The 922,746-nt window shown below is 53.1% G+C and carries 824 protein-coding genes, 9 tRNA genes, 3 rRNA genes, 3 other RNA genes, 28 pseudogenes and 1 riboswitch (2 of these 868 running past the window's edge); of the genes and pseudogenes, 492 read left to right on the top strand and 375 right to left on the bottom strand.

The window, feature by feature from the left end; genetic code table 11:
• The 3 genes in view from yhdP to tldD are tightly spaced (at most 7 nt apart) and all read left to right on the top strand, a layout consistent with a single transcriptional unit that may run on beyond the window.
• On the top strand, positions 1 to 3,438 hold the 3' portion of the coding sequence (yhdP, locus tag KGP17_RS24570) for an AsmA2 domain-containing protein YhdP (RefSeq protein WP_094981527.1). The gene continues 369 nt to the left of window position 1, outside the view; 3,438 of the gene's 3,807 nt are visible here — the last part of the coding sequence; its start codon lies off the left edge, out of view; it ends in the stop codon at positions 3,436 to 3,438.
• Positions 3,435 to 4,292 (top strand): deaminated glutathione amidase, encoded by an 858-nt coding sequence (gene nit1 / locus KGP17_RS24565; protein ID WP_094981526.1) that lies wholly within the window; start codon positions 3,435 to 3,437, stop codon positions 4,290 to 4,292. The genes yhdP and nit1 overlap by 4 nt, the downstream gene beginning before the upstream one ends.
• Positions 4,293 to 4,299: 7 nt before the next feature.
• Positions 4,300 to 5,745 (top strand): metalloprotease TldD, encoded by a 1,446-nt coding sequence (gene tldD, locus KGP17_RS24560; RefSeq protein WP_021807011.1) that lies wholly within the window; start codon positions 4,300 to 4,302, stop codon positions 5,743 to 5,745.
• 172 nt (positions 5,746 to 5,917) lie between these two features.
• On the opposite strand, the gene KGP17_RS24555 is transcribed toward tldD, so the two are convergent.
• The gene (locus tag KGP17_RS24555; protein ID WP_223498539.1) at positions 5,918 to 7,339 is read right to left on the bottom strand and encodes a hypothetical protein; all 1,422 of its coding nucleotides are present in this window, start codon (positions 7,337 to 7,339) and stop codon (positions 5,918 to 5,920) included.
• Between the two features lie 488 nt (positions 7,340 to 7,827).
• Here KGP17_RS24555 and KGP17_RS24550 point away from each other — a divergent pair, with 488 nt between their 5' ends.
• Together KGP17_RS24550 and gstA are read left to right on the top strand one after the other, a co-directional pair.
• Positions 7,828 to 8,763 carry a LysR family transcriptional regulator gene (locus KGP17_RS24550; protein ID WP_021807004.1) on the top strand — a complete coding sequence of 312 codons (936 nt, stop codon included), beginning with the start codon at positions 7,828 to 7,830 and terminating at the stop codon, positions 8,761 to 8,763.
• 141 nt (positions 8,764 to 8,904) lie between these two features.
• The gene (gene gstA, locus KGP17_RS24545; RefSeq protein ID WP_021807003.1) at positions 8,905 to 9,516 is read left to right on the top strand and encodes a glutathione transferase GstA; all 612 of its coding nucleotides are present in this window, start codon (positions 8,905 to 8,907) and stop codon (positions 9,514 to 9,516) included.
• 52 nt (positions 9,517 to 9,568) lie between these two features.
• Here gstA and KGP17_RS24540 read toward each other — a convergent pair whose 3' ends face one another.
• The 21 genes from KGP17_RS24540 to KGP17_RS24440 all read right to left on the bottom strand — a co-directional run bounded on the left by KGP17_RS24540 (position 9,569) and on the right by KGP17_RS24440 (position 30,386).
• Positions 9,569 to 10,027: a GNAT family N-acetyltransferase gene (locus KGP17_RS24540; protein WP_094981522.1), complete on the bottom strand. Its 459-nt coding sequence runs from the start codon at positions 10,025 to 10,027 to the stop codon at positions 9,569 to 9,571.
• Between the two features lie 207 nt (positions 10,028 to 10,234).
• Complete coding sequence (locus KGP17_RS24535; protein ID WP_172413920.1) at positions 10,235 to 11,395, bottom strand: sugar diacid recognition domain-containing protein; 1,161 nt, start codon at positions 11,393 to 11,395, stop codon at positions 10,235 to 10,237.
• Positions 11,396 to 11,614: 219 nt separating this feature from the next.
• On the bottom strand, positions 11,615 to 12,799 hold the full coding sequence (locus KGP17_RS24530) for a thiolase family protein (RefSeq protein ID WP_094981520.1): 1,185 nt from the start codon (positions 12,797 to 12,799) through the stop codon (positions 11,615 to 11,617).
• Positions 12,800 to 12,809: 10 nt separating this feature from the next.
• A complete protein-coding gene (gene fabG, locus KGP17_RS24525; RefSeq protein ID WP_223498538.1) occupies positions 12,810 to 13,547 on the bottom strand; it encodes a 3-oxoacyl-ACP reductase FabG in 738 nt (245 codons plus the stop codon).
• 65 nt (positions 13,548 to 13,612) lie between these two features.
• Positions 13,613 to 15,190 carry an acyl CoA:acetate/3-ketoacid CoA transferase gene (locus KGP17_RS24520; RefSeq protein ID WP_223498537.1) on the bottom strand — a complete coding sequence of 526 codons (1,578 nt, stop codon included), beginning with the start codon at positions 15,188 to 15,190 and terminating at the stop codon, positions 13,613 to 13,615.
• Between the two features lie 51 nt (positions 15,191 to 15,241).
• Entirely contained in the window at positions 15,242 to 16,597 is a 1,356-nt protein-coding gene (locus tag KGP17_RS24515; protein WP_179244374.1) for an MFS transporter, read from the bottom strand.
• A 140-nt stretch (positions 16,598 to 16,737) separates the two neighbouring features.
• On the bottom strand, positions 16,738 to 18,279 hold the full coding sequence (locus tag KGP17_RS24510) for a class I adenylate-forming enzyme family protein (RefSeq protein ID WP_209529561.1): 1,542 nt from the start codon (positions 18,277 to 18,279) through the stop codon (positions 16,738 to 16,740).
• A 416-nt stretch (positions 18,280 to 18,695) separates the two neighbouring features.
• The gene (locus KGP17_RS24505) at positions 18,696 to 19,655 is read right to left on the bottom strand and encodes a DUF523 and DUF1722 domain-containing protein (RefSeq protein WP_021806994.1); all 960 of its coding nucleotides are present in this window, start codon (positions 19,653 to 19,655) and stop codon (positions 18,696 to 18,698) included.
• A gap of 12 nt (positions 19,656 to 19,667) precedes the next feature.
• Positions 19,668 to 20,198, bottom strand: a complete 531-nt coding sequence (locus tag KGP17_RS24500; protein WP_179252890.1) for a DUF3833 domain-containing protein — start codon at positions 20,196 to 20,198, stop codon at positions 19,668 to 19,670.
• The gene (locus KGP17_RS24495; RefSeq protein WP_223498536.1) at positions 20,195 to 20,722 is read right to left on the bottom strand and encodes a hypothetical protein; all 528 of its coding nucleotides are present in this window, start codon (positions 20,720 to 20,722) and stop codon (positions 20,195 to 20,197) included. Before KGP17_RS24495 ends, KGP17_RS24500 begins: the two co-directional genes overlap by 4 nt.
• A complete protein-coding gene (locus KGP17_RS24490) occupies positions 20,719 to 21,204 on the bottom strand; it encodes a DUF2878 domain-containing protein (RefSeq protein ID WP_223498535.1) in 486 nt (161 codons plus the stop codon). Before KGP17_RS24490 ends, KGP17_RS24495 begins: the two co-directional genes overlap by 4 nt.
• Positions 21,201 to 22,421: a cyclopropane-fatty-acyl-phospholipid synthase family protein gene (locus tag KGP17_RS24485; protein WP_179252892.1), complete on the bottom strand. Its 1,221-nt coding sequence runs from the start codon at positions 22,419 to 22,421 to the stop codon at positions 21,201 to 21,203. The genes KGP17_RS24490 and KGP17_RS24485 overlap by 4 nt, the downstream gene beginning before the upstream one ends.
• A gap of 5 nt (positions 22,422 to 22,426) precedes the next feature.
• A complete protein-coding gene (locus KGP17_RS24480; RefSeq protein ID WP_021806989.1) occupies positions 22,427 to 23,140 on the bottom strand; it encodes a DUF1365 domain-containing protein in 714 nt (237 codons plus the stop codon).
• Position 23,141: 1 nt separating this feature from the next.
• A complete protein-coding gene (locus tag KGP17_RS24475) occupies positions 23,142 to 24,401 on the bottom strand; it encodes an NAD(P)/FAD-dependent oxidoreductase (protein ID WP_071681512.1) in 1,260 nt (419 codons plus the stop codon).
• Positions 24,398 to 25,117: an SDR family NAD(P)-dependent oxidoreductase gene (locus KGP17_RS24470; protein ID WP_179248543.1), complete on the bottom strand. Its 720-nt coding sequence runs from the start codon at positions 25,115 to 25,117 to the stop codon at positions 24,398 to 24,400. Before KGP17_RS24470 ends, KGP17_RS24475 begins: the two co-directional genes overlap by 4 nt.
• Entirely contained in the window at positions 25,114 to 25,548 is a 435-nt protein-coding gene (locus tag KGP17_RS24465; protein WP_059198989.1) for a nuclear transport factor 2 family protein, read from the bottom strand. Before KGP17_RS24465 ends, KGP17_RS24470 begins: the two co-directional genes overlap by 4 nt.
• A 168-nt stretch (positions 25,549 to 25,716) precedes the next feature.
• Positions 25,717 to 26,127, bottom strand: coding sequence for a hydroxyisourate hydrolase (gene uraH / locus KGP17_RS24460; protein WP_037376255.1), 411 nt, complete (start codon positions 26,125 to 26,127; stop codon positions 25,717 to 25,719).
• A gap of 97 nt (positions 26,128 to 26,224) precedes the next feature.
• Positions 26,225 to 26,953 carry a MerR family transcriptional regulator gene (locus KGP17_RS24455; RefSeq protein WP_021806984.1) on the bottom strand — a complete coding sequence of 243 codons (729 nt, stop codon included), beginning with the start codon at positions 26,951 to 26,953 and terminating at the stop codon, positions 26,225 to 26,227.
• Positions 26,954 to 27,055: 102 nt separating this feature from the next.
• Positions 27,056 to 28,000: a nucleoside hydrolase gene (locus tag KGP17_RS24450; protein WP_179250585.1), complete on the bottom strand. Its 945-nt coding sequence runs from the start codon at positions 27,998 to 28,000 to the stop codon at positions 27,056 to 27,058.
• 129 nt (positions 28,001 to 28,129) lie between these two features.
• Complete coding sequence (locus KGP17_RS24445) at positions 28,130 to 29,473, bottom strand: APC family permease (protein ID WP_021806982.1); 1,344 nt, start codon at positions 29,471 to 29,473, stop codon at positions 28,130 to 28,132.
• A gap of 10 nt (positions 29,474 to 29,483) precedes the next feature.
• The gene (locus KGP17_RS24440) at positions 29,484 to 30,386 is read right to left on the bottom strand and encodes an acetamidase/formamidase family protein (RefSeq protein WP_209529551.1); all 903 of its coding nucleotides are present in this window, start codon (positions 30,384 to 30,386) and stop codon (positions 29,484 to 29,486) included.
• 13 nt (positions 30,387 to 30,399) lie between these two features.
• Between KGP17_RS24440 and KGP17_RS24435 the strand changes: the two genes are divergently transcribed.
• On the top strand, positions 30,400 to 30,660 hold the full coding sequence (locus tag KGP17_RS24435) for a hypothetical protein (protein WP_223498534.1): 261 nt from the start codon (positions 30,400 to 30,402) through the stop codon (positions 30,658 to 30,660).
• A 135-nt stretch (positions 30,661 to 30,795) separates the two neighbouring features.
• Here KGP17_RS24435 and aaeR read toward each other — a convergent pair whose 3' ends face one another.
• Positions 30,796 to 31,707 (bottom strand): HTH-type transcriptional activator AaeR, encoded by a 912-nt coding sequence (aaeR, locus tag KGP17_RS24430; RefSeq protein WP_037376242.1) that lies wholly within the window; start codon positions 31,705 to 31,707, stop codon positions 30,796 to 30,798.
• 327 nt (positions 31,708 to 32,034) lie between these two features.
• Between aaeR and aaeX the strand changes: the two genes are divergently transcribed.
• The 5 genes from aaeX to KGP17_RS24405 all read left to right on the top strand — a co-directional run bounded on the left by aaeX (position 32,035) and on the right by KGP17_RS24405 (position 36,117).
• A complete protein-coding gene (aaeX, locus tag KGP17_RS24425) occupies positions 32,035 to 32,238 on the top strand; it encodes a p-hydroxybenzoic acid efflux pump operon protein AaeX (RefSeq protein ID WP_021180732.1) in 204 nt (67 codons plus the stop codon).
• A 7-nt stretch (positions 32,239 to 32,245) separates the two neighbouring features.
• Positions 32,246 to 33,181, top strand: a complete 936-nt coding sequence (gene aaeA, locus KGP17_RS24420; RefSeq protein WP_021806979.1) for a p-hydroxybenzoic acid efflux pump subunit AaeA — start codon at positions 32,246 to 32,248, stop codon at positions 33,179 to 33,181.
• Entirely contained in the window at positions 33,181 to 35,157 is a 1,977-nt protein-coding gene (gene aaeB / locus KGP17_RS24415; RefSeq protein ID WP_021806978.1) for a p-hydroxybenzoic acid efflux pump subunit AaeB, read from the top strand. Before aaeA ends, aaeB begins: the two co-directional genes overlap by 1 nt.
• A gap of 206 nt (positions 35,158 to 35,363) precedes the next feature.
• A complete protein-coding gene (locus KGP17_RS24410; protein ID WP_179248540.1) occupies positions 35,364 to 35,813 on the top strand; it encodes a ribonuclease in 450 nt (149 codons plus the stop codon).
• A gap of 4 nt (positions 35,814 to 35,817) precedes the next feature.
• Complete coding sequence (locus KGP17_RS24405) at positions 35,818 to 36,117, top strand: barstar family protein (protein ID WP_021806976.1); 300 nt, start codon at positions 35,818 to 35,820, stop codon at positions 36,115 to 36,117.
• A gap of 33 nt (positions 36,118 to 36,150) precedes the next feature.
• Here the strand turns inward: KGP17_RS24405 and yjgA are convergent, their stop codons facing one another.
• A complete protein-coding gene (gene yjgA / locus KGP17_RS24400) occupies positions 36,151 to 36,699 on the bottom strand; it encodes a ribosome biogenesis factor YjgA (RefSeq protein ID WP_021180727.1) in 549 nt (182 codons plus the stop codon).
• A gap of 201 nt (positions 36,700 to 36,900) precedes the next feature.
• On the opposite strand from yjgA, the gene pmbA reads away from it, so the two are divergent.
• Together pmbA and cybC are read left to right on the top strand one after the other, a co-directional pair.
• Complete coding sequence (gene pmbA, locus KGP17_RS24395; RefSeq protein WP_223498533.1) at positions 36,901 to 38,241, top strand: metalloprotease PmbA; 1,341 nt, start codon at positions 36,901 to 36,903, stop codon at positions 38,239 to 38,241.
• Positions 38,242 to 38,521: 280 nt separating this feature from the next.
• Positions 38,522 to 38,908, top strand: coding sequence for a cytochrome b562 (gene cybC / locus KGP17_RS24390; RefSeq protein WP_021806974.1), 387 nt, complete (start codon positions 38,522 to 38,524; stop codon positions 38,906 to 38,908).
• Positions 38,909 to 38,974: 66 nt separating this feature from the next.
• Here cybC and rnk read toward each other — a convergent pair whose 3' ends face one another.
• A complete protein-coding gene (gene rnk / locus KGP17_RS24385; protein WP_223498532.1) occupies positions 38,975 to 39,385 on the bottom strand; it encodes a nucleoside diphosphate kinase regulator in 411 nt (136 codons plus the stop codon).
• 466 nt (positions 39,386 to 39,851) lie between these two features.
• On the opposite strand from rnk, the gene KGP17_RS24380 reads away from it, so the two are divergent.
• The 10 genes from KGP17_RS24380 to KGP17_RS24335 all read left to right on the top strand — a co-directional run bounded on the left by KGP17_RS24380 (position 39,852) and on the right by KGP17_RS24335 (position 49,115).
• Complete coding sequence (locus KGP17_RS24380; protein WP_370572534.1) at positions 39,852 to 40,154, top strand: glycine dehydrogenase; 303 nt, start codon at positions 39,852 to 39,854, stop codon at positions 40,152 to 40,154.
• A gap of 37 nt (positions 40,155 to 40,191) precedes the next feature.
• On the top strand, positions 40,192 to 40,557 hold the full coding sequence (locus KGP17_RS24375) for a glycine-rich SFCGS family protein (protein WP_021180720.1): 366 nt from the start codon (positions 40,192 to 40,194) through the stop codon (positions 40,555 to 40,557).
• Positions 40,557 to 40,853 (top strand): DUF4312 family protein, encoded by a 297-nt coding sequence (locus KGP17_RS24370; protein ID WP_021180719.1) that lies wholly within the window; start codon positions 40,557 to 40,559, stop codon positions 40,851 to 40,853. The genes KGP17_RS24375 and KGP17_RS24370 overlap by 1 nt, the downstream gene beginning before the upstream one ends.
• Positions 40,854 to 40,939: 86 nt before the next feature.
• A complete protein-coding gene (locus tag KGP17_RS24365; RefSeq protein WP_021180718.1) occupies positions 40,940 to 41,716 on the top strand; it encodes a DUF4311 domain-containing protein in 777 nt (258 codons plus the stop codon).
• Positions 41,717 to 41,727: 11 nt separating this feature from the next.
• Positions 41,728 to 42,378 carry a DUF4310 family protein gene (locus KGP17_RS24360; RefSeq protein WP_037376237.1) on the top strand — a complete coding sequence of 217 codons (651 nt, stop codon included), beginning with the start codon at positions 41,728 to 41,730 and terminating at the stop codon, positions 42,376 to 42,378.
• A gap of 54 nt (positions 42,379 to 42,432) precedes the next feature.
• Positions 42,433 to 43,572 (top strand): amidohydrolase/deacetylase family metallohydrolase, encoded by a 1,140-nt coding sequence (locus KGP17_RS24355; RefSeq protein WP_223498531.1) that lies wholly within the window; start codon positions 42,433 to 42,435, stop codon positions 43,570 to 43,572.
• Complete coding sequence (locus KGP17_RS24350) at positions 43,556 to 44,674, top strand: DgaE family pyridoxal phosphate-dependent ammonia lyase (protein ID WP_024483728.1); 1,119 nt, start codon at positions 43,556 to 43,558, stop codon at positions 44,672 to 44,674. The genes KGP17_RS24355 and KGP17_RS24350 overlap by 17 nt, the downstream gene beginning before the upstream one ends.
• The gene (locus tag KGP17_RS24345; protein WP_209523893.1) at positions 44,671 to 45,411 is read left to right on the top strand and encodes a KDGP aldolase family protein; all 741 of its coding nucleotides are present in this window, start codon (positions 44,671 to 44,673) and stop codon (positions 45,409 to 45,411) included. Before KGP17_RS24350 ends, KGP17_RS24345 begins: the two co-directional genes overlap by 4 nt.
• 507 nt (positions 45,412 to 45,918) lie before the next feature.
• The gene (locus tag KGP17_RS24340; RefSeq protein ID WP_021806969.1) at positions 45,919 to 47,148 is read left to right on the top strand and encodes a lactonase family protein; all 1,230 of its coding nucleotides are present in this window, start codon (positions 45,919 to 45,921) and stop codon (positions 47,146 to 47,148) included.
• Positions 47,149 to 47,198: 50 nt separating this feature from the next.
• Entirely contained in the window at positions 47,199 to 49,115 is a 1,917-nt protein-coding gene (locus KGP17_RS24335) for a transcription antiterminator (RefSeq protein ID WP_021806967.1), read from the top strand.
• 168 nt (positions 49,116 to 49,283) lie between these two features.
• Here the strand turns inward: KGP17_RS24335 and KGP17_RS24330 are convergent, their stop codons facing one another.
• Positions 49,284 to 50,411, bottom strand: coding sequence for an iron-containing alcohol dehydrogenase (locus KGP17_RS24330; protein WP_021806966.1), 1,128 nt, complete (start codon positions 50,409 to 50,411; stop codon positions 49,284 to 49,286).
• 286 nt (positions 50,412 to 50,697) lie between these two features.
• Between KGP17_RS24330 and KGP17_RS24325 the strand changes: the two genes are divergently transcribed.
• The 4 genes from KGP17_RS24325 to KGP17_RS24310 all read left to right on the top strand — a co-directional run bounded on the left by KGP17_RS24325 (position 50,698) and on the right by KGP17_RS24310 (position 54,775).
• Positions 50,698 to 51,465 (top strand): response regulator transcription factor, encoded by a 768-nt coding sequence (locus KGP17_RS24325; RefSeq protein WP_021806965.1) that lies wholly within the window; start codon positions 50,698 to 50,700, stop codon positions 51,463 to 51,465.
• Positions 51,466 to 51,564: 99 nt separating this feature from the next.
• Positions 51,565 to 52,866: an FAD-binding oxidoreductase gene (locus KGP17_RS24320; protein ID WP_223498530.1), complete on the top strand. Its 1,302-nt coding sequence runs from the start codon at positions 51,565 to 51,567 to the stop codon at positions 52,864 to 52,866.
• A gap of 29 nt (positions 52,867 to 52,895) precedes the next feature.
• On the top strand, positions 52,896 to 53,261 hold the full coding sequence (locus KGP17_RS24315; RefSeq protein WP_223498529.1) for a cupin domain-containing protein: 366 nt from the start codon (positions 52,896 to 52,898) through the stop codon (positions 53,259 to 53,261).
• A 20-nt stretch (positions 53,262 to 53,281) separates the two neighbouring features.
• Positions 53,282 to 54,775 carry an aldehyde dehydrogenase family protein gene (locus KGP17_RS24310; RefSeq protein WP_223498528.1) on the top strand — a complete coding sequence of 498 codons (1,494 nt, stop codon included), beginning with the start codon at positions 53,282 to 53,284 and terminating at the stop codon, positions 54,773 to 54,775.
• 52 nt (positions 54,776 to 54,827) lie between these two features.
• Here KGP17_RS24310 and npr read toward each other — a convergent pair whose 3' ends face one another.
• The 11 genes from npr to KGP17_RS24255 all read right to left on the bottom strand — a co-directional run bounded on the left by npr (position 54,828) and on the right by KGP17_RS24255 (position 62,928).
• A complete protein-coding gene (gene npr / locus KGP17_RS24305) occupies positions 54,828 to 55,100 on the bottom strand; it encodes a PTS phosphocarrier protein NPr (protein WP_021180705.1) in 273 nt (90 codons plus the stop codon).
• Positions 55,097 to 55,954: an RNase adapter RapZ gene (rapZ, locus tag KGP17_RS24300; RefSeq protein ID WP_021180704.1), complete on the bottom strand. Its 858-nt coding sequence runs from the start codon at positions 55,952 to 55,954 to the stop codon at positions 55,097 to 55,099. The genes npr and rapZ overlap by 4 nt, the downstream gene beginning before the upstream one ends.
• A 129-nt stretch (positions 55,955 to 56,083) precedes the next feature.
• The gene (gene ptsN, locus KGP17_RS24295) at positions 56,084 to 56,545 is read right to left on the bottom strand and encodes a PTS IIA-like nitrogen regulatory protein PtsN (protein WP_024483720.1); all 462 of its coding nucleotides are present in this window, start codon (positions 56,543 to 56,545) and stop codon (positions 56,084 to 56,086) included.
• Positions 56,546 to 56,763: 218 nt separating this feature from the next.
• On the bottom strand, positions 56,764 to 57,051 hold the full coding sequence (hpf, locus tag KGP17_RS24290; protein ID WP_021180702.1) for a ribosome hibernation promoting factor: 288 nt from the start codon (positions 57,049 to 57,051) through the stop codon (positions 56,764 to 56,766).
• 23 nt (positions 57,052 to 57,074) lie between these two features.
• Complete coding sequence (gene rpoN, locus KGP17_RS24285; RefSeq protein WP_021180701.1) at positions 57,075 to 58,511, bottom strand: RNA polymerase factor sigma-54; 1,437 nt, start codon at positions 58,509 to 58,511, stop codon at positions 57,075 to 57,077.
• A gap of 50 nt (positions 58,512 to 58,561) precedes the next feature.
• On the bottom strand, positions 58,562 to 59,287 hold the full coding sequence (lptB, locus tag KGP17_RS24280) for an LPS export ABC transporter ATP-binding protein (RefSeq protein WP_179248531.1): 726 nt from the start codon (positions 59,285 to 59,287) through the stop codon (positions 58,562 to 58,564).
• Between the two features lie 6 nt (positions 59,288 to 59,293).
• On the bottom strand, positions 59,294 to 59,833 hold the full coding sequence (gene lptA, locus KGP17_RS24275) for a lipopolysaccharide ABC transporter substrate-binding protein LptA (RefSeq protein ID WP_021180699.1): 540 nt from the start codon (positions 59,831 to 59,833) through the stop codon (positions 59,294 to 59,296).
• A complete protein-coding gene (gene lptC / locus KGP17_RS24270; RefSeq protein WP_021806958.1) occupies positions 59,802 to 60,380 on the bottom strand; it encodes an LPS export ABC transporter periplasmic protein LptC in 579 nt (192 codons plus the stop codon). Before lptC ends, lptA begins: the two co-directional genes overlap by 32 nt.
• Positions 60,377 to 60,931 carry a 3-deoxy-manno-octulosonate-8-phosphatase KdsC gene (gene kdsC / locus KGP17_RS24265; protein ID WP_021180697.1) on the bottom strand — a complete coding sequence of 185 codons (555 nt, stop codon included), beginning with the start codon at positions 60,929 to 60,931 and terminating at the stop codon, positions 60,377 to 60,379. Before kdsC ends, lptC begins: the two co-directional genes overlap by 4 nt.
• Positions 60,932 to 60,948: 17 nt before the next feature.
• Entirely contained in the window at positions 60,949 to 61,935 is a 987-nt protein-coding gene (kdsD, locus tag KGP17_RS24260; protein ID WP_021806957.1) for an arabinose-5-phosphate isomerase KdsD, read from the bottom strand.
• Between the two features lie 15 nt (positions 61,936 to 61,950).
• Complete coding sequence (locus tag KGP17_RS24255) at positions 61,951 to 62,928, bottom strand: calcium/sodium antiporter (protein WP_021806956.1); 978 nt, start codon at positions 62,926 to 62,928, stop codon at positions 61,951 to 61,953.
• 379 nt (positions 62,929 to 63,307) lie between these two features.
• Between KGP17_RS24255 and mlaF the strand changes: the two genes are divergently transcribed.
• From mlaF to murA, 7 genes are all read left to right on the top strand, one after another.
• Positions 63,308 to 64,123 carry a phospholipid ABC transporter ATP-binding protein MlaF gene (gene mlaF / locus KGP17_RS24250; RefSeq protein ID WP_223498527.1) on the top strand — a complete coding sequence of 272 codons (816 nt, stop codon included), beginning with the start codon at positions 63,308 to 63,310 and terminating at the stop codon, positions 64,121 to 64,123.
• 4 nt (positions 64,124 to 64,127) lie between these two features.
• Positions 64,128 to 64,910: a lipid asymmetry maintenance ABC transporter permease subunit MlaE gene (gene mlaE, locus KGP17_RS24245; RefSeq protein ID WP_021806955.1), complete on the top strand. Its 783-nt coding sequence runs from the start codon at positions 64,128 to 64,130 to the stop codon at positions 64,908 to 64,910.
• A 4-nt stretch (positions 64,911 to 64,914) separates the two neighbouring features.
• A complete protein-coding gene (gene mlaD, locus KGP17_RS24240) occupies positions 64,915 to 65,463 on the top strand; it encodes an outer membrane lipid asymmetry maintenance protein MlaD (RefSeq protein ID WP_059198981.1) in 549 nt (182 codons plus the stop codon).
• 14 nt (positions 65,464 to 65,477) lie between these two features.
• Positions 65,478 to 66,107, top strand: coding sequence for a phospholipid-binding protein MlaC (gene mlaC, locus KGP17_RS24235; RefSeq protein WP_059198980.1), 630 nt, complete (start codon positions 65,478 to 65,480; stop codon positions 66,105 to 66,107).
• Positions 66,107 to 66,409 carry a lipid asymmetry maintenance protein MlaB gene (gene mlaB / locus KGP17_RS24230; protein ID WP_021806952.1) on the top strand — a complete coding sequence of 101 codons (303 nt, stop codon included), beginning with the start codon at positions 66,107 to 66,109 and terminating at the stop codon, positions 66,407 to 66,409. The genes mlaC and mlaB overlap by 1 nt, the downstream gene beginning before the upstream one ends.
• A 155-nt stretch (positions 66,410 to 66,564) precedes the next feature.
• Positions 66,565 to 66,819 (top strand): BolA family iron metabolism protein IbaG, encoded by a 255-nt coding sequence (gene ibaG / locus KGP17_RS24225; RefSeq protein WP_021180689.1) that lies wholly within the window; start codon positions 66,565 to 66,567, stop codon positions 66,817 to 66,819.
• A gap of 53 nt (positions 66,820 to 66,872) precedes the next feature.
• Positions 66,873 to 68,132 (top strand): UDP-N-acetylglucosamine 1-carboxyvinyltransferase, encoded by a 1,260-nt coding sequence (gene murA / locus KGP17_RS24220; protein WP_021180688.1) that lies wholly within the window; start codon positions 66,873 to 66,875, stop codon positions 68,130 to 68,132.
• Between the two features lie 57 nt (positions 68,133 to 68,189).
• On the opposite strand, the gene degS is transcribed toward murA, so the two are convergent.
• From degS to zapG, 3 genes are all read right to left on the bottom strand, one after another.
• Entirely contained in the window at positions 68,190 to 69,248 is a 1,059-nt protein-coding gene (gene degS / locus KGP17_RS24215) for an outer membrane-stress sensor serine endopeptidase DegS (RefSeq protein WP_223498526.1), read from the bottom strand.
• Positions 69,249 to 69,337: 89 nt separating this feature from the next.
• Positions 69,338 to 70,711 carry a serine endoprotease DegQ gene (gene degQ / locus KGP17_RS24210; protein WP_021180681.1) on the bottom strand — a complete coding sequence of 458 codons (1,374 nt, stop codon included), beginning with the start codon at positions 70,709 to 70,711 and terminating at the stop codon, positions 69,338 to 69,340.
• Between the two features lie 199 nt (positions 70,712 to 70,910).
• On the bottom strand, positions 70,911 to 71,309 hold the full coding sequence (gene zapG, locus KGP17_RS24205) for a Z-ring associated protein ZapG (protein WP_021806950.1): 399 nt from the start codon (positions 71,307 to 71,309) through the stop codon (positions 70,911 to 70,913).
• Between the two features lie 230 nt (positions 71,310 to 71,539).
• On the opposite strand from zapG, the gene zapE reads away from it, so the two are divergent.
• From zapE to sspB, 5 genes are all read left to right on the top strand, one after another.
• Complete coding sequence (zapE, locus tag KGP17_RS24200; protein ID WP_223498525.1) at positions 71,540 to 72,670, top strand: cell division protein ZapE; 1,131 nt, start codon at positions 71,540 to 71,542, stop codon at positions 72,668 to 72,670.
• 297 nt (positions 72,671 to 72,967) lie between these two features.
• On the top strand, positions 72,968 to 73,396 hold the full coding sequence (gene rplM / locus KGP17_RS24195; protein WP_021180678.1) for a 50S ribosomal protein L13: 429 nt from the start codon (positions 72,968 to 72,970) through the stop codon (positions 73,394 to 73,396).
• A gap of 15 nt (positions 73,397 to 73,411) precedes the next feature.
• A complete protein-coding gene (gene rpsI, locus KGP17_RS24190; protein ID WP_021180677.1) occupies positions 73,412 to 73,804 on the top strand; it encodes a 30S ribosomal protein S9 in 393 nt (130 codons plus the stop codon).
• 388 nt (positions 73,805 to 74,192) lie between these two features.
• Positions 74,193 to 74,834 (top strand): stringent starvation protein SspA, encoded by a 642-nt coding sequence (sspA, locus tag KGP17_RS24185; RefSeq protein WP_021180676.1) that lies wholly within the window; start codon positions 74,193 to 74,195, stop codon positions 74,832 to 74,834.
• Between the two features lie 5 nt (positions 74,835 to 74,839).
• Entirely contained in the window at positions 74,840 to 75,343 is a 504-nt protein-coding gene (gene sspB / locus KGP17_RS24180) for a ClpXP protease specificity-enhancing factor (RefSeq protein ID WP_037376229.1), read from the top strand.
• Positions 75,344 to 75,478: 135 nt separating this feature from the next.
• Here the strand turns inward: sspB and KGP17_RS24175 are convergent, their stop codons facing one another.
• Together KGP17_RS24175 and gltB are read right to left on the bottom strand one after the other, a co-directional pair.
• Positions 75,479 to 76,897, bottom strand: coding sequence for a glutamate synthase small subunit (locus KGP17_RS24175; RefSeq protein WP_021806948.1), 1,419 nt, complete (start codon positions 76,895 to 76,897; stop codon positions 75,479 to 75,481).
• 11 nt (positions 76,898 to 76,908) lie between these two features.
• Complete coding sequence (gene gltB / locus KGP17_RS24170) at positions 76,909 to 81,369, bottom strand: glutamate synthase large subunit (RefSeq protein WP_021806947.1); 4,461 nt, start codon at positions 81,367 to 81,369, stop codon at positions 76,909 to 76,911.
• 695 nt (positions 81,370 to 82,064) lie between these two features.
• Here gltB and KGP17_RS24165 point away from each other — a divergent pair.
• The 4 genes from KGP17_RS24165 (at position 82,065) to mtgA (ending at position 87,064) form a co-directional block, all read left to right on the top strand.
• Positions 82,065 to 82,991, top strand: coding sequence for a TIGR01212 family radical SAM protein (locus KGP17_RS24165; protein ID WP_059198978.1), 927 nt, complete (start codon positions 82,065 to 82,067; stop codon positions 82,989 to 82,991).
• 114 nt (positions 82,992 to 83,105) lie between these two features.
• Complete coding sequence (gene arcB / locus KGP17_RS24160) at positions 83,106 to 85,445, top strand: aerobic respiration two-component sensor histidine kinase ArcB (protein WP_223498524.1); 2,340 nt, start codon at positions 83,106 to 83,108, stop codon at positions 85,443 to 85,445.
• 237 nt (positions 85,446 to 85,682) lie between these two features.
• Positions 85,683 to 86,336, top strand: a complete 654-nt coding sequence (gene elbB, locus KGP17_RS24155; RefSeq protein WP_021806944.1) for an isoprenoid biosynthesis glyoxalase ElbB — start codon at positions 85,683 to 85,685, stop codon at positions 86,334 to 86,336.
• Entirely contained in the window at positions 86,333 to 87,064 is a 732-nt protein-coding gene (gene mtgA / locus KGP17_RS24150) for a monofunctional biosynthetic peptidoglycan transglycosylase (protein ID WP_059198977.1), read from the top strand. Before elbB ends, mtgA begins: the two co-directional genes overlap by 4 nt.
• Before the next feature lie 55 nt (positions 87,065 to 87,119).
• On the opposite strand, the gene dolP is transcribed toward mtgA, so the two are convergent.
• The 4 genes from dolP to KGP17_RS24130 are packed head-to-tail and all read right to left on the bottom strand — an operon-like array spanning position 87,120 to position 90,710.
• A complete protein-coding gene (dolP, locus tag KGP17_RS24145; protein WP_021180667.1) occupies positions 87,120 to 87,695 on the bottom strand; it encodes a division/outer membrane stress-associated lipid-binding lipoprotein in 576 nt (191 codons plus the stop codon).
• Positions 87,696 to 87,705: 10 nt separating this feature from the next.
• Entirely contained in the window at positions 87,706 to 88,296 is a 591-nt protein-coding gene (gene diaA, locus KGP17_RS24140; RefSeq protein WP_021806942.1) for a DnaA initiator-associating protein DiaA, read from the bottom strand.
• A 51-nt stretch (positions 88,297 to 88,347) separates the two neighbouring features.
• A complete protein-coding gene (locus KGP17_RS24135) occupies positions 88,348 to 88,701 on the bottom strand; it encodes a YraN family protein (RefSeq protein ID WP_172414006.1) in 354 nt (117 codons plus the stop codon).
• Entirely contained in the window at positions 88,698 to 90,710 is a 2,013-nt protein-coding gene (locus KGP17_RS24130; protein ID WP_209529539.1) for a penicillin-binding protein activator, read from the bottom strand. Before KGP17_RS24130 ends, KGP17_RS24135 begins: the two co-directional genes overlap by 4 nt.
• 62 nt (positions 90,711 to 90,772) lie before the next feature.
• Between KGP17_RS24130 and rsmI the strand changes: the two genes are divergently transcribed.
• Together rsmI and rnpB are read left to right on the top strand one after the other, a co-directional pair.
• The gene (gene rsmI, locus KGP17_RS24125) at positions 90,773 to 91,636 is read left to right on the top strand and encodes a 16S rRNA (cytidine(1402)-2'-O)-methyltransferase (RefSeq protein WP_021180663.1); all 864 of its coding nucleotides are present in this window, start codon (positions 90,773 to 90,775) and stop codon (positions 91,634 to 91,636) included.
• A gap of 41 nt (positions 91,637 to 91,677) precedes the next feature.
• An RNA gene (rnpB, locus tag KGP17_RS24120) (RNase P RNA component class A) lies at positions 91,678 to 92,056 on the top strand.
• Positions 92,057 to 92,110: 54 nt separating this feature from the next.
• On the opposite strand, the gene KGP17_RS24115 is transcribed toward rnpB, so the two are convergent.
• Positions 92,111 to 92,812 carry a pirin family protein gene (locus tag KGP17_RS24115; protein WP_021806939.1) on the bottom strand — a complete coding sequence of 234 codons (702 nt, stop codon included), beginning with the start codon at positions 92,810 to 92,812 and terminating at the stop codon, positions 92,111 to 92,113.
• Positions 92,813 to 92,919: 107 nt separating this feature from the next.
• Here KGP17_RS24115 and KGP17_RS24110 point away from each other — a divergent pair, with 107 nt between their 5' ends.
• Positions 92,920 to 93,825 carry a LysR family transcriptional regulator gene (locus KGP17_RS24110; protein ID WP_021180661.1) on the top strand — a complete coding sequence of 302 codons (906 nt, stop codon included), beginning with the start codon at positions 92,920 to 92,922 and terminating at the stop codon, positions 93,823 to 93,825.
• A 75-nt stretch (positions 93,826 to 93,900) separates the two neighbouring features.
• Here the strand turns inward: KGP17_RS24110 and KGP17_RS24105 are convergent, their stop codons facing one another.
• The 11 genes from KGP17_RS24105 to KGP17_RS24055 form a co-directional block, all read right to left on the bottom strand.
• Positions 93,901 to 94,887: a glutathione S-transferase family protein gene (locus KGP17_RS24105; protein ID WP_218520250.1), complete on the bottom strand. Its 987-nt coding sequence runs from the start codon at positions 94,885 to 94,887 to the stop codon at positions 93,901 to 93,903.
• 76 nt (positions 94,888 to 94,963) lie between these two features.
• A complete protein-coding gene (locus KGP17_RS24100) occupies positions 94,964 to 95,359 on the bottom strand; it encodes a DoxX family protein (RefSeq protein WP_024528174.1) in 396 nt (131 codons plus the stop codon).
• A 278-nt stretch (positions 95,360 to 95,637) separates the two neighbouring features.
• Positions 95,638 to 95,925: a YqjK-like family protein gene (locus KGP17_RS24095; protein WP_209554924.1), complete on the bottom strand. Its 288-nt coding sequence runs from the start codon at positions 95,923 to 95,925 to the stop codon at positions 95,638 to 95,640.
• On the bottom strand, positions 95,903 to 96,322 hold the full coding sequence (locus tag KGP17_RS24090; RefSeq protein ID WP_021180657.1) for a phage holin family protein: 420 nt from the start codon (positions 96,320 to 96,322) through the stop codon (positions 95,903 to 95,905). The genes KGP17_RS24095 and KGP17_RS24090 overlap by 23 nt, the downstream gene beginning before the upstream one ends.
• Before the next feature lie 2 nt (positions 96,323 to 96,324).
• The gene (locus KGP17_RS24085; RefSeq protein ID WP_021180656.1) at positions 96,325 to 96,630 is read right to left on the bottom strand and encodes a YqjD family protein; all 306 of its coding nucleotides are present in this window, start codon (positions 96,628 to 96,630) and stop codon (positions 96,325 to 96,327) included.
• Between the two features lie 164 nt (positions 96,631 to 96,794).
• On the bottom strand, positions 96,795 to 97,166 hold the full coding sequence (locus KGP17_RS24080; protein ID WP_179252914.1) for a DUF1090 domain-containing protein: 372 nt from the start codon (positions 97,164 to 97,166) through the stop codon (positions 96,795 to 96,797).
• A gap of 227 nt (positions 97,167 to 97,393) precedes the next feature.
• Complete coding sequence (mzrA, locus tag KGP17_RS24075; protein ID WP_037376329.1) at positions 97,394 to 97,765, bottom strand: EnvZ/OmpR regulon moderator MzrA; 372 nt, start codon at positions 97,763 to 97,765, stop codon at positions 97,394 to 97,396.
• Positions 97,765 to 98,439 (bottom strand): DedA family protein, encoded by a 675-nt coding sequence (locus KGP17_RS24070; RefSeq protein WP_021180653.1) that lies wholly within the window; start codon positions 98,437 to 98,439, stop codon positions 97,765 to 97,767. Before KGP17_RS24070 ends, mzrA begins: the two co-directional genes overlap by 1 nt.
• 130 nt (positions 98,440 to 98,569) lie before the next feature.
• Entirely contained in the window at positions 98,570 to 99,019 is a 450-nt protein-coding gene (locus KGP17_RS24065; protein WP_223498523.1) for a hypothetical protein, read from the bottom strand.
• A 187-nt stretch (positions 99,020 to 99,206) separates the two neighbouring features.
• Positions 99,207 to 99,983 (bottom strand): transcriptional regulator ExuR, encoded by a 777-nt coding sequence (exuR, locus tag KGP17_RS24060; RefSeq protein WP_021806934.1) that lies wholly within the window; start codon positions 99,981 to 99,983, stop codon positions 99,207 to 99,209.
• 117 nt (positions 99,984 to 100,100) lie between these two features.
• Positions 100,101 to 101,399 (bottom strand): MFS transporter, encoded by a 1,299-nt coding sequence (locus tag KGP17_RS24055; RefSeq protein ID WP_021806933.1) that lies wholly within the window; start codon positions 101,397 to 101,399, stop codon positions 100,101 to 100,103.
• A 398-nt stretch (positions 101,400 to 101,797) separates the two neighbouring features.
• On the opposite strand from KGP17_RS24055, the gene uxaC reads away from it, so the two are divergent.
• The 3 genes from uxaC to KGP17_RS24040 all read left to right on the top strand — a co-directional run bounded on the left by uxaC (position 101,798) and on the right by KGP17_RS24040 (position 105,397).
• Positions 101,798 to 103,210 carry a glucuronate isomerase gene (uxaC, locus tag KGP17_RS24050; protein ID WP_037376226.1) on the top strand — a complete coding sequence of 471 codons (1,413 nt, stop codon included), beginning with the start codon at positions 101,798 to 101,800 and terminating at the stop codon, positions 103,208 to 103,210.
• Between the two features lie 20 nt (positions 103,211 to 103,230).
• Entirely contained in the window at positions 103,231 to 104,721 is a 1,491-nt protein-coding gene (locus KGP17_RS24045; RefSeq protein WP_094983174.1) for a UxaA family hydrolase, read from the top strand.
• 76 nt (positions 104,722 to 104,797) lie between these two features.
• Positions 104,798 to 105,397 (top strand): YgjV family protein, encoded by a 600-nt coding sequence (locus KGP17_RS24040; protein ID WP_223498522.1) that lies wholly within the window; start codon positions 104,798 to 104,800, stop codon positions 105,395 to 105,397.
• A 223-nt stretch (positions 105,398 to 105,620) separates the two neighbouring features.
• Here KGP17_RS24040 and sstT read toward each other — a convergent pair whose 3' ends face one another.
• From sstT to KGP17_RS24020, 4 genes are all read right to left on the bottom strand, one after another.
• A complete protein-coding gene (gene sstT / locus KGP17_RS24035) occupies positions 105,621 to 106,856 on the bottom strand; it encodes a serine/threonine transporter SstT (RefSeq protein ID WP_021806931.1) in 1,236 nt (411 codons plus the stop codon).
• Between the two features lie 293 nt (positions 106,857 to 107,149).
• Entirely contained in the window at positions 107,150 to 107,887 is a 738-nt protein-coding gene (locus tag KGP17_RS24030) for a glutamine amidotransferase (protein WP_021180648.1), read from the bottom strand.
• A 1-nt stretch (position 107,888) separates the two neighbouring features.
• On the bottom strand, positions 107,889 to 108,869 hold the full coding sequence (locus KGP17_RS24025; protein WP_021806930.1) for a Gfo/Idh/MocA family protein: 981 nt from the start codon (positions 108,867 to 108,869) through the stop codon (positions 107,889 to 107,891).
• 89 nt (positions 108,870 to 108,958) lie between these two features.
• On the bottom strand, positions 108,959 to 109,465 hold the full coding sequence (locus KGP17_RS24020) for a M48 family metallopeptidase (RefSeq protein ID WP_021806929.1): 507 nt from the start codon (positions 109,463 to 109,465) through the stop codon (positions 108,959 to 108,961).
• 149 nt (positions 109,466 to 109,614) lie between these two features.
• Between KGP17_RS24020 and rlmG the strand changes: the two genes are divergently transcribed.
• Positions 109,615 to 110,754: a 23S rRNA (guanine(1835)-N(2))-methyltransferase RlmG gene (gene rlmG / locus KGP17_RS24015; RefSeq protein ID WP_024483083.1), complete on the top strand. Its 1,140-nt coding sequence runs from the start codon at positions 109,615 to 109,617 to the stop codon at positions 110,752 to 110,754.
• A 42-nt stretch (positions 110,755 to 110,796) separates the two neighbouring features.
• Here rlmG and KGP17_RS24010 read toward each other — a convergent pair whose 3' ends face one another.
• Positions 110,797 to 112,818, bottom strand: coding sequence for an NADPH-dependent 2,4-dienoyl-CoA reductase (locus tag KGP17_RS24010; protein ID WP_223498521.1), 2,022 nt, complete (start codon positions 112,816 to 112,818; stop codon positions 110,797 to 110,799).
• Between the two features lie 285 nt (positions 112,819 to 113,103).
• On the opposite strand from KGP17_RS24010, the gene KGP17_RS24005 reads away from it, so the two are divergent.
• The 3 genes from KGP17_RS24005 (at position 113,104) to KGP17_RS23995 (ending at position 118,149) form a co-directional block, all read left to right on the top strand.
• Complete coding sequence (locus KGP17_RS24005; protein ID WP_223498520.1) at positions 113,104 to 114,723, top strand: ABC-F family ATP-binding cassette domain-containing protein; 1,620 nt, start codon at positions 113,104 to 113,106, stop codon at positions 114,721 to 114,723.
• 74 nt (positions 114,724 to 114,797) lie between these two features.
• Positions 114,798 to 116,504 carry an amidohydrolase gene (locus tag KGP17_RS24000; RefSeq protein ID WP_094983192.1) on the top strand — a complete coding sequence of 569 codons (1,707 nt, stop codon included), beginning with the start codon at positions 114,798 to 114,800 and terminating at the stop codon, positions 116,502 to 116,504.
• A gap of 304 nt (positions 116,505 to 116,808) precedes the next feature.
• Positions 116,809 to 118,149 (top strand): APC family permease, encoded by a 1,341-nt coding sequence (locus KGP17_RS23995; protein ID WP_115160009.1) that lies wholly within the window; start codon positions 116,809 to 116,811, stop codon positions 118,147 to 118,149.
• A 427-nt stretch (positions 118,150 to 118,576) separates the two neighbouring features.
• Here KGP17_RS23995 and KGP17_RS23990 read toward each other — a convergent pair whose 3' ends face one another.
• Positions 118,577 to 120,049 carry a PLP-dependent aminotransferase family protein gene (locus KGP17_RS23990; protein WP_021806923.1) on the bottom strand — a complete coding sequence of 491 codons (1,473 nt, stop codon included), beginning with the start codon at positions 120,047 to 120,049 and terminating at the stop codon, positions 118,577 to 118,579.
• 120 nt (positions 120,050 to 120,169) lie between these two features.
• Between KGP17_RS23990 and KGP17_RS23985 the strand changes: the two genes are divergently transcribed.
• Together KGP17_RS23985 and KGP17_RS23980 are read left to right on the top strand one after the other, a co-directional pair.
• Complete coding sequence (locus KGP17_RS23985) at positions 120,170 to 121,435, top strand: 4-aminobutyrate--2-oxoglutarate transaminase (RefSeq protein WP_166733462.1); 1,266 nt, start codon at positions 120,170 to 120,172, stop codon at positions 121,433 to 121,435.
• Between the two features lie 12 nt (positions 121,436 to 121,447).
• Positions 121,448 to 122,902 carry an NAD-dependent succinate-semialdehyde dehydrogenase gene (locus tag KGP17_RS23980; protein WP_021180637.1) on the top strand — a complete coding sequence of 485 codons (1,455 nt, stop codon included), beginning with the start codon at positions 121,448 to 121,450 and terminating at the stop codon, positions 122,900 to 122,902.
• Between the two features lie 110 nt (positions 122,903 to 123,012).
• Here the strand turns inward: KGP17_RS23980 and yfcF are convergent, their stop codons facing one another.
• The 4 genes from yfcF to KGP17_RS23960 all read right to left on the bottom strand — a co-directional run bounded on the left by yfcF (position 123,013) and on the right by KGP17_RS23960 (position 125,057).
• Complete coding sequence (yfcF, locus tag KGP17_RS23975) at positions 123,013 to 123,648, bottom strand: glutathione transferase (protein WP_115160006.1); 636 nt, start codon at positions 123,646 to 123,648, stop codon at positions 123,013 to 123,015.
• Between the two features lie 168 nt (positions 123,649 to 123,816).
• On the bottom strand, positions 123,817 to 124,098 hold the full coding sequence (locus KGP17_RS23970) for a type II toxin-antitoxin system RelE/ParE family toxin (RefSeq protein WP_223498519.1): 282 nt from the start codon (positions 124,096 to 124,098) through the stop codon (positions 123,817 to 123,819).
• Positions 124,088 to 124,339 carry a type II toxin-antitoxin system Phd/YefM family antitoxin gene (locus KGP17_RS23965; RefSeq protein WP_071682601.1) on the bottom strand — a complete coding sequence of 84 codons (252 nt, stop codon included), beginning with the start codon at positions 124,337 to 124,339 and terminating at the stop codon, positions 124,088 to 124,090. Before KGP17_RS23965 ends, KGP17_RS23970 begins: the two co-directional genes overlap by 11 nt.
• A gap of 64 nt (positions 124,340 to 124,403) precedes the next feature.
• Positions 124,404 to 125,057, bottom strand: coding sequence for a Qnr family pentapeptide repeat protein (locus tag KGP17_RS23960; RefSeq protein ID WP_223498518.1), 654 nt, complete (start codon positions 125,055 to 125,057; stop codon positions 124,404 to 124,406).
• Positions 125,058 to 125,250: 193 nt separating this feature from the next.
• Here KGP17_RS23960 and KGP17_RS23955 point away from each other — a divergent pair, with 193 nt between their 5' ends.
• The 9 genes from KGP17_RS23955 (at position 125,251) to KGP17_RS23915 (ending at position 135,961) form a co-directional block, all read left to right on the top strand.
• Positions 125,251 to 125,895: a thermostable hemolysin gene (locus KGP17_RS23955; protein ID WP_223498517.1), complete on the top strand. Its 645-nt coding sequence runs from the start codon at positions 125,251 to 125,253 to the stop codon at positions 125,893 to 125,895.
• Complete coding sequence (locus KGP17_RS23950; RefSeq protein ID WP_094983167.1) at positions 125,892 to 127,331, top strand: AMP-dependent synthetase/ligase; 1,440 nt, start codon at positions 125,892 to 125,894, stop codon at positions 127,329 to 127,331. The genes KGP17_RS23955 and KGP17_RS23950 overlap by 4 nt, the downstream gene beginning before the upstream one ends.
• The gene (locus tag KGP17_RS23945) at positions 127,328 to 127,984 is read left to right on the top strand and encodes a TenA family transcriptional regulator (RefSeq protein ID WP_021180630.1); all 657 of its coding nucleotides are present in this window, start codon (positions 127,328 to 127,330) and stop codon (positions 127,982 to 127,984) included. The genes KGP17_RS23950 and KGP17_RS23945 overlap by 4 nt, the downstream gene beginning before the upstream one ends.
• On the top strand, positions 127,981 to 128,790 hold the full coding sequence (locus tag KGP17_RS23940) for an SDR family oxidoreductase (protein ID WP_115160005.1): 810 nt from the start codon (positions 127,981 to 127,983) through the stop codon (positions 128,788 to 128,790). The genes KGP17_RS23945 and KGP17_RS23940 overlap by 4 nt, the downstream gene beginning before the upstream one ends.
• Entirely contained in the window at positions 128,787 to 129,398 is a 612-nt protein-coding gene (locus tag KGP17_RS23935) for a hypothetical protein (protein WP_021180628.1), read from the top strand. Before KGP17_RS23940 ends, KGP17_RS23935 begins: the two co-directional genes overlap by 4 nt.
• 27 nt (positions 129,399 to 129,425) lie before the next feature.
• Positions 129,426 to 130,115 (top strand): VIT family protein, encoded by a 690-nt coding sequence (locus tag KGP17_RS23930; RefSeq protein WP_037376223.1) that lies wholly within the window; start codon positions 129,426 to 129,428, stop codon positions 130,113 to 130,115.
• Between the two features lie 140 nt (positions 130,116 to 130,255).
• The gene (locus tag KGP17_RS23925) at positions 130,256 to 131,713 is read left to right on the top strand and encodes an EmmdR/YeeO family multidrug/toxin efflux MATE transporter (RefSeq protein ID WP_179248519.1); all 1,458 of its coding nucleotides are present in this window, start codon (positions 130,256 to 130,258) and stop codon (positions 131,711 to 131,713) included.
• A gap of 103 nt (positions 131,714 to 131,816) precedes the next feature.
• Positions 131,817 to 134,588 (top strand): DUF2339 domain-containing protein, encoded by a 2,772-nt coding sequence (locus KGP17_RS23920; RefSeq protein WP_223498516.1) that lies wholly within the window; start codon positions 131,817 to 131,819, stop codon positions 134,586 to 134,588.
• A complete protein-coding gene (locus KGP17_RS23915; protein WP_021806911.1) occupies positions 134,585 to 135,961 on the top strand; it encodes a DUF3999 family protein in 1,377 nt (458 codons plus the stop codon). Before KGP17_RS23920 ends, KGP17_RS23915 begins: the two co-directional genes overlap by 4 nt.
• Before the next feature lie 440 nt (positions 135,962 to 136,401).
• On the opposite strand, the gene KGP17_RS23910 is transcribed toward KGP17_RS23915, so the two are convergent.
• Together KGP17_RS23910 and KGP17_RS23905 are read right to left on the bottom strand one after the other, a co-directional pair.
• Complete coding sequence (locus KGP17_RS23910; protein ID WP_223498515.1) at positions 136,402 to 136,995, bottom strand: response regulator transcription factor; 594 nt, start codon at positions 136,993 to 136,995, stop codon at positions 136,402 to 136,404.
• 18 nt (positions 136,996 to 137,013) lie between these two features.
• Positions 137,014 to 138,678 (bottom strand): PglL family O-oligosaccharyltransferase, encoded by a 1,665-nt coding sequence (locus tag KGP17_RS23905; RefSeq protein ID WP_223498514.1) that lies wholly within the window; start codon positions 138,676 to 138,678, stop codon positions 137,014 to 137,016.
• A 426-nt stretch (positions 138,679 to 139,104) separates the two neighbouring features.
• Here KGP17_RS23905 and KGP17_RS23900 point away from each other — a divergent pair, with 426 nt between their 5' ends.
• From KGP17_RS23900 to KGP17_RS23870, 7 genes are all read left to right on the top strand, one after another.
• A complete protein-coding gene (locus KGP17_RS23900; protein ID WP_223499724.1) occupies positions 139,105 to 139,644 on the top strand; it encodes a fimbrial protein in 540 nt (179 codons plus the stop codon).
• 672 nt (positions 139,645 to 140,316) lie between these two features.
• Positions 140,317 to 142,848: an outer membrane usher protein gene (locus KGP17_RS23895; protein ID WP_223498513.1), complete on the top strand. Its 2,532-nt coding sequence runs from the start codon at positions 140,317 to 140,319 to the stop codon at positions 142,846 to 142,848.
• A gap of 119 nt (positions 142,849 to 142,967) precedes the next feature.
• A complete protein-coding gene (locus KGP17_RS23890) occupies positions 142,968 to 143,684 on the top strand; it encodes a fimbria/pilus periplasmic chaperone (protein WP_223499723.1) in 717 nt (238 codons plus the stop codon).
• Positions 143,684 to 144,277, top strand: a complete 594-nt coding sequence (locus KGP17_RS23885; protein WP_223498512.1) for a fimbrial protein — start codon at positions 143,684 to 143,686, stop codon at positions 144,275 to 144,277. Before KGP17_RS23890 ends, KGP17_RS23885 begins: the two co-directional genes overlap by 1 nt.
• A gap of 13 nt (positions 144,278 to 144,290) precedes the next feature.
• Positions 144,291 to 144,776: a fimbrial protein gene (locus KGP17_RS23880; RefSeq protein ID WP_223498511.1), complete on the top strand. Its 486-nt coding sequence runs from the start codon at positions 144,291 to 144,293 to the stop codon at positions 144,774 to 144,776.
• A gap of 52 nt (positions 144,777 to 144,828) precedes the next feature.
• On the top strand, positions 144,829 to 145,338 hold the full coding sequence (locus KGP17_RS23875) for a fimbrial protein (RefSeq protein ID WP_223498510.1): 510 nt from the start codon (positions 144,829 to 144,831) through the stop codon (positions 145,336 to 145,338).
• A gap of 1,275 nt (positions 145,339 to 146,613) precedes the next feature.
• Positions 146,614 to 146,922 carry a hypothetical protein gene (locus KGP17_RS23870; protein WP_223498509.1) on the top strand — a complete coding sequence of 103 codons (309 nt, stop codon included), beginning with the start codon at positions 146,614 to 146,616 and terminating at the stop codon, positions 146,920 to 146,922.
• A gap of 1,053 nt (positions 146,923 to 147,975) precedes the next feature.
• On the opposite strand, the gene KGP17_RS23865 is transcribed toward KGP17_RS23870, so the two are convergent.
• The gene (locus tag KGP17_RS23865) at positions 147,976 to 148,368 is read right to left on the bottom strand and encodes a hypothetical protein (RefSeq protein WP_223498508.1); all 393 of its coding nucleotides are present in this window, start codon (positions 148,366 to 148,368) and stop codon (positions 147,976 to 147,978) included.
• A gap of 479 nt (positions 148,369 to 148,847) precedes the next feature.
• On the opposite strand from KGP17_RS23865, the gene KGP17_RS23860 reads away from it, so the two are divergent.
• Positions 148,848 to 149,666, top strand: coding sequence for a winged helix-turn-helix domain-containing protein (locus KGP17_RS23860; protein WP_223498507.1), 819 nt, complete (start codon positions 148,848 to 148,850; stop codon positions 149,664 to 149,666).
• Positions 149,650 to 150,108: a hypothetical protein gene (locus tag KGP17_RS23855; RefSeq protein ID WP_223498506.1), complete on the top strand. Its 459-nt coding sequence runs from the start codon at positions 149,650 to 149,652 to the stop codon at positions 150,106 to 150,108. Before KGP17_RS23860 ends, KGP17_RS23855 begins: the two co-directional genes overlap by 17 nt.
• Positions 150,109 to 150,334: 226 nt before the next feature.
• Here KGP17_RS23855 and KGP17_RS23850 read toward each other — a convergent pair.
• Positions 150,335 to 150,411, bottom strand: a tRNA-Ile gene (locus tag KGP17_RS23850).
• A 148-nt stretch (positions 150,412 to 150,559) separates the two neighbouring features.
• Between KGP17_RS23850 and mug the strand changes: the two genes are divergently transcribed.
• A complete protein-coding gene (gene mug / locus KGP17_RS23845; RefSeq protein ID WP_074031204.1) occupies positions 150,560 to 151,048 on the top strand; it encodes a G/U mismatch-specific DNA glycosylase in 489 nt (162 codons plus the stop codon).
• Between the two features lie 49 nt (positions 151,049 to 151,097).
• Here the strand turns inward: mug and rpoD are convergent, their stop codons facing one another.
• From rpoD to rpsU, 3 genes are all read right to left on the bottom strand, one after another.
• A complete protein-coding gene (gene rpoD / locus KGP17_RS23840) occupies positions 151,098 to 152,936 on the bottom strand; it encodes an RNA polymerase sigma factor RpoD (RefSeq protein ID WP_021179483.1) in 1,839 nt (612 codons plus the stop codon).
• A 157-nt stretch (positions 152,937 to 153,093) separates the two neighbouring features.
• A complete protein-coding gene (dnaG, locus tag KGP17_RS23835) occupies positions 153,094 to 154,842 on the bottom strand; it encodes a DNA primase (protein ID WP_021179484.1) in 1,749 nt (582 codons plus the stop codon).
• A gap of 137 nt (positions 154,843 to 154,979) precedes the next feature.
• Entirely contained in the window at positions 154,980 to 155,195 is a 216-nt protein-coding gene (gene rpsU / locus KGP17_RS23830; protein WP_001144069.1) for a 30S ribosomal protein S21, read from the bottom strand.
• A 324-nt stretch (positions 155,196 to 155,519) separates the two neighbouring features.
• Here rpsU and tsaD point away from each other — a divergent pair, with 324 nt between their 5' ends.
• Positions 155,520 to 156,533, top strand: a complete 1,014-nt coding sequence (gene tsaD / locus KGP17_RS23825; protein WP_021806880.1) for a tRNA (adenosine(37)-N6)-threonylcarbamoyltransferase complex transferase subunit TsaD — start codon at positions 155,520 to 155,522, stop codon at positions 156,531 to 156,533.
• Positions 156,534 to 156,564: 31 nt separating this feature from the next.
• On the opposite strand, the gene plsY is transcribed toward tsaD, so the two are convergent.
• Positions 156,565 to 157,203 carry a glycerol-3-phosphate 1-O-acyltransferase PlsY gene (plsY, locus tag KGP17_RS23820; protein WP_021179487.1) on the bottom strand — a complete coding sequence of 213 codons (639 nt, stop codon included), beginning with the start codon at positions 157,201 to 157,203 and terminating at the stop codon, positions 156,565 to 156,567.
• A 107-nt stretch (positions 157,204 to 157,310) separates the two neighbouring features.
• On the opposite strand from plsY, the gene folB reads away from it, so the two are divergent.
• Complete coding sequence (folB, locus tag KGP17_RS23815; RefSeq protein WP_021806879.1) at positions 157,311 to 157,670, top strand: bifunctional dihydroneopterin aldolase/7,8-dihydroneopterin epimerase; 360 nt, start codon at positions 157,311 to 157,313, stop codon at positions 157,668 to 157,670.
• Between the two features lie 140 nt (positions 157,671 to 157,810).
• Positions 157,811 to 158,638, top strand: coding sequence for an undecaprenyl-diphosphate phosphatase (bacA, locus tag KGP17_RS23810; protein WP_021179489.1), 828 nt, complete (start codon positions 157,811 to 157,813; stop codon positions 158,636 to 158,638).
• 165 nt (positions 158,639 to 158,803) lie between these two features.
• Here the strand turns inward: bacA and KGP17_RS23805 are convergent, their stop codons facing one another.
• Entirely contained in the window at positions 158,804 to 158,983 is a 180-nt protein-coding gene (locus KGP17_RS23805; protein WP_223498505.1) for a type II toxin-antitoxin system CcdA family antitoxin, read from the bottom strand.
• A gap of 301 nt (positions 158,984 to 159,284) precedes the next feature.
• Here KGP17_RS23805 and lldP point away from each other — a divergent pair, with 301 nt between their 5' ends.
• From lldP to lldD, 3 genes are read left to right on the top strand one after another with little or no spacing between them, the layout of a single operon-like run.
• Complete coding sequence (gene lldP, locus KGP17_RS23800) at positions 159,285 to 160,940, top strand: L-lactate permease (protein ID WP_223498504.1); 1,656 nt, start codon at positions 159,285 to 159,287, stop codon at positions 160,938 to 160,940.
• Positions 160,937 to 161,719 (top strand): transcriptional regulator LldR, encoded by a 783-nt coding sequence (lldR, locus tag KGP17_RS23795; RefSeq protein WP_223498503.1) that lies wholly within the window; start codon positions 160,937 to 160,939, stop codon positions 161,717 to 161,719. The genes lldP and lldR overlap by 4 nt, the downstream gene beginning before the upstream one ends.
• A 17-nt stretch (positions 161,720 to 161,736) precedes the next feature.
• Positions 161,737 to 162,876, top strand: a complete 1,140-nt coding sequence (lldD, locus tag KGP17_RS23790; protein WP_021806874.1) for an FMN-dependent L-lactate dehydrogenase LldD — start codon at positions 161,737 to 161,739, stop codon at positions 162,874 to 162,876.
• Positions 162,877 to 162,904: 28 nt separating this feature from the next.
• Here lldD and KGP17_RS23785 read toward each other — a convergent pair whose 3' ends face one another.
• Positions 162,905 to 164,140: a multifunctional CCA addition/repair protein gene (locus tag KGP17_RS23785; RefSeq protein WP_094983159.1), complete on the bottom strand. Its 1,236-nt coding sequence runs from the start codon at positions 164,138 to 164,140 to the stop codon at positions 162,905 to 162,907.
• A 108-nt stretch (positions 164,141 to 164,248) separates the two neighbouring features.
• Positions 164,249 to 164,866, bottom strand: coding sequence for a TIGR04211 family SH3 domain-containing protein (locus KGP17_RS23780; RefSeq protein WP_021179496.1), 618 nt, complete (start codon positions 164,864 to 164,866; stop codon positions 164,249 to 164,251).
• Positions 164,867 to 165,144: 278 nt separating this feature from the next.
• Between KGP17_RS23780 and KGP17_RS23775 the strand changes: the two genes are divergently transcribed.
• The 4 genes from KGP17_RS23775 to yjeH all read left to right on the top strand — a co-directional run bounded on the left by KGP17_RS23775 (position 165,145) and on the right by yjeH (position 172,204).
• Positions 165,145 to 166,452 carry an inorganic triphosphatase gene (locus KGP17_RS23775; protein ID WP_161739836.1) on the top strand — a complete coding sequence of 436 codons (1,308 nt, stop codon included), beginning with the start codon at positions 165,145 to 165,147 and terminating at the stop codon, positions 166,450 to 166,452.
• Positions 166,453 to 166,498: 46 nt separating this feature from the next.
• The gene (gene glnE, locus KGP17_RS23770) at positions 166,499 to 169,336 is read left to right on the top strand and encodes a bifunctional [glutamate--ammonia ligase]-adenylyl-L-tyrosine phosphorylase/[glutamate--ammonia-ligase] adenylyltransferase (RefSeq protein ID WP_115159744.1); all 2,838 of its coding nucleotides are present in this window, start codon (positions 166,499 to 166,501) and stop codon (positions 169,334 to 169,336) included.
• A 114-nt stretch (positions 169,337 to 169,450) separates the two neighbouring features.
• Entirely contained in the window at positions 169,451 to 170,881 is a 1,431-nt protein-coding gene (hldE, locus tag KGP17_RS23765) for a bifunctional D-glycero-beta-D-manno-heptose-7-phosphate kinase/D-glycero-beta-D-manno-heptose 1-phosphate adenylyltransferase HldE (protein WP_021179499.1), read from the top strand.
• A 69-nt stretch (positions 170,882 to 170,950) separates the two neighbouring features.
• A complete protein-coding gene (gene yjeH / locus KGP17_RS23760; RefSeq protein WP_223498502.1) occupies positions 170,951 to 172,204 on the top strand; it encodes an L-methionine/branched-chain amino acid transporter in 1,254 nt (417 codons plus the stop codon).
• 30 nt (positions 172,205 to 172,234) lie between these two features.
• Here yjeH and KGP17_RS23755 read toward each other — a convergent pair whose 3' ends face one another.
• The gene (locus KGP17_RS23755) at positions 172,235 to 172,510 is read right to left on the bottom strand and encodes an accessory factor UbiK family protein (RefSeq protein WP_021806869.1); all 276 of its coding nucleotides are present in this window, start codon (positions 172,508 to 172,510) and stop codon (positions 172,235 to 172,237) included.
• 147 nt (positions 172,511 to 172,657) lie between these two features.
• Positions 172,658 to 172,819, top strand: a riboswitch (FMN riboswitch).
• Between the two features lie 111 nt (positions 172,820 to 172,930).
• Here KGP17_RS23755 and ribB point away from each other — a divergent pair.
• Complete coding sequence (gene ribB / locus KGP17_RS23750) at positions 172,931 to 173,584, top strand: 3,4-dihydroxy-2-butanone-4-phosphate synthase (RefSeq protein WP_021179502.1); 654 nt, start codon at positions 172,931 to 172,933, stop codon at positions 173,582 to 173,584.
• 58 nt (positions 173,585 to 173,642) lie between these two features.
• Here the strand turns inward: ribB and zupT are convergent, their stop codons facing one another.
• The gene (gene zupT, locus KGP17_RS23745; protein ID WP_021806868.1) at positions 173,643 to 174,410 is read right to left on the bottom strand and encodes a zinc transporter ZupT; all 768 of its coding nucleotides are present in this window, start codon (positions 174,408 to 174,410) and stop codon (positions 173,643 to 173,645) included.
• Between the two features lie 208 nt (positions 174,411 to 174,618).
• Here zupT and ygiD point away from each other — a divergent pair, with 208 nt between their 5' ends.
• The gene (gene ygiD, locus KGP17_RS23740; protein ID WP_071682106.1) at positions 174,619 to 175,401 is read left to right on the top strand and encodes a 4,5-DOPA dioxygenase extradiol; all 783 of its coding nucleotides are present in this window, start codon (positions 174,619 to 174,621) and stop codon (positions 175,399 to 175,401) included.
• 117 nt (positions 175,402 to 175,518) lie between these two features.
• Here ygiD and KGP17_RS23735 read toward each other — a convergent pair whose 3' ends face one another.
• On the bottom strand, positions 175,519 to 175,980 hold the full coding sequence (locus KGP17_RS23735) for a helix-turn-helix domain-containing protein (protein ID WP_024483048.1): 462 nt from the start codon (positions 175,978 to 175,980) through the stop codon (positions 175,519 to 175,521).
• A 112-nt stretch (positions 175,981 to 176,092) separates the two neighbouring features.
• Positions 176,093 to 177,103 (bottom strand): LacI family DNA-binding transcriptional regulator, encoded by a 1,011-nt coding sequence (locus KGP17_RS23730; RefSeq protein WP_059201845.1) that lies wholly within the window; start codon positions 177,101 to 177,103, stop codon positions 176,093 to 176,095.
• A gap of 216 nt (positions 177,104 to 177,319) precedes the next feature.
• Between KGP17_RS23730 and KGP17_RS23725 the strand changes: the two genes are divergently transcribed.
• From KGP17_RS23725 to KGP17_RS23705, 5 genes are read left to right on the top strand one after another with little or no spacing between them, the layout of a single operon-like run.
• Positions 177,320 to 179,086 (top strand): class I mannose-6-phosphate isomerase, encoded by a 1,767-nt coding sequence (locus tag KGP17_RS23725; RefSeq protein WP_223498501.1) that lies wholly within the window; start codon positions 177,320 to 177,322, stop codon positions 179,084 to 179,086.
• Between the two features lie 4 nt (positions 179,087 to 179,090).
• A complete protein-coding gene (locus KGP17_RS23720; RefSeq protein ID WP_223498500.1) occupies positions 179,091 to 179,519 on the top strand; it encodes a PTS sugar transporter subunit IIA in 429 nt (142 codons plus the stop codon).
• A gap of 9 nt (positions 179,520 to 179,528) precedes the next feature.
• The gene (locus KGP17_RS23715) at positions 179,529 to 180,029 is read left to right on the top strand and encodes a PTS sugar transporter subunit IIB (protein WP_223498499.1); all 501 of its coding nucleotides are present in this window, start codon (positions 179,529 to 179,531) and stop codon (positions 180,027 to 180,029) included.
• 16 nt (positions 180,030 to 180,045) lie between these two features.
• A complete protein-coding gene (locus KGP17_RS23710) occupies positions 180,046 to 180,846 on the top strand; it encodes a PTS sugar transporter subunit IIC (RefSeq protein WP_223498498.1) in 801 nt (266 codons plus the stop codon).
• Positions 180,846 to 181,667: a PTS system mannose/fructose/sorbose family transporter subunit IID gene (locus tag KGP17_RS23705; RefSeq protein WP_059201841.1), complete on the top strand. Its 822-nt coding sequence runs from the start codon at positions 180,846 to 180,848 to the stop codon at positions 181,665 to 181,667. Before KGP17_RS23710 ends, KGP17_RS23705 begins: the two co-directional genes overlap by 1 nt.
• Before the next feature lie 44 nt (positions 181,668 to 181,711).
• On the opposite strand, the gene KGP17_RS23700 is transcribed toward KGP17_RS23705, so the two are convergent.
• From KGP17_RS23700 to KGP17_RS23685, 4 genes are all read right to left on the bottom strand, one after another.
• A complete protein-coding gene (locus KGP17_RS23700; protein WP_223498497.1) occupies positions 181,712 to 182,494 on the bottom strand; it encodes a glucose-6-phosphate isomerase family protein in 783 nt (260 codons plus the stop codon).
• The gene (locus KGP17_RS23695) at positions 182,487 to 183,050 is read right to left on the bottom strand and encodes a glucose-6-phosphate isomerase family protein (RefSeq protein WP_223498496.1); all 564 of its coding nucleotides are present in this window, start codon (positions 183,048 to 183,050) and stop codon (positions 182,487 to 182,489) included. Before KGP17_RS23695 ends, KGP17_RS23700 begins: the two co-directional genes overlap by 8 nt.
• A gap of 132 nt (positions 183,051 to 183,182) precedes the next feature.
• Positions 183,183 to 184,343: a glutathionylspermidine synthase family protein gene (locus tag KGP17_RS23690; RefSeq protein WP_021806865.1), complete on the bottom strand. Its 1,161-nt coding sequence runs from the start codon at positions 184,341 to 184,343 to the stop codon at positions 183,183 to 183,185.
• Between the two features lie 3 nt (positions 184,344 to 184,346).
• The gene (locus KGP17_RS23685; protein WP_021179506.1) at positions 184,347 to 185,006 is read right to left on the bottom strand and encodes a DUF1190 family protein; all 660 of its coding nucleotides are present in this window, start codon (positions 185,004 to 185,006) and stop codon (positions 184,347 to 184,349) included.
• Positions 185,007 to 185,345: 339 nt separating this feature from the next.
• On the opposite strand from KGP17_RS23685, the gene KGP17_RS23680 reads away from it, so the two are divergent.
• Genes KGP17_RS23680 through dhaM form a run of 4 tightly spaced genes read left to right on the top strand, consistent with a single transcriptional unit; the run spans position 185,346 to position 189,639 of the window.
• Positions 185,346 to 186,446, top strand: coding sequence for a glycerol dehydrogenase (locus tag KGP17_RS23680; RefSeq protein ID WP_094983156.1), 1,101 nt, complete (start codon positions 185,346 to 185,348; stop codon positions 186,444 to 186,446).
• A 50-nt stretch (positions 186,447 to 186,496) separates the two neighbouring features.
• Positions 186,497 to 187,564 carry a dihydroxyacetone kinase subunit DhaK gene (dhaK, locus tag KGP17_RS23675; protein ID WP_021179508.1) on the top strand — a complete coding sequence of 356 codons (1,068 nt, stop codon included), beginning with the start codon at positions 186,497 to 186,499 and terminating at the stop codon, positions 187,562 to 187,564.
• Between the two features lie 9 nt (positions 187,565 to 187,573).
• The gene (gene dhaL, locus KGP17_RS23670) at positions 187,574 to 188,212 is read left to right on the top strand and encodes a dihydroxyacetone kinase subunit DhaL (protein WP_021806862.1); all 639 of its coding nucleotides are present in this window, start codon (positions 187,574 to 187,576) and stop codon (positions 188,210 to 188,212) included.
• Complete coding sequence (dhaM, locus tag KGP17_RS23665) at positions 188,209 to 189,639, top strand: dihydroxyacetone kinase phosphoryl donor subunit DhaM (protein WP_094983154.1); 1,431 nt, start codon at positions 188,209 to 188,211, stop codon at positions 189,637 to 189,639. The genes dhaL and dhaM overlap by 4 nt, the downstream gene beginning before the upstream one ends.
• Here the strand turns inward: dhaM and dhaR are convergent.
• Positions 189,636 to 191,585 (bottom strand): dihydroxyacetone kinase operon transcriptional regulator DhaR, encoded by a 1,950-nt coding sequence (gene dhaR, locus KGP17_RS23660; protein ID WP_115159740.1) that lies wholly within the window; start codon positions 191,583 to 191,585, stop codon positions 189,636 to 189,638. The genes dhaM and dhaR overlap by 4 nt on opposite strands.
• Positions 191,586 to 191,746: 161 nt before the next feature.
• On the bottom strand, positions 191,747 to 193,168 hold the full coding sequence (gene tolC, locus KGP17_RS23655; RefSeq protein ID WP_037376203.1) for an outer membrane channel protein TolC: 1,422 nt from the start codon (positions 193,166 to 193,168) through the stop codon (positions 191,747 to 191,749).
• 283 nt (positions 193,169 to 193,451) lie between these two features.
• On the opposite strand from tolC, the gene nudF reads away from it, so the two are divergent.
• From nudF to KGP17_RS23615, 8 genes are all read left to right on the top strand, one after another.
• Positions 193,452 to 194,084, top strand: coding sequence for an ADP-ribose diphosphatase (gene nudF / locus KGP17_RS23650; protein WP_021806860.1), 633 nt, complete (start codon positions 193,452 to 193,454; stop codon positions 194,082 to 194,084).
• Positions 194,085 to 194,510 (top strand): DUF1249 family protein, encoded by a 426-nt coding sequence (locus tag KGP17_RS23645; RefSeq protein ID WP_021179514.1) that lies wholly within the window; start codon positions 194,085 to 194,087, stop codon positions 194,508 to 194,510. It begins immediately after the preceding gene.
• 27 nt (positions 194,511 to 194,537) lie between these two features.
• On the top strand, positions 194,538 to 195,365 hold the full coding sequence (gene cpdA / locus KGP17_RS23640) for a 3',5'-cyclic-AMP phosphodiesterase (protein WP_024529152.1): 828 nt from the start codon (positions 194,538 to 194,540) through the stop codon (positions 195,363 to 195,365).
• Positions 195,365 to 195,940 carry an esterase YqiA gene (yqiA, locus tag KGP17_RS23635; RefSeq protein WP_065684669.1) on the top strand — a complete coding sequence of 192 codons (576 nt, stop codon included), beginning with the start codon at positions 195,365 to 195,367 and terminating at the stop codon, positions 195,938 to 195,940. The genes cpdA and yqiA overlap by 1 nt, the downstream gene beginning before the upstream one ends.
• Before the next feature lie 89 nt (positions 195,941 to 196,029).
• Positions 196,030 to 197,925 (top strand): DNA topoisomerase IV subunit B, encoded by a 1,896-nt coding sequence (parE, locus tag KGP17_RS23630; protein WP_021179517.1) that lies wholly within the window; start codon positions 196,030 to 196,032, stop codon positions 197,923 to 197,925.
• A 92-nt stretch (positions 197,926 to 198,017) separates the two neighbouring features.
• Positions 198,018 to 198,917 (top strand): LysR family transcriptional regulator, encoded by a 900-nt coding sequence (locus KGP17_RS23625; RefSeq protein ID WP_223498495.1) that lies wholly within the window; start codon positions 198,018 to 198,020, stop codon positions 198,915 to 198,917.
• A 483-nt stretch (positions 198,918 to 199,400) separates the two neighbouring features.
• Positions 199,401 to 201,539: a filamentous hemagglutinin N-terminal domain-containing protein gene (locus tag KGP17_RS23620; protein WP_223498494.1), complete on the top strand. Its 2,139-nt coding sequence runs from the start codon at positions 199,401 to 199,403 to the stop codon at positions 201,537 to 201,539.
• 89 nt (positions 201,540 to 201,628) lie between these two features.
• On the top strand, positions 201,629 to 203,287 hold the full coding sequence (locus KGP17_RS23615; protein WP_223498493.1) for a ShlB/FhaC/HecB family hemolysin secretion/activation protein: 1,659 nt from the start codon (positions 201,629 to 201,631) through the stop codon (positions 203,285 to 203,287).
• Positions 203,288 to 203,504: 217 nt separating this feature from the next.
• On the opposite strand, the gene KGP17_RS23610 is transcribed toward KGP17_RS23615, so the two are convergent.
• Positions 203,505 to 203,810, bottom strand: coding sequence for a putative quinol monooxygenase (locus KGP17_RS23610; RefSeq protein WP_223498492.1), 306 nt, complete (start codon positions 203,808 to 203,810; stop codon positions 203,505 to 203,507).
• A 45-nt stretch (positions 203,811 to 203,855) separates the two neighbouring features.
• On the bottom strand, positions 203,856 to 204,437 hold the full coding sequence (locus KGP17_RS23605) for an NAD(P)H-dependent oxidoreductase (RefSeq protein ID WP_024529148.1): 582 nt from the start codon (positions 204,435 to 204,437) through the stop codon (positions 203,856 to 203,858).
• Positions 204,438 to 204,579: 142 nt separating this feature from the next.
• Between KGP17_RS23605 and KGP17_RS27935 the strand changes: the two genes are divergently transcribed.
• From KGP17_RS27935 to ftsP, 4 genes are all read left to right on the top strand, one after another.
• A complete protein-coding gene (locus KGP17_RS27935) occupies positions 204,580 to 204,702 on the top strand; it encodes a hypothetical protein (RefSeq protein WP_256444950.1) in 123 nt (40 codons plus the stop codon).
• 13 nt (positions 204,703 to 204,715) lie between these two features.
• On the top strand, positions 204,716 to 206,989 hold the full coding sequence (parC, locus tag KGP17_RS23600; RefSeq protein ID WP_199063194.1) for a DNA topoisomerase IV subunit A: 2,274 nt from the start codon (positions 204,716 to 204,718) through the stop codon (positions 206,987 to 206,989).
• Positions 206,990 to 207,241: 252 nt separating this feature from the next.
• Positions 207,242 to 207,973 carry a 1-acylglycerol-3-phosphate O-acyltransferase gene (locus tag KGP17_RS23595; RefSeq protein WP_065684664.1) on the top strand — a complete coding sequence of 244 codons (732 nt, stop codon included), beginning with the start codon at positions 207,242 to 207,244 and terminating at the stop codon, positions 207,971 to 207,973.
• A 98-nt stretch (positions 207,974 to 208,071) separates the two neighbouring features.
• On the top strand, positions 208,072 to 209,487 hold the full coding sequence (gene ftsP / locus KGP17_RS23590) for a cell division protein FtsP (protein WP_199063195.1): 1,416 nt from the start codon (positions 208,072 to 208,074) through the stop codon (positions 209,485 to 209,487).
• Here ftsP and KGP17_RS23585 read toward each other — a convergent pair.
• Positions 209,484 to 210,398, bottom strand: a complete 915-nt coding sequence (locus KGP17_RS23585; RefSeq protein WP_024529144.1) for a LysR family transcriptional regulator — start codon at positions 210,396 to 210,398, stop codon at positions 209,484 to 209,486. The two genes, ftsP and KGP17_RS23585, sit on opposite strands and share 4 nt — an antisense overlap.
• Positions 210,399 to 210,709: 311 nt before the next feature.
• Here KGP17_RS23585 and xapA point away from each other — a divergent pair, with 311 nt between their 5' ends.
• Both xapA and KGP17_RS23575 read left to right on the top strand, forming a co-directional pair.
• Complete coding sequence (gene xapA, locus KGP17_RS23580) at positions 210,710 to 211,531, top strand: xanthosine phosphorylase (RefSeq protein WP_024529143.1); 822 nt, start codon at positions 210,710 to 210,712, stop codon at positions 211,529 to 211,531.
• Between the two features lie 74 nt (positions 211,532 to 211,605).
• Positions 211,606 to 212,865 carry a nucleoside permease gene (locus tag KGP17_RS23575; RefSeq protein ID WP_211136066.1) on the top strand — a complete coding sequence of 420 codons (1,260 nt, stop codon included), beginning with the start codon at positions 211,606 to 211,608 and terminating at the stop codon, positions 212,863 to 212,865.
• 36 nt (positions 212,866 to 212,901) lie between these two features.
• Here the strand turns inward: KGP17_RS23575 and KGP17_RS23570 are convergent, their stop codons facing one another.
• Genes KGP17_RS23570 through KGP17_RS23560 form a run of 3 tightly spaced genes read right to left on the bottom strand, consistent with a single transcriptional unit; the run spans position 212,902 to position 216,250 of the window.
• Complete coding sequence (locus tag KGP17_RS23570; protein WP_211136067.1) at positions 212,902 to 213,831, bottom strand: PfkB family carbohydrate kinase; 930 nt, start codon at positions 213,829 to 213,831, stop codon at positions 212,902 to 212,904.
• On the bottom strand, positions 213,828 to 215,225 hold the full coding sequence (locus KGP17_RS23565) for a cytosine permease (RefSeq protein ID WP_199063198.1): 1,398 nt from the start codon (positions 215,223 to 215,225) through the stop codon (positions 213,828 to 213,830). Before KGP17_RS23565 ends, KGP17_RS23570 begins: the two co-directional genes overlap by 4 nt.
• 8 nt (positions 215,226 to 215,233) lie before the next feature.
• Positions 215,234 to 216,250, bottom strand: a complete 1,017-nt coding sequence (locus tag KGP17_RS23560; protein WP_223498491.1) for an ADP-ribosylglycohydrolase family protein — start codon at positions 216,248 to 216,250, stop codon at positions 215,234 to 215,236.
• 216 nt (positions 216,251 to 216,466) lie between these two features.
• Here KGP17_RS23560 and KGP17_RS23555 point away from each other — a divergent pair, with 216 nt between their 5' ends.
• Positions 216,467 to 217,201: a GntR family transcriptional regulator gene (locus KGP17_RS23555; RefSeq protein WP_223498490.1), complete on the top strand. Its 735-nt coding sequence runs from the start codon at positions 216,467 to 216,469 to the stop codon at positions 217,199 to 217,201.
• 87 nt (positions 217,202 to 217,288) lie between these two features.
• Positions 217,289 to 219,454 (top strand): YgiQ family radical SAM protein, encoded by a 2,166-nt coding sequence (locus KGP17_RS23550; RefSeq protein WP_223498489.1) that lies wholly within the window; start codon positions 217,289 to 217,291, stop codon positions 219,452 to 219,454.
• Between the two features lie 131 nt (positions 219,455 to 219,585).
• On the opposite strand, the gene KGP17_RS23545 is transcribed toward KGP17_RS23550, so the two are convergent.
• From KGP17_RS23545 to yqhD, 4 genes are all read right to left on the bottom strand, one after another.
• A complete protein-coding gene (locus KGP17_RS23545) occupies positions 219,586 to 220,191 on the bottom strand; it encodes a transglycosylase SLT domain-containing protein (RefSeq protein WP_024529135.1) in 606 nt (201 codons plus the stop codon).
• Between the two features lie 139 nt (positions 220,192 to 220,330).
• On the bottom strand, positions 220,331 to 221,146 hold the full coding sequence (gene dkgA, locus KGP17_RS23540; protein ID WP_024529134.1) for a 2,5-didehydrogluconate reductase DkgA: 816 nt from the start codon (positions 221,144 to 221,146) through the stop codon (positions 220,331 to 220,333).
• A gap of 87 nt (positions 221,147 to 221,233) precedes the next feature.
• Positions 221,234 to 222,280: an NAD(P)-dependent alcohol dehydrogenase gene (locus KGP17_RS23535; protein WP_223498488.1), complete on the bottom strand. Its 1,047-nt coding sequence runs from the start codon at positions 222,278 to 222,280 to the stop codon at positions 221,234 to 221,236.
• Between the two features lie 156 nt (positions 222,281 to 222,436).
• Complete coding sequence (yqhD, locus tag KGP17_RS23530; protein WP_024529132.1) at positions 222,437 to 223,600, bottom strand: alcohol dehydrogenase; 1,164 nt, start codon at positions 223,598 to 223,600, stop codon at positions 222,437 to 222,439.
• 221 nt (positions 223,601 to 223,821) lie between these two features.
• Here yqhD and KGP17_RS23525 point away from each other — a divergent pair, with 221 nt between their 5' ends.
• Complete coding sequence (locus tag KGP17_RS23525) at positions 223,822 to 224,706, top strand: AraC family transcriptional regulator (RefSeq protein ID WP_223499722.1); 885 nt, start codon at positions 223,822 to 223,824, stop codon at positions 224,704 to 224,706.
• Here KGP17_RS23525 and KGP17_RS23520 read toward each other — a convergent pair.
• Entirely contained in the window at positions 224,703 to 225,725 is a 1,023-nt protein-coding gene (locus KGP17_RS23520; RefSeq protein ID WP_223498487.1) for an NAD(P)-dependent alcohol dehydrogenase, read from the bottom strand. The genes KGP17_RS23525 and KGP17_RS23520 overlap by 4 nt on opposite strands.
• Before the next feature lie 105 nt (positions 225,726 to 225,830).
• Here KGP17_RS23520 and KGP17_RS23515 point away from each other — a divergent pair, with 105 nt between their 5' ends.
• Positions 225,831 to 226,736, top strand: a complete 906-nt coding sequence (locus tag KGP17_RS23515) for a LysR family transcriptional regulator (protein ID WP_223498486.1) — start codon at positions 225,831 to 225,833, stop codon at positions 226,734 to 226,736.
• Here the strand turns inward: KGP17_RS23515 and KGP17_RS23510 are convergent.
• Entirely contained in the window at positions 226,731 to 228,215 is a 1,485-nt protein-coding gene (locus tag KGP17_RS23510; RefSeq protein WP_223498485.1) for an MFS transporter, read from the bottom strand. The genes KGP17_RS23515 and KGP17_RS23510 overlap by 6 nt on opposite strands.
• A gap of 111 nt (positions 228,216 to 228,326) precedes the next feature.
• Between KGP17_RS23510 and KGP17_RS23505 the strand changes: the two genes are divergently transcribed.
• Positions 228,327 to 229,220, top strand: coding sequence for a LysR family transcriptional regulator (locus tag KGP17_RS23505; protein ID WP_161713812.1), 894 nt, complete (start codon positions 228,327 to 228,329; stop codon positions 229,218 to 229,220).
• Positions 229,221 to 229,271: 51 nt separating this feature from the next.
• Here the strand turns inward: KGP17_RS23505 and KGP17_RS23500 are convergent, their stop codons facing one another.
• Entirely contained in the window at positions 229,272 to 229,928 is a 657-nt protein-coding gene (locus KGP17_RS23500) for a DedA family protein (RefSeq protein WP_021806837.1), read from the bottom strand.
• Between the two features lie 603 nt (positions 229,929 to 230,531).
• Here KGP17_RS23500 and exbB point away from each other — a divergent pair.
• Positions 230,532 to 231,524 carry a tol-pal system-associated acyl-CoA thioesterase gene (exbB, locus tag KGP17_RS23495; protein WP_223498484.1) on the top strand — a complete coding sequence of 331 codons (993 nt, stop codon included), beginning with the start codon at positions 230,532 to 230,534 and terminating at the stop codon, positions 231,522 to 231,524.
• A gap of 3 nt (positions 231,525 to 231,527) precedes the next feature.
• The gene (gene exbD, locus KGP17_RS23490) at positions 231,528 to 231,950 is read left to right on the top strand and encodes a TonB system transport protein ExbD (RefSeq protein WP_021179543.1); all 423 of its coding nucleotides are present in this window, start codon (positions 231,528 to 231,530) and stop codon (positions 231,948 to 231,950) included.
• A gap of 209 nt (positions 231,951 to 232,159) precedes the next feature.
• Here the strand turns inward: exbD and KGP17_RS23485 are convergent, their stop codons facing one another.
• The 4 genes from KGP17_RS23485 to KGP17_RS23470 form a co-directional block, all read right to left on the bottom strand.
• Entirely contained in the window at positions 232,160 to 232,978 is an 819-nt protein-coding gene (locus KGP17_RS23485; protein ID WP_024529128.1) for a shikimate 5-dehydrogenase, read from the bottom strand.
• Between the two features lie 119 nt (positions 232,979 to 233,097).
• Entirely contained in the window at positions 233,098 to 234,624 is a 1,527-nt protein-coding gene (abgT, locus tag KGP17_RS23480; RefSeq protein ID WP_098929779.1) for a p-aminobenzoyl-glutamate transporter, read from the bottom strand.
• 91 nt (positions 234,625 to 234,715) lie between these two features.
• On the bottom strand, positions 234,716 to 236,167 hold the full coding sequence (locus KGP17_RS23475; protein WP_223498483.1) for a M20 family metallopeptidase: 1,452 nt from the start codon (positions 236,165 to 236,167) through the stop codon (positions 234,716 to 234,718).
• Positions 236,164 to 237,480: a M20 family metallo-hydrolase gene (locus KGP17_RS23470; protein WP_223498482.1), complete on the bottom strand. Its 1,317-nt coding sequence runs from the start codon at positions 237,478 to 237,480 to the stop codon at positions 236,164 to 236,166. Before KGP17_RS23470 ends, KGP17_RS23475 begins: the two co-directional genes overlap by 4 nt.
• Positions 237,481 to 237,741: 261 nt before the next feature.
• Here KGP17_RS23470 and KGP17_RS23465 point away from each other — a divergent pair, with 261 nt between their 5' ends.
• Positions 237,742 to 238,638 carry a LysR family transcriptional regulator gene (locus KGP17_RS23465; protein WP_223499721.1) on the top strand — a complete coding sequence of 299 codons (897 nt, stop codon included), beginning with the start codon at positions 237,742 to 237,744 and terminating at the stop codon, positions 238,636 to 238,638.
• 19 nt (positions 238,639 to 238,657) lie between these two features.
• Here KGP17_RS23465 and KGP17_RS23460 read toward each other — a convergent pair whose 3' ends face one another.
• The 3 genes from KGP17_RS23460 to KGP17_RS23450 form a co-directional block, all read right to left on the bottom strand.
• A complete protein-coding gene (locus KGP17_RS23460; protein WP_024529124.1) occupies positions 238,658 to 239,134 on the bottom strand; it encodes a hypothetical protein in 477 nt (158 codons plus the stop codon).
• A gap of 4 nt (positions 239,135 to 239,138) precedes the next feature.
• On the bottom strand, positions 239,139 to 239,954 hold the full coding sequence (locus tag KGP17_RS23455; protein ID WP_223498481.1) for a winged helix-turn-helix domain-containing protein: 816 nt from the start codon (positions 239,952 to 239,954) through the stop codon (positions 239,139 to 239,141).
• Between the two features lie 216 nt (positions 239,955 to 240,170).
• Positions 240,171 to 240,602, bottom strand: coding sequence for a hypothetical protein (locus tag KGP17_RS23450; protein WP_223498480.1), 432 nt, complete (start codon positions 240,600 to 240,602; stop codon positions 240,171 to 240,173).
• 111 nt (positions 240,603 to 240,713) lie between these two features.
• Here KGP17_RS23450 and KGP17_RS23445 point away from each other — a divergent pair, with 111 nt between their 5' ends.
• From KGP17_RS23445 to KGP17_RS23400, 10 genes are all read left to right on the top strand, one after another.
• A complete protein-coding gene (locus KGP17_RS23445; RefSeq protein ID WP_199063227.1) occupies positions 240,714 to 241,295 on the top strand; it encodes a LuxR C-terminal-related transcriptional regulator in 582 nt (193 codons plus the stop codon).
• 122 nt (positions 241,296 to 241,417) lie between these two features.
• Positions 241,418 to 243,595, top strand: a complete 2,178-nt coding sequence (locus KGP17_RS23440; protein WP_223498479.1) for a hypothetical protein — start codon at positions 241,418 to 241,420, stop codon at positions 243,593 to 243,595.
• Complete coding sequence (locus KGP17_RS23435; protein ID WP_074031249.1) at positions 243,565 to 244,314, top strand: DUF3142 domain-containing protein; 750 nt, start codon at positions 243,565 to 243,567, stop codon at positions 244,312 to 244,314. The genes KGP17_RS23440 and KGP17_RS23435 overlap by 31 nt, the downstream gene beginning before the upstream one ends.
• A gap of 133 nt (positions 244,315 to 244,447) precedes the next feature.
• Positions 244,448 to 244,702 carry a type II toxin-antitoxin system Phd/YefM family antitoxin gene (locus tag KGP17_RS23430; RefSeq protein WP_223498478.1) on the top strand — a complete coding sequence of 85 codons (255 nt, stop codon included), beginning with the start codon at positions 244,448 to 244,450 and terminating at the stop codon, positions 244,700 to 244,702.
• Positions 244,702 to 245,007 carry a type II toxin-antitoxin system RelE/ParE family toxin gene (locus KGP17_RS23425; RefSeq protein WP_161713820.1) on the top strand — a complete coding sequence of 102 codons (306 nt, stop codon included), beginning with the start codon at positions 244,702 to 244,704 and terminating at the stop codon, positions 245,005 to 245,007. The genes KGP17_RS23430 and KGP17_RS23425 overlap by 1 nt, the downstream gene beginning before the upstream one ends.
• A 397-nt stretch (positions 245,008 to 245,404) precedes the next feature.
• Complete coding sequence (locus KGP17_RS23420; RefSeq protein WP_223498477.1) at positions 245,405 to 246,451, top strand: LacI family DNA-binding transcriptional regulator; 1,047 nt, start codon at positions 245,405 to 245,407, stop codon at positions 246,449 to 246,451.
• A gap of 123 nt (positions 246,452 to 246,574) precedes the next feature.
• Entirely contained in the window at positions 246,575 to 247,882 is a 1,308-nt protein-coding gene (locus KGP17_RS23415; RefSeq protein ID WP_074031251.1) for an MFS transporter, read from the top strand.
• 35 nt (positions 247,883 to 247,917) lie between these two features.
• Positions 247,918 to 248,682: an SDR family NAD(P)-dependent oxidoreductase gene (locus KGP17_RS23410; protein WP_024529116.1), complete on the top strand. Its 765-nt coding sequence runs from the start codon at positions 247,918 to 247,920 to the stop codon at positions 248,680 to 248,682.
• Positions 248,683 to 248,771: 89 nt separating this feature from the next.
• Complete coding sequence (locus KGP17_RS23405) at positions 248,772 to 249,197, top strand: RbsD/FucU family protein (protein ID WP_223498476.1); 426 nt, start codon at positions 248,772 to 248,774, stop codon at positions 249,195 to 249,197.
• A gap of 130 nt (positions 249,198 to 249,327) precedes the next feature.
• Positions 249,328 to 249,900 (top strand): DJ-1/PfpI family protein, encoded by a 573-nt coding sequence (locus KGP17_RS23400; protein ID WP_223498475.1) that lies wholly within the window; start codon positions 249,328 to 249,330, stop codon positions 249,898 to 249,900.
• Between the two features lie 32 nt (positions 249,901 to 249,932).
• Here the strand turns inward: KGP17_RS23400 and KGP17_RS23395 are convergent, their stop codons facing one another.
• A complete protein-coding gene (locus KGP17_RS23395) occupies positions 249,933 to 250,712 on the bottom strand; it encodes a helix-turn-helix transcriptional regulator (RefSeq protein ID WP_074031253.1) in 780 nt (259 codons plus the stop codon).
• A 115-nt stretch (positions 250,713 to 250,827) separates the two neighbouring features.
• Positions 250,828 to 251,148: a FaeA/PapI family transcriptional regulator gene (locus KGP17_RS23390; protein ID WP_223498474.1), complete on the bottom strand. Its 321-nt coding sequence runs from the start codon at positions 251,146 to 251,148 to the stop codon at positions 250,828 to 250,830.
• Between the two features lie 762 nt (positions 251,149 to 251,910).
• Here KGP17_RS23390 and KGP17_RS23385 point away from each other — a divergent pair.
• The 8 genes from KGP17_RS23385 to KGP17_RS23350 all read left to right on the top strand — a co-directional run bounded on the left by KGP17_RS23385 (position 251,911) and on the right by KGP17_RS23350 (position 259,068).
• Positions 251,911 to 252,450, top strand: coding sequence for a fimbrial protein (locus tag KGP17_RS23385; protein WP_024529111.1), 540 nt, complete (start codon positions 251,911 to 251,913; stop codon positions 252,448 to 252,450).
• A 69-nt stretch (positions 252,451 to 252,519) separates the two neighbouring features.
• Entirely contained in the window at positions 252,520 to 253,056 is a 537-nt protein-coding gene (locus tag KGP17_RS23380) for a fimbrial protein (protein ID WP_024529110.1), read from the top strand.
• Positions 253,057 to 253,178: 122 nt separating this feature from the next.
• Positions 253,179 to 255,755, top strand: a complete 2,577-nt coding sequence (locus KGP17_RS23375; RefSeq protein WP_371822072.1) for an outer membrane usher protein — start codon at positions 253,179 to 253,181, stop codon at positions 255,753 to 255,755.
• An 8-nt stretch (positions 255,756 to 255,763) separates the two neighbouring features.
• The gene (locus tag KGP17_RS23370) at positions 255,764 to 256,513 is read left to right on the top strand and encodes a fimbria/pilus periplasmic chaperone (RefSeq protein WP_223498473.1); all 750 of its coding nucleotides are present in this window, start codon (positions 255,764 to 255,766) and stop codon (positions 256,511 to 256,513) included.
• 64 nt (positions 256,514 to 256,577) lie between these two features.
• A complete protein-coding gene (locus tag KGP17_RS23365; protein WP_223498472.1) occupies positions 256,578 to 257,114 on the top strand; it encodes a fimbrial protein in 537 nt (178 codons plus the stop codon).
• Between the two features lie 13 nt (positions 257,115 to 257,127).
• Complete coding sequence (locus KGP17_RS23360; protein ID WP_024529106.1) at positions 257,128 to 257,616, top strand: fimbrial protein; 489 nt, start codon at positions 257,128 to 257,130, stop codon at positions 257,614 to 257,616.
• Between the two features lie 15 nt (positions 257,617 to 257,631).
• Positions 257,632 to 258,168, top strand: a complete 537-nt coding sequence (locus KGP17_RS23355; protein ID WP_223498471.1) for a fimbrial protein — start codon at positions 257,632 to 257,634, stop codon at positions 258,166 to 258,168.
• 72 nt (positions 258,169 to 258,240) lie between these two features.
• Positions 258,241 to 259,068 carry a hypothetical protein gene (locus KGP17_RS23350; RefSeq protein ID WP_223498470.1) on the top strand — a complete coding sequence of 276 codons (828 nt, stop codon included), beginning with the start codon at positions 258,241 to 258,243 and terminating at the stop codon, positions 259,066 to 259,068.
• 440 nt (positions 259,069 to 259,508) lie between these two features.
• Here KGP17_RS23350 and KGP17_RS23345 read toward each other — a convergent pair whose 3' ends face one another.
• Both KGP17_RS23345 and KGP17_RS23340 read right to left on the bottom strand, forming a co-directional pair.
• Positions 259,509 to 259,802 (bottom strand): adhesin biosynthesis transcription regulatory family protein, encoded by a 294-nt coding sequence (locus KGP17_RS23345; RefSeq protein ID WP_223498469.1) that lies wholly within the window; start codon positions 259,800 to 259,802, stop codon positions 259,509 to 259,511.
• Positions 259,803 to 259,947: 145 nt separating this feature from the next.
• Complete coding sequence (locus KGP17_RS23340; RefSeq protein ID WP_223498468.1) at positions 259,948 to 260,610, bottom strand: DUF3313 domain-containing protein; 663 nt, start codon at positions 260,608 to 260,610, stop codon at positions 259,948 to 259,950.
• 1,500 nt (positions 260,611 to 262,110) lie between these two features.
• Here KGP17_RS23340 and KGP17_RS23335 point away from each other — a divergent pair.
• From KGP17_RS23335 to KGP17_RS23325, 3 genes are all read left to right on the top strand, one after another.
• Positions 262,111 to 262,764, top strand: a complete 654-nt coding sequence (locus KGP17_RS23335) for a hypothetical protein (protein WP_223498467.1) — start codon at positions 262,111 to 262,113, stop codon at positions 262,762 to 262,764.
• A 112-nt stretch (positions 262,765 to 262,876) separates the two neighbouring features.
• Positions 262,877 to 263,185, top strand: a complete 309-nt coding sequence (locus KGP17_RS23330) for an adhesin biosynthesis transcription regulatory family protein (protein WP_223498466.1) — start codon at positions 262,877 to 262,879, stop codon at positions 263,183 to 263,185.
• A gap of 721 nt (positions 263,186 to 263,906) precedes the next feature.
• Positions 263,907 to 264,545 carry a LuxR C-terminal-related transcriptional regulator gene (locus KGP17_RS23325; RefSeq protein ID WP_223498465.1) on the top strand — a complete coding sequence of 213 codons (639 nt, stop codon included), beginning with the start codon at positions 263,907 to 263,909 and terminating at the stop codon, positions 264,543 to 264,545.
• A gap of 270 nt (positions 264,546 to 264,815) precedes the next feature.
• Here the strand turns inward: KGP17_RS23325 and KGP17_RS23320 are convergent, their stop codons facing one another.
• Positions 264,816 to 265,763, bottom strand: coding sequence for a LysR family transcriptional regulator (locus KGP17_RS23320; protein ID WP_223498464.1), 948 nt, complete (start codon positions 265,761 to 265,763; stop codon positions 264,816 to 264,818).
• Between the two features lie 374 nt (positions 265,764 to 266,137).
• Between KGP17_RS23320 and KGP17_RS23315 the strand changes: the two are divergent.
• Positions 266,138 to 266,801, top strand: a pseudogene (locus tag KGP17_RS23315) (transposase); the annotation flags it as partial.
• A 120-nt stretch (positions 266,802 to 266,921) separates the two neighbouring features.
• Here the strand turns inward: KGP17_RS23315 and KGP17_RS23310 are convergent.
• Positions 266,922 to 267,290: a dTDP-glucose pyrophosphorylase gene (locus KGP17_RS23310; RefSeq protein WP_223498463.1), complete on the bottom strand. Its 369-nt coding sequence runs from the start codon at positions 267,288 to 267,290 to the stop codon at positions 266,922 to 266,924.
• Between the two features lie 931 nt (positions 267,291 to 268,221).
• Here KGP17_RS23310 and macA point away from each other — a divergent pair.
• From macA to KGP17_RS23290, 4 genes are all read left to right on the top strand, one after another.
• A complete protein-coding gene (macA, locus tag KGP17_RS23305) occupies positions 268,222 to 269,331 on the top strand; it encodes a macrolide transporter subunit MacA (RefSeq protein WP_024529102.1) in 1,110 nt (369 codons plus the stop codon).
• On the top strand, positions 269,331 to 271,277 hold the full coding sequence (macB, locus tag KGP17_RS23300) for a macrolide ABC transporter ATP-binding protein/permease MacB (RefSeq protein ID WP_223498462.1): 1,947 nt from the start codon (positions 269,331 to 269,333) through the stop codon (positions 271,275 to 271,277). The genes macA and macB overlap by 1 nt, the downstream gene beginning before the upstream one ends.
• A gap of 181 nt (positions 271,278 to 271,458) precedes the next feature.
• Positions 271,459 to 290,811, top strand: coding sequence for a non-ribosomal peptide synthetase (locus tag KGP17_RS23295; protein WP_223498461.1), 19,353 nt, complete (start codon positions 271,459 to 271,461; stop codon positions 290,809 to 290,811).
• A gap of 68 nt (positions 290,812 to 290,879) precedes the next feature.
• Entirely contained in the window at positions 290,880 to 291,539 is a 660-nt protein-coding gene (locus KGP17_RS23290) for a 4'-phosphopantetheinyl transferase superfamily protein (RefSeq protein WP_221035268.1), read from the top strand.
• Between the two features lie 50 nt (positions 291,540 to 291,589).
• Here the strand turns inward: KGP17_RS23290 and KGP17_RS23285 are convergent, their stop codons facing one another.
• Complete coding sequence (locus tag KGP17_RS23285) at positions 291,590 to 292,981, bottom strand: Xaa-Pro peptidase family protein (protein ID WP_223498460.1); 1,392 nt, start codon at positions 292,979 to 292,981, stop codon at positions 291,590 to 291,592.
• 474 nt (positions 292,982 to 293,455) lie between these two features.
• Here KGP17_RS23285 and KGP17_RS23280 point away from each other — a divergent pair, with 474 nt between their 5' ends.
• The 4 genes from KGP17_RS23280 to KGP17_RS23265 all read left to right on the top strand — a co-directional run bounded on the left by KGP17_RS23280 (position 293,456) and on the right by KGP17_RS23265 (position 297,207).
• On the top strand, positions 293,456 to 294,226 hold the full coding sequence (locus KGP17_RS23280; protein ID WP_223498459.1) for a histidine phosphatase family protein: 771 nt from the start codon (positions 293,456 to 293,458) through the stop codon (positions 294,224 to 294,226).
• 559 nt (positions 294,227 to 294,785) lie between these two features.
• On the top strand, positions 294,786 to 295,520 hold the full coding sequence (locus KGP17_RS23275) for a nucleoside recognition domain-containing protein (RefSeq protein ID WP_223498458.1): 735 nt from the start codon (positions 294,786 to 294,788) through the stop codon (positions 295,518 to 295,520).
• 16 nt (positions 295,521 to 295,536) lie between these two features.
• The gene (locus tag KGP17_RS23270; protein ID WP_037434993.1) at positions 295,537 to 295,998 is read left to right on the top strand and encodes a YjiG family protein; all 462 of its coding nucleotides are present in this window, start codon (positions 295,537 to 295,539) and stop codon (positions 295,996 to 295,998) included.
• 96 nt (positions 295,999 to 296,094) lie between these two features.
• The gene (locus KGP17_RS23265) at positions 296,095 to 297,207 is read left to right on the top strand and encodes a M20 family metallopeptidase (RefSeq protein ID WP_223498457.1); all 1,113 of its coding nucleotides are present in this window, start codon (positions 296,095 to 296,097) and stop codon (positions 297,205 to 297,207) included.
• Between the two features lie 290 nt (positions 297,208 to 297,497).
• Here KGP17_RS23265 and KGP17_RS27900 read toward each other — a convergent pair whose 3' ends face one another.
• The 15 genes from KGP17_RS27900 to KGP17_RS23190 all read right to left on the bottom strand — a co-directional run bounded on the left by KGP17_RS27900 (position 297,498) and on the right by KGP17_RS23190 (position 306,211).
• Positions 297,498 to 297,632, bottom strand: a complete 135-nt coding sequence (locus KGP17_RS27900; protein ID WP_245398320.1) for a type II toxin-antitoxin system RelE/ParE family toxin — start codon at positions 297,630 to 297,632, stop codon at positions 297,498 to 297,500.
• Between the two features lie 139 nt (positions 297,633 to 297,771).
• The gene (locus tag KGP17_RS23255) at positions 297,772 to 298,053 is read right to left on the bottom strand and encodes a CopG family ribbon-helix-helix protein (protein ID WP_223498456.1); all 282 of its coding nucleotides are present in this window, start codon (positions 298,051 to 298,053) and stop codon (positions 297,772 to 297,774) included.
• Positions 298,054 to 298,169: 116 nt separating this feature from the next.
• Positions 298,170 to 299,027, bottom strand: a complete 858-nt coding sequence (locus KGP17_RS23250) for a DUF4942 domain-containing protein (RefSeq protein WP_223498455.1) — start codon at positions 299,025 to 299,027, stop codon at positions 298,170 to 298,172.
• Positions 299,028 to 299,105: 78 nt separating this feature from the next.
• Positions 299,106 to 299,483 carry a type IV toxin-antitoxin system YeeU family antitoxin gene (locus KGP17_RS23245; RefSeq protein WP_223498454.1) on the bottom strand — a complete coding sequence of 126 codons (378 nt, stop codon included), beginning with the start codon at positions 299,481 to 299,483 and terminating at the stop codon, positions 299,106 to 299,108.
• 77 nt (positions 299,484 to 299,560) lie between these two features.
• Complete coding sequence (locus tag KGP17_RS23240; protein WP_223498453.1) at positions 299,561 to 299,896, bottom strand: TA system toxin CbtA family protein; 336 nt, start codon at positions 299,894 to 299,896, stop codon at positions 299,561 to 299,563.
• Between the two features lie 12 nt (positions 299,897 to 299,908).
• Positions 299,909 to 300,391 (bottom strand): hypothetical protein, encoded by a 483-nt coding sequence (locus tag KGP17_RS23235; RefSeq protein WP_223498452.1) that lies wholly within the window; start codon positions 300,389 to 300,391, stop codon positions 299,909 to 299,911.
• A 63-nt stretch (positions 300,392 to 300,454) separates the two neighbouring features.
• Positions 300,455 to 300,775 (bottom strand): DUF5983 family protein, encoded by a 321-nt coding sequence (locus KGP17_RS23230; protein WP_223498451.1) that lies wholly within the window; start codon positions 300,773 to 300,775, stop codon positions 300,455 to 300,457.
• Positions 300,769 to 301,257 (bottom strand): DNA repair protein RadC, encoded by a 489-nt coding sequence (gene radC / locus KGP17_RS23225; RefSeq protein WP_223498450.1) that lies wholly within the window; start codon positions 301,255 to 301,257, stop codon positions 300,769 to 300,771. Before radC ends, KGP17_RS23230 begins: the two co-directional genes overlap by 7 nt.
• A gap of 17 nt (positions 301,258 to 301,274) precedes the next feature.
• Entirely contained in the window at positions 301,275 to 301,709 is a 435-nt protein-coding gene (locus tag KGP17_RS23220) for an antirestriction protein (RefSeq protein ID WP_223498449.1), read from the bottom strand.
• Between the two features lie 145 nt (positions 301,710 to 301,854).
• On the bottom strand, positions 301,855 to 302,307 hold the full coding sequence (locus KGP17_RS23215) for an IrmA family protein (protein WP_223498448.1): 453 nt from the start codon (positions 302,305 to 302,307) through the stop codon (positions 301,855 to 301,857).
• Complete coding sequence (locus KGP17_RS23210; RefSeq protein WP_223498447.1) at positions 302,304 to 302,756, bottom strand: YfjS/YafY family lipoprotein; 453 nt, start codon at positions 302,754 to 302,756, stop codon at positions 302,304 to 302,306. The genes KGP17_RS23215 and KGP17_RS23210 overlap by 4 nt, the downstream gene beginning before the upstream one ends.
• A gap of 38 nt (positions 302,757 to 302,794) precedes the next feature.
• Positions 302,795 to 303,364, bottom strand: coding sequence for a hypothetical protein (locus KGP17_RS23205; RefSeq protein ID WP_223499718.1), 570 nt, complete (start codon positions 303,362 to 303,364; stop codon positions 302,795 to 302,797).
• Positions 303,364 to 304,068: a transcriptional regulator gene (locus tag KGP17_RS23200; protein ID WP_223498446.1), complete on the bottom strand. Its 705-nt coding sequence runs from the start codon at positions 304,066 to 304,068 to the stop codon at positions 303,364 to 303,366. Before KGP17_RS23200 ends, KGP17_RS23205 begins: the two co-directional genes overlap by 1 nt.
• A gap of 202 nt (positions 304,069 to 304,270) precedes the next feature.
• The gene (locus KGP17_RS23195) at positions 304,271 to 305,146 is read right to left on the bottom strand and encodes a GTPase family protein (RefSeq protein WP_223498445.1); all 876 of its coding nucleotides are present in this window, start codon (positions 305,144 to 305,146) and stop codon (positions 304,271 to 304,273) included.
• Between the two features lie 108 nt (positions 305,147 to 305,254).
• Positions 305,255 to 306,211, bottom strand: a complete 957-nt coding sequence (locus tag KGP17_RS23190) for a transcriptional regulator (RefSeq protein WP_223498444.1) — start codon at positions 306,209 to 306,211, stop codon at positions 305,255 to 305,257.
• A gap of 565 nt (positions 306,212 to 306,776) precedes the next feature.
• Between KGP17_RS23190 and KGP17_RS23185 the strand changes: the two genes are divergently transcribed.
• From KGP17_RS23185 to KGP17_RS23145, 10 genes are all read left to right on the top strand, one after another.
• Complete coding sequence (locus tag KGP17_RS23185; RefSeq protein WP_223498443.1) at positions 306,777 to 307,355, top strand: inovirus-type Gp2 protein; 579 nt, start codon at positions 306,777 to 306,779, stop codon at positions 307,353 to 307,355.
• A 106-nt stretch (positions 307,356 to 307,461) separates the two neighbouring features.
• Positions 307,462 to 307,668, top strand: coding sequence for an AlpA family transcriptional regulator (locus KGP17_RS23180; protein WP_223498442.1), 207 nt, complete (start codon positions 307,462 to 307,464; stop codon positions 307,666 to 307,668).
• A gap of 98 nt (positions 307,669 to 307,766) precedes the next feature.
• Positions 307,767 to 308,363 (top strand): hypothetical protein, encoded by a 597-nt coding sequence (locus tag KGP17_RS23175; RefSeq protein ID WP_223498441.1) that lies wholly within the window; start codon positions 307,767 to 307,769, stop codon positions 308,361 to 308,363.
• 169 nt (positions 308,364 to 308,532) lie between these two features.
• Positions 308,533 to 309,111 (top strand): inovirus-type Gp2 protein, encoded by a 579-nt coding sequence (locus KGP17_RS23170; protein WP_223498440.1) that lies wholly within the window; start codon positions 308,533 to 308,535, stop codon positions 309,109 to 309,111.
• 144 nt (positions 309,112 to 309,255) lie between these two features.
• Complete coding sequence (locus KGP17_RS23165) at positions 309,256 to 309,801, top strand: inovirus-type Gp2 protein (RefSeq protein ID WP_223498439.1); 546 nt, start codon at positions 309,256 to 309,258, stop codon at positions 309,799 to 309,801.
• 553 nt (positions 309,802 to 310,354) lie between these two features.
• A complete protein-coding gene (locus KGP17_RS23160) occupies positions 310,355 to 310,951 on the top strand; it encodes a cytochrome b/b6 domain-containing protein (protein WP_223498438.1) in 597 nt (198 codons plus the stop codon).
• A 420-nt stretch (positions 310,952 to 311,371) separates the two neighbouring features.
• Positions 311,372 to 311,680 carry a hypothetical protein gene (locus tag KGP17_RS23155; protein WP_152529993.1) on the top strand — a complete coding sequence of 103 codons (309 nt, stop codon included), beginning with the start codon at positions 311,372 to 311,374 and terminating at the stop codon, positions 311,678 to 311,680.
• Between the two features lie 246 nt (positions 311,681 to 311,926).
• Positions 311,927 to 312,058 (top strand): hypothetical protein, encoded by a 132-nt coding sequence (locus KGP17_RS27930; protein ID WP_256444949.1) that lies wholly within the window; start codon positions 311,927 to 311,929, stop codon positions 312,056 to 312,058.
• A 517-nt stretch (positions 312,059 to 312,575) separates the two neighbouring features.
• Positions 312,576 to 313,469, top strand: a complete 894-nt coding sequence (locus tag KGP17_RS23150) for an alpha/beta hydrolase (protein WP_024531319.1) — start codon at positions 312,576 to 312,578, stop codon at positions 313,467 to 313,469.
• 2,173 nt (positions 313,470 to 315,642) lie between these two features.
• Positions 315,643 to 316,572, top strand: coding sequence for a carbapenem-hydrolyzing class A beta-lactamase SFC-2 (locus KGP17_RS23145; RefSeq protein ID WP_223174986.1), 930 nt, complete (start codon positions 315,643 to 315,645; stop codon positions 316,570 to 316,572).
• A gap of 179 nt (positions 316,573 to 316,751) precedes the next feature.
• Here the strand turns inward: KGP17_RS23145 and KGP17_RS23140 are convergent, their stop codons facing one another.
• The gene (locus KGP17_RS23140) at positions 316,752 to 317,360 is read right to left on the bottom strand and encodes a TetR family transcriptional regulator (RefSeq protein ID WP_223498437.1); all 609 of its coding nucleotides are present in this window, start codon (positions 317,358 to 317,360) and stop codon (positions 316,752 to 316,754) included.
• A 131-nt stretch (positions 317,361 to 317,491) separates the two neighbouring features.
• Here KGP17_RS23140 and KGP17_RS23135 point away from each other — a divergent pair, with 131 nt between their 5' ends.
• The 3 genes from KGP17_RS23135 (at position 317,492) to KGP17_RS23125 (ending at position 320,539) form a co-directional block, all read left to right on the top strand.
• Positions 317,492 to 318,991 (top strand): SmvA family efflux MFS transporter, encoded by a 1,500-nt coding sequence (locus tag KGP17_RS23135; protein ID WP_223498436.1) that lies wholly within the window; start codon positions 317,492 to 317,494, stop codon positions 318,989 to 318,991.
• A gap of 410 nt (positions 318,992 to 319,401) precedes the next feature.
• Positions 319,402 to 319,611, top strand: coding sequence for a DUF1471 domain-containing protein (locus KGP17_RS23130; RefSeq protein ID WP_223498435.1), 210 nt, complete (start codon positions 319,402 to 319,404; stop codon positions 319,609 to 319,611).
• 607 nt (positions 319,612 to 320,218) lie between these two features.
• Positions 320,219 to 320,539, top strand: coding sequence for a fimbrial protein (locus KGP17_RS23125; RefSeq protein ID WP_223498434.1), 321 nt, complete (start codon positions 320,219 to 320,221; stop codon positions 320,537 to 320,539).
• Between the two features lie 257 nt (positions 320,540 to 320,796).
• Here the strand turns inward: KGP17_RS23125 and KGP17_RS23120 are convergent.
• From KGP17_RS23120 to KGP17_RS23095, 6 genes and pseudogenes are all read right to left on the bottom strand, one after another.
• Positions 320,797 to 320,964: pseudogene (locus KGP17_RS23120) on the bottom strand (IS3 family transposase); the annotation flags it as partial.
• Between the two features lie 208 nt (positions 320,965 to 321,172).
• Positions 321,173 to 322,114 (bottom strand): hypothetical protein, encoded by a 942-nt coding sequence (locus KGP17_RS23115; RefSeq protein WP_223498433.1) that lies wholly within the window; start codon positions 322,112 to 322,114, stop codon positions 321,173 to 321,175.
• Positions 322,115 to 322,286: 172 nt separating this feature from the next.
• A pseudogene (locus KGP17_RS23110) lies at positions 322,287 to 322,480 on the bottom strand (hypothetical protein); the annotation flags it as partial.
• A 76-nt stretch (positions 322,481 to 322,556) separates the two neighbouring features.
• Positions 322,557 to 322,745, bottom strand: a pseudogene (locus tag KGP17_RS23105) (IS3 family transposase); the annotation flags it as partial.
• 4 nt (positions 322,746 to 322,749) lie between these two features.
• Positions 322,750 to 323,001: pseudogene (locus tag KGP17_RS23100) on the bottom strand (transposase); the annotation flags it as partial.
• Positions 323,000 to 323,640, bottom strand: a pseudogene (locus KGP17_RS23095) (transposase); the annotation flags it as partial. The pseudogenes KGP17_RS23100 and KGP17_RS23095, both read right to left, overlap by 2 nt.
• A 413-nt stretch (positions 323,641 to 324,053) precedes the next feature.
• On the opposite strand from KGP17_RS23095, the gene KGP17_RS23090 reads away from it, so the two are divergent.
• The 11 genes from KGP17_RS23090 (at position 324,054) to KGP17_RS23040 (ending at position 333,111) form a co-directional block, all read left to right on the top strand.
• Positions 324,054 to 324,608 carry a fimbrial protein gene (locus KGP17_RS23090; RefSeq protein ID WP_223498432.1) on the top strand — a complete coding sequence of 185 codons (555 nt, stop codon included), beginning with the start codon at positions 324,054 to 324,056 and terminating at the stop codon, positions 324,606 to 324,608.
• Positions 324,609 to 324,677: 69 nt separating this feature from the next.
• Positions 324,678 to 325,229, top strand: a complete 552-nt coding sequence (locus tag KGP17_RS23085) for a fimbrial protein (protein WP_223498431.1) — start codon at positions 324,678 to 324,680, stop codon at positions 325,227 to 325,229.
• Positions 325,230 to 325,239: 10 nt separating this feature from the next.
• Complete coding sequence (locus tag KGP17_RS23080; RefSeq protein WP_371822071.1) at positions 325,240 to 327,780, top strand: outer membrane usher protein; 2,541 nt, start codon at positions 325,240 to 325,242, stop codon at positions 327,778 to 327,780.
• A 58-nt stretch (positions 327,781 to 327,838) separates the two neighbouring features.
• On the top strand, positions 327,839 to 328,603 hold the full coding sequence (locus tag KGP17_RS23075) for a fimbria/pilus periplasmic chaperone (protein ID WP_223498430.1): 765 nt from the start codon (positions 327,839 to 327,841) through the stop codon (positions 328,601 to 328,603).
• Positions 328,604 to 328,643: 40 nt separating this feature from the next.
• Positions 328,644 to 329,264 carry a fimbrial protein gene (locus tag KGP17_RS23070; protein ID WP_223498429.1) on the top strand — a complete coding sequence of 207 codons (621 nt, stop codon included), beginning with the start codon at positions 328,644 to 328,646 and terminating at the stop codon, positions 329,262 to 329,264.
• Entirely contained in the window at positions 329,257 to 329,805 is a 549-nt protein-coding gene (locus tag KGP17_RS23065) for a fimbrial protein (RefSeq protein ID WP_223498428.1), read from the top strand. The genes KGP17_RS23070 and KGP17_RS23065 overlap by 8 nt, the downstream gene beginning before the upstream one ends.
• 11 nt (positions 329,806 to 329,816) lie before the next feature.
• On the top strand, positions 329,817 to 330,305 hold the full coding sequence (locus tag KGP17_RS23060) for a fimbrial protein (protein ID WP_223498427.1): 489 nt from the start codon (positions 329,817 to 329,819) through the stop codon (positions 330,303 to 330,305).
• Between the two features lie 9 nt (positions 330,306 to 330,314).
• On the top strand, positions 330,315 to 330,863 hold the full coding sequence (locus KGP17_RS23055) for a fimbrial protein (RefSeq protein WP_223498426.1): 549 nt from the start codon (positions 330,315 to 330,317) through the stop codon (positions 330,861 to 330,863).
• Between the two features lie 158 nt (positions 330,864 to 331,021).
• On the top strand, positions 331,022 to 331,975 hold the full coding sequence (locus KGP17_RS23050; protein WP_223498425.1) for a fimbrial protein: 954 nt from the start codon (positions 331,022 to 331,024) through the stop codon (positions 331,973 to 331,975).
• Between the two features lie 75 nt (positions 331,976 to 332,050).
• On the top strand, positions 332,051 to 332,326 hold the full coding sequence (locus KGP17_RS23045) for a hypothetical protein (RefSeq protein WP_223498424.1): 276 nt from the start codon (positions 332,051 to 332,053) through the stop codon (positions 332,324 to 332,326).
• Positions 332,327 to 332,416: 90 nt separating this feature from the next.
• A protein-coding gene (locus KGP17_RS23040; protein ID WP_223498423.1) for an IS6 family transposase occupies positions 332,417 to 333,111 on the top strand; the annotation gives its coding sequence in 2 pieces (ribosomal slippage) (positions 332,417 to 333,062 and positions 333,062 to 333,111; 696 coding nt in all).
• Between the two features lie 54 nt (positions 333,112 to 333,165).
• Here the strand turns inward: KGP17_RS23040 and KGP17_RS23035 are convergent.
• Both KGP17_RS23035 and KGP17_RS23030 read right to left on the bottom strand, forming a co-directional pair.
• Positions 333,166 to 333,741 (bottom strand): annotated as a pseudogene (locus KGP17_RS23035) (ISKra4 family transposase); the annotation flags it as partial.
• Positions 333,742 to 333,920: 179 nt separating this feature from the next.
• Positions 333,921 to 334,510, bottom strand: a pseudogene (locus KGP17_RS23030) (plasmid pRiA4b ORF-3 family protein).
• Positions 334,511 to 334,929: 419 nt separating this feature from the next.
• Between KGP17_RS23030 and KGP17_RS23025 the strand changes: the two are divergent.
• From KGP17_RS23025 to KGP17_RS22980, 10 genes and pseudogenes are all read left to right on the top strand, one after another.
• The gene (locus KGP17_RS23025) at positions 334,930 to 337,095 is read left to right on the top strand and encodes a type VI secretion system Vgr family protein (protein ID WP_223498422.1); all 2,166 of its coding nucleotides are present in this window, start codon (positions 334,930 to 334,932) and stop codon (positions 337,093 to 337,095) included.
• Between the two features lie 4 nt (positions 337,096 to 337,099).
• Positions 337,100 to 338,437: a VRR-NUC domain-containing protein gene (locus KGP17_RS23020; protein WP_223498421.1), complete on the top strand. Its 1,338-nt coding sequence runs from the start codon at positions 337,100 to 337,102 to the stop codon at positions 338,435 to 338,437.
• A gap of 16 nt (positions 338,438 to 338,453) precedes the next feature.
• Positions 338,454 to 339,608 carry a type VI immunity family protein gene (locus KGP17_RS23015; RefSeq protein ID WP_223498420.1) on the top strand — a complete coding sequence of 385 codons (1,155 nt, stop codon included), beginning with the start codon at positions 338,454 to 338,456 and terminating at the stop codon, positions 339,606 to 339,608.
• Positions 339,605 to 339,874 carry a PAAR domain-containing protein gene (locus KGP17_RS23010; protein ID WP_223498419.1) on the top strand — a complete coding sequence of 90 codons (270 nt, stop codon included), beginning with the start codon at positions 339,605 to 339,607 and terminating at the stop codon, positions 339,872 to 339,874. The genes KGP17_RS23015 and KGP17_RS23010 overlap by 4 nt, the downstream gene beginning before the upstream one ends.
• Before the next feature lie 120 nt (positions 339,875 to 339,994).
• Entirely contained in the window at positions 339,995 to 340,690 is a 696-nt protein-coding gene (locus tag KGP17_RS23005) for an IS6 family transposase (RefSeq protein WP_223498418.1), read from the top strand.
• 40 nt (positions 340,691 to 340,730) lie between these two features.
• Positions 340,731 to 341,096, top strand: a complete 366-nt coding sequence (locus KGP17_RS23000; RefSeq protein ID WP_371822070.1) for a helix-turn-helix domain-containing protein — start codon at positions 340,731 to 340,733, stop codon at positions 341,094 to 341,096.
• Positions 341,093 to 342,028 carry an Rpn family recombination-promoting nuclease/putative transposase gene (locus KGP17_RS22995; RefSeq protein WP_223498417.1) on the top strand — a complete coding sequence of 312 codons (936 nt, stop codon included), beginning with the start codon at positions 341,093 to 341,095 and terminating at the stop codon, positions 342,026 to 342,028. Before KGP17_RS23000 ends, KGP17_RS22995 begins: the two co-directional genes overlap by 4 nt.
• Before the next feature lie 28 nt (positions 342,029 to 342,056).
• Positions 342,057 to 342,242: pseudogene (locus KGP17_RS22990) on the top strand (hypothetical protein); the annotation flags it as partial.
• A 62-nt stretch (positions 342,243 to 342,304) separates the two neighbouring features.
• Positions 342,305 to 343,000, top strand: a complete 696-nt coding sequence (locus KGP17_RS22985) for an IS6 family transposase (RefSeq protein WP_223498400.1) — start codon at positions 342,305 to 342,307, stop codon at positions 342,998 to 343,000.
• Between the two features lie 55 nt (positions 343,001 to 343,055).
• Positions 343,056 to 343,166 (top strand): annotated as a pseudogene (locus tag KGP17_RS22980) (IS6 family transposase); the annotation flags it as partial.
• A 37-nt stretch (positions 343,167 to 343,203) separates the two neighbouring features.
• On the opposite strand, the gene KGP17_RS22975 reads toward KGP17_RS22980, so the two are convergent.
• The 7 genes and pseudogenes from KGP17_RS22975 to KGP17_RS22945 all read right to left on the bottom strand — a co-directional run bounded on the left by KGP17_RS22975 (position 343,204) and on the right by KGP17_RS22945 (position 350,953).
• Complete coding sequence (locus KGP17_RS22975; protein WP_223498416.1) at positions 343,204 to 344,178, bottom strand: IS30 family transposase; 975 nt, start codon at positions 344,176 to 344,178, stop codon at positions 343,204 to 343,206.
• Between the two features lie 90 nt (positions 344,179 to 344,268).
• A pseudogene (locus tag KGP17_RS22970) lies at positions 344,269 to 344,775 on the bottom strand (IS6 family transposase); the annotation flags it as partial.
• Between the two features lie 136 nt (positions 344,776 to 344,911).
• Complete coding sequence (gene chrA, locus KGP17_RS22965) at positions 344,912 to 346,072, bottom strand: chromate efflux transporter (RefSeq protein ID WP_223498415.1); 1,161 nt, start codon at positions 346,070 to 346,072, stop codon at positions 344,912 to 344,914.
• Positions 346,069 to 346,860, bottom strand: a complete 792-nt coding sequence (gene cysQ / locus KGP17_RS22960; protein WP_223499715.1) for a 3'(2'),5'-bisphosphate nucleotidase CysQ — start codon at positions 346,858 to 346,860, stop codon at positions 346,069 to 346,071. Before cysQ ends, chrA begins: the two co-directional genes overlap by 4 nt.
• Before the next feature lie 75 nt (positions 346,861 to 346,935).
• Positions 346,936 to 347,946 carry a sulfotransferase gene (locus tag KGP17_RS22955; protein WP_223498414.1) on the bottom strand — a complete coding sequence of 337 codons (1,011 nt, stop codon included), beginning with the start codon at positions 347,944 to 347,946 and terminating at the stop codon, positions 346,936 to 346,938.
• Between the two features lie 213 nt (positions 347,947 to 348,159).
• Entirely contained in the window at positions 348,160 to 348,954 is a 795-nt protein-coding gene (locus KGP17_RS22950) for a sulfite exporter TauE/SafE family protein (protein WP_223498413.1), read from the bottom strand.
• 340 nt (positions 348,955 to 349,294) lie between these two features.
• A complete protein-coding gene (locus KGP17_RS22945) occupies positions 349,295 to 350,953 on the bottom strand; it encodes a bifunctional sulfate adenylyltransferase/adenylylsulfate kinase (protein ID WP_223498412.1) in 1,659 nt (552 codons plus the stop codon).
• A 280-nt stretch (positions 350,954 to 351,233) separates the two neighbouring features.
• Here KGP17_RS22945 and KGP17_RS22940 point away from each other — a divergent pair.
• A pseudogene (locus KGP17_RS22940) lies at positions 351,234 to 352,739 on the top strand (IS3 family transposase).
• On the top strand, positions 352,720 to 353,094 hold the full coding sequence (locus KGP17_RS28040; RefSeq protein WP_371822069.1) for a transposase: 375 nt from the start codon (positions 352,720 to 352,722) through the stop codon (positions 353,092 to 353,094). The pseudogene KGP17_RS22940 and the gene KGP17_RS28040 overlap by 20 nt, the downstream one beginning before the upstream one ends.
• A gap of 268 nt (positions 353,095 to 353,362) precedes the next feature.
• On the opposite strand, the gene KGP17_RS22930 is transcribed toward KGP17_RS28040, so the two are convergent.
• The 22 genes and pseudogenes from KGP17_RS22930 to KGP17_RS22825 all read right to left on the bottom strand — a co-directional run bounded on the left by KGP17_RS22930 (position 353,363) and on the right by KGP17_RS22825 (position 369,883).
• The gene (locus tag KGP17_RS22930) at positions 353,363 to 354,337 is read right to left on the bottom strand and encodes a fimbrial protein (protein WP_223498393.1); all 975 of its coding nucleotides are present in this window, start codon (positions 354,335 to 354,337) and stop codon (positions 353,363 to 353,365) included.
• Between the two features lie 23 nt (positions 354,338 to 354,360).
• On the bottom strand, positions 354,361 to 354,873 hold the full coding sequence (locus KGP17_RS22925) for a fimbrial protein (RefSeq protein WP_223498392.1): 513 nt from the start codon (positions 354,871 to 354,873) through the stop codon (positions 354,361 to 354,363).
• A gap of 13 nt (positions 354,874 to 354,886) precedes the next feature.
• A complete protein-coding gene (locus KGP17_RS22920; RefSeq protein ID WP_223499714.1) occupies positions 354,887 to 355,417 on the bottom strand; it encodes a fimbrial protein in 531 nt (176 codons plus the stop codon).
• Positions 355,418 to 355,422: 5 nt separating this feature from the next.
• Positions 355,423 to 358,008, bottom strand: coding sequence for a fimbrial biogenesis usher protein (locus tag KGP17_RS22915; protein ID WP_029712213.1), 2,586 nt, complete (start codon positions 358,006 to 358,008; stop codon positions 355,423 to 355,425).
• Between the two features lie 136 nt (positions 358,009 to 358,144).
• Entirely contained in the window at positions 358,145 to 358,789 is a 645-nt protein-coding gene (locus KGP17_RS22910) for a fimbria/pilus periplasmic chaperone (RefSeq protein WP_223499712.1), read from the bottom strand.
• Positions 358,790 to 358,941: 152 nt separating this feature from the next.
• The gene (locus KGP17_RS22905; protein ID WP_371822215.1) at positions 358,942 to 359,481 is read right to left on the bottom strand and encodes a fimbrial protein; all 540 of its coding nucleotides are present in this window, start codon (positions 359,479 to 359,481) and stop codon (positions 358,942 to 358,944) included.
• A 71-nt stretch (positions 359,482 to 359,552) separates the two neighbouring features.
• A complete protein-coding gene (locus KGP17_RS22900) occupies positions 359,553 to 360,122 on the bottom strand; it encodes a fimbrial protein (protein WP_223498391.1) in 570 nt (189 codons plus the stop codon).
• Positions 360,123 to 360,624: 502 nt separating this feature from the next.
• Positions 360,625 to 361,020, bottom strand: a complete 396-nt coding sequence (locus KGP17_RS22895; protein WP_223498390.1) for a hypothetical protein — start codon at positions 361,018 to 361,020, stop codon at positions 360,625 to 360,627.
• A gap of 530 nt (positions 361,021 to 361,550) precedes the next feature.
• Positions 361,551 to 362,392: pseudogene (locus KGP17_RS22890) on the bottom strand (ISKra4 family transposase); the annotation flags it as partial.
• 179 nt (positions 362,393 to 362,571) lie between these two features.
• A complete protein-coding gene (locus tag KGP17_RS22885; RefSeq protein WP_245398329.1) occupies positions 362,572 to 363,117 on the bottom strand; it encodes a plasmid pRiA4b ORF-3 family protein in 546 nt (181 codons plus the stop codon).
• An 884-nt stretch (positions 363,118 to 364,001) separates the two neighbouring features.
• Positions 364,002 to 364,172: a hypothetical protein gene (locus tag KGP17_RS22880; RefSeq protein WP_223498411.1), complete on the bottom strand. Its 171-nt coding sequence runs from the start codon at positions 364,170 to 364,172 to the stop codon at positions 364,002 to 364,004.
• Positions 364,173 to 364,695: 523 nt separating this feature from the next.
• The gene (locus KGP17_RS22875; protein ID WP_223498410.1) at positions 364,696 to 365,010 is read right to left on the bottom strand and encodes a hypothetical protein; all 315 of its coding nucleotides are present in this window, start codon (positions 365,008 to 365,010) and stop codon (positions 364,696 to 364,698) included.
• Positions 365,011 to 365,023: 13 nt separating this feature from the next.
• On the bottom strand, positions 365,024 to 365,356 hold the full coding sequence (gene mazF, locus KGP17_RS22870) for an endoribonuclease MazF (protein ID WP_223498409.1): 333 nt from the start codon (positions 365,354 to 365,356) through the stop codon (positions 365,024 to 365,026).
• On the bottom strand, positions 365,356 to 365,601 hold the full coding sequence (locus tag KGP17_RS22865; protein WP_223498408.1) for an AbrB/MazE/SpoVT family DNA-binding domain-containing protein: 246 nt from the start codon (positions 365,599 to 365,601) through the stop codon (positions 365,356 to 365,358). The genes mazF and KGP17_RS22865 overlap by 1 nt, the downstream gene beginning before the upstream one ends.
• 167 nt (positions 365,602 to 365,768) lie before the next feature.
• The gene (locus tag KGP17_RS22860; protein WP_223498407.1) at positions 365,769 to 365,975 is read right to left on the bottom strand and encodes a hypothetical protein; all 207 of its coding nucleotides are present in this window, start codon (positions 365,973 to 365,975) and stop codon (positions 365,769 to 365,771) included.
• 157 nt (positions 365,976 to 366,132) lie between these two features.
• Positions 366,133 to 366,363 (bottom strand): hypothetical protein, encoded by a 231-nt coding sequence (locus KGP17_RS22855; protein WP_223498406.1) that lies wholly within the window; start codon positions 366,361 to 366,363, stop codon positions 366,133 to 366,135.
• A complete protein-coding gene (locus tag KGP17_RS22850; protein WP_223498405.1) occupies positions 366,360 to 366,683 on the bottom strand; it encodes a hypothetical protein in 324 nt (107 codons plus the stop codon). Before KGP17_RS22850 ends, KGP17_RS22855 begins: the two co-directional genes overlap by 4 nt.
• A 22-nt stretch (positions 366,684 to 366,705) precedes the next feature.
• The gene (locus tag KGP17_RS22845; protein ID WP_223498404.1) at positions 366,706 to 366,945 is read right to left on the bottom strand and encodes a helix-turn-helix domain-containing protein; all 240 of its coding nucleotides are present in this window, start codon (positions 366,943 to 366,945) and stop codon (positions 366,706 to 366,708) included.
• 261 nt (positions 366,946 to 367,206) lie between these two features.
• The gene (locus tag KGP17_RS22840; RefSeq protein ID WP_223498403.1) at positions 367,207 to 367,701 is read right to left on the bottom strand and encodes a hypothetical protein; all 495 of its coding nucleotides are present in this window, start codon (positions 367,699 to 367,701) and stop codon (positions 367,207 to 367,209) included.
• 228 nt (positions 367,702 to 367,929) lie between these two features.
• The gene (locus KGP17_RS22835) at positions 367,930 to 368,757 is read right to left on the bottom strand and encodes a phosphoenolpyruvate hydrolase family protein (protein ID WP_223498402.1); all 828 of its coding nucleotides are present in this window, start codon (positions 368,755 to 368,757) and stop codon (positions 367,930 to 367,932) included.
• Positions 368,754 to 369,122, bottom strand: a pseudogene (locus KGP17_RS22830) (Tm-1-like ATP-binding domain-containing protein); the annotation flags it as partial. The pseudogene KGP17_RS22830 and the gene KGP17_RS22835, both read right to left, overlap by 4 nt.
• Before the next feature lie 65 nt (positions 369,123 to 369,187).
• Positions 369,188 to 369,883 (bottom strand): IS6 family transposase, encoded by a 696-nt coding sequence (locus tag KGP17_RS22825; protein WP_223498400.1) that lies wholly within the window; start codon positions 369,881 to 369,883, stop codon positions 369,188 to 369,190.
• A 401-nt stretch (positions 369,884 to 370,284) separates the two neighbouring features.
• Between KGP17_RS22825 and KGP17_RS22820 the strand changes: the two genes are divergently transcribed.
• The gene (locus KGP17_RS22820) at positions 370,285 to 371,244 is read left to right on the top strand and encodes an Rpn family recombination-promoting nuclease/putative transposase (protein WP_223498399.1); all 960 of its coding nucleotides are present in this window, start codon (positions 370,285 to 370,287) and stop codon (positions 371,242 to 371,244) included.
• A 45-nt stretch (positions 371,245 to 371,289) separates the two neighbouring features.
• On the opposite strand, the gene KGP17_RS22815 is transcribed toward KGP17_RS22820, so the two are convergent.
• The 4 genes from KGP17_RS22815 to KGP17_RS22800 form a co-directional block, all read right to left on the bottom strand.
• A complete protein-coding gene (locus KGP17_RS22815) occupies positions 371,290 to 371,946 on the bottom strand; it encodes an AAA family ATPase (protein WP_223498398.1) in 657 nt (218 codons plus the stop codon).
• 45 nt (positions 371,947 to 371,991) lie between these two features.
• Positions 371,992 to 372,966 (bottom strand): IS30 family transposase, encoded by a 975-nt coding sequence (locus KGP17_RS22810; RefSeq protein WP_223498397.1) that lies wholly within the window; start codon positions 372,964 to 372,966, stop codon positions 371,992 to 371,994.
• A 371-nt stretch (positions 372,967 to 373,337) separates the two neighbouring features.
• Positions 373,338 to 373,517, bottom strand: a complete 180-nt coding sequence (locus KGP17_RS22805; protein ID WP_223498396.1) for an AAA family ATPase — start codon at positions 373,515 to 373,517, stop codon at positions 373,338 to 373,340.
• A 374-nt stretch (positions 373,518 to 373,891) separates the two neighbouring features.
• Positions 373,892 to 374,149: a hypothetical protein gene (locus KGP17_RS22800; protein ID WP_223498395.1), complete on the bottom strand. Its 258-nt coding sequence runs from the start codon at positions 374,147 to 374,149 to the stop codon at positions 373,892 to 373,894.
• A 29-nt stretch (positions 374,150 to 374,178) separates the two neighbouring features.
• Here KGP17_RS22800 and KGP17_RS22795 point away from each other — a divergent pair, with 29 nt between their 5' ends.
• On the top strand, positions 374,179 to 375,393 hold the full coding sequence (locus KGP17_RS22795; RefSeq protein ID WP_223498394.1) for an IS91 family transposase: 1,215 nt from the start codon (positions 374,179 to 374,181) through the stop codon (positions 375,391 to 375,393).
• A 268-nt stretch (positions 375,394 to 375,661) separates the two neighbouring features.
• Here the strand turns inward: KGP17_RS22795 and KGP17_RS22790 are convergent, their stop codons facing one another.
• From KGP17_RS22790 to KGP17_RS22740, 11 genes and pseudogenes are all read right to left on the bottom strand, one after another.
• Positions 375,662 to 376,636 carry a fimbrial protein gene (locus KGP17_RS22790; RefSeq protein WP_223498393.1) on the bottom strand — a complete coding sequence of 325 codons (975 nt, stop codon included), beginning with the start codon at positions 376,634 to 376,636 and terminating at the stop codon, positions 375,662 to 375,664.
• 23 nt (positions 376,637 to 376,659) lie between these two features.
• Positions 376,660 to 377,172, bottom strand: a complete 513-nt coding sequence (locus tag KGP17_RS22785) for a fimbrial protein (protein WP_223498392.1) — start codon at positions 377,170 to 377,172, stop codon at positions 376,660 to 376,662.
• Between the two features lie 13 nt (positions 377,173 to 377,185).
• A complete protein-coding gene (locus KGP17_RS22780) occupies positions 377,186 to 377,716 on the bottom strand; it encodes a fimbrial protein (protein WP_223499714.1) in 531 nt (176 codons plus the stop codon).
• Positions 377,717 to 377,721: 5 nt separating this feature from the next.
• Positions 377,722 to 380,307, bottom strand: a complete 2,586-nt coding sequence (locus KGP17_RS22775) for a fimbrial biogenesis usher protein (RefSeq protein WP_029712213.1) — start codon at positions 380,305 to 380,307, stop codon at positions 377,722 to 377,724.
• Between the two features lie 136 nt (positions 380,308 to 380,443).
• Positions 380,444 to 381,088: a fimbria/pilus periplasmic chaperone gene (locus tag KGP17_RS22770; protein ID WP_223499712.1), complete on the bottom strand. Its 645-nt coding sequence runs from the start codon at positions 381,086 to 381,088 to the stop codon at positions 380,444 to 380,446.
• A 152-nt stretch (positions 381,089 to 381,240) separates the two neighbouring features.
• Complete coding sequence (locus KGP17_RS22765; protein ID WP_371822215.1) at positions 381,241 to 381,780, bottom strand: fimbrial protein; 540 nt, start codon at positions 381,778 to 381,780, stop codon at positions 381,241 to 381,243.
• Positions 381,781 to 381,851: 71 nt separating this feature from the next.
• Complete coding sequence (locus KGP17_RS22760) at positions 381,852 to 382,421, bottom strand: fimbrial protein (RefSeq protein WP_223498391.1); 570 nt, start codon at positions 382,419 to 382,421, stop codon at positions 381,852 to 381,854.
• Between the two features lie 502 nt (positions 382,422 to 382,923).
• Complete coding sequence (locus KGP17_RS22755) at positions 382,924 to 383,319, bottom strand: hypothetical protein (protein ID WP_223498390.1); 396 nt, start codon at positions 383,317 to 383,319, stop codon at positions 382,924 to 382,926.
• 530 nt (positions 383,320 to 383,849) lie between these two features.
• Positions 383,850 to 384,691 (bottom strand): annotated as a pseudogene (locus KGP17_RS22750) (ISKra4 family transposase); the annotation flags it as partial.
• Between the two features lie 179 nt (positions 384,692 to 384,870).
• Positions 384,871 to 385,461: a plasmid pRiA4b ORF-3 family protein gene (locus tag KGP17_RS22745; protein WP_223498389.1), complete on the bottom strand. Its 591-nt coding sequence runs from the start codon at positions 385,459 to 385,461 to the stop codon at positions 384,871 to 384,873.
• Between the two features lie 96 nt (positions 385,462 to 385,557).
• Complete coding sequence (locus KGP17_RS22740; protein ID WP_223498388.1) at positions 385,558 to 386,256, bottom strand: IS6 family transposase; 699 nt, start codon at positions 386,254 to 386,256, stop codon at positions 385,558 to 385,560.
• A 27-nt stretch (positions 386,257 to 386,283) separates the two neighbouring features.
• On the opposite strand from KGP17_RS22740, the gene KGP17_RS22735 reads away from it, so the two are divergent.
• Positions 386,284 to 386,793, top strand: coding sequence for a phospholipase D family protein (locus KGP17_RS22735; RefSeq protein WP_223499710.1), 510 nt, complete (start codon positions 386,284 to 386,286; stop codon positions 386,791 to 386,793).
• 638 nt (positions 386,794 to 387,431) lie between these two features.
• Here KGP17_RS22735 and KGP17_RS22730 read toward each other — a convergent pair.
• From KGP17_RS22730 to KGP17_RS22715, 4 genes and pseudogenes are all read right to left on the bottom strand, one after another.
• Positions 387,432 to 387,764: a hypothetical protein gene (locus KGP17_RS22730; RefSeq protein ID WP_223498387.1), complete on the bottom strand. Its 333-nt coding sequence runs from the start codon at positions 387,762 to 387,764 to the stop codon at positions 387,432 to 387,434.
• A gap of 226 nt (positions 387,765 to 387,990) precedes the next feature.
• A complete protein-coding gene (locus tag KGP17_RS22725) occupies positions 387,991 to 388,248 on the bottom strand; it encodes a TraR/DksA family transcriptional regulator (protein ID WP_223498386.1) in 258 nt (85 codons plus the stop codon).
• Positions 388,249 to 388,587: 339 nt separating this feature from the next.
• Positions 388,588 to 388,664, bottom strand: a tRNA-Ile gene (locus KGP17_RS22720).
• Between the two features lie 287 nt (positions 388,665 to 388,951).
• Positions 388,952 to 389,107, bottom strand: a pseudogene (locus KGP17_RS22715) (helix-turn-helix domain-containing protein); the annotation flags it as partial.
• 62 nt (positions 389,108 to 389,169) lie between these two features.
• Between KGP17_RS22715 and KGP17_RS22710 the strand changes: the two are divergent.
• On the top strand, positions 389,170 to 389,868 hold the full coding sequence (locus tag KGP17_RS22710) for an IS6 family transposase (protein ID WP_223498385.1): 699 nt from the start codon (positions 389,170 to 389,172) through the stop codon (positions 389,866 to 389,868).
• Positions 389,869 to 389,923: 55 nt separating this feature from the next.
• Here the strand turns inward: KGP17_RS22710 and KGP17_RS22705 are convergent, their stop codons facing one another.
• The gene (locus KGP17_RS22705; RefSeq protein WP_223498384.1) at positions 389,924 to 390,814 is read right to left on the bottom strand and encodes a helix-turn-helix domain-containing protein; all 891 of its coding nucleotides are present in this window, start codon (positions 390,812 to 390,814) and stop codon (positions 389,924 to 389,926) included.
• Between the two features lie 544 nt (positions 390,815 to 391,358).
• Here KGP17_RS22705 and tssB point away from each other — a divergent pair.
• From tssB to KGP17_RS22595, 22 genes are all read left to right on the top strand, one after another.
• Positions 391,359 to 391,844 carry a type VI secretion system contractile sheath small subunit gene (gene tssB / locus KGP17_RS22700; RefSeq protein ID WP_021806331.1) on the top strand — a complete coding sequence of 162 codons (486 nt, stop codon included), beginning with the start codon at positions 391,359 to 391,361 and terminating at the stop codon, positions 391,842 to 391,844.
• Entirely contained in the window at positions 391,844 to 393,325 is a 1,482-nt protein-coding gene (tssC, locus tag KGP17_RS22695; protein ID WP_021806330.1) for a type VI secretion system contractile sheath large subunit, read from the top strand. The genes tssB and tssC overlap by 1 nt, the downstream gene beginning before the upstream one ends.
• 26 nt (positions 393,326 to 393,351) lie before the next feature.
• A complete protein-coding gene (locus KGP17_RS22690; protein WP_021806329.1) occupies positions 393,352 to 393,834 on the top strand; it encodes a hypothetical protein in 483 nt (160 codons plus the stop codon).
• A 43-nt stretch (positions 393,835 to 393,877) separates the two neighbouring features.
• Positions 393,878 to 394,288: a GPW/gp25 family protein gene (locus tag KGP17_RS22685; protein ID WP_223498383.1), complete on the top strand. Its 411-nt coding sequence runs from the start codon at positions 393,878 to 393,880 to the stop codon at positions 394,286 to 394,288.
• Positions 394,285 to 396,081 carry a type VI secretion system baseplate subunit TssF gene (gene tssF, locus KGP17_RS22680; protein ID WP_223498382.1) on the top strand — a complete coding sequence of 599 codons (1,797 nt, stop codon included), beginning with the start codon at positions 394,285 to 394,287 and terminating at the stop codon, positions 396,079 to 396,081. The genes KGP17_RS22685 and tssF overlap by 4 nt, the downstream gene beginning before the upstream one ends.
• On the top strand, positions 396,072 to 397,007 hold the full coding sequence (gene tssG, locus KGP17_RS22675) for a type VI secretion system baseplate subunit TssG (RefSeq protein ID WP_223498381.1): 936 nt from the start codon (positions 396,072 to 396,074) through the stop codon (positions 397,005 to 397,007). The genes tssF and tssG overlap by 10 nt, the downstream gene beginning before the upstream one ends.
• Before the next feature lie 3 nt (positions 397,008 to 397,010).
• Complete coding sequence (locus KGP17_RS22670; RefSeq protein WP_223498380.1) at positions 397,011 to 398,909, top strand: type VI secretion system Vgr family protein; 1,899 nt, start codon at positions 397,011 to 397,013, stop codon at positions 398,907 to 398,909.
• A gap of 9 nt (positions 398,910 to 398,918) precedes the next feature.
• Positions 398,919 to 399,386, top strand: coding sequence for a hypothetical protein (locus tag KGP17_RS22665; RefSeq protein WP_223498379.1), 468 nt, complete (start codon positions 398,919 to 398,921; stop codon positions 399,384 to 399,386).
• Entirely contained in the window at positions 399,386 to 399,685 is a 300-nt protein-coding gene (locus tag KGP17_RS22660) for a PAAR domain-containing protein (RefSeq protein WP_200863884.1), read from the top strand. Before KGP17_RS22665 ends, KGP17_RS22660 begins: the two co-directional genes overlap by 1 nt.
• Before the next feature lie 3 nt (positions 399,686 to 399,688).
• Positions 399,689 to 400,768 (top strand): type VI secretion system protein TssA, encoded by a 1,080-nt coding sequence (tssA, locus tag KGP17_RS22655; protein WP_223498378.1) that lies wholly within the window; start codon positions 399,689 to 399,691, stop codon positions 400,766 to 400,768.
• Positions 400,765 to 401,403 carry a type VI secretion lipoprotein TssJ gene (locus KGP17_RS22650; RefSeq protein WP_223498377.1) on the top strand — a complete coding sequence of 213 codons (639 nt, stop codon included), beginning with the start codon at positions 400,765 to 400,767 and terminating at the stop codon, positions 401,401 to 401,403. Before tssA ends, KGP17_RS22650 begins: the two co-directional genes overlap by 4 nt.
• Positions 401,404 to 401,413: 10 nt before the next feature.
• A complete protein-coding gene (gene tssK, locus KGP17_RS22645; protein WP_223498376.1) occupies positions 401,414 to 402,787 on the top strand; it encodes a type VI secretion system baseplate subunit TssK in 1,374 nt (457 codons plus the stop codon).
• Positions 402,784 to 403,398 (top strand): DotU family type IV/VI secretion system protein, encoded by a 615-nt coding sequence (locus KGP17_RS22640; RefSeq protein ID WP_024530838.1) that lies wholly within the window; start codon positions 402,784 to 402,786, stop codon positions 403,396 to 403,398. Before tssK ends, KGP17_RS22640 begins: the two co-directional genes overlap by 4 nt.
• A gap of 6 nt (positions 403,399 to 403,404) precedes the next feature.
• The gene (locus tag KGP17_RS22635; RefSeq protein WP_223498375.1) at positions 403,405 to 406,992 is read left to right on the top strand and encodes a type VI secretion protein IcmF/TssM N-terminal domain-containing protein; all 3,588 of its coding nucleotides are present in this window, start codon (positions 403,405 to 403,407) and stop codon (positions 406,990 to 406,992) included.
• A 684-nt stretch (positions 406,993 to 407,676) separates the two neighbouring features.
• Positions 407,677 to 408,414 carry a molecular chaperone gene (locus KGP17_RS22630; protein WP_223498374.1) on the top strand — a complete coding sequence of 246 codons (738 nt, stop codon included), beginning with the start codon at positions 407,677 to 407,679 and terminating at the stop codon, positions 408,412 to 408,414.
• 339 nt (positions 408,415 to 408,753) lie between these two features.
• A complete protein-coding gene (locus tag KGP17_RS22625) occupies positions 408,754 to 409,230 on the top strand; it encodes a hypothetical protein (protein WP_223498373.1) in 477 nt (158 codons plus the stop codon).
• Positions 409,231 to 409,286: 56 nt separating this feature from the next.
• On the top strand, positions 409,287 to 409,760 hold the full coding sequence (locus KGP17_RS22620; RefSeq protein ID WP_223498372.1) for a hypothetical protein: 474 nt from the start codon (positions 409,287 to 409,289) through the stop codon (positions 409,758 to 409,760).
• A 361-nt stretch (positions 409,761 to 410,121) separates the two neighbouring features.
• The gene (locus KGP17_RS22615; RefSeq protein ID WP_223498371.1) at positions 410,122 to 412,560 is read left to right on the top strand and encodes a fimbria/pilus outer membrane usher protein; all 2,439 of its coding nucleotides are present in this window, start codon (positions 410,122 to 410,124) and stop codon (positions 412,558 to 412,560) included.
• 385 nt (positions 412,561 to 412,945) lie between these two features.
• On the top strand, positions 412,946 to 413,485 hold the full coding sequence (locus KGP17_RS22610; RefSeq protein WP_223498370.1) for a fimbrial protein: 540 nt from the start codon (positions 412,946 to 412,948) through the stop codon (positions 413,483 to 413,485).
• A gap of 9 nt (positions 413,486 to 413,494) precedes the next feature.
• Positions 413,495 to 414,208, top strand: a complete 714-nt coding sequence (locus tag KGP17_RS22605; RefSeq protein ID WP_223498369.1) for a molecular chaperone — start codon at positions 413,495 to 413,497, stop codon at positions 414,206 to 414,208.
• 20 nt (positions 414,209 to 414,228) lie between these two features.
• Entirely contained in the window at positions 414,229 to 416,661 is a 2,433-nt protein-coding gene (locus KGP17_RS22600; protein WP_223498368.1) for a fimbria/pilus outer membrane usher protein, read from the top strand.
• A gap of 44 nt (positions 416,662 to 416,705) precedes the next feature.
• Positions 416,706 to 417,659 carry a fimbrial protein gene (locus KGP17_RS22595; RefSeq protein WP_223498367.1) on the top strand — a complete coding sequence of 318 codons (954 nt, stop codon included), beginning with the start codon at positions 416,706 to 416,708 and terminating at the stop codon, positions 417,657 to 417,659.
• A gap of 220 nt (positions 417,660 to 417,879) precedes the next feature.
• Here the strand turns inward: KGP17_RS22595 and KGP17_RS22590 are convergent, their stop codons facing one another.
• The 5 genes from KGP17_RS22590 to KGP17_RS22570 form a co-directional block, all read right to left on the bottom strand.
• Positions 417,880 to 418,416, bottom strand: a complete 537-nt coding sequence (locus tag KGP17_RS22590; protein ID WP_223498366.1) for an NADPH-dependent FMN reductase — start codon at positions 418,414 to 418,416, stop codon at positions 417,880 to 417,882.
• Between the two features lie 278 nt (positions 418,417 to 418,694).
• Positions 418,695 to 419,936 carry a pyridoxal phosphate-dependent aminotransferase gene (locus KGP17_RS22585; RefSeq protein WP_223498365.1) on the bottom strand — a complete coding sequence of 414 codons (1,242 nt, stop codon included), beginning with the start codon at positions 419,934 to 419,936 and terminating at the stop codon, positions 418,695 to 418,697.
• A 1-nt stretch (position 419,937) separates the two neighbouring features.
• On the bottom strand, positions 419,938 to 421,671 hold the full coding sequence (locus KGP17_RS22580) for a pyridoxal-dependent decarboxylase (RefSeq protein ID WP_223498364.1): 1,734 nt from the start codon (positions 421,669 to 421,671) through the stop codon (positions 419,938 to 419,940).
• A gap of 118 nt (positions 421,672 to 421,789) precedes the next feature.
• Complete coding sequence (locus tag KGP17_RS22575; RefSeq protein ID WP_024530851.1) at positions 421,790 to 422,041, bottom strand: hypothetical protein; 252 nt, start codon at positions 422,039 to 422,041, stop codon at positions 421,790 to 421,792.
• Positions 422,042 to 422,073: 32 nt separating this feature from the next.
• A complete protein-coding gene (locus KGP17_RS22570) occupies positions 422,074 to 422,664 on the bottom strand; it encodes a helix-turn-helix domain-containing protein (protein ID WP_223498363.1) in 591 nt (196 codons plus the stop codon).
• A 724-nt stretch (positions 422,665 to 423,388) separates the two neighbouring features.
• On the opposite strand from KGP17_RS22570, the gene kefF reads away from it, so the two are divergent.
• The 4 genes from kefF (at position 423,389) to KGP17_RS22550 (ending at position 427,246) form a co-directional block, all read left to right on the top strand.
• Positions 423,389 to 423,946: a glutathione-regulated potassium-efflux system oxidoreductase KefF gene (gene kefF / locus KGP17_RS22565; RefSeq protein ID WP_024530853.1), complete on the top strand. Its 558-nt coding sequence runs from the start codon at positions 423,389 to 423,391 to the stop codon at positions 423,944 to 423,946.
• Complete coding sequence (gene kefC, locus KGP17_RS22560) at positions 423,939 to 425,765, top strand: glutathione-regulated potassium-efflux system protein KefC (protein WP_223498362.1); 1,827 nt, start codon at positions 423,939 to 423,941, stop codon at positions 425,763 to 425,765. Before kefF ends, kefC begins: the two co-directional genes overlap by 8 nt.
• Positions 425,766 to 425,813: 48 nt before the next feature.
• Positions 425,814 to 426,437 (top strand): glutathione S-transferase family protein, encoded by a 624-nt coding sequence (locus KGP17_RS22555; RefSeq protein ID WP_024530854.1) that lies wholly within the window; start codon positions 425,814 to 425,816, stop codon positions 426,435 to 426,437.
• Positions 426,438 to 426,721: 284 nt separating this feature from the next.
• The gene (locus tag KGP17_RS22550) at positions 426,722 to 427,246 is read left to right on the top strand and encodes a LuxR C-terminal-related transcriptional regulator (RefSeq protein WP_223498361.1); all 525 of its coding nucleotides are present in this window, start codon (positions 426,722 to 426,724) and stop codon (positions 427,244 to 427,246) included.
• Positions 427,247 to 427,562: 316 nt separating this feature from the next.
• Here KGP17_RS22550 and KGP17_RS22545 read toward each other — a convergent pair whose 3' ends face one another.
• Entirely contained in the window at positions 427,563 to 428,198 is a 636-nt protein-coding gene (locus tag KGP17_RS22545; protein WP_024530856.1) for a TetR family transcriptional regulator, read from the bottom strand.
• A 617-nt stretch (positions 428,199 to 428,815) separates the two neighbouring features.
• Here KGP17_RS22545 and KGP17_RS22540 point away from each other — a divergent pair.
• From KGP17_RS22540 to KGP17_RS22525, 4 genes and pseudogenes are all read left to right on the top strand, one after another.
• The gene (locus KGP17_RS22540) at positions 428,816 to 429,421 is read left to right on the top strand and encodes an isochorismatase family protein (protein ID WP_223498360.1); all 606 of its coding nucleotides are present in this window, start codon (positions 428,816 to 428,818) and stop codon (positions 429,419 to 429,421) included.
• 203 nt (positions 429,422 to 429,624) lie between these two features.
• Positions 429,625 to 430,155, top strand: a complete 531-nt coding sequence (gene speG / locus KGP17_RS22535; protein ID WP_223498359.1) for a spermidine N1-acetyltransferase — start codon at positions 429,625 to 429,627, stop codon at positions 430,153 to 430,155.
• A 68-nt stretch (positions 430,156 to 430,223) separates the two neighbouring features.
• Positions 430,224 to 431,029 (top strand): annotated as a pseudogene (locus tag KGP17_RS22530) (IS5 family transposase).
• Positions 431,030 to 431,760: 731 nt separating this feature from the next.
• The gene (locus tag KGP17_RS22525; protein WP_071784475.1) at positions 431,761 to 432,021 is read left to right on the top strand and encodes a fimbrial protein; all 261 of its coding nucleotides are present in this window, start codon (positions 431,761 to 431,763) and stop codon (positions 432,019 to 432,021) included.
• Positions 432,022 to 432,381: 360 nt separating this feature from the next.
• On the opposite strand, the pseudogene KGP17_RS22520 reads toward KGP17_RS22525, so the two are convergent.
• Both KGP17_RS22520 and KGP17_RS22515 read right to left on the bottom strand, forming a co-directional pair.
• Positions 432,382 to 432,672: pseudogene (locus KGP17_RS22520) on the bottom strand (DDE-type integrase/transposase/recombinase); the annotation flags it as partial.
• A 46-nt stretch (positions 432,673 to 432,718) separates the two neighbouring features.
• Positions 432,719 to 434,217 (bottom strand): IS3 family transposase gene (locus KGP17_RS22515; protein WP_371822214.1). Its coding sequence is split into 2 segments (ribosomal slippage): positions 432,719 to 433,785 and positions 433,785 to 434,217, totalling 1,500 coding nucleotides; the frame shifts between segments, so codons are not numbered across the junction.
• Between the two features lie 126 nt (positions 434,218 to 434,343).
• Here KGP17_RS22515 and KGP17_RS22510 point away from each other — a divergent pair.
• The gene (locus KGP17_RS22510) at positions 434,344 to 434,784 is read left to right on the top strand and encodes a transposase (protein ID WP_223498357.1); all 441 of its coding nucleotides are present in this window, start codon (positions 434,344 to 434,346) and stop codon (positions 434,782 to 434,784) included.
• A 212-nt stretch (positions 434,785 to 434,996) separates the two neighbouring features.
• On the opposite strand, the gene KGP17_RS22505 is transcribed toward KGP17_RS22510, so the two are convergent.
• Positions 434,997 to 435,329, bottom strand: coding sequence for a multidrug efflux SMR transporter (locus KGP17_RS22505; protein WP_024530863.1), 333 nt, complete (start codon positions 435,327 to 435,329; stop codon positions 434,997 to 434,999).
• 333 nt (positions 435,330 to 435,662) lie between these two features.
• Between KGP17_RS22505 and KGP17_RS22500 the strand changes: the two are divergent.
• Positions 435,663 to 436,006: pseudogene (locus tag KGP17_RS22500) on the top strand (IS1-like element transposase); the annotation flags it as partial.
• A gap of 226 nt (positions 436,007 to 436,232) precedes the next feature.
• On the opposite strand, the pseudogene KGP17_RS22495 reads toward KGP17_RS22500, so the two are convergent.
• Positions 436,233 to 436,412, bottom strand: a pseudogene (locus KGP17_RS22495) (transposase domain-containing protein); the annotation flags it as partial.
• Between the two features lie 82 nt (positions 436,413 to 436,494).
• Positions 436,495 to 436,620: pseudogene (locus tag KGP17_RS28035) on the bottom strand (reverse transcriptase); the annotation flags it as partial.
• Positions 436,621 to 436,660: 40 nt separating this feature from the next.
• On the opposite strand from KGP17_RS28035, the gene KGP17_RS22490 reads away from it, so the two are divergent.
• Positions 436,661 to 437,632, top strand: a complete 972-nt coding sequence (locus KGP17_RS22490) for an IS481 family transposase (RefSeq protein ID WP_223498356.1) — start codon at positions 436,661 to 436,663, stop codon at positions 437,630 to 437,632.
• Here KGP17_RS22490 and KGP17_RS22485 read toward each other — a convergent pair.
• The 3 genes and pseudogenes from KGP17_RS22485 to istA form a co-directional block, all read right to left on the bottom strand.
• Positions 437,627 to 438,172, bottom strand: a pseudogene (locus tag KGP17_RS22485) (reverse transcriptase domain-containing protein); the annotation flags it as partial. The gene KGP17_RS22490 and the pseudogene KGP17_RS22485 overlap by 6 nt on opposite strands.
• 149 nt (positions 438,173 to 438,321) lie before the next feature.
• The gene (gene istB / locus KGP17_RS22480; RefSeq protein WP_223498355.1) at positions 438,322 to 439,077 is read right to left on the bottom strand and encodes an IS21-like element helper ATPase IstB; all 756 of its coding nucleotides are present in this window, start codon (positions 439,075 to 439,077) and stop codon (positions 438,322 to 438,324) included.
• 24 nt (positions 439,078 to 439,101) lie between these two features.
• A pseudogene (istA, locus tag KGP17_RS22475) lies at positions 439,102 to 440,654 on the bottom strand (IS21 family transposase).
• An 88-nt stretch (positions 440,655 to 440,742) separates the two neighbouring features.
• Here istA and KGP17_RS22470 point away from each other — a divergent pair.
• Positions 440,743 to 441,747 (top strand): IS110 family transposase, encoded by a 1,005-nt coding sequence (locus KGP17_RS22470; protein WP_223498354.1) that lies wholly within the window; start codon positions 440,743 to 440,745, stop codon positions 441,745 to 441,747.
• A gap of 361 nt (positions 441,748 to 442,108) precedes the next feature.
• A pseudogene (locus tag KGP17_RS22465) lies at positions 442,109 to 442,747 on the top strand (IS3 family transposase); the annotation flags it as partial.
• A gap of 94 nt (positions 442,748 to 442,841) precedes the next feature.
• On the opposite strand, the gene KGP17_RS22460 reads toward KGP17_RS22465, so the two are convergent.
• The 3 genes and pseudogenes from KGP17_RS22460 to KGP17_RS22450 all read right to left on the bottom strand — a co-directional run bounded on the left by KGP17_RS22460 (position 442,842) and on the right by KGP17_RS22450 (position 446,100).
• Complete coding sequence (locus KGP17_RS22460; protein ID WP_223498353.1) at positions 442,842 to 443,318, bottom strand: hypothetical protein; 477 nt, start codon at positions 443,316 to 443,318, stop codon at positions 442,842 to 442,844.
• Positions 443,319 to 443,748: 430 nt separating this feature from the next.
• On the bottom strand, positions 443,749 to 444,498 hold the full coding sequence (locus KGP17_RS22455; protein ID WP_024531408.1) for a molecular chaperone: 750 nt from the start codon (positions 444,496 to 444,498) through the stop codon (positions 443,749 to 443,751).
• Between the two features lie 370 nt (positions 444,499 to 444,868).
• A pseudogene (locus tag KGP17_RS22450) lies at positions 444,869 to 446,100 on the bottom strand (IS91 family transposase).
• A 319-nt stretch (positions 446,101 to 446,419) separates the two neighbouring features.
• Between KGP17_RS22450 and KGP17_RS22445 the strand changes: the two are divergent.
• Positions 446,420 to 447,114: pseudogene (locus tag KGP17_RS22445) on the top strand (IS1 family transposase).
• 241 nt (positions 447,115 to 447,355) lie between these two features.
• On the opposite strand, the gene KGP17_RS22440 reads toward KGP17_RS22445, so the two are convergent.
• The 4 genes and pseudogenes from KGP17_RS22440 to KGP17_RS22420 all read right to left on the bottom strand — a co-directional run bounded on the left by KGP17_RS22440 (position 447,356) and on the right by KGP17_RS22420 (position 451,554).
• Positions 447,356 to 448,117: a subclass B2 metallo-beta-lactamase SFH-1 gene (locus KGP17_RS22440; RefSeq protein ID WP_071766619.1), complete on the bottom strand. Its 762-nt coding sequence runs from the start codon at positions 448,115 to 448,117 to the stop codon at positions 447,356 to 447,358.
• Between the two features lie 892 nt (positions 448,118 to 449,009).
• Positions 449,010 to 449,876 (bottom strand): annotated as a pseudogene (locus tag KGP17_RS22430) (IS481 family transposase); the annotation flags it as partial.
• Positions 449,877 to 450,028: 152 nt separating this feature from the next.
• Entirely contained in the window at positions 450,029 to 451,282 is a 1,254-nt protein-coding gene (locus tag KGP17_RS22425) for an integrase arm-type DNA-binding domain-containing protein (RefSeq protein ID WP_024531366.1), read from the bottom strand.
• A 196-nt stretch (positions 451,283 to 451,478) separates the two neighbouring features.
• A tRNA-Phe gene (locus KGP17_RS22420) sits at positions 451,479 to 451,554 on the bottom strand.
• A 394-nt stretch (positions 451,555 to 451,948) separates the two neighbouring features.
• Between KGP17_RS22420 and KGP17_RS22415 the strand changes: the two genes are divergently transcribed.
• From KGP17_RS22415 to KGP17_RS22390, 6 genes are all read left to right on the top strand, one after another.
• Entirely contained in the window at positions 451,949 to 453,130 is a 1,182-nt protein-coding gene (locus tag KGP17_RS22415; RefSeq protein ID WP_202672118.1) for a NupC/NupG family nucleoside CNT transporter, read from the top strand.
• Between the two features lie 68 nt (positions 453,131 to 453,198).
• Positions 453,199 to 455,142, top strand: coding sequence for a bifunctional 2',3'-cyclic-nucleotide 2'-phosphodiesterase/3'-nucleotidase (locus KGP17_RS22410; RefSeq protein ID WP_371822213.1), 1,944 nt, complete (start codon positions 453,199 to 453,201; stop codon positions 455,140 to 455,142).
• Positions 455,143 to 455,159: 17 nt separating this feature from the next.
• The gene (locus KGP17_RS22405) at positions 455,160 to 456,461 is read left to right on the top strand and encodes a pyrimidine-nucleoside phosphorylase (RefSeq protein ID WP_037375733.1); all 1,302 of its coding nucleotides are present in this window, start codon (positions 455,160 to 455,162) and stop codon (positions 456,459 to 456,461) included.
• Between the two features lie 116 nt (positions 456,462 to 456,577).
• Positions 456,578 to 457,924, top strand: coding sequence for an OprD family outer membrane porin (locus KGP17_RS22400; protein WP_179248387.1), 1,347 nt, complete (start codon positions 456,578 to 456,580; stop codon positions 457,922 to 457,924).
• 484 nt (positions 457,925 to 458,408) lie between these two features.
• Complete coding sequence (gene speF / locus KGP17_RS22395) at positions 458,409 to 460,571, top strand: ornithine decarboxylase SpeF (RefSeq protein ID WP_059202092.1); 2,163 nt, start codon at positions 458,409 to 458,411, stop codon at positions 460,569 to 460,571.
• Positions 460,572 to 460,688: 117 nt separating this feature from the next.
• Complete coding sequence (locus KGP17_RS22390; protein ID WP_021806302.1) at positions 460,689 to 461,801, top strand: GGDEF domain-containing protein; 1,113 nt, start codon at positions 460,689 to 460,691, stop codon at positions 461,799 to 461,801.
• Positions 461,802 to 461,849: 48 nt separating this feature from the next.
• Here the strand turns inward: KGP17_RS22390 and mltC are convergent, their stop codons facing one another.
• The 3 genes from mltC to mutY all read right to left on the bottom strand — a co-directional run bounded on the left by mltC (position 461,850) and on the right by mutY (position 464,361).
• Positions 461,850 to 462,926 (bottom strand): membrane-bound lytic murein transglycosylase MltC, encoded by a 1,077-nt coding sequence (gene mltC, locus KGP17_RS22385; RefSeq protein WP_021806301.1) that lies wholly within the window; start codon positions 462,924 to 462,926, stop codon positions 461,850 to 461,852.
• Positions 462,927 to 462,991: 65 nt separating this feature from the next.
• A complete protein-coding gene (locus tag KGP17_RS22380; protein ID WP_021179657.1) occupies positions 462,992 to 463,264 on the bottom strand; it encodes an oxidative damage protection protein in 273 nt (90 codons plus the stop codon).
• Positions 463,261 to 464,361, bottom strand: a complete 1,101-nt coding sequence (gene mutY, locus KGP17_RS22375; protein ID WP_021806300.1) for an A/G-specific adenine glycosylase — start codon at positions 464,359 to 464,361, stop codon at positions 463,261 to 463,263. Before mutY ends, KGP17_RS22380 begins: the two co-directional genes overlap by 4 nt.
• 180 nt (positions 464,362 to 464,541) lie before the next feature.
• Here mutY and trmB point away from each other — a divergent pair, with 180 nt between their 5' ends.
• The 6 genes from trmB to KGP17_RS28025 all read left to right on the top strand — a co-directional run bounded on the left by trmB (position 464,542) and on the right by KGP17_RS28025 (position 467,787).
• Positions 464,542 to 465,261, top strand: a complete 720-nt coding sequence (trmB, locus tag KGP17_RS22370) for a tRNA (guanosine(46)-N7)-methyltransferase TrmB (protein ID WP_021806299.1) — start codon at positions 464,542 to 464,544, stop codon at positions 465,259 to 465,261.
• On the top strand, positions 465,261 to 465,587 hold the full coding sequence (locus tag KGP17_RS22365) for a YggL family protein (RefSeq protein ID WP_021806298.1): 327 nt from the start codon (positions 465,261 to 465,263) through the stop codon (positions 465,585 to 465,587). Before trmB ends, KGP17_RS22365 begins: the two co-directional genes overlap by 1 nt.
• An 80-nt stretch (positions 465,588 to 465,667) precedes the next feature.
• Positions 465,668 to 466,591, top strand: coding sequence for a glutaminase B (gene glsB, locus KGP17_RS22360; protein WP_024528367.1), 924 nt, complete (start codon positions 465,668 to 465,670; stop codon positions 466,589 to 466,591).
• A gap of 40 nt (positions 466,592 to 466,631) precedes the next feature.
• Positions 466,632 to 467,348 carry a DUF2884 domain-containing protein gene (locus KGP17_RS22355; RefSeq protein WP_059201775.1) on the top strand — a complete coding sequence of 239 codons (717 nt, stop codon included), beginning with the start codon at positions 466,632 to 466,634 and terminating at the stop codon, positions 467,346 to 467,348.
• A 105-nt stretch (positions 467,349 to 467,453) separates the two neighbouring features.
• Entirely contained in the window at positions 467,454 to 467,615 is a 162-nt protein-coding gene (locus tag KGP17_RS28030; RefSeq protein ID WP_371822064.1) for a DUF2645 family protein, read from the top strand.
• Complete coding sequence (locus KGP17_RS28025; protein ID WP_371822212.1) at positions 467,587 to 467,787, top strand: DUF2645 family protein; 201 nt, start codon at positions 467,587 to 467,589, stop codon at positions 467,785 to 467,787. Before KGP17_RS28030 ends, KGP17_RS28025 begins: the two co-directional genes overlap by 29 nt.
• A 367-nt stretch (positions 467,788 to 468,154) precedes the next feature.
• On the opposite strand, the gene hemW is transcribed toward KGP17_RS28025, so the two are convergent.
• The 6 genes from hemW to KGP17_RS22320 all read right to left on the bottom strand — a co-directional run bounded on the left by hemW (position 468,155) and on the right by KGP17_RS22320 (position 472,378).
• Positions 468,155 to 469,306, bottom strand: a complete 1,152-nt coding sequence (hemW, locus tag KGP17_RS22345; RefSeq protein WP_021806295.1) for a radical SAM family heme chaperone HemW — start codon at positions 469,304 to 469,306, stop codon at positions 468,155 to 468,157.
• Positions 469,296 to 469,892 (bottom strand): RdgB/HAM1 family non-canonical purine NTP pyrophosphatase, encoded by a 597-nt coding sequence (gene rdgB, locus KGP17_RS22340; RefSeq protein WP_115159327.1) that lies wholly within the window; start codon positions 469,890 to 469,892, stop codon positions 469,296 to 469,298. Before rdgB ends, hemW begins: the two co-directional genes overlap by 11 nt.
• 16 nt (positions 469,893 to 469,908) lie before the next feature.
• Positions 469,909 to 470,199: a DUF167 family protein YggU gene (gene yggU / locus KGP17_RS22335; protein ID WP_202727593.1), complete on the bottom strand. Its 291-nt coding sequence runs from the start codon at positions 470,197 to 470,199 to the stop codon at positions 469,909 to 469,911.
• Positions 470,196 to 470,750 carry a YggT family protein gene (locus KGP17_RS22330; protein WP_021179666.1) on the bottom strand — a complete coding sequence of 185 codons (555 nt, stop codon included), beginning with the start codon at positions 470,748 to 470,750 and terminating at the stop codon, positions 470,196 to 470,198. Before KGP17_RS22330 ends, yggU begins: the two co-directional genes overlap by 4 nt.
• Before the next feature lie 82 nt (positions 470,751 to 470,832).
• Complete coding sequence (gene proC / locus KGP17_RS22325; protein ID WP_094981426.1) at positions 470,833 to 471,654, bottom strand: pyrroline-5-carboxylate reductase; 822 nt, start codon at positions 471,652 to 471,654, stop codon at positions 470,833 to 470,835.
• Positions 471,655 to 471,664: 10 nt separating this feature from the next.
• A complete protein-coding gene (locus KGP17_RS22320) occupies positions 471,665 to 472,378 on the bottom strand; it encodes a YggS family pyridoxal phosphate-dependent enzyme (RefSeq protein ID WP_059201772.1) in 714 nt (237 codons plus the stop codon).
• A 20-nt stretch (positions 472,379 to 472,398) separates the two neighbouring features.
• Between KGP17_RS22320 and KGP17_RS22315 the strand changes: the two genes are divergently transcribed.
• From KGP17_RS22315 to KGP17_RS22295, 5 genes are all read left to right on the top strand, one after another.
• A complete protein-coding gene (locus KGP17_RS22315; RefSeq protein WP_223498350.1) occupies positions 472,399 to 473,391 on the top strand; it encodes a type IV pilus twitching motility protein PilT in 993 nt (330 codons plus the stop codon).
• Between the two features lie 150 nt (positions 473,392 to 473,541).
• Entirely contained in the window at positions 473,542 to 474,174 is a 633-nt protein-coding gene (locus KGP17_RS22310; RefSeq protein WP_223498349.1) for a response regulator transcription factor, read from the top strand.
• Positions 474,175 to 474,247: 73 nt separating this feature from the next.
• Entirely contained in the window at positions 474,248 to 477,682 is a 3,435-nt protein-coding gene (locus KGP17_RS22305; RefSeq protein ID WP_223498348.1) for an ATP-binding protein, read from the top strand.
• 122 nt (positions 477,683 to 477,804) lie between these two features.
• Positions 477,805 to 478,248 (top strand): DUF1090 domain-containing protein, encoded by a 444-nt coding sequence (locus KGP17_RS22300; protein WP_223498347.1) that lies wholly within the window; start codon positions 477,805 to 477,807, stop codon positions 478,246 to 478,248.
• A gap of 83 nt (positions 478,249 to 478,331) precedes the next feature.
• Positions 478,332 to 480,500 (top strand): fimbria/pilus outer membrane usher protein, encoded by a 2,169-nt coding sequence (locus KGP17_RS22295; protein WP_223498346.1) that lies wholly within the window; start codon positions 478,332 to 478,334, stop codon positions 480,498 to 480,500.
• Here the strand turns inward: KGP17_RS22295 and ruvX are convergent.
• From ruvX to KGP17_RS22265, 6 genes are all read right to left on the bottom strand, one after another.
• On the bottom strand, positions 480,463 to 480,885 hold the full coding sequence (gene ruvX, locus KGP17_RS22290) for a Holliday junction resolvase RuvX (RefSeq protein ID WP_021179674.1): 423 nt from the start codon (positions 480,883 to 480,885) through the stop codon (positions 480,463 to 480,465). The genes KGP17_RS22295 and ruvX overlap by 38 nt on opposite strands.
• Positions 480,885 to 481,448, bottom strand: a complete 564-nt coding sequence (locus KGP17_RS22285) for a YqgE/AlgH family protein (RefSeq protein WP_021806286.1) — start codon at positions 481,446 to 481,448, stop codon at positions 480,885 to 480,887. The genes ruvX and KGP17_RS22285 overlap by 1 nt, the downstream gene beginning before the upstream one ends.
• A 65-nt stretch (positions 481,449 to 481,513) precedes the next feature.
• Positions 481,514 to 482,464: a glutathione synthase gene (gene gshB, locus KGP17_RS22280; RefSeq protein ID WP_024484034.1), complete on the bottom strand. Its 951-nt coding sequence runs from the start codon at positions 482,462 to 482,464 to the stop codon at positions 481,514 to 481,516.
• Positions 482,465 to 482,496: 32 nt separating this feature from the next.
• Positions 482,497 to 483,228 (bottom strand): 16S rRNA (uracil(1498)-N(3))-methyltransferase, encoded by a 732-nt coding sequence (gene rsmE, locus KGP17_RS22275; protein WP_059201752.1) that lies wholly within the window; start codon positions 483,226 to 483,228, stop codon positions 482,497 to 482,499.
• A gap of 67 nt (positions 483,229 to 483,295) precedes the next feature.
• Positions 483,296 to 483,994 carry a deoxyribonuclease I gene (gene endA, locus KGP17_RS22270; RefSeq protein ID WP_223498345.1) on the bottom strand — a complete coding sequence of 233 codons (699 nt, stop codon included), beginning with the start codon at positions 483,992 to 483,994 and terminating at the stop codon, positions 483,296 to 483,298.
• A gap of 114 nt (positions 483,995 to 484,108) precedes the next feature.
• Positions 484,109 to 484,609, bottom strand: coding sequence for a SprT family zinc-dependent metalloprotease (locus KGP17_RS22265; RefSeq protein ID WP_021806282.1), 501 nt, complete (start codon positions 484,607 to 484,609; stop codon positions 484,109 to 484,111).
• A gap of 146 nt (positions 484,610 to 484,755) precedes the next feature.
• Between KGP17_RS22265 and KGP17_RS22260 the strand changes: the two genes are divergently transcribed.
• The 3 genes from KGP17_RS22260 (at position 484,756) to KGP17_RS22250 (ending at position 489,768) form a co-directional block, all read left to right on the top strand.
• Entirely contained in the window at positions 484,756 to 486,717 is a 1,962-nt protein-coding gene (locus KGP17_RS22260; RefSeq protein ID WP_223498344.1) for a U32 family peptidase, read from the top strand.
• 354 nt (positions 486,718 to 487,071) lie between these two features.
• Positions 487,072 to 488,718, top strand: a complete 1,647-nt coding sequence (fumA, locus tag KGP17_RS22255; RefSeq protein WP_021179681.1) for a class I fumarate hydratase FumA — start codon at positions 487,072 to 487,074, stop codon at positions 488,716 to 488,718.
• Between the two features lie 159 nt (positions 488,719 to 488,877).
• Positions 488,878 to 489,768: a helix-turn-helix domain-containing protein gene (locus tag KGP17_RS22250; protein ID WP_021806279.1), complete on the top strand. Its 891-nt coding sequence runs from the start codon at positions 488,878 to 488,880 to the stop codon at positions 489,766 to 489,768.
• Positions 489,769 to 489,822: 54 nt separating this feature from the next.
• Here the strand turns inward: KGP17_RS22250 and KGP17_RS22245 are convergent, their stop codons facing one another.
• From KGP17_RS22245 to KGP17_RS22235, 3 genes are all read right to left on the bottom strand, one after another.
• The gene (locus tag KGP17_RS22245) at positions 489,823 to 491,217 is read right to left on the bottom strand and encodes a sugar porter family MFS transporter (protein ID WP_037375723.1); all 1,395 of its coding nucleotides are present in this window, start codon (positions 491,215 to 491,217) and stop codon (positions 489,823 to 489,825) included.
• A gap of 261 nt (positions 491,218 to 491,478) precedes the next feature.
• A complete protein-coding gene (locus KGP17_RS22240; protein ID WP_223498343.1) occupies positions 491,479 to 492,453 on the bottom strand; it encodes an XdhC family protein in 975 nt (324 codons plus the stop codon).
• Positions 492,453 to 493,034 (bottom strand): NTP transferase domain-containing protein, encoded by a 582-nt coding sequence (locus tag KGP17_RS22235; protein ID WP_223498342.1) that lies wholly within the window; start codon positions 493,032 to 493,034, stop codon positions 492,453 to 492,455. Before KGP17_RS22235 ends, KGP17_RS22240 begins: the two co-directional genes overlap by 1 nt.
• 254 nt (positions 493,035 to 493,288) lie before the next feature.
• On the opposite strand from KGP17_RS22235, the gene KGP17_RS22230 reads away from it, so the two are divergent.
• From KGP17_RS22230 to KGP17_RS22220, 3 genes are read left to right on the top strand one after another with little or no spacing between them, the layout of a single operon-like run.
• Positions 493,289 to 496,078 carry a xanthine dehydrogenase family protein molybdopterin-binding subunit gene (locus KGP17_RS22230; RefSeq protein ID WP_223498341.1) on the top strand — a complete coding sequence of 930 codons (2,790 nt, stop codon included), beginning with the start codon at positions 493,289 to 493,291 and terminating at the stop codon, positions 496,076 to 496,078.
• Positions 496,075 to 496,626: a (2Fe-2S)-binding protein gene (locus KGP17_RS22225; RefSeq protein ID WP_021806274.1), complete on the top strand. Its 552-nt coding sequence runs from the start codon at positions 496,075 to 496,077 to the stop codon at positions 496,624 to 496,626. Before KGP17_RS22230 ends, KGP17_RS22225 begins: the two co-directional genes overlap by 4 nt.
• The gene (locus KGP17_RS22220) at positions 496,626 to 497,867 is read left to right on the top strand and encodes a cytochrome c (RefSeq protein ID WP_223498340.1); all 1,242 of its coding nucleotides are present in this window, start codon (positions 496,626 to 496,628) and stop codon (positions 497,865 to 497,867) included. The genes KGP17_RS22225 and KGP17_RS22220 overlap by 1 nt, the downstream gene beginning before the upstream one ends.
• A gap of 55 nt (positions 497,868 to 497,922) precedes the next feature.
• On the opposite strand, the gene KGP17_RS22215 is transcribed toward KGP17_RS22220, so the two are convergent.
• The gene (locus tag KGP17_RS22215; protein WP_021806272.1) at positions 497,923 to 499,302 is read right to left on the bottom strand and encodes an amino acid permease; all 1,380 of its coding nucleotides are present in this window, start codon (positions 499,300 to 499,302) and stop codon (positions 497,923 to 497,925) included.
• Positions 499,303 to 499,908: 606 nt separating this feature from the next.
• Between KGP17_RS22215 and pdhR the strand changes: the two genes are divergently transcribed.
• The 4 genes from pdhR to lpdA all read left to right on the top strand — a co-directional run bounded on the left by pdhR (position 499,909) and on the right by lpdA (position 507,051).
• A complete protein-coding gene (gene pdhR / locus KGP17_RS22210) occupies positions 499,909 to 500,673 on the top strand; it encodes a pyruvate dehydrogenase complex transcriptional repressor PdhR (RefSeq protein WP_021179689.1) in 765 nt (254 codons plus the stop codon).
• A 165-nt stretch (positions 500,674 to 500,838) separates the two neighbouring features.
• A complete protein-coding gene (aceE, locus tag KGP17_RS22205) occupies positions 500,839 to 503,502 on the top strand; it encodes a pyruvate dehydrogenase (acetyl-transferring), homodimeric type (RefSeq protein WP_021179690.1) in 2,664 nt (887 codons plus the stop codon).
• A 13-nt stretch (positions 503,503 to 503,515) separates the two neighbouring features.
• On the top strand, positions 503,516 to 505,393 hold the full coding sequence (aceF, locus tag KGP17_RS22200; protein ID WP_223498339.1) for a pyruvate dehydrogenase complex dihydrolipoyllysine-residue acetyltransferase: 1,878 nt from the start codon (positions 503,516 to 503,518) through the stop codon (positions 505,391 to 505,393).
• 233 nt (positions 505,394 to 505,626) lie between these two features.
• Positions 505,627 to 507,051 (top strand): dihydrolipoyl dehydrogenase, encoded by a 1,425-nt coding sequence (gene lpdA / locus KGP17_RS22195; RefSeq protein ID WP_021806270.1) that lies wholly within the window; start codon positions 505,627 to 505,629, stop codon positions 507,049 to 507,051.
• 98 nt (positions 507,052 to 507,149) lie between these two features.
• On the opposite strand, the gene KGP17_RS27925 is transcribed toward lpdA, so the two are convergent.
• A complete protein-coding gene (locus KGP17_RS27925; protein WP_021179693.1) occupies positions 507,150 to 507,272 on the bottom strand; it encodes a hypothetical protein in 123 nt (40 codons plus the stop codon).
• Between the two features lie 687 nt (positions 507,273 to 507,959).
• On the opposite strand from KGP17_RS27925, the gene acnB reads away from it, so the two are divergent.
• From acnB to mdcH, 9 genes are all read left to right on the top strand, one after another.
• On the top strand, positions 507,960 to 510,557 hold the full coding sequence (acnB, locus tag KGP17_RS22190; RefSeq protein ID WP_021179695.1) for a bifunctional aconitate hydratase 2/2-methylisocitrate dehydratase: 2,598 nt from the start codon (positions 507,960 to 507,962) through the stop codon (positions 510,555 to 510,557).
• A 220-nt stretch (positions 510,558 to 510,777) separates the two neighbouring features.
• Complete coding sequence (mdcA, locus tag KGP17_RS22185; protein WP_071682010.1) at positions 510,778 to 512,439, top strand: malonate decarboxylase subunit alpha; 1,662 nt, start codon at positions 510,778 to 510,780, stop codon at positions 512,437 to 512,439.
• Complete coding sequence (locus KGP17_RS22180) at positions 512,439 to 513,293, top strand: triphosphoribosyl-dephospho-CoA synthase (protein WP_223498338.1); 855 nt, start codon at positions 512,439 to 512,441, stop codon at positions 513,291 to 513,293. The genes mdcA and KGP17_RS22180 overlap by 1 nt, the downstream gene beginning before the upstream one ends.
• A 21-nt stretch (positions 513,294 to 513,314) precedes the next feature.
• Positions 513,315 to 513,614, top strand: a complete 300-nt coding sequence (locus KGP17_RS22175; protein WP_021806268.1) for a malonate decarboxylase subunit delta — start codon at positions 513,315 to 513,317, stop codon at positions 513,612 to 513,614.
• The gene (locus KGP17_RS22170) at positions 513,607 to 514,443 is read left to right on the top strand and encodes a biotin-independent malonate decarboxylase subunit beta (RefSeq protein ID WP_021806267.1); all 837 of its coding nucleotides are present in this window, start codon (positions 513,607 to 513,609) and stop codon (positions 514,441 to 514,443) included. The genes KGP17_RS22175 and KGP17_RS22170 overlap by 8 nt, the downstream gene beginning before the upstream one ends.
• Positions 514,440 to 515,246, top strand: a complete 807-nt coding sequence (mdcE, locus tag KGP17_RS22165) for a biotin-independent malonate decarboxylase subunit gamma (RefSeq protein ID WP_223498337.1) — start codon at positions 514,440 to 514,442, stop codon at positions 515,244 to 515,246. Before KGP17_RS22170 ends, mdcE begins: the two co-directional genes overlap by 4 nt.
• 166 nt (positions 515,247 to 515,412) lie before the next feature.
• Complete coding sequence (locus KGP17_RS22160) at positions 515,413 to 516,372, top strand: AEC family transporter (protein WP_094981435.1); 960 nt, start codon at positions 515,413 to 515,415, stop codon at positions 516,370 to 516,372.
• Between the two features lie 12 nt (positions 516,373 to 516,384).
• Positions 516,385 to 517,008: a malonate decarboxylase holo-ACP synthase gene (locus KGP17_RS22155; RefSeq protein ID WP_223498336.1), complete on the top strand. Its 624-nt coding sequence runs from the start codon at positions 516,385 to 516,387 to the stop codon at positions 517,006 to 517,008.
• Entirely contained in the window at positions 517,008 to 517,937 is a 930-nt protein-coding gene (mdcH, locus tag KGP17_RS22150) for a malonate decarboxylase subunit epsilon (RefSeq protein WP_223498335.1), read from the top strand. Before KGP17_RS22155 ends, mdcH begins: the two co-directional genes overlap by 1 nt.
• Here the strand turns inward: mdcH and KGP17_RS22145 are convergent.
• A complete protein-coding gene (locus tag KGP17_RS22145; protein ID WP_024484333.1) occupies positions 517,934 to 518,854 on the bottom strand; it encodes a LysR family transcriptional regulator in 921 nt (306 codons plus the stop codon). The genes mdcH and KGP17_RS22145 overlap by 4 nt on opposite strands.
• Positions 518,855 to 519,062: 208 nt before the next feature.
• Here KGP17_RS22145 and yacL point away from each other — a divergent pair, with 208 nt between their 5' ends.
• From yacL to KGP17_RS22120, 5 genes are all read left to right on the top strand, one after another.
• Positions 519,063 to 519,425: a protein YacL gene (gene yacL, locus KGP17_RS22140; protein WP_021179705.1), complete on the top strand. Its 363-nt coding sequence runs from the start codon at positions 519,063 to 519,065 to the stop codon at positions 519,423 to 519,425.
• 209 nt (positions 519,426 to 519,634) lie between these two features.
• A complete protein-coding gene (locus tag KGP17_RS22135) occupies positions 519,635 to 520,591 on the top strand; it encodes a 2-keto-3-deoxygluconate permease 1 (RefSeq protein WP_021806261.1) in 957 nt (318 codons plus the stop codon).
• Positions 520,588 to 521,859 (top strand): four-carbon acid sugar kinase family protein, encoded by a 1,272-nt coding sequence (locus KGP17_RS22130; protein ID WP_223498334.1) that lies wholly within the window; start codon positions 520,588 to 520,590, stop codon positions 521,857 to 521,859. The genes KGP17_RS22135 and KGP17_RS22130 overlap by 4 nt, the downstream gene beginning before the upstream one ends.
• Positions 521,819 to 522,832 (top strand): D-threonate 4-phosphate dehydrogenase, encoded by a 1,014-nt coding sequence (locus KGP17_RS22125; RefSeq protein ID WP_371822062.1) that lies wholly within the window; start codon positions 521,819 to 521,821, stop codon positions 522,830 to 522,832. The genes KGP17_RS22130 and KGP17_RS22125 overlap by 41 nt, the downstream gene beginning before the upstream one ends.
• Before the next feature lie 13 nt (positions 522,833 to 522,845).
• Positions 522,846 to 523,604: a DeoR/GlpR family DNA-binding transcription regulator gene (locus KGP17_RS22120; RefSeq protein ID WP_021806258.1), complete on the top strand. Its 759-nt coding sequence runs from the start codon at positions 522,846 to 522,848 to the stop codon at positions 523,602 to 523,604.
• A gap of 38 nt (positions 523,605 to 523,642) precedes the next feature.
• Here KGP17_RS22120 and speD read toward each other — a convergent pair whose 3' ends face one another.
• The 3 genes from speD to KGP17_RS22105 form a co-directional block, all read right to left on the bottom strand.
• On the bottom strand, positions 523,643 to 524,437 hold the full coding sequence (speD, locus tag KGP17_RS22115; protein WP_223498332.1) for an adenosylmethionine decarboxylase: 795 nt from the start codon (positions 524,435 to 524,437) through the stop codon (positions 523,643 to 523,645).
• A gap of 25 nt (positions 524,438 to 524,462) precedes the next feature.
• The gene (gene speE / locus KGP17_RS22110; RefSeq protein ID WP_021806257.1) at positions 524,463 to 525,326 is read right to left on the bottom strand and encodes a polyamine aminopropyltransferase; all 864 of its coding nucleotides are present in this window, start codon (positions 525,324 to 525,326) and stop codon (positions 524,463 to 524,465) included.
• A 153-nt stretch (positions 525,327 to 525,479) separates the two neighbouring features.
• Positions 525,480 to 525,827 carry a YacC family pilotin-like protein gene (locus KGP17_RS22105; protein WP_037375824.1) on the bottom strand — a complete coding sequence of 116 codons (348 nt, stop codon included), beginning with the start codon at positions 525,825 to 525,827 and terminating at the stop codon, positions 525,480 to 525,482.
• A gap of 171 nt (positions 525,828 to 525,998) precedes the next feature.
• Here KGP17_RS22105 and cueO point away from each other — a divergent pair, with 171 nt between their 5' ends.
• Entirely contained in the window at positions 525,999 to 527,615 is a 1,617-nt protein-coding gene (cueO, locus tag KGP17_RS22100) for a multicopper oxidase CueO (RefSeq protein ID WP_223498331.1), read from the top strand.
• Positions 527,616 to 527,735: 120 nt separating this feature from the next.
• Entirely contained in the window at positions 527,736 to 528,272 is a 537-nt protein-coding gene (gene hpt, locus KGP17_RS22095; protein ID WP_223498330.1) for a hypoxanthine phosphoribosyltransferase, read from the top strand.
• A 41-nt stretch (positions 528,273 to 528,313) separates the two neighbouring features.
• On the opposite strand, the gene can is transcribed toward hpt, so the two are convergent.
• Complete coding sequence (can, locus tag KGP17_RS22090; protein WP_024484342.1) at positions 528,314 to 528,973, bottom strand: carbonate dehydratase; 660 nt, start codon at positions 528,971 to 528,973, stop codon at positions 528,314 to 528,316.
• 199 nt (positions 528,974 to 529,172) lie between these two features.
• Here can and KGP17_RS22085 point away from each other — a divergent pair, with 199 nt between their 5' ends.
• The 3 genes from KGP17_RS22085 (at position 529,173) to KGP17_RS22075 (ending at position 532,330) form a co-directional block, all read left to right on the top strand.
• On the top strand, positions 529,173 to 530,096 hold the full coding sequence (locus tag KGP17_RS22085) for an ABC transporter ATP-binding protein (protein ID WP_021806255.1): 924 nt from the start codon (positions 529,173 to 529,175) through the stop codon (positions 530,094 to 530,096).
• Positions 530,093 to 530,863: an ABC transporter permease gene (locus KGP17_RS22080; RefSeq protein ID WP_021179732.1), complete on the top strand. Its 771-nt coding sequence runs from the start codon at positions 530,093 to 530,095 to the stop codon at positions 530,861 to 530,863. Before KGP17_RS22085 ends, KGP17_RS22080 begins: the two co-directional genes overlap by 4 nt.
• A gap of 174 nt (positions 530,864 to 531,037) precedes the next feature.
• Positions 531,038 to 532,330, top strand: coding sequence for a polysaccharide deacetylase family protein (locus KGP17_RS22075; RefSeq protein WP_021806254.1), 1,293 nt, complete (start codon positions 531,038 to 531,040; stop codon positions 532,328 to 532,330).
• Between the two features lie 32 nt (positions 532,331 to 532,362).
• Here KGP17_RS22075 and panD read toward each other — a convergent pair whose 3' ends face one another.
• The 3 genes from panD to panB form a co-directional block, all read right to left on the bottom strand.
• Positions 532,363 to 532,743: an aspartate 1-decarboxylase gene (gene panD / locus KGP17_RS22070; RefSeq protein ID WP_024484346.1), complete on the bottom strand. Its 381-nt coding sequence runs from the start codon at positions 532,741 to 532,743 to the stop codon at positions 532,363 to 532,365.
• 136 nt (positions 532,744 to 532,879) lie between these two features.
• A complete protein-coding gene (panC, locus tag KGP17_RS22065) occupies positions 532,880 to 533,734 on the bottom strand; it encodes a pantoate--beta-alanine ligase (protein ID WP_223498329.1) in 855 nt (284 codons plus the stop codon).
• 58 nt (positions 533,735 to 533,792) lie between these two features.
• Positions 533,793 to 534,587: a 3-methyl-2-oxobutanoate hydroxymethyltransferase gene (gene panB / locus KGP17_RS22060; protein ID WP_021806252.1), complete on the bottom strand. Its 795-nt coding sequence runs from the start codon at positions 534,585 to 534,587 to the stop codon at positions 533,793 to 533,795.
• A 162-nt stretch (positions 534,588 to 534,749) separates the two neighbouring features.
• Between panB and qseB the strand changes: the two genes are divergently transcribed.
• Entirely contained in the window at positions 534,750 to 535,412 is a 663-nt protein-coding gene (qseB, locus tag KGP17_RS22055; RefSeq protein ID WP_223498328.1) for a quorum sensing response regulator transcription factor QseB, read from the top strand.
• Positions 535,409 to 536,794: a quorum sensing histidine kinase QseC gene (qseC, locus tag KGP17_RS22050; RefSeq protein WP_223498327.1), complete on the top strand. Its 1,386-nt coding sequence runs from the start codon at positions 535,409 to 535,411 to the stop codon at positions 536,792 to 536,794. The genes qseB and qseC overlap by 4 nt, the downstream gene beginning before the upstream one ends.
• On the opposite strand, the gene folK is transcribed toward qseC, so the two are convergent.
• From folK to thpR, 6 genes are all read right to left on the bottom strand, one after another.
• Positions 536,779 to 537,273, bottom strand: coding sequence for a 2-amino-4-hydroxy-6-hydroxymethyldihydropteridine diphosphokinase (folK, locus tag KGP17_RS22045; protein ID WP_024528318.1), 495 nt, complete (start codon positions 537,271 to 537,273; stop codon positions 536,779 to 536,781). The genes qseC and folK overlap by 16 nt on opposite strands.
• The gene (pcnB, locus tag KGP17_RS22040; RefSeq protein WP_245398317.1) at positions 537,273 to 538,589 is read right to left on the bottom strand and encodes a polynucleotide adenylyltransferase PcnB; all 1,317 of its coding nucleotides are present in this window, start codon (positions 538,587 to 538,589) and stop codon (positions 537,273 to 537,275) included. Before pcnB ends, folK begins: the two co-directional genes overlap by 1 nt.
• Before the next feature lie 293 nt (positions 538,590 to 538,882).
• Complete coding sequence (gene gluQRS, locus KGP17_RS22035) at positions 538,883 to 539,794, bottom strand: tRNA glutamyl-Q(34) synthetase GluQRS (protein ID WP_094981455.1); 912 nt, start codon at positions 539,792 to 539,794, stop codon at positions 538,883 to 538,885.
• Positions 539,795 to 539,867: 73 nt separating this feature from the next.
• The gene (gene dksA, locus KGP17_RS22030; protein ID WP_021179742.1) at positions 539,868 to 540,323 is read right to left on the bottom strand and encodes an RNA polymerase-binding protein DksA; all 456 of its coding nucleotides are present in this window, start codon (positions 540,321 to 540,323) and stop codon (positions 539,868 to 539,870) included.
• 207 nt (positions 540,324 to 540,530) lie between these two features.
• Positions 540,531 to 541,238 carry a DNA/RNA nuclease SfsA gene (sfsA, locus tag KGP17_RS22025; protein ID WP_021806247.1) on the bottom strand — a complete coding sequence of 236 codons (708 nt, stop codon included), beginning with the start codon at positions 541,236 to 541,238 and terminating at the stop codon, positions 540,531 to 540,533.
• Entirely contained in the window at positions 541,235 to 541,777 is a 543-nt protein-coding gene (gene thpR, locus KGP17_RS22020) for an RNA 2',3'-cyclic phosphodiesterase (RefSeq protein ID WP_223498325.1), read from the bottom strand. Before thpR ends, sfsA begins: the two co-directional genes overlap by 4 nt.
• A 67-nt stretch (positions 541,778 to 541,844) precedes the next feature.
• On the opposite strand from thpR, the gene hrpB reads away from it, so the two are divergent.
• The 7 genes from hrpB to KGP17_RS21985 all read left to right on the top strand — a co-directional run bounded on the left by hrpB (position 541,845) and on the right by KGP17_RS21985 (position 553,667).
• Positions 541,845 to 544,295 carry an ATP-dependent helicase HrpB gene (hrpB, locus tag KGP17_RS22015; RefSeq protein WP_223499708.1) on the top strand — a complete coding sequence of 817 codons (2,451 nt, stop codon included), beginning with the start codon at positions 541,845 to 541,847 and terminating at the stop codon, positions 544,293 to 544,295.
• Between the two features lie 220 nt (positions 544,296 to 544,515).
• Complete coding sequence (gene mrcB / locus KGP17_RS22010) at positions 544,516 to 547,017, top strand: bifunctional glycosyl transferase/transpeptidase (RefSeq protein WP_223498324.1); 2,502 nt, start codon at positions 544,516 to 544,518, stop codon at positions 547,015 to 547,017.
• 256 nt (positions 547,018 to 547,273) lie between these two features.
• Positions 547,274 to 549,475, top strand: a complete 2,202-nt coding sequence (fhuA, locus tag KGP17_RS22005) for a ferrichrome porin FhuA (protein WP_223498323.1) — start codon at positions 547,274 to 547,276, stop codon at positions 549,473 to 549,475.
• A 47-nt stretch (positions 549,476 to 549,522) separates the two neighbouring features.
• Positions 549,523 to 550,320 carry a Fe3+-hydroxamate ABC transporter ATP-binding protein FhuC gene (gene fhuC / locus KGP17_RS22000; protein WP_021806242.1) on the top strand — a complete coding sequence of 266 codons (798 nt, stop codon included), beginning with the start codon at positions 549,523 to 549,525 and terminating at the stop codon, positions 550,318 to 550,320.
• On the top strand, positions 550,320 to 551,225 hold the full coding sequence (gene fhuD / locus KGP17_RS21995; RefSeq protein ID WP_094981460.1) for a Fe(3+)-hydroxamate ABC transporter substrate-binding protein FhuD: 906 nt from the start codon (positions 550,320 to 550,322) through the stop codon (positions 551,223 to 551,225). The genes fhuC and fhuD overlap by 1 nt, the downstream gene beginning before the upstream one ends.
• The gene (fhuB, locus tag KGP17_RS21990; RefSeq protein ID WP_223498322.1) at positions 551,222 to 553,210 is read left to right on the top strand and encodes a Fe(3+)-hydroxamate ABC transporter permease FhuB; all 1,989 of its coding nucleotides are present in this window, start codon (positions 551,222 to 551,224) and stop codon (positions 553,208 to 553,210) included. Before fhuD ends, fhuB begins: the two co-directional genes overlap by 4 nt.
• Before the next feature lie 304 nt (positions 553,211 to 553,514).
• Entirely contained in the window at positions 553,515 to 553,667 is a 153-nt protein-coding gene (locus tag KGP17_RS21985; RefSeq protein WP_037375722.1) for a Hok/Gef family protein, read from the top strand.
• 123 nt (positions 553,668 to 553,790) lie between these two features.
• Here the strand turns inward: KGP17_RS21985 and metK are convergent, their stop codons facing one another.
• Positions 553,791 to 554,945 carry a methionine adenosyltransferase gene (gene metK / locus KGP17_RS21980; protein WP_021806239.1) on the bottom strand — a complete coding sequence of 385 codons (1,155 nt, stop codon included), beginning with the start codon at positions 554,943 to 554,945 and terminating at the stop codon, positions 553,791 to 553,793.
• On the opposite strand from metK, the gene KGP17_RS21975 reads away from it, so the two are divergent.
• From KGP17_RS21975 to KGP17_RS21880, 20 genes are all read left to right on the top strand, one after another.
• Entirely contained in the window at positions 554,944 to 555,090 is a 147-nt protein-coding gene (locus KGP17_RS21975) for a hypothetical protein (protein WP_021179752.1), read from the top strand. The genes metK and KGP17_RS21975 overlap by 2 nt on opposite strands.
• A 748-nt stretch (positions 555,091 to 555,838) precedes the next feature.
• Positions 555,839 to 557,815, top strand: a complete 1,977-nt coding sequence (speA, locus tag KGP17_RS21970) for a biosynthetic arginine decarboxylase (protein ID WP_021806238.1) — start codon at positions 555,839 to 555,841, stop codon at positions 557,813 to 557,815.
• 227 nt (positions 557,816 to 558,042) lie between these two features.
• Positions 558,043 to 558,543, top strand: a complete 501-nt coding sequence (msrB, locus tag KGP17_RS21965; protein WP_223498321.1) for a peptide-methionine (R)-S-oxide reductase MsrB — start codon at positions 558,043 to 558,045, stop codon at positions 558,541 to 558,543.
• Positions 558,544 to 558,563: 20 nt separating this feature from the next.
• Positions 558,564 to 559,286 carry a peptide-methionine (S)-S-oxide reductase MsrA gene (gene msrA, locus KGP17_RS21960; RefSeq protein ID WP_021806237.1) on the top strand — a complete coding sequence of 241 codons (723 nt, stop codon included), beginning with the start codon at positions 558,564 to 558,566 and terminating at the stop codon, positions 559,284 to 559,286.
• A 193-nt stretch (positions 559,287 to 559,479) separates the two neighbouring features.
• Positions 559,480 to 560,400, top strand: a complete 921-nt coding sequence (gene speB / locus KGP17_RS21955; RefSeq protein WP_021179757.1) for an agmatinase — start codon at positions 559,480 to 559,482, stop codon at positions 560,398 to 560,400.
• A gap of 111 nt (positions 560,401 to 560,511) precedes the next feature.
• Entirely contained in the window at positions 560,512 to 561,384 is an 873-nt protein-coding gene (rluF, locus tag KGP17_RS21950) for a 23S rRNA pseudouridine(2604) synthase RluF (protein ID WP_223498320.1), read from the top strand.
• Positions 561,385 to 561,630: 246 nt separating this feature from the next.
• Positions 561,631 to 561,948: a non-heme iron oxygenase ferredoxin subunit gene (locus KGP17_RS21945; RefSeq protein WP_021179759.1), complete on the top strand. Its 318-nt coding sequence runs from the start codon at positions 561,631 to 561,633 to the stop codon at positions 561,946 to 561,948.
• A gap of 2 nt (positions 561,949 to 561,950) precedes the next feature.
• A complete protein-coding gene (locus KGP17_RS21940; RefSeq protein ID WP_021806235.1) occupies positions 561,951 to 562,259 on the top strand; it encodes a recombinase-like helix-turn-helix domain-containing protein in 309 nt (102 codons plus the stop codon).
• Positions 562,260 to 562,279: 20 nt separating this feature from the next.
• Positions 562,280 to 563,323, top strand: a complete 1,044-nt coding sequence (locus KGP17_RS21935; RefSeq protein ID WP_223498319.1) for an aromatic ring-hydroxylating dioxygenase subunit alpha — start codon at positions 562,280 to 562,282, stop codon at positions 563,321 to 563,323.
• Positions 563,320 to 564,075: an SDR family oxidoreductase gene (locus tag KGP17_RS21930; protein WP_059201723.1), complete on the top strand. Its 756-nt coding sequence runs from the start codon at positions 563,320 to 563,322 to the stop codon at positions 564,073 to 564,075. Before KGP17_RS21935 ends, KGP17_RS21930 begins: the two co-directional genes overlap by 4 nt.
• A 36-nt stretch (positions 564,076 to 564,111) precedes the next feature.
• Positions 564,112 to 564,906 (top strand): IclR family transcriptional regulator, encoded by a 795-nt coding sequence (locus KGP17_RS21925; RefSeq protein WP_024528299.1) that lies wholly within the window; start codon positions 564,112 to 564,114, stop codon positions 564,904 to 564,906.
• 127 nt (positions 564,907 to 565,033) lie between these two features.
• Positions 565,034 to 565,975, top strand: coding sequence for a VOC family protein (locus tag KGP17_RS21920; protein WP_223498318.1), 942 nt, complete (start codon positions 565,034 to 565,036; stop codon positions 565,973 to 565,975).
• On the top strand, positions 565,972 to 567,183 hold the full coding sequence (locus tag KGP17_RS21915) for an NAD(P)/FAD-dependent oxidoreductase (protein ID WP_223498317.1): 1,212 nt from the start codon (positions 565,972 to 565,974) through the stop codon (positions 567,181 to 567,183). The genes KGP17_RS21920 and KGP17_RS21915 overlap by 4 nt, the downstream gene beginning before the upstream one ends.
• A 24-nt stretch (positions 567,184 to 567,207) precedes the next feature.
• Positions 567,208 to 568,470: an MFS transporter gene (locus KGP17_RS21910; RefSeq protein WP_223498316.1), complete on the top strand. Its 1,263-nt coding sequence runs from the start codon at positions 567,208 to 567,210 to the stop codon at positions 568,468 to 568,470.
• A 20-nt stretch (positions 568,471 to 568,490) separates the two neighbouring features.
• Entirely contained in the window at positions 568,491 to 569,015 is a 525-nt protein-coding gene (locus tag KGP17_RS21905) for a cupin domain-containing protein (RefSeq protein WP_021806228.1), read from the top strand.
• Positions 569,015 to 569,833: an alpha/beta fold hydrolase gene (locus tag KGP17_RS21900; protein ID WP_223498315.1), complete on the top strand. Its 819-nt coding sequence runs from the start codon at positions 569,015 to 569,017 to the stop codon at positions 569,831 to 569,833. The genes KGP17_RS21905 and KGP17_RS21900 overlap by 1 nt, the downstream gene beginning before the upstream one ends.
• The gene (locus tag KGP17_RS21895; RefSeq protein ID WP_021806226.1) at positions 569,830 to 570,624 is read left to right on the top strand and encodes an SDR family oxidoreductase; all 795 of its coding nucleotides are present in this window, start codon (positions 569,830 to 569,832) and stop codon (positions 570,622 to 570,624) included. The genes KGP17_RS21900 and KGP17_RS21895 overlap by 4 nt, the downstream gene beginning before the upstream one ends.
• A gap of 13 nt (positions 570,625 to 570,637) precedes the next feature.
• A complete protein-coding gene (locus KGP17_RS21890; RefSeq protein ID WP_223498314.1) occupies positions 570,638 to 571,432 on the top strand; it encodes an aspartate dehydrogenase in 795 nt (264 codons plus the stop codon).
• A gap of 16 nt (positions 571,433 to 571,448) precedes the next feature.
• On the top strand, positions 571,449 to 572,918 hold the full coding sequence (locus tag KGP17_RS21885) for an aldehyde dehydrogenase (protein WP_223498313.1): 1,470 nt from the start codon (positions 571,449 to 571,451) through the stop codon (positions 572,916 to 572,918).
• Positions 572,919 to 572,954: 36 nt separating this feature from the next.
• Positions 572,955 to 574,592 (top strand): thiamine pyrophosphate-binding protein, encoded by a 1,638-nt coding sequence (locus KGP17_RS21880; protein ID WP_223499706.1) that lies wholly within the window; start codon positions 572,955 to 572,957, stop codon positions 574,590 to 574,592.
• Between the two features lie 56 nt (positions 574,593 to 574,648).
• On the opposite strand, the gene KGP17_RS21875 is transcribed toward KGP17_RS21880, so the two are convergent.
• Positions 574,649 to 575,401 carry a M48 family metallopeptidase gene (locus KGP17_RS21875; protein WP_021179773.1) on the bottom strand — a complete coding sequence of 251 codons (753 nt, stop codon included), beginning with the start codon at positions 575,399 to 575,401 and terminating at the stop codon, positions 574,649 to 574,651.
• 226 nt (positions 575,402 to 575,627) lie between these two features.
• On the opposite strand from KGP17_RS21875, the gene tkt reads away from it, so the two are divergent.
• From tkt to KGP17_RS21855, 4 genes are all read left to right on the top strand, one after another.
• The gene (gene tkt / locus KGP17_RS21870; RefSeq protein WP_223498312.1) at positions 575,628 to 577,622 is read left to right on the top strand and encodes a transketolase; all 1,995 of its coding nucleotides are present in this window, start codon (positions 575,628 to 575,630) and stop codon (positions 577,620 to 577,622) included.
• A gap of 252 nt (positions 577,623 to 577,874) precedes the next feature.
• Entirely contained in the window at positions 577,875 to 578,963 is a 1,089-nt protein-coding gene (locus KGP17_RS21865) for an ABC transporter substrate-binding protein (RefSeq protein WP_223498311.1), read from the top strand.
• A 355-nt stretch (positions 578,964 to 579,318) separates the two neighbouring features.
• The gene (locus KGP17_RS21860) at positions 579,319 to 581,088 is read left to right on the top strand and encodes an iron ABC transporter permease (RefSeq protein WP_223498310.1); all 1,770 of its coding nucleotides are present in this window, start codon (positions 579,319 to 579,321) and stop codon (positions 581,086 to 581,088) included.
• The gene (locus tag KGP17_RS21855; RefSeq protein ID WP_223498309.1) at positions 581,081 to 582,151 is read left to right on the top strand and encodes an ABC transporter ATP-binding protein; all 1,071 of its coding nucleotides are present in this window, start codon (positions 581,081 to 581,083) and stop codon (positions 582,149 to 582,151) included. Before KGP17_RS21860 ends, KGP17_RS21855 begins: the two co-directional genes overlap by 8 nt.
• Positions 582,152 to 582,220: 69 nt before the next feature.
• Here KGP17_RS21855 and KGP17_RS21850 read toward each other — a convergent pair whose 3' ends face one another.
• Entirely contained in the window at positions 582,221 to 582,508 is a 288-nt protein-coding gene (locus KGP17_RS21850) for a putative quinol monooxygenase (RefSeq protein WP_021806219.1), read from the bottom strand.
• Positions 582,509 to 582,966: 458 nt separating this feature from the next.
• On the opposite strand from KGP17_RS21850, the gene epd reads away from it, so the two are divergent.
• From epd to fbaA, 3 genes are all read left to right on the top strand, one after another.
• Entirely contained in the window at positions 582,967 to 583,983 is a 1,017-nt protein-coding gene (gene epd, locus KGP17_RS21845) for an erythrose-4-phosphate dehydrogenase (RefSeq protein ID WP_021806218.1), read from the top strand.
• 72 nt (positions 583,984 to 584,055) lie between these two features.
• Positions 584,056 to 585,219: a phosphoglycerate kinase gene (gene pgk, locus KGP17_RS21840; protein ID WP_024485678.1), complete on the top strand. Its 1,164-nt coding sequence runs from the start codon at positions 584,056 to 584,058 to the stop codon at positions 585,217 to 585,219.
• A gap of 156 nt (positions 585,220 to 585,375) precedes the next feature.
• On the top strand, positions 585,376 to 586,455 hold the full coding sequence (gene fbaA / locus KGP17_RS21835; protein ID WP_021179781.1) for a class II fructose-bisphosphate aldolase: 1,080 nt from the start codon (positions 585,376 to 585,378) through the stop codon (positions 586,453 to 586,455).
• 169 nt (positions 586,456 to 586,624) lie between these two features.
• On the opposite strand, the gene KGP17_RS21830 is transcribed toward fbaA, so the two are convergent.
• The gene (locus KGP17_RS21830; RefSeq protein ID WP_223499705.1) at positions 586,625 to 587,296 is read right to left on the bottom strand and encodes a DUF1345 domain-containing protein; all 672 of its coding nucleotides are present in this window, start codon (positions 587,294 to 587,296) and stop codon (positions 586,625 to 586,627) included.
• A gap of 230 nt (positions 587,297 to 587,526) precedes the next feature.
• On the opposite strand from KGP17_RS21830, the gene mscS reads away from it, so the two are divergent.
• A complete protein-coding gene (gene mscS / locus KGP17_RS21825) occupies positions 587,527 to 588,396 on the top strand; it encodes a small-conductance mechanosensitive channel MscS (protein WP_059201699.1) in 870 nt (289 codons plus the stop codon).
• 40 nt (positions 588,397 to 588,436) lie between these two features.
• Here mscS and KGP17_RS21820 read toward each other — a convergent pair whose 3' ends face one another.
• Complete coding sequence (locus KGP17_RS21820) at positions 588,437 to 589,636, bottom strand: NAD(P)/FAD-dependent oxidoreductase (protein ID WP_223498308.1); 1,200 nt, start codon at positions 589,634 to 589,636, stop codon at positions 588,437 to 588,439.
• A 230-nt stretch (positions 589,637 to 589,866) separates the two neighbouring features.
• Between KGP17_RS21820 and KGP17_RS21815 the strand changes: the two genes are divergently transcribed.
• The 3 genes from KGP17_RS21815 to KGP17_RS21805 all read left to right on the top strand — a co-directional run bounded on the left by KGP17_RS21815 (position 589,867) and on the right by KGP17_RS21805 (position 591,929).
• Positions 589,867 to 590,373, top strand: coding sequence for an Rrf2 family transcriptional regulator (locus KGP17_RS21815; protein ID WP_021806214.1), 507 nt, complete (start codon positions 589,867 to 589,869; stop codon positions 590,371 to 590,373).
• Positions 590,374 to 590,497: 124 nt separating this feature from the next.
• Positions 590,498 to 591,115: an arginine exporter ArgO gene (argO, locus tag KGP17_RS21810; RefSeq protein WP_223498307.1), complete on the top strand. Its 618-nt coding sequence runs from the start codon at positions 590,498 to 590,500 to the stop codon at positions 591,113 to 591,115.
• An 82-nt stretch (positions 591,116 to 591,197) separates the two neighbouring features.
• Complete coding sequence (locus KGP17_RS21805) at positions 591,198 to 591,929, top strand: oxidative stress defense protein (RefSeq protein ID WP_021179787.1); 732 nt, start codon at positions 591,198 to 591,200, stop codon at positions 591,927 to 591,929.
• 37 nt (positions 591,930 to 591,966) lie between these two features.
• On the opposite strand, the gene KGP17_RS21800 is transcribed toward KGP17_RS21805, so the two are convergent.
• The gene (locus tag KGP17_RS21800; RefSeq protein ID WP_223498306.1) at positions 591,967 to 592,860 is read right to left on the bottom strand and encodes a LysR family transcriptional regulator ArgP; all 894 of its coding nucleotides are present in this window, start codon (positions 592,858 to 592,860) and stop codon (positions 591,967 to 591,969) included.
• 216 nt (positions 592,861 to 593,076) lie between these two features.
• Between KGP17_RS21800 and rpiA the strand changes: the two genes are divergently transcribed.
• Together rpiA and serA are read left to right on the top strand one after the other, a co-directional pair.
• Positions 593,077 to 593,736 (top strand): ribose-5-phosphate isomerase RpiA, encoded by a 660-nt coding sequence (gene rpiA, locus KGP17_RS21795; protein ID WP_037375716.1) that lies wholly within the window; start codon positions 593,077 to 593,079, stop codon positions 593,734 to 593,736.
• 426 nt (positions 593,737 to 594,162) lie between these two features.
• On the top strand, positions 594,163 to 595,401 hold the full coding sequence (serA, locus tag KGP17_RS21790) for a phosphoglycerate dehydrogenase (protein ID WP_071681936.1): 1,239 nt from the start codon (positions 594,163 to 594,165) through the stop codon (positions 595,399 to 595,401).
• A gap of 47 nt (positions 595,402 to 595,448) precedes the next feature.
• On the opposite strand, the gene KGP17_RS21785 is transcribed toward serA, so the two are convergent.
• The 3 genes from KGP17_RS21785 to zapA form a co-directional block, all read right to left on the bottom strand.
• The gene (locus KGP17_RS21785) at positions 595,449 to 596,057 is read right to left on the bottom strand and encodes a 5-formyltetrahydrofolate cyclo-ligase (protein WP_223498305.1); all 609 of its coding nucleotides are present in this window, start codon (positions 596,055 to 596,057) and stop codon (positions 595,449 to 595,451) included.
• A gap of 52 nt (positions 596,058 to 596,109) precedes the next feature.
• Positions 596,110 to 596,293: non-coding RNA, 6S RNA (ssrS, locus tag KGP17_RS21780), on the bottom strand.
• A gap of 41 nt (positions 596,294 to 596,334) precedes the next feature.
• The gene (gene zapA, locus KGP17_RS21775) at positions 596,335 to 596,664 is read right to left on the bottom strand and encodes a cell division protein ZapA (RefSeq protein ID WP_021179791.1); all 330 of its coding nucleotides are present in this window, start codon (positions 596,662 to 596,664) and stop codon (positions 596,335 to 596,337) included.
• Between the two features lie 295 nt (positions 596,665 to 596,959).
• Here zapA and KGP17_RS21770 point away from each other — a divergent pair, with 295 nt between their 5' ends.
• The 8 genes from KGP17_RS21770 to KGP17_RS21735 all read left to right on the top strand — a co-directional run bounded on the left by KGP17_RS21770 (position 596,960) and on the right by KGP17_RS21735 (position 607,462).
• A complete protein-coding gene (locus KGP17_RS21770; RefSeq protein ID WP_024486381.1) occupies positions 596,960 to 597,538 on the top strand; it encodes a YecA family protein in 579 nt (192 codons plus the stop codon).
• A 90-nt stretch (positions 597,539 to 597,628) separates the two neighbouring features.
• Positions 597,629 to 598,942 (top strand): Xaa-Pro aminopeptidase, encoded by a 1,314-nt coding sequence (gene pepP / locus KGP17_RS21765; protein ID WP_021806207.1) that lies wholly within the window; start codon positions 597,629 to 597,631, stop codon positions 598,940 to 598,942.
• Position 598,943: 1 nt separating this feature from the next.
• Positions 598,944 to 600,122, top strand: a complete 1,179-nt coding sequence (gene ubiH, locus KGP17_RS21760) for a 2-octaprenyl-6-methoxyphenyl hydroxylase (RefSeq protein WP_223498304.1) — start codon at positions 598,944 to 598,946, stop codon at positions 600,120 to 600,122.
• A gap of 228 nt (positions 600,123 to 600,350) precedes the next feature.
• Positions 600,351 to 601,553 carry an FAD-dependent 2-octaprenylphenol hydroxylase gene (ubiI, locus tag KGP17_RS21755; RefSeq protein WP_059201695.1) on the top strand — a complete coding sequence of 401 codons (1,203 nt, stop codon included), beginning with the start codon at positions 600,351 to 600,353 and terminating at the stop codon, positions 601,551 to 601,553.
• 509 nt (positions 601,554 to 602,062) lie between these two features.
• A complete protein-coding gene (gene gcvT / locus KGP17_RS21750; RefSeq protein ID WP_059201694.1) occupies positions 602,063 to 603,160 on the top strand; it encodes a glycine cleavage system aminomethyltransferase GcvT in 1,098 nt (365 codons plus the stop codon).
• A 29-nt stretch (positions 603,161 to 603,189) separates the two neighbouring features.
• Positions 603,190 to 603,576, top strand: coding sequence for a glycine cleavage system protein GcvH (gene gcvH / locus KGP17_RS21745; RefSeq protein ID WP_021806203.1), 387 nt, complete (start codon positions 603,190 to 603,192; stop codon positions 603,574 to 603,576).
• 85 nt (positions 603,577 to 603,661) lie between these two features.
• Entirely contained in the window at positions 603,662 to 606,541 is a 2,880-nt protein-coding gene (gcvP, locus tag KGP17_RS21740) for an aminomethyl-transferring glycine dehydrogenase (RefSeq protein WP_094981475.1), read from the top strand.
• Between the two features lie 174 nt (positions 606,542 to 606,715).
• Positions 606,716 to 607,462 carry an SDR family oxidoreductase gene (locus KGP17_RS21735; RefSeq protein WP_094981476.1) on the top strand — a complete coding sequence of 249 codons (747 nt, stop codon included), beginning with the start codon at positions 606,716 to 606,718 and terminating at the stop codon, positions 607,460 to 607,462.
• Between the two features lie 33 nt (positions 607,463 to 607,495).
• Here the strand turns inward: KGP17_RS21735 and KGP17_RS21730 are convergent, their stop codons facing one another.
• Positions 607,496 to 608,104 (bottom strand): HD family hydrolase, encoded by a 609-nt coding sequence (locus KGP17_RS21730; RefSeq protein WP_094981477.1) that lies wholly within the window; start codon positions 608,102 to 608,104, stop codon positions 607,496 to 607,498.
• A gap of 236 nt (positions 608,105 to 608,340) precedes the next feature.
• Between KGP17_RS21730 and KGP17_RS21725 the strand changes: the two genes are divergently transcribed.
• Complete coding sequence (locus KGP17_RS21725) at positions 608,341 to 609,015, top strand: hemolysin III family protein (protein WP_037375710.1); 675 nt, start codon at positions 608,341 to 608,343, stop codon at positions 609,013 to 609,015.
• Positions 609,016 to 609,246: 231 nt separating this feature from the next.
• The gene (locus KGP17_RS21720) at positions 609,247 to 609,744 is read left to right on the top strand and encodes a DUF2165 family protein (protein ID WP_021806198.1); all 498 of its coding nucleotides are present in this window, start codon (positions 609,247 to 609,249) and stop codon (positions 609,742 to 609,744) included.
• Between the two features lie 39 nt (positions 609,745 to 609,783).
• Here KGP17_RS21720 and ygfZ read toward each other — a convergent pair whose 3' ends face one another.
• Positions 609,784 to 610,776, bottom strand: a complete 993-nt coding sequence (ygfZ, locus tag KGP17_RS21715) for a tRNA-modifying protein YgfZ (protein WP_037375809.1) — start codon at positions 610,774 to 610,776, stop codon at positions 609,784 to 609,786.
• Positions 610,777 to 611,076: 300 nt separating this feature from the next.
• On the opposite strand from ygfZ, the gene sdhE reads away from it, so the two are divergent.
• The 5 genes from sdhE to creD all read left to right on the top strand — a co-directional run bounded on the left by sdhE (position 611,077) and on the right by creD (position 615,348).
• Positions 611,077 to 611,343: an FAD assembly factor SdhE gene (gene sdhE / locus KGP17_RS21710; RefSeq protein WP_021179805.1), complete on the top strand. Its 267-nt coding sequence runs from the start codon at positions 611,077 to 611,079 to the stop codon at positions 611,341 to 611,343.
• Positions 611,324 to 611,746, top strand: a complete 423-nt coding sequence (locus KGP17_RS21705; protein WP_021179806.1) for a protein YgfX — start codon at positions 611,324 to 611,326, stop codon at positions 611,744 to 611,746. Before sdhE ends, KGP17_RS21705 begins: the two co-directional genes overlap by 20 nt.
• The gene (gene creB / locus KGP17_RS21700) at positions 611,746 to 612,441 is read left to right on the top strand and encodes a two-component system response regulator CreB (protein ID WP_021806195.1); all 696 of its coding nucleotides are present in this window, start codon (positions 611,746 to 611,748) and stop codon (positions 612,439 to 612,441) included. The genes KGP17_RS21705 and creB overlap by 1 nt, the downstream gene beginning before the upstream one ends.
• The gene (creC, locus tag KGP17_RS21695; protein WP_179251827.1) at positions 612,438 to 613,856 is read left to right on the top strand and encodes a two-component system sensor histidine kinase CreC; all 1,419 of its coding nucleotides are present in this window, start codon (positions 612,438 to 612,440) and stop codon (positions 613,854 to 613,856) included. Before creB ends, creC begins: the two co-directional genes overlap by 4 nt.
• Before the next feature lie 103 nt (positions 613,857 to 613,959).
• A complete protein-coding gene (gene creD / locus KGP17_RS21690) occupies positions 613,960 to 615,348 on the top strand; it encodes a cell envelope integrity protein CreD (RefSeq protein ID WP_021806193.1) in 1,389 nt (462 codons plus the stop codon).
• Between the two features lie 35 nt (positions 615,349 to 615,383).
• Here creD and fldB read toward each other — a convergent pair whose 3' ends face one another.
• Positions 615,384 to 615,902, bottom strand: coding sequence for a flavodoxin FldB (gene fldB / locus KGP17_RS21685; protein ID WP_021179810.1), 519 nt, complete (start codon positions 615,900 to 615,902; stop codon positions 615,384 to 615,386).
• 93 nt (positions 615,903 to 615,995) lie between these two features.
• Here fldB and xerD point away from each other — a divergent pair, with 93 nt between their 5' ends.
• The 7 genes from xerD (at position 615,996) to KGP17_RS21650 (ending at position 624,079) form a co-directional block, all read left to right on the top strand.
• The gene (gene xerD, locus KGP17_RS21680; RefSeq protein WP_021179811.1) at positions 615,996 to 616,895 is read left to right on the top strand and encodes a site-specific tyrosine recombinase XerD; all 900 of its coding nucleotides are present in this window, start codon (positions 615,996 to 615,998) and stop codon (positions 616,893 to 616,895) included.
• 27 nt (positions 616,896 to 616,922) lie between these two features.
• Entirely contained in the window at positions 616,923 to 617,636 is a 714-nt protein-coding gene (gene dsbC / locus KGP17_RS21675) for a bifunctional protein-disulfide isomerase/oxidoreductase DsbC (RefSeq protein WP_021806191.1), read from the top strand.
• Positions 617,637 to 617,642: 6 nt separating this feature from the next.
• Positions 617,643 to 619,376 (top strand): single-stranded-DNA-specific exonuclease RecJ, encoded by a 1,734-nt coding sequence (gene recJ / locus KGP17_RS21670; protein ID WP_059201688.1) that lies wholly within the window; start codon positions 617,643 to 617,645, stop codon positions 619,374 to 619,376.
• A 184-nt stretch (positions 619,377 to 619,560) separates the two neighbouring features.
• A protein-coding gene (prfB, locus tag KGP17_RS21665; protein WP_098929871.1) for a peptide chain release factor 2 occupies positions 619,561 to 620,659 on the top strand; the annotation gives its coding sequence in 2 pieces (ribosomal slippage) (positions 619,561 to 619,635 and positions 619,637 to 620,659; 1,098 coding nt in all).
• A gap of 9 nt (positions 620,660 to 620,668) precedes the next feature.
• Positions 620,669 to 622,186, top strand: coding sequence for a lysine--tRNA ligase (gene lysS, locus KGP17_RS21660; RefSeq protein WP_021806189.1), 1,518 nt, complete (start codon positions 620,669 to 620,671; stop codon positions 622,184 to 622,186).
• A 156-nt stretch (positions 622,187 to 622,342) separates the two neighbouring features.
• Positions 622,343 to 622,416, top strand: a tRNA-Gly gene (locus KGP17_RS21655).
• A 262-nt stretch (positions 622,417 to 622,678) separates the two neighbouring features.
• Positions 622,679 to 624,079, top strand: a complete 1,401-nt coding sequence (locus KGP17_RS21650) for an HdeD family acid-resistance protein (RefSeq protein WP_223498303.1) — start codon at positions 622,679 to 622,681, stop codon at positions 624,077 to 624,079.
• Positions 624,080 to 624,082: 3 nt separating this feature from the next.
• Here KGP17_RS21650 and KGP17_RS21645 read toward each other — a convergent pair whose 3' ends face one another.
• The 4 genes from KGP17_RS21645 to KGP17_RS21630 form a co-directional block, all read right to left on the bottom strand.
• On the bottom strand, positions 624,083 to 624,595 hold the full coding sequence (locus tag KGP17_RS21645; protein WP_223498302.1) for a DUF3828 domain-containing protein: 513 nt from the start codon (positions 624,593 to 624,595) through the stop codon (positions 624,083 to 624,085).
• A gap of 48 nt (positions 624,596 to 624,643) precedes the next feature.
• A complete protein-coding gene (locus tag KGP17_RS21640; RefSeq protein WP_223498301.1) occupies positions 624,644 to 625,585 on the bottom strand; it encodes a hypothetical protein in 942 nt (313 codons plus the stop codon).
• 193 nt (positions 625,586 to 625,778) lie between these two features.
• A complete protein-coding gene (locus KGP17_RS21635) occupies positions 625,779 to 626,114 on the bottom strand; it encodes a low molecular weight protein tyrosine phosphatase family protein (RefSeq protein ID WP_223498300.1) in 336 nt (111 codons plus the stop codon).
• A 2-nt stretch (positions 626,115 to 626,116) separates the two neighbouring features.
• Positions 626,117 to 626,335: a hypothetical protein gene (locus tag KGP17_RS21630; RefSeq protein ID WP_021806176.1), complete on the bottom strand. Its 219-nt coding sequence runs from the start codon at positions 626,333 to 626,335 to the stop codon at positions 626,117 to 626,119.
• Between the two features lie 220 nt (positions 626,336 to 626,555).
• Here KGP17_RS21630 and KGP17_RS21625 point away from each other — a divergent pair, with 220 nt between their 5' ends.
• Together KGP17_RS21625 and KGP17_RS21620 are read left to right on the top strand one after the other, a co-directional pair.
• Positions 626,556 to 627,326 (top strand): hypothetical protein, encoded by a 771-nt coding sequence (locus KGP17_RS21625; RefSeq protein WP_223498299.1) that lies wholly within the window; start codon positions 626,556 to 626,558, stop codon positions 627,324 to 627,326.
• Between the two features lie 193 nt (positions 627,327 to 627,519).
• Complete coding sequence (locus KGP17_RS21620) at positions 627,520 to 627,741, top strand: hypothetical protein (RefSeq protein ID WP_021179822.1); 222 nt, start codon at positions 627,520 to 627,522, stop codon at positions 627,739 to 627,741.
• A gap of 41 nt (positions 627,742 to 627,782) precedes the next feature.
• On the opposite strand, the gene KGP17_RS21615 is transcribed toward KGP17_RS21620, so the two are convergent.
• From KGP17_RS21615 to KGP17_RS21605, 3 genes are all read right to left on the bottom strand, one after another.
• Positions 627,783 to 628,157 (bottom strand): lysozyme inhibitor LprI family protein, encoded by a 375-nt coding sequence (locus tag KGP17_RS21615; RefSeq protein WP_021806174.1) that lies wholly within the window; start codon positions 628,155 to 628,157, stop codon positions 627,783 to 627,785.
• Positions 628,158 to 628,276: 119 nt separating this feature from the next.
• Positions 628,277 to 631,357 (bottom strand): efflux RND transporter permease subunit, encoded by a 3,081-nt coding sequence (locus KGP17_RS21610; RefSeq protein ID WP_021806173.1) that lies wholly within the window; start codon positions 631,355 to 631,357, stop codon positions 628,277 to 628,279.
• Positions 631,357 to 632,442: an efflux RND transporter periplasmic adaptor subunit gene (locus KGP17_RS21605; RefSeq protein ID WP_059201682.1), complete on the bottom strand. Its 1,086-nt coding sequence runs from the start codon at positions 632,440 to 632,442 to the stop codon at positions 631,357 to 631,359. The genes KGP17_RS21610 and KGP17_RS21605 overlap by 1 nt, the downstream gene beginning before the upstream one ends.
• A 1,361-nt stretch (positions 632,443 to 633,803) precedes the next feature.
• Here KGP17_RS21605 and KGP17_RS21595 point away from each other — a divergent pair.
• From KGP17_RS21595 to KGP17_RS21510, 18 genes are all read left to right on the top strand, one after another.
• Positions 633,804 to 634,472, top strand: a complete 669-nt coding sequence (locus tag KGP17_RS21595) for a DsbA family protein (RefSeq protein ID WP_059201681.1) — start codon at positions 633,804 to 633,806, stop codon at positions 634,470 to 634,472.
• On the top strand, positions 634,472 to 635,419 hold the full coding sequence (locus KGP17_RS21590) for a hypothetical protein (RefSeq protein WP_021806170.1): 948 nt from the start codon (positions 634,472 to 634,474) through the stop codon (positions 635,417 to 635,419). The genes KGP17_RS21595 and KGP17_RS21590 overlap by 1 nt, the downstream gene beginning before the upstream one ends.
• A gap of 24 nt (positions 635,420 to 635,443) precedes the next feature.
• Complete coding sequence (locus KGP17_RS21585) at positions 635,444 to 637,591, top strand: peptidase domain-containing ABC transporter (RefSeq protein ID WP_223498298.1); 2,148 nt, start codon at positions 635,444 to 635,446, stop codon at positions 637,589 to 637,591.
• On the top strand, positions 637,591 to 638,766 hold the full coding sequence (locus KGP17_RS21580; protein WP_223498297.1) for an efflux RND transporter periplasmic adaptor subunit: 1,176 nt from the start codon (positions 637,591 to 637,593) through the stop codon (positions 638,764 to 638,766). Before KGP17_RS21585 ends, KGP17_RS21580 begins: the two co-directional genes overlap by 1 nt.
• Positions 638,759 to 640,714, top strand: coding sequence for a MacB family efflux pump subunit (locus KGP17_RS21575; protein ID WP_021806167.1), 1,956 nt, complete (start codon positions 638,759 to 638,761; stop codon positions 640,712 to 640,714). Before KGP17_RS21580 ends, KGP17_RS21575 begins: the two co-directional genes overlap by 8 nt.
• Positions 640,711 to 642,096, top strand: a complete 1,386-nt coding sequence (locus KGP17_RS21570) for an efflux transporter outer membrane subunit (protein WP_094981490.1) — start codon at positions 640,711 to 640,713, stop codon at positions 642,094 to 642,096. The genes KGP17_RS21575 and KGP17_RS21570 overlap by 4 nt, the downstream gene beginning before the upstream one ends.
• Positions 642,097 to 642,108: 12 nt before the next feature.
• Complete coding sequence (locus KGP17_RS21565) at positions 642,109 to 643,359, top strand: beta-ketoacyl synthase (protein WP_094981491.1); 1,251 nt, start codon at positions 642,109 to 642,111, stop codon at positions 643,357 to 643,359.
• The gene (locus tag KGP17_RS21560) at positions 643,356 to 644,165 is read left to right on the top strand and encodes a MaoC/PaaZ C-terminal domain-containing protein (RefSeq protein ID WP_223498296.1); all 810 of its coding nucleotides are present in this window, start codon (positions 643,356 to 643,358) and stop codon (positions 644,163 to 644,165) included. Before KGP17_RS21565 ends, KGP17_RS21560 begins: the two co-directional genes overlap by 4 nt.
• 15 nt (positions 644,166 to 644,180) lie before the next feature.
• Positions 644,181 to 644,429, top strand: a complete 249-nt coding sequence (locus KGP17_RS21555; protein ID WP_209554722.1) for an acyl carrier protein — start codon at positions 644,181 to 644,183, stop codon at positions 644,427 to 644,429.
• 4 nt (positions 644,430 to 644,433) lie between these two features.
• Positions 644,434 to 645,168 (top strand): SDR family NAD(P)-dependent oxidoreductase, encoded by a 735-nt coding sequence (locus tag KGP17_RS21550; RefSeq protein WP_223498295.1) that lies wholly within the window; start codon positions 644,434 to 644,436, stop codon positions 645,166 to 645,168.
• A gap of 592 nt (positions 645,169 to 645,760) precedes the next feature.
• Complete coding sequence (locus KGP17_RS21545) at positions 645,761 to 646,309, top strand: tyrosine-type DNA invertase (RefSeq protein ID WP_223498294.1); 549 nt, start codon at positions 645,761 to 645,763, stop codon at positions 646,307 to 646,309.
• A gap of 499 nt (positions 646,310 to 646,808) precedes the next feature.
• A complete protein-coding gene (locus KGP17_RS21540; protein WP_021806160.1) occupies positions 646,809 to 647,333 on the top strand; it encodes a fimbrial protein in 525 nt (174 codons plus the stop codon).
• A 99-nt stretch (positions 647,334 to 647,432) separates the two neighbouring features.
• Entirely contained in the window at positions 647,433 to 648,107 is a 675-nt protein-coding gene (locus tag KGP17_RS21535) for a molecular chaperone (protein ID WP_021806159.1), read from the top strand.
• 104 nt (positions 648,108 to 648,211) lie between these two features.
• Positions 648,212 to 650,764, top strand: coding sequence for a fimbria/pilus outer membrane usher protein (locus KGP17_RS21530; RefSeq protein WP_059201673.1), 2,553 nt, complete (start codon positions 648,212 to 648,214; stop codon positions 650,762 to 650,764).
• Complete coding sequence (locus KGP17_RS21525; RefSeq protein ID WP_037375677.1) at positions 650,755 to 651,900, top strand: fimbrial protein; 1,146 nt, start codon at positions 650,755 to 650,757, stop codon at positions 651,898 to 651,900. The genes KGP17_RS21530 and KGP17_RS21525 overlap by 10 nt, the downstream gene beginning before the upstream one ends.
• A 71-nt stretch (positions 651,901 to 651,971) precedes the next feature.
• Entirely contained in the window at positions 651,972 to 652,511 is a 540-nt protein-coding gene (locus KGP17_RS21520; protein ID WP_021806156.1) for a fimbrial protein, read from the top strand.
• A gap of 359 nt (positions 652,512 to 652,870) precedes the next feature.
• The gene (locus KGP17_RS21515) at positions 652,871 to 653,464 is read left to right on the top strand and encodes a response regulator transcription factor (RefSeq protein ID WP_021179842.1); all 594 of its coding nucleotides are present in this window, start codon (positions 652,871 to 652,873) and stop codon (positions 653,462 to 653,464) included.
• 66 nt (positions 653,465 to 653,530) lie between these two features.
• Positions 653,531 to 654,196, top strand: coding sequence for a response regulator transcription factor (locus KGP17_RS21510; RefSeq protein WP_021806155.1), 666 nt, complete (start codon positions 653,531 to 653,533; stop codon positions 654,194 to 654,196).
• A gap of 165 nt (positions 654,197 to 654,361) precedes the next feature.
• Here KGP17_RS21510 and KGP17_RS21505 read toward each other — a convergent pair whose 3' ends face one another.
• A complete protein-coding gene (locus tag KGP17_RS21505; RefSeq protein WP_024485021.1) occupies positions 654,362 to 654,913 on the bottom strand; it encodes a tyrosine-type DNA invertase in 552 nt (183 codons plus the stop codon).
• A 506-nt stretch (positions 654,914 to 655,419) separates the two neighbouring features.
• On the opposite strand from KGP17_RS21505, the gene KGP17_RS21500 reads away from it, so the two are divergent.
• A complete protein-coding gene (locus KGP17_RS21500) occupies positions 655,420 to 657,072 on the top strand; it encodes a multidrug ABC transporter permease/ATP-binding protein (protein WP_115159702.1) in 1,653 nt (550 codons plus the stop codon).
• A 366-nt stretch (positions 657,073 to 657,438) separates the two neighbouring features.
• Here KGP17_RS21500 and KGP17_RS21495 read toward each other — a convergent pair whose 3' ends face one another.
• A complete protein-coding gene (locus KGP17_RS21495; RefSeq protein ID WP_223498293.1) occupies positions 657,439 to 658,653 on the bottom strand; it encodes an MFS transporter in 1,215 nt (404 codons plus the stop codon).
• A 696-nt stretch (positions 658,654 to 659,349) separates the two neighbouring features.
• Between KGP17_RS21495 and agaR the strand changes: the two genes are divergently transcribed.
• From agaR to agaF, 6 genes are read left to right on the top strand one after another with little or no spacing between them, the layout of a single operon-like run.
• On the top strand, positions 659,350 to 660,126 hold the full coding sequence (gene agaR / locus KGP17_RS21490) for a transcriptional repressor AgaR (protein WP_037375671.1): 777 nt from the start codon (positions 659,350 to 659,352) through the stop codon (positions 660,124 to 660,126).
• Between the two features lie 20 nt (positions 660,127 to 660,146).
• On the top strand, positions 660,147 to 661,430 hold the full coding sequence (locus tag KGP17_RS21485; protein ID WP_223498292.1) for a D-tagatose-bisphosphate aldolase, class II, non-catalytic subunit: 1,284 nt from the start codon (positions 660,147 to 660,149) through the stop codon (positions 661,428 to 661,430).
• Between the two features lies 1 nt (position 661,431).
• Positions 661,432 to 661,908, top strand: a complete 477-nt coding sequence (gene agaV / locus KGP17_RS21480; RefSeq protein WP_166733256.1) for a PTS N-acetylgalactosamine transporter subunit IIB — start codon at positions 661,432 to 661,434, stop codon at positions 661,906 to 661,908.
• Between the two features lie 14 nt (positions 661,909 to 661,922).
• Positions 661,923 to 662,702, top strand: a complete 780-nt coding sequence (agaW, locus tag KGP17_RS21475; protein WP_021179850.1) for a PTS N-acetylgalactosamine transporter subunit IIC — start codon at positions 661,923 to 661,925, stop codon at positions 662,700 to 662,702.
• A complete protein-coding gene (locus KGP17_RS21470) occupies positions 662,692 to 663,585 on the top strand; it encodes a PTS system mannose/fructose/sorbose family transporter subunit IID (RefSeq protein ID WP_024485029.1) in 894 nt (297 codons plus the stop codon). The genes agaW and KGP17_RS21470 overlap by 11 nt, the downstream gene beginning before the upstream one ends.
• A gap of 10 nt (positions 663,586 to 663,595) precedes the next feature.
• Positions 663,596 to 664,030 carry a PTS galactosamine/N-acetylgalactosamine transporter subunit IIA gene (agaF, locus tag KGP17_RS21465; protein WP_094981498.1) on the top strand — a complete coding sequence of 145 codons (435 nt, stop codon included), beginning with the start codon at positions 663,596 to 663,598 and terminating at the stop codon, positions 664,028 to 664,030.
• 203 nt (positions 664,031 to 664,233) lie between these two features.
• Here agaF and KGP17_RS21460 read toward each other — a convergent pair whose 3' ends face one another.
• From KGP17_RS21460 to KGP17_RS21450, 3 genes are all read right to left on the bottom strand, one after another.
• The gene (locus KGP17_RS21460) at positions 664,234 to 665,967 is read right to left on the bottom strand and encodes an ABC transporter ATP-binding protein/permease (RefSeq protein ID WP_021806147.1); all 1,734 of its coding nucleotides are present in this window, start codon (positions 665,965 to 665,967) and stop codon (positions 664,234 to 664,236) included.
• 237 nt (positions 665,968 to 666,204) lie between these two features.
• Positions 666,205 to 666,843, bottom strand: coding sequence for a DsbA family protein (locus tag KGP17_RS21455; protein WP_218518952.1), 639 nt, complete (start codon positions 666,841 to 666,843; stop codon positions 666,205 to 666,207).
• A gap of 18 nt (positions 666,844 to 666,861) precedes the next feature.
• Positions 666,862 to 667,746 (bottom strand): MBL fold metallo-hydrolase, encoded by an 885-nt coding sequence (locus KGP17_RS21450; RefSeq protein WP_021806145.1) that lies wholly within the window; start codon positions 667,744 to 667,746, stop codon positions 666,862 to 666,864.
• Positions 667,747 to 667,855: 109 nt separating this feature from the next.
• Between KGP17_RS21450 and KGP17_RS21445 the strand changes: the two genes are divergently transcribed.
• Complete coding sequence (locus tag KGP17_RS21445) at positions 667,856 to 668,764, top strand: LysR family transcriptional regulator (protein ID WP_021179856.1); 909 nt, start codon at positions 667,856 to 667,858, stop codon at positions 668,762 to 668,764.
• Here the strand turns inward: KGP17_RS21445 and KGP17_RS21440 are convergent.
• Complete coding sequence (locus KGP17_RS21440; RefSeq protein ID WP_209522713.1) at positions 668,761 to 669,684, bottom strand: LysR family transcriptional regulator; 924 nt, start codon at positions 669,682 to 669,684, stop codon at positions 668,761 to 668,763. The two genes, KGP17_RS21445 and KGP17_RS21440, sit on opposite strands and share 4 nt — an antisense overlap.
• A 122-nt stretch (positions 669,685 to 669,806) precedes the next feature.
• Between KGP17_RS21440 and lysA the strand changes: the two genes are divergently transcribed.
• Positions 669,807 to 671,063, top strand: coding sequence for a diaminopimelate decarboxylase (gene lysA, locus KGP17_RS21435; protein ID WP_115159697.1), 1,257 nt, complete (start codon positions 669,807 to 669,809; stop codon positions 671,061 to 671,063).
• On the opposite strand, the gene KGP17_RS21430 is transcribed toward lysA, so the two are convergent.
• On the bottom strand, positions 671,060 to 672,067 hold the full coding sequence (locus KGP17_RS21430; RefSeq protein ID WP_223498291.1) for a LacI family DNA-binding transcriptional regulator: 1,008 nt from the start codon (positions 672,065 to 672,067) through the stop codon (positions 671,060 to 671,062). The two genes, lysA and KGP17_RS21430, sit on opposite strands and share 4 nt — an antisense overlap.
• 181 nt (positions 672,068 to 672,248) lie before the next feature.
• Here KGP17_RS21430 and KGP17_RS21425 point away from each other — a divergent pair, with 181 nt between their 5' ends.
• A complete protein-coding gene (locus KGP17_RS21425) occupies positions 672,249 to 672,704 on the top strand; it encodes a GNAT family N-acetyltransferase (protein WP_223498290.1) in 456 nt (151 codons plus the stop codon).
• On the opposite strand, the gene galR is transcribed toward KGP17_RS21425, so the two are convergent.
• Positions 672,701 to 673,720, bottom strand: a complete 1,020-nt coding sequence (gene galR / locus KGP17_RS21420; RefSeq protein ID WP_021179861.1) for an HTH-type transcriptional regulator GalR — start codon at positions 673,718 to 673,720, stop codon at positions 672,701 to 672,703. The two genes, KGP17_RS21425 and galR, sit on opposite strands and share 4 nt — an antisense overlap.
• Before the next feature lie 471 nt (positions 673,721 to 674,191).
• On the opposite strand from galR, the gene aas reads away from it, so the two are divergent.
• Both aas and lplT read left to right on the top strand, forming a co-directional pair.
• Positions 674,192 to 676,348 (top strand): bifunctional acyl-ACP--phospholipid O-acyltransferase/long-chain-fatty-acid--ACP ligase, encoded by a 2,157-nt coding sequence (gene aas / locus KGP17_RS21415; protein WP_223498289.1) that lies wholly within the window; start codon positions 674,192 to 674,194, stop codon positions 676,346 to 676,348.
• Positions 676,345 to 677,535: a lysophospholipid transporter LplT gene (lplT, locus tag KGP17_RS21410; RefSeq protein ID WP_059201660.1), complete on the top strand. Its 1,191-nt coding sequence runs from the start codon at positions 676,345 to 676,347 to the stop codon at positions 677,533 to 677,535. Before aas ends, lplT begins: the two co-directional genes overlap by 4 nt.
• Positions 677,536 to 677,579: 44 nt before the next feature.
• Here the strand turns inward: lplT and KGP17_RS21405 are convergent, their stop codons facing one another.
• The 3 genes from KGP17_RS21405 to mutH all read right to left on the bottom strand — a co-directional run bounded on the left by KGP17_RS21405 (position 677,580) and on the right by mutH (position 679,843).
• A complete protein-coding gene (locus KGP17_RS21405; RefSeq protein ID WP_021179864.1) occupies positions 677,580 to 678,620 on the bottom strand; it encodes an NADP(H)-dependent aldo-keto reductase in 1,041 nt (346 codons plus the stop codon).
• A 197-nt stretch (positions 678,621 to 678,817) separates the two neighbouring features.
• The gene (locus KGP17_RS21400) at positions 678,818 to 679,036 is read right to left on the bottom strand and encodes a YgdI/YgdR family lipoprotein (RefSeq protein ID WP_059201658.1); all 219 of its coding nucleotides are present in this window, start codon (positions 679,034 to 679,036) and stop codon (positions 678,818 to 678,820) included.
• 126 nt (positions 679,037 to 679,162) lie between these two features.
• Complete coding sequence (gene mutH, locus KGP17_RS21395; protein ID WP_021806136.1) at positions 679,163 to 679,843, bottom strand: DNA mismatch repair endonuclease MutH; 681 nt, start codon at positions 679,841 to 679,843, stop codon at positions 679,163 to 679,165.
• A gap of 696 nt (positions 679,844 to 680,539) precedes the next feature.
• Here mutH and rppH point away from each other — a divergent pair.
• The 13 genes from rppH (at position 680,540) to dinQ (ending at position 699,848) form a co-directional block, all read left to right on the top strand.
• Complete coding sequence (gene rppH, locus KGP17_RS21390; RefSeq protein WP_021179868.1) at positions 680,540 to 681,067, top strand: RNA pyrophosphohydrolase; 528 nt, start codon at positions 680,540 to 680,542, stop codon at positions 681,065 to 681,067.
• Between the two features lie 12 nt (positions 681,068 to 681,079).
• Positions 681,080 to 683,329 (top strand): phosphoenolpyruvate--protein phosphotransferase, encoded by a 2,250-nt coding sequence (gene ptsP, locus KGP17_RS21385; RefSeq protein WP_021806133.1) that lies wholly within the window; start codon positions 681,080 to 681,082, stop codon positions 683,327 to 683,329.
• Positions 683,330 to 683,524: 195 nt separating this feature from the next.
• Positions 683,525 to 684,397 carry a prolipoprotein diacylglyceryl transferase gene (gene lgt, locus KGP17_RS21380; RefSeq protein ID WP_021179871.1) on the top strand — a complete coding sequence of 291 codons (873 nt, stop codon included), beginning with the start codon at positions 683,525 to 683,527 and terminating at the stop codon, positions 684,395 to 684,397.
• A 6-nt stretch (positions 684,398 to 684,403) separates the two neighbouring features.
• Positions 684,404 to 685,198, top strand: a complete 795-nt coding sequence (gene thyA, locus KGP17_RS21375; RefSeq protein WP_021179872.1) for a thymidylate synthase — start codon at positions 684,404 to 684,406, stop codon at positions 685,196 to 685,198.
• Between the two features lie 206 nt (positions 685,199 to 685,404).
• Positions 685,405 to 685,908, top strand: a complete 504-nt coding sequence (locus tag KGP17_RS21370) for a prepilin peptidase-dependent protein (protein WP_209554735.1) — start codon at positions 685,405 to 685,407, stop codon at positions 685,906 to 685,908.
• A complete protein-coding gene (locus KGP17_RS21365; RefSeq protein ID WP_209554730.1) occupies positions 685,896 to 686,468 on the top strand; it encodes a prepilin peptidase-dependent protein in 573 nt (190 codons plus the stop codon). Before KGP17_RS21370 ends, KGP17_RS21365 begins: the two co-directional genes overlap by 13 nt.
• Positions 686,469 to 686,470: 2 nt before the next feature.
• Complete coding sequence (locus KGP17_RS21360; protein WP_209554731.1) at positions 686,471 to 686,917, top strand: YgdB family protein; 447 nt, start codon at positions 686,471 to 686,473, stop codon at positions 686,915 to 686,917.
• Entirely contained in the window at positions 686,907 to 687,260 is a 354-nt protein-coding gene (locus tag KGP17_RS21355; protein ID WP_021806129.1) for a prepilin-type N-terminal cleavage/methylation domain-containing protein, read from the top strand. The genes KGP17_RS21360 and KGP17_RS21355 overlap by 11 nt, the downstream gene beginning before the upstream one ends.
• Before the next feature lie 133 nt (positions 687,261 to 687,393).
• Entirely contained in the window at positions 687,394 to 690,765 is a 3,372-nt protein-coding gene (gene recC, locus KGP17_RS21350; protein ID WP_223498288.1) for an exodeoxyribonuclease V subunit gamma, read from the top strand.
• Between the two features lie 292 nt (positions 690,766 to 691,057).
• The gene (gene ptrA, locus KGP17_RS21345; RefSeq protein ID WP_223498287.1) at positions 691,058 to 693,949 is read left to right on the top strand and encodes a pitrilysin; all 2,892 of its coding nucleotides are present in this window, start codon (positions 691,058 to 691,060) and stop codon (positions 693,947 to 693,949) included.
• On the top strand, positions 693,946 to 697,494 hold the full coding sequence (gene recB, locus KGP17_RS21340; protein ID WP_223498286.1) for an exodeoxyribonuclease V subunit beta: 3,549 nt from the start codon (positions 693,946 to 693,948) through the stop codon (positions 697,492 to 697,494). Before ptrA ends, recB begins: the two co-directional genes overlap by 4 nt.
• Positions 697,491 to 699,347 (top strand): exodeoxyribonuclease V subunit alpha, encoded by a 1,857-nt coding sequence (gene recD / locus KGP17_RS21335; RefSeq protein ID WP_223498285.1) that lies wholly within the window; start codon positions 697,491 to 697,493, stop codon positions 699,345 to 699,347. Before recB ends, recD begins: the two co-directional genes overlap by 4 nt.
• A 402-nt stretch (positions 699,348 to 699,749) precedes the next feature.
• Positions 699,750 to 699,848 carry a damage-inducible type I toxin DinQ gene (dinQ, locus tag KGP17_RS28020; RefSeq protein ID WP_371822059.1) on the top strand — a complete coding sequence of 33 codons (99 nt, stop codon included), beginning with the start codon at positions 699,750 to 699,752 and terminating at the stop codon, positions 699,846 to 699,848.
• Positions 699,849 to 699,922: 74 nt separating this feature from the next.
• Here the strand turns inward: dinQ and argA are convergent, their stop codons facing one another.
• Positions 699,923 to 701,248 carry an amino-acid N-acetyltransferase gene (gene argA / locus KGP17_RS21330; protein ID WP_021179881.1) on the bottom strand — a complete coding sequence of 442 codons (1,326 nt, stop codon included), beginning with the start codon at positions 701,246 to 701,248 and terminating at the stop codon, positions 699,923 to 699,925.
• A 228-nt stretch (positions 701,249 to 701,476) separates the two neighbouring features.
• Between argA and amiC the strand changes: the two genes are divergently transcribed.
• Positions 701,477 to 702,727, top strand: coding sequence for an N-acetylmuramoyl-L-alanine amidase AmiC (amiC, locus tag KGP17_RS21325; protein WP_021179882.1), 1,251 nt, complete (start codon positions 701,477 to 701,479; stop codon positions 702,725 to 702,727).
• Between the two features lie 105 nt (positions 702,728 to 702,832).
• On the opposite strand, the gene KGP17_RS21320 is transcribed toward amiC, so the two are convergent.
• From KGP17_RS21320 to KGP17_RS21310, 3 genes are all read right to left on the bottom strand, one after another.
• Positions 702,833 to 702,909, bottom strand: a tRNA-Met gene (locus KGP17_RS21320).
• A gap of 63 nt (positions 702,910 to 702,972) precedes the next feature.
• Positions 702,973 to 703,049, bottom strand: a tRNA-Met gene (locus tag KGP17_RS21315).
• A 65-nt stretch (positions 703,050 to 703,114) separates the two neighbouring features.
• Positions 703,115 to 703,191: transfer RNA gene (locus tag KGP17_RS21310), tRNA-Met, on the bottom strand.
• A gap of 237 nt (positions 703,192 to 703,428) precedes the next feature.
• Here KGP17_RS21310 and mltA point away from each other — a divergent pair.
• Positions 703,429 to 704,574, top strand: a complete 1,146-nt coding sequence (mltA, locus tag KGP17_RS21305; RefSeq protein WP_223498284.1) for a murein transglycosylase A — start codon at positions 703,429 to 703,431, stop codon at positions 704,572 to 704,574.
• Between the two features lie 78 nt (positions 704,575 to 704,652).
• Positions 704,653 to 705,459: a tRNA cyclic N6-threonylcarbamoyladenosine(37) synthase TcdA gene (tcdA, locus tag KGP17_RS21300; RefSeq protein WP_021806123.1), complete on the top strand. Its 807-nt coding sequence runs from the start codon at positions 704,653 to 704,655 to the stop codon at positions 705,457 to 705,459.
• Here the strand turns inward: tcdA and csdE are convergent.
• Positions 705,450 to 705,884 carry a cysteine desulfurase sulfur acceptor subunit CsdE gene (csdE, locus tag KGP17_RS21295; protein WP_021179885.1) on the bottom strand — a complete coding sequence of 145 codons (435 nt, stop codon included), beginning with the start codon at positions 705,882 to 705,884 and terminating at the stop codon, positions 705,450 to 705,452. The two genes, tcdA and csdE, sit on opposite strands and share 10 nt — an antisense overlap.
• 19 nt (positions 705,885 to 705,903) lie before the next feature.
• Complete coding sequence (gene csdA, locus KGP17_RS21290) at positions 705,904 to 707,109, bottom strand: cysteine desulfurase CsdA (RefSeq protein WP_024529486.1); 1,206 nt, start codon at positions 707,107 to 707,109, stop codon at positions 705,904 to 705,906.
• Between the two features lie 193 nt (positions 707,110 to 707,302).
• Here csdA and KGP17_RS21285 point away from each other — a divergent pair, with 193 nt between their 5' ends.
• From KGP17_RS21285 to rlmM, 4 genes are all read left to right on the top strand, one after another.
• Entirely contained in the window at positions 707,303 to 707,527 is a 225-nt protein-coding gene (locus KGP17_RS21285) for a YgdI/YgdR family lipoprotein (protein WP_021806121.1), read from the top strand.
• Between the two features lie 508 nt (positions 707,528 to 708,035).
• On the top strand, positions 708,036 to 708,953 hold the full coding sequence (locus tag KGP17_RS21280) for a transcriptional regulator GcvA (RefSeq protein ID WP_021806120.1): 918 nt from the start codon (positions 708,036 to 708,038) through the stop codon (positions 708,951 to 708,953).
• A gap of 52 nt (positions 708,954 to 709,005) precedes the next feature.
• The gene (locus tag KGP17_RS21275) at positions 709,006 to 709,401 is read left to right on the top strand and encodes a DUF423 domain-containing protein (protein ID WP_024484299.1); all 396 of its coding nucleotides are present in this window, start codon (positions 709,006 to 709,008) and stop codon (positions 709,399 to 709,401) included.
• Positions 709,394 to 710,497: a 23S rRNA (cytidine(2498)-2'-O)-methyltransferase RlmM gene (gene rlmM, locus KGP17_RS21270; RefSeq protein ID WP_021179890.1), complete on the top strand. Its 1,104-nt coding sequence runs from the start codon at positions 709,394 to 709,396 to the stop codon at positions 710,495 to 710,497. Before KGP17_RS21275 ends, rlmM begins: the two co-directional genes overlap by 8 nt.
• A gap of 30 nt (positions 710,498 to 710,527) precedes the next feature.
• Here the strand turns inward: rlmM and xni are convergent, their stop codons facing one another.
• The 3 genes from xni to queF form a co-directional block, all read right to left on the bottom strand.
• A complete protein-coding gene (xni, locus tag KGP17_RS21265) occupies positions 710,528 to 711,286 on the bottom strand; it encodes a flap endonuclease Xni (protein ID WP_021806119.1) in 759 nt (252 codons plus the stop codon).
• A gap of 58 nt (positions 711,287 to 711,344) precedes the next feature.
• Complete coding sequence (gene ppnN / locus KGP17_RS21260; RefSeq protein WP_021179892.1) at positions 711,345 to 712,709, bottom strand: nucleotide 5'-monophosphate nucleosidase PpnN; 1,365 nt, start codon at positions 712,707 to 712,709, stop codon at positions 711,345 to 711,347.
• A gap of 183 nt (positions 712,710 to 712,892) precedes the next feature.
• Positions 712,893 to 713,738 (bottom strand): NADPH-dependent 7-cyano-7-deazaguanine reductase QueF, encoded by an 846-nt coding sequence (gene queF / locus KGP17_RS21255; RefSeq protein WP_059201647.1) that lies wholly within the window; start codon positions 713,736 to 713,738, stop codon positions 712,893 to 712,895.
• 63 nt (positions 713,739 to 713,801) lie between these two features.
• Here queF and syd point away from each other — a divergent pair, with 63 nt between their 5' ends.
• Complete coding sequence (syd, locus tag KGP17_RS21250) at positions 713,802 to 714,350, top strand: SecY-interacting protein (protein WP_021806117.1); 549 nt, start codon at positions 713,802 to 713,804, stop codon at positions 714,348 to 714,350.
• A gap of 621 nt (positions 714,351 to 714,971) precedes the next feature.
• On the opposite strand, the gene KGP17_RS21245 is transcribed toward syd, so the two are convergent.
• Positions 714,972 to 716,210, bottom strand: a complete 1,239-nt coding sequence (locus tag KGP17_RS21245) for an MFS transporter (RefSeq protein WP_021179895.1) — start codon at positions 716,208 to 716,210, stop codon at positions 714,972 to 714,974.
• 152 nt (positions 716,211 to 716,362) lie between these two features.
• Between KGP17_RS21245 and KGP17_RS21240 the strand changes: the two genes are divergently transcribed.
• The 4 genes from KGP17_RS21240 (at position 716,363) to pbpC (ending at position 725,740) form a co-directional block, all read left to right on the top strand.
• Positions 716,363 to 716,689 (top strand): YqcC family protein, encoded by a 327-nt coding sequence (locus KGP17_RS21240; RefSeq protein WP_021179896.1) that lies wholly within the window; start codon positions 716,363 to 716,365, stop codon positions 716,687 to 716,689.
• 122 nt (positions 716,690 to 716,811) lie between these two features.
• Positions 716,812 to 717,255 (top strand): hypothetical protein, encoded by a 444-nt coding sequence (locus KGP17_RS21235; RefSeq protein ID WP_021806116.1) that lies wholly within the window; start codon positions 716,812 to 716,814, stop codon positions 717,253 to 717,255.
• Positions 717,256 to 717,324: 69 nt separating this feature from the next.
• Positions 717,325 to 723,321, top strand: coding sequence for an alpha-2-macroglobulin (locus KGP17_RS21230; RefSeq protein WP_223498283.1), 5,997 nt, complete (start codon positions 717,325 to 717,327; stop codon positions 723,319 to 723,321).
• A gap of 55 nt (positions 723,322 to 723,376) precedes the next feature.
• Complete coding sequence (gene pbpC, locus KGP17_RS21225; protein WP_179253219.1) at positions 723,377 to 725,740, top strand: penicillin-binding protein 1C; 2,364 nt, start codon at positions 723,377 to 723,379, stop codon at positions 725,738 to 725,740.
• Positions 725,741 to 725,913: 173 nt separating this feature from the next.
• On the opposite strand, the gene KGP17_RS21220 is transcribed toward pbpC, so the two are convergent.
• Positions 725,914 to 727,233, bottom strand: coding sequence for an alpha/beta fold hydrolase (locus KGP17_RS21220; RefSeq protein ID WP_094981695.1), 1,320 nt, complete (start codon positions 727,231 to 727,233; stop codon positions 725,914 to 725,916).
• Between the two features lie 287 nt (positions 727,234 to 727,520).
• The gene (locus KGP17_RS21215; RefSeq protein ID WP_371822056.1) at positions 727,521 to 728,600 is read right to left on the bottom strand and encodes a linear amide C-N hydrolase; all 1,080 of its coding nucleotides are present in this window, start codon (positions 728,598 to 728,600) and stop codon (positions 727,521 to 727,523) included.
• 219 nt (positions 728,601 to 728,819) lie between these two features.
• On the opposite strand from KGP17_RS21215, the gene truC reads away from it, so the two are divergent.
• Positions 728,820 to 729,578, top strand: a complete 759-nt coding sequence (gene truC / locus KGP17_RS21210; protein WP_223498282.1) for a tRNA pseudouridine(65) synthase TruC — start codon at positions 728,820 to 728,822, stop codon at positions 729,576 to 729,578.
• Between the two features lie 33 nt (positions 729,579 to 729,611).
• Complete coding sequence (locus tag KGP17_RS21205) at positions 729,612 to 730,061, top strand: flavodoxin (RefSeq protein ID WP_021806110.1); 450 nt, start codon at positions 729,612 to 729,614, stop codon at positions 730,059 to 730,061.
• Between the two features lie 379 nt (positions 730,062 to 730,440).
• On the opposite strand, the gene KGP17_RS21200 is transcribed toward KGP17_RS21205, so the two are convergent.
• The 4 genes from KGP17_RS21200 to map form a co-directional block, all read right to left on the bottom strand.
• Positions 730,441 to 730,830, bottom strand: coding sequence for a DUF3461 family protein (locus tag KGP17_RS21200; protein WP_021179904.1), 390 nt, complete (start codon positions 730,828 to 730,830; stop codon positions 730,441 to 730,443).
• Between the two features lie 186 nt (positions 730,831 to 731,016).
• The gene (gene dapD / locus KGP17_RS21195) at positions 731,017 to 731,841 is read right to left on the bottom strand and encodes a 2,3,4,5-tetrahydropyridine-2,6-dicarboxylate N-succinyltransferase (RefSeq protein ID WP_223498281.1); all 825 of its coding nucleotides are present in this window, start codon (positions 731,839 to 731,841) and stop codon (positions 731,017 to 731,019) included.
• Between the two features lie 42 nt (positions 731,842 to 731,883).
• Positions 731,884 to 734,547 carry a bifunctional uridylyltransferase/uridylyl-removing protein GlnD gene (gene glnD, locus KGP17_RS21190; RefSeq protein ID WP_115159682.1) on the bottom strand — a complete coding sequence of 888 codons (2,664 nt, stop codon included), beginning with the start codon at positions 734,545 to 734,547 and terminating at the stop codon, positions 731,884 to 731,886.
• A 60-nt stretch (positions 734,548 to 734,607) separates the two neighbouring features.
• Entirely contained in the window at positions 734,608 to 735,402 is a 795-nt protein-coding gene (gene map / locus KGP17_RS21185) for a type I methionyl aminopeptidase (RefSeq protein ID WP_021179907.1), read from the bottom strand.
• Positions 735,403 to 735,762: 360 nt separating this feature from the next.
• Between map and rpsB the strand changes: the two genes are divergently transcribed.
• The 25 genes from rpsB (at position 735,763) to KGP17_RS21060 (ending at position 767,173) form a co-directional block, all read left to right on the top strand.
• Positions 735,763 to 736,488 carry a 30S ribosomal protein S2 gene (gene rpsB, locus KGP17_RS21180; RefSeq protein WP_021179908.1) on the top strand — a complete coding sequence of 242 codons (726 nt, stop codon included), beginning with the start codon at positions 735,763 to 735,765 and terminating at the stop codon, positions 736,486 to 736,488.
• Positions 736,489 to 736,605: 117 nt separating this feature from the next.
• Positions 736,606 to 737,460 (top strand): translation elongation factor Ts, encoded by an 855-nt coding sequence (gene tsf / locus KGP17_RS21175; RefSeq protein ID WP_021179909.1) that lies wholly within the window; start codon positions 736,606 to 736,608, stop codon positions 737,458 to 737,460.
• A 134-nt stretch (positions 737,461 to 737,594) separates the two neighbouring features.
• Entirely contained in the window at positions 737,595 to 738,320 is a 726-nt protein-coding gene (pyrH, locus tag KGP17_RS21170) for a UMP kinase (RefSeq protein ID WP_021179910.1), read from the top strand.
• 126 nt (positions 738,321 to 738,446) lie between these two features.
• Positions 738,447 to 739,004, top strand: coding sequence for a ribosome recycling factor (gene frr, locus KGP17_RS21165; protein WP_021179911.1), 558 nt, complete (start codon positions 738,447 to 738,449; stop codon positions 739,002 to 739,004).
• Positions 739,005 to 739,162: 158 nt separating this feature from the next.
• Complete coding sequence (ispC, locus tag KGP17_RS21160) at positions 739,163 to 740,359, top strand: 1-deoxy-D-xylulose-5-phosphate reductoisomerase (protein WP_223498280.1); 1,197 nt, start codon at positions 739,163 to 739,165, stop codon at positions 740,357 to 740,359.
• A 370-nt stretch (positions 740,360 to 740,729) separates the two neighbouring features.
• Positions 740,730 to 741,488, top strand: a complete 759-nt coding sequence (gene ispU, locus KGP17_RS21155) for a (2E,6E)-farnesyl-diphosphate-specific ditrans,polycis-undecaprenyl-diphosphate synthase (RefSeq protein WP_021179913.1) — start codon at positions 740,730 to 740,732, stop codon at positions 741,486 to 741,488.
• Positions 741,489 to 741,497: 9 nt separating this feature from the next.
• Positions 741,498 to 742,346 carry a phosphatidate cytidylyltransferase gene (gene cdsA / locus KGP17_RS21150; protein WP_021179914.1) on the top strand — a complete coding sequence of 283 codons (849 nt, stop codon included), beginning with the start codon at positions 741,498 to 741,500 and terminating at the stop codon, positions 742,344 to 742,346.
• Positions 742,347 to 742,378: 32 nt separating this feature from the next.
• The gene (rseP, locus tag KGP17_RS21145; protein ID WP_021179915.1) at positions 742,379 to 743,734 is read left to right on the top strand and encodes a sigma E protease regulator RseP; all 1,356 of its coding nucleotides are present in this window, start codon (positions 742,379 to 742,381) and stop codon (positions 743,732 to 743,734) included.
• Between the two features lie 35 nt (positions 743,735 to 743,769).
• Positions 743,770 to 746,196: an outer membrane protein assembly factor BamA gene (gene bamA / locus KGP17_RS21140; protein ID WP_021179916.1), complete on the top strand. Its 2,427-nt coding sequence runs from the start codon at positions 743,770 to 743,772 to the stop codon at positions 746,194 to 746,196.
• A gap of 163 nt (positions 746,197 to 746,359) precedes the next feature.
• On the top strand, positions 746,360 to 746,857 hold the full coding sequence (skp, locus tag KGP17_RS21135; protein WP_021179917.1) for a molecular chaperone Skp: 498 nt from the start codon (positions 746,360 to 746,362) through the stop codon (positions 746,855 to 746,857).
• Between the two features lie 4 nt (positions 746,858 to 746,861).
• On the top strand, positions 746,862 to 747,884 hold the full coding sequence (gene lpxD / locus KGP17_RS21130) for a UDP-3-O-(3-hydroxymyristoyl)glucosamine N-acyltransferase (RefSeq protein ID WP_021806107.1): 1,023 nt from the start codon (positions 746,862 to 746,864) through the stop codon (positions 747,882 to 747,884).
• A gap of 161 nt (positions 747,885 to 748,045) precedes the next feature.
• Positions 748,046 to 748,501, top strand: a complete 456-nt coding sequence (fabZ, locus tag KGP17_RS21125; RefSeq protein ID WP_021179919.1) for a 3-hydroxyacyl-ACP dehydratase FabZ — start codon at positions 748,046 to 748,048, stop codon at positions 748,499 to 748,501.
• Between the two features lie 3 nt (positions 748,502 to 748,504).
• A complete protein-coding gene (lpxA, locus tag KGP17_RS21120; RefSeq protein ID WP_021179920.1) occupies positions 748,505 to 749,293 on the top strand; it encodes an acyl-ACP--UDP-N-acetylglucosamine O-acyltransferase in 789 nt (262 codons plus the stop codon).
• A gap of 3 nt (positions 749,294 to 749,296) precedes the next feature.
• On the top strand, positions 749,297 to 750,445 hold the full coding sequence (lpxB, locus tag KGP17_RS21115) for a lipid-A-disaccharide synthase (RefSeq protein ID WP_059201635.1): 1,149 nt from the start codon (positions 749,297 to 749,299) through the stop codon (positions 750,443 to 750,445).
• Complete coding sequence (rnhB, locus tag KGP17_RS21110) at positions 750,442 to 751,047, top strand: ribonuclease HII (protein WP_021806105.1); 606 nt, start codon at positions 750,442 to 750,444, stop codon at positions 751,045 to 751,047. Before lpxB ends, rnhB begins: the two co-directional genes overlap by 4 nt.
• Before the next feature lie 139 nt (positions 751,048 to 751,186).
• Positions 751,187 to 754,675: a DNA polymerase III subunit alpha gene (dnaE, locus tag KGP17_RS21105; RefSeq protein ID WP_071682796.1), complete on the top strand. Its 3,489-nt coding sequence runs from the start codon at positions 751,187 to 751,189 to the stop codon at positions 754,673 to 754,675.
• 12 nt (positions 754,676 to 754,687) lie between these two features.
• Entirely contained in the window at positions 754,688 to 755,647 is a 960-nt protein-coding gene (accA, locus tag KGP17_RS21100) for an acetyl-CoA carboxylase carboxyl transferase subunit alpha (protein WP_021806103.1), read from the top strand.
• 114 nt (positions 755,648 to 755,761) lie between these two features.
• On the top strand, positions 755,762 to 757,900 hold the full coding sequence (locus tag KGP17_RS21095; protein WP_223498279.1) for a lysine decarboxylase LdcC: 2,139 nt from the start codon (positions 755,762 to 755,764) through the stop codon (positions 757,898 to 757,900).
• Positions 757,901 to 757,916: 16 nt separating this feature from the next.
• Positions 757,917 to 758,306 carry a VOC family protein gene (locus tag KGP17_RS21090; RefSeq protein WP_094983125.1) on the top strand — a complete coding sequence of 130 codons (390 nt, stop codon included), beginning with the start codon at positions 757,917 to 757,919 and terminating at the stop codon, positions 758,304 to 758,306.
• 89 nt (positions 758,307 to 758,395) lie between these two features.
• Complete coding sequence (gene cadC, locus KGP17_RS21085) at positions 758,396 to 759,946, top strand: lysine decarboxylation/transport transcriptional activator CadC (RefSeq protein ID WP_094983124.1); 1,551 nt, start codon at positions 758,396 to 758,398, stop codon at positions 759,944 to 759,946.
• Positions 759,947 to 760,364: 418 nt separating this feature from the next.
• Positions 760,365 to 761,711 (top strand): cadaverine/lysine antiporter, encoded by a 1,347-nt coding sequence (cadB, locus tag KGP17_RS21080; RefSeq protein ID WP_021806100.1) that lies wholly within the window; start codon positions 760,365 to 760,367, stop codon positions 761,709 to 761,711.
• 96 nt (positions 761,712 to 761,807) lie between these two features.
• Positions 761,808 to 763,946 (top strand): lysine decarboxylase CadA, encoded by a 2,139-nt coding sequence (cadA, locus tag KGP17_RS21075; RefSeq protein ID WP_021806099.1) that lies wholly within the window; start codon positions 761,808 to 761,810, stop codon positions 763,944 to 763,946.
• Between the two features lie 59 nt (positions 763,947 to 764,005).
• Complete coding sequence (dtpD, locus tag KGP17_RS21070; RefSeq protein WP_094983122.1) at positions 764,006 to 765,466, top strand: dipeptide permease DtpD; 1,461 nt, start codon at positions 764,006 to 764,008, stop codon at positions 765,464 to 765,466.
• Between the two features lie 56 nt (positions 765,467 to 765,522).
• Positions 765,523 to 766,848 carry a tRNA lysidine(34) synthetase TilS gene (tilS, locus tag KGP17_RS21065; protein ID WP_223498278.1) on the top strand — a complete coding sequence of 442 codons (1,326 nt, stop codon included), beginning with the start codon at positions 765,523 to 765,525 and terminating at the stop codon, positions 766,846 to 766,848.
• Between the two features lie 10 nt (positions 766,849 to 766,858).
• Entirely contained in the window at positions 766,859 to 767,173 is a 315-nt protein-coding gene (locus KGP17_RS21060) for a cytochrome c (RefSeq protein ID WP_021179932.1), read from the top strand.
• A 51-nt stretch (positions 767,174 to 767,224) separates the two neighbouring features.
• Here the strand turns inward: KGP17_RS21060 and rof are convergent, their stop codons facing one another.
• Together rof and KGP17_RS21050 are read right to left on the bottom strand one after the other, a co-directional pair.
• On the bottom strand, positions 767,225 to 767,482 hold the full coding sequence (gene rof, locus KGP17_RS21055) for a Rho-binding antiterminator (RefSeq protein WP_223499701.1): 258 nt from the start codon (positions 767,480 to 767,482) through the stop codon (positions 767,225 to 767,227).
• Positions 767,475 to 767,675: a YaeP family protein gene (locus KGP17_RS21050; RefSeq protein WP_024529521.1), complete on the bottom strand. Its 201-nt coding sequence runs from the start codon at positions 767,673 to 767,675 to the stop codon at positions 767,475 to 767,477. Before KGP17_RS21050 ends, rof begins: the two co-directional genes overlap by 8 nt.
• Positions 767,676 to 767,889: 214 nt before the next feature.
• Here KGP17_RS21050 and KGP17_RS21045 point away from each other — a divergent pair, with 214 nt between their 5' ends.
• Genes KGP17_RS21045 through nlpE form a run of 3 tightly spaced genes read left to right on the top strand, consistent with a single transcriptional unit; the run spans position 767,890 to position 769,582 of the window.
• Positions 767,890 to 768,438, top strand: coding sequence for a YaeQ family protein (locus KGP17_RS21045; protein WP_021806096.1), 549 nt, complete (start codon positions 767,890 to 767,892; stop codon positions 768,436 to 768,438).
• Between the two features lie 3 nt (positions 768,439 to 768,441).
• Entirely contained in the window at positions 768,442 to 768,855 is a 414-nt protein-coding gene (arfB, locus tag KGP17_RS21040) for an alternative ribosome rescue aminoacyl-tRNA hydrolase ArfB (RefSeq protein WP_021179935.1), read from the top strand.
• 40 nt (positions 768,856 to 768,895) lie between these two features.
• Positions 768,896 to 769,582 carry an envelope stress response activation lipoprotein NlpE gene (nlpE, locus tag KGP17_RS21035; protein ID WP_021806095.1) on the top strand — a complete coding sequence of 229 codons (687 nt, stop codon included), beginning with the start codon at positions 768,896 to 768,898 and terminating at the stop codon, positions 769,580 to 769,582.
• A 70-nt stretch (positions 769,583 to 769,652) separates the two neighbouring features.
• Here nlpE and KGP17_RS21030 read toward each other — a convergent pair whose 3' ends face one another.
• From KGP17_RS21030 to metN, 7 genes are all read right to left on the bottom strand, one after another.
• Positions 769,653 to 770,459 (bottom strand): YaeF family permuted papain-like enzyme, encoded by an 807-nt coding sequence (locus tag KGP17_RS21030; protein WP_223498277.1) that lies wholly within the window; start codon positions 770,457 to 770,459, stop codon positions 769,653 to 769,655.
• Between the two features lie 65 nt (positions 770,460 to 770,524).
• Positions 770,525 to 772,243, bottom strand: a complete 1,719-nt coding sequence (gene proS / locus KGP17_RS21025) for a proline--tRNA ligase (protein ID WP_223498276.1) — start codon at positions 772,241 to 772,243, stop codon at positions 770,525 to 770,527.
• Between the two features lie 121 nt (positions 772,244 to 772,364).
• Positions 772,365 to 773,072, bottom strand: a complete 708-nt coding sequence (gene tsaA, locus KGP17_RS21020; RefSeq protein ID WP_021179939.1) for a tRNA (N6-threonylcarbamoyladenosine(37)-N6)-methyltransferase TrmO — start codon at positions 773,070 to 773,072, stop codon at positions 772,365 to 772,367.
• The gene (gene rcsF / locus KGP17_RS21015; RefSeq protein WP_223498275.1) at positions 773,069 to 773,473 is read right to left on the bottom strand and encodes an Rcs stress response system protein RcsF; all 405 of its coding nucleotides are present in this window, start codon (positions 773,471 to 773,473) and stop codon (positions 773,069 to 773,071) included. The genes tsaA and rcsF overlap by 4 nt, the downstream gene beginning before the upstream one ends.
• Positions 773,474 to 773,590: 117 nt before the next feature.
• Entirely contained in the window at positions 773,591 to 774,406 is an 816-nt protein-coding gene (locus KGP17_RS21010; RefSeq protein WP_021806093.1) for a MetQ/NlpA family lipoprotein, read from the bottom strand.
• 98 nt (positions 774,407 to 774,504) lie between these two features.
• Entirely contained in the window at positions 774,505 to 775,158 is a 654-nt protein-coding gene (locus tag KGP17_RS21005; RefSeq protein ID WP_021179942.1) for a methionine ABC transporter permease MetI, read from the bottom strand.
• Positions 775,151 to 776,182 carry a methionine ABC transporter ATP-binding protein MetN gene (metN, locus tag KGP17_RS21000; RefSeq protein WP_021806092.1) on the bottom strand — a complete coding sequence of 344 codons (1,032 nt, stop codon included), beginning with the start codon at positions 776,180 to 776,182 and terminating at the stop codon, positions 775,151 to 775,153. Before metN ends, KGP17_RS21005 begins: the two co-directional genes overlap by 8 nt.
• 186 nt (positions 776,183 to 776,368) lie before the next feature.
• Between metN and gmhB the strand changes: the two genes are divergently transcribed.
• The 6 genes from gmhB to rrf all read left to right on the top strand — a co-directional run bounded on the left by gmhB (position 776,369) and on the right by rrf (position 782,574).
• A complete protein-coding gene (gene gmhB / locus KGP17_RS20995) occupies positions 776,369 to 776,932 on the top strand; it encodes a D-glycero-beta-D-manno-heptose 1,7-bisphosphate 7-phosphatase (protein ID WP_021179944.1) in 564 nt (187 codons plus the stop codon).
• Positions 776,933 to 777,349: 417 nt separating this feature from the next.
• Positions 777,350 to 778,890: ribosomal RNA gene (locus tag KGP17_RS20990) — 16S ribosomal RNA — on the top strand.
• Between the two features lie 75 nt (positions 778,891 to 778,965).
• Positions 778,966 to 779,042, top strand: a tRNA-Ile gene (locus KGP17_RS20985).
• Between the two features lie 108 nt (positions 779,043 to 779,150).
• Positions 779,151 to 779,226 (top strand) — tRNA-Ala (locus tag KGP17_RS20980).
• A 220-nt stretch (positions 779,227 to 779,446) separates the two neighbouring features.
• A 23S ribosomal RNA gene (locus KGP17_RS20975) occupies positions 779,447 to 782,354 on the top strand.
• A 104-nt stretch (positions 782,355 to 782,458) separates the two neighbouring features.
• Positions 782,459 to 782,574: ribosomal RNA gene (rrf, locus tag KGP17_RS20970) — 5S ribosomal RNA — on the top strand.
• Together the 16S, 23S and 5S rRNA genes with 2 tRNA genes alongside form the textbook arrangement of a ribosomal RNA operon.
• A 313-nt stretch (positions 782,575 to 782,887) precedes the next feature.
• Here the strand turns inward: rrf and KGP17_RS20965 are convergent.
• From KGP17_RS20965 to trxC, 5 genes are all read right to left on the bottom strand, one after another.
• Positions 782,888 to 783,220, bottom strand: coding sequence for a YfiM family lipoprotein (locus tag KGP17_RS20965; RefSeq protein ID WP_094981238.1), 333 nt, complete (start codon positions 783,218 to 783,220; stop codon positions 782,888 to 782,890).
• A 76-nt stretch (positions 783,221 to 783,296) separates the two neighbouring features.
• Complete coding sequence (pssA, locus tag KGP17_RS20960) at positions 783,297 to 784,652, bottom strand: CDP-diacylglycerol--serine O-phosphatidyltransferase (RefSeq protein WP_024530687.1); 1,356 nt, start codon at positions 784,650 to 784,652, stop codon at positions 783,297 to 783,299.
• A 153-nt stretch (positions 784,653 to 784,805) separates the two neighbouring features.
• The gene (locus tag KGP17_RS20955) at positions 784,806 to 787,457 is read right to left on the bottom strand and encodes a bifunctional acetate--CoA ligase family protein/GNAT family N-acetyltransferase (protein WP_223498274.1); all 2,652 of its coding nucleotides are present in this window, start codon (positions 787,455 to 787,457) and stop codon (positions 784,806 to 784,808) included.
• Between the two features lie 55 nt (positions 787,458 to 787,512).
• Positions 787,513 to 788,217, bottom strand: a complete 705-nt coding sequence (locus KGP17_RS20950) for a tRNA-uridine aminocarboxypropyltransferase (protein ID WP_223498273.1) — start codon at positions 788,215 to 788,217, stop codon at positions 787,513 to 787,515.
• Positions 788,218 to 788,333: 116 nt separating this feature from the next.
• Positions 788,334 to 788,753, bottom strand: coding sequence for a thioredoxin TrxC (trxC, locus tag KGP17_RS20945; protein ID WP_094981235.1), 420 nt, complete (start codon positions 788,751 to 788,753; stop codon positions 788,334 to 788,336).
• 196 nt (positions 788,754 to 788,949) lie between these two features.
• Between trxC and KGP17_RS20940 the strand changes: the two genes are divergently transcribed.
• The 4 genes from KGP17_RS20940 (at position 788,950) to KGP17_RS20925 (ending at position 791,389) form a co-directional block, all read left to right on the top strand.
• Positions 788,950 to 790,041, top strand: coding sequence for a tRNA/rRNA methyltransferase (locus tag KGP17_RS20940; RefSeq protein ID WP_021178989.1), 1,092 nt, complete (start codon positions 788,950 to 788,952; stop codon positions 790,039 to 790,041).
• A gap of 248 nt (positions 790,042 to 790,289) precedes the next feature.
• Complete coding sequence (gene vapB / locus KGP17_RS20935; RefSeq protein WP_223498272.1) at positions 790,290 to 790,520, top strand: type II toxin-antitoxin system VapB family antitoxin; 231 nt, start codon at positions 790,290 to 790,292, stop codon at positions 790,518 to 790,520.
• Complete coding sequence (locus KGP17_RS20930) at positions 790,517 to 790,933, top strand: PIN domain-containing protein (protein WP_223498271.1); 417 nt, start codon at positions 790,517 to 790,519, stop codon at positions 790,931 to 790,933. Before vapB ends, KGP17_RS20930 begins: the two co-directional genes overlap by 4 nt.
• A gap of 168 nt (positions 790,934 to 791,101) precedes the next feature.
• Positions 791,102 to 791,389, top strand: coding sequence for a hypothetical protein (locus tag KGP17_RS20925; protein WP_223498270.1), 288 nt, complete (start codon positions 791,102 to 791,104; stop codon positions 791,387 to 791,389).
• Positions 791,390 to 791,668: 279 nt separating this feature from the next.
• Here the strand turns inward: KGP17_RS20925 and emrB are convergent, their stop codons facing one another.
• From emrB to KGP17_RS20900, 5 genes are all read right to left on the bottom strand, one after another.
• Positions 791,669 to 793,165, bottom strand: coding sequence for a multidrug efflux MFS transporter permease subunit EmrB (gene emrB, locus KGP17_RS20920; RefSeq protein WP_235050830.1), 1,497 nt, complete (start codon positions 793,163 to 793,165; stop codon positions 791,669 to 791,671).
• 56 nt (positions 793,166 to 793,221) lie between these two features.
• Positions 793,222 to 794,394, bottom strand: a complete 1,173-nt coding sequence (gene emrA / locus KGP17_RS20915) for a multidrug efflux MFS transporter periplasmic adaptor subunit EmrA (protein ID WP_024484847.1) — start codon at positions 794,392 to 794,394, stop codon at positions 793,222 to 793,224.
• A gap of 21 nt (positions 794,395 to 794,415) precedes the next feature.
• A complete protein-coding gene (locus tag KGP17_RS20910) occupies positions 794,416 to 795,867 on the bottom strand; it encodes an efflux transporter outer membrane subunit (protein WP_223498269.1) in 1,452 nt (483 codons plus the stop codon).
• 22 nt (positions 795,868 to 795,889) lie between these two features.
• Positions 795,890 to 796,411 carry a transcriptional repressor MprA gene (gene mprA / locus KGP17_RS20905; protein ID WP_021807601.1) on the bottom strand — a complete coding sequence of 174 codons (522 nt, stop codon included), beginning with the start codon at positions 796,409 to 796,411 and terminating at the stop codon, positions 795,890 to 795,892.
• Between the two features lie 393 nt (positions 796,412 to 796,804).
• Positions 796,805 to 798,004, bottom strand: a complete 1,200-nt coding sequence (locus KGP17_RS20900; RefSeq protein ID WP_115160023.1) for an MFS transporter — start codon at positions 798,002 to 798,004, stop codon at positions 796,805 to 796,807.
• Between the two features lie 103 nt (positions 798,005 to 798,107).
• On the opposite strand from KGP17_RS20900, the gene KGP17_RS20895 reads away from it, so the two are divergent.
• Positions 798,108 to 798,986 carry a LysR family transcriptional regulator gene (locus KGP17_RS20895; RefSeq protein WP_094981231.1) on the top strand — a complete coding sequence of 293 codons (879 nt, stop codon included), beginning with the start codon at positions 798,108 to 798,110 and terminating at the stop codon, positions 798,984 to 798,986.
• A 33-nt stretch (positions 798,987 to 799,019) separates the two neighbouring features.
• Here KGP17_RS20895 and proX read toward each other — a convergent pair whose 3' ends face one another.
• From proX to KGP17_RS20870, 5 genes are all read right to left on the bottom strand, one after another.
• A complete protein-coding gene (gene proX / locus KGP17_RS20890) occupies positions 799,020 to 800,021 on the bottom strand; it encodes a glycine betaine/L-proline ABC transporter substrate-binding protein ProX (RefSeq protein ID WP_223498268.1) in 1,002 nt (333 codons plus the stop codon).
• Between the two features lie 72 nt (positions 800,022 to 800,093).
• Positions 800,094 to 801,203, bottom strand: coding sequence for a glycine betaine/L-proline ABC transporter permease ProW (proW, locus tag KGP17_RS20885; RefSeq protein WP_021807605.1), 1,110 nt, complete (start codon positions 801,201 to 801,203; stop codon positions 800,094 to 800,096).
• The gene (proV, locus tag KGP17_RS20880) at positions 801,196 to 802,398 is read right to left on the bottom strand and encodes a glycine betaine/L-proline ABC transporter ATP-binding protein ProV (RefSeq protein ID WP_021807606.1); all 1,203 of its coding nucleotides are present in this window, start codon (positions 802,396 to 802,398) and stop codon (positions 801,196 to 801,198) included. The genes proW and proV overlap by 8 nt, the downstream gene beginning before the upstream one ends.
• Positions 802,399 to 802,741: 343 nt before the next feature.
• Positions 802,742 to 803,542 (bottom strand): DeoR/GlpR family DNA-binding transcription regulator, encoded by an 801-nt coding sequence (locus tag KGP17_RS20875; RefSeq protein ID WP_094981230.1) that lies wholly within the window; start codon positions 803,540 to 803,542, stop codon positions 802,742 to 802,744.
• Positions 803,543 to 803,578: 36 nt separating this feature from the next.
• Positions 803,579 to 804,475 carry a sugar kinase gene (locus KGP17_RS20870; RefSeq protein ID WP_166733212.1) on the bottom strand — a complete coding sequence of 299 codons (897 nt, stop codon included), beginning with the start codon at positions 804,473 to 804,475 and terminating at the stop codon, positions 803,579 to 803,581.
• Between the two features lie 224 nt (positions 804,476 to 804,699).
• Between KGP17_RS20870 and yihU the strand changes: the two genes are divergently transcribed.
• The 8 genes from yihU to ompL all read left to right on the top strand — a co-directional run bounded on the left by yihU (position 804,700) and on the right by ompL (position 814,870).
• Positions 804,700 to 805,590 carry a sulfolactaldehyde 3-reductase gene (yihU, locus tag KGP17_RS20865; RefSeq protein WP_094981228.1) on the top strand — a complete coding sequence of 297 codons (891 nt, stop codon included), beginning with the start codon at positions 804,700 to 804,702 and terminating at the stop codon, positions 805,588 to 805,590.
• A 48-nt stretch (positions 805,591 to 805,638) separates the two neighbouring features.
• Complete coding sequence (locus KGP17_RS20860; RefSeq protein ID WP_021807611.1) at positions 805,639 to 806,502, top strand: class II fructose-bisphosphate aldolase; 864 nt, start codon at positions 805,639 to 805,641, stop codon at positions 806,500 to 806,502.
• A gap of 47 nt (positions 806,503 to 806,549) precedes the next feature.
• The gene (locus KGP17_RS20855; RefSeq protein WP_094981227.1) at positions 806,550 to 807,593 is read left to right on the top strand and encodes an aldose epimerase family protein; all 1,044 of its coding nucleotides are present in this window, start codon (positions 806,550 to 806,552) and stop codon (positions 807,591 to 807,593) included.
• Positions 807,594 to 807,620: 27 nt separating this feature from the next.
• A complete protein-coding gene (locus KGP17_RS20850; protein ID WP_094981226.1) occupies positions 807,621 to 808,964 on the top strand; it encodes an L-fucose/L-arabinose isomerase family protein in 1,344 nt (447 codons plus the stop codon).
• Positions 808,965 to 809,018: 54 nt separating this feature from the next.
• Complete coding sequence (locus tag KGP17_RS20845; protein ID WP_223498267.1) at positions 809,019 to 811,046, top strand: alpha-glucosidase; 2,028 nt, start codon at positions 809,019 to 809,021, stop codon at positions 811,044 to 811,046.
• 80 nt (positions 811,047 to 811,126) lie between these two features.
• On the top strand, positions 811,127 to 812,524 hold the full coding sequence (locus KGP17_RS20840; RefSeq protein WP_094981224.1) for an MFS transporter: 1,398 nt from the start codon (positions 811,127 to 811,129) through the stop codon (positions 812,522 to 812,524).
• An 85-nt stretch (positions 812,525 to 812,609) separates the two neighbouring features.
• Entirely contained in the window at positions 812,610 to 814,046 is a 1,437-nt protein-coding gene (locus KGP17_RS20835) for an MFS transporter (protein ID WP_094981223.1), read from the top strand.
• Between the two features lie 104 nt (positions 814,047 to 814,150).
• Positions 814,151 to 814,870: a porin OmpL gene (gene ompL, locus KGP17_RS20830; RefSeq protein WP_094981222.1), complete on the top strand. Its 720-nt coding sequence runs from the start codon at positions 814,151 to 814,153 to the stop codon at positions 814,868 to 814,870.
• A 128-nt stretch (positions 814,871 to 814,998) separates the two neighbouring features.
• Here the strand turns inward: ompL and KGP17_RS20825 are convergent, their stop codons facing one another.
• Positions 814,999 to 815,685, bottom strand: a complete 687-nt coding sequence (locus KGP17_RS20825; protein ID WP_166733205.1) for a response regulator — start codon at positions 815,683 to 815,685, stop codon at positions 814,999 to 815,001.
• 17 nt (positions 815,686 to 815,702) lie between these two features.
• The gene (locus KGP17_RS20820) at positions 815,703 to 817,295 is read right to left on the bottom strand and encodes a sensor histidine kinase (protein WP_223498266.1); all 1,593 of its coding nucleotides are present in this window, start codon (positions 817,293 to 817,295) and stop codon (positions 815,703 to 815,705) included.
• Between the two features lie 292 nt (positions 817,296 to 817,587).
• On the opposite strand from KGP17_RS20820, the gene KGP17_RS20815 reads away from it, so the two are divergent.
• The 3 genes from KGP17_RS20815 (at position 817,588) to KGP17_RS20805 (ending at position 819,868) form a co-directional block, all read left to right on the top strand.
• Positions 817,588 to 818,940, top strand: a complete 1,353-nt coding sequence (locus KGP17_RS20815) for a 2-hydroxycarboxylate transporter family protein (RefSeq protein WP_021807620.1) — start codon at positions 817,588 to 817,590, stop codon at positions 818,938 to 818,940.
• 353 nt (positions 818,941 to 819,293) lie between these two features.
• Complete coding sequence (locus KGP17_RS20810; RefSeq protein ID WP_071683982.1) at positions 819,294 to 819,584, top strand: CopG family ribbon-helix-helix protein; 291 nt, start codon at positions 819,294 to 819,296, stop codon at positions 819,582 to 819,584.
• Positions 819,581 to 819,868 (top strand): type II toxin-antitoxin system RelE/ParE family toxin, encoded by a 288-nt coding sequence (locus KGP17_RS20805; protein WP_021807622.1) that lies wholly within the window; start codon positions 819,581 to 819,583, stop codon positions 819,866 to 819,868. The genes KGP17_RS20810 and KGP17_RS20805 overlap by 4 nt, the downstream gene beginning before the upstream one ends.
• 47 nt (positions 819,869 to 819,915) lie before the next feature.
• Here KGP17_RS20805 and nrdF read toward each other — a convergent pair whose 3' ends face one another.
• The 5 genes from nrdF to KGP17_RS20780 form a co-directional block, all read right to left on the bottom strand.
• Complete coding sequence (gene nrdF, locus KGP17_RS20800; RefSeq protein WP_223498265.1) at positions 819,916 to 820,875, bottom strand: class 1b ribonucleoside-diphosphate reductase subunit beta; 960 nt, start codon at positions 820,873 to 820,875, stop codon at positions 819,916 to 819,918.
• Between the two features lie 8 nt (positions 820,876 to 820,883).
• Positions 820,884 to 823,028, bottom strand: a complete 2,145-nt coding sequence (gene nrdE, locus KGP17_RS20795; protein ID WP_223498264.1) for a class 1b ribonucleoside-diphosphate reductase subunit alpha — start codon at positions 823,026 to 823,028, stop codon at positions 820,884 to 820,886.
• Positions 823,010 to 823,411, bottom strand: a complete 402-nt coding sequence (gene nrdI / locus KGP17_RS20790; RefSeq protein WP_021807625.1) for a class Ib ribonucleoside-diphosphate reductase assembly flavoprotein NrdI — start codon at positions 823,409 to 823,411, stop codon at positions 823,010 to 823,012. Before nrdI ends, nrdE begins: the two co-directional genes overlap by 19 nt.
• A gap of 8 nt (positions 823,412 to 823,419) precedes the next feature.
• The gene (gene nrdH / locus KGP17_RS20785) at positions 823,420 to 823,656 is read right to left on the bottom strand and encodes a glutaredoxin-like protein NrdH (protein WP_024484825.1); all 237 of its coding nucleotides are present in this window, start codon (positions 823,654 to 823,656) and stop codon (positions 823,420 to 823,422) included.
• Between the two features lie 266 nt (positions 823,657 to 823,922).
• A complete protein-coding gene (locus KGP17_RS20780) occupies positions 823,923 to 824,354 on the bottom strand; it encodes a carboxymuconolactone decarboxylase family protein (protein WP_021807628.1) in 432 nt (143 codons plus the stop codon).
• A gap of 99 nt (positions 824,355 to 824,453) precedes the next feature.
• On the opposite strand from KGP17_RS20780, the gene KGP17_RS20775 reads away from it, so the two are divergent.
• Positions 824,454 to 825,896, top strand: a complete 1,443-nt coding sequence (locus KGP17_RS20775) for a PLP-dependent aminotransferase family protein (protein WP_223498263.1) — start codon at positions 824,454 to 824,456, stop codon at positions 825,894 to 825,896.
• 66 nt (positions 825,897 to 825,962) lie between these two features.
• Here the strand turns inward: KGP17_RS20775 and KGP17_RS20770 are convergent, their stop codons facing one another.
• A complete protein-coding gene (locus KGP17_RS20770) occupies positions 825,963 to 826,271 on the bottom strand; it encodes a YqjD family protein (protein WP_209530172.1) in 309 nt (102 codons plus the stop codon).
• A 261-nt stretch (positions 826,272 to 826,532) separates the two neighbouring features.
• On the opposite strand from KGP17_RS20770, the gene asr reads away from it, so the two are divergent.
• Positions 826,533 to 827,003, top strand: coding sequence for an acid resistance repetitive basic protein Asr (gene asr, locus KGP17_RS20765; RefSeq protein WP_021807631.1), 471 nt, complete (start codon positions 826,533 to 826,535; stop codon positions 827,001 to 827,003).
• 192 nt (positions 827,004 to 827,195) lie between these two features.
• Here the strand turns inward: asr and KGP17_RS20760 are convergent, their stop codons facing one another.
• Together KGP17_RS20760 and KGP17_RS20755 are read right to left on the bottom strand one after the other, a co-directional pair.
• On the bottom strand, positions 827,196 to 827,576 hold the full coding sequence (locus KGP17_RS20760; protein WP_021807632.1) for a hypothetical protein: 381 nt from the start codon (positions 827,574 to 827,576) through the stop codon (positions 827,196 to 827,198).
• Positions 827,576 to 828,955, bottom strand: a complete 1,380-nt coding sequence (locus tag KGP17_RS20755) for an MFS transporter (RefSeq protein ID WP_166733200.1) — start codon at positions 828,953 to 828,955, stop codon at positions 827,576 to 827,578. The genes KGP17_RS20760 and KGP17_RS20755 overlap by 1 nt, the downstream gene beginning before the upstream one ends.
• Before the next feature lie 106 nt (positions 828,956 to 829,061).
• On the opposite strand from KGP17_RS20755, the gene KGP17_RS20750 reads away from it, so the two are divergent.
• Complete coding sequence (locus KGP17_RS20750) at positions 829,062 to 829,958, top strand: LysR family transcriptional regulator (protein WP_059201591.1); 897 nt, start codon at positions 829,062 to 829,064, stop codon at positions 829,956 to 829,958.
• Here the strand turns inward: KGP17_RS20750 and KGP17_RS20745 are convergent.
• The gene (locus KGP17_RS20745; RefSeq protein WP_223498262.1) at positions 829,918 to 830,946 is read right to left on the bottom strand and encodes a dienelactone hydrolase; all 1,029 of its coding nucleotides are present in this window, start codon (positions 830,944 to 830,946) and stop codon (positions 829,918 to 829,920) included. The two genes, KGP17_RS20750 and KGP17_RS20745, sit on opposite strands and share 41 nt — an antisense overlap.
• Positions 830,947 to 831,089: 143 nt before the next feature.
• On the opposite strand from KGP17_RS20745, the gene KGP17_RS20740 reads away from it, so the two are divergent.
• On the top strand, positions 831,090 to 832,094 hold the full coding sequence (locus KGP17_RS20740; RefSeq protein ID WP_021807636.1) for an AraC family transcriptional regulator: 1,005 nt from the start codon (positions 831,090 to 831,092) through the stop codon (positions 832,092 to 832,094).
• A gap of 103 nt (positions 832,095 to 832,197) precedes the next feature.
• Positions 832,198 to 832,536, top strand: a complete 339-nt coding sequence (locus tag KGP17_RS20735; RefSeq protein ID WP_021178947.1) for a DUF2002 family protein — start codon at positions 832,198 to 832,200, stop codon at positions 832,534 to 832,536.
• A gap of 27 nt (positions 832,537 to 832,563) precedes the next feature.
• Here the strand turns inward: KGP17_RS20735 and KGP17_RS20730 are convergent, their stop codons facing one another.
• Together KGP17_RS20730 and KGP17_RS20725 are read right to left on the bottom strand one after the other, a co-directional pair.
• Positions 832,564 to 833,010 carry a DUF1198 family protein gene (locus KGP17_RS20730; RefSeq protein ID WP_059201588.1) on the bottom strand — a complete coding sequence of 149 codons (447 nt, stop codon included), beginning with the start codon at positions 833,008 to 833,010 and terminating at the stop codon, positions 832,564 to 832,566.
• A 46-nt stretch (positions 833,011 to 833,056) separates the two neighbouring features.
• Complete coding sequence (locus KGP17_RS20725; protein WP_021178945.1) at positions 833,057 to 833,395, bottom strand: MbeD/MobD family mobilization/exclusion protein; 339 nt, start codon at positions 833,393 to 833,395, stop codon at positions 833,057 to 833,059.
• 177 nt (positions 833,396 to 833,572) lie between these two features.
• Between KGP17_RS20725 and smrA the strand changes: the two genes are divergently transcribed.
• Positions 833,573 to 834,145, top strand: coding sequence for a DNA endonuclease SmrA (smrA, locus tag KGP17_RS20720; protein ID WP_223498261.1), 573 nt, complete (start codon positions 833,573 to 833,575; stop codon positions 834,143 to 834,145).
• A 44-nt stretch (positions 834,146 to 834,189) separates the two neighbouring features.
• Here smrA and KGP17_RS20715 read toward each other — a convergent pair whose 3' ends face one another.
• Complete coding sequence (locus tag KGP17_RS20715; RefSeq protein WP_021178944.1) at positions 834,190 to 834,603, bottom strand: DoxX family protein; 414 nt, start codon at positions 834,601 to 834,603, stop codon at positions 834,190 to 834,192.
• Positions 834,604 to 834,708: 105 nt separating this feature from the next.
• Positions 834,709 to 834,891, bottom strand: a complete 183-nt coding sequence (locus KGP17_RS20710) for a YodC family protein (RefSeq protein ID WP_021178943.1) — start codon at positions 834,889 to 834,891, stop codon at positions 834,709 to 834,711.
• A 189-nt stretch (positions 834,892 to 835,080) separates the two neighbouring features.
• On the opposite strand from KGP17_RS20710, the gene KGP17_RS20705 reads away from it, so the two are divergent.
• The 13 genes from KGP17_RS20705 to KGP17_RS20645 all read left to right on the top strand — a co-directional run bounded on the left by KGP17_RS20705 (position 835,081) and on the right by KGP17_RS20645 (position 851,831).
• Entirely contained in the window at positions 835,081 to 835,560 is a 480-nt protein-coding gene (locus KGP17_RS20705; protein ID WP_179252118.1) for a GNAT family N-acetyltransferase, read from the top strand.
• Positions 835,561 to 835,778: 218 nt separating this feature from the next.
• Complete coding sequence (locus KGP17_RS20700) at positions 835,779 to 836,144, top strand: antiterminator Q family protein (protein WP_223498260.1); 366 nt, start codon at positions 835,779 to 835,781, stop codon at positions 836,142 to 836,144.
• 287 nt (positions 836,145 to 836,431) lie between these two features.
• Positions 836,432 to 836,836: a phage tail terminator-like protein gene (locus KGP17_RS20695; protein WP_223498259.1), complete on the top strand. Its 405-nt coding sequence runs from the start codon at positions 836,432 to 836,434 to the stop codon at positions 836,834 to 836,836.
• A gap of 105 nt (positions 836,837 to 836,941) precedes the next feature.
• Complete coding sequence (locus tag KGP17_RS20690) at positions 836,942 to 837,604, top strand: phage tail protein (RefSeq protein ID WP_059201585.1); 663 nt, start codon at positions 836,942 to 836,944, stop codon at positions 837,602 to 837,604.
• A gap of 74 nt (positions 837,605 to 837,678) precedes the next feature.
• On the top strand, positions 837,679 to 838,029 hold the full coding sequence (locus KGP17_RS20685; protein WP_029711939.1) for a phage tail assembly chaperone: 351 nt from the start codon (positions 837,679 to 837,681) through the stop codon (positions 838,027 to 838,029).
• 110 nt (positions 838,030 to 838,139) lie between these two features.
• Positions 838,140 to 838,331 carry a DUF1799 domain-containing protein gene (locus KGP17_RS20680; protein WP_024530935.1) on the top strand — a complete coding sequence of 64 codons (192 nt, stop codon included), beginning with the start codon at positions 838,140 to 838,142 and terminating at the stop codon, positions 838,329 to 838,331.
• 57 nt (positions 838,332 to 838,388) lie between these two features.
• Entirely contained in the window at positions 838,389 to 841,058 is a 2,670-nt protein-coding gene (locus KGP17_RS20675) for a phage tail tape measure protein (RefSeq protein ID WP_223498258.1), read from the top strand.
• A gap of 119 nt (positions 841,059 to 841,177) precedes the next feature.
• Positions 841,178 to 841,519, top strand: coding sequence for a phage tail protein (locus KGP17_RS20670; RefSeq protein WP_024486957.1), 342 nt, complete (start codon positions 841,178 to 841,180; stop codon positions 841,517 to 841,519).
• Positions 841,520 to 841,527: 8 nt separating this feature from the next.
• Entirely contained in the window at positions 841,528 to 842,280 is a 753-nt protein-coding gene (locus tag KGP17_RS20665; RefSeq protein WP_094982627.1) for a phage minor tail protein L, read from the top strand.
• A 2-nt stretch (positions 842,281 to 842,282) separates the two neighbouring features.
• Positions 842,283 to 842,993 carry a C40 family peptidase gene (locus tag KGP17_RS20660; RefSeq protein ID WP_223499700.1) on the top strand — a complete coding sequence of 237 codons (711 nt, stop codon included), beginning with the start codon at positions 842,283 to 842,285 and terminating at the stop codon, positions 842,991 to 842,993.
• Positions 842,990 to 843,613: a tail assembly protein gene (locus KGP17_RS20655; RefSeq protein ID WP_223498257.1), complete on the top strand. Its 624-nt coding sequence runs from the start codon at positions 842,990 to 842,992 to the stop codon at positions 843,611 to 843,613. Before KGP17_RS20660 ends, KGP17_RS20655 begins: the two co-directional genes overlap by 4 nt.
• Positions 843,614 to 843,671: 58 nt before the next feature.
• A complete protein-coding gene (locus tag KGP17_RS20650; protein ID WP_223498256.1) occupies positions 843,672 to 849,413 on the top strand; it encodes a DUF1983 domain-containing protein in 5,742 nt (1,913 codons plus the stop codon).
• Between the two features lie 42 nt (positions 849,414 to 849,455).
• The gene (locus tag KGP17_RS20645; protein WP_223498255.1) at positions 849,456 to 851,831 is read left to right on the top strand and encodes a hypothetical protein; all 2,376 of its coding nucleotides are present in this window, start codon (positions 849,456 to 849,458) and stop codon (positions 851,829 to 851,831) included.
• 136 nt (positions 851,832 to 851,967) lie between these two features.
• On the opposite strand, the gene KGP17_RS20640 is transcribed toward KGP17_RS20645, so the two are convergent.
• Positions 851,968 to 852,705 (bottom strand): bifunctional 2-polyprenyl-6-hydroxyphenol methylase/3-demethylubiquinol 3-O-methyltransferase UbiG, encoded by a 738-nt coding sequence (locus KGP17_RS20640; protein WP_223498254.1) that lies wholly within the window; start codon positions 852,703 to 852,705, stop codon positions 851,968 to 851,970.
• Between the two features lie 122 nt (positions 852,706 to 852,827).
• On the opposite strand from KGP17_RS20640, the gene KGP17_RS20635 reads away from it, so the two are divergent.
• Positions 852,828 to 853,283: a GNAT family N-acetyltransferase gene (locus KGP17_RS20635; RefSeq protein ID WP_209530195.1), complete on the top strand. Its 456-nt coding sequence runs from the start codon at positions 852,828 to 852,830 to the stop codon at positions 853,281 to 853,283.
• A gap of 46 nt (positions 853,284 to 853,329) precedes the next feature.
• Here KGP17_RS20635 and KGP17_RS20630 read toward each other — a convergent pair whose 3' ends face one another.
• The 15 genes from KGP17_RS20630 to KGP17_RS20560 form a co-directional block, all read right to left on the bottom strand.
• Positions 853,330 to 853,857 (bottom strand): rhodanese-like domain-containing protein, encoded by a 528-nt coding sequence (locus tag KGP17_RS20630; protein ID WP_223498253.1) that lies wholly within the window; start codon positions 853,855 to 853,857, stop codon positions 853,330 to 853,332.
• 7 nt (positions 853,858 to 853,864) lie between these two features.
• Positions 853,865 to 854,167 carry a helix-turn-helix transcriptional regulator gene (locus KGP17_RS20625; protein WP_179249280.1) on the bottom strand — a complete coding sequence of 101 codons (303 nt, stop codon included), beginning with the start codon at positions 854,165 to 854,167 and terminating at the stop codon, positions 853,865 to 853,867.
• Between the two features lie 121 nt (positions 854,168 to 854,288).
• On the bottom strand, positions 854,289 to 854,927 hold the full coding sequence (locus KGP17_RS20620; RefSeq protein ID WP_223498252.1) for a LysE family transporter: 639 nt from the start codon (positions 854,925 to 854,927) through the stop codon (positions 854,289 to 854,291).
• A 155-nt stretch (positions 854,928 to 855,082) separates the two neighbouring features.
• Complete coding sequence (locus KGP17_RS20615) at positions 855,083 to 855,652, bottom strand: tyrosine-type DNA invertase (RefSeq protein ID WP_218518999.1); 570 nt, start codon at positions 855,650 to 855,652, stop codon at positions 855,083 to 855,085.
• 272 nt (positions 855,653 to 855,924) lie between these two features.
• The gene (locus KGP17_RS20610) at positions 855,925 to 856,488 is read right to left on the bottom strand and encodes a LuxR C-terminal-related transcriptional regulator (protein WP_223498251.1); all 564 of its coding nucleotides are present in this window, start codon (positions 856,486 to 856,488) and stop codon (positions 855,925 to 855,927) included.
• A gap of 82 nt (positions 856,489 to 856,570) precedes the next feature.
• Positions 856,571 to 857,275, bottom strand: a complete 705-nt coding sequence (locus KGP17_RS20605) for a response regulator transcription factor (protein ID WP_223498250.1) — start codon at positions 857,273 to 857,275, stop codon at positions 856,571 to 856,573.
• Complete coding sequence (locus KGP17_RS20600; RefSeq protein WP_223498249.1) at positions 857,272 to 857,892, bottom strand: LuxR C-terminal-related transcriptional regulator; 621 nt, start codon at positions 857,890 to 857,892, stop codon at positions 857,272 to 857,274. The genes KGP17_RS20605 and KGP17_RS20600 overlap by 4 nt, the downstream gene beginning before the upstream one ends.
• A gap of 52 nt (positions 857,893 to 857,944) precedes the next feature.
• Complete coding sequence (locus KGP17_RS20595) at positions 857,945 to 858,481, bottom strand: fimbrial protein (protein WP_223498248.1); 537 nt, start codon at positions 858,479 to 858,481, stop codon at positions 857,945 to 857,947.
• Positions 858,482 to 858,511: 30 nt separating this feature from the next.
• A complete protein-coding gene (locus KGP17_RS20590; protein ID WP_223498247.1) occupies positions 858,512 to 859,042 on the bottom strand; it encodes a fimbrial protein in 531 nt (176 codons plus the stop codon).
• Positions 859,043 to 859,076: 34 nt separating this feature from the next.
• Positions 859,077 to 860,093 (bottom strand): fimbrial protein, encoded by a 1,017-nt coding sequence (locus KGP17_RS20585; protein WP_223498246.1) that lies wholly within the window; start codon positions 860,091 to 860,093, stop codon positions 859,077 to 859,079.
• A 52-nt stretch (positions 860,094 to 860,145) separates the two neighbouring features.
• The gene (locus KGP17_RS20580; protein ID WP_223498245.1) at positions 860,146 to 862,752 is read right to left on the bottom strand and encodes a fimbria/pilus outer membrane usher protein; all 2,607 of its coding nucleotides are present in this window, start codon (positions 862,750 to 862,752) and stop codon (positions 860,146 to 860,148) included.
• 75 nt (positions 862,753 to 862,827) lie between these two features.
• Positions 862,828 to 863,514 carry a molecular chaperone gene (locus tag KGP17_RS20575; RefSeq protein ID WP_223498244.1) on the bottom strand — a complete coding sequence of 229 codons (687 nt, stop codon included), beginning with the start codon at positions 863,512 to 863,514 and terminating at the stop codon, positions 862,828 to 862,830.
• 91 nt (positions 863,515 to 863,605) lie between these two features.
• Positions 863,606 to 864,127, bottom strand: a complete 522-nt coding sequence (locus tag KGP17_RS20570) for a fimbrial protein (protein WP_218519007.1) — start codon at positions 864,125 to 864,127, stop codon at positions 863,606 to 863,608.
• Between the two features lie 481 nt (positions 864,128 to 864,608).
• The gene (locus KGP17_RS20565) at positions 864,609 to 865,157 is read right to left on the bottom strand and encodes a tyrosine-type DNA invertase (protein ID WP_218519008.1); all 549 of its coding nucleotides are present in this window, start codon (positions 865,155 to 865,157) and stop codon (positions 864,609 to 864,611) included.
• Between the two features lie 221 nt (positions 865,158 to 865,378).
• Positions 865,379 to 866,281 carry a LysR family transcriptional regulator gene (locus KGP17_RS20560; protein WP_223498243.1) on the bottom strand — a complete coding sequence of 301 codons (903 nt, stop codon included), beginning with the start codon at positions 866,279 to 866,281 and terminating at the stop codon, positions 865,379 to 865,381.
• A 251-nt stretch (positions 866,282 to 866,532) separates the two neighbouring features.
• Between KGP17_RS20560 and KGP17_RS20555 the strand changes: the two genes are divergently transcribed.
• Positions 866,533 to 866,880, top strand: coding sequence for a DUF6404 family protein (locus KGP17_RS20555; protein ID WP_223498242.1), 348 nt, complete (start codon positions 866,533 to 866,535; stop codon positions 866,878 to 866,880).
• 52 nt (positions 866,881 to 866,932) lie between these two features.
• Here the strand turns inward: KGP17_RS20555 and KGP17_RS20550 are convergent, their stop codons facing one another.
• The 5 genes from KGP17_RS20550 to KGP17_RS20530 are packed head-to-tail and all read right to left on the bottom strand — an operon-like array spanning position 866,933 to position 871,290.
• Positions 866,933 to 867,190 (bottom strand): hypothetical protein, encoded by a 258-nt coding sequence (locus KGP17_RS20550; RefSeq protein WP_209530198.1) that lies wholly within the window; start codon positions 867,188 to 867,190, stop codon positions 866,933 to 866,935.
• A gap of 58 nt (positions 867,191 to 867,248) precedes the next feature.
• A complete protein-coding gene (locus KGP17_RS20545) occupies positions 867,249 to 868,478 on the bottom strand; it encodes an MFS transporter (RefSeq protein ID WP_223498241.1) in 1,230 nt (409 codons plus the stop codon).
• Positions 868,479 to 868,493: 15 nt separating this feature from the next.
• On the bottom strand, positions 868,494 to 869,255 hold the full coding sequence (locus KGP17_RS20540) for an ABC transporter ATP-binding protein (protein ID WP_179249277.1): 762 nt from the start codon (positions 869,253 to 869,255) through the stop codon (positions 868,494 to 868,496).
• Positions 869,255 to 870,271, bottom strand: coding sequence for an iron ABC transporter permease (locus KGP17_RS20535; protein ID WP_223498240.1), 1,017 nt, complete (start codon positions 870,269 to 870,271; stop codon positions 869,255 to 869,257). Before KGP17_RS20535 ends, KGP17_RS20540 begins: the two co-directional genes overlap by 1 nt.
• Before the next feature lie 17 nt (positions 870,272 to 870,288).
• Positions 870,289 to 871,290 (bottom strand): ABC transporter substrate-binding protein, encoded by a 1,002-nt coding sequence (locus KGP17_RS20530; protein ID WP_223498239.1) that lies wholly within the window; start codon positions 871,288 to 871,290, stop codon positions 870,289 to 870,291.
• A 663-nt stretch (positions 871,291 to 871,953) separates the two neighbouring features.
• On the opposite strand from KGP17_RS20530, the gene KGP17_RS20520 reads away from it, so the two are divergent.
• The gene (locus KGP17_RS20520; protein ID WP_223498238.1) at positions 871,954 to 872,679 is read left to right on the top strand and encodes a hypothetical protein; all 726 of its coding nucleotides are present in this window, start codon (positions 871,954 to 871,956) and stop codon (positions 872,677 to 872,679) included.
• Positions 872,680 to 873,014: 335 nt separating this feature from the next.
• Here KGP17_RS20520 and KGP17_RS20515 read toward each other — a convergent pair.
• Both KGP17_RS20515 and KGP17_RS20510 read right to left on the bottom strand, forming a co-directional pair.
• A pseudogene (locus KGP17_RS20515) lies at positions 873,015 to 873,185 on the bottom strand (transposase domain-containing protein); the annotation flags it as partial.
• A gap of 94 nt (positions 873,186 to 873,279) precedes the next feature.
• The gene (locus tag KGP17_RS20510; protein ID WP_223498237.1) at positions 873,280 to 878,835 is read right to left on the bottom strand and encodes a DUF3320 domain-containing protein; all 5,556 of its coding nucleotides are present in this window, start codon (positions 878,833 to 878,835) and stop codon (positions 873,280 to 873,282) included.
• A gap of 1,047 nt (positions 878,836 to 879,882) precedes the next feature.
• Here KGP17_RS20510 and KGP17_RS20505 point away from each other — a divergent pair.
• Entirely contained in the window at positions 879,883 to 880,167 is a 285-nt protein-coding gene (locus tag KGP17_RS20505; protein WP_223498236.1) for a DUF3892 domain-containing protein, read from the top strand.
• A gap of 703 nt (positions 880,168 to 880,870) precedes the next feature.
• On the opposite strand, the gene KGP17_RS20500 is transcribed toward KGP17_RS20505, so the two are convergent.
• Genes KGP17_RS20500 through KGP17_RS20475 form a run of 6 tightly spaced genes read right to left on the bottom strand, consistent with a single transcriptional unit; the run spans position 880,871 to position 884,860 of the window.
• Positions 880,871 to 883,195: a primase-helicase zinc-binding domain-containing protein gene (locus tag KGP17_RS20500; RefSeq protein ID WP_223498235.1), complete on the bottom strand. Its 2,325-nt coding sequence runs from the start codon at positions 883,193 to 883,195 to the stop codon at positions 880,871 to 880,873.
• Between the two features lie 10 nt (positions 883,196 to 883,205).
• Positions 883,206 to 883,547 carry a DUF5375 family protein gene (locus KGP17_RS20495; protein ID WP_059201569.1) on the bottom strand — a complete coding sequence of 114 codons (342 nt, stop codon included), beginning with the start codon at positions 883,545 to 883,547 and terminating at the stop codon, positions 883,206 to 883,208.
• Positions 883,544 to 883,807, bottom strand: a complete 264-nt coding sequence (locus tag KGP17_RS20490; protein WP_199063633.1) for a hypothetical protein — start codon at positions 883,805 to 883,807, stop codon at positions 883,544 to 883,546. The genes KGP17_RS20495 and KGP17_RS20490 overlap by 4 nt, the downstream gene beginning before the upstream one ends.
• On the bottom strand, positions 883,804 to 884,349 hold the full coding sequence (locus tag KGP17_RS20485) for a host cell division inhibitor Icd-like protein (RefSeq protein WP_223498234.1): 546 nt from the start codon (positions 884,347 to 884,349) through the stop codon (positions 883,804 to 883,806). The genes KGP17_RS20490 and KGP17_RS20485 overlap by 4 nt, the downstream gene beginning before the upstream one ends.
• Before the next feature lie 5 nt (positions 884,350 to 884,354).
• Positions 884,355 to 884,603: a hypothetical protein gene (locus tag KGP17_RS20480; RefSeq protein ID WP_021807667.1), complete on the bottom strand. Its 249-nt coding sequence runs from the start codon at positions 884,601 to 884,603 to the stop codon at positions 884,355 to 884,357.
• The gene (locus KGP17_RS20475; RefSeq protein WP_223498233.1) at positions 884,600 to 884,860 is read right to left on the bottom strand and encodes an AlpA family transcriptional regulator; all 261 of its coding nucleotides are present in this window, start codon (positions 884,858 to 884,860) and stop codon (positions 884,600 to 884,602) included. The genes KGP17_RS20480 and KGP17_RS20475 overlap by 4 nt, the downstream gene beginning before the upstream one ends.
• Positions 884,861 to 885,404: 544 nt before the next feature.
• On the opposite strand from KGP17_RS20475, the gene KGP17_RS20470 reads away from it, so the two are divergent.
• The 6 genes from KGP17_RS20470 to KGP17_RS20445 all read left to right on the top strand — a co-directional run bounded on the left by KGP17_RS20470 (position 885,405) and on the right by KGP17_RS20445 (position 889,705).
• Positions 885,405 to 886,127, top strand: coding sequence for an NAD-dependent aldehyde dehydrogenase (locus KGP17_RS20470; RefSeq protein WP_223498232.1), 723 nt, complete (start codon positions 885,405 to 885,407; stop codon positions 886,125 to 886,127).
• Complete coding sequence (locus KGP17_RS20465) at positions 886,124 to 886,363, top strand: ogr/Delta-like zinc finger family protein (RefSeq protein ID WP_071998200.1); 240 nt, start codon at positions 886,124 to 886,126, stop codon at positions 886,361 to 886,363. Before KGP17_RS20470 ends, KGP17_RS20465 begins: the two co-directional genes overlap by 4 nt.
• Positions 886,364 to 886,970: 607 nt before the next feature.
• Entirely contained in the window at positions 886,971 to 887,243 is a 273-nt protein-coding gene (locus KGP17_RS20460; RefSeq protein WP_223498231.1) for a hypothetical protein, read from the top strand.
• A gap of 3 nt (positions 887,244 to 887,246) precedes the next feature.
• On the top strand, positions 887,247 to 887,801 hold the full coding sequence (locus KGP17_RS20455) for a hypothetical protein (protein ID WP_223498230.1): 555 nt from the start codon (positions 887,247 to 887,249) through the stop codon (positions 887,799 to 887,801).
• Positions 887,788 to 888,021, top strand: coding sequence for an ABC-three component system middle component 6 (locus KGP17_RS20450; protein ID WP_223498229.1), 234 nt, complete (start codon positions 887,788 to 887,790; stop codon positions 888,019 to 888,021). The genes KGP17_RS20455 and KGP17_RS20450 overlap by 14 nt, the downstream gene beginning before the upstream one ends.
• Positions 888,008 to 889,705: a DUF2326 domain-containing protein gene (locus tag KGP17_RS20445; protein ID WP_223498228.1), complete on the top strand. Its 1,698-nt coding sequence runs from the start codon at positions 888,008 to 888,010 to the stop codon at positions 889,703 to 889,705. The genes KGP17_RS20450 and KGP17_RS20445 overlap by 14 nt, the downstream gene beginning before the upstream one ends.
• A gap of 141 nt (positions 889,706 to 889,846) precedes the next feature.
• On the opposite strand, the gene KGP17_RS20440 is transcribed toward KGP17_RS20445, so the two are convergent.
• The 4 genes from KGP17_RS20440 to smpB form a co-directional block, all read right to left on the bottom strand.
• Positions 889,847 to 890,407, bottom strand: a complete 561-nt coding sequence (locus tag KGP17_RS20440) for a hypothetical protein (RefSeq protein ID WP_223498227.1) — start codon at positions 890,405 to 890,407, stop codon at positions 889,847 to 889,849.
• A 64-nt stretch (positions 890,408 to 890,471) separates the two neighbouring features.
• Entirely contained in the window at positions 890,472 to 891,665 is a 1,194-nt protein-coding gene (locus KGP17_RS20435; RefSeq protein WP_223498226.1) for an integrase domain-containing protein, read from the bottom strand.
• Positions 891,666 to 891,859: 194 nt separating this feature from the next.
• Positions 891,860 to 892,223, bottom strand: a transfer-messenger RNA (tmRNA) gene (gene ssrA / locus KGP17_RS20430).
• A 48-nt stretch (positions 892,224 to 892,271) separates the two neighbouring features.
• Positions 892,272 to 892,754 (bottom strand): SsrA-binding protein SmpB, encoded by a 483-nt coding sequence (gene smpB, locus KGP17_RS20425; protein WP_021178921.1) that lies wholly within the window; start codon positions 892,752 to 892,754, stop codon positions 892,272 to 892,274.
• A 161-nt stretch (positions 892,755 to 892,915) separates the two neighbouring features.
• Here smpB and KGP17_RS20420 point away from each other — a divergent pair, with 161 nt between their 5' ends.
• Both KGP17_RS20420 and KGP17_RS20415 read left to right on the top strand, forming a co-directional pair.
• Positions 892,916 to 893,350 (top strand): type II toxin-antitoxin system RatA family toxin, encoded by a 435-nt coding sequence (locus KGP17_RS20420; protein ID WP_021178920.1) that lies wholly within the window; start codon positions 892,916 to 892,918, stop codon positions 893,348 to 893,350.
• On the top strand, positions 893,343 to 893,627 hold the full coding sequence (locus KGP17_RS20415) for an RnfH family protein (RefSeq protein WP_115160311.1): 285 nt from the start codon (positions 893,343 to 893,345) through the stop codon (positions 893,625 to 893,627). Before KGP17_RS20420 ends, KGP17_RS20415 begins: the two co-directional genes overlap by 8 nt.
• Before the next feature lie 113 nt (positions 893,628 to 893,740).
• Here KGP17_RS20415 and bamE read toward each other — a convergent pair whose 3' ends face one another.
• The 3 genes from bamE to nadK form a co-directional block, all read right to left on the bottom strand.
• Positions 893,741 to 894,079, bottom strand: coding sequence for an outer membrane protein assembly factor BamE (gene bamE, locus KGP17_RS20410; RefSeq protein WP_021178918.1), 339 nt, complete (start codon positions 894,077 to 894,079; stop codon positions 893,741 to 893,743).
• 103 nt (positions 894,080 to 894,182) lie between these two features.
• Positions 894,183 to 895,844 carry a DNA repair protein RecN gene (recN, locus tag KGP17_RS20405; RefSeq protein ID WP_059201559.1) on the bottom strand — a complete coding sequence of 554 codons (1,662 nt, stop codon included), beginning with the start codon at positions 895,842 to 895,844 and terminating at the stop codon, positions 894,183 to 894,185.
• 86 nt (positions 895,845 to 895,930) lie between these two features.
• Entirely contained in the window at positions 895,931 to 896,809 is an 879-nt protein-coding gene (gene nadK / locus KGP17_RS20400; RefSeq protein WP_021178916.1) for an NAD(+) kinase, read from the bottom strand.
• 124 nt (positions 896,810 to 896,933) lie between these two features.
• Between nadK and grpE the strand changes: the two genes are divergently transcribed.
• Entirely contained in the window at positions 896,934 to 897,509 is a 576-nt protein-coding gene (grpE, locus tag KGP17_RS20395) for a nucleotide exchange factor GrpE (RefSeq protein ID WP_021178915.1), read from the top strand.
• A gap of 52 nt (positions 897,510 to 897,561) precedes the next feature.
• Here the strand turns inward: grpE and ung are convergent, their stop codons facing one another.
• Entirely contained in the window at positions 897,562 to 898,245 is a 684-nt protein-coding gene (gene ung, locus KGP17_RS20390) for a uracil-DNA glycosylase (RefSeq protein ID WP_021178914.1), read from the bottom strand.
• Positions 898,246 to 898,593: 348 nt separating this feature from the next.
• Here ung and grcA point away from each other — a divergent pair, with 348 nt between their 5' ends.
• From grcA to KGP17_RS20375, 3 genes are all read left to right on the top strand, one after another.
• Positions 898,594 to 898,977: an autonomous glycyl radical cofactor GrcA gene (grcA, locus tag KGP17_RS20385; protein WP_021178913.1), complete on the top strand. Its 384-nt coding sequence runs from the start codon at positions 898,594 to 898,596 to the stop codon at positions 898,975 to 898,977.
• A gap of 188 nt (positions 898,978 to 899,165) precedes the next feature.
• A complete protein-coding gene (locus KGP17_RS20380) occupies positions 899,166 to 900,116 on the top strand; it encodes a phospholipase (RefSeq protein ID WP_371822211.1) in 951 nt (316 codons plus the stop codon).
• The gene (locus KGP17_RS20375) at positions 900,109 to 900,864 is read left to right on the top strand and encodes an ankyrin repeat domain-containing protein (protein WP_223498224.1); all 756 of its coding nucleotides are present in this window, start codon (positions 900,109 to 900,111) and stop codon (positions 900,862 to 900,864) included. Before KGP17_RS20380 ends, KGP17_RS20375 begins: the two co-directional genes overlap by 8 nt.
• Positions 900,865 to 900,915: 51 nt before the next feature.
• On the opposite strand, the gene srmB is transcribed toward KGP17_RS20375, so the two are convergent.
• Positions 900,916 to 902,232 (bottom strand): ATP-dependent RNA helicase SrmB, encoded by a 1,317-nt coding sequence (gene srmB, locus KGP17_RS20370; RefSeq protein ID WP_021178910.1) that lies wholly within the window; start codon positions 902,230 to 902,232, stop codon positions 900,916 to 900,918.
• A gap of 87 nt (positions 902,233 to 902,319) precedes the next feature.
• Between srmB and KGP17_RS20365 the strand changes: the two genes are divergently transcribed.
• Positions 902,320 to 903,099 (top strand): tRNA1(Val) (adenine(37)-N6)-methyltransferase, encoded by a 780-nt coding sequence (locus KGP17_RS20365; RefSeq protein WP_223498223.1) that lies wholly within the window; start codon positions 902,320 to 902,322, stop codon positions 903,097 to 903,099.
• A gap of 4 nt (positions 903,100 to 903,103) precedes the next feature.
• On the opposite strand, the gene nadB is transcribed toward KGP17_RS20365, so the two are convergent.
• Entirely contained in the window at positions 903,104 to 904,705 is a 1,602-nt protein-coding gene (gene nadB / locus KGP17_RS20360; protein ID WP_223498222.1) for an L-aspartate oxidase, read from the bottom strand.
• A gap of 213 nt (positions 904,706 to 904,918) precedes the next feature.
• Here nadB and rpoE point away from each other — a divergent pair, with 213 nt between their 5' ends.
• The 4 genes from rpoE to rseC are packed head-to-tail and all read left to right on the top strand — an operon-like array spanning position 904,919 to position 907,610.
• A complete protein-coding gene (gene rpoE, locus KGP17_RS20355; protein WP_012146382.1) occupies positions 904,919 to 905,494 on the top strand; it encodes an RNA polymerase sigma factor RpoE in 576 nt (191 codons plus the stop codon).
• Between the two features lie 30 nt (positions 905,495 to 905,524).
• Entirely contained in the window at positions 905,525 to 906,178 is a 654-nt protein-coding gene (gene rseA, locus KGP17_RS20350; RefSeq protein WP_065686636.1) for an anti-sigma-E factor RseA, read from the top strand.
• Positions 906,178 to 907,137 (top strand): sigma-E factor regulatory protein RseB, encoded by a 960-nt coding sequence (gene rseB, locus KGP17_RS20345; protein ID WP_223498221.1) that lies wholly within the window; start codon positions 906,178 to 906,180, stop codon positions 907,135 to 907,137. Before rseA ends, rseB begins: the two co-directional genes overlap by 1 nt.
• Entirely contained in the window at positions 907,134 to 907,610 is a 477-nt protein-coding gene (gene rseC / locus KGP17_RS20340) for a SoxR-reducing system protein RseC (protein WP_021807684.1), read from the top strand. Before rseB ends, rseC begins: the two co-directional genes overlap by 4 nt.
• On the opposite strand, the gene KGP17_RS20335 is transcribed toward rseC, so the two are convergent.
• On the bottom strand, positions 907,607 to 908,431 hold the full coding sequence (locus tag KGP17_RS20335) for a hypothetical protein (protein ID WP_166733181.1): 825 nt from the start codon (positions 908,429 to 908,431) through the stop codon (positions 907,607 to 907,609). The two genes, rseC and KGP17_RS20335, sit on opposite strands and share 4 nt — an antisense overlap.
• A gap of 532 nt (positions 908,432 to 908,963) precedes the next feature.
• Between KGP17_RS20335 and lepA the strand changes: the two genes are divergently transcribed.
• The 7 genes from lepA to acpS all read left to right on the top strand — a co-directional run bounded on the left by lepA (position 908,964) and on the right by acpS (position 915,510).
• Positions 908,964 to 910,763, top strand: a complete 1,800-nt coding sequence (gene lepA / locus KGP17_RS20330) for a translation elongation factor 4 (RefSeq protein ID WP_094982607.1) — start codon at positions 908,964 to 908,966, stop codon at positions 910,761 to 910,763.
• Between the two features lie 31 nt (positions 910,764 to 910,794).
• Entirely contained in the window at positions 910,795 to 911,772 is a 978-nt protein-coding gene (gene lepB / locus KGP17_RS20325; RefSeq protein ID WP_021807687.1) for a signal peptidase I, read from the top strand.
• A 226-nt stretch (positions 911,773 to 911,998) separates the two neighbouring features.
• Entirely contained in the window at positions 911,999 to 912,679 is a 681-nt protein-coding gene (gene rnc / locus KGP17_RS20320) for a ribonuclease III (protein WP_021178901.1), read from the top strand.
• Complete coding sequence (era, locus tag KGP17_RS20315) at positions 912,676 to 913,584, top strand: GTPase Era (protein ID WP_094982606.1); 909 nt, start codon at positions 912,676 to 912,678, stop codon at positions 913,582 to 913,584. The genes rnc and era overlap by 4 nt, the downstream gene beginning before the upstream one ends.
• Positions 913,585 to 913,592: 8 nt before the next feature.
• Positions 913,593 to 914,324, top strand: coding sequence for a DNA repair protein RecO (gene recO / locus KGP17_RS20310; RefSeq protein ID WP_021178899.1), 732 nt, complete (start codon positions 913,593 to 913,595; stop codon positions 914,322 to 914,324).
• 74 nt (positions 914,325 to 914,398) lie between these two features.
• The gene (pdxJ, locus tag KGP17_RS20305) at positions 914,399 to 915,130 is read left to right on the top strand and encodes a pyridoxine 5'-phosphate synthase (protein WP_071683945.1); all 732 of its coding nucleotides are present in this window, start codon (positions 914,399 to 914,401) and stop codon (positions 915,128 to 915,130) included.
• Complete coding sequence (gene acpS / locus KGP17_RS20300) at positions 915,130 to 915,510, top strand: holo-ACP synthase (protein ID WP_059201551.1); 381 nt, start codon at positions 915,130 to 915,132, stop codon at positions 915,508 to 915,510. The genes pdxJ and acpS overlap by 1 nt, the downstream gene beginning before the upstream one ends.
• Positions 915,511 to 915,661: 151 nt before the next feature.
• Here acpS and KGP17_RS20295 read toward each other — a convergent pair whose 3' ends face one another.
• From KGP17_RS20295 to KGP17_RS20280, 4 genes are all read right to left on the bottom strand, one after another.
• The gene (locus KGP17_RS20295) at positions 915,662 to 915,922 is read right to left on the bottom strand and encodes a YfhL family 4Fe-4S dicluster ferredoxin (protein WP_071683942.1); all 261 of its coding nucleotides are present in this window, start codon (positions 915,920 to 915,922) and stop codon (positions 915,662 to 915,664) included.
• A gap of 77 nt (positions 915,923 to 915,999) precedes the next feature.
• Positions 916,000 to 916,317 carry a helix-turn-helix domain-containing protein gene (locus KGP17_RS20290; protein ID WP_024484273.1) on the bottom strand — a complete coding sequence of 106 codons (318 nt, stop codon included), beginning with the start codon at positions 916,315 to 916,317 and terminating at the stop codon, positions 916,000 to 916,002.
• Position 916,318: 1 nt separating this feature from the next.
• Positions 916,319 to 916,663 (bottom strand): type II toxin-antitoxin system RelE/ParE family toxin, encoded by a 345-nt coding sequence (locus KGP17_RS20285; protein WP_071683941.1) that lies wholly within the window; start codon positions 916,661 to 916,663, stop codon positions 916,319 to 916,321.
• A 100-nt stretch (positions 916,664 to 916,763) separates the two neighbouring features.
• Positions 916,764 to 917,573, bottom strand: coding sequence for a MurR/RpiR family transcriptional regulator (locus KGP17_RS20280; protein ID WP_094982605.1), 810 nt, complete (start codon positions 917,571 to 917,573; stop codon positions 916,764 to 916,766).
• Positions 917,574 to 917,803: 230 nt separating this feature from the next.
• On the opposite strand from KGP17_RS20280, the gene yfhb reads away from it, so the two are divergent.
• Complete coding sequence (gene yfhb, locus KGP17_RS20275; RefSeq protein ID WP_021178894.1) at positions 917,804 to 918,451, top strand: phosphatidylglycerophosphatase C; 648 nt, start codon at positions 917,804 to 917,806, stop codon at positions 918,449 to 918,451.
• 39 nt (positions 918,452 to 918,490) lie between these two features.
• Here the strand turns inward: yfhb and yiaY are convergent, their stop codons facing one another.
• Positions 918,491 to 919,642 (bottom strand): L-threonine dehydrogenase, encoded by a 1,152-nt coding sequence (gene yiaY, locus KGP17_RS20270; RefSeq protein WP_059201549.1) that lies wholly within the window; start codon positions 919,640 to 919,642, stop codon positions 918,491 to 918,493.
• A 328-nt stretch (positions 919,643 to 919,970) separates the two neighbouring features.
• Between yiaY and tadA the strand changes: the two genes are divergently transcribed.
• Complete coding sequence (tadA, locus tag KGP17_RS20265) at positions 919,971 to 920,477, top strand: tRNA adenosine(34) deaminase TadA (RefSeq protein ID WP_024484269.1); 507 nt, start codon at positions 919,971 to 919,973, stop codon at positions 920,475 to 920,477.
• Positions 920,478 to 920,492: 15 nt separating this feature from the next.
• Here tadA and mltF read toward each other — a convergent pair whose 3' ends face one another.
• Complete coding sequence (gene mltF, locus KGP17_RS20260) at positions 920,493 to 921,950, bottom strand: membrane-bound lytic murein transglycosylase MltF (protein WP_223498220.1); 1,458 nt, start codon at positions 921,948 to 921,950, stop codon at positions 920,493 to 920,495.
• Positions 921,951 to 922,225: 275 nt separating this feature from the next.
• On the opposite strand from mltF, the gene purL reads away from it, so the two are divergent.
• Positions 922,226 to 922,746 carry the 5' portion of a phosphoribosylformylglycinamidine synthase gene (gene purL, locus KGP17_RS20255; RefSeq protein ID WP_223499698.1) on the top strand. It continues 3,373 nt past the right edge of the window, so 521 of the gene's 3,894 nt are visible here — the first part of the coding sequence; its start codon is at positions 922,226 to 922,228; its stop codon lies off the right edge, out of view.

Raw genomic sequence — 922,746 nt, 5'->3', positions numbered from 1 at the left:
GGTAGCAATGGCCTTACCCCGAACGGAGTCAGCGATCTGTTCCTGTATCAGTTGGATCACTTTGATCTGCGCAACAGCCGCCTCTCGTTCCTTACCCCATCAGGCTCGCGTGCTGAATTTCATATCCCGCAAATGACCTGGCTCAACAGCTATAACCGCCATCGCGCGGAAGGTCAAATCAGCCTGACCAGCCTGAATGGCCAGCACGGTGCGGTACAGTTACGCCTGGATCTGCGGGATGAGCAGGGGTTGCTCAATACCGGCACCATCTATATGCAGGCCGATGAAATCGACATGAAGCCCTGGTTCAGCCGCTGGCTGAAAACCAATACCGGTCTCGAAAGTGCCGATTTCAGCCTGGCCGCCTGGCTCAATATCAAAAATGGCGCAATCTACAGCGGTAATGCCCTGCTTAATAAAGGCACCGCCAGTTGGTTGGCGGGTGGCGATCAACACCGGTTGGACGTCGATAATCTGGCGCTGGCACTGAGCCGTGAGGGCAACGGCTGGCAGGTGCATGCACCTGCCCTGAACCTGAAAACCGATGGCCAAGCCTGGGCACCCGGAACCCTTACTGCGCTGTGGTTGCCGGAAAATACCCAATTTATCGGGCCAAACCAGAGTGAAGAACTCCGTATCCGTGCCACCGGCATCCAGTTGGAACGTTTGGAAGCGTTGCTGCCTACCTTCTCGTTCCTCAGCCCGGAAGTGCTGGAGCACTGGAAAGACTTACAACCTCGCGGCATGCTTAGGGCGCTGGCGTTGGATATCCCGCTGCAACAGCCGGAAAAAACCCGTTTTCAGGCGTGGTGGCAGGATCTGAGCTGGCAACACTGGAAACTGTTGCCGGGCGTCGATCACTTTTCCGGCGCGTTAACCGGGGGCGTGGAAAACGGCCGTCTGACGCTGGGGCTGAATAACAGCACGCTGCCTTATGGCGATATGTTCCGGGCACCGTTGGAGATCGGCCGTGCAAGCGGGGCGTTGACCTGGCAAAACAACGCTCAAGGCTGGCAATTGGCAAGTCAAAGTCTGGATGTACAGGCCAAATCCCTGTGGATTAACGGTGATTTCCGCTATCAGCAACCGGCCAACGGCGAGCCTTGGCTGGATATTCTGGCTGGCATCCGTTTGTATGATGCCGCCGATGCCTGGCGTTATTTCCCTGAACCGCTGATGGGTAAACATTTGGTGGATTATCTCAGCGAGGCGATCCAGGGTGGGCAGGTTGATAATGCTTCCCTGATTTATGCGGGCGATCCGCAGCACTTCCCATATGAGAAGAACGAAGGGCAGTTTCAGGTGTTTGTCCCACTACGCCACGCTACCTTCCAGTTCCAGCCGGAATGGCCAGCGCTGGACGATCTGGCGATCGACCTCGATTTTGCCAACAATGGCCTGTGGATGAATGCGCCGCAAACCAAACTGGGCACTGCGACGGGCAGAAATATTAGCGCCGTCATTCCGGACTATAGCAAACAACGCCTGTTGATTGATGCCGACGTTGCGGGTACCGGGCAAGCTATCCACGACTATTTCATGCAGACCCCACTGGATGACTCTGTCGGGGCGGCGTTAGATGAGCTGCAGGTGGGTGGCAATGTAAGTGGGCGCTTACATCTGAATATTCCGTTGGACGGTGAGCTGGTTAACGCCAGCGGTGAAGTGACGCTGAATAACAACTCGTTGTTGGTCAAGCCGCTGGAGAGCCAGTTAGAGAGAGTAAGCGGCAAGTTCCGTTTCGACAACGGCAACCTGCAGAGCGATACCCTGACGGCCAACTGGTTTGGGCAGCCGCTGACGGTCAACTTCGATACGCTGGAAGGCAAACAGGATTATAAGGTTAACGTTGGGCTGAAAGGCGATTGGCAACCGGCCAAGGTTGAAGGCCTGCCGCCAGAGTTTGCCAAAAAGCTGGCAGGCAGCGCCGCCTGGCAGGGTAAAGTGGCCATCAACCTGCCGCATAAAGGCGAGCCGAACTATGAGATTGGTGTGAATGCCGATCTGAAAAAAGTAAGCAGTCACTTACCTTCTCCCCTGAATAAAGCCGCAGGGGAAGCGTTACCCGTTAACGTAAAAGTGAACGGCGGCCTGCAAGGATTTATGCTCAATGGCAGTGCGGGCAAGCAAAACCACTTCAACAGCGAATGGCTGTTGGCCAAACAGCAGGTGACGCTGGCACGTGCCGCTTGGCAAACCGGCGGTTCCGCTACCCCAACGTTACCCAAAGATAAATCCCTGGTGCTCAATCTGCCCGCGTTGGATGGCGAGCAATGGTTGGGGCTATTGGCACCGGCGATGAAGCAAAGCAGCGGTGCGGGCAAGGTGGGCAGCTTTGTGTTCCCAACCAGCGTAACGCTCGAAACCCCACAGCTGACGCTGGGCGGACAGGCGTGGCATAACCTTCAGCTGGCGGTCGTGCAGCAGTTGGCGGGAACGACCGTCACCGCCAAGGGTAAAGAGATTGATGGTAGCCTGTCGATGCCGGATAAGGGCGTGTGGCGTGCGGATCTCGGCTATCTTTACTACAACCCGCAGTTTGCCAGCGGCGACGGCAGTGCTGGTGGAACCAACCCGTTGGACTCGAAGGAGCGGATCTCGTTCCAGGATTGGCCTTCGCTGATGTTGCGTTGTAAATCCTGCTGGGTGATGGGGCAGAATCTTGGCACGGTGGAGGCCGATCTCAAACGTGAGGGGGATTCTCTGGTGCTAAGCCATGGCCTGGTAGATACCGGCTATGGCCGTATGAGCGCCACCGGCCTGTGGAAACAAAACGCTCAGGAAGAGCGCAGTGCGTTAAAGGGCAAACTGCTGGGCAGCAAAATCGATCGCACCGCCAGTTTCTTCGGCGTGATCATTCCATTAAAAGACGCGCCTTACGATATCGATTTTGATCTGCACTGGCATGGGCAGCCATGGAAACCGCAGATCAACACGCTCAATGGCACCATGAAGGTCGATCTGGGCAAAGGCGAGATTGACAACGTCGGCGGTGGCCGGGCTGGGCAGTTGTTACGCCTGGTCAGCTTTGATGCCCTGCTGCGCAAATTACAGTTCGACTTCCGTGATACCTTCGGTAATGGATTTTACTTTGACTCCATACGCGGCACTATCTGGGCGAAAGATGGCATAATGCATACAGATAACTTTTTGGTGGATGGGCTGGCGGCGGATATCGCCATGAGCGGCCAGATCGACCTGGTGAAACGCCAGATTGATATGCAGGCCGTGATAGCGCCAGAGATCTCGGCGACGGTCGGAGTGGCGACCGCGTTTGTAATCAACCCGATTGTGGGGGCGGCGGTGTTTGCGGCCTCGAAAGTGCTGGGGCCGTTGTGGAGCAAGATCTCGTTTATCCGCTATGACATTACCGGCAGCCTGGACCACCCAAGTATTCATGAGGTGTTGCGTAAGCCAAAAGAGGATAAATCGCCATGAAAAATGCTAACGTTGCGTTATTACAGCTGTGTAGCGGTGAGCAGATACGGGACAACCTGGCCCAGATTGAGCAGCAGATCAAGCAACTCAATCCCGGGATAAAACTGGTGATGACTCCGGAGAACGCCTTACTGTTTGCCAACTCGGCCGCCTACCGTGAACATGCGGAAACGGAAGGTCACGGGCCGCTGCAGCAGGCGGTGCGCGATATGGCTCGCCGTTATGGGGTATGGTTGCTGGTTGGCTCTATGCCATTGATCAGCCGCGAAGATCCGACGCGCATCACCACCAGCAGCCTGCTGTTTGACGATCAGGGCGAAATCCGTGGCCGTTACGACAAACTGCACATGTTCGACGTAGATATCAATGATATCCACGCCCATTACCGCGAGTCAGATACCTATCAGCATGGTCAGCAATTAACGGTGGTTGATACGCCGGTTGGCCGCTTGGGGATGACGATATGCTACGACCTGCGCTTCCCTGGTCTGTATCAGGCGCTGCGTGCGAAAGGTGCGGAGCTGATCTCGGTTCCCGCCGCATTTACCCGCGTGACCGGTGAGGCACACTGGGAAATTTTGCTGCGTGCCCGCGCTATCGAGAACCAGTGTGTGATCCTGGCTCCCGCGCAGGTAGGCCGCCACGGGGCAACCCGCCGTACCTGGGGACATTCCATGGTGGTAGACAGCTGGGGCAATGTGCTGGCAGAAAACCCCGACGCCGTGTCCGCGCTGAAAGTGCGCGTAAATACCGGCAAGTTGCATACGGTACGCAAGCAGATGCCGGTAATGCAACATAACCGATTCCAGCCGACGCTGATTGCGCCGGTTGAAAACTCCGCCAATAAAGAGTGAAAAAATTATGAGCCTGTCGTTTGTCAGTGAGCAGTTACTCGCTGTGAATAAGCTGAGTCATCAAGACCTGTTCTCCGTATTGGGTCAACTGGCCGAACGCCGCCTCGATTACGCCGACCTCTATTTTCAGTCCAGCTACCACGAAGCCTGGGTGATTGAGGATGGCATCATCAAAGATGGCTCGTACAATATCGACCAGGGCGTTGGCGTGCGCGCGGTCAGCGGTGAAAAGACCGGCTTTGCCTATGCGGACCAAATCACCCTGAACGCCCTGAACCAAAGTGCACAGGCTGCTCGCAGCATTGTGCGTGACAGCGGCAATGGCAAAGTCCATACGCTGGGTGAGATCGGCTACCAGGCGCTGTATCCTTTGCTCGATCCGCTGCAAAGCCTGCCGCGGGAAGAGAAGATCGCGCTGTTGCACCGGGTAGACAAGGTCGCTCGTGCTGAAGACAAACGCGTGCAGGAAGTGACGGCCAGCATTACCGGCGTGTATGAGCAGATACTGGTTGCGGCAACGGACGGCACCCTGGCGGCGGACGTTCGCCCGCTGGTGCGTTTCTCCGTCAGCGTGCTGGTGGAAGAAGACGGCAAACGTGAGCGCGGAGCCAGCGGTGGCGGTGGCCGTTTTGGCTATGACTACTTCCTGGAAGTGGTGGACGGTGAAGTGCGTGCCGATGCTTTTGCCAAAGAAGCGGTGCGTATGGCGCTGGTCAACCTCTCTGCCGTGGCTGCCCCTGCGGGCACCATGCCTGTGGTACTGGGCGCGGGTTGGCCGGGCGTGTTGCTGCATGAAGCTGTCGGTCACGGGCTGGAAGGCGACTTCAACCGCCGTGGCACCTCGGTATTCAGCGGCCAGATGGGCCAGCTAGTGGCTTCTGAGCTGTGCACCGTGGTGGATGATGGCACCTTGCAAGGCCGCCGTGGTTCACTGGCGATCGATGACGAAGGCGTACCGGGCCAATACAACGTGCTGATTGAGAACGGCATCCTGAAAGGCTACATGCAGGATAAACTCAACGCACGGCTGATGGGCGTTGCGCCTACCGGCAACGGCCGCCGCGAGTCTTATGCTCACCTGCCGATGCCGCGTATGACCAACACCTACATGCTGGCGGGCAAATCGACGCCAGAAGATATTATCGCCAGCGTGGAGTATGGCCTGTATGCGCCAAACTTCGGCGGTGGTCAGGTTGATATCACCTCCGGGAAATTTGTCTTCTCCACCTCTGAAGCCTATCTGATCGAAAATGGCCGCGTCACCAAACCGGTGAAGGGTGCCACGTTGATTGGTTCAGGTATTGAGGCGATGCAGCAGATTTCGATGGTGGGTAACGATCTGGCGCTGGATAAGGGCGTAGGCGTGTGCGGTAAAGAAGGGCAGAGCCTGCCGGTAGGCGTTGGTCAGCCTACGCTGAAGCTGGATTCACTTACCGTGGGCGGCACGGCGTAATAAGCGCGGTTTAATGTATCAAGCCCTGACCCTTGGTGGGTTGGGGCCAAAGCTGGTCGTGTGATAGTCAACCAAGAGCGAGAAGCTGGCCTGAATGCTTCTCGCTCTTGGTACCTTATCACTCGTTATGGAAAACGAGGGCATCTCATTAATTTCTGATGAGTAAAATGACTCAAAGCTTTTCCAGTTCACCACTTTCTTTCATTCGATTATATTCGTCATGGGCTTTTAATTTTTGCACACCCATCACTTCTGAACTCCATCGCCATCTCTCAATTTGATTAGATAAACTTTCGAGCATGTATTTAAATTGATCAAGTGGGGCATTGCCGAGTGTGGTGTACAACATGTCTATTAGGCTCCACTTATGCCTTCTTACGGAACGATACTCTTTGATACCTTCGGCTGGTGGCGCCTCATATTCTATTGTGGTCGTTATCGTACTCACATAGTAAGATATGAACTTCAAGAAGGAATAGTCCATTTCAAACATTAATTCAGTTTTCTCTTTAAAATCAGACGCTCTATCCAAACTCCTTGATATTTTTTTCAACTCATTGATTATATGTAATTTTTTATTGTTCCCGCCGGTTTTGTTTGACGAGAAATACATTTTTTCTTTATCTGCTTTAATAATTAAACAAATTGCCGCGTATCTTATATAAGGCAGACTTATCGCTTCTTGATAAAATGTTTCTTCGGTCCCATCATAAAGAGGTTGTTTTCTGTCAAAACATTTTATAAAAATGACGGCGTCGATCATACTTTTGATGACATTAACCTTCATTTCCTTATGGTTAAAGTAGGAGCAAACCCTTGAAATTAGAGAATTATCGTCGTGATGTTGACATTGATCACCAATGAGGTTGCTGTAATCAATATCAGCAATTTCAATATTATAATTATCAAAGCCCTCAGATTCCTTAATAAAATATCTTGCATTTTTTATCGCCTCATTCACCAGTGCTCTTTTACAGAATTCATCTGTTCCATTAATAGAGTGATTCACGTTGTTTTCATCTAAATTAAGTTGATGAATCAAATGAACCAATATTACCGCGGCTTCATACTGGCCTGCGTACATTTTAATTTTTGAATCGTAAAAATCGTACATACTTCGAGGTAAAAAAACTAAGAAGTCCATGATTTGAGATTCAACCTTATGCATCAAAGGCAGAAGGTTTATGCGTAGATCAAGCATTCTTCTACATAAATGTAATGTGTTGTAGATCTGTTTATTATGCCTATAGTCTTCAATTGTATTTAATGGCTTGCTATCGTCTAACACAAATGGTGTGTGCCACCATCCTTTGGATTGCCCCCATTTTTTTGACTCAAGATCCATCATATGACAAAAGTGCATACATTGCTGCAGTTGATACTTAGTCATGCTGGAATCGTCTGGTTTTTTATCTTTTCCGATAATAGAGTAAACTTTAGCCCTCAATGTTTTCACTGAGTCTGGAACAGTATTATAATGATAAGCGGAAAAATCTTTTTCTAGCTTAGATAGGAATTCTTGATGAGTAATATCCTCTGGAATATCTCTTTTATATAAAGAGAATACACTTTCATCCGGGTATGTTTTTTGCATATGTCCTCCTAATCGGTGATGGTTATAATAAGTGCCTGACTCAGAAACCAACAGGAAAAACTCTATTAAATTTGCATTAACCTAGATCTTCAAAAATGCGGTCATGACTAATGAAAGAAGATTTTCAATAAAAAATTAGTTTAACTACATGATATTTATAGTTAATTTATCCATCTTGGTGAAAGTGAATGACGTTGGCGTTAAAGTCACCGCTATAATAGCGAGGGTCAGCTCCCCAGTATTTAGCGCTCAGTGGTGTGAGCAATGCTGACTTGGCACTGAGCAGACTATCGGAACCAGAGCCGTTGCAGGAGATTATGCCTAGTGGCAACACCCACCCAACCCGTGGTATCAAAAGACAAGGGAAAGGATTAAAAAAATCCCCGGGCAAAATGCCGGGGATTTGTGTAGAAGAGATAGAGCATGTGGAGGGAGAGCGCCGCGCATAATTAAATATCGCTTACCCAAGCATAAGAGGAGCTACTGAAATGATGAATCTGATGCATTGGCGCTTGTTGGTTGCGGTCGCTGACTCGAAAAATGTGTCCCGCGCAGCTGAGCGTTATGGCATTACCCAATCGGGTGCCAGCCAGGCTCTGACCCAAATGGAGGAGAGCCTCGGAGTTAAGGTATTTGTCCGAGATCGACGTGAGACTACCGTGACGGCGATAGGAGAGCAGATTATCGAGCGGGCGCGGCGGATGCTGAGTGAATTTGAGTCGATACAGAACCTGGTAGATATCTCTCGCGGGTGCCATTTGGGCCGAATTAAGTTGGCTAGTTTCCCCTCCGTGTTCGCGTCCTTTCTGCCAGATTTACTTCAGACTTTCAGCCGCATGCATCCCAGTGTTGAAATCGTTTCCCTGGAAGGAACCGACGAGGAGGTAGAGCAGTGGCTAGCCAGCGACAGCATCGATCTGGGCGTGGTGATGAATCCTGATGAGAAGCGTCAGGCGCTGTCGCTAGGGCGGGACACTTGGGTAGCCGTAGTTCCAGTGACTCATAAGCTAGCCAGAAGATCCTCGCTCAGTACCGTCTCGCTTAGGGAGTTGGTTGAGGAACCTTTCATTCTCGCTACTGGTGGCTGTTATCTTAACGGGCAGTCGCTGGTAGAACGAGAAGGATTGGCACTGAAGGATATAAAGATCACGGTGCGTGACTGGACTACTGCGTTTGCGTTGATCGGCGAAGGTATGGGCATCTCGATCGTTCCTGCCTCGACTTTGCCCTTAGATCGCCGAGGTATGCGGGTATTTGAACTCAGTAAGCCAATCTACCGCGAATTTGGTTTGGTCTGCTCGCAGACCGGTCAAAACTCGCCTTCTGCACAAACCTTGCTAAATGAAATCAGGAAGTCGACCCTGGGTTTGAATATCCCTATGACGATACGCGGCGCCGAAACAAAGCCGCTTGTGCCGACATAAGAATAGCTAATGATGGAGGTACAGAATTGTAATTTTACCAAAGGGTAGCGGTTTGCCAATATGCCTACACAAGCTCTACGAATCTGGAAAAGCGACACGTTCGGGGAGTAGTAGTCGTTACCCAGTTAGAAAGGAGATTACATGAAACTGTACTTTGCCCCAATGACTTGCTCATTGTCCCCACATATTGTATTGCGTGAATTAGGCCTCGATTTTGAGTTGATTCGGGTTAACAACAAGACTAAGCAAACTGCTGATGGGCGCAGCTTTTTAGACATCAACCCTAAAGGGTACGTGGCAGCTTTAGAGTTGGATAATGGCAATGTGCTGACCGAAGGGCCTGCCATCGTGCAGTACTTGGTCGATCTTGTCCCTGACAACACGCTGGCACCGAGCAATGGTAGTTGGGAACGGGTTCGTCTACAGGAATGGCTGAACTTTATTTCATCTGAGATCCATAGCGGTTGTGCACCTTTGTTCAACGATGATATTCCAGAGACCACTAAGGCCATTTTCAAACAAAAGCTATTTAAACGATTTAACTATCTGGGCCAGATCCTATCGAAACAGAACTACCTGATTGGGACCTTTGGTCTAGCAGATGTGTATCTGTTCACCGTTCTGAAATGGTTGCCGTTTTTCAATATCGAGATCAAAGACTGGCCAGTACTGATGTCGTTCATGGAACGGATTGGATCTCGCTCCCATGTCCAGGCCGCGATTGCTGCAGAAGAGGCAACGCAGCCAGTTTAACTGCGGGGGAACAGAAGTTGAGTGGTCTGGACTTCTGTCCCTTCTACCTGGATTACGCCTCCGTATACTCCATATCCTTATGGGGTATGCCATCATCAAGGTATTCGCCGGATACCGTTTTGAAACCGAATCCTTCATAGAATTTGACGAGGTGAGATTGTGCCGAGAGCTTTATCGCCTTGCCTGGTGCATCGCCGAGGATTAAGGACATCGTTTTTTCCATCAGCCTGACCCCCAGCTTCTGACCCCTGACGGAATCATCAACAATCACTCGCGTGATTTTGGCCGCATCCGGAGAATCATCCACGTGCAGCACTCTCGCGTAGGCGATAAGCTTACCGTCGCTGTATCCGGCAACGTGAAGGGTGCTATTAAGCAAATCCTGTCCATCAATATCCTGAAACGGGCACGTCTGCTCGACGACAAACACCGCCATGCGCAGCGCCAGAATATCATGCAACTGCTGCGCACTGAGGACGTTGCCTTTCAATGCCTGCCAGCTTATTTCCATCTTTAACCCTTACTTTTTTTGTTAACCATGAAATGACGGCCCTGGGCTGATGACGGCCAGAATGGTGATAACAGCTAGTCATTCAGTCATAATATCACTCCATAACTTAATGAATATACTGAATTTTACTATGCGATTAGCTGGATGAATCAGGAAGTTTTCTGACAAAGAGGGTGAGTCTGGATCGTAGCAACCTCTCCAGACACATCATTGGGGATCGTTGGTGACAGCCGTCGCATTAGACAGCGGGGTCCCCTGATGATAGTAAAGTGCAATCATCAGTTGGCTAAGTTCCTTGAAATTAAAGGGATCCAACGACGTCGCTTCTTTTATCTGGTTAAGCCGGTAGGTGAGCGTGTTGCGATGTACCCCAAGTTCCCGCGCAGCGTTTGCCAGTTCGGCATTGTGTGCGATATAGGTACTTAACGTGTTGAGCAGCATTTGACCCGTGCTCAGCATCAGTAATTTATCGATTCTCTGTTTGAAATAAAGGGTAAATGAGCTGCTGCTGGCTTCATTCAACAACCCGCTGAAGGCAAATTGCTGGCCGTTAATGACCCGCGGTTGTGGTAACGACTCCCGAGCATGTTCTATCATCTCTTTGATCATAAATACCGATTGGCGGAAAATCCCGGCAGAGCCAGACTCTACCCCAATGCCAATAGTGTAATGGCTCAGCTGAGTTTCCATAAAGGCGTTCATAGCTTTAACCGTGGCTTCGGTCTGTTCGATCGCGGTGATAATTAACAGGATCTCATCATTGCTGAGCAATATTACCCGTTGGGATTTTAAAATATGTGAGAGTTTATTGAGGATGTGATCGATGGTTTGTCCCAATAAATGCCCGCCGGTTTCAATATTGATCAATACCGGCAACAGGGGTTGTGACAGGTCGATCTCTTGCTGTACCAACTGGTGAAGTATTTCCTTACCTTTGTCAGTATCGCCCACTTCAAGATACTGTTTTAGCAACAGATCTCTGATGCGGTATTGCCAGTTCATTTCCCGGATAGCTAAAGACTGTTTGATCAACAGCTCCGCCGCCAGAATCGCCAGCTCGGCATAACGCGCAATCGCGGCAGGATTGCCACTGATACCTATCACCATAACCACCTGATCATCCACGATAATTGGATGATTGATACCGGGTTGCACATTTCGGTACCTGGCCGCCTGCTGAGCATTTTCTATCGTCATCCGCTGGCGGCTCTTTATCACCTCAAATGCCACTTCATGCCGTTCACCGATCCTATGTGGTTCGCCCGAAGCGATAATTACGCCCTGATGGTCAATAACATTAACATTATAATGGATAATACTCATCGCTCGTTTCACAATGGTATTAGCCAGCTCTAAGGTGATCAGCATACTCATACCTTTATGATATAAAACCTCTATTGTAGTGAGGGGGGATAAATATAATATCGAATGTTTCTTGCCAATTTCACGGTAAGCTTATTGACCCGTCAACAGATCTACGTAGTAAACATAATACAATTCAGGTAACTCAATGCGTAAGCCGATGTTTGCCATCCGACCCTCTCTTTGTCAGAGGGTCGGAAATATCTATTGCGCTAACTTAAGAGACTACCTTTCCCGCTCAAACAGCATAGAGATCCCTTGCCCTCCACCGATACACATGGTGGCTAAACCGCTATTGACGCCACGGCGCTCCATCTCATACATCAGTTTTACAGCGATGATGGCACCGCTGGCCCCAACAGGATGCCCCAGCGCAATGGCTCCCCCGTTGACGTTCACTTTCGCCGGATCCAACTCCAGATCGTTAATCACCGCCAATGATTGGGCGGCAAAGGCTTCATTAAGCTCGATAAGGTCGATATCGTGCACCGACATATTCAACTTTTGCATCAGTTTACGAGTTGCCGGTGCCGGGCCAAAGCCCATGATTTCTGCCTCACAACCTGCCACTGCCCAGCCTCGGATCACCATCCGGATGGGTAGCCCCAGTTTTTCCGCGTTGGCACGGGTAGTGACAACCAGTGCGGCGGCCCCATCATTGATACCTGATGACGTTGCTGCTGTGACCGTGCCGTCTTTTTTAAACGCCGGCTTCAACTGCGCATACTTTTCTTTCGGCGTATCCCTTGGGTGTTCATCGATGGCAAACAGACGGCTGTTCTTGCCTTCACGAACCTCCAGCGGCAGGATTTGCGAGGTAAAATGCCCCTCTTTGATGGCTGCCAAGGCTTTTTGCTGACTGCACCAGGCAAACTCGTCCATCGCCTCACGGCTGATGTTAAAACGTTCCGCGACGAACTCGGCGGTCATACCGTTGTGATAAGGTCCTTCCGGCCAGGTCAAGATAGAGACAATGCCATCTTCCAATTCTCCGTGCCCAAGACGATAACCATAACGAGCCTTGCGAATATAGTGGGGCAGTTGGGTCATATTCTCTGTCCCACAGGCGACGGTGATCTCGGCGTTACCGGTTTGCAGTTCCAGCATGCAATCGACAATCGCTTGCAGACCCGAACCGCACTGGCGGTTCACCGAATAGGACGTTGTTTCGTTCGGTAACCCCGCGCGCAGCTGACAAATACGGGCGATAAAACCACTCTCCGCGATTTGCCCTACGTTCCCTACCACCACTTCATCAATTTGTGCGGGTTGCAGCCCGGCACGGGCCACGGCCTCACGGATCACCGCTGCGCCCAAATCATGCTGGTGCGTATCTTTAAAGCTACCGCCCATGGTACCGATCGCCGTGCGTACGCCGCTGACGACGACAATGTCATTTGCATTTTTCATTCTATTCTCCTTACAGCACCATGCCGCCGCCGACGTTGATCACTTCGCCATTGATATAGCGTGCCTCGTCGGAAGCCAGGAAGGCGACGCAATGGCCGACATCAACCGGATCGCCAGCGAAACCTGCGGGAATTTTGCCGATCATGATGTCCCAGACTTTTTCCGGCACCCCACGAGTCATATCGGTTTCGATAAATCCTGGGCAGATGGCGTTAACGGTAACCCCTTTTTTTGCCAGCTCCCGGCAGGCCGTTTTGGTCAGGCCGATCACCCCGGCTTTTGAAGCGGCATAGTTGGCTTGCCCAACATTGCCTAACCAGCTGGCCGACGAGATATTGATGATCCGCCCGCTGGCACGCTCGCGCATCCGCACGGCGGCTTCTTGCATGCAGTGGAAGGTTCCTTTCAGGTTGATATCCATCACCAGATCCCAATTCTCTTCCGTTAGCTTGTGTAACATGGCATCACGGTTAATCCCGGCGTTATTGACCAGAATATCTATCGGCCCCAGCTGCTGCTCAGCCGTAATAAATAACTGGTTAACCTCTTCGCGGTTGGCAATATTACAGGCGATGAAAATGGCTTTATGGCCCGCGCTCACCAATTCGGCGGCAGTTTTATTGCCACCTTCCTGGTCGACATCACAAATGACTATCGCGGCCCCTTTCTCAGCCAATACCTGGGCAATGCCTCGCCCAAGACCACGGCTGGCCCCGGTGACGATAGCTACTTTATTCGTTAAACACATAGGGTACTCCTTATTATTTTAATTCCTGACCACGCTGAATTAGCGCAGAGATAACAAATATGTTTTTACTGCCTGGCCAGCATTTCCTTCAGGCCAAAAGGGGCGTCACAAAATAGTGCCGCGTCCATTTGTTTTAATGAGGGGGAAATAAGTGGCATAAATTCCATTTGTTGCAGGATATCCCGCTCAAGATCGACGCCGGGGGCGATTTCTATCAGCATCGGGCCCTGCGCCGTCAGTTCAAATACTGCTCGTTCAGTCACCAAATGCATTTTTTGTTTTTTCTGGCGGGCTATTTCGCCGTTATAGGAAATCTGGTTAATCGACCGTACCAGTTTTTTAACCGAGCCTTCCTGCAGGATGGTTAATTGCCCTTGCTGGAATGCCACCTCCAACCCCTTGGCGGTAAAGGTGGAGCAAAACACCACGTGGTGTGCATTTTGGGTTATATCGATAAACCCTCCCGCCCCGGTACAGCGGTCCCCCATGCGGGTGGCGTTGATATGCCCGTTGGCGTCCATCTCGCCTGCACCCATATAAGTAATATCCACACCGGCCCCGTTGTAATACAGCATCTGTTCCTGATGGTTAATCATGGCGGTCAGGTTTTTACCGATGCCAAAATCAACGCCACCGGCCTGTACGCCGCCGTAGATACCTGATTCAACGGTGATGGTGACCGCTTCGCTCACCCCCTCTTCATGGATGATGGTGCCAATAACATCGTTGGGAATACCGGTGCCCAGATTGATCACACAGTCCGGGGATAGGAATTGGCAAGCGCGGCGGCCAATCACCTTGCGGATGTTCAGCGGCAGCGTTTCCACTTCGCTGGCAGGAGTCACCAGGTTGCCGCAATAGGCCGGGTCATAGAACCAGGAGGAGGTCTGACGGTGGTCTTGCTCGGGGTCTTCACATACCACAATGGCATCAATAAAATTCCCCGGCACCACGATCTGTTTTGGGTGCAGACTCCCTTTTTCCGCCAGATTTTTCACCTGGGCTATCACCTTGCCACCAAAGCGTTTCGCCGCCAGTACCGCCTGCAGGATCTCCAGCTTCATGGCCTCTTCCTCACAGGTGAGGTTGCCAGCGGTATCCGCCGTAGTGCCACGAATGATCACCGTATCCAGCGGGAGTGCCGGATAGAACAGATATTCCTCCTCGCGCAGGCTGACCACTTCCACCAAATCTGGCAGGGAGCGGGTCAACGCATTCATTTTGCCGCCTTCCAGGCGGGGATCGATAAAGGTACCCAGCCCCACTTTGGACAGATACCCGGCCTGACCTGCCGCCATGGCTGTATACAGATGGACAATCTGCCCCTGCGGTAAACAGAAGGCTTCAACCTCGTTGGCGGCAATCTTTTCCATCCACTTGGGTGCCAGCCCCCAGTGCGAACCAATAATGCGTTTTACCATCCCTGGGGGAGTAAAATGCTGATTGCCGCGCTCACGATTCGACTGCCCCGCAGAGTGAATATAGGTCAGCCCGTGCGGTGCCCCTGTTGCAAGAAAGCGATTTTCCAGGGCCTTCAAGATCGACTCCGCGGCCCCGATCAATGTCATGCCGATGGTGCACAGGGTCGAGCCGTTATTCACTAACTCTGCGGCCTGCTGAGCCGAAATGACTTTATTTCTCATATTGCTACCTTACGTCTGTGCGGCGGTGCACCATGGCACCGCGTTTAGGCTTTATTTCTCAATCACGCTATTCATTGCTGCCGGGGGGCATTGATTGGCCGGTTTATCTTTACTGCCTGCGGGTTGTTTCACCCTCGCAGCCCCGATGATGGCAAGGGTCTGCAGCACGATGGCAAACCACAGGCCTGCACTAGGTGACCCCGTTCTATCCTCCAGGAGACCGAACACATATGGCCCGAAGAACCCGCCGGTGATGCCAAGGCAAGCCAGTAATCCCAGCCCACCAGCGAGCATAGGGCCGCTCATCAGCGTGGCCGGGTAGGTAAAGATGATGGATTGCACGACGAAGAACATCGAGGCACCGATACAGAAGCCGATCAGCCCTAATACTGGGCCACCCAGCACGCCAATCAGGAAACCGACGGCCATCGACATAAAGCCGGACACCAGCATGATGCGTGAACGAGAGGCGGTATTGGCATATTTGGGCAGGAAGAAGCCACCCAAGGCTGCCGCGATCCACGGAATGGCAGTTAACAGGCCGAGCATCAAGGTGCTCATTTTGCCGTAGCTGTTAATAATGCTTGGCAGGAAATAGGTCAGGCTGTAGACCGAAATCTGATGGGTGAAATAAATCGCCACAATCAGCATGAAGGTCTTATTGGTAAACGCCGTTTTAAAGGAAAACTTCTGGTTCTTATCCACTCCAACCGGTTGCTCCGCGGCCAGCTTGTTTTCAATATACTCAATGTCGGTTTGGGTCAGCCATTTGGCATCGCGGGGCTTATTGGGTAGTACGGCATACACATAAAACGCCAGCAGCACTGCCGGGAGCCCTTCTATGATAAACATCCATTGCCAGCCGTGCAGTCCACCCAGGCCATCCAGCATCAGCAATGCGCCGCCCAATGGCGCCCCGACAATATTGGCGATACAGACACCGAGCAGGAACATGCCGACGGCTCTGGCGCGATCTTCACGGCCAAACCAGTAGGTAAGATACAGGATGATACCGGGGTACAACCCCGCCTCTGCCGCCCCAAGCAACAGGCGCATAACATAGAACGAGGTGGGGCCGGTGACGAAGGCCATACCGGCGGAAATCACCCCCCAGGTGAACATGATGCGGGTGATCCAGAAGCGGGCCCCGACCCGCGCCATGATCAGATTGCTGGGGATCTCCATGGTGGAATAAGTCAGAAAGAACAGACCTGCTCCCAACCCATAGGCGGTAGCGGAAAGCCCAAGATCGATGGACATCGAGGCTCGGGCAATGCCGATATTGGTTCTGTCAATAAAGCTGATGATATAAACAATGATCAGTAACGGCATCAGGTGTTTATATATTTTTGCATTCGTTATTGCCGCCTGGCTTTTCGATGCAATATCTAACGGTCGATTTGACATAATAAGGACTCCTCCTCATGATGAGGCGATTAAACAGGGCAGAGCTGTTCTGTATTGTTAGAGGTACAGGTGCTCTATTATTTTAATGATTGCGCTTTAGGTTTCCTGACGTTGGCGCGTTTATTGGATAACGCTTGTTTTTATATTGGTGGTGTCAATTTTTGTCGTAAAGCTAATTTGTCTATTTTGCCATTGGCATTTTTCGGTAATTCTGCTGTAAAGACGATCTTTGAGGGTATTTTAAATTTGGCAATTTTATTGGAGAGCCAATGAGTGATATTATCGCTCACCAAGGGTTTATTCCGGTGCGCCACAATAAAAGCGACGGCTTCTTCTCCGTAGATTTCGCTGCTGCTGGGAACTATGGCAATTTCCTTGACGCCAGGGTAATTCGAGATCAGGTTTTCCACTTCAATGCAGTATATTTTTTCACCACCGCGGTTGATCATGTCCTTGCTGCGATCTTTGATATACAGGTAGTTATCCTGATCGAGGCAGGCTATATCGCCGGTATAAAACCAGCCGTCGTGGAAGAACTGCTGATTGGCCGCCGGGTTCTTCCAGTACTGGCTCATCACCACTGGCCCTTTCAGCCATAGATGACCAATCTCACCGGCAGCAAGCACCTGGTGATTATCGTCGCGAATTTGGCAGCTTAGGCCGGGAATGGGTAAGCCAGAACTGCCTATCTTATCGCTGCTGCGTACATCGACCGGGAAAATGCTGGCCGGTGAAGAGGTTTCTGTCAGCCCATAGATCGGCCTGATTTCCGTGGCTGGGAACAACTGCGCGAGCCTTTCGATAATGCCCACGTTCAAATGCCCGGCACCGCAAGCGATCATCCGCAAGCTGGCGTAGTTGCCCACCTGTGGATACTTTTCCGCTTCTTGCAACAGTAGGATAAACACCGTTGGCGAACCATGCAGGAAGGTAATGTTATGGCTGCTGACGGTTTTCAAAATCTCTTCTGCATTGAATCTTTGCTGCAAATGCAACGTACCGCCAAGGTGAATAAACAGGCAGAGTAAAGCTGACAGGCCGGTAATATGGCAGATAGGGATCGGCAAGATGGCGCTGTCTTGCTCGGTTAACTTGAGAGCCTGTTGGTAAGCCGTGATAGCCGCAATAAAGTTACCGTGAGTGAGCGCTGCTCCTTTCGGTGAGCCAGTGGTGCCGGAAGTATAAATAATTGCGGCAATGTCATCCGCTACGATGGCGGCAGGCTCTACGGGTTGGATCACATTTTGGTCATCTGCATTACTGAGCATCAGTTGCCAATCGGCAAGCGACACCACATGGCTTTGCTTCACGGGTTCCAGCGTCGCCATCCACGGCTGGCTGTTGGGATCGTAAAAAACCGCCTTGGCATTAACACTGGACAGGATGATATGGCTGTCTTGCGATTTTAACTTGGTGCTTAACGGCACCACGATAATCCCCAGCGCCATTGCTGCATAAAACAGCGAGCAGAATTCAGGCCGGTTACCCAAGGCCAAGACGATCACATCGCCTTTGACGAGGTTAAAACTTTCTTTCAGGCAGGCGGAAGATAAATTAACGTTATGATTTAACTGATTATAACTGTATTTATGGCCTTCAAAGAACAGGGCGGTATGCTCAGCCCGGCGGTTAACGCTCTGCTGTAAACTCTGATAGAGGTGTGTGATTTTTGCCTGCTGCATAGGTTGCCCCTTCACCGACATTTACTGATGGTGGTGAGTATAGGGAAAGGCAACGGTGCAAGAATGCGCAAAATTTCACATCTTTCTTCGGCCAACAGGGCTGACGCTTTGTATAAAATGCCAACCCTGGGAGGACAAAAAAATCGATGTTATGACGAGCTGGTTAGCAAATGTTATCGAAAATGATAAAAATTATGGTGAAAAAGGTGAGTAAGGGGTTTTGCTTTTATGCAGATGCATAAAAAGATGACGTTCGGGCCAATCCCCATCGGCACCTTACGCACCGCCATCACGTTGGGATGGATCACATAGGTAACCGCACAAGGATCCTACACTGGCGGAAAAGAGCCTCCCCTGAGCCAACGAAAAACCTATGGCCGAAAAAATCGAGCAGTTCGGCCACGAATCATACGCACTTAATTAACCATTAGCCGCAAAGCCAAATTATGCGGATAGGGGTCAAAGTATTTTTGCGTCAGCAGGTAGCTGTCTGGGTATTCGCCCAGGTAATGCTTCAGCAGCGTCAAAGGCGCGAGTATTGGCAGCAGCCCCTCGCGATAATGGAGGATCACGTCATTCAGCTCGCCGCGCTGACGCGAGTTCAGCTGGTTACGAAAGTACCCCTGAATGTGCATCAGCACGTTGGTGTGGTTCTTGCGCGAGGCGGGTTTTTTCAAGATCGTCATCAGTTTTTCGCGATAAGCCACGAAGAATGCATCCAGGTCTTCCCACTCATGCAACGAGGCGACAAAGGGGCCAATTTCTCGGTAGCCAGCTTGGTGGTGCGCCAGCAACTGGAGTTTGTACCGGCTGTGGAAGTCCAGCAGCGCATGGCGGGTGAGGCCGTTGGCCTTCAGGGTGTTCAACTCGTGCAGGGCGAAGATGCGCTCGACAAAGTTTTCCCGCAGCACCGGGTCGTGCAGGCGGCCATCTTCTTCTACCGGTAACCACGGGTATTTCTCCAACAGCGCTCTGGTAAAGATGCCTACGCCCTCTTTACGCCCGCGATTGCCCTTTTCATCGTACAACCGTACGCGTTCCATACCGCAGCTCGGCGATTTGGCGCAGACGATAAAGCCCGACAGTTCGTCCAGACGTGAGAGATAGGAATCCGTGAATGCGGTCATTTTCTCCGTCACATCGTCGTGCGGCGCTTGGCTGAAGTGCATCCGGAAATCCCCTTCGGCGGTCTGAACCAGGCGTAGTGCCGGACGAGGAGAGGGCAGTCCGATGGCCATCTCCGGACAGACGGGTTTGAAGGTCACCCACTGCGCCAGACCATCCATGACAAAGCCCATGCGTTTATGTCCGCCGTCAAACCGAACGGTCGCGCCGGTTAAACATCCGCTGATCCCAATGACGGGTTGCTTATTCATATCGCGATCCTCTTACTGTTCTTTTCGGGTGAAGAAAAGCGTTACCTGGCCGACGGTGATGCCGAACTTCTTCATCTCTGTTTTATTAAAAAGATGTATGTCATCTTGCAGATACATCCAGTCATCAAAGTGAAGTAGCCAGGTACTGCCATTGGCTTTCACGTTCATGCTGTAACGCCAGTTAAAGGCGTTGCCTTCTGCCACGCCGCTGGCCACACCTTCAATATCGCCTGCGGTGCCTTCGTAGCGATTGGTGCCGACGCGCCGGATATGCCACACCCGTTGCTGTTTCTCGCCATCGTCATAGACAAAGTGTTCATTTAGCGTCAGCGTGTCGCCGATGACGTTGCCACTGATTTCCACGTGGAAGCGGCGCAGCTGTTTTCCGCTGCGGTCCTGTACCATACCCCATGCCTCGGTTTTCCCCTGAAAGTAGTGGAAGATATCGAGCGGCGGTTGTTGATGCCGGTAGTCGCTGATGTCTGTGCTACAACCCACCAGAAGCATCATCAGCGCCAGGCCAAGTGTCAGAATGCGTTTCATTTTTCACCTCCGAGCAACTGCTGACGCAGTTCGGGATATTGCGTACGTGGATCGAGCCAGATGGCCAGAAAGTTTGTACTGAAGGCGGCAGACTGGCTGGGGCCGAGCAGGGTAAAGCTTTTTTCTGCCCCTGAGGCGCGATACCAGAACTGCCCCTGCTTACCCTTAACAACAAAGGTAAGCTGTGAGCCCGGCGTGACGTCCGGCCAGAGTGACTGCAGCATGCGCAGCCAGGCTTCGCTCTGTGGTTCTCGCTCCAGGATACCCAGAGCCTGCCACTGGTCACGGGTGGCTTCAACCAACTGGTCACGATCGATGTCGCGTTTGTAGGTAATAATCAGCGCCTGATCCTGCTCCGGCCCGTGATACCGACCGTCCGGCGTGCTCAGTTGGGAGGTATAAACGGTAAACGGCCCCCATGTCAGGCTGGTATCACCCACTTTGCGCCAGTTTAACCAGTCGGCGGCATGGGCGACGGGCGCGATGGCCGCCAACCAAAGCAACATCAGTAAAGAGGTTTTCATTGTTGCCTCCCCGTCAGAATATGGAACAACAGCATCAGAACCAGCCAACCCAGTGCCATCCAACTGACGACGATAAAGGTCGGCTCCCGGAAAGTCATGGCGCCCAGACGTTCACCAATCACATACGCTACGGGACCGCCAGCGGTTGCCAGCAAAGCCAGCATCCATCGCGGCAGCGTGGTCGTGAGGATCAAGTGGGTCCAGACGGTAGCAAACATCAGCCACAGCGCCATCATCCACAGGGGCAGCAGTGCGTCACTGTTAAAGCCGATCTGCCCCGTCAGCACCCAGAGGGCATCCAGACCGCAGCCCGCCGTGGCCAGCAGCAGGGCATAAACACGGTGTGCAGGCGACAGCATCAGACAGGCCAGGATCGCCAGGGCGAGCCACAGGAACAGGCCGCGTTCGCGAAACAACACTACCAGCGTCCAATAGAGATCGAACGCGAGAGCCATCAGCACGACCTGCACAGAGCGGTTCATACGCGCTCTGCGGTCAGTTGCACCACGCTGATGGTGCGTGCGTTAAAACCGGCTTCGCAGTAGCCAAAGTAGTAGAGCCACATACGGCGGAACCTTTCATCGAAACCGAGCTTTTCAATGTCCTGCCAGGCGTGCAGAAAACGCTGCCGCCAGTGAGCCAGCGTGCGGGCGTAGTCTGGCCCCATATCGAACAGATTACGGACGACAAAATCGGTGTGACGCGTCATCAGTTCACTCATTGCCGTGATGCTCGGTAGGAACCCGCCGGGGAAGATGTAACGCTGGATAAAATCGACGCTTTTGCTGTAGTCGCGGTAGCGCTGATCCTGAATGGTGATGGCCTGAATCGCCATTTTGCCGCCCGGGCGCAGGCGCGCCTGACAGGTGCGGAAGAAATCCGGCAGGTAGCGTTTACCCACGGCTTCAATCATCTCAACCGATACCAGTTTGTCGAATTGCCCGGTCAGGTCGCGGTAGTCGCACAGTAGAACCTGAACTCTGTCCTGTAATCCCGCGCGGGCAATACGCTCTGTAGCCCAGATGTACTGCTCCCGCGACAGCGTCGTGGTAGTGACGCGGCAGCCGTAGTGACGGGCGGCGTATTCCGCCATTGCCCCCCAGCCGGTGCCGATTTCCAGCAGGTGATCGCTTGCGGTCAACGCCAGTTGTTCGCACAGGCGCGCCATTTTTGCCTGCTGGGCTTGAGAGAGAGCCTGGTCGTCGGCGGTGAACAGCGCGCTGGAGTAGAGCAGATCTTCATCGAGAAAGTGCGCATAGAATTCGTTACCCAGATCGTAATGGGCGGAGATGTTTTCCCGCGCCTGTTTGCGGTAGTTACGCCGCGTCCAGTGGCGAAGCCGCTCCATAGGATTGCCGAGCAGGCGAAAGCCACTTTCCAGCCTTCCCAGTACCTTGCCGTTGAGGGCCAGGATCTGCAAAAGCGGGGTTAACTGATGCGTCTCCCACTCACCCTCCATCCAGGATTCGGCCGCGGCGAGGCTGCCGCCGGTGAGCAGACGCCAGTAAACACCCGGCGCGAGGATCTGCACTTCAGCACGCAGCGCAGAGGACTCATCGCCAAAATGGAGGGTCTGCTGTCCTTCACGCACGGTGAGCGAGCCCTCGCGGATACCGCTCAGCAAACGAAAGAGTAGCCAGCGCGCGATACGGGCGTTACGAGGGATATCGGATTCAAGCGCAAAGGCAGGATCGGTCATGAGCGCTAACTCCTTCTGACGGGATGGTTGTACAACGGCACACGTTTAAGCCACAGCCGTAACGCTTGCCAGTAAATTGCCAGGACGGTTTTCAGGGTCATCATCGGTATGCGCAGCAATATCGATCTCAGGGTCGCGCGCGTTAGGTGCTCACGGCGAAGCGCGAGCGTGGCGTCGAACACCTTCGACTCCTGATGATTTTCGATATGCATATGCAGCGTTTTACCGGGGGCGTTGAAGCGCCAGTGATAGACCATATCCATCGGATTAAACGGGGAGACATGGAAGGCTTTCGGCTGCGGGCGAGCCGCCTGGCCATCCACCGCATAGTAATGGCGCTCGTTCCACGGGGTGTTGCGCACTTCGGCCAGAACCCAGCGCAGCATGCCCGTACTGTCATAGCAGTAGTAGAGATTGATCGGATTAAAATGGAAGCCGAAATAACGAAGCTGGGTCAGGAGCATGACGCGGCCATCGGGACGTTCCCCGGTCAGGGTTTGCAGCCGGTCGAGGGCGTTCTCTTTTAGAGGTGTGCCGAGTGGGTAATCCGCATCATGGAAGGCGGCCGCGGCAAATCGATTACGGCGGATACCCGCCGACGGCAGCGCATCCAGCTCGTCCAGATCGATCCAGGCCATAAACACGTTATAGCGAAAATGGTGTGATTTCGGCTGGAAGCGACGATGGCGTAACACACCCTGGTAAAGGCAGCTGTTCATCTTACAGGTCCTCCCCTGCAGCGATCCCTTTCACCACGTCCAACGCGCTGCGTACCCCATCCTCGTGAAAACCGTTGTACCAGTAAGCTCCGCAGAACCAGCTCCGTTGGTGGCCGTTAATCTCGCCGCGGCGCGACTGGGCGCGCCAGCTTTGCGGGTTAAACATCGGGTGCTCGTAGACAAAGCGTTTCCAGACGTAGCGATCGTCTACCGGCGTTTCCGGGTTCAGGGTGACGCAGAACAGGGGGCTACCCTCAGGTAATCCTTGTAAGATATTCATGTTGTAGGTGACGCAGGCGCTGGCCTGGTCCCGTTCGCTCAGGCGATAGTTCCAGCTTGCCCAGGCACGCTCGCGCACCGGCAGCCAGCGTGGATCGCTGTGCAAAACCACCTCGTTATGCTGCCAGCCAATATCGCCCAGAACCTCGCTTTCCGCAGGAGTGGGATGAGCAAGCATCGCCAGCGCTTGTGAGGAATGGCAGGCGAAGATCACCTGGTCGAACGAGTGATTCGACTGCGCAAGCTGGATTTCAACGCCGCCGTTGTGGCGGATGACCTGCTGCACCGGAGCGTTGAGGTGCAGGGTCAGGCGGTCCCCCAACTGGGCCAAAATGGCGCGGACGTACTCGCGAGAACCGCCGGGCACCACATACCACTGCGGGCGGTGGGTAACGTCCAGCAGGCCGTGATGCTCAAAGAAGCGCAAAAACAGCGGAAGCGGGAAGCGGCGCATCTCCTGCAGTGACGAGGACCAGATGGCGGCCCCCATCGGCAGGATATAATGACGCGCGAAAAACGCGCTGAAGCCGTGCTGTTCGAGAAAAGTCTCCAGCGTGGCGTTTTCGTTAACGTCGCCTGCCAACGCCTCTTTTGCCAGGCGGTTGAAGCGCACTATATCTCGCAGCAGCCCCCAGAACGCCGGATTAACCAGGTTACGACGCTGTGCAAACAGCGAGGTGAGGGTGTGGCCGTTATACTCAAGCCCGCTTTGCGGATTATGCACGGAGAAGCTCATCTGCGTTTTTTGCCCGCTGATGCCCAGCTCGCTGAGCAGGCCCATAAAGCGCGGATAGGTACGGTCGTTGTAGACGATAAACCCGGTATCGATGGCATACGTCCCCTGCGGCGTGCTGACATCCACCGTGGCGGTATGACCACCCACCGTGGGTTCCGCTTCGAAAAGCGTGACCTGATGATGCCCGGCTAGCCGCCAGGCACAGGTGAGTCCTGCAATACCGCTGCCGATAATGGCGATGTTCATGAGCGAACCATCCTGCGCAACAGCCTGCGCTGAAGGAAATTGGGGAGCCCTGAAAGCAGCTTCATGACCAGGCTGAATCCGGTGGGAAAGGCGATGTGCTTTTTCCCTTTCGCCAGCCCGCGACGGATCGCCTTCACGGCATCGTCGACGCTCACCTGGCCGGGCATGGCAAAATCATTTTTACGGGTAAGCGGCGTGTCTACAAAGCCCGGTGAGACAACCGTGACGGCAATGCCTTTGGGCTCCCAGTCAAGGCGCAGACTATTGGCAAACCAGGTGAGGGCGGCTTTTGACGCGCCATACGCCTCTGCTCGTGGGAACGGCAGCCAGTGCGCCATCGAGCTGACCAGCGCTACGCGACTTCCTGGAAGGAGCTGGGTCTGAAGTGCGGCCAGACAGTTCACTGGCCCCTGGAAGTTGGTACTCATCACACGTTCCACCAGAGCGGCATCCACCACACCCTGATCCAGGTATTCGCAGGTTCCCGCACAAAGAACGGTCAGGTCGGCAGTGCAATCTGCAAGCGCCAGACGGCAGGCCTCCCTGTCCGTCATATCGAACACGCGTAACGTGATATTCGGGCTGTACTGTTGCAGTGCTTCCAGCCTGGCCCTGTCTCGCCCGCAGGCAATGACTTGGCAGCCGTCATCGGCCCAGGACTTCGCGAGCCCGGCACCAATGCCGGAGCTTGCGCCGGTGATGAGGACGGTCATCATGAGCGGATTCTCCTTTTTACACTTCGCACCGCCCAGCCAAGAAGGGGAAGATGTTCGTAGATCATCTCCCCGGCATCGTAGTAATCGCGCTGGCGAATAATCAGGTTGTCCTGTACATCGACAATTGAGCATCCTGCGAGGACTAGTGTTTCTCCCCCTGAAATCCGTGGGTGAGACCAATGCATTGCCCAAGTTACGGCAAAACGATGGCCTTCGCAGAGGGGGGAGTCGATGGTAAAGCGGCAATGCTTTACGTTGGCCAATAGATGAGTGAAGTAACGCTGGATCGCCAAAAGACCCTGATGCTCACCAAACGGGTCGCTCAGACTGGCATCAGCATGATAGATCTCCGCCAACGCAGATGGCGGCTGGTTATCCAGCTTGCTGTAGTAATCAACAAACCGGTTGATGATGGATGGCATAGAACTCATGAGTCTCACCTGAGAGTGAACAACCTAGCGTTATTGCATAGTTAAAACTTACACAATTATTGTAGTTTGTCCAACTTTGGCGAGGTGATAATTATTTTCTCATTCGCTTCAACGTATTAAGTTTGCCAGCTCATGCTGTTAACTGTGCAACATGAGCTGGCTTTATCTTCAACTTCCTCTGTAGGTAGAGTATCCATACTGGCTTAACAGCAGGGGGATGTGCAGTTTTTCATTGGTCTTGGTGACGGTGAACATCACCGGGATCTCCGGGAAGAACGACGTTTGCTGCTGTTGGTGGAAATAGTCACCGGTTTTGAAGGTCACTTTGTAAATTCCCGGCAGCATATCCTGGTCCTGTGGATATAGAGATTTGATACGCCCGTCTTCGTCCGTTTTACCGCTAGCCAGCGTGACCCAGCTGTTTTGCTGCTCTTTTTCAAGCGTGACGGTGACATTCGGCGAGGGGATCCCTGTCTGCTGGTTCAGAATATGGACGCTCAGCGTGCCAGCAGGGGCACTGAATGCGGCAGGAGCCATTGCCAGAGAGGTTAGCAGAATAAGACCGGTAGCTTTTTTCATCATGATTTCCTGTAGGGGTTAAACAAACAGGAAAAAGGTAGCATCCTGGTGAAAAATAAATATTCAACCTTTTGTGATAATTAACGCAAGCACAACGTCAAAGAGTAATGACCTCAAGAGACATCACCTGTTGTTGCCACAGTTCAATCTGTTGTTTGCGGGTGGGGGTGAGTTTACCTGTCATGACCAGCAGCCATTTTCGTTCAGGAAATAGCTCTGGAGCCAGACTGGCAGGCGGAACGGGAAGGACATCAATGTGCTGTCCTTGACCAGTACGCTTGAGGGCTTCCAGCCAGATTTCACACGGGTCTGACAGGTACCAGCCGGTGATCAGATAGTTATCCCCTGCCGCTTTTTTGTCCCTTTCGAGGCAAAATGAGGTATAGGAAATGATAATGCCATCCAGGATCTCGCGCAGGGTCATCATCGCCGGAATATTGGCAGAGAATTTACCGCGCAGCGGGCGCAGTAATTCCGTGACCAACTCCGGGCGAGGATATTCGCGGCCAGAAACGTAAATCTGCTGGCGCAGCGATTCAATTTTTCCCTCTTTGAGCAACTGCAGCATTTTTTCTTGCAGAGTAAGCCAGTTGTTTGTCGGACCTTCTGCCGGGCGCGCGAGCAGGGGTTTTACCTGGCTGATGGTTACCCCTTTTTTTACCCAGTCGAGAATTTTGAGCGCCTGCTGGACATCATCATCGCTGTACTGGCGATGTCCACCATCGGTGCGCATCGGTTTAAGCAGGCCGTAACGACGCTGCCAGGCGCGCAATGTGGTTGCGTTTATTCCGCAAAGCCGGGCAAATTCGCCGATAGAGTAAGCCATGAGAGACATCCGATAACAAAGAACACTTTCAATATACTACGCATAATGCCGGCTTGAATGAAGTGTCGGGCGTTTGCACGACACTTTACTCCCAACCGTGCCTCAAACCTCAACTTCACCAATTCTTTCCAACGCATCCACAATCAGATCCCAAAAGGCGGTTTCATCAAGCTTCACTGCCACCTGAGTATGGCAATCCGCCGGGGCCGGGAAGCGGAAGTCCGCGACCGTCATCCCCAGCGTCAGGGTACCGGTCAGCTCAATATCGATGGGCACCTTACGCACCGTCATCACGTTGGGGTTGATCACATAGGCGACCGCGCAGGGATCGTGTACCGGTGGCGAAGTGAAACCCTGCGCCTGCTTATACATATGGCCGAAGAACTCGAGCAGTTCGACGACAAATTTCGCAGGGCCGGTGCCAATAGCGGCGATGCGCGCGCTAACTTCTGGCGTGGCCAGCGCCTGATGCGTCAGATCCAGCCCAACCATGGTTAACGGCCAGGGTTCGTTGAACACGATATGCGCGGCTTCCGGATCGATTTTGATATTGAATTCAGCCACTGCGCTCCAGTTACCTACGTGGTAACCGCCGCCCATCAGCACCACTTCCTTCACGCGTGTGGCAATGCGGGGCTCTTTGCGCACCGCCATGGCGATGTTGGTCAGGCCAGCGGTGGGCACCAGCGTTACGGTGCCTGGTGGGTGCGCCATGATGGTGTTAATGATCAGGTCGACGGCGTGGATATCGGCCAATTGCAGAGTGGGTTCCGGTAAAACGGGACCATCGAGTCCCGATTCGCCGTGGATGTCGGGGGCGACTTCAATTTGCCGTACCAGCGGCCGCGAGCAGCCAGCGGCAAAGGGCACGCCGGTGATGTTGGCAATGCGCGCCACGGCCAGCGCATTGCGCGTGACCTTCTCCAGCGTCTGGTTACCGACGACGGTGGTGACGGCCAGCAGTTCAATATCTGGGTTGCCCCATGCCAGTAGCATCGCGATCGCATCGTCATGCCCAGGATCGCAGTCCAGTATGATTTTCTTCATGATTGTTCCTGATGCAGGTTTTTTGCGAGCATAACCTAGCGGCGGGTAGAGGGGTATGACCAGCGGGCCGTTTTGTTAACGTCATCAAAGGATTGGATAAATCTGCCCCAGCAGGGGCAGATTGCTGGCTTAGTCTTCCAGCTTCAGCACTGGCTCTCTCTTCAGCACTACGCGCAGCACAAAGTAATACACGATGCCGATCGCCAGCCAGCTAAGGCCGAGGATTTTGGCTTCGATATCCATCTCGTACAGTACAAAGGCGATGATCGACAGGCCGATCAGTGGGAACAGCAGGTGTTTTACCCAGGCCTTGGACTTCTGGCGGATGATGTAGTGGTTAATCACCGACAGGTGCAAGATCAAAAAGCCCATCAGCGCCCCGAAGTTGACCAACCGGCTCAGGTTGTCGATGCTGCCGTTGAAGTACAGCCCGGAACCGAGGGAGATCACCGCGACCAGCAGGGTGCTGACGTAAGGGGTTTTAAAGCGTGGATGTACCTTGGCCAGGATCTTCGGCAATTGGCGGTCTCGCCCCATGGCGAACAGAATGCGGGAGATGGCGGCCTGCGCGACTAACGCATTGGCAATCCCCCAGGAGAGCGCCGTCGCCCAGATGGTCGCCTGCTTTAACCAGGAACCGCCCGCCAGATTGGCGGTATCGTAGAACGCGGTATCCAGGTTAGTGAAGTTTTGGCCCGCAGCCAGATCGGCGGCAATCCAGGTTTGCAGAATAAACAGCGACCCTACCAACAACAGCGCATACAGCGAGGCTTTCCCCACGGCATCGGCCCCGCCTTTACTCTCTTCGGACAGCGTCGAAATACCGTCAAAGCCCAGGAATGACAGCACCGCGATAGATACCGCACCCATCACCAGCGGCAGGCTGAATTTCTCGGCGTTGTAGAGCGGGTTCAGCGTCAGGCCACCGGAACCTTCGCCGGAATACAGTGCCGTCAGGCCCATTACCACAAAGATGGTCAGGATCACGATCTCCGCCACCAGGATGTAGCGGTTGGCCTTGGCGGTGAACTGGATCCCCACCAGGTTGATCGCACTGTTGATCACGATAAAGGTCACGATCCACACCCAGGCGGGTACTTCTGGCAGGATCGGGCCGAGCGCCGCCGCGCTGACGATATACAGCAACGACGGCACCAGGATGTAATCGAGCAGGATCAGCCAACCGGCAAAGAAGCCGACGGTTTCATGGATGCCGCGCTGGGCATAGGCATAGACCGAGCCGGAAACCGGGAAAGCACGGGACATTGACCAGTAGCTCATGGCGGTGAAGAACATCGCCACCATGCCGATCAGATAGGCCAGCGCCACCATGCCCTGTGCGCCTTCCCACACGTAGCCAAACACGCCAAACGGCGCGATCGGCACCATAAAGATCATGCCGTAAATCACCAGATCTTTCAGGGTGAGGGTACGGTGCAGTTCCTGCTTATAACCAAATTGTTCTACAGACATGGCGCTATCCCTAATCCAACTGGAGGTTTAACTGCTCGGCAACGCTGCGTGGCAGCGCGAAACGGCAGGTTTTCAGCGGATCGACCACCTGACAGATTTGCAGATCGCCAGTGATGCTCAGCAGATTGATGGCGTCGGCCAGCGAGACCTGGCTATAGTCCGCCACGAAGTGTGCCATATTGCGGGTTGCCAATTCTGCCGCTTCGTCCAGCGTTTTGGCGGATGCCAGGGTATAGAGCGTATCAATGGTGCTCATCATCGGGGTGGGCAGCGCGCGGTTTTTGACTACGCTCAGGTTCACCACCACTTCGCCGGGAATTTCCAGCCCGCATACCGAGACTTCACCATCGCCCATTGCGGCATGCAGATCGCCGAGCGCAAACAGCGCACCGGGAACGTTAACCGGCAGCCACAGCGTGCAGCCTTCGGTGATGATTTTGCAGTCCATGTTGCCGCCGTGGGCATCTGGAGTGCCGCAGGGGATCGGATCTTCGGCTGGGGCTACGCCAATTACGCCGATCATTGGTTTTAACGGCCAACGCACGCCGCCAGGCAGCAGGGCGAAGCCGTCTTCCAGCGGCACGGTGCGGATCTGTGGCTGTTGCAGCTCATCGCCAATGACGCCCAGGCCTGGAGCGGTGACCATGACTGCCTGATGGCTGGTTGGGGTAATACGTTTAATCTCTACCCGTAACACATCGCCGGGGTTCGCATCCTGCACGTAAACCGGCCCGGTAGCCGGGTTGATGCGGCTCCAGTCCAGTTCGGTGAAGGTGGCCTGTTCAGAGGCGATTTGATCTTCGAAGCAGTCACAGGTTTCAAAACAAACGTCGCTGCCGCTGGCAACGGTGGCCACAGGGGCGTTATCGCGCGACATGGCATATACCACGTGCGTACGTGAGATCTTTTCCATGGTGATTCCTATAATGAATAATGAAGCCTGGTTTTTATTATTTATGGCGATAATGATAATTGGGCGCACCTGCGCCAATTCATCAATAAATCACACCCGCAGGGGCGTAAGCAAGCACGCGAAAGCGGTAGCAGAATGGGCATTTTGGTTAGATTGGCAGGATATGCTTCAAACAATTATCGCGGTGGTTTATTACCCGCAACTATGGCGGAAGTTTCCGCATAACCGATCGGTAAAGCCGAGTGAATACAGCAGAGTTCTCAGTAGAGAATGAGAATCAAATGAAGGGTAATACTTTCGATAATTAGCATTAATAAAATGAGTGACCGCTTTTATAGCAGTAAACGCTATATATCAGCTAGAGCAAACTTATTACCCTGGAGTAAACTCCAGGGATAAGGGGAAGCCATCAGCGATAGCCCTGATACACTTCTGCCACGCGTTTAAAGTATTCCGTCAGGTAATTAATACACACCTGCACCTTGAGCGGCAGCTTGTCCTTCTCGGTGTACAGGGCGTAAACCGGGCGGGGTTCTGAATGGTAGCGCTTGAACAGGATCTCAATCTCGCCGCGTTTAATCTCTTCGATGACCCACATCAGTGGCGCATAGGCAATCCCGGCCCCGGCCTTGAGCCAACGGATCATGGTTTGTGAATCGTTGGTCACGAAGCGCCCCTGCGGGGAAATACGCGTGCTGATGCCTTCGGGAGCCATCAATTCAAACTCACTGTCGGGCCGTACGCTGTATTCCAACCAGGAAAAATTCACCATATCCGACGGTTTTTGCGGTGTTCCATGTTGAGTCAGGTAGCTCTTGGCGGCGCAGACCACCATCGGCATCGAACCCAGGCGTTTGGAAAACAGGCTGGAATCTTGCAGTTCGCCGGTGCGGATCACCACGTCCAAGCCATCGGCAATCAGATCCGGGGCTGGAATGCCGGTGACCAGATTAACCGTCAAACCAGGATACTCTTGCAGCATATCGGCGGTCATGGTCGCCAGGACGTTTTGCGCCATGGTGGAGGAACTGCCGATGCGCAGCGTGCCTATGGGCGTATTGTTCAGTGCATAAAGCTGCTCATGAACCTCGGCGGCTTCCTGCAACATGCGGCGGCAGCCTTGATAGTAGATTTTACCCGCTTCGGTCAGGCCGATACTGCGCGTGCTGCGGTTAAGCAGCTTCACCTGTAGATCATTTTCCAGTTTGGACACTGTCTGGCTGATGGATGAAACGCTCATGTCGAGCTGGCGTGCTGCCGCGGTAAATGACCCACATTCAACGACTTTGGCAAACACGGACATCCGTTTTAGTCTTTCCATTGTTCACTCTGGCTTAAAAGTGATTTAGATCACAGATTATAGATGAGTTGATAGTAAGCAGGCTAATATAACGCGTCGGGTGTAAAGATCTTCTGAACGCTTGAGCGTGGTCAGCTATGCCGCGGTTTACTGCCGTGGCCGCACGATCCCTCCGGTTATCCATACATTCCCTCTCGCGGAAGCCTGCTGTTAGCTTAACCCTTTTTCAGGTTTATGGCCTGGTCAACTACCAGATCATAACGTTTGGCGTCCGTGCGCTAGAATGTAAATGGAATGTGAAATCAGCAGGGAAAACCCCCGGTGTAGTAAACAATTAAGGATAAAGTGATGAGTTTGCTTCCGGTTATGGTCATTTTTGGACTGTCGTTCCCACCGGTATTTTTTGAGCTGTTAGCGTCGTTGGCCCTGTTCTTCGTCATACGCCGCCTGCTGCAGCCGACCGGGATTTACGATTTTGTCTGGCATCCGGCGTTGTTCAATACCGCGCTGTATTGCTGTTTGTTTTATCTGATTTCGTGTCTTTTCGTTTGAGGCTGCTGTGAAAACTCTGTCATTAAAAATACTCCGCATTGCCATCACCTTGCTGCTGGTTCTGTTGGCGGCCATCGCCGTGTTCAAGGCGTGGGCGTTTTACACCGAATCGCCTTGGACGCGTGATGCCAAATTCACCGCCGACGTGGTGGCGATTGCTCCAGATGTCAGCGGTTTGCTGACCGACGTGCCGATCACCGACAACCAGTTGGTGAAACAGGGCCAGATCCTGATGGTGATCGACCAGCCACGTTACCAACAGGCACTGGCCGAAGCCAACGCCGATGTGGCCTATTATCAGACGCTGGCGGCCGAGAAGAAGCGTGAAGCGGGCCGCCGTGTGCGCTTGGGGATCCAGGCGATGTCACAAGAAGAGATCGACCAATCCAATAACGTGCTGCAAACCGTGCAGCATCAGTTGGCCAAGGCGATCGCCGTGCGCGATCTGGCGCAGTTGGATCTGGAACGGACCACGGTGCGTGCGCCAGCAGACGGTTGGGTCACCAACCTGAACGTCCACGCAGGGGAATTTATCACCCGTGGTTCTACAGCGGTGGCGCTGGTGAAGAAAAACAGTTTCTATGTCATCGCCTATCTGGAAGAAACCAAGCTTGAAGGGTTGAGCAAAGGCGATCGTGCCGAGATCACCCCGCTGGGCAGCAACCGCATTATGCACGGCACCGTCGATAGCCTGGCCGCGGCGGTGAATAACAGCAGCAGTACCCCAAACAGCAAGGGGCTGGCGTCGATCGACAGCAATCTGGAGTGGGTGCGTCTGGCACAGCGCGTGCCGGTGAAAATCATTCTCGATGAGAAAGATCAGCAACACTCTTACCCGGCGGGTACCACCGCGACCGTGGTCATAACCGGCAAGAACGATCGCAGCATCGACAGCGGCTCGCCGTTTATCCGGCTGATGCATCGGTTGCGTGAGTTCGGCTAATGAACAGCCCAACCTTTCTGCGGCTGCGGTTTGCCTGCAAGCTCAGCTTTGCGATCGTCTTCGCCCTGTTTGTCGGTTTTCACCTCAATCTGGAAACCCCGCGCTGGTCGGTGCTGACAGCGGCCATTGTGGCTGCCGGCCCGGCCTTTGCCGCTGGGGGTGAACCTTTCTCTGGCGCGATCCGCTATCGTGGCTGGCTGCGTATTATCGGCACCTTTATCGGCTGCTTTGTCGGCTTGCTGATTATCGTTACCTGTGCGCGTGCGCCGGTGGTGATGCTGATGCTTTGCTGCGTCTGGCTGGGGGTCTGTACCTGGATCTCCTCGCTGGTGAAGGTCGAAAACTCCTATGCCTGGGGGCTGGCGGGCTACACGGCGCTGATTATCATCGTCACCTCCGCAGCCACTACAAACACCACAACCTCACTGTTGGACGCGCCACAGTTCGCCGTAGAGCGCTGTAGCGAGATCGTGCTCGGTATTCTCAGTGCGGTCCTGGCCGACCTGCTGTTTTCCCCGCGTTCGATCAAACAGGATATCGATCGTGCGGTGGATCAACTGCTGGTGGGGCAGTACAAGCTGATGCAAATGTGTATCAGCGATGCCGGCAAGGAAGATATCGACCGCGCCTGGAGCGATCTGGTTAAAAGCACCACCGCCATCAACGGGATGCGCAGCAACCTGATGTTGGAATCATCGCGTTGGCAGCGGGTTAACAGCCGCTTGCATGCGTTACATACGCTTTCGCTGACGTTGATTACCCAGGCCTGTGAAACCTACCTGATTTTGCTCAATCACCCGGATGCGGTGAAGGAAAATATCCGCGAGCTGCTGATGGTTCCAGCGGAAACCGCGCAGGAAGTGCATAAACGCCTGAAGCTGGTGCGCCAGGTGCTGGCAACCAACCGTAGCGATGAACATCTGCAAACGGTCACCGGCTGGGTGGGCGCAGCGACGCGCTATTTGCTGGTGGCAAAAGGCGTGCATACCAACAGCGGCATCAACGCGGTAGAAAACGAGATACTGGCCGGGGAAGTGGTGGTGAAGAGGCCGTCGGCGGAAGGCCACCATGCCATGATCAACGGGCTGCGAGCCTGGGCGGCGACCTCAATAGGCTGCCTGTTCTGGCTGTGGACCGGCTGGACGTCCGGCAGCGGCTGTATGGTGATGATCGCCGTCGTGACCGCATTGGCGATGCGTACGCCAAATCCAAAAATGATGGCGCTCGACTTCCTGCTGGGCGTGCTGGTGGCGTTGCCGCTCGGTGCGCTGTTTTATATGTTTATTCTGCCGGAAACCCAGCAAAGCATGTTCTTGTTGTGTCTGAGCCTGGGCATCATGTCCTTTGTCATAGGGATCGAAGTGCAGAAACGCCGTTTGGGATCGCTAGGCACCCTGGCGAGTACTATTAACATCATCGTGTTAAGCAATCCGATGAGTTTCCATGTCTCCTCGTTTATCGACAGCGCCATCGGCCAGATTATCGGCTGCTTTGTGGCGATGATCGTGCTGTTCCTGATCCGTGATACCTCACGTGAGCGCACCGGCCGCACGTTGATGAATCAGTTGGTCAGCAGCGCCGTTTCGGCGTTGACCACCAAGGCGGCGCGCCGTAAGGAAAACCATCTGCCTGCGCTCTATCAGCGCCTGAACCAGCTGCTGATGATGTTCCCGAACGACATTGCCAAATACCGGCTGGCGCTCAACCTGATTATTGCCCACCAGCGGATGCAGATGACCGAGATCCCGGAGCGGGAAGAGCTTTCGGTGTTCCACAAGCAGATCCGCAGCACCGCCGACCACGTGGTCACCGCCAAGAACGATGTGAAGCGGGCTTACTACTACGATCGGTTACTCAAAGAGATGAATGAATATCAACAAAAGCTGGTGGATAACCTCGCTCCGCTTAGCGTCACCGGGCCGGTAAAACGCCTGGCCGATATGCTGCATCGCTACCGTCACGCGCTGATTGATTGATATTTTCACTTTCCCGTCAAAGGCTATACTGCATGGTTTACGTCCCCCGACTACGGGGGCTAAAATGCATGCAGGAAGGCCTCACAAACCATAATAATTCCGTATCAATTGCGGTTTTTGCTCGAGCGTCAGGCCTTTTGGATGCGAAATGGTTACATCTTGGTCATCTTTGATTCATTAATTTTTGCTATATATGCAGGGACAGTATGAATAAACGTACGCTTATTGCGATGCTGATTGCTTTGCTGGTGGCGGGGTTTAGTGCGCTGCAGGGGGATGGCGATCGGGCTCTGACCAATGATTCGACCCCGGTGGCAGAGAGCATTGAACAACTGACGCAGCAGCAGCGAGTGGTCAGCTATGTGCAACAGCACCAGCGTCTGCCTGATTACTACATCACCAAAAAGCAGGCTCGTGAGCAGGGTTGGGATGCGCGTGACGGTAATCTGTGCAAAGTATTGCCGGGCAAGGCCATTGGCGGCGACCGTTTTTCCAACCGTGAAGGGCAATTACCGACCGCCAACAACCGGGTATGGCGCGAAGCGGATATCAACTACCAATGCGGCCGACGCGGTGCCGATCGGCTGTTGTATTCCAGTGACGGTCTGATTTATGTCACACGCGACCATTATAAGAACTTCATGCGGATGGAGTGAGCCGATGGGGAAAATAGAGTTCGATTTTAACCAGATAGCGGACTTGCCAGCGTTCTATCGCCACTTTGCCGAGCGGTTTGCACTGGGTGAAGGATTTGGCGCCAACCTGGACGCGCTGTGGGACGTGGTGACCGGCGACATCAGCCTGCCGGTCGAGATTGAATTTCTCAATCTCAACGCCCGCAGCAAACGCCGCTTTGGTGCCATTATTCTGTTGTTTGAAGAAGCGGAGGAAGAGCTGGAGGGCAACCTGCGGTTCAATATTCGTGAAACGAGCAGCGCAGCGACGCATCAGCGGGGATGAACGGGGTCCATCCCGCAGCGATGCCGCTGACGATCACTGTTGTGCCTCTGCCAGCTCTCGCAAGTACTGGAAGATTTGGCGGAATGATTTTGGCGGCTTGTTAGCGGCCTGCTCTTTCTGCGCATTACGTATCAGGGCACGCAACTGTTGGCGATCGGCTTGTGGATACAGATCCAGCACGGACGGGATCGCGTCATCACCTTCTGCTACCAGGCGATCGCGCAGCGCTTCCAGCTTGTGGAACAGTGAAACCTGTTGGTTATGGCGGTTCTTCAACTTGTCGAGCGCGGTCTGGATCGGTTCGACATCGCGAGCACGCAGCATTTTGCCGATCAATTGGATCTGGCGGCGGCGGCCTTCTTTCTTGATCTTTTGCGCCAGTTCGATGGCGGCACGCAGATCTTCATCCAGCGGGATGCGTTCCAAGGCGTTTTTACCCAGTTCAACCAGTTCGGTTCCCAGGTCTTTCAGCGCTTCGGCATCACGTTTAATTTCACTTTTACTGACCCAGATAATCTCGTCATCGTCCTCGTTTTCGTTCTCCGGGACTTCGTCGAGCCAGTCTTCAGGCTGTTTGTTCATGGTAGGCTCCGTTAAAAAGAGGCTAATCCTAACAGGTTGCCGGCTTTATGCGAAATTCCACGCGGTTCCTGTTAGACTCAAAAGTACATCGGGCTGTGGCCAGCGGGCGCAGCCTGAAATTATTTTGGCGCGTTATTGCGCGCAAAACCATGCCGACACGGCACTTTTCTCAACGATTTTCTGATTAACTATGGCCGATTGATGAAAGTAGTCACCCAAGTTGCAGAGCAGCGCAAAGCGCTGGAAAACGCCGTTTCACAGGCGCTGGAGCTGGCACGCGCCGGTTCCGATGCGGCAGAAGTTGCCGTGAGCAAAACCACCGGTATCAGCGTCAGCACCCGCTTCGGTAAAGTGGAGAACGTCGAATTCAACAGCGACGGCGCGTTAGGTATTACCGTCTATTATCAAAACCGCAAAGGCAGTGCCTCTTCCACCGATCTTAATCCAGATGCCATTGCCCGTACCGTTCAGGCGGCGCTGGATATTGCTCGTTACACTTCACCAGATCCCCATGCTGGCCCGGCGGAAAAAGATCTGCTGGCGTTTGACGCGCCGGATCTGGACCTGTTCCACCCCACCGAGCTGGATGCCGAACGTGGTATCGAGCTGGCAGCCCGTGCCGAACAGGCTTCGCTGGCGGCCGACAAGCGGATTACCAATACCGAAGGCGGCAGCTTCAACAGCCATTACGGTATCAAGGTCTTCGGCAACAGCCACGGCATGCTGCAAAGCTATTGCTCCAGTCGTCACTCGCTCTCCAGCTGTGTGATCGCCGAACATGATGGCGATATGGAGCGGGATTATGCCTACACCATTGGTCGGGCTATGGGCGATATGGCCAGCCCTGAGTGGGTTGGCCAGGAATGCGCCCGCCGCACGCTGGCGCGTCTTTCCCCACGCAAGCTGTCAACCATGAAAGCGCCGGTGCTGTTCGCCTCAGAAGTGGCTACCGGTCTGTTTGGCCACCTGGTTGGGGCTATCAGCGGCAGCAGCGTTTATCGCAAATCCACCTTCCTGCTGGATTCGTTGGGTAAACAGATCCTGCCGGAGTGGATGACCATTGAAGAACATCCGCACTTGTTGAAAGGGCTGGCCTCTACGCCGTTCGACAGTGAAGGCGTACGCACCCAGCGCCGCGACATCGTCAAAGACGGCGTGCTGGAAACCTGGCTGCTGACCAGCTACGCCGCGCGTAAATTGGGGCTGCATAGTACCGGTCATGCGGGCGGGATCCATAACTGGCGCATTGCCGGTCAGGGCGATGACTTTGCGGGCATGCTCAAACAGTTGGGCACCGGTCTGGTGGTCACTGAGCTGATGGGGCAGGGCGTCAGCGGGATTACCGGCGATTACTCACGCGGAGCTTCTGGCTTCTGGGTTGAAAACGGTGAGATCCAGTATCCGGTCAGCGAGATCACCATTGCCGGCAATCTGAAAGATATGCTGCGCAATATCGTCAGCATCGGCAGCGATATTGAGCTGCGCAGCAATATCCAGTGCGGTTCCGTGCTGCTGCCGGAAATGAAGATCGCAGGGCAGTAATCCCCCCTCACCCCAACCCTCTCCCACAGGGAGAGGGAGCTGTCCAGAGTATGTGGTTGGTCCTTACTGCTTCGGAAAGTCGGGAGTAAGAACAAAGAAAGCAAGGTATTACGCAGAGCAATCAATGAACTCGATCGGTCCTCTTTCCTTGTGGGAGAGGGCTGAGACGCTCCTCCCCACTTCTCCGCTTCAACCTTCCTTACAAATATCAGGTATCGGTTTTACCGTTCCATGCCTATGTTTATAACGGGTTAACTAAAACAATAACGGGAAGGTGAGCATGAAGAAGACATTGAAAGTGTTGGCAGCACTGACGCTGCTGGGAGCCAGTTCATGGGTGATGGCAGCCGAACTGGCTGATGACATGGATACCCTGGCCGCCAATTACAAAATTGTATTGAAAACCGACTCCACCGATACCTTCAAGCAGAGCCTGCAGAATATGCGTGCTGCGGCTACGGATGCCCAGAAAGGCACACCGCCGAAGTTGGAAAACAAAGCGCCAGACAGCCCGGAGATGAAGGAGTTTCGTCAAGGGCTGGCGACGCTGATCGGGCAGATCGATCAGTCAATGGCGCTGGCGAATCAGGGCAAACTGGAGGACGCGCGCAAAGTGGCGGAGGGCTTCAAGCAAACCCGCGATGCCAATCACAAGAAATTCCGTTAAGCGTACTGCGGCAATCAACGTAGCGTTGACAAAAAGGGCGGCTGAATGGCCGCCCGGAAACCTGACTTAGCGGTGATACTCGCCCGCAGCCTCAGGTTGATACAGCAATTCCAACACTTCAATGCGGGCTTCTTCGCCGTTTGGCAATTGCCAATTGATCTGTTTACCCACGTGCATTCCCAGCAGTGCTGCACCCAGAGGTGCCATCACCGACAGCTGTTCAGCGCTGTCTTTGAGAGAGGCGGGGTAAACCAGCGTGCGCACATGTTCTTCTGAAGTATGCAGATCGCGAAAACGTACGCGGCTGTTCATGGTGACGACGTGTGCAGGGATCTGCGATGGCGGCACAATGTCAGCGCGATCCAGTTCAGCGTTCAGCGCGGCGGCGACGTCAGTATTGGCAAAGGCTGGCTGTGCCAGTAGCGCATCCAGGCGTTCCGCATCCAGCTCATTAATGGTAATGGTTGGTTTGGTCATTCCACTCTCCAGTCCAATCAAAGGGCGCCCTTTCTGCGCCATAAATTCGGAAAACAACACAAAAGCAACACCCCCGCACCTTTGGGCGCGGGGGTGTGAAAAATGTCGGTTTGTCCTACTGATAGTAGGCTGTTAGGGCCGGAAAAGAAAGAGATCTCGATCACGAAGTTTTTTGCGCCGCGCTGCCAACTGGCAACTCTGCATTGCAAACTCTTTTTGCAATCTCATTTACTTAGCGTAAAAACCCCCGATTTTGCGAAATGGATCCCTTGGCGTCACTTAATTTCCAGTTCGAACTGGAAAAAAACGCGCTACACAAGCAATGCCCCAAGGGTTAGGGTAAAGACATTAAAGAAAGCGGGTAAAGGTAAAGCGCTTTACCGTTAACGGATAAATAGCTGGATCCAGAGGTGACTGCAAAGTGAATGACGGAACTGCTTCGGTAAGTAACAGGGAACAGACTGACATCAGTGAGGCCGCAGCGATTACCACTCAATTGTTGGCCGATATTACCGCCATGTTGGGTGAAGAGAATATTTACACCAATGCGGTGCAACAACAAATGTTGGAATCCCATATCCGCGCGATGGTGTTGCGCTCAATAACAGGTGAGCCCTTGCCGGAAGTTGATAAATCACTGTTTGATGAAATTTCTGCCGGATCGATGCAACTGGCAGAGCGAGTGGTAAATAAGTTTGCCACGTTACCGATTGAAGAGGCGTATCTGCTTTCGGTTCATTTTGAAGTGGCTAAAGATAACGACCAATAACGTTTAATTGATTAAAATTATTCAGGAGAAAAACCCCATGGGACAAATTACCGTAGTGATCGGCGATCGGCTGGGTAAAGGCCAGAAAGTGGGCCAAGGCGTTGAAAATGCAGGTGCCAAGGTGATTGTGATCCCTGGCATGGCTGCGGATATGAAGCTGGGTGACGTGATGAAAGCAGAGAATGCGCAACTGGGCATTTCCTTCTGCGGCAGCGGTGGCGCTGGAGCGATCACCGCACAAACCAAATATGGTTATAAATCCAGATATGGTATGCGTTCTATCGAAGAAGGCGTGACGGCAATTAACGAAGGCTGCAATGTATTAGGCTTTGGCTTTATGGATAAAGAAGAATTAGGCCAGCGGCTAGTGGAAGCTTATGTCAAAAAATACGGCAATCCGTAATGAAAGAAACTTATACTACCTCGGTTAACGTGGAGGGCAAAGGCGATAGTAAAGCTAAAGCCTTTGCCGGTGCATTAGCCAATGTACAGGGCGTGATTTTAAAATCCACCAATAATGTTCTGCTGCGTATCGAACCGCAGGATGTCAAAATAGTAAAGGCGGAAGAGAGAACCACCAAAGAAAAATTTCTTTTCTTCTTCCTGGCGCGTGAAAGAAAAAGCTATGCCGTTTCATTAGAAATAACCGTGAACGTGACGATCATCAATACCGAAAAGGTGGTCTTCACCCAGAAATAAAAACGTTATATCCGTCGTGTTTCAAGCTGTAGCCGCTATGGCTGCGTCTTGGGATCCACTGGGCATGACATAAGAAGGATATTCTGATGTTTTTAATCATCTTATTTAAGTCGATTATTATCGGCGGGCTGGTTGGCGTCGGTGTAGGGGCCGGTGCTGCACGTATGTTCCACGCACCGACGACGCAGGGTATGGGAGCGTTCCGTACCTTGGGTGAGCTGAACTCCTGCGAAGGCGATCCGGCTTCTCATTTCTCATTTGGTCTGGGCTTCTTCTTCAACGCCTGGGCGTCTTCAGTGGCGGCGGGTGCCTTCACGCAGGACGTTGACCATCGCATCATTCCTAACTGGGGCGCAGCAGCCCTGATGATCAAAAACCGCAACGTCGCGGAAACCATGCACGATCCAAAAAAGATGGCCATCGCTTGCGGCATCATCGGCATTTTGGTCGTGGCCTTCCTTAACACCACCGCTTCGGCAGTGCCAGCAGCCTTGCAGGTCACGGCCATCAAAGTGTTGGTTCCAGCGGCCAACCTGCTGGTGAACACCGTCATGCCGGTGATCTTCTGGCTGGCGGCGATCGAAGCGGGCAAACGTTCTGGCTTCTGGGGCACCATCTTCGGTGGTCTGGCACAGCTGATCATGGGTAACGCCGTACCGGGTCTGGTGCTGGGTATCCTGATTGGCAAGGGCGTTGAAGAAAGCGGCTGGAATAAAGTCACCAAGATCATGATGGTGGCGATTGTGCTGCTGTTCGTGCTGAGCGGCTTCTTCCGCGGCTTTGATATGAAAGTTCTCGAATCCTTCAGCCTGGGCGTGCCTGGCTGGCTGGATGCCATTCATAACACCCTGAGCGGAAAATAAGGAGCTGAATGATGGAAGCACAAGCAGACAAAGGCTTCTGGTATGCCGACTGGTCGTTCCCGATTTTTGTTGGCCTGCTCTCGTCCGGCGTGTTTGCCGGGACACACATGTATTACCTGTATGGCATAGGCGCGTTTAACGAAGTGGCCTTCGTTTCCATGCTGCGTGCCGGGATGGACACCGGAGTTTACGGTGCGGTGGCGGCGTTCGGTGCCAGCTTCCTGTTTGCCCGCATTATCGAAGGTTCTCTGGTGGGGATCCTGGATATTGGCGGGGCGATCCAGACCGGGGTTGGCCTGGGTGTTCCTGCACTGTTACTGGGCGCGGGGATTGTTTTCCCGGTAGCCAACTTTGCCGCCTCGCTGGTTACTGGCCTGGTCATTGGCCTGGCGATTGGTTACCTGATTATCCTGGCGCGTAAATTTACCATCAGCCAGAGCGACTCCACCTACGGGGCGGACGTGATGATGGGGGCAGGTAACTCTTCCGGGCGTTTCCTTGGGCCGTTGATCATCCTGTCTGCCATGGCCGCTTCGATCCCGATCGGCCTGGGTTCCCTGCTGGGTGCGCTGCTGTTCTACATCTGGGGCAAGCCGATCACCGGCGGCGCGATCCTGGGGGCCATGATCTTGGGGGCATTCTTCCCGGTAGCCATTTCTTAATCAAGTCCCAAGCCCTGGGTCAACCGCCCAGGGTTTGGCAAGGAGTAGCGAAGTATGTATGACCTAATCATCCGGCGCGCCAGGCTGGTGGACGACACCCTGGCCGATGTGGCTATTGAGGCGGGCAAGATTGCCGTCGTCGGGCAGTTGGCGGCTGATGCCCGTGCCGACAAACAACTGGATCTGGCGGGGAACTACCGCCTGAGCGCTGGCTGGATCGACTCTCACGTACACTGTTATCCCTCTTCACCGATTTATCATGACGACCCGGACCTGGTGGGCGTGAGCAGCGGCGTCACCTCGGTGGTGGATGCTGGCAGCACCGGCACTGACGATATCGATGAATTCTATGCCCTGACGCGCAGCGCCAAAACCAACGTCTTTGCCTTCCTCAATATCTCGCGTATCGGTCTGCTAAGGCAGAATGAACTGGCTGATATGGCGGATATCAATAAGCAGCAGGTCAAACAGGCCATCGACGGCAAGCCGGGGTTTGTCATTGGTATCAAGGCGCGCATGAGCAGCAGCGTCGTGGGCCAGAACGGCACCAAACCGTTGGTGTTGGCCAAAGAGATCCAGCAGGAAAACCAGCAACTGCCGCTGATGGTACACATCGGCAATAACCCGCCGGATCTGGACGAGATCGCCGATCTGCTGACCCAGGGCGACATCATCACTCACTGCTACAACGGTAAACCGAACCGCATTCTGACCCCGTCAGGTACGCTGCGCGAGTCGATCCAACGTGCGTTAAAACGTGGCGTGTTACTTGATGTAGGCCACGGTTCGGCCAGCTTCAGCTTTGAGGTTGCCCGTCAGGCCATCGCGCTGGGGATCTTCCCACACACCATCAGTTCCGATATCTACTGTCGCAACCGTCTGGCTGGCCCAGTGCACAGCCTGGCGACGGTGATGTCCAAATTCTTTACCGTTGGGCTTTCTCTGGCGCAGGTCATTGGCTGCGTAACGGAAAATGCCGCTGCGGCATTGCGCCTGACCACCAAGGGGCAGCTGAAACCCGGCTTTGATGCCGACCTGACCATTTTTGATCTCCGCCAGGGGCCGCAGGTGTTTGCCGACGCCGAAGGGGAGTCCGTGAATGGCGAACAACTGTTGGTGCCGCTGGCCGCCGTGGTGGCCGGGGAAATCCTATTAACCGAACAAGGGAAAGCCGCTCATGTCTTCAGTCTATGAAAAATATAACTTAAAGCAGGTGATCAATACTTCCGGCCGCATGACCATTCTCGGCGTTTCTACGCCACGCCAGGAGGTGATTGACGCCGTGGATTATGGCCTGAATCATTACTTTGAAATCAAGGATCTGGTCAACAAGACCGGCGCCTATATTGCTGGCCTGCTGAATGTGGAAGACGCGGTGATTGTTTCCTGCGCTTCTGCCGGTATTGCCCAGTCGGTGGCGGCGGTGATCGTCAAGGACAACGCCAACCTGTTGGTCAACCTGCATTCCGCTACGGTGAACGAGCCGCGTGAGATCGTGTTGCCGCGTGGCCATAACGTCAACTTTGGTGCGCCGGTGGATACCATGGTCGCCCTTGGCGGCGGTAAGGTGGTGGAAGCAGGTTATGCCAACGAATGTTCCCCTGAACAGATTGAAGCCTGCATCACCCCGCAGACCGCGGCCATCCTGTACGTCAAGTCTCACCACTGCGTGCAGAAAAGCATTCTCTCCGTCGAACAGGCTGCCGTGGTGGCACGTAAGCATAACCTGCCGCTGATCGTCGATGCCGCTGCCGAAGAAGATCTGATGTGTTACTACCAGATGGGGGCCGATCTGGTGATCTACAGCGGTGCCAAGGCTATTGAAGGGCCAACCAGCGGGCTGGTGATCGGCAAGAAGCAATACGTAGAGTGGGTGAAGCAGCAGTCAGGCGGTATTGGCCGGGCGATGAAGGTGGGTAAAGAGGGCATCCTCGGCCTGACGCAGGCGATTGAAAGCTACCTGACGTCGGAGAAAACCACCGGTGCGCAAATGGTAGAGCGCATGACGCCGTTTATCAGCCAACTGAATACCCTGAATGGCATCAGTGCCAAAACCGTCTGGGACAGCGCAGGGCGCGATATTGCCCGCGTTGAAATCACCTTTGATGAAGCGGTGTTGGGGATGTCGACTGTGGAAATCGTCCAGCGGCTGAAAACCGGTGATATCGCCATCTATTTCCGTGGCTACAAGGCCAACGAAGGCAAGATTGAGGTGGATGTCCGCAGCGTGAACGAGCAGCAGCTGATGACCGTCTTTACCTGTATTAAAAATTTGTTTACGGAGAACCAAGCATGAAGCTGAAGCCTAATTACTATAAAGACCGCGTTTGCCTTAACGTGCTGGCTGGCTCAAAAGCCAACGCGCAGGACATCTATAATGCGGCGCAGGGGCACGTGCTGGTGGGCGTTCTTTCCAAAAACTATCCAGACGTTGAGAGTGCCGTGGCGGATATGTCGCATTATGCACGCCTGATCGAGAACGCGCTTTCCGTGGGCCTGGGAGCTGGCGATCCCAAGCAGTCGAATATGGTCAGCCTGATCGCCGAGCATGTCCAACCCCAGCATGTGAACCAGGTATTCACCGGCGTCGGTGCCAGCCGTGCATTGCTGAAGCAAAACCAAACCGTGGTGAACGGCCTGGTCTCCCCAACCGGTCGCGTGGGCTGGGTGAAGATTTCCACCGGGCCACTGAGTGCTCAGGCAGCGGATGGCATAGTGCCGGTAGAGACCGCGATTGCGTTGTTGAAAGACATGGGCGGCAGCTCGATTAAGTATTTCCCGATGGGCGGCCTGAAGCATCAGGACGAATATGAGTACGTGGCGAAAGCCTGTGCCGAGCATGACTTTATGCTGGAGCCGACCGGGGGTATCGATCTGGAAAACTTCGAACCGATCCTGGAGATTGCGTTGAAAGCCGGTGTGAAGCAGGTGATCCCGCATATCTACAGTTCCATTATTGATTCCACCAGTGGTGATACTCGCCCGCAAGATGTCAAAACGCTGCTGGAGATCACCAAGCGGCTGGTGGGGTAAATCCGCGGCCCCTCACCCCAACCCTCTCCCACAGGGAGAGGGAGCTGTCCGGAGCTGTTATCAGGTGCAGGAGTGAGTCTGTAGCTTGTTTAACTACCTTGAGAGGGGCGGTGTTGTAGTTAGGTGTGGCGGTTGGATACTGGAGTTAAGTTGTGTCACGTACGGTCCCCTCACCTTTCGGGAGAGGGAGCTGTCCGGAGCTGTTATCAGGTGCAGGAGTGAGTCTGTAGCTTGTTTAACTCTCTTGAGGGGGGGACGGTGTTGTAGTTAGGTGTGGCGGTTGGATACTGAGGTTAAGTTGTGGCACGTTCTGTCCCCTCATCTTTCGGGAGAGGGAGCTGGTACGGAGTTGTGGTTAGGTGTGGTGTAAAGCAGTGGCATGTTCGATTTGATGTGGCGGTTGGATACTGGAGTTAAGTTGTGGCACGTACGGTCCCCTCTCCCTTCGGGAGAGGGTTAGGGTGAGGGGCATCTTTTTGTCCCTATCTATCGGTCAAAAGGATAACTATGCGAAACTGGCAGGCTTCGAAATTACGAATCGCTCCGCTGTGGAGCGCGCTGTCCCTGGCGTTGTTGGCTATCGCCAGCCCGGCGTTACATGCTGAGGATGCAATGAAACCCACGTCGTCTCATTTTGCCTATATTGGTACCTATAACCCGAACGGTGAGGGAGTTTATCGCATGCAGGTGGATGCGAAAACCGGGGCGCTGAGTGCCAAGACATTGGTCAGCAGCCTGCCTAATCCGGCCCAACTGGTCACCGATGCCAAAGGACAGACGCTGTACGTTGCCAGCGAGGTGGCAGATTTTAATGGCACCCAGCACGGGGGCATTGTCGCCTATCGCATCAACCCTCAGGACGGCAGCCTGACGCCGCTTAATCAGGTGGATTCACAAGGCGCGGGGCCGGTTTACCTTTCTCTGACGCCGGATGGCCGTCATCTGCTGGTGGCTAACTATGTCAGTGGCAGCGTTGCGGCGTTCCCGATCGACAGCGAAGGCAAGTTGGGAGCCGCCAGTTCTGTGCAACAAGATGTTGGCCCTGCGGGTGCGGCCAAACCCGCCGCCGCGGTGGAAGGCAGCTTTGCCATCAGCGATCACAATGGCCCGCATGCGCATATGATCGCCAGCGATCCGAGCGGCAAGTTCGTGTTCTCTACCGATCTGGGGCTGGATCGTATCTACCAGTGGCGTTTCGATGCCGCCAGCGGCAAGCTGACGCCAAACGATCCGCCGTGGATCGCCGCCTCTTCCGCCGGAGCTGGCCCGCGCCACTTCATATTTCATCCAAATGGTAAAATTGTCCTACTAATCAACGAGGAAGCATCTACACTAACCAGCTACCGCTTTGATAGCCAAAATGGGACGCTGAAACAGTTACATGCAGTTTCAACCCTGCCTGCCGATTATAAGGGGACCAGCTTTGCCGCTGGCATGGCCTTGGCTGCGGATGGTAAAAATCTGTATGTCGCCAATCGTCTGCACAACAGCATTGCGCAGTTCAGCGTAAGCGGCGAGGGCGAACTGAAACCGGTGGCAGAGACCTGGACGCGAGGCGACTATCCGCGCACTATCACTTTGGATCCGAGTGGCCGTTATCTGTATGCCATGAATCAGCGTAGCGATAACGTAACCCGCTTTAGCGTAGACCAGCTCAGCGGCAAGCTCAGTTTTGTTGAAGGCTACACCCCGGTGGGCAGCCCTTCACAAATGGTGTTCTTGCCAGCGGCGAAGTAACCAGTTGCCCGCCAGACCCCTCAGGCGGGCACGTTCATAACGGAAAGAGAATGGTGAGATTTCCCTACCCACGTTTGGCATCGCTGTTCGATGCTTTGCAGTCTGAAACCTTGCCGCAGGACGAGCTGGCAAAGCGTTTTGCCGTGTCTACCCGCACGGTACGCGCTGATATCACCGCGCTGAACGATATCCTGGAGAGTTATGGTGCGCAGTTTGTCCACAGCCGCGGGGCCGGATATCGCCTGCAGGTTGATGATGAGGCCCGGTTTAGCGCACTCCAGCATCGGGAACGTAAACAGCACGCTACGCCGCGCAGTGCGCAGGAGCGGGTGCATTATCTGTTGATTCGCTTTTTGACCTCAGCCTTCTCGATGAAGCTGGAAGATCTGGCCGATGAATGGTTTGTCAGCCGAGGTACGCTGCAAAACGACATGGCTGAGGTGAGAGAGCGCCTGGCGCATTACCAGTTAACCATCGAAACCAAGCCGCGCTATGGTATGAAGCTGTTTGGTGCGGAAATGGCGATCCGCTCCTGCCTGACCGATCTGCTGTTTCAACTGCATCTGGCGGATGCGGAAAATCCATTGCTGAACAATGACATCCTTCATCAGCCGCAGGTATTGACCTTTGCCGGGTTGCTGCACCCACTGCTGTCGCAATATGCCATTCGTCTGACCGATGAGGGCGAGCAATATCTGATCTTCTACTGTGCCGTGGCGCTGCGGCGCATCACGGACGGCTATCCGTTGCAGGATTTTGACGTGGAAGATGGTGATGATGCGGTGCGCAAAGCGTCAACCTGGCTGGCGGGTGAACTGAGCAAGGCCACGGGTAAAGAGATTGCGGCGGCGGAAGAGGCCTATTTGCGGGTCAACATTGCTGCCAGAAGAGTACAGGAAGTGCAGCCGACCAAAATCAACGCCGATGACGAAGAGGCGCTGGTGGATTACATCCTGTCCTACATTAACTCGCACTATAACTACAACCTGCAGAACGACAAGCAGCTGCGGGCCGATCTGCTCACCCATATCAAAACCATGATCACCCGGGTGAAATACCAGATCAATATCCCGAACCCGCTGTTGGCCAATATCAAGCAGCATTATCCGATGGCCTATGATGTGACGCTGGCGGCGGTCTCGAGCTGGGGTAAACACACGCCTTATACCCTGAGCGAGAACGAAATCGGCTACCTGGTGCTGCATATTGGCGTCGGCCTGGAGCGGCACTACAACATTGGTTATGAGCGCCATCCGCAGGTGATGCTGGTGTGCGATACCGGTAACTCTACGGTGCGGATGATCCAGGCGCAGATTGCGCGCAAGTATCCGCAATTGGTGGTAACACGCATCGTTTCGCTGCGTGATTACGAAATTCTCGCCAGTATCGACGAAGATTTTATCATTTCCAATGCGCGCATCAGCGAGAAGAACAAGCCGGTCGTCGTGATGTCGCCGTTCCCAACGGAGTATCAGCTAGAACAGTTGGGCAAGCTGGTGCTGGTCGATCGCACCAAGCCGTATATGTTGGAAAAATTCTTTGATGCCAACCACTTTATGATCGTCAACGAGCCGCTAACGCAGGAGCAGCTGTTTAGCAAAGTTTGCGCTCAGTTGGAGCAGGAAGGCTATGTGGGCAGTGATTTTTACCCTTCGGTCGTTGAGCGGGAGGCCATCGTTTCTACCTTGCTAGGGGAGGGGATTGCTCTGCCGCACTCTTTGGGGCTGTTGGCGAAAAAGACAGTGGTGGTCACGCTGCTGGCACCGCAGGGTATCCCGTGGGGAGAAGGTGAGGTGGCACACGTCATTTTCTTGCTGGCGATCAGCAAAAACGATTACGAGGAAGCGATGGCGATCTACGATCTGTTCGTCACCTTTGTGCGCGAACGTTCGATGACCCGCCTGCTGGGCAGTGACAATTTCGACAGCTTCAAAGCGGTGGCGTTGGACTGCCTGAGCCGCATTTAACGGCTTCCCCCTCTGAATGCAGAGGGGGAGCACCGTATTAATCGTCTTTCTTCTTGCCGAATATCTTCATCAGCGCGCCGACGATCAGCCCCAGGGCGATACCGCCTAAAATCCAGTCAACCAAACTCATTGTTGTGCTCCCGCGATCCTATAGTGCTGATTATATTATCATTCAATCAAGAACGCCCCATCGATCATTAATCTCCGTTGCTCGCTAGTGTAGCTGAGCCAGGAATTCTTGCTGTTGGACTTCTCCAGTACGATGGCCAGTTCCGCCTGGCTAAGGGATAGCTCGTCCTGCCAGAACGGGGCGATGGCGTGGCGCGTGATAAAGTCGATCAAAAAGCGCGCCGGGCTGTCCTGCTCTTCAGGGAATAGCCGCAGGGCCAGTTCGGTCATTAATGCACGTTGTTGCGGCTGCTCGCTTTCCCCCAGCAATTCAAGGAACGGCAGCAGCAGGCGGCCGCACACTTGGCCGTGGTGGTAATCACGCAATGCCCCAATCTCGCCCGCGATGCCGTGGATCACACCCAGGCCCGCCATACTCAGCGTCAGGCCACCCAGGTAGGAAGCCTGCATAATCGCTTCGCGGGCCTCATCGCTCTGTTTCAGAACCGGCCAGGCGCAAAGGAAATGATGGATGCCGCTCAACGACATCTCGCGCGACAGGCTGCTGGCCGTCTTGGAAAGGTAGGCTTCAAACAGATGAGTAAAGGCATCGATAGCGCAATAGGCCAGTACATGGTCTGGCGCTCCTTTCAGCAGGTCAGGATCGAGGATCGCCACCTGTGGCACAAAGTTATTATGCCGCAAAGAGGCTTTCACCTTGGTGACCTGAGTATCGGTGATCACTGCGTTTTGGGTTACTTCGCTACCGGTACCTGCGGTGGTGGGGATGGCAATCAACGGCAGCGTTGCGCCACTGATTTTGCTGTCACCCACTTTTTCCATGTAACGCAGGGTTGGCAGCGGGTGTTGGATCAGGGCAGCGAACGCCTTGGCGGCATCCAGCACGCTACCTCCGCCGATGGCTACCACTCTTTGCACCTGGCCTCGCCAGCGTGCTACCCATTGGTCGATTTCTTGCGGGGAGGCCTCATGGGCGACAATTTCTTTGCCTACCAGCAACGGCGTCAGCACCGGGGCCAGTTCAGCATAGAGGGTACCGTTAAGGAACGATCGGCAGGTGAACAGCAGCGTGGTTTGCGGCTCTGCCTGGAGCAGTGGGATCAGGTGCTGGATGCTGCCCTTGCCAAACCAGGCCTGCCGGTTGGCGATCATCAGACTAGTGGTCATGCTCTCTCCTTGGCGCATTTGGGCATTGAAACCACAGCATAGTTCAGCCTACCTGGGCAAACCAACGCTTTTCCTCCGTATAACACGAAATTGTTAAGATATTAACCAACTCGGATTGTGTGGGTAATCGTTGTAAGGACCTAACTTGTGATTTGATTAACATGTAAACAGCAATACCCTTGCATTCTGGCCAATTGAATGCTTTTTATAGCCTATTGGCCCAATATCGGTCGCTGATTCGTTGGGAAAGGTTGATTGTTAATTTATTAATGATTGTGGGGGCGGAATGAGTATTCAGGTCGAAAGATTATCGGCGGTGATCGACGCAGTCGCTACCCGCCAATTCTATGCCAGCCTGCTGGGTTATCTAGAGGGCTTTTTCGCCTTTGATAATGCCATCGTCTATGCCTTCGAATATGGTCAGGCACCGCGCTGCCTGATGAAAACCGAGAAAGAAAACAGCGATGCGGTAAACCAGATTTACCAGCAGGGTGCTTACCTTGAAGATCCCTTTTACCAGGCGCTGAACGGCGGCGGCCATGGCGATGTGTTTACGCTGCGGCAACTGGCCCCCTGTGGTTTTTACCAGACGGATTACTACCGTAACTTTTACCGTAAAACCGGCTGGCACGACGAGGCTGGCGTGTTGCTGCAACTGACGCCGGAACGCGGACTAGGCATATTTTTTGGCTCGGCCCGGCAAACGGTCGGCGTGCGTTATCCCCAACTGGCTGACCTGCGTGGCGCGTTGACGCTGGTAAAAAGCGTGGCACGGCTGCATGGGGAAGTGGTGGTCGCGGCTAATGTGCCCACTCCCTCTGCCCCGCTGCTAGATAGCGCAGCCCAGGCGCGCTATGCGTTAAGCCCGCGTGAACGTGAGATCGTCGATCTGATCCTGAGCGGCAACGGATCGCAGCAGATCGCCGAACGGCTGTTTATCAGCCTGGGTACGGTAAAAAATCATCGCAAGAATATTTACGGCAAGCTGAATATTGGCTCTCAGGCTGAGTTGTTCAGCCTGTTCTTGAGTGCACCCCTGCGCCGTACGGCATAATGTTAAAAAAGTGTTGCGAATATCCCTAAAGGGACATAGCCGCCCGTCCATGCTCTGCTGATAATCCAGGCTAAGGCAATGGGTAAAGGGAGTGCAGCAATGAATAATCAAATCGAATCGTTAACCTACTACGCGGCGACCAAGAAATACGATCTGCGCTTCCCCACGCTGGAAGAGGATCTGGATGTTGACGTGGTGATCATCGGCGGTGGCTTCTCCGGCATTAACACGGCGCTGGAACTGGCGGAAAAAGGCATCACCAATATCGCTATTCTGGAGGGCCGCCATCTGGGCTACGGCGGAACGGGTCGCAACGGTGGTCAGGTGATGGCCGGGATCGGCCACGATCTGGAGAAGATCAAACGCCACGTTGGTCCGGCAGGGTTAGAAACCATCTTCAAGATCAGCAATCTCGGTGCCGGGATTATCCGCGAGCGGATTAAGAAGTACGCCATCGACGCCGATTTCTGCTTTGGTTATGGCTACCTCGGCAGCAACGCCAGGCAGGAAAAGACCCTGCGTTCCTGGCTCAAAGAATTCAAAGCGGTCTCACCGGATGAAGAGATCGAGCTCTATACCGGCTCCGAAGTGAAGCAGGTGGTGGGGTCTGATGCTTATACCTGTGCGCTGAAACACATGGGGGGTGGCCACGTTCATTCTCTCAACCTGCTATTGGGAGAGGCGCAGGCGCTGAGTGGTTACGGGGTGAAAATCTTCGAAAACAGCAACGTACTGAATGTGGAATACGGCCCGCGTATTACCGTGCGCACCGCCATGGGATCGGTACGCGCCAACAAGATGCTGTGGGCCTGCAACGGCTTCCTCAACGGCATGGATCCCTTTATCTACAAAAAGACCATCAATACCTACGCCTTCCAGTTGGCGACAGAACCGCTGTCTGATGAGCTGATCCGCCAGATCAGTCCGATCCGCGGGGCTTACAGCGATATCCGGCCGGTGATCGACTATTACCGCGTCACTAACGAGAACCGCCTGTTGTTCGGCAGCGCTACCCGGCTGGTCGAATATATTCCTTCAGACCTGAAGGCCTGGAACCGCAACCTGATGCTGAAAGTGTTCCCGTATCTGAAGGACGTGAAGATCGACCTGGCCTGGGGCGGGCCGCTGTGTTGCAGCGCCAACCTGTTCCCGCAGATTGGCACTCTGCCGCAGCACGATAACGTGTTTTACGTGCAGGGCTATTCCGGCTTTGGGGTGACGCCGAGCCATATCGTTTGCAAGGTGTTGGCGGAAGGAATGAGTGAGGGGTCCGATCGCTATGAACTGATGAGTTCGATCCCGCACGTGGATATTTTTGGCAAAGACAAGCTGCGCCGTGTGATGACCACCGCGGGCAAGGTTTGGCACCAGACTTCCGGCTACTGGAAGGGGCGTCGTTAATTCTGACCACTAATCTATAAGGAAAAACCATGAAACCATTACTGCTTAAGCAAGCGCTACCAGAACTGCAACAAATTGGCAGCGTCAGCAACCTGGGGGCCACGGTGGTCGCCGGTGAACCCAACGTCGGCGTGGCGATGATTTTTGGCGCGCCAACGGACAACCTCAACTGCGGTGTCTTCAGCTGTACCCGTGGCACCTTCGTGATGGAATACTCGTTTGCGGAACATGCCACGGTATGGGAAGGCACGGCAACGCTGACCAATGAGAACACCGGCGAGTCGGTAAAGTATCAGGCCGGAGATTCCTGGTTTGTTGAGAAGGGCACCCCGGTGCGCTGGGAAATCACCTCCGATCGTTTTGTGAAGCACTATCTGGCGATTGTCGAAGGCTAACCCGCAAGGAGGGCGATACGATGACGGATATCACACTGTTGCCACAGGTCACGGCCTTTCTGGACCGCCAGCAGGGCCATTACATTCACGGCCAAGCGGTGGCTGGGGCCGGCGTAGAAAGGTTTGCGGTGGTTAACCCGGCAACCGGGCTGGCCATCGCGCAGGTGAATGAAGGCGGCCAGGCTGAAGTTGACGCGGCGATGCAGGCGGCCTTTGACGCTTTCCACGGTAGCTGGGCACAGGTTTCCCCTTTGGAGCGGGGCAACTGCCTGACGCGCCTGGCCGATCTGCTGCAAACCCATCGTGAGGAACTGGCGCAGCTGGAAAGCCTGTGTTCCGGCAAAACCATTCAGCTGTCTCGCGGGCTGGAAATCGATATGGCCTCGCAGTTCCTGCGCTACTTTGCCGGTTGGTCGAGCAAAATCAGCGGGGAAACGTTGAACGTTTCATTGCCTTCCTTCCAGGGGGAGCAATACAGCGCATTCACCCGGCGTGAGCCGTTGGGCGTGGTGGTCGGCATCATTCCGTGGAACTTCTCGATCATGATCGCCATCTGGAAGCTGGCTGCGGCGCTCACCTGTGGCTGTACAGTAGTGCTCAAGCCGAGTGAGTATACGCCGCTAACCATGCTGCGGGTGGCGGAATTGGCAACGGAGGCGGGCATCCCGGCTGGTGCACTCAACGTGATCAACGGTTCAGGCGCACGCCTTGGCCCTATGCTTATCGCCCATCCGCGCTGTGCCAAAGTGACCTTCACCGGCTCGGTGCCTACCGGGATCGCGGTGGGGAAAGCGGCGATGGAGCAAGGGATTGTGCGTACCACGCTGGAGCTGGGGGGTAAGAATGCAGCCGCGTTTCTGGCGGACGTCTCGGTCGACAAGATGGTCGACGGTATTATCGAGGCGGGCTACCTGAACCAAGGTCAAATCTGTGCCGCAGCAGAGCGTTTCTACCTGCCTGCCAGCCATATCGATGAGGTACTGGCAAAGCTGACGCAGCGCTTGGCGGCCATGAAGGTGGGCTCGCCGCTGGATGAGAGTACCGAAGTGGGGCCATTGGCCAACGAGGCGCATTACCGCAAGGTACTGGCGCTGTTTGACAAGGCACGGGCTGATGGCAGCCAGATCGTCTGCGGCGGTCAGGCGTTGGCAGGTCCAGGCTTCTTTGTTGCGCCGACGGCGATCCGCGCTAATGGGCCGCATGATGCGTTAATGCGTGAGGAGGCCTTTGGCCCGGTGGGCACTTTCCTGGCCTATGAGGATGAAGAGCAGATGATCGCCATGATCAACGATTCGCCTTATGGCCTGGCCGCCAGCCTGTGGACCAACGATCTCAGCAAGGCGATGCGCATGATCCCGCGGATTGAAGTGGGCACCTTGTGGATCAATATGCACACCTTCCTCGATCCGGCGTTGCCATTCGGTGGGGTGAAATCGTCGGGGATGGGCAGAGAGTTCGGCAGCGCGTTTATCGAGCATTATACCGAGTTGAAATCGGTGATGATGAGATATTGATAGCCATAGGGGCGCCGCATGCTGTGCCCCTACAAGATTTGTCGTCGGGGGATCAGTCTTCGTCGAAGCCTGAATTAAACAGCTCAATCACCGCTGCCAGTGCCTGTTCTTCCTGCGGCCCGGTGGCTTCAATTTCGATCTGGCGGCCCTGGGCGGAATCCAGCATCAGCAGCGCGATCACGCTGCTGGCTTCCGCTTCGGTGCCGCTGTCATTACGCAGCAGCACTTCGGCGTCAAAACTCTGCACCAGCTCAAACAGCTTCATAGCCGGGCGGGCGTGCATGCCCAGCTTGTTCTTGATCTCAACCGTCTGCTTGACCGTCATTGTTGTTTACGCTTTTCCAGTGTGCGGTGACGGGATTGCACGTTCTTGCCGCGTGAACGGAAATAATCCGCCAACTGTTCAGCCACGTACACCGAACGGTGCTTACCGCCGGTACAGCCAATGGCGACGGTCAGATAGCTGCGATTGTTGGTCTCCAGCATCGGCAGCCACTGTTCCAGATAGCTACGAGTCTGGTAGATGAAGTTGTGCACTTCGGTGTGGCGATCGAGGAACGAGGCCACGGGCTTATCCAGGCCGGTCATCGGGCGCAGTTTAGGGTCCCAGTGCGGGTTTGGCAGGAAGCGTACGTCAAACACGTAATCGGCATCGATAGGAATGCCGTGCTTGAAGCCGAAGGATTCGAACACCATCGTCAGTTCGCGTTCGCGTTTGCCCAACAGACGGGTACGCAGCATTTCCGCCAACTCGTGCACCGACATTTCCGAGGTATCGATAATCAGATCGGCACGGGAACGCAGTGGCTCAAGCAGATCGCTTTCTTCATCGATCGCGCTTTCCAGCGACAGGTTCTTGGCAGAGAGAGGATGCAGGCGACGGGTGTCGCTGTAGCGGCGGATCAGGGTGTTGCGATCGGCATCAAGGAACAGCAGCTGCGGCGTGAAGCTCTCCGGCAGCTGGGTCATTGCATATTCAAACACTTCCGGCGATTCCGGCATGTTACGGACGTCGATGCTTACCGCAGCGGAGCTATTACGTTCGGCCAGCGTCTGGGCCAGCTGTGGCAACAACACCACGGGCAGGTTATCAACGCAGTAAAAACCCATGTCTTCCAACGCCCGCAAGGCGACGGATTTCCCCGAACCGGAACGGCCGCTGACAATCATCAGCACCATGTGGTAACTCCCCTGGCATCTCAATGGCGCTCATCGCCACCGTTAGGATCTATTATCCGGGCCACGGCCCGGATATATCGTAAGTAAAACAGTAGCGTTTTCATGGCGGAAAGTCACGCCAGCCGCTGGTTACTCGGTGATGATCTGATACAGCTCTTCGTCGCTCAGCGCTGCGCGCAGGCGGCGGCACACGGTTTTGTCGGCCAGCCGTTTGGCAACCAGCGACAGCGTATGCAAGTGAGTTTTACATTGATCGGCCGGTACCAGCAAGGCGAACAGCAGATCGACCGGTTGATTATCAATGGCATCAAAGGCGATAGGTTGCTCAAGGCGGATAAACACGCCAACGGCCCGCAAAGTGTCCTCTTCCAGTTTGCCGTGTGGGATCGCGATACCGTTGCCGATACCGGTACTGCCCATACGTTCCCGGGTGAGTACTGCGTCAAACACCACCTGCGAAGGTAGGTTGAGCTGCTTGGCCGCCAGCTCGCTGATAATTTCCAAAGCCCGTTTCTTGCTGGTGCAGTGTACCGAGCTTCTGGTGCACTCGATGTTTAACACCGAGCTTAATTGCATTATTTCGTTGTTCATCTCATCTTCACTTAAAACCGCGTCCTGTCGCTTTATTGCAAGCCTGCTTTACCATTGGAAAGCAGGCTTGCGCTGATAACCTTCATGAAACGGTTTTTCGCCTGTTTAACCCTGATGGCTTATCGGCGCATACCTATACAGGTGCTGCGCCGAGGGTTGCCGTGTAGCCAATGCGACTACGATGTGGGCCATTACGCATCGCATAACGGCCCAGAATGTCAGTGTTGCTTTAGTTTGTCTTTATGTTTGTTCAATTGACGCGCCAGTTTGTCGATCAGGCAGTCAATTGCGGCATACATATCTTCTTTTTCCGAGGTGGCGTGCAACTCGCCCCCATTCACATGCACCGTTGCTTCCGCAATCTGCTGCACTTTTTCCACACTGAGTACGACATATACCTGGTTAATGCGGTCAAAATACTGCTCGAGTTTGGCAAACTTGGTGTTGACGAACTCACGCATTGGTTCGGTGACTTCGACGTGGTGTCCGGTAATGTTGAGCTGCATAATGTCTTCCTTCTCTATAGAGGTCAAACCAACTGTTTACGCTGGTTGGACGGCGGGATGGACAAAGACTCTCGGTACTTGGCAACGGTGCGCCGCGCCACCATGATCCCCTGATCGGAAAGCATGGTGGTCAGCTTGCTGTCGCTAAGCGGTTTGGCAGGGTTTTCCGCCGCGATCAATTTCTTCACTAACGCCCGGATCGCCGTAGAGGAGGCTTCGCCACCGCTGTCGGTATTCACATGGCTGGAGAAGAAATACTTCAATTCGAAAATACCACGCGGGCTGTGCAGGAATTTCTGCGTCGTCACGCGTGAGATTGTCGATTCATGCATTTCCACGGCCTGGGCGATATCCGCCAGCACCATGGGCTTCATAAATTCTGCACCCTGTTCAAAGAACGCCTCCTGCTGTTCGACAATACAGCGGGTCACCTTGAGCAGCGTGTCGTTCCGGCTTTCCAGGCTCTTGATCAGCCACTTCGCTTCCTGCAAATTGCTGCGGATATACTGGCCGTCGGCATCGTTGCGCACCGTGTTGCCCAGTGCCGCATATTGCTGGTTGATTTTCAGCCGTGGGATGCTGTCTGCATTAAGCTCTACCACCCACTTGTCCTGCACCTTGCGCACCAGCACGTCCGGGATCACATACTCGGATTCACCGGTATTGATCGACTGCCCAGGGCGCGGATCGAGCGAGTGGATCAACACCATCGCTTCTTTCAGTGTATCTTCTTTTAAGCGAGTTGTTCGCATCAGGCTGCGAAAGTCGTGGTTGGCCAGCAAATCCAGATGCTCGCTGACGATCAGGCGGGCCTCCGCCAGATAGGGCGTGTCTTTGGCATACTGGGAAAGCTGGATCAGCAGGCAGTCACGCAGATCGCGCGCCGCGACGCCGACCGGATCAAAACGCTGTACGCGCTTCAATACCGCTTCGACCTCGTCCATCGTCACGTTATCGTCACCCATACTCTCCAGAATGTCTTCCAGCGGTACGGTGAGATAGCCGGTGTCATCGACAGCGTCGACGATCGAGGTGGCGATGGCGGCATCGGTGTCAGAGAACGGTGTCAGATCCACTTGCCACATCAGGTAGTCCTGCAGCGTTTGCGTGGTTTCGCCCTGATAGACCGGCAGTTCGTCATCGCCATAGTCGGTACCGGTGCCGGACGGGGTGCCCGCGGTATAGATCTCATCCCAGGTGGCATCCAAAGGCAGCTCTTCGGGCATGTCCTTCTGTTCCAGCGCTTCGCGGGTGTCTAGCCCTTCGGTCTCGACGCTTTCTTTGGTGTCGATCTCTTCGTGCTGGTCTTCGGTCTGTTCAAGCAGCGGGTTGCTCTCTAGCGCCAGTTGGATCTCCTGCTGGAGCTCAAGCGTGGACAGCTGCAACAGGCGGATCGCCTGCTGAAGTTGGGGGGTCATGGCCAGTTGCTGGCTGAGCCTGAGTTGCAAACCTTGCTTCATAATCTTCTGCTACTTCCGTTAACGGCGGCCTGTTGGCCTGCCGCTGGAACCTACAGGCGGAACTCTTCGCCCAGATAAACGCGTTTCACCTGCTCATCGGCCAGGATGGCGTCCGGCGTGCCGTGGGCAATCAGCTTGCCCTGGCTGACGATATAGGCACGTTCGCACACGTCCAGCGTCTCGCGCACGTTATGATCGGTGATCAGCACGCCAAGGCCGCTGTCGCGCAGGTGCTCGATGATTTTCTTGATATCGATAACGGAAATCGGGTCAACCCCGGCGAAAGGTTCATCCAGCAGGATAAATTTCGGGTTGGCGGCCAACGCACGGGCAATCTCCACGCGGCGGCGTTCACCACCGGAAAGCGATTGGCCCAGGTTGTCACGCAGGTGGGAGATATGAAACTCTTCCAGCAGCTCGATAGCCCGATCGTTGCGTTGCTCACGGGTGAGATCGTTGCGGATCTCCAGCACCGCCATCAGGTTGTCGTAAACACTCAGGCGGCGGAAGATAGAGGCTTCCTGCGGCAGGTAACCGATACCGCGGCGTGCGCGGGCGTGCAGCGGCAGGATACTGATATCTTCGTCATCGATCACGATGCGCCCGGCGTCGCGCTGAACGATGCCGACCACCATGTAGAAAGTGGTGGTCTTACCGGCACCGTTTGGCCCCAGCAGGCCGACGATCTCGCCAGATTTCACTTTCAGGCTCACGTCTTCAACGACTTTGCGGCCTTTGTAGGCTTTCGCCAGGTTTTCTGCGATGAGTGTTGCCATAAGTAATTAGTTACTCTTCTTTTGACCGTTTTTGTCTTGCAACTGTGATGGCACCAGAACCGTGGTCACGCGTTTGCCTTTATCGCTGAACGCCTGCATCTGCTGCTGTGGCACCAGATAGGTAATACGGTCGCCCTTCACGTTGCTATCGAGCTGTTCCAGATAGGCGTTGCCGGTGAGGGTGATCAGCTGCGGCGCGACGTCGTAACGAACTTTCTGCGCATGGCCTTTCACCGGCTTGCCGTTGTCCTGCATCTGGTAGAAGGTTACCGGATTGCCGAACGCTTCAATATAGGTTTTATTCTGATCGCCACCCGGGCGCGTGACCACGACCTTATCGGCCTTGATCTCGATGGTGCCCTGCTTGATCACCACGTTGTCGGTAAAGGTGCTGACGTTGCTCTGCATATCCAGCGACTGTTTCAGCGAGTCGATACTTACCGGTTGGTCAGAGTCGGATTTCAACGCCAATGCGGGGGAGCTGGCGGTCAAAACGAGGCTGACGATCAACAGATTACGGAGTTGGCTTTTGGTTCTGAATTTCATAGTTGGTCTTGACCTTATCAATCAGCTCAGCGGTTTTGTTCCGCAGATTACCACGCATTTTCATGCCGTTAGAGGTGAAATTCGTGCCGAACAGGGTGACTTCATCATCGGAAGAAACGTCCTGGGTGACCAGATTAATCTGGGCATTATCGGTTTTAATTTTTTCCAGCTGTGAGGTGGTTGTCAAACTGTTCACCTCTACGTGGCCGTACAGATACAGCATGCGGTTTTTGGTCAGCTTGGCGCGATCGGCGCGTATTGACCAGGTGGCCACGGCATGCTCATCAAACAGCGTCATCACCGGCTGGGTGAACCAGCTTAACTCATCAGCGGTGTAATATTTAACCTCTTCTGCCACCAGCTTATAGCTTAGCTGCCCGGCCGGATTGTATACCACGGTCACGGTATGCTGGCTCTGATAGGTCGGGTCTTGGTTGTTGACCGGTACCGAATTGTCGTCATCGCTGAAATCGGCCATGTTCCAGCCAATCAGCGCCAGCGCGATCACGGTCAGCAAGAGGGTGATCCAAAGTTTGGTTTTACTCATATTGACAGCCCTTTGGCGTCCTCCAGCTTGTTTTGCGCCAGCAGGATCAGGTCGCACAGCTCGCGCACCGCACCACGACCACCGTTGATACGGGTGACATAATGGGCGCGAGGTAACAATAATGGATGCGCATCGGCCACCGCGACGGCCAGACCGACTTCGGCCATGACCGGCCAGTCGATCAGATCGTCGCCGATGTAGGCGATTTCATCTGGCATCAGGGACAGTTTATCCAACAGTTCACGGAAGGCCAAAAGCTTATCGGACTGCCCTTGATACAGATGGGTGATATCCAACGTTTTTGCCCGGTCTTCCAGCAGTTTGGCCGAACGCCCGGTGATGATGGCCACCTCGATACCCGAGGTTTTCAGGCAGCGGATGCCGTAGCCGTCACGGACGTTGAAGGCTTTCAGCTCTTCACCGTTATTGCCCATGTAGATCAGGCCATCTGACAGCACGCCGTCGACATCACAAATCAACAGGCGGATTTTCCCGGCGCGGACCATGACTTCTTCAGCTACCGGCCCGTAACAGGTTTCAACCAGACTCATGCAGTTCGTTCCTTTCATTAAACGACGCCAGCGCGCAGCATGTCATGCATATGTACCACACCCAGCAATTGGTCGCCATCGGCAACCAGCACGGCGGTGATATGGCGTTGCTGCATCAGATTGAGCGCATCGACCGCCAGCAGGTTCGGGCGCACCCGGATACCGCCTAGCGTCATGACGTCGGTGATGTTGGCATTATTCAGATCGATCCCCATATCGAACACCCGGCGTAAGTCACCGTCGGTAAAAATACCGGCGATCTTCATCAGATCGTCGCAGATCACCGTCATGCCCAGGTTTTTACGGGTGATCTCCAGCAGCGCGTCGCGCAGCGAGGCATCGGGGCTGACGTGCGGAATTTCATCGCCGCTGTGCATGATATCACTAACGCGCAGCAGCAGGCGGCGGCCCAAAGCTCCACCTGGGTGGGACAGGGCGAAATCTTCCGGGGTGAAGCCCCGGGCCTTCAGCAGCGCTACGGCTAATGCATCGCCCATGACCAATGTGGCGGTGGTGCTGGTGGTGGGGGCCAAACCCAGAGGGCAAGCCTCCTGCGGTACCTTGATGCACAGATGTACGTCTGCCGCCTTGCCCATCGAGCTTTCCGGATTGTTGGTCATGCAAATCAGTGGGATCTGCTGGCGTTTCAACACCGGGATCAGCGCCAGAATTTCGTTCGACTCACCGGAGTTGGAAATCGCCAGCACGATGTCCTGTGTCGACACCATGCCCAGATCGCCGTGGCTAGCCTCCGCGGGATGCACGAAGAACGCTGGGGTTCCGGTACTGGCCAGCGTGGCGGCAATTTTGCAGCCGATATGGCCGGATTTTCCCATGCCCATGACCACGACTTTACCGCAGCATCCGGCGATCGCTTCACATGCCCGGGTAAAATCGGCATTGATGTACTGATCGAGCTGGGCCAGGCCATCACGCTCAATCTGAAGCACTTCTTTGCCGGCCTGCTGAAAGTCAAAGCCCGGTTGCAACTGGTTAGATGACATACTCATTCTCAACGGTTAGCCGAACGTACTGAAAGGGTTAAAGAACAGCACTGCAAGATACGCAATAAAGCCACATAATAACAGAGCTCCTGCCAGATGACCGATACGATGTTTGCGGCCAATACACAGGGCAGCAAGCAGGATACCGGCCGCCAGCATGACCCAGTAATCGCGCTGGAAGGCTGCGGGATCGATACTGCCCGGCGATAGCAGGGCAGGGACGCCCAGCACGATCACCGTGTTAAAAATCGTCGAGCCGATGATATTCCCTACCGCCATATCATCTTCGCCTTTTAGTGCTCCGGCGATCGAGGTGGCCAGTTCGGGCAGGCTGGTGCCGATGGCGATAATCGTCAGGCCAACCACCAGTTCACTCAGGCCAAAGTAGTGGGCAATCACCGAAGCGTTATCGATGATCATCCTTGATGACAGCGGCAGAATAATGAAGGCCAGCACCAGCCAGAGAATGGCCACGGTGTTGCTGCTGTCCTGCGGCAGTTCGGCGAGTTGCTCCACCGTCAGGCTGTCGTTGCCTTCACGTTGCGCCAGCCTGGCGATTTTCAGCATCAGCAGAATAAAACCGGTGGCGGCCAACAGCAGCAGTACGCCATCGAAGCGGCTCAGGGTGTTATCCATCAGCACATAGCCGCACAACAGGATAACCCCCAGCATCAGCGGCAGTTCACGCCGTAACACTTCGGAGCGAACCGACAGCGGATGGATCAGGGCCGCCACCCCCAGGATCAGTAAAATATTGGTGATGTTGGAGCCAATCACGTTGCCCACCGCCAGGTTGGTCTGCCCATTAAGGGCGGCGGTGACCGATACGATCAATTCTGGCAGTGACGTGCCGATACCGACTATCGTCATGCCGATAATCAACGGGGGAACCCCCAGCGAACGGCTAATCACCGCCGCACCATAAACTAATCTATCCGCCCCATACACCAGTAAAAATAAACCAACGATCAACAGCACTATCGCGAGAAACATTCAGGGTCCTATATTGGGGTATCATCCCGGTTCGTTGGTTAAAGACCATCATCGGCCAGCTTGCTTACCCTACGTTGTGCAAAACAACGAATTTCCCGGTAAAAGATCGAACCATAAGACTGCGACTAATCCTGATGAACTGGCTTTGAAGGGGCGCCGCATGCTGCGCCCTCAGAAACATTCTCAGTTTGTCATCAGTCAGACTTTATTTTTTTGCGTTATTTCCTAATTTTGACCGTCTGGAGCCTAAAAGTAAAACCTATGGCATCATTGGTAGCGCATTGTGGGCAAGTTTCGGTAAAAATAGGACGTATTGCCCCTATTGCTTTACCATCACGGATGATTTTGCAAAAAAATAGCCTGTACAGGATCAATAAACATGCACCAGAAGGCAGATAATCTGGTCGAAGTGCGCGGCATGAGCTTCTCTCGCGGCGATCGGCTGATATTCGAAGACATCAACCTGACGGTTCCCCGTGGCAAAGTGACGGCCATCATGGGGCCGTCCGGCATTGGTAAAACCACGCTGTTACGCCTGATAGGTGGCCAGTTGACCCCAGACTGCGGTGAGATCTGGTTTGATGGGGACAACATCCCGGCGCTGTCGCGCCATCAGTTGTATGAGTCACGCAAGAAGATGAGCATGCTGTTTCAGTCGGGAGCGCTGTTCACCGATCTGACGGTATTTGAGAACGTGGCCTACCCGCTGCGTGAACACAGCCGCCTGCCGGAGCCGATCCTGCGCAGCACGGTGCTGATGAAGCTGGAAGCCGTAGGGCTACGCGGCGCGGCAGATCTGATGCCGAACGAACTTTCTGGCGGTATGGCACGGCGAGCGGCCTTGGCGCGTGCTATCGCGTTAGATCCGACATTGATCATGTTCGACGAACCTTTCGTTGGCCAGGATCCGATCACCATGGGCGTGCTGGTCAAGCTGATCGATGAGCTGAATAACGCGCTCGGGATCACCTGCATCGTGGTATCCCATGATGTGCCAGAAGTCTTGAGTATCGCGGATTACGCCTATATTGTGGCGGCTCACCATGTGATTGCCGAAGGCTCGGCAACGCAATTACAGAACAATCCTGATGCGCGAGTGCGTCAGTTTCTGGATGGTATTGCCGATGGGCCGGTACCGTTCCGTTACCCGGCCGGTGATTATCAGACAGAGCTTTTAGGGGAAGGGAGTAAATAACCTCATGTTTTTAAAGGCGTTAGCGTCGTTAGGACGCCGTGGCATCAACACCAGCGCAGCCTTTGGACGCGCCGGGCTGATGCTGTTCCACGCGCTGATCGGGCGCCCGGAGCCGCGTAAACAATGGCCGCTACTGCTCAAACAGCTACACAGCGTGGGCGTTCAGTCGCTGCTGATCATCATGGTTTCCGGCTTGTTTATCGGCATGGTGTTGGGGTTGCAAGGTTACATCGTCCTTACCACCTACAGTGCCGAGGCCAGCCTGGGCATGATGGTGGCGTTGTCATTGCTGCGTGAGCTGGGGCCGGTAGTGACCGCTCTGCTGTTCGCTGGCCGCGCCGGTTCGGCTCTGACGGCCGAAATCGGTCTGATGAAGGCCACTGAGCAGCTTTCCAGCCTGGAAATGATGGCGATCGATCCGCTGCGGCGTATTGTTGCCCCACGTTTCTGGGCCGGTCTTATCAGCATGCCGCTGCTGACGATTATTTTCGTGGCCATCGGCATCTGGGGCGGCGCGATTGTTGGCGTGGACTGGAAGGGGATCGACAGTGGTTTCTTCTGGTCGGCGATGCAAGGGGCCGTTGAATGGCGTCAGGATTTACTTAACTGCCTGATCAAGAGCGTGGTGTTTGCCATTACCGTTAGCTGGATTGCGATCTTCAATGGTTACGATGCCGTACCGACCTCTGAAGGGATTAGTCAGGCAACGACAAGGACCGTGGTACATTCGTCACTGGCTGTGTTGGGATTGGATTTCGTGCTGACTGCACTGATGTTTGGGAATTGATGTGATGCAAACGAAGAAGAGTGAAATCTGGGTTGGGGCGTTTATGCTGATTGCGCTGTGCGCCATCATCTTCCTCTGCCTCCAGGTGGCCAATATTAAATCGATCGGTAATGAACCGACTTACCGTATCTACGCCACCTTCGATAATATCGGTGGTTTGAAAGCGCGTTCACCGGTGAAGATTGGTGGGGTGATGATTGGTCGGGTTGCAGCTATCTCGCTCGACCCGAAGACCTACACGCCACGAGTGGCGTTGGATATCCAGCAACAATACAACCAGATCCCGGACACCAGTTCGCTGGCGATCCGCACCTCCGGCCTGCTGGGTGAACAGTATCTGGCGCTGAATGTCGGTTTTGAAGATCCCGAGATGGGCACGACTATCCTTAAGGATGGTGGGACCATTCAGGACACCAAATCAGCCATGGTGCTGGAAGACTTGATCGGCCAGTTCCTCTATAAGAGCGGTGGTCAGGATAGCTCGAATTCACCGGATGGCACCGCTGCAGCTCCGGCACCGGATGCCGCTGCGCATTCCGCTACAACTCATTAATCGAGGAAACTTGCATGTTTAAACGTTTTTTAATGGTTGCCCTGCTGGTAGTTGCTCCGCTAGCTAGTGCGGTCGATCAGACTAACCCATACAGCCTGATGCAAGACGCTGCGCAGAAAACCTTCACCCGCCTGAAAAGCGAGCAGCCAAAAATCAAGCAGGATCCCAACTACCTGCGCACCATCGTGCATGAAGAGCTGATGCCGTTCGTGCAGGTGAAGTACGCGGGTGCGTTGGTGCTGGGCCGTTACTACAAAGACGCCACGCCAGCCCAGCGCGAAGCTTACTTTGCCGCCTTCCAGGCTTATCTGGAGCAGGCATATGGTCAGGCATTGGCCATGTACCAGGGCCAGACCTATCAGATCGAACCGGAGCAGCCGCTAGGCAATGCCGATATCATTGCGATCCGCGTGACTATCATCGATAAAGGCGGTCGCCCGCCGGTGCGTCTGGATTTCCAATGGCGTAAGAACAGCAAAACCGGTCACTGGCAGGCGTATGACATGATTGCCGAAGGTGTCAGCATGATCACCACCAAGCAGAATGAGTGGGCATCGACTCTGCGCCTCAAAGGCGTAGACGGTTTGACCCAGCAGCTGCAAGCGGCCGCCAAACAGCCAATCACTCTGGATCAGAAAAACTGATGGTCGCAGCGCTGAGTTGGACATCACAACAGCAAACGCTGGTGCTGAGCGGCGAGCTGGATCGTGAGACGTTATTGCCGCTGTGGCAGCAACGTGAGACGCTGTTGGCAGACAAAACCGTGATTGATGTGGCTCAACTGCAGCGCGTGGACTCTGCCGGCCTGGCCCTGCTGCTGCATTTACGTGAGCAACGGCGCCAGCAGGGAATTGAGATAAAAATTTCCGGTATCACAGAACGGTTGCAAACGCTGATCACGCTCTACAATTTGTCAGCAATAATGCCTGTCGAAACCGCTAGTTAGCCACATTTTCGGCGGGTTGACCGGAAAAAATCAGTTAAAGGCCCCTGTTACTCGGGGGCTTTTTCTTTGGTTTAAGAAAGCGGCGGATTCCACTAAGATAGACGCCAAGAAGTCGCCACTGGTGACTATGATCCTTCGATGCAGAATTGGATACTATGGAAAATAGCGAAATTAAAGACGTGCTGATGAAGGCGCTGGCACTGGAAGAAGCGCATGTGACCGGCGATGGCAGCCATTTTCAGGTGATCGCCGTGGGTGAACTGTTTGCCACCATGAGCCGCGTCAAGAAACAGCAAGCCGTCTATGCGCCGCTGATGGAATACATCGCGGACAACCGCATTCATGCTTTGTCGATCAAGGCATATACCCCAGAAGAGTGGCAGCGGGATCGCAAACTCAACGGATTTTAAGGCTGTTTGCCCAGCGGGCAGGCAGCTCAGAACAGATAACAGAGAGTAGTTAAATGGATAAATTTCGTGTGCATGGCCGGACCCGTCTTAGCGGTGAAGTGACCATTTCCGGGGCGAAAAACGCCGCCCTGCCGATCCTGTTTGCCGCCTTGCTGGCGGAAGAGCCTGTCGAACTGCAAAACGTCCCGAAGCTGAAGGACATTGACACCACCATCAAACTGCTCAGCCAGTTGGGTACCAAGATCGAGCGTAATGGCTCGGTCTATGTTGATGCCAGCGGCGTGAACGAGTTTTGTGCTCCCTACGATCTGGTGAAAACCATGCGTGCCTCCATTTGGGCATTGGGGCCACTGGTAGCGCGCTTTGGCCGTGGCCAGGTATCACTGCCAGGTGGTTGTGCCATTGGCGCACGTCCGGTTGACCTGCACATTACCGGCCTGGAGCAGCTGGGTGCGGAAATCAAACTGGAAGAGGGCTACGTCAAGGCCTCTGTGGAAGGGCGCCTGAAGGGCGCACATATCGTGATGGATAAGGTCAGCGTAGGCGCAACCGTCACCATCATGAGTGCTGCAACCCTGGCGACCGGTACCACTATCATCGAGAACGCGGCACGTGAGCCGGAAATCGTCGATACCGCCAACTTCCTCAACACGCTGGGTGCCAAAATCAGCGGCGCGGGCACGGACCGGATCACCATCGAAGGCGTTGAGCGCCTGGGTGGCGGGGTTTACCGTGTGCTGCCAGACCGTATCGAAACCGGTACCTTCCTGGTTGCCGCTGCCGTTTCCGGTGGCAAGGTGCTGTGCCGCAATACCCGTCCAGATACGCTGGATGCGGTGTTGGCCAAACTGCGTGAAGCAGGGGCCGATATCGAAGTGGGTGAAGACTGGATCAGCCTGGACATGCATGGCAAACGCCCGAAAGCGGTAACCCTGCGCACGGCTCCACACCCTGGTTTCCCAACCGATATGCAGGCGCAGTTCAGCCTGTTGAACCTGGTAGCGGAAGGGACCGGTGTGATCACCGAGACGATCTTCGAAAACCGCTTTATGCACGTGCCTGAGCTGATCCGTATGGGCGCACACGCGGAAATCGAGAGCAACACTGTGATTTGCCACGGCGTAGAGCAACTTTCTGGTGCACAGGTGATGGCGACCGATCTGCGAGCCTCTGCCAGCCTGGTATTGGCCGGTTGTATTGCCGAAGGCGTAACGGTGGTGGATCGTATTTATCACATCGACCGTGGCTACGAGCGCATTGAAGACAAACTGCGTGCGCTGGGTGCCAATATTGAACGTGTGAAAGGCGAGTAATCGAGAATTTTAGCCTGTTTGTGCGAATAAAGCCCGGCTCGCCGGGCTTTTTGCTGACTAATTATTATCCTCTGGGAACTCACCCACCGCCATATGCAGCGTAATGCGTTGCCCATCGCGTAGCACCACCACCGGGATCTCCGTCCCAGGGCGGATCTCCGCCACCTGATCCATCGTCTCTAATACCGACACCGCCGGTTTGTTATCGACGTTAATGATAATGTCATTAATACGGAACCCCGCATTGGCGGCCGGGCCGTTAGGGGTAATTTCGGTCACGATGATCCCCTGCAGGCGATCGATGCCGGTCGCCGAGGTGCGCACCGGGATAATCTCTTTGCCCTGAATACCAAAGTAGCCGCGGATCACCCGGCCATCACGGATCAGCTTATCCATGATCTTGGTCGCCAGTTCTACCGGGATGGCAAAGCCTAGCCCCTCTGGCGTTTCGCCATCGGTGATCTTGTCGTAGGTCAGCGTGTTGATGCCCATCAGCTCACCCAGGGAGTTAACCAGCGCACCGCCGGAGTTACCCCGGTTGATGGAAGCATCGGTTTGCAGGAAGGTTTGGCGCCCGGTGGTACTCAGGCTGATACGCCCGGTAGCGCTGATAATACCCTGGGTAACGGTTTGCCCAAGGTTGTACGGGTTACCGATCGCCAGCGCCACATCACCGATGCGTGCGGGGCGTGCGGTATTAATTGGGATCACTGGCAAGTTGCCCGGATCGATTTTCAGCACGGCCAGGTCGGTCAGGCTATCGGAGCCGACCAATAATGCCTCATAGCGGCGGCCATCTTGCAGTACGACGGTGATCTGTTGTGCATCTTTGATTACGTGGCGGTTGGTAATGATGTAGCCGCGATCGTTCATGATCACACCGGAACCCAGGGAGAGCACGTTGGTCGCGCCGCTGATGTTGCGGTTGTAGATGTTGACGACGGCAGGGGCAGCCCGGCGCACGCCGGTGTTATAGCTGGCCGGCGTTTGATCGCTGGTATTCTCAGATTTGCTGGCGTATATGTTATTGGTAGAACGCAATACGGGCAGGGCAGCCAGCAGTATACCGGCAACGACCAAACCAATAACAATAGAACGCAAGAGCTTAGCAAACATAGAGTTTTAGTTAGTGTTGAGGAAGATGAACGGAGGATAGCACGAGTTAACCGGGCGCAGTATGCTGACGCGCCCGGTTTCGCAACAAATTAACGCAGCAACAGATAAATGTTTTCGTCGCCACGTACGATGTTCAACGCCATCACCGCCGGTTTAGCTTCTAGCAGTTTACGCAGTGCGTTGATGTTTTCAACGCGCTGACGGTTGACGCCGATGATCACATCCCCTTTCTGCAGGCCAAACTGCGCCGCCGGAGTGCCTTTATCCACCTTGTCGATCTTCACGCCTTTATCACCGTTTGGCAGCGCACCGTTGGTGAGGGAGGCACCTTGCAGCGCAGGCGACAGCGTTTCGGCATTGGTTGATACGCTTTCGCTGTTATCCAGGGTGACGGCAACGTCCATGGGTTTGCCTTCACGCAGCAGGCCTATTTTAACGGTAGTGCCCGGTGCGGTGGTACCCACTTTGGCACGCAGCTCGGCAAAGCTGCTGATCGGCTTGCCATCCAGGGAGACCAGAATATCGCCGGCTTTGATCCCGGCTTTGGCTGCGGCGGATTTTGGCATTACTTCACTGATAAAGGCTCCGCGTTGGGCATCCGTATTGAATGCTTTCGCCATATCGGCGGTCATTTCACTGCCTTTGATGCCCAGCAGGCCGCGCTTCACTTCACCAAACTCAATCAGCTGCTTGCTCAGGCTCTGTGCCATGTTACTTGGAATGGCGAAGCCGATACCGATGTTGCCGCCGCCCGGTGCCAGGATCGCGGTGTTGATACCGATCAGCTCACCGTTCAGGTTCACCAGCGCGCCGCCGGAGTTGCCACGGTTGATGGAGGCATCGGTCTGGATGAAGTTTTCCAACCCTTCCAGGCTCAGGCCGCTACGGCCCAGTGCGGAGATGATGCCGGAGGTTGCCGTCTGACCAAGGCCGAACGGGTTACCGACGGCTACGGCGAAGTCACCAACACGCAGCTTGTCGGAGTCGGCGATTTTTACCGCCGTCAGGTTTTTGACATCGCTGACCTGCAGCAGGGCAATGTCAGACTGTTCGTCGCGGCCAATCAGCTTGGCGTCATATTCGCGGCCATCATTGAGCTGCACGCTGATCTTGTCGGCGTTGTTGATGACGTGGTTGTTGGTAAGGATGTAGCCCTTCGCCGCGTCGATAATCACACCGGAACCCAGCCCTTCAAACGGGCGAGTGCTTTCTTTCGGTGTAGGCATGTTCGGGCCAAAGAAGAATTTAAACTGCTCTGGCAGCTGTGGCTGGCGTTGTACCTGGGTGCCTTCTACACGCACGCTAACCACGGCGGGCAGCACTTTTTCCAGCATGGGTGCCAGGCTTGGCAGCGATTCACCCGCAACGGCGGCCGGCATGGCTGCGTTGGCTGCCGGGACGGAGGCAAATGCCAGGCTAATGCTCATTGCTAATGCACTAAGAATTAAAGATCTTTTCATCATTGGTTATAGCTCTCTCAAAATCTGCCGGTGAAATTTTTTACGATACTGCCATAGCAATACCATTTATGTAGTCTAGGACAATGAATTTACGCGAAAAGTTCACTTAATCGTCAAGAGTAAGCATGGTCAGGGCGGGGAATTAGGGACGAACAAAGTGAACAACCCGTGGGATCGCCCCACGGGTCAGTATAACGGGGAATCAGTTACCGCGTGGAGCGCCGCGCAGCAGGCCGGAGGCCCCTTCGGAGTAATCACGTGGCATTTCCACTGGCGCCTGATCGTTATCCGCTTCCGCTTCGGTCAGACGATAGCGGAACGGGTTGTCCTGCATCGGCAGATCCGGCAGCAGGTTGTTGGAGCTTTTCGCCATATGCTGATACAGCTGACGATAGTCGCGCGCCATGTTATCCAGCAGTTCAGCACTGCGGGCAAAATGGCCAACCAGCTCCTGACGGTACTCTTCAAGCTCGGTTTTGCTTTTATCCAGTTCGTTTTGCAGCACCTGTTGCTGACGTAATTTACTGTTACCAAAACGCATCGCTATCGCACCGATCACGATACCGACCACCAAACCAATCAGCGCATACTCCCAGGTCATGATGACTCCTATTTTGACTTCGTTGTTCCGCAGGGATTTTTCACTTAATAATATCCACTATAACCGTTAACCTTGTCCGAGTGGAATCCTGATAAGCCAATACCTGCAGTTTGCAGGGGTTTTCTTGGGGTATAACGCCGATAAATGTGGCGATCAGGGTGCGAAGCGGCTGCCATCCGCCGCGAAAATTGGATAAATAAATTCTCAGCGTTGTTAGGGATTGCGAATACATGCAGGCACAGTCACCGTTATCACGCTACCAGCAGGCGCTGGAGGCGGGGGAATATCAGGCCGATGCGGTTCAGCGCCAGGCCGTCACGCAGTTGGATCAGATCTATCAGGCGTTGCAGCAGCTCCCGGCTCCTGCCGCCGCTAACGCTGGCAAGCGTCGTAACCTGCTTAGCCGTTGGTTAGGTAAGAGTGAGGAAACCACCACGCAGCGGCCGGTGCAGGGGCTGTATATGTGGGGCGGCGTTGGCCGGGGTAAAACCTGGCTGATGGACCTGTTTTTCCACAGCCTGCCCGGCGATCGCAAACTGCGGCTGCACTTTCACCGCTTTATGCTGCGGGTGCACGAAGAGCTGACGGAGCTGCAAGGGCAGGAAAACCCGCTGGAGATCGTCGCAGACGGCTTCAAGGCGCAAACGGACGTGCTGTGTTTTGACGAGTTCTTTGTCTCCGACATTACCGACGCCATGCTGCTGGCAACGCTGTTGCAGGCGCTGTTCGCTCGCGGTATTACGCTGGTGGCTACCTCTAACATTATTCCGGACAATCTGTATCGTAACGGGCTGCAACGCGCACGCTTCCTACCGGCGATCGATTTGATCAACGAGTATTGCGACGTGATGAACGTGGATGCAGGCATCGATTATCGCTTGCGTACCCTGACGCAGGCCCATCTGTATCTGACCCCGCTCAGCCAGCAAACGCAGGACACGATGGACCACATCTTCCTCAAGCTGGCGGGCCACGCCGGGGAAGAAGCTCCGGTGCTGCAAATCAATCACCGGCCAATGCCCACCTTGCGCGCGGTGGAAGGGGTATTGGCGATCGATTTTCATACCCTGTGTGAAGAGCCGCGTAGCCAACTGGATTACATCGCGTTGTCACGCCTCTATCACAGCGTGATGCTGTATAATGTGCGCATTATGGGGCCGCTGAAGGAAAATACCGCCCGCCGCTTCCTGGCGCTGGTGGACGAATTCTACGAGCGCCATGTCAAACTGGTGATCGCCGCCGAAGCCTCGATGTTCGAGATCTACCAGGGTGAACAGCTGAAGTTCGAGTTTCAGCGTTGCCTGTCCCGCCTGCAGGAGATGCAGAGCGAGGAGTATCTGAAGCTGCCTCATCTGCCGTAAACAGGCGTTCGGGCCTGGCTTTCAGGCCCAGTTTCGCCCCCGATTATCGTCGCCAAATCGGTCCCCTGCGCTAAATCCGTTTTCCCGGTAAAAACAGGTCGACCTTTGTGAGCGACTTCTCTATAATCTTGCGACCCCACGTTACAACAAAGTTTTTTTCCCAAAACTTTGTATAGTGCCGGCAATGGCTATTCGAAGGGGTAGGTTTGCTGGACTTGTATGGTCGTGTGAGCCTCAACTGTTTTCGAGCGTTGGGTGAACACCTACGTGTAACTAAATTATTGGGTAAGCTTTCTAATGAAAACTTTTACAGCTAAACCAGAAACCGTAAAACGTGACTGGTATGTTGTTGATGCAGACGGTAAAACTTTAGGCCGTCTCGCTACTGAACTGGCTCGTCGTCTGCGCGGCAAGCATAAAGCGGAATACACCCCGCACGTTGATACCGGTGACTACATCATCGTTCTGAACGCAGAAAAAGTTGCTGTAACCGGCAACAAGCGTACAGACAAGGTGTATTACCACCACACCGGCCACATCGGTGGTATCAAGCAAGCGACCTTTGAAGAGATGATTGCCCGCCGTCCTGAGCGCGTGATTGAAATCGCGGTTAAAGGCATGCTGCCAAAGGGTCCGTTGGGTCGTGCAATGTTCCGTAAACTGAAAGTTTACGCGGGCACCGAGCACACTCACGCGGCACAGCAACCGCAAGTTCTTGACATCTAATCGGGATTATAGGCAATGGCTGAAAATCAATACTACGGCACTGGTCGCCGCAAAAGCTCCGCCGCTCGCGTTTTTATCAAGCCGGGCAGTGGTAACATCGTTATTAACCAGCGTAGCCTGGAACAGTACTTCGGTCGCGAAACTGCCCGCATGGTAGTTCGTCAACCGCTGGAACTGACCGACATGGTTGGCAAATTCGATTTGTACATCACCGTTAAAGGTGGTGGCATCTCTGGTCAAGCTGGCGCTATCCGTCACGGTATCACCCGTGCACTGATGGAGTACGACGAGACTCTGCGTGGTGAATTGCGTAAAGCTGGCTTCGTCACTCGTGACGCGCGTAAAGTTGAGCGTAAGAAAGTCGGTCTGCGTAAAGCACGTCGCCGTCCGCAGTTCTCCAAGCGTTAATTTTTTCTGCTTCGGCAGGACGATTTACGCGAAAAACCCGCCTCTTCGGCGGGTTTTTTTATGCCTGCAATCAGATTAAACTTTATTAAAATCAGTGAGCTAGGTGATAAATCAACGCATAGCCACCACAAAACAGTCAAAATCTGGTAAACTATCACCCACTTTTGCGCCTGTTCGCCGTGCAGTGCTGTCAGTCTACCTCCGAGGCCGTTTTCCAGACCTAAGGTTTATCTGTGAGCTGCGGGCTTGCGGTCACGATTATTCAGGATAGCAGCCTGAGATACCCAATCAATTTCACGTCGTAGCTAGGCGGCAACAACGCAATGGCTCGTGGAGTGATGGATATTTTGGCTATTCGCCGTATTTTCTAGATAACTTGGAGGTTTTCATGGCTGTCGCTGCCAACAAACGTTCGGTAATGACGCTGTTCTCTGGCCCGACCGACATCTTTAGCCATCAAGTACGTATCGTACTGGCGGAAAAGGGCGTCAGCGTCGAGATCGAGCAGGTAGAACCCGATAATCTGCCGCAGGATCTGATCGACCTCAACCCATACCAAACGGTACCGACGTTGGTCGATCGCGAGCTGACGCTGTATGAATCCCGTATCATCATGGAATACCTTGATGAGCGTTTCCCTCACCCGCCGTTGATGCCGGTGTATCCGGTGGCACGCGGTGAAAGCCGTCTGATGATGCTGCGTATCGAGAGAAACTGGTACACGCTGATGTACAAAATCGAGCAGAGCAGCGGCCAGGAAGCTGAATCAGCACGCCGCCAACTGCGCGAAGAACTGCTGGCGATTGCGCCAATCTTCGGCCAGACCCCGTATTTCATGAGCGAAGAGTTCAGCCTGGTAGACTGCTACCTGGCCCCGCTACTGTGGCGTTTGCCGCAGCTGGGTATCGAACTGAGCGGTGCTGGCTCCAAAGAACTGAAAGGTTACATGACCCGTGTCTTCGAGCGTGATGCATTCCTGGCCTCTCTGACCGAAGCCGAGCGCGAAATGCGCCTGCAGACTCGGGGCTAAGCATCATGGATATGTCTCAGATGACCCCGCGCCGTCCTTATCTTTTGCGGGCATTCTATGACTGGCTGTTGGATAACCAACTGACTCCGCATCTGGTCGTGGACGTGATGCGCCCAGACGTGCAGGTTCCGATGGAATTTGCACGCGATGGTCAGATTGTGCTGAACATTGCTCCGCGTGCCGTAGGCAACCTGCAATTGGGCGACGACGAAGTGACCTTCAACGCGCGCTTTGGTGGCGTTCCTCGTCAGGTGCTGGTGCCAATGGCGGCCGTGCTGGCGATTTATGCGCGGGAGAACGGGGCTGGTACCCTGTTTGAACCGGAAGCCAAGTATGAAGATGAAGGGGCTTTCGAAGGGCTGGAAGAGGTGTCTAGCCCTACGGGTAGCCTGATGTCAGTGGTTGATAGCGATCGTCAGGATAGCTTGGAAGACGATAACGGCCCTGATGATGAACCGCCTCAGCCGCCACGCGGTGGTGGACGTCCGGCGTTGCGTGTCGTGAAGTAAGCTACGGCAGGCAGGGAAAAAGGTGCAACTCAGGTTGCGCCTTTTTTATTGTCTGTCGATCGGCAAGTTGGTTATCTGGAAGGTAAAAGCAAAGGGCCGGCAAGCCGACCCTTTGGGAGAACGTAGAGGTTTAAATCACACTTCCAGATAACACATGATGCCTTCGGCAGCTTTGCGCCCTTCGGCAATCGCGGTAACCACCAGATCGGAACCGCGAACCGCATCGCCACCAGCGAAGATTTTCGGATTGCTGGTCTGGAAGGCGTTATCGACCGATTCCGGTGCGACGATGCGGCCCTGCTTGTCCAACTGCACATCGTGCGCGGCCAACCAGTCCATCTGGTGTGGGCGGAAGCCAAAGGCCATCACCACCGCATCGGCGTCGATCACGTGCTCGGATCCAGGTACCTGTTCGGCAACCTGGCGGCCATTGGCATCCGGGGCACCCAACTGAGTGCGCACCATCTTGACGCCAGCAACGCGCCCCGCGCTGTTAAGCTCAATGCTCAACGGCTGTAGGTTGAACTGGAACTCGACCCCTTCCTCACGCGCATTCTTCACTTCGCGTTTGGAACCCGGCATGTTCGCTTCATCCCGGCGATAGGCACAGATGACCTGAGTCGCGCCCTGACGAATGGAGGTGCGTACGCAGTCCATGGCGGTGTCACCACCGCCCAGCACGACCACACGCTTGCCTTCCATGCTGACATACGGCTCGTGTTGTTCTGGTTGGTAGCCCATCAGCTGCTTGGTGTTGGCGATCAGGAACGGCAGCGCATCGTACACGCCAGGTGCATCTTCGTTCTCCAATCCACCACGCATTGATTGGTAGGTACCTACGCCGAGGAACACCGCATCGTATTCGCTCAATAGCGCATCCATGGTGATGTCTTTGCCGACCTCGGTATTGAGTTGGAACTCGATACCCATCTCGCTGAAGATGCCACGGCGTTTTACCATCACCTCTTTTTCCAGCTTAAAGGCCGGGATGCCGAAGGTCAGCAAACCTCCGATCTCTGGATGACGATCGTAAACCACCGCTTTGACGCCGTTACGGGTCAATACGTCCGCACAGGCCAGGCCCGCCGGGCCAGCACCAATAACGGCTACCCGCTTACCGGTTGGGTGCACGTGGGACATATCCGGCTTCCAGCCCATCTCGATGGCTTTATCGCTGATGTAACGCTCGATATTGCCGATGGTCACCGCGCCAAACTCGTCGTTCAGGGTACAGGAACCTTCGCACAGGCGATCTTGCGGACAAACGCGGCCACACACTTCCGGCAGGCTGTTGGTCTGGTGTGCCAGATCCGCCGCCTCCATGATGCGGCCTTCATTCGCCAGCTTCAGCCAGTTCGGAATATAGTTGTGAACCGGGCATTTCCATTCGCAATAGGGGTTGCCACAGGACAGACAACGGTCGGCTTGCGATTTCGCCTGGGTTTCCGAAAAGGGTTCATAGATCTCTACAAACTCAATTTTGCGGATCTTCAGCGGTTTTTTTGGCGGATCAACGCGCTGCAGGTCGATAAATTGATAAACGTTCTGACTCATTCAATGACCCCTTACTGCGCCTGAACCCGCAGCTCGGCTGCGGAACGACTACGGTGACCCAACAATGCTTTGACATCACTGGACTTCGGTTTGACCAGCGCAAACTTCGGCGCCCAAACCGGCCAGTTAGCCAAGATCTCTTCTGCCCGTGATGAACCGGTCAACTGCACGTGTTCGGTGATCAAACCGCGCAGGTGCTCTTCATGGATCGCCAGTTGATCGACGTCCAGCACTTCCACCAGTTCCGGGTTGACGCGTTTGCGGAACTCGCCATCTTCATCCAGTACATAGGCGAAGCCGCCGGTCATACCCGCACCAAAGTTGATGCCGGTCTTGCCCAAGACGCAGACGATGCCACCGGTCATGTATTCACAGCCGTTATCGCCAATGCCTTCAACCACGGTAATTGCCCCGGAGTTACGCACGGCGAAACGCTCCCCGGCACGGCCTGCAGCGAATAGCTTGCCACCGGTTGCGCCGTACAAGCAGGTGTTGCCGATGATGCTGGCTTCGTGGCTGCGGAAGGCAGAGCCTACCGGAGGACGCACGGCGATACGGCCACCGGCCATCCCTTTACCGACATAGTCGTTAGCATCGCCGGTCAGGGTCAGCTCAACGCCGCCGGCATTCCACACGCCGAAGCTCTGGCCTGCGGTTCCGGAGAAATGCGCCTTGATCGGATCGGCGGCCATCCCTTGGTCGCCATGCAGGGTGGCAATGGCTCCTGACAAGGTCGCGCCGACGGAACGATCGGTGTTACGGATATCGAAATAGAAGGTCTTGCTGTGCTTGGCCTCAATATGCGGTTGCGCCTGTGCCATCAGCTCCTTGTTCAGCACGCCCTGATCGAACGGCGGGTTGCTGCTTTCGGTGCAGTGCAGGGCTTTACCCGCGTGCGGTGTGGCAGTTTTCAGCAATGGAGACAGGTCCAGCTTGTTCTGCTTGGCGGAGATCCCGTCGAGCTCGGTCAGGAACTCGGTGCGGCCAATCAGATCGACCAGTTGGCTGACGCCGAGCGTAGCCATGATCTCGCGGGTTTCCCGAGCGATAAACTGGAAGTAGTTGGTCACGCGCTCTGGCAGGCCGTGATAGTGATCGCGGCGCAGTTTTTCATCTTGAGTTGCTACGCCGGTCGCGCAGTTGTTCAAGTGGCAGATACGCAGGTATTTACAGCCCAGCGCCACCATCGGGCCGGTGCCGAAGCCAAAGCTCTCTGCACCCAGAATGGCTGCTTTGACAATGTCCACGCCGGTTTTCAGGCCACCATCCACCTGCAGGCGGATCTTGTGGCGCAGGCCGTTGGCCACCAGTGCCTGCTGGGTTTCTACCAGGCCAAGCTCCCATGGGCAGCCAGCATATTTAACTGAAGATAATGGGCTTGCACCGGTGCCACCGTCGTAACCGGCAATGGTGATCAGATCGGCATAGGCTTTCGCTACGCCGGTGGCAATGGTGCCCACGCCCGGCTCGGAAACCAGCTTCACCGAAATCATTGCCTTCGGGTTCACCTGTTTCAGATCGAAAATCAGCTGTGCCAAATCTTCAATCGAATAGATATCGTGATGCGGCGGAGGTGAGATCAGGGTCACGCCCGGCACCGAATAACGCAGTTTGGCGATATACGGCGTGACCTTATCGCCAGGCAACTGACCGCCTTCACCCGGCTTGGCACCTTGGGCGACCTTAATCTGGATCACGTCGGCGTTCACCAGATAGGCTGGCGTCACGCCGAAGCGGCCAGAGGCCACCTGCTTGATCCGGGACACCTTGTTGGTGCCGTAGCGCGCCGGATCTTCACCGCCTTCACCGGAGTTGGAGAAACCGCCCAGGCTGTTCATGGCAATCGCCAGCGACTCATGAGCCTCCGGGCTGAGTGCCCCGATGGACATGGCGGCGGTATCGAAGCGTTTGAACAGTGATTCGGCGGGCTCAACCTGATCGACCGGGATCGGCGCGCCTTTCGGGGTGATCGCCAGCAGGTCGCGCAATGTAGCAATCGGGCGCTCGTTCACCAGCTTGGCATAAGCCTGGTAATCGCTGTATTCACCGCTGTGCACCGCTTTTTGCAGCGAGTTCACCACGTCTGGGTTATACGCATGGTACTCGCCGTTGTGGACGAACTTCAGCAGGCCACCTTGATCCAGCGGCTTGCGTTTCAGCCAGGCGCGTTTGGACAGGTTTTGCAGATCCTGCTGGAAGTCGCTGAAGCTGGCACCGCCGATGCGGCTGACCACGCCCTGGAAGCAGAGATCGGACAGGTCACGGTGCAGGCCAACGGCTTCAAACAGTTTGGAACAGCGGTAAGAGGCGATAGTCGAGATGCCCATTTTGGACATGATCTTGTACAGCCCTTTATTGATGCCGTTACGGTAGTTCAGCATCACGTCGCGGTATTTCTTGTCGATCGCCTGGCTGTCGACCAGCTTGGCCAGCGTTTCGTAGGCCAGATACGGGTAGATGGCGGTGGCACCAAAGCCCAGCAACACGGCGAAGTGATGCGGGTCGCGGGCGCTGGCGGTTTCAACGATGATGTTGGCATCACAGCGCAGGTTTTTGTCCACCAGGCGGGTCTGGATTGCCCCCACCGCCATTGGCGCCGGCACCGGCAGGCGCTGGTTGCTGATGGCACGATCGGACAGTACCAGCAACACTGCGCCGTCACGGACTTTACGTTCCGCTTCATTGCACAGGGCATGGATGGTCTGTTCCAGATCCTGCTCCGCCGGATCGAAGGTCAGATCGAGCGTGTCGGCACGATAATATTCGCCTTCCAGCGTAGTGAGCTGCTTGAAGTCTGAATACAGCAGGATCGGCGATTTGAAGCTCAGACGATGCGCCTGGCCTTCGGCTTCGCAGAATACGTTCATCTCGCGGCCGATGCTGGTGGCCAGAGACATGACGTGGGCTTCACGCAGCGGATCGATCGGCGGGTTGGTGACCTGAGCGAACTGCTGGCGGAAGTAGTCATAAATGATGCGTGGACGGCTGGAAAGCACGGCGAACGGGGTATCGTCACCCATCGAACCGGTGGCTTCCTGGCCGATCTCGCCCAGTACGCGGATCACCTGGTCCAGCTCTTCGCTACTGTAGCCGAACTGCTTCTGGTAGGTTTCCAGCGTGGCGTCATCCAGCTCGCGGCTGCCCACCTGATCTTCTGGCAGGTCTTCGAACGGCACCAGACGCTTAACGTTCTTCTCCATCCACTCTTTATACGGGTGGCGGCTTTTCAGATCGTTGTCGGTTTCAGCTGAGTGCAGGATCTTGCCGCTGCGGGTGTCGATCACCATCAGCTCGCCTGGCCCGACGCGGCCTTTTTCGATGACTTCATCCGGCTGGTAATCCCAGATGCCGACTTCTGAGGCACAGGTGATCAGCTTGTCTTTGGTGATGACGTAGCGCGCCGGACGCAGACCGTTACGGTCCAGGTTACAGGCGGCGTAGCGGCCATCGGACATCACGATGCCTGCCGGGCCGTCCCACGGCTCCATGTGCATCGAGTTGAAGTCAAAGAAAGCGCGCAGATCGGTGTCCATATCCGGGTTGTTCTGCCAGGCCGGTGGCACCAGCAAACGCATGGCACGGATCAGATCCATACCGCCTGCCAGCAACAGTTCCAGCATATTATCCAGTGAGCTGGAGTCGGAGCCGGTTTCGTTAACGAAAGGCGCAGCTGCTTGCAAATCCGGGATCAACGGGGTCTGGAACTTGTAGGTACGGGCACGTGCCCACTGGCGGTTACCGGTGATGGTATTGATCTCACCGTTGTGCGCCAGATAGCGGAACGGCTGTGCCAAAGGCCAGCGCGGCACGGTATTGGTTGAGAAGCGCTGGTGGAACAGGCAGATGGCCGATTCCAGCCGCAGGTCGGCCAGATCCAGATAGAAGCGTGGCAGATCGGCTGGCATGCACAGACCTTTGTAGATCGTCACCAGGTTGGAGAAACTGCACACATAGAAGCTGTCATCCTGGACGCGCTTCTCGATACGGCGACGGGCTACAAACAGGCGGCGTTCCATATCACGTGGACGCCAGCCCGCAGGGGCGTTTACGAAAATCTGTTCAATACGCGGCAGGGAAGAGAGGGCGATCTCACCCAGAACGTCCGGGTTGGTAGGAACTTCGCGCCAGCCGACGATCGACAGCGTTTCGTTCTGCAGCTCTTCTTCAACAATGCGGCGGCTGGCACGGGCTTCCTCTTCGTTCTGGCTAAGGAACATCATGCCAACGGCGTAGTTCTTGGCTAAACGCCAGCCGCGCTCTTCCGCCACCATGCGGAAAAAGCGATCGGGCTTTTGCAATAACAGGCCGCAACCGTCGCCAGTCTTGCCGTCAGCAAGAATTGCACCACGGTGTTGCATGCGGGCCAGTGCGTGAATAGCGGTCCTCACCACTTTGTGGCTAGGTTCGCCTTCTATGTGGGCGATCAGGCCGAAACCACAGTTGTCCCTCTCATGGGATTTATCGTACAGCATATCAGTGAACCTCCCCAGGCTCTGTGTGACTCTTACAACCCACTGCGAAGGGCCTGCTCAATTTCAGGCAGAAGTCCAATCAGCAAGGTTAATATCGCCAATCTGCTTTTCCGCCCTCCATCAATGGCCTCTCGTGACGGTTCTCACAAGTGGTAAATGACTTGTTTTAAGAGGGAGTCTTAAATTACTGCATAATTATGACGAGACGTTTGCCCGTCCAGAAAGCTTCCAGCGGACCTCCAACTTAGCGAGAAAGAATACGCAGGTCAAATATGGGCTTAACAGGGATTTTGATGGCTTGCATGAGGTTTATGATGATGAAAAATAAGTTTTTTCAGACGGTTTTGGCTCGATGGAAAGGCAGGGGGAGTGCCGCAAAAATGTGAGCTGTCTCACTATAGTGCAATGCCTGAATCTCTGCACCATGCTAGTGCTGGCGGCAATGCCAGAGTTTTATTCTGGTAAATTTATATTTATTGTTGTTTATAACTATTTTTCACCGCTTTGTCATAAAGCTGTTAACAGTGCGCTGAGGATTAGAAACTTTCATCGAGATAAAAATGATTTTATTTGCACTAATAATGAATAGTTATGCCTACGGCGGCCTTTGGGGAAAAGCGTTGATCCCTGTCATCGCGGGAAAAGCCGTTTCTTATTAGCATAACGGCCTTCAAACACAGAGAGACACCAAGATTATGCAGTTGCCGCAATTAGTCAATATGTTTGGTAGCGATCTTCAGCGCCGTTATGGGGAGAAGATCCACAAACTCACGCTGCACGGTGGGTTTAGCTGCCCGAACCGCGACGGCACGCTGGGGCGCGGTGGCTGCACTTTCTGCAACGTGGCCTCTTTTGCCGATGAACAGATGCAGCAGCAAAGCATTGCGGAGCAACTGGCCATTCAGGCGCAGAAGGTTAACCGGGCCAAGCGCTATCTGGCCTATTTCCAGGCCTATACCAGCACTTATGCCGAAGTCGAACTGTTGGCCAACATGTATCGGCAGGCGCTGACGCAGGCCGAGATGGTGGGTATCTGTGTCGGCACCCGGCCAGACTGTGTGCCGGAAGCGGCGCTCGATCTGCTGGCAGGCTACCGTGAGCAGGGCTTCGAGGTGTGGCTGGAGCTGGGGCTGCAAACGGCGCACGATAAAACACTAAAGCGCATCAACCGTGGCCACAATTTCTCCTGTTACCAGCAGACCAGCCGCCTGGCGCGGGAGCGCGGCCTGAAGGTATGCAGCCACCTGATCGTTGGCCTGCCCGGTGAGACTCATCAACATCATCTGGCTACGCTGCAAGCGGTGGCTGAGAGCGGGGTAGACGGCATCAAGCTGCACCCGCTGCATATTGTCACCGGTAGTACCATGGCGCGAGCCTGGCAGGCGGGGCGTTTGCCCGAGCTGTCGCTGGAAGATTACGCATTCAGCGCCGGGGAAATGATCCGCCATACGCCGAAGGAGATTATCTACCACCGCATCTCGGCCAGCGCCCGTCGGCCCACCCTGTTGGCACCATTATGGTGCGAAAACCGTTGGAACGGCATGCAGGCCGTCGGCGGCTATCTTCAGCGGCAGGGTGGTCAGGGTTCGGCTTTGGCCGTAGGCCAGCAATACCAGCCTTAAAACCCTGTTCTCAGGTTGCGAATTGCAACCATTCCCACAGTTCACAGTAAGGTTTCTTATCTTGACCGCATTTTACGGTATGATTTGAGAGATTATGTCTGTTGGGAATGGCTCATGAAGCAAATCCGGGTGTTAGCCCAGTACTACGTTGATTTGATGGTAAAACTGGGGCTGGTGCGCTTTTCACTGTTGCTGGCTTCAGCGCTGGTGATACTGGCGATGGTGGTGCAGATGGCGGTCACCATGCTGTTGCGTGGTGAAGTGGAAAGCATCGACGTGGTGCGCTCCATCTTCTTCGGTCTACTGATCACGCCGTGGGCGGTTTATTTCCTTTCGGTGGTGGTAGAGCAACTGGAAGAGTCGCGCCAGCGCCTGGCTCGGCTGGTGGATAAGCTTGAGGAGATGCGCAATCGCGATCTCGCGCTGAACCAGCAGATGCAAGAGAACATCAGCCAGCTCAATCAGGAAATTGCCGACCGTATCAAGGCGGAGCAAGATCGCCAACAGGTGATGGATAAGCTGACCGAAGAGATGGAGCAGCGCGAACAGGCGCAGGTGGAGTTGGGCCAACAATCAGCATTGCTACGCTCTTTCCTCGATGCCTCCCCCGATCTGGTTTACTACCGCAACGAAGAAAAAGAGTTTTCCGGCTGCAACCGGGCGATGGAGCTGCTGACCGGCAAGAGTGAAAAACAGCTGATCGGCCTGACCCCCTTTGATGTCTACAGCAAAGAGATCGCCGAAAAAGTCATCGAAACCGATGAGAAAGTATTCCGCCATAACGTCTCCCTGACCTATGAACAATGGTTGGTGTACCCAGACGGTCGCAAGGCCTGTTTTGAATTGCGCAAGGTGCCGTTTTACGACCGCGTGGGCAAACGTCACGGGCTGATGGGCTTTGGCCGCGATATAACCGAGCGTAAGCGCTATCAGGACGCGCTGGAGAACGCCAGCAGGGATAAGACTACCTTTATCTCAACGATCAGCCACGAGCTTCGTACGCCGCTTAATGGCATCGTCGGCCTGAGCCGTATTCTGCTCGATACCGAACTGAACGATGAGCAACTGAAGTATTTGAAAACCATCCACGTCAGTGCCATCACCCTGGGTAATATTTTCAACGACATCATCGAGATGGATAAACTCGAGCGGCGTAAGGTCCAGTTGGACAATCAGCCGGTCGACTTTACCGGCTTCCTGGCGGATCTGGAGAACCTCTCCGGCCTGCTGGTGCAGCCGAAAGGGCTGCAGTTCGTGATGGAGCCCGAGTTACCGCTACCGGAGAAAATCATTACGGACGGCACACGCCTGCGTCAGATCCTGTGGAACCTGATCGGCAACGCGGTGAAATTCACCCAGCAAGGCCAGATCGTGGTGCGCGTCAGGCGCGAAGAGCAGGAACAGATCGTGTTTGAGGTTGAAGACTCAGGCATGGGGATCCCGCAGGATGAGCAAGACAAGATTTTCGCCATGTATTATCAGGTCAAAGACCAGAACGGCGGGCGTCCGGCGACCGGCACCGGGATCGGTCTGGCGGTCTCCAAACGGCTGGCGCAGAGTATGGGCGGAGATATCACGGTAAACAGCGCACAAGGGCACGGTTCTTGCTTCACCTTGACCATCAAGGCGCCTGCGGTGGACGAAGTGGTCAATGAGGTCCAGGCGGTGGAAGAAATGCCGCTACCGGCGTTGCATATCCTGCTGGTGGAAGATATCGAACTGAACGTGATCGTGGCCCGTTCAGTGTTGGAGAAGCTGGGCAATAGCGTTGCGGTAGCCATGAACGGCCGCGATGCGTTAGCCATGTTCGACCCGGACGAGTTCGATCTGGCCCTACTGGATATCCAACTGCCAGACATGAGCGGGCTGGATATCGCCCGTGAGCTGCGCGAGCGTTATGCGGGCCGCTCGTTGCCGCCGCTGATTGCGTTGACAGCTAATGTCCTGAAAGACAAGAAAGAGTATCTTGAAGCGGGCATGGACGATGTGCTGAGCAAGCCGTTGTCGGTACCGGCCTTGACCAAGATGATCAAACATTACTGGGATCATCAACCCCAACATACCACAAAGAAAACGGAGCAAAAGTCGATGCAGATTAATGAATCGTTGTTGGATACCGCAATGCTGGAGCAGTACATGGATCTGGTGGGGCCGCAGCTGATCCATCAGAGCCTGGCGATGTTTGAACAGGTTATGCCGGGGTATCTGGCGGTGCTGGATTCCAACATGACCGCGAAGGACGAGAAAGGGATCACCGAAGAAGGGCACAAAATCAAGGGTGCCGCTGGCTCCGTCGGGCTAAAACATCTGCAACAGCTGGCCCAGCAGATCCAGACGCCAACGTTACCAGCCTGGCAAGACAACGTGCAAGAATGGGTCGATGAGCTGAAGCAGGAGTGGCGCAATGACGTGGCGGTGCTGCGAGCTTGGGTAGAGAACGCTGAAAAAAAATGACCCCAGCCGAGGCCGGGGTGCGCGAATATTGCGCCAACACCAGGGAAATCATTAACCTGCGTATTGGTTTTTAGCGTTCTGGTAGAGCAGGTGGTACGAAATTCGTATACATCATACAGCGAACAACATAGCAAATGTAAGCGCTCTTGTTAGAAGAATCATTAAAATATGTGATGTAGTTAGTATTTGTCGCCTCTGGGCCTGCCTTTGCCGGCGGTCCTGGCTGGGAGAATGTCGATGAAACAGGTCGCTGTAGTGCTGAGTGGTTGTGGTGTTTATGACGGGGCAGAAATCCATGAGGCGGTGCTCACCTTGCTGGCTCTGGATCGTGCCGGTGCGCAAGCGGTCTGCTTTGCACCGGATAAGGCACAACTACATGTTATTAATCATTTATCCGGCGAAGAAATGCCAGAGAGTCGCAACGTTTTGCTGGAGTCGGCGCGCATCGCTCGTGGCAAAATTCAGGCGCTTTCACAGGCCGATGCCGAGCAGTTGGATGCCCTGATTGTGCCCGGTGGATTTGGTGCGGCGAAGAATTTGAGCAGCTTTGCCACGCAAGGGGCGGAATGTTCAGTGGATCCCGATTTGTCTAAGCTTATTCTGGAAATGCATAAGAGAAACAAACCAATGGGTTTGATGTGCATTGCGCCCACGCTGTTGCCGAAAGTTCTCGATCAACCGTTGCGATTGACCATTGGTAACGATCCCGATCTGGGGGAAGTGATTGATGCTATGGGCGGTGAGCCGGTGATCTGCCCGGTAGATGACATCGTAGTTGATATTGAAAACAAGGTTGTCACGACCCCGGCCTACATGTTGGCCCAGTCGATCGGCGAGGCAGCGCAGGGAATTGATAAGCTGGTGTCACGAGTGCTGGATCTGGTGGAATGATAAGGTTTTCTCGTAAATCGTGGATTGTTCGCCTGTGGTTTTGGTTTAAACGAGGCGTTCTTGCGGTTATTGGCCTGTGGCTGGTGGGGATCATTCTATTCGCTTTTCTGCCGGTGCCGTTTTCTGCGGTGATGGTGGAGCGGCAGCTCGGTGCCTGGCTGAGTGGGGATTTCGGCTATGTGGCGCATTCCGACTGGGTAGCGATGGACGATATTGCCCCCTCGATGGCGCTGGCGGTGATGGCGGCAGAGGATCAGAAATTCCCCGATCACTGGGGGTTTGACGTGGCGGCTATTGAAAAGGCGATCAGCCATAATGAAAAACGGCCAACGCGCATCCGTGGTGCTTCTACCCTTTCCCAGCAAACGGCAAAGAACCTGTTTTTGTGGGATGGGCGCAGCTGGCTGCGCAAGGGGCTGGAGGTTGGGCTAACGGCAGGTATTGAGCTGGTATGGACCAAACGGCGTATTTTGACGGTGTACTTGAATATCGTCGAGTTTGGTGACGGTATCTTTGGCGTGGAAGCGGCGGCTCAGCACTTTTTCCACAAGCCGGCAAGCCGTCTGACGGCCTCGGAAGCGGCCCTGCTGGCGGCGGTGCTGCCTAATCCACATCGTTTCAAGGCCGGTGCCCCTTCGGGGTACGTGATCCAGCGCCAACAGTGGATTATGCGTCAGATGCGCCAGTTGGGTGGCGAAGGATTTCTCAAGGCGAACGATCTGAAGTGATCGTGATACAGGGTCTATGGGGTATCTGGATCACCCCAAGACCCGACTCACGAGATTATTTAACGTAGGTAAACGCCGTTGTCACGTGCTTCACGCCGCTAACCTGGCTGGCGATCTGCGCCGCAGACTGGCCTTCCTGCTGTGTCACCAAACCTAGCAAGAACACTTCGCCATTTTCGGTAGTGACCTTCACGTTTGAAGATTTGACGGTATCGCTGGTCAGGATCTGCGAACGCACCTTGGTGGTGATCCAGGTATCGGAAGAGGCGGTGCCCAGGCTGACCGGCGTGCCCTGGCGAATTTCGTTATACACCTCAGCGGCACCATCGACGCCAAGTGCGATCTGTTTCGCCCGGCTGGCGAGCTCGGTGGTAGGAGCCTGGCCGGTCAGCAGCACTTTGCCCTGATAGGCGGTGGCTACGACACGGGCTTCTTTCTTCAGTTGCTGATCTTTGCTGATGGCATTTTCGACCCGGGCTTCCAACGTGCCGTCATCGACCTGTGTGCCTACGGTGCGTGGATCGGTCGCCGTTTTGGTGGCAACCGCGGCGCTGCCAACGACAACGCCCGCGACGCAACCCTGCAACAGTAGGGCGCTGAACAGCACTGCAAATGTGGCTCTTAGCTTCATCTCAGTTCCTTTAATCGTCCTGGTGGGGGAACAATGTGTTATCAATCAGGTCGCATAGGCAATTGACGGTAAGCATATGCATCTCCTGAATGCGTGCACTGCGGTGAGAGGGGATACGTATCTCCACATCCTGCTGGCCGAGTAAACCCGCCAACTCTCCGCCATCGTAGCCGGTAAGCGCAACAATGGTCATATCACGCGTTACCGCAGCTTCGACCGCTTTTACAATATCACGGCTATTGCCGCGGGTGGAAATCGCCAGCAGTACGTCACCGGTGTGGCCGAGTGCCCGCACCTGTTTGGCATACATTTCATCATGCAGACGATCGTTGCCGATGGCGGTCAGCACCACGTTATCGGCGTTTAGCGCGATCGCGGGCAGGCTGGGGCGTTCGGTTTCAAAGCGGTTGATCATGCAGGCGGCAAAATGCTGAGCGTTAGCCGCCGAAGTGCCGTTGCCACAGCACAGGATCTTGTTGCCGTTCAATAACGATTGAACCAGGGTCATCGCGGCACGGGATATCGCGTCAGGTAAGGCTTCCGCCGCCGCAATCTGGGTTTGGATACTCTCGGTAAAACAGACTTTGATTCTATCCAGCACGTTGTTTTAATCCACTAGGTCAAAGGGCCGGCATACACCGGTCAACAGGGTTTAATCCGCATTGAAGGCATTGGGTATCCATTCTAACTGGCTACCGGTAATGGCTAAAACATCAAAACGGCAAGATGATGTGTCAAAACTGGCTCCTCGCCCTGCCAGCCAAACGGCGGCGGCATGCAGCAATCGCCGTTGCTTGCGGTAAGTCACGCTGGCCGCTGCGTCACCAAAGGCGGCGTTGCGGCGGTAGCGGACTTCGACGAATACCCAGGTTTGACCATCACGCATGATGAGATCGAGCTCACCCCCACGTACCACCACGTTGGCGGCGGTGAAGGTAAGCCCCGCGCGCTCCAGGTATTGGCGGGCCTGGAACTCATAGCCCGCCCCCTTGGCGCGTTGACTCAGGAGACCGGAACGACCGAGCCCTGGCGGTATTGCAGCCAAGTTAGTTTCCTGGTGATCACACAGTTAGGTGAAGATGTCAGCACACCGGTGGTGCCTGAAATCTGGAATCCTGGCAACTGGCGCATTTGAGCAAAGTGGTTGGCCAATGTCCAGGCATCCATCCCCATGGCGTAGAGGCGCACCAGGGAATAGTCGTTACGGAATTTGGCGGTGGCTTGCTGCTGCAACTGTGGATTGGCCCCTGCCAGCAGAGGAATATCACTGAATTGCAGGCCTTCCATTTCCAGACGGAAGTCCGGGCCAGCACCGGCCTGATAGCTGCGTGAACTGGCAAACATGGCAGGTTTGCTACGAGAGCTGGTGGTCATGTCGATCATCGGCTTGATCAGCGTCAGCTGGTCCTGCGTGGCGACAATATACACCGAGTCCACGCCACCGCCGGTAGAGGCCGGGATATCGCTTGGTGGCGCTGGAATAGTCAGACCAGCGATAGTAACCGACTGCTGCGCCGGAGCCTGTGAGGCCACCGGGGTGCCGCTCATGCGAATGCCGCCGCTGTTGACCATCTGGCGTAGCTCACCGGCAGAACCGATCCCTTGCTGCAGCACGGTCTGGCCGCCGAGTTTCTGCCACTCTTCGGTGAAGGCTTTGGCAATGCGATCGCCAAACGAGCCGCGTGGCAGCAGCAGTAACGGCTGGCGTTTTTGCTGTTCCCAGATATGGCGGGCGGCGTCACGGGCTTCATCTTCCGGTGACAGGGCGAAGTAACAGATATTCGGGCTGTCCTTCGGTTGCTCAGGCTGGTTGAGTGCCAACACGTTCAACGTCGTCGAGGTAGTGGCGAGTTGATCGACTTCGGCCTTCAATAGCGGGCCCACGACCAGGGTAGCGCCATCCTGCTGGGCTTGAGCCAACAACGCTGGCAGAGGCTGACTGGTGGTGTCGTAGACCTTCACCTGCCCGCCGGTTGCCGGGGCTGGAGTGACGGGTACCGGAGCAGGAGTAGCGGGTTGTACTGCGGCTACCTGAGTTGTATCCGCCGCAGGGGCTGAAGTGCTTACGGCACCGTTGGCATTGTCTGGCGTTGCTGCCGCGGTCTGGTCAGGGTTATTGGTCGGCTGCATTGCCTGAACGGGCGCAGTGAGTGCGATGCCACTTTGCGCAGCGTTAAAGCCCTGCTGGATCGCATCGGCAAACACCTTGGCCTGGCCGTTCAGCGGCAGCAGCAGGGCGATATGCGAAGTCGAAGCCTGGGTGAAATTCAGCACCTGATTCAACTGCGTTGGCAGGCTTTTCGCCGCCGGATTTTGCGGATAGCGGTTCTGCCAGTCTTTGATCCCGGCCTTCAGCAGATCGGGATCCTGACGGTTGTCCTGATAGACTCGTAACAGATCCAGCCAACCTTGCAGCACGTTTTCGTTGGCGTTAATCACCAGGCTGTTCATGTCGGCCGGCTTCAGGCCAAGCAGCGTTTGCCAGGTTTTATCCAGGTTATCCTGATGAGCCTGGCCGCTTAGTAACGGCTCCTGGGCAATATAGGCACGGATCAGCGGCAGTGAGGCTTGGCCCTGATTTGCCGCGATCTGCGCCTGATACAGGCGAACCAGTTGATTTGGTGACAGCGCGCTGCTGTCGATGTTATTCAGCGCATCGCGGGCTGCGCTCAAATTCTTGTTGGCCACCTGCAGTTCTGCGCTCAATAGCTGGCGCTCAAGCTGTTGTGTAGCCGTCAGGTTTTGCGGCAGGGTGCTCAGTTGCTCGTTGGCCTGTGGCAGTTTGCCTTCGCGAGTTAATGCGCGAATCGCAAGTAATTGCCAGTCAGCCTTGTTATCATCGCTGCTTTGCTGCAACTGTTGCAGATAGTAATCAGAGTTGGCACTGGCTTCGTCCTGGATATTTGAGGGCGGAGTTTGTGGAACCTGACTTGGACAACCAGCTAACAGCAAGGCTGCCAGTACAACAGGTACTAATCGCCCTGCTTTGGTACGAAGGAATGTTGAGGAAAGCATACTGTATCCAGTGATGTTTTTTTCAAGATGCTCAATATTAAATCGGCAATCCGGATGAAACAATGAATCAACACCAACAATCAGCTATTTCTGCATCGACACTGTACGTGGTGCCCACCCCCATCGGTAACCTGGGGGATATGACTCATCGGGCCATAGAGGTACTGAAAAGCGTCGATCTGATTGCGGCGGAAGATACGCGCCATACCGGGTTGCTGCTGCAACACTTTGCTATTAGCGCGCGGTTGTTTGCGCTGCACGACCATAACGAACAGCAGAAGGCGGACCAACTGCTGGCAAAACTGCAGGAAGGCCAAAGCATAGCACTGGTGAGTGACGCAGGCACGCCACTGATTAACGATCCGGGTTATCACCTGGTGCGCCGTTGCCGCGAAGCGGGGATCCGCGTCGTGCCGCTGCCGGGTGCTTGTGCTGCCACCACCGCGCTGTGTGCCGCCGGTGTGGCTTCCGATCGTTTCTGCTACGAAGGCTTCCTGCCAGCCAAAACCAAAGGCCGTAAGGATACCCTGCTGGCGCTGGCAGAGGAACCGCGAACGCTGATTTTCTACGAATCAACCCACCGTTTGCTGGAAAGTTTGCAGGACATGGTCACCGTGTGGGGGCCACAGCGCTACGTGGTGCTGGCGCGTGAACTGACCAAAACCTGGGAATCGATTCACGGTGCCCCGGTGGGGGAACTGCTGGCCTGGGTGCTGGAAGATGAGATGCGCCGGCGGGGGGAGATGGTGCTGATTGTGGAAGGGCACAAGGCGCAGGAGGACGATTTGCCGCTCGAAGCGCTGCGTACCCTGGCTCTGCTGCAAAAAGAGCTGCCGTTGAAAAAGGCGGCGGCGTTAACCGCAGAGATCCACGGCGTGAAGAAAAATGCGCTGTATAAACATGCGCTAGAGCAGCAGGAACAGTAAAGCGGTTGACCTGCTGGCGCAGCAACGCTACTATCCGCGCCGGAGTTGACCAGACAGTCGCCGCTTCATTGCCGTCCTCTTCGGGGGAGACAGATGGAGGGGAGGAAAGTCCGGGCTCCATAGGGCAGGGTGCCAGGTAACGCCTGGGAGGCGCAAGCCTACGACTAGTGCAACAGAGAGCAAACCGCCGATGGCCCGCGCAAGCGGGATCAGGTAAGGGTGAAAGGGTGCGGTAAGAGCGCACCGCGCGGCTGGCAACAGTCCGTGGCACGGTAAACTCCACCCGGAGCAAGGCCAAATAGGGGTTCGCATGGTACGGCCCGTACTGAACCCGGGTAGGCTGCTTGAGCCAGTGAGCGATTGCTGGCCTAGAGGAATGACTGTCCACGACAGAACCCGGCTTACCGGTCAGCTCCCTCTATACAGATAACCCCGCGTGACGAGAGTCGCGCGGGGTTTTTCTTTATCTGTACCCTACACCGGCAAATCAATCAGCAGCGCACGTAGCGGCGCTTCGGCCTGGATGGTGAGACGGTTTTCCTCGCGGATAAACGCACCGTCTCCACAGGTCAGGCGCTGGCTCTGGTGATGGTCGCCATTGACCTCAACGGTACCGTGGATCGATTGCAGGTAGGCACGTGGCCCATGCAGAGTAAGCGTCTGCCGTGCTCCCGCCGGTAAGTTCAAATGATGTATCCAGACCTGTTGGCGCAGTTGCAGGCTGCCTTGGGCACCATCTGGTGAGGCCAGTAGCGTATAGGGCTGATCTGGCAGGCTCAAACGCTGCACACGTTCGTTACTGCGCTCCGGACAGGCATCCAGCCACAGCTGCATCCGGGTCAGTGGCGTGCTGCTGCTGACGTTCTGTTCGCTATAGCTAAGCCCCGGTTGCGTAGCCAGCAATAACGCCTCTCCTGCACCTGCGCGTACGGTATTGCCGTCGCTGTCCCGGTATTCGGCTTCACCTTGCAGGATCAGATTCAGGATATCTACGTTGGGATAGGTGCGTGGCTGGAAGGCGGCACCCGGTGCCAATACCTCTTGATTCAGTACCCGCAGCGACGCATAGCCCATCAGTTTGGGATCGAAGTAGTGGCCAAAGGAAAAGGTATAACGAGCCTGCAGCCAACCAAAGTCAGCTTGCCCGCATTGTTGTGCTGTTCTGCATGTGATCATGGCAATCGGCTCTCTAATTTCATTCTCTTGATGGTAAGCATCTGGACGGCGGATTGTTAGCCAGTTAATCTGGTCGGTATATTCAAATTTCCTGATAGAGAGTTTCGATGGCCAGAGATCGGGCGTTAACGCTTGAAGCGCTTAGGGTTATGGATGCGATCGACCGCCGTGGCAGCTTTGCCGCCGCCGCCGATGAACTGGGGCGAGTGCCTTCGGCGCTCAGCTACACCATGCAAAAATTGGAAGAAGAACTGGATGTGGTGCTGTTTGACCGATCCGGGCATCGCACCAAATTTACCAACGTTGGCCGCATGCTGCTTGAGCGTGGCCGCGTACTGCTCGAGGCGGCGGACAAGCTGACGACAGATGCAGAAGCATTGGCGCGGGGGTGGGAAACCCATCTCACCATCGTCAGCGAAGCGCTATCTCCTGCCTATAAGCTGTTCCCTTTGGTCGATAAGCTGGCGCTGAAAGCCAATACTCAGGTTTCGATTTTTACAGAAGTGTTGGCCGGGGCATGGGAGCGGCTGGAGCAAGGGCGGGCCGATATCGTTATTGCGCCGGATATGCACTTTCGCGCCTCTTCTGAAATCAACACCCGCAAGCTGTATAAGGTGATGAGCGTGTACGTTGCCGCACCGGAACATCCGATCCACCTGGAGCCGGAGCCGCTGTCGGAGCTGACGCGGGTGAAATACCGTGGCATTGCGGTGGCGGATACCGCGCGGGAGCGGCCAGTGTTGACGGTGCAATTGCTGGATAAACAGCAGCGCCTGACGGTGAGCACCATCGAAGATAAGCGCCGCGCTTTGCTGGCTGGGCTGGGAGTGGCCACCATGCCTTATCAGATGGTGGAGAAGGATATCGAGCAGGGGCGTTTACGTGTGGTGGGGCCGGAATATAGCCGTGAGGCAGACATTATCATGGCCTGGCGGCGCGACAGTATGGGCGAGGCTAAATCCTGGTTCCTACGCGAAATCCCGCGTCTGTTTGCACGCGAGGAGAATCAGTAACTTCTTCGCATTTTCGCCTTGTGTGAGTCAGGGGAACTGCGATTGCCGGCTCCCCTGACTCGCAGCAATCTGCAATCAACCAAAACGTACATCGCGCCCGTGGGGTTCATCCAGATCCTGCGCGGGGCCGATCGAAATGATCCCGTGGGGGTTGATGGTGGCATGGCTGCGATAATAGTGGTTGCGGATATGCGCCATATCCACCGTTTCGGCAATCCCCGGCATCTGGTAGATATCGCGCAGGAAGCCGTACAGGTTGAGATAGTCGCTGATGCGGCGCTGGTCGCATTTGAAATGAGTGACGTAGACCGGATCGAAACGGATCAGTGTAGTCCACAGGCGGAGATCGGCCTCGGTAAGTCGATCGCCGGTCAGATAACGGTGCTGGCCGAGGATCTGCTCCAACTGCTCCAAAGAGGCAAACACGCCGTTCACCGCTTCGTCATAGGCCTCCTGGCTGGTAGCAAAACCGGCCTTGTACACCCCGTTGTTCACCGAATCGTAAATCCAGCCGTTGAGCGAATCGATCTTTTCACGCAGCTCTGCCGGATAGTAATCTCCAGCTCGTGCGCCGACGGCGTCGAAAGCGCTGTTGAACATGCGGATGATATCGGCAGACTCATTGCTGACGATGGTCTGTTGCTGTTTATCCCACAGCACTGGCACGGTAACGCGGCCACTGTACTGCGGATCGGCCCGTAGATAGAGCTGATAAAGAAAATCGGAGTGATACAGCGCATCACCGGTTGCAGCAGGGAAATCCTGGCCGAAGGTCCAGCCGTTTTCCAACATCAATGGATGTACCACGGAAATCGGAATGATTTGCTCCACTCCCTTCAGCTTGCGCATCAGCAGAGTACGATGTGCCCAAGGGCAAGCCAGGGAAACGTACAGATGGTAGCGATCTTGCTCGGCTTTAAAACCTGCCTTGCCATGTTCTCCCGCAGCGCCGTCCGGCGTGACCCAATTGCGAAACTGAGAGGTTGAACGTTTGAAACGGCCCCCGGTGGATTTGGTGTCATACCAGGTGTCTTGCCAAACGCCATCAACGAGTTGTCCCATGAGATCCTCCAATGTGTCTGAGAGAAAAAGTCAAAAGGCCCGGCGTTGAGCCGAGCCTTTCGTCGATACTATAAGCTTACCACTTTTTGTTCAAAATGCGGTCAATGCTGAAGCCGCCAGGGCCTGCAACCGCCAGCACGATGAAGCCACCGGCAATGGTCAGGTTTTTCATAAACATCAGCTGGTTCACGCCTTCGGCAAAGTTGGTGTGGAACAGCAGAGCGGTCAGAATGGTGAAACCGGCCGTGAACAGCGCCACGGTACGGGTCAGGAAGCCGAACAGGATTGCCAGGCCACCGCCGAACTCCAGCAGGATGGTCAGTGGCAACAAGAAGCCAGGTACGCCCATCGACTGCATGTATTGTTGGGTGCCAGCATAGGCATCACCCATTTTGCCGTAACCTGCAACGATAAACAGGATTGGCATCAGAATACGAGCAACCAGCAAACCTGCATCTTCTAATTTCTTCATCATTAACTCCAAAAAGTGTTGTTGCTTGCCAATCTTGGCATTGATACCGCCAGGGGGCCTGTAGCCGCCATGTCCGGTTGATGGAGTGAATGTTAGACGGGAATGCTGCGGGTTGTTAGCAAGTAAAACTGTCGTATTTTTTCAAAAAATCTGAATATTAAAAAATCGATAAAAGTAGTTATAAATCATTTAATTAACGATTGTTAAGGCATGCTTGGATAAAATCCACGTAAATAAAAGGGATTACCAACGGGATAATTGAACCTGTTACGGCGCGGTTATTTTTTGGGAAGGGTGTTACGGATCAGACGAACGGTGCCCCAGACGCTGAGCGCCCGCCGTGACCAGCGGATCAATTTGCTAGGATGGCGTATGCCGTACAGCGCAATCACGCTGGAGCCAATAGCCATATATTTACGCAGCCCATATAAGGTCTGCCAGCTGCGATCAAAGGATTCGGTCTTTTGCAGCCACTGGCTTTTGTTGGCGGCCAGATCCAGACGTTGTTGCTGGATCTGCCGGATGAGTTGCTCTTTTTTGCGTTCACGGTACTGGCGGCGATTCATGTTTCTCCTCCAGTTCAGCACGGTCGAGTTCCAATTGCTGACGTGTTGCCCCTAACAGTGTCGAACGGCGAGCCTTGGACAGTGTCCAGACAAGCCCCACAACGGCCAGGAACAGCAGAACGGCGGTAGTGGTGCCCAACGCCATCAGGCGATAAGCGGGGTCGATGGCCCAGAAGATGAGGATTAACAGGCTCATCAGGCCGAATGCGGTAAACAGCAGGGTAAGCCCCGCCATCATCAGCAACTGAATGAGGTTGGCTTTCTCCTCTTCCAGCTCGATAACGGCCAGACGCACCCGGGTTTCCACCATGCCGACCATAATGGTGACAATCCGTTGGGCGATATCCAGGACCCCTTTACCGGGGCCCTGAGCGCGCGTTTGCGGCTGCTCTGCCATAATCAGCGGCGCGCGAGCAGAACGCCTAACACCACGCCAACCGCGGCGCCGATACCGATACCGGTCCACGGGTTTTCACGCACGTAATCATCGGCCTGGCCAGCCATCTGCTTGGTTTGGTGAGCCAGTTTGTCACCAGCATCGCTCAGACGGGCACGGGTTTCTTTCAGTGCGCCTTCTGCTTTGGAGCGCAGTTTGTCCAGTTCAGCTTTAGGTTTATCGGTGGAAGAGTTCAGCACTTCTTCCAGCGTATCGGCCAGGGACTTCAGTTCAGCGCGTAAATTTTCTGCATGTGAATCATGTGCCATTTCGATAACTCCTTAACATTAACTTCGACAGACTTTTAACATAGCGGATTTATTCACTTAAGCAAAGGGCTTATCCCCGGTGGATATCACTAACCAATGTCATTATAGGCTGGTAAAATCCCGCCAGATGGGGCTCTTAGCGATAAATCCGCTAATATAAAAAATTATTCGGCCTGCGCGGCTTTCAGCTCAGCCTGAGCTTCTGCCAGCTTTCTCTGTTTGTTGGCGATTTTATCTGCCTTGCCGGTTTCCTGAGCCTCTTTCAGCTCCTGCTCACGCTCGGCCACTTTCTCCTGCTTATCAGCAATCTTCTTCTGGCGATCGGCTTGTAAACCGGACTCGGTGCAGTGGGTTTGTACTTCGCTCAGGGCTTTTTGCAGGCCTGCCACGCGGTGGCTGTTACCGTGCTTAGTGGCATAATCGATCTGGGTCTGGATCTCCTGGGCTTTGCTGGCACAAGTCTCGGTCGCTGCCTGTGAAAGCGCAGAAAAAGTGAACAGGGGAATAGCCAGTAACAAAGTGTGGCGTAATTTCATGATTTCAATTCCTTAATGCTGGGAGATAACAAGGATGCTCCCGGTTTCCTGCTGCCCAAGGGGCAGTGCGATAGGTGGCCTACGCCGCTGACCCATGCAGACAAACAGCATAGTCATAAATTGCGTAGAACCCCAAAAGTTGAGACTGCCGGTATTTCTCATTCGGCTCAATGTGAAGGGGCGCTGTATGCCGCGCCCGCTAAGGCAATCCCTGCAATGTGAAGGGATTATCCCAGATCAAGTGGCGTACGTGCAAATTTACGCACCCAGCGGCCGGGGAAAGGAGACTCGTTCAGGGCAATGGTATAACCGGGGGGCAGGATGTTTTCCAGGGCTTCGCGGGCCAGCAACTGTTGCTCAGGGGAATCCAGACGGATCACAAGGCCATCGCCCTCAGGCGTAATGCTTTTGATGCGGATACCGCGTTCATCCAGGCGCTGATAGACGTAAAAACCATCTGGCAACGATAGACCCTGCTGAGCCGCATGAATACGCAGCTCGTTTTCCGTACGTAAAATGTATGGCGCCAGCACGGCGGCCAATGCCAGCAATAGCAATGAAAGCAGCAGTGCGTATTGCCAGCGGGGGCGTTTGGCTATCACGCGTCTTTCCCTGCACGGTCGGCGCGCTTTTTACGCCACAGTACTACCAGAGAACCGACTAGCCCGGCGACCAATAGCACCAGTGGCAGCATCATCAGGCCGAACATCAACTGGTCTTCATACTTGCGGAACATCGGGGTTTTCCCGAGGGCAAAACCGACCGATACCAGGATCAGAACCCACAGCAGGCCGCTCATCCAGTTAAAGAACTGGAAGCGTGCGTTGCTCAAACCAGACAACCCGGCAATGGTAGGCAACAGCGTACGGACGAAAGCCAGGAAACGGCCAACCAGCAGGGCCGACAGGCCATGACGGTGGAACAACTGGTGGGCACGCTGATGGTAATGGGCCGGTAGATGAGCTAGCCAACCCTGTACCGTAGGCGTATTGCCTAGCCATCGGCCTTGTATGTAGCTAACCCAGCACCCCAGGCTGGCTGCGGTGGTCAGGATAAGAATGGTCACCGGGAAATTCATGGTGCCTTTGGCGACCAGGACGCCGACCAGGATCAGCAGGCTATCACCCGGCAGGAAGGCGGCGGGCAGCAGGCCATTTTCCAGAAATAAAATCATAAACAGCAAGACGTACAGCGTCCAGACCAACGAGGGGTTGGCCAGCGTTTCAAAGTCTTGCTGCCATAAGGCATCCAATAGTTGCTTAATGATATCCATCCGGTGTTCCTAAAAACGTCATTGTTATTTTCGTTCAGCGGCTGGGGGCGGTAAGCTCGCGGAGGCCCTGGCTGCTGAAGATGATGAACGGTGTTGCTTTATTCTTTGGTTCTAATGGGGCGACACCGGATCATGAGTGATACGTTAGCGAGCCACGGTAAAGTATGTTGCTTTCTTTCCAACCCCCGAGCCTGCTTTGCTGCTGCGGGAAGTTCAGCGTCCAATTGACCTGCCGCAACCGGTTAGGGGCTGGGTTATCTGCCTGCGGTTGAGGCCACAGGCGGTAGCCCAGATCCGTTGCTAAAGTATAGGCCGGAACCGACTGGGACGGGGCCTGCAACGAGTTGGGGTAGGAATGCATCCGGGGCAAAGACAGCAGTAGTTTGCTGAGGGGCTTGCGGCGGAGTTCACTGTGCGGACGGTAATCCTGATCGTAGGGGGAAACCACATGCTCATCAAGTAATGCCTGAGCATTTAACGCGGAGGCTAAGGCTGTGGTTTGTGCTGCATAGAGCTTTGGGCCGGAGACCGAACCGGTCCAGCAGGAAAGAGCAATAAGCATGGCAAACAACCAGCGCATGTATTCGCGTTCCACCCCAAAGTCAGTCGATAAAAAAGTGGGCTAACTCTACCAAAATAGCACGATTGGCAACAGGGAAATCTACGCGGTCGCTGGGGAAATATCGCGCAGTGGGCGGCTGTACCGGGATCGATTCAGCCGTTTTTACAATACCTGACATTCGGTACGATTTCTTGACGCCAAAATCCTATTTGGTGGGGGTGGCCATGTTATCCAAATGGATCACCGGATTCTCGGCAAACAGGTAGCGATCGGCGTTGTATTCGAAATCGTCGGTGGTGGCATTGAACAGCATCTGCTTGGTATTTTCCAGATGTTGCCACATGGCCAGTTTGGCACCGTGAGGATCTTTACGTATCAGCGCTTTAAGGATCTCATCGTGATCGTCGCACCAGCTGGCAATGGAACGCTCATCGATGTGTTCGTGCAGTTTGATCCAGTAAGGGTTGCTGACACGCTGAGCCCACATTTTTTCCACTATGGTGGCCATGGCGGTATTCTGGGTCGCCAGCGCGACCTGCACATGGAATTTGAGATCCCACTGCGAATCGCGGAAGCGATCCTCTTTGCGCGCTTGCTCCTGGATCTCCATCAGTTGGACGATATCCTGCTTGGTCACCTGGGTGGCGGCGAACTCGGCGATGTTACTTTCGATCAACTGGCGGGCCTGTAGCAGTTCAAAAGGCCCAGACGTAGCGAATTCGAGGCTTTCGCCCGGTACCACCAGGTGCTTCTGCTGGTTGGAGATCACATGGATGCCCGAGCCTTTGCGCACTTCTACGTAACCTTCTACCTCCAGCATGATGATCGCCTCACGCACCACGGTGCGGCTAACGTTCATCTCTTCTGCGATATAACGCTCGGCTGGCAGTTTCTCACCGACAGGGTAGACCCCGCCCTCAATGCGCCGTTTTAGTTCGGCGGCCAATTGCTGATAAAGGCGTCTGGTTTCAGTGAATTCCATAGTGAATACTCGGTGGTAGAAGGGCGTGATGCCATAGGACCTGTTATACCACTTATCCGTTGTGGCTGCTAGCGAGTCAGATGCGAAAAGCCCGACACAAAGGCCGGGCTGTGGGGGTTAACTGCTGGCATCTGCCGTTTGTAATCGCTCCTGTTCCAGCTCGGAAACCGGCTTGTTTTGCAGCACGGTCCAGATCACGATGGCGGCCAGGATATCGAACACCGACAGGGCGGCGAACAGCGGACTGAAGCCTATGGTGTCAGCCAATGCGCCGACCACCAGAGCGAACATGGTGCTCGCCGTCCATGCAGCCATACCTGTCAGCCCGTTGGCGGTAGCGACTTCGTTGCGGCCAAAGACGTCCGACGACAGGGTGATCAGCGCGCCGGACAGTGCCTGGTGGGCAAAGCCCCCGATGCACAGTAAGGCGATGGCGACATAAGGGCTGGTGAACAAGCCGATCATGCCTGGGCCAATCATTAGTACAGCGCCCAGGGTGACCACCAGTTTGCGTGAGACGATCAGGTTGACGCCGAAATGCTTTTGGAAGAATGGCGGCAGATAGCCACCCAGGATGCAGCCGAAATCGGCGAACAGCATCGGCATCCAGGCGAACATGGCAATTTCTTTCAGGTTAAAGCCGTAAGCCTTGAACATGAACAGCGGGATCCAGGCGTTGAAGGTCCCCCAGGCGGGCTCTGCCAGGAAACGCGGTAACGCAATACCCCAGAACTGGCGATTACGCAGGATCTGCCAGGCGGACATCTTCTTGGCATTGCTGGTCTGGTGGTGCGCTTCCTGACCATCCAGAATGTAGCTGCGTTCTTCGGAACTGAGTTTCTTCTGGTCTTTCGGGTGTTTATAGAAGATCAGCCAGCAGATGGCCCAGATCAGGCTCAGGACACCGGTAATGATAAACGCCATTTCCCAGCTATGTGCCACAATCGCCCAGACCACCAACGGGGGAGCTAGCATCGCGCCCACCGAGGAGCCGACGTTAAAGTAACCCACCGCGATGGAGCGCTCTTTGGCCGGGAACCATTCGCTACTGGCTTTCAGCCCGGCAGGGATCATCGCCGCTTCGGCCATACCGACCGCACCACGGGCCATCGCCAGACCGACCCAGCTGTTGGCCAGCGCGGTACCCATACAGAAGATGGCCCACAGGATGGCAAACATCGCATAGCCGATTTTAGTGCCTAGCACGTCGAGGATATAGCCTGCAACGGGCTGCATCAGGGTATAGCAGGCTGAATAGGCGGCAACAATATAGGAATACTGTTGGGTTGTGATCCCCAGTGAACCTTCCAGCGAGGGGGCGGCGACGGACATCGCATTGCGGGTCAGATAACCGAGCACGGTGCCGATAGTCACCAGGCCGATCATATACCAGCGTAAGCCTTTAATTTTACGCATCCCAAATCTCTCCCAGTCTTAATATTTCGGCCACCGGCAAGCCCGTGGCGGTCATGGTGGTGATTCCCTTTCATCTGGTTGCCGGTATTCCGCTTACCGACGCCGCCCTGCGCGTTGCCATTAATCTGTGGTTATAAACCAGTAGCAGGGTGGCGAGAAGATAACTTGTCATACAGATTTAAAAGTTGAGTGATATCACAAAAACCATTATTTTTTTAAGTGATAATGCTTGGCATCATATGGCATTGATTTAATGGTGTCCGTCTGGATAGGTGTTTAGAGGCCGTAATAATTGGCCATCCAAGGTGAAAATCCGCTAGACTCCGCATTAAATTGGTGTGATAACTTTTCGCGAGTTGACAGCAAGGTTAGCCAGGACAAAAGGTGAGGAACCCACAATGGCCACGTTTTTGAGCGATGATTTCTTGTTAGACAGTGAATTTGCCCGCCGCCTATATCATGACTATGCAGCGGATCAGCCTATTTTCGACTATCACTGCCATTTGCCACCGCAACAGATTGCCGAAAACACTCGTTTTAAAAACATGTACGATATCTGGCTGAAGGGCGACCACTATAAGTGGCGCGCGATGCGTACCAACGGCGTGGCTGAACGCCTGTGTACCGGCGATGCTTCTGACCGGGAAAAATTTGATGCCTGGGCGGCAACGGTGCCACATACCATTGGCAACCCGCTGTATCACTGGACACACCTGGAACTGCGCCGTCCGTTTGGCATCACCGGTAAGCTACTCTCCCCGACTACCGCAGATGAAATCTGGCAGCGTGGTAATGAACTGCTTTCGCAGGAAGCTTTCAGCGCTCGCGGCATCATGAAACAGATGAAGGTGAAAATGGTGGGCACCACCGACGATCCGATCGACGATCTGCGCCACCATCAAGCCATCGCCGCCGACAGCAGCTTCGATATCAAAGTATTGCCAAGCTGGCGCCCAGACAAGGCCTTCAATATTGAAGCCGCCGGGTTTAATGACTATATGCGACAGCTGGAAGCCGCCGCAGACACGTCCATCAGCCGCTTCAGCGATTTGTGCGATGCGCTGAAAAAACGCCTGGATCACTTTGCCGCTCACGGTTGCAAGGTTTCGGATCACGCGTTAGACGTGGTGATGTACGGCGAGGCCGATGAGGCAACGCTAGACAAGATCCTGGCCCAGCGCCTCAGCGGAGAGTTGCCAACGCCACAGCAGGTAGCCCAGTTCAAGACCGCCGTCCTGCTGTTCCTGGCTGCTGAATATCAGCGCCGCGAATGGGTGCAGCAATACCACATCGGCGCATTGCGTAATAACAATAGCCGGATGTTCACTACTATCGGCCCGGATATTGGCTTCGATTCCATTAACGATCAGCCGGTAGCCGAATCACTGTCGCGCCTGCTGGATGCTCAAGCCAAGCAGGGGGCATTGCCGAAGACCATTCTTTACTGCCTGAACCCACGGGATAACGAAGTGATCGGCACCATGGTCGGCAACTTCCAGGGGGAAGGTACGCCGGGCAAGATCCAGTTTGGTTCAGGCTGGTGGTTTAACGATCAGAAAGACGGCATGCAGCGCCAGATGACGCAGTTGGCGCAGCTTGGGCTACTTAGCCGCTTTGTGGGCATGCTGACCGACAGCCGCAGCTTCCTTTCCTACACGCGTCACGAATACTTCCGCCGTATCCTGTGCCAGATGATTGGCCGCTGGGTGGAAGATGGCGAAGCACCGGCGGATATTGCGTTGCTGGGTGAGATGGTGAAAAACATCTGCTTCGATAATGCCAAACACTATTTTGCTATCGAATTAGCGTAGTTACAGCTCGAGGTTGGTTTATGCAAAGCATCATAAAAATCCATGCAAAAGATAATGTGGCGGTTGCACTGTGTGATTTGGCGGCTGGTGACCAGCCTGTCTGGGAAGGGCAGGCGATCACACTGGCGCAAGACGTTGCTCGGGGGCACAAGTTTGCCCTTGAACCGATCGCTGCCGGTGAGATGATCGTCAAGTATGGCTTGCCGATCGGATATGCGCTGGAGGCCATTGCTGCGGGCGAACATATTCATTCGCAAAATGCCAAAACCAACCTGAGCGATCTCGATAGCTACCAGTATCAACCGGAGTTCCAGACCTTACCGGCGCAGGCGGCAGATCGTGACGTACAGATTTACCGCCGCAGCAACGGTGAGGTAGGGATCCGCAACGAACTGTGGATCATCCCGACCGTGGGCTGTGTAAACGGCATCGCCCGTCAGATCCTGCAGCGTTTTCTGAAGGAAACCGGGGAAGCAGAAGGGATCGACGGCGTGCATCTGTTCAGCCACCCCTTCGGCTGCTCACAGCTCGGGCAGGATCATGAAAATACCCGTACCATGCTGCAAAATATGGTGCGTCACCCTAATGCGGGTGCGGTTCTGGTGATTGGCCTGGGCTGTGAGAACAACCAGGTGGATGCCTTCCGCAGTACCCTGGGTGAGTTTGATGAGCAGCGCGTACGCTTTATGGTCTGCCAGCAACAGGATGATGAAGTTGCCGACGGATTGGCACATTTGCATGCGTTATACCAGATTATGCGCGACGATCGTCGCCAGCTGGGAAAACTCAGCGAGCTGAAGTTTGGCCTGGAATGTGGGGGATCGGACGGTTTATCGGGGATCACGGCTAACCCGTTATTGGGCTGCTTCTCGGATTATGTGATTGCCAACGGCGGCACCACGGTGCTGACCGAAGTACCGGAAATGTTTGGTGCCGAGCGCATTCTGATGAGCCGCTGCCGTGATGAAGAGACCTTTGAAAAAACCGTCAGCATGGTCAACGACTTCAAACAGTATTTTATTGCCCACAACCAACCGATTTACGAGAACCCTTCGCCGGGCAACAAGGCGGGTGGCATCACCACGTTAGAAGAGAAATCTCTGGGCTGTACCCAAAAAGCCGGGCAGAGCCAGGTGGTGGACGTGTTGAAATACGGTGAACGCCTGCGTCTGCCGGGGCTGAACCTGCTGAGTGCGCCGGGCAATGATGCGGTCGCTACCAGCGCGCTGGCGGGAGCCGGGTGCCATATGGTGCTGTTCAGCACCGGGCGGGGGACGCCTTACGGTGGCTTTGTGCCAACGGTGAAGCTGGCGACCAACTCGGAGCTGGCAGCGAAGAAGCCGCACTGGATCGATTTTGACGCAGGCCGCCTGATCCACGGCTTGCCGATGGCGCAGATGCTGGAGCAGTTTGTCGATCTGATCGTGGACATTGCCGATGGCGCTCCGGCGCGTAATGAAGTGAATGATTTCCGCGAGTTGGCGATCTTTAAAAGCGGTGTCACGTTGTAAAGCCTAGCCGGCGGGAGTAGCATAAAACGGCGTTTTGTTTTAAACGCCTTGCTACTACCGCCCCAGGATCTCCCTAATGACGTTTTATTGGTTTGCGCAGTCTGTTGGCGTGCTGGCTTTTTTGGTCGGTATCACCAGCTTTTTTAATCGCGATGACCAGCGTTTCAAACTGCAACTGTCGGGCTACAGCCTGATTATCGGCATTCACTTTATCCTGATGGGAGCGAATGCCGCAGGGAGTAGCGCACTGCTTAGCGCCTGCCGCAACCTGGTTTCGATGAAGACTCGCAGCCTATGGGTGATGTGGATCTTTATCTCCCTTACGCTGATCATTGGTTTATCCCGCTTCCACCACTGGATCGAACTGCTACCGATTTGCGGCACGACCGTCAGCACCTGGGCCTTGTTCCGCACCCGGGGTTTGACCACCCGCTGCGTAATGTGGTGCTCAACGGCCTGTTGGGTCACCCACAACATCTGGCTTGGCTCGATCGGGGGTTCGCTGATTGAAGGCAGTTTCCTGCTGATGAACGGTTTCAACATTATCCGCTTCCGCCGCCTGCAACTGCGCGGCATCGATCCTTTTGCGGTCGAAAAAAAGGCGTCTGATGAAGAGTGCCAGACCCCTCACCCTAACCCTCTCCCACAGAGAGAGGGAACCGATCGAGTTCGTTGATTGCTTTGAGTACTACCTTGCCTTTCTTGTTCTTACTCCTGGAGTTGAAATAGTAGGGGCTATCAGTTCCCTTTCGCACAAGGGGACCGATCGAGTGGATTTGAAATTGTAGTGACTCATTGGATGAGGGGGGATCGAGTTTGCTGAGATTGCCTTTCTACTTGCAAAAGAGCAGGGACTAACAGCTCCCTCTCCCTGTGGGAGAGGGTTGGGGTGAGGGGACTTAGCGAATTTTCAGCGGATCTTCATTGGCCAAACGCTGGTCTTCTGCCTGACAGGCTGCTGCGGTAAACAGCACGTCGGTGGAGGAGTTGAGCGCGGTTTCAGCCGAGTCCTGCAGTACGCCGATGATAAAGCCGACGGCAACGACCTGCATTGCAATTTCATTGGGAATACCGAACATGTTGCAAGCCAGCGGGATCAACAGCAGTGAACCACCGGCCACGCCGGAAGCCCCACAGGCGCAGATCGCCGCAACCACGCTCAGCAGCAGTGCAGTCGGCACATCTACAGGAATGCCCAGCGTATGAACCGCCGCCAGCGTCAACACGGTGATGGTGATCGCGGCACCGGCCATGTTGATGGTCGCCCCTAACGGAATAGAAACCGAATAGGTATCTTCGTTCAGATTCAGCTTTCTGCTCAGTTCCATATTCACCGGAATGTTGGCTGCGGAGCTGCGGGTAAAGAAGGCGGTAACGCCGCTTTCGCGCAGGCAGGTGAACACCAGTGGATAAGGATTACGGCGGATCTTCCAGTAAACGATCAGCGGGTTCAGCACCAACGCCACCAGCAGCATACAGCCGATCAGCACGAACAGTAGTTGAGCATAGCCCCACAGTGCGCTGAAGCCGGTATCGGCCAGGGTCGATGCCACCAGGCCAAAGATACCCAGCGGCGCAAAGCGGATCACCGCACGAACCACCATAGTCACGGCATGGGACATATCGGTGATTAACGATTTGGTGTTATCAGAGGCATGGCGCAGCGCCAGCCCCAGACCCACGGCCCAGGCCAGGATGCCAATATAGTTGGCGTTGATCAGCGCATGGAATGGGTTCGCCACCACGCTCATCAGCAAGCCTTTGAGCACTTCAACGATGCCACCCGGCGGATTGATGTCGGTGGTGCCCACGGCCAGCGCCAGCGTGGAGGGGAAAATAAAGCTGATCACCACGGCGGTCAGCGCGGCGGCAAAGGTACCCAGCAGGTAGAGGAACAGGATGGGGCGGATATTGGTTTTTTGGCCCTGCTTATGGTTGGCAATGGAGGCCATGACCAACACCAGTACCAACAGCGGTGCCACCGCCTTCAGCGCGCCAACGAACAGCGAGCCGAGCAGGCCAACGGCTGCTGCTGCGGCTGGCGAAACCAGTGCCACCACAATGCCCGCTACCAGGCCGATCAATATTTGTTTAACCAGGCTGCCCTGAGTGATGCGTCGTAATAGTTTATTCATGATGCGCTTGCGTTTCCGCTCCCTGAGAATGTGATGTACAGATTGCTGCGCCTCGGCTGAAACGTGGCCGGGCAACTTATCGTCATATCTGTAACTAAGTATGTTTGCCATGCCAGTATTCAGTAAACGGGGGATCTTGGAAAGGGGAGAAGATGAAATTACCTGCATGGATCAATGATTGATAACATGCTGTTTACATTTGTGTGATCGTCATAACATTTGGCGTTTATGGCTATTTGCCAAATAATCGCGGGGCGTCTAGCGCCCCGGATAACAGATTATGGTGACTAACCTCAACCGACCCCGGCCAATGGCTGCTGGGCCCCGAGGCTGGCGACAAAGTCCTGCAGCAACAGTTGGCTGAACGGGGTATCGCTAACCTGTTGTTGTTTAAGCTGATAAATTTGCTGTTTGGCCGGTTCCAACTCGCTGAGCCAGCTCAGGTAGCGCTGCATGATCGCCCCGTTAAACTCCGGGTGGAACTGGGTGGTCAGAGCGTTATCGCCGTAACGCAGGATTTGGCAGGCGTCCTGTTGCGAGCGGGCCAGCACTTCAGCCCCTGGCGGCGGCGTTAGTACGCTTTGCGCATGGATCAGGTTCACGTTGAAGCGCGCAGGCAGGGAAGCCAGACGCTTATCTGAGCGGGCAGCGGGTAATAACTCGATCTCGAGAGTGCCAACCTCCATGCCCTGCGGGTGGTAGCCCACCTCGCCGCCCAGCGCATAAGCCAGAAGCTGGTGGCCGTAGCACACGCCAAAGATCGGCAGATTGATTTGCATTGCCTGGCGCAACCATTCTGCCGCCCGTTCGCTCCAGGGAAGCCGTTCGGTCACCATCGCGGCTGAACCGGTAATCACCACGCCGCAGTAATCTTCCGGAGGCAATGGCGTCTCGCCGGCGAGAACGTGCACGATATGTACTCGATCTGCGGCGATATTCCCCTGTCGCAGGAACATCTGCTCAAAGTTGGCCTGCTCCTGCTGGATCATCTGCGGTGCATCACCGGTTTGCATCAACAACAGCGGTTTCATCTCATTCTCCGTCAGCGGGGAACACTACGCCGGTCTGGCGGCGGATCTCCGTCAGCAGGCTGGCGACGATCAGGGAATTTTCCAGGCCCTCATGCTCGACCTGCCGTTTTTCCACCAGTTCGGCAAACACTTGCGCTTCATACAGCATGGTATTGATGTGTTGTGGCTGGGTCAGCACCTGGCTATTTTCGCCGCGCGGCGTCAGCACCACGCCTTGGGCTTCGGAGATTTTTTCGATCACCAGCGTACCTTCTTCGCCCTGGATCTCACTCGGAATGTCAGAGTTGCTGACCTTGGAATGGCTGATCACCACGTCAAAGTCACCATAGTTCAGGCACACGCTGCCGTGGGCATCGACCCCGGTATCGAGCAATGTTGCGCTAGCCAATACCGACTGCGGTGCACCAAACAGCGCCACGGTGCTGGCCACGCAGTAATAGCCAATGTCCATGATCGAGCCGTTGGAAAAGTGTGGATTGAAGGTGTTTGGATTTTCACCGGCCAGGTAACGGGGATAGCGAGAGGAGTATTGGCAATAGTTGATAAATGCCTTACGCAGTTTGCCAATCTTCGGCAATGCCTGTTGCAGGATAAGAAAATTGGGCAAGTGGGCGCTTTTGAACGCTTCAAACAGCACTACCTGATGTTCCCGTGCGCAGGCCACCAGTTGTTCCACTTCGCGCAGATTTGACGCCAGCGGCTTCTCGCAAATCACGTGTTTTTTATGGCTGAGGAATAGCAGAGATTGTTGGCAGTGCAGAGAGTTGGGGCTGGCAATATACACTGCATCAATCACGTCGGATTGCGCCAGCGCTTCCAGTGAGTCAAAGAAGTGTTCGACCGGGTAGTTGGCGCCAAAGGCCTGCGCTTGTTCGAGCTTACGCGAATAGATGGCGGTCAGCCTCATCTTGCCGCTTTCGTGAGCCGCATCGATAAAACGTTCGGTGATCCAGTTGGTGCCGACAACAGCAAAGCGAATCATGGGTGACTCCAGTTTCCACAGGAAGATAGCTCAGGGGACCAGATTATCACGCCGCAAAGATTAGGCGAATATTTGCTTAAAAAGGCTGATTATTCATAGAGTTCACCAAACAAGGAGAGATGGGTCAGATACAGGCGGGTATCAAACTCCAACTGGTGATAGCTGGGTTCCATATGGCAGCACAGGCTGTAAAACGCCTTATTGTGGTCTTTCTCTTTCAGGTGCGCTAATTCGTGGACGACGATCATGCGCAGGAAAGGTTCTGGGGCGTTTTTAAACACCGTCGCCACGCGGATCTCGGCTTTGGCTTTCAGTTTGCCACCCTGCACCCGGGAAATGGCGGTATGCAGCCCCAAGGCGTGCTTCATCACCTGGATTTTGCTGTCGTAGGCCACCTTGCTCAGCGGTTGAGCATTACGCAGATACTGATTTTTCAGATCGACGGTAAACTGATAAAGCGACTTGTCGGTGGTGCAGCCATGCACCTGAGGATAGCGTTGCAACAAAACCTCGCCCAGACGCTGTTGCTGGATGAGTTGTTGCACCTGCATTTGCAGATGATCGGGGTAGCCTTGCAGGTAGCTCAGTTCAGACATGTTATTCAGTATTCAGTGGTAAACCGGGGTGAGCATTGTATGACGTTTTCTTGCTCAAATCCCTTAAAGGGTAATTAATCCCAAAAAACATTTTACTGCCGAGCGTTTTTAGGGGATAAACAGCCCAAATTTATCATTCAGGAGGGGCAATGAGCCAACTCGATCTGGGAACACAGCAACTTGAGCTGGAGCGTTATCCCCAACAGGAAGAAGCCACCCAGCTGCAGGCGTGGGAAGCGGCGGACGAATATCTGCTGCAACAGTTGGAAAATGTCGATATCGGTGAACGCCCGGTACTGATTTTCAACGACAACTTTGGCACGTTGGCTTGTGCTCTGCATGGCTATAAGCCTTACAGCATCAGCGATTCTTACATGAGCCAGTTGGCGACGCGCCATAACCTCAAGCTCAATGAGCTCGATGTTGAGCAGGTCACCTTGCAAGACAGCCTGGCCGAACTGCCTGCCAACCCGGCGGTGGTATTGATCCGCATCCCGAAAGCGCTGGCGCTGCTGGAGCAGCAATTACGTGCCCTGCGTGACGTGGTGGCACCCGATACGCTGATCGTGGCGGGTGCCAAAGCGCGTGACGTGCATACCTCGACCATGCAAGTGTTTGAGCGGGTGCTAGGCCCAACCCGCACCAGCCTGGCCTGGAAAAAGGCCCGCCTGATTTATTGCCAGGTCGCTGACATCGTGCCACCGGCAGCGCCGGAAACCACCGACTGGCTGCTCGACGGCACGGACTGGCTGATCCACAACCATGCCAACGTGTTCTCACGCGGTAGCCTGGATATTGGTGCACGCCTGTTCCTGGAAAATCTGCCGAAGGATTTGCAGGGCCATATTGTCGATCTCGGCTGTGGCAACGGCATTATCGGGATGCGAGCTTTGGTGCAAAACCCGCAAGCGCAGATGACCTTCGTCGATGAGTCTTACATGGCGGTGGCGTCCAGTGAACTGAACGTGGCACACAACCTGCCGCAAGAGATGGATCGCTGTCAGTTTGAAGTGAACAACTCGCTGGCGGGCATTGAGCGTGAAAGCCTGCAGGCGGTACTGTGCAATCCACCGTTCCATCAGCAGCATGCGATCACCGATCACACCGCCTGGCAGATGTTCTGCGACGCCAAGCGCTGCCTGCAAGTAGGTGGTGAGCTGTGGATCGTGGGCAACCGCCATCTGGATTACTACCAGAAGCTGAGGCGTTTATTCGGCAACTGCACCACCGTGGCCTCCAACCAGAAGTTCTTGATCCTCAAAGCGGTCAAGTCTGGCGCGCGCTATTGATGTAGGGGCGCAGCATTATACTGCGCCCGTCTAATCAATGGGTTACAGAGCCATTGCCAACCGCGTGCCCTGATCGATAGCGCGGCGGGCATCCAGCTCGGCGGCCACGTCGGCACCGCCAATCAGATGCACCGTTTTCCCCATCTTCAGCAGCGGTTGCTGCAATTCACGGCGCGGTTCCTGCCCAGCACAAATCACCACCGTATCCACCGGCAAGCAGCTTTCCTGCTCGGCACGCAGGATATGCAGACCTTCGTCGTCAATGCGTTGATAGCTCACGCTATTGAGCATTTTCACGCCACGTAGCGCCAGGCTGGTGCGATGGATCCAACCGGTGGTTTTACCCAGGCCTTCACCCACCTTGCTGGTTTTGCGTTGCAACAGGAATATCTGGCGTGGTGAGGCTGGCACTTCCGGCCCTTGAGGGCTGAGGCCCCCGCGCTGCTCGAGCTGCGAATCGATCCCCCATTCGCGGTTAAACGCTGCCGGATCCAGGCTACTGGAGGTGCCGTGCTGGCTAAGATATTCGGCGACGTCGAAGCCAATTCCCCCGGCCCCAATGATGGCGACCCGTTGCCCAACCGGCTTTTTATCGCGTAAAACATCGAGATAGTTCACCACCTTGGCGTGCTCGATGCCCGCAATGGCTGGCATACGCGGCACGATGCCACAGGCCAGGATCACCTCATCGAAATCCGCCAGATCCTGCGGTTGCACCTGCTGCCCTAGCTTCAGCTCCACTTCATTGAGCGCCAACTGACGGCGGAAATAGCGCAACGTCTGGTGAAACTCCTCCTTGCCGGGGATTTGTTTGGCGATATTGAATTGGCCACCGATCTGCTCGGCGGCGTCAAACAGGGTTACCTGATGCCCACGGCTGGCGGCGGTGGTGGCAAACGCCAACCCGGCTGGCCCGGCCCCCACCACGGCCAATTTTTTAGGCGTTGCCGTGGCGATCAATGGCATTTCGGTTTCGCGACAGGCGCGAGGGTTGACCAGGCAGGAAGTGAGCTTGTGATCGAAAATCTGATCCAGACAGGCCTGATTGCAGCCGATGCAGGTGTTGATTTCGTCCGCACGGCCTTCTGCGGCTTTCTGCACGAACGCCGCATCCGCCAGGAACGGGCGTGCCATGGACACCATGTCGGCACAACCATCGGCCAACACCTGTTCCGCCACCGCAGGATCGTTGATGCGGTTGGTGGTGATCAGCGGGATCTTCACTTTGCCCATCAGCTTGCGCGTCACCCAACTGAACCCGGCGCGCGGCACCATGGTGGCGATGGTGGGAATACGTGCTTCGTGCCAGCCGATGCCGGTGTTGATCAGCGTTGCGCCAGCCTGTTCAATCGCCACGGCAAGCTGTTCGATCTCCTGCCAGCTGGAGCCATCCTCCACCAGATCGAGCATCGACAGGCGGTAGATCAGAATAAATTCTGGCCCGGTTGCCTCGCGCACGGCCCGCACAATTTCCACGGCGAAACGCATGCGGTTGCTGAAACTGCCGCCCCATTGGTCGATGCGCTGGTTGGTACGAGACACCAGGAACTGGTTAATCAGATAACCTTCAGACCCCATGACTTCCACGCCGTCATAGCCAGCCTGCTGAGCCAAAGCCGCGCAGTTGGCGAAGTCGGTAATAGTCTGTTCGACCTCTTGATGGGTGAGCGCTGCTGGGCTGAATGGGTTAATCGGTGCTTGCAGCGCAGAAGGAGCTACCGGCTGTGGCTGATAGCTATAGCGCCCGGTATGCAGGATTTGCAGGGCAATCTTGCCCCCAGCCTGATGGACTGCCTCAGTCACGATCCGGTGATGGGCAACCTGCTGTGGCTGGTTCAGAACCGATGCTCCACGATACACCACGCCTTTCTCATTAGGGGCAATACCGCCGGTCACGATCAGGGCGACACCGGCAGCGGCCCGCTCGGCATAGAATGCCGCCATACGCTCGGGGCCATCAGGCAGTTCTTCCAGGCCGGTGTGCATCGATCCCATCAGCACCCGGTTTTTCAGGGTAGTGAAGCCGAGATCCAGCGGCGCAAGCAGGTTGGGGTAAGCACGCATTGCAGTCTCCACAATATTTATCGTTATAGTTTTGACGACCACTCAAGTGGTCGGATGAGATAAATCTAGCCGTTGTTGGCGCACTTGGGAAACGCGGATGTGCTGAATGTGATAGACCTCATGTTTGCAATCGGTATAAAAGATCGGCTAACATCGGCTCGCTTTATCCCTTTTCTCTCTGCGGAGCCATTACCGAAAATGAACAACCACACCTGCTGATATCTGGCCCTATACCGAGCACGCCCGTGCCGTATGGGGATGTTTTGATTTCATACAGGAGTGTTTATGGCTCATTTTGCGCAGTCCCCTTATTTCGTTTTACATCAATTAACCTGTCAGTTTGCCAATGGCGAAACGCTGTTTGGCCCGCTTAATCTGGCCGTTGAACAGCAGCACTGTGGCCTGGTGGGGCGTAACGGCGTGGGAAAAACTCGCCTGCTACGTCTGATTGCCGGGCTGGATCAACCCGCCTCAGGCCATATTGAAACGCAGGCAACCTTTGCCTATGTGGCGCAGCAGCCGCACTTCACCGAACAGACAACCCTGGCTACGCTGCTGGGCTACGGCGAGGTATTTGCCGCCCAGGCCCGTCTTGAGCAAGGTTGCCCACGGCTGGACGATATCGATCGTCTTGAGGGCCAGTGGGATCTGGGGGATCGCCTGAGCACGGTTTTTGCGGCGGCTAGATTGCCTGATTTTGACCCGCAACGGCCAGCCGGAGCGCTGAGTGGCGGCGAGCGTATGCGTGCGGCTTTGTGTGGTGCGTTAATGTCGGGGGCCGATTTCCTGTTGCTGGACGAACCGACCAATCACCTCGATAGCACGGGCCGCGAATGGCTGTATCAGCAATTGGCGCAGTGGCGTGGTGGCCTGTTGATTGCCAGCCACGATCGGCAACTGCTGGCACGGATGCAGCGGATCGTCGAACTGACTCCCGAAGCACTGCGCAGCTACGGCGGCAATTATCACGAATACCATCGGCTGCGGGAGCAAGAGCAACAGGCGGCACGTGCCCAACTGGAACATGCGGCGTTGGAAAGACGGCGCGTCCGCGCCCGCCAGCAGAAAGAACATGACAATTACCAGCGCCACTCCGCCCGTACGCTGAGAACCGTGGACTCGCTGAATATCGCCTCTTTTGAAAAAGCGGCCCTCAAAGGGGCTGCGCGCGACACGATGGGTACCTTGCGTAAACAGCATCAGGGGCAAAAGAACACACTGGATGAAGCGGTGCGCGAGGCGAGGGAACGGGTTGAAGAGGATAACCCGGTGATGCTGACTTTACCGGGCAGCTCGGTGGCTGCGGGTAAGCAGGTATTGGTACTGGAACAGTTACAACTGCCGTTTGTCAGCTTACCGCCGCTCGACTGGCGGATGGATGGCCCGATGCGCGTCGCCATCACCGGCCCGAACGGTTGTGGCAAATCCACGCTGTTGAAGGTGATCCTGGGGCAACTGGCTGCCAGCGCTGGTTACTGCCATTGCTCGGTATCGCTGGCCTATCTCGATCAAAACCTGTCCCAGCTCGATCTGACGCGTTCGGTGGTCGATCATCTGGGTTTACAGGATACCCCGCTGGCCGAAGGAGTGTTGCGTAGCCAACTGGTGCAGCTGCAACTGAATGCCGACCGGGTCACGCTGCCGTTGGCGGCATTGAGTGGTGGAGAGCGGTTGAAAGCGGCGCTGGCCTGTGTGCTGTGGCGGCGTGAGCCTGCGCAACTCCTGCTGCTGGATGAACCGACCAACCATTTGGATCTGGCCTCATCGCAGGCAATTGAAGCAGCCTTGGCTGAGTTTCCTGGTGCGATGCTGGTGGTATCGCATGATGAGGACTTCTTACAGGCGCTGCGATTGACCCATCGTTTGTCTTGGTCGGCAGCGGGTTGGTGCTTTCAAGCAATGTAACCCCGCCTGAGGGGCCAAGCTGGGGAGTTTTTGGTATACTTAAGGTCATTTTGTGAGGTTTCGAGACAATGACTATGACTCCAGTGGCAACAGCAGCCGAAGTAATTTATTACAACGGCACTATCTTCACCGCAGATGCGGAAAATCGTGTTTGTAGTGCGTTGGCGATAGGGCAGGGATACATTCTTGCGGTAGGGACTGATGAGCAGGTGCTTGCGCTGGCGACACCCACCACCGAACGCATCGATCTGCACGGTAAAATGATGATGCCGGGCCTGATCGACAGCCATATGCACCCATTCTGGGGGGGCAAACAGCTCAAGGGATGCAGCCTGCACTATGCGGCGCTGACGGTAGAGCAGACCTTGCAGCATATACAGGACCATCTGGATAAATATCCGGCTGGCGATGACGAATGGCTGACGGTGCGCGCCTGGCAGCGTCAGGCGATGATCCCGGTGGGTGCGGACATGAGCCGTGCGCTGCTGGACTCTCTGAACACCCGCCGCCCGGTAGCGTTGTTCGCTAACGATTGCCACACGCTGGCAGCTAACAGCCGTGCGCTGGAGGTGTTGGGCATTGATGAAAATACGCCAGTGCCGCCAGATGGCAAGATCGCCCGCGATGCCGATGGTCAACTGACCGGGATCCTGGAAGATGCTCCGGCCATGCGCGCCTTCGACAGCATTCCTTCCGGCACGGCGGAACAGAACGTGCAGGTGGCGGCTCATGTGCAGCAGGTACTGCATGAGCAGGGCGTAACCACGGTGATGGATACCCGCGTATTTGCGGAGCAACTGGAGGCTTTCGCCGTACTGCGCGATCGCGGTGAGCTGACCTTACGCGTGCTGGGGGCCAAAGAAGTCACGCCAGACAGCGTACAAGGGCCGGAAGACGCTGCCCGTGCGGTGCAGGAAGTTGTCGCCTTTGCCGAACAGTGGAGCAGCCAGCCTTGGACGCCGCAGGCCGGGATCTCTGTTGGCCATCTCAAACTGTTCGTCGACGGAGTGTTGCAGCCACCGACCATGACGGCGGCGCTGTTGGAGCCTTACCGTGAACATCATGGGGAAGCCAAGAGTGAGCGTTATGGCGATCTCTACTTCACCACGCCGGTGCTGAACGCGCTGATCGTCGAGTGTGGCCGCGCTGGGCTGCATCCGCATACCCACACGGTCGGCGATGGCGCAATCGAGCAGGTGCTGGATGCGGTTGAGCTGATGCGCGCGGCCTGCCCGGGCAAGGATATCCGCCCAGGGTTGGCCCATAACGAACTGGTTGCGCCGCATCAGTATGCGCGTTTTGCCTCTTTGGCGGCAACGGCAGTGCTTTCGTTCCAGTGGGCCGGTTTACCGGGCGTACTGATCGATGAAGAGCGCGAGATGCTGGGTGAAGCCCGTTTCCCTCACCTGGAGCCCGCGGCACGCTTCCTGGATGCCGGTGCGCGGCTGGCCTATGGCAGCGACTGGCCAATCGATCGCCTGGATGAGTGGTATAACCTGCAGGTGGGGATGACCCGCCGGGCCTGGGATAGCGAAGGTAATCCTGCCGGGCCACGCCTGGACAACGATCGCGATCTGACCCTGATCGAAACGCTGCGCGCAGCCACCATCGATGCGGCCTACATGATCGCCAAAGAGCAGTATATTGGCTCGCTGGAAGTGGGCAAATTTGCTGATGCGATCGTCCTGCACCATAATCTGTTTGAGCAACCGGCAGAGAAACTGTACCAAACCCGCATCGAGCGGACGTTGGTGGGTGGGAAGATCAGCTATCAATCCTGATAGCAATGTGAATTAAGCGGTCATTTTTACCTGGAGGCGTTGCATGCAGCGCCTCGACAAATTCGGCAACATTGCCATGAAGGGTAATTTTTACCGCTTTTCCTCATCCTGCAAACAATAAATCAACGGGTTATGCCCCAGTTCTTTACCTATTGCCACCTGGTTTTCTGAAAGCGGATTGTTAGCTTCCCCGGCAGCCTAACTTGTGCCAGAATCCGTCCCCTTGTTTTTACCGCAGCGAATCAAATAGCCTATTGGGATTGGCCCTGAATAGCGCTGAGCTGCGCCAGGAGATGATACGGTAATGCCGCAAAACATTCGGTTGCAACGAGTTCTTAAAACCCCCGCCCTGGTTGCGTTTGGCCTTGCCTATATGGTGCCACTGGGCGTGTTTACCACCTACGGTCAGGTTACCGTGTTAAGCCAGGGCCACTTACCCATCGCTTATCTGGTTACCATCGTGACCATCCTGTTTACCGCCCTGAGCTATTGCCGGATGACCAACGCCATGCCGTTGGCAGGTTCGGCCTATTCCTACGTACAGCGCAGTTTTGGTGGTAAAACCGGTTTCCTGGTAGGTTGGGCGCAGATCCTCGATTATCTGTTCCTGCCAATGCTTAACTATCTGGTTTTAGGTATCTTCTTGCACGAGGCATTCCCGTCGATCCCTGCTTACGTGTTTATTCTTGGCTCCATTGCCAGCGTCAGCGCGCTGAATATTCTGGGCGTGCGCCTGCTTAGCTCGGTGAACTTCACGCTGATTGCCTTGCAGATGGTGTTCATCGTGCTGTTTATTGTACTGGCATTTAGCGAGGCCGATCTCAGCCCGGCGTCATTGATGAAACCGCTGTTGGTGGATGCTGGTGACTTCTCTGGTCTGATCGCCGGGGCTGCGGTGCTGTGCCTGGCCTTCCTGGGTTTTGACGCTATTGCCACCATGGCCGAAGAGGCCGCCGACGCCAAACGTACTCTGCCGCGCGCGATCCTGATTACCGTGATCTGTGCCGGTGGCATCTTTGTTGCCGTCTCCTACGCCGCGCATCTGGCCTATCCTGACTGGCAATCGCTGATCCCGCATCAGGACACCGCCAGCCTGATTATTTCGGAGCACGTGGGTGGCAAGTGGATGTACAACTTCTTTATGGCCACTTACCTCACTGGGGTGTATGCCTCCTCCATGTCTGCGCAAACCGGCGTCTCACGTATTTTCTACGCCATGGGGCGTGAAGGCGTGTTGCCGCGCAAAGTGTTCTACCATCTGCACCCTCGTTTCCGCACTCCGTGGCGCGCGATCGTGTTTGTTGCCATCATCTCGCTGCTGGCGCTGTGGATGGATTTGAGCATGGTAGTGTCGATGATCAGCTTTGGCGCACTGGGGGCATTTACCTTCGTTAACCTCAGCGTGATCAAACACTTCCTGATTAACCAAAAACGCCGTGGGCTGAACGCGATGTTCAAATACGGCCTGCTGCCGCTGATTGGCTTCGGTATGTCGGTGTGGCTGTGGGTCAACCTGGATCCCGAAGCGCTGAAAGTGGGCTTCACCTGGCTGTTTGCCGGCTTTATTTATCTGCTGTGGCTGACCAAGGGGATGCGTCAGGATCCCCCATCCACCCAGGATGATATCGGCGATCTGCTGGATTGATGCCCCTCACCCCAACCCTCTCCCACAGGGAGAGGGAGCTGTTAGTCTCTGCTCTTTTGGAAGTAAGGCGGTAATCTCAGCCAACTCGATCGTCCCCTCATCCAAGGTGCATCACCGAATTTTCAGGTTTACTCGACCAATGTCCCACAGGGAGAGGGAGCTGTTAGTCTCTGCTCTTTTGGAAGTAAGGCGGTAATCTCAGCCAACTCGATCGTCCTCTCATCCAAGGTGCATCACCGAATTTTCAGGTTTACTCGACCAATGTCCCACAGGGAGAGGGAGCTGTTAGTCCCTGCTCGTTTGGAAGTAAAAAGGTCACCTTAGCAAACGCGAATGTCCCTTCAACCAAGGCGAATCAGCCGGTGCTCATGAAGGATCACGATACTTTCAGCCCACTCGATCGGTTCCCTCTCCCTGTGGGAGAGGGTTAGGGTGAGGGACCTATACACTCCAACAACACGTCAAACGCCGCTGCCATCTGCTCTTCGGGCACGCAGGCAAAGCCCATTAGCAGCCCGCGTCGCGCATTTGGTAGCATGTAATATCGTGACAATGCTCTTACCAGCACTCCACGTTCATTGGCTGCCGCAGCGATGGCGACATCGTCGGCATCATTTGGCAGGTTGAGCACCAGATGCAGCCCAGCGTTGCTGTTGAACTCGCTCAACGCCTGCTTACCCAGATGCTGTTCAATCAACGCGGTAAGGAACCCGCGCCGTTTGGCATACAATAACCGCATGCGGCGGATATGTGCCGTATAGTGGCCTTCCTGAATAAACTGCGCCAGCGCCGCCTGGATGATCAAATGGCCACCACGATAAAGCTCGGCGTGAGCCGTTTTTAACTCGTCCATCAATGGCTTGGGAAGCACTACATAACCTAGCCGCAGGGCCGGATAGAGCGTTTTGCTGAAGGTGCCAATGTAGATCACCGGCGCATCGGCTTCCAACCCCTGCAGGGCCGGGATCGGTTGGCCTGAGAAGCGGAATTCGCTGTCATAATCATCTTCCACGATCCAGCCGCCAGCCGCACGGGCCAAAGCCAGCAGCCGTTGCCGACGTGCCAGGCTCATCACCGATCCCAACGGGTATTGATGCGAAGGAGTGACAAAAATCAGCCGTGGCAAGGCTGCCGGTTGTTCTGGTGGTACCATCCCGGCTTCATCCACCGCCCAAGGGCAGATATTGACGCCGTTCATGCGCAGGATATTGCGGATCCCCCAATAACCGGGTTCCTCGATCCAGGCGTCATCTCCTGGATTACACAGCATGCGAGTGACCAGATCGATCGCCTGATGAATGCCTTCGGTGATCAGGATCTGTTCCGGCGAGCAGCGCACCGAACGTGACACCCGCAGATAGTCCACCAGCGCATGCCGCAGCTCCGGGCTGCCGCCCTGGTTGCTGTAAGTCAAACGCTGTGAGGTTGGGCGGCGGCTGATACGAGCCTGGAGTTTGCTGAAGATGTGATGCGGGAATGCATTCACGTCGGGGACGCCGGGGAGAAAGGCTCCCCACTGTTTAGGGCTGGCGCTGGCGTGTTGCAGTAGCGTGGTGCCACGTTGTGACAGCTCGGCACGCCGTGGCTCGCCGTCACCGCCAATCGGCTGGCTGGCGGTGGATAAACAGCTGTCGGGTACCGTTTCTGCGACGAAGGTTCCACTTCCCTGGCGCGAAAACACATATCCTTCCGCCAGCAATTGTTCATAAACGGTTAAAACCGTATTACGTGAGAGACCCAGCTCTTGTGCCAGATCGCGTGAGGCCAGCAGGCGGCTGGAAGGGGGCAGGCTACCGTCCAGAATACTGGTACGAATGGCATTGTATAACCGCTTGTGCAGTTTATCATCGGGCTGCTCGCCGAGGCGTTGCAGCAGCAGGTCACCACTCAATGAGCGCAATTGGATCCCTCAATTAATCGTAACTGGCACTCGATTATAGGGCCACATCAGGTGTAAATAAACGCAATGTTTCACGTTTGTGAACAAAACCGATAACTGGTCCCGCCCGGAGAGAACAGCATGAAAAACGCAGAACTGAATCAACGTCGTCTGGCCGCTACCCCAAGAGGGATTGGCGTGATGTGTGGTTTTTACGCCGAGCGTGCAGAAAATGCCACCCTGTGGGATGTAGAAGGCAATGAGGTGATCGACTTTGCCTCAGGCATTGCGGTGCTCAATACCGGCCACCGTCATCCCAAGGTGATCGCCGCCATTGAAAAGCAACTGCAGGCGTTTACCCATACGGCATACCAGATCGTGCCTTATGAGAGCTATATTTCGCTGGCAGAGCGTATCAACCAACGTGCTCCAATCGAAGGCACCTGTAAAACCGCCTTCTTCACCACCGGTGCAGAAGCGGTAGAAAATGCGGTGAAGATCGCCCGCGCATACACCGGGCGTCCAGGCCTGATCACCTTCGGCGGCGGATTCCATGGCCGTACCTATATGACCATGGCGCTGACGGGCAAAGTGGCCCCTTACAAGTTGGGCTTTGGCCCGTTCCCTGGCTCCGTGTACCATGGCCAGTATCCGAATGCGCTGTATGGCGTCAGCACCGAAGATGCCATGAACAGCCTGGAGCGCATCTTTAAAGCCGATATCGATCCCAAGCAGGTTGCCGCGATAGTGCTGGAGCCGGTGCAGGGGGAAGGGGGCTTTAACGTGGCTCCGGCAGAATTCATGCAGGCGCTGCGTACGCTGTGTGACCAACACGGTATCCTGCTGATCGCCGATGAAGTGCAAACCGGCTTTGCCCGTACCGGCAAGCTGTTTGCAATGGACCACTATGCGGTGAAACCGGACCTGATCACCATGGCGAAGAGCCTGGCTGGCGGTATGCCGTTGTCTGCCGTGGCGGGCCGTGCTGACGTGATGGATGCCCCCGCACCTGGTGGCCTTGGCGGTACCTACGCCGGTAACCCATTAGCCGTTGCTGCCGCTCTGGCGGTCTTGGACGTGATTGAAGAAGAACAGCTGTGCCAACGCTCCCAGCGTTTGGGGCAACATTTGGTGGAAGTGCTGCAACAGGCACGCAGCCACTGCCCGGCGATTGTGGATATTCGCGCGCTGGGTTCCATGGTGGCAGTAGAATTCAACGACCCGGCAACCGGTAAACCGTCGCCGGAGTTTACCCGTCAGGTACAGCAAAAAGCCCAGGAAGAAGGACTGTTGCTACTCAGCTGTGGGGTGAACGGTAACGTGATCCGTTTCCTGTACCCGCTGACCATTCCTGATGCCCAGTTTAACCAGGCGCTGGCAATCCTTTCCCGCGCGCTGGCCCAATAAGGAGCAATATCCATGAAACTGCAAAATCCCGATCTGCTGCGTAGCCAATGCCTGATTAACGGCGAGTGGTGCGATGCCCGCAGCGGCAAACGTGAAGCCGTGATCAACCCGGCCAACGGTGTGGAGCTGACAACGGTGCCTCTGGTGAGCGCAGAGGAAACCCAGCAGGCAATTAACGCCGCACAGCAGGCACAAATCGGCTGGAAGCAACAGACCGCCAAGCAGCGTTCCGTATTGCTGCTGGCCTGGGCTGATAAAATCATGGCGGCACAGGAAGATCTGGCGCAGCTGATGACCGCTGAGCAGGGTAAATCGCTGGCGGAAGCGCGTGGCGAAGTGGCCTATGCCGCCTCATTTATTACCTGGTTCGCCGAAGAGGCCAAGCGTGTCGACGGTGCCGTATTACAGGCCCCACAGGCTTCGCAACGTCTGGTGGTGGTGAAACAGCCGATCGGTGTCTGCGCGGCGATCACGCCGTGGAACTTCCCGGCAGCGATGATCACCCGTAAGGCGGCTCCTGCGCTGGCCGCAGGCTGCACCATGATCGTCAAACCGGCTGAGCAAACGCCGCTGACCGCATTGGCACTGGCCAAACTGGCGCAGGATGCCGGTATTCCCGCAGGCGTATTGCAAGTGGTAACCGGCGAAGCCGCACAGGTGGGTAAAGTGCTGTGTGACAGCCCGGTAGTGCGCAAGCTGAGTTTTACCGGCTCGACCGAGGTTGGGCGCATCCTGATGGCCCAATGTGCGCCAACCATTAAAAAGCTTTCGCTGGAACTGGGCGGCAACGCTCCGGTGATCGTGTTTGACGATGCCAATCTGGACGCGGCCGTTGCCGGTATTATGGCCTCCAAGTTCCGCAACAGCGGGCAGACCTGCGTTTGCGCCAACCGTATTTACGTTCAGGACGGCATCTACGATCGCCTGGTGGATAAGCTGGTGGCCGCGGTTGAGCAACTGAAAGTCGGTGATGGCACACAAGAAGGGACGACGCAGGGGCCGCTGATCGATGAGGCCGCGATAGAGAAAGTGCAGAGCCACATTGATGATGCGCTGATCAAAGGCGCGCAGATCGCGACCGGTGGGCAGCCGCATGCGTTGGGCCGTACTTTCTTCCAGCCGACGGTGGTTACTGGGGTGACCCAGCAGATGCGCTTTGCCAAAGAAGAAACCTTTGGCCCGGTTGCGCCGCTGTTCCGTTTCCATGACGAAGCGGAAGCTATCGCGATGGCCAACGATACCGAATTTGGCCTGGCCGCTTACCTGTTTACGCAAAACGCCGCTCGTCAATGGCGGGTGCCAGAGGCGTTGGAATACGGCATGGTGGGCATCAATACCGGTTTGATCTCCAACGAGGTAGCGCCTTTCGGCGGTATCAAACAGTCTGGGCTGGGGCGCGAAGGCTCTCGCTACGGTATTGAAGAATATCTGGAACTGAAATATCTGTGCATTGACGTGAGCTGTTAACCCTCAAGACTTGAACGCTCCCCGGTGGCCTGCGCTGGGGAGCGCTTCCTCCGAGCAAGAAGTGATGTTTCTCACCGTTGAGAACGGCGGCGTCGTGGCCGCCGGTTTTTTTAGCTCCGCATTTTCTCTGGTAATGCCAACCACGCCTGCACCGATGGGCGCTGCCACTGTTTTTGTGCATAGTGGCGCAGCGGTTCCGGTACCTGATCGCCATGCATCACCAGCCGGTTGAGCATCAGGGCCAGGTCGGTATCGGCGATGCACCATTCCTGGAACAGATGATCCTGGCCATGGCTCAGTAACTTTTCCGCCGCAGCCAGCAGTTTGTTGGTTGTCCGTTGGGCATCTGCACTCAATGGGGCAAATTTGACCGCGCTGAAAATCACCTCGGTTGGGCGTTCGGCCCGCAGCGGTAACAGATCGCTACGTAACCATGCCTGGATCTCACGGGCTTTGGCGCGCTGTTTGATGTCACGCGGATAGAGCGGATGGGCTGGGTGGAGTTCTTCCAAATATTCCTCAATGGCGGAAGACTCGGAAAGCTGGAAGCTGCCCATCACCAACGTCGGCACCCGCAGCGTTAACGACAGGCTGCCGTAGGCCTGGCTTTGCTGTTCTCCCAGTGAGAGATCTACCGGCTTGACGGTAAACGGCATGCCTTTCTCCGTGAGCGCCACAAAGGTCGACATGGCATAGGGGCTGAAAAAGTTGCTATCAGTGTAGAGAACAGTGGCCGATGAGTTCATACGGATCCTTGGGGATGGGAAAGGTATTTAGAATCATTGGCGAACGGCGTAATAAAATCAAGGCGATGGCCAATGATTAAGCGTAATGGCGTATTAGGCCTAGTAATACCTTAATTGGCTTTCAAGCCGGTTTTGTTGATTTGTGAAGGGGATACTCAGTGATTAATTCTATCGCTTATCGGCAGCAAAATAGACTTCCTCCCCAGCCCGTTTTCCAACGGCGATCACCAATAGAACAATTTCATTATCACGTACTTCATAAACCAACCGATAGCCTGATGAGCGCAGTTTGATTTTGTAACGGTTCGGGCGGCCACTTAGGCGGGATGCCGGCACATGCGGGTTTTCTAAACGCTCGGCCAGCTTCTTTTTCAGTTGTTCCCGAACGGGATAACCCAGCTTTTCCCATTCCTTCAGTGCGCGCTTTTCAAATTTGAGCTTATAAATCATTAAGATTTACGCTCACAAACTCCGCATCTTCCATGCGTTCATCTGCAATACGGTTTAATTCTGCATCTTCGGCAAGCTCCCGATAGTATGCATACAGCTCAGGGGGCACGCAGTAGAAAGCCGGTTCGTTACGATTCAGGATGGCAACCGCTTCACCTTCTCCGTCTGCAACGGTTCCCATCGGGTTCTTTTTCAGGTCGGTGATGCTGGCAGCGATAGTGGTTAAAATTTGAAAGGCCATGGTGATCTCCTGTTTGGAATATCGACAATAGCACCTTTAAAAGTGCCATTCAATGACCTATTCGTCAATCATCACTGACCAGGATTATCCCCAGCCGATCGATTAGCCCAACGACCTGCTGACTATCCAGCTGTACCCCCTCCAGATCAACCTGGCGGATATCCATCTCCCCCAGCTCTGCGCCGGTCAGATTGCAGTGGTTGAAGGTGGCGGCCCGCCAGTCAAACTGGTTGAACTCCCCGCCGGACAGATCGGAGCCAATAAAGCTGGCACCCAGCACGTTAGCGCCACTCCAGCGGTTTTCCCACAGCTCGCATTTCTCCAGCACCACCTTGGAGAAATTGCTGTAGCTCAGATTGCTTTTGATGATAAAGGCGCTGCAAAAATAGCTGCGCTGAGAAATCATGTTCATGAAGCTGGCGCCACGAAAATCGGCCCCCTGTGCCTTGCATTCGCGGATCTCCAGGCCGAGGGCCTGGGCATTTCTGAAATCGGCCAGCGAGAGATCGCAGCTTTTAAAGCTGGCATCTTTCAACACCGCGCGGCTGAAGTTGCAGCCGAACTGGGTCTCTTCGTCATAGAAAACGCAGCCGATAAACTGGGTATCGGTCAGATCGGTGCCGGAGAAATCGCAGTTCAGAAACTTGCCGTTGGTGATGGTTTCACCACGGAATTGATCATGGGCAATTTTGACGGATTGCAGCAGTAAAGGTTGCATATAATTACCTGTTTTTTTATACAGCTTATGGTGATACTACCTGAGGAAGACAGGGAAGGGAAATAGCGTGTAAGACAGCCATGTTGTTTGATGGCCACGGGCTTTTTAAATAGCGGTCTGTGCTCTCATTGCCTTAACTCTTTCTTAAGCTTATATCGCTACACTGCTCATTATCAGTCAGAGGGGCGCGATTATGAGTATACATATCCAGGCACCGTACCAGCTGTCGTTTGCTGAGGATCATGACCATAGGGCCTTATTGCAGGCTTATATACAGCACGAATACGGTCGGCAGTTTAATGCGCTCATTCCTCACTTTCTGCCTTACCTGTTAGGTATGTACCGCGCTGACGGCGTTCTGGTTGGTGCCTGCGGTCTGAACCGTGCTGATAATGCGGCGCTGTACCTTGAGCGTTATTTGGATGCGCCGATTGAAGAGGTGGTCGCCACTCAGACGGGAACAATCTTGCCACGTAACCGCCTCGTTGAAATAGGAAACTTTGCCTGCTCTGAATCTGGAAATGCCCGGATCATGTTTGCGGCAATTTGTCGGCTACTCTGCGAAAACCAACTCGACTATGTGGCATTTACCGGGACCAAAAAGTTGAGAAATATCTTCCACCGGTTGCACCTGACCCCTCTGGAACTGGCCCCTGCATTGCCGGATCGAATGGGTGAGGATGCTCAGGCCTGGGGAGAATATTATCAGGGGCAGCCCTGCGTCATGGTTGGCGATCTTAAACAAGGCCGCCAAATTCTGAGTGAAACCAGCTTATTGCTTTCATTGTTTGGCCCCATGCCGGATATATTTCCCGTGCAAATGAGCGTGCAGCTATGATCCTTTTTGAGCGTATTGAACATATTGCGGTGACAGATGGCTCTCGCCCTGCGTTATGTGATAGTCAGCACAGCATCAGTTACGCTGATTTATTGCGGCAAACCACCTCTCTGGCTGAGCAACTCAGTAATGAGAAAATATCGCGGCTGGCCCTGTTTTTGAATAATGGCCTGGAGTGGGCCATGATCGATCTGGCTTGCCTGTTAGCCAATATTGTCATTATACCGGTGCCCGTTTTTTTCAGTGCTGAACAGCAAGACTGGTTGCTGGAAAGTAGCGGTGCCGATGCCTTGATTGGGCCTGCCCGGCAAGGGTGGATAACGATCCCTTTCCTTGATTACCCTTTGCAACGTCGGCAGCCACTCTCTGTTGCTGAATTACCCGCTAATACGGCCAAAATCACCTATACATCAGGGACAACCGGGCATCCCAAAGGGGTATGTCTGAGTCAGGAGCATTTGATGCAGGTCAGCCTGGCGCTTGCCGAGCGGGTTGCTGCGGCAAACATACAGCAGCATCTGACCTTGCTGCCACTGTCGACCTTGCTTGAAAACATTACCGGGCTCTATGTTCCGTTGCTCAGTGGCGTATGCAGCCGTATCCCCTCGCTGGCTGAAGTGGGACTGACAGGATCTAGCCAGTTCTCCGCTCAGATCCTGGCCCAAGCCATTGCACAATGGCGGCCGCACAGCCTGGTATTGGTGCCTGAATTGCTGCGTCTATTCGTCATGTTATGCACCCAGAACCCAGGGCTTGCGGAGAGCCTGCGTTTTGTCGCCGTCGGCGGGGGAAAAGTTGCTGCGGATATAGTGGTTAAATCGCACCAGTTGGGTTTGCCGGTTTTTGAAGGGTATGGCTTATCAGAATGCGGCTCGGTTGTTGCTCTCAATGCGCCGGGGCGCGCTTTGCCTGGCTCGGTGGGTGAACCACTACCGCACTGCCAGATAGCCATCGCACCGGATGGGGAGATCTTGATTTCTGGCGCGACAATGCTGGGATATCTGGGGGAACCCGCTGCAAAACCCCCGGTGGCAACCGGCGATCTCGGTCATTTTGATGCCCAAGGCTTCCTTCATATCACTGGCCGCAAAAAGAATATTCAGATCACCGCCTTTGGCCGCAATTTTTCACCGGAATGGATTGAGGCGGAAGCGCAGCTTTTTCCGGCAATATCCCGCATGGTCATCTTTGGTGATGGATTACCCGTAAATGTTGCGCTGATCCAAGTGACACCCGGTTATGAAAGTAGCCTTGCCGATCAGCTATGCCAACTTAATGGGAGGCTACCTGATTATGCAAGGATCCATCATTATTTTTTGGCACAGTTAACGGTTGAAAACGGTTTATTAACCACTAATGGACGTCCGAAAAGACAGCAGATTCTGTCCACCTATCACACACGTATTCATCAGTTAATCGCGGGAGATACCCTATGAGTTTTTATCAATTATTACAGCGAGAGACGGCGGTGGACAGAGAGAAGCTCCTTTCCGCCCCGGTCATAGAGGCTTGCCGCTGCGGAAATATTAATGCTGAAATGTATATCGCCTTTTTGACACAGGCTTTTTATCACGTCAGCCATACCGTGCCTTTATTGATGACTGCGGGGGGCCGGATGAACTCAGAGTATGAATGGGTTCGCGGAGCCATTGCCGAATATATTGATGAAGAGTATGGCCATCAGGAATGGATATTAAATGATATCAGAACGTGCGGCGGAGATGCCGAGGCGGTTCGTCATGGTCAGCCGGTATTGGCAATCGAGTTGATGATTGCATTCCTCTACGACCACGTCTCTCGCCTCAACCCGATGGGTATTTTCGGTATGGTACATGTCCTTGAGGGCACCAGCGTCGCCATTGCTACCACCGTTGCCGAGCAGCTCAAGCAGGGCCTGGGATTACCGGAGAAAGCCATGAGCTATCTCAGCTCGCATGGTGAACTGGACAAAGAACATCTGGCCTTTTTTGCTTCATTAATGGACCAGGTGGAAAAAAGTGAAGATCGTGCCGCGATTATCCATACTGCCAAAGTGGTCTACCAACTTTATGGCGACATGCTGCGTGGGCTGATGGAGCCAGCGCAATGAGGCTCAACAACAGCCGTATTTTGCTTACCGGTGCCAGCGGTGGTATTGGCCAGGCACTGGCTCATGCTTTGGCAAAGCAGGGGGCTTGTCTGATATTACATGGGCGTAATGAAACGGCGCTCACCACGCTGGTTAATACATTACCCCACCCGGAAAATCATCAGGTTTGGATCGCCGATCTTGGCGATTTTACGCAATTGACAAAGCAAGCTGAGCTACTTTTCCAACAGCAGAATATTGATATCCTGATCAATAATGCCGGCGCCAATCATTTTGCCTGGCTTGAGGATCAAAGCGAACAACAAATAATACAGCAGTTAGCCATAAATATTCAGGCTCCAATATTACTGACCCGGGTTTTGCTACCTTATATAGACCGACCCGGCATCATTATGAATATCGGTTCCAGCTTTGGCAGTATAGGTTATGCTGGCTATAGCGTGTATTGCGCTAGCAAGTTTGCTTTGCGTGGCTTCAGTGAAGCTCTCGGCAGGGAACTTGCCGGCTCATCGATTAACGTGCTCTATTTTGCCCCCCGGGCGACACAAACCACGCTTAACTCTGCGGCTGTTAATGCCATGAATGCTGAATTAGGCACCAAAAGTGACAGCGCTGAAAGGGTCGCTGATGAGGTGATTGTTGCGCTGAACAAACAGATAAAACGACGATGGCTGGGGTGGCCAGAGCGGTTCTTTGTCAAACTGAATGCACTGTTCCCCGCAGTGGTCGATAAAGCGCTGGCTAAACAGCGGCATATTATTGCCCGCCATGCCAAAGCTGCCCTTGAGAAGAAGGACTCACGATGAAAAAGTTATTGTTGGTGTTGACGCTCTTTGGTAGTACAACCGCTATTGCCCAGAGTGATTTGGCCGATATTCAGAACCAATGGGCGGTTTGCCAGTATCAGGTGGCGGCGAAACAGAAAGAAAGCTGTCTGGAGCAACTTAGCGCCGTTGCGGATAAAGCCAGTTCAGCTAACGGTTCACGCGCAGATCTGCTGATCTGGTCTGCGATCGTCAAGAGTAGTTGGGCCGGTGAGAAGGGGGGGCTGGGGGCTTTGGAACTGGCCAAACAGGCGAAAATGAAGCTGGAACTGGCAATAAAGTTGGATGCCAAGGCGCTGGACGGCTCCGCCTATACCAGTCTAGGCGCCCTCTATTATCAGGTTCCTGGCTGGCCGATTGGTTTTGGTGATGACAAGCAGGCTGAGCTGTTGTTGAAACAGGCTTTACAGATTAATCCAACGGGTATCGATCCCAACTATTTCTACGGTGACTTTCTGATAGATCAAGGGCATAAGGCACAGGGCAAGCTCTACTTACAGAAAGCACTGGCGGCTCCGGCCCGTCCAGGCAGAGAATTAGCCGATAAAGGCCGCCATCAGGACATTCAACAACGACTCGATAAACTTTGAGACTACGGGTCCATAAAGGGAAACAAAATGCACCGGGAACGACACAGCATGGAAAAAATAGGCTGGCTGCGGGCTGCCGTTCTCGGGGCTAATGACGGGATAGTGTCTACCGCCAGTCTGCTGTTGGGCGTAGCGTCGGCTAACGTCACTCAGCAAAGTTTGCTCTTGACCGGGGTGGCGGGTTTGGTGGCTGGTGCGATGTCGATGGCAACCGGTGAGTATGTTTCAGTGTCTTCCCAGGCTGATACTGAAAAGGCCGCGCTGGCTGAAGAGCAAGCTGAGCTGAATAGCGATTTTCAGGGGGAACACCGCGAGTTAACCTCGATTTATGTCCATCGGGGGCTTGATTTGGCTCTGGCTAAACAAGTGGCAGAAAAACTGATGCACCATGATGCGCTAGGCGCCCATGCGCGTGATGAACTGGGGATCTCAGAAATCACCACCGCGCGTCCTTTACAGGCCGCGTGGGCTTCAGCGTTGAGTTTTGCTGCCGGGGCAATATTACCGCTATGTGTAGCGGCCATCGCGACAACGGAATGGGCCATCCCCGCCATTGCCTGCTCAGCATTGATCTCACTGGCAGTACTTGGGGGTGTTTCGGCCAAAGTGGGCGGTGCACCCATCGGCCCTGGAGTGATGCGTATTACTTTCTGGAGTGCACTGGCCATGGGGATGTCCTCGGGGATCGGGGCGTTATTTGGTTTGGTTACGGGATAAGTGTTAAACCAATAGCAGGATGTTTTTCTCTGAGTCGCAGTCATCTTTGGCAACGTATAGTGAGAAGAAAACGCTTGCAGAGTAAGCGTTGATAACCCATCATTTGAAACGACGTTTCACTTCCTTGCTACAGGCCAATCTTGAACTTACACGGGCTACTGCCCCAGCACGTTGCCAAGACGCATTGGTATGCCAAGCGAAAAAGCTATCGGGTGCTTTTTTGGCGGGAGATCACGCCACTGGCAGTTCCGATCTTTCTAGAGAACACCTGCGTACTGCTGATGGGGGTGCTCAGCACCTTCCTGGTGAGCTGGCTCGGCAAAGAGTCGATGGCGGGTGTTGGCCTGGCAGACAGTTTCAACATGGTCATCATGGCCTTTTTCGCGGCGGTGGATCTGGGTACCACGGTGGTGGTGGCCTTTAGCCTTGGCACTCGCGATCGTAAACGAGCGCGGGCGGCGGCACGCCAGTCGCTGGTATTAATGACCGTGCTGGCGGTGCTGCTGGCGGTTGGGATCCATTTGGCCGGGCAACAGATCATTAACGTGATCGCCGGTGAAGCCACGCCCGAAGTCAAATCGCTGGCGCTCTCTTATTTGCAAACCACCGTCTGGAGCTACCCGGCAGCCGCCATTGCCCTGATTGGTAGTGGTGCCCTGCGTGGGGCGGGCAACACCAAGATCCCGCTGCTGATCAATGGCGGCATGAATATCCTCAACATCCTCATCAGCAGTACGCTGATTTATGGGGTATTTAGTTGGCAAGGGCTGGGTTTTGTTGGCGCGGGGCTGGGGCTGACCATTGCCCGCTATATTGGCGCGATCGCCATTATTGCGGTTCTGGCGGTGGGCTTTAATCCGGCGCTGCGTATTACGCTCAAAAGCTATTTTACGCCGCTCAACAGCAGCATCCTGCGTGAGGTGCTGGGGATTGGTATTCCCGCCAGTATCGAATCGGTACTGTTCAACGCTGGCAAACTGCTGACACAAATGTTTGTCGCCGGGATGGGGACCAACGTCATCGCCGGTAACTTTATCGCTTTCTCTATCGCGGCCCTGATTAACCTGCCGGGGAATGCCTTGGGATCGGCTTCGACCATTATCGTCGGCAAGCGTCTGGGGAAAGGGCAAATTGCTCAGGCCGAACGGCAGATGAAGCACGTCTTCTGGCTGGCAACGATTGGCCTGACGGTGATTGCCTGGGGAACCGCTCCCTTTGCGGGGCTGTTTGCCTCATTTTATACTCAGGAAGATGATGTTAAAGAGGTGGTCAAAATCCTGATTTGGCTCAATGCCGCGTTTATGCCGATCTGGGCCGCGTCCTGGGTGTTACCCGCTGGGCTGAAGGGCGCGCGTGATGTCCGATTTGCGATGTGGGTGACGATGTTGGGTATGTGGGGCTGCCGAGTAGTCGCCGGTTATATCCTGGGCATCGTGCTGGGCATGGGCGTAGTGGGCGTCTGGCTGGGGATGTTCTTGGACTGGGCCGTTCGCGGAGTCTTCTTCTATTGGCGTATGGTCAGCGGGCGCTGGCTATGGAAATATCCACGGCTCAGAAAAAACCAGCCTGAATCAGCCGAAGAACAGTCGCCAAGCTAACGGTATTTTATTGGACTGAGCCGGGTTGGCAGTATCAATCCATTGTCGGCGGTTATGTTTTGGTGTAAGACTGATGCCACGATAAATGATCTAAAGGTGCACCATGGATGGATTGATATTTATCGCTGGTTTGGCGTTGTTCCTGTGCCTGGTGGTATTACCTATTTCTGTGGTGGTATCGCTCGGCCGTGGCAACCGCAACCAGCGGGAAATTGCCCAACTGACACTGACCATCACCCAGTTGCAAAAACAGGTGGATGATCTCCGCTTCGAGGAAACCGGGAGATCACGGCCGCCGCCAACGCCAACTCCCCAGGTGCCACCTGTGGCTGCGAAGACAACGCATGACTTTGCTGCGCATGCGGCACAACAGCCAGCCGTTAAATCCGCCGCTGACATGGCCGTTACCCCTTCGGTTATATCACCATGGGAACCCACAGCTCCAAAACCAGTTGCACCAGTAGCAAGCATTCCTCGCCCACCTATTGCTGATAGACCTGCCATTGATAAACCACAGCAACCGAAAAACGACCTGCTCAGCGGGCTGGTGGGCTGGTTTATGCAAGGTAATCCGCTGGCGAAGCTGGGTGTCTTGCTGCTGTTCTTCGGTTTGGCCTACCTGATGAAATATACCGTTGAACGTGACATGCTGCCTATTGAGTTCAGGTTAATGGGCGCGGCGGTGGCTAGCGGCGTTTTACTGTGGTTTGGCTGGCGTCTGCGTGTTAAACAGACGATGTATGCCCTGATCCTGCAAGGGGGCGCGGTTGGCGCGCTCTATATCACCGTATTTGGTGCCTTCCGGCTTTATCAACTGTTGCCACATATGCTGGCATTTGGCCTGATGCTGGTGATCTGCGCCGCCAGCGTGGGCTTGGCCGTATTGCAGCGTGCCCTCAGCCTGGCGATGCTTGCCAGCATTGGCGGCTATCTTTCACCTTTGCTGTTGTCCACCGGTGGCGGCAGTTATATCGCGCTATTCTCCTATTATCTGCTGCTCTCGCTGGGCATTCTGGCGATCAGCGTCTGGCAGCCATGGCGGCCACTTAACCTGCTGGGCTTTGTTTTTTCCTTTGGCGTCGCTGGGCTGTGGGGAGTAAACAACTACCTGCCGGAATACTACCTGGGCTGCCAGCTGTTCCTGATTGCCAATATCGTGATTTTTGGCGTGCTATGCCTGGCGTTGACTCTACGTGCACAGTTGCCTGGCGAGAAGATTATCGATGGCGCGCTGCTGTTTGGCCCACCGTTAATCGGTTTCGGCATGCAGTATCTGATCGTTCGCCAGTGGGAGTTTGGCCCGGCGTTCTCGGCGCTGGGCTTCGGTTTGGCTTACCTGTTACTGGCCTGGGCCGCATTGAAGCGCTACCCATCCCTGGGCCGCATGTTGGCGGTTTCCGGTTTGGCACTAGGCGGGGTGTTCACTACGCTGGCTATCCCATTGGCACTGTCTGCTGAGTGGACATCCATGGCTTGGGCGCTGGAAGGGCTGGGCATTCTGTGGCTTGGTCGTGAGCAAAAGCAAATCCGCATGAGCCTCAGCGGTTCTGGCCTGCTGGTGCTGGCCTTGGCTTCCGCCCTGGTGGCTCTTGGCGCTGGAATGACGACGCTCTCCTTCACGCTGGTGTTCGCCGTACTGGCATTAACTTGGCTAGCGGTGGCATTCCTCTGGCGCGATCTGGAGAGCGAGGCTGCATTCAGGCTGGTTGTCAGCCGCTCCTTCCTGGCTGGCGGCATCCTGCTCTGGCTGGTTTGCCTGCTCGGTTTTGCCGGGCGATTGCCGCTTGATTATGGCTACGGGGCTTTCCTGGCGTTGGTCTTGTTGACGCTATCCGTAGTGCTGTGGCGTTGGGTGGCACAAAGGCTGGCCTGGCTCGAACTAGGTTATAGCATTTGGCTACTGTGGCCGGGTATGTTGGCCATGCTGTTGTTCCAATTGGTCGACTTTGATTCTTTATTGTCCTTCGGCTGGCCGAATCTGGTCTGGTTACTGGCCTTGCCGGTGGCGTACTGGCTGTTGAAGCGCGAAGCGGGCTCCCTGCCGTTACTGCGCCTGCAGCAAGGATTACACCTGTCTCTGTTCTGGATGGTGGTGTTTGCGCTGGGTTATGAAGTCTTTTGGCGCACGATGCGCTTGCCGTGGGGCATGGATGAATGGCAATTGGGCCTGCAAATGGGCTTCCTCTCCCTGATCATCTTGGCTACACATGGTGCGCTGCGCAAAGGATGCTGGCCGTTTGCCGAACATCGTCAGCTGTATGGTGCGATTGCCTTGGCCCCATTGGCGGCGTTGGCTTTGCTGCTGTTGCTGGTAGGCAACGTGTTCGATGGGGTCAGTATAGGCTGGCGTTATTTACCACTGTTGAACCCGTTGGAAGAGGGGGCTGGTTTTGCACTCTTGGCACTGGTGACTCTGGGGCTGTTTGTCCGGCGGGAATACCCGCAGTTTGCTGCATTGCTGAAACAGGCGCTACCGCTGTTTATCCTCGCGATGCTGTTCTGGTGGGGCAATGGGGCGGTCCTGCGTGCACTGGCCTATTACGCCGATATTGCCTGGCGGGTTGATACGCTCTGGGGCTCCCGCCTGGTGCAGACCACCTTCGCTTTGCTGTGGATGCTGATAGCGCTGATCGTCATGGTGTTGTCAACTCGCCGTGGGCAGCGTGAGGTCTGGTTTGGCGGTGCGGCGTTGCTCGGAATCGTCATTGTTAAGCTGATGCTGGTTGATAGCGCCCGGGGTGGGGGATTGGCTCGTGCCATCGCGTTTATCGGCGTGGCGATACTGGTGTTGATCGTGGGATATTTTTCCCCATTGCCACCCAAAGCGGTGCGCGGTAAGGAACCCAATGTGGCAAGCGAACGAGGGAATGTATGAAAGTAAAACTGAATAACTGGTTGCTGCTGGGGTCGCTTTGTCTGGCCGGTGCGGCCAATGCGGAGCCGGTGGCTGAAAAACCGCAAGATTTCGCCTATGGCATCTCGCTAACCACTGAAGGCAGCGCGCCATTTTTCCGTATTGAACTGCCTGAGGCAGTGTATACCGAGAGCGTTTGGCCGGATCTGCGCGATGTGCGGGTGTTCAACAATCAGGGGCAGGCCGTCCCCTTTGCATTGGCCGCGAACGTCACTACTCAGGACAATAGCCAGACTTTCCCTCTGCGTCTGTTCCCGATGAAGGGTAAAAGGGTCACTAATCAGGAACAACAGGTGATTTCGTTAAAATCCGCAGGTGGTGTTGAAGTTACCTTGCCTGTGGATAGCGACCAGCCAATGGGGAACACCTATCTGCTGGAGATCCCGCAGCATGAGGGCAACTATCCCCGTCTGACCCAGTTAAAACTGGCCTGGGAGCGTCTGCCCGAGAATTGGCAGACCCGCGTTAGCCTGTTTTCTAGCCGCGATTTAAAAGACTGGTCGAGCAGCGCTGAGGATGTGCCCTTGATGGATCTGGTTTCTGGCAGCGATCGGTTGCTGTTGGATACCATCGATCTTGATGACTATGCCAGACCTCGTTATCTGCTATTGGTGTTCAACGATGCCAAAACGGCCCCTGATTTGAAGATCCAGTCAGTGCAGGGGATTGCGGCGTCCAGACACACCGAACAGCAAAGGATCGGCCTGACCTTCAACCAAAAAGCCATTTCGGCCAGTGAGGCGGAATATAGCTGGCCGAATCCTCAACCCTTGAACAATATCAGCATTCGGCCGACGCAGAGCAATACGGTATTGCCGCTCGAGATCGATTACCGCAGCGCAGCAAGTGACAATTGGCACCCTCTGACCAAGCAGGTGGTGTTCTCGGTGAATGGCCGCACCGCAGAGGCAATCCCGCTGAACGGCTTGCTGGTGCAGGGTATTCGTTTGAAAGGCATCAACCAGCAATGGGGCGATTCACTGCCAGAAGTCTCGGCACAGCGCGATAGCCAAACTTTGATATTCAATGCCCAGGGAACCACGCCATTCCTGCTGGCGTGGGGAAATAAAGCGGCCCAGCCTCAGGCGATCCCTTTAGATAGCCTGATCCCGGCAGAGCTGCGTAAAACGATAGATGCCGATGCGTTGCCAGAAGCTGGGTTGCAATCCCAAGTGACCCTGGGCGGCACCGAACGCTTGAGCGCGGTAGATGCCGCAGAAGAGGCCAGTATGTGGAAGAAAGGCCTGCTCTGGCTGCTGCTGGTTGTGGGGGCGGGGGGATTGGTGTTGCTGGCCTTGAAGCTGTGGAAAGAGGTTCAGCAGAAGCCGCAATAGGGCAAGTGATTGCTGGCTGTTAGGATAGAAAACAAGGGGTGACGCGGTTTTCGTTGCCCCTTGTGCATTGCAGCAAAAAATGCACACAGTAATATTAAATTCCTGACATTTTACTTTCATGATTGTCATTATGATTTCAAGAATCGTTTGTCTAACGGTAATGACAAGGATAGGAGTGGCTGCTCATCAACCCAAAATATCAGTGAATCACGATTGATGAGCGTCTTGTTGAAGGCTGTTCAGTTGGTTTTTTACCAGGTGGTACCGCGATATCGTCATGAATGTGGTGATCTGAGCCTGATCACGACCAAGGGTTCGATTTATTCAACAACGCTATATCAATGATAACAGGGATCGGAGGAGGATCCTCTATCTACGCCCCAATATCCATTCTATTGCTGCGAGCTGCAATATGAGTCTATCTGATATTTAATCGGGAACTATTGCTCTTGAAAATTAACGATATCATTGATTAACAACCAATGGTATAGCTCTGTTGTTTTCTTTAACTGTAGTCTGTTCATTGCATTGCGTTTATGATTGCTGATTGTTTTTTCATTAAGATTCATTCTATAGGCGATCTGATATGGTACCATGCCGATAGATATGTAATATAGTACTTCCTTTTGCCTTGGTGTCATTAATGCTAATGGGTTGTATTTTCGCGTAGGTTGCATATCAAGCCCTGTTACCTTAGCCATTAATATTTTTTCGATTAACTCAATGAGTTCTCTAGCACATTGACCCCTGTAAAAAATATTTTGGTATGCGCTCTTTGTTGCGTGTTTTTTTGTATTGGAGCTAATAGTGATTAGTTTACCGTGAAAAAGTTTATCCAACACACTAACGGGCATTATCGCTGCGGCATTATCGGTTGCCAAAAAAATCAAGTCACAGATAGCGTACTCTGATTTGTTTTTGGTAAATGTTAATTTAAAATTTTTAGAAAAAAAATGCTCTGCTAGAAGCTGTTGAATGCCAGAAGCAAAAGCTTGGTTTTTATCAATGATAAGCACTTTCAATATGTTAGTCATGATGTTTTAACCTGCAGTTCAAAAATTGGTTTTGACAAAAAAACGCCGATCTTCAGGAAATAAACCATGGGCTTCTTGACGTATACGTGTATGCAATTCGATATCTTGCTGGTATTGAGTGATCATTAACCAGTTAGCATAAACATTCTTATCAATTCTTCGTGAAAGATAGTCTTGTGCCCAACCGCTATATTCTTCAAGCCGAATTACATCCTGAGTTTGGTTAAACTCTAGCAATGAGTGTATGTGTTTATCGTAATGCCAACGCTCGGTGTTAGCCCATAGATCAAACCTTATGGCAAGACGTGCAGGTTCAATATCCACTAAACGATTACGTTCTACAGAAGTTAAAACTAGGTTGGCATAGAGGGCACCGCACGATAGCACCACAACTCCCAGCGATACCGCCGGTATCATCCCCGCTAATAATGCACTTATCACTGGTGGCAATGAACGTCGCTCAACAACCTTGCTAACCTGACGGTCCAACTGTGCAAGTAATAGGATAAATATCGCCCAATGTGCGGCTGATAGCATAAAGGGATATTCTGTTTGGGTATGCAACAACATCGGGATGAGCACGAATATTAGTGCGATACTGTGGATGGCGACCTGCCGATTGAGGCCTTGCGCTTGGCGGCTTAGTTGCCAGGCTTGCCATACCAGTCTTAGGCCTGCATAAATCAGTATCAATATGCCGATGGCAGCGACGATGCCTCCTTCAACCCACCATAGCAGCGTTTCATTGTGAGGATGACGGACAACGCCAAGGCCTGAAGTTGATAATCCTTGTGCTAGGCGATAATGCTGGAAATTATACTCGAAACTGCCATAACCCCACCCTAATAAAGGTCTTTCAGTAATCATCTTCAGGGTATCATGTAGCATGATCAGGCGTGCCTGGGTGGATGCCGTATGTTCAACATTACCAATGCCGACTCTGTTGTACAAAATAACAGCAAAAACAATACCGAGTACCACCAAACCTGCAGCTAGCGCAGTTTGTTTCCTGTCTGTTCTGTATCCCAATAGCAACAACAGTACTCCCGCAATACCGCCACCGAACCAACCAATCCGCGACTGCAACCACACCAGGAGTACAGAGAATAGAACCAGCACTAACCCTAATAAATATTTTCTCAATCGTTCCGCTATCTTGCGATACAAGGTAAAACCAGGCAACAGGAACAACAGTAATGTCAGCGCAAGACCTGTCGCAATAAAACTGGCCAGCACATTTACCTGTTGAAAAACGCCATAAGGACGGTTTTGCACGATTGGATAAGAAAACCACTCGGGGACGTAGTCCGCCGCCAAAAATTGCATCATGGAGATAATGGCCTGCCCGGTGACGGGCACTAAAACACCATACAATACCCGCGAATACCAACGACGTGGCAGGCCATATTGTAGCCATGATAGATAAAAAACCATGCCAGCAGCCAGTCCAAGCCAACGGGAAAATGCGGCCTCACGCCACTGTGGTTCGGTATAAAGTAGAGGGAGTGCCAGTATGAATACGCCCAATAAAATGCAGCGGCACGTTACGCTCAAACGTATGATTTTCCGCGCAGGCATAGCTAGCCAAATGGTTGCAGTGATCATGGCAATCACGCCCCATGTCACTATGTTTTGTGGCAGTTTAAGACCGCTGCCCCCCATATTATGTAGATAAATAGGCATGATAATTATCAACCAAAATAGCAATATTCCTAGCGGTAATCTACGGCGATTTTGGCAAGAATGATGTATTGGTGGCTTATGATGATAATACATATAGCAACATGACCTCGCTTCCTTTCATAACGCTATAGCAGCCTGATTCAATTATAAAATTCGATCTATTATATCGTATTTTTTTTAAAAAAAGCATATTATTTCTTGTAAGATTGATAAATACGATATTTAAATCTGTTTTTTGCCCTTTATTAAGGGTTTGGTTTTTCATTTATTATTTTATTTAATAAAAAGTAGCCTTTTATGGCGAAGTTACGGGGTTTTCATTTTTTATCTTTCCTTTTTGCTCACTATTTTGTAATAATTTTAACCGGCGCTAGGAGTGCCAGCTTATATGTGAAGCCTATCCATATAGTAAATAAGGAACATAAAGTGAATGTGAAGAAAATCGTATTGGCCATTTCTTTGGCCCTCGGATGTGTCTCTTTTTCTCAGGCAGCGACTGTACCTGCAGCAGAGCAAGGCCATGGTTCTGTAACCTTTACTGGTTCTATTATCGATGCTCCTTGTTCTATTGATTCTGAATCTATTGATCAGACGGTTGATCTGGGGCAAGTATCAAATGTGACGCTAGATAACAAAGGGAAGTCTAAAGAAAAAACCTTCGATATTAAGTTGGAGAAATGCAATGTTGGTGATAAAGGCAAATCTGTGACTGCTAAATTCACTGGTGCAGAAGGTGGAACTGCTGGTTTACTGGGTATTACCGGAACGGCAAAAGGTGCCAGTATTGCCGTGATGGATGGTAAAGGCACGTTAATTGGGTTAGGTAAATCAACCACAGCTCAGCAATTGCAGAATGGCATTAATACACTGCAGTTCTCTGCCCATTTACAAGGGGACGGTGCTTCAGGTGGGGTGGTGCCAGGAAATTTCACCAGCGTTGCCAACTTTACCCTTGATTATCAATAAAGTCAGTGTTTCTTATGCATGTGGGATTACCCTCATGCATTTCTTGCCACTGAATACGGAAGATCATGGATATATAAAATTAAGCAGTTCCATGCGTCTTCTGTTGTTGTGCTTGAGGATTACAAGTCCGGCCAGGCATGCGATTATTACAGTAGGCTGCGCGATAGGTACTGACAGTGATGATTAAACTATTAATTTAGGCTCGTGGCCTGTTCGTCACATCGCTCACAATGCCTAAATTAGGATACGTCAATTTTTTGATTCGCTTATTGCATCGTACTTGTACGAGGAGTGATACCTTGTTAGTCGATTTGCGGAGTTTTAAAATAGACCTTGATATGGATAATGACGAAATTTATTTTACCGTTAAAGGCATTCCTCGGAATTTAGTAGCATAATTAACTGATAGTAAAGGAAAAGTTTTCATGTCAGGCATGCCAATATCGACTGTTAAAATAAAATCAAGAACAATGTCGCTCAGTTACTCCTTCCGGTCGATGGATGGGGCGTTATTGCCTGTAAGTGATTGTACTGCCGAGGTGAAATTAAAGGTTGACTATTACTAATCCTATGTCATGGCGTCACTATCATTCTCGATACCCAGTGGATCTTTTTTAATCTTTAACTCATGGAAACGGTACTAAACGGAATTATATAAAAAGGTCTAAAATAATGCTGTTACTTTACTTTAAGACATTGCTTTCTCGTCCGAGCATCTTATGGATAATTATCAGTTATATCATTAGCGGGACAGTGGCTTCCGCCCAAACGACCGGATTTCAATTTAATACCGATGTATTAGACATAAATGACCGTGAAAATATAGATTTAGATCGCTTTTCCCACAGTAATTACATTATGCCGGGAAGCTACGTCATGTCGATACAGGTTAATAAACAACAGCTGTTGGAACAATCGGTCATGTTTTATGCTCCTGAAGGCGACGCTAATAGCAGCGAAGCCTGTGTGAGTCCACAGTTGGTCGAACTGCTCGGTTTAAAACCGGAGATAAAAAAATGGTTAACATGGAGGCATAAAGGACAGTGCCTAGGGGTATCGAGTCTGGAGGGAATGACCGCCAGGGGGGATTTAGGCTCCGCGACGCTCTATTTGAGTATCCCTCAGGCCTATCTGGAATTCGTATCGGATGATTGGGACCCACCTTCGCGTTGGGATAACGGCATTCCAGGAATACTGCTTGACTATAACCTCAACGGACAAACTCAGCGGCAGCTAAAACAGGGTACTCAAGCCTATAGCATCAATGGTAACGGCACGCTAGGCGCTAATCTGAGTTCCTGGCGGTTACGTGCCGATTGGCAGACTCGTTTCAATCGTCAACTTGGTTCTGGGCAACCGGCGCAGAATTCATGGGATTGGAGTCGTTATTATATGTACCGGGCGATATCATCTCTGAGTGCCAAGCTGACCCTCGGAGAGAATTTCCTTCACTCCGATATTTTTGACGGTTTCCGTTTTGCCGGTGCCAGCCTGGTCACCGACGATAGTATGTTGCCACCAAACCTGCGTGGTTATGCGCCGGAAGTGACGGGGGTCGCCCGTACTAATGCCAAAGTGGTCATTAGCCAGCAGGGACGGATTTTGCAGGAAACTCAGGTCGCCGCCGGACCCTTCCGTATTCAGGATATCAGTAATGCCGTCTCCGGGCAGTTAGATATCCGGATCGAGGAACAGGATGGCAGGGTACAGACATTCCAGATGGAGACGGCCAATATTCCGTATCTGACGCGGCCAGGCACGGTGCGTTACAAGCTGGCCGCAGGGCGTCCCTCGGATTGGCAACACCGTACCAACGGCCCGATATTTGCTACCGGTGAGTTCTCCTGGGGTATCAGTAACGGCTGGTCGTTGTATGGCGGCGGCGTTGTCGGTGGGGAGTACAACTCTGTGGCCGGAGGGGTTGGCCGCGATTTGATGGTGCTGGGTGCGTTGTCATTTGACGTCACACAATCCCGCGCAAAATTGCCGCAATCAGACCGTGCCTTGGCCGGTAGCACCTATCGTCTGAGCTATTCGAAGCGCTTTGATGACTATGACAGTCAGGTCACCTTTGCCGGTTACCGTTTCTCGCAGCAGAACTATATGAGCATGAGTGAGTATCTGGATGCCAGGACTCAAGGTATCCGCTCCCAGAATAGTAAAGAGATGTATACCACCACTCTGAACAAACAATTTAGAGCGCTGGATCTGAGTTTGTACTTGGATTATAGCCATCAGAGCTATTGGGATAGACCGTCCAGCGCACGTTATAACCTGACGCTGTCACGCTATTTTGATATTGGCCGCTTTAAGGATTTAAGTTTGTCGATGACGGCATACCGCAATAAGTTTAATCGTGCCAATGATGATGGCATGTATTTTTCATTGTCAATGCCGTGGGGAAACAGTGGTTCAGTAAGCTATAGCAGCAGCCTGATCCGCAACGATAATACCCATCAGGTCGGTTACTTCGATCGGCTGAATGAACACGATAGCTATCAATTAAGTTCCGGGGTTTCCCGCAGTGGAGCGACCGCCAGCGCCTTTTACAGTCACCAGGGGGATATTACGCAAATTAATGGTAACGCCAATTATCAGGCAGGACGTTTTGCATCTGTGGGGATGTCACTGCAAGGGGGGGCGACAGTCACCCTTGAGGGTGCGGCACTGCATCGTTCGAGTGTTATAGGCGGTACGCGAGTGTTGGTTGATACGGATGGCGTGGGCGGGATCCCGATCCGCGGCTATGGTGCCACCACGGGATCCAACCGTTTCGGCAAAGTGGTGGTTGCGGATGTGAGCAATTACTACCGCAATCGGATCAGTATCGATCTAAATACATTGCCAGATAACGCCGAAGCAACGCGTTCGGTGGTGCAGGCTACCCTGACCGAAGGGGCAATTGGTTATCGCCACTTCGAAGTGATTTCTGGTGAAAAAGTCATGGCGATTATCCGTCTGGCAGATGGAGCAACACCGCCATTTGGGGCCTCTGTTCTGAATAATAAACAGCAGAGCGTTGGCATAGTAAGTGATGGTGGCAGCGTTTATCTGAGCGGTATCCAGCCGGGTGAAGCGATGTTGGTACATTGGAACGGCGGGCCACAGTGTGAATTGTCGTTACCTGTAGCGCTTTCGAACAGTCAGCAGACCGATATGCTATTGCCTTGTCGGCTGCTCAGGAAGCGCGATAAAGGAACGTGAGTACGGCGAGCTCTCTCGGCTGGGGGGCTTTGCATTAGCAATCAAAGGCCACTGAACATTTTTCCAATAGGAACAGCTTAATGAAATCGAAGATAACACCACCGCTCGTTACCGGGGCAATGTTACTTGCCCTGACTACACCATCAGCCTTTGCCGCGATAGCGTTGGATCGTACCCGGATCATTTACGATGGTAGTCAGAAATCAATGAGTGTAACTATCAGTAACGAAAATAAAAAATTACCCTATTTAGCCCAGGGCTGGATTGAAGATGCCGAGGGAAACAAGATCACCACTCCGCTGACGGTACTCCCGCCCGTGCAACGAATAGAACCGGGGGCACAGAGCCAACTCAAGGTACAGGGGCTGCCGGCGGCAAACCTGCTGGCACAGGATCGGGAGTCGCTGTTCTACTTCAATCTGCGTGAAATTCCACCGCGTAGTGATAAACCTAATACCTTGCAGATTGCACTCCAGACGCGCGTTAAATTGTTCTACCGGCCAAAAGCAATAATGCAATCCTCTTCAGAGATGGCAACGCCGTGGCAGGAACAAATCACTCTCACCAGGCAGGGGAATAACTATCAGGTGCATAACCCGACGCCCTATTTTGTCACTTTGGTAGAGGCCAGTAGCAGCGTAAAGGGGGAGTCGAACAAAGGTTTCGACCCTTTAATGGTAGAACCCAAAAGCAGCGATACGCTGAAGGTCAGCGCCAATGAATTAGGTAATAGCCCTGTACTGACTTACATCAATGATTACGGTGGCCGCCCCAAACTGCAATTTAACTGTAGTGGTGCCAGTTGCAAAGCTACTTCGGTAAAAGGCAGTCACTGATGCCAAACGGCAGAGGGAGGGATAAATGCACGATAAAAGCCGATTATCCTATCAGAGTTCAATTGATTACGGCTATCTGGAAAGTAAAAATGATCTGTAATGGGGGAGGAATGCTGCTTGTGTTAGGAAGCGTTCTATTACTAACCAGTGTCCTAGCGTACAGCGAGGAGCAGTTAATTGCAGTAAACGTCAAAGTCACCGTCATTGCTGCCCCCTCTTGTGTCACGAATAACGGCAATATGCTTATTGTGGATTTTGGGAGCGATATAGTGACCAAAAAAGTCGATGGTAAAAACTATAAGCGGCCCATACCTTTCAACCTGTATTGCTCCGGGCTAGCCAGTAATGCTTTGAAATTTCAGTTGCAGGGAACTAGGGCCAGTTTTGGCGATGAAAATATATTGTCGACCAATAATCAAAATTTGGGTATTGCCATTGAGTATCACACTTTGTCGATCCCTCTCAACCAAGACTTGAATTTTAACTACCCATATATTCCAGCGCTGGATGCAGTGCTGGTGAAAAGGCCTGGTAGTACTCTGAGTGGTGGTAGATTCACCGCCGGGATCACACTCTCTGTCAATTATCAATAACTAGGGGCAAGGAATGAGGCAGTATTTAATAGTAGTGCTACTGCTAACCGGAAGTTGTTTTAGCCCAGCATTGTTGGCTGCGGGTAATGTGCTGTTTCGTGGCACGTTGATTGAAGCACCAGTCTGCACCATCAATGATAACCATATCGTAGATGTCAACTTTGGTGACAAGGTTGGGGTTAACAAGGTCGATGGCGTGAACTACCTGACAACCATCGACTACTTCATCACCTGTGGGCAAGGGGGAACAGGTTTTGATATGACACTCACGCTGATTGGCAATAAGACCACCTATGATGATGCGGCGATAAAAACTGACCATGCGGATTTGGCTATCAAAGTGTTGCAAAACGGTAAGCCGTTCTCGCTGGGTAAGCCAGTGCCCATTGACCCGAGAAATCCGCCAAAATTGGAGGCTGTACCAATTAAAGCCCCGGGTTCAACCCTGACTGGTGGTGTATTTCTCGCCACAGCGACCTTGGAAGCGAATTATCAATGATAGGATATAAAGGATGAGGCGGGATCTAAGGTCACATAAACGCGGGCTGACTATGGGGCTGTTTACTGTGATGCTGTTGCCGGTGTTTACAACGCAATGTGCTGACAATATGCGTTTTCACGGTGAGTTGGTGGTGGAACCTTGTGTCATCCGTCCTGGCAAAGAAAGTGTCCAACTGGACTTTGGCTCGGTGATTGACCAATACCTGTATATAAACCGGCGAACCCGTGGCAAGCCGTTTGAGCTGGACCTGATGGCGTGCGATCTCGGTTTGGTGAGTATTGTACGCGTCACCTTCCGTGGTAAAGAAAGCCTCCACTTGCCGGGGCTATTGGCCATAGATGCCGCTAGCAAGGCCTCGGGTATTGCCATCGGCATGGAAACGCTGGCTGGCAAGCCGTTACCGTTGAATCTGGTCGGGCAGAAATACCCACTGGCCAAAGGTAACAACCTGATTACTTTGAAAGCGTATGTCCAAGGTGAGCCACAGGCTATCACCAACCAAAACATTAAACGCGGGCCGTTTAGCGCGGTGGCAACCTTAAGTCTGGAATATGAGTAATGTTATAATTTGCGGACAACAGAATTACCAATGATGATATCCGTGGATTTACTACTCCCCAGATTGGGAGAGGAATATAGATTTAGCTGATGGGTATGCGAAAACTATCGTTAGAGTTAAAAGGCTGACAACGTCAGCGACAGAGGCAAAGGTCTGAGCGTATAAGGTTTCGGCGAAAAATTTAGGCATAGGAACTGCGGAAAAATATTAACCGATGATAAAAACACTCCATCTCTGCTATTACTTTCTTATTGGCCCTACATGGAAATACCCATGAAAAAATGTATCCTCTTGTTGTTCTTGCTTTCTCCTTTTGCACATTCGATCGTCGAATCCAAAGTTGTCGGAAACTATATAGAGGCCGTATGGCATCCTGACACAAACAGCTCTTTTCTGTGTACCCATGATGGTTGCCTATTTCAGCTCCAGACCATCAGGAGTGGGCAAAATGGCGGCCAGGTCTGCAGACCTGGCCTATCTCTTCATTATGGTGACGTCGAAAATTACAGGAGTTCACAATTTGGAGCCTACTCAAAATGTAACATTCCTTTCGTCGATGGCCCTGGCAGTGTAAAGATATGCCCAATGACCTTGAATTGTACCAATGCCGTATGTAACGTTTGGCAACTGCCAGGTGAGTCGTGTTCCCCGTTGAATACTAGCGACCCAAACCATAATCCAACTTGTGTATTCCCTACTGTTAATATTAATCACGGCTTAGTATCAAGCGACAATATTAATGGGCACAGAATACAGCATACCGTAATATATAATTGTACTTCGGCCGGATTCATAACGGTTCGGACAGGCCATATTTCTCTCAAAGGACTGGGAGAATCCAACCTTTACATTGATGGGGCTGACCTATCGGGCAGCGGGTGGTCAACGTTTACTCAAGCCGGAACGAATACCTTCACTATAGAATCTCGGTTGTCAGCCACCATCGCCGGTGCAACAGGTACATACAACGGGAGCGGGTACATTGTTATCGGTTATCCATAAAGGGCTAAGCTTGTCCATCAATGGCAAGTTGCGGAAGCTGACTTTGTAGGCCCGAATGCCCTGAGCGATCCACTTTGAGGACAGACTTTGGCGTCTGCGGTGGTAGTTCGCTCAATTGAAGGACGCAGCCCAGTCAAATTCCTGGCAGTCATCATCAATAGGCTGGCACTCTTTGTAGGAGAGCATGAAAAAATGTAGGACGGTCACCGAATGGGTCGTCTGCTGGAGTTAGAATAACCAGGAACCTATGGCAAGCAGTTTGAGCTGGGCCTGATGGCGTGCGATCTCGGTTTGGTGAGTATTGTACGCGTCACCTTCCGTGGTAAAGAAAGCCTTCACTTGCCGAGGCTATTGGCCATAGATGCCGCCAGCCAGGCTTCGGGGATTGCCATCGGCATGGAAACGTTGGCTGGCAAGCCGTTACCGTTGGGGCTGGTCGGCCAGAAATACCCGCAGGTCAAAGGTAACAACCTGATTACCTTGAAAGCGTATGTCCAAGGTGAGCTACAGGCTATCGCCAACCAAAACATTAAATGCGAGCCGTTGACCGTAGTGGCAACCTTTAGTCTGGAATATGAGTAACGCGCGCCCCTTGCTGAGCTTTGCTATTACTTGTTTGTTGAACCATATGGAATCATCATGAAACAGATCCTGTACTGCCTATCCCTCCTGCTCTACTGTTTCCCTGCCTCCGCGACCCTATTCACCACTGTTGAGCGCTTGCCTAATGACGCGGCGATTCTAACGGCCACGTGGACATCCACAAATCAGACCCTGCTTACGCAAGTCCCTAATCCAGGGGCTCTATCCCTGTATTATAATTTTTCGTCCAAGACCTCACCTGCATTTCAGAAAGCAAAAGTCTTCAGGGTCTGGACAAATCGGTCTCCCAGCGTACCTGACTTACTGAATACCCCCCAGCCGTCTGAGACAATTACCCACTATTCTAACCGCACAGACGAAGTATGCATATGGTACCAGATTGATAACCGGACGGGGTTGACTCAATCGTATCCGCTTTCTAGGGAGCCTTGCACAACTATTCAGAGTAATGAATCGCGTAGCGAAAATACTTGAGATTGTGCGTTTAACCCTATCATCATGGACCATGGCAACATCGAACTAAATGCCACCAATGGCGCTGTGCAACGAGTGGTTTTTTTTACTATTGTGATAAAAGGGCCCGCATATGGATTCGGGCCAACCCAATGATCGCTGGTGGACTCGGACAAGTAAACGTATAGATTGATGGCAAAGACCGATTTAATGTTGGGTAGGGGGCGATGTGCAACCAGGGGCGAATTACCTAACCATCGAATCCAGGCTGTTAGTCAAAGGAACGCCTATGGGAGTCAGGTAGTGGATATATCGTCATCGGTTATGCGTAATCTACTCCTGCACATTACGTTGTACCTGGGGGGGCGTACTGGGCACGATCTTTATCCATTTGGCTAACGACATGACATATGATCACTGTGCACTTTCGACAGTTACAAATATCTCTATCAGCCATACATTGCAACGCACATAACCTGTTCTATTTTTTTCTGCCATGCCAGCATCAATTTGCATGGAAGGGAGGGCAAAAAGAAAACTCTCTCCTGTTGAGAATCCATTATTTCTGTTGGTCGTATGCTACTCAGTTACCTCAGAGTCGCTGAAATTTGATTTGTTCAACCAAGCTTGTTCATTTGTATTTTGATGCACAAACCCCATGTTAAGACACAGGCCATATCGTGGGATAGTCATGATAAAATCTTCAGGAATACCCTTATTGACTAGTTTTTTTCTAGTCTTATATATTAGCTGATGGTAGTTCATCTCATTTGTATTACACCCTCCTTCCCCCCATATTATTTCGATTATCACTCTTTTTTCATTGATTTTTTTCATTAGACAAAGAAGCAATTTTTTTTGGTTCTTGCTTAATATAATCTCTGTATTGGTGTTTTTTATTTTTAATTTTTTTCCATGAATGGCTACCTTATTTACTTCCAAGTGTGATATGCTTTCAATCTGTTCTTTCATGGTTTTCTTTATTATTTTTGGTGCAGAAAATTGTATTTTATTAAACTTTGGGCTTAATAAAATCCTCTAAGATTACTGGTGTTTTTTTATAGTGTGTTGGTTTTATTTATTCTCATCTCCATAACCGATTGGTATATAAACCATGGTGAGAGGGTAACGGGATACCAACACCTCACTGGCAGGACTCTAGCCTAGCAATAAAAATATGAATTTGGATGCATATAATGAAATTCGTGTTGTTAATAGATTTTTATTCTTATTTTTTTTAATTATTAGATTTTAAATCTAAAAAAGACTGTAGGGATTAACAAGTAGATATAATGAGAAGACGTTGGTAGCAGGTGAGTTCAATGCGTTTTTGGTAGCATGTTCAATGTCAAGACGGGTGTTTGGGTGTGTCATTGACAACGTATACAGAATGCAGTGGGTACATGTTGGGAATAGAAGAATAGTCAAGAATGGGATCGGTGGGGGTGGGGATGAAGTACGTAATAAATGAGGTAATAGTCTATAACTCTGCTGATGGGACGTTACTGGCTGTTGATCAGACTATGGGAATAATAACGCTAACCAGGGTGACCAGTGAACTGCTATTGATGTTGCTTGAAAATAACAACCAACCACTAAGTAGAGATGTTATTTTAAGTGAGTTATGGGAAAAAAAGGGACTAAGTTCATCAAGCAATAATCTTAATAATTATGTTTCTATGTTAAGAAAAGCATTGGCACAATGTGGCTGCATTGACAGTATTACAACTGTGCCAAAATATGGATTTATGTTTACAGCCGAAGTTCGGTTAATTACTGCAACGGAAAATACTAAAGAAATAGTACCAACTACTGAAAGTGAGGAGCAGAAAAAACCATCTTCTCCTGCAGTCACGGAAAAAAAACGGCATGTTATAAATGCTCTTAGACAGAAAAAAATAAAAATAACTGTTTTTATTTTTTCTTTTTTTTTAATCATCCACTCACCGTGGATTTACAACTATATCAGGTTAAATTCAATTAGAGATGAGGTGTTCCGTTATAAACAATGCCGATTTTATCTTGCGGATTACTTAACCAAAACCCTACCGATTTCCAGTACGATAAAAACAATTAAACTAGCTGTCAATAATAATAAATTGAATTGTGATGATGAGGCTAATATATATTACTTTGTTCAAAACAAACAGGATTCCTATGGGCGCAAGACAATAAGTAACTTATTGGCTTACTGCCCATTCAATAAAAGAATAAGTTGCTCCAATTACTATGTTAATGAATATGAAGATAAAAATGAAAAAAAACACTAAGTTAATCATGATGGGATTATTGTTGATTGCTGTTTTATTGGCATTTTTTACTTGGAGGTATACTGCACCGACTCTGGATTTTGAGTGCCGGACAAAGATGAAAAGGATGTTGTTCGCTAATGATACCTGTAATAAAAGTAGTGTATTTGAAGTATTTTTTTCCATGCAAAGTGATGGTAATGGGTATTTGCTGGTTTCAGGAACCTATTCATGCTCTGATTCTCAGCAAATATCAGTAGATGGTATGGACAAGTTTACCTATAAAAAAGAAGGGACGTATTACTCACTGAGCTTTTTAAATAAAAAAAAGGAATTAAATGAAATTTTTAATGTACTCAACTATGAAAATATCAAGATAAAGATCACTGAGTTGACAAATGGGGATTACATTATCGCTACACCGATTGAAGTTATTATGTTGTGCTCCAAGGATATGAGCTAAATACCTGTTCCCTATAATCGATTCCTGAAGGGAACTCAATCCGGTTTGAGCGATCTGCTCATTCACAAAATAGTACAAACCATCAATATCGGACGGAGTTAGCGCATCCTAAGCTGATCATTGCAGGTAGAGAGTTGGTAAAAATAGACACTTTGTAACACTGCCGGTCAGAAAAAAAGCCACTTCGCAAGAAGTGGCTTAATTATATGATTTTAAAGCTAAAATTTGGTGGCCCCTACTGGACTTGAACCAGTGACCAAGCGATTATGAGTCGCCTGCTCTAACCAACTGAGCTAAGGGGCCAGGCGGCGTGATTATACGGTAATCATGGGATGCAGGTCTACACCCATAAAACCATATGATGTTTTTATGCACAGTTCTAGCCTGTTGTAATTGCAGGCAGATTTTGCGATAACCGCGGTTAATTCCTTTTAACGGACTGGTGATACTCATGGAACTCTTGGCGCCAAACCTTCAGGTGGTGTTCTGCGGCATCAATCCTGGCCTTTCCTCTGCCCATCAGGGCTATCCTTTTGCCAATGGCAGTAACCGTTTCTGGAAGGTGATCCATCAGGCGGGCTTCACCGATCGCCAGCTGGCACCGGAACAGTGGCTACAGCTGCAAGATAACGGTTGTGGGATCACCGCTCTGGTCGCGCGGCCAACGGTGGCGGCCAGCGAACTTTCACGTGATGAACTGCGCGGTGGCGGTGAGGTGCTCAAAGAAAAAATTCTGCGTTACCAACCGCGAGCTTTGGCAATTCTGGGGAAACAGGCGTTCAGCAGTGCGTTTGGCGTGCGAAATGCCGCTTGGGGGCGTCAGGAGATGATGCTGGGTAAAACCGAGGTGTGGGTATTGCCTAATCCCAGTGGATTGAATCGTGCCACGCTGGAGCAGCTTACCGAGAGTTACCGAGAGCTATTCCTGGCGTTAAAATAAGGCATAAAAAAACCCCGGCGAGCCGGGGTTCTTACGAGGTTGTTAAACCTTAGTCATCCAGGAAGCTACGCAGTACTTCTGAACGGCTTGGGTGGCGCAGTTTACGCAACGCTTTGGCTTCGATCTGACGAATACGCTCACGGGTAACGTCGAACTGTTTGCCCACTTCTTCCAGCGTGTGGTCAGTGTTCATATCGATACCGAAACGCATACGCAGCACCTTCGCTTCACGTGCGGTCAGGCCAGCCAGGACGTCGTGCGTGGCAGAACGCAGGCTTTCAGAGGTGGCAGAATCCAGTGGCAGCTCGAGGGTGGTATCCTCGATGAAATCGCCCAGATGTGAATCTTCATCATCACCAATCGGCGTTTCCATGGAGATCGGCTCTTTGGCGATCTTCAGCACCTTACGGATTTTGTCTTCTGGCATCAGCATACGCTCGGCCAGCTCTTCCGGCGTTGGCTCACGGCCCATCTCTTGCAGCATCTGGCGCGAAATACGGTTGAGCTTGTTGATTGTCTCAATCATATGCACCGGAATACGGATGGTACGTGCCTGGTCGGCGATAGAGCGGGTGATAGCCTGACGGATCCACCAGGTGGCGTAAGTTGAGAACTTGTAGCCACGACGGTATTCAAACTTGTCTACCGCTTTCATCAAGCCGATGTTGCCTTCCTGGATCAGATCCAGGAACTGCAGGCCACGGTTGGTGTATTTTTTGGCGATCGAGATAACCAGACGCAAGTTGGCTTCAACCATCTCTTTCTTCGCGCGGCGGGCTTTCGCTTCACCGATCGACATACGGCGGTTGATGTCTTTCACCTGCTCGATGGTCAGGCCGGTTTCTTCTTCGATCTGACGCAGTTTTTGCAGGCTGCGCTGAACATCTTCATTAACGTCTTTCAGCTTCTCTGACCAGGGTTTACCCATTGCCAGTGCCGCTGCGAACCAGGTGTCGCTGGTTTCGTTGCCGGCGAACAGGGTGACGAAGTTTTTCTTCGGCATTTTGCACTGCTCAACGCACAGCTTCATGATGATACGTTCTTGCGTACGAACGCGATCCATCATGGTACGCATGCTGTTGACCAGGAAGTCGAACTGTTTTGGCACCAGGCGGAACTGCTTGAACACTTCAGACAGCTTCAGGATCTCTTCTGCTGCGCTGGCGTGGCTGCGGCCGTTCTTTTTGATAACCAGACGAGTGGCTTCGTACTGATCGCGCAGATCGGTAAACTTCTGGCGCGCCAGTTCTGGATCGATGCTGTTGTCGTCTTCAGCTTCGTCTTCTTCATCTTCGTCTTTGTCGTCGTCGTCCTGCTCTTCGGTGGTTAATTCAGAACCGATGTGAGTAGCGGTAGGGGCGATGTCTTCTTCCGCGTTAGGATCGACGAAGCCGGTGATCAGATCGGACAGGCGTGCTTCGCCAGCCTCGACACGATCGTACTGCTCCAGCAGATAGGTGATGGCTTCAGGGTACTCAGCAACCGAGCACTGCACCTGGTTGATGCCGTCTTCGATACGCTTGGCGATGTCGATTTCGCCTTCACGCGTCAGCAATTCAACGGTACCCATTTCACGCATGTACATGCGCACTGGGTCAGTGGTGCGCCCGATTTCAGATTCTACGCTGGACAGCACCTGAGCGGCAGCTTCTTCCGCATCTTCGTCTGTGCTGTTGGTATTTTCAGCCAGCAGCAGGTCATCGGCGTCCGGTGCTTCTTCCATCACCTGGATGCCCATGTCGTTAATCATCTGGATGATGTCTTCGATCTGATCGGAGTCGACGATATCTTCCGGCAGATGGTCATTGACCTCAGCATAGGTCAGATAGCCTTGCTCCTTACCACGTTGGACAAGAAGTTTAAGCTGTGACTGCGGGTTTTGCTCCATAAGACGGTATCCACACTTCAGAGTATTTGGGTTGGTGTCGGTCGGCGAAACCGCCAACAATAGCATTTGGGGCGTTTTTGTTGTTGCCGCGGCCCACTGTGGCGGCATATTGCAGGGCTCTGCCCTCGCATTTATCGGCACTTAAGCCGTTTGGTATTCAGTCTTTCTTCGCCAATGCCAGTTGTAATGACCAGAGTTCCTTGCGTTCGTCTGCATTCAGGCCATGCGTTCTGTCACGTGCGATCAAATCTTCCTGACGTTTTTCCAGCACCGAGTCATAGAGATTCGTCAGAGTATCTAAAAAGTGTTGCTCAACTTGTTCCTCAACGATCATATGGTTCCATGTCGCCAAGGTTTCAAGCTGCTGGCTCAATTTGTTATCTCGGTACAGCTCCAACAACTGGCCGGTAGTCAGGCCCGGCTGCGCTAAACAGGTCTGCACCAGTTCAACAAATAGCGGTAAACCCGCCTGTTTAGTTTGCTCGAGCCCTTCCAGGGAAGGGATAAGTGTAGCCAAACGCGGATTTTGCACCAGTAATCCTATCAGTATACGCATGGTTGTGCGTTTTAGCTGGGGCGCCTGATAAGTATTCGCATTTTCCGCCTGTTTGGGCATCAGCTTGTCGAGCTGGCTATCGTCCAGCAGGCCCAGTTTGCTGCCTAGCTGTTGGCGCAGGTAGAGACGTAATGTCTCGCCCGGCACCTGAGTGATCAGCGGTAGCGCCAAGGTACTCAGTTTGGCACGGCCATCCGGGCTGCTCAGGTCGACCTGTGGCATCAACGTTTCGAACAGGAAAGTGGAAAGCGGCTGCGCCAGCTCCATTCGCTGTTCGAAGGCGTCTTTGCCTTCTTTACGGACCAGGGTGTCCGGGTCTTCACCGTCTGGCAAAAACATAAACCGTAACTGGCGCCCGTCGTTCAGATAGGGCAGTGCGGTTTCTAACGCGCGCCAGGCGGCTTCACGGCCAGCCCTGTCGCCGTCGTAACAGCAGACAACGTTATCGGTAGCGCGGAACAGCAGCTGAATATGTTCAGCCGTTGTCGAGGTTCCGAGTGAGGCAACGGCATAATCAATGCCATATTGCGCTAACGCCACCACGTCCATATAGCCTTCGACCACCAGCAAACGTTGCGGGTTGGCGTGGCTCTGCTGTGCTTCATACAGGCCGTACAACTGACGGCCCTTGTGGAATACTTCGGTTTCCGGCGAGTTCAGGTACTTGGGCATACCGTCGCCCAGTACGCGTCCACCAAAAGCGATTACCCGCCCGCGTTTGTCGCGGATGGGGAACATCACACGCTCGCGGAAGCGATCGTAAGTGCGCCCTTGATCGTTAGTCACCAACATTCCGGCATCGTTCAGTGCTGCCCGGCTGTCGGTATCACGCCCGAAACGTTTTAACGCATTATCCCAACCGGCAGGTGCAAAGCCGATGGCAAAATGGCGGATAACGTCGTCACTCAATCCGCGCTGTTGCAGGTAGTTGCGCGCCTGCGTCCCGTTGGATTGATGCAGTGACTGTTGATAGAACGCGCTGAGCTGTTCCATCAGTTGATATAGGCTTTGACGCTGATGGCGTTCGATTGGCGTCGGTCCGGTGCCTGCCTCGTAAGGCACTTCCAGCCCGTGCATGGTGGCCAGTTCCTCGATGGTTTCGACAAACTCGAGTCTGTCGTAATTCATCAGGAAGTCGACGGCGTTACCGTGCGCTCCACAACCAAAACAGTGATAAAACTGTTTGTCGCCATTAACGGTGAATGAAGGCGTTTTTTCGTGGTGGAACGGACAGCACGCGTGATAGTTCTTGCCCTGCTTTTTAAGCTTTACCCGGGCGTCGATCAGATCGACGATGTCGGTGCGAGCCAGCAAGTCATTGATAAATACACGCGGAATTCGTCCAGCCATAAGCCCCTGTTACGATTGCCTATAAACGAGAACAAGCCGCGCATTCCTTTCGGAAAGCACGGCCTTCGTATGCAACTACTCGGTCTGCGTGTTCTTGAAAAAGAAAAAAATCACGCGGTGGGGTTACCCCCGAAGGATTAATACAGACGAGTGCGGCGTGCGTTTTCGCGAGCCAGTTTCTTCGCGTGGCGTTTTACTGCAGAAGCTTTAGCGCGTTTACGTTCGGTAGTCGGTTTTTCATAGAACTCACGACGACGAACTTCAGCCAAAACACCCGCTTTTTCGCAGGAACGCTTGAAACGACGCAGTGCAACGTCAAATGGCTCGTTTTCACGTACTTTAATTACCGGCATGTGCCTCTCACCTCAATAGAATTCGGTTTGCTGCTGGCCAAGCGCCAGCCTTTTCAAAATGGTGCGGAATTTTACTTCAATGGATGCTGCTTTGTAAAGCACCATAGCAAATTGAAACACGCCGCGTTCCGGCAAACTCGCGCAATTATGCATCGGCCGCCGATTATAGACTAATCAGAAAAAATTGCTCGTTTTTAATCACCCGGCGGGCAACCTTGTGAATCATCGACATAGCGCACCATCGCGGCCAGGGTGCTGCAGGCTGGCGGTAAATGGCGTTGATTGTGATAAACTGGCGGCCGCACGTGAATGATGGGAAATGTAATGCGCGTATTGGGTATAGAAACGTCCTGCGATGAAACCGGTATTGCAGTGTATGACGATCAAGCCGGTTTGTTAGCCAACCAACTCTACAGCCAGGTGAAACTGCATGCCGATTACGGCGGTGTGGTGCCGGAACTGGCTTCCCGCGATCACGTGCGCAAGACCGTGCCGCTGATCCAGGCCGCACTGAAAGAGGCGAACCTGAAGCCTGGCGATATCGACGGCGTGGCGTATACCGCCGGGCCGGGTTTGGTGGGCGCTTTGTTGGTAGGGGCAACCATTGGCCGCGCGTTGGCGTTTGCCTGGGGTGTGCCTGCGGTGCCGGTGCATCATATGGAAGGCCACTTGCTGGCACCTATGCTGGAAGACAATCCACCGGAGTTTCCGTTTGTGGCGCTGCTGGTGTCTGGCGGCCATACCCAACTGATCAGCGTGACCGGGATCGGTGAATATACTTTGCTGGGGGAGTCGGTTGACGACGCCGCTGGCGAAGCGTTCGACAAAACCGCCAAGCTGTTAGGGCTGGATTATCCCGGCGGGCCGATGCTGTCGAAAATGGCGCAGCAGGGCACTGAAGGGCGTTTTACCTTCCCACGCCCAATGACCGATCGCCCAGGGCTGGATTTCAGTTTCTCCGGCCTGAAGACCTTTGCCGCCAATACCATCCGCTCTAACGGCAACGACGATCAAACCCGTGCCGATATTGCCCGTGCTTTTGAAGATGCGGTGGTGGATACGCTGGCGATCAAATGCAAACGCGCGCTGGAGCAGACCGGGTTTAAACGCCTGGTGATGGCCGGTGGCGTCAGTGCCAACCGCACGTTGCGCAGCAAACTGGCCGAGCTGATGAAAAAACGCGGTGGCGAAGTGTTCTATGCCCGCCCGGAATTCTGTACCGACAATGGGGCGATGATCGCTTATGCCGGGATGGTTCGAATGAAGAACGGGGGTAACCCGGAGTTGGGCGTTACCGTACGCCCACGTTGGCCGCTGGCAGAGCTGCCTGCGGTGTAAAAGCCAAGGGCCGGAATTTCCGGCCTTTCAATTATTCTTCTTTGTGTTCTTCCTGTTCTAAAACACCGTCTTTCTTCTTGCGGAACTTACCCCAGATCTTCCCTTCCTGGCCGCGCCATAGGCGCTGGATATTGTCGTGATGACGCATCAGGATCAGGCAAGAGAGCATCGCTACCGGGAAGGTAAACTGCGGTTTGAACCACCAGACGTAGAACGGTGCAATCAGCGCACTGACGATCGCCCCGAGCGAGGAATAGCCGCTCAGTAGCACGGTCAACAGCCAGGTGCCGGTCATCAGGCCAGTGAGATCCCAGCCGATCGGCGCAATGGCACCGAACGCCGTTGCCACGCCCTTGCCCCCACGGAAGTGGAAGAACACCGGGTAGATATGCCCAAGACAGGCGGCGATTGCCGTCAGGCCCAGATACAGCGGTGGGACGTTGAACGCATAGGCCAACCAGACTGGCAGCATCCCTTTTAGTATATCGAACACCAACACCGTAGCCGCCGCCAGGCGGCCGCCGATACGCAGGACGTTGGTCGCCCCTGGATTTCCCGATCCATGTTCACGCGGATCCGGTAGCCTGGCGATCCGGCAAACCAGGATCGCGCTGGAAATTGAGCCACACAGATACGCGAAGATAATCATGCCAAGCGCGGTAGCACTCATAACGCGGTTCCGTCTAATAATGGTCGTTTTACTCGCAACATCTATGGATAATACGCATATTCCGTCGGAAGTGGTATCCGGCAAGGCCAAAAACTGAGAATGACGTGATGGATATCGTATTTATTGAAGAGCTTACCGTGATCACCACCATTGGCGTTTATGATTGGGAACAAACCATTGCGCAAAAGCTGGTGTTCGATATCGAAATGGCGTGGGACAACCGCCAGGCAGCCGCCAGCGATGATGTGAATGATTGCCTAAGCTATGCCGATATCAGCGATGCGGTCATCCAGCATGTGCAGCCCAATCGTTTTGCGCTGGTGGAGCGTGTCGCAGAGGAGGTATCCGAAATTTTGCTACGGCGCTTTAAATCTCCCTGGGTCCGTATTAAGGTCAGCAAGCCGGGTGCAGTCGCGCACGCCAGCCGGGTTGGGGTGATCATCGAACGCGGTCAGCGCCCAGCCTGACAAGTTGTCACCAATATGCAACTAAAGACCGATATGCTGGTCTGTAACTAGAATTGTTTAAGCGGCAAGGTATTGAACACTGCCGCTTTTTTGTGCTCGTACCTTTAATAGCGTTAAATTTGAAATGGGGTAGTGGTCTGATGGCGGACATGCATTCATTGTTTGTGGCATTCGTGCTTGGGGTAGTCGAAGGGCTGACAGAGTTCCTGCCGGTTTCCTCTACCGGGCACATGATTATCGTTGGTGAGTTACTGGGTTTTACCGGCGATAAGGCGAAAACCTTCGAAGTTATTATCCAACTGGGTTCGATCCTGGCGGTGGTAGTGGTGTTCTGGCGCCGTCTGTTTGGCCTGATCGGCATTCACTTTGGTGGCAAACCTGTTCCTCATGAAGGGCAGACGGCAGGGCAATTGAAGTTGGGCCATATCCTGCTGGCGATGATCCCGGCGGTAGCGCTGGGGTTGCTGCTCCACGATATGATCAAATCGCTATTTGAACCGAAAAACGTGATGTATGCGTTAGTGGTCGGGGGCCTGTTGCTGTTGGCCGCCGAATGGCTGAAACCGAAAAAACCAAGCGCGGTCGGGCTGGATGATATTACCTATCGGCAGGCCTTTTTGATCGGTTGCTTCCAGTGTCTGGCGCTGTGGCCTGGCTTTTCCCGTTCCGGCTCTACCATTTCGGGGGGCATGCTGGTGGGCGTGAGCCGTTTTGCGGCCTCGGAGTTCTCCTTTATTCTGGCAGTGCCAATGATGATCGGGGCCAGCGGTCTGGATCTGTACAAGAGCCTGCACTTCCTGACGCTCAGTGACCTGCCGATGTTTGCCGTCGGTTTCGCTACCGCGTTTGTGGTAGCACTAATCGCCATCAAGACCTTCCTGCAGTTGATCAAGCGTATCTCGTTTGTGCCTTTCGCCATCTACCGTTTTATCGTCGCGGCGGCGGTCTACATGGTGTTTATTCATTAATCCTGGCACCAGCTCGAACGTTTTGTCCTCTCCAATAGTGGGCTCTTTGCCCACTATGTTCATATTACTTGTATTGGCGCATTCGATTGGTCGCTACCAGTGGCTTCAAATTCCATCAATGAGGAAATCTATTGCCGTTTTTGCAGTAGACGGTGAATTGCATTGTTAAAACGTTCTGTACTCATCGCTGAAACAGCCGTGTTCATCATGAAAACGATTTAATGCCTCGAGAGTTCCCTTGTTTTCTTCCTGCCATTTTTTCGTTGCGTGATTATGTAGTTTGGCAGCAAAGCTGGCGTTAAGGTTAATACCCGTATTGTTAATAAGTCTATTATTTACTGTCATGTATGTACTCCTGCTGTTGTCTGCACCACATCATACACATATTTAAAAAGGCGATAGCGTGAGGGGGCCCCAATTTATGGGGATGCTCAGCCTTGCTCATTTAGCACCCCTTCTCCCCACTTTTGGTCCGACCAATGCCGGAAAAATGTGAACCTCTGGCACATAAACGGCAAAAACCCAAACAGACACATTGCATGTTTTTAACAGTAAGTTAACTATCGGTTATCAATCATATGACTTCGCCCTGTTAGTACGACCCATTAAGCGGAGGAGTATGTAAATAATCGCGGGAGTTATCTACATGGAAGTCTGGCAACAAGTTTATGATCCCATTGGTAATATCTGGCTATCAAGTGCGGTCGCGGCGCTGCCCATTGCGTTTTTTTTCTTGGCGTTGATTAAACTGAAGCTCAAGGGGCATATTGCAGCAACGTTAACCGTTGGTATAGCTTTGCTGGTGGCGTTATTCCTCTACCGGATGCCCATCGATCGAGCGCTCGCTGCGGTGGTTTATGGTTTTTTCTATGGGCTGTGGCCGATAGCCTGGATCATTATTGCCGCAGTATTTGTCTACCAGATTTCGGTGAAAACCGGGCAGTTTGACATCATCCGCTCTTCCATTCTCTCTATCACCCCCGACCAACGTTTACAGATGCTGATCGTTGGCTTCTGTTTTGGTGCCTTTTTGGAAGGTGCCGCCGGGTTTGGCGCACCGGTAGCCATTACCGCCGCCTTGTTGGTTGGGCTGGGATTCAATCCGTTGTATGCCGCAGGGCTTTGCCTGATCGTCAACACTGCACCGGTGGCTTTCGGCGCTATGGGTATCCCGATTATCGTTGCGGGCCAGGTGACCGGGTTGGACAGCTTTGCAATCGGGCAGATGGTAGGGCGCCAATTGCCGTTCCTGACGATTATCGTGCTGTTCTGGATCATGGCGATTATGGACGGTTGGCGCGGCATTAAAGAAACCTGGCCTGCGGTGGTTGTGGCGGGGGGAAGCTTTGCCTTGGCGCAGTATCTCAGCTCCAACTTTCTTGGGCCAGAGTTGCCAGACATCATCTCCTCGCTGGTTTCACTGGTATGCCTGACGCTGTTTCTACGGGTTTGGCAGCCAAAACGCCTGTTCCGTTTTGATAATGCCGAAGGGGTAGTCGTCGACCAAAAGCTGGTGCAGCAGCACTATGGTTTAGGGCAGGTTATTCGCGCCTGGATGCCGTTTATTTTCCTGACCGCTACGGTCACCCTGTGGAGCATCCCGCCGTTTAAAGCGCTGTTCGCGCAAGGTGGTGCGCTGTACGTGTGGGTGTTCTCTATTCCGGTGCCTTTTCTGGATAAGCTGGTGGCCAAAATGCCGCCGGTGGTGGCAAACATCACGCCTTATGTCGCCGTTTTCAAACTTGACTGGTTCTCTGCCACCGGCACCGCCATTATGGTTGCTGCGATCGCCTCTGTGATTTATTTGCGCATGAAGCCCAAAGACGCGCTCACCACGCTGGCTGAAACGCTAAAGGCGTTGATGTTGCCCATTTATTCCATTGGCATGGTGTTAGCCTTTGCCTTTATTTCCAACTATTCCGGCCTGTCGGCAACCTTGGCACTGGCATTGGCTCATACCGGCAGCGCGTTCACCTTTTTCTCACCGTTCCTTGGCTGGTTGGGCGTGTTCCTGACCGGCTCAGACACTTCGTCCAACGCGTTGTTTGCCGCTCTGCAGGCCACCACCGCCCAGCAGATTGGCGTTTCGGATGTGCTGTTGGTTGCGGCTAACACCACCGGCGGAGTCACAGGCAAAATGATTTCACCACAGTCTATCGCGATTGCCTGTGCCGCCGTGGGGTTGGTGGGGAAAGAGTCTGATCTGTTCCGCTTTACGGTAAAACACAGCCTGATCTTCACCTGTATGGTGGGAGTTATTACTACGCTTCAGGCTTACTGGCTAACCTGGATGATCCCATGACTGTAAATCTTCAACCTACTGATCCACTCCGCTCGGCCGATCGTTTGGTTGAGCGTATCAAGGTGATGATCCGTGAACGCCAACTGGATATGGGGATGCGCTTGCCCGCCGAGCGCCAGTTGGCCAACGAGTTGGGTGTCTCGCGTTCCTCTCTACGTGAGGCAATTCAAAAGCTGATTGGTGAAAAAACGCTTATCAGCCGACGTGGCGGCGGAACCTATGTCTGCGACGAGCTTTCCCCCTGGTCGGAGCAATGCATCGTGGAACCGCTGAGAACCTTGGTTGCCGACGATCCTGACTATCGTTATGACATTCTGGAAGCTCGCCACGCCATTGAGGCCAGCACCGCCTGGCACGCGGCAATGCGCGCCACCGCCGCAGACAAAGAGAAGCTACAGGCTTGCTTTGACGCCATGTTAGCGCTTCAGGAGAGCGATCATCCTGAACTTGCCGCTCAGGCGGATGTGCGCTTCCATTTGGCGATTGCCGAGGCTTCACACAACGTGGTGTTGCTGCAAACCATGCGCGGCTTTTTCGATTTAATGCGCACCTCCGTCATGCATAGCCGCCAGCGTATGTACACCCAGCCGACGATTTTCACCCGGCTGACTGAACAGCACGAGGAACTGCTGCTGGCGATCCTGGCAGGCGATCCTGAACGGGCGGGTAAAGCGGCCAAATCTCACCTGGGATTCGTGCATTCCACCATTAAAAATCTGCATGAAGACGAGGCCAGGCAGGCGCGTATAACCCGCCTTCCTGATGACAATTCACCGTAACAAAGGGAGATCGTTTGATGATTATCTCAGCAGCCACGGATTATCGCGCTGCGGCACAACGTAAACTGCCGCCGTTTCTGTTTCACTACATTGATGGCGGCGCTTATGCCGAACACACTTTACGGCGTAACGTGGAAGATCTGGCTCAGGTCGCATTGAGGCAGCGTGTTCTTAAGAACATGTCGGCGCTCAGCCTGGAAACCAAACTGTTTAACGAAACTTTGGCCATGCCTGTTGTCCTTGGCCCGGTAGGGTTATGTGGCATGTATGCCCGCCGTGGTGAGGTGCAGGCTGCAAGGGCCGCAGAACAACAAGGCATTCCGTTTACGCTTTCCACCGTATCGGTGTGCCCAATCGAAGAGGTGGCGCCGGCCATCAAGCGGCCCATGTGGTTCCAGCTGTATGTGTTGAAAGATCGCGGATTCATGCGTAATGCCTTGGAGCGGGCGAAAGCCGCGGGCTGTACCACCTTGGTCTTCACCGTGGATATGCCGACACCAGGCGCCCGTTACCGCGATGCACATTCGGCAATGAGTGGCCCCTATGCCGCCCAGCGGCGCTATTGGCAAGCCGTTACCCATCCTGCCTGGGCGTGGGATGTTGGCCTGAATGGGCGCCCGCACGATCTGGGCAATATTTCCGCTTACCTCGGAAAGCCCACCGGACTAGCAGATTATATCGGGTGGCTGGGGGCCAACTTTGACCCTTCGATTTCATGGAGTGATTTGGAATGGATCCGTGATTTCTGGCAGGGACCGATGGTGATAAAGGGCATTCTCGACGCCGACGATGCACGTGATGCCGTGCGTTTTGGTGCTGACGGGATTGTGGTTTCCAACCACGGTGGTCGCCAACTGGATGGGGTGCTTTCTTCTGCTCGTGCGTTGCCGATGATTGCCGATGCGGTGAAAGGGGATATCACCATCCTGGCAGACAGCGGGATACGTAGCGGATTAGACGTGGTGCGCATGATCGCGCTTGGGGCGGACAGTGTGTTGCTTGGGCGTGCTTATCTCTATGCGCTGGCGACAGCGGGCCAGGCTGGGGTAGAAAATCTGCTCGCATTGATCAAAAAAGAGATGTGCGTAGCGATGACGCTCACGGGGGCGAAAAGTATCGCTGAAATCAGCCGTGATTCGTTGGTGCTGGAGGGGTAGGTAGGGGCGCATACCGCGCCCGTTTTACCTAAGGCTGAGGTTCTTGCTGTTTCTTCCAGTCCGCCAACGCCTGCTGACGGCGGCGTTTGACCTCGTCGCGGATCGCCAGCCCTTGCAGGCCACTTTCCACCACTTCTTTGACCGAAACCGCGTTGGCGACCTGATAGGCCTGGCGCAGGTAATCGCCCTGCGGATAAGGGTTGTTTTCAAAACCGGTACGCCCGCGGGCATCGGCTTCGCTGGTGAGGATCATCTGCTCCAGCCGCTGCGGTTTACGCCACACGTCGATGGCATCAAACAGTTTTAACAGCGTTTCTGGCCGCAGTTTATTGGCCGTGTGGATCAGGTCGTGGTACTCCGCCACCAGCTTCGCCAGCTCACGTACTGGATTAGGAACACGCAGCCGTTGGCAAAGCTTCTCTACCAGCCTGACGCCCGCAGGGCCATGGCCATAGTGGTGTGGCCAGAGTTCTTGCGGCGTGATGCCTTTCCCGAGATCGTGGCACAGCGCCGCGAAGCGGATATCTACCTCGGGGCTGAGCTGGGTGGCAATCGCCAGCGTCATCAGCGTGTGTACGCCAGTATCAATTTCCGGGTGCCATTTCTCTGGGGCTGGCACGCCAAACAGGGCGTCGATTTCCGGGAACAGCACTTTCAACGCTCCGCAGTCGCGAAGCACCTGGAAATACACCTGCGGGCTCTGGCTCTGTAATGCCTTCTCGGTCTCTTTCCACACGCGCTCCGCCGTCAGGGTGGCCAGTTCACCGCTTTCGGCCATCTGCTGCATCAGCGCGCTGGTTTCAGGGGCAACGGTAAAACCCAGGGAGGCAAAGCGGGCGGCAAAACGCGCCACGCGTAACACTCGCAGCGGATCTTCGCCAAAAGCGTCGGAGACATGGCGCAACAGGCGGGCGTCGAGATCGGCCTTGCCGTTATAGGGGTCAACCAGTACTCCATCATCACCCCGCGCCATGGCGTTGATGGTGAGATCGCGCCGCAGCAGATCCTCTTCCAGCGTCACGTCCGGGGCGGCGTAGCAGGTAAATCCGGTGTAACCCTGGCCGGATTTGCGCTCGGTGCGGGCCAGCGCATACTCCTCATGAGTTTGCGGGTTGAGGAATACCGGGAAGTCTTTACCCACCTGCTGATAGCCAAGAGCCAATAGGTCGGCAGGCGTTGCGCCGACCACCACCCAGTCGTGATCCACTACCGGTAAGTTGAGCAGGGTGTCACGGACGGCACCGCCGACCAGGTAAATTTTCACGGTTTAACTCCTATCAATAGCTCGTTTGATCAGATTACATCAATTGGGCAGCGGATGCGTCAGGCAATAAAAAAGCGCCCGTAGGCGCTTAAACTGGCGGAACGGCAATCAGTTCATCCAGCGATTATTCTTGCGGCGTGGGATCAGGTGCGGCAACAGCAGGCCGAGCAACAAACCAACGCCGGCAACGCCGCCGCCGTACATAAACCATTGCAGAATAATGGTGCGTTGTTTGTCGTCAAGTTGCAGATTCACCGCATTCACCTTCTTCTGCGCCACAACCAGCTGATTTTTCAGATCCTGGTTTTCCTGCTGCAGGCCGCTGATGGTGCTATCGCTGGCGGCCACTTTCTGCTGCATTTCGGCGGTGCGCTGGTTCCAGCTATTATCAATATTGGCCAGCTTGTCGGTCAGGGTTTTCACCTGCTGTTCCAGCTCTGGCACCTGGGTGCGCAGGCTTGGCGTCTGGCTCAGCTGATCCAGCGGGATCCAGACGCTGCGTCCTTTGGAATCGCGGATCTGGCCGTAGCTGGTGCTGTCATTGACGCTCAACAGCGTGACTTCTTCACCGGCATTCAAGGTGCCGACGATACGGTATTGGTTACCTGGGCCGCTATGGACATAAGTATTTAATTCATCGGAGATATAGCGTTTATCTTCGGCATGTGCGCCCCAAGTGATGCTAAAACTTAGCACGGCAAGGCAAATCAGGCGTAATTTCTGCATTATGTCATCGTTTCTGCGTGGATTTATGGAACGATAGTAGAGCGTTCAGTCTGACGGCGCAACGCCAAAACCGGAATGGGAACTATCTTACTATGCTAAATCCCGTCAGTTGCGCAGCATTCTATAACGTAACAGGTTTTTTCTGCAGTTGGCAGAGTCAAGTCAGGGGGAATCGCGGTAAGATACTCTCACTGTGCGTCGTCGGGCTGAGTGCGGCCGGCAGACTCCGCCGCCGTGAAGACTCACGCGAATGCCTAACCTATTGGTGTAAAAGAACTATGAGCGTTGAAATAGAACTGAAGTTTATTGTTTCCCCCGCAGCGATTGCCAGCCTACCGGAGCGGATTGCCGCCTGGCCTAATCAGCATTCTGCGCCGCAGAAGCTGACCAATATCTACTATGAAACCGCCGACAACTTCCTGCGCAACCATGATATGGGCCTGCGTATTCGCGGTTTTGACGATAGCTATGAAATGACCATCAAAACCGCCGGTTCGGTGGTGGGGGGGCTGCACCAGCGGCCGGAATTTAACGTCGCCATCGCCAAACCCGCGCTGGCGCTGAAAAAATTCCCGGCGGATATCTGGCCGGAGGGCTGCAAGCTGGCCCCGTTGCAAAAGGCGTTGCAGCCGCTGTTCCGTACTGACTTTGTGCGTGAAAAGTGGGTGGTCACTTACGGCGCAAGCGAGATTGAGATTGGCCTCGACCAGGGTGAAGTGCGCGCGGGTGACCTCGCTGAACCGTTATGCGAGCTGGAACTGGAGCTGAAAAGCGGTGAGACTGCTGATTTGCTGGCATTGGCAGCCGCATTGGCGGAACAGGGTGGTTTACGCCAGGGTAGCCTCAGTAAAGCGGCTCGGGGCTATCATCTGGCGCAGGGCAATGCCGAACGTGAGTTACGCCCATTAAGCGTGATGAAGCCTGCACCTAAGTCCACGGTAGAACAAGGCATGGTTGCCGCTTTCGAGCTGGCGCTGAGCCATTGGCAGTATCACGAAGAGCTGTGGCTGCGTGGCGACAAGCAGGCACGCCGTGCGGTAATGGAAGCCATCGGTCTGATCCGCCAGGCGCTGGTGATCTTTGGCGGCTTGGTTCCGCGCAAGGCAAGCACCGATCTGCGCGCTCGGCTGACGGCTTTGGAGCCTTTGCTGGTGGATAAAACCACCCAGCCGCAGGAGCTGTGCTACGGCACGGAGTATCTGCAATGTAAGTTGGCACTCACATCGTGGTTGATCACCGGCGCATGGCGGCCGTTTATCGATGCCAAATCGCAGGCTAAGCTGGATGGTTCATTCAAGCGTTTTAGCGATATCATGCTGGGCCGTAGCGCCGCAGAGCTGAAAGAAGCCTTTACGCGCACCCTGAATGAAGATGAATATCAAGAGCAACTGCCACGCCTGACGCGCCAGGTGCTGGCGTTTATCCTGCTTTCTGGTGCCTATCCGGATAGCGAAACCGGGCCGTATATCGACAGTTGGCGCGAACTGCAATCAGCCATTGCCGAGCGTCGTCAGGGTTGGTACGAAGCCAGCCGCAAACAGGCATTATCCCATGCGCCATTCTGGTTAAACGGCGCGGTTCGTTAACTCCAGCGGGCCTGCCGGCTGCAGGCCATAGAACGGGTCATTCACTATGTTGCCACTCTCTGCTGCGTTACAGCTTCAGGCACAGAACATCGTGCAGCGATTTCAGGAAACTCAGGGCGCGGAGTTAATGCTCAGCGCCGCAGAACAAAGCGTTCTGGCGTCGAGTGATTTTGTCAGCGACATGTTGCTCGGCCATCCTGAATGGTTGGTAACGTTACGCCAGCAGCCGCCAGTGGCCGATGAGTGGCAGCACTATGCCGCCTGGTTGCAGGATGAGCTTGAAGAGGTGCAGGACGAAGCGCAGCTAATGCGCGTGCTGCGCCTGTTTCGCCGTGAGAGCCTGGTGCGTATTGCCTGGGCGCAGGCTCAGCAGCTATGTACCACGCAAGAAACGCTACAACAGCTGAGTGCTCTGGCAGAAACGCTGATCGTCAGCGCTCGTGACTGGCTCTATCAAACCTGTTGCCGCGAGTGGGGCACGCCTTGCAATGCCGATGGCGTGCCGCAGCCTTTGCTGATCCTGGGGATGGGCAAACTCGGCGGTGGTGAACTGAACTTCTCCTCTGATATCGATCTGATCTTTGCCTATCCGGAAAACGGCCACACCCAAGGCGGGCGGCGTGAGCTGGATAACGCCCAATTCTTTACCCGCCTGGGGCAACGGCTGATCAAAGCGTTGGATCAGCAAACCATCGACGGCTTTGTCTACCGCGTCGATATGCGTCTGCGGCCGTTTGGCGATAGCGGCCCGCTGGTGATGAGCTTTGCCGCGCTGGAAGATTATTACCAGGAGCAGGGGCGCGATTGGGAACGCTACGCGATGGTCAAGGCGCGCCTGATGGGGGGGCATGAAGATGCCTACAGCCAGGAGCTGCGTAAGACATTGCGGCCATTCGTGTTCCGTCGCTATATCGATTTCAGCGTGATCCAGTCGCTGCGTAATATGAAGGGCATGATTGCCCGCGAAGTGCGGCGGCGGGGGCTGAAGGACAACATCAAGCTGGGTGCCGGTGGCATCCGCGAAATCGAATTTATCACCCAGGTCTTCCAACTGATCCGTGGTGGGCGTGAGCCCAGTTTGCAGGGGCGATCACTGCTGCCGACGTTGCAGGCGGTGGGTGAACTGGGGTTGTTGACCGCGCAGCAGGTCGCAGAGCTGAGTGACGGCTATCTGTTCCTGCGGCGGCTGGAGAATCTGTTGCAGGCGATTGCCGACCAGCAGACCCAGACCCTGCCGCAGGACGAGCTGGATCAGGCGCGACTGGCCTGGGGAATGGACCAGCCGGACTGGCCGTCGTTGATGATGGTGCTGGACGAGCACATGCGCCAGGTCCGTACGGTATTTGATGACCTGATCGGCGACGATAGCCCAGACGTAGGCGAAGATCCCAACTACCAGCATTACCACAGCCTGTGGCAGGATGCGTTGGATGAGAGCGAGCTAGAGCCACTGACGCCCCATCTGGACGAAGAGGCGCGGCGGCAGATGCTGCGTTCCATCGCCGACTTCCGCCACGACGTGGACAAACGCACCATTGGCCCGCGTGGCCGTGACGTGCTGGATCAACTGATGCCACGCTTGCTGGCCGAAGTGTGTTCGCGCGTGGACGCGGCCACGGCTCTGACGCGCCTGACCCAGCTGTTGCTAAGCATCGTGACCCGCACCACCTACCTCGAGCTGCTGGTGGAATATCACGCCGCTCTCAGCCACCTGATCCGCCTTTGTGCCGCATCCCCGATGGTGGCCAGCCAACTGGCGCGTTACCCACTGTTGCTCGACGAGCTGTTGGATCCGGCCACGCTGTACCAACCGGTGGCTCCGGATGCCTATCGTAGCGAACTGCGCCAATACCGCCTGCGGGTGCCGGAAGACGATGAAGAACAGCAGTTGGAAGCGTTGCGGCAGTTCAAGCAGGCACAACACTTGCGCATTGCCGCTGCGGATATCGCCGAGGTGCTGCCGGTGATGAAAGTGAGCGATCACTTAACCTATCTGGCCGAGGCGATCATTGATGCGGTGGTGCAGCAGGCGTGGAAAGACATGGTTGCGCGCTACGGTCAGCCGACTCATCTACATGAGCGGGAGGGGTTAGGGTTCGCGGTGATCGGCTACGGGAAGCTGGGGGGCTGGGAGCTAGGTTACAGCTCGGATCTCGACCTGGTGTTCCTGCTGGATTGTCCACCAGACGTCATGACGGATGGCGATCGCTGCATCGATGGCCGTCAGTTCTATCTGCGCCTGGCGCAACGGGTGATGCATTTGTTCAGCACCCGCACCTCTTCCGGCATTCTCTATGAGGTGGATGCCCGTCTGCGTCCTTCCGGAGCTGCCGGGATGCTGGTCAGCACCGTCGAAGCCTTTGCCGATTATCAGCGTAACGAAGCCTGGACCTGGGAGCATCAGGCTCTGGTGCGGGCGCGCATCGTGTATGGCGATCCGGCGCTGCATCAGCAGTTCGATGCGATCCGCCGCGAAATTTTGTGCAAACCGCGTGAAGTGAACAAGCTGCAGCAGGAGGTGCGTGAAATGCGCGAGAAAATGCGCAACCATCTGGGCAGCAAACAGCGCGATCTGTTTGATATCAAAGCGGACGAAGGCGGGATCACCGATATCGAATTTATTGCCCAATACCTGGTCTTAGGTTATGCCGCGGGCGAACCGCGCCTGACGCGTTGGTCGGATAACGTGCGTATCTTTGAGCTGATGGCTAATTACGACATCATGCCGGAAGACGAGGCCCAGGCGTTGACCCAGGCTTATGTCACCATGCGTGATGAGATCCACCATCTGGCGTTACAGGAACACTCCAGCAAAGTCAGCAGCGAGCTGTTTGCTGCCGAGCGTGAGCAGGTGCGCGCCAGTTGGAGCAAATGGCTGGGCTGAGGGAGACGTATTGTTTGCCTAAGCATTGAGCTGGTAGGCAGTTTTTACGGGTATTGCGGGCTATTATGCTAATATCTGCCGAATTTATTTTTATGACTTGTTTGGAGTTATCGGATGAAAGTTACACTACCTGATTTTCGCCGCGCCGGTGTGTTGGTGGTTGGTGACGTCATGTTGGATCGCTATTGGTATGGGCCGACCAGCCGTATTTCACCGGAAGCGCCGGTGCCGGTGGTCAAGGTTGAAACCATCGAAGAGCGTCCCGGTGGTGCGGCTAACGTCGCGATGAACATCGCCTCGTTAGGGGCCAATTCGCGCCTGGTGGGTCTGACGGGGATCGACGACGCGGCGCGTGCGCTGAGCGCCAAGCTCAACGAAGTTAACGTGCGCTGTGACTTTGTCTCGGTCCCTACGCACCCGACCATCACCAAGCTGCGCGTACTTTCCCGTAACCAACAGCTGATCCGCCTGGACTTCGAGGAAGGTTTCTCCAACGTCGATCCGCAGCCGATCATGGAGCGTATCCAGCAGGCATTGCCGCAGATTGGCGCACTGGTACTGTCGGATTACGCCAAGGGCGCGCTGAGCAAGGTGCAAGGCATGATCGCATTGGCGCGTGCGGCGAAGGTTCCGGTACTGATCGACCCGAAAGGCACCGATTTTGAACGTTACCGTGGCGCTACGCTGCTGACCCCAAACCTGTCCGAATTTGAAGCCGTGGTCGGTCATTGTCAAAGTGAAGAAGAGCTGGTGACGCGTGGGATGAAGCTGGTGGCGGACTTTGAACTGTCTGCACTGCTGATCACCCGTTCCGAGCAGGGGATGACGTTGCTGCAACCGGGCCGTGAGCCGTTGCATCTGCCAACCCAGGCGCAGGAAGTGTTCGACGTGACCGGTGCCGGTGATACGGTGATCGGTGTGCTGGCCACCGCCCTGGCGGCGGGTAATACTCTGGAAGAGTCCTGCTTCCTGGCTAACGCCGCCGCCGGTGTGGTGGTGGGTAAGTTGGGCACCTCGACCGTCTCGCCAGTCGAGCTGGAAAACGCCATTCGTGGCCGCGCCGAAACCGGCTTTGGTGTAATGACAGAAGCCGAGCTGAAAAAAGCGGTAGCGCAGGCGCGCCAACGCGGCGAGAAAGTGGTGATGACCAACGGCATCTTCGACATTCTGCACGCAGGCCATGTCTCGTACCTGGCGAATGCGCGCAAATTGGGCGATCGCCTGATCGTGGCGGTGAACAGCGATGCGTCAACCAAACGCCTGAAAGGGGAAACCCGCCCGGTTAACCTGTTGGAAAACCGTATGGTGGTGTTGGGCGCGCTGGGTGCCGTGGATTGGGTAGTGCCGTTTGAAGAAGATACGCCGCAACGCCTGATCGCCGAAGTTCTGCCAGATCTACTGGTGAAGGGCGGTGACTACCAGCCGCATGAGATTGCTGGCAGTGCTGAAGTCTGGGCCAACGGTGGCGATGTGCGGGTACTGAACTTTGAAGATGGGTTATCCACCACCAACATCATCAAGGCCATCAAGGATGGGCGCGGTTAATATTTTTTGACTGTAGGGGCGCTGAGCACTGCGCCCGAAAAAGACGACGGGTAAACAGGGTGGTTTGCAGTGAGTGGACTTAAGCAGGAGCTGAGTTTAGCGCAGGGCGTTGGGCTATTGTCCACTTCACTGCTGGGTACCGGGGTCTTTGCCGTTCCGGCATTGGCGGCGCAGGTGGCGGGGGGCGACAGCCTGTGGGCCTGGCCAATACTGATTGTGCTGGTATTCCCGATCGCCATCGCTTTTGCGGCGTTGGGCCGCCATTTCCCCAGTGCCGGTGGTGCCGCGCATTTTGTCGGTCTGGCTTTTGGGCCACGCATGGCAAAGGTAACCGCTTGGCTGTTCCTCTCTGTGATCCCCGTTGGCTTGCCTGCCGCATTACAAATCGCCGCAGGATTCTGGCAGGCCACCTTTGGTTGGGATGCCAATGGCCTGTTGCTGGTGCAAATTGTTACGCTGGTGGTGATTTGGCTGCTTGGCACACGCAGCGCCGGTTCCAGTGCCAATATTCAGACCTTGATTGCCCTTCTGGTGATAGCTCTGGTGGGGGCTATCTGGTGGCAAGGCGGCATTACCCCATCCCAAATCCCATGGCCTGCGGTCAGCGATATTTCTCCTCCTAATATGTTCCACGCGTTGGCGGTGATGTTCTGGTGCTTTGTCGGGCTGGAGGCTTTTGCTCATCTGGCGACCGAGTTTCGCCATCCAGAGCGGGACTTTCCGCGCGCGTTAATGCTCGGGCTGTTGGTGGCGGGGGCGGTCTATTGGGGCTGTACCGTAGCGGTGCTGCACTTCCATGCTTACGGCGAACATCAGGCGGCGGCCGCTTCGTTGCCGGGGATCGTGGTGCAACTGTTTGGCGAGCATGCGCTGTGGATTGCCTGCATCATCGGCTATCTGGCCTGTTTTGCCAGCGTGAATATCTACACCCAGAGCTTTGCCCGCCTGGTCTGGTCACAGGCCCAGGAAAAGCCTGCTAGCGGCTTAGCCAAACTCTCTGCGGGTCAGGTGCCGGTCAATGCATTGAGCGCAGTGGTAGGTTGCTGCCTGCTGTTCACTTTGCTGATCTATACCCTGAAGCTGCCGCTGGATACGTTGCTGGTGTATGCCAATGGCATTTTCGTGCTGATTTATCTGCTGTGTATGTTGGCGGGTTGGCGGATCTTGCAGGGGCGTTCGCGGCTGATGGCGATCGTCGGATCCGCTTTGTGCTTGTTGTTACTAGTGATTATCGGCTGGAAAAGCCTGTATGCGCTGGCGATGTTGGTGCTGATTTGGCTGGTGATGCCGCGTAAAACGCCGGCGGTGGTCTCCAAGCAATAAGGGCGCATTGATGCGCCCCTTACAATAAACTTATTCGTCTGCTGGCTTGGCTACCGGTGCGGTATCCAGCTTGCCTTCCAATTCAGTCAGGCGCTGTTCCAGCAATGCCAGCTTCTCGCGGGTGCGCAGCAGGACTTGAGTCTGCACGTCAAATTCTTCGCGGTTAACCAGATCCAGACGGGTCAACTGCGCTTGCAGTACCTGGCGGATTTTTTTCTCAACGTCTTCCCCGAATTCACGTACGCCTTTAGGCATCGACTCTTGGACCTGGCGTGCGATCTGTTCAATTTTTTTCGGGTCAATCATGGCGTTTCCCTTTCTGATATTTGGTGGCAGATGCCTAGTGTAATGCGAGTTGCTCGCCGGATAAACCATTACCGTGTTTGCTGCGCGATCCCTCATTACGCGACCGGATGGCTTGAAACGCTAAAGCGATGGGGTTATAGTCGAGATGCTTATTCTCAGGGCGGGGTGCAAGTCCCCACCGGCGGTAAATCACCATTCACGGTGAAAGCCCGCGAGCGCTCAGCCTATCTCTCAGGAGTGGGTTAGAGGTCAGCAGATCCGGTGTAATTCCGGGGCCGACGGTTATAGTCCGGATGGGAGAGAGTAACGACACCTGTCGGGCGTATGCCCCGCTTGCGTTATTTTTTTGGCTATTGGCATAGCCACTCCTCAAGATCGCCCTGGTTCTGGTAATCCATAATTTTAATGAGGTTTTTTACCATGAATCAGACTCTACTTTCAGATTTCGGCACGCCGGAAGAACGCGTTGAACGCGCTCTTGATGCACTGCGCAACGGGCGCGGTGTGATGGTGCTTGATGATGAAAACCGTGAAAACGAAGGTGACATGATCTTCGCCGCAGAAACCATGACCGTTGAACAGATGGCGCTGACCATTCGCCACGGTAGCGGCATTGTTTGCCTGTGTATCACTGAAGATCGTCGCCAGCAGCTTGAGCTGCCGATGATGGTCACCAACAACTCCAGCCAGTTCCAGACCGCCTTTACCGTGACGATTGAAGCGGCGCAGGGCGTGACCACTGGCGTCTCAGCTAGCGATCGCCTGACGACCATCCGTGCGGCCATTGCAGACGGTGCCAAGCCGAGCGATTTGAACCGCCCAGGCCACGTGTTCCCGCTGCGTGCTCAGCCTGGTGGCGTATTGAACCGCCGTGGCCACACCGAAGCGACCATCGATCTGGTCTCAATGGCCGGTTTCAAACCCGCTGGCGTGCTGTGCGAGCTGACTAACGATGACGGCAGCATGGCGCATGCGCCGGAAGTGATCACCTTTGCCAAGCAACATGACATGGTGGTGCTGACTATCGAAGATCTGGTGGCCTATCGCCAGTCGCACGAAAAGAAAGCCAGCTGAGTCGCTGACTGAAATGAAAAAGCCGCTGATGAAGCGGCTTTTTTGTGCTTAAAATTCTTTATCCGATGCCGCCGCTTTGCAACAGCGTCAGGCTAAATCCCATCACCGCCATGCCGCACAGCACGCCATAGCTTGGATTATTATGTGGATCGATCTCTTTGGCCAACGGCATTAATTCATCTACCGACAGCGCCACCATAATCCCGGCCACCGCAGCCATAATCGACGCCATCACCACCGGTGAAACCATCGGGCCGAGCACCAGGAAGGCCAGAACGCCCCCCAGAATTTCTGCCATGCCGGAAATACCAGACCACAGCAGCGCCTTGGTTTTGGAGCCGGTTGCCGCATACACCGGCCCGGCGACCGCCAATCCTTCTGGAATATTGTGGATGGCGACCGCGAGCGCAATGCCCATCCCCAGTTCCAGATCGGCGCTGGCGGTCACAAAGGTAGCAATCCCTTCCGGGAAGTTGTGCAGGCTGATGCCGAGCGTCAGCAGCATGGCGGTGCGTTTCAGGTTATGGGGCTTGATGGGCTTTTGCACCAGATCTTGCGGATGCTGGTGTGGCAGCATGCGATCCAGCGCAAAGTAACCTAACAGCCCGAGCATAAACATGCCGTAGCCAAGCATGGGCGACATGCCGACGGTGTGCAGCGCAGCGGGCAGCATTTCCATCAATGAAATTAACAGCATAATCCCTGCGGCAAAGCCGAGCGCAAACGCCAGCAGGCGGTTGGAGGGCTTCTGGCCAATAATGCCGAGCAGGGCACCGACAAAGGTTGCGCCCCCGGCTAACAAGGTCAGGATCAGCGGTACAGACATGCATTCTCCTTGTATGCTAATGAAAATATACCCATTTCCGATACTAACAGAGCCAAAGCATAAATCGAGTGGATTTGGCTGATGGTTTCAATCGCTCCAGCCATTCAAATTTCTTGAAGATCACCATCAGGGTTATCCGGCTGCCTTGGTAGGACAAACAGCGTAATGTAGTCAGCAGAACGATTTTCACGCTAACCAAGGATTTTTTATGACCACCTCTCGTATGCCTGCACTCTTTCTTGGCCACGGAAGCCCGATGAACGTGCTGGAAGATAACCGCTATACCCAGGCCTGGCGTGCGTTGGGTGAGCAATTGCCACGGCCAAAGGCGATCGTTGCTGTGTCTGCCCACTGGTACACTCGTGGGACGGCAGTGACGGCGATGGAACATCCAAAAACCATTCACGACTTTGGCGGCTTCCCGCAGGCGCTGTTTGATACGCAGTACCCGGCACCGGGTTCACCGGAGCTGGCGGCAGAGCTGCAAAGCCTGTTGGCCCCGGCGCAGGTGATGGCCGATACCAGTGAGTGGGGGTTGGATCACGGTAGCTGGGGCGTGCTGATCAAGATGTATCCGCAAGCCGATATCCCGGTGGTGCAGCTGAGCATCGATGGGACTCAGCCAGCGGAATACCATTTTGAGCTGGGCCGTAAGCTGGCGGCGCTGCGAGAGCGGGGGATCATGATCGTGGCCAGCGGCAACGTAGTGCATAACCTGCGCATGGTGAAATGGCAGGGTGACACCAGCCCGTATCCTTGGGCGGAGTCATTCAACCAGTACGTACGTGATAACCTGGACTATCAGGGCGAACATCACCCGTTGGTGAATTTTATGCAGCATGAAGGCGCAGCGTTGTCGAACCCGACGCCAGAGCATTATCTGCCGTTGCTGTATGTATTGGGCGGCTGGGATGGTAAAGAGCCGATTTCAGTACCGATCGATGGGATTGAAATGGCCGCGCTGAGCATGCTTTCGGTGCAGGTTGGTTGATTGCTTAGGGTTGAGACTGCTAACTCAATCGGTTCACTACAAGGGGCGCTGCATGCTGCGTCCCTTGTGATAATCAACGGGTTAGTTGCAGTCTTGCTGGGTAAGGCGAATGCGTCATTAATAGATATCCATATCCTGTGAAAGACGAGTCAGTTCATCCATTGCTGCAGCAGCTTCGATGTCTCGCTGCTCTTTGTAGGCCATAAGGTCTGCAAAGCGTATGCGGCGATGACGCCCTGTTTTATGGAATTCGATTTTGCCTTCTTCTAGCATTTTCACAACATGCGGCCTGGATACATTAAGTAAATTTGCGGCTTCTTGGGTAGTCAATTCCGCATGAACGGGCACAACCTGAACAGCGTTCCCGTTTGCTAGTTCTCCTAGTATCTCAACGAGCATTTTCACCGCAGAAGGTGGAACCTCAATAGAGTGTTCATTTTGCTCATCGTCTCTGATCGAGAAGTGGCGAATATCTAGTTTTGTTGCCAACATCGCCGATAAATCTCGATAACCTTTTTGGGCAATCTCTTTTTCTTGCACACCAGGCAAGTTGATTTTGGAAAAAGTTGCACTGGTCATAATGGCATGTCTCTCTGATTTCTATAGCACGAAATACAATATATTCGAAATATTCGAAATAATCGAAAATCGCAATATTCGAAACGCTTGCTGAAGCTCTACAAAAAACCTATTACCCCCCGTAACCACAGGACTCACGGATCACCAGCGAAGGCGGCAGAATGATGCGCTTTGGCGGTTCATCGTTACCCTGAATGCGGCTATACAACAGTTCTCCGGCCTTGCGGCCAATCTCGCGTGAGGCGACGGACACCGTGGTCAGCCCCGGCTGTACCAGGGAAGCCTCGGTAATATCGTCAAAGCCAATCAGCGCAAAGTCGCGGCCTACCTGGCGGCCAAGTTTGCGTAAAGTCTGCATCACACCCAGCGCCACGATGTCCTGATAGCATAATGCGGCGGTGATCTCCGGGTACGCCGTAAACAGTTGCTCTGCGGTTTTAGCACCAGAGCTTTGGCTAGCCTCACTGCAAACAATCCATTCCCCGTTGACCTGAATCCCCCTTTCCAACAGCTTGCTGGTATAGCCACCCAGGCGTTGCGCGCGCGAGGTGGAACTGACCGAACCACCAATAAAGGCGATATGCCGATGGCCCAGATCCAGCAGGTGCTGCGTGGCTAGCTGAGTGCCCAAAAAGTTATCGGTACCGACAAAGTCAAAATGAGCGTCCGCAACCGGGCGCACCACCATAATGGCCGGGATCTTGCGGCGTTTGAGCGTTTCAAAGAACAGCGGCGGCGTTTGGCGTGCGGAGCACAGCACCATGCCACTGGCATTGTTCTGCAACAGCGAGTCGACAAATTTTTGCTGTCTAGGGGCAGACTCTTCGCTGTTAGCCAAAAACAGCATGAGCTGGTGGCGCTCCATCTCCTGGCTCAACCCGGCGGTCATTTCCGCATAAAACGGGTTGGTGATGTCGTGTAGCAGCAGGCCGACCTGATTACTGCTGCGATTGCGCAGGTTAGCCGCGGTCTGGTTATAGACGTAGCCAAGCTCATCGATGGCGCTCAGTACGCGCTTTCGGGTTTCATCCGAGATGCGGCCACGATTACGCAATACCATGGAAACCGTGGCGGTGGAGACTTTGGCTTGGGCGGCGACGTCGGCCAGCGTGATGGTGCTCATTTCATATCCTGTTTGCAGGCGGGATCTGTCATTAAGGTATAACGATTAACCTTTTGTTGGCAAATGATGAAAATAATTTGTGATGCTTATCGCAATAATTTGGGTTTTAGTCCGCTTTATCGCCGTTGTTTGAGGTTAATCCCGTTAACCACGCTGTTTAAGATTGGGTTAATCGATTAATCTTTGATTATGTTTTCAGTGCATAGGCAAAAGATCATGTCCGAGCAACATCGTAAAGCAAACTATGACAAACACCCGGAACTGGTGGTGCAGGGATTTGACCGCGCAGCCTGGCAAGGTTGGCCAGCCGTGGTGCAGGCCATCAGCAGCCAAATCGCTGCGCAAGGATTGGCTAAAACCGTACTGGTGGTGGATTGCTACCACGGCGTGGATTTGGAGGAGCTCAAGTCACAGCTGATCGATCCCTTGTTACCCGCTCTGGTACTGAACGCCGAGCAGGCAAAATATGATGAAAGCCATATCCACGCGATGATTGAGCGCAATCTGACGGATGACCGGGTCTTTGGCGTGTTGTCCTGCCACGAAATGCCGGAGTTTTTTGCCGATGAGGCCGTGCAGCAGCAGCGTGCGGCAATCGCGGCCGTCGAAAGCGGCTTGGTGGTGGTGTATGGGCCAGGGGCGGCACTCATCGCGGCAGGGGATGTGCTGGTCTATGCCGATCTGGCGCGCTGGGAGATACAACAACGTTTTCGCCGGGGCGAGTTGGGCAACTGGGGCGTTGCCAACCTGAATGAAGACGTACTGCGCCGTTATAAGCGCGCATTTTTTGTGGAATGGCGGGTTTTTGATCGTCACAAAACCCCCTTGTTGCAGCGAGCCAACTTTGTGCTGGATACCAATCAGGCCGGTTCACCCAAGCTGGTAGCCGGTACCGCGTTCCACGCCGGGTTGCAACAGGCCACCCAGCAACCGTTTCGCGTAGTCCCGTTCTTTGACCCCGGTGTATGGGGCGGTCAATGGATGAAGCAACAGTTCGATCTCGATCCGGCGGCAGCCAACTATGCATGGTGTTTTGACTGCGTGCCCGAGGAAAACAGCCTGCTAATGCGGTTTGGTGACGTCCGGGTCGAGATCCCCTCACAGGATTTGGTGCTGCTGTATCCTCGCCCTCTGTTGGGTGAACGAGTACATGCCCGGTTCGGCGCTGAATTCCCGATCCGTTTTGACTTCCTGGATACCGTCGGCGGGCAAAACCTCAGCTTCCAGGTGCACCCAATTACCGAATATATCCAGCAGCATTTCGGTATGCATTACACCCAGGATGAAAGTTACTACATTCTGGCGGCGGAGCCGGAAGCCAAGGTTTATCTGGGCGTGAAAACCGGCACCGACCCACAGGCTATGATGGCCGATCTGGCTGCTGCTCAGCGGGGTGAAAAAGCCTTTGATGATGAAAGGTTTGTTAACCAGTTCCCGGCCAACAAACACGATCACTTCCTGATCCCGGCGGGGACGGTGCATTGCTCTGGCGATGGGGCAATGGTGCTGGAAATCAGCGCCACGCCTTACATCTTCACCTTCAAACTCTGGGATTGGGGTCGTCTGGGGTTGGATGGGCAGCCGCGACCGGTGCATTTGGATCATGGCGAGCAGGTGATCGACTGGCAGCGTGACACCGCCTGGGTGCAGGAGCATCTGGTAAACCGTATCGAGCCGGTGGCCGAAGGGCCGGGCTGGCGGGAAGAGCGCACTGGCCTGCATGAGCGTGAATTTATTGAAACTCGTCGCCACTGGTTCAGTGAACCGGTGTTGCACCATACCGAAGGGCGGGTGAACGTGCTGAATCTGATCGAAGGGGAAGAGGCCGTTGTCGATAGCCCTGAGGGCCGATTCGCCCCGTTTGTGGTGCACTATGCGGAAACCTTTATCGTCCCGGCGGCGGTGGGATCTTATCGTATCAGCCCTTATGGCAGCAGCCAGGGTAAAACCCTCGCCACCATCAAAGCCTGGGTAAGGGGATAAACCGATGTTGAAAGTGATTGTGATCTCGCATGGCCCGCTGGCTGAGGCTCTGATGACCAGCGCCAGCATGGTTTATGGCGAGTTGCCACATACCAGTTACGTCAGCCTCGATGAAACCGGTGGTATTGAGGCTTTCAAGCAGGATTTTGCCACCGAATTGCAGCGGGTTAGCCCCGGTGCCGATGGGGTACTGGTGCTGTGCGATTTGCTGTGTGGCACTCCCTATAACGTGGCCTGCCGCCATGCGTTTGACCCGAATAACGCCGTGCCGATGGCGGTAGTGACTGGAGTGAATTTCCCCATGTTACTGATGAGTGCCGACTTGCTGGAGGGCGTGGATGTGCAGCATGCCGCACAAGAGTTGGTGGCGCAGGGGGGCGAAACCATTGTGGTTGCCCGCCCGGCGCAAGCAGTACAACCGGACGATTTCTGAGGAAAAATCATGGCGATTTCATTTGTACGTATCGACGATCGGGTGATCCACGGCCAGCTGGTTACCCGTTGGGCGAAGGAGCTGCCCTGCGACGGGATTGTGGCGATCGACGATGAGGTAGCGGCAGATCCGCTGCTGTCATCGGTGATGAAAGGAGCGGTACAGGACACCAAGGTGTGGTTGTTCACCGTGGCACAGGCGATAGAAAAGCTGCCGAAGGTGATTGCCAGCGACAAGCAATACTTCGTGATCGGTAAATCGCCGGTCACGCTGCGCAGGCTGTTGGAAGCCGGTATCGATTTAAAAAACCGTAACCAGAAGATCAACGTTGGACCGATGTCGGCACGGGCACAGACCGTGACCATTGGTCCGAACCAGTCGGTAAATCACGAAGAGAGCGCTGCCTTCGATTTTCTCAGTGAACGTGGCCATGCGATCGAATTCCGTCTGGTACCCGACGCCAGCCATTTCAGCTGGCTAGATGCCAAAAAGAAACTCAAACAGGTCTGACTGACAGGAGTTAACTATGTGGTTTGAAGCGACGCTTATCGGGATACTCTGCTATCTCGGCGCGCTGAGTAGCCCTTGGCTGCTGGGGCTGACAGGAGGCTGGTATATTCTCAGCCGCCCGTTGGTCTCCGGTATGCTGGTGGGGGCGATCCTCGGCGATGTACAGACCGGTATCATCATCGGTGTTGCGGTTCAGGCGGTATATATCGCCATGGTAACACCAGGAGGATCGATGCCGGCCGATCTCAACTTTGTCGCCTTCCCGGCGATTGCGCTAGGGATACTTTCCGGCAAGGGCCCGGAGGTGGCGGTCGCATTGGCGGCGACTATCGGCATCATGGGCACCGTGCTGTTCAACGCCATGATGGTGCTCAACTCTTATTGGAACCACCGTGCGGACGTGGCTGTGGAGCAGGGGGATGAACGGGGGATCTATCTTATCAGCGCCATTTGGCCGCAGGTGACCAACTTCCTGCTGCGTTTTGTGCCGACCTTTATCGCGGTGTTCTTTGGGGCGCGCTACATCAACGCCTTTATGGACAGCCTGCCCGCGCTGGTGCTAACCACCATGAACGTGGTTGGTGGCATTCTGCCTGCGGTGGGGATTGCCATTCTTCTCAAGCAGATCATTAAAAACTACAGCATGCTGATTTATTTCCTGGTGGGGTTTATCTGCATCGTGTTCCTCAAGCTGAATATGGTGGCGCTGGTGATTGTTGGCGCGCTGTTAGCGCTGATCCACTACAACTATAAGCCGGAGCCGCAGGTAGCCAGCGCGCAGGCTGGGCCCCAGGCCGACGATGAGGATGAATTCTGATGGAAACGCCAACACCCAAATTGAATAAACAGGATCTGCGCCGCTGCTGGCGCGCCTGGATGATGTATAACCTGTCCTCAATGAGTTTTGAGCGCCTGGAGTCTTATGGTTTTTGCCTGAGTATGATGCCCGCGCTGAAAAAACTGTATCAGGACAAGCAGCAGCGCATTGAGGCGATCCGCCGCCACACCTCGTTCTACAACACCGAACCGCAGCTGGGCGCGATCGTCAACGGTATGGTGATCGGGCTGGAAGAGAAACGGGCCAACGGGGAACCGATCGATGGTGAAACCATCAACACCTTGAAAGTGGGCTTGATGGGGCCTGTGGCCGGGATCGGCGATTCCATGTTGCCAGGGATGTTGATCCCTATTCTGCTAAGTATCGGCATGGCGCTGGCCGCCGGTGGTAGCGTGATTGGGCCGCTGTTTTACATTATTGCCTTCAGCCTGATCGTTATCCCTGGCTCTTACTGGCTGTTTATGAAGGGTTATAACATGGGGTCCGGCTCGGTGGAGATGCTGGTCAGCAGCAAATCCTCACGCCTGCGTGAAGCGCTTTCCCTGCTGGGGGTGTTTGTCATGGGCGGGGTAGCCGCCAGCTACGTCAAGCTGGGAACCGGGCTGGAGTTTATCACCAAGGATGGGGTGAACATTCAGCTGCAACAGATGCTGGATGGTATTTTCCCTAACCTGATGCCGCTGATCGTCGTGCTGGCTACCTGGTATCTGATGGCTAAGCGCGGGCTTTCACCGGTGAAGGCGATGCTAGGCCTGCTGGTTTTGGCCGCTGCTGGAGTCGCCTGCGGCCTGTTCTCCTGATACCTCTCAATATCGGGCGCAACCAAAGTTGCGCCCGTCTTCCATCAAGGTTCAAATCTCTGCCATTTTTCCGCTACGCTACCCGGCTTGGAGATAAACTGAAAGCGTGCCGGGTCAGCCTCAAACTGCGCATAGAGCGGCTCATCGCTCAGACCAAACTCCGCGTAATGCCGTGGCCCGATGGCGTGTAACCTGCCGGATTGATAATGAGGGTTTTGCTGCCAGACGATGTTATCGCCTTGCAATAATGGATACCATGCCAGCCCTTTGTAGGCCCGTACCGCCTCATACTCAAAGCCGTATTCGCGATCGCACCAGGCGGCAAAGGTTAGTGGCTGATAGGGATCGGCGGAAATGGTGGCATGTGCCCAACCCGGCGGCACCAGCACTTTTTCCCCTGGCCCGGCATGGACGGCAAAGCAGCGGCCTGGGTCCCGTTCGACCCGTTCCTGCATATAGATGATCGCTTTGCCCTGCCAGATTTCGTACAGCTCCGGCGGGGACCAGCCGCTGTGCTGGCTGACGCGGTGAACATGCCCTTGGCTGCGTATCGGTTCACGGCCCAGTTGGCCTTTGGCATAGGTCACGATACCAAACAACAACATGCGCTTCTTTAACTCCGCCAGGTGTTGCTGCTTGGCCACATCCATCACGATGGCGTATACCTGCTCTGGGCCATCGCAGTCAGGGTCGCGAAGCGAGGGGCGGATTTGATCCAAGGTGCGGATCTCTGGCAGCGGCCCTATCACCTCATCCCCATAGCCAAAACCCATCGGATCGCAGGTCACGCGCACGTCCAACCCAAACGGCAGCATGGAGTCACTCATATTGAGCCTCCGCTTTCCAACCTGCGCCGTCGGCGAACACCCGCAGTTTGAAGCCCTGTGGCTGTAAGGCACTGTAATCATGCCCGGCCACCGTTGGCCAGACCGCTAGTGCCGAGAGCTCCTCATCGCCGGTATTAATCAGACGGTGGGCGGTGAAGGAAGGAATGTGGTGGACGCTGCCAGCAAACACTTGCTCAAGGATACAGTCGCCGTCCTGATGTTGTAATAACAGCAAGCCGCTACCGCGCAGCCCGAAGTAAAATTCGGCCTGTTCACGGCGCTGGTGGAAGTGCCCGCGGGTCATAAAGAACTCGTTACCCACTTTACCTGGTTGCAGGTGCGTAGTGCCGACAAACAGCTCACCTTCCTGCGATGGGGAAGGCAGCATCTCTACGCTGTAAACGGCAAACTCCGCTGGCATCGCCTGCCAGGCGTGACGATCGGCAAATATCCCCGCCAGGTTGCCCAGGGTCGTGGATTTATGTTGTACATCAGGTGCAGTAAAGCGCCCATCATGCAGGTTTACCTGCGGCGGGATAAGGGAAGTCAGCTTCATATCTGGTAGCTCCGCCCGAGGAGAACAGACAGAACGAGTATATGGGGTTAATCGATTAATCACCAGCGGAGACGAATAAAAAAGGCGCGAAAAATTCGCGCCTCTACGATCGAATAGGTTCGATCCTACGGATTAACCAAGAATAATATGCGGATAGAAGCGCGACAGATCCTGGGTGATCAACTCGCGATCTTCACGCAGGCCAATACCGCAAGGCTGATCGTTGACCAGCCAACTGCCGATCAGCGTATAGCTGCCCTCAAACTGTGGCAACGGATGGAACTGCTGCACAATCATGCCTTCTTCACCATATGGCCCATCTACGCGCGCCACTTCCTGACCGTTCTGGACGATCTGGATGTTGGCACCCTCGCGTGAGAACAGCGGCTTGGTGACGTAATGATCCATCTGCGGGTGATCGTCCTCGGCAAAGTAGGCTGGCAGCAGGTTTGGATGATCCGGGAACATTTCCCACAACAGCGGCAGCAGAGCCTTGTTGGAGATAATGCTCTTCCAGGCTGGTTCCAGCCAGCGTACGCCAGCGTCTTCCAGCTTGGTGGAGAACATCTCGCGCAGCATAAATTCCCACGGATAGAGCTTGAACAGGTTACCGATCACCTGATTTTGCAGATCGGTGAACTGGCCTTTCTCGCCCAGGCCAATCTCTTCCATATACAGGAATTCGGTCGGCAGGCCCGCTTCCAGCGCGCAATCTTGCAGATATTGCACCGTACCGCGATCTTCCTCGCTGTCTTGGCAGCAGGCCAGATGCAACAGGCCAAAGCCGTGGTTGGCTTGCAGATCGGCGAAACGCTCAATCAGTTTTTCTTGCAGGCTGTTGTACTGGTCCGCGGCGGGATCCAGCTTGCCGGCGTTGATCTGATCTTCCAGCCACAGCCATTGGAAGAACGCGGCCTCATACAGTGAGGTTGGCGTATCGGCGTTATTTTCCAACAGTTTAGGCGGGTTGATGCCGTCATAGGCCAGATCGAGGCGTGAATACAGCGAAGGCTGATTAGTGCGCCAGGAGCTGCGAACAAATTCCCAGGTGTGCTTGGGGATGCAGAATTTGGTCATCAGTTGATCGCTGTTGACCACCTTATCTACCACCTTCAGGCACATCTGGTGCAGCTCGGCGGTGGCATCTTCAATTTCTTCGATCTGCGCTAACGTGAATTGGTAATAGGCATCTTCGCACCAGTAGGGTTCGCCGTACATGGTGTGAAAGGCGAAACCAAATTCGGTGGCTTTTTCGCGCCAGTCTGGGCGCTCGCTAATCGCAACGCGTTTCATGTCTTAACCGCCCATGCTGCGTGAGCTGCTGGAGGTGGCGCTGCTGCGCTGCATGCTGGTCTGTTTGGCCACGGATTCACCGAAGCCACCACGGGTAACGGTATTGGTCACCGCTGGTTTAGGTGCCATGGCGGTTTTAGGTACCGTCATGGAGCGGCCGCCTGCGGTTGCCGGGCCATAGCTTTTACCACTGGCGTCAACAAACTTGCCGTTTGCCGGGCTGGCGGCGTTTTTAGAGGTAAACAGCGGCTGTTGAGCGTAGCCCCCGCCACCCATCATGCGGCCCATCATGTAGCCCGCCATCAGCGGCATCCACATGCTGCCGCTGCTTTGTGATTCTGCGGCCATGCCAGCCTGTGCTGGAGCCTGAGTACATTGCGCTTCACCGAATTCGGCGACGCAGTCTTCACGAGTGGCGTATTTAGGCGCGGTTTTTTCCGCTTCCTTCAGCGCGTTGTTATACGCGGTGGTGCACTGCTCGCTCATCGACGGGTTGGAGGTTGAACAATCGTCGGCATTTTTATACAGGGAAACCGTCTCATCCGCCTGTTCGCAGCCGGCCAGCATAAACACTGCGCTGATCGCCAAAGCTACGGGAGCAACACGGTAGCTGCGCCAGGATTTGCGGAAGGTGTCTTTGTTGATGTTTTTGGTCCGTTTCATCGATATCTATCCCATCATGCGGGCTGTATTCGCCCTTGCCCAGTAGTGGTCGATAGGATAGGGGAAAGATGCTCAAAATTAAAGCTGAAACACCCACAGGATCCACTCTTTACGCACTTATACGTTACGGTGTGCGCCAGTTCGCTTTACGGAGCATAACTGCAGCAAAAGCGTTACATAATGGAACGTTTTGTCCGAAGCTATGTTCCATTATGTAACGTTTTTTTCCTTACTCGCTAAGCAGTCGGCAGGTCGTATAGTCAGCAACAGAATAATACGTCGATATCATCCTCTGAAATCTGAACGTTACTGGGTTAACGTCCCTACAAGGAGTCAGTTATGTTGAGAATCATTCAATCCCCAAGCAAATACATCCAAGGTGCCAATGCGTCGGCCTCCGTGGGCGAATATGCCAAAGCCCTTGCCGATCATTACTTTGTGATCGCCGACGATTTCGTCATGAAACTGGCGGGCGATACTGTGATGGGCAGCCTGCATCAGCACGGGGTGAAGTATCACGCTGGTACGTTTAATGGCGAATGCTGCCGCAAGGAAATCGACCGCCTTGGTCAGGAGCTGAAAAGCCACGGCTGCAAAGGTGTGATCGGTATCGGTGGTGGTAAAACGCTGGATACCGCCAAGGCGATCGCCTATTACCAGCATGTACCGGTGGTGTTGATGCCGACCATTGCTTCGACGGATGCGCCTACCAGCGCGTTGTCGGTGATCTACAGCGAAAGCGGCGAGTTTGAAGAATACCTGATATACCCCGCCAACCCGAATATGGTGGTGATGGACAGCGCGATTATCGCCAAAGCGCCGGTACGCCTGCTGGTGGCGGGTATGGGTGACGCGCTCTCCACCTATTTTGAAGCTCAGGCCTGTTTCGATGCCCAGGCCACCAGCATGGCGGGCGGCAAGTCTACGCTGGCGGCGCTCAATCTGGCACGTCTATGCTATGAAACGCTATTGGCTGAAGGGGTTAAGGCCAAGCTGGCGGCGGAGTCTGGTGTGGTTACCGAAGCGGTGGAGCGCATCATTGAAGCTAACACCTATTTGAGCGGTATCGGTTTTGAAAGCAGCGGCCTGGCGGCGGCGCACGCCATACACAACGGTTTTACCGTGCTGGAAGAGTGCCATCATCTGTATCACGGGGAAAAAGTGGCGTTCGGCACCCTGTCTCAACTGGTGCTGCAAAACAGCCCAATGGCGCAGATTGAAACGGTGTTGAACTTCTGCCAGCAGGTCGGGCTGCCGATTACCCTGGCGCAAATGGGCATCACCGGTGAACTGACAGAAAAAATCGGCAAGGTGGCAGAGGCCAGCTGTGCCAAGGGTGAAACCATCCACAACATGCCGTTTAGCGTGACGCCGGAAAGCGTACAGGCGGCCATCCTGACGGCGGATAAACTGGGCAGCGCCTGGTTGCAACGCGTATAAATCATCGGGCGCGGTTAGCGCGCCCACTGTTCCCTACAGAGGAATTAACCGTGAAAAAGCTAATCAATCAGGTCGATTCGGTACTTAACGAACAGTTACTCGGCATGGCTGCCGCTCACCCGGAGCTGCGGGTGCATCAGGATCCGGTGTTTGTGACCCGCACGGCGGGGCCGATCCCAGACAAAGTGGCGATCCTGTCAGGCGGTGGTAGCGGCCATGAGCCGATGCACTGTGGCTTCGTGGGCGAGGGAATGCTGGATGGTGCCTGCCCAGGGGAGATTTTCACCTCGCCGACGCCGGATAAAATGTACGACTGCGGCCAGGCCATCGACGGCGGTGCCGGGGTATTGCTGATTATCAAGAACTACACCGGTGACATCCTCAACTTTGAAACGGCGACCGAATTGCTGCATGACAGCGGCGTGCCAGTGGCAACGGTGTTGGTGGATGATGACGTAGCGGTGAAAGACAGCCTATTTACCGCTGGCCGACGCGGGGTCGCCAACACGGTGCTGATGGAAAAACTGCTTGGCGCGGCAGCGGTACGGGGCTTTGATCTGGATGCGCTAGTCACGCTGGGGCACAAAATTAACAACCAAGGCCACTCGCTAGGGATCGCTCTGGGCGCTTGCACCGTGCCTGCGGCAGGTAAACCGTCGTTTACTTTGGCGGATAACGAGATGGAGTTCGGCGTTGGCATCCACGGCGAACCGGGGATCGAACGGCGGACGTTTACCACCCTCGATCAAACGGTAGATGACATGTTCCATACCCTGATCGATAACGGCGATTACCAGCGATCGATCCGCGTTTGGGATCGTCAGCAGGGGGAATGGCGTGAGGAGATCCAGGGCAAGCGAGCTTTGGCGCAGGGCGATAGGGTGATTGCGCTGGTTAATAACCTTGGGGCGACGCCGCTTTCCGAACTGTATGGGGTTTACCACCGTTTGGCGCAGCGTTGCGCCGCAGCCGGGATCGTGATCGAGCGTAACCTGGTGGGATCATACTGCACCGCATTGGATATGCAGGGGGTTTCCATCACCTTGCTGCAAGTGGATGACGAGTTGTTATCGCTGTGGGATGCGCCGGTGAACACGCCAGCGCTGCGTTGGGGCTGAGGAGGGATCATGACATTAAGCAAACAGCAGGTCGTTGAGTGGTTGATGCGTTGTGGTGAGGTCTTTACCCGCGAACGCGATTTCTTGACTCAGTTGGATAGCGATATTGGTGATGGCGACCACGGCCTGAATATGAACCGTGGCTTTAGCAAGGTGGTAGAAAAGCTGCCTTCGGTGGCGGATAAGGACATCGGCTTTATTCTCAAGAACACCGGTATGACGCTACTTTCCAGCGTTGGCGGTGCCAGTGGTCCACTATTCGGCACCTTCTTCATCCGTGCGGCTCAGGCGGCCAATGCCAAGCAGAGCCTGGATCTGGCGGAATTGAAGCAGGTGATCCAGGAAGGCGCGGAAGGCGTAGCGATGCGCGGCAAGGCAGAACCGGGCGATAAAACCATGTGTGATGTCTGGGGGCCGGTCGTTGCAAGCCTGGGCGAGTCGCTACATCAGCAGCTCAGCGTGACCCAAGCGCTACAACAGGCCGCCGTGCGGGCGGAGCAGGCCGCACAGGCCACCATCGTCATGCAGGCCCGTAAAGGGCGCGCCAGCTATTTGGGCGAACGCAGCATCGGCCACCAGGATCCGGGCGCAACCTCCGTCATGCTGATGATACAAACGCTGGCCCAAGTGGTCGAGGAGGCAGGATGATCAACATCGTTGTGGTTTCGCACAGTGCACAACTGGCGCAGGGTGTTGAGCAACTCGCCCGCCAGATGATGCGCGGCGAGGGGTGCAAACTGGTGCTGGCGGCGGGGGTCGATGATGAGCTCCACCCGATCGGCACCGATGCGGTGAAAGTGATGGAAGCGATCGAATCCGTGGCGGACGGAGCGGGGATCGTGGTGCTGATGGATCTCGGTAGCGCATTATTGAGTGCGGAAACCGCGCTTGAGCTGCTCGACCCAGAGGTGGCGGCCAAGGTGGTGCTGTGTGCGGCACCGTTGGTGGAAGGCACGCTGGCCGCGGTCGTAGCGGCTAACGCGGGCGGTAGCCTGGAGCAGGTACTGGCAGAGGCGCAAGGAGCCTTGCAGGTCAAGCAGGCACAGCTTGGTGAGGAGATACCCGCCAGCAAGCCACTGAATTTACCGCTGAGCCAGGGGAAAAGCCTGAGTTGGACGGTACAGAATCCGCACGGGTTGCACGCCCGCCCGGCGGCGCGTCTGGCAGAGGCTCTGGCTCCTTTTGCAGCGGAACTGGTGCTGGAAAAGCATGGCCAATGCGCCAACCCGCGCAGCCTGAATCAACTGGCTTTGTTGCAGGTTCGCCACGGTGACACTATCCGCCTGATTGCCGATGGCGCGCAGGCCGATGAGGCCCTGGCAGCTTTCAAGGCGTTGGCAGAGCAGCACTTTGGCGAAACCGTATCTGAGCAGCAATTGCCTTCACTGCACGGTATTCCCGTGGAGGAAAGCGTCAGCAGTGGTCCGATATTCCAGGTGTCGAGCTTCTGGCCGCAAACGGAAGAACGCCAGCTAGGGGCCGATGACGTGCTCAATGAACAGCAGCGCCTGCGTATCGCATTACAGCAGACGTTAGACGATCTGAACAAGCTGGCGGATCGCACCGGCAATCTGATCGGCAAACCGCAGGCGGCGATCTTCGGTGCGCACAGCATGCTGCTAGACGATCCCGACCTGCAACAGGCCGCCTTTACCCGTATCGCCCAACAGCAATGCAGCGCGGAACAGGCGTGGCGGCAGGAACTGGAGCAGATTGCCGACGATTATCGGGCGCTGGATGATGAGTATTTGCAGGCGCGGGAACTGGACGTACGTGACATGCTGCGCCGTACGCTGAGCCATCTGGCACGGCAGCCTATCCCGGCGATCGTGCTCAATGAGCCTGCGATCCTGGTGATGGATGAGCTGATGCCTTCCGACGTCGTGATGCTCGATCGGCGCATGGTACTCGGTATTTGCCTGAGCGGCGGCAACGCCTTGTCGCATACCGCGATCCTGGCCAAGGCGATGGGGATCCCGATGGTGGTCGGCATGAGCGAATGTATGAGCAAGACCCGCAACGGCCAGAAAGCGATGCTGGATGCGGCACGTGGCACCTTACAACTCAGCCATTAACCCCGCAGCTTGAACTGGCTGATATCGATATTCAACTGTTTGACTTTACGCCACAGCGTGGTGCGGCTGATACCCAGCAGCTGCGCCATCTCGTTAAGCTGCCCGTGGCTGACGTTGGCCACGCGGATAATCGCCTGCACCTCCATTTCCGCCAGCGTCAGCAGCGGCATGGCTGGTTGAGTGTCGCTTTCCACTAGCGGCTGATGACTGAGCAAGTGAGAGGGCAGATCGGCCAGTTGAATATGATGGCCGTGGCAAATCATCGCGGCGCGCTCTATCACTCCTTTCAGTTCCAGATCGTTACCCGGCCACAGGTACAGGCCAAGCTGGGTCATTACCTCGTCGTCTACCCGGAAGCGGCACTGGAAGTGTTGCTCCAGAGCGCGCAGATGGTGCTGAACCAGCAAAGGGATGTCACTGAGGCGCTGGCGTAGCGGCGGAATTTGGATCTCGAAGGCCTGCAGGCTATAGAACAACTGGCGACGAAAACGATTCTGTTGCACCAGCAGTGCCAGGTTGGCGGCGCTGGTAGCGATCACCCGCACGTTCACCGGGATCACGCGGCTGGAATTCATACGCATTACCACGCCGGTTTTTAGCACCTGCAACAGGGCGGACTGCATGGCCAGCGGCAGGTATTCGACCTGTTCAAGATGCAGCGTGCCGCCGTTGGCCAGTTCGAACTTGCTGAGCTGGCCCGCCTGTTCTTCGTTGGCATCACTGCCGAGTAACTCCTTCAACCCTTGTGCCTCGGGCAGCAACTGGCAGTTCAAGGCGATATAAGGCCCGGCTGCACGTTCGCTGGCATTGTGGATGGCCTGGCTGAGCAGCTCTTTCCCCACCCCTTCTTCACCGCACAGCAAAATCGGGTGATGGCCCTTCGCCGCCTGCTGGCCATAGCGGATTAGGCGACGCATTTCCTGGGTGCCTGAAGGCATCTGTTCGAAGGTGTGGCTGACCCGGCCGATCTGGCTACTGACGTATTGATGCAGCCTTTCCAATGGATGCAGCAAGGCGATGAAGCTACAGTGCTCACCGTCCAATATCGGTTTGAGGGTGAGCAGCGCGGCGATAAACTGGCCCTGGCTTTCAAAGGTGACTTCCACATGCTGTAACGGCTGGCGTTGGCTGATGGCGCGGTTAAGCAAGGCCGGTAACGTCAGCAACTGTGCCAGTGGTTTGCCTTGGCTCTGCTGTTCATGCAGCTTGAGCATAGTGGCGGCGCGCGGGTTGATATATTGCAGATAACCCCGGTGATCCCAGGCCATAACGCCGTCGTCTACGCTGTCCAGTAGCCCGTTGAGCTGATTGAGATGGCGATTGGATTCGGCCAGCAAGCCGTCGGCGTTCAGGGCATTGCCGATCTCTCGGGCAATCGCCAGGATCAGGGAAAGATCGCCCGCATTGCAATCGGCCAACTGGCAACCCAAAGCCAACATACCACGCTGGCGGCCGCTATTGTCATGTACCGGTGCGGCGCAGAATGACCAGCCATGCAGCGCCTGGCGCACGTGTTCATCGCTATGGATCTGTACCGGATGGCCTTCGGATGCGGCCAGGGAAGGGGCATTGGTGCCGATATCGCCTTCTGCCCAATAAGCACCGGGCGCAAAACCCAGTTCGAGCAGTTGCTCGCCGGTCGCCTTGTCGCCGCATTGCCACAGCGTGCAGCCGCTTTCATCGAGGATCAGCAACACGCATTGGCGCTGCTCCATATATTCCCAGGCATCTTCCAACGCCGCCTGGCCGAGCGTAATGAAATCATCCTTACGCCGGCAGATAGAGTCGAAGGTAGTGCCCAGGGCGCGATGTGGGGCTTTCCACACGGCGGGTTGCATCAGATGGCTGCAGCGTAGCCAGGAGGCATAAATGGCCGGGGAGGGGCGCAGCTGTGGCGGTAACGCGCCTTCGGTGATCAACCGTTGCCAGAGTGAAGCGTTGTCCATCAGATCCCGTTCAGCAGATAAACCCCAATAGGGAGCCAATCATAACATTAACCTGTTTAGAGAGGCTGTGAGGTGAGGGGCAGATGCGGGATTATTGGATAAAAAAACGGAGCGCGGCAAATGCCGGGCCCCGTTATTCGGTAGCTCAAAGCTGGAGCAGGTTATCTGCTAGCCGTTGGCCGAGTGGTGCTGGAACCGTCAACATAGGCATCTTGCGCCGCTGTTGGGGGGGCTACCACATCTGGCGCGGTGGAGATTGGCTTGCCTAGTGTTCCGTTAAGCATCATCAGATCGTTTTCGTTCAGCGTGCCGAGCGCCGATTTGATGTTCAGCTGGTTGATCAGGTAAGAATAACGCGCATTGGAAAGCTGTTGCTTGGCGTTATACAGCGTGGTTGTCGCATCCAGCACGTCAACGATGGTACGGGTACCCACTTCGTAACCGGCTTCGGTCGCATCCAGAGAGCTCTGGGCAGAAACCACCGCTTGTTTATAAGCGCTGATGCTGCTGATGGACGCAGAAACGTTGTTGAAGGAGGAACGCACGGTTTGCACCACGCTGCGGTGGGCGCTTTCCAACTGCTCACTGGCACCGACGAAGTTGTACTGCGCCTGTTCTACCCGCGAGTTGGTTACGCCGCCGTTGTACAGCGGCACGCTAACGCTGATGCCGACCTGGTTCTGGCCATTAATCGAGTCGTTGCCACTGGTCCCTGTGTTAGCTCTGGAACCGCTGTATTTGGAATTGGTGATCCCGGTAGAAGCATTTAAATCAACCGTTGGCATATAGCCGGTTTGTGCCGATTTGATCTGCTCACGGGCCAGATCCTGGTTCAGGCGGGCAGACAGCAGGCTCAGGTTGCGGCTTTCCGCTTCTTTCAACAGGCTGTTGACGGCATCCGGGCGCTTGGTGCTGAACTTGTTGGTATCCAGCGAGGCCAGTTCCGGGTAGAAGGTGCCGGTAATTTGGCGTAACGATTCTACCGCGTTATCCAGGTTGTTACGGGCAGTCACTTCGTTGGCCAGCACGGTATCGTAGTTGGCACGGGCGTTCTGCACGTCGGTAATGGCAACCAGGCCCACGTTAAAACGTTGGGTGGTCTGATCCAGGGTACGGTAGACCGCTTGTTTATTCGCCTGGGTATAGGACAGGGCGTCGATCGCCTGCAGAACGTTGAAATAGGCGGTGGCCGTATCCAGGATCAATTTCTGGGATGACGTCTGGAAAGTGACATCGGTAATACCGGCGGTCTTTTCCTGCAGCGTCAGCGCGCGCCATTTGGACATATCAAAGATAGTCTGGGTCAGCGCGAGCGAGCCTTGGGTGGTATTGCTGTTAAGCCCATTGGCATCGCGGAAGCCGTTGTTATAGGTATAACCAGCAGATAAGCCAAGCTGCGGCAGCAACGGGCTGCGTGCTTCGTTGATTTTTTCAAACGCCGCATCACGATCGGCAGCGGTTTTACGCAGATCCGGGTTACTTTCCCTGGCCTGTTTGTAAACCTGCAACAGGTTCTCTGCCTGGCTCATGGTGCTGAAGCCAGCGAGGCTCAGACCAATAAGAAGGGGGAGCAGTTTCTTCATTTGCATTCCTTGTTGTGCAGCAATATTGCTATGTTAGCGCTGACGATAGACGAATAGTTGCCAATTCTAGCAGAGTCTGCCGAGCGCTGAGGGTGGCTTAATGTGCCATCTCACAGAACTTTTACCTTGGTGTACGCTACGTTTACTGACACTGGGCTATTTGCATCGGCGCTACCTGATATCATGGTTCACAATCTAACACAAAGCGGGTGAAGATAATCCCGCCGTTTCTGTCATCAAATCCCTTTATTTTGCCGGCATAATCACACAGGAGAATTCGTAGATGAACCGCTCGCAACCTTCACCCGTTACTTTCGACAAAAATGATGTAGAAATTATTGCACGAGAGACGCGATACCGTGGTTTTTTTTCACTCGACTTATATCGCTTTCGCCATCGTCTGTTCAACGGTGAGATGAGCGGTGAGGTCACTCGCGAGGTTTTTGAGCGCGGTCATGCGGCGGTGTTGCTACCCTATGATCCCATCAGGGACGAAGTGGTGCTGGTTGAACAACTGCGGATCCCGGCCATCGATAGCTCAGCTTCCCCTTGGCTGCTGGAAATGGTTGCGGGTATGATCGAAACGGGAGAAAGCGTTGAGGACGTGTGCCGCCGCGAAGCATTGGAAGAGGCTGGCGTGGTGGTCGGGCGCTGCAAGCCGGTGCTGAGCTATCTGGCCAGCCCTGGTGGCACCAGCGAACGTCTGTCTATTATGGTCGGTGAGGTTGACGCCCTGACGGCCGAAGGGATCCACGGATTGCCCGAAGAGCATGAAGATATCCGTGTCCACGTGGTCAGCCGCGAACAGGCTTACCGCTGGGTTGAAGAAGGCGCGATTGATAATGCCGCATCAGTGATTGCATTGCAGTGGCTGGCGTTGCACCATGAATCGCTTAAAGCAGAATGGGCCAACTAAATGCAAAAGCGCTATACCCCTGACTTCCCCGAAATGATGAGATTGTGTGAAACCAACTTCGCGCAATTGCGGCGTTTGATGCCGCGTAACGACGAAGTCGATGAAACCGTCACTTATCAGGTGAATGGCGCCCACTATCGTCTGACTATTGTTGAATCTACCCGTTACACTACGCTGGTGCAGATCGAGCAGACTGCGCCTGCGGTCAGCTACTGGAGCCTGCCTGCGATGACGGTGCGGCTGTACCACGACGCGATGGTTGCGGAAGTGTGTTCCAGTCAGCAGATCTATCGGTTTAAAGCGCGTTATGATTATCCGAACAAAAAGTTGCATCAACGTGACGAAAAGCATCAAATTAACCAGTTTCTTGCTGATTGGTTGCGCTACTGTTTAGCGCATGGAGCAATGGCGGTTCCGGCTTGTTAGGTCGACGGAGATAACAAAGGACACCATTTGGAAAGCCTGTTTAGACTGCCCGTGGCGAGTGGGGCCAAGGTCAGGATCCTACAAATAACTGATACCCACCTGTTTGCTGGCAAGAATGAGACCTTGCTTGGCATAAATACCTATGCCAGCTATCACGCGGTGCTGGATGCGGTGATCGCGCAGCAGCGTGAGTGCGACCTGATCGTGGCAACCGGCGATCTGGCGCAGGATCATTCCCAGGCGGCATACCGGCACTTTGCCGATGGCATCACCCGTTTGCCCGCGCCCTGTGTCTGGCTGCCGGGGAACCACGATTTTCAGCCTGCGATGGTAGATGCGCTGGCCGCAGCCGGTATCTCACCTTCCAAGCAGGTGCTGCTGGGGGACAACTGGCAGGTGTTATTGCTGGATAGCCAGGTGTTTGGCGTGCCGCACGGCGAGCTGAGTGAATACCAGCTGGAGTGGATGGAACGTTGTCTGGAGGCTCATCCAGAGCGCTACACGCTGCTGTTACTGCATCACCATCCGTTGCCTTCCGGCTGCACCTGGCTTGATCAACACAGTTTGCGTAACCCGCATACGCTGGCGGCCGTGCTGTGGCGCTATCCGAAAGTGAATACCTTGCTGTGCGGGCATATCCACCAGGAATTGGATCTGGGTTGGCACGGGCGTCGGCTGTTGGCCACGCCGTCCACCTGCGTGCAATTCAAGCCGCACTGCACCAATTTTACGATCGACGACGTTTCCCCAGGTTGGCGCTATCTCGACCTGTTGCCAGATGGCCGGGTGGAAACCCAGGTATTCCGGCTGGAAAACGATGACTTCCGCCCCGACATGGATTCGGACGGCTACTGATGCCTTCAACCTTACTTTACCTGCACGGTTTCAACAGCTCGCCGCTTTCGGCCAAGGCCACGGCTTTCAAAGCCTGGCTGGCGGAAAATCATCCCCATATCGACATGCTGGTACCGCAGTTGCCGCCCTACCCGGCGGAGGCGGCGGAAATGCTGGAAGATATGGTGATGGCGCGGGCAGGCCAGACGATGGGCGTCGTAGGCTCCTCGTTGGGCGGCTATTATGCCACCTGGTTATCGCAGTGTTTTGCGTTGCCAGCGGTAGTGGTAAACCCTGCGGTGAAGCCGTATGAGCTGTTGATCGACTATCTGGGGAGCAACGAGAACCCCTACACCGGGCAGCAATATGTGTTAGAGTCACGCCACGTTTATGATCTGAAAGTGATGCAGGTCGATCCCTTGGAGTCGCCGGATTTAATCTGGTTGCTACAGCAAACGGGCGATGAAATTCTCGATTACGGTCAGGCAGTGGCTTATTACACCGCCTGCCGGCAAACGGTGGAGTCGGGCGGGAACCACGCTTTCGTCGGTTTCGAGCACTACTTCCCCCAGATTGTGGATTTTTTAGGGCTATGACGCCGCAGCAACTTCAGCTATCACAGATATACTGAACAGGCAGCGGGCGATTTCGGCACCTTCCCTCAACCACGAAAAAATAATCAACGATGACTCAATCCAGCTATAACGCTGATGCCATTGAAGTACTCAGCGGTCTAGAACCAGTGCGCCGTCGTCCCGGTATGTATACCGACACGACGCGTCCGAACCACCTCGGTCAAGAGGTGATAGATAACAGCGTCGATGAAGCGTTGGCGGGCCATGCCAAGCGTATCGACGTGATCCTGCACGCCGATCAGTCACTGGAAGTGATCGACGACGGCCGCGGCATGCCGGTGGATATCCACCCTGAAGAAGGCGTACCGGCGGTTGAGTTGATCATGTGTCGTCTGCACGCGGGCGGTAAATTCTCCAACAAGAACTACCAGTTCTCCGGCGGCCTGCACGGCGTGGGGATTTCGGTGGTTAACGCCCTGTCCAAACGGGTGGAAGTCAACGTCAAGCGCGACGGTAACGTCTATAGCATCGCTTTTGAGAACGGCGACAAGGTGCAGGATTTGGCGGTGACCGGTAGCTGCGGCAAACGCAACACCGGCACCAGCATTCACTTCTGGCCTGACGAGCAGTTCTTCGACAGCCCGCGCTTCTCGGTTTCCCGCCTGTCACACCTGCTGAAAGCCAAAGCGGTGCTGTGCCCCGGCGTTGAAATCTACTTTATCGACAAGCTGAACAATACCGAGCAGCGCTGGTGCTACCAGGACGGCCTGACTGATTACCTGATGGAAGCGGTGAACGGTCTGATCACCCTGCCGGAAAAGGCGTTTGTCGGCAATTTTGCCGGTGATACCGAAGCGGTGGACTGGGCATTGCTGTGGCTGCCGGAAGGCGGGGAACTGCTGACGGAGAGCTACGTCAACCTGATCCCCACCATGCAGGGCGGCACGCACGTCAACGGCCTGCGCCAAGGGCTGCTGGATGCGATGCGCGAGTTCTGTGAATTCCGCAATATTCTGCCGCGCGGCGTGAAGCTGTCTGCGGAAGATATCTGGGATCGCTGTGCCTACGTGCTGTCGGTGAAAATGCAGGATCCGCAATTCGCGGGACAGACCAAAGAGCGGCTCTCTTCCCGCCAGTGCGCGGCGTTTGTTTCCGGCGTGGTGAAAGATGCCTTCAGCCTGTGGCTGAATCAGAACGTCCAGGCGGCCGAGCAACTGGCCGAACTGGCGATCTCCAGCGCTCAACGTCGCCTGCGTGCGGCGAAGAAGGTGGTGCGTAAGAAGCTGACCAGTGGGCCTGCGTTACCGGGCAAACTGGCGGACTGCACCTCGCAGGATCTGAGCATGACCGAACTGTTCCTGGTGGAAGGGGACTCGGCGGGCGGCTCGGCCAAGCAGGCGCGCGATCGCGAATATCAGGCAATCATGCCGCTGAAGGGCAAGATCCTCAACACCTGGGAAGTTTCCTCAGACGAAGTGTTGGCCTCGCAGGAAGTCCATGATATCTCGGTGGCGATCGGCATCGATCCCGACAGCGAAGATCTCAGCCAACTGCGCTACGGCAAAATCTGTATCCTGGCGGATGCGGACTCCGATGGCCTGCACATCGCCACGCTGCTGTGTGCGTTGTTTGTGCGCCACTTCCGTTCGCTGGTAAAGGGTGGCCATGTGCACGTTGCGATGCCACCGCTATACCGTATCGACCTGGGCAAAGAAGTCTATTACGCCCTCGACGAGGAAGAGAAAGCCGGCGTGCTGGAGCAGTTGAAGCGTAAGAAGGGCAAGCCGAACGTACAGCGCTTTAAAGGGCTGGGTGAAATGAACCCGCTGCAACTGCGTGAAACGACGCTCGATCCCAACACTCGCCGTCTGGTGCAGTTGACCATCGATGACGAGAATACCGATCAGACCATGGCCATTATGGACATGCTGTTGGCGAAGAAGCGCTCGGAAGACCGCCGCAACTGGCTGCAAGACAAGGGCGATACCGCCGAGCTTTCAGTCTGATGCCTGTGGGGCCGCAACCGCGGCCCCACGTTTTGACATTGTGCCATCCCTGGCGCACTGCGTGCTGCGCCCGATAACCCAGGGCGGAATGCATGAAAATCACCCTCGAAGAACTATTGGCTTATACCTCCGTGATCGACAGCGGTTCGATTACCGCCGCCGCCGAGCAGCTTGGCCAAACCACCTCTGGCATCAGCCGGGCGCTGAGCCGTCTGGAAAAAAAACTCGATACTACGTTACTGCGCCGCACCACACGTCGTCTGGAATTGACCGAAGAGGGGCAGAGCTTTTTGGCCCATGCGCGGGAAATTATCAATTCGGTGGAACATGCCGAGGAGCAGATGGCGCTACGTCGTCTGAACCCGGCGGGCAGGCTGCGGGTTAACGCTGCCGCGCCCTTTATGGAACATGTGATCGTGCCGCTGGTCGCCGGTTTCCGCCAACGTTTCCCACAGATTGAGCTGGAGCTGAACACCGATAACCTGATTATCGATCTGCTGGAGAAGCGCACCGATATCGCCATTCGTATTGGCGCATTGCGAGACTCCACCATCCACGCGCGATTGCTGGGGGCCAGCCGGTTACGCATCCTTGCCAGCCCGGACTATATTGCCCGCTTTGGGGCACCGCAGAGTGTCGAAGAGCTAAACCACCATAGCCTGCTAGGTTTTACGCAGCCCGAGTCGCTTAATCTGTGGCCGCTGCGCCATCGGCAGGCGGAGCGCTTTGCCATTACCCCAACGCTATCAGCCTCCAGCGGCGAAACGCTGCGGCAACTGGCGCTACGGGGGGAAGGGATTGCCCAATTGGCCGATTTTATGACGCGGGAAGATCAGCGGGAAGGGCGTCTGGTTCAGTTGCTGGCGGCCGAAACGTTGGATGTCCGCCAGCCAATCAATGCGGTGTATTATCGCAATGCCCAGTTGGCCGCACGGATCACCTGTTTTCTAGACTATGTCAGCGCGCATATCACCGCTGCGCAGAGCTTGTAGATCTGGCTGAGAGAGCAACTGCCTGATGTTGCTCATCCCCACCTGTTAGCCCTTCCAGATAATAATTTTAATTAGGTATTAAAACGTTTTTATTTTAACCAGTAGTCAACTTTTTGTGTATTTATTCCGATAAAAGGTTGAGCTCTGGCTGCTATTTTTATGCTGTCCCGAGAGGAAATAATTCCTGCTGTTGGCCAAGGTATTTCCTATTTAAAATAAAATATTAGAATAAGCCTGTATTGATTGCGATACTTTATATCGCAAGGTGCTCAACTTACTACCCTTTTACCAATAAAAGCATAACTTAAACTTATTATTTAAATAACGTTGATTAACGTAAATTCAACGTGCTAATGTACAAAAATCCGTATGACGGATAATTCACTTAGCCATTATTTAATGTTATTTAAAGAAACTGCATTTATCTTATAAGTGCGGTTTTGGCATGGCTAATAAACCATTAATAAAAAGGAATTTATTCTGATGAATAAACAAAGAGCACAACTGATTGCCAAACTCAAGCCTATTTGCTTTTTTAGCCTGGTTGCCTGGGGGGCCGTAGCGCACGCTACAATCACCTCATCGGCCGTCGGGGGGCCTGCGGTTAATGCCGGAGCCAATGGCAGCTCCGTGATAAATATCAATAAGGCAGGTAACGGCGGTGTGTCCCACAATATCTACACGCAGTTTGATGTGGATAAAGGTGGCGTGGTTCTGAATAACAGCGCTGCTAATTCCACCTCGCAACTTGCGGGTAATATCGCGGGGAACGCCAATCTGACGGGGGGCTCTGCCTCCATCATCCTCAACGAAGTCAACTCGACCAAGGCAAGTCAGCTTAACGGTATGATTGAAGTTGCTGGCCAGAAGGCACAGGTCATCGTGGCTAACCCTTCAGGGATCACCTGTAGTGGTTGTGGTTTTATCAACACTGAGCGTGCCACCTTAACCACCGGTAAAGCGCAGGTGGCCAACGGTACGCTGCTTGGCTATACCGTGGATAAAGGGACCATCATCATTAACGGTAACGGCCTGAAGACCGGGGATAGCAACTATACCGACGTGATCTCTCGAGCGGTACAGATTAATGCCGATATTCGAGCCAAAGATCTGAAAGTGACCACCGGGCGTAACAACGTCAATGCAGATAACACCCAGATTGGGGAACTGACGCCTTCTGGCGTTGCCCCTACGCTGGCGATTGATGTGGCCAAACTGGGCGGCATGTATGCCAATAAAATTACCCTGGTCAGCACCGATCGTGGTATTGGCGTACGTAACGCGGGCACTATCGGCGCTGCGGTAGGCGATGTCAGCATAACAACGGATGGCATCCTGGAGAATAAAGGCACTATCGACGCTGTACGTGACGTTAATATCGATACCACCCGTGGCAGAAATGCGGGTAATGGTTATTACTATGCCTACGGTCGTGCGTTAAACAACTCAGCCAATGGCACCATTAAAGCGGCAGGTAATATCAATATCGATATTGCAAAAAGCCAGTTGAACAATGGTGGTGGCAATATTTTAACTTATGGTGAAGATCAGGGTGATATTAACATCGTCAGTGCGGGCATTGATAATAAGTATGGCAACATACAAGGCGTTGGTGTTATCAATACGCGCCTTGATCCTTACGCTTATGGCTACGTCCGGACGTTAAGCAACTCCGGCGGCGTTATTAGCGGTAAAAAAGGGGTGGTGCTGTCCTCTTCTACCCTGGATAACACCAATGGCGTGATCAACGCTGCCAACGGTGCAGTCGATATCAATACGGCCGGATATACGTTGACCAACCTCAACGGCACGATTAATGCTGGCAAAGAGATCAAGCTTAATACCAGTATGCTGAACAACACTTCAGGGCTGGTGCAGTCTCAAGATAATATTACCATCAACACCAATAAACAGACTCTGACTAATACCAAAGGGGCTATTCGCGGTAGCAAAAACGTCTACATCAACAGCTCTAGCTTGAATAACACTGCCGGACGCGTATTGGCGGACAATTACCTGGATATCAATACTAATGGCGGGACCATCACCAACGCCGGTCTCACCAAAGGTGCCTATGATGCTGAGTTGTCCAGTGGCTCGGGTGGTATGACGCTGGTTGCCAGCACCATCAATAACAGCTATGGCAAGATTGCTTCGCAGGGGAATATTGTCACCAATACCTCTTCGTCGTTGAAAAATAGCTACAGCCTGATTGATAGCGATAGCAATATCGTCATCACGACGAACAGCCTCGATAACACCTATGGTTTGATTGAATCGGCTAAAGATACTGTCATTACTGCCAACTCGATCGCAAACAGCGCTGGCAATATCGACGCCGACGAGCAGGCCACCCTGATGCTTTCCGGCAGCTACAGCCATTACGGTAACCTGAGCGGTAAGCAAGGGGTCAATATCAATGCGGATAAAGGCTACGTCTATAACTACGGTACTTTGACTTCCACCAATGGCCAGACGATGGTTAACACCCGCAGCTTCTACAACCAACGCGGTGCGGTAGTCACCAGCCCTGCTGGCCTGAATCTGGTACTGGCCACGCCAAGCACCTTCACCAATAGCGGGACGATCCAAGGCCCAATCACCATTACATCGGTTAAGTAATTAATCGAACGGCAGCCTCTGTTATGGGGGCTGCCTGATTTTATGACGCCTGCCATAGGGTATACATTGCGCTATAAGGATATAGAAACATGCACGCTCGTTTTTCCGGCTCCGTATTATTGGCATTGTTGATTTTTAGCGCTCAAGGGGCGGAAAATGTTCAACTGATAGAACAACAGGTAAACCATCAACAGGAACAGGAAAAAGCGCGTTACCAACAATTAGAAACTCAGGGTAAAGAGGTTCGCGCTGCCGGTAGCGATCCCCAGAGTTCAAAAATTGCTTTCCCTGATGAACCCAACTGTTTTCAGATCCGTCAGGTGATCCTTGAAAAGGACCGCAGGATCCCACAGTGGTTGCCGTTGCACAAATTTACCACGCAGGCCGAGGATCGCTGTCTGGGGATTGAAGGTATTCGCACGTTAGCCACCGCGATACAAAACAAGCTGATTGGCCATGGCTATATTACTACGCGGGTAGTCGTCCCCCGGCAGGATTTGAACGACGGCGTGCTGACGTTGGTAGTTTTATCGGGGGCCATCGGCAACGTCTCTTTAAGCGATGACAGCGACAAATACGTCAACCTGCATGCCACCTTCCCGGGGCATAAAGGCGATCTTCTCGATCTGCGGGCGATTGAACAGGGTTTGGAGAATATCCAGCGCGTTCCCGGGGCTGACGCTAACGTGATCCTGCGGCCAGGTGAGCAGGCCGGGGAAACCGACATTGAAATCCAACGAACCCAGCCTTCGTCCTGGCGCATCGGTGGATGGTTCGATGATTCCGGCAGCAAGTATACCGGGCGTTACCAAAGTGGCGTGGCGGTGTATCTGGATAACCCGACCTCAATGAACGATCTGTTCTATGCGTCCGTCGGGCGTGATTTGCACTTTCAAAAGTCGCGTAATGCCAAGAATGGCTCGCTGTATTACTCCGTTCCCTACGGTTTCTGGTCAGTGGATATGTATGCCAGCCATAACGAGTATTTACAGAGAATTTCTGGTACCTGGACCGATTTTCACTACCAGGGTAAAAGTAATAACTTGAGCCTTAAAGTGAACCGCCTGCTCTATCGTAATGAAAATCAGAAAATCACAGGCAGTATCCAACTGCTGAAGAACAATTCGCATTACCATTTGAACGATACCGAAATTGAAATTCAGGAGCGCGATGTCACTAACCTGATTGCCAGGCTGAATTATCGGCGTTACGTCGGCCAGTCAATCATCGACGCGATGGTGGGGTATCAGCGCAACACGTCGTGGCTGGGTGCCCAACAGCAGGCGGGCACCAGTTCGCAAAGCCGTATTGTCAGCCTGGATGTAAGCGCATTGGTCCCTTTTAGCCTGTTTGGGCAATCGATGAGCTATCAACCGCGCTACCAGCAGCAATACAGCCCGGACCGGCTCGCGACACAGGACCAGTTCAGCATTGGCAACCGCTGGACGGTGCGCGGCTTTGACGGAGAATTCAACCTGTCGGCTAGCAAGGGTTATTTCCTGCGTAATGATATCAACCTGAACCTGCCCAAACTGAGGCAACAACTGTATACCGGCCTTGATTACGGCAAAGTGAGCGGCAACAGCAACAACTTGACTACGGGCCATATGGCGGGCGGCGTGGTAGGTATCAGAGGAGGAGTGGGAGCGGTCAGCTATGATGCCTTTGTTGGCGTGCCCATCGCCAAGCCGGATAATTTCGTCACCAGCCCGGTGAGCCTGGGCTTTACCGTACAGTGGCAGTTTTGATCGCTTATCTGGTTGGGATAAAGGTCACAAAATAGCTGCGCTTAATACAGCCCACCTTAAGCCTGGGGCAGGTGGGAGTCATTGCAGGTTAGCCGACCGTTGAGCGCATGGATGCGCGATACGAGCCTCCATGGACGGATTCACGGCGTGTCGGCGTTCTGCATGATTTCCACCTGTTGCACTATGACAGCAGCTACCCGCAGTGATTTAGTGGGATTCAGGCGTTATCTAATACGTAAATAGTGGTATCCAGCACGCTGTCCTTGATGGTTTCACGGTGCTTGAGCATGTGATCCATCTGTAGGTGCTGTTCCAGATGCACCTGGCTCTGCCATTTTTCCAACATAAAGATCGAATCCGGCGAACGCTTCTGCCAAGGTGCCTGGGTGTCGGCGTCGATCATTGGCTGATAGCCGCCACAGCCCTCTTCCGCCAACACCGCTGGCAACAGCTTCTCAATCGCTTTTAATACGCTTTCACGATGACCCGGTCTGGTTCTGATTTCTGCAATTACGGTGATCATTACGGCCTCACTGGTTAAAGGTATGATTGATAAAACCCATCACAGTTAAGCAAAGACTTCGCCCAGATGTGCGCGCAAACGTGCGATATCGTTGGCAATATCCGGCTGTTTAATCACATCGTTGCAGATAAAGGTCGGCAGTGCTTCCATCCCCAGGAACTGGTTGGCCTTGTGAAAGTGCAGATAAACGCCGTCTACGCCCACGCCGTGGAAGAATTGGTCAGGGTCGGTAAAGGCTTCCAATGGGGCATTCCAGGTCAGGCTCAGCATGTAGGTCTTGCCTTGGATCAGCCCGCCAGAACCGTATTTTTTGCTGGCATCGGAACGGGTGCGGCCATCGCTGGCATACAGGCTGCCGTGGCCAGCGGTGAACACTTCGTCGAGATATTTTTTCAGGATCCAGGGCTCGCCCATCCACCAGCCTGGCATCTGGTAAATCACCGTATCGGCCCACAGGTATTTCTGCACTTCGGCGTCGATATCATAGCCGTCATCGACTACGGTGACCTGTACATCGTGCTTGGCATCGCGCAGGAAAGTTTCCGCTACGTCGCTCAGGGTCTGGTTCAGCTCACCGTTGGAGTGGCCGAATTGCTTCTTGGCGTTAATAATCAGGATATTGCTCATGGATGCTGGGTTCCTGTCAGAATGTAGAATGTGATGGCCGTAAGGCATATCGTTGAAACGGAGTGTAATCCTTCCTGAAGCGGGGAAAAATGCGATCTAGCGCACAACAGTGTTGACTGTGAGTCAAGAAAGGCGGCCACTGATGGCAAAATTTCGCATAAACCGGGGCGATCGCCAGCATCAATGGCCGATCCACGCAGCATCTGTGACAGCCACCCCGCAGATGGGTTACTATCGCGGGCAGAATCGACCCTTTGTCGTCTGAGGATATCTGAGTAATGAGCGAACTGACTCATGACGGTGTTGAGCGTCTACCGCTGCACACATTCACTGAAAACGCCTATCTGAACTATTCCATGTACGTCATCATGGATCGGGCGCTGCCGTATATCGGCGATGGTTTAAAGCCGGTACAGCGCCGCATTATCTATGCCATGTCGGAGCTGGGGCTTAGCAATAACGCCAAATTCAAAAAATCTGCCCGTACCGTCGGTGACGTATTGGGTAAGTATCATCCGCATGGTGATAGCGCCTGTTATGAAGCTATGGTGCTGATGGCGCAACCCTTCTCTTACCGTTACCCGCTGGTAGATGGCCAAGGGAACTGGGGGGCACCGGATGACCCTAAATCTTTCGCCGCGATGCGTTATACCGAATCGCGCCTGTCGAAATACGCCGAAGTGCTGCTGGGCGAGCTGGGCCAGGGCACCACGGACTGGGTGCCCAACTTCGACGGCACCATGCAAGAACCGAAGATGCTGCCTGCACGTCTGCCGAACATCCTGCTCAACGGGACGACCGGTATCGCGGTAGGGATGGCAACGGATATTCCACCACATAACGTGCGTGAAATTGCCGCCGCGGCGGTAGCCCTGATCGACAAGCCAGGCTCATCGCTCGACGATTTGCTGGAGTTTGTGCAGGGACCGGACTTCCCGACGGAAGCGGAAATTATTACCCCGCGCGAAGAGATCCGCAAAATTTACCAGAATGGCCGTGGCTCGGTACGCATGCGTGCCATCTGGAAGAAAGAAGACGGTAGCGCGGTGATCACCGCCTTGCCGCACCAGGTTTCAGGTGCCAAAGTGCTGGAGCAAATCGCCAGCCAGATGCGCGCCAAAAAGTTGCCGATGGTGGAAGATCTGCGCGATGAGTCCGACCACGAGAACCCGACCCGTCTGGTGATTGTGCCGCGCTCGAACCGTATCGATCTGGATCAGGTGATGAACCACCTGTTTGCCACTACCGATCTGGAGCGTAGCTACCGCATCAACATGAACATGATCGGTCTGGACAACCGCCCGCAGGTCAAAGGGCTGGTGGAGATCCTTTCCGAATGGCTGGTCTTCCGCCGTGATACGGTGCGCCGCCGCCTGAATTACCGCCTGGAAAAAGTGCTCAAACGGCTGCACATTCTGGAAGGTTTGCTGGTTGCGTTCCTCAATATCGACGAAGTGATCCACATCATTCGCAGCGAAGATGAGCCGAAGCCGGTGTTGATGCAGCGGTTTGGCATCTCCGATACCCAGGCCGAAGCGATCCTCGAGCTGAAGCTGCGCCATTTGGCCAAGCTGGAAGAAGTGAAGATCCGCGGCGAGCAGGATGAGCTGGCTAAAGAGCGCGATCATCTGCAGGCGCTGCTGGCTTCCGAGCGCAAGTTGAACAACCTGATCAAGAAAGAGATCCAGGCCGATGCGCAGGCTTATGGCGACGATCGTCGTTCACCGTTGACCGAACGTGAAGAAGCCAAGGCCATGAGCGAGCACGATTTTGTGCCTTCAGAGCCGGTGACGATTGTGCTGTCGCAAATGGGCTGGGTGCGTAGCGCCAAGGGCCACGATATCGATCCGAGCGGCCTGAGCTACAAGGCCGGGGATAGCTTCCTTGCCGCCGCGCGTGGCAAGACTAACCAGCCAGTGGTGTTCATCGATTCGACTGGCCGCAGCTATGCGCTCGATCCGCTGACGTTGCCTTCGGCACGTGGCCAGGGTGAACCGTTAACCGGCAAGCTGACGCCACCGCCGGGTGCCTCCATCGAGCAGGTGCTGATGGCTGCGGACGATCAGAAGCTGCTGATGGCTTCCGATGCTGGCTACGGCTTCGTGTGTACCTTCAACGATCTGGTTGCACGCAACCGCGCCGGTAAGGTGATGATTACGCTGCCGGACAACGCCAAGGCACTGCCGCCGATGGAAATCCACGGCAGCGACGATATGCTGCTGTCTATCAGCGCCGCTGGCCGTATGTTGATGTTCCCGGTCGCCGATCTGCCACAGCTGTCGAAGGGCAAGGGCAACAAGATTATCTCGATACCGTCGGCGCAGGCCGCCAGTGGGGAAGATAAACTGGCCTGGCTGTTCGTACTGCCGCCGCAGACCTCGATCACCCTGCACGTGGGTAAACGCAAGCTGAAACTGCGCCCGGAAGATCTGCAGAAATTCCGCGCCGAGCGTGGCCGTAAGGGCACGTTGTTGCCACGTGGCCTGCAGCGTATCGATCGGGTTGAGGTGGATATGCCGGAGCGCGAATCGATGGGTGACAGCGAAGAGTAAATCTCAACGGTTTCGCAGAACGTAGGGGCGCAGCATACTGCGCCCGCTTAACTATCGATCAGACTTTTTTCTTGGTTTATTTTCTTAAGTTAGTTAATTTTTCCGGCTATAAATTTATTGTGCCGATCGCTGGCTGGCGGGAAAATAGAGAACTTAGAAGCGCCGTGCGTTCTTCTGCCTGCGCTCCTCATACAAAAAGAAATCTTCGCGGCCGCTCAGTGGCCGGGTTGGCAGTGTGCTAATGAGGTTGTTATGTTATTGATATTACGTGCGATAATCGTCACGGTCTATTGCCTGTTGGTGAGTTTTTTCGGTTCGCTTTACTGCTTGTTCAGCCCGCGTAACCCCCGCCATGTAGCGACCTTTGGCCATCTGTTTGGCCGCCTGTCGACAGTGTTCGGCATCCAGGTTGAACTCCGCAAGCCTGCTGGCGCGGACAATAACGGCAAATGTATTTACATTGCCAACCATCAGAACAACTACGACATGGTGACGGTTTCTAATGCGGTACAGCCACGCACCGTGACCGTGGGCAAAAAAAGCCTGGTGTGGATCCCGTTTTTCGGCCAGCTTTACTGGTTGACCGGTAACCTGCTGATTGACCGGGATAACCGCGCTAAAGCCCATGGCACCATCGCTCAGGTGGTGGATGCCTTCAAGAAACAGGACATCTCGATCTGGATGTTCCCGGAAGGAACCCGCAGCCGTGGCCGTGGCTTACTGCCGTTTAAAACCGGTGCGTTCCACGCGGCGATCGCGGCCGGTGTGCCGATTGTGCCGATCTGTGTTTCTTCTACCGACAAGATCAAGCTGAACCGTTGGAACAACGGCCATGTGATTGTGGAGATGCTGGAACCTGTCGATACCAGTAATTACAGTAAAGAACAGGTGCGTGAGCTGGCGGCCCATTGTCGCGAGCTGATGAAGGCGAAGATTGACCAGTTGGATGCGGAAGTCGCCAAGTTAGACGCCGCCAAAAAATAATAGAACGCAGTTAGCTATTTTCATACGGCCTCATGCCGTTTATGCCCCGTTTTAGCGGGGCTTTGCACACGGTTCAGCTTTGTTTTCATGGAGAAGATATGTCACTCAGTCGACGTCAGTTTATTCAGGCATCGGGCTTGGCGCTATGCGCGGGAACCGTGCCGCTGAGGGCCGAAGCGAGCGGGATGCCAACTCCGTTACCGATCCCGCCACTGCTGGAATCCCGCCGTGGTCAGCCGCTGTTTTTAACCCTGCAACGTGCCCATTGGGCCTTTATGGACAACCGCAAAGCGTCCGTCTGGGGCGTCAACGGTATGTATCTGGGGCCGACGGTGCGGGTCTACAACGGTGACGACGTCAAACTGATCTACAGCAACCGCCTGCCCGAGCCGGTATCGATGACCATCAGCGGGTTGCAGGTGCCAGGTACCCTGATGGGCGGTGCGCCGCGCATGATGTCGCCCAACGTTGACTGGTCGCCAGTTATCCCTATTCGTCAGGCTGCGGCCACCTGCTGGTATCACGCCAATACGCCGAACCGTATGGCGCCGCACGTTTACAACGGTCTGGCCGGCCTATGGCTGGTCGAGGATGAAATCAGTAAAAACCTGCCGCTGCCGAACCATTACGGTGTCGATGATTTCCCACTGATCATTCAGGATAAGCGCCTGGATAACTTCGGTACGCCGGAATACGATCCTCCGGCGCAGGGGGGCTTTGTTGGCGATACGCTGTTGGTCAACGGCGTGCAGAACCCGTTTATCGAAGTCTCACGTGGCTGGGTTCGCCTGCGCCTGTTGAATGCCTCAAACTCACGGCGCTATTCGTTGCAGCTTAGCGATGGGCGGCCGATCAACGTGATTGCCAGCGATCAGGGATTCCTGCCTGCACCGGTCGCGGTACAGCAACTTTCTCTGGCTCCAGGTGAGCGCCGCGAAGTGCTGATCGACATGTCGCAGGGGGCCGAAGTGACTCTCACCGCCGGTGAAGCGGCAGGGATCATGGATCGTCTACGTGGCCTGTTTGAACCTTCCAGCATGCTGGTTTCCACCCAGGTACTGACGTTGAAACCGACAGGCCTGTTGCCGCTGGTCACCGACAATCTGCCGATGCGCCTGCTGGCAGATCAACTGCTGGATGGTAACGTCAGCCGCTCACGTGAATTCCGTCTGGGCGACAAGATGGCCGGGATTAACGGGGCTATCTGGGATATGAACCGCATCGACGTACAAACGATGCAGGGCACCTGGGAGCGTTGGACCATTCATGCCGATACGCCGCAGGCGTTCCACATTCAGGGCGTACAGTTCCTGATTAAGCGCGTCAATGGCGCGCAGCCGATGGCGGAAGATCGCGGCTGGAAGGATACCGTCTGGGTCGACGGCGACGTGGAGCTGCTGGTGTACTTCAACCAGGTTTCCTCGGAGCACTTCCCGTTCCTGTTCTACAGCCAGACGTTGGAAATGGCCGATCGCGGTTCGACCGGCCAGTTTGTGGTTCAGGCTTCCGCTTAAACAGCCCCGGGCGTTCGCAGCATTTTCAGGAACGCCTTCACCACCGGAGTGGCACTTTCGGCGTGGTAGATCGCATACAGATCCGCCGAAGGGGCCGCCTGCAACGGGCAGAAGCGTACGCCGGGCCAGGGTATGCGCCCGTAGCTGTCCGGCAGTAACGTAATACCAAAGCCTTCCGCCACCAGCGCCATCAGGGTTTGCGGTTCATTAACCTGATGGACGATGTCCGGCGCAAAGCCATGTTGCAGACACAGGTTGTGCAGATACAGCCCCAGGCTGGCCTCGTTGGGCGGCAGCACGATAAATTTGTCATGCTCCAGGGCTTGCAGTTGGATTTCTTCCCCGGTTGCCAGTGGATGCCCCGTTGGCAGCACCACCGAGATCTTCTCCCGCGCCAATAATTGACAGGCCAGCCCCGGCAGCGCCTGTTGTTTTGCCTCACGCCAGACCCCGATATCGATATGCCGCTTCTGCAATGAGACGATCTGCTGGCTGGGAGTTTGTTCATTCAACGTCCAGGTGACCTTCTCTTCCTGCCCGGTAAAGCGTTTTAGTGCCGGGATCAAACCGCCCCAGACAGAGGTGCCTACCATGCCAATCACCATATGGCCGGCCTCGCCACGGCCCAGTTGCTGCACCTGATTGAGCGCATTGCCCGCCTGATCGAGCAACGTTTCGACGTTATGGAACAGCGTGCGGCCAGCCTGCGTCAGCGCCATGGAGCGGGTGGTGCGTTTGAACAGTTCCACCCCCAGCTGGCTTTCCAGCTCTTTGATATGCTTGCTGAGCGGCGGTTGGGACATGTTCAGCCGCTGTGCGGCCTGGGTAAAGTTCATCTCCTCCGCCACCACGCGGAAATAGTGCAGCAGGCGAAAGTTGATCCGGCTAGGGTCGGGTAGTGGCTTTTTCATGGTTTTTTCGGGCCTCCCGATGCAGGGTATTTATAGGTAAACAGAATAAATCAGCGGGCAACAATGTATTGGTCGCCACCCGCTGTCGCTCTCTACTATGGGGATCAGGCTGTGTCCCTTAATTGCACATGAGCGCCGCTGGAGGTCATTTGGACGCGTTGCAAGGCACTAGCCGTGAAGTTTGGTGGGCCCAAATAAGCGGGGAGAAACGCAGATACGCGTCCAAATGGCCCCAGCCCTAAGGGGCTGCGACGGCACCATGGTCAATTAAGGGACACAGCCTAATTCATCCCCCTACAGAAGAGAATACTATGTTTAATCAAGACGATGCTTTTTCTTGTGCCGACGTGCTGCGGACCAGACTACCCGGCTTTCAACCTCGCGCTGCATTGATTTTGGGATCGGGGCTGGGGGCACTGGCAGACGTAATGACCGACGCCGTGACCATCGACTATACCGAACTTCCGGGTTTCCCGGTGAGCGGCGTAGTGGGCCATGCAGGGCAACTGGTGGCGGGCTGGTTGGAAGGTGTGCCAGTGTTGTGCATGAAAGGGCGCGGACATTTCTATGAGGGCCGTGGCATGCAGGTGATGACCACCGCCGTGCGCACCTTCAAACTGCTGGGCTGTGAATTCCTGCTGGCGACCAATGCTGCTGGTTCACTGCGTAAATCGGTCGCCCCGGGTAGCCTAGTGGCGCTGACCGACCACATCAACTTTATGCCGGAATCCCCGCTGGTGGGGGCTAACGACGAGCGTTTTGGTCCACGCTTCTTCAGCCTGGCTAACGCCTACGATCGAGACCTGCGTGCGCAGCTGGCGGCGGTAGCGGCCAAAGCCGGTATCCCACTGGCAGAAGGGGTGTTTGCCGCCTACACCGGCCCGAACTTTGAAACCCCGGCCGAGATCCGCATGATGCAGACGCTGGGTTGTGACGTGGTGGGGATGTCGATCGTGCCAGAAGTGCTTTCGGCCCGGCACTGCGGCCTGAAAGTGTTGGTGGTTTCAGCGATGACCAACTATGCCGAAGGGTTATCCGATACGCCGCTTTCCCATGAGCAGACGCTGAGCTGTGCCGCGCTGGCGGCAGACGACTTTATGCGCCTGATCCGTGAGTTCTTCAAAACGCTGTAATCCTTATTTCCATCTGACTACCCCGCGGCAAGCCCCTACCTTGCCGCGTAAATCACAACAATAAGGTGATGGTAATGGCAATAAAAACACGATTGAAGGTGATGATTTTTCTCCAGTTCTTTATCTGGGGCGCCTGGTTGGTGACGTTGGGTTCCTACATGATCAACACCCTGCACTTCAGCGGGGCGCAGGTTGGTATGGTGTACAGTTCGAAGGGGATCGCCGCGCTGATCATGCCAAGCCTGGCCGGGATCATTGCCGATCGCTGGATCAAGGCCAACCGTCTGTATGGCCTGTGTCATCTGCTGGGGGCGGTGGCGTTGTACTACGCCGCACAGGTCGATCAGCCGATGGTGATGTTCTGGGTCATGCTGTTCAACGCGATGGTCTATATGCCCACCATGGCGCTTTCCAACGCTATCTCTTACTTCTGCCTGGAAAAGCACGGTTTTGATACGGTAAAGGATTTCCCGCCGGTGCGGGTTTATGGCACCGTGGGCTTTATTCTGGCGATGTGGCTAATCAGCTTTAGCCGCATTGAACTGAGCAATATGCAGTTGTATCTGGCTTCCGCGGTGTCGCTGCTATTGGCAATCTACTCCCTGACGTTGCCAAATTGCCCGACCAACAAGGTGAAACGCTCGCAAAGCTGGGTCAGCATGTTGGGGCTGGATGCATTCGTGCTGTTCAAGCAAAAACGCATGGCGGTGTTCTTCCTGTTTGCCATGTTGCTGGGGGCGGCGCTGCAAATCACCAATACCTTCGGCAATCCGTTCCTGCACGATTTCTCGCTTAACCCGCTGTATCAGGACAGCCTCAGCGTGCGCTATCCTTCGGTGCTGCTCTCCCTGTCGCAAATCTCTGAGGTGTTTTTCATCCTCACCATCCCGTTCTTCCTGCGGAGATATGGCATCAAGCAGGTGATGCTGATCAGCATGGCGGCCTGGACGTTACGTTTCCTGTTCCTGGCCTACGGTACGCCTGCCGGGTTCGGCTTCCTACTGCTCCTGCTTTCAATGATCGTTTACGGCTGCGCGTTTGATTTCTTCAATATTTCCGGCGCCATCTTTGTGGAGAAAGAAACCGACCACCGCATCCGTGCCAGCGCTCAGGGGCTGTTTATGACCATGGTCAACGGTGCAGGGGCTTACGTTGGAGCCATCGCCAGCGGCGAGGTTGTGGACTTCTTCACCCATAACGGGGTGAAAGATTGGCAGAGTATCTGGCTGGTGTTTGCCGCCTATACGCTGGTGCTGGGGGTGATTTTTGCCCTGTCTTTCAACTACCAACATCGGCCGGAAGCGATGAGCGGCGAGCTGCAGAAGGCGCATTGAGGTAAAACACAGGGGCTGAGTTCAGCCCCTGTGATATCAGGCAGGAAAACGCTGTTGCAGTTGTTGCCAGTCTGGAGCTCCGGCGGCACCACGGCTGGCCACCACGCAGGCGGCCACGCGGTTGGCAAGATCGACCGCTTGAACCAACGACAGGCCAGCGGAAAGCCCGGCTAGCAAACCCGCGCAGTGGGCATCCCCCGCGCCGATGGTATCAACGACGTCAACCGGGTAAACGGGCACATGCTGCGGTTCATTGCGGCCATCACAGACCCAGGCACCGTCACGATCCAACCGGCAGATCAGGGTAATGTTATGCGCTGTGGCATAACGTTGTGCGGCGCTGACGGCGTCGCCTTCCCCACACAAGATCGCGACTTCGTCGCGGTTGAGGGTGAGTAAGGTGTGGCTATCGCTAAGCATGGCGAAAAACGCTTCACCTAGTTGATCGACGCGCGGGCCGGGATCCAGCAGCCGCCACTGATCGAACGGCAGGCGGGTAAGCCAGTCTCTCAGTGCTTCACCGGGTTCTCCCACCAGTTCATAGCCGTTGGCATAGACCACCGTTTCTGGCGTTAGCGGCAGGGTGGCCAGTTGCGCCTTATTCCAATGGGCTTCACAACCGGTCACGGTAACAAAAGTACGTTCACCGTTGGGTTCCACCAACGCCAGGCACCAACCATTATCCAGTTGGCCGTGGCGTAGCAGCACCGGCAGATCCAGTTCCTGCATGGCGGCTTCGATGGCCGCTCCCCAGTCTCCGCTACCAACCGGCATACCGTTAATCACGGGGACATCCAGGCGGCGTAGCGCCCGTGCTACGTTGAAGGCGCAACCGCCAATCTGCCGCTCTTGTGGCTGCGCTTCGATATCTTCACCGCTGGCTGGCAGCTTTGGCAGCGTGAGAACTACGTCACCTACGGCACCGCCTACCACCAGAATGGGTTTTACTGCGACAAATTCACTCATTGCTGTCCTTTGTTACTTGCCAGATAGAGGCCATAGGCAACCAGGCTGACCAGGAAGGAAACGAACAGCCCCAGGCTGGAATCAGCGAACAGGCCTTTAGCCAATGGGCCATCGATAAAGCCGGTTTTGGTCACTAGCAGCCCGCACAAGGCGCCGAGGAACCAGCAGAATAGTGGCACCTTACGCACGCCGCGGTTCTGGCCGTTCAGGCCGTACAGGGCATTACCGTCGTAACCATGATGACGGCGCACTTTAGCATAATCGAGAATGAAAATGGCTTCCCAGGCGGCAAGGAATACCCCGCAGAACACCAGGAAAGAGATAAATGGCCCCATAAAGTCGCCAGAAATAAACAGCACATAGATGGCGATGCCAAGGATCACCACGGCGTCAATGGAGACGGCCAGCGATTGTTTCACCTTCACGCCTAGCGTTAGCAGGTTAAGACTGGCGGAGTAGAGGCTGAGCACGGCAATAGTGACGATACCGGCGGTCGCGGCCAACAGATAAGGGATGGCCATCCACTTTGGCAGTACCGAGCCGATTAACGCAATCGGGTTGGCGGCGCTGGCCAGATCCGGCAGCTGTACCGAAAGCAGAATGCCGGTGAACATCAGCAGGATCAGGGGCAGACAGGCACCGCCCACTACGGCGGCAAAGATGCTTTTATCTGAAGATTCTGGGCTTTGATAACGGCTGTAATCGGCCCCGGCAATGGCCCAGCTGATACCGGTACCTGCTGCGATCACCGAAACGGCAGGCAGGAAGCCGGTCAACCAACTGCCGGAAGGCAGTGACAGCACTTTGCCCCATTCGGTGGTAAAGACGATATACAGCACCACAATCAGCGTCATGGTGCCGAATATCCGGCTGAACCAGCTCTGCATCCAGACTACCGTGTTCTGGCCCAGCAGGCTGACCACGATGGTCAAGCCACCAAACAGCAACAGGCTGAAAGCGGTAAGGGAATGGCTTTCACCCAGGCCTATGGCCTGGAACAGCGCCGCCAGGGTGAGTGTGCCGGTGATGACGTTCACCGCTTCCCAACCCATCAGGTTGATCCAACTGAAGGTGGTGGGGGCAATGTTGCCCTTCAGGCCAAAAATCACCCGCGATAAGGTCAAAGTAGAGGTACGGCCACGTTTGCCGGCGAAGCTGGTGTAACCGACCAAAGCAAAACTGGCTACCCCGACCAATGCGGCCAGGATGGACTGGATAAAGGACAGGCCAAACGCGACAATAATTGCCCCGTACACCACGCCAAGAATGCCGATGTTGGCGGCAGACCATATCCAGAACAGCTCGAGCGGTTTACCTGTCTGCTCAGCATCCGGTACGCGATCGATGCCTGTGCTTTCTACTTTCCATGTCTCACTGCGGTTGATTTCACTCATAGTGCGATTTATTCCTGTTTTCGCAGCCTAAGGAGAGCGGCCGCGTAGGGCTCAAAATCTATTTGATTGGCGCTATTGATCGTGGCAATCCACTCCGCCGGGAAGGCGGTTACGCCGCGTAAGGCTCCGCAGATTGCCGTTGCCATGGCACCAATGGTATCGGTATCTCCACCCAGATTGGCGGCCAGGATCGCACAACGTTGCGGATCGGTGTCTGCCAGTTCAACCAGTGCCAACGCCATCGGGATTGACTCGATAGTGTCCATCCCGGCACCGACGGTATGGTAAAGCTCCGCCAATGCTTCGCTATCCGGCAGATGGCCCAGGTTAGCGGTGAACTCCAGCGCCCAAACCAGACGGCGGCTGAGCGAAGGGCTGAAGGTGGTGATATGTTGCTGTTGCACCTGCTCTACCCGTGCGGGCAGTTCTTGCTTGATGGTGGCCCAATCCGCACCTTCGACAGCCCGGCTAACGGCCCAGGCAATGGCAAAAGCGCCAGCTACGGCGATATCCGATTTGTGGGTCGGGCTGCAAGACAGCCTTACCGCTGTGATAAAGGCTGGCAAATCGCCGCTTGGCAGCAGGCAACCTAACGGAGCTACACGCATGGCCGCTCCATTGGTCACGCCGTTAGCGGCGATCTCTGCTACCGGCGTACCGGCGCGGAACGCCAACAGCGCGGCTTTGGAGCTGGGGCCAAGGATATTTTTCTCAAAGGCTCCGATCCGTTCTGCCCACAGCATGATGTGGTGAGCTATACGTTCCGGCTCGATCCGGCCCTCTGCGGCCAACAGCGCATCCATCAAGGCCACTGCCTGCTGGGTGTCATCCGTGTATTCCCCGGCGATAAAGCCGTTTGCTGCGATATTTTCTGCCGGGCCAGGCAGGAAGCTGGTGATCCAACCAAAATAATCACTAACCTGTTGTAATGGCCACAGTTCTGACGGCATCCCCATCGCATCGCCCACGGCTTGCCCATAGAGCGCTCCGAGTATGGCGTGGTGAGGATTTTTTATATTTTTCATTTATATGGGTGTTCCCTGGTGTTGGTGCTAACCGATGTAAAACATCAGTGTTGCTAATGTTAACTGTAAAATGGATCCAATTAAAGTCCAATGGTTGAAAAATGTGACTCCAATCTAAGTCCAATGCAAGCGCGCATGATGTAATTACCCTGAATGTGACAAATATGGTAAAAACGAGGCGGCTTGAGGAATGCGAACAAATCAGAGGTGGGTCCGATGAATGATTTTATTGCCTTGCTGCGTCAGCAGTTTTCACAGGCAGCGGCGGCACCACGTTACATCCAGCTGGCGAATTCCCTCGAAATTGCCATTAAACAGCGTGTCTTGGGCGTTGGCGATTTTTTACCGCCCGAACGCATGCTGGCTGAAGCATTGGATTTGTCACGGGTCACCGTCAGTAAGGCGATGAGGTTGCTGGAAGAAAAAGCGCTGGTCTCGCGCCAACAGGGCATTGGTACTCGAGTGGCTATGCACATCGGCTATTCCCTCAATCAGGATAACGGCTTTACCGCGCAGGTTTTACGCAGTGGCAGCAGCGTCAGTAACCAATGGCTGTTGCGTTCCTGCATAAAGGCACCCTGCGAGGTAGCCAAGGCGCTGGAGTTGGCAAGCGACAGTATCGTGGTCAAGCTACGTCGCCTGCGGTTGATGGATGGCAATCCGGTGTCGTTGGAAACCACCTATATCCCGACCCGTTTTCTGCCCGATCCCGAAGAGCTGGAACACTCGCTGTATGCCCTATGGAAGTCGCGAGGTATTGTGCCAGAGGGCAGGCATTTTTTATTGAAGGCGGTTGCCAGCAGTGACGAAAACGCCAGCTTGCTCAATGTGCAAAGCGGCACACCGCTGTTACGCATTGTCCAGACCAGCCGCAACGCCCAGGGCGAAGTGCTGGAGTTCAGCGAAACGCTGTGCCGCAGCGATGTGTACGAGTTTGAGGTCAAAAGCTGAGTTATCTGAGAAATAACCATGCTCTTTTGGCGGCGAGTGCGTATAATCGCCGCCCGGCGATAAATTAACCTGCACAAGAGCACCCGAATGAGCACTACCAGCCTGATCCAACCCGAACGTGAATTGTTCTCCTACGAGCCTTATTGGGCCGAATGTTTTGGCCCCGCGCCATTTTTACCGATGTCGCGTGAGGAGATGGACCAATTAGGCTGGGATAGCTGTGATGTGATTGTGATCAGCGGGGACGCTTACGTCGATCACCCAAGCTTTGGCATGGCGATTGTGGGCCGCATGCTGGAGGCTCAGGGCTTCCGCGTGGGGATCATTGCCCAGCCGGACTGGAGCAACAAAGAAGACTTTATGCGTTTGGGCAAACCGAACCTGTTCTTCGGCGTGACCGCTGGCAATATGGACTCGATGATCAACCGCTATACTGCCGATCGTAAGCTGCGTCATGACGATGCCTATACCGCCGGTAACGTGGGCGGCAAACGCCCGGATCGCGCCACGCTGGTCTATAGCCAACGCTGTAGAGAAGCCTATAAAGATGTGCCCGTCATCCTGGGCGGTATCGAAGCCAGTCTGCGCCGTATTGCCCATTATGATTACTGGTCGGATACCGTGCGCCGCTCGGTCCTGGTGGACTCCAAGGCTGATATGCTGATCTACGGCAACGGCGAACGTCCGCTGGTGGAGTTGGCGCATCGCCTGGCGGCGGGTGAAAAAATTCAGGATATCCACGATATCCGTAACACCGCAGTGATGCGTAAAGGGGCCATGCCGGGCTGGAGCGGGGTGGATTCCACTCGCCTGGACAAGCCGGGCCGTATCGAGCCAATCCCTAATCCTTACGGTGAAGATTTGCCCTGTGCCGATGGCAGCACGCCAGAGCCAGACGCCAAGCCGGTCACCGTACGTGCCGCCAAACCCAAGCCGTGGGAAAAAACCTACGTGCTGTTGCCTTCCTTCGAAAAGGTGAAGGCGGACAAGGTGCTGTATGCCCACACTTCGCGCATCCTGCATCATGAAACCAACCCTGGCTGCGCCCGTGCGTTAATGCAAAAACATGGCGACCGCTACGTGTGGATCAACCCACCGGCGATCCCGCTCACCACCCCGGAAATGGACAGCGTGTTTGCCCTGCCGTACCAGCGTGTTCCGCACCCATCTTATGGCGAAGAGCGCATCCCGGCCTACGATATGATCCGCTTCTCGGTGAACATTATGCGTGGCTGCTACGGTGGCTGTTCGTTCTGTTCAATCACCGAGCATGAAGGACGCATTATCCAGAGCCGTTCGGAAGATTCGATCGTGCGTGAAATCGAAGAGATCCGCGACAAGGTGCCAGGCTTTACCGGGGTGATCTCCGATCTGGGTGGCCCAACGGCCAACATGTATATGTTGCGCTGCACCAACCCGCGTGCCGAGCAAACCTGCCGCCGTGCCTCCTGTGTGTATCCGGAAATCTGTACCTATATGGATACCAACCATGAGCCGACCATCAAACTCTACCGCCGCGCCCGTGAGCTGGAAGGGATCAAGAAGATCCTGATCGCCTCCGGGGTGCGTTACGATCTGGCGGTTGAGGATCCGCGTTATATCAAGGAATTGGCGACCCATCACGTGGGCGGCTATCTGAAGATCGCGCCGGAGCATACCGAAACCGGGCCATTGTCCAAGATGATGAAGCCGGGGATGGGGAGCTACGATCGCTTCAAGCAGCTGTTCGATCAGTATTCCAAACAGGCAGGTAAAGAGCAGTATCTGATCCCTTATTTTATCTCCTCGCATCCGGGCACCCGCGATGAGGACATGGTGAATCTGGCGCTGTGGCTGAAGAAAAACCGTTTCCGTCTCGATCAGGTACAGAACTTCTACCCGTCGCCAATGGCGAACTCCACCACCATGTATTACAGCGGCAAGAACCCGTTGGGTAAGGTGGGATATAAGAGTGAAGACGTGTTTATTCCGAAGGGCGATCGCCAGCGTCGCCTGCATAAGGCATTGTTGCGCTATCACGATCCGCTTAACTGGCCGCTGATCCGTACGGCGTTGGAAGAGATGGGAATGAAGCACCTGATTGGTGGCCGTCGCGAATGCCTGGTGCCAGCACCGAGCATTGACGAGCAGCGCGAGGCCAAGCGCTTACAGCGGCATACCCGCCCGGCGTTGACCAAGCACACGGACATTACCCGCCAGCGCACACCGTCCAACAAGCCACCGCGCAAGCCTATCCGCAACGGTAAGGCCTGATAGAGCAGGGAGCCCAAGCGGCTCCCTTTCTTTTATCCCCTCTAGGGGATATTCCATAAATTATCCCTTGGTGAGGATATTATTTTGTTATCCCTTTCAGGGAAGACTCTATGGAGCTAGCTATTGCCAGGCTACAAACTGTTATACGCCGCCTCGACCTTCAGCATATAACGCGGTGCCTGTGGTGACGGATGGTACTGGCGCACATGCCAGTGAAAGGCTTCCGGTGACAGGCTGTTGATCATTCTGATGGCTTTTTGGCGATCGCTGGAGAAGGTACGTAGCAAGGCTCCCGCGCCGTTGGCATAAGCCACCTCAGTGGCATAGCGGCGGGTCACCGGATCGTCAATCCATTTCAGTTGCTGCTGTTGCAGCGCCCCGATATAGGCCGCCCCCAGATCGATATTGGTTTCTGGATCCAACAGGTCGTCATCATCCGGGCAGCCGCGTTTGCCTTTAAAACGGTAGGCATCACAACCAGCGGTGTTCGCCTTAAGCTGCATCAGGCCGATGGCGTTGGAAGGGCTGACAGCTTTAGGGTTAAAGCCGGACTCTACCTGAATAATGGCGGCGATCAGCTTGCGATCGATTTTGTATTCGTCGGCCGCGTCTTCGATTTCATCGTCATAGGCGTGAGGATTGTGGCTGGTGCGCTGGTGCTTGCTGGAACAGCCTGCCAGCACCAATAGCATTAACACCATGGTCAGGCGCGGCAAAGATGAGAAAGAGAAAGTCATGAAACTCCAAGCTGCTGTGATCGGATTGCTGCGCCATATCATAGCGTCAGCGACCGATAAGATCTTGGGTTAAAAGCCAATTAACGCGAGAGGCTACCAACAATATAGCAACGGGGCCGACAGTGCGGCCCCGCCATGTTTACAGAGAATCAGGATCCGGCCCTAGGCGGTTGCCGATATCCAGCTTGGTGATTTCGCCCAGTTCATCCTTATCCAGTTTGAAATCAAATACCTCAAAGTTTTCGCGAATGCGCGCGGGTGTAACCGATTTCGGGATCACGATCAGGCCGCTGTCCAGATGCCAGCGCACGACGATCTGTGCAGGCGTCTTGTTGTATTTTTCTGCCAGCTTCTTGATCAGCGGTTGATCGAAGACGCCTTCGCCCCCTTGCGCCAACGGGCTCCAGGATTCGGTAGCGATATGGTGGGTGGCATTCCAGGCGCGCAGCTGGCGCTGTTGCAGCAGCGGGTGCAGTTCGATCTGGTTGATCACCGGCGCGACGCTGGTTTCATCCAGCAGGCGTTGCAGATGTGGTGTGTGGAAGTTACAGACGCCGATGCTTTTCACCAGCCCTTGCTCACGCAGTTTGATCAAGCCGCGCCAGGCTTCGACATACTGATCCTGTGCCGGTTTCGGCCAGTGGATCAGATAGAGATCGACGTAATCCAGCTTCAGCTTTTTCAGGCTGGTTTCCAGTGCTGCCTGCGGATTGCCCTGATCGTCGTTCCACAGCTTGGTGGTGATAAATAGCTCTTCACGTGGGATCGAGGTAGCTTGCAGCGCGGCACCTACCCCTTCCTCATTTTTGTAAATCGCGGCGGTATCGATGGAGCGATAGCCGACTTCCAGCGCCTTGGTGACGGCCTGCGTGGTTTCTTCAATGCTGGCTTGCCATACGCCGAGACCCAACTGCGGCATCAGATTACCATCGTGGAGTTTGATGATGGGTTGCATGCGTTATCTCCTTATGACTGCTTTCAGGCCAAGGCCTGCTTACATGAATTTTAGTTCGCCACCTCAGTGCTTGCCGAGTTTGCGACCTCAAGCGTGCATATCCAGTACGATACGGTAACGGGCCTTGCCCGCCTCCAGATGCGCGATGGCATCGTTGACCTTGCTCAATGGAAAATGTTCTACCTGTGGCTCTATGCCATGGCGGGCGCAGAAGGCCAGCATGTCAGCCAGGCGTGAAGGGGCGCCGGTAGGCGAAGCGGAAAGTTCAGCCTGTTTGCTGATAAACGAGAACACCTGAACGGGTACCGGGTCGGGGATCGCCCCAACGAAGTGCAGGCGGCCTTTCGGGGCCAAGGTACCGATAAAGGCGTCCCAATCTAAAGAGGCGCTGGCGGTGACCAGAATAAAGTCGAGTTGATTGGCAATGGCCTGTAATGCGGCGCTGTCATTGCTTGCCACTACGCGGTGAGCTCCCAACGAAAGTGCTTCGTCGCGTTTGCTGTTGGACGAGGTGAAGGCGGTGACTTCACAGCCCCAGGCGTGCATAAAGCGGATCGCCATGTGACCCAGGCCGCCAATACCGACCACGCCAACGCGCTGTGTCGGGCGGACATCGTATTGCAATAGTGGGTTGAACACCGTGATCCCACCGCAGAACAACGGCCCGGCACTGGTCACGTCAACGCCTTCCGGCAGTGGGATCGCCCAGGCCCAGTGGCTGCGGATGCGATCGGCAAAACCGCCGTGGCGACCAATAATGGTAGGTTGTACCTCGTTGCACAGATGCTGATCCCCAGACATACAGGGGTGACAGTACATACAGCTGCCGCGATTCCAGCCAACGCCCACCACCTGGCCAATCTTCAGCCCTTTGTTCTGCGCATGGGCACCCAACTTGGTGACTTTACCCACCACCTCATGGCCGGGTACGAACGGGTAGTGGGTCATGCCCCATTCATTGTTCAGCATGGAGAGGTCGGAGTGGCAGACGCCACAGTAATCAATAGCAACTTCAATCTCATCGTCGCCTAAGGCACCGGCGTCGAAGGTAAAAGGTTCAAGCGGCTGTCCCTTGCCGGGCGCGGCCCAGGCACGAATACTATTGTCAGATACGGAGCTGGATTGATTCGCCATAAAATTCTCCCATGGGTTAACGAGACGATGTTATGCGATGCGATCGAAAGCGCGGATAAGGCGCACAACCGTGCCCGATGATCGGTCGGGCACGGTAAGTAGAAACTAAAGCCTAGCAGGAAACTGTGATGTTGCGATGAAATCGTGTGCTGGCAATTAGCGTGCCGCTTGATAAATGCGTTGGCTGACTTCCAGCGTAATATCTCCATGCTCGCCCAGCGCGGTCATACCGTGCTGATGCAATTTGTCGAGCAGCGCAGGGATAGAGCTACCGTCGAGTTGATAATCAGACAGGCGGGTTGGCACGCCCATTTGCTCAAAGAAGGCACGGGTGGCGGCGATTGCACCGTCGATACGGCTTTCTTCGGAGCCCTCACGCAGGCCCCAGACGCGATCGGCGTACTGCAGTAGTTTTTCGCGTTTCTGGGCTTTTTTCTCTACCAGCAAGGCAGGCAGGACGACGGCCAGGGTTTGCGCATGATCCAGACCGTGCATGGCGGTCAGTTCATGGCCGAGCATATGCGTTGCCCAGTCTTGTGGCACACCGGCACCGATCAGGCCGTTCAGCGCCATGGTGGCACTCCACATCACGTTGGCACGCACCGCATAGTTTTCCGGTTCGGCCAGCGCACGTGGGCCATCTTCGATCAACGTTAACAGCAGGCCTTCGGCAAAGCGATCCTGCACCTTGGCATCGACCGGGTAAGTCAGGTATTGCTCAATGGTGTGGACAAAGGCGTCCACTACGCCGTTGGCGATTTGGCGTGGAGGCAACGAATAGGTCACCACCGGATCGAGCACGGCGAACAGAGGCTGCACCAGCGGGGAGAAGAAGTGCTGTTTGTCGCCGCTGCTTTTACGGGTGATCACCGCGCCGCTGTTGGACTCGGAGCCTGTCGCTGGCAAGGTCAGCACGCAACCCATCGGTACTGCGCTGACGATCTCGCTGCCCACGGTTTTCAGGATATGCCACGGATCGCGATCGGCCTGGTAGTCGGCCGCCGCCGCGATGAATTTGGTGCCATCAACCACCGAGCCACCGCCGACGGCCAGCAGGAAGTCGATCTTTTCTGCCCGCACGATTTCTACCGCTTTCATCAGGGTTTCATAGGTCGGGTTAGGCTCGATACCGGAAAACTCCTGTACGTTGCGGCCAGCCAGCGCGGCATAGACCTGATCCAGTACGCCGTTGTTCTTCACGCTGCCACCGCCGTAGGTGATCAGGATGCGGGCGTCTGCCGGGATTTGTTTGCCTAATTCGGCAATCTGGCCTTTACCGAACAGGATTTTGGTTGGGGTGTGGAGGATGAAGTTTTGCATTATCGTATTCTCTTTTCGTGTCAGGGAAGCGCCAGCGGCGCAAAATAGCTGGAGTCTATTGTCGGTAACCTGGCCCGATCGCACAATGCACATTCCTGTCGGTGTCTTGCCTATTTCTACACTACACTGTAGAAATAGCATCTTTATGGTTATTATCCGTGTCGAATTATTCAGGCTACTAGAGGGGCTTGCTGATGGAGAACGTTGAACTACGTAGCCGTATGGCGCGCCAGGCGATGCGCTTTGCCGCCGCCAAAGGCTATAGCCCAACGCCCGTACCTATGGTGAAGGTGTTGTATAGCGATGAGTATTACCCGCGTCAGCCGGTGATGTATGAGCCTGGCATCGTCATCATCTTTCAGGGCCACAAGGTGGGCTACTGTGGCAGCAAGGTGTTTCAGTACGATCCGCGCAATTACTTGCTGATGACGGTATCGCTGCCGTTTGAGTGTGAAACCTTTGCCAGCCCGGAACAGCCGCTGGTGGGGCTGGCGGTCAATATCGACACCCAGATGCTACAGGATCTGCTGATCGATATCGGTGATGACGATTATCTGATGCAGCCTAGGGGGGAAAGCAGCGGCGTTAATCTCTCAGTGCTTAGCGATGAAATGCTGTGCGCCACCGAGCGTCTGTTGGACGTGATGGAGAAACCGCTGGATGCTCGGGTGCTGGGGCCACAGATCGTGCGCGAGCTGCTTTATTACGTGCTGCGTGGCAGTTGCGGTGCTTCGTTGCAGGAACTGGTTAACCGGCATACCCATTTCAGCCAGATCGCCAAGGCGTTGCGGCGGATTGAGAATCAGTATGCCGAGAACATCAACGTCGAACAGTTGGCGTACGAAGTGAACATGAGCGTGTCGGCGTTTCACCATAACTTCAAGGCGGTGACCAATACCTCGCCGCTGCAGTATGTGAAGTCGTATCGTCTGCACAAGGCGCGTTTGCTGATGCTGCATGACGGCCTTAAGGCCAGCACGGCAGCGATCCGCGTGGGCTACGAGAGTGCTTCGCAGTTCAGCCGCGAGTTTAAGCGGCTGTTTGGCATTACGCCGAGCGATGAGATCGCCCGGCTGCGGGACAATAGCGCCATCATGCAGGGTTAACGCGTCAGTACGATTTTGCCGAACGGGCCGCGATCGAGGTGATCGAGCGCCGCGGGTAGCTGATCGAAACGGTAACGCTGGTCGATGACAGGCTTGATGCCGTTGGCGTCGACGGCGCGTACCAAATCTTCCAATGCGCGGCGGTGGCCTACACCGATGCCCTGGATCTGCGGCGATTTCAGCAGCAATAGGCTAGCTGGAATGGCAATATCAAAACCCTCCAGTACGCCAATGACCGAGATACGGCCATGTATCGCCACGGCGCGTAGTGAATTGGCCAGATTGCTGCCGCCAACGGTTTCGACAATATGATCGATACCGCGATCCTGCGTCAGTTGATAGATCGACTCCACCCAATCCTCTCGCAGGCGGTGAATGCCGTGATCGGCCCCTAACGCCTTGGCACGTAGCAGCTTCTCTTCGCTGCCGGAGGTGACAAAGACCTGTGCTCCGTGGGCTTTGGCAATCTGTAGCGCGAACAAGGCAACGCCACCGGTGCCTTGTACCAATACCGATTCCCCGGCACGCAAATGACCGCGTTCTACCAAGGCAAACCAGGCCGTCAGCCCAGCGCAGGGTAAGGTACTGGCTTCGGCATCGTCTAGCGTGCCGGGAGCTGCGCTCAGCCAGTTTTCATCGACCACCACGTATTCGGCCAGCATCCCTTGATAGGTACCGCCTGCCGTACGGTAAGGTGGAATGCGCGCATCACCATCAGGCTTACCCTCTATCCAGTCCGGGCTAAAGGTAGAGATCACCCGATCGCCAGGGCGAAAACGCGTGCTGCCGCTTCCCACCGCGTCTACCACGCCAGCCATATCCGAGGCTGGGGTAAACGGCAGCGGCAGATCCAACGGCATGGTGCCTTCTATCACCATTTTATCGCGGTAATTCAGCGCTACGGCGTTCACTTTCACCCGCACCTGATGTGGGCCGGGTTGTGGAATGGCGCTCTCGGTTAATTGCAGATGTTCACGCCCTACGGCGTTCATCGTCCAACGTTGCATGGTTTCGGTCATGAGGTGCTCCTGATGGGTTGAAGATATTCACAGATAATAGCGTTGATTTAAAATCACCAGTGTCGATAAAATTTCACAAGATTGTTTCCTAAAAGGCTACAAGTGATGAGTGACCGATTAAGCGGCATTTCGGTATTGGTCAGCGTGGTGGAGGCGGGCAGTTTTGCGCTGGCGGCCAACAGGTTGCATCTCTCCCGTTCGGCGGTGGGCAAAACTATTGCCCGGCTGGAGCAACGGTTGGGTGTGCGCCTGTTTCACCGCACCACCCGCAGCCTGAACCTGACTGACGATGGCGCGCTGTTCTATGAGCGTTGTTTACGGGCGTTGGAGGAGATCCGCGTCGCAGAGAACCTGTTGGAAAGTGGTAAGCGGCAAGTCAGTGGCCGGTTGCGGGTCTCGATGCCGGTGCTGATTGGCCGCCTGTGTATCGCGCCGGTGCTTACCGCGTTGGCGCGTGAGCATCCAGGATTGGAACTCGATCTGTCATTTAGCGATAGGGTGGTGGATTTGGCTGAGGAAGGATTCGATCTGGCGGTGCGTAATGGCCCTTTGCCGGACAGTGCCGGGCTGGTGGCTAGAAGGTTAGGGGATAACCGCATGACCCTATGCGCCTCGCCGGAGTATCTGGCTCGTTGTGGTACCCCGGCTAGCGTTGAGGAGTTACAACAGCACGATGCCATCGCTTATCGCTACGCCTCAATGATACGTAGCTGGTTGATCCCGCAGGCAGATGGAACAACGCGAGAAGTGATGCCAAAACCTCGCTTGCTGATGGACGATCTTCAGGCGATTGCCGACGCGTCGGTGGCCGGGTTTGGCATTGCCTGGCTGCCATGCTGGCTAATCCGTGATGCCTTGCTGGAAGGCCGATTACAGCAGGTATTGGGGGAGGTACCGGGGAAAGACTTTGAAGTGAATGCCGTCTGGCCGCTCACGCCGCATTTACCCTTGAAAGTGCGGCTGGCGGTGGATGCGCTGGTCAGCCACCTGCCTGCGAGGATGGCGCTATAGTCGCGCCTTCGGGCTCAGCAAGAAAAACGCAGCGCAAGATGAAATAATAGTAAAAAACGAGAGGATCAACATTAGGGTGCTAAATCCCTCATGGTATGCGGTCAGTACCTGCGCATGGTCTAGATTTTGCGAGAGGCTCATATCCCCCATGATTAGGCGTTGGACCAGCTCGCCATTATCATTCTGCGGTTGCAGCCTAAGGAGGCTGCTGTTGACCAGGGTAGTGAGCATGGCAATGGAGATTGCAAGTGCGATACCTTCACCAGCGACACGCGTGGTGTTAAAAATTCCAGCGGCCATGCCTGCTTGTTCTTTGGGTACAACGTTTACCGCTAGCCCATCCATTAGTCCCCAAGGAAAACCAGCTCCGATACCGATGATCAGCATGGCAAAAATCAACTGCAGGTGATCGCCGATAGGGACTCGACTGAGGATGTACAGCCCTGTGGCCGCCAGCAGAAAACCGAAGCCAGAGAGGGAGCCCGCAGAGATCCAACGGGTTAACCAGGCGGCCAGTAACGGCACCACCAGCATCGGTGTCGAAAGTGCCAGCATGACCAAGCCACTTTGTATGGGGGAAATACCTTCAACGCCGATCAGCCTGAATGGCAGCAGCACTATCAGAACGATGTAGCAATAGCAGGTTCCTAACGGAAGTAACTGGACACCGATGAAACGTGTGTGCCTGAGCAGGCTGAGTTCGAGCATCGGCTCTTTTGAGCGTAGCTCGATAACCACGAAAGCAATCAAGCAAGTCAGCGCGCTGATAAGTAAGCTCACGATCAACGATGAACCCCATCCAGCTTGCGGGGCGAGGATGATCCCGGTGGTGAAAAGTACGAGCATCGCTGAAAAACTCGCCAAACCTGGAAGATCCAGCTTTTGAGCCTGCGGATTCTTGCTTTCGTGCATCTGTGAAATGGCGGCGATTAGTGCCGTTGCAGCGAGTATTGCGGTGGTAATGAAGATCGAACGCCAGCCGAATTGTTCAATCAGCGCACCAGTAATCATTGGACCAAATGCCAGGCCGAGGCCGAAGGTCGTTCCCAGCAAACTAAAGGCTCGGGTTCTGTCCTGCCCTTCGAACTCTTGTGCCAGAGCGGCCGAACCGCTAGCGAGTGCCGCAGCGGCTGCTATCCCCTGAACTGCCCGCAATATATCCAGCCAGACAATGCTGGTGGCACTGGCCAGAAGTAAGCTGACGATGACGAATAGCAGAAGGCCCTGGATGAATATGCGTTTGCGGCCATAAATGTCCGAAAGCGTGCCAGCGGCCATGAGTAGGCTACCGAAACTCAGCATGAACGCGTTGGTTACCCAGGCTTGGGCAGATGGGCTGGCGTTGAAAACCTTGCTGATGGTTGGGGTGGCGACGGCACCCCCGGTGAAACTCAGCGGTAATACCAAGGCGGCTAGGCAAATAGCACCGAGAAAGTAGTAACGGCCTTTTTGTAGAGAGTGATCGGAATTGTTACCCATTGCGTAATCCCTCATTTTTGTAGCAATCTGGGAAACTAAATCTATAGAGGTCGCAATCTTGAATAAATGGGTTAAAACTCCACTTATAATGAACAAAAAGGTCTTAATTCTATGGAGAGCCTGACCAGTATCCTCTCGTTCGTGAAAACCGCAGAATCGCTGAGCTTTGTCTCTGCCGCACGTGCCATAGGCATTTCCGCGACGGCGGTAGGAAAGAATGTTGCGAGGCTTGAAGCGTCTCTGAACGTTCGCTTGTTTCAGCGCAGTACCCGCAAGGTTAGCCTCACTGTTGAAGGGGAAATGTTCTACGAACGATGTCGGAAAATCCTTGATGACTTGCAGGACGCTGAGGCCATGCTGTCGCATTCGGTTCAAGCTCCCCGAGGTCGTTTGCGGGTCAGTCTACCCACCATCGGGTACCGCTTTCTGTTACCCATGATGCCTGACTTTCGCAAAGCCTACCCAGAAGTTGAATTAGAGTTGGATTTCAACGATCAACTTGTTGATCTCATCAATGATGGGTTTGATGTGGTGATACGAAGCGGTGACCTTGTGGACTCGCGGCTGATGTCGCGTAGGCTTGGGCCTTTCCGTTTTGTTCTGTGTGCCGCCCCTGGTTATCTGGAACGTAAAGGACGACCTGAGAAGTTGCTCGATCTGGAGTTGCACGATTGCCTTCGTTACCGTTTTGTCACGACAGGTAAAATCATGGATTGGACATTAACGTCAGACCCGGAAATAACTCAGTTGCGTCTAAATTCTTCCCTTACGTTGAATAACATGGAGGCAATGCTGACGGCGACCATTGACGGGCATGGCATTGCTTACATGCCTGATTTTTTAGTCAAAGAGGCGTTGGCCGTGGGCGATATTGAGACGTTGCTTGATGCTCACACCAAGGATCAAGGGTTCTTTTGGGCGCTCTGGCCCTCAAGTCGGCATCTATCACCAAAGATTCGCGTATTTGTAGATTTTATCTGCAGCCAACTTTTTAAGCAGGGATAAGAGGCATGACGATATGGGTTACTGTGGCGGTGGGCAAAGCCGCCACCTGACTCAGGAGGCGCGTTTTTTACGCCAAACGACCAGCATCACGCCTAGCAGCCCAACGACCAACAACACCATCGGCAGGATCATCAGCCCGGCCATCACCTGATCTTCGTGGCGTTTAACCAGCGGGATTTGGCTAAAGGCATAGCCCAGCGTGACTACCGAGCCTACCCACAGCAAGCCGCTGAGCCAGTTAAAGATTTGAAAACGGGCGCTATTGAGGCCCGAAATACCGGCCATGGTAGGCAACAGGGTGCGTACAAATGCAAGGAAACGGCCAATCAGCAGAGCGACCAGGCCGTGGCGGTTAAACAGCATGTGTGCGCGCTGGTGGTATTGCGCCGGTAGCTGTAGCAACCAGCCTTTCACCACCGAGGTATGGCCAAGCCATCGTCCTTGCAGATAGCTGAGCCAACAGCCAAGGCTGGCGGCGACCGTCAGAATAATCAGCGTGGGGATAAAGTTCATCACGCCTTTGGCAATCAAGGCTCCGGCCAACAGCAGTAAGCTATCTCCGGGCAGGAAGGAAGCGGGCAACAAACCGTTTTCCAAAAACAAGGTGGTAAAAAGGACGGCATAAACCACCCAAATCACGCTGGGATCGGCAAGTGCAGTAAAGTCTTGCGTCCACAGTGCGTGAACAATCTCTCTTAATACATCCATTTTTTATCCTGAGGTGCCTGGGCTGACTTTCTATAGGCTACCGTGCTGTTATAGCCATGCTCACCGGTAAATTTAGGCCACACACGGCGGTAAGGCCCAAGAGCACAATATAGTGTACCGCTATTAGCTTAAGCGGACATTAAACAGAGCATAGAAAATGTGGCAAAGGCCGTAAAACTCGGAAAAAGTACAGGCGACCGTTGGGATGGCCAAGTAAAACGCCGTAAAACCTCGTGCCTTACTGTGTGATTTTATTCTAGCCACTCCTCATCAACCGGCGACTCTACGTAGATACTTTGCCTACTGCGTTCGTCTGGTCATCCAATAGGCATTTTCCCGCAGTGATGGCGTGAAATATTGACACCATTTATGGCCTGTTGGGGTAAAAGCCGCAGTTCGAGTGATGATTTTGTTAGCATTATGGGTAGGCAATGTTATGCTAAACGACGCGCAAACCCTGATAGTGACTGGGGGTGTATCATTTTTTGCTCGTCGATGCGTAATTCTTCAAATAATAATGATAACTACTATCAATCCCTGATTGGTTTGATATGATCGCACGCTGAATTCTTCCTTAAATGTTGAAATGGGTGGAGGCACAGCGTGAAAACGGCTGGCAAAATGACAAATCAAAGTGTTCAGGGCGCAGGCCGTGGGCAATGGGGCGCATTGGGGCGCAGTGTGATCGCCTCACTGGTATTGGTGGTGGGGTTGGCGGGCAACGCTCAGGCGGCTCCGGCCACTGCACCAGCAGTCGCTGAAAGCGTTGCCGCGGCAACGACACCGGCCACACCAACAGCGGTAACCCCAGTGGCGGGTACCCCGGAAAATATCACCCCGGTTAATCCTGAACCGACCATCCAACCGCCTGAAACGCGTGGTATGGACCTTTCCGTCTGGGGCATGTATCAGCACGCCGATATCGTGGTGAAAATCGTGATGATTGGCCTGGTGCTGGCGTCTATCGTCACCTGGACCATTCTGTTTGCCAAAGGCAGTGAGCTGTTTCGTTCCAAGCGCCGTCTGCGCCGTGAGCAGTTGGCGCTGGCCGACGTGCGTTCGCTGGACGATGCCTCCGAACTGGCGCAAAGCTTCTCGCAAGAGAGCATCAGTGCGGTGTTGCTGCAAGATGCGCAGAACGAACTGGAGCTGTCGGCGGCTTCTAATGACAACAACGGCATTAAAGAGCGTACCGGTTTCCGTCTGGAACGTCGCGTAGCGGCCTACGGGCGTCAGCTGGGGCGTGGCAATGGCTTCCTGGCCACCATCGGCGCCATTTCACCGTTTGTCGGCCTGTTCGGCACCGTATGGGGCATCATGAACAGCTTTATCGGCATTGCCCATTCGCAAACCACCAACCTGGCAGTGGTTGCCCCGGGGATTGCGGAAGCCTTGCTGGCCACCGCGCTCGGTCTGGTTGCAGCTATCCCTGCGGTAGTGATCTACAACATCTTCGCTCGCGTTATTGGCGGCCACCGTGCTCAGGTGGGCGATGTGGCGGCGCAGGTGCTGCTGCTGTTGGGCCGCGATCTGGATCTGGCGGCTTCGGCCGATGCCAAACGTTCGCAGCATGCGCACCAACTGCGGGTGGGGTGAGTTATGGCGATGCGCTTAAATGAAGATCTGGACGACAGCGGCGAACTGCATGAAATCAACGTGACGCCGTTTATCGACGTCATGCTGGTGCTGTTGATCATCTTTATGGTGGCTGCGCCGCTGGCAACGGTAGATATTCGTGTCGATCTGCCCGCCTCTTCCGCTAAACCGCAGCCGCGTCCGGAAAAACCGGTGTTCCTGTCGGTGAAGGCAGACAAGCAGCTGTACGTGGGTGATGAGCCGGTGACGGCGGAACAACTGACGGCGGTGCTGGATCAACGCACGCAGGCGAATAAAGAAACCACCATCTTCTTCCAGGCGGACAAGACCGTAGATTATGAAACGCTGATGAGCGTGATGGATACGCTACGCAAAGCCGGCTACCTGAAAGTGGGGCTGGTGGGAATGGAAGGCGTGGCCAAGTAATCTGAAACTCAGCCATTTCCTCTTCTTCGGGTTGCCTAACTCGAGGAAGAGGGCGCTATTACCTGTTTATCCCCGCGAAATCTGCCCCCTTCTCCCCTAATTCCCATGATACTGCTGACAACCTCAATCGACTTAACCCATTGATTATTTCAACGGGCCAGCCTGCAGCGCCCCTACGTGGTGAGCCGGTTGATATTTTCTCGGGCTATTTAGCCACGAGCATGTGCCGCAGCACGGGTGATTTGCTCATCGGTGGGACGCACGCCGGTGTACAACACAAACTGCTCCAAAGCCTGTAGAGCGATCACTTCGGCACCGGTCACCACCTGCAAACCCTGTTCCCGTGCATAGCGGATCAGCGGGGTTTCTGCTGGCAGTGCAACAACGTCGAAGGCGATTTTCGCAGCCTTGATAGTGGCCGGTTCAAAGGCCAACTGCTCGGCTTCGCTACCGCCCGCCATGCCGATCGGCGTGACGTTAATCACCATCTCAGCCTGCAAGTCGCCCACTTCTGGCTGCCACTGATAACCATATTGCGCTGCCAGCGCCTGGCCCGCCTGTGGGTTGCGCGCAATGATATGGCCGTTCTTGAACCCGGCATCGCGCAGGGCGGCGGTCACCGCCTTGGCCATACCGCCGCTGCCACGCAGAGCAAACGAGGTGGTCGGGGGGATCTGGTATTTCGCCAGTAGTTTGGCGATGGCGATATAGTCGGTGTTATAGGCTCGCAGGAAGCCGTCGTCGTTGACGATGGTATTGACCGACTCAATCGCCGTGGCCGACGCATCCAGCTCATCAAGGAACGGAATACAGCTCTCCTTGAACGGCATGGAAACCGCACAGCCGCGAATACCCAAAGCGCGCACGCCGCCGACCGCTGCCTGAATATCTTTGGTGGTGAACGCCTTATAGATGAAGTTCAGATCCAGTTCCTGATACAGATAGTTGTGGAAACGGGTGCCGAAATTGCCAGGCCGACCGGCCAGTGACATACACAGCTGCGTATCTTTGTTGATTTCACGACTCATAGCAGGTCCTTAGCGCATTGAAATAAGTGTCCCCACCGGCTAGCAAGCATCCGGCGGGGATAATCGGTTCAGCTTACGCCAAAAAACGGGTTATTGAGCACAAATTTTTCGGCATTGGTTTACCCCATTTTCGGGTAGACCCCAGGCCCGATAGGTAGCCCGAGCAGGTACCACACCACTAGCAGCAGGGTCCAGACGGCGAAGAACACCAACGGATAGGGCATGATCAGCACGTAGTAGGTGCCGAGTTTGGCATCTTTCAGGTAGCGCTGCAGAAAGCCAAGGAATAGCGGTAGGAATGGCGACATCGGGGCCAGCGGCAGCACGGATGAGTCCGCGATGCGGAAAATCATCTGGGCGAAGGCTGGGTGAAAGCCCAACAGCATAAACATCGGCACGAAGATCGGGGCCAGGATCGACCAGATGGCGGAGCCGCTGGCAATAAACATGCACAGGAAGGCCGACAGGAACATCAGGCCGAGGAACGCCGGTGCGCCGCTCATTCCGGCCGCCTCCAGCAGATCCGTCAGGCCGATGGCCATAAACTTGCCCATGTTGCTCCAGTTGAAGAACGCTACAAACTGCGACAGCGGGAACACCATGACGATAAAGCCCGCCATGTTCTTCATCGGCTCGACCAGCTGGTTGGGGATATCGTCTGGGCGTCGGATGCTCTTGGTGACGACGCCGTAAGTGATGGCGACGGTGAAGAAGAACAGGATGATGATCGGCACAATGCCTTTTATAAAGGGTGAAGGGATCACCGAGCCGGTTTGCGGATCGCGCAGTGGGGCACCCTCTGGCACTACCAGCGCGGCCATCACGGCGATAAACACCAGCGCGGCGATACCACTCATCATCAGACCACGGTTTTGTAATGGGGTGAGCGCTTCAAGTTTGTCATCGGAGGTGCCTTGCCATTTTGGTAGCCGTGGCTCGATAAATTTATCCGTTAGCAACGCGCCGGTAATGGTCAGTACGATCACCGAGGTGGCCATAAAGTACCAGTTATCAATCACGCTGACGTGGATTGCGCCGTCAACCGCTTTGGCCGCTTCGGTACTGATGCCGGAAAGCAGCACATCGGTGGTGACAATTAGCAGGTTGGCGGTAAACCCCGAGCCGACACCGGCGATCGCCGCCAGTAGCCCGGCAATGGGGTTACGCCCGACGGCCAGGAAGATCAACGCCCCCAGCGGCGGCATCACCACCAGCGCGGCATCGGAGGAAATATGGCTGAAGAAGGCGATAAACAGCACCATATAGCTGGCGTAGCCAGCGCTGACGTGTGAGGCCATTTTGTACATCAGCGCCTGCAACAGGCCGACCTTTTCCGCCAGACCGGCACCAATCACCAGCGCCAGGATCGCGCCCAATGGCGCAAATCCGCTGAAGTTGTGAATGATATTGGGGAGGATCCATTGTATTCCCTCCACGCTCAGCAGATTTTTTACCTGGATCATTTCCCCGGTAGCCGGGTTTTTCACCACCAGGCCCAACCAGGAAATGAGCGCGGTGGCGAGCATTAACACCACGATTAAATAAACGAATAACAGGAAGGGATTGGGAATTTTATTACCGATACGTTCTACCCAGTAAAAAATACGCCCGGGGCTTTTATTGGCGGATGATGCTATCTCACTCATGATATTACCCTCTTGTCCGTAATCAGATTTTTATAGTTTTAGGGATCGCGATAGTGATCTGGCTCGGAACGGGAGCCAGAACGGTCGGGATTTACTTCAAAGGCGAAGGTTTCACCCCCGCAGGGATGGGGCATTGGTATGGCTGTTCGGCACGTTGCTGGCGAAATTCCTCGCGGCAAGCGTTTAGCAAGGCGTTATCGCTCAGTAAGGCGACGGCGGTAGCGGCCATCACTTTACCTGCCAGGCACATGCCCTTATGGGCTATTGAGGTGCGGCCCTGGGCGACCAACTGCCAGGTATGCAACGGCGTCCCAAGAGCAAAGCAGGGGCTGAAGCACTGGGCCGTTGGCGTGACCCAACTGACGTCGCCGACGTCGGTAGAGCCGTACAGGATTTCTTGTGACTCCACGTAGGGGGCGACCTCGTCCATCAATACCTTATCGCCCAACTGCCTTACCCATTCCTGCCCAGCGACTCCACCGGTACGCGAAATGTTCAGCTTGGCATTACGCAGGTCGTCTTTACTGAGCGTTTGGCGGATCTCCGTGGCAAAACGCCGCTCTTCATCGTTGTAATCCGGCAAGCCGAAATCACACACGTACTGATACATCGCCTTTTCCAGGCGACGATTGGGGACGTAGTTGGAACAGGCTTTTTCAAAGTGCACTGTCATCTGGGTGTCGGTCATCAGCGCTGCACCTTTGGCAACGTTGACCAGGCGCTGGTAAATATCCTGCACCTGATCGAGCTGGGGAGCGCGTACCAGGTACAACACTTCGGCATCGGCCTGCACCACGTTGGGGGAACTGCCGCCGGTATTGGTGACCGCATAATGCAGCCGGGCTTCCTGCACGATATGTTCACGCAGAAAGTTGGCTCCGGTGTTCATCAGCGTCACGGCATCCAGCGCGCTGCGGCCGAGATGTGGCGAGTTGGCAGCGTGAGCGGCGACGCCCTTGAAGCGGAACGCGGCCTGAATATTGGCCAGGCTGCTGGTGTTGAACATGCCGCTGAAGCCTTCCGGGTGCCAGGTGAGAGCGGCATCCACATCGGCGAACAGCCCTTCACGGACCATAAAGGTTTTACCAGAGCCGCCTTCTTCTCCTGGGCAGCCGTAAAAGCGTATCGTGCCGGTTAACTGTTGCTGTTCCATCCAGGCTTTAACCGCAAAGGCCCCGGCCAGTGCAGCGGTGCCGAGCAGGTTATGCCCACAGCCATGACCATTGCCGTTTTCCACCAGCGGAGACGGGGTGGCACAGCCTGCATGCTGGCTCAGGCCGGCCAGCGCATCGTATTCACCCAATAAGGCGATCACCGGATGGCCGCTACCGAAGCTGGCAATAAACGCCGTTTCGATACCACCGACGCCGCGTTCAACCTCAAAACCCTCTTGTTCCATGGCGTTTGCCAGTAGCTCGGCGGAGTGGATTTCGGCAAAGCGGGTTTCCGGATGATCCCAGATCTCATCGCTTAAGGCACTGAAACGGGCCTGATGGCTATTGATGTAATGGTGAATAAAAGAGACCAGTTCCGGCTGTTTCATTCTGCGCTCCCAAAAGTCGGTAGGTTCAGTGCCAGGCTGGCCAGCGTTTTTACCGCCACGGTGAGGACCTGCTCGTCAAAATCAAATTTCTCGTTGTGATGACCGGCGCTAAGTTCGCAACCGAAAATCACATAGGTTGCTTGCCCACCGTGAGATTTCACCCGTTCCATCATGTAGGTGGCATCCTCAGAGCCCGCTGCCTGCTCGCGGCGATCAACGACTGAACTAAGTTCGCTGATGCTGAGTGCCTGGCGATGGATGTAATCCACCCAAGGTTGCGTCGGCTGGCTGCTTTGTGCTGCGCCCATCAGGGCGATGTCGTATTCCACCCCGTGCATGATGGCGGCCCCTCGGATGACGTTGAGCGCTTGTTGGTAAACAAACTCGTTGATCTCATTGGTGGCGCCGCGTGTCTCTACCTTCATAAGGGCGCTGTCTGCGATGACGTTACGGCCGGTGCCTGCTTGCAACACGCCAACGTTTATACGTGAGCTGCCTTCGCTGTGACGAGGGATGGCATACAGCCCAACGCAAGCCTGAGCCGCCGCCAGCAGCGCATTGCGGCCATCCTCGGGTTTGGCACCAGCATGGGAGGCCACGCCACGGAAAGTGACGTCCAGCTTGGTGGTAGCCATAAAGCTGTCGCTGCCGCACACCAGTTCCCCGGCCGGTACGCCAGTGCCGATATGCACGGCGGTAAAGAAATCGACGTCATCGACCACGCCGGCTTCCACCATCGATTTGGCCCCGCGAGTACCTTCCTCGGCCGGTTGGAAGATCAGCTTGATGCGGCCATGCAGCTGTGGCTCCAGGCTCTTGAATACCCGCGCCAACCCCAGGCCGATGGTGGTATGCCCATCGTGCCCGCAGGCGTGCATCATGCCGCTATTGCAGGAGGCGAAACCTTCACGAAATGGCAGATGGTCGGGATGCAGCAGTTCGTTGAGATCGAGCGCGTCCATATCGATGCGAAAGGCGATGGTGGGGCCAGGGCGGCCGGTATCCAGCGTGGCGACAATGCCGGTAAACCCGCCGGAAAAGAAGGGTAGCCACTTCGCCAGGGCACCTTGTTCGATGGCTCGCTGTTCCTGCGCCGCCAGGATTTGTGCAGAGGGGAGTCCCATGCGGGCTTCGGCGTTGATCACCTCGTGGCCGAGTTGCAACTGGTAACCTAATCGATCCAACTCTTCTGCCACCAGCGAAGCGGTACGAAATTCAAGCCAGCCGGATTCGGCATGATGGTGGAAGTCACGGCGCCAGGCTTGCAGTTGCGGATACAGTTCGGTCACCAACGTTGAAAGCGGAGTGTTCATAGCAGTTTTCCATTAGTTATCACGCCTTGAATGAAATTCAGGCAGCAGTGGAGGTCAGGCAATTAAATTAAAATTGAATATTTGCGTAATTAGTTACTAAAAAGCCGTGAATGGCGCTTATTGAGCGCGATACTGCGTTTAAATAAGAGAAATGATGATTGGGTTATTTATTCTGTTTTTTTCGAATGTACACAATGGTATCGGGTTAAATAAGATGCCAATATCTTGCTACTGATAAACAACGGTTATCGCAAATCGCCTATGCCAGCCTCGATAAAATTGCACCAGTTACGCGCCTTTGTGGAAGTCAGCCGCCAGGGCAGTATTCGCGCCGCCAGCCGTACCTGTAACCTTTCCCAGCCTGCGTTGACCAAGTCGATTCAGGAGTTGGAGGAGGTGCTCGGCGCCAAGCTGTTTGTCCGCCGCAGCAAAGGGGTGGTATTAACCGACTGCGGTGATAACTTTTTTCAGCATGCCAGCCTGATCCTCGAAGAACTGCGGGTGGCGCAGGAAGATATTCAGCAGCGGTTGGGGTTAGCGGGTGGCTCTGTCAATATCGGCGTCGGTGGCAGCGTTGCCCGCACGGTAATGCCGAAAGTGATCACCCAGTTTCACCTCGAATATCCCAATGTGAAGGTGCGCATCGTGGAGGGGCAACTGGTCTCGATGATCCCGGAGCTACGCCAGGGGGAATTGGATTTTACCATTAATACCTACTACCCCAGCAGCATGGACAATGAGTTGAGCTTTGAGCGGCTGATGGAAAGAGAATACAAGGTGGTGGTACGCAAGGGGCACCCGTGTGAAAACGCCCGCACGCTCAAGGAGCTGCAACATTGCGATTGGACTATGCCAACCCCCAATGGCAGCTACTACCGCCTGCTACATGAACTGTTTGGTGATATGGGGATGGCACCGGCGATCAGCGTCACCTGCGAAACCTTTATGGCCTGTACCAGCCTGGTGGCGCAGAGTGACTTTGTCAGCATTTTGTCGGTTGATGTGATCTCCGATCCGATCCTGGGCCGCCATCTGGTAGCATTGGAATTGGACGAAGCCTTACCACAAGCTACCTTCTACCTGATCCAACGAAAGGATACGACGCTCACGCCGATGGGGGCCTACCTGGCTCGCCTGTTCAGGCAGCACTGCCGGTAGCCACCTATCCGTGGTGCCGCTAGTGGCGAATACAGACGATCAGAGGATTGGTAAACCCTTTGATAATAATGGCATTTTTATCTAACCCCCTGATCTTTGAGTAAAACCCGATGCCCGGGGTTTGCGGTAATACTCGGTTCTGCCAAAGGTCTGCTGGCGTATTATCCGTGGGGTGGCTCTCTGTTCGGGTAAAGACGATTTCGTTCACGTTTTCCAGCTCCGATGGGGCGACGGTAAAGTAGACGGTCCTTCGCAGGATATAGTCATTGCCCTTATTCTTGATTGAGCCGGAAAACTTTAAAATCCCATCATAAGCCGACCTGAAAATGACGTCGATATGAGTGTTGACCTCAACTTCGTCAGCTTCATTGATTCTGAGGTGCGCGAACAATTGAGCATCGCAATGGAACGGCTTGCGGGACTGTACCTGATATATATAAAAAAGAGTTGAACATAAGCTAATAACCAACAGCAGGGCTACGACGATCTTTTTCATGTTTTTACTCTACTGTTTTGTAATTTAAACAATTTTTATAGCTGGCGGCATCAATTTTACTGCAGGCAGCGAGCAGCCGGACTCTGAAACGGTCGTTATTAGGGTGTGCCTCTGCATAAAAAACATCTAGCTCCTCCCGCGAACAGTCTATGCCTTCTGCTGCTATCTCTTTGATGATCTTAGCGGTAAAAGCTTTATTTGGCTTGTCATCATTTAAGTTATAGATGCTACATTTTTCATGAGTCACCACGAAGTTCACGCTCTCTTTTTGGCTATGTCTCAGCATAGTCGTGCCAGTTACTGTGGTCAGTAACAGTAAAACTGCAAGTATGTAAATTATCATCTTGTGTTTTTTTAACGATAAATAGATTGATTGATGCTCTCCTTGCTCGGTCATTGTAGACACTGGGTTTTCTGAAAAGGTGCTGTATTTGTCAGTGACAGGAACCCCGTTGTTCGGCGCTGCTTCTGTTATTCCCTGAACCGATTTTTGTATCGGATGGATTTCCGCATCCATTCTAAAACCGACGCGGGGCACGGTGGAAATGATATCTTTACTCACGCCGAGATTAGTGAAGGCTTTGCGTAACTCACTAATATGGTTATTCAGGCTGGCATTAGACGGCGAAAAACCATAGTCCGCCCAGACGTTTTTTAGCAGGTCATCGCGAGCAAGGTTGACCCTATTGTTGTTAATCAACTCACTGAGTAACCGGGTTGCTGGCTTTGATAATTCAACAGATTGCTGAATGTCATTTTTAACCGTCAATATTCTATTGTCAGGATCAAAGATAATATTAAGGTTTATTATATATTTCATGGCGATAACCGAGCATCCTTGGTGTTAGTGTTGAACTGCGTCCAGTGATAAGAATAGTCTTAATGGTTTGACTGTGCGTAGGAATTTAGTGGTAACCCGCTACCGTAGTCAACCCTGATTTGAACTATTTTTTCAGCAATAATAACTAGTTGAATTCAAGACAGTATTACCTACTCGCATATCGGTTTTTTTTCGCTCAAAATGACATTAAATATATTAAAGTTGATAATTTTTAGTGGTTAATTCTAATTTTTGCGTATTAATCAGGTTATTTTGCTTGTTCATTATCTGATCATTAAGATTTATCGCAACGCCAAACCACCGGCAAAAGCGTTTAAAGAGTGTACGTAATGGTGAAGTCGGTAAAGTGACTCCTTTCTTCACAGGCAACGTTGGTGCTGTCGCAGACCCTGGTAAATTGGGGGCTGCTCTTGTCATTGAGGATGCTAACTGTCCTATTAAACTGACTGAGTCAACCACTATCCAAAAGCTGCAAAAAGGCATAATACCTTGAGCTTCATTGCCTATCTGCAGGGTGATGGTGCGTCTGCCACTGTTACCAAAGGCAAATTCAAGGCGGTTGCCAGCTTCCACTTTAGCTGACCAGTAATCGGCTACGTCATTATAGGCATAACCTATTTTGGGCATGCGGAGGTATCCGCATCCCTTGTTTGAGGGCGACAGCGTCAAGGATGATTTTCCATATAAACGAAACCCATATTATCGCCGTGTTTTCTTGCCGATTCATAAGGAACTAAAATGACACCACATATTGTTATCACTATTCAGGATAGCAACCGTTATTTTGCTCTGGGCATTCAACATATTTTGCAGGACTATTTTCTCGCTAAAGGCTGTACATGGAGTTTTGTGCCAGTTGCGCCTGGGATAGCGATCGACCTGATGGTTTGTGTCAACCCCTTTGGCTGGTCATCGCGGTTCAATTCCCGCCGGGAAAATCCGGTAAATCGGCGGCTTGGGACGATTATCATACGTGATACGGCCGCTGAGAATATAATACGTCAGCATGAGCTCGCCCTATTAGGTCGCAAGGAACGGCCTGATGCCGTGGTGCATTTGGTTGAGGAGATGTTTGAGCAGGCAAGTCGGTCGTCTCTGACAGACAATACGGTAAGTCCGTGTCGGCATTTGCATCTGACCCCGCGCGAGCGCGACGTTTTGCAAGGGATCTCAGAGGAATTAACACCTGACGAGATCGCGAGTAAACTTTCGCTGAACGTCAAGACCGTCAGCACCCATAAACTCACGGCGATGCGCAAGCTCGGCTTCAAGCGTAATGGCGAATTATATTACTGGCTGCGGCAAGGTGGCCTGTGGTAGGGGAATAGTCCGCGTATGCCGGTTGGTTTTCGCCGTATTGTTTTTTCTCCATGCTTACGACACTATCTCAGGCAAAATTCACTCGGGATGAGAGTGAGCACTGGAGATAAGTAAGGATATCGATGAAAAAACTCATAGTAGCCGCGGTGGTCTCAACCATCGCTGGTACCAGCCAGTTCGCACAGGCCTCCTCCGATGAAACCGGGTGCAGTTGGAGTGATTATTGCGCAATGGGCGGTGTGCCCTACCTGGCCGCCGATAATGATACCCGCGTCAATCTGCTGATGCTGGCTGCGGGAATGCGTAAATTACCCGTGGCACTGTCGTCGTTGCCGCAGGATATTAGCCGTAGCAGAGGATACACGTTTGGCGTGTTCCCTGGTGAAGCCGCCACTGAAACCGATCAGGCCACCGCACCTGCTCAAACTGCCGTACTGCAGGATAATCCTCTCAATATACAGGCGTTAAGCTTAGGCATTAAACCGTCGGGATTAACCGGGGTTTCAACAGAAAACGAGGGGCGTTGGGTTTCTAATAATCCAGACTCATTAAGCCAATTTTTCCAGGCCCTGCTGGCAGACCAGCAGCTAGATCAGGCCGAACGCGACTTACTGGCGTTGCGCCGGGCCAAAATTTACCGGGGGGAAGCGCAGCCGGAGCAATTTTTACCGCTGATGGCAAACTATGCCGCAGGTTCCCATGCAGCGGCGTTCAGAGATTACCTCACCAGTGCGGAACAGTTTTATCAGGGGCAGTTTGCTGATGCGGATACCGGGTTCCAAAGGCTTAAAGAATCGGATCAGATTTGGGTAGCCGAAACCGCCGCTTATATGCTGTTCCGTGTGGCCTTGAACCAGATCACTGAAAATGCCACGGATCAGTACGGCATGTTCGATCCGCAGCGGGCTAATAAAGAGGCGGGTGCCCTGGCATTGCAACGTGCGCAGGCCTATCTGGCCGCTTATCCCAAAGGCGAATATGTGGATTCCGTGCAGGGATTACAGCGCCGGGTGAATTGGTATCTGTCCGACTGGCCGCGTTTGGCACAGTTGTATGAAAGCGAGATAACCGCGGCCACCGATATCAATACGCTTGGCGCGATGATTGATGAAGGGGACCAAATTCTACTGAGCCGCAACATTCCTTATGACAGTGCGGAGTCGCCCTTTGTCAGCAGTGCCGATGCCCCGTTGTTGACCTTCACCCAAACCATGAAGTGGTTGCGCAAATACAATCTCGATAACCAGTCGATGCCGAAAGTGACCGATGAGATGCTGCAGGGGTACAAACCGATGTTTGTTGCCGCCAATCAGCTTCCGCTCTGGGAATATATGCATAATGCCTGGCTGTTCTATCAGCAAAAGGATTATGCCGCGGTCATCAAGGCGATCCAGCCTGCGGCACAGCTGGCAGCGAACGATCTTATCGCGTTCAGCCAACAGGTCCTCTACGGCGATGCCCTGGTGATGCAGGAAAATTGGCAGGCTGCCGAAGCCCATTGGCGTCATCTGCTTGGCATGAAGCTTGCCCCTTACCAGCAACAGTATCTGCAGCTGATGTTGGCCACCGCCTTGGTGCAGGAAAATAAAACGGCGGCTATTTTTGCCCCAGACAGCCCAATCAATAACCTGCGTTATCGCTCCGTGGTGCTCAAAAGCCTGGCCAATAAAGCGTTGCTGCAACAGCAGGCCGTAGGCGCACCCAATGACGAAGAAAAGACCATCGCTCTGCATACGCTGCTGTTTAAGGATTTGATGGTGGGTGACTATCAGGGGTTTATTGACGACAGCCAACTGAAAAAAAATATCAAACAGACGCCTGACCCGCAGGTGTTTGGCGATGTTGCACTCAGCGTTTTCGATTGGGATGGCAGCCGGACGGAGCCTGGTTATTTCTGTACTTCTTTAGACGCTAACGTTGCCGTATTGGCAAAGAACAAGACTGATGCACACGCCATGAACTGCGTGGCAGAGTTCTTGCGTACCACCTTTGCCGATATCAGCACGGAAGCGGAAATGGGGGGCAATGAACAGTTGGATGATCTGGCTGGGGTCGAACTGAGTAATGATAAAGCGCACGGCAGATTAAAATATTATCAGCAAGTGATCGCCGATCCCAAGGCCGAACCGGAAGATAAAACCTATGCGTTGTACCGGGCAGTGATGTGTTTCTCTCCTTCCGGCTACAACAGCTGCGATCGGCAGGAGATCTCACAAAAAACTCGCCAACGTTGGTTTAACCTGTTGAAGAGCCAGTATAAAGGTAACCAGTGGGAACAAAAGCTCAAATACTATTGGTGATGCGCGTATTGCTGCTGCTGTGGTTGCCAATCTCTGCAACCGCCGCAGCGGCGGATAACGCAGCTGGCCGGTATGTAAATGCGCATGATTACCGCGCATTCTGGCTTTGGTCCGGCGTTTGGCCGCAGCCTGCGTTGCAGCAGGCCGATTTGCTCTATCTCCATCAGGGTGAAATCGTGAACGGCCGCCAGGGCGCTCGTTTTCTGAAGCTGGGATTGCCGTTGAGCAAGCTCCAGGCGCCTGCCGTCTGGATCACCGTACGTGTCGCAACCCTGGACATATCCGACGAGGTATTGGCCTCGGCGGTGCGTCTGCCTGCTCGTTGGGCTGCGGCAGGCAATCGGGTGGTAGGGCTACAGATCGACTTTGACGCGGCAACCTATCAACTGGATAAGTACGCGGAGTTTCTCGACAAACTGCGCGGTCGTTTACCCAAAGAATATGCTTTGGGAGTGACTGGCCTGCTCGATTGGGCAAAGACCGGTAACGTCAGCCAGTTGAATGCATTACCGATCGATGAGTTGGTGATCCAAACCTATCAGGGGCGGCGCACGGTCACGGAATATGAACGCTATCTCCCCGCGCTACTTAAGCTACAAATCCCCTTCAAAATCGGTCTGGTGCAGCAGGGCGACTGGAACGCCGAGTGGCAACGGCGGCTGACCACATCGCCTTATTATCGCGGTGAGGTGGTTTTTTTGTTGAATACGAGCCTGTAGTTTTTGATTTTATATAAGTATATCAATTGGATAATCATATTATTTGCTTATGCTAGTAGGCAGAACTTAGCTGGTCTAAAAATAGGTATGAATCGAACGATTCATGCCTATTTGAACGACTGAGGAAATTGCCATGATTAGCTTTACGGCCAACCAGGCCAAAACCCAGTTTGGCGAGATGATAACTAAAGCTCAGCGTGAGCCGATCAGCATCACCAAAAACGGTAAACCTTCCGTAGTGGTTATGTCTGTTGAGGATTACAACGAGTTTGAGGCGTTGAAACTGCAAAGCTTGCGCGCCAAGCTTGCGCAGTCCATTGCTCAGGCAGAGGCTGGCCAGTTGCATGAGGGTGAACAGGTATTTGACGAGTTGATGAAGGTTCTTTAATGGTTAACTACAAACTGACTGACGATGCGCGAGAGGATTTGTGCGAAATAAAGGGTTTTTCTCTAAGGCAGTTTGGTTCGTTGACAACACGGGAATACTTGGCTGGAATGCGTGTCACTATGCAGCATCTGGCTAATATGCCGGGGATGGGCACTAATGAAGTTGAGAGTTTAGGGTTGGATATATGGAGTTTTCCGTATATGAGCCATACGACCTATTATCAACGTGCCGCTGATGGAATTTCTATCATCGGCGTTGTTCACCAGAGTCGCCTACCAACGTTGTTATTAAATCGTCGGATATGAACATAGGATGAAGGAGCTCTCTTTGGCTGTTTTTTTGCGCTCCTGTTTTGCAGACTATTTATGTAGGGGCGTAGCATGCAGTACCCATCCAAACCCCGTTCCAGCCTTTAACCCCCACCACTAAACACTGACTAAACAGCCGAGGATTTTAACCATGTTTAGTAATGCCATGGCGCTAGGCTTGATAGCTTTCACAAAAGCATCACGCAACCGCGGCGCGGCTGGTAAAGTCGCTTGATTGAGTCATATCTCCGCTATAAATTGATCTGCATCGTTTCACTAAAACGATACAGATAATGCCAGGTCGTATATTTAATATATTGATTATTATGTTAATTAATGGCGTGTCGTGCATAAGTTAACCGATTAACGTCAGCACCGGAGGGGGAGCGAAAACATGGCCAATATTCGTGATGTCGCACATCTCGCCGGTGTTTCCGTGAGCAGCGTTTCCAACGTGTTAAATGGGCGTAGTAATCAAATGCGCCCGGAAACCCGGCTGCGTATCGAACAGGTGATGCGCGAATTGAACTATCAGCCCAACAGAGTGGCGCAGCAGTTGAAAACCGGGCATGCCCGGATGATCGGTCTGCTGGTTCCCTCGATCGTCAACCCCAGCTTTTCTGCCCTGGCTCGCGAGGTTGACCTGGCGGCTAAAGAACACCGCTACCGGGTGTTGTTGGGCAACACCTATCGGCAAGAAGATGAAGAGCGCACCTTTATCGAAGATATGTTCGCCCATGGGGTGCGGGGCATTATCGTTGCGGCGAGTGATATCCGTAAGACCCATTTTGCACAGGCTGCCGAAATGGGAATGATGATCGTCAACTACGATAACCGGATGGTGGGGAGTTTCACCGCTGATGCCCGGTTATTCGACAGCGTCTCAATGGACAACGTAGAGGCCGGGCGGTTGGCGGCTCAACACCTGATCGAACGCGGTTGCCGCAATATCATCTTTGCCACCGAGGCCAGTCTGACCATGAGCCGCAGCCATAAGATTGAAGGGTTTCTCACCGTGGTGCGTAATCATCGCCTGCCCGCTCAGCAACGGGTGATAGAAGGCAAAGCCAGCGGAGAGTATGGCGATACCGAGATGGCCGAACTGGGCTTTACCCTGGCCGCTCAGGTACTTGCTCTTTCTCCGCGCCCGGATGGCGTGGTGGCTATCAACGATGCTCTGGGTATCGGCCTGTTGGCGGGGCTGCGGGAAGCGGGAGTGGTGGTGCCTGGTGAGATATCGGTGGTGGGTATCGACAATATTCCGCTCTCGGGGTTGGTGTGGCCCGCGCTGACCTCCATCATGCCACCGCTTGCCGAGATGGCCCAGGTGATGGTGGGGCGCCTATTGCAACGCGTAGGGGATCCTACATTAGCCCCTGAAGAGTTTATATTCCCACCGACGTTAGTCAGCCGCCAGTCGGTAATAACCATTACGCCATAACGCGCAAAGAGTCACGAGAACGATTAAATAGCATTATTTATTGTCAGGTAAATATACCTGCACCCTTCAGGTACGCCTGTAGCAGATTATTATTCCGATTAACAACATTGGAAGTATTCTATTATGCAAAAAAGAACGCCTCAGGAAATTGAACGCAGTGCCATTAGAAAAATGACGCTGAATATTGTCCCGTTAATGATCTTATTATACTTTCTGGCTTTTTTAGATCGTAATAATATGGCCTATGCGGCAATGGCATTGGAGGATAGCCTGGGGTTAACCGCCACGGCTTTTGGCTTTGCCTCTGGGATATTCTTTATCGGCTATTTTATGTTTGAAATTCCCAGTAATGCGGGAACCATCAAGTTTGGCCCACGAATCTGGTTTGCCAGGATCCTTATCACCTGGGGGATATTTGCCGTATTGATGGGTTTTGTCCGCACGCCGATGGAGTTGTATATCTGTCGGTTTATGTTGGGTGTCTGTGAGGCGGGGTTTTTCCCCTCGGTCGTCTATTACTTCACGGTATTTTTCCCGGAGAAGTACCGCACCAAAATCCTCGGCATGTTTATCATCGTACAGCCGTTGTCGAACGCTATCGGCTCACCGATTTCCGGGCTGATCCTTAACGTTGAGCATGGCTGGTTTGGCCTGGAACCCTGGCAGTGGCTGTTTATCCTTGAAGGTATTCCACCGGTGATTATTGGCCTGTTTATCCCTTTTCTTATCAAGAACTCACCGAAGGATGTGGGCTATCTCGATGTGGAAGAGAAAGCCTGGCTAATGGACAACACCACCCGCAGTAAATCGGGTTCCAAGGTCAAGCTGTCTGATTTTGTGCAGGGCATAAAAAATAAAAAGTATCTGTTATACGCCATGTTGAATTTTGGCATGGTGTGCGGGATCTACGGTTTTGGGATGTGGCTGCCCTCCATCATTACGGCTATCTCTGGCGATGACATTTTCCGCGTAAGCCTGATTGCCTTTATTCCCTACGGGTTGGCCGCCTTGCTGGTTTATCCGTGGAGCCTATGGGCCAGTAAAAGCAAAAAAATTGGTGTGTTTGCCGGCATCAGCATGATTGTTGCTGCCTTTGGCCTGATAGGTGCCGTGGTGTTCTTTAACTATAACGTGTTTGTCGCGCTGATGTTCCTGAGCGTGGCTGCCATAGGTATCTATACCTCGGTTCCTTCATTCCTTTCCATGCCAGCCAATATTTCTACCGGGGCGGCGGCAGCGGCCGGACTGGCAGTGGTGAGCTGTATCGGCAATATCGGGGGGTTTGTCGCTCCTTATGTGGTCGGGTTATTAAAGGATGTCAGTAACAGCAATACTCCGGGGCTGGTTTTCCTGTCGCTGTGTTTATTGGTTACCGGATTGATCTGCATTTTTTACTGCGCCAAACAGCGTGAGGGCGTTATTCGCTCATAACTGGTTTTATCTACAAATAATCAAGAGGCAATAAAATGGGAAATCTAACGGGTAAGAAAGTGTTTATTACCGGGGCCGAGCAGGGGATTGGCAAAGCTACCGCAGAGCAGTTGATTAACGCCGGGTGTGACATCTACATCCACTACTTCAGCGGCGAAGAGGGGCCAAAGGAACTGGCTGAATTAGCCCATTCACGCGGTCAACGCGCCGCCTATGGTTATGCAAATTTAACCGATACAGAAGATACGCAGCGATGCGTCGCTGCCGCCGCTGAGTTTCTGGGGGGGATAGACATACTGATCAATAACGTGGGTGGCATTATCGCCCGTAAATGGCTCGGTGAGATCGACCGTCAATTCTGGCAGACGGTGATAGATGTCAATATGACGACCATGTTGAACGTCACGCAAAGCGCGCTACCTTACTTAAAAAGCGCCAAGGACGGAGCCAGCATCGTCAATTTGGCCTCACTGGCTGGCCGTTCCGGCGGGCATTCTGGTTCACTGGTGTACTCCACTGCCAAAGGGGCGGTATTAACCTGGACCCGCTCCCTGGCGGCGGAACTGGGTGAACATGGCATCAGGGTCAACGCCGTAGCGCCGGGGCTTATTCTTGGCACTCGCTTCCATAACCTGCATACCAGCAAGGAATCTGCCGATGAAACCATCCACGGTATTCCCCTTGGCCGCGCGGGGAGCCCGGAGGACGTCGCTCGGGTGATTAAATTCCTCGCCTCGGAATATGACGGCTTCGTCTCTGGCGCCACCATCGATATTAACGGCGGTATTTACCGTATGTGAGTCAACCCAGCCGCTGATAAACCGCAACCGATTCACTACGTAGGGGCGCTGCATGCTGCGCCCACCTGTCTTCCCTACTGGAAAACACTATGATCAAAGCCGACATTATTCATCCGCAACTGTTGTGTGCACTGGCGCTGTGCGGGCATAAGACCCAGATCCTCATCGCCGATGGTAACTATTCGTTCGTCACCAACTCGTCGAAAGAGGCCACCATTGTCTATCTGAATCTGGCCCCCGGAATGATCGCCAGCAGCGTGATATTAGCAAAGGTGCTCAAGCACATTAATGTGGAACATGCCTCGATGATGGCCTGGCCGCAAGGTTTCACCAACACCATCGCTGCCGAATATCAGCAACTGCTGCCTGACGGTTGCCCCATCGATTATCTCAACCGCGAGGCCTTCTATCATGCGGCAAAATCACCGGAGACATTATTGGTTATCGCCAGCGGTGAGATGCGGCGCTTTGCCAACCTGCTGCTGACCGTGGCGCCGGTGTCGTTGGCTGATTGAATGCGGGTTATCTTTGCGGGAGGGGCCTCTGTTGGCTACTGACAGAAACTGTCAACAGTGCAGGCTACACTTGGTTTTTGCGGGTAGGAAAATCCTGAAAATTGCCCCTATTTCTGACAAGGACACTCCGATGATACGTGCTATTACCCTCCTGACTGAAAACTTTTCCGATTGGGAAACCGCTTTGATCAACTCGACGGGGCGTGGGTACTACGGTTTTGACTGCCGTTTTGCCACCCCTGGCGCAGCCCAGGTCACCTCTTCAGGTGGCATGCTGGTTTCCCCCCATCTGGCAATAGAAGCCATTCAGCCTGATGAAGTCGATCTGCTGATTGTCTGCGGGGGCACTATCTGGCAAACCGCACAGGCGCCGGATATTACCGCCTTGGTTGCTGCGGCTTATCAAAGTAAGGCCATCGTCGCGGGGATTTGCGATGGTACTCGCGTTTTAGCGCAGGCGGGTGTGCTTGATGCGGTCCGCCATACTTCCAATTCGGCAGAAAACCTGTTGAGCCTGAACTATGGCGGTGCGCAATACTATCAGGATGTGCCTTATGCCATCGCCGATCGGCGCGTTATCACGGCACCGGGTACCGCACCGGTCAGCTTTATGGCCGCAATCTTGCGTACTCTGGGTCTGGGGGATGAAAACCTCAATGCCTACCTTGCGATGCATGCTGCTGAGCACCGCAAGCCAGGCTAGTCCACTGTTATAAATAGCCGCCGAGAGCCACTTCACGTGGAGACAGGCTCTCTCTGGCCGAGGGTGTCTGGCTGTTTGTGCGCAGATAAGGCAGCATAAGGGCGGTCTTTTCTCTGCCGTCCCACTAGTTGTGCCGAAGAGATGAGGTTGGTTTCTGCCGGCAACGTTGATGGCAGCGGCAAGCGCGGTAGAGTGATTGACGACCGTTCGTTCAGATAGCGTCCTCCCCCCTGCAGTAGCCACTGATACAGTTCCTGATTGCATCTGAAATTGAGCTTGCGCATGGCGTTCTGCTTATGGGCATTGGCAGTTTTATTGCTGATTTGCAAATAGTTGCCGGTATCCTGCCCATTCATTCCCATGTGTATGCACCGCAAAACCTCCTCTTCCCGCGACGTTAACGGAGACATACATGTGCAATCGTAGCTGGACGCTGCTGGTGACCCAAAAGGCGGAAACAGTACGCTATCCAACCGCTCATATAATGAGGATATTGTCTGGTGCCGGTACAGCGCCCTGGTATGGCATTGTTCGCAATGCACCCTTGGTTTGAGCTGGTTTTTGTTGCGCCCCTGCTCGGTGATAAAGAATACCATCGGATGATTTTTCCGCTGATGTAAGCGGTAATGCCATGGGTAGCTAGTGACCAGATCGCCCAGGAAAATGATGTCGATATCGCTGCCAACCTGTGTTTCCTCAAGTAGACGGATGTCCAGCCGACGGGCCTGAAAATAGGTTTGCAGCCCCAAGCCCAGACCATGGGTAAAATAACGGTCAGCATCGATTATCATGATGGACAGAGGTTGTTTCATGGCATGAGTTCCTTTCAACCGGCGTGTCTGCCTTGCGTGAAACACCGTGGCAGACACGGGATAGATAAATGTCAGTAGAAAAAAATCAAACACAAGTCAGAAGGGGGAGGCGTATTTAGCCTTCCGCCGCAACGGGCCGCGCTTCCCTTTTTTCATGATGTTTAGGTGATGGCGAGGGTTCAGCAATATACCAGCGTAAACTGTTATTGACAGCGCCAGAGGTAACATAAGCTTTTTTGTTTTCAACTAATCGCAGCAGATAGTAACGAGCAAGGTATATTGTCGTCTCGGAGTATTCTGCGATTTCCCGTGTTTTGGGCCATTGAACCTGCGGGGGAACGCCTGTGTGATGAATGTCGCGCTTGCAAAGGGTTTGTAGGGCAATAAAAACATTATTTAACTGCTTTTCCCTTTCTTTATTGGTGCGATAAGACATGTCACTACCTCCTTTTAATGCGTCTTGATGGGTGCTATTCGAAATGGAATAATCCTATGCTGCTTGCTTTTGTTGCTAACTTTTCTAGGTGATCACAGGGGAATACTGTCAGAATCATAACCCCCATTTCTTCCTTATGAGGCGTCAGTTTACCATTCTAAGCTATCATGGACTATTGTTTCGTGAAAACCAAATTTACGATCAATGAGTTCGCAAATACCGCGTTTTGCAGCATAAAATACTAAGTAATTCGTTTTTGCGACCGTAGTCGTCGCAATAAGAATATTCTTGCATATAAATAAGGTTTTTATGGCGAAATTGCTCTATTTGGAAAACAACACTTTCAAAATTTAGAGGTATTTGCAATAATTTTTTGGCGACAGGAGATGAGGTTGTCCGATGGAGTGGTGTGAGAATTTTCCTATCATAAATACCCTGATCAATGATTAAATTGATGTGTGGCTGTTTTATAGTCGGAATTCTATCTATTCAAGGGTGTCGCATAAAGTTGTATTTTAATAATTCGCTTTATTCATCGGATGAAGCACCGGAAGAGGCTTGTCTTTTCTGGTGAACTGCCCCCTTCGCAAATAAAGGGGAAGGAAAGGGATGCCTTCTTTTATACCAAATGAAAGGATGCTGCCGGGTATATCAATTACCGCCAAATAAAACAGCGTTGTTCTGATAGGCACCGTTTTAATTGTGTCGGGTTAGGTATGTCTGGATTTCTCGTTAAATTAACGTTTTAAGGATAAAGAAAACATGAAACTGACTAACATTGCGCTGGCTACGGTTCTGTCTCTGGGTATGGTCTCTCTGGCAAATGCTGATGCGGGTTCGGGCAAGGTAAAATTCGAAGGTAAAATCATTGATGCACCTTGCTCTATCGCTCCAGAAAGTATTGACCAGACCAAGAGCTTTGGCCAAGTGGCTAATGTGGAGCTGGTGAATGGTGGTAAATCTACTAACGTGGTGAACTTTGATATCAAACTGCAAGGTTGCGATATCTCTAGCAAGAACAAAGTGCAGGTCACCTTCGCTGGTCCATATGGCGGCGCAACTGGCACCACCAACACCCTGCTGGCCATCACTGGCGCGGCAAAAGGTGCAAGCATCGCGATGTTTGATGGTTCTAACCAACCGATCACCCTGGGTACTGCGACTACCGTGCAGAACCTGATTGCGGGTAACAACACTCTGAGCTTCACCGCCTTCCTACAGGGGCATGCCGGTACTACGTTGACCGATATCGTAGAAGGTGACTTCACCTCTACCACCAACTTTACCATGGCATACAACTAATAGTGGATGTTACTGCATGCGGTTTCCGCATGCAGTTTTTGCTGTCCTTGTTCATTAAGGGAGCCAGGGATGTCGGTGAATAGTTTTACGGCTACCTCGTTATTTTTACTGGTGGGAGCTGTCACGGCGCTGCCGGTTTGGGGGGAGGGAAGCCAACTCAGCATGAACGGGGCGATAGTGGCTTCCGCCTGCGATATTGACACCACCAGCCGAGATCAGACCGTTGATATGGGCACGCTGCCCTTCGATAGGATTGTTAATGACAGTCAGGCATTGTCACGGCCATTCAGTATCAGGCTGGTGAACTGCACGCTTAAGCATAGCAACGATAACATTTTGGGCAAGCAGCACTTTCGCGTCACGTTTGACGGCCGCAATGAAGATGGGTACTTCGGCGTTGAGGGTGAGGCGCGCGGCGTAGCACTGGTGCTGAACGATGCGCTGGGGAATCAGGCGGTTCCAGGTAAGGAAATGCCGGCACAGACGCCGGTATTACAGGGTAAAGATATATTGCTGCACTACACCGCACGCATGGTAGCCAACAATCAGCCGTTACATACCGGCACCTATAGTGCACAAGTGCGATACCAGTTGGATTATCACTGAACAGCAGGCTGACATGATAATGGACGGTCAGCACGCCAAGACAGATTGACTTCCCCGGCAGGATATTTCCTTTAATAACAACCATAACGCCCGGGAAAGTTTTAACGCATAAAGGTCAATGGATGATGAGCACCCCACTTGTAGGAGTACAGGTTCCGCGCACCCGCTTGTTGCCGCTGTTGATTGCGCTGGCACTGGTGAATGGCCAGGTTTCTGCCGCTAAACCCATCGAATTCAATACCGACGTGCTCGATGTTCAGGAGCGCGGCAATATCGATTTGGGGCGTTTTTCCCGCAGTGGTTACGTGATGCCGGGTGAATACAGCCTGCTGATCAACGTCAACCAGCAGGAACTGCCGGAACAGACGATCCCATTTTATCCCACAGACAAAGATCCGAGCGTTACAGAAGCCTGTTTGTCCCCCACCTTAGTGGAACAAATGGGGCTGAAAGAGGAATTTACCCGCGATCTGGCCTGGTGGCACAACGGGCAATGCCTGGTGATCGGTAGCCTCAAGGGAATGACGGCGCGCCCCGAGTTGGGCAGCAACACGCTCTATCTCAGCATTCCACAGGCTTACCTGGAATACAGTTCTCCCGATTGGGATCCACCTGCACGCTGGGATAACGGTATTCCTGGGTTGCTGCTGGATTACAACCTCAACGCTCAGAGCCAACGTCAGGATCAAAACGATGGTGTCGAGAAAGGCTATAACCTGAGCGGCAACGGAGTGGTGGGCGCTAATGCAGGGAGCTGGCGGCTGCGTGCCAGTTGGCAGACACAGATTGACCATCAAACCGGCTCAGGGCAGTCCACCCAGCGCAACTTTGAGTGGACACAGTATACCGCTTACCGGGCGATCGCGCGGCTGCGGGCCAAATTGACGGTGGGTGAAGACTTCCTCAACTCCGACATTTTCGACAGCTTCCGTTACACCGGGCTAAGCCTGGTGAGCGACGACGCGATGCTGCCGCCGAACCTGCGCGGCTATGCGCCAGAGGTGAGTGGCGTGGCACGTACTAACGCCCGTGTGGTGGTCAGCCAGCAGGGGCGGGTGTTGTATGAATCCCTGGTGCCAGCCGGCCCGTTCCGTATTCAGGATTTGAGCAATGCGGTTTCGGGGCTGATGGACGTGCGGATCGAAGAGCAGGACGGCAGCGTGCAGACGTTCACTATCAGCACGGCGAGTATTCCTTATCTGACCAGACCAGGAATGGTGCGCTACAAGCTGGCAAGCGGGCGGCCAACAGACTGGCGGCACCGTACTCAAGGCCCGCTATTTGGTAGCGGTGAATTCTCGTGGGGCGTCAGCAATGGTTGGTCACTGTTCGGCGGTGGCGTGGTGGCCGGTGACGAGTACAACGCGTTGGCGGTGGGGATTGGCCGTGACCTGATGGCGTTTGGTGCTCTGTCGTTTGACGTGACCCAGTCACGGGCGAATTTGCCGCAAGGCGACACGCTAAGCGGGGGATCCTATCGTCTGCGCTACTCGAAGAACTTTGACCAGATTGGTGGCCAGGTGACCTTTGCCGGCTATCGCTTCTCGGAACGTAACTTTATGTCGATGGGGGAATTCCTGGAGGTACGTAACCTCGGAACCCGCAGCCAGAGCAGCAAAGAGATGTACACGGTGTCCTACAGCCAGCAATTCCGCGATATAGGGCTGACGGCCAACCTGAACTATGACCACCAGACCTATTGGGATCGGGACGCCAACGATCGTTATAGCCTGTCGCTGATGCGCTACATGGATATTGGCAGCTTCAAGAACCTCAGCCTGTCGATGACCGGCTACCGCAACCAGTACAACGGACAGAATGACGATGGGGTATTCCTGTCACTGTCGCTGCCATGGGGTAACAGCGGTTCGATGAGCTACAGCGGCACACTGGATCGCAATGACAACACCCACCGGGTCAGCTACTCCGATCGGGTCGGGGATCGTGGCAGCTATCAGGTGAGCACCGGCTTTACTCGCAAAGGGCCATTGGCCAGTGGTTTCTATAGCCACGAGGCGGATTGGGCGCAGATTAACGCCACCGCCAGTGCTCAATCCGGGAGCTACAGCACGGTGGGGTTGGCATTGCAGGGCGGGGTAACGGCGACGGCGGAAGGTGCAGCGATGCACCGGGTCGCTATTCCGGGCGGAACCCGTTTGCTGGTTGACACCGATGGTGTAGCCAATATCCCGATCCGTAACTACGGAGCCCCAGTGCGCACCAACCGCTACGGCAAAGCCGTGGTGGCTGACATGAACAGCTATTACCGCAATCGGGTGAATATCGATCTGGATAAGCTGCCGGATAACGCTGAAGCGATGAAGTCGGTGGTGCAGGCCACGCTGACGGAAGGCGCGATCGGCTATCGCCGGTTTGACGTGATAGCGGGTGAGAAGGCCATGGCGGTGATCCGTCTGGCAGACGGCACGATGCCGCCGTTCGGGGCGACGGTGCAGAACCTGAAAAAACGCGATGTGGGGATCGTCAGCGACGCCGGCAGCGTATACCTGAGTGGTATTGAGCGCGGTGAAACGATGACGGTTCACTGGGATGAACAGGCGCAGTGTGAACTGACATTACCGGCGGTATTGCCAGCGAACGGCATGGCTGAACTCTTGCTGCCTTGCCGGGCGATAACCGCGAAAAAAGACCCCACAGACCTGGCCGCAATACAGAAAAAGGCTGAGACAATACAATGAGATACGAAATGACGAAAACCAATACGGGGATGGCGCTGGTCGCCGCAACCTTACTGTGCGCGCTGACCACGCAGGCCCAGGCGGCGATCGCGCTAGATCGTACCCGGATCATCTTTCCTGGCGGCGATAAGTCGGTCAGCCTGAGCGTCAACAATGACAACCCGCAATTGCCCTATCTGGCGCAGGGCTGGATAGAGGATACCAAGGGCAACAAGGTAACCAGTCCGTTAACGGTACTGCCGCCGGTACAGCGCATCGAACCAGGTGCCAAGAGCCAGGTGAAGGTACAGGCCTTACCGGTATTGAGCCAACTGCCACAGGATCGGGAAACGTTGTTCTACTTCAACCTGCGTGAAATCCCGCCGAAGAGTGACAAGGCTAACACCTTGCAACTGGCGTTGCAGACGCGCATCAAACTGTTCTATCGGCCAAAAGCGCTGGTGAAAACGGTCACCGAGATGGCGACACCGTGGCAGGACCAGCTGACGTTGACCAAGCAGGGCGACAAGTATGTGGTGAACAACCCGACGCCGTACTACGTGACGCTGGTGGATGCGGGTAGCAGAAAAGGCGTCAGCGCCACGGGTTTTGAGCCGCTGATGCTGGAGCCGAAAAGCAGTGCTCCTTTAGGTATCAGCGCGTCGGTATTAGGAGGATCGCCAGTGCTGACCTACGTCAACGATTATGGCGGCCGCCCAGTGCTGACGTTCCGTTGCGGCGCATCGGACTGCCAGGTGGAACCGGCGAAGAAGAGTTAATTGAAACCGGTCGTGCCAGGTTACAGGGAGAGGGCGCGGGGTCAGGTCTGCAAGGAGAGAACGTATGCAACAATATTATCCTGTTCCTGGTAAGCATCGCCGGGGGAGCATGAGATCGAGGGCCTCAGGCTATTGTCTTGCCGGGGCGCTATTCAGTGTCGTGCTGACCAGCGTTCCGGTCAGCGCGATGCCAGTGAATATCAGGGGAACCGTTATACTGCCACCGCCCTGTACGATTAATAATAATCAAACCATTCGGGTGGACTTTGGCGATGAGGTGATGACTACTCGGATTGATGGCGTCAACTATAAGCAGACCATTGTCTATAGCCTGAATTGTGACATCCAGAAATCCAACGATCTGAAAATGAGCATTCAGGGCGGCACTGCGGGCTTTGGGACCGGATTTTTGAGCACCAATAAAAGCGATTTGGGTATCGCTTTGTACTATGGGACGCAACGGTTAAATATCAATACCTGGTTTAACTACACCTATCCCAATCAGCCGGTCCTGTATGCGGTGCCGGTCAAGCGTAGCGGGGCCACCTTGACGGGGGGCGAGTTTACCGCCTCCGCCACGTTATTAATTGATTACCAGTAAGGGAGCATAAGACATGCGAATTCTACTGTTATCCCTACTGGCTGCGGGTTTAAGTGGCCTTGTATCTACTGCATTTGCCGCAGGGGGCGATATGAAATTTCGAGGAACGCTGCTCGAGCCGCCCCCTTGTAGCATTAACAGCGGCAATAATATCATCGTTGATTTTGGCCTTAAGGTGGGTGTCAAAAAAGTGGATGGCGTTAACTATATGCAGAACATTAATTATGATCTGGTTTGTGAGCCAAATACCCATGGTTGGGCGTTGAAATTGAAGCTTACGGGGAACCCCATTTCTTTTGATAACGCCGCGGTGCAAACCAATATTAATGGGCTGGGGATTAAAATCCTGCGTGACGGTCAACCCTTTGTTCTTGGCAGTGAAATAACCATTACGCCGTCCAGTAGACCTCAGCTTAAAGCCGTGCCGGTACAGCAGGTCGGCATAGTTCTAACGGAAGGCGCGTTTGAAGCAACGGCAACGCTGCAGGCTGATTATCAATAACAGGGAGGTACTATCATGCGATTTTCGGCACTGTTAATATCCCTGTCTGTAGGGCTTGGCGGTTTATCCAGCGTATCCCAGGCGGTTGATAATGTACGCTTTAGAGGCGCTCTGGTGGCTGACCCTTGCACATTGCGAGTCACGGATGAAAATATCAATATCGATTTTGGCTCGATCGTTGAGAAATATCTTTATCTCAACACCCGCACGCTAGGGGTGCCATTGGTATTACATCTTGATGATTGCGATCTTAGCCTGGGGAATATGGTGAAGCTGACCTTTTCCGGTACGGAAAATAGCAGGCTGAACGGTCTGCTGGCGATATCCGGGGCGAGCCAGACCAGCGGTATTGGTATCGGTATTGAAACGCAACAGGGAAATAAGGTCGCGATCAATACCGGCAGCTATAACCAAGGGCTGATCTCGGGCAATAATACCATTAGCCTGCGGACCTATGTGCAGGGTGAACCCGATGCAATTAGCCAAAAACCATTAACCCTGGCGACTTTACCGCCAGCGCGACGTTTTTATTGGAATACGAGTAGCCCGTAATACGGCTTACCCTGAAATCGACGGCGTGGCTAATGAGTCCGCGGTAGATAAGGGATGATCACAGGGGTATTTATGCAAGCCATTAGAGTGATGCTTTTAGCCGTCATGTTGCTGACGGCCTATAACGCCAATAGCGCGATTTATTCTTATATTACCCGTAGTGAGGGCACGCCCGAGAATGCCAAATATTGGTGGACTATTGAATACTGGGATACCGTTGATGCGACACCAAATCCGTGTTACGGGTGGGGGCAATGTACGGTATTTATTGGCCACCGGCACAGTGATGCTGGAGAGGCTGGCCCTGGTGTTTCTGATGGTATGGAATATCTTGATGGCATCCAGACTTTGCGGACGGTAGGCGATGTGGGCGCGGCTTTTCAGCGTAAGTATTCGCTACCGCGCAGTGGAACCCAGAATCACGTTGGCCCAGCAGTGACGCAGGAATGCGTTGGGATGTACTTTAAAACGACCACCGGGACCACAGATGCAGGTGGCAGCAGAATGATGCCCAGTAGCTTATGCGGGATCGTACCACCGCCGGTGGGTAAATGTGAATTTACCGAAACCAGCATTGAACTGACCCATGGTCAGGTTCAACTTAGGGATATTGAAGGGCATCAGGCGCGGCAGACAGGTTATATCCGTTGCACGCTAACAATGGACGTGATGGTTTACCTTGCAGGGTCGGCCGGAAACGGTATGGTCAATCTCAGAAGCGACGGTAGCCTGCAAACCCGCTTGACCATAGGTGGGGTGAGTGGCTCTACCGGGGTCAGGATCCATGCTTTAGCAGCAACCAAGATGCCGCTGGAGTTTATGTCTACGCTGACTAAAGTGGGTACCGTTGAAGCCGGTGATTTCTTTGGTTCGGCCACCGCAATACTGACGATGCCTTAGTTACTGATATCGGGCGCGGCATGCGGCTGCTTCAACTGCATGTTGCGCTCAGCGAGCGGAAAAAGGCCAGTATCAGACGATGGCTACCATAAACAGCGATTTTCTTGAGTAAGTGATACTGGCAGGGATTAATTGGAGGTAAAGAGTGAACATACGTGTGTTTGCCCTGCCTTGGTCACCCAGATGGTGGATACAAAAAAGAATAAACTCATCATTATATATGAATGACGATGCGCAATCATATCCGCTTAGATGGATTAAACGAGTAAGCTCCTCCAGTTATGCGATAACTATAGGTTGTGATTTTTCATGTAAAATTTTCTCTGCTTGGTACGCCGTAAGTGTCTGTTTAATTCGTATTTTTACAATTTTTCGTAAGGTGTTATTTGTGTTGTTTTTTATTTATGGCAGTATAATATTTTGACGATTAAGGTGGGCTCTCATCCCTTCTGCTGAGTACTAGCATTCAGTAATCCGGATGAGTACATCAGGGCAATGGTTCGATTCACTGTTTGCATATGGTGGTATTTCACCGAAAAATAACTCTGTGACACACTATGTTTCTCACAGGCTTCTTGGCGGGACAGACCATTGACTAACACATCTTCAAGAGCGCTCCTCATATTCTCACTCCGTAGGGTGCAAATGGCTGCCAGAAGCAGAAAATACCTCTCCGCCACCTTCCCCGGGACCAGCGTGGTGGGGGATTTTCGGTTGTTTTTTAATGCGCGCATTTACCTGCCTTTAATAACTATGGAATACATATATTTATTAACTATCTGTCATGTTATGCGTACTAGCAACTGCTAGAGCAGTATTCTTTAACTCAAGGGGAGCATCATCTCTGTTCCTCAGACAACACAGTTGACGAGATATTTACTAATTATCCCCTCCATAAAGAGAGAGATCATTTACCAGTTCATCAATCGTTTCTTTCGCCTCTCCTACGGTCAGTTTTTTATGAGAGTTACTGATGGTTGCTGATTGGCTCCGGCGTATGGCCGTAATGAGCGGAATATGCGTTAGTGAATCTCTCACCTCAATTTCGAAATAGAATGTGACATCCAGTGTCCGGTAACCAGTAAGATACTGAGCTCCAGCTATTAGTACGGAGACTGGCATGATCTCCCACACATGCAACCCCTGTTTTTGCAAATCCACAGCCGTAATAGCTGGGCGAAGCGTTAAGGTTCGAGTGCCAGGTTTATCAACGACGGGAACGCTGCTCTTCAGTGTTTGACGGAGCTTGGTATTGGTATAATCTAGAATAGCCTGAAGTTTGTCTTTTTCTGCCTGCTCTAAAACAGGGATTTCTGGCCAGAAAATAACCGGGGTAATATAGATGGAATCGTAATCGCTCGTTTTAAAATTTGATGAGGTCCAACGAAGAACAGGAACACCAGATGCTGACCTTTCTGGTTTCATATGACTGTAATTATTAAGGAAGCCGGAATACCTTTGTGGCTCAGTGTATTTACCCGCGCATCCAGATAATGATACTGCCAAAATAAAGAAAAGAACAAGTTTAAGTGTATTTTTCATTACTTAGATGTCTACCTTGATGGTGATGTGACGGCCATAAAAATAATAAGTTTACTGCCATGCACAATGTTTTAAGAGTTATGTCGAATGTGTTTTAGTGATATAGTCATTATTTTATCTTTGACATTTAACCTGCCTCACGTCTTTTCTTACCATGAACGAGGTAAAATTCCAGAGCATGAAACATTTGTTTGCTATGGATAGCATAGTCATCTGCCAGTCAACGTAAATACCTGTCTAGGGATTATTGGAGAATTGGCTTCCATTCTCAATGAATTTTTCAATATCTTACAAAAACAGATATTTCATGTATCTTGCAGTTTCAATAATTTTCTAATGTGAAAATAGACTTGCATATGCTTTGTGAGTTGAAATTATTACATCTGAAATGAAACGTCAATCCATTACATTGAAATTTTTTCTATTAAATTAAAAAAACCAATCAAATACAGTGGGTTGCTATATATATTGTTTTATATATATATAAATACAAAAATAATCCCCCACACAGTTGGACTGAGTAATTCCAATGTTTTTTAACATTATACGGCTATGAAGGAGTGGGAAAGTTATTATCCTGATGGCCAACAGAATGGCTCACTGCGGCGATGTTGAAGATACATGATTTTTGCTCATTCAGCTTTGTCCGCAGGATTATCGCTAACTGCGTCCTTGACGGAATGCTGGGAGTTTAACCAAACTGCGATTGTTCTAGAGAAAGAGACGAACATCACGCGAGAGCATACTCTTTATAGAGAGAGCTTTCTTGCCTACTCTTCTTAGTGGTACTCAGCCTGATACACCCCGGTAAGAGGTAAATCGCCAAGCGATACCACCTTTCAACTGGTGTATAGATGCACGCCGCGAGGTATTAGTAATGGGCTAGGCGTGGCGGGAGATATCCGTTGTTGCCATTAATAGTACTTATCTGGAGCAAATGATACAGGCGGGAACAAATTAGATGAACAAAAAACAAACACATCTACGTTTGCCTCGGCCTGGACATTCTGATCAGGGGCCTAAAGCTTTTCACTGAGTCATCATTATTAAGAAAGAGTCTGAATTTTGTAAAGATATGGCATGATTTAATCTGTTCAATGTTACCGGTAAAGTCAATTTAATTGACATAATTCCCTATTGGATACTTTTCTGGTGTTTTTTTACCAAAAAAATAACCCTATGTATTTATTGTATTTTATGGTTTATTTATAATTCAATTTGATTGTAATTAATATTTTTAACTATATGACTTTCTGAATATTTACAATTAAATTGTAAAATCGAGATCTATGATGATTATCTGTAAGCAAGCTAACCTTTTTATTTGTCAATATTTCCATGCATCAATTAAATTAATCCACAGGATTAAAAAATATTGTTTTGGTGATTATTTACAGGGGGCTACTATTGCCCGTATCAAAAGTGGGGGGTTACATTCGGTGTCAGTGTGTATGGATAAGCCTATGCTATGGGTAGGGAAATAAATTTATAAATATTATTGTGCACTCAATAAATACGGTTACTGGCGTTGCGCTTGAATATTTGTGTCAGTCAAAATCAGGCTGTGATGTTTATGTCGAAAGAACATGCAATACCGAAGTTTTATTTGAAACACTATCTGCCACTCGACCGGAATTACTCATTATTGATGGTGCGCCGAGGTGTCATTTCAACCTTATTCGTCAGTTGCGTGCGAACTGGCCAGCATTGTTATTAATGGCGACGCAACACTATTTTTTATTTTCAGACAGAATGATGCAGGAGTATTTTGGGCGGCTACTTCTGAAGGAGTATGATGCCTTGCTGGCTGGTTTTCCCAATATATCTGCTATAGAGCACGTCGGCATAGAGTTTGCGGGGCCGGAATGGGCAGGGTGTCAGAGATCATCACTTGCAGAAATTCCGCCAGAGGTGGTTCTTATAGAGATTAATCAGTGGTTGCGTCAGCGACTTGCTGGTGTGGTTACCTCCCCAAAGGCGAGGGCTGTTGCGATAGACTTGCTGTCCCAAGGATACACGCCAGCAGAAGCTGGAATGTTGCTCGGACGAAGCCATCAAGTCATCTACCACCATCGCCAAGTGATAGAGAAAGCGCTGAGGCTGAAGAATCCGGCAATGGAGTTAATACCTTCGTTGACCTTCAGTGATGCCTGAAACATCACCATTTATCAACCGGAGGATTTTTTAATAATAAGTTTATAGTGCAGGTTGCTTTGTCGACAGTTAATAAAAATATAGGTGTTTAATAATTATTAAAGGCAGATAAATGTGTGCATTATACAATAACCACCAATTGCCCAGCACGTTGGTCCCGGGGAAGGTGGCGGAGAGGTATTTTCTGCTTCTGGCAGCCGTTTGCACTCTACGGGGGAAAAATATGCGAAACGCCCTTAAGGATGTGTTAGTCAATGGTCTGTCTCGCCAAGAAGCCTGTGAGAAACATAGTGTGTCACAGAGTTATTTTTCGGTGAAATACCACCATATGCAAACAGTGAATCGAACCATTGCCCTGATGTATACGCCCGAGTTTATGACTCAAGACGAATCGCAGGCAGAAAGCAAAGTATCTGAATAATAATACTGATATGAAAGCCAAAAATGCAATGAGTAGCGGTAATACGGTGATGTAGCTGTCAGCCTATAATTCGACCACTAGCAGTATTAACCCAGAAAACGTACCTGACAGCGCTGAATAGCTAAATACAAGGACCGAAAAACGAATATTAATCTCATAGCATTACTTTATCGGAGACGATGCTGGTGATTGGAAATGATCTCTCCAGCCCGCTCAAGATCAATCTTGGGCCGGGAAGCAATTATCCAGCTCTCTCCCAATCATCAGTTTTGCCACCGTATTGCTTCGACAGGATACCGTTGTGCGGCCACTTACCTGGAGAATATCGGGAAGCGGGCAGGTTGATATCTGGACCTGGACCTACGATAGCCCAACAAAAACTGGCGATACCCTGTTACTGGGGGATGTCATGATCACTATCGAGAATGAATTGGGAAATATCATCCCCTGGGGTCACCGGTCGCCATCAGGGGGACAAGTGTTGAACATACTTTGAGCCTGGATCCCAAAACTGACATGAAGGGTCCGCAGGGCTCCAATCTCAGTGTAACCCTGACAGTCAACTGACAGACTCCGATATATCAATATGCTGTCCTGTCCAGAGTTTGGAAATCCTTTCTAGCAGTAATGCATCTTGCCTTTAAGGCGCGATGACCTGCAGGGTTCTCCGTCCTTGATAAGGGCAGCGAATGATGTAAAGCCCATGATGAGCGAGCGAGAAATGAAAAATGTTGTTCTGCTGTGTGAATGCAGTTTTACCCGCACAGCGCTGGAGATGTTGTTGAAACCACAAGCCCAGATTTTCGGTACAGCTGACGTTGAGCAGTGCCGGTTGCATATGTCGCGTTCTTTGGACGGTGAGGTTGACCTGGTTATCTTGTCAGTCAGCAATTACAGGATTGATGCCCTGTTGCGTCTGGCAACCTTGATAGGTTGCTGCCACCCCTCTTGCCAGATACTGATGGACCTCGGTTCGGCCAGTATCCCGCTGCGGCATTTTTATCTCAACTTATTGAATAGCCATGTCGGGCTGATTGATTTAACCCAGACCGTACTGGCGTTACAGAGTTTCATTGGGCAGGTGATACGCGGCGAGAAGATGTTATCAACCAGAGAAATTATCTGTGGGGAACTGCTGAACTGGCGTGAGCGTAATGTTTTGCAGGGGTTGATGAAAGAACTCAGTGCGCAAGACATTGCTAAGACTTTGGCGCTGAACATCAAGACCATCAGTCATTACAAACGCTCTGGGTTAAGTAAGCTGGGCGCTCGTAATATTCAGGACCTGTTGATACCTGCAGTTGGCAGTTACCCAGACGTCAGTGCCACGATACAGTTACAGAATATTACTATGCTCTGACATATCAGAAGGCCGCCACAGGTTACTCGAGTAATAGTATCAATGAGTGTGTCTATCAGGACTAGGTGTTCCAACGGGTAGATGTGGCTGGTATCGACGATAAATCGGGCATACTCGGTACCAAGAGCGCTATATGCCCATTACGTCAGCTACTGCAAGGAAAGAGATCCTGGCCATCTACACCGCCCTGGCGAAGATAATGCCATTTCTGAACTTATTCGGCGGTGTATTCGCCTTCAGAACTTGCGTTAATTTGCAGCAGGGTACTAACTACTCACGGTTTACATCTTGCTCGATTTGTCGTCGAAGGGTCTCGAGTACGCTATCTAGTACATACTGAACACGCCATGGCTGGTACTCACGTTTACGAAAGATAGCTATCAGATCCAGCCTCCACTCATACTTGTGGTTAAAACAGGGGAGCAAAATTCCTTGTTGAACATATTTTTGAAGGTTCTCTTTATGGGCCAAAAATATTCCCAAATTATTTCGCGCAAGTTCAAGTGCAGTTTGTGAATTATCGCAGATATAATTCCCAGTAACTCTGAATTCACGAGGTTCATCAGACTCATGAGGATAAAAACGCCAGATATTGGCATCATCAATCATCATTGAGTCGATAAGAATGCAGGAGTGATTCTCCAGCTCTTCTGGGCTTTTTATTGGATGGCTGTTTAAATATTCCTGTGTTGCATATGCGGTGACGGCATATTTTGTTAAATAGCTAGCAACCAAATTTTCATCTTTTGGTAGCGTGTTTGTGATTAAAATATCGCAGTCGTCTGGAAACTCGGCACCTTCAAAGAACTCATGGCGATTAAGGTTGTAAGTCTTCAAGTGAATGTGAATATCACCAATATCCTTTATTTCATGAATAACGCTTTTGGAAAGGTAAGAAATAATCCCTATTGGTCCATAGATAGTCACTCGCCCACGTTTTTCATGCTTGTAATCAGAAATGAAATTAGCTAAATCTTCATGTTTTTCTAAGGACGCATTAATGAAAGGAACGAGGGCTTCGCCAAACTGAGTTAGAGCTAGATACCGGGTAGTACGCTCAAAGACTTTTAAACCAATACGGGTTTCGAAGTCAGAGAGGTGCTTGCTGACATTTGCTTGAGCGATCCCCAGCAATGTAGCTGTACCTCCAATACTACGAGTTTCGGCGATGACAGAAATGATTTTTAAATCTCTAAGCTTAAACTGTAGTTTTTTCATTACTTTCTGCCATTCTACAAGATTGAGCTTGATATTATGTAGCCATATGTACTTAACTGGCAAGTTGTAAATTACTTAACTTGTCTCGTGCTACGGGTAAAGTGATGGGGGGTATTTATCACATTTATCGTGTCTGGCTCCTAAAATAGTTGAGCAGCATGACGTTAGTTATAGGAAGGCATAAGGTGTTTCCTATAAATTTGATGTTGAGAAAAAACTCAATCTATGGAACCTTGCAGTGAATTAAAATTCATTACTAGGCAATGAGCCTGTTTTATTTTTTGATTCGGTTCTTCTGACACTGACCTGCTCCCCATTGATTAACATACCCCCGATGTTAGTAATATATTCATAAGCAACATGAGGACACTCCCATGAAGAAGCGTTTTTCCGACGAACAGATCATCAGTATTCTCCGCGAGACTGAAGCCGGGGTTTCGGCCCGTGTGCCTCTGCCGTAAGCACGTCATCTCCGACGCCGCCTACTACACATGGTGTAAAAAGTTTGGCGGTATGGAAGTGCCGGAAGTTAAGCATCTGAAGACTCTCTGGCGAAAGTACTGATGGTAGACCACAAGCTGGACGTTGTGTTAGTGATGTGTGACGCGACGGGCCTGTTGCAACGTCGAGGCTGATTTGTCGCTGTCAGCATGCCGTTATGAAGCATAGCGCCCGGCAGTTGATGCACGTTTATCCGGATACATCACTGAATTGGCATTTGAACGCAGACGTTTTGGCTACCGGTGCATATGGTCGCTTCTACGGCGTGAAGGGCTTCACGTTAATCACAAGCGGGTTAGCTGCCTACAGAGTATGTGGGTAAAGCGCAGACGACGCCGTACAGGACTGGCAACAGAGCGTTTGACGTTGCTACGCCCGGTGGCACCTAATCTGACTTGGTTAATGGACTTTGTCATGGATGCGCTTTCCAGTGGGCGCCGGATTAAGTGCTTGACCTGTGTGGATTATTTCACGAAGGAGTGCCAGACGATCAGCGTCGCTTTCGGGATTTCAGGCCTTCAGGTGACACGTATTCTGTATTGAAGGGCATCAGGCGCGGCAGACCGATTATATCCGTTGCACACAGACAATGGGCATTATGGTCTACGCTGCGGGAGCGGCATGCGGCTAAGGCTACTTCAACCTTTAATCCAAACATCAGGTTTTTCGCACCGTAAACTCCAGCGCCACACCAATGAGCGTCATGTTTTTTACCGACTGAGCTTCTGTGACCGGGATGAGGCTTCCCTGAAACTTAACCTTCTTCAGCGGTCCGTTGATCACCAGTTTGGCCCGCAGGTTGGGGAGGGACTGGGGGCAAATAGGGTAAATAACTCGCCCCTTGATGGCGACTGGGATCTTCCTCAGGTCAATGCGTTGCAAAACGCCGATCGAGCCATACAGCACCGCAAGCGGCGTTATGGAGACTAGTTGCAGCGGCGTCACACTAATAAAATCCAGCAATAACTCTGGCTTAAGATAATGCAGACCATCATGAGCTACGGTGACGCCAGTGATTTCTGGCATTGCGAGAGTCTTAGGCGAAGAGGATAAGTCTGTCATTGGGTCAGCCTTTGTCTGGAGTTGCCGCAGGAGTGTTAGTTTGCTCCCACTGAACATCCCCTCTACAAAACCTCCTTTTTCGTCTCTCAAGCAAGAGCGGGTGCCAGATAATTTGAAAAACGGGATTTAGCTCACTCTTATTCATCCACTAAAGGGGGTTTCTCCTAACCTCAAGTGCTTGGTTGGGGTCCGCATCATGTTGGCGTCAACGGTGCCAATAGCTGGCGCTATTAATAATCTGTCTGAATAACTCAATTTTCCAGCTATGTGACAATTGCTCATATTGTCTTAAATGTAGATAAGATATTTCTTGTCTTGTTGGGTAATAACTTAATTGCTCAGGATGCACACCAATAAATAATCTGTATGAATAACTCGGTTTTCCAGCTGCACGACAGAGAGTCATACTCTCTTAAATATAGCTAAGACACTTCTTGTTTTTTGTTAAGTAATAACTTAGTTGTTCGGAATTAGTACCAATAAATGCAGGGATTCTTAGCTGTTAACGGGAAAATTCTATTTGAACTATCAGAGAAATTAATCAATAATGGTTGTTATTCAAAATTCCAATCAGTTCTATTATCACTCATGTCAATTTAAACGTATTGGCCCATTACAGGTCCGGCACACGATGGGGGGGATCAGCGGCTTTGCTATCCGGCTTGCGCCAGTGTGCCGTGATAAAAGCCATTCCCGAAGGATGGGTAAATGGTTTTATTTATAGCTTAAGCATTATGAAATAGATGGAAGTTATAAGGAATATCAATAATAGTCTCGCTGCACATATTGGCCTTGGTGGGGAATATTATGGATTCACGTGATGGTTTAATTCGATGGCGGCTTTGTGGCTAGAAATTGGCAGGAATAGACGAAATAGCTAGGGAAAAATATCCATATGTTAAAAGGACGAACAAAACGTAGGCTGCTAGGGGGAGGCGCTTTAGCGGCGATTGCTATGCTGGTCTATTGGCATTTCAGCCAACCGTTACCTGCGGAGTTTAAAACGGTTAAGGTTACCCAGCGTGATTTTCAACAGAACGTTTTGGCGACCGGCCAACTGGATGCGGTACGTAAGGTTGATGTGGGGGCTCAGGTCAGCGGACAGTTGGAGAGCCTGAAGGTCGAGATTGGCGATAAGGTGCAAAAAGGGCAACTGCTCGGCATTATCGATCCCCAACAGGCACAAAACAGCATTCGCGAAGGCGAGGCCACGCTACGGCAACTGCAAGCCCAGCTGCAACAGGCGCAGGCGGAGCAGCAACTGGCAGAGGTCACTTTGCAGCGTAACCGCGAATTGGCCAAGGTGCAGGCGGTTTCGCACCAGGATCTGGATAAATTGACCACCGATCTGGCGGTGAAAAAGGCGCAGGTGGCAAACACCCGGGCGCAGATCGCCAAAAATCAAGCCAGCCTGGATACCGCCAAGATCAATCTGGCCTATACCCGCATTGAAGCGCCGATGGACGGTGATGTGGTGCAGATCACCACCTTTCAGGGCCAAACGGTGATCGCCGCACAGCAGGCACCCAACATTCTGACGTTGGCAGACATGAGTACCATGCTGGTGAAGGCACAAGTTTCCGAGGCGGACGTGATCCACCTCAAGCCGGGGCTGAAAGCCTGGTTTACCGTGCTGGGCGATCCGAGCAAACGCTTTGAGGGCGTGCTGAAAGACATCCAACCCACCCCAGAGAAGGTCAATAACGCCATCTTTTATTACGCGCGTTTCGAAGTGCCAAATCCGCAGGGGTTGCTGCGCCTGCAAATGACCGCGCAGGTGCATATTCAGTTGGCTGGCGCCAGCGATGCGCTGGTTATTCCGCTGGTAGCGTTAGGGGAACAAATCGCCGATAACCGTTACCACGTTGCGGTGCTGCAACAGGGCCAGAAACAGCTGCGGGAGGTGACGATCGGCATGCGTAACAACCTGGATGTGCAGATTGTCAGTGGATTGACAGCCGGTGAAGAGGTGATTGTCAGCCGCGGCGGCGTGGAGGGCAGCTGATGGCCGCACTGTTGGAACTGAGTGATATCCGGCGTAGTTATCAATCCGGTGAGCAAACCCTGGAGGTATTGAAGAGCATCAGCCTGCGGATAGATGCTGGTGAGATGGTGGCGATCATCGGGGCTTCCGGCTCCGGTAAATCGACGCTAATGAACATTCTCGGCTGTCTGGACAAACCCAACAGCGGCATTTACCGCGTGGCCGGGCAGGACGTGGCCACGCTAAATAGCGATGCATTAGCCCAGCTGCGGCGCGAGCATTTTGGCTTTATCTTCCAGCGTTATCATTTGCTGCCACATCTGAGTGCGGCGCATAACGTGGAGGTGCCTGCCGTTTACGCTGGGATGAGTCACTCGGCACGGCATGCCAGGGCGGCGGCCTTGCTGCAACGCCTGGGATTGGGAGAACGTATCGCCTATCGGCCAAGCCAGCTGTCCGGTGGGCAGCAGCAGCGTGTCAGCATTGCGCGGGCATTGATGAACGGTGGCCAGGTGATCCTGGCGGATGAGCCAACCGGTGCGCTCGATAGCCACTCAGGTAAAGAGGTAATGGCGATCCTCAAGCAGCTGTGCGAGCAGGGACACACCGTGATCATCGTTACCCACGATCCGGCGGTAGCGCAGCAAGCCGAGCGGATTATCGAAATCCACGATGGCGAAATCATTGGCGATTCTCGGCCACAGGCACAGAGCAAGCCACAGGCCAAGTCGTTGGAACTGGCCACGCCAGCCCCTTCCTGGCAGCAGATGGCCGACCGTTTCCGGGAGGCGTTGTCGATGGCCTGGTGGGCGATGGCGGCCAACAAGATGCGCACCCTATTGACCATGCTGGGAATCGTTATCGGCATTGCCTCGGTGATCTCGATCCTGGTGATAGGCGATGCCGTCCAACAGCAGGTATTGGCCGAGATCAAATCCATCGGTACTAACACCGTGGACGTCTATCCTGGTAAGGATTTTGGTGACGATGACCCAACCCTCCGCCAGGCGTTGAAATATGACGATCTGAGTGCATTGAGTGCACAACCTTATATCAGCGCGCTTTCTCCCATGACTCGCAGCAGCATGCGTCTGCGCTTTGGCAATATTGATGTGGCGGCTAATGTGGCAGGCGTCAGCGAGCAGTTTTTCCGGGTGTACGGCATGGAGTTTTCTCAGGGAACGGCTATTGATGCCAGGCAGGTGGAGTCCCAGACGCAGACGGTGGTGATCGATACCAACACCCAGCGCCGTCTGTTCCCGCAACAAAAAAACGTGCTGGGTGAGGTGATCCTGATTGGCAATATGCCTGCGACCGTGGTGGGGGTGGCGAAGGAAAAGCAAACCATGTTTGGCAGCAGCAAGATGCTCAGTGTCTGGGTGCCTTATACCACGATGGCCAATCGCCTGATGGGCAACGACTACTTCGATTCGATCACCGTGCGTATCCGCGATGGCTATAACAGCCAGGAGGCGGAACAGCAACTGACGCGGCTATTGACGCTGCGCCACGGCAAGAAAGACTTCTTTACCTACAACATGGATAGCCTGGTGCAAACGGCGGAAAAAACCACCCGTACGCTGCAACTGTTCCTGATCCTGGTGGCGGTGATTTCGTTGGTGGTGGGTGGGATTGGCGTGATGAATATCATGCTGGTCTCGGTAACAGAAAGAACGCGAGAAATCGGCATCCGCATGGCCGTAGGCGCTCGTTCCGGCGACGTTCTGCAACAGTTCCTGATTGAGGCGGTGCTGGTCTGCCTGGTAGGGGGGATTTTAGGGATCGCGCTGTCGTTCACCATCGGCTTGCTGGTGCAGCTGGCGATGCCGGGCTGGCAGATCAACTTCCCGCCGGTGGCTCTGCTGAGTGCGTTCCTGTGTTCCACCGGTATTGGCGTCGTGTTCGGTTATCTCCCTGCGCGCAGCGCTGCGCGGCTGGATCCCATTGACGCATTGGCACGGGAATAATCAGAAAAACCATAATTTCACCCTGATCCGCGAGCACTGCTGAACCTTCGGCACAATAACGTTCAGGTGATACCTATTGCTGTGAGTCGCTGCTCACGGTGTTGGCCGTGCTATGACTCAAATCAGCCAAAATATTTATAAATAAAAAATCTCAAGGAGTAAAATAATTATGGAGAGTTACATGAGAAAAATAACGCTCACCCCCTATCAGACAATTTTTTATTATGAGTGGCTACAAGATCCCGATCGCAGCGATTACAATATGGTGATCGACAATACTATTGTCGGCGAAATAGACAAAAAAAAGTATAACGATAGTTTTGAACAGCTGCTTAACGAGCATTTTATTACCCGTCATAACATTGATGACGGGCCTGATGGAGCCTTTTGGATACCGAGAGAGCCCTTTTTCAATTTAGTCACCTATCACGACACCCCGTTAACCGATGAAGAAATTTATGCGTTAGTCTCTGCCCCCTTTGACTTAAGAAATGGTCCGCTGGTACGGATACATTTGATTTCTCTTGGGGAAGAACGATACCGTACATTGTTTATTTTTCATCATATTGTTGTCGATGGCATCAGTACCGAAGAGATCTGGGACAAATGGCGTAAACGCTATAATGGCATCGACTATCAGGTGCCATCGCTGCAAGATCAAGGGGCTATGCACCAGCAGCTTTGCCATAATTTCGCCACGCTTCTGCAAGAAAAAGGCGAGCAAATGCGTGAGTTCTGGCGCGAGCGTCTGGGCGATCTTGAAGGCGTTGATTTACGCTTTTTACAAACAGGCCGCCAGCTTACAACCGTTGCAACCCGGCGTCAGATCAGCGAGTTACTGTTTGGTTTTGATGAAGATATCAGCCGACGCGTAAAGCTGTTACTGCGCAAGTATAAGTTGACCACTTACCTGTTTGGGCAAATGGTCATGGCACTGCTGTTACACAAAATGTCAGGGCAAAAAGCCGTTGCGCTCGCTTACCCGGTGGCGATCTCTGAAGGTAAGGAGCTGTTGTATGGCGCGCATATCAATACCTTGGCTATCGATTATCGCTTTGCGGATGATGCGACTATCCGTAGCGTTATTGCCAGTGTTCATCGTTATTACAAAGCATTAAAGCAGACAAAAGCCAAATATTTACCTGTCCATGAGATCCTGGCTTGTGGTGAGGCCACCGGTGTACTGGATGTCGCTTTTGCCCAAACTTTCCTGCGTGATCATCATACCCATTTTAGTGGCATCGTGGATGAGTCGGCCAATCACGACTTCCATATTGACCTGGTGAATGAACTGTTGTTTGAACAGGAGGTGTTAGCGAGTGGTATCAACTATCGCGTCAGGTTTGATCGCAACGTCCTTGATGCCTCTTTGGTTGAGAATTTTATCGATCTGTATAAAGATCTGTTTATTAATACGCTTGATAAGCTGCTTGCAGGTGAAGTAGACACGCCAATAAAGACCATCACGCTGATTGCGCAGCCGCCACGCCACACCCAGCATGTATGCGCTGGGGCTAAAGTCCCTCAACATTCGATTGTCGAACAATTTGAGCGTATGGCCGCGACTTACCCAGCCCGCAACGCCGTTGTCTATGACAATCAAACACTGTCCTATCAACAGCTTAATCAACAGGCCAACCGTCTGGCTGATTACCTAAGGTGTGAACTGCGGATCAAGAGCGGCGATTTCGTCGCCCTGTGCCTTGAAAAGTCGGCAGCAATGCCCGTATGTATTCTTGCCATACTCAAAACGGGGGCAGCGTATGTTCCGCTTAACCCTGGCGAGGCCGGGAACAGGCTAAGTTTTATTCTGCAGGACACGCAAGCGAAAGCCATCTTGGGCGATAGCGCCAGCGTGAGCTATTTGGATCAGATTGCAGAGTTGCCACAGGTGCCGATTATTGCCGTTGATAACCCGCAGTTTCAGCGCGACCTGGTTGCTCAGCAGCAGTCAGAGAACCTTGATATCGCCATAAATTTGCACCAGTTAGCCTATATTATTTATACCAGCGGCACGACAGGTAAGCCAAAAGGTGTGATGATTGAACACGCGGGATTAATCAATCTGGCGCTGGTTCAGGGCGAAGCGTTTGGCTTGGCACCTGGCGAGGAGTCGATAAAGCAATGTCTTTGGTATGCCGCCTATGTTTTTGATGCCCATGTCTCTGAGCTCTTTACGGCGATTGCCAATGGCCATGTGATACATATTTTGCCGGAAAATAAGCGCAAGGATTTTGACGCGTTAGCGGAATATATTGCCGATGCTCGCATTGATATTGCCACTATTCCCCCGGCATTATTGGATAAAAACTCCCTTTTAGCGCTCTCTACTCTGGTTGTTGCTGGTGAACCTTGTAATCGTGAGATTATGCAACGTTATCGTGCGCAGGGAACAACGGTTATCAACGCCTATGGCCCGACGGAAAGCAGTGTCTGTGCGACGTTGCACTATTACGAAAATGGCGATGGCAACCTCAATATCGGCCTGCCGCTACTGAATCTTGATGTGCATGTTTTAGATGAACACCTGGCACCTGTCCCCGTCGGTGTGATCGGTGAGCTTTATATCAGTGGCGTTGGCTTGGCCCGGGGTTATCTGAATGATACGCAGCAGACCGAGCGTACCTTTATCGCCAATCCCTTCCAGAGCGACGAGCAAAAGCAGCACAATGAAGCGGCACGGCTGTATAAAACCGGCGATCTTGCCCGCCGCTTGGCCGACGGTCACATTGAGTATGTTGGCAGGCGAGACTCCCAACTGAAGATCCGCGGTTTCAGAATTGAATTAAGCGAAATTGAAATGCAACTGGTGCAAATTCCGCAGATTATCCAATCGGCGGTCATTGCACATAAGCTCCCGACGGGAGCCCTGTCGTTAGTTGCCTACTATGTTGCGGATGTTGCCTTGGACAAAGAGCAGATCATTGGGCACCTGGCGGATGCTTTGCCTGACTATATGATCCCGATGGCCTATGTTCATTTAACGGCGTTCCCGATGACGGTTAACGGTAAATTAAACCGTAAGGCGTTACCGCTGCCAGATCTGAGCGGGCAGGATGACTATGTCGCTCCTGCCGATGAGATGGAAATGGCGCTATGCCAGATCTATGGTGAGATATTAGGCCAGGCGCCGGGTCATGTCGGCGTTAATGACGATTTCTTTAAGCTGGGCGGCGACAGTATCAGCGCCATTCAGATGGTGAGAATGATCCGTCAAAGGCTAAAAGGGGCGGCCAGCGTCAAAGATATTTTTGACTGTAAAACCGTTCGTTTACTTGCCCGGAATATCGTGCTGGACGGCGATGAACATCACATCAAACATCTCTCCGAGTCGGGGATGTTGAGCGGCCCTGCGCAGTTGCTGCCGATCCAGCAGTGGTTCTTCGATCGTGTCGATCAGGGGACTTTTGCCGCTTACCAGCACTGGAACCAATCCTTTGTGCTGGATGTTCCCCCGTTGGATATTGGCATACTCAACAAGAGCCTGGCGTTGTTATTTGCCTATCATGATGCCCTGAGACTGGTCTTTGCGCATGACAGTGATGGTGGTTACAGCCAGCACTACCAATCAGACGTCGGCGAAATACCGCTGTCGGTTATTGATGAACCCGTGGGTGCCGAGCAACAAATCGCGCTCTTTGATCGGTGGCAAAGTGAGTTTGATATCTTTGGCGGCAAGCTGTGCCATATTGGCTATATAACAAGCGAAAATGCGCCGCGGGCGAAGCTACATTTTGCTTTCCATCACCTGATTATGGATGCGGTAAGTTGGCATATCATCAAACAGGATCTGGAGAGGATTTATCGCGCGCTGGCAGGAAACGCGGCGGGTATTAGCGATCCCGTTGAGATTTTAGGTGAGAAGCCCACCAGTTATCGTCAGTGGGCTGCCCAGATACAGGATTATGCCAACCATCAGGGAGCCAATGAGGAAACGCTTTATTGGCGTACTGTGATTGGCGGTCTTGGTGACTATCGCCAACGGATAGCGCCGCTTTTCACCTCGCCATCCTTGAGCCAACGCGAGCTATCGTTAAACAAAACCTTAACGCAGCATCTGTTGGGCGGGGTGCATCATGTGTTCAATACCCAGGTCAACGATCTTCTGTTAGCGAGCTTTGTTGAGATCCTCAAAGAGTTTACCGGGCTGCATACCCAGTACCTGACGTTGGAAGGCCATGGCCGGGAAGCGCTCGATACCAGCGTTGATATCAACCGTACGGTAGGCTGGCTGACAACAATGTACCCGGTCCGCTTGAGTAGCGAGGGGGACTGGCGTCAACGGATCGTGACCGTCAAAGAGACCGTTGGCGGGATCCCGCGCCGGGGCGTTGGATTTGCGCCGTTGATGGGGTATGACACCGACCAGCTGCCACCGGTTAGCTTTAACTATTTAGGGCGCTTTGATGAGGTGCAGCAGGAGGGATGGTGCTTCAGCCCTACAAACAGCGGACAAACCGTTGCGCATGAGAATGGTGAAGCGCATCTGCTCAGCGTCAACTGTGGTGTAGTTGGGGGGGAACTGAGAATACGCCTCTCCGGTTACCTGGCAGACGAAGTATTGCAACACCTGGCGAGCCGTTACCAGGGGGCGATTGCAGGCGTTATTGAGCACCTGATGGCGGAAAGCCGCACTTATCTGACCGCGCGAGATATTGACGGGGTAATACCTCAAGCAACACTTGACGCTCTACAGCGTGATACCGAGCTGGAGTCGGTGTATCTGGCCAATAGTTTGCAGGAAGGCTTTATTTACCACGCGCTATCGCAGGGTGAAGTCGACGATGCCTACCATACCCAGATGTTCTGGGACTATGACAATGCGCTCGATATCGCCTGTCTGAAGCAGGCATGGTTACATGCTCAGCAGCATTATCCAACGCTCCGCCTGCGGTTTAATTGGGATGAAGAGTTGGTGCAGATTGTTGATGCCCATGCTGCACTGAACTGGCATTTCTTTGATCTCAGTGGAAAAAGTGAGCACCAACAGCAAGCTTTCTTCTCTGATTTATCTGCCCAGGATCGAGCACGGCCTTACGATTTGTCGATCAGCGGGATCTTCCGTGTCTATGTGGTCAAAAATGCGGATGAACGTTACCGCTGCATTTTCAGCTGCCACCACGCCATCATGGATGGCTGGAGTAACCCGCTACTGATTGAAGCGGTGCATAAATTCTATCTGGCATTGTTGCGTGGTGAAACGTTGAAGCAGGAAGGTGACCACGGTTTCCACCAGGTTCAGCGCTATATACAGTCGAACAAAAGCGAGCATTTACCGTATTGGCGGGACTATCTGGCACCACAGGATGAACCCGAAGATTTAAATATCTTGCTGTGCGGGCAGGCGAAGCACGTTCAGTTAAATGAATATAAGCACATTAAAACGCCGAAAACACAGCAGTTGATGTTTGATGAACCTTGTTACCAACAGCTGAAATTGTTCACCGCCGAGAACGCGATAACCCTGAATGCGCTATTGCAATATTGCTGGCACAAAGTGCTCAGTATTTATTCTGGCAATGCGGCCAGCATCGTTGGCACGGTGGTTTCAGGCCGTAACCTGCCCGTGGATGGCGTGGATCAAACGGTAGGATTATTGATCAACACACTGCCGCTGATCGTCGATCATCAGGCTTCTGTGTCGATCCGCACGGCTATTCAAAACCTGCAGGACGCGATTAACGAGGCGAACACCCGCAGCCATGTCAATCTGGCTGAGCTACAACCGGCAGGTAAACGCCTGTTTAACTCTTTGTTCGTCTTTGAAAACTATCCAATGCCCAGTGGGGACATCGATAGCGATTTACGGCTACGTTTCGGCAGTGCTAACGAGAAGCAAGATTATCCGTTGGTGGTGACCGTGTTGGAACAGCAACATCTGGCGTTGAGCCTGCATTATGCCGGTGAACTGTTTGATGACGTGCTGATCGAACAACTGCTGAACACGATGAGGACGCTGGTAGAAAATATTGTTCAGGGTGCCTCTCAGTCTCAAACCGAGTTGCGTTATCTGCAGGCGGCGCAGTATCAAACGATGATCCACCAGTGGAATGATACCCGCAGGCCCTACGAGCATGATAAAACCCTCGCCGCACTGTTTGAAGCTCGCGTGGCCGCCTCACCAGACAGCGTCGCCGTAGAATTTAACGACGTGGTGTTAACGTACGCACAGTTAAATCAACAGGCGAACCGGCTAGCGCACTATTTGCAGCAATGTTGTCAGCTGCGCGCCAACGATCTCGTGGGTCTCTATCTTGAGCGCAGTGAGCAGTTGGTCATTGGCATTCTGGCCATACTGAAAGCGGGCGCGGCCTATGTGCCGATGGATCCGGATTCCCCCGATGAGCGCAATGGCTATATTATTGCGGATGCCAAGGTAAAAGCGGTGCTTTGCCAACGGCAGGCTTTGCAAAGGCTAGACCAGATGGCACCCGGCGCCATGCTTATCCCTCTTGACGCACCGGAAACCACCGCGCGTTTGGCGCGCAGTGCAACAGATAACCCATGCAGCAATACCGGCCCCCACGATCTGGCGTATGTCATTTATACCAGTGGCACGACGGGATATCCTAAAGGGACGTTGATAGAGCAACGCTGTGTGAACCGGCTGGTGATTAATCCCAATTATGTTGAGATCGGTGAACAGGATCGCATTCTTGGCATTTCAGGCTATCAGTTTGATGCCTCCATTTATGACATCTTTGGGGCGTTGTTAAATGGCGCCGCGTTGGTGATTGCCGATAAGCCAAATATCCTGGACTTAGACCGTCTCTCTCAGCTTATTGTCGATCGTCAGATCAGCAATTTCTTTGCCACGACCGCCTTCTTTAATACGCTGGTGGATGCTGAACTGCCTGGTTTGCAGCAGTTGAACTACCTGCTGTTCGGTGGTGAGCAGGTGTCCGTTAACCATGTTAATCGTTTTAGAGCGCTTTATCCGCAGGTCAAGTTGGTGCATGTTTACGGGCCGACGGAAACGACAACCTACGCCACGGCCTATTTGACCAATACGGCGTCGCAGGCGTTTGATTACACCGTTCCCATCGGTCAGCCAATCAGTAATACCCAGCTGTATATACTCGACGAACAGTTGCGCCCCGTCCCACAGGGTGCGATTGGTGAGCTGTATATTGGTGGCGCTGGCGTTGGGCGCGGCTATCTGAACAATCCGCAGGCGACAGCGGATGCGTTTATTGCCAATCCGTTCCGCAGTGACGCCGAACGCAGCCGTGGTGAAAATGCCCGCCTTTATAAAACCGGGGATCAAGGCCGTTACCTGCCGGACGGTAACATCGAATATCTGGGCCGCAATGACTTCCAGGTCAAGATCCGTGGCTTCCGTATTGAGCTGGGGGAGATCGAAGCCCGGCTGATCGACCATCCTGCCATCCAGCAGGCACTGGTTCTGGCGAGCGAGAATCCGGCGGGGCATACCCATCTGACGGCATACTACATTGCACAGGATCCCTTGGAGCAAGATGAGTTGCACGCCCATCTGCAACAGGTTCTGCCGGACTACATGGTGCCGTCTGCCCTGGTTCACCTGCTGTCGCTACCGATGACCGTCAACGGCAAGGTCGATCGCGCGGCCTTGCCGGTCCCCACGTTTGAGGCGCAGGCAGACCGGGTGGCACCAGAGACGGCGACCGAGCAGCAATTGGCCGAGGTCTTTGCCGAGCTGCTCGCCCTCCCGCAGGACAGCCTCAGCGTGCTGGACGACTTCTATCGCCTGGGGGGCAACAGCATTCTGGCGATCAAGCTGGTGGGCCGTTTGACCCGCGCGTTAGAAAAAAGCGTGCATGTCTCTGACCTGTTCCGCCTGAGATCCATCCGTGCGCTGGCGGCATTTATTGATAATACCGCGCAGGGTAGTCAGATCATCCAGGCACCGTCGATCGCCCGGCCTGAGGAACAGCGGCTGTCGTTTGCCCAGGAGCGCCTGTGGTTTATCGACCGTTATGAAGAAGGCAGCAACGCCTACAACGTCCCGCTGACGCTCAAGCTGCAGGCCGGTACCGATCCGCAGAAAGTGGCACAGGCCCTGATGAAGGTGGTTGACCGGCACGAAGTGCTGCGCACCCTGATCCTGTGTGACGACGACGGGCAGGGGTATCAACATATTCTGCCAGCAGAGACATTCTCACTGACCCTACCGCACGAAACATGCGACAGCGTGCAGGCGTTGCATGCGCGGCTGCATGAGCATCAGCACCGGGTATTTGATCTGGCGCAGGAGTGCCCAATTGCAGCCAGCAGTTATACGCTGGCGGGGAACCACTATTTCAGCATCGTCATTCACCATATCGCGTTTGACGGCTGGTCGGTGGATCTGCTGTTGAAAGAGTTACTGCACTATTACCGCGTGTTCACCGGAGAGGCCAGCAACGAACTCCCGGCCCCGCCGGTGCAGTACCGGGAATTTGCACTGTGGCAGCGCCAACACCTGCAAGGTGCCACGCTGGACAAGCAACTGGCCTACTGGCATGGGCAACTGGCGGACCATGAACCGCTCAACCTGCCGACGGACCATGTACGCCCACTGCAATTGGATTACCGTGGCGACGATATCACCTTCCAACTGGATGTGGCGACCAGTGCCGAGCTGCGGGCGTTGGCCGCCTCGTTGAACGTCAGCCTGTACACGGTATTGCTGAGCGGCTATTACCTGCTGCTGGGGGTTTACAGTAACCAGCAGGATATCGTATTGGGGACACCGATAGCGGGCAGGCATTACCCGGGGGTGGAAGACACCCTGGGCCTGTTCGTCAATACGCTGGTCCTCAGACGGCAGATAGACGTCAGCCAAACGGTCAGAGAATTTATTGGCGAAACGGGCCAACAGGTCAGTGAAGCGCATACCCATCAGGATCTGCCTTTCGAAAAGCTGGTTGAAGTGCTGAAAACGGAAAAGGACAGTTCAAGGCACCCGATATTCCAGGTGATGTTCAGTCTCCAATCGTTTGGCGCCACAGGACGTACCGAAGGAGAAAGCCTGTTCGAGCAGTATGACGCGCAAGAAGGGGCGTATCGGGCGGCGAAGTTCGATTTGACCGTGATGCTGGACGACAGTGAAGAGGCGATCGGTGGCGTCTTCAACTATGCGACGGCCCTGTTCAACGGGCAAACGATGCGGAACTACATTGCGACCTATCAGCATATCCTGCGCCAACTGGGTACGCTGTGCAGGCAGGGGCGTTCCCTTGCGGAGCTCCAGTACCTGGATACGACGCAATACGAGCAAATCATCTGCCAAGGGAACCGCACCGAATGCGACTACCCACGGGATATGACGATCCACGAAATGTTCGAGGCGCAGGTCGCAAGAACCCCAGAGAATATCGCACTGGTGTTTGAGGGCGTGAGCCTGACCTATCGGCAGTTGAATGAACGCGCCAACCGGTTGGCCGCTTATTTGAGAGCGCAGTTTGTTTTACAACCGGACGATCTGATCGGGCTTTGCCTGGAAAGATCGGAGCGCATGATCGTGAGTATCCTGGCGGTGTTGAAGGCCGGAGCTGCCTATGTACCGCTTAGCCCCGATATGCCCGCGGAGAGAATGCTCTGGACGATAGAAAATATTCATTCCCGCGTTATTCTGACGGAGTTGGGCGCGCAAGAGGCGCTGGCCAAACTGATTGATCCACAGAAGACGGCGCTGTTGTGCGTGGACGATCCTGAGTTGATAGCGCGGGCTGCTAGCCACCTGGTGGTTAACGTGGTAACCCAAACCAAACCTGACAATCTGATTTATGTCATCTATACCAGCGGGACGACGGGAACTCCTAAAGGGGTGATGATTGAGCATCATTCTGTCGCCAATCTTGTGGAGGCTCAGCGGAGTATCTTTGGCACTGAGATCTGTCAGGTCGGAGAGCCGACAAAAAGTTACCTTTTCTATTCAAACTATACCTTTGACGCGCATGTTCTGGATGTGTTCAGCCCGTTGCTGACCGGCCATTGCTTACATGTCTTGTCTAAAGAGATACGTTTGAATTTCGGTGCGCTTGCTGCCTACATTAAACAACATGCCATTGATATCGGCTTTGTGCCCCCTGCGCTGCTAAATAACAATGAAACACTGGGGCTTTCCACGCTAATCCTGGGAGGGGAGGTGGCCAGTAGCAGCGTGATAGAGCGCTATAGCGCTCAGGGGGTAAAAATAGTTAACTGCTATGGCCCAACGGAAACCACGGTCTTTGTCACCAGGAATGTTTACCAAACGGGCGATAGCAATACCATCATTGGCCGGCCGATAGGCAATGCTTACGCTTATATTCTGGACAGTTCTCTACGGCCGCTCCCTGCGGGTGCCGTGGGTGAGCTCTATATCAGTGGCGACTGTGTAGGCCGTGGTTATTTAAATAACCCTGAGGCGACTCATCAGGCGTTTATCGTCAACCCACTGCAAAGTGATGAAGATAAAGCGCGAGGCCGTCACGATCGGCTGTATAAAACGGGCGATTTAGTCCGTTACCTGAACGACGGTAAGATTGACTATATTGGGCGTAATGATGCCCAGGTGAAGATCCGTGGCTTCAGGATCGAATTGGCCGAAATCGAAAGTTTTCTGACCCAATATCCACAGATTGAACAGGTAGTGGTCCTGGCGCTGGAGCATGACTCGGGGCAAAAGTACCTGGTGGCCTATTATGTCGCGCCAGACGCATTGCCAGCAGATGTGCTGTCTGAGCATCTGCAACAGCGTTTGCCTGCCTATATGATCCCCACGGCGTTTGTTCATTTAACGGCATTGCCGATGAACATGAACAATAAGTTGGATCGCAAAGCCTTACCTCTGCCGATATTAACGGATGAGGCGAACTACGTGGCCCCAGCCAACGAGAGTGAAATGCTGATCTGCCGCGTATTTGCGGAGGTATTACAGCTTAAGGATTATGCGGTGGGGATCACCGATGATTTCTTCCGCTTGGGCGGGGACAGTATCAGCAGTATCCAACTGGCGAATAAACTCAAAAAGTTATCTGGCCACCATCTCACGGTGAAAGACATCTTTGCCCACAGAACGGCCAAAGCATTGAGCACTTACCTACTGCAACGTCAGAGGGACAATTTGCCGGTTATCCAGTCAGAGGCGGGCATGCTGGCGGATGAGCTACCCTTGGCGCCGATCCAGCGCTGGTTCTTCCAGGCCGTCGAGTCGGGGAAATTGCCTGATGCTGGGCATTGGAACCAGGCATTTATGGTTAAAGTGCCAACGTTAAACGTTGAGTTACTGCGTTTGAGCGTGGCTAAACTGGTTGAATATCATGACATTTTGCGTGCCGTTTACCCGAATGATGCCGCTGTCGGCCACTACCGTCAAACGATAGCGACCTTGCCATTTGATGCGATCAATCAACAGGATTTCACAGCCGTTCAGCTCGATGCGCAGTTGACGGCCTGGCAGAACCGTTTTTGCCTGGCAGAAGGGCCACTGTTCCATATCGGTTATATTGCAGGCTACGCTGATGAGACTGCGCGTATCCATGTAGCGGTACACCATCTCAATATTGATGCGGTCAGCTGGCGGATTATTAACCACGACTTACGCACGCTTTACCAGTTCTTTGCAGCACAAGGCGATAACCTTGATGAGACGGCTGATGCGCAAACTATCCTGGGCCAGAAAGGCACGAGTTACCGCCAATGGGTCAACTCGCTGCAAAACTACCCAGCCGTTGCCGTGAACAACCATAGGGATGAGAGGCACTACTGGGAGAACCTGACCACGGATTTGGACGCCTGGCACCAGTGTTTGGACGCCCATCGCGTGGGGACGCTCAATCGTACGATGATAAGCCTGTCGCAACAGCAAACCGGTTGTCTGTTGCGAGACCTTCATCATGTTTATCACACCGAGGTGAACGATATTCTGCTGACCGTACTGGCGGATGCATTGTCGCAGGTGGTTGGCGGTGACAGCCAGTATGTCCTGCTGGAAGGGCATGGCAGAGAGGCGATGTTTGACGATGTGGATATCAACAATACCGTCGGTTGGTTTACCTGCATGTATCCGGTCAATCTGCGTATTGAGCATCGTGACCTTGTACGCAATTTACCGCTGATTAAAGACAGGCTGCGAACCCCTCCTCACCATGGCTTAGGCTATGGCGTGTTGGTTGGCTATGATGCGCAGGCATTGCCGGCAGTGAGCTTCAACTACCTTGGCCAGTTTGATGGTGATGAACGGGATGGCGAGTGGGCGTTTGTTCAGGAATCTACGGGGTCGGCATTATCAGCGAATAACCGCACAACGGACTTTTTAGCGCTGAACGGCGGTGTGCTCAATGGTCAATTACAGTTCCTGGTCGAGGGTGATCTCAGCCCGGAACAGCTCGAACTGTTCGCCACGACTTATCGCCAGCGGTTAATCCAGTTGATCGATGAGCTTAAGCGGTCATCTCGCTCTTATCTCACCGAGTCTGATGTTAATGGCGTGGTCTCCGGTGAATTGTTAGCGCACCTCCAGCAGGATGAAGAGGTGGTGGCGATTTATCCGGCTAACAGCCTGCAACAAGGGTTTATTTATCATTACGTACTGCAAGGCGATATCGACAACGCCTATCGTACGCAAATGGTCTGGCACTATCGCAATGCGTTGGATGTCGAGCTGTTAAAACGGGCGTGGCAATGCAGCCAGGCGAAATATCCGGCGCTGCGGCTAAGATTCTCCTGGGAGGAAGAGTTTGTGCAGATTGTCGATAAGCAAGGCACCTTTGGTTGGCAGTTTATCGATATCAGTGAGCAGGACGAACGTGCACGAGCAAGCACCGTGGCTGAACTCATCAAGCAGGATCAGCAGACCCATTTCGATTTGTCTGCTAGCGGGTTATTCCGGCTGTATATCGTTAAGTGCGCGGCCGAACACTACATTTGTCTGTTTAATAACCATCACGCGATTCTGGACGGCTGGAGCCTGCCGATCTTGCTCAACGACGTGCACCAAAATTATCTGGCCCTGCAACAGGGAAGCGCGCCGGAGCAAGCCGCAGATCAAAGTTATCTGGAGGCGCAGGCATTGCTACAGACGGTTAGCCAGGAAACCGAGCAGTTCTGGCAAAACTATCTGGGTGGCTTGGAAGTGCAAGAGAATCTCACCGGCCTGCTAAAGCCTGAGATGAAGCACGTCAATTTAAGTGAATATAAACACTTACAAGACCCTCAGAGCGTGTCGACCGCATTGGCCGGTGAGCTTTACCACGGGCTGAAGGCGCTCTCGCGGCAGCATGGCGTGACGTTGAATGCGCTGATGCAGTATTGCTGGCACCAACAGCTCAGCCTTTATAGCCACGCGGACGTGACGATTGTGGGCATGACGGTGTCTGGCCGTAATCTGCCGGTGGAGGAGATAGAGCGCTCTGTTGGGTTATATATCAATACGTTGCCTGTCGTTCTGGCACATACCGATGAGGCGATCATCGACAATGTCAAACGCCTGCAGGCCCATATTAATGACATCAATAGCTACAGCAATATCAGCCTGATCACACTGCAAAAGGCGGGGGTACGTCTGTTCAACTCGCTATTCGTGTTTGAAAACTATCCGGTGCCTGCCGATAACGGCGAGAGCCTGTTCAAACTCGAGTTTGAGGACAGTGATGAAAAACTGGATTACCCGCTGGGCATCATGGTGTATGAACAGGATGGACTGATTGAGTTCAAGATCAACTATGCGGGCGAGCTGTTCAGCCGTTCGGCCATTGAAGGCGTGCTGCAGGGAATTCGGCTCACCGTACAGCAGTTGATCGCGGACCCGGCCATGGCTCCCCAGGCGTTATCGCTGCTGACGAAGGAGGACTATACGCAGCTGGTAGCAAACCAGCCGCGGGTTCAGGTTGCCGTGGAGCGGAATAAACTGGTCGGTCAGATGTTTGAAGAGCAGGCTGCCAGAACGCCGGATGCTTTGGCGTTGGTATATCAGGATACTCGGTTGACGTATCGCGAGTTAAATCAGCGGGTGAACCAGTTGGCGGCTTACCTGCAGGCGAACTTTGCGATACAGCCTGACAGCGCGATTGCCCTCTATTTTGATAAGTCGACCCATATGGTCATTGCCATGCTGGCCGTGCTCAAGGCCGGAGCGGCCTATGTCCCGATTAGCCCTCAGGCACCGTTGGAGCGCTTGAGTCTGCTGGTTGACGACGTTAAACCGGTGTTGATCCTGACGCAGCAGCATTATGATGCACGCATCGCTGGCTGTGGCTTCCCTCTGCTGGATATTGATAACCCGCAATTGGCCAACAGGCTGGCGCAGCTCGACGACAGCAATGTACCGTCACGCACGCAGCCAGACGATTTGGCTTATATCATCTATACCAGCGGAACCACTGGCCGGCCAAAAGGGGTGATGATTGAACATCACTCGTTAATCAACCTGGCGCAAGGGCAGTCAGACCTGTTAGGTATGCCTACGGGCTATGAGCAGTCTGCCAGACTAAACACGTTGTGGTACTCGGAATATGTTTTCGATGCCCATGCGCTGGATGTCTTCTGTGCCTTGTTGAATGGCCATTGCCTGCATATTCTGGCAGAACACCAACGTCTCGACTTTATCGCGCTCTCTGCCTATATCAGGGATCACGCTATCGATTTCGCCTTTATTCCTCCGGCGTTACTGGCACAAAATGAACTTCTGGAACTGTCCACGCTGGTTGTTGGCGGGGAGTGTCTCGACGCGGCGATGATTGACCGCTACTGTGAGGCCGGAGTCCGTTTGATCAACGGTTACGGGCCTAGCGAAACCACCGTTTGGGCGACGGCGCGGATCTATCAACCTGGTGATGCCAATACCAATATCGGCAAGGCGATCAACAACGTTTGCGTCTATCTGCTGGATCGCCACCTGCGCCCCGTCCCACAAGGTGCGATTGGTGAGCTGTATATCGGTGGCGCTGGCGTTGGACGCGGCTATCTGAATAACCCGCAGGCGACAGCGGACGCGTTTATTGCCAATCCGTTCCGCAGTGACGCCGAGCGCAGCCGTGGTGAAAACGCCCGCCTTTACAAAACCGGGGACCGGGGCCGTTACCTGCCGGACGGTAATATCGAATACCTGGGCCGCAATGACTTCCAGGTCAAGATCCGTGGCTTCCGTATTGAGCCGGGGGAGATCGAAGCCCGGCTGATCGAGCATCCTGCCATCCAGCAGGCACTGGTCCTGGCGAGCACTAACCCGGCGGGGCATACCCATCTGACGGCATACTACGTCGCACAGGCCCCCTTGGAGCAAGATGTGTTGCGCGCCCATCTGCAACAGGTTCTGCCGGACTACATGGTGCCGTCGGCCCTGGTTCACCTGCTGTCGCTACCGATGACCGTCAACGGCAAGGTCGATCGTGCTGCCTTGCCGGTCCCGACGTTTGAGGCGCAGGCAGATCGGGTAGCACCAGCGACGGCGACCGAGCAGCAACTGGCCGAGGTCTTCGCCGAGCTGCTCGCCCTCCCGCAGGACAGCCTCAGCGTGCTGGACGACTTCTATCGCCTGGGGGGCAACAGCATTCTGGCGATCAAGCTGGTGGGCCGTTTGACCCGCGCGTTAGAAAAAAGTGTGCATGTCTCTGACCTGTTCCGCCTGAGATCCATCCGTGCGCTGGCGGCATTTATTGATAATACCGCGCAGGGTAGCCAGATCATCCAGGCACCGTCGATCGCCAGGCCTGAGGAACAGCGGCTGTCGTTTGCCCAGGAGCGCCTGTGGTTTATCGACCGTTATGAAGAAGGCAGCAACGCCTACAACATCCCGCTGACGCTCAAGCTGCAGGCCGGTACCGATCCGCAGAAAGTGGCACAGGCCCTGATGAAGGTGGTTGACCGGCATGAAGTGCTGCGCACCCTGATCCTGTGTGATGACGACGGGCAGGGGTATCAACAGATCCTGCCAGCCGAGACATTCTCACTGAGCCTACCGCACGAAACATGCGACAGCGTGCAAGCGCTGCATGCGCGGCTGCATGAGCATCAGCACCGGGTATTTGATCTGGCGCAGGAGTGCCCGATTGCAGCCAGCAGTTATACGCTGGCGGGAAGCCACTACTTCAGCATCGTCATTCACCACATCGCGTTTGACGGCTGGTCGGTAGATCTGCTGTTAAAAGAGTTGCTGCACTATTACCGCGTGTTCACCGGAGAGGCCAGCCATGAACTCCCGGCTCCGCCAGTGCAGTACCGGGAATTTGCACTGTGGCAGCGCCAACACCTGCAAGGTGCCACGCTGGACAAGCAACTGGCCTACTGGCATGGGCAACTGGCGGACCATGAGCCGCTCAACCTGCCGACGGACCATGTGCGCCCACTGCAATTGGATTACCGTGGCGACGATATCACCTTCCAGCTGGATGCGGCGACCAGTGCCGAGCTGCGGGCGTTGGCCGCCTCGTTGAACGTCAGCCTGTACACGGTACTGCTGAGCGGCTATTACCTGCTGCTGGGGGTTTACAGTAACCAGCAGGATATCGTGTTGGGGACACCGATAGCGGGCAGGCATTACCCGGGGGTGGAAGACACCCTGGGCCTGTTTGTCAATACGCTGGTCCTGAGAAGGCAGATAGACGTCAGCCAAACGGTCAGAGAATTTATTGGCGAAACGGGGCAGCAGGTCAGTGAAGCGCATACCCATCAGGATCTGCCTTTCGAAAAGCTGGTTGAAGTGCTGAAAACGGAAAAAGACAGTTCAAGGCACCCGATCTTCCAGGTGATGTTCAGTCTCCAATCGTTTGGCGCAGCAGGACGTACCGAAGGAGAAAGCCTGTTCGAGCAGTATGACGCGCAAGAAGGGGCGTATCGGGCAGCGAAGTTCGATTTGACCGTGATGATGGACGACAGTGAAGAGGCGATCGGTGGCGTCTTCAACTATGCGACGGCCCTGTTCAACGGGCAAACGATGCAGAACTACATTGCGACCTATCAGCATATCCTGCGCCAACTGGGTTCGCTGTGCAGCCAGGGGCGTTCCCTTGCGGAGCTCCAGTACCTGGATACGGCACAATACGAGCAAATCATCTGCCAGGGGAACCGCACAGAATGCGACTACCCACGGGATATGACGATCCACGAAATGTTCGAGGCGCAGGTAGGAAGAACCCCAGAGAATATCGCACTGGTGTTTGAGGGGGTGAGCCTGACCTATCGGCAGTTGAATGAACGGGCTAACCGCTTGTCGGTTTACTTGAGAGAACGCTTTGCTGTCCGCACTGGCGATCTGGTGGCGTTGTGTTTAAACCGCTCTGAGCATATGCAGGTCGCGATACTGGCCATTCTCAAGGCGGGGGGCGCTTACGTTCCACTGGATCCGCTGGCGCCGGATGACCGGGTCAGTTACATGTTAGACAACGCCGGTATCGATATCATCTTGACGGCACACCCCGGCGATGAGAAAGCCGCAGCGCTAGCAGCAACCGGCAGAACCGTCATTGATATCGCCGATCGGGAAACCTCAGCTGACGTTGCCCGCTACCCAGGCGAAAACCAGCCTTCATCGGTGCGGTCTACCGATTTGGCTTACATCATCTATACCAGCGGGACCACGGGCAATCCTAAAGGCGTCATGCTAGAGCATCACAGCGTGATCAACCGTATTGTCTGGATGCATAAGCAATATCCGATCACGGCGCAGGATCGTATCTTGCAAAAGACTAACTACACCTTCGATGTTTCAGTGTGGGAGCTGTTCTGGGCTAACTGGTTCGGGGCCTGTACCGTTTTTGCCTCGCAGGAGGCCTATAAAGATAATGTTTATCTGGCAGAACTGATTGAACAGCAACAGGTCACGACGCTCCATTTCGTTCCTTCAATGCTGTCGGCATTCCTTGAAACCCTGGAAGGGCAGAGTGCGTTGCAGGCAAAACTGGGCAGCCTTAACTACCTGTTTTGCAGCGGAGAGGCGTTAAACGTGGGGGAAGTCAGAAAATGCCAGCGCTTACTGCCGCATTGCCAGATCCACAATCTCTATGGCCCAACGGAAGCGACGGTGGATGTGCTGTTCTACGACTGTAACGCACGCTCCATCAAGGATGTGTTAATCGGTAAGCCGATCGACAATACTTCCGCCTACGTGCTGAATGCACAAATGCAACCCATTCCACCGGGGGCTATTGGCGAGTTATTCATTGGTGGCGTCGGTGTTGCTAGAGGTTACGTGAATAATAAGCCATTGACGGATAAGGTTTTCCTGAGTAACCCATTCCAGAGCAGTGAGGAAAAGCGACGGGGTTACAATGGCCGGATGTATAAAACCGGCGACGTGGTACGCTATTTAGCCGATGGCAATATCCAATATCTGGGCCGCAATGACTTCCAGGTTAAAGTGCGCGGTTACCGTATTGAGTTGGGAGAAATCGAAACGCGCCTGGCCAGTTATCCGGACGTTAATCATGCGGTGGTGATCGCCAGTGAGCGTGGCAGCAACGATAAATATCTGGTGGCTTATTATGTTGCCGCGCAGGAAATTTCCACCGAAAAGCTATGCGCTCATCTGCGGGAAACCCTGCCAGATTATATGGTACCTAGCGTATTTGTTCATTTGACGGCGCTGCCGGTGACCTCCAACGGTAAGCTGAACAGAAGGTTGTTACCTGAGCCGCAAATAACCCATTCCGTGACCTACGTGGCACCGGAAAACAAGGTTGAAAAAACGCTATGTGAGCTACTCGCCGATACGCTGCAAGTTTCCTTTGAGGCAATCAGCATGGAGGATAACTTCTTTGCGTTGGGCGGCAACAGCATCCTGGCGATGAGGCTGAACAACCGGATTAACCAGGTGCTGAGGGTTAAAATACGTCTGCTTGATATTATCAATGCGCGCACCCTAAGCGAGTTATCGCAAGCCATTGCACAGGCTCAGGGGAAGTCCTTTGAGGTGATAGTGCCATTTAGTACGGTAACGCAAAAACCACAGATGTTTATGGTTCACCCTGGGATGGGGAACTGTTCGGTCTACCAATCCTTGGCCAATAGGTTGAGTGAGCGTTACTGCTGTTATGGGGTTGACTCATATAACTTCTATCACGAGCAGAAGGTCGAGCGGCTTGATGAATTGGCACGTTTCTATCTGGAGCATATCGATCGCGTGCTTGATATCACCCAACCGGTCACTTTATTAGGCTGGTCGTTGGGCGGGAAGATTGCACTGGAGATCGCGGCCAATTTAGAAGCGCGTGGGGTTAAGGCGATCACTGTCTATCTGCTGGATACCTGGTTGTTAAGCGAAGATCATTATCTGCGGAATGAGTCATCCTTTAACCTGGACTCTATGATGGAACGGTTACAAATCCCACATTATTTAAGACATAATGTCGAATCGGTTGCCATAAGCGATAAAGTGTTGAATGCACAGCCACTTTCTGCCGTGTTGAAACATACGCAGATCGTGCTGTTTAAGGCGACAGAGGAGATAGATAATGAGGAATACCAGCAATATCGGTTTAACAACATTGATACTGGTGTTGAAAATATCGCCCAACTACAGCTGTTTGAAATAGCAGCCAGTCACTTTACCTTGCTAGAAAGGGAGGATGAGTTGATTAGCCATATCCGCTAATTCTTTCTTGGTACTGGGCAGGGGTTCTATTACCTGCCCAGCATGCTGTCGGTGAAGGGTTAAAGAACATGACCAATTATATCTACTGCTCTCGTATTGACGAGCTAAGCAGCGAACTGCTTTATTCGCAGCGGGATTATCTTGATAGAGACCAACGGATCTTATTCGATCGGTTTAGATTTGATGACGATAAACGCCGGTCATTATTGGGGAGAATGCTGCTACGTTATGCATTAAAAAAACATGTTGGGTATCAGGGAAGTCATTTTCCCAGGCTGCACTATAATCGCTATGGCAAGCCTGCTGTGATGGGAATGAAAGGGGGGTTTAATCTTTCCCATGCGGGGGACTGGGCCGTATGTGCCTATACCACGCAGGGGGATATCGGCGTTGATGTGGAAAAAAGAGTCCCCATTGACATATATGACTATCAGGATGTGCTCACCCCTGAGGAGTTTACACAACTCGCTCAGGGGAAAAACGTAGATTTCTTTCGTCTGTGGTCGTTAAAAGAAGCCATCATAAAAGCGGATGGTCGGGGTTTTGCTTTATCTCCGACCACGTTTACCTTACCTCACCCTTTTGCTAATGGCTTAACCGTCGATGTTGCTGAAAAACGGTGGTATTTGTACTCACAGGACATTGGGGGGGAATATGTATTATCCAGCGCCTCAACATCCTATGACACCGCACTGTTTTCGTTAGCCTTTGACACTTTGTTGGCCTGACTTAATCGTTGCCGTTTTCTGCCAAAGCCGTATGCGATATGGCGGGGCGCTCAGCTCTGGCAGACAAAAGCGCTGTCCTTGTCCAGCAAATAAGGGCGCAAATAGGCAACGGTGCTGCACATCGGCAAGATATCTGCTGACAGCGTTATCCCCAATGTTTCGATCAGGTATTTTCTACGCTGCTGCATCCGCTGCCACAGCTGTGGATACTGTTGTTGGATCTCCAACTTCAGCTGTTCATCTGCCAGTAGCACCGTGCTTTCGGCAGAAACGCCACCAAAGTTGGGCACTGAAGGAATGATATCAATCTGCAGGATCATACCGCTCAGCAGGGGTTGCTGGGAGCCTTGATAAACAGGCGAAGACATCCACTCTTCTTCAGCGGTCAAGTGCCCTGGGCAAAGCGACCAACCATACTTTGAGCGCGGTAAGACCGCTTCCACGTGATCAAACAGCTCCCCGCCACGCATGCCAACGTTAATCACTTCAAGCCAGTGGGCATAGGCTGAGAAATAGGGCTTGGCGACCGCATCCAGATAGTTTTTTGCTTCTGTTGATAACTCACCATTAGCATTGACCGCATAACCCGCCCGGCTGGAGGCCCCGCCGCGATAGCCAACGGTTAGCGAGATCGTATCACCGTACTTCACGGTATTGTCTGTTGGGAACAGGTTACCCTTGATAAAGCGTGGGCCACTGGAAGCAATGGTGACGATACTCGGGTGCTGGCCAAAGCGCACCAGGCAATCCCCTAACGCTTGTTCTGTGACGCCCGGGGCCAGCTTATTCATGGCATCCAGAATGCAATCGGAGGCTAATGCGGCACCATATTCATAGTGAGCCACCTCGTTGGCATTATTGACCGTTCTTACCCCGTGCTCGCCGATAAACAAGTCGGTCTCATTGGATAAACAGGCCTCATCACCGACAATGTTACGGAGGGTATCGACAATAAATGACGGGAGGTCGTAGATTTTCTTGTCGATTTCAGGCCCGTTGGTAAACATCTTCCAGCCAACCAGGCCGGTGCGGGCATTTTCCCGAATGCCAGCTTCAACCAGCAGCTCTTTAATCGACTTATCGCTTCTGCCGGGTTGATTTGGCAGTGAGAATTGAGATAGATGTACCGCCTTGACTTGGATCCGCGCTTTGCTGACCTTATTGAGATTCTCGTTCCCCAGCACTAGCGTCATTTCGCCATCGGCGTTGATAATCAATAAGGCTTCTTCAAAGCGGGTGAAAAAGCCAACCAGATATTCAAAATTACCACCGTGCTCCACATCACAGTAAATCACCAGTTGATCAAGCCCACGCTGCTTCATCCTGCTGAGGATGTTGTTTTTTCTTTGTTGGATGGTTTCGTCCGTAAGCGCAACGGGCACGCCAGAACAGTCCTTTTGTGGCTCTGGGATTGTTTTTAGGCTTACTTGCTGGTTTTTCATGTGATCCTCTCTGCCTGGTGGGAGCTTTTGGTTAAGACTTATTGGCCAGTGTAAAACAGCTTAGCGTTAATTTGATCACAGTTTCTACTTTTATAGGTTTGAGTTCTTGCATTCATTTATCAAACTGTTAGCGTATTGGACTGTAAATTAGGATTGTTACTGTTTAACAGGCAAAACCTAAACCTCGGGTGGTGTTGGCTATTAGTTAGCACGCCACCCGAGGTTTAGGTTTTTTTTTGCCTCAAGATCGGTTTATACAACAGGCTGGCACCCCGGCAACGCGACAGAGAGTGATGAAGTATGAACGACCAGCAAAAGAAATTATTGATGGAGTGAGTGACCAATAAAACGTGGCTAGCCTGATGTACGGCATAACCCGCTTGCGTTTAAAACTATTCGTCTGATGTGGGGGATATATAATCCATCTACGGAAGACCAACAATAATACAAACTATAACCATTGAGGAAATAACCATGAAACGGTTTTCACTATTACTTGCTCTATTGTCTTCACTTATTTTTAGCCCGCTCTTGGCTTACGCTGAAACAGTCGGTGATAATACAGTCACCATTTATGTTACCCGCCATGGGAAAACCATGTTTAATACCGTACATCGGGTTCAGGGTTGGGCAGATACCCCGTTGACTGCCGCAGGCGTTACGGTTGCTGAACAACTTGGCAAGGGGCTGAAGGATGTTGAATTCAAAAAGGTGTATGCCAGCGATCTGGGGCGGGCGCGTCAAACTGCACGTATTATATTAGCCGCAAAAGGGCAGCAGTTGGACATCGTTGAAAGCGAGAAATTGCGTGAGTTCTGCTTCGGTATTTACGAAGGCGATCTCGATGCCAATATGTGGGGAGCAATCGCCACCAAGCTTGGCTATGAGTCGGAAAAAGCGCTATTCGGTGATTTTGCCAAAGGGAAATTGCCATTTGCCAAGATGTTCGGCGGTGTTGCTCTGGTCGATACCAGCGGTGAGGCTGAAACGTTTGCCGCCGTCAAAGCACGTATGCAATCAGAGCTAAAAACTATTGCTGAGGAAACGGCAGCTCAAGGGGGCGGTAACGTACTCCTGGTTTCACATGGCGCAGCCATTCTGGCCATGGTAGCGGATATGAACTCTACACCCATTATCGCGCCACTGTCTAATGCTAGCGTTACGCAGATTACTTATAAAAACCGTGAATTTACCGTAGGTAAACTGGGCGATATGAGCTATGTAGAAAAAGGTGCAAAGCTCTGATTGGGCGGTGAGCTAAAGGTAATTAAATAGAATACTATGTCTCCATAATCCTCAATATCTAACCAGTATCAGCGGCAATCTTGTCACATCATCATATAGATAAGATCATTTAGTCCCTGATGCTGGTTTTCGGCTTTTTTTCTGCGCAGGAACTTAACCCGACGCACATCAATGCATAAGCCAAGGCGAAAATGCAAACTCTAATTATGAGTCTGCTAATTTAATTAAACATTAAAAATTAATAAAAAAATCACAACACTGTTGGTCAAGTAATGCACCCGTTGGCAATGCTATGAGCAGACTAAATCAGACCATGTTGTGAACATATTCGGTAATAACTACACATAATTTGTCATAATTTCATTAATAAATCGTTATTTTGGACAGAATAAAATGCCAACAACGTCATGTTTTATAAGTTAAATTTTCCTTTGTGCAGGATTTATTGATCGCCATCAGGATGCGCATGAACAAAAAATATACACAGTAGACTATTCATAAGCCGATGCTGTTATGACTGGCACTGGGTTATTTTGTGACACTCTGATAAGGAAATAACATGAGCGGACAGCAACAAAATATTACCTCCTCTGCTACAGAAATGGCTCCCGTTCGCTGGGGAGCCTACGTGGCGCTACTTTTTGCCATGGTATTCTTTTCCGGGCTTCTCGGCGGTAAAGAATGGTATGGCGTGTTTGATTTCACGACATTGAACGGGTCTTTCGGACGAGTCGTCAGTGGTGTGACTCAAAGCAACGAGGCATTAAACGTTTCCAACAGTACCTTTCGTGGTACCGGCGGTAATGGTGCCATGGATGGTTTTCTCTTCGCCTTCGGCCTGATACCTGCTGTCATGTTTGCCCTTGGCATGATCAATGTACTGGAGCACTACGGTGCTCTGAATGCGGCACGTAAACTGTTAACCCCACTGTTGCGCCCGTTGCTGGGACTGCGCGGTAATACCGGTTTGGCACTGATCGGCAGCTTGCAGAGCACGGATGTTGGTGCCTCACTGACGCGCAAGCTGGCTGATGAGGAGCAGATTACTGAGAATGAAAAAGACGTTTTCACCATGTTTCAGTTTTCTGCAGGCGCAATGATCACCAACTTTTTCTCCTCTGGCGCCATTTTGTTCACTTTGGTCGCCGCTGACGGCACCCTGGCTGTTCCCGCCTCGATCGGCCTGTGCATCCTCGTCATGTTTTTTATGAAAATCGTTGGCGCGAATATTTTTCGTTTGTTGCTGAAAATGCGTCGTCAAGATAACGCATCTTCTGAAATCCATAAGGCATAGGGAGATCACCATGAGCATGACGACTGAATCCAAACCCATGATCACCGATGTTTTTGTTGCTGGCGCGCGCAAAGGCTGGACCATTGCCACAACCAGTACCTTGCCCAATGTTCTGATGGCCTTTGTGGTGATCAAGGCGTTGACCATTACTGGCGCACTGGACGGGCTGGCTTTCATTTTTGCTCCCCTGATGCAGCTGTTCGGCTTGCCGGGCGAGGCGGCAGCGGTCCTGATCGGAGGCTGGATGTCAATGGGCGGTGGGATCGGTGTAGCCGTTAGCCTGTTCGATAGCGGGATCCTGACTGGAGAACATCTGGCTATCCTGGCACCGGCCATCTATCTGATGGGGTCCCAGATCCAGTATGCCGGACGCATCCTTGGGGTCATTGGCACCAACGCCAAACTGATCCCGTTGATGATAGCCATCTCGGTACTGAATGCCTTCGGTGCCATGTTGCTGATGCACATTTTTATCTAGAGGCACGGCGACCTGCGGGGCGAGTGCGAGATCGTACTCTCTCTCGATTTAATTTCAGTGCACGCGCAGCCTGCGCAAAAGAACAGGGGAAACACCATGCAATTAGACGACTATCTGGCAGAGTTGGCCTCCTTGGTTAATGTGGACTGTGGTACCAATACGCTGGACGGAGTTGCCACCGTTGCTGGCAATATGCATGAGAAATATCAGCAGCTCGGATGGCACAGCGAAATTGTCGATCTTGGCGATAAAGTGGGGCCCGGCGTTTTTGCTGCCAACAAACCCAATAGTCCACACTTTGATGTGCTACTGGTAGGTCACCTGGATACGGTTTTCCCGGTAGGTACCGTAGCGACCCGCCCCATGAGCATCAAGGAGGATCGCGCCTATGGCCCCGGCGTGGCGGATATGAAGAGTGGGCTCCTTAATATTCTTTGGGCAATGCGGGAACTGTCTGCAGAGGCGAAAGAGCGTCTCTCTATCGCGATTGCCATGAACCCTGATGAGGAGACGGGGTCGGTTTACTCACATGAATGGATTGGCGCACTGGCGAAACGCAGCCGCTGCGTGTTGGTGTGCGAGGCCGCCCGTGCGGATGGCTCACTGGTCAAGGCTCGCAAGGGAATGGCCCGCTACGAGCTGGAATTTCACGGCGTCGCCGCCCACGCCGGTAACGATCCTGATAATGGGCGTTCCGCAATCAATGAAATGGCCCACTGGATACTTCATCTTAATCAGTTTGCCAATGCGCAACTGGGGACGACCCTGAATGTTGGAGTGGTGAGTGGAGGTTCTGCGGCCAATGTAGTTGCGGACCACGCGCAAGCGATAGTGGATGCCCGCTTCTGGCAGAACGACGAATTTGAGCGTGTCGATCGGCTAATGCGAACCCCTACGCCTCACTGCTTTACTGCCGATGTTCGCCTCAATGTGACATTACAGGCTCATGTGCCCGCCATGTCACCCTCAGCAAAAACCGAACAGCTGATGGCGAAGGTGGAGTCTGCGGGTAGGTTGGAGAATATTGACGTTCGCTGGCAGGCCGTCGGTGGTGGTTCTGATGCCAACCATACCGCCGCGCTTGATATTCCCTCACTGGATGGTTTTGGCCCAATTGGGGCTGGCTTCCATAGCCCGGCAGAATATCTGGAGTTGTCCAGCATCGAACCCCGAGTGCGTCTTTTACGCCGGGTGATAGAAACGCTTTGATCGCTGTCAGAAAGCAAAAAACCCGCCATAGGCGGGTTCTTCTAAATGATGGTGCCGGACTCGGAATCGATATTTCAATGTAACTTATTAATATTTAAATTTATTTTTTGATTTGATTATTTATGTACCCTCAATTGTACCCGCAGTCCCTGTGAGTGTTTTTTGGGAACCACATCGGGGTTTTGCTGTGATAGAAGACGTCAAGTGAAGTGAAAAAAACCGCGTAGGCATCGTGTTCGATTCTTTATTTCTTTACCTGTTTGGTAGCGAGTCTAATGCAGAGTGCTATCTTACCGATTTTCTCGCGTATGCCAAACACGTAAGATGTAGAGCGCGTTAACTCTGAGTTCGTAGTGAATTTCATAGTTACCGATGTTCAAGCGACGTACTTCCCGTGGTTCATATCTTGCCAGTGCGGGTCTCATACGTGAATGCGTCAGCAGGTTTACGGGGCAAGCACCAACGATTGAAGCACCTGCGCAGATGCTTCTGGATTTACGTTGGCAATCAAGAAGCGCAACAGCTCTAAATCTTGCAACGCATGATCTGACCAAACCACCTGCATTACTTTTGCCCTGACTGTGGTACAGGAAGTGGCGTGTCAATGTTCAGACTATTTATCCATTTCAATACATCTGTTTGTTCCACCACTCTGCTCTCATCCACATCAGCCAGCCCCCGCAAGATCATTTGATGATGGTTCTCTTCCTGCTCAATGTTCGCAGCCAAGACTTGTTTGACTATCCAGCCACGGGAACGATCATAATTTGCAGCCAGTTCGTCGAACTTCTCTACCATTTCAGCAGGAACATGGGCAGTGATAACGCGTGTTGGTGATTGTCCCATAAGTTTCTCTTTGTGATTAAAATGTAATCATAGTTAATAAGAGAGCAACAGACAATGTTGAGGTTAGGAAACCGTTGCCTATTGTCTCAACTCTGCTTACTACTGTGCTGGCAGGGTTATAGCCGTTCTGGCAGTACGCCTGGGTAATGTTTGGCGATGATATCGTTCATCTTGTCTATCAACGCAGGCTTTCCGAACGTAAGGTGTGCTGTGCCCTTCATGAAGTATCTGATTGTAAAATACTCATCTTCATAAACCTCAGCTTTCTGCGGTGTAGCGCGGATATGTTCATACAGCCGAGCGGTGACGTCCTGACGATTATCAGGGATCGCTTTGCCATCCAGTAAATGTAACATCCTCTCCAGATCGGCCAACTGATCCCGCCGATAACTGTGGTTCAGCGTAAATCCCCATTGGTTGTGACTCACCAAACTGTTGACGATCACTTTCTTGCCAAATTTACACGGGTGATTCGACTTGTAGTCCCAGGAGAGCGACTTGAACACGTTGATCACTCCCCGCTCAAATACCTCTCCCTTGTCCCGGTGCAACTGATTGAATGTGCTGTAGATACTCTCGTCGCTAATAGCCGGAATATTGTCGCCCTCCAGGTTTCTGTACCATTGATCACGCGCCTGCGCATCCATGATCGCAAGCATTCCGGAGCGTTTCATCAGAACTCGCCATATACTACGGTCGAGATTACGGGTGATCACGGGCATGGCCGTTTCGGCTTTTTCCATCAGCCAGCAACCGCAGCGGAAGTCTTGTTTCATTGCCCAGTCCCTTGCTACTCCACCGCCAATGCTGTTGGTGATGGTTGAGATATCCTCAAGCTGGTGAACAAGGGCTTCAATTTGCGTCAGCGCGGCGTTACGTCCGGTGACGATACGTTCAATACTGGTGGAGCAGATAATCTCTGTGTGGTCGGTTAACACATCGGGTTCAATCACGGTATTCAATGCTGTTGACATTGTTAGGGTTCCTTAAAAACAAAATGCCTGCGTCATGGCAAGCAGGTATAAAGATTGGAAGATGAGTTCGTTACGGCTTTATGTCGGTGTCTGATAGACCGCCAGATAGACGTGGCCAAAGCTACCCAAGGTATCGGCTTCGCAGGTAAAACCAGCGTGCTGCACCGTAACGCAGTGCTGGCGGCGCTGGTCGAGCTCACCCGAGCGCAGACAGGCTTCCAACAGTTTAATCAGCACTGGGAAGGCGCGATCCAGCGTTTTAAGCGCATCAGGGGAGAACATACCGACAAAGCCGGCGCGGTCGGGTAGAAAATGCAGGCGGTTACCTTTTTGTACCAGCCTTGCTCCCAGACGGGGAGTAATGGCACAGTGCAAGCCCCAGACGGGTGACGGTATGTTGTCTTCGTCGGTGAGTGGGGCTGCGTTATTATCGGTATTGAGAACGGGTTCTTTCATCGCTGAATATCCTTGAAAAAGTAAAACGCCAGCGGTCGAGGCTGGCGTAGGGGGAAAGTGGGGTTAGTGGGGAATAATCAAGCCAGGCGGCGAATCACCGGGCTGCGTAATCCCCGTGCGCTGCGGGCGCAGAGCATGTCACCGGCGCTCAAAGTCGGATCTTGTGCCATAAGGCTGAATCCAGGTCGGTCAATACGTACTAGGTCAAATTTCTCCACCAGTTCGTTGACGGTTTCGCGTACCGTGACGCCATACTCAATCTGTTGGGTAATCGCCTGATCGTCGTGATACGGCGTGTCATTGAGCTCCAGGCCGTAACAGTGAGCCAGCAACCAGGCAAGCAGTTGCTGGTATTCGAGAAAGGCGGGACTGGCATTGGACGGGGTGTGGGGGAGTTTGTTCATGGTCTTCATAAACGGGGTTCCTTAACAGAGCGGAGAAACTGGTAACTTGCAGTGATAGCTCAGCCAGTGGGCGACTTTCCGCCGTTGTTTTAACGGTACGTCAGATTCAATCGTCCAGGTGTTGGGGCATTGCGTATTGGCCAGCAACAGTGCAGCCATCACCAGCCAGTGGTAGGGATAGCCTCGCGTATCGCAGCGGATCAAGGCATGGGGTGTCTGACGTCGGTAGAGCATAAAGGGATCACCGGCCAGTTGGCTGGCCCTTTCCCCGTTAAAACCGATCAGGTCCAATCCCATCAGGCTGTCGTCGAGTTGGTATGGTTTTTTACCCGTGTATTCACAGATAACGGGTGCTGTGGCTAGCCCCAACGTATCAGGGCGTTGACACAGTTGCTGGTAAGCGGTGGTGATGGCCTGGCCTATCCTTTGCCAGTCGTGTGATGATACGTTGCTGTGTTGCAGAAAATGGAATACGCCAGGCACGGGCGATGTGCTTTTATTCATCAGAGGATTTCCTTTGAAAATAGAGGAGTAAAGCGAGAGTAGGACGTTGAGTGTGGGGCTGTATTACCAGCCGAAGGTGACAAAGTCAGGCAACACATCACCCAGAGCATCAATATGCAGGTAAGTCAGTTGATGGCGTTTCATCAGCGTGATGACCAGACGGCGGCAAGTCTTGGAGAGCCCCAGTCGTTTGAGTTGCAACACCGGATGGCTCCAGGCATCCAGGCGTATCAAATATCCGGTCCCCGAAAAGTGGATCCACTCACCATCACTGAACTCATCCTGACAGTGTGAGATCCTGTACAGCAGTGTATTGTCGTCCTCACTGATATGGGCCGAACTGCATTGCAGACCACGAAGTATCATGGGTGTGGTGACTAACATAGCAACCACCCTCGTTCGGCCAGTGAGATCAGATCTCCGTCCCCCACAATCAGGTGATCCAGCACGCGGACATCAACCATGTCGAGCGCATTGATCAGCCTATCGGTGAGCGTACGATCGGCCTCACTGGGAGTGGGATCTCCCGACGGATGATTATGGGCCAGTATCACCGCGGCAGCCTGGTGGTGTAATGCTCGGATCACTATTTCACGAGGATGGACGATGGTGGCATTGAACGTTCCGACCGAGACGGTTTCACTGGCCTTCAGCCTATGGCGATTGTCCAGGTACAGCACCATAAAGCATTCGCGACTTTGGGATTGAAGATGGAGTCGAAGCCAGGCCTTGACCGCCTCTGGTGAGCTAAAGGTATAGGGCCGGTGCTGCAACTGGGTTTCGAGTATTGCTAACGCCTGGCTGATAACCTGTTGTTGATCGGCGGTGAAGTGCGGCGGGGATGTGAGCATCTGGGGGGGGAGCATGATAAACCTCCGGAAGTTCAGTCGATTAGGACGAAGATGGCACGGCTTTCAGGATGGTGCAGCGCGTATTCTCGTAACCGGTAGAAGTGATCGGTCATGGCCTCGCTTTCGGTCCGGCAAGCATGGTAGCTGTAGGCCATTAGGCAGGCGGTAATACCCGCAGCCTCCTGGCCCACTGTAGCCCCGTTGCCGTTGAGGGCATTGAACAGCACATACTCCTTATCGGTATCTGGCATCAGGAAAGCACCGCCGTTACTGAGCATGTAGAAATCCCACAGTCCACCGTGGTAATTCACACAAAGTCTGTCCAGCCAGCCGAAAACGCGGGGCTCCAGAACGAGCCATTGCGGTATGCTGCCGAAGTGCTGCGGCCAGAAACGAGAGCGCTGGTCGCCTGGTACCCTAGTGGCGATCACCGAGCTTGCCGTAGACGGGGCAGAATGCGTATTCATGAAAAATATCCTTATTTATTATCGATAAATAATAAAACAGGCCTCGCCGGAAAACCGGGGCCTGTTCATGATGTGTGTGATAAAAGTCAGTGGGCGCTTACGGGGACGGCTCACCCGAGGTCTGGCATATGAAAATCTAAGCCAGTTATGATGCCTTACTCCCGGCAACCGATACCGGTAGTGGCTGGTAATATTGTGGATCGAATATAGACAGCGGCAGGTCAACCTGATAACCGTTACGCTCTTCTGTTGCCTTCATGACTTCGACTGAACTGACGTTTTCCACGCATTCGTTTTCCAGTGATGCTTCCTGAGAGCGCGTGGTATCACTGTCACCAAACGCGGCTACCTCCATGTTCCCCATCGCCAGTGTGTTGCCACTTTTGTCTTTCAGACGCAGGGAAAGGGTCAGCGGGCCGAAGCCCTCGCCGCTGCCGCCGTTATCCAGACGGAACTGGTAGACGCAAACATTGCCTGGCACCCAGACCGTATCCGTGTTGCGGATACTGATATAGCGTTGTTCATTGGCCTGCGCCTGTGCCAGCAAACTCAGAGTCAGGACTGTAACTGAGGTCATGCCTTTCAGCTTCTTATTCATGGATTTTTCTCCTGATTCTCCGGCAGATAGAGTTTTCCCATTTCCTTGCCATCATGCGAATACACTACCGATTTTTCGCCAGTGTAGCTGTCGGTCTCAATCCGGAAAGTCAGGGTGATATTATCTGCCAAGCACAAGGCAGCCATCAGAGGCTGCACCGTTTTCTGCTGCATATCAGCAATGTAGTAATAATTACCTGACTTACAGTCCTCCGGTGACTGACGGGTTTTCAACACTGTGTATTGCGGTGTGCCAAAGGCATCCTTTTTCACCCACTCCTGAGCAATATCGGATTGATGCGATACAACCTTGCTGAATGGTGGTGGAGTGAGGTCCTTAAATCTGGCTATCGCTTTCACTCCAGCATCTTCTTTACTGTCGCAGCCAGAGATACTCATGGCACCGATAACCGCCAGAATAGCAAGCATATGCGGGTACAATTTCTTCATGGTGCTCATTCCTTGTTTTCAGTCTTGTTTCCGTTGCGTCAGCAATTGCCAGTGCGGCGACACAGTTCAGCCAGACTCTGTTGGGTTACCCATTGCTGCAGTTTTTGCTCTGGTGCAGAACGCTTCGCAGCCAAAGCAGCCTGTTGCTTTTTGTTGACGCAGTTTTCTGGAATTGCGGCAAGCACCTGAGTGTTGTGCGGTTCATTCGCCAGTTCCAACTGATACTGAGTGTCGATGATGGTGAAATAGCACCCTTTCCCCTGATCCTCGCCCTGATAGACGGAGGTCAGATCCGAGTAGTAGCCGCTGGCAGGTTTTACATTCAGCTTGCGAACAGTATGCGTTTTCTTGTCGGCGAGAAAATAGGCACCGCCGCCACGTTGGCGAAGCAGGAATTGTTTTGTCCACGGATAGTTATCGATCACCGTGGCCTGATAGAGCATGTTATGCAGGGTGTTGTTGTCCATGCCATCGTCAGATTTCCAGCCATCCGCTTGCATATAAGACCAGGCTTTGACTGTACCCACGGTGTTTTCAGCGGCAGCCGAGAAGACAGCGCCGGTACAGAGACTTAGAGCAAATGCTGTTGTAGCCAGTAATTTCATCATCATGATTCCTTTTGAGGTAAAAGACTGTCGCCGGTGCTGGCGAGCAGTGAGTGAAAAACGCGAAAGTGAGGCAGAGCCCTGAGAAAACCCGGGTCAGCGAGTACGTTGCGAATCTGAATTTCCGGCACAAACAGTGCCGGATGGAAGGTAACAGCATGGATATCGTTTAACGGAAACACCGCCACGCGATGCTGATGCTCACCTGTCAGGTACCAGTACCCGTTACAGAGTACGAGGCGGTAAGGCGCAAGCCCTGAGCAACGACAACCCTCAGCTAGCAGCGTCACTCGACGGTGCTCTGATATAGCTCTGACAAGCCTCGTAAAGATACCTGGCCGGGATGGTGACAATGGCACCGACTCTGACCATATAAGGCATGGAGACTCACCAGGCCCACTCAACAGTGAGCTAACCATATGGTTATCCATATCAGGAAACAAAGCCTCCACTCCCGACTGGCGAGCAAAAGTCATTACCGCCAGTTCACGTTGATGACTGCCAGAGAGCAGGCGACAAGTACCGTCGCGATATTCCAGATCCAGATACATCAGCCGCTCACGAAAATCCCGGCGGAGGGTACGGACCGACACGCCAAACTCTGCTGCCAGAAGGCGCATATCCAGCGTTTCGCCTGCTACCAGACGACTGATAATGAGAGACAACCGGACCGCCAGCCGTTCATGGCGACGCTCAGTCTGGGACATGAGAGGTATTCTCCATCCTGTTAATAGGCTGAAAATTAAGTGATTAGTGTAACGAAGGGGGAGGACAGGGTATGGACACAGGAAGGCGTATTTTTTCAGTACAACGAATACAGTTGTGATGCGCCCTTAAGCGTTACCAGAGGATTATCCGCTTATTAATTGAGCGCCAATCGGACAGGGAGTGTCCGTCATGCGAGGTTTGTCAGAAGAAAATCCAGTCCCAGACGGTACGGGCGAGCGTCACCACTGCTTCCCGCACAGTGCGAATAACAGTTCGAACAGGAGCAGGCAGAAAAGACGACGACTCCACAGTACCAAACACCTCACTCACTGCACTCCCAAAGCCCTCACGTGCCTGCTTTTTTACCGATTCACTGCATAACTTCCCCTGCAGTTGCATCGCCAGTGGGCTGGTAGCACGGTCCGGCAGGCAACCCATCATGGTTTCGACCATTGACGGCAAATTCCATTCTGTCCTGGCGGAAACGGCGCACACCGGATGATGCGGTGAAAATAGCTGGCGAATGGACTCCAACCTTGCCTCAATATTCACCAACTGATGCGGTGATGGCGCATTGCCGGTGACATACCATTCATGGCTTGGCTCTATTTTGTCGGCCTGGTTAACGACAAACAGTATTCGCTGTTGGTAACCCGTCATCACTCGTCGGTAGAAGTGTTCATCCACTGAAAAAGCACGATCATCAGCTTTTATAACCCACAGGATGAGATCCAGCTCAGGGAGAATATTGCGATATAGAGATTCATATTCTTTATCCCGTTGCTTACTCTCGCCTACACCGGGTAGATCTACAAGTATCAGGCTGTGGTCACTGCTGCTCAAACGCAATCGCAGCATTTCACGTGTGCAGGCGTCGACATCGCTGACGGGCGTGACCTCCCCCTGGAACAGCGCATTGCAGAGCGACGATTTTCCCGCACCTGTTTTACCCATGATGCCGATGACCGGTTCGTAGTGAGTGAGCTTTTGAATATGGTCAAGAATATGTTTTCCAATGGCATAAGGGAGCGATGCCAGCGGCTTTTCGATGGCCTGAAAACCTTCTGATTTTTTCATGAAACGACCTCAGACAGAAAAACAAAACACCCAATACAATGACGTATTGGGTACGGTTCACAAAGGTAATATCTGTCTGAGATTTTTTTAAATCGAGGGGCGGGATAATCACATGGCGTTATATTTCTCCGTAATAAGCATTTCCAGCACGTCACTCAGTCTCAGGTTATATTCTTGGGCGATGTTATCGAGCATCTCCTTGACCTCTTTCCTGATGTAGGTGTTGATGGCTTTTTTATCGTCCTTCCGATATTTTTCTTTTTGTTTTTGCTGATGCCATGAGTGGTTTATTCGTGACTTGAACAGTTCCCGAGTGTCTTCCGGAGCCTGCCATAAATCCCAGGCAGCGAGGGCGGACAGATAATAGTCACGGGAGGAGGATGGGGTAAAAAACTGCGTGACAGGTAGGATTTTCCCAGGTGTCTCAGCCTGTTTTTCTTTTATTCTCGACCAGAACCAGCGGCACATGTCTTCATCATCGGCATTAAGCCAAGTAAAGCGCTGAGGCCTGCGGCAATTATCTAACCACTGTTGTTTCAGTATTTCCAGATGCGCCATTTTACCTCCCTGTTGATTCAGACTATGAGCACCATCGAAATAGTCTCTGAGGGTGCGAAGTCGTTCCTGATGTGTGGCCGGGGACTCCCCCAGTCCGAGAGCTTTATAGGTGTTTATCTTCGTGTTGCCATTATTCAAAGTCGGCTTCCTTACTAAAGTTTGATTTGGAGCGGGATGAAGGAAAGGGGCATAATTGTTAGTGTCAAGATAAATCACTGCCCAGAGATAGAAGGTTGCCTGTTCGTTGTTTTTCAGCCATGAAAATGCCTCATCAGGCAGAATGGCGTAGCCCGCCATAATTTCGATTTCATTGACTTCTTGATTATGTGAAACCTCAAATGTGTATTTTTTTTCCAGGAACGCATTCACGTTTCGCAGGCAATTCTCAGCATTGCCCGGATCGTATGTGGGAAACTCACCAGGGTACTTATTCGCTAGGTGCTGTGCGTAAAAACGACAGACCCGCCCGTCCTTGCTTCTGACTTTTGCCTTCTCTTCCGCCATCATTTTTCCCTCAGTGTTCGTATTCAGATTCCTTATCTTACACATAAAAAGGTGTGCTCTGCATAGTCACTAAGTGATTAATTGCTAATTGATTGATGAGAAATAGGTATTGATATCTTTGTTTATCGTGATTAACAACTGATTAGTTAATGATTTTTAGCTGTTTTTATCCTGTTGCCAATCGTCAAAAACCAGGCAGGGTAAGGGTTACGCCCTGATTATGTTATCGGAAGGGGGATTGTGACGTTGTTGTTCCGGGTAGGGGAAAGGAATGAGCTGAGCCTGCGCTTACCGTTGTGGGGTGTCCAGCGGCCTCTGTGGTCGGCATGCTGACCGGATGGGAAACAGGGAACGTCAGTGGTTTTTTTGCGATGGCAGAAACGACCGAGAACGGTTAGTGGCAAAGGTATGGAATTAAGGTTAATTAATATTATTAAAAGAAGTACATATACCTATCGCATCCCGTATACGTAAAAGATTATAAGCATGTACTGGATAAACCTATCGACTTATCCAAGTAAAAATTACAGGACTACCTCTTCCTTTGAACCAATACCAAGGAGGAAAAATGAAAAGACCCTATAACGCCAACCCAAAGTATGAAATGGATGGTCTATTGTTGACTGATATCAATACGCATATGGAGGCGATGTTCCAACGTTTTTCAAAACTACTACCTTTCAGGATCGACTTTGCATATAAAAAGAGTTCAGCAAGCTTTGGTCATGCTTGCAGACACTCAATGTATAACGAGGTCCTAATGTTGATTAAAGAGTTCGAAAAATCTCTTCCGATAGTGGGCTATTACTGGGTGATAGAGTACACGAAGAGAAAAGGACTTCATGTCCATTTTGTTTGCTATCTGAATGGGCAGTTTCAGAACTGTCATTATCCGATATCCCGAGCGATGGGCAGCATCTGGAAAAAAGTAACAGATAATGATGGATATCATCACCTTTGCGTCCCTAAAGATATTTACGAAGTCAAAATTGGCAAGGTGATCCGACATTTTGATACGGACGAGATCGATGATTTGTGTTATGTCATTAGCTATCTGGCTAAATGTGAGCAAAAGGAAAATGGTATCATCGCGGGTAAAAGCGTGATACCGGTAAAAAGCAAGCGAGGTAGACCACGCATACGCTGAACAACCTTCACTAACTTTTTACAGATTCACCGGTTGGTATGTCGGAGCAGGGGTAACAGTCATTCACAACCACTCCGACTTACCTTTTAAATCGGAGAACTCAACCATGACAATCAAACCCTCCCTGCTTGAAGACCAGTTTGTCGACATGGCATTTATCACAACCCTGACCGGACTCACCGATAAGTGGTTTTATAAACTGATTAAAGATGGTCTCTTCCCGAAGCCAATTAAGCTGGGTCGTAGTTCCCGCTGGTTAAAAAGTGAAGTGGAAGCCTGGCTTCAGGACCGCATTAACCAGTCCCGCAAATAAACCTCTCCCCTAACTAAACCCGCAGCATGAAAATAATTATCCGGCTACCCCGGAGGTTTTCTGCTGCCTGTCATTCCAGTCATGAAGGAATATGCACCATGAAAGACAATAAATCCCGTTACGAAGAACTCCACAGATATTACCAGACCTGGCTGACGGATTTTACGAAGCTGACAGTCAGGTCGGGCATGTGTCACCAGAATATATACCACCATCATACCCTGACGGTTGGCCGTCTAACGTTCCCGGGGAAAGCGCCAGCTATTGCGATTGTTCCGCAGTGCCTGCACCGAATCATTTACGGTAAAGCAGCGGTAGCACCACTATCCCTGGAGGATGATCTGAGTGTCAGTCTGTGTACACAGGAGCACCTGCTGGCTCATCACCCCATGCTGGAGGGGGTTCTGCTTTCTGAATGCGTGCGTTTAAAACAACGCTCGCTGGCAAATGAGCTTATCAGCCTATTCAGGCAATTTAGCGGAACAGAGTTGCGTCTGAAGCTTGTCTGGCTGTGCTGGTACGATTTGATGCTGGGGAATGGTTTTGCTGACTGGACTGAAAATTTGAAGATTAAAACTGAAGAAGAAGTGAATCACTGGATTAACGAACGGCAGTCTGAGCACTACGCGTTAACCGGCATCGTGGATGAGTACATCACTTTTGCCTACCGCACTGCCCTCGATCCGCTGACTTGAGTTTCATGCCTTGTTCTGCTCAGGGAGTTAAAATTAATATAATTAATAGTCACTCCCTTTTTACAACCATCTCAGTAACTCCTTGCAGATCATCCTGTCAATCGCACCTCCTCAAGGGGTTGGCTTCATCTCTCCTACTGGTATCAACCAGCTATCAAGAGTTAATCATATGAATACTAAACTAACCTGGACGCCAGACTGGTTTTTGTCGTCTGTCCTGAACTGGCATACAGACAGCATGATAAATCGGTATGCCTGCCTGCGGGCTATCCGCATAGATCTGTTCTATCAGAACGGAACAGCTAAATATTATCAACAATCTCACCGTCAACTGGAAAAGGATATCCACTTGCTGATGGACAAAATGATGAGCCTGCGAGCCGTAGTAGGATACTTCTGGGTCATCGAGTGGACTGAGGATCATCACTTCCATGGTCATGTGGTCTTCTGGCTGGATGGTAATCGAACCCAAACTCCCTACCCCTGGGCAGAGAAAGCGGGTGAGTTCTGGAGCGTTATTACCGATGGCGATGGCTGGCATCATCGCTGTGAATTTAAAGAGCATTACAGGGCCAATATCAATATCCCGGTGCACTACAACGATCCAGACAGCATCACTAACATCCGGCTTGTACTGGAATATCTGACTAAAACTCAGCAGAAAGAGGGATTGTTACTTCACGGCTGTAACGAGGTGCCTGAACGCCCGCTAACGGGTCGTCCACGGCTTCCGCCAGCGATCAGCTAAATATGCTAAAGGCCTGCAGTGGCGTGACTACGCCACTGATATCCGCTGTCAGCGTAGCTGCTTCAGGAAGCCTGGGGCATATCGACGTGCTCACGATTTAATTACGTAGCACTCCCTTCTTTTGACCCCGACCAGAGATATCCCATGGAACGACTTAATGAAAAACTGACAGATGTGCAGTTGATCCATCGTGAACTACAGTCAGCCATTGACCATTATCCACGACTGGCGGCTTTTCGGTTTAGCTTGCGACAACCCGAAGTTGACGCATTGCGACTTCCTGAAGAGGCTGTCGTGCAATTTATTCATGCGCTTCAGCAGATGACCCATCAATACATCGAGATACGGCAATCAGAAGGCAAAGCAGTACCACCCACTATGCTCAGGATATTATGGGGGGTGGGTTCCTCACGCGATATTCAGGTCATGCTGATGCTCAATCTCAGTACGTTCTGTTGCAGGCAACAGCAGGAAGGCGAGGAAACGGTCCTGGCTCTCATTCGCCAGGCATGGGCTGCTACCCACGGTGATACACCGTTTACAACGGAGCCGCAGGTTTTCTTTCCATCAGAACCGTGTTTTTTGGCCTGTCGCACAATACCGGCCAAATTTACTGCGCAACACGAAGTACTGAGAAGTATCGCCAGGCAACTTCCTGCGCCTGTTGCCTTCTACCGGAGCAACGTGTAACGCAGACCAACAGTAATCGGTTTATCTGAATTGTCATGATCAACGGTCGCAGACCCGGTAATGCAACAGAGGGTGAGGTGTACTGGCAATTGCGGACACTGTCATTTGTTCTTTTTTTAAGAATAAATTCGATAATCGTTCTTGGCGAAGTCTGACGGTGAGAGATTATCCTACCGGGAATAACGACGTGCGGGGAAGGTTATCTGCGTGAGTTGTGCTTATCCACGTTACACGCTCATTGCTCTACCGTGTCGTTAATATCTATGATGAGAGGTGTAGCGACCTGCAACGCTGTAGTGGAATGAAAGTAACGCTAAATGAAAAATGGGTATCTGGGGGCCGTGGGCGGTCAGGGTATTTCCCCTGACAAGGGGGGCGGTGTTGACACACAGGCCTAGTCGTTCTTCGAATTGAGCAGAAATGTTGTAACGATCAGACCATACCCGCCCCCGATTTTGATGCAATTGACGCCATAGACCCGTACCCATTGTTTTAAATCAGGCTATGATTTAACAACAACGGCACGAGAGCCGGTAAAATACAAGGGAGCATCATGCAACAAGCACCGACATCGCGACGGACATTCTGGCATTTCCTTTCACTTTATCAACCGCTGTCTTTGCGGTGCCTGCATATACTGATAGCCTTTTTGATCGTGGGTCAAATACTCAACAGTAATGGTATGGAATTGACAGCAACAGAGCAGCTGGCCAGCGCGACGATACCACGTTTCTTTACCCTGATGCATACCAGTATTGGCCTTACGTTACTTGCGCTCAGTGTCGTACTGATTGGGTATTGTTTGAGACGACGCGGTTTACGTTATTTTTATCCTTACCTGTGGGGCGATATTGCCCAGCTCCAGCAGGATATCCATACCTTGTTGAAACGCCAATTGCCCGAAGCCAACCCCAAGGGATTGGCGACCAGTGTACAAGGATTAGGTCTGGGCGCGCTCAGTCTGGTGGTGCTTTCCGGAGCAAGCTGGTTTGTACTGTGGCAAATGGGCTCCCCGTTAGCTTCCATCGTCAAGGATTGGCATCAGACATTAACCGGACTGATTGAGGTTTATTTGATTGCGCATGGTGGGATGGGGTTACTCCACTTTGCCGTGTGGTATTGGCAGCGTCGGCCACGCGAGCTCTTTTAATGCCCGGAATGGTGGTTCATTTGATGTATTTAAACGCCACCGAGAAGGCTGTATTAACTTGAGTCTCATCAGGAATCATATCAGCACAGACCAATACCTATTCTCCGGTGTTGGTCGCATGCCCTCAGCCTCATTGGTGACAGTGTTACGGGGGGAACCAAGTCGTAAGCTGAAGTAAACAGTAAGAATGCCATGTGTAATCCGTTTAATGGAGATTGCCATAGGCAACCGGCCCCATTACCCTTGACACCCATTTCACTCCACAGTGGAGAAACAAAGGATCCCGACAGAGTTCGGGATCCGAACTGTTACGTACGTAGTTTTACACAGTGTGTAAAAGATACGTACGTAGGGCCGTCAAGCAAGAGTGAGCCTCGTCTGCGTTGGCCGTCAGCGTTGGTTGCGGCGGACAGGGATAATGTGGAACCACAATTGCGCGCATTGCCGGAGCCATTGGGGCAGCAAGTTCTGGATGACGTGGCGGAGCGCGTTGGTACCGGTGAGATAAAAAATGTGATTGCCTACCTGCTAGCTACGTTGAAGCGAGCGAGAAACGGGCAATTTAATTCGACAGCAAGTGTGGCAAAGCGTGCGCAACAACCGCACTCACCACAGAGTCACACTGGTACAGAGCCTGCTCAGCGTGTTGTTCAGCAGGAGCGTAAACGAGCATCCGTGGAACAGATTGCACAAGTGATGGCGGAGATCCGGGCTGATTACAGGCAGTGATTGCGGGGCGTACTGTGTTTCGTATTTGTCGGTTAAAAAACATACACCGTTGCGGGGCGCAACACTTTTTGGAACAAGCTGTGATGGTTTCTAGTGAGCTCTCTATTTATCGAAGTTTCGGTAGCCGAAGCAATACGGATTGCTTATGACCGACGCTGAAAATAGGGTTTAAATCCTGTCCAACCCTATCGGTAATCCCCCATTTTTAACAGAGGCAATATCGAATCGTTGCATTTCGGTTAACTGGTGTCGGAGCACCTGTTTGGTGAGCGGCACAACCTGAAAGAAGACGAGGTTATCAACCAGGCGCAGCAGATGCTGGGCCTGGGCCGCGTGGTAGCCACCCGTCGAGATGAATCAGAACCACCGGAGAGTTGATGGCCTGGTAGCACGATGTAGCACTGTTGTTTTATCTACCCGAGCGGGAAACCTTTTGCCACACGGGATAGGTGTTTTTCCGCTCATTTTTATCTGATGAAGGAGAAGGCACCATCGTACCTCCTGGTTCCCGGAGGGCCTGGAGTTTGAAACCTGTGATTTTCTGGGTTCCATCTTTATGGGTAGGGTTCCAAACGGACTTACCAGTATTTTAGTTCTTGTGGGCTTTAGCCTGAAGAAAATTACCGGTCACGACTATGGCATTGACTTTTTCCTGGTGTAAGACCAGAAGATCCGCCGGTCAGAACAACTTTTACGGGTGTTTTACGGCTAATACGACTGAGGTTGTTAACATTCTGATCGGCAAGGAATACCTTTCCCCCCCTTCCTATCAAAAAATTAACATTCAATCATGGTTGAATATTAATGGCTATGTGTTTTATCATCACCGATTCTTGAACCATGAAAGTGAAAATTACACGAGAGATTTGGTAACCTGCTGAAATGGAGCTCCACAATGTCCCAATTGCAACTTAACGCTATATTAGAACAAAATGAAAAGAATCTTCCGCCGGAAAACGCCACACCCGACGAGTTGCGTAGTTGGTGGGAAACAGCGATGGCGCAGATACCTGTCGCAGATGTTGCTTCAATCGAGCGTCTGAGTTTGGCTGGTTTTAGCGCAGAGTTTCTACGGCCCCATGGGAAATATACCGATAACCTGATCATTTATGCGCATGGTGGCGGTTTTGTCATCGGTTCAAGCAGCACCCATCGTGTGATCACCAGCTATCTGGCCCAGATAAGCCACAGTGCGGTCTTGGTACCCGATTATCGTCTGGCACCTGAAAATGCTGCGCCGGCGGCGCATGACGATATCTTTACTGCATATTGCTGGGCATTAGAGCAAGGCTATCCAGCGCGAAAAATCGCCTTGGCCGGTGACTCTGCTGGTGGCAATTTAGCGCTGGCTGCAGCGGTTCGCGCGAAGGCTGAGGGCTTACCTATGCCCGGTGCCTTATTCCTGATCTCACCAGGGCTGGATTTAGCATGTGAAGGCATCTCCCACCAAGAGGTAACGGATGATCCGTTCTTGACTCCTCAACTGCTCGAATTCTTATTCCAATCCTATGTTGGGATTGGGGGCGATCTCAAATCATCACATGTAACTCCGTTCTATGCGGATTTCGCTGGCTTACCTCCAACGCTGGTTCACGTGGGGAGCTGGGAAATGCTAAGGGATGATTCGGTGACAGTCGTCGAACGGATGCGCGAAGCAGGTGTCGATGCAACTTTGCAAATATTCGATGGTATGCCTCATGTATGGCAACTGTTCGCTCCCATCCTGGAGGAGGGCATGGCTTCATTGGAGCAAGGTGCTTATTTTATCCAAAAACACTTACATGAATAAAAATACGTATTGATAAAGTAAAGGGTGATAACCAGGAAGTTACCACCCTTTACAGGCAGGGAAATTATAGGTATGGAAATAGCCTTTATAACCTCAAAATATCATAAGAAAAGGATTGCCTGCTAAATACCGAAACGATGAAAGCGCCTGTGTAGACATCTGCGGCTGCAAAGCTACCGGCAGCATTTGCAGAAAATACGTTTATTATAGTTTCTCTGTTGGTATGGGATGTGAGGGTTGTTGTATGATTGGCACTGGTAAGTGCAGAAGTCACTGCTCCTCCTGAGGTTCCTATTCTAAAGGGGAGAAGGCTTCCTGTAGTCGCCCCGAGCAGTTGATAATTATTACCGATGACGGGCTTGATAGTGATAGTACCAATGTAACCTGCACCAGTGGTAAGAATTTCGAGATTTCCGATCTGCGTACCCCTGGTTACCTTTTTTAAACCACTAAGTGGAGTGAAGGATGTGGTTAGCGTTGACAATGCAGCAATAGGTACAGAAATATCCAGGTTAGATGCCTTTCCTATTTAAGATGCGTTCACTGAACTTATGGGGAGTAAAAAAACGGCAATAAGTAATGCTATTTTATGCATGGACATCAAGTTTTCCTTTGATTGAGTATGGTATGAGGTAATATATATATGCATAAGAAAAATTGAAGCATATAAATTGCTCTTTTTTAATCAATTTATATAATTGACATTTTGTGTGGTGAGTTGTTGAATGATTATGGCGTTAGAGATGCGTTAGCTAAATACATGATTGCCATGCTGCGCTCTAGTATTATTAATGTTGGCGGTAGTGTTGGAATTAAAGTGAGCTATTGTGCGTACGGAGTTCTTCAGTGATTTTGATAATCTAAGGATATATAGTGGAAGAAAGATATAGCGTACTCCTTGTGGGGTGGAATCCGCGAGTTGTAGATTATAGCAAGTGGCCGGGCCTTACCGCTGAGAAACTATTCGCAGTTTTTGATGCGGATAAAGAAAGACTTGAATCTCTTGGCTATGAGGTCGAACTGGGCCTAATCGATAGTGCTCGGACTGCTGAAGCTACACTCTTAAGCCTTCTCATGGAAAGGCGTCGTCACTGTGTTCTGATTGGTGCTGGTGTTCGTACTGTTGAAGAATACCTTCCGCTCTTCGAACGACTTGTCAATGCAGTACATACACATGCCCCAGCAGCGAGAATATGTTTTAACGGCGGACCGTTCGATTCTGTCGATGCTGTTTTAAGACAGATACCAACTGCTCCGTTAACTCCGTTACCTTAGGGGGACTTAAATAACTTAAGCCAGCGGGTGTGTGATTATCGATTTGATATGAATGATTAACGTTAGCTTGTGGAGCTTGAAATGAAGGCCACTATTATCAGTTCATTCTCTCCATTATCTATACCGAGTGGTAGTGTTTATGCTAAAAGCCTGATAGCTCCTGGTACTGAACAGGTTATGTCGAGTACCAATTTGACTGTCTAATCATTAGTACAATTGGCTTATCTTGATGTAATAGAACAAAGGAAAGATGCAAGGTTCATATCTGAACTAAGATTTCTCGCTGGTTATTGAAAACTAAATCAATGTTGGCTGGTTATATCGGTAAAGGTTAAGTATCCCAAAACCCTCTAAAGGCTTTGGGATTTTTTTTGATTTAAGATACCAAGATTATCTTCAATGTTTTCGATGAGTGCACTTTTAATTGTTAAGGGGTGTTTCTTTAACTGCTATTCCTAAATAAATCTTTGGCAAAGTAAAAAATCACAAAACCATAACTTATCTTTACACTTCCAGTAAAAAAAATACTCATTTTCAGGTATAAATATCCCTCTTGGTATGCCGAAGATACCAAGACACCCCTTTTGGTTTTTATTTTTCCAGTGCAGGCAGTTATTGCCTGTTTTTTTACGTTAAACAAGCATATTCCTATTGCTAAATGCAATTATGGAGAAAGGGCAAGTTATGAGTTTTTGAAATTCAGGATAAGCATTGTGATACACAACAAACATAGCTGAAGGGCATATTCTAGTTTGGAGATCTCAAAATCTTGATCTCGCTGATATATGAGTATACCCTTCGATGTGATGTGCAACATTGTTATGCCGTTGAAAAATACGGTTTAGAAACGAAATATACTTTAGTTAAAAAATCAACACTCATGAAATGGAAAGGTTTTATGTCACGCACCGGTCGACTGTCTGTATTTTTCTCTGCCATATTTCCCCTGTTGACTCTGACTAATATGGCGGAGGCTGCGTCCCAACCCCCACAAGTAACAGTGGATAAATTGAAAAGGTTGGAAAATGATTTTGGAGGGCGAATTGGGGTTTATGCTATTGATACTGGCTCAAATAAAACTTTTGGTTATAGAGCTAACGAGCGTTTTCCTCTCTGTAGTTCATTTAAAGGCTTCCTTGCTGCGGCAGTATTATCGAAAAGCCAGCAGCAAGAGGGCTTACTGAACCAGCGAATTCGCTATGACAATCGAGTTATGGAGCCTCATTCTCCTGTGACTGAAAAACAGATTACGACCGGCATGACAGTTGCCGAGTTGTCTGCTGCCACTCTGCAGTACAGTGATAATGGAGCCGCCAACCTGTTGCTCGAAAAGCTTATTGGTGGCCCTGAAGGAATGACGTCGTTTATGCGTTCTATTGGCGACAATGTATTTCGTCTGGACCGATGGGAACTGGAGTTGAATTCCGCCATTCCTGGTGATGATAGAGATACATCAACACCCAAAGCTGTTGCAGAAAGTATGCAAAAGCTGGCATTTGGAAATGTGCTTGGATTAATGGAGCGCCACCAACTGATGGATTGGTTTAAAGGGAATACAACAGGAGGAGCAAGAATACGTGCAAGCGTACCTGCAAACTGGGTGGTTGGAGACAAAACGGGTACTTGTGGTGTCTATGGTACAGCCAACGATTATGCAGTGATCTGGCCTGTAGGGCATGCGCCAATTGTTCTGGCTGTCTATACATCAAAACCAGACAAAGAATCCAAACACAGCGATGCTGTTATAGCAGATGCATCGCGCATTGTTCTTGAAAGCTTTAATATTGACGCATTACGTATGGCTACAGGAAAGTCTATCGGCTTCTAAAAATCAGGTGCCGGGTCTTCTTTCGGCACCTGCAAGTGCTGTTTCAGCTGAGTTAAAGCCGCAGTCAAGTGGCTTTAACTCATTTGTTTGCAGTCACTAGAAATTTTAATCAGCGTTGCTTGATAAACTGAGCCGATTTAAACAATAAACATGGCGTTACTTTGAGGCTCACTAGATCATTACACCATCAAATTGTGCGGTGGGGGGCACAGCAACTCCAGCTCAATCGCGAAAGACAAATGACGCATAACTTCTGCTTCGGGAAAACCTGAGCTATCAAATGACAGTAAGCCGTCCAATCCACACACCAGCCCGATCAAACGCCAGGCGATATCATCAGCGTTGGCGCTAGAGCGAAAGATTTTCTCATTTCTGCCTTCAACAATTACGTTGGCTGTCGCCTGGTGCCAATCTGATATTGCAGTAGCATAAGCCTCACCCATCACCGGATCACGCTCAGCCAGCAGCATCATCTCATTCCACAGATGCGTTTCCCGCATACCTTCCTCATCCAACGGATATCCTAACACCCTTTGTAGCCGTTCAACGGCTGGGTAACTCTTACTGATCGCGGCAAATGAAGATAACGATTGCCGGGTTAATTGCAAAAAAGCCTCAGCGCGTAGGTGTGTTGCGGAGGAAAAATGATGATTCACCTGACCGACGGCTATTCCTGCTTCCGCTGCAATGCGCCTGACGGTGGTAGCCACAATCCCTTCCGCCAAAGTTACACGTATGGCCGCCTCCAAAATGGCAGCATGACGTTCTTCACGTTTGAGGTAGCTCATTTGGTTTCGCTTTTCTTTGACCGATGTTATTAGCAATACAGCATAGAATTAGTTGGACGTTTGTTCAATTTATTTGTATTCTAATTGAAATGAACGCGTGTTCAAGTTTTTGCTCTATTTGGTGTAACAATATGTCTCAGAAATGGTTAATACTTTACGTTATTATTTTAATGTACCTTCCAGTATCTATCGACGCGACTGTCCTGCATGTGGCCGCGCCGCGCCTCGGTGTCGCTCTGTCAGCAACCGGGGATCAGCTGCTATGGATCATTGATATCTATTCACTGGTGATGGCTGGTTTGCTACTCCCAATGGGAGCACTTGGCGATCGTATCGGCTTTAAACGCCTGGCACTGCTCGGTTCCAGCCTTTTTGCTCTCGCCTCGCTGGCTGCGGCACTAGCGTCTTCTGTTGCTGCGCTGGTTGCGGCTCGTGCTTTCCTCGCGGTTGGGGCCGCGATGATCCTGCCTGCCACGCTCTCAGCTTTGCGCCATACCTTTACCCTGGAGCGGGAGCGAAATTTCGCCTTGGGGATTTGGAGTGCGGTTGGGACCGCAGGAGCCGCAATGGGCCCACTGGTTGGTGGATGGTTGATGGAGTATTTCTATTGGGGATCCGTATTTTTGATCAATCTGCCAATTGTGGCGATCGTACTGGTTGCCACTATGTTTGTGATGCCCAAACAGCCTTTGCGGCCGGAAAAAACATGGCAGATCAAGCAGGCGTTGGTGCTTATCTCGGCCATTCTATTGCTTGTTTACGCGGCTAAAAGTGGCATTCGGGGTACATCCGCTGCGTATGTGACCCTGATGATCGCGATCATGGGCAGCAGCCTGCTCATTTTCTTCGTGCGCCACCAACTGCGTGCTGCGGCACCTATGATTGATGTTCGGTTGATCACCCAGCGTGTGATTGCTGTTGGCATTGTCATGGCATTGACAGCAATGATTGCTCTGGTCGGTTTCGAGCTATTACTGACGCAGGAATTACAGTTCGTGCTCGGTAAAACGCCTCTTGAAGCTGGATTATTCCTGTTGCCTCTGATGATCGCCAGTGGTGTTTGCGGCCCGATTGCTGGCAGGTTGGTCACTGCATTTGGTCTTCGAGTGGTCGCTACTTTGGGGATTTTCCTCAGTGCCGTGAGTTTTTTCATTCTTGCCGTTACCGATTTTACGCATCAAATCTATTTGGCGTGGACTGGCATGGTGCTATTGGGATTCAGCGTTGAAGCCTCAATGCTAGCTTCAACGGCGGCTATCATGACCTCTGTACCGAAGGAGAAGGCAGGGGCTGCCGGTGCACTGGAAGGTATGGCCTATGAATTAGGAGCAGGGCTCGGGGTGGCGGTCTTTGGTCTGCTGCTGTCAGGTACTTATGCTGCCACTATCATGTTGCCTGGCGAGTTACCAGTGGAACTGGCAGCACAAGCGCGAGCGTCGATCAGTGAAACCGTTCAGGTTGCACAAAATATGGATAATAATATTGGTGAGCAACTCATGAAGGCTGCGAAAGTTGCTTTCTCTAGCTCACACAGCCTGGTTCTTGGTTCTGCAGGCGCTATGTTGCTTCTGCTGTCCGGTATCATCTGGCGCATTATGCCCCGAAAGGTTTCTGCTGTTGAAACGGCGTAAGGCTGAGAGTCAGCATCAACAGGTTCACCCTCGTAACTGGCCATGGATGGCCCCCCTTTGAACGGCTTCTGCGCTCGAGGTTTATATTCAACGGCGCAAAAGTGGAAGCAGGCTGTCTTCGTGAGCATTAATCTGGCATTGGGTTCCACACGAGCAGCTATCAGCTTGTTAAAGCACCAGTAAACCTGAAGCGAACATTACCATATGATTTACAAGCTTTATAAGATGGGAGCCATAAAGTCATATGGCATGATTCCTATTGATTTCGACTGTTTTTTTCACCACACAACAAATAATCAGCCTTGACTGTTTGTTTGTTGTGTGGTGGAATGGGTGGGAATTTAATCAAACCTAATGGGGCACCTGTCTCAAAAAGTTTGAATCCTTATAACGCTTGCTTTGGAAAAGTTATGAAATTAATTAAAAATCTTCTTATGGCATCAGCATTGTCGCTGGTTTCTTTTGGCAGCTATGCGCAAAGTATTACTGCAACCGCTTCAACTTTGGATGAAGCTACAGCAAAAATCGCGGCCATGGCCAAAAAAGAAGGAGCCTCTTACAAAATTACTGGGGCTTTCAACGGCAACTTTGTGTACATGACTGCCAAACTTGTTAAGTAATTGAAGTACCAAAGATCGGGGTTGATATAAAGTCCTGGTTGTAAGGCTTGGACTTTTTTTAAGGATAGTGCTGAGAGGAATTAAAGAAATTGATGGGTAGGAATTGTTCCCATGTAATATGTTATCGGTTGGCGCTTTAAAATATTAGCTACCAAGTGTTGATGTGAAATTAGAATTACTTACCAGCACACCTGGTCATGATCCAAGGTGCGTTCGGTGGTAGAAGCCCCTCAGAGCATATTTATGAATGAGAGGAGTGGTGATAAAAAGATAGAGGTGGGTCGGAGTGGCAAGTGCAAGGCCGTGTGTTAGGTAGAGCTAAGAGTAGTTTGCCTGTTTAGTGCCGCGTCTACTATTCGTAATAAAGTCATCTGTTAATGATGGGAATAAACGAGTATGGAAAATAATGGAATTTGTCGAATGCTAAGCAGAGCGCTAAAAGGTAGATGGTGCACGAATTGCCATTTTATACATGAAAAAATATCTTCGAACACCTGGTGGCAACGAAAAGCGATTTACTTGGCGGGATTTTTTCTGTCATTGATGTATTCATTTCGACAAATGGTTGTAATGTTTCATCTCGTAACCTCAATGCAGACTTGGTTCTGTGCCACAAGATGTTAGGTTGTTTATTTGTCGCCCCAGCCGAATGAGGAGTATTAGTTATTTCCTTGGAATTGTGACTTGGAATAGTGTTAATAATGCATTTGATAATATAGTTACAGGCTCGCCTGCTTATAGGGTGGGCGTTCAGATGCTGGATGTTAATAATAATCCTATAGTGCCGAATAGAGATATTAATGTGGGTGATGTAGATGGAGCACCTGTTAATATTGGTCTCAAGGAAAACTATAAAATTATTCCTGGAAAGTCGGTTACTGCAGGCAGTGTTCAGTCTCTCATTGAAGTAAATTTCACTTACCAGTGAATATTTGACTCTAATGGAATGGACGGTGCGCTGGGCAAAGTTGCACTGGTCTTGAGGGTGAATCGGCTTTGTTGAATAAATCGAACTTCTGACTGCAATCAGGATCAGATCACCACACTCTTGATCCTGTAGCGGTATGGGTATGTGCACATCAAGATGTAAGTGCAGTGCATCAAGGAGTAAGGTGGTATTGAGACTATAATTTCATAGCGACAATGTCCATCATGAATGATCTGCGCCCCAGATCTTGGACAACCTTATGCAGCTTGCCTTAGTCGGTATTCTATCGGACTAAGACTTCCAAGTTTTTCCTTTATCCTCAATTTGTTATAATAAGCAATGTATCCGATGATGTCTCGCCTCAAGTCGTTCACATTTTTATATTCATTCAGGTAATAACATTCAGATTTCAATGTTCCAAAAAACTGTCTATAGCCGTATTTCTGCCATCCCTTCCTAGTTACGTAAACTCAGTGAGTAAGCCAGAGACTAGCGAACACATTGCGTGATAATACAATGGGATAATGCAGGCGACAGAAGGTGTTTCGAATCAGAGGTATGGGTAGGTAACATCACAAAAAATGGCATGTTACCTAACCATGCCTAAATGCAGCAGCGCCGTACTAATCGGAATTAGTACCGATATTTTTTAGAGAACTCACCCGTGGTATACTTTCCACGCGATATATTAACAGCACCAGAAACTCTTATCTCTGGCCGAAAGAAAGAGTTTATGATGTTGTTAAGCTGTTGAGTGTCACTAGTCGTGAGAATCAATGTTCTATCCTCATCAGAAAGAAGTCTGCTCGCACTGATTATATTATAGGCCAGGCCATAAATTGATGCGTCTCTACCATGGAACATAACATCGAAGATGCTAAGACTTTGCCTTCCACTCTGTAGTATTTGTTTTCCATTACTACTGATACCCTCAATGTGTACATTTACCCATTCCATGAGTAATTGATCTAATAACGTCATTGATGCATATTTCAAAGACTCGTGATTGAATTTTATTTTGTAATATAAATTTCCGAATCGACTACATGATTTCCAGATCGGCTCTCCAGCTTCTAAAGAAAAGAAAACGTAATCCTCATTTTTTAATGAATCAATATCAGACTCAGAGTTACTTAAGTATTTTACATTATCCTTTAAAAGTCGAGTTCGTGATTTTAAACATATATTTTCATGGCTATCCTCAATTCTAATTTTAGTCGCATGTACAAGATAAAAATCCTGCCGCATAAAAAAGTCCAAGAATGATTTTTCCCCTTTACTAAGTTGCTTTGTTTTCATGAAGCTGTCTGCAAAGTTGTATCGCGATATCATCTGAAAATCGAGCTGTTCATAATGCTTTATTCTTTCAGCATCTTTTTGGTATTTTTTGACAAAGTCAGAGATGGAGTCGGCCCAAAGAGGATCGCTATATCTATGAATTTTCTTTCGGTCATCTTGAAAATACTTGCCAGAACGCATGGTTGTGTAGGCTGATTTTGCAGACTGTAAACGTTTCTTTTCCAAAAAATTAATGAAAAAACGGGTTATTATTTCACTTGCTTGGTTCTCTGTCATTAATCAATCGTTAAATTTGTGGTGAAAAGTATGCATGAAGTTACATATTTCTCCGTGAGAAGTCAACAATCAGTCTTGAGTGATTATTACTGTGCGCGTTAACGGGCTATATCCTCGTAGTCAATGAAGAGGCTCCGTCGCATTAGTGACATGACGCTGGAAAAGTTGTATCGATAGTAACCACCTCGAGTTTGCCTCGATGGTCAATAGCCTTGCAAAAGAAGCGCCGCAATGCAGCTGCAGCGCCGCATTTGGTGGTCAGCAAAAAGTCGATGGTTTGAGCAGCAGCATGGAATGACCAACAACAATATCGCGCTCTACCATCATCTTTCCCTGGTTGCGTAAACTCAGTGAGTAAGCCAGATAACAGTGAGTATATTACGCGATGATATCGGTGTGGATAATGTTGGAGTGACCATATTCCAGTAGACAGTTTCTGTCCTCACGGCGAGGCCTTTTCGAAGTCCTCCGGACTTACGCCACCGAGATGACTGTGGCGCCGGGTACGGTTGTAGAACACTTCAATATAATCGAAGATATCCGCCCGGGCCATGTCCCGGGTTTTATATATTCGCTTTCTGACACGTTCTTTTTTTAGCGAACTGAAGAACGATTCTGCCACAGCATTGACGCTCCTATGTCAACGGCCGCAGTTGGGCTCGCCTCAAATCAGTTAAAATAAGCGGATAAAGCTCTCGTACGATGTAGCGTTTAAGGCAACGTAAAATTTCTTTTGTCGACAGTCCTTCTCCTGTTCGACGTTGCACATAGACCTTTGTTCGAGGATCGCTGCGCATGCGTACCAGGGCGATTGTACACAGCGCATTATTCGCCTCACGTGAACCACCGCGATTCAGGCGATGCCTGATGGTTTTACCTGAGGATGAACTCCCGCTGCACACGGTTAGGGGCTATCAGTGACGGCCGTCCTCTGGTTCCACGAGCTATCTTGTAACCATTTACGGCACGTATCCTGTTTTGTTTCATGATCTTGGCTACCCGGTTTCTACTACACGCCTCACCGACTTCACGCAGATCGCAGTGAACCCTGCGATAACCGTAAACACCGCCGCTCAGTGCATAAGAGTTTCGGATTAATTCCAATAATCGCTGGTTATCCTTTTCTCCAGCAGAGACAGGGCAATGAAGCCAGACGTAAAATCCGGCACGGGCAACTTTTAGAACTCGACACATAGCTGCGATCGACCAGACATCACGGTGATCGTTGATGAAGCGGTACTTTAGTCGGGCTCCCTTGCAAAGTACCGCGCTGCCTTTTTCAGAATATCTCGTTCTTCCTCAGTACGTTTAAGCTGCGCTTTCAGCTTGAGGATCTCCGTTCTGGCCTCCAGTAAATCCTGGGCCTGATGTCCGCTGTTATCAGGTTTTACGGAACGCAGCCATTTATAAAGACTGTGTGCTGACACGCCAAGGCGTTCTGAAACGTCGACAACGGAATAGTCCCGCTCAGTGATCTGGCGGACAGCTTCTTCCTTAAATTCAGGGGTAAATCGTGGTGTGCCTATAGACTCCTCCTATGCTCAAAATATAGGCCAGATTTGTCTACGGGTTCGGGGTCACTCCATTACTAAGTGAGCGTTGTATCTAATCCTGGGGGCAGGTCATCCTGATTGGCTGCTATAGGAACCAGCATAAGCAGTTCCGGTAAGTGAGTTCAGTAACTATATATAACATCTTAAAAAATAGCTGATTACTAAACTGCACTTTAACGTAACTCATCTGTGCAAAGGCTTGCTGCGGGATTACTTACACTTCTTTAAATTAATCAGTCTTGATTGATTTAAAATATATACTATAATGCACAAGCAAGTATGCCTACGCGTTCCGTCTTATGGCCACTCAATGTGAGAGTTTTGGTTGGATGTTAAATTCGGTATGTTCTTAATTTTATTGTTTTAATCAATGTTATGGTGAAAAAATGCAACTGAACAAAATCATGATGGCAGCTGTACTGAGTCTGTCTGCCGTTTCTGTCGCCCATGCCAACCAGGGGCAAGGTGACATCCTGTTCACTGGCTCCATTGTTGATGCGCCTTGCTCGATAGCAGCGGACTCCATCGACCAGACTGTTGAGCTAGGGGCTATTTCCAATGCTGCGTTGAGCGCTAACACTAACACCGGTGAATCAAAGCCGATGCCGTTTACCATTCAGCTGGAGAACTGCATCGTTACAACTGGCACTACCCCAGCCAGTGCCAGCAAGGTTCAGGTTAAGTTCCTGGGGACCACATCCAGCTATGACGCAGATAGCCTGGCACTGGTCGGTGGTAATGCGGCTGGCGCTTACATCCTCCTTAAGCAGGCCGACGGAAAAAAAGTAACGGTTGGTACGCCGACCACCTTGCAGCAGTTTACTGACGGCGCATCTCCGGCTCTGACCTTTACGGCGAGCCTGAAAGGCAATGGTGGTACTGCAGTCATTACGCCGGGTAGTTTTAGCGTCCCCGTCCAATTTCAACTTGCCTACCAGTAAATCTCAATATTTGTTTGACCCGTCCCGTGGCCTGCCGCCACGGGCTATTTCACCAATTGGAGTCAGCCGATGACGTGGATTCAGTGGGGACAGAATCGGGTGGCGCCTTTCCTGTTGATAAGTTTGACCGTCGGTTTCGCGAGTGAGGCCTTCGCCCGTGATGCCGGCCATGGGCGTGTCAGCATGAAAGGGGCTATCGTCGAGCGCCCCTGCGCCATTGATGTGGGGGATCGTGACCAGACGCTGGTAATGGACACAATTCCTGTTAGCCAGATTGTGCGTGACGGGCGAGGCCCTCAGAAGGCCTTTTCCATTCGTCTGGTGGATTGTGTGCTGTCACGGCTTGACCCACATAAACCCGACTGGCAGGGCTTTACCGTGACCTTTGACGGGGAAGGTGACCGGGGGCATTTTGCGGTGTCCGGTGAGGCGAAGGGGGTTGCGGTGGCAATAGCCGACGAGGTGGGCAACCAGGCCCAGCCGGGGCGGATGATGCCCCCGGCCGCTATCATCCCCAGCGAGATGCTCTTGCGTTATACCGTGAATCTGGTTGGCAATCGGGAAACGTTACGTGCTGGGGACTACCACTCGGCAATACGTTTCAGAATGGATTATTACTAAGAGTTTCTCTATGGTGCATTTTTTCCCCCGTACCCTTTCTGCCATGCTCTGTCAAGCGGGGCTCGGCTCCACCCTGTTGCTGGGGTCGGTGGTGTTCGCCCATGCCGATGATATTCAGTTCAACAGCGACATCCTGGATTTGAAGGACCGCAGCAATATTGACCTGAGCCAGTTCGCGCAAAAAGGCTTTATCCTGCCCGGAAGTTACAGTCTGGCGGTGAGTCTCAATACCCAGGTGTGGCCCGAGCAGTCCGTGGATTTCATTGCACCAGAGAATGACCCCAAAGGCAGTCAGGTTTGCCTGACTCCTGCACTGGTTGCCCAGATGGGGCTGACCGACAAGGCGTTGTCCGAACTGACGTGGTGGCACCAGGAGCAGTGCCTGAATGTGGAAAGTCTCAAGGGAATGGAAGTGCGTACTGACCTGGGCACCTCCACCCTGTATCTGAGTATGCCGCACGCCTACCTGGAGTACAGCAGCCCGGACTGGGACCCGCCAGCACGCTGGGAAGAGGGGATCCCGGGGATACTGCTCGACTACAACGTGAACATGCAAAATCAGCAACAGACCCGCGGGGGGGGTGGCAGCGGCACCCGCGTTAGCGGTAACGGGACCACCGGGGCCAACCTGGGGGTATGGCGTTTACGGGCCGACTGGCAGGCACGCTATGACAGTCGTTCGCAGGGCCGGGGTGAAAGCCGTTCGGGGGGGAATGGTGTCAACCTGGACTGGAGTCGTTATTACGCCTATCGCGCCTTGCCGGCGTGGGGCGCAAAACTGACCTTGGGGGAGGATTATCTCAATTCGTCCATTTTTGACAGCTTCCGCTTTACCGGCGCGAGCCTTGTCTCTGATGACAACATGCTGCCGCCGAATCTGCGGGGGTACGCACCGGAGGTGAGTGGTGTGGCACGTCGCAATGCCAAGGTCGTCATCAGTCAGCAGGGCCGCATCATCAAGGAAGTCCAGGTGGCAGCCGGGCCATTCCGTATCCAGGACCTGGACAGTGCCGTATCAGGGCGACTGGATGTGCGGGTTGAGGAGCAGGATGGCAGTGTACAGCGCTTCCAGGTGGATACAGCCACCATTCCTTACCTGACACGGCCTGGACAGGTGCGCTTCAAGACCACGGCGGGCCGGGCTTCCGACTGGAACCACCGTGTCAATGGGCCGACGTTTGCCAGCGGCGAGTTCTCCTGGGGCGTCAGTAACGGGTGGTCACTGTACGGCGGGGGGCTCGCCGGCGGGGATTACGCGGCCGCGTCACTGGGTATCGGGCGTGACCTCCTGGCGCTGGGGGCGCTGTCTGCCGATGTGACGCAGTCACGTGCGCGCCTGCCGGGGGAAGGCAATCAGACAGGGGGCTCTTATCGTCTGAGTTACTCCAAGCGCTTTGTCGAGATCGGCAGTCAGGTGACCTTTGCCGGTTATCGCTTCTCAGACAGTACGTTCATGTCGATGAGCGAGTACCTGCAGGCGCGTGACACAGGCATTAGACAGGGCCGCAACAAGGAAATGTACACCGTTTCCTTCAACCAGTCCTTTGAGTCTCTGGGGTTGAGCACGTACCTGAACTACAGTCATCAGTCCTATTGGGATAAATCGACGACGGAACGCTATGACCTGACGGCATCACGGAACTTTGATGTGGGTCGGTTCAGGAATGTCAGTCTGTCGCTGACGGCCTACCGCAACCGGTTCAATAAAACCGACGACGACGGGATGTACATGTCGCTGTCCCTGCCGTTCGGTGGGTCTGGCCGTGTCAGTTATAACGGCTCGTATTCCTCAGGGGATACGCGTAATTCTGTCGGTTATTACGACCGTCTGAAAAACGGCGATACGTACCAGGTGAGTGCGGGGACGGCGAGAACCGGGGCCGACCTCAGCGGTTATTACGCGCGTCGCGGCTCTCAGGTGGATATTAATGCTTCTGCCAGCTACCGTGAGGGGCAATACAGTGCCGTGGGCTTGTCCGCCAATGGCGGGGCAACGCTGACACGGGAAGGCGGGGCATTGCATCGCAGCGGTCTGATGGGCGGAACCCGCATGCTGATTGACACCGACGGAGTGGCCGGTGTACCGGTCGGTGCCAATGGCAATCCGGTCTACAGTAACCGGTTCGGCAAGGCCGTGGTCGCGGATGTAACCAGCTATTATCGCAACAGCGTGCGTATTGATATTGACAAGTTGGCGGACAATGCGGAGGTGCCGCGCTCGGTGGTACAAAGCACCCTGACGGAAGGGGCGATTGGCTATCGCAAGTTTGAGGTGATTTCCGGCGAGAAAGCCATGGCAGTGATACTGCTGGCTGATGGCAGCGTCCCTCCGTTTGGGGCTAGCGTGCTGAACCAGAAAAAACAGGACGCCGGTATCGTGAGCGACAGTGGTCACGTTTACCTCAGCGGGATACGTCCGAATGAGAAGATGGCGGTGAATTGGAACGGCAGTGTCCAATGTCACGTGACCCTGCCGGCGGTGATACCGACAGGTATGACGACGAATCTGATGCTACCTTGCGTAAAAGAGGCTGCATTACTGAATGATTGAGCCCGGGATACATGGGTCCCGGGGGTATCCCTTACTATTTTTGATGAGCAAGATGAAAATGAAACACAATTTACTAAGAGCCTCCCTTGCGGGTGCGCTGATGCTGGTGCTGATGCCGTCGGTCCATGCCGCGATTTCGCTGGACAGGACCCGCGTGGTGTTTCCGGGGAGCGAAAAGTCAGTGAGTCTGAACGTGAGCAACCAAAATCCGTCACTCCCTTATCTGGCTCAGGGCTGGATTGAGGATGCGAATGGCAACAAGCTGGAGGGGGGCGGACCGCTGACGCTGTTGCCGCCGGTACAGCGCATTGAACCGAAAGGTAAGGGACAGATAAAAATCCAGGCCATGCCGGGGCTGAGTCTGTTGCCACAGGATAAGGAAACGCTGTTTTATTTGAACCTGCGTGAAATTCCGCCAAAGAGCAACAAGCCGAACACATTGCAGATTGCGCTGCAAACGCGCATCAAGCTGTTCTACCGCCCGGCAGCGTTGGCGCAGGCGGCAGCTGAACAACAGACCTCGCCGTTCCAGAATAAATTGACGCTGAGTAAAAGCGGGGACACCTATACGGTGAACAATCCGACGCCCTACTACATCACCCTGATTGGTGCCAGTGCCAAGGCAGGCGGTGACCTGCTCAAGGGGTTTGAGGCCATGATGGTGCCACCAAAAGGCTCAGCACCGTTGGGGGGAAAGGCTTCAGACCTGGGGAACAGCCCGGCACTGGTGTATGTGAATGACTACGGCGGCCAGCCTACGCTGACCTTCCGCTGTGATGGCACTCAGTGCAAGGTTGATGAAAGTCGTCGAGACAAGAAATAGCCATCGGGTGGCCTGTCGCAGGGGAAGGGAAGGAGAAAAAATGAACAGAATGAAGAACCAGGCCTTGTCGCGCACAACGGGAGGCGTGATGTGTGGCCTGTCTGGACTGGTACTGATTGCCCTACTGGCTCCCGTGGCGCAGGCCGGCCTCACGGATGGATTGGTTGAGGGGGACCACGGGGTACTGCATGTGTTCGGTGTTATGACCGAAAGCGCCTGTCGGCTGGAGATGCCGTCGGCCGACCAGACGGTGGACATGGGTAATATCGCGACCGGTGACCTGCAACAGGCCGGTGACCGGGGAACTCCGGTAGCGGTCCAACTGCGCTTGCGTGACTGCATTCGCGGTGCTGCAAACAACCAGGATACGCAGGGCAATGTCAGTTGGAGTCCCAACCAGCCCGCCATGTCCCTGACCTTTGTCAGTGAGCAGGATGGCGCCAACCCGCAACTGGTGCGCGCGAAAGGGGTCAACGGGATGGGGCTGCGCCTCAGCGACAGTGCACAGCGCGACATGCTATTGGGTCAACTGGCGAAGCCGGTGTTTCTGACCCCGGGTAGTGACGTGCTGACGTATTACATCACGCCTGAGCGTACCGGAGCCCCGTTGCAATCGGGAGCCTATTTTGCCAACGTCAATTTCAGGTTGAGTTATGAGTAGAGCACGGCATGGACACAAACAGGGGCAGGAAGCGCGGCGCAGCCTGCTGATGGGGGCGCTGGTCCTTGCGGTCGCGATGCCGTCCGCCATGGCCGCCCCACTGGACGTGAATATCCGGGGTGTGGTCGTGAGTGTGCCGTGTCAGATTAACAATAATACCGATATCAGCGTCAATCTGGGCAATGACCTGCTGACCACCCGAATTCCGGCCAGCAACAGCATCTCAACCGGGAACACCTATGAAACGGAAATCCCCTACACCCTGGATTGCACTGTCGCGGCAGGGGCAGGCCAGCAGGTGAGGATGCAGTTGTACGGGACGTCAGCCGGTTTTGACAACGGGGTATTAATGACTAGCAACACCAATCTGGGGCTGGAATTACGCCAAAATGGCACCAGGGTCAGTCCGAACCAATGGTTTAACCTGACGTCTGCAGCGGCAACGCCCAAACTAACCGTGGTGCCGGTAAAGAACAGCGGGACTACGCTCTCCGGTGGTGCCTTTAGGGCCACGTTGACCTTGAAGGTGGATTTTCAATGAGGGCCAATAGCATGAAAAGACCGCTTGCCGTCGCCACCTGGTTGGCGGGCACCCTCTTCACCGGCGTGGCCGGTGCGGTTGACGTGAGTATTACCGGCAACCTGGTGGAGTCCCTCCCCTGTAAAATCAATAACGATGACCCTATCGATGTGGATTTCGGCGATGACCTCATCATCAACAAGATTGATGGGACGGCTTACAGTGTGACAATCTCGTATAACGTTGCCTGTGCTGACACCACCGGCAACGTCAGGCTCAGCTTCCAGGGGAGAGCGGCGGCCTTTGACGCGACGGCTGTGGAGACAAGCAGGGCGGGGCTGGGTATTCGCCTGCTGTTGGGGGGGCGTGTCCTGGCGATAAACAGCACGGCAGGTACGGTCATCAACCCAGCGGCGCTGCCAGTGTTGTCTGCCGTGCCGGTTGTCAATGGCGGAGCGGGCCAGGAGCCTACCGACGGGCCGTTCACTGCCACGGCGACGCTGCTGGCGAGTTATGACTAGGAGAAGCCGGTGAGAGAGAGAAAACACAGTCTGCTGTGTGTCGGTCTGGGGGCGCTGCCGTTGTTGAGTGCGTTGTGGATGGCACCGGCTCAGGCGACGGTCATGGGATTCAGAGGGACGCTGGTGTATGCACCGTGCAAAATCCAGGCGGGTGATGAAAACCTGAGTGTGGATTTTGGTGCGGTGGTGGACAAGTACCTGTACACGAACACGCGGACGTTGGGCAAGACGTTCTCGCTGAACCTGGTGGACTGTGATACGGCGGCATCGAGCTGGGTCAAGCTGACGTTCAACGGGATGGAGAACCTGAATTTGCCGGGTTTGCTGGCGGTGACGGGGGTGAGCGGGATTGGTGTGGGGATAGAGACGGCGGGGGCGAGTGCGGTGCAGTTGCCCCTCAATGAGCAGGGTCCTCAGAACCTGCTGTCGACAACGAGCACGACGACGACGCTGAGCTTTAAGGCCTATGTGCAGGGAGAGCCGTTTGCACTGGCGAACAAGACGATAACCCGTGGGGCATTCAGTGCGACGGCGACCTTTGTGCTTGAGTATGAGTAGGGCTGATTGAATCGGGATAGCCGCGAGACAATCCCGCAGCGTGGTTGTTCGCCCAACAGGGTATGGGTTAAGAGTGACAATGAGCCCTTGCCGAACGGCCTTGGTCAAGAAGATTAATTATCACCTGATAAAGACGATTATTGGGGGTGTGGTGGAACATGAAGAAGATTATTAGATTACTGATACTGAGTGCTGTGAGTCTGCACACGCTGTCGTCTTGGGCAACTGAATGTAGAGTAAATAGTGGCGCTTCATTTGGTGTACATGGAGCAGCCTATACGACGATAGCCGTCATACCTATTCCCAGTTTGGGGCAAGTATACACTTATGGTGATCTTAAGCTAGAGTGCAGGTTTGAGGGGTCTGGTAATACAAGTCGTCGTGATTTCATTAAGACTAGATATGATTCTTTATCTTTACCTTTTGGGGGGAACTTTACAGGAGGGTTGGTGTTGGCCAGCGGCATAAAAGATATGCCCATTCCTGCAGATTTAATTTTAGCGACGCTACCCGATGCTAACGGTGGTCCATGGACTAAAGTCGACTTAACACCATATATAACCGCAGTTAATAGTCCTCAGTCACTGAATGTTTCGTCTGGCGGCACTATTGCAGAATTACGCCTTTATCAGAGCAATGATTATAACGGTAGTCGTAGTGATCTTAATATAAAACTAGTAGCCCAAAATAGCGTGACGTTTTGGCCCAACACCTGCACCATCAATGGCGGTGGTTCTCTGGATGTTGATTTTGGTAATGTGGTTGACTCTAAAATATCCACCGATCCGACGGCCCCCGGTAGCTACTCTGTAACCAAAAATCTTACCTATAGCTGCTCGGATAAAACGGTGACACAGGGCATTGGTATTACCCTGCAGGCACCACGGACTGCATCGTTCGATAACCGTTTAATCGGTACCAGCAACTCTGGCCTGGGTGTCTCCCTGGTCAAGGGCAGCAGTGTTGTCGGCGTGAACGGCAGGTACACCGCCCAGATGGTGAATGGTGAAGGTACTGATGCAATCACCTTCAATCTGGTGAGAAAGCCATTAGCGTTGCCCGCGACAGGCAGTTTTGCAGGTACGGCAGTCCTGCAAATCGGACTGCCCTGATTGATTACAGGTCTTTGTGAGCGTAAGCGGCTCATATAGACCGTCTGTCGGTATCCCTCCGGTTCCGGGAAAATAATGTCCATCATCTATATAATGGACATTATCGCTATGAAATATCGGACCCAGCTCTTCGACGCACTGCGCTTACATTTTGATGAACACCTGTCCAGACTCGACGTTGGTCGGCGGCTTGGGATCCCCAAAAGCACCATCTGCGATCTCTTTGTTCGCTTCAAAAAGCTGGGAATTAGCTGGCCGCTGCCTGACAGCATGACTCCCGATAAACTTGAATCGCTGCTCTATCCTGCTCTATCCTGCTCGTATCGCGGCAGACATAATCGAGATACCTGATATCCCGGAGCCAGCTTTGGTGGAAGAGCGGCTCTGTCGCGTTAAGGCGGCGTCAGGTAATATGCTGTTTTTTTGTAATGTTGCCTATTAATGTCTCTGATCAGAAATGCCTTTAAACGCTTGCATTATCCCATCGATATCATCGCGCAATGTGTGCGTTGGTATCTGGCTTATGCCCTTAGCTTGCGCAATCTCGAGGAAATGATGGCTGAACGCGGCATTGCTGTTGACCATTCCACACTGCATCGCTGGGTTATCCGTCTGGTGCCGTTGTTGGACAAGGCATTCCGCCGGCATAAACGTTCGGTGGGTCGTCGATGGCGAATGGATGAAACTTACATCAAAATGAACGGGCAGTGGAAGTATCTGTACCGGGCTGTTGACACATCAGGCCAGACAATCGACTTTCTGCTCACTGCCAAACGTGATGCCGCCGCCGCATTGCGCTTCTTCCGCAAGGCCATACGTCATCATGGCGAATCTGAGGGGGTCACTATCGATAAAAGTGGGGCCAACACAGCGGCTTTGGCCACGCTCAACGCCGACAAACCCGATGAGGAAACGATTACAGTGAGGCAAAGTAAGTACCTAAACAATCTGGTTGAGCAAGATCACCGCAATATCAAACGCCGGATAAGACCGATGCTGGGATTCAAATCGTTTCGACGGGCACAGGGGCTTTTGGCGGGCATCGAATTGATCCACATGATACGCAAAGGACAATATCAGCATCCGGAAGTGAGGTATTGTCACCTGCGGAACAATTTTATCTGTTGGCTGCCTAAATAATCGGCAACACCCACTTTGGCTGGCCTGTGGCCGTTAATGCGACAGAGCCGGTTACCCCAGTCGCGGGGACAACCTGAAAGAAAACCAGAATGCGATTCTGCCTCAGCATCAAGACGCTGTGCCACCTGGCATAAATGATTCCTCACCGTTGAGGCATTCAGGCTATCCCCCATCGGCAGAACATCCTTCAGCAGACGGGTCGTCATTTCATACGAGATCATTGAGGCCCTGCGGGTTTCTATATATTTCAGGGCAGGATGAGTGTGATCGCCCGCCCAGTCACTGAGAAGGCTGACGGTCTTTGTTGTACTTTCTTCACAGCGGCATCGGTACACCCGGAGCCCCGATACGGGAATAATGCCAAACAGTGTCCGGTACTGCATTTTCTGCTGCCCTTTGATTCTGCGCGCTGCAAGGCAGTGAGGACACGGGATATGCTGGTGAGTGTATTCGTCCGCCTGCTGCTGAACCATTGACTGCTGGACGGTGTTCAGCAAGCTCTTCGACTCTGAAAGCGATAATCCGATATCATTTTGGGCATATCCTGACTTCTGTAATGTCATCAGTTCTTCTGTTCGACTCACGCCTGACTCATCGGTTATAACTATCTGGAGCGTCAATTTCATCGTTGCCTCCTGCGGTGGTGGGAATATCTCCTGGGTACTGGTTTTTCATATGGTTGCGAAGTTTATAATATATTGAAATGCCAAGGCTTACGTGGTCGCAGGCGATCCTGAGTCTGACACCTCTGGTCCTGGGCGCGCCAGTTTCCTGAATTAGAGAAGGATACCTTTATAGATATCCGTCAGCGGCGGCGACCCAACCAGATCACTTCAGGTTCCAGTGCTGGCGCCGCCAGGTCGAGTTTGCTCAATTGCTTGTTGATTTTATTGCGATTGAACCGAACAGCATCCAGGTCGTCAACAAAGATCCGGATTTCTCCGACCGTTGTTGCATCATCCGCATTAACGATGGCCTCCAGAAAAGCCAGCGTCTTATCCGCTTCATCCGCAGCCGTTGCTCCGGACATGCCATGGCCGCTCATACAAAATGGTGTTTTCAGCGTCGAATTTTCGTGAATGGTCTCGACACGAATGTCGTGAAGCCAGTGCTCAAAGAAATTGTATTCATAGGTAAAACGATCGCCAACATCAAAAGCAAAATCATCAATCACAACCCGAAACGGGTTATCCGGAAAACCAACGCCCCCTTCGTAGGAGATACCGTAATCTTTGCCATGAATATGAAACTGATGAAGGTGATCATCGCTCCAGCCCTGCACGATCTGGATTATGTAGTGAAGCGCGGCCAATGACGTATCAGCAGCGATTCTTAGCCGACGCCAACCATGGGACTTACGCCACGAACAGTAATTTTGATGACGTAGATCTTCATAGCCAGATAGCAGGTATTGTTATGAAATAATGTTGGATATTCTAGCCCCAGCAGACAATACATTCGGTGACTGCCCCACACTTTTTCATGCTCTCCAAGATTGCATCGCAACGGCTCGTTGCGATCTAAGCCACAGTGGAGTGTCTAGCTATGTCAAAAGCTTTGTCTAGCAGGATGGGGGAGGATCCTTCTTGATCCTTTCTAAATTAACTGGTCTGAGATCAGGGGGCAATAAAGCCAAATAGTAGTACTTTGTCAAACTAGCCAGGCTCATCGGAGAGCTTCTATCCACTCGTAACTGACCTGGAAAATACTTATTAGTTGTGCTGTTCTTTTATATGCATTAACATTTTTTATGTATACATACAAAATTTTTTTATTTAACGGAAACATATTCACGCCATAAATAAGGAAGCCGGATGGCAAGCTTGAGCAAGGAAGCCAGTGGGCTTCGCTTTACGCTGAGTGTGGGCAGTCTGGAACCAGAAACTTTCGTGGTATCAGGCTTTACGTTGCATGAACAGTTCTCTACGCCATTTATCCTTGAACTTGAGGCTGCCAGTGCCAATCCCAGCATCGAGTTCGCTGCTATTTTGGATAGAACCGCCACGCTGACTATCTGGCGCGATACCGAGGTACAGCGGATCGTCAATGGCATCGTGGTTGAAGTGGAACAGGGAGACACTGGACTCCATCAGACACATTACCGCCTGAGTATACGCCCCGCACTCTGGCGCGCGGGATTAGTCAGAAATTCACGCATCTTTCAACAGCGGAATGTTCAGGAGATCCTGGAAACGTTATTGAAAGAACATCATATCAGTCACTATGCTTTTGCTTTGCGTGATACCCATGCCAGGCGTGAATTCTGCGTCCAGTACCAGGAAAGTGACGCAGAATTTCTCGATCGCCTTGCCGCTGAGGAAGGGATTTTCTATTTCTTTGAGCATAAAGATCAGCAACACACGTTGGTCTTTGCCGATGATTGCGCCGCACTGGATACCGGGCCAACACTCCCTTACCATCCAGCCAAAAGGGCAGATTCGGACGAGTTGTGTATCAGTACTTTTCGTCGCAAAGAAAGTCTGCGCTCGTCTGAAGTCTTGCTGAAAGATTACACCTTCAAAAATCCAAGTTGGCAGGCAGAATCCCGTGAGTCTGCCAATGACCTTGAACACCAGGCTTTCGATTATCGCCATTATGACTATCCTGGTCGCTTCAAAGGCACTGGCCCAACAGGCGATCAATTTGCCCGCTGGCGCGTCCAGGCGTTGCGTAACGACGCGCATCAGGGAGAAGGCGCGGCCAACAGCCCGGCGCTCCAACCTGGTGTGTGGTTTAGATTGGAAAATCATCCGCTGGAAACCCATAACGCACGGTGGCAAATCACCGGGGCTACGCACACCGGCAGACAGCCGCAAGCATTGGAAGAGGCCACCGGGGAACAGGGCACCACGTTGGGATGCCAGTTTACCTTTATACCCGACAAGCAAACCTGGCGTCCCCTTTCGCTGCCAAAACCGCGCATCGATGGTGCACAGGTGGCGATCGTCACCGGAGCGGGGTCTGAGGAAATTTATTGCGATGAGTACGGCCGGGTCAAGGTGCGCTTTCCCTGGGATCTCTCTGGCAGAACGGATGATACCAGCTCCTGCTGGGTACGGGTTTCGCATCCTTGGGCGGGAGCAGGCTGGGGCATGTTAGCTATTCCGCGTGTTGGTCATGAGGTCATTGTGGAGTTTCTCAATGGTGATCCCGATCAGCCCGTGATTATTGGCCGTACCTATCATGCTAACAATCTGCCACCCGGTGACTTACCGGCGACCAAAACCCAGATGGCCCTACGCTCAAAAACCCATAAAGGCGACGGCTTCAATGAGCTGCGGTTTGAGGATCTTCGGGGCGGTGAAGAAATTTATATTCATGCGCAACAGGATATGAATACCGACGTACTGCGGGATCAGACGACTACCATCAACCGGGATATGACACTGACGGTCGATAATAACCGCACCTCGGTGATCAAAGTCGATGATGACGAGTCTATCGGCGGATATCAGACGCTCACGGTGGCGAAAGATCAAAACGTCACCCTCGAAGGCCAGCAGACCACGGTCGTGAAGAAAAGCCGCTTTCTTGACATTGCAGACAATGACTCCCTGAAGGTTGGCAAACATATCTCGATCCACTCTGCCAGCGGCCAGATTGAGATCGGCAATGCCGGGGGCCGCATTGTGATTGATCCCATGGGCCATATCCGCATTGAAGGGCTGAGTATTACGCTGGCCGAACACGCTTCCGGTGTCATGCCCACCACTCCGCTGTTTAATTACTCTGCCCGTTATACGTTGCTGCATGAACGCACGGGAGCGCCACTGATTAATACGCCCTACACCATCAAGGGGGCCAACGGTCAGGTGGTTTCAGGCAAAACCGATGCACTGGGCAGAACTCTGATGGTGCGTTCCGAAAAAGAAGACAATCTGGAACTCGGCCTACCGGAAACCCAAAAACCGGCGAAAGAAACCTATTACCAGGCCAGCGACAATGCACCGGTAGAACGTGTCATGGAATTCAAGGAGTAAGAAGATGAGCAATCCAGGCAATATTTGTCCGACAGTGACCTCGATTACCTGCACGATGGAACTCGGGAGATTTCCTGGCGATGAAGACCCCTGTTACCTGGCACAGAAAGCCGAAATTGCCATGCGCCTGCCACTACGTATTGTCACCAAAGCCGGTTTGGTGCGTTTTTTAAACCAGTTGATTATGAGCGGTCTTATCCAGAAGGAAGAGGAAAAAGAGGAATATCGCTGGCCCTATAAAGCCGAGGTCGTCTTTGCGATGGCGAAACCCGTCCCTCTGCCCATGCTGGCTACCAGTAAAAAATCAATAGAGAAATATAAAGACGATCTGCCACAATCCCGCAACCCGTTTGCTCGGCCTTCACGCGAAGATTGGATAAAACGTAATGTAAAGCGAATACGCCGCCCGGACATCATTCTGGTTAAAAAAACCGACAAGCGTTGGCCTGGACGCGAAGCCACCTATTTTGATGATAAGTTCCATGCCGATAACTTGAAGATGTTGATCGAGGTGAAGTTTCCAGGCGATACCTTATCCAAAGATCAGCGGAGAGATTATATTGCGATAGCGACAAACGCCCGTTTTGGTGTTCTGCGTATTGAGGATAACCGTACTGAGAAACAAAAGCAGTACGACAAACAATACAATGCCGCTTTCAGCCCCAGTGCAGAAAAATATGCCTTACTGCCGCCGTACCAGGGAGATCAGCCGCGTCCTGTCCCTGTTCCACCACCTGAAGGGGTGCCGGGAACCCTTCCGCAGCCATTACATAAAAATCTGCCGTTATTGAGCACGTCCCCCTGGGATTTTATGCCGTCGGTGGAAGACTGGGTGATGTTAGGTAATGAGGTTTCCAGCCTGGCAGAAGAGGGCTGGGAATATGTCAGCAAGAGCACTCGTCAGATGTTTCACCAGTTTGGTGCCTGGGTCTCCGAGAAAGGGGATTGGTTCTGCCAGCAAGTGCTCGACCCCCTCACTCAGCAAACCCACTATGTGTTCTCCTGGATGAGCAAGCAAACCGGTGAAATCATCACCTGGAGCGTTGCGCAGTGCCAGGACTTATGGCGAACCGTGCTGTTAGGGTCGGAGATAACCCTGGAGTATTTAAAACAGATCGAATGGGTACAGATATTGTCCGATATTGGCAATGGCACGGTACAACTGGTTATCCAAGCCGCAGTGACTGGGGCTGTCATTATCGTGACGCTCGCCGTGGCCGCCGCCGTGGTGGCGTTGGTTGCGATTGTCGCTGCGGCTGTCGCCGCAGGGGGAGCCGCAGCTGCCGGGCTGTTCGCCGCACTGGCGGCGGTGGGCGGCGGTACCTTGGTCGTCGCGCAATAATTTATCAGGAGTCACAATGCAACACACTGAATACACGGCATTACTGGAACAGCGGGTGCCTGAATTTACCTTTACCGACAATAACGATGTTGTTGTTAGCCGGTTGGGTCTGTCGATCACCCTGTTTTTTAAACAGGGTTACACCCTGGAAAAACGGGAGAAGATACTGGCCTGTTTTAGCCGCTTCCGTGCAGAATTCGGTACACATTTACGCTTTCACACGCATTCCTTTAAAGGAATGAAAAAATACAGTCCTGAAAATATCGCTAAGGTGGAAGACAGCATCCGCAATAAAGGCATTCATGACTACGGTGGCTGGGAAATTAGCGATGCGAAAAATATGTCTGAAGCCCCCAACTGCCTTATGGGGTATCTGGATTCGGGTGATGACGATGATAACGAAAACTCTTATCTGAGTTTGGTCTTGCCCTGGTTTTACCTTAAAGAAACACAGGGTATGGCGCGTTTTAATGACTGGCTGACTTACCTGTGCCAACAACTGGAACCCGATAGCGGGGACTGTGGGTATTGTCTGAGCATGCCATTTGATTTTGATGACTACTGTCCTCTTGAATATGAACTGGCTAAACGCTATCCCCCACTACAGGTGAATGCAAACGTCTTTGCCGACGCCATGCAGTACACGGATAGCAGTCGTGGCGTTAACTGGATCACCATTTTAGATAATCGTTATATCAAGCGGTTAGGCGGTGAGGACTGGGTACGTCAGGTGCTCTCCCATGACCCAGAGATCGGCGTTGAACATTATCCCGGCGGGCTGTTAATCCGCGCCGGACAATACCCGGACTTGACCCCGTTGACGGCAGGATTATCACCGCAATATCTGGCCGTCAACCAGTTGATCCGCCCGATACGTGTCCAGCCACAGGAAGGGCACTCCCTGCATTCTTACGGGGTCAATCAATTCGATGAACAATCGACTCTTGCCTGGTATTCCCGTTATGACCAGGGGCCATTATCACTGTCGCCATTAGAATCGGGCACTCCGGCGCTGGTGACCGGCAACTGGACGACTCCCTCATTCCCTCACACCATGCGCATTATTAAGCAAGGCGAAATGGCCCCGGCCGGAAAAGCGGGAGAGGTCATTTGGTGGGATCTGGCCAGTGAAGCGGAAGATGATGGTAATGTCCAGGCTCCACGGGCATGAGAACGGTCGTACAGGGGAAAAAGGTTATCCTGGTGGGGGATACCACTACCACCGGGGGTAAAGTGCTCAGTGGCTCCCCCTTGGCCAATCAAACTCAGGCGCTCGCCCGCAAGGGCGACCCGGTTTTCTGCCCGGTTTGTAAGGCACCAGGCGTGATCAGTGAAGGCAGCTCGCTGGCCAATATTGCAGGTGTGGAGATTGCCCTTGAAGGACACAAAGTGACCTGTGGTTGCCCTGGTGGCTGCAAGTTGGTGGCATCAGCATAGTACCGGGAAGGAGGGAGTGACCATCTCATTAAATATCCTACGCTAAGCCTGCTTTTTGGGCTCTGTCGCGTTAAGGCGGCGTCAGGTAATATGCTGTTTTTTTTGTAATGTTGCCTATTAATGTCTCTGATCAGAAATGCCTTTAAACGCTTGCATTATCCCATCGATATCATCGCGCAATGTGTGCGTTGGTATCTGGCTTATGCCCTTAGCTTGCGCAATCTCGAGGAAATGATGGCTGAACGCGGCATTGCTGTTGACCATGCCACACTGCATTGCTGGGTTATCCGTCTGGTGCCGCTGTTGGACAAGGCATTCCGCCGGCATAAACGTTCGGTGGGTCGTCGATGGCGAATGGATGAAACTTACATCAAAATGAACGGGCAGTGGAAGTATCTGTACCGGGCTGTTGACACATCAGGCCAGACAATCGACTTTCTGCTCACTGCCAAACGTGATGCCGCCGCCGCATTGCGCTTCTTCCGCAAGGCCATACGTCATCACGGCGAACCCGAGGGGGTCACTATCGATAAAAGTGGGGCCAACACAGCGGCTTTGGCCACGCTCAACGCCGACAAACCCGATGAGGAAACGATTACAGTGAGGCAAAGTAAGTACCTAAACAATCTGGTTGAGCAAGATCACCGCAATATCAAACGCCGGATAAGACCGATGCTGGGATTCAAATCGTTTCGACGGGCACAGGGGCTTTTGGCGGGCATCGAATTGATCCACATGATACGCAAAGGACAATATCAGCATCCGGAAAGTGAGGTATTGTCACCTGCGGAACAATTTTATCTGTTGGCTGCCTAAATAATCGGCAACACCCACTTTGGCTGGCCTGTGCCCGTTAATGCGACAGAACCCTTCCGCCTCCGGCAAAGCTTTCCTGGATATGTTGGGCGTCTTTGCCGAGTTCGAGACACGCCTGCGCCAGGAACGCCAGCGGGAAGGCATTGCCCGGGCAAAAGCCAAGGGTGCATATAAAGGAAGAAAACCGACGGCCCAGGCGAAAACGCAGCAGGTCATTGAATTAACGATGGCCGGATTAACCCGCGAAGCAGTTGCCGAGCAATTGGGCATTGGCAAGGCCAGCGTCTACCGGATATTAAAAGCCTGGCGACTGCAACATCCTGGCGCCATCCTGCCCGGTGAGCGAGTGAAGCCTCTGCTCAGCCATAGTGAACCGGTGACCGAACGTGCTACGATAACCCCATGAAAAAAAATCCCACACCCCATGATGCGACATTCCGGCAATTCCTGACGCAGCCCGAGATTGCCCGCGACTTTATGGACATCCATCTGCCGACAGAGCTGCGGGCCATCTGCGACCTCAGCACGCTGAAACTGGAGTCAGGCTCCTTTGTCGAAGATGATCTGCGCCAGTATTTCAGCGACGTGCTCTACAGCCTGAAAACCACCGCCGGCGCTGACGGTTACGTGATGGTACTTATCGAACACCAATCGAGTCCTGATAAGCACATGGCGTTTCGCCTCATCCGATATGCCGTCGCCGCCATGCAACGCCACCTCGACGCCGGCCATAAAACGCTGCCGTTGGTCATTCCGGTACTTTTCTATACCGGCAAACGCAGCCCATATCCTTATTCGACCAACTGGCTGCAGGAATTTGATGATCCGGCGCTGGCGGAGAAACTGTATACCGGCGATTTCCCGCTTGTTGATGTAACGGTCATCCCCGACGAGGAAATCATGGGTCACCGCAGTATGGCCGCGTTGACCCTGCTGCAGAAACATATTCGCCAGCGTGACCTGGCGGAACTGACGGATAAACTGGCCACCATACTGCTGGCCGGCTATCTCTCTTCGCCACAGGTAATTTCACTGGTACACTATATTATCCAGGCCGGTGAATCGTCGGATGCCGAAGCTTTCATACGTGAACTGGCACTGCGGGTTCCGCAAAACGAGGATGAACTCATGACTATTGCACAACAGCTTGAACAAAAAGGCATCGAGAAGGGTATCCAGCTTGGTGAACAACGCGGTATAGAGAAGGGCATTGAGAAGGGCAGGCAGGAAGAGGCACTCAAAATTGCCCGCACCATGTTGCAGAACGGCCTCGACCACAACACCGTCATGAAAATGACCGGGCTGACCGCTGACGACCTGGCGCAGATCCGCCACTAATCCTTTGCGTCAACGGGCAGGGTAGCCATTGTTAGATAAAACCGAATCCGTTACCACAGAGAACACTACCTCAGCGCTCAGCCATCTGGCGTTCTGCGCCTTGGTGGCGTTGGGGCTGGCGCGCCAGGACGGCATCGCCGGCACGCCCTATGCCGAAAACCTGTTTCTGATCCGCTGGCTGGCCACCGCCCAAAAGCAAAAACGCTTCCCCAGGGGCTCTGTCGCGTTAAGGCGGCGTCAGGTAATATGCTGTTTTTTTTGTAATGTTGCCTATTAATGTCTCTGATCAGGAATGCCTTTAAACGCTTGCATTATCCCATCGATATCATCGCGCAATGTGTTCGTTGGTATCTGGCTTATGCCCTTAGCTTGCGCAATCTCGAGGAAATGATGGCTGAACGCGGCATTGCTGTTGACCATGCCACACTGCATCGCTGGGTTATCCGTCTGGTGCCGTTGTTGGACAAGGCATTCCGCCGGCATAAACGTTCGGTGGGTCGTCGATGGCGAATGGATGAAACTTACATCAAAATGAACGGGCAGTGGAAGTATCTGTACCGGGCTGTTGACACATCAGGCCAGACAATCGACTTTCTGCTCACTGCCAAACGTGATGCCGCCGCCGCATTGCGCTTCTTCCGCAAGGCCATACGTCATCACGGCGAACCCGAGGGGGTCACTATCGATAAAAGTGGGGCCAACACAGCGGCTTTGGCCACGCTCAACGCCGACAAACCCGATGAGGAAACGATTACAGTGAGGCAAAGTAAGTACCTAAACAATCTGGTTGAGCAAGATCACCGCAATATCAAACGCCGGATAAGACCGATGCTGGGATTCAAATCGTTTCGACGGGCACAGGGGCTTTTGGCGGGCATCGAATTGATCCACATGATACGCAAAGGACAATATCAGCATCCGGAAAGTGAGGTATTGTCACCTGCGGAACAATTTTATCTGTTGGCTGCCTAAATAATCGGCAACACCCACTTTGGCTGGCCTGTGCCCGTTAATGCGACAGAACCGCTTGCGCAATCTCGAGGAAATGATGGCTGAACGCGGCATTGCTGTTGACCATGCCACACTGCATCGCTGGGTTATCCGTCTGGTGCCGTTGTTGGACAAGGCATTCCGCCGCCCCATTCCCAGTCGAAACGCAACAAAACGGTAGGGCATTATGCCGCCTGTAAGTGCGTTAAAAATACCTCATTCGGAGAGCGATAGCCCAGACATTTTCTCCCTCGCGTATTGAGCAGGTGTTCGAGTGCTGCGACCTTGCGATGGGTGACCTGATTGAAGTCTGTTCCTTTCGGGTAAAACCGCCGTATCAGCCCGTTAGTGTGCTCATTCAATCCACGCTCCCAGGAATGATAAGGCCGGGCAAAGTAGACCGTGGCTCCCGTTATTTTCGTTATTTCCTCGTGCTGCGAAAACTCAGGGCCGTTATCGGCGGTCAGGGTTTTAAACTCGCAGAAAGTATTGGCGACGATGTCCCTGAACGCGGCGACCACCGTCTCTGCACGCTTGTTGGGCAGTTTGCGAATGATGACCAGCTTGACGGCTTTATCGACCACGGTCAGTAGGAATGACTTCTGGTCTTTGCCAAAAATGGTATCAATTTCAAAGTGTCCGGGCTGTTGTTTGAGGTCCGCTTCGGCAGGCCGGTGCTCAATGCCAACGCGGTTGGGAATAGGACCACGGTTGGCCTGGTCGGTCTGATAGTTATACCGCTTACCCCGATGGGGGAGCTGTTGATACAGGTCTCCGCCGGCCTGGCGCTCCTGCTGGATATAGCGATAGAGCGAGTTCTTGCTGACCGATAAACCCAATTCCAGGAACAGGCGTCCACTGATGACTTCAGGTGAAGTGTGGGTAGATAGCGCATGCCTGATAAATTCTTGAATGTGCGGTTCAAACTGGTTAACCACGTTATCCGGACGTGCTTTCTGACGCCGTCCTCTGGCCAGTTTTTCTGCCCTTCTGCAGGAATAAACGCCGTTGAAAGCGGCGTCGGTATTGCGTCTGAGTTCCCGGCTGATGGTAGAGCGCGGAAGCTGGAGCTCCCTGGCAATGGTGGCCTGATTAACCCCATCATCACGACGTTTTTCGATGTAGAACCGCTCTTTCTGAGTCAGATGTTTTCCCTGCATGCAAAGGGATCTCCAGTAGGGCCAGAACGGTGATTTTATCCGGGTCTAGCCAGTGGGTCACTTTGTTGCATTTCAACTGGGAATGGGGCGATTGTTCAGGTACTTACTCTGCCTCACTGTAATCGTTTCCTCATCGGGTTTGTCGACGTTGAGCGTGGCCAAAGCCGCTGTGTTGGCCCCACTTTTATCGATAGTGACCACCTCAGGTTCGCCATGATGACGTATGGCCTTGCGGAAGAAGCGCAATGCGGCGGCGGCATCCCGTTTGGCAGTGAGCAGAAAGTCGATTGTCTGGCCTGATGTGTCAACAGCCCGGTACATATACTTCCACTGACAGTTGATTTTGATGTAGGTTTCATCCATTGGCCATCGACGCCCCACCGAACGTTTATGCCGGCGGAAGGCCTTGTCCAACAGCGGCACCAGACGGATAACCCAGCGATGCAGTGTGGCATGGTCAACAGCAATGCCGCGTTCAGCCATCATTTTCTCGAGATTGCGCAAGCTAAGGGCATAAGCCAGATACCAACGAACACATTGCGCGATGATATCGATGGGATAATGCAAGCGTTTAAAGGCATTTCTGATCAGAGACATTAATAGGCAACATTACAAAAAAACAGCATATTACCTGACGCCGCCTTAACGCGACAGAGCCTCGGCAGGATGCCAAACCCTGATCGGAGGCATGCCAAACCGTGATCGATTCAGACGCCATTTTGCACAAGAACCCTCAATATGCCAAGAGGCCCAACAGGCCTGCAGTTGGAATTATCCAAACAACATCCAATTTAAATTTGAGAAGAGTAAATAGCGTAGTTCCAAAAATCATTACCGAGACCCCGGTGTAAGGAGCCGTTGCTCCAACAGCCACTACCGCTGAGACAATCATTCCGATCACTGCTGGTCTAACTCCTTTCAATACTGCTTTAATTGCCAATGACGTTTTAATCTTGTTCAAATAGGAAGTAGCGATGACCATCAATAAGGCTGGAGGTAAAAAGATCCCCACGGTTGCGGCCATAGCGCCCCATACTCCGGCAAGCTTATATCCGATGAAAACGGTGCTTAATACAATCGGTCCGGGCATTATTTGACTCATAGCAATTGCATCCACGAATTCTTGTTGAGTCAGCCAGCCATTCGTTTCAACTACGGTTTGATGAATCAGAGGAATGAATGCGTACGCCCCCCCAAACAAAAGCAGACTCATCCCGGCAAATGTTAAAAATAGCTTGGCAGTGAGAGTTCCAGCGAGGAAGGGAACAGAGAGCAGAGAAGCAACAGCGATCCCTTTAAGAGAAATCTTCTCTGGGGAAACTGAAGGACATTCAAAGGTGTCTTGGGATAGAGGCGTTCGGAACAACCATATACCGGACACACCTGATCCCACTATAACCAATATGGACATCCAGAAGCTCCCTTCTGAAATCATCAATGCCGCTGCAATCACAGTCAGAATAGCTTCCTTTCGTCCGAGGATCGCTTTCTTCCCCATATTCAACGCGGCCACTAGAATAATTGCAGCAACAGCCGGAATGCAGCCCATAAACAGTTTTGATACTGTAGGGATACTTCCATAGCTAAGATAAGCCCAGGTCAAGATAAGCATCAAGAAAAACGATGGTAGGATGATCCCCAGCATAGAAACAAGGACTCCAGTACCTCCTCGTAGTCGATACCCGACATAAACTACCGTATTCACAGCCACCGCTCCCATCAATACCGTTGCTAGGGAAAGTCCATCCAAGAACTCTTCGGATTTCATCCATTTTCGACGTTCCACTACTTGATTTTCCACGACCGCGATCAGAGCCATGAAGCCCCCGAAAGCGGTACTTCCAATCCGTAAGAACACGCAGAACAACGACCAGAGAGAGGGTTTTTCACTCATGGCAGATCACCCAGGCTATTCAAGATATCAAGGTTGGAAGGTGCAAGGACGATAAAACTGGGGTTCAGCAAGTTCGACTTGTTATAAACCAGAGGTGCACGGTTTAAATCCCACACGACGCCACCGGCACCCAGTACGACAGCATGAGCTGCAGCCGTGTCCCATTCCATGGTGGGTGCAAAACGTGGATAGAAATGAGCGGCGCCTTCTGCGACCAGGCACAGTTTGAGAGAACTTCCCATGCTCAGACATTCGCAATTTCCTAATTTTTGGAGCAACGAAACGGTTTTTTCATCACTGTGCGAACGACTAGCTACGACTTTGATGGAATTCCCCTCGCCTTGGATCTGAACTTGTATAAGCTTTGGAGCCCCATGACCGACCTGCTTAAAGGAGCCTAACCCCTCTAATGAGAAATAGCATATGTCCAACACGGGGGCATACACCACGCCCAGAATAGGTACTTTATTTTGAATCAACGCAATGTTAACGGTAAATTCTCCGTTTTTTTTCACAAATTCTTTCGTACCGTCCAAAGGATCAATCAACCAATAGCTATCCCAAAATTGGCGTTCCTCAAAATCCTGTTTAGGTGCTTCTTCGGACAGGATCGGGAGGTTGGGATATATTTCTTTGAGTCTGTCCACAATTATTTGATGGGCTGCAATATCCGCCAATGTAAGTGGCGAGTCGTCTTCCTTTGTTGTCACTCCTAAATCGCCTTTTTGATAGATATTAAGAATGGCGGCTCCTGCTTCTTTAGCAATTTCAATCACAGACTCCAACATAAAACGCTCTTTGCTTCGACTAGTCATTCTGTGTTCCTTATGCTCTATCAGGGGATTACATTGAGCTACATTTTTTTAAACGGAGGCTTGCCGTGCTTTAATTTCTTTAATCAAAGAGGCTTGAGTCTCCCGGCGTTTCTTGTCTTCGGGATCTACTTTTTCATTAGATTCCGTCTTCAATCGTTCATTTTCCATACTGAACTCTTGGATGTCTTTCGTGGAAAAAATCTTCGTCTCTCCAATAGAGGAATGGAAACGCGGATAACCCAATTCATCTAAGATATCCCCGGCTACTAATTCGAACAGGCGAATGTCTTCGGCTGACATTTTTTCCAAAAACTTGTTGAAGTTATTTGTCATAAGAGGTTTGGCTACATTTTCCCAAAGCACACTTTTTTGAGAAACGGATTGTGCGTCCTTGGATTTTTCAGACTCTAACATGGATGGGGTGTAATCAATCTCCAGGAAATTACAGAGGCCTTTAATGGTTGTATCCGCTTCGCTTGTAAGCTTTTCATAGCTCACTCCGTAGAATCGGGAAGGTTCTATCAATTTACGTTGAGCGAGAGCCAAACGTTGATCGGAGGCCCAACCTTGAGCTATATGATAGATATGTTTTTCTCCCACAATCGCTTTTGTGAAAGACAGCGCTACGTCCCGACCATCGCGATACAAATGAATATACCGGGCCTCCTTGCCAAAACAGGTTTCAATTTCATTTAAATAATTGACATTAGCTAAACTCTTACAGCACCAACTTGATGCATGATTTACTTTCGCACTGAGATCATAAATGGCTCCACAAACAGAAACCAAGGTGCGGTTTTTGCAGCGTGCTTTAATATTGGCTCGATCAAGTACAACCCCTTCCCAGGGTTCGGGGTTGAGCTCGACCAAACGACAAGCATCGTCAATCATCAACTCAAAGTTAGAGTTTTTAGAAAGGTCTCCATATCCACTAACCAATGGCATGAGTCGATCGAGAATATGGGGAGGGTGAGGAGCAGATATCTCCGGTGATTGATTCATCATCAAACGAAGCAAGTTTGAGCCAGATCTTTGGGTTCCAATCATGAAAATTTTCATCACAAGTCCTTGATATAAATTTCGCTGTAAATGATAGTTTAAATATAAAAATTTTGACGCTAAAGAATAAAGATAAACTATCCTGACAATCAGTCTGCCCATGAGATTTATTCTCGTATTACAGGGCAGTGGTTTTATTTTTATCAGTACGCCTGATTTAATGTTGGTAATTGCAACCTTAACGTAGTTGTATACAAACTCGTATTTAATATCTTAAACATAAGTTTCCAACGCTGTGAGAAATGTCTTGATACCAACTACCATCATCAGTAACCCTAATATATTTGCGACGATGTGTGCTTTAATTTTGTTTGCCAACAAGCTGCCTATAATAACACCAGGCACTGATCCACACAGCAAATAGCCTACCATACTGAACTGGATAGCCCCCATACTAAGATAACCTATGCCAGCTACCAATGTGAGAGGAATTGCATGTGCTAAGTCTGTCCCAACCAAGGAAGCAATCCGCAAAGTTTTCGGATACAAGGTTCGTAAAAGGACGACCCCCAACGCGCCAGCTCCAATGGAAGTCAAAGTCACTAACCCCCCCAATATGGCCCCAAATAGGATTGTCAGATAGGGCTTTCTCACGCCGATATCTTCCTTTATCTGTAGGGGACGAGGATTGAATTTTAACCAGCCTACCATCTGAGTTCCAGCCAGAAAAATGATAGTACCCAGCAATGCCATGACGAAAAAGCTTTTTCCAGACGACGAATTTGTCATTCCCAAGTACAATAACACGAGTACTGATGCAGGAATGCTACCAGCCGCTAGCAGGCTGACCACTTTCCAGTTCACAGAATTGTGTTTGTGATGCATCGCAGTCCCTACGAGCTTTGTTCCACAGGCAAAGAACATATCCGAGCCTACCGCAGTTGAAGGGGGCTGACCAAACACAAATATCAAAAGCGGGGTCATAAGGGAACCGCCCCCGACTCCTGTAAGCCCTACCATAAAACCAACCAACACCCCGGCCATAATAAGTTCAGTGACGACACTCATCAGCTTTTACTCCTTAGTCGGTTGCAAAAAATCAGATCCCGCGTAGAGGTATCACATTTTTTTGTCAGAAAGCTGACGGCCAAATCTAGTGTGCTAGCCCAACATGGAGTACTTTTCGGGTTAAAAAAGGAAGTTTCAGTCATACTTACATTACCTTCCCTCTCCCGTTTCATTATATGGAGGTAACATGGTTTTATTGATATAGTACGATCTTTGTATATATTTTTAGTTGATGTTAAATCGAATTTATTGTGATATTTGAAATCATAAAATTTAAAAAAATCACCTTTTAAAAATTTATTAAAATTATGAAATAGCACATCATTCATACCTGCTTTTTTCATATGTGCCCAGCCTTCCTTAGGGTGGAAATTATAATTTCCGCAGACTCAACAACTGACATGTCAGTAGTATTGATGCGAAGTTCAGGCATTTCAGGTTTTTCATATGGGTCATCAATACCTGTCATTCCTTTGAGTTTACCATTGCGAGCTTTTGCATAAAGCCCTTTACAATCACGCTGCTCGCATATCTCTAGGCTGGTGTCCATATAAATTTCAAAAAAACTCACACCGTGACCCTCTGCAAAAGAGCGACAGGTTTGTCGTGTCTTTGCATAAGGGGATATAGAAGCGCAAATGGCGATGCCACCGGCTCGAGCTATTTCTGCAGCCACATAGCCAATCCGTTCAATATTGATATCACGGTCCATTTTGGAAAAACCAAGACCCTTAGACAAGTGTTGACGCACTACGTCACCATCGAGCAGGCTCACTGTGCGCCTTCCATTCTCAAGCAAACGAGCTGCAACTGTATTAGCCACGGTAGACTTACCTGCACCAGACAAGCCTGTAAAAAAGAGAACAAAACCTTGCTCGGATTTAGGTTTATACCTTTTTCGTAATTCAGCTACAACTTCAGGGGGGCTATACCACTCAGGAATATCTTCACCTGCTGTCAATTTTGCGCGGAATTGTGTACCAGATAGGCTCAAAACTGTCTGCCCTGGTAGCACTTCGGAGCTAGACACATAGCGCTGCTCAGAAGCGAGGTATAACATCTCTTCAAATGCTATCAATTGGATACCTATTTCAGCAGCATGCACCTGCACCAATTGTTGTGCGGCATATGGTTCATAGAAATCCTTGCCATTTTTATTTTTTCCTGGGCCAGCGTGGTCGCGACCCACGATGAAGTGCGTGGCACCGAAGTTTTTACGAATGAGTGCATGCCAGACTGCTTCACGTGGTCCCGCCATCCGCATGGCTAATGGTAGCAATGCCAACATGACAGAGTCGGCTGGATATGTTTGTAGTACTTCTCTGTAGCAACGCACACGGGTGTAGTGATCCACGTCACCCGCTTTTGTCAAACCAACAACAGGATGAAGCAACAGCCCTGCTTTTACTTGCTTCATTGCCCGCAACGTTAGTTCAACATGAGCGCGATGCATTGGATTACGAGTCTGGAAGGCGACCACATTTTTCCAACCACGGAGTGCAATTTCGGTTTTGACTTCCTTTGGCCCTAGGCGAAGTTCGGTAAAGTCATGATGGGTAACCGGTGTAACCGCATTTATAATCCCACCTAAATTGACGTTATTTTGACGCATTAGCACTTTTACGCCAGGATGTGCCTCATCGGTAGTGCCGAACACCCTCTCAGCTTCAACGATATGGTTCGGACGATAAATGCTGCTGACAGTCAGCACGGCCAAGATAATCCCTTCAGGAGTACGCAATGCGATCTTTATACCTTCAGACACAAATGCTGCAAAATCATCTGTGACGTCCAGAACAATAGGTATCGGCCATAACTCGCCAGACATGAGGCGCATATTGTGTACAACGTTCGTATAATTCTCTTCAGTGAGAAAACCGTTTAGCGGTGAGAAAGCTCCGTTTATTATGAGCTCCAGATCGCAAATTTGACGCGCTGTTAAGGTCCATGATCGCAAATCTGAAACAATCGCATTGTCTGTAATATTATTTAGAATCAATTGGTTACCTATTTTGCTGTGTGTTGTTTAAGTTACACTCTGGACTTCATACTCTTCTCGGTTAAGCTCATCACACATACTTTCTTGTTTCTATGTATCTTAGACTAGCAAAAATATTCAGTCATGAATGATTATTTTTGATTATCTCGCTTTCTACGTCAGCTATGATTTTTTGATCTTGACCCACCATCTCCAGACAGCTTTTGTATCTTAAGTCCCCCCATGTCAGGGTAGTTGTCGCCTCTAACTGAAACCATTCAGGGGGCTGGAGACAACGATAATGAAAACGTATTCACCTGAGCTCAAAGCTGCTGTGATTGCCAGAATGATGCCACCACACAATCAGCCTGTTGTTCAGATTGCACGCTCTGAGGGGATCCCTATCAATACGCTTTACACCTGGCGTTCCAAGGTAGGCATCTCGACCATAACCACCAACGCTGAGGTAAAACACCCACAGCACTGGTCTCGGGAAGCTCGCTTCGCCATACTGGTTGAAACGGCCCCTCTTTCCGCCCATGCTGTTGCTGAATACTGTCGTCGTAAAGGACTCTACCCTGAGCAAATTCAGCAGTGGAAGAATGAGATAATGCAGCCAGACCCGCGTGAAGAAAAAGCACTCGTAAAGAAACAACAAAAAGAAATTCATCAGCTTAAGCGTGAAATTGCCCGCAAGGATAAAGCGTTGGCTGAGGCTGCTGCATTGCTGATGTTGCAAAAAAAGTTCAAGGCGTTGTTCGAGCAGGAAAACGGGGACGAATGACGCGGGCTCCCGACAGGCTACGGTTGATGACAATCGTACAGGAAGCCATTGCTGCCGGAGCGAGACTGAGCGAGGCCTGCCAGTCTATTGGGTTGAGTGAGCGGACATTACAGCGTTGGGGGAAAGGGTCCCATGACCGCAGACCAACGGCGTCACGACCCGCTCCGAAGAACAAACTCAGTGCCGAAGAGGAACAACAGGTTTTGGCTATCTGCCATGAGCCGCGGTTCGCCAGCCTGCCACCAGCGCAAATCGTTCCTTTGTTGGCTGATGAAGAGCGCTATATCGCCAGTGAGTCAACGTTTTATCGGATATTGAGACGTGCTGGCGAAACAACGCACCGTGCAGAGGGTAGCGCAAAGCAAGCCACTATCGACCTGGAGGGCAACTGCACCGAATCAGGTGTGGTCATGGGATATCACCTGGTTGAGGTCGGTGACAGCAGGACACTGGTTCTATCTGCACCTGATAGAAGACGTGTTCAGCCGCAAAATCGTCGGTTACGAGGTTCACCTGGTTGAAAGTGGTGAGCATGCGGCAGAACTGATGAAGCGGACAGTGCTGAGCGAACGCTGTTGGCAGGAGCCGCTGGTACTGCATGCGGATAACGGAGCCCCGATGAAGTCACAGGTGCTGCAGGTAAAGCTTGCGGAACTTAAGATAACCCCGTCACACAGCAGACCGCGGGTGAGCAACGATAACGCGCATGTTGAATCGCTGTTCAGGACGTTGAAATATGTGCCGAGCTGGCCGGAGAAGGGCTTCGTGACGCTGGAGGATGCGCGAGCCTGGGTGGAGACGTTCGTTGGCTGGTATAACGAAGAACATCGGCACAGTGGTATCCGTTACGTCACGCCAGGGCAACGGCACAGAGGTGAAGATCGTGGGCTACTGGCGCAGCGTAAATCGGTCTATGAAGCGGCGAAAATGCAGAATCCACATCGGTGGTCAGGCGCGACGAGAAACTGGAGCCGGCAGGATGAAGTCTGGTTAAATCCGGAGCGTGAAACGTTGGCCGCATGAATTAACTGAGGCGACAACTACCTTGACACGCGCCGGGCGTTATGTCAGCCACATCCCGTCCCGACACTTTAAAATGGTGCGTTACTACGGCTTTCTGGCCAACCGTAAACGCGGCACGCTGTTGCCAAAGGTTTACGACGCGTTGGAGATGACGCCGCGCGAGAAACCACAGAAGCCAGGGTTCGCGGTGCTGATGAAAGCCTTTCTGGGTACCGACCCGTACCAGTGCATCCTGTGCAAGGGCCGACTGCGTTTTGCCGGCGCCGTGGCGGGCGATCACGCCACCAAAATACTCTCTGACAGGCTGCAGAAGATGGCAAAAAAAACGCTGGCTTCAGACCACGGTGTTGGATAAGTGCGCCTGAAAAATGGTTTTTAGATTAAAACACATCAAAACCGGTATTTTTATCAATAACATCTTGCTATGCCACGCTAAACGGGCATGTATCACGCTGCAATTTATGGTCAGGAAGTTTTTAAAACGCCTTTCCAAATTCCTAACCATGAACACATTGAGCTAAAATATCGACGCGATAATGCAGGCGACAGAAGACGTTTCAGCTCAGAGACACAGGCAGATGAGATCATAAAAACAGCATCCTATCTAATGCAACAGAGCTCATTCACGGATAGGTAAATGTCACCCCAATAACGGACTGGACATTGCCTGCAGTAACCTGAGCACCGGTTTGTGCATAGGTAGCTTTGAGATTCAGATTGACCGGCGTATTACCGACTGTTCCCAGGGGTACGGCATTATTGACCGTAATCGCATTATTGTTTTGGTCCAACATCTGTATCCCTATACCGCTGGCAGGAGAAGAGGTTGACGTATTACTGAATATTTTCCCTGCGGTATCGGCTGTCGTACCCGATAAAAAATACGACAAATTCTTGTTACCACTGGGGCAATTGACCGACAGTGGCACTGAGAACGTTTGATTTGAGGTTGCATCATACGCGGGAAGAGTAACGCTTACATCGCGCGCAGAAACATCGCAGCCACCGACTGGCATTACGACCGAATTTTTTGCATATATAAACCATGTTTGTCGCTCCCCCCCGTTATCAACATTATTCCTTTGCTGCATTATTAATGTAGCGATATGCGCCTTTTCTGCAATAAGTACGCCTGATGCTACATTATTATTTGATAACGGCGAAAGGTATAACTTTACATCCATCGGAATTAATCCATTTTTTCTCGGGAAAACACCGCGGGCAGTGGATTGAGTAGTACCCGGCACTGAGTAATTCTCACTATAGTAGTATATATTTCCCTTAAAACCATCAAGCACCCCACCTGAATATGAAGCACCTGCAATGTATAAATAGTCCTCCTCCCTGGCACCAGGGACTGGGTTTTCATTAGCCGTGCCAAATTTACATGATATCATACTAGATAAGTCAATAATTAAGTTTTGATTCTGCTGAACTTCAGGGGTTAGATAAACCTCGACATTCTGGTCGCCAGTGTTTGTTATAGAACCACCTCCCGATACAGCACAATAAAAAGCCATAGCTTGAGAGGAACCACCCAGAAGCGCCAGCAATAAACCAAATTTCATCAGTTCTTTCACTTTCATGATTTTTTTCATCTTATTCTTTCTTGTCCCTGCGTTCACTGGTAGGTGTAAGTCACGTTAATCACTGCCTCAATATTGCCTTCGGTGGGCTGTCCACTCTCCGAACGCACCCGCACCTTGACTGGCAGCTCCGCTGTACCGGTTGTAAAATCCACCGGTATATCCCTCGACGCCCCGTTATTCAAAAGACCATTTGCACTGTCCTGTAATTCCAGCTCAATACCGCCAGCGCTGCCGGTAATGCTGCTGTTGGCGTAATAGTTCGCGTTACTCGCTGCCGGCCCAGTGAACGTAGCCTTGACGGTTGATGTTCCCACGGGACATCCGCTCAGAATCAACGTGATGTCTTGCCATGCAGTAGTGCTCCTAGCGGTATTCAGCGACGTGGTATAGACATCGCCAAAATCCACCGTGGTATCGCCCGGAGGCGTTTGACAAGGCCTGGCAACAACACTGCCGTTAACCGTGATTGTGACATCAGCAGCGTGTACCAGCCACGGCAACATCAGAGACAGGCCAAGCAAGAGCCCGGCACTTTTATATTTCATTTCCAAGCTCCATTTACTCAAACTCAAGGGTAAAACCGGCGGTGGCACTCACTGTGCCAGCACTCACCGTCGCCCCTGTTGCCATCAGTCTTGCATAAAAGTTCAACGTATTGGGCTGCCCCCCCTTTAACGGGATCCACTGGAGATTAGTTGAGTCGGCATTCAGTTTTATGCCAGTCCTGGTGCTGTCCAGCAGTTGTACCCCCATTCCAGCTGCCGATGACGTGTTATCCAGCGCCAGCAGGGGGGTGTCGGGTATACGGCTAGTGTCGGTAAACCCGACTTTCACATTCGTCGCCATTGGACCACAGGGCGACAATTCAATACTGAAGGGTACCGCTGGCGTAGTCGCTCCGGCCGAACTGAGTTGCTTGGCTGCATTCACCAACAGGTCCACATTCACTGTGGTGGAAGAAGCTGCAACCGCACAGGCGTTATCGCGTATGTTGCCGGTAATCGTTATCGTGCTTGCGTCAACAGTATGGCTGATACCACTGAACAGCACCCCACACAGGCACAGGGAGTAAAGTCGTCCGTTCATCATCTTGTTCACTCGCACTCCGCACTGATTTCGTTCAGCGCACGCTGCGCACTCTCCGGTGGCAACCGGTAGTCCGCCTTGCATTGCGCTTCGGGGCTATCCCCCCATTTGGCAAATACCTGCCCCGTCAATGGCAGGCCGGTGAGATAAACCTGCCCCCCGTCAGCCACAATACTGCCGGATTGGTTGCCCGACGCGGTTGCGATAGCCCCAAACGGAACCGGTTTGCCATTTTTATTGAGTGTCATAAGCACTTTTAGGCCCACGTTGGCCTGAAAATCAGCACGAACAATAGCCCCCTGCGAAGGAATGACCGTCGTGACGGCGTCTTCCAAATCAACGTTGCTCGCCAGGGTGTTCGTGTCCAGTGCAATACGGTTTTCACGGTAATTCATGGCATACGGGATAACAGCGTAGCCACGCCAGTCTGTTCGCACGCCTTTCTGACCGTCCACTTTCACATTAGCTGCACCAGGTACTTTGACCAATACCACCGTGTCATTAAGCGGTTGGCTGAGGGTAACGCCATTCTCGTGGGCCAAAACACCGCCGCTCACACCATAATAGAACTGGCTATAACTGTCGCTCTGGCTGTAGCCGACATTCGCATTCGCCAGGCGGCCGGTGTAGTTCAGCGCGGCATACCCTGTTGAACCGCTGGCCTGATTGCCCCCCCCTGAATAACCGGTCTGTACGCTGTAATTCAGGTTGTTGTCTTCGGTCAGCGTACCGCTGACACCGGCAAGTTGGGTCATCTTTCCATCAAGGTCATTCGATGTGCTGTAACTGGCCCGCGAGTTTCGCAAGACCGACTTGCTGTTGGAGCCCATCCAGTAACTGAATGGAATGCTCATGTTGAATGACACCAGATGGTCACGCTCATCCTGCCAGGCATTTTTCGTCAGGCTGTAATTCATACTCCAGTTGACGCCCCCCGTGACAGAGCTGAGTCCCGCCTGAAGCTGCTCATCCGCTTTGCGTGTACGCCAGTAGGACTGCCGACTTGCACTCAGATACAATGAGGTTTCTCGGCCAATTTGTTGCGAAACGTTCACTTGAAGCCTGCCACGCTTACTGTAAGCAAGATTGTAATAATCCGTGTATTTCGGTTCGATTTGCAGCGGGCCGTCCTGCGTCTGGATGGTATAACCACTCATTTTCTCCCAGGCAGTGTCAGCCAGCGTAAAGTAACCCTGCGTCGAATAGCGATAGCCGAGCAACTGGAGGTTGGTCCCCGTATCGCTCAGCGACTTGTTGTAAAGGAAACGTACTGACTGCCCCCGATGCTCACTGTCATCCGGCAGCGTGGCATTGGCATCAGTGATATCAAGGGACATGGCCCCAAAATATCCCATATTCTTGCCAACACCCGCGTTGAATGCGTGGAATTTGTCAGACAATTGCGCCCCACCATACAGGGTCCACCCATCGGGAAGACCGCGCATTAGCGACCCTTGAACAAACGTCGGTGATTGCTGCTGCCTACTCCCACTACGGTATTCCGCCACCGTCAACTCAAAGCGAGAATGCCCCTCTCTCAACAATGCTGGAACGGAGGAATAAGGCACATTGAAGCTGCGCGTACTGCCGTCAGCCTCACGGATAGTCACTTGCAAGTCGCCACTGTTACCTGCTGCATACAGGTCGTTAATCTCGAAGGGGCCGGGCGGGACCGTTGTCTGGTAAATCTCATAGCCATTCTGGCGGACCGATACCTTGGCCGTCCCCCTGGCAATACCACGAATAACCGGCGCAAACCCCTTCTGGCTGTCTGGAAGCATATTGTCATCGGTGGCTACACGGATGCCTCTGAACTGGACACCGTCAAAAATATCGCCAGCGGTGGTACTGTCACCCAGCGTCAGGCGTGAGCGCAAGGGAACGATGTCACGTTCGGCATAAGTATTAATGTGCTGCCAGGTGTTTTTTTGTGCAGTCGCCCCCCCGCCACTGCTGTAGCTCCAGGTGCTATTATCTCGTAGGCGCCAGGACCCCATATTCACCCCACCATTGAGGTTCATATAGGCATACTGACTATTGCCTCCGTGACGACTGCGGGCTTGGTTACCGGTAAGACTGTAGTTCAGACGTGCACCAGTTATACCGCTATCCCAATACTCGGGTGAGATATAGCCTCGCGCTGTATTACCCATATAGATTTGTGGCACAGTCAGATACAGTCGTTGTTGGCTGGTATCAAATTGTTGTGTGGCATCAGGCATCACCTCCTTGAATGGGATACAGGCATCAGCAGCCAGCACTGACACGCCGGGGATGGTACGAGTATTGACGCCGAAGCCAAGCAACTGCTTGGCGGTAAGACACGCCATCAAGTCCTGTTGCCCCTCCTGTGCCTGAAATGCAACATCTCGGGTAGCAACGAAGGCATTATTAAGATAAATATCAACCCGGTAAGTGCCGGGTGGCAGTTCCTGACCACCTTCAAACCGCGAGAGGTCAGCCACTGCCGCCGGGTCGTCAGACAGAAAACGGGGGTTGAAATATAACTCGGCGCTGATCGGAAACACCGGTACCATCAACGCAGCAAGTGGCGCCAGCACGTAACGACGTACAGAGATTCTTTCTGAAAACATAACGGTCTGTGAGCCGAAACGGCCTGCTCCCTACTTCAGTAAAAGACCCCCACCTCTGCGACAACACACATCGCTCAAGGGGAACTTGATATTTCATCACTCGGTGGCATCCACTACCGATGTGACAGACACCGTATTACTGCATCACCCCTTTCATCTGGGGCGTCACTGCACCGTAGTCGTTGATGGTTTTATAGGTGATGGCTGTTCCGGCGTCTGTGGGCATTTTTACCGTGGTTTCTCCCATCGGAGGCACGAGTGCATTCTCCAGGATGCGGGTACCGGCGTTCAACTCAGTGACCGTCAGAAAATACGGCGTGGGATTAATGAGTTTCAACTCCGTCCCCTGACGACTGAAGCGCAGCTTTTCTGCCGCAATCTCCGGTTTCAACGTCAGTCCGACAGGACGATAATAGAGTTTGATACGACTGGTAATAGCCAGTTGCAAGGTGTTCTCACTCTTCTCGACCTTGCTGGCAGAGGGAATGGCCTTCACATTAATCCAGAAGAGACTTTCGCGGTCCTGGGGAAGCTTGTTATTGGTTGCATCGATAATACGCAGGGTATTTTCTTTTTTTCCCTGCATGGCAAACAGCGGCGGTGTAATCACAAAACGCCCATCTTTTTTTCCGTCACTATTCTCCACCCATGACTGTATCAGAAAGGTGCTTTTTTCATCGTTGTTAGTGACCGCCAATTGCACTTGCTTTTGGTCAGACGGGTATATCACGCGTGTGGTGCCAAGAGCCACACCGGCATCTGCATGAGTGGCGCCAAGCATGATAGCCGTACCGACAATAGCGGTCAGCAAAAGGCGAGCCACTGATACTGGCATATGTTGGGGATTCATTTTGGTAAACATGGATTACTACAACTCCGGTATAGTGATTTTGTCTTTTCGGTGAACGTGTGATGTATTGCAAAAACCACGCGTTATTCATATGTCAGGGAAAACCAGGCCTCAGCATTGGCTGCACCACCCGTTACGGTATGCCCGGTAGCGCGGTATTTAGCGACAAAATGCACAGATAAAGGGCCGTCATTGGGTAATGTGGTCCAAGAACGCACGGGGCCATTGACCGGGATTAACTGGTTCTTTTCATCAAAAATGGCCACTCCAACGCCCGATGCCACACCATTCCCCTCGCCGACTGACAGGAGCTCCGGGTTTTTGCCATCGGCTATACCATGAAAAGCCACGCTAACCCGTTGGCTTACCGCGGTGCTGCAGTCCAACAGATTAATTTCAAAGGGGGTAGGTCCCGCGTCCTCTCCTACAGCGTGAAACCGGTTGCTGCTAACCTGTCCCATAATCACGGTCATGTTATGACTCCCCGCTTCAACACGGCAGGCCTCAGCAATAATCTCTCCCTGAAATCGCATGTTTCCACCTGCGACTGTCACGTTCCATTGATTACCAGCGAAGACAACAGGAGGCAGCAGCATCAAAAAAAACGCCGATTGCATTTTCAACATAGCTTTTCTCCTGGGCGGGCTACGCAAAACAGGTCATCCTGACCTTGAGTGCTTCCTTGCAGTGAGAATTATTGGTACTGAACCTTAAAGTTTGCTTCTGCGTTAGCCGAGCCCGCAGTAGCTACGCCGGTTGCATAGTATGCAGCCATGAAAGAAAGCCTGTTTTCACCATCACTCAGTGTTTTCGGCGTGGAGAACTGAGTGCCATCGACTTTCAATGGCGTTGTGTCATTGTCAGAGAAAAGCTGAATACCTACATTTGTCGCCTGCCCTGCGGCACCGCCACTCAACCCCAAAACGTTATCAAAAGGTGTTGGTATCGCTCCCCCAGTTGAACCACTCGCAACTCCTTGGAAAGCCACAGATGCTTTAGTTGATACGGTAGTGTCGCAGTCTTTCAGGACGATAGTAAAAGACTGGTGACCACTTTTTGCTCCTGCCTGATTAAGCATGGCCGTGCGGACTTGCCCAAGACGAACTGTCATATCGGATGAGCCGGCATCAACTGCGCAGGCGGCGTTAACGACTTCACCTGTAAATTTGATGGTTCCACCATTAACTGTTGTTGCAGCGGAAGAGATCATCGGAAATGCAAGTGACGAGACTGCGATGATAGAAGAAATTAACTTAATTTTCATACTGTTTAGCCATGTTTAGAGTTTATTGAAAAAGTGTGCATATCGAATGCAGTATGAGGAGAAATAATAATTTAGCTCTCACTCATACACTGTATTGAGCGTTAAAATGCCCAGTAAAGAATGATTGTTTACATTGTGAAAATCACAATGATTTCACAGGTGGATTATCTTCATTTTCTCATCATGGTGTTGTTCACTTATCTCATTATTGAAACGTAACTTACAGATTCCAGTCACCCATTTAACTGTAAGATTTTTATGATATATATTTACTTTTTTATTCTCACCACTTAATCAGTGAGGGTGAGAGTGAGAGTGAAAAAGGCAACAAAGCCATCACCTGCGACGCCGGAAAACAATGACATATTATTCAGAATACCCTCCGTTTGGTGGTGGCAAGAAAACTCAGTTTACCATCACCCTCTATCATTGGGGGAGTTCGTGTTTTCCTTGAAACAATTGTCATTAATTATTCCATTCATGACGTAGGTTAATCGTCAGGTTATCTTTTAATTGGTTCCACATGACTTGCTGCAGCCTCATGTATCCGCTTAAGCGCCACTGAGCGATCCGGACGAGTGAGGCCGGCGCGTGCATCAATGGAATAACCTGATGTATCGATATCAAATTGTTCAACCCCAATTTTTTTGAGGTACATGACCAATGTGTCCAGCTTTTTGAACACCCTGACCGGGCGAGCCTGTGACGCCAGGGTCTGCTCACTCAGACCGTACTTAACCTTTAATATCCAGCCGCCATCAGTCCCAACCACGTTTAAGGCACTGACGCTGCCGCTTTCAACCAGAAGGCGCAGCGCTGCATTTTTGAGAATTTTTTGTGTCATAACACCACGCTGTCTGTTTTTCTGCTTGGGTATCAGGGGCATGGCCATCGTCATGGCAGTAACACGCACATCACACGGATTCGTGTGGAAACCTAAAAATGGACGAACATGCACAGAGACCAACAGGTTACCGAATTTGAGCCTCTAAATAACACGTTTGAAATACAACACCATGGAAGTTCGCCCCTGTATATTTAACGCCCAATGAGTCTGTGATGCTTGCGAACGGCTTTGGACTGACATTGGCACTTATCTTGAAACGCATCATACATTGATCGGTTTAACAGATCAATCAGTCTTGATTGATTGATTTAATCTATAGGTTAAACAAATTGAAAATACACTATCGATCGTTTAATGCTATTGTATTTTTAAGAAACAACAGGTTCAGAAAAAAAATAACCAATTGAAAAATGGTGTTTTTTATTGAGCATGGCAACCTCGCGGCTGCAAATTGGATCAGCGGGAGCATTTGAACAGTGATAGCGTCAAAACCATAAATTCCGACGCGAAATCGACACATGCTTTGTCTTATACGCGTTATTGCGTCGTATTGCTTATATGTCATTAACGCAACAAAATTACTGCAGTTCCCTCAGGTTATCCGCGCCATCGGATAAAAAAATATCTGCTGGTTGGCCTGCATTCCCTGGGCGGAGAGGTGTGCCATTAGTCTGCGTTCCGGATGGCAGTCGTCATTCTGGACAAAACCAAAGCGGCGCGTGTCTGTCGGAGACCCGACTGAAAAGGATTTGCCGGCAATAATTTCAAAATTTCGCTTTTTGTCGTCCCGATCCCGAACATAACCCCCATCAATACCTACCACAAGCGGTTTACCTGGTCTGGGCAGGTTCCCCCAGTCGCGGGGGCAACCGGAAAGAAAGCCAGAATTCGCTTCTGCCTCTGCATCAAGGCGCTGCGCCACCTGACATAAGTTATTCCTCACCGTTGAGGCATTTAGGCTGTCTCCCACTGGCAGAATATCTTTCAGCAGACGGGTCGTCATTTCATACGAGATCATTGAGGCCCTGCGGGTTTCTATATATTTCAGGGCAGGATGAGTGTGATCGCCCGCCCAGTCACTGAGAAGGCTGACGGTCTTTGTTGTACTTTTTTCGCAGCGGCATCTGTACACCCGGAGCCCCGATACGGGAATAATGCCAAACAGTGTCCGGTACTGTATTTTCTGCCGGCCTTTGATTCTGCGCGCTGCAAGGCAGTGAGGACACTGGATATGCTGGTGAGTGTATTCGTCCGCCTGCTGCTGAACCATTGACTGCTGGACGGTATTCAGCAAGCTCTTCGACTCTGAAAGCGATAATCCGATATCATTTCGGGCATCTCCTGACTTCTGTAATGTCATCAGTTCTTCCGTTCGGCTCACGCCTGACTCATCGGTTATAACTATCTGGAGCGTCAATTTCATCGTTGCCTCCTGCGGTGGTGGGATTATCTCCTGGTTACTGGTTTTTCATCTGGTTGCGAAGTTTATAATATATTGAAATGCCGAGGCTTACGTGGTCGCAGGCGATCCTGAGTCTGACACCTCTGGTCCTGAGCGCGCCAATTTCCTGAATTAGAGAAGGACACCTTTATAGATATCCGTCAGCGGCGGCGATCCAACCAGATCACTTCAGGTTCCAGTGCTGGCGCCGCCAGGTCGAGTTTGCTCAATTGCCTGTTGATTTTATTGCGATTGAACCGAACAGCATCCAGGTCGTCAACAAAGATCCGGATTTCTCCGACCGTTGTTGCATCATCCGCATTAACGATGGCCTCCAGAAAAGCCAGCGTCTTATCCGCTTCATCCGCAGCCGTTGCTCCGGGCATGCCATGGCCGCTCATACAAAATGGTGTTTTCAGCGTTGAGTCTTCATGAATGGCCTCAACCCGAACGTCATGAAGCCAGTGCTCAAAGAAGTTGTATTCGTAGGTAAAGCGATCGCCGATATCAAAACTAAAATCATCAATCACGGTCTGGAACGGGTTATCCGGAAAGCCAATGCCACCGTCGTAAGAGATACCGTAATCTTTGCCGTAAATATGAAACTGATGGAGGTAATCATCACCCCAGCCCTGCACGATCTGGAAAATGGAGTGAAGTGCGGCCAGCGACGTATCAACAGCGATTCTTAGCCGACGCCAGACCATGGGACTTACGCCACGAACAGTAATTTTGATGACGTAGATCTTCATAGCCAGATAGCAGGTATTGTTATGAAATAATGTTGGATATTCTAGCCCCAGCAGGCGATACATTCGGTGACTGCCCCACACTTTTTCATGCTCTCCCCAATGGAACGAAAACGAACGCTAAGAGCGTAACTTTATGTATTTTATACGCTTAGCGTACAAAAATTCCCGATCTCCAAACTGCTCCCTCTTAGCGTAGTTAATTTTCCGTTTTCCAAGCGGCCCCCCTAGACATCGAACCTTCCGAAAACCACGGATGTCGGAAAGGCCGATCCCGCGGAGGGGACAACGGGGCGAGCCTGCCCCATCAGAGTAGATCTGCCGCATGATGGTCATGGCTACGACCTAAACCCATCCTGTCAAATTGGTCAAGCACAGTATCAATCTGAACTTCCGGATCAGAAAAAGGCAGGAGTATCTGAGGAAATAAAGACACTGCTTTTATCTCTGATCCGGTCAACGTCAATTCTGGCGCCTCTGTGCCATCAGCATAATACGGTTTCCAACATATACTGATACTTTCAGACCATAGGTCAGTGGTTATATCAACATACATTACGTTTTGTCGTAATTTTCCATAACGGAACTTAACATGCCCTTTTATCCCCCCCCCTCCCCACGTCATGACCCATTAAATTAAGACCGCACATAATTAACTCATCTCGCCTTTTAGTTAAGCTCACATCTTTGTCCTCTTCCTTTTGAGTACGTATTGCTGCCAAGCCATGAATAAGGATGCAAAGAAGCAAAAAATCGATGACATCACTCGCATTTCAGTATTTAATTGGAAATCACTAATAATGCACATTGATACTATTGCTGCTAATAATAACCAGACTGTACTAATAGGAAACTCTATTTTTTTTGGTCAGTAATTTTATGCAAATATAAACAATCGCCAAGCCTAAGCCCCGGAGTGTTGGTACTAGCATAAATGGATGCATTAACCAGTTTAGGCCAGTCACAACTGACACTCCGAGAAACATCCATTCCATTTTTAAATCATTTTTCATGATAGCCGCTTCCTTGTATCACTCCAATATTCAAAGCCATAAACTAAAGAAGATATGATTATGCTTCCTACGGTGAAAATATATAATATGTACTCAGTCAACTCTACTGAATATCCTATAATATATTGCGTTATTACCGAGGTGGGGAAATAAATTAGCGCTGGCAATACAATCAGGCTAACTCCTATTTTATTTCCGGTTGAGATGTAATATACCATAAAGCTTGTTGTTGACGCTGCAAACAAAATTAAACTTACCATTTTTAAATTCAAAGAAGCAATAAATAAAATAGCACATAATGTGAGTGACAAGTAAAACAAAGTGATTACGCTACAATTGAAATAACGAACAAATTTATGATTCATATTCTTTTCACCTTTGCCTATTTTAAATGACTACCATGTTTTGTGCCACTTCAATCAGATTAATATTGTAAGAGCTTTGTCACTTTTCCTTTTCATACCTATATCCTTGTGACTTTCATGGGTTATATAGCCAATTATTACATTGACCCTATATAACTTTAATCATCAAAAAGGTGGCCATGAGCACGTGGAAGAGCGTTTACGGCAATAGATTCAGCAAAATCTTCAAGCATAGGATCAGCTTTCCATGCATTCACAAGCATTAGTAATGTTGGCTTTTCATTTTTCTGACAAACATCAATAATTATTTCTTTAGCGCGTAAATATTTATCTCCCGATAATTTACTATCGGATATCTCGTGCATGATATTCATTATAACTTGTGGTTCATTACGAAGCTCAGCAATAGGATTTAAAATATTATCGTTTCCTTTTAATTGCTCGCGTGTTAAAACGGTTATTTTATCTTTCATAATTCCTCCATGATTACCCTATTAAGGCTTTTGCCTTTGCACGAACATCCGACAGTACCGACGCAGGTACCTGTCCCTTTTTTGTTGCATTACGTTCTTTCCAATCCAGGCTCTTAACTTGATCGGCAAGGACTGCACTCTCACGTTCACCAGGGACAATGACTTCAAAAGGATACCCTTTGATTTTGGTTGTCATCGGGCAGCACAGCATTAACCCAATCCGCCCGTTGTATACAGCGGGACTGAGCACTAAAGCAGGGCGATGGCCCGCTTGTTCATGCCCTGCCTGGGGATCAAACTCTAACCAGACAATATCACCGGCGTCAGGAACATAACCTTTAACCATCACAGTGCCTCTTTGCCAACAGGCTCACCAAACGACACTGCCTGGTGAATATTCTCGTCAGTCACGCCTGCCAGCAAGCCGTCTAGTGAATAGACCTTGGCTCGCACCGGTACAATGACGATACGCCCTTCTTCGACACTCACCTCAACGGTATCATCCACGTTGAGCGACGCTGCTTTCATGACGGCGACAGGAAGACGGACTGACGGGCTGTTACCCCATTTTTTAACCACAACTTGAGACATAATCCCCTCCTTATCAGTTGCAATGTATCTACACTGTATAAACAATAATCAAATCACCGTTAGATGTCAACAATGTTGATACATGGATTTCCGACTTCAACAGAGGACGGAAAGGACGATCCCGGAAGGGCAGAGAACGTAAAGGCGGTCCCAACGGAGCTGGCATGTCATGGTGCAATCCCAACATTCCATCTGTAGGTGTCAGGGCCATCCTCCCCCTTTATTGCATCAGCCACAATCTGATCATAGCGTTCTCCAGCCAGCTCTCTAACCATTTGATCCAAGACCCATTGCAAATGATGCATTTCATCAGTTCCGCCATAAAGGCAGGCTAGTTCGATAGCTCGATCTATTCTTGTTTGGTCTTCTGTCATACTATATTCCTATGGTATAAGGGGGGGGGAAGTCCAATGAAACGGAAACGTACGCTAGGCTTCAATCTAATGATTTCAGACCTAGCCCTGCATTATCCCGGTCTTTCTCTTCCAGTTCAGCAATCACTGCGGGAAAAGCAGATCTCGCCGATGACCTTTACGCATCGAGCCAGGTGGTCTGCACTGGCGAGATCACGGCCAGCACCGAGAGCCAGTTCACCAGGAGGTGTTTGTCGCGATAATACCCAGATGATTTATCCAGATAAACATGATTGAAAAAACGCTCCCCCCACAACAGTGGACCTAACATGATAGGTAATGCTAACAGGTTGATGCCTGTTAATACCGCCACTGCTATATAGGTCCAAAACATGTTGCCTGGTTTCATTCTTTCACTTGCCCGAGTTTCCCTAGCGACACTAACATTTCAATCATCGCTGATGTCATGCCAAACATTCCTGCAAAAAAAGCGACTATCGCCAGCCCCGTCATTGGATAAAAGAAAATATCGAAAAATAATGACCTCGACTGAGGAATAATATCCAGATATATGAATACAGGTGAACAGACAATCCCCAATACTGCAAGTAAACAAGCGATTAAAATAACTCTCCATAGGCCAACAAGAGCAAATATGAGCGGTTTTTGACTTGTAGATCCATAAAACGTTACTTGTCGAAATATAGCTATTATCAGTTCTTTGTTCATCTCAACATCCCTTTGCTTGAAATTAATGAATACTGCTTGCTAAGATACGCAACCTTGTTCGTAACAAATCGGCGTCCAGGCAATTGATATCATTCATCATGAACTTTAATGACAACGCCGTTATCGCTAGTTGCACCACGCGGGGTGGAGCTGTATTTTCATAACGAACGTAAGAACGTAGAGAAATACCAAACTCGTCAGCTGCCTGTGCCTGAGTCCATTTCAACCCTTTTCGCCACATTTTTAGCTCAAAACCTGTCATGTACGTTCCAACTAACCACTAAATTTACACAGTAAATATATGCCATATTGGCAAATTAATAAACAAAAAAAGAGCCATTTTGGCACATTTTTACATCTGGAAACTCATAGCCTAACGTTTCTAATCCTGTCGATGTTGGCCAGCTAGGACCCCATGAATCAAGCGTTGTGTGAACCTTCCGAGAACTGCAGAGAACGGAAACGACCAATCTGGTACGAGGGAGAAGATCTCATCCATACGGATTGGTGGTTTCCGACCACCTCAGTGTGAATCATTGAAAAAGTGTTTATGCAGAATGTAGCGGATAGCGTTCTCATCCACCCGTCCCTGGTCGTTTGAGTTTATCCCAAATCGGAGATCCCACTGGCCATCATTCCAAAAAATCAATAAATCATCACGCTCACTGCTTTCATTTCTAGGTGTTTCCCAGCGCATAGCAATCATGTCAAAACTGTCATCGCAAGGTAATAAACTTAACTTTTCTCCTGACGAATTTGCGATGATGCTATAGCACAAATCAATGGGGATATATTTATTATCAACCGGCTTTTTACATGTTTCAGTTGCTCTTAAACAGGTCAACATGCCCCAACTGCTTGATTTAACCACTTGCTCAACCAGTAACACCAAAAAAAGATACCGCATTTGATGTTTGCGTATTTCATTATTTTCAGCCTCCTTCAGTTTAAATTTTTCTTCCATCTTGGATAAAAACAACTCTGAATACCTTTTACACTCACTCTCATATATACTCATCAGCAACCTCTTATACAGCCATTATTGATTGATAACTTAAATCAAAAGCGCTTTCACTAGAATACAGTCATTATATTAGCATCATATTAACTGATACTAATAGATTCGAACGTAGACCGCTTGGTCTCAGTCGGTAAGGCAAACAACTACGCATCAAAAATGTCTAGTTGTTTGTTTTTACATTTTACTTTACATGTCTTTTTATTAGCAGGGTTAATATACTGATTATTAATTCCTTTTTATTTTCTTAAACTCATTAACGATATTTTTAATCGCTACTTCTGTAGGTAAACGTTCCATCGAGCTTGCCCCGTAAAAACCGTGGCAGTCAGGACAATGGGACAGTATATAGGCTGCGTCATCTGGCTCTGCAATAGGTCCTCCGTGACACAGCACGATCACATCCTCTCGTACTGCTTTTGCAGCTGCGGCGCAAGCATTGATCACAGGGACGCAAGACTCTAAATTCTGTGCGGTATCTGCTCCAATATCGCCCCCAGTGGTCAACCCCATATGCACCACAATGACATCAGCACCAGCTTCAGTCATGGCAACTGCATCTTGCTCGTTAAATACATACGGTGTGGTCAGCATCCCTTTTTCATGAGCCTGACGGATCATATCTACCTCCAGACCATAACCCATTCCTGTCTCTTCCAAATTTTTACGGAAGTTTCCATCAATCAGGCCAACGGTCGGAAAGTTTTGAACACCTGTAAATCCCTGCGCTTTCAGTTCTTCCAGGAAATGAGGAATATTGCAAAAGGGATCTGTTCCACAAACGCCAGCCAGTACGGGCGTTTCTTTTACTACTGGCAGCACTTCATTACCCATTTCACGCACAATCTTGTTGGCGTTACCGTACGGCATTAACCCCGCCAGCGAACCACGCCCAGCCATTCTGAAGCGACCACTGTTATAGATTACAATCAAATCGACTCCGCCAGCTTCTTCACATCGTGCGGATAGGCCCGTTCCTGCCCCGGCACCGATAATCGGTTCCTGACGCAGGACTTTCAGTTGCAGCTTTTCTTTTACTATATTGTAGTTTTTCATAAGGATTTCCCTGGTGTTGAATCATAAGCTGTTCCCTGGTGTTGCATTACATTCTGGAACTGCTCAATTACAAGCGAACAAAACTCAGGTGCATTGATGTGGTGAGACGTTCTGATAATTTGGCGTTGTGCCGTCGGGATCACCGTAGATTCCAATCCTTCTGCAAAAGCTTGTCTTGCATTCGGATCGAAGAATGGCTGTCCAGGGGCATCTAACGCTGAAAATCCGCCTTCTGGGATGATGAAACGTACCGGCCCATTACATAGATTGAGCTTATTGCCAATCCAAACACCCAGCTGGTAGTTTTCCTCTGGTGTTGTGCGCATCAGTGTCACCTGAGCGTTATGCTCTACAAATTGTCGATGAGCATAACGCTCGGTTCTGTCGCATTAACGGGCACAGGCCAGCCAAAGTGGGTGTTGCCGATTATTTAGGCAGCCAACAGATAAAATTGTTCCGCAGGTGACAATACCTCACTTTCCGGATGCTGATATTGTCCTTTGCGTATCATGTGGATCAATTCGATGCCCGCCAAAAGCCCCTGTGCCCGTCGAAACGATTTGAATCCCAGCATCGGTCTTATCCGGCGTTTGATATTGCGGTGATCTTGCTCAACCAGATTGTTTAGGTACTTACTTTGCCTCACTGTAATCGTTTCCTCATCGGGTTTGTCGGCGTTGAGCGTGGCCAAAGCCGCTGTGTTGGCCCCACTTTTATCGATAGTGACCCCCTCGGGTTCGCCGTGATGACGTATGGCCTTGCGGAAGAAGCGCAATGCGGCGGCGGCATCACGTTTGGCAGTGAGCAGAAAGTCGATTGTCTGGCCTGATGTGTCAACAGCCCGGTACAGATACTTCCACTGCCCGTTCATTTTGATGTAAGTTTCATCCATTCGCCATCGACGACCCACCGAACGTTTATGCCGGCGGAATGCCTTGTCCAACAACGGCACCAGACGGATAACCCAGCGATGCAGTGTGGCATGGTCAACAGCAATGCCGCGTTCAGCCATCATTTCCTCGAGATTGCGCAAGCTAAGGGCATAAGCCAGATACCAACGAACACATTGCGCGATGATATCGATGGGATAATGCAAGCGTTTAAAGGCATTCCTGATCAGAGACATTAATAGGCAACATTACAAAAAAAACAGCATATTACCTGACGCCGCCTTAACGCGACAGAGCCGCTTAAACAGTACCGGATTGAACCGGTTCGGTACAGGGATACTTAAATAGCACCGCAACACTCCACACCCGGCGGCCAAATCCTATCAACGTCTTGGGATGACGCTCACTCTACTCCGCGAAAAACTACATGATACCGAATTGTTCCTGGCAACTGCCCAGGCTTCTGCTTCTGCCAGTTGCGTTTTTACGGCCAAAAAGTCGGCGTGGCTCTACATGACGTCGCCGTCAGCGAGCATATAACCTGCTGGCTGGCGTCAGCGGACTCCGCTGACCGTGGTACCGACAAAACCCAACGCTGCGATAGTGAGCCGGGGGACCAACATGTTACGATAGCCTCATGAAAAAGACCCCTACGCCACATGATTTGGCCTTCAAACAGTTTCTGACGCATCCCGATACCGCCCGGGATTTTATGCAATTGCACTTGCCGGCAGAGCTGCAGGCTATCTGTGATCTGAGCACGCTGAAGCTGGAGTCCGGAAGCTTTGTCGAAGAAAGCCTGCGCCCGTATTTCAGCGACGTGCTTTACAGCCTGAAAACTACCGCCGGTACTGACGGTTACGTGATGGTACTTATCGAGCACCAATCCACGGCGGACAAACACATGGCGTTCAGGTTGCTACGCTATGCGGTCGCCGCCATGCAGCGTCACCTCGATGCCGGCCATAAGAAGCTGCCACTGGTCATTCCGGTACTGTTCTATACCGGTAAACGCAGCCCTTATCCGTACTCGACCAACTGGCTGCAGGAATTTGATGCTCCCGTGCTGGCGGAAAAACTGTACACCGCAGCGTTTCCGCTGGTTGATGTGACAGTCATCCCCGACGAAGAGATTATGGGCCACCGCAGCATGGCGGCGCTGACGCTGCTGCAGAAACACATCCGACAGCGCGATCTGTTTGAACTGATGGAACAACTGGTCACTTTGCTGCTGGCCGGATACACTACGAGTGATCAACTGGCATCATTGATGAATTACATGCTGCAGGTTGGCGATACGGCCGCCCCGGAGGCTTTTATCCGAGAACTGGCCCGCCGCGCGCCACAGCACGAAGAGGTACTTATGACGATTGCACAAAAACTGGAGCAAAAAGGGCTCGAGAAAGGCCGCCTGGAAGGCCTCCAGCTCGGCATCGAAAAGGGCATCGAAAAGGGCATCGAGAAAGGGCGGCAGGAAGGCGAGCGCGAAGCCGCACTGAAGATCGCCCGTTCGCTGCTCGACAGTGGCCTTGATTTGGCGACGGTAATGAACGCCACGGGTCTCACTGCCGATGAGCTGGCGCAGATCCGTCATTAACCCGTTTTGGAGAGACTTACGACCTTGCCGGACAACACGCCTTGGCTAGTTCTCGTCAAATCGCCACTCACGGCGCGTCGGATCATGTAGGCAGGTCTCCCCGTTAATCAGTTGCAACGGGATATAACGGCACGATGCATGGGCTTCAATCGCCTGTGCCAGCACCGGACTGTGAGTCGTCACCCAGAGCTGAGAGTAACGCGACGCCTCGCCAATCAGCTGACCGAGCGCCGGCAGCATATCGGGATGTAGGCTGCTTTCCGGCTCGTTCAACACGACCAAGGGTGCCGGACGCGGACTGAGCAGTGCCACGGTCAGGCAGAGAAAACGCAAGGTGCCATCGGAGAGCTCACGGGCCCGCAGCGGTCGCCGCAGCCCCTCACGCGTCATCATCATCTCGAGTCCCGCTTCGCTGTTGCTCACGTGGAAACGGGCATCGGGAAAGGCACGGGCGAGGATGCCGTGCAGCAATTCGACATCCCCAATGTCGACGATAGTGGCAAAGGCCGCCGCGAGATCCCCCCCGTCATGGCTCAGAACCGGGGTTCTGATGCAAGGCTGGGGAATGCGTAGGGGCGAGCCGGAGGCGATATCGAAGTGATGATAGAAGCGCCACTGGTTGATAAGGTGGCGCAATCTGGCAATCTCGGGATAGCGCTCAGGCTCCGCAAGATGCCCGAACACCGACTCGTGGGGCAACATACCGGGGCCCCATTCCCAGTCGAAACGCAACAAAACGGTAGGGCATTATGCCGCCTGTAAGTGCGTTAAAAATACCTCATTCGGAGAACGATAGCCCAGACATTTTCTCCCTCGCGTATTGAGCAGGTGTTCGAGTGCTGCGACCTTGCGATGGGTGACCTGATTGAAGTCTGTTCCTTTCGGGTAAAACCGCCGTATCAGCCCGCTAGTGTGCTCATTCAATCCACGCTCCCAGGAATGATAAGGCCGGGCAAAGTAGACCGTGGCTCCCGTTATTTTCGTTATTTCCTCGTGCTGCGAAAACTCAGGGCCGTTATCGGCGGTCAGGGTTTTAAACTCGCAGAAAGTATTGGCGACGATGTCCCTGAACGCGGCGACCACCGTCTCTGCACGCTTGTTGGGCAGTTTGCGAATGATGACCAGCTTGACGGCTTTATCGACCACGGTCAGTAGGAATGACTTCTGGTCTTTGCCAAAAATGGTATCAATTTCAAAGTGTCCGGGCTGTTGTTTGAGGTCCGCTTCGGCAGGCCGGTGCTCAATGCCAACGCGGTTGGGAATAGGACCACGGTTGGCCTGGTCGGTCTGATAGTTATACCGCTTACCCCGATGGGGGAGCTGTTGATACAGGTCTCCGCCGGCCTGGCGCTCCTGCTGGATATAGCGATAGAGCGAGTTCTTGCTGACCGATAAACCCAATTCCAGGAACAGGCGTCCACTGATGACTTCAGGTGAAGTGTGGGTAGATAGCGCATGCCTGATAAATTCTTGAATGTGCGGTTCAAACTGGTTAACCACGTTATCCGGACGTGCTTTCTGACGCCGTCCTCTGGCCAGTTTTTCTGCCCTTCTGCAGGAATAAACGCCGTTGAAAGCGGCGTCGGTATTGCGTCTGAGTTCCCGGCTGATGGTAGAGCGCGGAAGCTGGAGCTCCCTGGCAATGGTGGCCTGATTAACCCCATCATCACGACGTTTTTCGATGTAGAACCGCTCTTTCTGAGTCAGATGTTTTCCCTGCATGCAAAGGGATCTCCAGTAGGGCCAGAACGGTGATTTTATCCGGGTCTAGCCAGTGGGTCACTTTGTTGCATTTCAACTGGGAATGGGGCGGGGGTATAGTCCACGTTGTCCCCATCGATACCAAGCACCTTGACCGCCTGATTACTCCGCATGAGTAACAGGTTTGAGGGGGAGCGTCGCTCCCCCAGCCACGCCTCCTCCTGCTTGATCTCGGGATCGAAGCCGAAATACGGGCTGACCGGCGGCGGGGGCAAGCCTATCTGCAACTCGTAGCCAAACTGCTTGGCCTGCATACCGAGGATGATGCGTTTGGGCGCATCGGCACGATCGTCAGGACGCAGGCCTCCTGCCCATATGGTTTGGTGGATCCCTCATTCGGCACAGATGGCGCGGGCCAGCTCACCACTAGCGGCGCTCGCGAGCAGGTGGATGGCGTTGTAGAGGTTGCTCTTGCCGCAGCCGTTGGCCCCCTGAACCAGATTGATCCTGCCAAGGGGCATAGTGAGCTTGCGCACAGAGCGGTAACCACGGATCCAGATTTCGCTCAACATGGGGATGACGCCTTGAACCTGAGAAATTCCATTATGGCGTTTCTCGCCCATTTGCCCCCAAGGTCCCAAGCTTGATATCTATCTTTATGAATTAAATAGAATATCATTTTTTTGATATTTCCGTTAATTTGTAAGTTTGTTGGTAAGTTCGGTGCTTCATTCTGCGAAAAATTCGCCCGGAGAAGTGCCAAAATTTGGTTTTGACACCACGTAGTATCAAAACAGGCAAAAAACGACAGTAGATAACCCATTTCAGACCAATAAATGCAGTTTCAGATATCACGACATGTGATATTGTGAAATAAACAACATTTTTTAATGTGCTCCATCAATGAGTAACAGAATATCACCATAGTGTATTGATATATATAATTTTACCAAGAATGTGGGGCTAATGGGCGCGGAACCCCATTTAGCGAGGCAATCAACTGAAACAGGTAGGGCATCTGTTTATCCTGACAGAGAGCTAACTGCCAGCGGCAGCGATCCAGTAGTTTCGCCAGCCCTTCAACATTGCCGGTCACTCTGGCCATGATCGGTGCTATTTGCTTCCCTTCATCATCAAAGGCAGCATGAACGGTAGCACGCCTGCGGCGTGAGCTCGTCTGCTGCGCAGCCGAAGTCCTTTCCACCCTCATCGCCGTATTTTATACTGTCTTTCATGTACATACCGCGACCCGCAAAGCTCCTGTTCCAGCACGATGAAGGCTGGGAGCGCTTCCTTGAGAAGAATGGCCATCAGCTCACCGACTGGACCAAACTCTCTGTCGAGCGCATGCTTGCCTGCGGGACCTGCGCCATGGGCGTTCGCCGCTATTGCTGCAGCTCCGCTGAATGCACACATTCGCGTTTCCTCTGCCAGACATGCAAATCCAAAGCCTGCAGCAGCTGCGCCCTCAAAGGCACCGAGCAGTGGATTGCTGGGCAGCAACATGTTCTCCCCGACTGCGACTGGCAACATATCACCTTCACCATGCCGCACTTGCTCTGGCCGTTCTTCAATAACAACTGGCCGCTGCTCAACGACCTTTTTCGCTGCGCCACCCGCGCCATGCTCAGACTCGCGCGCAAGCTGGGCGTCGAAGTCGGCATCTTCTGTGCACTACACACCTACGGACGCCAGCTCAATCAGCATCCGCATATCCACGTCTCAATTACCCGTGGCGGCCTCGATGTCAAACACGGGGTCTGGCGTGACCTGTTCTTCAAAAAACAGCAGGTCGAAGAAATCTGGCGCGGCGCCGTCATCCGTTTACTGCGCGCCAGCCATGACCGCGTTAGCCCCGCCGCGCTGCCAGGTCTCGGCCATATCCGCGATGAGAAACAGTGGCAGCGCTACCTGCAGGCGCAATATCAGCGCCACTGGAAGGTTCACTTCGCCAAAAAGACCCGCGGTGCCTGGCGCAGCGTGAAATACCTGGGCCGCTATCTGAAACGCCCGCCGGTGGCGGCGTCGCAGCTCCGTCATTACCGTGGCGGCTCGGTCGTTCACCAGTACTACGACCACAACACGCAGCAGCACAAACGCCAGAAACTGAGCCAGGAGGAGATGCTGTGGCGTTATGTCAGCCACATCCCGTCCCGACACTTTAAAATGGTGCGTTACTACGGCTTTCTGGCCAACCGTAAACGCGGCACGCTGTTGCCAAAGGTTTACGACGCGTTGGAGATGACGCCGCGCGAGAAACCACAGAAGCCAGGGTTCGCGGTGCTGATGAAAGCCTTTCTGGGTACCGACCCGTACCAGTGCATCCTGTGCAAGGGCCGACTGCGTTTTGCCGGCGCCGTGGCGGGCGATCACGCCACCAAAATACTCTCTGACAGGCTGCAGAAGATGGCAAAAAAAACGCTGGCTTCAGACCACGGTGTTGGATAAGTGCGCCTGAAAAATGGTTTTTAGATTAAAACACATCAAAACCGGTATTTTTATCAATAACATCTTGCTATGCCACGCTAAACGGGCATGTATCACGCTGCAATTTATGGTCAGGAAGTTTTTAAAACGCCTTTCCAAATTCCTAACCATGAACACATTGAGCTAAAATATCGACGCGATAATGCAGGCGACAGAAGACGTTTCAGCTCAGAGACACAGGCAGATGAGATCATAAAAACAGCATCCTATCTAATGCAACAGAGCTCATTCACGGATAGGTAAATGTCACCCCAATAACGGACTGGACATTGCCTGCAGTAACCTGAGCACCGGTTTGTGCATAGGTAGCTTTGAGATTCAGATTGACCGGCGTATTACCGACTGTTCCCAGGGGTACGGCATTATTGACCGTAATCGCATTATTGTTTTGGTCCAACATCTGTATCCCTATACCGCTGGCAGGAGAAGAGGTTGACGTATTACTGAATATTTTCCCTGCGGTATCGGCTGTCGTACCCGATAAAAAATACGACAAATTCTTGTTACCACTGGGGCAATTGACCGACAGTGGCACTGAGAACGTTTGATTTGAGGTTGCATCATACGCGGGAAGAGTAACGCTTACATCGCGCGCAGAAACATCGCAGCCACCGACTGGCATTACGACCGAATTTTTTGCATATATAAACCATGTTTGTCGCTCCCCCCCGTTATCAACATTATTCCTTTGCTGCATTATTAATGTAGCGATATGCGCCTTTTCTGCAATAAGTACGCCTGATGCTACATTATTATTTGATAACGGCGAAAGGTATAACTTTACATCCATCGGAATTAATCCATTTTTTCTCGGGAAAACACCGCGGGCAGTGGATTGAGTAGTACCCGGCACTGAGTAATTCTCACTATAGTAGTATATATTTCCCTTAAAACCATCAAGCACCCCACCTGAATATGAAGCACCTGCAATGTATAAATAGTCCTCCTCCCTGGCACCAGGGACTGGGTTTTCATTAGCCGTGCCAAATTTACATGATATCATACTAGATAAGTCAATAATTAAGTTTTGATTCTGCTGAACTTCAGGGGTTAGATAAACCTCGACATTCTGGTCGCCAGTGTTTGTTATAGAACCACCTCCCGATACAGCACAATAAAAAGCCATAGCTTGAGAGGAACCACCCAGAAGCGCCAGCAATAAACCAAATTTCATCAGTTCTTTCACTTTCATGATTTTTTTCATCTTATTCTTTCTTGTCCCTGCGTTCACTGGTAGGTGTAAGTCACGTTAATCACTGCCTCAATATTGCCTTCGGTGGGCTGTCCACTCTCCGAACGCACCCGCACCTTGACTGGCAGCTCCGCTGTACCGGTTGTAAAATCCACCGGTATATCCCTCGACGCCCCGTTATTCAAAAGACCATTTGCACTGTCCTGTAATTCCAGCTCAATACCGCCAGCGCTGCCGGTAATGCTGCTGTTGGCGTAATAGTTCGCGTTACTCGCTGCCGGCCCAGTGAACGTAGCCTTGACGGTTGATGTTCCCACGGGACATCCGCTCAGAATCAACGTGATGTCTTGCCATGCAGTAGTGCTCCTAGCGGTATTCAGCGACGTGGTATAGACATCGCCAAAATCCACCGTGGTATCGCCCGGAGGCGTTTGACAAGGCCTGGCAACAACACTGCCGTTAACCGTGATTGTGACATCAGCAGCGTGTACCAGCCACGGCAACATCAGAGACAGGCCAAGCAAGAGCCCGGCACTTTTATATTTCATTTCCAAGCTCCATTTACTCAAACTCAAGGGTAAAACCGGCGGTGGCACTCACTGTGCCAGCACTCACCGTCGCCCCTGTTGCCATCAGTCTTGCATAAAAGTTCAACGTATTGGGCTGCCCCCCCTTTAACGGGATCCACTGGAGATTAGTTGAGTCGGCATTCAGTTTTATGCCAGTCCTGGTGCTGTCCAGCAGTTGTACCCCCATTCCAGCTGCCGATGACGTGTTATCCAGCGCCAGCAGGGGGGTGTCGGGTATACGGCTAGTGTCGGTAAACCCGACTTTCACATTCGTCGCCATTGGACCACAGGGCGACAATTCAATACTGAAGGGTACCGCTGGCGTAGTCGCTCCGGCCGAACTGAGTTGCTTGGCTGCATTCACCAACAGGTCCACATTCACTGTGGTGGAAGAAGCTGCAACCGCACAGGCGTTATCGCGTATGTTGCCGGTAATCGTTATCGTGCTTGCGTCAACAGTATGGCTGATACCACTGAACAGCACCCCACACAGGCACAGGGAGTAAAGTCGTCCGTTCATCATCTTGTTCACTCGCACTCCGCACTGATTTCGTTCAGCGCACGCTGCGCACTCTCCGGTGGCAACCGGTAGTCCGCCTTGCATTGCGCTTCGGGGCTATCCCCCCATTTGGCAAATACCTGCCCCGTCAATGGCAGGCCGGTGAGATAAACCTGCCCCCCGTCAGCCACAATACTGCCGGATTGGTTGCCCGACGCGGTTGCGATAGCCCCAAACGGAACCGGTTTGCCATTTTTATTGAGTGTCATAAGCACTTTTAGGCCCACGTTGGCCTGAAAATCAGCACGAACAATAGCCCCCTGCGAAGGAATGACCGTCGTGACGGCGTCTTCCAAATCAACGTTGCTCGCCAGGGTGTTCGTGTCCAGTGCAATACGGTTTTCACGGTAATTCATGGCATACGGGATAACAGCGTAGCCACGCCAGTCTGTTCGCACGCCTTTCTGACCGTCCACTTTCACATTAGCTGCACCAGGTACTTTGACCAATACCACCGTGTCATTAAGCGGTTGGCTGAGGGTAACGCCATTCTCGTGGGCCAAAACACCGCCGCTCACACCATAATAGAACTGGCTATAACTGTCGCTCTGGCTGTAGCCGACATTCGCATTCGCCAGGCGGCCGGTGTAGTTCAGCGCGGCATACCCTGTTGAACCGCTGGCCTGATTGCCCCCCCCTGAATAACCGGTCTGTACGCTGTAATTCAGGTTGTTGTCTTCGGTCAGCGTACCGCTGACACCGGCAAGTTGGGTCATCTTTCCATCAAGGTCATTCGATGTGCTGTAACTGGCCCGCGAGTTTCGCAAGACCGACTTGCTGTTGGAGCCCATCCAGTAACTGAATGGAATGCTCATGTTGAATGACACCAGATGGTCACGCTCATCCTGCCAGGCATTTTTCGTCAGGCTGTAATTCATACTCCAGTTGACGCCCCCCGTGACAGAGCTGAGTCCCGCCTGAAGCTGCTCATCCGCTTTGCGTGTACGCCAGTAGGACTGCCGACTTGCACTCAGATACAATGAGGTTTCTCGGCCAATTTGTTGCGAAACGTTCACTTGAAGCCTGCCACGCTTACTGTAAGCAAGATTGTAATAATCCGTGTATTTCGGTTCGATTTGCAGCGGGCCGTCCTGCGTCTGGATGGTATAACCACTCATTTTCTCCCAGGCAGTGTCAGCCAGCGTAAAGTAACCCTGCGTCGAATAGCGATAGCCGAGCAACTGGAGGTTGGTCCCCGTATCGCTCAGCGACTTGTTGTAAAGGAAACGTACTGACTGCCCCCGATGCTCACTGTCATCCGGCAGCGTGGCATTGGCATCAGTGATATCAAGGGACATGGCCCCAAAATATCCCATATTCTTGCCAACACCCGCGTTGAATGCGTGGAATTTGTCAGACAATTGCGCCCCACCATACAGGGTCCACCCATCGGGAAGACCGCGCATTAGCGACCCTTGAACAAACGTCGGTGATTGCTGCTGCCTACTCCCACTACGGTATTCCGCCACCGTCAACTCAAAGCGAGAATGCCCCTCTCTCAACAATGCTGGAACGGAGGAATAAGGCACATTGAAGCTGCGCGTACTGCCGTCAGCCTCACGGATAGTCACTTGCAAGTCGCCACTGTTACCTGCTGCATACAGGTCGTTAATCTCGAAGGGGCCGGGCGGGACCGTTGTCTGGTAAATCTCATAGCCATTCTGGCGGACCGATACCTTGGCCGTCCCCCTGGCAATACCACGAATAACCGGCGCAAACCCCTTCTGGCTGTCTGGAAGCATATTGTCATCGGTGGCTACACGGATGCCTCTGAACTGGACACCGTCAAAAATATCGCCAGCGGTGGTACTGTCACCCAGCGTCAGGCGTGAGCGCAAGGGAACGATGTCACGTTCGGCATAAGTATTAATGTGCTGCCAGGTGTTTTTTTGTGCAGTCGCCCCCCCGCCACTGCTGTAGCTCCAGGTGCTATTATCTCGTAGGCGCCAGGACCCCATATTCACCCCACCATTGAGGTTCATATAGGCATACTGACTATTGCCTCCGTGACGACTGCGGGCTTGGTTACCGGTAAGACTGTAGTTCAGACGTGCACCAGTTATACCGCTATCCCAATACTCGGGTGAGATATAGCCTCGCGCTGTATTACCCATATAGATTTGTGGCACAGTCAGATACAGTCGTTGTTGGCTGGTATCAAATTGTTGTGTGGCATCAGGCATCACCTCCTTGAATGGGATACAGGCATCAGCAGCCAGCACTGACACGCCGGGGATGGTACGAGTATTGACGCCGAAGCCAAGCAACTGCTTGGCGGTAAGACACGCCATCAAGTCCTGTTGCCCCTCCTGTGCCTGAAATGCAACATCTCGGGTAGCAACGAAGGCATTATTAAGATAAATATCAACCCGGTAAGTGCCGGGTGGCAGTTCCTGACCACCTTCAAACCGCGAGAGGTCAGCCACTGCCGCCGGGTCGTCAGACAGAAAACGGGGGTTGAAATATAACTCGGCGCTGATCGGAAACACCGGTACCATCAACGCAGCAAGTGGCGCCAGCACGTAACGACGTACAGAGATTCTTTCTGAAAACATAACGGTCTGTGAGCCGAAACGGCCTGCTCCCTACTTCAGTAAAAGACCCCCACCTCTGCGACAACACACATCGCTCAAGGGGAACTTGATATTTCATCACTCGGTGGCATCCACTACCGATGTGACAGACACCGTATTACTGCATCACCCCTTTCATCTGGGGCGTCACTGCACCGTAGTCGTTGATGGTTTTATAGGTGATGGCTGTTCCGGCGTCTGTGGGCATTTTTACCGTGGTTTCTCCCATCGGAGGCACGAGTGCATTCTCCAGGATGCGGGTACCGGCGTTCAACTCAGTGACCGTCAGAAAATACGGCGTGGGATTAATGAGTTTCAACTCCGTCCCCTGACGACTGAAGCGCAGCTTTTCTGCCGCAATCTCCGGTTTCAACGTCAGTCCGACAGGACGATAATAGAGTTTGATACGACTGGTAATAGCCAGTTGCAAGGTGTTCTCACTCTTCTCGACCTTGCTGGCAGAGGGAATGGCCTTCACATTAATCCAGAAGAGACTTTCGCGGTCCTGGGGAAGCTTGTTATTGGTTGCATCGATAATACGCAGGGTATTTTCTTTTTTTCCCTGCATGGCAAACAGCGGCGGTGTAATCACAAAACGCCCATCTTTTTTTCCGTCACTATTCTCCACCCATGACTGTATCAGAAAGGTGCTTTTTTCATCGTTGTTAGTGACCGCCAATTGCACTTGCTTTTGGTCAGACGGGTATATCACGCGTGTGGTGCCAAGAGCCACACCGGCATCTGCATGAGTGGCGCCAAGCATGATAGCCGTACCGACAATAGCGGTCAGCAAAAGGCGAGCCACTGATACTGGCATATGTTGGGGATTCATTTTGGTAAACATGGATTACTACAACTCCGGTATAGTGATTTTGTCTTTTCGGTGAACGTGTGATGTATTGCAAAAACCACGCGTTATTCATATGTCAGGGAAAACCAGGCCTCAGCATTGGCTGCACCACCCGTTACGGTATGCCCGGTAGCGCGGTATTTAGCGACAAAATGCACAGATAAAGGGCCGTCATTGGGTAATGTGGTCCAAGAACGCACGGGGCCATTGACCGGGATTAACTGGTTCTTTTCATCAAAAATGGCCACTCCAACGCCCGATGCCACACCATTCCCCTCGCCGACTGACAGGAGCTCCGGGTTTTTGCCATCGGCTATACCATGAAAAGCCACGCTAACCCGTTGGCTTACCGCGGTGCTGCAGTCCAACAGATTAATTTCAAAGGGGGTAGGTCCCGCGTCCTCTCCTACAGCGTGAAACCGGTTGCTGCTAACCTGTCCCATAATCACGGTCATGTTATGACTCCCCGCTTCAACACGGCAGGCCTCAGCAATAATCTCTCCCTGAAATCGCATGTTTCCACCTGCGACTGTCACGTTCCATTGATTACCAGCGAAGACAACAGGAGGCAGCAGCATCAAAAAAAACGCCGATTGCATTTTCAACATAGCTTTTCTCCTGGGCGGGCTACGCAAAACAGGTCATCCTGACCTTGAGTGCTTCCTTGCAGTGAGAATTATTGGTACTGAACCTTAAAGTTTGCTTCTGCGTTAGCCGAGCCCGCAGTAGCTACGCCGGTTGCATAGTATGCAGCCATGAAAGAAAGCCTGTTTTCACCATCACTCAGTGTTTTCGGCGTGGAGAACTGAGTGCCATCGACTTTCAATGGCGTTGTGTCATTGTCAGAGAAAAGCTGAATACCTACATTTGTCGCCTGCCCTGCGGCACCGCCACTCAACCCCAAAACGTTATCAAAAGGTGTTGGTATCGCTCCCCCAGTTGAACCACTCGCAACTCCTTGGAAAGCCACAGATGCTTTAGTTGATACGGTAGTGTCGCAGTCTTTCAGGACGATAGTAAAAGACTGGTGACCACTTTTTGCTCCTGCCTGATTAAGCATGGCCGTGCGGACTTGCCCAAGACGAACTGTCATATCGGATGAGCCGGCATCAACTGCGCAGGCGGCGTTAACGACTTCACCTGTAAATTTGATGGTTCCACCATTAACTGTTGTTGCAGCGGAAGAGATCATCGGAAATGCAAGTGACGAGACTGCGATGATAGAAGAAATTAACTTAATTTTCATACTGTTTAGCCATGTTTAGAGTTTATTGAAAAAGTGTGCATATCGAATGCAGTATGAGGAGAAATAATAATTTAGCTCTCACTCATACACTGTATTGAGCGTTAAAATGCCCAGTAAAGAATGATTGTTTACATTGTGAAAATCACAATGATTTCACAGGTGGATTATCTTCATTTTCTCATCATGGTGTTGTTCACTTATCTCATTATTGAAACGTAACTTACAGATTCCAGTCACCCATTTAACTGTAAGATTTTTATGATATATATTTACTTTTTTATTCTCACCACTTAATCAGTGAGGGTGAGAGTGAGAGTGAAAAAGGCAACAAAGCCATCACCTGCGACGCCGGAAAACAATGACATATTATTCAGAATACCCTCCGTTTGGTGGTGGCAAGAAAACTCAGTTTACCATCACCCTCTATCATTGGGGGAGTTCGTGTTTTCCTTGAAACAATTGTCATTAATTATTCCATTCATGACGTAGGTTAATCGTCAGGTTATCTTTTAATTGGTTCCACATGACTTGCTGCAGCCTCATGTATCCGCTTAAGCGCCACTGAGCGATCCGGACGAGTGAGGCCGGCGCGTGCATCAATGGAATAACCTGATGTATCGATATCAAATTGTTCAACCCCAATTTTTTTGAGGTACATGACCAATGTGTCCAGCTTTTTGAACACCCTGACCGGGCGAGCCTGTGACGCCAGGGTCTGCTCACTCAGACCGTACTTAACCTTTAATATCCAGCCGCCATCAGTCCCAACCACGTTTAAGGCACTGACGCTGCCGCTTTCAACCAGAAGGCGCAGCGCTGCATTTTTGAGAATTTTTTGTGTCATAACACCACGCTGTCTGTTTTTCTGCTTGGGTATCAGGGGCATGGCCATCGTCATGGCAGTAACACGCACATCACACGGATTCGTGTGGAAACCTAAAAATGGACGAACATGCACAGAGACCAACAGGTTACCGAATTTGAGCCTCTAAATAACACGTTTGAAATACAACACCATGGAAGTTCGCCCCTGTATATTTAACGCCCAATGAGTCTGTGATGCTTGCGAACGGCTTTGGACTGACATTGGCACTTATCTTGAAACGCATCATACATTGATCGGTTTAACAGATCAATCAGTCTTGATTGATTGATTTAATCTATAGGTTAAACAAATTGAAAATACACTATCGATCGTTTAATGCTATTGTATTTTTAAGAAACAACAGGTTCAGAAAAAAAATAACCAATTGAAAAATGGTGTTTTTTATTGAGCATGGCAACCTCGCGGCTGCAAATTGGATCAGCGGGAGCATTTGAACAGTGATAGCGTCAAAACCATAAATTCCGACGCGAAATCGACACATGCTTTGTCTTATACGCGTTATTGCGTCGTATTGCTTATATGTCATTAACGCAACAAAATTACTGCAGTTCCCTCAGGTTATCCGCGCCATCGGATAAAAAAATATCTGCTGGTTGGCCTGCATTCCCTGGGCGGAGAGGTGTGCCATTAGTCTGCGTTCCGGATGGCAGTCGTCATTCTGGACAAAACCAAAGCGGCGCGTGTCTGTCGGAGACCCGACTGAAAAGGATTTGCCGGCAATAATTTCAAAATTTCGCTTTTTGTCGTCCCGATCCCGAACATAACCCCCATCAATACCTACCACAAGCGGTTTACCTGGTCTGGGCAGGTTCCCCCAGTCGCGGGGGCAACCGGAAAGAAAGCCAGAATTCGCTTCTGCCTCTGCATCAAGGCGCTGCGCCACCTGACATAAGTTATTCCTCACCGTTGAGGCATTTAGGCTGTCTCCCACTGGCAGAATATCTTTCAGCAGACGGGTCGTCATTTCATACGAGATCATTGAGGCCCTGCGGGTTTCTATATATTTCAGGGCAGGATGAGTGTGATCGCCCGCCCAGTCACTGAGAAGGCTGACGGTCTTTGTTGTACTTTTTTCGCAGCGGCATCTGTACACCCGGAGCCCCGATACGGGAATAATGCCAAACAGTGTCCGGTACTGTATTTTCTGCCGGCCTTTGATTCTGCGCGCTGCAAGGCAGTGAGGACACTGGATATGCTGGTGAGTGTATTCGTCCGCCTGCTGCTGAACCATTGACTGCTGGACGGTATTCAGCAAGCTCTTCGACTCTGAAAGCGATAATCCGATATCATTTCGGGCATCTCCTGACTTCTGTAATGTCATCAGTTCTTCCGTTCGGCTCACGCCTGACTCATCGGTTATAACTATCTGGAGCGTCAATTTCATCGTTGCCTCCTGCGGTGGTGGGATTATCTCCTGGTTACTGGTTTTTCATCTGGTTGCGAAGTTTATAATATATTGAAATGCCGAGGCTTACGTGGTCGCAGGCGATCCTGAGTCTGACACCTCTGGTCCTGAGCGCGCCAATTTCCTGAATTAGAGAAGGACACCTTTATAGATATCCGTCAGCGGCGGCGATCCAACCAGATCACTTCAGGTTCCAGTGCTGGCGCCGCCAGGTCGAGTTTGCTCAATTGCCTGTTGATTTTATTGCGATTGAACCGAACAGCATCCAGGTCGTCAACAAAGATCCGGATTTCTCCGACCGTTGTTGCATCATCCGCATTAACGATGGCCTCCAGAAAAGCCAGCGTCTTATCCGCTTCATCCGCAGCCGTTGCTCCGGGCATGCCATGGCCGCTCATACAAAATGGTGTTTTCAGCGTTGAGTCTTCATGAATGGCCTCAACCCGAACGTCATGAAGCCAGTGCTCAAAGAAGTTGTATTCGTAGGTAAAGCGATCGCCGATATCAAAACTAAAATCATCAATCACGGTCTGGAACGGGTTATCCGGAAAGCCAATGCCACCGTCGTAAGAGATACCGTAATCTTTGCCGTAAATATGAAACTGATGGAGGTAATCATCACCCCAGCCCTGCACGATCTGGAAAATGGAGTGAAGTGCGGCCAGCGACGTATCAACAGCGATTCTTAGCCGACGCCAGACCATGGGACTTACGCCACGAACAGTAATTTTGATGACGTAGATCTTCATAGCCAGATAGCAGGTATTGTTATGAAATAATGTTGGATATTCTGGTTCTGTCGCATTAACGGGCACAGGCCAGCCAAAGTGGGTGTTGCCGATTATTTAGGCAGCCAACAGATAAAATTGTTCCGCAGGTGACAATACCTCACTTTCCGGATGCTGATATTGTCCTTTGCGTATCATGTGGATCAATTCGATGCCCGCCAAAAGCCCCTGTGCCCGTCGAAACGATTTGAATCCCAGCATCGGTCTTATCCGGCGTTTGATATTGCGGTGATCTTGCTCAACCAGATTGTTTAGGTACTTACTTTGCCTCACTGTAATCGTTTCCTCATCGGGTTTGTCGGCGTTGAGCGTGGCCAAAGCCGCTGTGTTGGCCCCACTTTTATCGATAGTGACCCCCTCGGGTTCGCCGTGATGACGTATGGCCTTGCGGAAGAAGCGCAATGCGGCGGCGGCATCACGTTTGGCAGTGAGCAGAAAGTCGATTGTCTGGCCTGATGTGTCAACAGCCCGGTACAGATACTTCCACTGCCCGTTCATTTTGATGTAAGTTTCATCCATTCGCCATCGACGACCCACCGAACGTTTATGCCGGCGGAATGCCTTGTCCAACAACGGCACCAGACGGATAACCCAGCGATGCAGTGTGGCATGGTCAACAGCAATGCCGCGTTCAGCCATCATTTCCTCGAGATTGCGCAAGCTAAGGGCATAAGCCAGATACCAACGCACACATTGCGCGATGATATCGATGGGATAATGCAAGCGTTTAAAGGCATCATTTCTGATCAGAGACATTAATAGGCAACATTACAAAAAAACAGCATATTACCTGACGCCGCCTTAACGCGACAGAGCCCTGTCATTGCGACACCGACTATTGAAGCAGGATTCTCTCCGGAAGGCAGCGCACTGCAGTTGGTTCTGAACACCTTAGATTCAGCAAAACAGAGCATCCGCATGATGGGCTACTCTTTCACCTCACCGGAGGTCGTAAAAGCACTGGTCAATGCACATCAGCGCGGAGTGGACGTAAAAATCGTGCTTGATGATAAAGGAAACCGGAATAAGGCTAATCAGGCCGCAATAAACATCGTGGTGAACGCAGGAATTCAGTTACGGACGAACGGTCACTACGCCATTATGCACGATAAGGTAATTATTCAGGATAATCATACTGTTGAAGTAGGAAGTTTTAACTACACGAGAGCTGCGGCCCGGGCCAACTCAGAAAGTGTCTTGGTCATACGCGAGATGCCTGCACTGGCTCAGTCGTACCTGGCACACTGGCAGTCACGCTGGGATGACGGTACAGACTGGCAGTCGTCATACTGAGCGTAAGGAAACCGCCCCAATATAGGGGCGGTCACCTGGCTTACTTGTCTGCTGCGTTGATGATCACCGAAATTGAGTTGTTGGAAATACTCCAACCCCCATTCCCAGATGACAACAATGCACCAGATACAACGATGACAATACAAATGTACCGTTTCATTGTGCGGTCCTTTGCGAAGACCGCTTCACGATGCCACCACCGGAGATGAAACCGCGAATACAAGCACTTGGATGCGCTTGCGTTTACGGCCGTTGGAAATCCCTCCCTGAATCCGATGCCCGTTGCTACACAGCGGGAAGGCCCCACCATATTGTACACTAACCTTTCGCGAACAGGCACTTGACAGTGCATGTAAAGCAGCCCAAAATATAGGCACTTGGATGCGCTTGCGTTACGTTGGTAACACAGCCCTGCTGGGAAGGCCGCTAACCTGAACAGCACAAAAAAACCACCTTTTTTGGTGGTTTTTTTGTTTCTGCCTCGCTAAGACCAACCACCTAATCATCAAGATGTTTCTTCCTGATCTGCAGTATTGGTAGCGTCATCGCGGCAAAGATCCCATAAATGAACATCAGAATGGTAAGCAAAAAACCGCCCATTGCTCAGTATGGACGCTGGTACCAACACCCCCTATCTATTATTGATAACCGTCAACTTCGCTGATATAGGCTTTTTGCGTTTTTTTATTGAAAAGGCAAAGTTCCCGCCCCTTTTGATTTTCCATATGTTGTTGAGGATAAAAACCCTGTAATAATAGTGCCGTATAACCAACTTCATCTGAAAACCCCATCAACCTGCTTACAACTGGCGTTATTTCCTTAAAGTTGCTTGCTTTAATACAGCTAGCTATAACCATTTTATTATGTTCGTCCCATACATCCGGAGTTGATGCGACAGCGTTAGATGTTAATATCGATAACCCGCCGACAACTAAAAAAGTAAATGAACGTAGTTTTGTACTTAGCTTCATAAGAACCACACCAAAATAGTTTAAAAATAACGGGATAAACAAATAAACGTCAGCTGTCGCCTATAGGGATTGGGATCACAACCGCAGGGAAAAACACGGCAATTTTTTTTGAAAGTTTTACCAGATTAGCTTCATAGATATATATAGGTTGTCTGGAAATAAAAATGTTGACACGCTAACGTACTTTTCTAATCAGTTGGGCTTCATCCCCCTATAGATCCACCAATCACTCTTCGTCCTGATTGACAGCATGGCGAGTCAACAAAGGATAAACCCCAACCTTATGCTGGAACTCTTTTCGCTCCTGGCACAGGACACAGGTCTTGACACCAGGTAACAGGTGACGACGTCGTTCCGGTATCGGCTCACCGCAATCTTGGCAGACAAGCGCACTGCTTGCTGTAAACTGTGACCGTATGGCCATCAAGCCACGTTCGATCATCTTTTCATGTTCATTCTGTGCTTCATCAGCAATATCTGCCATGATTTTATCAATCCCGGTAAATACACATTGAGCCAATGGGTGGCCCGCCTAACACGATTACAGCTTGTAAACGTAGCCCCTTGTCTCAACAACCGCCATTTTTTAGGTTGATGATGTTATCGTTAAAGCGCGTAACGACAGAAACATACCGCTGGCAGGCATCATAGTCGGGGAGAGACACTCATCACAGCAAAGGGGACATTCAGCTGTCCGCAAATTCAGAGAGTGGAGATCCCTAAACCAGAATGTCCCCTTTGCCTGTGTATCAAGCCATCTACCGTCTTCGCCACACCATCAGCCTGGACACAGAGCGAATAGCCAATATGCGATAATCGTAATTGGTGGCCCTTGCTGGACTCGAACCAGCGACCGAGCGATTATGAGTCGCGCGCTCTAACCGACTGAGCTAAAGGGCCTTCATCAAAAAATAGTAAAAAAAACGCAGGTATGCATTACCTGCGTGAGGAGATTTTCCAAATCTCAAAATAGTTGGGGTACCTGGTCATATGGGCATGTCAGGCATCGTTTTTATACCCCAAGACAGGTATTTTTTTGTCTTCAAATTGTAAAGATATGTTTATACTTCCAACAAATCACATGAGGAAAGCACAAAGGTCGGGGTTCCGTGCACATTTCCCCGAAAAGTGCCACCTAACGTCTAAAAAGTTATTTTTATCATTATCTTAACTTTAAAAAACAGGCTCTATTGTGTAAGATTATCGTCTTCCAGAATTTTATATATCGTAGAGCGGGCGATGCTTAGCTCCCTGGCTATAGCTGTAGCACCATTACCTTCCTGACGAAGCGCAAGCACTGCGTTACGGTCGATGGTGCGCCTGCGGCCAAACCTGACGCCTTTGGGCTCTGTCGCGTTAAGGCGGCGTCAGGTAATATGCTGTTTTTTTGTAATGTTGCCTATTAATGTCTCTGATCAGAAATGATGCCTTTAAACGCTTGCATTATCCCATCGATATCATCGCGCAATGTGTGCGTTGGTATCTGGCTTATGCCCTTAGCTTGCGCAATCTCGAGGAAATGATGGCTGAACGCGGCATTGCTGTTGACCATTCCACACTGCATCGCTGGGTTATCCGTCTGGTGCCGTTGTTGGACAAGGCATTCCGCCGGCATAAACGTTCGGTGGGTCGTCGATGGCGAATGGATGAAACTTACATCAAAATGAACGGGCAGTGGAAGTATCTGTACCGGGCTGTTGACACATCAGGCCAGACAATCGACTTTCTGCTCACTGCCAAACGTGATGCCGCCGCCGCATTGCGCTTCTTCCGCAAGGCCATACGTCATCACGGCGAACCCGAGGGGGTCACTATCGATAAAAGTGGGGCCAACACAGCGGCTTTGGCCACGCTCAACGCCGACAAACCCGATGAGGAAACGATTACAGTGAGGCAAAGTAAGTACCTAAACAATCTGGTTGAGCAAGATCACCGCAATATCAAACGCCGGATAAGACCGATGCTGGGATTCAAATCGTTTCGACGGGCACAGGGGCTTTTGGCGGGCATCGAATTGATCCACATGATACGCAAAGGACAATATCAGCATCCGGAAAGTGAGGTATTGTCACCTGCGGAACAATTTTATCTGTTGGCTGCCTAAATAATCGGCAACACCCACTTTGGCTGGCCTGTGCCCGTTAATGCGACAGAACCGTTTATACAGGCAACGATGACTTTGAAATGTGCTGGTTATGAATGATCGGAATCAGATACTCGTATTCCAAATGTAATATTTTATCGCTGTCGAATGAATAATGAAACTGCGTTAGATCGTATCCTTCACGGCGCACCAAGTTAAATAGGGGGAAGAGTTTAGTATAAATACTGACGATTTGTTCATGCAAATCGACGGGTTTGCCGGAATAACGGAATCGGCAAAACTTCCCACTTATTTTGGGGAGCTCACGTAGAATACGCCCATTTGCGTACTTTCTATCGACAGCGACAATATAGTCAACCTTGACTTGTTCACCGGCAGGTATAAAACGAGTCAATGCATAAGTTTTTTCAGGGCGCAGTTTAAATTGGTTATAAAATCGTTCTTTTATTTCATCACGAATCTTAGCATGTGAGCTATCTAGTTTCTCAACAGGTAAATGGTAAGAATAATATTGTCCCGATAGTGAGTACTCTTTTGGAGCGATATTAACATAATCAATCGAAATGTCTTTAGCAGGAACCAATGACAGAAGGGGTTCTAGGTGATTGAAGTGATGTTGCCGCGCCTTACGATAAGCACCGGGAGTTTCACCAAAGTGTTTTTTGAAGCAACGTGCGAATGTTTGTTGTGTATCAAACTGGTATTCTAACGCAATTTTCAGGATGCTTTTCTGTGTGTAGCGTAAGGAGAGGGCCGCAAGATAGAGACGGCGAGCTCGGATGTATGCGGCTATAGAGCGATGGGTTTGTTGGCGGAACATGCGTTGTAAATGCCACTTTGAATAGCCGGATCTTTCAGAAATGATATCCAAAGAAAGTGGGTTACAAAGGTTTTTGTCGATCCATACCAGTAACTCCGAAATATGTTTTTCCTGCGCCAGCATCATTTATTCTCAATTCATTACTCATTTATCTGGCAGGAAGTTACTCTGCCAGTACGTCTCTGTCGGTTTTTTTGCACAATAAATTAGATGTGAAAGGAGAACGGATTCACCATTTCTTAATTGAAACACTTATTAATATCAAATTTTTATCCATAATTATTAAACAAATGTATAGGCAGCAATACTATTAGCTCTGGGAGATAGTACAACAACACAAAAAAACAATCAACCACGCTTGATTGTTTTTTTGTGTTGTTGTAAAGTGGCTGACATATTCAGTGTTTCGTACCATTACAATCGACAAGATTTGCATGAGGTGTTTTTTGTCAACTAAATTTACAGCCATTCCCCCATATTTACATCGCTTGACAGTCTGTGGTGACCCAAGTACTGAAAAATTGATCTTCTCGTGAGTATTTTAATCAACTCAACCTTTTGATCTTTAATCGCTAATTGTAAACATAGAGGTCGTCAGCCGTTGAGGTTTGATGAAGTCATTGGCAATAGTGTCGACATTTCAACCTGTCACTTATTTGTAGAACCACATATGAGCAGCACACAGCACAAATTAAATAAAGATAAGTCCCCTAGGGTACAGATTACATACGACGTAGAAATAGGCGATGAACAAAAGATTAAAGAGTTACCTTTGGTGATCGGTGTACTTGGTGATTTTACACAGCCTGACAATACGTTGCGTGAACGTAAGTTCCTTAATATCAATAAGGATAATTTCAGCGAGATCATGTCGTCAATGAGGCCAGAGGGTGAGTTTCTTGTCGATAGCGTGTTGCCGGGCAAAGAGGGGAAACTGTCGGTTTCCCTGGTCTTTAACCATATTGACGATTTCTCGCCAGATCATATTGCTGGGCAAATTGAGCCACTACGAAAACTTGTCGAGCTGCGGGAGATTTTGTGCGATCTACGTAACCGTGCTGCCGGTAATGAAATGTTGAAAGAACATCTGCTCACGTTGCTACAGCAACCCAAGCTTATCTCATCAGTATCAAGTCAAACAAAGGATGGTGAGTGATGACTATCGAATCCGAATTGTTACGGAGCATGCCTGCTGTGGTTAACGAGGGTTATTTGAACCAAGTCATTGATAACACTCAGGCGATCCGGCGAGAATCTGATCGGCATCGTATGCAAACGCAGCTCCGTCATTTCCTGACGGAAGTCGTTTCTGGTGCAATTGTGGTTTCAAGTGATCTTATTGGGAGTATTGAAGGTCGCATTGCTGCAATTGATGAACTTCTGTCCAGACAAATCAGTCTCATCATTCATGCACCGGAATTTCAGCGTAAAGAGTCATCCTGGCGCGGGCTGCATAAACTCGTACAGGCAAGCGCTACCGAGAATACTCAGATTCGATTGTTGCAATGTACCAAGCGTGATTTAAGCAAAGATTTTAAGTCCGCTTCTGACTTTGACCAATCGACCTTGTTTAAATGTGTGTATGAAAGTGAATATGGCACATTTGGTGGCGTGCCTTTTGCTGCATTTATCGGCGATTTTCAATTCGATAATACCCCCCAGGATATTGAGCTGCTGGAGCACATTTCCCATGTTGCTGCTGCGGCGCATGCCCCTTTTCTGAGCGCTATTGCGCCCGGAATGCTGTCGATGAACAATTTTTCTGAAATGCAGGCACCACGCAATCTGGCAAAGCTTTTCGAAACCAGTGATTACGCCCGCTGGCGTTCTTTTCGGCAAAAAGAGGATAGCCGTTACATCGGCTTGACACTTCCCCAAGTCCTCGGGCGGATGCCTTACGGGGCAAGAACAGTGAGTGTCGACACCTTCAATTTTACTGAGTACCTGCGTGAAGATGCGGTGGGTTCTGACTACCTGTGGGTTAACTCTGCCTATGAATTGGCGGGGCGTATCGTACAATCCTTTGAAGAGTACGGCTGGTGTGCCTCGATCCGAGGCGTGGAGGGGGGAGGGCTGGTTGACGCGCTGCCGGCGTACCATTACATCGCGGAAAACGGCGAGCGTTTGATGCAGTGCCCAACACAAATCGCCATCTCTGACCGCAGAGAGAAAGAGTTATCTGACCTTGGTTTCATTCCTTTGGTGCATTGTAAAGGGACGGATTATGCCGCGTTCTTTGCGGTGCAATCGGTCAACAAACCGCGTGAATATAATTCTGAACAGGCAAATATCAACGCCCATCTTTCTACACAGCTACAATATATTCTGGCGACATCGCGTTTTGCTCATTACCTGAAATCTATCGTGCGGGACAAAGTAGGCAGTTTTATGTCGCGTAATGAATGTGAGGAGTATTTGCAGAAATGGCTCATGCAGTACGTTGTCGCTTCAGATAATGCAGGGCCGGAAACCAAAGCCCGACATCCGTTACGCGAGGCCAGTGTTGAAGTTGTTGAAGTACCGGGGTTTCCTGGTACTTACCGTGCCATTGCTTATCTAAAACCCCACTTCCAGCTTGAAGGTTTAAGTATGTCTTTGCGATTAGTCGCAAACTTACCTGCAACAGTCAGTATTTAACATCATTAATGTATTGGATATTCATAATGGCAAAGTTGAAAGACTGTCAGTTTATTGAAATTAAAATTGACAATAAAGTGGTCTCTGGTTCTTCTGAAGAAAAGAAATACAAAAACTGGATGGAGGCTTATTCTCCGGAGGGGCTTTCCACCTATTCGGGTAAAGATGGTGCCCACTTTGAATCTGTCCATGCTTCTATTCTGGTGACAAAGGATAGCAGCAACTTGTATGAAAAATACTTACAACGTGGCTATAAAAAAATCACAATAACCATTGTTCATCGTGGTTCAGATCATTTTGATCAGGATTATGAAATACAACGTACAGTTTATAATGACTGTAATATTAATTACATACGCTTTGAAATGCGTGAAAAACTCTTTATGAACATTGCTTTCGATTTTGAGGGGATGGTTGAGGTGACCTTTAACGTGCCTAATGCGATGGATACCAGTCTGGATAAAATCGGCCCAATTAAATATGACATTCCAGAAAAATCCCTTAAATAATAACGTGAATGCAGTGCAGATCCATTTTTTTTGAGAGTGTAAAATGCCGTCACTATTGCTGCGCCTGAGCGATAACAACCCGGATAGGGAGGAGGACTCGTTCCTTGAGGAAAATAACAATTGGTTGTTAAATGAACTGGGGATGCTTTTTTCTTCATGCTCACGCTTAGCGTTTCTTGAGGATATTTCTTTGGTTAACTGTTCTGTCTTAAATTATGGCATTAACGCCTCTGTGACGCAGTTGACTGAATTTGAACAACAGAAACGGGTTATTGAGCAGAGAATAAAAAATGCATTACATCGCTTTGAACCCAGGCTTACTCATGTTGCGGTCAAGGCAGGTTCTCGTCAGACGGCCAAGGTTATGTTTGACATACAGGCGCAGTATCGGGAAGAACCCATGTTGTTTCAACTGGTATGGGATGAGTGTGCCAGTAGGATTTCACTCGTATGAATAAGCTGCTCTTGTACTACCAGAAGGAGCTGGTTTTTTTGAAGCAGCATGGCAAAGTCTTTGCCCAGCGTTTCCCTAAAATTGCCAGACGGTTAGGCATGGTTGACGGAGGATCGGAAGATCCTCATGTTGAAAGGCTCATCGAATCTTTTGCCTTATTAACCGCGCGGATCCACCAACGATTAGATGACGATATGCCTGAAGTGGCTCAAGCGCTTCTCACTACACTGGCTCCTCAGTTTCTCAGGCCTATCCCGTCTACGTGTATTGTGGCTGTTGAGCCAGATCGGTTGAAAAGTGGCATAACTGAAAAGACGACGATTCCCGCTGGAACGTCGCTGTTTTCACGTCACATTAGCGAGGCAGTCTGCCAGTTTCAAACCGTTTACGCCGTAACGCTACAACCTCTTGCGATCAACAATGCACGGTTTTTTTTCGATAAAAACAGCTTGAATTGGTGTCTGCATCTGCGATTTGATGTTTGGTCTGGAGCCACTGTCAATGGGGACAATCTACGCGTATTTCTACATGGCCCCAGTAATGCCGTGAATATGATCTATACCCTGCTCTGTTCAGCCATAAAAACGCTGAGCCTGCATTATGGTGAGCAGCATTATTCTCTCAAACCCAATTCGGTGAATCCGGTGGGATTTCAGGCTCAAGAAGGCGTGTTGGCCAAAGACCCACGAATAGCATCTATTTACGCCTTGCTACAGGAGTATTTCTGTTTCCCACAAAAGTTTCATTTTTTGGATTTACAGCTACCCAAACAGTTCAGGGCTTCGGCCAATACGACGTTTGAACTGGACGTCGTGTTCAACCGCACTCATCTGGCGCCTCATCTGGAAAAGCTGGCTGGACTCATTGATGAGAACTTCTTCAGACTGCACTGTACGCCAGCGGTGAACCTGTTTGCACAATGTGCTGAGCCTATCATGCTTAATGAAGGTACGGCAGAATACCCGGTGATCCCGGATATTCGCAGGCAGGATCAGATTGATATCTGGGCCATCAACGATGTGATTGCTCAAACTAAGCAGCATGACAATATCGTCATGCGCCCAATACTTCCGTTGTTTGGTATCCAGCATACGCGCCAGGCGGAGGGCTCCGGTATTTACTGGCAAAGTTTTCAGCGTCAAACCGTGACAGCGAACGGAACGGATAACAAGGTGTTTATTGCTTTTGCCAATACCACCGCCGAAGTTGTTACATCAGATGCAGATATCGTTACGATCAGCCTTTCATGCACCAATCACTCACTCCCTAGCCAGATGAAAAATGGCCACCCAGAAGGCGATTTTGACGCAGATATGCCACTTGCCGGGATAAAAATCCTCGCGTTGAACCGGCCAACCCGTCCCATTATGCCGCCTGCTAGCAATGCGGTGCAGTGGCGCCTGATTTCACAACTCTCAATCAATCATATGTCACTTGGCAGCACGGATGGGGCGAATATTTTACGCGAAACTTTAATGCTCTATAACGTCCAGGAGCTTCCGCAGATCACCCGTATGATTGACATGCTGCTGCGCATTGAGGTACAGCCGGTGACTGCGCGCCTGAATGGCAATGATCCGCATTCGCTGGCTAGGGGCATCGAACTGACACTTGTTTTCCATCAGGACATGCTCCACGAGCCGGAATATTATCTACTGTGCTGTTTTCTAGACCATTTCCTCGGCCTCTACGCGCCCGTCAACAGCTTCAGTCGCGTGACCACTATCATCGAAAATGAGCCGTATACTCGCCACACTTATCCGATCCGGGTAGGGAGACTATCGTGGATTTAACGCGCATCACCAGCAAATTCAGTTTCTATCAGCAGATCAGAGTGTTGCTGCGCAAACTGCGTGATGGCAAAACGCCCATGCTTGAGATTCTGGACAGGAAGTTGTCGCTGACATCGACGCTTTCACTGAAAAAAACCGACGGCCAGGTGGCGAGTATCGCACGTCAATTATCGGAGGAGCGACTCTGCGTCACCTTGTGGCAACATGGACTGACGGGGGGGCAGGGGGCGTTACCAACGGCCTACACTGAGTGGATGATAGAGCGCCATTACCGCTATGGTGACGACAGTGCCAAAGCCTTTCTGAATATGTTTGATCATAGACTTTATTGTCTAGATTACCTGGCATGGCAAAAGAACCATTTCTATGCGCAGGCCGAATTTGAGGCCAGGCCCCTTGTGCAACAGATTGCACAGGCTTGTACGGGGCCACTGACGACAGCATCAGAACGATACACGCACCTTTTTTCCTCACCGGTAAGGACCGTCGTTAACCTGGAGGCTTGGCTCGGTCATTACTTCAACGTCCCTGTGCAAATTCGCCCATTTGCCGGCAAATGGTTACCGCTCAGTGAAATAGAGCGCTGTCGTTTAGGCCACGTGGATCAGAAACTGGAAAACGCTCCAATGATTGGTTCTGTGCGTTGGGATATCCAGTCTCATTTCAACGTGATATTAGGGCCAATAGAGCAGACTGCGGCGCAACATTTCGTTCCACAAGGAAAATACTATCAGGAAATCTGGCAACGTATCCGTGAATACGTTGGCCCGGTGCTGGACTTCTCTATTTATCTCGAAATAAGTCATAGCAAAGCGGTTCCTCTTGGCACAGGTCAACTCGGATTCAGTGCCTCCATTAGCCAGAGTGAGGCAATGTCGGTACGTCAGGTTTGTCTGCCGGTTTGTCACTCTTTAATAGGAAACTGAAAGATGAGTGTAAAAACACAATTTAGAGAAATGCAACACTGCCACTTTCTGCACTGGAAAGGTGCCGTTGCTGATGACTTGCTCCTGCTCTCTTTAACGGGTAAGGAGTCAATTTCTGCCCCTTTTCACTACCAGTTGCGCTCTTTGACCGAACTGGATGAAAAAGAAATAGCGGCTCTGCACGGGAAATCCGTGTCCTGCCAAATTGGCACAGAGGGAAATCAATGGCCTCGACGACATGTGCACGGTGTTATCACGCAGATCAATTGTCATCGAGACAGAGATAATCAGAGGCTGTGTACGTTAACGTTGGAACCTGCTTTCGCGCTGTTGCGCCTGGGCAGGTCGATGCGTATCTGGCAGAATATTTCAGTGCCGGATATCGTCAGCTCACTGCTCAGCGAGCATCACATCACCGCAGTAGATATACAATTGCGGAGCATGTACTCGAAGCGCGAATACTGTATGCAGTATCGGGAATCCGACTTCGATTTTATCTGCCGCCTTTTGGAAGAGGAGGGTATTTATTACTTTTTCACACATAGTGAAGCACAACATCAATTGGTTCTAGCTGACCATCCGTCTGGGCACCCCACAAGCTCCTCCACGCTGTGTTGGCATCACCATGGCAAAATACTGACAGCGGGGAATATTGACCGCTGGTCCTCGTGTTCCTCACTTATTCCCGATGCCGTAATGCTGACGGGGTATAACGCGCAACAAGCCGCCCGTATTTCACACAAGTTAACATCCAGGAGCGAATACCCTCGCGCTCATCACGTGACCCGCACAGACATTACGCCGCAGGGTGAACGCGACCAGGTTATTGGCATGACAAAAAAAATTATCGAGGCCTATGAAACCAACACCCGTTTTTTCGAGGCACAGGTAAATGCACATTGGCTCAGTTGCGGAGAAGTCTTCGAATTTACGGAGCACCCGACGGATAATGGCCGTTTTCGTATTCACGAACTGACTATCGATGCTACCAATAATTTTGAGCAAAAGACCAGTCACTGCAACAGCACGATCCACGCATTGCATGACAGTGTCGTTTGGCGGCCGATTTGCACCCATCAGTCAAGAGAGATTGCAGGCGTTTTGACAGCCAGAGTGGTGGGCCCTACCTCCGAAGAGATACACACCGACGAATATGGCCGTATCAAAATCCAATTCCCATGGGATAACGAAAACCAGCATAACCACACCAGCTCTTGTTGGGTCCGCGTCTCCCAGCCTTGGACAGGTAATCGATTTGGTGGGCAATTTTTACCGCGCATTGGCAGTGAGGTACTCGTCAGCTTTATTCAGGGTAATCCTGATTTTCCACTGGTCATTGGCACCGTTTACAACGGTGAGAATAACCCCCCCTTCCCCCTTCCGGGAGAAAAAAATGAGTCTGGGTTCGTATCGCGAAGCTCCAGCAAGGGCGGTATGGAGGAAGGGCATCGTCTGAGCTTTAACGATACGAAAGGCGAAGAGAAACTGACTATGACTGCCCAAAAAGACTTACAGCTGACGGTAAAAAATGACTGGACTAGCCTGGTGAGCCGTAAAGTGATTTGCAAAATCGGCGCCGATCGTGACACCGAGATTGTGGAAGGTAATGAGACTTTAATACTGAAAAAAGGTCATTTGCAGCAGCAGGTGTACGGTAATTACGCCCTCACAACCACGGGCTGCAGCATCAACACCAAAAAAGCCTGTGTTATCGAATCAAATCAATCGATTACGCTGAAAGTGGGTTCTTCCCAGATCGCCCTGACGCCAGTAGGCATCACTCTCAGTGGCAATATCATCAAAATCGACGGGGCTGCAATAACGGAGCTAAAAGGTGCGATGGCCCAGATTATGGGCAAAGGTATGGTGCGGATCCAAGGTGGGATCATCAACATTGGTTAAAGAATGACAATGTCAGAACATCTTATTTACCCCTCTGCCTGGGGCTCTGAAGCGTTACAGCTTGTCAACACTGGGCGGTGGGAACAGGCCCTTCAACTGTGGACAGAGCAGGTTGCCCCAGCCAGGTTATGTGTCTGGTTAGCCGAGATAGTTGCGCTAGAACAAGCGAGTGATGGCCAGTTGCTTGATCAAATACGCCGTTGGCCTGTCCAGAAAAGTGATGCGCTGCGATGGCGGATCTTTCATCTGGCGGAGGCTCAGGGTTTTGATACACCGGCAGGTGCACTTGGTCTTTCGTTGTTTTGGAGCGAGGGGAGTATGAGTCCGGAAGGACTTGAGCCGATTTTTCCCGTCCCTCAGCTTAGTCGGCAGATGTGCCATTGCATGTTACTTATGTGGGTTATTCAAAGCATAGATAACCCAGATGAAGGTGCACGTAATTTGTTAACACAATGGATTAATCAGGAAAATAAATAATGGCACAGCCCGCAGCCCGTATTTCAGATATGCATGTATGTCCCAAGGTATCCCCCGGTTTGCCTCCGATCCCACACATTGGTGGGCCCATCATCGCACCTGGTGTATCAACGGTACTGATTGAGGGACAGCCTGCTGCGACAGTCGGTAGCCTGGCTGTTTGTACCGGCCCTCAAGACAGCATCGTGGCGGGGAGCACAAAGGTGCTCATTGGTAACAAGCCAGCAGCTCGTCTGGGAGATGCTTGTGCCCATGGCGGCATAATTACCACCGGTTCAACTCATGTGCTACTGGGATAAACGATGTTATCAATTGAACTCGACATGACCGCGTTACTCTTGCCAATCACCCCGGAAAACCCTAAGGGTAACTGCCTTGAATATGAACCGATCTATGACGACATCCGTCAAGCGCGGGAAAGTGACCCAGACTATTTATACGACGGCGAATGGACGGCTTCAGTGCCACGCCGTGCTGACTGGGAAAAGGTGCATAAGCTTTGTTCACTGGCTCTGGTGCGTGAGAGCAAAGATCTCCAACTGGGCTGCTGGTTGGTTGAAGCGCAGACCCATTTACAAGGCATTGAGGGTATTGCGGTCGGACTGCGTTTTCTTAGCGAGTTTATGACACGTTTCTGGTTGCACTGTTGGCCAGAACTCGATGAGGAGGGCGCATCCATCCGTTACGCAAAGCTCAGCAGGCTTGACCGCGACATTAGTCAGTTTCTGTATACCTTTCCGCTTCTGCAGCATGAGTCATCTTCGCTGGCACACTGGCGCAAAGTGCTGGCATTTGAACAAAAGGTGTCTTTCAAGCCACACTCGCAAGATGAGTTGATCATGGCGGAAGGGGATTTCACGCTCGCGAGCTTTGAACTGCAAAGTGGCTCATTTTCAGTGAGCAACCTCAGGCCGCAGACAGAGCGATTGACAGGGATACTTGGACAACTCAACGAATTGGATGAGTGCTATGTATCACTCACCCAAGAGGAAAACCATACCCTCTTTAGTCAAACCCGTCAGACCTTAATCGATATGCTGAATTTTCTGCATCGTATGATGCAACAGTACATGCCTGTCGGCAGCGATGTGAGCCACGTGGATGCTATAGCGCCGAGCGAAAGCCCGAGCATTGATGTCATTACCCAATATAGGTTGCCCACTGACAAGCAAGGAATGTCGCGGAATATTGCCATCAGCCAGATGTTGGATATTGCAAACTTCTTCCGACAAACCGAACCCTCAAGCCCTGTCCCCTTCCTGATGGAGCGTGCTGCCCGTTGGGCAAATATGACACTGACGGAATGGTTGGATGAAATGCTCACCGACAGTAACAGCCTGCGTGATATTAACTATGTATTAAAAGGACAAGAGAATTCATGACTGTCCTAACTTCTTTATTGATGGTTACTCTGGTTTTTTTCCTGAGCGCTTGTGCTGATCCGCGTTCAGGACCGACGGAGCCTCAAACGATAACGCAAGCTGCAGCACCTTTTTCGGCAGGAGCAATCACACTGAATGTGACAGCTGAACCTGGGCTTAATACCTGGAACTGGATGGCCAACAGTTGCACATTACTAGTGATCCAGGCTCAGAACGCAAGTTCACTCAACTCGTTGCTCTCAAACCCGACACAGCTTAAAAACCTATTTGGTGGTGCTGTTGCTATGGACGATCTGTTAAAGGTTGACCGCTATGTCGCGATGCCAGGCCAGCAGACGACGTTGCATATTGACCGCAGTGCGAATACCCGCCAAGTTGCGATCGTGGCGGGTTATTACCCCTTCCCCAGAAAACAACACACGGCATTGTTGGCAATTCCTATCACCGCAGCCCGTCAGGGATGGTGGATGCCAGCGAGAGAGCCAACGCTTGCACCGCTGACAATAGGCATCACGCTGGGTAGCCACAGTATCACCCGCCTCAACGGCGCTGAATATAGCCCTGCAGTTCTGACATCGGTGGCTGACCTGTACAAATTGAACCACGCTGCAGCTCTCACTGAGTCAGCAAAGTAACAGAGGTAACATGTATTCTGAAGAGCAACAGGTTTATTGGTATTCAGGGCTTTACCTTCAGCCTCAGCATTTCCAGTCTATCGATTTACACCACAGCCATATGCTGGCGCGGCAGCGACAGCTTTCTCAGCCATGGAACACAGGGATTGTCAGTGTGGATATCCACCATGAAACTCTGGCAGATTTTGTACTGAAAATCGATAATCTACGTGCCATTCTGCCCTCGGGGCATTACCTGGAATACCCAGGTAACTGCCGGGTTGAACCCTACTCGTTTCGTGATACCTGGAAGGTGCGTGAAAAACCTTTCATGCTATGGCTAGCTCTGCGCCGTTTTGATCCCACGCAAGCTAATGTAGCTAATGATATGGCCTCTCATGCCCACAGCCGTTGGATAATCAGTAATAACGATGAGGTGATGAAAGATGTTTATCACCACGGGCCTGACAGCAAGATATCGCGGCTTGTTTACCATGTTCGCATTCTCTGCGAAGATGAAAAAACTAATGCGGGGGATTGTGAGTTTCTACCTCTGTTGCGCTTATGCCAAGACAATGACCGCGTGATACTGGATCCTGCATTCAGTCCGCCGGTTGTCACGCTGGGTGGCTTCCCAACACTCAAAAGAATGCTTGAGGGACTGTTCGCGGAGTTGGCCAGCAGAGCACACCGGCTCGAGGAGTACAAACAGGCGGAAAGACGAAGTGCAGGGGGACGTTCGGACAATCTGGTGCCGTTGTTGGTGATGCATTCATTAAACCGGGTACTCCCCCTGTACAACCACTATTGTAAAACACCAGCCTTACATCCATGGCACATGTATGGTTTGTTGACGCAATTAGTCGGTGAGCTTTCTTCTTTTAATGATATCTGTTCTTTTACGGGGGAGCCGACATTGCTGCCTTATGATCACTCCCGCTTAATGGACTGTTTCAACAGTGCGAAGAAGACGTTGATCACCCAGTTGAACGGTTTGGTACTGGAAAATAATACTTACATTTCCTTACACCCCGATGTTCAAGGTATTTTTCATGCCGATATTACAGCGCTGCTTACCCGTCCTTCTCAGTCGGTGCTACTGCTGTTGAATTCAAACACGCAGGGAACCTCTTCTTCATGGATCACTGATACCTCGGCCTTCAAAATTGCTCCCCGCCATAATATCGGCGGATTGATCCAGCATGCGTTGCCAGGGATCACGGTCACTATGATGACTACGCCACCTCGTGGCGTTCCGAACCCAAAAAATGTGATTTATTTTCAGCTTAATCAGAATGAATTGCTGTGGAACAGCGTCGAGCAATATCAGAATATTGCCTTTTACTGGGCTGAGGCACCGGATGATTTGCAGGTACAACTCGTGTTTATGGCACCGTCATCATGAGAGTACTGGATTGTTATCTCCCCGTTTTCACCTTGGTTACACGGTTTGAACATCAGACAGAAGACTTCTCTGATTATGACGATTTCCATCAGCAATGCATCAGGGTACTCGAGCAGGCCGTACAAGATGCAGGGCAGTTGAAACTTTCGGGCAGAGAAAGGGATGACGCGCTGTTTGCTGTGGTGGTTTGGCTCGATGAACGTATTTTATGTTCTGCACACCCCGAAAGCTCACGTTGGCGTACCAGCTTAATGCAACTCCGATACTTCCAGACTACCGTCGGCGGCAATGAATTCTTCAACCGATTGAATAAATTGGAAGACGTGCACCAACAGGTAAGGAATGTCTATCTGTTTTGTCTGCAACGAGGTTTTCACGGGAAATATGGTACACAGGATGCAGACGAACTTGCTACCGTGATTGAACAGCAAAGACAACGTTGTCTGCCCAAAAGCTGGCAGGCATGGCCTAACAATGAAGCGATCACACCAATCACTATCCCCCAACGTCGATCCCCCCTATTGGAAAGACATCGCATGGCGTGGGCGTTACTGACTATTACGTTGTTTTATGGCTTCCTTTTACTCGTTCAGACCCTTTATTTTTTATAAGATCACATGTTTAAAAAATTATTTGCTTTCGCAGGCTGGCTGCTGCTTTTATGCTTGATCCTGCTATTTTGTTTCATTGCGGGAATAGCGTTCAATTGGAAAACCACGACGATTTTTATCGTCTGGCTCAGTGTTCTCTTGGTTGCATTGATCTCATGGTCGTCTCTACTGTGGGTATCGTTAGTGATTAAAGAGAAAAAAATTCACCGTTACTTCCAGGCGTTCCGCCTGACGCACAGAGAAAAGGTCCTGTTCAAAAACTGGCGGTCCGGTGCGAGGACGGTCAGGCTCCTTCAGCGTAAAAACCGGTCGATCCCTTGGTATATCATGATGGGCGATCGGTGTGGTAAATCGTCACTCTTGACAGGAGCCAGCCTGCCGATGCTTTCAAGTCGCATGGAGGATCATGGTGTGGCCCCCACACAGACTTTTCGGTGGTGGTTTTTCCAACGCGTCTGTTTTCTTGACCTTTCCAGTCGTTTTTTAAGCGGCAAGGGCGAACTTGACCGGAGCTGGCTCCAGTTGGTCCGCTGGATCTCCAGGTTTTCTCCGCCGGCAGGGGTGGTGATCGGTATTTCTATCAGCGACCTGATGAATAACGACGCTAACGCGTTACAGTTTAAAGCACGCCAAATCCGTATTCAACTTGAGCCGCTAATCAGCAGGTTCAAGTATCAGCTTCCACTCTATATCACGATCAACCAGTGCGATAAGTATCCCGCCTTCAGCCACTGGGCCGGGCTTCTTTCCAAGAGCCAGCAACAGCAGGCTCTCGGGTATTACTGGCCTTTGCCACCTGACATAGACAGTAAAGATCTCACTACCTTACACCCCTTGTTTACTGCACTGAAAGAAGGGCTTGATCTTGCCCGTATTAGTATGGGAGGTGCACAGATGACGGTAGATAATCCGTGTGCACTGCTTGAGTTCCCTGAAAATTTTGCTCAATTACAGGCTCCATTATGGGGATTTCTGACATCCCTCTGTGAGCCTGACGCCTACTTTACCCAGGCAACGCTCGCAGGAGTGTGGTTCACCATCAGCGAAGAGCAGACTCAGAATCAACGTCAGCGCCCGTCGTATTTCGTTCAGGAACTGATTACCCATCATTTCGCCGCTTTTAGCCTTTCTCGCGAAGTTGTCTGGCAGCAAAGTAAAATGCGCAGAATGGCATTCACCTGCCTGCTGCTGTCGGGATGTGCAGGCGCATTGTGCTACAGTGCGATTAAAAGTGCTGCGCTTATGCACCATGATAGCTCGTTACTCGCACCACCCACCCTGATGGAACTGCTGCTGCGCAATGAAAGCCGCCATGATTCACCGTTAATCTATTGGCCATTCTCTCTGGTGCTTAATGAGCAGCATCAACAGGTTGAACAACAATGGGTGACAAAAGTATCGCCCCGCCTGTCAAACATACCGCAAATGATGGCCCGTTATCATCAGAGGTTCATGACAGCTTCAGCTGTGACCCAGCGCCAGATGGCTTTGGAGCTGGCACAAACTATCATCACCTTGCAAAGTATGGCAGAGGGCGCAACGCTTGAGGAGTTAGGGAAAAGGAACACCACAATAAGTGAATTGCAGTTAGTCTCAACGGATCACTCTTTATCGCAGCAGGAAAAATGGGCACTCCAGCGCTGGATGATACAGCAGCCTTCGGGTGCAGAACATATCGCCATGCTACGGCGCTTGCTGTCGACATTGCTCAGCCATGAACCCACCTTGAATTGGCTACTAGCACCGGAAACCTCGTTACCGGCTGTTCAGACCACAGATTTTTGGCCGCTACATATTCCATCCGGGAACTGGACACCAGAAGATGGTGTACGCATCAAGCATACGCCACGCCTATTGGCACCCGAAGCATCATTACCTGCTCTCCAGCTCAAGGATATTTGGCAACAAAATACTATGCTCTCGTCACTGTCCGGGGTCTGGACTCGTGAAGGCGACGTGCGTATCAGGCAGTGGGTAGCACTGCTCGATCGTGCGAGCCATTTAAAACAGCCCGATCCCCTTTTACTGCGTTTTGTTGAAACGCTTCCGGCCAAGCGTCAGGATGCTTGGAGGCAACTGTTGTTAGGCGCCTCACAGACGTTGCAAAACATCAAACCCCACTATCAATCTCAGAGTCAACTTATCGCCTTTAGCCAAGGGGAGAGTCCTGCTATGCGGTTTGCACAGCGTATTCGCGATGAATTGGCCGATATTCCGACAGAAGAGGCTCAACCTTGGCTGAACGAGCTGCGTCGGTTGGGGAGGCTACAATGGCTGAACGAGCTGCGTCGGTTGGGGAGGCTACAATCCATGACATCTGGGGGAGAGTCTCTTCTGAAACTACAAGAGACGGATACAAGGATGAGAAATGCTTTGGCGAGGTGGTTTCATGGCACAAAAAACCTTATACCAGCCCCCTCCTTGAACGAGCAGGCCCATGCTTGGGAGATGTGGCAGGTGGCGCTGAGTGCGGCGGCTCATAAGGCTCTTGGCACCGCCTCGTTGAGTTCAGATCTCACCAACGGCCTGTTTACGCCTGAGTCTGAGTTTAAAAACAGCAATCCATTGATTACGCTCTTCACAAACTACGAAAGCTTACGCCAAACTTTGAATCCGCAACGTCAACAGCTTGGTATCGATGCGGTCTGGGCGCTGTATAAAAGCGATGCCAGCATGCTGCTCGCTAACGCGGTAGCCCGTTCCAGTTGTTGGTTAAATACTGCATGGCAAAGCAACGTTGTCTGGCCGATGCGAAAGATCGCCAGTTCGCAAGACTACGCTTCTCGACGCAAACTTGCTTGGCAATATATCACCGACTTTATGCAAGGGCCGGCAAAAGGGGTGTTCATTGTTACAGACAAAGGGCCTCAACTGGGTGAGTTTAAGGGGCAAACACTGAGTGTTACGCCTGAATTCTTGAATTTGGTGCGTCATATACTCAGCACTGACGACATACTGAACCGTCAAGATCGCCAGAGCACGCACAATGATGACCGTTTGGCTACGCTCACCGAAGAGATTATGCAGCTCAAACAACAGCAAGCCGCGTTAGAGAATGAAGTACATAGTATTGATATTGTGAGTGAACCTGTAACCGTACCCGAGGGAACCAGGGTGTTTCCAACAGGCACACGGCTAACTCTGTGGTGCAAAGAGGGGGCAACCAGGTTTGACAGCATGAACTTTGCTGAGCAGATGCAGTTTACCTGGCAGCCAGGTCAATGCAACAGGGTCGATCTAGATGTCCGATTCCCGGATTTTGGCGTGCAATATCGTTATGATGGTGCTAGTGCCTGGCCTGATTTTCTTGAACAATTTAAACAGGGGGAAGTCCTGTTTGCTACTCAGGATTTTGATAAAAACGCTCATATGCTGGCTGAACAGGGTATCAAACATGTGTTGGTCCGTTTCAAGCTTTCTGAGCAGCAACCCTTGCAGCAATCATGGAAACAGTGGCTGGAGATAGAACATTTGATTGACGAGCTGATGCAGCAAAAACAGAAAGTTAGCGAACAGGTTCAGAGACAAAAATCTGGGGATGCCTTCTTGGGCAAACTCTCCCTACTTCCAGATAATGCGGCAATTTGCCGATGACTTGTTTATAAGGGGGAATTAAGACCGTTAAATTTTAATATGAACAATGAATGATTGCAGGCATCCAAGCTTGTTGCTTTGAAGAAGGACAGCATGTAGTAGCAGAATTTTGTTAACAATATGAATTCGCCGTTTGGTTACGTTGATACTGATTCCAAAAATTGTTTCTGTATCCGAGTGTAACGCTCATTCAATCAATGAGAAGCCTAGCTTACTAAAGCTACTTCAAGATGCGGACCGGTGGCAACTGAGCCCCTAATCTAAAACGGATCGTTCATTGAGGTGGGTCAATATGCGTTATAAGGGAGAATAACCAATGATTTATCACAAATTGCTTGTAATCTTGCGCGTTGCTACCGTGGTGTGATGTTGCTTGCTTAAAGGCTTCTGAGTTAGCCCAGTAACCCACCAGATCACAAATGAGCGTGATTTGGTCATTTTTACACATTATTTTTACTTTAGTGTTACAAAGTAGAGTGCTAATGTATCTATCAGTAACTGAGCAGCTATCTAGTGTAACCTGGAGAAAAAATTAAGGAACACCAAGTAATCAATCAGAGAATCCAATACTAGTAAGAGCTTCTAAAGGATGGCGAGAAACTTTCCTGCTCCGGGCTTATTTTAACCTTAAACTTGGTTAACAATTCATTATTAAGTAAAGACACTTAGCGAGAGGTTCGTCACGTGAGATTTACACAACCTAGTTTGTTCTCTACGACTTTACTATCATTATTTGCCATTTCAAATGTGGCAATTTCCGCAAGCCAGACGTATTCAGTGACGCTAAATAGTTCAAGAGTGATATATAAAGAAAGTCAGAAAGGTGGTTCGACCATCACTGTAAAGAATGAGCATGATTTCCCTATATTGATCCAACCGACTGTGATAGCGGAAGATAAAAAGGCTTCGGCACCGTTTGCGGTCACTCCGCCATTATTCCGGTTAAATGGCAAACAGGATAATACTCTCAGGATAGTCTACATCGGTAAAACACAAGCTGCCGAACGCGAGCATTTATACTGGTTGTGTGTTAAAGCGATTCCTCCTGTAGAAGAAGATGATGACAATACAGCTAAGAATGATGCTGTGAGTTCCAATATTCAGATTTCAGTTAATAATTGTATTAAATTACTGTATAGACCTAAAAACTTAGGTGGCCAAAACCAAGATAGTTTGGCTAAAGGGCTTGATTGGGAGTGGCGAGAAGGAAAACTTCAGCTTAAAAACACTTCGCCATACTATGTTAATTTTTCGTCAATAAAGATTGATGGTGTAATTGTGCCAGATGTGAGTTACGTTGCTCCTTTTGCTTCAGCACAATTTTCATTACCAGAAGGCGCAAAGGTAGGTGGAAAAGTAACATGGCAATCGATAAATGATTTTGGCGGGCAGAGTGTTCCTGCTGATGCTGTAATACGTTAACAGAGCGAGTTAAGAGGAAAGATATATATGGCTAAAATAATGGGTAGGCACTGTGAAAAAACACTTCAAATGAATACTGGCCTAGAACTGAGAGTAAAGGGTTACCTGTGTTGCAAACTTACGCGCTCTAACCGTCTGCAAAATCATTTATCCACGGGGCCACCTTAAAAGGAACTCCTGTTCTAACTGTCATTCTACAAGCTGATTTAGAACCTGGTTCACCATTGCAGTGGTGAACCAAGGAAGAAAATTAGCAGTTGAATGGATGTTTTGGCGAAATCAAGTCTATTGACTCTATTCGCTGTAATCTGAGCTTGATATTATATCAAAGGACATCTAATGTTTAAATCAAAAGTTGCATTACTTATTGCTGGTCTTTCATTTTCTGTTGCTTCAATGGCTGCTACCCAGATTGGCACGAACAGCACCCTGAATATCGAGGTGCCAATTGCTGCTCCTTCTACGCTGACTTCTGTATTTGAACCAGCAGCTGACTTGATTGCAGGGGCTGTATCTCCTGGTACTGTGCTTGGTAACATCCACTTAGTGACTACTGGCGCAGGGAATATCAACACGGTTAAAATTGTCCCGAACAATCCCGCTGCGACTTTCTCGTTGAGTGGTTCAACTTCCGGTACATCTTTACCTATCACTATTGGCGCCATGACTGAAGTTACATCGAGCATTGCCGATGGTAACACTACGTCGACAGTCGTGAGCCCGGCACAAGAGCAGTATCTAACGGTTTATGCCCATGGTACGCCAGTTGCAGATGTGTTTAGCGGTACCTTTACTGTGTCTGTATTTAGCGCTTAATTTTTAAGTAAATTAAGAGCGGACTGCTATTGCAGTCCGCTCTTGAGGTAAATTGTATGAAAAAAAACTGCGCCTCGCTACTCGCGATTTTGGCGTTCCCACAGTTCAGTTTTGCTGAGCCTATTGGAGCATCACCATTAAAAATCGAAGTTCCTGTTGCAATGGCAACGTATATGGTTGCTCAATATATTCCTGGCCCTGCGCATTCGAGTACGACGTTGTCAATTGGGGATGTGTTAGGTACGTTGCAAGTTTCTACAAGTGTGAGTACACCAATACAGAAGATTACCATTACACAACCTGGTAATCGCAGTAACTATTACCTTAAAAACCCGACCAGTCCAAATAAAAAGCTGCTGTTCACAATAGGAGCTACACCATCACTTAACCACTTACTCACTGGTTTAGTGACGTCAGCGAATGTTTCTTCTGTTAGTGAATTAGATCTCCCATTGAAAGTTGCTCAAAATATGACTGCACCGCCAGGAGTATATAAAGGTACATTTGTTATTTCCATATATGGCGATTAACGCTCTGTATCAGCTTAGGACGCATTAATCCTCTTAGTATTTATTGAGGTATATTACATCAGGGAATTAAGTGTATACAATTACTTACCTGGCCAGTTTTATGTGTTCTCTCTGTTCACTTTCACATAATTGTTGATGTGCTAATTAAAAAATAGGTCGATGATATTTAAATGAAATTGTTCTAGGTATATTACTCAATAATAGCATTTTGAAAAGGTCTTATGCTAAATGTCCATAATCATGAACATTGTTTTTTCTATGGATTGGAGGAGATGTGAGTAAACGCCGGTTGGATCAACTCTGTCCCTCGTCCAATCTTACCCTATTAGTGTTACTCACCGGTATCTACAGTGGGCCGGTGTTGTCCGAAAAAACCTACCGTTTCGACCCTGCTTTGCTTGGTAATCATCAAGCTGATAGCGTAGACATTGCGTTATTCAGTGAGGATGGCGCCCAGTTACCCGGCCCCTATCGGGTTGATATCTTTCTTAACCGCAAACGGGTGGACTCACGTGAAATAGTGTTTGTAGCCAAGAAAGGAAAGAAAGAACTATCCCCCTGCTTTAGCAGGGAAATATTGCTAAGGTACGGTGTGCTGGTTGACGACTACCCAGAAATGTTGACAAAAGAAGACGAAACTTCTCAGTGCATAGACCTCAGTGCCATTACAGGTGTAACCACTCAGTTTGATTTTGCACGCCAGCAATTGAAACTCAGCATCCCTCAAGTAGCATTACGGAAATCGACCTCAGGTCAGGTGCCTAAAGAGCTCTGGGATGAGGGGATTACTGCCTTTCGAATGAATTACTTGCTTAATGGTCGGCGCATGATGCCGCGTGATAGGCCGCAAAGCACAAATCACTACGCTAATTTACAGTCCGTGCTGAATTTAGGAGGCTGGCGAGTACACAATTTTTCCACTTGGCAACAAAGCAGTAATCAATCAGGTGCATGGAAAATTGGTCAAACCAACGCCAAGAAGGGGCTGTATCATCTCGATAGCCAACTCGCGCTGGGGGAATTCTATACTTCGCCTAACCTGTTTGACAGCGTTCCCATTTTGGGGGGGCAGATCATATCGGATGATAATATGCGGCCCTACAGTGAGCGAGGATATGCCCCGGTTATTCGTGGGATAGCTCGCACTAATGCGCGGGTTCAGGTAGAACAGAATGGAACTATCATATATACCGGCACTGTATCGCCAGGGGCTTTCGCTTTGAATGACCTGACCGCAGTAAGTAGTGGTGGTGTTCTCAATGTCACCGTGTATGAAGAAGACGGCAGTGTACAAAACATAGTAGTGCCTTTCGCCTCGTTACCGATATTCTTACGCCAGAGTGCATTTCAATACGCAATTACCGCAGGACGATACTGGCCCATGCCCACTAATGATGATGAAACTCCAGGATTTGGGCAAGTGACTGCGATCTATGGTTTGCCATGGAACATAACCGCTTATGGAGGAGTACAAAGTAGCCGAGATTATTTGGCAACAACTTTTGGCGTTGGTTCACTGTTGTGGCATTTGGGAGCCCTATCTGTGGATATGACCGAGTCTCAGGTGAATTGGCAGGACGGGGAGAATGAACGGGGGAAATACTGGCGGTTACGCTACAGTAATTCGCTGGCAGCTACGGGAACCACTTTTTCACTCAGCCGGCTACAGTACGACTCTATGGGTTTTTGGTCATTGGCTGAAGTAGTGAGCGTTGGGGATAGCGATAGTGTCAAAGTGAATGAACGCCAACGGGATCAATTCAGTATTCAGGCTAGTCAGCAACTGGCTAGGTGGGGGAGCGTCTCGCTCACCTGGCTTAGAGAGGGATATTGGCAGCAGGAGCTGAACCGGGAGTCGTTCGGTCTTTATTATGGTTCATCATGGCAGGATATATCCTGGGGGGTAAGTGGTACATTGAATCGCTACCCAAACGATAGCATCAAGGATAAGACAGAGCGTTTGGTCAGCCTGAATATAAGTATTTCATTATCGCGTTGGTTGAGTAATGCCTCACTCAGTTACAGTCTGAATCACTCATCATTCGGCCCTGCTAATCATTATATGAGTCTCAGTGGTTTAGCCCTTGATCGACAACTGAATTGGGGGGTACAACAAAATATCACTGAAAACCGTCAACAGAGTAACAACAGTAGTGCAAATCTGCGATACCGGGGAGGATATGGCGAGGTGAACGGACGTTATGGTTACAGTTCCGACAACAGAAGCTTGGATTATGGTGTAGCGGGGAGTGTATTGGCACATGGCGCTGGAGTGACATTGGCACAGCGTCTGGGGACGACAGTAGCATTGGTAGAAGCGCCAGGCGCAGCTGGGGTTGCTGCCCAATCCAGAGCCGGGGTGAGGACTGACTTTCGCGGATACACTGTTTTTCCTTCCTTGCAGCCGTATAGTGAAAACCGGATCGCACTGGATCCGACGACGGTGTCTGACGACGCGGCATTGGAGTCGTTCGATATGCGGGTGGTGCCAACCGAAGGTGCTGTGGTACGGGCCAAATTCGCTACCCGAAGCGGTGCTCGCGCGTTACTGACACTAAAGCGCCCAAATGGCAAAGCAATCCCTTTGGGAGCGATTGCTAGCTTGGACTCGGATAAGGCTGAGGGAAACGCCGGCATGGTTGGGGCTGAAGGACAGGTGTATCTTACTGGTATCCCAGAGCAAGGTAGCCTGCGTGTGCAGTGGGGGAAAGGTGATCACCAGCGTTGTTTGGTGGATTATGAGTTATCTATGGAAAAGAACCTGGCAGGTATGTATGAGATACAAGGCATTTGCAAGTAGGGAAGGGTAATGCCGAGACAATATATTTTTTCTCTGTTGAAAGATGTTAATAAACTTGAGTTCCCTCGTTGGCTCATGAATGATAGTTTTTATCAGACTGCACATTTTTTTAGTAAAAAAATTGAAAATACTAGTAATATCCAGAATAAAAATGAAAAAAAGAAAGTATATGCCATTGCATATCTAGTAAAATTTTTTATGACATGATGTGCTTTACCACTTTTGTGTGTATTCATACTCGGCATACTTTAAGTAATAATGTAAAGAAATGGAAGCTAATGGATTGTTCTTTTTTAATCATTTGGCATCATTGACATTTAGGCAGGCGTTGGCTTTAATTGAAGGGTGATAGACAAATTCAAATGAGTATTTGAAAGGTGAGAAAATGAAAAAATTAAAAGTATCAGGCTTGTTATGTATTCTATTATCATCTGGCCAGGCCGCTTTTGCGGTTGATGGTACAATACAGTTCACCGGTTCTGTAGTACAAAGTACTTGCCAATTAGCTTTAAATGGCGCTGGTATGTCAAATACAAACGCAACGACAATATCGTTTGACCCGATAGGTACCGAGTCCTTCTCAACTGCAGGAACGTTAGCTGGAGATTCAAAAGTATTGACGTTCACAGTCAGTTCTTGCGGTACTACTAAACCTAATAACCTTGAGGTGATTTATCTGACCGCCGCTGGTGGTGCTGCTCCATCAACCGCAAACACTGTACCTAATACAACAGCGGCAGCATCAGCAACAAATGCCGGTATTGCGATTACCCGTAGTGATGGTACAACGTTTGTCAAATCCGGTGATTTGTTGCCGCTAACCCCTACCGTGCCCCTCAGTTTAGTTGCACAATATGTTTCAACAGCTATCCCTGTTACTCCCGGTAGCTATACAGGAACTGTACAGTTAACAATGACCTATTGAGAAATGGATATGCACTCACATATTCCTTTGGCATTTTTGGGTCTTGCTTTTTTAGCCTCACTTGCATTGCCAAGTGAGGCTGAAGCAACAGTGATTATCAATGGAACACGGGTTGTTATGGATGGTAACAAAAATGAGGCAGTGATTACCGTTCATAACCCTGATGAGGCGGTATATCTAGTGCAATCATGGGTTGAAAAAAAACCCGGTGATACTCAGAAGACGCCTTTCTTTGTAACACCACCGCTTTCACGCATTGACCCTGGTAAAATAAATACATTGCGTATTATTCTCACTGAAAAGTCGCTCCCTGATAGTAAGGAGTCATTGTTCTGGTTGAATATCAAAGCTATTCCGTCGCTGCCTTCTTCTGGGGGGGAAGAACCAGACCAATTGATATTTATAGTGAAGAATGTTCTTAAGGTAATATATCGACCGGCATCGCTTTGGGGGAAAGATACAGAACGGAATCCTGAAAAGCTAGAATGGATTTATAAAAATGAGTTTATAGAGGTTAAAAACCCTACGCCTTTTGTTGTGAGCTTCAATAAGATTGCTGTTGATGGACAGGAGGTGGATGACATTAGCTATATCCTGCCTTTTTCATCCTCAAGAATAAAACTGAGAAAAAATAAAAGGCCTAATATGCTTACTTTTTCAACTGTAAATGATTATGGTGGCGAGAGTGCTACTTATACTCAAAAAATAATTCAACTCCCTTAGGTTGCATAGCGTGCTGAATAATGAAAAGATTAACCTGTAGTGTTTCTCTTGTGCTTTATTTTGTTCCTGTTTGTTATGCTGGATATTCGTTCAAACCTTCAATGCTGGGCAACGTGAACAATGCAGCCAATATAGATCTTTCCTTATTCAGTGATAACATTCTTTTACCCGGTGAGTACAAAGTGGACTTGTACGTTAATGGTAATTACTTAGGCAAAGAGATATTCAATTTTGTTCTGAATGAAAAAAAATTAACTCCGTGCATAACCAAACGGCATCTTGTTAATTTTGGTATTAAAGAGAAAGGGATTAATACGGTAACAATGTTGAATCAATCCTGCATTGATATTCGTTCCCTTCAAGGGGCTGGGGTAACGTTTGATCAGAACAGGTTACAGCTGATGGTCTCTCTCCCTCAGAAATACCTTTCTCGCACCGGCAGAGATGTTTCACCTGCGTCTTACAATCAGGGAGTCAACGCCCTGCTGTTAAATTATAACATCAGTGGGGTAGAAAATATTTCTCATCAGTTGAACAATGCCGGAGGGAATACTTTATTTGCCAATCTCCGTCCCGGTATTAATGCAGGTCCCTGGCGGCTGCGAAACTACACGACATGGCGTCAGGATGATAAGGGTGACGAATGGAATACTGTCTATAACTATGTTCAGCGCGACATTATACCGCTTAAATCACGCCTGTTGTTTGGGGATGGGGTGTCAGGATCAGACGTTTTTGATGGTATTTCGTTTCGAGGCGTGCAGATGAGCTCTGATGAGGGGATGCAGCCAGCAGGGTTGCAAGGGTATGCCCCCGTTGTGCGCGGAATAGCACGAAGCAATGCCGAAGTAGTGATCCGTCAAAACGGTTTTATTATTTATCAGGACGTCGTCCCGCCAGGTGCTTTCGAGATCAACGATCTTCATTCAACAGGATCCGGTGGTGATCTTAATGTCACCGTTAAAGAAAGTGATGGTAGTGAACAGCATTTCATTGTCCCCTTTGCCTCATTACCGGTGCTGATGCGTGAAGGCATGTTTAAATACAACCTGACCTCCGGCCGATTCCGTTCCTATGATTCTTCCGCTGAAAACTTTTATTTTAGCGAAGTATCAGGTAGTTATGGTGCGCCCGGCGGTCTGACTGTTTATGGTGGTATTCAGACCTCTTCCCCTTACACTGCAATCTCAGCAGGAGTTGGCAGCAATCTGGGGGGCGCTGGCGCTGTTTCGGCAGATGTGACTATAGCAAGATCAAAAACAGGCTATGGCGACACAGTAAATGGCCAGTCATTGAGGCTGAGGTACAGTAAAAGTATACCAGAGAGCGGGACATCGTTTTCTGCGGCTAGCTATCGCTACTCAAGTAGCGATTACTATAATATGTCAGAGCTTTTTGATACTTATACAAATGACATGGATTGGGTCAGTCGTCAAAAACGCCGCAACCGGACAGACCTGACGCTGAGTCAGCAACTGTGGAAAAATGCCGGATCCTTAAATCTGAGTGTTGTGAATGAAGATTACTGGAACAGTAATGATGTGTTTCGTGGTTTTCAGGTCGGGTATTATAATAGCTTTAAGACGGCTAATTTTTCTCTGAATTACAGCCGTACATTAAATCAACACCGAGCTAAGGATGACTCATTATCGTTTAACATTTTTATACCGCTAAAACTTACTTCAGGATCTATCGGGTATAATATGATCCGCAACGGTAAAACGCTTGCTCAAAGCGTTGCATTAAATGGTACAACATTAGAGGAGAGGAATCTTAACTGGAGCATACAGCACGATCTGCGTCGCGCCTATACGACCAGCGCAAATTACGATGGCCCTTATGCCATGATGAATTTGGGTTTTTCTGATAATGATTATCAAAGGCGTGTGAATTATTCCATGTCCGGTGGTGTAGTGGCCCATGCTGGCGGTATAACAGCAGGCAAGGTTTTGGGGGAAACGGTAGCACTTGTTGATACCAATGGAGTCAGTGGTATAAGAGTGAGTAACTTCACGGCAATTAAAACGGACCTAAATGGTTATGCTATTGTTCCCTATGTAACACCCTATCGTGAGAATGATATCTACCTTGATGTCCTTTCTGCTAATCAATATGATTTTATTGACTCCGTAAAAAAGGTGATTCCAGCTCGTGCTGCAGTTGTAAAAGCCAATTACAAAGTACAAGGGGGACAACGGGCGCTTTTCACTCTTTCGACTAAAGATGGGTTTGTACCGTTTGGTGCACAAGTTTCTCGGGTAGTGGAAAGTACACCGATAATAGACACGGTTGGGGAGCAGGGGCAGGTATATCTGGCCGGTCTTGATGAGTCTGGTAAGTTGCAGGTGAAGTGGGGCGCTGAGGTGAAAAAAATCTGCTATGTTGATTATTTACTCTCTGAAGATCACCTCAATGCTGGAATTTATTTCCTATCATCAGAATGTCGAAGTTAACATCTGGCTATTGTCACATTAATTATTTTAAGATATAAGGTGATATGGTGATTACATTTTTCAGACTCATCTCTTTATTGTCTCTGTTGGCAATGCCCTGCTTTTCTTATGCCATACAGTGTTCTTGGAATGGCGGGCAGTATAATACTGTTCCAAATAGATATTCGTTTAATCTGTCTGTAAATGTTAATAGCCCGCAAGCTTATAATACAAGTGGTAATAATTTATTGAATCTATCAAATTTTAATAATGTTATTTCCTGCAAGGCAAGCTCAGGGACCGATGCTTTGACTCTCGTTGGTGTCGGGAGTATGGTTGGTAGTACTTGCACAGGGAGCCCAGCAAGCTGTGGCATCAGTGGGTGGGTGATTGGTAGTAGTGGTTCTCCTGTTACTGTCACAGGAGCACTGGGTATGAATACACCTGTTTATACATATAATACTAGTGCGCAAGGAATTCCTTTATATTTTGGCCTATATATGACGCAAGGGAAGTCATTAAATATTGCATCAGGACAATCACTAGGCCAATTTAATTTTGGGGTGACAAATTCTGGGGGAGGTACATCAGTTTTTACTATTAATGCAGTAGCAGGGAATTCGGTAAACTTGAACCTAAATACATGCTCTGTGCCTGTAGTAACAACGGTGACATTGCCTACTGCGATGATAAGTCAGAGTGTTGGGGCCTTTGGAACGCCTGTATCTGTCAATCTCCCTATTGATTGCTCGAACGTAGTAGGAAAACTTTCCCTTAAATTATCTTGGGCAGGAGGGACTAATATTATACCCAATACTGCTACCACTAGCCCGGCAGGAGGTGTGGGTATAATATTAACCACAAACACGAATGTCCAGATAAATAATGGCCTGGTTTTCCCTCTGCAAAATTCCAGTTCAAATAATATCTCTTTCAATGCTGGCTATTATTCATCCGGTGCACAGGCAACGAGTGGGGCTGTACAAGGGACAGCAAATGTTGATATTATTTATAGATGATGCTTCCCAGTGGTAATCAATCATCTAACATTCCTGGGTTTAAAAATCCGCTTTACCCTAGAAGATAGAACTTAAATTGAAAGTGTGTTGGATGATTATTATTCCTTGTCGCAATGACGGATACTCCCATTCCTTACGTTGGTAACGGTTAAATGAGAGCATCCAATCTACTTATGATCACAAATGCTCAAAAATATATCGAGCAAGCTGGTATCTCTACTTAGCGAGCTGTTACATTATTAAACTCATTAATGAGTATTATTAACTTTCCATTTAGTTCACGATCACTTAATGACTGTCTTGCCTGATCGAAGTTTTGATGAAAGCTCGGAATGGCCAGGGAACCTACAAGCTCAGCGCCAAAAAAAGGTGCTGAGCGGGAAGCGATTTCTAATACACTAGCTCCACCACGTGTGCCAGGTGATGTCGAAAGAAAAACAACCGGCTTTTGTTGGAATACCTTGGTTTCAATGCGAGAACACCAATCAAATAAATTCTTATATGCTGCACTATATGAACCATTATGTTCTGCAAAAGAAATTATTACCCCGGTTGAGGATTTTATTTTGTCAATAAATGCTCTGGCGATTGCCGGTTGGCCCAGCTCTCTCTCAATATCCTCGCTAAATAGAGGTAAAGCGAAATCGTTCAGATCCACAATCTCAACGTCTTGCTCAAGAAAAGTTGCTGCATAAATCACAAGTTTTCTATTGATAGACTTGGAACTAGTGCTGGCAGCAAAAGCAAGTATAGTCATTTGTAATGTCCTTAATTAAAAAAGATTTCAATTATCACCTTTGAATATAGGTGTCCTTAAACACATCATATTTAATATAATGTGTTGGCTGTGCTGAATTAATCAGCACATTCTGAGTGTCGGCCTGCGGATCTACATAGTTAGCTATCCTCCTAACGACTTTCTGTATGTATGTTATGTAGCCTGAATTATTTTACACATAGATAATTTTTTCACTGCGCTTAATGTGATTTTAAGCAGGATCTTAACTGACAATAAAGACAACGCGTTATTTTATATCAGCGGCTGCACACACACAGAATATGCCACTTGCTCAACCGCTGGAGTGCTTCGTCAAGCACCTCTTCGGACTGTACCAACGCAATACGTACTTGGCCTGAACCTCCAGGCCCGAAGCCACTACCGGGAGCGACCAGCACACCAGTGGCATTCAGTAAGGCCTCTACAAATTCCATGTCATTTCCTACGAAACCTGGTGGTAATGGAGCCCAAAGAAAGAAAGTGCTTTGCGACGGTGGTATCTGCCAACCTAGTGATGCTGCAGTATCTACAAATCTACGCATGCGTGATGCATAGATGGCGCTGTTACGTGCAGCGATATTTTCCAATTCATCAAGCATCTCTGCCGCTACGCATTGCAGTGGCAAGAAGGTGCCAAAGTCGATGTTAAATTTGGCTGTACGGATTTTTTCTATCAATTTTGGTGCCCCGGCGGCGAAACCGATGCGCCAACCCGCAAGGCCACAGGATTTACTCAGGCTATGAAGCTCCAGCACGCGCGACAGCGCTCCTGAAGCCGGTAATGCCGCACCACTGAGTAAGCTGTTAGGTGTTTGATCGAATCTAATCTCCGCATAGGCTCGATCGATGACAACCCAAAGTCCATGGCGCTCAGCGAAATCCAAGACGCTTTTCAGTTTGCTCGATGATAATTCCACTCCAGTGGGATTGTTCGGCGAACAGATCACTATCACACGTGCATCCTGTAACTGCTCTGAACGAATCGACTCCAGCGCTGGTTGGCCTAATTCGTCGCAGGTAAATAATTCCACGTGTGCGCCTATCAGGCGGGCACAACTTTGATAGACGGTATATGACGGCTCTGGCATAAGCACAGTCTCTCCTGGCTTTAAACAGGCAAGCAGGCTGTAAAATATCCCTTCTTTTGAACCGAGAAGATTGACTACATTGCGGTCTGGATCGAGTAAAACTGGTGCATCAGTTGGTAAAAACCTACGCTGGTAGTAGGCTGTGAAGCGCTCGCGCAAATAGCGGCATATATCGTAACGGAACTCGCCATAGCCGTGCAGATCGTTACGGCTGACAAAGTGTTGCAGGCGCTCGCGCCATTGTAATTCCGGTGCAATGTCGGGGTTGCCAATCGACAGGTCCAATAGTGGAACTCCGACGAAGTCAGATGCATTCTGTTTCGAACGGTAGCCTTCTACCATGGCTTTGAGTAGGGTGAAAGCGTCGGGGGGCATAGTATTGTTCAAGGGAGGCATGGTTACTGTTCTCATATCAGCGGATCGGTTTTTCGAACGATGTTCTGGCAACGTTGCGAGGCTGTGCGCGTAAACGAGTCTGGAAGTCATGGAATTGCGCGGCAATCAATGCCACGGTTTCGTCCCATACTTGATCACTATGTTGTTGCATCGGATAAAGAAGAAAGCCGCAGATAATAGTTTTAGGATCATTGTTAACGGGATAACCCGGTACGATACTAAAGTGCGGTAGGTCGTAACCCGCATTGACACGATCCCAGCATTCCTGCATAAAAAGCATTGCAAGATCTTGGTAGGAAGAAGCCAAAGCGATTAGCTCTGAATCAAATGGAGCCTCAAAAACTACTTCCCATCCTAGGCTCGAATGGTTAAGTACACGGAACAGACCGTGGCGTTCGAGAGCATCTGCCAGTGAGTTACGAGCCTCGTGCAGACTGGCAAGATAAGTGGCGTAGCCATGACGGCCAAGCTGATTAAGATTGACCCATGCTGCCAGAATACCTTGGTTTGGCCGCGAATTTTCAAAGGTGTAGCGGTAGGCTCGAAACTGACCATAATGAAAATCTTTGTTGCTATAGTGATAGTTTCCGTCGCCGAGCTCGTCCATGAAGCGGTGGTCTCGGGCCACAAAGAAGCTACTCGCGTAGGGACACAGGCCATTCTTGTGGAAATCCACACCGAGTGAATCAAAATTACTTAGACTGTGCATACGTTGTAGCACTTCGGTAATACGTGCTCTGGTTCGTATATCAGGAACTAATTTACACAATAGCTCATGATTGGCATCAAGGAGGCTCAGATATAGCCAGCCAATAACACTGTCCAGATGCAGATAGGGACGTTCCTGCAAATTATGTTTTCGTGCGAACGCCTCGACGATTTCGTGTACTTCACGAGTGTCTTCACAGTTGAAGTTGATTGTGGTTCCACCAGAACACACGATCGCTGCGACCCTGCGCCCGTTAGCATGCTGCTCGTGAAGTAGGTGTTGTAAGGCATGGCCGCACATGCGTCCATTAGCGTTACTGGGGATACGCAGGCAGTTGTTTGAACCTAGCCCGAGTAGGCTGGCAGCATGCTCTACACAGTAATGTGCTCCTTCACTGCATAGAATAATCAGGTCATGTGGCAAACCACTAAGTAGCGATTCTGGCGCAATACGACTCAGTGCTGACTTAATTGCGTACATAATAGTGAATTTACCACCGTTGCAGGCTATTCCCATAGCCTGTGTCCAGCCAGCCCAGCGTCCTATACGCCGCGCTATTTGTTGTTCGATCAATAATGCTTCGCCACAAAATGCGTCCATCAGGCTGTTTGTATTGTAGGCTGTAGCGAGCCAAGCAGCTGCGGTAGCTTCCACACTGGGGGCTGGAAGCATGTTAAATAAAGCGTGTTTTGACTGCGGGCGGATAGCACCTCGAAAGTAGCGTGCTACTTCGTTAAGTAATTTGGCGTCGTCAAGAGGGACCTCATTTTCTTCATGCGCGAGTACATCAAAATAAGAGAAGGGTCGTGCGGGGTACTTTGGACCAAGATTGATGAGTGCATTGGGGGCAAAATTTAGTTCGGGTAGCATTATTTGGTCTGAACGAGCAAATTGCTGCACATGCAGGTCTAATTTCCGTGTATAGTCAATCAGAGACTGCAAGCGCTTTGGTTCATCTGGTGTAGACTGCTGGCTTAGATTTTTTAGCATATTCAGAGTAATTTCATTTTTTATTATGGAGTTAATGTGTTTCTGTCGCATTAAGGTTTCTTCGGTAACAAGGCAATTAAAATAGAGTTAGAATAATTAGGTGAATACATGTGCGCTGAAATCTGATTTACTTAATACGCTTTTCCAGGCTAAATTTATTTTGACATACTTAATTTTCATGGTTCCTGAAGTTGCCGCAATCGTAATAATCTATGAGTTTTCCGGTGTCTTTAACACTGATTAAAAATCTCTCTAGGTTTAGAAGGTCATGTAATACTGATGGGTCATTTGTGGAGTTAATTAACTTTCCGCATGTTTTTATCTGGTAATGTATACCGAAGGAATGATGAAGCAATGCATTCTCAACCATTCTAAGCCTTCTTATTTCAATCAAAAGCTCATCAATCTCGTTATATCTCATGGTTTTCATATTCCTTAAAAGAGTGCGTATCATTAGAATTTTTTTGGCAGTTTATTCAAACTTAATAGTTTTCCTCTTTTAGTCTTTATATACCCACCTCTTTCTAGCTCTCTAATAACTTTAGATATCGAGCTTCTGGATATTTTATTCCTTTCTTTTATATAACCGAATATAGAAATATTGTATTTTTCATTTCCCTCAAGAGAGTTAATGTCCTCTAGACATTTTTTTATGCAATCGTAAACTGAACTACATATAACGCTTTCATCTCTAATTTGGTATATGTCAATTAATTTTGCACAAATATTTGTCATAACTTCCGGTGGAACGTTTTGGTAAAAAAGATCGAAATCAACAGTTTTTAATACACTTTCAGATAGTGGCTTTATATACAAGTTTGTTTTGTTAAAGATAGCCTCATGAATACCAAAAACAAAAGGGGCTTTTATCTCACTGATGATTATGTCATCAGTCATTCTTTTCAAAAGGACGCTACCGCTTAAGAGCAGTATTGCACTTTTCTTTCCATCTCTAATATAATGAGTGGGTATTTTACCCTGAATTATATGGAGCTCATTCACTAAGAGTTTTTGGAAAACCATCGCCAAGTTTTTTGATAACATTTTCCAAGCCTGCCCGCAATTTGTACTCAAAAAAATGTAAATCTATTATCACCTACAAAAATCAATCAGTCAAGGGTGATTGATTGATTTTTTGCTGCTGTAAAACTGCAAGCATTGGTTGAAAAGCTCTACTAAGGGTCATGTTGTTTTTATTTAAGGTGATGAAAACAAAGAGTTGTAGTTTGAAATCCTAATTTTAATAGCTGATTATTGGAAGGGGTATTGTATTTGCAACGCAATTTCAGGATGTAAGCGATGCTGGGAATTTTAATCGGACAATCTCATTTCAGGCTTCAGTTCGTACGTAGGTTTGCTGGCGTTACCGGTTGCGTTGATTGTATTTAATTCATTGTTTTTATTGTATTAAAAGTGCTTTTTTTGATGTTCTTGAAGAATGAGAAGTGGTTATGATTTGCAAAAGTATGTTGACATTTAGTATTATTATAGTTTATAATCAGTCTTGATTGATTGATTGATTGATTGATTGATTGATTGATTGATTGATTGATTGATTGATTGATTGATTGATTGATTGATTGATTGATTGATTGATTTAGGGTTTTGAATAGTGGTGCTTTACTACTCAGCCTGATTTGATTTCATTATTTATTTTATATTATAATTGAATATTCACGCGATTGAGGCTTGTTTATTTTTTTGGGAATATAAATCTATATAGTGGACACATGGGTGAAATATCCTGCTGTTGTGAGAGGGAGTAAAAGTGATACTAATTATTTATGCGCATCCTTACCCTCGGTATTCTCGAGCCAATGAGAATCTTCTAGAGGCTGTCAAAGATATTGATGATGTGGAAATTCGTAGTTTATATGACATTTATCCAGACTTCAATATTGATATCAAAGCTGAGCAGCATGCTTTGGCGTCAGCCGATATTATCGTATTACAACATCCTATGCAGTGGTATAGTTTACCACCGCTGCTTAAGCTTTGGATCGATAAAGTATTAGAGTACGGTTGGGCTTATGGCCATGGTGGCAACGCACTGTTAAATAAGTGGTTGCTTTGGGCTGTCACTAGTGGTGGTGCTCGAGAGCATTTCGCCATCGGCGAATATCCACATTTTGATGCGTTGGCACAACCGCTTCAGGCTACGGCTATTTATTGCGGCATGAAATGGCTTCCACCTTTTTCAGTACATAATACATATTGTTCTGATGATAATGCCCTTGCTAAGAATAGCGAAGCCTACAGGAATTTATTGTTGAATTACCAGTCATCTTATACTGGGGATGCTCATCGGGAAGAAAATTATGGATAATCACACGATGATGACCGAGGGCTTGATCTACTTGGGGGCTGCGGTACTTTTTGTGCCTATTGCGGTTCGTTTCGGATTAGGTTCTGTTTTGGGCTATCTGATAGCAGGATGTATTATTGGCCCATGGGGGTTCGGGTTTGTTTCGCATGCTGAGTCCATCCTTACCTTCGCCGAAATTGGCGTTGTGCTTATGCTGTTTATTATCGGTCTGGAATTAGACCCACAGCGTTTATGGAAATTACGAGCATCCGTTTTTGGTGGTGGTAGCCTGCAGATGCTTTGCTGTGGTGCTTCACTTAGTGTTTTCTGTTATTTGCTTGGTCTTGACTGGAATGTTGCGCTTCTGATCGGTCTTACCTTAGGCCTGTCTTCTACAGCTATTGCGATGCAAGCAATGGGGGAACGTAATTTGACACCTTTGCCGGTTGGTCGTAGTGCTTTTTCGGTACTTTTATTCCAGGATATCGCAGCTATTCCACTGGTTGCCATGATCCCTCTTTTGGTGAGTAGTCCTGGGGAAACAACGCTGAGTGCTTTTATTTTGTCTGCGGCAAAGGTGTTCGGGGCTCTGACTCTTGCATTGTTACTTGGGCGTTATGTCACTCGTCCGTTGCTGCGATTTGTCGCACGTTCAGGTATGCGTGAGGTTTTCAGCGCCGTCGCACTGTTTTTGGTTTTCGGTTTTGGCATTCTTCTGGAAATGTCCGGCTTGTCGATGGCAATGGGAGCATTCCTGGCTGGTGTGCTGTTGGCTAGCTCAGAATATCGCCATGCACTTGAAAGTGATATCCAGCCGTTCAAAGGTCTTTTGTTGGGGCTTTTCTTTATCGGTGTCGGGATGTCGATCGATTTTGGGATTTTGTTTCAAGATCCTTCATTGATCGCTTTGTTGCTTATTGGCTTTATGCTGTTGAAAGCGATGATGCTTTTGCTGATATCGCCTGTGCTTAAGGTGGCTAAGCGTCAGCGCGGACTCTTTACCATTTTACTGGGACAGGGGAGTGAATTTGCGTTTGTGATATTTGGTACAGCGCAATTGGCGGGGGTATTATCTCTAGAATGGGGAAAATCATTGACTCTCGTGATTGCTCTATCTATGGTTATCACTCCACTATTATTAATTCTATATACACGGCTAGAGAGTCGCGTCAAAAAAGACGATCGACCTGATGATGTGATCGATGAAGAAAATGCCAGTGTGATTATTGCAGGATTTGGCCGCTTTGGTCAGATCGCGGGGCGTTTTTTGTTAGCTAATGGTGTACGTGCAATCATACTGGATCACGATCCTGACCACATTGAAACCTTGCGTAAGTTTGATATTAAAGTCTTTTATGGTGACACAACACGTCTTGAACTGTTAGAAGCAGCAGGTGCTGTACAAGCCAAAATATTGATCAATGCGATTGATGATGTCGGTGCGAACTTACAATTGACAGAGTTGGTTAAAGATAATTACCCACATATGAAAGTTATCGCTCGGGCACGTGATGCTGACCATTGGTATCAGTTACGCAAGTTGGGGGTAGAAAATCCAGAGCGTGAAACTTTTGAAAGTTCGATGCTTCTTGGTAGAAAAGCGCTAGAGCTCATGGGCCTAGATCCTTATGAAGCCCGAGAGAGGGCAGATATATTCCGTCGTTATAATCTTAAAATGTTAGAAGAAACACTTGATAACTATGAAGATAATGAACTGCGAATAACAACGTTTAAAAGAACAAAGGACTTACTTTCTGCAGCGCTAGAACAGGATCACGCTGGCCTCGTCAGCGCACAACGAACTGGTTGGAAAGGAACGGTAGAAAGTAAGTCATCATAGTCTGACTCTTTAGTATTTAGTCATCACTGATTATAGAAGGATGAAATAATGAAGTTATATTACTCTCCTGGAGCTTGTTCACTTGCTGTTCATATTATGCTCGAGTGGATGAATAAGCCTTACGAGCTTATTTTGGCTAATAAAAATGATCCTGCCTTTAAAGCTGCTAACCCGATGCTTGCGGTACCTACTTTGGCAGAAACTTCCATCGGGACTTTAAATCAATGCGGAGCTATTTTACGCTACTTGGCAAGCTTTCCAGAGGGCCAGGTTTTTGCCGCCAATCCTAATGATCCTGCAGATATCTATGAGTTCGATCGTTGGGAGTGTTTTTTTACAGGAGATGTGCACCCCAGTTTCTATCCATTTTTTTCACCCCAGCGTTATATCATGGATAGTGATGATGATGCATATGAAAAAGTTATATCAGCCTCAGTGCTTTTAGTCGAACGTACATTTCAGATCCTGAATACACATCTGGAAAATCATGAGTTTATCGTAGGTGGGCACCTGAGTATCATAGATGCTTATGCAACGCCAATGCTTCGATGGGCTAAGCATGGAATGCCAGAAAAATTTAAAACATACTCTAGTATCGAGAGACACTATAATATGATGTGCTCGGACAGAAAGATCATTATGGCAATGCAACAGCAGGGTATTGAAGCATAAGTTAATTACACAACAATTAAGCTATGGTAAACCCCATTCTTTAATTTTAATAAGGGAAGTGACCTTGTTTTTACAGCATATAACACTTCCTTATTTTATATAAATTGAAATATAATCTGTTTTTTCGGAAATGTAATTATCTATCATGCGAGGTTTTATAATACTATTATTCACTAAATACACATTAAGTCATGCGTTGCTATATTCTTTTTCAATTTGGTTGTTATTTCTGATTTTTATTTCAAATGTAAATTTATCAACCTTACTATATTAAGGAGTGGAAGGTGTATACTTTATTGGTTAGTGACGATTATTATTACGCATATGGCTTTAAAAAGAAACGTAACATGAAGAATTTGAAACATGTAAGCTTCCAAAATTACAAACTTAATGAGTCTAATACTAAAGATTTATCTAACTTGATTTTACACGTCACCTCTGTAGAACAATTAACTTATTTAAAGAGCATGCGTTGTGGCATAACTACCGTTTTATATAATGATAAATTTAAGAATATTATTAATTTAATTCCAGTTCTAGGGAGCTTCATTATTATTAGTGATAGATATTATTCGGGGGTAAATGATCCTGAAGATAAGCATAACGCAATTTTTTATAGTAATAAATTAACGTGGCGAGAGGTTTCAATAATGCAACTTTACTGCAATGGTTTCAGCACGAATGATATTTCTATGGTTACACGGAGAAATGCTAAAACGATCAGTTCTATGAAGTATTCGATATGTAAAAAGCTTGGTATTGATAGAAGTAAAAAATTCAAAGACTTTATCTCAAAACTATCCTGGTAATAGAGTTTTTTGGGAGTAATACTCTGAGATGCATTTGAAAAAATGGAAAACCATGATTTCTATCATGGGCTTGTATTTTTGTTAATTCAATAGGCTCCTAATGATTGGATAAAGACTTTAGAATGAGGTGAAGCAATCTATAATGCCAACACCTCATCCTTCACTGTAGCACAATAAACGCCTTTGTCATATATCAACAGGATTGCGTTTGCAGCACCGATCGTCGTGATGCGTTTTCAGAAAGCCATTTTCTCGATTGTGCTTATATTTCATCCTCGATTGACATTCAATATTATATTGTTAAGGTTAACTGGCTTTATTTCTTAAGAATACCATTACAATTTGATTCCTTTAAATTAAAAATTGCAAATCGTAAAATTCTTTCTAGACTATTAATAATTTCATCACTTACATCTTCATACGACCACTTACAAGTATCATAAATTCCTTCAAAAAGAGCACTGAGATAAAAACTACATAGAACCAAGTCAAGATCTTCTGGTAGTTCTCCCGATGCTACTGCTCTCTTTAAACTTATTTTTATTTTGTTTAAAATAAATCTGTCGATAAACTTTTTCCAGCGTAATATCGGTGCGTTTTCATCTGTATTTTCAGTTTTAAAATATATTATTTCAATGATATTTTTAATGGAACCAGGTTGTGTTATTTTTTTTAGGTAAATCACTGCTGAGGATAATAAGTATTCCAGTACATCTGATTTTATGTCATGTTTTAATGGTTGTTCATCTTTAATTGCTCTTTTTATAACAGATAGACATATTTCAACTTTGTTTGTATAGTGCCCATAAATAGCTCCTCGTGAAAATCCGGAATCTAAGGAAATATGATTTATCGTACTCTCACCTACACCAAACGTAATAAAAACACGTTCTGCAGAGTTTAAAATTGCATCTCTGGTTTTTTGGGATTCTTCTGGGGTTTTTCTGGCCAATATCATTTCCTCGTATAGAGTTTAATATTATGCTGTTAGGTGCAGCTAATCACCAATATGATAATGATTTAGCTGTAGATACTCAAGGCCATCTCTATGTTGTTAACAACATGTTTCATTTTAACAAAAATATGAATATTTGTCAGTAAACGACTCTGGCTACATGAAGCACGGAATTTTGAACTGCTGTAGCAGTTGGCAAGTAGAGCTTTTCTTACCATGTCAAGGGAAAAGGGTCCATCGAGTGTGTAACTTCTTGCGGATGTGTGGTCTGACTATGATTATCTTTTACGCCATATCATGCCTGCTATGGTACGAAGCTTCATCTGGCAGTTTTCGCAAGGCTGCTAAGAGCATCAAGTTGTTGGACTCATTTCGTGATAGTGAGGCATGCATCTCGATTTTATTTTTTAATCAGTCGTGATTGACTAATTATGACTGTTGCTTTAGAGTGGGTGAGCATGAGTTACATACAAGCCTGTTATGGCTGTGGGGATTCACGTTACGCTTTTTAAATGTAAATGCTTTAAAGATTGTAGTATTCATTCTTGGGGGAGTGTTTATACCTAAATATTGTATGGTAAACGCGCCTAAAAAATTATAATGGATTGAGATATATGATGAATATTGAAAGGTTTGATGCTGAAAACTCTGCTCTTCTGCTCATCGATCACCAGATTGGCACTATGGGTTGGGCCAAATCGATGCCTTTTGAAATTCTGAAGCGTAACGCGTTGATGCTGGCTAAAACTGCTCATATATTGAAGCTGCCGGTAGTGCTCACTTCAAGTATGGAGGAACATGCACAAGGCCGATTGCTTAAAGAATTGGAAAGCATTTTGCCTATCGAATTTGAAAACAGGATCAAAAGATTAGGTGTCGTTAACGCTATGGAAGAAGCTAGCTTCGCTGCGGCAGTTAAGGCCACTGGACGTAAGAAGATCATTATTGCTGGGGTTACCAACGATGTTTGTACTGTCTACCCGGCCATTAGCCTAGTTAGAAATGGCTTCGACGTACAGGTAGTTGCTGATGCTGGTGCTTCACCAACAAAATCAGCAGATGATATCGCTCTACGTAGGATGGAGAAAAATGGCGTTACCTTGACAACAACTAATCAGTTAATCGCAGAGCTCGCTGGCAGTTGGAGCACCCAAGAAGGTGGCCAACTCGTCAAGTTGATCATGGAAGCATTAGAAGGGCAAATATACTATCATTACTAAATAGCATTGATGCTCTTATATGGCAGAGTTAATAAGGCTTATAAGAACTAATAACTATGTACAGGACTAATTTAACAATGAACTTTTATAGTCGGGCACTAAGTGATTAGCACGATATTATTACAATGAATTATAATTTAGTCGTTTTCTACTAAATGATGTTTTGAACCAAAAAATGTTTCATCAGTACTAAGGATTATTTGATGACTAATATAACCACAATAAAGTTGCGACCGCTCGAACGTGAGGACTTGATTTTTGTGCACCAGATGGACAACAACGCAAGTGTGATGCGCTATTGGTTTGAGGAGCCTTACGAGGCGTTTGTTGAGCTTTCAGATTTGTATGATAAGCATATTCATGACCAAACTGAGCGCCGTTTTATTATTGAAAACGACAGCGTAAAAGTGGGGCTTGTTGAACTGGTTGAGATTAATCATATTCATCGCAGAGCAGAATTTCAGATTATCATAGATCCTGTTCATCAAGGTAATGGCTATGCTAAGAATGCAGCTATTTTGGCAATGGACTATGGCTTTTCTGTGCTTAATTTGAATAAATTACATCTGATCGTGGACAGTGAAAACCAGAAAGCTATTCATATTTATACTAAGCTAGGTTTTGAGGTCGAAGGTAAATTAATTGATGAGTATTTCGCCAATGGTAAATATCGCAGTGTATTGAGAATGTGTATTTTTCAAAATAGATATTTTGATGTTTTCAAGTCAAAATGAATGCCTTTTGAGCCTATCCCAAAAGGAATTATCGTATAATGCGTTACGATAATTTCTGAGGGCGAAGTATGGCAGGTAACAAGTGGCAGATTAGCGATGAACTCTGGGAAAAGATGGCTCCACTGCTCCCGGAGGACAAAACCAGCCATCCGCAGGGGACGCATCGCAAGCGCGTCGATAATCGTGCCGCAATGAACGCCATTTTCTTTGTGCTCAGAACAGGTTGTCAGTGAAATGCGCTGAATGCGACAGGGATTTGCTCGTCAAGCTCAGCCCATAGTCGCTTCCAGGAGTGGCGCGATGCCGGAGTTTTCGAGCGGTTCTGGCAGAACGGATTACTTGCCTGCGAGAAACTAGATGCCATTGACTGGTCTTGGTTGTCGATGGATGGCTGCATGACAAAATCGCCACTTGCAGGCTCAAAAAAACAGGTCGCAACCCCACAGACAGGGGAACACAGGGCGTAAAACGGAGTCTGATGACCGATGCGAACGGGTTACCTCTCTCACTGGTTGTCTCAGGGGCAAATACCCACGACATAAAGCTGGTTGAAGATACGCTTGACGCGTTACAGACGGGCAGACCGGGGCACAGGCTCCCTCTGTGCATGGACAAAGGCTATGAAGCCGAATGGCTGGTAAATTGTATGAAAGCGAGTCGTTATGAACCTCACATCCAGTCGAGGAAAGAGGAATCAGAGGCGCTTAAAAACACGGACTTCAAGGCTCATCGCTGGGTAGTTGAAAGAACACATAGCTGGATGAATCGCTTCCGTCGCGTCTTGACACGCTGGGAGAAGAAGGTCGAGAACTACGAAGCGATGCTGCATTTTGCATGCAGCATTATTGTATGGAATAAAATCCTATTGGGATAGGATCTAAGGGTTATGGCGTGAGAATTATTAACTTCGCTTACCTTTTTATTGCATTGTTATGTGCTATGGTTTCTAACCAAGCTTTTGCTAATACTTTTTATAGCTACAATTGTACTAATACTCAATTGACAACCTCTCTACCCGCCAAGCTCGTCTATCAACCGGTATTAAATGTATTATTTGGTCAGGCTTTATCACGTTCGCGGAATTATGTACCGCGACTACAGGGGGGGAACACATATCATCAAGCAACTCTGAATACCTGCTCTTTAAATGGGTTAAGTGGAGTCTCTGTTAGTGTAACGGGCCCTCCAACAGTGACGGCAACAAGTACAGGAAATATCTGTTCACGACAAGCTGACGAAGGCAGTGCAAATAAAATGGTTGTCAATATATTAATTACTCGGGGCGCTGCATGTAACGTTTCAGTCACATTCTCAGTTGCTTTTACTATGACATCCACTAGCGGAAACAGTGGCACTCTTTCGAGTACCTTGGTTAGTGGACAACCCACTGGCTGGGTCTATTACAATACAGACACAAACAAAATAGGTATATCACCCTCTGCTACATATAATGTAACGCCATACACTTGCACATTGACCACATCAAATATTGCTGTTGCACTGCCTAGTACATCACTTTCATCTTAGACTACACCGGGTCTGTCATCAACGCTAACACCTTTTGCGATAACCTTAACAGGTTGTTCTGCGACAACAAGTGGTGCGGTGGCAAACGCAAGCTGGGTGTTTAATACGGTTACAGGATACCCAAACGTGATAGCCAATACGGGAGCCGCAAATAATGTTGGTGTGCAAATTTTAGATTCCACACAAACCCCCATTACTAACGGTGGAAAAAGTGTTATTGCAACGTTGACCTCAGCTTCAGTTTATAATGCTAACTATTATGCGAGTTATTACTCACTGGGTAACCCAACAACTGGAACAGTTGTTGGTAATGCGAAATTTAGCATAACATATAATTAATTTTCGTTTTTATTATTGCTGGTAACTGAGTTTTGATGCGTGCTGGATATAATTTTAGTTTTTGCAATCATATTTTTTTTGAGTCTGAAAAGTAGTTTAAAAATAGCTTTAATACAATATTTTTCACAAGGTAAAAAGATGTTTTTTATGAATATACCTATCAATTTTGTTGTTGGATATTATTTTTTGCACCCGGTTATGGATTGAATAAATAACTCTAGTGCACTTAAGTTAATTAAGGAAATGTCATGAAAAGAAACCTGTTTATAATGAGCCCATCGGCTCTGTTACTTATAGCTGTAACAAGGGTTCTGTCGCATTAACGGGCACAGGCCAGCCAAAGTGGGTGTTGCCGATTATTTAGGCAGCCAACAGATAAAATTGTTCCGCAGGTGACAATACCTCACTTTCCGGATGCTGATATTGTCCTTTGCGTATCATGTGGATCAATTCGATGCCCGCCAAAAGCCCCTGTGCCCGTCGAAACGATTTGAATCCCAGCATCGGTCTTATCCGGCGTTTGATATTGCGGTGATCTTGCTCAACCAGATTGTTTAGGTACTTACTTTGCCTCACTGTAATCGTTTCCTCATCGGGTTTGTCGGCGTTGAGCGTGGCCAAAGCCGCTGTGTTGGCCCCACTTTTATCGATAGCGGCGTTTTTCAAGGTAGTTGTCGCTTAATGTAATAAAATTACGTTATGCCGTCTCTTTTTCCGGGTTAAGGTAAACTTCCGGAATATAGTCCCAGTTGCGTAGCTGCTTACTCCAGCGTTCTGGATGTTGTTGGTGGGCTAGCCGGTAAACAGACTTTCTGGCTGCCAGTATTTTCATATCGAGACCCCGATGGCGTTCATCCGGCGTAACGTATTTGATCCCGCTGTGCTTATGCTCAAGGTTGTACCAGTTTACGAAACGACTTACCCAGGCCCGTGCGTCATCTATTGTGTGAAAGCCGTTCTCTGGCCACCAGGGGCAATATTTGAGTGTGCGGAACAATGATTCTGAATACGGATTATCATTGCTGACCCGGGGGCGAGAGTAAGAACTCAGTACGCCAAGGGCATACATTTTTGCCAGCAACGTAAAGCTGCGCATTGGGCTTCCGTTGTCGGAATGCAGCACCAGGTTACGGGATGAACATTTTTCATTCCACACCGCTCGTTGTAGCAGTTCTGCTGCATGTTCCCCGGTTTCACTGCTGAATACCTCTGCGGCAATAATTTTACGGCTATAAATATCCATGATCATATAGAGATAAAAGTGCTGACCTCTGACCCAGGACGGTAAATGACTGATATCCCAACTCCAGACCTGGTTCGGTGCAACCGCCTTAAGCACATCAGGCCGTTTATACTGGCATTCCCGGGACCTCCTCGTCAGTTGACTGGCTGATTTTAATACGCGATAAAAGGTTGATTCAGAAGCAATATAAACACCTTTATCCGCCAGCATCGGTACGATCACATTTGGAGGCAAAGAGGCAAATTCCGGAGAGTTGCATAACTCCAGAATTTGCAACCTTTCTGTTTCCGATAATTTATTTCGGGGGACACGGTCTGTTACACCGGGCCTTCTGTCTGCACTGATCACTCCACCATCACCATCAATCCAGCGCTGCAGCGTTCGGATCGAAATCCCGATACACTGACAGGCCTGGATCTTACGGGCGCCGTGATCGACAGCTTCACGGACAAGAGAAATAATTTTCTGCCGCTCCGGAAGAGGTGTCAGCCTTCCTCGCTGTTGTCCCAGAGGGCATTGAACTTTTCCCGCAGCATCAGGAGCGCAGCCGCTTCTGCCAGCGCTTTATCTTTGCGGGTCAGCTCCTTCTCAAGTTCACGCAACCGGCTTCTGATATCGCGTAACTCTTTATCTGCGCGGCGATTTTCCGTCAGTTTCATTTCATGAGCTTTGATCGAAATAACCCGCCACTCTTTTACCTGCTCAACAAAAAGCCCCTGACGGCGACAATAATCGGCAAGTTCCATTTCAGACAATGAAGCTGTTTCAAGAACAACCGAAAAGCGACGCTCAGGAGTCCATTCATCACCATCCACAGAGGAAATCCTTTCATTTTTTGGCAATAAGCCTTGTGCCACCAGTTCAAGTCGCCATTTTGCAACAACGGAAGAACTCAGAGCCAGTTTTTGTGCAATGTGTCTGACTGACCAGCTATAAGGAGGCTGGAGCCACATCACTCCCTTTTCTTTCACATCAATCGGTACTGCATGCGCAGGCATAGTCATTCTCCTTCAGAAAGTAAGCGACAACTATGCTGACACAGGGGGGGAATCAGCGTTCACTTTCACCGGAATACGCAGGTGGCGGCTTCCCAGCTCCGACATTACCGCGGCGGCAGCGTGGTCTATCAGTATTACGATCACCGTACGCAGCAATATAAACGCCAAAAAATCAGCCAGGAAGAAATGCTGCAGCGCTATATCAGCCATATTCCGGCACGGCATTTTAAGATGGTGCGGTACTACGGCTTTTTGGCCAACCGCAAACGGGGCCAACTGCTGCCGAAGGTTTACGAAGCGCTGTCGATGACGGTGCGGGATAAGCCCAAACGGCCCGGGTTCGCAGTGCTGATGAAAGGCTTCCTGGGCACAGATCCGTACCAATGCATCCTGTGCGGCGATCGGATGCGATTTGCCGGCGCCGAGGCTGGCAGGCATGCGACAGAATTACTGTCGGCCAGGCTGCAGCGGATGGAGAAAAAACGATGGCTTCAGGCACCGGCCCTGGATAAGTGCGCCTAAAAAACAGGTTTGGGATTAAAGATACAGCAAAACAGGCATTTTTACGCATAACCCTTTGTGATACCGCACCATCACGGGAGCTGCGCGCTACGGTTCATGGTCAGGGATCCTCAAAAAACGTGATCCAGATTCCTAACCATCAAGATCAGTCGATTGATATCCCTAACCATGGAGATATTTCTCTTTTAAATATAATTATGCACTCAATGACATTAATGGCCTGCAGTTTTAGAAAAAACCTGCACAACGATGACACCAAGAATTATTAAACCCATTCCTATTAGAGCCGAAAAATCAAGGCGCTGGCCATAAATATAGAATGATGCAATACTGACAAAGACAATACCCAAACCTGCCCACGTCGCATAAGCAATACCAACAGGGATAGTTTGCACTACAATGCTCAACATCCAAAAAGCTATCGAATAGCCAACAATAACCAACATTAATGGTATGGGTTTACTGAGGCCTGACATTGCTTTCATTGACGTTGTTGCAACGACTTCTGCACCTATTGCAATAGCGAGTAACAAATAAGCTTTCATATTAAAATACCATAGTTTATATGTCTATTACACACTTCAACACTCTTAATACTCATACCACTTTAGGATAACCAATATGATATTTTACAATAGAGTCCGAGTGCGTTGTTTTGTGACTTTTAAATTAAAAAATAAATACCTAGCAATAAAAATAATTAATTTTTATTGTCATGTGTTATTCATACCATTTCAAAGAACACCTCCTGAAAATATGTGCATTCTTAGAGCATATCCCAATAGAATTTTGTTCCAGACAATAATGCCGCAGGAAAGATGGGTGACGCCTCCAATTGGTTGAGTCTGATGTATAATGCGGGCTTTTGAGATTCTCTCATGGCCAGCGTTAAGGTTCATTGTCCCCATTGTCAGTTCACTCAGGTTTACCGCCATGGTCAGAACCCTAAAGGCTATGACAGATTTCGCTGTCGTGACTGCCACCGCGCGTTTCAGCTCACTTACATTTATGAAGCCAGTAAGCCGAGCGTTAAAGAGTAGATCACTGACATGGCCTTCAACAGTACCGGCGTTCACGATACCACTAGGACGTTGAAAATTGGCATTAACACCGTCATCCGGACTTTAAAAAACTCGCGCCAAAGCTAATAACACCACGCTGTCTGTTTTTCTGCTCTGGTGGCAAGACCTTACAATTGTCATGGCCACACCATGGAAGCCGCCCATTATGATTTGACGACCAAATAGCCTGTGATGCTCGATGACGGCATTGGACTGCCATTGGCCCGCACTTATCTTGAAATGCATTATACATTGATCGGTTTAACATATCAATCAGTCTTGATTGATTTACCCCATAGGTGGTGGCAATTGATTTTGCATTATCGATCGCCGCAAGCTATTTATGGTTAGAAAAAAGTAAGCGGCTCACCTGAGCCGTATTGACGTTTATTCAGCAGTAAGCTCGACTTTCCATGGCAGCAGATCACGAACCCGATTAGCTGGCCAGTCCTGGATATGGCCGGGGACGTAACGCAGCCATACCTCTGGATCCACACCTTTCAGCCGGCAGGTGCAGATCAGCGAGTACAGTATCGCTGCACGCTCTCCACCTTCGTCTGAGCCTGCGAGTCGAGTCAACCGAGGGGAATTTCCCCCCTCAGTTGCTCACAGAACCGGACGTGACAGTCTCCCGTCATACGGCTCCTGATCACTCATTCGTTGCACGAAGTAAATACCAGTGGGCAAACAGCTTGGGATGCTGCTTTCTTACCAAAGCCAACTTGTGCTGTGCTCTACGGTTCGAGAGCCTGAACTTCGACTACATCCACTTAAGTGTGTGATTCATAGACATAGTTTCACTATAATGCCTCACTATGAACAGGGAAATTCAACAGCGACTGCAGTGGGTAAAACTCTATGAAACGTCCGGTGATGCGGGGTTCGTATGCCGTCGCTGTGGCATTTCTCGGCCCACATTGCGTAAATGGTGGCGCAGATATCTTGCTCAGGGCATCGCAGGTCTGGAAAGCCATAGCTGTCGCCCTAAGCGCTCACCATCAACGAAAACTGGCGCAAGCGAAGTTGCTCTGATCCTGGAGTTACGTTCTCTGCGAAATCTGGGGGCAAGGCGGATTCAGAGCGAGTTAAAACGACTTCATTCAATCTCACTGGCAATGGCAACGATTCACAAAGTTCTTTGCCAGAATCAGGTTACACCTGTTGTTAAATTTCGGCGTAAAGCTGATTTTATTCGCTACGAACGCCCTGTTCCCGGTGACAGGGTCCAGATGGATACCTGTAAAATTGGCCCCGGCTTATATCAGTACACATCCGTTGATGATTGCACTCGCTACAGAGTCCTTAGGCTCTACTCTCATCGCACAGCTGCAAACACACTGGATTTTATTGAATGTGTTATTGAAGAAATGCCTTTCCCGATACAGCGCTTTCAGACCGACCGGGGAAGAGAGTTTTTTGCCGTTAAGGTGCAAGAAAAATTGAAAGAATACGGCATCAAATTTCGTCCAAATAAACCAGCTTCGCCTCATCTTAATGGCAAAGTTGAACGTTCCCAAAAGACAGACAAAGCTGAGTTTTACGCTACCGTAGATCTCTCCGTAGATGACCAGAAGGAGCAACTGGCAGAATGGCAGCATTACTATAACTGGGAACGTCCTCATAGCGCTCACAACGGTAAAACTCCGATGGAGCATTACTTCGAACTTGCTGAGCAAACACCATACTCTGATGCCGTTCAAGCAAACTATCAGCACAGCGACGAACACATACAAGAGCAGAATTACAGGCTTGAACTTGAGCTGAGAAAATTGAAACGATGTCTATGAATCACACAACTTAAGTAGCCGTGATTGTAAGGCACTCCACAGACGGTAGCTAAAATTGCTGTACCAGAACTTACCGTAGTACTCAATCCAGCCTCTGATCACCACATTGTATCGTTTCGCAAAATCCGTCAGACTTTCTGCTGTCGAGCGGTGTATTCGCCACTCTTTGATTGTCTTCGTGATCTTTTGCATCGCTTTCATTGACGCGCCCGGCATGCACTTCCGGTACAGCTCACCTTTATAGTTCTTCAGTGTCCGCACTTTGAAGTCATACCCCAGAAAGGTAAAACTCTTCGCGACATTTTGCCTTTCAAACGTATCAATATAGGCGATATTCGATTTCTCTTCATTGATCGTCAGCCCCACTTCGGCAAACCGTTTCGCTAGTCTGTCTTTCAGACTCATAGCTTCGCTCATCCTTGAAAAATGGACCACAATATCATCAGCATACCTTTCAAACGGTACACCTCGATATTCTCTCCCCATCCATTGGTCAAACGCATAGTGCAGAAACAGATTAGCCAACAGGGGCGAGACTACTGCGTATTCCGCTCTGTTCGATCACGGATTGGCATCGAAGTTCGATCACATATTGGCACCGAAGTTCGATCACATATTGGCACCGCAGTTCGAGCAGGATTTCGTCTCCGTTCGGTCAACCGGGATGAGTTAACTTTTTCTACTGCTTTTTAACCTGTTTTTTCCTCGCTTTCCACTGCCGTTTTGCTTTTCCTCATCGATTCTCCTTGTAGTACCAGTCTGTGGCCGTTATGCACCAGTCTGTCCAGGATCGCATCTGCCGTTGTCGGGCTCTCCATCAGCCCGTGCCACTTATCTACTGGGAACTGGCTCACCACCAGGGTACTGCTTTGTCCGTACCGGTCTTCCACTATTTCCAGCAGGTCGTTACATTGCGCGTTGCTCAGGGGTTCCAGACCCAGATCGTCCAGGATGAGCACCTGCGTTTTTTGCAGTTGTTTCAGGTGCTTCAGCCAGCTACCGTCTACCCGCCCCTGCGCCAGCATTTCCAGTAACCGACCGGTACGCCAGTACTGAACGCTGTGTTTCTGGCGACAGGCCTGCTCACCCAGGGCATTGGCGATCCAGCTTTTCCCACACCCCGTCGGGCCGGTGATCATGATGTTTTTCCGATGCGTGATGTAATGACCGTTCAGCAGCTCCCGCATCTGTTCGGCTCTCAACCCACTTGAGACGGGGTAGTGCAGCCCCTCCGGCGCTGCCTGGTATTTCAGGTTCGCACTCTTCCTCAGACGGGCCACCCGACCGTTTTCCCTGTTCAGCAGTTCGTTATCTGCCAGCAGGATCAGCCGTTCCTCGAACGACAACTCGCCGTAGGTCTGCGGTGTTTCTCGCTGGCGGATCAGGCTCCCTGCCATGGCCGGGAGCTTCAGTTGGGTCAGTTTGTTTAACAGGTTATCGCTCATGCCGTTTGTTCCTCTGTTTGTCAGTTAGTGGTAGTAGCCTGGACCGCGCAGGTTTTCATGCTCCAGCGAGGCCGGAGAGTGTTGTTCGCTCTGACTCGATAACGGGAGATCTTGGTTCTCGCGATTGTGACGCAGCAGGTTGTCGATGAAGCGCCTGTCCGGTGTTTTGTAATGCCAGGCGACGCAACTGGCTTTTTCCAGCCGCTCTTTTCCGTATTTTTTCTGCAGTGCGGTCAGACCGAGTACCGCACGGTAGGCCAGTTCCGGATAGGCTTTGGCTTTCAGCATGGCGTCAACCACTCTGCCGGTGAACGGGCCGATGCGACATCCCATCTCGACCAGACGTTCTGGCGTCCATGTCCCGTGCCCCAGGTGCCGAGCCGGCATGTGCAGCGGATTGGTAGAGTGCTTATATTCATGGAGGCTGCGCGGATGCTGCGCCACGCACTGTCCCTTGTGCCTGACCTGGACCACCGACTGACCTGGACCACCGACTGACCCGCCTTGAGCGACAGGCGCTGACCAACCAGCTCATGCGGGACCGAGTACCAGTGATGCGCATACTCAACGTGGTAGTCTGGGGCGACCTTCACCGCTTTGTATTCGGTGTACTCGTACGCTGCCAGAGGCCGCGACGAGAGCACTGGCGTATCCAGTTCGCGGAAGCGCTCTGCGCGGCTCTGGTTGCCGTACCCTTTCATTGGCCGGTTATTCATGTACGTCAGCAGCTCCCGAAGGCGGGTATTCAGCGCCCTGAGCGTGTAGAAGGTTTCATTGCGGATGCGGGCAAGCAGCCATCTTTCGACGATGAGAACGCCGTTTTCTGCTTTCGATTTATCTTTCGGCTTATAGGGGCGAGCCGGGATGATAACGGTGCCGTAGTGCTCCGCCAACGCCTGGTAACTGTCATTGATGACGGGTTCATAGCGATCGGCCTTTTTCACCGCGCTTTTGAGGTTATCGGGGACCAGCAGCTTCGGTACACCGCCCAGGAAGGTCAGACAGCGGCTGTTGGCGTTCAGCCAGGACATCATATCTTGACCTTCACAGGCCTCCACGTAGGTGTAGTTAGACGTCCCCAAGACGGCCACGAAGATGGCCACACGGCGAACCTCGCCGGTATCCGGGTTGATGACGGGAACCGTCGGGCCGCAGAAGTCGATAAAGAGTTTTTCACCGGCACGGTGCTCCTGGCGCATTGAGAGGCGGCGTGTTTTTTTCCACTCCCGATAGCAGCGGCAGAAGTGGGAGTACCCCATCGCCAGTTCCCCGGCCTGAGCCTTGTACTCCATCCATAGCAGTTGCCGCGTCACGCCGGATTTTCTCATCTCGGTATCGAAGTGAAGCAGATCCGGCATGACCCGCTCTGATGCAGGTATGCCTTTGGCCGGGAAGATGAGTTTTTCAAGGCCATCGTGGGATATCGCTTCAGGAAGAGGCCATGGCAGAGACGTGGCTTTAAAGCGGGCGAGAACCTCAAAAACCGTCGAGGCACTGATTTTCATCGTCAGCCCGATACAACGGTTGGTCAGCTTCTGGTCGAACTTGAGCTGAAGGATCTTGAAACAGGTTTCCATGGAACTCCTGGCTTTTCTCTAATGAGATGGTCACCCCCTCCTTGTGTGCGGTACGCTGGCTGGGTGTTTTATTTCAGAGGAAACCAACATGAAAAACGTTACGCTTATTGGTATCGATCTCGGTAAACACTCCTTCCACGTACACTGTCAGGACGAAATGGGTAATGCCCTTCTGCGCAAAAAGTTTACCCGAACCAGACTGATGGAGTTTTTAGCCAGTTGCCAATCAGCGACTGTTGTGATGGAAGCCTGTGCGGGAGCCCATTTTATGGCGCGTCGGATTGCTGATTTAGGTCATGAGGCAAAGCTGATTTCTCCACAATTCGTCCGCCCTTTCGTTAAGAGCAACAAAAACGATTTTGTCGATGCTGAGGCTATCTGCGAGGCGGCTTCCCGCCCCTCAATGCGCTTTGTTTCACCCAGAACTGAAGACCAGCAGGCAATGTCTGCACTGCATCGGGTCAGAGATTCACTGATACGCCAACGCGTTAAAACCACCAATCAGATGCACGCATTTTTGCTGGAGTTCGGCATCAGCATGCCGCGCGGTATTGCCGTAATTCGGCGTCTGGCCGCCGTGCTGGAAGAAAATGACTTCCCGCCTTACCTGGTAAGGGTTCTGAACAGGCTCCACAGCCAGTATATTTACCTTTGCGGGGAAATTGATGAAATCGATATGGAACTGAAAACCCACCTTGCGGAGGATGAAACCGCACAGCGGCTGCTGACCATTCCCGGCGTCGGGCCGGTAACAGCAAGCCTGTTAGCCGCACGACTGGGTGACGGGAAAAACTATGCCAGCAGCCGTGACTTTGCGGCGTCAACCGGGCTGGTTCCACGCCAGTACAGTACAGGTGGAAAAACGACACTGATGGGCATCAGCAAGCGAGGTGATAAGAATCTGCGACGGCTGCTGGTGCAGTGTGCACGCGTGTTTATGCTGCGGCTGGAGAACAACCCAGGGCGTCTTGCAGAGTGGGTTAAAAAGCAGCTTGCCAGCCATCACTCTAACGTGGTGGCGTGCGCGCTGGCAAACAAACTGGCACGTATAGCCTGGTCGGTTACGGCACATCAGGCGGCGTTCAGCAAATAAAATAAAAGAGCCAACGAAAAACTCGTCAACTCAGTGAGTTAACACGTTACTTTCTGGTTTTGCGACGACAGATAATTGATGACATGAACGGCATATCGGCCTGCTGATGAACCTGATCCAAAAAGTGGCTCTATGAAGCCGACTCTCTTTTAAGGTTCGGCAGGCGCGAAACTCATCGTGGCGCGAGCATGAATACTCACTAGACGCCGAATAGATTTACAGCAAGCCCGTCATAAATCAAAATCTGTGTTGCAAAAACGGGGGGTGACCATAGATTTTTGGACATCGATGCCTCCATTGGCGTAAAAATCAGCCATGGAGACCGTGTAAGAAAGAGTTAATTCCCGGAGTGACCGGCAGGATGCCAAACCGTGATCGATTCAGACGCCATTTTGCAATCTACCGCCTCTACTGTGAGCAAGGGCTGTCGCTACGCCTCAAACGACCACGTCGCAATAAATCTGCCCAGCTGCGGCAGCCGCAGCTTCAGGGCTTATATCCAAACCACTTCTGGGGCATGGATTTTGTTTCTGATGCGTTGTTTGACGGGCGACGACTGCGCCTGTTGACGGTTATCGACCTTTACACCCGCGAATGCCTGGGGATCTGTGTGGGACAGAATCTGCGTTCGACAGAAGTGGCAGAGATGCTGAACAGCATAGCGCTCAGGCGTCCTTTACCGCAGTTGCTGAAAACCGATAATGGTTCTGAATTTGCAGGGAAAATGCTGGACAAGTGGGTGTATGAAAGAGGGATCAGGATCGACTTCTCACGCCCGGGAACACCGACGGACAACGCTACGGTGGTGTCCTTTAATGGCAGATTGCGGCAGGAATGTTTGAACGAGAACTGGTTCATGTCTGTGGAGGATGCACGGTGCAAAATCGAGGGCTGGCGCATACACTATAACCAGAGCCGTCCCCATTCTGCCCTGGGCTGGATGACACCTTCTGAATTTGCCGAGAAATCTGCCGGTTGCCAGAATATGCAGCCAGAATGAAGCCGGTTATTCCTGATTATGAATGGATCACATACGGGGAGCGGGTCAGGTGGATTGCAATAGCAATCCACCCTTTATTTAGTTTAATAAAAAATTACAAGCTGTATACTGAAACGGTAAAGTTTCCACTAAACACATCTGCCACTGGAGTTCCAGTTGCATAAACCGTTAAAAACTGCTCTTGTGATGGCTTGAGTAACGTTGTTGTCGTGTTACCATTACCAATAGCCGCCGTAACTTCATCTGCCATTGAACCGATATTGATAGGTAAAGGAGTTTTGGTTACTGCGCCAGTCAAGGTGAAGGTAGAATCCGGGGTGTTCGGACTGATGGTCACCGAGTTGATATTACCTGCACCGGTGGTCAACAACTGGATGTTACCTATAATAGTACCAAAAGCAACATCACCAGAAACCAAACCACTGACTGGTTCAAATGTAGAGGTCAGTGTCGATGGAGAGGCCACAGGAACTTCGATAGTCAACGAGTTGCTCGTGCCAATCTGGTTAGCCATTGAAGCAATAGAAAATGAAAGACCAGCAATAAATAATGCAACTTTTGATTTAAACATTAGCTTTCCTTTGATATTCTGAAATAAAAAATTGATGGTAAATATAAATCTATAGATATATTTAACTTTACCATGGTGAAGTTCTAGCTAGCATTTACCACCTGTCTTACCACTATAATGGGTGAGTGGGTTTTAAAAGCAGTAGAAATAACATTCGTGGACGTACCTTAGAAAAGATTAAGGTGGTCCAGTAGGTGCCCAACCAAAAAGATGCGTATGTTTAATAAATGGCATGCCGTATTTGCAGGTATTTATGTTTGGTTTAATGACTCTGAAAGTTTTTTGTTTTCTGTGCACTTCCATTATTCGGCTCATTTTGAACATTTCTCTTTCCTCATGATAAATTATCTGTGCATATTTTTAGTTAAAGGAGGTTGATTTATCATTATCGATAGTACCCAGGACTCTCCAGAGAGTTCCGTAGCATATTCTATCTGTTATCGCTAGGTATTAACGCTTGTACAGGGGCGCTTTGGCCGCCGAAATCATTTATCGATTGCCATGTGACTTTCCCGCCAACTTTTACGCCCTTTGGTACGGAAAATTGCGCAGAGGCAAAAGGAGAGACGTAGCTCACATCAGGCACAGCAAACCCGTCAATAATAATTGACGATAAGTTAATATAGTAGGGTGAGGTATTTTTAAGCTGCAATTTTCCCTGTCGCCATTCCCAATTAAGCCCTTTAGCTAAGTTCCCTTGGTCTTGAGTTCCTAAGGCTTTGGGTCGATACAACAATTTAATACAATTATTGACAGAGATCTGAATATTGGAGCCTACGGCATTATTATTGCCTGTGCCACTATCGTCCTCCGCAACAGGTGGGATTGCTTTGACACATAACCAATATAAATGTTCTCGATCTGCTGCATGTGCCTTTCCTGTATAGACAATCCGCAGAGTATTATCCTGTTTGCCATCAAGTCGGAACAATGGCGGAGTGATGATAAATGGTGCCGACATCTGCTTGTCTTCTGTGACTACCGATGGTTGTATCAGGACTGGAAAATCATGCTCATTCTTTACAGTAATTGTTGTTCCACTACTCTGGGTTTCTTTATATATCACTCGGGAGCTATTTAGGGTGACAGGATAAGTCTGGCTTGCAGCACTTACTCCGTTGGACACGAAAAAAAGTGACAATAAAATAGTAGATAACAAACTGGGCTGTATAAACCGCATGTTAATACCTTCTCTCTGAGTTTAGTTATTCATAATGGATTGTCAACCAACCTCGCTTTGGTAGTAGGCCCCGAACAGAACTTTGTCCAATTTTTTTTAGCCCTAAAAACATTAATTTAATTAATGCGTAACCTGAGGGGTAAGACTAAATTTTAGTATAAGATATCACTCATTGTTGTAACATTAAACATAAAAAAATGTGTAAAAATAAATAATAATGGCATTGGTTCATGGTTAGGAATTTGGAAAGGCGTTTTAAAAACTTCCTGACCATAAATTGCAGCGTGATACATGCCCGTTTAGCGTGGCATAACAAGATGTTATTGATAAAAATACCGGTTTTGATGTGTTTTAATCTAAAAACCATTTTTCAGGCGCACTTATCCAACACCGTGGTCTGAAGCCAGCGTTTTTTTGCCATCTTCTGCAGCCTGTCAGAGAGTATTTTGGTGGCGTGATCGCCCGCCACGGCGCCGGCAAAACGCAGTCGGCCCTTGCACAGGATGCACTGGTACGGGTCGGTACCCAGAAAGGCTTTCATCAGCACCGCGAACCCTGGCTTCTGTGGTTTCTCGCGCGGCGTCATCTCCAACGCGTCGTAAACCTTTGGCAACAGCGTGCCGCGTTTACGGTTGGCCAGAAAGCCGTAGTAACGCACCATTTTAAAGTGTCGGGACGGGATGTGGCTGACATAACGCCACAGCATCTCCTCCTGGCTCAGTTTCTGGCGTTTGTGCTGCTGCGTGTTGTGGTCGTAGTACTGGTGAACGACCGAGCCGCCACGGTAATGACGGAGCTGCGACGCCGCCACCGGCGGGCGTTTCAGATAGCGGCCCAGGTATTTCACGCTGCGCCAGGCACCGCGGGTCTTTTTGGCGAAGTGAACCTTCCAGTGGCGCTGATATTGCGCCTGCAGGTAGCGCTGCCACTGTTTCTCATCGCGGATATGGCCGAGACCTGGCAGCGCGGCGGGGCTAACGCGGTCATGGCTGGCGCGCAGCAAACGGATGACGGCGCCGCGCCAGATTTCTTCGACCTGCTGTTTTTTGAAGAACAGGTCACGCCAGACCCCGTGGTTGACATCGAGGCCGCCACGGGTAATTGAGACGTGGATATGCGGATGCTGATTGAGCTGGCGTCCGTAGGTGTGTAGCGCACAGAAGATGCCGACTTCGACGCCCAGCTTGCGCGCGTGTCTGAGCATGGCGCGGGTGGCGCAGCGAAAAAGGTCGTTGAGCAGCGGCCAGTTGTTATTGAAGAACGGCCACAGCAAGTGCGGCATGGTGAAGGTGATATGTTGCCAGTCGCAGTCGGGGAGAACATGTTGCTGCTCAGCAATCCACTGCTCGGTGCCTTTGAGGGCGCAACTGCTGCAGGCCTTGGACTTGCAGCTCTTGCAGCTCTTGCAGAAGAAGCGGGCATGGGTACAGTCGGATGAGGCGCAACAGTAACGACGAACGCCCATGAGGCAGGTACCGCAGGCGAGCATGCGCTCGACGGCGAGTTTGGTCCAGTCGCTGAGGGTGTCGCCATGTTTATCCAGGTACTTGCTCCAGCCGTGGTCATGCTGAACAGCAGCTTTGCGGGTCGCGGAATATACATTGTGCAGAGTATAGAGGGCAGACGTGCTCATTTTATGCGGGTATCAGCGCGGGGGGCGATCTGCCGACACTGACGTTGATGTGAGGCTAGGTCTTAAAAACGGTTGAGGCAGCAACGCTGCCGTGCTCGCACCGAAGGTGCGCTACGTTCACCCGCCATCTCCAGACAGCTTTTGTATCTTAAGTTAACGATGCCCGCAGGCGCCGGTATTCCATCGGGCTCTGTCGCATTAAAGCGACAGAGCCTTGCTATTAATTTAGTTGGTAATGCCTCTAATTAGTTGAATCTGATGTATAATGCGGGCTTTTGAGATTCTCTCATGGCCAGCGTTAAGGTTCATTGTCCCCATTGTCAGTTCACTCAGGTTTACCGCCATGGTCAGAACCCTAAAGGCTATGACAGATTTCGCTGTCGTGACTGCCACCGCGCGTTTCAGCTCACTTACATTTATGAAGCCAGTAAGCCGAGCGTTAAAGAGTAGATCACTGACATGGCCTTCAACGGTACCGGCGTTCACGATACCACTAGGACGTTGAAAATTGGCATTAACACCGTCATCCGGACTTTAAAAAACTCGCGCCAAAGCGAATAACGTCTTCGCCTGTTGCCCATGCCGATGTGGCGCTTATCTGCGAACTTGATGAGCAATGGAGCTTCGTTGGCAGTAAAGCCCGGCCGCACTGGCTCTGGTACGCGTACAACACCAAAACAGGCGGTGTACTGGCCTACACTTTCGGTCCTCGAACCGATGAAACCTGCCGGGAGCTACTGGCACTGCTTACACCATTCAACATCGGCATGATCACCAGCGACGACTGGGGCAGCTATGGCCTGGAGGTGCCGAAGGATAAGCATCTGACCGGCAAAATATTCACCCAACGCATTGAGCGTAATAACCTGACGCTCCGCACCCGCATTAAGCGATTGGCCCGTAAAACAATCTGCTTCTCACGCTCAGTTGAGATCCACGAAAAAGTGATCGGAGCGTTTATCGAAAAATACATGTTCTACTAATTGGATGCACTACCGAGTTTTACCCATTGTAGCCGCTGCTGAATTTCCCTGTTCATAGTGAGTCATTATAGTGAAATGATGTCTATGAATCACACATTTTAGATTAAAAACACAGCAAAACCGGAATTTTTACGTATAACCCTTCGCGATGCTGCACCATCAGGGGATACGGCGCGCTACCGTTCATGGTCAGTCGCTCTCAAAAGAAACGATCCAAACTCCTGACCATGAACCTCTTCGTTTACTTAGGCGCCTTCTCAAGCAGTGTAAGGTAGTGATCGATCAGGCCTACGTCATGTATCGGAGTATCATGCCCTGCAATGATCGAGTCGACTTTAAGCTCCCCCTGCTCGATAAGTCCTTTAAGTTTTTCCAAGGTTTTTGGGTACTCAGTTCTGTTGGCAAAACTCATATTACCCAGATTTTCTTTGAGAATGCAGTTCCCATACAAAACGCGCTCTGCTGGGAAGTACACAAAGATACCATCCTTAGTATGTGCTTCGCCTAAATACATGGCGCGGATGCTGCCATTTTGCAAGTTAAAGTCTCCAGGAAAAACAGTATCCGGCAGACTTTTCTCCAGATTTGGGTATTTATTATTACCTTGTCGAGTGAAGTTTACAATACTTCCCCACTGGCTTTTCTGCAGGTCGTAGGTCATCTGTGTGGCCACGATCTTTGCCCCAAGCGTTTTCCAATAAGCATTTCCACCAGCTCGATCAGTATGGTAATTGGTATTAATGACTTCGTTTATGGGGAGGGGGCTGACCTTCCGTATTTCTTTATAAAGAGTTTCAGCAGTCTCAGGAGTCCATGTCGCACCAATGATGGTTATACCATCGGTGCCGATGTAAACCATTGAGTTTTCCTGTACATACTCCTTATCTTCTACAATATAGAGCGGACCTTTGAAATGGGTAAGCGTTAAGTTTTTTTCAGAAGCCATACTTTCGCAAGCAATCAAGAGAAAAGTTACAGCCGTAAATAAATATTTAATATTCAAGATGATTTTCCTTTGTCATTACAGTGCTCCCATCATCAGCAGTGTTAACGATGGGGGATTAGATCTCTGCTTATTCTAGGCCTAGGCCAAACAGAGCAGCAATAAATTGTTAATTAATACTATCAATGAGGAGTCCACAGAGCTCGAAAAACGGTTACAAGAGAGCCCAAAAATCTGAAGTGACAAAACTTTTGAGAACTCCAATGTGAGCTTTAAAGGTGCCCTCATGGCTACATCTGAGAAGATAAAGAACTCTGGAGTTCTAGCCCCCCTAAAAAAGAGTTATCAAAGAAACTTTAGGTTTTAAATTTTCATAAACTGACATGATTTTACCTATACTTTCAAAACTGGATGTATTTCTTAGGAATATAGTTGAACGTATGCATCTTCCTATCCAGAGAAACATCTTGATTATAGTTTTTCGCTTAATAACGTCAATCAATAAAAAATTGACTGAGCCACAATTAAAACTTTCAGGAAGTCACATGGGGTGTTGGTGGGTTCATGGGTGGCGCGACCCCGGTAAGTGTCAATGAAGTTGTCACCCCAGGTTGATTTATGCAGCCTGTTTTTCCCGCTCTGGATTGAGGGTGATACTCCCTTGCCATTCCCAGTTCCGCGTCGACCCTGACCAACGTGTCGGGTTCGTTGCTATTGCTGCTTGATAGACCTTATCTCGTTGGGACAACAACACCTTGTCCTCACCCGTATGCCTCTGTAACGGTCGCGGTAGGACGAAGGTTACCCCTCGCCCCCCGCACAGATCCGGACGTGCGCTGCTAACGCATCCGGCTCTTACCTCGGGTGTTTGGCGTAAAAGCGTTGTAGAGGCCGGCGCGTGTCAAGGTAGTTGTCGCCTCAGTTAATTCATGCGGCCAACGTTTCACGTGCAAAATGGCGTTTGCTCAGCAAGTTCGAAGTAATGCTCCATCGGAGTTTTACCGTTGTGAGCGCTATGAGGACGTTCCCAGTTATAGTAATGCTGCCATTCTGCCAGTTGCTCCTTCTGGTCATCTACGGAGAGATCTACGGCGTAAAACTCAGCTTTGTCTGTCTTTTGGGAACGTTCAACTTTGCCATTAAGATGAGGCGAAGCTGGTTTATTTGGACGAAATTTGATGCCGTATTCTTTCAATTTTTCTTGCACCTTAACGGCAAAAAACTCTCTTCCCCGGTCGGTCTGAAAGCACTGTATCGGGAAAGGCATTTCTTCAATAACACATTCAATAAAATCCAGTGTGTTTGCAGCTGTGCGATGAGAGTAGAGCCTAAGGACTCTGTAGCGAGTGCAATCATCAACGGATGTGTACTGATATAAGCCGGGGCCAATTTTACAGGTATCCATCTGGACCCTGTCACCGGGAACAGGGCGTTCGTAGCGAATAAAATCAGCTTTACGCCGAAATTTAACAACAGGTGTAACCTGATTCTGGCAAAGAACTTTGTGAATCGTTGCCATTGCCAGTGAGATTGAATGAAGTCGTTTTAACTCGCTCTGAATCCGCCTTGCCCCCAGATTTCGCAGAGAACGTAACTCCAGGATCAGAGCAACTTCGCTTGCGCCAGTTTTCGTTGATGGTGAGCGCTTAGGGCGACAGCTATGGCTTTCCAGACCTGCGATGCCCTGAGCAAGATATCTGCGCCACCATTTACGCAATGTGGGCCGAGAAATGCCACAGCGACGGCATACGAACCCCGCATCACCGGACGTTTCATAGAGTTTTACCCACTGCAGTCGCTGTTGAATTTCCCTGTTCATAGTGAGGCATTATAGTGAAACTATGTCTATGAATCACACATGTTACTTATGGGAAGGCATGGCCCACTTGTTTGCATCTTCCCTAGCTGTGTCTCAATCCAGGCCGAGTTAGAGTCTGATAGTACTCCTCACGCAGACGAAATCATGACCAATCACTGCCCAAGCTTAGCAAAATCAAACGGACTCACTCCCTTCTCTCTGTTAGCATCCAGATAATCTGCCCACCATTGCAACATCAGTTTGCGTTCATCCAGATGTTCAGCTTTGTGGATGTAGGCTGCACGAACGCCGTTACGTTCCTGGTGACTCATTTGGCGCTCTACTGCATCCCTCGACCATAAGCCAGACTCAATCAGTGAACTACACGCCATGGTTCTGAAGCCGTGACCGCAAACATCCACTTTCGTATCGTACCCCATAAGTCGTAGTGCATTATTCACGGTATTTTCACTCATGGGCTTCCAGGGATTGTGATCGCCAGTAAAGATCAACTCGTATCCCCTGCTGATATCGTGTATCTGACGCAGAAGCTCCAGCGCCTGTTTTGACAATGGCACAAGGTGCTCGGTACCCATTTTTGAGCCACGGTGCGAAAATTTGACACCTGCAATCGGTTTGCGCTCTGGTGGGATTGTCCACATAGATTTTTCAAAGTCGATCTCTGACCAGCGAGCAAAACGCAATTCGCTGGAGCGTATAAAGATCAGAAGAGTGAGCGTTGTTGCCAGCCGTGTCAGAGGCTGTCCTTTGTACGCATCCAGACGAGCCAATAACTCAGGTGTACGGTTAAGTGCCAGGGCAGGGCGGTGCTGACGTTTAACCGTGGTCAGTGCGCCAGCCATATCTACTGCAGGGTTGTAATCAATTATCCCGGATTGTGCTGCATATCGCATAACGGCAGAAATACGTTGTTGCAATCGGGCGGCGATTTCGTAGATCTCTTTCGCTTCAGCGGCTTTGACCGGGATCAGCAGGTCTGGCGTTTTAAGCGTGGTAATATCCCGTGATCCAATATAGGGGAACACATGGGACTCGAAACTCTTCAGAATTTTAGCGCTGTGCGACTCAGACCATTTTTTGTTGCTCTTGTGCCATTGTAGCGTCACCGCTTCGAAGGTTGATGCAGTATCAGGTACTGATTTCTTAACCCGCTTTTGTTCGCAGGGATCAATGCCATCCGCTATCAATTTTTTGGCCACATCACGTCTATCTCGTGCCTCAGATAATGACACGTTAGGGTAGACGCCAAGTGCCAGCGTTTTTTCTTTAGCCAGAAATCGATAACGTAGCCGCCAGTATCTGGAGCCGTTGGGGTGAACGAGCAAAAACATATTACCGCTGTCAGCAAGCTTATAGGGCTTATCTTGCGGTTTAGCTGCGCGGATTTTTGCGTCAGTGAGTGCCATAGACAGGTCTCCTGATGGAGGGGGAAGGGTATAAACATTATCGAATCAGACTATACCCTCGATTGTACCCGCACAAGGGACTTGATACCGGGTAAGTTAGGTGGAGTCTGGTTGAATGAAAGTATGAAGGAAGTACTGATTCTGGCGGGGTATATAAACAAAAACGGACCTCCGTGGAGGTCCGTTGATATGAATTTGGTGCCCGGACTCGGAATCGAACCAAGGACACGGGGATTTTCAATCCCCTGCTCTACCGACTGAGCTATCCGGGCAACGGGGCGCATTAAACCGTATTTGGCCCTGTGTCGTCAATGGGTTTCTGTCACAAAGCCGAGCGATTGCTCTAATTTCAAGCAAGGGCAGGGCTACCTTCCTGCGCCAGTATTCTCCCTTCTCCCCAAAACGCCCGATACCAGAGATCGAAAAACTCACCCCAACAATGTTTACCCTTGCCTATTCCCTAATCAAGTTAATGTTAGTGATAAGTACAACATGTTACATATATGTATTTTAAGGCTATTGTCATTTTTAAATGTGATCGGTGTAACTTTAATAACATATTGTCTGTGTTATGTTTCGATAATAACATCATTAGTTCCCGGCAAACGTCAGGGTACAAGGCTCGGCAACGGAACGTAAAAGTTCACAGATAATTTTGGGGAAAAGATGAAATATATCATAGGGATAGTGTGTATTGTTACTATCTGTATTTTGGCGCTTTTAGTGAGCAACGATCGCAAAAACATTCGCTATCGTCCGATTTTCGTCATGCTGGCCTGCCAGTTTTTGATGACCGCACTGCTGCTTAAGACCGACGTAGGCAATAAAGTGATTGGCGTGATCGCCGGGGTATTTGGCAATTTGCTCTCCTATGCCAACGAAGGGGTTAACTTCGTCTTTGGTGGTTTGGTGAATCACGGCGAGATCTCTTTCTTCCTGTCCGTTTTGCTGCCCATCGTATTTATCTCCGCGCTGATCGGTATCCTGCAGCACTGGCGCATCCTGGGCTTTATCATCAAGTACATCGGCCTGGCGCTGAGCAAAGTCAACGGCATGGGGCGCTTAGAGTCCTATAACGCGGTGGCTTCGGCGATCCTCGGTCAGTCTGAAGTGTTCATCTCGGTGAAAAAACAGCTCGGCCTGCTGCCGGAGCATCGCCTGTATACGTTGTGTACCTCTGCCATGTCGACGGTCTCCATGGCGATTGTGGGCGCTTACATGGTGATGCTTGATCCGCGCTACGTGGTGACTGCCTTGGTGCTGAACCTGTTTGGTGGCTTTATCATGGCGTCGCTGATCAACCCTTACCAGGTCAAGCCTGAGGAAGACATTCTGGATGTCATTGAAGGGGAGAAGCAGAGTTTCTTCGAAGTCCTGAGTGAATACATCCTCGATGGTTTCAAGGTCGCGATTATCGTTGGCGCGATGCTGATCGGCTTTATTGCGCTGATCACCATGGCTAACGCGTTATTCACCGCTGCATTTGGCATTTCCTTCCAAGGCGTATTGGGTTACGTGTTCTCTCCACTGGCTTTCCTGGTGGGCGTACCGTGGCACGAAGCGGTGCAGGCCGGTGGCCTGATGGCAACCAAGATCGTCAGCAACGAATTTGTTGCCATGCTCAACCTGTCGCAGGGTGACTATAACTTCTCTGAACGTACCATGGCGATTATCTCGGTGTTCCTGGTGTCGTTCGCCAACTTCTCCTCTATCGGCATTATCGTCGGTGCCATCAAGGCGTTGGATTCCAAGCAAGGTAACGCCGCAGCCCGCTTTGGCCTGAAGCTGCTTTACGGCTCCACGCTGGTCAGCTTCCTGAACGCCGCCGTCGTAGGTTTCTTCTTTTAATTAGCTCAAGGCCACATCGAGAGGTTGTGGTCTGCTACCGCTATAACAATAAGGAATATGTGATGAAAATGACTTCTCCCCTCAAGCTATCGTTATTGGCCCTGTTGGTTGCAGGCGCTGCGCATGCCGCAACGGTGGATCTCCGTATCATGGAAACCACCGACGTTCACGGCAACATGATGGATTATGACTATTACAAAGATAAAGCCACCGCTCAGTACGGCTTGGTGAGAGCGGCCACGTTGATTGATGCTGCCCGTGCGGAAGCGACCAACAGCGTGCTGGTCGATAACGGCGATATCATCCAGGGCAGCCCGATGGCGGATTATGCTGCAGCCAACCTGAAAAAGGGCGATGTACATCCGGTTTATCAGGCGATGAACACTCTGGATTATGCGGTCGGCAGCTTGGGCAACCACGAGTTCAACTACGGGCTGGATTACCTGAAAATGGCGATTAGCGGGGCCAAATTCCCGTACATCAACGCCAACGTCTATGACGCCAAGACCAACAAGCCTTATTTCAAACAGTACCTGATCGTAGACACGCCGGTAAAAGATACCGAGGGTAAAGAGCATAAGCTGCGCATCGGTTATATCGGCTTTGTACCGCCGCAGATAGTGCTGTGGGACAAGGACAAGCTGTCGGGCAAGGTGATTGCCAAAGATATTACCGAAACCGCCAAGGAGCTAGTGCCACAGATGCGTAAGGAAGGGGCGGATATCGTGATTGCTATCGCCCACTCTGGCATCTCTGCCGATCCTTACAAGGCGCTGGCAGAAAATTCGGTCTACTACCTCACGCAGGTTCCAGGCATCGATGCCATTACCTTTGGCCACTCTCACGGTATTTTCCCAAGCAAGGACTTCGCCGCTATTCCTGGGGTAGATCTTGAAAAGGGGACGGTCAACGGCGTACCTGCCGTGATGCCTGGCCACTGGGCGGATAATCTGGGGGTGATCGATTTGGTTCTGGAGGGAGAAACCAATAATTGGAAGGTGGTCTCCAGCCGTGCAGAAGCTCGCCCAATCTTTGATAAGAAGAATGACAAATCGCTGGTCGATGCCAAGGCCACGCTGGTGAAAACGCTTGAGCAGGCACATAACGACACCCGTGAGTTCGTTAACAAGCCGATTGGCACCATTGCCGAAGATACCAATACCTATCTGTCGTTAGTGCAGGACTCCTCGGCCATCCAGATCATCCGTGCGGCGCAGAAAGCCTACGTTGAGCACTTTATTCAGGGCGATCCAGATCTGGCTGATATCCCGGTACTGTCTGCTGCGGCACCGTTCAAGGCGGGTGGCAGGAAGAACGACCCGGCGGCCTTCGTTGATATGCGTAAAGGGCCTCTGAGTTTCCGTAACGCGGCCGATCTTTACCAGTATTCCAACACGCTGGCGGCAGTGAAAGTGAAAGGCAGCGATCTGAAAGAGTGGCTGGAGTGCTCTGCGGGCATGTACAACCAGATCGACGTGAAAAGCGATAAGCCACAGTCACTGCTTAACTGGAACGGCTTCCGGGCCTACAACTTCGATATGTTTGACGATCTGAGCTATCAGATCGACGTTACCCAGCCTGCGCGTTATGACGTGGATTGCAACGTGATCAATCCTCAGGCCCAGCGTATCAAGTCGCTGACCTATAAAGGTAAGCCGGTGGTGGCAGATGCGCCATTCCTGGTTGCCGTGAACAATTACCGGGCATTTACCGGCAAGTTCGCCGGTACGGGTGAAAAAAATATCGTTATCTCCTCGCCAGATGAAGTGCGCACTATCGTGGCTAATTACATCTCCGAGCAGACCAAACAGCATGGCGCATATAAGCCAGAGGTAAAAAACAACTGGCGGATCGCGCAAATTACTGCGGATAAGCCGTTGGATATCCGCATCGAGACTTCACCAAGCCAGAATGCGGCTGATTACATTAAACAGTCCGCACAGCATCCAATGACGCTGGTAGGGAAAGACGATATCGGCTTTGCCGTTTACAAGATCGATTTACAGAAATAAAGATCCGGGGAAAGACAATGAGAATGGTTGATATCATCGCCAAAAAGCGCGATGGAAAAGAGCTGACTACGCAAGAGATTGAGTTTTTTGTTAACGGCTACACCCGGGGAGATATTCCGGATTACCAGGCCAGTGCGCTGGCGATGGCGATCTTCTTCCAGGATATGAACGACCGTGAGCGTGCCGATCTGACCATGTCGATGGTGAACTCCGGTGACGTGATCGATCTTTCGGCGATCGAAGGCGTCAAGGTAGACAAACACTCCACCGGCGGCGTGGGTGATACCACCACGCTGGTGCTGGCACCGCTGGTAGCGGCGCTGGATATCCCGGTGGCGAAGATGTCGGGCCGTGGCCTGGGGCACACCGGTGGCACTATCGATAAGCTGGAAGCGGTGGCCGGTTTCCACGTGGAAATCTCCAGCCAACAGTTTATCGAGCTGGTGAACCGCGACAAGGTGGCGGTGATTGGCCAGACCGGTAACCTGACCCCTGCGGATAAGAAGCTGTATGCGCTGCGTGATGTGACCGGTACGGTGAACTCTATTCCGCTGATTGCCGGTTCGATCATGAGCAAAAAGATCGCTGCGGGTGCAGACGCCATCGTACTGGACGTGAAAACCGGTGCCGGTGCATTTATGAAAACCACCGAAGATGCCGTTGAGCTGGCCACGGCGATGGTGCGCATTGGTAATCACGTGGGCCGTAATACCATGGCGGTGATCTCCGATATGTCGCAGCCCTTGGGCTACGCCATCGGTAATGCGTTGGAAGTGAAGGAAGCCATCGATACGCTGCGTGGTGAAGGACCGGAAGATCTGACCGAGTTGGTCATGCAGTTGGGTAGCCAAATGGTAGTGCTGGCGAAAAAGGCCGACACGTTACCGGCTGCGCGCGCCATGCTGCAAGAGGTGATCGATAACGGCAAGGCGCTGGCCAAGTTCCGTGACTTCCTGGCCAACCAGGGCGGCGATGCTTCAATGGTGGATCATCCAGAGAAGCTGCCGCAGGCTAAATACCTGATTGAGGTACCGGCCAAGCAGGCGGGTGTGGTCGCCAACATTGTGGCCGACGAAATCGGTGTGGCAGCCATGTTGCTCGGTGCCGGTCGTGCCACCAAGGAAGATGACATCGATCTGGCCGTGGGCCTGATGATGCATAAAAAAGTCGGCGATCGGGTCGCCATCGGTGACTCACTGGTGACGATCCATGCCAACCGCCCGGATGTGGAGAACGTCATGGCGAAAATCTATGACAGCATCACCCTTGCCGATAAGGCGCAAGCGCCAAAACTGATCCATACCATTATTACAGAATAATACTATTAGCCGTGTGTCACCCTGGTTGCAGGGTGACACATTTTTTTCATTATCTAGAAATAATTTGATTGAATTAAAATAATTCTGGGTGAGCAAATAGAAAACGGAATTTTTCTATGTATCAAAGTAATAAATTTAAAATAAAAAAACCACTGGCACTGTTTGCACTGATGTTCTCTTTACCCCTCTGCGCAGAGGAAATAAAAGTAAGCGATCATCTCTTCTCAAGCTTTATTAATGATAGCCACGCAGACCTTTCTTTCCGTAACGTGTTTAAAAATTTAAGCACCGAGGATTATGGGGAGCGCTCTATCCAAACGGCCTGGGGGCAGGGGATCACCCTTGATTATCAGTCCGGTTATTTTGCGGATATGTTGGGAGTCGACGCTTCTTATTATGGCGTGATTAAACTGGCCGCCAGCGATGATTTCTGGGGCCGTAGCGTGTTGTATAACGACAACGGTCAGGCCAAAGGTTTCAATAAGATTGGGCAGCTCTATCTGAAAGGGCGTTTGGGTGATGATGATACCTATCTTCACCTTTATTCCGGTTGGCAGCAGATTAAAAAATGGGGCGCACTCAATAACTCCACACGTGCCATTCCAAGTACCTATCTGGGCTTGCGTGGCGAAGCGGCAACCGGGCCAGTGCGGGTACGCGGTGCCTACGTAACTCGCTATAGCGACAGGGACTCTCCGGATAAGATCCATTTCCTCACTGCGGATAAAAAGGAGATCAGCAGCATTGCGACCGGTGAATTGAGCTATAGCGATCACGGCTATAGTGCGCTCTATTTCCTGGGGGAAAGCCATAACTATATGCAACGCCACGGGGTAGAACTGGGTTGGCAACCGGCGTCCTGGGCGGAAAATCGCCTCAAGTTTGCCAGCCAGGTGTATTACAACCATGGTTTGCAAGACTGGACCCGCATGTCCACCCGTCACAAGACGTTCGATGATGATGCCTACCATTATGCGATGTACGCCGAATGGCGCGCCGAACGTTGGAAGCATAAGGTTGGGGCTTCATACACCCGGGCCTCACTCGACAATGGCAACGGGCTAGGGCGCTTTGAGTGGCATCTGGCCAAACACAGCCGCGGTACCTTTAACTCAATGGCCGACAGTTGGGGTAATGACTATGTGGGCGATAAGGAAAAGATGCTGGCCTGGACCTTCGGCTATGCCGTTACGCCAGAGGTTGAGCTGGGGATGGTCACCAACTATGGCTGGGGGATGAAGTACCGTGGCCATAGCATCGAGCGTGGTGAAACCCTGGTTTACTCCCGCTGGACGCCGTCACAGCCGGCATTGAAAAATCTGGCAGTGCAGCTGTCCGGTGGCCCATCCTGGAACTACCAGAGCCAGAGCAACCAGCCGAAGCTGACCTCGGATGGCAAGCCGATGCGCGCTCAGAACCACTCTATCGAACTGCAGGTGGATTACAAGTTCAACCTGTTCTAGTTTAAGCCTGCCTGGCCGTGTGGTTTTCCACACGGCATCAATAAATAATTATGCATTAATAGTAACTATTAACCGGCTTGAACCCTCGAAAAAAACGTGTAATCATTGCGCGAATTTCCCACTTCATCACAGAGGAGTACAGGCATGACGGCTTTAACCACCTCGGCGCAGCTGCGCTCCAGAAGTCTGATGACGCCCTCACTCCGTGTTTCCTTAACGCCATTTATGCGAACACCGCTGCCCCTTATGCGGTAAAGCTAGCCAATGCTCGCTGTTAGGCATGATTAAAAATAGAGCTGCGGCTCTGATTTTACTGATGTCTATCGGACGCTGCCGATCCCAGTCCCCGATAGTTGTCTGATGCCTACCCGCATCGGCCGGTCATGGTTGCGCCTTGGCTCATCACTTTGCCGGGATAACCAGGGTTATCTCATTATGTGCCCAGTGGCACACCCTCATCCTTAACCGTTTGAGACTCAGCATGATGAAAGAATTGAAGATAGCAACCAGCGCCAGCCTGGTAGCCAGCATTGAAACCCTGCGCGAAATTGTGCGTGTGGGGCAGACTGACTATACCGATGTGGCGGCGGCCGTGGTCTCCGTTAGCGATGTGGATGCCGGTATTCTGGCAACGCTTAAAGCGACCGGCTTTGAGATCCCGACGTTTGTTGCCGTTGAGGGGGATGAACAGCTTTCCCCGGATCACCTGCCGTTGATTACTGGGGTATTTGCCTTGGCTGCCGCGACCAAAGCGTTTTACATGGCGCAGTTGGAGGCCGCCGCCGATGCCTACGAGCAGGCGCTGTTACCGCCGTTCTTCAAAACGCTGAAAACCTACGTGGAGATGGATAACTCAACCTTTGCCTGCCCGGGCCATCAGGGCGGCGAGTTTTTCCGCAAGCATCCGGCAGGGCGCAAGTTTTTCGAGTTTTACGGTGAAACCATTTTCCGTTCGGACATGTGCAACGCCGATGTGAAGCTGGGCGATCTGCTGATCCACGAAGGCTCGGCCAAGGATGCGCAAAAACACGCGGCGAAAGTGTTCAACGCCGATAAAACCTACTTCGTGCTGAACGGCACTTCGGCCTCCAATAAAGTGGTGACCAACGCGCTGCTGACGCGTGGCGATCTGGTGCTGTTCGATCGCAATAACCATAAATCCAATCACCACGGCGCGTTGATCCAGGCCGGAGCGACGCCGGTGTATCTGGAAACCGCGCGTAACCCGTTTGGTTTTATCGGCGGCATCGATTCTAAATGCTTTGATGAGGCTTACCTGCGCGAGCAGATCCGCCATGTTGCCCCGGAAAAAGCCGCTGCGGCACGGCCTTTCCGCCTGGCGATCATTCAGCTCGGCACCTATGACGGCACCATTTACAACGCCCGTCAGGTGATCGATACCATCGGCCATCTGTGCGATTACATCCTGTTTGATTCGGCTTGGGTGGGGTATGAAGGTTTTATCCCGATGCTGAAAGAGTGCTCGCCGCTGCTGTTGGAACTGGATGAGCACGATCCGGGTATTTTCGTCACGCAATCGGTGCATAAGCAGCAGGCCGGGTTCTCGCAGACTTCGCAGATCCATAAGAAAGACGATCACATCAAAGGCCAGAAACGCCACTGCAACCATAAGCATCTCAACAATGCGTTTATGCTGCATGCTTCAACCAGCCCGTTTTATCCGCTGTTTGCCGCGCTGGACGTCAACGCCAAGATGCATGCCGGTGCCGCTGGCCGCCGCATGTGGATGGAGTGCGTCAAGCTGGGGATCGACACGCGTAAACAACTGCTGGCACGCTGTTCGCAGCTGCGGCCCTTTATTCCGCCGCAGGTGGCAGGCAAGGACTGGCAGGACTACGATACCGACCTGATCGCCAACGATGCACGCTTCTTCAACTTTGTACCGGGCGAGCAATGGCACGGTTTTGCAGGCTATGCTCAGGGGCAGTATCTGGTCGATCCTTGCAAGTTGCTGCTGACCACGCCGGGGATTGATGCGGCCACCGGTCAGTACACCGAGTTCGGTATCCCGGCGACCATTCTGGCCAACTTCCTGCGTGAGAACGGCATCGTGCCAGAGAAGTGCGATCTCAACTCGATCCTGTTCCTGCTCACCCCGGCGGAGAACCCGGCGAAAATGGAGCATCTGGTGGATATGCTGGTGCAGTTCGAGCGTTACGTCGAGGCAGATGCGCCACTGAGTGAGGTCTTGCCGACGGTCTATCGCAAGAATCAGCAGCGTTATGCAGGCTACACCATTCGTCAGCTGTGCCAGGAGATGCACGATCTGTACGTCAGCTTCGACGTGAAGCAGTTACAAAAAGAGATGTTCCGTCAGGATCATTTCCCGCCGGTGATGATGAATCCGCAGGATGCCAACGTCGAGTTTATCCGCGACAACGTTGAGCTGGTGCCGATCGCGCAGGCTGCCGGGCGCATCGCGGCAGAAGGTGCCTTACCTTATCCACCGGGCGTGCTGTGCGTGGTGCCAGGCGAAGTGTGGGGCGGTGCGGTACAGCGTTACTTCCTGGCGCTGGAGGAGGGCATCAACCGCTTGCCTGGCTTCTCACCGGAGTTGCAGGGCGTGTATATCGAGAAAAAAGATCACGGCTGGAAACGGATTTTTGGCTATATGATCAAGCCGTAAAACCTCATCTGACTAACCGAATTGTATGGGTGCGGCATGCTGCGCCCGTCTATCTTCCATGACAAAGGCGGATGTCACCACTACATTGAGTAGAGTGGTATGACAATGAGTCCAATAATGAAAGATCGAAAATACGCCGCCTGGGTCGCCAAAGAAAAAAGGAAGTCCACGTTTCACAGTTTTGACTGGTTTTTGCTGGTTAACGCCTTGTTCTCTTTCTACCTGTTCCTACAGCGTCTGGGGTCAGGACTTTACGAGTCGTTAAGCCATTTGCTACGTTCAGCTCCGGCGATCACTGGCGTGATGCTGGTCGCCTTCGTCACCTATATGGTGTTGAGGGTGTTACGGCCATACGGTGAGAAAGCTCGCTGGTGGGGGCTGATAGTCAGTGTGACGGTTTTGTCGCTATGCTGGTGTGCTACCTTTCATCACCTGATCGTCATGGGCAATGTGACCATAGTCTACCCCTTGCTGATTGGCTTGGTGTTTGCCTCACTGATCCCCTTTTACCTCTCTCCCTTGCTGCTGTGCCTGTTTACGGTACCGATACTGGCGATGTCCATCAGCGAGAATATTTTCCTGCGCGGTGCAGCCTCACTGGCGAACGTGTTCTCTTATTTACTGATGCTGTTTTTGATCTACTCGGCCAAACGTATGTTGGAGAAATGGTTTATGTTGGCTATCGAGCGGGAAAGGGAGAACAAGCAGCTGATCGAGCGTCTGGGTAAACAGGCCAACCGCGATCCGCTGACTGGGCTGGCCAATCGGCGTTATTTCAGCAACTACTTTGACGAGGTGTTTTCTCGGGAGGTGGAGAGTCGGGAGCCTTTCGCCATCATCCTGCTGGACGTGGATTTGTTTAAAAAATATAACGACCATTATGGCCATCAAATGGGGGATGAGTGTCTGATCCGTCTGGCCGAGTGCTTTGAAAATAGCGTGCGTCGTTCACAGGATCTGGTGGCACGTTACGGTGGTGAGGAATTCATTATTCTACTGCCAAAATCCGATCGTGCCGAGGCGATAGCGGTGGCCGAAAGGATCAAGACCTTGGTTGCGGCGATCGCGATCCCTCACGAAGGTTCCGATGTTGGGCAATGGGTCACGGTGAGTCAGGGGATTGCATTATGGCGCGCCGGAGTGGGGCGTGAGCAATTGGTCGAGATAGCCGATAAGGCTCTGTATCAAACCAAGGCTAATGGGCGCAACGGCTATACGTTGGCTGAGTAGGAGGCAGGGGGAATGGCTTTCCCCCTGTCCTGCCTTTCTTATCAGCGATTACTTCCGCCGGTAGTTTTTCTGCGCGTTATTCACTTTCACCAGATAACGGCGTGATTCACCCGCAGGATGCTTGGTGGTCAGAGTCTGATAAATATCACCAGGCTGCATGCTGTTGATGATGGTTACCGCTTTGGCCTTGTCACTATTGAACACCCGCAGCACGCTGCCAGCTCCTCCGTTGTATGCGGTGATCACCGCATAACGGCGTGAGGTCGGGTTCTGAATGCCGCCCAGGTAGTTATTCTGCAAGATGGCCAGATAGGCGGTACCGGTATCGATGTTGTTCTCCGGATCAAACAGGTAGCTGCGGCTTGGCGTGCCCCATTTACCTTTGCTCTGGAACACGTCTTTACCGGCAGTATGCTGCACCACCTGCATCAGGCCCAGCGCGTCGGAACCGCTTACCGCATACGGGTTAAAGCTGGATTCGGTCTGCATAATCGCCAGGATCAGCGACTCTTCGACGCCGTATTTCTCAGACGCCTGACGAACCATCGGCAGATATTTGTGTGCACGTTTATCCAGGTGGTTAGGCACCAGTTGCATAGTCACCGAGTAGATCACGTGCAGGCCTGAGGTACGCCTCTTTAGCTTGTTTTGCAGCAGGTAGTCGGCGAAGTGCGCCGCCCGCCATTCCCAGCGGATGGGTTGGCCCTTGTTATCCAGCACCTGGCCGTACAGGAACGGCTCTTTGCTGATCTGGATATCATTGGCGTCGGAATAGAGGTCGATCGAGCCTGGATCGTCACCCATCAACAGGGTGCTGATCACCGCCTGGCGCAGATGAGCCGCTGGATCGGTAGTGGCAATGGTTTCGATAGTGATGGTGCCCGAATCAAAGTTGATGTGGCTACGGGTCTGATATTGGTCGGTATATTTGACGTAGTCTTTTGGCCCGGCGATCAGAACTTCGCTCAGCCCCCAGATGTTCTCGATATTGTGGGCAAATTGGCCCATCAAAATATCAAAGGCGTTGGTGTCTTTGACATAGGCTTCACTGACCACGTCGTTTTTTTTGCCGGAACAGGAGATCAGCAAAGGCGCTATCACTAGCAAAGCTAACATTTTCTTCATCTTGTTAAAGCCGTATACGCGAAGAATTAAACAGGGGGAAAGGGCCAGAGCTGGCCCGGAAAATCTTATTCGCTCGGTGGCGTATAGCCTTCGATGTGGACCTCATGCCCTTCGAACAGGAAGCGGATCATCTCTTGTTCCAGCAGTTTGCGGTCATCCACGTTCATCATGTTGAGCTTTTTCTCGTTGATCAGCATGGTCTGCTTCTTCATCCATTCTCCCCAGGCTTCCTTGGAGATTTCGTTGTAGATGCGCTTGCCGACTTCCCCTGGATAGAGCTGGAAGTCTTGCCCATCGGCGTCACGCTGCAGGAAGGTACAAAAAATGGTTCTGCTCATGCTAATTCCTCGTCAATGGCGCTGTTGCCAAATAAACCGGGTTGGGTCGGGGACTGTTTGGCCAACTGCTGTAGTAGGCGCTCAACCGGCGCGGCCAGCCCGACCGAAGGGGGCTGCGTTAAGTTATACCAGAGACCGGCACCCTCATCCATGGCGCTACCCGCTTTGTCGATGTTCAGCCACATAGGCACAATATCCAGATGGAAATGGCTGAAGGTGTGGCGGAAGGCGGTCATTTGCTCTAAACGGCTACCTTGCAGGCCGTGTTGTTGCAGCCAGAGTTCAAGATCGATTCGCGCGCTAAACTGTGGGAAGCAGAATAGCCCGCCCCACAGGCCAGTTCCTGGGCGCTGTTCCAGCCAGACGCCATCGCCCTGTTGCAGCATCAGGAAGTAGGCGGTTTTTTCCGGCAGGGTTTGCTTGGGCTTTTTGCCTGGGTAGTTGGCCCAGCTGCTGTTGCCGTTGGCGATGCAGCCGACATTGAGTGGGCATAGCTCACATTTTGGTTTGCTACGGGTGCAGACCATCGCTCCCAGATCCATCATCGCCTGATTGAACTGGCCAACCCCTTTTGCCGGTGTGACCTCTTCGCTGATTTCCCACAGGCGATTTTCCACCTCTTTCTTACCCGGCCAGCCAGCTATGGCATAGCAACGGGCCAGTACACGCTTGACGTTGCCGTCGAGGATCGGGTAGTGCTGCCCCTGGGACAGAGAGAGAATGGCACCGGCGGTTGAACGGCCTACACCAGGCAGCGCGACAATTTCTTCAAAGGTTGTCGGGAACTCACCGCCGTGCTGTGCGACAATGGTCTGCGCCGCTTTATGCAGGTTTCTGGCGCGGGCATAATAACCAAGCCCGGTCCACAGATGCAGGACTTCATCCTGCGGCGCTTCGGCCAGGGCACGCACGTTCGGAAAGCGTGCCATAAAGCGCTGAAAATAAGGAATAACGGTGGCAACCTGAGTTTGTTGCAGCATCACCTCAGAGAGCCATACTTGATAAGGCGTTTTATCGAGTTGCCACGGCAGCGTTTTGCGGCCATAGCGTTGGTACCAGTCAAGCACTACGTGCGAGAACTGTTGTGCTTGCATCATGAGCGAGTTCGCTATCCGGCAGATAAATAATGATGCGCGATTGCAGCATAGAGTGATGGTGCTGTAAACCGGAACTTTCCGCAGTAGCACATCCGGTATGATGATGAACGCTTGCTAAAGCAAGGTATCTTTGCATAATGCGCGTTCCCCTAATTGGCAGCCAAATAGACAGAAAGCACTATGATTAATGACGTCATCTCCCCAGAATTTGATGAGAACGGCCGCGCGATGCGCCGTATCCGCAGTTTTGTTCGCCGCCAGGGGCGGTTGACCAAAGGCCAGCAGCAGGCGCTGGACAACTATTGGCCGGTGATGGGCGTGGAATATCAGGCTGAACCTGTCGATATCGCCGCGCTGTTTGGCCGTGAAGCGCCAACCGTGCTGGAGATTGGTTTTGGCATGGGGGCATCCCTGGTCACCATGGCGGGCAACAACCCGCAGCAGAACTTCCTGGGGATCGAGGTTCACTCGCCGGGCGTGGGTGCCTGCCTGGCCGATGCCCATGAGGCGGAGTTGGCCAACCTGCGGGTGATGTGCCACGATGCGGTAGAAGTGTTGCAGAATATGATCCCGGACGCTTCACTGGATATGGTGCAGCTGTTCTTCCCGGATCCATGGCACAAGGCGCGCCACAACAAACGCCGCATCGTACAGACGCCGTTTGTTGAGCTGGTGCAGCGCAAATTAAAAGTCGGTGGCGTATTCCATATGGCCACCGACTGGCAACCCTATGCGGAACACATGCTGGAAGTCATGAGCAGCAGCGCAGGCTACCGTAATCTCTCCGAGAGTAATGATTACGTACCGCGCCCGGACTCGCGTCCGCTGACAAAATTTGAATTACGTGGCCAGCGTCTGGGACATGGCGTTTGGGATTTGATGTTTGAGAGGATGGAATAATGGCTAAGAACCGTAGTCGTCGTTTACGTAAAAAGTTGCATATCGAAGAGTTTCAGGAACTAGGCTTCTCTGTAGCCTGGCGTTTTGCTGAAGGGACCGCCGTTGAAGATATCGACAGCACCCTGGACGCGTTTATCGAGGAAGTGATCGAGCCGAACGGCCTGGCGTTTGACGGCAGTGGCTATCTGCAGTGGGAAGGTTTGATCTGCCTGCAGACGATTGGTCATTGCACCGACGAACACCGTGAGCTGATCAAAAACTGGCTGGAAGCACGCAAGCTGAACGATGTGAAAACCAGCGATCTGTTCGACATCTGGTGGGATTGATCCGGTCCGATTAGCATTGCCGAAGGTGCCTTAATGGCACCTTTGTTTTATCTGGTGTCCTTTCTGGAGTAGTGAGCGCGGTGGTAACAACATTAGATAACGCGTTGCTGGAAGAGATCCTGCAACAGGTACGCCCGTTGATTGGGCAAGGCAAGGTTGCAGACTATATTCCCGCGTTGGCAGAAGTCGCCGCCGATCGGCTGGCGATCGCCGTCTGTACCGTTGACGGTGAGCTGTTTCAGGCCGGCGACGCGACGGAGCGCTTTTCGATCCAGTCGATCTCCAAGGTATTGAGCCTGACGCTGGCGCTAACGCGTTATCAGGAAGGTGAAATCTGGCAGCGGGTGGGGAAAGAGCCCTCTGGCCTGCCGTTTAATTCGCTGTTGCAGTTGGAGATGGAACAGGGCAAACCGCGCAACCCGTTTATCAACCCCGGCGCGCTGGTGGTATGCGATATGCTGCAAACCCGGCTTAGTGCTCCCAAGCAGCGGATGTTGGAAGTGGTGCGCCAACTGGCAGGTGTTGACGACCTATCCTATGACATCCGCGTGGCGCGCTCCGAATTTGAGCATTCCGACCGCAATGCCGCGATTGCCTATCTGATGAAGTCGTTCGGTAACTTCGACAATGACGTACTGACCGTGCTGCAAACCTATTTTCACTACTGCGCGTTACGGATGAGCTGCGTTGAGTTGGCACGCAGCTTTGTCTACCTGGCTAACCAGGGCCGGACGCTTGATGGCGAAGAGGTGATAAGCCCGTTGCAGGCCCGGCAGATTAACGCCTTGATGATGACCAGCGGTATGTATGACGGCGCAGGTGAATTCGCCTATCGGGTTGGCATGCCGGGCAAGTCTGGAGTGGGCGGCGGTATCATCGCCATCGTCCCTGATGAACTGTCGATTGTCGTCTGGTCGCCGGAGCTGGATGCATCCGGTAACTCATTGGCGGGAACTGCTGCACTAGAACTGTTGTCTCAACGCATTAGCCGTTCGATTTTTTAACTCCATCGCACATGCGGTTGGAAGGGAGTCAGGAGAAACTATGTTAAAGAGAACCGGATTGGCCTTGCTGTTATTAACGGCTTCACAGGCGCATGCCGAGTATCAGTGCAGCGTCAGGCCACAGGACGACGTGATTATCAGCCCGCAGACCGTGCAGGTGGTAGGTGCCAGCGGTAACCTGCAAATTACCGCCGACGGCGATGTCACTCGTGATGGCAAAGCATTGAACCTGAACGATAACCAGCGCCAGAAGGCGTTCAGCTACCAGAGCGCATTGCGTAAAGATTTACCCTGGATCGATCAGGGTGCGCAGCAGCATCTGGAGAAGGCGCGGGTAGCGCTGGATAAAGTCATCGTTCAGCAGTTGGGTACTGACAGCAATGTGCGTAACCGCCTGACCACGCTCAACGATCAGTTGAAGCAGCAGATGAACCGCATCATTGAACACCGCAGCGACGGCCTCACGTTCCACCACAAGGCGATCGCTCAGGTGGAGCAGGATGGCCGCAATATCGTGCAGCAGAGCATGGGCGGCGTATTGCAGGACAGCCTGAACGAAATGGGTGTCAAGCAGGTTGCCAACAGCAATGGCAACCCGTTGCAGGCGATCATGGGCAATCTGGGTGGGCTACAGCAGGCCATCAAGAACGAATGGAACAATCAGGAGCAGGACTTCCAGAACTTCGGTCGCGACGTGTGTAAGCGCGTAACGGCACTGGAAACCCAGCGTAAGGATCTGGTTAAGGCGTTGAACTAAGGTTTTACGTTAACAGGTTCCGTTGTTTTAAGAATTGCACTCTTAACTCGACGGAACCTTTTTTCTGCCAGGGAAGCGCGACGACCTCTACGAGGCGATTTAATCATGGATACTCTCAAGTCCGTACTCAAGCTGCTCAGCCCTCTCATCTTCCTTTATTATCTCGTATGCGTTTTCTACATAATGATATTTTCAGTAATAGAGTATGAATGGGTGATTGGAGAAGAGGGGATAGAAAATATCTGCAGATGTTATTCTGCACTTTAATATTGATGATGTCAGTGATGTTGGAATTCCCTTTACTGCAGCGATTATCTTTCCGCTAATCATATATTCTATTTATAGGGTTAGGCACCGAAGATTCATACCAGTAATAGTAACTAGCTTGCTAGTGATTTACTGGTGGTGGGCATTCTTTGGTCGGTTTTTATATTGTTGATAGTAAGACATGTATTATGATTTCCTAACGTCGTACAAAGACACATCAAATGGGAGGGCTTGTTATGCCATTATGCCATAAAACCATACGCTCTCATGCTGGGGCAGATGAGAAAGAGTTATTGCAAGCACTTGCCACTGTTGAGCTTGCAACGACTCCCCACGCTGATGCGGAAGCAGTTCTTCGTCATGAACTTCGGGAAAGGCAGAAAAGATCTTCTGCTACGTTGTTGCGTAACAAGCTCAGCCAGCTAACGCTAAAACGCGAATATCAGAAAATCTGACCAAAGGGTTTCTTGCACAGCCTTTCAGATTGAGGGCAGCATGCAGCTAAACGGGCGCAGCATGCGGCGCCCATACAGGTTAAACTATTCTTCCGGCAAGAACAGTTCCAACAGCGAATTAAGGAACAGTTTGCCATGCTCGGTGATCTGCCAATACTCTGGCGTCTCTAGCAGATAGCCTTTAGCCAGTGCTTCGTCCAATGGCGCGCGGATCACACTCTCATCCAGCCCGGTATATTGGGCGAACTCGGCGCGTGGCGCAGCTTCCAGCAGGCGGAAACGGTTCATAAAGAACTCGAATGGCCGATCGTGCGCCTCGACTTCATGCAGCTTGTCCCGATAGTCACCCCGCATAAAGCCGCGTGGATGCTTGGTTTTGGCAGTGCGCAGAATGCGGCCATCGGCAAAGGTCAGCTTGCCGTGTGCGCCACAACCAATCCCCAGATAGTCGCCAAAGCGCCAGTAGTTGAGGTTGTGCTGACACTGATAACCCGGTTTGGCGTAGGCCGAGGTTTCGTACTGCTGATATCCGGCGGCGCTTAACAGCTCATGCCCTTGTTCAAAGATATTCCACAACGCGTCATCGTCCGGCAATACCGGCGGGCGTGAGCTGAAGAGGGTATTTGGCTCGATGGTGAGCTGATACCACGACAGATGCGGCGGATTAAGGGCGATAGCCTGGCGTAGATCGTCCAGCGCTTCTTCCAGTGACTGATCCGGCAGGCCATGCATCAAATCCAGATTGAAACTGCGCAGGCCCAGACCGGTTGCCAGATGCGCCGCGCGTTTGGCCTCATCCGGGCCATGAATGCGCCCCAGACGAGTTAACTTCTCGGCGCTGAAGCTTTGTACGCCAATCGAGATGCGGTTCACCCCGGCGCGCTGGTAGCCACTGAAGCGATCGGCCTCCACGGTGCCTGGGTTGGCTTCCATGGTGATCTCGGCGTCATCCGCGACATGAATGCGCGCCCGCACGCCATCCAGCAGTGCCTGCATGGCTTCGGCACTCAACAGGCTCGGCGTACCGCCACCGATAAAGATGGTGCTGATTGCACGGCCGCTGGCGAGCGGCAAATCAGCATCCAGATCCGCCAGTAGATGATCGACATATTCCTGGTGCGGCACTTCGCCTTTCAAGGCATGCGAGTTGAAATCACAGTATGGGCACTTTTGTACGCACCAGGGAATATGGATGTACAGGCTGAGCGGTGGCAGTTGTACGCTGTTAGCTGGCATTACGCATCGCTTCCAACATCAACTTCAACGCCTTGCCACGGTGGGAAATGGCAATTTTCTCTTCCCGCGTCAGCTCTGCTGCGGTGCAGCCCAAATCTGGCACATAGAAGATCGGATCGTAACCGAAGCCGCCAACGCCGGCCGCTTCAAAAGTGATTTCACCGTTCCAGCAACCGTGGAATACCAGCGGAGTTGGATCTTCTGCATGACGCATATAGACCAGCACGCAATGGAATTGAGCACCGCGCTTGCCCGCAGGCACGTCTTTCAGCGTCACCAGCAGCTTGTCCAGATTCTGCTGGTCGCTGGCCTCTAAACCGGCGTAGCGGGCAGAATAAATACCCGGAGCGCCGCCCAAGGCATCGACTGCCAGGCCTGAGTCGTCGGCAATCGCTGGCAGACCGGTGATCTGCGCGGCATGGCGGGCCTTGAGAATGGCGTTTTCAATAAACGTCAGGCCGGTTTCTTCGGCGGAATCTACGCCAAGCTCGGTTTGCGCTACCACGTCAAAGCCGAAATCGGCCAGCAGTTCGGCGAGTTCGCGCACTTTGCCGGGGTTGCCGGTGGCAAGAACGATTTTTTGCATAATAGATACCTTGAAATTATTCGATGAGCGCCGCGATGGCCTCAGGGATCTGTTGCGGGTTGAGGATGCGCAATTGCTTGTGCCGCCCCAGCTCGCCTTTCTCGATGATCACGTTGCTTTTCGCCACCTTGAACTGCTTGGCGATAAACTTGATGAGATGGGTATTGGCCTGGCCATCAACCGGCGGTGCGGTGATGGCGACTTTTATCTCGTCGCCATGCAGGCCAATAATCTGATCGCGGCTGGCTTTGGGCTGAATATATAGCCTGACCACCAGCCCGTCCAGCAGCGGGGTAACTGCACTCACAGCAGGAACCAGAGCTCGCCGAACAGATCCATCCCCAGGTAGTTGATCAGATACAGGATCAGGATCACCACCATCGCGGAGAAATCAATGCCGCCCATTGCAGGGATCACGCGGCGAATAGGGGCCATCAATGGCTCAGTAAGCTGGAACATCACATAATCAATCGGGCTGCGGCCCTGGCTGATCCAACTCATCAAGGCGCGAATGATCATCACCCAGAAGATCAGGTAGCCGACGGATTTGATCAGAGAAATCAGGCCAAACAGCAAGTTGTACAGGCTGAGTGACAGGGTACCGCTCTGGATCAGCAGCAGTAGCGGATATTTGATGGTCATCAGCAGGAACGCCAACAGCAATGAGGCGCTATCTACCGGCCCCATCGAAGGAACGATGCGGCGCAGTGGGCCAACGATCGGCTGGGTGATTTTCACCACAAACTGCGAAAACGGGTTATAAAAGTCAGTGCGCGTCAGTTGCATCCAGATGCGCAACAGCAGCACCATCACGTAAATATCAACGACGGTTTTGACCAGAAAAGTCAGCGTTAGCATGTAAGTTACCCTTCTCCTTAACTTCTGGGTTATCCCCTTGGTTTTCAGACCACCGTGGCGGCCTGAAACTCATCGGGCATAGTTAAAATGATTTTTCCATTTCCTGCGCACGGGAAACGGCGGCCTGCATGGCTTTGGCAACGGTCTCTGGCAACTGATGTTCGTTGAACACCCGTATTGCCTCGGCGGTGGTGCCCCCTTTGGAGGTCACCTGCTCACGCAGCGTAGCCAGTGAAATTTCCGGGTTGGCGGCGGCCAATGCCGCAGCACCGATAGCGGCCTGCTGCACCAGATCGCGAGCGGCCTGGCTGCTGAATCCCATACGTTCGGCTTCCTGCTGCATGGCATCCATAAACAGGAAGAAATAGGCTGGTGCGCTGCCTGCGGCGGCGATCACGCTATTGATGCCGTTTTCGTCATCGACCCAGCAGACTTTACCCACCGAGCTCATCAGATCGCTGGTGTAATCACGATCCTGTTGGCTAACCTGCTCGGGAGCATACAGCCCGCTCATTCCTTTACCGACCAGTGAAGGGGTATTGGGCATGATGCGCACGATATTCAAGCCTTCGCCGAGCATTTGATAGAAACGGCTCACCAGAATACCGGCGGCGATCGACAGCACCAGTTTACCGGAGAAATCGACCTGTTCCTGTAAAGGTAAGCAAACCTGCGCCATCATTTGCGGTTTCACCGCCAGGACCACGACGTCGGCCTGTTGTGCACAGGTGATGTTGTCTGCGCTGCTGTGGATGCCATATTCGGCGGCCAGGGCGTCACGGTTTTTTGCTGACGGCGCACAAACGCTGATGGCGGCTGCCGGATAGCCACCGGCGACCAGGCCAGCAATGATAGCGCGAGCCATATTACCGGCACCAATAAAGGTAATTTTGCGATGTTGCATCCAATCCTCGTTATACGGTGGTGTGCGAGTAGTCGCGGGCACCAAAAATGGCGGTGCCGATACGAACCATCGTGCTGCCAGCGGCGATCGCTGCCTGCATATCATCTGTCATGCCCATCGACAGCGTATCCACCTGCGGATAGCGCTGCTTGAGCTCCTGGAAAGCGTCGTTCATCTGGCCGAATGTCGCCAACTGGCGCTGATAGTCGTGTTCCGGGGCCGGGATGGCCATCAGCCCACGCAAGCACAGGTTAGGCAATGCGGCGACCGCCTCGGCCAGCGCTGGCAGCTCACTCAATACAATGCCAGATTTACTCTGCTCGTCACTGATATTTATCTGGATCAACACGTTTAACGGCGGCATTTCTGCGGGGCGCTGATCGCTCAGGCGCAGGGCAATACGCAAGCGGTCAACGGTGTGGCACCAGGCAAAGTGCTCTGCCACCAGCCTGCTTTTATTGGATTGCAGCGGGCCGATAAAGTGCCATTCCAATCCTGCCCCTTCCGGCAACTGGGCAAAATACTGGATCTTGTCTACCCCTTCCTGCACGTAATTCTCGCCAAACGCGTGCTGGCCTGCGGCGATGGCTTGTGCGATCGCCTCCGCAGGTTTGGTTTTGCTGACTGCAAGCAATGTCACTTCTTCTGGAATGCGTGCGCAGTCTTGAGCGGCCGCTGCAATACGGCTCCTGACATCCTGCAGATTCTGTTGGATAGTGCTCATGATTAACCCGGGAGATTGATATGGATATCGATGAATTTATGGCTCTTAGTGTAAAGCATAATGCCTCCGATCTGCACCTTTGTACCGGCCATCTGCCAATGTTACGTATCGATGGCGAACTCCAGGCCGTGGAACGTGGGGAAATCCTCACCCAACAGCAGATGTCGGCATGGTGCCAAACGCAGTTATCGCAAATGATGTGGCAGCAACTCCAGCAGGTGGGGCAGCTCGATCTGGCGCTATCTCTGGCTGATGGTACCCGGCTGCGTGCCAATTTCTTTTTGCAAAATGCCGGGGTCTCCGTGGCGTTACGCCGGATCGCCAGCCAGTGCCCAACGTTGGCCGAACTGACTACCCCGGAAATTATTCCGGCGCTGCTGCAACGCGAAGATGGCTTGATACTTGTCACCGGTGCTACCGGCAGCGGCAAGTCGACCACGTTGGCGGCGATGATCGACTTTATTAATCGGCATCAGCGCCGCCATATCCTCACGCTGGAAGATCCGATCGAGTTTATCCACCGTAGCCAGCGTTCCCTAATCCAGCAGCGGGAGTTAGGACGGGATACCCACAGTTTTGACGATGCGCTGCGGGCCGCACTGCGTGAAGATCCAGACGTGATCCTGCTGGGAGAGCTACGTGATACCACCACCGTTCGGCTGGCGTTGACCGCGGCAGAAACCGGCCATTTAGTTCTGGCTACTTTGCATACCCGCAGCGCGCCACAGGCGGTGGAACGGCTGGTGGATGTATTCCCTGCGGAAGAGAAAGCCTATGTTCGGGCTCAGTTGGCCAGTAGCCTGCAGGCGGTGATCGCGCAAAAGCTGCTGAGCAAGCCCGGAGGAGGGCGTGTTGCCATTTACGAGATCCTCACGGCCACGGCGGCGGTGAGCAGCATGATCCGCGAAGGTAAAACCCATCAGTTGGTCAGCGTGTTGCAAACCGGTGCGCAGTCAGGCATGCAAACTTTTGAACAGGGCCTGCAACAGCGTGTTGCGCAGGGAATATTATAATGCCACAATCAATTAACTATTCTCCCCCTTATTTTTTATTGCAATCAATAGCACAGAGGTTGTGTGCGAGAGCGAAGTATATTGATAACTCAAGAGCGAGTGTAAGTAGCTATATTTTTTTAGAACTAGTATTGGGATAAGGATATTCTTATGGGTTCCTGGCTGATTGTTGACGATCACCCCGCAATTTGTTTCGCTGTGAAAGCAATTTTATCTTCATTAGGTAATAACTCGATCCAGACCGCAACTAACGGTCTGGATGCCATGGCGCGAATAAGGGAAAATACGCCGCAGCTGGTGATACTTGATATCATGCTGAACAAAATGGATGGGCTGCAGATCCTACAGCATATTCGCCAGGTGGACAGCGCTATTAAAGTGGTGGTCTATACCAGCCTGCCCACGGGGAGCTATGCAGAAAGAGCGTTGCGTGCCGGAGCTAGCGGGTTTTTCAACAAGGATCAGGATATCAGTCAATTGGCACCATTGTGCCAACTGGTGCTGCAAGGCTATGCCTGTTTTCCACAGATTACTCTGATGCCTTTGCTAAACTCACCGAAAAATAGTGAGAATAATCTTACGAACCTTTCCAATCGTGAATTGACCGTGTTACGGTATTTGTCAGAGGGTCTTAGCAATAAGGAAATAGCCGATCGTCTGATTTTGAGCAATAAAACCATCAGCACTTATAAGACACGTCTGATGGAAAAACTAAAAGTTAGCAGTACAGAAGATTTGGTGGCTTTTTTTCATCATCAGAGCGAACGACCTGACGATGAATAAATTGCTTTTGATACTTTTGTTTTTTTGCTGTGGTGTTTCCGCTGGGGAAGTTCCAGCGTTTCGTGAAACTAATTTGCTTAGCCGTAGCCAGGTTCAATTATCCGAGCCCGAGCTGACCAGTGATGATTGGCAATGGTTGCGCCGTAAACGTGTGCTGGTTTTCGGCATTGCGGCCCCCAATTATTCTCCTTTTGATATCATCAGTGGCACCCGGGATTATGGTGGTATCAATGCTGATTACCTGGGGATCGTCGGCTATAACCTTAACGTACAGATAAAGGTGCGTTACTACGAAGATGCCTCAGCCTTGCGGAGGAGTCTGGATAAGGGAGAAGTCGATCTGATTGGCAATGTCGCTGCAAAAAGCGTAGCCGATCCCGACATGCTGCTTTCTACACCTTATGTCTCTGCCTCACCGGCATTGGTGGTGCGCACCGATAGCCTGCTGCAACAGAATCCCCCCAAGCGCATTGCTATCGAACGCCTATACAGCGGTAATCAGAGCTTGGTAGCACGCTTTCCGGCAGATTATCAGGTCTTTGACATACCGCGCCGTGCGCTGGAAGCGTTGTCGTTCAAGAAGCTGGACGCTTTTATAGGTGATGCCACGGTGGCTCGCTATTTAATCAATCAGGGCAACCTGAACAATCTGCGTTTGCAATTGCTGCCACAACAGGACATCAAAGGCTTCTCCTTTGGCATGGCCAAGGGGAATGTGCGTTTACAGCGAATATTGAACGCTGTTTTAGCGAGCATTCCGGAAAGCACCCATGCAGAGATCCAAAGCCGCTGGAATGGCGGGATCCCCATGTCACAAAGCGATGAACACCTGCTGCTGACCTCACTGGAAAGAAAGTGGGTGGAAGAACATCCCAGGGTACGTTTGGCCGTTAATGGCGATTTTGCCCCTCTGGGCTTCTTCGACGTTCAGGGGGAGTTCCGTGGTCTGACAGCCGATGTGATGGAGGCTATATCTAGCCGTATAGGGCTCAAGTTTGACATTATCCGCGCGCAATCACTGCAAGACTCCCTGGATGCGGTGAAAACCGGCAGGGCTGACATTGTCGCTGGCGTGACGCTAGATGCAATCTGGCCTAACGGGTTGCTGACCACTCGTTCTTATTTATTCAACTCTTGGGTATTGCTGGGGATCCAGGAGCAGATTAGCCATGATCCTCCGCAGTTGATTGCCCTGGTCGCAGGGCACCCTCTGCAGGTTATCTTGCGGGAACAGTACCCCGAGAGCCGGATCATTACCGTGCCTTCACCCCAAGCCGGTATTGAGGCGCTAAAAGCAGGAAAGGCTGAAGCACTCGTGTTGCCGATGATTAGCGCCGATTATTTCCTGGCTCGGGAGCCCACATCGGGGCTTAGTATTCTGAGTGCTCTGGATATTGAACCGGCGCGTTTTGTGATTGGTGTCTCTGGTAATGAATATCCCCTGGCAACCATCCTCGACAAGGCATTGCTGAATATCCCCCCAGAGGATATCCATGCGATGACCAGCAATTGGTATAACAACACCTATCTGCTTGAAGGTACCCCGGGTGATGGAGAATTGCTTGCCCACTGTTATTCCACAGCGTGGTTACTGATCGTTCTGTTGCTGGCAATGCTGGTGATAGTCTTGGTTATCAGCCGGTTGCGCAGTAAGCGCCGCCTGGTGCAGCGTTGCCAGGCGATCATCGATAGCGTGCCCTTGCCGATTTACATCACCAATCTGAAAGACCAGATAGTGATGGCGAACACGCCGTTTTTTAATGCCATCAATGCTCCCGCAGAGAAAGTAGTCGGTAGCTCACTGGAAAATTACCCACTGCAACTGCCTGTTACGCTGGATATTGGCCGGGGTGGTGAGCAGGAACAGGTTTTATCCGTTATGCAGTTGGGAGGCCAGTCGCGCACTTTGCAGCAGTGGGGTCAATTGCTGATTACTGAAGATCAGCGTGCTGAAGGTAAAATCGGCGGGTGGTTTGACGTGACCGAACGCGATCGCCTGATTGCGCAGTTACAGCAGGCGAAAGAGCGAGCAGACAGTGCCAACCGGGCTAAAACCACCTTCCTGGCCACCATGAGCCATGAGATCCGTACCCCGCTCAATGCCATTATCGGCATGTTGGAACTGTTGCTGAACCGCCCGCAACGGGAGGAAGCTTTAGATCGAGAACTGCTGAGTGTTGCACATGAGTCCGCCCATTCTCTGCTGGCCTTGATTGGTGACATTCTTGATATCTCACGCATTGAGGCGGACCGTCTGATCCTGCATCCACAGCGTGCCGATATCCGTCGCCTGATTGAAGCCGTGGCAATGTTATTTGACGGTGTGGCACGCCAAAAAGGTTTAGCGTTCAGGTTGGATATTGACGCGGAGATCACTGGCGATGTGTTAGTAGATCCTATGCGTTTCAAGCAGGTGCTATCCAATCTGGTGAGTAACGCCATCAAGTTTACCGAGCAAGGGCAGGTCACGCTCAGCGTCGTGGTCGATCAGATTAGCGAAGAACGAGCGGATCTGCGGCTACGTGTCTCTGATACTGGCAAGGGAATTGATGCTGTTACTCAAGCGCGTCTTTTCCAACCCTTTACTCAGGGCAATGGGGAGGCTGGCGGGACGGGGCTAGGGCTGTATATTTGCCGCAAGCTGGTAGAGATGATGGGAGGGACCATCGCATTGAACAGTGAGGTGGGTATTGGCAGCGAGGTCACCGTGCTGCTTTCGGTGCCGAGATTGCTGAAATTCCCTCCTCAAACACCTCTGGAGGAACCTGCCCCGGTGGCATCATCCCAGCTGCGGGTACTGATCGTTGAAGATCATCCGGCGGGCAGAATGTTGTTGACCCAACAGTTGCAGTTTCTTGGCCATCAGCCCAGTGCGGTGGGGGATGGGGAGCAGGCGCTGCAGTTGTTGGAGCAGGACAGCTTCAACCTGATTATCACCGACTGCCAGATGCCTGAACGCGATGGTTACAGCCTGAGCCGCCAAATCAGGCACCTCGAGCGTGAACAGCAGTCCGTTCCTACGGTGATCTGGGGGCTGACGGCCAATGCGCAAGAAAGTGCACGGGAGGCCTGTCTGCAGGCGGGAATGGATGACTGCCTGTTTAAGCCGGTTAACCTGAGCATATTAAAAGCGAAATTGTCTACGTTGCCACTGGCTGATGTGGGGAACAGTGAAGAGGAGCCTGCGTTTGTCGTGGAAGATTTACCAGCGGAATTGCGCCAGCCAAAGGTATTGCAAGAGTTCATCCAAACCCTGTTGGATTGCTTGCATGAAGACTGTACGCAACTTGCCATGGACATGAAGCAACAACCGATGGACCTGATAAGCATACGGGCGTTGGCCCATAAATTGGCTGGTGCGGCGCGGTTGGTGAATGCTGAAAAACTGAATCAAGCTTGTCAGGCATTGCATGACAACCCCGTTCAGGCCACCGCAACGGCGGTGCTGGGGGAAGCGCAACGGCTGCTCAGTAGCTTAAAGAAGGTACAACGGACTACAGGAGAATAGTCCCTTCCTACAGAGTGATTAAGCCTTCTGCAGATATTAAGGTAAGGGCGATCATTTTATTCTTTGTTGCACAGGAAGGGGGGCTTTTGGGCTCCTCATGTGTAATAACGTTTAAGGATAAAATGATGAAAAACAACACTAAATTAGCGATTCTGCCACTGGTTCTGGTTCTGGGCGCCAGCTTCTCTACCATGGCTAATGCGGCTTACGACTGTAACGCCAAGCGTGCTGCGATCGAATATCAGATCCAGCAGGCAGAGAAGTACGGTAACTACAACCGCGTAGCGGGTCTGAAGCGTGCTCTGAGCGAAGTTAATGCCCATTGCACCAACGGTAGCGTGCTGCAGGATGCGCAGAAGAAAGTCACCAAGCTGGAACAGAAACTGGCCGACAAGCAGCAAGACGTCCAGGAAATCAAAGCCGACCTGCGCGAAGCTCAGGCTAAAGGTGACGCCAAGAAAGTGGCCAAGTACCAGAAAAAACTGCAAGAAAAGCAGGCTGACGTAAAAGAAATCAAGCAAGAGCTGAAGCAGGCTCGTGCTGAACTGGCCGCTGCACAGAAATAAGCAGTCATGATTTGGTAATTAAGGGGCGCAGATGCGCCTCTTTTTGTGTCGGATAAATATTGTGGTTTGCACTCAGGGAACGAATGAAACCCACTTTTCATATTGCCATTATGTCGTTAGGCCTGTTGGTTAACGGTGCCAGGGCTGAAATAAATAACGTCTATCTCATTATTAACGATAACTTTAAGGGCGAAGTGGCCGTTAACCTGGGGCTGGATGAGCAGCCGTGTATTAATGCCCCCTTGCTACGTGAGTGGGGGATACGTGATGCCGCGATAGTGATGGAAACGACCCCTGAGGGCTGTATTCTGCCCGACGCATTGAGTGCCCGAAAAATTGGGGTGCTCTATGAGCCGATAGCACAATTGCTGACGGTAGATATCCCGGCTGGCATGCTGGGTGACAGCAAGCTGGCAGGCCGCTGGAATGACGGTATTAATGCGGCATTTGTTAACTATCAGTTCAATTACGGCCATTATGCGGGCGAAAACTATCGCGATACGCAGCGGCACGAAAGCCTGTATGCCGATATTACCACCGGGGTAAACGTGGGCCCTTGGCGGCTGCGTTATCAGCCCGTCTATCAGAAAGAGATCTGGGGCAACCCGACCTGGCACACCGAAAGTGCGCTAGCCTATCGGGATATCAAAGCCTGGCGTGCCACGCTGACCTTGGGCGACAGCGTGACGCCATCAGTGTTATTCGACAACGTCCGATTCCGTGGCATCAGCCTGGTATCGGATAGCCGAATGCTACCGGATGGCCAGCGGCAGTTTTCCCCCTGGATACGCGGCTTCGCACGGAGTAATGCGGAAGTCAGGGTGCGCCAGAATGGTGAAGTCATCTATCAGACATTTGTTTCCCCGGGAGCATTCGTGTTGAAGGATGTCTATCCGCCCGCGCTTGAGGGGGATCTTACCGTCACGATACGCGAAAGCGACAGTACCGAAACCGAACGAAAAATTCCCTACTCCTCCATGCCCAACCTGGTTTACGCCGGCCAGTGGCGCTATGACGCCTCGGTGGGTAAATATCAACCCTATTACGGTATGGAAGAGGAGCAGCCAGGCTTTGCCCAGGCCTCGCTCAGTTATGGGCTCCCGGGGAAGGTTACGCTGTATGGTGGTTTCCAGGGGGCAGATATTTATCGCAGCGTGGCGGTCGGGATTGGCAAGAGTCTTAACCACTGGGGAGCGATTTCGGCGGATTACACGTTTTCATCTGCCCGTCAGCCAAGACGTTCAGCGCCGGACACCGGCGGCATGGCGCGTATGCGTTACGCCAAGGCTTTCCCGGCCTGGGAGTCTTCCCTCAGCCTGATGGCGCAATATTATCCGCGGCAGCGCTATCGTACGTTTGGCACGGCGATAGAGCAGCAGAGCACCTATTGGTGGGACTGGGAAGACGGCATTTTTGTCGGTGACTTTGACGAGGAAAAAAAGTATCGCCTGGAAGCGCGCTATAACCAGTATCTGTCCGATTCAGACAGCCTTTACCTGACGTTGGCTCGAGAGGCCACGCGGGGTAATCAAAGAGGTGAAACCAGCGTCGAGATGGGCTTCAGCGCCAGCCTGGGTAAGGTAGACGTTGCGCTGTATGCGGAATATAACCGCCCCTCGTATGGCAAAGAGCAGGCACAGTTGGGGCTCTCTGTTTCGCTGCCGTTGAACGCGATCGGCGCACCACGGATGAAGTTAAATTATGATCATACATTGGCTAACGATCGGACCGACAGCCGGCGGATAGGCGTCAGTGGTACGCTGCTTGACGACTATAGCCTGAGCTACAACGCCAGCACTAGCCAAAGTCAACGCAATGGCAGTAGCCAGGATCTGAGCGCCAATTATCAATATAACGCAGGTGACCTGCGGGTAGGTCATTCGCAAGGGGCAGGCTATCGCCAGCAGAATCTGGAGCTTGCTGGCAGCCTGATGGCGCATCAGGAAGGACTCACGCTTGGGCAGACGTTAGGCGAAACCGTGGCCATCGTCAGTGTGCCTGGGACGCCGGGGATTGGCATCGATAATCAGTATGGCGTCACCACCGACTGGCGGGGCTATGCGCTGATAGGCAATCTGACGCCGTACCGTATCAACAGTCTGACGCTGGACAGCCTTGAACTACCGGATACGCTTGAATTGCCTGAATCTGATCAGGAAGTGGTGCCTACCGCTGGTGCGATCATGTTCAGCCGCTTTGCTCCGGCACGGAAAATCAGCCCGGATGCTGCTCAAACCAGCTCTCCAGAATAACCACGGCGGAGGCAGAATCGACGCTGCCTTTATCCAATGCGCGGAATCCCCCATGGTCAAACAGATTGGCCCGTGCCTCCACGGTGCTCAGGCGCTCATCATGCAGGGCAATCTGCACACCAAAGCGGCCATGCAGCCGGTTGGCAAATTTACGCGCTCGTTCGGTCAGCGGCTGTTCGGTGCCATCCATATTCAACGGTAAGCCAACTACCACCAGGTCTGGCTGCCACTCTTTCAGCAGGCGCTCGATCTTCTGCCAGTCAGGTACGCCGTCCTGGGCTTTAAAGGCCGCCAGCGCTCGAGCGGTGCCAGTAATTTCCTGGCCGATCGCTGCGCCGATGCTTTTGGTCCCGAAGTCGAAGGCGATAATGGTGCGGTTAGTCATCAGGCGTGTCCTGCGTGGCTGGCAATGCTGCGAATATCGATGCCAAGGCGGTTGGCGGCTTCGCGCCAGCGGTTGGCGATCGGCGTGTGGAACAGAATGTCGGTATCGGCCTCGGCGGTCAGCCAGGCATTTTCCAGCAGTTCCTGTTCCAACTGGCCCTTTTCCCAGCCCGCATAGCCAAGCGCCACCAGCACATCGGTGGGCTGATCTGGCGTGCCAAGCGTTTCCAGCACGTCTTTCGAGGTGGTGATCATGGTGGCCGGTGAGATCTGAATGCTGGAGCCAAAGCCTTTGCGTGGGGTATGCAGAATAAAGCCGCGATCGTCAGCCAGCGGGCCGCCAGCGAACACTGGTTTGTCCAGGCTGATCGCCAGATCGCGTGGTGAAGGCTTGATATCGAGTTTTTCCAGCACCGTCTCCACGGTGAAATGTTCCACGGGCTTGTTGATCACTAATCCCATGGCTCCGTCGTCATTATGTTCGCAAACGTATATCACCGAACGTTTGAAGCGCGGATCTTGCATTGCGGGCATGGCAATCAGGAAATGGTGCTGTAAATTCATGGCGTTAATTCAATTCGGAAGTAAAATACATGCCCTCTCCCAATGAGAGAGGGCGCGTCGTCGGCCTACTTCGCGGCCAGACGTTTTTCAATGGCGTCCATCAGCATGCCGGTGACGGAAACCGGGAATGCGGCTTCGATCTCACGGGCGCAGGTTGGGCTGGTGACGTTGATCTCGGTGAGGCGATCGCCAATCACGTCCAGGCCAACAAAGATCAGCCCTTTCTCTTTTAGTGTTGGAGCAACCGCACGGGCAATTTTCCAGTCGCTTTCGCTCAGCGGGCGCGCTTCACCACGGCCACCTGCGGCCAGGTTACCACGGGTTTCGCCTTGGGCAGGGATACGCGCCAGGCAGTAAGGCACCGGTTCGCCATCCACCACCAGGATGCGTTTGTCCCCATCCTTGATGGCTGGCAGGAAGTTTTGCGCCATGCAGAAGCGGCTGCCGTGCTCGGTCAGGGTTTCGATAATCACCGACAGGTTGGGGTCGTCCTGCTTCACGCGGAAGATCGAGGCCCCGCCCATGCCGTCCAGCGGCTTGAGGATGATATCGCCATGCTGCTGGTGGAATTTGCGGATATGGGCAGCGCTGCGGCTGACCAAGGTGTCTGGCGTCAGCTCCGGGAACCAGGCGGTGAACAGCTTTTCGTTACAGTCACGCAGGCTCTGTGGCTTGTTGACCACCAGCGTGCCTTTCACTTCGGCACGTTCCAGGATGTAGGTTGCATAGATGTATTCAGTGTCGAACGGCGGATCTTTGCGCATCAGGATCACGTCCAGATCCTGCAACGCCAGATCCTGCTCGCTGCCAAAGCTGAACCAGCTCTCTTTGTCTTCTTTCACGTTCAGCAGGCGCGTGCGGGCACGGCCATCACCGGCATGCAGATAGAGATCGTTCATCTCCATATAATGCAGTTCCCAGCCGCGGCGCTGCGCTTCGAGCAGCATGGCAAAGCTGGTGTCTTTTTTGATATTGATGGATGCGATAGGGTCCATCACGATGCCGAGCTTGATCATCTCTTCTCCTTACGAACCTGTGAGACAGGCCCTTAGCCCAGGTCGCCGAAACGAACCTGCAAAGCGGTAATTGCGGTGAGCGCGGTGGTTTCTGTACGCAAAACGCGTGGCCCCAGCAGGATATCAGTAAATCCATAGTCTGTGGTCATGGCAATTTCTTCGGCGGATAATCCGCCCTCCGGGCCAATGAGCAGACGTACGCTCACTACCGGCAACGGCAGGGTATTGATACTTTGGCTGGCGCGTGGATGCAGGTTCAGCTTGAGGCTATCGTCCTGCTCGGCGCACCAGTGTTCCAGAGACATCGCTGGGCGGATTTCCGGAATGCGGTTGCGGCCGCATTGTTCGCAGGCCGCGATGGCGATTTTTTGCCACTGCTGGAGTTTTTTCTCCAGGCGCTCACCGTCGAGTTTAACGCCGCAGCGCTCGGAAAATAGCGGAGTGATCACGTTAACCCCCAACTCAATGGATTTCTGGATGGTGAATTCCATCTTTTCGCCACGGGAGATCACCTGGCCAAGATGTAAGTTGAGCGGTGATTCGCGATCTTCCCGTTGCCCGGCGTTGATCTGAACCAGCACGTTCTTTTTATCCACCCGGGTGATTTCTGCCTCAAACACCTGGTTGCTGCCATCGAACAGTTGCAGTGCCTGCCCGGCGCTCATCCGCAGCACGCGGCCGACATGATTGGCGGCATCCTCGCTCAATGCAATTTCTGCACTGGCGCTCAAGGGCTCTGGATGGTAAATGCGGGGTTTACGCATAATGATTGTCAGATCCTGGCTCAATGATACGGCGCTGCCGGTGGCAGCGCGAAAGCACTATAGTAGGTCAGCCTTTTTGCTGCTGACAAGCCTGTTGAATATAAGGGTTGTGATTCCCTTGTACCATGGCGATGCGTGCTTCACGTCGACATTCCCAGGCGCTGACCGGATACTGGCGGTTCCAGGCTTCAAACAGCTGGGTTTGCTGGCGTGAAAGCGGTAACTGATAGCGATCGCGCATGTAGAAGTAGGTGCGGGCGATGGCTCCTCGCGCACGTGCCGGTGGCTCGGCCTGCTTGTTCTTGAAGTCCACCTTCATCTGGCACTGTCCGTATTGCCCTTCGCCACCCCGCCACTGGCTGTACATAAAGTTATTGCGGTCACCATTCACTTCACCGATGGCGGGTTGCAGGTTGTGCAAGTCGATCTCTATCTGGCGATAAACCGGATCCTTGTTGCAGTTTTTACGCCCACCCTGTTGCCAGCACTGCAACTGATGGCCGAACTGCCAGGCCGGAACCACATGTTCCCACTCGATACGCTCGGCGCGTTGGGCATTTTTACGCACCTGATAGCCGCAGCTATCAAGATCGGGAACACCTTTCTTACCTTGCCAGTTGATCTTGCAGCCACAATAAAAGCTGCCTGGGGCATCCTGGTTGATTTTGGCGGCGGCAGCCTTGGCCTGGGTAAAGTTATTAATCCCCTTGGCTAGCGTGCCGTTAGAGGCCGTTAATACGACTAAAAATAAAATTTTGCGATGCATATTCCAAAACAGCTCAAAATTGGAAAGGCAGGCAGGGTAGCGGAAGTCACCGACAGGTGCAAATAGAGATAATGGATTGTTTTAACTTATAAATATAATTATTAACCGCATTGATTAACCGGAAAATGTCAGCTTTTCACCACACTGGCGGCAGCGGTATTCGCTCTCACCGCGCATCACCCGATTATGGCGGCGCAGGGTCAGCTGATGCTGCTGGCAATCGCAGCGGTAGGGAAAGGTTTTGCTCTGTACCGAGCGGGTCTCAAACTGGTGGGTACGGCTGGCGGGAACCTGCAAGACGTTTTCCATCATCCAGCGCCATTCCCGGCCATGTGGCGGCACGCGGCCAAACTGGCGGAACACCAGCAGATGAGCCAACTCATGGGGGACCACTTCGTCGATGAACGGCTGTTGGTTTTCCATCAGCAGCACCGGGTTGAGGCGGATTTCCCAGGCTTGCAGCCAGGCGGTGCCCGCGCTGGTGCCGCGTTGCTGATAAAGGATCTTGGGCTCTGGGAACTCGACGGCAAAATGCTGCCGCGCCAGCTGCAATTTGTCTCGCAGGCAGCGCATTACCGCCTGTTGCAGCGCAATGGGGATTCTTACTCTGTTCATAGTGGCGCTAGCTTAAGCAATGGCGTGTCGGCTGGCAACGGGGGCAGTAGGGAAAAGTATATGGTCTACCGTTATGCAAAGCTTGTATGTACGATGTTTGTGTCTAAAATAGCGGCGATTTCACCCTTACCCTAACGGCGATACTCATGCTTTTATCTAACCAGATTGAATTACTCAGTCCCGCCCGCGATGCAGGTATTGCCCGTGAGGCTATTTTGCACGGGGCTGATGCGGTCTATATCGGTGGCCCAGGCTTCGGCGCCCGTCACAATGCTGGCAACAGCTTGAGCGATATCGCCGGGCTGGTTGAATTTGCCCGCCGTTACCGGGCCAAAGTGTTCATCGCCCTCAATACCATTTTGCATGACGACGAGCTGGAGCCGGCACGCCGCCTGATCCATCAACTGTATGACGCCGGAGTTGATGCGCTTATCGTGCAAGATATGGGGATCCTGGAACTGGATATTCCGCCAATTGAGCTGCATGCCAGCACCCAGACCGACATCCGTAGCGTAGAGAAGGCTCGTTTCCTGTCCGATGCCGGTTTCTCCCAGTTGGTATTGGCGCGTGAGCTGAATCTCAGTCAGATAAAAGCTATCAGTGGCAACGTCGACGCTGCCGTCGAATTTTTCATCCATGGTGCGTTGTGCGTGGCCTTCTCCGGCCAGTGTTACATTTCCCATGCTCAGACCGGACGCAGTGCCAACCGTGGCGATTGTTCGCAGGCGTGCCGGCTTCCTTACACCCTGAAAGATGATCAGGGGCGAGTAGTAGCGTATGAAAAGCATCTGCTGTCGATGAAAGATAACGATCAAAGCCGCAACCTGACGGCGCTGATCGACGCCGGTGTTCGCTCATTCAAGATTGAAGGGCGCTATAAGGACATGAGCTATGTGAAAAACATCACTGCGTACTATCGTCAGCACCTGGATGCCATTCTCAACGATCGTTCCGATCTGATGCCAGCATCGTCAGGCCGCACGGAACACTTCTTTATTCCGTCGCCGGATAAAACCTTCCACCGTGGCAGTACCGATTACTTCGTTAACCAACGCCAGATGGATATTGGTGCCTTTGACTCACCCAAGTTCATTGGCCTGCCTATAGGAGAGGTGCTAAAGGTGGGTAAAGATCATCTGGACGTGGAAGTAAAAGAATCGCTGACCAATGGCGATGGACTTAATGTGCTGATCAAGCGCGATATCGTCGGCTTCCGAGCCAATAAGGCAGAGAAAATTGCCGAAGGGCGCTACCGGGTTTGGCCTAACGAAATGCCGGCAGATCTGCATAAGCTGCGTCCACAGCATCCGCTTAATCGCAACCTCGATCACAACTGGCAACAGGCGTTGCTAAAAACTTCGGCGGAACGCCGCATCGCCGTCGATATTCTGCTGACACAAAGCAGCGACGGAGTGACGCTGACCCTGATCAGCGAAGAGGGCATCAGCGTCAGCCATACGCTGCAGGGCGAATTCGGCGCCGCCAACCAGCCGGAAAAAGCGCTTGTCACACTGCGTGACGGATTGAGCAAACTGGGGCAAACCCTTTATTACCCGCGTGACGTTCATCTTGATCTGCCGGTGGTTTGCTTCATACCCAACAGCCAGGTCAACCAACTGCGCCGCGATGCGGTGGACGCACTGGACGCCGCACGCCTGGCGCAAAACGAACGCGGTGGCCGCAAACCGGTTTCCGTGCCGCCGCCGGTTTATCCGGAAACGCACCTGACGTTTCTTGCCAATGTTTATAACCAGAAGGCGCGTGAGTTTTACCAGCGTTATGGTGTCACGTTGATTGATGCCGCCTACGAGGCACACCAAGAAAAAGGGGATGTGCCGGTGATGATCACTAAGCACTGCCTGCGCTTCGCCTTCAACCTCTGCCCTAAACAGGCCAAGGGTGTACAGGGTGTGAAGGGGCGGGCATCGCCGATGCAGTTGGTGCATCAGGGTGAGGCGTTGACGTTGAAGTTTGACTGCAAGCCGTGTGAGATGCATGTGATTGGGAAGATCAAAAATCATATTTTGCGGATGCCGGTGCCGGGGAGTGTGGCAGGGGGGATCTCGGTGGAAGAGCTAATGGCGACGTTACCAGGGAAGAAAAAATAGCCTAGGTGATGAATGAAAACGGCTTGGTGCGGAAACGGGGCCGTAAGGATATCGTTGCAACGCTATTTTCCTACAATGATAAGCCGATCGACTGACATTGATTGTAATCATTGTGTTAACTGCGGGATAATAATCCGTGCATGATGAGTCTGTACCCGCAGTTCTCACCGGATGAGGTCAGAAAAACAACCCCAGCGTTAAGTCCCTACGTTAATAGAGGTTATTTTGCGATTTGGCGCAATAACTGACTACCTAAAAATACGTAAGGTGTGGGGAGTTTTTTTGACGCAGCGCGCCCCGAGCACGCTGGGTAAGTGTGAATTTAACGCAGCTGATGTTGCAAGTGAGAGATCAATGTCGAATAAACCGTTCCATTATCAAGATCCGTTCCCGCTGAAGAAAGACGATACCGAATACTATCTGCTAAGCCGTGACCACGTTTCCGTCGGCGAATTTGCCGGCCAGGAAGTCCTCAAGGTTGACCCACAAGCCCTGACTCTGCTCGCCCAGCACGCCTTCCACGACGCCTCGTTCATGTTGCGCCCTGCGCATCAGCAGCAGGTGGCGGATATCCTCAATGACCCCGATGCCAGTGAGAACGACAAGTACGTTGCGCTGCAATTTTTGCGTAACTCAGAAATCGCCGCCAAGGGTATTTTGCCAACCTGCCAGGATACCGGCACGGCGATCATCATGGGTAAAAAAGGCCAGCGCGTCTGGACCGGTGGCGGAGACGAAGAAGCCTTGTCGCGTGGGGTATACAACACCTTTATCGAAGACAACCTGCGCTATTCGCAAAACGCCGCGCTGGATATGTATCGGGAGGTCAATACCGGCAGCAACCTACCTGCGCAGATCGATCTCTACAGCGTGGATGGTGACGAGTATAAATTCCTGTGCATCGCCAAGGGCGGTGGTTCGGCCAACAAAACCTATCTGTATCAGGAAACCAAAGCGCTGCTGTCCCCAGGTAAGTTGAAAGACTATCTGGTCGACAAGATGCGTACTCTGGGCACCGCGGCCTGTCCACCATACCACGTGGCCTTTGTGATTGGCGGCACTTCGGCGGAAGCTACGCTGAAGACCGTGAAGCTGGCTTCAACCAAATATTATGATGCGCTGCCAACCGAAGGCAACGAACACGGCCAGGCGTTCCGCGATGTGGCGCTGGAAGAGGAACTGCTGAAAGAAGCCCAGAATTTGGGGCTGGGTGCACAGTTTGGCGGCAAATACTTTGCCCACGATGTGCGCGTAGTGCGTTTGCCACGCCATGGCGCTTCTTGCCCGGTGGGGATGGGGGTTTCCTGCTCCGCCGACCGTAATATCAAAGGTAAGATCAACCGTGAGGGGATCTGGCTGGAGAAACTGGAGCATAACCCAGGTAAATTTATCCCACAGGAACTGCGCCGCGCGGGTGAAGGGGAAGCGATCAAGGTGGACCTGAACCGCCCGATGGCCGAAATTCTCAAGCAGTTGTCACAGTATCCGGTGTCTACCCGCCTTTCCCTGAGCGGCACCATCATCGTTGGGCGTGATATTGCCCATGCCAAGCTGAAAGAGCGCCTGGATCGTGGAGAAGGTTTGCCGCAGTACGTGAAAGATCACCCGATCTATTACGCGGGCCCGGCCAAAACGCCAGAAGGTTATGCTTCAGGTTCTCTGGGGCCAACCACGGCAGGGCGCATGGACTCCTATGTCGATCTGTTGCAGTCACACGGCGGCAGCATGATCATGCTGGCCAAAGGTAACCGCAGCCAGCAGGTGACGGATGCCTGCCATAAGCACGGCGGATTCTATCTTGGCAGTATTGGTGGCCCGGCTGCGGTGCTGGCACAGCAGAGTATCAAGAGCCTGGAGTGCGTGGAATATCCTGAACTGGGTATGGAAGCGATCTGGAAAATCGAAGTGGAAGATTTCCCGGCCTTTATTCTGGTGGATGACAAAGGGAATGATTTCTTCCAGAAGATCCAGGAATCTCAATGTACGCGCTGTGTGAAGTAATCTGATTGATAGCCGCCCCTGGTGGGCGGCTTTTCTGTGAGTAACAAGCTGCGATGTTTGTGATGAATTCGTCAGCCTTTGTAAAATAGTGTCGTCGCTTTGGACGCTCTAAATAAATCTGTATACCATTGCCGTGGACAATTTTGGCTAGGAAAAGTAATGGTGACGCAGGAAACGCATATCAAAGAGTTACTGGTCTGGATAGAAAACAACCTACGCAACCCACTATCACTGGACATTGTTTGCGAAAAATCCGGCTACTCGAAATGGTATCTGCAGCGCATGTTCCGCCAACAGACCAACCTGCCACTTGCTGCTTATATCCGCGCCCGTCGCCTCTTTCTGGCGGCCTTCTCATTACGCTTTACGCAGAAAAGCATTCTGGATATTTCGTTGGAGTATCAGTTCGATTCCCAACAGACATTCTCACGCTGTTTCAAAAAACATTTCTCTGTCACACCTAGTGCCTACCGTAAAGCCCAGAATTGTGACTTCAGCCATCTGGTGCAATCGCTGTCGCTAAATCAACCTAGCGATATCTCTATTGATTATGTTGAGGTTAAACCAGACAGCTACTCGCTGGTCGGCCAGTATTATTCTTATCACATCGAGATTGAACAGTTGGGCAAATCCCACGCGGCAATTCGTGATGAAATAAAGGATCGTTTTTGTGATGAGTTTAGATTAAATCCAGACAAACTTTATGCGCTGACCAATTTTACGCCGGATGGTGAGCGGGTGAAGGTCGACTATTTTGTTGCGGTTGATAAAGCTATCGCCCAGGGTAAATCGTTGCTGGAACTCCCGGAAATCAGCGGCGGTTATTGCCGCTTTCGCTATGTTGGCAAGCCGGTAGCCCTTCATGAGTATATCGCCAGCGTTTATACCAAACTTCTGCCGCAGTTTAATCTGGTACGCCGGGAAGGGTACGATATCGCGCAGCATAGCTACTCGCTCGATAGCGATGAAGAGCTCTACCTGGAATATGAGTATCTCATCCCGATTGTGCCAGACAAAGCTTTTGCAGAGAAAACCAGTCAGCGCTCCTGATTGCCGTTGCGGATAGAAGTACCGCCCGAAACGGGCGGTAATCAAAGGCCTCGATCAGTGTGAACCAATCTCCCGTAGCGGTTTCCCAGTCATCAAATTTCGCTCGATATGTTCCAGAGAGATATTTTTGGTTTCAGGTATCAGGGCAATAGTAATGAAGATAAATATCAGGTTCAGTCCGGCATAGATCCAGAAGGTATTTGCGCTGCCCAGGTTGTTGAGCATCGTCAGGAAGGTGGCCCCCACGATCATGTTGGCGATCCAGTTTACCGTCGTTGAGCAGGTGATACCGAAATCACGGCCTTTAAGCGGTTGGATCTCTGAACACAATACCCAAATCAGCGGGCCGGCACTCATGGCAAAACCGACAATAAACATCAGCAACATCAGTATCGCGAAGTATTGAGCCGCAGGCGTATCCATGCCGATATTCATCATGGTACCCAATGTCCCCATGCCGATGGCCATCACCAGGAAGCCCAGCTTCAGCGTAGGTTTACGGCCCCAACGGTCCACCAGGCCGATGGCTATAAAGGTTGCCAGCACGTTGACTAAACCGACGATCACCGTTCCCCACATTTGTTGCGCAGTACTGGCAAAACCGGCCAGATCGAAAATTTTCGGCGCGTAATACATAATGACATTCATGCCGGTAAACTGCTGCATGACCTGAAGTAATACGCCAAGATAGACTGCGCGGCGGAAATTCTTGTTGTCTTTGAATAGTGCCCAGCCGCTTTGCTTTATTTTCAGGCTTTCACGGATCTCATCGAGTTCGGCTTTCGCCTGATCAGTAGTATCTCGCAGCATTTCCAGCACTTTCCTGGCTTCTGCATCACGGCCACGTGATGCTAACCAGCGAGGGCTGCGGGGCAGGAAGAACACGCCAACGAACAGCAACAAAGCCGGAAGGGTGATAATACCCAGCATCCAGCGCCATGAACCGCTGTAGCTGAAAGCCGTATCGGACAGATAAGCCCCCAGGATCCCTATCGTAATCATTAACTGGTACATGGAAATCATGCTACCGCGAATGCGCTCAGGCGCGATTTCAGAAAGGTACAGCGGAGCAGTGAAGGATGCGATGCCCACTGCCAGGCCGAGCAGAACGCGGGAAACCAGCAGCACCTCGTTGTTAGGGGCGAAAGCAGAGCAAAGCGAGCCAATGACAAACAGCACGGCGCCAATCATCAGGCTGTATTTGCGCCCCAGCCGGTAAGAGAGCCAGCCACTGCCGACAGCGCCAACCGCTGCGCCGAACATCATTGAGCTCACCACCCATTCTTGTTGCTGGGAAGTGATTTGGAACTCATGAGCAATAAAAGGTAATGCTCCGGCGATCACGCCGATATCCAGTCCAAACAATAAGCCTGCCAGTGCTGCCAGAAAACAGACAAAGAAGGTCATTTGGGCATTCGATCTGCCTTTACTTGTTGATGATGTACTCATAACGGCCTCGGTTAACCAAAGAGATGATTCGTTAGTAGGCTATGTTATTGGTCTAGGTGATGATTTAACGTGCTATCGATCACACTTGGTGTAATCGATTACACTTGAATTCGTTTATTGGTTCACATTTAACATCATGAATATGACATGTTAAACCATGGTTTAAGGTTGTCTGTTGGGCTTTTTATGTCTATTTGTGTAATCGCTTTCATTTTTGGGCGGCTAATGATTTGTCATAGCCGGAGGGATCGCGCCAGGTACTCAAATGGGTTGGCGGAGCTGGTTCTTCTGCTGCACGATATCGGCCATCACAGCCAGTGCGATCTCCGCCGGGGTTTTACTGCCGAGCGGCAGGCCGATCGGCGCATGGATGCGGCCGAGTTCCTGCGGGCTGAATTCGGCGATCTGTTGCAGTCGCTGGCGGCGGCGATCGCTGTTCCGTTGGGAACCCATCGCGCCGATGTAAAACGCCGGGGTGTAGATCGCCTCCATCAGGGTTAAATCATCCATACGCGGATCGTGGGTCAGCGCCACAATCGCGGTGTTGGCGTGGCAACCGCCTGCCTCAATGAATTTGGCCGGGAACTGGCGCAGCAAGGTGATATGCGGTTTGAGCTGCGTGGCGAAGTTTTCCAACGCTTCCGGGCGGTTTTCGCATACCAACACTTCAAAGCCGAGTGCGCTGGCAAAGTCGGCGCAATACAGCGCCACGCTGGAAAGCCCGGCAATCAGCAACCGAGGAGCGGCGGCGATGTGCAACTGGATCTCCTGTTGGTTGCGCACGACCTGGGTTGCGCTGGCAAAGCTGGTGGTTTCCAGTGCGCTACAGGCATTGGGCAAGGTCAGGTGTTTGATCAGGGCATGATGGCCAGCCAATGCCTCGGCGATATTGCGCAAGTAGCTAATGCTGGCAGGGCCTGCGTGTAGATGCTCGATCAATACGTCCAGCACGCCACCGCAGGGCAGCGCCACGCTGGGGGTTAGCCCCCCAGCGCCGTAGCGGATCACCTGGCTGGCGGCTTGATATTCTCCCTGCGCCAGACGGCGCAAAAAGTCCTCTTCCACGCAGCCACCAGATAACGATCCACAATAGTGTCCGTCGCGGGTAGCCACCATCAACGCGCCAGGAGAACGTGGTGATGAGCCATAAGTGTTCAATACGGTACACAGCCATACCGGCTGCTGTTCCAGCCAGTTGATGGCTTGGCTGACTACGGTGATATCAAGGTGTTGCATTAATTAACGGACTCGTTGGCCACTAGCTGAGAAGGGAGATCGATATCTTGCACGATGCTCGGTTTATCGAGATGGAGCAGGTGGACCTGCCCGTGACTGCTTAGCAGTTCCCGAGCACCATTATCGCCACGCAACGCACACAATTGTTTGCGCAAAATGGCGGTGAACCCCACTGGATGGCCGGGTTGGTGCTGGAAACTGGGGCGAACGATGTTGTGTTGGCTCAGCGCTGCTGCTACCTGCACAAAGATCTGCGGCGAGACAAAAGGCATATCCGCCAAATGGATCAGCCAGCCGTCCCAGTCTGCCGTTGCGGCTACTCCGGCAGCAATTGACTCACCCAGACCACCGCTGGCCAGTAAGGTGCAGGGAACCTGATGCGCGGCACACGCCTGTTGCACCGGCAGGTTTTCTGGCCGGGTGACGACCTGCACCGGTAAGCCGGAGGCTAGCGCCTGTTGCAGCGTATGTTCAAACACCGTTTTACCCTGCAATAGGGCATTCAGTTTGTTGCCACTGCCACCGGCCTGAATAAAACGCTCACCCCGCCCGGCGGCGGTAATTACGATACCTGTCGTCATCTTTTCTGCCCGCGTTTGCGCAAATCAGCCACACTATAGAGGCATTATATATTTCCAAGTGTTTCATTTTATGAAAACAAAATGTTAATGCTCACATAATTTTGGTTATAAGCTTATGATTATAACGTCTTCGGCAAGGTTACCCGCGGTTGCGCAACAAAACCGATAAAAACGACTTACCTCCATCCTTCGGGGTACGGCGCTAATGCCCGCATCTGGATACCAGGGGTAAATAAGAACGTAAAGGATATTTTATGAGCAATTTCAACCCGTCACGACGCCGCTTTATCAAAGGTGCCGTGATAGCGGGGGTGTCTGTCTACCTCGCGCCTCTTTACAGCCGCGCCTATGCCGCGTTGTTTGAGCAAAAGATCCTGCAATCGCCCAACTGGGATGCGCAGACTAAACGCATTCGCTACCGTATCGATGGCCGCTCCAAGGTCATGGGTCAGAAAGTGTTTGCCCGTGATATTCGTGCCGTTGATATGCCGCATTGGCCGCAGCAGCAGGCTCATGCCTTTATTCTGCGCGCCACTAAAGCCGATCGTCTGTTTACTGGCATCGATCTCTCCTTGCTGGGTGACGATCTGCAACCGGATCGGATAGTAACGGCGGAAGATCTTGAGCGTGATGGTTTGGCCTTCCCGGCGTTTTATGGCGATGACATGCTGCTGCCTACAGGGAAAACCCCAGCCTATCTCGGCCATGCGGTGGCAATCCTGATTTATCATGATTTTGCTCGTTTCCGCTTTGCCAAAGACAAGCTGAAATTCCACGACGAAGTGATCCAGTATGGTACTGAAACCGGCCCGTTACAGCGCGATCCATGGGGCAGCTTCCGCTACGTGCGCGTCGGGGGTGAAAAGCCATTCGATGACGATCGCTTCTCCAGCCTGAAAGATACTCCTATCTTCCCACTTTCGATGCGCAGACATCTGCCGGTGTGGCCGGAAGGGCGTGAGGGCGGCAAGCTGGATCAGGAAGGCATGTATTACGCCGGGATGATTGCCGACCAGCTGCAAACCCCACCGCAAGACTGGTTGGTAATGTCACGCCGCTATACCACGCAATCCGTTGATACTTCGGCCCTGGAGCCGGACAACGCCAACGGTTGGTTTGATACTGCCAGCCAGACCTTGCATCTGGTGATCCCGACCCAGTCCCCGCAGGAGGTGGCGGACGAAATGCCACGTATGTTGGCCAAACGTCATCAGCCGGTCAAACAGCTGATCCTGCACCCTTGTTACACCGTGGGCTACGGCTCAAAAGATCACTATAACTTCCCGTATTACGGTGCGGTTGCCGCGCTGTACGGTGATGGGCTACCGGTACGGCTGGCTAATGACCGTTATGAGCAGTTCCAGACCTCGATCAAGCGCCATGCCTTCGATATGGATTACCGCATTGCGGTAGACAAGCAGACGGGCATATTGCAGGCCTTCCAAGGGGCGATGACCGCCGACGGTGGCGGGCGCTGTAACTTTACGCCATCGGTGGTGATGGTTGGCGCGACGGCGGCACAGTCGATTTACTACTTCCCGAAAAGCGATCTTTCCTCTGTCGGGTTGGCCTCTCGTGCCATTGATGCGGGTTCCGCACGTGGCTACGGCACATTGCAAAGCATGGCCGCTACCGAGATGATGATGGATGAATTGGCACAAGAGCTGAAGCTCGATCCGATCGAATTTCGTTTGCGCAACGTGCTCAAGTCCGGCATGAAAAATACCCAGGGGGCGATCCCGGCAGGAGCCATTCGCGCCGATGAAGTGCTGGTAAAAGCCTCACAGCATGAGATGTGGCGCAAACGCGCCGAACGCAAGGCCGAGTTTGAGAGCCAATATCCCGGTAAGCGTTATGGCGTGGGTTTTGGGTGCGTGCAGAAAGATTTTGGCACTGGAGCCGAAACTTCCTTTGCTCGCGTGGAGTTCAGCGAGGACGGGCGTATCTCGCTGTATCACAGCGGGGCAGAAATGGGCACCGGCATGTCAACGTCGCAGTCGGTGCTATGTGCACAATGGCTGGGTAAACCGGCGGATGAGGCACATTTCTCGGTAACCGATTGGTCCCTGTTGCCGATGGTGACCAGCGGCGATCCCTACACGATGTCGCAGGATGAGCAGGATAAGCTGCAAACCAATCCGAACTGGACGCCAAGCTACTGCTCACCTTCCAGCGCCAGCAACTCCGCTTACTATTTCTCGCACAGCACGCGCGAAGCGGCCCGGTTGGTGTTTGAACAGGGGCTGTGGCCTGCCGCGCTATCTATCTGGCAGTCTGGCATTGGTGGCGGCCAGGCGGCACCGCTGGTGGTGCGTAAAGAAGATGCTCGCTGGGTCGAGGGGGGGCTGACAGCGGCCGGTATGCAGATATTGCCGTTTGAGCTGCTGGCGAAGAAAGCCTATCAGATGGGCAACCTGACTGGCGCAGTTGTGCACGTCTTCAACCGCTGGCAGTGGGCTGAAGCGGACTTCAAGCTGAATAATCGCAGCGAGCGCCTGCCTGTCGACGGTTTGTCGCTACGCATTGGCAACGGCGAATTCAGCACTCTGGCACGTGAGCAGGTTTATTACCCGCCAACCCAACGTAATAACGCAGCTGTGACCTATTACAGCGCCGTGGGTACGCTGGTAGAAGTGGCGGTAGATATCGCTACCGGCAAGGTTGAACTGTTAAATCATCATTCGATTATGGAGTGTGGCAACCTGATCGTACCTGAGCTGGTTTCCGGCCAGCTGCAGGGCGGTTTGGCGATGGGGATCGGCCATGTGCTGCATGAGTATTTACCGCTGTACGAAGATGGGCCGGGTAACGGCACCTGGAACTTTAACCGTTACCATTTGCCGCGTGCCAGCGATGTGGCTGTCTGGAAACAGACCGGTGACATCCTTCCTGCGCTCTCGGAAACCGATCCGCCGAAAGGGATGGCGGAAGTGGTCATGATCCCTGTGGTTGCCGCATTGGTTAACGCCATTGCCCACGCCACCGGTCATCGGTTCCGTGATTTGCCTGTTCGTGCCGAAAATATTCTTGAGGTGTTACCATGAGCATTAAAACCCAACCCATTACCCTGACCATTAACGGCAAACAATATGGTCCCATCGAGGTACCTGAAGGGCTGATGATGATCGATTTTCTGCATGAATATCTCGATCTGACCGGCTCACGTCTCGGCTGCGGGCAGGGTATCTGCCACGCCTGCGTGGCGATCCTCGACCATCCAAGCGGCACCAGCGAAGAAATCCGTACCTGTATCACCGGCGCTCACTTTTTCAATGGCAAACAGGTACGCACCATCGAAGGCGTTGCGCAGGTGGATAATCAGGGCGAAGTGGTTGAACTCTCGCCGATCCAGCAGTCGTTCCTCGATCACTACAGCTTCCAGTGTGGCTATTGCACGCCGGGCTTTGTCAATGCGGCCACCATCTTTGTCGAGAAGCTCAAGCGTGAGCCAATTCCACGCGATCGGTTGGAAGGCGCGATTGAGCAGGCGTTGGAAAACCATATCTGCCGTTGCACCGGCTATGTCCGTTATTACGAGGCGGTGCGTGACGTGGTGTTGAAAACCCCAGGCCTGCTGAAGGAGACGGCGTAATGAAAAAACGTCTTGCATTGTTGATTGTGCTGATAGCGGCGATTGTCATCGCCGTGCTGTGGTGGCGAGAAAACCGCAGCTATGACGGCCCAGTCCAGCAGGTTACCGCCAGCAGCGAACAAATTGCCCGTGGGCGTTATCTGACGCAGGCTGCCGACTGTGCTGCCTGCCATACTGCCGCTGGTGGGGCACCGCTGGCGGGAGGCTATCCGCTGGATACCCCGTTCGGCACCATTTATGGCAGCAACCTGACGCCTTCTGCCGATCAGGGTATTGGCCGCTGGACCAAGGATGACTTCTTCCTGGCGTTGACGCAGGGGGTGGCTCCGGGTGGCCGCCATCTGTATCCGGCGATGCCTTATACCTCCTACAAAGGCATTTCGCGCGAAGATGCGGATGCTATTTATGCCTATCTGATGTCGCGCCCGGCGGTGGACGTAGCCATTCCAGCCAACGATATGCCGTTCCCGTTCAACCAGCGGATGGCGCTGATCGGTTGGAATTTGCTGTTCCGCAACAGCGATCCGTTACCAGCCAGCTCGCAGGGGAGCTCCGCCGAATGGCAGCGGGGGCGTTACCTGTCTGACGTGCTTGGCCACTGTGGCGAATGCCATACGCCACGGGGCATGCTGGGGCAGATGGAAGTGAACAAGCCAATGCAAGGTGGCGATCTGGGACGGTTCATCGCGCCGGATATCACGCCACAGGGTTTGGCTCAGCGCGGTTGGACACCAGAGGATCTGAGCCGTTTCCTCAGCACCGGGTTAGCGCCGCAGGGCTCGGCGTTTAGCGAAATGCACATGGTGGTCGATCTCAGCACTCGTCATCTGACGCCGGAAGATCATCGGGCGTTGGTGACCTACCTGATGGGCGACAAGCCACCGCAGCCTGTTGCCGTTAAAATCGGGCAGGGCAGTGATGCCGGGCGTATCACCTATCTCGACCAGTGTTCCGCCTGCCATGAGCGTGATGGTGCAGGTATACCGCATGTTGCGGTAGCGATGCGTGATAACGCCACGCTGCGCCAACCGGACGGCAAGAACCTGATCGTGTCGGTGCTGGATGGGCTACCAGCACAGCAGTTCCCCGGTAACGAAAGTATGCAGAGCATGCCGGGCTTTGCCGATCGTCTGGACGATGCGCAAATTGCCGAGCTGGTGAATTACCTGCGTGTCACCTGGGGCGGGCTGCCGGCGGATATCACCGCCGAGCAGGTGAAGGCACTGCGTAAAGCCCATTAATGATGAAGAAAAACAATAGGCCCGCGTGCGGGCCTATTGATCGTCAACAATGATATCAGTGGGTATTGGTGGCGCTTACAGCACGTTGGCCACGCTGCTTGATGAAGTAACCGATGCCGAGAATGACGAGCCATACCGGGATCAGCAGCACGGAAATCTGGATCCCTGGTGTCAGATACATGATCACCAGAATACCGGCCAAAAAGGCCAGGCACAGATAGTTGCTGAAAGGATACCAGAAGGCCTTGAACTTCGGCTCGACGCCTTCATGGTTTTTCGCCTTGCGGAATTTCAGGTGTGCCAGGCTGATCATCGCCCAGTTGATCACCAGGGCAGACACCACCAGCGCCATCAGTAATTCAAAGGCACGGCCTGGGATCAGGTAGTTGATCAACACGCACAGTGCGGTTGCCAGCGCTGAGAAACCTATGGCAACCACCGGCACACCGCGGCTATCCACTTTCAGCAGGGCTTTCGGGCCATTACCTTGTTTGGCCAAGCCGTACAGCATGCGGCTGTTGCAATAGACGCAGCTGTTGTAGACCGACAGCGCAGCCGTCAGGACCACGATATTAAGCACCGTTGCGACCATATTGCTGTTCAGCGCATGGAAGATCAGCACGAACGGGCTGCCGCCTTCGACTACTTTTCCCCACGGATAGAGTGACAGCAGAATAGTCAGCGAGCCGATATAGAACAGCAGGATGCGGTAGATCACCTGGTTGGTGGCTTTCGGGATGCTTTTTTCCGGGTTATCGGCTTCGGCGGCGGTAATACCCACCAGTTCCAATCCACCGAAGGAGAACATGATCACCGCCATCGCCATGAGCAGCCCCATGGTGCCATTCGGGAAGAAACCGCCCTGCGCCCACAGGTTGGTGACGCTGGCTTCCGGGCCGCCCAGGCCGCTGAACAGCAGGTAGGCACCAAAGGCGATCATGCCAATGATAGCGACCACTTTGATGATGGCGAACCAGAACTCCATTTCACCATAGACCTTCACACTCGACAGGTTGATGGCGTTGATGGCCAGGAAGAACACGGCAGCGGAGATCCAGGTTGGGATACCCGGCCACCAGTACTGCACGTAAATACCTACCGCGGTCAGTTCTGCCATGGCAACCAGCACGTACAGCACCCAGTAGTTCCAGCCGGAGGCGAAACCGGCGAAGTTCCCCCAGTATTTATAGGCGAAGTGGCTAAACGATCCGGCCACCGGCTCCTCTACCACCATTTCACCCAGTTGACGCATGATCAGGAAGGCAATAAAACCGCCAATTGCATAACCAAGGATGACCGACGGGCCGGCCATTTTTATTGTTTGAGCGATACCGAGGAACAGGCCGGTACCTATTGCGCCACCTAAGGCGATCAGCTGGATATGGCGGTTTTTCAGGCCGCGCTTCAGCTGGTCGCCATGCTGTTGACCATCCATCAATGAAACCCTCTGTGCTGACATAATGCTCATTACCGTAAAGTAATGATTACGATGTGTGTTGTTTTTTGTTTACGACGTTATAGCTATAAATTCCACGGCGTCGCTACCGTTTGGCAGAGAATAATGGTATGTGCGAAAGTTTGCACCTGCTTTGTTGTTTGAATGATTAAGATTGCAGCAGTTTAGGCAACAAAATGCGGGTTGTGTGACGAGCGGGGGGATTGCGTGCACGAAATAAGCAATAACTCACAGAATTGGCAAAAATAATCGCCCTTGTTGTTGTTATTTTGTTAACGATGCGGGGCTCGGTAAGCGGTTGTAAAGCGAAAATAACCCTTAATCTCCTTGCCATATAACCCGGGCATTGTTCTAACCAGAGGTTTCACAAAAGTTAAATTCGGCGGCTACCTCGTAAATGGTATTACCAACGCTGAGTTGCCGGTTTGCAAAGGCTTATGGATTGAAGTGTTAAAATGTGCGGCATTCATGATTTCGATCAAGGCCCATATGGACAGCAGGTGAATACTTTGTTACTTTACCGTCACGTTTTTGAAATTGGTATTACCAATTGACTCCGGGCACTTCGCAGAGAAGAAATCACCCATGGCCTACAGCAAAATCCGCCAACCCAAGTTGTCAGATGTTATCGAGCAGCAGCTCGAATACCTGATCCTCGAGGGTACGCTACGTCCAGGCGAAAAGCTGCCTCCAGAGCGCGAGTTGGCGAAACAGTTTGATGTTTCCCGTCCTTCTCTGAGAGAGGCAATTCAGCGTCTGGAAGCTAAAGGGCTGCTCCTGCGTCGCCAGGGAGGCGGCACCTTTGTACAAACTAATCTGTGGCAGAGCTTCAGCGATCCGCTGGCTGAGCTGCTGGCCGATCATCCTGAATCACAATTCGACCTGCTCGAAACCCGTCATGCTCTCGAAGGTATCGCTGCCTATTATGCGGCGTTGCGTGGGACTGACGAAGATCTGGCGCGCATCCGCGACTGCCATCATGTGATCCAGCAAGCTCAGGACAGTGGCGATCTAGACGCCGAAGCCGACGCGGTCATGCAATACCAAATTGCCGTGACCGAGGCTGCCCACAACGTTGTGTTACTCCATCTGCTGCGCTGTATGGGCCCGATGCTGGAACAGAACGTTCGTCAGAACTTTGAATTGCTCTACTCGCGCCGTGAGATGTTGGCAACAGTGAGTAGCCATCGCGCCGGGATCTTTGAGGCGATTGTGGCACGCGAACCTGAAAAGGCCCGTGAAGCCTCGCACCGCCATTTGGCGTTTATCGAGGAAATTTTGCTGGATCTCAGCAGAGAACACACCCGGCGTGATCGATCGCTGCGGCGTCTCCAGCAACGCAAGGATTAAGAGTGGTTCTCTTCAAGGCACACCAGCTTGTAGAGATAAAGCTCGGAGTGCTTAATTAAGTACTTAAGCGGCAACCAAACTGATGAGCCTGTCTTCGTGCGTTTTATGACAGAACGCACGAAGACAGGCTCCAAACAAACCATTAGACAGATAAGGAATACCACCATGTCAGAACGTTTAAACAATGACGTGGATCCGATCGAAACCCGCGACTGGCTGCAGGCGATCGAATCGGTCATCCGTGAAGAGGGTGTTGAACGCGCTCAGTTCCTGATTGATCAGGTGCTGGGAGAAGCCCGCAAGGGCGGTGTTAGCGTTGCAGCGGGTGCTGCGGCTAACAACTACGTCAACACCATCGCGGTAGAAGACGAACCGGCATACCCGGGCAACCTGGATCTGGAGCGTCGTATTCGTTCTGCCATCCGTTGGAACGCCGTGATGACCGTGTTGCGTGCTTCCAAGAAAGATCTGGATCTGGGCGGCCACATGGCTTCCTTCCAATCTTCTGCGACCTTCTATGAAGTCTGCTTTAACCACTTCTTCCGTGCTCGCAACGAGAAAGACGGCGGCGATCTGGTTTACTTCCAGGGCCACATCTCTCCGGGCGTTTATGCACGTGCCTTCCTTGAAGGCCGCCTGACCGAAGATCAAATGAACAACTTCCGTCAGGAAGTGCACGGTAAAGGCCTGTCCTCTTATCCGCATCCAAAACTGATGCCTGAATTCTGGCAGTTCCCGACCGTCTCCATGGGGCTGGGCCCAATCAGCGCCATCTATCAGGCCAAGTTCCTCAAGTATCTGGAACACCGTGGTCTGAAAGACACCTCCGGCCAGACCGTTTATGCCTTCCTGGGCGACGGCGAGATGGACGAACCAGAATCCAAAGGTGCGATCACCATCGCAACCCGTGAGAAGCTGGACAACCTGGTCTTCGTCATCAACTGCAACCTGCAGCGTCTGGATGGCCCGGTTACCGGTAACGGCAAGATCATCAACGAGCTGGAAGGTATCTTCGCAGGTGCTGGCTGGCAGGTGCTGAAAGTGATCTGGGGTGGTCGTTGGGATGAACTGCTGCGTAAAGACACCAGCGGCAAGCTGATCCAACTGATGAACGAAACCCTGGACGGCGACTACCAGACCTTCAAATCCAAAGACGGTGCTTACGTGCGTGAGCACTTCTTCGGCCGCTTCCCGGAAACCGCCGCGCTGGTCAAAGATATGACCGACGACGAAATCTGGGCGCTGAACCGTGGTGGTCACGATCCGAAGAAAGTCTTTGCTGCACTGAAAAAAGCGCAGGATACCCAAGGCAAACCAACCGTGATCCTGGCCCATACCATCAAAGGTTACGGCATGGGTGAAACCGCGGAAGGTAAAAACATCGCTCACCAGGTGAAGAAAATGAACATGGAAGGGGTTCACCACTTCCGCGATCGTTTCAACGTGCCAGTGGCCGATGCTGACATCGAAAAACTGCCATACATCACCTTCGAGAAAGACTCCGAAGAGTACAAGTATCTGCACGAACGCCGTCAGGCGCTGCAAGGCTATGTACCCACTCGTCTGCCTAACTTCACCGAGAAGCTGGAAATGCCAGCTCTGGAAGATTTCAGCTCACTGCTGGAAGAGCAGAACAAAGAGATTTCTACCACCATCGCCTTTGTGCGTGCCTTGAACGTGATGCTGAAGAACAAGTCGATCAAAGATCGCCTGGTGCCAATCATCGCCGACGAAGCTCGTACCTTCGGTATGGAAGGTCTGTTCCGTCAGATCGGTATCTACAGCCCGAACGGCCAGCAGTACACCCCGCAGGACCGTGAGCAGGTGGCGTACTACAAAGAAGACGAGAAAGGCCAGATCCTGCAGGAAGGTATCAACGAACTGGGCGCAGCCTCTTCCTGGTTGGCCGCAGCGACTTCCTACAGCACCAACGATCTGCCAATGATCCCGTTCTACATCTACTACTCCATGTTCGGTTTCCAACGTATCGGCGACCTGTGCTGGGCAGCGGGTGACCAACAGGCGCGTGGCTTCCTGATCGGCGGGACTTCAGGGCGTACTACCCTGAACGGTGAAGGTCTGCAGCACGAAGATGGCCACAGCCATATTCAGTCTCTGACCATCCCTAACTGTATCTCCTACGATCCGGCTTACGCGTATGAAGTGGCAGTGATCATGCATGACGGCCTGGTGCGTATGTACGGTGACGCGCAAGAAAACGTCTACTACTACCTGACCACGCTGAACGAAAACTACCACATGCCAGCCATGCCACAGGGCGCAGAAGAGGGTATCCGTAAAGGTATCTACAAGCTGGAAACTCTGGAAGGTAGCAAAGGTAAAGTACAGCTGTTGGGCTCCGGTGCGATCCTGCGTCATGTGCGTGAAGCTGCGCAGATCCTGGCGAAAGACTACGGCGTGGGTTCTGACACCTACAGCGTAACTTCCTTCACCGAACTGGCGCGTGATGGTCAGGACTGTGAGCGTTGGAACATGCTGCACCCAACCGAAACCCCACGTGTGCCTTACATCGCTCAGGTGATGAATGAGGCGCCAGCGGTAGCGTCTACCGACTACATGAAGCTGTTCGCAGAGCAGGTTCGTACTTTCGTACCAGCCAGCGATTATCGCGTACTGGGTACTGACGGCTTCGGTCGTTCAGACAGCCGCGAAAACCTGCGTCACCACTTCGAAGTTGATGCTTCCTACGTGGTGGTTGCTGCTCTGGGTGAACTGGCTAAACGCGGTGACATTGAAGCTTCTGTGGTCGCTGATGCGATTAAGAAATTCGACATCAACCCAGAAAAAGTTAACCCGCGTCTGGCATAAGAGGTACTGAACAATGTCTATCGAAATCAAAGTGCCGGACATCGGTGCAGATGAAGTTGAAATCACCGAGATCCTGGTGAAGGTTGGCGATAAGGTTGAAGTTGAACAATCGCTGATCACCGTGGAAGGCGACAAAGCCTCCATGGAAGTGCCTTCGCCGCAGGCTGGCGTGGTCAAAGAGATCAAAGTGGCCGTCGGTGATAAAACCGAGACTGGCAAACTGCTGATGATCTTTGAAGCAGAAGGTGCGGCCGCTGCCGCACCAGCCGCCAAGGCAGAAGAAAAACCGGCCGCGGCTCCTGCTGCTGCCGCAGCCAAAGACGTTGAAGTACCGGACATCGGGGCTGATGAAGTTGAAGTCACCGAGATCCTGGTGAAGGTTGGCGATACCGTGACTGCCGAGCAGTCTCTGATCACCGTAGAAGGCGACAAGGCCTCTATGGAAGTGCCTGCACCGTTCGCTGGTACCGTGAAAGAGATCAAAATCAACACCGGTGACAAAGTGAAAACCGGTTCCCTGATTATGGTCTTCGAAGTGGCTGGCGCGGCTTCTGCTGCCCCTGCTGCTGCGGCTACCCAGGCGGCTCCGGCTGCTGCCCCTGCGGCAAGCGCGGCGAAAAACGTCGAAGTGCCAGACATTGGCGGCGACGAAGTAGAAGTGACCGAAGTGATGGTGAAAGTGGGCGATAAAGTTGCCGCTGAGCAGTCACTGATCACCGTTGAAGGTGACAAGGCTTCTATGGAAGTTCCGGCTCCGTTCGCGGGCACCGTGAAAGAAATCAAAATCGCTACCGGCGACAAAGTGAAAACCGGTTCTCTGATCATGGTGTTCGAAGTGGAAGGCGCTGCACCAGCACCTGCCGCTGCTCCGGCCCAGAAAGCAGAAGCTGCTCCGGCTCCGGTCAAGCAGGAAGCCAAAGCGGCTGCACCTGCCGCCGCCGCCGGTAAAGGCGAGTTCGCTGAAAACGACGCCTACGTTCACGCGACCCCAGTCATCCGCCGCTTGGCGCGTGAGTTCGGTGTTAACCTGGCAAAAGTGAAGGGCACAGGTCGTAAAGGCCGTATCCTGCGCGAAGACGTTCAGGCTTACGTGAAAGACGCGGTCAAACGCGCCGAAGCCGCTCCTGCCGCTACCGGTGGTGGCCTGCCAGGCATGTTGCCTTGGCCGAAAGTGGACTTCAGCAAGTTTGGTGAGATCGAAGAAGTTGAACTGGGCCGCATCCAGAAAATCTCTGGTGCCAACCTGAGCCGCAACTGGGTGATGATCCCGCACGTGACTCACTTCGACAAAACCGATATCACCGATCTGGAAGCGTTCCGCAAGCAGCAGAACGACGAAGCTGCCAAGCGTAAGCTGGACGTGAAGTTCACCCCGGTGGTGTTCATCATGAAAGCCGTTGCCGCTGCCCTGGAGCAGATGCCACGCTTCAACAGCTCACTGTCCGAAGATGGCCAGAAGCTGACGCTGAAGAAATACATCAACATCGGCGTGGCGGTAGATACGCCAAATGGCCTGGTGGTTCCGGTATTCAAGGATGTGAACAAGAAGAGCATCACTGAGCTGTCCCGTGAACTGATGGCGATCTCCAAAAAAGCGCGTGACGGTAAGTTGACCGCAGGCGAAATGCAGGGCGGTTGCTTCACCATCTCCAGCCTGGGCGGTATCGGGACTACTCACTTCGCGCCGATTGTTAACGCGCCGGAAGTGGCTATCCTGGGTGTCTCCAAGTCTGCGATGGAGCCGGTCTGGAACGGTAAAGAGTTCACGCCGCGCCTGATGATGCCAATGTCGCTCTCCTTCGACCACCGTGTGATTGACGGTGCTGACGGTGCGCGCTTTATCACCATCATCAACAACATGCTGGCCGACATTCGCCGTCTGGTGATGTAATGAAAAAAGGGCGCAGCATGCTGCGCCCTTAGTAATTCAGTAGCAGTTTTGTCGGGTTTTGCATGACTCGACAGAATTGTTGGGACACGGGTCACTCGAACACGCTTTGCAGATTATTAACAATTCTGTAAACTGCTCGCGGTGTATGCGTCCCGGTGGATGAAGGGCGTTATGAGATCGACTAGCAATAAAAATGACGTCTGACCCGCCGGACAAACAATTAAGAGGTCATGATGAGTACTGAAATTAAAACTCAGGTCGTGGTACTTGGGGCGGGCCCTGCGGGTTACTCTGCTGCTTTTCGTTGCGCTGACTTAGGTCTGGAAACCATTCTGGTTGAGCGTTACTCCACTCTGGGCGGTGTTTGCCTGAACGTGGGCTGTATTCCTTCCAAAGCACTGTTGCACGTTGCCAAAGTGATCGAAGAAGCCAAAGCGTTGGCCGAACACGGCATCGTTTTCGGCGAGCCGAAAACCGACATCGACAAAGTGCGCGTCTGGAAGGAGAAAGTCATCAATCAGCTGACCGGTGGTCTGGCTGGCATGGCTAAAGGCCGCAAAGTGAAAGTGGTCAACGGCCTGGGTAAATTCACCGGCGCCAACACGCTAGTGGTTGAAGGCGAGAATGGTGCTACCACCATCAACTTCGACAATGCCATCATCGCCGCAGGCTCCCGTCCGATCCAACTGCCATTTATTCCTCATGAAGATCCACGCGTGTGGGATTCCACCGATGCACTGGCGCTGAAAACCGTTCCAGAGCGCATGCTGGTGATGGGCGGCGGTATCATCGGCCTGGAAATGGGCACCGTATACCATGCTCTGGGTTCACAGATCGACGTGGTTGAAATGTTCGACCAGGTGATCCCGGCTGCAGATAAAGACGTGGTTAAAGTCTTTACCAAGCGTATCAGCAAGCAGTTCAACCTGATGCTGGAAACCAAAGTGACCGCGGTAGAAGCCAAAGAAGACGGCATCTATGTCACGATGGAAGGTAAAAAAGCCCCTGCAGAACCACAGCGTTACGACGCGGTGCTGGTAGCGATCGGCCGTGTGCCGAACGGTAAACTGCTGGACGCTGGCCAAGCCGGTGTAGAAGTTGACGACCGTGGCTTTATCCACGTCGACAAACAGCTGCGTACCAACGTGCCGCACATCTTCGCGATTGGTGACATCGTCGGTCAACCGATGCTGGCGCACAAAGGCGTGCATGAAGGCCACGTAGCTGCTGAAGTTATCGCTGGTATGAAGCACTACTTCGACCCGAAAGTGATCCCATCGATCGCTTACACCGAGCCAGAAGTGGCATGGGTAGGGATGACCGAGAAAGAAGCCAAAGAGAAAGGCATCAGCTACGAAACGTCCACCTTCCCGTGGGCAGCTTCAGGCCGTGCTATCGCTTCTGACTGTGCAGACGGTATGACCAAACTGATCTTCGACAAAGAAACGCACCGTATCATTGGTGGCGCGATTGTCGGCACCAACGGCGGCGAGCTGTTGGGTGAAATCGGTCTGGCGATCGAGATGGGTTGTGACGCAGAAGATATCGCGTTGACTATCCATGCTCACCCAACCCTGCACGAATCCGTAGGTCTGGCAGCAGAGATCTACGAAGGCAGCATCACCGATCTGCCAAACCCGAAAGCCAAGAAGAAGTAATTTCAGCGGTTGGTAAGGTTGATAAGCGGCTCCTGTAAAGGGGCCGTTTTTTTGGAATAAATGCCAATAAAAGGCCGCTCAAAAGAGCGGCCAGTAGCTTACTTGTTCTGGAATACGACGTTGAAGATCAGTTGGTTGCTGGAAACTGACCAGCCGCCTTTGCTGACGCCAAACACCGAACCCAGCACAATGAGCAGGATAATGAGTGTTCTCCCTTTCATTGCGCGTTCCTTGTGGAACCACGACCACCGCGACTTCACCGGAAAAATCCCGGCGGAACAAGCGTTCGTCAGCGCTTGTATCGCAGTAGTTGCAGCACTGTTCTCAAGCCCGATGACCGGCTGCTAAACCGGCAGAACAGACCCAGAATCAGGGTACATAAAAAAAAGGGTTTTTGCATCCCGATGGTTGATTTTTTAACCAGATTTACGCACAATGAACCTGTTCGTTAGCGCTTGTATCGTTCTTAACGATGTAAGAAATCCGTTCGGTGCCTGCTAACACTGTACGGATACAAAAGAACCGTCTTTATGGCGGTTTTTTTGTGCCCAACGCCCGCCAATTTCTCCCAACTCTATCGATAACCATTGTAAAACTATGGACGTTATGTTGTGCTCATTGGGCTGAGATTGCTGTTGTGCCGTATCGAACCCGAGCCCGTCCCGCCTGCTTTGCAGCCGATTACGCTGCGGTCAACGATTCAGCAAAGATTTAATGTTGCTTTTATGTGAACGAATTAACAACCGATTCAAATCCTGATATGCTGGCTGGGCGGAACCGGGCACTGTACCTTACTTACAGTCCAGGATATCGACAGCAGTGCCCCGTCAAATATCGCCGTGCGCTAAACCCGGTTTGAATATAAAACGCCAGGCACAATAAATGACAATGAGAGCGAGGAGAAAGTCGTGCTAGAAGAATACCGTAAGCACGTGGCCGAGCGTGCTGCAGAGGGCATCGTCCCTAAGCCATTAGATGCGACACAAATGGCAGCGCTGGTTGAATCATTAAAAAATCCGCCAAAAGGCGAAGAAGAATTTCTGTTAGACCTGCTGATTAACCGTGTACCACCGGGCGTCGACGAAGCCGCCTATGTCAAAGCAGGTTTTCTGGCAGCCGTTGCCAAAGGCGAAGCCACTTCCCCCCTGGTTACCCCCGAAAAAGCCATTGAACTGCTAGGCACCATGCAGGGCGGTTACAACATTCATCCGCTGATCGAGGCGTTGGATAACGAAAAGCTGGCACCGATTGCTGCCAAGGCGCTTTCCCATACGCTGCTGATGTTTGATAACTTCTACGACGTAGAAGAGAAAGCCAAAGCCGGTAACCCACACGCCAAACAAATCATGCAGTCCTGGGCCGATGCCGAATGGTATCTGTCACGCTCACCGTTGGCGGAAAAGATCACCGTGACCGTGTTCAAAGTGACTGGCGAAACCAATACCGACGATCTGTCACCCGCTCCAGATGCCTGGTCACGTCCAGATATCCCACTGCATGCGCTGGCGATGCTCAAAAGCGAACGTGAAGGTATTTTCCCGGATCAACCGGGTAGCGTTGGCCCAATCAAGCAGATTGAAGAGCTGAACAAGAAAGGTTTCCCGCTGGCCTACGTCGGTGACGTGGTCGGTACGGGGTCTTCCCGTAAATCTGCCACCAACTCGGTGCTGTGGTTTATGGGTGACGACATCCCCTACGTGCCGAACAAGCGTGGCGGCGGTGTGGTGCTGGGCGGCAAGATTGCGCCAATCTTCTTTAACACCATGGAAGATGCAGGCGCGTTGCCGATCGAAGTGGACGTCTCCAACCTGAACATGGGCGATGTGATCGACATCTTCCCGTATAAAGGTGAAGTGCGTAACCATGAGACCGGCGAACTGGTTGCCAGCTTCGAGCTGAAAACCGATGTGTTGCTGGATGAAGTGCGTGCCGGTGGCCGCATCCCACTGATTATCGGCCGTGGCCTGACCACCAAGGCGCGTGAAGCGCTGGGCCTACCGCACAGCGAAGTGTTCCGTATTGCCAAGCCGGTAGCGGCTAGCAGCAAGGGCTTCTCGCTGGCGCAGAAAATGGTGGGCCGTGCCTGTGGCGTTGCTGGTGTTCGCCCTGGCGAATACTGCGAACCTAAGATGACCTCGGTAGGTTCACAAGATACCACTGGCCCAATGACCCGTGACGAGCTGAAAGATCTGGCTTGCCTGGGCTTCTCTGCCGATCTGGTGATGCAGTCGTTCTGTCACACTGCCGCGTACCCGAAACCGGTAGACGTCACGACTCACCATACGCTGCCGGACTTCATCATGAACCGTGGCGGCGTTTCGCTGCGCCCTGGTGATGGTGTGATCCACTCCTGGCTGAACCGTATGTTACTGCCGGATACCGTTGGTACCGGTGGCGATTCCCACACCCGCTTCCCGATCGGCATTTCCTTCCCGGCCGGTTCTGGTCTGGTAGCCTTTGCTGCCGCGACCGGCGTGATGCCGCTGGATATGCCTGAGTCGGTGCTGGTGCGCTTCAAAGGCAAAATGCAGCCTGGTATTACCTTGCGTGATTTGGTGCATGCTATTCCTTACTACGCGATCCAGCAGGGCCTGTTGACCGTAGAGAAGAAGGGTAAGAAGAACATTTTCTCTGGCCGCATTCTGGAGATCGAAGGTCTGCCGGAACTGAAGGTCGAACAGGCGTTTGAGCTGACCGATGCCTCTGCAGAACGTTCCGCTGCCGGTTGTACCATCAAGCTGGACAAGGCACCGATTGCCGAATATCTGAGCTCCAACATCGTGTTGCTGAAGTGGATGATCTCCGAAGGTTATGGCGATCGCCGTACCCTGGAGCGCCGTATTCAGGGGATGGAAAAATGGCTGGCGGATCCGCAACTGCTGGAAGGCGATGCGGATGCGGAATATGCCGCAGTGATCGAAATCGATCTGGCTGATATCAAGGAGCCAATCCTGTGTGCGCCGAACGATCCGGACGACGCGCGCCTGCTGTCCGACGTGGCCAACAGCAAGATCGACGAAGTGTTTATCGGTTCTTGCATGACCAACATCGGCCACTTCCGTGCGGCAGGTAAACTGTTGGATCAGCATAAAGGCCAACTGCCAACCCGTCTGTGGGTGGCTCCGCCAACCAAGATGGACGCAGCGCAATTGACTGAAGAAGGCTACTACAGCGTCTTTGGCAAGAGCGGGGCGCGTATCGAGATCCCTGGCTGTTCACTGTGCATGGGTAACCAGGCACGCGTAGCGGACGGTGCGACCGTGGTTTCCACCTCAACCCGTAACTTCCCGAACCGTCTGGGTACTGGAGCCAACGTTTATCTGGCTTCCGCAGAGCTGGCGGCAGTGGCATCACTGCTGGGCCGTCTGCCAACGCCTGATGAGTATCAGACCTATATGGCACAGGTCGACAAGACGGCGGCGGATACTTATCGCTACCTGAACTTCGACCAGTTGACCCAGTACACGGAAAAAGCCGACGGTGTGATCTTCCAAACCGCGGTGTAATTCGGTACTGAGTTAGCATCATCACGGGGAGCCTTTGGGTTCCCCGTTTTTTTGTGATCGACCCCGGCTTTTATTGATATTAACTGATTGATTAATATTGATTTTATTAAACCATTACTCTCAGGCTAATAAACCATCCCCCTGCTTGATTGATGGCGTTCTCCTAGACTCTTACTCTAACCGTACTGAACAGAACCAAGTAAACCCAGGAGGTTGAGGTATGTCGCTACATCAAAGCCCCACGCGCGTTTGGGATACCCGGCGGCAGGAAAAAAAACGCCGTATCGCGAGTGTGCAAGGGCAGTCGCAGGGCAAAGTGATCCCCACCGCCGATCTGACCAGCGTGCTGGAAAAACTGCTGGTTTCTGGCGATCGGGTGGTGCTGGAAGGCAATAACCAGAAACAGGCCGATTTTCTCTCCCGTATGCTCGCCGAGGTCAACCCCGCCAAGGTCCACGATCTGCATATGATCATGCCAAGCGTTGGCCGCGCCGAGCATCTGGATATTTTTGAAAAGGGCATCGCCCGCAAGCTCGATTTTGCTTTCTCTGGTACCCAGAGCCTGCGCATTTCCCAACTGTTGGAAGATGGGCAGCTCGAAATCGGTGCCATCCACACCTATATAGAACTCTATTCCCGCCTGTATGTGGATCTGGTGCCGAACGTGGCGCTAGTGGCCGGGTTCAAGGCCGATCGTCATGGCAATCTGTACACCGGGCCAAGTACCGAAGATACCCCGGCACTGGTGGAGGCCACTGCGTTTAAAGACGGCATCGTCATCGCTCAGGTCAATGAACTGGTTGATGATGAAACTGACCTGCCGAGAGTTGATATCCCCGGCTCCTGGATCGATTTTGTCGTGGTGGCAGACAAGCCGTTCTTTATTGAGCCGCTGTTTACCCGCGATCCGCGCCTGATCAAACCGGTGCACGTGTTGATGGGGATGATGGCAATCAAAGGCATCTACGCCAAACATCAGGTGCAATCGCTGAATCACGGTATCGGTTTCAACACCGCCGCCATTGAACTGCTGCTACCTACCTATGGCGAGCAACTGGGTCTGAAGGGCAAAATCTGTAAACACTGGACCCTGAACCCGCATCCAACCCTGATCCCGGCAATTGAAAGCGGCTGGGTGGAGACCGTGCACTGTTTTGGCGGTGAGCTGGGGATGGAGAATTATATCGCCGCCCGCCCGGATATTTTCTTTACCGGTAGCGACGGTTCCATGCGCTCCAACCGTGCGTTCTGCCAGATGGCCGGTCAGTACGCCGTAGATATGTTTATCGGTTCAACCTTACAGATCGACGGTATGGCCCACTCTTCTACCGTGACACGTGGTCGCCTATCCGGTTTTGGCGGCGCACCGAACATGGGGCACGATCCACACGGTCGTCGCCACGCTACGCCTGCCTGGCTGGATATGATCGAAGAGCCGGATCCGTTGGCTCGTGGCCGCAAGCTGGTGGTGCAAATGGTGGAAACCTTCCAGGCGGGGGCCAAACCGACCTTCGTAGAAAAACTCGATGCCGTCGATGTGGCGCAAGAGTCTGGCATGCCGCTGGCACCGGTGATGATTTACGGCGATGACGTCACCCATGTGCTGACCGAAGAGGGCATCGCTTATCTGTATCGTGCACGCTCGCTGGAAGAGCGCCGCGCCATGGTGGCAGCGGTGGCCGGTATCACCGATATCGGGCTGGGTGTGGACGCTAAACGCGTGGCCGAGCTGCGCCGTGAAGGCAAAGTGGTGTTCCCGGAAGACCTCGACATTCGTCGCACCGATGCAACGCGTTCTTTGCTGGCCGCAGGCAGCGTAGCGGATCTGGTCGAGTGGTCCGGCGGCCTGTATAACCCGCCAGCGAAATTCCGGAGCTGGTAATGAAACTTTCCCCCTGTTTAATCGCTTCTGATGCGGACCGAGTTGCCGCACGCTTGGCGGAGCTTGCCACGCAGGCGCTAGTGGATGAGGCGCGCCTCAGCCCGAAACCGGGGCTGGTGGATGCCCGGGGTTCCGGCGCGCATCAGGATTTGACGTTGGCGTTGATGGTGCGTTCCGCCCACAGCCTGACACCGGTCTTCCACCGGCTGGCGATTGCCGGTTGGCAGCGTCCGGCAGATAGTGCGTTGCGTCAGGAAGTGGGCCGGATTGGCCGGGAAGGTGAACAGCGGATGATGGCTGCCACTGCCGGTGTTAATACACATCGTGGGGCAATCTGGGCGATGGGCCTGCTGGTGACGGCGGTAGCCATGCAAGGGGGGAACGCAACGCCATCCAGCAGTTGCACATTAGCCGCTCAGTTGGCGCAGTTGCCGGATCATGCTAGCCCGAAGGTGTTCAGCAAAGGCTTGCGAGCCACTCAACGTTATCAGGTACCCGGCGCGCGGGAGGAGGCCCAGCAAGGTTTCCCGCATGTGATGCAACGTGCGCTACCGCAGCTGTGGTACAGCAGGAACCAGGGGGCCAGTGAGCCAGCCGCGCAGATTGATGCCTTGATGGCCATCATGACCACCCTGAGCGATACCTGCGTGTTGTCACGCGGTGGGCTAACGGCGCTAAACGCGATGCAGCAAGGGGCAGCCGAGGTACTGCATGCCGGAGGGTATCAACATCCGGCAGGGCAGGCGGCGTTGGCCAAATTGGAGCAACGGCTATTGGCGAGCAACGTTTCACCCGGTGGCGCGGCCGATTTACTGGCTGCGGCTCTGTTCCTCGATCGGGCTACGGCCCGCTGAATAATCAATCCAGAGGATGTTATGGAACATATCGATTTGAGTTATCCGGCCAGCATTACGCTGCCGGGTAAGGCACTAACCGGCGTCGTGGGCTCCGGTGACATGGAGGCTCTGTTTGAGCCTGCGGCTGACGGCACGCTGACGGTGGCAATCAAAACCTCCGTAGACGGTAGCCGGCAGCGCTGGCAGCACCTGTTTGAACGCCTGGCCTCGTTGCGCGATTTACCTGCCGGGCGGTTAGAGATTAACGACTTCGGCGCTACGCCGGGAGTGGCTCGGCTGCGTATTGAACAGGTATTTGAGGAGGCCGCCCATGCGTGATGATCTCAGCTTTATCGAACTCAGCGCCCGGGAGCGCGCCCGCAATTTGCTGGACAGTGGCAGTTTCCGTGAGCTGTTGGGGCCATTTGAGCGTATTACTTCTCCCTGGCTGGAGCCGCAGGGCATAGTCACCCAGGCCGATGACGGCATGGTGGTTGCTAAAGGCACCATTGACGGTAAACCGGCAGTGGTGGTGGCGGTAGAAGGGGCGTTCCAGGGCGGCAGCATGGGGGAGGTTTCCGGTGCCAAGATGGCCGCGGCCCTGGAACTGGCAGCAGAAGATAACCGCAACGGCATTGCGACTCAGGCAGTCTTGCTGCTGGAAACCGGTGGCGTGCGTTTGCAGGAGGCCAACCTGGGGCTGGCAGCGATCGCGGATATTCATGCGGCGATTGTCGATCTGCGCCGCTACACCCCGGTGGTGGGTATAATTGCCGGTACCGTGGGCTGCTTTGGCGGGATGTCGATCGCGGCAGCCTTATGCAGCTACCTGATCGTCACCCGTGAAGCGCGCCTGGGCTTAAACGGCCCACAGGTTATTGAACAGGAAGCCGGTATTGAAGAATACGATTCCCGCGATCGGCCTTTTATCTGGAGCATGACCGGTGGCGACGTGCGCTATCGCAGCGGCTTTGTCGATGAAGAAGTCCCGGATGCGCTGCATGCGGTCAAGGCGGCGATGAAAGGTTGTCTGCAACGCGGCGTGCCTGTTCAGCACCGCTCAGACAATTATCACTACTACTTGCCGAAACTGTCGCAGTTCGACACCCGCCAGCAGGCGGATTCGGCGGTCATTGCTCAACTGTTTGCTGCGGAGGATCGGGTATGAGTACGTCATCATCAAGCCGTGGAGAATATTGGTTCTCTTTGCTGACGGCGGGGGCCGAGCAGCGTCAGGGGCAGTGCGCCTCGATCCGGGTTGCGGACGCTGAACTAGAGGGCCAACCGGTGCGTTTTATCGCCGTGGTGCCGGATGCAAATAACCATTACCCACGCGCTGCACGCGGCGAAGTAGGATTGCTGGAAGGTTGGACGTTAGCCCAGGTAGTCAGTGAAGCAGTCGCGGCTGACGTGGGTAAAGTACAAAAGCGCGCCATCGTGGCGGTGATCGATGTGCCGAGCCAGGCCTACGGGCGCCGGGAAGAGGCCTTTGGTATTCACCAAGCCTTGGCCGGTGCGGCCGGGGCTTATGCCAAGGCTCGGCTGGCAGGCCATCCGGTGATTGGTTTAATCGTGGGTAAAGCCATGTCCGGCGCGTTTCTGGCGCACGGCTATCAGGCCAACCGCTTGATCGCCTTCAACGATGCAGGCGTGATGATCCATGCGATGGGCAAAGAGTCTGCGGCGCGCATCACGTTACGTTCCGTAGAGGCGCTGGAGAAACTGGCAGCAACCATTCCACCGATGGCTTATGACGTCGAGCATTACAGCTCGCTGGGCCTGTTGGAACAGTTACTGGATATCCGTGACCCGCTGCAGGCCAGTGAGCAGGAACTTAATCTGGTACGCCACGCACTGATACAGGCGATCGCCAAAACTCGCCGTGAAGGGGTTGGATTAACTAACCGCCTGGGAGCAGACAACCGCCATAGCTCTTCGCTGGTGCGTGAACGTATGCGCGCAGAGTGGTAATGCCACGCTAGCCATTTTTACGTCAGAGTTCAGGAACAAAATACTACCCGCCGGGAGGGCGCATATGATGCGTTCCGACCCGGCATAAAGCTTCACCTGCATATAACAATATAACTAATACCATCGCACCTGATCTGACTGATTTTTTCTTTTTAACAGGTGATTTATGACATACGTAATTATTCATGCCTTGGCGCCGATTTTTGTCATTATGCTGCTGGGCTTTTTTGCCGGTAAGGCAAAAATGGTCGATAACCAGAACGTTTCATTACTCAACATCTTCGTGATGGATTTTGCACTGCCAGCGGCCCTGTTCGGTGCCACCGTACAAACGCCTTGGGTGGGGATCGTCGAGCAATCGCCGCTGATCGTGGTGTTGGTGCTGGCGATGTGGATCACCTATGCGGCGATCTATTTTACCTGCACCGGGATCTTCCATAAGTCTCCGCAGGATGCCGCGGTGCTGACGCTCACCGTGGCATTACCCAACTATGCCGCGCTTGGTCTGCCGATCCTCGGTAGCGTGCTGGGGGAAACGCCGGGAACCTCGCTGTCCGTGGCGGTGGCTATCGCCTGTGGTTCGGTACTGATGACGCCGTTCTGCCTGCTGATCCTAGAGCGTGAAAAGGCCCGTGCGGCCGGCGGGGTTCAGGGGTCCAGCCTGGGCATGTTGCCGGTGCTGATGTGGCGCTCGGTGAAAAAACCGATCGTCTGGGGGCCGCTGCTTGGGGTGGTGCTGTCGGCGGTAGGCGTGCATATGCCTGAAATGGTGCTGGCCGCGATCAAACCGCTTGGCCTGTCGGCCACGGCGACGGCTCTGTTCCTGACCGGGGTGATCCTGTCTGCCCGTAAGTTGCAGATCAACGGCCCGGTGCTGCTGTCGAGCGTGACCAAACTGTTAATCCAACCGTTTATTGCCTGGGGGCTGGTGCTGGCATTGGGCCTGCACGGCAGTGTAGCCATTACCGCTATTTTGATGATCGCCCTTTCTGCCGGTTTCTTCGGTATCGTCTTTGGTAACCGTTTTGGCGTGCAGTCGCCGGATGCCGAAGCCACGTTACTGATCAGTTCCGTGTTGTGTATCATTACCTTACCGCTGTTTATCACCCTGACCTCAGGGATGTAACTGGAGAAGCCGATGATTCGCCCGCATGACCTGATTTGGATTAGTGACCGTGCTGCCCTCAGTGCCGATCAGGCGTTGCCGGAGTGGGTTGGCCAGCAGTGGCGCACTTCATTACCGTTGGTTGTACGGCGCGATGTTCAGGATAGCGGGCGGATCCCGGTTGGGATCCGGGGGATGAAACGCAGCCAGCGCGCCGCAGCTTGGGTTAGCGCAGAGGCTATCCGGCGCGTAGTGACGCCGGAGTCTTTAGTGAGTGAGCCGTTGGCGTTGCTGCACTCGAGCTTTGTTTCCCAGCCTCCGGTGCAGGCGCTCATTATGCTGGCTCAGCGGCCTTGGCCGTGGGTCTGGGGCGTGACAGGTAGCTGTGGTTATGCGTTGGCGACTGAAATCCCGGTGATGCATGCCGACAGCGATCTGGATCTGTTGGTTCGCTGCCCGCAGCCTGCCAGCCTTGATGAGTTGCAGAGGCTGGCACAGTGGTTGCAGGCGTTGCCTTGCCGCGCCGATGCCCAAATAGAAACACCGCTCGGTGGCTTTGCCCTGAGCGAATGGCTGCGGGATGGGCGAGCGATGCTGAAAACCGCTGAGGGACCGTTGTTGACGACGGATCCCTGGGCCAGCTCTCAGGAGCTCTGATGAAGATTTTATTTACCTTTCCCGGACAAGGGCCGCAGGTGCCTCAGATGCTGCACCAACTGCCGGCCAATGAAACAACCCAGCGGTTGTTAAGCGAGGCCTGCGCTGTTCTTGACCAGGATGTACTGGCGTTGGACAGCGCCGAAGCCTTACAGAAAACCCGGGCAGTGCAGCTGTGCCTGCTGATAGCCGGTGTGGCCTACGCGCGGGAATTACAGCAGCACGGGGTCGAGGCTGATTTTGTCAGTGGGCTATCCATCGGCGCTTTTCCCGCTGCGGTGATCGCCGGGGCCTTGGCATTTCCCGATGCCGTCCGGCTGGTGGCGTTGCGCGGCCAGCTAATGGAGGAGGCTTACCCTGCGGGATATGGCTTGGCGGCGATTGTCGGTTTGCCGTTGCGGCTGGTGGAAAGGCTGATAGACGAGGTCAATAGTGCTGAGTTACCGGCCTATCTGGCCAATATCAATGCCGAAGACCAATTGGTTATCGCGGGTAGCGAAGCCGTGATGGCGCAGGTCATGGCGTTGGCAAAAACCGCCGGTGCAGCGAAAACCCAGCGTTTGGCGGTGAGTGTCCCTTCCCACTGTGCCCTGTTGGCACAACCGGCGGAAAAGCTGGCGCAGGCCATGAAGCAGGTAACCATCAATCGGCCGCAGGTTGCGTATCTCAGCGGCAGTACCGGGCGCGTGTTATGGCAACCGGAGCGAATTGCTGACGATCTGGCCTTCAATATGGCCCGCACCGTGCGCTGGCATGAGGCGATGGTGGCGGCCTACGAACGGGAAGTCCGTCTGGCGATCGAAATGCCGCCGGGCGCGGTATTAACCGGCTTGACCAAAAAAGTGATGGAGCAGGGGGAAGCGCTGTCCCGCTGCCAACTGGGCCTGAACGCGGTCTGCGGCATTGTCGCCAAATATCGGCGCGATTAAACCGGCCCTTCACCGCGAGCGTACATGCGGCCTTCCGCCGTCAATGCCAGCAGGTTCGGATCCTGCTGCTGGTTACGATTGAACACCAGCGCGATGGTTTGGCGCATCTGGTACTGTTCGCACAGCGGCAGTAATTTCAACGTGTGTTCATACATCTTCTTCATCCGCCCAGGCACCAGCGTGTAGCCCACCCCGGCCTGCACCAGGCTGAGCATGGAGAAAATATCATTCACCCGGGTGACGATTTCCGGTTCAAAACCGGCAATCTGAAACGCTTCGCTAAAGCCGTGGTAGGTGGCGAAGCCTTCGGTCAGGGAGACAAACTTCTGGCTGCGAAAGTCTTGCAGGTCTGCCGTGCCATCGCTGTTTAGCGCCGAGGCTGCCGGTGCGGCAAGATAGATATCATCCTCAAACAGCGGCAGGATCTCAAAGCGCAGCGGATCGATTTGGCTGTCGGAAACCGAAATCAGGATGGCGTCCAGCAATTGGTTTTCCAACTGGGCCAGCAGATCTTCATTCGATCCCATAGTCAGGCTGATCTCCATGGCCGGGCGTCGCACCTTCAGCCCCATGATCAACCGTGGAATGGTTTCCAGCGTCAGTGAGTAGAGCGTGCCGATACGCATGCGTTGCTGGCCAAACCCCGCCTTCAACCGAGTTTCTTCGATACCTTTGTAGGTGAGATCCACGATATCGCGTGCGTATTCTGCCAGCGTAAGTGCTGCGGGCAGGGGCAGCAGGTTGCGCCCTTTATGAATAAACAGCGGGCAGCGAAAGCCCTCTTCCAGGGTATGTAACGCACGATGCACGCTAACGCTGCTCAAGCCAAGCTGTTCTGCGGCTCGGCCGATGTTTTCCTTCTCCATAAACGCCAGAAAGATTTCCAATTTTTTCAGGGTGATTTCGCTGTCGATCATCGGCTCAGGCTTGGGTAAGGGCTAAGAAGTGTCATGATAACAACAATTGCCCGTCCATAGCAGGTACCAAGAGCCTTCCCGCTTCCCAAGTGGAGGGCGGACCGTTATATTGCGCCACGAATTATTGAACAACTTTGCGAGCGCTCACTGAGTTAGCTGCGAATTTAAGGTTAAACTCAGTCTTATACACCGCTCAGGAGGGCATGCTATGGATTACGAATTTCTGCGTGACGTAACCGGTCAGGTGGTGGTCAGATTTTCGATGGGGCATGAGGCCATCGGCCATTGGATTAACGAAGAGCTCAACGGTGATTTTAACCTGCTGGACCGTATCGAAGCCGGTGCGGCAGGTGTCAAGGGCAGTGAGCGTCAATGGCAGTTGGAAGGCCACGAATACACGTTGCTGATGGACGGTGAAGAGGTGATGATCCGCGCCAACCAGTTGGAGTTCGAAGGCGACGAAATGGAAGAGGGGATGAACTACTACGACGAAGAGAGCCTCTCTTTCTGTGGCATCGAAGACTTTCTGACGGTGCTGAAAGCCTACCGCTCGTTTATGCTCAACTACTGATTATCCAGACGGGCGCAGGATGCTGCTCCCCTTGTGAGTCACAGGTGGCCGATTCTCGGCCGCCTTCCCCCCCACCTTCTTCTGTAATGATTAAATAAAATCAAATAATCATGTTACTGATTTTTTAATCTGCGACACAGCGCCGATTTTTTCTTTTTTGATTTTATATAATCATTTTGATTAAAATAAATCATAATGACGAGGGTAGGATGAAAATTAAGGCGGCAATAGAGAAAATCCCTGGAGGGATGATGGTCGTCCCACTGGTGCTTGGCGCAATGATCAACACCTTTGCTCCACAGGCGCTGGATATCGGCGGCTTCACCACGGCACTGTTTAAAAATGGTGCGGCTCCACTGATTGGTGCTTTCCTGCTGTGTATGGGGGCCGGCATCAGCTTCAAGGCGGCTCCGCAGGCACTGTTGCAAGGCGGCACCATTACCTTGACCAAGCTGCTGGTTGCCATGGCCCTGGGATTAGGCGTTGAACATCTGTTTGGGGCGGAAGGTATTTTCGGCCTGACCGGTGTGGCGATCATTGCCGCAATGAGCAACTCCAACGGTGGTCTGTATGCGGCGTTGGTGGGTGAGTTTGGTAATGAGCGGGACGTAGGGGCGATTTCGATCCTATCCCTGAATGACGGGCCGTTCTTCACCATGATCGCGTTGGGTGCGGCAGGTATGGCGAATATCCCATTGATGGCGTTGGTGGCGGTGTTGGTTCCCCTGCTGGTAGGGATGATGTTGGGTAATCTGGATCATCAGATGCGCGACTTCCTCACCAAGGGGGGCCCAATCCTGATCCCATTCTTTGCCTTTGCGCTCGGTGCTGGCATCAATCTGGAAATGTTGCTGCAAGGCGGTATGGCTGGGGTTCTGCTTGGCGTGTTGACCACTTTTGTCGGTGGTTTCTTTAATATTCGCGCCGATCGACTGGTAGGGGGCTCAGGCATTGCCGGTGCGGCAGCATCAAGCACTGCCGGTAATGCGGTGGCGACGCCATTGGCGATTGCTCAGGCGGACCCTTCGTTGGCTAGCGTAGCGGCTGCTGCGGCCCCGTTGATTGCCGCTTCGGTGATCACCACCGCCATACTGACCCCGATACTCAGTTCTTGGGTGGCGAAGCGTAATGCCGCGAAGGGCGCAGCGCTGAAGGAGACAGCATGAAGATGATCGTGATTGCCGATGATTTTACCGGAGCCAACGATACCGGTGTGCAATTGGCAAAAAAGGGCGCGCGTACCGACGTGATGCTCAACGAACTACCGCAGTCTACCCGGCGCACGGATGTGCTGGTGATCAATACCGAAAGCCGGGCGTTATCTCCTGCAATGGCGAGCGCCAAGGTGAGCGAAGCCTTGCGGGCTTATTGCCAGAGCGATATGCCGCCCCTGGTGTATAAAAAAATCGACTCGACCTTTCGCGGTAACGTAGGGGCCGAGATCGAAGCGGCGATAGTCGCCAGCGGTGCGCAGTTGGCTATCGTGGCCGCAGCCATCCCCGCAGCAGGTCGGGTAACGCTCAATGGCGAATGCCGGGTTCACGGCGTGCCGTTGGTGGAGACCGAGTTCGCCAGCGATCCGAAAACGCCGATCGTGTCTTCTCATATCAAGACCTTGATTGGTTTGCAGACGGCCTACCCGATCCATGAGTTGGATTTACAGGTAGTACGCAGTGGCGAGCTAGGCCGCGAGCTACCGCTCCTGAGCCACAACGGGCCAGCGATTGTGGTAGTTGATGCTGAAACGGATGGCGATCTGGCGCAGTTGGCGCAGGCAATTCAGCAACTCGGTTGCCGTTATCTGCTGGTGGGCGCTGCCGGGCTGGCAAATGCATTGCCAGCCAGCAGCTATCTGGCCGCTCGCCAGCGCCTGCCTGTGCTGGTGGTTGCCGGATCGATGAGTGAAGCCACCCGGCAGCAGATTGTATTTGCTGCAGAAGAAAAGTCGCTCGGCATACTGGACATTGATGTCGAAGCCTTGTTGCAACCGCACAGCCAGTCTGCGGTAGATGAAATTATTCGCCAGGCCGTCAGCGTACTGCGAGATCGGCAGCACTGTGTACTACGCACCTGTAGAGATGCCGATGCCCGCCAGATGATAGATACGCTGTGTGAAAAGCATGACCTTTCGCGCCAGCAGTTGGGGGACAAAATCAGCCAGACATTAGGCTCCATCACCTTGGCGATTATCAATCAGGCTCAGATTGGTGGCTTGTTCCTGACCGGTGGTGACATCGCCATTGCGGTTGCGAGAGCGCTGGGCGCGGAAGGTTACCGTATTACCAGTGAGGTTGTTCCTTGTGTGCCCTGTGGCACTTTCGTCAACAGCGAGATCGACGATCTGCCGGTGATCACCAAGGCTGGCGGATTTGGCGGTGCTTCAACGTTGCGGGATGCACTTTATTTTATTGAGGAGATGTACAGTGGCAAATAACACGATTGCGGTCACCGTGGGCGATCCGGCAGGCATTGGGCCAGAAATTATCATTAAGGCGCTGTCTGAAGGCGAGTTGGCGGGAACGCCAGCGGTCGTGGTGGGCTGTCTGCAAACGTTGCAACGCATTCAGGCATTGGGGATCGTGCCAAAGGTCGAATTGAGGCCGATCCTGAAGGTTTCGGAGGCACGCTTTGCGCCTGGAATTATCAACGTGATTGATGAACCGCTAGAGGATCCCGCAGCGCTGACACCGGGGAAAGTGCAGGCACAAGCGGGCGATCTGGCTTACCGATGCGTAAAGCGTGCCACCGAACTGGCCATGGCGGGTGAGGTGATGGCCATCGCCACGGCGCCGCTGAATAAAGAGGCGCTGCATCTGGCCGGGCATCTGTATCCAGGCCATACGGAGTTGTTGGCAAAACTGACCAACAGCCGGGATTATGCGATGGTGCTGTACACCGATAAGCTGAAGGTGATCCATGTTTCCACCCATATCGCCCTGCGCAAGTTCCTTGATACGCTGAATGCCGAGCGGATCGAAACGGTGGTGACGATGGCGGATACCTTCCTCAAGCGCGTCGGTTTTAAACATCCAAGGATCGCGGTCGCGGGCGTTAACCCCCACGCGGGTGAACATGGCCTGTTTGGCGATGAGGAGATCAACATCGTCAGCCCGGCGATTGCGGCAGTACAACAGCGGGGGATCGATGTCTCAGGCCCGTGCCCACCGGATACCGTCTTCCTGCAGGCTTATGAAGGCCAGTACGATATGGTGGTCGCCATGTATCACGATCAGGGTCATATCCCCCTCAAGCTGCTGGGCTTCTACGACGGGGTTAACATCACGGCGGGTTTGCCGTTTATCCGAACGTCTGCCGACCACGGCACTGCATTTGATATTGCCTGGACAGGTAAAGCCAAGTCTGAGAGCATGGCGATCTCGATTAAATTAGCCACTCAGTTGGCGTGATACCACGGACGTCATGAAGCCACAAACTCGCCAGGACCAGATTCTGGAATACCTGAAAGCCCATAATCTGGTCACCGTTGAGCAATTGGTCAGCGCTATCGATGCTTCTCCTGCCACCATCCGGCGCGATCTGATCAAGCTGGATGAGCAGGGGATCATCAATCGCAGCCATGGCGGCGTGGCCCTCAACCGTTTTATCCCTGCACAGCCCACCACTAACGAAAAGCAGTTGCGCAACCCGCAGGAGAAGCGGGCGATTGCCCTGTATGCGGCCACGATGGTTAAAGCCGGTGATGCAGTGGTGCTGGACGCAGGCACCACTATGCTAGAACTGGCGCGGCATTTGACCCACCTTCCGCTACGGGTGATCACCGCCGATCTGCATATCGCACTGTTTCTCTCAGGATTTAAACAGATTGAAGTGACCATTATTGGTGGCCGTATTGATGACAGCAGCCAGTCCTGCGTTGGCGATCATGGGCGCAGGTTGCTGCGAGGGATCTACCCGGATATTGCGTTTGTCAGCTGTAACTCGTGGAGTATTGAGAAAGGTATTACCACGCCCACCGAAGAGAAGGCGGGCCTGAAGCAGGATCTGATGGCCAATGCCCGCCAGCGGGTACTGTTGGCAGACAGCAGTAAATACGCTGCCTACTCGTTATTTTGTGTGGCGCCGCTTGGCAGCCTGACGGATATTGTCACCGACAAGGCGCTACCTACCACTGCACAGCAGCAGTTGGCAGATTTACCCGCAGGTTTGCACTTGGTGTAACTGACACAGGGCAACCTTGGCTGCCCTGTATCTCAACGTCACAGGTGCGGAATATTGCGCCCGTAGTAGATCTCCTGCATCTCTTTCCACAGCAGATCGGTGATCCTTTTCCGCTCCGCCTCGCTCAGTTCGTCCGGCCTGGCGTTGAACAGATAGTGCTTCAGATCGAAATCCTTCAGCAGCATCTTGGCGTGGAAGATGTTCTCCTGATACACATTGACATCCATCATGTGGTACAGCGCCTTCATATCCTCGGACATAAAGTTCTGGATCGAATTGATCTCATGATCGATGTAATGCTTCACGCCGGCGACATCACGGGTGAAACCGCGTACGCGATAGTCCATGGTGACGATATCGGATTCCAACTGGTGGATCAGATAGTTCAGCGCTTTGAGCGGTGAAATTACGCCGCAGGTAGAGACTTCAATATCGGCCCGGAAGGTACACAGGCCGCCTTCTGGGTGGCTTTCCGGATAGGTGTGAACGCAGATATGGCTTTTATCCAGATGTGCCACCACCGTCTTTGGCAGCGGCCCCGGGTGCTCAGAGGTATCCACGTCTTTCGGATCAACAGGCTCTTCACTCATCAGGATGGTGACGCTGGCGCCTTGCGGATCGTAGTCCTGGCGGGCGACGTTGAGAATATTGGCGCCAATGATCGAGCAGGTTTCACTGAGGATCTCGGTCAGGCGGTTGGCATTGTACTGTTCGTCAATGTAGGCGATATAGCCGTCGCGGTCGTCTGCGGTTTTGGCATAACAAATATCGTAAATACAAAAACTCAGGCTCTTGGTCAGGTTATTGAAGCCGTGCAGTTTGATCTTTTGCAATTAGATTTAGCCCCTATCTTCTCGCTTAACGTGAAACGTTCAGTGCATTGAGCAAATACTGCGGCAGGGCAAAGCTGCCAGCGTGAATTGCCGGATTGTAGTAGCGGCAGTCTAAGCCACTTTGATGAAAGCGTTGTTGCAGCGTGGTGACATCCAGCTGGCGCAAAGCCGGATTCTGGCTGGCCCAGGCAAAGGTCATGATGCCGCCGTAATAGGTTGGGATCGCCGCCTGATAGAAGCTGACGTCGTTAAAATACTGGCTGAGCTTGGTGTGGCTGTTGACCGCTTCGTCCTGCTGCAGGAAGCAGACGCCGTTCTGAGCTACGAAGATGCCACCCTCGTTGAGGCAGCGTGCGCAACCTTCATAGAACGCCGAGGTAAACAGGCTTTCACCGGGGCCGATCGGATCGGTACAGTCAGAAATAATCACGTCGAATTTTTCGTCGCTCTGGCTGACGAAATTGACGCCATCGTCGATCACCAGCTTGAAGCGGGGATCGTCATAGGCACCGGCGTTGTGATTCGGTAAGTATTGGCGGCAGAACTCCACCACGCCCGCGTCGATCTCAACCATGGTGATCTGTTCAACGCCCTGATGGCGGCAGACTTCACGCAGCATAGCACCGTCACCACCGCCGATAATCAGCACTTTCCTGGCCTGGCCATGGGCCAGCAGCGGCACGTGGGTCATCATTTCGTGATAGATAAACTCATCGCGTTCGGTAGTCTGTACCACGCCATCGAGAGCCATCACGCGGCCCAGCACCGGGTTTTCAAATATCACCAGATCCTGATGCTCGGTTTTCTCACGGTAAAGTACCTGCTCTACTGAGAAGTACTGGCCAAAGTTGGCATGCAGCGTTTCATACCAAATCTCTTTCTGGGTCATGTGCGGGTTACTCCGTAATAACAACCATGAAAAATGAGCGCAACATCATAAACCCTACGTGTGGCAAATTACAGCATTGTCGGCAGGGCAACAGATAGGCGATAGCAAACCCTGCCAGCTATCGTTGGCAAGGCTGAGAGAAAGCAGGGGAAGTTAGTTGGCGTAGGCCAGCAGGCTCAAGGAGTCGCGCGCCAGAGATTTGCACTTGTTGGGGGTAGGAATAGCAATGCCGCTGAGATCGCGGTAGCTGTCTTCACCCAGGGATTTCATATTAAAGCTATTATAGTTAGTCAAATCCCAACGGTTTTGCTGGGCGAAGTACACGATGGCGCGTTTGATTTGTGCGTTAGGCAAATCATTGTAGCCACAATCGTTTTTCAGATAGACAAACACCGCGGTCAGATCGGCAAGATCTTCCGCTTCGGATTCATTTAGCGCCAGGCTGGCATTGGAAAAGCCCAGCATAGTCAGCAATAGCATTAACAACGTTGTTTTTTTCATCATGAAATAGACCTGTTCAATATCTGCTGACGTTACCACACTTGGCTGTAAAGGCACCAAATTAATTATGTGGGCTTAACACTCCTTAATAGTAGCTCTTGACCTTCCACTAAGGGGAGGGTTTAGGCTGCGGATCTTAAGCTTTCGATCACTGAGAAAAGGGAACCAGCGATGTTACGCCGTGATTTTATCAAACTGACCGCCGCAATAGGTGCCGCAAGCGCCTTGCCATTATGGAGCCGTGCCGCCTTGGCGGCCGATCGTCCAGCCTTGCCGATCCCACCGATTTTGACGCCAGATGCGCAAGGAAAGATCGCATTGGCGCTGCAAACCGGTGAGATGAACTGGCTGCCTAACGTGGCTACCCGCACCTGGGGGATTAACGGTGCGTTGCTTGGCCCAGCGGTCCGTTTGCAACGGGGTAAGCCGGTGACGGTAGATATCAGTAATAAACTGCCAGAGGCCAGCACGGTGCACTGGCACGGTTTAGAGATCCCCGGTAATGTCGACGGTGGCCCGCAAGCCTTGATCCAACCTGGTACTACCCGCACGGTGAGTTTCACTGCCGATCAGCCAGCGTCTACCTGCTGGTTCCATCCCCATACGCATGGCAAAACCGGCGAGCAGGTGATGAAGGGGCTGGGGGGACTGGTGCTGTTGGAAGATGAAGAAAGCAGCCAGCTACCCTTGCCGAAGACCTGGGGAACCGACGATATTCCCGTGATCCTGCAAGATAAGCGCCTGGGCAAAGACGGTCAAATCGAATATCAATTGGACATCATGAGCGCGGCCGTGGGCTGGTTTGGTGACCGCATGTTCACCAACGGTGCCAGCTATCCGCAACACATCGCGCCACGCGGCTGGCTGCGTCTGCGTTTCCTGAACGGCTGTAACGCCCGCTCGCTTAACCTGTCCACCAGCGACAATCGGCCATTATACGTGATTGCCAGTGACGGTGGCTTCCTGGTCGAACCGGTTAAGCTGACCGAACTGTCGATGCTGATGGGGGAGCGCTTTGAAGTGCTGGTTGATGCCTCCGATGGCAAGCCGTTCGATATCGTTACCCTGCCGGTGAAGCAAATGGGTATGACGCTGGCTCCGTTCGATCAGCCGCTGCCGGTATTGCATATTCAGCCATCGCTGGCGCAGGGCGTGAAATCCATGCCGGACAGCCTGGTGAAATTGCCTGCGCTGCCATCGCTGGCCGGAGTGCAGGAACGCTGGTTGCAACTGATGATGGATCCTAAGCTGGATATGCTGGGGATGCAGGCTCTGATGGATCGCTATGGTCACCAGGCAATGGCCGGGATGAGCATGGATCACGGCAATGCCGCTGGCAACATGGCTGGTATGGATCATAGTAAGATGCAAGGCATGGATCAGGGCAACATGGCGGGAATGGACCATAGCAAAATGGATCATGGCAGCAAGCCGTTTGATTTCAGCCATGCCAATACCATCAACGGTAAAGCCTATGATATGCACAAGCCGGCGTTTGAAGCCAAGCGCGGTAAATACGAGAAATGGACCATTTCCGGCGAGGGCGACGTGATGATGCACCCGTTCCATATCCATGGCACCCAGTTCCGCATTCTGTCGGAAAACGGCAAGCCACCGGCGGCCCACCGGGCAGGCTGGAAAGATACGGTGCTGGTAGAAGGTTGGCGCAGCGAAGTGCTGGTGCGCTTCAATCATCTGGCTAGTGCCGATCAGGCTTATATGGCCCACTGCCACCTGCTGGAACATGAAGATACCGGCATGATGCTAGGCTTTACCGTAGCCGATTAAGTTATCCCAGACTGCGGCTTGTCACGCCGCAGTCTGTAAAGTGGTGACGCACTCGCGTCGCCACCGCCCGCCAGCTATGCTAAACTCTGCGCCCTTCTTCCGGCAACTGACCTGAAAACTATGAAACACACTGTAGAAGTAATGATTTCCGAGCAGGAAGTTAAGACCCGTATTGCTGAACTTGGCCGCCAGATCACCGAAGACTACCGCGATAGCGGCAGTGACATGGTGCTGGTCGGGTTGCTGCGTGGCTCTTTCATGTTTATGGCCGATCTGTGCCGCACCATTGAGGTGCCGCATGAGGTCGATTTTATGACCGCTTCCAGCTACGGCAGCGGCATGTCTACCACCCGTGACGTGAAAATCCTCAAAGATCTGGATGAAGACATCCGTAGTAAAGACGTATTGATCGTCGAAGACATCATCGATTCCGGCAACACTCTGAACAAGGTACGTGAGATCCTGGCGCTGCGTGGGCCGAAGTCTTTGGCGATTTGTACGCTGCTGGACAAGCCTGAGCGCCGTGAGGTTGAAGTGCCGGTGGAATATGTCGGCTTCCCGATCCCGGACGAGTTCGTGGTGGGTTATGGCATCGATTACGCCCAGCGTTATCGCCATCTGCCTTACATCGGCAAAGTGGTGATGCTGGACGAATAATCCGGCCGGGGTTCAGCAGGGCGCTGAACCCCGATCAGGCGCTAGAACAGGCCTTTCTCCTGTTTGAGTGTGGCTATCGCTTTGCGGTAGCCCATCTCCAGGCTCTCACGGCTGGTGGCGGTGACTTCCAGATCGTGCAGACGACCGTCCTGGATCCCGTACACCCACCCGTGGATCATCACTTTCTGGCCGCGTTTCCAGGCAGACTGCATGATGGTTGAGTGGCCCAGGTTATACACCTGTTCAATGACGTTGATCTCGCACAGCACATCCAGACGTTGTTCTGGTTCCAGCTCGCCGAGTAGGGAACTGTGTTTGTACCACAGATCGCGAATGTGCAGCAGCCAGTTGTTGATCAACCCCAGTTCCGGGTTCTCTACAGCCGCTTCTACCCCACCGCAGCCCAGGTGACCACAGATAATGATATGTTCCACCTCCAGCACGTCGACGGCATACTGCACCACTGACAGGCAGTTCAAATCGGTATGGATCACCAGATTGGCGACGTTACGGTGAACGAACAGCTCACCCGGCTCCAGGCCGGTCAGGCGTTCGGCAGGCACGCGGCTATCGGAGCAGCCGATCCACAAGAATCGCGGTTTTTGCGCTTGGGCCAAACGTTCAAAGAAGCCGGGATCTTCCTTGTTGATATTAGCGGACCAGGCTTGGTTGTTGGCGATAAGCCTTTCGATTTCTTGCATGGCGGTTATTGGCCTGTTATGAACGAATTGCGTTGATGTAATATATGGCAAGCGTCACAATTTGGAAATCGGAACAGTTAAGCAATTTTCTGCCCTCTGGAATTCGCACGGATTCAACTCGGTTATCGGGCCGCTGATGATAAACTCCCTCTTAGACAAGTTCGGCAGCCAACTCCATCAAAAGGTACTCTCATAACTTATGAATTATGCACTGGAAATAGCGCAGCTGACCAAAACCTATGCGGGTGGCGTCAAGGCATTGCGCGGTATCAATCTGAACGTGGAGGCGGGGGACTTTTATGCCCTGCTCGGGCCGAACGGCGCCGGGAAATCCACCACCATCGGCATTATCAGTTCACTGGTCAACAAGACGGCGGGCACGGTGCGAGTGTTTGGTTACGATATCGATAAGGATATCGTTAATGCCAAGCGCCAGCTCGGGCTGGTGCCGCAGGAATTCAACTTTAACCCGTTTGAAACCGTGCTGCAGATTGTGGTCAACCAGGCGGGATATTATGGCGTGGAACGCCGCGAGGCGATGGCGCGGGCAGAAAAGTACCTCAATCAGCTCGATCTTTGGGGTAAACGTAACGAGCGGGCGCGTATGCTGTCTGGCGGGATGAAACGCCGCCTGATGATTGCCCGTGCGCTGATGCATCAGCCCAAACTGCTGATCCTCGACGAACCGACAGCCGGGGTGGATATCGAGTTGCGTCGCTCGATGTGGGGCTTCCTCAAAGAGCTGAACGCCCAGGGCACCACCATTATCCTGACCACACACTATCTGGAGGAAGCAGAAATGCTGTGCCGCAATATCGGCATCATCCAGAACGGTGAGCTGGTAGAAAACACCTCGATGAAGGGGCTGTTGGCCAAGCTGAAGTCCGAAACCTTTATCCTCGATCTGGCGGCGAAAAGCCCATTGCCCCATCTTGAGGGTTACAACAGCCGTTTGACGGACACCTCCACGCTGGAAGTGGAAGTGATGCGTGAGCAAGGTCTGAACGGTCTGTTCACCCAACTGAGCGCGCAGGGGATCCAGGTCCTGAGTATGCGTAACAAGGCCAACCGGCTGGAAGAGCTGTTCGTCAACCTGGTGAACGGCAATGGAGAACAAGCATGATGCATTTGTATTGGGTGGCCTTGAAAAGCATCTGGGCCAAAGAGATCAACCGCTTCGCCCGCATCTGGATCCAGACGCTGGTACCGCCAGTGATCACCATGACCCTGTATTTCATCATCTTTGGCAACCTGATTGGGTCGCGTATTGGTGAGATGCACGGTTTTGATTATATGCAGTTTATCGTGCCGGGCCTGATCATGATGGCGGTGATTACCAACTCCTACGCCAACGTGGCGGCATCATTCTTTAGTGCCAAGTTCCAGCGCAATATTGAAGAGCTGCTGGTGGCACCGGTACCGACGCACGTGGTGATTGCCGGTTATGTTGGCGGTGGCGTGGCGCGTGGTATCTGTGTGGGGATCCTGGTGACGGTGATCTCGCTGTTCTTCGTTCCGCTGGTGGTCCATTCCTGGTGGGTGATCGCGGTGACGCTGTTGTTGACGGCGATCCTGTTCTCGCTAGGCGGTTTGCTTAATGCCGTCTTTGCCAACACCTTTGACGATATCAGCCTGATCCCGACCTTTGTGCTGACGCCGCTGACCTATCTGGGCGGGGTATTTTACTCGCTGACGCTGTTACCGCCGTTTTGGCAGGCGGTCTCCAAACTGAATCCGATCGTCTACATGATCAGCGGTTTCCGCTTCGGTTTCCTGGGCATTTCCGACGTGCCGTTAGCGCTGACCATGCTGGTGCTGGTGGCGTTCATTGTGGTGTTCTACGGGCTGGCCTGGTATCTGATTGAGCGTGGCCGCGGCTTGCGTTCCTGATGTCATTTCCCTCCTCCGTTGCCGGGGGAGGGAGTTTATTGATTTAGCACATACATCATCTAAATCTATAGAATTAAGGCAATAAGCCCTTTCTCCCGGCGATTTAAATCGTGCTATGCTGGCGCTCCACTTTTTCTTCATTTTTTCATGACGCACTCGTAAGCAGAACAAACCATGCAGCCTCAACATAAGATAGCAGCAGGGCTACTCGGCATTGTTATGTCGTTGTTGGCACCGGCGGCGTTGGCGGATTTACTGTCAGAAGACAGCGCTGTTCAAGCCCAATACATGGAAGTGCAGCGTAACAGCGAGGTTTATTCGTTGATCGGTGAGCATGTGATCCCGGTCGGTGAAGTGAAAAAAGGGCAATTGATCCAGATGTTCCCGGCGGATGCGGAATATTACGAGCTTAAGTTTGGCTACGGCACCGGCTTTATTGATAAAAACGACGTTCGCGCCATCAGCAAAACTCGTAAGGTGAAGGACGACCTGGGGGATCTGAACAAACCGCTGACCAATCAGAATCTGATCACCCAGCGCGCAATTAACGTCTACACGGCGGCGGATAACAAAAGTGAAATTTTTGGCGTACTGGAAGAGAACCTGCGCTATCCGATTATCGGCAAGCTGAAAGATCGGCTGAATAATACCTGGTACGAGGTCAATATCGGCGATCGTCTGGGATTTGTCAGTGAGTTGGACTGCGAAGTCGACAACGGCATTCCGGTGCTGACCTATCACCACCTGCTGAAAAATGAAGAGAACAAACGTTTCCGTAATACCTCAACCACCACCTCGGACGTGGCCTTCAGCAACCAGATGACCTATTTGAAGCAGACGGGTTATGACACCATCTCGATGTATCAGCTGGAAGCCTACCTGAATAATCAAATCAACCTGCCGGGCAAAGTGGTGGTGCTGACCTTTGATGACGGGTTGAAGTCGGTTTATCGCTATGCGTATCCGGTACTGAAGGATTACGGTTTCCGCGCTACGGCGTTTATCATTTCTTCACGTATTAAACGTCATCCGCAGAAATGGAACCCGGATTCGCTGCAGTTTATGAGCATTTCAGAGCTGAAAGCGATCCAGGATGTGTTTGATATCCAGTCACACACCCATTTCCTACATCGTACCGATGGCAACCGTCGGCCGATCCTGCTCAGCCGTTCACTGCACAATATCGAATTCGACTTTGAGCGTTCAAGACGGGCGTTAGAGCAGTTTAATCCGCATGTGCTGTACCTTTCCTATCCCTTTGGTGGTTATAACCAAAAGGCGATCCAGGCGGCAAAAGATGCCGGGCTGCATTTAGCCGTGACCACGGTGCAGGGGAAAGTGAAACCGGGTGATAATCCTTATACTTTAAAACGGCTGTATATCCTGCGTACCGATTCCATCCCCACCATGGCGGAGCGGATAGCCAACAAGTCAGGTGCGTTACCGGGCGTGACGGTAACAGAATAGAGAGAAGACGGGCGCTTAAAGCGCCCGATTTTTTAGGCAACCTGAACGGGGACGGCTTTCGCCTTGCGTTGCAAGTGGTTGTCACCTTCGAAGTAGGCGACTTTGGGGTGGTGTTGGCGGGCATCGGCATCGCTCATCTGCACGTAAGAACAGATGATCAGTTTGTCACCCACGCAGGCACAGCGGGCGGCCGCACCGTTGACCGAAATAATGCGCGAACCGCGTTCGGCGGCGATGGCATAGGTGGAGAAACGTTGGCCGTTATCCACGTTGTAAATATCGATCGCTTCATATTCCAGGATCCCGGCGGCTTCCAGAAAATCCTGGTCAATGGCGCAGGAGCCTTCGTAGTGCAAGTCAGCCTGAGTCACTTTCACCCGATGCAGCTTGCCTTGCAACATAGTACGTATCATAGCGTTACCTAACTGAATATCGGCCTTTTCAGGCGGCTGAAGAAGAACTGCTTCCTTGCACTATTTTTCGTCACCGAAAACCCGGCCAGTCTACCGCCAACCGGGTAAAAACGGCAACGACTGTACAACAAATGGCTTACTGCGTCAGATCGACTTGCTGATTATCGATCAGGCGGGCTTTACCCAACCAGGCGGCCATCAGCACCACGGCCCGGCGGGTTTCTACGCCCAGCGGTTGCAGCGTGTCTGCATCGCGAATAAACAGCTCGTCTGGGGTGAAACCTGCCTCGCGCAGCTTCTCGGCTGTCTGTGCCAGCAGCTCTTCGACGTGGCGTTCACCGTTGCCTAGCTGCTCCGCCAGGGCGTTCATGATTTTGCTCAACTGCGGCGCGACCTTGCGTTCTTCTGCGGTGAGATAACCGTTGCGAGAGCTTAGCGCCAGCCCGTCTTTGGCCCGCACCGTCGGCACACCAACGATATCAATGTCATAGCCCATATCCGCCACCATCTTGCGGATCAACGCCAACTGCTGATAATCCTTCTCGCCAAAGCAGGCCAGGTCCGGCTGGATCAGATTGAACAGTTTGCTGACGATGGTGGAGACTCCGCGGAAGTGGCCCGGGCGGCTGGCGCCTTCCAACATGGTGGAGATCACCGGTACATCAACGCTGGTGTGTTCTTCCAGCCCTTTGGGGTAAATTTCGGCCGGGGCAGGGGCGAAGATCAACTCGACATTACGCCGATTGAGCTTTTCACAGTCTTCCTGCAAGGTGCGCGGATAGCGCTCCAGATCGTCTGCGCGTTCGAACTGCAGCGGGTTAACGAAAATGCTCACTACCACCACGTCGGCACGGGCGCGGGCTTCTTCCACCAGCGTCATATGGCCTTCATGCAGATTGCCCATGGTGGGCACCAGCGCAACGCGTTTGCCCTCTTGCCGCCAGCGGCGGATCTGTTGGCGCAGTAGTGGCAGGGTTTCGATAATTACCATTCCATAACTCCTCGGTGTTGAGGGATAAGCTAGTTAGCTATCAATCGTGGCCGGTCACTCAGTTGAACGAGTGCGCTTCGTCGGGATAAATACCTTGCTCAACTTCCCGAATATACAGCTGCACGGCGCCGCGAATATCGCCGCCCTGTGCCAGAAAGTTTTTGGCAAATTTAGGGGTATGGCCGCCGGTGATCCCCAAGGCGTCATGCATTACCAGGATCTGGCCATCGGTAGCATTGCCGGCACCAATACCGATCACCGGGATCGACAAGGCTTCAGTAACCTGGCGGGCCAGTTCGGTCGGTACGCACTCCAGCACCAGCAACTGCATACCGGCCAGCTCCAGATTCTGGGCGTCGATCAGCAGTTGCTTGGCCGCTAACTCGTCGCGCCCCTGTACCTTGTAGCCGCCAAATACATTGACGGATTGTGGCGTGAGGCCAAGATGGCCGCAGACGGGGACGGCGCGCTCCGTGAGCATTTTCACCGTTTCGCAGAGCCAACTGCCGCCTTCTATTTTGACCATGTTGGCCCCGGCGCGCATCACCTCGGCCGCGCTTTGGCAGGCAAGCTCAGGCGTGGCGTAACTCATGAAAGGCAGGTCGGCCAACAGCAGGCTGGCTGGTGCCCCACGGCGTACCGCGCGGGTATGGTAAGCCACGTCGGCCACGGTTACCGGCAGCGTTGAGTCATGCCCTTGCAGCGTCATCCCCAGCGAGTCGCCGACCAGCAATACTTTAATACCTTGTTCTTCAAACAGCTGGGCAAAGCTGGCATCGTAGGCGGTAATAGTCGCAAACTTGCGCTGCTCCTGCTTCCACTGGCGTAAATGGCTCAGGGTGGTAGGTTTCATCACAACGTCTCCTGCAGTAACCGCGCGGCCTGGATTTGTAGCACGGTGGTAAAAAGTGTTGTCATTCTACTGTAACCCTTCAGGGGTGGGTAGCTCCGATGCTGATGGTTAAGATGTTCTTAAGAAGCTTATGATGTAATGGTCTGTCCAAAGGGAGAGCGCATGAGAATTCTGTTGATTGAAGACGACAAACTGATCGGTGATGGCATCAAGGCGGGCTTGACCAAGCTGGGATTTACCCTCGACTGGTTCACTGATGGCATCGTCGGTAAGAACGCCCTGGACAGTGCACCTTATGATGCGGTGATCCTCGATCTCAGCTTGCCGGGATTGGACGGGTTGGATTTGCTGCGCCAGTGGCGTCAGGCCGGACAAGATGTGCCGGTGCTGATCCTGACAGCGCGTGATGCACTGGAACAGCGTGTCAGCGGCTTGCAAAGCGGAGCCGACGATTACCTGTGCAAGCCTTTTGCCCTGACGGAGGTTGCCGCGCGTTTACAGGCGTTGATCCGCCGCCGCCATGGGCAACTGACGCCCCAACTGGTCCATGGCAACCTGGTGTTTGATGCCGCATCGCGCAGCGTGAGCTGCAACGGTGAACCCGTAACGCTGACCCCACGCGAACTGGCGGTGCTGGAACTGTTTCTGCACAACAAGGGGCGCGTGCTGGCACGGCCGCTGATCCAGGAAAAACTGTATAACTGGGATGATGACGTGAGCAGTAACGCGGTTGAGGTCCATATCCATCATCTGCGGCGCAAGCTGGGTAACGACTTTATCCGCACCGTACATGGCGTGGGCTACACGCTGGGGGATGAGCCGTGAAGTCATTGAGTTTGCGGTTGCGGCTGATCCTGATCTTCAGCCTGCTGGCATTGCTGACCTGGTGCTCTGCCAGCGTGGTGGCGTGGATGATGACGCGCCACAATATCAACGAAGTGTTCGACACCCAACAGATGCTGTTTGCCAAACGGCTGGCGACCGCCGATCTGGGGGATTTGCTGGCTAATCAGCAAGCGCGCAGCCTGCCAAAAACCAAGAAGATGCTGAACCATGGCAAACGTGGTGAGCAGGACGATGATGCGTTGGCGTTCGCTATCTTTTCCCACGATGGGCGCATGCTGCTCAACGACGGTGAAAATGGTGAGGATTTCCTGTTTGACGGCGATCGGCAAGGGTTTGTCGATGGTCAACGCAAAGGAGATAGCGACAGCTGGCGCTTGCTATGGCTCACCAGCCCGGATGGCCGTTACCGTATTGTGGTCGGCCAGGAATGGGATTATCGGCAGGATATGGCGTTGGGGTTGGTGATGGGGCAGTTGCTGCCCTGGCTGGTGACGTTGCCGATCCTGATGTTGTTGATTGCCCTGATGGTAGGCCGCGAGCTAAGACCGTTACGTGAGGTGGCCGCCAGCCTGCGTAAACGAGCCCCAGACGACGCTACGCCGCTGAGTGCACACCAGGTACCCAGTGAGGTGCGTCCGCTGGTAGAGGCGCTGAATACGCTGTTTACGCGCATTAATAGCCTGCTGGTGCGTGAGCGGCGGTTTACTTCGGATGCCGCCCATGAGTTGCGTAGCCCATTGGCGGCATTGCGGGTGCAGACCGAGGTGGTGCAACTGGCGGGAGACGATGTACCCATGCGTGAACATGCGGTGAACAACCTGACGGTGGGTATCGATCGAGCCACGCGCCTGGTGGATCAACTGCTCACCTTGTCCCGGCTGGACTCGCTCGCCGATTTGCACGATCTGGCCTTGGTCGACTGGTGCCAACTGGTGCCGATGACCCTGGCGGAGCTGGATCGACAGGCGCATACCTCCGGGATCACGCTGCGTTACCAGCAGCAGGGCGAACCTCCTGCACTATCGGGCCAGCCGCTGCTGTTATCGCTGTTGGTGCGCAATCTGGTGGACAATGCGGTACGTTACACTCCGGCCGGTGGCACGGTAACGGTCACGCTCAGCCAGCGGCAACTGACGGTGGAAGACGACGGCCCTGGCGTCACGGCTGAGCATCTGGAAAGACTGGGGGAGCGATTTTATCGCCCACCGGGGCAAGAACAGACGGGAAGCGGGCTGGGCTTGTCTATTGTGCAGCGGATTGCCAGCCTGCATGGGCTACGTGTTAGCTTTGCCAATCGGCAGGAGGGTGGGTTTATCGCGACGTTAACCTTGTCTGGGGGCGGTATTCAAGCCTTGGGCTGATGCCACAGCGTCATGCCGTTTTTTGGCACTCGTTGCAGGCACTCTGCCAGCGTTTCACCATCTGGGAAGACCAGATCTGGAGCGATATCTGCCAGCGGGTAGAGCATAAATTCACGTTGTTTCAGGCCATAATGGGGCACCGTGAGACGATCGGTGTCGATCACCAGATCGCCGTACAGCATCATATCCAGATCCAGCGTGCGAGGGCCCCAGCGTTCATCTTTGCGCACTCGGCCCTGATTACGTTCTATCGCCTGGGTGTGATCGAGTAGCTGTTCCGGTGGCAACTGGGTATCCAGTGCCACCACCGCGTTGAGATAATCCGGCTGGTTCTGTGGCCCCAGCGGTTTGGTGCGGTACAGCGGCGAACAAGCGATCAGACGGGTGCGTGGAATATGCTCCAACGCCTCCAGCGCGGTATTCACCTGTTGCAAAGGTTGCGCCAGATTGCTGCCCAGCGCGATATAAACGCGGATCATTATGCTCCTTCGTTATTCGGAGTCCTGCGGCGTGGGCGGCGCTGACGAGCCCGACGTGGTGCCGGATCTTCGCCTAGCGTGCTCAACATGTTTTTCTGGCGGGCCGCGGTGGCCACCTGGAACTCATCCCACCATTCGGCAAGACGCAGCATCTCCGGGTTGTTTTCCACTTCGGCACGCAATGCCAGCAAATCATACGCCGCACGGAATTTAGGGTGTTCCATCAGCTTGTGCGCACGCTTGCCCTGGCGACGGGACAGGCGTAACTGCAGTTGCCAGATGTCACGTACCAGTGTAGTGATTCGTTTGGGGATTGCCAGTGAACGGCACTCTTCGTCCAGCACATCGTTCATGGCCAGGGCAAAGGCGTCGTAATAGGCCAGGCCGCTTTCCTGCGCCAGTTTCTGTGCGTGCTCCAGCAGTGGGTACCACAGCATGGCGGCAAACAGGAACGCCGGGTTGACGCGCTTGTCGTTTTGCAGGCGGTGATCGGTATTTTTCAATACCTGCTCCAGAATGCGCTCCATCGGCGTGTCGTGATTTGGCGTGAAGTTGCGCGCAATCAACGGGAACAGAGGCTGGAACAATTGATATTCACACAGCTTCAGGTAGGTCTGGTAGCCGTAACCCGTTTGCAGCAGCTTCAGCGCCTCTTCAAACAGGCGAGCCGGTGGGATTTCGTGCAGCAGGGAGGCCAGGCGTGGAATAGGCTCGGCGGTTTCTTCGCTGATGGTCATATTCAGCTTGGCGGCAAAGCGCACCGCGCGCAGCATCCGCACCGGATCTTCGCGGTAGCGGGTTTCCGGATCGCCGATCAGGCGGATCACGCCCTGTTGCAGATCGCGCAGGCCCCCAACGTAATCACGCAGGGCAAAGTCGGCTACGCCGTAATACAGGCTGTTGATGGTGAAATCGCGGCGCTGGGCATCATCTTCGATGGTGCCGAAGATGTTATCGCGTAGCAGCATGCCGTTCTGGGCCTGCTGGGAAGAGTTCTTGTCAGATTCCTGACTCTGCTCGTGGTGGCCACGGAAGGTGGCGACTTCGATGATTTCCGGCCCGAACATCACGTGCGCCAGCCTGAAACGGCGGCCTACCAGGCGGCAGTTGCGGAACAGTTTACGCACCTGCTCTGGGGTGGCGTTGGTAGTAATGTCGAAATCTTTCGGCTTTCTGCCGAGCAACAGATCGCGTACACCGCCGCCGACCAGATAGGCTTCGTAGCCGGATTTATTCAGGCGATACAGCACTTTCAGCGCGTTTTCGCTGATATCTTTGCGCGAGATCGCATGTTGATCGCGGGGGATAACGGTCATTGAGCGCGTTCCCTCTGCGGCTACAAATGGCGGGCGTTTACGCGGCGCAGGACGGCGGGCAGGTGTCTCTCTGCCGCTCTCGGTAGAGCGCGGTGGCGTTGTGGCTAACGATTCTGCAGGCGCGCTTTCTTCGCGGACTTGGTTTTTATCGCTGGCCGGCGCATCTTCGCGGGTCAACTTGTCATCGCGGATTAGTACCTTACGGCAGAAATTGGCTACTCGGGTAAAAATGGTACACCTCGATAGTGACGGATAAAAATGGCGCTAACAAAAAAATAGCGGCTAATCATAGCTTACCCCAGCTGTTTTGAGAATGCCGTTGTGTTTTCACACGGCGGGATCGCTGGCTGACGCGGCACATTTGCCAACTGCCAATGCTCAACCGCCCAGCTCAATAATAATGGCAGATCAAGATCTTGCCAGTTTTCCGGCAGCGGTTGACGCAGAAATTTCAGGGCAGCAACCAGGACCGGCCGCGGATCGCCAGTGGGCAGGGCGGGGGCATGATTTTGCTTCGACAGTTTAATGCCGTTGTTCCCCAGTGCCAGCGGCAAATGTACATAGGCGGGAACCGGTGCCTGTAATTGCTGATACAGCGCAATCTGGCGCACCGTGGGTTCGATCAGATCGGCACCGCGGACGATTTCGGTCACGCCTTGAAAATGATCGTCGATCACCACCGCCAGATTGTAGGCAAACAGGCCATCGCGGCGGCGGATGATGAAATCTTCCTGTGCCAGCGCCGGATCGGCCCGTAGCTCGCCCTGCAACCGATCGTGGAAGGCATATACCGGGTTTGATTGACGTAAGCGGATTGCGGCACCCTGCGGGCCAAGCCGTAACTGGCGGCAATGGCCATCGTACAAACCGCCAATCTGCTGGATGCGGCTGCGGGTACAGGTGCAGTAATAGCTGAGATCCTGGCGTTGCAGCCAATCAAGAGTTGCGCGGTAAGCTTCAGAGCGTTGGGATTGATAGATGACCTGGCCGTCCCAGTGGAGACCATAGTGTTCAAGTGCGGATAAGATACGCCCGGCAGCTCCGGCGACTTCGCGCGGAGGGTCGATATCTTCAATACGTACCAGCCATTGCCCGCGTTGAGCACGAGCCTGGAGGTAGCTTCCCAGAGCGGCAATCAGCGAACCGAAATGCAGATCCCCGGAAGGCGATGGGGCAAAGCGCCCCACATAGTGACTTGCTAGCATATCTGAAGGGATTGCTTCCCTTAACTCTGTGCGGCGCGCGCTATTGGCACGCGCCGCAGGAGGTAACAACTGCTTAGCCGGCCATCTGCTTTTCGCGGATTTCGGCCAACGTCTTGCAGTCGATGCACAAATCGGCAGTCGGACGCGCTTCAAGGCGACGAATGCCAATCTCCACGCCGCAAGACTCGCAGAAGCCGAAATCATCGTCTTCTACTTTCTTCAGCGTTTTCTCGATCTTTTTGATCAGTTTGCGCTCGCGGTCACGGTTACGCAGTTCAAGGCTGAACTCTTCTTCCTGAGTGGCACGGTCTGCCGGATCGGGGAAGTTGGCTGCCTCTTCTTGCATATGCGACACGGTACGGTCGACTTCGTCCCTGAGTTGGTTGCGCCATGCTTCAAGGATGCGCCTGAAATGCGTCAACTGGGCGTCGTTCATGTACTCTTCGCCCGGTTTCTCTTGATACGGCTCCACCCCAGCGATGGCGAGAATGCTCAAGGACGAGGTTTTACGGGTTTGCCCTTCTTGCATATTGCTTCTCCTACATACACACGCACTATACCCTTTAATGCTAGTAGGGTATGTCGAATCCCCAATACGGGGGAAAAACAGGCCGCTATAAATAACAGAAGGGAAGAGGGATGGCAATTATTCCTGTCGCCTGCTTGACAATGGTGTGAAGGAAGGCGTATTTGGCGAAGCAATATCCGGTTGTCGATTTATTTGTGCCCGGCACCGCTAGCCAATAAAAAACGGTAACTTAGCGCTTAGCGAGATACCGTCAGGTGATAATTTTGCCCCGTAACAAACAACTTCCACTCCCAACTGCTGAACCTGCGCTAGTAGCACCGCATAATGCTCATCTATATGATTTGCTGGGGTGACCCGATCGATGCCGCTGTGTAACACGGCAAAGAACAGCACCGCCCGCTGCCCTTGTTCAACCACGTTTTGCAACTCACGCAGATGCTTCTGCCCTCTCAGCGTTACGGCATCGGGGAAGTAGCCCTGTTGATGTTGCAATAGTGTGACTGACTTCACTTCAATATAGCAGTCAACTCGATTTTCTGCCTGTAATAACAAATCGATACGGCTGTTTTCGCCGCCATATTTCACTTCGCCGGTGATTTTACTGTAACCGGATAATTCACTGATTATATTCTGTTCAATGGCTTCACGAACCAGAGTGTTGGCCCGCAGGGTGTTGACGCAGATCCAGTCGCCAGCCTGGGTATGCGTCAGCTCCCAACTGTGGGCATATTTGCGTTTGGCATTGTCCGAAGTGGAGTACCAAACGGTGTCTCCTGGCGTAGCACAACCGGTCATGGCGCCGGTGTTGGCACAGTGCAGGGTAAAGGTTTCACCTTCGGGGGTGATCACATCGGCCAGAAAACGTTTGTAGCGCTTGATGAGCGTGGCCGGTTTTAGCGGTGGGTCAAAGATCATGATTTATCCTGTGGGCCGAGTGGCCACTGCGCTAATTCGTGATAGCGGGTGCGGCCTTGTTCAAACGACGATTGGTAGAGTGAGAAATGGCTGGCGTTGAACAGCCAACCCGGCGTGCCAGGAGGAATAGCGACCGGCTGGGTCGCGGCGCGTAATAACGTGATATGGGGATGAAACGGCATCGGGCTTTGATAACAGCCGCTGCGAGCCGCTTGCGAACGCAGCAATTCCGCCAACTGTAACAGCGCGCGTGGGGGGCGTTTGCTGCCCAACCATACCACTCCGGGGCGCGGCCAGTGGCCAAGATCGTCCAGATTGAGGCTAAAACCCGCCTGTGTGATACGCCCGGCCTGCGTTTTTAGTGCCTGTTCTTTCTGTGCGCTAACTTCGCCGAGAAAGGCCAGCGTCAGATGCAGATTGGCGGCGGCCACCGGGCGGCCATCTTCGGGTTTGAATGCCTCGGCCCGCCAGCGGATCACCTGCTGCTGCAAGGTATCGGGTAGCGACAACGCAAAGAACAGGCGGCGCGAACTGGACATAGTACCCCGGTAAATGAATGAAACACGGGGCGTAATGCTACAATGTGCGCCGTCCATTAACTACCCCATGGAGAGTTTTGTGTCCTCACTGCCCGTCAGCGCGGTTCTTGATGAGCTGCTTGCCGCACTGCAATCTGCCCCGCAGGTGTTGTTGCATGCCCCCACTGGTGCCGGGAAATCCACCTGGCTGCCGTTGCAGATCCTGGCAAACGCCGGGCTGCCGGGGCGTATCATCATGCTGGAGCCACGGCGGCTGGCGGCAAAAAACGTCGCGTATCGCTTGGCGCAACAGTTGGGTGAAGAACCAGGCCAGACCGTGGGCTATCGCATGCGAGCCGAGAGCAAAAGCGGGCCACAGACGCGGCTGGAGGTGGTGACCGAGGGCATTCTCACCCGCATGTTGCAGCAGGACGCCGAACTGCAGGGCGTCTCGCTGATTATTCTTGATGAATTCCACGAGCGTAGTTTACAGGCCGATCTGGCCTTGGCCCTGCTGCTGGATGTGCAACAGGGCCTGCGTGACGATCTGAAACTGCTGATCATGTCGGCGACGCTGGATAATGCGCGGCTGTCGCAACTGCTGCCGCAAGCGCCGGTGGTGGTGTCGGAAGGGCGCAGCTACCCGGTTGAACGGCAGTACCAGCCATTACCTAGTCACCAACGGCTGGAGGATGGCGTTGCCTCGGCGGTGAAGCGCCTGTTGGCTGAGCAATCAGGTTCGCTGTTGTTATTCTTGCCCGGCGTGGCGGAGATTAACCGCGTGCAGGAACGGCTCATTGGCGAAGTGCCAGCGGATACCGATCTCTGCCCGCTGTATGGCGCATTGCCGTTGGCACAGCAGCAAAAGGCGATCCAACCGGCGCAGCACGGGCGGCGCAAAGTGGTGTTGGCGACTAATATTGCGGAAACCAGCTTGACCATTGAAGGCATCCGCCTGGTCGTCGACAGCGGGCTGGAGCGCGTAGCGCGTTATGACGTCCGTAATGGCCTGACGCGATTGGTTACCCAGCGCATCAGCCAGGCTTCGATGATCCAACGCGCCGGGCGTGCTGGGCGTTTGGAACCTGGAATTTGCTGGCATCTGTTTGCAAAAGAGCAGGCGGAGCGCGCTGCAGAACATGCTGAACCGGAGATCCTGCAAAGCGATCTGGCCAGCTTCTGGCTGGAGCTGTTGCAATGGGGCTGTGTGGATGTGGATCAACTTACCTGGCTCGATCGGCCACCGTTGGCCGCATTAGCCGCCGCTCGCCGTTTATTGCATACCCTGGCAGCTATCGATGACGGCGAGAAGCTCACAACCATTGGTCGCCAAATGGCCGGGTTGGGGTGTGAACCCAGACTGGCGGCTATGCTGTGTGCTGGTGCCAATATGGGAGCCGATGGATTAGCCACGGCGGCGATGTTGGCCGCTTTGCTGGAGGAACCGCCACGCAGCGGGCAGATGGATATCGGTTATTGGCTAAGCCGTCCACAGCCGCATTGGCAACGCCGGGCGGCGCAACTGAGTAAGCGCTTACCGCAGAAAAGTGGGCAGATTGATGCCGATCTGGCCGCTCCTCTGTTAGCGCAGGCTTTTGCCGATCGTATCGCCCAACGGCGTGGGCAGGATGGACGCTATCTGTTGGCCAATGGTTTGGGCGCAGCGATGGCTCAGGATGAAGCGCTCTCCAGGGCTCCCTGGTTGATTATTCCCAGCCTGTTGCAAGGCCATAACAGCCCGGATGCCCGTATCCTGCTGGCGTTACCGATTGAAATTGATGCGTTGGTCGCTCGGTTGCCCGAGATTGTCAGCAGCCAGACCGCCGTCGAGTGGGATGAAGAAAAGGGCACCCTGCGGGCCTGGAAGCGCCAACAGATTGGCCGCTTAACGCTGCGGGCTCAGCCGCTGGCCAAACCGGCGGAAGAGGAACTGCAACAGGCACTGATAAATTGGGTCCGCGCCCAGGGATTGGCGGTACTTAATTGGGACACCGCTGCCGAACAATTGCGCCTGCGTTTACACTGTGCCCAACGTTGGTTGCCAGAGGCCGACTGGCCGCCAGTTGATGACGATACGTTGCTCGACACCCTGGACAGCTGGTTGCTACCGTCATTGAGCGGCGTACGCGATCTGCGTGGATTAAAGCAGGTCAATATCGCTGAGGCCTTGGCCCGCCGGTTAAACTGGCAGCAAAAGCAACGGCTGGATAATGCCCTGCCAACTCATTATGCTGTGCCGACCGGTAGCCGCTTGCCGATCCGCTACGATGCCGATAAACCGCCGGTATTGGCAGTGCGTTTACAGGAGATGTTTGGTGAACAGCGTAGCCCAACGTTGGCTGAGGGTCGCATCCCGGTGGTGCTTGAGTTACTCTCTCCGGCGCACCGGCCATTGCAGATCACCGGCGATCTGGCCGCTTTCTGGCAAGGGGCGTACCGCGAGGTGCAAAAGGAGATGAAGGGGCGCTATCCCAAGCACGTATGGCCAGACGATCCGGCCAATACCGCCCCCACCAGGCGCACCAAGAAATACCAGTAACGAATTCAGATGTTTCTTCTGTTCAGCCCGACAGCATAGGCACAGATTAAGCGACAAAATAACGGACCCGTCGTCTTTCAAGCTGCAGCGTTGTTACCTGCACTATCTCACCCCAGTCACTTACCCAAAAGTAAGCTCCTGGGGATGAGATAGTTTGTCGCCTAGCCGCAGCTTGAAATCCATAGGGTATAAATTGCAGCAAGCGTGGAGAAGAACCGCAATGGCTGGTGATGACCGCGAGCCCATCGGGCGCAAAGGCAAACAACCAAAACGTAATCAGCCGCGTAAAGCGGCGCGTCGTCACCGTGACGACGATTATGAAGAAGACGAGTATCAGGATGAGTATGACGATGATGAGTACGATGACGACGAAGAGGAACAACGCATGCCGCCCAAGGTAAAAGCGAAGTCGCCGCGTAAAAAGCGCCGTTGGCTCGGCTTGCTGATAAAACTGTTCCTGGTGATTGCGGTGCTGCTGGCGATCTACGGGGTTTATCTGGATTCCCAGATCCGTAGCCGCATCGATGGCAAAGTCTGGCAGTTACCGGCGGCGGTGTATGGCCGCATGGTTAACCTTGAGCCGGGCATGCCGTATAGCAAAAAGGAAATGGTCGCCCTGCTGGAGGGGATGCAATATCGCCAGGTCAGCCGTATGACCCGGCCAGGGGAGTTTACCGTGCAGGCCAACAGCATCGAGATGCTGCGCCGCCCGTTTGATTTCCCGGATGGCAAAGAAGGCCAGATCCACGCCCGCCTCGATTTCCAAAACAATAGTCTGGCGAAAATCGTCAACATGGAAAATCAGCGTAACTTTGGCTTCTTCCGCCTCGATCCGCGCCTGATCACCATGCTGCAATCGCCGAATGGCGAGCAACGCCTGTTTGTGCCGCGCTCTGGTTTCCCAGATCTGCTGGTCGACACGCTAATCGCTACCGAAGATCGTCATTTTTACGAGCATGATGGTATCAGCTTCTACTCCATTGGCCGTGCCGTGGTGGCCAACCTGACCGCCGGGCGTGCGGTGCAGGGCGGCAGTACCTTGACTCAGCAACTGGTAAAAAACCTGTTCCTGACCAACGAGCGTTCGTTGTGGCGTAAGCTTAACGAAGCCTACATGGCCTTGCTGGTGGATTACCGTTATAGCAAAGACCGTATTCTGGAGCTGTATCTGAACGAGGTGTATCTCGGCCAGAGCGGCAGCGATCAGATCCGTGGCTTCCCGTTGGCCAGCCTGTACTACTTTGGTCGCCCGGTCGATGAACTGAGTCTGGATCAACAGGCGCTGCTGGTGGGCATGGTGAAAGGGGCCTCGCTGTATAACCCTTGGCGTAACCCAAAGTTGGCGCTGGAGCGCCGTAACCTGGTGCTCAAGCTGTTACAGAACCAGGGCGTGATCGACGCTGAGCTGTATAACATGCTCAGCGCTCGTCCGCTGGGCGTACAGCCGAAAGGTGGGGTGATCTCACCGCAGCCTGCGTTTATGCAGCTGGTGCGCCAGGAGTTGCAGGCCAAGCTGGGTGACAAGGTTAACGATCTTTCCGGCGTGAAGATCTTCACTACGCTGGATCCGGTTTCACAGGATGCGGCCGAGAAGGCGGTGGAAGACGGTATTCCGGCGCTGCGTGCGGCGCGTCATCTGAACGATCTGGAAGCGGCGATGGTGATTGTCGATCGCTTTACCGGAGAGGTTCGTGCCATGGTGGGCGGTGCCGATCCTCAGTTTGCCGGCTTCAACCGTGCGCTGCAGGCGCGCCGTCTGGTAGGGTCACTGGCCAAGCCGCCAACCTATCTGACCGCGCTGTCGGAACCGGATAAGTATCGGCTCAATACCTGGCTGGCGGATCAGCCGTTGTCGATCAAACTGCCGAACGGCAGCTCGTGGCAGCCGAATAACTACGATCGTCAGTTCCGTGGTCGGGTGATGCTGGTGGATGCGTTGGCCAACTCGCTCAACGTGCCAACGGTCAATCTGGGCATGTCGGTGGGGCTGGATCAGATTAGCGCGACCCTGCAAAAGTTGGGTATTCCTAAATCGGCGATCACTCCGGTGCCTTCCATGTTGCTGGGGGCCATCGGCCTGACGCCGATGGAAGTGGCACAGGAATACCAGACCATCGCCAGCGGAGGTAATCGTGCGCCGCTGTCTGCCGTGCGTTCGGTGATTGCGGAAGACGGCACAGTGTTGTATCAGAGCTTCCCGCAGGCGGAACGTATGGTGCCAGCACAGGCGGCATACCTGACTCTGTATGCGATGCAGCAGGGTGTGGCGCGCGGGACTTCCCGTTCGCTGTCGGTCAAGTTCCCCAATTACAACTTGGCGGCTAAAACCGGTACCACCAACGATCTCCGTGATAGCTGGTTTGCCGGTATCGACGGCAAGGAAGTGGCGATTGCCTGGGTAGGGCGTGACAATAACGGCCCGGCCAAACTGACGGGTGCAAATGGTGCTTTGACGCTGTATCGCCGCTATCTGGAAAACCAGACGCCGCTGGTGCTGAAGCTGCAACAACCGGAAGGCATTAGCCAGATGGGTATTGATTCTGCCGGTAACTTTATCTGTGGTGGCGGCAGTTGGCGCACCATCCCGGTTTGGACTGAAAACCCACAGGGGCTATGTCAGGCAAGCCAGGCCGAGCAGCAACAAACTCAACAGCAGCAAGCCGGCGAACAGAAAGATGCCGACGGCGTTGCTGGCTGGATAAAAGATATGTTTGGCAAATAAACCCCAGCCGTTATGTTAAGCATATTTATTATTTGATTTTACCGTGTTATCAAGCCCGTAGCGTTCTGTTACGGGCTTTCTTCTGTTTGGCGTTGATTTTATTTCCACTCGGTTAATGCAGTTACCGCACCAATCCCATAGCCTTTTTACGGCCGAAATACGCTTGCAGTTCCATTAGCCTTCTGCATAAAATGCCGCGCTTATAATAATTATTATCGTTCACATTCGTTATCAAACCACATCAGAGAAACCAGACATGCCGACCAAGCGTCATTCCTCATCACCGGCCAAATCAGGCTTGTTCCCCGTAAGCGTTTTGGCTGCCACAATCGCGGCTTCGCTAACCTTGCCTGCGGTTGCAGCTCAGACGACGGCTGCCGCGGATGCGGATACTATTACGGTGGTAGGGGGCGGCAGCGGTGGTGCTTCACAGGAAAGCGCTTGGGGCCCAGTTGGCACCATCGTGGCGAAACGCAGCGCGACCGGCACCAAAACGGATACGCCGCTGGTGAAGACCCCTCAATCGGTGTCTGTGGTCACGCGTGAACAAATGGACGTTATGCAGCCTTCCTCGGTGAAAGAAGCGTTAGGCTTCACCCCTGGTGTAATGGTGGGCAGCCGTGGTAGTTCGAACGTCTATGATGCGGTTTATATTCGTGGTTTTGGCTCGGTCAACCAGAATATCTATCTGGACGGTTTGAAGCTGCAAGGCGACTATTTTAACGAAGCGGTAATCGATCCTTATTTCCTGGAGCGGGCCGAAGTGCTGCGCGGGCCTTCTTCCGTGCTTTACGGTAAAAGCAGCCCTGGTGGGATTATTTCGCTGATCAGCAAGCGCCCAACCACGGAACCGCTGAAAGAAATCCAATTTAAAATGGGGACAGATAACCTGTTCCAGACTGGCTTTGATTTCAGCAATGCGTTGGATGATGACGGCAAGTATTCCTTCCGCCTGACCGGGTTGGCCAAAGACGCAGACGCTCAGCAGGAGATGGCCAAGGAAAAACGCTATACCATTGCGCCTTCATTCAGTTGGCAGCCTGATGAGCATACCAACCTGACGCTGTATTCTTACCTGCAAAACGATCCTAACCTTGGCTACTACGGCTGGTTGCCGATGCAGGGAACGGTGGTCAACGCGCCTTATGGCAAACTGCCAACCAGCTTCAACGAAGGTGAAAAGAGTAACTTCTATTCGCGCCAGACGCGGATGTTTGGTTACAGTTTCTCTCATGATTTCGATGATACCTGGACCGTACGCCAGAACCTGCGCTATATGCAGCTGCACACCAACCAGAACAACATCTATGGCACCGGCGTAAACGCCGACAATACCACTCTGAACCGTAACTATATCGCTTCGGATGAGCGCCTGAATAACTTCAGCGTCGATACTCAGGGCCAGGCCAAGTTTGCCACTGGCCGCGTGGATCATACGCTGCTGGCTGGCGTAGACTTTATGCGCATGAGCAATGATATTCAGGGCGGTTGGGGAGTGGCCAGTCCACTGGATCTAGCCAACCCGCAGTTTGGGAATTATACCAAGGGTGCGTTAAATCCAACCAGTAAGGTCAATGGCCAACGGCAGACGGGTATTTACCTGCAGGAACAGGCCGAGTGGAACCAATGGATCCTGACGGCCGGTACGCGTTACGACTGGGCTAAGAGCACCGTCGAAGATCGCACCGAAACGGCAACGGTTCCTTATAGCGAGCAGAAAGACCACCAGTCAACCAATCGTATTGGCCTGAACTATCTGTTCGACAACGGCATCTCGCCGTATGTCAGCTACGCACAATCCTTCGAGCCGAACGTGGGCGCAGGTTATGACGGCAAAGCCTTCGTGCCTTCCAAAGGCGAACAGTATGAAGCCGGCGTGAAGTACATGCCAAAAGATCGCCCCGTCTCTGCCACCGTTGCCATCTACCAATTGACCAAGTCAAATAACCTGGTCACGGATGTTGAGCATGCCGATAAAGGTTGGTTCCAACAGCAAACCGGGGAGATCCGCTCTCGCGGTGTAGAGTTGGAAGGTAAAGCGGCGTTGACGGCGAACGTCAACCTGCTGGCGTCCTATACCTATACTGATGCTGAATACACCGAAGACACCACCAACCAGGGCAATACGCCAGCGATCATTCCTAAGCATATGGCCTCGCTGTGGGGGGATTACACCTTCCACGAAACCGCATTGAGTGGCCTGACGCTGGGCGCGGGTGTGCGTTATACGGGCTCAACCTATGGTGACGAAGCCAACACCTTCAAAGTGCCGGACTACACCGTGTGGAATACCGTGATCAAATATGATTTGGCGCGCTTCAACCTGCCTGGTTCTTCCGTTGCGCTTAACGTTAACAACCTGTTTGATAAAGAGTATGTCTCTAGCTGTTTCGCCACCTATGGCTGTTTCTGGGGGGCAGAACGTCAAGTGGTCGCCACGGCAACCTTCAGTTTCTAATCGGCTAACGGGAGCGGCCTTTGGTCGCTCCCTGCCAAGCAGGGCCTATGCAGGATAAACACCTTAATCGCGATGCTACGTTCCAGCTCGACCGTGTTAGCTTTGCCGTGCCAGGGCGGGTGTTGTTACAGCCGCTATCATTGGCCTTTCCTCAAGGCAAAGTGTGTGGATTGATTGGGCATAATGGCTCCGGCAAATCCACGTTGCTGAAAATCCTCGGTCGTCACCAAAATCCTACCTCCGGCCAGGCGCTGCTTAACGGGCAACCGCTGGGCCAATGGGACAGCAAAGCTTTTGCTCGTCAAGTGGCCTACCTGCCGCAGCAATTGCCAGCAGCGGAAGGGATGACGGTGCGCGAACTGGTCGCCATCGGGCGCTACCCGTGGCACGGCGCGTTAGGCCGTTTCAAGGTCGGCGATCGCGAGCTGGTAGAAGAGGCTATCGGGCTGGTGGGGCTCAAATCCTTTGCCAACCGCCTGGTAGACAGCCTCTCCGGCGGTGAACGTCAACGGGCCTGGCTGGCGATGATGGTCGCGCAGGATAGCCGTTGTCTATTGCTGGATGAACCGACCTCGGCGTTGGATATTGCCCATCAGGTTGAAGTGCTGGCGTTGATCCAACGCCTGAGCCACGAGCGCGGCTTGACGGTGATTGCAGTGCTGCATGACATCAACATGGCGGCTCGATATTGCGACCATCTGGTGGCGCTACGCGGCGGCGAAATGATTGCCCAAGGGTCATCGCTCGAACTGATGCAAGGGCCGGTGCTGGAACAGATCTACGGCATCCCGATGGGCATATTGCCGCATCCAAGTGGCGGTGCACCAGTGAGCTTCGTTTATTAATGCCTATCTCTGCCGATTTTCATCATGACCCGCTGCGCCGGCGTTTATTAACGGCGATGGCGTTATCGCCTCTGTTGTTTTCTTTACCGTCGCGTGCGACAGGTTTACCCGATATCACCCGTATCGCGGCATTGGAGTGGCTACCGGTCGAGCTACTGATCGCACTGGGCGTGATGCCGCAGGCGGTTGCCGATATCCACAACTACAACCTGTGGGTACAAGATCCTCGGTTGCCGGACTCGGTGATCGACGTCGGTCAACGTACCGAACCTAATCTGGAGCTGTTGCAGCAGCTCAAACCTTCTCTGATCCTGCTTTCCAAAGGCTATGGCCCTACGCCACAAAAACTGCAGCCTATCGGCCCGACGATGGAGTTTGGCTTTAACGACGGCAGCGGTAGACCGCTCACCGTGGGCAAAAACTCGTTGCTGCAATTGGCACAGCGGATAGGTCTGGAAGCGCGGGCTACCCAGCATCTGCAACAGTTTGATGCGTTTATGCGAGAGGCGCGTAACCGCCTGGCGGGGTATCGGCAACAGCCGCTGCTGCTGTTTGCTTTGCTCGATCCTCGGCACGTGTTGGTGATCGGCCAGAAGAGCCTGTTTCAGGAAGTGATGGATCAGCTAGGCATCGAGAATGCCTGGCAGGGGGAAACCAACTTCTGGGGGACCTCGGTGGTGGGGATCGAACGTCTGGCGGCAATAAAAAATGCGCGAGCGATTTATCTCGATCACGGTAATCAAGCCATGATGGATAAGGTCAGCAAGACGCCGTTGTGGCAGGCCTTACCGTTTATCCGCCAGGGCCAACTGCGGCAGGTGCCAGCGGTGTGGTTCTACGGCGCCACGCTGTCGGCCATGCGTTTTTGCCGCTTGCTGGAGCAGGCGCAGGAGACTCGCTCATGAGTACACGCCTGCGTATCTTGCCGATAGCGCTGATCCTGTTATTGCTGGCAGCGACGGGTGGCCTGACGCTCTTCAACCTGTTGCATCAACTGCCGTGGAGCCAGTGGTCGCAGGCGTTGGTACAGCCAGATATCGACAATGTCGACCAGATGTTGTTCCACTACAGCCTATTGCCACGCCTGTCAGTGTCGTTGCTGGTGGGGGCCGGACTGGGATTGGTCGGCGTACTGTTCCAGCAGGTATTACGCAATCCTTTGGCGGAACCCGCCACGCTCGGCGTGGCTGCCGGGGCTCAGCTAGGCTTGACGATTGCCACGCTGTGGATGCTGCCTGGGGGCGAATTGACCCAACAGTTGGCGGCGATGGTCGGAGCCATTGCGGTCGGCGGGCTGGTGTTCGGCGTTGCCTGGGGCAAACGGATGTCGCCCGTGACGTTGATTCTGGCCGGTCTGGTACTTGGCCTGTACTGCGGGGCGGTCAATAGCCTGCTGGCGTTGTTCAATTACGATCGGTTGCAAGGCCTGTTCCTGTGGAGCACCGGAGCGCTAAATCAGCAGGATTGGGGGACGGTGCAGTTTATCCTGCCGCGCTTGCTGCTGGTTGCCGTACTGGCCGCGTTATTGATCCGCCCATTAACGCTGTTAGGGCTGGACGACGGTGTGGCACGTAATCTGGGCCTGGGCCTGGCAATGTCGCGCTTTGCCGCGTTGGCGGTGGCGATTGTGTTCAGCGCCATGTTGGTCAATGCGGTCGGCGTGATCGGTTTTATCGGCCTATTTGCCCCGTTGATGGCCAAGATGCTGGGAGCTCGCCGTTTGGTCCACCGCATGATGTTGGCTCCACTATTGGGGGCATTGCTGCTGTGGTTGACCGATCAGGTGATGATCTGGCTGACGTTGGTATGGCGTGAAATCCCGACCGGTGCGGCGACGGCACTGATTGGTGCGCCGTTGCTGCTTTGGTTGTTACCACGCTTACGCAGCAGCGCAACCCCTCCGCCGATGGACTTAGGCGACAAAGTGCCTGTCGAACGTGGCAACTTGCCGATATGGATCCTGCTGGGGAGCGTTTTACTATTGGCCGGGATTGCGGTGGCGCTGATGTTTGGGCAAAACCCCCACGGCTGGCACTGGAGCGTAGGCGGTGAATTACAGGCGCTGATGCCTTGGCGCTGGCCACGAGTGGTTTCTGCCCTGGCGGCCGGGATGATGCTGGCGGTAGCCGGAACGCTGATCCAGAAACTGACCGGTAACCCGATGTCCAGCCCGGAAGTGCTGGGGATCAGTTCCGGCGCGGCTTTCGGCGTGGTGATGATGCTGTTTATCGTCCCTGGTGATGCTTTTATGTGGCTGTTACCCGCCGGGAGTCTGGGGGCGGCGGCTACGCTGTTGATCATCATGATTGCGGCTGGGCGCGGCGGATTCTCTACCGAACGCATGCTGTTGGCGGGGATCGCCCTCAGCACCGCCTTTAGCACGACCATTTTCCTGCTGTTGGCCAGTGGTGATCCCCGTATGGGGGGGCTGTTGGTGTGGCTCTCCGGCTCTACCTACTCGGTAGATGCCCCGCAGGCAATACGTACGGCAGCGATTGCTGGCGTGTTGATAGTGTTGGCCCCACTGTGCAGACGTTGGCTGACAATTCTGCCGTTGGGCGGCGCTACAGCACGTTCCGTAGGGATTGCCCTGACGCCGACCAGGCTGAGCATTTTGCTGCTGGCGGCAACGCTGACGGCGATGGCGACGCTTACCGTCGGGCCGCTGAGTTTTATTGGCCTGATGGCACCGCATATGGCCCGCATGTTGGGATTCCGCCGGGCGCTGCCGCAGATGGTGATTGCTGCGCTGCTAGGCGGCCTGCTGATGGTGTTTGCGGACTGGTGTGGCCGGATGGTGATGTTCCCTTACCAAATCCCCGCAGGGCTGCTGGCGACCTTTATTGGCGCGCCGTACTTTGTCTATCTGCTGCGTAAGCAAACTTCGTAGATTATCTCGGTTACCACCTTTGCCACCAAGGGCTCAGCATTGCTGGGCCCTTGGTTTTTTCAGGCCGTTACAATGCATTGCGTGGCACTGCGCAAAGTTGAAAGTTAGGGGTAAACGGCCGCCAGTCGGGCTGGTGAGATGAATATACTGCGGGTGGGTGCTCTGGATCTTTGTATCTGGAGCCTGAGCGAAAGGTACAAAGAGAAAAGCCCCAGGTCGATAATATCAACCCGAGGCCAACTCTAACGCTCGACAACGTTAGGTTAGCTTCTTACTCGCCGCGAGGCAAGGATAAGGAGGCATGATGCCAAACAGAGGAGATATCGTAAAACTGGTCGTTATCTGTACCACCGTAATCTTGTTGGTATGGATAACGCGCAGCAAGCTTTGTGAGCTGCGCATTCGATCGGGCAACACGGAGGTTGCGGCCATTTTGGCCTACGGATCCGAACGGTAAGGCAACCCAACGGCGGGGGCTAGCTCCCGCCCGTTGGTTGTAAGCGTGCAGATCTACGAGCACCCATCTACAAACGAAAACGGCGAGCCTCAGGCTCGCCGTTGTTACGTCTAACGCTCAGGCTTACTTCAAACCAGCCGCTTCACGCAGTTGGGCAGCCTTGTCGGTCGCTTCCCATGGGAAGTGTTCGCGGCCAAAGTGGCCGTAAGCTGCGGTTTCACGGTAGATCGGTTGCAGCAGGTCCATCATTTGGATCAGGCCGTATGGGCGCAGATCGAAGAACTCACGCACCAGCAGGGTCAGTTGCTCGGTCGAGATCTTCTCGGTGCCGAAGGTTTCCACCATGATGGAGGTTGGTTCTGCCACGCCGATAGCGTAGGACACCTGGATCTCACAGCGATCTGCCAGACCCGCGGCCACGATGTTTTTTGCCACGTAGCGTGCAGCATAGGCCGCAGAACGGTCAACCTTGGAAGGATCCTTGCCGGAGAATGCGCCGCCACCGTGACGGGCCATGCCACCGTAGGTATCAACGATGATTTTACGACCGGTCAGACCACAGTCACCCATTGGGCCACCGATAACAAAACGGCCGGTTGGGTTGATGTGGTATTTGGTACCTGCGGTCAGCCACTCGGCTGGCAGTACCGGCTTGATGATCTCTTCCATCACCGCTTCTTGCAGATCTTTCAGCGCGATATCATCGGAATGCTGGGTGGACAGCACCACGGCATCGATGCCGACGATTTTGCCATCGTCATACTGGAACGTGACCTGGCTTTTGGCGTCTGGGCGCAGCCAAGGCAGGGTGCCATTTTTACGCACTTCGGCCTGGCGTTGAACCAGACGGTGGGCATAAGTGATTGGCGCAGGCATCAACACGTCGGTTTCATTGGAGGCATAACCGAACATCAGGCCCTGATCGCCAGCCCCTTGCTCCAGCGGATCGCTACGGTCAACACCTTGGTTGATATCCGGTGACTGTTTACCGATGGCGCTCAATACGGCACAGGAGTTGGCATCAAAGCCCATATCGGAATGGACATAGCCAATTTCACGCACGGTTTTACGGGTGATCTCTTCGATATCGACCCAGGCGCTGGTGGTGATTTCACCGCCAACCAGCACCATGCCGGTTTTCACGTAGGTTTCGCAGGCTACGCGGGCTTTTGGATCCTGTTCCAGGATGGCATCAAGAACGGCATCCGAGATTTGATCGGCAATTTTATCCGGATGTCCTTCGGAAACAGATTCGGACGTGAAGAGGTGTTTAGCCATGGTGTTCTTTACCTTGCAAAAGACGGGTTGGAAATTACTGCACAGCGCTGGAGATCCGGGCATCAAAGCGAAGGGTCTTCCGCTGATGGCGAGATGCATCCTGCAACGCCCCTCAGGCAAAGCCGTTAAGCAGTTTATCGGTTAATCAGTATAGATGGATTAACATCTGGACGTCTATTTTAGGTCAGCCTTTAGCCGGATTGCCAGCAATTTTTTGCTCTAACGCTCTTTTGGGCAAACCGCTTGCCGCCATTTTCATCGCTTGAAACAGTTTCTGGCGAATTTTCATTTTGCATTTTGCCCGGGGGTCCGGTATAAACTGCGCGCGCGGTTCATTTGGTGCACAGCGTGTTGCAGAAAATTGAAACTTTCTGTAAACCCGGCAACGCCGCGCCATGATCTACCGTAGGTACCCAATGATGGGGCCGCCGCTTCATTGAACGTTCACGTTCTTATACTATATAGAGGCTTTGTCGTTCATAGCGAGCGGCATGCGTGGAGGTGGTTGGATTAATGATCCGTTGTCTACTGGTTGTTGGTTCTCAACAGCAGTGCCGTTCTGGCGCGCATTCTTGTGCTATTTCCCGTCTTGTCTCTACGCCATCTACCCGATGTTACACACATCTGGGCGCCACTCAGGATTCTCGGGCCGGTTAACGGCTGTCTGAAGCACTGAACAAGGGTAGCCTGCAGCCAACTGTGGGATGATTCTTTACCCGATTCACGAGGTTTGAACAGGGTGTCTTACAATAAATCTATTGGGTATAAACCGATCGCTGACCACGAACGGCAGGTGAATTCACTGCTAAAATGGGGTGTTTCCGGGTTGTTCTCGCGGGTTGTAGCTGCGATAGTGGCTGACTATATCGTCAGTATGCAAGGTGAGGCGAGTAATGTCTGAAGATATGCCGATCCAACGCCCGTCAGTAGCGGGTGATAATTTATCTTTACGCTCCATGCAGGAGGTTGCCATGAATGATCGTAATGCCAGCAAGATGCTGCGCACTTATAACGTCGCCTACTGGGGCAACAATTACTTTGACGTCAATGAGCTGGGCCACATCAGCGTGTGCCCGGACCCAGACGTCCCGCATGCGCGCGTCGATCTCGCCGAGTTGGTGAAAGAGCGCCAAAAAGATGGACAGCGCCTGCCAGCCCTGTTCTGCTTCCCGCAGATCTTGCAGCATCGCCTGCGTTCCATTAACGCCGCGTTCAAACGTGCGCGTGAATCCTTCGGCTATGAAGGTGGCTACTTCCTGGTTTACCCGATCAAGGTTAACCAGCACCGTCGCGTGATTGAATCACTGGTCAACTCCGGTGAACCACTGGGGCTGGAAGCCGGTTCCAAGGCGGAACTGATGGCGGTACTGGCCCACGCCGGTATGACCCGCTCGGTGATCGTCTGTAATGGCTACAAAGACCGTGAATATGTTCGTCTGGCGCTGATCGGTGAAAAGCTGGGGCACAAAGTGTACCTGGTGATCGAGAAGATGTCGGAAATCCAGATGGTGCTGGAAGAAGCTGAGCGCCTGAATGTCGTACCACGCCTGGGCGTGCGTGCCCGCCTGGCCTCACAAGGGGCAGGTAAATGGCAGTCGAGCGGTGGCGAGAAATCCAAGTTCGGTCTGGCCGCCATTCAGGTATTGAAGCTGGTGGAGACCCTGCGTGAAGCGGGCCGCCTGGATAGCCTGCAATTGCTGCATTTCCACCTGGGTTCTCAGTTGGCCAATATTCGCGATATCGCCACTGGCGTACGTGAGTCTGCGCGTTTCTATGTCGAGCTGCATAAGCTGGGCGTAAACATTCAATGTTTCGACGTAGGTGGCGGCCTGGGTGTGGATTATGAAGGCACCCGTTCGCAGTCCGACTGTTCGGTCAACTATGGCCTGAATGAATATGCCAACAACGTGATTTGGGGGATCGGTGATGCCTGTAATGAGCATGGCCTGCCGCATCCAACGGTGATCACTGAGTCTGGCCGTGCCGTAACTGCCCACCATACGGTACTGGTTTCCAACGTTATTGGCGTTGAGCGCAACGAATTCTGTGAGCCGGTTCCTCCGGTCGAAGATGCGCCGCGCGCTCTGGAAAGCATGTGGGAAACCTGGCAGGAAATGAACGAGCCGGAAAACCGTCGTTCGCTGCGTGAATGGTTGCACGATAGCCAGATGGATCTGCACGATGTGCATACCCAGTATGCCCATGGTATGTTGGATCTGACCAAGCGTGCCTATGCCGAGCAGCTGTATCTGAATATCTGTAACAAGATCCAGCAGCAGCTCGATCCGAGCAATCGCGCGCACCGGCCAATCATTGATGAATTGCAGGAGCGGATGGCGGACAAGTTCTACGTCAACTTCTCACTGTTCCAGTCGATGCCGGATGCCTGGGGTATCGACCAACTGTTCCCGGTCTTGCCGTTGGAAGGCTTGGACAAGCCGCCGGAAGGCCGTGCGGTATTGCTGGATATCACCTGTGACTCCGATGGCACCATCGATCACTATATTGATGGTGACGGCGTAGCCACTACCATGCCGATGCCGCCGTACGATCCGGAAAACCCGCCTTTGCTGGGGTTCTTTATGGTTGGTGCCTATCAGGAAATCCTGGGCAATATGCACAACCTGTTTGGCGATACGGCGTCGGTGGATGTGTTTGTGTTCCCTGATGGCAGCGTAGAAACCGAGCTGTCTGATGAAGGCGATAGCGTAGCCGACATGCTGGAATACGTGCAGCTCGATCCGATCGCGCTGCTGGCTAAATTCCGCGATCAGGTGAAAGAAACCGATCTTGACGCGGAGTTGCAGGCGCAATTTGTCGAAGAGTTCGAGGCTGGTCTGTATGGCTATACTTATCTCGAAGATGAGTAAGTTATGCCGATAGGCTGACATACTTCCTATCCAGGGGCGCGGCAGAGGCTGCGCTCCTTCATTTTTCCCTCTTAGCCCTTACCCCGCCAAATTAGAAATTCCATTTAAACTTTCAACGTATTAATGCAGCGTTCCCAGTTATCACAAATTTGTGAACTCTCCGTGAGGATTTGGTCACGACTTTCTCTGTAGTTTGTCATTGTCGGTGAATAGCACCAGAGGTAACGATGATGATCAACAGACGGTATTTTATTCTGGGCGGCGGGGCACTCTCTGTGGCCTATGCCGTGGGCGTGCTGCCTGCCCTTTTTTCTCGTTCGGCGATGGCGGAGACGTTTGCCGTCAACTATACCGCAGAGCAATGGCGGCAACGGCTCTCTGCCAGCCAATATGCGGTTTTGCGCGAGGAAGGCACAGAGCCCCCTTACAGCAGCTCGCTTAACGATGAGCATCGCGAGGGGCAGTTTGCCTGTGCGGGTTGCCAGCAGGCGCTGTTTTCTTCCCACACCAAGTTTGACAGCCACACCGGCTGGCCCAGTTTCTGGCAACCCCTCGAACAGGCGGTGGCGACGCGTAAGGATCGAACGCTGGGCATGGTCCGCGAAGAGGTGCATTGCAGCCGCTGTGGTGGGCATTTGGGGCACGTATTTGATGATGGCCCGCAACCCACCGGTTTGCGCTACTGCATGAATGGCATCGCCATGCGGTTCACGCCAAGCTCTGCCTAACCAGAATAGTGAGGAATAACATGAGAAACGTAGACAAAACGCTACCATCGCTAGGTAAATACGGCATATGGGGCGCGATAGTGGTTGCCGCCGGATTCTGTTTGCAGAGCGTGGCTTGGCCACTTGGTGATGCCGAGGCGGCGGTAGCGATCCCTGCGCCGGTAATAGACGAAGCGCCGACGACATCGCGCTCGGAAACCGCGATCTTTGCCGGTGGTTGTTTCTGGGGCGTACAAGGGGTGTTCCAACATGTTAAAGGCGTGACCAATGCCATATCCGGTTATACCGGAGGTGCGGCACAAACGGCTAATTATGAGGCCGTCAGTGGAGGGGATACCGGCCATGCAGAGTCGGTGCAGGTCACCTTTGATCCACAGCAGATTACCTATGGCCAACTGCTGCAAATCTATTTTTCGGTAGCACATAACCCAACCGAGCTCGATCGCCAAGGGCCGGACAGTGGCACGCAATATCGCTCAGCCGTTTTCCCACTGACGGCGTCACAACAGCAGGTTGCCAAGGCTTATATTGCACAGCTGGATGCCAGCAAGCGCTTTGCCAAACCACTGGTGACCCGCATTGAGGACAATGGTCATTTTTACCCTGCCGAGGCTTACCACCAAAACTATCTCACCCTTAACCCGGATCAGCCCTATATCGTGGTGAATGATTTACCGAAGATAAAACAGTTACAACGGCTGTTCCCGGTGCAATATCGCACAGAGCCGCTATTGGTTAACTGATGACAGGTTGTCTCTTCTATACTTGGTAATGACGAGTACCTTGAAGAGTGAACCAATTGCGGCGATAATCTACCCATTGAAACAGACATCGAATAAATCCCTTTCTCGTCGGGCTAACGACGCGGGAGGGATTTTTTTTTGCTACCGCCCAAGCGTCCGGCTACGGGCGAACCGTTGAAAAATGAGGGTAAATATGAGTACCTTAGGCCATCAGCCCGATAATTCCTTAGTGTCCAACGCCTTTGGTTTCCTGCGCTTTCCGCTGAACTTTATGCCTTACGATAGCGATGCAGAGTGGGTGATCACCGGTGTTCCTTTTGATATGGCTACCTCCGGCCGAGCCGGTGGGCGTCATGGCCCTGCGGCGATCCGTCAGGTTTCTACCAATCTGGCATGGGAAGGGGCGCGCTGGCCGTGGAACTTTGATCTGCGCGATCGTCTGAACGTGGTCGATTGTGGTGACGTGGTATTCAACTTTGGTGATGCCCAGGATATGAGCGACAAACTGCAGGCGCACGCAGAAAAACTGCTGGCAGCCGGCAAACGCATGCTCTCTTTCGGCGGTGACCACTTCGTTACGCTGCCGCTGCTGCGCGCGCATGCCAAGCATTTTGGCAAAATGGCGTTGGTGCATTTCGATGCCCATACCGATACCTATGCCAACGGCAGCAAGTTTGACCACGGCACCATGTTCTTCCATGCGCCGAACGAAGGCCTGATCGATCCCAACCATTCCGTGCAAATCGGTATCCGTACCGAGTTCGACCGTGACAACGGCTTCACGGTACTGGATGCTGCGCAGGTTAACGATCGTGGCGTGGACGATCTGCTGGCGCAGATCAAACAGATCGTTGGCGATATGCCGGTTTATCTGACCTTCGATATCGACTGCCTGGATCCGGCTTTCGCACCTGGCACCGGCACCCCGGTGATCGGCGGCCTGACCTCCGATCGCGCCCTGAAACTGGTGCGTGGCATGCAGTCACTGAACATTGTCGGCATGGATGTGGTAGAAGTGGCTCCGGCTTACGACCAGTCTGAGATCACCGCACTGGCAGCGGCAACGCTGGGCCTGGAAATGTTGTATCTACAAGCGTCCAAAAAGCAGGCATAGTCAGATTGCTGGATGGGGAGGGGCGCTGTATGCTGCGCCCCGAATCTCCCGCACCCCATCATGAAAATATTGCCGTGAAGATAAAGTGTATTTCGCGTTTACGGAGGAACCGTGCTGACTAAACCATCTATACGCCTCAACAAATATATTAGCGAGAGCGGTATCTGCTCGCGTCGCGATGCCGATCGTTACATCGAACAGGGCAATGTTTTTATCAACGGTAAGCGCGTGGCGCTCGGCGATCGGGTATTCGCTGGTGACGTGGTCAAGGTTAACGGGCAGCTGATTGAACCCCGTAACGAAGACAACCTGATTTTTATTGCGCTGAACAAGCCGGTGGGGATCGTCAGTACCACCGAAGACGGTGAGAAAGACAATATTGTCGATTTCGTCAACCACAGCACCCGTGTCTTCCCGATTGGACGCTTGGATAAAGATTCACAGGGACTGATCTTCCTCACCAACCATGGCGATCTGGTGAACAAGATCCTGCGTGCCGGTAACGACCACGAGAAGGAATATCTGGTCACGGTTAACAAACCGGTGACCGACGATTTTATCCGTGGTTTGGGTGCCGGAGTGCCGATGCTGGGCACGGTGACCAAGAAATGCAAGGTGAAGAAAGAAGCCCCCTTTGTATTCCGTATCGTGCTGGTGCAGGGGCTTAACCGCCAGATCCGCCGCATGTGTGAACATTTTGGATATGAGGTGACCAAGCTGGAGCGCACCCGCATCATGAACGTGGGCCTGTCTGGGCTGCCGTTAGGGGAATGGCGCGATCTGACGGACGACGAACTAGTTGAGTTGTTTAAGTTGATCGAGGACTCGTCCTCAGAGGCCAAACCGACCAAGAAAGCGGCCAAGCCCAAGCCTGCGGTAAAAAAACCGGTGAGCGGCGGGCAGAAAACTGCGGATAAAGCGGGCAGTCACGCACCGGCGCGTAAGCGTTTTGCTCAGCCGGGTCGCAAAAAGAAAGGGCGCTAAGTCGGCGTTTTCTGCCAATCACTGCTAATTAAACGGCCTCAGTCTTGATGACTGGGGCCGTTTTGCTTTGTTTACACCCCCGCTGCATTTTTTCGTGATCCACTCCGCAGTTGTAACTTTAAAATAACCAATCATTAACATTCTTCCCTTTGCTGGCTTGACGAAAGATTCGCCATACCTATAGTGACTGTATTAAATAAGAAACTGAGTTTCATATATGAAACAATCAGATAGAGGACAGAAGCAATGAGCTGGAAGAACGTGTGCGAAGTGTCTCAAGTTAAAGAAGATTTTCCTTTCTCCGCCAACATTGAGGGAAAAGAGGTCGGCGTCTATTTGATCGACGGTCAATATTACGCGCTGGAAGACGTTTGCCCGCATGCCTATGCCTTGCTCAGCCAAGGGTTTGTCGATGACGGAAAAGTGGAGTGTCCACTGCACGAAGCGGTGTTCGATGTGCGTAGCGGCCAATGCCTGCGCGAACCCGGTGGCCGTGATCTGCAAACCTACCCTACCCGGGTGATCGACAATCAAATCCAAATCACCTTTATCGCGGAGGAATAAGCATGCAGCACATTACCGATTTCAACCCTTGGCTGCCGGATACCCAACAGGTGATCCCGGCGCGTGAGGGCGGCAACGGCCAAATCCACCAACCCGGCCAGTTTCAGAATGTGATCTGGCAAACCCGGGCGCGCGTGCCAGACGGGTTTGAAACCGCGCTGGTAGCCGCGCTGGAAGAGATCTTCGAGCAAGGGGCGGAGGAGCTGGAGCAGATCGTCAGCGCGCTCAATCAGCGTCGCCTGTTCGATCGCAGTGGTCAGCCATGGAATGAAGCCACGTTCCGCGAATTCCTACACGTCAACGGTTTCTGAGCCGCACAGGGAGAAGGACAATGACAGCAAACACAACATCCTCCGCGCAGACGGTACAAGACTATCTGGATCAGGGCCTGCGCGGTATGTGGTATCCGGTATTGGCCAGTTGGGAAGTGGGTAACAACCCGGTGGGCATCACCCGTCTTGAACAACAGATCGTGGTGTGGCGCGATAAACAAGGGGCGATCCACGCACTGGAAGATCGTTGCCCGCATCGTGGCGCTCGCCTGTCGATGGGCTGGAACCTTGGCGATCGCATTGCCTGCTGGTATCACGGCGTTGAAGTGGGTGGCGATGGCGAGGTTAAAGATGTGCCAGCGGTGGACCGTTGCCCGCTGGTGGGGCAGAAATGCCTGAAATCCTACCCGGCAAAAGAGGCTTACGGTGCGGTGTTCCTGTATTTCGGCGTCACTGCCGACGAACAGCCTGCCGAACTGAGCTTCCCGCAGGAACTGGCGGATGAGGCCAACTACAGTAACTTCCTGTGTACCGCCAGCTGGGACTGTAACTATCAATACGCATTGGAAAACGTGATGGATCCGATGCATGGCACCTACCTGCACTCCTCATCGCATTCGATGGCGGAAGGGGATCGCAAGGCCGATATGGCGCTGGAACCCACCGACAGCGGTTTCATCTTTAAAAAGAACGGCCAGATTGGCGTGAACTTCGACTGGGTCGAATTTGGCAGCAGCGGTGCCTATTGGATGCGCCTGTCGATCCCTTACAAAAAGCGTTTTGGGCCAGGCGGCCACTTCTGGATCATCGGCATGGTGGTGCCGGAAGATAAAGACCACTGCCGGGTATTCTTCTGGCGTATCCGCAAAGTGAAAGACTGGCAGCGTGACGCATGGCGTTTTATGTACCGCAACCGTCTGGAAGAACTGCACTGGGACGTACTGGAGCAGGATCGCATCGTGCTGGAGAACATGGCACCGAACGCGCGCGGTCATGAATACCTCTATCAGCATGACGTGGGCCTCTCCCGCCTGCGCCGTATGATGCAGAAAGAGGCACAAAAGCAGCTGGCAACGCTCAGTGAGCTGGAGGCGGCACAGTGAGTGGCTTGCTGGCAGGGAAACGTATCGTAGTCACCGGAGCGGCGCGTGGGCTGGGGCGCAGCTTTGCCGCTGCGGTGGCTCAGGCCGGGGCCAGCGTGGTGATGTGCGATATCCTGGCGGAAGAGTTGCAGGACAGCGCCGCCAGCCTGCGTGAGCAGGGGGCACAGGTTGAAGCTCAGGTTATCGATCTGGCTTCACCGCAATCCATCACTGCGGCGTTCAGTGCGATAGCCAAGGGCGGCGCGATCGACGGGCTGGTGAACAACGCCGCGATGGCAACCGGTGTCGGTGGCAAAACCATGATGGAATACGACATTGAGCTGTGGGACAAGGTCATGCAGGTCAACGTGCGGGGGACCTGGTTGGTGAGCCAGGCGGCGGTGCCATTATTAGCCCAAACGCCGCACGCCAAAATCGTCAACGTTGCCTCTGATACCGCCTTGTGGGGCGCGCCGAAACTGATGGCCTATGTGGCGAGCAAAGGGGCGATCATCTCGATGACCCGCTCCATGGCACGTGAGCTGGGGCCACAGGGCATCTGCGTCAACGCCATAGCACCGGGCTTGACGCGCGTTGAAGCCACTGAGTATGTCCCTGCCGAACGGCATCAGCTTTACGAGCAAGGCCGGGCACTGGCAGGCGCACAGCATCCGGACGATGTGACCGGTAGCGTGCTCTATCTGCTGTCGCCGCTGGCGGATTTTGTCACCGGCCAACTGATACCGGTCAACGGTGGTTTCGTGTTTAACTGACCGCCTGACGGACAGGCAAACATTTAGGAGCAGCACATGGCAGACGATCAAGCGTGTAAATATCTGATCCCGGGGCTGGATCGCGGGTTACAACTGTTGCTGGCCTTTGGCGAGCAGCATAAGGAAATGACCTTTGCAGAATTACATCGCCTGGTCGATATGCCAAAGGCAACCGCCTACCGCGTGGTGCAAACGCTGGAGCATCTGGGCTTTTTGGAGCGCAATCCACGCACCAACACCTTTGCGTTGGGGATCAAAGTGCTGCGTCTGGGCTTTGAGTATATCGCCTCGCTGGACGTGGCTCAGGCTGGCCAACCGGTGATTGAGCAACTGCGCGATCGCAGCCAATGCAGCAGCCATCTGGCGATCCGCGATGGGCATGACGTGATCTATATCGCCCGCGTCAGCGCGGCTGGCTCGCAGATCAACCAGGTCAGCGTCGGTACCCGTTTACCAGCGCACCGCACCTCGCTTGGCCGTATGCTGCTGACCAGCACCAGCCGGGAAGAGTTTGAACGTCTATACCCACATGACGCCTTGCCCGATGCGGCTCCGGGGACACCGGCCAATCGCGAAGCGCTGTGGCAGATGGTGCAGCAGGATAAGGCTCGTGGCTATGTGATTGGCGAATCCTTCTACCGCCACGGCATTTCCTCGATCGTCTATCCGATCTTTAACCGCGAGCAGCGGGTGGAGGCGGTGGTCAGCATTATGGTGCCGTCCGATGAGATCCCGAAGGCCGATCGCGAGCGGTTGCGCATGGAAGTCCGGGACGCTGCGGTGAAAATATCCGGCCTGTTGGGCGCGCCACCGCAGGCTAACGTCGGCTAACTATGTTGTCTGGGCGAAGTTTTTCGCCCATTACCAATCACTCAGGCAGGGATAAGACTCATGAGCTTCATGGGCCGGGATCGATCATGCCTGAAAAACGCATTCAGCGAGAACGTGAGGCACAATAATGAGCATAACCGGAATCGAAAAGCTGGAATTTGGCGTTGAAGATCTGCCAACGTGCGAAAAATTCATGCAGGACTTCGGTCTGCAACCGACGCTACAGCATTGGGGCGAACCGCGCCGTGAATTTACCACGCTGAGCGGGGCTGGCGTGGTGCTGTATCCGCAAGACAGCGAGGTCTTACCGGCCGCGTTTGAGGCGGGTTCAACCCTGCGCCGCATGACCTGGGCAGTTGAAAGCCCTGCGGCGCTGGCTGCGTTGCAGCCCCTGTTGGCGCAGATGCCTGGTTTCCGCCACGTTGGCGAAGAACTGGAATGCCGCGATCCCAACGGTATGACGCTGCGTTTTGCCGTTACGGCGCAGCAACCGGTGGAACTGCCCGTTTCGCCCATCAACCAATGGGGCGATGTACGCCGCATCGACCAGCCAAGCCCGGTTTATGCCAAAGCCGAGCCGGTCAATATCGGCCACGTAGTGTTCTTCGTTGAGGATTTGGCTGCTACCGAGCGCTTCTACTGCGATCTGCTCGGTTTCCAGGTTTCTGACCGCTATATAGATCGCGCCGTCTTCCTGCGCACCCAGGTACGCGGTGGTCATCACAACCTGTTCCTGCTGAAATTGCCTAACCGCCCACGGGGCCTGAACCATGTCGCCTTCACCGTACGCGATATCCATGAAGTGATCGGCGGCGGTATCGCGATGAATAAAGAGCAGTGGAGCACCTTTATAGGCCCAGGCCGCCACCCGATCTCCTCGGCCTATTTTTGGTACGTCAACAGCCCGACCGGCGGTGCCTTTGAGTATTACACCAATGATGACTACCTGACGGAAAACTGGCAGCCGCGTGAGCTGGAGCATTCGCTGGTGTCGTTTACCGAATGGGCGGTCGAAGGCGGTATCGATCACGATACCCGCCGCCAACATAAGAAACCGGGGGCGGTATGAGCCAACCAACCCGTGCAGGCATTGTCATTATCGGCGGCGGTCAAGCTGGTGGGTGGGCGGCGAAAACGCTGCGCGATCGCGGCTACAACGGCAGGCTGTCAGTGATCAGTGACGAGCCTTATGATTTTTACGAACGCCCACCGCTCTCCAAGGCGGCGCTGTTGGATGGTAGTGCGCCACTCAGCCGCCTGTTCAGTGAAGAAGTGGTGGCTGGGATGAATATCGATTGGCACCGTCCGCTACGTGCCGAAGCCATCGACTGGAAGCAGCAAATCGTCACGCTCAGCGACGGCAGCCAGTTGCAGTTCGATCAACTGCTGATCGCCACCGGTGGCCGACCACGCCTGCCGGATGCCAGTTGGGCTAAACACCCGCGAGTAATGACCCTACGTTCCTGGGATGATGCGGCACGCCTGCGCCAGGGCCTACAGCAATGCCAAAAGCTGGCGATTGTGGGTGGTGGCTGGATCGGGCTGGAGATTGCCGCCTCGGCCCGCAAGCTGGGTGTTGACGTGACGGTGTTTGAGCGCCAACCCGCGCTGTGTATGCGTAGCGTAGGGGCTGGCGTTTCCCAGGCGTTGTTGGAACTGCATCAACAGCAAGGCGTCACCGTGCATTGCGACTGCGGCGAGATCACGCTTGAAGATCGCGAGGGTGAAGCCTGGATTGGCAGTGCCAGCAGTGCCGCGCAGCCCTTCGACCTGGTGGTTGTCGGCATCGGCGTTGAGCTGAATCTGGAACTGGCCCACAGCGCCGGGCTGAAGCTTGAAGGCGGGATCGTCGTCGATGGGCAAGGGCGTACCAGCCACCCGGCCATTTTTGCCGCAGGCGATGTTGCGCGCCATCCGACCCTAGGCCTGTGTCTGCAATCCTGGGCCTATGCACAGAATCAGGCGATCAGCACCGCTTGCGCGATGTTGGATGCGTTTGCCGCCCCTTACGATGATGTTGCCTGGCTGTGGTCGGATCAATACGACGCCAATATCCAAATCCTGGGCGTCCCTACCGGCGGCGTTCACCAGATAGTGCGCCGCACGCCGCAGTCACAACTGTTCTTCACCCTGAATGCCGATCGGCAACTGGTGCAACTGGTGGCGTTTAACGACGCGCGCACCATCAAGCTGGGTAAACGCTGGCTGGCCAGCGGACGGGTACTGGATCCGCAGCAACTGGCGGATGTGGAATTTTCTCTGATGGCGTTGAAATAACGCCCGACCCAAAGGGAGCGTTTTATGACTACGCAAGATATTGACGCCCGCAGCGGTCGGGTGGGGGATGCTGTTGCCGAAAATTCACCAACCAGCGTGCGTTGGTCGGTGCCGGCAGCCCTGTTTGCCTGTGTGCTGTTGGCGTTTTTCGACAAGATCAGCATTGCCGCGCTGTTTTCTGACCACGAGTTTCAGCAGGCGATGGGCATCGGCTTTGATCCCACCCGGCTTGGATTGCTGATGAGCGCCTTTTTATTCTCCTACGGCTTTTCTTCAATGCTGTTGAGCGGCATTGGCGATCGGCTCAATCCGGTCAAAGTGCTGATTGGCATGATGGTGACCTGGGGCGTACTGATGGTGCTGATGGGGATGACGCGCTCTTATCACACCATGATGACGCTGCGTATCCTGCTGGGCATCGCCGAAGGGCCGCTGTTGCCAATGGCCTATGCCATCGTGCGCCAGGCTTTTCCGCAACGTCTCCAGGCGCGAGCCACCATGCTGTGGCTGCTGGGAACCCCGATTGGCGCAGCACTGGGCTTCCCGGTCACGCTGTTCATTCTCAGCCGCTTTAACTGGGAAACCACCTTCTTCTTTATGGCGTTTCTGACCGTGCCGGTGATGTTGCTGGTGCTGTTTGGTATGCGTCACCTTAACGTGGCACGTCCGGCGGCCAGCACCACCAGTAAACCGGCCGTTGCCGAGCGTAAACAACTGCGCCGCGAACTGTTCAGTACCCCGCATTTCTGGATGATTTGCCTGTTTAACATCGCGTTTCTCACCTACCTGTGGGGCATGAACGGCTGGCTGCCGAGCTATCTGATCGAAGGGAAAGGCATTCATCTGGAGCACGCCGGATACCTGTCATCACTGCCGTTTATTGCCATGCTGCTTGGCGAGGTGGTGGGGGCCTGGCTGTCGGACAAGGTGGATCGCCGCGCGTTGGCCTGTTTCATCTCGCTGTGCGGTGCCGGGATCGGTTTGGGTGTCGTTCTGTATATGCAGGGCACCTACAGCGTGATCGCCGCCATGTCCTTCAGCACCTTTATGTGGGGAGCCGGCGCGCCAAACATCTTCGCGCTGTTGGCCAAGGCCACCAGCAGCCGGGTGAGCGCTACCGCTGGTGGGGTGTTTAACGGATTGGGTAATTTTGCCGGCGCATTGGCACCGGTGCTGATGGGGGCTTTGATCGCCGCCACCGGCAATATGGATAACGGTTTGCTGTTCCTGGTGGTGATGGCCTTTGTTGGCTGCGCCATTCTGCTGCCGTTACTGAATAAGTATTGATGCAACGAAGGAGAGACAACATGTCCCAGGTTGAGAATAAAGCCGGCATCAAGCCGCAGGATCTGACGATGGAAAACTGGGTGGAATCGCGTATTGCCCGTTTTGAAGGCCGTAAATATGACTGGAACGCGCTGAAGTTCCAGGCCGATTACGATCCGAAGTACCGCCGTGCGCAGATGCGCTATATCGGCACCGGTGCCACCGGCGTCGTCAGCGACACCAACACCATTCCGGCGGGGAACTTTACCTTCTCCACCATGGTGCTGCCGTCGAAATGTGAAGGGCCATTACACCTGCATGATGACGTTGAAGAAGTGTTCTTTATGCTCAAGGGCAAAATCACGCTGATGATCCAGGACGGCGAAGAGTATTACGAAACCATCCTGAAAGAGCGCGATCTGATTTCTGTTCCGGCGGGGGTTTATCGCGGCCTGTTCAATCACGGTGAAGAGGAAGCGCTGATGTGCGTGATGCTCGGTACTGCCAAGCCGGAAACCCCGACTTACCCGGCCGATCACCCGTTGTCGAAAGTGAAGCGTAACTGATGAACAGCTTACCGGAACGCCAGCAGGCGGATTGTGGAGGCCTGCGGCTAAGTTGGCGCGAAGCCGGGCATGGCAGGGCGGTAGTGCTGCTGCATGGCATCAGTTCCGGTTCTGCTTCGTGGGTAAAACAGTTCAGCGATCGCGCCCTGACGGACGGGCACCGCCTGATTGCCTGGGATGCTCCGGGTTATGGCGGTAGCGCAGCGTTGGCACAGACAGAGCCAGATGCTGCCGCTTATGCCAACGCGCTGGCGGGGCTGATCGCGGAATTGCAGTTACAACAGCCGTTGATTGTGGGGCATTCGCTCGGTGCGTTGATCGGCAGTGCCTTTGCCGCTGCCAACCCGGATGGATTGAGTGGACTGGTGCTGGCCGATCCGGCTCAGGGCTATGCCACTGCGCCGCAGGAAAAACGCCAGCAGGTGTATGGCCAACGCAAACAGATGATCGAAACGCTTGGCCCACAGGGTTACGGCGAACAGCGTGCGGCGGCACTGCTACGTGAAGATGCGGATCCGCAGGACATTGCCTGGGTACGCAGCGGCATGCAGCAACTTGATCCGGCCGGTTTTCTCAGCGCCGCCTGGATGTTGGCCAATGACGATATAAACCACTACCTGCTGCGCTATCGCGGCCCGTTACAGGTGTGGTGTGGCAGTGTCGATCGCATCACTCCACCAGAGGGCGCCGCAACGTTGGCGCAACAGCAGGATGCGACGATGCGTCTGATTGATGCGGCGGGGCATGCCAGCTATCTCGATGCGCCAGCGCGGTTTAACCGCTATTTGCAGGACTTTACGGGGGCAATCCAACCATGAATTTTCAGATTGAACGGCGAGTGGCGGTGGTCACCGGAGGATCCTCGGGGATCGGTTTTGAAACGCTGCGTCTGTTGCTGGCCGAAGGGGCGAAAGTCGCTTTCTGTGGCCGCAATCAGGACAAACTGGCCAGCGCCGAGGCTAGCCTGCGTGAAGAGTTCCCGCAGGCGGAGATCCTGGCGTTACGTTGCGACGTGCTCGACGCCGAGCAGGTTGCCAAGTTTGCCGAGCAGGTCAGCACGCATTTTGGCGCAGTGGATATGTTGATCAACAACGCCGGGCAGGGGTTTGTGGCGCATTTCGACCAGACGCCGCGCGAAGCCTGGCTGCATGAGGCAGAGCTGAAACTCTTCGGGGTGATCAACCCGGTGCAGGCCTTTTTACCGGCGTTGGAGCGTTCGGATATCGCCTCCATTACCTGCGTTAACTCACTGCTGGCTCTACAGCCGGAAGAGCACATGATTGCCACCTCGGCAGCCCGTGCCGCGTTGCTCAACATGACGCTGACCTTATCGAAAGAGCTGGTGAGCAAAGGGGTCCGCGTCAATTCCATCCTGCTGGGCATGGTGGAGTCGGGCCAATGGCGGCGGCGTTTTGCCGAACGCCAGGATCAACAACAAAGCTGGGAACAGTGGACGGCGGCGATTGCCGAGCGGCGTGGCATCCCGATGGGGCGTTTGGGTAAACCGCAGGAACCGGCACGGGCGCTGCTGTTTTTAGCCTCCCCCCTGGCCTCCTTTACCACCGGTGCGGCGTTGGACGTTTCCGGCGGTTTCAATCGCCATCTCTGACAGGACTGAAAAGATGAAGAAGATCATGATGATTGGCTATGGCGCGATGGCAAAAGAGGTGCTGGCGCGCCTGCCGGAGGGCGTGGCAGTCGGTTGGATCGTGGCTCGGGAAACACATCATGCCGAGATCGACGCCGCGTTTGCCGGACAGGTGCAGGCGTTGACCCATCCTGACCAGTGTACCGGGCAACCTGATTTGGTGCTGGAGTGTGCTAGCCAGCAGGCGGTCGCCGAGTTTGGTGAGGCTATCGTTAAGCGTGGCTGGCGGCTGGCGGTGATCTCTACTGGGGCCCTGGCAGATGCCGCATTGCAGCAGCGTTTGCAGCAGTCCTGCGCACGTTACCACGGGCGGCTGATCGTGCTGTCTGGTGCGGTGGCGGGTATGGATGGCCTGGCTTCGGCGCGGGAAGGCGGGTTGGACAGCGTGACCTATCAGTCCAGCAAAAGCCCGGCCAGTTGGCGCGGCAGTCCGGCGGAAAAAATGATTAATCTGGATGCTGTCAGCGAAGCCCAGGTGTTCTTTGAGGGGTCGGCGCGGGAAGCCGCAAGCATGTTCCCAGCCAACGCCAACGTAGCGGCCACCATTGCGCTGCATGGCTTGGGGATGGATGCCACGCGGGTACGCTTGCAGGTAGATCCGCATACTCAACGTAATACTCACCGCCTACAGGTGTGTGGCCAGTTTGGCGAGTTCCAGATTGAGCTGTGCGGCAACCCGCTGGCCAGCAACCCGAAAACATCAACGCTGGCGGCGCTGAGTGCGGTACAAGCCTGCCGCAGTTTGGTGGACGGCGGTTTTATTGCCTGAATGGCAGGAGCAAAGCATGGAAACGTTAAAGATTTTTCTTGCCGGCCGCTGGTGCGAAGGGCGCGGCGAAGAGATGAGTTCGGTTTTCCCGGCTGATGGCAGCGTGAATGCTCGCCTGCGAGCGGCGAACGTCGAGGATGTGAATGAGGCGGTTGCGGCGGCAGAAAAAGCCTGGCGCGAGCCGAGCTGGCGTGGATTGGTGCCGCATCAGCGTGCGGCGATCCTGCATCGCGTTAGCGATTTGATTACTGAACAAGTGGAAGCCCTGGCGCAGTTGCAAACCCGTGACAATGGCAAACCGCTGGCTGAGACCCGTGGGCTGGTCATGAGTGCGGCGGCTACGGCTCGCTATTTTGCTGCCGCCTGCGAGGTGTTGGAGGGTGAGCTTCCTACCCAGCGTAACCGTGATGCGATGACGCTAAGCCAGTATCAGCCGTTGGGCGTGATAGCGGCGATCACGCCGTGGAACTCACCGATTGCCAGTGAAATGCAGAAGGTGGCTCCGGCGCTGGCGGCAGGGAATGCGGTGGTACTGAAACCGGCAGAGGCTACGCCGTTAATGGCGCTGAAACTGGCCGAACTGTTTGAACAGGCAGGCTTGCCTGCTGGCTTGCTCAGCGTATTGCCGGGCAAGGGGTCGGTGATTGGTGAAGCCTTGGCTCGCCATCCGTTGGTGAAAAAAATCTCCTTCACCGGCGGGACTTCCACGGGCCGTCATTTGGCGCATATTGCCGCAGAAAAACTGATCCCTACCTCGTTAGAGTTGGGGGGGAAGTCGCCCACCATTGTGCTGGAAGATGCGGATCTGGAACAGGCTGCTCGTGGCATCTGCTACGGCATTTTCAGCTCGGCCGGGCAGGCATGTATCGCCGGTTCACGACTGTTTGTGCACCGCTCGCTGTATCAGCCGCTGTTGGCCCGTTTATGCGAGCTGACCGCCGGACTGCGTATTGGTAACCCGCTGCAAGCCGGTGTGCACCTCGGCCCGCTGATCAGCCACAAGCATCGTCAGAGCGTGGCGGACTACGTGGCCTTGGCTCAGCAGGAGGGGGGGCGGGTGCTCATTGGCGGTGAAGCTCCTGCCAATCCGCAGTTGGCTCAGGGCAGCTACTACCTGCCGACCATTATTGAAGGGCTGAGCAACAGTGCTCGCACCTGCCAGGAAGAGATCTTTGGCCCGGTGCTGGTGGTGATGTCGTTTGATGATGAACAGCAACTGATCGAACAGGCCAACGACTCGATCTATGGCTTGGCGGCCGGGATCTGGAGCCGTGATTTTGCCCGCACGATGGCGCTGGCGGAACAGCTGGAAACCGGCACCGTCTGGATCAATACCTACAAGACATTCTCGATTTCCACACCATTTGGCGGTTTTAAACAAAGCGGCCTGGGGCGCGAAAAGGGCCTGCATGGCATCCAGGCCTATATGCAGCAAAAGAGTTTGTATCTCTCCCTCAGCAATCAGCCTAACCGCTGGAGCGACTGACGTACCCTACGATCAAAGACAATAAGAAGGCAGATGATGAGCGAAAAAATTACGGTTGGTGAGGCGATAGCCCGAACGTTGGAACAGTACGAGGTGGCGGCAATGTACGGCATCATCTCGATCCATAATCTGCCGATTGCCGATGCCGTTGGGCAGCGTGGCGCGATCCGTTTTGTACCGGCGCGCGGTGAGGCAGGTGCTGTAACCATGGCCGATGCCCACGGGCGCTTTTCTGGCTTGGGGGTGGCGCTGACCAGTACCGGAGCCGGAGCCGGTAACGCTGTTGGTGCGATGATTGAAGCGCTGAATGCCAATACGCCGCTGTTGCATATCACCGGCCAGGTAGAGAAAGCCTATCTGGACGCCGATGCCGGGTTTATCCATGAAACCAAGGATCAACTGGGCTTCCTGCGCGCCTGTTCGAAGCAGGCATACCGGGTGAACTCGCCAGAGCAGGCGGTCGCGGTGATCCAGCGCGCCATTCTGGATGCGCAGACTGTGCCTTGTGGCCCGGTGGCGGTAGAGATCCCGATCGATATTCAGAACAGCCTGGTCCCCGCCAGCCTGGTAGGGAAGGTGGTACCGCCTCCTGCTCTGCCTGCTGCGGATGAAGCTGCGGTTGAGCGTCTTTATCAGCTAGTAAAACGCGCCAAACGTCCATTGCTGTGGGTTGGTGGTGGTGCGCTGGCCTGTCGTGAGGCGGTGAAACAGTTGGCGGATGCCGGTGTGGTAGTGATCTCCAGCACCCATGGGCGTGGGATTTTACCGGATAGCCATCCGCGCAGCCTGCGGGCCTTCCACAACTCGCCAAGCGTTGAGGCGATCCTGACGCAGTGTGATTTGACGCTGGTAGCCGGTTCCCGTCTGCGGAGTAACGAAACTCGTACCTGGTCACTCCCACTGCCGCGTCCGTTGGTACAGATTGATATCGATCCGGCAGCGGCCAACCGCAATTATCTGGCGGATGAGCAGGTTTATGGCGACTGTTCCGCCTTGCTGAGTGCGCTGGCAGCACGCCTGGCCCCCGGCGAGAAGGTGAATGCCGAGTGGGATGCGGAGATTGGCCGTGCGGTTGAGTTGGCCGAAACGGCGCTGCGCCAGCAGTCTGGTGAATATGCCAAACTGAACGATGCCATCGCCGCCGCGCTGCCGCAGGATGGCCTGCTGGTACGTGACATCACTGTTTCTGGCAGTGTATGGGGTAGCCGCCTGTTCCGGGCCATCTCGCCTTTATGCAATATTCACTCGCTGGCCGGGGCGATCGGCATGGGGTTACCGATGGCGATCGGCACGGCCATTGCCAACCCGCAGCGCAAGGTGGTTGGCTTGGTCGGGGATGGCGGTTTGGCGCTGGGTCTGGGAGAACTGGCAACCATGGCGCAGGAGCAGGCCAATATCACCTTGCTGATCATGAACGACGGCGGTTATGGCGTGATGCGTGGCATTCAGGACAAGTATTTCTCTGGACGCCAGTATTATAACGAGTTGCATACTCCGGCGTTCTGCCAGGTAGCAGAGGCGATGGGGCTGAAAGCTTGGAAAGTAAGCGATGCTGCGCACTTTGGCGGCGTGCTGGCGGAGGCGATTAATTACCCTGGGCCATCGGTGGTAGAGGTTGATATGAAAAGCGTTGGGCCGTTGACCTTCGCTGGCCCACCGCAGAAGCTGTACTGATTGCTTACTCGGTTCCCTCTCTACAGAGGCGTACTCCCAAGAGAGGGAACATAGCGTTACTTACCAGCGGCGATGCGATCGCGAATGTGCTTGGCACGGGCTTCGGAAGTTGGGTGGCTGTCAAACATGCTGCTTTCATGACCACCGTCTAATTTCGCCAGTTTATCGAAACTGGTAGCCAGACCTTCTGGATTGATGCCGCGTTTCTTCAGCAGATCGAACGAGTAATCATCCGCTTCACTTTCCTGTTTTTGTGAGAACTGGGCATTGACCAGTTTTTCGCCCAGATCGGCCAACTGCGACTGAGACAGTGAGGCTGCTACGCCACCAGCTGAAGATGCTGCGGTACGTAATGCCACTGTCCCATAAGCGACCTGCATGGCTTTACGAGTGTGGCCCAGCGCAACGTGGCCCATTTCATGGCCCAGTACGCCTTCGACTTCGTTATCATCCATCATGTCCATCAGGCCGCTGTAGACGCGGATACAGCCGTTGGCCATCGCCCAGGCATTGACGTCTTTGGTCACGTAAACCTTGTAGTTTGCAGGGGTACCGTTGATGTTATCCCCCAACGCGGCGGCAATCTTGTTCAGGCGCTTGGTATAGTCGCTGCTTGCTGGCGCGATTTGCTCCTTGCTATCCATCTCTGCACAGGATTTATCACTGAGTGCCTTGACGTCGCTATCGCTCAGCGTCGCCGCCTGGTAGGCCTGGGCGCCGGATTGTAGTAGGGTATCGGTATTAAGGTTTTGACAGCCGCTCAATAAAGCAGTAATGCTCAGTGCAATCAAAGAAGTACGGATTTTCATCGTTCTATCGTCCTGTGATAGTTAAGGGGGAGATCTGCTGCCATTATTCTGCGCATAGCCTAGTGTACGGTAGGCATGGTCGAAATAGCTATATTCCGAAATGTGTCCCGAACGTGCGCATTAGTGATGAACTCGCTCTCATTCGGTATTAGGGATTGCTGTTTCAATGCCGAGTCTGAGAAAATAGAAATCTTGATCGCTTTTTTAATCCGACCTGGAGTAAAACATGTCCTCTCGTAAAGAGCTTGCCAACGCCATTCGCGCACTTAGCATGGATGCCGTACAAAAAGCCAATTCCGGCCACCCGGGTGCCCCTATGGGCATGGCAGATATCGCCGAAGTCCTGTGGCGTGACTACCTGAACCACAACCCGACTAACCCGCACTGGGCTGACCGCGACCGTTTCGTGCTGTCCAACGGCCATGGCTCAATGCTGATTTATAGCCTGTTGCACCTCACCGGCTACGATCTGCCGATGAGCGAGCTGGAAAACTTCCGTCAGCTGCATTCCAAAACTCCGGGTCACCCAGAATATGGTTATACCCCAGGCGTAGAAACCACCACCGGTCCACTGGGCCAGGGGATCGCCAACGCGATCGGTTTCGCCATTGCCGAACGTACGCTGGCCGCGCAGTTCAACCGCCCGGGCCACGAGATTGTTGACCACCACACCTACGCCTTCATGGGCGATGGTTGCATGATGGAAGGCATCTCTCACGAAGTCTGCTCCCTGGCGGGTACCATGAAGCTGGGCAAACTGACGGCGTTCTATGATGACAACGGTATCTCCATCGACGGCCACGTAGAAGGCTGGTTCACCGACGATACCGCCAAGCGTTTCGAAGCCTATGGCTGGCACGTGGTGCGTGGCGTTGACGGCCACAACAGCGACTCTATCAAAGCCGCGATCGAAGAAGCCCATAAGGTCACCGACAAACCTTCCCTGCTGATGTGCAAAACCGTGATTGGCTTCGGTTCACCACACAAAGCGGGCACCCATGATTCCCACGGTGCACCACTGGGTGCAGCCGAAGTTGCGGCTACCCGTGAAGCTCTGGGCTGGAAATACGCCGCCTTCGAAATCCCGCAGGACATTTATGCCCAGTGGGATGCCAAAGAAGCTGGTAAGGCTAAAGAAGCCGCCTGGAACGAGAAACTGGCCGCTTATACCAAAGCCTTCCCGGAACTGGCCGCAGAGTTCAAACGCCGCACCAGCGGTGAACTGCCAGCCAACTGGAAAGTGGAAGCGAAGAAATTCGTTGAGCAGTTGCAGGCTAACCCAGCCAACATCGCCAGCCGTAAGGCATCACAGAACTCACTGGAAGCCTTCGGCAAACTGCTGCCTGAATTCCTCGGTGGTTCTGCGGACCTGGCACCAAGCAACCTGACCATGTGGTCTGGCTCCAAGTCTCTGGGTGACGATCTGGCAGGTAACTACATCCATTATGGCGTGCGCGAATTCGGCATGACCGCCATCACCAACGGTATCGCGCTGCACGGTGGTTTCCTGCCGTACTCTGCAACCTTCCTGATGTTCGTGGAATACGCCCGTAACGCGGTGCGTATGGCTGCGCTGATGAAAATCCGCAACGTGTTCGTCTACACCCACGATTCTATCGGTCTGGGTGAAGATGGCCCGACGCACCAGCCGGTTGAGCAGTTGGCCAGCCTGCGCGTGACCCCGAACATGAGCACCTGGCGCCCTTGTGACCAGGTCGAGTCGGCTGTTGCCTGGCAGTACGGCATCGAGCGCAATGATGGCCCGACTACGCTGGTGTTCTCCCGTCAGAACCTGACCCAGCAGCCACGTACCGCCGAGCAGTTGGCGAACGTTTATCGCGGTGGTTATGTGCTGAAAGACTGCGCAGGTACTCCGGACGTGATCCTGATTGCGACCGGTTCTGAAGTGGGCATCACCGTTGAAGCTGCCGACAAGCTGACCGCCGAAGGGCGTAAAGTGCGTGTGGTCTCCATGCCGTCTACCGACGCCTTCGACAAGCAGGACGCGGCCTACCGTGAATCTGTGCTGCCAGCGGCAGTTTCCGCTCGCGTAGCAGTGGAAGCGGGTATCGCGGATTACTGGTACAAGTATGTTGGCCTGAACGGCGCTATCGTGGGCATGACCACCTTCGGTGAGTCTGCTCCGGCAGAGCTGTTGTTCAAAGAGTTCGGCTTCACCGTCGACAATGTGGTAGCCAAGGCTAACGCACTGTTGAAATAACGACTGAGCTTCAACTGTGCGAGGGGCGAATATTCGCCCCTTATTTTTTGCTCCCCGGCCACTCACCTTTCTCTCTCCTCAGCCTAGACAACATTAAGAAATCCTTAATGATTGGATAAACATGGCTGTTGCTGTCCAAAAATCGCCCACCATCACAAAACAGCAACATAGCGAATTAACGGCGTTGCTTAACCACCGCCATTCGCTATATGTTAATTTTTGGTTTTATAAATGTAACCAGGAGTTAATGATATGTTTTTTAAAATTGGCATATCCATGGCGACGGCGGCCGTCTTGATCTCTGCTCCGGCCTTCGCGCAGTTCCCGGCAGGCTACCCGGTCGATTATCAAAAGATTGTCGATGCGGCGAAAAAAGAAGGCAAGGTAGTGGTGTATTCCACTACGGATACCAAAGCCGCAGGGCCACTGATCCAGGGGTTTGAAGCGCTGTATCCTGGTATCAAAGTCGAATACAACGATATGAACAGCACCGAGCTGTATAACCGCTATATCAGCGAGCAGGCGGCTGGGGGCACCAGTGGTGACGTGGTGTGGAGTTCTTCCATGGATACCGCGCTGAAGCTGGCCACCGACTATGCGTTGGAATATGCCTCGCCAGAGCAGGGGCAATTGCCTAAGTGGGCCGTGTGGAAAGATAAGGCCTATGGCACAACTTATGAGCCGGTGGTGTTTATCTACAACAAGCGCCTGATCCCGCAGAGTGAGGTGCCGGACTCCCATGCTGCACTGGCCAAGCTGATTGCCAGCCAGCCGGATAAATTCAAAAAGAAAGTCACCACCTATGACATCGAGAAGTCGGGCCTGGGCTTCATGCTCTCGGTGCAAGACTTCAAGGCCGATCCAAACTACTTCGCTACCTTGGCCGATATCGCCAAGGGCGGGTTGGCCGTGCAGTCTTCCACTGGCACCATGATGGAAAGGGTTTCCTCAGGCGAAAACCTGATTGGCTTTAATATCCTGGGATCTTATGCCGAGGCGCGAGCCAAAACCGACCCTTCACTCGGGATCTCGTATCCCAAAGACTACACGCTGGTGTTGTCACGCGTGACCTTTATCAGCCAGGAAGCGGCCAACAGTAATGCGGCCAAACTGTGGGTGAACTACGTGCTGTCTGAGCAAGGGCAGAACATCCTGGCCAACCAGGCGGATATCCCCTCCATCCGCAACGATATCGAAGGCAAGAACGACATTGATGGCATGACGCAGATGTTGGGCAAGGCGTTGAAACCGATCCCGGTAGACGAAAGCCTGCTGGAATATCTGGAACCTGCCAAACGCCTGGACTACATCAAACAGTGGCGTACCGCCGCCGCGAAGTAATGGTGGAATTGGGGCCATGCTAATCATTGTTGCCCCTCACCCCAACCCTCTCCCACAGGGAGAGGGAGCTGGTACGGTGTTGTAGGTGGGGTCAGAAGCCAATCTGTGGCACGGGCGTATTCAGTCCTCCTCTTCAAAAAGGAGAGGAAACCCGTTAGGTGTCATGTTCAGTCTCAGAAGTGAAAAGGTAGCACATTCAGTCCCCTCTCCCTGTGGGAGAGGGTTAGGGTGAGGGGAAATGCACAGAGCCACACTCTCCTGTGTTCTCCTCCAGCATGAAGCCTGTATTGCTTAAACAGGGAACTCTACCCCGGTGCATCTCAGGATGCAGGGGATATCACCATCGGGACAGTCTATGAAAGCATTGCGCAACAAGTGGCAGAGCCTGCCGCGCGGCTTGGTGGTGCTGATAACCGCGCTGGTTATCTACGTACCACTGTCGTTTATCGTGATCCAAAGCTTCCTTTCCGCGCCGTTTTTCTCGCCTTCCAAGGTGTTCAGCCTTGAGGCTTTCCGCTTTATCTTTACCGACCCGGATTTCTACAAAGCGTTGAAAAGCGGGTTTATTCTGGCATTTGGTCTGGTGGTCATCTCCATTCCGTTAGGCGGTGTGCTGGCGTTCTTGATGGTAAGAACCGATCTGCCGGGCCGCCGCTTTATTGAACCGCTGATCCTGGTACCGATCTTCGTCTCGCCGATGGTGTTGGGCTTTGGCTACGTGGTGGCCGCCGGGCCGGTCGGCTTCTTCTCGCTGTGGGCGGAATCCTTGCTGGGCTTTGTGCCCTGGAATATCTATGCGATGGGCAGCATCGTGGTGATCGCCGGACTCACGCACGTTCCCCACGCTTATCTTTATATTTCATCGGCGCTGCGCAGCGTCGGCTCGGATGTCGAAGAGGCGGCCCGCACCGCCGGGGCTTCTCCGCTACAGGTGATGACCGCCGTCAGCTTGCCCATGGTGCGCCCGTCGATCCTGTATGCCAGCGTGTTGCTGTTCTTCCTGGGGCTGGAAGTGTTTGGGCTGATGCTGGTGCTGGGCGATCCGGAAGGCAACCTGGTGTTGGCGACTTACCTGTATCAACTGACCAACAAGCTCGGTACGCCGTCTTACCACCTGATGGCGGCGGTGGCGGTGGTGTTGATCTGCATTACCATTCCATTGGTTATGCTGCAACGGCGTCTGATGCGAACTGCCAACCGCTTTGTCACGGTCAAGGGAAAAGCCTCTCAGGCCCGTGCATTGCCGTTGGGTAAATGGCGCTGGGTCGCCGGTGGCGTAGTGGTCTTGTGGCTTACCGTTACCATCGGTGTTCCGCTGGTGGGTGTGGTGCTGCGCGCCTTTATTTCCAACTGGGGCGTCGGGGTTTCCATTTGGGATGAGCTGTCGCTCAACACCTTCTGCACCATTTGGCAGCAACCTAACCTGCTGCGGGCGATTGTCAACTCGATGGCGATCGGGGTGTTCGGTGGTGCGCTGGCGGTGGTGTGTTATCTGTTTATCGGCATTGCGATGCACCGTAAACCTGACGGCGTGACCCGTTTTCTGGATTACAGCGTACTGGTGCCGCGAGCCGTGCCTGGCTTACTGGCAGGCTTGGCCTTCCTGTGGGTGTTCTTGTTCCTGCCGATGTGGCTGGACAAATCGCTAAAAGCCGGTTGGCTCTCCGCGCTGCCGATCGCCGAATGGCTACGCGAAAACCTGGTGGTATGGCTACGCTCCCTGCGCAGCACCATCTTCAGCGTCTGGCTGGCTTATACCGTGGTGTGGATGGCTTATGGCCTGCGGCTGATCTCATCGACGCTGTTGCAGGTTGCTCCCGAGTTGGAGGAGGCTGCACGCAGCACCGGAGCCTCTCGCGGTCAGATCACGCGCCATGTGACGATCCCGCTCTCCCGCTACGGCCTGATTGGCTCTTGGTTGCTGATGTTCCTGATCTTCGAACGTGAATATTCCACCGGGGTCTATCTGCTGTCACCGGGTACGGAAACCATAGGTTCCATGCTGGTTTCCCTGTGGGCGGCGGGGGCGATCGATATTGTCGCCGCGCTCTCTTTTATTAACATCCTTCTGGTCGTGTTAGGACTAGGGATTGCCCTGCGATTTGGAGTGAAAATCCATGATTGAGCTTTCAGTAGATAACCTGCACCTGACCTACGGCGATAATCCGGTATTGAAGGGCGTTTCCATGCAGCTCAAACGGGGGGAGGTGGTTTCACTACTCGGGCCGTCAGGCAGTGGCAAAACCACCTTGCTGCGCGCGGTGGCCGGGTTGGAAAAACCTACCCAGGGGAAAATCGTCATTGGCAACAATACCGTCTATGACGGCACGGCGCGCAGCGAGATCCCGGCGGAAGAACGCAATCTGGGCCTGGTGTTTCAATCCTATGCGTTATGGCCCCACAAAACCGTGTTTGATAACGTGGCCTATCCGCTGAAATTACGCAAAACGCCTGCGGGGGAAATAACTCAGCGTGTGCAGGCGGTACTCGATCAGCTCGGTTTAGGGCAGTTGGGTAAGCGTCATCCCCATCAGCTTTCCGGTGGTCAGCAGCAGCGCGTGGCGATTGGCCGTGCGTTGGTCTATAACCCACCGGTGATCTTGCTGGATGAGCCGCTATCTAACCTGGACGCCAAGCTGCGCGAGGAAGCGCGGGTGTTCCTGCGTGAGCTGATCATCAAACTGGGTCTTTCTGCGCTGATGGTAACCCACGACCAGAACGAGGCGATGGCGATCTCCGATCGGATCCTGCTGCTCAATAACGGCAAGATCGAACAGCAGGGCACGCCGCAGGAAATGTACGGTTCGCCTGCCACGTTGTTTACCGCCGAGTTTATGGGCAGCAACAACCGTCTGTTTGGCAAGGTGACGGAGATCCGTGAAGGCAACGCGCGGATCGAAGGTAAAGACTGGGTGCTGTGGGGCAAGGCCGGGGCTGGGTTAACCACCGGGCAGGAAGCAACGGCGGTGATCCGCGTTGAGCGCGTGCGCCTGGGGGAAGATCCGCAGGGCAATCAGATCTCATTACCTCTGCTGACCAGTATGTATCTTGGTGACCGTTGGGAATATCTGTTCCGCACGGTAGCAGAGGACTTTGTGGTTCGCGCCTATGGCACTGAAGGCCGTGGCCAAGAGATGTGTACGCTGTCTCTGCCCGCCGAACATCTGTGGATTTTCCCCAAGGGCTGATTAACTGAAATGGTTTGCCATTGATAGAGTGTGAAGGGGCGCGCCGAACAGCGCCCCTAATCATTACAATTACAGCTGAGTCAGTTTTTTCACTTCAAGACTGACCAGTTTCCCTTCCAATTCGGCCAGGAAGGCATCGTGGTAAGACATTGCCATGTGCTCTTTCAGCGCTTGCTCAGAAGTCCAGCGTTCGATAAATACGAAAGCGCCCGGATGGCCCTGCTCTTCATGCAAATCATATTGGATACAGCCTGGTTCGGAACGGCTCGGGGCGACCATGGCGCGTACCGCTTTGTCTACCGCAGCACGGTGTTCCGGCATGGCTTTGATCAGGGCGACTACTTTGATTTCACTCATTTTGGTTCCTTGTAAATAACATTAACCACAAAAGAAAGAGAGTTAGACCCATCAGCATTTGCTTCACCTAACAAACGCAGGGTCTATTATGGTGGTCTTGGCGTTAGCGGCAAGTCATTTGCGCATTCGAACTCAATTCGGCTAGCGGGGGCTGAGGGTAAAAATGTGCGCTAGATCATTTTATTTTCGCAAAGTCCCCTCGACATGACAGGCAGCGCATTGCACCTGTTCCTTTTGGCAAAACTTTGGTTTATGCTCGGCTGAAGCGTTTCAGTTATCACTGTTGTTAGTGGAAATGCAGAGTGAGCGGTTGCGATGAGCAACAGGGTTTGACGAATAATGCAAAGCAGCGATTCACAGCAGGCGGTACGCTAAAGTACTCTAGGCGAGATAATCAGTCTGCGCGATCCTTCAAGCGGAACACCACCGTCAGGGAGCGCCCTTTTTCAGGGAGTAGCATGACCATCCGCATAGCGATAAACGGCTTTGGCCGTATTGGCCGCAGCGTTTTACGCGCACTGTACGAATCGGGACGACGCGCCGAAATTTCCGTCGTCGCCATCAACGAACTGGCACATGCCGAGGGGATGGCCCACCTGCTGAAATATGACTCCAGCCACGGCCGCTTTGCCTGGGATGTGCGCCAGGAATGTGACGTGTTGAGCGTGGGGGATGACAGCATCCGGCTGTTACATCAACCCGAGTTGGACCAGTTGCCCTGGGGCGAACTGGGCGTGGATGTGGTGCTGGATTGCAGCGGTGTGTACGGCAGCAGGGCAGATGGCGAAGCTCATCTGGCGGCAGGAGCAAAAAAGGTGCTGTTTGCCCATCCGGGCGGTAACGATCTGGATGCGACCATCGTGTTTGGGGTTAACCACCAAACGCTGCGTGGCGAGCATCGCATCGTGTCCAATGCCTCCTGTACTACCAACTGCATTATTCCGATTATCAAGCTGTTGGACGATGCCTACAGCATTGAGTCAGGCACGGTAACCACCATCCACTCCTCGATGAACGATCAGCCGGTGATAGACGCCTATCATCAGGATTTGCGGCGTACCCGCGCGGCGAGCCAGTCGATTATTCCAGTCGACACCAAGCTGGCAGCGGGCATTACGCGCATCTTCCCGCAGTTTTGCGATCGTTTCGAAGCGATCTCCGTGCGGGTGCCGACGATCAATGTAACGGCCATCGATCTTAGCGTCAGCGTAAGCTCGAAGGTGTTGGTCACAGAGGTAAACCAGCTGTTGCAAAAGGCGGCACAGGGATCATTTCGTGGTATAGTTGACTATACAGAACTACCATTAGTCTCGATTGATTTTAACCATGACCCGCACAGCGCCATCGTTGATGGGACGCAAACCCGGGTCAGCGGACAGCACCTGATCAAGACCTTGGTCTGGTGTGATAACGAATGGGGCTTTGCCAACCGGATGTTGGATACAACACGGGCAATGGCCGCAAGCGGTTTCTAGTAAGGCGCTATCAACGTGGTGTTGATGCGTCGCTCAGGCAACTTTATAGAGAATCAACAAAGAGGGTTCACCATGTCTGTAATTAAGATGTCCGATCTGGATCTGGCGGGTAAACGCGTTCTGATCCGTTCCGATCTGAACGTACCAGTGAAAGACGGCAAAGTGACTTCAGATGCGCGTATCCGTGCCTCCCTGCCAACTATCGAAGCTGCGCTGAAACAAGGCGCCCGCGTGATGGTAACTTCCCACCTGGGTCGTCCTACCGAAGGCGAGTACAACGAAGAGTTCTCCCTGCTGCCAGTGGTCAACTACCTGAAAGAGCATCTGAAATCCCCAGTCCGTCTGGCGAAGGATTATCTGGAAGGCGTTGACGTTGCAGAAGGTGAACTGGTTGTTCTGGAAAACGTTCGCTTCAACAAGGGCGAGAAGAAAGACGACGAAGTGCTGTCCAAGAAATATGCTGCGCTGTGCGACGTGTATGTGATGGACGCCTTTGGTACCGCACACCGTGCGCAGGCTTCTACCCATGGCGTGGGCAAATTTGCTCCGGTTGCCTGTGCAGGCCCGCTGCTGTCTGCGGAACTGGAAGCCCTGGGCAAAGCGCTGGGTAACCCGGCTCGCCCAATGGTGGCTATCGTTGGTGGTTCTAAAGTGTCTACCAAACTGACCGTGCTGGATTCTCTGTCCAAGATCGCCGATCAGCTGATCGTGGGTGGCGGCATCGCTAACACCTTCGTGGCGGCGCAAGGGAATAACGTGGGGCAGTCCCTGTACGAGCCGGATCTGATCCCGAACGCGCAAAAACTGTTGGAAACCTGCGATATTCCGGTGCCAACCGACGTACGCGTAGCGACCGAGTTCTCTGAAACCGCAGTGGCCACGGTGAAGCAGGCCAACGAGATCCAGGACAACGAGCAAATTCTGGATATGGGCGACGTCTCTGCCGAGCGTCTGGCCGTTATCCTGAAAAACGCCAAAACCATTCTGTGGAATGGCCCGGTTGGCGTATTCGAGTTCCCTAACTTCCGTCGGGGCACCGAAATCGTTGCACGCGCTATCGCAGATAGCGAAGCCTTCTCCATTGCAGGCGGCGGCGACACTCTGGCAGCTATCGATCTGTTCGGTATCGCTGACAAAATTTCCTACATCTCTACCGGCGGCGGCGCCTTCCTGGAATTCGTTGAAGGGAAACCACTGCCTGCAGTAGTGATGCTGGAAGAGCGCGCTAAGCAGTAATTCAGATAACGGGGGGCGCAAGCCGCCCGTTTGTTTATGCTCCCCCAGCTTGGCTGTGGGGGTAAAAAATCGCTATTTATCCATCGCTACCACTAGCTTGCAGGTTGTAGCTTGCAAGACGACGGGTATACGGCCAACGAAACAGGACAACGTCTAATGTCTAAAATTTTTGATTTCGTAAAACCAGGTGTCATCACAGGTGATGACGTGCAGAAAGTTTTCGCAGTTGCCAAAGAGAACAACTTTGCACTGCCAGCGGTAAACTGCGTGGGTACCGACTCCATCAACGCAGTGCTGGAAACAGCAGCCAAGGTGCGTGCTCCAGTAATCGTTCAGTTCTCTAACGGCGGTGCTGGCTTTATCGCGGGTAAAGGCATCAAAACTGACGTGCCACAAGGTGCTGCGATCCTGGGCGCAATCTCTGGCGCGCACCACGTGCATCAGATGGCTGAACATTACGGCGTGCCAGTGATCCTGCACACCGACCACTGCGCCAAGAAACTGCTGCCATGGTTAGACGGCCTGTTGGACGCGGGTGAGAAGCACTTCGCGGCGACCGGTAAGCCACTGTTCTCTTCACACATGATCGACCTGTCTGAAGAATCACTGGAAGAAAACATCGAAATTTGCAGCAAGTACCTGACCCGCATGGCGAAGATCGGTATGACCCTGGAAATCGAACTGGGCTGCACCGGCGGTGAAGAAGATGGCGTAGACAACAGCCACATGGACGCTTCTTCCCTGTACACTCAGCCACAAGACGTTGATTACGCGTACGAAAAACTGAACGCTATCAGCCCGCGCTTCACCATCGCTGCCTCTTTCGGCAACGTACACGGTGTTTACAAGCCAGGCAACGTGAAACTGACTCCAACCATTCTGCGTGATTCTCAGGACTATGTTTCCAAGAAACACAACCTGCCGCACAATGCGTTGAACTTCGTATTCCACGGTGGTTCAGGTTCTACCGCAGCAGAAATCAAAGAAGCGGTCAGCTACGGCGTAGTGAAAATGAACATCGATACCGACACCCAGTGGGCAACTTGGGAAGGTATCCTGAACTACTACAAAAAGAACGAAGGCTATCTGCAGGGCCAACTGGGTAACCCAGAAGGTGCCGACAAGCCGAACAAGAAATACTACGATCCACGCGTATGGACTCGTGCTGCCCAGACTTCCATGATCACCCGTCTGGAACTGGCATTCAAAGAACTGAACGCGGTAGACGTGCTGTAATAGCGTCCCTTCGTACAGATTGACGCTAAAAGGCTCCCTCGGGAGCCTTTTTTATGATGAAGCGGGCGCAGCATGCGGCGCCCCTACAGGGTAAGACTCGTGACAATGTATTTGTAGTGGCGAGCATGTTCGACCGTAGGGGCGTTGCATGCTGCGCCCGTTCACCTAATCAGCTACCCAATAACCCCGCCCCGACGTTAATCGACAGCCCCAGGATCAAGATATTGAAGACAAAAGCGATCACCGATTGCAACAGGGTGATTTTACGCACGTCCGCGGTGCCCACTGCCACGTCGGCGGTTTGGGTAGCCACGGCAATGGTGAAGGAGAAATAGGCGAAGTCCCAATAGTTTGGCTCCGTCAGCTTGCCGGGGAACAATAGCGGTAACACCTCCGTATCGGCCCGCTGGTGGTAAAACAGGTGGGCGTAGTGCATGGTGAAGGCCGTGGGTAACAGCAGCCAGGAAACTACTAGTGTGGAGCCGGTCAGGGCCAGGTGCAGCGTTTTCAACGTGCCGCTGACGTGTTTGGCGGTGCTCAATTCAAACAGGATGGCCAGAATGCTCACCACGCAGCCTAAAGTGACCAGCGCCAATACCTGGCTGGCACTCTCGTCCTGCTTGCGTGCCAATTGCCGGGTACGTTGTGGCGTGCAGCCCAGCATCAGGTGCCAAAGGCACAGTAAATAGATCCATGCCATCACGTTCCAACCAATGATCAACCGTTGTAGCCAGAAGAGATGAGCCGGAAGCAGCCCGACACACAGAAGCCCCACGCCTAACGAAATCAATAATCTGGGGCGTACTTGCCAATAGTGTTTAAGCGAGGTGGAAATGGCGATCACGATAAGCTCTCCTTGTCCCGTAAATTCCTTTCTATCATAGTTGAAATCAGGTTAACCCGAGATTTATTCAGGTTATACCCGGTAAAACCGATGGAAAATTTTACCCGTAGTGGTTGGCACTGCGGCAAAATGTTGGTTACCCTTAGCTGTGGTTGGTTTATTGGCCCTGTTTTGCCAGTATATTTTGCTCATTTTCCCCGCACGGGGATGTCAAGTAGGACGTCAGAATGGAAGAACTTAACGTAGTAGAAGGCATTAACAATGCCAGCAGTTGGCTAGTCAACCATCAGGATATGCTGATCCAGTATGCGGTGAATATTGTTGCCGCGATCGTGATTTTCATTATTGGTTCAGTGGTGGCTCGCGTAGTGAGTAATGCACTCAGCCGCGTGATGAAGCTGCGTGGCATCGATGCCACCGTGGCAGATTTCCTGGCTGCGATGGCGCGTTACAGCATCCTGGCGTTTACCTTTATTGCGGTGCTGGGGCGTATTGGTGTTCAGACCACCTCAGTGATTGCCGTGCTGGGTGCCGCTGGCCTGGCTGTGGGTCTGGCACTACAAGGTTCACTTTCCAACTTTGCAGCCGGTGTGCTGCTGGTGGCCTTCCGTCCGCTGCGTGCCGGGGAGTTTGTCGATCTGGGTGGCGTTTCCGGCACGGTAGATCAGGTGCAAATCTTCTCCACTACGCTGCGTACTTCAGATAACAAAACCATTGTGGTGCCGAACGGTAAAATCATCGCGGGCAATATCATCAACTATTCCCGTGAGCCAAACCGCCGCGTGGATATCGTGGTCGGTGTGGCCTATGACGCCGATATCGATCTGGTGAAGAAAGTGTTGGGCGACGTGATCGCGGCAGATAAGCGCATCATGCACGATAAAGGCGTGACGGTTCGCCTCAATGAAATGGCCCCTTCTTCACTGAACTTTGTGACTCGCTCCTGGACCACCAATGCCGAGTACTGGAACGTGTACTTTGATCTGATGGAAAACTTCAAGCGTCAGCTGGATGCTCACCAGATCGGTATTCCATTCCCGCAAATGGACGTGCATGTCCGCCATGTAGCGAAAGCGGCAGAGCAGCCGGAGTCATGATCTGACGTTCCCTCACCTTGTGTGAGGGAACGGATTTCAATCAAACAAACGGGGCTAACGGATCGGCGGCGGCAAAGGCTACTTCACGTTCTGCCTGTGGGGGATAGATCAACTCGTTGGTAATGGAGACTTTGATTTTCTTTCCCTCTTCTTGGGTGAATTTCACCACCTGATCCCAACCTTCGCTGTAAACCGCGCCCCATGCTCCAAGATCCAGACAGGTAACGTAATTCACCTGGCGGTAGGGCAAGGGTTCAATACCGATCAAATCGGCGGCGACGTTATGGCCGACAAAGCGCCCTAACATAATGGCGTGCTGGCAGGTCATCAGGGCATGATTGCCTTGATCGTCAGTACGGGCAAAGGCGACATCGCCGGTCGCATAAACCGCGTTTTGCCCAATCACTCTTAACTGCTGGTCGACGTGCAGCCTGCCTTGCGGATCGCGCTCACCTGGGATTTGCCGGGTTAACGGGCTGGCCTGTACGCCCACGGTTAAAATCACGGTGCTGGAGGCGATATGTTCGCCGTTTTTCAGCGTCAGCCCGCTCTCGTCAATGGCTTTAATCTCGCTATTCAGCCGCCACTCGATACCCAACTCTAGCGAGGCTTGGCTAATCACGTCGCGCAGTTGCTCGCTGTAACGGCCCCCCGCCACCGGGCTGCGATCGACGACAATCACACGAATTGCAGCTGAATCACCGAGGATCGCCCGTAAGCGTGATGGCATTTCGGTGGCCACCTCAATACCGGTAAAGCCGCCGCCACAAACGATGACGGTATTACGTGCGGCGCTCTCAGGCTGCTCGGCCAACGTAGCAAGATGCCGCTCCAGGCGGGCTGCACTCTCCATTTGATCGACGTCGAAGGCGTGCTGCTGTGCTCCAGGCAAGGTATGCGCGATGTGGCTACCGGTCGCCATGATCAGGCGATCGTAACGTACGGCAGTCAGTTGGTCCTGCTCGTTGTGGTACCAAACCTGCTGGCTGGCGCTATCAATCTCACTGGCAACCCCAGCGATAAATTTTACTCCGGTTACTGCGAATAATGGCAGCAGCGGAGCGGCGTAGTTCTCCACCTCGGACTCATAGAAACGGGGGCGAATACGCAGCTCTGCCTGAGGGGACAGCACGGTGATCTCGATATCGTGACGACCATAGAGATCGGTTAATCGTGCAGCGCTCAATGCCGCCCACATCCCTGCAAAACCGGCACCCAGGATAAGAATTTGTTGTTTCATGCAGTCACTCCGCTTTTGTTTCATCTGTAAATTGGCTCAATCTTTAACTACGACTATATTGATCGCAGTTTGTGTCATCAAGCCTTTTACACTCAATCGTTAGTGGTTTTCATTTAATTAAATGAATTTTATTGTTTTTTAATTTTTTCTGGTGTGGTCGGGATGCTGGCGTTGCATCATTGAGGAGAAGAAATTACTATTTAACTCAGAGTTAATCGTGCGGAGAAAACATGGCGTTCTACAGTTCCGGGGTGGAGTATGGCATCCATAGCCTGATGTGTATGGTCGATAGCAAAGGCGAAGGGCGTGAGATGAGCGTGCGCGAAATCGCCGAATTGCAGGGCGTGCCTTATGATTACCTGGCCAAGATATTCACCAAGTTTTCCAAGGCTAAGTTGGTTGAAAGCAGCGAGGGTAAGGGCGGCGGCTTTCGGCTGGCCAAACCGGCCGATCAGATCACCGTACTGGATATCGTGGCGGCTATCGACGGTGAAAAGGCCATCTTCGACTGCAAAGAAATCCGCCAACGCTTGGCCGTCTTTGATGAACCTGCGCCCGACTGGGCCTGTGAAGGCATCTGCGGCGTGCGCCAGGTGATGAATATTGCCCAGCAACGTATGGAAGAGGCGCTATCGCAACATACCGTGCTGGATCTGGTACGGCGGATGCTGAGAAAGGCGCCGGATGTCTTCCCGATCCAGATTGAAGAGTGGATCGATCATCGCCGTAACGATTGAGCATTAGCAATACTGATGCCTGATTAGAAATATCCATTTCCCCTAATAATTTTGTCTTCGTATGATGCGCGTGTTGAACAGCACACGCCGCTTTCCCGGCGCTGATATTGCCAGAAGGAACACCATGTTAGCCATCTATCTGCAAGGCTTTGCCTTGAGCGCCGCGATGATCCTGCCGCTTGGCCCACAAAACGTGTTTGTGATGAACCAGGGGATCCGCCGCCATTATCATCTGATGACCGCCTCGCTGTGCGCGTTGAGCGACATCGTTCTGATTTGCGCCGGTATTTTTGGCGGTAGCGCCTTGCTCAGCAGTTCACCTCTGCTATTGGCGCTGGTGACCTGGGGCGGCGTTGCTTTCCTGCTGTGGTACGGCTGGGGGGCTTTCCGCACCGCGTTTAGCCAACATCTGGAGCTGGCAGCGGCGCAAGAGATGAAGCAAAGCCGCTGGCGCATTGTGGTAACCATGTTGGCTGTCACCTGGCTGAACCCGCATGTGTACCTCGATACCTTTGTGGTGCTTGGCAGCCTGGGAGGGCAACTGACGCCAGACATTCGATCCTGGTTTGCCCTTGGCGCGGTCAGCGCTTCGATCGTCTGGTTCTTTGCCTTGGCATTGCTGGCCTCGTGGCTGGCGCCGTGGCTGAGAACTCAAACGGCACAACGGATTATCAACGTTCTGGTCGGGCTGGTGATGTGGGTCATTGCACTGCAACTGGCGTGGCATGGCGCTAATTTATAGCTTTTTGTCACTAATCCGAATTTAAGAGGCCGTGGGATGTGTTAGCTTTGAAGGTAAGCATTTAGTCATTCAAGGAGACACTGTGAAGCTTAAAGCATTGGCCATGGCCGCAATGATTGGATTAGGCACGTTACCACTGGCGCTGCAGGCAGCAGAAGTACCTGAAGGGCCGCATGTGGTCACTTCCGGTACGGCCAGCGTGGACGCCACCCCGGATATTGCTACGCTGGCGATCGAAGTCAGCGTCTCTGCCAAAGATGCCGCCCAGGCGAAAAAACAGGTTGATGAACGCGTAGCGCAGTATTTTGACTTCCTGCAAAAAAACGGCATTGAAAAGAAAGATATCAATGCGGCCAACCTGCGTACCCAGCCAGAATATGACTACCTGAAAACCGGTGAATCGCAGCTGAAGGGCTACCAGGCCGTGCGCCAGGTGCAGGTAACCTTGCGCCAGTTGGATAAGCTCAACGAGCTGTTGGACGGTGCGCTGAAATCGGGTTTGAACGAAATTCGTGCGGTTGAGCTTGGGGTAGCCAAGCCAGAGGTTTATCGCGAGCAGGCACGTCAGAAAGCGATTGAAAATGCCACTCAGCAAGCCGCTTCGTTGGCGCAGGGCTTTAAGGCCAAGCTGGGGCCGGTGTACAGCATTCGCTATCACGTTGCCAACTACCAGCCGATGCCAGTAGCTCGCATGTTTAAAGCCGCTGCTGCGGCACCTGAAAGCGATGCCGCTCAGACTTACGAGCAGCAAAGCATTCACTTCGACGATCAGGTGGACGTGGTGTTCGAGCTGAAAACCAACGCCGCGCAGTAAGTAATCTCTTGCCTGGGCGCGGCGTCACGCTGCGCCTTTAATCCTGCCTTAACACCTGATGCCCGTGAGACAGCAGCGCATCGGTGACCTTACGCATCATGCGGCTCTCCGGTGCAAAGCGGTGCCAGAACAGCATACGGCGCTGGAACAAGCCCGGAGTCAGGTCGATCAGTTCTCCGCTGGCCAGCTCTCTCTCAATCTGCAAATGCGGGATCATACAGCAGGTGGTGCCTTGCCGTGCCAACTGAACAAACGCCTCTGACGAGTTAACGATATGGCAGGGAACGCTGCCCGGCGAGAGATCGAAGTTCTGCTGTAAAAACGCCTGATGCATATCATCAAGATGATCGAATGCCACCGCTGGTGCCTTCAGCAGGGCGGAACGGGTCACCCCATTGGGGAAATAGCGATCGGCAAAGGCCTTCGACGCGACGAACAGATAGTCCAGCGCACCTAACCGATCGACCAGGCAGCTTGGCAGCGGCTGCGGCTGGATACTGACCGCGCCCACCACTTCCCCCCGGCGCAGACGTTCCTGCGTGCGGGTTTCGTCTTCCACCTGTAAATTCAGGCGCACCGGGGAATCGGCCAGCACCGGTTTTAGCGCCGGTAACAGCCAGGTTGCCAGGCTGTCGGCGTTGACCGCCAGTGACAGCAACAGCGGCGTATCGACCCCATTGTCATTCCCTAACCACTCCTCTTCCAGCAGCTCGACCTGATGCAGCAAGGCCAGCAGTTTTTGACCCTGCTCGGTTGGGCGCGGTGGCACGGTGCGTATCAGTAGCGGTTGGCCGAACAGGTTTTCCAACTGTTTGATGCGCTGGGATACCGCCGATTGGGTGATGCAAAGTTTTTGTGCCGCGCGCTCAAAGCCACGCTCACGGATCACCGCGTCCAGCGCTTGCAGCGTTCTATAGTCTGGGCGTTTCATCGGAGAGAAGATCCCTTTTAGTAAGTTGATTCAGGCACTATGCCACATTTTTGCACTTTCTCAGGTGAAAAAATCCCGCCGCTCTTTTCAGAGCGGGCGTCGTAGGGAGGGGCAGAAATGTGCGTCAGGTTAAATAAGTGTGTTTTAGCCTAAGTTGCCGTCAGTGATTTACCCTATAATACGCACACGTTTTCGTACATAGGCAATGAACACATCATGACTCAGGATGAACTGAAAAAAGCGGTAGGCTGGGCAGCATTGGAATACGTGAAGCCGGGCACTATCGTGGGCGTGGGCACCGGCTCTACTGCGGCTCACTTTATCGATGCGCTGGGTTCGATCAAACACCAGATCGAAGGTGCAGTATCCAGCTCAGACGCGTCGACCGCCAAGCTGAAAAGCCTGGGGATCCATGTTTTCGATAGCAATGAAGTGGATTCGTTGGATATCTACGTTGACGGTGCCGATGAAATCAACGGCCACATGCAGATGATCAAAGGCGGTGGCGCAGCTCTGACCCGCGAGAAGATCATTGCTGCCATTGCTCGTCAGTTTATCTGCATTGTCGATTCCACCAAGCAGGTTGATGTGCTGGGTAAATTCCCGCTGCCGGTAGAAGTGATCCCGATGGCCCGATCCTACGTAGCGCGTGAGTTGGTCAAGCTGGGCGGCCTGCCGGAATACCGCCAGAACGTGTTAACCGATAACGGCAACGTGATCCTGGACGTGCACAACCTGGAAATCCTTGACGCTATCGCGCTGGAAAATAAGATCAACAGTATCGCTGGCGTGGTTACCGTCGGCCTGTTTGCCAACCGTGGCGCGGACGTCGCGTTGGTTGGCACGCCGGATGGCGTAAAAAAAGTGGTCAGATAATCTGGCCATGAAAGCGGCGAGCCTGCTGACAAAGTCTCAGCCGGTTCGCCGCTTTTTACTGGCTTACGGTCCGCCACGCATAATTCTTGTCTTAAAATATCTTTTCTTAAAATGGGCGAATTTGGTGACATATGTCACATTCCGTGAATAACCTCCGTTAAGCTTCTGCCTAAATCTTTCCCAATGGTATTTTCCACCAGAAACCACCGACATCGCTGAGCCTTGTGCTAACGGGCAGGCAATCGTTTGTATTGCCGGGCGCGTTATTTTTGTTATGTTGGAGGGACGTGCTGTTGATTTTGGGTTGCTGCCGGTCTGGCGGTAATGTGAAAGCTATACCCTCTGGATTTCAAGCTGTCGCTTGGAATATGACGGGTATAAAGGGGAAAACAGCCGCTTCTGAAGTCTGCATATAGGGTCGGGTAAATGGCAAAAGTATCATTGGAGAAAGACAGGATTAAGTTCCTGTTGGTAGAAGGGGTTCATCAGAGCACCGTAGATAACCTGCGTGCTGCCGGATATAGCAACATCGAATATCACAAAGGTGCGTTAGACACCGAAGCGCTGAAGGCATCGATCCGTGATGCACACTTCGTGGGTATCCGATCGCGCACGCATCTGTCCGAGGAAGTCTTCGCGGCCGCAGAGAAGCTGGTTGCGGTGGGCTGTTTCTGTATCGGCACCAACCAGGTTGATTTGAAAGCGGCGACCAAACGCGGCATTCCGGTGTTTAACGCGCCTTTCTCCAATACTCGATCCGTGGCCGAAATGGTGCTGGGTGAGCTGCTGTTGATGCTGCGCGGGATCCCAACGGCCAACGCCAAGGCACACCGTGGCCAGTGGCAGAAACTGGCCGTGGGCTCGTATGAAGCACGGGGCAAGAAGCTGGGGATCATCGGCTACGGCCATATCGGTACTCAGCTCGGCATCCTGGCGGAAGGCCTGGGGATGAAAGTGTTCTTCTACGACATCGAGAACAAGCTGCCGCTGGGTAATGCCCAACAGGTGCGTCATCTGTCCGATCTGCTCAATATGAGCGACGTGGTTACGCTGCACGTGCCGGAAACGCTGTCGACCAAGAACATGATCGGCACCGAAGAGCTGGCGCTGATGAAGCCAGGTGCGATCCTGATCAACGCCTCACGTGGCACCGTGGTAGATATCCCGGCACTGTGTAACGCCTTGGCGAGCAACCATCTGGCCGGTGCGGCAATCGACGTGTTCCCGGAAGAGCCGGCAACCAACAGCGATCCGTTCAATTCTCCACTGTGCGAGTTCGATAACGTGTTGTTGACGCCGCATATCGGCGGTTCAACCCAGGAAGCGCAGGAGAACATCGGTGATGAAGTGGCTGGCAAGCTGGCGAAGTATTCCGATAACGGCTCAACGCTATCCGCGGTCAACTTCCCAGAGGTATCGCTGCCAGCTCATGGCCCGAACGCCAGCCGTTTGCTGCATATTCATGAAAACCGCCCAGGCATCCTGACGCAGATTAACCAGATCTTCGCCGAAGAAGGGGTGAACATCGCGGCCCAGTATCTGCAGACCAGCTCGGAAATTGGCTACGTGGTTATCGATATCGAAGCGGAAACCGAACGTGCTGATGCCGCGTTGCAACGTATGAAAGCGATCGAAGGGACCATCCGTGCCCGCTTACTGCTCTAGTCGGTAACCGACGGAAAACATCAAGGCCGGAGCAATCCGGCCTTTTGCTATGTGGAGATTGGCCAGGCCCAGTTTTGTGACGGGGTGATAATCTCTGGCAGAGGGATATCCCATTGCTCCACCGGCAGGGCGCTAACCTGTTGGCAATCGTGCGCAATCCCCAGCGGATAGGGGCCTGCGTGCTGCCAGTTTTGTAAGGTGCGATCGTAAAACCCGCCGCCCATCCCCAGACGTTGCCCTGCCGAATCGAAGGCGACCAGCGGCGTCAATACCACATCCAACAGTGACACAGGTAAGACGTGGCGGACATCGAGCGCTGGCTCAAGGATTTTGAAGCGGTTACTCACCAGCGGCGTTTGCGCAGTGTAATGCAGGAATAACAGGTTGCCAGGGCTGAATGGATGCAAAACGGGCAGATACACCCGTTTACCCAGCTGCCACAGCCGCTCGATCAGCGGGCCTGTATCTAGTTCGCCATCAAAAGAGAGAAACGCCGCAATGTGTCTGGCTGCCTGAATGCGCGGATGTTGCGCAATATTACTGGCCATTTTCTGGGCGAAATCATGCTGTTGCGCGGGCGTTAAGGCACGGCGTCGTTGGCGTATTTCGTTACGGATGAGTTGACGTTGCTGAGCGAACTGAGGTTGCAAAGACATAGTGTGAGATTCGCCAGTAGTGGTGAGTTAACACACTGAAAACGCAGGTGAAGGGATCTCCGAGATGCCGTCGCAGGCTGTAACCCTTGAACCCATGGTTCAAGGTGAACGTGCTGTCACAATCTTAAGGCTTCTCGGACGGGCCGAGCATGCACACCGATCGTGGATCATCACATTCTGTTGGTACTAAATATCGGCTCAGGGGACTGGCCCGCTGGCAAACATCTCAGAGAAATTTTTCACTCATTGCCGGAGCCTTCAACTCCAGCAACTTAAGTTATTCGAATTGTGCATCCTGACGTTCAGAGATGCGACCCTGTTCAAGCAGCGCTTGTTCAATGGTCTGTTGCAGCATACGAATTCGTTGTTCCATATTGGCCGCATAGTCACGCGTTTTCAAGCGTTCTTGAGCAAGTTCGTGACAGACGTTCAATGCCGCGATAAATACGAGTTGCTCTGTATTTGTGACTCTAGTGCGAACTTTAAGATCTTGCAACCGTTGGTTAAGATCTTCTGCTGCCATGTTCAACGCATCTTGTTGTTCTGGCGGGCAATTGACTCTTAACGAGCGGCCAAAAATTTGAATATCTACCGGTTGTGCAGACATGCCACCTTCCTGCCTAAATTTCGCGCCAGCACCGGTCAGCCATTGCCGGGCTGCCGAAGCGGGCGTCACTATATATACCTGGGTACCAAGATTCAACACTTTTTCAGTACCTGGTTGTAATCTACCGCGCCTAACCTTACCAGACAAAAAACGGTTGCAAAATGCGTATTTACCGTACGTTTGCCCGGACTGCGCTGATTATAACTAGCCACTGAGGTGTTGCCTCAACTGGTATACCAACGGACCTTGGTGGTAGCATAACACGAACTTATCCTGCCAACGATGACGAATGCGCATGTCTATACAGAATACATTTCCAAGTTACCAATCTTTGACCGTGGCTCTTAACCAGCAGGCGGTTGCTTTGACCGCAGCCGAGATGCACGGTTTGATCAGTGGCCTGCTGTGCGGTGGCAACCGTGACGCCAGCTGGCAGACGCTGGTGTTTGATCTGACCAACGAAGGCATTGCCTTCCCGCAGGCGTTGAGCCAACCGTTACAGCAGCTGCATGAAATCACTCGTGATACGCTGGAAGATGACGAGTTCATGTTCCAACTGATGATGCCGGAAGGCGAAACCGTCAGCGTGTTTGACCGTGCGGATGCCTTGGCGGGGTGGGTAAACCACTTCCTGTTGGGGCTGGGCATGATGCAACCGAAGCTGGCGCAGGTGAAAGATGAAGTGGGCGAGGCGATCGACGATCTGCGTAATATCGCTCAACTGGGTTATGACGAAGGCGAAGACCAGGAAGAACTGGAACAGTCGCTGGAAGAAGTGGTGGAGTACGTGCGCGTTGCTGCGCTGCTTTGCCATACTGAATTTACCCGCCAGAAACCGACGGCCCCGGAAAATAAACGGCCGACGTTGCACTGACCGGCGGATCCCGCGTCCGTTGGCCGAGAGCGCTGATAACCCCTACTGACTGCGTTCAGCAGGTGGCATAAACCGATTTCAGGAGATGTGATGACCCAGCAGGAATTCCATAAACGCCGTCAGGCTTTGTTGGCACAGATGGCTCCGGCCAGCGCGGCAGTGATATTCGCCGCACCGGAAGCGACGCGTAGTGCAGACTCTGAATATCCTTATCGTCAGAACAGTGATTTCTGGTATCTGACCGGTTTCAACGAGCCGGAAGCGGTGTTGATCCTGGTGAAGAGTGATGAAACTCATAACCACAGCGTGCTGTTCAACCGCGTACGCGATCTGACGGCAGAAATCTGGTTTGGCCGCCGTTTGGGCCAAGACGCGGCTCCGGCCAAGTTGGGGGTAGACCGCGCGCTGGCCTTCGACGAAATCAACGATCAACTGCACCTGCTGCTCAACGGCCTGGACGTGGTGTATCACGCCCAGGGGCAATATGCCTATGCCGATGAAATTCTGTTTGGCGCGCTGGATAAACTGCGTAAAGGCTTCCGTCAGAACCTGGAAGCCCCTGCAACCCTGACGGATTACCGTCCTTGGCTGCATGACATGCGCCTGTTCAAATCGGCAGAAGAAGTTGCTGTTATGCGCCGCGCCGGTGAGATCAGCGCCATGGCGCATACCCGTGCGATGGAAAAGTGCCGCCCGGGTATGTTCGAATATCAGCTCGAAGGGGAGATCCTGCACGAATTTAACCGCTTGGGTGCCCGCTTCCCGTCTTACAACACCATCGTCGGCAGCGGAGAGAATGGCTGCATCCTGCATTACACCGAAAACGAGTGTGAAATGCGTGACGGCGATTTGGTGCTGATTGATGCCGGTTGTGAATATCGTGGTTATGCCGGCGATATTACCCGCACCTTCCCGGTTAACGGCAAGTTCAGCAAGCCGCAGCGTGAGGTATATGACATCGTGCTGGCGTCGATCAACAAGGCGCTGGAAATGTTTAAACCGGGTATCAGCATTCGCGAAGTGAACGATCAGGTCGTTCGCATCATGATCGCCGGGTTGGTTGAGCTGGGCGTGATGAAGGGCGATGTGGAACAGCTGTTTGCCGAGCAGGCACACCGCCAGTTCTTTATGCACGGCCTGAGCCATTGGTTGGGGCTGGATGTGCATGACGTGGGCCACTATGGCTCAGCGAGCCGCGATCGCGTGCTGGAGCCAGGTATGGTGTTGACGGTAGAACCTGGCCTGTACATCGCACCGGATGCCGATGTGCCGCAGGAGTATCGCGGTATCGGTATCCGCATTGAAGATGACATCCTGATCACCCAAGACGGCAATGAGAACTTGACCGCCAGCGTGGTGAAGGATGCCGACGCAATTGAGGCTTTGATGGCGGCGGCCAGATAACATGAGCGTAATCATTGTGGGCGGTGGGATGGCTGGCGCTACGTTGGCACTGGCGATTTCATCACTGACTCAGGGCAAGGTGGCCGTCGAGCTGGTGGAGGCTACTCGGCCGGACGATCGTGCGCATCCTGGCTTTGATGCACGGGCTATCGCTCTGGCGCAGGGAACCTGCCAACAGCTGGCGCGTATCGGCGTTTGGGCTGCCTTGCGGGACTGTGCCACGGCAATCACTCACGTCCACGTTAGCGATCGCGGGCATGCCGGTTTTGTGAACCTGCACGCGCGGGACTATCAGGTGGAGGCATTGGGGCAGGTGATTGAACTGCACGATGCCGGGCAGCGGTTGTTTGCGTTGCTGGCGAAAGCCCCTGGGGTCACTCTGCATTGCCCGGCCAAAGTGGTCGATGTGCTGCGCACCGCCGATCGTGCTGAAGTGCAGTTGGATAATGGGCAGCGCCTGACGGGCCAGTTGCTGGTGGCGGCAGACGGTTCACGTTCGGCGCTGGCGCAGGCCTGCAATATCCAGTGGCAGCAGAGTGATTACCCGCAGTTTGCCACCATTGCCAACGTTTCAACGGCCGAGGCTCCGCAAGGGCGGGCGTTTGAACGTTTCACCCGCTACGGGCCGTTGGCGCTGTTGCCGATGTCTGGCGGGCGTAGCTCGCTGGTGTGGTGCCACGCACGGGAAACTCGTCAGCAGGTCGATAGCTGGAGTGATGAGCGTTTTCTCAGTGAGCTGCAACAGGCCTTCGGCTGGCGGCTGGGCAAGATGCTGAAGGCGGGTAAGCGCCACAGCTACCCTCTTAGCCTGCTGAGGGCCAATCAGCACGTTAGCCACCGCCTCGCGCTGGTTGGCAACGCGGCACAAACGCTGCATCCGATCGCCGGGCAGGGATTCAACCTGGGCTTGCGAGACGTGATGTCGCTGGCGGAAACCCTGGCAGAAGCCACGCAGACTGGCACCGATCTGGGGGCCTATGCGCTATTGAGCCAGTATCAGCAACGTCGGCAACAGGATCAGCAGGCGACCATCGGCGTCACCGACGGTTTGATACGCCTGTTTGCCAATAGCTACGCACCGCTGGTTGCCGGGCGTAATCTGGGGCTGATGGCAATGGAGCAGCTACCGGCCATGCGCGATGCTTTTGCCAAACGCACGTTAGGCTGGGTTGAACGCTAATTTTTCCCTTAGCTATGTTGCTGAAGTCGGCCAGAATGTTGACTGTTGTCACCGTACCAACTCCCCCTCCTTTGGGAGAGGGTTGGGCCGAAGTTGGGATGAACACTAATTTTTGCCCTACCTGCCTTGCCGAAGTGGGGCAATATTTTGATAAAAGTCACCAAATCAGCTCCCTCTCCCTGTGGGAGAGGGTTGGGGTGAGGGGCAAATTTAAGGAACTCAAGCAGCATGCAATCATTTGATGTGATTATCGCCGGTGGCGGTATGGTGGGATTGGCACTGGCCTGCGGTTTGCAGGGCAGCGGCCTGCGCGTAGCGGTGCTGGAACAACGGCAGCCGGAATTATCGCCGCTGCCAGAACAACCCGCGTTGCGTGTATCTGCCATTAACGCCGCCAGCGAGCGCTTGCTGCAAAGCATTGGCGTGTGGGATGAGATCCGCAACCTGCGCGCCAGCCCGTATAACGCGATGGAAGTCTGGGATCGTGACAGCTTCGGCAAGATCGCGTTTCGCGGCGACGAATGTGGTTTCAGCCACCTCGGCCATATCATTGAAAACGAGGTGATCCAGCAGGCTCTGTGGCATAAGGCGGCCACCTTGGCCGACGTAACGCTGCTCGCTCCGGCCGCGCTGAAACAGGTGGCATGGGGGGAAAACGACGCCTTCGTCACGTTGGAAGATGGCCGCATGTTAACCGCCCGGTTGGTGATCGGTGCCGATGGAGCCAACTCCTGGCTGCGCCAACACGCCGATATCCCGCTGACCTTCTGGGACTACCGCCACAGCGCGCTGGTGGCCACCATTCGCACCGAAGAGCCCCATCTGGCTACGGCGCGTCAGGTATTTCATGGCGAAGGGATCCTGGCCTTCCTGCCGTTTAGCGATCCACATTTGAGTTCGATCGTCTGGTCGGTTGCGCCAGAAGAAGCTGAACGGCTGCAACAGCTGGAACCTGAAGCCTTTAACCGCGAACTGGCGATGACCTTCGATATGCGTTTGGGCAACTGCCAGCTTGAAAGCGAGCGGCTGACCTTCCCGCTTACCGGGCGATACGCTCGCAGCTTTGCCGCCCATCGTCTGGCGCTGGTGGGGGATGCGGCACATACCGTGCATCCGCTGGCTGGGCAGGGCGTAAACCTGGGCTTTATGGACGCCGCCGAGCTGATATCCGAGCTGAAACGCTTGCAACGTCAGGGCAAGGATATCGGTCAACACCTGTATCTGCGCCGTTATGAGCGCCGCCGCAAGCACGGTGCCGCAGTGATGCTGGCGAGTATGCAAGGGTTCCGCGAACTGTTTGCAGGCCATAACCCGGCGAAAAAACTGCTGCGTGACGTGGGCTTAAGGCTGGCCGACAGCCTGCCGGGCGTGAAGCCGAAGCTGGTGCGTCAGGCCATGGGGCTTAACGATCTGCCGGACTGGCTCGCCTAGTCAGCTTGGGGCTGACAAACCTCACTATGGGGCGCGGCATACTGCGCCCGCTAATCTGCATGTTTACCCGTCATCGATTTCTCTTATACCTCCCTTCGTTTGAGAAATTCTAATTTCAGGCAGAATTTATCATTACTTTTTCTAATTCCATGGTCGGTTATCAAAAACCGAAAATCTCTATCCCAGCCTCTGTTTGTTATATAACTTCGGATTTTTGCCGCTTTAATTGTTAATTTTGTGCCTCAAAGCGCATTTTTCCAGTGAAAAACTCTGCAAACTAACGCGGCATTTTACCGACCCTGAACCCGGTCGAGCCTATTTTAACTTATGGTTAATAGGGGCGTTCGGTGTTAACGTCAGGGCAAAGGTATCGTTTGCGTCGTTGACCATTGGCGAGGCAATTTGTGTTGAGCAGCCAGCGTGTTTCGCGCAATCAGGCCCGCGAGCTACACCCGCCTTATTGCGTATAACACCCTGTCTTCGGCTACTTGAGTGGAAAGAGGGAAAAGATGGCAAAGCAAACCCCACTGTACGACCAGCACGTGGCGTGCGGTGCGCGCATGGTTGATTTTCATGGCTGGATGATGCCGCTGCACTATGGCTCCCAGATTGATGAACACCACGCCGTGCGTCAGGATGCCGGCATGTTCGATGTCTCCCATATGACCATCGTGGATCTGCACGGTGCTCGTACCCGTGAATTCCTGCGTTACCTGCTGGCGAACGATGTCGCCAAACTCACTCAATCGGGTAAAGCGCTGTATACCGGCATGCTGAATGCGTCCGGCGGCGTGATCGACGATCTGATCGTCTATTTCTTTACCGAAGACTATTTCCGCCTGGTGGTGAACTCCGCCACCCGCGAAAAGGATCTGGCCTGGATCGAACAGCATGCGGCTCCGTTCAACGTTGAGCTGACGGTGCGTGACGATCTGGCGCTGGTTGCGGTGCAAGGCCCACAAGCCAAAGAGCGCGCCGCCACCTTGTTTACCCCAGAACAGAAGCAGGCTGTGGAAGGCATGAAGCCGTTCTTCGGCGTGCAGGCGGGGGATCTGTTTATTGCTACCACCGGCTATACCGGCGAAGCGGGCTATGAAATTGCCCTGCCGAAAGAGCAGGTGGTGGATTTCTGGCAGAAACTGCTGGCAGCCGGGGTGAAACCTGCCGGCCTGGGCGCCCGCGATACTCTGCGCCTGGAAGCCGGTATGAACCTCTACGGCCAGGAAATGGACGAAGGCGTTTCACCGTTAGCCGCCAATATGGGCTGGACCGTTGCCTGGGAACCGCAGGATCGTCAGTTTATCGGCCGTGAAGCGTTGGAACAGCAGCGTGAAAAAGGCACCGAACAACTGGTCGGCTTGATCATGACGGAAAAAGGCGTATTACGTAATGAGCTGCCGGTACATTTCACCGATGCGAACGGTCAACCCCAGGTTGGGGTGATCACCAGCGGTTCTTTCTCACCGACCCTGGGCTTCAGCATTGCGCTGGCAAGGGTTCCGGCCGGTATCGGTGAGCAGGCTATCGTACAGATCCGCAACCGTGAAATGCCAGTGAAAGTCTGTAAGCCAGGTTTTGTACGTGCCGGTAAGTCACTGATCAATTAGTTTTTATTCTTCGAAGGAGTAGCAGGCCAATGAGCAATGTGCCAACAGAATTGAAATACGCCACCTCCCATGAGTGGGTGCGTGACGCAGGCAACGGCGAATACGTTGTTGGTATCACCGAACACGCGCAGGAACTGCTGGGCGATATGGTGTTTGTCGATCTGCCGGAAGTCGGCACCACGGTTTCCGCGGGTGATGACTGTGCCGTCGCAGAGTCGGTCAAGGCCGCTTCCGATATTTATGCGCCCATCAGCGGTGAGATCATCGCGGTTAACGGCGAACTGGAAAGCTCCCCGGAGCTGGTCAACAGCGAGCCATACGGCGAAGGTTGGCTGTTCCGCATCAAGGCGTCCGATGCGGCAGAGCTAGACAAGCTGCTAGATGCGGGTGCTTACCAGGCCTCCATCGACGAATAATCACTATCACGCCCCACCACCCTGTGGGGCGTTTTGCAGTTCAGGCTATATCCCGTACCCCGCAAGCATTCAGGAATTTGTAGCAATGACTCAGACACTCAGCCAACTTGAACACAGCGAAGCGTTCATCGAGCGCCACATCGGCTCTTCCGCAGAGCAACAGCAGCAGATGCTGGAAGCCGTGGGCGCTCGCTCACTCAGCGCGCTGATCCAACAGATTGTGCCAGCCGATATCCAACTGCCAGGGCCTCCGCCGGTAGGCGATGCGGCCACGGAACATCAGGCGTTGGCCGAACTGAAGGCGATTGCCTCACAGAATCAGCGCTACAAATCCTATATCGGTATGGGCTACAGCGCGGTGCTGACGCCGCCGGTGATCCTGCGCAACATGCTGGAAAACCCAGGCTGGTATACCGCTTATACCCCTTATCAGCCGGAAGTGTCGCAAGGCCGCCTTGAGGCGCTGCTCAACTTCCAGACGCTGACCCTCGATCTGACCGGGCTTGATCTGGCCTCTGCCTCCTTGCTGGATGAAGCTACCGCTGCCGCAGAAGCGATGGCGTTGGCCAAACGTGCCAGCAAACTGAAAGACGCCAACCGCTTCTTTGTGGCTGACGATGTGCACCCACAAACGCTGGACGTGGTACGTACCCGTGCCGAAACCTTTGGTTTTGACGTGATCGTTGATAAACCGGCGAAGGTGTTGGAGCTGCAAGGCGTGTTTGGCGTACTGCTGCAACAGGTTGGCACCACCGGTGAGCTGCACGATTACAGCGCCCTGTTGGCAGAGCTGAAAACGCGCAAAATCATCACCAGCATGGCTGCCGATATCATGGCGCTGGTGCTGCTGGCAGCACCGGGCAAGCAAGGTGCCGACGTGGTATTCGGTTCTGCGCAACGCTTCGGCGTACCAATGGGCTACGGTGGCCCACACGCGGCGTTCTTTGCCTGCCGTGACGAATTCAAACGCTCGATGCCAGGCCGTATTATCGGGGTATCACGCGATGCTGCCGGCAATACTGCGCTGCGCATGGCGATGCAAACCCGTGAGCAACATATCCGCCGCGAAAAGGCCAACTCGAATATCTGTACCTCGCAGGTGCTGCTGGCCAATATCGCCAGCCTGTATGCGGTGTACCATGGGCCACAAGGCCTGCAACGTATCGCCGGGCGTATCCATCGCCTGACCGATATCCTGGCCGCTGGCCTGCAACAAGCGGGTCTGACACTGCGCCATAAAACCTGGTTCGACACGTTGACCGTGGAAGTGAAAGACAAAGCGGCGGTGCTGGAACGCGCGCTGGGCTTCGGCATCAACCTGCGTACCGATATCCACGGGGCAGTCGGCATCACGCTGGATGAAGCCACTTCCCGTGAAGATGTGCAGACGCTGTTTGCCCTGTTGGTCGGCGATAACCACGGTTTGGATATCGATGCGCTGGATGCTGCCGTGAGCAAAAACAGCCAGTCGATCCCTGCGGCCATGCTGCGTAAAGATCCGATCCTCACGCATCCAGTGTTTAACCGCTATCACAGCGAAACCGAGATGATGCGTTATATGCACCGTCTGGAGCGTAAAGATCTGGCGCTGAACCTGGCGATGATCCCGCTGGGCTCCTGCACCATGAAGCTGAACGCCGCTGCGGAAATGATCCCGATCACCTGGCCTGAATTCTCTGAACTGCACCCGTTCTGCCCACCAGAGCAGGCCGCAGGTTATCAAGTGATGATTGGGCAGCTTTCCCAATGGTTGGTGCAACTGACCGGTTACGATGCGGTGTGCATGCAGCCCAACTCGGGCGCTCAGGGTGAGTATGCCGGTTTGCTGGCGATCCGTCGCTACCATGAAAGCCGCAACGAGGCTGGGCGTAATATCTGCCTGATCCCAAGCTCGGCGCACGGTACCAACCCGGCTTCTGCCCAGATGGCGGGCATGGGCGTGGTGGTTGTGGCCTGTGACAAGAACGGCAACATCGATCTGCACGATCTGCGGGTGAAAGCCGAGCAGGCCGGGGAAGCCTTGTCCTGCATCATGGTGACCTACCCGTCAACCCATGGCGTGTATGAAGAAACCATCCGCGAAGTGTGCCAGATCGTGCATCAGTTTGGCGGCCAGGTTTACCTGGACGGTGCCAACATGAACGCGCAGGTGGGGATCACCACGCCGGGCTATATCGGTGCGGACGTATCGCACCTCAACCTGCATAAAACCTTCTGTATCCCTCACGGCGGTGGCGGTCCAGGCATGGGACCTATCGGCGTGAAGTCTCACCTGGCGCCGTTTGTTCCAGGCCACAGCGTAGTGCAGATTGATGGCGTGACCACCCAGCAGGGCGCGGTTTCTGCTGCACCGTTCGGCAGCGCCTCTATCTTGCCGATCAGCTGGATGTATATCCGCATGATGGGCGCGGAAGGGCTGAAGCAGGCCAGCCAGGTGGCGATCCTGAATGCCAACTACATCGCAACCCGCCTGAAAGACGCTTATCCGGTGCTGTATACCGGCCGCGATCACCGCGTGGCGCACGAATGTATTCTGGATATTCGCCCGCTGAAAGAAGAGACGGGTATTAGCGAAATGGATATCGCCAAGCGTCTGATCGACTACGGTTTCCATGCGCCGACCATGTCGTTCCCGGTGGCAGGCACGCTGATGGTTGAACCGACCGAGTCGGAAAACAAAGTGGAACTGGATCGCTTTATCGATGCGATGCTGGCTATCCGCAGCGAGATTGACCGCGTGCAGCAAGGCGAATGGCCACTGGAAGACAACCCATTGGTTAACGCACCGCACGTGCAGGCGGAACTGGTTAACGACTGGCAGCATGCTTACAGCCGCGAGCTGGCGGTATTCCCGATAGCTGGCGTGCGTGAGAATAAATACTGGCCGAGCGTGAAGCGCCTGGATGATGTCTACGGCGATCGTAATCTGTTCTGCTCTTGCGTACCGATGAGCGACTACGAATAACACTATCTTGCCAAAATGATGCTCGAGGGACACGGCATGAAGCCGTGTCCCTTTTTTATTGCAGCACCGCAGCAATTGCGCTTCACTGATTAATCTACCGTCGAGCAGCAAGTTGCCTGACTTGCTTGCGTAAATACCCGCTATCGTTTCTGATCTCAATAGCAAGGAACAATAATGACAAAAGTAGTGTTAGTGACCGGTGCCAGCCGGGGCATAGGCCGCGCGACGGCATTATTATTGGCCCAGCAGGGCTATGCGGTGGGCGTCAATTATCTGCGTGATAGTGCTGCTGCTGAGTTAGTGGTGGCGCAGATCCGCCAACAGGGTGGCAAGGCGATGGCTCTGCAAGCAGATATCGCCGAGGAAGCGGAGGTGGTGGCGATGTTTGCCGAACTGGCAGCCACGTTGGGGCCAATTGATGCACTGGTCAATAACGCAGGTATTCTGTTCCAACAGGCGAGCATTGAGCAACTCACCGCCGAGCGGATCAATAAGGTGCTGACGACTAACGTCACCGGGTATTTTCTCTGCTGCCGCGAAGCGGTAAAGCGCATGGCGCTACGGCATGGTGGGCAGGGCGGATCGATCGTCAACGTTTCTTCCGCTGCGTCGCGACTCGGGGCTCCGTGGGAATATATTGACTATGCGGCGTCAAAAGGGGCGGTGGATACGTTGACTACCGGTCTGGCGTTGGAAGTGGCGGCACAGGGGATACGCGTCAACTGTGTAAGGCCAGGTTGTATTTACACCGAGATGCATGCCAGCGGAGGAGAGCCGGGGCGGGTAGATCGGGTGAAGTCAGCGTTGCCAATGCAGCGGGGTGGTCAGCCAGAGGAAGTGGCGCAAGCTGTTGCCTGGCTGCTTTCCGATGCGGCGTCCTACGTCACTGGCACTTTTATCGAAGCCGCTGGCGGGCGTTGAATCAGCAAGGGCGCCATCGGCGCCCCTCATCGATTACTTCAGCCAGCCTTTACGCTGTGCATCCTGCAAATGCTGCTCCAAATGTTGCCACAGCTCGGGATGGATATCGGCAATCATCGTATTACGGTCCAATACCTGTTGCAGGCTGATATCATTCTCTACCCAGCTCTGACCGCCGTTGTGCAGGTTCATCAGCATTGGCATGCAGCGATCCAGCACCAACGCGAAGCGGGCATCGGCGCTTTCGCCTGCTTCATACTCCTGCCACAGCGCGGTGAAAACCCCACGTTGTGGTTCCGGCAATATCCCGAATAATCGTTTTGCCGCCGCCACTTCCTGGTCGTGGATCGCCGCTCGTGCTGCCAGATCGTAAACCATGACGTCACCGGCATCGATCTCGACGATATCGTGCAGCAGGGCCATCTGGATCACGCGCTGAATATCCACCTCATCGCTGGCATAAGGGGCCAGACTCAAGGCCGCAATGGCAAAGTGCCAACTGTGCTCGGCCGAGTTTTCCTGACGCTGGGTGCCCATCACCTTGGTACGGCGTTGCACGCTTTTAAGTTTGTCGATTTCCATCAGAAACTGGATGGTTTGAGTCATGGAGCCAAAGTCTAACGCGGGTACAGCGGATGACATGGTACGAACCTCGAGGTGAATGATGGGATACCCGCCGTCTTCCAGCCGTAACTGAAATCCATAGGGTGCAAAGCATATCGATTGTAGCCCAGCAGGCTGAGGATTTCGATGTTAGCGTGGTGTTACAAGCGCTCACAGTTTTATTTTAGCGTACACGTGTACACTGGAATCGTTCTCAGTTAATCTCATTTGCAGTTAATTCGCACAATATGCGTTGTTTTGAGGGGTTGCGCTTTATGGGGAAAAAGGACGAAGTGAAAGTCGGGGCAGACCAGTTGCCCGCCACGGCTTATCCATGGGCAGAGGAAATTGCCAACAGCATCAGCCACGGTATCGGCTTGGTGTTTGGGATTGTCGGCCTGGTGCTGCTGTTGGTTCAGGCGGTAAACGACGGCGCTGGGGTAACGGCCATCACCAGCTATAGCCTGTATGGCGGCAGTATGATCCTGCTGTTCCTGGCTTCCACGCTGTACCATGCTATTCCACATCAGAGAGCCAAGCACTGGCTGAAAAAATTTGACCACTGTGCCATCTACCTGCTGATCGCCGGAACCTATACGCCGTTCCTGCTGGTGGGGCTGGACTCACCGTTGGCGCGGGGGCTGATGGTGGTGATCTGGGGGCTGGCGCTGTTCGGCGTGATTTTCAAACTGGCATTTGCGCACCGTTTCGAGGTGTTGTCGCTGGTGACCTATCTGACCATGGGCTGGCTATCACTGATCGTGATCTACCAGTTGGCAATGCGCCTGGAAGTCGGAGGGGTAACTTTGCTGGCGGTAGGGGGCGTGGTGTACACGCTAGGGGTGATTTTCTATGCCTCGAAACGCTTCCGTTTTGGCCATGCGATCTGGCACGGTTTTGTGCTCGGCGGCAGTGTGTGCCACTTCATGGCGATCTACCTTTACGTATAACCCGCTCATCTGTTGTCGATATATTGCCAAAGCGTTTCTTTTGGGTTAAAAAGAGGCGCTTGTTTCTTTCGGGTATCCAGCAAGCCTTAGCTTTATTTCTGAGCCCGCCAAACCCCTCGCTTTCAAGTCGCAGGGGGTTGGCTGCGCTTGCTGCTGGCTGACCTGCATCTTGAGATCTATGGGGTATTTGCACCTTCCGGTGCCTTTAATCATTACCCAGGACTCTTCACTATGATCGTACGTTTATCCAAAGCCCTGCTGGTTTGTGCTATCGCGCTATTTGCCTCACTGGTAGCTTTTGGCAATATCACCGATTACGACACCAACTTTGCCTTCGTACGCCATGTTTTTATGATGGATACGATCTTCCCTGATGCCACTATCACCTATCGCTCCATCCAGTCGCCATGGCTGCATCAGGTGGGGTATATCGGCATTATTGCGTTGGAAACCCTCACCGCGATTTTGTGCTGGATTGGGGGGATCCGTCTGCTGCGCGGCCTGAAACTGCCTGCGGCCAGCTTTAACCGGGCCAAGACCTTTGCCATTGCAGGGTTGACGTTAGGCTTCCTCACCTGGCAGGTGGCCTTTATGTCGGTTGGTGGCGAGTGGTTTGGCATGTGGATGTCAAAACAGTGGAACGGTGTGCCCGATGCCTTCCGCTTCTTTGTCACTATTTTGCTGGTGCTGATTTATCTGGTGCCGCGTGATGGGGAATTGGACGAATAACTCGTCTGGCCGCAGGCGCGATGCCTGCGGCCAAACCACTTACTTTTCTTCCGCCAGTGAGTAAGGCAGAGGCTTGATGGCGAGCTGGCTGCTGGCGTCATCGCGTACGCGCAGCACGCTGTCCGCTTCCAGATCGTTATTCATCACCACCTGCACCCACAGCGTTCCGTCAGCCAGCGAGATTGCCGCCAGCACGGTGCCGGTGCGGCGCCAGTTGTCACCCAGCTTCAACTCCAGATCGTCACCTGCTTGTGGAACCTGGCTACCTTTACCTTCCAGCCAGTACAGGGCGCGCTTGTTGGCTCCCCGGAACTTGGCGCGAGCCACCATTTCCTGCCCGGTGTAGCAGCCTTTGCTGAAGCTGATCCCGTCCAGTGCCTGTAGATTGGTCGCCTGAGGGATCAACTGCGCACTGTTTGCTGCATCAATCACCGGATAACCGGCCTCAATATCCAGTGCCAGCCATTGGCGACTGTCGTTCAATTCAGCCTGACCTTCCAGCTTTGAAGCTAGCAGAGCGGCGGTTTCTGCCGTGGTAATCAGCACAAAACGTTCTGCTGGCAGCGCAAAGTGCAGCAAGGTGGTATCGCCATCTTGCACCACTTGGTGTTCTGCATCCGGCAGGGTGCTAAACACCTTCGCCAATGCGGCCCGCGCCTCAAGGCCAGCGAGGCCCAGCAGCACCGCATTGCTGTCTGCCGCGATGGTGATTTTGGAGAATACCGCGTATTTCTTTATTTCCGCCAGTTGGCTTTCCAGCACGCTGCGACGCTCAAGATAGGCAAAGCCTTCACCGCGGTGGAATAAACGCAGGTTGCTCCACATTTTGCCTTTGGCATCGCAATGGCCGCACAGCACGTGTTGATCGGCCGCCAGTTTGTCGATATCGGCCGTTACCTGGCCCTGAAGATATTTTACCGTGTCTGGCCCGCTCAACTGCACCATGGCCCAATCTTCCAGTGAGATCAGCGTCAGTGGCAGATGGGAAGAGGCGGAAGGTTGACGGGGTGGAAAAGGAATATTGAACGCCATAATCGGTTCCTGCTGCATGTTTAGCATACCTGTTGGGGTTGCTACCATGGTAAAAGAGGTGGCTGGCTTTGCAAACAGTTATTACCAGGCAGCGCTTTTTTTGACATTTTACGTTTTGTTGGGTGAACGCCCTTCCCGGCGAGTATGTCAAATTGTTACTCTAGGCGCTTACGGCCAACGAAACCCAATTGCACCCAAATCGTTGGCTGACGGAATTAAATTGCGCGCGCGTTGCCATACCAAGTGTCGGTTGCCCAAGAGCATGGCAAGCCATGCCGAAAAGAGGTTAGTCATAACAACATGGATATTAATAATAAAGCACGTATTCACTGGGCCTGCCGCCGCGGCATGCGCGAGTTGGATATCTCGATCATGCCGTTTTTCGAACATGAATACGATACGCTGAGTGATGCAGACAAGGCCGTATTCATCCGCTTGCTCGAATGTGACGACCCCGATTTGTTCAACTGGCTGATGAATCATGGCGCTCCGCAGGATCAAGATCTGCAGAGAATGGTGTCCCTGATCCAAATGCGAAATAAAGCCCGTGGCCCTGTGGCGATGTGATGTCCGCGTTTCCTGGCGTACCCAGTTAGTCTCGTTGCTGACTCACGGCCTGCTGATTTTGCTGATCCTGATCGCCCCTTGGCCGGAAGGCTATGGCCCGATCTGGTTGGTGCTGTTGACGTTGGTGGTGTTTGAGTGCATTCGCAGCCAAAAGCGCATTGCATCCAGGCAGGGAGAACTGCGGTTGCTGGCTGAACGCCGGATTGAGTGGCATGGCCGAGAATGGCTGATGGTGAACAAGCCCTGGATGCCTGGGTTCGGTATTTTGCTGTCGCTTCAGCAGATCGACGGCAAGAAACGCCATCGGCTGTGGTTGGCTTCGGATTCCATGAGCAAAGCGGATTGGCGCCAACTGCGTCAACGGTTGTCGTTTGAACCATCCGCTACCGACGAGGACGTATAATGAAACCGCTGCTTTGGCTGGTAGAAGACGAGCCCAGCATTGCGGATACGCTGATTTATACCCTGGAGAGCGAAGGCTTTCAGGTGCGTTGGTTTGAACGTGGCGAGCCTGCTTTGCAGGCTCTGCAACAGGGCTTACCGGCGTTGGTGATCCTCGACGTCGGCCTGCCCGATATCAACGGTTTTGAGCTTTGCCGTCGGCTGCTGGCGCAGGCGGCGGATTTACCGGTCCTGTTTCTTACCGCTCGCAGCGGCGAACTCGATCGCCTGATCGGGCTGGAAATCGGTGCCGATGACTATGTAGCCAAACCCTTCTCCCCGCGTGAGGTCAGCGCCCGCGTGCGCACGATCCTGCGACGTTTACACAAGCAGCAGCGCTTGCAACAGCCTGCCCTTTATCATTTTGGTGCCTTTAGCCTGGATGAAGAGGGAGCCACGATCTGCTATCACCAACAGCCGCTGCCGCTGACCCGCTATGAATTCTTGTTGCTGAAAACCCTGTTGCAAGCGCCTGGCCGGGTGTTCTCCCGCCAGCAGTTGATGGACATCGTTTGGGCCCAGGCGGAAGAGAGCCTGGATCGTACCGTCGATACCCATATCAAAACGCTGCGTGCCAAACTGCGGGCGATCGATGCCGCAGAACCCCCTATCCATACCCATCGTGGTTTAGGCTATAGCGTGAGCCGCCAGCCATGAGGATTGGCCTGCGCCTGCTGTTGGGCTATTTCCTGATTGTGGCGGTGGCGGGCTATTTCGTGCTGAGCATTTTCGTGCAGGAGGTCAAACCTGGCGTACGGCGTGCCACCGAAGGCACGCTGGTGGATACCGCCAATCTGCTGGCACAGGTGGCGCGGCTGGATATGAGACATGGGGATGCGGCAAAAGGTCAGTTGGCACAGGCTATCGCCCAGCTTAATCAGCGGCCGATCGGGGCCAATATCGCCGGGATCCGCAAAGATAGGAACGAATATCGTGTCTATCTTACCGATGGGCGCGGCAAGGTGATTTTCGATTCCTCAGGCCAGGCGTTGGGGCAGGATTACTCCCGCTGGAACGATGTTTATCTGACATTACGTGGCCAATACGGTGCGCGCAGCACCCGGACGATTGCCGATGACGAGAGCAGTTCGGTGATGTACGTGGCCGCACCGGTGGTGGAGCAAGGGCAGATTATCGGCGTGTTGAGCGTCGGCAAGCCCAACAGCACCATGGCACCTGTGATCCGCCGCAGCGAGCGGCGTATTTTGCTGGCGGGCGCGGTGCTGCTGGGGATTGCGCTGGCGATCGGGCTGGGCTTCGTCTGGTGGATTAACCGTTCGATCAACCGCCTGGTGCGTTATGCAGATGGAGTGGCGCACGGCGAGGCGGTGCCATTACCACGCATGGGCAGCGTTGAGCTGACCCAACTGGCGCAAGCGCTGGAAAGCATGCGCATGAAGTTGGAAGGCAAGGCCTACATTGAACAATATGTGCATACCCTGACACACGAGTTGAAAAGCCCGCTGGCGGCGATCCGTGGCGCGGCGGAACTCTTGCAGGAATCACCGCCTCCCGCGACGGCCAAACGCTTTTTGACCAACATCGAACAGCAGAGTGCCCGCATTCAGCAATTGGTCGATAAGTTGCTGGTGCAGGCGCAGTTAGAAAGCCGGCCCGGTTTGGAACTGGCTGCGGTAGCGATGGTGCCGTTAGTCCGGCAGATTATCGCGGGTAAAGAAGCACAGGCGGCGCAGCGTGGTGTCACGATTGAATTGGGGGCGTTAGCGGAAGCATCGCTGACTGGAGATGCCTTTTTGCTGGGGCAGGCGCTGAGCAATCTGTTGGATAATGCCCTGGATTTCACCCCTGCCGGTGGCTCGGTCAGTATCAATGGCGAGCGGTTGGAGCATCATTACCAGCTCACCCTTTGCGATACTGGCAGCGGCATACCCGACTATGCGCTGGATAAGGTATTTGAACGCTTCTATTCGCTGGCACGGGAAGATAAACCCAAGAGCAGCGGCCTGGGCCTGAACTTCGTGCAGGAAGTGGCGCGCCTGCATCGTGGCACCATCCGTTTGCAAAACCTGCAACCCACAGGCGCGAAGGCCATCCTCACTTTACCACTCTGAATACAACTTATTGCCCGCACTTCACCTTCCCTTCACATAACCACATTCTGATTTCACTTGCCGACTTTATCGTAGCGACATTACCTACAAGGAGTCTGCCACGATGTTTAAATCGGTACTGTTTTGGAAAATAACCACTCTGCTGGGATTGATGATCCTGATGATGATCCCGGTGGGTATGCTCATGGATGTGGTACAGGAACGTAGCGGCTATCGCCAGAGCGTAGTGGGGCAAGTGAGTGAAAGCACCAGCCGGGCGCAGCGTATTCTTGGGCCAGTGATCGTGATCCCGTACACCTTCCGGGAAGAGAAGAAGAACGAAAAAGGCGAAATCAAGATAGAGACCACTCGCTATCAACGCTTTGTTTTGCCCGAATCTTTGGTGGTCAATGGCAAGCCCAACGTTGAGATCCGTAAGCTGGGTATCTACCAGACTCAGGTGTATCAGGGGCCACTGGATTTCCAGGTGAAATTCGGCCAACCCGATCTGGAGGATTTGCAGCATAGCAACATTACGATCGGCCAACCCTTCCTGATGCTGTCATTGAGCGATTCTCGTGGTATCAAAAGCATCTCTGCCCTCAACGGCATTCAACAGCAGGCCAAGTTTGAGCCGGGTACTTTGGTCAGTGGGCTTTCTCAGGGGATCCATGCACCGCTGGCCCTGGCCTCGTTGCAGAAAGAAGGGCTGACGGCGGATTTCACCCTAAACCTGGCGGGGACCAGCAGCTTGTCATTGGTTCCGGTGGGGCGTAGTTCCGAGCTGCTATTACAAAGTAACTGGCCGCATCCGAACTTCCTCGGCAACTTCCTGCCGGATGAGCGCAAGGTGACCGATAGAGGCTTCTCTGCCCGCTGGCGCAGCACCTGGTTTGCCAACAATATCAATAGCTCATTCATGTATGATAACGGCATCATGGAAGAGGAAAAGCTGCCGACCTTCACGACGAGCCTGATCGAACCGGTCGATCACTATCAACTGACCGAGCGGGCGGTGAAGTATGCGGTGCTGTTCCTGGGGCTGACGTTTATGGCGTTCTTCCTGTTCGAAACCCTGACCGGGCTGCGGGTGCACCCGATCCAGTATCTGTTGGTGGGGGCGGCGCTGGTGCTGTTCTATCTGATCCTGCTGGCTTTCTCGGAACATCTGGGGTTCGACGTGGCCTACCTGCTGGCAAGCGTGGCCTGCAGTGGACTGATTGCCTTCTACCTCAGCGCCGTGCTGCGCGGGATGCGCCGTGGCATGCTGTTCGCCGCCAGTCTGCTCCTGCTGTATGGCATTCTGTATATGCTGTTGCAGTCGGAAGATAACGCACTGGTATTAGGGTCGGTGCTGCTGTTCGGGGTTCTGGCGGGCATTATGCTGCTGACGCGTAAGCTGGACTGGTATCAGGTGGCCGATCCGACTCGCTTGAAGGGTAATATTGCCGAGCCAGAAACCGCTGAGACGCCAGCCAGTAATGGCGAGAGCCGCTTCAGGTTGTGGAAATAAAGACGTTGTTGGGCGCGATATCGCGCCCAATTTCGTTACAGCAGCGGTTCCATCTCCAGCAGGATCTGTTCACACCACTGTTGCAGACGCTCTTCGCTCAGGTCGTATTGGTTCACCTCATCCAGCGCCAGGCCAACAAAGTGTTTGCCGTCGGCGCTGAGCGGTTTGGGGCTGGTAAATTCAAACCCGTCAATCGGCCAGAAACCGATAAACTGCACGCCCTGTGGGGCAAGCTGGTCGTGCAACATCCCCAGCGCATCCAGGAACCATTCGCCATAACCCAACTGATCGCCCATTCCGTACATGGCGACGATCTTGCCTTTCAGGTCTAGTTCAGTCAGTTGCGGCCAGATCGCTTCCCAATCCTCTTGCAGCTCACCAAAATCCCAGGTTGGAATACCCAGGATCAGGATGGAATAGTCTTCCATCAGCTTGGGAGAAACGTCTTTCAGGTTGTGCAGGTCGACCAGGTCTTCACCCAGAATCTCACGGATTTTTTCTGCTGCCATCTCGGTGTAGCAGGTGCTGGAGCCGTAAAACAGACCAATCTTCATGTTTAAACCATTTATAATGCCGTAGGTAGAATTGCAACGAGTATACCTTAAGGCATAATGCCTGTGGCAGAAACGTAACCAAGAGAGGACCGCGTGCAACAGCAAGACAGTGCGCTGATTGAGCAATTCCTGGATGCGTTGTGGATCGAACGCAATCTGGCAGAGAATACGCTGGCCTCTTATCGGCTCGATTTACAGGCGCTGGCCGGTTGGCTGGCTCTCAACAACCGCAGCCTGTTACAGGCCGAAGCGTTGGACTTACAGGCCTTCCTCGCCGAACGGGTGGAGGGAGGATACAAAGCGACCAGTTCAGCCCGGTTGTTAAGCGCGATGCGCCGCCTGTTCCAATATCTCAACCGTGAAAAAATGCGGGCAGATGACCCCACCGCGTTGCTGGCCTCGCCCAAATTACCGCAGCGGTTACCCAAGGATCTGAGCGAAGCGCAGGTTGAGGCCTTGCTACAGGCACCTTGCGTCGATCAACCGTTGGAGCTGCGTGACAAGGCTATGCTCGAAGTGTTGTATGCCACCGGGTTGCGTGTGTCGGAACTGGTGGGGTTGACCATCAGCGATGTCAGCCTGCGCCAGGGCGTGGTGCGGGTGATCGGTAAAGGCAACAAAGAGCGCCTGGTGCCGTTGGGTGAAGAAGCGGTGTACTGGATTGAAAATTATCTGGAACACGGCAGGCCCTGGATGCTGAACGGCCAGACGCTGGATGTGCTGTTCCCCAGCAACCGCAGCCAACAAATGACTCGCCAGACGTTCTGGCATCGGATTAAACACTATGCGATCCTAGCGGGTATCGACAGCGAACGGCTGTCTCCGCATGTGCTGCGCCACGCTTTCGCCACCCATTTACTGAACCATGGGGCCGATCTTCGTGTCGTACAGATGTTATTGGGGCATAGCGACCTCTCAACCACACAAATTTATACTCATGTAGCCACTGAAAGATTGAAACAGCTACATCAACAGCATCACCCGCGCGCCTGACGCGCAGGGATCGAAAGGATTGGAAGAATGAAAAAAGGTTTAATGCTGCTCTCCCTGCTGGTGGCTTCGGTTACCGGCGCGGCCCATGCTGACGATGCAGCCATTCAGAAAGCACTAGGTAGCCTGGGCATTAAGCAGGCAGACGTGCAACCCTCACCGGTCGCCGGTTTGAAAACCGTATTGACCGAAGGCGGCACGCTGTATGTGACGGAAGATGGCAAGCACGTGTTGCAAGGGCCGCTGTTTGACGTCAGCGGCGGCGAGCCGGTTAACGTGACTAACCAACTGTTGATGACCCGTCTGGAAGCGCTGAAAGATCAGATGATCGTCTACAAAGCGCCGAAAGAGAAACACGTGATCACCGTGTTCACCGATATCACCTGTGGCTATTGCCACAAGCTGCACGAGCAGATGAAAGAGTACAACGATCTGGGGATCACCGTGCGCTATCTGGCGTTCCCGCGTCAGGGGCTGGAATCTCAGGCAGAGAAAGATATGCGTTCCATCTGGTGTACCGCAGACCGGGCTAAGGCCTTCGATGCTGCCATGAAGGGCGACGCGGTGTCTCCGGCAACCTGCAAAACCGATATCAGCCAGCATTATGCGCTGGGCGTTCAGTTTGGTATCAACGGCACCCCGGCTATCGTGCTGAAAAACGGCATGGTTGTCCCTGGCTACCAAGGGCCGAAAGAGATGGCCGCGATGTTGGATGCGCATGCAGCCTCCGCAGCCACGAAATAAGTCACGGTGAGTATTAAAACCCAATTACGCCGCCGCGAGGCGGCAGATGCCAGCCATTTACCCGCCAGCCTGCCCCCCCTGTTGCGTCGCTTATACGCGTTGCGTGGAGTTAAGGGCGAGCAGGAGCTGGAGCGTAGCGTCAAGGGCATGTTGCCTTGGCAACAGTTGAGCGGTATCGATGCTGCGGTAGCGATATTGCAGCAGGCACTGGCCGACGGTCGCCGCATCATGGTGGTGGGCGACTTTGACGCCGACGGCGCCACCAGTACCGCACTGACGGTGCTGGCCTTGCGTAGCATGGGCTGTAGCTCTATCGAATATCTGGTGCCCAACCGTTTTGAAGATGGCTATGGCCTTAGCCCCGAAGTCGTGGAGCAGGCGGCGGCTCGGGGTGCCGAGCTGATCGTCACGGTCGATAACGGTATCTCCTCGCATGCGGGCGTTGACGTTGCACACGGCTTGGGAATACAGGTGCTGGTCACCGATCACCATCTGCCGGGGGATACTTTGCCTGCGGCAGAGGCGATCGTTAACCCGAACCTGCGTGACTGTGATTTTCCCTCCAAATCTTTGGCTGGTGTAGGCGTTGCCTTCTATCTGATGTTGGCTTTGCGGGCCAAGCTGCGTGACAGCGGCTGGTTCGAACAGCGTGCGCTGGCTATGCCTAATCTGGCCGAATTGCTGGATCTGGTGGCGTTGGGCACGGTGGCGGACGTGGTGCCGCTGGATGCCAACAACCGTATTCTGGTGTATCAGGGGCTGAACCGCATCCGGGCTGGCAAGTGTCGGCCAGGTATTCGCGCTCTGCTGGAAGTGGCTAACCGCGATGCGCGGCAATTGGCGGCCAGCGATCTCGGCTTTGCTCTTGGGCCACGGCTGAACGCGGCAGGGCGGCTGGACGATATGTCGATCGGCGTCGCCATGCTGTTGAGCGACGATATTGCCCAGGCGCGTATGCTGGCCAACGATCTCGACGCGCTCAACCAGACCCGGCGTGAGATAGAGCAGGGGATGCAGGTGGAAGCGCTGGAGCTGTGCGATCAGTTGGAACGAACTACCACCGCATTGCCCTACGGGTTAGCGATGTATCACCCAGAGTGGCATCAGGGCGTGGTGGGCATTCTGGCTTCACGCATCAAAGAGCGTTTCCATCGCCCGGTGATCGCTTTTGCCCCTGCGGGCGACGGCATTCTGAAAGGTTCTGGCCGCTCGGTGGCCGGGTTGCATATGCGTGATGCGCTGGAGCGGCTCGATACCCTGAATCCTGGGCTGATGATGAAGTTCGGCGGCCATGCGATGGCGGCGGGCTTGTCGCTGGAAGAGGCCAAGTTTGACGAGTTCCGCCAGCGTTTTGGCGAGCTGGTCGGCGAATGGCTCGATCCAGCCATGCTGGAAGGCGTGATCTGGTCGGACGGCGAGTTGATGATGCAAGAACTGACCCTGACCACCGCGGAGCTTCTGCGTGAGGGCGGGCCTTGGGGGCAGGCGTTTCCTGAGCCAACCTTTGACGGCAAGTTCCGTATTCTGCAACAGCGGCTGGTGGGCGAAAAACACCTGAAGCTGATGATCGAACCGCTCGGTGGCGGCCCATTGTTGGACGGCATCGCCTTCAATGTCGACACCACACAGTGGCCTGACAGCAGCATCAAAGAAGTGGAACTGGCGTACAAACTGGATGTGAACGAGTTCCGTGGCAACCGTAACGTGCAGTTGCTCATTCAGCACCTCTGGCCGCGTTAACCGGCTAGCCCCTCACCCAAAGGGAGAGGGGACTTGACGTGCCACATGTTGATTCTTGCATCTGAACGTTGATCCCCCACAAAAACTGACCAACTCGCTATAAACTGGCCGCTGGATCCGCTAGAATTACCGGTTCCAATGGCATTTCGCCATCGACGACATCAACGTAAGAACACAAAAAATCATGTTTGAAATTAATCCGGTAAAAAACCGCATTCAGGATGTGTCCGAGCGGACAGCCGTTCTCAGGGGGTATCTTTGACTATGATGCCAAGAAAGAACGCCTAGAAGAAGTTAACGCCGAGCTGGAACAGCCGGACGTTTGGAACGAACCTGAACGCGCACAGGCATTAGGCAAAGAGCGCTCGTCGCTGGAAGCCATTGTCGAAACCATCGATCAGCTGGAACAGGGCTGTGAAGACGTCACTGGCCTGCTGGAACTGGCGGTTGAGGCGGAAGACGAAGACACCTTCAACGAGACCGTGGTTGAGCTCGATCAACTGAGCGCCAAGCTGGAACAATTAGAATTCCGTCGTATGTTCTCTGGTGAATACGACAGCGCGGACTGCTATCTGGATATCCAGGCAGGCTCCGGCGGCACCGAAGCGCAGGACTGGGCTAGCATGCTGCTGCGCATGTACCTGCGTTGGGCGGAATCCAAAGGCTTTAAAACGGAAGTGATTGAAGAGTCCGACGGCGACGTCGCGGGCCTGAAGTCGGCAACCATCAAGATTATCGGCGACTACGCGTTTGGCTGGTTACGTACTGAAACCGGCGTGCATCGCCTGGTACGCAAGAGCCCATTCGATTCCGGTGGCCGTCGCCATACCTCCTTCAGTTCCGTATTTATCTATCCGGAAGTGGATGACGATATCGATATCGAAATCAACCCGGCCGATCTGCGCATTGACGTTTACCGCGCCTCCGGTGCTGGTGGTCAGCACGTTAACAAAACCGAGTCGGCGGTGCGTATTACCCACTTGCCAACCAATATTGTGGTGCAGTGCCAGAACGATCGCTCTCAGCATAAGAACAAGGATCAGGCATTCAAACAGCTGCGCGCCAAGCTGTATGAATACGAGATGCAAAAGAAAAATGCTGACAAGCAAATGCTGGAAGACAACAAGTCCGATATCGGCTGGGGCAGCCAAATCCGTTCTTACGTGCTGGATGACTCCCGCATCAAGGATTTGCGCACCAACGTCGAAACACGTAATACGCAGGCCGTACTGGATGGCGACCTGGATAAATTCATTGAGGCAAGTTTGAAAGCCGGGTTATGAGGAACAGAAATGTCTGAGCAACAAGCACAAGGCGCCGAACAGGCGTTGGATCTCAACAACGAGCTGCAGTCACGCCGTGAAAAATTGGCCGCGCTGCGCGAGAACGGCATTGCGTTCCCGAACGACTTCCGTCGTGATACCACCTCCGACAAACTGCATGCCGAATACGGCAGCAAAGAAAACGAAGAGCTGGAATCACTGGGTATCGAAGTGACCGTAGCTGGCCGTATGATGACCCGCCGTATCATGGGTAAAGCCTCCTTCGTGACGCTGCAGGACGTGGGTGGCCGCATTCAGCTCTACGTCGCACGCGACGATCTGCCTGAAGGTGTTTACAACGAGCAGTTCAAGAAATGGGACCTGGGCGATATCCTCGGCGCACGCGGTAAGCTGTTCAAGACCAAAACTGGCGAACTGTCTATCCACTGTACCGAGCTGCGTCTGCTGACCAAAGCACTGCGTCCGCTGCCAGACAAGTTCCACGGCCTGGCCGATCAGGAAACCCGTTATCGCCAGCGTTATCTGGATCTGATCGCCAACGAAGAATCCCGCAACACCTTCAAGATCCGTTCGCAGGTGATGGCGGCGATCCGTAACTTCATGGTGGGTCGAGGCTTTATGGAAGTCGAAACCCCGATGATGCAGGTGATCCCTGGCGGTGCTTCTGCTCGTCCGTTCGTCACGCACCACAACGCGTTGGACATCGACATGTACCTGCGTATCGCGCCAGAGCTGTATCTGAAGCGCCTGGTGGTAGGTGGCTTCGAGCGCGTGTTCGAGATCAACCGTAACTTCCGCAACGAAGGCGTTTCCCCGCGTCATAACCCAGAGTTCACCATGATGGAACTCTATATGGCGTATGCGGATTACAAAGACCTGATTGAGCTGACCGAGTCGCTGTTCCGTACGCTGGCGCAGGACGTGTTGGGTGACGTCAAGGTGCCTTATGGTGATGAGGTGTTCGACTTCGGCAAGCCGTTTGAAAAGCTGACCATGCGTGAAGCGATCAAGAAATACCGCCCGGAAACCAACCTCGACGATCTGAACGAGATGGCTAGCGCGGTAGCGATTGCCGAATCCATCGGCATCAAGGTTGAGAAGAGCTGGGGTCTGGGTCGCGTGGTTACCGAGATCTTCGAAGAGACCGCAGAAAGCCATCTGATCCAGCCAACCTTCATCACCGAGTACCCGGCAGAGGTTTCTCCGCTGGCACGTCGTAACGACGAGAACCCGGAAATCACCGACCGTTTCGAATTCTTTATCGGCGGGCGTGAAATCGGTAACGGCTTCTCAGAGCTGAACGACGCAGAAGATCAGGCGCAGCGTTTTGCCGATCAGGTTAGCGCGAAGGATGCTGGTGACGACGAAGCGATGTTCTACGACGAAGACTACGTCACCGCGCTGGAACATGGCCTGCCGCCAACCGCGGGCCTGGGCATCGGTATCGACCGTATGGTGATGCTGTTGACCAACAGCCACACCATCCGCGACGTGATCCTGTTCCCGGCCATGCGCCCGAGCAAGTAACGTTAGCTAAGTGATTAAGCCGGTGCAGGCGACTGTGCCGGTTTTTTTCGCCCGAAGAGAACCGGTTGTTGCTAACCGCTTAAAACATCGGCAGTTATGCGTTATCTTCGCTTGCCCGGCGCGCATAACCGGTTATAATGCCAGTCGCACACCTAAGCGGGTGTAGTTCAATGGTAGAACGGCAGCTTCCCAAGCTGCATACGAGGGTTCGATTCCCTTCACCCGCTCCAATCTCAAGTCACTCCGAACTCCACTAAATTCAACTACTCTCTGATTTAATAGCGTTTTTATCATTTTCCATATCAACTTGGTTCAACCCGTGTTTCCCCAATCAAACCACTATCTTCTATAGAAATGTGTTTAGTTACACCTATGCAGTTTGAAACTATACAAATTGCGTGATTTCAGCGGTGGAAACTATACTCATGCCATCTTGGAAAACCACTTCTGCGTAGATCTGACAAACCGCCTTACAATGAGAGGGGATAAGGCATGGTTCGGTTGGTAATGATTTTACTTGGGGTAGATTATTTACGTAACCGCTGGCGAGGGTTGATGATTGCCGGTTGGTTAGGCGTGTTAGCGGGCTTAATCGTTTTCATCGATGCGTTGGATAACGCGATTTATTTCCCTTTGCATCCCTTTGCTTTCCTGTTGCTGATCGAGGGACTGGCAACGCTGATGGTCGCGCATACCGGCATCGGCGGACAACGTACCTTGCGTTATGTGAAAGGAGGCGCATTTTCCCTGGCCGCGATATTGATCTTGAGTGGACAACACCATGGCCATTTTATTTTATCGATGATTTTTGGCACGTTGTTTTTGGCCGATGGGTTATTGCAAATTGTCTCCGCTGGGGTCGTGCGCTATAAAAACTGGAAGTTGGTAGTGGCTGGCGGTGTATTGGAAGTGATGTTAGCTATTTTCTTCTTTCAGCCCTACCCGACCCATTATGTCGGCACCGTGCCTTATTGTTTAGGTCTTGGGTTGATGTTTGGTGGGTGGAATATGGTTATGCTGGCGATGCGCGTCAAAAAGCTGGAGGTCAACCCCGCGGTTTTGGGTAATAAGGCCGCTGAGGAAGCCAGTAGTGTAGTAACCACGCCTTTGGTGACTGAATGGGAAGGCCCTCCGGCTGATGATGAACCTGCACTGACCATACATGTCTGGACTCCAGTGGGATCCTCGAAGAGTGAAACGGTGCCTCATCCTGTTATTGATCGTTATATTGCTGCGGTGGATAAAAATGGGGTGATTTCCACTGGCCATGCTGCACTTGAATCTCCGGAAGGTATTTATATCAGTTTGTATCCAGCGGTCGATATTGACCGGTCGCCAGATCAATTTTCCCGTTTGCTGCGGGCAACCGCAGACAATAATGTTGAAGGGAAATTCCAACCGGATTATGTGACAGAGTCAGGGGCATGGTGTCCTTCAACCCAGCGTGTGCGGATCAGGAACTACGATGCTGAACGTCTGAAACGGTTCTGGGAAGTTTATCGTGAAGACAATACGTATAATCTCACGCATCGTAACTGCTCAAGCAGTGTGGCGCGGGGTCTTGAAGCAGCGCTGGAAGGCGTAGTGAGTAAGATATGGGGACAACGTGGCCACTGGTGGGTGTTGAGTAAAATTCTCACGACGCCGGAATTGTGGGTGGCGGTACAAATACGTAAACGCGCAAAAACGATGGCCTGGACACCAGGGCTGATGCTTGACTATGCACGTGCATTGAGCATGTTGGCGGATCCCCGGCCGGCCGGTTGGATAACCACCATACGACGAGCCCTGGAGAAAATGTTATCTTTGCGCAAGCAATGGCGTGATGAAAAAGCGCAGGGCACGATAGCGTCAAATGTTCGCAGTGAGCCCTCAAATGACAAAGGCAAGTAGCGATTATGGTAATGTTTCCCCTTTTATACGCAGGGCTTTATTATTTGCATCAATAGCATTACGAACACTGTGCTGATTGGCATCAAAAATATCGTCAATAAACCACTGCTCATTCTCAGCCACTAAATCAAACGTGGTGGTAGTCGTGAGACTGTTATCACTAAAAGCGCGAAAAGTGACTGCGGCATGCGATTGTTTATTATCGTTCGAGAGAATATTGATATCCGTCACCACCAGGTTCTGATAATCCTGACACTGGCAGATCGGGTCGGCGTCAAGATAGCCTATATCGCCCGGTAAGGTTAGCGCCTGATCCTCTTCCAACACCGCGAGGAATTGCTTTGACGCAATCCGTTTCGGGCCCGTTTCGCCGATGAATGCGTTTGAAACATCATCATGGCCATAGGTGGCATAGATCCGTGCTATAAAGTTACTGGGATTTTCAATGGCCGATGCGGGCTGCGTAAGTGCAGCAAACGAAAGCAGAGAGAAACAGAGCAAAGCAAAAATGCGCATGGTTACAATTCCTTAATCGTTCTCTATCCCTTAAATCAACGGCCCATACTACGGTGTGCTCACCTTGATGGCAACGCTTGGTCGTTCTTGTTCAGCCCTGTACGAAACCAAGGTATACGCTGGAAAACTATTCCTAAAGAAAGGGATGCGCTCAAAGATCACCACGGTGAACGCGATGATTAATATCATAACCAAGAACAAAACCACCAGAGACAACACAAACCAGAAGCCACTCACTTCAATCGTTGTAAGCCCTATAGATGCACTATACAAAGCCCCGAAAATGAGGATAAGTGATATAGTGATCCCAACGAAATTTGCCAGCCTTCTTCGTCGGCTTTTCTTCTGAAACTCAAACGTCGAGGGGTTAATATTGAAGTCATAGAAAACCTCCTCAGAAATCACCAGTTCGGGCCGTTGTAGAGAGGCAATCTGCATCAGTATTGCACGTGTAATCTCCCAGTGATGCTTGAATTTCTTTATTTCATGCACCGGGATTAAATTTTCTTTCGTTTCACCGGATTGGGTTTGGGTGTAGATAATCAGGTTTTTAGTATTATTTTTATAGCCCGTATTACGAAAGCCAATCGTGGCCTTGGTGCCGTCTTCTAACGAACCTGTGACTTCTGGCCATAGTAGCTGATAATGACTTACACCGCCTGAAAGATCGTTGTATCGCGTATAGAAAACACCTTGAGAGGTGACGTTAAAGTACACCTCTCCATGCTTTAATTTTAAGTTGTCGCTAATTCTTTTAAAGAATAAATAATTCAGGGGGAGAAGGATCAATAAAAATAAAACACCAAGTAGAAAGGTGTCACCCTCGATAAAAAATAGGGTTGGCGTAGCCAGAGATGCAATGAAAACAAGTGTGAAAACGGGAGAAAGCAATAAGTAGAGCGTCTTTGTCGCTATTCTACGCTCGATGGCAGACACATCATCACATCGCTTGGAGGGGCTGGCGAAAAACGCGGTATGTTCGGTAATCATACTTTTATATCCCTATAATCAATCACATAATCCTGAATTAGTGTCTTACTGTACCCTAGCTAGTTAGCCGGAAGGCTTAAAACCCAAGAACTCAAGCCTGGTAGATTACCAGACTCAGGGACTATTTTCTGCTTAAGATAAACCGCTCGCTGCAAGGGAGAACACCGCTTTCGAGGGCATGTGCCCGACAAGATTATTTCAGGATGAAAGGCGATAGGAACGGCTCGGCAAATTGTTCGAGCAGGGTGATAAGCTCAGGATCCATATATTGATAGTCATCGGGGATATCGAGAACGTGCAGCGGTTTGTGTTCCAACAGGCGCTGATACTCGGCAACCAACCGGCTCTTGTGCTTTTGCTCCATGACAAAAATCATATCTGCCCAGCGCAATAACTCCGGCGTTACCGTTTTTTTGGCATTACGGCTGGTCCCGGCCGACCTGGTGGTCAGGCCGGGAGTCCGTTGCCATATGCGTTCTGCGGTAGGGCTGCGCCATTGGTTACGGCTACAGACAAACAGCACATTCATGGTTAATCAATCTCATCAAGTGAGTTACGCCGGGCTACGGCGCGGGATACTTGTGGGTATTCAATGCCTAGTTGCCTCGCCCGGGTCACTTTATGTGAGCGGGTATAGAGCATTTTCCACTTTTTCTCTTTGGTGAACTTGGGTTGAAAATCCCCCATCTCACGGTGTTTGTTGCGTTTGTTATTTACCAGGCGCCAGGCCCGGCCACGTATGTCAGTCATGTTAATGCCTCATCGGTGTTATCGGGGTTCAGCAGCCGCGATAATACGAGAGGTGGTGCAGCAGCATCTTATGCCGCCCGGTAATGCTAACATTTCGGCTATAAACAATAAATCGTCTTGAGCCCCCTGGTTGAAATCGAGCGAACTGATTTTGCTTGGCTCCCTCAGCCATTGTGCTGGTAGAGTGAGGGCCAGAATAAAACGACAAGGAGGTTTCCCATTGAACAAGCCAACCTGGGAAGAGTTCAGTTCGCTCTTCGAGAACCCGAAGCAAACCAAGGTGCGTGAGATGCAGGCAACGCTTATCGCACGTCATCCAAACATTCTCAGTGGTTATGGACCTGAGGATGACTATCTGGACGTTTTTAGCCGTGTGTTTGATATCGCGTTGGATTGGAAAGAGGGGATGGGCGCATTTCTCGAATACTTGGCGGAATATTTGGGGCCAGACGTTTTGGCTGTCGAGTTTGACGATGATTATGAAGTGGCAACCGTTCGCTTTGCGGGGCGAGAGCACCTGTTTAACTGTTCCGAATTGGGCAGTGAAATGTTTGACGCCGATTTGGAAAGATTGCAAACGCTCATGAGAAGCCGCTATGTGTTCCGGCTATTCTTTCAAGGTGCGCTCGACGATACGCTGAGATTCCTGGTGATCCCGGCTAATCTGTGGGAGCGGGCAGAAAAAGATTACGGCATGCAACGAACCTCGGCCTGCCTCATACCTTATGGCAGCTTGGTATCCCTTGAGGGCTATGATGCAACGCGTCGGTGGAAGATGCCCTACAGCAAACTTAAGCTGTTTCAGTTTGTCATTCCTGTGTTGATGGTGCTCGGTGCCGGGATTGTGAGCTTCTATAGTCCCCCTTCTGCTAATAGAGCAAGTGAGTTACCCACTTGTGAGAGTATGCAGAAAGTATTCGGTAAGCTGTCAAAATCGCAAGCAGAAGCGTTGATCGATGACATGCGGCGAAAAAATACCTGTAAGCCTTAACTTATGCGATCGATATGCTTGTTCAGTAAATCCAGATGCTCAAGTAGAAACAGCGATCCTGACGGCTTTAATTGTTTCACCCCCACACATTTTGCGACTATTCCGGATCCATCGCGATAGGCATCGGTGGTACAGTGGCGCGATTTTCATTCATTTTGATGTTTTTTTGGCTGTTGAACGCCGAGGTGTGAGTATGAGTAAGTTTATTGCAGCGGGCCTGCTGGCCGTTTTACTGTCCGGGTGTGCTACTGAGTCGCCTTGCGTACCGGTCTATGACGACCAAGGCCGTCTGGTTCATACTAATACCTGTATGAAAGGCACCACCCAGGATAACTGGGAAACCGCCGGGGCGATTGCAGGCGGGGCGGCAGCGGTCGCTGGCCTGACATTGGGTATTATCGCGTTAACCAAATAGTGATTTTTTAGTCGGGGCGCAGCATAGGCGCCCCGATCCTGTTACTGCTGTTGAGCCAGTTTTTTGCTGTCACAGCCGGTACTTTTACATTCCCGCTCTACGCTTTTCAGAAAATCGATACGGCTTTGCATGGTCTTGTTTGAGCAGGCGACATTGATCATGGAATCGTCGCTACATTGACTGTCCCGATTTTTCAGCCATTCGATCTGCGACTGCTTCAGCGTCTGCTTTTGCGGTTGGGTCAGCAACCCCATCACCTTCTTGTATTGCACATTGATCTCTTGATCCAGTTGCACCATCTCCAATGCCGCGCAGTAGGTCACGTCATAAGGGGTGCGCGGGCTGTCACAACCACCGGCCAACGTAGTGGCAGAGACCAACAGCAGCGAACATCCCAAGATTGTTTCTTTAATCACTTTGCACTTCTCCGTGTTTGGTTTTGAACTGGCTACACAGTAAACCAATGCCGCATTTTGCAATAGCCCGATTGAAGACAAATATTCAACCGGGCGTATGCGGTGCCCTTAGTTAAGTCTCAAGCCTCGGTTTGCGGTGTGACCTTTTGCTTATCGGAGTTCATACAGCTGTAGATCACCGGCAGCACCAACAGCGTCAGCACGGTAGCAAAGCCCAGGCCGAACATGATCACCACCGCCATGCTTTGGAAGAAGGCATCGCTAAGCAGTGGGGCCAGGCCGAGTACGGTGGTAAAGGCCGTCAGCAGGATAGGGCGCAAGCGTGAGGTAGAGGCATCGATGATGGCCTCCAGGATCGGTTTTTCCTGCCGCTGTAACCCGATCTCCTCTACCAGCACAATGCCGTTACGTATCAACATCCCGCTTAAACTCAACAGGCCAATCAGCGCCATAAAGCCAAACGGAATACCGGTTAGCAGGAAGCCCACGGTTACCCCAATCAACGCTAGCGGAATGGTCAACCAGATGGCGACGGCATTTTTTAGTGAGCTGAACATCAGCACGGTGATGATGAACATAATCACAAAGGCTACCGGCAGGCTGGTGAACAACCCTGCCTGGGCTTCCTTGGTACTTTCATAGTCGCCGCCCCAATTCAGTTCATAGCCGCGCGGTAATGGGATGGCATCAATATCCGGTTTGATGCGTTGCAACAGTTCGGCAGAGGTTTCACCGCTCTGGGAGCTAGGATCGGCCTGAACCGTCAGGGTGCGTTTGCGATCCCGGCGCATGATCAGCGGATCTTCCCACTCGGTAGTAAAGCCGTTAACCACGTTGTCGATAGGAATAAACGCCTGCCGTGCCTGGCTCCAGATCATCACGTCATTCAGCCGTTCCGCATTCAGACGCTCCGAGTCCGGCGTTCTTAACACAATCGGCATTAACCGCGTGCCATCACGATATAGGCCAACGGCGATCCCGCCAAAACTCATGCGCAGTGCACTGTCGATTTCACGTTTATCCACCCCTAATTCACGGCCAAGATAATCCGAGAACTGCGGGCGAATGACCTTGCTGCGTTGTTGCCAATCGTGCATCACGCCGTCGGCATTGGGGTCGGCGCTGGCGATAGTTTCTGCCTTGGCCGCCAGCGTTCGCAGCACGTTAGGATCCGGGCCGATAAAGCGTGCTTCGATGGAACTGTTATTCGAAGGCCCGAACATGATGCGCTTGGCCTGGGCGTTCACCTGAGGGAAATTGTTGCGTACGTAGCCCTCTATTTGGCCGATCATACCGGGGATCTGGTTGAGCTGTTTGGCTCGTACCATGATCTGTGCATAGTTGGAATATTGCCGCTGCGCGTTGTAGGTGAGCATAAAGCGCATCGCACCCTGGCCGATGGTGACCATGGTATCGCTGACGCCTTCTTGCGCCTGGATATGCTGCTCGATCTCGGCGGCTATCTTTTCGGTGTAGGCGATATCGGTGCCATAGGGCAGCCAGAGATCGACGAAGAAGATCGGCGTATTGGACGGTGGGAAGAAGCTTTGGCGCACGTTACCAAAACCGATCACCGAGACAACCATCAACGCGGCCAGCACCCCCAGCGTAATGGTGCGCTGGCGCAGCAGTTTGCCCAACAGATTGCGATAGACGCGGAACAGCCAACCGTCATAAGGCGACTTGACCGGCTCATCGGGTTTTGGCTCGGCCATTTTCTGTTTTTCAAACGCCCATTTGGTGAATACCGGCGTCAGGGTCAAGGCGGTGAACCAGCTCAGCATCAGGGAGATCAGCAGCACCTGGAACAGTGACTTACAGTATTCCCCGGTGGCATCGTTGGATAAGCCGATCGGTGCAAACGCCAGAATGGCAATCACCGTCGCCCCCAGTAGCGGGAACATGGTGCGTTTGACCACGTTATTAATGGCCTGCAGGGTTTTCTCACCCTGTTGCCGCCCAACCAGCACGCCCTCGACGATCACAATGGCGTTATCCACCAACATACTTAAGGCGATCACCAACGCCCCGAGCGAAACGCGCTGCAGCTCAATGTTGAACAGCTTCATGATCAGCAGGGTGCCAAGCACGTTCAGCGCCAGCGAGGCGGCGATCACCAGCCCGCTGCGCACCCCCATAAAGATCAGCAGGGTGCCGACCACGATCAGCAGCGCCAGCAAAAAGTTCATGATAAAGCCGTTCACCGCGCCTTCTACTTCATGGGACTGATCGTAGAAAACGCTGATATCCATCCCGGCGGGGCGTTCGGCTTGCAGTTGGGCCAACCGGGCCTTGACAGCTTCGCCCACCACAATCACGTTCACATTCGGGGCAAAGGATACGCCGATGGAGAGCGCAGGCCGCCCGTTGGCACGGTAGATATTATTGGGGGAGTGGGTTACGCCCTGGCTGATAGTGGCGATATCGCGCAGGTAAACGCTGCGCGGGCTACCCGGCTCGCTAATCAGCAGGTTACCCAACTCTTGCACGCTGGCAAATTCCCCGGTGGGATGCAGCCTGATCGACTCGCTGCCTACCAACAGATCCCCGGCGTTGGACACCACGTTCTGCCGGCTCAACAGATCGTAAAGCCGCTGTGGGATAATATTGGCGGCGGTCATCTGGGCGCGGGAAATCTCAATCTGTACTTCTTCCGGGATCACCCCGACAATCCCCACCTTGCCCACGCCTGGCACCACCACTAACTCACGGCGTAACAGCTCGGCAAAGTTGCGCAGCTCCTGATTGCTAAAGCCGTCGCCATACAGCGAGAAGAAGAAGCCGTACACATCGCCAAAATCATCGTTCACTATAGGTGGGCTGGCACCGGGCGGCAACCGTATCGCGGCATCGCCAATGCGCCGGCGCAGCACATCCCAGATTTGCGGCAATTCGGCGGCTCCGTATTCGGCACGGATATTAATGGTGATCTGCGACAGCCCCACGCTGGAGATGGAGGTCACGTTGTCGATATATGGCAACTGCTGAATGGCATTTTCCAGCGGCAGGGTGACTTCTTCCTCCACCTGCTGGGCCGAAGCGCCGTCATAGCGGGTGACCACCACCGCAGTCTTGATGGTAAAGGCCGGATCCTCCAGCCTGCCGATGTTGAGAAACGCCAGCACGCCGCCAATGCCTAGCAGCAGGATAGCCAGCCAGATTCGGGTGCCGTTGTTGATAAAGTTCTCTGTCAGTTTCATTACAGACCTCGCTCACGGACCCAGGCGCGCACTTCCTGATTGGGGCGCAGTTCGCGAGTACCGGCGGCGACGATCCGTTCACCATCGGCCAGACCGGAGACGATCTGTATTCCGTTAGCGGTCAGTTGCCCGGTTTCAACCTGACGAGATTCCACAAACAGTTTGCCATCACGTTCCTTGATCACCCACACGTGGGGCTGATTGCGTGGGCTGTTATCTGGGTTAAATATTGCTTCTACGGGCACAATGACATTGGTCTTCTGCGAAGCCCCGGCCAGATTACCGAGATTGATTTTCACGCTGCCGCTCATTCCCGAGAGCATTGGCAGATCTTTTGGGCGCGGCATGGTCAGGGTCATTTGATAGGTCAATGAGCCCGCGGTGGTATTGGTGGTGTGTTCTTTATAGCGGGCGGTAAACTCGCGGCCCGGCAAGTTGTTCAACAGAACAATAGGTTGGTACTGTGCATTGTTTTCATCAATCACAATGAACAGATTTTCGGGGATGCTGAAGACCACATCCAGCGAATCCAGCGAGTTCAGGGTCGCTATCGGTTGGCCTGCCGGGATCACTTGATAGTTACGGGCAGTGAGCGTGGCAATCACACCGGTAAAGGGGGCTCGGATTTGCATATCGCTCACTTCTTCCCTGGCCAACTTCAAGGCGGCCTGGGCCGAATCACGCGCTGCGCGATGAACATCCAGTTCGGCACGGGGAATAACATTGCGGGCACTCAGGGTGGCGAAACGATTGAATTGCGCCTGCGCCAGATCGAACGTGGCCTGCCGATCACGTAGCCGCAGGCGTGCGTCATTACTGTTTAGCTCGGCAATCACTTGCCCCTGGTTGACTCGTTCCCCTTCGCGTACCAGCAATTGTTGCAGTTGCCCCGGGCGCTTAAAAGCCAGGTCGGTACGGTCACCCGCGATAATCCTGGCTGGGAAGATGCGTACTCCTTGCTGGGCACTGTTGCTAACTTCAAAGATATTCACCGGACGGACGCTTTCGAGTTCTTTAGGCGTCTCTCTGTCACAGGCAGTAAGAAAAAGTGTGCAAAGCACAACGGCAACCAGTTTTATATTCACGATGCAATCTCTTAGGATCGGATTTTAGGGGGAGCGATGAGTTAACTCGTTGACCATATGCATCACGTCTTACCGCTCGTCTAGGCCAGCTCCGGCCTTGGTTCACGCTGCTGCGGGAACTTAATCTTGCTACTGTGACCGTAGGACACAACCCTCTGGGATTTCACGCACTCCTGACGCGATTCCCGGTACCCGCTAGCGGGCGTGCGCAACCCATGTTGTTTCCTTCAGTTTCAACCACTCGTAGACTCTTCAAGCTTAGTATGCCGTTTGCCAACGTGAGTAAATTATCTTCAGTTCATGCCGTTGGCCCGGTTTCGGTTATGGCTAATCAATCAACGCTAATGATTTCCCGGCTAAGATGATCGGTAACAGATAATCAGCATCCGCGGTAGCAGGATGCCGAGGATGGTACGGATTAAGATGATTCTTGGTTATGATCTAAATCATTTTCCGCAATTATGTTGGTGGCTATGATAAAAGTCCCAGTCCCGCACACCTTGTGCTATCAATGATGCAAGTTGTTCTGCTTTCTCCCTCCGATTATCGCCTCGTAATACCGTTTAGATTTTCTTTAATATCTTGCGTTCTTGATGTGGGGTTATTTTCACGTTCAGGGAATTGTCCTTTATTAATTGCTGTTATTTGGTACGGTATATCTAGTGGTGTATTTTTTTATTGTGTTTAATCTTGTTCTTTAACGGGAAATATCCTGTATTAGCGGCATTATGATTTGGTTGCAATAGGTCAATTGCCACAAAAATTATTATTGATCTGCTTTAAACGTCGGGCTATCCTTGGGCTAGAGTTCTTTTGATAGAGCGAAATAATTCAGCTTAACGTAATTTCATGCGCTTTAATAAAGGTATGGTTAATCGTGCCTTTATATCAAGCGTAGGATTGCTCTATCACTGATGATAGGCGTTACTCGGGCTGTTTTTGTTTCACTTTTATAAAAAGGACGATGTTGTGAAAAAAGTTAATACACTTGAAGCAGATACAATTGTTGGTGGTAAATGTAAAAGAGTCTGTGCTGTTGAGTATGTGGGTGGCGCTGGTGGTGCTTGCTATGTAGTCAGAACTTGTCTGGATAAGAATGGCCGAATTGTGAGTCAGACTAGCTCCTCTGTTGATTCTGCCAACTGCCCGGCAGGCCGGCCGTAAGCTCTTCCTGAGTTTCAGGATATAAATTTGGGCTGATGCGATAGGATTTTCGCATCGGCCTGTTTGAAAAGTGGTGCTTATTGATGGACAGGGATGTGATGGCTGCTGGCTCGCCAACGGCGCTACGTGCTAAATAAAAATGGCTATCCCTCCGTTATAAGATCTCATTGGTGTACCTTTTTTAGGAGGTATGGTTTATGTTCAAAAAACCCCTACTGCTTCTCATTTATACCTTGGCGATCATCGTTATTTCCTCGTTGATCACGACGGCCTATTTCCACTATTTTGTATTGAATCAGGGCATCGAACAGCAAGCTCTGGTTGCTGTCAGCGATGACGAGATCAAGAATAGCCCGATCAAAGAGGGTAATACCCTCGTCGAGATATTCTCTTACGGCTGCCACTACTGTGCCATAAACGAAGAGAATATTGCCAAGCTGGAAGCGCGTATGCCAGCAGGGACAAAACTGATCCGTCTGCATCTCAATAATGCGCAGAGCAATGGCCTGGCAAGTTACGCCCCATTATTTGCCACCCTGACGGTGATGGGTATTGAAGCTCAGCATCGTGAAAGTGCCTATAACGCCGTCATCAAACAGCAAAGCGATCTGAGTAAACCCCAAAATCTTGATAGCTGGTTGATGGAGAATGATATCGATCTCGCGGCTTATCACGCAGCCAGTCAAACTCCGCAGGTCGCAGAGTTGCTGAGCTATATGACCATGGTATCCGATCACTACAAAATCAACGCGACCCCAACCTTTATCGTCAGCAAGAAGTGGCTGGCACTGCAGGATCGCGATTTCCCGGAATTTGCCGATCACCTGCTGTCGTTGCTGCAGCATGATAAACCGCTGGAGCAATAATGCGCTTCTTTGCCGTGTGGGTTTATCTGGCCTGGAGAGATGCCCTCGCAAAAATCGCGCGGGGTTTTTTACCGTTGCGCAGAACACAGCACAAGACCGTTTGCTGGTTGCTGCGGCATGGCGATTATCGTTGGTTTCTTGGGCTGGCGGCGCTTAGCCGCTGGCTGCGGTTGAATAATCGGGGGGAGCGCAGGCGTGCGTTTGTGGCCGCAGCCAATAAGCAATGCCTGATTAAGGATGACCGCAAGGTGGATTTTGCCAAGATCAGCCAGCGTCGTCGTTTGTTGGATCTGGCCGCTGCCTATGCCGGTAACGCTCACCTCCTGGCCCAGTTGGAACACTGTCAGGTACAGCTCAACGCAGTTGTCGAACCCTTGCACCGAGCAGGGCAACCGGTGGTTCTTGCACCGCTGCATATGGTTTCTGACGTGTTGGCTGGCATGGTAGGAGCTGGGGTGTTTCCGGGGCAGGCAACGGTGGTGGTTTCTGCCAGTGCGGAGGTCTATCAGGAAAGAACGCGACAGCAAGCGGGAATTCACCTGTCTTACTGCTCGATCCATGATGATAACCGGGCGATTGCCGGCAATTTGACTAGCGCGATTATGGCGGCGGCCGATCATCAACGCAATATCATGATTTTCCCAGATATCTCGCCGGATTACACCGTCAATGCCAATGAGGCGAAAACGGCGAAGCTCAGTTGTCGCCTGTTTGATCGCCCGGCCAACCTGCACAGCGGCGTTATTCGTATCGCCAGAGCCTTGTCTGCACAGGTGGTCTCTTATTACCTGTATTACGATCAGGGAATAAAGATCCACATCTATCCGCCGATACCGGCCTGCAATCTGAAAGCCAAACTGCCGGAACTGATTGAAACGTCGATCGTCAGGCACCCTGAAGATTGGCTGTTATGGCACTCACATTCGTTATTTTTTATCAATGAATAACCTGGAAATTGAAGAAGTCAGATCATGGAAAAGATAATCCCGGCGCTGGTGTTTCAAGGCGAAACGAATGAATGTGGGCTGGCCTGCATCGCCATGATGGCGGAAACGCAGGGCATCAGTGCGCCATTGGAGAGCTTGCGGGAGCGCTATCCCGCCTCGCAGCATGGCACCTCGCTGGCCACACTGTGCGACATTATGGCGGAACTGGCGATGCCCGCCTATCCCGTTGCTTTCGAGCACGGTGAACTGGCGGAAATACCGCTGCCTGCCATTTTACATTATGGGGCGAGCCATTATGTGGTGTTGGCCTACCGTAAAGGTAATCATGTCTGCGTGATGAACCCGGGCATTGGTCAGCAACTGTTGCCGATTGATGCGTTAAAAATGGAAATCAGCGGTTATGCGTTGGTGCTGGACAGTGAAGCCCAGCCTGACTCTCAGGCGCTGGCCAATGTTCAGCCCAGTAAGCGCTTCAGTGCGTCCGACACCATGAGCCTGAAAGAAACCGCGCGTATCCCCGGTATTTACCGGCTGATGATACTGGCGTTTCTGATCTCTTTAACCCTGTTTATTATGCCGACGATGGTCAGCAGCGCCATCAATCAGGTTTTTTCCAGCGCAGGTGAAACCGACTTCCCTTATTTCTACTTCCTGCTGGCATTTGTCGTGTCGACCACACTGGCCTTCGGCGTGCGTTGGATCACCGAGCGCTTTATCAAACGCTTTGTGGTGATCAACAGCGTGGCGGGATTCTCGCGCCTGCTCAGCAATTCACTGAACTTCTTTGATAAACGCGCGCCGGGCGAAGTCTTCAGCCGTTTTTCCAACTGGCAGATGGCGTCGGGGACTAAAATCGAGCTGGATAACGGCCTGCGTACCGACTGGATCATTGGCGCTATCGCACTGGCGGTGATGTGCTACATGAGCCCGCTGCTGGCTATGGTGTCTGGTGTGGGGGTCACTCTGATGGGATTGGTCAGCGTCTGGGCCATCTATCGTGACCGTTTTTACACCCAGCAGTTGCAGGTAAAAACCGCCGAGCAGAGCGACTTTATCCTGGAGAGTATTCAAGGGTTCTCCACCATCAAGTCCGCCGGATTGGACAGCCAGCGCAAAGGGATGTTCGCCAAGTTTGCACTGTCGTTGTTTACCTGTCGCCAGCAGCAGAAGATGTATGAGCAGGTCAAAAGCAGCCTGTATCAGTTGATCGGCAGCCTGGAGATGGTGTTCTTTATGTTGCTGGCGCTGCCGTTGCTGAAAAACGGCACTATCACGCTGGGTGAGTTCTTTGCCTACAGTTTTGTGCGTGAAATCTTCACCTCTTATATCACCAAGATTTTCTACTCCGTTCTGCAAAAGAACCAGTTGCACGTGATCGATACCCGCGCCAGAGACTTGTTCCCATCGCGGCCTGAACAGGATAGGGCGGAGGATGCGGTACCTACACCGATCCCTAAATTCACTTCGCAGTTACGTTATAAAAATATCGCCTTTGCCTATGACGCCCAGCAACCGGTATTGCAAGACCTTTCTCTGTCGCTAAAACCAGGGAAAAGTATTGCCATTGTGGGTGAGTCGGGGGCGGGGAAAAGTACCTTGCTGAAAGTGATGACCGGCCTGATGACACCCCAGCAGGGGCAGGTGATTGTTGATGGCCAACCGCTCGATTATCAGCAGGTGCACGCGTTGTTCTTCCTGCAAAGCCAGGAGGACATCTTGTTCAATGCCTCGGTGCTGCAAAATATCACCCTGTTTGATGAGGGGGTTGATGAGCGCAAACATCGGCAGATCGAGCGCTCCCTTGCAGGGTTGAATTTGAGCTCGGTGATAGAAAAACTTCCGGGGGGCTTGAATGCCCTGATCCGTGAAAGCCATGCTGGGCTTTCGCTGGGGCAGCGCCAACGTCTGCTGCTGGCGCGGGCTATGTACAGCGATCGTCCGGTGCTAGTGCTCGATGAGCCTACGGCCAACCTGGATGAGGACACGGCGCACCAGGTGATGACCACCTTGCTGACGCATTGTCGCGAGCAGCATAAAACGCTGATCACCGTGACGCACAGCGAAAGCGTATTGCCGATGTTTGATCGGGTGTACCGCGTGAGCAACGGCCATGTGGTGAGCGTTGCTACGGAGCTTGAAGCGTCAACAGCGTTAACCACGGCGGTGAGTTAATGAAGTTGAAAATGTTTGGCATGGATAAACGCAGGCTAGTGCCGATTGCCTTGCTGTGTCAGGTGGTGTTGATCGGCACGATCGCCTGGTTCATCATTGGGCCTACGCACAATAATACCTATGACATCGAAGAGATCGCCCGTGGCGATATCGAGAAAACCGTGTTGGCCACCGGTATCCTCAAACCGGCGTTGCAGGTCAGCGTCGGTGCGCAGGTTAACGGACAATTGCAAAAGCTGTATGTGAAGCAGGGCGATCGCGTCACCCGAGGACAACTGCTGGCGGAAATCGATCCGACCTTGCAACAGAATGAGTTGCGTAAATCGGAGGCTGCCTTGCAAAGCGCTCAGGCGCAGAAACAGGTCACCCAGGCAACGCTCAAGCAGTATCAGCAGGAATTGAAGCGTCAAATGAGGCTGGATCGTGATGGTTCAGGCGTGAAAAGCGATCTGGAGAAGGCGCAGGCGCAGTTCCAAACCCAGCTTGCCCAGTTGAAGGTCAACGACGCGCAGATCGTTCAGGCGCAGATGGAGCAGCAAACCGCGAAAGCCAATCTGGACTTTACCCGCATCGTCGCGCCGATCGATGGCGAAGTGTTGGGGATCGTCACCAAAGAAGGGCAGACCATCGTGTCGTCACAAACCGTGCCGACCATTCTGGTGCTGGCGGATGTCGACACCATGACGGTACACACCCGTATTTCGGAGACTGATATCCTGAAGGTGCGAGTCGGGCAACCACTGTGGTTCTACGTTGTTGCCGATCCCAAACAGCGTTACGAAAGCGTGATGGGCTCGATCCAGGAAGCCCCGAACGAAGCCTTGCAGGAAGGTAACTCGTCAGGCTCTGCCAATCAGCAGGCTTCGGCGGTCTATTACAGCGGCGTGTTTGCCATTGCCAACAGCAAACGTCTGTTGCGCACCTCGATGACCGCTCAGGTCTTTATTATCACCGAACAGGTGAAGAATGCCCTGCGCGTGCCGGTGGCCGCCTTCGGTGAACAGCAGGGTAAAGATCGTTATCAGGTACAGGTGATGAATGGCAAACAGCTTGAAACACGCTGGATCCGCATCGGCCTGAACGATCGCCAGTTTGCCGAAGTGAAAGAGGGGCTGAAAGAGGGAGACCGCGTAGTACTGGCGCAGCGTGCCGTCGGGAGTGCTAGCAATGGTTAAGTTATCCACTCCCTTGATCGTACTGAGCGGCATTTCCCGCCATTTTGTCTCCGGGTTGCAGACCGTGGCGGTGCTGAAAAATATCTCTCTCTCCATTCAGCGTGGCGAAATGGTGGCGATCATTGGCGCGTCCGGCTCGGGGAAATCCACGCTGATGAATATCATCGGCTGCCTGGATAAGCCTACGCAGGGGGAGATGCAGATCAAGGGGATCTCCACCCAGCTTGCCAGCAGTGAGCAGTTGGCTCAGCTACGCAGTCAGTACATCGGGTTTATTTTCCAGCGTTATCACCTGATGCCCTACCTGAGCGCCGCCGAAAACGTCGCCATTCCCGCCCTGTATACCGCGATGCCTGCGGCAGAACGCCAGACGCGGGCCGAATACCTGCTCACCCGGCTTGGATTGCAGCACCGAATGGATTACAAACCGGCGCAACTCTCCGGTGGGCAACAGCAGCGTGTCAGTATTGCCCGGGCGTTGATGAACGGGGCGGAAATCATTCTGGCCGATGAACCGACCGGTGCGCTCGACCGTGCCAGTGGTCAGGAACTGATGGGGATCCTGCATTCCCTGCACCGTTCGGGGCATACCATCATTATCGTCACCCACGATCGGGACGTGGCCAATCAGGCGCAGCGCATTATCGAAATCAGCGACGGCGAGATCGTGGCCGACCAGCGTAATGAGGCGGTAGCCCTGCAGGAAACCAAACCTGCGCTGCCAGTTGCCGCGGCTACCGGGCGCAACCCGTTCTGGCCGAGCGTGCAAGAGGCGGTCAAGATGGCCTGGCGTGCGTTGCTGGGGCATCGAGCAAGGGCCTTTTTGTCGATGTTGGGCATCATTATCGGCGTCTCTTCCGTGGTGTCGTCAATGGCGGTGGGTGAGGGCGCACGTCAAAATATACTCAATGAAATTAGCCAATTAGGTAGCAGTACCTTAGATGTCCGCCCCGGACTGGGGTGGGATAAACCGCGCCCGGACCTCGCCCGCTCGCTGACGGTGGCTGATGTTGAGCTGTTGGAGCACCAGCCTTATGTCGACAGCGTATCGCCGGTGGTCAGCAAAACCGTGGCCGCGGTGCGCGGTGGCAAAGAGGCGATGGCTTCGATTTCCGGTATCAGCAACGCCTATTTTCGTGTGCAGGGCCTGAATTTCCTTTCCGGCAACGGCTTTACCCGGCGCGATCTGGATGAGCGTGAGCCGGTGGTGATCATCGATCCGCAATTACGCGACACGCTGTTTGAGCCGGATGAAGTGGCTGAGGGCGGGATCGTCCAGCTTGCAGGTACCCCTTACCGGGTGATCGGCGTTGCTGAGCCTAAAGGCGGCAAATACAGCGGCATGATGTTGGGGGCCTGGATGCCTTATACCGCAGTGCTGGAGCGCATGTCCGGCGATATGCCGATCGAGTCGATTATGCTGCGTGTGCACGAAGGGTCCTCGCTTATCGAAGCACAGGGGCGCGTCGAACGGCTGTTGGAACAGGCGCATGGCCGGCGCGACTTTTTCACCCAAACCAATGACCAGATGACCAAGGCCATCCGTAAAGCCTCGGATTCGATGACGCTGCTGATCACCGCCATTGCCGGGATTTCACTGCTGGTGGGCGGGGTTGGCGTGATGAACATCATGCTGGTTTCGGTTACCGAACGTACCCATGAGATCGGCATACGCCTTTCGGTCGGTGCGCGGCCAGTGGACATCATGCGCCAGTTCCTGATTGAGGCGATGGTGATCTGCTCGCTGGGTGGGTTGATTGGCATTATTGGCTCCGGGCTGGCCGGGGTGATTTTCTCCCTGGTGACACAGGAGTTCACCATGATTTTTACCTGGCCGCCGTTGGTGCTGGCCTGTGGGTTCTCGGCGTTGATCGGCTTGGGTTTTGGTTTTTTCCCGGCGCGCAATGCGGCGCGTCTGCATCCAACGGAGGCGTTGGCGCGCGAATGACGAACAACAAACTTTCTCTGGTGATGCTATTGCCACTGCTGTTGAGCGGTTGTGGCTCCTTGACGAAAAGCGATTATCAGCGGCCAATGCTGTCAGTACCTGCCGAGTGGCGGATGCAACAGAGCGGAAGCGATTTTCTGCAACACACCGAGCATTGGTGGGATAACTTCGACGATCCGCAGCTCTCCGTGCTGATTGGGCGGGTGCTGACCAGCAACAACGATCTGGCCATTGCCGGGCTGCAACTCCAGCAGGCGAGGCTGGCGGCCGGGCTGAAGAATACCAACCTGACGCCAACCGCGACGGCAAACGGCGGGGTCAGTAATAGCAAGAACCTGCGTCAGAATACGAACTCCACAGAGTCTTACAACAGTGGTCTGGAGCTAAGTTATGAATTGGATTTGTGGGGCAAACTGGCACGAACCAGAGAGCAGGCGCAGTGGCAGGCTGAGGCCAAGGAACAGGATCGGCAAAACACCGCGCTGACGCTCATCGGCAACACGGCGCAGTATTATTGGCAGATCGCCAACCTTAATCAGCAAATCAAGCAACAGCAGGCGGGGCTGGAAATCGGCCAACAGACGCTGGCGATGGTGCAATCGCGTTATGACGCCGGTGCCGCCGGGCAGATCGACCTGCAACAGGCACAGCAATCGCTGATCAATCGTGAGAATAACTACCGCACGCTGCAACAGCAGCGGGAAGAGAATCGCAACGCGCTGGCGATCCTGTTCAACCGTTCACCCACCGATCGCCAGGCCGAACGCCGCTCCCTTGATATCAATCAGGAAGTGCCGGTAGCGAGCGCTTTGCCGGTAGAAGTGATTGCCCGTCGGCCTGATGTGCAGGCGGCAGAAAAGACTTTGCGTGCTGCGCTGGCAGGGTCGGATGTGGAGCGTTTGAACTTCTACCCTTCGCTTTCGCTGAGTGCTTCACTCAATGCGGGCAGCACGATTTTCCAGCAGTGGTTCAGCAACCCGAGCAGAAGCTTGGGGAGCAGCGTTGCTTTACCCTTCCTGAACTGGAATACCGTGCAACTGACCATCGAAATAGCCGATTTAGACGTCAAGCAGGCGGCGATCGCTTTCCGCAGCCAGGTCTACAACGCGTTGGCGGACGTGGACAACGCCATGTCGCAACGGCTCAGCTATCAACAGCAAAAAATCAATCAGCAACGCAACCTGCGGCTTGGTCATCAGCGTTTGGCACTGGCCAACAGCCAGTATCAGGCCGGTGCGGCCTCCCTCCAGACCTTGCTGGATGCCGAGGATGCGTTATTGACCATTGAAAGCAATTTGTCAGATCTGCAGTACAACTACCTCAACGCCACCATGAAACTGTGGCTGGCGTTGGGCGGCGGTGTGGAAAAGACGGTGATATAACAGGATGAGATCATGAATAGAGATGCTTTGCCACGTCGCGTGGTGGTTACGGGGTTCGGTGCGGTCACGCCATTGGGGATGAATACCGAGCAAAGCTGGGCGGCGATGATGGATTATCAACTAGGCTACCGCTATTACGATAAATCTGCCGTGGGGATCCAGTCACGTTTCTTGGGGGTGATCGACGACGAACCAGACTTGAAAGGGGTGCCTGCCGCGATCCGCCGCCGTTTGCCTCGCTTTGCCCGGTTAGCCTTGGGGGCGGCCCGTGAAGCAATGGAGATGGCTTTCCATGGGGAGAGCCCGGCGGCCTATTACGATTTGCTGGAGTGCGGCACTATCATCGGCAGCGGCTGGGCGGGCCAGGATGAAATTCAAAACAATCATGAGGACTTTTTGCGGGCAGGACTGGGTTCACCCTTTGGCTGCTTCCTGTCCATGCCGAATGTCGCGACGGCCGCCTGTAGCCTGTTCTGGGGTCTGCGTGGTTATCAAAATAGTCCGATTGCGGCCTGTGCGACCGGGACGATTGCCATTGGCGATGCGTTTGAGGTGATCCGCAGTGGCCGTGCCTCGATGATGCTGGCCGGGGCAGGAGAGTCGTTAAGCAGCGACACTGCCGTCTGGAATATCGATGTGCTGCGTGCTTTGACGAGTGAGCAGGATGATATCAGCAAGGCCTGCTGCCCGTTCAGCCTCGATCGCAATGGCTTTGTGCTATCCGAAGGTGCTGCCGTGTTGTGCCTGGAAGAACGCGAAGCCGCACTGGCTCGCGGGGCAACCATCCTGGGGGAAATCAAGGGCTACGGCAATTACTCTGATGCCTTCGACTTTACCGCTCCCGCGGAAGACAAGCTTGCCCGGGTGAAAACCATCCAGCATGCCTTGCACCAGGCCGGGGTGACGGCGGAGGAGATTGACTATATCAATGCACACGGCACCTCTACGCCCCTCAACGATCTGAATGAAACCCAGGCGATCAAGCTGGCCTTTGGCGACGCGGCCTACAGCACGCCGCTTTCCAGCACCAAGTCTTACTCCGGGCATCTGATTGCGGCGGCAGGCAGCTTTGAATCCATCATCTGCCTGCAAGCGTTGCAGCATCAGCTGATGCCCGCCACCTGTCATCTGAAAAATGCTGACCCGGAGTGCGATCTGGACTACATCAGCGAAGGGCACCGCCCGGCCCGGTTACAGAACATCTTGAATCTGAGCTTCGGCTTCGGCGGCGCTAACGCGGCGTTGGTTATCGGGCAGGCATGAGCATGATCTTCAACTACACCCTGCGCGATGCCGAGGAATGGGCTGCTTTTTCCGGCGACTACAACCCGATCCACTTTGATCTGCAACACGTACGCAAAATGGGGGCCGATCAACTGAGCGTCCACGGGATGCGTGCGATGCTGGATATGAAACGTCATCTGAGTGCGGTGCTGCTTGCGGATCCGCTGGAGCATGCCTTTTATGTGTTCAGCACCCGTATGCGCCGACCGGTGTTGTGCCAGACGCCGTATCACTTGCAGATAGCGGGCAATGGCAAGCAGATCACCGGTGAGTTGCGGGATTGTGCCACGCAGGAAAGTTGCTTCAGCAGCAAGCTGGTTCCGGCTAGGTCACTAGACTTGGTGGCTTCCGATCACGAGCATGCGCTGACCGTTAACGAGGTGATGGCACTCTGCCAGCCGTTCCCAGGGCAGGCATCGGATGCCACTCAGGCATGGAGTTTCTTTGACGCCCTGCTGTTCCAACTGCTGGTGAAATCCCCGGAAACCGTGGCGATGTTGGCGACGACGCTTCCGGAACTGCAGGCCACCACGCTGATTGAGGTGTTTGCCCAGAGCCCAGTGGTACAGACGCATCATGAGACCCACTTCAGCGCCCGATTATTCAACCCGGAAACGCTATTTGCACCCGAAGATCGGCTGTACTACCGCATTCAGCCGATGCTGGTGATCGGGAATAAAAGCAGCGGATTGGTGTTACGCACGGTGATTGAGGCCAGAACGGAGTGGCATCCGCTGCTGGCGACTTCCGTCACCTTAAAAACATGGCCAATGGCCGATCATTAACATAAGGATATAACCATGGAAAACTACCAACAGGTTTACGACACCGTCACGGAAATGATTTGTGATGCCAAAGATCTCGGGATGGCCGATCTGGCGCCAGAGATGCCCCTGCGCCAGTTGAAGCTGGACAGCCTGGACTATGTGGAGCTGATGGTGCTGGCGAAGCGCGAGTTCGGAGCCACGCTCACCGCAGAAATGTTCATCAATCAGCCGACTATGACGCTGGGTGAACTCTGTCAACACCTGGCCGATGCACAAAAGTAATCTCATGACTAAACGATGGGTGTTAGTGACCGGTGGGAGCCGGGGAATTGGCCGCGCATTGGTGGAAGAGTTGGCCAAGCAATGGAACGTGGTGTTCACATGCCGTAACGGCAAGGCGGCCAGCGCGGCGGTGATTGAAGCCTGCGCGGGGTTGCCTGGCTGGGTGGAAAGCTGCGTGTGTGACGGCAGTGACGAGCAGGCGGTGAACCTTGTAGCTCCGCAGTTGCTGGCACGCCTCGGTGCACCTTTTGCGGTGATCCATAACGCCGGGATCACGCTGGATGATTTGCATATCCAGCAAACCGGCGAGCGCTGGCGGCAGGTGATCGACACCAACCTCAACGGCATCTTTTATTGGAACCGCCACCTGCTGCCCGCCATGATGGCGCAGGGGGAAGGGGCTATGGTGCTGATGTCCTCGGTGACGGGCATCAAGGGCAACTCCGGGCAAACGGCCTACGGGGCCAGTAAGGCGGCGATGATCGGCCTGGGGAAATCTCTGTCGCTGGAAGTGGCGCGCTTTGGTATCCGAGTGAACTGCCTGTTGCCCGGGATTATCGAAAGCGAGATGACACAGGCCATTCCGCCGGAGGCGCTGAAGGCGCTGCGCAAGCAAATTCCTTTACGCCGCCTGGGCAAAGCCAGCGAGGTAGCGCGTACCACCGCGTTTCTCATCGGTGATGATAGCCGTTATATGACGGGGCAAATTTTGGTGCTAGACGGTGGTTTGACCGTCTGAGCGCGTTAATACATCCTGTATCAAGTCGGGGCACTGTCTATCGGTGCCCCTTTTTATTGCCGTACGTTCCTGCGAATTTATTTTTCTCCGTTTGATTTTCAACCCAATCATTATGCGTATTTTCCGATAAAGCTGCCTTTTTATATAGGTAGTAACTATGTTTATCATTTGTTTTATATGCTTTTATTTTGGGATTATTCTCTGGTGAGGCCACTGTCGAACACCACTGTTTTTTACTGATCATTAGGTTGCCGGGGTTAACTGTTATTGATTTTTTCATCAAGGGTTTTTTATGTTGTATTTATTGCTTTTATCCTGTTGTTATTATGTTGCGCAATTTAATCTTGCTGTTTTATTAACCTATAGCTGAGCTGAACTACTGATTTTAATCTAAATGTTAGCTAATTTGCGTTAGATCATGGGTAATTATCATTGTTCAATGACCTGGCTGTTTCGTAATTATTTATCGGCTATACTCCGCGTAGGATCCAGGATGTTATCCGAAGGCAGGGGCCAATGCTCCTGAGCGTTGTTGTGGAAATAAAAGGGAGGAAAAATCCACATAATTTTGGTGAAAAGTCAAAGAGGTACTATGACCAGTCGTAAACATTTAACGCCTTCCGAAGTGGAAAAACTGCTAGAGGCAACGCTGAAAGGCAATAACCCAGAGAGAGATTACTGTTTGATTTATATGTGTTTTATTCATGGTTGCCGCGTGAGTGAAATCAATAGTTGGCGGCTGTCAGATATCGATCTTGAAGGTGGCAATATTTATATTCATCGATTGAAAAACGGCTTCTCAACGGTTCATCCTTTGTATGTGCGCGAGCGTAAGTGTTTACAGCGTTGGATGGCCAAGAGAAAACATTATCGTGGTGCGGATAGCGAGTGGTTGTTTCTTTCTAACCGGGGATCTCGGTTATCACGCCAACGTATTTATTGGCTCATTCGTAATTACAGTGAGGCGGCCAATCTAGAGGTCAATGCACATCCCCATATGCTGCGCCATGGCTGCGGTTTTGCCTTGGCGGACCGGGGAATTGATACGCGTTTGATTCAGGATTTTCTTGGCCATAGGAATATTCAGAATACGGTGTTATATACGGCAAACAATGCCAGGCGGTTCAAGGAAGTATGGTGATTTGAGTAAGGAAAATATGTCTAATGAGTCACTTTGAACTAAATTGCAACATACTCTAAGGATACTCAAAAATAATGTCAACACTAACTATTCAATAATTCATCTTGATTAATAAAGTCATTAAATAACAATGAGTTAAATAATTTTCCCCATAATAAACCCTCATCCAGCCTTAAGTGTTTTCTTACTTGACCACCTAAAAAAATCCAAGATCGAAACTTTCCTGTTTTATAACTAGCTCATAATTCTTTTATTCCTATAATTTTCAGAGCATTAAACTATTCGTTGTTTTTTTTAAGGCCATCCATGGCACGTTAAACCAAAGGAGTCACTTTAGTTCAAAATGAATCGTTTGGCTGGAAAGGTATTACTGCCCCATTGCTATTTGCGCAGGCGTGTTTCAGTCGATGAACTAAATAAAAAGGAATGACATAGGGTTATGTCAAAAATAAACAAATGCGCGTATTTGAAGTGCATTATTTAAAAGGAAAAGTAGTCTATGAACAAGAATCTGCTCGCCGTGGCTGTACTGGCCGCCTCCGCGTTTTCCACCGCGGCGTTCGCTGCAGACGGCAAAGTAAACTTCGCTGGTGAAATCATCGATCAAGCTTGTACTGTGCATTCTGATTCAGAAAACCAGACCGTTACTCTGGGTAAAGTATTTGTCGGCGCATTCAAGGGTGGCGCTGGCGTCACTGCTGCCTCTAAGGATTTCTCCCTGATCCTGCAAGACTGCCCAGATACGGTTAAAGCGGCGACAGTGCGTTTTGATGGTATCCAGGTTGCGGGTAACGATGCCGTTCTGGCGCTGACCGATGAGCCAGGTGTTGCCACTGGCGTTGGTGTTCAGATTGCTGACAACAACAACAAAGTGATTAACCTGCACACGGATTCAAGCGTTTACCCGCTGAGCAGCACCGAAGATAACGTGCTCGGGTTTGTTGCACGTTACTACGCGACTTCAGCCACCGTCACTGCGGGTAAGGCTAACGCAGTAAGCAACTTTACCATTATCTATCAGTAAGTTTTATCCGCTCGGCTGATACGGGCGGTATAAGGCTGGTCAGGGGGGCGAAAGCCATCCCCTGGCCTTTCTCTCAATGGCCGAAGTGGTGAATAAGCAATGAAAGTCTGGCGGAGCACAATAGTCGCAGCGCTGTTACTAACCTTTGGTGCGCAGGTACAGGCGGGCATTATTGTCGGCGGAACGCGCCTGGTTTATGACGGTGGTAAAAAAGAAGCCTCTCTGGGGATTAATAACCCGGATAAGGTGCCCTATCTCATTCAGTCCTGGGTTGACACGCATGAAGGGGACACGTCCAAGGCGCCATTTATCATTACCCCTCCTTTATTCCGTTTGGATGGTGAGCAGAATAATATTCTACGCGTAGTGCGTGCTGGCGGGAATTTACCGACCGATAAAGAATCTCTCTATTGGCTGAACATCAAATCTATTCCTTCGGCTAAGAAACAGGAAAACAGTTTACAAATTGCGGTCAAGACGCGCATCAAGCTGATTTATCGCCCACAGGGGTTACCCGGTACGTTAGAGGACGCCGCCAAGACATTGACCTGGCAGCGTAGCGGTAACGCGGTTCAGGTGACCAATGCATCGCCCTATTTTATCACGCTATTCTCAGTCAAGGTTAATGGTAGTCCGCTGAAAAATGTCAGCATGGTTGCACCGAAGTCCAGTGCGCGCTTTGAACTACCCGACGGTAGTCTTGGTGGGGCATTGAGCTGGGAAGTTATTAACGATTACGGCGGTATTACTAAACCGTTTATCGGGGTTCTATAAGGCATTCACCAGATTAAATACAGCTAATCCCTGCACAGGTAGTACAGGGAAGGGACGCGGCTTGCCGGAATTTACTGGCACGGCTGATAAATGGAGTTAAATGGATGAAAAACCCGAAGCGTATAGGCTCGCGCGGATTTGACCGTACCCCGCTGACCTGGTTGATCTCATGTCAGGTTGCCATGTTAATGGGAATGTCCGGTAGCGCACAGGCCCGCGATTACTTTAACCCGGCACTGCTGGAGCTTGATAATCCGTCTCAGCGAGGGGCTGATCTGACGGTTTTTGAAGATGGCCGTACTCAGGCCCCAGGTACGTACCGGGTTGATATCTATCTGAATGGGGCGATGATCGATACCCAGGATCTTGATTTCTCCCTGCAGCGAAGCCCGGCAGGTGAGGATAGCCTGCAGCCTTGCCTAAGCAGCGATATGCTTGAGGCAATGGGCGTGAAGATCGCTTCCTTCCCCGCTATCCCGGCCTCTGGGCAGTGCGTTAATCTGGCGCAGATCATTCCCCAGGCATCGGCCTCGTTCCGTTTTAATCAACAGCGGTTGGACATCAGTATCCCCCAGGCGGCATTGAACTCGACTGTTCGTGGCTATGTTCCGCCAGACCAGTGGGATCAGGGAATACCGGCGCTGTTGGTCAACTATAACTTTAGCGGTGCCAACAGTTGGGCACGTAGCAGTAAGAGCTCGGACAGCAATAGCTATTATCTCAACCTGCGTTCAGGGATCAACCTCGGCGCCTGGCGTCTGCGTAACTACTCAACCTGGAATCGTGACTCTGAGGGTGAAAGCCACTGGGATTCCATCAATACCTATTTACAGCGCGATATCGTGGCGCTGAAGAGCCAGTTGATACTGGGCGATAGCTCCTCCCAAAGTGAGGTGTTTGACAGCGTGCCTTTCCGTGGCGGTCAGTTAGCTTCGGATGATGACATGCTGCCAGAGAGTTTGAGGGGTTATGCACCGACGGTGCGAGGCATTGCCCGCAGTAACGCTCAGGTCACGGTTCGCCAGAACGGCTATGTCATTTATCAGAGCTATGTGCCACCTGGGGCCTTTGAAATCAGCGATCTCTATCCGACGGCGGGCAGCGGCGATCTGCAAGTGAGCATTAAAGAGAGCGATGGCAGCGAGCAAAGGTTAGTGGTGCCGTTTGCTTCCGTCCCGGTGTTACAGCGGCAAGGGCGTTTCAAATACAGCCTGACCAGCGGCCAATATCGTTCATCCAACAGTAACGTGGATGATACGTTGTTTACTCAAGGCACGGCGATCTACGGCTTGCCGAGGGGGGCCACCCTCTACGGCGGCGTGCAGGCCGCCAGCAAATATCAGGCACTGGCTCTCGGCTGGGGGCAAAACATGGGGGTTATCGGCGCGTTTTCTGCCGATGTTACCCAGGCTTGGTCTAAACCTGAATTTTCTGCCAAAGAGCGCGGCCAGTCGTGGCGTATGCGTTACGGCAAGAACTTTGTCGAAACGGGTACCAGCTTCACCTTGGCCAGCTATCGTTACTCTACGGCGGGGTTCTATACGCTGCAGGAAACGTTAAATACCTATACCGGCGGCAAAACATCACAAAGTCAGAATCACAAGAAGAGCCGTGCTGAACTGTCGATGAGCCAGACGCTATGGGAAGGTGCCGGTTCACTGTCGCTCAGTCTGTACAACGAAGATTATTGGAACGATCGGCGCCGTAACCAGTCGGTGAGCGTCGGGTATAACAATAGCTGGAACAGTATCAGCTATGGCCTGAACTACACCTTCAGCAGAGATGGTTATGACAGCAGCGGCGAACGCGTCAACTACGACGACCATATTCTCGCCTTAAATATCAGCATGCCATTGGGTGGAAGGCTGTCTGACAGCTATGCAAGCTACAACCTGAATACCAGCCGTAAAGGCACCACCAGTAACTCAGTCGGCCTGAACGGTACCGCATTACCCAGTAATAACCTGAGCTATAACGTCAGCCAGGGCTACACCAGCCAGGGAGTCGGAGCTTACGGCAATAGCAGCCTTGGCTATCGTGGCGGCTTGGGCAGAGTCAACGTGGGGTATGGCTATAACCGTTCCGATCAACGCCTCAACTACGGTGTGCAGGGTGGGATCCTCTTGCACGAAGACGGTTTGACACTCTCGCAACAGATGAATGAGACAGCGGTGCTGGTGAAAGCACCGGGAGCCAAGGGTGTCAATATAGCCAACCAATCAGGAGTGACGACCGACTGGCGTGGCTATGCCGTGGTGCCTTATGCCACGGTTTATCGCAAAAACAATATTGCGATAAATACCACTACTCTGCCAGATGATGTCGATATGACGATAACCAGTCAGACGGTGATCCCAACCCGTGGTGCCATCGTGCGCGCCGAGTTCAAACCTAATGTCGGTCAGCGGGTATTGATGACCCTGTTGAGGCAGGGGGCGCCAGTACCGTTCGGTGCCACCGTAACCGATAGCAATGGGGGTGACAACGGCAGCATCGTCGGTGACGGTGGTCAGGTATTCCTCTCTGGGATGGCCGGTAGCGGCAAGTTGCAGGTCAAGTGGGGCAACGCCGCGTCACAGCAATGCCAAGTGTCTTACAGTGTGCCGGAGCAACAAGATAGCGCCGGGATCCGTTTGATGAATGGCCAATGTTTATAAAGGCTTTAATGATGAATAAATGGAAATCGTTAGTGCATTATTCAGCCATCGGGGGAGTTATCGCCTTGGGATTGGGGAGCCTGCCATCGGCGCAGGCAGCCATCGGGCAGTGCGAACCTGCAGGCTCCACTATGGGTTATCACTTTACGTTTAATCAGTTGTTCGACCATCCGGATAAGAACACGGCTGGCAAGACGTTTTATGAGGTGAATAAGGCCGAAAATGTGTGGCAGAACGAGGGGGACGGGTATCGGGTCAACTGCGACTGCGGTAGCGAAACTCGGATGAAAGAGTCGTTTATTATGGCTGTCCCAAGGGGGGCGCCTCTGCCGGATGGGGATGGTAGCAGGCAGTTCTATTCGTTGAGCGGTAGCGAGGATTTTTCTGCTGCTATGGATGTGTATATTGCCGGTGCCGTCAATAAATATTTCCCTGTGCCTTTCCCAGGTAACGGATGGCGGGGGAATGGTTTTTTTAACCGGCCTCAGGATTGTAAGGGCGTACTCTATGATAGTGGTGCACAAGGATTAGTTCATCTCTATTTCAGGCAGGCGGTTATTGGCACGTCGACAATAACGCATTCTCCCCTGTTGGATGTCTATATTAATTCGGATCCCAATGTAGGCCGGGGGAGCAGACCAACGGCTTCAGTGAGCATGAGCGGTAAGATCACCGTGCCGCAAAAATGCGAACTTAAAAATCCAATGATTACCGTGCCCTTTGGCAGCATTATGTCCACCGATTTTAAAGTTAAAGGCCAAAAGCCAAGTACCGTCCAGATACATGAAGAAACCCTGTATCTGGAGTGTACCAACCTGTCGACGCGCGCAAAAATCAGCTTGCTGTTTGAGGGCGAGGTGAATCCTCATGATCCTACTGCCCTGAAGACCACTACCACTAATGGTTCGGTGACGTCGAATAATGATGATATTGCGATCAGAATTGAAGAAAAACGTGGCGGGAACACTCAGGTTATTTCGCCTGGGGATCGGCTATCAATGGAAATGAATGGCTTGGGTAATATCAATAGCGATAGTCAGACGACATTGAATTTCTACCCTATTAGCACGACCGGCAAAGCACCGAAAGTTGGAGACTTTGAGGCAACTGCGACTATTACGGTAAAAATGGAATAATCCCGTTTGCATCGGCAATCTCGAACTTTCTGCGAAAGTAAGTTTAACTAAAATGGAGAAGGATAGTTATTATGGATATGAAAGCAATTTTTAAAACGACTGCATTGTGCCTGGCTCTCGGTGGTATGGGGATCAGTTACTCGGCTCTGGCGGTCGATGCACGTATAAAGATCACCGGTACGGTTAAAGCTTCGCCATGTACGGTCGATGCAGTGGGGGGCGATGTAAACGTGAATTTGGGGGAGATCAAGGCACATACTCTGACTGCGGGTGCGGGGAGCGATTGGCAGAGTTTTAGTCTGGATCTGAGTGACTGCCCAGTTTCAACCACTAACGTTACTGCGGCATTCACCGGTACGGCAGCGGAGGAAAGCACGGATTTGTATAAGAACGAGGCGGCCAATCCTGCCGGTGCCGTGCAGATTGAAATGGTTGATGGCAGTTCATCAGCTAATCGCCGGTTGGGCAGCGGCAGTGATATGACCGTGGCTGTCGATCACTCCACCAATAAAGCGAGTTTCCCGCTGAAGGCGCGCGCTTTTAGCACTAACGGTGGTGCAACCCCAGGCAGTATTGAGGGCGTTGTGCAGGTGGCACTCACCTATCAGTAATCACCAGTAATACCCTCTAGCCATAAGAAAACCTGGCCCCACTTTTTTATGGTAGCTTTACCTGTGTCTGTTGGGTTAATTGCCTGGGGCTTATTAATTGTTGGTAGCTGACTTTATTTTCAATGTGTTGTTTGATCAATAAAAACAAGAAAAGATAGCCCTCATAAATATGAGAGGGAATGACATTTTTGCACACCAATTTATCAAGGAAGTAAAAAAGGGTATTTAGCAGAAATGGGAGGTTTAATATGACAGTGGTTCATACTTATCAGAGAGGGAGTGCGCATTCCCCCAGCCCTTATGGGCTAAAAGGGGACGGTGTGATTGTAATGGAATCTTGCCCCATCACGGCACTCGGAATGCGTAATATTTTGGCCCAGTCCTGTGGACTGACGGACGAGGTACAGCGGGTCAGTAATCTGGAGCAAATCCCAGGATTGATGCGCCACCGTCCGGCCCGGCTGTTGATTATGGAACTGTGTGGTGAAGAAGAGTCGGTTCTGGATGGTTTAAGGCTGATTGCGCAGTGCCTGGAGCATTGGCCAACCACGGCGATGATCGTGTGTACCGCTCTTGACGATCCTCGGGTGCTGCAATTGCTGACCGCATCAGGTATCAAAGGGCTGGTGCTCAAACAGGAGCCTGGCGTTGCGCTGGCGCAATGCGTAAAGCAGGTCTTATCTGGCTGTCGCAGCTATAGCCATAAGGTGCGTCAATTGCTGAGCAGTCAGTCTGCCATTGGCAAAGCCTTGACGTCCCGTGAACTGGATGTGTTGACGCACCTGTTTTCCGGTAAAAGCGTGACCACCGCGGCGTTGATGATGCACCGTGATGTCCGCACCGTCAGCACCCATAAGCGCAATGCGATGCACAAGTTGGGCTTTCAGAATGATGGTGAACTTTATTTGCAAGGCAAGTGGATGGCAAAGACCGGCCCGGTGTTTGCCCGCTAACCCTTGATACCGCTATGCACTTGTTCTCTGGATGGGATCAACGAGATATTTATACAGGAGTCGTCTATGCAACCGTTGTCACAAAAGCCGCTTGGCTTGGCGTTAATGGATCGCAGCCCACTCACACTTACTGGGCTGTCTTGCTTTCTTGGCACGCTTAACGTCGCCAATGAGATTATCGTGCAGGAAACCAGCATGGCTGCGGTTGCCGAAAGGTTGCTGTACCAACCCGTCGATATTCTCATCACCGAACTTAATGGCCTGAATGAAACCATCGCACAGTGCCGGGAAGTTCTACTTAATTTGTGTGCGCAGCAGCCTGAGTTACGTGTCATTGTTTACACCCGCAGCCAGACAGGGGAGGATCTGTGCAAGCTGCTTGATGTGGCCAATATCAGCGTGGTATCCCGTGGGGATGAATTGCCGTTGGTCGGGGAGTTTTTTCACCGGGTATTTAACGGTGAGCGCGTATTGAGCCCGTTGATTGGCTCTTATCTGGCGCGTAGCGATCCTGAAGATGTTTCAAGCCTGCATCATCTGACCCGCTGCGAAAATGATGTTCTGTCGTTCTTGTTCAACGGGATGAGCCTGCGGGAAATTGCTGAACTGCAACAACGCAGCATCAAGACCATCAGCGCGCACAAATGTAATGCCATGCGCAAACTACAGGTTAAAAACGACAGCGAGCTGTTCTCGCTGAGAAAAAACATTAGCCAGCAGTTTGCCGATTGATGGCTAAAATCGTTGCCCCGCCTTGCTGTCATCAAGTATGGCGGGGCATACCGCCCATCGTGATCGTCTCTGATATATAACGTAAGAATATTGGCTGTTGCACGGCTAACGACATCTGCGAAGTAAAAAATGTGGTACCAGTTTGAATCGGTGGCCTGCGTTGGGTTAAATATGTATTACCCGGAAGCGTTCAACATTGCTGGCAGTATAAATAACGGTGTTCTGAATGTTGCGATGGCCCAGGTAATCTTGAATGAGCCTGGTGTCGATCCCTCTGTCTGCCAGGGCATAGCCGCAGGAGTGGCGGAGCATATGGGGATGGACCTGGACGTCGATACCGGCTAATTCACCGTAGGACTTTATTAATCGGTAAAGTTGTTGGCGTGAAATTTGCCCACCGTGGCGAGAAAGAAACAGCCAGGGGCTATCAGGTTCCAGGTAGCTTGGGCGTTTTGCCAGCCAACGGCTCAGTGCGATACGCTCACGGATTTGAATAGGATGTTGGACTGAAAAACCGTTCTTTAGGCGCGATACGTGTAAGCGGTTGGTGGCCAGGTCAATATCCTCCAGCCGCAGCCCCCGTAGTTCACTGACGCGTAACCCATGAATAAAGCACATCAACAGCATACAGCGATCGCGGCAACCGTTGGCGCCGTCCGGGACGGCGGAGATCATTCTCTCAATTTCAATATGGCTGAGATATTTGCGTTTTGTCATTCTCTATCCCTAAGTTAAATAAAGCAAATATGACGGGTATTTATTCATTTAAACATTGAATACCCTGATCAGCAAACAAAATAGCAGTGTTACTGCGGCATTAATCCTGCGGCATTATCTTATTACTAGGTTTGCAGCGGGGTTAATGGTTATTCATTAAGAAAAAATCAACTCACTTGATCATCAGGAAACCCGGGTTGATGGGTTTAAAAATCGTGTATTTATAAATGCCCCCCAATCTAACAGGTTAGTTGTTTATCTAAATAGACTTGAACATCTTTGGGTTTATACCTATTTTTGAGATTTTTATTATTGTGTTAATAATGTTTTTAGCTAGACAAACAGCTGCTTGCTCTATATTTGCTTTAGTTATCGCCCCGCGTTTGGCCTGCACGGGCAGGCCAGGGCCAGCATCTGCCCGCCCAACAAAATGAGAATTGTTATTGATATCACGCTTTCGCCCACTACAATGCCCGCCAGTGCATGATTTTTGAATAGGGTTTCTGATGGAGTTGTTACGGGTGGTGTTCCAGCAGTATCGCTGGCCGTTTCTGGCGGTAATGGCGTTAACCATGGCCAGTGCGGCGTTGGGGATTGGCATCATTGCATTTATTAACGTGCAACTGATGGGGGCGGCGGGTAACCCGCTAGTGGTGTTGCCGCAGTTTCTCGGCCTGTTGGCCCTGCTGATGGCTGTTACGCTCGGTTCTCAGTTGGCGTTGACCACTTTGGGGCACTATTTTGTTTATCGGCTGCGTGGCCAACTGGTAAAGCGCATATTGGATACCCATATTGAACGGTTGGAGCAGTTGGGCAGTGCCTCACTGTTGGCTAGCCTGTCGAGCGATATTCGCAATATCACCATTGCTTTTGTCCGCCTACCGGAGTTGGTTCAGGGGGTGATCCTGACCCTGGGATCGGCTGCCTATCTGGGCTGGCTGTCGCCTGCCATGCTGGGTGTGACCGCGATATGGGTGACGATCACCATTTTGGGAAGTTGGTATCTGGTCTCGCGGGTTTATAGCCACCTGAGCAGCGTGCGCGAAGCGGAAGAGCGGCTCTATCTGCATTATCAAGCGGCGATCGACGGGCGCAAAGAATTGGCGCTGAACCGCGATCGGGCAAAAATGCTATTCCAGCAGGCTTACGAGCCCGATGCCGGTGACTACCGTTATCATATTATCCGTGCAGATACGTTCCACCTTAGCGCCGTGAACTGGTCAAATATCATGATGCTGGGCGCCATCGGTCTGGTGTTCTATATGGCGAACAGCTTGGGTTGGGCGAACACCACGATAGCGGCGACCTATTCCCTGACCTTACTGTTCCTGCGTACCCCCTTATTACAGGCGGTTGGGGCATTCCCGACGCTGATTGCGGCCGAAGTGGCCTTCAATAAAGTGAAGGCGCTCAAACTGGCAGACTATGATCCGGCATTTCCGGCTCCACAGGCTCGTACGTGGCAAACGCTGGAACTGCGCGACGTGGCATTCCACTATGCGGCGGGCGAACAGCAATCAGGGTTTGCGGTTGGGCCGATCAATTTGACGTTACGGCGGGGCGAACTGGTATTCCTGATTGGCGGCAACGGCAGCGGTAAATCGACGCTGGCCATGCTGCTCACTGGGCTGTATGTGCCCGTTAGTGGGCAGATCCTGCTGGATGGCCAACCGATTACGGTCGCCGATCGTGAAGATTATCGCCGCCTGTTCTCTGCCATCTTTACGGATTTCTACCAGTTTCACCATCTGTTGGGGCCGCAAGGGGAACAGCCGGACGCCGAACTGGTGGAGACCTGGTTGCAGCGCCTGAAAATGAAAAGCAAATTGGAGTTCGACGGTACGCGCGTCACCAATCCGCAACTGTCACAAGGGCAGCGCAAGCGCCTGGCCCTGTTGCTGGCGGTGGCTGAAAAGCGGGATATTTTACTGCTGGATGAGTGGGCGGCGGATCAGGATCCCCAGTTCCGCCGTACTTTCTACCGCGAGTTACTGCCTCAGCTGCGCGAAATGGGAAAAACCGTGTTTGCCATCAGCCATGACGACCATTACTTTGAACATGCGGATCGCCTGTTGCAAATGCGAGATGGCCATCTGAGCGAACTGATTGGGGATGAGCGCCATCAGGCGAGCCGGGACTCCGTCAGCCAGCTTGATTGAATTGCTTAATTTGTCGGGGCGCTAATATTCGCCCCGACATAGCGAGTCGGTTGAGGAATATCTGTCGCCTCATAGGTTTAGGCTAGTTGAGTGATTGTTTATATCGATAATCAAAATCGCCGCCAATGATTTACTCTGTGTCTTGGGGAAAACGGTACATGGCATTGCGCTTGTGGTACCGATTTTAATTGGCAACAGGGTAGTCAGGGGAGCAGGAACGCGCCGATGCATAATCACTCACTCATTCCCACCACAGAGGTCCCACTAGCGGAAACGCTAAAATTTCCGCCATCCTGGCAGCTCAATGAGCGGCAACAGCGCTTTATTGAAGATCTTTGGCTGGAGGAAGATCATGCCGTGCCCGGTTCAGCCGATAATCTTGCGACGCCCGGCCAAGATGCCGAACAGCATCTGCAGCAGCGTTAACCCTAGCAAAATCGTCAACGGCACCGTCCAGCCTTGCGTCAAATCATGCACCAGGCCAAACAAGGTCGGCCCCAGTGCGGCCAGCAGATAGCCGATAGACTGTGCCATCCCTGACAGCACCGTTGCCTGATGATGGTGCTGGCTGCGTAGACCAAAGAAGGACAGCGCCAGCACCAATGAACTCCCCGCCCCCAGCCCGGCAAAGATCAACCAGATAAGCGAGTGGGCAGGCAGCAACAGCAATCCGCCGACGCCAATAAAGATCAACAGCGAACTGACCAGTGCGATCCCCCGCTGGTCGCGCGCGCGTGGCAGTGCAAACACCATCACAAAGTTGGCGGCGATCGCCACGATCTGATAAACAAACAGCTCGAAGCCCGCCTGCTGCGGTGAGGTGCCGTGGCTGGCGGCAAAGGCGCTGAACCAACCGATAATGGTATAGAAGGTGATGGATTGCAGCCCCATGAACAAGGCCACCTGCCAACCCAGGGCGCTGCTCCAGGGGGAACGAAAGGTTTCTGCGGCCACCGGCGTGCCGGTTCGGGTAACCGGAGTGGGCTTGCGCTTCAGTTGGGGTAGCCAGATGGCCAGCGCGATAAACGCCGGTAGGCTCCAGCACAGCAATGAAAAACGCCAGCCGTTATCGTTGAATGCCGCTAACGGCACCGCCATGCCGGAGGCGATAGCGGCCACCAGTGACATCACGGCTGCATAGGTACTGATCATCACTGCCGCCCGATGAGGAAAATCGCGTTTTACCAGCGTGGGTAATACCACGTTGGCAAAGGCGATGGCCGCGCCTATCAGCATCGTCCCCAACCACAGCATGCCATCCCAAGGTTGTGAACGCAGCACGATCCCGGCGACCAGCAGCGCCAGCGCCAGCCCAAGGGTGCGCTCAATTCCGATGCGCTTGGCCAGCGACGGCGTTAATGGCGATAACACCGCAAACAGGATCAGCGGCAGGGAGTTGAGTAACCCGGCAGCGGTGGCAGAAAGCATCAGTTGGCGCTGGATCTGTTCCAGTAACGGGCCTACGCTGGTTAAAGGAGCGCGCAGGTTAGCCGCCACCAGCATGATGCCGGCCAGCAATAAGAAACGCGTCAAACGGCTGCGTTTAACAACACAATTTGCGGATGGTTCGGGTTGGGGCATGAGATCCTCGCATCAGGCATGCAGCCAATCATTACTGCATGACGAGATGCGTTGATTGACGTTAACGCTTACGTACAGGCAGGGCTGCCAGTATCTACGCGCCAGTTTAGGAAAGATATCCCCGCCTGACAAGAGGTTAAGGAAGCGCCGCTTGGCACCCACCAGGTGACTTTGATCAACGCGAGGGAAACTATTGCTGGCAGCATTGCCCGCTATAACGGATAGTAACGGCAGTAAACTTATTGTGAGGAATCGCTATGTCTTCTTTCTACAGCCCCCGCCGTATTGTGCTTTACACCATCGCCGTGATCGTGATTTTGGTGATTGTCGGTCTGGTGACCCACCTGGGTGTCGGTTGGCTAAACTGAGCCAATTAACAGTTTTGTGATGTTGATCACCTAAGGAAAGAAAAGCCTTTTCGCTGCTGCCCGCCAAAGCCGCTTTCACTGTGCTATTTTTCACATACTCTTAACCTGCCGCCCTATCGGCCTGCGGCAGATTTCACTTTTCTCGCGCCCGCCGAGGAAATAGTTTCATTTCATTTCGATCCGAAAGCTTTTTACCCCCATTTGCTGCTAAAACTGCCCTGTAACCCCGATCACAATTTCATTGCTTTCGCTTTGTTGTAATACCGCCGCAGTAGAGCGAAAGCCATCATCTCCCGGCCAAAACCGGAAACCTGAGGACCTATTGCTCATGCCAGTGAACACCGCTAAACGACGTGAACACATTATCGATTTGCTCTGCGAGCACGGAAGCGTGCGGGTGGAACAGCTCAGCAAACAGTTTGCCGTTTCCACGGTGACGATCCGCAACGATCTGCGCTTTCTGGAACGTAAAGGCTGTGCGCTGCGTGCCTATGGCGGGGCGATGCTCAACCAGCAGTTTGCCTTCGACCGCCCGCTACATGACAAGGGGCGCTTGAACCGCGATGTGAAATCACAGATTGCCTGCCGAGCAGCAAGCTACGTGCGTGACGGTGATGCGCTGATCCTGGACTCCGGTTCCACCACGGCCCAGATCGTGCCCTGGTTGAAACCGCGCCGCGATCTGGTGGTGATGACCAATGCGCTGAACATTGCCTATGAGCTGTCAGGTTACGACGGGGTGGAAGTGATGGTGTTGGGGGGAAGCGTCCGGCAGAACTCCTATTCGCTCTATGGCCCGGCTGCCGAGCAGCAATTGCGCCAGTACCGCTTCGACAAACTGTTTCTGGGCGTCGACGGTTTCGATCTGGTTGCGGGGATCACTACGCCTCACCCCGGTGAGGCACACCTCAATCGTGTGATGTGCGAGGTGGCGCGCGAAATAATCGCGGTAGCGGATGCCAGCAAGTTTGGTCGCAAGAGCTTTTGCATGATCCGCGAAGTCGGGCAAATTCATCGGCTGATCACAGATAGCCGTCTTCCACAAGATTATCAGCAGGCGCTCAGCGATTTAGGCGTAGATGTGGTGATAGCCGATCGCGAGTAGGGCGCCCTCATGGGGGATTCATGCAGCAGTGGTTACAACTGGTAGCACAGCACAAGGCCGGCCAGCCGGTGGGGATATTTTCCGTTTGCTCCGCGCATCCTTGGGTATTGCAGGCCGCCTTGCGGCAGGCAAAGGCACGTGGCACGCCGGTATTGATCGAAGCGACGTCAAACCAGGTTAACCAGTTTGGCGGCTACACCGGCCAGACCGCCGCACAGTTTCGTGATGCGCTGTGGCAGATGGCGGATGACATCGGGTTACCAAGGAGCGCTATTTGGCTGGGGGGCGATCATCTTGGCCCCAACGCCTGGCAAGACCGCCCGGCACAAGAGGCGATGGCGCTATCCGAAACCCTGATTGACGACTATGTGCGCGCCGGATTTCGCAAGATCCACCTCGACTGCTCCATGTCCTGCGCTGACGATCCCACCCCGTTGGGTGATGAAGTGGTGGCGCAGCGTGCGGCGCGTCTGTGTGCGGTGGCAGAACGAGCCTGGCAGCAAGCGGGTGGTGAAGCTCCGGTATATGTGATCGGAACCGAAGTACCGGTGCCGGGCGGTGCGCAGGAAACGCTGCAAGGCATCCAGGTGACTACGCCACAGGCAGTCTCCGCCACGTTAGAAGCGCACCGTCATGCCTGGCAGCAGGCAGAGCTGAGCAGCGCCTGGTCACGAGTGATCGCCTTGGTAGTGCAACCCGGCGTCGAGTTCGACCATCACAGCGTCGAACATTACCAACCGCAGGCGGCGCAGGAATTGAGCCGCTTTATCGAACGCCAACCGGGTTTGCTGTATGAGGCCCATTCGACCGACTACCAGGCACCGAAGGCTTATTCGCAACTGGTGCGTGACCATTTCGCCATTCTGAAAGTCGGCCCGGCGCTCACCTTTGCGCTGCGTGAGGCGCTGTTTGCCCTCGATCGGATCGAACGTGAATGGTTGGGGGAGCATCGTTCAGCCCAGCTGTGCGCCACGCTTGAGCAGGTGATGCGTGAACAGCCGCAGCAGTGGAGCCGCTATTATCACGGCAGCCCGCATCAACAGTATCTGGACCGGCACTACAGCCTGAGCGATCGCGTGCGCTATTACTGGCCGCAACCACAGGTTCAGCAGGCCGTGGATGCGCTGATGGACAATCTACGGAGTAACCCAATCCCGCTGGCCTTGCTCAGCCAGTATTTACCCGATCAGGCACGGGCCTTGAATGCCGGTGAGCTGAGCCAGGATCCGCAAGATTGGGTGATCCACAAAATTACCCAGGTGCTCGACGACTACCACTCAGCCTGTTACCCGGAGGTGCGCTGATATGCCCAATATTCTGATGACCCGTATCGATAACCGCCTGGTGCATGGCCAGGTCGGGGTGACCTGGACTAACACGCTGGGCGCCAATCTGGTGGTGGTGGCCAACGATGACGCCGCTGCCGATCCGGTACAGCAAAACCTGATGGACATGGTGGTAGCCGAAGGCGTGCAGACTCGGTACTTCACCCTGCAAAAAACCATCGACGTGATCCATAAGGCGGCGGATCGGCAAAAGATTTTTCTGGTGTGTAAAACGCCGCAGGACGTATTGACGCTGGTGCGAGGCGGGGTACCCATCACCTTCGTCAACGTTGGCAATATGCACTTCGCCGCAGGAAAACGGCAAATCCACAAAACGGTCTCGGTGGATGACGATGACATTGCCGCCTTTCGTGAGCTGGCGGCGTTGGGCGTAGCCTGCGAGGTGCGCCGGGTGCCGGATGAAGCCGGTGAAGCGATAGGCAAACTGCTCGCTTGAGCGCAGGGGGAAGCATGTTAACTGACGCGTTATTGATTGCATTGCTGGCGGGGTTGGCCGGGGTCGACCTGTTCGACGGCCTGACCCACTTCCACCGCCCGGTAGTGATGGGGCCGCTGGTTGGCCTGATCCTCGGGGATGTCACCACCGGCTTGCTGGTGGGCGGGACGCTGGAACTAGTATGGATGGGCATGGTGCCGCTGGCCGGTGCGCAACCGCCTAACGTGGTGATCGGCGGGGTAGTCGGCACGGCGTTTGCCATCCTCACCAAGGCCGATCCCAAGGTGGCCATTGGCGTGGCGGTGCCGTTCGCCATTGCGGTACAGGGCTGCATCACGCTGCTGTTCACCGCGTTTTCACCCATGATGCACCGCTGCGATCGCATGGTGCAGGAACTGAACTGGCGCGGCGTTGAGCGGGTGAACTACCTCGGCATCAGCATCCTGTTTGTTTTCTACTTTGTGGTGGCGTTTTTGCCGATCTACTTCGGTGCCGATGCGGCCAGTGCCATGGTGCAGAAAGCGCCGACCTGGCTGCTGGATGGGCTGGCGGTGGCGGGTGGCATGATGCCGGCTATCGGCTTCTCACTGCTGATGAAAGTGATGATGAAGAAAACCTACGTGGCGTATTTCATCCTCGGCTTTATTTCGGTGACGTTCCTTAAGCTGCCGATCCTGGCGGTGGCGCTGGGGGCATTGGCGATCGCGCTGATCGATTTCTTTAACAGTCAACGGGCAGATGCGGACGTGACCAGAAAGCCTGTTCAACCGGAGGACGCCGAAGATGGCATTTGATGATTCTGACGATCTGCTGGCGCAAAAGGCAGCAAAACGCCTGGAACAGGCATTGGCCACCAGCCAGGTAGAGCAGGATGACTATGTTGATAGCCAGCCAGCAGAAGCGCTGACGCGTAGCGATATTAACCGCATGGCCTGGCGCTCGCTGCTGCTGCAGGCATCGTTCAACTATGAACGTATGCAGGCCGGTGGTTGGCTGTACACCCTGATCCCTGGCTTGCGCAAGATCCACCGCAATCCTCAGGATCTGGCGAATTCGATGAAGATGCATATGGAGTTTATCAACGTGCATCCCTTCGACGTCACCTTCCTTTCGGGACTGGTGCTGGCGATGGAGCAAAACAAGGAGAAAGTCTCCACCATTCGAGCGGTGAAGGTGGCGCTGATGGGGCCGCTTGGAGGCATTGGCGATGCGCTATTCTGGCTGACGCTGTTGCCGATTTGTGCGGGCATCGGGGCATCTCTGGCGCTGGAAGGCAGCCTGTTCGGGCCGATAGTGTTCCTGCTGTTGTTCAACGTGTTCCACTTCGGGCTGCGCTTTGGGCTGGCGCACTATGGCTATCAGGCGGGCACCAGTGCGCTGACGCTGTTGAAAACCCATACCAAACGAATATCCCATGCGGCGTCAATCGTGGGCATGACGGTCATCGGCGCGCTGGTGGCCTCTTATGTACATCTTTCCACGCCGCTGATCATGCATGCCGGTAAGGCCACCGTGGCGTTGCAAACGGACGTGCTCGATAAGTTGATGCCCAACCTGTTACCGCTGTGTTTCACGTTGCTGGTGTTCTTCCTGATGAAGCGCGGTTTCTCACCGGTGAAACTGATCGGTGTGACGGTGGTGATTGGCGTAGTGGGTAAATTTATCGGTTTACTGTGAGGAAGAGAACATGCCAGGAATTGTCATTACCGGCCACGGCGGTTTCGCCAGTGGCCTGCTACAGGCGGTAGAGCAGGTGGTAGGGGAACAGCCTGCCTGTATCGCGGTGGACTTCCCGGTCCATATGGGGACGGCGGAGCTGAAAGTCGCATTGAGTGCGGCGCTGCAAGCGGTAGAACAAGCGGACGGCGTGGTTTTCCTTACTGATATGCTGGGGGGATCGCCTTTCCGTAGTGCCTGCGAGTTGGCCGATGCGCATGGCAACTGTGAGGTGTTGACCGGGGTGAATATGCAGTTGGCTGCCGAAATGATGCTGGAGCGCGAAGGGCTGAGCCTGATCGAGTTCCGTGACATGGCGCTGGCCTGCGGCAAACGCGGTTTGACCAGCCTGTGGCATGAGCGGCGTAAGGTGAAATGCGCCAACGCCGAGGCTGATGGGATTTGACCCTCACCCCAACCCTCTCCCACAGGGAGAGGGAGTTGATAGCCCCTGCTCTTTTGGCAGTATAGAGATCATATCAGCAACCTCGAGCACTCCTTATCCAAGGTGGATCAGTCGATGCTTATGAAGGGTCACGATACTTTCAGTTAAACTCGATCGGTTCCCTCTCCCTGTGGGAGAGGGTTAGGGTGAGGGGTATGTTGAGGCTAACTCGGTATCGGCAACGGGCTAAGCGCCATCTGGGCCGGGCCATGTTCGTCGCGGCTGAAACGCCAGCAGGTCTGATGATATTTCGCCACGCTGTTGCGGTGTGCCACGCTGACCAGCGTGACCTCCGGCAGTTCGTCAACCAGCAGGCAATACATCAATTGCTCGGTTTCATCATCCAACGCGCTGGTGGCCTCATCCAGGAACAGCACATCCGGGCGGGTAAGGATCGCGCGGGCAAACGCCAACCGCTGCTGCTCGCCCGGTGAAAGCCGATGGCTCCAGTTGGCGCTGGTATCCAGCCAGCGTTGCAGGTGCTTCAGCCGGCAGTTTTCCAGGACTTTCAACAACTGCTCATCGCTGTAGTCTTTATCCTGGTGTGGATAGCTTAGCGCCTCACGCAGCGTACCGATCGGGATATAGCTGCGCTGCGGCAGGAACAGCGTAGTGAGATGTTTATCCAGGCCGATCTCACCAGAACCGTAAGGCCAAATCCCGGCAATCGCACGTAGCAGCGTAGATTTACCACAGCCAGAAGGGCCGACGACCAGCACGCGCTCGCCGCGTTGCAGCGTCATGGTTGCCGCACTTAACAGCGGCTGTCCATCGGGCAACGTCAGGCCAACATCGCGCAGCATTAGCGGTGAGTGGTCTTCCTGTTGCAGGCTGATGCCGCGGGTCAGGTTATGGACTTCGTCCACCGCCGCGTTAAAGCCAGCCAGACGGTTAACGCAGGCTTTCCAGGTGGCCAGATTGGAAAACGCGTCGATAAACCACGACAGCGAGCCTTGCACCTGGCCAAACGCGGAGGAGATCTGCATCAGCCCGCCCATCTGGATCGCACCGGAGAAATAGCGTGGTGCCGCCACCAGCAGCGGAAAGACAATGGCAAACTGGCCGTAGAAGTTGCTGGCGATATTTAGCCGCCGGGTGATACGCATGATCGACCACCAGTTGCTGCGGATGGCTTCAAAGCGGTTACTTAGCTGCTGCTTCTCACGTGGTTCACCGTGATACAGCGCGATGGCATCGTTATTTTCACGGATACGGATCAGCCCGAAACGGAAGTTCGCTTCATAGCGTTCCTGATTAAAACCGAGCATAACCAGCGGCTTGCCGACCCACCAGATCAGCAACGATCCCAGCGCCGCGTACAGCAGGGCAAACCACACCATATAACCGGGCAGGGTAATGGTATGTTGGGCGATCACAAAGGTCATCGGCCCGCTGATATGCCAGAGAATGGTAATAAACGAACAGAGCGTCACCAGGCTGGAGAGCAGGCCGAGCGACAAAGATAAGGTGTACTGGGTCAGGACGTTGAGATCGTCGGAGATACGTTGGTCGGGGTTATCGATAATCTGCTGCTGTTCGGTATGGTAATAGGCCTGATGCGCCAGCCACTTGCCCATAAATTTTTCCGTCATCCAGCGCCGCCAGCGCATCTGTAGGCCCTGGGTCAGATAGATCTTGTAGACCGCCAGCACGATGAAAGCCAACGCCAGATAGGTAAAGCGCCACAGTTGGGCTTTGAATACCGGGTAGTTTTTATTCTGCAGGGCATCATAGAACACTTGGTTCCACTGGTTGATCAGCACGCTGATATAGACCAGCCCCAGGGATAGGCCAACGATGGCGATCAGCATCGCCCAGGCGCGCCATTTTTCTTCCGAAACCCAAAAGGGTTTGATCAACTGCCAGACGGCCCGTTTTTGTGTGGTGCTCGTGTTCATGAAAATCCAGAAGGTATCGTTTTCTTCTAGCATGGGCACGAGGCTGGTAACAAACAAACCGCCACATGTAAGCAGTTTTGACGTGGCTCATTATTTGCAATACAGCGGAGATAAAACGAGCGCAAGAAACGTTGAGTAGCGTAAGGCGAGGGCGTCTTTGGCGCGGCGGCAAATCACAACACATAATGAAATTGTTACAACTATGTTCGGGGCGAACATGTGCTCGCCCCGACAGATTTATTTCACGGCATCTTTCAGCAAGGCTTTCCAGCCTTCAACATTCCCCAAATACTCCTGCACGGGGATCTGGGATAGCCGCCCTTGAGTATCCTCCAGGGCAAAGGTCGGGAAGCCATGCCCTCGGACTTTGGCAAGCAGTGCGCGGCTGTCGGCGATATGCTGTGTCGTTGGCGCGCCGCTGTTCAAACGCATCTCGGCAATAAAGGCAGCAGGATCCAGGCCCAGCTCACTCGCCAGCGCTTCCAACACCGGCGTATCGGCAATACGTCGTCCTTCCCGGTAGTGAGCTTCCTGAATGCGGTGCAGCATATCCAGGCCCCGTCCAGCGAGCTGTTCAGCGGCCAGGATCGCAACGATCGGTGGCTCAGAGTCCATCACCGCCGTGGTGTCACGCAGCAGTCCGTTGAAGTAACCGTCGCCGAAGGGCTGGCCGGTTAGCTCGGCAATCCGTTTATCATGGGGCATCACGTAATTGCGCCATTCCTCGTTGATGGTTCGGCGGGCATTGCCGGTCATCATGCCACCGGCGTGCAGGGCAACGGTCAGGCCCGGAATAGCCTGGGCAGCCTTGGCCAGCGGTGCTGCACCGTAACACCAGCCGCACAGCGGATCGAAAATGTAATGCAGGGTCGTCATGTTTTTGCTCCTACCGCTTTACTGCGGCCACTTCATTTCGCCTTTCAGCACTTTGGCGCTCAGTTCCAGGCTAGAACCATCTTGCAGCTTTGGATAGTGCTGCTGCATGGCCGCGATCAGTTCCGCGGAATTCTTGGTTTTTGGCAACTCACTTTCCAGCGTGGTCAGGTAATTGTGGGTAAAGGTCACCGACTCCAGCGTTTGCGCCGCTCCCGGCAGGAAGTGCCCCGGAACCACTACCTGCGGTTTCAGCGCCTTGATGCTTTCCAGCGTTTGCTGCCAATGAGCGCGTGACTCGATGGTCTGATTATCCGCAATCCACGGATGAATATTGTCACCGGCTACCGGCACACCACCCACCACGGCTTTCAACGATGGGATCCACACAAAGGTGCGGTCTGGCGTTGGGCCATTGAGGCCTTTCACTTCGACCTGCTGGCCATCGATGCTAAAGCTGCTGCCCTGCAACGGCTGCGGCACGATCACGGTTTTCGGTGCATTCTCCTTCAGGATGGGGCCCCAATAGGCGAGTTTACCTGCCTGGGTCGCATTGATCGCTTTGATCGTTTCCGGTGAAGCAATGATAGTTGCTTCTGGGAAGGCGGCTTTGATCACGTCCAGGCCGAAATAGAAATCCGGATCCGAATGGCTGATGTAGACCGTGGTCAGCTTCTTACCGGTGGCCTTGATCTTTTTCACCAGTTCCTGCGCGTCGTTACGCTGGAATTGGGCATCGATCAGCGCCACTTCGTGTGGGCCGCTGACAATCTCGGAGGAGACCGGGAATACGCTCTTTTCGCCAGGGTTATACACTTCCAGGGTCAACGTATTAGCTGCATTGGCGAAGGTGCTGAATGAAACGAAGCCGGTTACGGCCAGGGTCAGTAATGATTTCTTAAACATGTGCAGGTGCCTTTTAGGTATTTGTTGTCGTTGGCCAGATGATAGGTTGCATAGAACGAGAGAAAAACCGGATAATAAGCAATTATTAATTGCGTAAATCGAGCGAATCATGGATCGCATTACCGCTGCAGAGGTTTTTGTCACTATCGTCGAACGCGGCAGCATGATTGCGGCTGCGGATACCCTGGCGATGTCGCGGGCTATGGTGACGCGCTATCTGGCGCAGATGGAACAATGGGCTGGCGCACGGCTGTTGCACCGTACTACGCGTAGGCTCAGCCTGACCGATGCCGGGGAGCGCACCTTGGAACGTTGCCGCCAAATGCTGGCGGTAGCGAAAGATATCGATCTGGTCGAAAATGAGCAGAGTGATGATTTACGCGGCCTGTTACGCATCAGTTGCTCGCAATCGCTCGGCCAAACGGCGCTGGTGGGGGCGGTGGCGCAGTACCTGAAACGTCATCCTCAGGTTGCTGTGGACCTGCAAATGGATAACCGGGCGGTCAATCTGGTGGAAGAACGGATCGATCTGGCGCTACGCATCACCAATGAGTTGGATCCTAATCTGATTGCTCGGCCGCTTTCCAACTGCGCTTCGGTGATCTGCGCGTCTCCAGCCTATCTGGCCGCTCATGGCACCCCGCGTCACCCGCAAGATTTAGCTCTGCACAACTGCCTGACCTACTCCTACTTTGGTAAAAGCCTGTGGCACTTTGATGAGCAGGGTGTGAAGTCGGCGGTGGCAGTCAGCGGTAACCTCAGCGCCAACGAGTCGGTGGTGCTGTTGGCAGGAACGCTGCAAGGAGCGGGGATTTCCATGCAGCCTTACTATTCCGCTGCGCCACTGTTGGCAAAGGGGGAGTTGGTGGAACTGTTACCGGGGTATCTGTCACAAACGATGGGGATCTACGGCATTTACACTTCGCGCCGCCAAATGCCCGCCACGTTGCGCACCATGCTGGACTTCCTGGTGGAATGGTTTGCCACCGATCCTGGCTGGCGTGCCACGCTGCGTTAGCGTTGGATCACGGAAGCCAGGCGGGCGGGCAACTGTTGCGCCTGCTGCTGCAAGTGCTGCACAAAGGCCGTGACCAGCGCGGAAGAGGGGCGGTGCAGCGGGCGGATCAGGCTCACGGTAAATGGCACCTCGACGCTGAAGGGCCGCACATGAACGCCATTATTGGCGTAATCCAACGCGGTCAGTGGGTTGACGATCGAGATGCCGACTCCGGCCTTGACCATCGCACAGACCGAGGCGGCGCTGTGGGTCTCCATCACCATCCGGCGCTCGATGCCTTGCTCATGGAACAATGCATCCAGCAGTTGCCGATAGCTGTCGGTGCTCGACAGACTGATAAAGTTTTCTGCGTTGAAGTCCTGCGGCGTCAGCGTGCTTTTCGCAAGCATTGGGTGCCCGGCAGGCAGCACACACACTTCATTCATCGTCAGCAGCGTCATGCGCTCGGTGCCAGCGGGCGTCAGGGTATTCTCCGTCAGGCCCAGATCGTGGCGCTGTGCCGAAAGCCATTCTTCCAGCAATGGTGACTCCTGTGGGATCACACTGAAGCTCACTTCCGGGTAACGATCGACAAAAGGTTTGCACACGGCAGGCAGCAGCGATTGGGAAAACACCGGCAGACAGGCAATGGAAAGCTGCGCCTGCTGGAATTGCCGGATACCTGCCGCTGCATTCTTGATGCGATCCAGGCCGTAATAAGAACGCTGCACTTCTTCAAACAGCCGCAAACCTTGCACTGTGGGGTAAAGACGGCCACGTACGCGGTCAAACAGTTGCAGCTGGATCAGCTTCTCGAAGCGGGCCAGTTCGCGGCTGACGGTCGGTTGTGAAGTTTGCAGCAGCGCCGCCGCCTCGGTCAGATTTCCGGTGGTCATCACCGCGTGAAAAATTTCAATCTGGCGTAGGGTAATGGCGTACATGGCGAAACTCCACGGAGAGGGAAAGCCATATCATAAATGAATAGACTATGGCGAAATAGATATTTTTCACACCGAGGCTGCTGCGGCATGATGGTGGAAAATTTGATTATGGGAACCGAACCATGCCACGCGCCTTGAACGACACCTCTACCGCCCTGAACGCCGCCAATCTGCTGGCGCTGCCCCCACGCTTTGGTTGCCCGGTCTGGGCCTATGATGCAGATATCATCAGCCAGCGTATCAGCCAGTTGCAGCACTTTGACGTGATCCGTTTTGCCCAGAAAGCCTGCTCGAATATTCATATTCTGCGCCTGATGCGCGAGCAGGGCGTCAAGGTGGATTCGGTGTCGCTGGGTGAGATTGAGCGCGCGTTAAAAGCCGGTTTTGAGCCGGGTGGCGAGGATATCGTATTTACCGCAGATGTGCTGGATCACGCCACGCTGGCGCGCGTCAGCGAATTGAAAATCCCGGTCAACGCTGGTTCTATCGATATGCTGGAACAGCTTGGTCAGGTGTCTGCCGGGCATCCGGTGTGGCTACGTATCAATCCTGGTTTTGGCCACGGCCATAGCCAGAAAACCAATACCGGCGGTGAAAACAGCAAGCACGGTATCTGGTATGCCGATCTGCCGCAGGCGGTCGCCAAGGTGCAGCAATACGGACTGAAACTGATCGGGCTGCATATGCACATCGGTTCCGGGGTGGATTACCAGCACCTGGAGCGCGTGTGTGATGCCATGGTGCAGCAGGTGATTGCACTGGGGCAGGACATTACGGCGATTTCCGCCGGTGGCGGCCTTTCTATCCCTTATCAGCAAGGGGAAGAGGCGATTAATACCGAACACTATTACGGCCTGTGGAACCGTGCACGTGAGCGAGTTGCCGCACATCTGGGCCATCCGGTGAAGTTGGAAATCGAGCCGGGGCGTTTCCTGATGGCGGAAGCGGGCGTGTTGGTGGCCGAAGTGCGTTCGGTAAAACAGATGGGCAGCCGCCACTTTGTCCTGGTAGACGCTGGGTTCAACGATCTGATGCGCCCGGCGATGTATGGCAGCTATCACCATATCTCCCTACTGCCTGCCGACGGCCGCAATACTGATCATCAATCGCTGCAAGACACCGTGATTGCCGGGCCGCTGTGTGAGTCAGGTGATGTGTTTACCCAGCAGGCGGGTGGCGGTATTGAAACCCGTCCGTTGCCGCAGGTGCGGGTCGGGGATTATCTGGTGTTCCATGACACCGGGGCCTATGGCTCGTCGATGTCCTCCAACTACAACAGTCGCCCGCTGCTGCCGGAAGTACTGTTTGAAAACGGTGAGCCTCGGCTGATCCGTCGCCGTCAGACGATTGAAGAATTGATCGGGCTGGAGTTAATTTAAGCGTAGGGGCCAGGTACCACGGACTCACGCAGTTTTAACTCACCGACAAACGGCGTTAGCGGTTGTAGCGCTTCGCCGTTGATCAGACGCAGGGCTTGGGCGATCGCCGCTTCGATCATCGCGTCGATCGGCAGGTAGACGGTGGACAACGCCGGTTGCAGATAGGCGGCGCTTGGCTCATCGTCGAAACCAAACAGCGAAACGTCCTCAGGCAGGCGTTTGCCAGCCTGGTGCAGGGCCTTCATCGCACCGATGGCCATATCATCGTTGCTGGCAAACAGCGCGCTGAAGGAGTTGCTGCTAGCCAGCAGTGCCTTACAACTGAGGTATCCGCCGGGTACACTGCTATCACCGTTGGTGATCAAGGCATCATTGAACGCAACCTGGTGGCGTTCCAACGCCTGACGATAACCCGCCAAGCGGGATTGGGCGGTGGGGGTATCAATAGGCCCGGTGATGCAGGCGATCTCACGGTGCCCTTGACGGATCAGGTAATCCACCACGTTGAAGGCGGCCTGTTGCTGTTCGAAGAACACGCAGCGTTCACGGGCCTGCGGCAGATCGCGGTTAATGATCATCACCGGAACCGGCAGGTCTTCCAGCAGCTCCATCAGGGCGCTTTCGCTCATAAAGCGGGTGTACAGGATAATCGCGTCGCAGCGGCGATCCGCCAGCAGCCGTACCGCCTGCAATTCATCTTCTGGCGTGTCGTGGCCGTCGGTGACGATCAGGTGCTTGCCGCTGGCCTCGACCAGTTTGGCGGCCTGGCGCAGCAAACGGCCAAAGTAGGGGCCGTCAAAATTGGACACTACCAGCCCAATGCTGTTGGAGCTTTTATTGGCCAGCGATTGGGCGAGAAAGTTCGGCCGGTAGCCCAGCTCATCCATTGCCTTGAACACCGCATCACGCGTGCTCTTCTTCACCTGGCCGGTGCCATTTAAAACGCGGGAAACCGTCGCTTTGGACACCCCCGCGCGCATGGAAACATCCAACATGGTGATCATCAATGGCTACCCTCTTTTAACGTCCGCTGCGGTAAATAGTGCAGAGTCTAGCATAGGGTGAGATCGGCTCGAACATGTTCGACCCCTACAAATTCAGCAACCTATGTTGTTGGGGCACCCATGCATTGATTGGCGTAAACTGACGGTGCTGGCATTAAGGCATTTTTCAGAGGGGATTAGCGTGTTTCGTATTGTGCATCTGGCGGACTATCCGCAGCATCAGCAACAGGTTATCGACTGGCAGTGGCAGGCGTTTGGCAGCGAAAACAGCCGGGAATTCTTTGCCAGCGTGGTGGCCAGCAGCCTGCGGCATGAAGGTTTGCCGATCACCTTTATCGCCCTGTTGGATGACCAGCCGGTAGGCACCGTGGGGCTGTGGCGCTGTGATTTGATCAGCCGCCAGGATTTAACGCCGTGGCTGGCCGCGCTTTACGTTGAAGAGAGCCAGCGCGGCAGCGGGCTGGGGTTGCAGCTCCAGCAATATGTGCAGGAGTACAGCCGCCGGGCCGGGTTCAAGGAGCTGTATCTGTATGCCGAGTTTAGCGGGTATTACGAACGCCATGGCTGGCAGCACATCGGCGAGGCGCTGGAGTACCCGGATCGCCCCGTGCGCCTATACCACCGCCGGCTAGATTAGCTCTGATCGAAAGCGTTATTGATGCTGGCGACCGAATGGCGGCGGACCAGCGTCGGGCTGAACATATTGGTGATCTCCGGTAGCGGCTGGTTGTTGGCCAACGCTAATGCCAGCTCTGCTGCTTGCGTTGCCATCGCCACCACCGGGTAGCGGATAGTGGTCAGGCGTGGGCGCAGATAGCGGGAAATCAGCACGTCGTCAAAACCAATCAGCGAAATCTGGCCAGGAACGTCCACGCTGTTATCACTGAGCACCGAAAGCGCCCCGGCGGCCATCGGATCGTTATAGCAGGTGATGGCGGTAAACTGCTTACCACGGCCCAGCAACTCGGTCATGGCCTGCTCGCCGCCAATCTCATCCGGCTTGCCGTAGGCAACCAGCTTCTCATCCACCGCAATACCGTGTTCTTCCAATGCATCCAGGTAGCCCTGCAATCGATCGGCAGCATCTGAAATCTGATGGTTGGAGCAGATGAAGGCGATCCGCTGGTGGCCCTGCTGGATCAGATGGCGGGTAGCCAGCCAGGCACCGTAACGATCGTCAAGCGCTACGCAGCGGGGCTCAAACCCAGGTAGCGTTCGGTTGATCAGCACCATGCCTGGGATTTGGCGCATCCAGACGGTCAGCTCATCGTCGGTCAGCTTCTTGGCATGCACCACCAAGGCCGCACAGCGATGGCGCACCAGTTGCTCAATGGCCTGGCGCTCTTTTTCGGCATTGTGGTAACCGTTACCAATCAGCAGAAAATTATGCGTGGCGTAGGCCACCTGCTCCACGGCTTTTACCATGGCACCAAAGAAGGGATCGGAAACGTCAGAGACAATCAGGCCCAGGGTTTCGGTGGATTGCTGTGCCAGCGCACGGGCATTGGCGTTGGGGTGATACTGCAATCCTTCCATGGCGGCCAGCACGGCGGTTCGTGAACTTTCGCTGGCTTTTGGGGAGTTATTTATTACGCGGGACACCGTGGCGACGGAAACACCCGCCAGCCTGGCAACATCCTTAATCGTGGCCATATCTGCAACACTTCCTGGGTAATCGCTTACATCCCTCAGTTTTGCGGAAAAAATCGCGCGCCGCAAGGGCTGGTATCGCTAACTTGTGGTGAGCGTTGCATTTATGGCTTTTAAATTCACCTTTTCACCCCAAGCGGATCCAGGGTTAACGGGCGCAATGTGCGGTGCCCCAACGATCCGGGTTGGTTGAGGTTTTTCAATAGTTTCAAAACCATGTCTATCAAAGGAAAAACTACATCGCTGGTTACACTTTGCGCCGGACTGTTGCGATTGGCCGCTGGCGAGAGTTTGGCGTGGCGGGGTAAATTGACTGTCCCAGAGGTATTGATTGGTGAGCAATCGGCATACTCTGTATGTTGAAGCCATTTTCAATTGCACCAACCTACGCGGATGCGTAGGTTTTTTTTTGCCTGCCGTATAGTATTCTTCCTCAGACAATTTTTAAGGCCATCAACCCCGAGGGAGAGTGGGATGATATATACCGTGTTACGTGCACTGTTTCGCCTGTTGTTTCGTGTTCGTGTCGAAGGCGACGCCAGGTATTTTGAGCAGCAGAAACTGCTGATCACCCCGAATCACGTTTCTTTCATGGATGGCGCGCTGCTGGCGTTGTTCTTACCGATCAAACCGGTGTTTGCCGTTTACTCCAGCATTTCCGAACGTTGGTTTATGCGCTGGTTGAAGCCTTATATCGATTTTGTGCCACTGGATCCCACCAAACCGATGGCCATCAAGCATCTGGTGCGCATGGTTGAACAGGGCAGGCCGATCGTGGTATTCCCGGAAGGGCGCATTACGGTGACCGGTTCATTGATGAAGGTCTACGACGGGGCGGCCTTTATCGCCGCCAAATCTGGCGCCACCATCGTGCCGGTACGTATCGATGGCCCGGAGTTCAGCGTGTTTGGCCGTATGGCCGGGGTGTATAAACTCCGCGCCTTCCCACAGACCACCATCAGCATTCTACCGCCAACCACTTTACCGATGCCAGACGCGCCAAAAGCCAGTCAACGCCGGCAGTTGGCCGGTGACAGGCTGCATCAGATCATGATGCAGGCGCGCATGGATACCCTCAAACCGCAAACCCTGTTCGGCGCGCTGTTGGCCGCACAGCATCGTTATGGGCGCTTCAAGCCCTGCATCGAAGACATAGGTTTCAAGGAAGACAGCTATCATACGCTGCTTAAAAAATCGCTGGGCGTCAGCCGCATCCTGGAGCGCTTTACCGCGCCGAAAGAGCATGTTGGCCTGCTGTTGCCCAATGCCACTATTACCGCTGCCGCCATCTTTGGCGCTTCATTGCGGGGCCGTATTCCGGCGATGCTCAATTACACCGCCGGTGTGAACGGGCTGAAAAGCGCGATGACCGCGGCCACCATTAAAACCATCGTCACCTCGCGCCAGTTCCTGGAAAAGGGCAAGTTGACTCACCTGCCAGAGCAGGTGCCGGAAGCCAATTGGGTTTATCTGGAAGATTTGAAAGATACCGTCACCCGCGACGATAAGCTGTGGATCCTGCGTCACCTGTTCCAGCCACAAAAGGCCATGGTGCCGCAGCAGCCAGAAGATGCGGCGCTGATCCTGTTTACCTCCGGCTCGGAAGGCCATCCCAAGGGCGTGGTGCATTCCCATGCCAGCCTGTTGGCGAACGTGGAGCAGATCCGAACCATTGCGGATTTCACCCCGCGCGATCGCTTTATGTCCTCGCTGCCGCTGTTCCACTCTTTCGGCCTGACGGTTGGGTTGATCACCCCGTTGATGACCGGTAGCCGGGTATTCCTCTACCCAAGCCCACTGCATTATCGCGTGGTGCCGGAGCTGGTCTATGACCGTAACTGCACCGTGCTGTTTGGGACAGCGACCTTCCTCAACAACTACGCCCGTTTCGCCCATCCTTACGATTTTGCCCGTCTGCGCTATGTCGTGGCCGGGGCCGAGAAGCTGGCCGAAAGCACCAAACAGATTTATCAGGACAAATACGGCATCCGCATTTTAGAAGGCTACGGCGTCACTGAGTGTGCTCCGGTAGTGTCGATCAACGTGCCTCTGGCGGCCAAAGTTGGCACCGTAGGCCGCATTATGCCGCAGATGGAAGCACGTTTGATTAAGATGGCCGGGATCGATAACGGTGGCCGTTTGCAATTGAAAGGCCCGAACATCATGAAGGGCTACCTGCGGGTTGAACGCCCAGGCGAACTGGAAACTCCGGCAGCCGAGGACGAAAACGGCGTGTTGCAAGCTGGCTGGTACGATACCGGTGATATTGTCAGCTTCGACGAACAGGGCTATTGCACCATTCGTGGCCGCGTGAAGCGCTTTGCCAAACTGGCGGGGGAAATGATCTCGCTGGAGAGCGTGGAACAGTTGGCCGTGCGCCTGTCGCCGGAAGGGCTGCATGCGGCCACGGTGAAAAGCGACAGCAGCAAAGGCGAAGCGCTGGTGTTGTTCACCAACGACGCCAGCATTACCCGTGATAGCTTGCTGCGGGTGGCTCGTGAGCAGGGCACCCCGGAGCTGGCGGTGCCGCGTGATATTCGCCTGGTGAAGGCGTTGCCGTTACTGGGCAGCGGCAAACCGGATTTCGTTACTTTGCGCCAAATGGCTGAACAGCCGGAGAAGGCATCATGAATGCAACTGATTCCCCACTGCTGTCACGTTCGATGATCGCGGTGATCTGTGCCCAGTTTCTCTCGGCCTTCGGCGATAACGCCTTGCTGTTTGCTACCCTGGCGCTGATCAAACAGCAAATGTACCCCGATTGGAGCCAACCGATACTGCAAATGGCCTTCGTGGCCACCTATATCATCCTGGCTCCGTTTGTCGGCCAAATTGCCGACAGCTTCTCCAAAGGCCGGGTGATGATGGTCGCCAACGGCTTGAAGCTGGCCGGTGCGCTGGTGATCTGCTTTGGGCTGAACCCGTTCCTGGGCTATACCCTGGTCGGCATCGGGGCGGCGGCTTATTCACCGGCGAAGTACGGCATCCTGGGTGAGATCACCAGCGGCGATAAGCTGGTGAAGGCCAATGGGCTGATGGAAGCTTCCACCATTGCCGCCATCCTTGTGGGCTCGGTAGCCGGTGGCCTGCTGGCAGACTGGCATATTGTAGCTGCACTGGCGGTGTGTGCCGTGGTTTACGGCGCGGCAGTCGTTGCCAACCTGTACATCCCGCGCTTGCCTGTTGCCCATAAGGTGGCCTCCTGGCACCCACGCGTCATGGGGAGCACTTTCTTCAACGCTTGCGTGGTGCTGTGGCGCGATGGGCAAACCCGTTTCTCACTGATTGGTACCAGCCTGTTCTGGGGCGCTGGGGTTACCCTGCGCTTCCTGCTGGTGCTGTGGGTGCCGGTGGCGCTGGGCATTAGCGATAACGCCACGCCAACCATGCTCAACGCGATGGTGGCAATAGGTATCGTGGTCGGGGCCGGGGCGGCAGCCCGCTTTGTGACGCTGGAAACGGTTAAGCGTTGTATGCCTGCCGGGATCCTGATCGGCATCGCCGTAGCCTTCTTTGCCGTGCAAACCAGCATGCTGAATGCTTATGGCGTGCTGCTGGTGATTGGTGTGCTGGGTGGTTTCTTTGTGGTGCCGCTGAATGCGCTGTTGCAAGAGCGGGGCAAACGCTCCGTTGGGGCGGGGAATGCCATTGCGGTACAGAACCTGGGTGAAAACACCGCCATGCTGCTGATGCTTGGCCTCTACTCTTCGGTGGTCAAATTAGGTGTGCCGGTGATCGGCGTCGGGATCGGTTTTGGCGTCGTGTTCGGCCTTGCCATCACCGTCCTGTGGATATCTCAATTCCGCTCCAAAGCCTAACGGTTTGATACATAGGGGCACAGCATGCTGTGCCCCTATAGTCTTTATGGTGCTGGAATGGTGAAGCGGCTGTGGATCTCTTCCAGAGCCTGCAACACTTCCTCGTTCAACACCACGTCAAAACTGTCGATATTTATCTTCAACTGCTCCAGCGTGGTGGCACCCAGCAAGGTGCTGGCAACGAACGGCTGCTGGCGCACGAATGCCAATGCCATCTGTGAAGGGTCCAGACCGTGCTTTTTCGCCAGCGCCACGTATTCGGCGATCGCCGCCTGGCTCTGGGCTGAAGAGTAGCGGGTAAAGCGGCTGAACAGTGTGTTGCGTGCCCCGGCCGGTTTGGCACCGTTGAGGTATTTGCCGGACAGCGTACCGAAGGCCAGGCTGGAATAGGCTAACAGTTCGATACCCTCATGTTGGCTGATCTCCGCCAGACCAATCTCAAAGCTGCGGTTTAACAGGCTGTAGGGGTTCTGGATCGAGACGATACGCGGTAGTTCGTGTTTTTCTGCCAGTTGCAGGTAGCGCATCACGCCCCAAGGGGTTTCGTTAGAGACGCCGATATAGCGAATTTTGCCGGCCCGGACCTGCTCGGTTAACGCTTCCAGAGTTTCCAACAGCGGGATGGTGGCTTTCTCATCGGTGTACTGATAATTGAGCTTGCCGAAACAGTTGGTGGTGCGCTGCGGCCAGTGTAGCTGGTACAGATCCAGATAATCGGTGTTTAACCGTTTCAGGCTGGCATCCAGGGCAGCGCGGATATTTTTGCGATCTAACGCCTGCTGTGGGCGGATCCCAGCGTCATTACCCCGGATCGGCCCGGAGACCTTGCTTGCCAGCACGATTTTATCGCGGTTGCCGCGCGCTTTGATCCAACTGCCAATGTATTGCTCTGTCAGCCCCTGGGTTTCCGGGCGCGGTGGCACTGGATACATCTCTGCGGTATCAATCAGGTTGATGCCAGCGGCTAATGCATAATCCAGCTGTGCGTGGGCATCGGCTTCGCTGTTTTGTTCGCCAAAGGTCATGGTGCCCAGTCCCAGCACGCTCACTTCTAAAGAACTGTGGGGAATACGGTGGTATTGCATTAACGGCCTTCCTTCAATGTTAGCGCTTACGGGCGTGATGCCCGGTAAAACAGCAGCCAGAGATCCAACGGCGTAACACGCCTTACTTGACTATAACCAAGCTAAGAAGATGGTGAAAGTGGAATATAACAGCCGAGGGCAGGGCTAATCCCCTGATTGATAATCCGTCAGGGGTCAGGAAGATGCGGGGGCTGGGATTAACGCTCGATAACCTGCGAGACCTGATCGCCGTTAATCTGACGCTGCTTGCCTTGCTCGTCCTGATAGCTGATCAGGCCGGTATCCTTATCGATTTTAGGCTTACCCTGCGTGAGGATCATATTGCCATCTTTGGTGGCCATCACATAGTCGCTGGAACAGCCTGCTAATCCGGCGACCATCATCAGGGCGGAAATAGCCATTACCCACTTTTTCATGCCGAACACCTTATATACCTAGAATAATTGTCCTAATAGAGTAGCAAACTCTGCCAAAGATGGCTTTCGGACGTATCCCATCTGTGTAAGGAGAAATGACGGTGAAATCAGGATGCGCAGGGCTAATCAAAGCGTAAAGTGCCTGGCCAGCAGCGCCCGGGTGAAGTTTTTCTTCAGATAGAAGCCGCGCGGCAAGGTGAGGATCGGTTGGCCCTGTTCGCCGGTGGCTTCGGTCAGTGCCTTGTTGTTGGCCGCTTTTGGCCGCAGCTGTAGCACTTCGCCATGGCGGGCAGTGATCCGCTCAACCTGGCCGAGCACGATAAGATCCATCAGTTCTTCCCAATCCCGGCGCAGCATCTCGGTTTCTTCCTGATTGGGCTGCCACAGCAGCGGGGAACCTACGCGGCGCTGTGCCAATGGGATTTGTCGTTCACCCTCCACCGGGATCCACAGCACGCGTGCCAGTTTGTGGCGTACGTGGCTGCTTTCCCAAGTGACGCCGCTATTGCCTGTCAGCGGGGCTACGCAGACGAAAGTGGTTTCCAGCGGGTTACCGGCGGCGTCGACCGGGATGGTTTTCAACTCAATGCCCAGCTCTGGGAAATCCTGTTCAGGCTTGCTGCCCGCCATGGCACCCAGATAGAGCTCCAGCAGCATGCCGACCCAACCTTTATCCCGTTTGAGATCCTTGGGAATGCTGACCTGCGCACGAGCTGCCAGTTCACCAAGGTTAAAGCCAGCCAGCGCCTGGGCACGGGCTAATAATTGCTGCTCGTTTTCTGGCGGCAGCGGGGATAAACACGCCATAAATCAGACCTATGCATTATGGTTAAAAAATGTACCGAATTTACTCACAGCCTTAAAAGGGAAAAGCAGGCTGGGGAAAACAACAATAGTAGCATGATTTTGCATGACTTTTTGGCTACCCCATCGCGGTAGAAAAATTTCATCGCGGGGTTGTGCACCTGTAGCCACCGACAATAAACAGGATCTTACACCTATTTATCCACAGATTTCTGGGATAACCCAACTTTTTGCCGATCACTGGTTTGATTTACAGCCTTGACGCGGGGCATTTTTTACGAATTTGGCGGTTTTATAGGTCACTGGGTATAATAATCTGTGGATAAAATCCGCATTGGTGGATCTTTCGCCAGAGAAAGATCCAAAGCGTGCATAGATCACATTTTTACCCTGTTCATAACTGTGTTTAAGTCATTATTGCATTGTATTTAAAGGAATAATAAAAAATTAAAAATACGGCGGATTTTAAGTTCAATTGAGTTTTCCCGGCTTATCCCTAGAGTTCTTCACACACCTATCCACAGAAAAAGTGAATAAAACCGCCCTCCAACCTCGTTACATGTTTATAACTTTGCCATTATCTGTGAGTTATCCCAATGTTATCCGAGCGACAGCGCTGCAAAGCAGTGGTTTACCGCCTGTGGCTTGTGTGAAACAATCAGGTTATCAATACGAATTTATGCTTATCGAGGTAGTCCGGTGATCGATGATGATGGCTACCGCCCGAATGTTGGTATCGTAATCTGTAATCGTCAGGGGCAGGTCCTATGGGCCCGCCGTTACGGTCAGCACTCCTGGCAGTTTCCCCAAGGGGGAATAAACCCTGGCGAAACGCCTGAGCAGGCGATGTACCGTGAGCTGTTCGAAGAAGTGGGGCTGAGTAAAAAGGATGTGCGTATCCTGGCCTCAACCCGCAACTGGTTGCGCTATAAATTGCCAAAACGTTTGGTGCGTTGGGACACAAAGCCGGTTTGTATCGGCCAAAAGCAGAAATGGTTTCTGCTGCAGTTAATGTGCAATGACGCGGATATCAACATGCAGCGCAGCAGTACGCCGGAGTTTGACGGCTGGCGCTGGGTGAGCTTCTGGTATCCGGTGCGCCAGGTGGTGTCGTTTAAACGCGACGTGTACCGCCGGGTTATGAAAGAGTTTGCCGCAACCGTCATGCCTATGCAGGAACTGGCAGCGCAGCGGCAGCCTCCTGCTTATCGCCGAAAGAGAGGTTAAGTCAAACCGACTATGCTCACGCGCTTGCGAGAAATTGTTGAGAAAGTGGCCGCGGCGGCCAGTCTGACAGATGCGCTGGATCTTTTGGTCAATGAAACCTGTCTGGCGATGGACACCGAAGTTTGCTCCATCTATCTGGCAGACAACGACCGCCGCTGTTATTACCTGATGGCGACGCGCGGGTTGAAAAAGCCCCGTGGGCGAACTATCGCCCTGGCCTTTGACGAAGGCATCGTCGGCCTGGTCGGGCGGCGGGCAGAGCCGATCAACCTGGCGGATGCCCAAAGCCATCCCAGCTTCAAATATATTCCGCAGGTCAAAGAGGATCGTTTCCGATCCTTCCTTGGCGTGCCGATCATTCATCGCCGCCAGTTGCTTGGCGTGTTGGTGGTGCAGCAACGTGAACTGCGCCAGTTTGACGAAAGCGAAGAATCCTTCATGGTTACCCTGGCCACCCAAATGGCCGGGATCCTCTCGTTATCACAGCTAAACGCCATTTTTGGCCAGTATCGCCAGACCCGCATTCGGGCGCTGGCTGCGGCTCCTGGCGTGGCAGTGGCGGAGGGGTGGTTAGATAGCAGCCAACCTTCACTTGATCAGGTGTATAAAGCCTCCACGCTGGATACCGTCAGCGAGCGTGAACGCCTGACACAGGCGTTGGAAGAGGCTGGGGCAGAGTTCCGCCGCTTCAGTAAGCGTTTTAGCGCCAGCTCGCAAAAAGAGAGCGCGGCGATCTTCGATCTCTATTCCCACCTGCTCAACGATGCTCGCCTCAAACGTGAACTGTACGCGGAGATCGATGCCGGTTCGGTGGCCGAATGGGCGGTAAAACAGGTAATTGAAGCCTTCGCTGCCCAGTTTGCTACTTTACAAGATACCTATATGCGCGAGCGTGCCAGCGATCTGCGTGCGCTTGGCCAACGTCTGCTGTTCCACCTCGACGATACCACCCAAGGGGCCAGCCAATGGCCAGCCCGATTTGTGCTGGTCGCCGATGAGCTGACGGCAACCCTGTTGGCCGAAGTGCCGCAGGATCGCCTGGCTGGCGTGGTAGTGCGGGACGGTGCCGCCAACTCCCATGCCGCGATCCTGGTGCGGGCCATGGGCGTGCCAACGGTGATGGGGGCGGACATCCAGCCTGCGCTGTTGGCCCAGCGAATGCTGATTGTTGATGGCTATCGCGGCGAGCTGCTGGTCGATCCGGAACCGGTGCTGGTGAAGGAATACCAACGTCTGATCAGCGAAGAGCAGGAGCTCAGCAAGCTGGCAGAAGACGACGTTGAACAGCCCGCAGAGCTGAAAAGCGGTGAGCGGATCCAGGTGATGCTGAACGCTGGCCTTAGCCCGGAACATGAACAACTGCTGGGTGCGCGCGTGGACGGCGTTGGCCTGTACCGCACCGAGATCCCGTTCATGCTGCAAAGTGGCTTCCCGTCGGAAGAGGAGCAGGTGGCGCAATATCAGGGCATGCTGCAACTCTTCTATCCGCACAAGCCGGTGACGCTGCGTACGCTGGATATCGGCGCTGATAAACAGTTGCCCTACATGCCGATCAGCGAGGAAAACCCGTGCCTCGGTTGGCGGGGGATCCGTATTACGCTGGATCAGCCAGAAATCTTCCTGATCCAGGTGCGCGCCATGCTGCGTGCCAATGCGGGAACCGGCAATCTGGGGATCCTGTTGCCGATGATCACCAGCCTGGAAGAGATCGACGAGGCCAAGCGCCTGATCGATCGCGCCGGGCGAGAAGTGGAAGAGATGCTGGGATACGACATTCCCAAGCCGCGGATTGGCGTCATGCTGGAAGTGCCGTCGATGATCTTCCTGATCCCTTATCTGGCCGCACGCGTCGATTTTGTCTCGGTAGGAACCAACGATTTAACCCAGTATCTGCTGGCGGTGGATCGTAATAATACCCGCGTTGCTTCGCTGTACGACAGCCTGCATCCAGCCATGTTGCAGGTGCTGAAATTGATCATCGATCAGGGGACGGCGGCCGGGCTGCATGTCAGCCTGTGCGGTGAACTGGCGGGAGACCCGATGGGTGCTCTGCTGCTGGTGGGTATGGGTTACCGCAATCTGAGCATGAACGGGCGCAGCGTCGCACGGATCAAATATCTGTTGCGCCATATCGAACTTGAAGACGCGCAAGGATTGGCCAAGCGGGTATTGAGTGCCCAGATGACCACCGAGGTTCGCCACCAGGTAGCGGCGTTTATGGAACGGCGTGGCATGGGGGGGCTGATCCGCGGTGGCCGTTGATTAGGCGTTGTCCAGCCCGTTAAGCGTTGACCTATTTTTTTACAGAACTTTTCCCTGCCGGCAAGCCCGGACGTGGTTAAGCCTATGTTATGATGCGCCATCTCAATGCGGTGCTCCCGTTGCACGGGCTTTGCACCGCGTTTGGCACCTGCCGCCCCCGCTTGGGGATGAATAACAGACATATTGTGGTGATAGATGAGCACTAGCTATCTGGCGTTTCCAAAATTTGATCCGGTGATTTTCTCTATCGGCCCGGTCTCTTTGCACTGGTACGGTTTGATGTACCTGGTTGGCTTTGTTTTTGCCATGTGGTTGGCGGTACGCCGCGCGAACAAGCCCGGCAGCGGTTGGACCAAAGACGAAGTGGAAAACATGCTGTATGCCGGTTTCCTTGGGGTCTTTATCGGTGGCCGTGTCGGTTACGTGCTGTTCTACAACCTGCCGCTGTTCCTGGATAACCCGCTCTACCTGTTCAAAGTCTGGGATGGCGGTATGTCATTCCACGGCGGCCTGATTGGCGTGATCGCGGTGATGCTGTGGTTTGCCCGTCGCACCAAGCGCAACTTCTTCCAGGTTTCTGATTTTATTGCCCCACTGATCCCGTTTGGTCTGGGCGCTGGCCGCCTGGGTAACTTTATCAACGGCGAGCTGTGGGGGCGTGTTACTACCAATACACCTTGGGCGATGCTGTTCCCAAGCTCGCGTCCGGAAGATATCGCCATCGCTGCCGCCAATCCTCAACTGCTGCCGCTGCTCAACGAATATGGCGTGTTGCCACGTCATCCGTCGCAGCTGTATGAAATGGTGCTGGAAGGCATCGTGCTGTTTATCATTCTGAACCTGTTCATCCGCAAACCTCGTCCGATGGGAGCCGTTTCGGGCCTGTTCCTGATTGGCTATGGCACGTTCCGTATTATCGTCGAGGCGTTCCGCCAGCCGGATGCCCAGCTTGGCCTGTTTGACGGGGTGATCAGCATGGGGCAAATCCTGTCCGTGCCGATGGTGCTCGCCGGTATTATTATGATGATCTGGGCGTATCGTCGTCGTCCACAGCAACAACAGTCGTGAGGAAAAATGAAACAGTATCTGGATTTGATGAACAAAGTGCTCGCCGAGGGCACCCCTAAAGCCGACCGTACCGGCACTGGCACGTTGTCGATTTTCGGCCACCAGATGCGTTTCAACCTGCAGGAAGGTTTCCCGTTGGTGACCACCAAGAAATGCCACCTGCGGTCGATCATTCATGAGCTGCTGTGGTTCCTGAACGGCGATACCAACGTGGCGTATCTGCGCGAAAACAACGTCAGCATCTGGGACGAATGGGCTGATGAAAACGGCGATCTTGGCCCGGTCTATGGCAAGCAATGGCGTGCCTGGGGCGCGGCAGATGGTCGCGAGATTGACCAGCTAAGCACCGTGTTGCAACAGCTGAAACAGGATCCGGATTCTCGCCGTATTATTGTTTCTGCGTGGAACGTGGGTGAGCTGGATAAGATGGCTCTGGCACCGTGCCATGCCTTCTTCCAGTTCTATGTGGCGGACGGCAAACTCTCTTGCCAGCTGTATCAGCGCTCGTGCGACGTGTTCCTCGGCCTGCCGTTCAATATTGCCAGCTATGCGTTGCTGGTGCATATGATGGCGCAACAGTGCGATCTGGAAGTGGGCGATTTTGTCTGGACCGGTGGTGATACCCATCTTTACAGCAACCACATGGAGCAGACGCAGCTGCAATTAACCCGCGAGCCGCGTGCGTTGCCGAAGCTGGTGATCAAACGCAAGCCAGCCTCGCTGTTTGATTATCGTTTTGAAGACTTTGAGATTGAAGGCTACGATCCGCACCCGCCGATCAAGGCTCCTGTCGCTATCTGATTTGCTGAGGGCCGTATCCGGCCCTCTTTCTTACGCCTACTGAAAGTAGGCGCGCCGCATGCTGCGCTCGTGCTGCATTGCCAAAAATGCGAAGCCGTACTCAACTTCCCCCAGCTTGTTACCTGCTAACTAAAAATTCTGCGTATCATTTGCCAGCCTGAGAAAAGGTGCCTTTCATCGTGCCTCTGGCTGATTACACTCGCCGTATGAACCGATATAAAAATAGCCCCGAACACCAGCAAGGCTTGACGCTGATCGAACTGATGATCGTGATGGTGCTGGCGGGGATGCTGACCTCTTGGGGGGGTAGCCAGTGGCATCATTATCAACAGGCGCTACGGCTTGAGCAGACCGCCCAGCAACTGCTGGCATTCTTAACGCGCTTACAGGCCGATGCCAACTGGCATAACCGCAACGCGTTATTGTGGTTTCGGCCTGGGAAAATCTGGTGCATAGGCAGCGGCCCGCAGGTGGCACCTTGTAGTGCATTGGCGGACCGGGTCTTTACCCCAGAACACCTGAATGTGGAGTTACAAGGTTATACCCAAAAGGAGATGGGATTTTATGGGGTGCGCAACAATGCGCAGGCCGGGCATATCCTGCTGGGCAATCCGGCTGGCCGCATACGTCTGGTGCTGTCTGCCAAAGGGCGGCTGCGGTTGTGCAGCGAAGAAACTGCCATCCGGAGCCTGCCCTTATGCGAACCCTAGAACAAGGTTTTACCCTGCCGGAGGTGCTGCTGGCGATGACATTCGGCAGCCTGATTGCATTGGCGGCGGCGAAAACCTTACCGATGCTGCGTCAGCAGACGGTTGATATGGGCCGTCATTATCGGTTGGATCTGGTGTTGCGCCAGTTGGCTTTCGGGATTGAAAAGGATCTGCGCCGCAGCGGATTTTGTGCCGGGCAGTGTCAGGGGCGCTCGTTGCTGATTGGCCATGCAGCGGGGGAAGCGCCGGGCAGCTGTGTGATCGTGGCCTACGATCTTAACCGCAATGGCAACTGGGACAGCGGTGGCGATGCCGAGTATTTTGGTTACCGCCTGCGGGCTGGCGGGCTGGAGGGGCAAAGCGGCGTGACCCAGTGCCAGGGCAGCGGCTGGGAACGCTTGCTGGATCAGGAAGAGGTACGGATTGAGTCTTTTTCTGTCAGCCAGATTGCGGGACGCGATGGCAAGTCCTTGATGTTGTTTACCCTAAGTGGCCGCTCAACGGTGCGGGCAAATATAGAACGCCGCCTGGAGTGGGCGGTTAGCATGGAGGCACCCTAGAGATGGATAGGCAGCAGGGGGGCAGCACGTTGGCTGCGGTGATGTTGTTGCTGGTGATGGGGCTGATGCTGCTCACCGCCCAGCAGCGGCAATTGGACAGTGCGCTACTGCTGGCCGTCGATCAGCAGCGCTATCTGCGGGCCTACAACCAGGCGGCTTCGGCCCTAAACTGGGGGCTGGCGCAGCCGTGGCCACGGGAGTCTCTGCAGGCGAACCACTGGTCCTGTCAGCGGCTAAGCGGTGAGGCTTTGCAAGCCTGCGCCCGGCTATCAGCCCGTACCGGTCTGGTAATGGTGCGTGGGGCTGGAGATGTTGCGGGAGCGGAGCCCTTGTGGCTATACCAACTGGCTACACAGCAAGGCGGGGCTGGTGGCTATCTGCTGAAAGCGCAAAAAGGCGGCTGGCTGGATTTTTGTCCTGAAAAGCGGGAAAGCGACTGTGCTGAATAAACCAGCTGGCCGGCGAACTCAACGGGGTTTCAGCCTGCCCGAAGTGTTGATCGCGGCATTGTTGTTCGCCGTCTCGCTGCTCGGGCTGTTACACTATCAGCAGGTGATGTTGCAGGCATTTCAACGGCAGTGGCAATATCGACAGGCCTGGTCGCTGGCGCACCAACAGCTGGAAATATTCAGTGCCGGTGCCGAAATAAGCCATGCCATATCGCTACCGCCTAATTGGCACTACCAAGTCGAAACCCGCCAAGCGCAAGGCTCATGCCTGCGGCGTACGGTGAAGATACAAACGCCGCTGCACCAACAGATTGAACTCAGTCGCTGGTATTGCGGGCAGTAGCACGGGGTGTTGTGCCACCTCAGACTCTTTTGGTCGAGATGTTCTCGATCGGTTCCCTCTCTCTTTGGGAGGGAGTCAGAGTGAGGAAAAACTATGTCGCCGGTAATGCCCTTTTTCGCTTCCAAGGAGCCTCATGTTTACGGTTTATCATTCCAATCAACTGGACTTGCTGAAAACGCTGACCAGCGCGCTGATAGCCAGAGAACCTTTGGCCGATCCGTTTCAACAGGAAGTGGTGCTGGTGCAAAGCCCCGGAATGGCGCAATGGTTACAGATGCAGCTGGCCGAGCAGTTTGGCATTGCCGCGAATATCGTTTTCCCGCTCCCGGCGACCTTTATCTGGGACATGTTCACCAAGGTATTGCCCGGCATACCCAAAGAGAGCGCCTTTAGCAAAGATGCCATGACCTGGAAGCTGATGTGGCTGCTACCAGGCATGCTGACCCGGCCCGAGTTTGCTCCTCTACAGCATTACCTGACCGATGACGCCGACAAGCGCAAACTCCACCAGCTCGCCGGGCGTGTTGCCGATCTGTTTGACCAATATCTGGTTTATCGCCCGCAGTGGCTGGAGAGTTGGCAGCGTGGGGAAACGGTAGAAGGGCTGGCAGAGGCGCAAAGCTGGCAAGCCCCCCTGTGGCATCGGCTAGTGGAATATACCCACGAGCTGGGTCAGCCTGAATGGCACCGTGCCAACTTATATCGCCGGTTTATTAGTACCCTGGAGAATGCCACTCAATGCCCTGCGGGATTGCCGCCACGGGTGTTTATCTGTGGGATTTCTGCCTTGCCGCCAATCTACCTGGAAGCGCTGCAGGCTTTGGGTAAACATATTGATATCCATCTGATGTTTACCAACCCCTGCCGCTATTACTGGGGCGACATTCAGGACTACGCCTTTCTGGCCCGTTTGCAGAGCCGCAAACGCCGCCACTATCATCAGGCAAGTGAGCAAGGCCTGTTCCGTCAGCCGGAACAGGCTGCCCAACTATTTGATGCCGAGGGAGAACAACAGTTAAGTAATCCGCTGTTGGCTTCGTGGGGCAAATTGGGGCGCGATCATCTGTATTTACTGTCGCAGATGGAGGCGGTGCAGGAAGTCGATGCCTTTGTCGAGATCCCGGCAGATAGTTTGCTGCATGCCATTCAGCACGACATGCTGGAACTGGAAGATCACGCACTGATCGGCACCACGCCGGAAACCCTGGAGCGCAGTGACAATAAACGCCAGCTCGATCCGCAGGATCGTTCCATCAGTCTGCATGCCTGCCACAGCCCGCAGCGCGAAGTCGAGGTGCTGCACGATCGGTTGCTGACCATGCTGGCAGAAGATCCCCAACTTACCGCGCGCGACATCATCGTGATGGTGGCGGATATCGACAGTTACACCCCGTATATTCAGGCGGTGTTTGGCAATGCCCCCGCTGGGCGCTATCTGCCGTTTGCCATTTCCGACCGCAAGGCCAGGCAGGCGCATCCTGCGCTACAAGCCTTTATTTCCCTGCTGGATCTGCCGCAAAGCCGTTTTACCTCAGAGCAGGTACTGGCGCTGTTGGACGTGCCCGCGCTAGCGGCACGTTTCTCGATTCAGGAAGAAGGCTTAAGCCTGTTACGCCACTGGACTGGCGAATCCGGGGTACGTTGGGGGCTGGATGATGACAATGTGCGTGAGCTGGATCTGCCTGCAACCGGGCAGCATACCTGGCGGTTTGGCCTGACGCGGATGCTGCTGGGCTACGCCATGGACAGCAACGCCGGAGATTGGCAGGGCGTATTACCTTACGATGAGTCGAGTGGATTAGTAGCCGAACTGGCCGGGCAACTGGCCGATCTGCTGGCACAACTCAGCCGTTGGCGGCAAATCCTCAGTGAAGAGCGGCCGTTAGCCGAATGGTTGCCGCTGTGCCGCCAACTGCTCAATAGCTTCTTTGAGACGGACAGCGAAACCGAAGAGGCGTTGGCGCTGATCGAAGAGCAGTGGCAGAAAGTGGCCAGCTTTGGCCTGGCGGCGCGTTATCCCGATGCCGTGCCGTTGACGTTGCTGCGCGATGAACTGGCCGCACGGCTCGATCAGCAGCGTATCAGCCAGCGTTTCCTGGCTGGCCAGATCAACTTCTGTACCTTGATGCCCATGCGTTCCATTCCGTTCAAGGTGGTCTGCCTGCTGGGCATGAACGACGGTGTCTACCCCCGCACCTTGCCGCCGCTGGGGTTTGACCTGATGGCGCAGCAGATTAAGCGCGGCGATCGCAGCCGCCGTGACGATGACCGCTACCTGTTCCTGGAGGCGATCCTCTCTGCCCAGCAGCAGCTGTATATCAGCTTTATTGGCCGTTCCATTCAGGATAACAGCGAGCGCTATCCTTCCGTATTGGTCACTGAACTGTTGGAATATCTGCAGCAAAGCTATTGCCTGCCCGGCGATGAAGGGCTGGATGCAGACGGCAGCGCACGCAGGGTCGGTGAGCACTTGCTTAAACGCCATGCCCGCATGCCGTTTGCTGCGGAAAACTTCCTGCCGGGGAGTGAAGATCAAAGCTATGCGGCGGAATGGTTGGCAGCTGCCGATGGCCGTGGCGCTGCACATCCAGAATTTAATCAACCGCTGGCGGAGGAAGAGAAAACCCAGGTTTCTCTTGATGAACTGCTCCGTTTTTACCGCCATCCGATCCGTGCCTTCTTCCAGCTACGTCTTGGCGTTAACTTTATTCTGGAAGAGACCGATCTGCCGGAAGACGAGCCTTTTACGCTGGATAACCTCAGCCGCTATCAGTTCAACAGCCAATTGCTGAACACGCTGATCGAGGGGGAGGACGCAGGCAAGTTATACCAACGGGTGCGTGCATCGGGGGGATTACCTTACGGGGCTTTCGGTGAGATTTACTGGCAAAAGCAGCAGGAGGAAATGGCGGAGCTGGCCGAGCGGGTGCGTGAACAGCGCCAAGAGAATGGCAGCCTGGAGCTGGATATCGACGTGGCGGGCATGCGTATCACCGGCTGGCTGCATCAGGTACAGCAGGATGGCTTGCTGCGCTGGCGGCCGGCAACGCTTTCGGCCGTAGACGGCATCTTGCTTTGGCTGGAGCACCTGGTGTATTGCTGCGTTGGCGGTAGCGGGGAAAGCCGTATGTTTGGCAGCAAGAATTCCGCCTGGCGCTTCGCTGCGCTCGCAAGCGAGGATGCCCACGCGCAGTTGGCGGAGCTGGTAGCAGGCTACCGCCGTGGCCTGTCGCAGCCGCTGATGCTGCTCAATAAAAGCGGGTGGGCCTGGTTGAGCCAATGTTATCAGGCACAAACGCAGCAGATAGACTGGGATGAAGAAGTCCAGATCAAGGCGCGTGCCAAGCTGCTACAAGCCTGGCAGGGCGATCAGCGGATCCCGGGCGAGGGAGCAGATCCCTATACCCAGCGCGTTTTCCGCCAAATGGATAATGTTCGCCTTGAACAAATTCTCAAAGAAACAGAGCGTTACCTGCTACCCGTGGCCCGTAATAATCTTGGGTAATACCCCTCACGGTGGCACAGGTCGCAGTGAGGTGATAAAAATTTTACGCTTTTATACTCAACCATTGAGGTTAAGTCTGGTCTTACATAACGTATAGGCATATACGTTGTAGAGTGGCGCACGCTGCGCCCCCAACGATGTGGGCTATAGTGAGTTGAGTGTTTAAAACCGTAATGCGTTGAGTTAGAAATTGAATTTCATTGGACATTGCTTTCGGTTGTGTCATTTTGCACCGTGCTGTCACCGTCAGGGAGTTGGCGAGACAGCCAGAGAACAGGGGTTTATTTTGGATATGCGCAGACTGTTGACCCGCATTACCGGGTTGATGTTATTGGTTATGTTTTGGGCGCCGTTAAGCTGGGCCGCGCAAGGCTGGCAACCGCTGGCGGAAAAGATCAACAAAAGCGATCACGATCCGCGTGAATACCAGGCTATCAAGCTGGATAACGGCATGACCGTACTGCTGGTGTCCGACGCGTTGGCACCAAAGTCACTGGCTGCTCTGGCGCTGCCGGTAGGCTCGCTGGAAGATCCCAACAGCCAACTTGGCCTGGCTCACTACCTGGAACATATGGTACTGATGGGCTCCAAGCGCTATCCAGAACCCGAGAACCTCTCCGAGTTTTTGAAAAAGCACGGTGGTAGCCACAATGCCAGCACCGCGTCTTACCGCACTGCGTACTATCTGGAAGTGGAAAATGACGCTTTAGAACCCGCTGTCGATCGGATGGCCGATGCCATTGCCGAACCTATTTTGGATCCCGGCAATGCGGACCGCGAACGCAACGCGGTGAATGCCGAGTTAACGATGGCGCGCTCTCGTGACGGTATGCGCATGGCGCAGGTTGGGGCAGAAACCCTCAATCCGGCTCACCCTAGCGCACGTTTTTCTGGCGGCAACCTCGAGACGTTGCAGGACAAGCCAGGCAGCAAGCTGCATGAAGAACTGGTTAGTTTTTATCAGCGTTACTATTCTGCCAACCTGATGAAGGGCGTGCTGTACAGCAACCAATCCTTGCCTGAACTGAGAGCGCTGGCGGTCAAAACCTTCGGCCGCATTCCTAATCACGATGCGAAAGTGCCACCGATCACCGTTCCGGCGGTCACCTCGGAGCAGCAGGGCATCATTATTCATTATGTACCGGCGCAGCCGCGCAAGCAGCTGAAGGTCGAATTCCGTATCGATAACAACAGCGCCGAGTTCCGCAGTAAAACCGATACCTATATCAGCTACCTGATTGGCAACCGCAGCACCAATACGCTTTCCGACTGGCTACAGAAGCAGGGGCTGGCAGATGCCATCAATGCGGGTGCCGACCCGATGATCGATCGCAACGGTGGCGTGTTCTCAATCAGCGTTTCCTTGACCGACAAGGGGCTGGCGGAGCGTGACAAAGTGGTGGCAGCGATCTTCAGCTATCTGAAAATGCTGCGTGGTGAAGGGATCAAGCAAAGTTATTTTGACGAGATCGCCCATGTGCTGAATCTGGATTTCCGCTATCCGTCGATTACCCGCGACATGAATTACATCGAATGGCTGGTGGACACCATGCTGCGCGTGCCGGTAGAGCATACGCTGGATGCGCCGTACCTGGCCGATCGCTACGATCCTGAAGCCATTGCTGAACGCCTGGGGCAAATGACGCCACAAAATGCGCGTATCTGGTTTATCAGCCCGAATGAGCCACACAACAAAACGGCTTACTTTGTTGAGGCACCTTATCAGGTCGAGAAAATCAGCGCGGAACGCTTCGCGAAATGGCAACAGTTGGGTAAAGATATCGCACTTTCTCTGCCGGGGCTGAATCCTTATATTCCGGATGAGTTTACCCTGAACAAACCCTCACATGAGTTTACCAAACCGGAAATGGTGGTGAACCAACCAGGGCTGCGGGTGCTGTATATGCCAAGCCGCTATTTTGCCGATGAACCCAAGGCCGATGTGACTGTCGCGTTGCGTAACGCCAAAACCATGGATTCCGCGCGTAATCAGGTGCTGTTCTCGTTGATGGATTATCTGGCGGGGATCTCGCTAGATGAGTTGAGTTATCAGGCTTCTGTGGGTGGGATTAGCTTCTCAACCTCGCCTAATAATGGCCTGATGTTTAGCGCCAATGGCTTTACCCAGCGTCTTCCAAAGCTGTTGACCTCGCTGATTGAAGGCTACTCCAGCTTTACCCCAACGCAAGAGCAGTTGGAACAGGCGAAATCCTGGTATCTGGAACAGTTGGATTCCGCCGAGAAGGGCAAAGCCTTTGAGCTGGCGATCCAGCCGGTACAGATGCTGTCCCGCGTGCCTTATTCCGAGCGTAGCGAACGCCGCGAAGTGCTGAAAACCATTACGTTGCAAGACGTGCTGGCTTACCGTGACAGCCTGATGGCCGGGGCCACGCCGGAGTTACTGGTAGTGGGCAATATGAGCAAGCAACAGGTGGACACGTTGGCTTCTTCACTGAAGCAGAGCCTGGGTTGTACTGGTCTGGAATGGTGGCACGGCGAAAATGTCGTGATTGCCAAAAACCAGTTTGCCAACCTGCAGCGCCCTGGCAGCAGCACCGATTCGGCGCTGGCGGCGGTGTATGTCCCAACGGGGTATGACGAAGTGACCAGCATGGCGTATAGCTCATTGCTGGGGCAGATCATCCAGCCGTGGTTCTACAGCCAATTGCGTACGCAAGAGCAGCTCGGCTATGCGGTGTTCTCCTTTGCGATGCCGGTTGGCCGCCAGTGGGGCATTGGTTTCCTGCTGCAAAGCAACAGTAAGCAGCCAGCCTATCTCTACCAGCGCTATCAAGATTTCTACCCGAAAACGGAAAAGCGCCTGCGTGAGTTGAGTGATGCCGATTTTGCCCAATACAAACAGGCCATGATCAATGAGCTGCAACAGCGTCCACAGACCTTAGGTGAAGAAGCGGGCCGCTTTAGCAGCGATTTCGATCGCGGTAATTTCGCCTTCGATACCCGTGAAAAGCTGATCGCTCAGGTACAGACTCTGACGCCTGCCAAGCTGGCGGATTATTTCCATCAGGCGGTGATTAAGCCACAGGGGCTGGCACTGTTGTCTCAGGTGAGTGGCAGTAGCCAGCAGAAAGCTGATTTTGCGGCGCCGGGTGAGGGTTGGGTGACCTATCCTAACGCCTCGTCCCTGCAAAAAACGCTGCCTCGTAAAGTGGCGACGCCATGACGAAAGGCGTTCCTCAGCGGCTTGATCCACTGACGTTGCCGCTGTTTGGTGAACGGCTGATCGAAGCCTCGGCAGGGACAGGGAAGACCTTCACTATCGGTGCTTTGTATCTGCGCCTGCTGCTTGGCTTAGGCCAGGCAGCAGCGTTTCCACGGCCGCTCACGGTAGAAGAGATCCTGGTAGTTACCTTTACCGAAGCGGCGACGGAGGAACTCCGGGGCCGCATTCGCAGTAATATCCACGCATTACGCATTGCCTGCGTACGCGGGCATAGCTCAGACCCGCTGTTTGCCGCGCTGATGGCGGAGATTGGCGATCTGTCAGAGGCCGCAGCGCAATTGCTGGCTGCCGAGCGCCAGATGGACGAAGCGGCGATCTACACTATCCACGGTTTTTGTCAGCGAATGCTCACTCACAACGCATTCGAGTCGGGCATTCTGTTTGAACAAACGCTGGTGCAGGACGAACTGCCGTTGCGCCGCCAGGCCTGCGCCGATTTTTGGCGGCGTCACTGTTATCCATTGCCACTGGGCGTTGCCCGGGCGGTCAGTCAGGAGTGGAGCGGCCCAGAGGCTTTGTTGAGCGATCTCTCGGGCTATCTGCATGGCGAAGCTCCCACTCTGCGTCAGCCACCGAAAGATGAAGAAACGGTGCTGATGCGCCATGAACAGATAGTTGCGCGGATCGATGCCCTCAAGGCGCAATGGCAGGCGGCGGCCGATCTGGAAGCACTCATCAGTCAGTCTGGCGTCGACAAACGCAGCTACAGCAGCAAACATTTACCCAACTGGCTGAATAAGGTGGGGGAATGGGCGGGGCAGGAAACCGAAGATTACCAGTTACCCAAAGAGCTGGAGAAGTTCTGCCAATCGGTGCTGCTGGAGAAAACCAAAAAAGGTGAGGCTCCGCGGCATCCGCTGTTTGTGGCGATTGATGAGCTGTTTGCCGAACCCTTGACCCTGCGTGACCTGATCATGGCACGGGCGCTGAGCGAAATACGCCTTTCCATTCAACAGGAAAAACGCCAGCGTGCCGAACTGGGGTTTGACGATCTGCTCAGCAGGCTGGATGCGGCACTGCAAAGCGCAGGTGGTGAACAACTGGCGCTGGCGATCCGTCAGCGTTATCCGGTGGCGATGATCGATGAGTTTCAGGATACCGACCCACAGCAGTACCGGATCTTCCAGAAACTGTATGTTGGCCGGGAAGAGTGTGGCCTGCTGCTGATCGGAGATCCCAAACAAGCGATTTACGCCTTCCGTGGGGCAGACATTTTTACCTATATGAAGGCTCGTTCAGAGGTAAGTGCCCACTATACCTTAGAGACCAACTGGCGCTCATCACCGGCGATGGTTGGCAGCGTTAACCGCCTGTTTGCTCAGGTGGAAAAACCGTTCCTGTTTGGCCAAATCCCGTTTATCGAGGTGGCTGCCGCAGCGAAGAATCAGGAACTGGTCTTCGAGTGGCAGAATAAGCCGCAACCGGCTATGCAATTTTGGCTGCAACCTGGGGATGGGGCCGGAGTAAGTGATTACCAACAATTAATGGCGCGCTTGTGTGCCGCCCAGATCCGCGACTGGCTGAGTGCCGGGCAGGCCGGAGAAGCCTGGCTGGTCAAAGGGGAGCAACGCCGCCACGTTCAGGCTTCGGATATTACCATTCTGGTGCGTAGCCGCGCCGAAGCGGCGTTGGTGCGTGATGCACTGAGCGCGCTGGCCATTCCCTCGGTTTACCTTTCCAACCGTGACAGCGTGTTTGATACGCCGGAAGCCAAAGATTTACTGTGGCTGCTACAGGCGGTACTGGCTCCCGAACAGGAGCGAACCTTGCGTTGCGCTTTGGCCACCGGCCTATTGGGGTTGGATGCCTTGACGCTGGATGGACTAAACCATAACGAGTCCGCTTGGGATGATTTGGTCAACGAGTTTGATGAATATCGTAGCCACTGGTTACGTCGTGGCGTATTACCAATGCTGCGTGAGGTGATGGCCAAGCGGCATCTGGCAGAAAACCTGCTGGCCAGCCCTGGGGGGGAGCGCCGTTTGACCGATGTCATGCACCTGGGGGAGCTGTTGCAGGAAGCCACGGCGCAGCTGGACGGTGAACACGCGCTGGTGCGCTGGTTGGCGCAGCAGATCGCTCAGCCGAATCGCCAGTCGGACAATCAGCAACTGCGGCTGGAAAGCGACCGTCATCTGGTGCAGGTGATCACCATCCACAAGTCGAAAGGGTTGGAGTTCGATCTGGTATGGCTGCCTTTTGTGGGGAATTTCCGCCAGCAGCAACAGGTGCTGTACCACGATCGCCAGACCTTTAAAGCCCTGCTGGATCTGAATGCCAACGAAGAAAGCGTGGCCTGGGCGGAAGAGGAACGGTTGGCAGAGGATTTGCGCCTGCTATACGTGGCGCTGACCCGTTCGGTGTATCACTGCAGCATCGGTATTGCGCCGTTGTTCCTCGGTACGCGCAAGAAGCAGGGCGATACGGATTTGCACCGCAGCGCGCTGGGATATCTGGTGCAGGCCGGGCAGGCGGGCGATGCGGCCTATCTGCAAAACTGCCTGCAACAGCTGGCAACTCAGGGCATCGCGCTGTCGCTGGTGGATGCACCGGGTGAACAAAGCTGGCAGCCACAGATGGCCGCCGCCGCAGAACTGACGGCCAGGCAGTTTCCACGCAGGATGCAGGATTTCTGGCGGGTTACCAGCTATACCGGCTTGCAACAGCATGGCTCAAGCCGGATGCAGGAGCTGTTGCCGCGCCTGGACGTTGATGCCGTTGGTGAGGGCGATACGGCTACACCACCCGCATTGACTCCCCATACTTTCCCGCGCGGCGCGGCACCTGGAACCTTCCTGCACAGCCTGTTTGAGGAGTTGGACTTTACCCAACCGCTAGATGAACAGTGGCTGTTGGCGCAGTTACAACAGCAAGGGCTGGAGGAGCATTGGTTGCCGGTATTATCCGGCTGGATGCAGGTGTTGCTGAATGCGCCACTTAATAGCAGCGGCGTCGCGCTATCTGCCTTACCGGCGGGAGCCAGGCAGGCAGAATTACAGTTCTATCTGCCGATCGGTGGCTTGCTGCAAGCGCAGCAGTTGGATGAACTGGTAAAACGCTACGATCCCCTTTCTGCTGGCTGCCCGGCGCTGGATTTCCAACAGGTTCAGGGCATGCTGAAAGGCTTTATCGATCTGGTGTTCTGCTGGCAGGGCAAATATTACCTGCTGGATTACAAATCCAACTGGCTGGGCGAAGACAGCAGCGCCTATACCCAAGAGGCGATGGCGCGGGCGATGGCGGAACACCGCTACGATCTGCAATACCAACTCTATACCTTGGCGCTGCACCGCTATCTGGGGCATCGTCTGGCGGATTACGATTACCAGCGCCATTTTGGCGGGGTAATTTATCTGTTTTTACGCGGGGTAGATGCCGAGCATGAGGGCAACGGTATTTTTGCCTGTCGTCCGGAGTTCGCTCTGGTTGAAGGAATGGATCGCCTGTTTAGCGGTGAAACGGTCGACGTTGAGGATGGGCAATGATTGAGATTTTGCATCAGGCGTTGGCTCTGGGCGCCTTGCGACCGCTGGACGTTCAATTTGCCCAGGTGGTCGCCAACGATGATGAGCCGGATATTCTGCTGGCCGCCGCCTGCCTGAGCTCGGAGGCCGGTGCGGGCCACGTTTGTCTGTTGCTCGAACAATTATTGCCGGAAAATCTGTTTGGTGGCCGCCAGCCAGAGTTGGCCTTGGCTGCCTGGCAGGCCTGCGGGCAACCGGACGTGGCGAGTTGGCAACAGCGTCTGGCGGTCTCGCCAGCGATTAGCGATGGCAGTACGGCAACGCCGATGGTACTGCAACAGCAGCGGCTGTATCTGCAACGCATGTGGCAGAGCGAAGGTGACGTCGCCACTTTTATCAGCAGCGACAGCGTGCCACAGGAACTTGAAGAAGCGCAGCTGCGCACCATCCTCGATCGGTTATTTGGCGCAGCCACGGACGAACCTGATTGGCAAAAAATTGCCGCAGCGGTAGCGGCCACGCGCCGCATCGCGATTATTTCCGGCGGCCCCGGTACTGGTAAAACCACAACCGTCGCCAAGCTGTTGGCGGCGCTGGTGCAGTTGGCGGCCGGGGAGCGTTTGCGTATCCAGCTTGCTGCGCCTACCGGTAAAGCAGCGGCTCGACTAACCGAATCCTTGGGAAGCGCTAGCCGTCAGTTGGACTTAACCCCGGAGCAACGTGCCTTGTTTCCTACGGAAGCGGCGACGTTACACCGCTTGCTGGGGGCCCAGCCAAACAGCCAACGCATGCGCTATCACCGGGGGAACCCGCTGCATCTTGATGTGCTGATAGTGGACGAGGCTTCGATGGTGGACTTGCCCATGATGGCAAGGTTGATTGCCGCCTTACCCCCCAAGGCGCGAGTCATCTTCCTTGGCGATCGCGATCAACTGGCCTCGGTGGAGGCTGGAGCCGTGCTGGGGGATATCTGCCGGTTTGCCGAGCAGGGATATAGCGAAACCCGTGCGGCACAGTTGTCGCGCCTGACCGGTTGCCCCTTCTTGCAAGGGCAGCCAGCGCAGGCCGAGGCAGCGGTGTGCGATAGCCTGTGCCTGCTGCGCAAGAGTTACCGGTTTGATGCCAAATCCGGCATTGGCCAGTTGGCTTTGGCGGTGAATGCTGGCGATAGCAAGCGCGCCTTGGCGGCGTTGAATGGCAGCTATGCCGACGTGGCGGGTTATCCGCTGGCAGAAACCGAAGATTATCAACGGCTGTTGGATAACTGCGTTGCTGGTTATCGCGACTATCTGCGGCTGGTAGCAGAAGGGGCGGGGGCCGTAACGATCCTGGATGCCTTTGGCCGTTTCCAGTTGCTCTGCGCACTGCGCGAAGGGCCATTTGGCGTTGCCGGGTTGAATGAGCGTATCGAAAGTGGGTTGCAGCGTGCCGGTTTGATTCGGCGTAATCCTGGCCCCGCCGGTCGCTGGTATTTAGGGCGGCCGGTGATGATTGGCCGTAATGATAGCGCGCTGGGGCTGTTTAACGGCGATATAGGCATTGCCTTGCCCGGTGAGGGCGGCGATCTGCGCGTGCATTTCCAATTACCGGACGGCAGCATTAAATCGGTACAGCCTAGCCGCTTACCGGCGCATGAAACCGCCTATGCGATGACGGTGCATAAATCACAGGGTTCGGAGTTCGACCACACGGCGCTGGTGCTGCCGAATCATTTTCTGCCGGTACTGACCCGCGAATTGGTTTATACCGCCATTACCCGCGCGCGCCAGCGGTTGTCGCTCTATGCGGTAGACAAGGTGTTGATAAGCGCTATCCGCACCCCCACGCAGCGCCGCAGCGGCTTGGCAGAACGTTTGCAGATTGGGAGATATTAACGGCGGGCGTTTGCCATATAGACGTAAAAAAACCTGACTGGTGAGGTCAGGTTTTTTTAGTGTTCCAGCACGGAGCGGTAACTCTGGCCAGAGCGAGGTGCTCCCTTACTAACGTGCTCAGTATATAAACAGCGGCGGATAAAGGCAAATCATAGAGAAGCATTTTTGGACAAGTTCCAAGCCTCGCCCGAGAAAATTTAATGTTGTATAGTCATTGAGTTAGTTATGGAGATGCTTCGTTTCAGCCTTCTGTATGGCGGTATAACGTCTTGAAGTCCTGGCTGAATTGCGGGTGGTGCCGGGTTCAGTGCTCTGGCCGGAGCGAGGTGCTTCCTTACTAACAATGGAAGGAGCCGTTGTGACAGGCAAATGGAAGGGTAAGCAGCGGCGATCTCGCTCCATATGATGGAGAGACGGATGAAAACTTTGATCGATAAAGTTCTCATCGTTCTGAAAGCGCTCGTCGCGCTGCTAGAACTGATCCGCCGGTTGATCGACTGATAGCGGAAACGTAGCTAAGGCCAGGGTTAACCATATCCTGGCCTTTAACATTTACTCAGCTTGTCCCACTACGTTCAAAGATCGGCCAACAGGATCTTCGAGCGGCGTTGGTAGTTATATAAAGCCTGCTTCTGCATCGGCAGCACGTCGACGTCCGCCGGAGTGAAGCCGCGCTCCTGGAACCAGTGGATGCTGCGTGTGGTCAGCACAAACAGCTTCTGTAGCCCCATCTGGCGCGCCTGGCTTTCTACCCGCTGCAGCAGCATCTCGCCCCGCGACGAGCTGCGGTAATCTGGATGCACTGCCACGCAGGCCATCTCACCAATCTTCTCTTCCGGGAACGGATAGAGTGCCGCGCAGGCAATGGTCAGGTTATCGCGTTCGATAATCGTGAACTTGTCGATCTCCATTTCCAACTGTTCGCGCGAACGGCGGACTAAAATCCCCTGTTGCTCCAATGGGCGGATCAGCTCAAGTATCCCACCGATATCATTGATGGTCGCCCGGCGTACCTGCTCGGCGCTCTCCATAACGATTTGGGTACCGATACCGTCGCGTGAAAACAGCTCCTGTACCAGTGCACCATCCTCCTGATAGCTGATCAGGTGGCTGCGGCGTACCCCGCTGCGGCAGGCCTTTACCGCGCCGCGCAGGAAGCGTACGGTGCCGGAATGGTAGTCACCTGCCTCTTCCAACTGCTCGATACGTTTTTGTGCATCGTTGGGGAACAGTTCGGAAAGAATATTGCCTTCTGCATCTGTCACCCCTTGTGATGAACAGAAGCCGATCATTTTCTCGGCCTTCAGCTTGATTGCCAACTGGGTGGCGACTTCTTCCGAGGTCAGGTTAAAGCTTTCGCCAGTCACCGATACCGCCACCGGGCCAATCAGCACGATGGCCTTACTATCGAGTTGGCGATGAATGGCTTCTTCATCAATACGGCGGATACGGCCGCTGTGGCAATAATCGACGCCGTCATCCACGCCCAGCGGTTGGGCGATAATAAAGTTGCCGCTCACTACGTTGATGTGCGCCCCTTGCAATGGGGTGTTATTCAGGCTCATGGAAAGCCGTGCGGTAATATCCAGCTGTAACAAGCCGGCGGCCTGCTTGACCAGCTCTAGCGTATGGGCGTCGGTCACCCGGGTATGCTTATGGTAAATCGGCTCGTAGTTATGCTGTGCCAGATTGGCGTCAATCTGCGGCCGCGCACCGTAGACCACCACCAGACGAATGCCCAGGCTATGTAACAGCCCGATATCATTGACGATACTGGAAAAGTTTTCATGTTCAATAGCTTCGCCACCCAGCATGACGACAAAGGTCTTGCCACGGTGAGTATTGATATAGGGAACTGAGTGACGGAATCCTTGCACCAGCTCTGTACTACGTTCCTTCACGGCAAGACCTCATTTGCATATTTATACGGTATTTTTGTATTTTTATTCTTTTATTGCGCCAAAGGCAAGCAGGAAATGACAGTGATTTTTCTGACAAATGCGCTAACTGATTAATAAATTGAAAGATCATAAAAAGATTTTCTGATGACAGCGGTGAATGGATTGGGTAAAGTTTTTGCCATTGTTTTTTTTTGCTGTTTTTTTAATCGTTATTTTTACCGGAGCCGCATGCCTAACTCTAATCACAATCCGGGTCGCCGTCGTTTGTTGCAGGGGGTTGCTGCAACCTGGTTGCTGAGTGTGAGTCGCGTTGGTTTCGCCGCTGCTTCTCATGTGATTGCCGTTCGTGTCTGGCCTTCCTCGACCTATACCCGAGTCACGCTGGAATCCAATGTCCCGCTAAAATACAAACAGTTTGCCCTGACCAATCCAGAACGCATCGTGGTGGATGTGGAAGGGGTACAGCTGAATAGCGTGCTTAAAGGCATCGCCGGACAGGTGCGCAAAGAAGATCCCTATCTGAAACAGGCGCGGGTCGGCCAGTTTGACAAGAATACCGTCAGGCTGGTGCTGGAACTCAAGCAAAGCGTCAGCCCAAATATGTTTACCCTGACTCCCGTCTCGGAATATCGTAACCGCCTGGTAATGGATCTTTATCCTACCAAGGGGGGCAGCGGTGAAGAGTATGATCCGCTGTTGGCGTTACTGGAAGATTACAACAAGGGCGATCTGGAGCGGACGTTACCGGCAGAAGCACCACAGGCCGGTAAGGCAGGGCGCGATCGGCCGATTGTGATCATGCTCGATCCTGGGCACGGCGGGGAAGATCCGGGAGCCATTGGCAAAAATAAAACCCGTGAAAAAGATATCGTGCTGCAGATTGCCCGTCGTCTCAGTGCGCTGATCAAACGCGAACCCAACATGAAAGTGTTTATGACGCGTAATGAAGACGTGTTTATCCCATTAAAGGTACGTGTAGCCAAAGCGCGTAAGCAGCGGGCCGATCTGTTTGTCTCGATCCACGCCGATGCCTTCAGCAACCGTGCGGCACGCGGTTCCTCGGTGTTTGCGCTTTCTACCAAAGGGGCAACCAGCAACGCCGCCAAGTTTCTGGCGCAAACCCAGAACGCCGCCGACGATATCGGCGGAGTCAGCAAGAGTGGCGATCGCTACCTGGATCACACCATGTTCGATCTCTTGCAGACCGCCACCGTCAATGACAGCCTGAAATTCGGTAAGGAAGTGCTGAATCGGATGGGTAAAATTAACCGTCTGCATAAGAATCGTGTCGATCAGGCTGGCTTTGCCGTATTGAAGGCCCCGGATATTCCGTCGATCCTGGTGGAAACGGCGTTTATCAGCAATCTGGAAGAAGAGCGCAAGCTGCGCACCAGCCATTTTCAGCAGCAGGTGGCGCAATCTATTCTGGCCGGGATCAAAGCCTATTTCGCCAACGGTGGCGCATTGGCACGGCGTTAAACCAGGCGTAGCCCAAGGAGGGGCGGCGTAGTTAATTGGGAAGGTAGGGGGAAATTCAGATACAAAAAAACACCCGTTAAGGTGCTTGTCTGATGTTATCAAGATTGGTTGCGGGGGCCAGATTTGAACTGACGACCTTCGGGTTATGAGCCCGACGAGCTACCGGGCTGCTCCACCCCGCGTCCGTCTTGATACTGATATTATCGAACCAACCCTTCATGTGATACCGCTATTGCCATATCGGTTGGTTGCGGGGGCCGGATTTGAACCGACGACCTTCGGGTTATGAGCCCGACGAGCTACCAGGCTGCTCCACCCCGCGTCCGTATAATACCTTTTCTTTCATCGAATCCAACACATTTTTGATACCGTTATCACAGTATCGGTTGGTTGCGGGGGCCGGATTTGAACCGACGACCTTCGGGTTATGAGCCCGACGAGCTACCAGGCTGCTCCACCCCGCGTCCGATGGAAGCGCACTATACTCTCCAGGCATTTTGTTGCAAACCCTTTTTGCATATAATTCACCGAAAGCCATTTTTATGCTGCATTAGTCCCCAATTTGCGTTTTTTTTCATCATAATCATCTGGCTGGGAATTTTTAGCGGTAGCGATTCCTTTATCTATGGCCGTTTGTTATCGTTCAGCCAGTTTACCCGTATCCATTGGGTATGGAACATATCAGTCTGAGAGAGTGTGCAATGAAAGGACGTTGGGGCAAATACCTGCTCGGTGGGTTAGTGATTGCGGTACTGGCCGGTTGTTCGTCAAAACCGACCGACCGGGGGCAGCAGTATAAAGATGGTTATCTGGATCAGTCGCTGGAGTTGGTGAATCGCCCCAATGCCAGAGGCGCCCCGATCAACGGCCAGGATTACGCCAACCAGCTGATGGAGATTAAATACGCTTCGCCGTCGCTGTTTAACCGCAATAACGCCACCTATCAGGCGGTGCAAAACTGGATGGCGGCGGGGGCGGATACGCGCCAACTGAACCAGTTCGGCCTCAGCGCCTATCAGATGGAAGGCGTCGATAGCTATGGCAACGTCCAGTTCACCGGCTATTACACCCCGGTGCTGCAGGCGCGTTATACCCAACAGGGCGAATTCCGCTACCCGCTGTACAGCATGCCAGCCAAAGGCAAGCGCCGCCTGCCGGATCGTGCCGGTATCTACTCAGGGGCGCTGGACAGCCGTTACATCATCGCTTACACCAACTCCCTGATGGATAACTTCATGATGGAAGTGCAGGGCAGCGGCTATGTCGATTTCGGCAATGGCCAGCCACTGGTGTTCTTTGGTTATAGCGGCAAGAACGGCCATGCTTACCGCAGTATCGGCAAGGTGCTGATCGATCGCGGCGAAGTGGCCAAGGCCGACATGTCAATGCAGGCCATCCGCCAGTGGGCGGATACCCACAGCGAAGCCGAGGTGCGCGAACTGCTGGAGCAAAACCCGTCGTTCGTGTTCTTCCACCCGGTGCCTTTTGCTCCGGTGAAAGGGGCCAGCGCGGTGCCGCTGATTGCCAAAGCCTCCGTGGCCTCCGATCGCTCTCTGATCCCGGCCGGTACCACGTTGCTGGCAGAAGTCCCGCTACTGGACAACAAGGGCAAGTTCACGGGAAAATATGAAATGCGCCTGATGGTCGCTCTCGACGTGGGTGGCGCCATCAAGGGCCAGCACTTTGACATGTACCAGGGGATTGGCCCAGAAGCCGGTCACTCGGCAGGGTTCTATAATCACTATGGCCGGGTCTGGGTATTGAAAGGCGGTAATCCTGGGGCACAGCTGTTTAGCGCCAATCAACCGTTGACCGCCTCGAGTGGTTCCCAGCTGGTTACCCGCTAAGAACGATGACATATAGCTTGACCCGCAGGGCCGGATCTTCCGGCCCTGCCTATTTGCAACCAAGGTAAGTAAAGCAAAATGAGTACAGCCTATTCAGAGGCCTATCTACAGCGTTTTGGCGGCACGGCACGCCTGTACGGCCAGCCGGCATTGGCCCTGTTTGCCCAGGCGCACGTTTGTGTGATCGGCATTGGCGGGGTCGGTTCATGGGCGGCTGAAGCGCTGGCACGCACCGGCATTGGAGCGATCACCCTGATCGACATGGATGACGTCTGCGTCACCAACACCAATCGGCAGATCCATGCTTTGCGCCAGCATGTTGGCCAATCGAAAACCGAAGTGATGGCGGAACGGATCCTGGCGATCAACCCGGAATGCCGGGTGACCTGCGTAGATGATTTTATTACCCCGGACAACGTCGCCGAGCTGTTGAACCATAATTTCAGCTATGTGATTGATGCGATCGACAGCGTGCGGCCCAAAGCGGCGTTGTTGGCCTATTGCCGACGCTACAAGATCCCGGTGGTGACTACCGGCGGTGCTGGTGGGCAGATCGATCCTACGCAGATCGCCGTGGCCGATCTGGCCAAAACTATCCAGGATCCGCTGGCCGCCAAGCTGCGTGAAAGGTTGAAGAACGACTTTAACGTGGTGAAAAACAGCAAAGGCAAGCTGGGGATCGACTGCGTCTTCTCCACCGAGCCGCTGGTATATCCGCAGCCGGATGGTTCAGTATGCGCCTCACGCAGTACTGCAGAAGGGCCGAAAAGAATGGATTGCAGCGCGGGTTTTGGCGCGGCGACCATGGTCACCGCGACCTTTGGCTTTATTGCCGTCTCCCACGCGTTGAAGAAGATGGTGGCAAAGGCGGCACGTCAGGCATAGCTGGCAGCGATGGCGTGTACCCTGGCCGCCAAGGCTGCCAGGCCGCTGGCTCGGGTGGCGCTGAGCTGGGCACGCAGCGCCAAGCTGTCAAACAGGGCCAAAGGATCGATAGCTAAGACCTGCTGAGGCGTTTTGCCTTCGACTGCGGTCAGCAGGATCGCCAGCAGGCCGCGCACAATGCGTCCTTCGCTGTCGCCATAAAAATGCAGTGTTCCATCTGCCAACCGCTGGTGCCCCAACCAGACCCGGTTTTCGCAACCGCTCAGTTCCATCTCCGTTTGCCGTAGATCGGCCGCCAGCGATGGCAAGCGTTTCGCCAGCATGATCAGTTGGCGGTAACGGTCTTCCCACTGTTTTAGCGGGCTGAAGGTTGTTATCAGCGTCTCGGCGGTGATTTCACGGCCAAAAGGGTGAGGGGCAAGCATCGGTTCTCCGTTGTGCATCTTATTCCGCCAGTAGTTCGATGGCGTTAGTTAACGCCAGCACCAGAGCATCGACGTCTTGCGGCGTATTATAAGGCGCAAATGACGCACGTAATGTTCCGCTGACCCCTAATGCGGCGATCAAAGGTTGGGCGCAGTGTTGGCCCGCGCGTACCGCGATGTTCTGTTCGGCTAACAGGGTGACGATATCGCTGTGGTGGATCCCGGCGATATCAAAGGCCAGCAGGCTGGAGCCGGAACTGCGGAAGCTGCGAAATCCGGGTAACTGCTGCAAACGCTGTTCGGCATTTTGCGCCAGGGCGCGGCTGTATTGCTCGGCGGCGGCCATATCCTGCGTTTCCAGCCAGCTCAACGCGGCACCCAACCCCAGCACTCCGGCAATATTTGGCGTACCGGCTTCAAAACAGTGCGGTGGTTTTTGTGGCGTAAAGCCGCTGAAAGAAGCCTGCGTCAGCATTTTCCCCCCGCCTTGCCATGGCCCCATTTGAGCCAGCAGCGCGGTTTTGCCATACAACGCACCAATGCCAGTTGGGCCATAGAGTTTATGCGCTGAGAAGGCGTAGAAATCGATATCGAGCCGCTGAACGTCGGCAGGGCAATGCACAATGCCCTGTGCGCCGTCGATCATCACTACCGCGTTCACCGCATGGGCCAACTCAATAGCCAGCGCGATATCCGGGCAGCCTCCCGTGACGTTGGACATTTGCCCCAAGGCCAGAATGCGGGTTTTCTCGCACAACAGCGTAGGGAGCAGCGTCAAATCTGGCAGGCGATCGGGGCCAAGCGGCAGCTTCACCACTTCGGCACCGGTCTGTTCTGCCACCATCAACCACGGGATCAGGTTGGCATGATGCTCCGCCTCGCTAACCAGGATCTGATCTCCCGGCTGCAGGCGTGGGCGAGCATAGCTCTGCGCGACTAAATTGATGGCTTCCGTGGTGCCGCGGGTCCAAACGATGTCGTCCGCACAAGGGGCATTAATCAAGGTGGCAACCTGCTGGCGTGCCTGCTCAAAGCGCTGGGTCAAATCCTGTGCCGCACGATGTTGGCTGCGGTGTACGGTGGCGGCATCTGCGCTGTAAAACTGCTGCGTGGCGTCGATCACCGCCTGCGGTTTTAGCGCGGTAGCGGCACTGTCCAGATAAATTCCTGCCTGTTGAAGGGCCGGGAACTGGCTGCGGAACAAGGTAGGCTCAAAAGGCTTCATCGGCTGATTATCAGTGGCTTTGTCAGCCATTGATCCTGTCCTATTTTGCCGTCAGAGACAAGTTATCCCGAACAATTGTCGCTGTTTCCTGGAAATCTGACGAAAGTTTGTTATGCTGAATATTGGCGTTCGAATGAGTCCCTTAAATAACAGAAATGATTTTTACAGCATTTTTATCTACAAGGAGTCACAAATGAACAAGACAGCCGCAGTTATCTCTGCCCTGATGCTCACGTTTACCCTGGCAGCCTGCTCAAGTAACTACGTCATGCATACCAGCGATGGGCGCACCATTGTCGCCGATGGAAAACCCAAGGTGGATGACGATACCGGGATGATCAGCTACAAAGATGCCAACGGCGTTGAGCAGCAGATTAACCGTGCCGATGTGAAGGAGATGGTTGAAGGTAATCAGTAACTTCCAGGCAAAAAAAAGCACCGCGAAGTTGGCGGTGCTGCATAAAATCACTATGGACAGACAGGGTAAATGTACAGGAAGTGAAAAACAGTAGCCTAGCTACCATGTCCGAATTGGCGGACAAATTGCAAACACAACATCACAACCACAAGCCAAAAGTTCATCGGCGTCTTCGACACCCAATCCCTTTTCGTTCCGGCCCAGGAAGTGTCGCCACTATAGGTATTTACTGGCGCATGCTCAACGGACAATTTATAATGGCTCGGATTAAAAAAACTAATGGCAATAGTCCACGCGGATGGGCTAGTGGCGTTATGTATCATGCAGCCTGATCTCGTTTGCGAAACCCGGCGGTCATTTGTTACATAAATGTAACTAAAGCCGATGAATTGCAAATTGGCCGCTCTGGCGTGTCCCTGCGCTCGCGGCATTTTTCGGCACAGCTAGGTAGCGGTAAGGACGCGTTCAGCCGACAACGCCGCAGTTTGCCATACAAAAGGGTCAATGAATGTCTAAACGTCTCCCTCCTCTTAATGCTCTGCGGGTTTTTGACGCGGCAGCCCGCCATTTGAGCTTTACCAAGGCGGCAGAGGAGCTGTTTGTTACCCAGGCCGCAGTCAGCCATCAGATCAAGTCTCTGGAGGATTTCCTGGGGCTGAAACTGTTTCGACGACGCAACCGTTCTCTGTTGCTGACGGAAGAGGGGCAGAGTTATTACCTGGATATCAAAGAGATTTTCTCTTCGATCAATGAGGCAACACGCAAGCTTCAGGCACGCAGTGCCAAGGGGGCTCTGACCGTCAGCCTGCCGCCCAGTTTCGCCATTCAGTGGCTGGTGCCACGTCTTTCCAGCTTTAACTCAGCTTATCCGGGGATCGATGTGCGCATCCAGGCCATTGACCGCGAAGAAGAAAAGCTGGCGGATGACGTTGACGTGGCGATCTTTTATGGCCGTGGCAACTGGCCGGGAGTACGCGCCGAGCGTCTGTACGCGGAGTATCTGCTGCCGGTTTGTTCTCCCAGCCTGTTAATGGGCGATCATGCACTGAAAGTGCCGGGCGATCTGGCTTATCATACGCTTCTGCATGATACTTCACGCCGCGACTGGCTGGCATATACCCGCCAACTGGGGTTACAGCATATCAACGTGCAGCAAGGGCCAATCTTTAGCCATAGTGCCATGGTGGTACAGGCGGCCGTTCATGGCCAGGGGATTGCGCTGGTGAATAACGTGATGGCGCAAACCGAGATCGAAGCCGGTCGGCTGGTCTGCCCGTTTAACGATGTGTTGGTAAGTAAAAACGCTTTTTATCTGGTATGTCATGACAGCCAGGCAGAACTGGGTAAAATAGCCGCCTTTCGCCAATGGATCTTGGCGCGTGCGGCCAGCGAACAGGAGAAGTTCCGCTTTCGCTATGAACAATAAAGCCGGCTGCGGTGACGTTGTGGCTGGTGGATCTCGATTAAGGTGAATAATGATGAGTAGCCGTTCTATGCTGATTTTTGCTGCTATCAGTGGTTTTGTCTATGTTGCTCTGGGCGCGTTTGGTGCGCACGTATTGAGTAGTGCGCTCGGGGTCAATGAAATGGCCTGGATCCGCACCGGGCTTGATTACCAGGGGTTCCATACTCTGGCGATCCTGGGGCTGGCCGTTGCCATGCAGCGTCGGGTCAGCCTGTGGTTTTACTGGAGCGGAGCGCTGTTGGCGCTCGGCACCGTGTTGTTCAGCGGCAGCCTGTACTGTCTGGCGCTGTCTCACCAAAAGGTTTGGGTTTATGTCACGCCAGTGGGCGGGACCTGCTTCCTGATCGGTTGGGCATTGATGTTGATTGGCGCTTTGCGTCTGAGGAAAAAGGCCGAGCGCCATGAATAAGATCGCGTTGTACTGCCGCCAAGGCTTTGAGAAAGAGTGCGCGGCGGAAATTACCGACAAGGCCGCCCAGTTGGAAGTGTTTGGTTTTGCCAGGGTTAAAGACAACAGCGGCTATGTGCTGTTTGAATGCTATCAGCCGGACGATGCCGATCGCCTGGCGAAAGAAATCCCGTTCCGTGAGCTGATCTTTGCCCGCCAGATGCTGGTGGTGGGAGAACTGCTGCGTGATTTGCCACCGGAAGATCGGGTTTCACCGATTGTCGGCATGCTGATGGGCGTGGTCGATCGCGGCGGTGAATTACGGGTAGAAGTACCGGATACCAACGAAAGCAAAGAGCTGCTGAAGTTCTGCCGCAAGCTGACTGTGCCGCTGCGCGGCGCATTGCGTGAGCAGAAAGTGCTGATGGCGCGTGAGAATCCCTCTCGCCCGGTGGTACACGTGTTCTTTATCGCGCCGGGCTGTTGCTACGTGGGATATTCCTATAGCAACAACAACTCCCCGTTCTATATGGGGATCCCACGCCTGAAGTTCCCGTCCGATGCGCCAAGCCGCTCTACGCTGAAGCTGGAAGAGGCTTTCCACGTTTTCATCCCGGCAGACGAATGGGACGAGCGTTTAGGCAGTGGGATGTTTGCGGTCGATCTGGGGGCTTGCCCTGGCGGCTGGACCTATCAGTTGGTCAAACGCAGCATGATGGTGCATTCGGTGGACAACGGCCCGATGGCCCCGAGTCTGATGGATACCGGGCAGGTGACCCACCATCGTGTCGACGGCTTCCGCTTTGAGCCGACCACCAGCAAAAACTACTGGGTAGTGTGCGATATGGTGGAGAAGCCGGCAAAAGTGACCAGCCTGATGATCCAATGGTTGCTCAAAGGCTGGTGCCGTGAGGCGATCTTTAACCTGAAGCTGCCGATGAAGAAGCGCTACGAAGAGGTGGCGCAGAACCTGCAAAGCATCCACGAAGCCTTGGCCAACGAGGGGATTAGCGCAGAGATCCACGCCAAGCAGCTGTACCACGATCGTGAAGAGATCACCGTACACGTGCGCCGCATGTGGTCGGCCATTCCCGGCCGCCGCGACGAGCGCGAGTAAGGCGTAAGGGCGTTGCTGTTGGCAGCGCCCTTAATTTATTGGCAAACGTAACTGTTGCAGATTGCCGTCCAGCGTCAGATCGGTACGCAAAGTGGCGACCTGCTTGCTGATATAGGCCAGCTCGCGGTGCTCTAACAGCTTGCTGTGCCACTTCTCCGGCACCTGTTCCAGGTGTTGATACAGACCATCCAGACTCCCCATCTGTTGCAGTAGCAATACCGCCGTTTTTGGCCCGATACCGGCAACGCCTGGGATCTTGCTGCTACCAATGCCTGCCAGCCCCCAATAATCCGTGAGCTGTTGCGGTAACACTCCAAACTCTTGCTGCACAAACGGCATATCCAACCAGCGTTTCTGGAAGTAGTCACGGATCTGTACGCTGGGTGCCAGCAGCTGGCAGTAGCCTTTGTCGGTAGAGACAATCGTCACCTGGTGCCCGCCTGCGGCAATTTTGGCCGTCAGCGTCGCAGCCAGATCGTCCGCCTCATTGCCAGCCGAATGCCAACTGGCCACCCCAAGCTCGGCAAACGCTTCGCGCAGCTGCGGCATTTCCTGATGCAGGTTTTCCGGCATCGGCGAACGCCCGGCTTTGTAATCGGGCAGAATTTGATGTCGCCAGCTCTCGCTACGGTCGTCTTCGTCGAACACCGCCACGGCGTGGGTGGGCTGGCTGTGTTGAATCAACTGCTGTAGCGCATGCTTGCAAGCGTTGACACAAGGGGAGCCTTGCACCGCATGAATGCGGCGAATTAGGTTCAGAGCATCGACAATCAGTAAATGTATAGGCATAGGCAAGGCAACAACGTCAGAAAATTAGGGCGGCTATGACGCCGCCCAGAGGTGAGGATCAGGCTACAATCTCGTAGCAAGGCACGTAGGCGGTTCCCGGCAGTTTCATGCGGTGCTGGGCGACAAAGCCCTGCAACAGGTTATCCATCTGCTTCATCATCAACGGATCGCCATGCAGCTTGTAAGGGCCGAACTGTTCGATGGCATGGATGCCGTTCTCCTTCACGTTACCCGCTACGATCCCTGAGAATGCACGGCGCAGGGCTGCAGCCAACTGTTCCGCCGGTTGATTCGGGTACAGGTTGAGGTTGGCCATGTTTTCATGGCTTGGCTCGAAGGGGAGCTGCAGGTCCGGTGCAATGCGCATCGACCAGTTAAAGCTGTAGGCATCACCGGTATTGCGGCGGTTTTCTTTCACCAGCGGCATGGCCTTTTTCATCTGACGGGCCACTTCGGCCGGATCGTCGATGATGATGGTGTAGTGACGGCGGGCCTTCTCGCCCAGCGTATTCATGATGAATTCGTCCAGCACGCGGAAATAATCGGCGCTCTCTTTCGGCCCGGTGAGGATCAGCGGCAGTACCTGCTCGCTATTTTCCGGGTTCATCAGAATGCCCAACAGATACAGCAGTTCTTCCGCTGTACCGACCCCGCCAGGGAAAATGATGATGCCGTGCGCGATCCGCACAAAGGCTTCCAGACGTTTTTCGATATCTGGCATGATCACCAGCTCGTTAACCAGTGGATTCGGCGGCTCGGCGGCAATAATGGAGGGCTCGGTCATGCCGATAAAGCGGCTGTTGTGGTAGCGCTGCTGCGCATGGCCGACGGCGGCCCCTTTCATTGGCGCTTCCATCGCCCCTGGCCCACAGCCGGTACAGATATTCAGCTCGCGCAGGCCCAGCTGGCTACCGACCTTACGGGCATAAAGATATTCGTTTTCATTGATCGAGTGGCCACCCCAGCACACCACCATATTCGGGTCTTCGTCGAGGTGAAGCGTGCGGGCATTACGCAGGATGGAGAACACCAGATTGGTGATATGAATGGAGTCTTCCGAATTCAGGTGTTGGAAACGCCCGGCGCTGTCAATTTGGCCGTGGACAAACAGGATATCGCGCAGCACCGCAAACAGGTTGGCCTGCAATGAACGAATAATGCGGCCATCAACAAAAGCCTCTTCTGGCGGGTTCACCAGCTCCAGTTTTACGCCGCGTTCACGGCGCAGTACGTTGATATCAAAGTTTTCATAACGCGATAGCAACTGTTTGCTGTTGTCGGTCTGGCTGCCGGAGTTTAACACCGCCAGGGAGCAGTTGCGGAACAAACGGTACAGGTCGCTGCTGGCGGTACGCTTCAGCATGTCTACTTCCAGCTGCGACAACAAATCCATAGCGCCAAGTGGGCTGATATGTGTAATCAAGGTAACTCCTTTGCGCCCATAAATAGGGCGATAATAATCCTTACCTGTCTCTGTGCACTGCGGTAAGAATTTTGTATTGCCTACTGGAATGCCTGAGCAAAAAGCGGGCACTCTTGATTTAACCTTACCGCCGTCTCCGGATTTTTACCAATACAAACCGCCTGTTAGCTCAGTTGTTGAGCATTATTGACGGGCCAGACGGCCATGCGCCGGTTCGAACGCCACATTGCTGCGCCAAGGGTTGATATCCAGACCACCGCGCCGGGTGTAGCGGGCATAAACGCTCAATTGTTGCGGCTGGCAGAAACGCAGCAGATCGTTAAAGATCCGCTCAACGCACTGTTCATGGAATTCGTTGTGATGACGGAACGAAACCAGATAGCGTAGCAGGGCTTCACGGTTGATCTGCGGACCGCGATAGCGGATTTGCACCGAGCCCCAATCGGGCTGGTTGGTGATCAGGCAGTTGGATTTCAGCAGATGGCTGACCAGCGTTTCCTCGACGATTTGGCTACCGGCTGCGCCTTCCAGGTAACCCGTGTCGAACTCGTAGTTATCAATGCTGATGTCTTGCTGGTCGAGGCATTCACCCTCCAACCGGGCGATAGGGCTGCCTTCAAGCCGATCGACGCTGAACAGGCTCACGCTGACATCCCCTTGTGCGCAGGCGGCGAGATCGCGTTGTAGCGTAGAGCGTACCGCTTCCCAGTCTGGGAAGTGGGTTTGGTTAAAGCTGTTGAGATAGAGCTTGAAGCTTTTGGACTCGATCAGGTTGACGCTGTTGGCATTCAGGCTGATTTCTCCCACCGCGACCTGCGGCAGCCCCTTGGCATTGAGCCAGGACAGTTCATACAGCGTCCAGATATCGGCACCGTGGAACGGCAGGTTATCGGGATAAAGCCCCAGCGGCTCCCGGTTCATGCTGCGAGGAACCGCTTGTAACAGTGAGGCATCGTAGCAGTCACGGTATGCGGTTGGCTTGCCCAGCGTCAGTGCCGCCAGAGCCTGATGATCTTGATAGGAGGACATGAGCTGTCACCTTGGTCTTAGATAGGTACAATAGGCACCAGTTTACCGTATGCGAGAAAAAATATGGACCATGATGTATCGCACGCCCTGTGTGAATTTACCCAGCGCTATGTCGACAAATGGCAGCAGCAGTATGGCCATGCCCCGGCTAGCCAGGAACTGTACGGCGTGGCTTCCCCCTGTATTGTCGAAAATCGCGATGATACGGTGCTGTGGCTGCCACAGCCTTTTACGCCAGCGGCCAGCCTGGAAAAGGTGGAGCAGGCGCTGGAACTGCAACTACAGCCGGATATCCACACCTTCTATACCCAACAGTATGCCGGGGATATGAATGCGGAGTTTGGCGAGCATCCGTTGACGCTATTGCAGGTCTGGAGTGAAGACGACTTTATTCGTCTGCAGGAGAATCTGATTGGGCATCTGGTGACGCAAAAACGCCTTAAGCTATCGCCTACGTTGTTCCTGGCGACCACAGAATCGGAAATGACGGTGGTGTCGCTGTGTAATGTCAGCGGCAACGTGCTGCTTGAGCAATTTGGCAGCAAAAAACGCACGCTATTAGCCGCCAGTTTGGGGGATTTTCTCAATGCTTTACGCCCCAGAGTTAATTAATCGGCTAATTTGCCTTTAGTGCGTGTGCGAGATCTCTTACAAAAGCTGTGAGAGATCGCTTTTAATTTTTCGATTTAGTTAGCCATTTTTTAATTATTAGTTATATATATCAGTTTGTTATGTATTTTTGCCGATGTAGGTTAAGTCAAGTTTACCGTAATCCGTCCTACATGCCCTTGTTAACGGGAAGGAAATAAGCGATCTTATGTCTACCGGAAGGAAGCCGGATGGAGCAGGAAAGCGTCAGGATGATGCAGCTTCAGGAAGAAGAAAGGGATGCACTCAGGAAGAGTGGAAAGGATTGGTATCAGGATGATACACAGGATGTTTCAGGATTGAAACCAAGGACACCTCCAGGACGGAGATAGAGAGCCAGCACAGGATTGTTGGTGGGTCAGGAAGGCCGAGGAACCGCGTCAGGATGATGTTAGAGGATTTTGCGAAGGATTGTTTTGGTCAGGATGGCCGAAAGGAAAAGTTTTCAGGGATTGAGCAGGGAGCACACTTGTAGCGGGATTAGCTATAAAACGAACCGGGGGCACTGTTAACGCAGTGCCCCCAACTTTTTGTCTGGAGCAAAGGCCAGACAGCAAATCCTGCCTGACTTCCCCCCCTTAAGGTTTACCCGATTGCCCCCAACGTATCGCCTGTGCTTTGTTTCTTCGGTAGCAGGAACAGCGTGGCGAAAATATCCAACAGGTAAATAGCGGCCAGCAGGCTGATCGCGGCGGTAAAGGAAACCTGAGTGACCAGCGCACCGATCACCAATGGCCCCAACCCACCGACGCCGCGGCCCAGGTTGAACAGGATATTCTGCGCCGTGGCGCGAGCCTGTACCGGGTAGGTGTCAGAAATCAGCGCGCCGTAGCCGCCAATCATCCCGTTAACGAATACTCCCATCAGTGCACCCGCAAACAGCATCAGCGTGGGATCGGTGAGTTGCGCATAGCTTATGACCATCACCACAGCGCCAACCTGATAAATGACAAAGATGATCCAACGGGGAAAGCGGTCGGCCAATACGCCGAACAGCCAGATACCGAAGGTCATACCGATCACCGTGACTCCCGTCCAGACGCCGGATTTGGTCAGCGAGAAGCCAAAGTTTTTGGCCAGATAGGTCGGCATCCAGATCATCAGCCCGTAATAGCCAAAGTTCTGCACCGAGCAGAGGATAAAGATCCCCAGGCTGGCCTTGCCGGTGGCGCGATCCTTAAATAGCAGCTTTAATCGTTGAGTAAAGGAGAGCTGCTGTTCGCTGGTTTTTTGCTGTGTAAACGCTTTGGGTTCGCCCATGGTTCGGCGAATAAGGAAGGAAACCAGCGCCGGCAGCAGGCCTACCAGGAACATGCCACGCCAGCCGATATAAGGCAGCAACAGCGGAGTGAGGAAGGCCGCGGCAAGTACACCGAGCTGCCAACCCATGCCCACATAAGCCGAGGCACGGTTACGCTTCTCAGCGGGCCAGGCTTCGGCGATCAACGCCATGCCAATACCGAATTCGCCACCCAGCCCAATCCCGGCAAGGGTGCGATAGGCCAGCAAGTCCCAGTAGCCGACGGCAACGGCGCACAGGCCGGTAAACAGCGAAAACATCAGGATAGTGATGGTCAGCACGCGGATGCGGCCAAAACGGTCGCTGAGATGGCCGAAGATCACGCCGCCAATCACTGCGCCGATCAATGTCCAGGTCACCAGCGAACCGGCTTGTGATGAGGTGAGACCCAGCTCAGTGGTGATCACCGGCAGCATAAAGCCGAGTATCAACAGATCGAAGCCGTCCATAGCATAACCGGTAACCGAAGCCAGCATGGCTTTACCGGGCGTAGCGTGATTTTTATTGAGTGATGTTGCGGGCATGTCTTTTATCATGTGTGATTTTTGGGTGCGCGTATTGTGCCGTGCCAGGCATGGCGCCACCAGATAAAATTGGGTGCTTTGGGCTTAAATGTTATGCTTTGCGGCTTGCAGCCGTAGGCTGATTAACATGCTTAAATTGTTCGGGAATGTCGATGAGTATATCCAACCAGGTTCGCCACAATTTACAGGCGATTGAACAGTCCATGCGCGATCTGACGCTGTGGCAGTTGACGCCGCCAGAAGCCGAGGCTTTTGCCAGCACGGAACCCTTTTGCATCGACAGCATGCAGGCCGAAGAGTGGTTGCAGTGGATACTGTTGCCAAGGATGCATGCGCTGCTCGATGCTAATGCGCCACTGCCAACGCGTTTTGCCATCACCCCCTATTTTGAAGAAGCGTTAAAGGATAAACAGCCGAACTGCCTGCCGCTGCTGTTGCTGTTACAACAGCTGGATTCACTGCTCAATATCGAGCTGTAATCGCGCTGCATTCTACACCTGCAATCTGCAATTCGCCGGTATGGCTAAAATAGAGTTTCCACCGCCGTGTGCAACTAGTAGATAATGTGCACATTACCGCGAGTCACCAAGGAGGGTTTCTCATGTTGAGACAAAATATATTCGGTTGGTCGGGGATTGCGCTAGGCGGCCTGGCGCTGTTATTGGCGATGGTGCATTTCTATGCCGGGCCATTTGCCCCTCAGCAGACGTTGGAAAGCCTTGTTGCGGGTAAAGCGGTGGCTATCAAAGAATCACTGCTGGCCTCATTGGCTGGCCAGCAAATCCCTGAAAAGGTCTCGCGGCCTCATTATGATGTGGATCGGATTTTGAAGATCGTCACTGCCGTATTGGCTGTGGGGGCCGTGATCCTGGGCGCCATTGCTGGTGTGTGTAAGGAAAATCCGCGCGCGGTTTCCGCTGCGGTATTGCTCGGTATTGGCACGCTGGCTTTTCAAATTGCCATGTTTGCTTTTGGCGTGATCATGACCATTCTTCTTATTGTGTTGGTATTGTCACTGATTTCTGGAATGGGTGTAGGCTGTTAGCTGCTTAGGCTCCGTCGTCGGAAACCTTGTCTCTGGGTGTCTTTCAAGGATTAAAAAGGTGCTGCAATCATGGATTTGCTGAAGTTTATCCTCCGTTTGCCTTTTACGTTGATAAAAGGCCTGTTCCGCCTGTTGGCCCTGGTTTTTGGCCTGTTGGGGCGGCTGTTCAAGCCGGTGGTGGGCAACCTGAACTGGAATGCACCTGCCTGGTGGGCAGCGGTATCCGGCGGGGTGAGGCGCGGCTTCCTGCGGCTGGAAGGTGGGGTAGACAAATATCCCAAAGCCATTAGCCTGTCGTTGCTGGTGCTGTTGTGCGCCGCGGGTGGCGCCTTCTACGGATGGCACTGGTGGCTGAATCGGCCACAGCCGATTGAACCGGCACCGATGGTGTACCAGGAAACCAGCGTGCGGGTATCCGATCCTGAGCCGGTTAACTTTGCCGTGCAGAAATCTGCGCCGCAGCAGGTCACCCTCACCTTTAGAAACTCCGTGGCACCGTTGACCGATGCTGGCAAGGTCGTGGAAAAAGGCATCTCCATCAGCCCGGCCCTTGAAGGGCAGTGGAAGTGGAATAACGCCTGGACCCTGGTCTTCACGCCGAAAAACCTATTGCCGATGGGCAGCAAATATGAGGTTAAGCTCGAGCCTGCCGTGTTGCTGGCCCCGCAGATTAAACTCGCCAACACCCACTACAGCTTTAGTGCCCCGGCTTTTGACTATCAACTTGGGCAAGCTGAGTATTATCAAGACCCACAAGATCCGCAAAAGCGCAGCGCTATCTTCAACGTCAAATTCAATGCGCCAGTGGACGTGGCCAGCTTTGAAAAGCAGATCGCCATGGGGTTGATCGAAGCCAACGCCAAATCTGAAAAGAAACTTAATTTCTCCCTGGTTTACGATGCCAAGAAGCTGAACGCCTGGGTGCATTCTGAACCGCTGAAAGCGCTGGATCACGGTGGTAAAGTGCATCTGGTACTGGGCAAGGGCATCAAGTCGGTGGTGTCTGCCAATGAGATCGCTCAATCGAAAGACAGCTGGGTGTCGGTGCCAACTCTGTATAGCCTCACTGTGAAGGACGCTAGCGCCCAGGTGGTCGATAGCGATGGCAGCAAAGGCCAGCGTGCGCTGATCGTCGCCTTCAGCGATGCGATCAAAGACAAAGATGCCGGGCGCGCGGTCAAGGCCTGGCTGTTGCCGCAGCATAATCCTAACGATTCCGAAGCCAGTAACGAACCGGACGATTTTTATCAGTGGGGCGGGACCGAGAGCATCGAAAACAGCGTGATGGCCCAGTCTACGCCGCTGACGCTGACCCTGAATGAAGCGGAAGAGACCTATCAACCGCAGTTCAGCTTCAAGTTTGACGCACCGGCTCACCGCTTTATGCTGCTGGAGATCACTAACCTGATGACCTCTTCGGGCGGCTATAAAATGCCGGAGAAGGTCTACCGTATCGTCGAAGTACCAGACTTCCCGAAAACCTTGCAGTTTATGTCACAGGGTTCTCTGCTGTCGGTGAATGGTGACAAGCAAATCAGCGTGGCGGCGCGTAACGTGCCCGGCCTGCGTCTGGATATCAAGCGGGTGATCCCAAGCCAGCTGCAGCATATCGTCTCATTCAAAAGCAGCGAATACACTTCGGCCCAGTTCAACCAGCTTAACGATGAATATTTTACCGAACACTTTAACTATCAAACGGTCATCAACAACGATCAGCCGGGTGAAGTAAGCTATAAGGGCATAGATCTCTCACGTTACCTGTCCACCAGCACGGATTCCCATCGCGGCGTGTTCCTGCTGACGCTGTCGGAATGGCAGCCGGAAAAGAAAAAGACGCAGGCCGCAGAGGATGAAGGCGATCAGGGCGAGCAAGAAGGGGATGATTCACCTAGCGTGGGAGATTCGCGCTTTGTTGTCGTCACCGATCTGGGCATCATTGCCAAACGCTCGCAGGATAAAACGCGTGATGTGTTTGTCCAATCTATCCACAGCGGTGCACCAGTCGGTAACGCCAAGGTTTCGGTGATCGCCAAAAACGGCGTGACGCTGCTCAGCCAGGTGACCGATGCCAATGGGCACGTGCGTTTCCCATCGTTGGACGTGTATACCAACGAACGTCAGCCGGTGATGTTCTTGGTCGAAAAAGAGGGCGATGTGTCCTTCTTGCCGACCACCCGCTACAACGACCGCGGGCTGGATTTCTCCCGCTTTGATATTGAAGGCGAAGAAACTCCGATCGATCCACGCACCCTGAGCAGTTATCTGTTCTCCGATCGTGGCGTGTACCGTCCGGGCGATACCTTCAATATTGGTCTGATTACCCGTGCTGCCGATTGGGGCGTAGCCCTGGCTGGCGTACCGGTACGTGCCGAGATCCGCGATCCGCGCGACAAATTGATGACAACGGTGCCGCTGACTCTCGGTGGCAGTGGTTTCAATGAATTGAGTTACACCACCGACGAGAATGCGCCAACGGGCGAATGGAACGTCTACCTGTATCTGATTGGCAAGAATAACGACACTTCCACCTTGCTCGGCCATACCGCCGTCAACGTAAAAGAGTTTGAGCCAGACCAACTGAAGGTGAAGCTGGAGTTGACGCCGAACCGCCAGCAAGGGTGGGTGAAACCTTCTGAGCTGCAGGCGAACATCGATGTGCAGAACCTGTTTGGCACGCCTGCCCAGGATCGCCGAGTTACCTCGAAGCTGACGCTACGGCCAATGTATCCAAGCTTCGATCGCTTTCCGGATTACGCCTTCTTTGAGAACCGCCAGAATAGCGACGGTTTTGAAACCGAGCTGGAAGACCGTACCACCAACGAGCAGGGCGTGGCGAATATCCCACTGGATCTGAAGTCCTATGCGGATGCCACCTATCAGCTACAACTGCTGTCAGAAGCCTTTGTAGCGGGTGGCGGGCGTTCCGTTGCCGCCACCGCTCGGGTGCTGGTATCGCCGTATGACTATCTGGTAGGCGTGAAGCCAGACGGTGATTTAGGCTATATCAACCGGGGTTCGGCGCGAAATCTGAACGTGATTGCCGTCGATCCTTCCCTGAAACAGATTGCACTCGCCGATCTGAAGCAGGTGTTGATCGAGCAGAAATACATCTCGGTGCTGACCAAGCAGGATTCTGGCGTTTATAAATACCAATCGAAGATGAAAGAGGTGCAGTTGTCCGAGCAGCCGTTGGCGCTGAGCGAGCAGGGCACCGATCTGACCTTGGCAACCGACACCCCGGGTGACTTTGTTCTGGTGATCGAAGATGCACAGGGCAAGGTGCTCAACCGTATCGCCTATAGCGTGGCGGGCAATGCCAACCTCAGCCGTTCGCTGGATCGCAATGCCGAACTGAAGCTGAAACTGAACCAGGCGGAATATCAGCCGGGTGAAGAAATTGAAGTGGCGATCAACGCGCCTTATACCGGCAGCGGTTTGATCACCATCGAAAAAGACCGTGTCTATGCCTGGCAGTGGTTCCACACCGATACCACCAGCTCGGTGCAGAAAATCCGGGTTCCGGCCGGGATGGAAGGCAACGGGTATATCAACGTGCAGTTTGTGCGCGACGTGAACTCCAGCGAGATCTTTATGAGCCCGCTGAGCTATGGCGTCATGCCGTTTAAAATCAGCACCAAAGCCCGGCAAAACGGCCTGGAAATAGTGACGCCTGAGGTGATTAAGCCGGGTGATAACCTGACGATTACGGTGAAAACCGATGGTCCACAGCAGGTGGCACTGTTTGCCGTAGATGAAGGGATCTTGCAGGTAGCGCGTTACCGCCTGAAAGATCCGCTGGAGTACTTCTTCCGTAAGCGTGAGCTGAGTGTGGAAAGCTCGCAGATCCTCGATCTGATCCTGCCGGAATTCAGCAAGCTGATGGCGCTTTCTGCGGCACCGGGCGGTGATGCGGGTGAAGGGCTGGATCTCAACCTGAATCCTTTCAAGCGCAAGCGCGACAAGCCGGTGGCCTACTGGTCTGGCATTACCGAAGTGAACGGCGAGAAGCAGTTTACCTATCCGGTGCCGGATTACTTCAACGGCAAGATCCGCGTGATGGCCATTTCGGTTACGCCAAGCAAAATCGGCAAGGCCCAAACCTCCGCGACGGTACGTGACAACTTCATCATGACGCCGAATGTGCCTTATATGGTGGCACCGGGGGATGAGTTTGATGTCAGCGTAGGGGTTAGCAATAACCTCGAAGGGTTGAACGGAAAGCCTGTGGCGATCGCCGTGCAATTGACGCCGCCACCGCAGTTGGAAGTGGTGAGTAAGGCCGAGCAAAGCCTGTCATTGGCGGAGAAGCGTGAAGGTGTGATCACCTTCCGCCTGCGTGCCAAGGCGGCACTGGGTGATGCTCCGTTGGTGTTTGATGCGCGTTACGGTGATAAAACCAGCCGCCGTACCGTTAGCACCTCGGTACGCCCGGCAATGCCTTTCCGCACCCAGACGGTGATGGGCCGGATGAGCGGTAGCAGCCAGAATATTGATAATCTGCGGCAGATGTTTGATGCCTATGCGCAGCGTAGCGCGGCGGTATCTCACTCCCCGTTGGTGCTGACCAACGGCCTGGCGCAGTATCTGGCGGATTATCCGTACTACTGTTCTGAGCAGATCGTCAGCCGTTCCATTCCGCTGATCATGCAAAGCCAGCATCCGGAAATGAAAAGCAGCCTGAGCCAGGCCGAAGTCAGCAAACAGCTGAAAAACCTGCTCGGCGTACTGCGTTCCCGCCAGAACGACAGCGGGGCCATTGGTGCCTGGCGTTCATCGCCGGAAACCGATCCTTTCGTCACGCCATACGTGGTGCAATACCTGCTGGAAGCCAAAGCGGCGGGTTATGCTTTGCCGGTGGGAATGCTGGAAGATGCCAACGGTGCGCTGCGTGAACTGGCAGCCAACCGTTATGATGATATGTACCATCTGCGTCTGCGTACCTGGGCAGTCTACCTGCTGACCTTGCAGGGCGAAATTACCACCAACTCGCTGGCCTCGGTGCAGGATACGTTGCAGAAACTGTATCCAGACAGCTGGAAAACCGATCTGAGTGCCCTGTATCTGGCATCGTCTTACCGTCTGCTGAAAATGGACGATGAGGCGAATGCCTTGCTGCAACCTAGCTGGAAGCAACTGAGCAAAGCCTATGACAAAGGCTGGTGGACGCAGAATTACTTCGATCCGCTGGTGCAGGACGCAACGCGTCTGTACCTGATCGCTCGCCACTTCCCGGAGAAGGTGTCTTCCATCCCTCCGCAGGTGCTGGAGAACATGGTCAAGGCGTTGAAAGAAGAGCGCTACACCACCTATTCTTCGGCGATGAGTATCCTGGCGCTGGAAAGCTACTCGGCTCAGGTGGCGGCGCAGGCCAATACTAGCGATTCGCTGACGATTGCGCAGAGCGGCAAGCAAGGTAACGTCGATCCGCAGGTGATTTCAGAGATGATAGGGCTGTTTGCCAAAGGCCAGTTTACGGCCGAGGCCAAGGCTATCCGTTTTACCAACAGCGCCGACGCTCCGGCCTGGTATGTGGTCACTCAGGCCGGTTACGATCTGGCTGCTCCACAGAAAGCCATTGCTCGCGGTTTGGAAATTACCCGTGATTACACCGATGAACAGGGCAAACCGGTCACTCAGGTAACGTTAGGACAGAAGATCAACGTTCATCTGAAAATCCGCGCCAATTCGAAAGAAGGGCAGAGCAACCTGGCGATTGTCGATCTGCTGCCTGGCGGATTTGAAGTGGTGCAGCAAACGGCACCAGAGCCAGAATCGACCGGCGAAGACGGTGAAGCCAGCGAGAATACGGATGCAGGGTGGCAGTCACCACTGGCTGCCTCGGGCTCCACTTGGGCACCTGATTACAGTGATATCCGCGAAGACCGGGTGATTATCTATGGTAGCGCCAGCACCGATGTGCAGGAGTTTGTCTACCAGATTAAAGCGACCAACACCGGTAGCTTTGCGATCCCTCCGGCTTATGGCGAAGCCATGTACGATCGTGAAGTGCAGGCCATGTCGGCCAGCAGCGGTAAACTGGTGGTTGTACCGGCGGAAAGTCAATAAGCCATCGCGATGCCCCGCAGCGTTGAGCTGCGGGGTTCGTGGGTATCGAGACTCCATGAAAATCCTTCCTGTATCTGCTGTGGCAAAACGCTGGCTGCAAAATATCCTGATGGCGGTATTTCTGCTGGCGCTGGGCCTGGTAGGTGCCCGGCTGTGGCCGCATCCTCCTCTTTCGCAGGGCGTGCCCTTCTCTACGGTTTACTACGATCGCCACGGGACGCTGATGCGCCTCACGTTGGCCAATGACGACCGTTATCGCCTGTGGACGCCGTTGGAAAAGATCTCGCCGTTGGCGGTGCAGGGTATTTTGCTGCATGAAGATCGCTGGTTCTATTACAACCCCGGATTTAACCCCGTCAGTCTGCTGCGTGGCTTTTGGCGCAGCTACGTAGCCGGCGGCAAAATGCAGGGCGGTTCGACCATCACCATGCAGCTGGCGCGCATGCATTGGCATCTGAATACCCGTACACCCGGCGGTAAACTGATGCAGGTTCTGCGGGCCGTGCAGTTGGAACTCAGCTACTCCAAGCACGATATTCTGGAAGCCTATCTCAATTACGCCCCCTATGGCCGCAATATTGAAAGCATCGGTGCGGCCAGCCTGATCTATTTTGCCAAGGCACCGCAGGATCTGACCTTGCCGGAGGCGCTGACGCTCTCGGTGTTACCGCAGTCACCCAGCTATCGTATCGATCCTAAAACCGGCGTGTTGGGGCAAGCCCTGACGCAGGCCCGTAACCGCCTGTTTCAACGCTGGCAGGGCGTGTATAGCACCGACAGTAGTCAGCGTGCCTTGTTTCAACTCCCTTTGGCACTGCGCCAACCAGAACGGATGCCGTACATTGCTCCACACTTTATCGAACAGTTGCGTCAACAGACCCAGCAGTTAGTGCAGTTGGATACCCGTGTGGATACCACGTTGGATGCCGGGCTCCAGCGGCTGATCGAAAGGCAGGTGAACGCGTTTATCGTCCGTAACCAGAGCCGGGGGATCCATAATGCCTCGGTGCTGTTGGTGGATAGCCGTGATATGGGGATAAGGGCGCTGGTAGGCTCTGCCGATTATTACAACCGCGAGATCCAGGGGCAGGTGAACGGGACCAATGCCAAGCGCTCCCCTGGTTCGACCCTCAAGCCCTTTATTTATGCTTTGGGGATGGAGCAGGGCGTACTGCATCCGATGACCATCCTGAAGGACGTGCCTTCATCCTTTGGCGCCTATGCGCCAGAAAACTTTGACCGACGTTTCCTGGGGCCGGTAACGGCGACGGATGCGTTGAATTTCAGCCGTAATATTCCAGCGGTGTACGTAGCTTCACAACTACGGCAACCGACGTTTTACCAGTTTTTAAGCCTGTCCGGCATCGCCAACCTGGCCAGTGAAAACCATTATGGATTGTCGCTGGTGTTGGGGGGCGGTGAAATCACTGCTCAGGAACTGGCGAAGCTGTATGCGCTGTTGGCTAACCGGGGCGCATTGCGCCCATTACGGATGCAAAAGAGTGATGCCTATCCGCCACCAATCCGTTTGCTCAGCGAAGAAGCCAGCTTTACTACGCTGGATATGCTGCGCCAGCACCGCCGGCCTGGTGATACTTTGGCACAACGCTCGTCATCCCTGCCGGTCTATTGGAAAACAGGGACCTCCTGGGGCTTCCGCGATGCCTGGAGCGTCGGGATCTTCGGGCCTTACGTGCTGGTGGTATGGGAAGGGAATTTCGACAGCAGAGGCAACAACGTGTTTGTGGGGGCCGATGCGGCAGCCCCGTTATTTTTCAATATTATCGACAGCATTAACGCCAGCTATCCGGCCTTGCAGGAGCCGAAACACTCCTTCCCGAAACAGTTGAAGCGGGTGGATATTTGCTTGGCTAGCGGCAACCTGCCGACGCAGTGGTGCCAGCAAAAAGGCAAAACCTGGTTTATCCCCGGCAAGTCGCCGATCAAGGTCGATACCGTCTATCGCCCGGTGGTGTTGGATATCCACAGCGGTGAGGTGGCCTGCCCGCCGTATGATGAAACACAAACCCGCACCGAAGTGTTTGAGTTCTGGCCTTCCGATCTGGCTAACGTGTTTGCGCAGGCTGGATTACCCAAGCGAGCTCCGCCGGTAAACCATTGCAAGGATAATGCGGTGGCGATGGGGGGCAGCCCGCCGCGCATTACCTCGCCGCTGAAAAATACCACCTATACCTTGCGGCAATCGCAGCAGGGGCGTGACAAAATCTCCTTCAATGCGGTGACGGATGCGGACAGTAAAATGGTGTATTGGTTTGTCGATGATATTTATCTTGGCAGCAGCGGCAGTAAAACCGCCATCGATTGGCGGCCGGTCAACAATGGCCAGTATCGCATCCGGGCGGTGGACGATCATGGCCGGGCCGATAGCCGCCTGATCACCATTGAGCTGGTGAACTAAGATGCCTCTCCTCTCACCCTAACCCTCTCCCACAGGGAGAGGGACAGAACGAGCGTGTTTGAAATGGTAGTGACTTACCTTGGATAAAGAAGGTTATTGAGTTTGCTTCTACTTCCAAAACAGCTTTAGAGTTTGCTTGAGATTTTCTCTTTACTGCCAAAAGAGCAGGGCCATCAGCTCGCTATCCTTGCGAAAGAGGGTTGGGATGAGGGGGCGTAAATGCCCGCTTTCTGCGCCATCGTCTGCAAATGACCAAAAACATTACCAACGCGTAAGCCGTTATGCTCATACTCGTTGGTGATCCACGGCGTCAAATTACCCACCTGTTGCGCCGTCGCCAGCGAGAGCTGCAAATCGACATACATATCGCTGAAATAAATGGCGGCGAATACCGGTACCCGATTGTCGAGCAGGCGATCGCTGTTATACAGCGGTGACCACACGCGGCGATCGGCCAGCAACTTAACTGGTTCATTGAAGGGGCGCAGAGCGGCGATCTCGGTGAACATCCAGGGATAGATCATTTCCCCGGTCAGGTAAAGCGGGCGCCGATCTTCGGCGAAAGCATCGAAGTTGCCCCGTTGCCGCTGGGCGGCCCAGTTGGTGGCCTTATCCTGTGCGTAGATACTTTCATGCAGCGCGGCAAACAGCGGATTCTCCGCGTAGCTGGTCAACGCCATTACCTGTGACAAAAAGGTGTCGCTGAATTCACCGTCCGGGTTGAAGGCTTCGTCAAACAGCCAAAGTAGCCGCTCGTAACCTTCACTCATGCCAAGATCGATCCCCAGGCTTTGCAGGCGGCGTATGGTCAGCCGGTCGCCATCGGGCAACAACACCTCTTCCTGCTCCAGCTTGTCGGCAATCTGACCGATAAGCGGCTCCAGATGTGGGTAACGCTGATAGAAGATGCGATTTTTGGCGATCACCTGCGGATAGGTATGAGCGTAGACTTCATCGGCATCGGGCTGCAGGCTTGCCAGGCCGCCGGTCATAAAGCAGCAGTGGAGACCTTCCGGCGCCTGAGAAAGATAGGTCAGCGTGATAAAGCCGCCATAGCTTTGCCCCAGCGTGCTCCACGGGCGATCGCCAAAGCAGTTTTTACGCAGATATTCGGCATCGCTCACTATCGAGTCGGCGCGGAAGCAGGCCAGGTAATCTGCCGCCTGGTGGGCGGTTAGCCCGGCCAGACTCTTACCTTCAATGCGGCTGCTGCGCCCGGTGCCACGCTGATCGAGCAGGATCACCCGATAGCTTTTGAGGGCTTCGGCGATCCAACTGCTGCGTGCCGTAGGGCGTGGGCTTTTCCCTCCGGGACCACCTTGTAAAAACAGCAGACAAGGGAGTTGTTCATCACGGCGTAACGGGTCAACCAACTCACGGGCAAAGATCTCAATGGTGCGGGTATCCTTGTTATTGAACCAATTCAGCGGGACCTGGACCAGGTGTTCACGCACCCAGATCGCTGGCAACAAATATTCTCGTTCAACGCTCATGTTTTTCTCTCCCTATTATGGTGTTCTCTTTTTTCTGCCGGTTATTTTAATGCCATATCGGTGTTTACCCGGAGCGTTCAGATCTACTCTATTTTATCGATAAGCAACAATAGTCCGGAGTTTGAAGAGTGAACATCAGCGTAACAGGAGGAATGAACTTAGCAAATGCATGAGTGATTAAATTTTAGTCAAAATGTGCAAGAGTGTGACTGAATAAGTATTCTTGACTGATGAATATAAAGGGAGTGCTGGTGGCAGTGGGAGCCACCAGTCAACATCGAGCGGGCTCAGCCGTTATCGATGACGTCGGCAGCAAGGAACTCAAAGGGAGGGCTGGTTTTAAACTCAGCGGAAACTTCACCGGTAAAATCTGCCATCTCATCTTTACCCAGCGTCAGCTTTTTAACCGGAGCGCCGGCAGCAAAGTTGACCCGTTTCAGGTCTACCCAAAAAGTACTGCTGCCCAGTGCCGATTCAAAGTAGTACAGCTTGTTCTTTTGATCGGCCAGGGTGCGCCAACGAGTGGAAGAAATATTAGGTTCTTCAGGCGTCGTGATGCCAAAGGGCACAGAAACATTGCGCATAACGCTCAGCACGCTAGAGGCTGCCAGCCTGGCCTGATGATATTTCGGGATAGCGTTGATATAAAACTGTGCGCGTACAAAACGGTCGGCAGCACGGTTTGTGCCAGGCAGCATGACGTTACCCCCAATCCCTTGCCAGTATTTGGTGATGGCCAACTGCTGATCGAAGGTAGGGGAATTGGTCAGGACCTGATAGTCGTGGCTATGGTGAATCACTAATTTGCCGTTAATGTATTCGAAAATGGCACTGTCCCCACTGGCATCGGACAACGACAAATGAAGGGAGGCCAAACGTTCCTGGCCAGGCACACCGCCGGTCACAACGATAAAAGGGGCCTTTTCCAGTGAGTTAACCGCTTCTTGCACCGTGGCAAAGTTATCCAACGCATACTGTGCCCATGCTGCCAATGATAAGGTTGGCTGCTGGCCATCGAATGCCGGGTATTGAGATTCCACCAACCACAGCATATTGGCCACCAGACCTTTTTCATTCATACCATCGGTGGTTGCAACACCATAGGCGGAAGTCACGACGCTGCCGTATTTAGATGTCCATTTGATCGAGTTGCTGCCTGCATTACCACTGCGCTCCATTCCTTGTGGGAAAATCCACAGGTCAGAGTGCAGCTGTTCTCTCCAGTCCATAGTGCGGCCGGTGATCACCAGATTATCTTCGCCGTGGTAGACCGCACGAGTACAGGCCATTGCCAACTGTGGTGAAAACAGAATGCCGCACATGGACAGTAAAAGGGGGGTTATCAAAAGCGTTATATTCCAATTCACCGTTATCTCTCCTTGCTACTTTTTGTACAGTGTAGGCACTACTGACCCGTGGGGCAAAAACGAGAGCGCCAAACGGGATTTTCGTTTCGTTATTATTTATGTTTGACGATAGAATCAATCAATTACCTCTTTCCTTACCCCTGCAAACCGGCCAGCAGGCTGCCGCTTGCAGGGGCAAGGAGATAAAATGCATGATTAATCTATGGAAAAAATCACTCTATGAAGGTGTTGTACCAGGACGAACATCTGATCGCCGTTAACAAACCCTCAGGTTGGCTGGTGCATCGTAGCTGGCTGGATCGTCACGAGACGAGGTTTGTCATGCAAACCGTGCGCGATCAGATTGGCCAGCACGTATTTACCGTACACCGTCTGGATCGTCCTACTTCCGGCGTATTGCTGATGGCGTTGTCCAGCGATGTGGCTCGGTTATTATCGCAACAGTTTGAATTGCATCAGGTACAGAAAACCTATCACGCGGTGGTGCGGGGCTATGTTTTAGAGGGCGGCACCGTTGATTATGCGCTGACGGAAGAGTTGGATAAGTTGGCGGATAAACATGCCAACCCGGATAAAGCTCCAAAACCGGCGGTAAGTCATTATCAGCCCTTGGCAACGGTGGAGTTGCCGGTGGCGATTGGCCGCTATGACACCTCGCGCTATAGCCTGGTTGAGCTGAAACCAGAGACCGGGCGTAAGCATCAGTTGCGTCGTCATATGGTGCACCTGCGCCATCCGATTATTGGTGATACCGCTCACGGCGATCTGCGGCAAAACCGCGGGATGGCCGAACATTTTGGTTGTTCACGCCTGATGCTGCACGCCAGCCATCTTCAACTTACTCATCCGGTCAGCGGCCAACCACTGCATATTTCCGCGCCCTGGGAAGCGGATTGGCAAGGTGTCATGTCACAATTTGGCTGGCATAACGTGCTGCCAGAACTTGAGTTTCCGCAGGCTAACGGTCAGGATAGCTAATCATTTTTTAACGGTCATAAGGGAGCAGCAACGATGGCTCAGGTCGGCATTTTCGTTGGAACGGTCTACGGTAACTCTTTGTTAGTGGCGGAAGAGGCAGAAAATATCCTGCAACAACAGGGCCATGAGGTCAAAGTGTTTGAGGAAGGGACGCTGGCAGAGTGGCAGTTTTACCGCCAGCATTATGCGCTGGTCGTGACTTCCACCACCGGGCAAGGGGACTTGCCTGACAGTATTGCCCCCCTGTTCCAGGCTATTCGCGACCAGGTGGGTTATCAGCCGGAGCTGCGTTATGGCTTGATTGCTCTGGGCGATAGTAGCTATGACAATTTCTGCGGTGCCGGGCGTACCTTTGATGCTTTGCTGCAGGAACAGGGAGCGACGCGCGTAGGTGAAGTGCTGGAGATCGATGCGATCGAGCAACCTGAACCGGAAGTGGTTTCCTGCCCGTGGGTAGAGCAGTGGGGCGCCTTGTTGAAATAGCCTCTCGATGCTTGGTGGCGAGCGGCCAGGCATGATTTTATTCCTGCTATCTCCTGTGGTGAAGCTTAAGCAAAAAAAAACCTAATCCCTTACGCACTCAAGGCCGCAGCCAGCAAGCGTTAAAGAATTAGGTTTTGCCTGCCGGAGCAGTAATAACTCTATCGATTACCGATTTACCCTATTCACCCCTAACCCTCTCCCACAGGGCGAGGGGACTGAACGTGCCACAACTTACCTCCTGTACCTGCCTGCGACTCCGGGCTCGCTCCCTCTCCCAATCTCTGTGTTTATGAGATCCCTGGACTCTACAGCGGGAGAGGGCAGGGGTGAGGGGCGACCAATCGTCCTAAACTGACAAATACTAGACCGAGGGTGGCAGTTATTTACCGCGCGTCAGCTTTTCCAGATCGGATTCGATCTCGGCAATCTTGTTGGTGACCACGTTTTGCAGGTGCTGCAGGTCATCAAGGATCTTGCGTTTCAGATCCACTTCCACCTGATCGCGCTGGCAGAGTTGATCCAGTTCATCGATCACGTAGCGCAGGTTGGGGTTGATCTCATGGATCTCTTTGTAACCCTGGCCGGCATTGTCTGCCACCACGGTTTTGCGCTGGCGTGGATACTTGAACTTCACGCTCTTGGCAAAGAACTCGCCCTTATCTTTGCGGAAGTAAATCTTGAGGATGTCGTTATTGGCCTCCTGACGCAGGCTATAGCGATCGATATCTTCCGGTTGATTGATACCTAAACTTTTCAGGTTGTCATACATAATAGCGCCACCTTTTAATCAACTATATTTGCCTGATTAGCCAATATGCAGTGTAGTGAGCTGCAAATCGAAACACATCAGGAATATTCCACTGCCAGAGAGTATGGCGAAAACGCCCGTCACAGACTGTGACGGCCCGCGTATTGAAGGCAAAAAAATGGCGGGTGCTGCACCCGCCGTTCAAGCTTAGTCGATAGTGCGCAATAACTCATTGATCCCGACTTTGCCACGGGTCTTGGCGTCCACTTTCTTGACGATCACAGCGCAATACAGGCTGTAGGAACCATCTTTGGAAGGCAGGTTGCCGGATACGACCACGGAGCCAGCAGGTACGCGGCCATAGTGCACTTTACCGGTTTCACGATCGTAGATACGGGTGCTTTGGCCCAGATAAACGCCCATTGAGATCACGGAACCTTCTTCCACGATCACGCCTTCAACCACTTCTGAACGCGCACCGATAAAGCAGTTGTCTTCGATGATGGTTGGGTTGGCCTGCAACGGCTCCAGCACGCCACCGATGCCGACGCCGCCGGACAGGTGAACGTTTTTGCCGATCTGCGCACAAGAGCCTACGGTGGCCCAGGTATCTACCATGGTGCCTTCGTCGACGTAGGCACCGATGTTGACGTAAGAAGGCATCAGCACGGTGTTACGAGCGATAAATGCCCCCTGACGCACGGTAGCCGGTGGCACTACGCGGAAGCCTTCCTTCTGGAAGCGAGCTTCATCGTAGTCAGCGAATTTCATCGGCACTTTGTCGTAATAGCGGGTTTCTGCACCGTCCATTACCTTGTTGTCGTTGATACGGAAAGACAGCAGGACGGCTTTTTTCAGCCACTGATGGGTAACCCATTGCCCCTCGATCTTCTCGGCAACGCGCAGGGCGCCGCTGTCCAGCAGGGCGATCACCTGGTTTACCGCTTCACGCGTTACGGTGTCTACGTTGGCCGGGGTAATATCCGCACGGCGTTCGAAGGCGCTTTCAATAACGTTCTGTAATTGCTGCATGCTGTTCTCTGTCCTGATTTTATTTACGAAAGGTTACTTTTATCACATTTTATCGGTTGGATTGAGTGCCTCTGTCAACCGTTGTTCTAATTTTCTGCGTGTTTGCGGATCCAGCGCCCGCCGATCGGCATCGGCCAAAATAAACAAATCCTCGACCCGTTCGCCGATGGTGGAGATACGTGCGCCGTGCAGCGACAGGCCCAGATCGGCAAAAACCTCACCCACGCGTGCCAGCAGGCCGGGCTGATCGAGTGCGATCAGTTCCAGATAGCTGCGGCGATCGGTGTGGGTTGGCAGGAAGCTGACCTCGGTCGGCACGCTGAAATGGCGTAGCTTGGACGACGGACGCCGAGCGCGCGGCGGCTGATAATCTCGCTGAGTGATAGCTTGTTCCAGCGCATGGCGGATCGCGGCATGACGATCCTGGGCCAGCGGGCTGCCATCCGGCTCCAGCACGATAAAGGTGTCCATGGCCATACCGTCGCGGTTGGTGAAGATCTGGGCGTCATGGACGCTGAGATTGCGCCGATCCAGCTCACCGGCAACGGCGGCAAACAGGTAAGGGCGATCCGGGCTCCAGATAAAGATCTCGGTGCCGCCACGCGTGGCTTGGTGGCTGACCAGCACCAGTGGCTTGGTTGAGTCATGGGCCAGCAGGTGGCGGGCGTGCCAGGCGAGCTGATTCGGTGAGTGGCGCAGGAAATAGTCGGCGCGGCAGCGGCTCCAGATATGGTGCAGCGCCTCTTCATCGATATTGTCCATCCGCAACAATGCCAGCGCCTGTAAACGATGGTGGCGCACCCGCTCGCGCAGATCCGGGCTGTTCTGCATACCACGGCGCAGTTGCTTCTCGGTAGCGAAATACAGCTCACGCAACAGACTCTGTTTCCAACTGTTCCACAAGGTCTCGTTGGTGGCACAGATATCGGCCACCGTCAGGCACACCAGGTAGCGTAGCCGGGTTTCGCTTTGTACTTCGCTGCTGAACTGCTGGATCACGGTCGGGTCCTGAATGTCACGCCGTTGCGCGGTCACCGACATCAGCAGGTGGCAGCGAACCAGCCAGGCAACCAGCTGTGCTTCGCGTGAGTTCAAGCCATGCAATGCAGCAAACTCCAGGGCGTCTTGCGCGCCTAAAATGGAGTGATCGCCCCCGCGCCCTTTGGCGATATCGTGGAACAGCGCTGCCAGCAACAGCAATTCCGGGTGAGGCAGGCGAGGATAAAGCTCCACGCACAGCGGATGGCGTGGGCGAGTTTCCTCATCGGAGAAGCTTTCCAGCTTTTGCAGCACACGCACGGTATGTTCATCGACGGTATAGGCATGGAACAGGTCGAACTGCATCTGGCCAACGATGCTGCCCCATTGCGGCATATAGGCCCACAGCACGCTGTGGCGATGCATTGGCACCAACGCCCGTGAGACCGCGCCTGGATGTCGCAGAATGGCCATAAACAGCTCTCTGGCCTCGGGAATGTTGCACAGTGGCTGTTTCAGGTGGCGGCGTGCATGGCGCAACTGGCGCACGGTGGTGGAGTAGATGCCTTTGATTTCGCGGTTGCGTACCATCAGATAGAACATGCGCATGATGGCTTCGGGTTGGCGGATAAACAGCGTTTCGTCGCGCAAATCGATCAGATCGCCACGCAGCTGAAAATCATCGTTCAGCGGGCGCGGCTTCTCCGTGGCGTCCAATGCCAGGATCGCTTCATCGAACAGCTGTAGCAGCATGTGGTTCAGCTCGCCGACGCGGCGCGTCATGCGATAGAAATCCTTCATCATGCGCTCTACCGGTTCATTGCCTTCCCCCTCGTAGCGCAACAGCTGGGCCACGCTGAGCTGGCGATCGAACAGCAGGCGGTTGTCATAACGCGGCAGCGCCAGGTGCAGGGCAAAACGAATACGCCACAGGAAGCTTTGGCATTCGTTCAATTCGTTGCGCTCGGCCTGGGTCAGGAAGCCAAAACCGACCATCTCATCGAGCGAGGTGGCGCCGAAATGGCGGCGAGCCACCCACATCAGCGTATGAATATCACGCAGGCCACCGGGGCTGCTCTTGATATCCGGCTCCAGGTTGTAGCTGGTACCGTGATAGCGCTGGTGGCGTTGTTGCTGCTCGATCAGTTTGGCGTCAAAGAATTTGGGCGAAGGCCAGAAGCCGTCGCTGAAAATGTGCTTCTGCAATTGCAGGAACAGGGCGACGTCGCCGCAGATCATGCGGGATTCGATCAGGTTGGTGGCAACGGTCAGGTCCGCCAAGCCTTCCAGCAGGCACTCTTCGAGCGTGCGCACGCTGTGGCCGACTTCCAGTTTGAGATCCCACAGCAGGGTAATGAATTCACCGACGCGAGCGGCCTGTTCATCGTTCAGGCGAGTCTGGCTGAGTACCAGCACGTCGATATCAGACAGCGGGTGCAGTTCACCACGGCCATAGCCGCCGACGGCCAGCAGCGCCGTTTCAGGGATAGTGTCAAAGCCGTAAAACAGCCACAGTCGCCGCAATAGCCGATCGATAAACTTGCTGCGCGCCGCCACCAGGCTTTCGGCACTGGCACCAGCATTGAAGGCCGCTGCCAGCCACTGCTGAAACTGCTCAAGCCGCTGTTTGAGGGCCAGGCAATTGATCTCGTCATCGGCATAGGTGCTGGGAGCGTCCGGCTTCTTGGGTACGGCCGGGGTTTCTAGCTCACGATAATTTTCAGACATGTTTCGCCGCCCATAAAAAAAGCCGGCATAGGCCGGCTTGTCACAAGAACCCTGCGGTTCTTACATCTCGTGCGTAATGATGTTGGGGATGGTGTCATCCTTGCGCAACGTCATTATCTCGCAGCCGTTATCAGTCACCACAATAGTATGCTCATACTGTGCCGACAAGCTGCGATCTTTGGTTTTCACCGTCCAGCCGTCTTTCATGGTGCGGATGCGGTAATCACCGGCGTTGACCATAGGCTCAATGGTGAAGGCCATACCGGCCTGCAGCACCACGCCGCCGTCATCGGCATCGTAATGCAGTACCTGCGGCTCTTCGTGGAAACCTTCGCCGATGCCGTGGCCGCAATATTCGCGCACGACGGAGAACTTCTCTGCTTCAACAAACTGCTGGATGGCTTTACCCAGAGTGCGCAGGCGGATACCCGGTTTGACCATCTTCAAGGCCAGATACAGGCTTTCCTGGGTGATGCGGCACAGGCGCTCGCCCAGAATGGTGGGTTTACCGACGATGAACATCTTGGAGGTGTCGCCGTGGAAGCCGTCTTTGATTACGGTCACGTCGATATTGACGATATCCCCGTCTTTCAGCACCTTGTCGTCACTTGGGATGCCGTGGCACACCACTTCGTTCACCGAGATACAGACCGATTTTGGGAAGCCGTGGTAGCCCAGGCAGGCCGAGATCGCCTGCTGTTCATTGGTGATATGCTCGTGGCAGATCCTGTCCAGCTCGCCGGTGGTGACGCCGGGTTTAACGTGGGGCTCGATGATTTCCAGCACTTCTGCGGCCAGGCGGCCCGCAACGCGCATCTTTTGAATGTCATCAGGTGTTTTAATTGAAATTGCCATGAAAGTTAGTCCGCAGGTGTCGTTATGGTCGACAAGGTAGAAAGATAAGGCATTGAGTTATGGTATCAGCCCGGCTTGAGGCTGCCAAATTTCATTTGTGAAGGGCCAGGCCAACTGCAACAAAAGTTGGTGTCTGGGGCGGGTTTATGGTATAAAGCGCGCCGGCAGATCCGCATTCGGCCTTGAGTGCCAATGAGGAAATGACCGAAGTAGTTTTAACTGCACTCACATTGTGTAAATAACACACACGTATCGACACATCCGCCGGGGTGCCTTGAGATGGCTCACGTCATTGTCCGGGTCGGCGTTATGGGATACGTGGAGGCATAACCCCAATCAACTCTAATAGAGGTTTTAATCATGGCAACTGTTTCCATGCGCGACATGCTCCAGGCTGGTGTACACTTTGGTCACCAGACCCGTTACTGGAACCCGAAAATGAAGCCTTTCATCTTCGGTGCACGTAACAAGGTTCACATCATCAACCTGGAAAAAACCGTACCAATGGCCAACCTGGCTTTGGCTGAACTGACCAAGATCTCTTCCCGTAAAGGTAAGATCCTGTTCGTTGGTACCAAGCGCGCAGCAAGCGAAGCGGTAAAAGAATATGCTAACGGCTGCGATCAGTTCTTCGTGAACCATCGCTGGTTGGGCGGCATGCTGACTAACTGGAAAACCGTTCGTCAGTCAATCAAACGTTTGAAAGATCTGGAAATCCAGTCCCAAGACGGCACCTTCGACAAGCTGACCAAGAAAGAAGCGCTGATGCGCACTCGTGAACTGGCCAAGCTGGAAAACTCCCTGGGTGGTATCAAGGACATGGGTGGTCTGCCAGACGCTCTGTTTGTTATCGATGCCGATCACGAACACATCGCGATCAAAGAAGCCAACAACCTGGGTATCCCGGTATTCTCTATCGTTGATACCAACTCCGATCCAGACGGCGTTGACTTCATCATCCCTGGTAACGACGACGCAATCCGTGCAATCAAATTGTACCTGACCGCCGTTTCTGCCGCCATCCGTGAAGGTCGTTCTCAAGATCTGGCCGTTCAGGCGGAAGAAAGCTTCGTAGAAGCTGAATAATAAGGTCAAGCCCTTATTAACCAGGTATTGAATATGTTGGTTAGGGGGGCCTTTAAGGGCCCCCTTTGCTTATCTGAATGAGAACTATCTCCGAGCGAGATAACCGAGGAAAAAGAAATGGCTGATATTACCGCTGCCCTGGTAAAAGAACTGCGTGAGCGTACCAGCGCAGGTATGATGGATTGCAAAAAAGCGCTGATCGAATCTAACGGCGACATCGAGCTGGCAATCGAAAACATGCGTAAATCTGGCGCGATCAAAGCGGCGAAAAAAGCAGGCAACGTAGCTGCTGACGGCGTGATCAAAACCAAGATCGAAGGCAACTTCGGCATGATCGTGGAAGTTAACTGCCAGACCGACTTCGTTGCTAAAGACGGCGGTTTCCAGGCTTTCGCTGACAAAGTGTTGGATGCGGCTTTTGCTGGCAAAATCACTGACGTTGACGTGCTGAAAGCGCAGTTCGAAGAAGAGCGCGTTGCGCTGGTGGCAAAAATCGGTGAGAACATCAACATTCGCCGCATTGCTGCCCTGGAAGGCGACGTGTTGGGTAGCTACCTGCACGGTGCTCGCATCGGTGTTCTGGTTGCCGCTACCAAAGGCGCGGATGAAGAGCTGGTTAAGCAGCTGGCAATGCACGTTGCCGCTAGCAAGCCTGAATTCGTCAAGCCTGAAGATGTGTCTGCTGAAGTGGTAGAGAAAGAGTACCAAGTTCAGTTGGACATCGCCATGCAGTCTGGCAAGCCGAAAGAAATCGCAGAGAAGATGGTTGAAGGCCGCATGAAGAAATTCACCGGCGAAGTCTCTCTGACCGGTCAGCCTTTCGTGATCGAACCAAGCAAGAGCGTTGCTCAGGTGCTGAAAGAGCACAACACTGACGTAACCAATTTCATCCGCTTTGAAGTGGGTGAAGGCATCGAGAAAGTTGAAGCTGACTTTGCTGCTGAAGTTGCAGCAATGAGCAAACAGTCTTAATGCTGTTAATGGAGCCGCCGCGAGGCGGCTCCATTTTATCCAGCCAGAGAAACGCCGATGATGGGCCCCGCGTGCCCAGGCTAATCGGTTGAAAACCCCAATACTATTACTACTGCTTCTTAGGACAGAACACCATGGCAACCAATGCAAAACCCGTTTATCAGCGTATCCTGCTCAAACTGAGTGGTGAAGCCCTGCAAGGTGCAGAAGGCTTTGGGATCGACGCTAGCGTTTTGGATCGCATGGCTCAGGAAGTAAAAGAGCTGGTCGAGCTGGGCATCCAGGTCGGTGTAGTTATTGGCGGTGGCAATCTTTTCCGTGGTGCAGGTCTGGCACAAGCCGGCATGAACCGCGTAGTGGGCGACCACATGGGAATGCTGGCTACCGTGATGAACGGCCTGGCTATGCGTGATGCACTGCACCGTGCCTATGTGAACGCCCGCCTGATGTCTGCCATTCCGTTGAATGGCGTATGTGACAACTACAGCTGGGCAGAGGCGATCAGCCTGCTGCGTAACAACCGCGTGGTGATTTTCTCCGCCGGTACGGGTAACCCGTTCTTTACCACGGATTCTGCGGCCTGCCTGCGCGGCATCGAAATTGAAGCCGATGTGGTATTGAAAGCGACTAAAGTGGATGGTGTATACTCCGCTGACCCGGTGAAAAACCCGGACGCAACGCTGTACGAACAGATCACCTACCAGGACGTGTTGGAGCGTGAGTTAAAAGTGATGGATCTGGCGGCGTTTACGCTGGCCCGCGATCATGGCTTGCCGATCCGCGTATTCAACATGAACAAGCCGGGCGCACTGCGTCGCGTGGTGATGGGTGAGAACGAAGGTACTCTGATCACCAAATAACGGCTGTTTGGCCAAATTTCGCAGGAGCGGGTAACGCCAGGCGTTGTGTGCTTCTGATAAGTAAAATTCACGGGCTATACTTTCCAGTACAGCCTGCCAAGTAACCAGCTTCCAAGGGTTCGCAACGTGATTAATGAAATCAGAAAAGATGCTGATTCACGCATGGAAAAAAGCGTCGAAGCATTTAAAAACCAAATCAGCAAGATCCGTACTGGCCGTGCTTCTCCAAGCATCCTGGACGGCATCATGGTGGAATACTACGGTACAGCAACGCCGCTGCGCCAACTGGCCAACGTCACGGTAGAAGATTCCCGTACGCTGGCGATCAACCTGTTTGACCGTTCTCTGGGGTCGGCGGTAGAAAAAGCCATTATGTCTTCCGATCTGGGCCTGAACCCAAGCTCGGCTGGCACCGTGATCCGCGTTCCGCTTCCTCCGTTGACGGAAGAGCGCCGTAAGGATCTGATCAAGGTCGTACGTGGTGAAGCCGAGCAGGGCCGTGTGGCCGTGCGTAACGTGCGCCGCGATGCCAACGATAAAGTGAAGGCACTGCTGAAAGACAAAGAAATCAGCGAAGATGAAGATCGCCGTTCACAAGACGATATCCAGAAAATGACCGATGCCTACATCAAACTCCTTGATGCGGCATTGGCCGATAAAGAAAAAGAACTGATGGATTTCTAATCTCCATCGCCTTGAAATAAAGCGTCGCCTTGGCGGCGCTTTATTTTTTGTGGTGCAGATCTCGTTTTATCGTACGCACAGAGCGTAAACCAGCCGTGATGCAAGTTACACTGTGGTGTACGTCCGATCTCATCACGCAGTAGATTCAGAGCGATCTCATGAAGCAACTGACAATTCTGGGTTCCACCGGTTCCGTGGGCACCAGCACCCTGGCCGTGGTCAGGGAAAATCCCGACCTTTTCGCGATCAAGGCACTGGTAGCTGGCCGTAATGTAGCGGTCATGGCGCAGCAGTGCATAGAGTTCCGCCCGAGTTATGCGGCAATGGCCGATGAGCAGGCCGCCAATGAGTTACGCGCCGTGCTGGCAGAAAACGGTGTGAAAACCGACGTGTTGGCCGGTGAAAAGGCAGCCTGCGAGCTGGCCGCATTAGACGACGTCGATCAGGTGACGGCCGCTATCGTCGGGGCCGCTGGGCTGTTGCCCACCCTGGCCGCTATTCGTGCCGGTAAGCAGGTGCTGCTGGCGAACAAAGAGTCTCTGGTCACCTGTGGCCGCCTGTTTATGGACGCGGTGCAAAAGAGCCAGGCACAGTTGCTGCCACTGGACAGCGAGCACAACGCCATCTTCCAGAGCCTGCCAGAAAGCATCCAACGCCAACTGGGGTATAGCTCGCTGGAAGCCCACGGCGTTTCGCGCATCGTGCTGACCGGTTCCGGTGGCCCGTTCCGTACTACGCCGATGGGACAGTTCGCCACTATGACGCCGGATCAGGCCTGTGCGCATCCCAACTGGTCTATGGGGCGCAAAATCTCGGTAGATTCCGCCACCATGATGAACAAGGGGCTGGAGTATATCGAGGCTCGCTGGCTGTTCAACGCCTCGGCAGAGCAGATGGAAGTGATCCTCCATCCGCAGTCGGTGATCCACTCCATGGTGCGCTATGCCGATGGTAGCGTGCTGGCCCAACTGGGTACGCCGGATATGCGCACGCCTATTGCCCATGCCATGGCTTACCCGCAGAGGGTCCACTCCGGGGTGGCTGCACTCGATTTCTGCCGTATCGGGGCGCTGACCTTCTCCGAGCCGGAGCGTGAGCGCTATCCTTGCCTGTATTTGGCGATCGAAGCCTTCGATGCGGGCCAGGCGGCGACCACCGCGCTCAACGCGGCCAATGAAATTGCCGTAGCGGCATTTTTGCAGCAACAAATTCGTTTCACTGATATTTCAGCCATGAACCAAAAGGTTGTTGAATGTATGGCGCTGGCGGAGCCAACCAGTATTGAGATGGTGTTGGAGATCGATCGTCAGGCGCGTGAGGTGGCTCGAGGTCTGGTTCGTAACCTGCGGGTTTAATCACTTGGGCGGGGTGTACCGAGGGCAAATTCGGCTCTGCTACATTGTCTGAATTTGCTGGTAAACTCGCCAGGCCGCCGTGTGGCCGTTTGTTCAGGCTTCACGGAGGTGTTATAGTCTGCGCCATAATCACCGGTTATACCGTTGAATAATGGCCGGATTGGCAGCTCTTTTTACCTGACAAACGCGGCCAATAGGGCAGTGCCAAGCCAGAAGACGGGGAAAACTTACGCCAATCTTTGCCGGGAGCCCCTTGGGGCACCAGGCAGGCAGACTGAAAAGCTGTGTCAGGCACACGGCTTTTTTTGCGCGTAAGGTCCGATATTCCGGCAAGGCTGTGGTGTTTCTACCGAGGAAATAAGTACGAGTTATGTCGTCCGCAAACCAACAAGAAGCTAATCTTTCTGCTCATGGGCCACGTCATGTCGCGATCATTATGGACGGCAATGGGCGTTGGGCTAAACGCCAGGGCAAGTTACGTGTCTTCGGTCATAAAGCAGGGGTGAAATCGGTACGCCGCGCGGTCAGTTTTGCCGCCAGTCACCATTTAGATGCACTCACGCTTTATGCCTTCAGCAGCGAAAACTGGAACCGTCCGGCGCAGGAAGTCTCCGCGCTGATGGAGCTTTTTGTCCGCGCACTGGACAGCGAAGTAAAAAGCCTGCATAAACATAATGTCAGGTTGCGAGTGATCGGCGATGTCAGCCGGTTCAGCGCACGTTTGCAAGAGCGTATCCGCCGCTCGGAGCAACTGACAGAAAATAACGATGGCCTGACGCTTAACGTTGCCGCCAATTACGGTGGCCGTTGGGATATTATTCAGGGAGTGAAGGATCTGGCTGAGCAAGTGCAGCAGGGTACGCTGTGCGTGGACCAGATCAGCGAGGAGTTACTGGGTGAGCGCGTCTGCATGAGCGATTTGTCTCCGGTGGATCTGGTGATCCGTACCGGCGGCGAACATCGCATCAGTAACTTTTTGTTGTGGCAAATTGCGTACGCCGAGCTTTACTTTACTGATGTACTCTGGCCAGATTTTGATGAACTTGTCTTTGAAGGTGCGCTGAATGCATTTGCACAACGCGAGCGTCGCTTCGGAGGAACAACACCTATCGACGCCAATGCGTCCTAGGGGGAACTTTTGCTGAAGTCTCGCATCATAACGGCTCTGATTTTAATTCCGATTGTTATCGCAGCGCTGTTCTTACTGCCGCCGATGGGCTTTGCCCTGGTAACACTCGCTGTGTGCATGTTAGCCGCCTGGGAATGGGGGCAGTTGGCTGGCTTTGCTGCCCGCCCCCAACGTATCTGGCTGGCGATATTGTGCGGTTTCCTATTGGCGCTGATGATGCTCAGCGTGCCTGCCTACCATCAGTCTGTTCACCAATTGCAGATCGCTGGCCCGCTATGGTTGTCGCTGGGATGGTGGCTGGTGGCTCTGCTGCTGGTGCTGTTCTATCCAGGCTCGGCGGCGCTGTGGCGTAATTCGCGCACCTTGCGGCTGGTCTTTGGCCTGTTGACCATCGTGCCGTTTTTCTGGGGCATGCTGGCACTGCGTCAGTTCGGCTATGAAGAGAATCATTTTACCGGTGCCTGGTGGTTGCTGTACGTTATGCTGCTGGTCTGGGGCGCAGATTCCGGCGCCTACATGTTCGGCAAGCTGTTTGGCAAACACAAGCTGGCACCGAAGGTCTCCCCAGGCAAAACCTGGGAAGGGCTGGTCGGTGGGCTGGTCACGTCTGCCGTGATTTCGTGGCTGTTTGGCCGCTATGCGCCGCTGAACGTGGTGCCTATGACCCTATTGGTCTGTTCGGTAATTGCGGCCCTGGCTTCGGTATTGGGCGATCTGACGGAAAGCATGTTCAAACGTGAAGCCGGTATCAAGGACAGTGGTCATCTGATCCCGGGGCACGGCGGCATTCTGGATCGTATCGATAGCCTGACCGCAGCGGTACCGGTATTTGCCTGCTTGATGCTGTTAGTGTTTTAATCCGTCATCGGCGGGGGGAGTAAAGGGATTCTATGGTCAGCGTACTCTGGAACTTGGTCGCGTTTATTATCGCTCTGGGTATATTGATCACCGTGCATGAGTTCGGGCACTTTTGGGTGGCCCGCCGCTGTGGCGTCCGCGTGGAGCGCTTCTCTATCGGCTTTGGCCGTGCGCTATGGCGCCGCACCGATCGCCAGGGCACCGAATATGTCGTCGCCATGATCCCCCTTGGCGGCTATGTCAAAATGCTCGATGAGCGCGTCGAAACGGTAGCTCCCGAGCTGCGTCATGAGGCGTTCAATAATAAAACCGTCTGGCAGCGCGCGGCGATTGTCAGCGCGGGCCCCATTGCCAATTTCCTGTTTGCCATTCTTGCCTATTGGGTCGTCTTTATCATCGGCGTGCCGAGTTACCGCCCGGTCATCGGTGAAATTACTCCGCAATCCATTGCCGCTCATGCCGAAATTTCTCCGGGAATGGAACTTAAGTCCGTTGACGGTATCGAAACGCCTGATTGGGAATCTGTTCGTCTGGCGTTGGTGACCAAAATCGGTGATGCGCAAACCGAGGTAGAAATTGCTCCGTTTGGTACCTCACAAAAGGTGAGCAAGACCCTGGATTTGCGCCACTGGAGCTTTGAGCCGGACAAAGAAGATCCCGTGCGTTCTCTAGGCATGATCCCGCGTGGCCCGCAGATTGAATCCGTGCTGGCGGAAGTCCAGACCGGGTCGGCTGCGCAAAAGGCAGGTTTACAAGCGGGGGACAGGATCGTTAAAGTCGATGGTCAGCCACTTGGTCGTTGGGTTACGTTGGTTAAACGTATCCACAATGCTCCAGGGCTTCCGCTGGTTTTAGAGATAGAAAGAAACGGCGCCCCCTTGTCTTTAACGCTGATACCAGATACAAAGCCGGTGGGAAAAGACAAAGCGGTGGGGTTTGCCGGGATTATACCTAAAGTTATCCCTCTGCCGGATGAGTACAAGACCATCCGTCAATATGGGCCGTTCTCTGCGCTGTATCAGGCGGGGGACAAAACCTGGCAGCTGATGCACCTTACGGTCAGCATGATAGGTAAATTAATTACCGGTGATGTAAAGCTGAACAACCTGAGTGGCCCGATTTCCATTGCACAGGGAGCAGGGGCATCAGCAGAGGTGGGTTTTGTGTATTATATGATGTTCCTGGCGTTGATTAGCGTCAACTTAGGGATCATCAACCTCTTCCCATTACCGGTATTAGATGGTGGGCATCTCCTCTTCCTGGCGATAGAAAAGCTGAAGGGGGGGCCAGTTTCTGAGCGAGTACAGGACTACAGCTACCGCATTGGTTCGATCTTGTTGGTACTGCTGATGGGTCTTGCACTTTTCAATGATTTTTCTCGTCTTTAGGGGCGGGGACAGGTTAGGAAGAACGCATAACAACGATGGCGATGAAAAAGTTGCTCATAGCGTCGCTGCTGTTTGGCAGCGCCACCGTATACGGTGCAGACGGGTTCGTAGTGAAGGATATTCATTTCGAAGGCCTGCAACGAGTCGCCGTCGGTGCGGCGTTACTCAACATGCCGGTTCGCGTAGGCGATACCGTCTCTGATGATGATATCGGTAATACCATCCGTGCGTTGTTTGCCACTGGCAACTTCGAGGACGTTCGCGTCCTGCGCGATGGTGATACGCTGATTGTTCAGGTTAAGGAACGCCCTACCATTGCCAGCATCACTTTCTCCGGTAACAAATCGGTGAAAGATGACATGCTCAAGCAAAACCTGGAGGCCTCTGGCGTCCGGGTTGGTGAAGCACTCGACCGCACTACCTTATCCAGCATTGAAAAAGGGTTGGAAGACTTCTACTACAGCGTCGGTAAATACAGTGCCTCGGTGAAAGCCGTTGTCACGCCGTTGCCGCGCAACCGTGTTGACCTGAAACTGGTGTTCACGGAAGGGGTTTCCGCCAAGATTCAACAAATCAACATTGTCGGCAACCATGCCTTCACCAACGATGAGCTGATCGCGCACTTCCAGTTGCGTGATGATGTGCCGTGGTGGAACGTAGTGGCCGATCGCAAATACCAGAAGCAAAAGCTGGCGGGGGACCTTGAAAGCCTGCGCAGCTTCTATCTGGATCGCGGCTATGCCCGTTTCAATATCGATTCGACGCAGGTCAGCCTGACGCCAGATAAAAAAGGCATCTATATCACCGTTAACATCACCGAAGGCGATCAGTACAAGCTTTCCGGCGTGGTGGTCAATGGCAACCTGGCCGGTCATTCGGCAGAGGTGGCCCAGTTGACCAAGATTGAGCCAGGTGAGCTGTTTAACGGCACCAAAGTGACCAAAATGGAAGATAACATCAAGAAGATGTTTGGCCGTTATGGTTACGCCTATCCTCGCGTACAGACTCAGCCTGAAATCAACGATGCGGATAAGACCGTGAAGCTGAACGTCAACATCGACGCGGGTAACCGTTTCTATGTGCGTCGCATCAAGTTCGAAGGCAACGACACCAGTAAAGATTCCGTTCTGCGCCGCGAAATGCGCCAGATGGAAGGGGCGTGGCTGGGTAACGATCAGGTCGAGCAGGGTAAAGAGCGTCTGAACCGTCTGGGTTACTTCGAGACGGTCGACGTTGAAACCCAGCGTGTACCGGGTTCCCCCGATCAGGTTGATATCACCTATAAGGTGAAAGAACGTAACACCGGGACGCTGAACTTTGGTGTGGGTTACGGTACCGAAAGTGGCGTCAGCTTCCAGGCGGGTGTACAGCAGGATAACTGGCTGGGCACGGGCTACTCTGTTGGCATCAGCGGTACCAAGAACGACTACCAGACCTATACCGAGCTGTCGGTGACCAACCCGTACTTCACCGTTGACGGTGTGAGTCTGGGCGGCCGTATCTTCTATAACGACTTTAAAGCGAATAATGCCGATCTGTCTGACTATACCAACAGCAGTTATGGTGTTGACGGCACGCTGGGCTTCCCAATCAACGAGAACAACTCGCTGCGCGCTGGCCTGGGTTACGTCCATAACTCCCTGTCAGAAATGCAGCCGCAGATTGCCATGTGGCGCTATCTGAACTCGATGGGCGATTATCCTGACTTTAAGGATCGCGCCAGCTTTACAGCCGATGACTTCACGCTGAACCTGGGCTGGACCTATAATAATCTGGACCGTGGCTATTTCCCTACCCAGGGTAACCGCACTACGTTCAACACCAAGGTGACCGTGCCGGGTTCCGACAACTCATACTACAAGATGACGTTGGACACCGCGCAGTATATGCCGCTTAACGATGACAAGACCTGGGTGTTGCTGGGTCGTGGCCGTGTGGGCTATGCCGATGGGTTGGGCGGTAAAGAAATGCCGTTCTATGAAAACTTCTATGCGGGTGGTTCAAGTACCGTACGTGGCTTCCAGTCCAACACCATTGGTCCAAAAGCCGTGTACTACAACTCCAACTCGTATCAGTGTCAGTTTAAAGTCGGTAGCACAACGGATCGTCAGGATATCTGTAATTCGAACGATGCGGTGGGCGGGAACGCCATGGCCGTGGCAAGTATGGAGTTGATCACGCCTACGCCGTTCCTTAGCGAGAAATACGCCAACTCGGTACGTACTTCACTGTTTATCGATGCCGGTACCGTGTGGGATACCCACTGGGAAAACACCGATCAGACGCTGATGTACGGGGTGCCAGACTACAGCAAAGCGAGCAACATTCGCGTGTCTGCCGGTCTTGCGCTGCAGTGGATGTCTCCACTGGGGCCGTTGGTCTTCTCCTATGCGGATCCGATCAAGAAATACGACGGCGACAGGTCGGAGCAGTTCCAGTTTAACATCGGTAAAACCTGGTAATAACCGGTTTCACCCGTGGGCATAGCGGTACAAGAATCGCAAATGCCAGGCTTAAACCCGCTCATAGCGAGAGAAATCTCATTGTGTAATGTGATAAGTCTGGCAGATTGTGTACTTTCAAAAGTGTCATGTGACACAAATGGGTGATGGTAAGGAGTTTATAGTGAAAAAGTGGTTATGTGCCGCAGGCCTCGGTTTAGCAATGGCTGCTTCTGCAGGCGTTCAGGCAGCTGACAAAATTGCTGTTGTTAACGTTTCTAGCATTTTCCAACAGTTGCCAGCTCGTGAAACCGTAGCCAAGCAATTGGAAAGCGAATTCAAAGGCCGTGCAAGCGAACTCCAGAACATGGAACGCGATCTGCAAACCAAAATGCAGAAACTGCAGCGTGATGGTTCTACCATGAAAGCCAGCGATCGCACCAAGATGGAAAAAGACGTGATGGCTCAGCGTGAGCAGTTCTCTCAGAAAGCGCAGGCTTTCGAGCAGGACAATCGTCGTCGCCAGATGGAAGAGCGTAACAAGATCCTGAGCCGTATTCAGGATGCTGTGAAAGCTGTTGCCAGCAAAGAAGGCTATGACGTCGTGATCGACGCCAACGCAGTGGCTTACGCAGGAACTTCTAAAGATATTACTGCAGACGTGCTGAAACAGGTTAAATAACGCCATGCCTTCAATTCGACTGGCTGATTTAGCGCAGCAGTTGGATGCACAATTGCACGGTGATGGCGATCTCGTCATCACCGGCATTGCTTCTATGCATTCCGCACAGCCTGGCCAAATCACGTTTTTGTCAAACAGCCGCTACCAAGAGCAGTTGTCTTCCTGCCAGGCGAGTGCCGTGGTACTCACCGAAGCAGACCTACCACACTGCCGTAGCGCAGCGCTGGTGGTGAAAAACCCTTACCTGACCTATGCGCGTATGGCGCAGTTGATGGACACCACGCCAGCACCCGCAGCAGATATCGCGCCAAGCGCGGTGATCTCTCCGCAGGCCAAGCTGGGACAGAACGTTGCTATTGGGGCGAACGCGGTTATCGAATCCGGTGTTGAACTGGGTGATAACGTGGTCATCGGCCCGGGTTGCTTTATCGGCAAGCAGGCACGCATCGGCGCAGGTACGCGTCTGTGGGCCAACGTGACGATTTATCATGAAGTGGAAATCGGCCAGCACTGCCTGATCCAATCGGGAACGGTGATTGGTGCGGACGGTTTCGGCTACGCCAACGAGCGTGGCAACTGGATCAAGATCCCGCAGCTTGGCACGGTGATTATTGGCGATCGCGTTGAGATTGGGGCCTGTACCACCATCGATCGCGGCGCGTTGGATAACACCCAGATTGGGAATGGTGTTATCATAGATAACCAGTGTCAGATTGCACACAACGTGGTGATTGGCGAGAATACCGCCGTCGCGGGCGGTGTGATCATGGCGGGTAGCCTGAAAATCGGGCGCTATTGCCAAATTGGCGGCGCCAGTGTGATCAATGGTCACATGGAGATTGCTGACCAGGTAGTTGTCACCGGGATGGGAATGGTTATGCGACCAATCACCGAACCTGGGGTATACTCCTCTGGCATTCCGTTACAACCCAACAAAGTTTGGCGTAAAACCGCGGCGTTGGTGATGAATATCGATGAGATTAGCAAGCGCTTGAAAGCTGTCGAACGAAAAGTCGGAAAAGACTAATCACCACGGCCCGGGATGCTGGGTATAAAACGAAACGCGTTGGCAATGATGCCAAAAGCGCAAAGAGTTGTTAATTTGCGGCCTGCCTGATGATCTCCTTTTTGGGGTCAACGCAGGCCGTGTTGTTGATGCCATCAGTTTTTAGAGACAGGAAGAGTATTTTGACTACTGACACTCATACTCTAGATATTGCAGAAATTCTGGAACTGCTTCCTCACCGTTATCCATTCTTGCTGGTTGACCGTGTATTGGATTTCGAAGAGCATAAATATCTGCGTGCAGTGAAGAACGTATCCGTTAATGAGCCGTTTTTCCAGGGGCATTTCCCTGGTAAACCGATTTTTCCAGGCGTGCTGATTTTGGAAGCTATGGCTCAGGCCACGGGTATCCTGGCATTTAAGAGCGTGGGTAAACTGGAACCGGGCGAGCTGTACTATTTCGCCGGTATTGACGAGGCTCGCTTCAAGCGCCCTGTGGTGCCTGGCGATCAGATGATTATGGAAGTCACTTTCGAAAAAACCCGTCGTGGTTTAACCCGCTTTAAAGGCGTGGCGACCGTCGACGGAAAAATTGTCTGCGAAGCAACCATGATGTGTGCCCGCAGCCGGGAGGCATAATCCGTGATTGATAAAACCGCCTTTATCCATCCAAGTGCGATCGTTGAAGAAGGCGCCGTCATCGGCGCTGGTGCGCATATAGGTCCCTTCTGCTACGTCGGCTCCCAGGTGGAAATCGGCGCGGGTACGGTCCTCAAATCGCATGTGGTGGTGAACGGTATCACCAAGATTGGCCGCGATAACGAGATCTATCAGTTTGCCTCTATCGGTGAAGTGAATCAGGATCTGAAATACGCTGGCGAACCGACTCGGGTTGAAGTCGGCGATCGTAACCGCATTCGTGAGAGCGTCACCATTCATCGCGGTACTGCGCAGGGAACGGGCCTGACCAAAGTCGGTAATGACAACCTGCTGATGGTCAACGTGCACGTTGCTCATGACTGCGTGGTGGGTAATTCCTGCGTGTTGGCCAACAACGCCACGCTGGCTGGTCACGTGGAGATCGACGATTTCGCCATCATTGGCGGCATGACCGCGATCCACCAATTCTGTGTGATTGGTGCCCATGTGATGGTCGGTGGTTGCTCCGGTGTCGCTCAGGACGTACCGCCTTTTGTCATCGCGCAGGGTAACCACGCAACGCCATTTGGTATTAACGCCGTAGGCCTGAAACGCCGTGGTTTTGATAAGGATGAAATGCAGGCGATCCGCAACGCCTACAAAATCCTCTATCGCAGCGAGAAGACCTTCGACGAGGCTAAAGCAGAGATCGAAACCCTGGCGCAACAGCAGCCCGTGGTGCAGCAGTTCCTCGATTTCTTTGCGCGTTCTACCCGTGGGATTATTCGCTGAGTTATGCCAAATCGTCCATTGACTATCGGATTGGTCGCCGGGGAAACTTCCGGTGATATTCTGGGTGCCGGTTTAATTCGTGCGCTTAAGACGCACTATCCAAGCGCCCGCTTTGTCGGTGTCGCTGGCCCGCTGATGCAGGCCGAAGGGTGTGAAACCTGGTACGAAATGGAAGAGCTGGCGGTGATGGGCGTGGTAGAGGTGCTTGAGCGTCTGCCACGCCTGTTGAAGATCCGCAAGGATCTGACCCGCCGGTTCAGTGAGCTGAAGCCTGACGTGTTTGTCGGTATTGATGCGCCAGACTTCAACCTCACGCTGGAAGGCCGCCTGAAACAGCGCGGTATCCGCACTATTCACTATGTCAGCCCGTCCGTATGGGCCTGGCGTCAGAAACGCGTTTTCAAAATTGGTAAAGCGACCGACCTGGTGTTGGCGTTCCTCCCTTTCGAAAAAGCGTTTTACGATCGTTTCAACGTCCCTTGCCGCTTTATCGGTCATACCATGGCCGATGCGATGCCATTGCAGGCGGATAAGCTGGCCGCACGCGCTACGCTGGGCATTGCCCCGGGCGCTCGCTGTTTGGCATTGCTACCCGGCAGCCGTAATGCCGAAGTGGAAATGCTCAGTGGTGACTTCCTGCGTACCGCACAACTGCTACGCGAGCATTATCCCGATCTGGAAGTGGTGGTGCCTTTGGTCAATGCCAAGCGCCGTGAGCAGTTTGAGCGCATCAAGGCCGAGGTTGCGCCGGAGCTCAAGGTTCACCTGCTGGATGGCAAAGGGCGTGAGGCAATGGTGGCCAGCGATGCGGCACTGTTGGCTTCCGGCACCGCAGCGCTGGAATGCATGTTGGCAAAATGCCCGATGGTGGTGGGCTACCGCATGAAGCCATTTACCTTCTGGCTGGCGGAGCGGTTGGTGAAAACCCCGTATGTCTCATTGCCTAACCTGCTGGCGGGGCGTGAAATCGTCACCGAACTGCTGCAACACGATTGTGTACCGGATAAGCTGGCCGCGGCGTTATTGCCGCTGCTGGAAGACAGCCCGCAGACGGAGCTGTTAAAACAGACCTTCCTTGAACTGCATCAGAGCATTCGCTGTGGTGCCGATGAACAGGCCGCTCAGGCTGTATTGGAGCTGGCGAAAGCATGATGGAACCCTTTGTTTACCCTGCCGCCCGGCTGTTTGCCGGTGTGGATGAAGTGGGGCGCGGGCCTTTGGTGGGCGCCGTTGTGACCGCTGCGGTGATCCTCGATCCTGCACGGCCGATTGTTGGCCTGGCGGATTCCAAAAAGCTCAGTGAGAAGCGCCGCCTGGCGTTATACGACGAGATCCTGGAAAAGGCGCTGTCCTGGAGCCTGGGGCGGGCTGAACCGGTCGAGATTGACCAACTGAATATCCTGCATGCCACCATGCTGGCGATGCAGCGTGCGGTGGCGGGTTTGCATATCGCACCGGACATGGTGTTGATTGACGGCAACCGTTGCCCCAAATTGCCGATGCGTTCGTTAGCGGTGGTGAAAGGGGATAGCCGGGTAGCGGAAATCAGTGCTGCATCGATTCTGGCGAAGGTGACCCGCGATCGCGAGATGACCGAGCTGGATGCGATTTTCCCGGATTACGGTTTTGCCCAACACAAGGGCTATCCGACTGCGTTCCATCTGGAAAAGCTGGCTGCTCTGGGTGCTACCGAGCATCATCGCCGCAGTTTTGCCCCGGTCAGACGAGTGCTGGAATCTGGCTCGTTCGCATAGTTCACACGATGCTTAAAATTACGCCCCCTCTCCTTTTGGGAGAGGGTCGGGGTGAGGGGAAATGGCTACGGTGATCTTCCCCATACCCTAATGTAACCCTGGTTCAGTGTGCTGAACCCCAACACGTTGGTATCTGGATATGGCCGAACCTCGTTTTATTCATCTGCGCGTCCACAGTGACTACTCCATGATTGATGGATTGGCCAAGATCGGCCCGTTGGTGAAAAGAGCTGCCGCGTTAGCCATGCCAGCCTTGGCCGTCACTGACTTCACCAATATGTGTGGTCTGGTGAAGTTTTATGGCAGTGCGCACGGTGCCGGGATCAAACCGATCATCGGTGCGGATTTCCATGTGCAAAGCGAAGAGCTGGGCGATGAGCTGGCACAGCTTACCGTGCTGGCAGCCGATAACGTTGGCTATCAAAATCTCACCCTATTAATCTCCAGGGCGTATCAGCGCGGCTATGGCCCGGCCGGTCCGGTGATCGATCGCGACTGGCTGATAGAACACCGCAGCGGGTTGATCCTGCTTTCCGGTGCACGCATGGGCGACGTCGGCAAGTTTCTGCTGCGTGGCAACCAGGCCCTGGTCGATCAATGCCTGGAGTTTTACCAGCAGCATTTCCCGGACAGCTATTATCTCGAACTGATCCGCACCGGCCGTGCGGATGAAGAAAACTATCTGCACGCCGCCGTAGCCCTGGCAACCGAACGTGGGTTGCCGGTAGTCGCCACCAACGACGTCCGTTTCCTGGTGGAAGATGATTTTGATGCCCATGAGATCCGCGTAGCGATCCATGATGGCTTCACGCTCGACGATCCCAAACGCCCGAAAAACTACAGCCCGCAGCAGTACATGCGCAGCGAAGAGGAAATGTGCGAGCTGTTTGCCGACATCCCGGAAGCGTTGCTAAACAGTGTGGAAATTGCCAAGCGCTGTAATGTCACCATCCGTTTGGGCGAATATTTCCTGCCACAATTCCCCACCGGCGATATGACCACCGAAGATTTCCTGGTGCTCAAGTCCAAAGAGGGGTTGGAAGAACGTCTGGAGTTCCTGTTCCCAGATCCGGAGGTCCGTGCCGAGCGCCGTCCTGAATACGATGAGCGTCTGGATCTGGAACTGAAAGTGATCAACCAGATGGGATTCCCGGGTTACTTCCTGATCGTCATGGAATTCATCCAGTGGTCGAAAGATAACGACGTGCCGGTAGGCCCGGGGCGTGGTTCCGGTGCCGGTTCGCTGGTGGCCTATGCGCTGAAAATCACCGATCTCGACCCGCTGGAGTTTGACCTGCTGTTCGAACGCTTCCTGAACCCGGAACGTGTCTCGATGCCCGACTTCGACGTCGACTTCTGCATGGAAAAACGCGATCTGGTCATTGAGCACGTGGCGGACATGTATGGCCGTGAGGCGGTATCGCAGATCATCACCTTCGGTACCATGGCGGCGAAAGCGGTGATCCGCGACGTGGGGCGCGTGCTGGGGCATCCTTATGGCTTCGTTGACCGTATCTCCAAGCTGGTGCCGCCCGATCCGGGCATGACGCTGGAAAAAGCCTTTGCCGCAGAGCCGCAGCTGCCAGAAATCTATGAGGCAGACGAAGAGGTCAAAGCGCTGATCGACATGGCGCGCAAGCTGGAAGGCGTGACGCGTAACGCCGGTAAGCACGCCGGGGGCGTGGTGATTGCGCCAACCAAGATCACCGACTTTGCCCCGCTTTATTGCGATGCCGAAGGTAACCACCCGGTCACCCAGTTTGACAAGAACGACGTGGAATACGCCGGGCTGGTGAAGTTCGACTTCCTCGGTCTGCGTACCCTGACCATCATCGACTGGGCGTTGGAGATGATTAACGCCCGTCGCGCCAAGACCGGGTTGGAACCGATAGATATCGCGGCCATTCCGCTCGATGACAAGAAAAGCTTCGACATGCTGCAACGCTCGGAAACCACTGCGGTATTCCAGCTTGAATCGCGCGGCATGAAGGATTTGATCAAACGTCTGAAGCCTGACTGCTTCGAAGACATGATCGCACTGGTAGCGCTGTTCCGCCCCGGCCCGTTGCAGTCCGGCATGGTAGATAACTTTATCGACCGTAAGCACGGGCGCGAAGAGATCTCCTATCCTGATATCCAGTGGCAGCATGAATCGTTGAAACCGGTGCTGGAGCCGACGTATGGCATCATCCTGTACCAAGAACAGGTAATGCAGATCGCTCAGGTATTAGCTGGCTATACGCTGGGCGGTGCAGACATGCTGCGTCGCGCCATGGGTAAAAAGAACCCGGTCGAGATGGCCAAGCAGCGCGGCGGTTTTGAAGATGGTGCGAAATCGCGCGGCATTGACGGCGAACTGTCGGTTAAAATCTTCGATCTGGTAGAGAAGTTCGCGGGTTACGGCTTTAACAAATCGCACTCCGCTGCCTATGCGTTGGTGTCTTACCAGACGCTGTGGCTGAAGGCCCACTATCCGGCCGAATTTATGGCCGCGGTTATGACCGCCGATATGGATAATACCGATAAGGTGGTGGGGCTGGTGGATGAGTGCTGGCGCATGGGCCTGAAAATCCTGCCGCCGGACATCAACAGCGGGCAGTATCACTTCCACGTTAATGATGAGGGCGAGATCGTCTATGGCATCGGCGCCATCAAGGGCGTGGGGGAAGGGCCGATCGAAGCAATTATCGAAGCGCGTAATTCCGGCGAGCAGGGGTATTTCAAAGATCTGTTCGACCTGTGCGCCCGCTCCGATATTAAAAAGCTCAACCGCCGTATCCTGGAAAAGCTGATCATGTCTGGGGCGTTCGATCGCCTGGGGCCACACCGCGCCGCGTTGATGAACTCCCTGGGGGATGCGCTTAAAGCGGCCGATCAGCACGCCAAAGCCGAAGCCATCGGCCAGGCGGATATGTTTGGCGTGCTGGCGGAAGCGCCGGAACAGGTGGAGCAATCCTACGCCAACGTTCCCCCTTGGCAGGAACAGGTGGTGCTGGATGGTGAACGGGAAACGCTGGGGCTGTATCTTACCGGCCACCCGATCACTCAGTACCTCAAAGAAATCGAGCGCTATGCCGGTGGCCAGCGCCTGAAAGATATGCATCCGACGGATCGCGGCAAGATGACTACTGCCGTCGGGTTGGTGATTGCTTCCAAGATCATGATGACCAAACGCGGCAACCGCATCGGCATTTGTACGCTGGATGACCGTTCTGGGCGTCTGGACATCATGTTATTCACCGATGCCTTGGAAAAATACCAGCATTTGTTGGAAAAAGACCGTATCCTGATCGCGACTGGACAGGTCAGCTTTGATGACTTTAACGGCGGGCTTAAAATGACCGCTCGTGAATTAATGGACATCAGTGAAGCACGTGAAAAATACGCTCGCGGGCTTGCTATCTCGCTGACGGACAGGCAAATTGATGACCAGCTTTTGAACCGTCTCCGTCAGTCTTTGGAACCCCATCGCTCGGGGACGATTCCAGTGCATCTCTACTATCAACGGGAAGATGCACGGGCAAGATTGCGCTTTGGTGCAACTTGGCGCGTGACGCCGACCGACCGCTTGTTGATAGATTTGCGGACCTTGGTAGGTAATGAGCAGGTGGAACTGGAATTTGACTAAAATAGGAATGCTATGAGTCTGAATTTTCTTGATTTTGAACAGCCGATTGCAGAGCTGGAAGCGAAAATTGACTCGCTGACCGCAGTCAGCCGTCAAGACGAAAAATTAGATATTAATCTGGACGAAGAGGTTCAGCGCCTGCGTGAGAAGAGCGTTGAGCTGACGCGCAAGATTTTTTCCGATCTTGGGGCCTGGCAGATTGCCCAATTGGCACGCCACCCGCGCCGTCCTTATACCCTGGATTATATCAAACACATCTTTACCGACTTTGAAGAGCTGGCAGGCGATCGCGCCTATGCCGATGACAAAGCCATTGTCGGTGGTATTGCGCGCCTCGATGGCCGCCCGGTGATGATCATTGGTCATCAGAAAGGGCGTGAAACCAAAGAGAAAATCCGCCGCAACTTCGGTATGCCAGCACCGGAAGGCTATCGCAAAGCGCTGCGCCTGATGGAAATGGCCTCCCGCTTCAAGATGCCGCTGATCACCTTCATCGATACCCCAGGTGCTTATCCTGGCGTGGGTGCGGAAGAGCGTGGCCAGTCTGAGGCGATCGCCCGCAACCTGCGTGAAATGTCTCGCCTGAATATCCCGGTGATCTGCACCGTGATCGGCGAAGGCGGCTCCGGCGGGGCATTGGCGATCGGCGTGGGCGATAAAGTGAATATGCTGCAGTACAGCACCTATTCGGTGATCTCGCCGGAGGGCTGTGCCTCGATCCTGTGGAAAAGTGCCGATAAGGCACCGATTGCCGCAGAAGCGATGGGCATCACTGCACCGCGTCTGAAAGAGCTGAAGCTGATCGATTCTGTGATCCCAGAGCCTTTGGGCTCCGCTCACCGCGACGTACCGGCAATGGCGGCTTCGTTGAAAGCCCAACTGTTGGCGGACTTGGCGGATCTGGATGGCCTGAACAACGAAGAGTTGCTCAACCGTCGCTATCAACGGCTGATGAACTACGGTTACTGCTGAGTTTGTTCGCCTGATGACTAACCGCCTTTCGGGGCGGTTTTTTTATGCGCGTAAGACAGCCCCGGCTTTTTATGTTGTTATAAGCTATTGGTAGTTAACTGAAGGATAGCTGCGATGAATATCATTGCGATCATGAGCCCGATGGGCGTGTATTACAAAGACGAGCCTATCCGCGAACTGCACGTGGCGCTGGCCTCAATGGGTTTCCAACTGGTGTTCCCGAAGAACAGTGGTGACCTGCTCAAGCTGATCGAACACAATGCGCGTATCTGTGGGGTGATCTTCGACTGGGATGAATACAGCCTGGAGCTGTGCAGCGAAATCAATGAGCTGAATGAATACCTGCCGCTGTATGCGTTTATCAACACTCACTCCACGTTTGACGTCCACCTGCACGAAATGCGTATGGTGCTCTATTTCTTCGAGTATGGTCTGAACGCTGCCGACGATATCGCCCAGCGCATTCGCCAGTATACCGATGAATATATGGATACCATCACTCCTCCGCTGACCAAGGCGCTGTTCACCTATGTGAAGGAGGGGAAATATACCTTCTGTACGCCGGGCCATATGGCGGGCACCGCGTTCCAGAAAAGCCCGGTGGGCTGCCTGTTCTACGATTTCTTTGGTGCCAACACCCTGAAGGCGGATATTTCCATCTCGGTGACGGAGCTCGGCTCGCTGCTGGATCACACTGGCCCGCATCTGGAGGCGGAGGAGTACATTGCCCGCACGTTCAACGCGGAACAGAGCTATCTGGTGACCAACGGTACCTCTACCGCCAACAAGATTGTCGGCATGTATTCGGCACCTGCCGGAAGTACGGTACTGATTGACCGTAACTGCCATAAGTCGCTGTGTCACCTGCTGATGATGTGTGACATCGTGCCGATTTACCTGCGCCCGCTGCGTAACGCGTACGGTATTTTAGGCGGCATTCCCCAGCGCGAATTTACCCGCGACAGCATTGCCAAGCGGGTGGAAGACACAGCCAACGCCAGCTGGCCGGTGCATGCGGTGATCACCAACTCCACCTATGATGGCCTGCTGTATAACACCGATTACATCAAGCAAACGCTGGACGTGGCGTCGATCCACTTCGATTCGGCCTGGGTGCCTTACACCAATTTCCACCCGATTTATGACGGCAAAAGCGGCATGAGTGGCGATCGCATCCCAGGCAAGGTGATCTATGAAACTCAATCGACCCACAAGCTGCTGGCGGCGTTCTCTCAGGCTTCGATGATCCACATTAAAGGGGATTATGATGAGAACACCTTTAACGAAGCTTACATGATGCACACCACCACTTCGCCGCATTATGGCATTGTGGCTTCAATGGAAACCGCTGCGGCGATGCTACGTGGCAATCCAGGGCGGCGCATGATTAACCGTTCGGTGGAGCGAGCCCTGCATTTTCGTCGTGAAGTGCAACGCCTGCGCGCTGAGAGTGATACCTGGTTCTTCGATATCTGGCAGCCGGAAGAGATTGACGAAGCACAGTGCTGGCCGCTGAATCCGGACGATAACTGGCATGGCTTTGGCCAGACCGACAGCGATCATATGTATCTGGATCCGATCAAGGTCACCATTTTGACGCCGGGGATGAACGAACTGGGTGAGCTGGAGGAAAGTGGGATCCCTGCCGCGCTGGTAGCGAAATACCTGGATGAGCGTGGGATCGTGGTGGAGAAAACCGGCCCGTACAACTTGCTGTTCCTGTTTAGCATTGGTATCGACAAGACCAAGGCGATGAGCCTGCTGCGCAGCCTGACGGATTTCAAACGAGCTTACGATCTTAACCTGCGGGTGAAGAACATGCTGCCGGATCTGTATGCGGAAGATCCGGACTTCTACCGCCATATGCGCATTCAGGATCTGGCCGCCGGGATCCACCAACTGATCCGCCAGCACGATTTACCGGGCCTGATGTTGCGTGCGTTTGACGTATTGCCAGAAATAAAGCTGACGCCTTATGAGATGTTCCAGCAGCAGGTACGCGGCAATGTGGAAACCTGCGAGATCGATCAGTTGATCGGCAAGGTGGCGGCGAACATGATCCTGCCTTATCCGCCGGGCGTACCGGTCGTGATGCCGGGGGAGATGATCACCGAAGAGAGCCGGGCGGTGCTCGATTTCCTGCTGATGCTGTGCTCGATCGGTGAACACTATCCAGGTTTTGAAACCGATATCCACGGCGCTAAACTGACCGAGGATGGGCGCTATCTGGTGAAGGTGCTGAAAACTAAATAACTTACGGAGTCCATCCATGTTGGCATTACGACAGGTTCACCATATAGCGGTGATTGGTTCTGATTACGTCGCCAGTAAGCGCTTTTACTGCGATATCCTGGGGTTCACCCTGTTAGCGGAATATTACCGTGAAGAACGCGACTCCTGGAAAGCCGATCTGGCGCTGAATGGCCAATACGTCATTGAACTGTTTTCTTTCCCATCCCCTCCAGCCAGGCCGAGCCGCCCGGAAGCCTGTGGCCTGCGTCACCTGGCATTCAGCGTAGAGGATATCGAGGCATCGATCGCGCATTTACAGGCGGCAGGGGTCGTTTGCGAGCCGGTTCGGGTCGATCCCTATACCCAATCCCGCTTTACCTTTTTCAGCGATCCTGACGGATTACCGCTCGAATTATATGAACTATGAATGCTTAATCTGCTGAGAACGGCCCAAGTTATGGGTCGTTATGCTATCATCGCGCCCTTGCCCTCAGTGTCCACAGAGTTATTTCCGCCATGCAAGAGCCTGTTTTCCGCGTCGGGGAGTGGCTGATCACCCCGGCCGACAACCGCATAAGCCGTGATGGGCGTCAACGGACGCTGGAACCGCGCCTGATCGATATGTTGCAGTACTTTGCCCAGCACCCGGACGTGGTGCTCAGCCGCGACGAGCTGATTGATAACATCTGGAAGCGCAATATCGTCACCAACCATGTGGTGACCCAGTGTATTTCCGAACTGCGCAAATATCTGAAAGACGGCGATCCAGACAGCCCCGAATACATCATCACCGTCCCCAAACGCGGTTATAAACTAACGGCACCGGTCATGTGGTGTGAAGAGGGGGAGGACGCGCCGCCGTTGCTACCCCAGGTGGCCGTGGTAATGCATGAGCCGGAAGATGGCAGCGAGGAAGAGGCTCCCGCCTATATACCGTCGCGCCCGCCCACCAAGCCAAAGACCCTGTTACCTAGTGCGGCAGGTCGTTTTTATCAACGCTCACCCTTTTGGGTCTGGCTGGCTTTCCTGGCGGCGCTGTCTGCCTGCGTCGCCTTTGTTGGCATTGCGACCCTGTCTCAGCGCATACCGGTGTCCACTATGCCGGTGTTGCTCAACCCGCGTGATATCGATATTCGTATCCAGGGTGGCAACAGCTGCAGCAACTGGACGCCACAGCTCTCTTACGTAGTTGGCGTGAGTGAGCTGGTTACCGACGCGCTGAATACCTATTCCACGTTCCTGGTACACGATCAGACTAACTACAACTTTGCCGGGCCGAGCAGCTCTGGCAAGTCGCTGTATATCGAGTTCGTTAACCAACGCCATTACCGTGCCCAGCAATGCTTCCTGTCGGTGCGGCTGGTGGATAATGCCGACAGCTCGATCATGCTGGATAAGCGCTACTTTATTACCACCGATAATCAGCTAAAAATTCAGCAGGATTTCCTTGCCAGCCTGTCGGCGGCGCTGAAACAGCCTTGGCCGCAGCAACTGGCGCAGCGTTTGGCGCAGCTGCTGCCGCAAAATGGCCCGGCGCTGCAGCGTTTCTATCAGGCACATCAGTTGCTGGTACAGGGAGATGCGGACTCACTGACCCGCGCCAGCAGCCAATTGGAGGCAATAATCAAAGCCTCGCCGGACTTTGAGTATGCCGTTGCCGAAAAAGTGCTGGTGGATTTGTTGCGTAACTCCTACCAACCCCTTGATGCGGCCGAACTCGCACAGCTACGAACGGATATTACCCGGCTGGGGACGTTACCAGCATTGGTAAATTCACCCATCTTGCAGCAGATAGTTACCGTCGATGCCTTGTCGCAGGGAAAAACCGATGAGGCTTATCGCGCCATTAATAAAGCTATCGATCTACAGATGTCATGGTTGAACTATGTATTACTAGGCAAAGTCTACGAAATGCAGGGCCATAACCATCAGGCTGCGGATTCTTATATTACGGCTTTCAACCTTCGCCCCGGTGAAAACACGCTGCATTGGATCCGTAATGGCGTATTCCAGACCTCAGTCACCGCCGTTGTTCCTTATTTAGACAACTACGACACGCAAAAATAACTCTATTGCCAACTGTTCTTTTAAAACAGCGACACTTAAAGTCTAAGGTCGGTGGGAGTCATGCAGGTTAGCCGACCGTTGAGCGCAGGGATGCGCGATTGCGAGCCCCCAGGGATGGGTTTACGGCGTGTCGGCGTTCTGCATGACTCCCATCGGCTTCACTCTTAATTCCCGCTATCCCATGTAAATATCCTGTTGTTTCTAAACAAACTTTATCTTTTCTTTAGCTTATCCTGCCTTCTTGATAAGTGAGTCAAAAACCTCCGGATATCATTTGTAGGATCATGAGCGTAATTTCACCTTATCTTTAGGACTTTATTTTGGCCGATCGTTAGCATCCTGATTATCAAGTCTGTTCATTAATCTCGCCTCTTAATGCTCAGCACTTACCAGCATCGATAATCAGGAGAAACTGACCATGGCTTCATCCAAGAAAATAGGGCTTATTGCCTGCACCGGCGTCGTCGCCGGTAATATGATGGGGAGCGGGATTGCCTTATTACCGGCAAACCTGGCAAGTCTGGGATCTATCGCCATCTGGGGATGGGTAATTTCTATCATCGGCGCGATGTCATTGGCTTATGTTTACGCCCGCCTGGCGACCAAAAACCCGCAGCAGGGTGGGCCAATTGCCTATGCGGGGGAAATCTCCCCGGCGTTCGGTTTCCAGACTGGCGTACTTTACTACCATGCCAACTGGATCGGTAACCTGGCAATCGGCATTACCGCCGTTTCTTATCTCTCTACTTTCTTCCCCGCGTTGAATAATCCGGTACCGGCCGGGATTGCCTGTATCGCCATCGTCTGGATATTCACCTTTGTCAATCTGCTGGGGGGCACCTGGGTCAGCCGCTTGACCACGCTGGGCTTGGTACTGGTCTTGATCCCGGTAGTGGTCACCGCCGTGGCCGGTTGGCACTGGTTTGATGTTGCCACCTATCAAGCCAACTGGAATACCTCGGGTACCACCGACAGCCATGCCGTGGTGAAAAGTATCCTGCTCTGCCTGTGGGCGTTTATCGGCGTTGAATCCGCCGCCGTCAGCACCGGGATGGTGAAAAACCCCAAACGTACCGTACCGCTGGCTACCATGCTGGGTACCGGCCTGGCTGGGATTATCTACATTGCCGCCACTCAGGTGATGAGCGGGATGTTCCCAGCGGCGCAAATGGCCGCCAGCGGTGCGCCATTCGCCATCAGCGCTTCCGCCATTATGGGTAACTGGGCCGCTCCGATGGTATCCGCCTTCACCGCCTTTGCCTGCCTGACCTCGTTGGGTTCCTGGATGATGCTGGTAGGCCAGGCCGGGGTGCGTGCGGCCAACGACGGCAACTTCCCGAAAGTGTATGGCGAACTGGATAAAAACGGCATTCCGAAGAAGGGCCTGCTGTTGGCAAGCTGCAAAATGACCGCGCTGATGGTGTTGATCACCGTGATGAACTCCAGCGGTGGCAAGGCTTCCGACCTGTTCGGCGAACTGACCGGTATCGCGGTGCTGCTGACCATGCTGCCTTACTTCTACTCCTGCGTTGACCTGATCCGCTTTGAAGGCGTCAACGTGCGTAACCTGCTGAGCCTGGTGGCGTCGGTACTGGGCTGTGGATTCTGCTTTATCGCCCTGATGGGCGCCAACTCCTTCGAGCTGTCCGGCACCTTTATCGTCAGCCTGATCATCCTGATGTTCTATGCCCGCAAAATGAATACCCGCCAGGTTGCCAAAGCAGCCGCAGCGGTCAACGACAGCACCACGGCCAAAGCGCACTGAGATTGCGTGCTCTGACCCACTGAATTTACCCAGCCCCTTTCTTTCCGACCTGTCAGCCGCGACGGGAAGGGGCCCGCTTTGCCTGGAGAAATGATTATGAACGTTATTGCCATCATGAATCACATGGGTGTCTACTTCAAAGAAGAGCCGATCCGCGAACTGCATCAGGCGCTGGAAAGCCTGGACTTCCGCATCGTCTACCCTAATGACCGTGAAGATTTATTAAAGCTGATCGAAAATAATGCCCGCCTGTGCGGCGTGATTTTCGACTGGGACAAATACAATCTTGAGCTGTGTGAAGAGATCAGCCAGCTCAATGAATACATGCCGCTGTACGCCTTCGCCAACACCTATTCGACGCTCGATGTCAGCCTCAACGATCTGCGCATGCAGGTGCGCTTCTTCGAATACGCGCTGGGCGCGGCAAAAGATATCGCCGCCAAGATCAAACAGAACACCGACGAGTATATCGATGCCATCCTGCCACCGCTGACCAAGGCGCTGTTCAAATACGTGCGTGAAGGCAAATATACCTTCTGTACTCCAGGCCATATGGGCGGCACCGCCTTCCAGAAAAGCCCGGTAGGCAGCCTGTTCTATGACTTCTTTGGCCCGAATACCATGAAGTCTGACATCTCCATTTCGGTTTCCGAACTGGGTTCGCTGTTGGATCACTCCGGCCCGCACAAAGAGGCCGAAGAGTATATTTCCCGCGTGTTCAATGCCGAACGCAGCTACATGGTGACCAACGGCACCTCTACCGCCAACAAGATTGTTGGTATGTATGCCGCTCCGGCAGGCAGCACCGTGCTGATCGACCGTAACTGCCACAAATCATTGACCCATCTGATGATGATGAGTGACATCACGCCGATCTACTTCCGGCCAACCCGCAATGCCTACGGAATTCTCGGCGGTATCCCGCAGAGCGAATTCAGCCGCGCCACTATCGCCAAGCGGGTGAAAGAAACGCCGAACGCCAGCTGGCCAGCGCACGCGGTGATCACCAATTCCACCTACGACGGCCTGCTCTACAACACCGATTTCATCAAACAGACTCTGGACGTTAAATCGATCCACTTTGATTCCGCCTGGGTGCCTTACACCAACTTCCATCCGATCTACAAAGGCAAATGCGGCATGAGCGGGGGCCGGGTTGAAGGCAAGGTGATCTATGAAACCCAGTCGACCCACAAACTGCTGGCGGCGTTCTCGCAGGCTTCGATGATCCACGTTAAAGGGGACATCAACGAAGAGACCTTTAACGAAGCCTATATGATGCACACCACTACCTCGCCGCATTACGGCATCGTGGCGTCCACCGAAACCGCCGCTGCGATGATGAAGGGCAACGCCGGTAAGCGCATGATTAACGGTTCCATCGAGCGTGCCATCAAGTTCCGCAAGGAAATCAAACGGCTGAAAGTGGAGTCCGAAGGCTGGTTCTTTGACGTCTGGCAGCCGGAGCATATCGATGAGCCAGAATGCTGGCCGCTGCGTTCCGACAGCGCCTGGCACGGCTTCAAAAACATCGATAACGAACACATGTATCTCGACCCGATCAAGGTGACCATCCTCACCCCAGGGATGAGCAAAGAAGGCGAGATGCAACCGTTCGGTATCCCGGCCAGCCTGGTCGCCAAGTACCTGGATGAACGCGGCATCATCGTGGAGAAAACCGGCCCGTACAACCTGCTGTTCCTGTTCAGCATTGGTATCGATAAAACCAAAGCGTTGAGCCTGCTGCGCGCGATGACCGATTTCAAACGCTCGTTCGATTTGAACCTGCGGGTGAAAAACATGCTGCCATCGCTGTATCAGGAAGCGCCCGAGTTCTATGAAAACATGCGCATCCAGGATCTGGCGCAGAACATCCATCGCCTGGTCGAGCATCACAACCTGCCGGACCTGATGTACCGTGCGTTTGAAGTGCTGCCAACCATGGTGATGAACCCTTACCACGCCTTCCAGAAAGAGCTGCACGGCGAAGTGGAGGAAGTATATCTGGAGGATATGGTCGGCAAGGTCAATGCCAATATGATCCTGCCTTATCCTCCAGGCGTGCCGTTGGTGATGCCGGGGGAAATGCTGACCGAAGAAAGCCGCCCGGTGCTGGAGTTCCTGCAAATGCTGTGTGAAATCGGCGCGCATTATCCGGGCTTTGAGACCGATATTCACGGGGCGTACCGCCAGCCGGATGGCCGCTACACGGTGAAAGTGTTGAAAGCGGAATAATGGCATCACAGGGGAAAGCACAGACGCTTTCCCCTTGCTTATCCTGATGGGAGTACACCATGAAAACACCCTCACAGCCGCGCGCTATCTACTATGTCGTTGCAATCCAAATCTGGGAGTATTTTAGTTTTTACGGCATGCGCGCGTTACTGATCCTCTATCTGACCCACCAGTTAGGCTACTCCGATAGCCACGCCATCACCCTTTTCAGCGCTTATGCCTCTTTGGTTTATGTCACCCCCATTCTTGGCGGCCTGCTGGCCGATCGCCTGTTGGGTAACCGCGTCTCGGTGATTGCCGGGGCGGCCTTGATGACCGTGGGCCATATCGTATTGGGGCTGGGTTCGGTCTCTGCCAACTCTCTTTACCTGGCGCTGGGCATAATCATCTGCGGCTACGGCCTGTTTAAATCCAATATCAGCTGCCTGCTGGGAGAGTTGTATCAGGCGCAGGATCCACGGCGGGAAGGCGGGTTTTCTCTGCTGTATGCGGCGGGGAACGTTGGCTCTATCCTAGCTCCGATCGCCTGTGGGTTGGCCGCTGAACGTTATGGCTGGCACGTCGGCTTTGCGCTGGCGGGAATAGGGATGTTTGCCGGGCTGATGATCTTCCTGTCGGGAAGTAAACATTTTCGGCATACGCGCGGGGTGAATATCCCGCTGATACAGGCCACCACGCTACGCTTGCCGCATTGGTTCTGGCTGGTGGCAGGGGTGCTGTGTGCTCCGCTGTTTTTCGCGCTGTTGTTTATTCACAACTGGGCCGGCTATCTGCTTGGCGTAGTGTGCGCCGCTGCGGTGATGATCGTCATGCGTATCCTCTGGCGGGTGAGCGGTGAACAACGGCGGGCGTTATGGCAAATCATCATCTTGATGCTGCTGGGGACGCTGTTTTGGGCCTTTGCCCAACAGGGCGGCAGTTCGATCAGCCTGTTTATCGATCACTTTGTTGACCGGCAATGGTTCTCCTGGTCGGTACCTACTGCGCTGTTCCAGTCGGTAAACGCCTTTGCGGTCATGCTGGGCGGCGTACTGCTGGCCTGGCTGATGCGTAGCAGCCAGGGAAACGCTCAGACGGTGCGCATTTGGTGCAAGTTTGCCTTTGGCCTGCTGTTGATTGCGGTGGGCTTTATGCTGATGGCGCTAAATGCGCGCTGGGGGGAACTGCATGGCCAGGCCTCGATGGGGATGATGGTGGCCGGGCTGGCGGTGATGGGATTTGCCGAACTGTTTATCGATCCGGTGGCGATGGCCCAAATCACCCGGTTGGATATTCCTGGCGTCACCGGCGTGTTGACCGGTATTTATATGCTGGCGACCGGCTCGGTGGCTAATTATCTCGCGGGCCTGATTGCCAATCAGACCACCGAAAGCCAACTGGGTAATGCGATGATCGAAGCTTATGGCAAGGTTTTCACCCAGATAGGCTGGGGAGCCGCAGGCTGCGCCGCCTTGGTGCTGGCGGCTCTGGGGCTGTGGTGGGGAATGACCCGGCGCAATGATAGCGCGGTTAATGCTTGATTGATGGCGGTGGGCTGGTTAACGTGCAGCTATGTAGATGTCACTAAGCTCAATTGATGAAGACCCACCACCTCCTGACACAGATTGCCGACCATCTAGGGGCTGAACGCCAACTACTGCTGGCGTTCAGCGGCGGCCTGGATTCCAGCGTGCTGTTGCATCTGCTGATGCTGTTGCGCCAGCAGCAACCGGACATTGTCCTGCGCGCGGTGCATGTCCACCATGGCCTGAGCCGTTTTGCCGATGATTGGGTGGCACATTGCCAGCAGCAATGCGAACGCTGGCAGGTACCGCTGGTGATAAAACATGTTCAGCTAGAGGGGCGGCCTGGAGGTATCGAGGCCGCGGCCCGTTCGGCCCGCTACGCTGCTTTCGCAGAAACGTTGGCCGTAGACGAGGCTTTGCTGACGGCGCAGCATCTTGACGATCAATGTGAAACCTTCTTGCTGGCCTTAAAACGGGGCAGCGGCCCTGCGGGGTTGTCTGCCATGGCGGCACAAACCCGTTTGGGTAACAATCCCTTATTGCGCCCGCTGTTGGGAATATCTCGTCAGCAGTTGGAAGCCTACGCACACCAGCATCAACTGCAGTGGATCGAGGATGACAGCAATCAGGATCCCCGCTTCGATCGCAACTTCTTACGTCTGAACGTTCTGCCGATAGTGAATCAACGTTGGCCGCATTTTGCTGCCGCCACCGCCCGCAGCGCTGAATTATGTGCCGAGCAGGAGCAACTGCTGGATGAGCTGCTGGCCGAGCAATTGACCCAACTGCTGGATGGCGAAAACTCGCTCGCTATCGCCGAATTGGCTACCTGTTCTGCGGCCAGGCGCTATGCTTTGCTACGGCGCTGGATTGGGCTGTTTGGCGTCACCATGCCTGCGCGAGATGGCTTGCATCGGCTATGGCAGGAAGTGGCGTTAAGCCGGGAAGATGCCGAACCACAGTTGCAACTCGGGAACTACCAGATCCGCCGTTTTCGCCAGCGCTTGTATCTGCTACCGCTGATGTCTGATCTGAGCGGCGCACAATTGCCCTGGCCTAATGAGGCCCCACTGGCGTTACCAGACGGACTGGGTACTCTGTACGTGGGCGAAGGTGAATGCCAGATACGCGCCCCTTTAGAGCATGAGTCGGTCAGCGTGCGTTTTACCGCCAAGGGCAGGGTGCGGATTGTTGGCCGTGCCGGTTCACGTCCGATCAAAAAACTGTGGCAAGAGTTGGCTATTCCACCGTGGCAGCGTGAACGTATCCCATTGGTCTATTATGATGAGCAGTTAATCGCTGCCGTGGGCGTATTTATTACTGAGGAAGGGCAAGCGTCTGCGGGGCAACCGGCTTGGCGGCTTGGCTGGAAAAAAAATAATAACAATCTGCTGTGAGGAGTGGGCAATGAAATTGGTGAGCGTAATGGTAGTGATGGCAAGCGTGCTGAGTTTTTCCGCCATGGCGGCGGGCGATGCGGCGGCAGGGAAGAATAAATCGGCCAGCTGCATGGCTTGCCACGGCGCGGAAGGCAAGGTTTCGGTACCTATGTACCCGAACCTGGCCGGGCAGAATCAAATGTATCTGGAGCACTCTTTGCAGGCTTACAAGAAAGGGGAGCGCTCTGGCGGGCAGGCGGAAGTAATGAAGGCCTATGTCTCGGGGTTGTCGGATGAGGATATTGCCGACCTGGCGGCCTATTACGCCAGCCTGAAGCCTTAAATGACGAGGGCAGCCCTTGGGCTGCCCTGTGGAGATGGCGTTACCGCTATATCAGTCTGACAGGCTGACAACCACGGTACCGATTTCCGGATGACTGAAACTGAGGATGTGATCCAGACGCAAGCTGAGAGCGCTACCGGCCTGATCGACAATCAGGTACTCAACGCCCTTGGTAAATTTCAACTCGGTGGCAATGCCTTCGAACTTCTCTCCGTCGCGTAACTCTAGCTTCAGAATGTAGTTATGCTGACAGGCGAGTTCCAGGCTTTCATAGTCATCGCAATTGATGGATTGGTACTCATCATTCATCAACATGGTCGCTCACCAATAAGTTAGCGGCGGCAAATGCCGCCTGTTCCCTAACGGAGGACGGTAGCTCGCTATTCGCGGCAACCTCGTCCAATGCCTTTAACACACATGCTAGTGCATCCGGCACGTAGCCTAGATCTCCACTGCCGATCTGAGCGTAAAAACGTCGTACTAACTCACAGTATTGTTGCACAATGGCCTCCCTTTAGGATCTCTGCATTATTGCCACGCAGGCTGCAATAAGGCACAGACACTCGGGGTTAAATCCTATCTAAAGGACTATAGCACAGGTGTTAGTGAGTTATTAGTTCCTCTTTTTGGGCATTAGTCCACTCCTGACGTTCCCCGTGCTGGCTGCGGGCTGCCCTGATCAAGTACAATGTGGCCTGTTAATAAAGAGGTTACCCATGGCGCTGAAAGCAACAATTTACAAAGCCACGCTCAATATCGCTGATATGGACCGTCACTTTTACTTTGATACCACACTCACCCTGGCCCAGCATCCTTCAGAAACCGAACAGCGCATGATGCTGCGCCTGCTGGCCTGGATCTGCCATGCCGATGAACGCCTGGTGTTTACCAAAGGCCTGAGTGCGGAAGACGAGCCGGAAATCTGGCGGCGCAACGACCATAACGGGCTGGAGATGTGGATAGAGCTGGGGCTGCCGGACGAGAAACGCATCAAGAAAGCCTGCAATCAGTCACCTCGGGTGGTGCTTTACGCCTATGGCGATCGCGCCGGGCATGTCTGGTGGCAGTCTATGCAGAGCAAAGTTGCCAACCACAAGAACTTGAGCATTCGCTTTCTCGATGATGAACAACTGTCCCGCTTGACCGCGTTAGCCAGCCGCAATATGACGCTACAGGCCACGCTGCAGGAAGGCACTATCTGGCTGTCAGACCTTCAGAATAGTCTGGAAATTCAATTTGCCGAATGGCAGCAGGCGCAGGTATAACCGGTGCTGGAACTGTCAAGAAACGTAGCCATACCGGACAACGAAATAGAATTAACGGCGATCCGCGCGCAGGGGGCGGGTGGCCAGCATGTGAATAAAACCTCAACGGCGATCCATTTGCGCTTTGACATCCGGGCGTCCAGCCTGCCAGAGTACTATAAAGAACGGCTGCTGGCGCTTAATCATCATTTAGTGACCGGTGATGGGGTGGTAATTATCAAAGCGCAGGAATATCGCAGCCAGGAAATGAATCGTGAAGCGGCACTGGCCCGGCTGGTGGCACTGATCCAACAGGCGATGGTGGTCGAAAAGACGCGCAGGGCCACCAAACCAAGTAAAGGCGCCAAATTACGCCGTCTCGAAGGCAAAGTGCGTAAAGGCGCGACCAAGGCGCTGCGCGGCAAGGTTTTACCTTAGGCGGCGTCTTGGCATCAACGGATGACAACAGGAGAATAACTTGAAGCAAATAACCATTGCCCTGTTTTTAGCGGCAGGAGCCCTTTCATTGCTGGGATGTAATAATCAATACCAGCCAAAAGAACAGCCGCTTCAGCCGATGCAGCAGAGCTATCAGGGCTTATTGCCCTGTGCCGATTGCAGCGGGCTGGACACCACACTGTTCCTCGATCAAGACGGCACCTTTATCTTGCAGGAAACCTATCGCGGTTCAAGAGATGGCGATAGCACCTTTGCCAGCTACGGTAAATGGGCGCGCACGGCAGATAAATTGGTGCTGACCGAGAGCAATGGTGAAAAACGTTATTTCCATCCGGAAGGCAAGCAATTGAGAATGCTGGACCGCAGTGGAGCACCGATTGTCTCTCAGCTTAATTATGTGCTGTCGCCGGTGACCAAAGCCTTGCCGAAAACGCCGATGCCGTTGACCGGGTTGTATACCTATATGGCCGACGCGGCGGTATTCCAGGATTGTGCCACTGGCAAAACCTTCCCGGTAGCGAATAATATCGCGCTGGAACAGGGCTATCTGAAGGCTCAGCGGGCACCGGGCGAACCGGTATTCCTGATGTTGAACGGGCATTTCAGCGTGCAGCCTTCCATGGAGGAAGGGCAGATGCAAAAAGCGCTGATCCCGGAGCCGGGTGGCAAAATCACTTTCGACAACAGCAAGAGCTGTGCTAATTAATCAACGAATTATGGCCTCATCATTTGATGATGGGGTCGTTATTGTTGTCCGTTGCAGATATCAGTGTGGGTTAGTTTTTAGCTAACGCCCGCGAACGTAAATAGATCCCCGGTTTGATATGGCCCACGTAAACCAGCGCTTTGCTAGGTGCCAGCGTGGCAATATCCCCTTCGCGCATATGCAGTAAATCGCCTGGGCTGACCCAGCCTGGGGCGGCTAACGTCAACGGATGTCCGGCGTTTTCAAACGCGGCAATCACAAACTCCGAACAAAAATAGGACGACTCTGTGCCGGTCGGTGCCTTGAGCTGGGCTGCGGCCAAGCCTTGTACACATTGCTGGCGGAAATCGGCAGAGAAGGGGTTCAGTGAACACAGTTGCTTGGTCATCATAAAGGGCACCATCTCGGCAATACCCAGATAGTTATACCGGCTGCCGGCCTTTTGGCTGGCGAATTGGCGGATCTGGCTAGCCTGCTCCGGTGTCAGATCGGGGATGCGCAAAGCAAACATCTTGTCGCTATGGGTCAGCGCATCTTTCAGGCTGATAATCTGCACGCCTTCCCCTACCGCTTCGGCAACCTGGCCTTCACCAATATACACGGCAACATGGCTGACTGACGAAGTACTCAAGATACGGATCCCGAGTGATTTCAAACCAATAGTTGAGGAGAACAGCAGGTCACCCTCTTGCAGGTCGGCCTGATTGATTTCGCGCAGCGTTTTTCCTGGGGCGGAGCTTAACGATTGGAACTGAACGTTGACGGGATTGATGGAGTGTTTTTCACGGTCGGATAAGCCTACGTTCATCGTGCAACCGGTCAAAAACACCGAAAGCAAAGCATACAGGCAGGTAGCCGAGGGGCTGCGTAATGGCATAAGTTAATCCTTTAACAACAATATCCATTAATAAAGCCCCCCATCTGGGGGGCTTGGTCTATCAATTAACGTTGGATCTGGCCCAGCAGGAAATCAACGATTTCGCCGGTTTTAATCATCTGCTTCTCGCCAATACGGCGATTTTTATACTCAATCTCTTCGCTGTCGAGGTTACGATCGCCAATCACGATGGAGTGAGGTACGCCGATCAGTTCCATATCGGCAAACATCACGCCTGGGCGCTCTTTACGATCGTCGAGGATCACGTCGATGCCATGTGAACGCAGGGTATCGTACAGTTCCTCAGCCAGAGCCTGCACGCGGAATGATTTGTGCATGTTCATTGGCAGAATAGCTACCTGGAACGGGGCAATCGCGTCTGGCCAGATAATGCCACGGTCATCGTGATTCTGTTCGATGGCAGCAGCTACCACGCGCGTCACACCGATGCCGTAGCAACCCATGGTCAGCACCTGATTACGGCCATCTTCACCCTGTACGGTGGCTTTCATCGCTTCCGAGTACTTGGTACCCAGTTGGAAGATGTGGCCCACTTCGATACCGCGCTTGATCAACAGCGTACCTTTACCGTCTGGGCTGGCATCGCCTTCCACCACGTTACGGATATCGGCGCTCTGTGGCAGCGGCAGATCACGCTCCCAGTTGATGCCAAAGTAGTGTTTGCCATCGATGTTGGCACCGGCGCCAAAGTCACTCATGGCCGCTACGCTGCGATCGACAACCACTGGGATCGGCAGGTTGACAGGACCAAGGGAGCCAGGGCCTGCACCGACGATTGCACGGATTTCTTCTTCGGTGGCGAAAGTCAGTGGAACCGCGACCTGTGGCAGTTTCTCGGCCTTGATTTCATTCAGCTCGTGATCGCCGCGCACCAGCAGGGCAACCAGCTTGTGGCCACTCTCTTCACTGGCGTGCACCATCAAGGTTTTCACCGTTTTCTCTACTGGCAGTTGGAATTGCTCTACCAGCTCGGCGATGGTTTTGGCATTCGGCGTATCGATGATGCGCAGTTCTTCGGTTGCCGCAGCACGTGGCTGAGCGGGGGCAACCGCTTCGGCCAGCTCGATGTTGGCAGCATAGTCGGAACCGGTTGAGAACACGATATCGTCTTCACCGCTGTCTGCCAGCACCTGGAACTCATGTGAAGCGCTGCCACCGATAGAACCGGTATCGGCCAGCACCGGACGGAAATCCAGACCCATGCGGTTGAAGATCTTGCTGTAGGCCTCGTACATCGCGTCGTAGGTGACCTGCAAGGATTCCTGGGTGGTGTGGAAGGAATAGGCGTCCTTCATCAGGAATTCACGCGAACGCATTACGCCAAAACGTGGGCGAACCTCGTCACGGAACTTGGTCTGGATCTGGAAGAAGTTCAGCGGCAGCTGCTTGTAGGAGCTGATTTCGTTGCGGATCAGATCGGTGATCACTTCTTCATGGGTTGGACCAAGTACAAACGGACGTTCGCCGCGATCGACAAAACGCAGCAATTCCGGGCCATATTGCTCCCAGCGGCCGCTTTCCAGCCAGAGGTCTGCGGGCTGAACTACCGGCATGGAAACTTCGATCGCGTTAGCATTGTTCATTTCTTCGCGAACGATGTTTTCAACCTTCTTCAGAACGCGCAGGCCGGTCGGCAACCAGGTGTAAAGACCGGAGGCCAGCTTGCGGATCATCCCGGCGCGTAGCATCAGCTGGTGGCTGATCACTTCGGCGTCGGCAGGTGTCTCCTTCAGTGTGGAGAGCAGATATTGGCTTGTACGCATGGTGTTTTGGTTCCGTTAGAACTGCAAATTGCATCGGGCTGCCAGGGTTGGCCGCCAAAATTTTCAAAAGTGGCTTAGTTTACCAGCGCAAGCCGGTTGTCAAAAGAGAGCGGGCGGAATTTTAACGGGCGTCGAGCGACAACACTTCGCTTTGACTATCAACGATCCGCCAGCGCACGTTGAACTCCAACAACCATACCGCATATTCGCGCCCGCTGGCTTCTTCTTTTCGATAGGCGGGGCGAGGATCTTGCGCCAGAACCTGAGTGATAAAACGGCGCAGGTTGGGGTAGCGCCGCACATGTTGCTGCAGCTGTTGTTCCGCTTCGGGCGAGAAATACACCGGCATATCACCGGCCGGAGCTGCCTGAGCAAACCCGGCCCGCGCTTGCGGATGGCTTTCGGCAAACGGCAAATAAGGTTTGATATCGACCACCGGCGTACCGTCAACCAAATCCAGGCTGCCCAGCTCCAGTACCACCTCGCCCCCTTGAGTCCGTATGCCTTTCAGTTCGATCAAGGACATACCCAATGGATTAGGGCGAAAGGTCGAACGGGTGGCGAACACGCCCATACGCGCATTGCCGCCCAGACGAGGAGGCCGCACGGTAGGACGCCAGCCTCCTTCCATGGTTTGATGAAACACAAACATCACCCACAGATGGCTGAACTCGCTGAGGCCACGTACCGCTTCGGGCTGATTGTAAGGCGGCAACAGCACCAGTTCACCGCCGCCGTCTTCCACTAGCCCAGGCTGACGGGGAACCGCGAATTTCTCTTTATACGGAGAACGGATGGTGCCGATCTGCTCAAAAACAAATTCGGTCATTTGGCTGAGACGTTAAGCGCAGAGCCTTGGCAGATGGCCTGCTGGTAACAACCGGCGACGCCGCTGACAATCTGACAGTCATGCAGTAGCACCGCATTGGCCTTCATGTAGGAGGCTCGGTTCTGCATGCGCTTACGTGCGGTATTCAGATTTGGCGGAGAGTCCTGAACCGTGGTCTGACAAGATTCGCCAGAAACCTCACCTAAATCGCGGAAAGGTTTACCGACCAGTTCTTCTGCACTCTTGTACAGTTTTACCGGGGCCGGGCGGGCTGCTGGGGTGGCTTTTACCGGAGCGGGAGCGGCCGTAGTTGTTGTGCTGTTTGTTGTGGATGGAGCCGTGTGCTGCGTTGAGCATCCAGTCAGCGCGAGCGCTAACAAACAGAGAGGTAAAACACGCATTGAGAGTCCCTGCCATTTTATAATCAAAGTGGCGCTATTGAAGCAATCTCTGGCACAAATAACAAGACGGGCCGTAGCCCGTCTTGCAATTATCGGAATAAAATGGCTAAGGAATGATTACCAGCCTTTTACTGCGCCACCGTTAAAGATCTTGTTGGCTGCTTCGTTAACTTCGTCAGACTGGTAAGCCTGAACGAATTTCTTCACGTTTTCCGCGTCTTTGTTATCTTCACGGGCAACCATGATGTTGACGTAAGGTGAGTCTTTATCTTCAACAAACAGACCGTCTTTGGCTGGCGTCAAACCAATCTGGCTGGCGTAAGTGGTGTTGATGATGGCCAGAGCGATTTGCTGATCGTCCAGTGAACGTGGCAGCTGTGGTGCTTCCAGTTCAACCAGCTTCAGGTTTTTCGGGTTCTCGGTCACATCCAGCACGGTTGGCAGCAGGCCAACACCGTCTTTCAGCTTGATCAGACCCTGTTTTTGCAGCAGCAACAGTGAACGGCCCAGGTTGGTGGGATCGTTAGGCAGTGCTACCTGTGAACCATCTTGCAGCTCATCAATGGATTTGATCTTTTTGGAGTAACCGGCGATCGGGTACACGAAGGTGTTACCCACCGTAACCAGCTTATAACCACGATCCTTGATCTGCTGATCCAGGTAAGGCTTGTGCTGGAAGGCGTTGACATCGATATCGCCTTTGCTCAGGGCTTCGTTTGGCAACACGTAGTCGTTGAAGGTGACCAGCTCAACGTCCAGGCCATACTTATCTTTTGCTACTTTTTGTGCCACTTCAGCTACTTGCTGTTCAGCACCAACAATAACACCCACTTTGATATGGTTTGGATCTTTTTCATCCTGGCCACAACCGGCCAGAGCCAGAGTACCGATCAGTGCGCCGATTGTTGCGATGGATTTAAACTTTAACGACATATCCCTTCCTCAATTAGACTCGCATATGAAATACGCCTTACTCTTTATCCTGCCAGATGCAGCAAAGCTATCGAGTAGATGTCAGCGCGTGGGTAAAACTATTTGTGGGTAACGGCCTTCACGATACGGTCGCCACCAAACTGGATCAGATACACCAGCACCACCAGTAATATTAATACCGTATTCATCACGGTAGCGTTATAACCAATATAACCATACTGATAACCAATTTGACCTAAGCCACCGGCACCGACGGCACCGCCCATTGCAGAATAGCCCACCAGGGTGATCAGCGTGATGGTAGCGGCATTCACCAAACCTGGCAGCGCTTCAGGCAGCAGCACTTTGGTGATGATTTGCATTGGGGTCGCACCCATGGCACGAGCAGCTTCAACCAAACCTGACGGAATTTCCAACAGGGCGTTTTCTACCATACGGGCAATAAAGGGAGCCGCGCCCACGGTCAGTGGAACGATAGCCGCCTGCAAACCGATAGAGGTGCCAACGATCATGCGAGTGAACGGGATCATCCAGACCAGCAGGATAATGAACGGGATGGAACGGAAAATGTTCACCAATCCGGACAACACCTTATAGACGGTATTGTTGGCAATGATTTGCCCAGGGCGGGTCACATATAATAGTACGCCAACCGGTAAGCCAAGAACAAAGCCAAAGAAGCCGGAGACAAAGGTCATCGTAACGGTTTCCCACACGCCACGTGCCATTAACCACATCATTGCCTCAGACATAACCCAGAACCTCTACTTTTACCTGATTTTCTTGTAGGAACTTAATCGTTGCCTGTGCATCTTCATCGGAGCCGTGCAGTTCAGCCAGCATCACGCCGAACTTCACGCCGCCAGCGTAATCCATCTGTGCGCTGATAATATTGTTGTTCACGTTAAAGCGACGAGCCGCTTCTGACAGTAACGGGGCATCGACCGAGCGGCCGGTAAACTCCAGGCGTAACAGCGGTTGACGGCCTCCGGTACGCTCAGGTACCAGACGTGCGGCATAATCATCCGGAATATCCAGATGCAGCGTAGCCTGGATAAACTGCTGTGCCAGCGGCGTCTTGGGATGGGAGAACACTTCGCTAACGCTATCTTTCTCAATCAATTGACCTTGGCTGATAACCGCGACCTGATCGCAGATACGTTTCACTACGTCCATTTCATGGGTGATCAGCAGGATGGTCAGCCCCAGACGGCGGTTGATATCTTTCAGCAGTTCAAGAATGGAGCGGGTGGTGGCAGGGTCCAGCGCACTGGTCGCTTCGTCGCACAGCAGCACTTTAGGATTGCTAGCCAGCGCACGGGCGATGGCCACACGCTGCTTTTGGCCGCCTGACAGATTGGCAGGGTAGGCATCGTGCTTATCTGACAGACCAACCAGCTCCAGCAGTTCGACCACGCGTTTTTTGATTTCCGCGCGTGGGGTGTTGTCCAGCTCCAACGGCAGGGCAACGTTACCGAAGACCGTACGTGAAGAAAGCAGGTTAAAGTGTTGGAAGATCATGCCAATCTGGCGGCGTGCGCGCGTCAGCTCACCTTCAGACAGGGAGGTCAGATCCTGGCCATCAACCAGAACGGTACCTGACGTTGGGCGCTCAAGCATGTTGGCGCAGCGGATCAGCGTACTCTTACCGGCGCCTGAGGCACCGATGACGCCATAAATCTGTCCGGCAGGAACGTGAAGAGTCACGTCAGAGAGTGCGCTAATGGAACGCGACCCCTGCTGGAACACTTTGGTGATGTTGGAAAGTTTAATCATATTCTTCTTATTTTTAGCTTGGTTGCCGTGGCCTAATAAAGAGAGACCTTGATCAGCGCCAAGGTCTGGATCAGATGTTAAGGCGTCTAGACGTCCAAGTCAACGTTAACGCTATTCTTCATCATTCTCAGTCTCGGCGAAAACATGCGATACTGTGGCGGTTTTCAGGCTTTCAGGAGCATACCGGTGACACAACGCGTTCCAGCAATTTTCTTAGATCGTGACGGCACGATTAATATCGATCATGGCTACGTCCATGAAATAGATGATTTCCAGTTTATCGATGGCGTGATTGACGCCTGCCGTGAACTGAAAAGCATGGGCTTCGCACTGGTGCTGGTCACCAACCAGTCTGGCATTGCCCGTGGTAAATTCAGCGAAGACCAGTTTATGCGTCTGACAGAATGGATGGACTGGTCGATGGCTGACCGCGACGTCGATCTGGACGGCATCTATTTCTGCCCACATCATCCTGAAGCAGTAATAGAAGAGTATCGCCAGGTTTGTGATTGCCGCAAACCGCAGCCGGGCATGTTGTTGCAGGCGCAGAAAGAACTGAACATCGATTTGGCCGCTTCTTATATGGTTGGCGACAAAATCGAGGATATGCAGGCGGCCGCAGCTGCAGGGGTAGGCACTAAAGTGTTGGTGCGCACCGGTAAGCCAGTGACTGAAGAAGGTGAGAAAGCGGCGGATTGGGTACTAAACAGCCTGCAAGAGCTGCCGGCAGCGATTAAAAAGCGGGTTTAAGCAGCGTTATGCATGAATAGTGAGCGGTCGGAAGAAAAGTGCATATTATCCCTTGTCATTCTGAACCAGCTCCCTATAATGCGCCTCCATCGACACGGAACATGTGAACAACTTCACAGAGTCTCCGGGGGTCGCAGAGAAAAAACCTGAAATTAAGGTTGACTCTGAAAGAGGAAAGCGTAATATACGCCACCTCGAGTTAGCAAGCGAAAGCGCGTAACTCACTGCTCTTTAACAATTTATCAGACAATCTGTGTGGGCACTCACAAGACGATACCCAGCTACTTCGGTAGCAAAAAAATATCAAGTCTTGAAGAGTGACCAAGCAGTCATTCATGCGAATGAATGATTACGAAAGTTAATTTTCGAGCATCGCTGCACCGTTCTTTAATGAACAGTGTCAGCAAATCAAGCTTTTAATTGAAGAGTTTGATCATGGCTCAGATTGAACGCTGGCGGCAGGCCTAACACATGCAAGTCGAGCGGTAGCACGGGGAGCTTGCTCCTGGGTGACGAGCGGCGGACGGGTGAGTAATGTCTGGGAAACTGCCCGATGGAGGGGGATAACTACTGGAAACGGTAGCTAATACCGCATAACGTCTTCGGACCAAAGTGGGGGACCTTCGGGCCTCACACCATCGGATGTGCCCAGATGGGATTAGCTAGTAGGTGAGGTAATGGCTCACCTAGGCGACGATCCCTAGCTGGTCTGAGAGGATGACCAGCCACACTGGAACTGAGACACGGTCCAGACTCCTACGGGAGGCAGCAGTGGGGAATATTGCACAATGGGCGCAAGCCTGATGCAGCCATGCCGCGTGTGTGAAGAAGGCCTTCGGGTTGTAAAGCACTTTCAGCGAGGAGGAAGGGTTCAGTGTTAATAGCACTGTTCATTGACGTTACTCGCAGAAGAAGCACCGGCTAACTCCGTGCCAGCAGCCGCGGTAATACGGAGGGTGCAAGCGTTAATCGGAATTACTGGGCGTAAAGCGCACGCAGGCGGTTTGTTAAGTCAGATGTGAAATCCCCGAGCTTAACTTGGGAACTGCATTTGAAACTGGCAAGCTAGAGTCTTGTAGAGGGGGGTAGAATTCCAGGTGTAGCGGTGAAATGCGTAGAGATCTGGAGGAATACCGGTGGCGAAGGCGGCCCCCTGGACAAAGACTGACGCTCAGGTGCGAAAGCGTGGGGAGCAAACAGGATTAGATACCCTGGTAGTCCACGCTGTAAACGATGTCGACTTGGAGGTTGTGCCCTTGAGGCGTGGCTTCCGGAGCTAACGCGTTAAGTCGACCGCCTGGGGAGTACGGCCGCAAGGTTAAAACTCAAATGAATTGACGGGGGCCCGCACAAGCGGTGGAGCATGTGGTTTAATTCGATGCAACGCGAAGAACCTTACCTACTCTTGACATCCACAGAACTTTCCAGAGATGGATTGGTGCCTTCGGGAACTGTGAGACAGGTGCTGCATGGCTGTCGTCAGCTCGTGTTGTGAAATGTTGGGTTAAGTCCCGCAACGAGCGCAACCCTTATCCTTTGTTGCCAGCGCGTCATGGCGGGAACTCAAAGGAGACTGCCGGTGATAAACCGGAGGAAGGTGGGGATGACGTCAAGTCATCATGGCCCTTACGAGTAGGGCTACACACGTGCTACAATGGCATATACAAAGAGAAGCGAACTCGCGAGAGCAAGCGGACCTCATAAAGTATGTCGTAGTCCGGATCGGAGTCTGCAACTCGACTCCGTGAAGTCGGAATCGCTAGTAATCGTAGATCAGAATGCTACGGTGAATACGTTCCCGGGCCTTGTACACACCGCCCGTCACACCATGGGAGTGGGTTGCAAAAGAAGTAGGTAGCTTAACCTTCGGGAGGGCGCTTACCACTTTGTGATTCATGACTGGGGTGAAGTCGTAACAAGGTAACCGTAGGGGAACCTGCGGTTGGATCACCTCCTTACCTAAAGATATGCAGTTGCGTGCAGTGTCCACACAGATTGTCTGATGAAAAAGTAACGAGCAGAAATACCTTTATAGGCTTGTAGCTCAGGTGGTTAGAGCGCACCCCTGATAAGGGTGAGGTCGGTGGTTCAAGTCCACTCAGGCCTACCAAATTCGCACTTGTGCTGCGTTGCACGCGATACGTTTACACCGTAAACGTCCAGTGAGCATGCCTTGCCTGAGCGAGTGGTAAATAAAGGTTTCTGCAAGTGACTGTATGGGGCTATAGCTCAGCTGGGAGAGCGCCTGCCTTGCACGCAGGAGGTCAGCGGTTCGATCCCGCTTAGCTCCACCATATCCATATGGTCCTTGATAATACTTCAGAGTGTACTGGCAACAGTATGCTGCGAAGTATTTTGCTCTTTAACAATCTGGAACAAGCTGAAAATTGAAACATGACAGCTGAAACTTATCCCTCCGTAGAAGTATTGGGGTAAGGATTAACCTGTCATAGAGTCTCTCAAATAAACAGCACGACAGTGTTCTCTGTTTACAGAAACACCTTCGGGTTGTGAGGTTAAGTGACTAAGCGTACACGGTGGATGCCTAGGCAGTCAGAGGCGATGAAGGGCGTGCTAATCTGCGAAAAGTGTCGGTAAGGTGATATGAACCGTTATAACCGGCAATACCCGAATGGGGAAACCCAGTGTGTTTCGACACACTATCGTATGGTGAATACATAGCCATACGAGGCGAACCGGGGGAACTGAAACATCTAAGTACCCCGAGGAAAAGAAATCAACCGAGATTCCCCTAGTAGCGGCGAGCGAACGGGGAACAGCCCAGAACCTGAATCAGTTCTTGTGTTAGTGGAAGCGTCTGGAAAGTCGCGCAGCAAAGGGTGATAGCCCCGTACACTAAAATGCATTAACTGTGAGTTCGATGAGTAGGGCGGGACACGTGACATCCTGTCTGAATATGGGGGGACCATCCTCCAAGGCTAAATACTCCTGACTGACCGATAGTGAACCAGTACCGTGAGGGAAAGGCGAAAAGAACCCCGGCGAGGGGAGTGAAATAGAACCTGAAACCGTGTACGTACAAGCAGTGGGAGCACCTTCGTGGTGTGACTGCGTACCTTTTGTATAATGGGTCAGCGACTTATATTTTGTAGCAAGGTTAACCGTATAGGGGAGCCGTAGGGAAACCGAGTCTTAACTGGGCGAATAGTTGCAAGGTATAGACCCGAAACCCGGTGATCTAGCCATGGGCAGGTTGAAGGTTGGGTAACACTAACTGGAGGACCGAACCGACTAATGTTGAAAAATTAGCGGATGACTTGTGGCTGGGGGTGAAAGGCCAATCAAACCGGGAGATAGCTGGTTCTCCCCGAAAGCTATTTAGGTAGCGCCTCGTGAACTCATCTTCGGGGGTAGAGCACTGTTTCGGCTAGGGGGCCATCCCGGCTTACCAAACCGATGCAAACTCCGAATACCGAAGAATGTTATCACGGGAGACACACGGCGGGTGCTAACGTCCGTCGTGAAGAGGGAAACAACCCAGACCGCCAGCTAAGGTCCCAAAGTCATGGTTAAGTGGGAAACGATGTGGGAAGGCATAGACAGCCAGGATGTTGGCTTAGAAGCAGCCATCATTTAAAGAAAGCGTAATAGCTCACTGGTCGAGTCGGCCTGCGCGGAAGATGTAACGGGGCTAAACCATGCACCGAAGCTGCGGCAGCGACGCTTAGGCGTTGTTGGGTAGGGGAGCGTTCTGTAAGCCGTTGAAGGTGAACTGTGAGGTTTGCTGGAGGTATCAGAAGTGCGAATGCTGACATAAGTAACGATAAAGCGGGTGAAAAACCCGCTCGCCGGAAGACCAAGGGTTCCTGTCCAACGTTAATCGGGGCAGGGTGAGTCGACCCCTAAGGCGAGGCCGAAAGGCGTAGTCGATGGGAAACAGGTTAATATTCCTGTACTCGGTGTTACTGCGAAGGGGGGACGGAGAAGGCTAGGCTAGCCGGGCGACGGTTGTCCCGGTTTAAGCGTGTAGGGGGAGTGACCTGGTAAATCCGGTTACTTACTAACCCTGAGGCGTGATGACGATGCACTACGGTGCAGAAGTAGTTGATGCCCTGCTTCCAGGAAAAGCCTCTAAGCATCAGGTAACATCAAATCGTACCCCAAACCGACACAGGTGGTCAGGTAGAGAATACCAAGGCGCTTGAGAGAACTCGGGTGAAGGAACTAGGCAAAATGGTGCCGTAACTTCGGGAGAAGGCACGCTGGCGCGTAGGTGAAGAGACTTGCTCTCGGAGCTGAAGCCAGTCGCAGATACCAGCTGGCTGCAACTGTTTAATAAAAACACAGCACTGTGCAAACACGAAAGTGGACGTATACGGTGTGACGCCTGCCCGGTGCTGGAAGGTTAATTGATGGGGTCAGCCGCAAGGCGAAGCTCTTGATCGAAGCCCCAGTAAACGGCGGCCGTAACTATAACGGTCCTAAGGTAGCGAAATTCCTTGTCGGGTAAGTTCCGACCTGCACGAATGGCGTAATGATGGCCAGGCTGTCTCCACCCGAGACTCAGTGAAATTGAACTCGCTGTGAAGATGCAGTGTACCCGCGGCAAGACGGAAAGACCCCGTGAACCTTTACTATAGCTTGACACTGAACATTGAGCCTTGATGTGTAGGATAGGTGGGAGGCTTTGAAGTGTGGACGCCAGTCTGCATGGAGCCAACCTTGAAATACCACCCTTTAATGTTTGATGTTCTAACTCGGCCCCGTAATCCGGGGTGAGGACAGTGTCTGGTGGGTAGTTTGACTGGGGCGGTCTCCTCCCAAAGAGTAACGGAGGAGCACGAAGGTTAGCTAATCACGGTCGGACATCGTGAGGTTAGTGCAAAGGCATAAGCTAGCTTGACTGCGAGAGTGACGGCTCGAGCAGGTACGAAAGTAGGTCTTAGTGATCCGGTGGTTCTGAATGGAAGGGCCATCGCTCAACGGATAAAAGGTACTCCGGGGATAACAGGCTGATACCGCCCAAGAGTTCATATCGACGGCGGTGTTTGGCACCTCGATGTCGGCTCATCACATCCTGGGGCTGAAGTAGGTCCCAAGGGTATGGCTGTTCGCCATTTAAAGTGGTACGCGAGCTGGGTTTAGAACGTCGTGAGACAGTTCGGTCCCTATCTGCCGTGGGCGTTGGAAGATTGAGAGGGGTTGCTCCTAGTACGAGAGGACCGGAGTGAACGCACCACTGGTGTTCGGGTTGTCATGCCAATGGCACTGCCCGGTAGCTAAGTGCGGAAAAGATAAGCGCTGAAAGCATCTAAGCGCGAAACTTGCCTCGAGATGAGTCTTCCCTGGGCCTTTAAGGCCCCTGAAGGAACGTTTAAGACTAAGACGTTGATAGGCTGGGTGTGTAAGTGCAGCGATGTATTGAGCTAACCAGTACTAATGATCCGTGAGGCTTAACCTTACAACACCAAAGGTGTTTTAGAGTAGACGACAATTTTCAGCGACGTTCCGAGATTGGTTTCGATGGCGACACGAGAGTGAAGCGGTTGAAATGAAACGAATTTGCCTGGCGGCAATAGCGCGGTGGTCCCACCTGACCCCATGCCGAACTCAGAAGTGAAACGCCGTAGCGCCGATGGTAGTGTGGGGTCTCCCCATGCGAGAGTAGGACACTGCCAGGCATCAAATAAGCCAAGAGGCCATCCGCAAGGATGGCCTTTTTGCTATGGGTCGGAAACAGAAATGCCCCTCACCCCCGCCCTCTCCCAGAGTACCAGCCGAGAACAACTGAACACCCGTGCGGAGGGAGAGGGAGCCGTCCGGCGTCGTGGATGAGTGAGTGCGGCTACGGCAAGTCGGAACCTTTGATGAACCCATGCCGTTTCGACAGTGATGAGTAATCAGAAAGATAAGAAGTTCAGAGGAATACCAGCGGACTCGATCGGTTCCCTCTCCCTTTGGGAGAGGGTTAGGGTGAGGGGTCATTACCAAGCTTCAACGCGCCAGATGATAAATACTGTACCCTGTCGCAGCCCCTGCCACATCCCAGGCAAAATCCTTCCAGCTCCAGCCCGTACCGCCTTCGCGGCTGTCATACAGCTCTTTTGCCGCGCCCAACCCAACCGAAAATAGCAGGCCAAAACTGCGGCTACGTGCCTCATTCCAATTCTGATGATCGCCATAAGCTGCGCCAGCGGCGGCAAATGCAGCGGAAGCCACAAAGTGCTGAGCCTTGTCTTTACCGGTCCAACTATCATTGGCCATGTGGGTACAGCCACTGGAGAACAACAGTACCGGAAGGAGGATAAACGGGCGGAGTGGGCACATAGTGAAAACATCCTGTCTCAATATGGACAAAAAAGCCCGGCATTGCCGGGCTGTGGTGCAGTTAATTATAGCGAGTTTACAATATACGGCTAATCAAGCGATCGATACGGATCCGACGCAGACGACGGATCAGTTTACGCACCTTGACCGGATATTCCTGAATGCTTTGCAATTCGAGATAGTGGCCAACCACTGTGGTATGGGTACGGATCGTTTCCAACTCTTTATGCCGTTGTTCCTGCATTTCGTGCTTGGGATCGTGGAACAGAATGGCGTTCTCCAGATCCAGCCGCCAGGCGCGCGGGTTGAGGTTGTTACCGGTGATCAACTGCCACTCGTCATCGACCCACATCCCTTTGAGGTGATAGCTGTTATCGCCGTCTTTCCACAGGCGCACAATCAGCTGGCCGGTATCAACATAGCGTTGCAGGCGGCTCAGGAAGCGGCGCAGGTTGATTTCATAGAGATAAGGCAGCGCACCGATAATCTTGAACGGCTGATCTTCAGGAATGTAGAAGTCATTGGCCGTCTTGTCACCCACGATGATCTCCACCTGTTTTCCTTGGCGCAGCAGATAAATGATATTGCGCACCAGCAAGGCTGGCAGGTTGAAGTAAGGCGTGCACAGCGTCAGTTTCTGATCGGTGCTGGACATCAGGTGGTGGATCGTTTTGTTCAGAATGCTCTGTTTACCCAGGCCGACTAACGGGGTGACGGCCAGCTCATCATTACTGGCGTTCCCCTGAAATTGATAGGCGGCACGGCGTAGGGCAAAGCGGAACAGGCGGATTTCGTTTTTGATCTCGAGGCTTTTGGGCCTGTCAGCACGATCAAGACGCTGCACGGCACCGGCGGTTAACAGATGCTGTTTGATGTAATCGCACAGGGTCACCGCCAACAGATTATTGGTGATCAGCTGATAGCGATCGTAACGATACTTATCATGCTGGTGCAGATAGACATCATTAATGCTGGCGCCGCTGTAGAACACCGTATCGTCAACGACAAAGCCCTTCAAATGCAGTACGCCCAGCGCTTCGCGAGTATTGACCGGAACGCCGTAAATCGGCACCGAAACCTGCGGGTGCTGTGCAGCCATAGCGCAGTACCAGTCGGCATTGGTATTGGCCGCTGCCGCACCGATACGCCCACGTTGAGCACGATGCCAGTCTACCAACACGCAGATCTCCAGCTCAGGGCGCTGCTGCTTGGCTTGATAGAGCGCATTGAGGATATCGCGGCCCGCATCGTCATGCTCCAGATAGAGCGCTACCAGATAAATGCGGGTTGTTGCGTTAGCGATCGATTCCAGCAGCGTTGCACGGAAATCAGCCGGCGTAAAAAGGGTACGGACATCAGCAACCGTCTGGGGGAGTTTGGGCAGTTGTGCAAGGTGTTGTTGATGTTTGCTACGTTTAAATTTTGACAACATCACAGTGCGCTTCTTCTCTCATATTTGGATGGCCGGAACGCCACTTCCATGAATAAAATGCTTCGAACAATCGGGCGATAATACCACTAGTTGCCCCGATTGTGCGTATGTTTTGGCGTTAAGTAGTGGATTCGTATTACATTGCGACAGCGGTCACGGCGTCGCCCCATCCTGTAGCGGCAGGGTTAAATTGACAATCCCTTCGTCAATTTGCACATCGACCTTGAACCCCAGCTTTTGAGCCAGTGTGACCATTCCGCGGTTATTCGGCATGGTAATGCCTGTCAGGCGGATCAGGCCTTGCGCTCGCGCATAGCCAATCATTTTCATCAAGAGCTGTCGGCCCAGACCCAGGCCTTTCAGATCGGAACGTACCAGTACGGCGAATTCGGCGTCGGTGTTGTCCGGATCTGACAGGGCGCGCGTCACGCCGATGATCTCTTCGCCATGGCGTACCGCTACGAAAGCCATTTCTCGATCGTAGTCGATTTGGGTCATGTTAGCCAAATCGTCGTGGCTAAACTCGTTGATCTCACTAAAGTAGCGGTAATAGAGATCTTCTTTGGTGACGCGGTCGATAAAGTGCTTCAGCGCCGGTTCATCCTCCGGCAGGATCGGGCGGAACAGGCATTGAGAACCGTCTTTTAATTCAATGGTTTCTTCCAGCTCATGGGGATAAGGGCGGATCGCCAGGCGCGCCTGTGGATCGCCACTGAAAGGCGTTAACTGCATGGAAACGTCCAGCAGGGTAAATTCGCTACCGGAGGCTAATACCGGATGAATATCGAGGCGTGAGATCTCTGGGCAGTCAAGGATCAGGTTGGAAACCTGCACCAACAGGCGGCTTAAGCCGGGGATATCAAGCGGCCGCAGCGCACTGCGCCCACGGATTTTGCCTCCTTTCACCGCCTGCAACACCAGATAACGCGCCAGCGCCATATTCAGCGGCGGCAGGGCAACGGCGACCTGGTTTTCCTTACGCCATTCAATGCCGCCTTCGCCGAGCATTATCAGCGGGCCGAAGGTGGCATCCTGTTCAACGGCAATCCGCAGCTCTTGTGCCCCGGCACGGTTGGCCATGCTTTGCACTAACAGACCGTGGATGCGCGCCTGCGGGTAAGTACGCTTCACCCGATCGAGGATCGCTTCCGCCGCACGCTGCACCTCGGTGGCGGTACGTAAATAAAGCATGACCCCCTGAACTTCGGATTTATGCGAGATATCCGGAGAGCGCAGCTTGAGCGCTACCGGGTAGCCAATCTGTTCGGCAATGTGCACCGCTTCGGCGCTGTCACTGGCAATCCAGGTTGGCAGGGTGCTGAGGCCGTAAGCCTGCAAAATCGGTTGGACTTCATGGGTATCCAACTGGCTCGCCCCTTCGGCCAATGCCTGATGGATTAACTGGTGCGCGGCAGCGGTATTGGCCGTAAGCCCAATCGGTAGCGCCGGAGTTTCCTTGAGCTGCTTCTGGTTACGGCGGTATTCCACCATATGCATAAACGCGGTGACCGCGCCTTCTGGCGTACGATAGGTTGGGATCCCGGCCTCGGTAAACAGGCGGCGGGCCTCCTGAGAGGAGTATTCGCCACACCAGTTGGTTAACAGCGTAATACGTTTCCCACGTGGGTGCTGGCGGATGGCCTCGATCAGCCGTTCGGCGGTCTCAGTGCCCGGAGAGGCGGCGCTAGGGGCATGGATCAGCAGCAGGGCGTCATAGTCGTGGCTGTCGAGCAGCGGTTGCAGAGCGGCCAGATAGCGCTTGGGGGTTGCATCATCACGCAGATCGATAGGATTTCCTGGCCGGATAAACTCCGGTAGGGCAGTGCTCAGCTTCTCCTGAGTCTCATCCGTCAACGTTGCCAGCTTACCGTTGCGGGAGAGTAATTGGTCCAGCGCCATGGCTGCGGGGGCCGCGCCGTTGCTGATAATCATTAGCCGCTCACCGCGTAGCGGGTGCATATGGCTCAAGGTTTCCACGGCGGAAAACAGCTCGTGAGTATCCTGTACACGTAGCAAACCGGCGCGTTGGATGGCCGCATCGTAGGCGGCGTCCAATCCCTGCTGGCTGTTGAGCAGTAGCTGCGCCTGTTGGCTACGGCCACTTTTGATCACCAGGATCGGCTTATTGCGTGAGGCACTGCGGGAGGCGGAAAGGAAACGCCGCGCGTCGTTGATGTTTTCCAGATACAGCAGAATGGCGCTGGTTTTGCTGTCGCGGGCCAGGAAGTCGAGCAGATCGTCGACGTCGATATCCAGGCTATCCCCTAACGCGATGAAGTAGGAGAAGCCAACCTCCCGTTGTTGCGCCCAGTCCAGAATGGTGTTCGCCACGGCGGCAGACTGGGAGATAAACGCCAGCTTGCCTTTCTGAATGGGGACCGGCGAAAAGCTGGCGTTGATACCTTGCCAAGGCGCCAGCAAGCCCAGGCTGTTTGGCCCCAGCAGGCGCATTGAGTAACGTTGTGCGGTGGCCTTCAGCTCGGCGAATTGTTCCACGGGGGAGGAAAGTACGATAGCGGTTTTGCAGCCGCGCTCACCCAGGGCTTCGATCAGTGCCAGGTTACGCTGGGCATTGGTACACAGCACGGCCAGATCGGGGGTCAGCGGCAGGCTGGCTACGTCGGGATAGGCCATCACGCCGCAGACAGCCTTGTAGCGAGGCGTGACCGGCAGTATCGGGCCGGTAAAACCGCCAGCCAGCAGATTGCGCATCATCAGGTAGCCAGCCCGGCCGGGCTGTTGGGAAGCGCCGAGCACGGCAATTGATTTGGGACGTAATAGCGCTTCTAACCCTCTCTGGCTCATGTGCGGCTCCTGCTCCTGATCGGTTTGCCTGAAAGAGGCAAATTATCGTCTGATTCTAGGCGCTTTGTGGCCGATTTGCTGTGACCGGTGCCTCTGGGCGGTGAGGTTTCCCGGCCAGATACTGTTCACGGAAGTAATTGAAATGTTGGCTCAGCCCGGTCGCGGCCTGTTCATCGCCTGCCTGTTGGAGCAGGGCGGCAGCGACTTCTGCCGTACAGTGCTGTTCGGGGCGGCTGGCAACACGTAGCAAATAGTCCGATGAGGCCAACACGTTCAGTGAAAAGACCGGGAACTGATTCAGATAGGGGCTTTTACGGAACATCTTGCGCGCTTCCGACCAGGTACCGTCGAGCATGATAAATAAAGGCGGCTTGCCACCGGTGGGCACGCTGCTAACCACCGGGCGATCCGCATCGGCATAAGAGGCCGGGAATACCACGTAGGGTTGACGAGTAGGATCGTTGATGGCTGCCAGCAGGCCCGGATCGACTTCGGTACGCGACCAGGTAAACGCCAGGGTATCAGGCAGGATATCGGCGATCAGGCGTCCGGTGTTGCTGGGTTTCAACGGTTCTGCGCCGAACATGATCAGGCAAAAGCGGCTGTTGGCCTGCTGCGGTTTGATGGTGGCACACAGGCAGTTTTGCTGCGGTAGCAAACAACCCTGACAGCGCACGGCGCGGCTACCTCTGGCCAGAAATGGGCGGGTGGCGCGGTCTAAACGGTCTTGGCGCAGACGAAGTACGGCGTTGTCAGTCATAACGATCCTGAAAAACCGCCATTGTAGCGCAGAAAAAAGCCCGGCGGGAGAGGCGCACGGGCTATCTAGGCGATGTTATGCCGACAACAACTGGCGGCATAGTAAGCGCTTTTGCGTTAAACTAGCTCGTTAAGCCAGTTATCGAACGGCGCTTTCGGCAACGCGCCGTTGAGCATATCGACCATCTTGCCTTCACGGAACACCATGATGGTAGGGATGCTGCGAATGCGGAAGCGGGCGCTCAACTCGGGTTCGGCTTCGGTGTTGACTTTCACGAAACGCACCTTGCCAGCACGCTCTTGTGCCACGTCTTCAAAGATCGGCGCGAAGCTGCGGCACGGGCCACACCACGGGGCCCAAAAATCGACCACGATCGGCAAGTCGTCTTGCAGGAGCTGGTCCAACGTGGCGGCGGTGGCGTTAATCACTTCACCGTCGAACAATTCATGGCCGCAGCGGCCACATTTAGCGCCGTCCGCCAGACGTTCTTCCGGCACGCGGTTGGTGGCATTACAAGCTGCACAAACTGTATTCATGGTTACCTCTGGGGCTGACGCAGCATGCTAGCCGCGTATATGTATCCTTAATGTTGCTTATTATCGGTAAAAGCGTGGCATTCGACCAAGTGATTTGTTCGATGAATTTGATAGATGCTAGCTTTTAGCGCAAGTTGGTGGCTTAGCGCACCAACATCAGGTAATCTTCGCGCCCTGCGCGTTGGTGGAGAAGACAATGAACGATTCATTTAGTGGCAAGAACGGTAAGGTTAAAGTGATGTTCGTCCGTAGTGACGACGATAGCGGCGACAACCGTAACAAGAATAAACGACCTGACGGCAAAGGCCGCCCGGCTGACAATGCACGCTCTGGCCGTGCCGGTCAGGATAAGGCGCGCGGTGGTGACCGTCGGGGTGCCGATCCCCGTCGCAGCAGCAGTGAAAGCGATCGTCCTCGCCGTCCGGCGCGCACCGAAGACAGCGGTGGTTATGAATCACCGTGGAAAACCGTGTCTCGTGCTCCGCAAGAAGAACCGGCATTCGATCATGGTGGCATCAGTGGCAAAAGCTTTATCGATCCTGAGCAGCTGCGCCGCCAACGTGCGGAAGAAACCCGTGTTTACGGTGAGAACGCCTGTAAAGCCCTGTTCGCCAGCCGTCCAGATGCCATCGTCCGTGCCTGGTTTGTGCAATCTGTAACCCCACGTTTCCGTGAGGCACTGCGTTGGATGGCGGCTAACCGCAAGGCTTACCACGTGGTGGATGAAGAGGAACTGGCCAAAGCGTCCGGTACCGAACATCACGGCGGCGTGTGCTTCCTGATTAAAAAGCGTCAAGGTCTGGATGCACAGGCTTACCTGCAGAATGCACCGGCCAAAGATTGCGTGCTGGCACTGGAAGAAGTGGGCAACCCACACAACCTGGGTGCGATCGTTCGTTCTTGTGCTCACTTTGGCGTGAACGGCGTATTGCTTCAGGATCCTGCGGTGCTGGAATCTGGTGCAGCGGTGCGTACGGCTGAAGGCGGGGCGGAACACATCAAGGCAATCAATGCCGATGACTTCCTATCCGTGCTGGATACGTTCCGCAAAGCGGGTTACACCATAGTCACCACCTCCAGCCATAAAGGCACGCCGTTGGCGCAGGCTAAACTGCCAACCAAGATGGTGCTGGTGTTGGGCCAGGAACGTGATGGCTTGAGTGACAGCGCTTGGCAACAGGGTGATATGAGCGTGTCTATCGGCGGGACTGGCAAAGTAGAAAGCCTGAACGTCTCGGTAGCGACCGGTATTCTGTTGGCAGATTGGTGGCGTCAGAACCAGGCGTAATGCTTTACGCGATTAAAATCCGATTAATGACAAAGCCCTGGCCGTAAAGCCAGGGCTTTGATCTATCAAAGTCAGTACAAAAATCGACTGGCTACTATGCTCAAAAAGATCCCTCCCCCTCATTCGTATTCATCTATACATATGCTAAGCATATCCTTATACTGTACAACATACGTACAGAAACCTGCCGTACTAGCGGCTTCTGTGTATAGGGTTTGCATGTATAAATAACTTCGGGAAGGATCACTATGAGAATTGTATCGGTATTTAAAAACGGCAATAACCGTGCTATCCGTTTGCCCCGAGATATGGACTTTGAAGGTGTCAGTGAACTGGAAATTACCCGTGAAGGCGATAGTATCATTCTGCGCCCGGTTCGCCCCAGCTGGGGCTCATTCCTGCAGGAAGAAAAGGCCGACGCGGACTTTATGACAGAGCGCGAGGAGATTGTCAGCGACGAGGGACGTTTTGAACTATGAACAAAACCTACATGCTGGATACCAATATTTGCTCCTTTATCATGCGTGAGCAACCAGAGGCCGTGATCAGACGCCTGGAGCAGGCAGTGATGCGCAATCACCGTATCGTGGTGTCGGCTATTACCTACGCCGAGATGTGTTTCGGGACTATTGGTAAAAAGGCCTCACCGCGCCACGCCCGGTTGGTTGAAGCGTTCTGTAGCCGTCTTGATGCGGTGCTGGCTTGGGATCGGGCTGCGGTTGATGCGACAACAAACATTAAGGCTACGCTTGCTGCGGCTGGCACACCTATTGGCCCCAATGATACCGCCATCGCTGGGCATGCCATTGCGGCCGGTGCGATTCTGGTAACCAATAACACGCGGGAGTTTGAGCGGGTAACAGATCTGATACTGGAGGATTGGGCAAAATAACAATGTGAGGAGATAGGTGTAAAATAAGTGCACTGAAAATATCTATACCTAATGTAACAGTCAGCTTTGTGCCAGAAGTGGACATTAATAATTTTATGCTGTATTTATTTTCGGGGAGCAAGTCAATGGAAGAAACAATGTCCGCTTCAGCGTACTAAGGAAATTTTTATGAATATGATATCATATTGGAAAAAAACCATTGAAATATATGTGGATGATGGTTTGGTTTTAATCATTGGACACTATGATCACAAAAATAAAAATAATGGCGGTGAAAAAGCATTGGGGGTTCATTGGGGCGACTACCCACAATCAAGAGGGATATTGAGTCCTTGCGTTATACCCGCTGCCACTCGCAGTGCAATTCTATCTGGCCTACTGCATCAAGCTGTAACTAATGGGAACTTGCAGCAGGTCAGCTCAATTACAAAGGCCATTGAGTTCTTTAGAGACTAAGAGTCTCTCTTACTGATCTGCTACTTTCTAACATAAGTATGCTGTAATGCCCGCTCTTAGCCGACAGTCAGATTTAATCATGTCCGACTACTGCCGTCAGGCCAAGTTGTGGTTAATACTACGACGTTAGCCTGTGTTCTGACAGTGCGCCCATGAGCTCTATAAAGTTGGCCAAAATCATCCAGTTTTATGGGGCGGTTCAAAGATGAACCGCCCCATATCACAGCAGATCCGAAAGGGTCTTCGCCACGCCCATAGGTTATTATGGGAGTAGTTCGATCAGTGGGCTCCGCCCCCGCCGCCCCCGGAACTGAACGGTGGTTTGGCGAACCAGACCAGCGCCAGCAAGATCAGGAACACCCCCGCCGAAAGCCAGAATATCTCGTTGGCCGAGATGATCAGCCCCTGCGCGGTGATCTCGTTGGCGATATACGCCGAAGCCTGCTGCTTGCTCATGCCGAGCTGCTCCAGCTTGCTGTACATCTCCTGCGACTGCGGGTTAAACGGATTCACAAACTCGCTCAGTTGCGAGTGATGCATCGCCTCCCGGCTGGTCCACAGCGTAGTGGTGATCGAGGTGCCGATAGAGCCCGCCAAGGTACGGGTAAAGTTCGACAGGCTCGATGCTGCCGCTATGCGATCCGGCGGCAACCCAGACAGGGTAATGGTCGTCAGCGGCATAAAGAAGCAGGCAATCGCAAAGCCCTGGAAGAACTGCGGCCAGGCGGAAGCGCCAAAATCCATCCCCGGCTCAAACGTGTAGGCGCGCCAGTAGAAGCACACGGCATACATGATGAAGCTGAAGGTGACCAAACGGCGCATATCCAGCCGATGACCGAAGCGGCCGATAATCGGTGACAAGATCACCGGCAGCAGCCCGATCGGCGCAGACGCCAAGCCGGCCCAGGTGGCAGTGTAGCCATATACCTCCTGTAGCAACTGTGGCAACAGCACGATCGCTCCGAAATACAGCATGTAGGCCAGGCTGATACACAGACAGCCGATGGTAAAGTTGCGCGATTTGAACAGCGACAAATCCACCACCGGGTGATCGTCCGTGAGCTCCCATACCACCAGGAACACCAACGCCACCACGGCCACGACGGTCAGGACAATGATCTCGGTCGAGTTGAACCAGTCCAGCTCCTTGCCCTGATCGAGCATGATCTGCAGCGCACCGATGCCAACCACCAGCAGTACCAGCCCGACGGTATCGATCGGTTTGATCTCGGTTTTGGTTTCCCTGCCTTTCAACGTCGACATCGCGACCAGGATCACAAACAGCCCAATCGGAATGTTGATGAAGAAGATCCAGCCCCAGTGATAGTTATCGCTGATATAGCCGCCCAGGATCGGCCCGAAAATCGGCGCGACGATCACGGTCATTGACCATAGCGCCAGGGCCATCGAACGCTTGGCGGGGGGATAGTTATTCAGCAACAAGCTCTGCGACAACGGGATCAGCGGCCCGGCGACGATGCCCTGGATCACGCGGAAGAAGATCAGCATGCCCAGACTGTTAGAGATACCGCACAGCCAGGAGGCCAGGGCGAACAGCGCCGTGGACCACAGGAACAGGCGAACTTCACCCACGCGTTTCGCCAACCAGCCGGTGATCGGAATGGAGATGGCGTTGGCCACCCCAAACGAGGTGATCACCCAGGTGCCCTGCGAGTTGGAAGACCCGAGGTTACCCGAGATGGTCGGTATCGCCACGTTGGCAATGGTGGAGTCCAGCACCTGCATAAAGGTCGCCATGGCGAGCGCGACCGTCATCCAGGCGAGCTGGGCACCTTCAAGCGGTTTCTGTGCCAAGGTAGCCTCCCGCTCGCTTAACCGGCGTTTGCATGGATCACATCGGCGATCATCTGATTCACCGGCGCCAGATCCAGCGTCAGCGCGTTGGTTTCAAACAGCGGTTTTTGGCGTACCGTATCGGAGAGCACCAGGCCGTCCAGATTGGTGGTGTCGACTTTGACCAGCGTAGAAAGACCGATACGCAGAGGATGCTCAGCAACCTGTTGCGCATCCAGTTCGATACGCACGGGTAAACGCTGTACCACTTTGATCCAGTTGCCGGTCGCGTTCTGTGCAGGCAACAGTGAGAACGCGCTGCCGGTACCCATATCGATACCCACGACCTTGCCTTTGAACACCACGTCGCTGCCGTACAGGTCACTTACCACGGTAGCCTCTTGGCCGATACGCATATTGGCGATCTGCGTTTCTTTAAAGTTGGCGTCCACCCAGACATGGTCCGGTGCCACTATGGCCATCAGAGGCGTTCCAGGGGAGATCTGTGCCCCCACCTGAACGCTACGGCGTGAAACGAAGCCGGTGATTGGGCTGACGATGCGGGTACGCTGCAGCGCCATCCAGGCGTCGCGCATCTGTGCGGCGGCTTGCAGCACGGCGGGCTGTTTATCCAACGGGGTATTCAGCACCATCGCCTGATTGGCATTATATTGCTGCACTGCGACTTCCAGTGCCGCTTTGGCATTGTCTACCGCGTCACGCGCATGTTGCAGCTCTTCGCGGCCAATGGCATCGGCGTTGCCCAGCACGATACGACGCTTGAGATCGTTTTCTACCTTGCTCAGCTCGGATTTGCGCAGCGCAATGTTAGCCTGATACTGCTTACCGTTGATCACCAACTGATGCGTTTGGCGCACGCTGTTGGCCAGCGCGGTTTTGGCCCGTTCAAACGCCTGTTCGGCGTCGGTAGGATCCAGCGTTAACAGCACATCGCCTTTGCGGACAAAGTCGGTGTTATCAAAGGTCACGCTGTTCACGCTACCGGAGACCTGTGCCATGATCTGCACCTGATTACCGGCCACGTAGGCATCGTCGGTTTCTTGGTGATGACGCAGCACCAGGAACCAATAAACTAAATAGGCCACCCCAATAATCACAAAAATAAACGTCAACAGCAGCAGCCAGAATTTACGCTGCCGTTTTTTGCCAGCCGGTTGCTGCGGGGTTTGAGTTTCCGCACTTGCACTCATGGTATTCTCCACGCTCTAAAATTATGCTTTAGGTTCCGCTGTCGCCGGGGCCTGGTAGCCACCCCCCAACGCGCGTACCAATGCTATCTTCGCCTGCATCAAGTTGCTGCTGGCATTCAGTTGTGCCTGTTGCTGCTGTAATAGCTGCGTCTGGCTGGTCAACAGTTCATCACGCCCAATAATTCCTGCCTGGTATTTGGCGTTGGCGACCCGGTACACATCCTGCATGGATTGGGAGGCAGAGGTTGCCTGCAGCAGCTGCTTGCTACTGCTCTGTTGAATGGTGATGGCGTCGGCCGTTTCCTGTAACGCATTGACGAGCGTTTGGTTATAGGAACCCACCGCCTGATCGTAGAGTGCAGACTCTTCACCCAGCTTGCTGCGTAGCGCACCGGCATGGAAGATTGGCAGGGAAATGGCTGGAACCACGCCCCACGCCTGGCTGGCGGCCTCAAACAGATTCGGGCTGGTGCCGCCGACGTTGGTGGTGGTCAAGCCAGCAAAGGCCGAGATCGACAGGCTAGGGTAAAACTCTTTGCGTGCCGCACTGACCCGTTGGTTATAGGACTCTACCAGTTGGCGCTGTGCCACGATGTCCGGGCGTTTACCCAGTAACTCTGCGGTGAGTTCGCCTTTGGGGGCTAACTGTTCTTCGCTTGGCATGGCCACCGGATGCAGAGACTGCATCGCATTCGGGCCAAGACCGGCCAGGGCGGCCAACTGGTGTTTGAGTTGTTCAATCTGTGACTGCAGCTGGATGATCTGCTGCTTGGCACTGTCTGCTTGTGCCTGGGTCTGTTGCGGGATTTCCACGCCGTAGATCCCGGCTTTATATTGCTTTTGGCGCAGGTCTGCCAGGCGTTGATTGTTATCCACCTCTTGTTGCAGCACATTCTCCAGCGCGTAATTCGCCTGTAACTGGTAATAGGCTGAAGCTACCGAACTGGTCAGCGTCAGAGCGGCCTGTGCCTGCTCGGCACGGGCTGCGTCGATCTGCGCTTTTGCCGCATTGACCTGATTGCGATATTTGCCCCACCAGTCAAACTCATAGGCCAGATTCAGGCCCAGGGAGTTAGAGGACTCATACACCGGGTTGGGCGGATAGCCAAAGCCCAGGTTGGTGTTTTGCGCCACACGCTGACGGTTGATGCTGGCATTCAGATCCAGGTTGGGGCCGTTGGCGGCACTGGCTTCACCTGCCACGCTTTGGGCTTCACGCACGCGAGCGCCCGCCTGTTGCAGCGAAGGCGAGTTTTGCAGCGTCTGGGTCATCAGGCTATCAAGCTGGGGATCGTTAAGCGTGCGCCACCATTGCGGGCTGATGGCAAGCGAGCTGACTTTCGGCTGGGCAAGCTGCAGCTGTTGCGGATCCATCATCTTGGATTGCGGGGCAATATTATCGGTAGATGCGCACCCCGCGAGCAACAGAACGGCGAACAGCGGGGTGAATCTCCAGTTTAACGGGGATCGCATAAAATGATTACCTGAACAGGAATTATTGGGATAACTGTTCTGAAACTTCCATCTGATCCAAACGGGTCAACAATTTGCGCGTCAGCGTTTCAAGCTGCTGCTGCTCCTCGTCGTTCAGCGTAGACCACAGAAAGTGCAGACATTTATGCTGCGGTGGCAGCAATTGTTCGAGAAACGCTTCCCCAGCCTGGGTCATATGCAGATGCAGGCAGCGGCGATCGTGATCGCTTTCCCGGCGCTCAATCCAACCGCGTTTCTCTAGTTCATCGGCAATGCGGGTGGCATTGGTGCGTGACGAACCCAGGGCCGAGCTTAGCTCAGAAGGCTGAATACTGTGGTTTTCCTGCGCATCCAGCGTAATGAGAGCCATAAACAAGGTTTCGTTGATTCCCTGTGCTTTCAGCATTTTATTGCGATTTTCCAACAGCTTGCCTTGCATATGCATGCACAGGCGGGTCAGCAGGATTTCCTGGTATGGAAAGTCTTTCTGACGTTTGGCGCGGAAATTCAGCATTTGCTCTATGGGGGTAAACGAGCTTTCCATAATTTAGTGCCTCATTAATTTCGTTCGGTATAGTAACGATAGTGATTAATAATGTAAATCTTCAGCCAAGGGAATAATTTAGCAATTCGTGTCATTTGTAAGTTGTTTGTAAATGCTTAACGCCACAGACTCTAAGGTCTTGTGATTGAAGGCACAAATTCTGCCGTTCCGCAGGCTGAGATAGGTAAGGTTTGTTTAAGTCACTGGGCGGGGCACTACGGCATCCTGCGGAGGGGATAGAAAGAAAACTTACCTGAGTAAGGTCGTTCATGGTGGTCCGGGGCGCAGGGTGCATAGGTCGCCAATAATTTACCGCGACAATATTACCAGAGTGTAAGTAATTTTCACACCCTGCGGCCTAATAAATTTCCTGGGTTATTATTTTCTTGCTAACTAGATAGTGGCCGGACCCTGCGGGTCATAGCGCTTGCCACGCCACCAGGTCAGCAGATTCAGTACGCATAATACGCCACCAATCGCCGCTACGCCGTTCCAACCAGCATGTTGATAAGCGGCGGCGGAAAGTACTGAACCCACGGCACCCCCGATAAAATAGCTGGTCATGTAACCGGCGGTCAGGCGATTACGCGCCTCCGGCATGATGCGATAAATCACGCTTTGGTTGGTGACATGCACCCCCTGTACCGCCAGATCCAGCACCAGAATGCCGATAATCAGCGCCCAGAGAGAGTACGGGGCCAACGCAATCGGGATCCAGGACAGCAGCAACAGCACCAATCCGACGCTGGTGGTTAGCCCTGCTTTGCCCTTATCGGCCAGATGACCGGCACGTGAGGCAGCCAAGGCGCCAGCAGCACCCACTAGACCAAATAGCCCAATTACGCCTTCGGAATAGCTGAACGGTGGGGAAGCCAGCAGGAAAGCCATTGAGGTCCATAGCACGCTGAAGTTGGCGAACGACAAAGCGCCAATGATCGCGCGGGTACGCAGCAACGGGGTGAAGCAGAACAGGGAAAAGATGGATTTCAGCAACTGCGGGTAGTTCAGGCCGGAATGCAGCTTATAGCGTGGCAAGGCGCGCCACAGCAGCAGGGCCATCAGGATCATCAACACGCTGGCCACCCAGTAGATGGTCCGCCAGCCGCCGAGGGCCGCTAAAGCACCGGCGACGGTACGTGCCAGCAGAATGCCGAGCAGCAGGCCGCTCATGATCACACCGACGGTTTTACCGCGTTTTGCCGGGTGCGCCAAGGTGGCGGCGAGTGGCACTAAAAGCTGGGCCACGACGGAGAACAAGCCGGTAAGGGCCGTTCCGAGGATCATCATCGATAGGGTGCTGGAGGATGCGGTGATCAGCATGCCCCCGGCGGCTAACAGCGTCATAAAGACGATCAGCCCGCGGCGCTCAAACATATCGCCCAACGGCACCAGAAACAGCAGGCCAACCGCATAGCCTAGCTGGGCAGCGGTGACGATAAATCCGGCCTGGTTAACCGAGAGATTAAAGTTTTGTGCGATGGTTTCCAGCAGCGGCTGGGCGTAGTAGTTGCTGGCAACCGCCAGGCCGGTGGCCATCGCGATTAACAGCGTCAGTGCAGGGCTAAGCCCCGGGTGTTCGGTTGGTTGGTTCATAGGTCTTCAATAATGGAAATCTGTGATCGAAGTATCAGGCAGAATAGAATGTTAAACCAATGTATAATTTTCATCTAATCCATCTCATTTCGCGATAGATAGCATGAATCTAAAACAGATCCGTTATGCCCTGGCGGTGGCCGAGGAGCAGAGCTTTACCCGTGCTGCACAGCGCTGCCATACGGTGCAGTCTGCCCTGAGTCATCAGGTCGCCAAGCTGGAAGAAGAACTCGGTTGTACGCTGTTTGAGCGCACTTCGCGTCGCGTTGAGCTGACCACCGCTGGCCGGGCTTTCATTCAACCGGCGCAGCGGTTGTTGGCCGCCAAGCAGACGTTGGTAGAGGAAGTGGTGGCGGCCGCTGGTACGGTATCCGGTACGCTGACGATTGGCACTATTTCAACCATCAACGCGATTGACCTCACCGAAAGGCTGGGGGAATTCCACCGTCATCATCCGGCGGTGAATATCCGGCTGTACGTTGGCATTAGCGAGGTGTTGCTGGAAGATATTCGCCAGCAGAAGACCGATGTGGCATTTGTTGGCATCTGGCCGGGCGATAAAGACATGCTGCCAGAGTCGCATCGCCAGTTGACCGATGAGCCGCTGGTGGCGTTGGTGGCCGCAGAACATGCTCTGGCGGGGTATCAACGTATCAATCTGCAAACGCTATCAGAAGTGCCGCTGGTGGATTTCTATAGCGGAACCGGGGCACGGCGGCAGACCGACCGGGCCTTCCAGGCGGCAGGGATCAAACGCCATGTGAGCTTTGAGATCGACCATATCGAATGGTTGGAGAATCTGGTACGGCGAGGTTTGGCGGCGGGAATAGTGCCAATTTCCACCGCCCAGCGTTTGAGTTCGCTGGTGGCTATTCCGATCGTCGATGGTCCACGTCGTCAGGTGTATTGCGTGTGGAACTCACCTCTGTCGAAGACGGCCGAACGATTTTTACAGTTTACCGAGATGATGTTGCCGGAATGAGGGCGCAGCGTCTATGCCGCGCCCATGGGGCTATTATGACTTGGCGGCTTCAGCGGCGGTTTTCACCCAGCCGTCAAACGTGGCTTGGTGAGCCTTGATCCAGCCATTGACATGGTTTTGGATATCAGCCTCGGAGGACTGGCCTGCATGCATCCGCAGGTTCTGCGCGTTGACGTCGGCAATCGGCAGTTTCATGATGGCAAACAGCTTGGCGGCGGCAGGGTTGGCCTGCGCCCACTGCTTATTGGCGGCAATATGCATGTTGTTGACCGGGAAGCCATAGTTGGCCCCGTTCGGCAGCTTGGTATCGACATCTTTCAGCTCGCCAGGCAGGGAAGAGAACGGCACCTGTAGCCAGACAACGTCACGCCCTGGCACCATCACATCGCTGACCCAGTACGGCGTCCAGGTGTAATACAGCACCGGCTTGCCCTCTTTGAAGCGGGTGATGGTATCGGAGATCATGGCGGCGTAGTTGCCCTGATTATGCTCCACGGTTTTGCCCAAGCCATAGGCGTCAATATGGTGATTAATCACCGTTTCACAGCCCCAGCCCGGGGTACAGCCGGTCAAGTCGGCCTTGCCGTCACCGTTGGTATCAAACAGCTTGGCAATTTTCGGATCTTTTAGTTGCTCAACGTTGGTAATGTGATACTTGTCGGCGGTTTTTTTGTCGATCAGGTAGCCCTGAGCGGCACCGCTGACGTAAGCCCCTTCACGATAGAATTTTTTATCGCCCCCGGCGGCCTGATACTGATCGGCGTGCAACTGATCCCAGTTCACTGCCAGAAAAGTGGCATCCCCTGCGGCGATGGAAGTGTAGGCCACGTTGTAGTCCACCTCACGTGGCTCTTTGACGTCATAACCGAGTTTTTCCAATGCCTTGCTGACCAGCAGCGTTTGGAAGGTCTCCTCGGAGATGGTGCTCTGTATCGGTTGTACCGAAATACCTTTTCCTGGCAAATCAGCAGCGGAAGCAACCTGTGAACCAAGCAGTGTGGTAAGGGCAATCGCCCAGATCCCTGTAGTGCGCATAGTTTTTCCTCTGTTATTGATGTTGTTTGGAGATAGCCCGCCAGGGCAGTAAGCCGCTGGCGGGTAGAACGATCAGGCTTTTTTGATAAACGGGCGAGCGATCAACCCGATTGGGCCGTGGGTATACCAGCGGCCTAGCCCTTTACTGCGGCGATCGCGCCCCAGTGACTGGGTGAGGCGATCGAGAATAATGGCCAGAATAACGATACCGACGCCACCTACGGCGGCCAGCCCCATATCCAGGCGGCCAATACCACGCAGCACCATCTGGCCCAGACCGCCTACGGCGATCATCGAGGCGATAACCACCATCGACAGCGCCAGCATCAGCGTCTGGTTAACCCCGGCCATAATGGTTGGCATGGCCAGTGGCAACTGCACTTTAAACAGCAGCTGGCGCGGGCTGGAGCCGAAGGATTCGGCGGCTTCGATCAGATCTTCCGGCACCTGTTTGATGCCCAGGATCGTCAGACGTACGATGGGCGGCAGGGCGAAGATGATCGTGACGACCACCCCCGGCACGTTACCGATACCGAACAGCATGACGATCGGCACCAGATAGACGAAGGCTGGTGTGGTCTGCATGGCATCAAGCAGTGGCCGGATCACCTTGGCGGCATGTTTGCTGCGGGCCAGCCATATGCCCAACGGCAGGCCGATCAGGATGCAGAAGAACAGGGCAGTGAGCACCAGCGCCAGCGTGACCATTGCCTGTGACCAGGCCCCGATAGCGCCGATGGCGACCAATGAAAGCAGCGTGGCGGCCCCCATGCCGAGGCTGGATATCTGCCAGGCGATCAGCGAGAACAGCAAAATGGCGACTGGAGCAGGCATACCCAGCAAAAACTGCTGGAAACCGCTGAGGATGAAATCTACCGGCACGCGAATGCCCTGGAACAGCGGACGGAAGTGCAACACCAGCCAATCAATGGCGTGGGTGACCCAGCTGTCAAACGGCACCCAAGCCTTGTGGAACGGATCCAGCAAGCTAAAGTGCTCGGGCTCCACTGGGGCGCTGTTAAGCCAGTCAGCGCCCGATGCGGCCTGATTAGCGGCATCGTGGGGTACGCTGTCTGCCGGTGCGCCGGTTGACCAGGGATCGCTGCTGGTAGCAGCCTGAGTTGCCGGGGCGTCGTTAGGGGATGTGGCAGCTGTTGCCCATGGATCCTGATAATCACTCATTCGTAGGGCCCTCTTTATCTAAAGCCTGCAGCAGCATGCCTTTGGAAATGATACCGATATAGTTGTTGTCTTCCCCGACCACCGGCACGGCGCAAGGAGCCTGTGCGACCAGTGAGATCAGTTCGCTCAGCGGCATATCCGCCGGAACGGGCAGTGGGGCATCCAGCAAGGCGTCGTCCAGCGTTTGATTGGCCGCCAGCGCCTGCTTGAGAGAGTCTATCGATACCACGCCGATAAATTTCTGGCCGCGTTCAAGCACGTAGCCATAGTCACGGTCTTCATCACGCAGGATCTGCAACGCAGAGCGCGGACCAAAACCGGGGGTCTTACGGATCAGGGTCACCGGGCGACGTTTGGCGATATCTTTGGCACTGAAAACGTGGCTGATATCGACGCCGCGGAAGAAGGTGCGCACATAATCGTTGGCCGGATTATTTAATATTTCATCCGGGGTCCCCACCTGGATCACTTCGCCGCCTTGCATAATGGCAATGCGATCGCCAATACGCATCGCTTCATCCAGATCGTGGGAAATAAAGACGATGGTGCGCTGATGTTTCGCCTGTAATTTGACGAGCTCATCCTGCATCTCGGCACGAATTAATGGGTCCAGCGCAGAGAAGGCTTCATCCATTAACAATATATCCGGATCGTTAGCCATGGCGCGGGCTAAGCCGACACGCTGGCGCATACCACCGGACAGTTCATCGGGATAGGCATTGGCATAATTTTCCAGCCCAACCTGACGCAAAGCGTCCAGCGCTTTTTCCTGGCGTTCCTGTAAAGGAATACCCGCTAATTCCATGCCGAAGGCGGTATTATTTAATACGTTCATATGCGGCATTAAAGCGAATGACTGGAACACCATGCTGATCTTATTACGCCGCACGGTGCGTAGCGCAGCATCGGATATTTTGGATATATCCTCGCCGTCAATCAGCACCTCACCGCGGGTGGGTTCTATCAGACGATTGAGAAGGCGTACCAGGGTGGATTTACCGGAACCGGAAAGCCCCATGATGACAAATATCTCGCCTTCTTCAATGGCCAGAGAGGCGTTCTTGACGCCCAGTGATAACCCCGTTTTTTCCAGCAGTTGGTCTTTCGTCAAACCTTTGTCTATCAGCTTAAATGCGCGTTCCGGGTGCTCACCAAATATCTTATATAAATTTTTAACTTCTAGTTTAATTGCCATGCAATTCGCTGTTTCCTTTGGTTTATTATCAAACGCTAAAATTGTCCTAATAGAAAATAAGAGTGCCCTATACCCTAACACACTGACATTCTGAGACAACCCTCAATGTTCATATCGCAGGATTTTTCTGGTGATACCCGGTTTGATGATTGGGTATAATTACCCGGTTTTTACGCGGTTATTTAACCGTAATGAGCAATGGGTAATGGCAGGATATATTGGTGACTATGGCAACTATTGGCAGGGAATGTTGGCAGTGTCAAACGGGTAATTAATGCACGCATGGTAAAGTTCTGCGTGCATTGAGGAACGGCAGGAAAATCAGCAGATTTACCACCGTGGATCAGAGCGTGGGTTCGTCGCTGCTGGTGGGAATAACGACCAGTTCCACTTGCTGCTGCTGTAACACCGATCCCATTGCTGAGGGGGGAGGTAGGTCGGTAAATAACGCGGTCGCCTGTCGGGTATTGCCGATTTCTACTGCCGCCGAAGCATGGAACTTGGTGTGGTCCGCAGCCAGCAGAATATGACGTGAGTGTGCCATCATCGCTTTCACCACGCTGGACTCATTCACGTCAAATTCCAACAGATCGCCGTTGGCTTCGATTGCCCCTACGCTGGTGATCAGATAGTCGGCGCGAAAGCCTTCCACAAAGCTTACGGCGCTGGGGCCGATGATACCGCCGTTATTGGGGCGCAGCGTACCGCCCGGCACCATCACTTCGAACTCGGTGTTTTTATACAGGATATGCGCCACCCGCAGGCTGTTGGTAATGATGCGCAGATGGCTGTGGTTCATCAGCGCCCGGGCAACATGCTCAACGGTGGTGCCGATGGTGATAAAAATGGTGGAACGATCGGGAATATAATCGGCAATGGCCTCCGCAATGGCTATCTTCTCTTGCGTGTAAGAGAGTTCCCGTTGCTCAAAGGCCGTGTTGACCACACTAGAGGCACGGCCTGCCCCGCCATGATGGCGGCTAATCAGCCCCTGCTCGCTCAGTTTGCGGATATCGCGCCTGACCGTCTGCGTTGACACTTCCAGCAATTGCGCCAGCTCGTCGATGTTCATATAGCCGCGCTTGGCGATCAACTGGATCAGCTGATCGTGGCGTGGGTTGCCGGTAAGTTCAGTCAGACTCATGCTCCACTCCCTTAATATTGTCATCGGCCAACCATATTATACAAAACTGGCCAGGAAAGAGTCAGTTTGATCACAATTGGGGATGCCCGCGCGCCCGCCAGGACGGGTACACTTCAATGCGGCAACTGCATTGGCGTAACGCACCGCCTGAGCTATATCGGGTTGTGAACCCAGGGCTACCGCCAGCGCACCGTGGAAAACGTCTCCAGCTCCCGTGGTATCCACCACCTCAACCGGAAAGCCTGGCTGATGTTTCAGTTGAGCGTTTTCCAACCAGAAACAGCCATGTTTACCCTGAGTGACATAAACTTGTCCGTTTTTGTCATTTTTTGCTGCACGCAATCCCTGCTCGATATCCGTTTTTCCTGTCATCCGCAGCAAACCCGGCTCGGAGAAGGCGGCATGGTCGGCCAAAGCAACCAGCGGGCGGATATCCTGCGGTGTGACATCGGCGTCCAACAGGGTAGTGACACCTGCGCGCCGGGCCAAGGTGAAGGCAGTCAGCGCGCCCTGATGCCAACGCACGTCCGCCAACACCACATCGTACTTGCTAAAGTCGATGTCATGCAGCCATTCGGCATCCTCGGGTAAGTCTGGGCTGGGATGGTTGATGATCATGCGTTCTCCCTGGGCATCCACCAGCACAGCCGATTGCGATGAGCGCGCCTGTGGGCAACGGCGGGCATGTCTGACATTGACGCCATAGCTGCCTAACTCGGCCAACAGGGTTTGCCCGGTGGCATCGTCCCCGACCCGGCCAATGAAATCTACCTCTGCGCCCAATCTGGCTGCGGCTACCGCAGCCGTTGCCGCTGGGCCTCCGCCAATTTCGCGGTAGTCGTTGGCAACATATTTCCCCCCGCCTTCAGGCAGTTTCTCTACGTAATACAGGCGGTCTTGCACTGCAATGCCTACGCATGCGATTCGAGTCATGGTCTGGATCCCTGGATGTTGAACTGTGTAAGCGAACGGTTTTCAGCAAAAAGTGGCTACCGATCACGCTGCCACCATTTTAATTCACTCAAATGTTAAAAGAGTGACGGCTGTCAATTTTTTGACCATAAATTACAAATACGATCAAAAACAGACAAAAACGGTCTGTTTTATGGCCGATGAGATGACACAGACATGACACAGGTAACCAACAGGAGAGAACCATGGCACAGATCGCATTTATCGGGCTAGGGCAAATGGGCGCGCCGATGGCCAGCAACCTGATTAAGCAGGGGCACCGGCTGAACGTTTTTGATATCAGCCCGGCGGCGGTCAGCACCTTGGTTGCTCAGGGGGCCAAGGCGGCAACCAGCCCGGCGCAGGCGGTACAGGACGCGGAGTTCGTCATCACCATGTTGCCTAACGGCGAACTGGTACATGAGGTGCTATTTGGTGCCGAGGGGGTGTGCTGCACCTTATCGCCTGCGGCATTGGTGATGGATATGTCCACCATCCACCCACTGCAAACGGATCGGCTGATTGCCCAGATGCAGGCTCGGGGTTTTAGCCTGATGGATGCCCCGGTCGGGCGGACTTCAGACCATGCTCAGGCTGGCACGTTGCTGATCCTGGCTGGTGGCACCGGCGAGCAGGTGGAGCGTGCGACGCCCGTGCTGATGGCGATGGGCTCGGAGCTGATCAACGCCGGTGGGCCGGGCATGGGGATCCGCGTGAAGCTGATCAATAACTACATGAGCATCGCGCTCAACGCGCTGTCTGCCGAAGCTGCGGTGCTGTGCGAGGCGCTGGGGCTGTCGTTTGACGTTGCGCTGCAAGTGATGAGCGGCACTCCGGCAGGCAAGGGGCATTTCACCACCACCTGGCCAAACAAGGTGCTGAAGGGCGATCTCAGCCCGGCGTTCATGATCGATCTGGCGCACAAGGATCTGGGCATAGCGCTGGATGTGGCCAATCAGTTGCACGTCGCCATGCCGATGGGGGCAGCCTCACGCGAGGTTTACAGCCAGGCGCGGGCCAGCGGGCGTGGGCGTCAGGATTGGAGTGCCATTTTGGAACAGGTTCGGGCTGCTTCGGGCAGAGCGGATCACGCGTAACACTTAACGTAATTGCGGTTGCTATGCAGCGCGCAGAGGGGAGAAGAAATGCCTTATTTATCTGGTAACACCATGATCCAACATGCATGGGAAAACGGCTATGCCATCGGCGCGTTCAGCGCACACAACGCCGAAACCATTCGCGCCATTTTGCTGGCAGCCGAACAGGAGCAGGCCCCGATCATGATCCAGGTGGGGCAGAAAGTGATTAGCGTGATGGGTCTGGAGCCCATGAAGGCGATGATCGATGCGTTTATGCACGATATCACGGTGCCGGTGTGCATCCACCTGGATCACAGCCGCAGCTTCGAACAGACCATGCAGGCGGTACAGGCCGGGTTCCAGTCGGTCATGTTTGACGGCTCTCACCTGTCATTTGACGAAAACGTACGGATCACCCGTGCCGTGGCGGACGTGGCCCATGCGCTGAACATTGGGGTCGAGGGTGAGATCGGCAAGATCGGCGGCACCGAGGATGATATTTCGGTCGACGAAAAAGACGCCCTGATCACCAGCAGTGACGAAGCGCTGCAGTTTGCTCAATCGACCACGGTGGATTATCTGGCAGTGTCCATCGGCACCGCTCACGGCCTGTACAAACAGGAGCCCAAGCTGGCGTTCGAACGCCTGCAAGAGATCCGCGAGATCGTCAAAAAACCGATTGTGCTGCACGGTGGCTCTGGCGTACCAGACGATCAGATCCGCAAGGCGGTTTCACTGGGCGTCGCCAAGGTGAACGTGGACACCGAACTGCGGCAGGCCTTCACCCAGGGCATGGCTGAAGTGCTCGACAAGGATCCGCACGAGTTTGTCTTGGCGGTGTCGCTCGGACATGGCCGTGATGTGATGCAGGCCAAGGTCGCCGAAAAAATCAGACTGTTTGGCAGCCAGGGTAAAGCCGCTCAGTTTTAAGCATCCGTTGCGCGGCAAACTGCCGCGCTCACCATAGGGCACAGATTATGACAACCATTCAACGCCAGCATTTTGGCGAACATCAAGGGCAGGCCGTTTCCCTTTTCACGCTGACCAATGCCAACGGGATGCGGCTGTGTGTGACCGATTACGGCTGCATCATTACTCAGCTTTGGGTGCCGGATCGCCATGGGCAAGCGGAAGATGTCGTGATGGGGTTCGACAATTTGACGGCTTATCAGGCCGGGCATCCGTTCTTCGGCGCGATTGCCGGGCGCTGCGCCAACCGTATTGCTGGTGGCCGTTTCAGCATCGACGGTCAGGAATCTATTCTGGCCACCAACGAGCTTCCTACCGGACAACACCTGCACGGCGGACGTCGGGGTTTTGACAAATATGTCTGGCAGGCACAGGAAGACGGCGACGGCATTATTTTCAGCCGTACCTCTATCGATGGTGAGGAAGGCTATCCGGGCAATCTGCAGGTTAGCCACCGCATCGGCCTGACGGAAGATAACGTGATGACGCTGAGCTTTGAGGCACAGACCGATAAGCCGACGCTGGTCAACCTGGTTAATCACAGCCACTACAACCTGCGCGGGCATCAGCACCTGATCCACGATCAGCAGCTCAAGATCGACGCCGACTTTATGACGCCGGTAGATGAAACCACCATGCTGCCCACCGGTGAAATCCGCCGTGTTGCCGGGACGGCATTTGATTTCCGCAACGCCCGTCGTCTTGGGGACGCCATGCTGCACCGCCCGGCGCAGGATTTTGATATGAACTACGTGCTTAAACCTGGCGATGGTGCTTTGCATCCCGCCGCCAGCCTGATTTGTCCGCAGACCGGGCGAGTGATGGAAGTACACACCTCGCTGCCGGGCGTGCAGTTTTATAACGCCTTCAAGCTTTCCAACAAGATCTGGAATGGCAAGGCTGGCCATCGCTATCAGGCGTTTTCCGGCATCTGCCTTGAAACCCAGGCGTTCCCAGACAGCATTCACCACGCCCATTTTGGCAACGTGGTGCTGCGCCCAGGGGAAAACTATTACAGCCAGACTGAACACCGTTTCAGCACCGTGGCATAGATTTATTCGATTACTGGAAGCAATGTGATGAAAAATAAAGCAAAAGTGGGCGTGTTGGCGCTTGGCCGCGCGACCTTCGATGTGCCCTACGCGCAAGAGATGCTGGCGCAAGCCTGGCAGACGCTGAGCGGGATGGATATCGAGCTGGTGGGGGAACCGGTATTACAGTTTGATGCCGAATCGGCTCTGCAAATACTGCCCGCACTCAAACAGGCCGATCTCGATCTGCTACTGATCCTGCAAGTGACCTTTACCGATGCCTCCCTCACCACCGAAGTGGTGCGTGATTTCCCGGTGCCCACGGCGATGTGGTCATTCCCGGAAGCCCGTACCGGTGGCCGTTTGCGTCTGAACTCTTTCTGCGGGGTGAATCTGGCTTGCCATGCCCTGAGCCGTGAAGCCATCAACGTGCAAACGCTGCACGGCCTGCCGGACGACAGCCGGGTGATTAACGAATTACAGCAGTTGGCGCAGGCCGCGGCGATCGTTAAGCGCTTCAAACAGGCCAAGGTGATGGTGATTGGTGAACACCCGCTGGGTTTTGACGCCTGCAACTACAACCAACAACAACTGACGCAGCACTTTGGCGTTGAGGTGACTCGCCAGCCGGTGCTGGAATTTATTGAAGAGGTGAAGGCGCTGCCGGACAGCGTGGCCGATGCGCCTTATGCGCGCCGTGCCAAGGATTTCCCTAACCTGGCAGAGATGGATCAAACGGCCACCCGCAAAACGCTCAAGGTTTACTCTGCCCTGCGTGAAAAAGCGCAGCGTGCAGGTTACACCGGCATTGCCGTGCGCTGTTGGCCGGATTTCTTTACCGATTACGGCTGCGCTGCCTGCGGGGCGTTGGCGTTGATGAACGAAGATAAAGTGCCGTGTGGCTGTGAAGCCGACATGTTTGGCGTGCTCTCTTCGCTGATGGCGCAGTGGGCCTCTGGCAATGCGGCGTTCAATACCGACCTGGTGGATATTGATCCGCAGGATAACAGCGTGGTGTTCTGGCACTGCGGGCAGGCACCGATCGAAATGGCCGATCGCGATGGCCCGGTGCAGGCCACCATCCACTCCAACCGCAAGCTTCCTCTGCTGTCTGAGTTTGCTCTCAAACCGGGGCGCATCACGCTATGCCGCATCACTCAGGGTGAGGGCAAGCTGCGCCTGATGCTGGCCGGTGGCGAAATGATCAAGGCTCCGCTGGCGTTTTCCGGCACAGCCGGGACCGCGCGCCTGGATGTGGATGCAGACACTTACCGCCAGCGCCTGATTGCGGCGGGTATGGAGCACCACACCTCGCTGGTTTACGGCGAGCACCGCCCGCTGCTGCGCAAAGTGGCCGGTCTGCTTGGTTTGGACGTGATTGAACTGACCTGAGCGGGCGACCAACGCTTGGAAAAATACGGTATTTAACCTTTTGGAGAATGGATCATGGTTTCTCAGCAAGGCTTGGAACTCACGCAACACGCAGGTGGATTTACGTTGACCTTTCAGCAGCGTGTGCTGATACAACACACGGCTGCGGCTCCGTGCCTGTGGATTGGGCGCGGCAAGGCGGATATCGAGATGTTCCGCGGCAACTTCAGCATCAAAGACCAGCTCAGTGAAAAACTGGCGCTGACCGAAACCCAGATCGTCCCGCAGGGCAAAGGCTGGCTGATCCGCTTTAGCCGGGGCGATGTGGCCCAGTGCACGCTGGCAATCACTACCGATGCGCAAGGGCGGTTGGAAATGCAGCTGCGCAACAGCGACGAGCAGAACAACCGCATGTGGTTGCGCCTGGCTGCCCAGCAGCAAGATCACGTTTATGGCTGCGGCGAACAGTTTTCCTATTTCGACCTGCGCGGCAAACCTTTCCCGTTATGGACCAGCGAGCAGGGGGTTGGGCGTAACAAGCAGACCTACGTTACCTGGCAGGCAGACTGCCAGGAAAACGCCGGTGGTGATTACTACTGGACCTTCTTCCCGCAGCCGACGTTTGTCAGTAGCCAGAAATATTACTGCCACGTAGAAAACAGCTGCTACATGAACTTCGATTTTTCTGCCCCAGAGTTTCATGAACTGGCGATCTGGCAGGATCAGGCGGTGTTGCGCTTTGACTGCGCCGACAGCTACATCAGCCTGTTGGAAAAGCTGACCGCGTTGCTTGGCCGCCAGCCGGAACTGCCGGACTGGGTGTATGACGGCGTCATCCTGGGCATTCAGGGCGGCACCGAGGTCTGCCAACAGAAGCTGGACGTGATGCGCGAGCACGGTGTCAAGGTTAGCGGGATCTGGGCGCAGGACTGGGAAGGACGGCGGATCACCTCTTTTGGCAAACGCCTGATGTGGAACTGGCGCTGGGACAGCGAGCTGTACCCGGAACTGGATAAGCGCATCCCGCAGTGGAAGAATGAGGGGGTACATTTTCTGGGGTACATCAACCCTTACGTGGCCATCGAGAAAGAGCTGTATGCCGAGGCGGCAGAAAAAGGCTATCTGACCAAGGATTACGACGGCAAAGACTATCAGGTCGAGTTTGGCGAGTTCTATGCTGGCGTAGTCGATCTCACCAAGCCTGAAGCTTATGACTGGTACAAGAACGTCATTAAAAAGAACCTGATTGAGTTTGGCCTCGACGGCTGGATGGCGGACTTCGGCGAATATCTGCCGACCGATACCGTTTTGCATAACGGCATCGATGCGGAAATCATGCATAACGCCTGGCCAGCACTGTGGGCCAAGTGCAACTACGACGCGCTGGAAGAATGCGGCAAGCTGGGCGAGATCCTGTTCTTTATGCGCGCGGGCTACACCGGCAGCCAGAAGTATTCGGTGATGATGTGGGCGGGCGATCAGAACGTGGACTGGAGCCTGGACGACGGCCTGGCTTCGGTGATCCCGGCGGCACTGTCGCTGGCGATGACCGGCCACGGTCTGCACCACAGCGATATCGGCGGTTACACCACGCTGTTTGAGATGAAACGCAGTAAAGAACTGCTGATGCGCTGGTGCGAGTTCTGCGCTTTCACGCCGATGATGCGTACCCATGAAGGTAACCGCCCAGATGATAACTGGCAGTTCGATCATGATGTGGAAACCATCCGCCAGTTTGCCCGCATGAGCCAGGTCTTCACCTCCCTCAAGCCGTACATCAAGCAGGCGGTGGCGCTCAATGCGCAGTCCGGCTTACCGGTGATGCGCCCGCTGTTTCTGCACTACGAAGACGATGCCCACACCTACAGCCTGAAATACCAATACCTGTTTGGCCGCGACCTGCTGGTGGCCCCGGTGCATGAAGAAGGGCGCACCGACTGGACGCTCTACCTGCCGCAGGATAGCTGGATCAACCTGTGGACCGGTGAGCGGCATAGCGGAGGGGCCGAGGTGACGATAGCAGCACCAATGGGCCAACCGCCGGTGTTCTATCGGGCGGATAGCGAATGGGCGGAGTTGTTTGCCTCGCTACGCACGCTGTAATCATCAACTGTCAGCCGCCCGTTGCCCAACCGGCAAGGGCGGCTATCTCTGGGAATAGGTGTTTTCCAAGGAGAATCACCATGAGTGAAGCTAACCAGGATCCGGTGAAGCTGATATTGCCCCTGCGCGAGAAATTCGCCTATGGCATGGGCGATGTCGGTTCCAACCTACTGTTGTGTGTCGGCACGCTGTATCTGCTGAAATTCTATACCGACGTGTTGGGGATCCCCGCCGCGTGGGGCGGGCTGATCTTTCTCATCTCGCGTTTTTTTACCGCCTTTACCGACATGGGGACCGGGCTGATGCTCGATTCCCGGCGCAATATTGGCCCCAAAGGCAAGTTCCGGCCATTTATTCTTTATGCTTCAATGCCGGTGGCGTTGCTGGTGGTGGCCAATTTTATCGGCGTGGGCGCTTCGTTGGATGTCACCATTAAAACGGTGATCGCCACGCTGATCTTTATGGCGTTCGGGCTGTTCTTCAGCATGATGAACTGCTCCTACGGCGCGATGGTGCCTGCGATGACCAAAAACCCGCAGGAACGGGCGCAACTGGCTGCCTGGCGGCAGGGCGGGGCGACGGTGGGTTTGTTGTTGTGTACCGTAGCGTTTGTGCCGATCCTGTCGCTGTTTGACGGGCGCCCACAGGTGGGTTATCTAGTGGGGGCGGCTATCTTCGCCTTCGTCGGCATGCTGTGCATGTGGTGGTGCTATTCCGGCGTCAAAGAGCGTTATGTCGAGATCCCGAAACCGGGTGCACCCAAGCCGGGTCTGTTGCAGTCTTTCAAGGCGATCGCCGGTAACAAACCGCTGTTCGTGCTGTGCGTGGCCAACCTGTGCACGCTGGCGGGCTTTAACATCAAGCTGGCGATCCAGATCTACTACACCCAATACGTCCTCAACGATATCACCCTGCTGTCCTATATGGGTTTCTTCAGCATGGGCTGCATCCTGCTTGGGGTACTGCTGGTTCCGACGGTGGTGAAACGCTTTGGCAAGAAAAACGTCTATCTGGGTGGCCTGTCGCTGTGGATCCTGGGCGATGCCATGAACTATATGTGGGGCAATACCTCCACGCTGTTTGTGTTGTTCTCCTGCCTGGCGTTCTTCGGTACGGCCTTCGTCAACAGCCTCAACTGGGCGCTGGTGTCGGACACCGTGGAATACGGTGAGTGGAAAACCGGCGTGCGTTCGGAAGGCACGGTTTATACCGGCTTTACCTTCTTTCGCAAGGTTTCCCAAGGGCTGGCAGGCTTCTTCCCTGGCGTGATGCTGGCCTATATCGGCTATGTTCCCAACGTGGCGCAGGGGCCTGGCACGCTGGAAGGCTTGCGGCAGCTGATCTTCCTCTATCCCTGTGGCCTGGCCGTGCTGACCGCATTGACCATGGGGCTGTTCTATCACCTGACGGAGAAGAACTACCTCAAGATCGTCGGTGAGCTGGAAGAGCGCAAGCGGGTACCAAGCCCGGCGCTATAAGCAGCCAGGTGTTAATCGGGGCGAATGTATTCGCCCTTGTAACAAGAAAGACGCAGGGTGTAAGACAATAATAAGGATCTGCCAGATGGCCAACTCTCTATCCTACCAAGATCCCGTTACGCTACGGTTGCCGCTGCGCGAAAAGTTCGCCTACGGCATGGGGGACTTCGGTTCCAACCTGATGCTGTGTATCGGTACCCTGTATTTGCTGAAGTTCTATACCGATATTCTGGGATTACCCGCCATCTACGGCGGCGTGATCTTTTTGATCGCCAAATTCTTCACCGCCTTCACCGATATGCTGACCGGCGTGCTGTTGGATTCCCGGCGTAATATCGGTGCCAAGGGCAAGTTCAGGCCGTTTATCTTCTATGCCTCGCTGCCAGTAGCCTTGCTGGCCGTGGCCAACTTCCTCAATAGCGGGTTCAGCCTGAATACCAAAACCGTACTGGCCACCGTACTGTTTATGCTGTTCGGCCTGTTCTACAGCCTGATGAACTGCTCCTATGGGGCGATGGTGCCAGCCATCACCAAAAACCCGCAGGAGCGTGCGCACCTTGCCGCTTGGCGGCAGGGAGGTGCAACGTTGGGGCTGCTGTTATGCACCGTGGGCTTTGTCCCGATCCAGATGTTGTTCACTTCACGCCCGGAGATAGGCTATCTGGTTGCCGCAGTGGTGTTTGCTACCTGTGGTGTGTTTTGCATGTGGTGGTGCCATGCCGGGGTCAAAGAGCGCTATGTTGATGTGGTACCGGCGCATCATAAACCTGGCATCTTCAAATCCTTCCGCGCCATTTTCCAGAACCCGCCGTTGCTGGTGCTGTGCATCGCCAACCTGTGTACGCTGGCAGCGTTTAATATCAAGTTGGCGATCCAGGTCTATTACACCCAATACGTATTGCACGATATCCATTTGCTGTCCTATATGGGCTTTTTCAGCATGGGCTGCATTTTGATTGGCGTGCTGATGGTGCCAGCGGCGGTGAAGCGCTTCGGCAAAAAGCGGGTCTACCTTGGTGGCCTGATGCTGTGGTGCCTGGGCGATCTGTGTAACTACGCTTGGGGTGACAGTTCACTCTCTTTCGTCGCGTTCTCCTGCATGGCCTTCTTCGGCACGGCCTTCGTCAACAGCCTGAACTGGGCGCTGGTGCCCGATACCGTTGATTACGGCGAATGGAAAACCGGCATCCGCGCGGAAGGCTCGGTGTATACCGGCTATACCTTTTCACGCAAGATCTCCGCCGCGCTAGCCGGATTGTTACCGGGCATTATGCTGACGCAGATCGGCTACATACCGAATGTTGAGCAGTCTGCCTCGGTGCTGAAAGGCCTGCGCGAGTTAATCTTTATTTATCCCTGCGTATTGGCGATGGTTGCCGCCGTCATGATGGGGTTTTTCTATAAGTTGAATGAGCAGCTATTTATGCAAATCATCACCGAGATTAATCACAAAAAAGGAAACCGCGACCAACAGGCCGAGCCTCATCCGGCAATCAATACGGCAATAATCAAAGAAGTCTAAGCCACAGCATTACCAATAATAACGCACAGCTGTCATGCCTAACGGCATGACGGCGGGATTTCTGCATGCTTTTATCAGGAACAATGTCACAAGGAAATTTAACCATGTCTACTTTCTGGGGTTCTAGCAGCAATAAAACCAAGACGATACTGCTGGTGGCGGCGTTGTTTGCCTCAGCCAGCGCTCAGGCCGGACGCGCCTATCTGGAAACTCGTGAGGCTTATAATACCGCCTCGGAATTAAACGAAATCATCCTGCGCGGCGGCTATAATTTTGATGGTGGAGCCGGTGTGATGGCCACCAACGCCTATAACATTGGCAAGTTTGATCAGCTTAAGCACAGCTATAACGAGCTGGAGGGTTGGTATCCATTGTTCCGGCCAACGGATAAATGGACGGTGTCTCCCGGCGGGCTGGTCAACTCGAGTAGTGCGGGTTCTGGCGGTGCTATCTATCTGGACAACAACTATAAATTCCTGCCGTTTTTCAACCTGACCGTGCGTTATCGCTATAACCATAATAATTATGATTCCATCGACTTTAACGGCAACCCGGCGCGTAATGATACCCATGAAATTGCCAACTACTGGAACTTCAAGCTCAGCGATGAGTTAAATTATACCTTCGAGCCACATTACTTTATCCGGGTTAACGATTTCCACAGTAAGAATGGCAAGAGTCACCATTGGGAGATCACCAATAAGTTCAGCTATAAAATCGATACCCATTGGATGCCCTATCTGGAGCTGCAATGGTTGGACCGCTGGAACGATTATAATAAGGAGCAGTATCGTATCCGCGTAGGGTTGCGGTATACCTTTTAAGCCACACCAATAAAAAACCCGGCCAAGTCTTGGCCGGGTAAAAAGAGCTGAATGTAACATTGATGCCGATATCGAAGGGGATATCTGTGAATCAGCATAACCCCGCAATATGACAGGCAGATGTCAGCCTAAGCCTTGCGGTATAGACGACGAGGATGACCGATATTGCCGTAGAGCATTTCAACGTGCACAAACTGGGTTGCTACGCAGTATTCCAGATAGCGGCGTGCGGTGGTTTTGCTAATGCCGGCGTGTGCCACCACGTCTTCCACCGCGTGGGCTACCTCTGGCTGCTCGATGAACAACGCCTGCACCAACTCCAGAGTAATGGTTTCAATCCCTTTGGCGCTGGGTTCGTTGGAAAACTGCTTGGACTGCAGGTTATACAACGCATCGACGCTGCTCTGGTCGATGACCTTGAAGGTGCGTTGGGTCTGCACAAACTGCATAAAGCGTTCCAGCGAATTGCGCAGCCGCTTATAGGATACCGGTTTGATGATGTAGTCGAAGGCCCCGTTGCGGATCGCCTGGCTACAGGTATTCATATCGCTGGCGGCGGTGATAAAAATCACCGAGCAGCCGGGCTTTTTCACCGCGGCTTCTTCCATTAGCGCAATCCCCTGGCCGTCCGGCAGAAAGTTGTCCAGCAGGATCAACCGGGGCTGGTGAGCATTCACTTTTGCTCTGGCTTCCGCCAGGGTCGCGGCATAGGCCACCACCCGCAGGTTGAAATGTTTCTCAAGAAATTCGGCGTGTAGCGTGGCCAGTTGCGGCTCGTCTTCCACGATCAGAACGTCCAGTGTCTCAGGTTGCATAGGTCGGATCCGGGTGCTTAAGCTTTGGGGATAAACAGCGAGAAAATGGCGCCGTGCGGATCGTTGTCCGACACTTCGATGCTGCCATGTGCCTGAGCGACGTGGCTGGCCACCAGGTGCAGGCCGATACCGTGGTCGCCCTTATCTTTGGTTGTCACGCCTTGTTCAAACAGCGTATCACGAACCTGCGGTGCAATCCCGGTGCCGCGATCGGCCACTTCGATCACCAGCTCGTTGCTGCTGTCATTGATATAGAGTTCTACCGCTTCGTGCGGCGCTGCGCAACGCAGCGTAGCATCGAACGCATTATCCAACAGGTTGCCAATAATCGACATCAGCTCGGTTTCATTCAGCGCGGCGGGGATTTGGCGCAGCTGGCAGGCGGGGTCGAAGCGGAGTTCAATGCCTTTTTCCCGTGCGCTGGAGTATTTGCCCAACAGCAGGCCACACAAGGCGGCGGAGCTGAAGCGCTGGGAAATGAAATCGAGGATCTCCTGCGCACCTTCCGACTGGGCCTCCACATAGCGGACGGCTTCGTCATAACGTTGCATATGCAGCAAGCCAGCGAGCGTGGCCGTCCAGTTCAGCTGTTCGTGGCGCATGATGCGCAGGTTGTCAGCATAGCGTTTTACCTGGCTAAGCTGGCTGCTGAGGGTGTTGATGTCGTTCTTGTCGCGAAAGCTGATCACCCAACCCTGTAGCTCATCTTCCTGCATGATCCGCACCCGGCTGGCAATGACTCGCACATGGTTGAAACGGCACACCTCGTCATGGGTGTCGTGCCCCAGCTGCGTAGCGGCAAAGAAATCGGGCTGCGACTGGATGATCTCACCGATATGCTGGCCCAACAGATTATTGGCCGGTTGGCGCAGGTCCAGCAGCTCACGCGCGGCGTGGTTAATGGTGATGATGCGCAGTTGCGGATCTATGGCGATCACCCCTTCATAGATAGCTTCCAGCAGGGCTTTTTGCTGGCGCACCAGCAGCGCGATCTCTTTCGGCTCTAATGAAAACATCTGGCGTTTCAGGTTTTTCGATAATAGCCAGGAAAAGATAAACAGTGCCATCAATAGCAAAACGATCGAGGCCACGATCTGGGTCAGCGTATGGGCATTTAAACTGTCGATATGGGATTTAAGATACCCGACGGAAACAATACCGATCACCCGGTTATTGTCATCCACAATCGGTGCCTTGCTGCGTAATGAAATACCGATCCCCCCATTGCGGATCGAGATAATGCTTTTGCCTTCCAGCACTTCTTTATTATCGCCCCCCACCATGGGGGTGCCCAAACGGTCGGCGTGTTCGGAATGGTAAAGGTGAATGGTATGGCTATCGCCGATCACAATATAGCTGGCATCGCTGCCGGCGCGGATTTTTTTCATCAGTGTAGCGATATATTGCGTGTCGTTATTTTCAACTGCGGTGACCAGGGAGGGGATCAGCGCAATCTCACGTGCCTGCACTTGGGCACGGGCACCCAGATCCCGGTGCAACTGCGCATCCAGTTTGTAGTAAGTGTAAACCCCGATCAGCGTCAGCAACACGCAGGAAAAGGCGACCAGGCACAGGAACAGCTTGATATGAAAAGAGAGTTTGATGTGCATGGTTTGCCGCGAGTCCTGGTGTCCGTTTGGGTGACTACCCTATCATGAGTCGCCCTTGAAGTAATATTGCCCAAGATCAAGTTGTGAGCAGCGGCACGGCTTTATTGTAAGGAGGAATGAAAACAAACCTATTATTAAACCCATTAACTCCACAGGTTATTTTACATAAATCGTATTAACACCATAGAAACCATAATCCCCATTAAAAACCCTTGTTTATTTTGAACAAAATCACAGCGGTGACTCCAAGCGTTTCTCTATGATGGCCGAACAAACAATAAGAGGCCAGATTATGAGCACAACCGATGATTCCTACCTCGTTACCAAAGATAAAACTGCCGATATTCCGCTGCGCGAAAAGTGGTGGCATATTCTGGATAATTACAAAATAGGAATTATACCGCTGCCCTTCTTCGTGCTGGCAGGAGTGCTGATCCTGCTCGATTGCCTGGCAGGGAAATTACCCAGCGATATCGTGGTGATGGTGGCGACGCTGGCGTTCTTCGGCTTTGCCTGCGGTGAGTTTGGCAAGCGTCTGCCGCTGGTGGGGAAAATGGGGGCTGCCGCCATCTGCGCCACCTTTATACCTTCCGCACTGGTGCACTATGGTTTGCTGCCGGATGTGGTGGTTGAATCCACCACCAAATTCTACAAGTCGACCAATATTCTTTATCTCTACATCTGCTGCATCATCGTCGGCAGCATTATGAGCATGAACCGCCAGGTGCTGATCCAGGGCTTCCTGCGTATCTTTGTGCCGATGTTGTGCGGTGAGGTTGCCGGTATGCTGGTCGGGATGGCGGTGGGTATGGCGTTGGGCCTGGATCCGTTCCAGATCTTCTTCTTCCTGATCCTGCCGATCATGGCCGGTGGCGTGGGGGAAGGGGCGATCCCATTGTCGATGGGCTATGCCGCCATTTTGCATATGGAGCAGGGCGTAGCCTTGGGGCGTATCCTGCCGATCGTGATGTTGGGCAGCCTGACGGCGATCGTGATTGCTGGCCTGCTGAACCAAGTGGGGAAACGCTATCCGCACCTTACCGGCGAAGGCAGCCTGATGCCGAGCAAGCAGGGTGATAGCGAGGTCGCGGCAACCGAGAAACTGAGCGGTAACGTGGATGTTGCCACTATCGCCTGTGGCGCGCTGCTGGCTATCCTGCTGTATATGGTGGGCATGTTGTTACACCGGCTGATCGGCTTGCCGGCCCCGGTAGGGATGCTGTTTGCCGCGGTGGCGGTGAAGCTGGCACACGGCGTTTCGCCACGTATTCAGCAAGGATCGCAGGTGGTGTATAAATTCTTCCGCACCGCCGTGACCTATCCGATCCTGTTTGCCGTAGGGGTTGCTATTACGCCGTGGCAAGAGCTGGTGGATGCCTTCACCGTACAGAACCTGATTGTGATCGTGGCCACGGTAAGCACGCTGGTGGCCACCGGTTTCCTGGTTGGCAAGAAGATTGGTATGCATCCGATCGACGTGGCCATCGTTTCCTGCTGCCAGAGTGGACAAGGCGGAACCGGTGACGTTGCGATACTGACGGCGGGCAACCGGATGTCACTGATGCCCTTTGCCCAGATCGCAACGCGCATCGGCGGAGCGATCAACGTTTCGCTGTCGCTGCTGGTGCTGTCGCATTTCTATTGATGACCCCTCATCCCAACCCTCTCCCACAGGGAGAGGGAGCTGAAAGCCCCTGCTCTGTTGGGAGATAGGCGAATATCTCAGCGAAGGTGGGTCGACTAATGTACATGATAGGTCCTGGTACTTTCATACCGATCTTGAGGAGTTAATCTGTAATTTGTTGATGTATAAGTAGAACATAGTAGTTGAAATGTGGCTCGTTCAGTCCCCTCTCCCTGTGGGAGAGGATTAGGGTGAGGGGGCTAGCGGCGAGGTTAAGTGACTCTTGCTGATGAAAAAACAACCATAGCTATTGAGTATTCAAGAGTGGTGTAGCACAATTGAGCTACATTTTTTGTCATCGCCGAGGTTTGACCATGTCAACCACCACCATCCGCCTGCCTGAAGAACTTAAAGCTCGCGTCGCGGCCGCAGCAGACAATATTGGCGTGAGTTCTCACAGTTTTATTCTGCAGGCTATTACGGAAAAAACTCAGCGGGAAGAGTTACGTCGCGATTTCGAGGAACAGGCGGAACAGCGTTATGCCAACATTATCGCCACGGGTGAGACCATTTCCTGGGACGATATGCGCGGTTATCTGGAAAGCTATGTAGCCGGAAATAGCACGGCCACCCAGCCTGTAGCGAAAAAACTGGGGGGGCGATGACCAAAATCGAGTTGGCGCCAGAGGTCAGGGATGATATCGAGCGTATTCTCGACCATTTGGCGCATTATGAGGTAGCCGATACCGGGCAGCGAATTCAGGAGATTATCCAGGCGATTACGGTACTGGAACATAATCCGTTGATTGGCAGGCCACTTGGCTCAGGAACGCGTGAGTTGATTATTGGCCAGCAAACGCGAGGATATTTGGCGCTTTATAAGTACGTGCCCGATATTGATACGGTATTTGTTCTGGCCATCCGTAGCCAGAAGGAACTGGGTTATTAATTGTTGAGGTTTTAGCTAGAGGCGCAGCATCCTGTTCCCTATCAGGCTCAGAATTCCCAGTCCTCATCTTCGGTATTCACCGCCTTGCCCATCACGTAGGAAGAGCCGGAGCCGGAGAAGAAATCGTGGTTCTCATCGGCGTTGGGTGACAGCGCCGACAGGATTGCCGGGTCTACTTGTGCCATTGCCGGTGGGAACAACGCCTCGTAGCCCAGATTCATCAGCGCCTTGTTGGCGTTATAGTGCAGGAAGGTTTTCACCTCTTCCGTCCAGCCCACCCCGTCGTAGAGCTCTTCGGTATAACGTACCTCGTTGTCGTAGAGATCCTGCAGCAAATCGAAGGCAAAGTTCTTCACCTGCTGGCGGCGGGCCGGGCTGGCCTGCTCCAGGCCTTTCTGAAACTTGTAGCCAATATAGTAGCCATGCACCGCTTCATCGCGAATGATCAGGCGGATCAGATCGGCGGTGTTGGTCAGCTTGGCCCGGCTCGACCAGTACATGGGCAGGTAAAAGCCGGAATAGAACAGGAACGACTCCAGAAACACGCTGGCGACCTTTTTCAACAGCGGATCGTCGCTGCGATAGTGCGCCAGAATGATGCTGGCCTTTTTCTGTAGCGTGGCGTTTTCCTCGCTCCAACGGTAAGCCTCGTCAACATCCCGGGTTTGGCACAGGGTGGAGAATATCGAACTGTAGGAACGGGCGTGTACCGCCTCCATAAAGCTGATGTTGGAATACACCGCCTCTTCGTGCGGGGTAATAGAATCGGCGATCAGCGCCGGTGCGCCAACGGTATTCTGGATGGTGTCCAGCAGCGTCAGCCCGGTAAATACGCGGATGGTGAGCTGTTGTTCCTTGGCGGTCAGCGTGGCCCAGGACGGAATATCGTTCGACAGCGGCACCTTTTCCGGTAGCCAGAAGTTGCTGGTCAGCCGGTTCCACACCTCCAGATCCTTGTCGTCATGAATCTTGTTCCAGTTGATGGCCTGCACTCGTTGCATTGTCATAATCTTCCTCACAGCGCGCAGGACACGCAGCCCTGCACCTCGGTGCCTTCCAACGCCATCTGGCGCAGACGGATGTAATAAATGGTCTTGATGCCTTTACGCCAGGCGTAGATTTGCGCGCGGTTAATGTCGCGGGTAGTGGCGGTATCGCGGAAGAACAGCGTCAGCGACAGCCCCTGATCCACATGCTGCGTAGCGGCGGCGTAGGTATCGATAATCTTTTCCGGGCCAATTTCGTAGGCGTCCTGGTAATACTCCAGGTTGTCGTTGGTCATGTAGGGGGCTGGGTAATAGACCCGGCCAATCTTGCCCTCCTTGCGGATCTCGATGCGTGAGACGATCGGATGGATGCTGGAGGTTGAGTTATTGATGTAGGAGATGGAGCCGGTAGGCGGCACCGCCTGCAGGTTCTGGTTATACAGCCCGTGCATCATCACCGCAGCGCGCAGTGCCAACCATTCCTCACGCCCAGGTATGGCGATATTGGCGTTGGCAAACAGTTCGCGTACCCGCGCGGTTTTTGGCTGCCACTCCTGCTCGATGTATTTGCTGAAATACTCCCCGCTGGCGTAGGTGGAGTTCTCGAAACCGGCAAAACTGCTGCCGCGTCCTATTGCCAGCCGGTTGGAGGCGAGCAGGGCGTGGTAGGTCACGGTGTAGAAGTAGATATTGGTGAAGTCGATGCCTTCGTCCGAACCGTAGAAGATGCGTTCGCGCGCCAGATAGCCGTGCAGGTTCATCTGGCCCAGGCCGATGGCATGAGAAGCCTGATTCCCGGCGGCGATAGACGGCACCGAGCCGATATCGCTCATATCCGCTACCGCCGTCAGCCCGTAGATCGCGGTTTCCACCGCCTTGCCGAAGTCTGGCGCATCCATGGCTTTGGCAATGTTCAGCGAACCCAGGTTGCAGGAGATATCTTTGCCGATCTCGGCATAGCTCAGGTCCTGATGGTACCGGCTGGCGCTGTTAACCTGCAGGATCTCCGAGCACAGGTTGCTCATATTGATGCGCCCGGCGATCGGATTGCTGCGGTTGACCGTATCTTCAAACATCATGTACGGATAACCGGATTCGAACTGGATCTCCGCCAGCAGTTGGAAAAACTCACGGGCGTTGATGCGGGATTTGCGGATGCGTTTGTCATCCACCATCTCACGGTATTTTTCGCTAACGCTGATCTCAGACAGCGGTACGCCGTACACCTGTTGCACATCATAGGGAGAGAACAGGTACATCTCTTCGTTATTTTTTGCCAACTCGAAGGTGATATCCGGGATCACCACCCCCAGCGACAGGGTTTTGATGCGGATTTTTTCGTCGGCATTTTCCCGCTTGGTATCCAGGAAGCGCAGAATATCGGGATGATGGGCGTGCAGATACACCGCTCCGGCGCCTTGACGTGCCCCCAGTTGATTGGCGTAAGAGAAGGCATCCTCCAGCATTTTCATTATCGGGATCACCCCGGAGGACTGGTTCTCAATGCGCTTGATCGGTGCGCCAACCTCGCGGATATTGCTCAGCAGAAAGGCCACACCGCCGCCGCGTTTGGAGAGTTGCAGTGCCGAATTCACCGCGCGGCCAATCGACTCCATATTGTCTTCAATACGCAGCAGGAAGCAGGAAACCAGCTCGCCGCGCTGCTGTTTGCCGCAGTTGAGGAAAGTGGGGGTTGCGGGTTGGAAGCGCCCGGAGATGATCTCTTCCACCAGATCCTGCGCCAGCGCGGTATCACCCGCCGCCAGCCGTAACGCAACCATGCACACTCGGTCTTCATAGCGTTCCAGATAGCGCTGGCCATCGAAGGTTTTCAGCGTATAGCTGGTGTAATACTTGAAGGCGCCGAGGAAGGTCTCGAAGCGGAATTTCCTGGCATAGGCCTGTTGGAACAGCTGCTTGATAAAGGCGAACTCATACTGCTCCAGCACCGCTGCTTCGTAATATCCCTCATCCACCAGATAGCGCAATTTCTCCGCCAGATTGTGGAAGAACACGGTGTTTTGGTTCACGTGCTGCAAAAAGTATTGCCTGGCGGCCAGCCGATCCTTATCGAACTGGATGCGCCCTTCTGCGTCATAAAGGTTGAGCATCGCGTTGAGCGAATGGTAATCCAGCGTGGCGCTGGCGGACCTGGTCAGTTCTGTCGTTGCCAAAATGCGGTGACTCCCTGTTGAACGATTGCGACGTCTTGTGTGGTGCCGAGTAGCTCAAATCGATAAAGCACCGGTACCTGGCATTTTTTGGCGATGATGTCACCGGCGATGCCATACGCGGCGCCGAAATTGGTGTTACCTGCGGCAATCACACCGCGCAGGTAACCGCGATTCTGCGGATCATTGAGAAAACGGATCACCTGGATCGGTACGGCACCGACGCTGCTGCCGCCGCCGTAACTGGGCACGATCAGGATATAAGGGTGCTCCATCAGTACTTTTTTACTGCCCGCGATCGGGATGCGTATCGCGGGCAGTGCCAGCTTCTCAACGAATCTGTGGGTGTTCTCCGAACTGCTGGAGAAGTAGACCAGCGGATCCATGGCACACCTCAGGAGGTTAGGGCGTTGGCTAACGCGCCGATCTTGTCCGGGCGGAAACCAGACCAGTGATCGTCACCGGCGATAATCACCGGAACTTGTTGATAGCCTAGTGATTTAACGTGGTTCAGCGCCTGCTGATCTTGCGTTAGATCGACCACGCGATAGTCGATCCCTTGTCTATCCAGGGCACGGTAGGTGGCATTGCACTGGACACAATCTGGTTTGGTGTAAATAATAATACTCATGATTCGCATTTACCTTTTGTATTGAAGGAAAGGCGGATAAGTCAGAAAGTTGAGCATGATAGGGCGTTTCTGACGGCGTCACCAACCCAAGCGTTTCCCCCTGCGTTGATGAATGAATACTATATGTGGATATTTGTATTATCAACACCACTATATGTGGTGTTTTTCGGTTTTTTGGGCGCAGGCCGCGCCGAGGCTGGAAAAGCGGTGGGGAAATATTTTTTGCGATGAGGATCGAGCAGGCCGGGTTGCCCCGGCCAGCAAAATTACTGCCGCATGCTGACTGCCAGGCGGTTAAAGGCGTTCATAATGCTGATGGCAAAGGTCAGATCGCTGATTTCGGCATCGCTGAAATGGGCTTTCAGGGCGTCAAAGGCACTGTCCGGTGCGCCGGTTGCCGCAATCAGGGTCACCGCTTCGGCCCATTCCAACGCGGCACGTTCTGCCTCGCTGAATTCATGGCTGACGCGCCAGCCCGCCAACGTATCCAGCTTGGCGTGGTTCGCTCCCCCTGCACGCAGCGCTTTGCCGTGCATATCCAGGCAAAAAGCACAGCCGTTGATCTGCGAAACGCGCATAAACATCAGCTCAATGATCGCTTTATCCAGCGGGCCTTTCTCTAGCCCGCCCAATGCGCTCACCATGGCTTTATAAGGGGCCGGTGACAGTTCGGCGTACTGCAAACGTTGCTTGATCATGTTCAAACCTCGGATTAATGACGTAACCAATGTATGGCGCTACTTTAGCCGCGATATGGTCTATGCTATAGAGCCATAAAATGATTATTTAACCAGGCCATGACACGCCCTATTTTTGCTGCCCTACGGCTGGATCCCCAACTGGCCGAGCCCCTATACCGACAGATCTATCTGCGGATCAAAGACGCGATCGTGCAGGGAACCCTGGTAGCTAACAGCCGTTTACCTTCGGTACGCGGCTTGGCAAGCGATTTGGGGGTAGCACGTGCGACGGTAGAAAATGCCTACTCTGCGCTGGTGGCTGAAGGTTTTCTGCAAAGCCGGGGCCAGGCGGGAACCTATGTCTCCTCCCAGTTGCTGAAAATGCCTGAGCGCCCCAAGCTGTCAGCGGTACCCACCTTGGCAACTCCGGCACCTTCCGCATTTCAGTCTCATCCCGCCGGGCCGACTCAACCCTTCCAGCTTGGCCTGCCCGCGCTGGATGCCTTCCCACGGGCGGTATGGCAGCGCATCGTTGCCCGGCAGTTGCGTGGCACCACGATGGCCTCACTGGCACACCCACCACCTAATGGCCTGCCGGAACTGCGCGAGGCAATCGTGCATTACCTGCACCTTTCCCGTGGCATTGTCTGTCGGCCGGAACAGGTATTTATCTGTGCGGGTTATCAGGCTTTGCTAGAGCTGGTGATCAACGCGTTGTTGAAACCGGGAGAGGCGGTCTGGCTGGAAGACCCTGGTTATCCGGTTACCCAGCCGCTGTTTAGCGCCGCCGGCATGCAAATTGTCCCAGTGCCGGTTGATGAGGAAGGGATGGATATTGACGCCGGTATTGCCACCCGGCCAGACGCCCGCATGGCGGTGCTGACGCCGACTCACCAAAGCCCGCTGGGCGTTACCCTCAGCCTGGCCAGGCGTATGGCGCTGCTGGATTGGGCAACCCGTCACTCGGCATGGATCATCGAAGACGATTACGACAGCGAATGCCGCTACTACGGCAAACCTTTGCCGCCGTTAAAAAGCCTCGATCGTCAGGGGCGGGTACTGTACGCCGGGACCTTCAGCAAAACCCTGTTTCCGGCGTTACGCATGGCCTATCTGGTGGTGCCCGCAGAGCAGACGGCGGCTTTTGAGCGCTGTAGCCAGCTGCGAGGCTGCGGTTGCCCACCGTTACTGCAAGCCGGAGTGGCCGATTTTATCAACGGCGGGCATTTTTACCGCCATCTGAAGCGCATGCGGTTGCTGTATCGCCAGCGGCGCGCATGGTTGGTGCAGGCCCTGACACAGCGGCTTGCAGACTATTTGACGGTGGCACCGCAGGCCGGGGGCATCCAGATGTTGGCGCATTTGCAAGCTGGGCTCAATGACAGTGAGCTGGCAAAGAGAGCCTGGCAACAGGGGTTGTCGATACAGGCATTGTCGGATTGGCAGATGTCTACGCCTGCCGATAATGGTTTATTGATGGGCTTTGGCAACTTCACCAGCTATTGCGAAGCGGAGCGCGCGGTGGACCGGCTGGCGGCGATTATCGAGGGCGGAAAATAAAGCGGCCCACGGAAAACCGTGGGCCAGACGCACATCTGTTTTTATGGTTAAAACCAGCTACATGGGTTAACGCCGTGCAAGCAAGACGCCGAGCACGATACCAACAGCGGCACCGATGCCTACGCCCTGCCAAGGTTTTTCTCGTACATAGCTATCGGCATTGCCGGCTACGTCGCGAGCATGTTGTGTCAGGCTGCTGGAACCGCTGAAGCGTGCACGGGCATCGCGTAATATCCCTTTTGCCTTACTGTGCAGTTCATGCAGTTCTTCTTTGGTCTTGCTGCTGGAGTCACGTAATACTTCATCCAGCGTATCGGCCAGCAGGTTCACGTCCTGATCGATGTCTCGTTCTACTTTATCTGTCTTGTTAAACATTCGACTCTCCGTTACGACACATGTCCTTTAAGTGTAGACCATTTTGAGAAGTGTGCTGGCGATCACGAAAATTAATGGCTATCCCCGCGAAAAACGAAGCTTTTTTCGAGGCTTATCCCCGCCTAAGGGCCTGGCGACAAGCTCTGTACATTTGGTTACTCAGCGAAACCAATCACTCACGGAAGCGGTGAATTGATTCCTCTATTATCTCCTCAACGGCCCAACCGGGCTTACCGAAAAACACAATCTGAGGATTTAAAGATGAAAAAAGTATTAGCGCTGATCGTTGCTGCCACCATGGGCCTGTCTTCTGTTGCTTTCGCTGCTGATACTGCGGCTGCACCGGCACCTACTGCGGCTCCTACTACTGCGGCTCCTGCGGCTGAGAAAGCTCCAGCTAAAGCGACTCACCACAAGAAAGAACACAAGAAAGCCACCAAAAAAGCACCAGAGCAGAAAGCTCAGGCCGCTAAAAAGCACAGCAAAAAAGCGCCAGTAGCTCAGAAGGCTCAGGCTGCCAAAAAGCATCACAAAGCCGCCACCAAACCCGCTCAAAAAGCTCAGGCCGCTAAAAAACACCACAAAGCTGCCGCGACCAAAGCTCCAGTAGCTCAGAAAGCTCAGGCTGCTAAAAAGCACCAAAAAGCCGCAGCCAAACCCGCTCAGAAAGCCCAGGCTGCTAAAAAACACCACAAATCAAGCAAGAAAGCCGCAGCTCCTGCAGCTAAATAAGTGAAGATAGCGGAGCCGTCAAAGGTTCCGCCTCCTCTGCTGAATACTCTGACACCCGGTTTTCCGGGTGTCTTCTTTTGAGGTGAGGTCATCATGATGAACCGCTACCTGTTTGAAGTGATCTTCAGTGCCGTCACGCTATGTGGTCTGGTGGTTGCCTGGCAATTGTTCCTGGCCAGCAGCTTCCTGTAATTATTGCCCGATAGGCGTTTCGTGCAGGTGCAGCCAGCGTAGCCCGTCTGCGCTTTGGGTAAAGACCACCGTAGAATAACGCAAGGTCGCAGGTTGGCCTGGCAGCGTTTGCTTCTCGCGATAGTTGACTACGGCCCCCGTTGGCCATTCTGCGACCATCTTCATTTCTTCGATCGCAATCTCAAGCCCCGGCTTTGCAGCCCGATGCGCCTGGAAAAATCCCTCCAGTTCGTTGGACCCCAGCTTGCTGCCGTTTAGGGCAATCATGCAAAAATCTGCCTGAAACCGCGCCAAGAGCGGTTGCAGTTCCCCAGCCCCTTTTCCCAGCCAGTCGGCGATAGCCACATGGGCGTCAATCACTTCGGTAAAATAACGATTCATCAGGATCCCTGTTCAGCGTTGAGATGGCGCACGATGGCGCGGTTGGTAATACGCAGGCACAGCAGCATCGGGAACAGCGTACTGGCTGCGGCGAGATAAAAACAGTAACGATAGGCCATGAGCGCCTCCATATGGCCGAGCAACAGATTGAGCAACAGGCTGAGCAGGGTAACGCCAAAGCAAAAGCTCAACTGGCGGTTGATATTCCATAGGGCGCTGGCATCGGCCAACTGGGTGTCGGCAATGGTGAGAAAGGCGCAGCTTTGTGCCGTGCTGCTACATAGGCTGCCACCCAGCCCCATCAAGGCAAACGCGAAGATTTGCCAGCTATGCTGCCCGGCATCGCCGATCTGCGATAAGGCCAGCATCCCCAGGCCTTGCAAAGCGCAACCGGCAATAAACAGCGGGCGCGGGCCGCAACGGTTGAAAACCTTGCCGGTCAGGGTGATAGCAGCGAAAGAGGCCAGTGACCAGGGAACCATCAGCCCGCCCACCTGAGTGGCCGACATACCCAGCTGGTTTTGCAGGTACAGCATCGCCACCAGGCTGACGCCGATGAACAGACCAGGGATGCACTGGTAGACGATCATGGCGATACGCAATTGTGGGTCCCGTACCAACCGCAGGTTCAGCAGCGGGTGTGGATGGCGCAGGCTGTGCCGCAGGTAGTAAGCAAACACCAACAGCCCAGCGAACAGCAAGCTAGCGCCTTGCAACAGCAAATGGGGGTCGCTCAGACGGGTCAGGCCAAGCAGGATCAAGGTAAGTGCCAGGCAGGCGCTAATCAGCCCGGTGACGTCCAGCCGCTTAACCTCGCTGGCCGCAGGCTCGTTACGCAGCCACAGAACGGCCAACAGCAAAGCCAGTGCCGCCAGCGGCAGGTTGCTGTAAAACACCCAACGCCAGTCAAGATGATCGACAATCAGGCCACCCAATGCCGGGGAGAGCGCCGGAGCCAGCAGCCCCACCAGCATGATGGCGGCAGAAAGCCCGGCGCGTTCATGGCTGCGAAACAGCTGATAGGTGAGCGTTTGGCCAATCGGGATCAGCAACCCTCCGCCCATACCTTGTATCACCCGCCAGCCGATCAGTGCTTCGATCGAGCCAGCGCGGCCTGCCGCCGTGGTTGCCAGCATAAACAGCACCAACGACAGCAGAAAGACCTGCCGCCCGCCAATGCGTTGCGCTAGCCAGGCGCTGAGCGGGATCACCAGCGTCAGGCCAAGCAGGTAACCGTTGCTGATCCAGGCCAGTTGGCTGATGTTGGCCTGCAAAGCGTGTCCGATCGCCGGGTAGGCGACGTTGGCGATAAACATGTTGATCAGATCGACAAAGAATCCGAGCAGATAGACGATTGCCACTTTAGTGCGATAAGCCATGAAGCCTCCGGTTGAAGGCGTGCAGTGTAGCGGGCGGGAAAGGGCTGATAAATCGGCGCTGGGCGATTACACTGTCAAAAATATTTTGACAGTGGGTGGGTGAAAGATGCTCAATTTAGCCAGATTAGCGATGTTTGCGGCGGTGGTCGACACCGGCAGTTTTACCGCTGCGGCGGAGGCACTGGGGCAAACCAAGGCGGTGGTCAGCTTTAACATCAAGCAGTTGGAAAGCGAGCTAGGCGTTTCATTGCTGGTGCGCAGTACGCGGCGGCTGTCACTGACCGATGCTGGCGAGCGTTTTTATCCACGTTGCCAACGGCTATTACAAGATGCGGAGTACCTGCTCGACGATGTGCGTCGCGATCATCACGGCTTGAGTGGCATTCTGCGCATCACAAGCACGCCGGAATATGGTGCGCAGGTTGTGGTTCCGGCCTTGGCCGCCTTCGCGCAGTTGCATCCGCGCTTACGCATTCAGCACGTTTCTTCTTCCTATCACGCGGATCTGATTTCCGAGCGGTTTGACGTGGCTATCCGTCTGGGTCAGTTGGCGGACTCCAACCATCATGCGGCGCTGATCGATAACTTCGCTATCTTGCCGGTAGCGTCTCCGGCTTATCTTGCACGGTGGCCGATCGCGTCATTGCCTCAACTGGCTCAGGCTGCCTGGCTGGCCCACAGCCGCCTCCCTTCGCCGCTGAGTTGGCAAGTGCTCACCCCTGAACGTCAGGCGGTGTTGTTCAGGGTAGAAGATGACGCCAGGCTGATGGCCGATAGCGCCACTGCGTTGCTGACTTTCGCGTTACAGGGGGCGGGTGTGGCCCTGCTGCCAGAATGGTTGGTACGGCCCGTTATTGCCAACGGGCAGTTATGCCACCTGCTGCCAGATCATCAGTTCCCGGTACAGAGCATTTATGCGCTTTATCCCAACACGCGCCATGTGCCGGAGAAGGTACGGGCGTTTATCGATTTCCTGCGGGCGAGGATAGCCACGGCTGAATAAAAGCCAGCACGGCAGCGATGGTTTGCTGGTGGGCGCGTTCACGCTCGGTGGGGGAAGAGCCACAGATAAAGGCTTCCCCTTCCTCCGCTAATATCTCTGGGGCGGCTGGGGTACAAAGCTGTAAGAAATCGAAGTGATTGCTGCCCGGCAAGACGACGGCCTTGATTGGCTGCTGCCCGCTGTGCGTTGCCAACGACTCAGCTCCCAGACTTTCCGGATCGCTGCCCGGCATAAAGCGTTGTGCGGCGATGACCAGCAGCGGCGCGTTGATTTTGCGCAGGCTGGCCGGTTGCAGATAGGGCACCATGCCTGGGTCCAGGGCGATGGCGAAGCGGATGCGGGCATCGGTGTAATTAGCGTCAAACTGGGTGGTAGAGATGCTGTTTTTGTTAACACCGGCATAAAACAGGCAGTTAGGCGAGCGAGGTTGGCGCTGGCAACCGGCGATAAAATCCTTTAACGCGACTTGGCCGCCAATTGCAGATATCGCGCTGTAACCCCCTTTGGAATGCCCTGCCACACCAATGGCCTGTGCGTTGATCCGCGGCTGCCATGTGCCATCCTTGAGCATGGCGTCGATCAGCGCCGAGATATCGCGCGTTTGTTGCCACAGTTCGAGCGATTTTGCCGGGATGGAATCACCGCTGGTACTGCCCGGATGATTGGCTGCAACCACGATCATTCCTTGTTCCACCAACGCCTTCGCCAGCCAGGCTTGGCTGCTATTGTTGCCACCGCTGCCGTGGCTGATGATCACCAAGGGAAAATGCCCGGTTGCTGGTGGGGCGTCTGGCAGAGCAGGGATGCCTGCAAATACCGGCCTGCCACCAACCTGTTGCGGCTGGCCTTGGGCATGAGTGGGATAATAGATACGACTGACCAATGGGCGATCGCCGTTATAAAACGTTTGCAGGCGGCTGGCAACCTGCCAGGGCGCGGCGGTGGCGACACTGCTAAACAGCAGGCACAAGATCCATAACTTTTTCATGATGACTCCTTCAAGGGGAAAACCAGACCATCGCATTCGCGTTATCCTGGCGCGACCTCGATCGCGATCCAGGTCGTTAAGCGATTGTTTTAGCTGATTATGGTCTCTACACTGGGGCGTTCCCGAATAACCACAGAGGTAACATGCCGCTTATCCCGCTGTCTTTTCTCTTCAGCCTGTTGTGCCTGGCGTTGATCGTGCGCCTTGGTTGGCCACGGCCACACCGTTGGCTGCTACAGCTGTTGCTGTTGATCTGCGCCTGGCAAAGCCTGCTGGTGGGGATCCGTTTTGGCTATCAGCAACCTTGGGTCGCTATTTTACAACCGCTGGGAGCCGCCCTAATCCCGCCCTTGTGTTATCTGGTGCTGATGCTGCAAGCCCGTGGGCCGATGGGCTGGCGCATTGTTGGGCATCTGACGTTCCCGCTATTGGTGTTATTGGCGCAGTGGCGCGTCTTGGCGGCGCTGGATGGGCTGATCGTTATTGGCTATCTCGGTTATGGCGCGGCTATTTTGCTGTACCTGCGGCGCGGTGAGAATGCCTTGCAGCAGGTGGCGCTGGCGGACAGTTGGCTGAGCTATCGCTTATGGTGCGGATTGGGCGGCCTGCTGATCGTCTGCGGCCTGACCGAGTTGGCGATCACCCTGGATTATTCGCTATTAGCCGGGAGGCATGCTGGCGCACTGGCGGCTTTTGGCAATGTGATGATGGTCTTGGGAGTCGGACTGGTGCTTGGCCGTGAGCGCCAACAGCAGGAACCCGAAGAACAGCCCTTGCCACCAGTGAAAACCGAGGCGCTAACAGAGGATGATGAGCACTGCTTTGAACTGATCAACCAGCGGCTCCGCCAGGACGATCTCTATCTGGAACCGGCACTGAACCTAGCCCGGCTAGCACGCAAGGTGGGCATACCGGCACGTAAGGTCTCCCAGGCGATTAACCAGCAAGCGGGGATGAACGTATCCCAATACGTGAATCAATTACGCATTCAGCAAGCGGCGCAGTGGTTGAGCAGCAGCGATCGCCCGGTGACCGAGATTATGCTGGAAGCCGGTTTCAGCACCAAATCCAACTTTAACCGTGAGTTTCTGCGGGTTCAGGGGATGAGCCCCAGCGAATGGCGTAGACAGCAGGCGGGGGGCCAATAGCTGCAGATTATTCCTAAACCAGAATGAGTACGGATAAATTAATTGTTTCATCTCCTGATTACGGTAAGGTCGCAAAGCTACCCAGAACTGAGAGGAGAAATAGATGTATTTACGGCCGGATGAAGTGGCTAAGGTGTTAGAGAGTACCGGTTTTGAGCGTGATTATGTCACCGATCAGACCTACGGTTTTCGCAAGGGCGAGCACTACGTGTATGTGAATCGGGAAGCGCGAATGGGCAGAATGGCGTTGGTGATCCACCCGGCGCTAAAAGAGAAGAGCCTCCATTTTGCCACGCCCACCTCGTTGATGCGTAACAGCGAGCAGTATCTTGAGTTTCCCCTGGATTTAAGCGGCGATACGCCCAACACGCGTTACGGCATTCCTCACGGTTTCAGCTCCCGCGATGCGCTCTCGCGCTATCTCTACAGCATGTTCCTTTAAACTCTCCCCCGTAAGCGGGGGAAAGCTTCACCAGTTGCCCAATGCTTCCCGGTTATAGCGTTCGTTGTAGGCCCGGCGGAACTGCGCCAGTTCAAACGCATCCAGATCCAGTTCGGCAAAGTAAAACAGCGCCGCCTCGGTGTGTTCGGCATGCAGTTCCGGTGACAGCCCGGCACGCAGCAGCGTTTCCCGCCACAGGCCAATCTGCTCATCGTCCGCCTGCTTGATAAACGTCAGATAGATAAACAGCATATAGGCGGCCTGATGCATCTCTTCGGTATAGCCGTTGTTCAACATGCGGATAAAGCTTTGGCTGTGGCGGTTGCCCATTTCCTGCAGCATGGACTCCACCAGCATCGGTTTTACTTTCAGCAAATGCGCCAGTGAATCTATCGCCTTGCGGGTGTCGGAGGTCAGGACACGATAGCCAATAATGAAAACTACGATCAGGGCGGCGATGATGATCCACGTCATGTATGATTTTTACCGTCTTGGTGCGCAGCATCCGCGCCCGAAATTGTCAGTGTTGCTCGCCGCTGAAATTGTCCGCGGCCCGTTGTTTATTATGGACATGGCGATTAAAGGTGGCGGCATCTTGTGCCAGCGCATCCAAATGGGCACCCAGCATCTTGATCTGCTTGACCAGGGCATGCTGTTCCGGCACCGAACTGGCGGTGCTTAGTTTGTTGACCAACTGTTCATTCTGCATGCGCAGCGCGATTTCACGCCGTTGCGCTTCGGCCAGTTGCTGTTGCAGAGCCTGGTAGCTTTGTTGCCATTCACGGTGCTGCTGTTCGAAGCTGGCTTGTAACTCATTCATTGCATTCTGAAACTGGATTTCCAGCTCGCGCATATTCATGGGTTGGATCCTTTGCGGCACTCAATAATGGCCTGCAGTATAACGAAAACCGCTCACAACCTCACCCGTTGCCGTCAATTCCTTGCTTGCAACCCTGGCAAGGCGTCTTACAATCAAGCCATTCCCACTAAAAGCAATAGTCCGCCGGTGGGTGAAATCTCCCGAGAGTGATGTGAAATGAGCAACGAAGAGAACGATTTTTTTGCCCAGGCGATGGCCGATGTGAGGCCGTTATCCGCGGGGCAATCCACGCTGTACCTCAAGGCGCAGGATCCCGTCGATAAACGTGCTCGCCGGGAAGCTCAGGCGTTACAGTTGGAGAACTTCCTCAGCACCAGCTTTCTGGACATTATTCCCTGCGATACCCCGCTGGAATATAAGGGCGAAGGTATTCAGCAAGGGGTGCTAGACAAGCTGCGTCACGGCCACTATCCACCGCAAGTAAGCCTTAATCTGTTGCGTCAGCCGGTTGAGAACTGCCGCCAGGCGCTGTTCCGCTTTATCATCCAGGCGGAGAAAGACAGCCTGCGTTCGTTGCTGATTGTGCATGGCCGTGGGCGCACAGATCAAAGCCATCCGAACATCATCCGCAGCTACCTGGCCAAATGGCTGGGGCAGTTTGAGCAGGTGCAGGCGTTTTGCCGGGCACTGCCACGTGACGGTGGGGAGGGGGCGTGCTACGTCACCTTGCGTAAGTCTGCCGCAGCCAAGGCGGATAACTTCGAACGCCATGCCAAACATAGCCGCTAAGGTGTGAGCATGGCGGCGCAGGAGAGCGCCGCCATAGGGGAGAGCTAGCGTTTAAACCACTTATAATCCAGAGAGTAACGGCCAGCACCGGTGACGGCAAGCAGCAGCAGACCGGCGATAATACTGATGTTTTTAAAGAAGTTGATTTCGTTGCCGATCATTTCTGCCCCGCTAAAACGCCAGAACGGGTGGCCGATAAAGGCGGTACCCAGCACATAAAGCGCATAAATGATGGCTATCGGCCGGGTGAAGGCCCCCAGCACGATGAAGATACCGAAAATGAACTCCACCACCACGGCGACAACCGCGGCCAGGTAAGGCATTGGCGTACCGTAGCCCTCCATCGCCGTGACCGTGGCACCAAAGTTGGTCAGCTTCATCCAACCGAAAATCAGAAACAGGATCATCAGCAAAATTCTGGCCAACAGAATGGTGCCGTCTTTTACACTTTCGCTCATTGTGAACCCCTTAACCACTACCCAAAATAGGTTGCTGTACCTGGTAAATACTAGATCAACTTCACATTTTATCTAGGGAGATGGCGTGAGAGAGCTCACGGAATATCAGCAGACGCCGAAGTCGTCGTCTTCGTGATAGGGGTTCACTTCGTTGGCCTGCACCTCGGTGCGTTGCTCTACCCCCAGTTCGACCCAACTGCATATCAGCGCCTCTCCATCCTCTTCGATAACGGTCATTTTTGGCCCACCGGTTTTACGCTGCACAAAATCACCCACGCTAAATGACATATCGTTTCTCCAGATCTGTTAGGGGGAAAACTGAGTATAGGAGACCGGAGGGATCCCTCTATAAACATTCCTCAACTGCCATCTTACGCAGGGGGGGGCCTGCTTAGATGCCCGATAAATTGCCGTTTGTGCCTGAATTGGTTAAGTATTATGCTGGAAGCAGGAAAATCACGCTATTTAGGGAACATCATGACAATTGAAATTCGCGCGGCGGTGAAAGCCGATGCCAAGCTAATTCTGGATATGATCATCGAGCTGGCCGTGTACGAAAAGGCTCGTGATGAGGTGCGTACCAACCAGGCAGAGATCGAGGAAAGCCTGTTTGGCCCCAACGCCTGCGCAGAGGCGCTGATTTGCAGTGTCAACGGCGAGCCAGCAGGCTATGCGGTGTTCTTTATGAGCTACTCGACCTGGCTGGGTAAAAACGGCATCTATCTGGAAGATTTGTACATCACACCCAAGTTCCGTGGGGCGGGAACGGGCAAAGCCTTGCTGCGCCATATCGCTCAGCTTGCTTGCGAGCGCCGTTGCGGACGCCTGGAATGGAGCGTGCTGGACTGGAATCAGCCAGCGATTGATTTCTATCTCAGCATTGGTGCGGCTCCGCAAGATGAATGGGTGCGCTATCGTATGGAAGGCAAGGTACTCGAGCAGTTTGCCATGTCTTGATCTGCGCCCGTTTCGGGGGAGGCATCTCCTCCGAAGATTGAGATTGAATGCTTTTTTCCACCGCTGGCGCTATCCTCCCGTCATAGTGCTGCACCAATACCTTCATTTTCTGCTCGGTTTATCCCCTGCTTTGTCCTGTGAGGTTTCCTACAACACCCATCGATGGGCGGCTTTGCCTCGTCTGGTTACACTAGAGCCAATAAAAATAAGGAGGTCTTATGCGGGACATTCAACAGGTTTTGGGGCGTTGGGGCGTGTGGGCACGGGAAAGTTCTTCTCTGGGATATTCGCATATCGCCGCCGGTTTTAAAGGGTTGCTGCCGGGCAGTAGCAAACAGCAGGCCTCTTGCTGTGACGAGGACGGCTTGGTGGTCGATCGCGCCGTTGCTCACCTCCAGGCCCTACGTCAGCCGGAGGAGTTGGAACTGATCTTGCGTTACTACGTTTACGGGCAATCGAAGTCCGCCATTGCTCGCGGCTGGAAATGTTCGGAAGGCCGGGTAAGGCAACAGATGCAGGTGGCAGAAAGTTTTATCGAGGGGTGTCTGATCAGCCAGAATATTCGTTTGGAAATGGATAGATAAACGATGACCGATAATAAAAAATAAAGACTTTTTAAATTGAAGTAATTACTACCCCGCAATGCGGGGTGGTTTTGTTATTTTAAATTAATGGCGAAAAATAATTTAATAAAAATCTATTCGCTACGAGTTTTATCTAGTAAGTTGATAGCGTGGTTATTGCGTTTCGCAGTTGGTAAAAATATTTTTTAAAATAAACTTCTCGCTACGAATTATATCAGCTAGAGTGCTATTACTGGTTTAACCCAAGGTGATGCACTCTTATCAATAGGGTTCAATCAGGAGGCGCCATGAGCACCTTGCGTATCAATGATTTATTTGAGTCCAGGTTAACGGCCTGGGCTGAAGAGAAAAATATTAAATACACCTTGGCAAACGTGACGTTTACGGCGGATGACGATCTTCATCTGGAACCGTTTATTGCTCCGGAGCCTGCGGTGGCGTTAGGTATTTCCCAGGAGGTGCAGACCTACAGCGGGAATTATCAGGTTAATATTGTGATGAAGAAAGGGACGGGCGCGAAAACTGGCTATCAACTGGCGGAAGAGATAATTTCATTATTCCCCAGGGGATTGGTGCTGGCGGACGATGCTTTTAACTGTTATGTCAACGCTGGTGGCAATATCCTGCCAGCGATTGCCAAAGATGAATTATATACCCTGCCGGTGGCTATCGGTTATTGGGCCGGGTATTAATGCCACAATAGTGTAGTCAACATCGCTGGGGGGAAACTCTCCAGCAAGTAAACCAAGCATACCGCCATCCGGCGGTTTTTTTATATCTGAAATTGGAGAATTACCATGGGTTTTGCATTACCAAATGGCGCCACCGTATTTGCTGGCGCGCCAACAGCACCAGGCGTAGTCACTACCGCAGTCAGCAATGCTAACGGCGCCGTATTTACCGTGGCCACCGGCCACACTCTGAAAGTGGGTGACATCGTAATGGTACGCTCTGGTTGGGGCCTGATCGACAGCCTGGTGGCCAAGATCACTGCCCAAGTGGATACCAGTATCACCATTGGTGCCATCAATACTACCGACGTAAGTTTCTTCCCGGCCGGTGGCGGCAAAGGCTCCTTGCAGAAGATCGCCAACTGGACGCAAATTCCTCAGATCACCGAGGTAGCGCAGTCTGGCGGCGATCAGCAATACGTGCAGGTGCAGTTCCTGGAAGACGATCGTCAGCGTAACCTGGCCACCTTTAAAGCGGCCAAAACGCAGACCTTTACCTTTGCGCACGATGCTTCTCAGCCGATCTACAGCCTGTTGCAGGATGCCGATCGCAATGGCGTCACGCTGGCGTTCTACATGCATGTGCCAAAAGCCAAGGAGTTGCGCTACTGGTCTGCGGTACCGGCGTTTGATCCGCAACCGACCACCGCGGTTAACCAGGTTGAAACCGTACAGGTGGCGCTGGCGGTGCAGTCTTGCGATATGACGTTCTATAAAGTGACTGCTTAAACAGTCCATCAGCGAGCCCGATATTTTTCGGGCTCGATTTTTTTGCCGAATTATTTAACGATAGAGAGATAATCATGACCGAATTTAACCTGACACCGAATCCAACCTTTAAAGTCGACGTTAGCATTCCTCGCGCAGGTGACAGTGATGGGGTATTGACGTTTACTTTCAAACACAAAAAGCGCAGTGAATTGGAAAAACTGGAGAAAGCGCTTCGTGAGGCCAGCGAAGAACAGTTGAGCTCTGGCAACTATAGCAATCTACCGATGGCCGACTTCTTACGTGAGATCTGCGCTACTTGGACTTTACCCGATGAGTTGAATCAGGAAAGTCTAATCACTTTGCTGGACAACTATCCACGTGCTTTTGATGCTATCGCTACGGCTTATACCAAAGAGCTGATGGCGGTACGAGAAAAAAACTAATCGCGCTTGCTGAAGCCTTCTATTCGCCGGAAACGCCCCGTGAAGAACTGGCCGCATTTGGTCTATCTCCTGATGACTATGAAACAACCGTTCTCGATGTTTGGCCGGATATGCAGCCTGCATTCCAACTTTTTCAGGCGATGGCAACCCAATGGCGTACCGGTATGGGAGGTATTACGGGGTTAGATTACAATTGCCTTCCCTGGTTAATGCGGGTTTATGCCGTGGAGGATGAAGCAAGCGTGTTAAATGACATCCGAATTATGGAAACCGCAGCGCTTAAGGTGATCCACCAAAAATAATCGTCTGCGATGATGCCAGCCTTGAGCTGGCTTTATTGTTATAGCCAGGAGTAAGGCATGGCAGATATTACAACTATGACGCTGCGTGTTAATGCCAGTGATTTGCAGCGGGCTAATAGAGATCTGGTTGATTTGCAAAGCAACATTTCTGTGGCAACGAGTCGATTCGAAATGTTAAATCGTACGTTACGCGGCGGAATGCAGGAGATCAGCCGTTATAGCAATATTGGTAGACAACTGTCTCAGCTAGGAGAGAGTACCAATGCTTTTATAATTAACTTGAGAAGAAGCACTGCAGCAATAGAAGAATACCGGCAAGCGCTGGAAGGGATGCAGGGACAAGCTTCGAATACAGCTTCCATTTCTGGCTCTACCTCTGGAGATTTTGGTTGGAAAGAGGCTTTGGACCAAGGTTCACAGCTAGTAGATACCTATGATCAGGTGCAGAAAGTACTTGCTCCATTAGGAAGGATGGGACCTCTGATTGCTGTAGCTGTGGGCACTACAGCATTACTGGGTACCGCATATTACCAAGGTGCCAAAGAGGCCGAAGAGTTTAACAAACAGTTAATTCTCACCGGCGACTACGCAGGTAAATCATCTTCCCAGTTACAAGAAATGGCAAAAGCTATCTCGGGTGATGGAATTACACAGCATACTGCTGCAGGCATACTTGCTCAGGTAGTTGGTTCAGGTTCATTCAACGCAAGCCAACTAGAAACGGTAGCTAAGACTGCAGCTGCAATGCAGGAAGCAACTGGCCAATCTGTTGATGTGACCATCAGTAACTTCCAGAGACTTTATGACAGCCCGACTAAAAGTTCTGTAGAGTTAAATAAACAGATGCATTATTTAACCTCATCCCAGTACGAATATATTTCGTCATTAGAGAAACGAGGATACAAGGAGGAAGCTGGTGAGGCTGCTGCAAAAGTGTACAGCGAGGCGGAGCGGCAACGTAGCAGAAAAATTTTAGATAATCTTGGCTTGATAGAGCGAGCGATTAAAGCTGTAAATGATGCTAAAAAATCTATGTGGGATTCGCTATTAGATGTTGGGCGGCCAATATCAATGGAAAATAATCTTGCGGAATTACAGAGTGAGCTTGATAATCGACAAAAGGCACTTTTACCTGAACGAGAAAAACCGGTCTCATATGGTTATACCAGCAGGATTGGGGAAGGGTTAGGTGGAGATGATTATGAGCAACGGAGATATAATCAACTTGCTAGAATCAATGATTTAAAAGCGCAAATAGCATTAATACAGACAGTTATAGATTTGAATGGTGTTGTTACGAAATCAACTAATAATGCAACGCAAGCTGATGAAGCCAGAACGGCGTCCCTAAAATATCAAAATGATGTATTATCCAAAAATCAGTCATGGCAACAAAAACGCAACGCCGCCTTAACTGAGCTTTGGCGGATGGTCGCAAAAGCCCCGAAAGATTGGAGTGATGAGGATCGTAAAAAAGCGGTTGACCAGATCAATGCTGATAATAAACCGCCAGTAGCTATAAGTTCTCCTAAGTATTATGACGAACAGCCCGCGAACATACTCAAGCAAGAGCAAGAGCGGTTGGCTTTATTGAATGATGAAAATCATGCGCTCATGATCCAGGATAATAAGCTTATCAGCCTTACCGAAGGAGGGAAACGTCTAGCGATGCTGGATAGGGAAATAAATCGTCTTCGTGGGGAAAACCGTCTGTCATTGCAAGAACAATCCATTCTCAAGGGTAAAGAAGCACTAAGAACGGCAATCCTTGAAACTGAGCAGCAGGAAAAGTTTAATCAGGAAAAACGCCAAGGATTGGAATTAGAACTTAAGATGGAGCAATACACGAGAACGGTGGAAAATCGTTCTGTACAGGAGTTGAAGAAGTATGGGCTAAGTAAACGAGAGCAGTCTCGCATTGATGAGCGCAATCAACTTAAAAATGCTTTCATTGAGGGGGGCGGAAAATTTGGTATTGACGATAAAGCTACAGGACCTGGTGCAGAGAAATACAATATAGCTAGAGATACTCAGGAGCAATTCTATGTTGATGATGATAAAAAACGCGGGGATTGGCTGCTAGGAGCACAAAAAGGTTGGAACGAATATCTGGACTCTGCGACCAATGTATATGATTCAATGGCCAATATCGGCCAAGCGACCTTTAGCGGTTTATCAGACATGCTTACCAGCATGGTGACCACTGGCAAAGCCAACTTCCAAGAGTTTACCGCCTCAATCCTGAAAATGATTATCCAGGTGATTAACCAACTGCTAGTAGCTTTTGTCATCCAAAAAGCAATGGGTTGGATTAACCCATCGGCTGCAGCAACAGGACATTCCAGTGGTGGCTATACCGGTGACGGCGGCAAATACGATCAGGCGGGCGTGGTACACCGTGGCGAGTTCGTGATGACCAAAGAAGCTACCCAGCGGATCGGCGTGGGCAATCTCTACGCCATGATGCGCGGCTATGCGGAGGGTGGCCTGGTGGGCGGCAACAAAGCCCCGATGTACGGCCTGGCGGCAGAGCAGGGTGGTGGCATAACGGTCAACAGCACCGTAGTAATGAACAATGACGGCTCCGCGAATGCGGCCAATAGCTCCTCTGCCGGTGACGGCATGGGCAAGCTGGTGCAGGGCATCGTTAATCAGGCGATCACCGAACGTTTGGGCAAAGAACTCAAGCCAGGCGGCCTGATCTGGAACGCCTCAGCGGCCCGCTGATCCTCCTTATCAATTATCAATAATAATCACCGCAGCCTGGCATCAGGCCTGACCAATCGCTCCTTATCGGGGGCAATGTCTGGCTAAGCGACTGACGGTTATTACTGCTCGGAGTTTTTATGCTTATCGATACCTTTCAATGGCAAACCCAGGCCTCGCCTAGCGGTAACTTTGTCCATAACGTCAGAAGTGCGCAGTTCGGCGACGGCTATAAACAGGTCAGCAGCAATGGGCTGAACCAGGCGGTGCAGCAGTGGCAGTTGGCCTATACCGGCCATCCGGCCGTGACCCAGTCGATGCTGGCCTTTTTAAATCAACACGTGCTCGTCGCCTTTTTCTGGACGCCGCCCAACGGCAAGAAAGCGCTATTTCGCGTCAAATCGGATTCAATCTCCGTCACACCGCTTGCGCGCAATGTGGAGGCGTTGAGTTTTGCCTTTGAACAAGCCTTCGGCGTATAGGTGCAATCATGTCATTTAACAGTCAAGTGCAAAAGCTGGCGCCTGGGGAACTGATCCAGCTGATTGAAATTGATGGCACCGCCTTTGGCGCGGCCATCATGCGTTTTCATGCGCACAATATTCCCCACACCCAGGCCGAGATCGCGGCGGCGGGTAACGATGCCCAGCGGCTGAAACCAAAATCGATCTGGTGGCAGGGAAACGAGTATGAAGCCTATCCCTACGAGATCACCGGCCTGGCAGCAACCAGCGATGGTTCGCAACCAACGCCCAGGCTCAGCGTCGCCAACCTCAGCAATCTGGTGTCCTCACTGTGCCTGACCTTCAACGACATGGTGCAGGCGAAAGTGCGGGTACACGACACCTTTGCCAAATACCTGGATGCGGTCAACTTCCCCGAGGGTAACGCCCTTGCCGATGCTTCGCAGGAGCGAGTGCAGGTTTTCTACATCGACAGCAAAAGCACCGAAACCAACAGCGTGGTGGAGTTCCAGCTCTGTACACCGTTCGATCTGCAAGGCCAGCAACTGCCCTCGCGGCAAATTCACGGGCTTTGTACCTGGTGCATCCGGGGTTGGTACCGCAGCGGCAGAGGTTGTGATTACAGCGGCGGGGCCTGTTTTGATAAGGACGATGAACCGATCGACGATCCGGCGTTAGACGTCTGTGGTGGCCGGGTGTCCTCCTGCAAAAAACGCTTTGGTGATGCGCAACCCCTGGCCTTTGGCGGGTTCCCAGGTTCCAACCTGTTGGGGAGGTAATGATGCAGGCTGAAATCATGCAGGCCATCTGTGAGCATGCCGCAGCGGAGTATCCCAATGAGTCCTGCGGTTTTGTGGTGCAGAACGGGCGTAAGGCGCGTTATCTGCCGTGCCGCAATGTGGCGGAAAACGCGTTGGATAACTTTGTCATTTCCCCCCAGGAATACGCGCAGGCGGAGGATCAAGGCGAGATCATTCGCATCATCCACAGCCACCCAGACGTGCCCGTTTTGATCCCATCTGAGATGGATCGCCTGCAGTGCGATCACTCGGGCATTGTCTGGGGCATCGTTTCGTGGCCGGAAGGGGATTACACCGAGGTTGTGCCACGCGGTGAGCGTCCGTTGGTTGGGCGCAGTTGGCTGTTGGGGCATGCCGACTGCTGGTCATTGATCCGGGATTACTATCGCCAGGAACACGGCATCGCGCTGAATGATTACTCGGTGGAGCATGAATGGTGGGTCGACGGCAAAACCCGCCTGTATGACGATCACTGGTACGCCGAAGGGTTCCGAGAATTTCAGGGGGCGATGCGCGCGGGCGACATGATCATGATGCAGGTTTCAGCCCCGGTGACCAACCACGCGGGTATCTATCTGGGGGACGGCATGATGCTGCATCACCTGTTCGGTCAGCTTAGCCAGCGCTATCCCTACAGCGGATATTTTCAGGAGCGGACGGTACGCGTAGTCCGCAGAAAGGAGCTTCTATGATGCAAACAACAAGACTGATCCGGTTGGGGGGCCAACTGGGCAAAAAGTTCGGTAAAACCCATCGGCTGGTGGTGGCGGATACGCGCGAAGCGCTGCGGGCGCTGTGTATCACCTTGCCCGGATTTGAGAGCTTTATGATGAATGCCCATAAGGACGGCGTGCAGTTTGCCTTCTTCAATGGCTCGCAGAATATCGGCCTGGCCGAGTTTGCTACCTCCAAAGGCAACGCCGATATCCGCATTATGCCGGTGATCGCTGGGAGTAAAAATGCCGGGATGTTCCAGATTGTGATAGGGGTGGCGGCTCTGGTGGGGGCATTCTTCACCGCAGGCGGAACGATGGCATTGTGGGGGACACAACTGGCAGCTGGTGCTGCAGCGGTAACCGGTTTAACCATGATGGGGGCTTCGATGGTGCTGGGAGGTGTCATGCAACTGATGACGCCACAACCAGATTTCGGCATGTCCTCTTCCCAATCGGTAGAAAACAAACCGTCCTATGCCTTCGGTTCACCGGTCAACACCACGGCGCAGGGTTACCCGGTACCAGTGCTGTACGGCGAGCGGGAAATCGGTGGCGCGGTAATTTCCGCCGGTATTTACGCTGAAAACCAGCAATAACCCCCCTTTAGGGCATTTTTCTACAGGTCGCATTCGCGACCTTTTTTGTGGGCGTGATATGACAAAGTTAACTATTCATGGGCGCAAGGGCGGTGGTGGATCGGCGCATACGCCGGTTGAAGCTCCCGATGATTTGCAGTCCAACGCTAAAATCAAAATCCTGCTGGCGCTGTCTGAAGGGGAAATTGCCGGTGAGTTAGACGGCACCCGCATCCTGCTCGACGGCACCCCGGTGCATAATCCCGATGGCAGCGAAAACTTTACCGGCCTGAAGTGGGAGGTGCGTAACGGCACCCAGACTCAGGATTATATCCAGGGAATGCCGGACGTAGAGTCTGAAACGCCGGTCAACGTCAAGCTGACCACTACTAACGTCTGGACCAAAACCTTCACCCGAACCGATATCGACGCGCTGCGCATACGCATGGGCTTCCCGGCGCTGTTCCAGCAGGAAGATAACGGCGATATGAACGGTTCGCAGGTAGAATATCTGATTGAGCTTTCCACCGACGGCGGAGCCTATCAAACCGTGGTCACCGGCACGCTAAAGGGCAAAACCACCAGCCTGTACGAGCGCGATCACCGGATTAATCTACCTAAGGCAACCACCAGCTGGACGCTGCGCATCAAGCGCATCACCCCGGACTCCACTAGCAGCAAGCTGGTAAACACGACCCAGATCCAGACCTACACCGAGATTGTGGACGCCAAGTTCCGCTATCCCAACACCGCCTTGCTGTTTATCGAATTCGATGCCCAGCAGTTCAGCTCAGTGCCGAAAATTACGCTCAAGCCGAAGGGCAAAATCATCCGCGTGCCGGCCAACTATGATCCGCTGGCGCGAACCTACAGCGGCAATTGGGATGGCAGCTTTAAGTGGGCCTGGAGCAACAACCCGGCCTGGGTGTTTTACGATATCGCGCTGGACAAGAATTACGGCTTAGGCAACCGGGTGACCGCCGCCGAGATCGACAAATGGGGGCTGTACAGCATCGCGCAGTATTGCGATGAGCTGATTGATGATGGTCTGGGGGGCGGGGGCAAAGAACCGCGTTTCCTGTGCGACGTGTATATCCAGTCGCAGCAGGATGCCTACACCGTATTGCGTGATATCGCCGCCATCTTCCGCGGCATTACCTACTGGGGCAACGACCAGCTGTTTGCCTATGCGGATATGCCGCGCGATGTGGATTTCGTCTATTCGCGGGCTAACGTCATTGGCGGTGAATTTGCCTATGCGTCGGGTTCTTACAAGAATCGCTATACCTCGGCGCTGGTGAAATGGGGCGATCCGGCCAACCATTATGCCGACGCGGTGGAAGCGGCTTACGATAACGAACTGGTGAAGCGCTACGGCGTTAACCAGACTGAAATCACCGCCATTGGCTGCACGCGGCGCACCGAGGCTCACCGCCGTGGGCGCTGGGCGATCCTGAGTAACGCCAAAGATCGTACCGTCAGCTTTACCGTCGGGTTGGACGGCAATATCCCGCTGCCAGCTCGGATCATCGGCATTGCGGATGCCATGCTGGCAGGCAAGACCAACGGCGGGCGCATCCATTCCGCGCAGGATCGCGTGGTGGTGCTGGACCGTGAAGTGGAGTTTGGCAAAGGCGATCGCCTGATCGTCAATCTGCCGGACGGCACGGCACAAACTCGTACTATCGCCAGTATCGCGGCAGACAAGCGTACGGTGACGCTGACCGCCCCGTTCCGCCAGCAACCAGAGCCTGAAGCGGTCTGGAGTATCGATTCCGAAAACCTGGCGATCCAGCAGTTCCGCGTGGTGTCGGTCCAGTCCAACGATGATGGCACCTTCGCCATTAACGCCGTTGAGCACGATCCGGATAAATACGCCTTTATCGATAACGGCATCCGCCTGGATGCGCCGCCAATCACCGTCACGCCACCAGGAGCAATGCCTGCTCCGGCTAATATCGCCATCTCGCGCTACGACTACGTCAGCCAGGGGATTAACGTTGCCTCAATGCGGGTGCACTGGCGGGCTGTCGCAGGCGCGGTGACCTATGAAGCGCAGTGGCGCAAAGATAATGGCAACTGGGTAAATGTGGGGGCGACGCCTTCACTCGGGTTTGATGTTAACGGTATTTATGCCGGTAACTATGACGTACGGGTGCGTGCGGTGAATGCGGTGGGCGTTTCCTCGCAGTGGGGTCATGCCGAGCCGAGCTATCTGGCAGGAAAAGCGGGTGCGCCGCCCAAGATTGTTGCGCTGACGGCAACCCAGGATGTGGTGTTTGGCATCCAGCTTGCCTGGGGCTTTGGCCACAACTCTGCCGACGGCCTGAAAACCACCCTGATGGTAGCCAGCCGGGCGGATTTCGCCGACGAACGCTTATTGGCCGATGTGCCTTATCCGCAGCATCGCTATGACATGCAGGGTTTGCGTGCCGGGCAGGTGCTGTACTTCCGTGCAGCTTTTACCGACAAAACCGGCAACCAGTCCGACTGGAGCGAGTTTGTGCGTGGGATGGCTTCGGACAGTGCGGACGTGGTGCTGGCGCAAATTGCGCAAAGCATTACCGAGACCGAACTGGGCAAAGATCTGTTGGAGAAGATCAACAGCCTGCCTTCGGATCAGAACGTCCAGGATCTGGCCGAGAAGATCGCCCAGGCACAGGCCGATATCGAGGCGAACAGGGATGCGCTGCAAGGGGATGTCGATACCCTGCAAGCGGCGCTGAACAAGGTTAACGCCGAGCTGGCGGGCCGGAATGCCGATCTGAGCAATGCTGTCGACGTGCTGCAACAGGATTTGACGCAGTTGGGCAAAGCCGCCATCGAAAACAGCCTGACCATCGAGCATAACCGCCAAAAACTCTCCCAGGCCCAGGAGGTTCTGAATAGCGATATCAAGGGCGCACGCGGGGAAATTGACAGCACCCGCGCCAGCTTGGCGCGAGCAGATGCCGAACTGCAAGCCAAGGTCGATGCCCTTACCGGTGGCACCAACGCGGCAATGGCTCAGGTTGCTTCGCAGATCACTCAATTGCAGGATGATGATCAGCAACTGGCCAGCAAACTTGACGTGGTGATTGCCAAAGCCGAAGGGAACGCCGCACAAATCGCGCAGGAGCAAGCTGCTCGAGTGGATGCCGATGGGGCGTTAGCCAAGGATATCAGCTCGGTGAAAGCCACGGCGGATAATCAGCAGGGTTTGATTATCAAGCTGGAGCAGGCGCAGGCCGATGCCGATTCTGCTTTGGCTAAGGTGGAATCCAATGTTTCTGCCAACGCCAAGGCAATCGGCAGCAACAAGACGGAACAGGACAAGGTTAACTCGCAGGTTACGCAGAAAACCGAAGCGCTGGCCGATCAGCAGAAAACGCAGGGCCAGCAGCTCAGCGGCCTGACTTCCGAGTTTAGCGAAAACCGTGCGGATGTAACCCAACAGCTGAAAACGCTGGCGGCGACAGACTCTGCTCAGGCCCAGCAGATTTCCGGTTTGCAGGCCAGCACGGGCAGTAACACTGCGGCTATTCAGGCAGAGGCAAAATCTCGTGCCGATGCCGATGGGGCGCTGAGCCAACGGGTTGACGTGATCCAGGCTACCGGCCAGGAAAACACGGCGGCCATCACCCGCCTTGGCATCGCGCAAACCGAAGCCGAAAGCAGCACGGCCAGCCTGCAACAGGCATTGGAGGCCACGGCCAAGGCGAATATCGAACAGGCGCTTAAGCAGGATAACGATGTTCAACGTCTGGACGAGAGCAGCGCCCGGTTAACCACGGCGCAAACCGTTTTCGCCGATCGGCAGCAGGCGCAGGCCCAGCAGATCACGCAGCTGGATGCGAATTTTGGTGATGTGTCTGCGCAGTTACAGCAGGAGATCACCACCAGGGCCAGCGAGACCGGCGCGTTGTCACAACGCTTTGACCATTTGAGCGCAGATGTCGGCAGCAATCAGGCCGAGGTGAATCAGCGTTTGCAAGCGCTGGTGGATAGCGGCAGTGCTCAAGCGTCGTTAATTACCGGCCTGGGGGCGGCCAGCAGCGAAAATAAAGCGGCGATCGCCGCCGAATCGCAAGCGCGGACCACGGCGGATGAAGCATTATCTCGGCAATTGAGTTCGCTGGATTCCACCGTTGGGCAAAACACGGCGGCCATCAACGAGCGGCTACAGACGTTGGCCAATCAAGACTCGGCCATGGCGGAGCAGATTGGTTCATTAACGGCGACCTCTGGCGAAAACAGCGCGGCGATCGGCGAGCTGAAGCAGGCACAAACTGACTCGGCAGGTTCGCAGGCTTCACTTAGCAGCTCGCTTGAAGCCATTGCCAAGGCGGATATCGAACAGTCGTTAAAGCAGGCGGAAGACGTTATCAGCAATGACGTGGTCACCGCATCGATCAAGACCCAGCAGAACGTAATGGCGGACGATCAGCGCGCCCAGGCGCAGCAGATCACCGAATTACGGGCAAGCTTTGGTGATGTTGATGCGCGCTTGATGACGGAGCAGACGGTGCGTGTGGAAGCTGACAAGGCGTTATCCCAGCAGGTGACAGCGCTGGCAGGTAGCGTGGGGGACAACAATGCCCAACTCAATCAGCAGCTGCAGGTGCTGGTGGATACGGACAGCGCCCAGGCCAAGCTGATTAACGACCTGACCAGCCGAACAGGGGCGAATGAGGCTTCGGTTACCGCCCTGAGCCAAACGCTGACCGATAGCAATAGCGCGACTGCTCAGCAAATTGGCGCTTTGCAATCCGCTACTGGTGACAATACTTCGGCTATTACTTCGCTGTCGAAAACTGTGACCGATAACCAATCGGCAACGGCTAACGATATCAAGTTATTGAATACGGCGGTGGGGGATAACAAGGCGGCAGTCCAGCAGGTGAGTTCTGCGCAGGCGACCTTGGATGGTAAGGTCTCCGCAACCTGGTCGGTAAAAGTTGAAACCAGTAAGAAGGGGGAAAGCAGCGTTGCCGGTTTGGCATTGGGGGTGGATGACGCCGGTAACCGGCAATTCCTGGTGCGGGCCGATCGATTTGCTTTGGTGACCAAAGATGAAGGCAATGTGTCTGTTCCCTTCGCCGTGCAAAATGGCCAGACGTTTATTAACTCGGCGTTTATTGCTGATGGGACGATTACTAACGCGAAAATAACGGGGTGGATAGGCTCTGATAACTTCATCGATGGGAGACAGGGTTGGGCTATCAATAAGTCTGACGGTAACGCTCAGTTTAATCAGGTTTCTGTTCGTGGAAATATCTATGCGGATGGTGGATATTTTAGAGGCGATATCACTGGGGCTAATGGAACATTCTCGGGAACTATTTACGCCAATAAAATAATAGGCGATCTAGTAGATAGCAACAGTATGCCTAACGTGATTAACATCTCTAGGTATATTAATAGGGAGTCTTATGTTGATATTCCATTGGTTACTATAATGGCGTCCAGCTTTGAGAAAAGAGGTGTAATACAAGGGCTGCTACCTAATGGATTGAGTCATTACCCAGAACGAGGGGTGTCTGTTGCTCCAGGGAATGTTGCAAGCGTATGGGGATATGGGGGGGCGAATGGCTCAATTGCTCTTTTATTAAATGGCAATGTGATAGCTAAATCATATAGAGACTATGGTACTAACGGTTACTTACCGGGAATAATAAGTAGTATACCCATAACCATAAAAGCCAGTAGTAGTGATAATCAGTTGGTATTGAGAGTCTTCAATGATGGATACGAGGCAAATTGGGTGGCGTTTTTCTTACAATGCTCCATTATATTATCTCGTTCCACACAGAATATTATTTTTAATAACGTCACTAACTAAAAGCCGCCGCGAGTGGTTTTTCATTTTTTGGAGTAAGAATCTATGTGGTACAAAACAGGCACTATCAATTTAACTGCTAATAACGCCACCGTAACCGGTACCGGCACCGCGTGGGCCGATGCCAAGTTTGGCGTGATGCCAGGTATGATTTTATTGGCACCGGATAATAAGCTGTATGAAGTTAAACAGGTTAATAGCAATACCTCTCTGACCCTAAACAGCAATTATGCAGGTTCAACGGCTAACGGGCAGAGCTATGCGATTATCACCACTTATGAAGGTGATATCAGCCAGTTCTCCGCTCGCTTTGCCGCGATGCTCACCTTCTTTCAGGGCAGCCGCAATGATACGGTGAGCTGGTTCACTGGTACCGCGGATATGACTTTCACAAAGGATGATGGTACAAAGCTAACTGTGCCAACATTAGCGAAGATCCAAACTGATTATGTTTCTAGGTCATCGACTCTTGACCAGAGTATTGCGAGTTCGGTGTTATTTTCTAAACCCGTTCGATTATCTACATCTTCAAATGCAACTGGTTTTATACCAGCTTCGCAAGGGGCTTGGGTTTCATGGAATAGAAAAACATCGGCTGATGATGGCCTTACTGGTGCGACAGACTTTATCACTCACAAAGGCGCATTCCAGGGAGGATGGAACTTTTGGAGCTCAAATGGGACAACTGCAGACCTATCGGCAAGAATTAGCGCAGCAGGATATTTGACAACTGCAGGGGGAGTTAACTCAACTGGTGATCAAATTATGCAGGCCGGAAGTACTACATCTAACCTATTGCTTCGATTTAGAGATGCAGCAGGGATAGAAAAAGGTGCGGTTTATAGCGACACCTCAACAGGACAAATGACGATTCGATGGGGAGGTGCTTCGCATAGTCTAATTGGTAAAGCGGATGGTCAGCTTAACGTCCCACGAACGTTAACATTTAATGCAGTTCACTCTCAGCCTACGGATGTTCCTGATGTTGCCAATCTTCCCGTTATGTTTAGAGGGCATGACACAGCAAGTTTTGATCGGCCAAATAATCTTTCTATTGGGACGTGGTATGGTTTTTCTATTGTGCCTACTGGTGGGGGTGAAATATTAGGGCCAGGAGTTGAACGAGGTAAGCCAGTATTTTTTGTTAACTCTAGGACAGGTACAGCACACGTTCTAAATAATATGTATGTTGGTAACTCTGCAGTCCTAAAAGTTGGCGATCATGGTATTGGTGGGACAACCGCGCCTACGGTTAGCGATCCAAATGCAGTTGGCACAAATCAGTTTGTACGAATTCCTAGTGGTACGAAAAATTCACCTGGTACGGCTGCATGGGCCGGAATAAATTCAGGTTTTGATGGCGGTTCAAGATATCAGCTTCTATGGGAGCAAGGAACCTCTGCAGTAAACCTTCAAACGAGAATTCGTGAGCCGTTAGGAAATTGGAGCCCTTGGAAGAAAATTGTAACAGATGAGTCTGTTGCCCAAATTGTTGCGCCTTTAATTCCATCTACAGGTAATGGTGAGCGATATTGCAAAATTGCGGAGCAAAGCATTACTACGACTGGCAATCGTGGAATGGTGTTCATGGTGACACAAGGTCGACAGTATGGTGAATTGGGGATGGATATCTCCTATATTTATTTCTGTGCAAGAGGAGCAACGACTACAGCACTTGCTGCTAATGGGCTTCATCACATAAAATTAGGTTCGACTTCTGCTAATTCTAGTGCTAATGATATTCATTGCGGTGCTGTATATAATTCTGATACATCCATGTGGGAGTTGTGGGTTTCTGGAAACGGATACAATTGCCCAAGAGTTTCTCTTATTGGCAACGTCGAAACCGGAACGATGAATGGTGTTACAACCGATGTAGATTTAGTATGGAGACCAACTAGGCCATCGGGTTACACAATTGCATCTGAAAAGCGCACTTGGACAGATTTTAACACCACCGTAGACGCCAACGGCTTCCTGAAAAAAGCATCCCCGATCGCTCGTCTCTCCAGCAACCCAGAGAAAATGCCCGACGAATACCTGGATGGCTTTACCCTGTCTGGGCTGGCGGCGGTAAATGGCGAGGCTGCGGGCGTTACCGCTGAGCGACTCTCGGTTGGCGTATACAAAGTGACGGGTTCGCTAGGTTTCGCGCTGGAAGGCTGGAATATCGAAGTCCCACAAGACGTTAACGGTAACCGCCTATGCTTCGTCGCCACTGAAGCAGCTGATGACGGCACGATCACGGTCAGAGTCAGCAAGCGTCGCTTTGATATTGATACCGCCGCAATCGTTGCAGGGGAGCCGATGGATATTCCTGAAGGGCGCTGGATCGATCTGCGTTTGGAGATGCCGCCAGTTGAGGAAGTTCAGAACGAGCCAGAACCGGAAAGCCACGAAGGCGAAATGGCGAGCGAGTAAGTTGTACCGACAGTGAAACGGTGTTGTCCTGAAGTTGCCCAGAACCGTTCGCTGTGAATAAGTTTGGAAGGTATTGGGGGGAGGCAGCCTCCCCAATATTGGATGTTTTAACGATATTTAATAAAGCGAATAGCCATTACGCAGCGGGTTTTTGTACCGCCAGGATAAAGATCATCGGGCGTTCTTTTTCTTCATCCAGTGCCGGGTTGTCGGCAATCTGTTGTGCCGAAGGACCCCACTCGTTCAAGTAACGAACGGTAAACCCTTGCTGGACCAGCAAATTGATATAAGTGCCCAGCATACGGTGCTGCTTGATCACTCCTTCCGCCAGCCAGTTGGAAATACGCTGTCCTTCTTGCTGATAGCCATTGATTGGCCAGGATTTTTGCCCTGCCTCATCCACTAACCAGCCCTGATGCTTTGGCGCAGTATAAATCGGGTGCTCGGCGGTAAAAATAAACTCCCCACCATCCACCAATGCCTGATAAACGGTTGCGAACAGCTTGCCGAGGTCTTCGATATAGTGCAGCGTTAGCGAGCTATAGACCAAATCAAAGCTGGCTGTCGGGAGCTGTAACGCCTCCAGATCCTGCTGACGGTATTCAATCGCCGGATCTTTGGTCATCTCTTTTGCCTTGCCCAACATCTTCTCTGAAAGATCCATTCCCAGTACCTGGGCTGCACCTTGCTCACGAGCGCTGCGGCAGAACCAACCGTAACCACAGCCAAGATCGACCACCTTTTTGCCCTGCAAATCGGGCAGAATGCTGCGGATGGTTGACCATTCCGGCGCGCCATCTAAACCCTGTACCGAACGGCTGAGCTGTGCATAGCCGTCGAAGAAGGTTTGATTGTCATAGATATTTTGCGACATAACGTCTCCTGTATTAAATAAACCGCATAACAGCGCGGCGCATTAATGGTATTCGTTCAGCAACTGACTGCCAACAAAAATAGGGCATAATGTAGCGACCACAGAATAAATCAGGAGCTTGGGTGAATATTATTTCGGTGCGTCAGGAGCCAGCCTATCGCGATGTGGCTATCGATTATTTCCAGCGTCAGTGGGCATCGCCAGAGACCATGATGCTGTATCAAGACTCGATAACCCATTGTATCGATGCGGTAAACCCGCTGCCGCAGTGGTATTTGTTGCTGGATGGGGAAACCGTTGTGGGTTGCGCGGGTTTGATTACCAATGACTTTATCAGCCGTATGGAGCTGTATCCGTGGCTATGTGCATTGTACGTCGATGAACAGTATCGCGGGCAGGGATGCGGCGCATTGTTGGTCAATCACGTAGCCAAGGCCGCAGGCGAACTGGGATTTCCCCGTTTGCATCTGTGTACCGACCATGTGGGTTATTACGAGAAATTGGGGTTCAGCTTTGATGGGCTTGGTTATCACCCGTGGGGTGAGTCGTCACGGGTTTATTCGTTGGATCTAGCCTAACCTTGATGTTGGGGGCGCAGCGGCGCCCCTAAGGTTGGGCATCTCGCTATTTGGGTTGGTTCCAAGGCATTTTGGCCAACAGCGTCGCCATCCCGCAAAATCCGCTGATACCGGCAAATAGCAATCCAGCCCCGGCAAAGCCGGACAACAGGAAGAACAGGGGAGAGATTACATACCCCAAGATTGTCCCAGCCAGAATAAGGGAGCCAGCAGCAATCTGCACCTGTCGCATGAGGGGGAGTGGCTGGTTGTTACCCTTGATGACAGCCAATCCCTGTTGCTTCCAGCCGTTGATACCGCCTTCAAGCAGATAAACCTTGGCAGGCGTTGCGGCCCCTGCCAATAGCGCTGCGTTTTCTGCCGTACGACGGCCAGACTGACAGTGAAAAATCACCACATCCTGTTCACTAACGGCCTGCGGTTTGCCACCTTTCTCAATATCAGTCAGCGACAGCAAGCTGGCTTGGGCAATATGCTCGTGGGCATACTCATCCTTTCCGCGAATATCCAGCAACCGTGCTCCCTGCATGATTAATTTTTGCGCTTGCTGGGCAGTTATCGTTTCTATGTTCATGGTGTCCTCAGGGGCAATAGATGGCTTTTAGCGTGCTGATGACCTGCTGCACGGCGTTATTTTTAATTGAGTAGTTGATGCGCTGCCGATCGCGGGTGCTTTCAATCAGCCCTTCCTCGCGCATCTTGGCCAGATGCTGTGAGGTCGCTGATGGACTAAGCCCGGTAGCTAGCGCCAGCTCACCGGCACTGGTGCCTGGCGCGTCCACCAACATACAAAGGATCAACAGGCGGCGGGGGTTGCTCATGGCTTTGAGCAACGTCGCGGCGGCATTGGCGCTGGCAAGTAGTGAGGCGTTTTCGTCAGTCATTAATCATTTTAGTATTTGCTAAATTTAGTAAATGCTAAAGTAATTGACGGGAAAATGCACGTGTTTTTTCAAGCGTCAGACAAAGGCCAAACTTGGGTTCATTCACAACGATATATACCGGCTATAGGGAGCGGCGCGTGAAGCCTTCGTAAATCAACTTAATGGCGAAAGTCCCAATCACCACACCGATCGCTCGGCTGGCTACCCGTTGCATGCTGGCATAGGTGCGCCGTACTGCTGGCAAGGAAAATGCCTGGCTGAGAAAAACGCGCCAGATAACCGAACTGAGCACTATTCCCAGCCAGGCACTCAGTTTGGCCCAGGTGGGCGTATTGGCGCTCAGGGTTACGGAGAAGATGCTGATGAAAAACAGCAACGTCTGCGGATTAGAGAGGTCGGTGATCAGGCCACGGTGGAAGAAGACATACCAAGGCGCACTGAGCGGTTGTTGCATCGCAGGAGAGTGTGGCGTTGCCTGCTTATTGATACTCTTATAGGCAAACCATAGAAGATATAACCCGCCGATGACCTTGATGAACGAGAAGACCCCCTCGCATTGGGTGATCAACGTGGCCATGCCAAACAGGCCCAGCCCGGAATAAAGGGCGTCACCCAGCGCTACGCCAAGCCCGGTGAGCATGCCTGCTCGGCTGCCGGAAGCCAGGCTGGTTTGCACCACGACGAACAGGTTGGCGCCAGGATTGAAAAACGTTAACACAAACAGGCCGATCGTCAGGGTGATTGCATTTAGTGGATCCATCTCGGCTATCATCGGAAACTAGATATATCATTTTTATATCCTGCTGAATGATTTTTGGCGGCACTTGTCCACCAGGGTTGATAGACTGGGTAAGAAGTTTGATTATTTACTTTGCGTCTTAAACTATTGTCTATTCCATTGCGGAATAAAAGCGATTACAAAGCCGCTTGCTGCTCAACGTCAAAGGTAATACTGTTAAAGCGCGCCATATTGGTTGCCGTATACAGCACGGTATGCTGGATATTACGGTGCCCCAGGTAATCCTGGATCAGTCGCGTATCTTTCCCCTTATCTGCCAGGGAGTAGCCACAGGCATGGCGCAACATATGTGGGTGGGCCTTAACGTTTAGCTTGGCGGCAATGCCGTACTTCTTAATCAATTCATAGAATTGCTGGCGGGAGAGTGGGTTGCCATGTTGGGACAAAAATAACCAAGGCGTGTCGTTATTGAGCCAGCCTTGACGCTTTTCCAACCATAAGGCCAGGGCTTCCAGTTCACATTTCTGTAAAGGGTGTGTGGTGGATAACCCACTTTTCAGGCGGGAGATATAAATATACTCATCCTGAATATCAGACAGCTTAAGGTGACATAATTCACTGGCCCTTAAACCATGAAAATAACACATCATAATCAAGCAGCGATCGCGATGATAATTCAGCCCCTGAGGCACGGCATTAATCATGGCTTCTACTTCACTTGCCAGCAGGTATTTTCTCTGTGTCATTTGTTTATTCCCAGTAAGGTATTCTGAATGCCTCGTTAAGGCGTGAGACAGAATCTACAGAGAAATCTTAGATGAGGATACGCACGATTCATAAAATCCACTTTTACGAATCAATAAAGTTCATTTAAAACAATGGGCTATAAGTCAGATGATGATTATTCTGGTAGAACCAGGATTTTACTGCTGTTGGTTAGGGAATAACGTTGGCGATTGGGGAAGGGGAGGAACAGCCTGGGTCGAACGTAAGGTCGCCCCAGGTTGATCTATGCGTGTCACAGCGGAGCCAGGCCCTGGAAGATCTTGCCGAAGATCAGCACCGAGCGTGCATTCAGGTGGTTCAGCCCCAGCTTTTTCAACGCACTCAGCTTGTGCGAGAAGATCGTCTTCACCGAGAGGTTCAGCTCCCGTGAAATCCGGTGCGGTGTCTTCCCACCGGCCAGCGACCCCATGATGCTGATTTCCCGTGCCGTCAGGAACGACAGGTCTTTGAGGTGGGCGCAGCCCGCCCCGACACACAACGGCAGGTTGGCCAGCGGCATCTTCTTCGACAGCACCCCCTGCGACCATTGAGTGATGTTGTTCAGCGTCCGGGCGGAGGCGTTATCCATTATCAGCAGCGCCCGGGCTCCCTGACGGCGTGCCCAGATCAGCAGCAGGGTCAGCATTTCCGTCTGTTCCACTGCCAGCAGCAGCGTATCGTCGCTGGTCAACGTAGGGAGAACCCCGGTGTCGTCTGCCTCATCGAGGAGGATAAGGGTGATAGGTCGGTTCAGGCCATGGAAAATGGCTTCGACGCCCAGGGAAAAATAGTAATCATCGGTAGCCAGATAAATCATGGACACATCCTGTGTGAGATTAGTGTGTAGTCACTGTCAACCCCGTGACGGTGGGGATAAATCCAGTCCTGACGGCGGGGGGCTACGGCAAGCAGGGCGGGGACTGTCTGACAAACTGCTGTCCGTTATCCAGGCCGCAGGTCTGTTCATCGAGGTTTTTCACCCGGGCAAACAGGGCGATTTCATTGTCGACCTGCAGCTTGTACATCAGGTGCCGTTTATGGGTGCTGATCGTTTTCACACTGCGGTGCAGATGCGCGGCAATCTGCGTCACGCTGTATCCGGCATGCAGCAGCGCGAACACCTGCAGCTCCCCCCCGGTCAGCCGGGCCAGTGCGGGTACTGGCGGCGACTGCGGCAGCAGCCGCGGGCTGATGAGCGGTGTGCCCGCCAGTATCTGGCGCAACTGCGGGCCCAGTTCGGCCTGCGGCGTTTGCAAGGCCAGCGCAGAGAGCGCGGGTTGCCGGGATAGTGCGAGCCACTGCGGGTGTGACAGTTCCTCGGTGATGACCACCAACGGACTGTTGCCGAGAATACTCTGCAGCCACACCAGCCAGTCGGCGCCGTAGGCCACGCTATGTTCATCATCGCTCAGGTCGCTCACCACCAGGTCGGCGGTCGTCAGGCCGGGCTGACGGCCCAGGTCACTGAAAGAGTCAACGCTCTGAAAGCGAAAGTCCGGCAACTGCTCGCTGAGCAGGCACAGCAGTCCCTGACGAACCAGCGGGCAGGCGTGCATCAGGATCCCCTGTTTGCTGGTGGTTGGTGCACGGGTATCCGGGGTCATAACCGGACCTCGTCGGCCATCAACCGGCCGCCCAGTACCTGCAGTTCGCCACGGCTGACCATGTTGAGCTTGCCGAGCAACGCCTGCTTGTGGGCGCTGATGGTGCGGATGTCCTTGCGCATCAACTGGGCCACCCGGGTGACGCTCTTGCCGGTCAACAGGGCCTGGGCAACCCGGCACTCCTGATGGGTCAGCCGAACGGGGTGAAAGACCGGGCGATGGGGCAGCAGGTAATGGGCCAGATCTGCTGCGTCCAGCGGCCCGCGGAACAGCGTGTTGACGCCGAAGGCCTGCAGCAAATCCTCCAGGTGGGGCAGGTCCTTGCGCAGGTAGGCGGCGATGTGTGCTTGCTTCGAGCTGCGCAGGATGAGGGACAGTTGCTGCAACAGGGGCAGCACCTCGGAACGGTGGCCGACGGCGCTGAGCAGTATTGCGTCCACCTGATGGCGTTGGGCGGTTTCAGCCAGCCGGTCGGTGTCGTGCAGACGTATCAGCGAGACGCGGTGGCCCAGCTGGGTGCGCAGCATTTGCTGGATCCCCAACCAGGGAATGTCGTAGGGCTCCAGCACCAGCAGGGTGCGCACAGGTACGCCGGTATTCTCCATTAGAAAAGACATGCTTCCCTCTCTTTGTGGTGTAGGTTGCCCACCGAGGCAGGCCCCCTGATGATTACTGGTAGGTGAAGTTCACCAGCACGCTGCTGGACACCTGTCCGGCCTGGGCACCGCCGGTGGGCGTATACAGGCGGGCCGCCAGTGGGAAGGTGGCGGTGCCGGTCAGCGTGTCGACGGTGACGTCCATTGTGCTGCCGGTGGAGAGCACGGCCGTGTGGTCGCTATCCTTGGCCATCTGCACCGCCATGTTGGGGGCCGCAGTGGCCACCGGTTCGGTGTTGGCAAACAGTGTGGCATCGGTGCCGTTCGGGGTGCCGGTATAGGTGGCCTTGACCGTGGTGGTACCGGCCGGGCAGTTGGTCAGGTTGAGGGTAAAACTCTTCCAGGTTCCGGCATCATTGGCGAACTGGAAGCGGGTTCTGCCCAGGGTGCCGAGGTCGATCGTCTGTCCTGCCGCCAGCACCGGGCTGACGGTACAGGAAGAGGCGATGACCTTGCCGGTGATGTTGACATCAGCGGCCTGCGCCTTCGTGCCCGGCAGGACAGCGAGGGCGGATAGCAACATGTTGAGCATAAAGACACGTTTAAACATGAGTGGCTCTCCTGCCAGGGGTTAACGCAATCAGTTGTAGGTGAAGTTCATCAGCACCACGGTAGTGATGTTGCCGACGGTGCCGCCGCCTGGGGTGCTGTACGGACGGGCCTGAAGGTCGAAGGTGGCGTTTCTGCTGGCGTCAACGTTGACGGTCATGGTGCTGTTCTTGCCCTTGTCGGCGACGGTGCCGGAGCGGTTCTGCACCTGGACGGCGACGTTGGTGGCATAGCCGGTGCCGGTGGTGTTGGCGTACTTGTTGGCATCGGCACCGTCGGCGGTACCGTCAAAGGTGGCCTTGACGGAGGTGGTGCCCGCCGGGCAGTTGCTCAGGGTGACGTCAAAGGTCTTCCATGTGCCGTAGGAGTTGGCCGGGTTCAGGGTGGCGGCGGTCACATCGGGCATGGTAACTGTGTAAGCACCGCTGTTGTCGACGGTACAGGCAGCAGCAATAACTTTACCGGTAATGGTTACGGTAACCGGTGCTGCACTTGCCATCATGCTGACGAATAAAGTGGCGCTAGCAATAGCGATTGAAATTCCATTTTTTTTGATAAACATAGTTATCTCCTGATACGTTTTAGGGGGAATTAAATCAGTTGTAATACGCTGTTATTGTTACCGCCGTACTAAATGTTCCCAAGGCTGGGGTACTATTTTGCCAAACCATTTCGGCAAGGTAAGGAACAGAGGCACTATTGACGATGGTTAAATCTGCAAGATCTTCAACGTCCGAATATTGGATATAATTGCCGGTGGTCAGGTTTTTTATTTTTACGCCAACGCCGGCAAGCACATTGAGCGTATTGGCATCCAGTCGGTTGGTTGGCGAACTGTATGATGCGGTTAGCTTAAATGGGTCGTTACAACTCTTGGTAATGTTAACGGTAAAGTTACTACTTGCGGCTACCGTATTGGCTGAAGCCGACGTTGCGGCTACCGTGCCAAAATCTATCGAACTCGGTGAAACAGAAATAGCGGCCTCACAGGCAGTAAAACGGATCCCTTGCATATTCGTGGTCGAATAGCGATAGTTTGAGTTTGGGGTTATGTTTAATCCGCCAACGCCGTCCAGTTGAAAGACTGCCAAGGTGTTTGGCCCAGAATAATTACTGCCACTGGGTGTTCCATATTTATTAATATAGATATAGTAGCTAATGGTAAAGGTCGTTGACGTGATTGGTTTACACACCGCCTCGGTGTTGAAGCATTCAGGGACTCTGACGCCTGGTACAGCCAATTTTGAGGCGCTGAAAATATTGGGTACGTCAGTGCCATTAAAATTCATGCCAACGCGAATGCCTGCGCCTAAAGAGGCTGATGCAGGGTTAAAATAAGCATACGGAGATTCGGTTGTACCACCGAAATCCTTCCAGCACGTTATAGTCATCGTTCTGTTTTCTGAACGCCATATCAGTGTGCCATTCGGTGCGGTAATGGGTACAGCTACGCTCCCTATGTTCTCAACGAATGAAAATGACTGGTCGCTGGCATTCACGCACTTGAGTGCATAGGCATTCTCCATCGTTAATACCGATAGACAAAGCAAGAGTAACATCCGCAGCATTATTGACCAGCTTCGCTTTTTGTTAATTGAAAATAAAACATTCATTTTCATACCTTTAAATAATGTACTGTTGTCAAAAGGGCTAACTATTTAGCGGCTACCGGCATTGTCCGTTTATAGCAGCTATACCCTGGACACCGTTTGGTAGACTGTAATCCACGCGGCACTGTTCATCCGCGCCGTTGCCCCATTGCACCTTCAGTTGCCCACTCTGCGCCAGCCCGGTCAGGTATACTTGCCCAGCGTCCCCGACGATAAAGCCTTCGGCGTCCTTGCTGTTCCCCGCCGACACGATGGCCCCGAACGGGACCGGCTTGCCGCCCTGATAGATCAGCGTCATCAACACCCGGTTGCCCACGCTGGTCTGGTAACGGGCTCTGACGACGGCACCGCGCGTTGGAATAACCGTCTGGGTGGTAATCGCCACGTCGGTGTTGTCGGCGAAGGTCTCGGTGTTCAGCGTTACGTCATTTTTACGGTATGGGCTGGCATACGGCACCACCGCATAGCCGCGGAAGTCGGTTTTCACCCCGGTCTGCCCCTGAACGCTGACGCTCTTCGCGTCCGGTGCGGCCACCAGTACCAAGGTTTCACCCAACGGTTGACCCAGGGTCACACCGTTCTCGTGGGCCAGAATGCCCCCCTGCACGCCGTAGTTCACGCGCTGGCTGTTCTTGTCATACGAATACCCCCCGTTGAGCTCCCCGTAGGTTGCCCGCCTGTCGGCATTGGCACTGCCACTGTTGCCCTGGCCTTTCGTGCCGTAACCTTGCTGTACGCTCCAGCTCAGGTTGTTGTCGTCCAGTACCGTGCCACCTACGCTCACGCTGTTGGTGGTGTTGCCGTTCTTGCTGCTGTTGGCCATGTAGTTGACGTAGGTCGGGTGCTTACCCCCGAACAGCCGGTTCAACGGTATGCTCAGGCTGAGGGCAAACTGCTGGTCCTTGTCGTAGATACGCCCGCGGTTGCCGCCGCCAATGCTGCTATCGCCCATGCTGGTTCCGTAGGCCGCCTGCGAGTTGCGGTTGTAGGTGTAGCTCAGTCCGTAGCTGATGCCGTTCCACGAGTTGTTGTAACTGGCACTGTACGATTCCATGCGCCGCTCGGTATCCCAGTAATCCTCCCGTGCCGCCGTCAGCCCCAGGTTGCCGCCGCCCTGCCACAGGTCCTGTGACAAGGTCAGCTCCGCCCGGTTGCGTCGGCGCTCCTGCATCGGCGTATTGTTGCCGCTGGTGTAGGTGTCCAGCACCTCCTGCATGCCCCAGTAGCCACTGGTCGCATAGCGGTAACCCGCCACTGAGAAGTTGGTGCCGGTCTGCACGAAGTTCTTGCTGTAGCGCACGCGCCACGACTGGCCGCTCTCTTTCTCCTGGTCTTTCTGCTTCGACCAGGCCTGGGTCACGTCGACGGACATCGCCCCGAAGTCCCCCAGGTTCTTGCCGACCCCGGCCGCCAGCGACTGGTACTTGCTGCTGAACTGGCCGCCGCCGTAAATCGTGAAGCCCGCTGGCAGGCCGTAAATCACCGTACCTTCGCTCAGCGGAGTCTTGTCCACGCTGTTGTCGTAGGAGCGGTAGACCCCGGTAGTGGCCGAGTATTTCAGCCGTCCTTCACGCTGCAACACCGGCAGGGAGGCAAACGGAATGACCAGTTGCTGTTCGCTGCCGTCGGATTCCTTGATGGTGACGTTCAGGTCACCGGAGCCACCGGACGGGTACATGTCGGTGATTTCAAAGCTGCCCGGCGACACGTAGGTCTGGTAAATCACGTAGCCGTTCTGGCGGATAGTCACCTGCGCGTTGCTGCGGGCGATCCCGCGCACCACTGGCGCATAGCCGCGCAGGCTTTCCGGCACCATCTCGTCGTCGGAGGCCAGCTGGGCCCCGCGGAACGGAATGCTGTCAAACACGTCGGCCGCGGTGGTGGTATCCCCGGCGGTAAACTGACTCTTCAGTGCGATGATGTCGCGCTGGGCGTAGGTATAGACCGTCTCCCACTTGTCGATGGTCTGCCCATCCTGGCCGCTGCTGCTGGAGCGGTTCCAGGTGGTGTAGTTGCGCAGCCGCCAGGGCCCGATATTCACGCCGGGACGCAGGTTGACGTACTGGCTGTTGCTGTCATCGCCACGCCCGTTTTTGGCGTAGTTGTTGGCCCCGGTGACGCTGTAGTTGAGCAGTACCGCCGGAATCCCCTCATCCCACAGCTTCGGGTCGACCCAGCCGCGGGCGGCGTTGTTCACGGACGACTGCGGGAAACTCAGTAACAACTGCTGGCGGGCAAAGCGAAAATCGCTGCTGGCCTGGGGAATGGCCGCCAGGTTGGCGCAGGCGCTGCCCGGTGCACCGAGTTCCGGGAACTTTTTGGTCAGCAGGCCCCAACTGGTGAGGTCGTCGACCGGGATGCAGGGCTGCAGGGTCTCGTTGCCCTTGGCGTCCTTGCCCTGGCGGAACTCGACGTTGCGGGTTTCCATCTTTTCGTTGTTGAGGAACACGTCCACCCGGTAGGTGCCGGGCATCTGGCCGCCCTTGTCCTCAAAGGAGGTCAGGTCGACGGCCTTTTGACCGGGGTTGCCGAGTTCAAGCAGGGCGGGGTTGAAGTAGTCCCGCGCTTGGGCTGTCATCATTGTCCCGGTCATCAGCGCCATCTGGGCTGCTACAAAGCAGGCCACCTGGCTCAGGCGCACTCGGGGTTTATTATTATTCATTCTTCACTACTCCTTGCGTGCGGGAGAATTGCGCCCTCCCGCTCCTGAATGTCCATGCTCCGCATCAACATGCTGTTAGTGCCCCGGGGTGTGCTCTGCGCCGGTACCGCCGTAGTCACTGATGAGTTTCCAACTGACCGGGCCACTGACGCCGGCCGGGAGAGTAAAGGTGGCCTGGCCCATCGGCAGTACGTAGGTGATGTCCTTGAGTTCACGGCCACCCACCTTGATTTGCTGGAAGTTCATGACGAACGGCGTCGGGTTGGTGACGGTCAGCTGGGTTCCGCTCTGTGACCAAGTCAGCTTGCTGGTCACCTCTTCCGGCGTGCCCTTGAGGCCCTGTGGGCGGTAAAGCAGCTTGATGCGGGTCTTGACGGCAATCTGCAGGGTGTTGGCCCCTTCCTTCTTGCTGCCTGCCGGGATGGACTTGATATTCAGCCAGTAGAGCGACTCGCGGTCTTCAGGCAGGCTGCCGCCGGTGCGCACGATACGCAGCAGGTTCTGCTGGTTACCGTCGAGGCGAAACAGCGGAGGCGTGATAATAAAGGGGGCTTTCTCAGCGCCACCGTTTTGGGTCTCCGCCCAGGACTGGATGAGATAGGGGTTGATGTCAGTGTTGGTGACGCTCAGTGAAGCCTCCTTCTTGCCGCCGTTGTAAATCAGGCGGGTGCCGCCGACGGTAACGCCGCCGATTTCGGCCGCCTGCGCCAGCGCGCCGGTCAGCAAGAGAGGCAGGCAAAGGGTTTTTAACCAGGTGTTCATAACAATTCAAAGCTCCGAAAAAAGACGGGCCGACCGAAGCCGGCCCGTGGGGATGCCTTCCCAACCACGACGTGGTGGGAGGGACAGCCGATTAGTTGTAAATGATGGTGAAGTTGCTGGTTGAGTTAGCCGGGCCAGCGGTCACGCTTGCTGCTGTGGAGTAGTAACGTGCCACGAAGTCCAGGTTGTTGGCACCCGGGACCAGCGCATAGGATGAAGACGCGGTGTACAATGGCACAACAACGTTGGCTTTATCCGTCAACTGGATCCCCACGTTGGTGGCCACGCCAGCTTCCTGCGTCAGAGCCAGGATGCTGCCTTCGTTGGCGTCTGCGGTGCCATCAAACTTCACTTTTGCCGAGGTCATGGTGGCCGGGCAGTTGGTCAGCGCGATGGTGAACTTGGTCGGTGCTGCAGTAGACCCGATGGTGGTGAACGCTTTGCTGGATACGGTGCCCAGCGTTACGGTCAGCGGGTTACTCATGTCGTTTACCACGGTGCAGGCGTCGTCAGTGATGGCGCCAACAAAGTTGATTTTGCCGTCAGCCGCGAAAGCAGAAGCAGACAGAACACCGGCGGTCATCAGAGCAGCAACAAGCAGATTCTTTTTCATGTAAAACTTCCTTTTGGGTCGAGATGCGCGCATCTCATTAATAATTATGCGTTTCTACGCATGTTTTCCTTGGTTGTTCGGGTTACGAAGTGAGCAGATAACTGTTCATTTTGTTCCAATTTGACCAGTTTGGTGGTTACCACTGGTTTTCCATCGGATGAGGGGTTTTCCTGGAGTTTTTACGGTGTTTTTGCGTTTCTGAGTGGTTTTTTATTCCGATAATTTGTTTAACAAACTCGACATGCGATTTTTTTTATTGTTAAAAGATTTGCTAAGTTCTGTTGGAATAAAAAGAAGGGTTTTTAGGAGTTAAAAATAATCTATTGAATTTGTTGAGTTAAATGAATGGAAACAGCGAAGAATGTAGGGTTATTGACAAGAAAATTATTACTCTTTAGTATCGTGGTCAGTTTGGAACAATATGTCCATAGAATCACAAATTATTACATTCCTTCCGAGTGGTTTTCCTACTAGTTATTGATTACCAGGCACGCAGAAAGCGTTGGGCGTTGGTCGCGGTATAAAGCACGGTGTGTTGAATATTACGGTGCCCCAGATAATCCTGGATCAACCGCGTATCCATACCTCTATCTGCCAGAGCGAAACCACAGGCGTGGCGTAACATGTGGGGGTGTGCATCCACTTCTAATCCTGCACGGCGGCTGCAATCACGCAATATGTCATAAATTCGCTGGCGTGAAAGCCGGTTGCCTTTTTGCGATAAAAACAACCACTCACTGGCGGCATATTTATGCCGAGAGCGTACGTTCATCCAGCCGATAAGCGCCTTAAGTTCAACTTCATACAGAGGATGGATAGTAGAAAGGCCGTTCTTTAAACGGTGGACATATATGCGGTTATTGGGGAGGTCGATATCCGACAGGCGCCAGCTGTTGATCTCGCTGACCCGACACCCGTGGATAAAGCACATCCAGATTAAACAGTAATCTCTCTCCGGGTCAGAGCCTTGTTTGGTGGCCTCCAGCAGGCGTTCCACTTCAGATAGGGTAAGATATTTGCGATTTGTCATTGTGACCTCTCAATTAGTCATAGTATGCATATAGCCATATCCTTATTAATGAAAAACATACATTGTTATCGGCAGGTTCCATTCCGTAGTTTTTGAGTATAAACAATAAACTGGAAGTAATACAGTCAATATCAAATATAGAACGTTGAGACACTCGATATAACCCCTTGGAGCTCGGGGTTATACCACTAATGTTCTTCGATCTAATGATGTTGATGAAATTATCCTAGCTCAGATAAAAAGTTGATTATTTTTTGTAGCAAAGGATTGTTCTTTTCTGAACGATGAATGTGCGTATAGTAACCAACGGTATGTTTAATGGGGAAATCATGCTCCACCACGCGTAAACCGAACCTTTCACACACCCAAGGTGCCAATGCGGAGGGTATCATTGTAACCAGCTCTCTTTTTGCCGTTTGCAGCAGGATAGTAATAATGGATGATGAGCGGAAGTTGCGGAATAATAGATCTTCATCATTATGCTGAATACCGGGTATTTCCTTACCCAGTTTTTCTTCCGAATAGATAAAGCCTAATAGTGACTCTTGACGAAATTGTTCTAACGTCACCGATTGTTTGATGCGGGGATGATCTTTCGCGCAAACCATCGTCATCCCCCCATAGAAAATGGGATAACAGAGCAACGATCGGTCGTTCGACAATGCCGTGCCGATATCGAGATCGATCTGCTTTCTGCGCAGGCGTTCTATTCGCACTGTGGGATCCTGAGAAACTGCAAGGACATCCCAACCCGCCCCATTACAAAATTCCGGGGCGTCCAAAAATTTGTCCACCAGAAACAAGTCCAACAGCGGGACAGTGGCAATACGTAGTTTTTGCACACGGCTTGGCAACAAGGCATCAGCCTGGAGTTTCTCTGCTTCGTCAAACAGATTGAGCGCTGGCTGATAAAATTTGTATAGCTCCAGTGCTAAAGCTGTCGGCATCATGCCATTGCCTTGCCTGAAAAACAGCGTGTTATTATGGTGCTTGCGTAGTTTATTTAGCGCGATACTGACCGCGGAGATGCTGGTTTTAAGGTTCATTGCGGCGGCAGAAACTGAACCTGCGTCGATCACCTCGCAAAGAATACGGGCAAGGTTGAGGTCTAGTTTTGTCTGCACGGTGACTTTCCCAAAGGTAAATATTATCATTACAGTATAGCTGATTGTTTTGAAAGTGCTTTTTACTCTTTTAGTTAATTTTTTTTTAGAACGGGTGAGATATTAATTGTTAGCATAACACTTACCGATAATTAAGTTTACTTAAGGTGGCTAGATATCCATATGGTAAATAAAAATATTCCTCCACTGGTTTTCAAACATGTTTCTACCTGATAAAAAAGAAGACCTGTTTCCAGTGAAGGGATTCGACGATGACGTTTCAAGAGAAGAAAGAACGGGCATTAGCGTTGATGGCAGAGAAAAAAATGTGGCGTAGCAATTATGCTCCACCGCTCCTGCGCCTGCTGTGGAAGTTAGGCGTCCAGATCCCTCCGCCGCCGTTTATGCCGTTCTGGCAGAATGTGTTGTGCTTCGGTGGCTTTTTTGGTTCTGTATGGGGTCTGTTCATGTGGTTTACGATTTGGAAAAGCCAATGCTACAGCGTATTGGTGGCGCTGCAGACAAGCTTGCTGGCTGGGGTATTGTTTGGCTTCTCAATGGCGTTATTTCACTATTGGCGAAAACGGGTAAACAAGCTGCCGGACTGGGGCAGTCTTTAATTGGTGAGTGGGGGCAAAAGTCATTCACCTGGGCCCCCAGCAAGCTGTGCTGTCAGCCTTTCGGCAATAAAGCACCAATCAGTGAGGTAAACACGCCCCCAGTGGTAAAGGCATGCGCTGTTTTGTATTCCTCACCCTTAATGTCTTTAAATCTGGCAAGGGCCGCTTGCGGGGAGGTGGCTTGCAACTCTTCAAATTGCTTGGCATAGCCTTTATCTAACAGGTGCTTTTGATTATCTGCGAAATCAGGTACAGAGTTATCCAGTACCACAATCTGCTCGCCCTTCACGAAAAAACTGTAAATCACCATAGTATCTTCCTTAAGTTAGTGTCACGACGATCCCAGGATCGGATGAGTGTTGTGTGGTCTATTTTCGCATAGGGCGACAAATCACAACCATTGCTATTGCGCTGCAAAATGGGAAAAATGCCAGGTGTAGCCAAGGGAAAATGGCTTCATAGGAAGGAACCAATGCGGCGTCAAGCTGGTTGCCAAGCAAGAAATTTCCCGCCAGTACCGCACACCCTCCGGCTGAGGCAAGCGCACCATAGTGTGCGCCCAACGTCGATTCGTTAGCAAACCATGGGATCAAGTCTTTCACTGAAGGCACCAGCAGCATTTGGCCCAGGGTCAATAACGTCACAAAACAGGCCGCAGGTAAAAGCCGGTATCCGTTTTCTGGCGGAGGGGTAGAAGCAAACAGCGCGACGCTAAGAAATGAGACGGAAATAAGCAGAAAACCCACGGGCAGGATGCGCGCAGCCCCGATGTGACGAGCAAAGCGTGCAAGCGGTAACTGTAGGGCAATAATCAGCAGCGATGCCAGCATAAACAACGGGCCAAGATCTTTTTCGCTGCCGCCGGCACGTTGGATCTCCACCGGCAGCGCAAAATATAACTGGTTATAGCTTAACAGCCACGAGCTATAGGCGATAATAAAAGCGACAAACCGTGGTTTACGGAATGTCGTCCACCACGGAAGGATGTTTAGTGTCTGTTTTCTGACATTCGCAGCTGGAAGGCAGAAAAACAACACCACCAGTGCTATCACGAAGATACCCGCCCCCGCCAGTGCAACCTGACGAAAACCCAACCCTGTCAATAATGCTCCTGCCACCGGCCCCAGTACAGCCCCCAGCTCTCCGCAAACCGCAAACAACGCAAACCATTCTGCCCGGCTGCGTTTCCCTTGCAATTCGCTTTGCGTTCCAGCCTTTGCCAGTAACGCTTCGATTGATGGAGAGAACAGGGCACCGCCGATGCCTGTAAGACAGGCACCAATGATAATCGGAGATAGTGACTCGCCAAGTGCCAGTAGCAGGTAGCCTGCCACACGGATCATGCAGCCGCAGAGGATAATGATACGTGCGCCGTAGCGATCGGATAACGCACCACCAACGATAAACATGCCTTGCTGAGAAAACGTTCGCAAACCTAATATCAACCCGATGAGTCCGCCGGACAGCATCATGTCGTCGCGTAAAAACACGGCCAGAAACGGCACAACGGCGTAAAAGCCAATATTAAAAACAAACTGGCTGCCCAGTAATACAGGCGGCCAGACCTGAGTCACTGACCGCAGAATTGGCAAAGGCATGCTAATAACCCGGTATTAAGCGATGTAGTGGATATGTTTTTTTCCGTGGAAGGGCGAAATTTCAATCTTGGTCTCTACTTTGAATACATCCCAAAGCAGAGACTCTGTGAGGATCTCCTGCGGGCTACCAGCGGCGACGATCTGCCCTTGTTGCATTACAATCAACGAGTCGCAGAACATGGAGGCGTGGTTGAGATCGTGAATAGCCACAATGCTGGTCACTGGCAGTTCGCTGACGAGTTTCATCAACTGTATCTGATGACGGATATCCAGATGGTTGGTCGGTTCATCCAGGAGGATCTCCGTCGGCGATTGTGCAAGAGCTCGTGCAATGTGAACACGCTGGCGTTCGCCACCCGATAAACTCTGCCACCCCTGTTCACTCTTGCCGAGCATATCCACGCGCTGGAGCGCGGCGGTGACAGTATCGTCATCCTGCGTGGTCCAATTGGAAAATGGAGAGTGATGGGGAATTCGCCCCAGTTTGACCACGTCGACAACGCGCATATTGGCCTCGGTCATGCCGTGCTGTTCCACAAAGGCCACCCGACGCGCCAACTGCTTTTTGGTTATCTGAGCGATATTTTGCCCGTCCAGCGTGACGGTACCTGAGTGGGGGCGCCGTAATCCAGCGAGGATCCGCAGCAGTGATGACTTTCCGCAGCCGTTAGGGCCTAGTAATCCGACGGTTTCACCACTCGAAACGCTCAGCGAGACGTTGTTGACGATGATTTTTTTACCCACACTCCAGGTAATATTTTCAGCGGCGATACTCATCACTTATTCCTTGAGCGGTAGATGATAACGGCAAAGAACGGCACGCCAACCAGCGCGGTGACCACGCCGACCGGAAGACTTTGCGGGGCTATCAGTAAGCGCGAAGCTATATCGGCCAGCACCATCAAGATGGCACCTGCCAATGCGCAAGTGATAAGTAACCTGCGGTGCAATGGCCCAAAAAAGAAGCGCATGACATGCGGAACGACCAAGCCCACAAAGCCGATGGAACCTGCCATGCTGACGATGGTTGCTGTGATCAGCGCAGTGATGGTGAACAGGAGCAGGCGAACCCAGGGCACGGCGATGCCAAGCGAGGCGGCCGCATCATCGCCAAAAGTAAAAGCATCCAACGCTCGAGAATAGTAAAGGCACACTGCAAGCCCTACCAACACGACTACCAGCACCAGTTGAAACTCAGGCCATCTGACGCCGCTGAAACTGCCCAACAACCAGAACATCACGTCACGCGCCTGCTGCGCACTAGCGGATGTGCTGATGGTGTAAGCGGTAATCGCGTTGAAGAGCTGGGACGCAGCAACGCCCGCCAGAATGGTGCGCTCATTGCCACCTCGTGCGCCATTGGTCAGAAAGGCGACAAAGGCAAAGGCGGCAAATGCCCCCGCAAATGCCCCGGCGGAGAGCGACACGGCACCGGTACCTATGCCCAATACGACCACTGACACCGCGCCGGTTGAAGCGCCCGCAGAAACGCCAAGCACATAAGGCTCTGCCAGCGCATTTTTCAGCAGGCTTTGCAGCACCGCACCGCATATGGCCAACCCGGCACCGCAGCAAGCCGCAACAAGCGCACGGCTCAGGCGAAAGTCCCAAATCACACTTTCGTAAATGCGGCTAAGGGGCACTTCTGTCAGCCCGAGTTTATTGCTTATGGCATAGAACACGCTTCGCAGCGGGATAGAAAGCTCACCCACGCTAACGCCAATCGCGATCACCAGCACTAGCAACACCGCTGAAAAAACAGTCGACGCGGCTAGCAGAAACGTCTGTTTCATCGGTTGCGCCACTGCTGTCATTTATCTAGCCCAAGATTTCTGAGCTGTTCGCCAACTTGTTCTGCACCATAGATGGTGCGAATCGTTGGGTTCATTGCCTGGCCGTCCATCACGACGATGTGGCCTTTTTTCACCGCATCTAATTGACTAACAGCAGGATCGGTTTTGAGAAATTTAATTTTTTCTTCTGCGTTATCGAGCGCCCAGCGATTTCGGTCAAGGCTTGAAACCACAATCACATTGGGGTTGGCGGCAATGATGCTTTCCCAACCGACGGTTGGCCACTCAGTCTCTGAGGTGATGGCGTTATGGCCGCCTAACAGATTAGCGATAAAACCGGAGGCGCTGTTCTTGCCGCCGACATAGGCGTCAGAGGAGGGGGAAGAGCTAGAGAACCAGAAGACAAACGAAAGATCCTGGTTGTTTTTTCCGAACTCCCGGCGAAGGTTTGCTTCGCGTTGTTTAAAATCGGCAATTAACGCCTGGCCGCGATCTTCGACGTTGAAGATTTTGGCAAAGTCTGCAATCTCTTGATAAAGGAAGGTCATGTCCCACAGTTTTTGGCGGCTACCGTACATATCGCCAATGTCTTTTTTGGTTGCACACATACCCGGAGACATGTAGCTATTCACGCCAACGGTGGCGAGATCTTCGCGCTTGGCGACTTTACTTTCTGGGCCGAGCAGTAAAGGCAGTTGTGCGGGAACAAAATCAGGGTTTTGCGCAAGAATGGATTCCAACGTTGGTATTTCTACCGTCAGCGTTTTGATTTTCTCATTCTGTTCAGCCAGTTGCGGCAGCACTTTAGTCGGCCAAAACGCACTGGCGACTATCTTGTCCTGCAATCCCAATAGCAGCAGAATTTCGACGGTATTTTGTCCCAGTGCGACGACGCGCTCGGGGGCTTTGGTAAACGTCTCTTTATAGCCACAATTCTCAATGGTTAGAGGGTACGTGGTTGCCAAAGCAGAGCTGGCCGAGGCGAGCACCATTCCTAACGCACAGATGACCTTTTTCATTTAACACTACTCTTAGCGGGATGAGTTTTGACTGCGGAAGCGCAATGATAATGAAAATTATTTATTATGCGATAAAAATTTACTGCTTAGCCCATGGAAAACCACGCATTAAATACCCATCAAGACTAGGGATTAAGCGGTGAAAAAAACGTCAAGTAGGGTATGAGGCCGGTGAAGATGGAATGAAAATTGCTTGCGTATCTTACACGTGCCAACTTGCTGATGTATCAAGTTGGGGTGATAAGAAAGTAAAGGGATGAATGAACCTGCCGAGGGTGTCTGGTACTTATCCACAGTAGTATGCGCTTACTGTTATCCTGCTGGCTCTTGGCCTATCTTTTCTCATTGGCATATCAACAGGCATGGCAGGAGTTGTTATCAGTTTGCTAATAATCGCAATAGTCGTTTTTGTGGCTAAGAAGGCGATTTTCTATGAAAATGTTATATTTAGACGATGAATCTCATATATAAAAAAACATCATATATATTCTAATTTTTTTATGATTTGGTATCATTTTAAGCCCTATTTTAAAGGGTAAGTTTCATAAAAAGTCTAACTACTTTGGTTAGTTGGTGGCTTATGTTCGAAAAAAAAGTAATTGATTTTAATGATTGTTTGATTATAGTATGAGTCAATCATAAATAATAAAGCATCTAAAAATTATGAACGTAATAGATATTGTAAAAGATTCATGGCTATTCGATGAGCATTTCAAGGGGATCACCGGGCCGCTGATTGTAGCAATTTTTTTATGGTCAATTAGATCAATAAGAAGAGTTTTTTCCCCATTCTTCTGGATCTTCAAAAATAATCTTTCGTCTGGGTTTTTAAAACTATCAGTAGACGATAAAATTAATGCCTTGAAATTAATAAGTGAATATAAAGAGACTGATGAGGAATATGATGTTTTAATGAAGGAATTAAAGCTAAAACAGTATGGTTTATTTTACCCATTGCCTATACTACAAATCTTATTTAACTATATTTATGATAAAAATATCCGCATGAATAGTATTGGTTTTTTGTCTTTTCTTGATTGCAATCAGATTTTTGATTATGACAGAAACACAATGCCAACACATTCATTAAGAAAAATAATATTATTTATGATAGCTCATACCGCATTTGTTGCTCTTTTAGTTTGCTACGTTTTTGAAGTATTCGAGTTAGTTGGGTCATTGTATCATGCTCGTGTAAATTTCATTAATATAATAACAATGCTAGCAATGCTCATTATTGTTATCTATACAGTTAGAGTTATTTATATTATTGTCGAGAATTCAATCTCTTTCATCTGGGCTATTGTTTTTTCAAAAAAACTAAATGACTATTCATTTTTAAGAAAAAGAAAAGAATTAATTGATAAATACAAAGTAACACCTAAATAATTCTGATAATGAATCATTAAAATGCTGCTTTACTAATACGATAGGTGATGTTTTAGATGGCTTTATTTTCCGGAGGCGATCTTTCTTATCGACTACGAATTTGAAACTAAGGAAGATGTGTGATTAATTTCTGACTGAACATACATAGGGCGACTTGGGAAATAAGTGTTCTCTTGTTCTATAGGTTTGTGATTATTATTAAACCTTATTAGTTTCTTCAAGGCAGCGCGGGAAAGGTAGATGCCTCCACCTTATCAAAGACGTAGTTTTCTGATACGTAACCGAACGGTTACCTCGTGTTGTACGATTAAAATAATGTAATAAGTTGAGGAGGATTAACTGAAGCGGTTTTCGGCGTAAGGTAATAGATTGTTGATCCGACTGTTAGGCCAGGTCGGCAAGCGGGTCAGCACATCACGCAACCAGTTGTAAGGGGCGTGGTCGTTTAGTTTGGAGATTCACAACAGACTCAGGATAGATGCCATCCGTTGCCCGGACTGCAACGACTAGGCGATGAATCAAAGCGAAAGGAGAAGGTGTTGATATCAGGCATTGCACCCCAAGGCCGCTTTCGCGACCTTAGGCTACTGTCTACAGCCATTAATTTTCCACTGTTTCGCTAACAATAATCATTGTATTTTCTCTCCTCAGAATACCTTCATTCAATAAACCTTCTATGACTTCAGATATTGTTTTTCTCAAGACACTGCTTGTGGCTCTGAATCCCAACATTCTGGAAACAGATGAAATGATTTCGTCATCAGTCGCTCCTAAGTTTCTTGCCACGACTGCATTGATGCCGACGGCTATTTCTTCAGGGGCAATCATTTCAGGTTTTCTCAGACCAGATGACAGAACGTTCTGTCGATTTCGGAGCGTAATTTCTGAGGTACTACACATAAGGAAATTCCCAGCCTGCAATATCGTTCCTTTTTTGCATGCGATATTGATTGCCTGATTTACTGCCGCTTCTATTCTTGCCCCGGCACGCTGTAACCCCCATGCGGTTCTTAGGCGTGTAACGACTTCACCGACATGAATTGGTGACTCGGTTTGAACGATTTTTTCAATCAGGTCCACCAGAATGCTTGCTGGTGTTTCATGCAGCTGCCAATTGGCATGAAACTCAGGGGTAGACTCGATATAATTTTCAACATGTTCAAGGCTCTGTTCAGAATCGACGAGACTAATTTCTGTTACAGACTCACGTTCAATAGTGATAATTTCAATCGGCACAGCTCTGGTATCAGAACTTCTGCGATCCGAACGAAGGGCAAGTTCATTTTTTGCTGTTTCGATTGCTTCGACAGTGCGTTGCAACTGTTCTTCTGGTCGCTGGAACCAGTCGGAGCTCCAAATTCGGTGAATAATCCACCCATGATCCTCCAGCACGGATTGGCGTAATCTGTCACGCTCACGGGCGGACCGAGAGGAATGATAGGCTCGACCATCACACTCAATGCCAATCAGATATCGTCCTGGCATATCAGGATCTGCAATGGCTAAATCGATAAAGAATCCAGCAATGCCAACTTGTGGATGGACCTGGTAACCTCTTTTTTGAAGTGCGTCAGCTACCTGTTCTTCAAACACACTATCCATTGCACGATCGGATTTTTGAGCCAAGGATAAACGTCCTGTGCGAGCGTATTGAAGAAACAGTTTGAACGCAAAGACACCTTTGCCTTTTGCCCGCTCAAGATCGATATCTTCGTCAGTGATTGACGCAAAAACCTCACAACGTCGTTTTGCTCTACTTATCAGAACATTCAAGCGGCGTTCTCCCCCTTCTGCGCCTAGAGGGCCGAAACGCATCGCCATGTAACCATTGGTGTTTTTGGCATAGCCAACGGAAATCATAATCACATCGCGCTCATCTCCCTGAACGTTCTCTAAGTTTTTAACAAAGAACGGTTCATTTGGATGGGCATGGAAGAAATCTTCCAACTCCGGGTTCAGGCGGCGTAATACCTCTAGTTCGTCCTGGATGGCTTTTCGCTGCGAAACCGAGAATGTCGCAACACCCAGAGACAGCCCCTTATGATTTTGTGCATGTTCCATTATTGCTGTAGCTACGCGTCTTGCTTCCACCGGGTTAGAGCTGCTGCTTCCCGATTCAAAAACGCCATTTTGCACATGATGAAATAACAATCCCATTCCGGCTTCTTGAGTGTACGGGCTAGGTACTATAAAGAGTTTATTCTCATAAAATTGGCTGTTAGAGACGGCAATTAATGACTGATGGCGGCTGCGATAATGCCAACGCAACATTCTCTGCGGTAACCCTCTAGCGACAAATAATCCCAATACGCTCTCGATATCTGCCACCTGTGAAAGTTCATCATCATCCTCACTATCCGATTCTGTCATCCTAGAGAAAAAGCTGGTTGGGGGTAATTGTCGCTCATCGCCTACGACAACAACTTGCCCGCATCTTGCAATGGCGCCGATGGCATCAACAGGTTGGATCTGGCTAGCTTCATCCATCACGAGAAGATCAAATTTTTGGCATCCAGGTACCAGAAATTGTGCAATGGATAATGGACTCATCATCATTACTGGTTTTAGAGCTTGTATCGCTAAGCCAGCTTTTAGCATTAGCTGCCGGATTGGCATGTGCCCTCTCTTACGTGCCATTTCTGCACGCAGAATACCAACAGGACCAGCACCACCTATTTGAGATGGAATTCTACGATGATGTGCTCTAACCACTTCAAAGCTGGCTGCTTTGATACCCTTACGATCCAGGTCAGAAAATTTTTCTACTTCTCTGGAATGAAGCTCTCCATCAAATCGAACAAGTTCAGGATCTTGTTCCACCATTAATGCCAATAAAGATTCATAATAAGTGCGTTCAACAGCGGTGAAGCTGTTTTCTTGCGTAAGGCTTCCATTTGCAAGTTTTTCAATAAACTCGCTCATGCCTAGTTTTTTAGCTAAAGAAGCTCGGTATTGCCAAGCAACCCATTTGGAAAGCTGTTCTGAATTATCCATCCACAATAGCAACTTAGTGCCTGCGGCCAGTATTGATAACTCATCAATTGAACCCACTTTAAACAGTGTCTCAGTTTTTGAAGCTAATCTTATCGACAGATTATCGATAATGTTGATAAAATTAATACCTGTCTGTTGATATTGCTTTGCAAGTTCCGCTATTTCATTTCGATTGTTGATGTTGGCTGCAATAAAACGTAAATCCTGATGTTGCTCTATCCAGTTGGAAGCCTGCATCAATGATTTCCAATCGGAATCACTTTTTATCCAGCTATTCGAAAATGCCTGAGCGCCTAGAATATCCAAAGAGTCTATTGTCTGAGATAGTTGCTGTAACTTTATGACCTTCGATAATAAATATCGCCTTTCACTCAAAATATCTGGTGGGTTTTTAAATAGCTCTCTAGATCTTTCGTCAATCCAGATTAACTTTTTAACATGTTTCTCGATAAAGTTAAGTGGTACGCGACTTATAGAGAAGTTATTTTCAAAAAATTCACTTGGAGACGAATCGAAAGCATTCCATAGAGTATCTAACTGAACGCTTACCTGTTCAAATGTGGTATTAAGTTGATCAACTTGGTATTTGACTAAATCACGGTCAGCAAGGCGGCTAGCAAGAACTCGAGTTTCTGTATTGAATTCTTTTAATGTCCTCATCCAATCGATGAGTGCTAACAATAGTTGGCTATTGCTACTTTCCCCACGCCAATCACTGCCAAATGCGGATTGTCCAAATGCATCGAGCTCTTTTATTTTTTTTCTTAATGATTGTACTTCCAGCAGTTTATCTAATAATTCAACTTGCAATGGAATTGGCATTGAAGGGTCGCGAATAAGGGATCGCACAAAAGCCCGTGATTTTCGCCATTCACTGCTGAAAAACCGAAGTGGATCAGTTTGTACTGCCAAACTGTTTCTCGCAGTAATAACGTCAGCTTCCCAGGCAACCCCTTGTAGTTGGTGTTCAATATTAGAATACGTTTCGGTTAATCGTATTATCGAGTTAACGAGGTCTGAAGCTTGTTCAACACCTTGCTCCCAAACGGATGCAATGAGGGCTTCGGGGCTGACTTCGGGCACAGAGGCCACCTTTTCACCTAGTTCGATTAACTGCTTGATATTCTGGCAAGTATCCAGTCCTGTTTGGGACCCTAATTCAAGCTGTAGTTGACGTGCTTCAGCCAGCAGCTTTGTCAAAGACCTCTGAAGAGGAATTGCAGTGGCAAAGCCTGAGGGTAGTAAACTATCCGGAAGCGCATTTAATTCAACCTCGAGTTCAGTAAGAGGCATCTTTAAATTTTCAACTACAATCTCACTCTCAATTTCTGTAAGAATCCTCTGATAATCAAGGCCTAAATTAATTAGATTATTGATCTCTACTAGTTGAGTTTTCCATATTGGCGAGGTTAATGCTTCCACTGAGAGATTGGGCGCGCTGTTAATGTGCTCCGTAACCACCACGAGCTCATCAATATCTTTGAATGTATTTGGAGCAGGGAATAATGCTACATCTCTTGCCAGCGCTATAGTTTTCGAATAAAACTCTGCTAGTTGGATTAGCACACCGTTAATATCTGAGACTAAACGCTCTACCTCGCTGGGTATAATTCTCTCAAGACCAACGCCATGCCACGGGTGATTATCAGGTATCCCAATATCATTTACCCTATCTAAGAGTTCTTTTGTAAGCTCTAAGCGTTTTGTTAAGTCATTGCTGCTCCACAATTCGATGCCGTGCAAACGGAAATTTGTTGGGGCTTGACCAACCTGACGTAAGCGGACTAAGTGACCCATGACTTGATATGGAGTGAGTTCCGAAGGGCTATAAACCTTATGGATCCTGGCTGGATGCTGGTTTAATAGGTCTCGCACTTCGGTCAGATTATCTATCAATGTGTCCGAGAATTCTCCACGTGGGGAGCCTAATTCCCAAACTCTTTTAAGTTCTTCCAGGAAGGCGCGTTTGTTTGTTTTGTTGCTGTGTAGCTCTAGACAAGCATCGCCAACGCCGGACTGATCAAGGCGACGCTTAACAACCTCTAAAGCAGCCATTTTTTCAGCAACGAAAAGAACTGTTTTTCCATCCGCTACAGCAGAAGCAATGATGTTTGCGATAGTTTGTGACTTACCTGTTCCAGGCGGTCCCTGTATGACCAAACTTTTACCCCGACGGACCTCATGAATCGCAAGAGTTTGTGAACTGTCGCTATCCATGATGTGCAACATATCTTTTGGTGGAATAATAGGGTCGATCGGTTCATCTTCGGATAGCAGACTGTCATCCCCATCAAACCCATCCGACATCAGTGCACGGATAATGGGTTGGGTGGTAATACTATCTTTGGCGGGCCAATTAGCAGGATCTAGATCGCGATACATTAAAAATTTAGCGAAGGAAAATAGGCCCAAAGTGATATCATTTTCTAGAACTTGCCAATCAGGCTTAAGGCTGACTGCTTCAGCGATATCTGACATGTAACTAGTAATATTTAATTCATGATTATCATCTGGTCTCAGCTCTGGAAGAGTAAGTTGGTGAATTTTTTCTAAAAAGGCCTCCAGAGAAAGGTTCGCGATAATTTCTTCGTTCCTTGCTCGTAGTTTAAACCTTTCACCGACATTGCCACGTTCAAGGGTTACAGGAATTAAAATTAATGGCGCATAGCGAATATTTTCTTTATTAGCAGGATCTATCCATTTTAACGTTCCCAGTGCTAAATAAAGAATATTGACACCTTGTTCTTCCTCTAACGTTCGAGAGTCGTGATAAAGATCCAATAGCCTTTTTTGTAACCCTTTAGCCGTCAGCCTTGTTTGGAGTTTTGTATCTAAATGTTGTGCTTTTGGAGTATCATCTTCTTTGAATGGATAGAGAAATGTTTCAATGTTATCATTCGCTTCTTCACTTTCCTGGTTATCATCATCTTTGCCAGTTTTCCCATGCAGGAAGGTAAAGGTTTTTGCTTCAATCACTAATAGCTTATAAATATCTTCAGAGCGCTCATCACACACATCAAGAAATTTTGACGTCCGTGCTCTGGGAATGTTGAGCAATCTATTTCTAGCACCTAAATCAAGCAGTTGCGCTCGTGCTCTTTCAAGTTTTTGCTCAAGGGAGAATGCATTGCTTTGAAATAGTGTCCCTTCGTTATCATTCATACAATTATTAGTCCGTCATATTGTTCTTGTTAACCCCTACGCTATCTGAGATATCATTGCGGTAGGATGCTATGAAAGAGTGCTGATGAATATTTTATAATAATTTGATAATGACTTTACTCCAGCCCCGAGAGGAAGTGAAGAGGGGTATTCTGGTTTAGGTCTCTGTTTTTGCGTCTTTTGACGATTGGTGGCAAGGTTTCCTTACTAAGGCTTGATTAGTCAGAGGGGGAGATTGGGGGCGATTTACACGTTAGATAGGCTATTTTGATGTGGATAGGAAAATTCTTATCTATTAAAAGTTTCCCCCATAAAGTCGCTAGCCTCATCATCGAGGAGCGTAAGTTTCAAACACAAAAAAGCCCGCAATGTGAATTGCGGGCTTTTTTGTCACTGTCGCCGGGTCTATCTGGTATCACTGGCGACCTATTTGGGCTGGGGGAATCTGAATGGATTGATTAATTTGTTGTATTTATTGATAAAAATCTAATTCAAGTTTGTGGCGTGTACCTAAACGTGTACCAATTATGAAAAGTGATGATTAGTTGTGACTAAATTTCAATCAGTTTGCAGACTGGCGATTAGCGTTTTTTATCCCATGCCTGTTGGATTAATCTCACATCGGGTTTAAAGCGCGACATGTGGCGAATGCCAACTACAGGCACATCTAGCTGCTTAAATCGAGCTGTAAAACAAAAGGTGGAGTAAAAGCTATTTTGACTGACATATTCAGGCCTTTCACCTTTAGCGAAGGTTGTCAGCAACAATCTTGCCGCTGAGGGATTAGCTCAGGCCTGAACTGACAGCGAGAAGGAGACGTTAGAACTTATCCCCTCACAATGAAAAATGGCTACGAAATTCGTGGCTATTCAGTTGGCTTATTTTTGATACGCATAGAACTGGTAATGGAAAACCGGGAGGCATGACGTTTTTTTGATCTGTGATAACTATCAGTGTGTTATATACCGGAACAGGTTGATATGACTAAGTTCAACGTGCATATATTCTGGAGAACGCTATATGGGATAGCGTATCAGGAGATACACAATGACTCTGTATTATATTTCGGCAGTTCGCATGGATGCAAGTAACCAGCACATTGAGTATGTAAAAATCATTAAAGGTGGTAAAGGTGAGGCTGATACAACAATCAATTCTAGGCAGTTTGTTGCAGAATTGATCAACGACGGGGCGACAAAATTTAAAACCATCACCAAAAAAGATGGTCAGTGGGTTAACGGGGCAGATGTTCACGTTATCGATGACATTTACCTTTCGACAGACCGTAACAATACCAAACGCGATAATCTGGGTAACTTGCCGAAGTTTTAAGCGCATTCAATACCCCTCATATACTCTCCGGCCCTAAGTTCGGGAAGCATATGAGTTAATCATTCTCCGGAGACAGCGAAGTCGTAGTCTCCGTTTTATTGCTTTAACAGGAGACTCAACTCTGCTGAATCACCGGCGCTAAACCATCATAACTCTGAACTGCCGTTGCGCTTAGAAAAAAAAGATTTATAGAAAAACTAGTCACACTGTTCACTTTTGAATTTTCTCTATATTAATCATTACATTAAAGGGTGATGAGTTTTCCGGGAACTGTGCACAACTCTTCACTCCAGTGTGAACAGTCCCGATCCGCGAACACAAAACCAGCCGGAACGTTGCCACAAAAAAAGATTTATAGAAAAACTGGTCACACTGTTCACTTTTTGTATTTTATTTATATAAATCATTGTGTTAAGTGGTGGTGAGTTATCCGGGAACTGTACACAACTGTTCACTCCAGCGTGAACAGTGGCGATCGGCAAGCACAAAAAAACCGGCCGGAGCCGGTTTTGCCGTTGTAGTGAAAGGGGGTAGTGAAAGGCCCGCAAGCGGGCCAGAAGGATAACCGATACATTTTCCCTGGTGTTGGATTGTATGCGGTTTATACAAGGGACTATAAATGCCTGACTGCGGCAGCGTCCAATGGGTTCGGCAGATCAATAGCCGCGTATTGATCGGCGAAAACGATCGTGACCACGTTCACTCAGTGGGCTTCACACTTAGGCAGCCAATCGGCCTCACAATCCTCACTCAGTACCAGGTTGGTCTGTATCCCCTGGTTGGTCTTGCGCTTAAGCAAGGTGATCTCGTATTCGCGCAAGGTCTGCGGGATGGCCCGCCCGAACGCGGTCAGATTGAGTGGGTATTTGTGGCCTCGGGCCTCCATGTAAGACAGGTAAGCGTGATACAGATACTTGCGCGGATTGGCGGGCACAATGTTGGCGTTCCCCATATACAGGCCGTGGGGTTCACTCTCTTCCAGCAGGTAGCCACAAAAATCAACCAGCGGATCGGCACTGCGTTTGATCTCCAGCGCTTCATCCGAGTGTTGCTGCGCCTGGAGCAGGTCGCGGGCATCGTTCGGGCTGGCAAAGCGTTGCATCAGGTGCCGCACGATCACCGCCAGTTCGCCGGTGATTTTGGTCAGGAGCTGCGGATCGCGTTCATGGGTCGGTATCACCTCCGGGAACGGCAGGATCACCCGGCGACGGGATACACCGCCGCTGCGGTCACTGAATTGCATCGGGTTGTTGTTCACCGCCAGGATCACCGCCGGAATATGGGTGGAGTAGCCATCACGGTATTTCGGATCGATGGCGACGGCATCACCGCCGGTGATCGCCTTGATGCCTGCCCCGTCACCGCTCCATTTTTCCTGGTCAGGCAGGATAATCAGCGAGAATCCGACCACTGAGGCCCGATCCCGCGAGGATTCCAGCGTATCGATAGAGGCCGAGGTGGTGTTGTCTTTCCCCGCCAGCAGGCTGGCGATGGAGGCCATCACGCTTTTCCCGCTGCCACCCGGCCCGGTCACTTCCAGGAACATCTGCCAGTCATAGCGGTTTGCCAGCACCATAAAGAGCGCCGCGAGGATACGTTCCCGTTTGTCGGGTTGCTGTCCTGCGGCCCGCATTAGCCAGCGCCAGAAGTGCGGCGCGTGGTCGGCCAGATTTTCCCCTGCCTTGGATGGCGTGTAATCCACGCTGTTCACAGTGCGCAGCCAGTGGGTTTTCTGGTGGGCGCTAAACTGGCCGGTGACGGTATCAAACACGCCATTACGAAAGCCAATAAACTGGCGGGCCGGGGTGCCCATCTGCGGCACCATCAGTTTAAGCGTATCCAGGACGCTGCCGATCCCGGAGGCCGAGAACGGGGCGCGGATTTTCTGGAACAGGGCGGCAATTTCCCGGCTAAGTACCCGGTAAGGCAATACCTGCCATGCGCCGTTCTCGTAGCGGCATAAATCTTCCCCCACCGGCGGCACCGCCAGCAAGTGCTGGTAATGTTCGGCCAGCAGTGCGGCTTTCTCACTGGCGCTCATGGCTTTCAGGTCGGCATCGCTGAGGGTGTCGAACGGGCTAGGGTGCTGCGGTGGGTTAAACGCCTGCAACTGTGCCAGGGTAGGGAGTTTGCCCTGTTGCTGATAGAGATCGTTCCAGTCACCGATCATCGGCGGTAATGCCAGTTTAGCGCCGGTCAGTTGGGCGGCCTCGGTGGCGCGAGTTTGGCCGGTGCCGTTCTCGTCATTGTCGGCGGCCAGCAGTAGCAATGCATTCGGGTAGTGTGCGCGCAACTGTTGCGCCAGGGTGGGCAGGTTATTGGCACTGAGCGTAATACAGACGCTTTCCCCGGTCAGTTGATGCACGGTCAGCCCGGTGGCGTAGCCTTCCGTTAACCAGATCACCGCGTGATCCGGCCCGGCCAGATAATGGCAAGTGTCTTTGACCTGTCCCCCGGCCAGGGTACGCTTGTCGCCTGCGGTGTTGATCAACTGGACGTTAACCACTTTCCCGGCGGCATTGGTCAGTGGTAACAGCAGATCACCGGGTTGATAGGTGATACCGCCCACGCGCAGGGGCTTACCCTGTAAGGTTAGGGTGTCCACATCCGGCCAGCCTTTGCGAGTCAGGTAGGCATTGCCTGCCTGGGGGACGGCGGCGGCCAACAGTTGGCGGGCCTGTTCGGCGGCTTGCTGCCGGGCCAGGGTTTTCTCCTGTTGGCTATTCTGCACCGGTAAGGGGGCGTGTGAGGTGTTGCCCAATACCCCGGCCACCTTGCTGGCGGCCTCTTTGGTGGTCACCGCCAGCGCCTTTTCGACCAGTGAAAGACCATCCCCGCCGCCACACTGGTTGCAGAACCAGGTTCCGCGCCCTTGCTGGTTGTCAAAGCGAAAACGGTCTTTACCGCCGCATACCGGGCAAGGCTGCGCCCGCCCCCCGGCGGTGATGTGAATGCCCAGGGCAGGAAGTAATACCGGCCATTGGCCGGTTGCTGCACGTGAGGTCTGTGAAACGTTTAATAGCGTCATCGTCGCCCCCTCAATGCACGGTCGTGTTAGCGGTGGCAGTGAGCTGGTCACAGCACAGTTCGTCCATCATCTTTTGCCCTAATGGCGTCAGGCGGGGAGGGGCAACCAGGATATCCGGCTGCACCATATCACCCAACATGGCACAGGCCATGTCCATACCGTCTTCCGGGCCATGCTGACCAACAAAGTAGCCTTCCAACTGCATGGCGATGGTCATTTGCAATTCATCCAGCGAGTAACCGAGGCTAAGCCCATAAAAGGCGCAGGTATCGAGATAGGCTTGTGCCACGGCACGGCGATACACCGCTGTACGCACTTCAATAGGCAGGCAGGATTGATTGAGTGTGTTCATGCGGCGGTCGCCTCCAGGTTGTGATTGATATGGGATTCGCAGGTGGTGACCACCTGTCCGAGTTGGTCGGTCAGTACCGCCACCACGGAAGCCAGTGCGCCTTGCTGGAAGCTGTCCGGGCGTTGGCCGCAGCAGTTCATCTGATCGAGCATATCGAGGAACAACACCCCGACAGAGTGCGCATGCTGTAGGCGCAGGAAATCGGCGTGCGGGATCGGGTAGTGGGTATCGCTATAGAAGCGGGCGGCTAGAGTATTCATGCCACCTCCGCGACAGGCAGACGGCCTGCGAAGGCCAGCACGTAATCACGTACCAGGGCGCGGCGGGCGGCGTGCTCACAGGTGGCAACGGTGCGCAGCATGCAGGGCTGTAATGTGGTGGTGTTGCGGCGCACGGCAGCAAACAGGAAGATAAATTGCGGGTGTGACGGGGTGAGGATAGTAGCCATGGTGGCAGCCTCCAATAAGTATTGGTTATTGCTACCACCGAAGTTCCTACACTTATGGGTGGTAGCCCAGACGGGGGTAGGAATACCGGCCTTATTGGAAACCGGCCAGCCCGAAGGCTGCCCCGCCTGAGCCACCATTGTTTGATCGCTACAGTAGCATAAAAACCACTGTGCAAAAAATGAGTGCGCTAAGGCCACGACATAAAAAAACACGCTAGGCGCGTGTTGAGTCGCCAATAAGTAACACGGGTTCCTACGCCCGACTGTCGATTGTGCGACAGCGCAAGGACTATAACGTAGGGCTTGCCGCCAGGGCAAGCCAGAAAACGCATACGGACATTCAATCGATCGCATAGTGATCAACAGTCTGTCAGGTCAGAGGTTTTGTAGCTGTCGGCGGCGTTGGAAAGCGGCACATGGCGCACTTGGGGGCGGTGGTAAATTGATGGCCCCTGGCAAGTAAGGGCAATCACGCCATGCTTGGCGCTGTGGCGTTCAGACAGGGCCATTTTAGGGTTCTTGCGCAGCATCAGGATAGCTTCTGCCACAAACAGGGCATCGCTGTGATCCAGGCTAAAGGTTTGTTGGCCGAGCGTCAGGAGCATCATACGGCAGCCTCCTGGTGACGGTTGGCGATACGTTCAGCCATCCACTCTTCAACCTCAGACTCAAGCCAGGCAACATTCTTACCGCCCAGGGAAATCTGGCTCGGGAACTGTGAACGCCCAATCATTTCATACACAGTGGAGCGGGAAAGGCCGGTGGTATAGAGCACCTCAGGCAGGCGCATAAAGCGATCGCGGGACGTGGGATCGGTCAGGGTTGGCGCAGGGGTAGTACGGGACGGTGTGGCAACTGCAAGCATGGTTATGCTACCTCGTTTGTATCCGGTGGTGACTCACCGGGACTGTGTGGACTCGTGTGGTAGCACCCTATTATGTGAATATTTTTCATGATGGCAACAAGGGCTTGTTGTGTGGTGGATTACGCAATTGACTGAAAAAAATACACATTATGTGATTAATAGTGATAAGGGATGAGGAAGGGGAGAAGGAATTTAATCTGAAAGAAATAGTGGTAAATCAATAATAATTAATAGGTAAAAGCATTTAAAAAGACGATGAAGAGGCTAGCCAGAAAAAAGGTCAATTTTGGGCAGGGTGAACAGTAGTGAACAGTGAGTGATGAGTTTTAAGTCAACTGTTCACTACTTTACTTACTGATTTAACTCTATTTTTTATTGAAGTGAACAGTAGTGAATAGTTTATATAAAAACTAAAATCTCGGTGATGGTTTTCTGGGCAATTTCACGGGGTGTTGTCCTGCCGGTGATCCAACGGGCATTGATAGCGATGTTGTGCGGTTATCAACAGAATGGCGACACATTGACGAACACCGGAGACACCACAATGAGTACCACGCTACCCAAGTCCATCACCGAAAAGCTGCAAGTGCTGCGTGACGCCCGCGCCGCCCACGACAAAAACGCCCAGGAGCTAACGGAGGTCGTAACAGGTATCGCCCGTTGCCATCAACAGAAGAAAGACACTGAGGTGGAAAGTCTCGAAGCGGAAAGCCAGTGGCGTACCCTGTTTCGCAAACTGCGTGGGGAAATGACCCCGGAGTTGCAAGCGCAGCACCACAGCCGGATCTCCAAGCGGGAACTGACCAAAGAGTTCGACGGCCTGATAGAAGAAATGGAGGTGGATAAAATGCATCTCCACCTCTGTTGTGGAACGACAGCCCCCAAGCTGGTTGACGCGCACCGAGAGGCTTTGAACGCCTTTGCCGAGTACGCAATGAACCAGGCAGCGGATGCGCTTGGGAAAGCGCTCCTGACTGCCGATGTTGTCAATGCCTGCTCCCTGGCAAAGAAAGCCTACAGTGTTTATCACGATAACCCGATGGACGTCATTGAACAGCGCATATTGGGGGGGCTGAATGCCCATGTCAGTGCAGCTATGGCGCAAAAGAATATACAGCACCCGGTGCTGAGCGAAATCGGACTGGCACAGCCCGAGGAAACAGGGGTATTGCCGGAACTGCGCACTAACTTGATCAAGCGCATGCGGATAGCGACGGAAGTGGCGGAAAAACGCAAGCGCTTCAAGGAGCGAGGGATGAAATCATGATGCGTTGTCCCTTTTGCCGCAGTGGTTCACATACCCGCACCAGCCGTTATTTAACCGAGCAGACCAAAGAAGCGTATTACCAGTGTCAGAATATCGATTGTTCCAGCACCTTTAAAACGCGGGAAAGTATTGAGCATGTAATCCGACGGCCCTCGCCACCGGAAACTATTCCGGCACCGCCCCCACCGGAACGCCGAACGTTAAACCGTTACGGCAACAATAATCACCTGCACTGATTAACCATCCCCCGCATCTTTTACCAGGATGCGGTTTTTGCATTCCACCGCTCTCCCGAAATCAGCCTTTTTTCTGGCTAGCCTGCCTCAAACTGCGCGTGCATGCATAGAGTGCATGATTTTGCATGCGTATAATGTGCGTGTTTAGCCTACCTCGCCCCAGTGCTGGCGCGGTTTCAAGCCAGGCATGCAACTGCATGAAAAGCGATACATGAAGCGGGCAGGCGAGGCGGGGATAGCATTGCGCGCAGGCGTAGTTTAATGAATTTAGTGAAGAAGCGTTGCCCTGCCTGTGCTCATTCTACTGTTACATGTATCAGCCATTGTTTATCAGAGCAAACGAATGAAAGCTCCTTACTACAAGAGCCTGTAGGGCATCGAGCTGCGCAATATAGTTAGTATATAAAAGTTAGGGGGCTGAAGAGCAAGGGAAATAAAAGTGTGACGTATATCTTAATTAATAAATGCTTGCATTTGAATTAGTTTCTTTTGTTGATTATTTCTTTTTAATGTTTGTCGGCAAGGCATTTAAGTCTATGTAATATTAATTGTTTTGTACTTTATTTTATGCTACAAGAAAGCTAAACAAATTTGTTAAGGTATTCATATGGAAATTTATAACGAGATAATGGTTTTTCTTGCAAACCCTATAGTTGCTTTGTTTGGTTATATTATAGGTGTTACTTCAGGTGTGTTCGGAATAGTTCAAATGTGCAGGGTTTCTAAGAAGGAAAAGGAAATCATATCACTTACAAGAATAAATAATGCATTGACACTAGAAAATAATAATCTCAAAGTAAATAATAATACTATTTCCCAAGGGGAAAAGTCACAATACTTTCAAGAGAATAACGGTCCTGTAAATATTGATATTGGGTGATGTATGGTGATGAAATCTGGAGTTAATTTCGATAACAACCATGGGCCTGTGACAATACTCAATAAGCCCAATGTGATTCGTGCAAGTGTTGTTGGCCAGTTAGTTGAAATACTATCACAAGCTAATTCTATTTCAGATAACTTGAGTAGGGTTCCGGCTGAAATTGATTTGAAGATAAACTTTAATGATTTAAAAAGAAATAGATGGATTGCAGAGTTATACAAACAAGATTCACTTATTGTTGATGAGTCAATTAGATCACTTGATCTATTAATTCCTCGAGGTAGTGAGAAATTAAAGAGACAAATGAAAGGGTTTTATAAACAAGCACTAGGTAGGTTCAGTGTACAGGGAGGTGTGTTAGAACTTGAAAGAGTAAAGGTAAATTCGGATAACATTATTGATGAAGTTATTAAGTACACGCGTGATCTTATTGATGACTGTTCTAATATAAATAGTGGTATATATAAGGAAGATATAGACTACGGCATTCAATTGATTGTTAGTTATTCCATCATAGAATGTGTTATATTGGAGAATCCAAATGATCACAATTGATTCGGATCCTCAAGCTAATCCTATTTATATCGGTGGGGTAATTATTAGTTTATTTCATCAATCTGACTTTAATATAAAAACAGTAGAGAGACTTTTTGATGAAGTTAGAGCTTTCCTAAATATTTCCTTCGATGTTTTTGTTCAAGCATTAGATTGGTTATATATAATAGGTGTTATTGAACTAAATGAGGCTGGAGAGTTGGTCTATGCATCTAAATAAGCTAATAGTATATAAAAATGGGTGTGTTATAAGAAGTATTTCATTTAAAATGGGTTTGAATTTAGTTATAAACAGGCCGACAATCGGGAAGGAAAGTGGGAATAGCGTTGGGAAATCAACGTTATCAAGATTGGTCGACTATTTGTTTATGTCTTCTGGTGTGGATATTTATCATGATACGGAGTTTGGCAAGTCAATTATAGACATAGAGAAATTTATTACTGCTAATAATATATTAATTGAGCTGGCATTCACCTCTTATGACAATAATGAATATAAAATTGCAAGGACACTTACAGTTAATGAAAAAGATGTTTCTTATTATATAGATGAAGTTGGTGTGAGTAAGATTGATTATGTCGATTTTATTTCTAAAAGTATTTTTGGCATCATGAGTTCTGGGCCATCGATAAGAAATTTGAGTCATAAATTCATACGAAATACGCATGATAAAATGCAGAACACAATAAAGTTCCTTTATGACAAAACGACTGGTGACACATATGATCAACTTTATTTGTTTTTGTTTGGGTTCGATGCTCTTCCTTTGCTAAAGCAAAAGATAAAATTAAATAGAGAAATTAAAAAGTACGAGAGAAACCTAAGTGCTTATAGGTCACCACATAAAGAAAGCGTGTTAAAAAAACTTATTAAGCCACTAAGCATTGAAATAAACACTCTCGAGAAAGATATCAGATCTTTTGATTTTAAAGATAGTCATACGGATGGCGTCAAAAAATTAGTTGATGTTCAAGCAGAAATTTCAGACTTATCTATTAAATACTCGAATGCTAGTATGAGAATAAAAACATTAGACAAGTCAATTTCTTTGCTTAAAAATAATATTTCGGACGCAATTACTAATGACTTAAAAGAGATTTATGCAAGTGCTCAAGTATATATAACAGACGTGCTTGCTTCATCATATAGTGAGATGTTATCGTTCCATAATAAAATCATAAAAAATAAGATGGAATTTCTTGAGGGGGAATTGAATTTAAAAAAGAGCCAGGCAGAAGTTATTAATGAAAAATTGAATTTATTACATCAGTCGGAATCCTCTTTATTTAAAACTATAAAAGAGCCTGAGACATTGAAGTCAATAACACTGATGTTCAATAAGTTATCTGATCTAAAAGACAATCTATCGGCTATAAAAGTAAATTTAGATAGAATAGAAGAAACCAAGAGTAATATTGAAGGTTTAAAAAATGAGTGTAACGAAGTAATAATAAAAATTAATAAATCTCTAGATAGTTTAGAAGGCAATCTGGAAATCTTTAATGATTACTTTGGTAGAATTACAAAGTTAATATATGGTGATAGATATATATTTGACTTGGTTTTTGACTCGGAAAAAGGTAAATGTCAATTTGATATATCTTGTGTTACTCCAAATAGTACAGGCGGTAAGAAAAAAGGAGAATTGACTGCCTTCGATTTGGCGTACATAGAGTTTGTCAATAAAACAAAGTTAAAGAGGCCAACATTCATAATTCATGATAGCATTGAAGATGTCGATATTAATCAGATTAGAGATATCTTTAACTATGCAAAAGGAATTAATGGTCAATACATTGTTTCTATTTTAAGTGATAAATTTGACTCAGAGATAGATAGAGATATTATTGAAAATGATTGCATTCTAGAACTCTCTGAGGGTGATAAGTTTTTCAAAATATAGCACCTGAAAATTATTTGCATTAATTGAATAATGATCATGTATAGTGTTGGTGATTTTGATATTCAATCTAAACTTACAATTATATAAAGACTCAATCCACTTCGTAGAGTTCTACTACGAAGTGGCCATTGCTGATGCTTTTTAAGACTGTTTTTTATAATGCCCTGTCCTTACTCTTCTACCGATCTCTCGTTCTATTACTCCAGTGGCATAGTAATTATTACCTCCAGGAATTGAGGCTACAATTTTATGATTGCAATTCTCACAAATAAAGTCAGTTCTTATATTGTTTGCATAGGCTCTTTGGCAAGAACTATCATCATAAACAAGAGTTGCATCGCAGTGTGGGCAAAAACACCAAAGATTAGTAATATTATTACCTACCCAATTCCACCGCCATTTTGCATTATATATTAAATCTGATGTATATGATTTATAACCTGACTCTGTGGCCGGACTTTTGAAGAGAATTAAGACATTCACTAAGCCTATTAGTGAAAAAATGAAAGCTATTAGCCATATCCATCCAGGAAGCGAATGTGATGCAACAAGCATTTCCCAGCACCACATCAAACCTGAGTAAACCCACTTGAAAAGCTTGACAATAAGCCCCCGAATCACGGGGAAAAATAAAAGAATGACGCCTGCGATAACTGAAGCAATCACCGTATTTCTTATTGATTTAAAAGAGTTTTCGCTCATAATTAGTCCTGAATTTTAACAGGTTATCGGTTTTTGTAAGTGTACTAATAAAAGTACTGCCACCCTACTTTAGAATATAAACTTCATTTCCCCACCAAGTCATTAACTCTTTACGCTGCTCAACATATGTAGATCGATTGTATGCCCGTCTTACTTCATTTTTATCACTATGGGCTAATGCAGCTTCAATAACATCAGCATTAAACCCGGCTTCGTTCATAGCCGTGCTAGCAATAGACCGTAAACCATGTGCGACCAATTTTCCACCATAACCTATGCGTTTTAGTGCTGCGTTCGCAGTCTGGCTGTTCATTGGCTTACGTGGGTCATTACGGCTAGGGAATACATGGTCACGCCTACCGCTGATAGGGTGCATGATTTCAAGTATTTCTAATGCCTGGTCTGAGAGCGGAACGATATGATCACGCTTTGCCTTCATCCGCTCTGCTGGAATGCACCATTCCCTTTTTTCAATATCGATCTCGGCCCAGGCGGTTGCCGAGGCTTCTGCAGGGCGTATCAGCGTAAGCAATTGCCATTCCAGCAAACAGCGAGTTGGTATCGATAGATTACTCATCGAGATAGTGCGCATCAGCTTAGGCAGCTCTTCGGGGCGTATCGTTGGCATATGCTGCTTTTTAGGGCGTTCAAACGCATTACCAATACCTGAGGCAGGGTTAGCCTCAATCAAGCCGGTGTTGACGGCGTAAATCATGATTTCGTTGATGCGCTGTACCAGACGGCGAACTGTCTCCAAAGCTCCACGTGCTTTGATAGGCTCCAGAACCTGGATTAGCAAACGGGCCTTAATTTCCTGAACAGGGACATTCTCCAGGGAAGGCAAAATATCTTTCTCGATGGAGCGCCAGATATCTTTCGCGTGATCCGCGCTCACGTGGGCTTGCTTCAATGCAAACCACTGCTTTGCCACGTTAAGGAAAATGCTTTCCTGCGCAATCTGCTTCTGTTCGGTTTCTTCGGCATCTTTGGCTTGAGGGTCGATACCCCGAACCAGTAGCGAAAGCTTTTCATCGCGGATCTGTCGGGCATCGGCTAACGAGAGAGCAGGGTAGGCACCTAGGCTCACGTTGGTTCGCTTGTCAGTACCTGGGCGTTGGTAGCGTAACCGCCACAGCTTTTTGCCGCTGGCCTTGACCAGGAGGAACAGACCGTCGCCATCGTGTAGCGTGTAGTCTTTGTCTTGAGGCTTGGCTTTGAGGATTTCATTGTGGGACAGGGGGCGTGTTAGGCGCGCCATAACTAGCTTTCTTCCATAATTGGTACACGATTATTGGTACACATTATAGCGTGTACCTAAACGTGTACCAATTATCTCTGGATTCAGCCGGATATCCTCGGACTACTACAGACACAAAAAAGCCCGCAAACCTAGGTGGGATGCGGGCTTTCCGTACTTCTCCGGACTTATCTGGTAATACCCGGATCATTATTTGGTGGAGCTGGGGGGATTTGAACCCCCGTCCGAAATTACTACACCGTCGGCACTACATGCTTAGTCCAATCTTTACATTCGCCGGTCAGCTGCGGATGGACACGCCACTAACAAACTAGCCTGATTAGATTTAGCACTTCAGCCCCAGGCAGGACTTCCATGCGATCTCTTTTGGGTTTGACCTCTCTTTATCCCCGTCTTAAGAGCGGAAGCTAGGGAGAGAGGGCTCTAAGCAGGGTATTAAGCTGCTAGTGCGTAGTTTTCGTCGTTTGCGACTATTTTTTTGCGGCTTTTTACGAGGCAAACCGCCCCTCGGCATGCTCCTAGGGCTTCGCAAATCCCGTCGAATCCAGAATCAGCCCCAAGTACTTTGTGCAGTATAACAGAAGATTACCCTGTTAAGCCAGCGGCTTAACGATTGGCATGCTTCATGATACGGGCTTTCGCCGTCTGCCACTCACGATCTTTGATGTCATCGCGCTTATCGTGTTCTTTCTTACCTTTGGCTACGCCAATCTTCACCTTGCTCCAGGCATTTTTCCAATACATGGAGAGAGCGACGACGGTATAACCATCGCGGGTAACGCGGCCGATCAGTGAGTCTAGCTCACGTTTTTTCAGCAGGAGTTTACGGGAACGTGTTGGATCGCATACCACATGAGTTGAAGCGACGTTCAGCGGCGAAATGGTGGCGCCAAACAGATAGGCTTCACCGTCGCGGAACATCACATAACTGTCGCTGATGTTAGCTTTGCCAGCACGCAGTGATTTTACTTCCCAACCTTGCAGGGCCAAACCCGCCTCGATCTCCTCTTCGATGGAGTATTCGAAACGTGCTCGCTTGTTTTGTGCAATGGTCGCGGAACCGGGTTTGTATGCTTTTTTCTTTGTCATAGTGCGCTCATTATACTGGATGACGCAGCGAAAGAAATCCTTTCCCACTCAGCACCTGCGCAATTTCTCGCATTTTGGATCCGTGCCGCGCGTAGCAGATTTTTTGTTTGGCGCCAGATAAATGGTATTATCTGTACGTTTTTTGCCTCTCAGGAAATGATATGCCCCAGATCAGTCGTTCTGCCTTAGTGCCGTTTAGCGCTGAGCAGATGTATCAGTTGGTTAACGATGTTCATTCTTATCCCGATTTTCTGCCAGGATGCACCGGCAGCCGGGTGATTGCCGCTTCCCCTAATGAAATGACCGCCGCGGTAGAGGTGGCAAAAGCCGGCATCAGCAAAACCTTTACCACGCGCAATACGCTGCTGGATAACCAAAGCATCAATATGCAACTGGTCGATGGCCCGTTCCGCAAGCTGATGGGCGGCTGGCAGTTCACCGCGTTAAGCCCCGAGGCGTGCAAGGTAGAGCTGCACCTGGATTTTGAGTTCACCAACAAACTGATCGAGCTGGCCTTCGGTAAAGTGTTTAAAGAACTGGCCGGTAGCATGGTGCAAGCGTTCACTCAGCGCGCCAAAGAGGTCTACAGTGTCTGAGATACGCGTTGAGGTGGTCTATGCGTTGCCAGAACGCCAGTATGTGCGCCAGGTTAAGTTGGCCGCAGGCAGCTGCGTTGAGCAGGCCATTCTGGCTTCTGGGCTGTTAGAGCTACGTAGCGATATCGATTTGGCCAGCAACAAGGTGGGTATTTACAGCCGACCAGCCAAGCTGAGCGATGTGCTCAATGATGGTGACAGGGTAGAGATTTACCGGCCATTGATTGCCGATCCGAAAGAACTGCGCCGTCAGCGGGCGGAAAAGGCAAAAAAATAAGGCGCTGAATGCGCCTTATCTTCATCAGAACGTTGTCTTCCGAGTTGCAGCCTGCGACTGTCATGAAGGATTTCACTCTTCCCCCATGGGCCGGATGACAGCTCCGGCTCGGCTTACTCGGTCAGTGCCGGTTTATTCTGCAGATCCGTCAACACGCCTGCGCTGTCGAACGTCAACGTCAGCGTTTGCTGCGTGATCTTCTCATGGCCTGGCTCTTGGCGGAACACGTAGAACCACGTCTGGGTACCAAACGGATCCTGCATCATTGGCGTGCCCAATGTGTAAGCAACCTGTTGTTGCGTCATTCCCTTGTGGATTTTTGCCACGTCGGTTGGTGTCAGGTAGTTACCCTGGTTGATATCAGGCCGGTAAACCACCTTCTCAAAAGTAGAACAGCCTGCGGTCAGCATCACAAGAACCACAGCGGCAGCTGTCAGCATTTTACAGCGCATAATAATCACATTCCTTTAGGGCATAGGATGCCGATGATAATAGACCTTGCAGCAGTTGGGAACCTTTACAGGGCCTCATTATGACCTCAGGAAAGTAAAAAAGTTATGCGGCCAGCAATTCTTTTGCGTTTGCCAGCGTATTTTTAGTGACTTCACTGCCGCCGAGCAGGCGCGCCAGCTCTTGCAGACGGGCACGTTTGTCCAAGGGGGACATCTGGGTTTCGGTTTCCGTGCCGTCGGTTTGCTTGCTGACAAATAAATGCTGATGACCGCAACCGGCGACCTGTGGCAGGTGGGTCACGCACATAACCTGGGTTGATTCACCCAACTGACGCAGCAGGCGGCCAACAATGGCGGCCGTTGGGCCACTGATGCCTACGTCTACCTCATCGAAGATCAGCGCCGGAGTTTCCATTTTACGGGCGGTAATGACCTGGATGGCTAACGCGATACGGGAAAGCTCACCGCCGGAGGCGACTTTTGCCAGCGGTTGCAGCGGTTGCCCCGGGTTGGTGGAGACGCAGAACTCAACGCGGCTGGCCCCCTCGCTGCTTAGGTATTCCGGTTCAAAGCGGACGTCGATATTAAATTTGCCGTGCGGCATCGAGAGCGCATTCATGCTTTCGGTGATCAGGGTAGTTAACTCGGCTGCATAGTGCTGCCGCTTCTGGTGCAACTGCTCAGCCAGCGCCAGCGCCTGTTGATGATGCAGGTTGACCGCTTCGCTCAGGTGTTGCTGATCGCTGGCCTGTTGGGAAAGCAGCTGTTGCTCATCCAGCAGTTGTTGATGCAGGCCGGGTAATTCTTCCGGTGAAACATGGTGCTTTCGTGCCAGGCTGATTTGGCGCGACAGGCGCTGTTCCAGCTCATGCAGGCGGTTGGGATCGAGATCCATGCGGTCTGCGTAATGGCGCAGTTCATCGCTGGCTTCGCTGATTTGGATCGAGGCTTCTTCCAGCATGTCCAGCAGGCCGCTTAGCTTCTCATCCATACCGATCAGGTCCATCAGCAGGTGCTTGGTGGTGTAGAGCTGGCTGAGCATGTTGTGTTGCTCGTCATCGGCCAGCAGTTGCAGGGCCTGCTGGCTGAGGGTCAGCAACTGGCCGCTGTTGGCCAGGCGCTTGTATTCGCTGTCGATCTGCTCAAACTCACCGGCCTGTGGGGCGAATTCGTTCAGCTCTTTCAACTGGTATTGCAGAAGTTGCTTGCGGGCATCGCGCTCGAGAGATTGCTGCTGATGGTGCGCCAGTTCGCGGCAGCTTTGATGCCATTGGTGGTAAGCCTGGTGCATGGCGGCCTGCAAGGCCGGTTCGCCGGCATAGGCATCCAGCAACTGTTTTTGGTGTTCGGGTTTTAGCAGCAACTGGTGAGCATGCTGGCCGTGGATCTGGATCAGGCGCTGGCCTAGCTCCCGTAATTGGGAAAGGGGAACCGCGGTGCCGTTGATAAAGCCACGGGAGCGGCCATCTGTTCCGATCACGCGGCGCAGCAGGCACTCGTTGCTGTCATCCAGCTGGTTTTGTTCCAGCCATTCGCGGGCGGATGGGGTATCTGCCAGTGAGAAGCGGGCACAGATATCGGCACGGGAGGCCCCCAGACGTACCACGTTGCCGTCGGCGCGGTTGCCGAGGCACAGGCCTAACGCATCAATAGCAATCGACTTACCGGCACCGGTTTCACCGGTGATTGCCGTCATACCCGCTTGAAAGTCGATCTCCAACTCACGAACGATAGCAAAATTGCTGATGGTTAATTGCGCCAACATAGGGACCTTCCTGTGTATAAACACATAACTGTGATTTCATACAGTATAAACTGGTTTTATATACAGTAAAGCCATTGGCGCCATTTTTAGAATAATTTTTTTGACCAGCCCAATTTGGTGCTCAACGTATTGAAATAGCTGTAGTCCTTGGGATGGATCAGGTTTAAGTGGAAATCGCTGCGGCGGATCAGTACCTCTTCGCCTTCCTGGATGGGCAGGGCGATCTGGCTGTCGCAGCTGATTTCCAGATCGCTGCCGATATGGGAAAACTTCAGGCGAATGGTGCTGTCACCGTTGATCACCAGCGGCCGGGCGGAAAGCGTGTGCGGGAACATTGGCACCAGCGCGATGGCTTCCAGCGACGGAGTCAGAATGGGCCCGCCTGCGGAAAGCGAGTAGGCGGTGGAACCGGTTGGCGTGGCGATGATCAGGCCATCGGAACGCTGCGAGAAGGCGAAGCGATCGTCAATATAGACTTCGAACTCGATCATGTGCGCCACCTTGCCAGGGTGTAGCACCACTTCGTTAATCGCGGTGCTGACGCGGCATTGCTGGTGCTCTTTATGGACGATGGTTTCCAGCAGGAAGCGCTTCTCGTCGATATATTCCCCTTCCAGCACGTCCGCCAACTGCTGGAGTGCGTTGTCCGGATCGAGATCGGTCAGGAAGCCGAGATTGCCACGGTTTACCCCGATCACCTTGATGTCATAACGCGCCAATACGCGCGCTGCGCCCAGCATGTTACCGTCACCACCCACCACGACGGCCAGATCGGCCCGTTGACCAATCTCCGCCAGGCTGCCGGTATCTACGTCTTTCATACCCAAATCGTGGGCAATCTGGCGTTCAAGGATCACCTTGTAGCCACGGGCAACCAACCATTCGAACAGCATTTCATGAGTAGCCAATGCGGAAGGGTGACGCGGGTGCCCAACAATGCCAATAGATGCAAATTTTTTCTTCATCGCTGCCATTTTCCTCACCAGGGACGGTTTATGCCCCACATTGTGACCGGTTGACTTGAAACCCCGGTTTTGATCCCCATAATAAGCCAAGTTGCGAGATTAATGCTAAAACGCGGAGATATTCATGAGTAGTAAAGAACAGAAGACGCCAAACGAGCAAGCCTCGGAAGAAATGGAACAGCAAGCACAGCACGAGGAAGCCATGGCGGCAGGCGCCGATCTGCGCGATGATCGCATTGCCGAGTTGGAAGCCCAACTGGCTGAAGCTCAGCAACGCGAGCGTGACAGTGTGCTGCGTGCCAAGGCCGAAATGGAAAACGTTCGCCGCCGTAGCGAGCTGGATGTCGAGAAGGCTCACAAATTCGCGCTGGAAAAATTCTCCGGTGATTTGCTGCCGGTGATCGACAACCTGGAGCGTGCGCTGGAGCTGGCGGACAAGAACAACCCTGAACTGGTCGCGATGATCGAAGGGATTGAACTGACGCTGAAGTCACTGCTGGACGCGGTACGCAAGTACGGCATCGAAGTGGTAGGCGAGCTCAACGTGCCATTCAACCCAGACGTTCACCAGGCGATGAGCCTGATGGAATCAGCCGACCATCAGCCGAACCATGTGATGATGGTGATGCAGAAAGGCTATACGCTGAATGGCCGTCTGCTGCGCCCTGCGATGGTTGCGGTATCCAAAGCCAAGTCTTAATAAGACCCGCTGAGGATAAAGGCACCTTCGTGGTGCCTTTTTTGTGGCCGGATCATTCCTGCGGCAGGTGCGGCACCCAGTCAATCGGTGCCAGGCCTTGTTGTTCCAGTAACTGATTGGTTTGCGAAAAGTGGTGGCAACCCAGGAAACCGCGATGGGCAGAAAGCGGGGAGGGGTGCGGCGCTTTCAACACATGATGGCGCTGGCGATCGATAAAGCTCCCTTTCTTTTGTGCGTGTGACCCCCACAGCAGGAACACGACACCCTCGCGATTTTCGTTTAGTGCGGCAATGACTTTGTCGGTAAAGGTTTCCCAGCCCAGATTGGCGTGAGAATGCGCGCGGCCACCTTCAACGGTTAATACGGTATTGAGCAGCAGTACGCCTTGCTCGGCCCAGCTTTGCAGGCAGCCGTGTGTCGGGCGTTCAAAGCCGGGGATATCCGTCACCAGCTCTTTGTACATATTGACCAGTGAAGGCGGTGCAGGGATGCCTGGGCGCACGGAAAACGACAGGCCATGGGCCTGGTTCGGGCCGTGATAGGGATCTTGCCCCAGGATCACCACTTTGACGTCCGCCAACTCGGTAAAGCGGAAAGCGTTAAACACGTCTTTCTGCGGTGGATAAATGGTCTTACCAGCCTGGCGTTCATTAGCTACAAAGGCGAGTGTATCGAGAAAGTAGGGCTGCTCTTTCTCTTTGCCGATGACGTCGTGCCAGGTGAGGGAGGTAGACATAAGCACTCTCCTTTGTTTTTGTTAGCAATTCATGGTGCATAGCTTACCGTTAACCTCCGCTCGGCGAAACCCGCTTTTTCCATGGGTATGGTGAGCGAGATATACAAATATTTTTGAAAATTTACAAAAATAATTTTAACGAGCGAACCGGTAAAATTGATATAAAACATAAATTTGCCTCTGTCGCTGATTTCAGTACCCCGTAAAAATTGATTTTAGTCAAAGAATTGACCCGGTTTGACTGGTATACAGAACAACAAGACAACATTGGTTTTACCAAATGGCCGGAAACCACAACCGAGTTTTCGGCGACGTAGAAATTTTTCGCCCTATTACGGAGGCAACAAAATGATTACTGGTATTCAAATCACTAAAGCGAACAATCAAGCACTGGTGAACTCTTTCTGGCTGCTGGATGAAGAGAAATCAGAAGCGCGCTGTGTCTGTGCCAAAGCGGATTACGCGGAAGATCAGATCGTGCCTGTTAGCGAACTGGGCCAGATCGAGTACCGCGAAGTGCCGATGGAAATGCAACCTACCGTGCGCGTAGAAGGTGGTCAGCATCTGAACGTGAACGTGCTGCGCCGTGAAACGCTGGAAGATGCCGTTAAGAACCCAGAAAAATACCCGCAGCTGACCATTCGTGTTTCTGGTTATGCGGTGCGTTTCAACTCACTGACGCCAGAACAGCAACGTGACGTTATCGCACGTACCTTTACCGAAAGCCTGTAATTTTCGGCTAGGTAGACAAAAGGGAGCTTCGGCTCCCTTTTTTAATGCCTTCACGGCAGAAAACAGATTTTGATCACATTAGCTGCAAAAAATAATCATTCCCATTACAGAACTCGTAGGACTCGCCGATAGCTAAATCAGTTCCATTTGGGGCTGTCTATGGATAAGGAGTCTTTATGAGTTTGCCTTTGAGTTTCATCTCGACGTTGACGCCCATTACCGCGGTATCTGCTGCGGCACCTCCGGCTCAAGACGCAATAAAACCAGTCCACACCGACGAGCCGCAGGTGACAAAAGTTGCTGTGTCGCCCCCCTCTGAAAATAGTCGTAATGCACAAAACCTGTTGGATTCACTGACTCGCGACCTCTCTGCTGCGGTACCTTTGGTCCCAAAGCTGGAGATGTCCCGTGGGCAAGAGTCTCAGCAGGGCGATTACTCTTTGGCGCTATTGGCCAAGGATGTCTACACCCTTACGGGGCAGGGTGCAGAGGGTTTTTCGCGCATGAGTGATAACGATTTGCTGGGTTTTGGCATTGACCCCGCAAGTTTATTGGATACAGCCTCGGGGTTACAGGCGGGTATTTATTCGAATAAGCAGCACTATGTGCTGGCCTTCGCCGGTACTAATGACATGCGCGATTGGCTGAGTAATGTGCGTCAGGCTACGGGGTACGACGATGTGCAGTACAATCATGCTGTGGCGATTGCCAAGAATGCCAAAGCGGCGTTTGGTGACGGGTTAGTGATCACCGGTCATTCGTTGGGGGGAGGGTTGGCAGCAACGGCGGCGCTGGCAACGGGTTCTCTGGCAGTAACATTCAACGCCGCTGGGGTTTCCGATCATACTCTCAACCGTTTCGGTATTAATCCCGCTGCGGCAAAGCAAGATGCAGAATCTGGCGGGATCCGTCGTTACAGCGAACAATACGATATGTTGACGGGGACGCAGGAGTCGACGTCACTGCTTCCCGATGCTATCGGGCATAAAATAACCATTGCCAACAATGAGACTCTGAGCGGCACTGATGCTTGGCGGCCAAGCAAATATTTCGATCGCAGCATGACGGCACATGGCATCGATAAAGTAATCAGTTCAATGGCGGAACAGAAGCCATGGGAGATCAAGGCGAATGCCTAAAAGGTGGTGCAGAGGCTGCGGGATAGCGGCTCTCATTGTGCCCCTGTTTGGGATCGCTGGGTTATTGATGGTAGCCAAGGAGCACTACATGGAACAGCAAACTTCGCCATTTGCGGGTACCGATATCCTGTCTTTATCACAGGCGGTGGCTGAGGATGACGTTTGGCAAATTAGCCAGCAGGCAACGATTGAACGGCTTCATGTGCGGGGAGATTTGCAGATCACACTGTTGCAGTGGGCGATTCTGCAGCAGAGGCCAGGCAGTGTACAGGCGTTGATACAGGCGGGAGCAGATATTGGGCAGCCTGGTATGGAGGGCAACGGGGCATTGCATACGGCGGCGATGGTTAAGGATGCGCAATATTTACGCTTGTTATTGCAACAGGCTCCCCAGCTTAATATGCGTAATCTGGTCACTGGTGCTACGCCATTAGCCGCTGCCGTGCTGGCGGGGCGGGAGGAGCAGGTGCGTATGCTGTTGAATGCCGGGGCTGATAGTACCTTGAGTGACAGAGTAGGGGATACGCCCTTGCACCTGGCCGCAAAAATCAACGCACCTGAGTTGGCGCTGCTGCTGTTACAAACGGGGGCTGACGCAAAGGCACTAAATCAGCAAGGGAGAACGTTCCAGTATTACTTTGCCCAGACGCCAATGCATTTGCAGAATAGCGAGTTGCGTGAGCAGTACCGTCAATTGGAGATCTGGCTCAAAAGTCAGCAATTGGCTGGGCACTACACTCAGCCTTGAAAATAAAAAAACCGCCCTCAAAGTGATGGCGGTTTTTTGATGGCAGAGAGATTATTCTGCGTCTGGTTTGGCTTTTGGCTTGCGGCGCTTACCGACGTTTTTCGCGTCGCGATGGCGTACCTTCACCTTGGCCTTCTCTTTGTTCTTCAGCTTGTCTTCGATGCGCTTGGCCAGCACCTTCTTCGAAGGTTTACCGTTGCTCTTCTCGCTAGGCACCTTGGTGGATGGACGCAGTTCGTCAATCACGCGGGCTTTCAGTGGCTCATTGAGGTAACGCCCCACTTTACCCAGCAGCAGATGGTCGTGCGCTTCTACCAGCGAAATGGCGGTGCCTTTACGCCCGGCACGGCCAGTACGGCCAATGCGGTGCAGATAGGTATCGGCAGTGCGCGGCATATCGAAGTTAAACACGTGGGTGATATCCAGGATATCCAGCCCGCGCGCCGCAACGTCGGTGGCGACCAGCACGTTGACGCGGCCATCCATCATGCGTTTTACCGCTTCGTTACGCTTGGCCTGCACCATTTCCCCTTCGAGATAGCAGGTGTTGATGCCCGCTTCACGCAGCCAGGCGGCCAGCTCATGCACGCGCTCACGCTTACGTACAAAGATCACTGACTTCTGCACGTCCGGCTGTTGCAACAGATGCACCAGCAGGGCGGTTTTATGCTTCACGTCATCGGCGCGGTAATACCATTGCAGGATCTTTTTACGTTCGCGGCGGGAAGGATCGGCTTCAACCTCAACCGGATCTTTCAGAATACGCTCGGCAAACTCGCGGATAGCTTCGCCTTCCAACGTTGCGGAGAATAGCAACGTCTGGGTACGCCAGCGGGTTTCGGCCGAGATGGTCTCGATGTCTTGCGCAAAGCCCATATCGAGCATGCGGTCGGCTTCGTCTAGGATCAGCGTTTCTACCGCACGGCAGTCAAAGTTTTCTTCTTTGATGTATTGCAGCAGGCGGCCGGTGGTAGCAACCACCACGTCCTGGTTTTCGCTAAAGACTTCTGCGTGGTTCATATACGCCACGCCGCCGGTGATGGTGGCGATATCCAGCGAGGTATGCGCAGCCAATTCACGAGCCTGATCGGCCACCTGCATTGCCAGCTCACGCGTCGGGGTGAGGATCAGTACGCGCGGTGGGCCAGACTTCTTGCGTGGGAAATCCAGCAGATGTTGCAGAACCGGCAGCAAGAATGCGGCGGTTTTGCCTGTGCCGGTCGGTGCCGAACCTAATACGTCGCGCCCGTCCATGGCTGGCGGGATCGCCTCGGCCTGGATAGCGGTGGGGCGATCGTAGCCTTTATCACGCAAAGCGAGGATCAGGCGCTCATCGAGTTCGAGTTCGGAAAAATTGGTTGCTGTCATTATCTACCTCTACTTGGGGCGCCGATTATAGACGGGATGGCCGTAGGGTTCACCCTTTTTAACTTTTACCCTAAATCAGTTTGCCTTATGCTACGCCAGTTTTGTCTGCTGGTGGCCATTGTGAGTAATCAAAATAAAACAAAATCGACCCCGCGCCGCGGCGGTTTTACCTTTAAACAGTTCTTTGTCGCCCACGATCGTTGTGCGATGAAGGTAGGTACCGATGCGGTTATGCTTGGCGCCTGGGCTGCCGTGGATAACGTGCAGCGGGTGCTGGATATTGGCTGTGGCAGTGGGTTGATTGCCCTGATGTTGGCGCAGCGCACGGCTGGCGAGGCCACCATCGATGCGGTTGAGCTGGATAACGCCGCCGCCTTGCAGGCACGTGATAACGTGTTGGAATCACCTTGGCCGCAGAAGATCCAGGTGTACAGCCAGGATATCCATCATTTTGCCCAGCAGCATGCCCATTGTTACGATCTGATCGTCAGCAATCCACCGTATTTTGAGCCTTCCGTCGCCTGCCGCGATCTGGCCCGTACCAACGCCCGTTATACCGAAACGCTGACTCACGACGCTTTGCTGGATAGCGCTGAAAGGTTGATAACTGCAGAGGGCCATTTCTGCGTGGTGCTGCCTTACGAGATTGGTGAAGCTTTTGAAGTGAATGCCCACCAACGTGGCTGGCACACCGCACGACGGCTGAACATCAGCGACCGGGCCGATACGCCAAAGCACCGCTTGATGCTGGCATTAGCGCGCAAACCGGTGGCAAAAGAAGAGGCGGAGTTGGCAATAAAACTGGCGGATGGCAGCTACACCACCGATTTCCGCCAGTTGATTACCGATTTCTATCTGAACTACTGAAGCCTCAGGGTTGCAGAATGGTGGGTTTTGGCTCCGGCAACATGTCCGGGTAATCCAGCGTGTAATGCAACCCACGGCTTTCCTTGCGCTCCATCGCGCTGCGCACAATCAGTTCCGCCACCTGCACCAGATTACGTAGCTCCAGCAGATTGTTGGAGATGCGGAAGTTGGCGTAATACTCGTCGATCTCCTGCTGCAACGTATTGATGCGGCGTAGTGCTCGCTCCAGGCGTTTGGTGGTGCGCACGATCCCGACGTAGTCCCACATAAACAGCCGCAGTTCGTGCCAGTTGTGCTGGATCACCACGCGTTCATCCGAATCATCCACCCGGCTTTCATCCCACTGCGGCAACTGTTTGGCCAGCTTGATGGCAGGCAGGCGCGTCAGAATATCTTCGGCGGCGGACCAACCATAAACCAGGCATTCCAACAGCGAGTTGGATGCCATGCGGTTGGCTCCGTGCAGGCCGGTGTAGCTCACTTCACCAATCGCATACAGGCCGTCCAGATCGGTACGGCCATGCTGATCGACCATCACGCCGCCGCAGGTGTAATGCGCCGCAGGGACGATCGGGATCGGCTGTTGCGTCAGGTCAAAGCCCAGCGTCATCAGCTTTTCGTGGATCATCGGGAAGTGCTGGGTGATAAATTCCGCCGGTTTGTGGCTGATATCCAGGTACATGCAGTCTACACCCAGGCGTTTCATCTCATGGTCAATCGCACGAGCGACGATATCACGCGGAGCCAGCTCACCACGCGGATCAAAGTCTGGCATAAAGCGGCTGCCGTCTGGGCGTTTCAGATGGGCACCTTCACCGCGCAGCGCTTCGGTCAGCAGGAAGTTACGTGCCTGCGGGTGGAACAGGCAGGTTGGGTGAAACTGGTTGAATTCCAGATTGGCGACACGACAGCCAGCGCGCCAGGCCATGGCGATACCGTCGCCCGAAGAGATATCCGGATTGGTGGTATATTGATAAACCTTGGCCGCTCCGCCGGTGGCTAACACCACCGTTTTGGCACGGTAGGTTTCCACCTGCTCCCGCTCACGGTTCCAGACGTAAGCGCCCACTACGCGCTTGGTGCCCGGCAAGCCGATCTTGTTGGAGGTGATCAGGTCGACGGCGTTGCGGCGCTCCATCACGCAAATATTGGGGTGAGCACTTGCTTTCGCTACCAGGGTAGTCTCTACTTCTTTGCCGGTGGCGTCGGCGGCGTGCAGGATGCGCCGATGGCTGTGCCCGCCTTCCCGCGTCAGGTGATAGCGTTCTTCACCTTGGGAGTTGGTTTCGGTGTCGAACAGCACACCCTGATCGATCAGCCACTGTACGCAGTGGCGCGCATTGCTGGCAATAAACTCGACGGCGTCTTTGTCACACAGGCCGGCTCCGGCGATCAGCGTGTCATCAACGTGCGAGGCGATGCTGTCCGTTTCATCAAACACCGCGGCGATCCCGCCTTGGGCATAAAAGGTGGCGCCTTCATTGAGCGGACCTTTGCTGAGTACAGTAACCTTGCAATGTTGCGCCAGGCGCAACGCCAGGGAGAGGCCAGCAGCACCGCTACCGACGATCAATACATCGCTAACATGTTCAGATGATGGTTGCATAACGTATGATGTGTGCAGAAGAAGAGTGAAATTCATGTTAGCCTACTTGTCCGGGCAAAAGCCACGGACAAGGTGACATCAACAAAAAAACAATGGCGGTATGGAACTTAGCGTTCCGTATGAACTCCAAGCGAGTGCTTGCTCAGGAAAATAATGTATGGCTGGCGGTACAATTTCACGCGTGGAGATAGATTTGGGGAGAATTTACCTCGGATGAGCGAGCAGTTAACGGATCAGGTTCTGGTTGAGCGGGTCCAAAAGGGCGATCAGAAATCGTTTAACTTACTGGTAATTCGTTACCAGCATAAAGTGGCGAGTCTCGTTTCGCGCTACGTACCACAGGGCGACGTGCCGGATGTGGTGCAGGAGTCGTTTATTAAAGCTTATCGCGCACTGGAGTCGTTCCGTGGCGATAGCGCCTTTTACACCTGGTTGTATCGAATTGCTGTCAATACAGCAAAAAATTATCTGGTTGCTCAGGGCCGGCGCCCACCATCAAGCGATGTGGATGCCAATGATGCCGAAAATTACGAAAGTGCGGGTGCACTGAAAGAAATTTCGAACCCTGAGAACTTAATGTTGTCAGAAGAACTGAGACAGATAGTTTTCCGTACCATTGAGTCACTCCCAGAGGATCTTCGCATGGCGATTACCCTGCGGGAGTTGGATGGTCTAAGCTACGAAGAGATAGCCGCCATCATGGATTGCCCGGTCGGAACCGTACGTTCACGTATTTTCCGTGCTCGGGAGGCTATCGATAATAAAGTTCAACCGCTGATCCAACGTTAGCGATAGCGGACACTGGAAGGGTACCTAGGCATGCAGAAAGAAAAGCTTTCCGCTCTGATGGATGGTGAAATGCTCGACAATGAGCTGCTGAGTTCATTGAGTAAAGATCGGGCGCTTCAACAAAGCTGGCAGAGCTATCACCTAATCCGTGACACGTTACGGGGTGATATCGGGCAAGTCATGCATTTCGATATCGCAGACCGTGTTGCTGCCGCATTGGAAAAAGAGCCCGCTCGTCTGGTTCCTTCGGCAATTCCCGAATCTCAACCGCAACCTCACACCTGGGGTAAACTGCCGTTCTGGCACAAGGTTCGTCCTTGGGCTAGTCAGCTCACTCAAGTCGGCGTCGCCGCTTGTGTTTCTCTGGCAGTGATCGTGGGTGTGCAACAGTACAATCAGCCAACGGCCCAATCAGGCGCGGCTGAAGCACCAGCGTTCAATACGTTGCCAATCATGGGGCAAGCTTCCCCGGTCAGCCTGGGCGTCCCGGCAGACAGTTTCTCAACCGGCAGCGGTCAACAGCAGCAGGTGCAGGAACAGCGTAAGCGTATCAATGCCATGCTGCAGGATTATGAGCTGCAACGCCGTTTGCACTCCGATCAGCTGCAACTTGAACAAAGCAGGCCACAGCAGGCCGCCGTTCAGGTTCCTGGAACTCAGTCTTTAGGAATGCAACAGCAGTAATGAAGCAAATCTGGTTCTCCGTTTGTCTTTTAACGGGCAGCCTGCTCAATTCAACTATCGCCTCGGCGCAGGAACCTGCGTCCGGGGCGTTATTGCAACAAATGAGCAGTGCCAGCCGTTCACTCAACTATGAACTCGCCTATATCAGCATCAGCAAGCAGGGGATAGAGTCGCTACGCTATCGCCATGCGGTGATCGATAAGCAGCCCCTTGGGCAGTTGCTGCATATGGACGGCCCTCGTCGGGAAGTGCTGCAACGTGGCGGTGGGATCAGCTATTTTGAGCCTGGTCTGGAACCTTTCACGCTGTCTGGCGATCACATCGTCGACGCCTTGCCCGCCATCGTGTTTGCCGATTTTGACTATCTGGCGAAATACTACGACTTCATCTCCGTTGGCCGTACCCGCATTTCCGACCGGCCTTGTGACGTTTACCGCGTCGTGGCTCGTGACGGCTCCCGTTACAGCTATGTGGTCTGGATGGATATGGAGACCAAGCTGCCGCTACGGGTCGATTTACTCGATCGTGATGGCGAAACGCTGGAACAGTATCGGGTCATCTCGGTCGTGGTGGGCGATCAGGTGAAAAACGTCATGCAACCTTTGCTCAAGGCCAATCTGCCACCGCTGTTGACCTTACCTGCGGCTGAAGACGTTAAGCTTGCCTGGAATGCCGGTTGGTTGCCCGCGGGCGTTAACGAGGTGGCGCGTAATCGCCGCAAGTTACCGAATGTGGCGGTGCCGGTTGAATCGCGGCTTTATAGCGATGGCTTGTTCAGCTTCTCGGTTAACGTCAGCCCTTCGGGCAGCAATACCAGCCAACAGTTTTATCGTCAGGGCCGCCGCACCATCCAAACCGAAATTCGTAATGGCAATGAAATTACCGTGGTTGGGGAATTACCTCCTTCAACGGCGAAACGCATTGCCGACAGCATTACTTTCAAGGTAGCGTCGCAATGATGAAAGAGTGGGCCACGGTGATCTCGTGGCAACAGGGTGTGGCACAGCTGCGTTGTGAGCCTAAAGCCGGCTGTGGCAGCTGTACCGCACGTTCTGGCTGCGGTGCTCGCGCGTTCGACGAACTGGTGCCTGAAAGTGAACATCACCTGCAGGTGGCAATCGCCCAGCCTCTGGAACCCGGCCAGCGCGTCGAAGTCGGTATCGCCGAAGGCAGCCTGTTGCGCTCGGCGATGCTGGTCTATCTGACCCCGTTATTAGGCATGATGCTAGGCGGTGGCCTGCTGCAATGGTGGTTGGGCAGTGACGCTGCGGCGGCACTCGGTGGGATTTTAGGGGGCGGCCTCGCTTTCCTGATCGCACGCGCATTGGCAAAACGCCTCGGCGAACAGGCCAATTATCAACCCGTGGTGCTACAAATCGGTTTGCCGCCCGGTGCCTTGCGGTTGAATACTGAAACCGAATCCCCGATTTAATACGGCGGCCGCGTCATCGCCGGGTTGTTATAGGCGGGGATGCGGTTGTTGATCATATGCTCCATCAGCGCAATAAACAGATCGGCGCTGAACAGCGAGTCATAACCCAGCGAAAACAGCTCATTACCTTGTAGATCCAGCAAACGAAGGGTGCCTCGCTGCAGATTGCTTTCCAGCCGGTGGATCTTTTCGATCTGAACCTGCGCCTGGGCGATACTCAGCGTCGTAGCGCTAAGCCGTAATGTTTGAGTCGGCTTCTCTTGCCACGAACCAAGCCAGCCCCTACCGCTAATGAGATAGCCGAAGGTCAATATTTCCCCCTGATAAAGCGAATTTAATGCCAGCGGGCCGCGTTGCTGGATCTGTTGCTGGATCAGGGTTTCAATCAGCTGCCGGGAGTGAGAGATATTGCTCTTGATGCTGTACCAGAACCCCGCCTCCGAGGTGCGAAACGCCATATTGTCGTTCAGCCCGCCAAGCAGCCTGCTACCGCGAGAATGGTAGATATCGGCAATCTTTTCAAACGCAATAAACCGTTCTTTATGACTGTGGTGATCCAGCACGCGCACGCCGTGCTCATACAGGCGATAGGTCAGCATTGGCCGCAGATAATGGCGCAATGCCAACAAAGTCGTGCCTAACAGAATGGTAGCCGCGCCGGCTTGCAGTAAGGCCAGAACGTGAGGATCTTCCATGTTGCTCAATAACGGCATTAATAACAGCGCCGCACCGAGTGTGAACAGCAGAGTTACCGCTGCCAAAATGCCCCAGTTGACCTTGGAAAAATCGTGCCGGCTCAGCATTTGCCCTTTATCGATCATGATAAACCTTCCAATCAATGTTCAGAGGAGATGCTGGTGAACTCTGGTGGGCTTGCCGATGTCGTAGTGCCCTGAAGTCTGTTTTTATCCAAAGTTCTTGCCACTTGTAACCGAGGGGCAAAGGAGCGTATATCAGGTTTATCCTAAAGCGCTTGCGTTGTGATTTAACTGTAAGTTATTGATAAAAATATTATTTATTAAAAAAATAAGATTGGGTTTATTGCGTAATCGCGTAATATGTATTACCACCGGGTAAATAGTGTCTGGCCAACAGGATTGGCGCAATTAACCCACAATTTTTATCAGGCCTTCGCCGCGTTAATATCTGCTTTCATCAACTGCGGCGCGTTGTAACACTAAACTACGTATAATCGAATAGCTTCCCGACACCGATTGCTAGGTTTTCAGTGTTGTGGCATGTAGAATGCTGCGATTCAGGCGAAAAATAGCCGACCCATTCACTGTCGCTTTATGTCCATGCGGGTTCCATAGGCGAGTAATTCAGAAATACCAAGGCAGAAAAACTAATTAAATGAAACACATAAGAAATTTTTCTATCATTGCCCATATTGACCACGGTAAGTCGACTCTGTCTGACCGTATTATCCAAATCTGCGGCGGCCTGACCGAACGTGAAATGGCCGCACAGGTGCTGGATTCTATGGATCTGGAACGTGAGCGTGGTATTACCATCAAAGCGCAGAGCGTAACGCTCGACTATAAAGCCAATGATGGGCAGGTTTACCACCTCAACTTTATCGACACCCCTGGGCACGTTGACTTCTCCTATGAGGTTTCCCGCTCACTGGCCGCCTGTGAAGGCGCATTGCTGGTGGTGGATGCCGGGCAGGGCGTAGAAGCCCAGACCTTGGCCAACTGCTATACCGCACTGGACATGGATCTTGAAGTGGTGCCGGTGTTGAACAAGATTGACCTGCCAGCCGCCGATCCGGATCGCGCCGCACAGGAAATCGAAGATATCGTGGGCATTGATGCGACTGACGCGGTGCGCTGCTCGGCAAAAACCGGCGTTGGCGTGCCTGAAGTGCTCGAGCGACTGGTGCGTGATATCCCGCCACCAGAAGGTGATGCGGATGCTCCGCTGCAGGCGCTGATCATCGATTCCTGGTTTGATAACTACCTTGGCGTTGTCTCCCTGATCCGCGTGAAAAACGGCACCCTGCGCAAGGGCGATAAAGTTAAGGTCATGAGCACCGGCCAAACTTATAACGCCGACCGCCTGGGGATCTTCACCCCGAAACGTGTTGATCGCGACGTGCTGAACTGTGGCGAAGTGGGCTGGTTGGTCTGCGCCATTAAAGATATCCTCGGCGCGCCAGTGGGCGATACCTTGACGCTGGCTCGCCAGCCAGCAGATAAAATGCTGCCAGGCTTCAAAAAAGTGAAGCCACAGGTGTATGCCGGCCTGTTCCCGATCAGTTCCGACGATTATGAAGCCTTCCGCGATGCGCTGGGCAAGCTTAGCCTGAACGATGCCTCCCTGTTCTATGAACCAGAAAGCTCTACCGCGTTGGGCTTTGGTTTCCGCTGTGGCTTCCTGGGTCTGCTGCACATGGAGATCATTCAGGAGCGTCTGGAGCGTGAATACGATCTGGAGCTGATCACTACGGCACCTACGGTAGTGTATGAAGTCGAAACCACCGGCAATGAAACCATTTACGTCGACAGCCCTTCCAAGCTGCCGCCGTTGAATAACATCGCTGAACTGCGTGAGCCGATTGCAGAGTGTCACATGCTGATGCCGCAGGAATATCTGGGCAACGTGATCACGCTGTGTATCGAGAAGCGTGGCGTACAGACCAACATGGTTTACCACGGTAACCAGGTGGCGCTGACCTACGAAATTCCAATGGCCGAAGTGGTGCTAGACTTCTTTGACCGTTTGAAATCTACCTCGCGCGGTTACGCCTCGCTGGACTATAACTTCAAACGTTTCCAGGCCTCGGACATGGTGCGCGTTGACGTGTTGATCAACAACGAACGCGTAGATGCGCTGGCGCTGATCACTCACCGTGATAACGCACAGTATCGTGGCCGTGAACTGGTCGAGAAAATGAAAGAGCTGATCCCACGCCAGCAATTTGATATTGCGATCCAGGCGGCGATCGGCACGCATATCATCGCTCGTTCTACGGTGAAACAGCTGCGTAAAAACGTGTTGGCCAAGTGCTACGGCGGCGACGTCAGCCGCAAGAAGAAGCTGCTGCAGAAGCAGAAAGACGGTAAAAAACGCATGAAGCAGGTGGGTAACGTTGAGTTGCCGCAGGAAGCGTTCCTGGCCATTCTGCACGTGGGTAAAGACAGTAAGTAAGAGCGAAAGCTCGCGTAACTAGGGAGTTTGCATGGCGAATATGTTTGCCTTGATCCTGGCGATTGCCACTTTGGTGACCGGGATCATCTGGTGCTTTGAGCGCTTTAAATGGGCGCCGGCACGCCGGGCGAAAATCGCGGCGGTCAATGCACAGGCGGCCGGAACGGTCGACGAAGCGGCCTTGGCGAAAGTGGCAAGGCAGCCGGGGTGGGTTGAAACCGGGGCTTCGGTGTTCCCGGTATTGCTGTTGGTGTTTGTGGTGCGTTCGTTTATTTACGAACCGTTCCAGATCCCTTCAGGCTCAATGATGCCGACGCTGTTGATTGGTGATTTCATTCTGGTGGAAAAATTTGCCTACGGCGTAAAGGATCCGATCACCCAGACCACGCTAATTGAAACCGGTCATCCCAAGCGCGGTGATATTGCGGTATTTAAATATCCGCGCGACACCAAACTGGATTATATCAAACGCGTGATTGGCGTACCTGGCGATCGCGTGACCTATGATCCGGTGAATAAGCGCGTGACGGTGCAAGAGTCCTGTAATAGTGGCCAGGCGTGTGATACCGCATTGGCGGTCACCTACAGCGATATGCAACCGAGCGATTTTGTGCAGATGTTTACCCGCAGCGGCATGGGCGAAACCAGCAACGGTTTCTTCCAGATCCCTCTGACGGATAATGTGCCACAGGGCGGTATTCGCCTTGGTGAGCGCAAGGAAACTCTGGGCAACGTAACTCACCGTATTCTGACTGTGCCCGGCGCACAAGATCAGGTCGGCGCTTACTATCAGCAGCCAGGCCAACAGTTGGGCGAGTGGGTAGTACCGGCCGGCCATTACTTCATGATGGGCGATAACCGCGATAATAGTGCAGACAGCCGTTATTGGGGATTCGTGCCTGAGAAGAATCTGGTAGGTAAAGCCACGGCGATCTGGATGAGTTTTGAAAAGCAGGAAGGTGAATGGCCAACGGGCGTCAGATTGAGCCGTATCGGTGGTATTCACTAATAGCGTTTTACAAACTGCAGCCAATTAGGCTGCAGTTTGACAGGCAATGGGTCTATATAAACGCAGCAATATATTTCCACTCGTTGTAGAATAGCCCCTCGAGCGATAAAAGTTGGCCCCTTTTGGGCGCCACTGCAAACGAAACAGCTTTGGATTGGCTTTTGGCAAAGCAGGCCTGTTCCGTATGCTGCAAGTTTTTGACGCATTCTTGATCTATTGGTAACTCATGAACCCCATCGTAATAAACAGGCTGCAGCGGAAGCTGGGCTACACTTTTCAACAGCAGGAGCTCTTACTGCAAGCGTTAACTCACCGTAGCGCCAGCAGTAAACACAATGAACGTCTCGAGTTTCTGGGTGATTCGATCCTTAGTTTTGTCATCGCCAATGCGCTCTACCAGCGTTTTCCTCGCGTAGACGAAGGAGACATGAGCCGCATGCGTGCCACGCTGGTGCGGGGCAATACGTTGGCGGAGATGGCGCGCGAATTCGACCTGGGCGAATGTTTGCGTCTTGGGCCGGGCGAGCTGAAAAGTGGTGGATTCCGCCGCGAGTCGATCCTGGCGGATACGGTGGAGGCACTGATTGGCGGTGTGTTCCTGGATAGCGATATTCAAAACGTCGAGCGCCTGATTTTGGACTGGTATCGTAGCCGGTTGGACGAAATCAGCCCCGGTGATAAGCAGAAAGACCCGAAAACTCGTTTGCAGGAGTTTTTACAAGGTCGTCATCTGCCATTGCCAACATATCTGGTGGTGCAGGTTCGCGGTGAGGCGCACGATCAGGAGTTTACTATCCACTGTCAGGTGAGTGGTTTGAGCGAGCCCGTCGTGGGTACCGGTTCAAGCCGCCGTAAAGCCGAGCAGGCGGCAGCGGAACAAGCGCTGAAAAAGCTGGAGCTTGAATGAGCGAAGAAAAACAATACTGCGGTTTTATTGCGATCGTAGGTCGTCCCAACGTGGGCAAATCCACGTTGCTGAACCAACTGCTGGGGCAAAAAGTCTCCATCACCTCGCGTAAACCACAGACGACCCGTCACCGCATTATGGGTATCGATACCGATGGCGCTTATCAGGCCATTTACGTCGACACCCCGGGTCTGCATATCGAAGAAAAGCGTGCCATCAACCGTTTGATGAACCGCGCGGCCAGCAGCTCAATCGGCGACGTCGAGCTGGTGATCTTCGTCGTGGAAGGCACCAACTGGACTGCCGATGATGAAATGGTGGTCAACAAACTGCGCGGCCTGAAAAGCCCGGTTCTGCTGGCGATCAACAAGGTCGACAACGTTACCGACAAATCCAAGCTGTTGCCGCACATTGCGTTCCTCAGCCAGCAGATGAACTTCCTGGATGTGGTGCCGATCTCTGCCGAAAAAGGCATGAACGTGGACACTATCGCGGCTATCGCACGCAAAGTGTTGCCGGAAGCGGAACACCACTTCCCGGACGATTACATCACTGACCGTTCCCAGCGCTTTATGGCGTCGGAAATTATCCGTGAAAAGCTGATGCGTTTCCTGGGTGAGGAACTGCCTTACTCAGTGACGGTCGAGATCGAACAGTTTGTACCGAATGAGCGCGGTGGTTACGACGTGCACGGTCTGATCCTGGTTGAGCGTGAAGGCCAGAAGAAGATGGTGATCGGCAACAAAGGTTCGAAGATCAAGACCATCGGTATTGAAGCCCGTCAGGACATGGAACAGATGTTTGAAGCCAAAGTGCATCTGGAGCTGTGGGTGAAAGTGAAATCGGGCTGGGCGGACGACGAACGTGCGCTGCGTAGCCTGGGCTATACCGACGACCTGAAGTAATACCTCCTATGGATGGCTGGGAGCGCGCTTTCGTCCTGCATGGGCGGCCCTTTAGTGAAACCAGCCTGATGCTGGACCTGTTCACGGAAGGTCATGGGCGGGTGCGCTTGCTGGCGAAAGGCGCACGCAGTCGCCGTTCCAATCTGAAGGGTTGCTTGCAACCCTTTACTCCTCTGTTAGTACGCTGGGGCGGTCGTGGCGAAGTTAAAACGCTGCGCGGTGCCGAAGCGGTCTCCCTCGGTTTACCCCTCAGCGGCATGATGCTTTACAGCGGTCTTTACGTGAATGAACTGTTGTCACGGGTGCTGGAGCAGGAAGGCAACTATTCGGTGTTGTTCTTCGATTATCTGCAATGCTTACAGGCCCTGGCAGCGGAAGACAGCTCCCCGGAGCATGCCCTGCGGCAGTTCGAATTGGCGCTGTTAGGGCACTTGGGTTACGGGCTGGATTTCCTCCATTGTGCTGGCAGCGGTGAGCCGGTGGATGATGGCATGACCTATCGCTATCGGGAAGAAAAAGGCTTTATCGCCAGCCTGGTGGTGGATCATTACAGCTTTACCGGCCGTGAACTCCGCGCCCTGGATGAACGCCAATTCCCCGATGCAGAAACCCTGCGTGCAGCCAAGCGCTTTACCCGCATGGCGCTAAAACCCTATCTCGGCGGTAAGCCGCTCAAGAGCCGTGAACTGTTTCGCCAGTTCGTGCGCAAACAACCCGATACCCCCGTCGACGAAGCCTAAGCGGTTTCTGCTTTTGCCGTTTTGCCCGCCCGTGTAAACTGCTGCTACTGAAAATGACTTAGTAGAGGGTTGTCATGGCTGATTTACTGCTGGGCGTCAATATCGATCATATTGCCACGTTACGTAACGCGCGCGGCACCAATTACCCGGATCCGGTGCAGGCGGCATTTATTGCCGAGCAGGCGGGGGCCGATGGCATCACCGTTCACCTGCGTGAAGATCGCCGTCATATCACCGACCGCGACGTGCGTATCCTGCGCCAAACCATCCAGACCCGTATGAACCTGGAAATGGCCGTCACCGATGAAATGCTGGATATCGCCATTGAGCTGAAACCTCAATTTTGTTGTCTGGTGCCGGAAAAGCGTCAGGAAGTGACCACCGAAGGCGGGCTGGACGTGGCCGGGCAGCAGGACAAAATGGCCGTGGCGGTTGAACGCCTGGCGCAGGCTGGCATTTTGGTTTCGTTGTTTATCGATGCCGATCACCGTCAGATCGACGCGGCGGTAGCCGTAGGTGCACCTTATATCGAGATCCATACCGGTGCCTATGCCGAAGCGCAGGGCGATCTGGCCGTGCAAGCCGAGCTCAAGCGTATTGCCAAAGCGGCTACCTACGCGGCCAGCAAAGGCCTGAAGGTGAATGCGGGCCACGGTTTGACCTATCATAACGTGCAGCCGATCGCCGCGCTGCCAGAGATGCATGAGCTGAATATCGGCCATGCCATTATTGGCCAGGCGGTGATGAGCGGTTTACCGGCGGCGGTGGCTGACATGAAGCTGCTGATGCGGGAAGCGCGTCGCTAATGGCGGTACTGGGCTTGGGAACCGACATCGTGGAGATGGCGCGTATCGAAGCGGTGGTGGAACGCAGCGGCGATCGCCTGGCTCGCCGGGTGTTAAGCCCGGCCGAATGGGAGGTGTATCAACAACATCAGCAGCCGGTACGCTTCCTGGCGAAACGCTTTGCGGTCAAAGAGGCCGCCGCCAAGGCGTTCGGCACCGGCATCCGCAACGGCCTGGCGTTCAATCAGTTCGAAGTGTTCAATGATGCCCTGGGTAAACCCAATATCCGGCTGCATGAACGTGCAGCCGAGCTGGCGCAGGAGATGGGGGTCAAGTCAATCCACGTTTCTTTGGCGGATGAACGCCGCTATGCCTGTGCTACGGTGATCATCGAGGGGTAAGGAAGGAGCTGGCCGGAGCGCTTGGTTGGCTTGTGCACCTTCGGGAAATGGGTGCGAGAAGGAAGAATGGTGGGGTATTGCGCAGAAAAATCAGCGAACTCGATCGATCCCCTCTCCCTTTGGGAGAGGGTTAGGGTGAGGGGCGATTGACTCACAAACTATCGGCATGGTGCAGCACGACAAACTTGTCCCACAGCTGTTCCTGGTTCTCTACGTGCTGCGGATCGGTAATGATGGTGTTATCGATCGGGCACACCTGCTGGCAGGTTGGGGTCTCGTAATGCCCCACACATTCGGTGCAGCGGTTGGCATCGATCTGATAAATCTCATCCCCCATCGAAATCGCCTGGTTCGGGCATTCCGGCTCGCACATATCGCAGTTGATACATTTTTTGGTAATCAATAAAGCCATATCAATAAGTTACTCATTTAATCTTTTAAAATAAGCACTGGTTCGGTCAGCCGGTTTAACGGGGGTGCTTATTACTGTCAGGCAAACACCACTTTAAGACTGCCGGGTGTCCGGCGTGGCTTGCCTACCACAATTTGTACATCACGCCCTAAGCGGGTCAGGCATTCTAGCATTTTGGCTTCGCTGATGCCCCGGAACTGGCCGCGCAACAGATTAGACAGCTTGGGCTGTGTCATCCCCAGGAGCTTTGCTGCCTGCTCTTGTGTCAGACGGCGACTTTTGATGATGTCGCCAATTGTGCTGGCAAGTTGGGCTTTAACCTGCATTTCTTCAGCGCCGTCGCTGCCAATATCGGCATAAACGTTGCCGCTGCTGACTTCGATATCTTGGCTCATACTATGCCCCTCTGGCATGATTTTCTGCGGCTTTCAGTCGTTCACGGATTTTGTCCATATCTGGTTTTGGTGTGGCGATCCCGGCTGAAGACTTTTTCTGGAATGCGTGCAGAACATACACGGCATCACCAAACTTAACGGTATAGACTGCACGATAAGTATCAGTAAGAAAGTCTTCTACTACCTCTAGTACTCCTGCCCCACCAAACCCTCTTAAGGGTTTCGTCTGGGAATGCTTACCACCTGCCTGCGCCAAGTGTAGAGCATAGCCGAAAACATCCTGAACCTCTTCGGGTAATGACTGGAGGTCTTTCTTACTGCTACCAACCCAATATAGTGGCTTCATCCGCGTTATCCATGCGTCAAATTATACCTATATGGATATAATTTAACATGACCAATGGTCGATTTATAGTCAGAAAGCGAAAGAAGTTGATTTGATTAGTTCATACCACGTGTCCAACCGGCTCGTGCTGGAGCAGCGCCATAAACAGCAGGTCGGTCAGGGCGAACTGCGCGGTGCTGGAAGATATTGCCGCGCTGCGGATATTGGGCTCTTGCGCAATGGTATAAAGGCAGTGATCGGCCCGTTGCTGTAGGCCATTAGGTGAGAAGCTGGTCAGTGCCAACACCTTGGCTCCGGCAACACGCGCTTCTTCGGCAGCCAGGTTGATCTCCCGCCGTTCACCGCTAAACGAGATCGCCAGCAGCAGATCCTCCCTACTCAGCGCCTTTATCGTCGCCAGTTGAACGTACATATCCGCTTCTGCCACCGCCATCACGCCAATCTTTAGCAGCTTGAACGACAGGTCTTTGGCCACTAGCCCGGAAGCCCCGATGCCGACCAAGATCACCCGCCGCGCCGCGCGCAGCATCTCCAGGGCGGTAAGCAGCCGCTGTTCACTGTTGATATCCAGGGTAGCTCGTAATGCGGCCTGCTTTTCCAGTAGCAATTTCTCACCGACGGTTTTGAGCGGATCGCTGCTGAGGATGTGATTATGGACCGTCACCACCGGTGCGACCTGCGGTTGAGCCAGCACCTCACCCAATGCCAGCTTCAGCGCTGGAAATCCCTTGTAGCCCAGTTTCTGGGCGAACTTGACCACGCTCGATTGGCTGACACCGGCCAACTGGGCCAGCTTTTGTGAGCTGAGGTGGCGGGCCTGTTCGGCGTTATCCAACAGAAAGTCCGCCAGTTTGCGATCGTTTTGTGCCAGCGATGGGTAAATCTGACGAATGCGAAGAAGGGTACTCATGGTTTTTTCCTTTGAGCCAGCCAGCATTCTGCCATGCCGGTGACAAAACGGGCAGCAATCATTTTTGCGAGCAGGCCGCTAAAATGCTTGCAGCAACACTATGACTTGATGAGTTAACGCGCCTGTGGCGTTGACCAATGTCGGTTGTATCTGGTCGGTCTAGTGATTACGATAATAGCCGGTTGTATTTTCACCTGCATAATGGGGTCAACGATCCTGAGGAGTAACGTTTGACTGACAAACCGGTTGCACAGGCCCAGCGCGTGGTATTTTTCGATCTGGATGGCACTTTGCATCAGGAAGACATGTTTGGCAGTTTCCTGCGCTTTTTGCTACGGCATCTGCCGTTGAACCTGGTGCTGGTGGTGCCGCTGTTACCCATTATCGGATTGGGTTTGTTGATCGGTGGGCGGGCGACACGCTGGCCCATGAGCCTGCTATTGTGGGCAATGACCTTTGGTCGTTCAGAGGCCAGGCTGAAAGCGCTCGAGGCGAAATTCGTCGACTATTTTCGCCGTAAGGTCACCGCCTTTCCGGTCGTGCAGATGCGTTTGCGCCAGTACCTGGATGCCCAGGATGCTCAAGTGTGGTTGATCACCGGCTCGCCGGAACGGCTGGTGGAGCAGGTTTATCGGGATTCTGCGTTCCTGCCACGGGTACGGCTGGTGGGGAGTAGCATTGTGCGTCGCTACGGGGGCTGGGTGTTGCCCATGCGCTGCCTGGGCGTTCAAAAGGTGGTGCAACTGGAGCAGCGCCTGGGAGCGCCATTGAAACTGTTCAGTGGCTACAGCGATAGCAAGCAGGATAACCCTTTGCTCTATTTTTGCGAACACCGCTGGCGGGTGGGTAAAGAAGGCGAGTTACAGCAGTTGGATTAAATAAGGCTCCCCCAGTCAAACGAGGGAGCCTGGCAGCGGTTACATGGCTGCTTTAAAGATGGCCACAATCTGTTCGTGGCTTGCCTGGATTGGATTGGTAAATCCGCAGGCATCGTTCAGGGCGTTAGTGGCTAACGTAGCAAAGTCTTCTTCTTTGACCTGCAGATCGCGTAAGCCAGCAGGAATTCCCACGTCTTTCGCCAGTTGGCGAATGGCGGCGATACAAGCGGCAGCCCCTTGCTCATCGCTAAGGCCTGCAACATTTACGCCCATAGCGGCGGCAATGTCTTTCAGACGCCCTGCGGCAACCTGAGTATTGAACTCTTGCACGTGCGGCAACAGCACGGCGTTACACACGCCATGTGGCAGGTTGTAGAAGCCACCCAACTGGTGCGCCATAGCGTGCACATAACCCAATGAGGCGTTATTAAATGCCATACCGGCCAGGAACTGGGCATAGGCCATGTTCTCGCGCGCCTGCATGTTTTGCCCGTCGTTGACTGCATCACGTAAAGACTCGGCAATCATGGTGGCGGCTTTTAGCGCGCAGGCATCGGTGATTGGGTTGGCGGCGCTGGAGACGTAGGCTTCGATAGCGTGGGTCAAAGCATCCATACCGGTGGCAGCGGTCAGGCCTTTTGGCATGCCAGCCATCAGGTGAGGATCGTTGACCGACAGGATCGGAGTCACGTGCTTGTCGACAATCGCCATTTTGATGTGGCGCGCTTCGTCGGTGATGATACAAAAACGCGTCATCTCCGAAGCGGTACCCGCAGTGGTGTTGATCGCAACGACCGGCAACTGCGGCTTAGCTGAGCGATCAACCCCTTCATAGTCTTTGATTTCCCCGCCGTTAGCGGCGACCAGGGCAATCCCTTTCGCACAGTCATGCGGCGAACCGCCACCCAGAGACACGACACAGTCACAGTGATGTGCGCGCAACAGTTCCAGGCCCTGTTTTACGTTTTCCGTGGTCGGGTTGGGATGCGTGCCGTCATAGACGCAGCTTTCAATGTTCTGTGCCGCTAACAGGGCTTGCACCTGAGCGACGACGCCAATGCCGTTCAAAACCTTGTCGGTCACGATCAGTGCGTTATGCAGACCATGCTCTTTCATGGTTTTTGCCGCGTCTTCCAGACAGCCGGAACCAATCATGTTGATGGAAGGGATAAAGAATGTTGAGGCAGCCATAAACTACTCCTTATAAAGGCTTTTTGCGTGAGGTAAACATTATCGTGCTAATGCTTAAGAGAATATGATCTATCACAATTTAGTTAGAAAAAATTTGCTTAATTCTTCAGCTTGATTTTCCACCAGTTTATAACGTTTATCTGAAATTTTAAGAAATGAATAAAATTTAATCATCATTAAATATGATGTTATTGATTTGTTGGTGGCGTTTTGAGCGATCGACAAACGTGGCCGGTTCAAGCTTATTTGCATCAACAAGGCCGAGTGGCTGCGGCAAAAGGGACTAGTGTGTATAATGCCCGCCGCGATGCGCACGAGGATTGATGTGGTGAATGAATATAGTGATGAGTATTGGATGCGTCAGGCGTTAAGCCTGGCTCAACGTGCGCAGGAAGAAGGTGAGGTGCCGGTTGGGGCGCTGCTGGTGCTGGACAATCAGGTGATTGGCGAAGGTTGGAACCGGCCGATCGGCCGCCACGATCCCACCGCTCATGCTGAGATCATGGCGCTGCGGCAGGGGGGAGCGGTATTGCAGAATTATCGCCTGCTGAATGCCACGCTGTATGTCACGCTGGAGCCTTGCGTGATGTGCGCCGGGGCGATGGTGCACAGCCGCATCCGTCGTTTGGTATACGGCGCGGCCGATGAAAAAACCGGAGCGGTGGGTTCGCTGGTGGATATTCTGCGCCATCCGGGCATGAATCATCAGGTAGAAATCGTCTCGGGCGTGCTGGCAGAAGAGTGCGCCGCCACCCTCAGCAACTTTTTCCGTATGCGTCGCGAGCAGAAAAAAGCGCTGAAGCTGGCGCAACGGGCCGGAAAAGACCCACAATAACTACATATTGAATCACTACAGGGCGAGCGCCAGCTTGGCTTCCACGGCAGGATAGCCTTTGGCCAGTTCGGCCTGTTTCATTGCTTCTACCGCCTTCTTCTCTTTTTCCAACAGATAGCCCACCAGGCTGACCTGATAACGGCGGATGTTTTCCACGTAGTTATAGGCTTCGCGGCCACGGGCATAGCCATAGGTGAGTGATGGATAGTAGCGCTTCTGGCTCAGCATCGGCAGGCGCTGTTTCACATCGACCCAACTGTCGGGGTTGCCTTGCTGGTTTTTGGTGAGTTTACGCGCGTCCAGCATATGGCCCCAGCCCATGTTATAGGCGGCCAGTGCGAACCAGATCCGCTCATCTTCTGGCACCGTGTCGGGCACCTTCGCCATCAGACGCTGCAGATAGAGCGCCCCGCCTTGAATACTTTGCTCCGGATCGAGCCTGTCGGTGACGCCCAGGCCGTCGGCAGTGGCTCTGGTCAGCATCATCAGCCCACGGACACCGGTGGGGGAGGTCGCCTGCGGATTCCAGTGCGATTCCTGGTAGGCGATGGCGGCCAGCAGCTTCCAGTCAATTTCGCTGGCATACTTTTCAAACAGCGAGCGGAAAGAGGGCAATACCGAGTCGATGGCCGACAGGAAGGTTTTAGTATCAACGTAGTCAAAACTGCCCACGTGTCCCAGATACTTCTCCTCCAACCGTGCCAGCGTGCCGTCTTCTACCCTTTGGCTATAAAAATCCAGCAGCGCGGCGTACAGGCTATCGTCATTGCTGCGCTTCAGATACCAGGTCACTGGCTCTTCATCGGTAATGTCAAAAGCGACGGCCAGCTGTGGATGGATACGCTGCAGCAGGGCAATGGTCACGGAATCGCCGATGGTGTAATCCAGCTTGCCATCGGCCACCTGTTCCAGCAGCTCTTTTGACGTCATATCGCTCGACGCTTCCCAACTGAGATCGGGGTATTTGCTTTGTTTGAGCTGCTTTAGCGTGCTGACGTGCGCCGAACCGGAGGCCACCGCCAGCTTGCCTTTGATATCGGCAAAGGATTTTGGCCGCGTGGTACCCAACCGATAAACCAACTGCTGGGAAACGGAATAGTACGCCGGGCCGGTACTGGCGCGGCTGAGGCGATCCCGGTTGTAGATTAGCCCGGCGGCGAGAATATCGGCATTGTCGTCATCGAGATCGTCAAACAGGTCATTGATGTTTTGGTGTGGGATCACCACCAGCTTGACCCCCAGGTAGTTGGCAAAGCTTTTGGCCAGCTCATAGTCAAGGCCACTCGGCCCCTGTGGGGTAGTGAAATAGGTTAACGGTGAGTTTAACGTGCTGACGCGCAGTTCCCCACGCGCTTTGATCGCCTCGAGTTGGCCTCCCTGTCCACCACGCCAGGCGATATTGGGCCACAGGGCTAGCGCCAGCAACAGGGCCACAACACCGATTAGAATGTAATTTATTTTTAGGCGTTTCAAATAGTTATCTCAAATAGATGCACGCTTTATATTGACCGGAATCAGGATTTTTTCATGGTTAAATCACCAGTGCCGGGGCATTTTGCGCAACATTACGCCAGCGTGCAACTTTATTGATAGGTTATGAGAATTCGGCAGCGGGAATAGCTTTTATCAATAATAGCTACGCAAACGGTTTCGTCGGCGGCGCGGATTATCTATAATGGCGCGCGTTTTCCCCCTGTTGCGCCCAATGAAGTGCTGAACCCAGTTGCTTCGAAGACGAGAGAACTTTGATTATGGAAATACTGCGTGGTTCGCCCGCTTTGTCGGCTTTTCGTATTACCAAACTACTGTCCCGCTGCCAGGATGCTCAACTGCCGATCGTTGATATCTATGCCGAGTACGTTCACTTTGCCGATGTCAGCGCACCGCTAAGCGCCGAAGAGCAGGCCAAGCTGCAGCGGTTGCTCAAGTACGGCCCTTCTCTCGCTGAACATGCTCCGCAAGGCCGCCTGCTGTTGGTGACGCCGCGCCCGGGCACCATTTCGCCGTGGTCTTCCAAAGCCACCGATATTGCCCATAACTGTGGCCTGACGCAGGTGGTTCGTCTTGAGCGCGGCCTGGCATTTTATGTCACAGCGCCGACCTTGACCGATGCCCAGTGGCAACAGCTTGCCTCCCTGCTGCACGATCGCATGATGGAAACGGTATTCAGCGAGCTGCAACAGGCGGAAACACTGTTCTCTCATCATCAGCCCGCACCGTATCAGACGGTGGATATCCTGGCCCAGGGCCGCAGCGCGCTGGAACAGGC

The organism is Serratia sp. JSRIV001 (genome assembly GCF_019968745.1).
Lineage (GTDB): Bacteria > Pseudomonadota > Gammaproteobacteria > Enterobacterales > Enterobacteriaceae > Chania > Chania fonticola_B.
Note: the sequence above shows the minus strand (reverse complement) of the source record. Positions and strands in the feature narration are given on the sequence as shown.

Bases quoted from the DNA above. Each gene is read 5' to 3' on its own strand.
- zapE (WP_223498525.1), top strand. From the start codon at position 71,540: ATGCAGGCACAGTCACCGTTATCACGCTACCAGCAGGCGCTGGAGGCG.
- bamE (WP_021178918.1), bottom strand. From the start codon at position 894,079: ATGCGCTGTAAAATGCTGACAGCTGCCGCTGTGGTTCTTGTGATGCTG.
- KGP17_RS22975 (WP_223498416.1), bottom strand. From the start codon at position 344,178: ATGCAGGGAAAACATCTGACTCAGAAAGAGCGGTTCTACATCGAAAAA.
- zapA (WP_021179791.1), bottom strand. From the start codon at position 596,664: ATGTCTGCACAACCGGTAGATATTCAAATTTTTGGCCGCTCGTTAAGA.
- KGP17_RS23460 (WP_024529124.1), bottom strand. From the start codon at position 239,134: ATGAAAAAGATCGTCGTAGCCCTGCTGTTGGTTATTAGCTTATGTTCA.
- KGP17_RS22425 (WP_024531366.1), bottom strand. From the start codon at position 451,282: ATGGCACTCACTGACGCAAAAATCCGCGCAGCTAAACCGCAAGATAAG.
- KGP17_RS21885 (WP_223498313.1), top strand. From the start codon at position 571,449: ATGGAAACGTTAAAGATTTTTCTTGCCGGCCGCTGGTGCGAAGGGCGC.
- KGP17_RS21470 (WP_024485029.1), top strand. From the start codon at position 662,692: ATGGCATTTGATGATTCTGACGATCTGCTGGCGCAAAAGGCAGCAAAA.
- KGP17_RS24315 (WP_223498529.1), top strand. From the start codon at position 52,896: ATGAAACCATTACTGCTTAAGCAAGCGCTACCAGAACTGCAACAAATT.
- KGP17_RS24345 (WP_209523893.1), top strand. From the start codon at position 44,671: ATGAAGCTGAAGCCTAATTACTATAAAGACCGCGTTTGCCTTAACGTG.
- KGP17_RS21405 (WP_021179864.1), bottom strand. From the start codon at position 678,620: ATGCAATACCACCGTATTCCCCACAGTTCTTTAGAAGTGAGCGTGCTG.
- KGP17_RS23730 (WP_059201845.1), bottom strand. From the start codon at position 177,103: ATGAGCACCATCACGCTGGCCGACGTCGCCGCCCAAGCCAAAGTCTCC.
- KGP17_RS23065 (WP_223498428.1), top strand. From the start codon at position 329,257: ATGAGTAGAGCACGGCATGGACACAAACAGGGGCAGGAAGCGCGGCGC.
- rpsI (WP_021180677.1), top strand. From the start codon at position 73,412: ATGGCTGAAAATCAATACTACGGCACTGGTCGCCGCAAAAGCTCCGCC.
- KGP17_RS20630 (WP_223498253.1), bottom strand. From the start codon at position 853,857: ATGAACATAGAAACGATAACTGCCCAGCAAGCGCAAAAATTAATCATG.
- aaeR (WP_037376242.1), bottom strand. From the start codon at position 31,707: ATGGAAAGACTAAAACGGATGTCCGTGTTTGCCAAAGTCGTTGAATGT.
- dtpD (WP_094983122.1), top strand. From the start codon at position 764,006: ATGAAAACACCCTCACAGCCGCGCGCTATCTACTATGTCGTTGCAATC.
- mdcE (WP_223498337.1), top strand. From the start codon at position 514,440: ATGAGTACGTCATCATCAAGCCGTGGAGAATATTGGTTCTCTTTGCTG.
- proW (WP_021807605.1), bottom strand. From the start codon at position 801,203: ATGAGTGATTATCAGGATCCATGGGCAACAGCTGCCACATCCCCTAAC.
- KGP17_RS24530 (WP_094981520.1), bottom strand. From the start codon at position 12,799: ATGAAAAATGCAAATGACATTGTCGTCGTCAGCGGCGTACGCACGGCG.
- KGP17_RS20555 (WP_223498242.1), top strand. From the start codon at position 866,533: ATGACGTTTCAAGAGAAGAAAGAACGGGCATTAGCGTTGATGGCAGAG.
- proX (WP_223498268.1), bottom strand. From the start codon at position 800,021: ATGCGCACTACAGGGATCTGGGCGATTGCCCTTACCACACTGCTTGGT.
- KGP17_RS20495 (WP_059201569.1), bottom strand. From the start codon at position 883,547: ATGAACACACTCAATCAATCCTGCCTGCCTATTGAAGTGCGTACAGCG.
- KGP17_RS21570 (WP_094981490.1), top strand. From the start codon at position 640,711: ATGACGAACAACAAACTTTCTCTGGTGATGCTATTGCCACTGCTGTTG.
- pepP (WP_021806207.1), top strand. From the start codon at position 597,629: ATGACCCAGCAGGAATTCCATAAACGCCGTCAGGCTTTGTTGGCACAG.
- macB (WP_223498462.1), top strand. From the start codon at position 269,331: ATGGCCGCACTGTTGGAACTGAGTGATATCCGGCGTAGTTATCAATCC.
- KGP17_RS20870 (WP_166733212.1), bottom strand. From the start codon at position 804,475: ATGACTCGAATCGCATGCGTAGGCATTGCAGTGCAAGACCGCCTGTAT.
- KGP17_RS21495 (WP_223498293.1), bottom strand. From the start codon at position 658,653: ATGCCCCAACCCGAACCATCCGCAAATTGTGTTGTTAAACGCAGCCGT.
- KGP17_RS21515 (WP_021179842.1), top strand. From the start codon at position 652,871: ATGCGTAATATTTTGGCCCAGTCCTGTGGACTGACGGACGAGGTACAG.
- KGP17_RS21785 (WP_223498305.1), bottom strand. From the start codon at position 596,057: ATGTCTTTGCAACCTCAGTTCGCTCAGCAACGTCAACTCATCCGTAAC.
- KGP17_RS22135 (WP_021806261.1), top strand. From the start codon at position 519,635: ATGAAAATTAAGGCGGCAATAGAGAAAATCCCTGGAGGGATGATGGTC.
- argO (WP_223498307.1), top strand. From the start codon at position 590,498: ATGTTAGCCATCTATCTGCAAGGCTTTGCCTTGAGCGCCGCGATGATC.
- recD (WP_223498285.1), top strand. From the start codon at position 697,491: ATGATTGAGATTTTGCATCAGGCGTTGGCTCTGGGCGCCTTGCGACCG.
- KGP17_RS23215 (WP_223498448.1), bottom strand. From the start codon at position 302,307: ATGAATAAGAAGCTGAAAGGCATGACCTCAGTTACAGTCCTGACTCTG.
- tsf (WP_021179909.1), top strand. From the start codon at position 736,606: ATGGCTGATATTACCGCTGCCCTGGTAAAAGAACTGCGTGAGCGTACC.
- mrcB (WP_223498324.1), top strand. From the start codon at position 544,516: ATGGCTGGTGATGACCGCGAGCCCATCGGGCGCAAAGGCAAACAACCA.
- KGP17_RS22760 (WP_223498391.1), bottom strand. From the start codon at position 382,421: ATGAAAATTAAGTTAATTTCTTCTATCATCGCAGTCTCGTCACTTGCA.
- KGP17_RS24475 (WP_071681512.1), bottom strand. From the start codon at position 24,401: ATGAACATCGCCATTATCGGCAGCGGTATTGCAGGACTCACCTGTGCC.
- tssB (WP_021806331.1), top strand. From the start codon at position 391,359: ATGAGCAGCACACAGCACAAATTAAATAAAGATAAGTCCCCTAGGGTA.
- KGP17_RS20620 (WP_223498252.1), bottom strand. From the start codon at position 854,927: ATGGATCCACTAAATGCAATCACCCTGACGATCGGCCTGTTTGTGTTA.
- KGP17_RS20715 (WP_021178944.1), bottom strand. From the start codon at position 834,603: ATGAGCGAAAGTGTAAAAGACGGCACCATTCTGTTGGCCAGAATTTTG.
- lptC (WP_021806958.1), bottom strand. From the start codon at position 60,380: ATGAGTAAAACCAAACTTTGGATCACCCTCTTGCTGACCGTGATCGCG.
- KGP17_RS23870 (WP_223498509.1), top strand. From the start codon at position 146,614: ATGGCGTGCGATCTCGGTTTGGTGAGTATTGTACGCGTCACCTTCCGT.
- KGP17_RS22665 (WP_223498379.1), top strand. From the start codon at position 398,919: ATGTCAGAACATCTTATTTACCCCTCTGCCTGGGGCTCTGAAGCGTTA.
- lptB (WP_179248531.1), bottom strand. From the start codon at position 59,287: ATGGCAACACTCATCGCAGAAAACCTGGCGAAAGCCTACAAAGGCCGC.
- KGP17_RS24045 (WP_094983174.1), top strand. From the start codon at position 103,231: ATGCAAAGCATCATAAAAATCCATGCAAAAGATAATGTGGCGGTTGCA.
- rpsU (WP_001144069.1), bottom strand. From the start codon at position 155,195: ATGCCGGTAATTAAAGTACGTGAAAACGAGCCATTTGACGTTGCACTG.
- KGP17_RS23350 (WP_223498470.1), top strand. From the start codon at position 258,241: ATGCAAGCCATTAGAGTGATGCTTTTAGCCGTCATGTTGCTGACGGCC.
- KGP17_RS22585 (WP_223498365.1), bottom strand. From the start codon at position 419,936: ATGAGAACAGTAACCATGCCTCCCTTGAACAATACTATGCCCCCCGAC.
- KGP17_RS22250 (WP_021806279.1), top strand. From the start codon at position 488,878: ATGGTGACGCAGGAAACGCATATCAAAGAGTTACTGGTCTGGATAGAA.
- KGP17_RS20835 (WP_094981223.1), top strand. From the start codon at position 812,610: ATGGCCAACTCTCTATCCTACCAAGATCCCGTTACGCTACGGTTGCCG.
- agaW (WP_021179850.1), top strand. From the start codon at position 661,923: ATGTTAACTGACGCGTTATTGATTGCATTGCTGGCGGGGTTGGCCGGG.
- KGP17_RS23515 (WP_223498486.1), top strand. From the start codon at position 225,831: ATGAGTGACCGATTAAGCGGCATTTCGGTATTGGTCAGCGTGGTGGAG.
- tssA (WP_223498378.1), top strand. From the start codon at position 399,689: ATGTTATCAATTGAACTCGACATGACCGCGTTACTCTTGCCAATCACC.
- KGP17_RS21640 (WP_223498301.1), bottom strand. From the start codon at position 625,585: ATGATTACCGAACATACCGCGTTTTTCGCCAGCCCCTCCAAGCGATGT.
- lldD (WP_021806874.1), top strand. From the start codon at position 161,737: ATGATTATCTCAGCAGCCACGGATTATCGCGCTGCGGCACAACGTAAA.
- pcnB (WP_245398317.1), bottom strand. From the start codon at position 538,589: ATGACCGTTATCCCCCGCGATCAACATGCGATCTCGCGCAAAGATATC.
- KGP17_RS22725 (WP_223498386.1), bottom strand. From the start codon at position 388,248: ATGGCAGATATTGCTGATGAAGCACAGAATGAACATGAAAAGATGATC.
- KGP17_RS21520 (WP_021806156.1), top strand. From the start codon at position 651,972: ATGGATATGAAAGCAATTTTTAAAACGACTGCATTGTGCCTGGCTCTC.
- bacA (WP_021179489.1), top strand. From the start codon at position 157,811: ATGGCGGACATGCATTCATTGTTTGTGGCATTCGTGCTTGGGGTAGTC.
- creC (WP_179251827.1), top strand. From the start codon at position 612,438: ATGAGGATTGGCCTGCGCCTGCTGTTGGGCTATTTCCTGATTGTGGCG.
- KGP17_RS23220 (WP_223498449.1), bottom strand. From the start codon at position 301,709: ATGAATACGCATTCTGCCCCGTCTACGGCAAGCTCGGTGATCGCCACT.
- KGP17_RS21240 (WP_021179896.1), top strand. From the start codon at position 716,363: ATGAGTATATCCAACCAGGTTCGCCACAATTTACAGGCGATTGAACAG.
- rdgB (WP_115159327.1), bottom strand. From the start codon at position 469,892: ATGCAAAAAATCGTTCTTGCCACCGGCAACCCCGGCAAAGTGCGCGAA.
- KGP17_RS21365 (WP_209554730.1), top strand. From the start codon at position 685,896: ATGCGAACCCTAGAACAAGGTTTTACCCTGCCGGAGGTGCTGCTGGCG.
- KGP17_RS22995 (WP_223498417.1), top strand. From the start codon at position 341,093: ATGAAAAAAAATCCCACACCCCATGATGCGACATTCCGGCAATTCCTG.
- KGP17_RS21540 (WP_021806160.1), top strand. From the start codon at position 646,809: ATGAACAAGAATCTGCTCGCCGTGGCTGTACTGGCCGCCTCCGCGTTT.
- KGP17_RS23695 (WP_223498496.1), bottom strand. From the start codon at position 183,050: ATGAAGCTGACTTCCCTTATCCCGCCGCAGGTAAACCTGCATGATGGG.
- KGP17_RS20755 (WP_166733200.1), bottom strand. From the start codon at position 828,955: ATGGCTTATCGCACTAAAGTGGCAATCGTCTATCTGCTCGGATTCTTT.
- cadA (WP_021806099.1), top strand. From the start codon at position 761,808: ATGAACGTTATTGCCATCATGAATCACATGGGTGTCTACTTCAAAGAA.
- KGP17_RS21555 (WP_209554722.1), top strand. From the start codon at position 644,181: ATGGAAAACTACCAACAGGTTTACGACACCGTCACGGAAATGATTTGT.
- KGP17_RS23355 (WP_223498471.1), top strand. From the start codon at position 257,632: ATGCGATTTTCGGCACTGTTAATATCCCTGTCTGTAGGGCTTGGCGGT.
- KGP17_RS23505 (WP_161713812.1), top strand. From the start codon at position 228,327: ATGGAGAGCCTGACCAGTATCCTCTCGTTCGTGAAAACCGCAGAATCG.
- KGP17_RS23880 (WP_223498511.1), top strand. From the start codon at position 144,291: ATGAGGCAGTATTTAATAGTAGTGCTACTGCTAACCGGAAGTTGTTTT.
- KGP17_RS23620 (WP_223498494.1), top strand. From the start codon at position 199,401: ATGAATAAACAAAGAGCACAACTGATTGCCAAACTCAAGCCTATTTGC.
- KGP17_RS21645 (WP_223498302.1), bottom strand. From the start codon at position 624,595: ATGCGCATTTTTGCTTTGCTCTGTTTCTCTCTGCTTTCGTTTGCTGCA.
- speB (WP_021179757.1), top strand. From the start codon at position 559,480: ATGAGTACCTTAGGCCATCAGCCCGATAATTCCTTAGTGTCCAACGCC.
- era (WP_094982606.1), top strand. From the start codon at position 912,676: ATGAGCGAAGAAAAACAATACTGCGGTTTTATTGCGATCGTAGGTCGT.
- pyrH (WP_021179910.1), top strand. From the start codon at position 737,595: ATGGCAACCAATGCAAAACCCGTTTATCAGCGTATCCTGCTCAAACTG.
- xni (WP_021806119.1), bottom strand. From the start codon at position 711,286: ATGCCTATACATTTACTGATTGTCGATGCTCTGAACCTAATTCGCCGC.
- KGP17_RS24555 (WP_223498539.1), bottom strand. From the start codon at position 7,339: ATGCAAAAAACATACCCGGATGAAAGTGTATTCTCTTTATATAAAAGA.
- KGP17_RS20675 (WP_223498258.1), top strand. From the start codon at position 838,389: ATGGCAGATATTACAACTATGACGCTGCGTGTTAATGCCAGTGATTTG.
- rpoD (WP_021179483.1), bottom strand. From the start codon at position 152,936: ATGGAGCAAAACCCGCAGTCACAGCTTAAACTTCTTGTCCAACGTGGT.
- aceF (WP_223498339.1), top strand. From the start codon at position 503,516: ATGTCTATCGAAATCAAAGTGCCGGACATCGGTGCAGATGAAGTTGAA.
- KGP17_RS22540 (WP_223498360.1), top strand. From the start codon at position 428,816: ATGATGAATATTGAAAGGTTTGATGCTGAAAACTCTGCTCTTCTGCTC.
- KGP17_RS20520 (WP_223498238.1), top strand. From the start codon at position 871,954: ATGAACGTAATAGATATTGTAAAAGATTCATGGCTATTCGATGAGCAT.
- KGP17_RS23280 (WP_223498459.1), top strand. From the start codon at position 293,456: ATGAAACGGTTTTCACTATTACTTGCTCTATTGTCTTCACTTATTTTT.
- KGP17_RS20435 (WP_223498226.1), bottom strand. From the start codon at position 891,665: ATGGCGCGCCTAACACGCCCCCTGTCCCACAATGAAATCCTCAAAGCC.
- KGP17_RS20575 (WP_223498244.1), bottom strand. From the start codon at position 863,514: ATGAACACCTGGTTAAAAACCCTTTGCCTGCCTCTCTTGCTGACCGGC.
- KGP17_RS22610 (WP_223498370.1), top strand. From the start codon at position 412,946: ATGAAAAAATTAAAAGTATCAGGCTTGTTATGTATTCTATTATCATCT.
- nadK (WP_021178916.1), bottom strand. From the start codon at position 896,809: ATGAAGAAAAAATTTGCATCTATTGGCATTGTTGGGCACCCGCGTCAC.
- KGP17_RS21910 (WP_223498316.1), top strand. From the start codon at position 567,208: ATGACTACGCAAGATATTGACGCCCGCAGCGGTCGGGTGGGGGATGCT.
- KGP17_RS24370 (WP_021180719.1), top strand. From the start codon at position 40,557: ATGAAAGAAACTTATACTACCTCGGTTAACGTGGAGGGCAAAGGCGAT.
- KGP17_RS24095 (WP_209554924.1), bottom strand. From the start codon at position 95,925: ATGAATCGCCGCCAGTACCGTGAACGCAAAAAAGAGCAACTCATCCGG.
- mlaD (WP_059198981.1), top strand. From the start codon at position 64,915: ATGCAAACGAAGAAGAGTGAAATCTGGGTTGGGGCGTTTATGCTGATT.
- KGP17_RS20610 (WP_223498251.1), bottom strand. From the start codon at position 856,488: ATGATTTATCTGGCTACCGATGATTACTATTTTTCCCTGGGCGTCGAA.
- KGP17_RS21485 (WP_223498292.1), top strand. From the start codon at position 660,147: ATGCAGCAGTGGTTACAACTGGTAGCACAGCACAAGGCCGGCCAGCCG.
- lptA (WP_021180699.1), bottom strand. From the start codon at position 59,833: ATGAAATTCAGAACCAAAAGCCAACTCCGTAATCTGTTGATCGTCAGC.
- KGP17_RS23310 (WP_223498463.1), bottom strand. From the start codon at position 267,290: ATGCCAGAAATCACTGGCGTCACCGTAGCTCATGATGGTCTGCATTAT.
- KGP17_RS23455 (WP_223498481.1), bottom strand. From the start codon at position 239,954: ATGAAATATATAATAAACCTTAATATTATCTTTGATCCTGACAATAGA.
- serA (WP_071681936.1), top strand. From the start codon at position 594,163: ATGGCAAAAGTATCATTGGAGAAAGACAGGATTAAGTTCCTGTTGGTA.
- sspB (WP_037376229.1), top strand. From the start codon at position 74,840: ATGGATATGTCTCAGATGACCCCGCGCCGTCCTTATCTTTTGCGGGCA.
- KGP17_RS22300 (WP_223498347.1), top strand. From the start codon at position 477,805: ATGATGAAAAACAACACTAAATTAGCGATTCTGCCACTGGTTCTGGTT.
- KGP17_RS22080 (WP_021179732.1), top strand. From the start codon at position 530,093: ATGATGCATTTGTATTGGGTGGCCTTGAAAAGCATCTGGGCCAAAGAG.
- ispU (WP_021179913.1), top strand. From the start codon at position 740,730: ATGTCGTCCGCAAACCAACAAGAAGCTAATCTTTCTGCTCATGGGCCA.
- KGP17_RS21585 (WP_223498298.1), top strand. From the start codon at position 635,444: ATGGAAAAGATAATCCCGGCGCTGGTGTTTCAAGGCGAAACGAATGAA.
- fbaA (WP_021179781.1), top strand. From the start codon at position 585,376: ATGTCTAAAATTTTTGATTTCGTAAAACCAGGTGTCATCACAGGTGAT.
- KGP17_RS22405 (WP_037375733.1), top strand. From the start codon at position 455,160: ATGAGAATGGTTGATATCATCGCCAAAAAGCGCGATGGAAAAGAGCTG.
- KGP17_RS24005 (WP_223498520.1), top strand. From the start codon at position 113,104: ATGGCTCATTTTGCGCAGTCCCCTTATTTCGTTTTACATCAATTAACC.
- aaeB (WP_021806978.1), top strand. From the start codon at position 33,181: ATGAACAGCCCAACCTTTCTGCGGCTGCGGTTTGCCTGCAAGCTCAGC.
- KGP17_RS23855 (WP_223498506.1), top strand. From the start codon at position 149,650: ATGAAAAAAAACACTAAGTTAATCATGATGGGATTATTGTTGATTGCT.
- KGP17_RS20930 (WP_223498271.1), top strand. From the start codon at position 790,517: ATGAACAAAACCTACATGCTGGATACCAATATTTGCTCCTTTATCATG.
- KGP17_RS22605 (WP_223498369.1), top strand. From the start codon at position 413,495: ATGCACTCACATATTCCTTTGGCATTTTTGGGTCTTGCTTTTTTAGCC.
- ibaG (WP_021180689.1), top strand. From the start codon at position 66,565: ATGGAAAATAGCGAAATTAAAGACGTGCTGATGAAGGCGCTGGCACTG.
- KGP17_RS24445 (WP_021806982.1), bottom strand. From the start codon at position 29,473: ATGTCTGTAGAACAATTTGGTTATAAGCAGGAACTGCACCGTACCCTC.
- KGP17_RS23470 (WP_223498482.1), bottom strand. From the start codon at position 237,480: ATGAACACTCCGCTTTCAACGTTGGTGACCGAACTGTATCCGCAACTG.
- KGP17_RS20860 (WP_021807611.1), top strand. From the start codon at position 805,639: ATGCCTTATTTATCTGGTAACACCATGATCCAACATGCATGGGAAAAC.
- KGP17_RS22730 (WP_223498387.1), bottom strand. From the start codon at position 387,764: ATGAAGCTAAGTACAAAACTACGTTCATTTACTTTTTTAGTTGTCGGC.
- KGP17_RS22085 (WP_021806255.1), top strand. From the start codon at position 529,173: ATGAATTATGCACTGGAAATAGCGCAGCTGACCAAAACCTATGCGGGT.
- KGP17_RS23945 (WP_021180630.1), top strand. From the start codon at position 127,328: ATGAGTTTTTATCAATTATTACAGCGAGAGACGGCGGTGGACAGAGAG.
- KGP17_RS22505 (WP_024530863.1), bottom strand. From the start codon at position 435,329: ATGAAAGCTTATTTGTTACTCGCTATTGCAATAGGTGCAGAAGTCGTT.
- KGP17_RS21945 (WP_021179759.1), top strand. From the start codon at position 561,631: ATGAGCTGGAAGAACGTGTGCGAAGTGTCTCAAGTTAAAGAAGATTTT.
- KGP17_RS22620 (WP_223498372.1), top strand. From the start codon at position 409,287: ATGAAAAAAAACTGCGCCTCGCTACTCGCGATTTTGGCGTTCCCACAG.
- KGP17_RS23205 (WP_223499718.1), bottom strand. From the start codon at position 303,364: ATGATGAAATTACTGGCTACAACAGCATTTGCTCTAAGTCTCTGTACC.
- asr (WP_021807631.1), top strand. From the start codon at position 826,533: ATGAAAAAAGTATTAGCGCTGATCGTTGCTGCCACCATGGGCCTGTCT.
- KGP17_RS21895 (WP_021806226.1), top strand. From the start codon at position 569,830: ATGAATTTTCAGATTGAACGGCGAGTGGCGGTGGTCACCGGAGGATCC.
- KGP17_RS27925 (WP_021179693.1), bottom strand. From the start codon at position 507,272: ATGAAAGGGAGAACACTCATTATCCTGCTCATTGTGCTGGGTTCGGTG.
- KGP17_RS21460 (WP_021806147.1), bottom strand. From the start codon at position 665,967: ATGAACACGAGCACCACACAAAAACGGGCCGTCTGGCAGTTGATCAAA.
- KGP17_RS22295 (WP_223498346.1), top strand. From the start codon at position 478,332: ATGAAACCCACTTTTCATATTGCCATTATGTCGTTAGGCCTGTTGGTT.
- panD (WP_024484346.1), bottom strand. From the start codon at position 532,743: ATGATACGTACTATGTTGCAAGGCAAGCTGCATCGGGTGAAAGTGACT.
- KGP17_RS23025 (WP_223498422.1), top strand. From the start codon at position 334,930: ATGGCAAGCTTGAGCAAGGAAGCCAGTGGGCTTCGCTTTACGCTGAGT.
- KGP17_RS24535 (WP_172413920.1), bottom strand. From the start codon at position 11,395: ATGCTGATCACCTTAGAGCTGGCTAATACCATTGTGAAACGAGCGATG.
- lysA (WP_115159697.1), top strand. From the start codon at position 669,807: ATGCCACGCGCCTTGAACGACACCTCTACCGCCCTGAACGCCGCCAAT.
- KGP17_RS20940 (WP_021178989.1), top strand. From the start codon at position 788,950: ATGAACGATTCATTTAGTGGCAAGAACGGTAAGGTTAAAGTGATGTTC.
- lpxB (WP_059201635.1), top strand. From the start codon at position 749,297: ATGCCAAATCGTCCATTGACTATCGGATTGGTCGCCGGGGAAACTTCC.
- KGP17_RS20660 (WP_223499700.1), top strand. From the start codon at position 842,283: ATGCAGGCTGAAATCATGCAGGCCATCTGTGAGCATGCCGCAGCGGAG.
- KGP17_RS20605 (WP_223498250.1), bottom strand. From the start codon at position 857,275: ATGACCCCGGATACCCGTGCACCAACCACCAGCAAACAGGGGATCCTG.
- KGP17_RS21450 (WP_021806145.1), bottom strand. From the start codon at position 667,746: ATGTTTAAGAAATCATTACTGACCCTGGCCGTAACCGGCTTCGTTTCA.
- gcvP (WP_094981475.1), top strand. From the start codon at position 603,662: ATGACTCAGACACTCAGCCAACTTGAACACAGCGAAGCGTTCATCGAG.
- KGP17_RS23680 (WP_094983156.1), top strand. From the start codon at position 185,346: ATGTTGAGAATCATTCAATCCCCAAGCAAATACATCCAAGGTGCCAAT.
- KGP17_RS20950 (WP_223498273.1), bottom strand. From the start codon at position 788,217: ATGACTGACAACGCCGTACTTCGTCTGCGCCAAGACCGTTTAGACCGC.
- thyA (WP_021179872.1), top strand. From the start codon at position 684,404: ATGAAACAGTATCTGGATTTGATGAACAAAGTGCTCGCCGAGGGCACC.
- KGP17_RS24070 (WP_021180653.1), bottom strand. From the start codon at position 98,439: ATGGATATCATTAAGCAACTATTGGATGCCTTATGGCAGCAAGACTTT.
- KGP17_RS23510 (WP_223498485.1), bottom strand. From the start codon at position 228,215: ATGGGTAACAATTCCGATCACTCTCTACAAAAAGGCCGTTACTACTTT.
- dhaR (WP_115159740.1), bottom strand. From the start codon at position 191,585: ATGGACAACGCTTCACTCTGGCAACGGTTGATCACCGAAGGCGCGTTA.
- KGP17_RS23320 (WP_223498464.1), bottom strand. From the start codon at position 265,763: ATGAAAAAACTACAGTTTAAGCTTAGAGATTTAAAAATCATTTCTGTC.
- KGP17_RS21245 (WP_021179895.1), bottom strand. From the start codon at position 716,210: ATGCCCGCAACATCACTCAATAAAAATCACGCTACGCCCGGTAAAGCC.
- KGP17_RS22835 (WP_223498402.1), bottom strand. From the start codon at position 368,757: ATGAAAAACTACAATATAGTAAAAGAAAAGCTGCAACTGAAAGTCCTG.
- KGP17_RS23550 (WP_223498489.1), top strand. From the start codon at position 217,289: ATGAGCACTACCAGCCTGATCCAACCCGAACGTGAATTGTTCTCCTAC.
- KGP17_RS23070 (WP_223498429.1), top strand. From the start codon at position 328,644: ATGAACAGAATGAAGAACCAGGCCTTGTCGCGCACAACGGGAGGCGTG.
- KGP17_RS28030 (WP_371822064.1), top strand. From the start codon at position 467,454: ATGGATACTCTCAAGTCCGTACTCAAGCTGCTCAGCCCTCTCATCTTC.
- mdcH (WP_223498335.1), top strand. From the start codon at position 517,008: ATGAAGATTTTATTTACCTTTCCCGGACAAGGGCCGCAGGTGCCTCAG.
- KGP17_RS23395 (WP_074031253.1), bottom strand. From the start codon at position 250,712: ATGAAACAACCTCTGTCCATCATGATAATCGATGCTGACCGTTATTTT.
- tolC (WP_037376203.1), bottom strand. From the start codon at position 193,168: ATGAAGAAACTGCTCCCCCTTCTTATTGGTCTGAGCCTCGCTGGCTTC.
- gltB (WP_021806947.1), bottom strand. From the start codon at position 81,369: ATGCTGTACGATAAATCCCATGAGAGGGACAACTGTGGTTTCGGCCTG.
- rsmI (WP_021180663.1), top strand. From the start codon at position 90,773: ATGAATCAACACCAACAATCAGCTATTTCTGCATCGACACTGTACGTG.
- KGP17_RS23295 (WP_223498461.1), top strand. From the start codon at position 271,459: ATGAGAAAAATAACGCTCACCCCCTATCAGACAATTTTTTATTATGAG.
- KGP17_RS22755 (WP_223498390.1), bottom strand. From the start codon at position 383,319: ATGACGATGGCCATGCCCCTGATACCCAAGCAGAAAAACAGACAGCGT.
- tsaD (WP_021806880.1), top strand. From the start codon at position 155,520: ATGCGCGTATTGGGTATAGAAACGTCCTGCGATGAAACCGGTATTGCA.
- KGP17_RS24085 (WP_021180656.1), bottom strand. From the start codon at position 96,630: ATGGCACATGATTCACATGCAGAAAATTTACGCGCTGAACTGAAGTCC.
- KGP17_RS24325 (WP_021806965.1), top strand. From the start codon at position 50,698: ATGAGTATTCAGGTCGAAAGATTATCGGCGGTGATCGACGCAGTCGCT.
- amiC (WP_021179882.1), top strand. From the start codon at position 701,477: ATGCCTAACTCTAATCACAATCCGGGTCGCCGTCGTTTGTTGCAGGGG.
- KGP17_RS22650 (WP_223498377.1), top strand. From the start codon at position 400,765: ATGACTGTCCTAACTTCTTTATTGATGGTTACTCTGGTTTTTTTCCTG.
- dkgA (WP_024529134.1), bottom strand. From the start codon at position 221,146: ATGCAACCCATCATCAAACTCCACGATGGTAATCTGATGCCGCAGTTG.
- rnc (WP_021178901.1), top strand. From the start codon at position 911,999: ATGAACCCCATCGTAATAAACAGGCTGCAGCGGAAGCTGGGCTACACT.
- epd (WP_021806218.1), top strand. From the start codon at position 582,967: ATGACCATCCGCATAGCGATAAACGGCTTTGGCCGTATTGGCCGCAGC.
- KGP17_RS24470 (WP_179248543.1), bottom strand. From the start codon at position 25,117: ATGATGACCGTCCTCATCACCGGCGCAAGCTCCGGCATTGGTGCCGGG.
- exuR (WP_021806934.1), bottom strand. From the start codon at position 99,983: ATGGAATTCACTGAAACCAGACGCCTTTATCAGCAATTGGCCGCCGAA.
- KGP17_RS23415 (WP_074031251.1), top strand. From the start codon at position 246,575: ATGCAAAAAAGAACGCCTCAGGAAATTGAACGCAGTGCCATTAGAAAA.
- recO (WP_021178899.1), top strand. From the start codon at position 913,593: ATGGATGGCTGGGAGCGCGCTTTCGTCCTGCATGGGCGGCCCTTTAGT.
- KGP17_RS20645 (WP_223498255.1), top strand. From the start codon at position 849,456: ATGTGGTACAAAACAGGCACTATCAATTTAACTGCTAATAACGCCACC.
- tssK (WP_223498376.1), top strand. From the start codon at position 401,414: ATGTATTCTGAAGAGCAACAGGTTTATTGGTATTCAGGGCTTTACCTT.
- KGP17_RS23145 (WP_223174986.1), top strand. From the start codon at position 315,643: ATGTCACGCACCGGTCGACTGTCTGTATTTTTCTCTGCCATATTTCCC.
- KGP17_RS23345 (WP_223498469.1), bottom strand. From the start codon at position 259,802: ATGCGCGCATTAAAAAACAACCGAAAATCCCCCACCACGCTGGTCCCG.
- KGP17_RS22770 (WP_223499712.1), bottom strand. From the start codon at position 381,088: ATGCTTGGCGCCACTCATGCAGATGCCGGTGTGGCTCTTGGCACCACA.
- tssC (WP_021806330.1), top strand. From the start codon at position 391,844: ATGACTATCGAATCCGAATTGTTACGGAGCATGCCTGCTGTGGTTAAC.
- KGP17_RS20445 (WP_223498228.1), top strand. From the start codon at position 888,008: ATGCATCTAAATAAGCTAATAGTATATAAAAATGGGTGTGTTATAAGA.
- mscS (WP_059201699.1), top strand. From the start codon at position 587,527: ATGGAAGAACTTAACGTAGTAGAAGGCATTAACAATGCCAGCAGTTGG.
- sstT (WP_021806931.1), bottom strand. From the start codon at position 106,856: ATGAATAAACTATTACGACGCATCACTCAGGGCAGCCTGGTTAAACAA.
- KGP17_RS22745 (WP_223498389.1), bottom strand. From the start codon at position 385,461: ATGAAGATCTACGTCATCAAAATTACTGTTCGTGGCGTAAGTCCCATG.
- uxaC (WP_037376226.1), top strand. From the start codon at position 101,798: ATGGCCACGTTTTTGAGCGATGATTTCTTGTTAGACAGTGAATTTGCC.
- KGP17_RS21010 (WP_021806093.1), bottom strand. From the start codon at position 774,406: ATGTCGTTAAAGTTTAAATCCATCGCAACAATCGGCGCACTGATCGGT.
- rcsF (WP_223498275.1), bottom strand. From the start codon at position 773,473: ATGCGTGTTTTACCTCTCTGTTTGTTAGCGCTCGCGCTGACTGGATGC.
- KGP17_RS22490 (WP_223498356.1), top strand. From the start codon at position 436,661: ATGAACAGGGAAATTCAACAGCGACTGCAGTGGGTAAAACTCTATGAA.
- qseB (WP_223498328.1), top strand. From the start codon at position 534,750: ATGAGAATTCTGTTGATTGAAGACGACAAACTGATCGGTGATGGCATC.
- KGP17_RS22240 (WP_223498343.1), bottom strand. From the start codon at position 492,453: ATGCAACACCTTGATATCACCGTAGTCAGCCAAGCCATCAACTGGCTG.
- yjgA (WP_021180727.1), bottom strand. From the start codon at position 36,699: ATGAACAAACAGCCTGAAGACTGGCTCGACGAAGTCCCGGAGAACGAA.
- KGP17_RS23625 (WP_223498495.1), top strand. From the start codon at position 198,018: ATGAAAATCACCCTCGAAGAACTATTGGCTTATACCTCCGTGATCGAC.
- KGP17_RS27935 (WP_256444950.1), top strand. From the start codon at position 204,580: ATGGCAAAATTTCGCATAAACCGGGGCGATCGCCAGCATCAATGGCCG.
- KGP17_RS22470 (WP_223498354.1), top strand. From the start codon at position 440,743: ATGAAAAACGTTACGCTTATTGGTATCGATCTCGGTAAACACTCCTTC.
- accA (WP_021806103.1), top strand. From the start codon at position 754,688: ATGAGTCTGAATTTTCTTGATTTTGAACAGCCGATTGCAGAGCTGGAA.
- fhuA (WP_223498323.1), top strand. From the start codon at position 547,274: ATGCCGACCAAGCGTCATTCCTCATCACCGGCCAAATCAGGCTTGTTC.
- KGP17_RS21550 (WP_223498295.1), top strand. From the start codon at position 644,434: ATGACTAAACGATGGGTGTTAGTGACCGGTGGGAGCCGGGGAATTGGC.
- KGP17_RS23465 (WP_223499721.1), top strand. From the start codon at position 237,742: ATGCCAGCCTCGATAAAATTGCACCAGTTACGCGCCTTTGTGGAAGTC.
- xapA (WP_024529143.1), top strand. From the start codon at position 210,710: ATGTTTAATCAAGACGATGCTTTTTCTTGTGCCGACGTGCTGCGGACC.
- KGP17_RS21005 (WP_021179942.1), bottom strand. From the start codon at position 775,158: ATGTCTGAGGCAATGATGTGGTTAATGGCACGTGGCGTGTGGGAAACC.
- rpoE (WP_012146382.1), top strand. From the start codon at position 904,919: ATGAGCGAGCAGTTAACGGATCAGGTTCTGGTTGAGCGGGTCCAAAAG.
- KGP17_RS24505 (WP_021806994.1), bottom strand. From the start codon at position 19,655: ATGAATAAGCAACCCGTCATTGGGATCAGCGGATGTTTAACCGGCGCG.
- ribB (WP_021179502.1), top strand. From the start codon at position 172,931: ATGAATCAGACTCTACTTTCAGATTTCGGCACGCCGGAAGAACGCGTT.
- KGP17_RS24175 (WP_021806948.1), bottom strand. From the start codon at position 76,897: ATGAGTCAGAACGTTTATCAATTTATCGACCTGCAGCGCGTTGATCCG.
- KGP17_RS22265 (WP_021806282.1), bottom strand. From the start codon at position 484,609: ATGAACAGAGTAAGAATCCCCATTGCGCTGCAACAGGCGGTAATGCGC.
- cueO (WP_223498331.1), top strand. From the start codon at position 525,999: ATGTTACGCCGTGATTTTATCAAACTGACCGCCGCAATAGGTGCCGCA.
- KGP17_RS22855 (WP_223498406.1), bottom strand. From the start codon at position 366,363: ATGAAACCAGGCAACATGTTTTGGACCTATATAGCAGTGGCGGTATTA.
- KGP17_RS23940 (WP_115160005.1), top strand. From the start codon at position 127,981: ATGAGGCTCAACAACAGCCGTATTTTGCTTACCGGTGCCAGCGGTGGT.
- zupT (WP_021806868.1), bottom strand. From the start codon at position 174,410: ATGTCTGTACCGCTGATCCTGACCTTGTTAGCCGGGGGCGCAACCTTT.
- KGP17_RS21905 (WP_021806228.1), top strand. From the start codon at position 568,491: ATGTCCCAGGTTGAGAATAAAGCCGGCATCAAGCCGCAGGATCTGACG.
- KGP17_RS21865 (WP_223498311.1), top strand. From the start codon at position 577,875: ATGTTTTTTAAAATTGGCATATCCATGGCGACGGCGGCCGTCTTGATC.
- KGP17_RS22845 (WP_223498404.1), bottom strand. From the start codon at position 366,945: ATGACAGGTTTTGAGCTAAAAATGTGGCGAAAAGGGTTGAAATGGACT.
- KGP17_RS21525 (WP_037375677.1), top strand. From the start codon at position 650,755: ATGTTTATAAAGGCTTTAATGATGAATAAATGGAAATCGTTAGTGCAT.
- metK (WP_021806239.1), bottom strand. From the start codon at position 554,945: ATGGCTAAACACCTCTTCACGTCCGAATCTGTTTCCGAAGGACATCCG.
- KGP17_RS22895 (WP_223498390.1), bottom strand. From the start codon at position 361,020: ATGACGATGGCCATGCCCCTGATACCCAAGCAGAAAAACAGACAGCGT.
- KGP17_RS21445 (WP_021179856.1), top strand. From the start codon at position 667,856: ATGGATCGCATTACCGCTGCAGAGGTTTTTGTCACTATCGTCGAACGC.
- yiaY (WP_059201549.1), bottom strand. From the start codon at position 919,642: ATGGCTGCCTCAACATTCTTTATCCCTTCCATCAACATGATTGGTTCC.
- KGP17_RS23685 (WP_021179506.1), bottom strand. From the start codon at position 185,006: ATGAAACGGACCAAAAACATCAACAAAGACACCTTCCGCAAATCCTGG.
- KGP17_RS23780 (WP_021179496.1), bottom strand. From the start codon at position 164,866: ATGCAGAAATTACGCCTGATTTGCCTTGCCGTGCTAAGTTTTAGCATC.
- KGP17_RS23380 (WP_024529110.1), top strand. From the start codon at position 252,520: ATGTCGGTGAATAGTTTTACGGCTACCTCGTTATTTTTACTGGTGGGA.
- KGP17_RS23045 (WP_223498424.1), top strand. From the start codon at position 332,051: ATGTCCATCATCTATATAATGGACATTATCGCTATGAAATATCGGACC.
- KGP17_RS20280 (WP_094982605.1), bottom strand. From the start codon at position 917,573: ATGAGTACCCTTCTTCGCATTCGTCAGATTTACCCATCGCTGGCACAA.
- dinQ (WP_371822059.1), top strand. From the start codon at position 699,750: ATGATGGAGAGACGGATGAAAACTTTGATCGATAAAGTTCTCATCGTT.
- KGP17_RS22400 (WP_179248387.1), top strand. From the start codon at position 456,578: ATGTATCAAAGTAATAAATTTAAAATAAAAAAACCACTGGCACTGTTT.
- KGP17_RS20680 (WP_024530935.1), top strand. From the start codon at position 838,140: ATGCAGCCTGCATTCCAACTTTTTCAGGCGATGGCAACCCAATGGCGT.
- rseC (WP_021807684.1), top strand. From the start codon at position 907,134: ATGATGAAAGAGTGGGCCACGGTGATCTCGTGGCAACAGGGTGTGGCA.
- KGP17_RS23545 (WP_024529135.1), bottom strand. From the start codon at position 220,191: ATGACTTTCTCTTTCTCATCTTTGCCGCGCCTGACCATGGTGTTAATG.
- KGP17_RS22155 (WP_223498336.1), top strand. From the start codon at position 516,385: ATGATTCGCCCGCATGACCTGATTTGGATTAGTGACCGTGCTGCCCTC.
- KGP17_RS23050 (WP_223498425.1), top strand. From the start codon at position 331,022: ATGAAGAAGATTATTAGATTACTGATACTGAGTGCTGTGAGTCTGCAC.
- rpsB (WP_021179908.1), top strand. From the start codon at position 735,763: ATGGCAACTGTTTCCATGCGCGACATGCTCCAGGCTGGTGTACACTTT.
- KGP17_RS23140 (WP_223498437.1), bottom strand. From the start codon at position 317,360: ATGAGCTACCTCAAACGTGAAGAACGTCATGCTGCCATTTTGGAGGCG.
- KGP17_RS23705 (WP_059201841.1), top strand. From the start codon at position 180,846: ATGGAAACGCCAACACCCAAATTGAATAAACAGGATCTGCGCCGCTGC.
- radC (WP_223498450.1), bottom strand. From the start codon at position 301,257: ATGCTCCCCCCCCAGATGCTCACATCCCCGCCGCACTTCACCGCCGAT.
- KGP17_RS22215 (WP_021806272.1), bottom strand. From the start codon at position 499,302: ATGGATGGTCAACAGCATGGCGACCAGCTGAAGCGCGGCCTGAAAAAC.
- dapD (WP_223498281.1), bottom strand. From the start codon at position 731,841: ATGCAGCAATTACAGAACGTTATTGAAAGCGCCTTCGAACGCCGTGCG.
- panB (WP_021806252.1), bottom strand. From the start codon at position 534,587: ATGAAACCTACCACCCTGAGCCATTTACGCCAGTGGAAGCAGGAGCAG.
- KGP17_RS21400 (WP_059201658.1), bottom strand. From the start codon at position 679,036: ATGAAAAAGTGGGTAATGGCTATTTCCGCCCTGATGATGGTCGCCGGA.
- KGP17_RS24480 (WP_021806989.1), bottom strand. From the start codon at position 23,140: ATGAACAGCTGCCTTTACCAGGGTGTGTTACGCCATCGTCGCTTCCAG.
- KGP17_RS21855 (WP_223498309.1), top strand. From the start codon at position 581,081: ATGATTGAGCTTTCAGTAGATAACCTGCACCTGACCTACGGCGATAAT.
- KGP17_RS22170 (WP_021806267.1), top strand. From the start codon at position 513,607: ATGCGTGATGATCTCAGCTTTATCGAACTCAGCGCCCGGGAGCGCGCC.
- mlaB (WP_021806952.1), top strand. From the start codon at position 66,107: ATGGTCGCAGCGCTGAGTTGGACATCACAACAGCAAACGCTGGTGCTG.
- KGP17_RS22285 (WP_021806286.1), bottom strand. From the start codon at position 481,448: ATGAATTTACAGCACCATTTCCTGATTGCCATGCCCGCAATGCAAGAT.
- KGP17_RS20700 (WP_223498260.1), top strand. From the start codon at position 835,779: ATGCGGGACATTCAACAGGTTTTGGGGCGTTGGGGCGTGTGGGCACGG.
- dksA (WP_021179742.1), bottom strand. From the start codon at position 540,323: ATGCAAGAAGGGCAAACCCGTAAAACCTCGTCCTTGAGCATTCTCGCC.
- KGP17_RS20705 (WP_179252118.1), top strand. From the start codon at position 835,081: ATGACAATTGAAATTCGCGCGGCGGTGAAAGCCGATGCCAAGCTAATT.
- KGP17_RS20740 (WP_021807636.1), top strand. From the start codon at position 831,090: ATGCCGCTTATCCCGCTGTCTTTTCTCTTCAGCCTGTTGTGCCTGGCG.
- KGP17_RS23710 (WP_223498498.1), top strand. From the start codon at position 180,046: ATGTGGTTTGAAGCGACGCTTATCGGGATACTCTGCTATCTCGGCGCG.
- KGP17_RS23405 (WP_223498476.1), top strand. From the start codon at position 248,772: ATGATCAAAGCCGACATTATTCATCCGCAACTGTTGTGTGCACTGGCG.
- KGP17_RS21440 (WP_209522713.1), bottom strand. From the start codon at position 669,684: ATGTACGCCATTACCCTACGCCAGATTGAAATTTTTCACGCGGTGATG.
- KGP17_RS21535 (WP_021806159.1), top strand. From the start codon at position 647,433: ATGAAAGTCTGGCGGAGCACAATAGTCGCAGCGCTGTTACTAACCTTT.
- KGP17_RS23885 (WP_223498512.1), top strand. From the start codon at position 143,684: ATGCCAAACGGCAGAGGGAGGGATAAATGCACGATAAAAGCCGATTAT.
- KGP17_RS22775 (WP_029712213.1), bottom strand. From the start codon at position 380,307: ATGTTTTCAGAAAGAATCTCTGTACGTCGTTACGTGCTGGCGCCACTT.
- KGP17_RS22640 (WP_024530838.1), top strand. From the start codon at position 402,784: ATGAGAGTACTGGATTGTTATCTCCCCGTTTTCACCTTGGTTACACGG.
- mlaF (WP_223498527.1), top strand. From the start codon at position 63,308: ATGCACCAGAAGGCAGATAATCTGGTCGAAGTGCGCGGCATGAGCTTC.
- KGP17_RS23285 (WP_223498460.1), bottom strand. From the start codon at position 292,981: ATGAAAAACCAGCAAGTAAGCCTAAAAACAATCCCAGAGCCACAAAAG.
- KGP17_RS24515 (WP_179244374.1), bottom strand. From the start codon at position 16,597: ATGTCAAATCGACCGTTAGATATTGCATCGAAAAGCCAGGCGGCAATA.
- KGP17_RS24080 (WP_179252914.1), bottom strand. From the start codon at position 97,166: ATGAAATTACGCCACACTTTGTTACTGGCTATTCCCCTGTTCACTTTT.
- KGP17_RS22910 (WP_223499712.1), bottom strand. From the start codon at position 358,789: ATGCTTGGCGCCACTCATGCAGATGCCGGTGTGGCTCTTGGCACCACA.
- agaF (WP_094981498.1), top strand. From the start codon at position 663,596: ATGCCAGGAATTGTCATTACCGGCCACGGCGGTTTCGCCAGTGGCCTG.
- KGP17_RS24105 (WP_218520250.1), bottom strand. From the start codon at position 94,887: ATGGGACAACTCGTTGATGGCGTTTGGCAAGACACCTGGTATGACACC.
- nadB (WP_223498222.1), bottom strand. From the start codon at position 904,705: ATGCAACCATCATCTGAACATGTTAGCGATGTATTGATCGTCGGTAGC.
- dhaL (WP_021806862.1), top strand. From the start codon at position 187,574: ATGACATTAAGCAAACAGCAGGTCGTTGAGTGGTTGATGCGTTGTGGT.
- KGP17_RS20650 (WP_223498256.1), top strand. From the start codon at position 843,672: ATGACAAAGTTAACTATTCATGGGCGCAAGGGCGGTGGTGGATCGGCG.
- KGP17_RS21580 (WP_223498297.1), top strand. From the start codon at position 637,591: ATGAAGTTGAAAATGTTTGGCATGGATAAACGCAGGCTAGTGCCGATT.
- KGP17_RS23570 (WP_211136067.1), bottom strand. From the start codon at position 213,831: ATGAGTGAATTTGTCGCAGTAAAACCCATTCTGGTGGTAGGCGGTGCC.
- KGP17_RS23860 (WP_223498507.1), top strand. From the start codon at position 148,848: ATGAAGTACGTAATAAATGAGGTAATAGTCTATAACTCTGCTGATGGG.
- KGP17_RS20440 (WP_223498227.1), bottom strand. From the start codon at position 890,407: ATGAGCGAAAACTCTTTTAAATCAATAAGAAATACGGTGATTGCTTCA.
- KGP17_RS20855 (WP_094981227.1), top strand. From the start codon at position 806,550: ATGACAACCATTCAACGCCAGCATTTTGGCGAACATCAAGGGCAGGCC.
- KGP17_RS23255 (WP_223498456.1), bottom strand. From the start codon at position 298,053: ATGGGACAATCACCAACACGCGTTATCACTGCCCATGTTCCTGCTGAA.
- ygiD (WP_071682106.1), top strand. From the start codon at position 174,619: ATGACCACCTCTCGTATGCCTGCACTCTTTCTTGGCCACGGAAGCCCG.
- rof (WP_223499701.1), bottom strand. From the start codon at position 767,482: ATGAATGATGAGTACCAATCCATCAATTGCGATGACTATGAAAGCCTG.
- plsY (WP_021179487.1), bottom strand. From the start codon at position 157,203: ATGAGTGCTACCGCGCTTGGCATGATTATCTTCGCGTATCTGTGTGGC.
- gluQRS (WP_094981455.1), bottom strand. From the start codon at position 539,794: ATGCTAGCAAGTCACTATGTGGGGCGCTTTGCCCCATCGCCTTCCGGG.
- KGP17_RS21510 (WP_021806155.1), top strand. From the start codon at position 653,531: ATGCAACCGTTGTCACAAAAGCCGCTTGGCTTGGCGTTAATGGATCGC.
- KGP17_RS22660 (WP_200863884.1), top strand. From the start codon at position 399,386: ATGGCACAGCCCGCAGCCCGTATTTCAGATATGCATGTATGTCCCAAG.
- KGP17_RS20590 (WP_223498247.1), bottom strand. From the start codon at position 859,042: ATGTTTATCAAAAAAAATGGAATTTCAATCGCTATTGCTAGCGCCACT.
- KGP17_RS20770 (WP_209530172.1), bottom strand. From the start codon at position 826,271: ATGTTTAACAAGACAGATAAAGTAGAACGAGACATCGATCAGGACGTG.
- KGP17_RS20570 (WP_218519007.1), bottom strand. From the start codon at position 864,127: ATGAAAAAGAATCTGCTTGTTGCTGCTCTGATGACCGCCGGTGTTCTG.
- KGP17_RS21800 (WP_223498306.1), bottom strand. From the start codon at position 592,860: ATGAAACGCCCAGACTATAGAACGCTGCAAGCGCTGGACGCGGTGATC.
- KGP17_RS23060 (WP_223498427.1), top strand. From the start codon at position 329,817: ATGAAAAGACCGCTTGCCGTCGCCACCTGGTTGGCGGGCACCCTCTTC.
- KGP17_RS20480 (WP_021807667.1), bottom strand. From the start codon at position 884,603: ATGATGCTCCTGACGCTCGGCCAACAAACCTTTAGCCTGGATCACAGC.
- KGP17_RS20955 (WP_223498274.1), bottom strand. From the start codon at position 787,457: ATGAGCCAGAGAGGGTTAGAAGCGCTATTACGTCCCAAATCAATTGCC.
- proC (WP_094981426.1), bottom strand. From the start codon at position 471,654: ATGCAACATCGCAAAATTACCTTTATTGGTGCCGGTAATATGGCTCGC.
- endA (WP_223498345.1), bottom strand. From the start codon at position 483,994: ATGCATCGCAAAATTTTATTTTTAGTCGTATTAACGGCCTCTAACGGC.
- speA (WP_021806238.1), top strand. From the start codon at position 555,839: ATGTCTGAAGATATGCCGATCCAACGCCCGTCAGTAGCGGGTGATAAT.
- mlaE (WP_021806955.1), top strand. From the start codon at position 64,128: ATGTTTTTAAAGGCGTTAGCGTCGTTAGGACGCCGTGGCATCAACACC.
- KGP17_RS21635 (WP_223498300.1), bottom strand. From the start codon at position 626,114: ATGAATGTGCTGTTTGTCTGTAGCCGTAACCAATGGCGCAGCCCTACC.
- metN (WP_021806092.1), bottom strand. From the start codon at position 776,182: ATGATTAAACTTTCCAACATCACCAAAGTGTTCCAGCAGGGGTCGCGT.
- KGP17_RS22330 (WP_021179666.1), bottom strand. From the start codon at position 470,750: ATGCTAACGCTGACTTTTCTGGTCAAAACCGTCGTTGATATTTACGTG.
- KGP17_RS23895 (WP_223498513.1), top strand. From the start codon at position 140,317: ATGCTGTTACTTTACTTTAAGACATTGCTTTCTCGTCCGAGCATCTTA.
- KGP17_RS20510 (WP_223498237.1), bottom strand. From the start codon at position 878,835: ATGAATGATAACGAAGGGACACTATTTCAAAGCAATGCATTCTCCCTT.
- KGP17_RS24360 (WP_037376237.1), top strand. From the start codon at position 41,728: ATGGAAGCACAAGCAGACAAAGGCTTCTGGTATGCCGACTGGTCGTTC.
- KGP17_RS22810 (WP_223498397.1), bottom strand. From the start codon at position 372,966: ATGCAGGGAAAACATCTGACTCAGAAAGAGCGGTTCTACATCGAAAAA.
- KGP17_RS22795 (WP_223498394.1), top strand. From the start codon at position 374,179: ATGTACATACCGCGACCCGCAAAGCTCCTGTTCCAGCACGATGAAGGC.
- KGP17_RS21045 (WP_021806096.1), top strand. From the start codon at position 767,890: ATGGCGCTGAAAGCAACAATTTACAAAGCCACGCTCAATATCGCTGAT.
- emrA (WP_024484847.1), bottom strand. From the start codon at position 794,394: ATGAGTGCAAGTGCGGAAACTCAAACCCCGCAGCAACCGGCTGGCAAA.
- KGP17_RS21560 (WP_223498296.1), top strand. From the start codon at position 643,356: ATGAGCATGATCTTCAACTACACCCTGCGCGATGCCGAGGAATGGGCT.
- mdcA (WP_071682010.1), top strand. From the start codon at position 510,778: ATGTCGCTACATCAAAGCCCCACGCGCGTTTGGGATACCCGGCGGCAG.
- KGP17_RS23585 (WP_024529144.1), bottom strand. From the start codon at position 210,398: ATGAAAAAGCCACTACCCGACCCTAGCCGGATCAACTTTCGCCTGCTG.
- KGP17_RS20580 (WP_223498245.1), bottom strand. From the start codon at position 862,752: ATGAATAATAATAAACCCCGAGTGCGCCTGAGCCAGGTGGCCTGCTTT.
- KGP17_RS20820 (WP_223498266.1), bottom strand. From the start codon at position 817,295: ATGCACATCAAACTCTCTTTTCATATCAAGCTGTTCCTGTGCCTGGTC.
- ptrA (WP_223498287.1), top strand. From the start codon at position 691,058: ATGCGCAGACTGTTGACCCGCATTACCGGGTTGATGTTATTGGTTATG.
- fhuD (WP_094981460.1), top strand. From the start codon at position 550,320: ATGCCTATCTCTGCCGATTTTCATCATGACCCGCTGCGCCGGCGTTTA.
- mlaC (WP_059198980.1), top strand. From the start codon at position 65,478: ATGTTTAAACGTTTTTTAATGGTTGCCCTGCTGGTAGTTGCTCCGCTA.
- KGP17_RS24090 (WP_021180657.1), bottom strand. From the start codon at position 96,322: ATGGCAGAGCAGCCGCAAACGCGCGCTCAGGGCCCCGGTAAAGGGGTC.
- KGP17_RS21875 (WP_021179773.1), bottom strand. From the start codon at position 575,401: ATGAAAATCCGTACTTCTTTGATTGCACTGAGCATTACTGCTTTATTG.
- KGP17_RS20455 (WP_223498230.1), top strand. From the start codon at position 887,247: ATGGTGATGAAATCTGGAGTTAATTTCGATAACAACCATGGGCCTGTG.
- acpS (WP_059201551.1), top strand. From the start codon at position 915,130: ATGGCGGTACTGGGCTTGGGAACCGACATCGTGGAGATGGCGCGTATC.
- fhuB (WP_223498322.1), top strand. From the start codon at position 551,222: ATGAGTACACGCCTGCGTATCTTGCCGATAGCGCTGATCCTGTTATTG.
- KGP17_RS20500 (WP_223498235.1), bottom strand. From the start codon at position 883,195: ATGACGCTATTAAACGTTTCACAGACCTCACGTGCAGCAACCGGCCAA.
- KGP17_RS24010 (WP_223498521.1), bottom strand. From the start codon at position 112,818: ATGCGTGCTTACCCCAACCTGCTTGCGCCGCTGGATCTCGGCTTCACT.
- can (WP_024484342.1), bottom strand. From the start codon at position 528,973: ATGCAAGAAATCGAAAGGCTTATCGCCAACAACCAAGCCTGGTCCGCT.
- KGP17_RS23175 (WP_223498441.1), top strand. From the start codon at position 307,767: ATGAAAGACAATAAATCCCGTTACGAAGAACTCCACAGATATTACCAG.
- ptsP (WP_021806133.1), top strand. From the start codon at position 681,080: ATGCTCACGCGCTTGCGAGAAATTGTTGAGAAAGTGGCCGCGGCGGCC.
- trxC (WP_094981235.1), bottom strand. From the start codon at position 788,753: ATGAATACAGTTTGTGCAGCTTGTAATGCCACCAACCGCGTGCCGGAA.
- KGP17_RS20685 (WP_029711939.1), top strand. From the start codon at position 837,679: ATGACCGAATTTAACCTGACACCGAATCCAACCTTTAAAGTCGACGTT.
- KGP17_RS23720 (WP_223498500.1), top strand. From the start codon at position 179,091: ATGTTGAAAGTGATTGTGATCTCGCATGGCCCGCTGGCTGAGGCTCTG.
- KGP17_RS22690 (WP_021806329.1), top strand. From the start codon at position 393,352: ATGGCAAAGTTGAAAGACTGTCAGTTTATTGAAATTAAAATTGACAAT.
- ung (WP_021178914.1), bottom strand. From the start codon at position 898,245: ATGTCTACCTCCCTCACCTGGCACGACGTCATCGGCAAAGAGAAAGAG.
- KGP17_RS24355 (WP_223498531.1), top strand. From the start codon at position 42,433: ATGTATGACCTAATCATCCGGCGCGCCAGGCTGGTGGACGACACCCTG.
- abgT (WP_098929779.1), bottom strand. From the start codon at position 234,624: ATGAGTGAGATAGCATCATCCGCCAATAAAAGCCCCGGGCGTATTTTT.
- glnD (WP_115159682.1), bottom strand. From the start codon at position 734,547: ATGTCTGAAAATTATCGTGAGCTAGAAACCCCGGCCGTACCCAAGAAG.
- KGP17_RS23185 (WP_223498443.1), top strand. From the start codon at position 306,777: ATGAAAAGACCCTATAACGCCAACCCAAAGTATGAAATGGATGGTCTA.
- KGP17_RS21575 (WP_021806167.1), top strand. From the start codon at position 638,759: ATGGTTAAGTTATCCACTCCCTTGATCGTACTGAGCGGCATTTCCCGC.
- KGP17_RS22260 (WP_223498344.1), top strand. From the start codon at position 484,756: ATGCTTTTATCTAACCAGATTGAATTACTCAGTCCCGCCCGCGATGCA.
- KGP17_RS22315 (WP_223498350.1), top strand. From the start codon at position 472,399: ATGGATATCGATGAATTTATGGCTCTTAGTGTAAAGCATAATGCCTCC.
- macA (WP_024529102.1), top strand. From the start codon at position 268,222: ATGTTAAAAGGACGAACAAAACGTAGGCTGCTAGGGGGAGGCGCTTTA.
- KGP17_RS20745 (WP_223498262.1), bottom strand. From the start codon at position 830,946: ATGAAAAAGTTATGGATCTTGTGCCTGCTGTTTAGCAGTGTCGCCACC.
- fumA (WP_021179681.1), top strand. From the start codon at position 487,072: ATGTCGAATAAACCGTTCCATTATCAAGATCCGTTCCCGCTGAAGAAA.
- nrdF (WP_223498265.1), bottom strand. From the start codon at position 820,875: ATGACAATGCAACGAGTGCAGGCCATCAACTGGAACAAGATTCATGAC.
- KGP17_RS23520 (WP_223498487.1), bottom strand. From the start codon at position 225,725: ATGACCGAAACCATGCAACGTTGGACGATGAACGCCGTAGGGCGTGAA.
- KGP17_RS22380 (WP_021179657.1), bottom strand. From the start codon at position 463,264: ATGAGCAGAACCATTTTTTGTACCTTCCTGCAGCGTGACGCCGATGGG.
- KGP17_RS23890 (WP_223499723.1), top strand. From the start codon at position 142,968: ATGTTACTTGCCCTGACTACACCATCAGCCTTTGCCGCGATAGCGTTG.
- KGP17_RS23210 (WP_223498447.1), bottom strand. From the start codon at position 302,756: ATGAAGAAATTGTACCCGCATATGCTTGCTATTCTGGCGGTTATCGGT.
- KGP17_RS23390 (WP_223498474.1), bottom strand. From the start codon at position 251,148: ATGTCTTATCGCACCAATAAAGAAAGGGAAAAGCAGTTAAATAATGTT.
- KGP17_RS23170 (WP_223498440.1), top strand. From the start codon at position 308,533: ATGAATACTAAACTAACCTGGACGCCAGACTGGTTTTTGTCGTCTGTC.
- KGP17_RS22850 (WP_223498405.1), bottom strand. From the start codon at position 366,683: ATGAACAAAGAACTGATAATAGCTATATTTCGACAAGTAACGTTTTAT.
- KGP17_RS23610 (WP_223498492.1), bottom strand. From the start codon at position 203,810: ATGATCACCGTAATTGCAGAAATCAGAACCAGACCGGGTCATCGTGAA.
- KGP17_RS22825 (WP_223498400.1), bottom strand. From the start codon at position 369,883: ATGTCTCTGATCAGGAATGCCTTTAAACGCTTGCATTATCCCATCGAT.
- KGP17_RS21985 (WP_037375722.1), top strand. From the start codon at position 553,515: ATGCCAAACAGAGGAGATATCGTAAAACTGGTCGTTATCTGTACCACC.
- KGP17_RS23445 (WP_199063227.1), top strand. From the start codon at position 240,714: ATGACACCACATATTGTTATCACTATTCAGGATAGCAACCGTTATTTT.
- KGP17_RS22225 (WP_021806274.1), top strand. From the start codon at position 496,075: ATGAGCATTAAAACCCAACCCATTACCCTGACCATTAACGGCAAACAA.
- KGP17_RS21650 (WP_223498303.1), top strand. From the start codon at position 622,679: ATGGTTCGGTTGGTAATGATTTTACTTGGGGTAGATTATTTACGTAAC.
- dsbC (WP_021806191.1), top strand. From the start codon at position 616,923: ATGAAAAAAGGTTTAATGCTGCTCTCCCTGCTGGTGGCTTCGGTTACC.
- KGP17_RS20485 (WP_223498234.1), bottom strand. From the start codon at position 884,349: ATGCGATCGATTGAATGTCCGTATGCGTTTTCTGGCTTGCCCTGGCGG.
- exbD (WP_021179543.1), top strand. From the start codon at position 231,528: ATGGCGATGCGCTTAAATGAAGATCTGGACGACAGCGGCGAACTGCAT.
- rseB (WP_223498221.1), top strand. From the start codon at position 906,178: ATGAAGCAAATCTGGTTCTCCGTTTGTCTTTTAACGGGCAGCCTGCTC.
- KGP17_RS24455 (WP_021806984.1), bottom strand. From the start codon at position 26,953: ATGGCTTACTCTATCGGCGAATTTGCCCGGCTTTGCGGAATAAACGCA.
- dnaG (WP_021179484.1), bottom strand. From the start codon at position 154,842: ATGGCTGGACGAATTCCGCGTGTATTTATCAATGACTTGCTGGCTCGC.
- KGP17_RS24335 (WP_021806967.1), top strand. From the start codon at position 47,199: ATGGTGAGATTTCCCTACCCACGTTTGGCATCGCTGTTCGATGCTTTG.
- KGP17_RS23290 (WP_221035268.1), top strand. From the start codon at position 290,880: ATGACCAATTATATCTACTGCTCTCGTATTGACGAGCTAAGCAGCGAA.
- nrdI (WP_021807625.1), bottom strand. From the start codon at position 823,411: ATGGATCCGCTGGTCTACTTCTCCAGCAGTTCGGAGAACACCCACAGA.
- KGP17_RS22570 (WP_223498363.1), bottom strand. From the start codon at position 422,664: ATGTTATCAAAAAACTTGGCGATGGTTTTCCAAAAACTCTTAGTGAAT.
- tssF (WP_223498382.1), top strand. From the start codon at position 394,285: ATGAATAAGCTGCTCTTGTACTACCAGAAGGAGCTGGTTTTTTTGAAG.
- KGP17_RS20565 (WP_218519008.1), bottom strand. From the start codon at position 865,157: ATGACAAATCGCAAATATCTTACCCTATCTGAAGTGGAACGCCTGCTG.
- KGP17_RS24130 (WP_209529539.1), bottom strand. From the start codon at position 90,710: ATGCTTTCCTCAACATTCCTTCGTACCAAAGCAGGGCGATTAGTACCT.
- KGP17_RS23430 (WP_223498478.1), top strand. From the start codon at position 244,448: ATGATTAGCTTTACGGCCAACCAGGCCAAAACCCAGTTTGGCGAGATG.
- KGP17_RS20900 (WP_115160023.1), bottom strand. From the start codon at position 798,004: ATGAACCAACCAACCGAACACCCGGGGCTTAGCCCTGCACTGACGCTG.
- sfsA (WP_021806247.1), bottom strand. From the start codon at position 541,238: ATGATCTTTGACCCACCGCTAAAACCGGCCACGCTCATCAAGCGCTAC.
- folK (WP_024528318.1), bottom strand. From the start codon at position 537,273: ATGATCCGCGTTTATATCGCGCTGGGCAGCAATCTGGCGCAACCTTTG.
- KGP17_RS22790 (WP_223498393.1), bottom strand. From the start codon at position 376,636: ATGAAAAAAATCATGAAAGTGAAAGAACTGATGAAATTTGGTTTATTG.
- KGP17_RS21230 (WP_223498283.1), top strand. From the start codon at position 717,325: ATGGATTTGCTGAAGTTTATCCTCCGTTTGCCTTTTACGTTGATAAAA.
- KGP17_RS20710 (WP_021178943.1), bottom strand. From the start codon at position 834,891: ATGTCATTTAGCGTGGGTGATTTTGTGCAGCGTAAAACCGGTGGGCCA.
- KGP17_RS24310 (WP_223498528.1), top strand. From the start codon at position 53,282: ATGACGGATATCACACTGTTGCCACAGGTCACGGCCTTTCTGGACCGC.
- KGP17_RS27900 (WP_245398320.1), bottom strand. From the start codon at position 297,632: ATGAGACCCGCACTGGCAAGATATGAACCACGGGAAGTACGTCGCTTG.
- proS (WP_223498276.1), bottom strand. From the start codon at position 772,243: ATGCGTACAAGCCAATATCTGCTCTCCACACTGAAGGAGACACCTGCC.
- KGP17_RS22840 (WP_223498403.1), bottom strand. From the start codon at position 367,701: ATGAGTATATATGAGAGTGAGTGTAAAAGGTATTCAGAGTTGTTTTTA.
- glnE (WP_115159744.1), top strand. From the start codon at position 166,499: ATGTTGCCACTCTCTGCTGCGTTACAGCTTCAGGCACAGAACATCGTG.
- parE (WP_021179517.1), top strand. From the start codon at position 196,030: ATGACTCAATCCAGCTATAACGCTGATGCCATTGAAGTACTCAGCGGT.
- KGP17_RS21500 (WP_115159702.1), top strand. From the start codon at position 655,420: ATGGAGTTGTTACGGGTGGTGTTCCAGCAGTATCGCTGGCCGTTTCTG.
- cysQ (WP_223499715.1), bottom strand. From the start codon at position 346,860: ATGTTGGAGTCTGTGATTGAAATTGCTAAAGAAGCAGGAGCCGCCATT.
- KGP17_RS23420 (WP_223498477.1), top strand. From the start codon at position 245,405: ATGGCCAATATTCGTGATGTCGCACATCTCGCCGGTGTTTCCGTGAGC.
- nit1 (WP_094981526.1), top strand. From the start codon at position 3,435: ATGAAAAATGCTAACGTTGCGTTATTACAGCTGTGTAGCGGTGAGCAG.
- yqhD (WP_024529132.1), bottom strand. From the start codon at position 223,600: ATGCAAAACTTCATCCTCCACACCCCAACCAAAATCCTGTTCGGTAAA.
- npr (WP_021180705.1), bottom strand. From the start codon at position 55,100: ATGACGGTCAAGCAGACGGTTGAGATCAAGAACAAGCTGGGCATGCAC.
- KGP17_RS23340 (WP_223498468.1), bottom strand. From the start codon at position 260,610: ATGAAAAATACACTTAAACTTGTTCTTTTCTTTATTTTGGCAGTATCA.
- rlmG (WP_024483083.1), top strand. From the start codon at position 109,615: ATGAGCCAACTCGATCTGGGAACACAGCAACTTGAGCTGGAGCGTTAT.
- pmbA (WP_223498533.1), top strand. From the start codon at position 36,901: ATGAAAGTAGTCACCCAAGTTGCAGAGCAGCGCAAAGCGCTGGAAAAC.
- KGP17_RS20600 (WP_223498249.1), bottom strand. From the start codon at position 857,892: ATGTCTTTTCTAATGGAGAATACCGGCGTACCTGTGCGCACCCTGCTG.
- hldE (WP_021179499.1), top strand. From the start codon at position 169,451: ATGAAAGTTACACTACCTGATTTTCGCCGCGCCGGTGTGTTGGTGGTT.
- arcB (WP_223498524.1), top strand. From the start codon at position 83,106: ATGAAGCAAATCCGGGTGTTAGCCCAGTACTACGTTGATTTGATGGTA.
- KGP17_RS20505 (WP_223498236.1), top strand. From the start codon at position 879,883: ATGACTCTGTATTATATTTCGGCAGTTCGCATGGATGCAAGTAACCAG.
- KGP17_RS21235 (WP_021806116.1), top strand. From the start codon at position 716,812: ATGTTGAGACAAAATATATTCGGTTGGTCGGGGATTGCGCTAGGCGGC.
- KGP17_RS23605 (WP_024529148.1), bottom strand. From the start codon at position 204,437: ATGAGCAATATCCTGATTATTAACGCCAAGAAGCAATTCGGCCACTCC.
- KGP17_RS23375 (WP_371822072.1), top strand. From the start codon at position 253,179: ATGATGAGCACCCCACTTGTAGGAGTACAGGTTCCGCGCACCCGCTTG.
- aceE (WP_021179690.1), top strand. From the start codon at position 500,839: ATGTCAGAACGTTTAAACAATGACGTGGATCCGATCGAAACCCGCGAC.
- rlmM (WP_021179890.1), top strand. From the start codon at position 709,394: ATGAATAAGATCGCGTTGTACTGCCGCCAAGGCTTTGAGAAAGAGTGC.
- KGP17_RS21915 (WP_223498317.1), top strand. From the start codon at position 565,972: ATGAGCCAACCAACCCGTGCAGGCATTGTCATTATCGGCGGCGGTCAA.
- cadC (WP_094983124.1), top strand. From the start codon at position 758,396: ATGCAAGAGCCTGTTTTCCGCGTCGGGGAGTGGCTGATCACCCCGGCC.
- KGP17_RS24500 (WP_179252890.1), bottom strand. From the start codon at position 20,198: ATGAAACGCATTCTGACACTTGGCCTGGCGCTGATGATGCTTCTGGTG.
- fhuC (WP_021806242.1), top strand. From the start codon at position 549,523: ATGCAGGATAAACACCTTAATCGCGATGCTACGTTCCAGCTCGACCGT.
- KGP17_RS22130 (WP_223498334.1), top strand. From the start codon at position 520,588: ATGAAGATGATCGTGATTGCCGATGATTTTACCGGAGCCAACGATACC.
- mazF (WP_223498409.1), bottom strand. From the start codon at position 365,356: ATGGTTAAAGGTTATGTTCCTGACGCCGGTGATATTGTCTGGTTAGAG.
- KGP17_RS24550 (WP_021807004.1), top strand. From the start codon at position 7,828: ATGATGAATCTGATGCATTGGCGCTTGTTGGTTGCGGTCGCTGACTCG.
- KGP17_RS20465 (WP_071998200.1), top strand. From the start codon at position 886,124: ATGATGCGTTGTCCCTTTTGCCGCAGTGGTTCACATACCCGCACCAGC.
- msrB (WP_223498321.1), top strand. From the start codon at position 558,043: ATGATGATCAACAGACGGTATTTTATTCTGGGCGGCGGGGCACTCTCT.
- gcvT (WP_059201694.1), top strand. From the start codon at position 602,063: ATGGCAAAGCAAACCCCACTGTACGACCAGCACGTGGCGTGCGGTGCG.
- pssA (WP_024530687.1), bottom strand. From the start codon at position 784,652: ATGTTGTCAAAATTTAAACGTAGCAAACATCAACAACACCTTGCACAA.
- KGP17_RS24440 (WP_209529551.1), bottom strand. From the start codon at position 30,386: ATGGAAAAGATCTCACGTACGCACGTGGTATATGCCATGTCGCGCGAT.
- nudF (WP_021806860.1), top strand. From the start codon at position 193,452: ATGAACCGCTCGCAACCTTCACCCGTTACTTTCGACAAAAATGATGTA.
- KGP17_RS22780 (WP_223499714.1), bottom strand. From the start codon at position 377,716: ATGATGAACGGACGACTTTACTCCCTGTGCCTGTGTGGGGTGCTGTTC.
- KGP17_RS24495 (WP_223498536.1), bottom strand. From the start codon at position 20,722: ATGAAAACCTCTTTACTGATGTTGCTTTGGTTGGCGGCCATCGCGCCC.
- KGP17_RS23330 (WP_223498466.1), top strand. From the start codon at position 262,877: ATGTGTGCATTATACAATAACCACCAATTGCCCAGCACGTTGGTCCCG.
- KGP17_RS22230 (WP_223498341.1), top strand. From the start codon at position 493,289: ATGAGCAATTTCAACCCGTCACGACGCCGCTTTATCAAAGGTGCCGTG.
- KGP17_RS23615 (WP_223498493.1), top strand. From the start codon at position 201,629: ATGCACGCTCGTTTTTCCGGCTCCGTATTATTGGCATTGTTGATTTTT.
- rnk (WP_223498532.1), bottom strand. From the start codon at position 39,385: ATGACCAAACCAACCATTACCATTAATGAGCTGGATGCGGAACGCCTG.
- tldD (WP_021807011.1), top strand. From the start codon at position 4,300: ATGAGCCTGTCGTTTGTCAGTGAGCAGTTACTCGCTGTGAATAAGCTG.
- KGP17_RS22390 (WP_021806302.1), top strand. From the start codon at position 460,689: ATGAAAGATCGAAAATACGCCGCCTGGGTCGCCAAAGAAAAAAGGAAG.
- pgk (WP_024485678.1), top strand. From the start codon at position 584,056: ATGTCTGTAATTAAGATGTCCGATCTGGATCTGGCGGGTAAACGCGTT.
- KGP17_RS20470 (WP_223498232.1), top strand. From the start codon at position 885,405: ATGAGTACCACGCTACCCAAGTCCATCACCGAAAAGCTGCAAGTGCTG.
- lldR (WP_223498503.1), top strand. From the start codon at position 160,937: ATGACTGTAAATCTTCAACCTACTGATCCACTCCGCTCGGCCGATCGT.
- KGP17_RS24435 (WP_223498534.1), top strand. From the start codon at position 30,400: ATGAATAATGAAGCCTGGTTTTTATTATTTATGGCGATAATGATAATT.
- syd (WP_021806117.1), top strand. From the start codon at position 713,802: ATGGACCATGATGTATCGCACGCCCTGTGTGAATTTACCCAGCGCTAT.
- KGP17_RS22865 (WP_223498408.1), bottom strand. From the start codon at position 365,601: ATGTCTCAAGTTGTGGTTAAAAAATGGGGTAACAGCCCGTCAGTCCGT.
- hrpB (WP_223499708.1), top strand. From the start codon at position 541,845: ATGGAGAGTTTTGTGTCCTCACTGCCCGTCAGCGCGGTTCTTGATGAG.
- KGP17_RS23270 (WP_037434993.1), top strand. From the start codon at position 295,537: ATGACGACTGAATCCAAACCCATGATCACCGATGTTTTTGTTGCTGGC.
- KGP17_RS23805 (WP_223498505.1), bottom strand. From the start codon at position 158,983: ATGACAGTAAATAATAGACTTATTAACAATACGGGTATTAACCTTAAC.
- recB (WP_223498286.1), top strand. From the start codon at position 693,946: ATGACGAAAGGCGTTCCTCAGCGGCTTGATCCACTGACGTTGCCGCTG.
- degQ (WP_021180681.1), bottom strand. From the start codon at position 70,711: ATGATGAAAAGATCTTTAATTCTTAGTGCATTAGCAATGAGCATTAGC.
- KGP17_RS22415 (WP_202672118.1), top strand. From the start codon at position 451,949: ATGAAATATATCATAGGGATAGTGTGTATTGTTACTATCTGTATTTTG.
- KGP17_RS21925 (WP_024528299.1), top strand. From the start codon at position 564,112: ATGGCAGACGATCAAGCGTGTAAATATCTGATCCCGGGGCTGGATCGC.
- KGP17_RS20780 (WP_021807628.1), bottom strand. From the start codon at position 824,354: ATGATCAAGCAACGTTTGCAGTACGCCGAACTGTCACCGGCCCCTTAT.
- ompL (WP_094981222.1), top strand. From the start codon at position 814,151: ATGTCTACTTTCTGGGGTTCTAGCAGCAATAAAACCAAGACGATACTG.
- KGP17_RS20670 (WP_024486957.1), top strand. From the start codon at position 841,178: ATGCTTATCGATACCTTTCAATGGCAAACCCAGGCCTCGCCTAGCGGT.
- KGP17_RS20725 (WP_021178945.1), bottom strand. From the start codon at position 833,395: ATGAATATGCGCGAGCTGGAAATCCAGTTTCAGAATGCAATGAATGAG.
- mutY (WP_021806300.1), bottom strand. From the start codon at position 464,361: ATGATGCAAGCACAACAGTTCTCGCACGTAGTGCTTGACTGGTACCAA.
- mtgA (WP_059198977.1), top strand. From the start codon at position 86,333: ATGATAAGGTTTTCTCGTAAATCGTGGATTGTTCGCCTGTGGTTTTGG.
- KGP17_RS22635 (WP_223498375.1), top strand. From the start codon at position 403,405: ATGTTTAAAAAATTATTTGCTTTCGCAGGCTGGCTGCTGCTTTTATGC.
- KGP17_RS24100 (WP_024528174.1), bottom strand. From the start codon at position 95,359: ATGAAGAAATTAGAAGATGCAGGTTTGCTGGTTGCTCGTATTCTGATG.
- rapZ (WP_021180704.1), bottom strand. From the start codon at position 55,954: ATGGTGCTGATGATTGTCAGCGGCCGTTCCGGTTCGGGGAAATCCGTC.
- recC (WP_223498288.1), top strand. From the start codon at position 687,394: ATGTTTACGGTTTATCATTCCAATCAACTGGACTTGCTGAAAACGCTG.
- aas (WP_223498289.1), top strand. From the start codon at position 674,192: ATGATATATACCGTGTTACGTGCACTGTTTCGCCTGTTGTTTCGTGTT.
- cadB (WP_021806100.1), top strand. From the start codon at position 760,365: ATGGCTTCATCCAAGAAAATAGGGCTTATTGCCTGCACCGGCGTCGTC.
- KGP17_RS22860 (WP_223498407.1), bottom strand. From the start codon at position 365,975: ATGACAGAAGACCAAACAAGAATAGATCGAGCTATCGAACTAGCCTGC.
- creD (WP_021806193.1), top strand. From the start codon at position 613,960: ATGTTTAAATCGGTACTGTTTTGGAAAATAACCACTCTGCTGGGATTG.
- fldB (WP_021179810.1), bottom strand. From the start codon at position 615,902: ATGAAGATTGGTCTGTTTTACGGCTCCAGCACCTGCTACACCGAGATG.
- KGP17_RS22880 (WP_223498411.1), bottom strand. From the start codon at position 364,172: ATGAAAAATGATTTAAAAATGGAATGGATGTTTCTCGGAGTGTCAGTT.
- KGP17_RS22105 (WP_037375824.1), bottom strand. From the start codon at position 525,827: ATGAAAAAAACAACGTTGTTAATGCTATTGCTGACTATGCTGGGCTTT.
- agaV (WP_166733256.1), top strand. From the start codon at position 661,432: ATGCCCAATATTCTGATGACCCGTATCGATAACCGCCTGGTGCATGGC.
- KGP17_RS23690 (WP_021806865.1), bottom strand. From the start codon at position 184,343: ATGAAACGCGTTGCGATTAGCGAGCGCCCAGACTGGCGCGAAAAAGCC.
- KGP17_RS21890 (WP_223498314.1), top strand. From the start codon at position 570,638: ATGAAGAAGATCATGATGATTGGCTATGGCGCGATGGCAAAAGAGGTG.
- KGP17_RS23575 (WP_211136066.1), top strand. From the start codon at position 211,606: ATGGCAATAAAAACACGATTGAAGGTGATGATTTTTCTCCAGTTCTTT.
- KGP17_RS20925 (WP_223498270.1), top strand. From the start codon at position 791,102: ATGAATATGATATCATATTGGAAAAAAACCATTGAAATATATGTGGAT.
- KGP17_RS21935 (WP_223498319.1), top strand. From the start codon at position 562,280: ATGACAGCAAACACAACATCCTCCGCGCAGACGGTACAAGACTATCTG.
- KGP17_RS20850 (WP_094981226.1), top strand. From the start codon at position 807,621: ATGAAAAATAAAGCAAAAGTGGGCGTGTTGGCGCTTGGCCGCGCGACC.
- KGP17_RS21360 (WP_209554731.1), top strand. From the start codon at position 686,471: ATGGATAGGCAGCAGGGGGGCAGCACGTTGGCTGCGGTGATGTTGTTG.
- KGP17_RS20810 (WP_071683982.1), top strand. From the start codon at position 819,294: ATGTCAACCACCACCATCCGCCTGCCTGAAGAACTTAAAGCTCGCGTC.
- lplT (WP_059201660.1), top strand. From the start codon at position 676,345: ATGAATGCAACTGATTCCCCACTGCTGTCACGTTCGATGATCGCGGTG.
- KGP17_RS20375 (WP_223498224.1), top strand. From the start codon at position 900,109: ATGCCTAAAAGGTGGTGCAGAGGCTGCGGGATAGCGGCTCTCATTGTG.
- KGP17_RS22410 (WP_371822213.1), top strand. From the start codon at position 453,199: ATGACTTCTCCCCTCAAGCTATCGTTATTGGCCCTGTTGGTTGCAGGC.
- KGP17_RS22685 (WP_223498383.1), top strand. From the start codon at position 393,878: ATGCCGTCACTATTGCTGCGCCTGAGCGATAACAACCCGGATAGGGAG.
- KGP17_RS23015 (WP_223498420.1), top strand. From the start codon at position 338,454: ATGCAACACACTGAATACACGGCATTACTGGAACAGCGGGTGCCTGAA.
- KGP17_RS23075 (WP_223498430.1), top strand. From the start codon at position 327,839: ATGAAACACAATTTACTAAGAGCCTCCCTTGCGGGTGCGCTGATGCTG.
- KGP17_RS22815 (WP_223498398.1), bottom strand. From the start codon at position 371,946: ATGTTGCCCCACGAGTCGGTGTTCGGGCATCTTGCGGAGCCTGAGCGC.
- KGP17_RS20825 (WP_166733205.1), bottom strand. From the start codon at position 815,685: ATGCAACCTGAGACACTGGACGTTCTGATCGTGGAAGACGAGCCGCAA.
- KGP17_RS20585 (WP_223498246.1), bottom strand. From the start codon at position 860,093: ATGAATGTTTTATTTTCAATTAACAAAAAGCGAAGCTGGTCAATAATG.
- KGP17_RS23700 (WP_223498497.1), bottom strand. From the start codon at position 182,494: ATGAGTGACTCCATGCTGCCGTTTGGGTTGGACGTGCGCGTGACCTGC.
- KGP17_RS23775 (WP_161739836.1), top strand. From the start codon at position 165,145: ATGAGCGTTGAAATAGAACTGAAGTTTATTGTTTCCCCCGCAGCGATT.
- KGP17_RS21975 (WP_021179752.1), top strand. From the start codon at position 554,944: ATGGTGTTCTTTACCTTGCAAAAGACGGGTTGGAAATTACTGCACAGC.
- vapB (WP_223498272.1), top strand. From the start codon at position 790,290: ATGAGAATTGTATCGGTATTTAAAAACGGCAATAACCGTGCTATCCGT.
- KGP17_RS22805 (WP_223498396.1), bottom strand. From the start codon at position 373,517: ATGTTGAGCGAAATCTGGATCCGTGGTTACCGCTCTGTGCGCAAGCTC.
- KGP17_RS20460 (WP_223498231.1), top strand. From the start codon at position 886,971: ATGGAAATTTATAACGAGATAATGGTTTTTCTTGCAAACCCTATAGTT.
- KGP17_RS23555 (WP_223498490.1), top strand. From the start codon at position 216,467: ATGAATGATTTTATTGCCTTGCTGCGTCAGCAGTTTTCACAGGCAGCG.
- KGP17_RS20910 (WP_223498269.1), bottom strand. From the start codon at position 795,867: ATGCGATCCCCGTTAAACTGGAGATTCACCCCGCTGTTCGCCGTTCTG.
- KGP17_RS22710 (WP_223498385.1), top strand. From the start codon at position 389,170: ATGTCTCTGATCAGAAATGATGCCTTTAAACGCTTGCATTATCCCATC.
- KGP17_RS23525 (WP_223499722.1), top strand. From the start codon at position 223,822: ATGGCGCGCCAGGCGATGCGCTTTGCCGCCGCCAAAGGCTATAGCCCA.
- KGP17_RS22915 (WP_029712213.1), bottom strand. From the start codon at position 358,008: ATGTTTTCAGAAAGAATCTCTGTACGTCGTTACGTGCTGGCGCCACTT.
- KGP17_RS22920 (WP_223499714.1), bottom strand. From the start codon at position 355,417: ATGATGAACGGACGACTTTACTCCCTGTGCCTGTGTGGGGTGCTGTTC.
- KGP17_RS24320 (WP_223498530.1), top strand. From the start codon at position 51,565: ATGAATAATCAAATCGAATCGTTAACCTACTACGCGGCGACCAAGAAA.
- KGP17_RS20965 (WP_094981238.1), bottom strand. From the start codon at position 783,220: ATGTGCCCACTCCGCCCGTTTATCCTCCTTCCGGTACTGTTGTTCTCC.
- KGP17_RS20335 (WP_166733181.1), bottom strand. From the start codon at position 908,431: ATGATCGATAAAGGGCAAATGCTGAGCCGGCACGATTTTTCCAAGGTC.
- KGP17_RS24025 (WP_021806930.1), bottom strand. From the start codon at position 108,869: ATGATTCGCTTTGCTGTTGTCGGCACCAACTGGATCACCGAACGTTTT.
- KGP17_RS20875 (WP_094981230.1), bottom strand. From the start codon at position 803,542: ATGAGTCTGACTGAACTTACCGGCAACCCACGCCACGATCAGCTGATC.
- KGP17_RS23715 (WP_223498499.1), top strand. From the start codon at position 179,529: ATGGCGATTTCATTTGTACGTATCGACGATCGGGTGATCCACGGCCAG.
- yihU (WP_094981228.1), top strand. From the start codon at position 804,700: ATGGCACAGATCGCATTTATCGGGCTAGGGCAAATGGGCGCGCCGATG.
- rpiA (WP_037375716.1), top strand. From the start codon at position 593,077: ATGACTCAGGATGAACTGAAAAAAGCGGTAGGCTGGGCAGCATTGGAA.
- KGP17_RS23250 (WP_223498455.1), bottom strand. From the start codon at position 299,027: ATGTCAACAGCATTGAATACCGTGATTGAACCCGATGTGTTAACCGAC.
- pbpC (WP_179253219.1), top strand. From the start codon at position 723,377: ATGAAAATCCTTCCTGTATCTGCTGTGGCAAAACGCTGGCTGCAAAAT.
- KGP17_RS22600 (WP_223498368.1), top strand. From the start codon at position 414,229: ATGAAAAGATTAACCTGTAGTGTTTCTCTTGTGCTTTATTTTGTTCCT.
- KGP17_RS21060 (WP_021179932.1), top strand. From the start codon at position 766,859: ATGAAATTGGTGAGCGTAATGGTAGTGATGGCAAGCGTGCTGAGTTTT.
- KGP17_RS23195 (WP_223498445.1), bottom strand. From the start codon at position 305,146: ATGAAAAAATCAGAAGGTTTTCAGGCCATCGAAAAGCCGCTGGCATCG.
- KGP17_RS23910 (WP_223498515.1), bottom strand. From the start codon at position 136,995: ATGACTAACATATTGAAAGTGCTTATCATTGATAAAAACCAAGCTTTT.
- KGP17_RS21095 (WP_223498279.1), top strand. From the start codon at position 755,762: ATGAATATCATTGCGATCATGAGCCCGATGGGCGTGTATTACAAAGAC.
- ruvX (WP_021179674.1), bottom strand. From the start codon at position 480,885: ATGACTAACCGCACCATTATCGCCTTCGACTTCGGGACCAAAAGCATC.
- KGP17_RS23370 (WP_223498473.1), top strand. From the start codon at position 255,764: ATGACGAAAACCAATACGGGGATGGCGCTGGTCGCCGCAACCTTACTG.
- KGP17_RS20285 (WP_071683941.1), bottom strand. From the start codon at position 916,663: ATGAAGCCACTATATTGGGTTGGTAGCAGTAAGAAAGACCTCCAGTCA.
- KGP17_RS23180 (WP_223498442.1), top strand. From the start codon at position 307,462: ATGACAATCAAACCCTCCCTGCTTGAAGACCAGTTTGTCGACATGGCA.
- speE (WP_021806257.1), bottom strand. From the start codon at position 525,326: ATGACCCAGAAAGAGATTTGGTATGAAACGCTGCATGCCAACTTTGGC.
- KGP17_RS21620 (WP_021179822.1), top strand. From the start codon at position 627,520: ATGAGTAAGTTTATTGCAGCGGGCCTGCTGGCCGTTTTACTGTCCGGG.
- KGP17_RS23725 (WP_223498501.1), top strand. From the start codon at position 177,320: ATGTCCGAGCAACATCGTAAAGCAAACTATGACAAACACCCGGAACTG.
- KGP17_RS22580 (WP_223498364.1), bottom strand. From the start codon at position 421,671: ATGCGACAGAAACACATTAACTCCATAATAAAAAATGAAATTACTCTG.
- KGP17_RS20615 (WP_218518999.1), bottom strand. From the start codon at position 855,652: ATGACACAGAGAAAATACCTGCTGGCAAGTGAAGTAGAAGCCATGATT.
- tilS (WP_223498278.1), top strand. From the start codon at position 765,523: ATGAAGACCCACCACCTCCTGACACAGATTGCCGACCATCTAGGGGCT.
- KGP17_RS22235 (WP_223498342.1), bottom strand. From the start codon at position 493,034: ATGACGACAGGTATCGTAATTACCGCCGCCGGGCGGGGTGAGCGTTTT.
- dnaE (WP_071682796.1), top strand. From the start codon at position 751,187: ATGGCCGAACCTCGTTTTATTCATCTGCGCGTCCACAGTGACTACTCC.
- zapG (WP_021806950.1), bottom strand. From the start codon at position 71,309: ATGACCTGGGAGTATGCGCTGATTGGTTTGGTGGTCGGTATCGTGATC.
- KGP17_RS21285 (WP_021806121.1), top strand. From the start codon at position 707,303: ATGAACAAGACAGCCGCAGTTATCTCTGCCCTGATGCTCACGTTTACC.
- msrA (WP_021806237.1), top strand. From the start codon at position 558,564: ATGAGAAACGTAGACAAAACGCTACCATCGCTAGGTAAATACGGCATA.
- KGP17_RS20665 (WP_094982627.1), top strand. From the start codon at position 841,528: ATGTCATTTAACAGTCAAGTGCAAAAGCTGGCGCCTGGGGAACTGATC.
- KGP17_RS23920 (WP_223498516.1), top strand. From the start codon at position 131,817: ATGGATGGATTGATATTTATCGCTGGTTTGGCGTTGTTCCTGTGCCTG.
- KGP17_RS21770 (WP_024486381.1), top strand. From the start codon at position 596,960: ATGTCTATACAGAATACATTTCCAAGTTACCAATCTTTGACCGTGGCT.
- rpoN (WP_021180701.1), bottom strand. From the start codon at position 58,511: ATGAAGCAAGGTTTGCAACTCAGGCTCAGCCAGCAACTGGCCATGACC.
- rsmE (WP_059201752.1), bottom strand. From the start codon at position 483,228: ATGCGTAAACCCCGCATTTACCATCCAGAGCCCTTGAGCGCCAGTGCA.
- KGP17_RS21720 (WP_021806198.1), top strand. From the start codon at position 609,247: ATGATCGTACGTTTATCCAAAGCCCTGCTGGTTTGTGCTATCGCGCTA.
- mutH (WP_021806136.1), bottom strand. From the start codon at position 679,843: ATGGCGTGTTTATCCCCGCTGCCGCCAGAAAACGAGCAGCAATTATTA.
- KGP17_RS23160 (WP_223498438.1), top strand. From the start codon at position 310,355: ATGCAACAAGCACCGACATCGCGACGGACATTCTGGCATTTCCTTTCA.
- KGP17_RS23245 (WP_223498454.1), bottom strand. From the start codon at position 299,483: ATGAAAGAACCCGTTCTCAATACCGATAATAACGCAGCCCCACTCACC.
- KGP17_RS23915 (WP_021806911.1), top strand. From the start codon at position 134,585: ATGAAAGTAAAACTGAATAACTGGTTGCTGCTGGGGTCGCTTTGTCTG.
- kdsC (WP_021180697.1), bottom strand. From the start codon at position 60,931: ATGAGTCTGGTTGAAACCTGTTACGGGCCGGTAGCTGAAGAAGTCATG.
- KGP17_RS23240 (WP_223498453.1), bottom strand. From the start codon at position 299,896: ATGAAGACCATGAACAAACTCCCCCACACCCCGTCCAATGCCAGTCCC.
- KGP17_RS21505 (WP_024485021.1), bottom strand. From the start codon at position 654,913: ATGACAAAACGCAAATATCTCAGCCATATTGAAATTGAGAGAATGATC.
- KGP17_RS21090 (WP_094983125.1), top strand. From the start codon at position 757,917: ATGTTGGCATTACGACAGGTTCACCATATAGCGGTGATTGGTTCTGAT.
- KGP17_RS21275 (WP_024484299.1), top strand. From the start codon at position 709,006: ATGAGTAGCCGTTCTATGCTGATTTTTGCTGCTATCAGTGGTTTTGTC.
- lysS (WP_021806189.1), top strand. From the start codon at position 620,669: ATGTCTGAGCAACAAGCACAAGGCGCCGAACAGGCGTTGGATCTCAAC.
- KGP17_RS23090 (WP_223498432.1), top strand. From the start codon at position 324,054: ATGCAACTGAACAAAATCATGATGGCAGCTGTACTGAGTCTGTCTGCC.
- KGP17_RS24000 (WP_094983192.1), top strand. From the start codon at position 114,798: ATGACTCCAGTGGCAACAGCAGCCGAAGTAATTTATTACAACGGCACT.
- yacL (WP_021179705.1), top strand. From the start codon at position 519,063: ATGGATTACGAATTTCTGCGTGACGTAACCGGTCAGGTGGTGGTCAGA.
- KGP17_RS24165 (WP_059198978.1), top strand. From the start codon at position 82,065: ATGCAGTTGCCGCAATTAGTCAATATGTTTGGTAGCGATCTTCAGCGC.
- KGP17_RS20545 (WP_223498241.1), bottom strand. From the start codon at position 868,478: ATGCCTTTGCCAATTCTGCGGTCAGTGACTCAGGTCTGGCCGCCTGTA.
- KGP17_RS21565 (WP_094981491.1), top strand. From the start codon at position 642,109: ATGAATAGAGATGCTTTGCCACGTCGCGTGGTGGTTACGGGGTTCGGT.
- KGP17_RS23475 (WP_223498483.1), bottom strand. From the start codon at position 236,167: ATGAAACAGCCGGAACTGGTCTCTTTTATTCACCATTACATCAATAGC.
- ubiH (WP_223498304.1), top strand. From the start codon at position 598,944: ATGAGCGTAATCATTGTGGGCGGTGGGATGGCTGGCGCTACGTTGGCA.
- KGP17_RS21735 (WP_094981476.1), top strand. From the start codon at position 606,716: ATGACAAAAGTAGTGTTAGTGACCGGTGCCAGCCGGGGCATAGGCCGC.
- KGP17_RS23735 (WP_024483048.1), bottom strand. From the start codon at position 175,980: ATGACCAGTGCAACTTTTTCCAAAATCAACTTGCCTGGTGTGCAAGAA.
- KGP17_RS23865 (WP_223498508.1), bottom strand. From the start codon at position 148,368: ATGAAAGAACAGATTGAAAGCATATCACACTTGGAAGTAAATAAGGTA.
- KGP17_RS21850 (WP_021806219.1), bottom strand. From the start codon at position 582,508: ATGAGTGAAATCAAAGTAGTCGCCCTGATCAAAGCCATGCCGGAACAC.
- KGP17_RS24375 (WP_021180720.1), top strand. From the start codon at position 40,192: ATGGGACAAATTACCGTAGTGATCGGCGATCGGCTGGGTAAAGGCCAG.
- KGP17_RS23200 (WP_223498446.1), bottom strand. From the start codon at position 304,068: ATGTCCCAGACTGAGCGTCGCCATGAACGGCTGGCGGTCCGGTTGTCT.
- KGP17_RS24510 (WP_209529561.1), bottom strand. From the start codon at position 18,279: ATGCAGCAGGCAAAAATCACACACCTCTATCAGAGTTTACAGCAGAGC.
- smpB (WP_021178921.1), bottom strand. From the start codon at position 892,754: ATGACAAAGAAAAAAGCATACAAACCCGGTTCCGCGACCATTGCACAA.
- KGP17_RS23135 (WP_223498436.1), top strand. From the start codon at position 317,492: ATGTCTCAGAAATGGTTAATACTTTACGTTATTATTTTAATGTACCTT.
- gcvH (WP_021806203.1), top strand. From the start codon at position 603,190: ATGAGCAATGTGCCAACAGAATTGAAATACGCCACCTCCCATGAGTGG.
- creB (WP_021806195.1), top strand. From the start codon at position 611,746: ATGAAACCGCTGCTTTGGCTGGTAGAAGACGAGCCCAGCATTGCGGAT.
- mprA (WP_021807601.1), bottom strand. From the start codon at position 796,411: ATGGAAAGCTCGTTTACCCCCATAGAGCAAATGCTGAATTTCCGCGCC.
- KGP17_RS22075 (WP_021806254.1), top strand. From the start codon at position 531,038: ATGCAGCCTCAACATAAGATAGCAGCAGGGCTACTCGGCATTGTTATG.
- KGP17_RS23385 (WP_024529111.1), top strand. From the start codon at position 251,911: ATGAAACTGACTAACATTGCGCTGGCTACGGTTCTGTCTCTGGGTATG.
- KGP17_RS20625 (WP_179249280.1), bottom strand. From the start codon at position 854,167: ATGACTGACGAAAACGCCTCACTACTTGCCAGCGCCAATGCCGCCGCG.
- degS (WP_223498526.1), bottom strand. From the start codon at position 69,248: ATGTTTGCTAAGCTCTTGCGTTCTATTGTTATTGGTTTGGTCGTTGCC.
- KGP17_RS21880 (WP_223499706.1), top strand. From the start codon at position 572,955: ATGAGCGAAAAAATTACGGTTGGTGAGGCGATAGCCCGAACGTTGGAA.
- KGP17_RS23265 (WP_223498457.1), top strand. From the start codon at position 296,095: ATGCAATTAGACGACTATCTGGCAGAGTTGGCCTCCTTGGTTAATGTG.
- KGP17_RS21530 (WP_059201673.1), top strand. From the start codon at position 648,212: ATGAAAAACCCGAAGCGTATAGGCTCGCGCGGATTTGACCGTACCCCG.
- elbB (WP_021806944.1), top strand. From the start codon at position 85,683: ATGAAACAGGTCGCTGTAGTGCTGAGTGGTTGTGGTGTTTATGACGGG.
- KGP17_RS22925 (WP_223498392.1), bottom strand. From the start codon at position 354,873: ATGAAATATAAAAGTGCCGGGCTCTTGCTTGGCCTGTCTCTGATGTTG.
- KGP17_RS23360 (WP_024529106.1), top strand. From the start codon at position 257,128: ATGCGAATTCTACTGTTATCCCTACTGGCTGCGGGTTTAAGTGGCCTT.
- csdE (WP_021179885.1), bottom strand. From the start codon at position 705,884: ATGCTTGCCCCTCACCCTTTTGGCCGTGAAATCACCGCCGAGACGCTG.
- queF (WP_059201647.1), bottom strand. From the start codon at position 713,738: ATGTCCTCCTATCAAGATCATCAGGCTCTGGCGGCACTGACGCTGGGC.
- yfcF (WP_115160006.1), bottom strand. From the start codon at position 123,648: ATGAACTCATCGGCCACTGTTCTCTACACTGATAGCAACTTTTTCAGC.
- KGP17_RS24540 (WP_094981522.1), bottom strand. From the start codon at position 10,027: ATGGAAATAAGCTGGCAGGCATTGAAAGGCAACGTCCTCAGTGCGCAG.
- KGP17_RS21220 (WP_094981695.1), bottom strand. From the start codon at position 727,233: ATGAGCGTTGAACGAGAATATTTGTTGCCAGCGATCTGGGTGCGTGAA.
- lgt (WP_021179871.1), top strand. From the start codon at position 683,525: ATGAGCACTAGCTATCTGGCGTTTCCAAAATTTGATCCGGTGATTTTC.
- KGP17_RS22590 (WP_223498366.1), bottom strand. From the start codon at position 418,416: ATGACTATACTTGCTTTTGCTGCCAGCACTAGTTCCAAGTCTATCAAT.
- KGP17_RS23950 (WP_094983167.1), top strand. From the start codon at position 125,892: ATGATCCTTTTTGAGCGTATTGAACATATTGCGGTGACAGATGGCTCT.
- KGP17_RS21820 (WP_223498308.1), bottom strand. From the start codon at position 589,636: ATGAAACAACAAATTCTTATCCTGGGTGCCGGTTTTGCAGGGATGTGG.
- tcdA (WP_021806123.1), top strand. From the start codon at position 704,653: ATGAGTACAGCCTATTCAGAGGCCTATCTACAGCGTTTTGGCGGCACG.
- srmB (WP_021178910.1), bottom strand. From the start codon at position 902,232: ATGACAGCAACCAATTTTTCCGAACTCGAACTCGATGAGCGCCTGATC.
- KGP17_RS23010 (WP_223498419.1), top strand. From the start codon at position 339,605: ATGAGAACGGTCGTACAGGGGAAAAAGGTTATCCTGGTGGGGGATACC.
- KGP17_RS22245 (WP_037375723.1), bottom strand. From the start codon at position 491,217: ATGAGTACATCATCAACAAGTAAAGGCAGATCGAATGCCCAAATGACC.
- KGP17_RS20840 (WP_094981224.1), top strand. From the start codon at position 811,127: ATGAGTGAAGCTAACCAGGATCCGGTGAAGCTGATATTGCCCCTGCGC.
- KGP17_RS23980 (WP_021180637.1), top strand. From the start codon at position 121,448: ATGAAACTGCAAAATCCCGATCTGCTGCGTAGCCAATGCCTGATTAAC.
- KGP17_RS21630 (WP_021806176.1), bottom strand. From the start codon at position 626,335: ATGACTGACATACGTGGCCGGGCCTGGCGCCTGGTAAATAACAAACGC.
- ftsP (WP_199063195.1), top strand. From the start codon at position 208,072: ATGTCACTCAGTCGACGTCAGTTTATTCAGGCATCGGGCTTGGCGCTA.
- KGP17_RS20845 (WP_223498267.1), top strand. From the start codon at position 809,019: ATGGTTTCTCAGCAAGGCTTGGAACTCACGCAACACGCAGGTGGATTT.
- sdhE (WP_021179805.1), top strand. From the start codon at position 611,077: ATGGATATTAATAATAAAGCACGTATTCACTGGGCCTGCCGCCGCGGC.
- KGP17_RS20760 (WP_021807632.1), bottom strand. From the start codon at position 827,576: ATGAATCGTTATTTTACCGAAGTGATTGACGCCCATGTGGCTATCGCC.
- KGP17_RS24330 (WP_021806966.1), bottom strand. From the start codon at position 50,411: ATGACCACTAGTCTGATGATCGCCAACCGGCAGGCCTGGTTTGGCAAG.
- KGP17_RS21815 (WP_021806214.1), top strand. From the start codon at position 589,867: ATGGCGTTCTACAGTTCCGGGGTGGAGTATGGCATCCATAGCCTGATG.
- KGP17_RS22670 (WP_223498380.1), top strand. From the start codon at position 397,011: ATGAGTGTAAAAACACAATTTAGAGAAATGCAACACTGCCACTTTCTG.
- galR (WP_021179861.1), bottom strand. From the start codon at position 673,720: ATGGCCACGATTAAGGATGTTGCCAGGCTGGCGGGTGTTTCCGTCGCC.
- KGP17_RS21200 (WP_021179904.1), bottom strand. From the start codon at position 730,830: ATGTATGACAACCTGAAAAGTTTAGGTATCAATCAACCGGAAGATATC.
- KGP17_RS21430 (WP_223498291.1), bottom strand. From the start codon at position 672,067: ATGATCACCATGTTGGATGTTTCCATGCGCGCGGGGGTGTCCAAAGCG.
- KGP17_RS20735 (WP_021178947.1), top strand. From the start codon at position 832,198: ATGTATTTACGGCCGGATGAAGTGGCTAAGGTGTTAGAGAGTACCGGT.
- KGP17_RS24340 (WP_021806969.1), top strand. From the start codon at position 45,919: ATGCGAAACTGGCAGGCTTCGAAATTACGAATCGCTCCGCTGTGGAGC.
- panC (WP_223498329.1), bottom strand. From the start codon at position 533,734: ATGGTAATTATCGAAACCCTGCCACTACTGCGCCAACAGATCCGCCGC.
- KGP17_RS23005 (WP_223498418.1), top strand. From the start codon at position 339,995: ATGTCTCTGATCAGAAATGCCTTTAAACGCTTGCATTATCCCATCGAT.
- lpdA (WP_021806270.1), top strand. From the start codon at position 505,627: ATGAGTACTGAAATTAAAACTCAGGTCGTGGTACTTGGGGCGGGCCCT.
- gshB (WP_024484034.1), bottom strand. From the start codon at position 482,464: ATGATCAAGCTCGGCATCGTGATGGACCCTATCGCATCCATCAATATC.
- KGP17_RS24405 (WP_021806976.1), top strand. From the start codon at position 35,818: ATGGGGAAAATAGAGTTCGATTTTAACCAGATAGCGGACTTGCCAGCG.
- rplM (WP_021180678.1), top strand. From the start codon at position 72,968: ATGAAAACTTTTACAGCTAAACCAGAAACCGTAAAACGTGACTGGTAT.
- KGP17_RS23560 (WP_223498491.1), bottom strand. From the start codon at position 216,250: ATGAAAAATATAAAAAATCCTCACCACGCCATACTCGGAGCGCTCTAT.
- sspA (WP_021180676.1), top strand. From the start codon at position 74,193: ATGGCTGTCGCTGCCAACAAACGTTCGGTAATGACGCTGTTCTCTGGC.
- KGP17_RS23955 (WP_223498517.1), top strand. From the start codon at position 125,251: ATGAGTATACATATCCAGGCACCGTACCAGCTGTCGTTTGCTGAGGAT.
- KGP17_RS20290 (WP_024484273.1), bottom strand. From the start codon at position 916,317: ATGAGCCAAGATATCGAAGTCAGCAGCGGCAACGTTTATGCCGATATT.
- KGP17_RS20690 (WP_059201585.1), top strand. From the start codon at position 836,942: ATGGGTTTTGCATTACCAAATGGCGCCACCGTATTTGCTGGCGCGCCA.
- proV (WP_021807606.1), bottom strand. From the start codon at position 802,398: ATGGCAATTAAACTAGAAGTTAAAAATTTATATAAGATATTTGGTGAG.
- KGP17_RS22145 (WP_024484333.1), bottom strand. From the start codon at position 518,854: ATGATCGACAGCGAAATCACCCTGAAAAAATTGGAAATCTTTCTGGCG.
- KGP17_RS23165 (WP_223498439.1), top strand. From the start codon at position 309,256: ATGGAACGACTTAATGAAAAACTGACAGATGTGCAGTTGATCCATCGT.
- KGP17_RS22455 (WP_024531408.1), bottom strand. From the start codon at position 444,498: ATGCGGTTTATACAGCCCAGTTTGTTATCTACTATTTTATTGTCACTT.
- KGP17_RS21370 (WP_209554735.1), top strand. From the start codon at position 685,405: ATGAACCGATATAAAAATAGCCCCGAACACCAGCAAGGCTTGACGCTG.
- KGP17_RS23930 (WP_037376223.1), top strand. From the start codon at position 129,426: ATGCACCGGGAACGACACAGCATGGAAAAAATAGGCTGGCTGCGGGCT.
- murA (WP_021180688.1), top strand. From the start codon at position 66,873: ATGGATAAATTTCGTGTGCATGGCCGGACCCGTCTTAGCGGTGAAGTG.
- KGP17_RS23935 (WP_021180628.1), top strand. From the start codon at position 128,787: ATGAAAAAGTTATTGTTGGTGTTGACGCTCTTTGGTAGTACAACCGCT.
- KGP17_RS21590 (WP_021806170.1), top strand. From the start codon at position 634,472: ATGCGCTTCTTTGCCGTGTGGGTTTATCTGGCCTGGAGAGATGCCCTC.
- KGP17_RS23535 (WP_223498488.1), bottom strand. From the start codon at position 222,280: ATGGCGAATCAATCCAGCTCCGTATCTGACAATAGTATTCGTGCCTGG.
- KGP17_RS24055 (WP_021806933.1), bottom strand. From the start codon at position 101,399: ATGCGTAAAATTAAAGGCTTACGCTGGTATATGATCGGCCTGGTGACT.
- KGP17_RS23115 (WP_223498433.1), bottom strand. From the start codon at position 322,114: ATGACAGAGAACCAAGCAAGTGAAATAATAACCCGTTTTTTCATTAAT.
- KGP17_RS23485 (WP_024529128.1), bottom strand. From the start codon at position 232,978: ATGAGTCGTGAAATCAACAAAGATACGCAGCTGTGTATGTCACTGGCC.
- trmB (WP_021806299.1), top strand. From the start codon at position 464,542: ATGATTAATGACGTCATCTCCCCAGAATTTGATGAGAACGGCCGCGCG.
- KGP17_RS22930 (WP_223498393.1), bottom strand. From the start codon at position 354,337: ATGAAAAAAATCATGAAAGTGAAAGAACTGATGAAATTTGGTTTATTG.
- uraH (WP_037376255.1), bottom strand. From the start codon at position 26,127: ATGAAAAAAGCTACCGGTCTTATTCTGCTAACCTCTCTGGCAATGGCT.
- yqiA (WP_065684669.1), top strand. From the start codon at position 195,365: ATGCCTTCAACCTTACTTTACCTGCACGGTTTCAACAGCTCGCCGCTT.
- cybC (WP_021806974.1), top strand. From the start codon at position 38,522: ATGAAGAAGACATTGAAAGTGTTGGCAGCACTGACGCTGCTGGGAGCC.
- KGP17_RS23235 (WP_223498452.1), bottom strand. From the start codon at position 300,391: ATGAATAAAAGCACATCGCCCGTGCCTGGCGTATTCCATTTTCTGCAA.
- ubiI (WP_059201695.1), top strand. From the start codon at position 600,351: ATGCAATCATTTGATGTGATTATCGCCGGTGGCGGTATGGTGGGATTG.
- KGP17_RS23275 (WP_223498458.1), top strand. From the start codon at position 294,786: ATGAGCGGACAGCAACAAAATATTACCTCCTCTGCTACAGAAATGGCT.
- KGP17_RS23985 (WP_166733462.1), top strand. From the start codon at position 120,170: ATGAAAAACGCAGAACTGAATCAACGTCGTCTGGCCGCTACCCCAAGA.
- thpR (WP_223498325.1), bottom strand. From the start codon at position 541,777: ATGTCCAGTTCGCGCCGCCTGTTCTTTGCGTTGTCGCTACCCGATACC.
- lepB (WP_021807687.1), top strand. From the start codon at position 910,795: ATGGCGAATATGTTTGCCTTGATCCTGGCGATTGCCACTTTGGTGACC.
- KGP17_RS22310 (WP_223498349.1), top strand. From the start codon at position 473,542: ATGGGTTCCTGGCTGATTGTTGACGATCACCCCGCAATTTGTTTCGCT.
- bamA (WP_021179916.1), top strand. From the start codon at position 743,770: ATGGCGATGAAAAAGTTGCTCATAGCGTCGCTGCTGTTTGGCAGCGCC.
- KGP17_RS23020 (WP_223498421.1), top strand. From the start codon at position 337,100: ATGAGCAATCCAGGCAATATTTGTCCGACAGTGACCTCGATTACCTGC.
- KGP17_RS23400 (WP_223498475.1), top strand. From the start codon at position 249,328: ATGATACGTGCTATTACCCTCCTGACTGAAAACTTTTCCGATTGGGAA.
- tsaA (WP_021179939.1), bottom strand. From the start codon at position 773,072: ATGACCGAATTTGTTTTTGAGCAGATCGGCACCATCCGTTCTCCGTAT.
- KGP17_RS24040 (WP_223498522.1), top strand. From the start codon at position 104,798: ATGACGTTTTATTGGTTTGCGCAGTCTGTTGGCGTGCTGGCTTTTTTG.
- KGP17_RS22955 (WP_223498414.1), bottom strand. From the start codon at position 347,946: ATGAAAATTTTCATGATTGGAACCCAAAGATCTGGCTCAAACTTGCTT.
- KGP17_RS24450 (WP_179250585.1), bottom strand. From the start codon at position 28,000: ATGAAGAAAATCATACTGGACTGCGATCCTGGGCATGACGATGCGATC.
- ygfZ (WP_037375809.1), bottom strand. From the start codon at position 610,776: ATGGCGTTCAATATTCCTTTTCCACCCCGTCAACCTTCCGCCTCTTCC.
- KGP17_RS22740 (WP_223498388.1), bottom strand. From the start codon at position 386,256: ATGTCTCTGATCAGAAATGATGCCTTTAAACGCTTGCATTATCCCATC.
- speF (WP_059202092.1), top strand. From the start codon at position 458,409: ATGAAAGAATTGAAGATAGCAACCAGCGCCAGCCTGGTAGCCAGCATT.
- KGP17_RS20420 (WP_021178920.1), top strand. From the start codon at position 892,916: ATGCCCCAGATCAGTCGTTCTGCCTTAGTGCCGTTTAGCGCTGAGCAG.
- KGP17_RS22355 (WP_059201775.1), top strand. From the start codon at position 466,632: ATGTTAAAGAGAACCGGATTGGCCTTGCTGTTATTAACGGCTTCACAG.
- KGP17_RS22160 (WP_094981435.1), top strand. From the start codon at position 515,413: ATGACATACGTAATTATTCATGCCTTGGCGCCGATTTTTGTCATTATG.
- ptsN (WP_024483720.1), bottom strand. From the start codon at position 56,545: ATGAACAACGAAATAATGCAATTAAGCTCGGTGTTAAACATCGAGTGC.
- smrA (WP_223498261.1), top strand. From the start codon at position 833,573: ATGAGCAACGAAGAGAACGATTTTTTTGCCCAGGCGATGGCCGATGTG.
- KGP17_RS22180 (WP_223498338.1), top strand. From the start codon at position 512,439: ATGAAACTTTCCCCCTGTTTAATCGCTTCTGATGCGGACCGAGTTGCC.
- hpt (WP_223498330.1), top strand. From the start codon at position 527,736: ATGAAACACACTGTAGAAGTAATGATTTCCGAGCAGGAAGTTAAGACC.
- KGP17_RS22595 (WP_223498367.1), top strand. From the start codon at position 416,706: ATGGTGATTACATTTTTCAGACTCATCTCTTTATTGTCTCTGTTGGCA.
- KGP17_RS21900 (WP_223498315.1), top strand. From the start codon at position 569,015: ATGAACAGCTTACCGGAACGCCAGCAGGCGGATTGTGGAGGCCTGCGG.
- KGP17_RS20695 (WP_223498259.1), top strand. From the start codon at position 836,432: ATGAGCACCTTGCGTATCAATGATTTATTTGAGTCCAGGTTAACGGCC.
- istB (WP_223498355.1), bottom strand. From the start codon at position 439,077: ATGAGCGATAACCTGTTAAACAAACTGACCCAACTGAAGCTCCCGGCC.
- gstA (WP_021807003.1), top strand. From the start codon at position 8,905: ATGAAACTGTACTTTGCCCCAATGACTTGCTCATTGTCCCCACATATT.
- KGP17_RS24410 (WP_179248540.1), top strand. From the start codon at position 35,364: ATGAATAAACGTACGCTTATTGCGATGCTGATTGCTTTGCTGGTGGCG.
- nrdH (WP_024484825.1), bottom strand. From the start codon at position 823,656: ATGAGTATTATTATTTACACCAAACCAGATTGTGTCCAGTGCAATGCC.
- lldP (WP_223498504.1), top strand. From the start codon at position 159,285: ATGGAAGTCTGGCAACAAGTTTATGATCCCATTGGTAATATCTGGCTA.
- KGP17_RS22320 (WP_059201772.1), bottom strand. From the start codon at position 472,378: ATGAGCACTATCCAACAGAATCTGCAGGATGTCAGGAGCCGTATTGCA.
- KGP17_RS24255 (WP_021806956.1), bottom strand. From the start codon at position 62,928: ATGTTTCTCGCGATAGTGCTGTTGATCGTTGGTTTATTTTTACTGGTG.
- grpE (WP_021178915.1), top strand. From the start codon at position 896,934: ATGAGTAGTAAAGAACAGAAGACGCCAAACGAGCAAGCCTCGGAAGAA.
- KGP17_RS22365 (WP_021806298.1), top strand. From the start codon at position 465,261: ATGGCTAAGAACCGTAGTCGTCGTTTACGTAAAAAGTTGCATATCGAA.
- KGP17_RS24110 (WP_021180661.1), top strand. From the start codon at position 92,920: ATGGCCAGAGATCGGGCGTTAACGCTTGAAGCGCTTAGGGTTATGGAT.
- KGP17_RS23085 (WP_223498431.1), top strand. From the start codon at position 324,678: ATGACGTGGATTCAGTGGGGACAGAATCGGGTGGCGCCTTTCCTGTTG.
- KGP17_RS23645 (WP_021179514.1), top strand. From the start codon at position 194,085: ATGCAAAAGCGCTATACCCCTGACTTCCCCGAAATGATGAGATTGTGT.
- KGP17_RS23130 (WP_223498435.1), top strand. From the start codon at position 319,402: ATGAAATTAATTAAAAATCTTCTTATGGCATCAGCATTGTCGCTGGTT.
- KGP17_RS22985 (WP_223498400.1), top strand. From the start codon at position 342,305: ATGTCTCTGATCAGGAATGCCTTTAAACGCTTGCATTATCCCATCGAT.
- KGP17_RS21730 (WP_094981477.1), bottom strand. From the start codon at position 608,104: ATGTCATCCGCTGTACCCGCGTTAGACTTTGGCTCCATGACTCAAACC.
- KGP17_RS24465 (WP_059198989.1), bottom strand. From the start codon at position 25,548: ATGAGTTCTATGCCATCCATCATCAACCGGTTTGTTGATTACTACAGC.
- pdxJ (WP_071683945.1), top strand. From the start codon at position 914,399: ATGGCTGATTTACTGCTGGGCGTCAATATCGATCATATTGCCACGTTA.
- KGP17_RS23995 (WP_115160009.1), top strand. From the start codon at position 116,809: ATGCCGCAAAACATTCGGTTGCAACGAGTTCTTAAAACCCCCGCCCTG.
- KGP17_RS23440 (WP_223498479.1), top strand. From the start codon at position 241,418: ATGAAAAAACTCATAGTAGCCGCGGTGGTCTCAACCATCGCTGGTACC.
- tkt (WP_223498312.1), top strand. From the start codon at position 575,628: ATGTCCTCTCGTAAAGAGCTTGCCAACGCCATTCGCGCACTTAGCATG.
- KGP17_RS21610 (WP_021806173.1), bottom strand. From the start codon at position 631,357: ATGAAACTGACAGAGAACTTTATCAACAACGGCACCCGAATCTGGCTG.
- KGP17_RS24365 (WP_021180718.1), top strand. From the start codon at position 40,940: ATGTTTTTAATCATCTTATTTAAGTCGATTATTATCGGCGGGCTGGTT.
- KGP17_RS20595 (WP_223498248.1), bottom strand. From the start codon at position 858,481: ATGTTTAAACGTGTCTTTATGCTCAACATGTTGCTATCCGCCCTCGCT.
- agaR (WP_037375671.1), top strand. From the start codon at position 659,350: ATGCCAGTGAACACCGCTAAACGACGTGAACACATTATCGATTTGCTC.
- KGP17_RS20295 (WP_071683942.1), bottom strand. From the start codon at position 915,922: ATGGCTTTATTGATTACCAAAAAATGTATCAACTGCGATATGTGCGAG.
- lepA (WP_094982607.1), top strand. From the start codon at position 908,964: ATGAAACACATAAGAAATTTTTCTATCATTGCCCATATTGACCACGGT.
- KGP17_RS23230 (WP_223498451.1), bottom strand. From the start codon at position 300,775: ATGTTAGTCACCACACCCATGATACTTCGTGGTCTGCAATGCAGTTCG.
- KGP17_RS20365 (WP_223498223.1), top strand. From the start codon at position 902,320: ATGCTACGCCAGTTTTGTCTGCTGGTGGCCATTGTGAGTAATCAAAAT.
- KGP17_RS21940 (WP_021806235.1), top strand. From the start codon at position 561,951: ATGCAGCACATTACCGATTTCAACCCTTGGCTGCCGGATACCCAACAG.
- KGP17_RS21280 (WP_021806120.1), top strand. From the start codon at position 708,036: ATGTCTAAACGTCTCCCTCCTCTTAATGCTCTGCGGGTTTTTGACGCG.
- map (WP_021179907.1), bottom strand. From the start codon at position 735,402: ATGGCAATTTCAATTAAAACACCTGATGACATTCAAAAGATGCGCGTT.
- rseA (WP_065686636.1), top strand. From the start codon at position 905,525: ATGCAGAAAGAAAAGCTTTCCGCTCTGATGGATGGTGAAATGCTCGAC.
- KGP17_RS23450 (WP_223498480.1), bottom strand. From the start codon at position 240,602: ATGCCCAAAATAGGTTATGCCTATAATGACGTAGCCGATTACTGGTCA.
- mltC (WP_021806301.1), bottom strand. From the start codon at position 462,926: ATGAAGAAAATGTTAGCTTTGCTAGTGATAGCGCCTTTGCTGATCTCC.
- KGP17_RS24030 (WP_021180648.1), bottom strand. From the start codon at position 107,887: ATGAAACCGCTGTTGTTGATGCAAACCGGTGATGCACCGCAGATGATC.
- folB (WP_021806879.1), top strand. From the start codon at position 157,311: ATGGATATCGTATTTATTGAAGAGCTTACCGTGATCACCACCATTGGC.
- KGP17_RS20655 (WP_223498257.1), top strand. From the start codon at position 842,990: ATGATGCAAACAACAAGACTGATCCGGTTGGGGGGCCAACTGGGCAAA.
- KGP17_RS22460 (WP_223498353.1), bottom strand. From the start codon at position 443,318: ATGTTTAAATCAAAAGTTGCATTATTTATTGCTGGTCTTTCATTTTCT.
- KGP17_RS22875 (WP_223498410.1), bottom strand. From the start codon at position 365,010: ATGAAAGATAAAATAACCGTTTTAACACGCGAGCAATTAAAAGGAAAC.
- KGP17_RS20895 (WP_094981231.1), top strand. From the start codon at position 798,108: ATGAATCTAAAACAGATCCGTTATGCCCTGGCGGTGGCCGAGGAGCAG.
- KGP17_RS24520 (WP_223498537.1), bottom strand. From the start codon at position 15,190: ATGAGAAATAAAGTCATTTCGGCTCAGCAGGCCGCAGAGTTAGTGAAT.
- KGP17_RS22705 (WP_223498384.1), bottom strand. From the start codon at position 390,814: ATGATGCTGGCGCAGGAAAAACATATTTCGGAGTTACTGGTATGGATC.
- grcA (WP_021178913.1), top strand. From the start codon at position 898,594: ATGATTACTGGTATTCAAATCACTAAAGCGAACAATCAAGCACTGGTG.
- KGP17_RS21860 (WP_223498310.1), top strand. From the start codon at position 579,319: ATGAAAGCATTGCGCAACAAGTGGCAGAGCCTGCCGCGCGGCTTGGTG.
- KGP17_RS21545 (WP_223498294.1), top strand. From the start codon at position 645,761: ATGACCAGTCGTAAACATTTAACGCCTTCCGAAGTGGAAAAACTGCTA.
- KGP17_RS24065 (WP_223498523.1), bottom strand. From the start codon at position 99,019: ATGCGCTGGTTGTTTGCCATGCTTATTGCTCTTTCCTGCTGGACCGGT.
- KGP17_RS23970 (WP_223498519.1), bottom strand. From the start codon at position 124,098: ATGATTTATAAGCTCAAATTTGAAAAGCGCGCACTGAAGGAATGGGAA.
- KGP17_RS21595 (WP_059201681.1), top strand. From the start codon at position 633,804: ATGTTCAAAAAACCCCTACTGCTTCTCATTTATACCTTGGCGATCATC.
- chrA (WP_223498415.1), bottom strand. From the start codon at position 346,072: ATGAGTGAAAAACCCTCTCTCTGGTCGTTGTTCTGCGTGTTCTTACGG.
- hpf (WP_021180702.1), bottom strand. From the start codon at position 57,051: ATGCAGCTCAACATTACCGGACACCACGTCGAAGTCACCGAACCAATG.
- KGP17_RS22555 (WP_024530854.1), top strand. From the start codon at position 425,814: ATGAAGTTATATTACTCTCCTGGAGCTTGTTCACTTGCTGTTCATATT.
- KGP17_RS21920 (WP_223498318.1), top strand. From the start codon at position 565,034: ATGAGCATAACCGGAATCGAAAAGCTGGAATTTGGCGTTGAAGATCTG.
- KGP17_RS24115 (WP_021806939.1), bottom strand. From the start codon at position 92,812: ATGATCACATGCAGAACAGCACAACAATGCGGGCAAGCTGACTTTGGT.
- kdsD (WP_021806957.1), bottom strand. From the start codon at position 61,935: ATGTCATCTAACCAGTTGCAACCGGGCTTTGACTTTCAGCAGGCCGGC.
- KGP17_RS20775 (WP_223498263.1), top strand. From the start codon at position 824,454: ATGACACGCCCTATTTTTGCTGCCCTACGGCTGGATCCCCAACTGGCC.
- KGP17_RS20640 (WP_223498254.1), bottom strand. From the start codon at position 852,705: ATGTCGCAAAATATCTATGACAATCAAACCTTCTTCGACGGCTATGCA.
- KGP17_RS23150 (WP_024531319.1), top strand. From the start codon at position 312,576: ATGTCCCAATTGCAACTTAACGCTATATTAGAACAAAATGAAAAGAAT.
- pdhR (WP_021179689.1), top strand. From the start codon at position 499,909: ATGGCCTACAGCAAAATCCGCCAACCCAAGTTGTCAGATGTTATCGAG.
- truC (WP_223498282.1), top strand. From the start codon at position 728,820: ATGAAGGTGTTGTACCAGGACGAACATCTGATCGCCGTTAACAAACCC.
- fabG (WP_223498538.1), bottom strand. From the start codon at position 13,547: ATGTGTTTAACGAATAAAGTAGCTATCGTCACCGGGGCCAGCCGTGGT.
- recN (WP_059201559.1), bottom strand. From the start codon at position 895,844: ATGTTGGCGCAATTAACCATCAGCAATTTTGCTATCGTTCGTGAGTTG.
- hemW (WP_021806295.1), bottom strand. From the start codon at position 469,306: ATGCCAGCTAACAGCGTACAACTGCCACCGCTCAGCCTGTACATCCAT.
- KGP17_RS23965 (WP_071682601.1), bottom strand. From the start codon at position 124,339: ATGGCCTTTCAAATTTTAACCACTATCGCTGCCAGCATCACCGACCTG.
- KGP17_RS22785 (WP_223498392.1), bottom strand. From the start codon at position 377,172: ATGAAATATAAAAGTGCCGGGCTCTTGCTTGGCCTGTCTCTGATGTTG.
- mug (WP_074031204.1), top strand. From the start codon at position 150,560: ATGGAACTCTTGGCGCCAAACCTTCAGGTGGTGTTCTGCGGCATCAAT.
- ispC (WP_223498280.1), top strand. From the start codon at position 739,163: ATGAAGCAACTGACAATTCTGGGTTCCACCGGTTCCGTGGGCACCAGC.
- KGP17_RS22175 (WP_021806268.1), top strand. From the start codon at position 513,315: ATGGAACATATCGATTTGAGTTATCCGGCCAGCATTACGCTGCCGGGT.
- aaeX (WP_021180732.1), top strand. From the start codon at position 32,035: ATGAGTTTGCTTCCGGTTATGGTCATTTTTGGACTGTCGTTCCCACCG.
- KGP17_RS23190 (WP_223498444.1), bottom strand. From the start codon at position 306,211: ATGATGGCGGAAGAGAAGGCAAAAGTCAGAAGCAAGGACGGGCGGGTC.
- csdA (WP_024529486.1), bottom strand. From the start codon at position 707,109: ATGAAGCCTTTTGAGCCTACCTTGTTCCGCAGCCAGTTCCCGGCCCTT.
- speG (WP_223498359.1), top strand. From the start codon at position 429,625: ATGACTAATATAACCACAATAAAGTTGCGACCGCTCGAACGTGAGGAC.
- KGP17_RS20815 (WP_021807620.1), top strand. From the start codon at position 817,588: ATGAGCACAACCGATGATTCCTACCTCGTTACCAAAGATAAAACTGCC.
- KGP17_RS21030 (WP_223498277.1), bottom strand. From the start codon at position 770,459: ATGCCATTACGCAGCCCCTCGGCTACCTGCCTGTATGCTTTGCTTTCG.
- KGP17_RS23000 (WP_371822070.1), top strand. From the start codon at position 340,731: ATGCGACAGAACCCTTCCGCCTCCGGCAAAGCTTTCCTGGATATGTTG.
- KGP17_RS24490 (WP_223498535.1), bottom strand. From the start codon at position 21,204: ATGAACCGCTCTGTGCAGGTCGTGCTGATGGCTCTCGCGTTCGATCTC.
- KGP17_RS23905 (WP_223498514.1), bottom strand. From the start codon at position 138,678: ATGCCTATTTATCTACATAATATGGGGGGCAGCGGTCTTAAACTGCCA.
- KGP17_RS20535 (WP_223498240.1), bottom strand. From the start codon at position 870,271: ATGAAACAGACGTTTCTGCTAGCCGCGTCGACTGTTTTTTCAGCGGTG.
- KGP17_RS21205 (WP_021806110.1), top strand. From the start codon at position 729,612: ATGGCTCAGGTCGGCATTTTCGTTGGAACGGTCTACGGTAACTCTTTG.
- lpxD (WP_021806107.1), top strand. From the start codon at position 746,862: ATGCCTTCAATTCGACTGGCTGATTTAGCGCAGCAGTTGGATGCACAA.
- KGP17_RS22885 (WP_245398329.1), bottom strand. From the start codon at position 363,117: ATGGTCTGGCGTCGGCTAAGAATCGCTGTTGATACGTCGCTGGCCGCA.
- KGP17_RS23325 (WP_223498465.1), top strand. From the start codon at position 263,907: ATGAAAAATGTTGTTCTGCTGTGTGAATGCAGTTTTACCCGCACAGCG.
- KGP17_RS23410 (WP_024529116.1), top strand. From the start codon at position 247,918: ATGGGAAATCTAACGGGTAAGAAAGTGTTTATTACCGGGGCCGAGCAG.
- KGP17_RS23875 (WP_223498510.1), top strand. From the start codon at position 144,829: ATGGGGCTGTTTACTGTGATGCTGTTGCCGGTGTTTACAACGCAATGT.
- emrB (WP_235050830.1), bottom strand. From the start codon at position 793,165: ATGACGGTCGCGCTCGCCATGGCGACCTTTATGCAGGTGCTGGACTCC.
- KGP17_RS23565 (WP_199063198.1), bottom strand. From the start codon at position 215,225: ATGAGTGAAATCAACCGCAGTGAGACATGGAAAGTAGAAAGCACAGGC.
- KGP17_RS20730 (WP_059201588.1), bottom strand. From the start codon at position 833,010: ATGACGTGGATCATCATCGCCGCCCTGATCGTAGTTTTCATTATTGGC.
- KGP17_RS22900 (WP_223498391.1), bottom strand. From the start codon at position 360,122: ATGAAAATTAAGTTAATTTCTTCTATCATCGCAGTCTCGTCACTTGCA.
- KGP17_RS24350 (WP_024483728.1), top strand. From the start codon at position 43,556: ATGTCTTCAGTCTATGAAAAATATAACTTAAAGCAGGTGATCAATACT.
- rseP (WP_021179915.1), top strand. From the start codon at position 742,379: ATGGTCAGCGTACTCTGGAACTTGGTCGCGTTTATTATCGCTCTGGGT.
- KGP17_RS22950 (WP_223498413.1), bottom strand. From the start codon at position 348,954: ATGAGTGTCGTCACTGAACTTATTATGGCCGGGGTGTTGGTTGGTTTT.
- KGP17_RS23960 (WP_223498518.1), bottom strand. From the start codon at position 125,057: ATGCAACCTTTACTGCTGCAATCCGTCAAAATTGCCCATGATCAATTC.
- dolP (WP_021180667.1), bottom strand. From the start codon at position 87,695: ATGAAGCTAAGAGCCACATTTGCAGTGCTGTTCAGCGCCCTACTGTTG.
- KGP17_RS22575 (WP_024530851.1), bottom strand. From the start codon at position 422,041: ATGAGATATAACGAGATTGATGAGCTTTTGATTGAAATAAGAAGGCTT.
- mltA (WP_223498284.1), top strand. From the start codon at position 703,429: ATGAAAGGACGTTGGGGCAAATACCTGCTCGGTGGGTTAGTGATTGCG.
- KGP17_RS22220 (WP_223498340.1), top strand. From the start codon at position 496,626: ATGAAAAAACGTCTTGCATTGTTGATTGTGCTGATAGCGGCGATTGTC.
- kefC (WP_223498362.1), top strand. From the start codon at position 423,939: ATGGATAATCACACGATGATGACCGAGGGCTTGATCTACTTGGGGGCT.
- KGP17_RS23365 (WP_223498472.1), top strand. From the start codon at position 256,578: ATGCAACAATATTATCCTGTTCCTGGTAAGCATCGCCGGGGGAGCATG.
- KGP17_RS23425 (WP_161713820.1), top strand. From the start codon at position 244,702: ATGGTTAACTACAAACTGACTGACGATGCGCGAGAGGATTTGTGCGAA.
- KGP17_RS20450 (WP_223498229.1), top strand. From the start codon at position 887,788: ATGATCACAATTGATTCGGATCCTCAAGCTAATCCTATTTATATCGGT.
- KGP17_RS21725 (WP_037375710.1), top strand. From the start codon at position 608,341: ATGGGGAAAAAGGACGAAGTGAAAGTCGGGGCAGACCAGTTGCCCGCC.
- KGP17_RS20475 (WP_223498233.1), bottom strand. From the start codon at position 884,860: ATGCTTGCAGTTGCCACACCGTCCCGTACTACCCCTGCGCCAACCCTG.
- KGP17_RS20540 (WP_179249277.1), bottom strand. From the start codon at position 869,255: ATGAGTATCGCCGCTGAAAATATTACCTGGAGTGTGGGTAAAAAAATC.
- KGP17_RS23080 (WP_371822071.1), top strand. From the start codon at position 325,240: ATGGTGCATTTTTTCCCCCGTACCCTTTCTGCCATGCTCTGTCAAGCG.
- KGP17_RS23595 (WP_065684664.1), top strand. From the start codon at position 207,242: ATGTTATTGATATTACGTGCGATAATCGTCACGGTCTATTGCCTGTTG.
- KGP17_RS20490 (WP_199063633.1), bottom strand. From the start codon at position 883,807: ATGAATACTCTAGCCGCCCGCTTCTATAGCGATACCCACTACCCGATC.
- KGP17_RS22120 (WP_021806258.1), top strand. From the start codon at position 522,846: ATGAAGCCACAAACTCGCCAGGACCAGATTCTGGAATACCTGAAAGCC.
- KGP17_RS20530 (WP_223498239.1), bottom strand. From the start codon at position 871,290: ATGAAAAAGGTCATCTGTGCGTTAGGAATGGTGCTCGCCTCGGCCAGC.
- KGP17_RS24485 (WP_179252892.1), bottom strand. From the start codon at position 22,421: ATGACCGATCCTGCCTTTGCGCTTGAATCCGATATCCCTCGTAACGCC.
- KGP17_RS23500 (WP_021806837.1), bottom strand. From the start codon at position 229,928: ATGGATGTATTAAGAGAGATTGTTCACGCACTGTGGACGCAAGACTTT.
- KGP17_RS22820 (WP_223498399.1), top strand. From the start codon at position 370,285: ATGAAAAAGACCCCTACGCCACATGATTTGGCCTTCAAACAGTTTCTG.
- KGP17_RS20550 (WP_209530198.1), bottom strand. From the start codon at position 867,190: ATGGTGATTTACAGTTTTTTCGTGAAGGGCGAGCAGATTGTGGTACTG.
- parC (WP_199063194.1), top strand. From the start codon at position 204,716: ATGAGCGAACTGACTCATGACGGTGTTGAGCGTCTACCGCTGCACACA.
- KGP17_RS21455 (WP_218518952.1), bottom strand. From the start codon at position 666,843: ATGACGACCCTGCATTACATTTTCGATCCGCTGTGCGGCTGGTGTTAC.
- KGP17_RS23755 (WP_021806869.1), bottom strand. From the start codon at position 172,510: ATGATTGACCCGAAAAAAATTGAACAGATCGCACGCCAGGTCCAAGAG.
- KGP17_RS20750 (WP_059201591.1), top strand. From the start codon at position 829,062: ATGCTCAATTTAGCCAGATTAGCGATGTTTGCGGCGGTGGTCGACACC.
- KGP17_RS22625 (WP_223498373.1), top strand. From the start codon at position 408,754: ATGTTTAAATCAAAAGTTGCATTACTTATTGCTGGTCTTTCATTTTCT.
- KGP17_RS22125 (WP_371822062.1), top strand. From the start codon at position 521,819: ATGCACTTTATTTTATTGAGGAGATGTACAGTGGCAAATAACACGATT.
- KGP17_RS24020 (WP_021806929.1), bottom strand. From the start codon at position 109,465: ATGTCTGAACTGAGCTACCTGCAAGGCTACCCCGATCATCTGCAAATG.
- KGP17_RS20805 (WP_021807622.1), top strand. From the start codon at position 819,581: ATGACCAAAATCGAGTTGGCGCCAGAGGTCAGGGATGATATCGAGCGT.
- rnhB (WP_021806105.1), top strand. From the start codon at position 750,442: ATGATGGAACCCTTTGTTTACCCTGCCGCCCGGCTGTTTGCCGGTGTG.
- dhaM (WP_094983154.1), top strand. From the start codon at position 188,209: ATGATCAACATCGTTGTGGTTTCGCACAGTGCACAACTGGCGCAGGGT.